This is a genomic window from Thiorhodovibrio winogradskyi (assembly GCF_036208045.1).
GTDB lineage: Bacteria > Pseudomonadota > Gammaproteobacteria > Chromatiales > Chromatiaceae > Thiorhodovibrio > Thiorhodovibrio winogradskyi.
The window spans coordinates 2692715-3615460 of sequence record NZ_CP121472.1 but is presented as its reverse complement, the minus strand read 5'-3'; the positions used below and the strand labels follow the sequence as shown (position 1 = coordinate 3615460).

Here is a 922746-nt window from a genome sequence, read left to right as displayed (position 1 = left end):
GGGCTGTTGCCGCCGATCTGCTGGAGTTCTTTGTCGAGAAACTCCGGTGCCACGCTCCAGTCGATCTGATCATAGATGGCCGGAAACAGCAGCGCGAGAAACTCCGGGAAGAACCGCTCCAGCGCTTCTTTCCAGGGGCTGTCGTAGTCGGGTTTGTCGCTGGTGTCGGTGGCTTGGGTGTCGGCTGTCATGGGGGGAGTGTAGCTGGTTTGTGGGGATTGTAGTTATAAACGTGGTCCGTCCCTGAGGTATCCCCACAAATTCTCAGGCTTGATCAATTGTTTGGCGTGGCTGTCCTGATCGAGCCATGTAACCAGCGATGTGCGGCTGGTCATTACTCTAATTGCACTTAAAAAGTTGTGGGGATACCTCAGGGTCCGTCCCCTATTATTCTTCAATGGCCAACCAGCATTAGGGGTGATCCTTGGATATCGGCGTGGCGGGTAGTGTGACACGCAGAAAATACTCTGTCGGCTCAAAGACCGGGGCGCTTCCTGTGGATTGACGAATGAGCGGTACGATCTTACGCCGCACACCCATGCCGCGAGCGTCCACATAGCCATAGTCACGCAGCACCTCGACGATGATCGGGTTGCGGGCGGAGCGCTGGCCGGCCAGCATCTTGTCGATGGTCATGGCGTTTTGGAGCGCACCAGGGCTGGTCACCGTCAAGCGATTGCCGTAGCGCACCACCTCGACTTCAGCCGGGCGCGTCCAGTCGCGATGGGCGAAGGCATTGAGCAGGCATTCGCGAACCGCCTCGGGTGGATAAAACCAGCGTCGTTCACGGCGCAGATGCTCTACCAGTTCCGCCGACTCTGCCGACAGCAACGGCAATGCCCGCTCCATGAAGATTTCGATCAAACCATCTTGCGCCCGAAAGACTTGGCCCGTCCCGGACACCGACCATAACCCAACCAGTGGCGCATCCAGCACCCGATCATCCAGCGCCTGGTAATCCATGTCGTCGCCTGAGAACGCCATCCAGCGTAATCCGGCCTGCCGCAGCAGACGGCGCGGTCGATGCGCGAACAGCACAGCGCCAGCAATGGTGCAGACGGGCGGTCCATCGGTCCTTTCCATCATGAAGCCAAGACCGCAGAGCCGATCCAGCCATGCTGGTTCATCCGGCGGCACCTCATCTGCCAACACCCGACCAAGGTAATCGGTCAGGCGCGCGCGGTCGAGATCCGCCAGCGCGCTCCCCGAGACGGGCAGGAGTTCCGCATGCAGCAGGCCCCCCGAGGCAAAGAGTGCTGCTTGTTGCTCCCGGGTTGCCAGTTGCGAGGTGCTGCCGACGCGCACATAGATATCCTCGCGCTGGTTGTGCCGAACAACATAGGGCTTGGCCGTTCCCGGCAACACGGTCACCACGGCCACCTGTTTGCCATCGTCCACGCGCACGGTCTCATAATAGGGAAGCAGTTGCGGGTGGACCGTGCGCCCAAACACGGTATCTATGACCCAGTGCTCCAGATCCTCGCGCTGGATACCTGTCACCGTACCGTCGTCTTCGACGCCAATCAGCAGGCGACCCCCTTGAAAATTGGCGAAGGCGACTACTTCACGCGCCAGTTGTTCTCGGCGCAGATCATCTCGCTTGAATTCAACGCCGGAGTTCTCACCCTGGCGGATCAAAGCGAAGAGTTCTTCAGGAGTCATGTATTGGAAAAGCTATCCGATCAGATTTCGGTCGGAACAAGTTTAATGAATCGGTTAGGCCAGGCAAGCCAGATTATAATTCGTCAACTTTCACCGAGAGTGAGGAATGTGATGTCGTGGCGCATTAAATCGAAGTGCGGGTTACCGAGCAGATGGGCGCCAAGGTCCGAGCAGGGTGGCCTTGGTGCCGGTGAAGAAGTTGTCGAGGCAGCGGTGATTGTCATGGCCGTTGGTGAGCAGGAACCCGCAGAGGTGCAAGCCGAGGAAGCCTGCGCCGCCCGTGACGAGCGTGCGGCGTTGTAGTTTTTCACGTCTTAATCGGTTAATTAAACTTGGCAGCGAGCTCAATTGCTCTTTCAATACATAGATCCATGTTGTAGTATTCCCATTCAGCAAACCTTCCACACAAATGTACACCCGCAGACTCTATGTAATCCCTCACAAGTTTAACTGAACTGGTTTTATTGCCATCTTGTAAAACATATGCATATTCAGAAACATTGTATGCAAGTGGCTCAAGCAGATAATCAAAACGTGCGCCCTCTTCAATCAACTTTTCGTAAGATACCTCACCCAGGGATTCTGTAATAGTCAGATTTTTATTTGGTCTCAAGAAATTCCCTATATGAATATGCCTGTGAAAAATAGTAGAAGGCTTTGGAAAGTACGTCCATGTAGCATCAGCACCAGAAGTTCTCCAGAGCACGTTGGTAATCTTATTATTTTTTAGCAAAGAAGCGGCTTTGAGAACATCGACAGGCGCATTATCAAAGAAGCAAATCGAAATATTAAGCGGGGAGGTTATAATAACGCTGTCGAAGTTTTTTTGACCATTTACGATATATTTGTTTTTTGATTTTTTCAGTCGACTGACACGATAGTTATAATTGATACGACAGCTATCAGCCAAGCGCAACATGAGATTGTCTTTTAGAACATTTTTTGGATAATAAAAAAAATGCACCATGTTGTCACGGACATCATTAAAAAGGCCCTCAATAAACGAATTTCTATCTGGTATTGGCAGCTTACCAGATACCCAGTCAGAGTTCATTTCTTTCGGATCAATACCCCATATTTTTTTGTTGTAGGGAAGAAAATAAATTTCTGTAAAACTATCGCCAAACACACTCCTGAACCAGTTCTCAAGATTAGTAATGCCAACGTTACGCACACTTTTCGCAGTCAAGAAGTCATTTACGATGTTTATCGCTAGGTCTGGGTTTATGGAATAAATTTCTTTTATTGCATACTCTATCGGGTAGGGTTAATTTCTTCCAAATATATGGATATCAGTCTTTCGTTCTATTTTATTCCAATTATCTTTGGGGAAGACCGAGAAAACGAAATCAAGCACGGCCTTGTTTTTGCAATTGATACAATGACCGCCTACCATATGATAAGGCATGCCGTCAACATTTTCTACAAAGGCAATACCGCCGATCCTATTATCGGATTCAAGTATCTCAACTTCATGCTTGCTCTTAAGTAGAGAAAACCGGGACGGGTCCGGTTTTTCACTCGGTTTTTCACTTGGCGGCTTGGTTTGAGGGATATCAGTGCTTTGCACGGCTATCTGCGAGTTCTTGCACCTCGGTTTCGCTGAGGTCGGTGTAACTGGCGATGGTGGCGACATCCAGTTGCTCGCCCTGCAGCATGGCCAGTGCGGTTTTGTGCCGCTCTTCTTGGCGGCCTTCGTCTCGACCTTTCTCAAACCCCTGATCATGCGCATCGCCGATTAACGTTGCCTCATCGCGCAGCGCCTTCTCGCGTGCTTCAGCCCAGTAGCGGGCTTCTTCATCCGCGCTCATCACACGCAGCTTGGCGCGGGCCTGCTGGATGGGGGGATGGGCCAGGTTGTTCATGACAGCGTCCTCGTTCCAGTGCTCAAAGTAGGCGACCCAGGCTGACAGGCACTCGGGCAGTTGCCGAATCTTGTCGGCCTTGCGCAGTTCGACAATGTGAATCTGCAATTCGCGCCCGAGACTCATCTCACAGCATTCGCTATCGCGCAGCGCGAAGTTCCACAGTGCCTTGTTGGCGTACTTTGGCTGATCAAACAGCGTGAAGTCGAGCAGGTGAATGCCGATGACGGGCTTGATCGCGCGGTAGCTGCTGCCCGCATGGGGTTGCTCGCTGAGCATCCGCGCTGCGTAGAGCGTGCCGCGCGCCCCCCAGGCGCCGAAACTGCGCACCTGCATTTCAATATTGTAGCGCTGCCCATGCTCGTCGATGGCCTTCAGGTCTAAAACCAGGCGCTTGCCCTGGATGCGCTCAGGTGTGAGGCGCGCATCGAGCAGCGTGATCTCGGTGATCGGTGGCTGGTCTGCACGCACGGCGTTGATCAGATCGATCAGCAGCTCCGGCTCTTCGGAGAAGAGGCGGAAGAAGACATAGTCATTCTTTGGATCAAGTAGGTTGTGCGTGTTCTCAGCCATGGTGTCGGTCGCGACCCGAGTGAAAAAGTGCTTGTGTTTGTCGATGCCCACAAGGTGGGCTTTTCCAGCGATGGGGCAGGCATTGTGGAAACCCGGGACGGGTCTTGTTTATACCAGACCACAGCGGCCTGAAACCAGACTTCTCTCAGCCGGCAAGTTCGGCAGGTTGAACCGCATCAGCAAAAATGGGTGTCATCCTAGAGTGTCCTTTGGACATAAAGGGGGGACATCAATGAGGTCAGGACGTCGCGATGCGCCCATCGACCAGCCGATAGCGTTGCCCGGTTGCGAAACACCGGGCTTGTCCCTCACCTTCAAGCGGCAAGTCGAGGCGTTCGCCATGGGCGCTCATCCAGCCGATCTGACGCGCCGGAACGCCAGCCATGAGCGCATAGGGCTTGACATCCTTGGTGATGACGGCACCGGCACCGATGAAGCAGTACTCCCCCAGGGTCACGCCGCAGAGGATTGTCGCATTCGCCCCAATGGTCGCACCTTGCTTGACCAGGGTGTGGCGGTATTCCTCCTTGCGGTTGATGGCTGAGCGCGGGTTGATGACATTGGTGAAGACCATTCTGGGACCACAGAAAACATCATCTTCGAGCGTCACGGCATCGTAAATTGCAGGCGTTGTTCTGCACCTTGCAGTTGTTGCCGATGCTGACATCGTTACCGACAAAGACATTCAGGCCGAAGGAGCAGCGCTTACCGATGCGGGCGCCAGCGCAGATGTGCACCCAGTGCCAGATGCGGGTGCCCTCGCCGATCTGGGCGCCCGCGTCGATGATGGCGGTGGGGTGGGCGTTGTATGGGGTAGACACGGATGCTCTCATTCGGTAAGCAAGCTGGTTTGTTCCATGCGGGCAAAGGATGGTTGTGCGATTTATTCGATGGCCTCTATATCATCTTTGTAGACGCGAACCAGTCTGTTGGAGGCGCTCAATTCCACCGCTGTAGGCCATGTGCGGGTAACGCAATAATGGAAGTCGCGCATTCGCAGATTATCGATAACGAATGTGTATGACTCTGGGCGGCGGCTCGCTGACCAACACCCGGTCTGAGAAGTTAGTGTCCTTGGAGACAATAATCATGTCCCGCTCTGCGGCATAGGTCCTTATTTGTGTGTCCGTCAATGTCTCGCCCAAGTCCTTGCAGGGCGAAACCGTGCTAGCCCTAATTGACCAGCCGTAGAAGTATTTACCCTCGATTCTGAACATTTCCGTCCGACTCGTTCAAACTGCCTGCCTATGATTGACGAGGCAGCCCCCTGAACTTGCACGACATCACCCTGCGTTCGGTCGCCCCAGATGAAGATGCGCGCTTCAAAGCATTGCTCGAGGCGCATCATTATCTGGGGACTGCGGCAAAAATCGGTCACGCCCTCTGGTATGTCGCCATCTGGCGTGATCAGTGGCTGGCGTTGCTGGTTCTGAGCGCGGCAGCCTGGAAGTGCGCTGCTCGCGATCAGTGGATCGGTTGGGATCGCCGCTACCAGTTCGACCGCCTGCATCTGATCGCCAACAACGCCCGCTTTCTCATTCTGCCCCAGTGGCATGTGCCCAATCTCGCCTCCAAGGTGCTGTCGCTGTGTCAGCATTCACCTGTTTATTAAATGCCTGGGCCGGCAGCGGGCGGGGCTTGCTGCTGACCGGTCTGCTGGCCAGGCTGGCGTCCTCGACCGCCTTGACACTGCAGTTTGCCCGCCTGGCGCGGCAGGGAAGCGCCCCATGCGCTGACCGCTGGCATTCTGCTGGCGCACGCCACCCTGATCCCCCGGATATTGGTCATTCTGGCCGTGTTGGAGCCCGATTTGCTCGGCACCCTGGCGCTACCGCTGGGCGCGATCCTGCTGGGGCTGTTGATCCCGGTCGCGCTCCATGGTTGGCGTCAGCGGCACGCCGGCAATGCCGAGGCTGTCGATCTGCGCAATCCGTTGCAGCTTGGTTTGGCGCTGCGCTTTGGGCTGCTGCTGGCGGCGATTCTGGTGCTCGCGCGGTGGCTGGTGGAGCAGTTCGGCGACACCGGTGTGCTGCTGCTGGCGGGACTCTCGGGCATGGTCGATCTCAACGCCATCACCCTGTCGTTGGCCAAGCTTCACGCCGACGATCTGGCCGCCTCGGCTGCCGCGCTCGGCGTGATGGTCGCGATGGTCACCAACAGCCTGTTTAAGACGCTGGTTTGCATCACGCTCGGCGGCTGGCGGCTGGGCTGGTGGGTCGGTGTCCCCATGCTGCTGACCACCGGCCTGGGCCTTGGGGTGCTCGAGCTGGGCCTCAAGCCGCCGTCCGTGGGCGGCTGAGACGGGCGGGAAGAACAAGGGAGCGGCCGGTCACCGCTCCATCGTGCCTGGCATCAGGGCGCGAAGGGTTCGTCGGCGCCCTGGTTCGTGGCGGCGAATTCCCAGTTCACCAACTCCCAGAACGCATCGACATAGCGCGCCTTCTCGTTGCGATAGTCGACATAGTAGGCGTGCTCCCACATATCGCAGGTCAGAATCGGTTGATGCCCCTCGGTCAGCGGATTGCCGGCGTTGCTGGTCGCCTGGATGTGCAGCTGACCGGCGACATCGCGCGCCAACCATACCCAGCCGGAGCCGAACAGGGTCGTCAGCGCGTTGGAGAAGGCCTCGCGAAAGCGCGCGCTATCGCCGAAGTCGCGCGCGATGGCGCTGGCCAGTTCTCCCTCGGGTTCGCCGCCGCCATCCGGGCTCAGGAAGTGCCAGTAGAAGGCGTGATTCCATGCCTGGGCGCCGTTGTTGAAAACGCCGCCCGAGGCCTGGGCGGCGATCTCGGTCAGCGGGCGCTCGGCCCATTCAGTCCCTTCGATCAGGCCATTGAGCTTGCTGACATAGGTCGCGTGATGCTTGCCATGATGCAGGGACAGGGTCTCGGCGGAGATGTGAGGTTCCAGGGCGTCGGTCGGGTAGTATAGTCCACCACACTGTGGCGTGGTCGAGATGGCAACCTTACTCAGTCGCTCGGCACACCAGGCCTAGGGACCCGAGCTCGAATCGGTCAAGCGGGTGCGTGGCGAGACGCCTTGATCCTGCGCTTGGTGCGGGGTGGTCGAAGGGGTGCGTCGCCAGTTCATGCACGGGTGCATGCACGGGTTCGGGCAAGGGCGCCCGTGCTAAACTCCAAGGCAACCACGATGGATTGCGAAATACACTGGAACATTCATGCATACCCAAAACAACAACGAACTCTTGCAGCGCATCACCGTGCGCGCCGATGTTTTCGGTGGCAAGCCCATTATTCGCGATATGCGCATTTCCGTGGAATTGATTCTGAATGTGCGGTGAAGATGGGCGGTGAGCGAACAACGCGTGATTGTGACCATCGATAGTGACTTTGGGCTTCTCGTGTTTAAGCGCCATGAGCCGCACACTGGCATCGTCCGGCTACCGGATCTCCCAAGTGCTCAGCGTATCCGGCTTATGGATCAGTTAATCCTGCGTTACGCCACTGAACTGGCCGAAGGCGCTATTCTGACCCTGAGTGCTGATCCTGTGCGTATTTCGCGGCCCACTTCAATCATTGATTGATTTGCATCTTTCGATCCAGCAGCGGTTCCCATTGGTTCTCGTTCAGCAGCGCTTGCGCTCAGCGTCGGCCTTTTTCCAACCTACCCAGCCAGTTCGCTCCACCGAATACACGCGTTCATTATGGCCATCAGCCAGCACAACATCGCCCGCCTGCGTGCCCGCCTCGCCGCCTGGCGCACGCCCACCCGCGCGGTCGCGCGTTACGGCGGGCGTGGCTGGCGCGCCTTGCACTATGGACTGAACCTGCTGCTCTTCTCGCGTATTCTCGCCGGCCGCGCCGGGTTCGCGCCGATTGAACTGCCCCCGGCGGTGCTGCGCAAAAAGGGCGTCACCCGCGCGCCACCGCGCCTGCGAATACTGGAGGCCGGCGAGCAGGATGCCCTGGCTGGCTTCGCGGCGGGTTTTGCCGAAGTCTATGCCCTGTTGTTCGCCAATTTGCAAGGCGCCGGGCTGCTCTCGCCCCATCGTTTCGCCTTGCCGGGACCGGCGTTTCAGGGCATCTATCTGTGGGATTCGGCCTTTATCGCGCCCATCTGGCGCGCCTGGTCACCGGAGATCGCCGAGGAAGTGCTGCTCTCGGTGCTGGCGGTGCGCGATGGTGACCGCCTGCAGCATGTGGTCTCGGAATTCGCCCAGTCGCGTTACACCCAGCCGCCCTTGCTCGCCTGGTCGGCGCTGCACCTGGCACGCGCGCGACCCCCGGCCCAAGCCCGCGCCTGGTTGGCCCGGGTCTATCCGCCGCTGGTGGCCTATCAGCACTGGCTTGAGGCACACCGGCGCCTGCCCAACGGCCTCTATGCCTGGGTTCACCCTTACGAATCCGGCGTCGAGAATTCCCCGCGCTTTAGCAGCGCCGATGAACGTCGCTGTCGCGACACCCGCACCCTGGCCGCGCCCGACTTCAGCGCCTATGTGGTGCTGCAGCTCGACGCACTGCGGGAAATGGCGCAGCGACTCGACCAGCCCGAGGCCGCCGCGCGCCACGCCGAACAGGCCGCCAGCTTGCGCGCGCGGATCAACGCCCGGCTATGGGATGCGCGCGACGGGCTCTACTACGACCATGACGCCGCCGGTCAGCCGCTGCGGGTGGCGACCATCGCCTCGCTGCTGCCGCTGTGGGCGGGTATTCCCGATACCGCGCGCGCCATGCGGCTCATCGCGCGCATCATGGCGCCAGCACACTTCGCCACCCCGATGCCACTGCCCTCGGTGGATCGCGGCGATCCGCGTTTCGAGAAAGACATGTGGCGCGGGCCGGTGTGGCTGAACACCGCCTATGGCGTGATCCAGGGGCTGCTGCGCCATGGCCAGGCGCGCGCCGCCGGCGAGCTGGCCCTGCGCCTGTGCGCGGGCGTTTACGGCGTCTTTGCCAACGAGCAGCGCCTGTATGAATTCTATGACCCCGATGTTCCGCACACCCGCGCACTGCGGCGCAAGCGCGGCAACTGGTGGAAGACCCTGACCCTCGGCGCCGGCCCACAGCGGGATTTCGTCGGCTGGTCCGGGCTGGTCAATCCCCTGTTCATTGAGGTCCTGCTGGGACTGGAGGAAGGCGACGGCGCCCTGCGGTTGTGTCCGCGTCTGCCCGCGCGCACCCTCGGCCTGCGCCTGGAACTCGAGTTGCCGCGCCTGGGCGGAACCCTCACTCTCGCCGTGCCCGCGCCGGATTGCTTCGAGGGACACTGGCGGGATGCGCGCGGCGAGCAGGCATTTCGCACCGGATTCAATCAGCCGGTGAGCTTGTGTCCCGGCCCGCCGACTGGAGGAGTTCACCCATGCGCTATTGCGATCTGACCTTTGCCTACACCGACACCAGTGGCGGCATCCGCACCTACATCGACCAGAAACGCCGCTATCTCGCCGAGCACAGCAACCACGAGCATCTGCTGATCATCCCCGGCGAGCGCGACCAGGTCGCGCGCGACGGCCGCCTGATCCGGGTCGAGATCAAAAGCCCGGTGATCCCGGGAGCCGCGCCCTATCGCATTTTTCCCGGCCCCGACCCGGTGCATCGCGCCCTGGTCGAACAGGCGCCCGATCTGATCGAACTGGGCAGCGCCTTTGTCGCCCCCTGGGCCGCCTTTCGCTATCGCGCCGAGTGCGCCCGCGCCGGGCGACGCTGCCCGGTGGTGGCCTATTTTCATACCGACATCGCGCACACCTATGTCGGCGCGCCGCTGCGCCACTGGCTGGCTGCGGAGATGGCCCGCTTCAGCGACACCCTTGCTCATTGGGGCGAGCAACTCGGCGACTGGGCGGAGGAGGGCGCGGAGGGCGCCTTCGGCGCCTTGTTCCGGCGCTGCGACCTCACCCTGGCCGCCACGCCAGCGCAGGCCGCGCGCCTGGCCGAGTACGGCGTCAGCGGCACCGCCATTGTGCCCTTGGGCGTCGATCTGGAACGCTTCGATCCACAGCGGCGCAGCCTGGCCTGGCGGGAGCAACTCGGCGTCGCCGAGGATGATGTGTTGCTGCTGTACTGCGGCCGGCTGGATAGCGAAAAAGCCGTGCCGGTGCTGGTCGAGGCTTTCGCGCGATTGCCAGAGCGTCCGCGCTTTCACCTGGCGCTGATGGGCGAGGGTCCGCTGCGCGAGACGCTGCAAGCCGAGACCCAGCGTCTGGCGCGCCTGCATGTCTTGCCCTATGAGCGCGACCCCGCGCGCTATGCCGAGCGCCTGGCCTCGGCCGACATCTATGTGACCGCCGGCCCCCACGAGACCTTCGCCCTGGCGGTGGTCGAGGCCGAAGCCTCCGGGTTGCCGGTGGTTGGCGTCGATGCCGGCGCGCTGCGCGAGCGCGTGAAGCCCGGCTGGGGCCGGCTCGGCCCGGTCGGCGACGCCGCAGCCATGGCCGAGCATCTGCGCGCGGTTGCCCGGGAGCGCGACACCCTTGGCGCCGCCGCCCGCGCCCATGTGCTGGACGCGGGCTACGACTGGTCGAACAGCTTCCAGACATTGCTGGGTCATTATGCGCGGCTGTGCGGCTAAAAACGTTTGGCGTGCGGACGCCCGACAGCCGTTTCATGCAAACTTGCGGTTCTCAAACAATATATCCCACTTCACGTGGCTTACTGTTAACATCCTGGAGTTATTCGCCCTTCAGTTTTAACAGCTCATCGTCCAGCCCATAGCGAACCACCTCGATCCGGTCGCGGCCACGGGAGACAACATCACCGGACATCACGGGGAGCTGGAAGGGGAAGAATGCCGGGTTGTTCAGGAGCAGCCCCAATGTGCCCTTGGCCTCCGGGGTGGCCAGCAGTGCGGACTCGACCATTAGGATGGCCAAGTCTGGCTCGGTAATCTCTACCTGCGCGGCTTTCTCATAGCAGCCTTTGGTCTCGGAATCCTTCAGGGCTCCCCAGGCGACAAAGGAGCGGATGACAAATCTCGCATAGCGGCTCACGGTCTGCCGGTCGCCATATTGTTCCTTCAGGCGATTGATGATCTGCGTCTGGGTCACCTGGTCCTGCAAGGCCAGCAGACGGCCGGTCTGCCGGGCCACATTGAACCAGAAAGGATAGACTGCCGAGATCATCCCCCAGTGGACAGCCAGGGCCATGGACGGGTTTTCCCTCAGAAACGCAAGCTGGGCATCCCGGAATGGAATCAACTCGGGGTCGGGAGAGACCCAGATCTTCATCAGGTTGTTGACCGCGAAGGTCCGGGTCTGATCGCTTCGTTCGCCCTCTGAGCCGTTGCCTTTTCTTTCGCTAAGGAACTCATGCAGCTCCTGGCGGATGGTTTTGGCGTCGAGTCCCGCCAGCAGCAGATTGGCTGCTTTCTGCATCCACTCGAAACGAATCGCCTGCTTGATGCCAATGGCTTCGTGCCTGTTTCTGATCAAGCCGCCCATCACCCTGTTCTCCTTTCAAACTTTACAAGGGGCACGATGACTTCTTCGATGGCGACACCGCCATGACCTACGATGGTCTCGCTGACTTTGACGAATGCGTCGCGTCCACTGGTCAAGAGGGGGAAATAATCCGCGGGCAATCCAACCGGCTGCCACTCGTGGGCAAACGGGAAGGCCCCAGCAACCTGAGCGCGCAGTTCCGGGGTGGGATAGACACGAACTCGCTCGCCGCGCGTTTCGGCAATCACACCTTCAGATGGGCAGCCTTTGCCTTCACATTGAATGTTGCCGTGATCGGCCGTCAGCCACACCTCATAGCCGTATTCCAACAATTGTCCGACCAGCTCAGCCAGGAATCCACCCTGGCACCATTGCTTGATCTGGTTGTGCATTCCGGCCGAGCCGAGTTGCATGCCGTGCATGATCTTGTCGACCTTGTCCACGACCAGCCCCACCACCTTGGTTTTCCCGGGGTGGATTGCGGAGTCAAGGACGCCCGCCGCATTACCGTCGCCAAGGCCGCGCTGGTAAGCGACATCCAGCCGGGACAGGCCATGGCCTTCCCAGAATTGCTTCCAGAGCTTCTCTTCGCTGTTGGTCGAGTTGATGGATGACGGGAAATAGAGCGGCGGCTTGCCCGAGAAGATCGATTGCCGCGAAACGCAAGTCAGCGTCGGAATCCAGGCGAAGGTCGCGGATTCGCGCATGACCAGATTGGCGTCCTGCTTTTGCAAAGACAAGCGAATGGTTACCCACTGGTCCAGTGCCAGGCCATCGACCACGATCAGCGCAACCCCGACTCGCCCCTCGCCCCTAATCCCTCGCCCCTGATCTTCGATGTCCCGAGCCAGGCGGCGCGGCACCTGGTGGAGCATGGCCGGATTGGTCGGCGGTAGGTTGATCAGACTGGCGTAGTGATCGGCCAACCAACCGGCAAAGGTCGTGTTTAATGCATCGCCGATTTCCCTGAGACGGGTCTGATGCTCGGTGCTGTTGCCGCAATGAACCAATGCAGAGAGTTCGGCCCATTTCAATGCTAAGGCCGTCCAGTCCGAGTACCGTGCTTCCGCAGTGGGCAGCTCCTTCTCGACAAGGCCAAACAAGCGAGAGATCCGCAGCGCGTCATCGTCCACGCCGAAGGTGGCGATGCCGCTTCGTACCCAAGACCCGGCGTCCACTTCAATGTCCTTGGCCTCGACTGGGGTGAGCTTCCCTTCCAGGAACAAGTTGTCGATATAGACCTTGATGTCCTGATGGTCGAACGGCAGACGGTCAGGGCCGGGATACTTGAGGCCGTATTGATGCTCACCATCCCTGGTTCGACCCCCTTGGGCATCGCTTCGCGATGTCCAAATCGGCTGTCCTGCCGATTTGTCCGGCGAATCTTCCCGTACCTGATAGGCACTGCCGAGCCTGGATAGAAAGAGCGGCCAGCGTTCCTGCAAAAAGCCGAAGAAGGCCTCATTGTCCGGAACGATCTCGGAGAGCGGCCAGGTTTTGAAATCAGGGGCGTGGGATGAGGGGCGAGGGGCGAGTTGGAGCGACTGAATCAACCGCTGCGCCAGCACTGGGGGAAGCTGTGTTTTCCCATAATGCAGACGGAGCAAGGCGCGAAGCAGCTCCACCTCGTTGGCTATCAGTTCCGCCGCGATGCCGAATACATGACGGAGAATGAAATCCTTGGTGGCGTTGTCGCCCATGCGATCCGGCGGCGACTTGCGCTGGGCTTCAAAAAGCGAATCCAGCAAGCTCCGGTCGAGCTTCTCGATGACCGGGTAGCTCAGATTGGGAAAGAGATCCCCCAGGTTGAACGACAGTTTGCGGCCCGCCTGGAGCCATACCATTACCCATATCTCCCGGCCCCCCAGCGTCGCCCAGGGCTGGACACAGCTCCCGAGATCTGCTGAGATGCCTTCCCATCATCATGACCGACGGGACGGAAGACCATGGACCAAGGCATTCCACGCCGCTTATGTGGGCGCCCCTTCAACGAGACCGACTTAGCGCGCATTCGCCAAGAGGTTGCCCGAGCGCAGCCGCCGCTGCGCGCGGAGATCGCCCGGCGGGTGTGTCGCGCGTTGGAGTGGACCGATCTCCAAGGCCGCCCCAAGTTCATGAGTGCCCGCGTGGGGTTGCTGCGTCTGCATCGCGCCGGGCTCATCGAACTGCCACCGCCGAGCGGCGGCAATGGCAATGGGCGCCGATACGTCGCGCGCCCCGAGACTTGGCACGAGCCGGTCCCGGTGTCTGCTCCGCTGCGCGCCCTCAGCGGTTTGCACTTGGTGAGCGTCAGTGACCGGCGTACCTCGCACTGTTGGAATAGCCTCATCGAATGCTATCACTACCTCGGCTACAGCCCACTGCCCGGGGCGCAGCTGCGCTACCTGATCCAGTTCGATGGCGGCCTGCTCGGCGCCATCGGCTTTGGCGCGGCGGCCTGGAAAGTCGCCGCCCGCGACCACTGGATTGGCTGGACGCCCGGCCAGCGCCAAGCGCACCTAGGACGGGTGCTCAACAATGCGCGCTTTTTGATTCTGCCTTGGGTGCAAGTCAAGCACCTCGCCTCCAAAGTGCTGGCCCTGGCCGCGCGGCAAGTCACCATCGACTTTCCCGCCCGCTATGGCGAGCGCGTGGTGCTGCTGGAGACCTTCGTGGAAATCCCACGCTTTGCCGGGACCTGCTACCGTGCCGCCAACTGGCACTATCTGGGCGAGACCACCGGACGGGGCAAAACCGACCGCACCCATCAAGCCGCGCTGTAGCGCTTGTGCGGTCTATGTCTACCCGCTGGCGGCGGACTTCCGCGCCGCGTTGGGGGTGGTGGCATGAGCGCGCCTGAATCGACATTGGCCGCGGAACTGAGCACCATCTCCCTGGGCGATCAACGCCTGAATCGGCGCGCCCAGCAGGTGATCGCTTCCCTCGGCGCCAAGCCGACACAGAGTATCCCCGGGGCTTGCAACGGCTGGTATGAGACCCGCGCGGCCTACCGGTTTTTCGATCATCCAAAAAGTCACCGCCAAGCAGGTGCTCGCCCCTCATATCGCCTGTACTGAAGCCCGCGTGCGCGAGCATCCCCGGGTCCTTTGCATTCAGGACACCAGCGAGGGAGACTTCACGACCAAAAAAGGCATCGCCGGTCTGGGACCGCTAAATTATGAGAGCCGCTATGGGATCTACATCCATCCGACCCTGGCGGTCACGCCCGAGCGGGTCGCGCTGGGGTTGCTCGACTTTCATACCTTCACGCGCGAGCCTGGGAGCCTGGGCCAGGACAAAGACCCGTTGCGCCCGCTCGAGGAGAAAGAGAGCGTGCGCTGGGTCGATGGCTACGCGCGCGTCAATGAGCTGGCCGAGACACTCACTGACACCCGCCTGACCTACATTGCCGATCGTGAGGGCGACATCTACGACTTGTTCGTTGAAGCCCCCATCCCTGAGAACAGTGCTGATTGGCTGGTGCGGGTGCGCCACCGCGACCGTTGCCTCGCCGATGGGCGCAAGCTCAATGAGGCCTTGGACGCCGCCCCGGTGCTCACCCACACCACCTTCGAGCGCCCCGCTACCAATGGGGCCAAGGCGCGCCAGGTTGAGCAGGACATCAAGGTGGTGCGCGTGACCCTGAAGGCACCTTGGCGCCCGGACCGCACGCTGCCCGATGTCAGGGTCACCGCCTTGCTCGCCACCGAGGTCAATCCCCCCGCCGGCGAGGAACCGCTCAACTGGCTGTTGCTGACCAACATGCCGGTGGAGACGGCCGAGGAGGCCGTGGAGAAGCTGTCGTGGTATTTGTGCCGGTGGCAAGTGGAGATTTTTTTCCGCATTTTAAAAAGCGGCTGCCGTATTGAGGAGCTTCAGTTAGAGACCCGCGAACGCCTGGAGCCGGCGCTCGCCATCGATATGATCATCGCTTGGCGGGTGCTCTATCTGACCATGCTCGGGCGCGAGTGCCCGGAGATGCCCTGCGATGCGGTCTTTGCCGAGGAGGAATGGAAGGCGGTCTATCTGGTCACCCAACGCCAAGCGCCACCCGAGCAGCCGCCCCCACTCGATACCATGGTGCGCATGGTCGCCAGCCTCGGTGGCTTTCTCAACCGCAAATGCGATGGCTTTCCGGGGCCGAAGACGCTCTGGATCGGCTTGCAGCGCATCCCGGATTTTGTGCGCGCGCTGGAGGCTTACCGCAGCGTCGGGGAGAGTTATGGGTAATGGTATGGCCCTTAGAGAGTTATGAGCGAAATATCTAAAAAAATCGATGAAATTATAAATATGGAGCTAAAAGCTTTAATGAAAGCTAATGGCTTCAAGAAGAATGCCCGCAATTTCTATAAAGAGCTTGAAGGTGGTGTTTTTTTATTGGTTAACGTTCAAGGTAGTATGTACAACGATAACCAGGACGCACGGTATACTGTAAATCTGGGTGTGTTTTTCCCAGAAATATATGAAATGGTCGGCTTCGGAAATGTTGGTTCAGTACCAAGCATTCCAGATTGTTCAGTTTCAAAAAGAATAGGCCAGCTCAAACCAGAAAGAACGGACTACTGGTGGCAGTTAACACCAGCTTCAGATTTTAACCAATTGGCCGCTGATCTATCAGAATCTGTAGAGCAATATGGTTTGCCTTGGTTACGAAATAATTCGTCAATCACTAGTGCATCAGTCGAACTTAAAGGGCAAAATCCATTCACGGCTGCTGCTACAGCAATTATTGAAGGTAACCGATGTGAAGCGGCAGAAATAATAAACAAGGTCATATCCAAAGGTAGCGCAGCAAAAAGTAGAGCTATCTCTTGGGGTAAAAAGTAAAAATTGCTGGAGGCATAACAAATTGCTGCTACGGACACAAAATAGCTGGCACCTTTTCTGCGTCGCTTCGCTGGCAAAAAAGTCGCTAACTATTTTATGCCGCAGAGCAATGCGTTATGCGCCATGAATGACATGATGAAGCAGAATGCAAAAGTACTATTTCGTGTGCCCAATGAAGACGGCAGCGCTGAAGTGGAAACCCTCTGGGCTACCAGTTTGGGTGGGGACAAATACAAGATTGATAACTCCCCGTTCTATGCCTACGGAGTGTCCTGGGAAGATATAGTGCTGGCTCCGTTCAGCGAAGAAGAGCAATTTCCAACATTTCAAAGCGTTGTATCAAAGTCTGGTAATCGTACAGTTCGTGTATCTTTCGACCCTCCGATTGAAGAAGGAAATGAATCGGATGTAATACTTAAGGGCCTTGTATCGCTTGGTTGCGACTATGAGGGCGCAAATACAAAATATATTTCTGTAAATATCCCGCCAAATGTTTCGCTAGACGAGGTGCGCCAATACCTTATAGAGAAAGAAACAACATGGGAACATGCGGACCCAACATATGACAGGCTATTCCCAGAAAACGCATAACACGGCGCTCCACCCGACCAAAAACCGCTGCGCGGTTTTCGTCGGGTGAGCTTGGCGTTAGCCACGAAAGGGAGGCCGCACTTGGCGAGCAAACAAGCGATCTGCTGGAACGTGCTCAAGAAGCACGGCTTTCTGATTGACTACTCCGGAAGGTCTGCAGGGACAAATCAGGTCGGTCTCGATGACAGCTGAGTCAGCGCTCGCTACGACGGCGACACCCTGCGCGCCACCTGCAACGGCCTCAAGCTCAAGGTCCGCCTCTACTGCATCGACACCCCCGAGATCCAGCAACCCCCCTGGGGCACCGAGAGCCGCGACTACCTGCGCCGCATCACCTCGCGCGTGGTCTCGCTGCGCATCCACGACACCGACCGCTATGGGCGCAAGGTCGCTGAGGTCATCGACCCAACCACCGGCACCGTGCTCAACCGCGCCATGGTCGAAGCCGGCCAAGCCGCCGTTTATCGGCGCTACTGTCCTGATCCGAGCTACCGCCAAGCCGAGGCCAACGCCAAAGCCGCCGGGCTCGGCATCTGGGCGGTGCCTGGAGATCACCAACGGCCTTGGGATTGGCGCAAACGCTGGGGCAGCGCCAAACCGCTGCAATGAAGGCGAGTGGACTAACTTAAATTCATCTCTAAACTGTCCTGGACATGGGGTCCACTTAAGTGGGTCGAGACGCATCTGGGTGATTCGATGCTCAAGCGCCGGCGACAGGCCCTGATACCGACATAAAAACTGCATGAGCGGTTTGGGGCAGATTTGCGGGAGATTGAACTACCTAGCGTATATCTGGCTAACACAGATAGCCCCCATACGGATTGTTCAACGAAAAACAACGCTTTGGACCTAAAGTCCGGATCACTAATTTGTGCAGCCCTCTTCCAGAATGAGACGAGAGTTAAAAAGGGACGCTTTAGGAAAAATTGATGCAAATGCGTAATGTTAGATGGTTTCATTCGCCCAACACGCATCATCTGCATATCTGGAATTTCCACCACGGGGAACTCTGGGTAAGGGAGATCATTGATTTTGCTAACCAGCTCTAAATCATAGTCATCTGGTTTCTTGGATAGCTTCTCTTTTCCCTTCCGATAAACGATAAGGTATGGGACACGTTTAGGTAGCCCATGCGATTTACGCAGAATCGGGTCCCATCTCTCTTCATATGCGAGCTCTAAGTCATTTTTCTTAATTTCACTGTTGCATGAGTGGCATTTTAGTTCTTTTCGAACCCGTACTGTGTCGCCATCAAGTGCCATTTCGGAAAAAACCTATTGTGTTGCGCAAGATGGGCAAGTGAATACTTCGCTCCATACGAAGTAATCCACTTTGCACAGCGAACCGTCAGAGTGTCTTGTTTCATACATCCAACCACATTCTTTTTCGACATCCTTGAGTATCCGATTGGATTTTCGTTCGAAAAATGACGGATTTAATGGGCTGTTGTAGTTGTATGAAATAAACGTTGCCGCTGGAGACAGGTCGTTAATAATCGCTCGTCGGACGCCGAGTTTTGAAAACGGTCGCCAAACCTTTTTCGCCATCTTCGTCCGTCTCTTCCTGCAAAATGGTGCCGTCCGGCTTCACCTGGTAGCCAAGAGACATGACCACTTCGCGGTCACCACACATTTGCGCAGCCACCGCCGTCATGCCCGTGCCGCAAAAGCCGTCAAACACGATATCCCCTGCGTGCGTGTAATGAAGGATGTAACGCATGATGGTCTTATGCGGCACCTTGGTGTGATAGGAGTGCGCGTTGTAAATCGGGTCGTTCTTGCCCTCACTTACATCCGCCGCAAAGGGTTCACAGTGATAGGGTTCCGGGTCACGGGTCACGGGTCGCGGGTCGCGGGTCATTTGACTCGCCGACTCGTGACTCGCGACTCGCCGACTTTTCTTTCTCCCACTCGGCGATGAAGTCGTCGATCCACGGGTTCGGGCAGGCGGTGTAGTACGGCGGATCGCTTAAGGAAAGGATGTCCTCGTCGTGGCTGTGCGGAAAGCCTTCGATCTTGCGGAACTCCGGGTCCTGCAGCTTCTTGCGCAGTTCCTCGGTGAAATGGGCGCGGCGGGCCTCATCGTTCTCGAAGGTCATGCCGAGACAAGTCACCGGGCCTGTTTTTTCAGGCTGGTCGTTCGTTGTGCCATAGTCAAAGCTGTGCTGCACGCTGTCCATTAGACTGCCCTGAGTTCGTCAAGTTAAGCGTCAAACTGCTTCGCCAATGGATTTGTGCAACGGTGCGTTGCACAAGTGCGCGATCAGGGCCAGGCTTCGGCAAAGCTTTGCATGTATTCCAACTTTCTCATGCGTCATCCGACTGGTGCAAAGCTTGGATGACAGCATCGGCCGATTGACCTGTCAGTCGGCCCTGCTGGAAGTCCGCCTGGGCTTGTTGCGCCGCCTCGGCGATCTCATCACGTCTTGCCTCAGTCAAACGATGCTGGAGGATATCCGGGAGCATCTCCTGTTGTTGTGGCGGATAGAAGGCGCGCCTGGTGTCGTCTTCAATATCGACCAACTGCTCAATATGGCTGTACGAGAGCCTTCGGGCAGCGCCAGTCCCTGTGGCGCGGATTGTGGGGACGGCGTCCCCACTTTTGCTGGAAACACGAAGGCAGGCAAAAGCCTCTGGAATTGTGGGGACAGTGTCCCCACAATTTGAGGGTAGAGGCGATAGAAGCGCATATAACGGTAGAGCTGCCGTCGATTGCAGTTACTGATATCGCTCAGTTGTTTGGCCAGCTCCGACAATACCTTTTCACCATAAGCCGCACGGTCAGCGCCATTGAGTTCGTATTCAGCGATGTAGCAGCCGATCAGCCAATTGCGCAGCGTCAGGCTGACATTCACCGCCCGGCTGGCTTGCGCCGCCAGATCGTCATGAACCTGCCGGATGGCATCGACCAGCCGCTTGAAATCCATCCTGTCCTGATCCAGGGGAAGCGTCATCGATGTTTTCTCATCTTCAATCGCTGTAATGAAAACGACAAGCCACAATCACCAATGTCGTCTCGGTGGCGCGATAAACCAGCCGATGGGTGTCGTCGATGCGGCGCGACCAGTAGCCCGACAGGTTGCCGCGCAACGGCTCGGGCTTGCCGAGGCCGGCGAAGGGGTCGCGCGCGGCGTCCTGGATCAGCGTATTGATGCGTTTGAGCGTCTTGCGATCCTGGCCCTGCCAGTACAGATAGGCCTCCCAGGCATCGGGAACAAAGGTGATGGTGCGCACGCTTCAGTCGCCATCGGCAGCGAGGAGCGCGCGCGGCTGGGCGTGACCGGCGCGATCCTGTTCGATCGCACGCGCCAGCGCCTGGGCATTGGCCGGCGTTGAGAGCAGATACAGGGTTTCCATCAGGCTGTTGTAGTGATCAAGCGACATGACCACCGCATCGCCCTCGGCGTCGCGGCGGCTGATAATGGTCACATCGACATCGCGCACCACGGCATCGAGCACGGATTTTAGGGTGTTGCGGGCGTAGGAATAGGTGATGACGTTCATGGCGGTCCCGATCTGTACAGAAGATTGAGCAAGTATAGCCTTACTCCACCACCATCCGCACCTTGGCCGGATCCTTGCCCTTGGTGAGCTGATCGATGTACGCCTCAGAGCGTTTCTTCATCTCCGCCGGAGTGGCCGGGCCGTCGGTGACCTGCAGGGCCTGTTGCAGCTCCTGAGCTTTGACGGTGACCTTGACCAGACCGGAGAGCACTTCCTTCAGGGCGTGAACGAAGTTGCTGTCCAGTGGCACCGGCAGCTCCTTGGACTTGATGAAGGCCTCCAGCGGCTCGCGGTCGTCGATCTTCAACAGATCCATATTGGCCTGAATGATCGGATCCTCCAGGTTACTGAGGATGGTCGAAGTCCAGGCCATCACCATGGCATCGAGCCGGGTGTCCATCTGGTCGATCATCTGCGAGCCTGCTGCCGCGCCGGTTTCCACCGCAGGCCGGAACCCGCAATGCGGGCAGATAGGCGAGGCGTCGAGATTGTGCTCGGTGAGGCGCGTGCAGCTCTTCAGCCCGGCCAGGCGATTCTGGTAATCGGTGAGCTGCTGCCGGGGCATCAGGTCGATACCGGCCAGCTTGAGCAGGATTTGCAGCCGCTGATCGTTGAGCAGGCCCGCCTTGCGCTTGTCATCGTTCACACCCAGCCGGGCCTTGGTGTGCAGGCCAATGTAGGCGATGCGGTACTCTTGCTTGAGCGCTTTTAACTTGGCGCTGATCCCAGACAGCGGATTCATCGATGAAGGCATGGGCAGAGGCAAGCCGCTGAATTCCTTTACGGCATCCAACACCGCCTGCCGGGTGGTCTTCAATTTGTCAACCCAAGGATGATCCGGCGGCAAGACGCCTTCTGCCGTGGCGAGCCAAGAGGTGATCGGGCCGTGCTCCAGAACAATCTCCCGCAGGGCATCCAGGCCGTCGAGGATGCGCAGGGCTTTTTCATGCGCGAGTACCTCGTCGGCACTGTAGCGAAAATTCTTCAGCTTGCCCGGCGAGGAATAGGCTTGCAGGCTTTCAAAAAATTCCTTTGCGTTCTGGAGAGTTCCTTCTCTCGCCTCTCGCCCCTCGTCACTCGCCCCTAGCAAATCCAACCCCCAGAAGGAGAGCCCCTCGCGCAGGGTATGCTGGGTCATGACGATGCGCTTGACGATCTTGCCCACCGCTTGTTGCAGGTTTTGCACCGGCTCGTCCTTGCCCTGCGTAACGAGTTGGGCCATGCCCGGCGTTGTTCCATAGGGGCCAAGCAGTTCAAACAGCGCTTTGAGCGCGGGCAGATTCCATTCCTTGGGCGGCTCCAGGTGCTTGAAGCGGACCAGTTCGTCCATGCCGGTCGCGGCAAGCTGCGGCAGGCCGGTGGCGTCGAATTTCTTGCCGGGGATGGCGAGCACGATGTCGCCGGAGTAGACCAGCGCCGCCACCAGGACACTCACCCATTCGGGTTCAAGACGCGAACCGCCCGGGTTCATGTATTCCAGCCCGTGGTCGTCCTGAATGATCTCGCCGCGGTTGACCACCTGGCCGTGCCCCTTGGCCTTGACGGCATCGAGGATGAACTTGGTGTACTTCGATTTGTAGGGGTCGATCTTCGCCTCGTTCCCTTGGGGGTCGAGCAGCTCAAGGGCGTCCAGCACGGCGGTGGCCTGCTTGGTGCATTGCTGTTTTCCTGCAGGGCCGGCGATGGCCCGCAGGGCGTCCTGCGCGGCCTGTGCGCGGTTGTTGCCGGTGATCAGGACCGAGAAAAACGGATAGTCCGGGGCCTGATTCTCGAAGTTCGGCGCCAGGCAGACCCCGGCGATGGTGTTAACCAGATCGCGGAAGTTGATGGTCTCCTGGGGCGACAGGCCGGATAGGTCGCGGATCGATTTGCCTTTGGCCCATTCGGTCATCGACTTGGCGCGGCCCTGATAGGTGACTTCGAAGGCCTCGGTCATGTGCTTTTGCAGCCATTGAACCAGCTGCTTCAGGAAGCCGTTGGCCTTGGCTTCATAGGTGGCCTTGGCGTGGCCCGAGGAGGTGGCGGCAAGGTCCAGGGCAGCCGCGTAGGATTTCAAGCTGTGCAAGAAATCCTCAGGGGTTAGGGGCGAGGGGTTAGGGGCGAGCAAAGCACTCGGTTGACTCGCCCCTCGCCCCTCGATCCTCGCCCCTTTCATATTCAGACGGAAAAAGACTTCATCGGCGTTTTTCTCATCCTTGAACCTCGGGCAATCAAACGGCGGCAAGAAGTAGAGGTAAAAGTCCCGCTGTGGCACGGCGGTGGAGCGTTCATTGGGAGCGCCGAAAAACAGGTACCCGATCCGGGCGGCCTTGCGCTCCTGCCAGACCAGTTCGTGCTGCCAGATTTTATAACCGGTCACATCAGTGGAATCCTTGCACTCCATAACTCGCCTGAGTGCTTCGTAATAGAAGCGGTCGAGCTGGCCAGATCCTAAGCTTTCGGCCCGCTTGTCGATCAGGGCGTCGAAATCGTCGGTCTTCTTGAGATCGAGATAGTATTGGTGATTGTCGGGATTGAAGGAGATGAACTGGCCGCTGACGGTCTTGTGGATTTCCCGCAGCACGGTCTCGACCTGGGTCTTCAGATCTTCATTGGGTTCATCGCTGCCAAGTTCTTCCACCATGGGATCGAACAGGCATAGGCGGTCGCGCAGTTCGGTCGCCGAGGCGCCCAGGGGTGCATAAATGTCGCCGTGGGTGAGGCGATGGACGGACAGCGCATGGATCAACCGCAGCGCCATGGGTTTGTACTGCTTGCGGGTGATGGCATTCTCGATGCGCGACTCCAGTACCTGACTGCAGTCGATCACGGCGCGAATGTCGGGGACGGCGCGGTAGGATGCGTTGGTTTTGAGCGAGTTCCAGTAGCTGTCGAAGGCGATCAGGCCGGGTTCTTCAGCCGGCACCTCGCGGGTGAGAATGGCCTTCATTGCGGTGGAGAGGGTTTTGAGCACCTCGCGTTTTTCAACCACGGTGACGCGCTCAAAGGTGTCGATGTAGTCAGGATGCACGGGGAATAGGCGCACAAAGTCGTGCATGCGCTCGTTCATCCCACCATAAAACTTGGCAAAGGGCGTGAGGTAGTCGCGGATCTTGGCCTGCTGTTCGGCGGATTTGCGCAATAGTCGCTCGGCGACGACGAATTTCACGTCATTGCGGGCAATCAGAATCTGCTCAAAACGGTCCTTGACGCGTCGGATACTGTCGGCCACGAAGGCAAAACGGGGGCTGTCGAAAATCGCTTCCTGCACTCCGGCCATGAACCGAAAGCGCAGGTGGCGGCAGACCTCGCCGACCTCGCGCAGGAAGTTGAGATCCAGAATCAGCTCCTGATCCTTGCGGGTGCGCAGGTAGTCAAGCAGCTCGTCGACCACCAGCAGCAGGCCATGCTCGGGAAAAACCTCGCCGAACTTGGCCATCATGTCCTCGAAAGCCCGTTTGTGGCTGGTAATGGTGCCCGCATCGGGAAACACATACTCCACACCGAGATTTTCGAGATGCTCTTCCAGTTCGGCCACCAGGATGTCACGCAAGGACATGGTGGTGGCTCCGATTTCGGTACGGATGACCTTGAAGCGGCCGGCGATCTGAGCGGCGGCGTCGCGGACACCATCGTTGTTCAGCCCTTCCAGCAGGGAGGCGTCCGCGGCAAGGCTGGAGACCACTGACATTAAGTGCGACTTACCGGTGCCGTAGTTACCGACAACCAGCAGCCCCTTGTTGTCGACCGGCTGGTCGAACTGCATCTGAGGAATGACAAGCTGGGTGAGCCGTTCGGCCATTTCCTCGGAAATGACATAGGTGTTCACGAGGGTGTGCGCAGCGCTCGATTTGTCCGCGTCACGCAACTGAACGACCGACTCAATCGGGTCGAATTGGATCAGGTCTCCGTATTTCATGGCAACTCCGTTGCAGGGGCGAGCGACTAGGGGTTAGGGGCGAGCTTGGCCATCAACCTGTTGGTCATTTTGTTGATTTCTATTTGCAGACTGAGAATCGGGGCGAGTTGGTCATCTGAGAGGTAACCAAGTCGCTGCGCAATGAGCAATTGAGTTTCAACTTCAGCTAAAGACCCTCTTGCTATCGAAAGGAAGCGATGGAAATCTCGTGTTGAACTTCTTGCATGGCCTTCCGCGATGTTGGAAGGGATCGAGACAGCGGCTCGTCGCAACTGATTCGTCAAAGCGTACAATTCTTCCTTCGGAAAAACTCTGGTCACTTGGTAAACTATCTCCACCAGATCCAGCGCCTTCTGCCAAACAATCAAATCCTTGTAACTCTGCACACTCACTTCTCGCCCCTCGCCCCTAAACCCTCGCCCCTCATCTCAACAATCAGCGCATCGACCGAGTCATAGCCGCGGTACTCGGGATGGCCGGTTTCGGTATACATTAGACTCCCGGAATTCATGATTCCGTTCCACGAAGCCACCACGGCCCGGTTTCTTGAAATGGACTGCAGCAGCCGCAAGGGGGCCTGCTGGAGATCCTTGTCGAAGAGGATCTCGGTGTTGTCTAAAACAACAGGGGCGAGGGACGAGGGGTGAGGGGCGAGAGAATAGCTTTCTTTACTCGCCCCTCGCCCCTCGATACTCGTCCCTAAGTCAGACCATCGTCCCTCGCCCCTGATCACTTTTTCCAAAATGCCCGGCAACCGAAGCGACCGTTGCTTTGCCGTCAGCTCAAGCAGTTCGACTGAAAGCGCCAGATTGACGTTGACGACGGATGTGCCGGACTGCTTGGCAATCTCTTGCAGAACGCTAGTCTTGCAGGAACCAGTCTCACCCACCAGCAACACCAGTCGATGGTATAAGTTTTCGGCTGCCTGGAGGGCTCTTGTTATATTTTCGTGTATGGTTAAGGCCATGGTTGTTCATCGACCTGAGGTTTCCAGCATGTAAATTGCATTCTATCTGTCATTTCAAGTTCATCCACGTCTAAATGCGACGCGCAGGCGTCAGAGATGTGGGTCTTCCCGATCAGTCGCCGAGGCGATCAGAATCGAGCCGTGTTGCTGGAGAGCAGCGCGAACATGGCGTCCTCGCCATTCAATGTCGATGTGCCGGTTTTGCGGGCACTGGTTCAATTAAACCGCATCTGGTGCATTTCAACTGATCTGATGGGTTTATTAGACCCTTTGCGCCTGGTCATTCACGACAGATGGGTGGCTGGAAGCCCTGATGATGCGGACTGGTTGCGACCAGGAATGCGCCATTGTTCGTTCTGGCATCGGCTTTGCTAGATCCTCTCAACAAACCACATGCATAAGGCAGGAGAGAGTCGCCAGCGCCGCTGATGGCGTTCGCGTCGGCGTCAAACCCATGCAGAACAGTTATCGCCAAGAAACCAAGTCAGCGCCAACGCAGCAGGGCACGGAAGTCACGCAGACCCAGGCGCGCGATGCCCACGCTAAGCCCGATGGCTGCCGGGTCGATCTTGAATGCCAGTACTTGGTGGCCGAGCAGGCACGGGACTTGGCCCACCGCCTGCGCAGTCCGCTCGGCGCCATTGAGCTGGTGTGCGAGAGCCTGGTCATGGAGCAGCCCGAGTCAGAGGTGGCCGAGCGCTTGCAAGTCGCCTTGCGCGCCAGCGCCAAGCTCAAACAGGCACTGGAGGAAACCCTCAGCACCGTGGCGCCGCGCTGGCCGGTGTCGCGGGGATTGGATCTGAGCGCCGCCTGTGCACGCCTCGCGCGGACAGAGGCTTTGCTGTGCGACCAATTCGACCCGACGCCGATCTGGATCGCGGCCGCGCCCGACGACGGCGAATTGGCCTTATGGCAGGGCTTGACCCTGGCGCGCCTGTGCAGCCGCGATGGCCAGGTCTGTCTGACGCTGACCCAGCCCCCAGCCGCCGTGCCCATGGCGGAAGTGTCCTTCACGCCCGTGGCTCCGCGCGAGCCGCTTGATCACAGTTTGGAGCGCGAAATCCTGGGTCATGGACTCGCCCTGCTGCGGCTGAAGCGGCTGCGGCGTTTTGCCGCCGAACAGGGCGGGGCGTTGCAGATTGAACCCAGCCGCTTGCTGCTGCGGGTGAAAACGCTTGAGTCAGCAATTGCATCACCGGGCGAAGGGGAGCGCGGCGAGCGCACCTGATCTGAATCGGCCCAATCAAACACACCCAAACACCCCATCATCAAACCGCCACAGCACAAACAGGAGGCAAGCATGACCGACCGTCAATCCATCATCGACCAATTCAAAGCCAAGCTCGACCAATGGGACGCGGAGATCGACGAACTCGAAGCCAAGGCGCGCGGCGCCAGTGCCGAGGCGCGCGCGAATCTGCATGAGCAGATCAGCAAGCTTAAGGACCAGCGCGGCGAGGCCGGCTCGCGTCTCGATGAGTTGCGCGAATCCAGTCAGGAAGCCTGGCAGGAGGTTCAGGCCGGTGCCCAGCGGGCGACCGAGGCGCTTGGGGAGTCCCTGCGCGCGGTGCGCGAAAAATTCTAGTACCGGTGTTATGGATTGCCCGCCCATTCGGACAGTCGTCCATTCGTAGGGTGGATAAGCCCGGAGGGCTCATCGACCGCTGTTAAGGTGGATGCGCTGCGCTTATCCACCCTACGAGCCCCCTCCGCCCCGCCGCGATGAAGGGGCAGGGCGAGCAGTGAAGTCCCGGTTCCATGACAACAAGCCCATCCATCATCCTCCCATCCATCATCCGCAAGGAGACCATCACCATGCGATATTTCACGCCATCCGCCACCCTGTTGTCCGCACTGATGCTGACAAGCTTGCCAGCCATGGCATTTTCCGGCTCCGCGGAAGCCGCGCAAGAACCCGGGAAAGAATCCCCGGAGTCATCCGAGAGTGCGGCCGACAACGCATCGAATAACGACTCAAACCCCGCTGGCTCGCCGTCTGAAGTGCGCGAGGAGACCGATGAACTGCTCAAGGATCTTCAGGCTTACGGCGCCGATCAGCGCGATCAGGCCATGGCCGCGTCCCAAGCGGCCTTGGAAAAAGCCGATGCCCGCATCAATGCCATGCAAGACTGGATCGATGAGAATTGGTCTGACATGAGCGAGACCGCGCGCCAGGAGGCCCGCGCCAGCATGGACGCGCTGCGCGAGCGTCGTACCCAGGTGGCCGAAGCCTATGGCGGCATGGAGACCAGCACCGAGAGCGCCTGGGAGGCGATGAAAACCGGTTTTGGCGAGGCCTACCACGCCCTCGGCGAGGCCTGGCATCAGAGCATGGAGGCCTTTTCCTCCGATGAGCAAGCGGAACAATAAGCCCCCCGCTCGATGAGCGCCCCAGCTGCCGTGCGCGGCGGGAGGGCGCCCGCCAAGTTTGACGGTTCAACCCCGCGATCACGCGAGCAAGGAGACAAGCATGACCGAAACCACGACCACCACCATGATCATGAAACGCAAACTCATCATCACGGCGGCGGCCATCGCGCTGCTGATTCTCGGTTTTTTGTGGCTGCGCTGGGGACCGAGTTCCTGGGAGGTGCAGATCACCGGTGTCACCGGCGACGGGCGCGATGTGCAGTATCGCATCGAGACTGTGCGTGCCGGCACCTCCAATACCCTGATCTTCAAGAACGCCGACGCCGGCTTCGCGCCGCCATATTTCAAGTTCGACTCCGCTAATCTACAATCCGTCGCCAGTCGCGTCACCCGCGAGTGCCCGCAAGAGCAGGTCACCGTCAACGGTTATGGCTTCCGCTTGACCTGGCTCGACATGTTCCCCAACGCCGTGTCCATCGACGCCCCTGAGCGTTGCCGCACCGCTCCCTCGAAAGACGAGGGTGCCCGCGTCGAGTCCTGAATCCTCACATCGGCCCTGATCCCTTCCCATCCATGTCCCATCCACTGCTGATCCTCGAAGACGAACGCCTGCTCGCCGCGGAGCTGGCGCGGCATTTTGGCCGCCAGGACTGGGACACGCGCACCGCCGCGACCCTGGCCGAGGCGCGTGACATCCTCACTGGTGAGGCCTTCGAGCCGTTGGTGATCCTCGCCGACATGAGCCTGCCCGATGGTAATGCGCTTGATCTGCTCGAACAGGTCCGAGCGCAGGGCGTGCCGGGCGAGTGGATTTTTCTCACCGGCGATGGCGGGGTCACCGACTCGGTGCGCGCCCTGCGCCTGGGCGCCTACGATTTTCTGGAAAAACCCTGTCCGCTCGATCGCCTGGCGGTGGTGCTCGGGGGCGCCAAGCGCGCGGCGCTAGCGCAGCAGCGCTTGCACCAGGACGCGCGCAACCAGCGACGCAAGTACAGCCCCGCCAGCTATCTGGGTTCCAGCTCCGTCACCGTCCAAACCCGGGCGCTGATCGAACGCCTGGCCGAGGTGCCCTTCAGCGCCCTGATCCTGGGCGGGGAGACCGGCACCGGCAAGGGCCTGGTCGCGCGCATCCTCCATCACGGCGGGCCACGCGCCAATGGACCCATGGTCGAGGTCAACTGCGCCGCGCTGCCGCGCGAACTGCTTGAATCCGAACTCTTCGGCCACGAGGCCGGCGCCTTCACCGGCGCCAAGGGCCGCCATCGCGGCTATCTGGAACAAGCCCACCAAGGCACCCTGTTTCTCGATGAGATCGGCGAGATGGACCTCGACCTGCAAGCCAAGCTGCTCGCGGTGCTTGAAGACCGCCAGGTGCGCCGCCTCGGAGGCGAGAAGCTGATCCCGGTTGATCTGCAACTGATCACCGCCAGCAATCGCGACCTGGCGGAGCAAGTGCGCACTGGAGAATTTCGCAGCGACCTCTACCATCGCCTGAGCGTTTTCCGCCTCGATCTGCCGCCACTGCGCGAGCGCCTCGACGACCTGCCCGATCTGGTCCCCGCCCTGGTGGCCCAGAACAACGCCCGTTCCGGGCGCCAGGTGCGCGAGATCCCCGAGGCGGTCTACGCCCGCATGCGCGCCTACGCCTGGCCCGGCAATGTGCGCGAACTCGGCAATGTGGTCGAGCGCGCGGTGCTCTTTGCCACCGGCACGGTGTTTCCCATCGACTGGATGCAGCTCGGCCAGGGCGTGGTTGAGCCGACGCCGGGCGAGATGTCGGGCGAGATGGCGGGCAGCGGTCCCGCAGCCGACGGCGACCGCCTGATCATCCCCCTCAATGGCACCATGGCCCTGGATGACATGGATCGCTACATCATCCAGACCGCGCTGGCGCGCAGCCACAACAATGTCACCGCCGCCGCGCGCATGCTCGGCACCACTCGCGAGACCCTGCGCTATCGGGTGCGCAAGTATGGGTTGAAGGCGGGCTGAGTGATGGCGGGCGATTGGTGGCTACTGGCGTTGCGGCAAGCGTTGTTCGGCGGAGGTGCTGAAGCGCAAGTACAGCGCCAGCGCCGCGATCAGCCCGGCCGAGGCCGCGAGCAGGAGTGCCGGATAGACCAGCAGGCTGAGATGACCATTCGCCGCTCCCAGAATGAACACCAGGGCCTCCAGGGTGACAGCGATCACGATGATGACCATGAACTTGGTCAGGGTCTCACGCGCCTCGGTGGCCGAGCGCAGTTCGCGGTTGCGCAGCACTTCTTCTTCCATCAGATATTTCGCCACGTCGAACACCGCTAGCGACACCACCACCAGGCCAATGCCGTCGAGCATCGAGGGCTTGAGTTCGGCGCCGGTTTGCACAGCCTGCCAGACATCCCGGACCGCCACTGAAATCAGCGACAGACTTGATGCTGGTCAGCGTCAGGCTGGCAAAGGCATAGAGGGCGCGGGACAGCATCAAATAGGTGGGTTGCATGGGCTCAGTATCCTTGGAGCGCGGATTTCGTTGGAATGCTGGGCGCCCCCTAATCGGCGCGCAGCGCGCGCAGCAGCCCCTAGGCGGCGAGTAACAACAACAGTGTCATCGGCAGACCCGAGGTCAGCGAGGCTCTGCGCAACGCCTGCAGGCCGCCGGCGAGCAGGAGAGTGGCTGCCACCAAGCCCTCGATCACCGCCCAGAACACCCGTTGCGCGCGCGGCGGATACGGATTGAAGCTCGATAGCCAGCGAATGCCCTGAGGCACGCTACTGACCACCGAGAGGGTCGCCACGGCGGTGGCTAGCAAGGATCGGGCAAGGATCGGGCCAGCTGAGTACCCGGCGCCAGTACCAAGGCAGTCACGAACCAGGCTGCGAACACCTCGGCCAGTCGTTGGATCGGCGCCCGCGAGCGCTGAAAATCCCCGGAGAAGACCGCGAACGCGGTCGGCTTGGCGGGATCTTTCAGGCTTCAGGCCAGGGCATCGCGCACCCGCGACAAGCGCTCCCTCACCTCGCGAGCGATCTCAGGCACCCGCGGGTTCTCGACCAGTTGTAAGACGGTTTCGGGATCCATGAAATCGACACTGATCGCACCGTCTTCCAGTTCACGCACGATAACATTACAAGGCAGAAGCAAACCGATCCGTGGCTCGGCCGTGATCGCCTGATAAGCGAGCGGTGGATTGCAGGCTCCAAGAATCCGATAGGGACGGCTGTCAACGTCGAGTTTTGCTTTGAACGTTGCCTGAACGTCGATGTCGGTCAGGACACCAAATCCTTCCGCTGCCAGCGCCTCGGTGACCCGCGCCACGGCTTCGTCAAACGACAGGCTGACGCGCTTGGAAAATCCGTACATTGTAAATAACCTCCTGAGGTTGATGTGAACCTAATGGTTGAGCAGGTTGGTTGCCGCGCGCAAGCGCTGGATCGCCGTTCGGCGGCGACCCCAGTCGCGGGATTATTCCCCGCGACGCCAAGCGTTGAAAACCAGGGTGCGCGAGCCTTGCTCCGGAATGGAGACGAAACGCTCGAAGCTACGCTCATCGGCACTGGCCAGCACCCGATACTCCCCGGCGGGCAATTTCGCCAGGAACCAAGGCCCTGGCGAAGGCGCGGAAAGCACCGGATCGCCGCGCCGATCCGTGATGGTCACCGCCACATTGCCCAGGTAGTGCCCATCGGCGCGGGCAAACTCCAGTTTGAGGTTGAAGCCCTGACCGAAATGATTGCTGAGCTGCTCCCGCTCATGCGTGCCAATGCCTCCGCTTACCCAGGCATGCCCCTGGTATTGCCCCTGAGTGAAATAGTTCGGGTCGAACTGGGGAAGTGAGGCGGCCGTGGCCAACTGGGACAAGCTGATCAGGGTTGCGATGGTGAGGATTTTATGTGTGCGCCTTGTCATGCTGATCTCTTGCACAGCGTTTCGAGATTGAATGCTTCGCGCTCGGTGGTCTGAAGGTCGGGGACTCGATCAAGTGGAGCACCCTTAGATGAGAGTTTTAGCATGAGCTGTGCCAACTCTAGCCGCGATCCAGCTCTTTGGACGTGATGCTGGCTGTTGGAAAGCGCGTCTCGCGGGAGTAGTGCATAAGCACCGGTAGTGGTTTATGTGAACCACTTGCGCCCGATCAAACAGTGCCCGGGCGCCCAGTATCGGGCGTTCGTTGCGGTTAAGAGCCCTTGCCAAGCCGCGTCGAACGCTCACGGCAGCGGGTTTTTGAGGACGCGTGCGCGCGGGGATCCCGGCGAGTGGATCCTGCTTACCAGCTATGGCGGGGTGACTGACTCGGTGCGTGCCCTGCGTCTGGGCAACGATGACTTGCTGGAAAAACCTTGTCCGCTCGATCACCTCGCCGTGGTGAGCAATGCCGCGACGGACGCCCCGAGTTGCGGGTCAATCCGCCAGCTTCGGCACTTGGGCGGCTTATCCGGGCTTGCGGCCCCAAACTTGCCTAAGTCTTGCTTAAGTCTTGCTTAAGTCTTGGTTGAGACCGAAACCGTCCATCCGTCCCTCCGTCCAAGCGATCAAGAGACCATCCGACCCAGGAGACACCGATGTCCCAGAAACAAACCAACCAGCCGTTGGAGTCCTGCGCTGATCTCGACGAGCGGGGATTCGTGCGCGACCCCGAGCACTGGAACGCCGCGCTGGCGGAACTGCTCGCTCAGACGCACGGCATCACCTTGACCGACGCGCACTGGCGGGCCATCGCCAGTTTGCGCCAGGATTATCTCGCCACCGCCAACTTGCCAGTCGAGCGCACAATATGTGCGGCACTCAACCTCATGCCAGACTGTCTCGCGCGCCTGTTCGGCGGTCCCCTGAGCGCCTGGATGATCGCCGGACTGCCCGATCCCGGGGTCGAGGCGCGCACCTACCTGGAAAACATGGAAGTCCCGGCGCCCGATTCGCTGGCCTGATTCGCTGGGAGGTCGCGCGCTGGAGACTGTGAATGCCTGAGCGCGTGCCTTTCCCGATGCGATGAAGCCCGGTGGAGCCTCAATGACATCGGAACCCACGCAAGTACCCACCTCTCGCATCGCTGCCCTGGTCGATGGTGAGGCCTATTTCGCCGCCGTGAGAGGGATACCCCTGCGCACCGAGCCGAGGAACCCCATCGGTGCGACCCGCGCGGCCAGCCTTATCCGCCCTTTCATGATCTGCAAACTGCTGGTCGATGGGGAAGCGGCCGGGGCGGAGATGCGCTATCGGAGCACATCGACTTCATGAGCGTTCGGCAGAGCCTGAAGGATCAGCTAAACGTCATGATGAAAAAAAAAATCGCAGAAGACGAAGCATATGGGATAGCCCCTTAGCCGCCTTGGGCGCGGCCTTCGTCGGCAAGATGGTTGAGGGTATAGTATTCCCTGTCTACCGACGGGAACAGTAAACGAGAAACGAATTTCTGCGGCAGATGAATTCATTACGAGCGCAGCCCTTGCCGAGACCTCGCTGTCGATCATCCCTGCTAAATCAACGCTCATCGCGATGATTGGGCAGGGGTAGACCAGGGGGAAGGCGGCGTTCTTGTGTATGGACTCGACGATCAATTAGAACTTCGCTGCAGTTATTCCCAGCGGGCAAATCGACTCAGAGTTCATCTATTACCAGTTGGATGCTCAATACGAAAACCTGCGTCGCTGGAGTCATGGAACGAGCCAGCACGCACTTAACTGTAAACTCGTATCGGAATTCCCAATTGTCCTTCCGAGCAAGGTCCGGCGGATCGAAATTCGAACTGCAATCTGTGACGTGAGTTCTGCTATTCGAGATTTAGAACGAAGACAAAGGGAAACGTATGGACTGCTGAAAGCGACGGTTAGTGCGTTGCTAGTATCGGAGGACCGATGATCTTCACCGACTCCAACACCATCGAAGCCTACCTCCGCGATCTGCTCACCGGCGGCATCACCGACCAGCACAACGCCCCGATCGGCATCGCCCAGCAGGGCCTCGGCTGGAACTTCCTACCGAGCGCGTCACTCGGTCGCCAGCCGCAGGACGTCTTCGCCGAGCCCCTGGTCCGCGACGCCCTGATCCGCATGAACCCCGAAATCGCCGCCCACCCCGAGCGCGCCGACGAAGTGCTCTACAAGCTGCGCGCCATCGAGCTGTCGGTGCGCTCGGACAGGGTTATCCGTCGCAGAATAGATCAGTGAGAGCGCATCTACCCTGCGCACTCCGGCAGTTCGTCCCCCGCGTCTGGCTCCCGATCCGGACTGGCGCCGAGCCAGGCATCGAAGTCCGCCAAATCGCCGCGCTCGCGGCGCTCGCGGAAATATGCCTCCGTCTTCAGCGCAGAGACCTTCTCGGCGATGGCGGTGACGAAAAACTGGTTCATGGACACGTTCTCCTCCTCCGCCATCTTGCGGGCGTAGGCGAAGAGTGATTCCGGGACGCGCAATGCGTAGTTGGCCATCAGGATTGCTCCTCTTGCAGTTGTTGCAGCAAATCGCGCGGGTTCGCCACTGCGAGGCCGAATCGCGCCGCCGCAGCAAAATCACCGGTGTTGAACGTGACCAGCCGATCGGCGCGGCCGTTCAGGGCAGTCTCCAGCACCATGTCGTCCGCCGGATCGCGGGCGCGCGGGCGCCACAGGTAGTCCAGGTCCACCGGCTCGCAGCACAGACACAGGGCATCCAGGAAGGCATCGGTCATCGCCTCCGTGCGCCCGCCGACGGCCAAGTGCTCCGGCCGCTTTAACGCGGCCTCGTACTCCAGCATCAAAGGCACCGACGCAAGTGCGGTGAAGCGCCTCGCCCGCAGCATCCGCAGCAGCGCGAACGACGCGCCGCGGCTACTGCGGGACGCGGCCACCAGGATGTTGGTGTCAAGCACCACGCGAAGCGTTTTCATATTGCAGATGATATGACATGACATGCCGGGAGTGAGTAGAGATGACCTTCACCGAATCCAATACCGTGGAGGCCTATCTCCGCGACCTGCTCCGCGGCGGCAGCGCGAATGCCAACCCGTTAAACCTCCAGGATGCCCGCGGCAGTTATGGCGTCGCCGGCAAGGGTGCCGGCTGGACCTACCTGCCGCCGGCGGCGCTGCCGCGCCAATCCTAGGACGTCTTCTCCGAACCCCTCGTCCGCGACGCCCTGATCCGCATGAACCCGGAGATCGCCGCACGCATCGAGCGCGCCGACGAGGTGCTCTACAAGCTACGCGCCATCGTGCTGTCGGTGCGCTCGGATGGCCTGATCCGCGCCAACGAGGAGTTCACCGCCTGGCTGCGCGGCGAGCGCTCGATGCCCTTCGGCAAGGACGGCGAGCATGTCACGGTGCGGTTGCTGGACTTCGACGACCTCTCGCGCAACCAATACATCGTCACCACTCAATACAGTTTCCGCGCCGGCCCGGCCGAGCGCCGCGCGGACCTGATGCTGCTGGTCAACGGCCTGCCGTTGGTGCTGATCGAGGCCAAGACCCCGGTGCGCCCCTCGGTGAGTTGGGTCGATGGCGCGCTACAGGTGCATACCGACTACGAGCAGTTTGTCCCGGAGCTGTTTGCATGCAATGTGTTCAGCGTCGCCAGCGAGGGCAAGGAGCTGCGCTATGGCTCCATCCGCATGCCGGTACAACTCTGGGGGCCGTGGCGACCGGAGGATGAACCAGACCAAGAGACCGCGCCATCAAGCCTTGCCAGTCTGCAGCAGTCAGTCGCTGGCCTGCTCCCGCCGGCAACAGTGCTCGACATCCTCGCCAACTTTACGCTGTTCGCCTCCGACAAGAAGAAACGCCGGCTCAAGGTGGTCTGTCGCTACCAGCAATACGAGGCCGCCAACCGCATTGTCGCGCGGGTCGTGGCGGGCTATCCGAAGAAGGGCCTGATCTGGCACTTCCAGGGCTCCGGCAAATCCTTACTGATGGTGTTCGCGGCACAGAAGCTGCGTATGCACCCGCAGCTCAAGAACCCCACCGTGCTGATCGTGGTCGATCGCATCGACCTCGACGCCCAAATCAGCGCCACCTTCCACGGCGCCGACATCCCAAATCTGGTCAAGGCCGAGAAGCGCTCGCAACTGAAGACCCTGCTGCGGCAAGACACGCGCAAGATCATCATCAACACCATCTTCAAGTTTGGCGAGGAGACCTCGCGGTAGACCCTTGCGCGGCTGCTGAGGCAGATCCCTGAGTTGGCGAACCGTGGTGAGCCGGCCGCCGCGCAGCAGGAACTTGGCGTCGCCTGGCGTGCCGCGGCCAAGGTAGATGATGCCGACAAGCGCGAGGCAGCACACGACGCCTTGCGCGCCTTAGCGGATGCGCTCGGTTTGTCGCCGCCCTCGGCCGAGACAGCCGCCGCTGATGCCGACGATGGCGCCCCGCAGATCCTACCCGACGATGTCCCCTCGGCATCCGACTCGTCCGTGCTGAACGACCGCGACAACATCATCGCGCTGGTCGACGAGGCGCACCGCACCCAGGAAGGCGACCTCGGCATGAAGATGCGCGCGGCGCTGCCGAATGCGTTCCTGTTCGGCCTCACCGGCACGCCGATCAACAAGCGCGAACGCAACAAGGACATCGCCAAGCATTTCCAGGCCACCGTCTCGCCGAACGGCTTCAAGGCCATGGAGGTGACCTTCGATCAGGAATGCTGCCTGCTCTACAAGGCGGAGCTGGACCGCCTGCTGCCCGATGGCCTCGAGACCGATATCGTCATCTCGGTGCAGGGCAAGGAGAAAGACGACGACCGCTACAAGCCCTACAAGCGCCATCGCGATGCCGAGGAGGCGCTGCTGGACCGCTTCCGCGACGCCAATGATCCGCTCTCCATCCTGGTGATGACAGCGAAACTGCTGACCGGTTTCGACGCGCCCATCCTGCAGGCGATGTACCTGGACAAGCCGCTGCGCGACCACACGCTGCTGCAGGCCATTACTCGCACCAACCGCACCTACAGCGGCAGCCAGAGGGCGGGCCAGACCCTGAGCAAGAGCCACGGATTGATTGTCGACTACCTCAGCGTCTTCGATGATGTCGCCAAGGCGCTCGAGTTCGACCAAGCCGGCTTCGAGAAGGTCGCCAGCAACATCGCCGCGCTGAAGAGCCAGTTACCGGCCGCGCTGCAGAAATGCCTCGGCTACTTCCATGGCGTTGACCGTGGCCTGACCGGCTATGAGGGCCTGATCGCCGCGCAAGACTGCCTGCCAGACAATGCCACCCGCGATGCCTTCACCGCCGACGTCAGCGTGCTCGGCAAGCTCTGGGAAGCCCTCTCGCCGGACCCCATGTTGCAGCCCTTCGAGGCCGACTACCGCTGGCTGGTGCAGATTTACGAAAGCCTGAAGCCATCAACCGGCCAGGGCGCGCTGCTCTGGCACGCCCTCGGCGCCAAGACCGTGCAGCTCATTCACGACCACGTGCAGGTCGGCATGGTTCGCGATGATCTCGAGGAGCTAGTGTTCGATGCCGACGTCATCGAAGCCATCCTCGTTGCACCGGGCAAGAAGAAAACCAAGGAGATCGAAATTAAGATTGCCGCTCGGCTGCGCAAGCATCTCGGCAACCCGCTCTTTAAACCGCTGTCGCAGCGCCTGGAGCAACTGCGCGAGCCCCACGAGGCCGGCCAGTTACACAGCGTTGAGTTTCTCAAGCAGCTACTAGAACTCGCCGGCGATCTCGTTGCAGCAGAGAAAGAGACCCCACCAGAGGAAGAACTGCTCCCAGGCGGTGGTGTCAGTCTATGCCGAGCGCTATGGAATCGACCCGGCGCTGGCGATGCGTTTGGCCACCGGACTCGGGGGTGGCATCGGGCGCATGGGCGGCACCTGCGGCACACTGGCTGGAGCGGCGCTGGTGCTGGGGCTGGAATTCGGTCCGAGTACGCCCGATCCCGCCGCCAAGGATCATGTTTACGCCAATGCGCGCACGTTGCAACAGCGCTTCATCGACCGGCACGGCAGCAACCAATGCCGCGACTTGCTCGGTTATGACCTAGCCGAGGTTGCCGGTTATCAGGGCGCCCGTGACGCTGGGGTATTCAAGGAGCGCTGCCCCGCTTTCGTGGCGACAGCCGTGCAGTTGCTAGATGAACTGCTGCAGCTCGAGGCCGGTTAGGAGACCAAATCATAAAACCGTGCGTTCGTCGCCCGCTGCAGATCAGCGGGGCTGAGCTCGATCTCCGTACCACGCCGACCAGCACAGACAAACAGGCGATGCAACGCCTCGGCACTGCGATCCACAAAGGTATCCATGCGACGCTTTTGCCCGATCGGACTGATGCCGCCGAGCAGATAGCCGGTGCCGCGCTCGGCCAGCGCCTTCTCCGCCATGTTTGCCTTCTTGCCGCCGGCGGCCTTGGCGAGCGCCTTCAAACTCAGTTGCCGACCGACCGGCACGACGGCCACCACCAGGGTTTTGGTATCGATGCTGACGAGGAGCGTTTTGTACACCAGTGACGGGTCGAGTCCGATCTGGTCCGCAGCTTCTTGATCATAGGTGGTGGTGTCAGGGGCAACAAACGTTAAGCCACCATCCCATGGATTATCCCGCATTTCTGAACAGCCTGAACGCGGCCACCTGTCCCGTCACCGAACACCCCTGTTTGGCCGCGCTCTGGTTCGATGCCAAGGGCGATTGGAACCGCGCCCACGATATCGTCCAGTCATTGCCGGACGGCCCGAGTGACACTGGAGCCGCGCGCATTCACGCCTACCTGCACCGCAAGGAAGGGGACATCTGGAATTCCCGTTACTGGCATCGGCGGGTCGGCAGTGACTTTCCCGATCATCTCAGCGTGCAAGAGGAATGGGAGCAGCTGGTCAGGGATACTCTGGATCAGTTAACTGGTCGAGAAGGCGGATGCTAAGGGCTCCAGGCGACTAATCTCAGGAGATGCTCAGACATGAATCTGCATTGTTTACCCTGCCTCGACTCACCCGAACAGGCCAACGCGCGCCAATGCGAACTGCATATCCCCCGCGAGCGGGCAGCCGCGCTCGGTCAGTCAGGCCGTAGGTTTTGAAGATCCTGACCGCGCGGGCGGTGCCGACGCCATGGGACTGGAGGAAGACCATAATCTCGCGGATGATCTTCTGCTCGGCCCAGGCGCGGGTGACCCGTTCCTGGCGCTTCTGGCCGATGCCAGGCAGCTCGCGCAGACGATCCGGGGATTGCTCGATGATGTCAAACACCTGTTCACCGAAGGCCTCGACCAGGCGCTTGGCGAAATGCGGCCCGATACCCTTGACCATCCCGGAACCGAGATAGTGCTCGATGCCTTCGCGGGTGCCGGGCGGAACCACGCGCAACTCATTGGCCTTGAACTGCCGGCCATGGCGGGCATCAATGGTCCATTGCCCGCGCGCGTCGATGTGCTCACCTGGGGTAACTTGGGCGGCATTGCCGACGACGGTGATCAGCTCGCGTTCGCCACGCACCTTGACCCGCAGAACGCAAAAGCCGCTCTCGGGGCTATGAAAGGTGACACGCTCGACCGGACCGGCGAGGGTCTCAAGCGGAGAACCGCTGTTATAGCTTGGGGCGGCGAAGTCGAGCATGGGCGGATTGTCGCAGAAGCCGCGGATCGGCGGAGCGCCAAAAGGTGCTGAGCTGAACCGATTTTCCGCCGGGCGTCATCCAAGCTTCTGTGGCTCTTGCCAGGGTGGTAAGCCCAAGCGTGTGGCGATCAGGCCGCCAGACGCATCACGCCAGTGACAATCCCAAGGATTTCGAGCTCGTCATGACGCAGGAAGATCGGCGCCATGCCAGGATGGGCCGGTTGCAGCCGAATGCCATCAGCTTCGATATAGAAGCGCTTCAGGGTGACCTGATCGCCATTGATCTTGGCGACCACGGTTTCACCGTTGTCAGCGGTTTGACGCTGCTCGACGATGATGATGTCGCCGTCCTGCCTGGTTGTGATTAGCGGTCATCAATCATCGAATGTCCGCGCACCCGCAAGGCATAACTCGCCTTGCGCGCCATGTGCGAGGGAATCTGGACGGTTTCACGATCCTCAATAGCTTCAATCGGCAGACCAGCGGCAATGGTGCCGAGCAGCGGCAGGCTGACGCCGGCTTCCAGTTCCAGATCGATGGGCTCGAAGTCTGAACCCCAGGCTGGGGCTGTGCGGCGGTGGGGAATCAGGTAGGCGAGTTGGGCCATGCGCGTTAGTGTCTTTCAATCAGCTGCAGCGATGTCTGATCTCAGCTTAGCCGAGAAGACATGGCTTGGCTGAAAAAGATTGCTGCTCAGGCGGTCAAGTATAACGGCAGGTGGAATATCTTCGATAGACAGAAAGGTGCCGGATTTCCGGTCGCTTTCGTTGTCGCGTTTAAGTGCAATTTATCCAACACTGTCTCCATGGTTCCCGTGGGACGCCGTGATCTTTGTCTTCAGCGCCAATAAGCCAATTTGTCCGGCTCTCGCGGGTGGGATGTCACAACAACCGATGGAGAAATCGTATGTCAACAAGCGTCCTTCGTCTCCCTGTCGTTCTGGAACGGACAGGTTACAGTCGCTCCCGCCTATACGCCCGTATTAGCGAGGGGCTCTTCCCCCGCCCAATCGCTCTCGGACGCAGAATGGCGGCATGGCCCGAACATGAGGTTGAAGCCGTGATTGCGGCGCATATTCGTGAAACCCCAGAATCCGACATGGCGCAGATGGTTGAGCGCTTGCATTCGATGCGAGCAACTTTTGGTTTGGCGCGTCACGACGAGTTCATGATCGGATTGAGCGGAGCCCCACGACCAGAGCGCGTATTGCCCGAGTCACATGGGTTGGCAAAAATGACAGCTTAGCGGATTGGGCAGATGCTGATTTTGATCGTCTGCTACAGCCAAATCCGCTTTGCAAGGTATACGAGGAGATGAAGCCAGGGAGGGTGCGGAAGCAGCCGGGTTCCCGATGCACCTGCCGATGGCGTGGTGATCAGGGAACTTGGCTCGCGCGGATTAAAAGCCCGGCATTTGATCGGAAGCGAGAATTTCGCGCCGACAAAAAATGCACGATCCTCGCGGCTGGCCAGCCCCTCAGACCGAGGATCGCTGGCGAGTCCTCGCCGGGGGCGGTCCGGCCAACCGGGATGACCAACGCTCGGCAGCGGGTTCGAGTCCCAGGTCGCCCAAAGGCTACCGAGGAAATTCCCTGCTCCTAGCCAACGACGAACGGCTACCAAACGGCTACCGGAATGGGGTTTGGCAATAAGCAGCTGCTAGCTATTTTGCTTAAGCTGCTGTTTTTAATGGAGCTGGCGGACGGATTCGAACCGACGACCTGCTGATTACAAATCAGCTGCTCTACCAACTGAGCTACGCCAGCGTTGTGGGTGGTTGCGTGTCGGCTTTGGGTACCGGCCACTTGGTGGCACGGGATATTAGATTGCCGTTATCGCGCTGAATGGATTCTAGTCGAAATTGGGGTGTTTCTGAAAGCGGGTTGGTACTGGTGTTGGTGATTTTTTGGTTGGCGCTGTGCCGTGGGTGTTGGAGGAAGCCTTGCAGGACGAGGTCGGGGTGGTGGAAGCTGGGGTGGGTGAGCAGGGGGGAGATGCGTTCGGCGTCGCCGCCGGTGATGAGGAGGCGAGGGGTGGTTGTGGTTTGTTTGCGTAGCTGATGCCATAGGCGGTCGGCTAGGGCGGCGGGGGCGTGCAGGCAGGCGGCGGCGATGCATTGGCCGGTGTTGTTGCCCCAAAGGCCGTTGTTGGGGTCGCTTCGGTCTTGGGGGGGGATTTGGGTGGTGTTTAAGAGGCTGTCGCGCAGGGCCTCGATGCCGGGAAGGATGTGGCCGCCGAGGTGTTGGCCGTCGCCGAGCAGGGCGTCGTAGGTGATCGCGGTGCCTATGTGCATGATCAGCTTGGGGCCTGGGTAAAGTTGGTGGGCGGCGCACAGGGAGAGCCAGCGATCAATGCCAAGGCGACTGGGATCTGTGTAGGCGATGCGCACCGGCGAGCGGCTTGGGTCGACTACCATGAATTCAGGCGTTTGTTGCCAGAGGGTCCGGGCGATGTGAGTGACGGCGCTTTTGACGGCGTCCGGGCCAACGTGGCAGATGCGGACTTGATGAACGCTCTCGAGAGCTTCCCAGGCAGCGAGCAGGTCGATGGGCAAGGCACCGTGATGGCGGGCGCGCTGCATTTCGGACAGGGCGGTTCCGTCCCATAGGGCCCATTTGATGCTGGTGTTGCCGATGTCGATGAGGAGTTGCATGGTTGGATTCGATCCTGGCGCTGCCGGGTGGTGCTGGTCAGCGCGGGAATGATGGTTAAGGCAGGCCGCAAGATTATAGGTGATACACAATGACCGGAAAAATTTGGGTGCACTTCGCTTTGCCCTAATTAGATCGTCATGCTAGTCGGCTTGCTGGTGCAAGTCCAGCTATGGCCCCTGGGAGTCAGAGCGAGCGCGAATAAACCCGTTGGGTAATCCCCCGGCTATGCCGGGGTGACAGCCAAAGCTCTACAATTGCTTGAGTCCACCCCCACTCACGGGCCGATTCGGACGGATCGCCCGTGGCTGAACGCGTGCGCGCAGCGGCCTTGAGAAATGGCGGCGCCGCGACCGGCTGAGCCATGGTCGGCCGCGCGGCGTGATCCAGGCCAGCAGTCCGCGTTCCGGCCAGTAGAGCGAAGTGCCCAGGGTGTTCTGTCAAGCCCGCCCACCAGCATCGGCAAGGCGGCCCGCATCAGAACCCATTGCCGCTGGGCATCCCGTCACCCCAGGCCGGCGCCCGCTGATCGGGTAGGCGAGCAGGCGATAGCGGGTGCCCCAGGGGAAATCCTGGGCCACCACCGCGATGGGCTGCCCATGCCGAGATAGGCGCTGGTCAGGGCCATATCGAGCAACAGGCCGCGCACCAGCGCGGCATCATGTGCGGGATGGAGAAAAAAGTCCGCGCTGCATTGCAGCGCCGGACCACCATTTCCGCGGCTCGGTGCATTGTGTCGCAACCTGGCGGCGTCATCGGCCCGGCGAGCCAGCTTCGCGTATCATTGGCATCAGACCCATCATGCCCAACGGAGCGCATCCGCCATGGCCCTGGATCAACAAAGCCTGCATACCCACTTCGGCCAAATCTGGCCGATTCACACCGAGGCCTTTTGCGAGCTGCTGGTGGCGCTGCGGCGGCAGTTCGACGGGGATCTCGACCGCATGCTGGTCCTCGCGATCATCGGCGCGCGCACCTTGTCGCGCGGGCGCATCGACGGCCTGTCCTATGACGGCTTATTGTCGCCAGACCGTGACGCCAAGGTCGATCCGGCCCCCATTAACCTTCAGTCCATCGCTGACTACAGCGGCATCCCGCGCGAAACCGTCCGCCGCAAGATCCGTGACCTGGAACGGCGTGGCTGGATCGTTAAAGGCGATAACGGCCATCTGAGCGTCGCGCCCGAGGCGGCCCACGCATTGGCGCCGGCCACCGAGGCAACCCTGACCTATCTGCTCAATGTCGTGCGCGCCTGCAATGAGGCAACATCCGAGTAAGCCGCCGCCGAAGCGCCGACAATGAGCTGCCACGGCATGCCCGAATTGCCCTGATCTTGTTCGGTTGTCAAGGCCGGCGCCTTGTTTCCTAACCCGGTTTCCCCGAGCGAAAGACACAACAATTTCGGCCCTGTTCCTTGGCGGCATAAAGCGCCCGGTCGACGCGGCGAAACAGGCTGTCGCTATCATCATCGGGCAGGAATTCCGTCACGCCGATACTGACCGTCAACCGTTCCACCCTCGGAAAGGTCGCGGCCGCCACGCTCTCGCGCAACTGCTCGGCCAGCCGGCGGGCGCCCGCGGCCGCAGTCCCGGGCAGGAGCAGCGTGAATTCCTCGCCACCCCAGCGCGCGAGGGTATCGGCAAGGCGCAGGCGCTTGAGAATGATCTCTCCGAAACGGTGCAGGATCTGATCGCCCACCACATGCCCATGGTTGTCGTTGATCAACTTGAAGTGGTCGATATCGAACAACAGCAAGGCAAAGACCTGGCGGTAACGCTGCCCGCGCGCAATTTCGATGGCAAGCCGCTCATCGAAGGCGCGGCGATTGGGCAAGCCGGTCAAGGCATCCCGATAGGCCAGGTCATGCAGTGCCCGCTGCAAGCGATCACGCTCCAGCGCGGTGCTGATGATGTCGGCGACCAAGCGCAACAAGCCTTGCTCGAAATCGTTCCAACGCCTTTGGGCGTGGACATCGTCCAGACCAAGAATGCCGCGCATCTGCTCGGTCTCGAACAAGGGCACCGCCAGCATCGACTGAATGTCGCCATCGGCAATGATCCGCTGTTCCTCGGGCGACAAGCGATTAATGTCATCCTGCGTCACCCAGGCCGCTTGGCGACTGCGGGCAATCTCGGGCAACCACGGATAGCGATCCACGGGCAATCCGTGTAATTCGTCAATCTGTGGTCGAGTGCCCGACGAACACCATTCATGGGTGCAGGTCATGGTCAAGCCGTCGCTGTCCATCAGAAACAGATAACAGCGATGCGCGCCCAGGCAGGCGCCAATGCGACCAAGGGCTGTCGTGATCGCCGCGTCGAGATTGGTGCCATTCACCGCGAGGAACAGGCGCGAGATGTCGCGCATGGCCTCCTCGCAAGCGGTCCGTTGCGCGACCTCGGTGATATCGACAAAGGCCGCGAGATGATCGTCGCCAATCTCGGTGGGATGAATTTCAACGAATCGTCGCTGACCACCCTTGCAGGTCACAGTGGCTTTAAAGGGCTCGCGGCGGTCATCACCCGCCGCCATGGCGCTATCCCAGGTCTTGCGTAACACCTGTCGGTAGGTCGGATCGGGATACGCCAACTCCCACCAGCGTTCCCAGTCGGGGAGATCGGCGGCGGTATAGCCGAAGGCATTGGTGAAGGCTTCGTTATAAAAGCGTGTCTTCAGAGACCGGTCGAGGCTACCCAGCGGCACGGGTGCGAACCGCACCAGGCGCTCGAAACGTGTCTCGCTGGCGGCGCGCGCGGCCTCGGCGTCCTTGGTCGCGGTGATGTCGGTCACCACGCCTTCCCACAAAGCGCCGCCCTCGGGCAATGATCGCGCCTTTGATTCCAAGCGCCACCAGTATGTTGCCTCGCGCGCCACCACCCGCCCTTCCCAAAAAAAGACCCGCGGGTTGGCCAGCGTCCGCTGCTGCAAGGCCACAAATCCGGGATAGTCCTCTGGATGCACGCGTTGAAAAACAACCTGCGCATCGGCCAGGATTTGCTCGCGCGTCAGGTCAAGCATGGCCAGCAAGCGATCGGTGACGAAGCAAAAAGTGCGCTGGCCGTGAACATCAACGTGCAGCAGGTAGAGCGCGCCGGGAATGGCCGCGGACGGGTGCGGGGCCGTCAAGGTGACTTGGGTGTCAGGCAGGAACGTCATGTGTCTATCACCACAGCCTCTACAGCTCTTGCACTGTCGCACGAATGGTTTCACCGATCACGGGCCGGAGGTGGTTGCGGTGAACCTATAACCTAACAGCCAGTTAGCCTGACCTGACCACGGACGCGCTGTCAAGACTGCGCACAGCCGGCCAGACATCTGGCCAGACATCCGATTGGTTAGCGACGTCGAGCGTTTCGCGGTAGGGAACTTAGGCGAAGCCAGTGGCCGCTGACCGCTCAAAATGGGCGTCTAAGTGGTTGAGCTTGTTTGGTGCATCGATTTTAATGGCCGCTCAATCGCCTCAATGTTCGCTCGCTTCAATACCTGGCGCTCAATCATGCACGATCCGAAAGCTTTCGAACTCCATGGCGCCATTGCGCTGGTGACCGGAGCCGGCGCTGGCATCGGTCGCGCCATCGCCGAGACCTTTGCCGGAGCCGGCGCTTGCGTCACCGTCACCGACCGCGATGCCGTCGCGGCCGAGCGGGTTGCAAGCGCAATCACCGCAGACGGCGGCAAGGCGATCAGCGCCGCCTGTGATGTCACCCAAGCGTCGCATCTCGACGCGGCGGTGACTCTGACCGTCGAGACCTTCGGTGGTCTTGGCATCTTGGTCAATAACGCGGGCGGGGGTGGTCCCAAACCCTTCGAGATGCCGATGGAGGACATGCGTTTCGCGTTTGAGCTGAATATGTTTTCAGTGTTTCGGCTGTGCCAACTCGCGGCGCCGCACATGGAGGCGAACGGCGGTGGAGCGATTTTGAACATCACATCAATGGCTGGCGAGAACAAAAACCAGCGCATGGCGGCTTATGGCGCCTCCAAGGCGGCGGAAAATCACCTTACTCGCAACATGGCCTTCGATCTTGGTCCGAGGAAGATTCGCGTCAATGCAATCGCGCCCGGTGCGACGCGCACGCAAGCGCTCCAGTCCGTGCTGACGCCATAAATCGAAGCCAGGATGTTGGAACACACACCGCTTAAACGTCTGGGCGAGCCCGCTGACATTGCCAACGCGGCGCTCTTCCTCTGTTCGCCGGCGGCGGCCTGGATCAGCGGTCAGATCCTGACCGTCTCGGGCGGAGGCATCCAGGAACTTGATTAGCGGTTCTTCTCGTTGCCGACATCAAGCAACATCCCTCTTCCAGCCTGAACCGCGACCAATCCACTTGAAGCGAGAGACCCCTGATGACATTGCATCTCAGTCTGCGCAAACAATGGCCCTTCTGGGTCAGTGGCGTCTTCGTCGGAGTCGCCGAGGTGATGCACTACATCGCTTTCGGCAAGCCAATCAACCTCACAACCGGGCTGGTGCAGATGACCTCGGCGTTGGAGCAGACGCTTGCGCCGGGTCTTGATTGGTGGTCACGTGCCTTTGCCCCGGATGTCCATTGGGGAATCCTCGGCATCATCCTGGGCGCTTGGCTGGTGGCGCGGATGGAAGGCGAATCCCGCCGCTGGCGGCGTTATCCGCGCGTCAATCTATGGCTGGCGTTTTTCGGCGGCCTGGTTTTTAGCCTGGGGGCGCGTTTGGCGAACGGCTGTACCACCCACCATTTTCTTGGTGGCATTTCCTCGATGTCGGTCGCTTCCCTGATTTTTGTGATTGCCATCCTTCCAGCGGGTTTCCTAACCTTCTATTGGATGACCAAGCTCGGTGTCGGCAATGCGTTCAAGGGCCAGGAAAACCGTGCCACGGCTCAATTCGGCTATGCGCATGGCGGCAAGATGGCGCTCGATGGCATCGCCTGGGATGTGAGCCGGAATTATCAGCCCAACCGGAATTGGCCGCAGATCGCGATTGTGGTGTTTCTGATGCTCTTCTTTGGCAATGCCATTGTCGGCTCCTTCTTGCATCAGCCGGTGGACGGCCAACTGGGCTGGAATTCAGCCGTGAGCGCCATGGGCTGGGGAGCCGCGCTGTGGCTGCTGCTCCTTGGCGTCATTGCCGGGATCGGGATGGCGAAAACCGGCTTTGGCACAGAATGTGCCATGATGACCCCAGAGATTTCCATGGGGCTGAAGCATGACCAGAAGCATGGCTGCAGCTTGTTCGAGGGCCGTTTGCGGATCTCGGGCGCGACGCGCTTCATGTTCGGCTCCATGTCCCCTTTCACCGCCATCTTCATTGAATTTGTCATTCTCTGGGTGGCGATCATGATCGGCTGGCAGGTGTTCGGCCGTGATCTGCCCTTTGGGACGCAGGCGACCTGGGTCTTTGTTCTGGGAGCGCTGATGCAGGGTTTCGGCTCCGTGGCCATGATTGGCTGCGAGATTCGCACCTATATGCGCCTGGGCTTGGGGTATGCGACCGCTGTCGCGGCATTCCCCGGATTTTTAATCGGCTACTTACCTTACACACTCTTCCAAGAGTGGTGGCAAGCCTTGGCCAGTCAATCTGTCATTACCGAGATTCGGTTTGTCCCGGAGTTGTTCGGCACGGATCCGACGATTCAATTCATCGTCGCTCTACTCTATGGTGCGCTGTTGATCAGCTTGGTGGTCTGGAGTGTCAGACGCGGCATGCGTTTGACAGGCACCGCGTTCAAGGATTTGGCGACGACCGCGAACGATGAATTGGCCATCCAGTACTTTCAGCGGAAATTCCCCGAGGACCAGCGTCCATACTTGGAGCAGGTGAACAAGGGGGACGTCTTGGTCTGAGTGATCTGGTGACCTGTCATCCAACTCGCAACCGGAGGTTCCCGCCATCAAGCGGCCTGAACTGGAGGTGACCAGCATGCCCAACTCGATCGAGGATCCGGCGCAAACGACCGCGGCGATCAAGGCGCTCTCCGCCGCCCTGCAAGGTTTTGAGGCAAGGTACCAAGCCTCCCAACGCTCGGAGCGGCGACTGCGGATCGGTCTGTTCCTGTCCACAATCTTGCTGCTGGGTAGCCTGGCCTTGATCGCCCGCACCGCCGCCACCGATTTTTTCGCGCGCGTCGCCCCGCCCAGAGTGGCTCAGGCCGACCCCGTGGCGGCAAAAGCGCGCCGCGACCGCCTGCTGATGCACCTGTCCGCCCAGGAGCGCGCGCGGCTGGAAGAGTTCGAGACGCAAATCCGGCTAATTCGGGAATATGTGGAGGTGTCTCCCGAATTCGATACCGGCGCCACCGTGGCACTGATGCTATCCAACATGAACCGCTCCATTGACATCATGCCCGAGCTCCACACCGTCGTTGCGCAGATGGCCGCGGACATGCGGACAATGACCCATCAGATGGTCAGCATCGAACAGAAAATGAATGCCCTGCCCGTGTTGGCAACGGATGTCCAAGGCATGCGCGACCAACTCGGTGTCATGGCCGCCGGGGTCGATTCCACCATGGGTCGCGCCGGACGCATCATGCCTTGGCCTTGGTAAGGATAAAACTCTTTTTCGCTGATCGAACTTAGCAATTCGCGGATGATGCTAAAACGCCTTTTAACCGACCCAAAATCCGTGCTGGTCGCCGTGGCTGGCGGCTTCTTGATCGGACTCTTCGCCAAGCCGGTTGGCGCGGCGCTTTATCCGATTGGCAGCTTGTATATCGCCTTTTTGTCGATGTGCCTGCTGCCCATTTTGATCACCGCCATCGTGATTGGGATCGCGGGCTTGCTGCAAGACCCCAGTACCCGGCCCTTGTTCAAGCCGATGGCCGGTCTCTATGCGCTTGGGCTGGTGATCCCCTGCCTGGTGGGGATCGGCATCGCACTGCTGCTGGCGCCGGGAACCGGGCTGGGACCAGGCGCCGAGGAGAGCATCGGCGCCCTGATCATCGCCTCCCCCGCCGCTGGCAAGGCCGAGGGTGGCGTGCTGAGTTTTCTCGCGCAAGTCATCCCCACCAATCCGTTCGAGGCGCTGAGCACCAATCAGGTGATGAGCATCGTGTTTGTGAGCCTGTGCCTGGGCCTGGCGTTGGGGGTGGGCAAGCGCGAGACGGCGGAACCGGCGCTCAATTTCTTCAAGTCCATCAACGAAGCCTTCATGCAGTTGTTCCGCTGGGCCATCGTGCTGCTGGCGCCGGGGCTGCTGCTGTTTATCTCCGGACTGGTGGCGCAAATCGACGCACGGGTACTGCTGGCGCTCACCAAGTTCGTGGTCGCCTTCTACATTGGCGGGCTGATCCTGATGGCCGTCTATTTGCTGTTGTTCTGGCTGGCGGTGCGCGGGCCGATCATCGCCACCCTGGCCAAGCTTAGTAATCCGAACGTGCTGGCCTTCATGACCAATAACCCCATCGTGGCCTTGCCGGCAACACTGCACACCCTGGAGAAAGACTATGGCGTCGATCCCCGGGTGCCGGATCTGGTGATCCCCTTCGGGATTTTCGCCAATCAGCACGGCGCCGTATTTCTGCTGTCGTTTCTCACGGTGTTTCTGGCGCAGATCTACGTCATTGATCTCGGCCTGCAGGACTATGTCATTATCGCGATCGGCTCCATCATCGCCGGGGCCACGGCGGTGGGCGGCGGCGAGATCTTCGCGGCCTTGCATGGCGGGCTGCAGGTGGATTATTTCATGCGGCGCCACCCGGCCACGGCGATCTATGTCGCGATCGATCCAAGCATTCGCCAGAGCAGCGATATCCGCATCGCCGTGCGTCCGGACGCGCCCAACCTGCTGCGCTGGGTCGATCTCTACCTGGCCAATCATGTCGGCATGCTCGAGGATGCCGAGATTGTCCAGCGCTATCTCGGCCAGGATCAGGCGCCATCATCCGCGCCGCCATCTGGGCCGTCATCCGGGCCGGCACCCGAAGCATCCTCTGAGTCACAGTGAGGATATCGCCAACCGCGATCGCGGCACTCCCTATTCTGGTGATCAGCCTGCTTGGCCCCCGCGGGGCCAACGCCGCCGAGGTGATCACGACCAATGGCGACCGCCTGAGCGGCACGCTCCTCCATGCCGATGCCGAAACGGTTGTCTTGCAGACGGCCTACGCCGGGCGGATCCGCATCGACCGCGCCCAAGTCAGCGTCTTGCGCCAGCAAAGCGCGCAAGCGACAACCACGACGCGCGCGCACTCCGCGGAGCCGCCAGAGGCATCGCGCCAGACGTCCTCTGCTGTCGTCCCGCCCAAGTTCAGCGGTCGGGTGAATTTCGCGCTGAGCGACGACAGCGGCAATACCGACACAACCGAGATCGACTTCGACTACCAGCTCGACTACCGGCGAGGCTGGCATCGGCTGCGCAGCCTTGGCGTGCTTGAGTTCGACACCAATGACGGCGAGCAAACCGCTGATAAATGGTCGACGCTCAATCACTACAGCCGACTGTTTCCGTCGCGCTGGTACGGTGCCGCCTGGTTCGCCTTGCAGCATGATCGCTTCGCGGATCTGCGCCTGCGCACCATGGGTGGCCCGGCCCTGGGATACCTGGCGTCGGAAGACAAAGCCTTTCATCTCAGTATCGAGCTTGGCCCGACGCTGCTGCGGGACGATTTCCGCGACCAACCGGATCAGGATTTCACCGGCGCGAGCTGGCTGTTGAATTACGATCAATTGGTCTGGAATGACCGCCTGCAGCCCTACCATCGGCAGTTCGGCTATGTCGCCTTGGATGGCCAGGATAAACGCCTGTGGCAATCATGGACTGGGGTGCGCTTGCCGCTGGCGAATGGTTTGAGCGCCAGTGTGGAATTCGAGTTCGACTATGACAGCCACCCGGCGGTTGAGGTGGACCCCATGTCAAGGACAGTTTTCCCCCGAATTTAAGTTAGCGCGCCCAGTTCAGTCGCAGCGGATTGGCGCTGCCCCAGTTCTTCGCCAGCGGAGTCGTCGGCGGAGCGTAGCGGAGCCGACGACTCCGCTGGCGGGCGATCGCCAAAGTGATCAGCAACCACGACACCACCTCCTTTGCCGCTCACATGCACATCGTCCGGCGTTCGGTAGCCAAGCCCCTGGTGAGGGCGTTCACCGTTGTAGAAGGGGAAATACGCCGAGAGGCCCATGAACAGCTCTGTGAGCGTCTCATAGCCCTTGGGGTAAATGTCCTCCCATTTGACGCTGCGCCACAGACGCTCGACGAAGACGTTGTCCAGGGCTCTGCCGCGCCCATCCATGCTGATGGCCACCTCGGCGTCACGCAACACCTGGGTGAAGGCGAGGCTGGTAAACTGCGCGCCCTGGTCGGTGTTGAAGATCTCCGGGCGCCCATAGTGGCGCAGCGCATCCTCCAAGCAATCGATGCAAAAGCCCGTGTCCATTGTGTTCGACAATCTCCAAGAAAGGACTCGTCGTGAGTACCAGTCGATGATGGCCACCAGGTAGGCAAATCCATGCGCGAGTCGCACATAGGTGATGTCACTGCTCCAGACGTGGTTGGGCCGTACAATGGCCAGCCCACGCAACAAGTAGGGGTAGATTTTGTGCTCAGGATGCGGCTTGCTTGTATGAGGCCCAGGCAACATGCCGGCTAAACCTAAAACGCCCATGAGACGCTGAACGCGTTTGCGACTGACCGCATAGCCTTGTGCGCGCAGCATCACAACCATGCGTCGACTCCCATAAAATGGTCTCTTGGTGTATTCCGCATCAATCAGCCGCAACAACTTTTGATCCAGTTCGCTCGGCTCGGCAATACGATCATGGCGGTGTGCATACACTCCAGAGCGATGTACGCCAAGCAGCGCACATTGGCGACTGACCGCTAACCCGCCATCATCAAGGCCGCCCATGTCGATCCACCCGCGACGCACGCTCACAGGCTCACCCCGGACTTTTTTTTCAGCCAGTCCAGCTCCATTTTCAACCGCCCGATCTCGCTGTAGAGTCGCTCTTCGTCGCCACTGTCGTCCACTTTCTTGCGCCCGCGCCGGCCTTCGAACAGCTTGCCGGCGTCCGCCACGATGGCTTTCTTCCACTGGCCTACTTGGACCGGATGAACCCCGTGATCCTGCGCAATCTCGTTAGTCGTCTTCACTCCGCGTACCGCTTCCAAGCCTACTTTGGCCTTGAAAGCGGCACTGAAGGTCTTGCGTTGTCTCTCACTCATCTGCTCTCTCCAAGTCTTTACAAGTCTCTTCAGATGAGGCAAAACTAACTTAATTTAGTGTCCTAAAATTGGGGTCCACTATAGGTGGAAACCAAGACGACCGATACGACTCTGCGCTTAAAGTTTGGATATCAGTGGTAACTTTTCTTTGCTCTTAGCCGTGACGACGACTGGCAAGCGCGAAACCATTGGCGCCGCCGGCAACAAAGACGGGCTCAATCAAGAGGTAACAGGATGATGGGATGGGTTTGCGCTCGAGGAGCACTGTTTCGCGCCCTTGTGGGTGTCTTTTTTCTGACCGGCACGCTGGCCACCGCCACCGGTTGGGCACAAAGCAGCACGTCCGAAGAACCGGCGGCGGCGATGGCCGAGGAGCAGAAAACGCCTTATCCAGACGGCCTCGACGATGCGGCGATCGAGCTCGACTCCTTGCGCTTGCGATTGGTGCCGCTGACGGCCGATCAGCTCGCGGTCCTCGCGGCGGCTTGGCAGGATCTCGCGCGTGCCGCCGCGCAGGCGGGCGTCGATAAGAGTCTGGAAATCCGCGCAGCGGACCCCGCCGAGGCGGAACAGCTGCGTGAAGAACGGCTCGCGCTTATCGAAGACCGCGAACAGCTGTTCGAGAAGTTTTCCGCCGTGATCGCTAGCCTGGAGCTCAAGGGAGGCGACCCCGCCGAGGTCGCGGCAATGCGTCATTACCTAAAAGCGGTCGAGATCGAGGGGCGCTCTCAGCTGACCTTGCAGGAATTCACCGACAGCTTTCTGCAATGGCTGGCCTCGCCCGAGGGCGGTGTGGGGATTGGCATCCGACTCGCGGTGATCGTGGCCTCCTTTTTCGGCCTTTTCATTGTTGCCCGGATCGTGCGCGCCTGGGCGCGACGTACTTTCAGCCGGGTGCCCAGCCTGTCTAAGTTGCTGACGGGCTTTCTGGTCATGGCCGTCTACTGGCTGACTATCGCCGTTGGTCTAATGATCGTGCTCGCCGCGCTGGGCGTGAATGTCACACCGCTGTTCGCGCTGGTCGGTGGAGCCTCTTTTATCGTCGCCTTCGCGCTGCAGGAAACCCTGGGCAACCTCGCCGCCGGGCTGATGATCATGATCAACCGCCCCTTCGACGAAGGCGATTACGTCCAGGTCGCCGGGCTCGCCGGGACCATCAGGCATGTCTCCATTGTCTCGACAACGGTCACCACGCCCGACAACCAAGTCATTATCATCCCAAACTCCAAGGTGTGGGGGGATGTCATCACCAATGTCACCGCCTCGGACACTCGCCGCGTCGATTTCATCTTCGGCATCAGCTATGGTGACTCCATCGAACAAGCCTATCAGGTGCTTGAAAAAGTTGTCACCAACCACCCGCTGGTCTTGGCGGACCCCCCGCCGGCAATCCGCGTCGGCGAATTGGGTGACAGCTCAGTCAACCTAATTGTTCGCCCCTGGGTGAAGACCAGCGATTACTGGACGGTTTTTTGGGACTTGCAACGAGCAGTCAAAGAAGCCTTCGACGCCAACGGCATCTCGATTCCCTTCCCCCAAACCGACATGCATCTGCACCTGGCCGACAGCAACAAAGCGGCCGCGCAAGCCGCGCCTTTGTCGGCCTCGATCGAAAAAAAGAACGCGCAACGGCAGGAGCCGAGCAGTTACGCAAGCGGTGATGACGGCATTGAGGAACCGGACGAAGGCAATGAGCGTGGCTAGGTTGACATCCAGACTGCGACCACATTGCCGCCAAATCGACCGCAAGATGACCCTCTCGCCTCGTCCGGCGAGCGGCCGAGTTTAAGCGGACCAAAGGCAGCAGCGTCGAGCACCCTCGGGCAGAACAGCTGATCGTCGACAAAAACCAGAGTTGTGAACGCCGATCAAGTTGAGGGTGTCGCTCTTTTGTCGGATTGACCCGGCCGTGCCAGGTAGAGCCGAATGATGAGCGCCATCAACAGAATAACGCCCAGATTGGTTAGCGACACCGCCGGCGCAAGCCCGATGCCATCGCGACGTTCTGGCGGCGGCTGAAAGGCGAGGCTGCTCGCGGGCAGGCTGGGGTCCAGGCGGTCTTTGACATCGAGTTGCTCGCGGATACGCGCCACCGTGCCAGCGGCCACAGGCAGATTCTGACCAATGGCGGCGGAGCCGGGGCCGACCACGCCGACCGCCTCAACCGGACTCGGCTGCACCGCCGCCAAGACCACCTGGCTGCCGACACCGGCCACGGGTGCGCTCTGGCTCGGATAGGTGTTGGCCTGGATGGTGACCGGCTGCAGAAAGGGGAAGGCGAGCCGGATGCCCCGCGCCTCCCAGCGCGCGATGGGCGCTAGGCGCAGGCCTGAGGTGAGCAGCTCAGCAATCAGCGGATGGCCGGTCTCGGCCATGAGCAACAGGCCGTCCAGCTCGCCGGCGCGCACCTGCGCGGCTTGGTCATGAAAGGCTTGCAGGCCGGGCGCGTCCTTGGTCACCAGGGCGATGTCACCGGCGTCGATCCCGGCCTGGATGAAGTTGGTGGTTCAGGCCGAGACACCCCCAGCCGGTCCGACGCCGGTGAAGAGCCCGGGGCCGGACACCAGCGCGTAACGGACTTTCCCCGCGAGCAGGGGCTCCAGGGGCGCGGCGACGCGCTGAACCTCGAGCCGGCGGCCGGGAAAGGCCTTGCGCAGGCCCATCACCACCTCAGCCGCTTGTCCGGCGGCGGCATCCAGGGAGCCGATCGCCAGGCCAAAGGGCCGCGCCAGGGTGCCGGCGGTGGTGTCTGGCAGCGCGGGATCAAGAAAGCGCGCCACCTCCGCGAAGGGATCCGCGCCAAGGGTGGTCACCTCGGTCAGCATCGCCCGCATGTCCGCGGTGGAGACGTGATCGGCGAGTTTTGCCAGCGCTTGCGCGATCTCCGGGCGGCGTTGCAACAGGCTGGCGCGGGTGACCGGCGCGGCGGAATAGGCGGGGAAGAAGTCCCGGTCGTCAGCCAGGCTGACAAGACCGAACTCGGCGATTTGCGGATCGGTGCGGAAGCCAACCGCCAGCTCGATGTCGCGGTCCACAAGGCTTGGTAGAGTTGGTCCTTGCCTTCCTGGCCGCTCGAGACCAGCAGTGTCGGCTCGGCGCGCAGCCCATAGTGGCGCAGCAAGGGCTCGAAGCCATCCAGCGGGCGGGCGCGGAAATCCTCGGTCATGCCCATGCGCAGCGGACGCTCGATCTCTTCGCAGCCACCCAAGGCCCGAGCGGCGAATGCCAAGAGCCCCGCAAGGGGAAGGCGCGGGTTCCTCATGAGCTGACCTCCCGCTGAATGGTCGCTTTCGCACCCTCTTCATCGCGAAGAGTCCGAAGGAAAGCGGCAATCTGCGACAGCCCCTACCGGTGCCAGTGTTTGGACGTGGAGCTGAGCCTCGAGAGCGACGGCGAGGATTTGATGGTAGGTATCCACGCCCAGGCGAAAGATGGGGCGTGCTTCCTCAAGCGTGGGTTCAGCGACGACAACAGCCATGGTGGAACCTCGTGTCGATGCGGAGAAAGTGGCTTGAAATCCTATTCTTTTAGGGGATAAAAGCAATGTGTCGCTGCCGGTCAGCAGGAATAACCCGTAGGGTATTGAGCAGGGCATTGGCCTAGCGGTTTAGGTTTAGTCCTTCGATGCCTTGGATACAGACGGTTGGCGGCTGTTCAGCGGACAGATGCAGCGAACCAGGGTGCCGCGCCCGCGCTGTTGCCCGTCGCCTCCTTGCGCGTCCAGGGTGCCGAGCTGGATATCCAGCAGCCCGCCGATGATGCTGGCGCGGTAGCGCATGATGTGCAGGCCGAACTGGCCGGTCTCGCTGGCCACAGGCGGTTGCCATACGCCGTCGTCGCTGATGGAGAGTGCCAGGCGGCGCTCGCTTTCCTCCAGGCGGATGTCGATGCGGCTGGGATGGCCGTGTTTGATGGCGTTATTCACGGCTTCTTGGGCGATGCGAAACAAATGCGCGGCGGCGTGACGGTCGGCGACGCTGAACTCTGCTTCACAATGGAACTGACAGCGCAACTCCGGGCTGGTGGCTTCGATTCGCTCGGCCAGCGCGGCAAGTGCCTTGGGCAGGCCGTCGGCGACGATCTCCACCGGCGCCAGGCCTTTGACCACATCGCGGGTATCCGCCAGCGCTTGTTGAATATGCTCGGACAGCGAGGTGGCCAGATTGGCGTCGGCTTGTTTGGATCGCGCCAGGCCGGTGGCTAGGCGCGCGGCGAGCAGACTGATGCCGGTGAGCTGTTGTCCGAGTCCGTCGTGAATATCGCGCCCGATGCGTTCCTGCTCGCGGGTGCTGGCTTCGATCACTTCCCGCTCCAGGCGCAGGCGTTGGCGTTGATCGCGCACCCAGAGCACATAGAGTTCCAGATGACCGACGGCGGAAACGGACAGTTCGAGCGGAAAGCGGGTGCCGTTGGCATGCATGCCAATGCAGCCGCGCGGCCATTCGCCTCCGCAAAGCACCGGTCCGCTACCGGCCTCGAACAGGTCGGACTGCGGGTCGAGGTCGTCGGGCAGGATCAGGCGCGCCAGGGGTTGGTCGCGGATGCTGTCGGCATCAACGCCAAACAAGTCCAGCGCGGCCGGGTTGAGTTGCCGGATGCGCCGTTCGGCGTCGATCACCACAATGCCATCGGCGGCACTGCGTACCACGGCGTCCAGGCGCTGTTCGCGTTTGCGCAATTCGGTTTCGATGGCTTTGCGGTCGCTGATGTCGATCAGCGCCACCAGCACCCGCGTGAGGCTGGCCTCCGCGCCGGGCGCTGGCACCAGTACACAGAGAACCGGAATCTCGTGCGTACTGCCTTGGTGGAGCACGCCTTCGTGGATCAGATGCCCAGGCTGCGCAAGCAGCGCTTCGATTAAATCCGCCAATTGGTGTGCCGACTGGATCGGGAACAGGCGCGGCAGGGCGGCGCTGAGTTCTTGCAGCGAGGCCAACCGCATCAAGGCCAGCGCGGCATGATTGACGGCGACCACCCGCAGGCGCTGACGGCAGGCATCGAAACACGCAGACTGGGTGCGCAGCGGCTCGCACAGGGCGTCGCGTGGGCTAGTGCGCCGCGACTCAAGATACACTCTAAGCTCCGAGCAGTCGAGTTCCATCAGGCACATGGGCGAGTCATCGAACAGAATGCGATAGCGTGCCTCGCTCTGGCGGATCGCGGCATCGGCACGGGCGCGCGCGCTGATGTCGATGAAGTTAATGGTCACGCCGTCGATGCGATTGTCCTGGGTGCGATAGGGCAGGATGCGGCGCAGGTAGCGTGTGTTCTCGTCCGCGTCGATTTCCTGTTCGCAGGGCGTCAGGCTGTCAAGCACACGCTGGGCGTCGGCCAGGAGCTCGGGATCGTGCAGATTGGGTGACAGATCGCTCAGCGGGCGCTGCTCGTCGCCGGGGCGCAGGTTCAGCAGGGTGGCGCTGCCGGGGGTGAAGCGCTTGATGCGCAACTCGGTGTCGAGAAACACGGTGGAAATCTCGGCGCTGGTGATCAGGTTGTGCAGATCATTGCCGCTGCTCTCCAGCTCGCGGATTTTTTCTTCCAGTTGGCTGTTGACAGTGCTGAGTTCTTCGTTCAGTGACTGTAATTCTTCCTTGGAGCTGACCAGCTCTTCGTTGGCCGATTGCAGCTCCTCGTTCATCGCCATGGCCTCTTCGTGAGAGCCCTTGAGTTCCGCGTTGGCGTTTTCCATTTCCTCGATAGTGGTTTGCAACTCGGCGCGGGTGGCGTCCAGCTCGCGCTTCAGGGCGCTCAGCTCCGTCTCGCTGCCAGGGTCGACGCCAGGGTCGGCGCCATGCTGAGCGCTATTGTGAGGAGTTTGCTCATCCACCGTGGCAGGCGCCGCCGCCAGGGACGCGCGGGGGATAAAGCTAATCAGCAGCAGACCGCGCGCGGCCGCCGGCTGCCGCGGGGCACGAATGCGGATGTCGATGAGTCGCGCCGCGTCGTCGGCCTGCGGATGATGATCATCCAGACTGAGATCCACGCCCTCGCGCAAGGCCCGCTGACAGGCGCCACGCAGGCGCGCGCGTAGACTCTCGCGCACCATGGCGATCAAATCCAGAGTAGGCGGGCCGTTGGGGCGGCTCAGATACGCATCGGTGGGGCCGAAGAAATAGAGGATCTCAAGCTGCGGATTGACCAGCACCGAGGCCGGCACGAAGGCTTCCAACAGCAGGGTACGCGCCAGGTCATCGAGCTCGGCGCCGCTGGCAGCCACCGGCTTGGCAGGCAGCGCGGAGAGCTGACTCGGGTGCGCGCTGATCGGAAAGCGCAGTTGATTGTGCTGGGTCGGGCCGATGCGGCGAAACAGCCGCCAGGGTTTGGATAGCGGCTCGAACAGGTCGGTATCCCGGCCAATGGTCTCAGCCGGGCCGAGCAGCAGCAGCGCGTCGGCCTTGAGCGCGAAATGAAACAGCCCAAGAATCTGGCGCTGCACGCTGGGGTTGAAATAAATCAGCACATTGCGGCAACTGATCAGATCGAGATGGGAAAAGGGCGGGTCAATGACTAGATTCTGCTCGGCAAAGAGCACCAACTCGCGCAGTTGTTTGGTGACGCGCAGGGAATGATCATCCTCGCGGACAAAAAACCGGCGCAGGCGCTCGGCGCCCAAATCGGAATCCAGCCCGGCACCCAGGTCGGCGACGATGCTGTTGGGATAGACGCCGCGCCGTGCTGCCTCCAGTGCCCGCGGATCAATGTCGGTGGCAAAGATTTGCAAGTTCGGCAGCCGGTTCAGGCGCGCGCCCTGTTCCAAAAGCAGGATCGCCAGGGAATAGGCTTCCTCGCCGCTGGCACAGCCCGGCACCCAGACGCGCAACCCCGGATCACCCGTCAGCACCGGGGCATCGGCGCCGAACAGCGCCTGTTCCAGGGCCTGCTCCAGGGCCGTGAAGGCGGCGGCATCGCGAAAAAAGCGCGTGACGCCAATCAGCAAATCCTGAAACAACGCACGCGCCTCCTCGGGTTGATCACGCAGATGCCGCAGGTAGTCGGCGACGCTGTTGATCCGGCATAGCCCCATGCGCCGCCTGACCCGGCGCCACGCCATGTTGCGCCGATAACCCGAAAAATCGCAGTGGTGATGCTCACGCAGCGCCAGCAGGACGTGGTCGAGCAGGGGATGCTCTTCGTCTGAATCCTTTGGGTCGCCGGCGTCTTCCGGCGCTGCTGGCTCTTCCGGTTCTGGCGGCTCTTCCGGCTCTGCTGGGTCGTTTGGGGAAATCAGGACTGTCACTCCATGGCCAACTGCGTTTCCTGCTCGGCTTGAACCCAGTCTTGATGCTCAAAACCAGGCGCAAACCCACGCGCTTCGGCTTTGAAATAGGCCGCCTTGGCCACCGCCGCCTGGTAGACATGCGACAGCGAGGTGCTATCCACTGGCTGCTCCTTTGCTCCCGCGAAGCGCATCGACGCCTTTTCGGCCAGGCTCACAGTCTGCTTCAGTGGGCCTTGGTCTTGATTGCGGCGTTCCCCGCTGTGCCGACGGCGTTCGCGTGGCGCGTCAGGGTTGATCGAGAAGGACGAAAAAGCCATGGTGAAACTCCCTTGATGGGTGAAGGCGCAAAGTAGCGCGCCAATCAAGCCTAGCCGAAGCGCTCTGCAAGCGCACTCGGGGTGAATCCCCAGACAGGGATCAGGGCATTTCCTAAAACCCACATCCAGCGCGCTCGCGCGCTACCCGCCAGCCTTCGCCAAGGCCAGACGGGAAAGGCTCAGCATTGGCTCTGCTGCCAGATGGTCGCATGGCGGGTTAACTCCGCCGCATTGCCGAGTTCGAGCTTGCGTTTGATATTTTCCCGATGGGTTTCAATGGTTTTAATACTCAGATGCAATGTCTCGGCAATCCGGGCGGTGGAGTGGCCATCGCCCAACAAGCCAAACACCTGGAGTTCGCGGTCACTCAGACGATCCACCAATTTGCCACCCGCTGCCTGACCGGGCAGGCCGCGCCGCAGCAGACGCTCGACCATGGCGGCACTTAAAAAAACGCGTCCCTGCAGTGTGGTACGCACCGCATCGACAATATGTTGGGCGACCTCGCTTTTGTGGATGTAACCTATGGCTCCGGCATGGAGTGCGCGCTCGGCAAAGAGTGACTCCTCGCGCATCGAGCACACCAGCATGCGTAACGCCGGATGATGGGCCTTGAGGCGTTTGATTAAGTCCAGCCCATCACCGTCCGCCAGGGCCAGATCGATAATGGCCAGATCCGGCTCACAGGTCTGAATTAGCGCCAGTGCGTCGCCTAAGCCACCGGCTTCGCCAATCACACGCAACCCCGATTCGCGCGAGAGCACCGCTTTCAGGCCCTCGCGCACCAGGGGGTGATCATCCACAATCACCAGGGTTTGGCAGTCCGAATCAGGGTGCATCAAGGTCTCTGATGGGTGATAAATCCGATGATTTTTGGGGCAGGCTACCAGTCTTCTCCCGATGACAACATCGGGGCAGCCCCTATGTTCACCGCGGGCGCGCTGTTTGCGCGATTGCTCACTTCAAGTTGGTAGTCCCAACACCTGTAGTGGAGTCAATTTGTGTTGGTTGACATCTGATGCTTGAATGGCTGTTTGAGCCGGCTATGTTTGCTAGCGCACCGACGGCGCGCTCTGTTTAGGCTAGATTGCAGGGAAAGGGTGGATTCCCGCCCGGCCTGGTTTGCCATGCATACCAGCGTTTTCACTCACAGGTTTTTACTCACAGCGACAGGAGCATTTATGATGCGTTTTGATTACAAACAACCCAACATCGGCAATGTCGATACTTTAATCCGCGCGATCACAGGCGCTCTGATGATTATTGCGGCCTTTCTTGGTGGTGGCTGGGTGGTTGCGGTGATTGGCGCCGTTGTGCTCGCCACCGCCTATTTCCGCTTCTGCCCATTCTACGCACTGTTTAATTTCCGTTCCAATAAAAAACCAGTGGAAGCCAGCGAATAGACCATGAGGCCGCCAGTTGTTTATGAATGCACGCTAACCGCCATTGCCAGAGTGAGGAAACCAGCAAAATAACGAGCCGCGTAGGAGCTTGATAATGACTCAATTCGACAAAACATCCATCCGTCGCCAACAAGCGTTTTCATCCCGTCGACCGATGGCGGAAGGAGACGAGCCTTCCGACTTACTAGTCAAGGACTTAATCCGCGAGCGGCGCAGAATCGCCTTAATCTATCGGCGCAGTCAGACAGACGGCGATCGGCGTAAGCTTGCGGAAACAGACCACCAGCTCGCTGGCCATGGTATCGATATTCTGGCTGTCCAGCGCGCGTGGGTTCGCGGCTAACACCCAAAACCGGCTCACCATTCACTATGGCTGATTTTGGGTTGGTGGTTGAACGCGCCTGTCAAGTCCCGCCAGCGCTCAGCACCCTCAATCCTCCAGCCACCCGATTTAACATCATCCGGAGATTGTTCCATGACCAAAGAACGCCAAAGCAACAAAGAATCCAAGAAAAAACCCACTCACACGTTGAAAGAAAAACGCTCAGCAAAAAAGACCAAGGACGAATCCAAAACCTTGCTCGGAAACGTCAAGGGCGGCACGGCTTAGTCGGCGCAAAGCACAGCGACATGGCGAGTAATCCACCCGCGGGAAGATGACAGGGCGAGTGCTTCGGGTGGGGATCAAGGCGCTGGATCTTGGTGGATGTCGACTTTTGTTTCCAGGCAGCGTCTTAGGCTTAAATCGGTTGATCCAATGCCGTACCAGCTGTCGGGCTTTTGGTAAAAATCCAATCCCCGGCCAATCTTGATGATCCAGCCATTGTCGATGCGGATTTCGCGATCATGTAAATTCGCGTTAATTTGTATGTCGAGTTGAATATCCATTTCCAGCAGGCTTTGTTTGAGTTCATCCAGCCGCCCGGCCATTTCCTTGATGTCGGTTTTGTCATCATAGGCGGTGGTCAGGGTGATCTTTTTGATGGTCCCTTGCTTGACCAGGGTCTCGCAGCAGCGGACAAAATTTTGGATCTGGTGATTGGCGCGGATATAGGGATCTTCGACCACCACGGCTGTGGCATTGACCAGATAAGGGCCGATGAGGGACTCATAGCTAAACCCGGTGGCGCCGTAGTGGATGGTGAAATGCTGTTCCTTCAATGCCGGGATGGCCGGTGGTTCCGCGACGGCAATGTCGGCATCGGGTTGCACGGCGGGAGGCGCTGGCGTTGGTGTGGCTGGGGCCTCGGCTTGCGTTGACTGGTGAATATTCTTTCGCGCCGGCGCCTGGGTGGCCGGGGCTGATTGGGACTCGGGGCAGAAGACGATGCGCTCTTGGCCCTGGCTGTTGATGAAGGACAGATTGATCAGCGCGAATTCATCATCGGACTTGCGCTTGTTCATCTGCTCCTTGACGCGGCGCCGGCTTTCCACGGCATAACTGACATATTCATCGAATTCGGCAGGCTCCGGCGGGCCGGCGGGATGCAAAATCTTCAAGAAAGCCGCGACGGTTTTTTTGATGCCTTTCTCATCGCGGCCTTCCACGGCGGCGCCGAGCTGAATCCGCTGGCTGACTTCCTCATAGCGATTGCTATGCTTTAACTGATAATGAAAGGCTTCGGCCAGATAATCGGTGATAAAGCCGTAATTTCCGGTGAGAAAGTCGCTGCTGTTCTTCGGCATCTCCCAGCCGGGCAGGTAGGCGGCGAAGCGGTCCATGACGGCCAGGTCAAATTCCTTGGGCAGGGGTTGGAAGAGATCATAGACTTCTGAGTTGACGATCTGCCGCACGGACAGATCCAGATTGCCGACAAAGGCCATGGAGGCATCGGCAATCACCTCCACGCCCCGGGAAAAACGCCCATTGGCCATGAAGTCTTTCATGATCTGAATGGTGTCTGGGTCTTTAATCTTAATCCCGCCCACTTCATCAAAGGCCACGGTGTCCCAAAAGCCGACCAGGCCGATTTTCTTGCGCTGGTTGTTGTAAAACAGCGTCGCCTTGGTCGCCTGGCCGCCGCTGATCAGGGTCGAGTAGGGAGAAAATTCACTGAAGAAATAAGACTTGCCGGTGCCCCTTGGCCCCAGTTCAATAAAGTTGTAATTGGGCTCCACCAGGGGTAGCAGCCGGGCGATAAAGTGCAGCTTCACCCGATGGCTGAGTTTCGCCGGTTCCAGCCCCATGGAGCGCAGAATAATGTCGAGCCATTCCTCGCGGCTGAACTGAGCGCGACCGGCGCAATAGGCGGCATAGTCGAAGCGGCTCAGTTGGATGGGGCGCAGGTCCTCGATATAAAAGGTGTAATCGTCGTCGTCAATGTCATTGTAGGCGATGGTGATTTCCGCCCACAGGCCGCCTTGCAGCAGACGGTCGTTATCCCGGTAGAATTTCTCCGCGATGGCCACCCGGCGGGAGTCAAAATTCTCCAGTGCCGCCCAATGGCGTTTGTCTTTCTCGACATAGTTGACATGCACCTTGTCGATGAACCGGTACTTGCCCTTGGTGGCTACCTTGGACTGCGCCATGTTCGCTTCATTCGGGCGCACATAATTGTCCTGCAAGGTCTCCAGCACCGCCTCCAGTCCAGCCTGGATTTCGTCATCGGCATCGCTGGCACAGAAGCGCGCGAGCAAAAACTCCAGCACAAAGGTCGGCACATTGGTGCCTTTCTTGATGCGATGGAGCAAGTCCTTGCGCACCACCTTGCCGTCAAAGACAGCGGCTAATTTTTCATCCAGTGCATCCATCTGGCTATACCGTGTAGTCCGTTTCCAGTTCCAGTTGGGCGAAAATGCGCATGGTATTAGGGTTTAATGCCAGCACCTTGAACTTGCCTTCGTATTCCATGCTCATTTTCAGGGCGATTTTTACCTGATCGCCGGGTTTCAGCCGAATGGTGCCGGAGGCCGGATCAACCAGCCCGCCAGGCTTGGCCTCGCCCACGACATTGCCTTTTTTGTCTTGGGCTTCGAGCAGGATCTCGAACTCGCTTTCCTGGGAGAAGAGATCCTGAGCCTCCACCGCCACCTCGAACACCGGCACCCTGGTGGTAATGCGCTGGCTCAAGCCCTGCTTATAACTCAGGGTGACCCGGGCTTGCTGGAGGCTGGGTTGATCGGCGGCTTTCAATTGCAGGCGGATGACGGGAACCACCAATTCCTGCAACGAGGCCCCACCATGAAAGTAGTCCAAGCTGCCGCGATAGGCAGCCAGGCTCAGGGGGCCGGCTAAGCGCGGGAAATCCCCGCGCACGCCGAGCTTGTCCGCCGGCAGGTTGAAATGCTGAGGGTCTTCCGCGCCCTGCCCGAGCAGGCAGCGATCATGCACGCATAGCCAGTCGCCGGCCGGCTTGGCGCAGGTGTCACCCGAGCCGGCATGGGTGTTGATGACAAAGCCATGGTCGGTGGCGATGATGACCTCGCGGAATCCCTGCGCCTTAAGCATGGTCACCGCGACCCGAATGCGCTTGAGCGCATGGGTCAATTCGGCCGGCGCGCTGTCTGGGTGGTGTTCGAATTGGCTGTCAATTTCGACCGAACGCAGTACCAGCAGATCGGCATCGGCGTCGAGCTTGAAGCTCTTGCGCACAAAGTCATCCAGCCGGCCCTGCTGAAAGCGTTGCCCGTAGCGCCTGCGAATCAGGTCCATGCGCTGGGTGACAGTGGTCACCGGCTGGTCATGGAGATGCGGCGCGATCTCGCCATCGCTCTTCACCAGACGCAGGCCCGCGTGGGCGTCGGGCAACAGGCTGGCCATGCCGACCGAGGTGATACTGGGCAGGGCCGCCATGGCCGCGCGCAGCTCCACCTGGCCCTCTTCCGCCAGCTGGCGCTCCAGCGCCACGCCGAGTTCATAGCGCAGCGCGTCGACCAGAATGTAGGCCAGGCGATGGCCACTTTGTTGCAGTCTGGGCGCCACCAGGGTATCGAAGACCTCGGTGTTGCTGAGTCGGCCGTTCAGAGGCCAGCCGGTGTGTTGCAGATGCTTGATGAATCGGTGCTGGACCTTGCTGGCGAGTTGGCCATAGACCTGTCGCCCGCGGTCAATCAACGGCTGCATTAGTCCCTCGGCGTCTTGCCAGGCATATCCGCTGACGCCTTGCTCGAACTCCCGCTGCAAGCGGTCCATCTCCCGCAACTGGCGCACATAGAAGTCCACCAGCGGCTCCAGTCCGCTGCTGTGATCGCCCAGCGCGCGATGCAGATCGGCGCAGGTATCCACCAGGGTGGCGGTCGCCTGCAACAGATCCCATTGCGCCTGGCTCTCGCCCTTGCCGGTCCACACCGACCCGCGATGCTGGGTGAGAATGGCGCGGGTTTGATCAGTGTCCCCGGCCAGCAAGGCGTCCATGGCCTGGCGCAGAAAGGTGCGTTCCTCAAAAGCGAAGGTGTCGCGGGTGCCGAGATCGGTGAGATTGGCGCAAATCCGTGCCAGATCGAGTTCCTGCTCGACGCGCTCGGCCTGTTCGATGTAGCGAGCCTGGGTGCGCAGATCGCTGCGCAGCCGCTCGCAGAGATCCTCCACCAGCGGGCGCGCCGCCGCGCTGGCGCGGGGCACGCCGGCCAAGGCCGCCGGCAAGGTCTCCGGCAGGTCGAAGACGAACTCACTAAACAGCAGAAAGCGCCAGAACTCATCGGCGATGCTCGACCAGGTCTTGCCCTTGGTTTTCAGGCGCAGACCAAAACTGCCCGTGAGCAGTTCGCGCGCCTCCTTCACCCAAGCCTCATTCCCTTTGAGTCTGTCCTGCTGTTCCTGGCTCGGCACCAAGAGCGCGAACAGCAGATCGCGGCTCGAGTCCCGATCGAGCAGGGCGCGCAGATTGGGCCAGCCCAAGCCGCCAGCGCCGATGGCATCGATCACCGCGAAACTCGGGTTGGGCTCCTCGGCGAAGACGGCCCGCACCTGGGTCGCCTCATCCGGCTTGGCCTTGAGGCAGAGCGCCAGATAATCATCGCCATCGCCCTCGGGGAAGACGGCGCCGCAGGCGGCATGGATGGCAAAGGGGTCTTTCTGCTGATCCTCCTCGGTCAAGGGCTTGGGCGCGGGCACATAGACCAGCAGCTCCTGGATTTCCCGGCGACCGATGCGCCCGAGCGCGTCCAAGGCCGCCAGGCGGCTGTCGATACTGGATTCCGTGGCATCCACCACCATGCGCTCTTCATTCGCCAGAGCGAGACAGAGTTCCCGATAACGCCGCTCGGGGTCATAGACGGCCAGCAGCTGGTGCTTGGCCAGGCGCGGGAGAAAAACTTCCCGGCTGATGAATTCGGCGATGGATTCGCTCATTCCTTTACCTCGCGGCACGGCTTGGGTATCTTACAAATCCAGTGCGGCAATCAGTGCTTTATCGAGTTCTGCGGACTTCGCGGGAGATAAACGCCCGATAAAATTCGTTAAAGCGACCTTGGGTAAGCTAATCAACTCGTCACAATAAATACTGCTTTCGTGCTTTAGGCCATCTTCGGTTCCCAGTGGCACTTGGGTTTCCAATCCATGATAGGCAGAGTAGACCGGTGCACAGATCACCGTGGAAAAATTTGAATCAATCAAAACCTGCCTGCTGACAACAACAAACACCCTGGATTTTTTTGGGTCGCGTGCCGAAGGATGCGCAACCCGATACAATTCGCCGCGTTTCACGGAACACTCTGATAATCGAGTACGTCGATAGCTTCCGAGTTCAGTTCATCGGCGTGCGCATTGATGAGATCAATGTCCGATGGTTGACTCGAAGGATGAGCCTGAAAATAATCTTTCAAGATTCTTTCGAGCAAGGCAGAGCGTTCATCCTGTTGTGGCGCTCTTCTGAATAGCTCGCCAGCCACTTCATCGGCAATATAAAAATCAGTATGCATGGTCTTGATCATTCCAAATTTTCTACTGGTACCGAATTTTGGCAAGAATCATACCATCATTTTTAGCGGCGCCAGCGGGTAGGTGAGCCGATAAGGTGGGTTCCGGTTGTCCGACTGGCCAATGCTTTTTTGTCTGTTTCTCTCTCAGGCCCAAGACCCGCCGCCCAGCTCGGCCAGCCACTGCGCGGCGGGTTCGACCGCCACGGGTCCGCGTTGCTCGCGATGGCGCGCGTGGCGGACCAGCAGGGTGGCTCGGGCCGCGGGAAAACGCTCGGCGGTGGCGGCCAGATAGCCTGGCACCGCGACATTCGACCACTTGCACTCAACCAGTTGCCTCGGCTGATCGGCATCGCAGACCACGAAATCGATTTCCCGACCTTCCTTGTCGCGGATGTAGCCAAGGCTCGCCTCTTGTCCCTCGGCATCGCGCCGCCGCTGCACCTCGGCTCGCAGCATGGTAGCGCAGGCATTCTCGAAGGTAACGCCTTCGTCACCTTTAACCAAACCGGTGTCGTAGAAATACACCTTCGGCTCCTTCAGCAGGGCGCGCGCGATCTTGCGGTGAAAAGGCCGAACGACGAAGACGATATGCAGGGTTTCCAGGATGTCCAGATAGCGGCCAAGGGTGGTGGGAGAAATCTGAAGTAGGAAAAGCAACCTCGCAGGCAACAAAAGTGCGAAAGTCGTCCGCGAGCTTGCTGACGCTGAGGCATCGCTCGCCCTCTCTGTCGCCAAACGCATGCAAACGCAACCGCGTAAGTCCCTGTCTTGGTGTTGTTTCCATTGGAAAGTAAGAGTAAGATTTTCTGTCATTGCTTAATTTGACAGTTTAAGAGTTGCAGCCCGCTTCTATGGCATCACAGCTGGATATTCCCATCCAAGAGGTTCAGCGTCGGCTTGGTGCTGATAACCCTTGGTGGCGCGCCGGCGCTGGCATCGATCAGGTGGAGGCGGCGTGGCCGCGGCGGGCGTATTTCCCGCACTTCTGCCAGCTGGCGCTAAGCCTGGATGTGCGTCGGGCGGTGGTGCTGATCGGCCCTCGCCGCGTTGGCAAGACGGTGATGTTGAAACATCTGGTGCAGCGGCTGCTCGATGATGGCGTCGCTGGGACCGATATCCTCTACGCCTCACTGGATACACCGCTGTACTCGGGGCGCAGCCTCGAGAGCATGGTGCGCTTGTTTAACACCACCCAGGGGCATGCAGACGAGGTGACGACGCGCACGCTGTCGCAACATCTACAGATCAACGAAACCTTGATCGACGTGGTTCCCGTCGCATTGCATTGCTATACGATCGCAAAGAACCTGCTTCGCTCAAGGAAATAATCCCCAGCTGGGGGAAACAGTGGAAAACCGCAGTGGAAAACCGGGACAGACCACGTTTAATATCGAAGGGCTCGCCCGGGCAATTTTTGTCAGCGAGCTAAAAAATTCTCTTAACATGGCGTTATGAATGCCGCGATCCAACTTAGCCCCAACCAGGCGTTTGAGTTTCTTCTCCACGTCGCCGTGGTGCGACCGGTGTTTCTGTGGGGCGCACCCGGTATCGGCAAGACCGCTTTGGTCACCCGCTTTGCCGAGGAGGTCGGACTCGAATGTGTCTCGCTGTTGGGCAGTCAATTGGCGCCGGAAGACCTGCTGGGGATTCCGAAGATCGAAGGTGAATGTTCGCGCTTCTATCCGCCCGCGAATATCGTTCGTCACGATCCTTTTGTGTTATTTCTCGATGAACTCAACGCGGCCAGCCATGAGATCCAGAAGGCGTTCTATTCACTGATTTTGGAACAACGGGTCGGTGAATATCGCTTGCCGCCCGGCACTCTGGTGATCGGCGCCGGCAATCGTGCCAAGGATGCCGCCATCGTCAAACCCATGCCCTCGGCCCTGATCAATCGCCTGGTGCATATTCACCTGAAGGCCGATCATCGCCAATGGCTGGAATGGGCCAGGCAGCAGGGCGCCATTCATCCTTGGGTACTGGACTATATTCAACTGCGCCCAGATCATCTGTGGAGCGAGCCGCCCAAGCATGAGGAACCTTTCTCCACGCCCCGGGCCTGGCACATGCTCTCCGATGCGCTCCATTCCTTCGGCGAGGACATCGCGCCGGAGCTGCTCGAGGCCTTAACCCATGGCTTACTGACCCCGGCGCACGCCGGTCAATTCAAAGGCTTTCTCAAACAGGTGCGCCAACAGCATGCGCTGACCGCCATTCTCAAAGGCGACGCGCGCTGGCCGGCGGAGCCGAAGGATCGGGATCTGCTCTATTTCCTCGCCCAATCCCTACGCGGGCGGCTGCTGAAGGAACTTCCGGATCAAGAGACGGCCGTGGGCGCTGAACACCGCAAACTCAGCTTGCAGGCCAAGGATCGACTCAAGGACTTGGCGCGTATCAGCGTGGAAATTGCCCAGACCGTCGTTGCCGAGGACGATGCCGGGCGGCGCCTTCCGGACTGGTTCCTGGTCGAGGTCGCGCGAGACCTGCCGCGCTTGGCGGGACGCGGCTGAGATGCCCAAGGCAAAGTCGCGCCCCAATCCGGCTCAGGAGGCGCAACAGGCGGGAATCGGCCTGCTTCAGACTCAGGCCGTGCTCTTGCCCTTGCTCAACGCCTGTCATATCCATCGCGATACCGATCATCAACATCTGGGGCGGGCGGGTTGGCTGGTGTTGAGCGCGCATGGCGAGATCTGGCTGCATCCCAGCCGCCGCGCTCAACCCGCCGAATGGGCGCGGCTGATCGCCACCGCCCTGGTGTGTCTGGGATTGGGGGCGGTGCAACGCCGGGAGCCGCAAGCGCTCTGGGAGTTGGCCTGCCTGCTGGCGGCGGAACACTTTTGTGACGGACTCAAAATCGGGCCACTGCCGGAGGCCTTGTGGCATCCACCGCTATCCCTTCCCGCCGGTGGCGAAGCGGCGCTGTTTCAGCAATTCAGGGCGAATCCTCCCGAACCGACATTGATTGCCTGGCGCGAAGCCTGGTGTGGCGCGGATCATCCGCTGTTCATCGAGCTGGAGGCGACTCGACACCGTTGGCGTCGATGCCGGACGCGGGACGATTGGCGCGCTGATTTCGCGGCAGGCATTGCCCGTGGCGTGGGGGTGGCTTTGCAGGTCGCGGCAGGACACCAGGAGCCAGGGGATGCGCTGCCCCGGGATACCGAGGCGCAGCGGGCCAAACGCCGCCTGATGGATGCCTATCCCTTGCTCGGAGCCTTGGCCGCTGGGTTCGATTTGGAGCAAGACCCACGCCAGTGTCAACACTATGGGATTCAAGTTGCCGCCATCGATGTGGCCGCTCGGCGCATCTGGATCAACCCCGCGGCCCATCTCAGCGATGCCGAGGCGCTCTTTGTCATGGCCCACGAGCTGTTGCACGCGGGCTTGAATCACAGCTCCCGGCGTCGCGGGCGTGATCCCTTTCTCTGGAACGCGGCCTGCGACTACGTCATCAACGCCTGGCTGATGGAGATGCGCGTTGGCACCCCGCCGGTGCTCGGGCTGTTACACGACCCGGCGCTTGCGAACCTGTCGGCGGAGGAGATCTACGACCGGCTGGCGCGGGATATCCGCCGCGCCCGCAAGCTGGCAACACTGCGCGGCACGGGTCAACCCGATCTGCTCGGTGATGAGCAGGGGCCGCCCTTCGTCGATGCCGAAGCCTACTGTCGCCGCGCCCTCGCCCAAGGCATGGAGCGCCTGTTTGCCAGTGGTCGCGGCACCCTGCCGGCGGGATTGATCGAAGCCATCCGCAGTCTCAGCCAGCCTCCCATTCCCTGGGATGTGCGCCTCGCGGAGTGGTTCGACGCCCAGTTTCCGCCACCCGAGCGACAGCGCAGTTATGCAAAACCCTCCCGCCGCCAATCGGCCACGCCCGATATTCCCCGGCCATCCCCCCGACTGCCACCCGAGGAGACCCGCAAGGCACGGGTGTTTGGCGTGGTGCTCGACACCTCGGGATCCATGGCCCCCAAGCTCCTCGGGCAGGCCCTAGGCGCCATCGCCAGCTACAGCCTGGCCCGCGAGGTCGAGGCGGTGCGCTTGGTGAGCTGCGATGCCGCCGCCTTCGATCATGGCTGGGTGCCGCCGGAAGCCCTGCTGGAACGCTATCAGGTGCGCGGACGTGGCGGGACTGTGTTGCAACCCGGCCTGGATCGACTGCGCGATCTGGCCAAACGCAGCGAATTTCCCGCCGCCGGCCCAATTTTGTTAATCACCGATGGCTTCTGTGAGGCGCGGCTCGACATCCCGTTCGAGCACGCCTTTTTGCTCCCGGAGGGGCGGCGCTTGCCTTTTACGCCCAGAGCGCCGATCTTTGAAATTCGCTGATGACGGTAGCGGTGAGCGGCCAGCCAGAGAGCGTCACTGACCAACAGCCTTCGGCCAGCATCGTCCAATACAGTCAAAGCCTCGGTACCAGCTTCATCCCGGCCATGCCATGCCGCGATGAGCAGATTGGCATCGATATAGGTGCGTTTAGTCATCGTATGCGCCGCCACGGCGTTCGCGCAGCTCGGCATCGATTTCATCCCAACTCATCAGTTTGCCGCCCGCTTCGACATGGGCGCGACGCAATGCAATCAGCCTGCGTCCCAGCTCGGTTTGTGGTTGAAAATGATCGACCACAGAATCGCCGGTTAGAATGGGTGCTGGCGATTCATCAGTCGGTTCCCCGCGCGGTCCCGGCGGCTTTACATCCTCGTCGAGGGTGCGAACGATGACCTCAACCCGATGGTGATTGAAGCTTTCGGGCAATGGTATGCTGAGCTTGCCATCGCCGACACGGCTAACCACGCGCTGTTCTTGCATGTTGCTTCTCTTGATTGCTACTCGTTATGGGATGATGAAGGGCTGCTTGGTTCTATGGGCGCCGTCTCGTCATCCAGGTCACGGCCAAAGATCACTGCCGCCAGTCTGCCAGTTGCAGTCCTATGCCGAGAAAATGCGCTGTGTTATTGGTGACCAAAATCGCGTTGTGTCGCAGCGCGCAGACAGCAATCAGCAAGTCGGCATCGGAAATCGGGTTACCAATGCGATGCCGTTGCGCCCAGAGTTCAGCTGCGTGGCGCCAATCGGCGAGAGTGGTAACCGGTTGATACCAAGCACTGATCAGTGTTTCGTAATGCGCCAGGTTGCGCGTCGCGGCCTTTAACAACAAGTAACGCCGGATCTCAAAATCCACCACCGGGCAGAGGATGAAGCGAGCATGGTCGCGAACGCGACGAAAATGCGTCATCAGTGGCTCTTGTTCGCGCAACAGATCATTGATCGCGTTGGTATCAAGCTGATAAATCATTCGGTGGTTTCCATTGAGTTAAAATTTACCGGATGTTGTCGGCGAAACTCCGGAAATTCGTCCCAAATACGCTTTTCTTCATCCGTGAGCTGCCAAGACAAAGGGTCTTCAGTCTCCGCCTTGGGCTCGACCACGGGTTCTTCGAGCAAGGTGACCAGCACGGCGGTGGGATGCGTCACATCGACGGCTTCGTCAAAAACAATGGTGCCGGCGGGTGTGACAGTCGCGCGAAGGGTATTCAACATGGTTTTTGGCTCCTGTATGAATTCATGATGATGACCCAGATGATGGGGTTGATTCCGCCCTGGGGAAAAGCGAACCAGATGTTTCTTGCGCCTGAGCAGATTCCTGAGTGCGCAAAAGCTTGGGAGCCAGTATGTAGCACGCGGAGGCTTCTGGCTGGGGTTCAGCCATTGATCAGGCGCTGGATCAATTGCGCCAGCTCGGCGTCTGACTGTGGTTTGGGACGCCATGCCAGCTTGGCGCCGCCCTTGGCCTTGCCGCGGCCTTTGCCTTTGGGCTTCTCGGTCACTTCCACTTCTTCCCAGAAATCTTGCTCCACGCCGTGGGCGATGGCGAGGCTGCGGTCTTGGTGGCAATTGCGCAGCACGCGCTCGGGCCAGTAGCTTCGCGCCAGGTGCGCCCAGTCGTAGTCGCCTTTTTCCAGCTTGGCCCAGGTGTCCTTGAGGGTCTTTTGCCACTTGGGCAGTTTGAACAGCGGCCATAGGGGCGCGGCGGTGATCTGCACGCCGTCGTTGAGGTTGGGTTGCCAGTCCGCGGCGATGCGCAGCAGGTGGTCGCGGAAGGCGGTCAATTCGGCGTCGAGATCGGTGAGGCTGGCGAAGTCTTTTTCTTCCTTGGGGGTTCGGGTGGCTTTGTTGGCCAAGGCGGCGCGGCTGTCGCGCACCTGGGCCAATTTTCCCTGTGGGCCGTCGAGGAAATCATTGACGCAAGTGTAGAGGGTCTGGGGGGTGAGGCGGTGGTAGTAGAGCCACAGCGTGTAGCTGCCGGATGGGGTGGACAGCGGCCAGTAGATGGGCGCCTGGCGGCGGCTTTTGCTGTAGCGCTTCAGGTGGTCGGCGAAGAAGGCGGCGGGGCGGCGGAAGTAGTCGCGCAGGGAGGTGACGCCGAGGATGTCGCAGGCTTGCTGTTGGATGGCGTCGGCGCCGTCGCCAAAGATCAGGGCGAGTGCCTGCTGGATGGGGCGGTCGAGATCGCGCGGGTGGCTGGGGTCATCGACGAGAATGCCGTCCCAGGCGACAGCGAGCGGATCGGCGTCGGCGTTGTTGCGCAGCTGGTGAGCGTCCTCGTCCGCCAACATGCCGGGGGCGGTCGCGGGCAGGGGATCGAACGGCTCAGGCTCGGCGGCGGGCTGGCGCGCATGTGTGGCTTGGCGGATATCAAAGCGTCCAAAAGCCAGGCCCAGCAGCCAGTCGAGCAACTCGGCGGTCAGAGCGGTGGCATCGCTCATGCCGCGTTCGCCAAGAATTGCGCGATCTTTTGTTCGTAGGTGGGTTGGGGTAATGGCTTCCCTTCATTTTTCCACAGTTCCAGCCATTCATCGACGATGTCGCAGAGTTCGGCATAGACCGCTGTTTCATCGTCGCCATGGCAGCAGGGGCCAATGACACCGGGACATTGACCAATAAAACATTGGTCTTCATCCGACCATGCGACAATTTTCAGATAGTTGGCGCTTTCTTTCATCGGGCTGCCTCGTGAATTTTTTGCCTGACTTCGCGTTCCTGGTACAACTTGGCGTCATCACCGAGCTTCCCGGAGATGGTAATGCGCGCTCCGGATGGGTGCTCGAAATTGCGATGGCTGCCTTTTCCTCCCCGATTCCTGAACCCGGCTTTCTCAAGGTCGCGTAACAATTCTCGAAGTTTGCGCGGCATGGTGGTTCAGTGGTCGATTGGATCAGCGTTCGTGGAGGATGACTGACCGCCGAATCGGGTGCCAAAGTTTGCCGCGTCACCTTCCTCGTCGTCTTCTTCGCTTGGCTCGCCGAGGGTTTCGCTGCTTAACGCGGCGGCGCGATCTTCCGCCGAGAAGCCGTAGAGATCGAAACAGATGGCGTCGATCTGGCGTTGGATGTCGGCGAGTTCTTCCTGGGTTTCGGCGACGCGGCGCTTCCAGGCCGCCGCGCGATCAGCGAGGGTCGCGCCTTCGACCTGGAGCAGCGCCGGCAGGGTGAAGGCGTGGGAGGTTTGATTAGCGGTGTCGAGGGCGCGTTTGAGTGACCAGGCGTGGCGGGCCAATTCAGTCAGGCGTTGTTTTTCTGTTAGTTGAACAGAAGGCCAAGGTAAAATCTGAAGAATTCCAACGATGAACTCCGGAAAGCCAAATCGGCCAAGCGCTACTTTGAATAGATAGTCAAAGGCGCAGCTATTAAAAATTGCAAGCGCAATAAGCTCGGTACCATCCGGTAAAAAAGCGCAGTAACCTCTTGCAGAAAAACTAGCGTTCGCATTTAGCGTTTGAGGTGAAAATCTGTGCGCTCTAAGGGGCCAAGTGATACCTCTGCGACCAAAAAACTCATTGCCGTCAAGCCGGGTTCCCGGTATTGATTTCGTTTGATAGCCCGCTCTCAGTTCAGCGCCGTTATCAAACCATTTTAACAATAATTGCTGGTCAGCGTAGTAAGGTGAATAGTTGCCACCTTTAGCAAAAGGTAACCAACCGGATGCTTTAGGGGTTTCCCACCATACCCGAACAAACCGATCATCGTTACCTGTGGTGAGCCCGTGCTTAACAAATCGGCCATTACACTCGAATGAATCAAAGCGCATGAACGTCTCCCTCACCGCCTCACTCACCCAATACGCAAAGGGCTTTCCCGGTATCGCATCGAAGGCGTCCGGCGCTACATCGAAAGAGCGCGGGTCATCACCGCCGGCGCGCTGCCGATCACACAGCTCCAATAGCGCCGATGCCTTGTCGGACTCGGATAACAGGCGCAGGAAGATGGTCATGCCTTCCCTTGCTCGTCTAGTACTCGTAAAGAAATCACCCGGACCTCCGTTTGCCGACACATTGGCTTTTCCGGTCGCTCCATTGTAACGAGTTCATCCACCCTGGCTTCCGCCGCAGCCGCTAGATGCAGGGCATCCAGTGGACTCAGATCGTAACGTCCCGCCATCGCAAGCGCGCGTTGTACCAATGCGGTGCTCACGGGCACGTTTTCCGCTGTCGAAAAAACCATGTGCATGAAGGCCAGTTCGCGCGTTTTGCGATGAAATTCCGGCTTGGGCAGGACTTCAAGACGCACAAAGTCGCTGATGATGAATCGGCGCTGGGGATCATCTAGTACCGCACGCGCCCAAGCCCGTGGTTCTTTCTCGGCATTCCATGCCGCGATCAGCACATTGGCGTCGACATAAGTGCGCACTTTAGTCATCGCGCTCTCCCCGTCGTCGTTCCACCTCCGCCAATACCCCGTCCCAGGAAAGGGGTTGGGATAATTCACCTTCCTCTTCTGCCAGTTGCCGCAGCGCTGCTAGCTGCGACCAAAGTTCCGTGCGAGGCGCAACCGACTCTGGAATTGGGGTAATGGACGCTTCAGCTTTGTTTAGCGCGGGAGGGTCAATCATCACTGAAATGCGATGATGACCGGGTGCGACAGTGGTTGGGAGGCGCAGCACCAAATTGCGTGTGGCATCAATTTCACAATCGAAAACCAAGGTTTGCATATCAGATTGTCCTCAATGCTTGACTAAACAATAGGCCGCCGCTTCCACCATGGCATCATCCATCACCCCATGGCCCAGATCCGCCATGACCTCCGGCTCAGCCAGGCCCAGCACCACGCCCTCGCGCCACTTCTGAAAGCTGGAAAGGAAGAAACAAGTGCGCGAGGTGATGGCGCCGAGAGTTGAACATATAATGCGAGCACTTGATACGTCATTGGCCAGGCTGTTTGTAGCCCATGAGGATCTCACCGCCTCACTCACCCAATACGTAAAAGGCTGACCGGGTATCGCATCAAAAGCATCCGGCGCCACCTCGAAACAGCGCGGATCATCGCCGCCGGCGCGCTGCCGATCGCACAGCTCCAGCAGCGCCGTCGCTTTGTCGGACTCGGATAACAGACGCAGGAAGGTGGTCATTTGGTTACAACAGTCGGCCTTGCAGTTCGTGATAGAGCGTGAATTTTCCATCTGCCGAGATCAGCGTCGCCTCATGCGCCAGGGTGGTGGCAATGATGAGGCGATCCTGTGGGTCGCGGTGATGCTCAGGAAGTTGCGCGGCAATCCGGGCAATCTCCGGGGTGATCGCCAGCAACCTGATGCCGGAGCCATTCAATGCCTTGTCAAACCAAGAGTCCAGAGGCTCGGATAGCTCGACGCGACCATGTTGTACCAGCCAGGCCACTTCGAAGCAGGAAATCGCCGCAACACCCAACTGATCCGCGGCGGTGATTTTTTCCCGCCATCGCTGTTTCAGTTGGCGATCATCGCGCGTGATCCACCACAGCCAGATGTGGGTATCCAGCACGATCATTGAGGCAGATCCCAATCCTGCTCGGGAGCCGATGCGAAAATATCACCATGGATCCGCACACTTCCGGCAAGATCGGGATGCGGCTGGCGCGTTTCCGGCAAAGCGTTCTCTTCATCGAGTGCCAGCACGATGACTTCAACCCGCCGATGGTTGAAGCTTTCAGGTAACTGAATCAAGAGAGTGCCATGATCGACACGACCAAGAACGCGTTGCGCTTGCATTAGAGTGCTCCCATCAGGTTTTGACTAAACAATAAGCCGCCGCTTCCACCATGGCATCATCCATCACCCCATGGCCCAGATCCGCCATGACCTCCGGCTCGGCCAGACCCAGCACCACGCCCTCGCGCCACTTCTGAAAGCTGGAGAGAAAGAAACAGGTGCGCGAGGTAATGGCGCCGAGCCGGCCGCCGGGGCGTAGCAGCTCCAGTCCGCGTTCGACCATGACCGCGAGCAGGTCGTTCTTGCTGCGCGGGTAGGCTTTGCCCAGCCGCTCCTTGGTGCCGGCGGCGAGCGCGCCGAAGGGCGGATTCATCACCACCACGTCGAAAGTCTGGCGGCACAGGTCGATCAGGCGCAAGCCGGCCAGCGCATCCTGGGCAAACAGCCGCGCTTGATAGCTGGCGTGCGCGGTTTGGGCAAAGTCAGTCAGCGCGCGGCGCAGCCGCTCCTCGGCCTGGTGCCATTGTGCCTGGTCGGCGTCGCGAAACATCGGGCCATGCTCGCCATAGACCTCGCGGATCAACCGCGGCAAGGCGCGTTCGGCTTGCAGCAACACGCCGAGTTCCGGCAGCCCCTCAAGCAGTTGCAGGGTGCGCGCGAACAGGTCGGCGTCGAGGAAATCCAGTTGCTCGGCCAGTTGTGCGCGCAGCTCGGGTTCCGCCGGCGGCGCGACAGCGGCGAGGACATGACCGCGACCGATTGGCGGGCGATCCTGGACGGCGACGCCGGCCTCGTGCCAGGCGCGTTGCGCGCGCAACCACAGCGCCAGGGCGGCGATCTGGGCGGCACGCGGGTCGATGTCGACGCCATGCAGGTTATGTTCGATGATCAGGCGCGGGAGGTCGCGCTGCAAGGCCATCTCGTCCGGGTAGCGTTGGCTGAGCGGCGCAAAGGCGCCGTCAGGCGCGCTGGAAGTATCCAGTGATCCGGCGCCGTGCTGTTGTTCCCAGTCCCAGGCGTCGCGGTAGATCGGTAAGAAGAGATCGAAAGCATAGAGCCCAAAGTGCATGGAGCCACAGGCCGGGTCGAGCCATTTCAGGGTGCGCGGGTCGCGCGGTCGCGTGACGGGTGGGAGTGGCGCATCAGGCTTGATCAGCAAATAACGGCAGGTCTCGCGCAGACGAGTGTGACCGTCGGTGGCGTTGAACCATAGCCGCCCGAGGGTGTTGTCGGTGAGAAACTCAACCACATAGCGCGGGGTGAAGAACTGGTTGCGCACCGCCAGTTCGCGGGAGTTGCGCGGCGCGGCGGAGGCGGCGCGCATCGCCTTGCGCTCGTCGGGGTCGTTGTAATACTGATAAATCCAGCCGATGGTTTCGTCTTCGGCCCAGAGGTGAGCGATGTCGGGGTGGTTGATGGCGTCGAGCAGGTCGAGCAGGACGGAGTCCTTGGGGAACAGCAGGCCCTGGGGGCTGTGGCGGTCGAAGAGGTCGGGGAGATCCTGGCCGAGTTCGTCAAACAGGCTTAGCAGATACTGGCGATAGACATCGCCAACCTCGCCCAAGGCGGGGCCGGCGACCATTTGATAGAGCTGAAAGCCTTGCGAGGCTTGACCCCGGGCGAGGGACTCGAACAGCACGCCACGGGATTCAGCCATACGCAGGGCGGCGAGCCGGTTGAGCAGGGTGAAGGCTTGTTCGCGCACCATGCGTTCGAGCACCTGCTGGCTGCGCTCCTGGGCGCTCTTGCCGGGGGTGATGGCGAGGTAGTGGTGCAGGGTCTCGCGCAGAATGGCGGCGGTTTGCTGTTGCTGGTTGTCGAGGTGGCTCAGGGCGGCCATGTCGGCGACGGCGCCGGAGGTGGGGTCCATGCCATAGCTGGCCTGCAACTGGCGGGTGAATTCCTCACTGAGCAGCCGCCGGGCACGGGCGACGAATTTCTGCAGGGCGTTGCGGGTGGCTTTGTCGAAGGCCATGCGGGGGTGTTCCTCATCATGCACAGGCTTGGTGGGTAGCATTCCATTCCGATGCTGTGTCTGCGGATGGCGGCTCGTCATCCAGCGGAATGACCAAACGTGCTTGCGGCAGCCGCGTTTGCACTGTCACCAAGCCTCCCGCTCGCAGCCAGTCGTCGCGGTGATGACGGTGGTTGTCTTGAATCTCGCGCAAGGCTTCGGTCAGCGGGTTGTCGCTGTCTGGCGGATAGATCACCAGGCCGGAGAAATGCATCAGATGCTCATAATCCAGACGCCCCATCACTCGGGGAACCAAGAAGTCCAGCGTCTGTTTGCGCTCGGGCCAGAACCACTGCGCCACGAGCACCAAATCCCACATTGGCTCAACAGGATCAGGCGTCACCAGGCATTTCACTTGGAAAGGGCCTTTTTCCCGTTCAATGTCCGCCAGCACAACACCAAGACTCACAACGAGATCGCGCATAATGTCTCCGCAAATTCTTTCGCCGCGCCAAGCATGTCAGTGGCATCCTGCTCGGTGGCTAGCGCTGGGTCTTCGTAACGACGCGATTCGTTCCACTGAATCGCCACGGACCAAGAGGGCAAGGTCTTGATGTACTGCTCTTGACCGGTCAAGGGCACCAGAACATCCAGGTCATGCACCCTTAGAAACTTTAGCTTACCTTCCGTGCGATACGCTGGCCAATGCAGTCGCGCCGCAATGGCGTATTTCAACGACAGCTCAATACAATAGCCACACAGATAGATCGCATTCGCGTAGCGTCCGTTTTCGATCAAAAGACGCGCATCGCTGTATTTCTGCCGGATGTTGTCGCGAATTTGGTCAAGTTTCATGGGAATCCTCGCCGCCCACCAACCTTTATTGTTCAATACGCAGTTGCAATTCAAATTCGCTCGCGTACTTGAGCTCGCCGCGCAGTTGCTGTAAGTCCCTGATTAGCTGGTCCAGATCTTGGATGCTGGTGATGCGCGGTTGTAAGACCTGCTGACGACAGATGGTGGCTTGACCGTCCTTGACGGCTTGAAGCTGTTCCGCGCGCAGGCGCTCTTGCAGGATCTCTTGGCCGCGTTGCTGGATGCGGTGTTTGATGTCTTGGACTTCGTTTTGGATGCTGTAGTCCTGGTTGATCAGGTCGCGCAGGCCGGTGAGGTCCTCGCTGGCCTGGGTGGCGAGGTTTTGCAGATCAGCCAGGGCGTTGTTGCGGTCCTGGTGGCTGAGTTCGGGCCATTCGGGCAGGCGGCGCAGGTCGTCCTCGGCCGCGCGCAGGCGCAGGGTCTGGTCCTGTTGCATTGGCTTGACGGCATCGCGCACCTGGGTTTGCAACTCGGTGAGGCCGCTGGCGAAGTCGGTGGCGTATTTATGAAAGTCCGGGTGTTGCAGGCGCTGTTCGAGATCGGCCATGGGTTCGCTGAGCGCCTGGCGCAGTTGGCCGGGGGTGCCGTGGCTGGGCAGGGCGTGGATGTCGCGCAGATGGCGGCGCAGCGCGTGCAGGGTGGTCTCCAGCCCCTGGGCCATGGTCTGCTTGAGGCTTCTGGCCCACTCCAGGCTGTCGAATACTTCAGAGGTCTCCGCGCCGAGGCGTTGCACCGCATCGGAGGCATCGGTGGCGAGAATGGCTTTGATGTCGCTGGCGAGTTGGTCGAGCCGCGCGGCGCCGGGGAGTTCCAGCGCGCGCAGGGTGCTGGCCAGCGGCGCGAACTGGTGCTGAAGGTTCGGCAACAGCTTGGCGGCGGCCTTGCTGATGCTGTCTTCGAGCGGGACGATGGTGTCGCCCGCCAGGCTGGTGAGCCGCCCGGCGGCGCGGGCGAGCATCTCCATGGAGGGTTTGTTGTCGCGCAGGCTGATCCCGACGGATTTGAAACTGTTGTTGGTTTTGAGCGCGTCGATCGCCTGCTGGCCGTTGACGGTGATCTCGCGCCCGGCGAGCTTGAGCTTGATCTCCCCGGCCACCAGCAAGGCGGCGACCAGATAACGCAGGGTGTCGGGTGACCAACCGAAGGGGGCGTCGGCAAAGAGGTCGCTCAGGCGCTTGCCCTCCAGGCTGCCCTGGCGTTCGATCTGGTCCTTGATGCTGGTCAGGGCTTTGTGTTGGCTGTCGATGTGGCCCTGGCCGCCCTGGAGTTTCACCAGCCCCAAGGGGTCGATCTGGCTGGTGATGCCGGTCAGGTGGCCCTGGCGCAGAAACTTCTCGGCCAGATCGGTGCCGACACGCACCGGCGCCTCGGCATGACGGTCGAACACCTGGGCGGCGACGCGGGCGAGGTGCTTGCGCGCCGCATCGATCAGATCCTGGCTGAAGCTGTCCACCGCGCTCAGCTCGCCGCGAAAGATAAAGGACCCCTGGAGCAGGCTGTGGCCGATCTGCCGCCCGAGTTGATGCAGCAGCCGGGCAGCACGGTCGCTTTGCGCGCCGCAGTAGTCCTTGACTTCCTGATCCGGGTCGTTGCGGTATTTGTTGACGATATCACGGCAGCGGACGATCTCCGCGCTCAGCGTGTCCATCGCCGGGGCGCTGCGCCCGAGCAGAAAGATGCTGTGGCGGGCGCTGGGCTGGCGGCTTTCATCGCTCAGGCGGATTTTGGCGGTCTCAACCTCGCTGGGCGCGACCAACTCGACCAGGGTCTGGATGGGGTGGCGCTCGCCGGCCAGGCTGGCGGGGATGCCGCTGGCCGACTGCGCTTTCAGCCCCGTGGTGACCGAGAAACTGTTGTTCAGTTGGGTGGCGGGCAGCGGGCTGTAGGCGTCTTGCAGGGCCTCGTGGTGGACGCGGCGCAGGTCGCTGGCGCGCAGCGGGAGTTGGGCGCGCTCCTGCTCGATGGCGTTGAGCTTTTCGCTGTGGAAGGCGAGCACGCCGTCTTGCTCGCCCAAGGGGACCACGGGGTCGCGCAGGAGATCCTCAATGGCCGCGGCGATCGGCTCCTTGAGCGACGGCGAGGTCAGGCTCGGGTGCATCAGGGCGGCGAGGTTGTGGCGCGAGATGGGCAGATTGCCGAGGATCTGCAACACGCAGATGCTCTTGCCGATCTGCTGATGCCGCGCGGAATCCGGAAAGCAGAACCTGACCTTGTCCAACGCCTGATACAGGGAGGCGAAGGCGCGGCGGATGTCGCGCTCCAGGGCGTCGAACAGGGTCACTGTGGTGGCCAGCCAGCCGAGGGGTTGATCGGCGATGGGGCTTTTGCCGTCGGGGCCTTCGACCAGAATGTCCTGGATCACCTTGATTGCCGAGCGCAGGCCGATGCCGCCGGTGGACTTGGCCAGGGCGCCGAGCAGGTGCAGCAAAATGTCGAAATGCGCCGGCAGGAAGGGATAGAGGTCGATGAAGGTCTGGCGGTCGAAGTCGGCGCCATAGGCGCGGGCGTCTTCGAGCTTGGTGTGGTGGCGCAAGCTCTGGCCGTGTTGGTCAAAGAGTTGCCCCACTTCTGCTTCGCCGGCGGGCGACTTGCCGAGCAGGCGGTTGGTGCAGATCTCCTTAATGTCGCTGGCTTCCAGGTCGATCTGGATGGGGAAGCGATCCTTGAGCTTGAATAATTGCTGGGAGTTGAGCGCGGCGCTGGGATCGTCCTCGGTCAGGCGCTGCTGGGCGGTGCCGATGAACAACACCTTTCCGTTGCCGATGGCCTTGAGATTCTTGCCGAGGCCGTCGAGGTTGAGAATCAGATTTTGCCGCGAGCCGACATACTGCCCGACCTCATCGACCACGAAAATAATGTAGTCGCGACCGCTGGCTTCGCGGGCAATCTCAATCATCTCGGCCACGCGGTCGTTCTCGAAGCGGATGATCTCACTGGTTTCGGTGCTGAAGGCGCTCGGGGTGCGAAACAGATGCGGATACATCCGGTGGGCCAGTTCGGGCATGACGCTGTCGACGACGAGATCATCGTTGCGATAATCGGCCCAGGCTTGGCCTTGGGTGAGTTCGCTGAAGAGGCGCAGGAACTCGTCGTGCCGACCGTCGTGCTTGGTGCGCCGCTCGAAGGCGGCGACTTTTAGATTGCGCGAATAGCCGCCCCATTGCAGTACCTTGTAATAAAGGACGGTGGAGACCTCTTCCATGGTGGCGCCGGCGACCTGTTCGCTGGCCAGATCCAACATCAAGACCGCCGCGGGGTATTTCTTCGCCACCGCCGCTAGCCGGGCCTTGGTGGTGCTTTTCTTCAGCCGGTTTTGCAGATGATGCAGAAAGGGGACGCCATCGATGGTGACGCGCTCATCAAACGCCAGGCCGACGTATTTGGTAAAGGAGCTTTTGCCCGAGCCATAAAAGCCCGAGACCCAAATGCCGACTTCATTCTCGCCGCCGGCTTCCATGGCGGCTTCCATTTTGTCGAGCAATTTCCCGAGCTGTTCTTCGATACTCTCGGTGACCACGTATTCGGAAATCTCCGCCTTAAGGCGGGCTTCCTGCGCCACGCCATAGGTGATGACCTTCTCGATACTGCGGTAAATATCTTTGCTGCTGTCGAAGAGTGCTTTGATGTCCATACGGGCCGTCCCTTAATGAAATTAACCGCCAACGTGTACTGAGCGATAATTGCCGTCTTCTGGATAAAAGCCGAGAAACTTTAGGCGGGTTTTGCCGGTGCGCACGCCGGGATAGAAAAAAATGGTGGGCACGCTGAAGCGACCAAGCAGATGGCCTTCAATGACGCCGATGCGCACATAGGGGTGCAGGGCTTCGAGATCCGTCACCAGCAGCATGGCGTTTGGGTTGCCCTCAAGGCTTGCCAGTTGTTGTTCCAGCCGGGCTGCCAAGGCGTCGTTTTTGCTGATGGCGGCCGCCAGGGCGTTGTTGGTTTTGGTCCATTCCAATGGGGCCTTGGCATCCTGAGTTTGCCAGAGGGTGCGGATGAAGTCCGGTTGCTCATCCAGGATGGCTTGAATCGCATGGGTGATGGAGAAAGGATGCACTTCCCAGCCGTCGTTGACCAACCGCGCCTCCCAAGCCGGCAGTTGGCGCTTGACCTCAAGCAGGGCGTGGGGCGGGAACACCAGGTAGAAGACCGGCTCGAAGCTCGCGTGAGCAAAGTCGCGCCCGGCTTTGATGCGGCACAGCAGTTCCTCGAAATCAGCCTTGAGCGATGACAGGGTTGGCGATGACACGGGTGATGTCCTCCATGGTTGGCAGCAGCCAGGTGATGCGCGTACTACCGGCGGCGGATTGCATGATCCACCAGCCGTTGCTAGCGAGACGCTGCATGGCCGCTCTGACCTCGCCAGGTTCCAGCCCGAACAGACCCCAGAGCGGGTGGTTTAGCACGCCATGGTCGCTGAGTCCAGAAAAGTGCAAGTGGTAGGCAAAAAAGAGCGTTGTGATTGGTTGGATGCGCAGCGGTTGGATGGGCCGGGTCGATGAACGCCCCGCCGCGAGCAGGCCGAAGTCGGCGCAACAGCCGAGCAGGTAGCCGGAGACGCGGCGCACGGTGGATTCCGACCAGGGCGTTCGGGTCTTACCATCGCGAACGGCGTTATGTACAAAGTCCGTTGCGTCTTCTTTGCTCAGGCTTACTCGACCCGCGCTGGAGTGCGGCCAATAGATGTCACGAATGAAGTCGGCCAGAATGCGATTGGCCTGCGCGGTAAACACCAGCAGAAATGGCACCAGTTGACGGGTGGGTAACACCTCCGCAAGGGGTTTGAGGTGAATCGCGACCTCGGTTTTCAGATACCTCGGGCCGAAACATTCAACCACAATGTTTCTTAAGCGTCTGGCCGACACCAGGGGGAATTGGCCAGAATTCAGTGCTGCTTGATAGAGCTGGGTGCAGTTCATGCCCGGCTGGTACAGCCCGAGCAATACGTTGCTTTCTTCCACCATGCCCAGACCGGCCTGGAGTTGGGTGGTATAAAAACATGGCTCCTCGGGCATCAGTTGGCTTGCAGATAGGGAAAGCACTGATAACCCGCGCTAAAGGCAGCTTGATACTGTCCCGCGCCCTGCTGAATCAATGCATCGAGCCGATCATGATCGCAATGATCAAGCAGCACTGGGCCTTCTCTTTTCTCTGTCGCTGATGTGGCCATTGCGGCGAGTCGGGCGATGGCGGAAGCGGTGGATGCCAGGAGAGGCTTGATGCGGGGAGCAAAGTCGGGGGCGGATACCGCCTGAGCCATGGCTTGCTCCAGCGCCTCGGGCAGACGGTACAGATGGTCATGGCGACCGATGCCGATGTGCTCATCGTGTTTAAGACGGGCGGCTTCGCAAACCCCGTGGTACTGAGCGAGCAGGGTGGTGCGAGGGAACACCGGCAGCAGGAATGCCTCGCTGGTGGTTGCCAGAAAACGGCTGGACCACCAGTGATACTGGGATTGTTCGCCGAGAAAACCGACTAGAAGGCGAAGTTCAGCGATTGCCGCTGGGAGACGGCTTGTCATGGGTGGTTGTTCCTGATCTCAAGAGACGCACGTCAGACTGACCATATAGGTTAGCAGAGACGGTCGAAACCTCCATCCAGGATCAAGCGAAACTTGGCGGCTATCCCTTCGGTAATGGCGTGCAACCTCTTGATATCAGATAAGTATTCAGCCCAGCATTGAGCCCAGCATTCAGTCAGGTCTGATGATCTCAACCACATGATGCCGGCGATCATCAACCAACGTGATCGTAGGGTGGATAAGCGCAGCGCATCCACCTGACCCGCTATCGGCTGCTGTTGCCGTAGTAGCCGTCGTCCTCGCCACTGACCAGGCGGCCATCGAGGAAGGGCGCAGTCTCATCAAGCACGCCGCTGTCGCCGGTGATCAGGACATAGCGACAGGTTGCCAGCGGTAGCCACAGATAGTCATCCGAGCAACGGGTACGCACACCGCGACCTGAAGGCGGATGCCACCAGTGCTGCACATCGCCTTCGCGGAACTGGCGCCCGGCACAGCGCAACAGATGCTCGCGCACCAGCCCTGGCTCGGCATGGATGAGCGCCATGGCGTCTTGCAGTTGATCGCGGAAGCCGAAGGCGCCGCCGGACTGATAATCGCCGCTGCGCGCCCAGAAGCTGACCAGATGCAGCGCCGATTTGGGGCGCAGATGCCCGAGCACCCATTCGACATAACCGGTCACCGACAGCACGAAGCGGTCGCGGTCGGGCCAGGCGGCGTCTTCGGGGTCAAAGCGCAGGAAGCGCTGCCACAGGCAGTAGGCGGATGGGCGCCGCGCCCATCGGCGTACCGGGGTGCCCGGAGTTGGCCCGCTGCACCTGGTCGATGGCCAGCGTGCGCAGGGTGCTGATGCACAGCCGATCGAGGCTGGTCGCGCTCATGTCCGCGGCGCCGGTGAAGCGCGCTTCTCGCGGATGCGCGTGAGCAGCGCATGCCAGGAGGTAGCGAACGCATCGACCCCCTCGCGCTGCAGCCGGGCGGCGAGTCCGTCGTCATCGATACCTTCGCGTCGGAAGTCCGCGATCACGGCTTCGGCGTCGCCGCAGTCGGCAGGCAGTGCCAGTTCGACCTGGCCGTGATCGGCAAAGGCCAGCAGTGTCTTCTCGGGCAAGGTGTTGATGGTTCCGGGCGCTGCTAGCGCCTCGACGTACAAGGTGTCCGACGCCGCGGGATCCTTGGTGCCGGTGCTGGCCCACAGCAGGCGCGGCGGGCGCGCGCTGGTGGCGGCGAGTCGCTGCCAACGCTCCGAGGCCAAGAGTTCGCCGTGCGCCTTGAAGGTGCGCAGGGCGATGGCGATGCCCAACCGATTGCGGAAAGGCGGCGCGACGGAATCCTCCACTGCGACGTCCCAGCGGCTGACGAAGAGCGACAACACCGACGCCACGTTCGGATCGAGCCTGGCCGCCAGCCGGCGCTCGATGCCGCGCATGTAAGCTTCGGCGGCGGCCAGCACCTGTTCGCACGAGAACAGCAGCGTGACGTTGACCGGCACGCCCTCGAAGATGGCTTCCTCGATGGCCGCGATGCCCTCGGCCGTGCCGGGGATCTTGATGAACAGGTTGGGCTTGTCGGCCTTCGCATGCAGCCGGTTCGCGTCCCGGATGGTGTGAGCCGTGTTGTGGGCCAGCAGCGGCGAGACTTCGAGCGACACCCATCCGTCCAGACCGTCGCTGGCGTCGAAGGCAGGTCGGAACAGATCGGCCGCTTGCGTCAGGTCTTCGAGGGCGAGTGCAAAGAACAGATCCTCATCCGACAGACCTCTGTCGGCGAGCACGCGGATGCTGTCGTCGTAGCTGTCGCACGCGCCGATCGCATGCTCGAAGATGGTCGGGTTCGAGGTCAGGCCAGTCACCGATAACTCGCCGATGTAACGCGCCAGGGTGCCGCTGCGCAGCAGGTTGCGCGTGATGTTGTCCAGCCAGAGGCTCTGGCCGAGCTGATGGAGTGCCTGTGTGGGGTTCATGTTTGCAGTCCTGGGCTCAGGCAGATTTGGGGTTGCGCCAACGGCGGTCGGCGGGGACGGTTGGGCCAGTGGGCTAGAGGGGGCTCGCTGGGGGCGTGGCGTCAGATTCCGCTTCCCATTGCCGATCCAGTTCCTCCAGTCAAGATTGGTAGGATGCTGGTCTGCGCAAGGGGCCGAACGCTCATCTGTCAGCGTTAAACTGAACCAATGCGATAGGCTTCTTTTAGGCGCACTGGCAATGGCTGTCGGTACGCTGCCGCACATAAGCGTCCTGGCGGATTCGCGAGCGCCTCGCGACATTGGTCATCCCGACCGCGACGCTCCGGTATCCGTCTGTCCGCGGTCCCGAGTCGGTCGCCGTGCCCTATGGGTCCATCCCCGCCGACGCCTTCAGCACCACGCTGCCGATCGGCACGCCCAGATCGCCAGCGATGACCGCGCACTTCGCCTGGAGCAGGAAGAACACCGGCGCCTGGGTCTCGCTGAGTGTCTCGTAGTTGGCTTGGCCCTTAGCCAGGATCAGCGGTGCTTGGGCGAATTGCTTGCGAAACGCCGCGGAGCAATGCTCAAGCAAGGTGCCAGGCGCATCCGAACCGTTGTCGATGATGTGACTGAACGCATCCAGGCCGCTTCGGCCTGGCGCGCCGCGCTCAGGGCTTGCCGCAGGAAACAGGGATAGCAGTCGAGATAGGTCTTCATGGCGCAATGGTCCGAATCATTGGTCTTTCCCGTGGCTGGATCGGTGCTAGGCCATCGCACTGATGGTGCGGCGAAAGCGACTCAGCGCGATGCCGAAGAACACCGCGCCGATCACGGCCAGCGCGAGGAACGGCGGCCAGACCACCTCAAGGTCGGCGCCGCGATAGAGGATGGCCTGGGCGGCGGTGACGAAGTGCGTGGTCGGCGCGGCCAGCATCACGTCCTGTACCAGTGCCGGCATGCTCTCGCGCGGGGTGGAGTTGCCCGAGAGCAGTTGCAGCGGTAACAGGATAAGCACCGCGAGCATTCCGAACTGCGGCATGGAGCGCGCCAGCGTGGCCATGAAGATGCCGAGCGAGGTGGTGGCGAACAGATGCAGCGCGGCGGCGACCAGAAAGAGCGCCAGCGAGCCCTCGATCGGGATGCGCAGCACGCCCTGCACGACGAAGACCATCGCCACGGCGGCGGCCAGCACCACCACCAGCCCCATCGACCAGACCTTGGCCAGCATGATCTCCGCCGGCGTGATCGGCATTGCCAGCAGGTGCTCGATGGTGCCGTGCTCGCGCTCGCGGATCAGCGCCGCGCCGGTCAGGATGATCGAAAGCAGGGTCACGTTGTTGATGATCTCCATCAGCGCGCCGAACCAGGACTGCTCCAGGTTGGGATTGAATCGGTTGCGCAGGGCCAGTTCCACCGGCAACGCGACACTGCCGCGATAGCCCTGCATGAACGCCGTGACCTCGCCCAGCACGATCTGCTGGACAAAGCGGCTGCCGGTAAAGGCCTGGCTCATGCGCGTGGCATCGACATTGAGCTGGATGGCGGGCGAGCGCCCGGCCAGCAGGTCGCGTTGAAAGTCCGGCGGGATATCCAGCACGAAGGTATAGGTCCCGGCATCCATGCCTGCGTCGATCGCGGACAGACTGATCATCGCCGGCGGATCGAAGCGCGGCGGATAGAAGGCGCTGGCGAGGCGCGCCGACAGCGGTGAGGCGTCCTCATCGACGATGGCGATCGGCGCCTTGTGCAGGGTCTCCGGCATCGCCGTGGCGGCGACATAGATGGACACCGTGAAGGTGTAGGCGATGAGGACGAGCATCATGGGGTCGCGCGCCAGGCTCCAGAGTTCCTTGATGCCCAGCCGATAGATGTTGGCGAGGTGCGGCATCCTCAGCGCGCCTGCTTCTTCAACAGCAGGATCGACAGGGCCAGGATCACCGGCACCGCCAGCGCGAGCGGCCAGAAGGAGGCCTCGAGGCCGGCGAAGCCCAGCGCCTTGTTGAAGACGCCGCGCGTGATGGTCAGGAAATGCGCGGCCGGATAGACCTGGCCGATGACATGCCCCACGCCTTCGAGCGAGGACACCGGATTCAACATGCCGGAGAACTGAATCGCCGGGATGATGGTGCCGATGATGGTCACGAACATGGCCGCGATCTGGCTGCGCGTGAAGGTCGAGGCGAAGAGGCCGAAGCCGGTCGAGAAGGTCACGAACAGCAGCGCCCCCGCCGTCAGCGCCAGCAGGCTACCCTTCACCGCGACCCCGAAGACGGTGACCGCCAGCAGCGTCAGCAGGGCGAAGTTGAGCATCGCCAGCAGGATGTACGGCATCTGCTTGCCGAGCAGGAACTCGCCGCGGGTGACCGGGGTGACGTAGAGATTGATGATCGAGCCCAGCTCCTTCTCGCGCACCACCGACAGCGCGGTCAGCATCGCCGGGATCATCAGCAGCAGCATGGGGATGACCGCCGGCACCATCGCCGGCAGGCTGCGCACGTCCGGGTTGTAGCGAAAGCGGGTCTCGATCGTAGCCGGGCTGACCGCGGCATCCTGACCGAGCCGCTGTTTCGCCTGCTCCAATAGCCAACCCCGGTGCATCCCCTGCACATAGCCCCGCACTGTCTCGGCGCGCACCGGCATGGCGCCGTCCACCCAGGCGCCGATCTGGACGCTGTGACCGCGCGCGATGTCGCGCGCGAAGCCGGGCGGGATCTCGATGGCCAGCGCGAGCTGGCCGGCGCGCATCCGCCGGTCGAGATCGCGGTCGTCCTGGATCGGCGGGCGCTCGACGAAGTAGCGCGAGCCGGACAGGTTCAGCGCATAGTTCTGGCTCAAGCCGGTCCGGTCGCGGTCGAGCACGGCGTAGCTCAGGTCCTCTACGTCCAGGCTGATGCCATAGCCGAAGACGAACATCAGCAGCGCCGTTCCCAACAGAGCCATGGTGGCGCGCATCGGGTCGCGTCGCAGCTCCAGTGTCTCGCGCAGCGCGTAGCTCCAGGCGCGCCCCGGGCTGAAGGGAAGGCGGCGGGCGCGTGGCGCGGACGCTGGAACTGCTGGGGCCGCCGGCGCCAGCGCGGCCGACGTCTCGCCGCGCGCGCCGGCGTCTTCCAGATAGCCAATGAAGGCCGTCTCCAGCGTCGCCGCGCCGCGTTGACGCACCAGCTCGGCGGGGGCATCGGTGACCAGCACGCGCCCGGCGTGCATCAGCGAGATACGGTCGCAGCGCGCGGCCTCGTTCATGAAATGGGTGGAAATGAAGATGGTGACTCGGTCGTTGCGCGCCAGGTCGATCATCAGTTGCCAGAGGCTGTCGCGCGCGATGGGGTCCACGCCCGAGGTGGGTTCGTCCAGGATCAGCAGCTCGGGCCGATGCACCATGGCCACGGCCAGCGAGAGACGCTGGCGGATGCCCAGCGGCAGCGTGCCGGGCAGCGCGTCGACCGACTCGGCCAGACCGAACCGTTGGATCATCTCCTCCACCCGCGCCGGGATCTCGGTCTCCGGCACCTGAAAGAGACGCGCGTGCAGCACCAGGTTCTGGCGCACCGAGAGTTCCGAATAGAGCGAAAACGCCTGCGACATGTAGCCCACTCGCCTGCGCGTGCCGATGTCCTTGGGGTCGACCGCCTGCCCGAATAGCGCCGCGCTGCCCGCGCTGGCCGGCAGCAGGCCGGTCAGCATCTTCATGGTGGTGGACTTGCCGCAGCCGTTGGAGCCGATGAAACCGAAGATCTCGCCGCGACGGATGGAGAGATTCACATGATCGACGGCGACGAAATCGCCGAAACGCATGGTGAGGTCTTTGGCCTCGATGGCGATGTCCGCGTCGCTGGCGGCCGCAAGCGGCGGGATGGTCACGGCGCGATGACCGCGCCGACGGTCCTCCGGCAGCAGGGCGATGAAGGCCGCGTCCAGCGAGTCGGCGCCGGTGCGCTCCAGCAGCTCGGCCGGCGTGCCGGTGGCCAGGACACGGCCGGCATCCATCGCCACCAGCCAGTCGAAGTCCTGCGCCTCGTCCATGTAGGCGGTGGCGACGATCACGCTCATGCCCGTGCCCGTGCTCATGCTCGTGCCAGCGCGCTCGGGGCTATCCTGGCGTCGGCCTTGTTCAGTGCGAGGAGTGGCGTCGAAGGTGCTGTCCTGCGTGGAATCGACGGAGCGGATCGCCTTGATCAGATCCCAGAACTGCGAGCGGGCGAGCGGATCGACGCCGGTGGTCGGCTCGTCCAGGATCAGCAGGTCCGGGTCGTGAATCAGCGCGCAGCAGAGCCCGAGCTTCTGTTTCATGCCGCCCGAGAGCTTGCCGGCCGGGCGCGACAGGAACGGCGTCAGGCCGGTGCTCGCGGTCAGTGCGTCGATGCGGCGGCGGCGCTCGGCGGCCGGGTGGCCGAACAGCCGACCGAAGAACTGAAGGTTGTCCTCGATCGACAGGGTCGGATAGAGGTTCTTGCCCAGGCCCTGGGGCATGTAGGAGATACGCGGGCAGACGCGCCCACGATGGCGCGCACTGGCCATATCCCCGCCCAAGGCTCGCACCTGGCCCTGTTGAATAGCACGGGCGCCGGACAAGAGCGCCAGCAGGCTGGATTTACCCACACCATCCGGGCCGAGCAGGCCGACCATGCGCCCGGCTGGAATGTCCAGGGTGATGTCATCCAGCGCCACGACTTTGCCGTAGCGCAGGCCGACACCGACCAGGCTGGCGACCGAATGGGTGATTGGAGCCGGGGCGTCCCGCCCCGGTGGTGGATCGACCAGGGGCGGCGGGACCATGCCGGCGCTCAATCCGGCACCTTGATGACCAGGTCAGCCGGCCAGGCAGTGTCCGCATCAAGCTTGAGCCAGGCCATACCGGGCAGGCCGGTCTTGACCAGCGCGCGGTGTTTTTTCAGCAGCGCCGGGTCGATCCGCGCCTTGACGCGGAACATCAGCTTCTGCCGCTCGCTGGCCGTCTCCACCGTCTTGGGCGTGAACTGCGCGGTGCTGGCGACATAGGACACCCGCGCCGGGATCACATACTGCGGCGCCGCATCGAGCACGAGACGCACCTCGCTGCCCAGCGCCACCCGACCGGCCGCCCGCTCGGGCAGGAAGAAGGTCATGTAGACATCGCTGAGATCCACCAGGTTGAGCACCTTGCCGCCGGCGGCCAACACCTCGCCGGGCTGGGCGATGCGATATTGCACCCTCCCGGCGCGTGGGGACATGAGGTGACTGTCCTCGATGTCGGCCTCGACACGGGCCACCGTCGCCGCGCTGGCCTCCACGCCGGAGTCGGCGCCGACGACCGCGGCGCGCGCGGCCGTGGTCGCCGCCTCACTCGCGGTCACCTGGGCCTTCGCACCGGCCAACGTCGCCTCGGCGCCATGCACGCGGGCACGGTCGTCGTCGAGGATCTGGCGGGTCGTCATGCCCTTCTCTGACAGGGTCACTGAACGGGCGTAGCGCCGCTGCGCCGCGTCCAGCTCGCTCTCGCGCTGACCCACCAGCGCCTGCGCCGCGGCGGTGTCGCTCTGGCGCACCGCGACCTGAGCCTTGGCGCTGGCGACGGCGGTGACGGTCTGGCGGGATTTGGCCAGCGCCTCGTCGCGCTGCGCGTCCAGGACGTCGACCTGCATCCGTGCCAGGGGCTGACCGGCCTGCACAAAGTCGCCTTCACTGACCAGGATGTCTTCCACCCGTCCGGCAAGCTTGGTGGCGACGTCGATCTCGGTGGCCTCGATGCGGCCATTGCCGCTGACGAAACCGGCGCCCGGCCCCGAGGGTTGCAGGGTGATCCAGGCCAGGACCGCAGTAGCGGCGATGGCGATCAGGATGGCTGTCGCCACCGCCTTCTTCTTAATGACCATACACCTCTGCCTGCTCGTTGGTTCGCTGGTTCTCACGCCTGGCTCAAGCAGGCGAATCAGTGCGAGATTCATCGCCGAGGATTCGCTGCATCCTGGACCAACGAAAGCAGTCTCAACTCGGTGTGTGCATCAGGATATCCGCTCGCCACCGGACATCAGCCAAAGCATTCAAGTCGCAGCATCACTGCCATCGCTTCTCGTGGATGCCTTGCGGCAGCGCTCCGGCGCTTCAATGGATATGACGTTTGGAAACATATCGAGCCAGGGAATACGAAAGCCATAGCCGTTCATGGTGACCACTTCCTGCGGACATTCGCGGGTCACACGACTGGCAATGGCTTGCAGCGTCGCGGAGTCGAATTTGAAATAGGGCGGCATAAAACCGGCGTCGGCGTTCTTGAAGATCAAGGTATCTGCCGTACCAGCACGCACCGACTCGATGCGGTATTGCACATTGCGGCCGTCACCGGTGACGCCGGTGATCTGGACCTCCCAAGAACTCGGTCCCCAGCGTAGCCAGAGGAAACCAAGAATCAACACCGCGACTGTGACGGCCCCGATGGTCAACTTGCGTTGCATTGTCATCAATCATCCTCCGCGAAAGAGTGAAACTCGCCGGCATCCTGTGCGTCGGAGTGTTTGCGGAATCCTGCGCACGCTTCATGACATCTAAAGCGGATAACGCTGGGGAGTGTGGCCCCCAGGCGTCCGCGCCGTCTGTTCGCTAGCGCACGCTAGCCGGCTGCCCTGACATCACCGCCGGCCATTGCCAAGCGCGTTTACACCCATTTCCAATCCCGCACCTCCGGCAGATCCTCGCCATGCTCGGCGATGTACTGCTGGTGCTCGATGAGCTTGTCGCGAATCGCTTGCTTGGCGTAGGCAGCTTGGGGTCCGAGTCGTGGCACGCGATCAATGACATCGGCGACCAGATCGAAGCGATCCAGATCGTTTTTAACCACGGTATCGAAGGGCGTTGAGGTGGTGCCTTCTTCCTTGTAGCCGCGCACATGCAGGTTGTGGTGGTTGGTGCGGCGATAGGTGAGCCGGTGGATCAGCCAGGGATAGCCGTGATAGGCGAAGATGATCGGCTTGTCGGTGGTGAAGAGCAGATCGAACTCCCGATCGCTCAGCCCGTGCGGGTGTTCGCTGGGCGGCTGGAGCTTCATCAGATCGACCACGTTGATGACCCGGAGCTTCAGTTCCGGAAAATGTTCGTGCAGCAGGGTGACCGCCGCCAGGGTTTCGAGTGTCGGCACGTCACCGGCGCAGGCCATCACGACCTCTGGCTCGCTACCCTGGTCGTTGCTGGCCCAGGGCCAGATGCCGATGCCGGCGGTGCAGTGCTTGATGGCGGCGTCCATGTCGAGCCACTGGGGCGCGGACTGTTTGCCGGCCACGATGACGTTGATGTAGTTGCGACTGCGCAGACAGTGATCGGTCACCGACAGCAGGGTGTTGGCATCCGGGGGCAGATAGACGCGGATGACCGCCGCTTTTTTGTTGATGACGTGGTCGATGAAGCCGGGATCCTGATGGCTGAAGCCGTTGTGATCCTGCCGCCAGACATGCGATGAGAGCAGATAGTTGAGCGAGGCAATGGGCCGCCGCCAGGGGATGTGGTTGCACACCTTGAGCCACTTGGCGTGCTGATTGAACATCGAATCGATGATATGGATGAAGGCTTCGTAGCAGGAAAAAAAGCCGTGCCGACCGGTGAGCAGATAGCCTTCGAGCCAGCCCTCGCACTGATGCTCGCTCAACATCTCCATCACCCGGCCATCCGGCCCGACATGCTCGTCACCGGTGAGAATCTGCGCGACCGAGCAGCGATCCGTTACCTCGAACACCGCATCCCAGCGGTTCGAGGCCGTTTCATCCGGGCTGAAGACGCGAAAGTTGTCGGGATTGAGCCGCACCAGATCGCGGATGAAGCGACCCTGGACGCGAGTCGCCTCGGCGTCCACGCCACCCGGACTGGGCACCGCCACCGCATGGTCGCGAAAATCCGGCATCCGCAGATCGCGCAGCAGCAGGCCGCCATTGGCGTGCGGACTGGCGCTCATGCGCCGCTCACCGTGCGGGGCGAGGGCCGCGATCTCAGCGTTGAGCTTGCCGGTCGCGTCGAACAACTCCTCCGGGCGATAGCTCCTAAGCCAGTCTTCCAGGATCTTCAGATGGCCGGGTCGCGTCATATCGGCCATCGGCACCTGATGCGAGCGAAAGGTGCCTTCGGTCGCCTTCCCATCCACGCTCTCCGGGCCGGTCCAGCCCTTGGGCGAGCGCAGGATGATCATGGGCCAGCGCGGGCGGGTGTCGAAACCGAAGGCGCGGGCATCGTTCTGGATGCGCTGGATCTCGGCGACCACCGTATCGAGTGTGGCGGCCATGAGCTGATGCATGGTCATCGGGTCGTCGCCCTCGACAAAATAGGGCGCGTAACCATAGCCCTTGAACAGCGCCTCCAGCTCATCGCGGGGTATGCGCGCGAGCACCGTGGGACCGGCGATCTTGTAGCCGTTCAGGTGCAGGATGGGCAGCACGGCGCCGTCGTGGATGGGGTTGAGGAACTTGTTCGAGTGCCAGCTCGTGGCCATTGGGCCGGTCTCAGCCTCGCCATCGCCGACCACGCAGGCGACGATCAGCTCCGGATTGTCGAAGGCCGCGCCGAAGGCATGCGAGAGCGCATAGCCCAGCTCGCCGCCCTCGTTGATCGACCCCGGCGTCTCGGGCGCAACATGACTGGGGATGCCGCCGGGAAAGGAGAACTGCTTGAACAGCCGCCGCATCCCGTCCTCGTCCTGGGCAATGTTCGGATAGACCTCGCTGTAGGTCCCTTCCAGATAGGCGTTCGCCACCATCGCCGGTCCGCCGTGGCCCGGACCGGCGACATAGATCATGCTGAGATCCTGGTCCTTGATGACGCGGTTGAGATGCACGTAGATGAAGCTCAGTCCCGGCGTCGTGCCCCAGTGGCCGAGCAGGCGCGGTTTGATGTGCGCCAGCGAAAGCGGCTCTTTCAGCAGCGGATTGTCGTAGAGATAAATCTGCCCGACCGAGAGATAGTTGGCCGCGCGCCACCAGGCGTCGAGCTTGCGCAGCTGTTCGGAGTCGAGGGGCTGGGTCGCTGTGGTCATGGGCTGATTCCTTAACGGGCGTTGCATGGGGAACGCCACCTGGCCATGCAGTGGCCCATCGAGGCGGCGGCGAACGGAAACCGGAGTTCGCGTCTTCCGAGAGTCGCGATCAGACACTCTTTCCGCCCCGCCGGTCTGTACGTTACAGAACATAGGTTGCGAAAGTCACGACAGTCGTTTCGGGCGTTCTCAAGTCCCATCAGAGATCCCACATCACGTTTTCATGCTCTGCGGCGGCGGTCGTGAGCAGTTCGATCAGGGGCAATGCCCGATGGGCGAGGGTGACGTGCTCGCCTTCCTCCCCGTCACTCGTTGGGGCATTGGCTGGATCCAGAGGCGCGTCCGGCTGGGCCTGAACCGCCGCCTGCAAACGCGCCAGCGCGGCCGGCACATCGTCGGCCATGATGGCGCCGGGCACGCTGCCGCTGTGTCCCATCCGCTTGAGCAAGGTGATGGCGACATCGCCGAACATGGTGATGCTGGCGTAGGCCTTGGTTTTGAATGTGATCAACATGGTGGCTTCACTCCTGTTGTGTTGAGGCGGTCAACGGCGTTGCGCTGACCGCCTTGGTTTGGCGAGTGCCTCGAAGCCCGCGATGACATCGAACAGTTCCGCGTCAATGGCGCTTTGGCGGCGTTGGTGGAAGGTTGCGTTGAGCGTTTCTAGCAGTTCCTCAATGTTCTTGTCGGCGCGCTGCATCGCGGCGAGCCGGCTGGCGTTCTCGCTGGCGAGGGATTCGGCACAGGCGCGAAAGAGCGAGACGAACAGATGCTCGCGGATGAGGGCGCGCAGGGTGGCGGTATCCGCTCCCCTGTTCGCTCCCCTGTTCGCTTCGGTATCGCCCACGATAACCTCGGGCAGGTTGTTGGTCGGCCAAGGGGCGTCGGTCAGCGAGCGCCGCCATGAGTCGTCCAGCGGCAGCAGTCGCTGATCGACGGGGGCATAGACCGCCGCCGAGGACGGTCTGTTGTAGAAGAGATAGAGCACGCTGAATTCGCTCTGACGCTGGTGCGCCTCGGTCGCCACCAGGATCTCCCCGACCAGCGCGGTGATCGCCGCGACGGCGCTGGGCACGGCAAAGTGGCCTGTCGGCGCCAGACCAGCGTCCGCCAGGCGCGCCTGCACGCGCTCGCCGACCGCCCACACCCGTGGCTGGCGGCGCGCTGCATCCTGCACCTGATGGGTCAGTCCCGCCAGCGTCTTCACGGCATGGTCGGCCACCCGATCATTGAACTGACCGACCAGTCCCTGATCGGAGCCAAACACAATCGCGCCGATCACACCCGCATCAGCGCCTTGCCCCGCGCCATTCGCTGCGCTGACTGGATCGATTGCCCGGAAACAGATGCTCAAACCCAGCTCCACGGTTCGCGCATAATCACCCAGGGCGCGCACCGATTGCTCGTACTGATTGATGCTGGAGGCGGCCAGCGACTTCATGGTGCGCACCACGGCCTGGAGGTCACCGGCACTGGCGATCTTGTGGCGCAGGTTGGCGGTGGTGTCGCTCATGGTTTGACCGGGATAAAAGACACCGGCGCCGTGACCAGCGCTTCGCGCAGTCCCATCAGCCGGTTCGCCAGCCGGTCGCGGTCGGTCGGGGACGCAATGCCGCGCTCGGCGGCCTCGGCGATCGCGTCGACTGTTTGTCCGATGGCCCGTCGCCTGTTGAGGCTCGCGGTCGCGCCGGCGATGGTCTGGAGCGCCCCGAGCAGCCGCAGCAGAACGGCGACATTGCCTTCGGCGCTGTGCCGGATCTGCTCGAAGGCCTCGCCCAACAGGCTCTCGAAACTCGGGCCGCGGACGATCACGCGCAACACCCCTTGATCCCGCCAATAGGGCGCCGCGATCCGGCGCGCCGCCAGTCGGGTCAGGATCGCCGCCAGATAGTCCACACACATCACGGCGGTCGTGGTGTCGTTGATGCCGGGTGAGAGTGCCTTCATGGCAATGTCAACGAGCTGGCGGACGCCGAAGGCGACATCCTGCTCCACCGTGCGCTGGCGACTGATCACATGAACCGCGTTCAGTCTGGCCGTGGTCGCCTCATCCAGGTCGCTCGGATCGAGCAGCGAGATCAGGGGCGTGCCCGCAACGACGAAATCCCCGATGCCATGCTCCATCCGCAGGAGTATCTCCAGCGTGCGGGCGACATCCAACAACGCGTCGGCGTCGAGCGTCTCGACGTAGCCGGTCTTGCTGGCCGGAACCGCCAACCAGGGCCTGTTAGCGATGGCACGCGCCAGAGTGGCGTCGACGCCCTCGTCGTCATCCTCGCCCAAGGTCTCGGGAAACAGAGCATCCACGGCCGCGAGCGTCTCCCGCGCGGCCGTGGCAATGATGCTCGATGCCTGGATGCTGGTCGCAATGTGGTGAATAAAATGGATCAGCACCGCGATGCCGACGAAGGCGAGCAGCAGTCCGGCCAGCACCGCCAGCGCGGGGACGAAGGCGCCTTCATCGCCCCCGCGAATCGTCCGCAGCACCACCAGGCAATAGGCGAAGATGCCGAGGAAGACACCGAGCACCCACTGGTTGACGCGATCGCGCATGAAGGTGCGAATGACGCGCGAGCTGTATTGACTGGAGGTCAAGGAGAGTGCCACCAGGGTGATCGAGAACACCACGCCGGCGACCGTGATCATGGAGCTGGCAACGGTCGTGAGCAGCCCGCGGGCGCCGGATGCGCCGGCGCCGAAGAGCAGCGGCCAGCGCGCCGCCAGATGCAGATCGAGGTTCATGTCCAGGATAATCAGGAGGATGGCCAACACCAAGGCATCGACCACCATCAGGGCGGGGACGAACCAGAAGCTCGACCGGATCCTGTGCCACTGATAGCGGAGTTTTGTGATCATGCCTGGAGAACCTCCGGTGTGGCGGATTCCGGCGCCCTGGATGCGCGCGCCCCGCCCGGTGGGGGCCGGGGGTCGGCGTCGAGGTCAGGCGGATACTGGTCAGGCTGGGGCTGAAATCCGACGAGCGCCACGCGCCCGATGGCGACGATGCTTTGCCGATCCGCCTCGCTTAAGGTCTCGGCGCTGAACAATCGCTCAATGACGTCCTCCGGGATCGTCGCTGCGGCCTTCTGCACCGCCCGCTCGGCGGCGGGCATCCGCGCAAGCGGCACCGCGTCGAAGAGTCCGGCGGTCAGGGCCAGCAGGATGGCGATCTGCGCGGACATCGATACCGGCGCGAATTCCGGCTGCTTGAGGCAGGCGCGGATGCGGCGTCCATGCGCGATGCGTTGGCGGGTGTCCTCATCCACGCGGGCGCCGAAGCGAGCGAAGGTCTCCAGTTCCTCGAATTGGGCGTAGGCCAGTTTCAGATCGCCCGCCACCGCCCGATAGGCCGCCCGCTGGGCCTTGCCGCCGACACGCGAGACCGATTGGCTGACGTCGACGGCGGGCAGCACGCCCAGCTCAAACAGCGATGGCGAGAGGTAGATCTGGCCGTCGGTGATGGAGATGAGATTGGTCGGAATGTAGGCGGAGAGATTCTGCGCCTCGGTCTCGATAATGGGCAGCGCGGTAAGTGAACCGCCGCCGAGTCCCTCACGCAGGTGGGTGGCACGCTCCAGCAGGCGCGAGTGGATGTAGAAGATATCGCCGGGGAAGGCCTCGCGACCGGGCGGGCGGCGCAGCAGCAGCGACAGCTCGCGATAGGCGCGGGCATGGTGGGTGAGGTCGTCATAGACGATCAGCACATCGCGGCCCTGCTCCATGAAGTGCTCGGCGATGCTGGTCGCGGCATAGGGGGCGATGTAGGTGAGGCCCGGTGCGTCGTTGCCCTCGGTCAGCACCACCAGGGTGTAGTCCAGCGCGCCCTGTTTCCGCAAGATCGCCAGCGTCTTGGCGATGGCCGAGGCCCGCTGACCGATGGCGCAATAGACGCACAGCACATCCTGACCGCGCTGGTTGAGGATGGTGTCGATCGCAATGGCGGTTTTGCCGGTCTGGCGGTCGCCGAGGATCAGCTCGCGCTGGCCGCGCCCGATGGGGATGATGGCGTCGATGACCTTGAGCCCGGTTTGCAACGGTACGGTGACGGGCGCGCGATCCATGATGGCCGTGGCGGGGCGCTCGATCGGCATGCGCTGGCTGGTGTTCAGCGACCCCAGACCATCGAGTGGCCGGCCAAGTGGGTCGATGACGCGCCCCAGCAGACCATCGCCGACCGCCACGTCCATGACCCGGCCGGTGCGTTCGACCGTATCGCCGGCGTGCAATTGCCAGTAGTCGCCAAGCAGCACCACGCCGATTTCGTCCGGGTCGAGGTTGAAGGCGATGCCGAACACCTCGCCGGGAAACGCCAGCAGTTCCTCGAAGCCGACGCTGGGCAGACCGGAGACCTTGGCGATGCCGGTGGAGACGCTGGCGATGGCGCCGATTTCGTAGGGTTTGAGTTGAGGTACAAAGGTATCTCTTGCCTCGGCGATGGCGGCAAAGGTCTGTTCGAAGAGGGGCTGAAGGGTTTGTGGCATGGGTTACGGCTCTTGGGACTTCAGGGACTGCAAAGAGAAGACTTCAAAGACACCAAGGACTACAAGTAACACTGGACCATTGGACCATTGGACCACTGGACCATTGGACCATTGGACCATTGGACCATTGGACCATTGGACTTGACTGTCTTTGTTGTGCTTGCAGTCTTTGTGATCTTTAAAAATTTTAAGGACTGCAACAACAACCGAGCCAATCGGTCTTTGCTGTCCTTGGTGTCTTTGTAGTCCTTAAAGTCCTTGTAGTCCCTAAACTCCTCAAAACTCACCGCACCCTCCCGCGCTGCCGATCACGCGCATCAAGCCGCGCCCTGGTCATGCGCTCACGCAGGCCGCCTTGTGCAAGAAAAGCCTTCTCCAGTGCCTGAATCTGCCGACTCAAGAGCACACTCGTCACCCGAATCAACCCGATGATGACGTTCGCGCAAATGGCCGGGTCGGGATGCTCGACGCCCTTGCGGAAGGTCTCGTAAGTCGCGCCGGGGATGCGGTTCAGCTCACGCAGCCGAAGGGCGTAGGGGTGCTCCTTGGGCCACTCCGCAATCCCGCGCACGCGCAGGAAGTCGCGGTAGTCGGCCAACAGTTCCTCCAGGCTGGCGCGGGCGACATTGGTCAGCTTGATCTCCATTTCCTTCGAGATACCTGAGGCCATGCTGCCCTCGATGATGTTCTGCTTACCGGACCGGGCGGCCTGCACCATCTGGTCATAGGTGCGGTCGCGTTTTTCGATGAATCGTTGACAAAAATGGACCGTGGCGTCGTAGACAATTTCAGCCTTTTGATAGGAGAGCAGGTTCTTGTAGCCGCCGTGAGTGGGGATGAAACCGGTGGGCATGGGGTTTCTCCTTGGTTGAAGGGTTGCAAGGACTTCAGGGACTTTAAGGACTTCAACGGAAAGACTTCAAGGATATCAAGGACTACAACGATAGCCGAGCCAACCGGTGCTTGAAGTCCCTGGGGTCTATGTAGTCTTTGTGGTCTTTAGTAGTCTTTGTTGTCCTTAGGATCCTTGAAGTCATTCACTCTCTGCAACCCCAGTTTGCCCATTCAGCTTTGCCCATTCAGCAACGCCTAACCTCCTGCTCCAGCGACCTCAAATAATCCGCAATGCTCCAGGCGATCCGTTGTCCATTCGCGGTCAGCTCAATTCCGCCAATCAGATCCGGCCCACTCTCGAATTGGATCGCAACCTCGGTGGTAAAGCTGCGGTTGAGCGCTGTTTGGATCGCCTCGCGTTGTGCGGCATCCAGTTCAAAAGCACTGCGCACCCGCGCTGGCTCTAACCCTGTTTTCAGCGCCTCGGCAAAGACGGCATGCGCATCAACGTCCATCGCCCCCAAGCGCTCAATGAAGACATCAACCAAACACGCTTCCAGACTCGCCCCGGCGAGATCCGTCAGTGTCTTGCGCGCGATCGCGAAGACCTCCCGCTGCGTCCGGCTCATTAGAGCCTGGTTGATCTGCTCGGCCTCCTGTTGCAGAGCGTTCTGCCGCTTGGCGCGCAGGGCGTCGGCGGTTTGCCGGGCATCGTCGAGCAGCCGCTGGCGTTCGACCTTGGCCGCGTCCGTCGCCTGAGCCAGGAGCGCAGCGCGCTGCTGATCAAACGCCTGGTTCTTGTGCCCGAAAATCTCGCGCTCCTGACGGGCCTGGGTGCGGGTGGCGTCGGCATCCGCCAGCTCGGCGGCAATGCGCTCCTCGCGCGCGTCGATGGCGTCGAGGATCGGGCGATAGAGAAAGCGCTTCAGCAGCCACACCAGGACCAGAAAATTGATCACCTGCGCGCCGACGGTGAACCAGTCGATGAGCATGGCCTACTTCCCGGCGACCTGGGCGATGGCGAGGTTCCAGAAGGGGTTGGCGAAGATCAGGATCATCGAGACCACGAAGCAGTAGATGGCCGTGGACTCAATCATCGCCAAACCGACGAACAGGGTGCGGGTGATGGTGGCCGAGGCGTCGGGCTGCTGTGCCAGGGCCGTCAGCGCGGTCGCCACCGCCCGGCCTTCCGCCAGCGCCGGTCCCATGGTGCCGAAGCCGGTGGTCAGGCCGGCGATGACGATCGATGCCACGGCGATTATGGTCAAGCTATCCATGGGGTGTCCTCCGGTGAGTCTGTTGGCGTTTCATGTGTCATCTGTGTCAGGCGGTGACCGCTGGCTTGGGCTTGGATGAGCTCGCGCGCGTGGCGGCCGCGATATAGACCGCCGCCAGGATGCTGAAAATGTACGCCTGCACCAGGCCAGTGAGCAGGCCGAGCGCTGTCATGAGAATGGGAAAGAGGAAGGGCGTGATGCTGAGCAGGATGGCGATGATCATCGCCCCGCTCATCATGTTGCCGAACAGCCGCACCGCCAGCGCCAGGGTGCGCGAGACTTCGCTGATGAGGTTGAACGGCAGCATCATGAATGTCGGTTCCATGTAGGACTTGAGGTAGCCGCCGAGTCCCTGGTTGGCGATGCCGAAAACGGGCACGGCCACCAGCACGCACAGCGCCAGCGCGGTCGTGGTCGAGAGCGAGCCGGTCGGCGGCTCGTAGCCGGGGATGGTGGTGGCCAGGCTGGCGGCGGCGACGAACAGGAACAAAGTGCCGAGAAAGCCGAGATAGGTGCGCGCCTCATGCAGGCCGACCTCCCGGATCTGTTGCTCGATGCCGGTGACCAGGATCTCCAGCAGGTTCTGCCAGCGCGAGCGGGTCAGATCCCGGGACAGCTTGTGCGTGATGATGAGCGAGCCGACCACCAGCGCCAGCATCAGCGCCCAAGTGAAGACGATGGTGGCGTTGAGCTTGAGAAAGCCGGACTGCCAGAAAATGATCTCATCGGGTGTCAGGCGCATGCTGGCCCCCTTCGCGACGATTCGCGGGTTGGTCGGTTGGGCCCGTGAGCCGCAGGATCAGAAAGCGCGCGCTGATCACGCCGAGAAGACCGGCCAGCAGGCGTGGCCATTGGCCACCGGAGACCAGATACAGGCCGCCCAACAGCAGGCTCATGCGCACCAACAGGCTGCCGAGCAGCCACAGCGCGGGGTGCTCGGACGCCAGACTCTTGCGCAGCGTCCACCAGAGTCCGCCGAAGAACATAGCCCCGAGTCCCAGGCCCGCGACCCCAGCCGGCACCAGACGCAGCGTCTCATTCATCGCGAGTCTCCGGCTCGTCGCGCATCGCCTGATCTTCCTTGGTGACCCAATGCCAGGCATTGAAACAGCCGAGCGTCAGCCCAGCCACCAACAGCGCCAGCGTCCAGGAATGCGTGCCGGGATGCTGTTTGTCGAGCCACAGACCCAAGCCCGCGCCAAGCAGCGTCGGCACCACCACCGACCAGCCGACCAGCCCCATCATGCCCAAGCCGAACCAGACACCCGGTGTGGGATCGCGCCGCGCCTTGAGCTTACGGGTCGCCTGGTCGCCAATCTGGCTAGCCAGGGTTGGAGGCACGCCCGAGGTCTTGCCGACAGTGGGTTCAGTCATGTTGAAAACTCACGAAACGGTGCAGAAATCCGGATTCCAGCTTCGCCATCACCGCGCGCGTCGCCTGCTCGTGCGCATCGAGGATCAGAAACTCCCGCTCCACTGTCGCGCGCAACTGGCCGAGGTCGCGGCCGCGAATCGCCCGGCGCACCGACACCAGCACCTCAGCGCCGGCTTTGACCAGCACCCCGGCATCCACGGCCAGGTAGACCTCGCCCTCGGCGGCGGTTTCGTAGATCAGAATCCCCGGCGCCAGTGCCGCGACCCCATCCAAGCGACGTGGCAGCAACCCAAAAGCGCCGCCCGGCGTCTCGGCGACAAGGCGCGTCACCCCGGCGACTTCTAAAAAGACGCGAAATGGCAACAGCACTTTTAGATTCATCAGGTCTTCTCCTTGGCCTTGCTTTTGTGCTTGTCGTCCTTAACCCTCGCCTGATCCACCGCCCCAATCATATAAAGCGCCCTCTCAGGCACATCCCTGAACTCATCAGCCAGAATGCGCTCGCAGCCATCCAGCGCATCGGCCAGGCTGACAAGCTGGCCGGTCAGTCCGGTGAAGCGTTCCGTGGTAAAAAACGGCTGCGTCAAAAAACGCTCCAGCCGCCGCGCGCGCGCCACCAAATGGCGATCCTCCGGTGAGAGCTGCTCCAGACCGAGCATGGCAATGATGTCTTTCAACTCCGCATACTGAGCCAGGGTGCGCCGGATCTCCTGCGCCAGGGCGTAATGTCGCGCACCAACGATGCCCGGCGTGGCCATCCGCGAACTCGATTGCAGCGGGTCGATGGCCGGATACAGCCCTTCGCCCGCGCGCTTGCGCGAGAGCACGATGGAGGCGGACAGATGCGAGAAGGTATGCACCGCCGCCGGGTCGGTGAAATCGTCCGCCGGCACATAGACCGCTTGGATCGAGGTGATGGCCCCGGCAGCGGTGTTGGCGATACGCTCCTGCAGCTCCGACAGCTCCGTCCCCATGGTCGGCTGGTAGCCCAGACGCGAGGGCATCTGACCCATAAGCCCGGAGACCTCCATGCCGGCCTGGATGAAGCGGAAGATGTTGTCGATCAGCAGCAGGACATCGCGCTGCTGGTCGTCGCGAAAATACTCGGCCATCGTCAGCGCGGCATGGCCGACGCGAAAGCGGCTGCCCGGCGGCTCGTTCATCTGGCCGAAGATCATCACCATGTTCGGCAGGACACCGGCGTCCTGCATCTCGCGATAGAGTTCCTCGCCCTCGCGACAGCGCTCGCCGATCCCGCAGAAGAGACTGACGCCGGCGTGGTGGCCGATCATGTTGTGGATCATCTCGGTGAGCAGCACGGTCTTGCCCACACCCGCTCCGCCGAACAGACCCGCCTTGCCGCCGCGCTCCAGCGGCGCCAGCACATCAATGACCTTGATGCCAGTCTCGAAAACCTCGGACTCGGTGGAACGCTGCGTCAGGGCTGGCGGGGCGCGATGCACAGAGCGCCATTGGATCTCGGTGGGCGCCGGCTGGCGGTCGATGGCAGTGCCGAACACGTCGAACATGCGCCCGAGGATGCTGTTGCCCACCGGCGCCATCAGTGGCCCGCCGCTGTCCTCCACCCACATGCCGCGCGCCAGTCCCTGCGTGGGTGTCAGCGCGATTCCGCGCACATGGCAAGCGTCCAATTGCGCCAAGATTTCGATCTGGATCTGGCCTTGCGACCCCGCACGCAGCAGCCGATAGATCGCGGGTAGAGGCGCCTCGAAGCGCAGATCCACGACACTGCCGCGCACCGCGACGACTTGACCGCGATTGGCTGTATGGGTGTTCGGGTGGCTCATCTGTCAGGGTTTCAGCCAATGCAATCCTTTGGGAGTGGCCGCACAGGCTGCTGTCGGTGCCAGACATCGAACAAACCACAGGATGGTAAGAGGCTACCCATCCATTTGTCGCTATTTCTTAGAATACAAGCGGCTACTGGTTAAATTTTGCCTTGGCGGCATCGACGCAACGTGCCTTAACATCGCCATCCATCGCGTCACACTTTTCGATTGCCACGGCATAATCCGCATCAATGATTTCCCTTGCCGCGTCCTGACGCGCGTCAATGCCATCCTCTTTCGCCTGCATGCTGGCCTCGGCTGATGTCTCTTCGGCAGACTTGTCTGCCTTCCATGTCTTCATCCGCACCTCAGCTTCTGCCTTGGCTCGAGTCTCAGCCGCCTTCGCCTCCTTGATGCAAACGTCTCGTGCATTGGCTTCCTGGTCATTGCATTTTTCTTTGGAGACCCTGTAATCAGCGTCCGCCATGGCAATAAGTACGTTGTAGTCGTTCTTGGCGCTGGGTTCTGCGCGCGCTTCAAGTTCCGCCTTGGCAATCTTCTCATTACCCTTGGCTTCGGCGATGCAAATATCCTTTTTGTTTCCAGACTGTGAATTGCATTCTGCCTTATCGGACTTGTAAGCGTCCGCGATGCGAGCCTCCTCAGCTTCATAGTCACTCCTCGACAAACTTTGCGCCATCGCGCCAGCGCTAAAAACAAGCCCAATAGCGACAGCAATGGCGGTAGTATTCAAGTTCCTCATGGGGCATTCCTCATTAGAGTTAATAGAAATTTAATGAAACCAAACCAGGCAACGAGGCATGATTTTTGATTTATGTTTGATTTAGCAAACCGAAATCAGTTTTGATGCTTATCGAACCCTGAGCAAAGCTTACAAGACAAATAAAGCGACATCTGTTCGCTAGCGTACATAAAGAAAAAATCGGCCTTGATCGGAACCCGAACCACTTTCTGCGCTGACTGAGAGCGTTGTGGGAACGGCTTTAGCCGAGATCGCCGCGTCGCGGCTAAAGCCGCTGCCACGTCAGTGGTCAGTTATTATCGAAGCCAAATAATCAGTTATCGTTCTTCAGATGCCGCTGATTAAAGACCGAAGTCAACGAAGATGAAAAACCTTGGCGGGGCCGATCCAGACTCGGGCTACACTGACCCCTTATTCGGTTCGGTCTCAATCCATCTCGTGACCAATAAAACCACCCACTGCAGCCCCACCAAGGGTACCAAGCGTGCTGCCACCCGTTATGACGGAGCCGCCAACGCCCCCGATGCCGGCACCAATCGCAGTGTTTCGGGTCTGCTTACTCATCCCACTACAGCCGACCAAGCTGCTCACCAGCGCAAGGGCAATAAGGCCGACGGCGAATCTCGGTATCTGTTTCATTGAAGCTCTCACTTTTGTTGATGCACGAAAGTTGATGCGCGATAGGATAATATCCCTGCTAATGCCTGGATTGGGAGAGGAGGTTTTGGTGATAAGCCAAGCAACTAAGGAATTGCGTTATCACAATCTCACAACCTTGTGTCAGGTTAATCCATCAGCCTTTAGTAACTGTTCTTCTTGTCCCTATTGTCATTTTTGATCTTCGCCTTGCGGTCAGCGCTCGCCTGGGCCTTCCCGGTGTTCTGTTGATTCTTTCCTTCTGCATCCAAATCGTTATAGCTGGTAAAATGATCGGCGTTCGCTTTTACTTTGCCTTTAGCATGTTCGTGCCGACTTTTGACCTGTTGCTTGTTCATGTGTCTGTCCGATAAAAGTTAATTGAGCCATCACCCCAGCGAGTAAGTTTATATCGCTGAAGGGTAAAGATATGCTCGAGACGGATGTCGGTCGGTTCGCTACCGCACGCAGAGGTGAAATAATTCTTTGCGCTAGAAAGCCAGGGACCTTTAGATCCGAAACGATCAGCGCGATGGCCTGAGCCTGATGAAGGCGTCGTCTGCGGCGAGTTTGGCGTCATCGATCAGGTCATCATTGATAAACGACTAATGGCAAAACTGCTACAGGTGGCTGCGTCGCACATCGCGTGAATTAAACCCGGGATTGTTTTGTCACGCTGATAAGGCAGCTGCCAACCCATATATTGAGAATGTGCCGCATGCCGAAAGCGTTTTAATAACACAAAATTTGTGGTGGCAACAATAACAATTGTTTGTTTATCCAGTTGTATCAGAGATGCTGGTTACTAAAATTACGCACGGCGATTGATGATTGACCCTCAGCATTTGCTGTACAAGGCTGTCTGTTTTCACGCTATTCAACAAACAATCGCAATGCCTTAACAATCAAAGTTTATCAGGCATAGAGGTCTTTATCAGTGCGCTGGCGCACATTACAGGTTCTGAATTTTCGGCATAAGCTAAATCGCTTATGTGCGGTAGCGTACCGACAGTGATTGCCAGGGCGTCTTTAAATAGGATGGTCGCATGGTGTCAATGGGGGGGTAACAAATGAGCCTTTGGTTCCTTGCAAAGACAATCACCCTAAACATCACTATAGGACTTTGACGATGAAGAACATGAGTCTTTACACGACCTCGACAGCTGCACTCTGTCTCGCTGGTTCGGTCTAGACCTTAAGCGCTTTTGCACAACCACCCCAAGGTCAGAGCAGATAACCTGAAGCTGCTTGCAACGCGTACCTTGGTGCCAGAATCAGGTCGCGGAATGTTATGGCCGTGCGAAGGCGACAGAATCAAAGTCGCTTTCTCGCGGCATCAGGGGCACCTTTGCTTGCAGTTGTGGCAGTTGTCAGCAGCTGTTGATGAATATAGCGAAGTGCCGATTTCTCATTGTAATGTTTATTTGGAGATGACTATGAACTACTCAGAACGCGATACCTATGGCATTTACAAGAGCCAATCCTCCGCAGATAACGGCGCTGGACCAGGCCCTGCCTTAATGGGTGCTGAAACCCTAATGGGCAATGATGTCTACAACCAAGACGATGAAAAGCTCGGGGATACCAAAGAAATCATGCTAAACATGCGCAGTGGCCAGGTCGCTTATGCGGTCATGTCCTTCGGTGGTTTTCTTGGCATGGGAGAAAAGCTTTTCGCAGTGCCCTGGAGCGCCTTGAAACTCGATACCGAGCACAAGCGCTTCGTACTGGATGTGGACAAGGAACGGCTAGAAAACGCTCCGGGATTTGATCAGGACAAGTGGCCCGACATGGCCGACCCGACATGGGAAAAGGGTATTCATGCCTATTACGGAACGCAACCGGATACGGAACCGGCGCTGACGGCACCGCGTCTCTAGCACCTGTTGGTCACGGCCTCATCCAGGCGCTATCTTTGCCTGGATGAGGCCCCGTGCGCTTCTATGCAGAAGTCGGCCTGGATTTTGAGTTGGTGGTGCGGCAGACAGTTGTCGCTGTCGGTGAAACACCGACCCGTCCCTGAGTCGTCATTGACCGGTCAAACTCCCCGCCCCCAACGTACTGCGCCACAGCAGGCGCTCGAACCCCAGTCCCACCACCAACCCATTGGTGCCGATCGATCGATTCGCGGATACAATGTGCGTCAACGTACAGATGAACCACTTCCTGCTTGGTAAACTGACATTCAGGCATCGAGATTGGATGCCGAATGGTGTAAAAACAAAATAGGTAACAGCGAATGAACAGACGATCCACAAGCGCTCTTCTTGGCGTAACAACATTGGTGTTCGTGCTGACACTAGCGTCCTGCGGCACCGCCTCGAAACATGAACTGGCACCCGCTGCGCCAGCGCCGATGTATGAACCCAAACCCGACCGCAACTAATGACCTCGCTATTGTGATCGAATTTGCTGTTAACCTGGTTATTCAAGCATCCAGGTTGATGGCATGCGGCTCATGACGCAGATTTAGTGTTGTGCTGTTTCTATTGTTTCGGTTGATGGTGATCGGTTTTATCATCACCCAGGTCAATCCTGCTCAGTTGGTTGGTGCCGCTTGCGCATCGCCGATGATGGATGAGCCTCAAACTTCCGTTTCAAGCCCTCTTGCGCCTGAGTACACCATCAACAAAGATGGCTCCGTCACGCTGCGCATCTGCTTTAACTGGTCATGCGCACACCGACAGACGATAACCTTCAGTCGCGACGACATGGCCTTGCTGAAACACCGCCTCGCGGTTTGTCCAGGCACAAATCTTCACGATCGATTGCAGCGTGTGCGTATCGGTGTTTGGCAAATGGAATTACTGGCGCAAAAGTATCAGCCATTGTTGGCCAACGACCTCGCCATTAACGATTTCGAGGCGGGTGTGCATGGACGCATGGATTGCGTCGATAACACTAGTAACACCACGACTTATCTGCATATTCTCCGGGATATCCAAGCATTGACGGGCTGGAGCGTCGCATCGCCCAAAGTGCGCAGTGGTTTGGATATCACGGCGACTCATTGGACGGCGGTGATCAGCGACCGGGACAGCGGGAATCCCTGGAGCATTGACTCCTGGTATCGTCCAAACGGCCATCTGCCCATGGTCATGCCCTTGTCGAACTGGAGCGATAGGAAAAAGGCTTGGAACCCGCCTTTTGACCGTGTCAATCCGAGCCCGCGTTCCATTGACGACCTCTGTCAGACTCGAAATCCGCCCGGTCTCACTTCCGCTGAAAATGACACATTTCCTATTGCCCCCTGAAAACATGGGACGTACTAGATTCTCGACGAATTCCACTGGAACATTGATGCACCCATAGGGAATAGGCTTCATCGAGCGGCGATAGAATGCTTGCGCGGCACTGAAAGCCGCGCCTGATCTGCATCCCGAGGTATTTGATCAGCAAAGAAGCCAAAGGAGAGGCTTATTCCTTGGTTCGCGGCAGACTCACCTCAACCGCATGGGGCCGACGGTCATCGACCAAGGGGATCGTGAAGCCGTCTTGTTCAATGCCGTCCAAGCTTACCCGAGCACCGCTGTCCGCTTCTGTTGCCCGCTTCACCACAAGCTGGTAGTCCGTCTGCTGATACCGATAGCGGAACCTGAAGCCATCCCAACCCGCCGGCTGACAGGGCTTGATGCGCAGGGTCTGCCCTTCCCGGCGCAGGCCAAGCAGGGATTCCATAATCAGCCGATACATCCAGCCGGCCGAGCCGGTGTACCAGGTCCAGCCGCCGCGCCCGATGTGGGGTGCGACACCGTAGACATCGGCGGCGATGACATAAGGCTCGACCTTATAGGTGGCGATGTCCTCTGGCGTGCAGCCATGGTTGATGGGGTTGATCATGGCAAACATCTCCCAGGCGCGCGCCGAATCCCCCAGATGGGCGAAGGCCATGGCGGCCCAGATGGCGGCATGGGTATATTGGCCGCCGTTTTCGCGCACGCCGGGAACATAGCCCTTGATGTAGCCAGGTTCTAAGTCAGAGTGATCAAACGGCGGATCGAGCAATTGGATCAGCCCAGCATCGCGGCGCACCAAGTGTTGATCGAGCGCTGCCATCGCCTGCTGCGCCCGTTCGGGATCAGCGACCCCGGAGAGCACCGACCAGCTTTGAGCAATGGAATCGATGCGGCATTCGGGACTGCTCGCTGAACCCAGCAGCGTGCCGTCGTCGAAGTAAGCGCGTCGATACCAATCCCCATCCCAGCCATGCTGCTCCAGGTTGTCGTGCAGGCGCGCCGCCTCGCTCTCGCAGCGTTCGGCGAATGGCGCATCGCCATGCCCACGCGCCAGCGTGGCGAACTGCGTCAGCACCTGATGCAGGAAAAAGCCAAGCCAGATACTCTCGCCGCGACCCTTGATGCCGACCAGATTCATGCCGTCGTTCCAGTCCCCCGAGCCGATCAGCGGCAGGCCATGTTCCCCCATGCGCAAGCCGTGCCGGATAGCGCGCACACAATGGTCGTAAAGGCTGGCACTCTCGTCACTCTGGCCGGGCAGGTCGTAGTAGCCGTCGTCTTCGCCACTGACCAGGCGGCCATCGAGGAAGGGCACGGTCTCATCAAGCAGGCTGGTATCGCCGGTGGTCAGCACATAGCGACAGGTTGCCAGCGGTAGCCACAGATAGTCATCCGAACAGCGGGTGCGCACGCCGCGACCCGAGGGCGGATGCCACCAGTGCTGCACATCGCCTTCGCGGAACTGCCGCCCGGCAGCACGCAGCAGATGCTCGCGCACCAGCAAAGGCTCAACATGGATGAGCGCCATGGCATCTTGTAGTTGATCGCGAAAGCCGAAGGCACCACCGGACTGATAATCACCGCTGCGCGCCCAGAAGCGGCAGGCCAACGTCTGGTACAGCAGCCAGCCGTTGGCGAGCAGGTTGAGCGCCGGGTCGGGAGTTTCGACCTGCACCGCGCCTAGGGTGTGCGTCCAGTAGTCTTGCACCGCTGTCAGCGCCGCGTGCGCCGCTGCTGCGCCGCGCTGGTCTGGCGCCAGCAGTCGCGCATCATCGGCGCCGCGACGACCGACCACGCCAAGGCGGAAGACGATCTCGTGGCGTTGTCCGGGGCTAAGATCCACGCGCGTTTGCAGTGCGGCGCAGGCATCCAGCCCCGGGCCGACGCGCCCCGACAGCCGGGTGCGCGCCAAGGCCGCCGGCTGGCTCAGGCTGCCGTTGCGCCCAAGAAATTCGCTGCGATCGCCGCTCAGATTGCGGGCTGGATCATCGACATCGAAGAAGGCCAGCCGGTCGGCAAACTCGCCGTTGTAGGGATTGCGGGCGAGCAACGCGCCGCTGTTCGGATCGATCTCGGTGACCAGATGCAGCGCCGACTTGGGGCGCAGATCCCCAAGCACCCACTCGACATAGCCAGTGACGGACAGCCGGCGCATTTGCCTGGGTCCATCTTGATCTGAACAGTTGTGGAGTTTCAGCACCATGTACTTCACTGGCTCGTCCAGCGCCACATAGACCCATAGCTCCGAGGCAATACCGGCCTCGCAATGCTCAAACACGCTGTAGCCGAAGCCGTGCCGAGTCACATAAGGCATGGTGCCGCCGGCTGGCAGTGGCGTTGGCGACCAGACCTCACCGCTGACCTCATCGCGCAGATAGAAGGCCTCGCCATGGAGATCACTGACCGGGTCGTTATGCCAGGGCGTGAGGCGGAATTCATGGGCATTCTCGCTCCAGGTGTAGGCGCCACCGCTGGCCGAGACCACGGTGCCAAAATGCGCATTGGCCAGCACATTCACCCAGGGTGCCGGCGTGGTCTGACCAGGCGCGGTGGTGATGACATATTCACGCCCATCGGCGGAGAAGCCGCCGATGCCATTATCGAACTGCAACGCGGGGCGGGCGGGCAGTGCGGCGAGCGGCGCACGCACCGGGCCGCTACTGGGCTTGAAGATCGGCATTGGCTTGGGCCGCGCATCGCGCCGATTAAGCTGCTCGGCCAGGGTGCCGCGTTCATCGCTCAGAATCGCCCGCGCCACGGTCTGAAACAGCACGCGATCCTCGTCGGAAATCTGATCGGCCGGGCGAATGAAAATCCCGCCTGGATGATCCACCACATGCGCTTCGACGCCGGCGGCAATTAGCCCGAGAATCTGCTCCTGGAGCTGCTGACGATAGCCGGCATGATCCTCGTTCCAAATCACCAGATCAACGGTCAGCCCCTTTAGGCGCCAATAGGCATGCGCCTGAACCAGTTGATGCACCAGGGCGATGTTGGCCTGATCGGAGATCTGGCACAGCACAATGGGCACATCGCCTGAGACCGCGTGACTCCACAGACCCGACTGACCGCGCCGATTTTGCGCCAGCACGGCAGGCGCGGCACGCTGCGAGGCATTGGTGTAGAGAATGGAACTAGCCAGGCGTCCGTAGAGCTGGGCGTCAGCCGGAGTCGCATTCAGTTGGCGCAGCACCACCTGGCTATGCGTCCAGGCCAGATCAAACACCCGATTGGCGAGGCGTGCGTCCTGATACTTCTCAACCAGTCCTAGCGCCTGCTCGCGGGTGGCGCCGATGCCCTGGATCAGATCGATGGTGGTGCTTTGATCGGCCTCCAAAACAATGCGCTGGCGAATGGCGACCATGGGGTCGAGCACCGCGCCGGCCGTGCCGGACAGTGCGCCGGGCTGATCCAGCGCTAGCGGGTCGGCGAGCGTGCGATCGCGTCCGATAAAGCGCATACGATCCGTTTCGCAGGATGGCGAAAGGGACGTCTCGGCTCCGTTGTTGTCCCGCACCACCAACGCATGAAACAGCCAGGGCGAGGTCTCCTCGCTCGAGCGCGGTCGGCGGTGGCAGAGAATCGCCGCGTTGGCGAGGAGAATCTCGGTCTGCATGAACAGATTGCTGAAGGCCGGATGCAGGGCATCGGCGGCGGGTGGGGCGAGTACCACCTCGCTGTAGCTGGTGACCTCGATCACCCGCCGCCCGCGCGAGCGGTTGGTCAGGCGCAGTCGGCGCAGCTCAAGGTCATCCTCGGGCGAGACCACGATCTCGGTGTAGGTCTCGATCTCCTGGTCGCGGCGACGGAACTCGGCGCGGCCTTCGGAGAAAATCGCCTCGAAGTGCTCCGGGGTCGCACAGGTCGGCTGGTAGGCATTGGACCAGACGGCGCCCCTGTTCAGATCGTGCAGATAGCAGAAACTGCCCCAATGATCGCGGGTACTGTCCTCGCGCCAGCGGGTGACGGCGAGATCCTGCCAGCGGCTGTAGCCGCCGCCAGCGTTGGTCACCATCACATGGTAGCGACCGTTCGACAGCAACTGCACCTCGGGGTGCGGGGTGTGGGGTGTGGTCAGCACCCGAATCGGCGACTCCAGCGGACTCTCGCTGGCATGTTCGCTGATGATCTCACCGTGGGTGTCCGAATAGAAAGCCGTGGTCTTGGGAACGCGTTCTTGCAGCAGCAGCTCCGTGGCCTGGAACGACGGTACGGCGGCAAAGCGACGCTGCATTGGGCGATTGAGCAGCAGATGCGCCAGCGAGAGCAAGGTCATGCCCTGATGATGGGCCATGAAGGAGCGCACCACGGCGCTTGCCTGCCCACGCGGCAGCCGCGACGGGGTGTAATCAATCGCCTCATAGAAACCAAAGGGTCCCGCCAGCCCACTGGCGGCGAGCCGCTGCAAGTTCTGGCAGGCGGCCTCGGGCGCCACCATCAGCGCCAGCGCCGAGGCGTAGGGCGCGACCACCAGATCCTCGGCCAGCCAGCGCTTTAGCCCCAGCCCCGGCACACCAAAGGCGCGGTACTGATAGTTCAGTTGGGCATCGACGCCGTTGTAGCCGGATTCCGACACACCCCAGGGCACGCCGCGCTCTTTGCCATAGCGGATCTGACGGGCGACGGCGCTGCGGTAGGTCTGATCGAGCAAGGTGTTTTCGAAGCTTGGCATCACCAGCAGCGGCATCAGATACTCGAACATGGAGCCGCTCCAGGACAGCAGCGTGGTGTTGCCGGAGGCGCGGGTGAGCAGGCGACCGAGCGCAAACCAGCTCTCCTGTGGCAACTGACCTTGGGCGATGGCGACGAAACAGCCCAGGCGCGCCTCTGAGGCGAGCAAATCGTAGTAGCTCTCGTCGCGCCGCCGCTCGGCGACCCGGAAGCCGATGGCAAGCAGGGATTGGGCCTCGTCGAACAGGAAGTCCAACGACATGTGAGCCAGTTCGCTTGCGGTTTGCGCCAGTTGCCGGATGTCGCGAATCTGCTCGCAAGCCGGTTGGGCGGCTTCTTCACCGGCGCTGGTCTCAAGCTCGGCGAGTTGGCGCAGCGTGATGGCGATATCGAGGTGGGAGGGGTTCTGATCTTTGGGAATCAGAATCATCAGATACTCAAGCAGGGCACGACAGTCGTCGGCCAGGCGTTGCGCCCAAGCTCTTGCCTCATCGGTGGACTTACCATCGATGTCTTGCACCACCTTGGCACTGGCCGCCGTCAGTGCGGCGAGACAATCCTGGGCGGCACCCAAGTCGGCTGGCGGCGCGCGGCGCGCGGCGGCCAGGTGTTGCGTGAAGCGCGCAAGCCGCGCAGCGGGGATGGTCTCCGCCAGCAACTCCAAGCTGTCGGCGATTCCGTCAAGCCAGCGAGGATTCAGCATGGGCGCATCGATCAGCGCCAGCAGACCGGGTTGCAGGATGAGCAAATGCGCGGCCAGGTTGCCGCTGTCCACCGAGGAGATATAGCGCGGTTCGAGTGGTTCCAGTGTTTGGGTGTCGTACCAGTTGAAGAAGTGACCCTGATAGCGCGCCAATCCAGCCATGGTGCCAAGCTGAGCGCCAGTGCGGGTCAAGAGTCCGCCAGCGCTCAGGTAGCCGAAGTCATGGGCGGTCAGATTCGCCAACAATGCGAGCCCCATGTTGGTCGGTGAGGTGCGATGCGCCACCACGGCCACCGGATGCTCCTGCATATTGTCCGGCGGCAGCCAGTGATCGTCGGCGCCGACAAAGGTCTGGAAGAAGGCCCAGGTCTTGCGCGCGCTGCGGTGCAGGAATCGGGTTTGCTCCACACTGAGGTGCGCCTCGCGTGGCTTGAGCGGACGGCTCATCCACCACGCGAGCCAGGGCGCGGCCAGCCAGGCCAGTAGCACGGGGGCCGCGACGAGCAGGGCCAGCGGCTCGCGCAAGGCCAAGCCCGTGCCCGCGATCAGCGCCAATGCCGGCGCGATCCACATGGTGCTGTAGGTGGCGGCGAGTCCATCATTCGCGCGCGTCAAATCAGCCGAGGAGGTCCATTCAAGCAGGTGGCGTCGGCTCACAACCAGCCGCCATAGGGTGCGGATCACGGCATCGAGGCTAAAGTAGGCTTCGTAGGGCAGACAGGCGAGGTGAAACAGCGCCTGCTTCAAACTGCGCCCGGCGGTGCGCACCGCGGCACCCAAATGCGTCGACCAGCGCAGATCGCCGGGCTTGCTCAGCACACCCAGGATCGCGGTCAGCAGCGCCGGAATCAGCAGGATGCCCAGCACCGCCAAGGCCCAGATGTCCGGCTTGGCCAGCTGCGTCAGCCCCAGCACCAGCAGCAGGGTGAGCGCGGCGGGCGCCAAGCTGCGACGCAGGTTATCGGCCAGCTTCCAGCGTGACAGCAGAGAAATGGGATTGCGGCGCGGGCGACCATCCCGACCGGGCACACGCGGCAGCAGCCACTGGGCAATCTGCCAGTCGCCGCGGATCCAGCGATGACGCCGGCTGACATCCGCGCTGTAGCTCGCCGGATAGTCCTCGTAGAGTTGCACATCAGAAAGCAAGCCCGAGCGCGCGTAGCAGCCTTCGAGCAGATCATGACTGAGTATGCGATTCTCCGGGAAGTGGTCGTCGATCGCCGCCTCGAAGGCATCGACCGCATAGATGCCCTTGCCGATGAAGGAGCCTTCCTGGAACCAATCCTGATACAGATCCGACACCGCATGAGTGTAGGGATCAATGCCGGCATCCTGGCCATGCAGGCGCGCGAAGCGGGAGCGATTCGCCCCCGGCAGGCTCACCGCTACCCGTGGCTGCAAGATGCCGTGGCCCGTCGCGACCCGCCCGAGCGCTGGATCGAAGCGCGGCCGGTTCAGCGGGTGTTCCATGGCGCCGACCATCTCCAGGGCCGCATCGCGTGGGAGTTGGGTGTCGGTGTCCAGGGTAATGACATAACGCATGTTTGCCAGAATGCGCCGGTCGCCGACGATGAGCGCAAAACGCGCCTCGGGGTTTGCTGAGGACGCGACGCTCTGTGCTGTTGCGCGCGGCGCGCTGCTGTCGTCGCGGCCTTGCAGCAAGGCATTCAGATCCATGAGCTTGCCGCGTTTGCGCTCATACCCCATCCAGACCCCGGCGTGCGGATTAAAGCGGCGCGGGCGATGGAAGAGGAAGAAATGATCGCCGCTGGTACTCGGATACTTGGCATTGAGCGCGATGACACCTTGTTCGGCGCGCTCGATCAGCGCCTGATCGCCGGGCAGCGTCTCGCTCGGCGCATCATGGAGATCGGTCAGCAGCGCAAAATGCAGATGCGGGTCGCGATTGGCCAGGAAGCGCACCTCCAGGGCCTCAATCAGCGCCTCGACCCCGTCGGCGCTGCCAAGCAGGGTCGGCGTCACCACCAGGGTGCGCGCCTCCGGCGCCAGGCCGGCAGACCAGTCCATGCGCGGCAGCGCCTGGGGCGTGGCGAGCAGACTCGCCAGCCAGTTCACCAGCGCTACTGCCAGTTCGCTGGTGGCAAGCACGGCCAGAACAGCGATGATGGGCATCAACCAGGGCGGCGCCCCAACCGTCTGCGTCAGCAAACCCCAGGAAAAGCCCGCCGTCAGCAGCAGGATGCCACCAAGGTAGAGTGCCAAGGCCGCACGGCCGCCGGGTCGCGCCGCGCCCGCCAGCCTAGGCTTGCGCACCTTGGCGCGGCTGTAAAGTTGATGGCGACCGCGACCGATCAGGAGATCGCCCACATGGGCCGCTGGGTCGTCCCTGTCTAACAGGCCGGTCGCGCGTTCCTGTGCCAGTTCAATGGCCGCGCGCGCCACTTCCACCTCGGACAGCCGCCCGCGCTTGGCGATGCGCTCCACTACATGCCGGTAGCGATCCCGAGTGGCGAAATCCATGCGCCCGTAAATCCCCGCCGGATCCTCGCGCAGGGTGCGTTCAACCAGGCTCATGGTCTCGACCAGCTCAGGCCAGTCCATGGCGCCAAGGAAACGCAGGCTGCCGATGCTGTTGCCGATGGAGACCTGATCCCCTGCCTGCTGCTGGTTCTCGGCCCGCACCAGATGCTCAATACTCAGCCCAGACTCGCCCAGTTGCTGTTCGATCCAGGTGAGCGGAAGGGCGAGTGCCGCGCTGCGCCCTTGCAGCCGGCGTGCCAGTTCAGCGACAAAGGTGCCCGACATGGGCGGATGTGACCGCGCCATGTCGGCGATCTCGAGAATCAGATTTTTCGGATCACTGCCCGCCATCGCCAGCATGCGATCAGCCCAGCCATCGGCCAGATTCTGATCCGTGCGACTGGCGGCCACACGCGCGGCGACACGGCGGAGATTCTCAATCAGCGCCAGGCGCAGCATGATGGGTATGGCCCACAGTTCACCAAGGCGCAGCACGGTCACACTTTGATAGGCGGCGATAAAGCGGCTGAGATTCTCCGGATCCACCCGCCCGTCTCCATGGGCGATCATCTCCAGCGCCAGGTCATAGACCCTGGGCAGACCTGCCGAGGCCCCAGTGCGCAGACGCGGCAACTCGCGGCTATAGCCCTTGGGCAGATGACGCTTGGCGGTGCGAATCTGCTCCTCGATCAAATAAAAATTATCCAGCAGCCACTCTCCGGCGGGCGCGATCCGGCGTTTCTCGCTCACCGCGACCATCAGCAGCCGGCAGACTTCCACCAGCACCTGGCCATTCTCGGTCAAACGCCCGAGCAACCGATCCGGCGGATGGCCCGGCATGAGTTGATGCGATGCCGCCAGCACCTTGCCATGGGCTTCCATTTGAGCGGCGCTGAACAATTCCCCACGCAGTGGTGGCTCATCGCCGCGATGGGAGTCGCCCAGGCGCTCGCCACCCAGCCAGTTGCGCCACCCGAGCAAAACCGCGCGCATCGCTCTGTTCATTGAAATCATGGGCGCGGCCTCCTGGGTGAGTGAATCGATTTTGAACCACAGATAAAAACAAATAAACACATATCGAATAAGACACCAAAAGGTGACAACATCTGTGTGAATCTGTGGTTCGTCTATTTAAGATTTTGATCTAATAGTTAAGGTTAACGATTGACACATGCCTCAATGCAATAACGCACGAGCATTGGCCCGCGCGTCTCCATCCAATCAACGTTTAATCGGACTGATTTTGGTCCCTTCAATGCTCAGACTCGCCATCAGACCCTTCTGATCGAAAATGAAGGCGTAGGCATCGTCTTGCAGCGTTGTCGAAGACAGATTCTCAGCCAGCCCTTGATCCACGACAGCGACAGTGGGGCCAACACCGATTTCCCAACCTTCCGACTTATCAAGATAAGTCACGGCTTTGTCGTTCATCAAAAAGACCACATAGCTGTAAGATTGAGCGCCCGCTTGCCAACCCCAGGACGCGGACACCGAGTTGTAATAACCGGCAACCTTGTCCGCTTTCATGAGCACGCCTTCGCCATAGCTACCGCCAAATACCAGCCCGGCCTTGATGACGCTCGGAAACACCAGAATGGCTGTTGCCTTCTCGGCGATGACTTTCGCGGTCGGGTTGGACTTATAAAGCAGTTGCAATGCCTGAGATGCGTCTCGATCCAGATCTTCCGCTGTAGCAGCGACAGCCTGCGCACTGACAGCAAGCAGTGAGAAGGTCGCCGCCGTCGCGAGCAGGAGTTGCTTCATTCTGTTTTGTGATGGAGTCATTTTCATTTCCTGTTCTGCCCTTAGTAATGACGTGATTAAAGTGCTTTGCTTGGGTGATTAATGTCTTCGGCTACATCACCGACACCCGCCCGTACCTGCCCGGCCTTCTTTTGAATTTTGCCCCGCAGTTCAAGTTTCTCATTGCCGAGCATCTTACCGGTAACTTCCATCACCTTGCCCTTTGCTTCATCAATACGGCCATTCATTTGCTGTTTGTTCATGGAGAAAATCCTGATTCGCAGAATAAAGACGGAGGGGTTGTGAGTGATGTTTCTCATCGCTCAAATCACAGACTAAAGGTATTCGCAAATCTGTTCGGTACGCTAGCGTACATAGGCTTAATTTCTCATCGTCTATATTTTCCAATAGAAATCCATTTGCGCCTGGCCTTCGCTGCCAAGATTGACAGTTTTCCCTTGAGTCTCGCCTTTACCCCTTTTTCCCGTGGGTGTCACTTCAACCCGGTACTGGCCCGCAGGCAATTGGGCAAGAAACCAGGGGCCGTTGGAGACAACGGTCAGCACTGGATTACTGCGCGCATCTAGAATATTTACCCGCACCGCCGAAAGGTACTTGCCACTGCCTTGGGTCGCGAACATCAAATGCAGGTTAAACTCCCGTCCGATGGCCTTGAGTTCAGTACGCTCACTCTCACCGATGCCGCCCGAGACATAGCGTATGCCATCAAGGGTTTGGATCTCCGAGGACATCACATCCAGCGGCGGTGCCGACGCGCCCGCGCTGATTGCACTCTGGTGGCCAGGCAATTGCGTCAATGATTTTTTTTCGTCGGCAGGTCGTATAGCCCAGGTTGTTGGCGTCTCGGCGACCTGCATCATGTCGCCAGCAAGAATCACGCGCGGCTCATCCCCGCACCTTGGCTGGGAACCGACCGGGATCAGCACGCCCGCGCCCAGGAGCAAACTCATGGTGATTAAACTCGAACGCTGAACATTGACCATCTCGATCACCTCTTTGACTGATTGGTTGATGGGCACCTGAAGCACCCGGATAACGACCGGTTCAACCCGTTTGCAATAAATTGCGCAAATCGGTAATCGCGGCATTGACCCGGGAGACATAAGAGGCCATCACCAGTGAATGATTCGCCATGGGGCCAAAACCGTGGCCGTTGAGGATCAACGGACTCCAGACAGTGTTTTGAGTATTTTTCAATTCGCGGGTGATTTGCTTCAGGGAAACCGCTGCATTTTTGTCCTCAAGCACCGATGCAAAGTCAATCTCCATCGCCTCTAAGGAATGCAGCACAGCCCAGGTGTAACCGCGCGCCTCGAAAAAGATGTCATCAATTTTCATCCACGGGGTCTTGGTTCTCTCTTGCGCGGGTTTTGGTGTCGATTGACTGGCCTTGGACTCGCCGGCCAAGGCGTTATCGAGCACGTCCTGACCCACTGCAAAGGAGAGGCGCTGCGCCAGGCTGCCAAGGCGCTTGGAGACCACTTCCAGGTAGCCGGATAAATTGTCAGCCCGGGCATAGAATTGCGCATGCGCGTCTCCGGTCGCGGCAAGCGCCCGGTTGTAACGGTGCAGGGCGTTGATGCCGGTGCGGTACTCCGACTCGCTGGAGGGCAAAATCCAGGAATTTGATTGGTAATTGGACTGAGGTTGCGCGATGGCCAGATCCTTGTTTTCAACCGACTGGGACTGAGAACGGCTGAAGTCATTGCGCATGGCATGGGTCAGATCGCGCCACGCCGTCAAGGCGCCGAATTCCCAGTTGGGGATGTTATCCAAATAGACCCCGGGCGGGCTGATATCGTTGGTTAAATAGCCGCCGGGTTTGTCGAGCAGCGTCTCGCCGATGCGGATGGCCGTGGCTGTTGTGATGGTCCCGGTCACCAGCTTGCTCGTGTTACTGTCCATCAGCGATAACGCTTGTTCGCGCACATCAAACAGGCCCGGTGAGCGTGACCAATAGATCCCCAGGATGATGACAACAACCAGATAGGTGATCGAAAACAACCCTAGGGTCCACCAGACGCCTTTTTCTTTCCAGGTTTTGGGATGGTAGTAGGTCGCGACCTTCGCAACTTTCTTGGTCAAAGCCTCCTTTTTTGAAGATGTAACAGTTGTCATAGGATTCTCCTTGCCCCTCCCGTCAGGGAGGGTGGTGTGAAGTGGGTCGGCTAAAGAACTTCAGCTAGTTTTTTCTTGGGACAGCGAGTAGCAAGACACCCATAGTAATGGCCGCCATACCCGCCCAGACGGGAATACTGAACCAATGGCGCTCATTCATCGTCAGCTCAATCGGACCGATGTTGGCCTGACGAGACTCCGCGGTGTAACTGAAGCCGCCATAGGCCAGTCCCAATCCACCGGCAATAATTAACACAATAGCGGCAATCTTGATGGCATTCATGATGACATTGTTCTCAATCGGTAACACAACCCACGCCGCTACATTACCCGATCCGCATCGTCGACATTGAAGGCAGGATTCCAAAGACTGACAACAGCCAGAGAATCACGACAATGACGACGACGATATTCATTATTTGCTTTATTTTCCCGTCCATTGGCAGATAGGTATTGACAGCCCACAGAATCAGACCAACGACGGCAAGGGTGATAATTAAAGTAATTAAAGGCATGACGTTTCTCCGGTCAGAAGATTAAGCGTTTGTCCATCGGACAAGAAAAAGAATAGTCCTCACCATGCGCAGCCTCTGTTCGCTGGCGCACAGAGCGAGTGGAATGGTGACGCCCCCGATAGGCGCCTAGGTGTTGACCTGATAACCGGCCAGGGAGTGGAGCGGATACCAGCAAAGGGTTTCTTTGTGCAATAAACGAGATGCGCAAATCCACTCCTGCCCGCGCCGCTTGTCGGGGTTGGTGCTGAAGCGGGAATTTGCGCGCTTTGGTGGGCACCGCCGTGGCTGGGTTGATTCACTACAGTCGCGGTCACATCACCGTGCTGGATCGATCCGGGCTGGAGGCAAAAGTGTGCGAGTGCTACGAAGTGGTGCGCAAGGAATTTCAGCGCCTGTTGCCTACCCGCGCCTAGCGGCCACGCCCGCTGGATTCAACCATAGCCGCAGAGGCTTTTGGAGAACTGTCGCAACGCGCTAACACGGCTTGCCTCGGCTTGTTGCAGCCAGCGGTCGAGTTGTTCGATCAGTTGCTCGCGCGGGACGCTGGAGCGACCCCAAAGGGCGACCAGCTCCTGGCGCATCGCGAACAGCATGCGCAATAGCGCGCTGGCCGCGAGCGCTTGTTCCAGGATGGCGCGTTCCTGTTCCGTTAAATGCTCAGCACCGCGTTGCAGTCCATTCTGCACCGCTTGCAGCGCCCTGTGATCGGTCATTCCGAGGGCTGCGCCAACCCGCTGTTGGCGAATTTCTTGCATGATTGTTGGTTTCAGACTGTTGACAAAACGAGCCAAAACCGCATAGCGATGGGTGAAAATGGCTTGGAGGGTGCCAGCATCACAGTGCTGTTTGGTCGGGGTGATGCGTAACTTGGGCGCCACACGCCGGATCCTTGCCAACCCCAGCAGCGCGAGCAGGCGAATATAGAGCCAGCCGAGATCCATCTCCCACCACTGGTTGGACAGCTTCGCCGAGGTGGCGTAGGCATGGTGATTATTATGCAGTTCCTCCCCGGCGATCAGAATGCCCCAGGGCAGGATGTTCCTGGAGGCGTCATTTGGAGCGAAGCGCCGGTAGCCCCAATAGTGGCCGATGCCGTTGATCACCCCGGCGGCAAAGAACGGAATCCACAGCATCTGCACGGCCCAGATGGTCAGCCCGATGGGACCAAAGAGCACCAAATCCATCGCCAGCATCAGACCAATGCCAAGGTGGCTGTGCCCTGAGTAGAGGTGGCGTTCGAGTGCATCATTGGGCGTGCCCTGCCCGTAGCGCTCGAGTGTCTCGGCCACAGTGGACTCGCGCCGATAGAGATCCACGCCATCAAAGAGCACCTTGTTGAGTCCATGGATCTGCGGACTGTGCGGATCCTCCGGGGTCTCGCACTTGGCATGATGCTTACGATGGATGGCAACCCATTCGCGCGTCACTATTCCGGTGGTTAGCCACAGCCAGGCACGAAAGAAGTGGCTAGCGAGCGGATGCAAATCCAGGGCGTGATGCGCCTGATGCCGGTGCAGAAAGATGGTGACCGAGGCAATGGTGATGTGGGTCAAGCCCAGGATGACCAGGACATAGCCCCACCAGGGCAGTTCAATGAGACCAAGCGGCATGGGAAGGGACTCCAAGTCAGGTTGACAGATCAGCAGTGGCGTCAAGCCTAAAAATTGGTCACAAGCCAATGACTGCTAGGACAGGCTAACAGTCATTTTCCGATAGCAATATCGGGGCAGCCCCTATTTCTGCCGCGGACGCGCTTTGTCATGCTCTCTTTTCGCGTCCTGCCCATGCAGGCGCGCGAAGCGCGAGCGATTGGAGCCGGGCAGGCTCACCGCCACGCGTGGCTGCAGGATGCCGTAGCCGGCGGAAACGCGGCCCAGCGCGGGGACGAATCGCGGCTGATTGAGCGGGTGCTCCATGGCACCGACCATCTCCCGGGCGGCGTCGCGCGGGAGCTGGGTGTCGGCGTCTAACGTAATCACGTAGCGCAGATTTGGAAACATCAGCTCGTCGCCGATGATCAGCGAAAAGCGTCCCCCCGTGACGGGTGGCGCGGTCACTTCCGCCCCTGGTGTCAACCCGGGTTGCCGAGCGAGCGTCGCGCGCGCCATCTCTGTGCGCTGGTGCGTGGTGTCGCACGGCATTGTCGCCGCGCAGCAGGGCGTTGAGGTCCATGAGCTTGCCGCGCGTGCGCTCGTAGCCCATCCAGGTTCCATCGCGCGTGTTCCACCGGCGCGGTCGATGAAACAGGAAGAAATAATTGCCATTCGGGTGTGGGTATTTGGTATTGAGCGCGGCGACACCGCGCGCGGCTTTGTCGACCAATGACTGATCGCCCGGCAGCGTCTCGCTTGGCGCATCGTGCAGGTCGGTCAGCAAGGCGAAGTGCAGATGGGCGTCGCGATTGGCGAGGAAGCGCACTTCCAGCGATTCGAGCAGGGTCTCGATGCCGTGCGCGCTGCCGAGCAGGGTCGGTGTTGCGACCAGGGTGCGGGCTTGCGCCGGTATGCCGGCGGAACAGTCCATCCGTGGCAGCGCATGGGGAGTGGCGAGAAGGCTCGCCAGCCAGTTCCCCAATGCGACCGCCAGCTGACTGGTTCCAAGCACCGCCATGACCGCGAGAATGGGCAGCAACCAACTCGGGGCTCCGCTGGCCTGCGTCAGCAAGCTCCAGGAAAAGCCGCTTGTCAGCAAAAAGATGCCGCCGAGGTAGAGCGCCAGGGCCGCTCGCCCCCCGGGATTTTGCAGCCAGACCAGGCCGAAGTGGCGCAGTCCGGCGCGCCGCTCGAGTTCCGGCCTGCCGCGACCGATCAGGTATTCGCCGACATGGGCCGCGCGGGCGTGGGATCGGAGGTTGGCGGGATTTGAGGTGGTCTCGGCCGAGTCGGTCGCGACCGAGGCCGCGCCGGCCCGCGCCAGCGCAATGGCCGCGCGCGCCACCTCGGGCTCGGACAAGCGTCCGCGCTTGGCGATCCGCTCCACCGCGTGCCGGTAGCGATCCCGCGTCGCGAAATCCATGCGCCCATAAACGCCGACAGGATCCTTGCGCAGGGTAGTTTCCACCTGGCTCATGGTCTCGACCAGCTCGGGCCAGTCCATCGCGCCGAGGAAGCGCAGGCTGCCGATGCTGTTGCCGATGGAGACCTGATCCCCAGCCTGCTGCTGGTTCTCTACCCGCACCAGCTGCTCAATGCTTTGTCCGGACTTGCCGAGCTGTTGTTCAATCCAGGTCAGTGGCAAGGCCAGGGCGGCGTTGCGCCCTTGCAGCCGACGCGCCAGCTCGGCGACGAAGGCGCCGGACATCGGCGGTGTTGAGCGTGCCATGTCCGCGATGATCAGGATCAGATTCTTGGGATCGGTGCCTGCCATTGTCAGCATCCGATCAGCCCAGCTATCGGCCAGATTCTGATCCACGCGACTGGCGGCGACCCGTGCCGCCACCCGACGAAGATGCTCGATCAACGCCAAGCGCAGCATGATGGGAATGGCCCATAGCTCGCCGAGGCGCAGAACGGTGATGCTCTGATAGGCGGCGATAAAACGGCTGAGATTTTCTGGATCCACCCGACCGTCGCCGTGGGCGATGATCTCCAGCGCCAAGTCATAGACCCTGGGCAGGCCGTTTGCGGGACCGTTGCGCAGACGTGGCAGCTCGCGGCTGTAGCCCTTTGGAAGATGCCGCTTGGCCGTGCGGATCTGCTCCTCGATCAGATAAAAGTTATCGAGCAGCCATTCGCCGGCGGGCGCGATACGACGGTTCTCGGTTACCGCGACCATCAGCAACCGACAGGCATCCACCAGAATTTTCCCATTTTCGCTCAGGCGTCCCAGCAACCGATCCGGGGGATGGCCAGGCATCAGTCGATGCCTCGCGGCCAGAACCTTGCCGTGGTGCTCCATTTGCGCCGCGCTGAACAACTCCCCGCGCAGCGGTGGCTCTTTGCCGATGGCGGAATCAGCGGGAAGCCCGGGTCGCGACCGCAATGCCAACCAGACCTCGCGCAGCCTTGTACTCATTGGATTCACGTGCGCGATCTCCTGGATTGATTGGTATAGCGGTCAGGTCTTGGGCATTGGCGAAAAAACAAAATACCTTTGTGAGGGTTCTTGCCAGACCCAATGCCGGCACGCGCGAGCCAAGCGGCCCGCGCGTTATCCGAGTCGGGTCAAGGTTTGATCGGACTCCTCGAGATAAGTCATCACGACAGCACGGCGCGGGTTCTCACCGCGAGTTTGGAATCCCTTCCCTATCTTTTGTCATGGATGGCTTGGTCAACGTTTTCCGCGACCTCGCCAACATGCGCTTTAACTTTCCCGGCTTTCTTTTGAATCTTGCCTTTGATCTCCAGCTCCTCGTTGCCAAGAACCTTGCCGGTGACTTCCTTGACCTTTCCCTTGGCTTGCTTGTAGTGGCCTTCAGCTTGCGTTTTGTTCATGAAACTCTCCCAACAGGTGAATTGATGACGGACCGAGCTTTGAGTGATGTTTCCCATCGCTCATCTCATACCCTAAACGCATTGGCGATATTGGTCGGTACGGCATCGCACATTACTTTCCGCTGTAACTGAAGCCGCCGTAAGCCAGACTCAATCCGCCGGAAATGATCAAGACAATCGCGACGATCCTGATTGTATTCATGATGACGTGCTTCTCGATCGTTAACAAACTCTGTCGATTCACTAGCCGATCCGCATGGTCGACATTGAAGGCAGAATGCCGAAAACGGACAGCAACCAGAGAATGACGACAATGAGGACGACGATATTCAATATTTGCTTGATTTTGCCGTCCATTGGTAGATAGGTATTGATTGCCCAAAGAATCAGGCCAACCACCGCAAGGGTGACGATCAAGGTAATCAAAGGCATGGTTTTTCTCCGCTGAGATGGTTTTCGAGACAGGCTCAGGATATCGCCCGGCACGGGGATGCTCTGTTCGCTAGCGTACAGAGCGGATACTCGGGTAAGTTGCCCGACAGGCACATGGGTGTTCCCCCGATACGCGGGCAAGGACTTCTCCGGATACCCTTGATTGAAGGCCGTGGGATACCTTGGCCTCGAGATATTGCTTCCGCCCCCACGACGGCACAATCCGGGATCGACCAATGTCCACCGCATCCATACTAAAAGCCACGGCCACGCCCTTGCCCGTGCGAGCGTCCGCCTGTCAGAATCAGCTTCTCGCGGCGCTCCCCAAGGCGGAGTTCGAGCGGCTGCGCCCGCATTTGGAGCAGGTTTCGCTGCCGCTTGGTCTGGCCTTGTATGAATCGGGCGGGGGATTGAGTCACGTCTATTTCCCCACGGACACCATCGTCTCTCTGCTCTATGTGATGGAGGACGGCGCATCGGCAGAGATCGCCGTGGTCGGCAACGAGGGTATCCTCGGTGTTGCCGTGTTCATGGGTGGGGAGACCGTGCCGAACCGGGCCGTGGTGCAAAGCGCGGGGCACGCCTATCGCTTGGAAGGATCCGTGCTTCGGCGCGAATTCGCCCGCTTTGGCGGGCGCCGCCTTGGCAAGCTGCAGCCGCTGTTGCTGCGCTACACCATGGCGCTGCTGACCCAGATGGCCCAGACTGCGGTGTGTAATAGACACCACAGTATCGACCAGCAACTGTGCCGTTGGCTGCTGCTCAGCCTCGACCGCCTGCCAGCGAACGAACTGCGCATGACCCAGGAGCTGATCGCCAATATGCTCGGGGTGCGGCGCGAGGGCGTTACCGCGGCGGCCGGGGATTTACAAAGCGCCGGTTTGATTCACTACAGTCGCGGACACATTACCGTGCTGGACCGACCAGGACTGGAGGCACGGGTGTGCGAGTGCTACGACGTGGTGCGCAGGGAATTTCAGCGCCTGTTGCCGCCAAGGGCCTAACCTTAAGGGTTGCCGACCAATGAGCGGACGAGCCTTTGGTGCTCGGCGCTCGGCGCTCGGATGCCCCGCGCGGGCTTCGTGCATCCTCCGATACCCAATTGATCTCGATTTTTCGCGCGTGTTGGCCCGGGCGGCGGTCAGGGGAGCGCCGTGAAGATACCCTTTGGGTCGGCTTCCCGGCGACATCCTGGCCGCCGAGACCCCGCGACCGAGGCCAAAACCGCGAATGCAGGTCCGACCAGCAGGCACAAAGGAGTTTCAACAATGATTTTTAAGCAACTGTTCGAGTCCGACTCGTCCACTTACACCTATCTACTCGGCTGCGAGCAGACCCGTCAGGCGATTTTGATCGACCCTGTGCTGGATACCCTTGAAAGGGATCTGCAGGTGCTCAAGGATCTCGGCCTGGCGCTCTTGGCGACCCTTGATACCCATGTGCATGCCGACCACCTCAGCAGTGCGCGACGCCTCAAGCAGCGCACGAGCTGCCAGATTGCCTATCCGAAGATGCTCGATCTGCCCTGCGCCGATATCGGCGTGCAAGAGGGTGTCCCTGTCATGCTCGGATCGGTCGTACTCAATCCGCTCTTCACCCCCGGCCACACCGACCATCATCATGCCTTTTTGATCGACACCCCGGTGCAGAAAGTCCTTTTTACCGGCGACGCGCTGCTGATCGAGGCCTGTGGTCGCACTGACTTTCAATCCGGCGATGCCGCCACGCTCTACCACAGTATTCACAACAAGCTGTTTTCGTTGCCAGACGAGACCCTGGTCTATCCCGGCCACGACTACGAGCAGCGCTTTGTCTCGAGCATCGCCCAGGAGAAGGCGCGCAATCCGCGCCTCAATCACGGCCGCACGAAAGACGACTTCGTCGCGCTGATGGACGGACTTGATCTGCCCTATCCGCGCAAGATCGATTTCGCGGTGCCAGGTAATGAGGACTGCGGTGTCTGTCCGAGCAATGTGCCGGAACAGTTTCGCGGTCCTTGCCCGGCAAGCGATCAAGGCTAACACCAGGCATGGGTTCAGCGCCGTCCCATCAGGCCGAAAGACCCCTGCCGCGGCATCCAGGCATCACCATGTTGCGAGTGCTCTTGCTCGCGGGCACGAGTGCCAAAGTTCGCTAACGCACCGACAGCATGCGGCGTTTAGGCTAGATTTCCATTTCTGCCCGTTGGATGCGTTCTGAGATTTCCGTTCCAACAATAAAGCGGCGGCGGTGATCAAATAGACTATCGGCACGCCAAACACAGGCCACTGCAAGAGGTGAGGATAATGAAAATACTGTTAAGCCTAGTCCTGCTGATTGGGATCACAGCGATCTCTGGTTGCGGCACGATAGAAGGCGCGGGTAAAGACATCCAGAGCGGCGGCAGCGCCGTGAGCGGCGCGGCGCGCAGCGTTAAAGAGGATATGTGAAGCAACAATGGGAGCTTGACCATGACGCAATTCGACGAGGCGCCAATCTATCGGCAACGGCCGATTGCATCCCATCGTCCGGTGAAGAAATCCATCAAGCTTCGCGATTTACTGCTCAAAAACTTGATTCGTGAACGGCGCAGAATTTCCCTGGTCTACCTGCGCAGTCACAGTGAGAATGACCAGCATCAACTCCAAGACCTGGATCGCCAGCTGGCCGACTACGGGATTGACATTCCGGCCATCTATCGCGCGCTCGCGCGCGACCCCGCACCTCAAACCGGCGAGCGCCACCACAATTGCTGATGCCCGGACCGGGGTTGCGGCCCCGGCGGGACTCGGTGCCATCGATGCTTTAGCGCCCTTCCCGCTTAGCATTCGCAAGGGGGCGCGAATCAGTCGGCGCCTGCCAGACCGACATAGCTGGCATTGCACCAGCCCAGACAGAACCAGACAGGCCCAGGCAGGCCAGAATCTTGACGCCCTCATGAGGAGAAAGGTTTGGACACCCCAGAGCCGCCAATCCAGGCCGCCGCGAGCGAGGACGCGAATGCCATGGGGCCGCCGCCGGAGCGCGCAACCCCGCCGGTCTTTCCGATTGTCGGCATCGGTGCCTCCGCCGGCGGTCTGGCGGCCTTCGAGGCCTTCTTCTCGGCCATTGCGGCGGATCGCGCGCCCGGCATGGCCTTCGTGCTGGTGCAGCATCTCGCGCCGGATCACAAGAGCATCCTGAGCGAGCTGGTCAAGCGCTACACCCGCATGCAGGTCCAGGAGGTCGAGGACGGCATGCGGGTGGAGCCGAACTGCGCCTACATCATCCCACCCAGGCGCGACATGGCGCTGGTCAAGGGTGCGCTGCACCTGCTCGAACCCACGGCGCCGCGCGGGTTGCGTTTGCCGATCGATTTTTTCTTCCACTCCCTGGCACAAGACCAGCACGAGCGGGCGATCTGTGTGCTGCTCTCCGGCACCGGCAGCGACGGCACCCTGGGCGCGCGGGCGATCAAGGGCGAAGGCGGCCTGGTGATGGTCCAGACGCCCGAGACGGCCGCCTACGACGGCATGCCACGCAGCCTCATCGCCAGCGGGAATGCCGATTATGTGCTGCCGCCGGCAGAGATGCCGGCGCGGCTCATCGCCTACGCGGCGCAGGCCTTCGGCAAGGGCTCGCGAACGCCGGGCGTCGCATCGCCGCAGTCCGAGGATGTTCTGAGCAACATCTGCATCCTGCTGCGCGAAACGACCCGCCATGATTTCTCTGAATACAAAGAGACGACCCTGCGGCGCCGGATCGAGCGGCGCATGGCGCTGCATCAAATTGATCAACAGGCCGACTATGTCAGCTACCTGCGCTCGGATCCGGCGGAGATCGGGGCGTTGTTTGGCGATCTGCTGATCGGTGTGACCAGCTTCTTCCGCGACCCCGAGGCCTTCGCCGCACTGGAGACGGAGGTGATTCCGCGTCTGTTCGCCGGCAAGCCGGCGGGCGCGACCCTGCGGGTGTGGGTCTGCGGTTGCTCGACCGGCGAGGAGGCCTACTCCATCGCCATCCTGCTGCGCGAGCACCTGGAAACCCTCAAGCAGAGGTTCAAGGTGCAAGTGTTCGCGACCGACATCGATCCACGCGCCATCGCGCAAGCCCGCGCCGGCCGCTATCCGGCCAGCATCGCGGCCGATGTCCCGGCGGCGCGGCTGACGCGCTTTTTCGCGGAGGACGCAGACGGGGGTTGCCGGGTACAGAAGGTGGTGCGTGATCTGCTGGTGTTCTCCGAGCAGGATCTGGTGCAGGATCCGCCCTTTTCCCGGATGGATCTGATCAGTTGTCGCAACCTGCTGATCTATCTCAAGGGTGACCTGCAAAGGCGCCTGATCGAGCTGTTTCACTATGCCCTGAATCCGGACGCGGCGCTCTTTTTGGGCAACTCCGAGACCGTCGGCGAGGTGCCGGCCCTGTTCGCGCCGCTCAACCGCAAATGGAAGCTCTACAGCCGTCTGGAGCCACCGCGCGGCACCTTGGTTCCGACCTCGGTCATGCCCGAGGCACTTGCGGCGTCGGCCAGCCTCGCGGATGCCCAGCCTCCCGCCGTGGCGGCTCGCAACGCCGGTCGCAACGCGCCCAAGCCCGATCTGCGCGCCCTCACCGAGCAGGCCCTGCTGCGTCACTGTGCTCCTGTGGGTCTGCTCGTCAACGGCCAGGGTGAGATCCTTCATATTCATGGTCGCACCGGGCTGTACCTGGAGCCCGCCCCGGGCGACGCGGTCATGCGGGTTCTCGCCATGGCGCGCGAGGGCTTGCGCCGCGCGCTGATGACCGCGCTGCACCGCGCCTTCACCCACCACGAGAGGATCCACTGCCCGGGGCTGCGGGTGAAGACCAACGGCGACTTCAGCCGCGTCGATCTGACTGTTTGCCCGCTGTCGGCGCCCGGCGACGGCCAGCGACAGACGGACTTGTATCTCGTCGTCCTCGAGCTGGCCGCGGCGCAACCACCCGAGGCCGTCCCGTCGGCGCTGGCCGCGACCGAGATGGGCAAGGCGGTGGAAAGCATGCCGGCCAGCGGCGACGCGGACCAGACGCCAAACGCGCGCATCGCCGAACTGGAGCTGGAACTGCGCGCGAAAGAGGACTACCTGCAAGCCACGCGCGAACAGATGGAGACCGCCAACGAGGAGCTGAAATCCACCAACGAGGAGATGCAGTCGGTCAATGAGGAGATCCAATCCACCAACGAGGAGCTGGAGACATCCAAGGAAGAGCTGCAATCGGTCAATGAGGAGCTGGCCACCGTCAACGCCGAACTCCAGGCCAAGGTCGCCGATCTTTCGCGCGCCAACAACGACATGAACAACCTGCTCGCTGGCACCGGGGTGGCGACTCTGTTTGTCGACCAGCAACTGCGCATCACCCGCTTCACGCCGACGGCAACCCGCCTGGTCAAGCTGATCCCGGCCGACATCGGTCGACCGGTCGGCGATATCGTCTCCAACCTGGCCGACTACGGCGATCTCACCGACGACGCGCGGGCGGTGCTCGAGGATCTGACCCCGCGCGAGCAGGAGGTGCAGACCCGGGATGGCGCCTGGTACCTGATGCGCATCCGACCCTACCGCACATTGGAGAACGTCATTGAGGGCGCCGTTATCACCTTTGTCGACATCTCCGAGCGCAAGCGCGGCACCGACGCGGTGCGCGCCGCCGGTGTCTTTGCCGAGGCGGTCGTCGATGCGGTGCGCGAACCCTTGGTGGTGCTGAATACGGACCTGCTGGTGGTGTCGGCCAACCGCGCCTTTTACCGCCACTTCCAACTGCTGGAAGCGGACACCATTGACCGGCCACTGTTCACACTGAGCGGCAACCGCTGGGATGTCCCGGCACTGCGTGATCGCCTGCGGGAGATCCAAGCCCAAGGCGGCAGTTTCGATGACTTTGCGCTGGAGCAGGACTTTCCCGGCATCGGCACCCGCTCGCTGCGGCTGAACGCCCGCGGCATTGACCCTGGCGCGGGCCAGCCCGGCATGATCCTGCTCGCCTTCGACGACATCACGGACGGGTCCGTGACGCACCGCGGGAACACCAAAGACGCTTCGCCCCTAACGCCCGAGATTCAATCATGAGCGACCCGCATGCTCCCGAGGACATGAACCTGCCGGGCGGCGGAGGCATCCCCCCGCCCACTCAAGAAGAGACCTCGGCGCGGCTGCGCCGACAGGCCGAGGAGCGCCTGTCGGCGCCCGCCAACCCGGCGGATCGTCTGGCGCCGGACGCGCCCACGGCCAAGGACAGCGAACGCCTGATCCATGAGTTGCGGGTGCATCAGCTCGAACTCGAGCTGCAAAACGAGCAGTTGCTGCGCACCCAAGAGGCGCTGGAGAGTGCTCGCGCGCGCTACTTCGATCTCTATGATCTGGCGCCGATTGGCTATGTGACCCTGACCGACAAGGGCATGATCAAGGAGGCCAACCTGGCCGCCGCCACCCTGCTCCAGACCCCGCGTGTCGCCTTGACCGGCCTTCCCCTGACCCGATTTATCCTCCCCGAGGATCAGGACATCCTCTATCGCAGCCGACAACAACTGCGGACCACCGGCGAGCCGCAAAGCTGCGAGCTGCGTCTGCGCGAGCAACAGGGTATCTCGCGCTGGATCCGTCTCGACAGCTGTCGCGAACCGCCACAGACGGATGAAGACGACCAGTGGCGAGCCACCCTAAACGACATCACGGCGACCAAGGCGGGCGAGCAGCGGCTGCTCGATGCCCAAGCGCGCTTGCAATGGGTTGCCGGGATCGCCGAGATCGGCTTCATGGAGTGGTGTCCGCGTAATGGCGAACTGTCGCTGCCGCAGGCCAAGCTGGCGTCGGCGGACGAAGCAGAAAACACCGGCGCGCTGCTCAGTTTGGAGGCCTGGCTGGCCCGCGTGCACCCGGATGATCGCGAACCTGTGCGCGGCAATTTCACCCGCTTTGCCAGCGACGGCGAGGCGCCGCCAGAAACCCACTATCGCCAACAGGACGAGAACGGCCAGTACCGGTGGCTCGCGGCCTTTCTGGAGCCGATCCGCGATCACGCCGGCCAGATTGATCGGGTGCTGATCGTTCACCAGGACATCACCCAACGCAAGGAGGCCGAGGAACATGCACTGCGCTTGGTCCAGCACGACCCTTTGACCGGATTGCCGGGCCGCAGCCTGCTCGAGCCGATGGCCACGCAGATGTTGGCCGGCGCCGGGCGCGCGGGTAAACGCCTGGCGGTGCTTTTTGTCGACCTCGACCGGTTCAAGATTATCAACGACAACCACGGCCACGCCGCAGGCGACGAGGTGCTGCGGCAGACCGCGCAACGCCTGCGCGCGGCCTTTCGCGCCGAGGATCTGGTGGCCCGACTCGGCGGCGATGAGTTCGTGGTCGTCATGGCCAACATTCGTGATGAGGCCGACGCGGCCAGCGCCGCCGCCGCGGCCCTGGCCGCCTTGGCGCGCCCTTACGCGGTCGCCGAGCAGGAGCTGAGCTGCCTGCCGAGCATCGGCATCAGCCTCTATCCGGATGACGCGGCGACCATCGACGCCCTGATCAAAGGGGCGGATCAGGCGATGTATCACGCCAAGCATGTGAGCCCGGGGCAGTTTCAGTTCGTCAACGCGGTGCTGGAGCGCCAGTCCCAGGCCGTCATGGCGCTGAAGACCAGTCTGCGCAAGGCGGTGTCGCGCAACGGCTTTCAACTGCTGTACCAACCGACACTCGATCTGCGCAGTGGCGCGGTCATCGGGGTCGAGGCATTGCTGCGCTGGCCGCAAGTCGACGGCAGTGGGATCGCGCCGCTGGCCTTCCTGCCGATGGCTGAATCGGCCGGACTCATTCATGACATCGGCGCTTGGGTACTGCAAGAGGTATTGCGCCAGCATCGCGCCTGGCGGGACCAGGGATTGCCCACCATTGCCATCACTGTAAACGTCTCGGCGCGTCAGTTCCGCCATCAGACATTTCTCCAACGACTCGAGGACGCGCTGCAGACCGGTGGGGTTAATCCGGCCCTGGTGTCGCTGGCCGTGGGCGAGGCCACGCTGCTGCGGGATAGTCAGGCAACGCGCCATCTGCTGGATCAACTGCACGCGCTCGGAGTGCGGGTGACCCTGGATGACTTTGGTCTCGGCCCTTCCTGTCTCGGCGAGATCGAAGACCTGCCGCTGGACAGCCTGGAGATCAACCAGACGCTGGTGCGCCACCTGGACGACGGCCCCCATGCGCCGGCCATGATCGAGACCATCGTGCGTCTTGGCCAGGCCCTGCGGATCAAGGTCACCGCCATCGGTGTCGAGACCGAGGCCGAACTGGGTTCCGTGCGCGACCTTGGCTGCGACCAGGCACAGGGGTTCTTTCTCGGCGAGCCCATGACCGGGGAGGAATTCACCACCTGGTACCAACGCCGATTGCCCACGCCTGAACGCGACCCTTAGTCGGATTGCATCCAGGGTGCGCGAGCTTTTCAGGTCTTCCGGAGTCCGAGGGTCTTTGTCCGAGGCATGGACAAGGTCGGCTTTGCGGCGGGAGATGTATTCGCCTTTCTCATTGGTTCATGAATCAGCTTCGTCATCTTTGTCATCTTGGTTTTTTTATCACTGGCGACTGACGAACAATCACTGATCTTTTCTTTATGTACGTTATCGAACGGATGTCGCTTGATTTCTCGAGTAAGCTTTTTACCTGGGCTTCGGTCAGCATTGAAAATGATGGTGTTTCGCGCAATCAAAAATCATGCGTCGTTGCCCGGTTTGGTAAATTTCGATTAACTCAATGAGGAATGATCCATGAAAACCTTGAATACAACAGCCATTGCCGCCGCCATCGGCCTTGTTTTCAGCGCTGGCGCGCTGGCGCAGAGTCTGCCGAAGAGTGAGTATAAAGCGGAGGAAGATCGCATCGCGGATACCTACAAGTTGGATAAGGCAAAATGCGATTCACATTCCGGGAACAAGAAGGATGTTTGCATCGCCGAAGCTAAGGGGAATGAGGAAATTGCCAAGGCAGAACTCGAAGCGCGCGCGGAACCCAGCGCCAAGCACCACTACGATGTGCTCCTTGCCAAGGCGGACGCTGAATACGCCGTCGCCAAGGAAAAGTGCGATGACCAGGCAGGTGATGCGCGGGACGTGTGCGTGACTGAGGCGAAGGCGGTTGAGACCCGTGCCAAGGCAGAAGCCGAAATGGAGATGAAGACTTGGAAGGCAAACCAGTCCGCCTCGAAGTAAAGCGCGCGAGGACGCATCAATAGCGATCCTTTAACGCCAAAAAGGATGGGTAGCTTCTACCCATCCTGGTTTTGTTCGATGGTCCCGCGCCAGGTTATTCGGTCTGATTGAGATTGGGGTCCCGCTCGGAACCCGCGCTTTGATCGGACTCAGGATTGAAACCAGGGTTCATGCTCGGATCCATGCCCTGGCCCTGACCCTGACCCTGACCATAACCCTGGCCCGGTCTCATGCCCTGGCCATAGCCGTAACCCGGTCTCATGCCCGGGTCCATGCCCTGGCCATAACCGTAACCCGGTCTCATGCCCGGGTCCATGCCCTGGCCATATCCGTAACCCGGTCTCATGCCCGGGTCCATACCCTGGCCATACCCGTAACCCGGTCTCATGCCCGGGTCCATACCCTGGCCATATCCGTAACCCGGTCTCATGCCCGGGTCCATGCCCTGACCATAGGCCGGACCATAGCCAGGTTCCATGTCCCCGCCAGGACCATAGGCGCCCTGTGGCGCTTGGGCGAAGGCGCCTAGGGTCAAGACAGTTCCGATGAGGCCGAGTGCAGTGGTCGAGGTCGAGCGAAGGCTTCTGTGTTTCATTGTCAAACTCCAGTCAGGATGTCTATCAGGATGTCTATCAGGATGTCGGGGGTGCGTGTCTTCGCAAGGGTCCAAAGGCACATCTGTTGGCACCTCAATGGACCCATGCGATCCTCATGCTTCGTGGCGCTGGCAATTGCCGCCGGTCAGTTGCCAGGCACAATACCCGCCGATCAAGAGGCCAACCATGGCCGCCGGCGTCGGACCACACCAACCACGGGTGCTCTACTTGTACTGCCTCTGGAAGGCGACCGCGGATGCCTTTAAGGCATCCCACAGGTGATCGGCTTCGTGCTTCACCCGGCCCCAGGTGCCTTCACCGGCGGACTTTAATTCCTCAAGCTTGATTTTGCCGTTGTCACGCAGCTCCCGCAGGGCCAGCAATTCCTTGTCGAAATCCTCGCGCCGGTCGGCCGAGACCTCATCCGCCCGTGCCTCCATGGCGTCGATTTCGGTGTTCCATTCATCGAGCTGGGTCTTCATGTTGCTAATGATTTCATCTTTGTTTGTCATCTCATACGCTCCTGATCGTGATGGGTGATTGGGGGCAGACTGATGCTTCAGTCATTCGCCGCCCATGCGGACATGCCCAGGTTTTTTTATTGCGCCGCCAGGGCCCGGGGCGTTCAGCCGCGCCGAAGTCCGTGATTGAAGTCCATGATTGAACAGGGCCGGGCAATCCGGCCCGGCAAGAACGGCTGAAGGTTTCTTTAGGCTTCTGGGGTTTCTTCATTGCGGTTACGGCGCCGCAGACGCAGTCCAACGAGGCCCAGGGTCAGCAACGACAGTGTTCCCGGGATGGGTACATCCGTCGGTGTCGGGCGGGTTTCCAGCAAATCGATGGAGGCATCCCAGCCGGTATTGGTGCTGCTCATGGTCATGGTCAGGTAAATGACGTCAGAGAATACGCCCTGATCAGTAAAGGACATGAATGGAAAGAAAAAATCATCGCCGACCGAGCCATCCAAGAAGGTGCGCTCGAACTCTGAGCCTTGGACGTCGAAGGCAATCGTCATCGGCTCCTGGATCGGCGATGGCAGGCGGAGGTAGAACCCTTTGCTGGCTCCCGCCTCGGTAAAGTCGAGGTTGCCGATGCCAGTGTAGGAGAGCTCTGAGGTGGACCCCATGTCAAGGACAGTTTTCCCCCGAATTTAAGTTAGCGCGCCCAGTTCAGTCGCAGCGGATTGGCGCTGCCCCAGTTCTTCGCCAGCGGAGTCGTCGGCGGAGCGTAGCGGAGCCGACGACTCCGCTGGCGGGTGATCGCCAAAGTGATCAGCAACCACGACACCACCTCCTTTGCCGCTCACATGCACATCGTCCGGCGTTCGGTAGCCAAGCCCCTGGTGAGGGCGTTCACCGTTGTAGAAGGGGAAATACGCCGAGAGGCCCATGAACAGCTCTGAGAGCGTCTCATAGCCCTTGGGGTAAATGTCCTCCCATTTGACGCTGCGCCACAGACGCTCGACGAAGACGTTGTCCAGGGCTCTGCCGCGCCCATCCATGCTGATGGCCACCTCGGCGTCACGCAACACCTGGGTGAAGGCGAGGCTGGTAAACTGCGCGCCCTGGTCGGTGTTGAAGTGAGGTGGACCCCATGTCAACAGACCTCCCAATATCGCCCCAAAAGGCCCCTGATTTTTGGACAGCGCCCAAAGCCCAAAGCGACGCCGCATCAAAGCGGCGCGTCGCCGACCTCGATGCGCAGCCACTTCCCGCCGGGGATCCGCGCGCCCAGACCGGTGAGCTTGCGGCACAGCTGCTCCTGAGCAGCGCGGCGCGCCGGTTGCTGCAGCGGCTCCAGACGGACCACCACCGAGCGGGCATCGCTGCGAATCCAGCCGTGGCAGTTGAGAATCGCATAGAGCAGATCGACCCGATCACTGTCTTTGGCATAGACCGGCTCGAGCCAATCGATGAGCTGGCAGCGGGCATTCCAGACCGAACTGGTGACGACATCGAACAGGTTCTTGCCGTCATTGTCGATCGCCTGAAAGGAGCGGTAATCGCTCAAGGTGCTGACATCGACGCGCTCGGGTAACTGATCGCGTTCGTCCTTCAGCCGCGCCAGCTCCGCCTCGGCGGCGGCGATCTCCGCGGCGATGCGCTGGTGTTTGCTGTTCGCGCGCAGGGTCCCGTCTTTCTTGATTCCAGGCTTGCACTTGGTTTGTTGCTTGTAGAGACGGTTGAGCTGGGTTTTGAGGGCCTGGCGCTGCGCGTCAATCGCCTTGATCGCCGGATTGGCAATGTCCTGTTTCTCGCTCTCACTCACCCCAAATCCCGGATGGTAATGATAGGGGTGACGCTCCTGGAGGTGCTTGAAGGTATTCTCCGAGGCGCCCCAGCGACTGAGCATGGCCGTGGCGATCGCCACCGGCGTTAGCCCCAGGGCGCCATCCCAGCACACCACACTGGTGCGATGCCCGGTGCGCAGATTCCAGATGACGACCCGGCGCAGTTTGAACGTTGGCTCAGACTCCGCTGCGCAGGGCGCGGGCTTCAGGGGATCGGTGCAGACCTTCTCCTCCTCGAGCAGCCGGTACTCAGTCCCGTTCAACGTGAGCGTCTCGGTAAAGCGTTCCTCCTCCAACCCGCGCAAGCGCGCCGCATCGACGTTCTTCTCCCAGGTCACAAAGGGCGTGTCGGTGGCGACCAGGGTGGAGAAGAACTCCAGCCCGTCGCCTTCGCGGTCAAACACCTGCAAAGGCATCACGCCCAATCCCTGCTCACGCGCATACTCGCCCAAGGCGAGAATGCGCCCGCGCAGATCGCCTTTGCCTTCCTGAATCTCAAAGCACACCACCCGCCCCCGCGCATCGCAGGTGACCAGATTGGTCTGCCCGGGCGTGGGCATGCGCCGCTGGGTATGGTAACTGGCATGAACCTTGTGCATGCCGGTATAGGGCAGCAGATGGCCATCGGTGAACCACACATCCGTGCCGACCAAGCCGCGCTGGAGCTGGTCGTCGGAAAACGCCGCCACCAGCACGGCGGCGCGGCCATGCTTGGCGACCTCATGGAACCAGCCCCAAATAGTCTCCAGGCACGGCAGGGTGCCAATCCCCAGCATCCGCCCGGCCTCGTCACGGCGCACGTGCTTGAGTTGTTCGATGGAGCGGATGTTACAGACACCCATGAGGGCGAAGACCATGAACAGCTTCCAGCCGTTGCCGAACAGGCGCATTACCCCGCTCAACCAGTGCCATTGGCTGATCAGGACCATGAGGATGGGGAAGATGCCGGCATAGCGGCTGTCTTCCCAGTCGTGCGCTTGCGCATAGGGCTGCTCGCTTGCCACCTCCGCGCTCGGCTCACCGGCCGGGGGCGTCGCCTCCGACAAGGCCAGGGCCGCGCTCAGGGTTTCTTCGATCGCCGGCTCGTCGAGTTCAAAGCGCGCCTCAGCGTCCCAGTCCAGCTCGGCCTGCCCCTCACCTTCAGCCTGCTCACGCTTGGCGCGGCGCAGCGCTTCGAGCTCGCGGGCCTTGGAGCCAGGGCGGCGCTTGTTGACGTTAAGATGGCGATGCAGCTCCTCATCCTTGCTGGTGGCGGGACTGTAGCCGTGCAACAGTCCCTGCACGCCGAATTCCCGGTAGCTCTCGCGATAGTTATGCAGGGTCTGGCGGCTGAGCTGCAGGGCCTCGGCCAAGCGGCTCTGATTGACGCCTTTTTGCATCAACTCCACAGCCAAGAGCCGACGCTCGGCGTTGTCGCGCAGGTTCACTTGCTTGATCGGGGTGCCGCGATGGTAGAGCGTGCCGAGCGCGCGTGGACCGCGTGGCAGATGCAGCGCATAGCCACCACCAAGCTCGAAACGCACCGCGCGATCCAACGCACCCGCCGGCTCGGCAAGCAACTCGATTTGGGTCACCAGGGAAGCTCCTTGATGAGGATAAAACCACTTCACCCGATCATGCCAAGCTTTCTTTTATTTTTCCAGAATTATTTTTATATAAAATGAATAACTGTGTCAGTGTTTGTCCAAAAAACGACTTCTCGACGTCGGACGGAAATGTCCAAAAAACGTCGGGTAAGACGGAGATTCAAGCGCTTACGTGGGAGGAAAAATCTGGACCTGGGAGGTCTGGTCAAGGACAGTTTTCCCCCGAATTTAAGTTAGCGCGCCCAGTTCAGTCGCAGCGGATTGGCGCTGCCCCAGTTCTTCGCCAGCGGAGTCGTCGGCGGAGCGTAGCGGAGCCGACGACTCCGCTGGCGGGTGATCGCCAAAGTGATCAGCAACCACGACACCACCTCCTTTGCCGCTCACATGCACATCGTCCGGCGTTCGGTAGCCAAGCCCCTGGTGAGGGCGTTCACCGTTGTAGAAGGGGAAATACGCCGAGAGGCCCATGAACAGCTCTGTGAGCGTCTCATAGCCCTTGGGGTAAATGTCCTCCCATTTGACGCTGCGCCACAGACGCTCGACGAAGACGTTGTCCAGGGCTCTGCCGCGCCCATCCATGCTGATGGCCACCTCGGCGTCACGCAACACCTGGGTGAAGGCGAGGCTGGTAAACTGCGCGCCCTGGTCGGTGTTGAAGATCTCCGGGCGGCCATGGTGGCGCAGCGCATCCTCCAAGCAATCGATGCAAAAGCCCGTGTCCATTGTGTTCGACAATCTCCAAGAAAGGACTCGTCGTGAGTACCAGTCGATGATGGCCACCAGGTAGGCAAATCCATGCGCGAGTCGCACATAGGTGATGTCACTGCTCCAGACGTGGTTGGGCCGTACAATGGCCAGCCCACGCAACAAGTAGGGGTAGATTTTGTGCTCAGGATGCGGCTTGCTTGTATGAGGCCCAGGCAACATGCCGGCTAAACCTAAAACGCCCATGAGACGCTGAACGCGTTTGCGACTGACCGCATAGCCTTGTGCGCGCAGCATCACAACCATGCGTCGACTCCCATAAAATGGTCTCTTGGTGTATTCCGCATCAATCAGCCGCAACAACTTTTGATCCAGTTCGCTCGGCTCGGCAATACGATCATGGCGGTGTGCATACACTCCAGAGCGATGTACGCCAAGCAGCGCACATTGGCGACTGACCGCTAACCCGCCATCATCAAGGCCGCCCATGTCGATCCACCCGCGACGCACGCTCACAGGCTCACCCCGGACTTTTTTTTCAGCCAGTCCAGCTCCATTTTCAACCGCCCGATCTCGCTGTAGAGTCGCTCTTCGTCGCCACTGTCGTCCACTTTCTTGCGCCCGCGCCGGCCTTCGAACAGCTTGCCGGCGTCCGCCACGATGGCTTTCTTCCACTGGCCTACTTGGACCGGATGAACCCCGTGATCCTGCGCAATCTCGTTAGTCGTCTTCACTCCGCGTACCGCTTCCAAGCCTACTTTGGCCTTGAAAGCGGCACTGAAGGTCTTGCGTTGTCTCTCACTCATCTGCTCTCTCCAAGTCTTTACAAGTCTCTTCAGATGAGGCAAAACTAACTTAATTTAGTGTCCTAAAATTGGGGTCCACTATACTCAATAATGCCGCTGGCGGTGGTGCTGTTTTGCAAATCCAGAAAGCCCGGTTGCAACAGATTGACTTTGGCCGTTGTTTCCCCAGCCGTGTTTGAGACGGTGATCCTGCGGTTGGTGCCGATAAAGCCGGAACCAGAAGTTGCCGCTAGATCGCTGAACTCCGTACTGCTGAGTGCGGTGACCTCCTGATCGTCGCTGAAGTCATCGATTAAAAGCGCGTTCGCGCTACTGGCGACCGCCAGCATGGCGGCGCCGGAAAGCAGGCGTATAGGCAGAAAGTGAGTCATTGCGATTGGCCTATAAAGTGAAAAGCGGGAGTGCGGTACGGCGGGAACCGGGCAGAAACGCCATCACCAAGGTTGGTTTCCGTTCAGGCCCGGACCAGCGCGTAAAGAGACTCTAAGGGCGGCGGCACCCCGGCTTCTGTTCGCTAACACACCTAAGTGCAAATAACCTGGGTGCGTAAACAACCTGATTGCTGTCCCTCGATCCGGCGTTCGCACGGCCAAGGGCGCGCTTCTGGCTCTTGAGGGATGCCTTGAGCACTGGAACGAGGACGCTGTCATGAACAACCTGGCCCATCCCCCCATCCAGCAGGCACGCGCGAAGCTGCGTGTGATGAGCGCGGATGAAGAAGCCCGCTACTGGGCTGAAGCACGCGAGAAGGCAATGCGCGATGAGGCAACGCTGCTTGGCGATGCGCATGATCAGGGGTTCGAGGAAGGCCGCACATGTGAGGCGTGCATCGAGCAGGGTGATCTCGGTGATCGGTGGCTGGTCTGCGCGCACGGCGTTGATCAGATCGATCAGCAGTTCTGGTTCTTCGGAGAAGAGGCGGAAGAAAACGTAATCATTCTTCGGATCGAGCAGGTCGTTGGTTTTGGCCATGGCGAAGGTCAGCTTTGGTTTGGCGGTGAGTCAGGTGGGTCAATGTCACCAGGGACGGAGCAGTCTGGCCAGCCTTTGTCACATGATGCAGTGAACGATGTGGCATTAGGAAGCCGGGCTCGCCTTGGGCAACCCAAGATCCATCAGTTAGGCCGCATGTCGTTCAAGCGAGGGCAGCGAGTCGATCAGCGCTGCGGACACTTCGGAAAGCGTGGCCTCGATGATGTCCTGATCGCGCTCGTTGGACAAACGCATGGCAAAGATGGTGTTGCACTGCGACAGAATACTCGGCGCCAATTCCGCCGGGCGTTGGCTAACCAGACCGAGCGAGAGGCCGTACTTGCGTCCTTCCTTGGCGAAGCGGGAGAGGGCGCGGCGCGCTGGCTCAAAGCACCGGCAAGGCGGGCACGTGCAAAATAACCTTTTTGCACAGCCTGAAGCCCGAGTTGCCCAAGCGCATGGTGGTGACGGCACCGACCGGGGTGGCGGCCATTAATGCCGGGGGCGTGACCCTGCATTCCTTCTTTCAGCTGCCCTTTGGTCCCTTCGTGCCCGGTAGCGAGGCGCATCGCCAGTCGGGGGAGCGGCGCTTCAGTCGCCAGAAGCGCGACATCATCGCCAGCCTGGATTTGTTGATTACCGACGCGATCAGCATGGTGCGCGCCGATCTGCTCGACGCGGTCGACTTCATGACTGCGCCGCGCGCTGGCGGCCTTGGATCTGGTGCCCATTGAGCTGACGCGGATCTATCGCCAGTCGGATACTGACTCTATCAACTTGCTTAATGCCGTGCGCGACAACCGGCTGGATGAAAGGTCACTCGCGCGGCTCAATGCCCGTTACCAGCCCGGCTTCACACCCTCTGAGTCGGATGGCTAAATCACCCTGATCACCCATAACCGCGCTGCGGATCACATCAACGACACTCGGCTGCGGGCGCTGGCCGGCAAGCCACGCCAGTTCGAGGCCGAGATCGAGGATGACTACCCGGCGCACAGCTATCCGACCGCCGCCACCCTGACCCTCAAGCAGGGCGCGCAGGTGATGTTCGTGCGCAACGACAGCGGCGAGGACAAGCGTTATTTCAATGGCAAGATCGGCACCGTCACCCACCTTGGGCGCGCGCGCATCCGGGTGCGCTGCCCTGGAGACGAGGCTGACATTGAGGTCGAGCCCGCCACCTGGGAGAACATCCGCTACAGCATCGACCCGGAGACCAAGGCCATCGCCGAGGAGATGATCGGCAAGTTCACCCAATATTCGCCGCGACTGGCCTGGGCGATTACCATTCACAAAAGCCAGGGTCTGACCTTCGAGCGCGCCATCATCGACGCCGCCGCCGCTTTCTCCCATGGGCAGGTCTATGTGGGCCTGAGCCGCTGCAAGACGCTCGAGGGCCTGGTGCTGAGCGCGCCCATCCCGCGCCATGCGGTCAAGACCGACCAGCGCGTTTCCCACTATGTCGACTCAGCCGCCCGGCAAGCACCCACCCAGGACCAACTGGAAGCCGCGCGTGTCGACTGCCAGCAACGACTGCTGCGCGAATGCTGGAATTTCGATCACCTGGGCACCCGACTACGGCGGCTGTTCGGTCTGCTGCGCACCAACCACAGGGTCATGGACCTTGGCGGCGCGGGCGGCGCTCCGTCTCTCGAGACCATTGAGGCCGCGAACCAGCTTGAGCGTCGGATCAGCGACGAGGTGGTGACCGTCAGCACCAAAATCCGGCGCGAGTTGCACGACCGCTTTCGCGCCATGCTGCGCGAGATTGCCGCCGAGCGCTCACTAAAAACCACCACCATTGAAGGACATCTGACCCACTTCATTGGCAGCGGCGAACTGGCGGTCACGGATTTTGGTGATCAAGACAAGTTCCTGATTGGCTAATTGCTCGCTTAAAAAGAAGTCAAAGAATTTATCACTACCTGTTGGACGAATGGTGAAACGACCGATCATCCGCTGGTTTGGTCAAGGTGGATGCGCTTCGCTTATCCACCCTACAAACTCTCCAATGGTCGGTCATTTCAGCGTAGGGTGGATAAGCGTGGGGTGGATAAGCGAAGCGCATCCACCAACTACACTCAAGCCGACCGCCGAGAAAATCATTCACAATCAATCTCCCCAATGCCATCTGGCTCGCAGTTTCCCCAGGATGCATCGTACCAACCCCGAGTAACCGCCCGCCGAAAAGACGACCAAGGCCAATCGACAGGTCGTGCTGTTAAACCATGCTTGACAGGATTGTAATGAATGTAATCGACATGCCGACTCCAATCCTCCTCGTCGCGAATAGCATGTTCCCAAAAACGTCGTTGCCAAACCAAGCTTTCGTTGCGGCTATTGGTCTGGGTTGAAATATTGCGGGAAAGCGATTTTTTGATTTCTCGCCAACGCGATGAATAATCGCTATCGCCAGGTGGCAAACGCCAGATGCAATGCAGATGCTCGGGCAGGATGACCATGGCGTCGATCTTGAAGGGTCGCTGCGCCATCGTTTTGCGCAACGCCTGGCGAATGAGATCGACCCGTTCCTCACTGCAAAACAAGGGTGCTCGATTCAGGGTAACGACAGTAAAAAAATAACAGCCGCCAGGGATGTAAGCGCGACGATAATTACTCATGTGATCTCTCCTTTATTGTTCGGTGAGTGTGGATGCGCTTCGCTTATCCACCCTACAAACGCACTTTTGCTTCCAGCACCGCCGATCCGTCAGCCTTCGTCGAAGACCAGAATCGCGAGTGATAAAATATGATTAACGATCAATCATCATTTTCTAACCCAAGGAAGCCGCCCATGGCAAAGGCTGAAACCCGCGTGCTAACCGCGCATGTCCCCGTCCCGCTGGCCGAGAAGTCAGACCAAGTAGCCGAGCATTTGGAGCGCTCCCGTGGATGAGTCATGAAGCAAGCCCTTTCGTCCTGGATCGCCTTGGAGGTGGAGCGCGACCGATTGACGCGCGAGGCCTTGGCTGATGTTGACGCAGGCCGGGTGATCGAACACCAAGCTGTCCAAGCCTGGGCTGAACGCCTGAACAGCAACGCGCCCCTGCCCGCCCCCCCATTGACCTTTTCGCCGTGATTGGCGCATTGCACTGAAACGGACCAGCAGCGAGCTTGTTGATGCGCCGCTGTTGCGCATCACCATTGATCCCAGCGCGGAAAATGGCTTGCAAAAGCCATTGCAGGTGATGTTGGACAAAGCTGTGACGGTGAGGCGCGACAAGATCGGCGCTGTCTTTGGACGCATTGATGCCAATGCGATGGTGGAGGCTGATCGTTGCCTTGCAGTGTTCTTGGGAATCGCAAAATGAGCGGGAAATTGCGCGCTATGTTGAATCTCAAGCCAAATGTGCGGTATCGCGCGATAAAAACAGGTTATTTCTGGAAGCACGAATGCAAGCCATCGAGTTAGAAGCAACGGTCGAGCAGCACCGCATCCGCGTAGCGGAGATCATCCAGGACGGCACCCATTTGCGGGTGCTGTTGCTCATGGATGATCCGCCCGCCCATGCAGCCAGCGATGGTGACGACCTGAAGCGCCGCTTGGCCAGATTAACCGAGGGCCTCAGTGATGAAGATTTACATCGTCCTAGAGATTTCGGTCGGAGTGCTCCGCAATGGGATTCCTGATCGACACCAATATTCTGTCCGAAGTGCAAAATGGCGAGCGCACTGATCCCGGCGTGCGTGCCTGGTACGACTGTGTCGAAGCGCGCGATCTCTATCTTTCGGTCCTGGTCATTGGCGAAGTGCGCCAGGGTATTGAACGCCTGCGGTGCCGTGATCCGGCACAGGCTGAGCGACTCATGTACGGTTGGTCTCGATCAAGACGGACTTCGCCGACCGGATTCTTCCCATCAGCATGGCCGTGGCGGAGCGCTGGGCACGTAACAATGTACCGGATGCGCTGCCGGTGATTGATGGCCTGCTGGCCGCGACGGCACAGATCCATGGGTTGACCCTAGTGACCCGCAATGAGAAGGATGTCGAGCGCAGCGGGGTGTCAGTGCTCAATCCCTTTTCTGACGCGACACCCTCTTGACCATCCAGCGCTTCTCCTCCCGCACCCATCGCCTCGACCAGAGCTTCCTAGCCGAGCAGCTCCAGGGTGCGCGCCGGTATCTGCGCATCGCCGGTTACTTCACCAGCTCGCTGTTCGAGATTGCGCATGAGTGGCTGGAGCCGATCCCGGAGGTGCGCATCGTCTGCAATGTCGATCTGGCGCCCGAGGACTTGAAGGTGGCCCAACTGCGCGAAATGCGTATGCTCGGGCGCTGGAACGAGCGCTCCATCGAGGCGGAATCCCTGCTCAATCGCCCGCGCTATCAGCGCCTGCATGCGTTTCTGTCCCATTGCGCGAAAAGCCGAAGGCGCCAGTAACGGAACCATCAACCGGGGATTAGCCCTGGTCAGGGCGATCCTTCGCCGGGCCGAACGGCGATGGGGATGGCTGGAAAAAGCCCCAGCGATTGCGCTGTTACCCGAACCCAAGCGCCGGGTCCGATGGCTGAGTCGGGCCGAAGCGAATCGCTTGCTGGAAGAGTTGCCCGATCACCTTGAGGAAATGATGCGGTTCACGCTGGCAACAGGATTACGAGAGCATAACGTCGTCGCATTGGAATGGTCGCAAGTCGATCTCGTGAATCGTCAGGCATGGATTCACGCGGACCAGACCAAGGCAAAACGAGCCATCGCTGTTCCGCTGAACAGTGACGCTGTACTTATTCCATGCCGATAGTTGGCGCCGACAGAGGGGCAAGCACCAGAGTAGGGTATTTGTGTTTGAGGGGCGTCCAGTGATTCGAGCCAACAACTCCGCATGGCGCAAGGCACTTGTCCGAGCCGGCATCGCTGACTTCCGGTGGCATGATCTTCGCTACACTCGGGTTTCATGGATGGTGCAAGCAGGCGTCCCGCTGCATATCTTGCAGGAACTCGGCGGCTGGGAAACCCCTGAGATGGTGCGCCGGTATGCGCATTTGTCAGCCGCCCATCTTGCCGAGTATGCACGCCGGATCGAGACCGAGACGTCAGCAGTTGCCTCAATGAAGAATGCCGCACATTTTCCGGCACACCCTACAAGCAGACAAAAGAAAACCGCCTGAGGTTGCGGTCTAATCAATTGAACTGTTGGTTAAATTTGGAAGCAAAATTTGGTGCCCAGGGGCGGAATCGAACCACCGACACGCGGATTTTCAGTCCGCTGCTCTACCAACTGAGCTACCTGGGCGGGGGAGAGATGATTGGTGGGCACTGGGGAAATGTGCCGCGACCTAAGCCAGCTATTAAATTACTTTTTGCGTTTCCAGTCAAGTTCAGCAATTTCAAGTCATCCCAGACGCACGACTTTTCAGCCCAAGTCGCTGGACCATGGAATTGTATGCGTAATCATGGTTTTTGAGGGATTCGTTTGCACGGATGTTGAGGGAGTCAGACAAAGGTTCGACCGCTTTGCAAAGCGCTACAAACCTTGTGAACCACGCCGCCCCCTTGGGGGAGAGAGAAGGGCGGTTTGACCAAAAGCCCCTCAAATATCCTGCTCACTAGAAGCCCGATTTCCCGCAATTCCTGTGATCGCACGCACTCAGAGCCTTGGCCGCACCGTAGAAGAGCACCCAGCCCATCCAATGCTCGGCGTATTCGATGAAGTAGCGTGCCCAGTAGCCGAATGGCTTGCTGTAGCCCAGGGGTGATACTGCGCGAGGGCGTCATTGGAACGGCCCTCCTGCTTGCGGTCGCTGGCCAGGCGCACGGGAGCGAGTGCCGGGCAGGAACAATCAGTCGGCATGCATCAGCCGCGGCGGCGCGATATGACTAATGCCGATAAGGTTCAGACTGCTGAAGGCCATCACCAGGATCCCACCAACAGGGTATTGAAGCCCTCAAGCAGCCCCAGCTTCACGTCCGCCAGCCCCACCCGCGGCAGTGCGTAAAGCAGAGTCACCAGGGTTTGTTGGGATTCCCAGCCAACCAGCGCGGCGACGAGGAGTCGTGTGGTCATGATACGAGCGCTCACATCTATCCCCGTCGGCGATCTTGACGCGCCGGATCCTTGATCGCGCGGAAAGACTGGTTGGCACCCCAAAACGCCTGGGCCTCGATGGCCTGGGGATCATAATCGCTGTGCATCAACTGGCCGATGCTGGAACATCGCGAGCAAAACTCGCCTAAGATTGAAGTGATCGCAAAGGATAACGCAAAACCCACACCAGCCGCGCGAGCGAGCGCCCTGAAGGAGACCTCAGATGTCTGAGCATCCCTTCTGATCACTCACCTGATCACTTATCTGATCACTTATCTGATCACTTATCTGATCACTTATCTGGCCAGCCCGATCAGCATAAGCCCGCGGCGAACGGCGCTACCACAGTGGCGAGGTCACCGGCCCTGGCACCCTGGTATGCTGCCACTGCGGCGCCCGCGCGCATTTTCAGCGTGCGACGCGGATTGCCAACTGCGCGGAATGTCAAGGTGGGGGATTTCGCCGCGAGCTATCTTGAATATCCGCTTGACTGGCCGCATTTGACTTGGTCGGCTTTGACCTGCCAGCCAGGTGCCCCGATGGCTCCATCCAGCTCTGGAATACCAGGGACAGGACACCCGCTGGCGTCAAAATGTTTTCGAAAAGCGGCTAGACAAATCTCGAGTTGATGCCAGAATCGATCTTGAATCCGTGTCCCTACGGGCTAAATAAAGCATGCTTGATCAAGAACCGACGCGCAACCTGATTTCAGCTGATTGCGCCGATGCGATTGTTGATCGTTTTTATTAGTGCGCGCATTACTGTGGGTGCGAAAATGGACTCAACCACCTCGAGTTCCACCAGCTTTCCAGCGAGCAAATTCAACGTCCAGCGAGCGCGTTTAGGGGGCGGGTTGCTTGCTTTGGCCGAGGGTTACGCGCTTTCCGCGGACGTCTCCGAAGAACTCTCGGGGGGCGCTTCCGTCGTTTCTTCAGCGACGGGTTCAGGGGCTTTTTGCTTGGGTGCGGCGACTAGGCCCTCGGCAAGCAGGATCGCGGCTTTCTCCTCGCCATTAACTGGCCGTTTGCGCGCGTTCGTCACCGCGTAGCGCCCGGAGCGCTTCTGGTAGATACGGTGTTCCTTGGTACGTTTGATTTCTTTCATGTGAATGCGGTTTTCTATTTATGGATTGCGTGTGGGGTTGATAGCCTAGATGCTCTGAAACAGCTGATTCGTTGGTTGGGCGCCTATGGGTCACGCGCGCCATGCGCGGAGATCCTGTGCGATTGTGCCAGGACAGTCAGGCGGTGTCAGTCATCGGAGATGCGGCGTTCCTCGCGCGGCTCGACCTGGCGTAGTACGTCCACCTGAACTTTGCTGAACAAGGCGGCGATGGCGCCAAGTGCCGCGAGAAAGGGCGCGAGCAGGGTCAAAAAACCACCGACAGCGACGCCAGCGGTCAGCGGAATGTCCAACAGCGGCGTGCCGTCGGCTTTGCGCACCACCAAACGCCGCACATTCCCCTCGGAAATGGCGTTTTTCAAAAAGCCGATCAGGTCACGACCGGCGACGGTCACGCGTTCGGTGATGTTAGGATGGTGATGATTGTGTTGCATACAGGTGACCTGCGGCGATCTGGCGACTTGAAGATTCAGCACAGCAGCGAACCGCGAAGTTTAACAAAGAGCAACTAAGATGTCCGCATCCCCGATACCCCTTTCCAGGTCTTTTGGTTCGAAATCTCTCGGCCCTGATCGCGCTGTTCATTCCAAAGACCGTCTGGCGGCGGTTGCCGCCAACTTTGCCACCGTGGCTCCGGCCTGCGAGTTTTGGTCATTACGGCTGGTTGCCGAGCATTGGGATCGGCTCGAGGTGCGCCAAGGTATCCTTGAGCCCACGAGCCTTGGACATACCCTGGGCGCGATGGTGACAGTGGTGACGGGCGCGGGCCTGGGCTACGCGGCCACCAACGACCTCAGTCGATCCGGGTTGCGCGCGGCCGGTCAACGCGCGCGTTGCTGGGCGCTGCGCCATGCCGCGCATGGGCTGTTTGATGCTAGCCTTTACCCGCGCTGCGGCTTGCAGGCCGACTATGCCACCCCCGTGGAGCAACCCTGGGGCGAGGTACCTCTGACCGACAAGCTGGACTTGCTGCACCAGGCCAACCGGGCCTTGGCCATTGACGCGCGCATTCTCGACTGGTCGGCCTGGCTCGGCTGGAATGGGGTCGATCAACTGCTGGTCAGCAGTGCCGGGGCGGATATTTTTCAACATCTGGAGTATCTGCATTCCGGACTGCTGGCGGTGGCCAATGCCGGGCAGCAGACCCAACGCCGCCATGGTGGCGGGGCCGACAGGCCGCGCCAGGGTGGTATGGAGTTGCTCGCCGCGCCCGGATTTGTCGCGCTAGCACCGCGGGTGGCCGAGGAGGCATTGGCGCTGCTCGCGGCGCCCGAGTGCCCGGTTGAAACCCTCGACCTGGTGCTGCTGCCAAGCCAGATGACTTTGCAGATTCACGAAAGCATCGGCCATCCGCTGGAACTTGATCGAATTTTGGGTGATGAGCGCAACTATGCTGGCACCAGTTTTGTTACCCCCGAGATGTTCGGTCATTATCGCTACGGCTCGGAACTGCTCAATGTCACCTTCGACCCGCGCGTGCCGGGCGAACTGGCGAGCGCTATCGCCGACGACGAGGGCACGTTGGCACAGCGCGAGTATCTGATTCGCAACGGCATTCTGGAGCGCCCTCTGGGTGGCGCCTTGTCGCAGGCGCGCTCCGGGCTGATAGGCACCGCCAACGCCCGCGCCAGTAGCTGGGATCGGCCGCCGATCGACCGCATGGGCAACATCAATCTGGAGCCAGGCGCCGCGACCTTGGCGGAACTCATAGCCGGGGTGGAACGTGGCGTGCTGATGGAGACCAACCGCTCCTGGTCCATCGACGACAGTCGCAACAAGTTTCAGTTCGGCTGCGAGCTTGGGCGACTGATCATCGATGGCGATCTGCGCGGGCTGGTGCGTAACCCAGGCTATCGTGGCCGGTCGGCGGCCTTTTGGCGCAGTCTCGACGGCGTCGGCGACAGTGATTCGGTGGAGGTTAGGGGCGTGTGTAACTGCGGCAAGGGCGAACCCAATCAGGGCATTTATGTGGGGCATGCGTCACCGCCTTGCCGCTTCCGTCAGGTCGAGGTCTTTGGAGGTGGCGCATGAAGATCGCGCGGACAGAAGATCAGCAACTTGAGATCGACGCGCGCGACTGCTTTTATGCCATCGCCGAGCGGCTTCAAGCCGAGGCGCGCGCGGATGAGATCCTGTTCTGCGAACTCGCGGCCGAGCAGTCCGATTTTGTTCGCCTGAACCACAATCGCATACGTCAAGCTGGCGAGGTGCGGCACGCGAGTCTCCACCTGCGGCTCATCGAAAGCGACCGTCAGGCCGAGGCAGGCTGCGACCTCAGTGGCGATCTAGCGCACGACTTTGAGCAAGCGCGCTCGCTGCTGCGGCAGCTTCGCCAGCGTTTGCGCCATCTTCCGTCCGACCCCTATCTCCAGTTCAGCGAGGATCCTTCGCGCAGCGACCGTTGGCCTTCAAATCCCCTGGCCGATGCCGGCATGGCGCTGGAAGCCATCATGCAGGCAGCCGAGGGGTTGGATCTTGTAGGTATTTGGGCGAGCGGCGAGATCAGCCATGGTCTAATCAGCTCGGTTGGCCACCGCCACTGGCATGTCAGCCGCAGTTTTCATTTCGATTGGAGCTGCCATGGCAGCGGCGACAGCGCGGTCAAGGGCTCTCATGCTGGGCTGCACTGGGATGTTTCGCCAGTGCGTGAGCGCCTGACGTCCATGCGCGAGGAGCTCGACATCTTGGCGCGCCCGGCCAAACACCTGCCACCGGGGCGTTATCGTGCCTGGCTCGCGCCCATGGCCGTGGCAGAGCTGACTGACATGCTCGCCTGGGATGGCTTCGACCTCAAGAGCCAGCGCACGCGCCAGACACCCCTCTTGCGCTTGCTAGATGGCGAGGAGCGGTTCGATACGCGCCTGTGCCTGCGGGAAGTCCATGGAGCGGACAGCACCGGACTCTTGCCAGCCTTTACCAGCGATGGCTTCATGCGGCCCGATGCGCTGACCTTGATCGAGCACGGTGCGATGGGGTCGCCGCTGGTGGATGCGCGTGCGGGCAAGGAATACGGGCTGGCGGTCAATGCCGCTAGCGGCTACCCGGAATCCCTGGCCATGGCGCCCGGCGATCTGGCGGCCGATCAGGTGCTCAAGGCACTCGGCAGCGGGCTGCTGATTGGCAATCTCTGGTACTGCAACTGGTCCGACCCCAATTACTGCCGAGTGACCGGCATGACCCGCTTCGGCACCTATTGGGTGGAAGATGGCGTGATTGTCGCGCCGGTCGCGCCCATGCGCTTTGATGACAGTCTGTACGGTCTGCTGGGCGAGCGTCTGGAGGCCCTAGGCGCCGAGACGCAGCTGCTGCTCTCGGCACAGACCTACGGCGGGCGGTCGCTCGCAAGTACCAAACTGCCGGGACTGTTAATGGCCGGGATGGATTTCGCGCTTTGAGCTTGCACGGGGTAGTCCAACCAAACTGGGCTCAAGACGCCTGCTCTCGGCCATCCCCAAAGCTAATACAGCGGATTCTTAGTGAGGAGTTTTGATGGCCAATCAAGTGAGTCAGCGTCTGCCGCGATCATCGGTGTTCAAGGCAAGTTTTTTTATTCTGTGTATGACCGGCATCTTTGCCTTGGTGACGGGGGTCGGAGTACGCGGCGCCCTCGCTGCCGAGGTAAAACCCGAGGCAGTCTATGCCTACTGCCTGGACTGCCACGGCAACTATGGTGCTGGTGGTCAGGCCGGGCTCTATCCGCGCATTGCTGGTCTGCCGCAACCCTATCTCGACGCGCAGATTCATGCCTTCAAGGCACAGGATCGTGACAACAAACCCATGATTCCCATTTTCAAGCACGTCAATTTCAACGAGGAGATCATCGACCTGGTGTCGGCGTACATCGCTTCCATGTCGGTGCCGGATCTGGGACTTTGGCCCCATCAGCCCGATCCTGATGCCCTGGCGGCCTTCGCTTCGCGCGAAGACTATGTGGCCGCCGGCAAGCAGACCTATCAGGACCAGTGCGCGAATTGCCATGGCGAGGAAGGGCAGGGGACTGGCAATGGGCAGACGCCACCCTTGGTCGCGCAGTATCCGGCTTATCTGGCCAAGCAGATACGCGATTTCGCCACCGGCAAGCGCAAGCATGTGTCCAGCGCGGACTGTGGCGCACCGGACGCGGCCACGGCCGATGCCGTGATCAATCACCTGGTTGAACTCGGCCGCTGAGGTATCTGGAGAGACCAGCGGTTCGTGCGCATTAGTCTGCTGAGTGTCGGGCGCCGCATGCCGGCTTGGGTGGTCCAAGGATTTGGCGAATATGCCAAACGCCTGCCAAAAGAGTGCGATCTGCGCTTGGTGGAGATCGAGCCGGTAGCACGCACCAAGGGCGGTGACCGCATGCGCGCCATCTCCTTGGAGGGGGAGCGCATCTTGCAAGCCGTGCCCAAAGGCGCTTGGGTCGTGGCTCTAGATGTTGGCGGCCCCAGCTGGTCAACCGAGGCCCTGGCCTTGGAGCTCAAGCATTGGATGGCATCCGGCCAGGATGTGGCATTGCTGGTCGGGGGCGCTGACGGTCTTTCGTCCGCCTGCCTGGCGCGGGCCGATGCGCGCTGGTCCCTGTCGCCACTGACCTTTCCCCATCCGCTGGTGCGGGTGATCTTGGCCGAGCAACTTTACCGCGCCTGGACACTGCTCCAGGGACATCCTTACCACCGGGGCTGAGAGGAGCCGTCACCCATGCAACCCTTGCTGGTTCTGGCATCCGCGTCGCCACGGCGGCGGGAATTGATCGCGCAACTCGGATTGACGGCTCAGTGTTTGAGCGCCGATGTGGATGAAACGCCCGTGATGGGCGAGTCTCCCATCGACACTGCGCGGCGGCTCGCGATGGCCAAGGCGCAGGCCGTGTCTGAGCGCCTTGAACAGGAAGATGCGTCCCCGGCGATGCTGAAACAAACGCGCTTGGTTCTGGCGGCGGATACTTTGGTCACCGCCGATGATGAGATTCTCGGTAAACCAGCGGATGTCACCGATGCGGCGCGCATGTTGCAGCGTCTGTCCGGGCGTTGGCATCAGGTCATCACCGCGGTTGCACTCTTTGGCCGCCAGCGCCAGAGCATCGCCGCCATTACCCGGGTGAAATTTCGCGCCATCGAGCCCTGGGAGGCGCGCGTCTACTGGGCCACCGGGGAGCCGCGCGACAAGGCGGGGGGCTATGCGATCCAGGGACGCGGCGCCCTCTTTGTCGAGCGTATCGAAGGCAGCTACTCCAACGTCGTGGGACTGCCATTGTTCGAGACCGGTCGACTTCTAACCACGGAAGGGCTGCCCCCCTGGGGTCCGGATTCGCAAGAGGCATCCCCATGAGCGAGGAGATCCTGATCAACGTCACGCCGCCCGAGACCCGGGTTGCCGTGGTGGAAAACGGCGTCGTGCAGGAGATTATGATCGAGCGCTCCAACCGCTGCGGTCTGGTAGGCAGTATCTATCGTGGGCGGGTGTGTCGGGTGCTGCCCGGCATGCAGGCAGCCTTTGTCGACATCGGCCTGGAGCGCGCCGCCTTTTTGCACGCATCGGACATCGTCACCGCGGAGGGTGAGCCGCGCAGCGAGCACATCAATGAGTTGGTGCATGAAGGCGAGATGATTGTGGTCCAGGTCGTCAAGGACCCGCTTGGCACCAAGGGCGCGCGCTTGACCACCAGCGTCTCCATTGCGTCGCGCTATTTGGTGTTCATGCCTAGTTTGACCAACACAGGTGTGTCGCAGAAGATCGAAGGGGAAGACGAACGCAAGCGCTTGCGCGAGATTATTCAGCGCTATGTGGATGAGAACGCCGTCAGCGGAGGCTTTATCGCGCGCACCGCGGCCGAGACGGTCAGCGATTCGGCACTTTGTCGGGACATGAGTTTTCTGGTCAAGCTCTGGCGCAACATCAAAGAGCGCTGCGAGGCGGATGTCGAAGTGGGGCCGGTGCATGATGATCTGCCTCTGCCATTGCGCGCGCTGCGCGATCTGGTCACGCCAGAGGTGGAGCGTGTGCGGATCGATTCGCGCGCGACGCTCGAGCGCGCCCGCACCTTCGGCGCCAAATACATCCCGGAGGTGGTCGAGCGCATCGAATACTACGACGGCGAGCGACCGCTGTTCGATCTCTACGGTGTCGAGGACGAAATTCAAAAAGCCCTGCATCGCAAGGTGCAGCTCAAATCCGGTGGGCATCTGGTCATCGATCAGACCGAGGCCATGACCACCATCGATGTCAACACCGGCGCCTTTGTTGGTCACCGTAATCTCGAGGAAACCATCTTCAAGACCAACCTCGAGGCCGCCCAGGCGATTTGCCGGCAACTGCGGCTGCGCAATCTCGGCGGCATCATTATCATCGACTTCATCGACATGACCGACGAGGAGCATAAACGCCAGGTGCTGCGCGCACTGGAGAAATGTCTCGCCAAGGACCACGCCAAGACCCACATTTCCGAAGTCTCCTCACTCGGCCTGGTGGAGATGACGCGCAAACGCACGCGCGAGTCCTTGGAGCATGTGCTGTGCGAGCCCTGTTCCTGCTGCGGCGGACGTGGCTCGATGAAAACCGCGGAAAGCAGCTGCTACGAAATTTTTCGCGAGATCATGCGCGAGTCGCGCCAGTTCGAGGTGGAAACCCTGATGGTGCTGGCGTCGCAGGAAGTGATCGACCGTTTGTTGGATGAGGAGTCCGCGCATCTGGCCGAGCTTGAGGAATTCATCGGTCGCCCAATTCGCCTGCAAGCCGAGGCGCTTTATACTCAAGAACAATATGATGTTGTCTTGATCTAGCCGCGCATCGGCGGTCTTGATCCAAGTTTTTTTGTTCTCACCTTCGATGCCTGAGTCCAACCCATGAAGCGCATGGCGCTTAAGGCTTTTCGGCAGACGCGGCGGCTCGCCGTGATTGCGGTTCTGGGGCTTGCCGCTCTGCTGCTGGTTGCCCGCGCGCTGGTACCTTTCGCCGAGGGGCTGCGCGGAGAGTTGGTGACGCATCTCGGGGATCTGCTTGGCATGCAGGTCGAGGTTGGCGCGCTGACGGTGCGTTTCGAAGGTTGGTCGCCGCGGCTGACGCTGACGGATGTGATCCTGAGGGGTCGCTTGAATGACCAGGCTGAATTCAGCGCGCGCGAACTGCGCCTCGATCTGAATCTGTTCGCGACCTTGCGCGCGCGCCACCCGCGCATTAATGGGCTGACGCTGGTCGGAGCCGATCTCGAACTGCGCCGCGATACCGAAGGGCGGCTCCTCATCAGTGGTTTGCAGGCGCTTGGGGGTGGCAATGATGAGGGGGGGCTTGCATTTTTTCTGCGCGAGGGACACTTTGCCCTGACCGATAGTCGGCTTTACTGGGCCGACACCTTTTCCGGCGCGACCAGCCTTGTGGTGGAGATTTGGCGACTAAATGTGGTCAATCGCGATCAGGAACATCTGTTGCGGCTCGATGCCTGGCTTGCCGCCGATACCCACACCCGTCTGAGCGCCCGGGGCCGACTGCATGGATCGGCCAAAGACCTCAACGGCTGGGCCGGTGATCTCTACACGAGGTTTGAGAGTCAGCGAGACTTGAAGCCGTTGATACAGTCGGCACTGCCGCGCGCTTTGACACTGAGTCTTTCGGGTCTGCGGCTGGAAACCTGGTCAAAATTCCACGCCGGGCGGCCCGTCGAGGTGCTCGCGCGACTGCGAGCCGATGCTTTCAGCGCCGCGCGGGTGGCCGATGCTGGCGGTGATCCAGAGCCCGATAAGAGGGCAACCTTGGCGCTTGAAGGATTGAGCGGCCTGCTGGAGTGGTCACGCCAGGGGGCGACAACCCGGCTGCGTGTTGCCGACCTGCGCGCCCGCGAGCTCGGAGCGCATCCCCTGTCCATCGGGCTGAGCCTGGCGCCACTGCCGCCAATGACACCCATGGCGCCAATAGCGAGGACTACGGAGCCCGCGGCCGGCGCGGAGCAGGCTGCGGAGGAAAGATCCCAGACCCCGCGTGACGAGGCTGCGCAAGCCCTGGAAGCGCCGGCGACCCGGCGCTTATTGGGTGGGCTTGGTGAGGTCGAGCTTTCATTGTTACGGCGATTGGCGCGCTTGGCGGTGCCGGAGTTGATGGCCAGGTTACCGCCCAATGTGGGCTCCGATGCCCGTGAGAGTTCCCTCGGCGGCCGCCTTGAGCGCATGGTCTTTGCGCTTGACCTGCCGGCAATGGGACTCAGGCCGGTCGATTGGCGTGCCAAAGCCGCACTCCAAGGGCTTGAGATCGAACAAGATGCCGACTGGCCGGGGGCCCGGGGGCTGCAACTCGAGATCGACGCTACCCCCAAGCGGGGGTTTGCGCGAGTTGGCATGCGCGACGGACAACTGGATCCGCGCCCGCACCTGCCGGAGCCCACGGCGGTCGAGCGCCTGGATGCGCAGCTTGGCTGGGACGCCGAGCCAGCCGGTGGAGTCCGTCTCAAGCTGCCCGATGCGCGGCTGATGACCCCAGACCTCAATGCCCTGATTGCCGCCGAGCTGCGTCTTTCGTCTGGGTCCAGTCCCGATGTGGACCTACATTTGCAGCTGCGCGATGCCGATGCCAGCGCGGCGGGACGCTATCTGCCGGTGCGGGTGCTTGACCCGCCGCTGGTCGACTGGCTGAAGCGGGCGGTGCGTGGTGGGCGGGTGACCCAAGGTGACCTGTTGCTGCGCGGAAAGCTCTCGGATTTCCCCTTCGATGATCATCAAGGCCGTTTTGTGCTGGACCTTGAGATTCGCGATGGCACGCTGGACTATTCCGCGCCTCCCGCCGCAGCCGCGCCGCGCCCGCGCTGGCCCGCGCTGGAGGCACTGAATGCCGAGGTCCGCATTGTCAACCGGCGCCTGGATATTCATGCGCGCCATGGGCGTTTTCTCGACAGCGAGTTGCAACAAGGTACAGCTTTCATTCCCAACCTTTGGCAGCCCGAGCGGATGTTCATTCATGCGCGTGGGCAGGGGCCTCTTGCCGATGGTCGTCGGGTGTTGCTTGAAACGCCACTCAAGACGCAGCTCGGACGCCTGGCGAAGGCGTTCCAGGTGGAAGGTGAGCTTGGTATCCAGCTCGAGCTTGGTGTGCCATTTCGCCGTGGCGCCGAGCTTGACTACCAGGGCGAGCTGCGGTGGCGGCCAGGTGCCAGCGCGCGCCTTGACCTGGGTGAGGGCCGCGAGCCCGTTGCCTTGAACGACATCCAGGGTCGGCTTGGCTTCTCCAATCAGGGTGTCGAGGCGCAAGACATCCAAGCACGCCTTGGCGGGCAGCCGATCAAGCTGGACGTCAAAACCCAACAGGCCGATGGTGAAAACGCAGTCACGCGCACTCTGATTGAGGTGCGCGGTCAGTCCTCAATTAAACATCTGGCCGAGACCTTTCCCAGTCCAGCATGGGATCTGGTCAGGGGCGATGCAGGCTGGCAACTTGCCATCAGCCTGTCGAATCAGGATTTTTCCAACCCGAGCGCCCCCGTCGATCTCGAGCTCAGTTCCAACCTCCAGGGTGTGAGTCTGGCGTTGCCCGCGCCCCTCGGCAAAAGCGCCCAATCGGAGATGCCATTGCGCTTGAGTGCCCAGCTGACCGGGCAGCGGCTGGAACACCCTGAGGTGCGACTGGGGCTGCTCAAGGCGCGGCTAGATCTCGACCAGGCGCAAGGGCAACCGCCGCGACTGCGCGCGGCGGCACTCGCCTTGAACGCCGAGCCACCAGCCCCGCCGAACGCTCGCGAACTCAACCTCAGCGGGCGTTTGGCATCCCTGGAGCTGGGTCCCTGGCTCGACTGGTGGCAAGATCATCGCAGCCAATTTGGGCAGGGCAGGGAGCCGCTGCCGGTGCGCGCAAGCGGAATCAAGATCGATCATCTGGTTCTTGGCGTGCTCGCGTTTCGCGATCTGAGCGCCGCTATCACGCCCGCTCCCGATGGCGGAACCCAGGTTCGCTTCAAGGCGCGCGACAATGCCGGCACCATCGGTTTGCCCTTGGCTGGTTCCTCGGCCCCGGTGCGAGTCGAGCTTGCCCGCTGGCGGCTTGCCAGTCCGGACACTCCGCGACTAGCAGATATACCTGTCACACAGCGCAAGCCAGCACCCGCGGCCACTGATCCAGCCAAGCTCGGGCCGCTTGAGATCCAGGTCGAGGCGCTGGAATGGAACCAATATTTGCTCGGTCGCTTCTTTGTGCGCCTGGTGCCCGAGGAAGAGGGAGTCAGCTTTCAGGACATACAACTGAGCGGGCCCTTGATCGATGCCCGGGGGCAGGGCAGTTGGCGGGCCGATGATGCTGGGGAATTCAGAACCGCGGTGAAGCTGCAAGCCAGCAGCCCCAATGCTGGAGATTTGCTGCGCCAGCTTGCCTTGTATCAGGGGCTCGAGGGAAGTCGCGCGCAGATCATGGCCGATCTCGAATGGTCGGGTGATCCCGGCGCCTTCGCTTTGGACAGCGCGCGGGGCTTGGTCCTGGCTGATTTTCTGGCGGGACGCCTGCTGGATGTCGAACCTGGCGTGGGGCGCATGCTTGGCATTCTAAACATGGCGGCAATTCAACGCCGCCTGCGTCTGGATTTTAGCGATGTGGTCGATGACGGGCTCAGTTTCGATCAAATGACCGGGCAATTCGCGGTGGCTGATGGCCTGGCCGAGATTCAGCGCTTCGAGCTTTTGTCCTCAACGGCGGATATCCAGATGACCGGCACCACCAATCTGATCAAGGAAACCCTTGATCAGACAGTCTTTGTCACACCCAAGGTTGGCTCGGGGGTGGCGCTGGCGAGTGCTTTGGTGGGTGGTCCGCTGGTGGGCGCGGCGGTATTGCTGGCCGATAAAGTCAGTGGTGGGGCAATGGATCAGCTGACGCGGCACCAGTACCAGATCACCGGTCCCTGGCGCGAGCCAAGGATTGTGTCGCTGGGCATGACCGCCAATGATGGGTTGGAGCAAGCGCTCTCCGGCTCGCAACCGAACACCGAGACTGGTGCGCGCCCGAGCGGGCATGGGCATGCGGCCGCGAATGGGGGCGGTCGCGCGCCGCCCGGCAGCCGCTCCGAGGCAGCGGGACAATCCACCCAGGACGACAAGCCAGAAAATCTGTTCCTGGAAAATTTTTAACCGGCGAAGTTCCGAGAACAGAGCTCTGCGAGAAAATTGCTTAGAGTGACAGATCTGGCTTGACCACTCCAAGACCAATGGACGAAGCTTGCGTGATGTCGATCCTCTCTCTCTGTCCCCGGTAGAGCCGCGTCCCGGCCAATTAACCCAAGTATGAGCCCAAGCTTATGAGCAAGCCAATGCGCGCCGCGGCCATCCAGATGGCCACGGGTCCGAGTGTGGATTCCAATCTGATTGAAGTCGAGCGCCTGATCAAGGAAGCGGCCGAAATGGGCGCCAATCTGGTGGTGCTGCCCGAGAACTTCGCCTTCATGGGGAACAAAGATCAGGATCAACTCGGCATCGCGGAATCGCCGGGCGATGGCCCACTGCAGGCGTTTTTGTCCTCCACGGCGGATCGCCTGGGCATCTGGCTGGTCGGCGGGACTATACCGCTGCGGGCGACCGTGCCTGATCGAGTGCGTTCCGCGTCACTGGTCTTCGACTCCTCGGGTCAGCAGGTGGCCCGCTACGATAAAATGCATCTGTTCGATGTGAGTCTGCCGGGTTCGCAAGAGCGCTATCACGAGTCAGCCACTCTGGATCCGGGCGATCAACTGGCGGTGGTGGAGACGCCACTGGGGCGCATGGGTGTAGCGGTCTGCTACGATCTGCGCTTCCCCGAGTTGTTTCGCCAGATGCAGGATCATGGCGTTGAACTTCTGGCCATCCCCTCGGCGTTCACGGCACTGACTGGCAAGGCGCACTGGGAGGTGCTGGTGCGTGCCCGCGCGATCGAGAATCTCGCCTATGTCATCGCCGCGGCCCAGGGTGGCTATCACTTAAATGGCCGCGAAACCCACGGACACAGCATGATCGTTGACCCCTGGGGTGCAATTCTGGCCCAGGTGCCGCGCGGTACCGGCGCCATCTGCTGTCCCCTCGACGGCGGCTTTCAGCAGTCCGTTCGGCGCAGTTTCCCCGTGCTGGATCATCGACGTTTGAAATGTTCGCTCGCCGTCGACACCTAGGATCCATGGCCGACAATGATGTTGGCGCCCTGCCAGGCAGGGCGCGGCATTCTCTTTTCTTTTCGCACAGACGCTTTGATCCAATTGCACGAATGAATGACACTTTGACACTCGCCCGTGATCGCATCCTGGCCCCGGTTGGTCTGGCTGATGGCGACCTTGACCGACTGATCTGCGCACTGCGCAACCCGCGGGTGGATGCCGCCGATCTCTATTTCCAAAGCAGCCGCCTGCAGTCCTGGACACTGGAGGACGGCATCATCAAGGACGGGCACTTTAATATCGAGCGTGGCGCTGGACTGCGCGCCATCAGCGGCGAGAAGACCGGCTTCGCCTACTCCGACGAACTGGAATTTCCCGCCCTGGCCCAGGCCGCGGATGCCGCCCGCGCCATCGCGCGCTCGAACGCTGACGGGCAGGTCAGCGTCTCACCCGGCGCGGCGGTGGCGCGACGCTATCAACCCATCGATCCCATCGACACTTTGCCCGATAGCGACAAGGTCGAACTCCTCAAGCGTGTGGATGCCGAGGCGCGCCGTTGCGATCCGCGCGTCAAGGAGGTGATCGTCAGCATGGTCGCGGTGCAGGACACCATTTTGGTGGTGCGTGACGATGGCCTGATGAGCGCCGATGTGCGCCCGCTGATGCGACTCAATGTCAATGTCATCGTCGAACGGAACGGCCGCCGCGAGCAGGGTTCCATGGGCGGTGGCGCGCGGCGCGATCTTGGCTATCTGCTCGAGCAGGATCGCGCGCTCGGCTATGCGCGCGAGGCCGTCCGTCAGGCCTTGCTCAAGCTCGATGCGGTCGAGGCGCCGGCTGGCAGCATGACCGTGGTGCTCGGCCACGGCTGGCCGGGCGTGCTGTTGCACGAGGCCGTCGGCCATGGGCTGGAAGGGGACTTCAATCGCAAGGGCACCTCGGCTTTCGCCGGGCGCATGGGCGAGCAGGTGGCCGCCAAAGGTGTGACAGTGGTCGACGATGGGACCCTGGAGGGGCGGCGCGGTTCACTCAGCATCGACGATGAAGGCGAGCCGACCCAGTGCACCACCCTGATCGAAGACGGCATCCTGGTCGGCTACATGCAGGACCGACTCAATGCCCGTCTGATGAAAGTCAATCCCACCGGTAATGGTCGGCGCGAGTCCTACGCCCATCTGCCCATGCCGCGCATGACCAACACTTACATGCGCGCCGGAGCCCATGATCCCGATGAGATCATCGCCTCGGTCAAGCGCGGGCTCTACGCGGTCAACTTTGGCGGCGGCCAGGTGGATATCACCTCGGGCAAATTCGTGTTCTCGGCCAGCGAGGCTTACCTGATCGAAAACGGTAAAATCGGTCGTCCTGTCAAAGGGGCCACGCTCATTGGCAATGGTCCCGACGTGCTGACTCGCGTCAGCATGGTGGGTCATGATCTGGAGCTGGACTCTGGTATAGGCACCTGCGGCAAGGACGGGCAAAGTCTGCCCGTCGGCGTTGGTCAACCCACGCTCAAGATCGACAGCCTGACTGTTGGTGGAACCGAGGCATAAGGCGAGCCATTCATGATCCAATCCTTGCATCAATCTCCAAATCAAACACGGGCCACTCCCCGTACCATCGATCAAAACGGCGAGCAGTTCGCCAGCTTGCGCCAGACACTTGAGGACTTGCTCGCCGAGGCCAAGCGTGGCGGGGCTAGCGCGGCCGAGGCCGTTGTCACCAACAGCAACGGATTTGAAGTATCGGCGCGCTTGGGTGAGGTCGAGACAGTCGAGCACACGCGTGATCGCGGCCTTGGCATTACCCTCTACTTTGGTCATCGTACAGGATCCGCCAGCACCTCCGACTTCAGCTCCGAGGCGGTGCGCGATGCCGTGCAACGGGCCTGCAATCTTGCTCGTCACACCCAGGAAGACCCCTGTGCCAGTCTGGCCGCTGCCGAGCTGATGGCCAAAGAGGTGCTGGACCTTGATCTAAACCATCCCTGGGCGCTCTCGGTCGATGAGGCCACCAGCCTGGCGATTGCCTGCGAGGACGCCGCCCGTGCCGCTGATTCACGAATCGTCAATTCCGATGGGGCTAGTCTCTCGACCCATTCTGGCTTGAAGATTTACGGCAACAGCCATGGCTTCATCGGCGGCTATCCAAGTACCCGCCATGGCATTAGCTGCGCCGTGTTGGCACGTCAAGACGAGAGTATGCAGCGCGACTACTGGTGGTCCAGCGCGCGCGCCGCGGACGACTTGCAAGCCGCCGTTGAGGTCGGTCGCGAGGCGGCGCTGCGCACTGTCGCACGTCTTGGTGGTCGCCGACTGGGCACACGCAAGGCGCCGGTGCTCTTTCGCGCCGACCTGGCCGCCAGCCTGCTGCGCACCATGGCCAGCGCCATTAGTGGCGGCAATCTCTATCGGAAATCCAGTTTCCTGCTCGACCAGCTCGGCGAGCGGATTTTTCCACCTTGGGTGGAGATTTTCGAGCAACCGCACTTGCCACGGGGCTTGGCTAGCGCGCCCTTCGATGGCGACGGTTTGGCGACCCAGGCCAAGCACTTCGTCACCGGTGGCGAACTCAAAAGCTACGTGCTAGATCATTACTCCGCTTGCCGTCTGGGTCTGGCCAGCACCGCCAACGCAGGTGGTCCGCGCAATCTCGCCATCACCATGGGCGACCGCGACCGCGACGCCATGCTGCGCGAACTCGGGACTGGTTTGTTCGTCACCGAACTCATGGGGCAGGGGGTGAATATGGTCACCGGCGATTACTCGCGCGGCGCATCTGGCTTTTGGGTCGAACACGGCGAGATCCAACACCCGGTTGAAGAGGTCACCATCGCTGGCAACCTTAAAACTATGTTCCAGCACCTGGTTGCCGTCGGCAAGGACTGCGACTACCCCGGCAGCACCCGCACCGGCTCCTGGCTCATCGAGCGCATGACCATCGCCGGAGACTGACCGAAACATTGCTCGCCCGTCTGGAAGCCGCCGGGGAAGCTCAAGATCCTCGGGCTTGCCACCGCTTGCTGACAAAGCGGGCGGCGGGCTCCTGTTGGCGCGAGGATCGGCGGCGGCCATGGTTGCTCCGTCAGGCTCCGCCACAAGGGTGCCAATGGTTGGTTTGCACCCCACTCATCGCGAAAATTCACCAAATCCATGGTCCAGCGCCTTGGGCGGAAAAGTCGTACGTCAGGGCTGAGGGTTTACAAATTTATTTGACTGAACTAACCGAGACCGTATAATGCTCGGTTTTAAACAGGCGCGTAGCTCAGCTGGTTAGAGCACCACCTTGACATGGTGGGGGTCGGTGGTTCGAGTCCACTCGTGCCTACCAAAGCATTCCTAGGCCGTCAGTCAATCTCTTTCCGTCCACTGGGCGTCGCCATGTTTGCGCCGCCATGGCTTGCGGAGACGGATGCTGGCGGCTTTTTTGTTCATCTAACTCCAGGTATCGGTCACCACAGCAAAGCCTGGAGTCGCGCAACGGCGACTCCACCCTCCGGACCTTTGTCCGGAGTCAGGGCAATACCGCACTGCGAGCCTTGCATTTTGAGCGTTTAAGAAACTCTATGCCCCTCATTAGGCTTCCGGATGGCTCCGAGCGTCACTTTCCCGAGCCCGTCAGCATACAGGTGATCGCTGAGGACATCGGCCCGGGACTCGCCAAAGCTGCGCTCGCTGGTCGTGTTGACGGACGCGAGGTGGATCTTTCCTTCGTGGTTTGCGAGGATGCCGCTGTCGCCATCATCACCCGCCGTGACGAACAAGCACTTGAATTACTGCGCCACGATGCCGCCCATGTGATGGCGCAGGCGGTGCAGGAGTTATATCCTGGCACCCAGGTGACCATCGGCCCGGCGATCGAGAACGGCTTTTACTACGACTTTGCTCGCGAACAACCCTTCACGCCCGAGGATCTGACGGCCATCGAGGCGCGCATGCGTGAGATCGTCAAGCGCGATCTGCCCATCGGGCGCGAGGTCCTTGAGCGCGATGCGGCCAAGCAGCTGTTCGCGAACTTGGGTGAGCGTTATAAAGTCGAGATCATCGACGACATCATCCCGGCGGGCGAAGAAGTCTCCATCTACCGCCAGGGGGACTGGTTTGATGTCTGCCGCGGCCCCCATCTGCCGAGCACCGGCAAGTTGGGCGACGGTTTCAAGCTGACGAAAGTCGCCGGGGCTTATTGGCGCGGCGATTCGCGCAACCCCATGCTGCAGCGCATCTATGGCACCGCCTGGCGCGACAAGAAGGAACTTAAGGCCTACCTGCATCGCCTAGAAGAGGCCGAGAAGCGCGATCATCGCAAGCTCGGTCGCCAGCTGGATCTGTTCCATTTCCAAGACGAAGCACCCGGCATGGCCTTCTGGCACCACAAGGGCCGTACCCTCTATCGGCTGGTCGAGCAGTACATGCGCGAGAAGCTCGACGAATACGGCTACGAGGAGGTCGAAACCCCACAGGTGCTGGATCGCTCACTGTGGGAGCGTTCCGGGCACTGGGAGAAGTTCGCCGACGACATGTTCACCACGGAGCTTGACGGACGCGACTATGCCATCAAGCCGATGAACTGCCCCGGACACATCCAGCTGTACAATCAGGGCCTGCGTAGCTACCGTGATCTACCGTTGAAATTGGCCGAGTTCGGCGTGGTGCATCGCAGCGAGCCCTCTGGCACCCTGCATGGTCTGATGCGCGCGCGGCGCTTTACCCAGGACGACGCCCATGTGTTCTGCACCGAGGATCAGCTTCAGGCCGAGGTCGCGACCCTGATCGACATGGTGTTCGAGACCTATCGCGATTTCGGCTTCGACAAGATTGATCTGGCCCTGTCCTTGCGTCCGGACAAGCGCGTGGGCTCCGATGAACTCTGGGACAAGGGCGAGGCGGCCCTGGACCAGTCCCTGCGCGACAAGGGGCTGGAATTCCGCGTGCAGCCTGGCGAAGGCGCTTTTTACGGGCCGAAAATTGAGTTCACCCTGCGCGACAGCATTGGGCGCACCTGGCAGTGCGGCACCATTCAGGTGGATTTCTCCATGCCTGGCCGGCTCGGCGCGCATTACATCGCCGAGGACAACAGCAAACAGACCCCGGTGATGATCCATCGCGCCATACTGGGCTCCATGGAGCGTTTCATCGGTATTTTGCTCGAGCATCATGCCGGCGCCTTGCCCGTCTGGCTCGCTCCAGTGCAGGCGGTAGTTATGAATATTACTGATCGCCAGGCCGATGCCGTCACCGCGACCACAAAAGTCTTGCATGACAAGGGATTTCGCGTTATCTCGGACTTGAGAAACGAGAAGATCGGCTTTAAAATTCGCGAGCACACGCTCCAGAAGATACCCTACCTGCTGGTCATCGGCGACCGCGAGGTGGAAAATGACGGCGTCGCCGTGCGTGATCGCAACGGACACGATCTTGGCAGCCTGTCGGTCGCGTCTTTTGCCGAGCAGCTCAACGGTGATGTGCGGGAGCGGCACTGAGGACAGTTTCGGGGACTCCCAAAAGGCGTCTCCCTGGCTGACCACGAACCGAGCAGACAGGCCTGTGGCGTTGTGCCATCGACTACCGCCACCAGCGCGTCGGATCGCCTTCTGCGAACGGCGAATGTTTAAAACCAATTGCTAGGCTAATTTGCGAGGAGGAGTTCCGCTATCGCTGCGCCAAAACGTAACCGCGTCAACGAAGAAATTACAGTCCCAGAAGTCCGACTGATCGGCGCGGATGGAGACCAGATCGGTGTCGTCGACCTGCAGACGGCCATGACCCGAGCGACCGAAGAAACCCTTGACCTGGTTGAAATCGATCCAAACGCCGAACCGCCAGTTTGTCGGTTAATGGATTTTGGCCGATTCCTATTCGACCAGAAAAAGAAAAAATCCGAAGCCAAAAAAAAGCAAAAGCAAGTTCAGGTTAAGGAGATGAAATTTCGCCCTGGCACCGATGAGGGCGATTACAAAGTCAAACTCAAGAACCTGATGCGCTTTTTGCAGGAAGGCGATAAAGCCAAAGTCACCATGCGTTTTCGCGGCCGGGAACACGCGCATCGTGAGCTTGGCCTTGAGTTGCTGCAGCGAGTCGAAAAGGATCTCGCCGACCTCAGCGTGGTCGAGCAGCAACCGCAGATGGAAGGGCGACAAATGGTGATGGTTTTGGGGCCAAAGAAAAAATAGCGCCATTTAGCCAAGACCCCATTCAGCCGGATGAGCAATCGAGCCGGGCGACCAGATGGACGAGCCAAGTGGGCAAGCCTGATGGGCATTTCGGGGGTTGGATTGCCTGAACGGGGCAACTCCCGGGAGACAAGTCTCTCGCCAGCTCCGAGAAACCCACAAACAGCGGCCCGCGGGAAAGGGCTTCCGCGCGTTTTGCCGCCAATAATACACCCATGCAACTGGCTTGATCGGCAGCAACTCCCCAAGCCGGCATTCCGCATGGATTAAGACGAAGGAGAAAAAAATGCCCAAAATCAAAACCAATCGGGGTGCGGCCAAACGCTTCGCCCGCACTGCCGGCGGTGGATTCAAACGCAATGCCTCCCACCGGCGCCACATTTTGACCAAGAAGGCCACCAAGAGAAAGCGTCAGCTGCGCGGATCTCACCGTCTGCACAAGGCTGATCAGCGTGCCGCGCGGCGGATGATGCCTTACTGCTGAAAGACGTTGATTTGAAAGCAGTCCCTGTGGAAGGTTTTTAGATCGGCCAGCCATCGCATCCCGCAACCACTGACGTTTTTTCGGAGAGAGGCTATGCCTAGAGTCAAACGTGGCGTTACAGCACACGCCAAACACAAGAAAATTTTGGACGAAGCCAAGGGCTATTATGGAGCTCGGCGCAAAGTCTTTCGTGTCGCCAAACAAGCAGTCATCAAGGCGGGCCAGTATGCCTATCGCGACCGCCGCCAGAAAAAGCGGCAATTCCGCGCACTCTGGATTGCTCGTATCAATGCCGCCGCGCGCATGAACGGCCTATCCTACAGCCGCATGATGGATGGCCTGAACAAGGCCGGCATAGAGATCGACCGCAAGGTGCTGGCCGAGCTCGCCTACCATGACGAGGCCGCCTTCGCCGCGCTGGCAGATCAGGCTCGAGGCGCGCTCGCCGCCTAGGCCATCATCTGGGACTCTCGCGAGTTCCAGTCACCGCGCCAGCAGCCACCGGGGCAACCGCAGCAAAGATCCGGGAAAGGCGTCAAATCCTTTCCCTGGCTTGGTTGCATGCCCCTATCCGCACCATTTTCCGCGCCTTTTTTTACTGGGCTCCAATACAGGGGACGGGTTTGAACGCGATCACCGATGCCACTGAGCTCGGCCAGCAACTTGCCGATCTTGGCGAGCGCCTGCGCACTGAAGCCACAACGGCCGACAGCCTTGCCGCGCTTGATGAGGTGCGGGTGCGCTATCTCGGCAAGAGCGGTCATCTCACCGCGTTGCTCAAACAGCTTGGCCGCCTGCCGGCGGAGTCCCGCCCCAGTGCCGGACAGGCAATCAACCAGGCCAAGAGCGCCGCCCAACAGCAGCTCGACCAGGAACGCGCCCGGCTCGAGATCGCGGCGCTTGAGGCGCGGTTGGCCGGCGAGCGCATTGATGTCACCTTGCCGGGTCGCGGCCAGCATCCCGGTGGCTTGCATCCGGTCACCCGCACCATGCAGCGCATCGAGCGTTTGTTCGCCAGCGCCGGTTTCGAAGTGGCCGAGGGGCCGGAAGTCGAGGATGACTACCATAACTTCGAGGCGCTCAATATCCCGCCCGAGCATCCGGCCCGGGCCATGCACGATACTTTTTACTTTCCCGATGGGCGCCTGCTGCGCACCCATACCTCGCCGGTGCAGATTCGCGTGATGGAAAGCCGTGAGCCACCGCTGCGCATTATCGCGCCAGGGCGAGTGTACCGCTGCGACAGCGATTTGACCCACACCCCCATGTTCCATCAGGTCGAGGGCTTTCTGGTCGATGACCGCGCGACCTTTGCCGATCTCAAAGGTGTGCTCTACGACTTCTTGCGCCAGTTTTTTGAACAGGATGACCTCTCCCTGCGCTTTCGCCCGTCCTATTTTCCCTTTACCGAACCCTCGGCCGAGGTGGACGTGCGGTGCGTCAAGTGCGGTGGCAGTGGCTGTCGCATCTGCAAGCAAAGCGGCTGGCTCGAGGTCTTGGGCTGCGGCATGATCCACCCCGAGGTATTCCGCCATGTCGATATCGATAGCGAGCGCTTCCAAGGCTATGCTTTCGGCATGGGGGTCGAGCGCTTGGCCATGCTGCGATATGGCGTGGATGACCTGCGGCTGTTCTTTGAGAACGACCTGCGCTTTCTGGCTCAGTTTCGCTAGGCGGCCCCTGCCGCCAACGGGCGCATGACATCTCCCCGACCAGCCACTCACTTAATTTCATAGCACAAGACAAACACCATGCGACTGAGCGAAGCCTGGCTGCGCGAATGGGTTGACCCACCCATTGATACCCAAACGCTGACTGATCAACTCAGTATGGCCGGGCTTGAGGTCGATGCCGTCGCGCCCGTGGCGGGCGCATTCACCGGTGTGTTAATCGGCCGGGTACTGAGCGTCGAGCCGCATCCGGACGCGGCCAAACTGCGCCTGTGCCGGGTGGATGCCGGTCAGGCTGATCCGCTGCAAATCATCTGTGGCGCGGCCAATGTCGCCGCCGGGCAGCAGGTGCCCGTGGCCGTGATTGGCGCTCGCCTGTCGAATGATTTCAAAATCAAAAAAGCCAAGCTGCGCGGCGTCGAGTCCCACGGCATGATCTGCTCCGCCTCTGAACTGGGCCTGGCCGAATCCTCCGAGGGCATTCTGGTGCTGCCGGATACGGCCCCCATCGGCGACGATTTCCGCGCCTGGATGGGTCTGGACGATCAAGCCATCGAGCTGGATCTGACGCCCGACCGTGGAGACTGCCTGAGCCTGGCCGGCGTGGCGCGCGAGGTCGGCGTCATTAACCGCCTGCCGCTCGGCGGTCCCAGGTTCGACCCTGTCCCGCCCGCCAGCGACGAGCGCTGGCCGCTCGAGATCAGCGCCTCCGCCGCCTGCCCGCACTATGTCTGTCGGCTGGTGCGCGACCTCGACTCCACAGCCCAGACCCCGCTATGGATGCGGGAACGCCTGCGTCGCTGCGGTCTGCGCCCCATTAGCCCGGTGGTGGATGTCACCAACTATGTGCTGCTCGAACTCGGTCAGCCGCTGCACGCTTTCGATGCCGAGCGCTTGACCGGTGCGGTCCAGGTGCGCCTCGCGCGCGCGGGCGAACCCCTGACCCTGCTCAACGACGAACAAATCAAACTCCACCCAGACGCCCTGGTTATTGCCGATGACAGCGGCGCCATTGCCCTTGCCGGCGTCATGGGCGGCGCATCAACAGCGGTGTCCGAGAGCACCCGGCATATTCTGTTTGAAAGCGCTTTCTTTGCGCCTCAAGCCGTCGCCGGGCGCGCGCGCCGTTATGGGCTGCACACGGATGCCTCACACCGTTTCGAGCGTGGCGTCGATCCCGACCTTCAAGTGCGCGCCATCGAGCGCGCCACCGCCCTGCTGCTTGACATCACCGGTGGCACACCAGGCCCGGTGGTAGCAGCCCGGAGCGAATCCGAACTTCCACAGCGCCCGCCCATGGTGCTGCGCCCCGAGCGCATCCCCCGGTTGCTTGGCATCGAACTTGAAGCCACCGAAGTCGAGGACATTCTGACCCGACTCGGCCTGCAGCTTGCACCCACGGCCCGGGGCTGGCAGGTGCAAGTGCCTGGCCATCGCTTCGACCTGCGACGCGAAGCAGACCTGATCGCCGAACTTGGGCGCATTTACGGCTACGATCGCATTTCGCCCAGCCAGGCCCAATCCGCCACCCGCATGACAGCCCCGCGCGAGGCGGATTTCGACCTCGAGCAGGCGCGCGCGCGCTTGATTGATCGGGGCTACTTCGAGGCCGTCACCTACAGCTTCATCAGCCCGGCCCAGCAAGCCCTAATCGACCCCGATTTCCAGGCCTTGGCACTCAGCAACCCCATCTCAGCCGAGCTGTCGGTGATGCGCACCAGCCTATGGCCCGGCCTGCTGCAGACCGCTCAACAAAACCTCGCACGCCAGCAGACGCGGGTGCGCCTGTTCGAGACCGGCCTGCGCTTTCGCATCCAGCAGGGCGACCAGGGCGGTGCCGGGTGCGAAGATGCTGGACTGAAACAGGAGCCCATGCTTGCGGCACTCGCCATCGGGGATCTGATGCCAGAGCAATGGGGCGGCACCGAGCGCCCGATTGACTTTCACGACATCAAGAATGATCTCGAAGGGCTGCTTGCCCTGACCGGAGAGGCAGGGGTATTTTCCCTGGCACCTGCTTCGCATCCAGCTTTGCATCCGGGCCAGTGCGCGCGCATCGAGCGCGCTGGCGCCGAGGTTGGCTGGATCGGCATGCTGCACCCCTCGCTGGCCAGGCAGCTTTCGCTGCCAGACGCCAGCTATCTTTTTGAACTGCGGCTCAATCAGCTCGCCCAGGGGCGTCTTCCCGTCTTCAGCCCAGTGTCACGATTTCCGTCCATTCGCCGTGACCTGGCCTTGCTGGTCGCAACCGACACCCCTTATGCGGCCATTGAGGCGAGCGCCCGCGCCGCCGCCGGAGACTGGCTACGCGAACTGCGGGTTTTTGACATCTACCTTGGGGAGAAAATCGAGTCAAACCGCAAAAGCATCGCTTTGGGATTGATTTTACAGGCATCTTCCCGGACACTTACAGATCAGGACGTGGAGGACGCCGTAGCACGCGTGCTCATCAGGCTGGAACAAGATCTGGGCGCCAGATTAAGGAGTTAAATCAGTGGCACTCACCAAAGCCGACATGGCGGAATATCTATACGAGGAACTTGGCCTCAACAAACGCGAGGCCAAGGATGTGGTTGAGATGTTCTTCGAGGAAATCCGCCGCGCCCTGGAGCGTGGCGAACAGGTCAAGTTATCCGGCTTCGGCAACTTCGATCTGCGCGAAAAAAGGGAACGGCCGGGCCGAAACCCCAAGACGGGAGAGGAAATACCCATCACCGCCAGACGGGTTGTCACCTTCCGTCCTGGGCAAAAACTCAAGTCGCGGGTAGAATCCTATGTCGGAACAGAGCACTAGCAGCCCGAGCAACAACAGCCCGAGTCACAGCAGCGAGCAACTTCCACCCATCCCAGGCAAGCGCTACTTCACCATCGGTGAGGTCAGTGAACTCTGCGATGTCAAACCTCATGTTCTGCGCTACTGGGAGCAGGAATTTCCCCAGCTTAAACCCGTCAAACGGCGCGGCAACCGTCGCTATTACCAGCGTCATGATGTGCTGATGGTGCGCCAGATCCGCAGTCTGCTCTACGACCACGGTTTTACCATCGGCGGCGCCCGCCAACAGCTCTCAAGCGACGCGGCCAAGCAGGACGTTTCCCATAGCACCCAGATCATCCATCAGGTTCGCCTTGAGCTTGAAGAAATCCTGCTCACCCTCAAACGACGAGTCGGCCACGGTTAAAACGACACGCTCTAGGCGGCCAGCATCCATCGCTGACGCCTAGCGTCCGCGAATTAATTGTGATCAGTGACTGATTTTCACCATGTGTTCACACCTTCCCTGTAGTGAACCGACTTTTTTATGAAACTTTAACTCTCGGAGTCAACTCGATGAAGCACCTCTCAACCCTAACAGCCACAACGCTCCTGTCCCTGAGTCTCGCTGGCGGCGCCATTGCCGCCGACATGAAGCCCGAGGAGCAGATCCTGACCCGTCAGGCAGGCTATAAATTTATGTCGTGGAACATGGGCAAGATCAAAGCCAACCTCGAAGGCAATTACAATCAGGAGGTGGTGGAAAAAGCGGCTGCAGCCATTGCTGGCATCGCCAATTCTGGCATGGGCGCACTCTATGGCCCCGGCACCGACAAGGCCGTCAATGGTGTTGAAACCCGCGTGAAACCAGAACTCTTTACCAATCAGAAAGAAGTCGGCAAAGTCGCCGGGGATTTCGTCGCGGCAGCCAACAACATGGCCGAAGTCGCCACCAAGGGCGACAAAGCCGAGACCAAGCAGGCGTTTGGCGCGTTGGGGCAATCCTGCAAAGCCTGCCACGATCAATTCCGTCAGGACTAAGACAACCCGGGGTGATTTCCACGACCGGGCCTTCTGACCCGGTCATGTGATTAGACCCTATCACCAAGCGGGTGGCGGAGATGGAGGAGGAGGCGGAGCCAAGAGACCGCCAGCGGCAATCCACACCAGGGCAACCGCCACTACCAAGGCAAGCAGCAGCGCCAGCCAGCCCCCTCCTTGTGCCGGCCGGACCCAATCGGAATCATCCTCCAATTCGACCTGCTTAACCCCGGTGAGCATTGGTCGAATAATATTCTGGCGCCGCGCCAGGGTATAGAAAAGCGCGGCGGCAATGTGCAGCATAATCAAGCCGCCGATCCACCAGATGGCCCCACGGTGCAGACTGCTTAGGCTGTCGCTAAGGCCCTTGGACACCAGAGAGAAGAGCGGTCCTTCAAAGGCGATGTCGTCGTTGGAGAAAAGACCAGTCAGTGTCTGAAACACCAAGATGCCCAGCAAGGCAAACACCGACAGGGCGCCAAGCGGATTATGCCCAAGCCCGTGCCAGTGCCCACGCACATAGGCCAGCAAGCGCCCCGGAGTCGGGGCGAATTCAGCAAAGCGCGCATAGCTTGAACCAACAAAGCCCCACACCAGGCGAAAGCCCAACAAGCCCAGGATAGTAAGCCCAGCGCGCTCGTGCAAGAGCATCCAGTTCCCGCCCCACAACCCGGTTAGAAAAGCCCCCAGCACCAACAAGGCCAGCATCCAATGAAAAACACGGGTGGGTCCATCCCAGACTCGCAGTCGTTTTAACGTCATTTTCTCGGCTCCTCACACGGCCATTGGTGACTGTGTTGCTCTTGCCACCCGTCTTCGCAAGCACTCTGGTACAACAACTCTGGCACAACAACTCTGGCACAACAACATGGAACCCCTCCAGGGAACTGGGCATATCACCTATTCCGCTCTTAGCGCTGCCAGGGCTTTCTCAAAGGAGGTTTCCATTGCGACTCTTCCGCCCTGACTAACGATAACGCGTACGAGTTGCGGTATGTTGACACCATGAGCCGCCTTGAGATAAACCGGCTGGACATAGGTAATGATCCCATCGATCAAGACCAGAATCAGCTTGCCACGATGAACCTCGGTACCGCCCTGACCCCACAAGGTGAACTCTTGAGCAATTAAAGAATCCTGTTCAATCAGTGCATCAACCTGCGACAGCCCATGCACCAGTGCACCAGTTGGAAAGCTGTAGACAACAATACGACCATAATTGTCCCCATCGGAACTGACTACCACGATCGCACGCATGTTCTCGCGCCCATCGGGATTCATTGGCGCCAACAACAGATGCTCAAATCGCGTGCGATCCAGCAAATTCAGCGTGACATAGTAGGGCAACAGGGTTTTTTCCTCCCCGGACCGCGACAGGCGCGGAAACATCCACCGATCTTCCTGACCATAGAACTCTGCTGGATCTGTTTGATGGTATTTTGCGTAAACCTGCATTTGGGTAATAAACAAATCCCGCGGATAGCGAATATGAGGTGCTAGCGCTGTCGGAAACTCTTCCATGGGTTTTAATAGCCCCGGGTACATCCGCGCATAGGCCCGTGCAATGGGATCCTCAGGGTCGGCGAGATAGTAGGACATGTCGCCAGAATAGGCATCCACCACAATCTTGACCGAATTGCGAATGTAATTAAATTGACGCTGAATCGGACTAATCATGGCGTTGTCCTGACCGCCTCCAGACTGATCTCCTTTCACCCGCAGATTGACTGGCTCAGCGTAAGGGTACTTATCTGAAAGAGTATAGGCGTCCACAATCCAATACAGACGCTCAGGCGTCACCACAAGGTATGGATCTTCATCCAGTTCCAAGAAGGGCGTGACCACCCTAATGGTGCTTGGCACGTTTCGCCGAATCAGTATTTTGCTATCCTTTTGAATAGCTGTGGTAAAAAACAGTTTGTAGTCGCGATAATATATCGCGAAGATGGCGCGGTGAAATAAGCCATGAATTGGAATCCCAGTCCCGCCGCGAAAGTCGTCCAGCACAGCCCCTGTCTTGCCGGGGTAGGAAATCTCACCCAAGGCATTGGGCGCGATCACGTCGTACAGATCCTGCAAACCAAAGTAGATCGCGGGTTCCTTGATACTTAAGCCATAATCGGAGCGCGGCGGAATGTCTTTCAGAAACCATTCTTTTGGTTCCCCCCCAATCTGCGCTGCCGGCGACATTACGGCGCCATAACCGTGAGTGTATTTAAACCAACGATTGACCCAGTTTTGCGAATCCTGCGGCAACCGATCAAAGTCCAGTTCTCGCGCCGAAATAAACACCTGTTGGTAATTTCCATCGATGGTATAGCGGTCGGTGCTAACATTGAGGAAACGATAATAAGTGCGCAATTCCTGCAGTTCACGATACACGTCTATCAACATGTCGCGATCCCAGACCGGAATATTGCGCAGACTGATTTCGTTTGGTTCGCTGGAATCGATTGTGCTAGTTGAAATCAGGTAAGGCCGCGTTTCGACACCCTCTAGATCAAAGGCGTCCAGAGTGGCTTCGATGTTATGACGAATATAATCCTCCTGTCGCGCTAGTTCATCTGGCTCCACCACATAATCCTGCACCGCATCGGGAATCGCATCCCAGTAACGCAGACCGATAGTAGCGAACAGAAAGATTGCCAGAACGATGACCAGCGGCAAACCACGCTTTTTATTCAAATACCAAATCACACTGCCACCCAGCAATACCAACATGACCAGGCCTGCCATATTGAGCGGCAGTATTATATTCATCTCGGTATAGCCGGGACCGAAAAAGAGCGGAATATGGTCATTGGTGTAGAGCAACAAGTGGCGCTGAAATATCAGTTCAGCGATTCCAACAAGAAAAATCAGCGTTATAATGACACTAAGATGCTTGCGAACGCCAAACGGTAGTTGGCGATGACGTTTCGTCACTGCACGTAGTTCCAGATAATAGACGGCGGACAGGATCACCAGCAGGATAATAAGCGCGAACAGAGTCTCATTGAGTATGGTACGGAAAAGCGGCAGCGCGAACAGGTAGTAGCTGATATCATGACCGTAGACAGGGTCAGTGATACCAGCACTGGGAGCAAAGAGGAACAACAGTGTCTTTTCCCATTCATGGTACAGGGGGTAAGCGACAAAAATCGCCAGAACAACGGACAGAATAATATAGAGCCGACGCGACCCAATCATCAGCCATTGCCAAGAAAGGCTTCGCTTGCGCGACTCAGGCGATGAAGCTGACCCGAAGGTGGTTGTTGGATTCAAGACCAGCGCATTGCGCGGCGGAGCTCGCTTGAGCCTACGTTTGATGCGTAACAGTAATCTTGTTGGCTCCAGGGGCCTGACACGCAAATAGCGGACTGCAATGCGGAAGTTATAATAAAAGAACCCAAAAAACAGCGCTGTCGCGACGCCAAAGACCACATAGCTGTACAACAGGCGTTGCCAAAAATAAAAGCCCAGTCCAAGTGACTGAAACCACAAGACCTCGACAATGACATCGGCATAAAAGAACGCGACCACTGGAGTGATGATCGCAAGCAGGAAAACAATAGTTAGGCCATATCCTGATATTCGACGCAATAGAGATTTCTTCTTCATGAATGACACCTTAGCTCAAAAAATGATAACGTCGCATATCATGCATTTGCGTAGACAAGTACGGCAAGCAACCATTGCGTAACTCATGCAAACAGAGCGCCCACGTGGTCAAGCCATGGATTACAGCCAATTGCGTCACTACGACCTGAACCATCACAAGCGCCCGCGTTGGCGCCTAATTCCTACACAACCGGGAACCCTCATCAAAGCATAGCACTGCCATCCGAATCGCGGCACCATGGCGGCAGGCACATGAGCGACGGAGATTGGTCGCACGCATCAGTTCAGGACATGTCGCGGTGATCGAGTTCGGTGTGGCGAAAGCAAGTTATCAGATGATCGTTCACTATTCCCACAGCCTGCATCAGCGCATAGCAGATGGTTGGACCGACAAACTTGAATCCGAGTTTGCGCAGATCGCGACTCATCGCCTTGGATTGTGATGTGCTTACCGGAACCTGTTCGAGCACTTGCCAGTGATTCCTCAGCGGTGTCCCATCCACCTGTTGCCACAGACGATCATCTAAATTGCCGCCCGCATCGTAAAGCTCCAGCAGTGCCCTGGCGTTGTGGATGGCGGCTTCGATCTTCAATCGATTACGCACAATGGCCGCATTGGCCAGCAGGCGCGCGATGTCCCGCTCGTCAAAGCGCGCGATGCGTTCGGGGTCGAAGTCAACGAAGGCTTGGCGGTAGCCCTCGCGCTTGCGCAGTATGGTGATCCAACTTAGGCCAGCCTGAGCGCCCTCGAGCAGCAGAAACTCAAACAGACGCCGCTCGTCATGTTCAGGCACGCCCCATTCCTGGTCATGGTAGGCGATATAGAGAGGGTCCTTGCCGCACCAACCACAGCGGTCGCGCTCCGGGCTGTTCAAGTTGGAACTCCACGCGACACGACGGCGTCAAGCAGTTGTTCAAGCACGGCATGAATCTGCTCAAAAGCTGCCGGTGGCGCTGTGCGCATCTCGGCGGCGGTCTGCACGAAAAGGCCGGGGCTGAGTTCATCGGCACAGTGCTCGCACAGGGCCGCGATACTGCTTGGCACCGACTCCAGATGGCATTGGAGTCCGAGCACCCGGCCTTGGTAGAGAAAAGCTTGGGAGTCGCAGGCCGGACTGCGCGCGAGATGCAGCGCACCGGCAGGGATGTCGAAGCGGTCGCCATGCCAGTGAAAGGCGTCGAAGCGCGCCGGCAGACCACTGCAGCAGGGCTCGGCCAGGGCATCATGCATGAGTTCAATCGGCAACCAGCCGATCTCACGCTCGGCATTCCTGGTGACTTTCGCACCCAGGGCCTGGGCGATCAATTGCGCACCCAGACACACGCCTATTAGTGGTCGACCGGCGGCGATGGCGTTTTCGATACAGGTCTTCTCGGCACTGAGCCAAGAGTGCTCGGCCTCGTCATGCACGCCCATGGGGCCTCCCATGACCACTAGCCCATCGAAGTCATCGAGCATTGGTGGTGGGTCGCCGGCATAGAGATGCGAGATGGCAAGCGCATGACCGCGCCGGTTGGCCCAAGCGCCAATATGCGCAGGACCTTCGAAAGGGACGTGTTGCAGCACGCGCAGACGCATGGGGCTCCTCCGTTTGAGGCTAACTATCAACTCCCGGCACCAGATACAAGAGTAAAACAACGAGGTTCTGTTGTTCTGAAAGCCATTTAAGCTGAATAGGATACGCATGTTTCATTGCTTTGCCTTCACCCCTCGCCCGCGGAGACCGTGCCTTGCAGCGCCAGGCGACCGAAGCATCCCGGCACTTCACCCCAGGCAATGCGGTGGCGCGGCAGCCGCATGACATCCAGACCGGCGGCAATCTCACGCAGCGGGACCAGATCATCGCCTGCACTTTGCCACATGATCAGCAGGCGTTCGAGCACCGGTTGCAGTGTCATGCCCTCGCGTTCGGCATGCAAGGTCAGCACATGAGCACCGGGAGCGAGTTCGCGTGAGCACTGATAGAGCACTTGGTGCAGCTCGTGGTCGCGCACCTGGGGCTGATTCATGAGTTCATCCAGGGTGGGTAAAGTGGTCGGAATCTGTACACATGCGCGCGTGCTCCCCTCGACAACCGGCACAAAGGGATGGCGCCCGCGGGTATCGCTGGCGTATTGGATGCCAAGTTCGGCTTCCAGTGCCGGTAGATGGCTATTCAACTGCCAGCCGGCTGCGCCATGCACCCGGGCGGTTTGCCCGAAAATACGCTGAAAGGCCTCACTGGCCAAGGTCAGCTCGGTGCGCGTCCAGGCGCGATCACTGCGCGCGACATTGTGTTGCCAGCGCACATGGTCATAACAGTGAATGCCCACCTCGTGACCCGCCGCGCGTACCTCGCGAAGGATAGGCGCAGCTCGCCGGCCAATGTCCGGTGCCGGCAGCAGGGTACCATTGAGCAGGGAGCGAACCCCATAATGACTGACCATCGAGGTGTGATGCCCCTTGGCAAAAAAACCAGGGCGAAAAATGCGCCCCAGCGCGCGCCCGGTATTGTCCGGCCCCAAGCTAAACAGAAAAGTGGCCTGGATTTCATGGTGTGCGAACAGCCGCAGCAGGTTGGGGATCCCCTTCATGGTCCCGCGCAGGGTATTGACATCGACCTTCAGACCGATGCGCATGCGTCAACCCTGGCATCAATCTCGCGCGCGCTCAACCCAAGATTCATGATCTCGACCACCCCTGGGAAGGCCCGGCGGAAAACCCGAAGGACATCCTTAGTTTCGCGACCAGACTCATTGCTCTGACCACGCGGAAATGATTTCCTGTGCTGGCCAACAGGGCGATTGCCAGCAGGCTGATGCGCGGGTGCCGAGACAAGAGCCTTAAAAAAATCACATATCGCATATAGAAATAAACATATCATGCCCACTAAAAGCATTGACGCCAAGGACGGAAAGATTCATAAAAAGGCGCTACCAGTTCGCGCCTGCCCAAATCAGCCCGCGGTCTAGGCATCAGGCTCCGGACGCGGCAGTGGGCGGATCATGCATGAAGAAGGATCGGGGACCGTTAAGATGTCCAGACTGCGCCAGGCAATGACCGAAAACGGCTTCGAGTCCAACGACGATTACGATTTTCAAGTCCGCTGCCTGCTCGAGGAACCGACCCGTCATATTCGCACCCTGAGTATCGAGGGCGACAGCGACAGACGCAAGACGGCCTTTGCCCACGCACTCGCACAAGCGCTCGAATTCCCGCATGTGCTCTATTACGACTTTACCGAGCAGAATCCACCGCCGCCCGAGATCATCTTGCCGCCGAGCCGCGATGAGCTTGGTCGCGAGGAGCCCCCCATTCATCCGCTCGATGATATCGCCAGCAAGGCCTGCGCGCTCAGCGAGGCGGAAAAAACCGTGCTGATTCTTGATCAACTCCAGGCAGCAGACTTCCGCGAGCACATCCGCATTCACCGCCTGGTCAAGGAACGGCGCTGGACCATCTCCGATGCGCCATTCTTTGCCAAACCCGCCAACCTGTTGCTGTTTTTAATCAGTGATGAACCACTTTATCACTCACTTAAGCGCTATTGCTTCCGCGTCTGGATCAGCCGCGTTTCTGAGCGTCGGATTGATTTCCGTCCGAGTGATTTCGGTCTCGGCTCGGATGCCGCCCCCCTGTTCGGCGCCCTGATCGACCTGTTCAGCGCGCTTGGGGTCGCCCCCACAAAGAGTGAGTTGGGACGCATTCTCGACGACCTGCAGCTGCGGGTCAGCGACGAAGATCACCTGTGCCACTCCATCTTTGGCCGCTGCGAGGGCATCGCCCATGATGCCCTGCGCCAGGAGGCCGTCACCCCCCAGCTGAAGCAAGTGATCGCGGCCTTATGCCAGTATCTCGGCACCGAACACATTGAACTCAGCAGCGAGTGATTCGCTCGATGCGCCTTAGGCTTCACTGGCTGAAGGGTCTATGCTTAAAGCGACCCATAAAGTGACACTAACAGCGACCCTACAAGTGATCCCTACAGGTGATCCCTAGATGTGATCCCTAGATGTGATCCCTAGATGCGATCCCTAGATGCGATCAAGTTCAATTGTAATCACAAGACCAGGAGCCCCTTGAGATGACCGCCATCGCCAACGATCAACAACTCCGTGTTCTGCTCCAATCCCTACCAGCGGCCGATCAGCGCCGACTCGGCCTGGGGTTCGTCGAAAGTGTGACCCACCTGTGCCAGGATGAGCGCGTCAAGCGCGCCATTGCCACCGGCCAACGCATGGATGCGACAGCCGATGAACTCGAGGACGCTTATCGCGCCGCCAAGGCCTGGGCGACCAAAACCTATACCGACTGCGGCAAGGAGACCGATTGGCTGGCGCAGGCCGATCACTTTGTCGCGGCCGCCGCCGCCGCGGCCTTGATGCCAGATGCACTGCTGACTGACAAAACCAACCGTGCCTGGAAAGCCGCCATGCAAGCGCGCATGGCCAATACCTGCGAGCTAGTCGAAGCCGAGGACTCGGGTGCGCAAGGCGAGGCCGAGCGACAGTATCGCATTGCGGCTGAGTTTTCAGCTGATCACTGAAGGCGCGAGCGAGCCCGCCACATCTGGGCTTGCGAACTGGCAGACAGGGGAAATGTCCGTCCATCGAATTGATATTCGTCAAGGATTGGTTTGATTTTTCGCCATGCAGAGAGGCGCCGTGCTTCAGAGCAGCTAAGATAATAGGGCTATGGATGATGCGCATTTCTCTTCCAGTTTCGCGACCAAGAGCTCGCCCAGCCAGGCACCTAGCCCAAGCTGCCCACCCGTGTCGGCGCGCTTTGGCTCGGCGTCAGCGGTATTGCATGAAATCCGCCACGCCCTCGCGCGGCTGATCGAAACCGGCGAGCCGAGCTGCATTGATCTCGCGGCTCTGCCGTTCGGCCCTGGCGACCGGGAGCAGTTGCTCGGTGCCTTGGGCGAGGGCGAAGTGCGCGCGAGTATTGATGCCTTGGGCGCGACGCATATCCGGGAAACCCGTTACAGCGGCGTCTGGCTGATCGATTATCGCGACAGCGAGGACGAGCGCATCGGTCTGCAGATCGAGATCGCGCCGGTGCCGCGGCTGTTGCCGGCCCAGGCCGAGGCGTTGCCGGCGGCGCTGGATGCTCTGACCTCCGCGCTCGCATCCAACCTTTTTCCCAACCCATCCGACTCAGGGAGTAAGCCCCATGCATGATCGCCCGACTCTCGGCGAGACGCTCGAACGCCAGGGCGTATCCCGGCGCGGCTTTCTGAAGTTCTGCGTGACCACCGCGTCTTTGTTGGCCTTGCCTCCGACGGCGGCGACCGCCATCGCCGAGGCCCTGGGCCAGGCGCGCCGGCCCTCGGTGATCTGGCTGTCGTTTCAGGAATGCACCGGCTGCACCGAGTCCTTAACGCGCAGCTTCGCGCCCACGCTCGAGAATTTGATCCTGGAGACCATTTCGCTCGACTATCACCACACCCTGCAAGCCGCCGCTGGCGAGGCGGCCGAGCGCGCGCGCGAAGAAGCCATGCACGCCAACGAAGGCCAGTATCTGGTGGTGGTCGATGGCTCCCTGCCGGGGCCGGGCGCCAATCCGGGCTACTCGACCATCGCCGGGATCAGCAATTTGCAGATGCTGGAGGAAACCCTGGCCGGCGCCGCCGCCGTGGTCGCGGTCGGCAGTTGCGCGGCTTTTGGCGGACTGCCGATGGCTGATCCCAACCCCACGGGCGCGGTGCCGGTGTCCAAGGTGGTGCGCGACAAACCGGTGATCAACGTCTCCGGCTGCCCGCCGCTGCCCATGGTGATCACCGGCGTGCTGGCGCATTATCTGACCTTCGGCCGCCTGCCCGAGTTGGACGAGTATGGCCGGCCGCTGGCGTTTTTTGGCCAGTCGATTCACGACCGCTGCTATCGCCGGCCCTTCTACGACAAGGGGCTGTTCGCCGAGACCTTCGATGACGAGGGCGCGAAAAAGGGCTGGTGCCTGTATCGGCTCGGCTGCAAGGGACCCATGGCCTACAACGCCTGCGCCACCATGAAGTGGAACGGCGGCACCAGCTGGCCGATTGAGTCCGGCCATCCCTGCCTGGGTTGCTCGGAGCCGGATTTTTGGGACGCGGGAGGCTTTTATCGCGCGCTCTCGGTGCCGACGGGCGATATTGCCACCACGGCCGCCGTCGGTGGTCTGCTCGGCGCCGCCGCCGGTGGCGCGGCGGTGGTCAAGACGCGCCGTGCCAAGGCGGATGCGATCAGCGCGCATCGCCCCATCACCGCCGAGGAACTGGAGCAACAGCTATGACATCCATGGACTTTCTGCTGCTGGTGCGCGGCCCGCTCCTGGTGCTCGCCATCGCGATTTTCACCCTGGGCTTCGGGATTCGGCTGGTGGAGATGCTGGCCCTGGGGCAAAAGCGCAACTATGCCGAGCCGCGCGGCTCGGCGGTGCTCGGTGGCTTCAAAACAGTCTATCGACGCTTCGCCCCCGATCCCGGCACTTGGGAACGCGCGCCCTTTGATGTGGTGATCGGCACCCTCTGGCATGTCGGCTTCATCGCCGCGCTTTTCCTGTTCATTCCCCATGTGGAGCTGATCCGCAAGACCTTCGGCATCGCCTGGCCGGCGCTGCCCAATCCGCTGATTGATGCCATCACAGTGATCACTCTGGTGGCGCTGGTCGCCGCCCTGGTGCAACGACTGCGCAACCCGGTCAAGCGGTTTTTATCGACGCCGGAGGATTATCTGGTCTGGGTGCTGACCTTCCTGCCGGTGCTGACCGGCTATCTGGCCTATCACCGGCTGATCAACCCCTATCCGCTGGTGCTGGGGCTGCACATTCTGTCGGTGGAGATGTTTCTCATTGTCGCGCCCTTCACCAAGCTAACCCACATGGTCACGGCCTTTATCGCGCGCTGGTATAACGGTGCCATCTTTGGCCGCAAGGGGGTGCAATCATGAGTGAAACAGCGATCAACAGCACAACAGAACCCACGGTGGCGTCTTTTTCGCTGGAGCGCGGCCTGCAAGCCTGGCGCGAGGAAATCGACGCGCCCACGGCGGCGTTTTTCTCCAGCTGCGTGCATTGCGGGCTTTGCGCCCAGGCCTGCCCGTTTTTTGTCGAAACCGGCGATCCGAAATACACGCCGATTCATAAGCTCGAACCCCTGCGCCGTCTGTGGGAACGGGAATTCACCCTCTGGGGCAAGCTCAAGACGCGCCTGGGCTTCAGCCAGCCCATTGATGACGCCCTGCTGGAGGAATGGGAGCCACTGCTGTACGACTCCTGCTCCATGTGCGGGCGCTGTTCCATGGTGTGCCCGGTGGGCAATGACATCCAATACATGATCCGCAAGACGCGCGAGGGCATGGTCGCCTCCGGTCACGCGCCCGAGGGGCTGATCGCCGCCTCGGTGCGCGCGGTCAATACCGGCAGCCCCATGGGCTTGCAGTGGAAAACGCTGGATGTGCAAATCAAGCATGTGGAAACCGCCAGCGGCCTGACGGTGCCCATCGACCAGGCCGGCGCCGATTACCTGGTGCTGCTGTCCTCGATGGAGATCATCAACTTCCCCGAGTATCTGGAAGCCATCGCCAAGATCTTCGACCATGCCGAGGTGTCCTGGACGCTCAGCCAGGAGTGCTTCGAGGCCACCAATGCCGGGGTGCAGATTGGCTCCAAGGACATCGCCGCCGTGCTGGTGCAGCGGGTGGTGGACGCGGCGGTCAAGCTCGGGGTGAAGAATGTCATCAGCCCCGAGTGCGGCCATGCCTATACCGGCATCCGCTGGGAAGGGCCGAATGTGATCGGCCGCGCCTATCCCTTCAAAGTCTTCCATATCATCGAGGTGCTCGATCAACTGCGCGCCGACGGCCGGCTGCGCACCGAGGGCATGGAGACGGATCGGCTCAGCATGCACGACCCCTGCAATCTCGCGCGCAAGAGCGGCGTGATCGAGCAGCAGCGCCACCTGATGAAGCTGGTCGCCGAGAACTTCATCGACATGAAGGAGCACGGCAAGTACCAATGGTGCTGCGGCGCCGGCGGCGGCGTCAGCTCCAACGAACGCGCCGAGGAGCTGAAAATGGCCGCCTTCCGCCGCAAGAAGGCGCAGATCGAGGAAATCCGCCCGGATCGGCTGGTAACCATGTGCGCGACCTGCCGCACTCAGCTTGAGGAAGGCCTGGAGGAATACACCATGGACATCCCGGTGGTCGGGCTGACCGAAATGATCGCCGAGCATCTGGTTGAAGGAGAGCCCTCATGAGCGAGCGCATTGTTGTTGATCCCATCACCCGCATCGAGGGTCATCTGCGCATTGAGGCCGAGCTGGACGGCGGGCGCATCGCCTCGGCCTATTCCTCCGGCACCATGGTGCGCGGCATCGAGAACATTCTGCGCGGGCGCGACCCGCGCGATGCCTGGGCTTATGTACAGCGCATCTGCGGCGTCTGCACCCTGGTGCATGGCCTCGCGGCGGTGCGCGCGGTCGAGGACGCGCTCGATTACCCCATCCCGCCCAATGCACAGCTGGTGCGCAATCTGATGATTGGCGCCCAGTACATCCACGACCATGTGATGCATTTTTATCATCTGCATGCGCTCGACTGGGTGGATGTGGTCTCGGCGCTCAGCGCCGATCCGGCGGCGACTTCCAGCCTGGCGCAATCTTTAAGCGCCTGGCCCAAATCCTCGCCCGGCTATTTCGCCGAGGTGCAACAGCGGGTGAAGACCTTTGTCGAGTCCGGTCAGCTCGGCATCTTCGCCAACGGCTACTGGGGCCATCCGGCCTACAAGCTGCCGCCCGAGGCCAATCTGATGGCGGTGGCGCATTACCTGGAAGCACTCGCCTGGCAGCGTGAGGTGGCCAAGCTCCACGCCATCTTCGGCGGCAAGAATCCGCATCCCAACTTCGTGGTCGGCGGCCTGCCCTCGCCGATCGATCTGGACTCAGACTCGGCCATCAACAGCAAGAAGCTGTCACAGGTGGCCGAGATCATCGCCGCTATGCGCAGCTTTGTCAGTCAGGTTTATCTGCCCGACACCCTGGCCATCGCCAGCTTCTACAAAGACTGGGCCGAACGCGGCGAGGGGCTGGGTAATTTTCTCTGCTACGGCGATCTGCCGGCGACGGATTTCAAGGATCCCAACGGCCTGCTGTTCCCGCGCGGTGTCATCCTCGGGCGCGATCTCGGCACCATTCATCCGGTCGATCTCGACGCCGAGGGCGAGATTCAGGAGTTCATCACCCATTCCTGGTATCGCTACAAGGGTGGCAAGGACCAGGGTCTGCATCCCTACCAGGGCGAAACCCGGCTGGACTACGACAAGCGCGGCGGCCCCAAACCACCGTTTAAGCAGCTTGATATCAGCGATGGCTATTCCTGGCTCAAATCGCCACGCTGGAAAGGCCATTCGGTCGAGGTCGGCCCGCTCGCGCGCATGTTGCTGCTCTACGCCGACACCAAGGCCCAGGCGCATGCCCAGGCCAAGGAGTTGGTCGATTCCAGCCTCGCCCAGCTCGGCCTGCCAGTGACGGCGCTTTATTCCACCCTGGGGCGCACCGCCGCGCGCGCGCTTGAGTCCCAGATCGTCGCCGACGGCCTACAAGGCTGGTACGACAGCCTGATCGCCAACATCCGCGCGGGTGACACCAAGACCTTTAACGAAGCGCTGTGGGAGCCCTCAAGCTGGCCCAACGAGGCCCGCGGCGCCGGTTTCATGGAAGCCCCGCGCGGCGCCCTGGGCCATTGGATCGACATCAGACAGGGGCGCATCCACAACTACCAAGCGGTGGTGCCCTCCACCTGGAACGCCGGCCCGCGCGATGCCGAGGGTGTGCCTGGCGCCTATGAAGCGGCACTGGCCCACAACACCGAACTGCACGACCCGACGCAGCCGATTGAGATCCTGCGCACCATTCACTCTTTCGACCCCTGCCTGGCCTGCGCTGTGCATTTGCATGATCCCGAGGGTGGGGAGCCGATCAGGATTCAGGTGGTCTGATCTGGCACTCTGGCCAGCCGGTCCGAGACTGGCCCCATCCGTGGCCAGCTCCCCTTGGCTGCTTTAGCTGTCTCAGCAGGAATGGCAGTAATAATCCGGCAGGCCGGCAATCTGACAGGCCTGCTTGCAGCCGCCACCTGGAAACAGCCCTTCGAGCTTGCGCTTGGTGCAAGGCGTGTGAGGAGAGAGCCGCTGCCCAAGTTCGCGAATGAGGACCTTGGGCGTCGGTGGCATTTCATGGAACTCATAGTAATCGCGCAGAAAGTCGATCACCGCCCAATGGCACTCGCTGAGCTCCAACCCCTGCTCGGCCGCCAGGGCGGCGGCCACCTCATGATTCCAGGCGCCAAAATCGGCCATGAAGCCTTTTTTGTTAAAGCTAACGCCAAGCGCGGATTGTTGGGCTGCATACATGGGACACTCCTCCTTTGTTGGTTTTTTGTCGTTCGCCATGGCACGGGGCATCACGCCCGCCGCCTGGCCGGCAAGCCTTTATTAGCCTATTCGAAAATAAGCAAATAGCTTTAGAAACAAAGACTTTGCCTTCCAACTCAGAATAGCGCAGATTCATCTCCCGCGCGCGCTTTTCATGTCAACCAACAATTTCTCGACGCGGCACATGAACTCGCCGCTATCACTTAGCTCCCCCCATCAACTGTCCCCATCAGCTGCCCCCCATCAAGCGTTCCAGTTTCGCGGCATCGGGCTGCTCAATGACGCCGCGCTCGGTCACAATGGCATCCACCAGCGCCGCTGGGGTCACATCAAACACCGGATTGCGTGCCTCGGCGGCCTCGGGCGCCAAGCGTTTACCGCCACAAGCGAGCACCTCGTCCGCCGCCCGCTCCTCGATGGGAATCTCGGCGCCACTAGAGACCGACAGGTCGATGGTCGAGGTGGGCGCCGCGACCATGAAGCGAATGCCAAAATGCCGTGCCAGGATGGCCAGCCCGTAGGTCCCGATTTTATTACACACATCGCCATTGGCCGCGATGCGATCAGAGCCCACGATCACCCAGCCGATCTCGCCTCTGGCCATCAGACTGGCGGCCGCGCCATCGGCCTGCAGGGTCACGGGGATACCCGAGGCCATCAGCTCCCAGGCGGTCAGGCGGCTGCCCTGCATCCAGGGGCGGGTTTCATCGGCATAGACGCGGGTGATCTTGCCGGCGGCATGGGCACTGCGCACCACGCCCAAAGCGGTGCCATAGCCGCCGGTGGCCAGAGCACCGGCATTACAATGGGTGACCACGGCCGTGGCGGAGGCGATCAACCCGGCACCCAGCTCGCCAATGCGCTGATTGGCGGCCAGGTCCTCGGCATGAATGCGCTTGGCCTCGGCCAACAGCGCTGGCACCGGGTCGAGATGATCCAGCGATGCCATGAAGGCACGCATGCGCTCAATGGCCCAGGAGAGATTAATGGCTGTCGGGCGCGCGGCGGCCAGTTGCCGCAGGTCCTCGGCGATCCGCTCGCGCCAATGGTTGCCGGCATCGGCCACCCGTGCCCGGGCTGCCAGGACAACGGCATAGGCTGCCGCCACGCCAATTGCAGGGGCGCCGCGCACAACCATATCGGTGATGGCCCGAGCGGCGTCTTGGGCGCTCTCGCAGACGACAAAGGCTGTGGTTTCAGGCAGCAGGCGCTGATCGAGCAAATACAAACGCTCGTCATGCCAAAGAACGGCATGATCCGGGTGAGCGACCAAGGTTGTTGTGGTTTCCATGTTTCCGACCCTTATGGCAAATTAGCGGGCTGATCCCGGGGGGCGCCATTGTCAGTCCTTTCGCTGGCTTTGCTCAAGCCTGCCAGTCCCCATCAAGCATTTCCCGTCACCCTATTCCCTTACCCTCGCGGTACACACAAGAGGCCAGAATGGACGTAGAACTTCTGATCCACGCGGACTGGATATTGCCAGTCGACGCCCAAGACCGCACCCTCGCGCAACACAGCATCGCCATTGAGCGCGGGCGTATCGCCGCCTTGCTGCCCAGCGCCGAGGCACGCGAGCAAATCCAAGCTAAAACCACCCTGACACTTCGCGGTCACGCGCTCATCCCTGGCCTGATTAACGCCCACACCCATTCCCCCATGGCGCTGCTGCGTGGGCTGGCCGACGACCTACCGCTGATGACTTGGCTGCATGAGCATATCTGGCCGGCCGAGGGGCGTTGGGTCGATCCGGACTTTGTCGCCGACGGTACCCGGCTGGCGCTGCTCGAGATGCTGCGTGGCGGCATCACCTGCTTCAACGACATGTATTTTTACCCGGAGGTGACCGCCCGGGTCGCCGCCGAGGCCGGTATGCGCGCCATCATTGGCATGATCCTGGTCGACTTCCCCACCCGCTATGCCGAGAATCCCGAGCAATACTTCAGTCGCGGATTGTCCCTGCACGAGCGCTATCGCGAGCATCATCTGATCCGCGCCGCCTTCGCGCCCCACTCGCCCTACGCCGTCTCCGAGCAACCTCTGCAACGGGTCGCGACCCTGGCCGAGGAACTCCAGGTGCCGGTGCACATCCATCTGCACGAAACCCGCGACGAGGTCAGCCAATCACTGCGCGATCATGGCGAACGCCCACTGGCGCGCCTGGACCGCCTAGGTCTGCTGAGCCCGCTGCTGGTGGCCATCCACATGACTCAGCTCGGGGACGAGGAAATTGACCGCCTGGCGCAAAGCGGCGCTCATGTAGTGCATTGCCCAGAGTCCAACCTCAAACTCGCCAGCGGCTTCTGCCCGGTGACCAAACTGCTCAAGGCCGGGGTGAATGTTGCCCTAGGCACTGACGGCGCCGCCAGCAACAACGATCTCAACCTGCTCGGCGAGATGCGCACCGCCGCCCTGCTGGCCAAGGGCGTGGCGCAGTCCGCCTCGGCCCTGCCGGCGGCCACCGCGCTGCGCATGGCTACCCTTAATGGCGCCCGCGCGCTTGGCCTGGAAGAGGAAACCGGTTCGCTCGAAGTGGGCAAGGCCGCTGATCTGGTCGCCCTGGATCTCAGCGACCCCCACACCCAGCCGCTCTACAATGCCTGCTCGCAGATCATCTATGCCGCCAGCAGCCATCAAGTTCGCCATGTGTGGATCAGCGGACAGCAGGTCATTCGCGCTGGCGAGCCGCTCACGCTCGAGCCCGAGCGCGTCTTGAGCGAGGCCCGCGCATGGGGCGAGCGCATCGCCGAAGAGCGGAACCGCTGAGAGCAACCACCACTGCCTCAAGACTCCTAATCACGCAACTCGCGACTACTGAATGTTTGCCTGCCCGAAAAAGCGCAACCTAAAAGGAGATTGAGCCATGAACCCCTTGCTTGCATCGACCCCGATGATCCCTATGCAGAGAGCGATGGTGAACCCATGGCCGAAACCACCCTGCAATATGACTGAATTGTCAAGCTAAAGGAATCTCGAAATCTTGTTCGCTGACCAACCCGATGCGCTGGTGGTGGATATTGTAGAGAGTGGCACGAAAGTGAGGGCCGCCTCGCCAAAGACTTGGAAGGTCCCAAACCAAACATCTGCCAAAACTGTGAGTCTGATTGATGACCACGAGGTACGCGCATCCCACCAAGGCACAGGCACCATGAGGATCCTGATATTAATGCCGGATGTATGGCAGCAATGCGATCCTTATAGCAGTCGCTCTATGGCCTTGATCATCTTGCTACTTTCGGGCCCGGTCATGCTGGCAAAAGCCTGTACGACACGACCGTCACGATCAATCAGATACTTGTAGAAATTCCACTTGGGATAGACGCCGGTCTGCTCGGCCAGGGACTGAAACAGCGGGCTGGCCTTACCCCTCTTGACGTGGGACTTCTCGAACATCGGAAACTCAACCGAATAGGTCAGCCGGCAAAATTCCTGAATTTTTTCCTCGTCCGCCGGTTCCTGATTGGCAAAGTCATTGGACGGGAAGCCCAGCACCACAAAGCCGCGTTCGCGGTATTTATCGTAAAGCGCCTCAAGTCCTTCGTACTGGCCGGTAAAGCCGCATTTGCTCGCGGTATTGACCATCAGAATCACCTTGCCGCCGAACTCATCGCACAGTTTGATGGTCTCGTCGCTGGCCAAGCGTCGAACCTCGAAATCTAGAGCCGGAGCACAGTTCTGCTCGGCCTTTACATGATCCACCATGAGCATACCTCCCATAATCAAGATCGATGTCAGCAACCTTTCCATACATCCTCCTTCTCACCGCGACAGGTGCCATAGCTGAAAACAAGAAGGCCTCGTCAACAACATTTCAGGCTTATCCTGAGATATGGAGTGGCACGAGTTGGATTCCAAGCCAGAACTCACCGCTTCCAACCCCACCAAACAGAGTTCAGATCCGATTTGGTCAGAACATTGCGCCACACGGCTAGTTCAAATTTCGCTTTACGGTGCGCCAGGTTGCCGGTCCGGTAATCAAGTAGATGTGCCTCCCAGCGCGTCATCAAGTGGCTGGAAGCGGGTTCCACACCCCTTGAGCGACTCAAATTGGCAACCTATGCAAGCCCCAAGTGCGTTTGTCATCCGCCACGTCCTCTCGGTAGACTGAATTATGCCGCTGGCAGGGGTTGCATTGGTTAACTTAGCTTTGCCCTGCAGTACCTCGCCAAACCCGCAGCCAAGCTCAAACACCGAGGATCCATGTTTATTAGACCCATTGCCATCTTTGTTTTCCTAATTCTTTCAGCCCCCTCTGCTGTCGCACAGAACACAGAATCATCGACTGGAACGGACGCGGAATCTCCCGCGAGTCCATCAAGACCCAGCGATTCATCCAGAGCCGATGGTCGCGATTCCGATTCCAGCTCCGTGCCCGACTCAAAGCTGGATTACCAAGTTCTAACATTCAACCCGGCCGCGATCGGGCTGCCTGACCTTCCCCAGCCAATGTCATCGGCGAATGATTTCCAGAGCACGCTTGCTTTGATCGATGCCAGACTTGCCGAGCTCGAACCCAGGCATGATGAGGCCAAAGAGCGACTCGCCGCAGTCAAAGTAGCGGCTGCGGCGGTTAGCGAGGAAGCGGACACGGGAGAAGAGATATCTGCTCAAGACGACATCTCCGCGACCGAGATCAATAAAACGGCCGCGGACTTGAGCGCGGGGGTGGAAAACATCGCGCAACGGATCGAATTGCTGCACCAGCTGCGCGTTGTGGTGCAACGACGCGCCACACTGGCCGAACGCCTCATCGGCGTCAAGGAGGAGGTTACGCAGCGGGACGAGCAGCTGGCAAACCTTGATGAGCAAGGCGTCGCTCTGGAGCCGCCTTTTCCAGTCTCTTTGCTTGATCAACAGCTCGCCGAGCTGGTTCTGACACAGGCCAGCGAGGAGGTGGCAGAGACCCGCCTGAAGACCGCGACCCGACGCATGGCAGCCATCACCAAGGAGCTGGGCGCGGTGGTGAGCGCGCGTCGCGCCGCCCGGGATCAGCTTACCCAGGCGGAGAGCGATACATTGGCCGACGCCGAGCGCGAGTTGCTTGCCGACGCGCTTGAGCTAGCGCGTCTGCGCGAGCTGCTGACCTTGCAGGAATTGGCGGCGTCGGAGCACGCTGTCGAGCTGGCCCGTCATGAGGATCGTCTTGCCGAGATGCAGCAGGAATTGCTCGCGGCACGCCGAGATTTTCTCAAGTCACGAGCGCAATTGTCTGATGACATGCTCGATCAGCGCCTAGCGGACCTGAAGGACACAGAGGAGTCAATTAGTGCACAAATAAAGGATCTGCAGCGCCGGGGTGATCAGGCCGAATCGGCGCTGTATCAAGCCCGACAAGGTTTGATAACAGCCAGCGACGACGCAAACCGGGCAGTTCTTGAGGAGTGGGTCGCGGCGCGCCAGGCCGAACTCGACGCAGCACGCTCTGGCGTTGATTCCCTGACCACTGCTTTGACGGATATCGACAAAATCGGCGACTTCTGGCAACTGCGCTTTGAGCTGATGCAAGATCCGGAGCCAACCAAGGCCGCACAGGCCTTACGCGACATTATCGCCGCTACCACGCTGGCCAGCACCGAGAAAGACGAGATCGAAAGCCGGCTGAATGCGTTGCGCGCCATCCAACTGGCACAGGCACGCCATTCTAGCGATCCAACACTGAGCGATGAACAGCGCAAAGCGGCGGAGGTCCGCTCCGAGGCGCTGGATCTTGCTGAGCGCCACGGGCGAGAGTTACTGGAAACCAAGGACGAACTGCTCGCCCTGCTGCAGGGAATGCGCCACCAGCTTGAAGATCTGATCGAGAACGAGGCCCTGAGCCTGCAACTCTTACAGGCCCGCGAGACACTGACGCAATGGTGGGACGCGGAGCTCATCGTCATCGACGACCAGAGCATTCGCGTGCGCGAACTCGCAATGGCGCTGGCCATGTTCGTCGTGGTGCTCTTTGCGGTTTCCTTTGTGCGTGTCGGCGCCTACCGCGCGTTGAGCAAAAGCAAAAGGAGGAGCGAGTCATCTCAGTCTGGCGATTTTTATCTGGCCTGGTCCGCCGTCGCCGGTAATACCAGCCAGTTCTTCGTGCTGATCGCGGCCTTTTATGTCGCCATGGTGTTTTCCGGATTGGCCAGCCCGACGGTCAAGGCGTGGCTCTGGTCGGGCTTGATCGTGGCCTTCTATTTTCAGCTCGCCATCTGGGCTAACGCCGCCGCGGCGGATTATTTCAATCGCCGGCGCAGCCGTCGGGAGTTGCGCGATCCATCCACTGTGACTGGCTACGGCGTGCTAATGGTGTTCGTGCGGGTCGGCATCTGGATCACTATGATCGTCTCGCTCTTGGCCTACTTTAAATACCCGATTGCCGGCCTGCTTGGCGCTCTTGGTGTGGGCAGTGTCGCCGTGGGCTTTGCGCTGCAGAACATCCTGGGCGATGTCTTCAGTTCAATGGCCATCATTCTCGATAAACCCTTCCGGGTCGGCGACTTCGTCAAAGCCGGCGATACCCTGGGCGTGATTGAGCTCATCGGTGTCAAGACCACCCGCGTGCGCAGTCTATCGGGGGAGCAAGTCGTGCTATCCAACAGCGACCTGCTCAACAGCCGCATCCATAATTTCCGCCACTTCAAAGAGCGCCGCGTCTCCTTTCGCATCGGCGTGGTCTATCAAACGCCGCGCGCGCTGATCGAGCGCATCCCGGAAATGATTCGTGAGGCCATCGAGGAACAACCTATAACGCGCTTTGATCGCGCGCACTTTTTTGAGTTTGGAGACTTCTCGCTGAACTTTGAGATCGTGTATTACGTGCTTGCTCCAGACTACGATATCTACATGGATATGCAGCAAGGCATCAATCTTGGCATTCATCGCCGTTTCGAAGATGCGGGTATCGACTTTGCGTACCCAACGCAGGAACTCATTCTGCGCCGCGCTCCCGGTTCCTCGCGGCTTAGCAAGGCGGGTGTGTCAAGCCAATAAGTCAAGCCAATCAAGGGAGCTGAGCCTCAGCAAGCCCGCTCTCCGGTATGGTCAATCAGCTTGCGTTTCAGCCGCCTGCTATTCGTCAGTCTCAGATTCGGCGGTCCGTGGCGGCTGCTCTGGCGTCACGCCCCGCACCGGGCGACTGAACAGCACACTGGTGTCCGGCGCATCAGGGGCGCGCCAGCGCAGGGCAAGCGCCTGTGCCTGGCGACTGTGGTCGATGGATTCGGCTAACACCCGGGCGGCTTCCTGGTCGGCGTGGAAACCCTTGGAATTTTCGCTACTGATATAGTCCAATCGCCAAGTGGCCTGGCGCTGATGGGCGAAGACCGCGGCCAAGTCATCATCGCTGGCGCCCGCGGCCTGGGCCTCGCGAATGGTATCGAGCATCTCGGTCATGGCGGCCGCGGCGCGCTGAATCAGAGCACGGGTGCGGCTCTGGATGGTGGCAACTCGAGCGCGCAGTTCGCTCTCCGATACATGGTGGCAGGTCTGGCAGGCGCTGTTGATTTTCTCCAGCGGACTGGTTACGCGGTGATCGCTCAGCTTCATCGCCCCCTGACGCTGATAGGGCATGTGGCAATCGGCGCAACTCACACCGGCGCGGGCATGGATGCCCTGGCTCCACAGCTCGAATTCAGGATGCTGCGCCTTGTAGCTGGGCGCGCCCGTTTCGCCGTGCTTGAAGTCATGAAAGTCGCTGCCATCGGCAAAACGAAAGTCATCCCAAAACGCCTCCTCGTCATCGGCGCGCAGACCCTTGGCCCAGGGGAAGGTCAGGGTAGCCTTGTCTCCGCAATAGTATTCAACATGACACTGGCCGCAGACGAAAGAGCGCATCTCCTGGCGCGAGGCAAGTTGGTTGGGGTCATAGGGCCGAGCGCGCGAGCCAGCCCGCCATTGCCCAATACTCGGCAAATGCGGCACGGCCGCGTCGCCAGCCGCGAGGGCGGCGATGCCCTGTAAAAATCCGGGCCGTGTGACACGCACCGCCATGGTCTTGGGATCATGGCAGTCGATGCAGGTGACCGGATGCGCCTCTCCCTTGGCGACACTGTCATCCGCGACTGGCTCGCCGGCGTATTCGCCGCTGAAGCCACCAGCCGGCGCACTGGGAAAGACCGGCTCGTTTTCGCCAGGTGTCCCATCGGGCGTGGCTTGCAAGAGCGCCAACACTTCTTGATAAGGCTTGCGGCTGAGTTCCTCAAAGCCGCGCATCACTGCCGGGGTATTAAAATCAACCGCCAATGTCTCGGGAGTGACCTCTTCCCCCATTGCATCCATGCCAATGCGGCGGTAGAGCACCGAGACGGAGGCATGACAATGTAGACAGGCACCAGGCTGAGGCTTTTTGGTAATGCGTTCGGTCACGCCCTGGTCATAGAGCATGTAGGCATGACCCCGCGCCTCACGGTAATCAATGCTAAAGGCATAGCCGGCATAGAGGCGTTTCAGCCAGGGATCGGCATCCAGTTTGCTTTGCGGCAAGGCGCTACTGCCACCGTGGAATTCATCGCCGGCGGTGGCTTTCCAGCCGTCGAACTGGTGCGGCCAGTTCAACCCCCAAGGAAGGGGATCAGTGCTGATTTCGCTGACCGCGGCGACGCGCGCATAGGGCTCGCGCGCATCCTGCTGATGCCCAACCATGGTGACCAGGATCCAGGTGATCAGCAGCACCCCAATCAGGGTGGCGGCAAAAAGGCCGCCAAGCAGCCAGGGGCGCGCACTCGGGCTCTGGCCGGCGGGTTGATCGATGTTGGATGAGTCGTCATTCATGGCTGTCTCCGCTGAAGAGATCGAGCAGCAAACAAAGGGGGGTTACCGCACGGGCCCACCTGTTCCCGCCCCTCTCATGGTCAGGTCCGCCGCTGTTCGCTGGCAATGATCACCGCTCGGCATGCCCAACCGCGCGATGGCAATGGACACACATAAAGTCATCGTTCGCCTCGCCGGGCGGGAAGGCATGGGCGACAAAGTCGCCATGACAATGCAGGCAAGCGCCTTGGGTCACCCGACGGTTGCGCGGGGTGATCTGGATGGGCTCATGGAACCAGCCGGTGGTGAAGGCCACAGCGTGGCGCAGACCGTTATCCGCCTTGGTGAGCCATTTGCCCAAAAAATCATGTGGCAGATGGCAATCGTTGCAAGCCGCCACCGCCGCATGGCTGGAATGCACCCAGGCATCGTAGGAACCTTGCATGATATGGCAGTTAATGCACACACGTGGATCATTAACCAGATAGGAGGCGCCTTTGCCCTGAACAAAGGTCGCCAGCCCCAAGCCACCGAGCACACCGAGCGCAATCACCAAGGCAGCGACCATCGGCTTCGCAAGAAGCAGCGCCAACTGGCGACGAATCCAGTGACGCAAGGGCTGCTGACTCATGATGTGAGGCTCCGCAAGCGGGCCGCTCGGATCATCGCCATTCCCAGCGGACCACCCGAATTGTTGATCATGGGCAGGATGATCATTGGCACTTTGATCAGGGACATCATTTTGGAATTCTAGCAGCCAGACCCCAGGCTAGCCATGTTGAGCCAGTTGTCAGTCCCTGCTTGGAGCCAGGCGCGCGCAGCCTGATGCCAAAAAAACCCAAGGGATTCAGAAGGATTTCAAGGCTCTCAAACCTCGGCACAAAGTCGGGCGAGTTGATCGAGTTCGGCCTGGTCGAAGCCGGCGCGACGCCGATCAGCAAGGTTAATCGGACAGGGAAGCCGGCCTTTCATGAACTGACGCAGCAAGGCGATGTAAGTCGCGGCCGGATCGAGCGTGCGCTGCTCGCACAGGTAAGCAAACCAGCGCGAGCCGGCCGCGACATGGCCTACCTCCTCGCGCAGGATGACACCAAGTGCCTCGGCACTTTTATGATCGCCCGCATCGCGCAGACGTTCAATCATGCCGGGCGTGACATCCAACCCGCGTGCCTCGAGCCCACGCGGCACCAAAGCCATGCGCGCGAGGAGATCATCGGCGGTGACGGTCGCCATTTCCCAGAGCCCGTTGTGCGCGGGGAAATCACCGTAGTCGAACCCGAGCACGCGCAACCGCTCGCGCATCAATTGAAAGTGCTCCGCCTCCTCCGCCGCCACCCGCACCCAGTCGTCATAAAAGGCGTGCGGCATGCCGCCGAAGCGCTGCACAGCATCCAGAGCTAGATTGATGGCATTGAACTCAATATGAGCTACCGCATGCAGCAGGGCAGCGCGCCCTTCGACAGTGCCGAGCCCGCGTTTTGGCAGAGCGCGGGGTGAAACCAGGCGCGGATGTGGCGGCCGGCCCACGGATTCCGATAACAGTGGCAGTTCCTGGTCATCTTGCGTCAGATCACCCGCGTGCCAGCGCGCGGCAAGGGATTGCGTGGCCTTGAGCTTGTCTTCCACCACACAGGCAGCCAAGGCAAGTTGGGCAGCACCTTGAAGGCTGATTGGCTGGGTCATCGGCTCAGCCGTGAAAGGCGTTTTCATGGATTATTCTCGCTGCCAGGATTCAGCCAGATCGCGTCGCCGCGGGAACCAAAATGAGGTATCCTAGGCCAGATTGATCGAGACCCGTTGTTGACCCAAGTCCGGCGTGCATGCAACCAGCTTTGGCTACATGACCCGGCTGTTTTTCAGGCATCGCGAGGCCCTTGATGAGACTTTGCCCCAAATGCTCCAACAGCCCCTGGCCCTTTGCCATGGTCGCTCTGTTAGCAAGCATCATTACTTTTCTAACTTGGCTCATACTGAGCTACACCCAAACACCAGAACTGACACGCGTGATTTCAAGCGCGGCAGTCTTTGTTGGGGTTAGCTTCTCCCTGAGTCAGTATGTGTTGATTTGCCTGCGCCGTCACTGCCCACATCGGCACGAGGGCAGCAACTGCCACTCCGCGCATTAAGCCAGGACTTCGCGGCCAGACCAGCCTACCTGACGGGACCGACCCAAACAAAGCAGCCGCTCCACGACAGGCGCGGCCGCTTTGTGTGGGTGCATGCTTCGCGCGGGTCAATGGACAGTTGAGGCCAGTGGCATGAACACAGCTGTCCGCTTGATCGCCACCTGATCACGCAAGTAGACTGGCAGTCCCAGTTCCGGAGGCATGGCTTGTCCCGCCGTCACCACATTGACGGCCAGCTCAGCGATATCTGCCGCGGTGCATGTCAAACTCGCATCAATGGATGCCTTCTCAAGGCCAGTGCGTGCAATGAGAAGATCGCGATAGAGCGACCAGCCATTGCCAACGCCCAACCGCGGCACCCGCTCAGCGGGCTCGAATGGCACTGTGACCTTCTCCGCCACGCTTACGCACTCAGGTTGCAAAGCGCTCACCAATCCTCGGCCCTGGACATTGAAAAAGCCCCAATAGAGCTCGTCAATGCGGGCATCAATGGCTGCAATAATTCGTGTGTGACCCTGAGAACGCCAGCCTGCATGTGCCAGGGCGGCCAGGGTCGAAATGCCGACCACTGGAACGCCAGCACCGAAAGCTACCCCCTGAGCCACGGCCGCGGCAATGCGCACGCCGGTGAAGGAGCCTGGACCACAGCCAAAAGCGATGGCGTCCAGGTCGCCCAGGCCCAGGCTGCCTTGCTCCAGCAACTGCTCCATCATGGGCAACAGGCGTTCACCATGGCGGCGCGCGGCCTCCTCGTGTTGACTCAATAATTCTCCATCGCGCAGCAGAGCAACGGAGCAAAACACCCCAGAGGTCTCAAGTGCAAGGATTTTCATGCGCTTGCCTCGACTGCCTCAACAAAGCTTGGCATGAATGTGATTGCGTCACACCAAGGATTCAGTCGCAACATGGCATCAGGCCGGGGGTGGCGCGCGATAACCATGGTTGACTGAGTCGATATATTCACGAAAAGCCTCTGGTGGTCGCACAATCCAACCACGAAAGGCTTTTGCCAGGGCGCCCTCGAACAACAGCGGCGGCTCGTCCTGGGTCACCTCCAGTTTAATCAGACCGCTTTGACCGACAAGACTATTGGGATCCTGCAGGCGGGTCTCGCTGGCCCAGCGTTTGAGTTCCTTGAAAAAATCCTCGGTCTTGGCTTTACGATTGGTGAGTCGGTCGGCCAGCCCCAACAGCAGAGCACGCTTGTATTCAATCTCGGCGTCGAATTCCTCGTCAAAAATCGACACGCTGAAATCCGAGGTCAGCTGCACCATGCCTCGCACCACCAGATAGACAAAGAGATCATGTAGATCACGCCAAGTATGCTGCGGCAACGGGCGGTCCCAGTCAATTCCGTAGCGGATCTGACGGGTAAAAAAACGAAACAGGTGTTGCAGCACCCAGATGCGCTCACTGTCATCATCGGCATAGCGACTGCTTTGCGTCCGGTCAATCTCATGCAGCGTCTTGCGCAGGTTGTAGATCATCAGCAGCAGCAAGCGCTGTTCGAGTGTGTTGGCATTGCCGCTGCCGGGAGCGGGTCCACGCGGTTTGGGCAGACTGGCCACTGCCTTAAGCACCGGCTTTTTGACACAGTGCATCACGGTGATGCGCTCCTCGGCCCCCAAGGGCTCACGCGCAATGCGCTCAAGCTCCATCATCAAGGCCGGCAGCGCCTGGCGTAGACCGCGACTGCGCAGGGATGCGATGCGCTCGCAAATAGCGCTCGCCCCGGACTCAGGCTCGTCAAGCGTTTCGCTCTCGGCGAGTAGTTCGCGCAGTTCGTCGCTGTCGACCTCCTTGAGCGAATAATCCTCCTCCAGCATACCCCGCCTCGTTATCCCGACCTAACACGCATGTACCGCGCCATGCCTTGGTGGCCGCGCATGCACAAATTGAAAGGATGATTGAACATCAAATGGCTGACCACAGCACAAACAGGCGCGTATTGCGATTGGAAAAGGGCTTTAAGTCCCCGACCAAAAACCCGCCGACAAGTCACACTATAGCCCCTTGTTGGCGCAATCCCAAACCGATGGGGAGTTCGCAATCCGCACGCGCTCTTTGTGCGCCCGATCAAGGCGTCACTCACGGGTCTGCACAAGTGGCAGACGAAAAAAATGCCCGCACCTCGCTCAGGGAGTCGGTGCGCGTCATCGGCGGCAAACTCTTGACGAAAGCCGCCCCATAAGACCTGGTGACCAGGCGCGGATCGCAGAGCACGAACAGACCGCGATCGCTTGTATCACGAATCAGTCGCCCGGCACCCTGCTTAAGCGCAATAACAGCACGCGGCAGTTGAAAATCACGAAACGGCTGACCGCCAGCGGTGCGCAGCGCTTCAATGCGCGCCTGCACCAAGGGATCCCCCGGCGAGGCGAAGGGCAGCTTATCGACGATGACACAGGAGAGCGCATCACCGCGCACATCGACTCCCTCCCAAAAGCTGGCGCTACCGAGGAGCACCGCATTGCCATGGTCGCGAAAACGGCGGATCAACTCGGCACGCGGCGCTTGTCCTTGCACAAGTAGCGGATACTCAAGGCCCCCCTCGATCTGCCTTGCCACGAACTGCAAGGCACGATGGCTGGTAAACAGGACAAACATGCGCCCACCAGTCACCGGAGCCAGTTCAATCACCAAGTCCGCGACCCTGGCATCGTGGGTCGCGTCGGCTGGCTCCGGCATCCGCGGTGGAATCAACCATAATGCCTGGCGCGCATGATCGAAAGGACTGTCCCAACGTGCGGTCGTGGCCTCTTCAAGCCCCATTTGGCGAGCAAAGTGGTCAAAAGACTCACCGACCGCGAGCGTGGCCGAGGTAAACACCCAGGCGGCAGGCAAGCGCGCACGGTGCGACTGAAAACTGCTGGCCACTTCAAGCGGGGTCTGATGGAGGCGAAACCCCTGTCCGCGCGCATCAAACCAACGTACCTGATCGACGCTCTCCTCGGCACCAAAGAGCGCAAGCCGCTCGCACAAGTCCAGACAGCGTTCCAGGTCATGATCGAGCGCCTTGGCATGGCCTGCAAGACGCTCAAGACCTTGCTTGATCTGTTCCAGCAGCGCTTCGAGTGCCGTGCGAGCTTGTTGCACGCGCGGGTCCGCGCCAACCCCTGCCCAGGCAGCGCGGCGATCCTCGGTCCCTAGAGCCAGGCGCAGCGCCTGCAACGCTGGGCGCAACCCACCGATTGGCGCGGACAAATCCAGCAGCCCCGGCGCATCGCGCGCCAGATCGGCAGTCAGATCACGAGCAAAATCAAGCAGTTGATAACTGCTCAGCGAACGGCCAAAAAAAGCCCCCGCGACCTCGGGCAGCTGATGGGCCTCGTCGATGATGAAACAATCGGCTCCCGGCAGTACCTCGCCAAAGCCCTCCTGACGGATCGCCATGTCGGCGCACAGCAGATGGTGGTTGATCACCACCAGATCAGCCTCCTGCGCCTGGCGCCGCGCCGCCACCAGATGACAGTCGCCCCAGGACGCACAGTCCTGCCCCAGGCAATTCTCGGCGGTGGAGGTCACCAGTGGCCAGACTGGCGATTGCTCGGACAAGCCTGCCTCGGCAATATCGCCACTGCGCGTGACCCGTGCCCATTGACGCACCCTTGCCAGATCGGCAGCCAGGCTGGCATCGACCGCCGACCGGGCCGCTCCGACCTGCCCCAGCCGCTGCACGCAGAGGTAATTGGAGCGCCCCTTGAGCAGCGCCACCCGCACCGGGATGCCGAGCAAGCCTCTGGCCAGCGGCAAGTCCTGCTGGAACAGCTGATCCTGCAGGGTGCGGGTGCCAGTGGAGATGACCACTTTTCGCCCGCACAGCAGGGCAGGAATCAAATATGCGAGCGTTTTGCCAGTGCCGGTGCCAGCCTCGCAGATCAGGGTGCCGCTCTCGGCAATCACCTTGGCGACAGTTGTCGCCATGGCCAATTGCTGCGGTCTGGCGCCAAAATGGTGCAAGTGCCGGCCAAGTTTGCCCTGGGGACCAAAAATACCAGCCAGTCCAATCGCCCCGGGCGCCATCGGGCTGTTGTTATCTGACTGGAATGCCTTGAACACCAGCAATCTGACGCTTGTGTCCTAGCCTCCAGAGGCTCTGCGCCGTGCTTCCTGTGCGCCCTCCAGATCTCCGGCGCGCTGACGCGCATCGGCAATCACCCGCCAATTATCGCGTTTGAGGCTGTCGCTATCTCCGGAGAGGTCGTTCGCCCGCCCGGCTAGATTGGCGGCCTGTGTTGCCAGACCCTGCTCCAGACGCACATGCGCCAGCCGGTTCCACAGGTAGCCTTCGCGCGACTGCAAGCGCAGAGCGCGCTCCAGCGTCGCGGCAGCTCCGGCATAGTCGCTGCTCTGGCGCTGACTCTCAGCCTGCCTGACCAGCGCATCAACCTCTGGCGTTAGCTGCGGGGAATGAAGCGCCGTGGCCGAGGCGACACGCGTCTCGGGCGCCGGCAAGGCCGGTGTGGTGGCCCCTTGCTCGACCGTTTCCGCTTGCGCCTGTTGTTGCGCCGACTCCTCTCTTGGGGGGACCGAACCACCACTTGGCTGGCCGGTTTGAGCTTGCGCTGACTCAGTGTTCGGAGGTTGCCTGGACGACTCAGCGATATCTGCCGCATTGTCGCTCGCTGTGGCGTCCTGAGCGCCGACGGCTGCCCCGGAAGGGTTAGAAACTCCCTCCTCGGACTGGCCCGCCGTCACCGGCTGGTAGGCATAAACGCGGGTTGGCTCGGGTTGTTTGTCCTCCTCGGTCGCCTCCTTCTCAACCGCGGGCTCAACCGCGGGCGTAGGCGGCGAACGTCGGGCATCCACAATTGGAGCGGGAGGATCCTGGCGTTGCGGGGTGGCACAGCCATTGAGTCCCGCCGCGACCAGAAAAGCGGCCGAGGTACAAAAAAGAGAGATGAATCGTCTGTGCTCAGTCATCAGTCACCATAAAAATCGCTGAGAAAAAGATTACGCGCGCCTCGCCCATCCCGATTGGATGCAGGCTTGCGCCGCTCTGGAGGCGGCTGTGCCTCGTCATTGGCAGAATTCTCACTGATGTCAGCATCGGCCACTGTCTCATTGCTTGCACTTCCGCTCGGCCTGCGACAAGCGGCTACCGCGGCGAACTCTTCATTGACCGGTACAGTGACGCCGCCGCAAGCTTGCGCCATGATCACACCATCGGGTGGAATATCGCTTAGAGGCTGATTGTCGATGCTGGCCATGAGATCACCCCAGACACGCAGCGCCCCGCTGGAGCCGGTCAGCCCTGTTGGCTGGTTATTATCGCGCCCAACCCAGACAACCGCCACTTTATCGCCACTAAAGCCGGCAAACCAAGAGTCACGCAAATCGTTGGTGGTACCCGTTTTGCCCGCCACGCTCAAGTCCTCGGGCAGGCGTTGCTTGAGCCAGGTGGCCGTGCCCTGTTCCACCACCTGACGCATGGCCCATTGGGTCATGAAAGCCGCGTCGCCGCGCACCACGGGTTCCACGGCGAGCGGATAGCGCGTCAAGGGTCGCCCGGAGGAATCCAAGATCTCGCGAATGGCACGCAGCGGCGTGCGGAAACCGCCAGCGGCGATGGTCTGGTAGACCTGCGCGAGTTCGATGGGAGCCAAGGACACAGACCCCAGCAAGATCGCCGGAACCGCGTTGATCTGGCGCATGGCGCCGAGCCGCCTGAGTGTTTGCGCGATCTCTTCGACCCCCAGTTCCAGCCCTAGGTTGACCGCGGCCAGGTTGTAGGACTTGGCCAGAGCGCGGTACAGGGGTACATCGCCATGAACGCGACGATCATAATTTTTCGGCTCCCAGACATCGGTGCCAATGCGCAGGCTAACAGACCGATCAGGAATCGAAGTCACCAGGGAATATTCCTCCGGCCGCTCAAGCGCCGCGAGATAAATCGCCGGCTTGACCGCGGAGCCGATGGAGCGCACCGCGTCGAGGGCGCGATTGAAACCCTCGAACGCCGAATCACGGCTGCCCACCAGCGCCAACACCTCGCCCTGGGCAACAGAGGTCACGACGGCTGCTGACTCCAGTGTGCCGTCCCGAAACCCGCGCTGTTTTTCAAGCATGGGCAGACGATCATGAATGGCCCGCTCGGCGGCGATCTGAACCGGCGGATCGAGCGTGGTGAAGATCTTCAGCCCTTCCGAGCGCAAATCTTCTTCGCGATAATCGCGCTGCAGCTGACGTCGCACCAGTTGTACAAAAGCGGGGTAGTCGCCGCTCGGTCGCGCACCGCCCTCGCGCAGTCCGAGCGGTGCCGCCTTGGCCTGTTCAGCCTCGGTGCGTGCAATTACTTGATGGTGCGCCATGATGTCAATGACCAGATTGCGCCGTTCCAGCGCCCGCTCGGGATTGCGGCGCGGATTGTATTCCGTCGGCCCCTTGAGCACGGCGATCAAGAGCGCGGTATCGGCTACTGTGAGTTCAGAGAGCGGGCGGTCGAAATAAAAACGACTGGCAAGACCGAAACCATGGATGCCACGGCTGCCGTCCTGGCCCATATAGACCTCGTTGGCATAGGCGGTCAGGATGTCGTCCTTGGTGTAGCGCAGCTCGAGCAGCATGGCCATCAGCGCCTCGTTGATTTTCCGCTCGAGGGTACGCTGCTGATTGAGATAGAAATTCTTGACCAACTGTTGGGTTAGGGTGCTGGCGCCTTCCACGGTGCGCCCAGCCATCAAGTTTTTATAGGCGGCGCGAAGTATACCTTTTGGATCGATACCAGGGTGTTGGTAGAACTTACGGTCCTCTACCGCCAGCAGTGTCTTAACCAGCAAATCAGGTAACTGCGCCCGCAGCAGCAACACCCGATCCTCGTTATGCGTGGGGTAAATGCTTGCGATCAGGGCCGGTTCGAATCGCACCAGCGCGATTTTTGGCCCCTCGTCAAGCGTGGTAATGGATGCGACCTGGCCGTCGGCAAAGGCGATTTCCAGCAGAGCCGAGCGTTCGACGCCATCCCAGAACCGAAAGCCCTGGGTATTAACGCGCACCCGATCACCATCGCGCCGATAGGTGCCAGGGCGATCAACCTCTGTCACAACCAAATATTTGAGTCGTTTGAGCTCCGCGACCAGTGCATCGGACGACAGTGCTCGCCCCTGGTACAGCTCGAGCGGGCGTGCATACACCCGCGCCGGCAGCGCCCAGCGTTTGCCCTCGAACTTGGAGCGCACGATATCATCGAGCTGCACCGCGTATAGCCCAAGCACGCTCAAGCCGCCAAGGGCGAACAAGATGGCAAGAGCAAACACAAGGCCCCAGAGACCGCCGCCTTGAAGGCGCGCGCCGGTGGGGCGGTTCGAGCGCGCCGAACAGGAGAGTAAGCGGGAGAGTTGCGGTTTTTTCATGAGGGGAATCATCCCACCGCCGCGCCTTTACCTCAAGGCCGAGAGGCGACCGACGTCAAGTCAGCTCTTGATACCGATTCCATGGCGCAACAATTCCAGGCTAAAGAAGGTCATCACGGCGATACAGCAGGCGACGAGGGTAAATGCAACCCACAGTGGAATATCGCTCACCCCCAAGAGCCCGTAGCGAAACGCATTGACCATGTAGAGGATGGGATTGAGCAGGGACACATCCTGCCAAAACGCTGGCAGTAGAGCAATGGAATAAAAAACCCCGCCCAAGTACGTCAAGGGCGTCAGCACAAAGGTTGGAATAATCGAAATATCATCGAAGCTGTTCGCGAAAACGGCATTTATAAAGCCACCCAGGGCGAACAGAATGGCCGTCATCAGAAAAATTAGCAGGGTAATCCCGTAGCTATGGATAGCGAGATCGGTAAAGAAAAAGGCGACTATTGTCACCGCCACGCCAACACTCAGACCCCGCAGAACACCACCCGTGACATAACCGGCCAAAATCACCCAGTTGGGTGTTGGCGAGACCAGAAGCTCCTCGATGTAGTGCGAAAATTTGCTGCTATAAAATGACGAGACCACGTTTGAATAGGCATTGGTAATCACCGCCATCAACACCAATCCCGGCACGATGAACTCAAGATAGCTGAAGCCCTCCATCGGGCCGATGCGCTCGCCAATCAGCCGTCCAAAAATAACAAAATACAGCGTGGTGGTGATGACAGAGGGAAGCAGCGTCTGTATCCAGATCCGCAGAAATCTCAGAGTCTCCTTGGTTACCAGGGTCTCATAGGCCACCCAGTAACGCTGCCAGCGATTCATGCCCGACCTCCCGGCATCGCCCCCGATTCCGTCGCGCCCTGACCAGGTTCCGGGTTGTCCACCATATCCAGAAAGAGTTTTTCAAGCCTATTCTGCTTGTTGCGCATACTGATGACTTCAATCCCACAGCGCGACAGAGCCTCGAACAGACCATTGATGCTATGGTCGCGGCTCACCTCAACCTCAAGCGTGCTCTCGTCTATGGTGTCCAGCACGAAACCGCCAAGCGCCGGGAGTTCCGTCAGCCGACCGCGCAAGTTAAGCACAAATGTTTCCGAGCGCAGTCCTTTCAGCATCTCGCCAATGTCGGCGGTCGCCACTATCTCGCCCTTGTTAATAATGGCCAAATGCCGGCACAGGCTTTCGGCCTCCTCAAGGTAGTGTGTGGTCAAAATGATGGTAGTGCCACCATCATTGAGCTCGCGCAGGTAATGCCACATCGCACGGCGAATTTCGATATCCACACCGGCCGTAGGCTCGTCCAAAATGAGCACCCGCGGCCGATGGACCAGGGCGCGCGCAATCATCAGCCGCCGCTTGAGACCGCCCGAGAGCTGGCGCATCTGGGTGTCGCGACGATCCCAGAGATCAAGCTTGCGCAGATAATGCTCAGCGCGCACACGCGCCTCGCGACGCGGGATACCGAAATATCCGGCTTGGTTAATGACCACCTCGGCCACCGGCAAAAATAGATTAAAGTTAAACTCCTGAGGCACCACCCCGAGCAAGGCGCGGACCTGCTCGGGCTCGCGGTCGAGATCATGGCCGAATACCCGGATGCTGCCGGTGCTCTTGTTCACCAAGGATGTCAAAATCCCGATCAAGGTCGACTTGCCCGCGCCGTTGGGCCCCAGTAATGCGAAAAAGTCCCCTGCCTCAACCCTCAGATCGACGCCTTTAAGTGCCTCCAAGCCGGAAGGGTAGATTTTTCGGAGATCCCGAGCGATGAGTGCGGACATAGAGCGGCAAACAGAAAGTTTACTTTTTTCAGGAATGCTGAGCAACTGAGGCATGAGTGTCGACCAGAGACCTGACCGATGAGAGAGTAACACTTGCCTCAACCACGACACTGAAGAACATGGATGCCAAAAATGCGAATTCAGCCCCTCACCCTATACCAGAGTGCGAACTGTGGTAAAGCTGGACCTGGAATGAGACATTTGCGCTGTCGGAATGGCCAGCGTTTCCAAATTTGAGTCGCTCGAAGTGTGGTTTAGCGCCCATCATGGGCGAACTGCCCATGTTCTGAGTCGAGGCGCTAGAGGAAGCCATCTCTTAACACTTACGGCTTGCGAGTGTGGCGTCCCATCCCGGAGAATTCTTAGGGTTGATATCGCACGCACGGGATTTTTCGCAACACGCCAAGAAGTCTGGTGTTGCTATCGTCCACTCATAAGATGGAGATCCGCTGATGTCCGCAACAGGTCCGGTGATAGGTCCTGAAACCAGAAGGCAGGGTGCGCTAATGCAGGCATTGCGCGCGCGCACTGCCGCTTTGCATGCCGCCACCGAGGCATTGCCCTTGATGCGTGACCTGATGGCTCCGGAGGTGGATGCAGACATTTACCGCGCCTACCTGGGTGCGCTAGCACGACCCTATCGCCTGCTCGAGCCGCATCTGCACGCAAGCTGTGCGCCATTAACCCTTGAACGTATGGGCGTGCGCGAGCGCCTGCCGGCACTCGAGCGCGATCTGGAGGCACTCGGGGACGAGCCAATGCCGCCGCCGCCGGCGGATGCCGAACATCTGTCAAGCTTGGTTGCCAACCAGGCGCAGGCGCTCGGCGGGCTCTATGTGCTCGAAGGCGCCACGCTCGGCGGCCGGGTGATCTCCCAGCGACTCAGGCAGAATCTGGGTGCCGAGGCAGACCGCTTGCCGTTTCATTTTCTTGGTACTCGCGAGGACCGGTCGCCCGCCGAGGGCTGGCGCCGTTTCGGCGCGGCGCTTGAGGACGAGGTGAGCACCCGCGGGCATGACCCAGAGCAAGTCCTGACCGCGGCAGTCGCGGTCTTTGGCTTGGTGCATCGGCATCTCGGCGGTAATAGTTGACCTTATTGGCTGGAATATTGTACTTTTTCCAGTTAGCCGGCGGATGTCGGAGCGAATCGCGTCGCGCGACCGCCGTCTCCCCAACCAATGGCCATCGATTCTCGTCAATCGCTGGCTTCAATCGTTCTTGTGCCGCCCGCGGCACCTCGGCCCACAATGTCCAGCCTGCCGCCACGGTCCCCGCGGCGATGAGCCTGGATGTTCAGGGCCCGAGCGGCAAGCGGGCGGCGCGGAGGTAGACCCGTGCAGCAAGCGCCCGCGCCTGATTCTAGTTCCGAGCAGGCGGCATCTCCTGATCAATCCGCCGGTCAGTCCCGAGACACCTTCTCTCCCGCCTTGTCCGCCGCCAGCCTATCCGGGGCCAATGCGCAAGGTGCTCCGGTTGAATTAACCGGCGCGGAAATCGTCATCCAGTCGTTGATCGATCAGGGCGTTGAGACCGTTTTTGGTTACCCGGGCGGCGCGGTGCTGCACATCTACGACGCGCTTTTTCAGAAAAGCGACCAGATTCGCCACATCCTGGTGCGCCACGAGCAGGGCGCCACTCATGCCGCGGACGGCTATGCGCGCGCCAGCGGCAAATGCGGTGTCTGCCTGGTCACTTCCGGGCCGGGCGCGACCAATGCCGTCACGGGTATTGCGACGGCCTATATGGACTCCATCCCCATGGTGGTCATCACCGGTCAGGTGCCCACGCCCGTGATTGGCAGCGATGCCTTCCAGGAGGTCGACACCGTCGGCATCACTCGCCCCTGCGTGAAACACAATTTCCTGGTCAAGCGGGTCGAGGATCTGGCCGATACCATTGCCAAGGCCTTCCATATCGCCACCTCCGGACGCCCCGGTCCGGTAGTGGTGGACGTGCCCAAGGATGTGACTGATCCGGGCATCAAGATTCCCTATCATTTTCAGCCTAACCTCAAGCTGCGCTCCTACCAGCCGGCGCGCAAGGGCCACCTCGGGCAGATGCGCAAGGCGCTCGAGGCCATGGTCGCGGCCAAGCGCCCGGTCTTCTATACCGGCGGCGGGGTGATTCTGGGCAACGCGCACGAACCCCTGATCGAACTGGTGCGCGCGCTCGGCTTTCCCATCACCAGCACCCTGATGGGTCTGGGCGCCTACCCCATGACCGATGGCCAGTTCATCGGCATGCTCGGCATGCATGGCACCTACGAGGCCAACATGGCCATGCACGAGACCGATTGCCTGATCGCCATTGGCGCGCGCTTCGATGATCGCGTCACGGGCAAGATCGAGCATTTCTGTCCCCATGCCACCATTATTCATATCGATGTCGACCCTTCATCCATTTCCAAGAACGTGCGGGTGGATATTCCCATCGTCGGTCCGGTTGAGACTGTCCTGAGCGACATGCTCGGTCTGCTTAGTGAGATGAAGGGCGAGATCAAGGGCGAGATCAAGGCGCGACCGGACAAAGCGGCACTCGCGGCCTGGTGGGAGCAGATCAACGCCTGGCGCAAGCTCGATTGCCTGTGCTACGACCGCGACAGCGCGGTGATCAAGCCGCAGTTCGCGGTGCAGACGCTGCACAAGGTCACCGGCGGCGATCTCTACCTGACCTCGGACGTGGGGCAGCACCAAATGTTTGCCGCCCAGTTCTACCCCTTCGACAAGCCCAGACGCTGGATCAACTCGGGCGGACTTGGCACCATGGGCTTTGGTTTGCCCTCGGCCATGGGGGTGCAGCTCGCGCACCCCGAGGCGCAGGTCGCCTGCATCTCGGGTGAGGCGAGCATTCTGATGTGCATTCAGGAGCTGGCCACCTGCAAGCAGTACAATTTGCCCATCAAGGTCGTGCTGCTCAATAACGGCTACATGGGCATGGTGCGCCAGTGGCAGGAGTTCTTCTACGAAAGTCGCTATGCCCACTCCTACGTGGATGCGCTGCCGGATTTTGTCGCCCTGACCCAGAGCTTCGGCCATGTCGGCATGCGGGTTGACAAGCCGGGGGACCTGGAAGCGGCCATGCAGGAAGCCTTCGCCATGCGGGACCGCCTGGTCTTCCTTGATGTGATCGTTGACCCAACCGAGAACGTCTATCCCATGATCGCCGCCGGCAAGGGCCAGCACGAGATGCACTTGCCCCCGACCATCTCACAGCGCGAACTGGCGTAGGGGCGAATGTATTCGCCCTCCGCGCACTGGCCCCGATGCAAGCGATCACTCAATGATTCGCCCGGCTCGGGGGTAATGAAATCGCCCCCCACAAGCTTTCTCTGGATACTGCGATGAGACATATTCTTTCCATGCTGGTTGAAAACGAGTCGGGCGCCCTGTCGCGTATCGCCGGCCTGTTTTCCGCCCGCGGCTACAATATCGAGTCCCTGACCGTGGCGCCTACCGATGACCCCTCCCTGTCACGCATGACGTTGGTCACCCGCGGCAACGAGGATATCGTCGAGCAAATCAAGAAGCAGCTTAACAAGCTGATCGACGTGGTTAAATTGGCCGATCTGTCCGAGGGGCCGCATATCGAGCGCGAGATGATGCTCATCAAGCTGCGCGCCAAGGGTCCGGATCGCGAAGAACTCAAACGTCTGAATGACATCTTCCGCGCCAAGATTGTCGATGTGACCGAGGCAAGCTACGTGGTCGAGCTGACTGGCACATCCAGTAAGCTCGATGCCTTCATCAAGGCGGTGCCGGATGGTCTCATCAGCGAGGTGGTGCGCTCGGGCCCGAGCGGCATTGGTCGCGGCGAGAAGGCGCTGGCGCTTTGATTGAAGTTTGAAGTAAGAAGTGTGAAGTTTAAAAGGGTGCGTGTTCGGGGAGCGGCAATCGCTTTCAAAATTCAAGCTTCACACTTTAAACTTCACACTTCAAACTTTTTTATGAAGGAACTCAATCCAAATGACAATGAATGTTTACTACGATAAAGACGCCGATCTGTCGCTGATTCAGCGTACCCAGGTCGCCATCATCGGTTACGGCTCCCAGGGACATGCCCATGCCAACAACCTGAAAGAGTCCGGGGTTTCGGTCACTGTTGGTTTGCGTCCGGGCTCGACCTCGGCGGCCAAGGCAAGCAATGCCGGGATCGAGGTCAAGGACATCCCCGAGGCCGTTGCCGGTGCCGATCTGGTCATGGTGCTGGCTCCGGATGAACATCAGGCCAAGCTTTATCGTGACCAGATCGAACCGAACATCAAGCAAGGCGCCGCTTTGGCCTTTGCCCATGGCTTCAATATCCACTTTGGCCAGATCGAGCCGCGCGCGGATCTGGACGTGATTATGATCGCCCCCAAGGGCCCCGGCCATCTAGTGCGCTCCACCTACACCCAGGGCGGTGGCGTGCCGAGCCTGATCGCGGTGCAGCAGAATGCCAGCGGTCGTGCGCGCGATCTTGCCCTGGCCTACGCCTCCGCCAATGGTGGCGGTCGCGCCGGCATTATCGAGACCAGCTTCCGCGAGGAATGCGAGACCGACCTCTTCGGCGAGCAGGTGGTGCTGTGCGGCGGCCTGACAGCGCTGATCCAAAACGGTTTCGAGACCCTGGTCGAGGCGGGCTATGCACCCGAGATGGCCTATTTTGAGTGCCTGCACGAAGTCAAGCTGATCGTTGACCTCATCTACGAGGGCGGCATCGCCAACATGCGCTATTCCATTTCCAACACCGCCGAGTATGGCGACATGACACGTGGTCCGCGTATTGTGACCGGCGAGACCAAGGCCGAGATGAAGCGCATCCTGGGTGAGATTCAGGACGGCTCCTTCGCGCGTGAATTCATCCTCGAAAACCAGGCCGGCGCACCGCGCATGAAGGCCATGCGTCGCCTGAGCGAGGAGCACCAGGTCGAGGATGTCGGCGCCCGCCTGCGCGGGATGATGCCCTGGATTCGCGAGAAGCAATTGGTCGATAAGTCCAAGAACTGATGCGATTTCCAGAAAACACCCCCGTCGCGCACCACAGCTCGCGGGGTGTTTTCTGGTCAGGCAGACCTACTGGTCGCCTCCAGTTGCGTTCATTCACTAAAGCTTGATCTCAGCTTTCGCAACCTTGGATTCCCGCACGCCTGGGACCCCCAGATCGGGCTTTTCAAGACGCCAGGTCTCTGACTATTCCTTGCCTTGGTGAAAGTAGGCCGCGAGAAACTCATCCAGACTTCCCTCGTTTCGGGCCTCAATCTCCTCCTGGCGAGCGACAGACTCGGCGCTGAGCCGGATGAATTCCTGTTCCGTGGCAACTGGCAGCGGTTGGTTGAGAAAGGCTTCACGGTGCGTCTCCGTCAATCGGCGCGCGAAGGCGGAAAAGCTTTCGCCTTGGGCGCGCATTTCAGCCAGCATGCGCGCCGATGGGGTGCTGTTCGGCTCGCGTACTTTCTCCTGCTGTGCTTGAACACTTGCCACATGCGGGCCTGATTCGCCGCCGTCGAGCAGCGCGGCGACCTCTTGCATTTCCCCCAATACCTTGTCCGCCCAGACGCGTAGGCGCACGGCCGCGTTTTCGCGTTCAATCATCAGGCGGGGTTCGCGGCCGCGATGGGCCGTGACCACTTCGTTGGTGTCAATGGCGCGGCGTTCGCGTGCATTGATGCGCGGGCTGTCCCGTAGCAGGCTGTGGAGCATGAAGCTGGCGAGAAAATGCAGTTGCTCCTCGTCGACTCCAAGCGGATGAAAGGCATTGACATCGGTGGAGCGCAGTTCGACATAGCGAATGCCGCGTCGGCGCAGTGCCAGCGTTGGGCGTTCCATGCCCTCGGTGATCTGTTTGGGCCGCACCGTGCTGTAGTATTCGTTCTCAATTTGCAGCACATGATCGTTGAGCTGCTCATAACGCCCGGCCACCTTGACGCCAATGCTTTCGTACTGGGGGCAGGGGGTTTCGATCGCCCAGGTCAGGCTGCGGATGTAGGAATCCAGGCTGTCATAACTGGCCTTCATGCCAGTGCCTTCTTCCTGGCGGTTTTGATAACCGATATCGCCCATGCGCAGGGAGGTCCCATGCGGGTGGTAATAGGTATGCTGGTCGAAGGATTGCAGCTCCCCGGGATCGCCCTTTACAAAGCTTTTGCACACGGCAGGCGATGCACCAAAGAGATAGGGCACCAGCCAGCCAAGGCGTTGCAGGTTGCGCACCATGCCCATGTAAAGCTGGTCGCGAAACTCGCGCGGGTTGTCTTGGTTACCGAAGGCGTCCCGCAGTATTGGCCACAGGTCCTCGCGCAGGGAGAAGTTGAAATGCACCCCGGCGATGACCTGCATCACCCGCCCGTAGCGATTGCCCAGGCCGCGCCTGTAGATGGTCTTCATCTGCCCGGCGTTGGACTCACCATAGTAGGCGAGCGGAATGCTTGTGCTGCCGCCGATCACGCAAGGCATGCTGGTGGCCCAGAGGCGCTCCTCGCCAATGTGGCGATAGACGAACAGATGCAGCTGATGCAGGAAGCGAAGCGCCTCGGTCGGACTGGCCACCGCGGGGGTGACCAGTTCGATCAGTGCCTCGGAGAAGTCGGTGGTGATGTAAGGATGAGTAAGCGACGAGCCCAGCGCGCGGGGATGCGCGCTGGTCGCGACCTCGCCCGCTGGGGTGACGCGCAGGGCTTCTTTTTCAAGGCCGATCAGGTAGGGGGTACGCAGGGCGTCAGCCGGCAGGCGCGCGAGCGCGGACAGTCGCGCGTCAAACAGCGAATCTGGGGACATTGCGTCTTGGGTTCTCCCGTCGTCTAATCGCGCATGGCCGCGCGTGGGCGTTCCGCGCCGCCCTGGTGCTTGATTAAATCGGCCAGAATGCGGGCTGCTTCATCGACCTGGATGGCATCGATGACGTCCTGCTGTTTCTCAAGCGCTTCCTCGTCGATCGGATCGGCATCCTCGTCGACGGGCTCCATGTCGCGGCTGCGCAGAAACTCATTGCGCTCTTCTTTGAGCGCCTTGTCCCGACGTTTGGATTCCTGGCGGCGTTCGTCCTCGCGCAGGGAGACAAGATCGCGCGCTTCAATTTCCGTCAGCATGCGACCCTGTCGGGTCAGCATGCGGAAGCCGCGATCCCGGGCGGTGCGTTCAACCGATCGCGACCTCAGTACATTAAGATCGACACCATTGAAGGTCTGGTAACTGGCTGGGCGGATACTGCTCCAGGGCAGGGCATTATCGAGCGAGCGCTCGCCATGGTCATCGCTGTCGTAGCCGAGGTCGAATAAAATGTCCGGCTCCACGCCCTTGAGTTGTGTGCTGCCGCCACTGATGCGAAAGAACTCGGCCATGGTTAGACGCAGGCGGCCGAGGTCGAGCTCGTTGCCCGGCACATAGCGGTTGAGATCGACCAGTGTTTGCACTGTCCCCTTGCCGAAGGTCGGTTCACCAACCACGAGACCGCGATCGTAGTCCTGAATGGCGCCGGCGAAGATTTCCGAGGCCGAGGCGCTGTTGCGATCGACAATGACCGCGAGTGGGCCTGAGTAGACCAACTCAGGATCCGGGTCGGTCTCGACCTCGATCTTGCCGAAGGAGTCCTTCACCTGCACCACCGGGCCTTCCTTGATGAACAGGCCAGTCAGGGAGGTCGCCTCGGTCAGGGAGCCGCCGCCATTGCCGCGCAGGTCGATGACAATGCCATTGACTCGTTGATCCTGGAGTTCCGCGAGCAGCTTGCGCACGTCGCGCGTGGTACTGCGAAAATCGCGGTTGCCGTCGGATTCCGCGCGGAAGTCGCGGTAAAACGCCGGTACTTTGATAACGCCAATGCGCAAATCCGGTGCGTTCTCGGGGCCGTCAATCACGTAGGAACTGGCGGCCTGATCTTCAAGCTTGATCTCGTTGCGAACCAGGGAGACCTCGCGCATGCGCCCGCCGCCGGAGATTTCCGCCTTGGGCAGGAGTTGCAGGCGCACCACCGAGCCTTTGGGGCCACGAATCTTGTCGACCACATCCTGCAAGCGCCAGCCGACAACGTCGTCAAATTCACCGTCAACGCCTTGGGCAACGCCGACGATCTTATCGCCCGTTTGTACCATGCCGGACTGACGCGCCGGTCCGCCTGGTATGGTGCGCTGAATAACCGTGTACTCGTTGTCGGCTCGCAGCACAGCGCCTATCCCCTCGAGCGACAGCCGCATGCTGATGTCGAAATTCTCCGAGGTGCTGGGCGACATGTAGGCCGTATGGGGTTCCAGGCTCTGGGTGTAGGCGTTGACGAAGGTCTGGAAGACATCATCGGCATCGAACTGGTGAATCCGCCGACGAATGCCCTCATAGCGCTTGCGCAGTTGTTTGCGGATCTCGGCATCGTCCTTGTCGGCCAGCTTGAGCGTGAGATAGTCATTCTTCACCCGCTTGCGCCAGAGTTCATCGAGTTCCGCTTCGTTCCGGGGCCAGGGAGCCTTGGTTCGATCAAACTGATAGTGTTCCGATTTGTTGAAATCGAAGTCCCCTTCGAGCACACCCAAGGCGAATTCGACCCGATCATCAACCCGCATGCGATACACTCGAAAAATGTCGAAGGCGACATCGACTCGCCCTTGGGCAAGATCGTCATCAAGCCTGCTGGCACTGCCGAGAAAGCGCTGAATGTCGCGATCCAGGAAGAAGGACCGGTTGGGATCGAGTCCATCAAAATAGTGTTCAAGTGTTGCTACAGCGAAGGCTGGACTGAGCTCGAAATCACGATAATGAAAACGCTCCAGCACTTGGTTGATGACCACGGCCGTCTTGGCCTGGCGCTCGGTCGGGAAGAGGGTCGCGAGACTGACATCGACCGGTCGGGCCGCCAGTTCAAGGACGACTCCAAAACCGAGTAAAAGCGCCAGCAGTGGCGCCAAGAAAAGCCTGGGTGTTGAAAGCCCGCGAGGTGAAAGCCTGGGTGGCGGACCGAGCTCCCGAGGACTCGTCCGTTGAACCGGTGATCGAAGCGCGAACTCTTTCATGGGGTGGACTCGTCGTGGCGTATGCGAAAACGGAAGTTGGAGCTAGTCAGCCCGCTTGACTGATCAGGGTAGTCCTGGCAGGTAGGCACTTCCGCGGGCAGGTTGCGCGCGGCTATTCATCGGCCTGCAAACCTAGACGGCTTGGAAATCGAGGTGCATCAGTCTGATCGACCATTCTTAATCCGAGATTAGCGGCAACCAGTGAACACTTCAATGCCCTTGGACTCATCAGCCCGCGCCTGGGTTCGTTCCGCCTGGTCCGATGCACGTCATTCAAGCGAGTGTGCCGCCGGCGAGCAAGCGCATGGCATCGCGATTGGTCCGGGAGCTGGCAAGCTCCAGGGCACGGCCGAGGTGGAGCCACTGATAATCGGAGTGCTCCAAGGTGTTGAGCCGGATCAGGCGGCGTCCTGGCAGCGGCAGCGCGAACCAATATTCGCGGTTGAAGCAATGGTTCTTGCGATAGCGGGCGCGCCAGGCGCGGATAATGGGGAACAGTCGTGACTGGTGTAAATCAATAAGTTGTCCACTGCCGAGAAGGCCGGTTTCTTCACGCAACTCGCGCACCGCGGCCAGCCGAGGGTTTTCTCCCGGGCGCAGACTGCCGGTGACCGACTGCCAGAAATGCGCCGGTCGGGTGCGCTGCATGAGTAGGAATTCCCCGGCGCGCGTGAAGACAACCACCAGCACCGAGGCGGGGCGCTTGAATCTTTGCGGTTTTGTCTGGCCTGCCATGGACGGGTTGCTCTGTTCGATGATGTCCGCGAGACCTACGTTGGTCGTGCCGCATTGCCGCGCCGTCATGCCTGGAATCGGCTCCGGATCAGCTCCGGTCCGCCTCAATTGGCCGAGCGCAGCCGCAGTGCCAATTCCTTCAGCTGTCCCTGGTCAACCGCGGCAGGCGCTCCGGTCAGCGGGCAGGCCGCGGCCTGAGTCTTGGGGAAGGCCATCACATCGCGAATCGAAGGACTGGCGGTCATCAGCATGACCAGCCGGTCGAGTCCAAAGGCGATGCCACCATGGGGCGGGCAGCCGTATTTCAGTGCCGTGAGCAGAAAGCCGAAGCGATCATTGGCATCCTCCGCGCTGATTTGCAATAGCTCGAAAATGCGCCGCTGCACCTCCTCGCGATGGATACGGATGGAGCCGCCGCCAAGCTCGGTGCCGTTCAGCACCAGATCGTAAGCGCGGGATTTACAGGCACCCGGATCGCTGGCGAGCAGCTCGAGCTGATCCTCGCCTGGCGCCGTGAAGGGATGATGCAGCGCCTGCCAGCGGTCGCTTTTTTCATCCCGCTCGAACATCGGGAAATCCACCACCCAAACCGGACGCCAGGCATCCTCGGCCAAGCCGCGTTCATGCCCGAGCTTGACCCGCAGCGCGCCCAGGGCTTCATTCACCACTCGCGCCTTGTCGGCGCCAAAGAAGATGAGATCGCCATTGACCGCGCCGGTGCGCTCCATCACGCCCTCGATCGCGCTGTCTGGCAGGTTTTTGAGAATCGGCGATTGCAGGCCCTCGCGGCCCTTGGTGGCCCAGTCGTTCACCTTGATGTAGGCCAAACCGCGGGCGCCGAAGATGCCGACATACTTGGTGTAGTCGTCAATCTCCTTGCGCGAGAGTTTGCCACCGCCCGGCAGCCGCAGCGCCGCGACCCGACCCTTGGGGTCGTTGGCCGGTCCGGCGAACACCTTGAAGTCCACCTCCCGCATCAAGTCCTTGACATCGGCCAGCTCCAAGGCCACGCGCAGATCCGGCCGGTCGGAGCCGTAACGCTGCATGGCCTCGTCATAGGTCAGGCGCGGAAAGGGATCGGGCAGGTCAACCGCCAGCACCTCGCGGAACAGCTCGCGGATCATGCGCTCCATCAGGTCGGTCAGCTCGGCCTCGTCGATGAAGGACGCCTCGATATCGAGCTGGGTGAACTCCGGCTGGCGGTCGGCGCGCAGATCCTCATCGCGAAAACAGCGCGCGATCTGATAGTAGCGATCCATGCCCGACATCATTAAGAGCTGCTTGAACAGCTGCGGCGACTGCGGCAGGGCATAGAACTCACCCGGATGCACCCGGCTTGGCACCAGGTAGTCGCGCGCGCCCTCGGGCGTGGACTTGGTCAGGATGGGCGTCTCGATATCCAAAAAGCCTTGCGCGTCCAGAAACCGCCGCAGGGTGCTGGTGACCAGGGCGCGGGTGCGCAGTCGCTGCTGCATCTCCGGGCGGCGCAGATCAAGGTAACGATAACGCAGCCGCAACTCCTCGTTGACGTCCGCGTGATACTCATCGAGTTGAATCGGTGGGGTTTCCGATGCATTCAGCACCTCAAGCCCCGTGGCCAGGACTTCAATTTCCCCGGTCTGCATGTCGGGGTTGATGGTGCCCTCGGGGCGATGGCGCACTCGGCCCTCGACCCGTAGTACATACTCACTGCGCGCGCGCTCGGCCTGGGAAAAAATTTCGGCGCGATCCGGGTCAAAGACCACCTGGACCAAGCCGCTGCGATCGCGCAGATCGACGAAAATCACCCCGCCATGATCGCGCCGGCGATGCACCCAGCCGCACAATGAGATGGTCTGATCGATAAATCCAGTGTCGATGGTGCCGCAATAATGGCTGCGCATGGCGTTTGAATCCTCAAATCCCAGTTCCCGGTCGCTGAAGAGATCACCACCCGCCAAGATGCGCGCCGAAACTCGCGAACCAGGTCGCTTTAGGCACCATTGACGAGGCATTCAGCAAAACCGGATAGCTTAGCCGCTACCAGCCTATCCGACAAGGAGCACGGGGCCAATTAGCGGGACGATTACGCGCCTTGCCGGTCAGCGCGGTGGTCGACTTTCCCATGCTGTTGTTGGATCATCCGCTTCTCATTCAGAGTATTCGCACAGCCGCGCCCATGTCCCGTCGCAAACTCCCCATCGGCATTCAGACCTTCGCCAAGATGCGCGAGGTGGACTATTACTACGTCGATAAAACCGGCTTTATCGCCCGGCTGATCGACGAGGGCAGCTTTTACTTTCTGTCGCGTCCGCGCCGCTTCGGCAAATCCCTGCTGCTTGACACCATTGGCGAGTTGTTCGCTGGCAACGAGCCGCTGTTTCGTGGGCTCATCATTCATCCTGACTGGGACTGGTCGCTGCGCCATCCGGTCATTCGCTTGAGCTTCGGCGGTGGGGTGGTGCGCTCTCGCGAGCAGCTTGAGCGACGCATCCGATCACAACTTGGCCGCAACCTCTCCGCACTGCATCTCAAGTGTCCTGATCCGCTGGACAACATCGGCTGTTTCGAGTGGCTGATTGAGCAGGCGCACCACATCAGCGGCCAGCGCGCCGTGGTGCTGGTTGATGAATACGACAAACCCATCCTGGATAATCTCAGCCGCCCCGAACTGGCACGTGAGCTGCGCGACGGGCTTCGCAATCTCTACTCGGTCATCAAGGACCGCGAGGCCGATGTGCGCTTTGTCTTCATCACCGGGGTCAGCAAATTCAGCCGGGTGAGCCTGTTCTCGGGGCTGAATAACCTGCGCGATATCACCGTCTCGCCGTCCTACTCAGCGCTGTGCGGCTATACCGAGAAGGATGTAGAGACCGTCTTCGCCCCCGAGTGGCAGGATCTCGACCGCGAGGAAATCCGGCTGTGGTACAACGGCTACAACTGGCTGGGTGATGCCGTCTACAACCCTTTCGACCTGCTGTTGCTGTTTCAGGAGCGCGAGCTGCGTTCCTACTGGTTCGAGACCGGCTCTCCCAGTGGGCTGATCGAGCTGCTGATGCAGCGCGGCATCTTCACCCCTGATCTGTCCCAGACCTTTGCCGATGATGCGCTGCTCTCCAGCTTCGACGTTGATCATATCGCCACCGAAGCACTGTTGTGGCAGACCGGCTATCTCACCTTTGCCGAGACGCAGCGCATCGGCGCCCGCGCGCGCTATCGTTTGACCTACCCCAACCTGGAAGTGCAAAGCGCGCTCAATGACGTGCTGGCCAAGGCGCTACTCGGCAACGCCAGTCAGGCCAGCCGCCTGGCCGGACAGCTCCAGGATATTCTCCAGGCCGGCGACCCCGAACCCTTGCGCGCGCACCTGCACAGCCTGTTCGCCGCCATCCCACACCATTGGCATGACAACGCACCCATTGCCCATTACGAAGGCTACTGGGCCAGCGTCTTCTACAGCCATCTCGCCGCGCTCGGCCTGGATGTGATCGCCGAGGACATCACCCACCAGGGGCGCATCGACCTGACGCTCAAGCTCGCGCATCAGATTTGGCTGTTCGATTTCAAAGTCGCCGAGCGCTCGCCCCCCGGCAGCGCCTTGCGGCAACTCAAGGACAAGGGCTATGCCGACAAATACCGCGCACTCGGCAAACCCATCACCCTGATCGGCATTGCCTTTAGCGAGCAGCAGCGCCAGGTGGCGGGGTTCGAGCTTGAGCGGCTCGACTGAGGCCAGGCCGGTCAGCTCCGTGCAAGAACCGACCGTGACCACCAGATGCCGCATTTCCGAATGACGCTGTCTTAAATGGTGCCTGACCGAAAACCCGAATTTTTCGGCCAACAAAATTGAAGGTATTGAAATGGCGGTGCTCCGGATTAAAGAACCTTTTGCGACTTTATCAGAGAGTGTATCTGGATTTGAATGGATATCGACTTTTCGCCCGTTGAAAACTGAAAATCAGACACTCTTTGAAAATTATTAGGCGGCGACTCGGCAAGCGACATCATGCATTAGGCACCTGTCCGACGATCAAAACGGCACGCAATGCTGCGTACCACCAAAAACGTTGCAACAGGAATCAAGATCAAGACGCCCACTGCAGTGATGACAGCAAGCGGTGTCGGAAATCCCGCGCCAAACCCAAATGCGAAAGCCAAGTTCTTGACTGCTTCTACTGGATTCATTGACTCAAGAAAGCTTGCATTGTCAGGTGCGCCAGAGAGGAAGTGGAGCAAGAATACCAGCATTGCCAATGCGAAGATGGCTCCCAGCGCGGAGTTTTTCATGAATACCCAAGCTATAATTTTTGTGTAAGGGGGCTGGTCCCGGTCGAGTGAATCCCTCAAGCCCCGCTGAATCGGAGCGGCGGAGTTCAGTCGCCGTCTCTGCCAGTAAACATAGCGCCCTGCACATGCCCCTCGGCGTCGCTCAGGCAGGACCAAGGGGCGGTGGCACCGGGCACCTTGATGGTGACGCCGATGCCGGCCTCGCTGGTCAGCACCTCGGTCACCGTCAGCGTGTCGACGGGCTTGCCGACGGTCGTGGCGACCTTCGTCAAGCACGCCCGCTCGGCGACCTGGGTCTCACTGGAGCCGCTGGAATTGGCGGCCGAGCCGAAACCGGCCTTGGCGTTCTCCGCCTTGGTCTTGTGGATGTCGCAGCCCTCGGCCTCGGTGACCTGGGTGCAGCCGGAGCGCTCCAGCAGACGCCGGTATTCGGCGTCGATGGCCTGGGCGGAGGTGGCGGTTAACAGGATGATGCTGGCGATGACGAGCGATGGCGTTTTCATGGCACTTGACCTCTTAGGGTTGGTTTGAAGATGTTGCTCAAGACGCGGCGATGAGCCCGGCCCCGAGCAGTTGCAGGGAAAAGAGCGACCAATCGTTCAGGATGTGGGCCCCGGTGCTGACCCAGAGGTTCTTGGTCATGATCCAGGGCAGCGTCAACACCAGGCGGGCGATGCCGATGATGACGACGCACTGGATCAGGTTCCAGTCGTAGGTCGGTAGATGGATCAGGCCAAAAAGCAGCGCCGAGAGCAGCCAAGCCCAGAGGATGGCGGCCTTGCGTCCGCTGCCGAGGCGCTGGGTGAAGAGCGTCAGCAGGGCGAGGAAGGGCAGGATGGTGATGACCTCCTCTCCCAAGAGCTGCGGGGCGGTGCGGATGAACAGGAACCACTGCTCGGCCGCGGCCTGGTCGGCGATGCCCGCCACCGCCGCGTTGGACTGGAAGTCGACGAAGGGGTTGAGCAGCGCACCGACGCTCATGCTCACCACCAGGTTGAGCAGGCCGAACAGGATCATCCACTTGATCTCGTGCCAGCCGACCGGCCCGAACAGCACGCGCCAATGGCTGCGGGCGACCAGGGCCAGGGCCGCCAGCGGCACGGCGGCGAGCAGTAGCGCCGGGACCATCCGCGCCAGTCCGCTGTTCAAGACAGCGGGCGGGAAGGCCACGGCGAGGAGCGCGACCAGTACCCCGGTCAGCACCAGGAGCCATTGCGGACCGGAGAGCGCGATGGGCCAGCCACGGTAGAAGGGGAAGTCGCGGCCCGGGTCCTCCAGCCGCCGGATGCGCTCGGCCTCGGCCAGCCTGCCGTCGGCGGTCCCGATTGCGGCCCCGATCATTGGGCCACCTCGCTCGCGGCGGACGCGGGCTGCGCTGCGGGCTTGGCGTCCGGCTTGGCCTCCGGCAGCGCGAAGCTTGGCGTGAGCCCCGCCACGCAGGACGTATCGAGCGCCACCGTCGGATTCTCGATGAAGGCCACGCCGAGATCCCGGGCGCATTGCGAGAAGGCCAGGGCGCCGTGTCCGGTCTCGGGGAGGACGATGGCCTGGCCGCGCGGCAGGTGGCGGGCGGTCTCGGGGCCCCAGCTCGCGGCGGTCTGGGTGTCGAGCAGACCGGCGAAGACCAGGGTCGGGATGTCCGCCGTCACCGGCTCATGGAAGCCGGGCCTTAAGTGCTTGGGGAAGAGCTCGCAGCTCGCGTAGAAGCCGTTGACAAAGTCCTCCAGAATTTTCGTCGCCTCCGGCGGCCACAGATACTCGGCCTGGAGCCGGGCGCTAACGGCCGCGGCGCCGGCGGGTGAATTGATGTCCATGTCTTCCTGGCAGACGAACATCTGGGTCTGGAAGCCCTCCACCAGCAGATAGTCGAGCTGGCGGTTGTCCGCCGAGATGCGGGCGAAGGTGTCGGCGAGGTTCTGGGGCGTCATCAGGCCGGCGAGCGCGTCGAGCTGGCGCTGGGTCTCGCCCGCGAAGTGGCGGACGATGAGCCCGGACAGGGCCTCGCGCGTGGGTGTCTGGGTGCGCAGGCGCAGATAGTCCGAGGCGAAGGCAAGACGCGCCTGGGGGCTCGGCAGCGCCTTCGCCCCGGCCAGCAGCGCGGCCTCGAAGGCGTCCACCAGACCGGCCCCCGCGGCCACGGCGGCGCGATCCGCTTCCAAGCGCTCCAGCACTGTCTTCAACGCCTCTTCCTGGATCTGGCCCTGCTGGGCGAGACGCAAGGCCGTCTGCGCCAGGGCAAGGGAGTTCGCATCAAGCCCGGAGAGCCCGGTAAGGACGGTTTCTGGGGTCTGTCGCGGGGGCAGCTTGTCCTGCGTGATGGCATCGAAGGTGGTGGTCACCCCCTGCTCCAGCTCGGCGACCAGGCGGGGGATGTAGCCGGTCAGGCCCTGGAGCTTGAGCTTGTGGGCGTTGCGGTTGGCAAGCAACATGAACAGGACGTTGCCGTCGATCTTGCCCGCGCTGGTCGCGATCGGCGTCTCGCTCAAGCGGCTGAACAGCGCCCAGAAGCGTTCTTTGAGGTTCGGGTAGGCGGCAGCGCAAGCGGCATCGGCGTTGCACAGGGTGAAGATCGCCTCGATGGATTCAGCGTGAGGCAGGGCCAGGGTGTCATAAGTCGGTATGTGCGGCGGGGCCACCGAGTCCAGCACCACGGCGCGCACCCCATCGGGGGCGGTGCGCATCACCTCCAGGCCGAGCTTGGTGCCGTAGGAGATGCCATAGACGTTGAAGACGGGATAGCCCAGGGCGCGCATCACCGCCTGCACGTCCCGGGCGTTCTGCTCGGTGTTGATCTTGGACAGGTCGGCGCCGGACGCCGCCAGCTCGTCGAGACAGGCGCGGGTGACATCCAATGGCAGGCGCGCACCCTCGCCCCCGGGCTTCGCCGCATCGGCCAGCCCTTGGACCAGATCCCCGGCGTGGTCGGCCAGGGTGGCGAGGCAGCGGGTCTCGCCCCCGGCGGAGGTGTCCACCCCGCGCTGGTCGAAGGCCACCAGATCGCGCCGCGCCCTTAAGCCCTCGAACAGGGTGGAGGTGAGCGCGACGCGCTCGACGATGCCCACGCCCGGCCCGCCGTGTAGATGCACCACCGCGTCCGGCGCCGGGGCGAGCGAGCGCGACTTGAAGATCATGAAGGTCAGCGGGATGCGCCGCCCGTCCGGCTTGGCGTGGTCCTCGAAGACCGAGACGCTGCCGCAGGCCACGGTCTGGCCCTCGATCTCGAACGGGGCCAGTGGGCGCGGACAGGGCGCGGACGTCACCGGATAGCGGCTGTCCGCCCCGCCCGCCGCGATTACCGGAAAGGCCGACTCAGCAGGCGGCGATGAGGTCAGGGCGAGGACGAAGGCGAGGATCTGGTCGGGGGTCATAGGGACTCCTGGGTGGATAGGGGATGCGCCGATCCTCGAAGTCGATGGGAGAGCAGAGATTCAGGGCTGATCGGACGACTCGCGCAGATAGCGACCGGCGACCCAGCCTTGGTCGCGGTCGTCGTCAGGCCGCGCGACGCGGCACCAGCGCTGACCGGAGACCGGCCGGCAGCCAAGATTGCGCACGACCTCGCCTTCGGCCAGCTCGTCGATGACGCGCTCCTCGACCGATGGACCCTGACGCAGGTTCAGCGTATCGCCGCGACGCAATCCCGTGACCTGCCAGTAGTCCGGTCCGCCGGCATAGCCATCGGCAAAATCGGTAAAATCCTCGCCCGCCTCGGCGCTCAGGACGGGATGGGAGAGAACAAGCAGAAGCGAAAAAGCGCGGCCTAGCGATGTCATGTGCCTACTCCAAGTCGGGTGTTTGCTGATGGAATTGTAAAGCGCGCCCGCGCGCGGCAACATGAGGGGCATTCCGTCAGGAAATGCCTGACAGGCGGGTACACCTATTTCCATTCTTTGTCTGCCGGATTCGACTTCAATGAGCCCTTCATAGCCCGACGACGAAGATGGACATGGCGCGCCAATTGTTTGCCCTCGGGCTGATCCTCCTGCTGTCTCCGGCTGGCGCCGGTGGCAGGCCGGATCTTTTAACCCCAGCCGAGCGCGCCTGGCTGGCCGAGCATCCGCGCATCACCCTGGGCGTGGGGGCGGAGTGGCCGCCGGATGTAATCCAGATCGGGGAGGGACGCATCGCCGGATTTGCGGTGGACCATCTGCGGCTGCTCGGAGACAAGCTCGGCATCGAGATCGGGCTGGAGGCCGTTCCTTGGCATGCGATGGTCGCGGCGGCGGAGAGCCGCCGGCTCGATGGTCTGATGCTGGCCGCGCCGCTGGAGGAGCGGCGCGATCGCTTCCTGTTCACCGACGACTTCCACACCGCTTACCTCTTTCTCTACCAGCGCGACGGTGATCCCCTGCCTTCAAAGCCGGGGATCGCGGGCTTGGGCGGGCGGCGGATCGGCTATCTGCAGGATGTCCTGCGTGTGCGCCGGCTGCTGGCCGAGGAGCCCTCCATCGTCGCCGTGCCCCTGCCGAGCCAGGCGGCTCTGGCCGAGGCCCTGCTAACCGGGGCGGTGGACGCGGCGGTCGGCGCCTATGATCTGGAGTACTGGCGGGCCAGCAACGGGGTGCTGGGCTTCGGGCCGAAGCGGATGCTCCCGGAGGGCCAGGCGCGCTTGGGGATCTCGGTTCGCAAGGACTGGCCCGAGCTGGTTGGCATTCTGAACAAGGGACTGGCGGCCATCACCGAGGAGGAGTCGTCGGCCCTGCACCGACGTTGGTACGGGCGCGATCATCTCATTCGCGGTGATGTGCCGGAGACCGACCTGAACGCCGAGGAGCGGGCCTGGATCGCCGCGCATCCGGTGCTCCGCGTGGGCCTGGACCCGACCTGGGCGCCCGTGGAGTTCTTCGACGAGCAGCGCCGGCCCCAGGGGGTCTCGGTCGCCCATCTCCGGTTGATCGCGGAGCGGTTCGGCCTGCGCCTCGACTTCGTCGCGGCCCCGAACTGGGCGGCGGCCGTGGCGCAATTTGACGCCGGCAAGCTGGACCTGCTGCCGGCGGTGGCGGCGACCCCGTCACGCCGGCAACGCTTCGCCATCAGCGCGCCCTATGTCTCCTTTCCGGCTGCGATTTTCTCGGCCGCCGATGTGGCCTATCTGGGTGGGATCGAGGCCTTGCGCGGCCAGGTCGTCGCCGTGATCGAGGGGGAGGCGGTGCATGAGTGGCTGCGCGAGCAGCACCCGGAGATCCCGTTGCGGCCCGCGCCGGATACCGCCGCCGCCCTGCGGGCATTGAACCGAGGCGAGGCCTTCGCCTTCGTCGGCAATCTCGCGACCACCAGCTATGCCATTGGCGCCTCCGGCCTGACCCACATCAAGGTGCTCGGGGAGACGCCCTTTGTCTATCGCCTAGGGATGGCCGTGCATCGGGATCAGCCGATGCTGGCTTCGATCCTGCAAAAGGGTCTGGATGCCATCCCGCGTGAGAAGCGGGATGCCATCTACCACGATTGGGTCTCCATCCGCTATCAGGTCGAGGCGGACTGGGGGCTGCTCTGGCGGGTGGTGCTGGGCGCTGCCCTGCTGATGGCGCTGATCGGCTGGTGGGCAGTTAGCCTGTCGCGCGAGGTGGGGCGGCGCCGCCGCGCCGAGACGGCCCTCGATGCCCTGTCCCGGGGGCTGGAGCAGTCGCTCGCCGAGCGCACCCAGGAGCTTGACGGCGCCAACGCCCGGCTGCGCCGGCTGGCGCTGGATTTGTCGCTGTCGGAGGAGACCGCGCGGGCGCGTCTGGCCGGGGAGCTGCACGACAGCCCGATGCAGAAACTCGCCCTGGCGCAGATGCAGGTCGAATCCGCTGCGCGCGACCTGGCGGACGCCGAGAGCGCGCAATTGCTCGGCGCCGGGCAGACGCTGCTGCGCGAGGCGATTGCGGAGCTGCGCACCTTGCAGTTTGATCTGAGCCCGCCGGTTCTTGCCCGTCAGGGGCTGGCCGCCGCCTTGGACTGGCTGGCCGAGAGCACCCAGCAACGTTGGGGTCTGCGCATCGCCTGCACGGCGGCGCCGGACGTGCCACCGCTCGGGCCGGAAGCCTCGGTGATCCTGTTCCAGTGCGCCCGCGAGTTGGTTTATAACCTGATCAAGCACGCGCAAGCCAGCCGGGCGGCGATTGAACTCTCCGCGCGTGACGGCTGGCTCGAACTGCGGGTTACCGATGACGGCATCGGCCTCGCTGTCGCTGCCGCGCCGCCGCGACCCGATGGCGGCTTTGGTCTGCACAGCGTGCGCGAGCGTCTGGCCCTGATTCACGGCGAACTGCGCATCGAATCCGGCCTGGACGCCGGGGCGCCCGGGACGCGCCTGTGCATCCGCCTTCCGCTTCACCGACAGGTCTGATTCCATGCCACCGACCCTGCTGCTGTGCGACGACCATCGGCTGTTCCGCGAGGGACTGGCCGCGCTGCTCCGCCATGACCAGCCGGACTGGGAGGTGGTCGCCCAGGCCGGCGACGGCGAGGAAGCGATCCGGCTGGCCGAGGCGCTCAAGCCCGATCTCGCCGTCCTGGATCTGGCCATGCCGGGCATCGGCGGTATCGCCGCCGCCGCGGTGATCCGTGCGCGCTCGCCCCACACCCGGATCGTGGCGCTGTCGATGTACGACGACAGCCAGAGTCGCGAGCGCATGTTCGCCGCCGGCGCCGCCGCCTATGTGCTGAAAAACGAGGCCGGCGCCGATCTGGTCGCCGCGATCACGGCGGTGTTGCGCGGCGAGACCTTCGTCAGCCCGGCGTTGGCCTTGGCCGGGCCGTCAGGCGGGGCGCCCCGGCGCGAGGCCCGGGCGGATTCCGCGCTGGCGTTGCTCACCGCCCGCGAGCGCGAGGTGCTGAATCTGATGGCGCGCGGCCGACGCACCAAGGAGATCGCCAATGATCTCGGCATCAGCGCCAAAACCGTCGAAACCTACCGCAGTCGCGTCATGCTCAAGCTTGGCTTGGACAACCTCGCCGATCTGGTCAAGTTCGCGATCCGCGCCGGCCTCATTGCGGTGGATTGAGGCTGCCAAAACGGCGCGACCAGCGCGCGCGTCAGGAATTTCCTGACAGGAGACTCCGGATTTGCAGGCTGGGGCGATCAGCCTAAGCTGCGCGCCCAGAAAGGTTCCGCGCGCTCGGGTATGAACCTGGCCGGCGCCGACCCAGCGACATCCGCCCTGCAACCCCAGAGAATCTCCTTATGCAAGCCACTCGCCCGCTCCCTGCCACCCCCGCGTTCCTGCTCACCCTGGCGCTCGCGGCGCCCAACGGCGCCTTTGCCTACGGCACCGAGGATGCGATTCGCGACTGCGAAAACCGCATCCGCGGCGAATACGGCCTGACCGATCTGCGCAACCCCCACGCGGTGCAACTCGACGGCGACAAACACTTCAAGGTCAATGGCAAGGCCAAGGTCGATGGCGACACCTATCCCTGGAACTGCGAGATCAAAAGTCGCCACGTCACCATGGCGGAATACGACGGCCCCAAGGCGAAAGGTCTGACCGACGCGCAAAAAATCGCCATCGGCGCCGCTGCGGTGGCCATCGGCGTGGCCGCCAGCCAGGCCAACAAGAACCAGGACGACACGTCATCGTCCTACTGCAGTCATCACGGCAGCCACGGCTCGGCGGCCGCCGAGCTTCAGGATCTGATCGGCGTCAAGGCCAGCAGCGGCGAGCTGGAGCTGGAGGATCGCGGCTTCGAGTACGTCAAGGGCCAAAAATCCGGCGGCATGGCCTTTACCAACTGGATTCGGGGTTCGCACTGCGTCACAGTTCGGACCGAGGGCGGGCGCTACACATCGATCGTCGATGTCACCAAGCTCGATTGCGAATAAGGGATGCTAGGTCAGGGCGGTCCGCCCTGACCCTTGCGGATCGACGGCAACCACGAGGCTGTGGCCTGTCGTTCCGACATTGGCTTGCAGACCGTCCTAGCCGGGTCGACTTTCCCCGGCTGTTGGTGGATCATCCCGGGAAAGCCATCGCCTCAACCCGGCCGCGCTCATGTCCCGTCGCAAACTCCCCATCGGCATCCAGACCTTCGCCAAGATGCGCGAGGAGGACTATTACTATGTCGATAAAACCGGCTTTATCGCCCGACTGATCGACGAGGGCAGCTTTTACTTTACTGTCGCGTCCGCGCCGTTTCGGCAAATCCCTGCTGCTCGACACCATTGGCGAGCTGTTTGCCGGCAACGAACCGCTGTTTCGCGGGCTGGCTATTCATCCGGACTGGAATTGGTCGCTGCGCTACACGGTCATTCGCCTGAGCTTCGGCTGCGGGGTGGTGCGCTCGCGCGAGCAGCTTGAGCGACGTATCCGATCACAACTTGGCCGCAATCTCGCCGCACTAAATCCCAACTGCCCGGATCCGCTGAACAACATCGCCTGTTTCAGTAAATCCAGCCTGGTACTTTTTTCATATTCACTTTAGCCCCTGGTCTCGATAGACCTTTTGCCAGGTGAGCTAGCGAATCTTCTTCAGTGTATTCAGTGCTGCGTGCCGATCAGCCGCTAGCGAAACGTATGCAACGTCGGGCAGCGAGATGAGTGATGGTGGTAGTGGACCGTTTTCTGGTTCCATCAATGACTAAGTTATGCGGGGATGGCAGCCTCGTCCATGCCTGACAAAAAATCTCAACAAATTCTGCTGCGCCGGGTTTGTAACTGTGCGAGCAGAATGGTCAAGTTTTGCAAGGCGGCCAGTGAGCAGCGAAGCTTACGAGCACGTTCTGGGGTGGGGCGAGCTGTGTGGAAGTCTGGTTCCGAACTGGTGCTTACTTAAATAACTGACGACAGCTCCCAGGGCTGAGCCGGGGTGGGACAGGTCTGACCGAGGCGCCTATAGGCGCGCTGCGTGCTTCATCAGGAGAACAAACGGGGCTTGAAGCGGCAAGGAGAGCGAAGCTGCAGCATGAGAGCGGTAACACTGTCACTCTGACTGATTTCGATTAAGACGGCCCCGAACAACGATCAGGTCGGATTCGCCTGCTCAGAGCGTTTGCTGAGGAAGAATAGCGTCGCGCCAGCCAGTATCCAGAGGAGCAGCGGCAACCACTGGAGCATTGTCGCCAAAGTAGGGTCGCTCTTCACGCCACCAATCACCAAAAGGACGCGAAAAAGGGCACCGACTGAGAGGATCGTAAACCAACTGCCAAGTACCAGACCCTCTCGGCCATTGGAGCCGAGCCCGAGAGCCGTTGCGATACCGGCCGTAAATACAATACCCCAGGCGCCACCGGTCAAGAGTTGCGAAATAATTAATACCTCAAGGTTGGGTGCTTTAAGACAGCCGAATAGGCCTGCGGTACCGACGAATGCGGCACTCGCCATCACCTTTGGTGCACCGAAACGCCTGACCGCAGTTGAGCCCGGTATCGCAAAAACCTTAAAACCGATCCAGAATACTGGGAGCACCCAAACCAGATCCGCCGGGCTGAGGAAATCCAGGTACTGCGCCTTACTATTGAGAAAAACATGGAGTTGGAATCCGAGGGCCAGAAGCAGAGAGCCGACAAGCAGCAGCATGATTCGCGTTGCGCTGGCGGGCTTCGCGGTGCCATGGTCACGCACTTCTGGTGGGAGTGTGGCGACGATACGCTGTATTCGGATCAATCCAAGGGTCGCAGCAGCCAGAGCAAGACTTGAGACGGCAAACGGCACATAAGGCGAGAAACTCTTCAGCCAGATTCCAAGATAGGGTGAGATCGCACCTCCGAGGGCTAGACCTAGTAGGGACAAAGCGGCTAACCGCGGCGCCTGTGGCCGCGCGGCGTGCTTCATCAGCAGAACAATTGGAGGAGCTCGAAGCACCGATGATGTCGAAGCCCATAGCACTATTAGCGTGGTGAATACCACGAGCCCTAGCCGATCGGGCAAGTCTGCCGCGAATGGCAACAGCAGAAAGGTTGCGCAAGAAATCAGCGTAACGCTGATGATCGCGGGTCCAAGTCGCGCAACCATGCGCTCTACCCGATCTGCCGCGTACCCCATAAGGATATCGGTTACGGCGAATATGACCTGATCCAGCAGGACGAACCAGATGACGTATTCCTTGCCTAGTCCGATCCGCTCCAAGAGTTCGCCGAGGAAGACGACATATACGACCCATGTGGTTGCGAAGAAGAATTGGATCACCGCCACTTGCAAAGCAGCGCTTCTTAAACGTGTTTGCGTGCTCATCGAGGCGGTTACCTTTCGTCGCAGGGAGAACCTAGGTCGACGTGGTTAGAGAGCAGTTATCGAGTAATCGGCATCGCTAAGGGAAGGCTGATTTATGCTGCGTTTCCCGTGTGGCAGGATGATCTCAAGAAGGCACATAAAGTGTACATTGATTTGTGGAGCGCAAGACGTCTTGAGTGCTGAATTGCGGCTAGGGAAACGCTGATTAATTCAGCGCCATGAAATCCAGATCGCATTAAATCAAGCGCTTACAAGCCGCCCTGGTCCGTAAAGTCGAATAAATCAACGTCTCCCTAGGGCGCCTGCCATAACTACGCGAAAGCGCTTCGTTCCCATGTCTGATACCATTATTGTTGCCTTCTGTTTTGCTTCATGAGTTGGTCTGCCCCAATAGCGGCCAAGTTTCTCCGCGTCGCGGTAGCTCAGTTCAGTTTCTTGATAAGTGCAAGAGACCTGCCCCCTTGTTGACTGAATATCTTGGTCAATCAGGTGCTGAAGGTTGCTTAAAACCTTATTTCCGATGACAGCCTTTGCCTCTCCGACAGTGCGACCCCAAACATAGGCAACCTTTTTGGCGTCACAATAGCCATAGGGACTGTTAAGATAAGCCCGATCGGCGGCGGTGAGTGCCTTCACAGGTGCAGAAAGAATGACACCAACACACGCAGCGGCGTAAGACAAAGATTTTTGTAGAAATGATCGTCTGTTATCCATCTAAGGCTCCAAGGCTTCTTTGGAATAAGGCACGTTATGTTGTTAAGCACGAGTGGTTTTCACGTTCTTTGGATTGCCAGAAAGCGGATCAGACAAATTGTCACTCAACCCGGTCTTCCGCGTGGAGCGGATCCAAAAAAAAAAAAGGCCAAGCTGCCATACATTTTGACAGGCAAAAATAAGTCAAGGCGCGTCAGCCACTGACGAGCAATCCAATTTCACGCCGTATCAATCATAATGGTTATACCCTTACCTTTTCCGCCGCAATAGTCAAGTTTTCGGCTTCCGAAATTTCCAGGAACGTCCAAAAGAATCGCGTTGAAACCGTAAGTGCACGAATTGCGCACGACAAGAGAGCCGCTACTTCTGTGCCGCAGAAGATCGGAGCCAAGATGAGATCCAAAATTTGATTAAGCCGCTAAATTGGAAGATTGGCTTTGAAATCGAGCTCCTCGCTCCTAGAGGCGCCAGTCGGCAAGATTTGGCCGATGCAATCGCGCGTAAATTTGGTGGTTACAGCAAGCGCTGCTTCTACCTGCAGTCCGAACCTAGCGCAGTGCCAGGAAAGCCGGTCTTCGAGAATTTGGTTCTTGGATTCGATGTCTATACCGCAGCCCATCAGTTTGTTGTCAAATGTGTGGATGATCTTACGATTAGGCATGATCTAGACAGGGGGGCGGAAGGCCGAGAAGGTTGGTATCGAATCCTCAGTGATGACGTACGTTTTCTGCGCCTCATCATGGCGCGATGTGATCCGGCGGCGGATAAGCATTCAGTTCTCGCTCCAATAGCGGAGTTGTTCAAGACGCGTCTTAGGGTGGAAAATGGCATTGTGCGTGTTGCTGATATCATGTCATCGCCTATCGCGCTTGTTGCCCCATTACCAGGCGAGCGGGAAAGGCCTTGTGAGCTCATTACGCCACCCATTGAGGCGCAGCACTTTAGTCGACTCAAAGAACTTCTGGATACTGCGACTGAGCTTGGTTTTAGTGTCCCACACGAAGCAGCTATCCATATGCATTTTGACGCAGAGAGGCTCTGTAATACCGAGGTATTTTGTCGGCTAATACAAGTATTGCAAAAATATCATACGCAAATAAGGAATGCGGTTGGCACTAATATCAATTGTGTGAGACTTGGAAAACTACCGAATTGGTTGTTCAAAGTAACGAAAAAAAAGGAGTTTAAGAATCTCAATTGGGCAGATGCGCGCGAATATCTTGCGGATCGAGGGCTCAGTAAATATTGCGACTTTAATATCATGAATTTCGTTTACCAGGTACCGGGTAAGTCTACATTCGAGGTGCGGCTTTTCCCAGGCTCCCTTGATGCTCGAGAGGTCGTTGAAAATGCGCATCAATTTGAAACGATTTTAAACTGGTGCGTTAATGCGTCGAAAGGTAACAGGCTTCCTGCAAACCTAACCGTATTCTTGAACAGTGAAGATAAACTTATAAATAGTTCGCATGGTAACGCCGTCCGCTGGTTTAACAAGCGTTTTTAAGGATGGCGGATCGGTTTTACGGCTACACTATTCAGCCCCATAAATCGGTTGGGTAATCTCCCGGCAGAGCCGGGGGATTGTTACTGGCAACAGATAACAGGCGAGAGAATAATTTCATGATCAGACTCAGCGTACTCACTACAATTTCCTTTATGTTCGCCCTTGATGTCGCGCTTGCGCAGACCAAGCCGGACCTAAACGTGACATGGAATTCTAATTACGGGCACATGAATTGGGGATTTTGGTACGGCAAGCCGACCAACAATTTCAGTGGTACTCTCAAACAGAGTGGCAGGAAATGGGTCTACGACGGTCGTTACACCGACTTGCTCAATCCGGCCTCATCACGGGGCACACTCTACTTCGAGTTCTCGAATGATGGCAACAGCTTCACAGGGAAGTGGAAGAACTCAGTGAGCGGGCGATCCGGCGCGTGGAGCGGGCAGCGCTACCAGGGCGACGCCTATCCCGCCGCGACTGCCTACCAGGCCCGCTTCGGCGTGCCGCTATGCAATGGCGACCTCTTCGCCCGGGGCAGTCGCGACAACGAGACCAACTCGGCCTGCTCGATCCCGAAGGAGTACGATGGCATCGACATCGACGGGCTCATCCACGACATGAACTACGATAAGTTCCATGAAGCGTGCAGGCTTCACGACATCTGCTATTCCTCACCCTGGCGCGCGCGGAACGCAGAGGGCGACGGTAAGGGCGCCTGCGATGATCAGTTCCTCACCGACCTTCAACAGAAATGCAACGACGACCACAACGACGGCAGCCCACGCTGGATCCGCTGCCGCGCGGCCGCTCGCACCATGTCGGTCGCCGTAAACAACTTCTCGGCCGCCCAAAACAGCTACGACAGGGGCCAGAGATGGGCCTCCCGGCACTGTGAGTAGCGGAGCGGGGCACGCCGCTGCGGTGCCGAGATCGGCCTCGCCCCACGTTTCAGCTCTGCAGAGGTTCCTTGTCCTATTTGAGTACGCCTTCCGAAAAGAAACGACGGTAATGCTAGCAAAACGTGGAGGCCAATAATCTCAGGACAGGTAAACAGTTGTTCTGTCCTGTGGGCAAGGTCTCGCCGGCTGGTGCATTGCTGCGCCATTCCGCACACCGGATGGCGCTGATCGGCGTAAATCAAACTCGGAGGTCTCCACCTAACCGGAGTTAAACCCCTTAGCTGCTTCGATGGCTATAATCGTAGGCAGCAAGGGTTCGTGGGTCGAAATGTGTCAAGTCCCGTCTGAAATGCGAAAACTGTGTAGAGGTGGCAACTATGAATGAAAAAAAACTGAAGGAGGACAAATGATATGAAGGCGAGCATCTGAGTAAGAGACAACTTGATCAGGTTTCAGGCGGTACAGTTGAAATTCGCGAGTTGACGATACAAGCAGAAATATTTTCATACCCCTCTTTGGATGCCACTCCTCTTGAGGAGAGTGAGTTAGGTGCGCTGAAAAAGCAAATAGCGGACGAGTGTTGGCAGACTTTGGAGAATAATTGAGCGACTCGATAAGCTGGAGTCGCTGCTAGCGGGCAACTTTCTTCAAGTGCTGATACTCAATCTGCGCGAAAGTTAGTAAGTGCTGGCTCTTGGGACTCTCCAGGACGGGGCATGCCATTATCCATAAGTCTTCCAGTTTCCCCCGATCAGAAGGTTAAGGAATGTGTCTCCATGCTGGAACATTCGGAGGCGCTGCGCTGAATTAAGTGCTTACGCAGGACAGCAAACGTAGCCGCCGGAATTATGGGTAACGGCATGAAAACGCGGTGGTTGAAAAAACCTAATCTTACCGCTCTGTCTGTGACGGTGCGGGTGATTGATCACCTCACCCTTAAATGCGTGTACATGTTGAGGCGCAAATATGTGGCGAAACTTCCGCCATGGAATCGATCAACAACCCCCACGACAGTTTTTGCCGCGAAACCATTAGCGGCGCTCGCTATCAAGCTGCCTGAGTTCGTAGAGCAGATCCAGTGCCTGGCGCGGGCTTAGGTTGTCGGGATCAATGGCGCGCAGACACTCCAGAACTGGGCTTGGCGGCTCCGGTGGGAATAGGGATAGCTGGGCCATGCGGGGCCGGTCCTGGTCCTGGTCTCTATCCTTTCCCTTGGCTTGGTTGTTGCTGACTGCCTGGCGCTGGCTCTGGTCCTCGAGCTGGCGCAGGCGCTCGCGGGCGCGGGTGATCACATCCACCGGCACGCCCGCCAGCGCCGCCACCTGCAGGCCGTAACTTTGATTGGCCGGTCCCTCGCGCACGCTGTGCATGAAGACGATTTTCTCCCCATGCTCAATGGCCTCGAGATGCAGATTGGCGATGCCGGGATGCTCCTCGGGCAGGCTGGTCAACTCGAAGTAATGGGTGGCGAAGAGGGTTAGCGCGCGCAGCCGGGTGGCCAGTTCGACCGCGCAGGCCCAGGCCAGGGACAAGCCATCGAAGGTGCTGGTGCCGCGGCCGATCTCGTCCATCAGTACCAGGCTGTTGGCGCTGGCGTTGTGCAGGATATTGGCCGTCTCTTCCATCTCCACCATGAAAGTCGAGCGTCCGCCGGCAAGATCATCGGCCGCGCCGATGCGGGAGAAAATGCGATCAATTGGGCCGATGCGCGCGGCCCGCGCGGGTACGAAGCTGCCGGCATGGGCCATAAGCACGATAAGCGCGGTTTGGCGCATGAAAGTGGATTTGCCACCCATGTTGGGGCCGGTAATGATCAGCATGCGCCGCTCGCCGTCGAGCCGCACACTATTGGCGACAAAGGGCGCGTCGCTCAGGTGCTCCACCACCGGATGGCGGCCGTCCTCGATTTCGATGCCGATTTCATCGCTTAACTCCGGGCGCGTCCAGCCGAGCCGCTCGGCACGCTCGGCAAGGTTGGCCAGTACGTCCAGGCTGGCGATGGCGGCGGCCGTGGTCTGCAAGTGTTCCAACTGGCCGGTGAGTTGCGCGAGTAGATCCTCATAGAGTGCCTTCTCGCGCGCCAGGGCGCGCTCGCGCGCGCTCAGCGCCTGATCCTCGAAGCGCTTGAGCTCGGGGGTGATGTAGCGTTCGACGCCCTTGAGTGTCTGGCGGCGCTGGTAGTCATCAGGGATTTTGTCGGCATGGGCGCGGCCGATCTCAATGTAATAGCCATGCACCCGGTTGTAGCTGACCTTGAGTGCCGGGATGCCGGTGCGCTCGCGCTCGCGGGCTTCCAACTCCAGCAGGAATTGATCGCCATGTTCCGCCAGGTTGCGCAATTCATCGAGTTCGCTGTCATAGCCGGGGGCGAGCACGCCGCCATCGCGAATCAACATTGGCGGTTGGTCGATCAGCGCACGCCTGAGCAGTTCGCGCACCTCGGGATGATCGCCTAGGTCGCCGTCCAGTTCGGTGAGCAGTGGGCTATCAAGCCCGTCAAGGGACTGATGAAGTTCCGGCAGCAGACCCAGCGCGTCGCGCAGGGTGGCCAGGTCGCGCGGGCGGGCCGAGCCCAGGGCCACGCGTGCCAGAATGCGCTCCAGGTCGCCGATGGCGGACAGGGTCTCGCGCAGGGGCGCGAAGCGGGCGGTCTCGATCAGGGTGGCGATAGCGTCATGGCGCAGGCGCACAGCGTGTGCATCGCGCAGCGGGCGGTTCAGCCAGCGCCGCAGCAGGCGCGCGCCCATGGCGGTGCGGGTTTGGTCCATCACCGCCGCCAGGCTGTGGTCTTCCTGTCCGGACAGGGTCTGCGTCAACTCCAGATTGCGCCGCGTTGCCGCATCCAGAATCACCGCCTGGTCACGTTGCTCCAGCGTTAGGCCGCGCAAATGCGGCAGTGCGGCGCGCTGGGTGTCTTTGACATAGTGCAGCAAACAGCCGGCGGCACCGACTGCAAGCGTGAGGCCCGTGCAACCAAAGCCGGCCAGATCCCGGGTGCTGAACTGCTCGCACAGCAATCGCCGCGCGCTATCCGCATCGAAATGCCAGGCTGGACGCCGGGCCAAGCCGCCGCTCAAGGCCAGGCGCCGATCAAGTTTGCTGTCTTCATCGAGCAGCAGTTCGGCCGGTTGCAGACGCTCGAGCTCGGCGCTCAGTGCCTCTAGGCCGGTGAGTTCCAGCAGGCTGAAGCGCCCGCTGGCCAGCTCCAGACTGGCCAGCCCAAAGCTGGCGGCGGGGCTGGGCGCGGGGTTGTCTGGCGCGCCCTCGGTGGTCGCCGCCGGGGATTGCTCGGCGATGGCGCACAGCAGGTTCTCGCGCCGTTGATCGAGCAGCGCCTCGTCGGTGAGGGTGCCCGGGGTGACCACCCGCGCTACCTCGCGCTCCACCGGACCCTTGCTCTTGGCCGGATCGCCCTTTTGCTCGCAGATGGCCACGGAGACGCCCTGCCGTACCAGGCGGGCCAGATAGCTTTCGGCGGCATGATAGGGCACCCCGGCCATGGGGATGGGCTGCCCCGCCGACTGCCCGCGCTTGGTCAGGGTGATGTCGAGCAAGCGGGCTGCACGCTCGGCATCCTCGAAAAACAGCTCGTAGAAATCTCCCATGCGATAGAACAGCAGCATATCCGGATACTCCGCCTTGATCCTGAGGTACTGCTGCATCATGGGTGTGTGTTTTTGTTCAGTCACTTGTCTGCGGCTTTTTGTGTGCGTTAATGGCGGGACGCATGAGTGCATGCGCAGGCAAAGTCTATCACCTTCGCCAGTCGCGCTTTGTGCGGGCGCGGCGCATTGGCCATCGAGAGGCGACTTGCCGAGCGCCTGATCGAGCGCCTGATCGCGCAGTAGTGGTTCCTTGGGACCCATCAAGGGCCATGCGCGGCTGACGGGAATTAGCTCGCATGGCCCAAGGCGGCAATGAGTAGCCCTACCGCGAGACTGAGCCAACTAGCCGTGCCAATCAGGCCGAGGGCACGGCGCAGGTCGGTGGCGTCGAGATTGGCCGGCCAAGCCGGTGCGCCCATGTAGGCGTCGCTGACGAGCTGGCCGCGACGATAAATGGGACCCAGCAGGCGCACCCGCAGGGCGCCGGCGCAGGCCGCCTCGCTCCAGCCGGAGTTGGGGCTGGGTAGCCGGGCATGCTCCCGCCAGGCGGTGCCCAGGGCAAGTCTAGGATGCAGGGGCTGGCCGCGCAGGCGCAGCCAGCAGGCGGCGGCTGCGATCAACAAGGGCGAGAGTCGCGCTGGCAGCCAGTGGATGAGGTCATCCGAACGGGCAGCGAGCCAGCCAAACCGCTGATAGCGCGCGTTGCGGTAGCCGACCATGGAGTCGAGCGTTGAAATGGCTTTGACCAAGACCAGCCCGGGCAGACCAAACAGGCACAGGGCCCAAAAGGGCGTCAGCACGGCATCGGTGAGATTCTCGGCGAGACTTTCGATAGTGGCGCGCACGATACCCTCGGTTTGCAGTGGTTCGGTGTCGCGTCCGACCAGTCGAGCGAGCGCCTGCCTGGCCTGGGGCGGATTGTGCAACTGCTCCAGCACGCGCCGGCCGTGATCGATCAGATCCCGGGTGCAGAGCAGGCTGTAGGCCAGGAAGAGATCCCAGGCCAAGGCGAGCGCGGGATCAAGGCTGACGAACAGTGCATGGGGGAACCACCAGCCGGCCAGGGCGGCGATGAGAGTCAGCAGCCAGTGCAGCGCGCCGCCGCCGTATCCCTGCCAGCCAAGGCAAAATAACCAGCGCTCAAGAATTGGAATCAATGCGCCGATCAGCCGGACGGGGTGCCAGCGATAATCGGGATCGCCGAGCGCCGCGTCGAGCAGCCAGACGGCAATGAGCAGGGACAAGGGCCAGGGGGTGAGGTGAAAGGAGAGCATCAGGGGAGGTTCGCGGTTAAGCCGGGTAAGGTTCGGGCGCGCCTCGGGAAGGCTGTGTATGGAGTCGGTATTCGTGATGGCTTTCAGGGGGTTGTCAAAGAGTCACGTCCGACCCGCTTGCCATGGAATCACTCAGCGCCCAAGGTAGCACATAGCTTTCTCCCTCGATGTGACCGCTGATGGCACGAATGCCGTAAATGTCCCGCAGTCGCTCGCGGCTGAGCACCTGGTCAGGCGGCCCGAGTGCCACAGGCTCGCCCTGACGCAGCAGCAGCAAGCGGTCGCAGAAGCGACTGGCCAGTGTCAGGTCATGCATTACCACAATAACGGCGCGTCCGGCTGGGGAGGGGGTGGTTTGGCATGCGTTGGCACCGCCGTGATTGCCGCTCTGATGGCCCTGGTCGAGGATTGCGTTTTGGTTGCTGTGACTGTCGCTGGTTTTAGGGCCATCCTGGCAATAGGCGCGCAGGTCGTTCATGACTCTGAGTTGATGCAGGGGATCGAGCGCGGCGACGGGTTCGTCGGCCAGCAGTAGCGGGGCCTCGACCGCGAGTGCGCGGGCAAGTCGGGCGCGCGCGCGTTCTCCGCCGGAGAGTTCGGTCGCGCGCCGCGCGCGCAGATGCCAGATGTCGGTCATGTGCAGGGCGGCTTCGGTGGCGCGGCGATCGTCGGCGCTGTTCCGGCTTGGGGGCAAGGCTCCCGCGCGCTTTTCAGCCGATCCCCCAGCAACTCCCCCAGCGGCTCTCCCGCCGGATCGCCAGGAAGGCTGATGGGGGTGACGCCCGAGCGCGACCAACTCATCGACCCGAATGGGCCATTGCACGCGGTCATCCTGTCCGAGATAGGCCAGCCGGCGGGCGCGCTCGCGCGCAGAGAGCGTCGTGACATCCTCGCCAAGCAAGCGAATCCGGCCTGACCAGCCGTGATTGGAGTGAGCGCGATCAGCCTGAGGCAACAATTGCACCACGGCTTTGAGCAGGGTGCTCTTGCCGGCGCCGTTGGGTCCAATCAGGCCCAGGAGTTCCCCGGCCTTGAGTGCAAAGGTGACATCGCGCAGCAGCCTGCGGCCACCGAGCTTGACCGAGAGGGCGTCGATCTCGAGCAGCTTCATGGCAAATCCGCCCGTGCGCGCCACACCAGCGCGAGAAAAAAGGGCGCGCCGATGAGCGCCGTGACCACCCCGAGTTTGAGTTCCTGCGATGACGGCAGGGCCTGATCCAGCAACCGCAGGCCGATGTCGGCCGCCAGCACCAGCACGGCACCACCGAGCGCGCTGGCGAGAATCAGCGGTCCTGGCCGGTAGCCGACCCAGGGGCGCAGGACATGGGGGACCACCAGGCCGACGAAGCCAATGGCGCCGGTGACGGCCACGGTGGCGCCGACGCCGAGGGCGGAGCCGGTGATGATCAATCCGCGCAGCCGCCCGAGCGAGACACCCAAGCTCGCGGCTTCCGCCTCGCCCAGGGTTAACACCTCGAGCGAGCGCCCGCTTGCAAGCAGCAGTGCCAGCCCCAGCAGCACGAAGGGCAGGCACAGCAGCACGTCAGCGAAGCTGCGATCGCTGATGGAGCCGAGCAGCCAGAGCACCATGTCCTGCACTGCCGTGGGATTGGGCGCTACATTGAGCGCCAAGGAGGTCAGCGCTCCGGCCCAGGCCGAGAGCGCGATACCGGCCAAAATCAGCGTCAGGTTGGATGAACCCGCCCGGGTGAGCGCGGCCAGCGCCAGGGTCGCGAGCAGCGCCATCCCCATGGCGGCTGCCGGCAGCAACCACAGGCTGATGGTGGTGGCGCCAAAATAGAGCGCCAGCACCGCGCCGAGCGCGGCACTGGAGGAAATCCCCAGCAGACCGGGCTCGGCCAGCGGATTGCGCAACAGACCTTGGAGCGCGGCGCCCGAGGCACCCAACGCCATGCCCACCAGCCAGGCGAGCAGCACCCGCGGCAGGCGAATGTGTTGGACGATCAGCCGTTGTTCCTCGCTGCCCTGACCGAAGAGGCCAGCCAGCACCTCGCCCAGGGTCAAGGGGGCATGGCCGATGCTGAGTGACAGCAGACTCAGGCCGGCGAGCAGACCGGGCAGGAGCGCCAGGTGGCCAGGTCTTGCGGACAGCCAGCGTCGCGGCCAAGGACCGGGTTGATCAGGTTGATCAGAAAAGTTCACTGCGCAGCCTTTTGACCGCTGGACTTACTCATCCGCGCTGACCGTTGGATGCCTGGGCGGCATGGCAGCCGCCATCACCTCGGCGGCCTTGAGCAATTCCAGCCCGCCGCAGCCCCAGCCGTTGGCGGGTAGGCCAATACTGCCGGTGTCGGCCAGAATCCGGCGCAACAGCGGATGACGGGCAAGGCCAGAGGCCTGGAGGGGTTGATCGTGATTAAAATAGCCGAGCAGAATCAGCCCGGGCGGGCTCATCACCAGTTGTTCCAGGGGAAATGGGCTCCAGCCACGGATGCCCTGTTCACGCGCCAGATTGCGCAGACCCAGGAGCCTGAGTAGATCATCGACATAGGTACCCGCGCCAGCGGTGCCACCATTGGGGCGCAGATAGAGCGCCAGCCAGGGCGGCATGCTTGCGGCCAGCGCGCGCATGCGGGCAGCGGCCGCGCGGCTGACTTGGCGGGCGCTGGCAGCGCGACCGATCCGCGCGCCAAGGTCGCGCGCGGTGGCGAGGGCATCCTCCCAACTGCCGGGGTAAGGCATCTCAATGATTTCAATCCCTTGGCGCGCCAGCAGTTCGCCATGGCGGCGCCCGCCCCAGCCAGCGTAAGCCAGCACCAGATCGGGTTTGAGCGCCAGCAATTCCTCGATGCTGCCGCGATGGCTGGGGTAGGCGCCTGCCCGCGCGGCCAACTCGGTCTGCTCAAGTGCTTGGCTTTGGCGGGACAGGGCCAGGATTTGCTCTGGGGCAGCCAGACGCAGCACCAGCAGATCGGCGCAGAGATTGGTGCTGACCAGGCTGGGCAGGGCAGGCGCGCCCTGCCCAGCAGCCACTGTCTCCGCGCCGAGCAGGAAGATGCCAAGCACCAAGTGTCTCAGTCCAAGGCGAATTCCCTTATGAGTCAAGGTTATCGGTCACCCGCAATGACCAGCCGGGATCTTAATAATGTACGCATCGCTGATTGCGATCACTCAGGCTGCCTGACGTGCCTGTGCGGTCGCGGTAGGAATGGGCTCCCCGGATTGACGACAAGCCGCGATCCAGGCCTCAATGGCGTGCTCGATTTCGCGTGCGGCCTCGGTATGGGTACCGCCCCACGCGCTGCATCCAGGCAAGTCTGGTACAGTGGCGATATAGCCTTGGTCTTCGTCACTCCAGAAAATTTCGACCAAGTAATGCGGCATGGCATTATTCTCCATACTTTTCGATCATGGCGATCAATTGACGTGCCTGATAAACCGGGATCAAGCCATCACGGTTTTGGAAGTTTAGTTGCACGGCTTCCCGAGAACGCTTGAATACCCGGTGAGATCCCCGGCCACCCTCGTGGATAAAGCCGAGTGAAACCGCGATCTCGCAGGCATCATCGAAGCGAACCGCGCGCGGATTCCGCCGCACGGCCGCAAAGCGTTTTTCCTTTTGGGTCATCAGTCTATCTTGGCTTCAGGGATCATATCCCAACACCGGCGCCAGCCAGCGCTCGGCCTGTTCCAAGGTCATCCCCTTGCGCCGGGCATAGTCCTCGACCTGATCCTTTTGGATGCGCCCGACGCCGAAGTAGCGCGACTCGGGGTGGGAGAAATACCAGCCGGAAACGGCGGCGGTCGGCAGCATGGCGTAGCTTTCGGTGAGCGTCAGGCCGATGCGTTGGTCGGGCTTGAGTAGCTCCCACAGGGTGCCTTTTTCGGTGTGATCCGGGCAGGCGGCATAGCCGGGGGCGGGGCGGATGCCGGTGTATTTTTCGGCGATCAAGGCGTTGTTGTCGAGTTGTTCATCGGGTGCGTGGCCCCAGAGCTTGGTGCGCACGATCTGGTGCAGGCGCTCGGCAAATGCCTCGGCCAGGCGGTCGGCAAGGGCTTTCAGCATGATGGAATTGTAGTCATCATGATCGGCCTCAAAACGGGCGATGTGTTCGTCGATGCCGACACCGGCGGTAACCGCAAAGCCGCCGATCCAGTCGCGGGTGCCGGAGTCGGCCGGGGCGATGAAATCCGTCAGGCACAGATTCGGCTGGTTCTTACCGGCGGCGCGGAACATCTGCTGGCGTAGCATGTGCAAGGTGGTCAGCGGCTCTTTGCGGTCCTCGTCGCTGAACAGCGCGATATCATCGTCATTGACTGATTGCGCCGGGAAGAAGCCGCACACGGCTCTGGCAGTGAGCCAGTGCTCGTTCACCAATGTCTCGAGGAATGGCTTGGCATCCTCGAACAGCTTGCGCGCTTCCTGCCCCACGACCTCGTCATCGAGGATCGCGGGGTATTTGCCGGCCAGCTCCCAGGCATTGAAGAAGGGCGACCAGTCGGTAAAGTTGGCCAGATCGGCGAGCGGATAATCATCGATGGTCAGGATCACCCCATCTCCCTGGCGCTCCAGGGTGAGTGTCCAGTCCTGCCGCTCGAGGCTGCCGGCATCAAAATCCGCTTCCAGAACGCGCGGGCGCCGTGGTTGGTAGCTTGACCAATCAATGGCGACCTTGTTGGTCCGGGCATCGCCAAGCGGCATGGACTTGCGCGTGCCGCTTTTGGCCTCGCGCTCGACGCGCAGGCGCTCGTAGTCCTCGGCGATTTGAGCAACATAGCCGTCACGCTGGGTTTTGCTGAGCAAATTCGACACCACGCCGACCGCGCGCGAGGCATCCACCACATAGACCACCGGATGCTTGCGCTGCGGGGCGATCTTGACCGCCGTGTGCAGTTTCGAGGTGGTCGCGCCGCCGATCAGCAGCGGCATGTCCATCCCCTGGCGCTCCATCTCCTTGGCGACATGCACCATTTCATCCAGCGACGGGGTAATGAGTCCCGACAGGCCAATCATGTCGACCTGTTCCTCGCGCGCGCGCTGCAAAATGGTCTCCGCCGGGACCATGACGCCCAGGTCAACCACCTCATAGCCGTTGCATTGCAGCACCACGGCGACGATATTCTTGCCGATGTCATGCACATCGCCTTTCACGGTCGCGATCAGGAACTTGCCATAGCTGGTGCCGGCCATCCCCGAGGCTTCTTTCTCGGCCTCGAGATAAGGGAACAGATAGGCCACGGCTTTTTTCATCACCCGGGCGGATTTCACCACCTGCGGCAAAAACATCTTGCCCTCGCCAAACAGATCGCCGACCACATTCATGCCGGCCATCAGCGGGCCTTCGATCACCTCCAGCGGCTTGTCGGCGGCTTGGCGCGCGGCTTCGGTGTCCTCGTCGATGAAGTCGGTGATGCCCTTGACCAGGGAATGCTCCAGGCGCTTTTCCACCGGCCAGGAGCGCCATTCCTGATCTTCCACCTTCTCGGCACTGCTGCCGTCGCCCCTGTACTTGGGTGCGATGTCCAGCAGCCGCTCGGTGGCATCGGGGCGGCGGTTCTGAATCACATCCTCGACCGCCTCGCGCAATTCCTCGGGCAGATCGTCATAAATGGCCAGTTGCCCGGCGTTGACAATGCCCATGTCCATGCCGGCTTTGATGGCATGATAGAGAAAGACACAGTGAATGGCCTCGCGCACCGGGTTATTGCCGCGGAAGGAGAAGGACACATTGGACACGCCGCCGGAGACCAGCGCGTGGGGCAGGCTGCGCTTGATCTCGCGCGTCGCCTCGATAAAATCCACCGCGTAGTTGTTGTGCTCCTCGATGCCGGTGGCGACGGCGAAGATGTTGGGGTCGAAAATGATGTCCTCGGCCGGGTAGCCCACCTCTTCGGTCAGCAGCTTGTAGGCGCGGGTGCAGATCTCGACCTTGCGCGCCTGGGTGTCGGCCTGACCGACCTCGTCGAAGGCCATCACAATCACCGCCGCGCCATAGCGTCGGCACAAGCGTGCCTGCTCGATGAACTTGTCCTCGCCTTCTTTCATCGAGATGGAGTTGACAATGGCCTTGCCCTGCACACATTTCAGCCCGGTCTCGATCACCTCCCATTTGGACGAGTCGATCATCACCGGCACCCGGGCGATGTCCGGCTCGGCGGCGGTCAGGTTCAAAAAGCGCTGCATGGCCGCGACCGCATCCAGCAGGCCCTCGTCCATGTTGACATCAATCACCTGGGCGCCGTTTTCGACCTGCTCGACCGCGACGCTCAAGGCGGTGTCATAGTCGCCTTCCTTGATCAGCCGCTTAAAGCGCGCCGAGCCGGTGACATTGGTGCGCTCGCCGACATTGACGAAAAAGCTGTCCTTGGTGATGTTGCAGGGTTCCAGCCCCGACAGGCGGCAGGCGGGTGGGATGTTCGGCACCTGGCGCGGCGCCATCCCGGCGACCGCCTCGGCCATGGCGCGGATATGATCGGGCGTGGTGCCGCAGCAACCGCCGACGATGTTCAGCCAGCCCGCGCGTGCCCAGTCGGAGACTTCGCGCGCCATCTCCTCCGGCCCCAGGTCATAGCCACCCAGCTCGTTGGGCAGCCCGGCATTGGGATGCGCGGAAATCTGGCACTCGGCGATGCGCGAGAGCTCCTCCACATAGGGTCGCAGCTCGCTCGGCCCCAACGCACAATTCAGCCCAATACTCAGTGGCTGGGCATGGCGCAGGGAGTTGTAAAAGGCCTCGGTGGTCTGGCCGGTCAGGGTGCGCCCGGACTGATCGGTGATGGTGCCCGAGAGCATGATCGGCCGCTCCACGCCGTCCTGGTCGAACACCTGCCAGACGCCAAAGGCGGCGGCCTTGGCGTTGAGGGTGTCAAAAATAGTCTCGATCAGCAGGATATCGACCCCGCCCTCGATCAGCGCCCGGGTCGCCTCGGCATAGGCGCTGACCAGGATGTCGAAATCGACATTGCGAAAGCCTGGATCATTGACATCCGGGGAGATGGACGCGGTGCGGTTGGTCGGCCCCAGCACGCCAGCGACAAAGCGCGGCTTCTCAGGGCTAGAGGCTTCATCCGCCGCCTGCCGGGCCAGCTTGGCGGCGGCCAGATTGATCTCAGTGACCAGCTCCTCCATGCCATAGTCGGCCATGGCGATGCGAGTGCCGTTGAAGGTGTTGGTCTCGATAATGTCCGCGCCGGCGTCCAGATAGGCGGCATGAATGCCCCGAATAATCTCGGGCTGGGTCAGCACCAGCAGATCATTGTTGCCTTTGAGGTCCGATGGCCAATCCTTGAAGCGCTCACCGCGATAGTCGGCTTCTTCGAGCTTGTGGCGCTGGATCATGGTGCCCATGGCGCCGTCGAGGATCAGAATCGAGCGCGCGAGGCGCTCCTTGAGGAGGCGGGAATTGTCAGTCATGAGGCTCTCTGGTGTCCGGGCTGATGGCTCGGGCGATCTTGAGGTTCCGAGTCGCTGCGCGCCGGCAAGTGCGGGGCAGGAGGGGGTTGATGGTCACATCGGCGGATTCCGACGTGCAGGGGCCTGTTTGGCCCGATGGTTCGATCAGCCGCTTAGCTTAACATGATCCGGCGTGATGCCGGATCATCGGACGCGCCGACACCCAGTGGTCGGGCAACCCGCGCAGAAGGGCGCTACCTCATGACAGACTGCGCGGGGCGCGCAACCGAGATGGAATTTCAGTAACCAACCGAGGAGACCCTCATGTCCAATCCTATTCAGGTCGCCGCCGCACTGGCGCTCAGCCGCTTTGCCACCGTGACTTTTGGCATCGGGGACGGTTCCAGACCAGGCGCGGCGCGACATCGCCATTGAGTGCGAGGCGCTCATTGAGGAGGTGGGAATTGATATCATCGGCATCGCCGGTGATCATTGGGAGCAGGCGTCGACACCGAGGATTTCTTCGCCCTGATGGAACAATGACTGAGCGAGCTGGAAAAAAACTGGATGATCGAGTCGATGGCGATGACCGAACGCTTCTTCAACAATGCCGGGCCGACCAGCTGCGCCGATCACTATTGCTTGGATCCGCTGCAGCGCATCAATGTTGAGGACATTGAAAGTCTGATCGCCCAGCGACGCTACTTCATCCTCCACGCCCCGCGCCAGACCGGCAAGACCACCTCGCTGCTGGCCTTGATGCACCATCTCAACGCCCAAGGGCGCTATCGGTGCTTGTATATCAATGTCGAGGTCGCTCAATCCGCGCGCGAGGAGGTGGCGGCGGCGATGCGCCTGATTCTGGACGAGTTGGCACGCAATGCCGATCTGTATCTCGGGGAAAAAACACCGGCAGTCATCCGGGATCGCCTCGTCGGCTCCGGCGGACTGGCCGGCGGTCTTGCCGAGTTACTCGGCGAATGGTCGCGCCAGAACGCCAAGCCAATCGTCTTGCTGGTCGATGAAATCGACAGCCTGATCGGCGACAGCCTGATTGCGGTGCTGCGCCAACTGCGCGCGGGCTATCCCAAGCGCCCTGGGGCTTTCCCCCAGACCGTCATCCTCTGCGGCGTGCGCGATGTGCGCGACTATCGCATTCACTCCGCCCGCTCCCAGGAGATCATCACCGGCGGTAGTGCCTTCAACATCAAGGCCGAATCAATCCGCTTGGGTGACTTCACCGAGGCCGATGTGCAGACCCTCTACCAACAGCACAGCGCCGAGACCGGCCAGCCCTTCACGCCTGAGGCCCTGCAACGGGTCTGGCACTGGACCCAGGGCCAGCCGTGGCTGGTCAATGCCATTGGCTATCAGGTTACCTTCCGGCGCAAGGAGCTGCGTGATCGTACCCGCACCATCGACGCCGAGGCCATCGACCAGGCTGCCGAGACGCTGATTCTGCGCCGCGACACCCATCTCGATCAGCTTACCGATAAGCTGCAAGAGCCGCGCGTGCGGCGGGTGATTGCCCCATTGCTGGCCGGCGAGGATGATCCGGGTCACTTGCCGCATGATGATGTGCAATATGTCTATGATTTAGGCCTGATCCGTCTCGACAGTCAGCTTGCCATCGCCAACCCCATCTACCGCGAAATCATCCCGCGCGAGCTGATTTACACCACCAGCCTCACCATCAGTGAGGAGCCGGCCTGGTATCTCCGTCCCGATGGCTGCTTGGACATGGGTAAACTGCTCACAGCTTTCCAAATCTTCTTCCGCGAGCACTCCGAGCACTGGATCGAGCGCTTTCACTACAAAGAAGCCGGCCCGCAATTACTGCTGCAAGCCTTCCTGCAGCGCATCGTCAACGGCGGCGGGAGGGTCGAGCGCGAATATGGCCTCGGGCGCGGGCGCACCGATCTGCTGCTGCGCTGGCCGTGCGGCGAGGATCAGATGCAGAACCTGGTGTTGGAGCTGAAGCTTTTGCACAAAAGCCTCAAAACCACCCTGGCCGAGGGCTTGGAGCAGACCTTCAGCTATGCCGACCGCTGCTCGGCGGATGAGGCACATCTGATCATTTTTGATCGCCGTGAGCGGCCGTGGAAGGACAAGATCTTCCAGCGCGAGGAGACGCTCAACGGGCGGGTGATCCGGGTCTGGGGAATGTAGCCGAAAGTTAAGCGGCGTTAATTTTCTCGGAACAAGGATGATTTCGGTCGGGTTGGTTCGTTCACCCTTTCAACAGGTAATTCCACTCTTTGTTGACGTTCGCGCCGAAGCGACAGGAACGTTTCGACAGCCTAGGGCCATCGTCACGGCTGTCGAAGGCGATGTGTAGCCGTCCGGTCACGGCGACCCATTGTTCTCGCTGCCGCCATCGCGGGCCAGACTGGCGGCAGCGGGCGGTTAGACACCCCAGTGGCGAACCCGACCGGTGTCGAGGTGGAGAAAATCCGATTTTGGATAGTAGCCAACCCCGCCGCGGGCGAGTTGCAGCGCTGTTTTGCAGACAGTTGAGGTGGGGGTTTCGGCCATGCGGATGTCGAGGGCGCGACCGCTCATATGAAAACTGCGTTTGGCGACACCGCCGGAGGTGCGCCGCAGCATGGCGTTGGTGTGGGGAGAACGATAGGCGCTGACGATTTGGAACAGGGCCCCGTCTTGGTCGAGGCGGTCTTGCAGGTCAAACAGGGTATCGAAAAGGCGAGGGTCGATTTGTGTTTTGTCGCCAGTACGAAAATCCTTCAAGAAATCATTCAGTCGTGCGAGAGCACTGCGGTGGTAGTAATTTCCGGTGCGGTAATCAATGTCCAGGCGTTCCTCGGTGTGCAGGTGATGCAGTCGCAGGCAACGGACCTGTGGGCGATGCTTGGCCGCGAAGACAGACGTGGCTGTTGTAGACAATGCGAAACCTAAAAAATACCTTCGGTTCATTTTGATCTCTCCACGGAATTGCTGGGTGTCCGGTCAGAAAAAAATCCACCGTTAAAAGGTGTTACAAATCAGCAGCGCATTGAACGGGGCAACTTGCGCCAAGCAGCGATCAAGCAGTCCTTCCGCGGTAGAAACGGTACTGAACGGCAATGTAGCAGCCTGAATGGTGGTTGACCTTTGGCGATTAACCTCTAAACTTACTTAACAAGTGTTGCCAACTTGCTAGTCTGAAAACGATTTATCTAACTGATGGCTTGAATCATAGCACAAAGCTGGAAAACCGGGGCACTGAAGCTCTGATGAAAATCGCTACCGTTCGTCGGTTTCTTATCCGACGGCGGGGCGCAAGAATCAATGTGCCCGTGCTGGGGCTGTTACCCACGTCAAGGGCGCAAAGGCTGTCTGCGGCGAGTGGTTGTTTCAGGTGCTGGGCAAGCAGCATCTCATCGAACCGCCGGAGCTTGGCGGAAAACTGTTTCCAGCGGGAGGACAGATGCGCAATCGATTTTTGCTGATGTTGATGACCGCTAGTGTTGCCGTGACGGCTGCCACAGCTAGGCCGCCAGTGATGGCAGACGTGTTCAAATATGTCGATAGTGCCGGCAATGTGGTCTTTTCCGATAAGCGCCTGGAGAACGCCGGACTCAGGCTTGAGTGGAAACGCGCGGGCGAAGCCTTGGTGGCGGAAAACCGTGAGCAGTCGGAGCGGGTGCGCGAGCGCCGCCGCGAGGCGGCGGCTAGATTGCGGGAAAGCTTGGCGCTGAAGCGACATCAATGGCTGGGACGCTCGCCTTTGTGGGGGTCTCCAGCAGGTGCGCTGACCAGCCCCAAGCGCGATGCTTCCCTGCAAGACAGGCGCGCGCACTACCGGGCGCTGATCGACAACACCGCCCGCGAGTACCAACTCTGGCCAGAATTGCTGCATGCGGTGGTTCGCACCGAGTCGGCCTATCGCGCTGACGCCCAGTCGTCCGCCGGAGCCTGCGGCCTGATGCAGCTGATGCCGGGGACGGCTGAGCGCTTTAAGGTGCGCAATATCTGGGATCCTGCTGAGAATCTTCGCGGTGGAGCGGCCTATCTGCGGTTTTTGCTCAATCTGTTTCAAAGTGATCTGCGGCTTGCGCTGGCGGCCTATAATGCCGGTGAAAATGCGGTGAAGCGTTACGGCAATACCATCCCCCCTTATCCTGAAACTCAGGATTATGTCCGCAAGGTATTACGATTTTTGCACGCTGAGCGCCAGGCATTTCGTTCCTGATGACGGGCGGTGTCAGCGTTAAGTCGGCGGCCCTGGAACCCTACGCTTGGCGTTGGCTGATGTCTGGTCCGGTCGGTCCTTGGGGATGTCGGCGTCTTCAGGCGGTCTGACCACACGGGCGCGACCGCTGAGCATGGCTTTGGCCAGGTCTTTCAGGCCACGCATTTCTGTCTTGGTGCCGGCTTCGTCGACAAAGAGATAGGTTGATGTCAGAGGACTAATCCAGGAAAGTTGGATGCGACGACCCTCGGTTGTGGCGTCGCCAAAGGGCGAGTCGAGCTCGAACCAGGTGCCTGATTTTGTCTCACGCAGCTCCTCGATCATTGCCTGCAGCGCATCTTCAGGCATCCCGTCGGACGGCTGCTGGCCACTTTCCTCCTCGGCACTTGGGCTGCCGTCGAAGTCACTTTGCGGCACGCTGGCGAGTCGCCCGGGATGACCCGTTGGAGGGCGCGACGGGAGCGCCTGGCCCCGTCGCAGTTGCTCGCGTACCCCGTGAGGGTTGGCAAGCAGGTTGTCAAGCGCGGCCAGTGTCGCGCGGTTGTAGCTCCCCAGGCGCTGAGCACCGTTGGCGACGCGCTGGCGCAGTCGCGGCAGCTCGGCGATGCGTGCTCGCAGGGCGGTGCCTGTGACGCGCGGATCAAATATCTCGACCAAGCAGCGTGCTGTGTCGAGTGCTTCGCGCCAGCTCGGGCTATCCGGTCCCTCATCGCGGTGCTGGCGCACCAGGGTCAGCAGTTCTGTCCAGGTTGTCTGCAGGAACGCCCGCACCTGGCGCGGCACATCATAAGGCCGCAGCAGCTCCAGAATAGCCCCGCGCGCCTGTCGCCTTGCCTCGCGTGCGATCCTTCGGTCGCGCAGCAAATCCCGGCTACGGCGTTCCAGAGGCGGTCGCGGCTGACGCAGACCGCGGGTATCTTGGTGCAAATGCTCGAGCAGTGCATCGAATGGTGGCGACTCGCCTTCTGGCGTATCAAGAACTCGCTCGGTGATTTCCCGTAAAACCGGCAGCGCGCCCTCGCTCGGGTCGGATTCGTCGATCCAATGGCTGCCGGCTTCAATCATTTCATCCAGCAAAACACGAGCTGGATGGCCTGGGTCGCGCAGCAGGCTGATGTCGCCGATGGCCGCTTTCAGGAAAGGCATCTGCAGTTGCCCAAGCAAGGCTTTAGCAATTGCTGGCAAGCCGGGCGTGTCAAACATCTGCGCGAACAGCTGCTCAATGGTGCCGATCAATTCGGGGTCGCGGGCATCGGTGCTGGCTTTGTTCAGCCGACCGATGGCGATCTGTTCGGTGCGAAGTCCGGGCGGCAGCGCGGCGGCGGTCTGGGATCCCTCGGCGGAACGGACGATGCCAATCAGGAAGCTGTGCAGAGGTGAGAGTTCGCGCGCCTGAAGGCCGATATCCCGATTGAAATGTGGTGCATCGGCAGCGGGATCATGCTTGCCAGCGTTGATGCCAAGCTGGCTGACTGCCGCAAGCTCGAGCAAATCGCCCACAAGCGCCTGATGGACGGCCTCATGATCCTCTGGGTCCGGCAGGTGACGCAGATTTGCGCCGAGCTGCGCGTTCTGTTGGCGTGAGCGACGCAGGTTGACCGGGCGGGTCTTGGGCAGGATGCCGGCATCGCGCAGGATATCGTTGAGCACGCGGTAGAGTGCGGCGGCCGACCAGGTGACGCGGTGATGAAAGAGCGCGTAGAGCACGGCTTTCACGCGGATATCGAAGTCTTCCTCGGCAATGGCGGCGCGAAAGCCATGAGCCAGATGATGCGGACCAGCAGGGATTTCGTCATCGCGCAATTTGCCGCCACCGGACATGACGGCAAGCCGCTGGCTTAGGGCGTAGAGCTCTGGAAAGCAGCGCGCATTAGTGCGAATGATCAGGTTTTTGATCGCCAGCGCCTCGCTGTCACGGGCAAAGGTCTGGATTTCCCGGTCATCCGCGCCGAGGATCTCCGCTTGTGGCAGCCAGGGACGGGGCTGCGCGCGTCCATGGGTAAAAAAGTGCGTCAGGCCCTGGTCGATAACGTCCTGAAAACGCTGACTGATGGCCGGTTGGTTTTCTTCGAACTGGGTGGCGGCATCGAAAAATAGACTTTGCGCCAGATCGCTGCCAACCACCTCGGCAAAGCCGAGCAGCGATGGACCCGCCGATCCGAACAATGCGCTCAGGCGCCGCTCGCTGAAGACCAGCACCTGCGCGCGATAGGCGTCGATGGCCTCGCGCACGCGGGCCGGATCAAGGCTGGCTTTGGGTTTTTGACGAAGCATGGTGCCGGGAGGTCAATCCTCGCCAATCACGCGCTCGTCGCGCGGGGTGGAAAGTAGCTTCTCGGCCTCTCCCTGTTGATGGGCGAAGATCAGGCGATACTCGCCCTTGTCATCGGCGGAGTTCTTGGCGCGTAACTCGCGCACCAGGGTGCGGGCGTCCTGATAGCGCTCTTTGGTGTCGATATAGGTCAATTGGCGGTTGGTTGAGACCTGGTAGACGAAGTAGGGCATGGTGACCGTTCCCTATACTGAAGCAAAAAGACTGCGCTTGCGATAGCGCGGCAAAGGGACCCGCTCGGTCCCTGCGCATAGACCAGTGGGAGCATGCCTAGCGGTGGCTGAAATTCACGCTGTTTTGTCGCAGAACCGATTGGGAATTGCAAGGATACCCCGGAGCAGCTTCGCTGGCGATGCTACCCTGACTGCTGGTTGTCCGTGCCAGCCGGTGATGGGCAAGGGTTTTTGCCGGGCACGGCTTTTCGACTATGATCCATCGCCGATTCGGCTGCCATGGATTGTTAAGAATCCGCCCGCGCCTTTTCAAATAACCACTTAAAATCAAAATCTTAAACTTTAGAGGGGGAGACAGGAATCATGCGAATCGAAACACTGGCCATTCACGCGGGCTTTGAGCCGGACCCGACCACTAAATCGGTGGCCACGCCCATTTACCAGACCACCAGCTATGCCTTCGATGATACCCAGCACGGGGCGGACTTGTTTGACCTCAAGGTGCCCGGCAACATTTACACGCGCATCATGAACCCAACCAGCGATGTGCTGGAAAAGCGGGTCGCGGCCATGGAGGGCGGTGTCGGCGCGCTGGCGTTGGCCTCTGGCATGTCGGCGGTGACCAACGCCATTCTGACCATCGCGCAGGCCGGCGACAATATCATCGCCACCTCGACACTCTATGGTGGCACCTACAATCTCTTCGCCCATACCCTGCCGCGCCTGGGGATAGAGGTGCGACTGGTGGCGCCCAATGACGTCGACGCCATGGCCGCGCGTATCGACGGTCACACGCGCGCGGTGTTTTGCGAAACCATTGGCAATCCGGCTGGCAATGTGGCGGATCTGCGCCCAATTGCCGACATGGCGCATGAGCAGGGTGTTCCGGTGATTGCCGATAACACAGTGCCATCGCCCTATCTGTGTCGTCCGTTCGAGCATGGCGCGGACATCGTGGTGCATGCGTTGACCAAATACATGGGCGGACATGGCACCACCATTGGTGGGGTATTGGTGGACAGCGGCCAGTTTCCCTGGGCGAAGCATGCCGCGCGCTTTCCGATGCTCAATGAGCCCGATGTGTCCTATCATGGCGTGGTCTATACCGAGGCCCTGGGAGCCGCGGCCTACATCACCCGCGCGCGCGTGGTGCCACTGCGCAACATGGGCGCGGCCATTTCGCCCTTTAACAGCTTTTTGATCTTGCAGGGCATCGAGACTCTGCCAGTGCGCATGGACCGCCACTGCGAGAATGCGCTGGCGGTGGCCAAGTATCTGCGCGAGCACCCCAAGGTGGCCTGGGTGCGCTATGCGGGCCTGCCGGATAGTCCGGATTATCCACTGGTGCAAAGGTATATGCGCGATGCGCGCGCCAGTTCCATCCTCTCGTTCGGGATTCGCGGAAGCGGCGGCGATGGCCGAGCAGCCGGCGCGCGCTTTATCGATGCGCTGAAGCTCGCGGTGCGCCTGGTGAATATTGGTGATGCCAAGACGCTGGCCTGTCATCCGGCGACCACCACCCATCGCCAGCTCTCGCCCGAGGAGCTTAAGGCCGCGGGCGTATCGGAGGATCTGGTGCGTCTGTCAATTGGCATCGAGCATGTCGATGACATTATCGCCGATCTGGACCAGGCGCTGGCGGCGGCCTAGCCACCGGCCGGGCGGGATGCGCCCCGTTCCGATGATTTTTCCAGGCGCCGATGGATTTCCTGGCGCAGACAGGCCAGGACGGTCTCGCAGCGGATGGGACCGTCGGCCAGGGTGGTGATAAAAAAGACGTCGTCCACCTCGGCACCAATGGTGGCGATCTTGGCGCTTTGCAGGCGGATGTCGCAGCTCTCGAACACGCTGCCAACTTCCGCCAGCAGGCCGGGGCGGTCCAGGGTGACCAGGCGCATCATGGTACGCTGGCGCTTGGGATCGTCGTTGAAGCTGACCCGGGTCTCGATCGGGAAGTGATGATGCTGGCGCGGCAGGCGCCGGGCGACCTCGACCTTGTCATTGTCGAGTTGTTCGAGTTCGCGGTGCAGCAGGGCGCAGAGTTCGTCGGTCTCCTCGCCCTGGGGAACGGGTAGACCATCGGCGCCGAGCACCTGAAAGCTGTTCATGGCACTGCCATCGTCCGTGGTGGTGATGCGGGCATCGACGATGTTGAGCCCGAGTTGATCGAGCAGCGCCGTGGTGCGCACGAACAGATTCTTGCCGTCGCGCGCATGGATGAAAATCTCGCTGCAGCCGCGCGGCGCCAGCGAGCGGATGGCCACCAGAGGTTGGCCAAGGCGGTTGCTGGCGAGGATCTGCTGGCTCTGCCAGGCAATCTCCTCGGGCGAGGCAGGGGCAAAGAAATCAGCGCTCAGTTTGTGCCACAGGTCGCGGCACTGCTCGGCCTCAATGCCGGCGCGGGCGAGAATGCGCATGGCCTCGGTTTGTTTTTGTTCAATCAGATCGTCCTGCGCCTGGGGGTTATCGAGGCCGCGCTCGAGGCTGTCGCGGGTGCTCAGATAAAGCTCGCGCAGCAGGGCATCCTTCCAGGAATTCCAGCGCTTTGGGTTGGTGGCGCGCGAATCGGCCACGGTGAGCAGGTAGAGATAATTCAGCCGGTTGACATCCCCGACCAGGGCGGCGAATTCCTGAATCACATCCGGGTCGCGGATATCCTTGCGCTGCGCTGTCAGGGACATCAGCAGATGGGTCTCGACCAGCCAGACGACCAGGCGGCTGTCGTACTCGCTTAAATGGTGCAGCTGGCAGAAGTCCCAGGCGTCGCGGGCACCGAGTTGCGAGTGATCGCCACCACGGCCCTTGGCGATATCGTGAAACAGCCCACCCAGATAGAGCAACTCGCGCTTGGGGATTCGGCGGGCAATGGCGCTGCACAGTGGAAACTCGTGGTCAAAATCACGGACGCTGAAGCGGCGCAGATTGCGCACCAACATGAGGGTGTGCTCATCCACCGTGTAGACATGGAAGAGGTCATACTGCATCCGCCCGACAATGTTGGCGAAGGCCGGGATGTAGCGCGCCAGCACGCCGTAGCGATTCATGCGCGTCAGCACTCGGCTAAGCCCGGTGGGGTGGCGGAAAATCTCCATGAACAGACTGCGCGCGCGCAGATCCTCGCGAAAATCGTCATCGATGCGATGGCGGTTCTCGCGCACCAGGCGGATGGTGCTGGCGCGCACCCCCTTGAGTTCCGGTTGCAGTTGCAGAATGTGGAAGAGTTCAAGCAGCGCGAAGGGCGAGCGATTGAAGACCTGATCGTGGGTGACTTCCAGATAGCCGCTGCGAGACTGAAAGCGCTTATTGATTGGTTGCGGCGGGCCGACGTGGTCGCGCAGAACGATGGCCTCGCGAAACAACTGCAACAACATTTCATTCAGCCGATTCAGCTCCATCACGGCCCGATAGTACTGCTGCATGAACTGTTCGACGGCGAGGTCGGTCTCGGTGTCCGAGAAGCCGAATTCAGCCGCCAGGGTGCGTTGGTAATCGAATAGCAGCCGGTCCTCGCGCCGCCCGGCGAGCCGATGCAGCGCAAAGCGAATCCGCCACAGCAACGCCTGGCTGTCGATGAGGGTGAAATACTCGGTTTGGGTCAGGAACCCGTGGCGGACCAGTTCTTCCAGCGCCGTGGTGCCAAAATGACGTTTGGTCACCCAAACAATCATCTGAATATCGCGAAGACCGCCCGGATTTTCCTTGATGTTGGGCTCCAGGTTATAAGCGGTTTCGCCGTATTTCTGCCAGCGTGCGCGTTGTTCTCGGCACTTGGCGTCGAAGAAGGCCTCGCTCGGCCAAACGCACTCCGGCGCGATGGCCTGCTGCATGTCGACAAACAAGTCCTCCTTGCCAGCGATCAGCCGCGCTTCAATCAGGTTAGTGATCACTGTCACGTCGTCGCGCGCCTCGGTCTGGCATTCGGCCGGCGTGCGCACGGCATGCCCGACCTCAAGGCGGATGTCCCACAGAAAGGTCAGAAAGGCGCTTAGGTGTTCAGTCGTTGCCTCTACCGCTTCGGGCGCTACCAGCATTAGCAAGTCAATGTCCGAGGCCGGCATCAGTTCTTCCCGGCCATAGCCGCCGACGGCGACCAGCGCGGCCTGGGTGTCGGATGGGCCGAACTGACGCCAGGCATGGATCAGCAACTCGTCGATCAGGCGGCTGCGAGCAATGGCCAGTGCGCCCACGGGAACCGCGGCGTCAAAAGCCTCGGACAGGCGACTGGTCGCTTGCGCGAGTATCTCCTTGAACACGCGCACACAGTTCTCGGGCGGGGTGCTGATGAGACGTTCGCGCTCAGCCGATGTGAGCGGCTGATGAATGATGGCATCCGGAGTCATGTTCCTGCTCAGGCAGCCTCCATCTGGGCGCGCTCTTCGTCGCGCAGGGTGAGGATTTCGTAGCCGCTGGCAGTCACCAGGATGGTGTGCTCCCATTGCGCGGAGAGGCTGCGATCCTTGGTGACCACAGTCCAGCCATCTGGCAATTGCTTAATGAAGCGTTTTCCGGCATTGACCATGGGCTCGATGGTGAAACACATGCCGGGTTGCAACACCAGACCGTCCCCAGGTTTTCCATAATGCAACACCTGGGGCTCTTCGTGAAACTGTCGACCAATTCCGTGTCCGCAATATTCGCGTACAACGGAGAACTTATTGCGCTCGACCAGGGCCTGAACAGCATGGCCGATGTCGCCAAGGGTTGCGCCGGGACGCACGACCTCGATTCCCGCGCGCATTGCCTGCTGGGTAACGTCGATCAGCCGGCTGGCCAGCACCGAGGGCTGGCCGATGGTAAACATCTTGCTGGTATCGCCGTGGAAGCCGTCTTTGATCACGGTGACGTCGATATTGAGTACATCCCCTTTTTTCAGGCGTTTGTGCGAGGGGATGCCGTGGCACACTTGGTTGTTGACCGAGGTGCAGATCGATTTGGGAAAGCCGCGATAGTTAAGCGGCGCGGGAATGGCGTTTTGTGTGTTGACAATAAAGTCATGGCAGATGCGATCGAGTTCATCTGTCGTAATGCCGGGTTCTATGTGTTCACCTATCATGTCGAGCACCTCCGCCGCGAGGCGGCCGGCGATGCGCATTTTGTCGATTTCCGCGGGGGTTTTGATGGTAACGCTCATGGATTCGGGTCGATGATTCTGGGCAAGGCGCTAAAGCAATGGGTACCTAGTAAAGGGGCGCGAGACGGCAGACGCTCGGCTTACACTGGACGGTTGCGCTGGACAGTTGCGGTAAGCAAGGGCCAGCGAGACCCAAACTGGCTAGATGGGGAGCAAAGTCCCATTCTGGAACCCGGCCTTGCAAGCGGGGGAAGCGAGTACATCGTTGCCCATGAACAGCCCATCATGGTATAAGATGCGCCGCGAAGCCGCAAACTGCGCCAGATGTGAGGGCACTTCGCCAGTGAACTTCACCAGTGAACTTCACCAGTGAACTTGGAAATGGCGAGTTGCCCCGAGGTACCTGTCGGGAATTTATCTTGGGTGGATTTAGGGGTTTGTTCGGCGGGACGGGAGCGGAATCCGTTGTTGGGAGTCTCCCGCATCTTGCATTCCGACGGAGCCGTGCTCTCCAGTTGCGTCCAGTCGAGCTAAAATCCGGTAAGCAGAGATTCGGCCAAGCTGAGATCTGGCCAAGCTGAGATCTAGAAAGCTGAAACCAGCTGCGCTGAATAGGCCCAACCGAAACAGATCGATCCGTTTCGGATCCTTAAACAACATGGGTGCGCCCCATTCAGGCAGGCCTCGCGTTCGCACCGGGCGAAATCCGTATCAAGTTTCGCCATTGCATTCAATATCCAACGCCACACGCGTTCCGACACATGACACTGGGTGCCTCACGGATCAGGTGAGGTTGTGTGATGGGGTTCGCGGAGGTTCAACCCAAACGGAGTACACCAATGACAGATGTATCCATGCGCCAGATGCTGCAGGCTGGCGTTCACTTCGGGCACCAGACCCGCTACTGGAACCCCAAGATGGGGGCCTATATCTTTGGCCAGCGCAACAAAATTCACATCATCAACTTGGAGCGGACCCTGCCGCTGTTTCAGGATGCGATGAACTATCTCGGCAAGCTTGCCTCCAATGGCGGGCGCGTTCTCTTTGTCGGCACCAAGCGCGCCGCACATGACCCCATTCGCGAGGAGGCGCAGCGTTGTGGTATGCCTTATGTCAATCACCGCTGGCTCGGCGGCATGCTCACCAATTTCCAGACGGTGCGCAAATCTATCCAGCGGTTGAAAGAACTCGAGGCCATGTTCGAAGACGGCAGCATTGAGCGCTTTGGCAAGAAAGAGGCGCTGACACTGAGCCGTGAACGCGACAAGCTCGACCTGAGCTTGGGTGGCATCAAAAACATGGGTAACCTGCCGGATGCGCTTTTTGTCATTGACGTGGGCCATGAGCGCATCGCGATCACCGAGGCGAACAAACTCGGGATTCCCATTGTTGGCGTGGTTGACACAAACAATGATCCGGGCTCGGTGGATTACGTTATTCCGGGTAACGATGATGCCATTCGCGCTGTGCGCCTTTACATTGAAGCTGCCGCCTCGGCCATTCTCGATGGTCGCCAAACGGCTGCCGCGATGGCCGGTGGGCGCAATGCCGATGGCGCAGAGTTCGTGCCCGAGGAAGAACCGACCGCGGCTGCAGTCGATGACGTCGCTGCCTGAGGCCAGTTGTCAGGCCTTCAGTCTCGGCCATTGCTGCCGGGCGCGCGAGTGTTTCCGCGGACCAACCCGCACCAGCCCGGCCCTTGAGCCGACGGCTGACAGTTTTTTTTATTGATTGGGGGATTTCATGGCAATCACGGCCAGTCTGGTCAAAGAGCTTCGGGAGCGCACCGGGGCTGGAATGATGGAATGCAAAAAGGCGCTGGTTGAAACCGCCGGCGACATTGAGGCGGCCATTGAGGCCATGCGCAAGTCTGGTCAGGCCAAGGCCGCCAAAAAGGCCGGCCGCACCGCCGCTGACGGCGTGGTGGAAATTCGCATCTCCGAGGATGGTAAGCAGGGCGTGGTGTTGGAGATCAACAGCGAGACCGATTTTGTCGCCAAGGATGAGAACTTTGCCGCCTTTGCCGCTGCCGCAGCCGATACCGCGCTGGCAGCTGAAGTCGAGGATGCTGCCGCCCTGGCCGCCCTGACAATGGCCTCGGGCGAGACAGTCGATGCTGCGCGCGAGGCGCTGATCACCAAGGTGGGCGAAAACATCCAGCTGCGTCGACTGCTGCGCTTCAATAATGTCGAGGGTCGTCTGCATCACTACCGCCACGGCACTCGCATTGGCGTGATCGTCGAGCTCATTGATGGTGACGAGGTGCTTGGCCGAGACATCGCCATGCACATTGCCGCCACCAATCCGGGCTGGGTGAGCGAGGATCAGGTTCCGGCCGAGGCCGTCGCCAAGGAGCGAGAGATCTTTCGTGCCCAAGCACTCGACAGCGGCAAGCCGGAAAACATCATCGATAAAATCACCGAGGGGCGGGTGCGCAAGTTCTTCGAAGAGGTCACCCTGCATGGTCAGGCCTTCGTTAAGGATGCGGAACAGACGGTTGGCGACTTGTTGAAAAAGGCCGGCGCCAGGGTGAAGCGTTTCGCGCGCTTCGAGGTCGGTGAAGGCATCGAGAAGAAAACCGAGAACTTCGCCGAGGAGGTCCAGGCTCAGGCGCGCGGCGTCTGAGTCAGGCCAATTTGGCGCCAGCGACCTGCAGCCTTCATCGGCATCAATAACGGAGCATCCATGCCGCACCGTCGGATTCTGCTAAAGCTCAGCGGGGAAGCTCTGCTCGGTGACTCGCCCTGCGGGATCGATCCAACGGTCCTGAACCGCATTGCCGCCGAGGTTGCCGAGGTGGTTGCCGCCGGGACCCAGATCGCCCTGGTGATTGGCGGCGGCAATATTTTTCGCGGCGTTGGCCTGGCCGGTGCGGGCATGGACCGCGTCACCGCCGATCAGATGGGTATGCTTGCCACCGTGATGAATGCCCTGGCCATGCAGGACGCGCTCGAGCGCATCGGCGTGCCGACCCGGGTGATGTCGGCGCTCAAAATCAACCAGGTGTGCGAAGACTACATTCGCCGCCGCGCAGTGGCGCATTTGGATGCAGGGCGGGTGGCTCTTTTTGCCGCTGGCATTGGCAGTCCGTTCTTCACCACGGACTCCGCCGCCAGCCTGCGTGCGATTGAAATCGGCGCGGATTTACTCATTAAAGCCACCAAGGTCGATGGGATTTATTCGGCCGACCCTGTGACGCATCCCGATGCGGTGCTGTATCCTCGACTCACCTATGATAGAGCCTTGCGCGAAAACCTCAAGGTGATGGACGCCACCGCCATCGTGCTGTGCCGCGATAACCAGGTTCCGCTGCGGGTGATGAACATTTACGAACCGGGAGCGCTGGTTCGGGCCGCGGCTGGCGAGGATATTGGCTCCCTAGTAGAGAGTGAACTAGTAGAGAGTGAACCCAAGCAATGATCGACGACATTAAGCAAAACGCCGCCGAACGCATGGCCAAGAGTGTCGAGGCGCTCGGCCATGAGTTGGCGAAAATCCGCACGGGCCGCGCCCATCCGTCGCTGCTCGATCATGTCAAGGTGTCCTACTACGGCTCCGAGGTACCCATCTCACAGGTCGCTAATGTCGCCGCCGAGGATGCTCGCACCCTAACGGTGACACCATGGGAACGTAATATGGTGTCCGTGGTCGAGAAGGCCATCATTCAATCCGATCTGGGGGTCAACCCCAACACCGCCGGGACCGTCATTCGCGTACCCATGCCGCAGTTGACCGAAGAGCGTCGGCGTGATCTGCAGCGCATTGCCCGTCATGAGGCCGAGCAGGCGAAGGTAGCGGTGCGCAACATTCGTCGCGACGCCAACAATGACCTGAAAGAACTGGTCAAGGAAAAGTTGATTTCCGAGGATGATGAGCATCGCGGGCAGGAAATCGTGCAGAAACTCACCGATCAGTATGTCAAGGAAGTCGACCAGGTACTGGAGCGTAAAGAAACCGATCTGATGGCGATCTGATGGGTTCAGTTCCGCAGGAATTCTTGCCTGAATCCTCGTCAAAATCGCCACCCGCGCGGACGACGCAGCCAGATACCGGGCAGCGTCAGGGATCTGATTCGGGCCTTGGTAAGGTGACGCCGGTTTCTGGGCTGCCCACGCACGTGGCGATTATCATGGATGGCAATGGCCGCTGGGCTCGCCAGCGTGGTTTGCCGCGTACCGCTGGGCACAGGGCTGGCGCAAAGGCCGTGCGGGCGGTTGTCGAAGAATGCCTGCGCAGGGGGGTTTCGGCATTAACCATCTTCGCCTTCAGCAGCGAAAACTGGCGGCGGCCTAAATCCGAGGTCAGAGTGCTGATCGAGTTATTCATGAGCACCTTGCGGATCGAGATCCGCCGCCTGGTAGAGCATGATGTGTGCTTTCGGGTGATAGGCGACCTGAGTGCCTTCTCGGAAAAGTTTCAGCGTCAAGTCCGCGAGGCCGAGCAGGCCACGCGCGACAATCGCGGCTTGTCCCTGCAGGTGGCGGCTAACTATGGCGGGCGTTGGGACATCGCTCAGGCGGCCCGCGCCTTGGCCAGTGAGTTGGTTGCCGGGCGAATGGATCTTGATGCCATCGACGAGGCTGCCATTGGTGCACGCTTGGCAACCTCCGGGTTGCCAGATCCCGATCTGTTTATTCGTACTGGCGGCGAGAAGCGGCTCAGCAACTTTCTACTCTGGCAGTCGGCTTACGCCGAACTGTATTTTTCCGAGCTGATGTGGCCGGAGTTTGACGCCGATGCCCTTGCACTGGCGCTTGCGGATTTTGCCCGCCGTCAGCGTCGCTTTGGTCTCATTGGTGAGCAGCTCGGCGAGCCGGGGGGTGGGCTGCAACATAACGCGCTGCAAAATGATCAAGTGCCGCCTAATTTCCCCAATGAAGGCGCTTCCGACGCAGACGCTTCGCACAGGCTCGATACCCCGATGATGCCCGTGCAATCCGCACGTGATTTGGCCTGACAGGTCAATTCCTGCCCATTGAATCATCCGTCCGCCATGACTGACTCCAATGCGACAGCAGCGTCCGGGGCGCTACGCGAGCGTTTCTGGACCGCGTTGATGCTCGCGCTCGCGACAGCGGGCGCCGTGCTTTGGCTGCCTACCCTCGGCTTGGCTGTGGCGCTGGCGCCGGCAATCGGGCTTGCTGCTTGGGAGCTGGCGATACTACTGGGATTATCCCGCGCCATCTTGCGCTGGGCTTATCTCCTAACTGTGCTTGCGGTTCTGGGTCTATCTGGCTTGGTCGGCTTAGTGCGAGAGCCATTGCCAATCCTGCTCCCCGTGGCGGTGTTTTGGCTCCTGATGCTCCCCGTCATTTTCCGTGTTGGTGACGTGCAGCCGGCCAAGGCGGCGGATTGGCCGATGCTGCTGGTATCCTTGCCCGTCATCTCAGCCTGTTGGATCGGCGTACTGGCGCTTCACGCGCGATCCAGTGGCGGCGCCTGGATGGTGCTTTTCTTGCTGATGCTGGTCTGGCTGACGGATACCGGTGCCTATTTTGCTGGGCGTCGCTTCGGGCGGCGCAAGCTCGCGCCCAGTGTCAGTCCAGGTAAAACTGTCGAGGGCGTGATGGGCGGCCTGATTGCCGCTGGTCTTTGGAGTCTGGTGTTGTTACCCATGGCCGGGAATCCGCTGTCCTGGCTATGGCTGGTACTGCTGTGCATGCTGACGGCCGGGGTGTCGGTGGTGGGAGATTTGCTTGAGAGCTGGCTGAAGCGCCGTCGCAACCTCAAGGACGCCGGTTCCCTGCTCCCCGGTCACGGAGGCATGCTGGATCGGGTGGACAGTCTGCTCGCCGCCGTGCCTGTGTTCGCGCTTGGTTTTCTGCTCTGGGAGGCGACAGGATGATTGGCATTGCCGTGCTTGGTTCAACCGGCTCCATAGGGGTCAGTACCCTGGATGTGGTGCAGCGTCATCCGCAACGCTTCCGCGTCCTGGCGCTGAGCGCGCATCGCAATGTCGAGCGCATGGCCGAGCAGTGCCTGGCTGTCAGACCGCGCTTTGCCGTGATGGTCGATGCCGAGGCGGCCGGGCAGCTCCGCGACGCCCTGGCGGAGATGTCTGACCCGCCGGAGGTGCTCGCGGGCGCGGATGCCCTTGAGCGGATCGCGACCCTGCCGGAGGTGGATGCCGTGATGGCGGCCATTGTCGGCGCCGCCGGACTCATGTCTACTCTGGCCGCCGCCAAGGCTGGCAAGCGGTTGCTGCTGGCGAATAAAGAGGCTTTGGTGGTGGCGGGCGCGATTTTGATGCGTGCCGTGGCGGACTCCGGGGCTGAGCTTCTGCCGATCGACAGCGAACACAATGCCATTTTTCAATGTCTGCCGGCGCAACGTCCAGAAGGTTTGGAGCGCGCTGGTGTCGAGCGGATTCTACTGACGGCGTCCGGTGGTCCCTTTCGCAATACGCCGGCGGCGGACTTGGCGCGAGTCACTCCGGAGCAGGCGTGCGCGCATCCTAACTGGAGCATGGGACGCAAAATTTCCGTTGACTCCGCCACCATGATGAACAAAGGCCTCGAGATCATCGAGGCCTGCTGGCTGTTCGATACCCCACCAGAGCGCATTCAGGTGGTGGTGCATCCGCAAAGCGTCATTCATTCCATGGTGCAGTACAACGACGGTTCGGTGCTGGCGCAGCTCGGCAATCCCGATATGCGCACCCCCATCGCCCATGCCTTGGCCTGGCCAGAGCGTATCGCCTCGGGCGTGGACATGCTGGATATCTTCTCGGTGGCCAGGTTGGATTTTGAACCGCCGGCACCCGAGCGTTTTCCCTGTCTCAGGCTTGCTTATCGCGCGGCGCGCGAGGGCGGCACCGCGCCCGTGGTGCTGAATGCCGCTAACGAGATCGCGGTGGAGGCCTTTCTCGACGAACGCATCGGCTTTACCGACATCGGCCGGATTGTCGAAATGACGATGGATCAGCTACCGACGGTGGCGGTGGATGCAAGCGGTCCGCGACAGGGACTGACACAGGTTCTGGAAGTTGATCGTCAGGCGCGGGAGCTTGCCGAGCAGAGTATCGCCGGCCTTGCGCCGACCCGCGTGGGGCAGGGTTAAAGCATGGATTTGCTGCTTAAGCTGGGCGCCTTTCTGGTTGCCATCGCCATTTTGATTACTGTGCATGAGTTTGGTCACTTTTGGGTGGCGCGTCGGCTTGGTGTCAAGGTGCTGCGCTTCTCCCTCGGTTTTGGAAGTCCGCTGTTAACCTGGCATCGCCGGGGCGACGAAACCGAATATGTCCTCGCCGCCTGGCCCATCGGCGGCTATGTAAAAATGGTCGATGAACGCGAGGAAGAGGTTGTTGATCCTGCCGATCTTCCGCGCGCATTCAATCGCCAGCCACTATGGAAACGCTCGGCCATTGTGGCGGCCGGGCCATTGGCCAATTTTCTGTTCGCTTTCCTGGTGTACTGGCTGGTGCTAATGGCCGGCGAGTCCGGTGTGCGGCCCGAGGTGGGCGAGGTACTGCCCGAGTCGATTGCCGCCAGTGCCGGCTTTACCCCGGGTGACCTGATCGAGCGTGTTGATCAGCGCGACACCCCGACTTGGAGTGCGGTCTGGTTCGCGCTGCTGCAGGGGGCCTTTGGCGGTGAGGATGTGCTGGTGCGGGTGCGCGACGAGGCGGGCAGGGCGCAGGATCGCTGGCTGCCCAGCAACGATCTTGATCAACTGGACCCGGCACGCGGTTTTTTGACCTCTGTTGGTCTGGTCGGACCGCGACCCGTGCTGCCGCCAGTGATCGGCGAGCTTGTGCCAGGGCAGCCGGCGCTCGAGGCTGGCATGCAAGCCGGCGACCGTATCACCGCGATCAATGGCCAGGCCGTGCGGGTGTGGGCGGATGTGGTCGAGGCTGTGCGTGCCCATCCGGGGCAGCCGCTGACTGTTCAAGTCGAGCGCGGCGCGGATACCCTGCTGATTTCCTTGGTGCCGGCGGTGATGACGGAAGGGGATGAGCGTTTCGGGCGCATCGGTGCCGGGCCACGGGTACCGGATGATTTGCTCGTGGATCAACAGGTGGTGGTGCGACTCGGGCCCCTGGCGGCTGCCGGCGCGGCCGTGACCCGGATCACTGATGTCTCCGTGTTGACCTTGCGTCTCATCGGGCGGATGCTGGTCGGTCGCGTCTCGGTCGAGAATCTGAGCAGCCCGATTGGCATTGCCGATGCGGCCGGGCGAACGGCTCAGGTTGGTTTTGAGCCTTTCGTGAAATTTCTCGCGCTGCTCAGTGTCAGCCTTGGGCTTCTGAATCTGCTGCCGGTTCCGGTGCTCGATGGCGGACATCTGCTCTTCTTCGCGGTGGAAGCCGTCATTCGCCGTCCGCTTCCAGACAGTGTCATGGAACTGAGCCAGCGCCTAGGAATCGCGCTGCTGGTTGGACTGATGACGCTGGCTTTCTATGTCGACATCGCGCGCTTCCTCGGATTGTGAGGCTTGGGCTGGTTAAGGGGTTTCCCTTATACTAACCGCTCTTCGCTGCCGATGAATCCAAACATGTATCCACTGAGGGCAAAGGTGTGCCAAAGCCGATAACACGCACGATGCAGCGCCGCGCGGGCGCGCTTAGCCTGCTGCTGGCCGTGTTGTTCTGGATGGGAACTGCCGCAGCGGCATTTCGCGTTGCCGATATTCGCGTCGAGGGATTGCAGCGCATCGCGGCTGGTACTGTATTCAGCTATCTCCCGGTGCAGATCAATGATCTGGTGGTCGACGATGTCACCTCCGATATCATCCGCTCACTCTACACCACTGGCTTCTTTGATGATGTCAAGGTCGAGCGCGATGGCAATGTGCTGGTGATTTGGGTGCGCGAGCGCCCGGCCGTGGCCCGAATCGATATTGTCGGCAACAAATCCATCAAGACTGATGATCTCAAGGAGGGACTCAAGGAAATCGGCCTGGCCGAAGGGCGGGTCTTCAATCGCTCAGTCCTGGATCGCATCGAGCAGGAACTGCGCCGCCAGTACTTTGCCGCTGGCAAGTACGGCATGGATGTCGAATCGACCGTCTCGCCGCTGGATCGCAACCGGGTGGCCGTGCGCATCGAGGTCACCGAGGGACTGACGGCCCGGCTCAAGCAGATTAACATCATTGGTAATGAAGATTTCAATGAAAAACGGCTACTTAAGCTGTTCAAATTGGGGCCCACCAAGTGGAATTCCTTCTACAGCAAGAACGACCGTTATGCCAAGGAGAAACTGGCCGGCGATATTGAGGCGCTACGTTCCTTCTATCTTGACCGCGGTTACATTAATTTCCAGGTTACATCGACCCAGGTCACTATTAGTCCGGATAAAAACGATATCTACGTGACCATCGGCATTGACGAGGGTGAGGTGTATCAGGTCAGCGATATTCGCTTGGCCGGTGATCCGTCCATCCCGGTCGAGCAACTCTTTCCGCTGATTGAGATGCAACGCGGCGCCGTGTTTTCGCGCAAGGCCGCGAGCGAAAGCGCCGAGCGCATTTCGGAACTGCTCGGCAACGAGGGTTATGCTTTTGCCAACGTAAACACCGTACCCGAGGTCGATGCCGAGAATAAGACTGTCGCCGTGACCTTTTTTGTCGACCCAGGTAAACGCGTTTATGTTCGTCGCGTCAACATGAAGGGCAATACCCGCACTCGCGACGAGGTATTGCGTCGTGAGATGCGACAACTCGAAACCGCTTGGTTCTCGGCGGATCGGGTCACCAAGTCGCGCGAGCGATTGAAAAGACTAGGCTTTTTTGAGGATGTCAACATTGAAACGCCGGCAGTTCCGGGCTCGCCGGATCTAGTCGACGTCGATGTGACCGTCAAGGAGAAGCCATCCGGTAATCTGCTTGCAGGTGTGGGCTATTCGCAGTCGGATGGTATTTTGTTTAGTACCAGCGTATCGCAGAACAATTTTCTTGGGACCGGTAAACAGGTCTCCTTTGCTTTCAATACCAGCGGCAGTGATCAGCTCTACCGGCTGGCTTACACCAACCCCTACTATACGGTCGATGGCATTAGCCGCGGATTTGATCTAGCTTATCAGACCACTGATTACGACGAATCCATCGGCGCCGACTACTCAACCGACGTGGGCTTGGCGGAAGTGAATTTTGGCCTGCCGATTTCCGATACGAGTCGCGCCGGTCTTGGGGCCCGTTACCAATACACGCACTTTTTCGCCGGCGAGTATTCCGAGTTGGCTAAGGATTTCATAGCCCAAAACGGAAATAAATTCAACGACTTTTTCTTGACTGCAAGCTATACGAAAGATTCGCGTGACTCGGCCATTTTCCCCACCAAAGGAACCTTGCAGTCGCTCTATGGTGAGATTGCGGTGCCAGGAAGCGATTTGCAATTCTATCGCATTACTTACCGCGGGCGGCAGTACATTCCACTGACACAGCGGTTTACCTTCGCCTTGAGAGCGAATTTTGGTTACGGCGCTGGCTATGGCGATACCACCGAAATGCCGTTTTTTAGTAATTTTTATGCTGGTGGGCCAGGGTCCGTGCGTGGTTGGAAGGCCTATTCCCTGGGCCCGAGGGAAACCACGGAAGAAAATGATCCAGTTGGCGGCAATATGATGCTGACTGGCAGCGTCGAATTGTTCGCGCCGCCCCCGGTTGGCGGAAAGTTCGAGGACACCTTGCGTCTTGGGGCCTTTTTGGATTTTGGTAACGTCTGGTGGACAGAGCCATCTGATTTGGTTGCACCGACTGGCTTTGACCTAGGAGATCTCCGATATTCAGCGGGTCTGTCGTTGGCATGGCTGTCCCCCGTGGGGGCTCTGTCAGTCAGTGTTGCCTATCCGATTAACGCCAAGGATGACGACGACGAGCAGGTATTCCAGTTCTCCTTTGGGCAAAATTTCTAATGACAAGAGATCCACTTGAGATCTGAGAGTTTCATGGAGCATTTGACGGTGCGACGCTTCGGTTCTGTCCTTTTTTTGGTAACTTTGATCCATGGTGTTGCCTGGGCGGAATCTCCTTACCCCGGCAACAGTGCCAGCCTGCGGATTGCTATCGTGGACCCAAACCGCATCGTCGAGGAGTCACCGCAGTACGAGTCGGCTCGCCAAGTGTTGACCGAGGAGTTGAGCGAACGCGAAACGACCCTGCTTGATCAACAGGAAGGCATTGATCGGTTGCAACAGCGACTCGAGCGTGATGCCGCGCTGATGAGCGAGGATGAACTACAGCGTTTGCAAAATGACATTCGCTCACGCACGCGACGTTTGCGTTATGAGAAGGAAGAATTGCAAGCAGACTTCGCGCTGCGCAAGAATGAATTGCGTACGCGTCTGGTAAAACAGGTCGAGGAGGTGGTGGCGCAAATTGCGCGTGAAAAGGGCATTGATCTGATTTTGACCGATGGCGTGGTCTACTTTAGCGAACGCATGGACGTTTCCGCGGATATCATTGAACGTCTGAAACGGGAGTTTGCCGACCGCTGATAGCGCGGTTATGCGATCCGTGCGGTCATGCAAAGCAATAACGGGATACTTCTCGCGGACTTGGCGGTGCGCATCGGCGCTGAGTTAGCCGGTGAAGGCAGCATTCGCGTGTCGCGTGTCGCGACGCTTGAGCGTGCCGCTAATGATTGTCTGGCCTTCCTTGGCGATCGAAAGCTGCGTGATCGTCTATCGCAAACCTCAGCCGGCGCCGTTATTCTGAGATCTGATGATCTGGCGGATTGTCCTTCGGCTGCTCTGCTGTCGGAGAATCCCTATCTCACATTCGCGCGTGCCATCGAAATTCTTCATCCGCGGGTGCGCCCGGAACCAGGCTGCCATCCCAGCGCGGTGGTCAATGAGATGGCGCGCATCGATCCAAGCGCATCTGTTGGCCCTTTGTGTGTGATTGAGCAGGATGCTGAGATTGGCCCTGGTGTTCAGATGGGTCCCGGCTGTATCGTTCTGGCGGGCGCGAGCATCGGCGCGCACAGTCGTTTGGTCGCTCGTGTTGTGGTGTGCGAGAACAGCGTGATCGGCAGGCGCGCGCTCTTGCATCCCGGCGCCGTGATCGGTCGGGAAGGCTTTGGATTCGCCAAGGATGGCGAGCGCTGGATGCGGATGAGGCAGATTGGGCGCGCGATCCTGGGGGACGATGTCGAAATCGGCGTGAATTCCGCCGTGGACCGCGGTGCAATAGAGGACACACGTATTGCCGATGGCGTCAAGATCGATAGCCTGGTGCAGATTGGGCACAATGTGCAGATAGGTGAGAATACCGCCATGGCGGCCTGCGGCGGCATTTCCGGGTCGACCCGCATTGGGCGTAACTGCACCCTGGCGGGAGCGGTCGGAATGGCGGGGCATCTGACCATTGCCGATAACGTGCATTTTTCAGGCATGGCGATGGTGACTCGTTCCTTTCGTCAGGCCGGTGTTTACAGTAGCGGTATTCCGGCGATGCCGGCCGCGGAGTGGCGGCGTCAGGTGGTGCGTTTTCGGCAGCTCGATGAGATGGCACGGCGCCTGAAGCAGCTCGAGGAGCGTCTCGCCACACTGACACCCGAGGGCAGCGAGGTTGACGCTGGCGCCGATGATGCGCCGTCTGGCGTTCGCAAATGATTTCTGTGATGGGTGACGTCTTGCTAGTGGGTTCCTGGAGGCAATTTTGGTAATCATGGATATTCACAAGGTGATGAGCTTCTTGCCACACCGCTATCCCTTTCTGTTGGTGGACCGGGTGGTGGAGTTCGAGCCGGATCAGCGGCTGCTCGCGCTCAAGAATGTCACCTTCAACGAGCCTTTCTTTACCGGGCATTTTCCTGTGCGCCCGGTCATGCCGGGGGTGCTGATCGTGGAAGCCATGGCGCAGGCCACGGGGCTATTGGCCATGGCGTCGCGGCCGGACGAGGTCAGTGAAAAGTCATTGTATTACTTTGTCGGAATCGATAAGGCGCGCTTCAAACGACCAGTTGAACCCGGTGATCAGTTGTTTTTGGAAGTCGCTCTGAAGCAGGTGCGTCGCGGTATCTGGAAGTTCGATGGTGTCGCGCGGGTCGATGACAACCTGGTCGCGACAGCCGAAATTATGTGCACGGCGCGGGATTTCTAATTCTTGATTCACCCGAGCGCGGTTATCGACCCCGACGCTGATCTTCACCCGGATGTGGAGGTGGGTCCCTTTGCGGTAATCGGCGCCGAGGTGAGCATTGCCCGTGGCTGCCGCATTGGATCCCATGTTGTGATCAAAGGCCCGACCCACATCGGAGAAGACAATCAGATTTACCAGTTCGCGGTGGTGGGCGAGGCGCCGCAGGACAAGAAATTTGCCGGCGAGCACTCCGAACTGCACATCGGTGAGCGCAATGTGATCCGAGAGTTTGCCACTTTGCATCGCGGTACTGCCCAGGATCTGGGCGTTACCCGTATTGGCAACGACAATCTGCTGATGGCATACACGCATGTGGCCCATGACTGTCATATCGGCAATCATGTCATCATGGCCAATGCCGCCTCGCTCGGGGGGCATATTCAAGTTGACGACTGGGCTATTCTGGGTGGTTTTACCATTGTGCATCAGTTCTGTCGTCTGGGCGCCCACTGCTTTACCTCCATGGGCTCGGTGGTGGCCAAGGATATTCCACCTTTCGTCACGGTGAGCGGGCATCCTGCACGCGCGCGCGGCGTGAATGTCGAAGGCCTGCGCCGCAGGCACTTCGATGCCGAACGTATTCGTCAGATTCGCCAGGGCTATCGGCTGCTATACCGCTCTGGGCTGTTGATCGATGAAGCCATCCGACGCCTGCGTGAGTTGGCGGCCACGGCGCCGGACCTGGGGTTGATGGCGGATTTTGTCGCTACGCGCGCGCGCGGTCTGCTGCGCTGATGCCAGTCACCATTGCCCTGGTTGCCAACGAGCCCTCCGGCGACCAACTCGGTGCCCTGGTGCTGCGCGCACTGCGCGCGCGCTGTCCAGATGCGCGTTTCGTCGGTGTGGCAGGCCCCAAGATGATTGCCGAGGGCTGCGAGACTTGGCTGCCACTGGAGCAATTGTCGGTGATGGGCTTTGTCGAGGTTCTCAAGGAACTGCCGCGGCTGCTGCGCTTGCGCCGCGAACTGCGTGCGCGAGTGCTCGCGTTGCAACCCGACCTGTTTGTCGGTATTGATGCGCCGGACTTCAATCTGGGGCTGGAGCGTGATCTGCGCGCGGCGGGCATTCCAACCGCGCATCTAGTCTGTCCGACGGTCTGGGCGTGGCGCCCTGGTCGGGTTAAGGCAATCCGCCGCGCGGTGGATCTGATGCTCAGCATTTTCCCCTTTGAGGAGGAATTTCTGCGCCGGCATCGGGTGCCAGTGCGCTATATCGGGCATCCGCTGGCCGACGACATCCCCTTTGATGTCGATCAGGCGCAAGCACGCGCGGCAATCGGGCTGCCCGCGACCGAGTTGCCCGCAATAGCATCCGTGGTCGCGCTCTTACCAGGCAGTCGTCTGAGCGAAGTCGAGCGGCTCGCCGATCCCTTTATCGAAACAGCCTTGCAATGTCAGAGTGAGCGCCCCGATCTACGTTTTGTAGTACCTCTGGTTTCACAGCGTATTCGCGCCGTCTTTGAATCCCGGCTGCGGCAGCTCGGCCAAGGTCGCTTGCGACCGCTGCTGCTGGACGGGCGCTCGCGCGAGGCCATCGCCGCGGCGGACATTGTCCTGACAGCATCGGGCACCGCCACGCTTGAAACTCTGCTGCTTAAGCGCCCGATGCTGGTTGCTTATCGCCTCAATCCTCTGACCTGGGCGCTGCTCAAAGGGCTGCGTCTGATCAAGGTGCCCTATGCCGCCATGGCCAATTTGCTCGTGGGTCGCGAGCTGGCGGCGGAATTTCTGCAAGAGCGCTGCAACGCTAGTGCAATGGCGCCCATGCTGCTCCGGCTGCTCGACGACGCTGCGCTGCGCGAGGAAATTCAGGCCGCCTATCAGCGGGTGCATCGGCGGCTAAGGCAGGACGCGGCGGCACGGGCAGCAGACGCGCTGCTTGCGCTGATCAAAGCGCCAGGGTCGGTTTGAATGCCGGCGCTGTCGGGCGTCTCGCGCATCGCCGGCGTCGACGAAGCTGGGCGCGGCCCGCTTGCTGGCCCGGTGGTGGCGGCCGCGGTGATCCTGAATCCCAATCAGCCACTGACGGGCCTGGCGGACTCGAAAACATTAAGCGCGACCCAGCGTGAGCAGCTGGACCGGGAGATTCGCGCCAATGCGCTTGGCTATGCCATTGCTCTGGTCAGCGCGGCGGATATTGATCGGGAGAACATTCTCAACGCCAGTCTGAGGGCCATGCGTGAGGCTGTGCATGCCCTGCGGCCACCAGCGCACCGCGCCCTGATCGATGGCAACCGCTGCCCGCTCGATCTGTGCTGCCCGGCCGAGGCCATTGTGCGCGGCGACGCGCGTGAGCCGGCCATCAGCGCCGCGTCAATCCTTGCCAAGGTGGCGCGCGACGCTCTGATGGTGGAGCTCGATGCCCAATACCCAGGCTATGGCTTCGCGCGTCACAAAGGTTATCCGACCAGAGTGCATCTCGAGACCCTGCAGCGCCTGGGGCCATGTCCCGAGCATCGCTTGAGCTTTGCTCCCGTGCGCAAGCTACTTGATCCCCTTGAGTGTTTTTAATCCGTGCCCGAGGGATTGTCGATGAGATTCTTCAGCGTCAGGCCAGAAACTGCCTCGCTTGTCGCTTTCATGATGCGTGCCTCAATATCAGCCACCGGGCCTGCCAGGGATGGGGGTGCGCCTGTTTGCTCATAGTCGCGCACAGCATCGAGCACGGATTGGATGCTAATGCGCTCTGGTGGACGGCTGGGAATAAACCCCTCGGTATGAGCCGGGTGATTGGCAGCGGTGCTGTCCGCGGTGCGCCGGATCAGCTCCGCCGTCTCGAGCATGTCGATCAGGGTGGCGATGTTGGTGCCGGGCACGCCGCAGGCTTTGGCGAGCGCCTCGGCATTGGGTGGAGCCAGTCCTTGCGCGTAGTCGCTGGCGATGCGGCCGATGACAGATAACGCAAGGCGTTCGCGCAGACGGTTGCTCAGACGCGGTTCGCGCGTTTTCGTGTTCAGATAGGCGGGATTTTGCACATAGAAGGCGATATTGGCGCCGATCAACACAATCAGCCAGGCGATATAGACCCACATCATGAACAGAATCAAAATCGCCAGGGAGGAATAAATGGCCGCGTAGCGAGTCGAGCCGGTAATAAAGTTGGCAAAGATCGAGCCCACCGTTTGCCACAGCAGCCCGGCCACCAAGGCGCCGATCAGGGCCGCGCGCAGTCGCACTCGGGTGTTGGGCACATAGGCGTAGGTAAAGGTAAAGGCCAACGTGATCAGCAGATAGGGCAGCAACCAGGGCCACACCGAGCCGAGCAGAAAACCCATGGCCTTTTGCTCAAGCAGCCATTGCACCAGGGTGTAGCTGCGCAGGGAGGCTGTCGCTCCGACCGCCGAGAAAAAGAGTACCGGGCCGATCAGCAAGACGCTGAGATAATGACTGACGCGTTCCCCAAAGGGACGCAGCTGTTTGACGCGCCAGGTGGCATTGAAGATTTGCTCGATTTTCTGAATCAGCGACAGTACCGAATAGAGCAGTAGCCCAAGCCCGACTGAGCCCAGCACGCCGACATTGGTCTTGTCGACGAAGGCGATCAGATTGGTCGCGACCTCTCCGCCCTGGTCGCCCAGGGGTGCAAGCGCATGCAGCAGCCAGGGCTCAATCTGATTATGGACGCCAAATCCTTTGAGCACCGAGAAGCTCACCGCCAGCAGTGGCACCAGCGATAGCAAGGTGGTGTAGACCAGACTCATGGCCTGCAGGGACAGCAGCCCCTGGTGGAAATCCCGGCCGATGGCGAAGATCACGCGCCCGATCAGTACCGCGGAGCGCTGTGCCAGTGGCAGCTGCTCCAATGGAGTCTGCCACAGCAATTGCTCGAATCGGTTGGGAACGAGCTTAAAGTCGATCATGTCGCGGCTTGTGGTGACCCGGCTCGCTCGGTATCGGTTCCGCGGCCCTTTGCGCGCAGTGGCAGCTTGATTGTCCGGGTTGCCGAGGTTTCTTGCGCGTCAGTCATGTGCGCGCACCAGACGTGCCTTCTCACGCTGCCAGTCGCGGTCTTTCTCGGTCGCGCGCTTGTCGTGCAGTTTCTTGCCCTTGGCTAGGCCGATTTCGAGTTTGGCGCGCCCGCGTTTCCAGTACATGGCGGTCGGCACCAGGGTGTAACCGGCGCGCTCGGTTTGGCCAATCAGCCGGTCGAGTTCCGCGCGCTTAAGCAGCAGCTTGCGTGAGCGCGTCGGATCGGTGGTGACATGGGTCGAGGCCGAAGTTAGCGGCGAGACATGGGCGCCGATTAAAAAGGCCTCGGCATGCAGGATCTTGACGTAGCTCTCCTTGAGCTGCGCGCGCCCGGCCCGCAGGCTCTTGACCTCCCAGCCAAGCAGGCACAGGCCCGCCTCAATGCGTTGCTCGATGTGGTAGTCATGCCCGGCTTTTTTGTTGAGCGCAATGGTGTTGCCGCCGGACGCTTTCTTTTTGCTTGCTTTTGCCATTGGCCAAGTTTACACCCCTTTGGCGGGAAGTTTTGGTTGGCTCTAGCCTGGAACCGACGTTGCTGCTTGCCAGGAGTTTGCCTCAGTCCTGATAAACAGCATGCGGTAACCAAGTGGCGAGTTCAGGGAACAAGGCGAGTGCACCCAGCATCAGCAACTGGATGGCGATAAAGGGCGCCACGCCCTGGTAAATCTGCACTGTGTCGAGCTGTGGCGGCGCCACCCCGCGCAGGTAAAAGAGCGAAAAGCCGAAGGGTGGGGTGAGGAAAGAGGTCTGCAGGTTGATCGCGATCATCACTCCCAGCCATACAGGGTCGAGGCCCATGGTTAACAGCACCGGGCCGACGATGGGTACCACCACAAAGGTGATCTCGATAAAGTCCAGAATGAAGCCCAGCAGAAACATCACCAGCATCACCAGCGCCACCGCGCTGACAGTTCCGCCGGGCAGGCCAGTGAGAAAACCCGTGACCAGATCGTCGCCATGAAAACCGCGAAACACCAGGGAGAAAATGGCCGCGCCGATGAAGATTAGAAACACCATGCTGGTCACCATGGCGGTCTGCCGCACCACCTCGCGCAGCGTGCCTGGGTTGAGCTGGCGCTGGAAGGCGGCGAGCAGCATGGCGCCAACGGCACCGACACCGGCGGCCTCGGTCGGGGTGGCCAGGCCGTAAAGAATAGACCCCAGCACGGCGACGATCAGCAGCAGCGGTGGCAGCAGGACCTGCACGACCTGTAACCACAGCCCGGAGCCGCCATGCAGGCGCTCGGCGGCAGGAATGGCCGGTACCCAGTTTGGCCGGATGATGGCGATTGCAATGAGATAGGCGATGTAAGCGGCCACCAGCAGCAGCCCAGGGATGAGTGCGCCGATAAAGAGATCACCCACAGAGACCGTCTTGGGCGACCAGATACCCATGTCGAGCTGCGCCTGCTGATAGGCACTCGAGAGCACGTCGCCCAAGAGAACCAGCACAATGGAGGGCGGAATAATCTGGCCCAGAGTGCCGGATGCGCAAATGGTGCCAGCGGCCAGGCTGGGCGAATAATTCCGCTTGAGCATGGTCGGCAGCGATAAGAGCCCCATGGTCACCACGGTCGCGCCGACAATGCCAGTGCTGGCCGCGAGCAGCATGCCGACCAGGGTCACAGAGATGCCCAGGCCGCCGCGCAATGGACCGAACAGCATGGCCATGGTGTCGAGCAGCTTCTCCGCCACCCGCGAGCGCTCCAGCATTACACCCATGAAGACGAACAGCGGCACGGCAATGAGCGTCTCGTTGGTCATGATGCCATAGAGACGATTCGGCAAGGCTTCCAGGAAGGCATGATCGAACAGCCCGAACCACTCGCCGATCAGCGCCATCAGCAAGGCGGTGCCACCCAGTGATAGCGCCACTGGATAGCCAAGCAGTAGCACCAGGCCGACGGTCACGAACAGAACCAGCGGCATCCACTCAGCCATGCGCCTGTCCCGATCCGCTTTGAGCGGCTGTTTGCGTCATGGTGGGCAGCGCTTGCTCGCAACCGACCAGAAAAAGTCCATTGCGCAGCACCCAGGCAGCGGCTTGAATCAGCATGAGCGCCGGCATCAGCAACATCAGGCTTTTCAGCAGCCAGACCCCGGGCAGGCCACCGGCCTCGCGCGAGCCTTCGCGGAGTTTCCAAGACTCAGCAACATAATCGAAGCTGGCAAGCAGAATCAACACACACACCGGGATGAGTAGCATCAAGGTACCGAGCAAATCCACCCAGGCGCGTTGGCGCGGGGAGAACCGCTGGGCGTAGAAAATATCCACTCGTACATGGCCGCCGCGCCCCAAGGTATAGGCCGAGGCCAGCATGAAGAGGGTCGCGTGCATGTAGGTGACCGACTCTTGCATGGCGATCCAGCCAAGGTCGAAGGCATAGCGCAGCACCACCACCAGAAAGGTCACCAGCACCATGAACAGCGCCAGCCAGGCGACGCCCTGGCCGAGCCAGAGGTTCACTGCCTCAAGCCCGCGCGCAAACCGCAGCAAGAACGCAGACTGGGTTTGGGAAGGGGGAGAGTCGGTCATGGTTGGTGCAATGGTCGGTGCCGGATCTCGATGGCAGGGTGGGGATGGGGCTACCAGCTAAAGAGCAACCACTGCGGAACGGATAGATTCGGCCCGTTGCGGTTTTCCTCCGAGTCAAGCTGGCCGTCGCCATCGGTGTCGAACAAATAGTAAGGCGGGCCGGCAAGAGGGTCGATTTTGACCATGTAGAGCTTGCCCCTGATACGATACTCGGTGATGACTTCCGACTCGGTCTCGGTAATGGTCACTTCGGGCTCAATGCCATCTCCTGGATAGGTGCCGGGCGCGGCCGGAAGGTCCGGTGTCGGCAGATAAATCGGATTGTCCATTGGCGCCTGAGCCGGCGCGTTGGTGGCGAATCCGAGCAGTGCCAAGGCCATCATCAGGGCTCTTGCCAATGCCTGCACAGGTGTCATCACAGCTGCCACCATTGGCGCCTTGACCAATGTGCGCAAGGGATTAGCGGGCCAGGTTGAGATCGATATCGCGCCCGCGGCAGGGTTGATCGACAGGGTTTTCATCAGTTGCACTCCAGCCATAAAGTAACGGCATGCGGGTTTTGCAGCGCGCGGGCAGTCGCATACCTGATCCAGCGTTGGGCGCATAGTTTAGTACGGATATCGCCCGCCTTGCCGCCTGAATCTGCCGCGCGCGCCAGACCGGCTTGCTCCAGAACCCGCTTGATCCAGATCCATTCCGTCATTGACCCCCCGTCATTGACCCCCCGTCATTGCCCCACAGTGCGACAGGAAAAAACCAGGATGCAAGAGGACCAACTGCTCGAACTCGATGCCCGTCACGCCTGGCATCCCTACAGCGCCACCCAAAATCCGGACCCTGTCTATCCAGTGCGTCGCGCCCAGGGCTGCGAGCTGGAACTAACCGATGGTCGCCGGCTGATCGACGGCATGGCCTCCTGGTGGTGCGTGATTCATGGCTACAACCATCCGCGCCTGAACGCGGCGGCCAAGGCGCAGCTCGAGGACATGGCCCATGTGATGTTCGGTGGCCTGACCCATGCGCCGGCCATGGGGTTGGTCGAGCGGCTGGTGCGCCTGACACCGGCGCCGCTTGAGCGGGTGTTTCTGTGCGATTCCGGCTCGGTCGCGGTCGAAATCGCGCTCAAAATGGCCATGCAATACTGGCAGGCGCGTGGTGAGACGGGCAAAACCCGCTTTCTGGCGCTGCGTCGCGGCTATCATGGCGATACCTATCACGCCATGTCGGTGTGCGATCCGGTCACTGGCATGCACCGCTTGTTCAGCGGCTCGCTGCCGCGACAGCTGTTCGCGCCAGCGCCTGCCCCGGCTTTTGGCCAGCCCTGCACGGATGCGGATATCGCCGAGTTTGCCCAGCTGCTCGAAACCCATGCCCATGAGCTGGCCGCCGTCATTCTGGAACCCATTGTCCAGGGCGCAGGCGGCATGCGATTCTACGCAGCTGAGTATCTGACCCGGGTGCGTGCCCTCTGCGATCAGCATCGGGTGTTGCTCATCGCCGATGAAATCGCCACCGGCTTTGGGCGCACCGGGCGGCTGTTTGCCTGCGAGCATGCTGGCATCAGCCCGGACATCATGACCTTAGGCAAGGCGCTGACCGGTGGTTATCTCACCTCCGCCGCCACTCTGACCACGGAGGCCGTCGCCGAGACCATTTCCGCCGGCGACCCAGGTGTTTTCATGCATGGCCCAACCTTCATGGGGAACCCGCTTGCCTGTGCCATTGCCAATGCTAGTATCGACCTGCTGCTTGAGGATGGCCGGGAGAGTAAAGGGGAGGGTGGTTGGCAGGCCAATATCGGGCGGATTGAGTCCCGGCTGCGCACCGGCCTCACGCCCTGTCGCGACCTGCCAGGCGTGGCCGAGGTGCGGGTGCTAGGCGCCATCGGTGTGGTGGAGATGCGCGAGCCGGTCGCCATGCGCGCCATCCAGCGCCGCTTTGTCGACCAAGGCGTTTGGGTGCGGCCTTTCGGACGCTTGGTCTATTTGATGCCGCCTTTTGTGATCCAAGATGCGGAACTCGACTGCCTCTGCGCCGCTATGCATGCGGTGCTTGCCGCATGATGTCTATCACGGATCAGCCACCCGCCATGCTGTGCCGACGGGTGCTTTCCGCTATGATAACCCGCTTGAATTTTGCTTTTTCGCGCAGTCGAACTCTCTCATGCCAATCTCTAACGCCAACCTCTGATGCCAAATTTTGATGCCAAATTCTGATGCGGACCGCTCTCAATCAAGGCGTGCACCAGGACATTGCTCTTGCGACGGACGACCGGCCAATGGGTGATCGGCCAATCGGTCATGCTGAGCCCTTCATCTGGCCAGTGCGCGTTTATTACGAAGATACCGACGCCGGTGGCTTGGTCTATCACGCCAACTATTTGCGATTTTTCGAACGCGCGCGCACCGAATGGCTGCGCGCTATCGGCTATGAACAGGACCAACTGCGCGAGCAAGAAGACCTGCTGTTCGTCGCGCGTCGTGCCGAGATCCGTTTTCAGCGGCCGGCGCGTTTCAACGATGCCCTGCTGGTGAGCGCGGCCATTGCCGGGCATGGTGGCGCCAGTATCGATTTCACCCAGGACATCCGCCGCCAGGGCGACGGTCAACTCTGCTGTAGCGCGACCTTCAACATCGCCTCGATCAGCGCCGCGCGTCAGCGACCCAAGCGCATTCCGCCGTCCTTGCTGGCCCGGCTGTCCGCTCATCCTTCCGCCCGCCATGCTGGCGATCATTCTGGAGAGACCTCCCATGGGCTCTGAGCTTTCGCTCTTGACTTTGTTCGTCAATGCCGGTTTGACGGTGAAACTCATCCTGCTGGTCTTGGTGCTGGCCTCGGTGCTGTCCTGGGTGATCATCTTTGATCGCTCGCGGGTGCTGAAACAAGCCCGCCAGGCGGCGGAAATCTTTGAGCATCGCTTTTGGTCGGGAGGTGATCTGAGCGCCCTGTACCGCGATCTTGGCCAGAACGAGGCCAGCGGCTCGGGGCTGGCATCCATTTTCCGTGCTGGCTTCAAGGAATATGTGCGGCTGCGCAAGATTGAACCCGACGACACCATGGCGGTCATCGCCGGCGCCGAGCGCTCGATGCGCGTCGCCCTAAGTCGCGAGATGGACCGGCTCGATGCCAATCTCTCAGCCCTTGCCACCATCGGCTCCATCGGCCCCTATATCGGCCTGTTTGGCACCGTGTGGGGCACCATGAACGCCTTCTATGCCCTTGGGAATCTGCAGCAGGCGACCCTGGCGGTGGTCGCGCCGGGTATCTCCGAGGCGCTGATTTCCACCGCCGTCGGGCTTTTTGCCGCCATTCCGGCGGTGGTCGCCTTCAACCGCTATGTCGATCAGGTCGAGCGCATGCACAACCGCTATGAAGAGTTCATGGAAGAATTCTCCACCCTGCTGCAGCGCCAGGGCCATCAATAGTCGTCATCTTCAGGATCGCCATCAGCGATGACTATCAGCGATCACCATCAGCGATCACCATCAGCGATGACTGGCAGTGAACATCCGATTGGTTGACCCGGGACCGAGACTCCGATGAAGCGCAAAGACCGCCGCAACCGCCGCCGGCCCATGGCCGAGATCAACGTGGTGCCTTACATCGACGTGATGATGGTGCTTTTGGTCATTTTCATGGTCACGGCACCTCTGATCAATCAGGGTGTCAAACTCGACTTGCCCCAGGCACAGGCCAAACCCCAGCCGTCCGAGGAGCGGCCGCCCGTGGTCATCCATATCGATCAATTTGGCGATATCTACCTGGATCTTGGCGATGCCAGCCCCGAGCCGGTGGACCAGCGGCAGCTGTTCGAACGGCTGGAATCGGCGCTTGCGGGCGCGGCTGACGTGCAAGTCATGCTGCGCGCGGATGAGTCTGTCTCCTACGGGCGCATTGTCGATGCCATGGTCGCCGCCCAGGCTGCCGGGGCGCCCAGCGTGGGCTTGGTCACTCAGCCGCCGCTTGAGGAGACACCCTAGACAGGCCGCCATGTGGCACATTCTGGAACGCAATCCGCGCGCCCTTCTGTGGGCGCTGCTCCTGCATCTGGTGCTGGCGATTCTGCTCTTCGGCAGTATCGACTGGACGCTTGGCGATCAGCAACTGGGCTCGGAGGAGACACTCATCGAGTCCAGCCTGATTCTGTCGCCCGAGCTGCGGGAGCGCGTCGCCGAATTGCGCGATCCGGCCGCCTTTCGCGCGGAGCAGGAAGCCGAGCGTCAGCGCCAAGAGGCTGAGCGCCAGGCCGCCGCGCAACGGCTGGCCGAGGAAAAAGCCCAGCGCGTGGCCGCCGAGGCCGAGGCCGAACGCCAGCGGCAGGCAGAACAGCAAGCGCGGCGCCAGGCTGAACGGGAGGCCGAACGCGAAGCCCAACGCCAGGCCGAGTTGCAAGCCCGGCGCGAAGCCGAACGCGAGGCCCGTCTGCAAGCCGAGCGCGAGGCGCAACGCCAGGCCGAGCTGGACGCGCGCCGCCAAGCTGAGGAAGACGCGCGACGCCAGGCCGAGAAACAGGCCCAGCGCGAGGCGGAAGCACGTGCTAGACGCGAAGCCGAGAAACAGGCCCAGCGCGAGGCGGAAGCCCGGGCCAGACGCGAAGCCGAGGAACAGGCCCAGCGCGAGGCGGAAGAACAGGCCAGACGCGAAGCCGAGGAACAGGCCCAACGCGAGTCCGATGAAGCTGCCCGTCGCGAGGCCGCCGCGGCCGCGCGGGTGCAGCAACTCGCCAGCGAATGGGTACCCAGAATCAGCGGCCGAGTGGCACAATTTTGGATTCGGCCGCAAGGTCTTCAGGTCCAGGTCTCGACGCTCGTGCGCCTGCAGCTCAATCCGGGTGGCGAGGTGGTGCCTGGCAGTGTCAAAGTGATTGAGAGCAGCGGTTACCCGGCTTTCGATACCTCGGTGGTGCGCGCCATCATGGATGCCTCGCCGCTGCCAGTACCCGATGGTGATGACTTCAAGGTCTTCAAGGACTTCGATTTTCGCTTCAAACCTTAGGAATTCGCGATCATGCCGCGTCTGTTCTCCCTTCTGCTGCTGTGCCTGCTCAGCCTCCCAATCCAGGCCCGCCTGACGATTGAAATCACCGGCGGTGTCGAGGGCGCCCAACCCATCGCCGTGGTGCCCTTCGGCCTGGTCGGGGGCGCCCAGCCCGGTGTCGATATCGCCAGCGTCATCGCCGCCGATCTTGCCCGCACTGGCCGCTTCAAGCCCATGCCGACGCGGGAAATGCTCAAGACCCCCCACCGCGCCGAGGAAGTCGATTTTCGCGAATGGGAGTTGCTGGCGACCAATAACCTGGTCATCGGCGAGATCAGTCCGGCCGAGGGCGGCGGTTACCGCATCGACTACAGCCTGTTCGATGTCTATGGCGGTAAAAAATTGCTCGGCAGCAGCCTGCGCGGCAGCGAAAAAAGCCTGCGCCTGAGCGCACACCGTATCGCCGACGCCATCTATGAGAAACTCACCGGCGACCCCGGCGTCTTCTCCACCCGCATCGCCTATGTCACCTCCACCGGGCGCGGCACCTCGGACGAGCGCGTCAGCCTGCGGGTGGCCGATGCCGATGGCTACAACCCTCAAACCATTGTCGACTCACCCGATCCCATCATGTCCCCGGCCTGGTCGCCGGACGGGCGCAAGCTCGCCTATGTGTCCTTCGAGAATCGCCAGTCCTCGATCTATGTCCAGGAACTGGCCACCGGCAGGCGCGATAAAATCGCCAGTTTTCCAGGCCTTAATGGCTCCCCGGCGTTCTCCCCCGATGGCGCCCGCATGGCCATGACCTTGTCGAAAGACGGCAACCCAGATGTCTATGTGATGAACCTCGGCAGCCGCCAACTCACGCGTCTGACCGACCACTACGCCATCGACACCGAACCGGCCTGGTCACCCGACGGCGGCACTCTCTTCTTCACCAGCGACCGTGGTGGCCAGCCGCAGATTTACCGTGTCCCGGCCAGCGGTGGCGCGGCTGAGCGGATGAGCTTCGAGGGCGACTACAACGCCGCCGCCCAGGTCGCCCCCAACGGCCGCGCGCTAGCTCTGGTCACGCGCACCGGCGGGCGCTTTCGCATCGCCTTCGACCAACTCGCCGGCGGTCGCCGCCTGCTGAGCAGCGGGCCCCTGGATGAATCGCCCAGTTTCGCGCCCAATGGCAGCATGGTAATTTATGCCTCGCAAAACAATGGCCGCGGGGTTCTGGCCGTCACGCCCATCGCCGGTGGCTCGGGCCAACGCCTGACCCAGGATGCCGGCGAGGTGCGCGAGCCCGCCTGGTCGCCTTTTCTGCGCTGATGGATCGTGTTTGACCCTGAAACATCCTCTAATCCGGAGAATCGCGTGAAAAATCCGCTGATCGGTCTGCTGGCCAGCTTGACCCTGATCCCCCTGCTCACTGGCTGTCCATCGACGCCGACCCAACCCGACGATGGCTTGACTGGCGCCGAGCTTGATGCCATGGGGCGTGGCGCCAGAACCTCGGGTATCGATGATCGCCGCGGCTCGCCGTTGGATGATCCGTCCAGCCCTCTGTATCAACGTGTCATCTACTTTGGTTACGATGCCACGGCCATCGATCCCAAATATGCCGACCTGCTGCGCGCGCATGCCGACTACCTGGCTCGCACCAGCGATGCGGCCCTGGTGCTCGAAGGTCATACCGATGAACGCGGCACCCGCGAATACAACCTTGCGCTAGGCGAACGTCGCGCCGACGCTGTGCGTAGCTTCCTCGTGACCGAGGGTGTGTCGCCGCGGAAGATCCGTACCCTGAGCTATGGCGAGGAACGTCCGGCCGAGATCGGCAGCAGCGAGCGCGCCTACTCGCTGTCGCGTCGTGTCGAGCTGGTTTACTGAATCTATTGATCAAGGTGGATCCTTTGACTCGATATCACATCGGTCTGCTCGCCGCCGGCCTGTTCGTTCTTGGCCCCTTGGTGTCAGACGCGGCCAGCGCCGACCCCATGCTCGAGGCCCGCATCGCCAAGCTTGAGCGCATGCTCAGCGAGCAGCGCCTATCCGACGTGCTGCTGCAAATCCAGCAACTCCAGCAGGAAGTGCAGGATCTGCGCGGAATTGTCGAGAAGCAGCAATTCCAACTGCGGCGCCAGGGGCAAGGACGGTCTCCTGATTCTCCTGGAGGGGATGCCCAAAATACCGGCATGGCCGAGGGCATGAGCCCGGATCCGCCTGTCCAACATCTGTCACCCGACGGCGTTACAAATCCGCCGCCCTGGCTGGGTGTTCCCGGCCCGAATACCGAGCCAAACCCGAATTGGCAAGGTCTTGATGCTCGCCCCAGTTCTGGAACCCATCTTGAGCTCACGCCCGAGGATACCCTGTTGCCGGCCCTGCCCGCGCCGGAAACCCAGGGCGGCGGTGAGCGCGATGCCTATCGCGACGCTTTTGAACACCTGAAAGCGCGCGACTACGAGGCTGCCCGGGTAGCCTTCGAGAACCTGCTGCAAACCTATCCGCGTGGCGATTTTGCCGACAACAGCCGCTACTGGCTCGGCGAGATTAGCTACCAGTCCAAGGATTATCCCGAAGCTCGCGCCGCCTTCGAGCAACTCATGCAAGAATACCCATCCAGTCCCAAGGTGCCAGGCGCCATGCTCAAGCTCGGCTATCTCGACTCCGACCTAGGAAACCTCGACCAAGCCCGCGCCATGCTGCAGGCCGTGATGCGTCGCTTTCCCAATACCGCCGAGGGGCGCCTGGCCGCCCAGCGACTGGCGGACATCAATAAGACCATCGATAACCGCTGAGGCATGGCTCCAACCGATTTCAACCGGCGCTTGTGTGACTGAAACTCAACGATGACAAGCCTCCCGCAGTCTAGTACAATGCCTGATTAGGGCTGAGTGGCAGAGTGGTTATGCAGCGGCCTGCAAAGCCGTGTACCTCGGTTCGATTCCGGGCTCAGCCTCCAACAACAAACCCCGTCGGCTAATGCGCCGATCCAAGCCATCTCCGGGGCTTTGTCTCAATCAATTCCATCCTCGCTCTTTCCCCTCCTTAGCCTTATCTGCCCGGGTGGCGGAATTGGTAGACGCAAGGGACTTAAAATCCCTCGGCTTTTGCTGTGCGGGTTCGAGTCCCGCCCCGGGCACCATTGATTTACAAGGGAAAATCTAGAAACGGCTGTTTCTTTCGGGGAACCGAAAATTATGGGGAACCCTGGGGGAACTTCTGGCGGGGTTCCTGTGCGGTCTTATTCGGGATACTGGGGGTTTTTGCAGCCGCTGAACCTACTGTGCGGTCGGCGGTTGCGAGGGGTACTAGACAGGGGGAACGGGACTGCGGCTGTCCCAGTAGCTGGGTCAATCCGCTATACTATTGCGAAAATGCGAACTATTTTCGTATAGGGGATTGTGATGGCTCCTCCGCGCATTTGGCCGCAAGAGCTTTATCTTCCGCAGTTGGATGTCCGCCTGCTTCACCGGGAGGGGCTTCTGTTCAGCGGAAGTTCGCTTCGCTTGTCTTGGCTGCATCTGCAACGCGAGTGCGAAATCTTTGTCCGAGGCGATCAGCTGTTGGTTACCTGGGGACGGGGGTACTCTGAATCTGTCGAGATTATCTGGCGTCAAGGGACGCTTGGCGGGCGCTACCCTTCGTTGCGGTGTCCCAACTTCCAGCGCTCCGCGGCGTTGATTTATGGGCATGACAGGTTCTTTGGTTGTCGGGTTTTCAAGCCCGTGGCTTATCGTTGCCAGTCCGAGAGCCGGTATGATCGGACGTTGCGGCGGGCGGGGAAGCTCCGCGAGCGTCTAGGTTGGCAGCGTGGTGTGATCCAGCCTGTGGGACAACGTCCGTTCTATATGAACCGGACAACCTTTGAGCGCATCACGACTCAGATTGATGAGCTGACACACCAGGCTCTGGGAGTGACGAATAAGCGCTTGGAATGGACCATCCATGGCTTGGAGGGGCGTCGCGAGGACGCCCATGCTGTTGGATCAACTGCGTCTTGATGCTTCCGCCTGCAGCACATCGCACCAGTCGAGGCTGTCTTTCCCTCTTGGAATAAATCGATGCCGGCTACTTGGCAGCGCGATTTTGGCAGGTACAGGTAGCCAAGATCCTGAAGTCGCTTGGCCAATCGCCGCGCTGCCCGTTCTCCTGTGCCAGAGTGGTCCCGATCTGCCCAGATGGTGACATGCTCGACGCCGGCTGGCGGTTCCCAACAAGCAAGCAATGATGCGCTGCCAGTTGCCCAGACGGGCATTCCCGGGGGCAACCGGGCGGGCCACTCCTGTTGCAGTGATTTCACTGCTTCAGTGTGGCGTATCCGCGCGCACTTTGCCGGGTGGGGGGGCTGCGGCCACAATCGGAGCGCGATCAGAGCTGTGGCTTCGGGGTGCTGAGGAAGCTCACTAATCAGGAAGCTCATTGAACATGCCGTTCATCTGGAAATCGGCGTGACCTGGGCGAGTACTCGACCAGGTGCGCAACTTCAGCAGCGCGTGCGTTTTCAACCCAGCATGGCCGAGATTCTGGGCGAGGCGGGGCGGAACTTTCGCGCCCAGCATGCGCGATCCGACATGGAGTTATTCGGAACCATCGATCAACTCTAGCGAGATCAGAACGAGGCGCAAGGTCGGGTCACGCTGAAGGCCGTTGTCGATGGTAGGATTCAATCGGTGCAAACAACCTTCGACGAAACCAGTTACAGCCTGGCCGTTCAGGCCCATGATCAGCAGTGGCCGGTGTTGGTGCGCGGCGACTTAGAGCGCCATGGGCAACGCTGGCACCTAGCCGATGCGCAGTTCGTCAGCGTTGGGATGGTGGATGATGAAGACGGCAATACCAACACAGGATGCGACCGATGACCTCTCCCGCAGAAGCCGACATGGAACAAATCCTGCCGGCCGAACTCGCGGCGCTTGGTTGCCAGGCGAGCATCGAGGCCAAGATCGGCCCTGATGAGCGCGCCGCCGAGGCGGACTTCCGCACCCGTGCCCAGCGCGGTCAAGGCAGGAACGCACGGGGGCTCGAACTGCTCGAAAAGGCAAGGGGAGGCAACTTGGGAAAATCGGAACATGCGCCTTGAATAGGATCCAGCCTGCAACATCGCCCACCGTGCCAGCGTTCAATGCGGTGTTGTGATTCCACACATGGGGCAAAAGCAAACTTGACCATCCTGCAAAGCCAGATTAACGACGCCCCCAGACAACTCTGCATCGATCTGCCGCCGGAATGGGAGCATCAACGCGTGGAGGTCATTGTGCGTCCGCTCACAGATTGCTCTCCTCAAGCGAGCGCCGTCGAAACGTCCGTCGAACCGGCGAACTTTTGGCACGCCGTCCTGAACATGCGCGCCGCGCCCGATTTCGAGCCGATTGACTGGGCGCCCGAGGAGATCTACGGGTGGCGTGATCGTTCTATTCGGGAGCCCTTTCAATGGCCCGACTGAGTTATTTGCTCGACACCAATGTCCTCTCCGAATCCTTGGCAAAAACGCCAAATCCTGGCGTTTTGGGGAAACTTGAGGTTCATGCGTCAACACTGGCTCTGGCAAGCGTCACCTGGCAAGAGCTGCTTTATGGGATGTCGATCCTGGAACCAGGCCGACGCCGCGCACTCATCCAAGATTACCTCTTATCCCGCGTGCAATCCATGAGCGCCGTCGCCATCGAACTGCCGGATGAAGCCATCGCACGCCTCCAGCGCTTGTCCACCGAGAATGGTGTGACGCCTGCCGACATGGCGACCAATGCCGTTCTCGAATGGCTCGATGACATGGACGATCTGCGGCTCGCCGAACAGCGATGGGCCGACTCGCAGCGTAACCCGTTGCCGCCCGTTCCCCTGTCCGAATTGATCAACCGCTATAGCCTGGACGATTGAGTACGACCTTCGTCAACCGGCTCGCGCATCGTCTTCGCGCCGGCGGCGGGTCACCGGCAACCTGCTCGAGGGTGGCCTGGGTTGCCGCATCGAGCTGCTGAAAGGGGTGATCGGGTGCGCGCAGGGGAGCGAGCAAGCGTTCACTGACAGCCTCGAGCCGATGGCGCTCCTCGGCACGGGTTTGCCGGGCGGCCACCCGCTCGAGGTAACGCGCCGGGATGAGCTGCTCGTGCATCAGCTGTTCGAACTCAGCGGGAAGATTCAAGGCCTCTACCCGCTGCTGGAGTGCGGTGAAGAAAAACACCAGGGTCGCGACTTGCTGATCGCTTCCCATTGCTGAGCGAACGGCAGACCCTGGCCGCCATCCGCGTGCTGGCTCGGATGTGGTGACTTGGGAGATGGATCGAGATGCGCCATGCCTTCCATGGCGAACGTTGGACGATATTTTTTCCGTTGTGTTCCGTACTATTTTCGGATACCAAAGGGCGGGACCGAATATTGACTGCGGCTTGGCACCATGCAAAGCGCTGCCGCGAATCAGGCCGAGGAAATTTGGACAATTCAGGCGACGCGCATAATGATAACGCGAAGTACCAATCACAGCGGCTAGCAGGCGATGCGCTGATTAAACGTCTCGACCGGATATCATCCCAGATTGTCGACATAATCTCTTGACTTCTTGGTCTAGCAGGCATTAACCTCGTCGATTCTAATAAATTGTCGACAATATTGCAGATGCTGGCCGCCATTCCCAAGCCGCCTGATAGCGACACCCTGGCCGACCGGGTCTTCGCGCAAATTCGCCGCGCCATTGTCGAGGGGGAGATCGCGCCCGGCAGCAAGCTGAGCGAGCCCTCGCTGGCGGAGCGCTTCGCGATCAGCCGCGGGCCGCTGCGCGAGGCCATGCGGCGGTTGGAGGCGACTCATCTGGTGGAGCGCCGAGCCAATGTCGGCGCGCGCGTGGTGTCGCTTGGCGCCGAGCAGCTGGTGGAGCTTTATCAGGTGCGCGAGATATTGGAGGGGCTGGCGGCGCGGCTGGCGGCGGAGGCCATGACGGACGCCGAGATTGCCGAGCTGCAAGGCTTGCTCGAGGCGCATCGCGCCAGTGTCGCGCGTGACCACTGGCAAGCCTATTTTCAAAGCGAGGGTGACTGGGATTTTCACTATCGTATTGTGCATGGCAGTGGCAATAGACGCCTGATCGCGATTCTGTGCGATGATCTCTACTACCTTGCACGCATGTACCGCTGCCAGTTCGGCATGAAAAGCGAGCGCGCCACCGCGGCACTGAAAGAGCATGGCCTGATCGTCGATGCCATTGCCGAACGCGATGGCGAACTGGCCGACTGGCTGATGCGCCGTCACATCCGCGCGTCGCGCCGCCATGCCGAGCAGTGCATCGCGAGCCACCCGCACCATCCAACCATGAGGCCCGTCGCATGAGCCAGCCCACCCCGGCCACCGATCCCAATCCCAATCGCAATTCCAATCCCTCCAAGCATCTCGATTTGACGCCGGGCGGGCGCCTGCGCGCAGCCCTTGGCGAGGAACAGCCCCTGCAGGTCGTCGGTGCCGTCAACGCCTATCACGCCATCATGGCCGAACAGCTCGGCTTTCGTGCCCTGTATCTGTCTGGCGGCGGTGTGGCGGCGGCCTCTTACGGCATGCCGGATCTTGGCATCACCAGCCTGGATAATGTGCTTGAAGACACGCGCCGCATTACCTATGCCAGCGAGCGCCCGCTGTTGGTGGATGCCGATACCGGCTTTGGCGGGGCGCTCAACATCCAGCGCACCGTGCGCGAGCTGATCCGTGCCGGCGCCGCTGGCTGTCATATCGAGGATCAGGTCGCGGCCAAGCGCTGCGGCCACCGGCCCAACAAGGCCATTGTGCCACTGGCCGAAATGGTCGATCGCATCAAGGCGGCGGTGGACGCGCGCAGCCAGGATTTTGTCATCATGGCACGCACCGATGCCCTGGCGGTCGAGGGGCTGGAGCCGGCCATTGAGCGCGCCCAGGCCTGCGCCGAGGCCGGCGCGGACATGATCTTTCCCGAGGCCGTGACCGAGCTGGATCAGTATCGACGTTTTGTCGCGGCGACCGGGGTACCGGTGCTGGCCAATATCACCGAGTTTGGCAGCACGCCGCTGTTCACCACCGATGAACTCGCCGCGGCCGGTGTCGCGCTGGCGCTCTATCCCTTGTCCGCTTTCCGCGCCATGAATCTGGCCGCGCTCAAGGTCTATCACGCCATCCGCCAGGAGGGCACCCAGGCCGGCGTTGTCGACATCATGCAAACACGCATGGCGCTCTATGAATTTCTCGACTACCACGCCTTTGAAGAACATCTCGACCGGCTCTTTGCCGAACAGCGCCACAACACCGCGGACTGAGGTCTTGCCCTCGCCGGTGTCGCGGACTTCCTTCCCGTCCACTCTAGATTCCTTCTGGTCTACCCGGAGCAGCCCATCATGACTGACAGCCCAACGACCACCACGGCCCCGATGTCCTCCAAGCCGAAAAAATCCGTTGCCCTGTCCGGCACCGTCGCCGGCAACAGCGCCATTTGCACCGTCGGGCGCACCGGCAACGACCTGCATTATCGCGGCTTTGATATTCTCGACTTTGCCGACCAGGCGGAGTTCGAGGACATCGCTTATTTGCTGATTCACGGCCGCTTGCCCACGTCCGCTGAACTCACGGCGTACAAAGTCAAATTACGCGGGCTGCGCGGACTGCCGGCGGCACTCAAGACGGCGCTCGAACAGCTACCGCCCTCGGCCCATCCGATGGATGTGCTGCGCACCGGTTGCTCGATCCTCGGCACCCTGGAGCCCGAGAAAGACAGCATGCCAGCGGCGGCAACGCGCGACATCGGTGACCGCCTGCTCGCGAGCTTCGGCTCCATGCTGCTGTATTGGTATCACTTCGCGCACAACGGCCGGCGCGTCGAGGTGGAGACCGACGATGACTCCATCGGCGGTCATCTGCTGCATCTGCTCCATGGCGAGCGCCCGTCCGCGACCTGGGTGCAAGCCATGCACTGCTCGCTGATTCTCTACGCCGAGCACGAATTCAACGCCTCCACCTTCGCCGCCCGGGTCATCGCCGGCACCAATGCCGATGTCTACTCGGCCATCAGTGGTGCCATAGGCGCGCTGCGTGGTCCCAAGCATGGTGGCGCCAATGAGGTGGCCTGCGAGATCCAGAGCCGCTATGCCAATGCCGATGAAGCCGAGGCGGACATCCGCGAGCGGCTCGCGCGCAAGGAGATCATCATCGGCTTTGGCCATCCGGTCTACACCACGGGCGACCCGCGCAATCAGATCATCAAGGCCGTCGCCCGCCGCCTGAGCGAGGACAGGGGCAATTTGCGCATGTTCGAGGTGGCCGAGCGGCTGGAGTCGGTCATGTGGGAGGCGAAAAAGATGTTCCCCAATCTCGACTGGTTCTCGGCCGTCTCCTACCACCAGATGGGCGTGCCCACGGCCCTGTTCACGCCCATTTTCGTCATCTCCCGCACCACCGGCTGGATTGCCCATGTGATCGAGCAGCGCCAGGATGGCAAAATCATCCGCCCCAGCGCCAATTACATCGGCCCGGAGAACCGTCCCTGGGTGCCGATGGAGCAGCGCTGAGCCACAAATCACTAGCCACCAACCACTAGCCACTAACCACTTCCCCATGAGTTCCCATACCGCCGACACCAACCTGCGTCCCGATCCAGATGCCGAGCTTGTCGCCATCGCCGACTATCTCTGTGATACCAAAATCGACTCCGCCGAGGCACTGACCACCGCGCGCCATTGCCTGATGGACTCGCTCGGCTGTGCCATGCTGGCGCTGCAATACCCGGAGTGCACCAAGCATCTCGGCCCCTTCGTGCCCGGCACCCTGGTGCCGAATGGCGCGCGCGTGCCTGGAACCTCCCATGTGCTCGATCCCGTCAAGGCCGCTTTCGACATCGGCGCCATGGTGCGCTGGCTGGACTTCAACGACACCTGGCTGGCCGCCGAGTGGGGCCATCCGTCGGACAATCTCGGCGCCATTCTGGCGCTGGGGGATTTTCTTTCGCGCCAGGCCATGGCGCGTGGACCTGCGAGCGAACAGGCGCCGCTGACCGTTGCCGACATCCTTGATGCCATGATCCGCGCCCATGAGATCCAGGGCGTGCTGGCGTTGGAGAACAGCTTCAACCGCGTCGGTCTGGACCATGTGCTGCTGGTCAAGGTGGCCTCCGCTGGCGTGGCCGCGCGCATGCTGGGGCTGGACAAGGACCAAGTCATCGATGTGCTGAGCCATGCCTGGATCGATGGTCAGTCCCTGCGTACCTATCGCCATGCACCCAACACCGGCTCGCGCAAATCCTGGGCGGCCGGGGATGCCAGCTCGCGTGGCTTGCGCCTGGCCATGATGGTGGCCAAGGGCGAGATGGGCCTGCCATCGGCGCTGACAGCCAAGGGCTGGGGTTTTCAGGATGTTCTCTTCAAGGGCGAGCCACTGCGTCGCTCACGCGACTATGGCAGCTATGTGATGGAGCATGTGCTATTCAAGCTCAGCTTCCCGGCCGAGTTCCATGCCCAGACGGCGGTGGAATGCGCCATGGCGCTCCACCCCGAGGTGCGTGATCGTATCGATCAGATCGAGCGCATTGAGTTGACGACACAAGAAAGCGCCATTCGCATCATAAGCAAGGACGGCCCACTTCACAATCCGGCCGACCGTGATCACTGCCTGCAGTACATGGTAGCCGTGCCGCTGCTGTTCGGTCGCCTGAGCGCCGAGGACTACGAAGACGCCGTGGCCCTAGACCCGCGCATTGATCAACTGCGCGCGAAAATGCAAGTACGCGAGGATCCGCGCTACAGCACCGAGTATCTCGACGCCGACAAGCGCTCCATCGCCAATGCGGTGCAGGTGTTCTTCAGCGACGGCAGCGCGACCGAGAAGGTGGAGGTGGACTATCCCATCGGCCATCGCCGCCGCCGCGACGAGGGCATTCCGGTGCTGGAGAAGAAGTTCGCCGCCGCGCTGCGCACCCGTTTCCCGCGCCGACAGGCCGAGCGCATCCAGACGCTATGCCAGGATGAAACCGCGCTTTTAGCCACGCCCGTGCCACGATTCATGGAATTGCTGCTGCCGTAAAGTCAGGCAGTCCTCGAAACAGTCCGCGCAACCGACGCAAAAAAACCGCGCCCCCTGCGGGCGAGCGCGGTTTTCTGCTCTGTAGCGGGAGTTCGGCTGATTAAATCTCGCCAGTCACCCAGTAATCGATGCGGTTGCCGTTGTTCTCGATGTACTGATCGACGGCTTCTTCATAGGAGCTTTCCTGGGCGTCGTACATGCTCGCCTGCAGGTCGTCGATTGGGATTTGCATGCGCGAGAGGAAGCTCGCGGCCTGGATGTGATCCTGGTAGAAACCCTTGCGTGCCAGGGCCACGACGCGCTCGAAACTGCCGAGCACGCCCTTGGGGTCCTCGATGTAGCGCAGGTCATAGGCGCCGAACATCCAATGCGGGCTCCAGCCGGTGACCACAATCCACTCATCGCGACGCACGGCGCGTTCCAGAGCCGCCGTCATCGCCGCGCCGGATGAAATCTGTAACTCGTAGTCGAGGTCGTAGTCTTCAAGTGCTTGCTGCGACAGCCGGGTCAGGCCGGCGCCGGGATCAATGCCGGTGATGGTGCCGTCAAGCTTCTCTTTCACTTCGTCTTTTTTCAGATCCTCGATGGAATTGAGCACATCCTCGGGGATGTCATTCGGCACCGCCCAACCGAGCTGGGCATGGGTGTAGAGGATGCCGAGCGGCACCACATCCTTGCACACCTTTTCCAGATAGTCCCCGTGCGTGCCTGGCTGCCAGGACATCAGCATGACATCGATATCACCGTTGGCCACGCCCTGGTACTGAGGCGCGATATCGGTCTGCACCAGCTCGACCTCATAGCCGAGCCGATCCTCAAGCAGTTTGGCGGCGAGTTTGGTGACGAATTCCGCATCCGACCAAGCGGTCCAGCCGATTTTGATCGAGTCCGCGGCCATGGCGCCGGCGCTAAGACCGACGGTCAGGGCAAGGGCGAGAAGGGATTTGAGACTGTTTTTCAACATGGAGACTCCTTAAGATAAGGATTGAAAGAACACCGCCGGCAGCTGGAAGCGGGTTCGGCCGCGCGCCGACGGTAAAGAGCGCGCCCCCTGGGAAAGGGACGCTCGCGGGAAAAATGCAAATGCAATCAGTCGACCACAGCGGCGTGATCGGGATGGCGTCCGGCCCAGCGGCGTAGCCGCGAGAGCAGGCTCGGGCCAGCGCGGGTGCGCACGCGGCCATAGCTTTGAGTGATGCGATCGAGCAAAATCGCCAGCAGCACCACGCCAAGCCCGCCCTCGAAGCCCAGGCCGACATTCAGCCGCTGGATGCCCGTCAGCACCGTATTGCCGAGTCCGCCGGCGCCGATCATGGAGGCGATGACCACCATGGACAGCGCCAGCATGATGGTCTGGTTGATGCCGGCCATGATGGAGGGCATGGCCAGCGGCAACTGCACCTTAAACAGCAACTGCGAGCTGGTGCAGCCAAAGGCCTTGCCCGCTTCCACATGCTCGGTGCTGACCTGGCGAATGCCGAGATTGGTCAGGCGCACCGCCGGCGGCATGGCGAAAATCAAGGTGGCAATGGCCCCCGGCACCTTGCCAAGCCCAAAGAAAATCGCCGCCGGAATCAGATACACAAAGGGCGGCATGGTCTGCATGAAATCCAGAATGGGGCGCGCGATCATCTCGACCTTGTCATTGCGCGCCATGGCGATGCCGATGGGAATCCCAATGGCCAAGGCCACCAGGCTGGAGGCAATGACCAGCGCCAGGGTCACCACGGTTTCCTTCCAAATATCCATGCCAAACAGCAGCGCCATGGCGGCGATGGCAAAGAGCCCAAAGCGCCAACCCACGCGCCAGGTGGCCAGCAGGACAATCAAGGCTGCCAGCAGCAGCGGCGGAAAGAACAACAGCAGATTCTCGAAGGCGTCGATGATCAGGTCCAGACCATCGGCGATGGCATCGAGCAGCGGGGTCAGATTGTCTTGAATCCAATCAACGCCGGCCTCGACCCAGTCGCCGATGGGGATATCGAAATCGAGATCAGACTTAGCCATTAGGTCGTTTTATCCAAGGTTTGCAACAAAATGGTCTTGTCGATAATGCCGCGATAACGCCCCTGTTCATCGACCACCGGCACTGGATGCTCACTGCTCGCCACGCGCGAGAGCACCTCCGAGAGATCCATCGTCGCCGACGCCGGCTCGAGATCCGCGATAAAGGCCTGATCCCAGTGGGTGCCAGTGGTTTTTGCCGCGGCGGCCAGGGTATTGACACTGACCATGCCGCGATAGCGGTTTTCTCGATCCGTCACCACCCCGAGCGCCCGTCCGTGATCCTGCAATTGCGCGAGCGCGGCACGCACGTTCATCCCGGTGCGTTCAAAGACAATCAACGCACGATTGGAGGCGATATCCCCGGCCGTGAATACCTTGCTGACATCCACGCCATAAAAGAAAGAGCGCACATAGTCATTGGCCGGCTGGGTGACGATCTCCTCCGGCGTGCCAATCTGAACCACCCGACCGCCCTCCATGATGGCAATACGGTCGCCAATGCGAATGGCCTCGTCGAGATCGTGGGAAATGAACACGATGGTGTGGGGCTTTTTGTCTTGCAAGCCGACCAGTTCATCCTGCATCTCGGTGCGGATCAGTGGATCGAGCGCCGAGAAGGCTTCGTCCATCAGCAGGATGGGCGCCTCGGTAGCCAGCGCCCGCGCCAGCCCGACACGCTGGCGCATGCCGCCGGAAAGCTCATCGGGATAGCTATCGGCATAGGGCTCCAGGCCGACGGTGGACAACGCTTGAATCGCCTGATCGCGGCTCTGTTGACGCGTCTTGCCCGCTACATCCAGCCCAAAAGCGGCGTTCTCGGCCACCGTCTTATGCGGCAGCAGGGCGAAGGACTGGAACACCATGCTCATCTGGTGGCGGCGCATATCGATGAGTTCCTGCTTGTTCATCGCGGTAATGTCGATACCGTCAAGCAGAATACGCCCGTGCGTGGGCTCGATGAGGCGATTGATCATGCGCACCAGGGTGGACTTGCCAGACCCCGACAGCCCCATGACCACGAACACCTCGCCCGCGCGGATGCTGAAGCTCGCCTGCCGCACGCCAACGGTGGTGCCGGTGCGCTGGAAAATCTCATCCTTGCCCAGACCCTGATCGAGCAGCCGAATGGCCTCATCGGGCGCGGGGCCAAAAATTTTGTACAGATTCTCGATGACGAGCTTGTCAGTCATGCGCACTTTGTCGATTCTAAAGGCGAGCGCGGAATGCGCACCGGTGGCGGCCTATCCCCCGATCAATTGGTCAATCGGGTTCACGAGCTTTAGGTTGCGGCGATTGGCTCGGGTGTGGGCTCTGTGTGTCAGGCTGTAACGCGCGTGGCGCAACGCGAAAGAAGCGGACGGCGTCCGCGATGAGTGGCGGTGAAGGAAAAATGCCGTGATGTCCGAGCAATCTTTCCAACATCTTTTTTACCCTAGCAGCTCCAACCAGCGGATTCAACCGACCACCAGACACTCCAGGCAAACACCCAGGAAAATTCCCAGGTACCTGCCACACGCATGAGGCCCACAACCCAAAAGGCGGAATAAGACTTGCATGACGCCCATGATCTCCTGACGTTTCTCGGACCGACGCCCCACTGGAAACTGTGTCGACGCTCTGGGTTATCGCTATAGAGAGTTGATTTTCATGGCCGCTTCCGCTCAGCCCCGACTTCATCCGGAAACCGCAAGCCTCGACTCCCTGATGCCGCACATGCCCCAGGTCAGGGCATACAGCACCAGTTTGGACGCCCTCGCCGAGCGCTGGAACCTGCTCACCCTGCTCGGGCAGATGAGCAACATCGGCATGGACATGACCGAAACCCGCGAGGGCTTTCAGAACCTGACCAAAGAGCTGCTGCACCATCTTGGCACGGAGAATCTCAAAAAGACCGTCGCCGAGATGCAAGCCAAGGCGCAGGTGGCGGTGGATATTGTCATCCGCAATCTGTTTGAGCGCACGGCGGATATTGGCTTTCTGGCCACGGACGATGACTTTCGTGATTTTATCGCCTCTCTTGAGGGCGGCACGGGCTCCACGGATGCAGAGGCGGAAAGCTCAGCCAGTCATCACAGCATCAAGACCCGCTTTCGCGAGTATGTGGCCAAGTATTCGGTCTATGACAACATTGTTCTGCTCAGTCCCGGTGGGCAGGTGTTGGCGCAGCTCGATGACGCCAATCCCGTCAACCAGTCGCAAGATCCGTTGATTCGCGAGGCCATGGAAACCAGCCGCGACTATGTCGAGGTCTATCGTGCCTCGGATCTCGACCCGCGCCGTGAGCGCAGCCTGATCTACGCCTACCGGATTACCGAGAACAACTCGCCCAAATCGCGGGTGCTCGGAGTACTCTGCCTGATGTTTCGCTTCGAGGACGAAATGGCCGGGGTGTTCGCGCACCTGATCACCCCCGATGACTGGGAAGTCTTGCTGTTGCTCGACCGCGACGGGCGCGTCATCGCCAGCAATGACGAGCACCATATTCCCGTGGGTGCGCGCATGCAGGCGCGGCTGGACACCCCTTATGGCATAGCGCGCTTCGGCGGGCGCGAGTATCTGGCCACAACCCGCGTCACCCAGGGCTACCAGGGCTATGCCGGCCCTGGTTGGTTCGGCCATGTGATGGTGCCACTGACCTATGCCTTCGAGAAAAATCTGGACGGCGGCGCGGACCAGATCGACGCGGCCATTCTCGATGCCGTGATGCGCCGCTCCAATTTGTTTTCGGATGCGCTGCGCAACATTCCGCGCCAGGCGGATAAAATTCAGAAAGAACTTGATGTGACCGTGTGGAATGGCAATGTGCGCATCGCCAACACCAAATCGGGCGAGAACAGCTTCTCGAAAACCCTGCTTGGGGAGATCAGCAAGACGGGCGCGCGCACCAAGGAGGTGTTCGAGGAGTCCATTGGAGATCTCAATCAGACCGTGGTCTCGTCCATTCTCGCCGATGTGCAGTTTCGCGCCTCGTTGGCCATCGACATCATGGACCGCAACCTCTACGAGCGCGCCAACGACTGTCGCTGGTGGGCGCTGACTTCCTACTTTCGCAAGAATCTGATTGCCGAGCAGATCGGCGACCAAGAGCGCGGCGCGCTCGGAAGCATTCTGAGTTACATCAACAATCTCTACACGGTCTACACCAATCTGTTTCTCTACGACCGGCTTGGCACCATTGTGGCGGTGTCCAATCCGGATTTGCGCCAAGCCATCGGCACCAAGCTCGGCGAGTCCTGGGTGATGGAAACCCTGGCGATTCGCGACTCCCAGATCTACAGTGTCTCGCCTTTTGCCCGCACCTGGCTGTACAACGACCGCCATACCTATATTTATGGCGCTTCGGTCACCGCCATCGACAATCCGCGGCAAATCCTCGGCGGTATAGGAATTGTGTTTGACTCCGAGCCCCAGTTTTCCGCCATGCTGCGCGATGCTCTGCCCAAGAGCGAGCGCGGCGACATCCTCGATGGCTGCTTCGCGGTCTTTGCCGACCCAGAGCGCCAGGTGATCGCCTCCAGCCACAGCCAACTTGCCCCAGGCGACAACTTGGAGCTAGACCCGGAATTTTTCGCGCTCAAGCCCGGCGCTGGCGTGTCCAACATCGTCGAATACCAGGGCGCCTATTTCGTTGTCGGCGCCCGCGCCTCGCGCGGCTATCGCGAATACAAAAGCCCGGGCGACCACTATCGTAACGATGTGATCGCCTTGGTATTCATGAAAATCGGCTCAGTTGCGGATACCAACACCGAATCAAGCGATGGGCGCAGCGCTAGTGATCAGACCAGTTATCGGACTAGTGATCGTGCCCGTGGCGAACGGCCGATCTACCCCCAGCCCTCGGGCAACGAACTCACCACGGACATCTCCACCTTCCTGATTGGCGGACGGCTGTTCGGCATTGAGTCCTGCGATGTTATCTGCTCCATCAACGACCAGCAGGTCACCCCGCTGGTGTGCGCCAACCCTGGCTTTGTCGGGGTGTTTTCTTTTGGCGGACAGACGGTTGGCGTAATTTCCATCCGCGAGCTGCTGGGCCTGAGCGACCACGGCTACAATCCCGAGAGCGATGGTCTGCTGCTAGTGAAGGTCAAACCCCGCCCCGGGGTGAGCGAAGACGAGGGCATTCTTGGCATCGTCATTGACCGCATCATGGACAGCCCGGAGATTCCCAACCGCAGCATTTCCCGCTACGGCTCGGAACTGGCCGGTAAATCCGTGCTGACCAAGGCCGTGGTGCGTCCAGACAGCGGCAACGAGCGCGCGACCATGCTCTCCATTCTGGATGTCGAGGGACTGGAGGAGCGGGTGGTTCGCACTCGCGCCAGTCACGGCGCATCCGAATTACCACTGCTTGGGCGCGACCCGACGCATTAGAGCTCCATCCACTCGCGACAGCGCGACCGGAGGTGAAATCGGCGCCCTTTGTTCAGCGCGAAATTGTTATCCTTAGCCGGTAACCCCCTAGTGCTGAATACTGGTAACCCATGAGCTTTTCTCGCAATGCCGAACTGGCGGTCGAACCGCCCGCGGGTGACGAGGCCGCCCGACCACGCTGGGACATTCCCGATCTGTTCGACTTCGACTACTACGTCGAGGCCGACGAGCATGCCAAGAGCGATACCCTGGCCGGGCGCCAGTCACTCGCCAAGCGGGATCGCGCGCTCTACCTGGACCACATCAAGGCGCGCATCGAGCAGCCGGAGCATACCCCGGCGCACCGCCGCCAGGCGCTGCGTCTGTGGCTGGCGGAGCGCCGCCGCGGCGAAGACCCAAGCCTGCGCGCCCTGCTGCCGGGCGCCTCCTTCGCGCGCGGTCAACGCCTGGTCACCCTGCTGCTGATCGTGCTCGGCCTGATCACCGGCGGCACCATTGCCTCGGCCCTGCTGCAGTACGAGGGCGACCATGCGGTCAATGTGTCCTGGTACGTTTTTGTGCTGGTGATTCTGCAGCTGGGCCTGGCCAGCTTTACCCTTGGTGGTTGGCTGCTGCGGCGCAGCAAGTCCATGCAGCAGGCGCTGCGCGATGTATCCTTGCTCGCCCAGCTCATTCGGCCGCTGTTCGCGCGCGTCGCCCATTGGGTGCAACGTCATCGCCTGGGGCAGATGCCGCCCGAGGTGCGCGAGCGCGCCCAAGCGCGACAGGGGCTGCTGCAAGCGCATTTCTCCCTCTACGGCCCGGCCTCCTACCTGCCCATGCTGGTGCCGGTGCAGGCCTTTGGCATCGCCTTTAACATCGGCGCCATTTTCACCACCCTGTTGTTGCTGTGGTTCACCGATCTGGCATTCGGCTGGGGCTCGGCACTCAATGTCGATCCGGCGGTCACCTACCATCTCACCCGCTTGGTCGCCTTGCCCTGGAGCTGGCTGTTTGGCGAGGGCGTCGGCTATCCGACCCTGGCCGAGGTGGCTGGCACCCGCATTCACCTGAAGGACCCGCTGTCCCTGTCCGATGCCGAGCATTTGCGCGCCTGGCGTTGGTTCCTGGTGTGCGCCGTGTTCACCTATGGGCTGCTGCCGAGAGTGCTGCTGCTCGGGCTGTCGGCTTTCATCCAGCGCCATGCGCTCGAGCGACTGCCCTTTACCCATCAGCGCACCCAGGCGCTCTATACCCGCCTGGTCACGCCCGATCTGGACACTGGGCTTGGCGAGACCGGCCATGGTCCGGAGATGCCCATCCCAGGGCCATTGAAGCCGGTCACCACCGCACGCGCGGCTCCGCGTGGCGAGGCGACACGCCTGACTGACAATCAAGCCGCGCAACAACCCGCGGCCGCACCAAACACCGAGAGTCCAACTCCAGCACGGACGACCGCCCGCGCGACGGCGTCAAACACGCAGCAAGCGCCAGCGAAAAAACCGGGTAACCTGGAAACAACGCCGGCCCCAGCAACACCCCAAGCATTATCGGAGCCGACCCTACCACCGGCGGCCAGCCCGCCAGCGCAAGCAACGCATCAAACCCGCATCGCCCCTGATGCCTGCGTGCTGCTGTTGCACGTTGATGTCGCCGATGTCCTGGAAGACGCCGATCATGCCCGCCTGCAACAGCGTCTGCGCCAATGCTGTGGCTGGCGGGTGGGGGCCTCGGCGACCTTTGGCGGTGGCACCGCCATGGCGGACCGGGCAATCGCGCTGATCGAGGACAGCGCCTGGGAGGCGCCGCCACCGCGCGTCGCCCTGATCGATGACGGCTCCCAGCCACCCATTACCGAGCGACTGCGCTTCCTGCGCCGGGTGCGAGCGGCCGCTGGCGATCAAGCCCAGATTGTCATCAGCCTGATTGGCGACCCCGAGGGCGATGACGCCCTGCCACCCGTCACCCCCTTCGACTTCAGCGACTGGGAACGCAAGATCGAGCAACTCGCCGATCCCTATCTGCGCCTGACCATGCTAACACCCGCGCCAGACACTTCTGCCACCATGGAGACCGATGACAATGCCGCGGCAACACCCAGGGAGGATCACTGATGGCACGGGAAGACATCCCCACCTTGGCGATCATGGGCCATCCCAATGCCGGAAAATCCTCGGTGGTCGCCACCCTGACCGAGAACGACCGCATCAAAATCGACAAGCGCGCCGGCACCACTACCAGCTCCGATCGCTACCCGGTGGTGGTCGACGGCAAGACGGTGATTGCCTTCATCGATACCCCGGGTTTTCAGAACCCGAGCGATATTCTCGAGTGGTTCCAGGCACACGAGCAGGAAGGGGATTTGGCGCGCGCCTTTGTCGCCGCCTTTCGCCATGATCCCATGTACAGCCACGACGTCGCTCTGCTCGAACCCGTGGCCGCCGGCGCCGGCATTATCCTGGTGGTCGATGGCTCCAAGCGCATCAAGGAAAAAGACCGCACAGAAATGGAGTTGCTGCGCCTGACCGCGCGCCCGCGCATGGCGATTCTGAACAACCTCAGCAACAACCAACAATACATGGCGGTCTGGCAGGACGCGCTCGCCAAGTCCTTTAACTCCGTGCGCGAGTTCAACGCCCACCGCGCCACCTATGCCGAGCGGATTAAGCTGCTCAATGCACTCAAGAGCATCGACCAACGCTGGGAGCCGCAACTGGAGGAAACCATCGAGGCTTTCAGTCACGACTGGGAACGCCGCATTGACGCCAGCGTCACCTCCATCATCGGCCTGCTGAAAGAAGCTCTGACCTACCGCGTCAATCGGGTGGTACGGGTGAGCGAACTCCAGTCGGAGACGGATCGCCAGGACATTCAGGCGCGGCTCCGACAGGCTTTTCAGGACGGGCTGCGCAAGCTCGAGGCCGATACCCAGGCCGAGGTACGCGCGCATTTCCGCCACAATGTCTGGAATTTGCCGCCTGACTCCCTGCTCAACAAAGACCTCTTCTCCGACGAAGTCGGCAAGGCACTGGGTTTGAACCGCCTGCAAATGGCACTTGCCGGCGCCGCGGCTGGGGCCACCACGGGTGTTGGCATTGATCTGTCCCTCGCCGGCGGCAGCCTGGGTGCCGGACTGCTGATTGGCGCCACCGCTGGCAGCGTGCTTGGCGCCCTCGGTGGCGCGGCCCTGGCCAAGGTGGATATTCAACGCACCCTGGGCGTGGAGCGCTTCTCCCTCGGCCCGGTCAGCAATCAGCGCTTTCCCTTCATCCTGCTCGACCGCATTCTGCTCTACTGCGCGCGCGCCATGAACTGGTCGCACGGGCGCAAGGCCGCCGATGACAGCTCGCCCAATCGCGTCCCTGATCGGACAATCAAGAAAAAACGCGGCTTTACCGAGGAACTTACTTCCGATCAGCTGAAAACCCTGTCAAAGTTCTTTGCCGACAGCCGCAAGGGCAAGGACAGCAAGTTCGAGGATGAAAGTCGTCAGATCCTGGCCGAACTGCTGCGCGGGTTGTCAGCAAGCGAAATCGACAGCCGCGCGGATCTCTGAGGACGGCTGCTAAGATCCCAGGGCGCCAGGTTTCCGACCTCCCAGCCCCTCTGGTTGAGCGGGCAGCCCGACCGATCTTGCCTTCATGCCGCCCTTGCAGCGCACGCTGCGCGCGTCCATATTAAGCGTTGGCGATCTTGTGCCTTTCTTCCATGATGAAAGCGTCATCGCAATGTCACAAAGACGGCATCCTGCTGTCAAATTGCCATCTTATGCTGGGCGATGCTCGACAGACAGCGATCAGGTCAGCCGGATCGGCGCGCAAGGCTTGGCACCACCAGCTTTCCGCTTGCCAACAGAGACTACCCAGATGCACCACCGAAGGACTAACCAGCGAGGGGTCAAGCACCCATGCAGCCACAACCAAGCATCGGCATCAATCAGATGGACCATCCACCAAGGCTCGATCTTCCGGTCTTTATCCGTTATCGCAAACGCCGTTTTCAGGGGGCCAGCCTGCGCGCACTTTCACAGGATGAAATCGAAGTTCGGGTGCAAGCACTGACCTTGCCGCCTGGCACCTCGGTCGAACTGGAATTTCTCCACAGCGGCCGCCAATGGCGCCTGCCGGCACAGGTTGCTCGCGGCAGCAGCGGTGATATTGGGCTGCGGCTCAAAGACCCGCTACCCGAATTACTGCACAAGGCTCCACAGCTCCCTTAAGGCTTCACTACTGTACCGTCTAGGGTTCCGCGTTCAATCTCCACCGCCCCATCTGTCCTCCTAGCCATACCTGAGGTGGACCAAAACGCCGGTTTGTGGGCAAGCAGCCGATCGGTGATGAGGTAGAGGGCCATCAGGTCGAGGTCGGCGAAATCAACGTCAATCAACTTCCCCAAAGCACTGCGTTGTTGCAACCACTGATGCGTCGCCAACTCACTGCCGGGCGCCACCATCCGCCCGATCACATTGCCAATGGCCGCCGCGCGTTGCGGGCCGCTGAATCCCAGCGGCGCGAGCTTGTCCTCCAAGCCGATTTGACGCCAGGCGGCCAAGGCGACATGCTCGACCGCCACGCTGCGCGGGCGCACCACATCCACCGTCTCGACATCCACGCTTTGGAAGTTAGGCGCACTCGCGTTGGATGGACAGGTCACCGCGCGGGCGCGAATCACTTGCGCCGCCAACTGTTGCGCCATCGGCTTCCAGCGTGCATCCAGTTCCGCCAGTTCCGAGAACAGCTCCGACTGCCCGCCAATCAGGGTCTCGATGTGCCGTGCCAAGGCCGGCCATTGCTGGCAAGTAGCGTGAAAATGTCAAATATGGGCTAGGCATTGGCTGACTTTCCTCTGACATGTGCGCTAAAGTGAGACTCAGGTGGCGGAATGATAAGGATGGGATGAAGCCGGCAAAATTGAGAACAGCCTCCAATACCTCTTGCCATGGCATTCCTTCCAGCTGAACAAATAACGCCTCTTCGTCTTCCGCGCCAATCAGCGAGTTGGCGCATCTTGCAATGGGCGGTCACAGTCCACGGCCAATCGATTGGCGCGGCGTTCGTTATGAGCAACATCGATCAGGATATTAATGTCGCGCTCGCGACGACTGTCTGAGAGTTCGCTTTTCCGGGCGTTTTTCCATGCCGCATCCAGTTGCGGGTAGATGGTCTTGAGTGCGGCCATCTGGCCCTGATCGCGCAGAATCGCGGCCTTTAGCATCCACGCGCGTTGAATATGATGCGGGTCTTCTCCGCGTTCGATAGCCCTGTTCGTCAACTCCAGGGCCTGCTGATGATCGCAGCGGCCAAAAGCAATGAGCGCCATGCGATTATCTGGACCCATGGGATCCTCGGGGCAGCCACTGAGCAGCAGACTGGCACTTGCCAGGCAGCACAGGAACAAGGCCTTGGATGCTGTTTTCATCACGAAAAAAGATTGGAGGGTCCGCTCTGCGTTTGAATGCATTAACATTATGTGTGTACTGAAGCTCTTCATGATGCGATGACCTGTATTTAAAGTGGGTGTCGCGCCTATTTGATGACCAGAGGATGAGCGGGTTCCGGTCTAAGCAGTGGAACAACTGCCAAGTCCGTCGGACGGCGCGGCAGATCGAACCAAAAGCAGCTACCTTCCCCAGGCACGCTTTCAACGCCAATATTCCCACCCATCAGCTCCACCAAACGCTTGACCACGGCGAGACCAATACCCGAGCCCTCGACTCCGCTCAGCTGAGCATCGGGCAAACGTTGGAATGGCTCAAACAGATCGCCGAGTTGATCGGCCCGAATTCCGGCTCCTGTGTCGCGCACACTGATGCGCACCAAATCTTCAGGCAAGGCTTCCGCCGCGAGCCAGATGGAACCACCCGGGCGATTGTATTTGATGGCATTGGAGAGCAGGTTAATCAGGATCTGCTTGAGCCGGAAGGAGTCGGCCGCGACAGCCAGATCCTCGGGGCTGGAGAAGTGAATGCTCAGTTCGTGCTCACGCGCCAGTTGACGGATCAAAGTCAGGGACTCCTCGAGTGCAGGAGCCAGGACCAGTTCCTGGATATGAATCTCGGTCTCGCCGGATTCGATTTGCGCGAGGTCGAGCACCTCGTCGATGAGTTTTAGCAGGTGATGTCCGGAACGCAGAATCTCCTGAACGCTGTCCTGCTGGTCCTCGTTCAGGTCTGGGTCGCTGTCGAGCAATTGAGCAAAGCCCAGTACAGCATTCATTGGTGTGCGCAGTTCGTGGCTCACCTGTGACAGGAACCGCGTTTTCATCTGGCTGGCTTTCTCGGCTATGTCCTTGGCCTGGCGCAGACGGGATTCGGTTTCTTTGCGGCGGGTGATGTTGTAGCAAACACCGATGACATAAGGCCTATCATCATGACCCTTTGCGTGAACGCTGCCGATGATGCGCAGGTAACGCACTTCGCTCTCGGTGATGGGCAGTCGCAGTTCCTCGTCGAGTTCGCCTTCTTGAGTGAGGCTGGTTTGCAGGGTTTGCTTGAGTTTGGGCATGTCCTCCGGCAACAGGCGCAGAACCCAATCGTCGATGGAGCGGGTTGCCAGCACGGCTTGCAGTCCAAGCAAGCCGTGCATAGAGGTGTCGGCGCGCAGTTGTCGGGTGTCTGGTTCGTACTCCCAAATACCGATGCCAGTGCTACGCATTGCAAGGGACATTCGCTTCTCGCTCAGCTCGAGTTCCAGAGTGGCGAGATGACGGTTTTCCTCCGTGGTTAGGGCCGCGGCCAGGATGCCGAGCAGGCGTTTCTCCTCGTCGCTTGGGGTGCGCTGATGCTTGAAGACCACGCAGAGCGACCCAACTGCCTCCCCACCACAACGTACCACATGGCCAAAGTAGGCTTTGAGTGCATAGTTGCGTACCGCCGGATCCGTGCGCGGATAATCTGTCAGCGTCAGGTCATCGAGAAAAAAGGCATCCTGGCTACTGATGGCATCAGTCAGGCTGCCGCCGCAGCGACCGCTGTCGCGGTTGGCGCTTCCCTTGATCAGGTCGTAGCAGATATGGCCCTCGGGTGCATCCTTCGGTGGGAGATCCTCGGGTGCTTGCCAGCTCCCAAGCGTGACCAGCAGGCCATTGTCGAGCCGATTGTAAAGCGCGGTGTCGGCCGTGAGTATCTTCCCCGCCACCGATGTAATGCGGTCAATGTTCTCGCGGTAGTCCGATCCAAGATTGGCCAGGCAGTTGTTGAGTTTGACCAGTCGTTCCTGGCTACGCTTGCGTGCGGTAATGTCACGCAGCACCCCTATGGCATGCCATTTGCGGTCCAGGAGCATCGTCGATAGCGATAGTTCGAGAGGCACCCGCTTGCCATTCTTGTGCTTTGCCTCCACCTCGACTAGCCGACCGACCAGAGGATCCCCGCTGAGTGCGCTCTTGTCCGAGCTCCCGCTGTGATAGGTTTTGGCAAGTTCCGGGCCGCCCAGTAAACGATGCAGATCCTGTCCCTTGGCTTCGGTCTCGGAGTGCCCAAACAATTGCTCCGCGGCGGGATTCCAGTAAGTGATCCGCGAACGATTATCCATCATGATAATGGCGTCGCGTACGGAATTGGTGATAGCGCTGAAGTTGGCCTCGCGTTGTTGCAAGGCGTCATTTCGTTGATTCAGGAGTCGCTCAAGACTGGCCAGGCGTCCGCGCAACCAGACCACAAGCGCGGTGGCAACGGCGGTTAGGATCAAACCAATGGCGCCTGTTGCGCGTGCGGCGCTCGCCTGCAGAGCCGAGGTCGTGCCGATTTTGAGTTGAATGGCGAAGGTCTCACCCTCGGTGAACAAGGGCAACAATTCCTGGAGATTTGTTGTTGCTGACAGCGGAGGAATGAAGCGGACCTTTGCTGTTTGATTCTGTTGGTGAGTATCGGATACGGGCCTGATCAGACGCGCGGTTCCCTGATCGTTCAAGGCAAGCAGGTCAGCATCTATCTTGAGCTCGAAGCGATGCTGCTGGAGTAAGCTCTGTTCAAGCAGATGGCGGGCAGCAATGACCGCTGGGACTTCGGCGCTCGCAAGGCCACTGGCGGGCATGAGCTGATCTGTGGCGAAGCTTGGCGGGGGGGCCGCGCTGTCTTGATTGGATGTTGCCTGCTGGGCGCGCAGGATCCTTGCCATGTCCAAGCTAAACCGGGAACTCGTCCACTCGAGCAAATCGGACTTGGAATCCCGTTCAAGCTGATTGGCAATTGCGGTGGCGGCCAGGGTGAGAGCGAGTCCTGTCAAGGCCGCCAACACGGGCTCAAGGTAACGTAGACTTGCCGATGTTTGTTCGCTGGCCGCGCCGCTGTGGTAAACAACGCCAGCGGCGATGATGAAGGCAAGAGTCAGGACTCCGCCAAGCGCCAAGGGGAGAATGGCAGCACTCCAGATTGCCGCGCGCCAGTGGCTAGCTGCAATATCGATACCAAGCACGTAGTCTGCGTTTTGATCTCTCGGTACCGGGTCGAGGGGGACAAGAACAGAGATCACAGGTGCGCCGTCCCGGCCATGGGGAGCGCTGATAACGGCCTGCCCGCTGGTGAATACTTGTGCTGTTTCGGGCGGAATGGAAGGCCTTTGTCCATCTAGCCGCGGTCTGCAGTCGCGTCCAGGGTTGTTACTGCCAGGACCGAACTGAAAGTTCTCACCCTGCTGACTCAGGGTCCAGATAGCACTGTAGCCGGCAAAAGCGGCAAAGCGGTGCAGATGACAGCTCAGTTGGGTTGATGTCTGTTGTTCTTGGTCGGAAGAGGCGGATGGATTGGCGAGCAGCGTGGTATCGAACGGGTAAAGCGCAAGGGTTTGGGCCAGCCCCAGGGCTTCGGTCAGGACTTTCTCGTGTAGTTGGGTTTCCCGTACGCCCATGCGCCAGGATGCCAGGATGCCAGAGACAATGACTAACCCGATGCAGGCCAGCAGCGGAATCGTGAGCCCGCGCGGCGCGGCGCGACCTATTGGCTCCTGTGCGTCAGGAGAATCGACTGTGGGCATTGAGTGGCACCAGTGGTTGACAGGTGACACGCGGCCACCAGACTGACTGGCCTGAAAACCAGCCATTGATCGCGCTGTTTCCGAACGCGGTGTTGGATTGGAGGATAGGCAATTGCCTCAACCGAAGTTGATCCGCGCCTCCAGGTTGGCCGCCGAGTCGGCATTGCCAAGGCACTCTTCCAATGAAATGAGGCCGTCACGGTAAAGCTTGAGCAAAGCATTGTCGAAGGTGATCATGCCTTCTTCTTTGCTCTCCGCCATGGCCTGGCGCATTTCATCCACCCGTCCTTCGCGGATCAGGTCGCTGATGTGCGGAGTATTCATCAGAATCTCGATAGCCGCGACCCGCTTTCCCTCTAACGTGCGCACCAGGCGTTGAGAAATAATAGCGCGCAGGTTCAAGGACAAATCCATAAAGAGCGTTTTGTGCATCTCCATGGGGAACATATTGATGATGCGCTCCATGGTTTGATAGGCATTATTAGCGTGCAGGGTGGAAATGGCCAGGTGGCCGGTGCCGGACAGTTCAATGGCGGCCTCCATGGTCTCGCGGGTGCGGATTTCGCCGATTTGAATCACATCAGGCGCCTCACGCAGCGCGCTTTTCAGAGCGGTGGCATAGTCTAGGGTGTCCAGACCGAGTTCGCGTTGATTGACAATGGATTGCTTGTGCGAATGCAGATACTCGATCGGATCTTCAATCGTTAGAATATGACCAGGCTTGGAGTTGTTGCGGTGGTCGATCATGGCGGCCAGGGTGGTTGATTTGCCAGAGCCTGTGGCACCCACCATCAGAATGATGCCGCGTCTGTGCATGATTAAACGCTTGAGAATGTCCGGCAGGCCAAGATCCTCAATACTTGGAATTTTACTGCTTAGGTAGCGGATCACCATGGCTGCGGTGCCGCGCTGATGAAAAGCGTTGATGCGAAAACGCCCTTGCCCGGTCAGGCCGATGCCGAAGTCGATTTCCCGATGGGTTTCAAAAAATTCAATTTGCTCCCTGGTCAAAACCGAATGAATAGCGCTGGTGCACATTGTATTATCGAATATAGTGTCTCCGATCGATTGGATCACGCCGTCAATCTTGATCTTGACTTGCGTGCCAGCAGTGAAAAACAGGTCGGAGGCCCGTTTTTGCACCATGAGTTTCAGGTAGGGGGTGATATCCATGGACGATCCCGATGTTGTGCCATGCGCGGGGCGAGGAGAGACAAATCTCAGCGTTTAAAGTCTGATTCCAAGTCCAGCGAGGCTTCGGCAAGATCAAAACTGTCGAGGTCAAAGGCTGTTTCCGAGGCATCCTCTCCAGAGGGCTTTTTGCCAAGCTGCTCCGGCGGAAGGTCTTCTTCGTCCTCGCCCACCAGGGCGAACCCCTGGGTGTCGCCAAAGGCATCGCCTTCGGTCGCGTCGGCGCTTTCAAGCTTGATTTTCAAACGCAGTTCGTTGGTTGAGTCGGCATTGCGCAGGCCGTCCTCGAGCGTGATGAGTCCTGCCTCATAGAGATCGAACAACGCCATGTCGAAGGTCTGCATGCCCTGCTCGCGCGAGCGCTTCATGACGGATTTGATCTCATGCACCTTGCCTTTGAAGATCAGATCCTGAATCAGCGGGCTGTTGATCATGATCTCAATCGCGGCGACCCGCCCACCGCCGATGCGCGGCAGTAGACGCTGGGAGATCACCGCCTTGAGATTAAGCGACAGATCCATCAGCAACTGCGCTCGGCGTTCTTCCGGGAACATGTTGATGATGCGGTCCAGCGCCTGGTTGGCGTTGTTTGCATGCAAGGTGGACAGGCACAGGTGGCCGGTCTCGGAGAAATTGATGGCATGCTCCATGGTCTCGCGTTGACGTATCTCGCCGATCAGAATCACATTGGGCGCCTGACGTAGGGTGTTGACCAAGGCATTGTCCCAGGAGTCGGTATCCACCCCCACCTCACGCTGAGTGATCAGGCAGTTGCGGTGGCGATGCACAAATTCCACCGGATCCTCAATGGTGATGATATGGCCGTGGGTTTTCTCGTTGCGGTAGCCGATCATGGCGGCCAAGCTGGTGGATTTACCCGATCCGGTGCCGCCGACGACCAAAATCATGCCGCGTTTGGTCAGCACCAGGTCTTTGAGCACCGGCGGCAGTCCGAGGTCGTCGATCTCAGGTATTTCCGTTGGGATGGTGCGCAAGACCACGCCGGCACGTCCCTGCTGGACAAAGGCGTTGACGCGAAAGCGCCCGATGCCGGCAGGGCTGATGGCGAAGTTGCATTCCTTGTTGGCGTCATATTCCTTGAGCTGGTAATCGTTCATGATGGAACGTACCAGCACGCCGGTTTGTTCCGCGCTCAGTGGTTTTTCGCTCAGCGGCGTGAGTTTGCCGTCAATCTTGCAGGCAGGGGGGAAATCGGCGCTCACAAAGAGGTCGGAGCCCTTGCGGGCCATCATCATGCGTAGGCAGTCGAGCATGAACTTGGCAGCTTGCTGGCGATCCATCAGGGTCTCCTGTCGCTTGGGATTGCATGATCGCGCCGGCCGCTCGGGCAAGACTAAAGAGCGATCGGGCGTAAGACCCTAACATTAAACCCAATCGGCTTTTTTCGCAGCATTGCGATGGTGCTTTTTGCACGCAGGATTGATGTTGCCCAAAAAACGGGCGGTTGCGGGGCCACTTCCATGGCTCGCCAGCATCTGGTCTATCTTGAGACGTAACGGCGAGCGGCGCTCTGGCGAGCGCGCGCATGATGCTTTGGGGTAGATGGTTGGGGGGACTGGCTGGAGGGACTGGAGCTTGAGGGCACGCAGGCGCTCAGGTATGCCCGATAGGCTTCAGCTGTATCCGTTTCTTCAGCGGCGGCATAGGCTGTCCTGTCCTGCTCGATTAACTGCGCAGAGAATGCCGCTTCCTGGCGCGCGCGCTCTTGCGCATCCCTCCATAGCGCCGCACCGATTAAACCGGCGAGTGATGTCAGGCCAATCAGTACAATCAGCATCCGACCGACGCGTCCTCCAGGTCTTTTCAAAGGATGCTCTTGCAACTCTGGCACCCGCAGCGCTGAGTGCTTAATCTCGGTACGCGCAGATTGAATGCCGTGCTCCTCATCAAAATCCATTACTTGCCAATTCAGCGCCTGCTGGAAAACCCCAATCGACGCTGGCCGCTCGTCCATCTTTATCGCCAACGCCTGCGTCAGAGCCCCGCTGATCGCTGCGTCGATGCCGAAGTCAGCCGCCGGGCGCAAGTCATCCCCCGCCATTCGCTCGGTCGCTTCCGGCGGCGCCACGCCAGTGAGCATCCGATACAGCACCGCCGCCGCGCCATAGATGTCAGTCGCCGGCCCTTGCTGGCCTTTGCGGTGGTATTGCTCAAAGGGCGCGTAGCCCGGACTGATCACCACCGACAGCGAGCGGCTGCGATCCCCCATCGCCTGCCGGGCAGCGCCGAAGTCGAGCAGGATGGGGCGCACGCTGCCGCTGTCGGTCTGAGCCAGGTAAATGTTCTGTGGCTTGATGTCGCGGTGCAGGAAGCCTTTGGCGTGGACGGCGCGCAGGCCATCCAAGATCGGCTGCATCAGCGCCAGGGCGTCGGGCTCGCTCATCTTTCCGCCGGGCTGGCGCTCCAGATGCTCGGCCAGCGAGCAGCCCTGGTAGTAATCCGTCACCAGATAGGCGGTGCCGTTGGCCTCGAAGAACTGCCGCACGCGCACCAAATTGGGATGGTCCAGCTTGGCCAGCGTCCGCGCCTCGGCGAGGAATTGCTCCAGACCGTAGCGGAACAGGTCGCTTTCCTCCTGGCTGTGCGGATGCAGGGCGCGGCTGTCCTGCGCACGCATGGCCAGCTCGCGGGGCAGGTATTCCTTGATGGCAACCGTGGCTTCGAGTATCCGGTCCCAGGCGAGGTAAGTGATACCAAACCCCCCAGGCTTGCCAAGCACCCGACCGACAACGAACTGTTCGTTGAGCTGCGTTCGCAGCGGCAGTGCTTGCAGCGGTCGCGGGGCCGTCTCATCGAAGCCGCAGTGTGGGCAGGGATTGGCAGCACCCTTCAGCTGAAAACATCCGGGACACAATTCGGCAGGTTGGGTAGCAGTTGGCATCGGCTGTCCTGTCACTTCAGAGATCTCATGATCGATTGTGGCATTCTGTGCTGTCATCGCTGCGAAGACAGCAAGCTGCAACACAGCAAGACGCTCGGTTTTGCACTGATCGACTATCGCAGCGTTACGTTTCCATCGTTATCGACTTGAATGGTGGTGATGAGCACCGACGCATCCGAGCGATGGAGTTGGACATTGGGAAAGGCGTTACTGCCGTCGCGATGAAACACCCGGCCTTGAACCTCTACCGGCTTGCGACGGTCTTTGACTTTGAACAGGTGAGCGACAATGCGATAGTCGCCCGAAGGGGCATCGCGCACCTCCCAGACCTCATTGCCTGGTCCGTTGACAGTATCTTCACTGAGTTCGCCAGGGCGGCCAGATCGGGTCTTGTGCTCGAAAAAGAATTCAGCGCCGCTGGGGTCGATCACATGAAGGTCGATGTCATCGAGTGTGTTCCAGCGAATGTACAGCACCAAGAATGTGCGCGCCAAGCGACTCGCCAAGCGATCCGCTCGCTGTTGCTGCTGTTCAGCCTCAGCCCGCGCTGCGCCGGCCTCAGCCTCTGTGGCAGCATGCGCCGCCTCGGATCGGGACAAGGCCTCCTGGGCGGCGTTCAAGTCCTGCTCCAATTCCGCGATCCAGGATTGCTCGGCGATGGCGTCGCGGTCGTAATACGGCAGCAGGATGATCATGATGATCAAGAAAGCTGCCATCGCGCTCGCGAAGACATCGAGCATCGACAGGTTGAAGATGGAGATCTCGCGGCTGCGGCGTTTAAGCATCGGGAGGCAGGACCGTCAACAAAGATGGTGATGGCGCTGTATTGGAAGCAATCGGGGCAGCGTTAATCCCAGATGGTTGTCATCCACTTTAAGCGATGTCTTGAAGACCCTTTAAAACATGTGCTGGCAGCAGCAGGCGCTCTGGGCAACCGGGCAAAGGCAGGAAACCAAAGTGTCGATAAAAGGCCGCTGCTGATGCGTCCTTGGCATCCACCACAATCGCGGCGACGGAAAGGACCTGGCTCGCCCGCGCCACTTTGCGGCAGGCATCGGAGAGCAAGATCGACCCTAACCCACGGCCCTGGAAATTCAAATCAACGGCCAAGCGTCCAAGTAACGCAACCGGCACCGGATAGCGAGGCAGCTTGCGGGCTATCTCTGGTGGCAAGGTCTCGGCACGAATGCTCCCCGCACTGAGCGCGAAAAAACCGGCGGGACGTATCGTCTCATCAGGGGGTGTGGCGACGAAAACGCGGGCAATGCCTCGCCGCACATCCTGGGATGCACAGCGCCGCAGATAAAGAGCCTCTGTTCGCCAAGCATGCGGCGGCGGCCACCCGCACCTGCCCGTCGCTGGCCAACAAACGCGTCTCGCCTCATGTCGCTCGCCACACCGCCGCCATGGAGCTTCTCCAGGCCGGTGTGGAGCCGACCGTGATCGCGCTCTGGCTGGGGCATGAGTCGATCAAGACCACCCAGATCTACCTCGACGCACATCTGGCCCTCAAGGAGGCTGCCCTGGAAAAGGTCCAACCCCATCCAGGCCAACCGGGCCGCTTCCAGGCCGACGACCGTCTCCTACAATTCCTCAACGGTCTCTAGGCGAGGGCGATTATGCCGAATCGCCCGCCCGCACGAGCCGGCACCGCGCGGACGGGCGGTGCCCGATCGGCATAACGTCGCGCACGGCATAAAAGAAGCTATGCCGCATGCGGCATAGCTTCTTGTAACGCCGAGCCGGTTAAGTTGGCGATAAGTCCAATGAGAACAATCTCTTGCGCGCCCAAGAGATCTTGTAACGCGTTGCTGTTTAAGTGCTCTGAATCGCTATTTATTTCAGCCACTTGCGCCGCGCAGTCCTCTTGTAACGCCCCCGCCCCTTGTGCCGGGCGGGCGCGGGCGTAGCCGGGGTGCTTCGCCCGCCAGTCACGCACGCGCTCCACATTGGACGGGCCGCGGAAATAGTCGCGGTTGGCTGCTTTATCCAGCCAGCGCCGCTGACTGGCCGCTTTGCTGGCACGGCGACATTCGCCCTTGCCGCAGTAACGCTGGTGGTGCACGTTGCGCGCGTCAGGATGGAATAATTCACCGCAGTGCAAACACTTGCGCCGTCTTCGTCGTTTCACTTGGGGGTCCTCCACGTTACCCCAAGCATGGCCAATATCAGCGGGCTTCACCGCCCAAGACGACGCCGAAGAAAAGTCAGAACAAGCAGGGAATGCAGAAGAAGAGAAAGAGGAAGAGGAAGAAAAGAATAAAAAAAGGAGGGAAAAGAACACGGAGAAGAAAATCTTCTCTACATGTTCAAGCCGACCACTGGGTTACATTTTCAGGTCGGCGCTGACAGTCGCGGTTGATTCGTCGTGCCCGCCTGGCCATGGGACTGACCCAACGGGAGCTGGGCGAGCGAATGAGGATGCCGCAATCGACCGTCTCGCGGATTGAGACCGGCGATGCCGTCCCGGAGCCGGCGGTATTGGCACAACTGGCGGCGGTCCTGGACATGGGCAGTCTGGGCCTGCGTTCCCTCCTGGATGGGCTCAACCACGACAGCTGGCGGCAGTGGGTGTGGATGTCCCGGCGCCCGCCGAGCGAGAAGTTGCTGTTGCTGGCGCTGGTCGATGGCGTCGAGGGGGACACGACCTTGGAGCAACTCGAAGACATGACCGGGTTCACCATCGGCACCCTGCGCGCGGCCATCGAGGGACTGGTGCGGGAAGGGCTGATTCAACTGACCACGGATGCGCGCCGTCAGGGGGCTTCCGTCGTTTTGCTGACAAAACAAACAGAGAGGCTGGCCGCATGAGCAAAGCAACGATCACCACCTTGCATCCACCGCCTGGGCGTCTGAGCCCGGTGCAGCGACAACTCGAGCCCCATGGTCAGGTGACCGAGTTGATGGCCGGGGATCTGCTCGACCCGGCAATCACCCGACAGTGCATTGGCTTCGTGCTCATGGGGCAGTTACAGCTGACCTGGCGCATGGGCGATGGCCACAATGGCTTGAGCATGCACCCGGTCGAAGCCGGACATTGGTTCGGCGGCAACAACTGGCTACTGGATGAGCCGCCTCGGACACTGTGGTTCCGGGCAAACCGGCTGACGCGGGTGTTGACCATCGAGGTCGAGCTGCTGCGGTCGCTGTTGGCTGACGAGCGATCCGATCTGGATGCGCCATTGCGCGATGAAATGCTCCAGTCCTATGCGCGCTGTTGGCTCTACCTGGCCGAGCGTCATCATCGCGCGCACGCGGTCCCAACCGAGAAACGGCTGCTCGATGCGCTCCAGGAGGCCGCCGCCTGGTCGTCAGCCATGTCGCATCCGGAGGGCACTTTGGTCAAGGTGGGACGTGATCTGCTCGCCCAGCGCATCGGCTGTGCACGGGTGACCGTCAGTCGGGCATTGGGGCGCCTGGCTGCGGACGGTCGAATTCGCCTTGAAGGCCGCCGAATCCTGCTGCTCGGGCATCAGGGCCGCGGAATGCCAGTTCAATTACCAACAGGGCGCCAGGCGGCCTGAGTGGTTGTCGGACTCGTTCAGCGAACGCCGATCACTGGATAACGACAGGATGTCATTGCCAGGAAAGACGCACTCAATGGCCGTCATTCCGTGCTGCTCGCCTGACAAGGCCCTGCTAGTGTCGGGGCCTTGTCACTTTGACGAGCAGCCAACACCCGTGAGATCAATCGCTAAACAACGATCGCCCGAAAACATCAGTCCAAGACCAAGACCAAGACGACTTCGATCCCATAGCGCGCTTTTCGGCCGCCACCTGGTGGCCGCCTTTATTCTGGCTGGAATCGTTGTTCCTCCCGTCTCCGGAATGGATCAACCACTGCGTGAACTGGGATTCGAGCGCTCGCTCAGTCCCTGGGAGCTGCGTCGGAGCTTACTGCGACAAACCAAGACAGCAAGGCCGGCAGGGAGACATTATGTCAAAAGCACGGCACCTCCTGTCCCGAAAATTCGTCGCATCCGCGCCGTCACCGCGCATGAACCCGTCTCCGGGACCATCAAAGCCCGACGGGCGCGCTTTGCGCCGCTGATCATCGCCGAAGCCCGCCGCCAAGGGGTCGATCCCAACCTCGTCCATGCCGTTATCCGCGCCGAATCGGCTTACCGGCCAAACGCGAAATCGCCTGCCGGTGCGTGCGGGCTGATGCAACTGATGCCGGCGACCGCCAGGCGCTTTGGCGTGCGCGATATCTGGGATCCTCAGCAGAACATTCGCGGTGGCGTGGCTTATCTGCGCTTCCTGCTTGACCGCTTTGACGGCAACATCCGGCTGGCGCTGGCGGGGTACAACGCTGGCGAGGGCGCGGTTGCGAAGTATGGCAACCGGATTCCTCCGTATCGGGAAACGCGGGAGTATGTTCGCCGGGTTATAGGGTATTTTGGTTGAGAATCCGTCAGCGGTATCACGGCTTTGACGGCGCACTTGGTTGGCTTGCGTTGTCTGTACTCAAGCCAACGGAAAAATCCGCTCCTGCACCGTCGGATTGCTCTCCGCGCAGACCACATCTAGATGAACGGTCGTGCGGGTAAGCCCGCAAAACAGCACGACGACCAAGTCGCCAGCGGAGACAATGATTGTGCTAACACAGAAAGCACCAAATATCGTTGAACGGAGAAAATACTGTGCTGTTGTTTCCATGAACAGCTCCTTTCGGTTGGATTGCGATAGGCTACACGAAAAGAGCGCATTCACTTCTACAAGATCAATACGTTATGTGTCAATTTTAGCTTGAGCGCTAAATCGAAGGCTCTGCCATGCTTGTGAAATCGTTTTATCTGGACGCTTTATTTCTAGTCAAAAAGCACCGCCGCCCGTTTGGCGCGGGTTAGGCCGACATAGACGAGCTTGCGCAGGTTTTCGTCCAGTTCGCGATGGACGGCGATGGCAACGGCGTCGAACTCCAGGCCCTTGGCGCGGTGCAGGGTCATGGCGAATATTTGGGCATCTTTGCGACCCTGGCTCCCAATCAGGCGCTCGCGGTGATTGACGGTGGCAACCTGGTAGCCGGCTTCGCGCAGCTGTTGGGCGAGTTGATCGCGCAGCTTTGTGGTCGGGGCCATCACGCCGATTTTAGTGTCGGGGTTGTCGCTCAGACAACGGGCGATGAAATCCTTGCAGCCATCGCGTATGGCTTCCATCGAGGCGCCGGCGATGTGCCGCGGTGTGGGGCCATGCAGAAGCGACTTGTAGCGGGTCAGCTCGTCGCTGCCGCCGTCGAGATCGTCGATGGGAATGCCTTCGAGCAAGGACACGGCCTCGCGGCGGATTTCTTCCGTGGTGCGGTAGTTGAGATAGAGCTTTTTCGCGCGACCGCGGATATCGATGCCGCAATGTCCCATGCTGGCCTTGTTCTTGGCGTAGATGCGCTGATGGCCATCGCCGACGAAGAACAAATCATTTGGCCCCGGCGGCACCAGTGCGCGAATCAGCTTCAGGGCTTGGGGGCCGAAATCCTGGGTTTCGTCGATGATGGCGTGGGCGTAAGGGGCCTGGCCTTCTTGTGCCAGGATGGCGCAGGCGTCGCGGTAGGCATCGTCGGGTTCTTTCAAACCCTTGGCGCTCAATTGCAGACGATAGTTCTCGAAGATTTCCCACAGGGCATCGCGTTTCTTGCGCGAGAGCAAGGCGCCGCGACCGCGCCGGCTGGCCTCGCGGTAGTCATCGCGCGTGGCCAGTCCTTGGGCGAGCACCACCTGCTCGAACTCCTCGCGCACGAATTCCCTTGAGACGCCAAGGCTGGACTCGAAATCGGCCATGGCAGTCTCCCAGATGGACCCGCATTTGGCCTCAAAATCGAAGGCAATCTCATGCTCGTAGCGACGCGCCTTGAGCAGGCGGAACACCAGGGCATCCAGGTTGATGATATCGATACGCGCCAGTTGCTCAGGGGAGCAGATGGATTTCAGGCCATCTTCGATGTCCAGGGCGAGATTGGTGGTGAAGGTGGTGAACAAGAGTTTCCTGTTCGTGCCGAGCAGCGCATTGGCGAGATATTTTGCCCGGTGCATGGCCAGCACCGTTTTGCCGGTGCCGGCGCCACCGAGAACCCGCCCCGGCCCATTCAGATGACGCGTCGCCAGACGGCGCTGGGTGGGGTGCAAGAACACCCGCCATTGCTCCAGCGGAGCGGAGAGAATGGCCTGCAAGTCGTTCTCGCCCTCAACCACATAGAAGCGCGAGCGGCTTTCGTCGCGCTCCGCCGCACGGGCGAAATCCTCGGTATCGATGTCCTGATCGACGCGGGTTTCGCGCTCGGCCAGGATGCTTGAGACGGCATCGCCCGCCAGCACCAGAAACAGCCCTTCGTAGGCCTCGACCGGCAGTTCCTCGCGCATGGCATCCAGATCGCCTTCGGAGCGAAGGGTGCGCACGGCGGGCAGCATCTCTTCTGGCGCGCCCAAGGCCATGAGGTCGCGATCGGACAGGGCCGCGAAGGCCGGCTCAGGTTGCGCCGGTGCAGTTTGGTCTGATGAGGATTCGGCTGCCGGTCGGGATGATGGCGCCTGGCGCTGAACGGTCTCCTCGACAAAGTTCAGATTGGTCAGGGTCAGGGCACCATTGACCGGGTTGACGCTGAGCTTGCGTTTCGCGGCCCAGGCATAGGCGTCATCGTGCGTGTCGATGTGCAGCCAGACGAAGACGTTGTCTTTCGGCGCGCGGAAGACAATGCCGCGATAGTTTTGGTCGATGCGCACCGAGCGCAGGTTTTTGTCGCGCGCGGCCTTAATGGTTTCGTAGTTGATGCCCGGACTGCGTGGGTCGGTCTGGAACTTGAGCATGAATTCCAGACCCTTGGTCTGGGCCGCCGCTGGCAGGGCGGTCAGGCGTTTGATGACATCGTTGCTGACGATAATCTTCAAGTGTTCAGTCATGATGTTTGTCCCCCAGTGCCGCGGCAATCTTCACCCACCAGTCTTCAGCTTCTTCCACCACGCGATAACCCCCTTGAGTCCAACTCGCGGCGCATTCGTTCTGCGCGGATGTCAGGAAGACCAAGCGGGCCGATTCCCACAGCGCCTCGGCCAGCCGATAGTCATCACCCTCCTCGTGCTCGACGCCGATGCCATCGGGAGCGGGCACGCCCGCTTGGGCCAGCCACGCAAAGCCCTCGCTCAGGCGCTCGAGGAATTCGCCCTCCGCGAGAATCCTCGCCCAGTCGGTATCGCTGCTCGTGGCTGACCTGGGCGCTCGCGGCGCGAGCACCTGTAGAACCGCGCCTGCCTCCAGCATGGCTCGGGTCAGAAGCGCTGCGCCTGTGACACCTTGCAGCAGATTGGCGATGCGCAGCCACTGGCGCCATTGCCCGCGGCCGGCTTTGGGGTCTTTCTCAGTCGCTCGGTCGTCGAGGATCAGGGCGCCGGCCAACGGATAGTCCGATGTGCTCTTGCCCGTGAGGAAAGTTGGCTCGGCCTGGCCGATCCATTGCACCGAGCCCTTGCGGGGACTGTGCAGATGCACGCTGTGTTCATCGTGTTTGAGCCATTCCGGCAGCGCATTCGAGACCATGGCAGCCGCTGTCCGTATTTGCTCGGTCACCTCATGAGACCTCAGTACGCCGCGAATGAGCAGATGGGCGCCGGTCGCATGCAGGCGCGCGAGCGGATTCTGGTCGCTCGATAGCGGCTGGCCGAGCAATTGCAGCAAGAGCGCCATGGCATTGGCGAGCAGGTCACCCGGCGGCAGGGCCGGGAGCCGCTCGGGTGGTAGTTGCTGGCCAGATGCTGTCATCAGCACGCTCAACGGGCTTTCCAGGTCCGTGCCGCCCTTGCGCTTGCGCGCCGCCTCAATATCCTCGTAAGTCACCGACCAGACATGATAGTCGCCGCGCAACATCAGGGTGGCGCGCTTGCGGGCATCTTCGGCCAGGGTTTTTTGATGATATTCCCATCCGTCGATAAAGACCGCGATCGGGCGCATCGCGTGCGCGGCGCGGGTGGCGGAGATCACGAAATCCGGTTGACAGAGCACTTGCCCGGAGGACAGATCCTCGATCGGCACCTGAGGATCGACCCAATAGGTGTTAGGCCCCACCGTCAGCAGCCAGGCGGTTTTGCCGGCCTTGATGTCCTGCGTGAGGCGCACGCCCGGCAGGCGTGCGTCCTGGGCATCCTGCTGTCCGCCCAGGGTCTTGAGCGCCGGCAGAAAGCGGCGTTCCAGCTCGGAGCCGAAGCTTGAGTGAATCTCAATTTCCGACAGGCATTTGACCGCCTTGCGCGCAAAGTCACCAGTGACCAGCTCCTCGAGCATTTCGAGTGCCGCGGCGCGGGAAATATGCCGTCGGTTGCGCCCCTGGCGGTAATGAAAGACGCAACTGTAGCAACCGTCCTGATCCGGTTTGACCGCACAGCCGCAGTCGCGAATGACCGCGTGGGCGGCGGACAGCACTTCATTCAGGGTGCCGGCATCGTCGGAGAGCAACTGCTGCAAGTAGCCGGTGCCGCCGGGAACCGAGTCGTAAATCAGGATGAAACTCTTGCCGGCCTGTTCCTCGTTCGCGCCGGGGCCGCCGCTTTCTGACATGGTCTCGAAGCGCAGATGATCCACCTTGCCGCCAAAGCGCTTGCGCAGACCGAGTTGCAGCGCCGACATAAAGGAGTAGGTGGTGCGCTCGCCCGAGCCAAAGCCCTTTGGCACCATGATGCGCAGGCATTCTGACTCAAAACGGCGCTGCAGAAACAGCCGCTGGTGCAGATGATCGCTGCCCGTGGCATGGCGATCCGGACAGTCGGGCGTATGGAGCTGGGTGTCTTTTTCCCCATGATTGCGGCCCCCGACCGGTTGCACCATCCCGCAACTTTTGCACAGAGAAAAACCGGCCTTGGCGCTGTCATCACCGGCGATCAGCGTGGTGTATTCGGCGCTCTCCACCGGGAGCGGCTGGCCCAGATTGAGATCGTGAAAGACCGCCTTGGCAATGAACTCGAAGCCGTAAATCGCCTGGTCCGATTCCAGCATCCAGGCATGGCGCACATCCTCGGCGACAAAGTTCATCAGCAGGCGTCGGGCATAGAACTTGGGATTGCGCGCCTCGTCTGACTCCGTGATCCGGGTTTTGTCGGCCCGATGGATGTTGGCGACCGCACGGCGCAGACGCAGCACCGGGCGCACCTGACTGCCATCGACCCAGAAAGCGTTCCCGCAGCGCGGGCAGTTGGGCGCGCGCGCCTCGGGGTCGGTCAGCGGAGCGAGAAAGTGGCAGTTGGCGCAGAAGCGCATCTCGACTGGCGGCTCCGCGCTCAGGTCGATCTGGTCGATTTCCACCTTGCTCTTGTGCGCATAGAAGGTATTGCGCGGCGCGAACTCAGCCAGGGCCGCATGGGCCGGACGACTGTAGCGGTGCACCGGCACCACATACTCCACGCCGCTCGCACGACTGCCGTGAATGATGGTGGTGAGCGCCACGCCTTCTTCCGGAAAAGCATAATTCGGTAGCAGGCCGGCGTTAGTCATGGCTTCGAGCAGATACTCGCCGTTGAGCTGGGCAATGCGCGCGGCCAGCCCGGCGCGCTCTTTCTCCAGCAGGTCGATTTCTTCCCGGGTCTGCTCGTCTTCCGGCAGCTTCTTCAAGCGTTTGAGTTCCGCATTGATGCGCTTGCGCCGCTGCTGCCAGGACGCGCGCTCGGCCTGCGTCTCCTCGAAGAACGCCAGAAAGCGCGCGCGCAGCGGTTTGAGCTGCTCGGTGCCAGTGATGAATTGCTCCAATTTCGCGCGCGTTTCCGCCAGCAACTCCTGGTCGAGCAAGCGGCAAAAGGCATCGAACAGGACCGGCTCGTGACGATTAACGAAATCCAGATAATTGAACGGAAACTGCCCGCTATCGGCCATTCCGCTTTCCACCTGATCGAGGGGTTCGCGGAGTTTGTCGGGGAGCTTCGGTTGCGCGTTCGCAACCCAATTGTCGAAGAAGAAGGCATAGAGCTGGCGACGCAGCACCTCGGCAGCATTCAGATAAATCGCCGGCGCCTCGACATCGCCGTGGAGCATTTCCAGCGGATTGGCAAAGTAGTATTGGTCGTGCCCGTCAGGCGATGCGTCGGCGATGGCAAAGACCGCCGCGTTTCCATCGCGTCGTCCCGCGCGGCCAATGCGCTGAATGAAATTGGCCTGATTCGGCGGCACACCGCCCAGCATCACACTGGAGAGATCACCAATATTGATGCCCATCTCCAGGGTTGGTGTGGCCGAGAGCAGATTCTCGAACCAGGGTTGCGCCTCCGCGTCATCGGCCATGAAGCGCTGTTGCAGCGCGACCCGCTCGTCGCGCTCGAGCAATCCGGTGTGCTCATGGGCGATGACTCGGGTGATATCGCCATCCTTTAGACGGCGGTGCCACCAACTACTCGCCGCTCCCGGAGCTTCTGCTTGCAGGGTCTCCGCCGGACTGTTCCAGGCTGGCAGTCCAGCCAGCGTCTCCGCGACCGCGTCCGGCACCCAGAGTGATTGCGCGCCGGACGGGGTCAGCAGACGGCGCAAGTCCTGATGCAGATGCAGTCGGGCCGGCTCCAGGCCGAACACCTTAGCGCGGGCGCCCTTGTATTCCAGAGTAACAAAGCGCCCCAGGCCGGCTTGTTCGAGCGCCTTGAGAAGTTGCTCATAAGCGAAGGTGACGATGCCCGGAGAAAGCAAGGTGACCCCCAGCGCCTGCTTGGCCCAATCAAACAGCGGGTTGGCCTCGGTTTCTTGCAGATGCAGAAAACCATGGCGGCCGGGCCCGCGCGTGAGGAAGCGCGGCGCGCCGCCGAAACCGCGATGCGGAATCCAGTGCTTGCGCTGCTTGGCGAACTCGAAAGCTGCAAAATTCCCCGTCTCGGCGAATCGCTCCAGATCGAGGTGGAAAACGGCCCCGGCACGGATCAGCATCAGCAGGATCCCGAGTGCCCAATTCAGCACCTCGGAATTGCCGACCGCCTCCAGCCCGCCGCGGCTGTCGCGCAAGCTTGTGCCGAGATCATTGGTTAGCGCGCGCAACGCTTCCAGATCCGGAAACAACACAGCAATCCCCACCCGCGTCAGGGTGCGTCCGCGATCCGAGCGATGGGCCAGCTCCTCCACCGCCCGCCATTGCAAACGCTGGCACAGCATCCCCGGCAGGCGCGCCGTGGCGGGCAGTTCACCGGTCTCGCGCAACTCGCGCCACTCGCGCATCCATTCCATGCCCGGCGGGATGAAGCGGGCGACGAAGTCGCGCGGGGAGAGAGGGGTTAGGGGCGAGGGGTGAGGGGTGAGTGGGGGAGAAGAAGGAGTGAGTGGAAAGGAGTGAGAAGTGAGTAAGTCCGCCTCTCTTTCCTCACTCCTCTCCGCTCTCTCCTCATCTTCAAGCCAGGCGCGGCCGAGTCGCTCCAGCGCCTGATCCCAGGGCAGCACCGGCGGCAAGGTGGCGATGGCCTTGGCCAGCCCGGCGCGCATCAGGGTGCCTTCGGTCTTGGACTCCACATAACCGGCGCGATGCGCGGCGTCCTGGACAGAATCAGAGAACAGGATGAGCTTTTTATGATCGTTCAAGCGCGCCGACCACAGCCGTTCCACTGCATGGGCGGCAATGCTGGTGGTCTGGGCGCCGATGATCAGCTGCCCGCCGCGCTGGGAGCAGACCGGGCAGATGTCGTCATGAATGGTGACTTCGCGCCCTTCGCGGTCGGTTTCCGGATCAGCTTTGAGACGGCGCTTTCGGGTCGCGGCAACCAGTTCAACCCGGACCAGATCGTCGCTTTGGCAATGCGGGCATTGCTGCAAATCCTCGCGCCCCAGATGCCCACATTGGCCACACAGGCGCTGGCGGGTCAGGGGGATCGGGGTTGAGCGAGTCGGTGAGTCATGTGCGCTGGCGTCTTCAAGCGGATAAAAACGCGCAACAAAGGTGTCCCTGGAGAAGAAACTCGGATAGATGCGCTCCAGTTGACTGACCACCCGGCTATCCTGCGGTGCTTTCACCGCCAACCAACCGGTGGCGTGACAATGCCGGCACTGGATGACGGGCAGGCGCAACCGCTCGTGCTGGCTCAGCACGCTGGCATCGGCGTGCAGCACAATTTCTTCCCGGTGCTGGCTGACGGTGGCCACCACCCGGCGCAGCTCTTGCAGCCAGAGTTGCACGCGCAGGCTAACCAGCGGGCTCAGCTTGGCCACGGGCATGGTGTCCGTGACCTCCTGGCCGGCGTAAGGCGCCCGCGCCCAGGCCACCAGCGTCAGCAGTGCCGAGATCAGCGCCGGCGCCTCGGCGAACAGTCTCGCGCTCAGGATGGGGCGCAACTTGTCGGCGATTTCATCGACTGTGACCGGCCCACCGGTTGCGATGCGCACCAGCGACTGAAACAGCAAATGTTTTTTCAGCTCCGCGCCCAAGCGGACGCGCCCAAGCGGCGTGTCGAGCCTGTCCTGCAACGCTGCGAGCGTGTCGGGGTTGGTGAAAAAAGCGGGCAGCACCGCTGCCACCGCCGCGCGGGGATCAGGAAACACCCCCGGCTGAATTGCCGCCAACGCCCGTTCGTCATCGGCAAGCAGATGCTCGACCACCCCGCGGTCGCCGATAAAGGCATCGAAGCCCTGGCGCTGCTCGGTGATGACGGCCGCCTCATCAAAGGTGGTCGCGAAAACCTGTCCGGCATAGTCGCGCAGCGGTTGGGTGTTGCTGGCATCGCCCAGAGTGGCCGAGGTGCCGATGCAGATCAGCTGCGCAGGATCAGCGCGCAGCCGATGGCGCAGGCGGCGGATTAGCATGGCCAGATCGGTGCCCTGGGCGCCGTCGAAGGTGTGCAGCTCATCGACCACCAGATAGCGCAGGGTCTCTGGGGTATTGAACCGCCACAGCGGCTGATCCTTGGGTCGGATCAGCAGAAAATCGAGCATCTTGTAGTTGGTCAGCAGGATGTCCGGCGGTGCTTCTCGCAGCACCTCCTTGTCGGCGATGACCTGGTCCGATCCCATGACAGTTGCGTCTGGTTCCGGATTCGTCCCCGCCTTGCCGGGTTTGAATTTGGCGTTGCCGGAACCGACAAATAGCCCGGCGCGCAGGCCCTGAAAGGCCGGGGTCTTGTGCACCAGCTCGGCGATGCGTTTGGCCTGGTCATCGGCCAGGGCGTTCATCGGGTAGATAATAATGGCTTTGATGCCCGACTCGGCGCGCGCCCGGGCCTCGGCGGCGCGGGCGAGAATCGGATACAGAAAACACTCGGTCTTACCCGAGCCGGTGCCGGTGGCAACCAGCATCGAGCGCTGTTGCGCATAACAGCGCGTCCACGCCTGCTCCTGATGGCGATGCGCCGGATGCTCGGTGCGGAAGCCGGGGAAAAAGTCCTGTCCCTGCGTGCCAGGGACGAACGGCAGCCCCAGCTGGATATATGGCCCCTTGATCCAGTTGGGCTGCTCAATCAGCCGCCGCACCGCGTCGCGAAACAGCGCCGTGGACGGCTCGAACTGCACCCGCAGGGTCTCCGCGACTCCGTGGCGGACTTCATCGACGATCAGCGAAGGAAGCATCCTGGCACCTCATCCATGGGATATTACCTTAACGGTGCGAAAGCGTATCCGCTCTGAACCATCAGGATACCGCTCGATGATGTCGCTGTCTTTCGATTTGTACTGCCCGGCATCCCAGATATGGCCCCGTGCCAGCCCATGGAGGCGGCAGACTGTTTCCTGGCTGATCAACAAGAACGACGGGGTCAGCCCAAATGTCGGTCTTCAATAGGTCATTCATGGGTTGTTGGATTCTGACTCATGTTGCAAGCGCCGCGCCGCGCCGAGCAAACGCGGGATATGGACGCTTGCGGCATCCCAGAGGATTTCTGGATCAAGACCAAAATACTGATGGACGATGATGTCGCGCAGACCCGCAGCGCCGCGCCAATTGACGGTTGGTTCGCGGTCAAGCAGGGATTGTGGAAGCTGCTTGACGGCTTCGCCAATGATCAGAAGGCTGAAAAGGATGGCCTGCCGCACCGTCTCATCTTCTTCAAACCGCTCCAAATCCAGACCGCACGCCAGGCGTTCGACCCGTTCGGCGTGCTCGATGATGTCGGCAAGAAAGAGATGCGAGTCACGAGACATGGATCAGATCCTGTTCGACACTAGCGCGCGCAAGGGGTTTGAGGCCGCGTTCGGTGACCAGATCAATGCGACGGGCCAGTGCCGTTTCGAGAAATTGCTTTAACCCGAAATAGCGGTCAAGGGTCGCGCGACCGCGAAACGCCACCAGCAGGTCGATATCGCTGTTTTCGCCAAGGGTATCGCGCGCGGCGGATCCAAACAGGCCGATACGCTCCACCGCGAAGCGTTCTTTCAGTTCTGGTTGTAGCTGTCTCAGACGTACGAGAATGTCGTCACGATTCATAAGTGTGGGCGCCTGGTCAAGGGTTTAACGAATCGCTGTGTTCTGTTGGCGTGTTGATTTTCAACGCGCGTGCAGTTCTTCGCGGATGACACGCCTGATTCTTTCTTCAAGCCGATGTTCGCGCATGGTATCGCGCAGCGCGCCATTGATCAGCGTGGGGTAATCCTCCGTGTTGGCTTGTTCTGCCAGCCAGGCGAGAACATCCGCATCGAGCGGGATGGTGACTTGGGTCTTGGCGGTGGTGACCGGTTGGAGGCCAACGCGGTGAACCGCGCGTTGCCAATCCGCCTCGGTCAATGGCGGAGCCTCATCGAGGTCCGTGTTTGCCACGGAGTGATCGGAAGTCAGCTTGTTGCTCATGTTTTTCGGCCTTCCGCATGGAAATGATGTGCATCCAATCGGTTCAATCCGCTATCCAGATCAGCGCGATGTCCCACTCCAACCAAGCGAAAGATGACGCATCAGTCCAGACGTTGATATAACTCACGATTTTTGGTCAAAACGTGATTGGCCGCCTGGTCAAAATCCTGGTGAAGATTCTGGTGGGTGCTTGAGTTCGCGGGCTGACGTGGCCCCGGATTGATGATGCGTTCAGGGTATAAATGCTCGATTCGTCGCAGTTCCTGTGCAATGGCTTGCAGGTCGTTGCCGAAACGCGCGGCATGGGCTTCACGAACCCGATGCAGTTCTTCAACGATGGGGTCAGTCCACATTTCGATCTCCAAGCAGTTCTTCGGGGGTGCAAATAATCGGAGGGGCGCAGCTTGCGGATTGGCAAATGCGCTCGATCAGCGTTCGTTTGGTGGCGTTAGCGATATGTTTGCAGTTCCAGGTCAGCAGATAATCCATTCCGTGTGCGGCGGCCAGTGCGACATGAACCGCATCCTCCTTGGCCTTTTCCGGCAGCGCCCCGTCAGCGATGAGGCGCGTGGATAAGTCGAGTGCGAGGTCGGTCATGTGCAGGATGGAAAGTCCTTCCAGCCGATTGAGGCGTCGCTTGGCAGCGTCCGCATCTGCAGCCTTGGCCTCTTCGATGACCAAGGCGGAAATCGACAGTTCCCATTCGTGGCGAACCGACCACCAGGCATGGGTGAGTTGCTGATGCGCGGCGACGATCAAATCCCGGCTCGGGCGCGCGGCGAGGTAGCTGATAACCGAGGTTTCGATGTAAACGCGGGATGTCATGCGGCGCTCGCCTCGCGGGCCTGTTGCTCAAAAAACGCCCAGGCGCGGCGATAGTCCGCCTCGCGGTCGGGGCGGATGAAGGGGGCGTGGTATTCGATGGTGCGATTGACCGGGCCGCCGGGCAGGGTGTCGTCGGGGAAGGTTTTGGTGACCCGGCTGCCGGCGGCCAGGTCGCGGATGTCCTCCCAGCCGAGGGCGAGGTCGCGGGTGGCGGCTGGTGCGGCTGCGTCGGGGTGATGGATGGCGTAACGGATGCCGGCCTTGAGGTCGGCCTTGCGCGCGGTGCGCGGCAGGCCGACGCCGACCAGGCCCTTGCTGGGGGTGAAGACAATCCGCCCGCTTTGGTCGTACCAGGTGTCGGCTTCGTATTGGCGCATGACCGGGAATTGGACGCGATAGATGGTGAGCAGTTCATCGAGGGTCAGGCCGAGGGCTTGGGCGACCAGGACATCGATTTCCAGCAGCGCCTGGCGGCGGGCGTAGTCGCTGCGCAATGCGCAGTTTCGTTGCCAGTTGGGGGTGAGCTTGGCGAAGAACTCGGGGTCGAGCAGCGGGCAGTCGCTGGACCAGCGTTGGCGGCGGAAGTCGGGGCGGTAGCAGGATTGCCAGAGGTCGGTGTAGTGGGTGGTGAGGCAGGAAAGCACCAATGTTCGTCCAATAACGCTACTCGGTAACTCCGTAAATGGCAGCAATTTGGCCAATTCATTTCTAAAGTTTGATTTACCCGTGCTTTTTACCCAGAAGTCGAAAGCAGTTGAAATACATAAAGCTGAGAAAAAAACTAAATTCTTAAGGTTCTTAAAGCAAAGAGATATTGATCCATCGATATGTGCTGTTTTAGGTGGAAGGATTGTTGCTATAAACGTCCGTTCACCCGACTGGCTAAGCATTTTTCGGCAAATCCACCGATATGAATCTGTCGATGGCTGTTTCTCTGACCACGGCAGCCTCGGCGTGCGCTCGGCATACTCCGCCGGCGAGCAAGCCGGCACATAGTTGGTTCGCGGTAGGTAGTCGTCCGGCAAGGTGGTGAGGTCAAGGCAGTCGTAATGGCTGTTGGCGGTGCAGCGGGCGCGCGGAGTTTTGTAGAAGGGCGTGCCGACGAAGAAATGCGGGCCGGAGAGTACCCACTGACCGGGATGGTCGGGAAAGCAGGTGTCGCGGCGGATGGTGCCGTCTCGCTGCGCATAGGTCTCGTCAAACATGACCGTCGAGAAATACTCGCCCTTGAGATCGCCGAGTCGGCGCGGCTGGGCGGCGAATTTTTCCAGCACCGAGATCAGCGGTCGGGCGTGCAGCGCGGGCAGGCGGGCTTGCAATGGCGGCGTGCCGGCTTCGTCGTAGAGTTGCGCGAACAGGGCCAACTCGTGTAGTCCGACGGGGATCAGGCGTTCGCGGTGGCCGCTGGTGTTCCAGCGCGCGCGTTCGCCGTCGCTTTCGGTCTTGATGCCCGGCACCGGGCCGTTGCCGTCGTGCGTGAAGCAGGCATCGACGGTGCTTGGTGTAAACAAATTATTGATGGTAATGAATTTTGGTTGCGTCGCGGGGCGGTTCTGATAAATATGTGTGCCAAAGCGCATGCGTCCGTGATCATTGGTTCCGACAAAGAGCGCAAACTCGTTTTGATACTGGCAATGCAGGCGTAGGCGGGGATAAATGGCCTCACGGAAGGCACCGCCTTTTGGGTCGTCGTAAACACCTTCTGGATGGATGAAACCCGACACGCCCCGCGCATTCCCCAGCATCCACGCCTGCGGCAAAAAGCATTTGTACAGATTGGTCTGCACGCCCTTGAGCAAGGGATAATTCTGCCCCGCATTCAAAAACGCCTGCATCCCCGCCTGCTCGCAGAACTCATCCAGCCAGGCGCTTTGCATTCCCGGCCATTCGTCGAACAAGTCCGCGCGCCGCCGCGCCAGCTCCGAGGCGCTCATCTTGCGGATGGCGATGCGCGGATCGGCCTCGCCGAGAATGCCTTTTTCTTCCCATTCGACCTTGATCCAGGGCGGATTCCCCAGGATGAGATCAAAACCGCCTCGCCCCTCGTCCCTCGCCCCTGATCCCCCGAACAAATCGGCAAAACTCAGCTCCCAATGGAAAAACCGATAGCGCGCCGCCAGCGCATCGATCTGGGTGACGCGCGGGAAGTGCTCGCGCAGGCGCTTGATGCGCAGCTCGCCGTAGCGGTTGTGCAGGGTTTTCTCCGGGCTGGGCGCGGCCAGGGGGAGTTGCTGGCCGGGTAGGTCGGCGAACAGGCCGGGCTGGACCTCGGGCGCCAACACCTGGGGCTCGACCCGCGCCGGCTCGGGCGCAAGATCCAGCTCGCGCTGTTCGTCGATGTCGAGGATGTTGCCGTCGAGGATGGCGCCGACCTCGGTGAGCCATTGGGCGCGGCTCGGCAGCCGCTCGGCCTGCTCCAGCGGCCAGAACCACAGCGCGCACCAGTAGTCCATGACCAGCTTGAGCCGCCGGTAGGGGGTAGCCAGGGCTTGATCCTCGCTCAACATGCCGGCTTTGCGGGTGGCCTCCTTGCTGGCGCGGCTGGTGACGGCGCCGCTGCCGCGCTCGGGCCAGACCGGCAGGGCGTCCTCGGTGCGGGCGCGGTCGGCGGCCAGTTGGCGGGCGTGCTCGCGCCACAGGGCGTCGATGCGGGCGCTGAGCTGTTGCAGGCGCTGGAGTTCCAGCGGCGAGAAGCGCGCGAGCAGCGACTTTTTCCAGTGCTTGATGCAGTCGAGTGGCTTGGGGGCGTATTGTTTGACCGCTTTGTTGGTGTAGTCGCAAACGTCCTCGGCGGGCAACAGGAAATGGTAGATCTCGTCCTCGCGTCGTGGCTCGACCGGGGTGACGCGGCGCGGGGTGGCGTTGAGATAGCAGTCGGGATTGGGGACGGACTTGCCGCCCTGGTTAATCTTCTTCGGCGCGTTGAGTTGGCTGACGCTGAACACCTGGGGCCGGGCGCCGACCAGGGAGTTGCCGGTAAAGAGCTGGTAGCCGAACCAGGGCACCCGCGCCGGCAGCGGGCGGCCGCGCGCGTCGGTCTCGCCATAGATGGCGTTGAGCCACAGGCTGACCTCGGCCAGCTCGGTGGCGATGGGGTTGAGATCGACGCCAAAGACGTTGGCGTCGGCCAAGCGCATGCGCACCTTTTGCAGTTCTTGCGCGTAGTGCTCATGCGGAATGCGGCGCTTGAGTTCCTGCTGCTTGCGGGTCAGATAGGCCTCGGCGAGCTGGTTGACGGCTTCGTTCAAAAAGGCGGCGCTGCCCATTGCCGGTTCGAGCACGCGCAGGCTGAGAATGTCATCCGCGCGCTTGTCCTGGAGCAGCTCCTTGAGGGCGTATTTGACCAGGCACTGGGTCAGGGATTGCGGGGTGTAGTAGCTGGCGCTCTTCTGGCGGTCGCGTCCGGCGAGTCGATAGATGAAGGTTCCCTTGGGATAGAGGCGCAGCTCGCGGCGGCCCTCGGCATTGTTGAAGGTGACTTTCTCGCTGTCTTGGTAGTCGCCGATGCGCGCGCGGGTGACGAACCAGCCGTTGGCGAGTGGGTCGGTGCTGCCGCCGTAGCTAGGGGTGCTGGCGATGCCGTCGTCCTCGCTGTCGCCGTCGTTGGTCTCGTCATCCGCATCGCCGCTGGGGTCGCCGTCGGCCTTGGTGGCATTGGCCGCCGGCATGACTTCATACAGATCCTCGCTGGCAAAGAAACCGCGATAGGAGAGCAGGGACTCATAGACCGCGCCGAGCTGGTTGATCGACAGCGCCTGGTAGCTGACCCGGCGGGTGCGGCGGGTGTTGGGATCCTTGGCGAAGGACAGGCCGCGCAGCACCGATTGCCACAGGTGATTGGGGAAGACGACCTTGTTCAGCATTGGCGTGCTGGCCGGGTCGAACAGGCGGCTGTCGAGCGGGGCCAGCTCGAAGGCGTTGACGGTTGCGGCGCCGGCCATGGTGGGCGACTCGATGCGCCGACCCTGGGCGATGAGGTCAAAGAGCTTGCGCAGGGTTTTGTCGAAATACTGGCCGTTCTGCGCCTCGGTGGTGTGCAGATCGGTCAGCGTCAGGTCGCGCAGATGCTCCAGGCTGTAGCTGCGGGTGTAGACATCGCTGGCATTGATCGGCACATAGCCGAGCTCGGGGCGGGCCTCGATGTAGAACAGGAAAATCAGCCGGTAGACCAGGCGCACGCATTCGGTGCTTAAGCTGCCGGCGTCGAGCGGATTGGTTTCGCCGCTGTAGTAGTAGCCGTGATGCGCGATGAGCTGGCGCGCGGCCTCGTTGCCGAGTTCCTCGATGGCCGCGCGCAGGGCGTATTTGAGATCCTCGCTGACGCCGGCGTCGTGCTTGTGGGACTCGGCGTCGAGCGTATCGAGCAAGCCCTCGCCTTGCTGCGGGCATAGCGCGTCGCGATGCAGCAGAGCGGTGCAGGCATTGAGCGTGGCCGGAGCTTTGCGCCCGAGGATTTCGCTGAGATCGAAGCGCAGAAAGCGGTTGCCGGGCCATTTGAAGCGGTCGATCAGAATCCACTCCAGCTCGCCGATCAGCAGCACGAAGCGCGGTGGGTGAGCGGCGGCGAACAGGGCGTCGCTGAGCAGCTCGGCGAGCGGGCGCGGGGTCTTGCGGTCTTTGCCGAAATAAGCGGCGGGACAGTCCTCAATGGCAAAGTGGCGCGCGCTCAGGATGCTGGCGAGTGGATCTAGGGGCGACTCATCGCCGCGCGCTTTCTGGTGCGGATTGAAGGCGGGCAGGACGATGACCTCGGGCAGCGCGCCGGTCTGGCTGCCGCCTTGGTCGAGCCGAGCCCACACCGGCAGCGGCTGGTCGGGGAGCCATTCGAGCTCGCGCGGATGGAGGCTGAAGCCGAGCGCGTGCAGCAAGTCCCGGTGCAGCTCGCGGTGCCATTGGAGCTGGGCGCTGAAGTCCTCATCCCAGGGGTAGCGGGCATGGTGCTGGAAGAAGGGCGCGGCCAGGCGTGCCAGGCGCTTGGCGGGCGGCGGTGAATCCAGCGTCCGCTCGGCCAGCGCTTGCAGCCAGTCCTTGATGCGCGACTGGAACACATGCGCGAGGAAATGGTGGCTGTAGAACTCCAGTTCGTTGACGATGCCGGGGAAGACGTCGAATTTTTCGGGGTTCATCAGCCGGTGTCCATGATCGGAAAGCGGGGGGCGACTGTTCATGCGATTTCAATCAAAGACTCGCCGGCCGCCAAGGCTTGTTCGATGTCCGGTAATCGCTCGGCGAACCAGGCTAGCAAGGCGCGTCTGGTGGTATTGCCGAGCCGTATCCAGATCAGCGCGGTTCCATTGGAGTGGGTCGAAAGCAAGGTGACAAAATCCTGATACTTGGTAATCAGGGTGGCATGCGTCTTGACGGCTTGCGACCAGATGATTCGATCACTGGCTTCGAGTAGGCCTAAATCGCCAACATGCTCGGCTTCGTGTCCGCTTTCTGTCAGCCAATGTGCAAGCGCTGGTGGCAATTGGGCATCGACCAGAAAGCGCATCTTCAGGCCGCCTTCATGATCAAGTGGTCGGCTTGCGCGGCGGCATACTTGAGCGCGGCGGTGATATCAGCATCTTCAAGATAGGGGTAATCAGTAAGAATCTCCTCGCGCGAGGCGCCTGCCGCGAGGAGTTCAAGCACGTCCTTGACGCGGATTCTCAGGCCGCGCAAACAGGGACGACCGCCACAGACGTCCCGGTCGACTGTAATGCGCTCGTGCATCGCATCTTGTTGCCCTGTGTTGCGTTCGGATGGGATCATTGGTTGCCTCCAAGATGCGGTTTTTTTCTCTACTTCTCGGGATATTAGCGGTAGCGTGGACAAGCACTAGCCAGCCCTGACCACCCCGGCAAGCACCTGCACGAAGGGCACCGGCTCGACTTCCAGGCTATCGGTGATCCACTGGCGATATTCGCTGAAAACGGCTTCGATGTCGCGCTGGCGTTGTGCCTGGCGGCCCTGGCGGATGGGGTCGGGCAGGGCTTCGATCCGCCGGTGCAGTTGCTGTTCCTGGGCGCTGCGCAGAGCGTCGAGCTCGGCGAGTTTGTGGGCGACTTCCTCGGCGCGCGTGGCGCTGAACGCCTTGACTTGCTCGGTGACAGCCGTCTGCATGGCGGCGACGGCGGCGGGCAGCTGCTGTTGCAGGGCGGTCAGGTCCAATGGCTGGCCGGCGTTGGGCAGTTCGCGCTCGCGCAGGCCGGCGCGGGCGCAGAAGGTGTCGAAGTCCTCCAGGGTGAAGGACGACGCGCCCTGGTGGCCCAAGTCGTTCAGATGGCCCACCACGGTCTGCCATTCGACGATCAGGGGCTGGCCCTTGCGGTTGGGGATGAGCCCGAGCATCAGAAAGGCGCATTCATTGGGCTTGAGCTGGGGGCTGGCGATCACCGGCGCGCGCCGGCGGCCGATGTCGCCGATGACCCGATCAATCAGCCACTGGCCGATGGGATGCTGCGGCCAGAGGTATTGGATGTCCGGCCAGTCGCTGCCCTCGCCTCGCTCTGAGCCATCCTGCTCGCGGGCGCGCGCGATGGCTTCCTCGACTAGCCCGATCGAGGCCGACAGCACATATTCGTCGCTGTCGCGCAGCACTTCGGCTGGCAGCTGGCGGCGCAGGCGGCGTTTGAGATCCGGCGGCGGGGTGAGGCGCAGCATGCGCGCATCGTCATCAATGCGATAGCCCTCGGCCTCGGGAATGCGGCGGATGGCTTGTTTGGCGAAGGCATAGAGGTCGGGGAAAAACCGATGCGGTTCGCTGGGCAGGGGTGCCGGTGGGGCTTCGGGCGCGGAGCCGAACAGGGCGGTTTCCCAATCGTCCTCGTCGCCATTCTCATTCTCGACGGCGTCGACCGGCGCGGCGTGGTCGATGTACTGGTGCTCGAATTGCTCGGCGCTGAGGTGATCGGCCAGCGCCTCGGCCACCAGTTGCTCCTCGGCCTCGATGCTGTGCTGGCGCAGGATGGAGGCCGGATCGCCGATGTTGCGGCTGATCTGTTCGTCCTTGTTGACAAGCACTTCGATGACGCGCAGATCGCCCTTGATGCGCTCGATGCGCGAGGTGGTGAGCAGGTAGTCGATGCGCGGTTGCTGGGTCTGGCCGAAGCGGTCGACCCGGCCGTTGCGCTGCTGGAATACCATGGGCGACCAGGGCAGGTCGAAGTGCATCAGCCGGTGGCAGAAGTAGTGCAGGTTCAGCCCCTCGGAGGCGACATCGGAGCACAGCAGCACTCGCAGCGGGTCGTGCTCCTGACCGAAGCGCTCGACAATGGCTTGTTGCTCGATGTCGGACAGTCCGCCGTCGAGGACGGCGAAGGCGTCATCCTTCAAGCGCATCGCTCTGGGGAGCTGGGCATGAAGCCATTTCAGCGTCTCAATGCGCTCGGAGAAGATCACCAGCCGGTCGCGGCTGTCCTGTCCGCTCCAGCGTGCGCCCTGAGCCGCATCGGCACCGGCACCGGCATCGGCGTCACGCAAGGCAGTGAGCAATCGTTGATATTTGCTGAAGTGCTCGGGAGTGATCTCATCGAGCCGTTGCAATAGATCCTTAAGGGCGGCGATCTCGGCGGTTTCGGCAGCCGTGGGCGATGCGCCACGGTTGAGCTTGTCGATGCGGTGGCGGGCGTAGGCGCTAGCTGCCGCCGGGCTGGAAAACAGCGCCTTTTGCAGCCCAACCCGCTGCAATTCACCCTGTCGGCCCGTGGCGCGCTCGCCACGCTGAGTGAAGGGAATGGTGAGCGCGGCCTGGAAGGCGGCTTCTTCCTCCGGTGTTGCCTGGGCGGCCAGCCGGCGGGTGATGGGCTCGGGAAACTGCCCTGCGGCCTGGCCTTTGATGTCTTTTTTGAAGCGGCGGACGAACAGATCCTTGCGGTCGAGATCGGCGCGGCTGTAATCCTCCGGATCGGAGATGGCGGTCGGGTCAAGGAGCCAGATCAGGGAGGCGAAGCTGTTGGCCGAGCCATCGTGCGGGGTGGCCGAGAGCAGGATCAGACTGTCGGATTTGGTGGCCAGTTGCTTGGCCAGACGTGCCCGTTGCGAGGAGCCGGCATCGCTCTTGCGCACCGCGACATTGTGGCACTCATCGATCACAATGATGTCCCAGCGCGATTGATCCAGATAGCGCCGGTACTCATCGTTGCCCTTCAGGGTGTCCATCGAGATGATGGTCTTGTCGTAGTAGTTGAAGGGATTGTGCCCGGAGGGGATCTGGTTGCGAATGCGCTGGAGGCCGGCGGAGTCGAGCCGCACCAGCGGCAGGGTGAAGCGCGCCCACCATTCTTTTTGGAATTGGGTGAGCATGCTTTTTTGGGTGACCACCAGGATGCGCCGCCCGCGCCCGCGAATATCAAGCTCGGTGGCGAGCATGCCGGCCTCGAGCGTTTTGCCCAGGCCCACGCCATCGGCAATCAGCAGGCGGGTGCGGACCTGCTTGAGTCCCTTCTCGGCCGGCACGCGCTGATAGTCGGCGATCTGCATCACCGCCTGGTGCGCGCGGTGGATGTGCTGGTCATTGGCCAGGGTACGCAGGCGCTGGCTCTCCAGAAACAGCAGTGACTCGGTGAAGTAATCGCTGTGATCCTGAAACAGCTCAGTGCGGGCCGGATCGTGAGTTTGCAGATCGTCCTCGAGCCGCTCGAGAAAGATCGCCGAGGTGCCACGCACCAACTCCGAGAGCCCATCGCAGGTGAGTGCATGACCGCCGTCATCGCACAAATCAAGCCGCCGGATGATCCAGTCCTCATCGCGGATGGTGACGCGGGCGCCCGGCGCCAAGCGGGGGGCAGGTTGGCCTTTCGTTTTCATGACTTGCTCAGCCTTTCGTGTTTCCTGGCCAGAATAGCGCGAAATCGCCGATGATGGGATGTTTGAATGGTAGCAGCAGTGCCTTCACCTCTTTCTTGGCTGTTTCGCGCGCCTGGTCAATCCATGCAGTGATTGTCGCGGATGCGATCTCCGTTGGCTGGTCGTCTGCATCAGCGCTGCCCGGCTTGCGGCGGTTCAGGATGTCGAGCACCTCGTCGTCCTTGAGAATCTGAAAATCACCGTTAGCTGTTTGGGTCACGCCGACGATCACCTGGCGCACCTGAGATTGGCCGCCGGTGACGGCATCGAGCACAGTCAAGATAGCAAGCGGCTGCTCGATCTCGCGCAAGGGGGCGAGCGAGGCTTCCCGCTCCAACGCTTGCGCCAAGGCTTCATCGAACACCTGATGGCCGACGCCGATGATGCGCTTGGCCTGCTCGGCCGTGGCGGCCTGACGGCTGAAGGTGAGGCCCTCATAGCGCGTGCGCACGCCTGGAGAATTCAGCCAAGCCTCCGGGGTCTTGAAGCTGAACACGCCGCTGTCTTGTTCCGGTCGGCGCTTGTTGCGAATCAGGGCGCCGTGGAAAAACGCAATCAGATCGGGAAGATCTTTTTTCGGAACATCCTCGAGTTGCGATAGATCGAAGCTCTGGCAATGACCGACCAGATCCATCACGGTATTCAGCGCTGATTGCCCGCCCAAGCTTCTTGTTTTGGCATCGAACCAGTCATCGAACCGGTCCTGGCGGACTTGCTGGCCTTCGGCAAAGATTTGGTTGAACAACTCTGGGCGCGCCATACCGAGCACCATCTGCAGCATATCTTCGGGCTCATCCATGGCATGGCCGAGCGCGCGCATGATGTGGGTGAGCTTGTGCTCAAGTTTGTTCCAAATGCGGGACTCGACCGTCGCTGGATTGCGCACGGTGATGACTTCGACCGGATAGGTTTGTCCGTAACGGTTCAAGCGCCCGACGCGCTGGTGCAGGCGCATGGGATTCCACGGCAGATCGACGTGAATCAATGTGTGGCAGCGGGCCTGCAAGTCGATACCCTCGCCGCCGGCCTCGGTGGACACCAAAAAGCGCAGGCGCCCGGCATTGAAGGCATCGGCGGTGTCCTCGCGCCGGCGGCTGAGTTGGGTCTCGCGCCCTGAGGGCAGCGTCACGCCAGGCAGGCGATCATCGCCGTTGATGAAGCCGACCGCATCCTCACCAAAGCGTGCCATCAGCGTCGAAACCATCAGCGCCTGAGTCGCTTTGTACTCGGTGAACAGCAGGATGGCGCGATCAGGGAATTGCTCGGCAATGAGTTCGGCAATGCGCGTGATTTTGCTCTCGTCACCTATGGTTTCAGCGGCTGCAAGCAGTTCCTGCAGATTCGGCAGCTCCTCGGAGAAGAGCTTGAATCGGGCCTCACGCGTCCAGCGCTCCCAGGCGGCCAGCAGATCCTGGTCTTCGTCCTCGAATGCGTCAGCGCTGTCCTGTTGCTGAGATTGATGGTTTCTGATTTCTACCTCGATGGTGCTCACGCGCTTGCGCAGGGCGGAACGAATGGCCGCCACTGAGCTGGAGGCGATCTTCTGCATCGCAATCAACACCAGATTGACCTGTTGCGCGCCCGAGCGGTCTAGGCTGGAGGCATAGGCGTTGCCAGCAACAATGAAATCGGTCAGCTTGGCGTAGAAATCGGTTTCAGCCTGGCTATAGCTGTAGGTTTCAGGGCGGTTGGTGATTGGCTGAAACAACGGTTGGCCACGCATGTCGGTGACCTTGGGCTTGAAATTGCGGATGAGATAGTCGCGCAGATGCGGGAGTTGTTCGTGGTCAGGCCGACGCGGGGAGAAGCGATCAGGGTCCAGAAGACTCATCAGCGACCAGAACCCGAACGGCTTGCCCCGATGCGGGGTGCCGGTAAAAAACAGGCAGGAGGTGACCCTGCCTTGATTCAGCAATTGTTCGACAAGGCGAAACCCCAGGGTGGTGCCGGTATCCTGGTCGGCATTGAGATGATGGGCTTCATCGACAATCAGCAGATCCCAGGATTCGGCCTCCAGCAGGCGCTCATGGCGACCGCCGCGATCAAGCCGCATGGTGGGCAGGGAGGCGACCACTTGATTGTGGACGGACCAGAAATCCGCGCGCGGCCGATCCACCTCCGGGCGGTAGAGCGAGCAGCGGATGTCGAACAGGGATTTGAGGCGATACTGCCATTGTTCCACTAAACCTGCTGGGGTGAGAATCAGTACCCGGCGCACCTTGTCGCTGGCCAACAGCGCCGACAGGATCAAGCCGGCCTCGATGGTTTTTCCTAGTCCGACATCGTCTGCAATCAGCATGCGCAGTGGCCAGCGCTGCAGCGCGCGATAGCAAACCCAAAGCTGGTGCGGTAGCAGGTCGATGTGCGAGCGGGAAAACACGCCCCAGGCATCGTTGAGTGAGCGGATGGCGGCGGCTTGTGCTTTGAGGGTGACATCCAATGGTGATGACCAGCGCCGCACTCGCACCGCATCGGCCAGGGACAAACGGCTGCCGAGCGCGCTGGCCTCGCAGGATTCGATGCGCTCACCAAAGCGCACGACGACGGTCTGGCCCTGGTCGAGCAGGACGCTGCCGGTGCCGAATTGAGGATGGTGAACCTGTTGGCCGTTCTCAAACATTAGGTTTGACCTTGGGGACATAGCGGACATCAGGAAGCGCGGCAAAATCCGCATCTTGCGTCCAAACAATCGCGCTTCGCGCCTGTGCGGTGGCGTAAACAATGCAGTCAGACGAGTCCAGCACATTCATGATGATCAATCCCGGGTGCGAATATCGTCGATCTCGGTATTGGCGCCGGCCAGAAAACCGCGCAATTCAGTCGGGGATTCGCAAGGAGTCAACTCAATTCCCTGTTCCGTCAGGCGAACGGCGAAGTGTTGTCCGGGTTTGAAGTGCAAGGATGCGCGGATGGGTTCAGGTAGGATGAGTTGGTATTGGTTGGACAGGATGGCGGTTTCCATCACGATCTCCTATTGGGTCAATATGCGCAGTTCCAGCGTCTGGTCTAACGAAATCAGGCGCAGCGGAATATCGTACGCGCCGTTGAAGGTAGCCCGCTGCTCGTCGAGGTGTTTGACGAGAAGATCATAAATGTCATTGGATGTCTCAACGATTTCATCAAATTGGCCAAACCAGTCTTTAATGCGCTGAATGGGAGCGTAGGCGTGGGGAATAGCAAGCGGATTGGTGATGATTTTTTGATACAACAGTTCGCGAATGATTAATGGGCCACCAACACGCAAAGTTCTAATCAGTGGTGGAGCTTCGATGCCGCCTCCTTGAAAATGCGGATTCGCTTTGGGGGTCAATAGTTGATCGAGCGTAAAATCCTGATTGAATCGGTCAATCGAAAGGAACAGATCAACATAATCATCCATCCAACGGCGGAAGCGATAAAGTCTTGGAAAGTAAGCAATCCACTGGCTCCATTGCTCGTCGTCATGCTGCCCATCGGCGTATTGTTCGATCACATCCATCCACTGATCGGGACAGAGTTTCGGATCCTTGTTAGCAAATATTTGCCACCAATTTTTATGTTGGCAATGTTCAATAAAGCCGCGATGCTGAATTTCATGTGTACGACCCATGCTTTGAAACGCACCAAGTGCGAGCAAGGTCAGCCAAAAGTCCCGGTCAATCTTTCTGCTACCGTCATCGACTGAAAAATTCAGCTTGCCTAATGGGTAGAGTTTTTCACGGTGTTGTTGTTCGTGGCTTTTGCCCTCTTTATCCCACCAGTCGAAGATACGGTGCAGTGCTTCCTTCAACGAAAGTGAATGCGTTGGCGGTGGAAGGAGCGTCTCAGGGGATTCGGTTCCAAGATCATCTATTTCCGTGTCAGTTGCCAGCAGTCGTTTAAGCTTTGTGATTTCCGCTGCCTCAAAGGCATTTAGCAGGTCTGTTTGTTGTAAAACATGCTCCAACCAACGCTGACCGCGTACTTCATCGGCTACGTCTCCGCCAAGTTTGCCATCCACAATGTAGCGCAGCGCAGCGCGCTTTTCTGTCTCTGTCTGTGCCGACAGAATCCATTGTGCTAATTCGTTGGTATCCGCTTTCAAGAATCCGCGTGCCAGAAAGAAAAATGCGAGCCCTTGCCGATCTGCCATACCTGTCCAGTACTCCGGATGAAGTCGCCGGCTGTCAGGGGCTAAATCGTAGCGGAGCGGTTCGTCAGAATCTTTGTTTGCGCCAACGCCGGCAAGCAGATCGGTTGCGGGTTGCCACTTATTATTGAGGGTGCGGAACTTCAGCTTTTCTAATAACGGTTGTACCTTCCCCTTTGGATCTTGCCACTCCCGGTCTTCCTCGGTCAGTTCATGAATGGCTCCAAGCGCCTGAACATCAGGTGGCGCAAGTCTTAACCCTTCAGGCAAGGCAAGGAGAGCGGACAGACCAAGGGGGATCGGATCGGCCATGTGACCGGATTGGTGTCCTGCTTTGAGAATTTTTCCGATCTCTTCACTAACAATTTGTTGCCGGGGGTATTTGCGCGCAAAAGACTCCCAGTTTGCTAAAACGGCCACAATGCGCTCGTCGCACAGTTTTTTCGACAGTCGAAATCGCGCGTCGGCGCGGTCAATCATGGCTTGGAGATCGCCAGGCAGACCATTCGGGATGGCTTTGGAGTTGGCGCTCAGTCGATGCAAAAGAGCTAAGGCTAACTCGCGCAAGACTTGATGCGTGCTTGCATCGGTTTGCTCCAGGCAGGACTGGGTCAGGCATTGCCAGAATCTGAGCCAAAAATCATGTGCCGCCTGGTTTGGATCCAAGCCAAGGATTTTGCGGAAATCCGGCCAGTTCGCCTGGGATGCCATGAGTAACGCAGTTAGTGCGTCTCCAACCTCGGCGCCAAGCTGCTGCGCAAGCCCAATGTTCTTTTGACGATTGATGGCAAGATTGACTCGCCCGGTATCGAGATCGAAAGCGGCGGAACAGGCAAAACCGAAACCTGTTGGTTCGCACAGCGGCGCGGTGACCCAGATATTTGGCGTATTGTTTGGTAGTGGACGCCAGCCGCCGGGACCTATCGCAAGGAGGACTGCACCATATCGAGTGCGTATGCAAATGGCGTTGGTCTCCGCTCCCCATGATTTGTCACGAAGGCGCAGTTTGCCGAACTCAATAGCTGGGACAGTTGGCAGCGGCGACTCTGGTTCCCAGCAAAATCTTTGTGAGGAAACATTGCGGACGAGAGAAATCTCTCGGATGGCAATTGCGAAAACGCTCAGGAGACCGGCGAGACGTTCAAAGCGGTCAAGAATTTGTGGCTGAATGTTTGGATCGACAGCGGGTAGCTCGATCAGGGTGCCACTCAGTCTGGAGTTTGGCAGCGCGTAATGATCCAGCACTTTTCGGAGATTGTGCAAATCATCGCGTGGTTGAGGGAGGATGCCGGAGACGATATTCAGCGCCAAACGACCGCTCAGTAGGCGCGGTTGGTCGCAAGCGAGAAACACGCTTTTGAAACCAAGCCCGAACTGCCCCGTCACCTGCTCAGCAAGTGGTTTATCGGACGCTGACAAGACCAGCATTTTTTGCAGGTCAAGCCCAAAACCACGGTCGGCACTTGGAAAACCCGCAGGGCCACGGGCGTTGACAGGCCGCCCCCAGTGCATGAAACGAATGGAATCCTGGTGGATATCGATGACAAAACGGCGCGCATCCTGGGGAATGTCACGATCTCCGTGAGGAAAGGCTTCCAATTCGCCAAGTTCGCTCGCGGCATCGTCGGCATTCTGAAAAAGCTCAAAGGGAATACTGCTTTTCTGGTATTGCAATTGATCCAGCTTTTCCCGATAGGCGGACAGAATCGCTTGGCCGACGGTCTCGTTGTTCTGAATCAAGTCAGCGAGTTGTTCAGGTTTAGCGTGATGCGATGTTGATGAGTGAGCCGTTGGTTGATTGTGCAAGCTGGCTTCAACCTGTCGACTTTCTGCTTCTTGCACACGATTAAGCGCCTTTTTCAATTCTTCGTTTTTAATTGGAAGCTGGCGAAGGTAAAACGCAAGATGACTCAGGATATGCTGTCGCGCCGCTCCAATCTCCAATTGCTGCACATTATCGAGATCACGCCACAGCTTGCTGAAATCAGGTTGTTTTTGTTTGTAAAGACCGGCGTAGAGCTTTTCAGCGGTCGCGCGCAGTAATTCGCAGCCTTGCGCCGGGGCGAGTCGTTGCAAATCGATGCGTCGCAGGGCAATTTCGACGGCATATCCACCTTTCCAGAGGAAAGGACCGGCAAGCAAAGTGCGCGGTTCGGTTTCGAGCGGAACCTGTATTGGCGAACCAAGCAGATTCAGGGCGGAAATCTGTTGGTCACCGACGACACGCACCCCAGCTCTGATCAGATCAAGCGCGGTTGCGGCAGTTTGGTTACCCATCCACCGAACGCGCTCCGCTGTACGGCCGGGATCGATCCAATTCAGTTGACCGAGGAACCACTGATAACTGTGTGGGCGAAGATATTGTTCCGCGAGCGGCCTAACTGATGATCCAAGCAAGGCTAGAATAGCGCCGGTCATTCCTGACGGAAATCCGGCTTGATCAAAGGCGCGGAAATAGTCCGCCAGGATGCTTGGCGCGGCCTCAAGCATCGACCGAAAATCAGCGGATAAACTGGATGTTGCTGCCTGATCCGTTTGCTCAGGGTGGCGATCGCAACGGCAGATCAGACCCGCTAGTTGGTCAGCCTGGCGTTGATCAAGTTGCCAGGCAGAATCGATGCCATGCGCACCAGCACACAGCTTGGCAGGAGATTGCCAGCGACAATCACATGCGGCCAATTTGAGTGCGGGAAGGTAGGTGGTCTTGAAGTTTGAACAAGCGGCCAACCAGCCCAGATAGAGATCAAATGACTTTTTGCGGGGAGTCCAGTTCGATGTGGTCTGACTGAGCCAGGCCAGAACTGCCGCAAGTCGTTCGGGTGATAGAGGTTTGGCGAGACCATCCCGCAACGCATTCCAGGCGGCGTTGGCGCCAATCCTTGACTGCGCTTGGAGTTTCGCCAGCAGTGAGAACGCAGGAAGCTCCGAACATCCAGCGAGCAAATCAAGCTGTTCTGACTCGGGTGCGTGCGGCCAGGCACCGATCCGATAATCGTTCAGATCGCTAAGCAACAGCCCTAGTCTTTCCACGCCGCTGTCTTCGGATGAACAGAGCGCCTGGACGGTTCTTGTCCAAGCCGGATGCTTGGTGACCAGGTTTGCCAGCCTTTCCGGTACTGTGTAGATCGATTGACCGGTTCTTTTCTGGTGCTCGGCGGTGAGTCGCCATAGGTCATCTGATAGCCCAAATGCGGACAAATCGATGACATCCTCGGGTTTGACGGAACCAGCCTCTTGCGTGGGCAGCCAGGCTCTGTGTTCCCGAAGTTGCCAGCGCAGATCGGGGTGGTCTGCAAGATTGATCGCCATGAGCGCATCGAGAATTGTTTGGCAGTAGATAGCGGAGTCCTCCGCATCAAGCGCCAGTTCGATGCGAGCCACGTCATCAAGTGGCTTGAGCCATTCTTTCTGTTGATTGGCGATCTCACGGTTGTTGGACCGGGCAATCAGGGTCGCCCGGCTGATCAGGGTATCGCTGGGAACCGTTGAGCGCAGTGCGAGAAACACCAGGGGCTTTTCAGCGCTGACTGGTTGCCCTAACAGGTCAGTATGCAGCGGCAAGCGACGCCAGAGATCATCGTCTGCAAGCGCTGCGAGAATGCACTCGCGTTCTCCTAATGAAAAACAACCAGGATCGGTGATACGATGAGGCGCTTGTTTCAGTAAACCGAGTAGGGTTCTGGGGTCAATCACCTCAATACCGGCTTGCTGGTACCGGTTCGTCGCCAAGGTACCAGCAAGACCGGCATCAATTTGGCTCCACGCCACATCCTCATGTAGCTGAGACCAAAGCTTCAACCATGCTGAATGTTCGCCTGATTTGGGAACCCAAAGTGTCGCTTGGTCGTCCTCCCGGTGCGCAGAGGATCCGTGTAACAGATAACGCAGACCACGACGAGCCATTAGGTTCGTCCCAGGATCGTTCGCTTTTTGGAGCAGTGCGCAGCGTTCATTGAAGCCGGCAAGCAATCCTGGAGAGCGACCCACGGCGATTAAAATTGCAACTGGATCATCGGCGCGTGGCAGTGACTGATAATCGGGAAAGAGTTGCCTGAACAAATCTGCTCGTACCAGGCGGATGGTCGTTTCTGGCAGGGTTCGAGCAAGCAAGGGTGTAAAACCCAGTTGTTCGCTCTGGATACCTTGGGCGAACCCAAACAAATGCCCATTCTCCCTTGCCTGTTGAATATCGGCGGTTGCGGCAGGGGCGTCTTTTCCGGTCACTGGATCCCGGAGCGCAATGATGCGCAACGCTGGATGCGCGCGCAGAAATTGACCGCGTTCTTTAGGATCGCAGGGAAGGAGACCTTGAGCGGCTGACAGAAGGGGAACAAAAGCGGATCCTTCGGCCATGCGGATTTCTTGATCGAGCTGGTCAAACCAGGCGCGCAGCGTTTTTTCATCCGCCTGCGCATTGGCATCCTTGGTTTCCAGCTCCTTTGGTATCAGCAGAATGTCGCTGGATGATCTCCAGAGCCTGCGCAAAGTCGATTCTGGAAGAAAAGCAGTCAAATCAAAACGCCGCAGGCTGGTGATTCGCCGCAACAATCGTCGAGCCTTCTCGGCGAATTGTTGGCGATTGGCGCGATCCGTTGCAGCCATCGCGTCGCGCAAGCAGCGGATCAACTGAGTTTCGACTCGCTCTGTCTGAACAAAAGCGCTGGCAGTATCAGCCAGAAAATTCTCCAGGTAATCCATGCTTGAAACATCGCTAAACAGTCCATTGACTTCGGCGAGAAGTTCACACAGCTCCGCTTCCTGCCAAGTATGATGACGGTCAGAAAGAATTGGCGCGTTGCTGTCGTAAAGAAGAACATCCATCTCCGCCAAGCGTGGAAAGACTAACCAGGGTCTTGCTAGTTCGGATTTGCTCACCGGCATTGGACGCAGCCGCTGGCGATCATCCCCTGACACGCACCGCCAGTGTGAGCCATCTTGAGTGAGCACGAACACCCAAGAATCCCGCGCGCAGATGTGTTGCTTGAACAGCTTGAACCAGTCACAGGTGCCAATGGCTTGAGTGAGTTGGCTGATGTGATGGTGGTCAAGCGCGAGTTCCTGAACATGGTGCTCCAGTGCAGGCAAGATTGCTGGAGCGACCACATCCTGCGCCAACCGTTGATTCCAAGCCAATCGCAGGCTGGCTCCATCGCGCAGGTTGGATTCAGGTGGTTCGTGGAGGCGCTGCTGGCCAAAAATCTCGCGACGCCCAGCGTCAATAAAAAACTCCCCGTGCAATAAAACCACGATACCGGCATCTGAACTGAGCAAGAGTTCACCGTCGGCCAGGGGTAGCACTACCGCCCAATGCAGTTTTCCTGCACGGATGCGTTGGCGATGAGTACAAAAAATGACTGCCGCCTCGGGGCGCTGATGATCAGGCTTGGTTTGCAAATGCCCATATTTGTCCCGGTAACGCACCTTCGGCCATGCCTCGCAGGCTTTCAGTTGCTGTGGCCAAGCGGCTGATGTGCCATGGGTCACTCCGGTAAACTCTAGCCAGGCGGTGTTGGTTTCGTCCACCACTTGACCAAGGGTGGTCGCGCGATTGTCAACTTGGGTAAGCGTTTGATTTGACGCCAACTCGCCGAGCAGGCGCGCCTTGGCTTGTACTTGCAGCCTGATGGGATTGTCCTGGTCGCGATACTGGATGGTCTCCAGATGTCGCAGCAGCGGCAGCAGCTCCGCCAAATCCGCACCCAGGTTGGCATCGGTCAGAAACTCGAGAGCCTGTTGTGGATCATCACCGGGAAAATGCTCCACGATGGCGCCTGTGGTTGTTCCATTGTCGCGCCGCAAATGAGCGCGACGGCGCAGAGGAATCCACAGCAAAAACCAATGTTGGCTGTTTGATCCGGCGACATCCCAGCCGAGCGTTTCCAGCCACTGCCAGTCGCCATCGTTGCGACCGTCCCACTCGGGGTGCAGGTTGCCGTCGGCATTCTTCCACGGATTAAGCGCTTCACGATGCTGTTCGTGCCCATCCCAGGCAAGGTAAAAGAAAGCTTCGCACAGATGGAATACGCTTTTCATGCCGAGACCGAACTTGCCCGTGGTCTGGGCGTCACCAGCCTTGGTGTCGATGCCAAAGGCGCGCAAGTTGGGTTTGTCCGTGGCGGCGAATTGGCCGTCATTGAAAAACCATAGTGCCGCGCCTTGCAGTAGCGGATGGTCAGCCTGTGGGAAGCCCCGATGCTGGCCAAAGATTAAGCGGCGAGCGCGGGCGTCGTCGGCGTTTTGGATCAACTCCTTGAGGATCGGAAAGCCGGTCAGGTAGTGGTCTTGCAGGTTGATCGTGATCAGGTTGACTGTATCGGGATTAAAGGCTTGTGTATCCAAGAGAAATACCTTGATGCTGCAAGTCAATGCGGTGCGAAATAGCTGTTGGGTATCACGATATATTCGCTTTAGTGTAGCTCAACACGGTGTTATGTGGTGCTTATTCTGGTAAATCTTGTGGATGCTTGCCGCACAGCGAGCAGCGACGGCGCACGGGTGACGGGGCCAGTCAGCTGGGGCTGGTCGGCTCGGGCCAGCTGGCATAATCAGCCGCTCTAGCTGCCCGCTGGCAAAGGCTGCAACGACGGGGTTGGTGGCGAAGATTTGAAGAAGCTCCGTCAGAGACTGCTTGGCGATGGAGCCCAGCCAGTTCGCTCCTGACGCATACATGCAGGAGCGCAGGCCGCCATCGGGGGCGATGTGGAGGAAGCTAGGGCGGTAGATGCCGCGTCCGCCGCAGGGTGTTCGCGCGATCAGTGTGTTTAGCGGTTCTTGCGGTTCTCGTTGAGCTGTTTCCATGCAAGTGCGCGCTGCACCTAAATCGACCATGTCCATGGAGACAATTTCACCGAGAAAGGGCGGTCGGAGAATGTGTTGCTCGAGGTCTTTGGTCAGTGCCGCGTCTTCCGCTGCCGTGGCGGCGGTGATGGCGATTTGGTAAGGCAGTTGGCGTTGTTCGCAGGCGTCGATGAGCTGGCAAACCCGCTGTTTGAGTATGGGATACTGCGTGAAGCGTCGATCCCAACTGATCGCGAGCATGGCAACGCCAGAGTCCTTCAGCCAGTCAACGACGGCTTGCGTGTTGCTGAATGTCCGTTCGCCGATCTGGAATGGGCGCCCATGAACCCACCAGCCACTGGTGTTGATCCGCACTGGTACCCCGAGCTCCTTGGTGACCTGAAGAAACTGGGACAGCGGGCTGCCAGGGACGAAAATTTCCCCACCGGTGAAGTTAATACCGGTTGAGGTCAGACCCAGATCGACCGCCTCATGAATGGTCTGGACGATCATCTCTGGCGCAGCCCAGCCGGTTTTGCCCGCGCGCCGCAGGTCGGCTTGCAGGCAATGGTGGCAGGCGAGCGGGCAGTCGTAAGTCAACTCGAAATTGATCCCTTCGACAAATCTCAAGCTGGGCCGCCGCAGTCGGTCAGCTAACTGAACCATTCTTGAGTCCATCCACCACCGCACTAAACTGCCCAATCAGCCCACGCACCTGCTCGGCGTCCAGTCCCAGCCGACCGGGCTCGATGTGCACTTCCAGCCCCGGGCGCAGAGTTACCCGACTCCAGACCTCCACGCTTCCGGGCGCCGGCTGAAAAGGCAGTGGCTCGGCGTCGCCGCGCAGTAGTCGCCCGATGCGCTCCAGCGACACGCCGGCGTCGGCCCACTGGCGGATCAGCAGTAGTTGCTCCAGGTGGCGGCGGGTGTAGTAAGCACCGCGCTTGGCGCCCTCGGGCGGGTCGAGCAGGCCTTTTTGGGTGTAGAAGCGCACGGTGCGCCGGGCCACGCCGCTCAGGCCACACAGCTCTTCGATCGAAAAGCTGGGCTCGGCTGCTTTGGGGCGCTCGGTCGGGTCAGTCATCGTCCCTCTCCGGCGCGCACCATCCTTTTATCCAGGTGTCGAGTTGGGTGCGTTGTTTGTCGGTTAATTCGCGTTGGTAGTGGAAGCGCAGCCGGCGTGTAGCCTCGCGCGCGATGACCAGGTCGGGCTGATACTGCAAGAACAGATGCAGCACGGCGGCGACGAGTGCCTCTTCCGAGGTGCCGGAGTCCACCCAGCGCTGAAGCATGACAATCAGCATATCCATCACGCCGGCACCGGCCAGCTCATCGAGCGTCGGGAGGGGCTGCTGGGGATCGCCCAGGCGGTTTTGTTCGGCGAGTAGCCAGGCGCGCAGCGACTGGTGCTGGGCGCTGGCCTCCTCTCTTGCGGCGAGGTCGGCTTCTGCGGCACTGGGGCGAGGGCTCGTGCGAGGTTGATAAAAGCGCACTTCAGATGCCGCTGAGAAGGCCGGTGAGGATATGGGCGCGGGCGGTGGCGGGTCGGCTTCGTAACACATTTCGGCACAGCTCATCTCGATGTCGACGGTTCCCAGGCCACCCCAACCCGCCGCCAGCATGTGCTCGACCTGGCGCAATTCGGGCAGTCCTGCCGCTTTGACTTCGGCGACATCGCGCAGGATGAAATGGGTGTGCACGCTGACCAGTTGATGCTGCAAGGCCAGGGCTTTGGCTTGCGCCTCGGGCAGCGTCTCAAGGCGCTTGGCCGCCGCCAGGCGGGGCAGCACATCCGCCGGCAGAAAGCTCGGCAGGGGTTGCAGGGCCAGGCGCTGGCTGGTCTGCTGACCATCTTCGCGCTGATAGACCAAAGTCAGTTCGCCCTCCGGCACGGCGGCGAATCCGGCCAGCCGATGCAGGGTGTCGCCGGCAAAGACGCCGCTCGCCGGCTCCGGCCAGTTCCATTGGGGTGGCTGCGGCCAATGGAGCCTCAGTTCCGCACGCGGGGCGCGCAGGCGCTCGAAGTGGCGCAGGATGCGCTCGGCCATGGCCTCATTGGGATGCACCAGCAGGCAAGCGCCTTTGGTCGCCTCAGCCAGACCGCGCACCAGATCCTCGGCCACCGCCGCACCAACGCCGACGGTGAACAGCCGATGCACGGAGCGACGGGCCGCGTCAATCAGGGTGTCCGCGCCCCAGACCTCGCCGTCGGTGATCAGCAGAATATCGAGCGGCTTGCCGGGCGCGCCTTCGCCATGCTGAAAGGCCAGCGTCAGCGCCCGACCCAGTTCGGTGCCGCCGAGATCGGCATCCAGTCGCTGGAGCCGCTCCTTAAGCGCGTGGCGCGTGCTGGCATCAGCCGGTTGCAAGGCAGAAAACAGCGCATCTGGCGCTGAGCCGAAGGCAATCAGATTGATGCGGTCGCTCGGCAGCAGGCGCTCAATGATGGTCTGCAAGGCCTGGCGGGTCTGCGCCATGCTGGTGCCAGCCATGGAGCCGGAGCAATCAACCACCAGCACCAGATCACGCGGCGTCGGTTCGCAGGGCTTAGGCAGCTCGGGCTGACCACTGAGCCACACCACCGCGCCCTCACCGTCCGGTGCGACCAGGGCGGTGGGGCGCCTGGCCGTACCCGCCGGGTCGGCATGGATGGCCAGCACCAGATCGCGATCCATGGGCGCGGTCTCACTGGCGAGCATGACCCGCTGGAGGTCGCCGTCGCGCTGCACGCAAATGGCATGGGATGGCGACTTCACCCGTGCCGTGGCCAGCACCCCGCCGAGACCCAGGCTCAGACTGAAGCGATGCTCCGCCGCGAGCGACACGCCCGGCACCTGATGCGCCGCCAGCCCGGCGCGCACCGGATCGCCATAGCGCGGCGCGAGCGTGGTCGGCAGCAGCAGCCGCAGGCAGGCTTGATCCCAGACCCCGAGCATGGCGTAGCGATACTCCAGCTCAGCACCTTCGCCGGCTTGCAACTGCCCGACGTTGACGGTGTAGCGACCGGGGCCGGCGCTTTGCAACAGGATGGCGCGATCACCACTGGCGATGGCGTCTTCGTACTCATCTTCCGCATCGCGCTTGGCGAGAATCTGGCCCGCCAGCTCGCGACCATTCAGCCGGACCTTCACCCCCAACAGCACGGCATCGAGCGGCACCGGGAAGGTGAAGACCGCCTCAATCGCGACGGCTTCTTGATTGACGAAGGTCTGGCTGATGCGCAACTCGCCGAGCAGACCCGAGAACTGGCCGCGCAGGGCGGTGGCGGTGAGCACGGGTGTGGGTAACGAGGCCGTCTGATCCATTCTGAGTCTCCGCTGCTGTAGCGCCAGGCACGCGGCGACCCTCGTCGCGCATCCGTGGTGGTTGCGCAGAGTATAGATCAGTTTTAAAGAACATCAAGGCTGTCTTAAAAAGGGAGGAACTGGTTCTGGCGCCTGGGGGCGCGGCACTTTTGGCAATGGTCTGCGACGCACCTCCGAGTCCTTCGGCGCCCATCTGGAGCAGGCCTTCCCCCGCGCTTCTGATAAGGTGGTCTTTGCCGTGACGGACTTGTCGCCGCAGCACGCGACTTTGGGAGCGTTTCGGGATGTTTTCACTGCCGAAGTTTGATCAAGGTTCGCGGCACAGGGCGAACCGGATCACAGGCATGCTCGCCCAGCCAGCGCGAAGCGACTTAAGATGGCAAGCATTCCGCCTTTCCTCAGAAACCCTCGCTAAGATCGCGGGATTTTGCAACAAATGGGCTTTTCCACTGAGCCAGTGGATAACCTTGTGAACAACTCGCCCCGCTGGCGCCTAACCTGCTGACTTAGCGCGCTTCGTTTTCGATTGGTCAGATTTTTGTCATCTTGTAATCGATTGTTTTTTGGTTAATTTAATACCCGCGCAACCATGTTGCAAGTGGTTGAAATTGCGATCATGCATCAGGCCGTGTGTCGCGCGAAATTTGTTGACAAGGCGCAATTTGGTTGTCAAGCCCCAATGCGCGAATCGTTCGCACGTCGGCCCTAGGGGGGCTGAGCAGCTGATCATGATGGGTTACTCGCTGTTCGGTGCGCCCTGTTCTGCCCAATTCACTGTGTTCACACTGTCTTAAAGACCCCTTGCACCAATGAGCAAGTCACGCTTAGGCTGACGGATGATGTCCTCACCAACAGGCAGCAAGCACTCTGGCCGGTCGAAACGCAGGTTGCCGACGGCCTTGTCCACCGGGTAGCGGATGATCTGGTCTCCTGGACAGGGCTTGAGTAGCGCCAGCAGCTCGGCCTTGTCCTGATTGCCTCGATCAAGCCAGGATTCCCACTGCTGCGGGGCGAGGATCACCGGCATGCGGTCATGGATGTCAGCAACCACCGGGTTCGCCTCGGTCACGATGATGGTGGCGCTTTGGACGATCTCACTGGATACCGGATCGATCCACTCTTCTCACAGCCCAGCAAAGGTCATTGGCTGTTCATCCCGGCGGCGAAAGGCAAAGGGCTTTTTGCCGTTGGGGGTGGTCTGCCATTCATAGAAGGCATCGGCCGGGATTAAGCAGCGCCGATGTTTGAACGCCGCGCGGAAGGACGGCTTTTCCGCCACCGTCTCGGCACGGGCGTTGAAGGTCTTGTAGCCGAGTTTGCGGTCCTTGGCCCAGCTGGGAACCAGGCCCCAATGGAAAGATGCCAGTTCCCGCTGAATGTCGGCTCTGGATCGACAGGCGAGCATCCGACTGCCTGGAGCAATGTTGTAGCGCGCCGGCGGTGTTCCAATCGGCGGTTGCGCCTCCAGCCAGTTCGCCGTGGCCTGCACATCGAAGCATTGGGCAAAGCGTCCGCACATCAGCTTTTCCTCAAACCGACGCTTCGATCAACCGCTGCCGCAAGCGCGTCAGCCGCTGCCCGCCGATCTGGCGCACCGCCATGCCCAAGGCTTTGGGCTGCGCGATCAGCACCACCAGGCGCTTGCCGCGTGTCACCCCGGTATAGAGCAGATTGCGTTGCAACAGCATGTAGTGCTGAGTCGCCAAGGGGATCACCACCGCCGGATACTCGGAGCCCTGCGCCTTATGCACGCTGGTGGCATAGGCCAGCGCCAGCTCGTCGAGTTCGCCAAATTCGTAGACCACTTCCCGCCCATCGAAGGCGATACGCACCTCGCTGTTTTCGGTGTCGATGGCGCGAATTCGGCCAAAATCCCCGTTAAAGACCTCCTTGTCATAGTTGTTGACGTTCTGGATCACCTTATCCCCCGGGGCGAAGATCCAGCCGAAGCGCTCGATGCGCGGCTGGGATTGGGGATTGAGTTGTTGCTGCAGCAAGACATTCAACGCCCGCGCGCCCAAACCGCCTCGGTTCATGGGCGTGAGTACCTGGACATCGGCGATCGGATCGAGCCCGAAGCGCGCCGGGATGCGCTCACAGAGGGTCTTGATCAGCCGTTCCTGGATCTGCTCCGGTGTGTCGCTGCGGATCAAAAACCAGTCGCCGTCCGGCGGCTGTGGCTCGGAAGTGTGGGGCAAGAGTCCGGCATTGATCCGATGGGCATTGACGATGATCTGGGAGGTCCGAGCCTGGCGGAAGATCTCCGTCAGCCGGACCGTCGGCAAGACACCGGAGCCAATGGCATCGGCCAGCACCGCGCCCGGGCCGACCGAGGGCAATTGGTCGACATCTCCGACCAGGAGCACGGCGGCTGAGTCTGGTAAAGCACTCAGGAGCTTGTGCATCAGACTGACATCGACCATGGAGGTCTCGTCGCAGACCAATAAGTCGGTCTCCAGCGGATTCTCGGCGTTGTGCTTGAAGTCCTGCGTCTTGGGATCGAACTCCAGCACGCGATGAATGGTCTTGGCCTCCTGACCGGTCGATTCGGACAACCGCTTGGCCGCGCGTCCGGTCGGGGCGCACAGGGTAGCCTTCACGCCCTTGGCGCGCAGAATGCGCAGGATGGAATTGACCACCGTTGTTTTGCCCACCCCGGGACCGCCGGTCAGCAGGGTGCATTTGCCGGTGACGGCCTGGCTGACGGCTTGTTTTTGCGAGTCGGCCATGAGGTGGACCCCATGTCAAGGACAGTTTTCCCCCGAATTTAAGTTAGCGCGCCCAGTTCAGTCGCAGCGGATTGGCGCTGCCCCAGTTCTTCGCCAGCGGAGTCGTCGGCGGAGCGTAGCGGAGCCGACGACTCCGCTGGCGGGTGATCGCCAAAGTGATCAGCAACCACGACACCACCTCCTTTGCCGCTCACATGCACATCGTCCGGCGTTCGGTAGCCAAGCCCCTGGTGAGGGCGTTCACCGTTGTAGAAGGGGAAATACGCCGAGAGGCCCATGAACAGCTCTGAGAGCGTCTCATAGCCCTTGGGGTAAATGTCCTCCCATTTGACGCTGCGCCACAGACGCTCGACGAAGACGTTGTCCAGGGCTCTGCCGCGCCCATCCATGCTGATGGCCACCTCGGCGTCACGCAACACCTGGGTGAAGGCGAGGCTGGTAAACTGCGCGCCCTGGTCGGTGTTGAAGATCTCCGGGCGGCCATGGTGGCGCAGCGCATCCTCCAAGCAATCGATGCAAAAGCCCGTGTCCATTGTGTTCGACAATCTCCAAGAAAGGACTCGTCGTGAGTACCAGTCGATGATGGCCACCAGGTAGGCAAATCCATGCGCGAGTCGCACATAGGTGATGTCACTGCTCCAGACGTGGTTGGGCCGTACAATGGCCAGCCCACGCAACAAGTAGGGGTAGATTTTGTGCTCAGGATGCGGCTTGCTTGTATGAGGCCCAGGCAACATGCCGGCTAAACCTAAAACGCCCATGAGACGCTGAACGCGTTTGCGACTGACCGCATAGCCTTGTGCGCGCAGCATCACAACCATGCGTCGACTCCCATAAAATGGTCTCTTGGTGTATTCCGCATCAATCAGCCGCAACAACTTTTGATCCAGTTCGCTCGGCTCGGCAATACGATCATGGCGGTGTGCATACACTCCAGAGCGATGTACGCCAAGCAGCGCACATTGGCGACTGACCGCTAACCCGCCATCATCAAGGCCGCCCATGTCGATCCACCCGCGACGCACGCTCACAGGCTCACCCCGGACTTTTTTTTCAGCCAGTCCAGCTCCATTTTCAACCGCCCGATCTCGCTGTAGAGTCGCTCTTCGTCGCCACTGTCGTCCACTTTCTTGCGCCCGCGCCGGCCTTCGAACAGCTTGCCGGCGTCCGCCACGATGGCTTTCTTCCACTGGCCTACTTGGACCGGATGAACCCCGTGATCCTGCGCAATCTCGTTAGTCGTCTTCACTCCGCGTACCGCTTCCAAGCCTACTTTGGCCTTGAAAGCGGCACTGAAGGTCTTGCGTTGTCTCTCACTCATCTGCTCTCTCCAAGTCTTTACAAGTCTCTTCAGATGAGGCAAAACTAACTTAATTTAGTGTCCTAAAATTGGGGTCCACTATACCAAGCGCAGTCCGGTTTGGGCTTCCACCCAGGGTAAGGCGCGTTCGGTATCAATGCTCCCCCAGGGCGGCGAGCCCGCGCGCAGGCGGATCAAGGACTCGGCCACACCGGCTTCGGCGCGATGAAGGGCGGGGAGAAAGACCAGCACGCGCTCCTCAATCCTTTCCGCCACCAACTGCCCGGCGGCCAATTCCAGATCAATGGCGTCTTCAATGCCAGCAGACTCAATCTCCAGCAGCTTGACCGAGCGTTCTGCCAGCGCTTCGCGCCAAGCGGCACAATGGCCGTCGCTGGCGATTTCCTGCAGGACATGGCGCACGCCGGCGCGGGCGCGCAAGGGCGAGTCGCGCGGAATGCCCAACCGTTCGGCCAGTTGATCGGCGGTTTTGAAGCCGATGCCGCGAATGTCCAGCGCCAGCCGATAGGGATTGCCGCGTACCCGCTCGATGGCGGCTTCACCATAGGTCTTGAAGATGCGCACCGCCCGCGCGGTTCCGACGCCATGGGATTGCAGAAAAACCATGATCTCGCGGATGATCTTCTGCTCACCCCAGGCGCGGGTGACCCGTTCCTGGCGCTTCTTGCCGATGCCGGGCAGCTCGCGCAGACGATCCGGGGATTGCTCGATAATGTCGAACACTTGTTCGCCGAAGGCATCGACCAGGCGCTTGGCGAAATGCGGGCCGATGCCCTTGACCATCCCGGAACCGAGGTAGCGCTCGATGCCTTCGCGGGTGCCAGGTGGGACAACGCGCAGTTCGTTGGCCTTGAACTGCCGCCCATGGCGGGCATCAATCGTCCATTGCCCGCGCGCGTCGATGTGCTCGCCGGGGGTGACTTGAGCGGCATTGCCGACGACGGTGATCAGTTCGCGTTCGCCACGGACCTTAACCCGCAAGACGCAAAAGCCGCTCTCGGGGCTATGGAAGGTGACGCGCTCGACCGGACCGGCGAGGGTCTCATGCGGAGAACCGCTGTAATAGTTTGGAGAGACCGAGTCGGGCATGGGCGGATTGTCGCAGAAGCCGATTGGCTGCAGATCAGCAGACCTTACATGGCCCTACCGCCTGATCTCCTCAGTCCATCACGCCGCAGCCGGGGTGCAAGGCCGAGCTCACGTGCATCAAGCTGCGAGGCGCATCACACCAGTGACAATGCCGAGGATTTCGAGCTCGTCATGACGCAGGAAGATCGGCGCCATGTCGGGATGGGCCGGTTGCAGGCGGATGCCATCGGTTTCGATGTAGAAGCGCTTCAGGGTGACCTGATCGCCATTGATCTTGGCGACCACGGTTTCACCGTTGTCAGCGGTTTGGCGCTGCTCGACGATAATGATGTCCCCGTCCTGGATATGATCATCGATCATCGAATGCCCGCGCACCCGCAAGGCATAGCTGGCCTTGCGCGCCATGTGCGAGGGGACCTGGACGCTCTCGCGGTCTTCGATGGCTTCGATCGGCAGGCCTGCGGCGATGGTGCCGAGCAGCGGCAGGCTGACGCCGGCTTCCAGTTCCAGATCGATGGGCTCGAAGTCTGAACCCCAGGCTGGGGCTGTGCGGCGGTGGGGAATCAGGTAGGCGAGTTGGGCCATGCGCGTTAGTGTCTTTCAATCAGCTGCAGCGATGTCTGATCTCAGCTTAGCCGAGAAGACATGGCTTGGCTGAAAAAGATTGCTGCTCAGGCGGTCAAGTATAACGGCAGGTGGAATATCTTCGATAGACAGAAAGGTGCCGGATTTCCGGTCGCTTTCGTTGTCGCGTTTAAGTGCAATTTATCCAACACTGTCTCCATGGTTCCCGTGGGACGCCGTGATCTTTGTCTTCAGCGCCAATAAGCCAATTTGTCCGGCTCTCGCGGGTGGGATGTCACAACAACCGATGGAGAAATCGTATGTCAACAAGCGTCCTTCGTCTCCCTGTCGTTCTGGAACGGACAGGTTACAGTCGCTCCCGCCTATACGCCCGTATTAGCGAGGGGCTCTTCCCCCGCCCAATCGCTCTCGGACGCAGAATGGCGGCATGGCCCGAACATGAGGTTGAAGCCGTGATTGCGGCGCATATTCGTGAAACCCCGGAAGCCGACATGGCGCAGTTGGTTGAGCGCTTGCATTCGATGCGAGCAACTTTTGGTTTGGCGCGTCACGACGAGGTCATGATCGGATTGAGTGGAGCCCCAGAACCAGAGCGGGTATTGTCCGAGTCACATGGGTTGGCCAAGCTGACAGCTTAGCAGATTGGACAGATGCTCATTATTGTCGTCTGCGGCAGCCAAATCGGCTTTACAAGCGATGCCAGGGATGAAGCCAAGGAGGGTGCGGAAGCAGCCGGGTTACCGATGCGCCATGCCGATGGCGTAGTGATCAGGGGACTTGGCTCGCGCGGATTGAAAGTCCGATATCTGATCGGAAGCGAGGACTTCACGCCGGCAAAAAATGCACGATCCTCGCGGCTGGCCAGCCCTTCAGACCAAGAATCGCTGGCGAGTTCTTGACGGAGGTGGTCCGGTCAACCGAAACGACCAACTGTCGGCAGCCTCCGGGGAAGGGTTTGAGTCCCTGGTCGTCCAAAGGCTACCGAGGAAATTCCCTGCTCCTAGCCTACGACGAACGGCTACCAAACGGCTACCAAGGGAGGCGCGGCCAAAATAAAAGGGCTTGCGCTTTCGCGCAAGCCCTTGAAAAACATGGAGCCGATGAGCGGATTTGAACCGCTGACCTACTGATTACGAATCAGTTGCTCTACCAACTGAGCTACATCGGCCTTCGAGACTGGCGATTATACCGGAAAAAGGCGGCGGCTTTGCATCAGGCGCCGGTGGTGCGGTGGAGGATGAGTTCGAGCACCAGTTTGCTGCCGAAGTAGGCAAGTAGCAGGATGATGAAGCCGCTGAGGGTCCAGGTGATGGCTTTGCGCCCGCGCCAGCCCCAGAGTTTGCGCCCGAGGAGCAGGCCGCCGAAGACCATCCAGGCGAAGACCGAGAGGACGGTCTTGTGCACCAGGTGCTGGGCAAAGAGGTTGTCGAGGAAGGCGACGCCGCTGAGCAGTGCCAGGGTGAGGAGGATAAAGCCGACGCTGATCATCTCGAACAGCAGGGCTTCCATGGTCATGAGTGGCGGCAGGGAGCGAATGAACCCATTGGGCTGGCGTTTGCGCAGGTAGTGATCCTGAACCGCGAGCAGCAGGGCTTGCACGCTGGCGAGTGTGAGCAGGCTGTAGGCAAGCATTGATAGAAGAACATGCAGCTTGAGCATCCAGCTTGCGTTGTCGCTCATGAAGCCGACGTGGGGAAAGACGGCATCGAGCAGGATGGTCAGCGCCGCCACGGGCAGGAGCACGATGCCCAGATTCTCGACGGGTTTATTGATACTTGGCACCAACAGCGAACCGATCACCGTCCAGGAGGCAAGCGACAGGGCATTGAAGAAGGCGAGATTCAGGCCCGCGCCGGTGAAGATGGTTTGGTAGAGTAACCAGGTGTGCAGGAGAAAACCCGCGAACGCGGTGCCCAGCGCCAGCATACGCGGCGGCAGGACCGCTCGATCACGCATGAACAGGCGGTAGGCAATCAGGGCCGTGGCCGCGAGGTAGAGGCCGATGCTGATAAAGGCTAGGACTGGCTGCTTCATAGTGTCATCATCTCACAAAGCCTGCTGGGGGGAAACGCACCGGACACCCGCTGCTGGACGCTCGCTTACAAGGCGCTCGCCCGGGAGCTTAAGAAGTCTGCGCGCGGTCTGGGGATCACTTATGAAATCCAGATCCTGGGTTTTTAAATCCCGAGCCCGGGCTGGCGCGATAGCCCCAACCCGCAGGTTGTCACAAATTGCATTATATGGAGGTTTGCCGCGCGAGTCGCGGCACGCGTGCTGATGTTCGATACCCTTCAGGAACGTTTTGGCGAAGTTGTAAAAAGCCTGCGCGGTCAAGCGCGGCTGACGGAAGATAATATCAAGGAAAGCCTGCGTGAAGTACGCAAGGCGCTGCTTGAGGCCGATGTGGCATTGCCGGTGGTGCGCTCTTTCGTGGAGCAGGTGCGCGAGCAGGCGCTTGGTGCCGAGGTCACCAAGAGTCTGACACCCGGGCAGGTGCTGATCAAGATCGTGAATGACGAGCTGGTCAGCCTAATGGGCGAGGCCAATGAGGCGCTCGACCTCAGCACCCAGCCACCGGCGATCATCCTGATGGCCGGCTTGCAGGGTTCGGGCAAAACCACCAGCACCGCCAAACTCGCGCGCTTTTTGCAGGAGCGGCACAAGAAGAAGGTCATGCTGGCAAGCTGCGACGTCTACCGTCCAGCCGCCATCGACCAGCTGCGCACCCTGGCCGATGAAGTCGGCGCCAGTTTTTTTCCCAGCACCGGCGCGGATCAGCCACTGATCATTGCCAAACAAGCCACGGACGCTGCGCGCAAGCAATTTCAAGACGTGCTCATCATCGATACCGCCGGTCGACTTGGTATCGATGAGGCCATGATGGCCGAGATTCGTGGCCTGCATGCGACGCTGCAGCCAATCGAAACGCTGTTCGTGGTCGATAGCATGACTGGCCAGGACGCGGCCAACACCGCCAAGGCCTTCGACGAGGCGCTGCCGCTGACCGGGGTGATTCTGACCAAGGCCGATGGCGATGCACGCGGCGGCGCGGCATTGTCGATCCGCCAGATTACCGGCAAGCCGATTAAATTCCTCGGCGTGGGCGAAAAAACCGCCGCGCTCGAGCCCTTCCATCCCGAGCGCGTGGCATCGCGCATTCTCGGCATGGGCGATGTGGTCTCGCTGGTCGAGGAGATGCAGCAGAAGGTTGACCACGAAAAAGCCGAGAAACTGGCAAAAAAACTCCACAAGGGCAAGAGCTTTGACTTGACAGACTTTCGCGATCAGCTCCAGCAGATGAACAAGCTTGGCGGCATGCGCGGACTGATGGACAAGCTGCCGGGCATGGGACAGATTCCCGACAAGGTCAAGCAGCAGATCAACGACAAGGAACTGACCAAGTTGATCGCCATCGTGGACTCCATGACCCTCAAGGAACGCGCCTACCCGCAGATCATTAAAGGTTCGCGACGCCGACGCATCGCCATGGGCTCTGGCACCCAGGTGCAGGATGTGAACAAACTGCTCAAGCAATTCACACAAATGCAAAAGATGATGAAAAAAATGAAGGGCGGTGGCATGGCGAAAATGATGCGCCAGATGCAGGGGCAAATGCCGGGGGGATTACCGCCTGGTGGCTTTCCTCCTGGTGGCGGCTTCCCGCCTGGCGGAGGCATGCCTTTTTAGCTGGCCGCGGTTTTTCGGTGCCGCTGCCATTGCTGCTCGGCCAGTCAATCCGCCACGACGCCCGAGCTCTGTTTAGGCAAATACAATGGTCTTGTTGCCATGCACCAGCACGCGGTCTTCGAGGTGGTATCGCAGCCCGCGTGCCAGGACCATTTTTTCGACATCGCGGCCGAGCCTGACCATATCCTCGACCGAGTTGTGATGGTTTACCCGCACCACGTCTTGTTCAATGATAGGGCCGGCATCGAGTTCTCTGGTGACATAATGGCAGGTCGCGCCGATCAGCTTCACGCCGCGCTCAGAGGCCTGGTGATAGGGTTTGGCTCCGACGAATGACGGCAGAAAGCTGTGATGGATATTAATGATGCGCGCCGGATAAAGCGCGCACAATTCGGCCGGCAAAATCTGCATGTAGCGCGCAAGCACAATCACATCCGCCCGCGCCTCGGCAATGCGCTCCTTGACCGCGGCGAAATGCTTGGCCTTGTCGGATGGGTCGACCGCCAGATGATGGTAGGCAATGCCGTGCCATTCAACATAGCCGCGCAGATCCTCATGGTTGGACAGCACGGCCGGAATTTCACAGTCCAACTCGCGACTGCGCCAACGATAGAGCAGATCCGACAGGCAGTGCGCCTGCTTGCTGGCAAGCAGCACTACCCTTGGTTTGATGCCACTATCGTTGATCAACCAATGCATGCCGAAGGTTTCAGCCGTGGGCGCGAAGCGCGCGCGAACGCTCTCAAGGTCAAAGGCAATGGAATCCGCTCGCACGACATAGCGCATGAAAAACCACTGGCTGCCGGGGTCGGTATAATGGTGCGCTTCAGTGATCCAACCACCGAGTCGGGCAATAAAATCACTCACAGCCGCCACTATACCCACCTGATCGGGGCAGGAAATGACCAGACGATAGGTTCTTTCCATGAAATTTTCTCTGCTAGGTGACTTTTCGACAGATTTTCCACATACCGAGAGGTTTCCTAATGTCGGTAACCTCCCCCATTCAACGGATGCGCGAGCATCCCGGAAGTGCGCCGAATGGACTTACCCTTTACTGACCGCCCGGGTCGTCGCGAGCGCCAGCTCAAGCGCCGACACAACAACCCACTCTTTGCCTGGCCAGCTTGGACCGCCGAGCCCGAGGAATTACTCGCCGCCCAGCGCGCCGACCATGCCGAGTTGGAGACCTTCCGCAGCGCATTCCGCGACCTGATGCAGCGGGCCATTGAGCTCCCCGCGGACGCTGGCAGCGAAGTGGTTCTGAGCTTAAAGGAAGAACTCGAGCGCCACTACGAGCAGGCCTGCGGACTGCCAGAGGATCAAAGTCAGCAAAAAACGGCGATCAAGAAACTCATTGAAGTCATTATGCGAGTACTGCACCGGCACAGCGACCATGATCCCGTTGCACTCCAAGAACTGAGCGATGAAGCCCAAGCGCGGGCGATGCATTTTCGGCTTCTCGAAAGCCCCCTGATTGCCGACCTGCTCGACCCGGACAGCCCCATTCGGGCGCACGAACTCCTGCCGACGCTCCTGTCATCGCCGGCCAGCGAGGTGAAGGCGGCGGTTGAACTCTTCGACGCTGAACAGCTTGCGCTTTTGATCGACCAGGGCGGAGCCCTGATTAGCCAGTTGCACGCCCATGGCGTCAGGTCCGCCATGGCTGAAGAAGGCTTGGGTCTTATCCGCGAACGCCTCGAGCAATATGAGCCGCACAGCCTCTGGCAGGATGACAACCTGACCTAGGCTGCCTGAGAAGGCAGGGCCCGAGGTACCAGTGTGAACTCGGCGATTGCCAGCTTGGTCAATGCCAATTTAGCGGACTAAGACGTCACAACCGGCTGACCGCTGGTGCAATTGATTGGCGGTAACAGAACTGCATTTGGCGATTGTTCTTTCGTCCTCAGCATGGTTCCTGGGTGCGCTGATAGACATCCTCAAAACGCACAATGTCATCCTCGCCAAGATAACTGCCGGACTGCACCTCGATGATCTCAAGCGGAATGGTGCCGGGGTTCTCGAGGCGATGGCGGGCGCCGACCGGGATGTAGGTCGACTGGTTTTCGGTGAGCAATTGGACCTGATCATCGCAAGTGACTTTCGCGGTGCCGGAGACCACAATCCAGTGCTCGGCGCGGTGATGGTGCATTTGCAATGACAGGGCGTGGCCTGGCTTGACGGTCAGTCGCTTGACCTGGTAGCGCGCGCCCTTGTCGATGCCGCTGAACGCGCCCCAGGGCCGATGCACGCGCTGATGATCGAGATGCTCGTTGCGCTTGGACTTGCTCAGGAACTGTGTCACCGCTTTGACATCCTGTGCGTGGTTTTTGTGTGCAACCAACACTGCATCCGCAGTCTCGACCACAATGAGGTCTTCCACCCCAACGGCGGCCAGCATGCGGTGCTGCGCCAGCAGTAAATTATTGCGCGAATTGTGCGCAAAGGCATCGCCATCGAGCACATTGCCCTGCTCGTCTCGTTCGCGTACCTCCCACAGCGCCGACCAGGCGCCCACATCCGACCAGCCCACATCTAGCGGCAGCAGCAGCAAGGGCGGATCATCGGCGGTCTGGCTGGCGCTCAGTGGTTCCATCACCGCGTAGTCGATGGAATCGCTTGGGCAGGCGGCGAATGCCTCGGCCGAGACATGAATGAAATTCTCCGCGTTGCGCTGACCACTCAAAGCAGCAGCTGCCGCAGTGGCAATATCGGGGCGAAAACGCTCGATAAGTGCAATCCAGACCGAGGCTTTGAGCATGAACAGGCCGCTGTTCCACAGATACTGGCCCGAGGCCAGATAGGCTTGCGCCTGGTCAAGGTCGGGCTTCTCAACAAAGGCCTCGAGCCGAAAGGTGCGCCCATTCAGCGCTGGCTGCTCCAGGCCGGCGCCCTGGCGCAGATAGCCGTAGCCGGTTTCCGGCTTGCTCGGCACAATACCGAAGGTTACGACAGCGCCATCATCCGCCAGTTGCAGGCCGTCCGCCACGGCAGCGCGAAAGCCCTGGTCGTTGGCGATCACATGATCCGCCGGCATCACCAGCAGCACTGGATCGGCTGCGTCCGCGGTGGCCGTCAGTGCCGCCAGCGTGAGGGCGGGTGCGGTATTGCGCCCGATCGGCTCCAGCACGATGGCCGCCAGAGCGCGCTCCATCAGCCGGAACTGCTCGGCTACCAGAAAGCGATGTGACTGATTGCAAACCACGATCGGCGCGCGCGCTTCCATCGCAAGTCGCGGATGCTCCGCCGCGAGCCCGTCGATGCGCCGGACAGTTTCCTGCAGCATGGTGTGCTCGCTGGTCAGCGGCAGAAATTGTTTGGGGTAGGCCTCTCTCGACAAAGGCCAAAGCCTGGAACCCGAACCACCTGACAAAATCACCGGCTGTAGTAACATGCAAGCATCCATCCTGATCAAGTGAACTGAAGAATCACGCCCGGTCGGGCAAATTAGATTAGACCAATCGCCGCCGGCTCGGTCAAACACCAACTCTGATCCGCGCGCGGCGCGTGGCTCCGCTGTCCTCGCAGATTCGGCAGGGCAGAAGCGCAACCATGAGGATTCATTGATGCCCATTAAGCTCTTATGTGCCGCCCTGCTCGATCTGATTCCCGCCGCTGCGCTGCTGCTCGGCAACGGTGCAACCGCTGACGAGTCCGTCCTTGATTCCGCGCCCGCTCCAGAATCCCTCTCTGCGTCCGAACTCTCCTCCCTCACCCGCATCAAGTGGCAGTGTACCGAGCAGCCAGCCTTGCGGGTGGTTGTCAATGCGCAGGGAATCCTTGCTAGCGAAATGCAAAGCGCGAAAACCGCTCAGCCGGTGCAAATTCACGCCATCAAGCTCGAGCCTGACGACAGCGGCACATATATTCCAGCCAAGCTGATTAGCACCGAGAACGACCTCGCCAGCCCCGCCGCCAATTGGTCACCCGACAACTCAATTACCACCAGCGACGGGCGTTTGCGCCTGGATCTGACCGACAAATATGTCTTTCTTGCCAAGAATGAATTCGGTAACCAGACCTTGTTTCGCCACTTCGATTGCGAAACAGCGGGCAAGAACGCCCCCATTCACTATCAATGCGAGCCGGATTTTGATCTCTGGGTCAGGTTCACCAAGGCGAGGTCTGGCGCATCGGATCCCACCGTGGATAAGCAGATCAACAAGGAAGACAGCGCGGTCATTCAGTATACCGGTGGCCAGATCGAGCTACCGCAGGCTGTCTCAGGCTCGGGTGCACGTTATGCGCGAGCAGACAGCGTTTTTTGGATTAAAGGCTCATCGGCCACCTTCACCCTCGCCGGTGACGAGGAGCATCGCTGCCAGGCTGAGGATTAACGCTAAAGCCGCCGAACCTAAGGCGCTCCGCGAATGCCTTCATCCCGGACATCTTCATCCAGCTCTTTTATCTGTGATAGGAGTTCTCCGTGCTTAGACTTGACCCGCATAGAATGTTCGCTTGCCCGCACAAGGTCTTGCGACCGAAGCGGCGCCTGCTTACTTTCCTGCCGGCCGCCCTGCTATTGGGCCTGGCAATCAGCGGCTGCTCGCAAATTCAAATCGCCTACAACACCGCGGCATTCACCATCGAGCTTTACGCCAGTCGCTACCTAGGCCTTGATGACCGCCAGGTGGCTCTCTGGCGTCCGCTGCTAAGCGAAGCACTCGCTCAACATCGGGATGAAGAGGTGCCTGCCATCACCGCTCTGCTCACCCAGGCGGCTGAGGATGTCAATGCGGGGCTCACCAAAGCCAAGGTCTCGGCCTGGGTGGACCAACTCGAGCCAATGTACCAGCGCCATGCACGCTTGTTCGTGGCCGCTACGGCTCCACTGCTGACCAGCTTGAGCGACGCACAGATCGACGCACTGGAGAAGAAATTTCAAGAGCAGGCGCGCGATGACGCGACAGATGACAGCCCGGAGAGTCTTGCCAAGCGCAAGCGCAAACGCATAGAGCGATACATTGAAAATATCGAATGGGCGACCGGAGATCTCACCCAAGCCCAGCGCGAACTGGTAGGCACGGAAATCGCCAAGTTTCCAGACGTCGAGACCAGTTGGTATGCCTATCGCTACCAGCAACGCGAGGCACTGATTGCACTTCTCAGGCGCGACGCCAGCAACGAGAAAATCCTGAGTTTTCTGAACCGCTGGCTGGTCGAGTTTAAAGACATGCCGGTCGACCTGGTCCAGGCGCGGGATCAAATGCGCGCGGGTCTGATTCAACTCGTTGTCGCGCTCGATCCTAGCCTGTCAGAGGCGCAGCGCCAGCACTTTGGGAAACAACTCAAGGTTCTTAGCGAGGAATTCGAGTCTTTGCAACAACGCCGGCCAACGCAGGCGCCAGGGGTTTGATTCCTTAAGTTGTTCAGACAACTAAATTCACTTCTCACTCTAACTTCTCACTCTAACTTCTCACTCTAACTTCTCACTCTAAGCTATAAGCCGCATTAGCTCTGAGATCAAGGATTTTCGATGGGCGCTGCCGTCATTGGGGAAATCGCTACCAACATCTCCATTGGTGATGTATTGGGCGAGGAGAGGACGTACATCGGCGAACCTATACGCGGTCGTTTTATCCGAGGCAATAGCGGCGAGCTGGTTTATCATCATCACCTACTGGTGTAGATGGCCCCCAAATTCCGCGCAAGGACGGTGAAAAACGCAGGTTTCTGTCCAGGCCCTGCAACTCGACGAGTTGACCCTGCGCTTGGAGGCAGAGGAATCAGTAACCATGCCGGCTTGACGTGGCAAGCGGTTTAAACTTCAACCTCGAAAGGGGAGTTATTCGCCTCCACCAGCAGCGGCGGCTTGGCGCTCAAGAGCTTCAATGAGTTGGGCGCGGCGCAGGGGTTTGGTGGCGAAGTCATCCATGCCGGCAGCGTGGCAAGCGTGACGGTCCTCTTCAGTGGCGTTGGCGGTGAGGGCAAGAATCCAGGGCTGGCACTCGGCGGGCAGGGTGGCGCGCAGCTGGCGGGTCGCGCTCAGACCGTCGACTTCGGGCATCTGCACATCCATCAGAATGATATCGAAGTGTTTCGCGGTCGCGGCGGCGACGGCCTCGGCGCCGTTGGTGGCGAGGTCGGCATCAAGGCCAAGGGATGCGAGCATCTTAAGCGTCACCTTTTGGTTGATGGGATTATCCTCGGCAAGCAGGATGCGCGGATTGCTTGGGGGATTGGCAGGCTGGGGCGCGCGCTCGAGGTGATCTCCCTCTGTCGCTTGCTTGTGGCTTTGGATGACGCTGTCCGGATCGGCGCTGACGGGCAGTTCGAGAATGCAGTCGAAGCGGGAGCCATTGCCGGGGACGCCGCTGCTGCTGACCTCAATGGAACCGTCAAAGTGCTCGGCCAGGCGGCGAGAGATAGCGAGGCCGAGGCCGGCGCCGCCATGGCGTCGCGCGGTGGAAGCGTCGAGTTGGGTGAAGCTTTCAAACAGGCTGTCCTGGCGCTCGGGCGGAATGCCGATGCCGCTGTCTTGCACGCTGAAGCTGAGGCGCCAGCGGGCCGGGTGGGGTTCATTGTCGCTCTGGTTGGGAATTGGCGAACCGCTGACACTCAGGCTGACCTGACCCTGGTCGGTGAACTTGACCGCGTTGCCGAGCAGATTGTGCAGAATCTGCCCGAGCCGGTTGGCATCGGCATGGAAAAAGCGCGGCAGTTCGGGGTTGATGTCGAGTTGCAACTCGAGCCCCTTGCGTTGGGCCAGGGGGCGCGCCAAGGCCAAGGCATTGGCCAGTCGCGCCGGCAGGTCGAAGCGGATGGGCGCCAACTCCAGGCGGCCGGCTTCGATTTTGGAGAAGTCCAGAATGTCATCGACCAGGGCCAGGAGCGCGTTGCCACTGTCGTGAATGGTGTCGATCGCCTCGCGCTGCTCGGGGTCGAGTCGGGCGTGGCCAAGCAGCTCGCTCATGCCGATGATGGCGTTGAGCGGGGTGCGGATCTCATGGCTCATGTTGGCGAGGAACTCGCTCTTGGCGCGATTGGCGGCCTCGGCCTGAAGCTTGGCCTGACGCAGTTCGGTCTCGCCGCGGTTGAGACGGATCTGGGTCTCGAGCCTGGCGGCCAGTTCCTCGATGTGGAAGGGTTTTTCGATGAAATCGACGGCGCCGGCGGAAAAGGCGCGCACCTTGGTGGCGGTGTCCGTCATGGCCGTGAGCATGATGACACGCAGACTGGCCAGCGCTGGGCTCGACTTGAGCACGCTTAGCACCTCGAAGCCGTCGAGCCCTGGCATCATGATGTCGAGTAGCACGACATCCACCGCCGGGTCGGATTCCAGCAGCACCAGTGCATCGGTGCCGTCGCAGGCGCTCAAGACCTGATAACGGTCTTTGAAGCTCAGTTCGACGAATTCGCGGATGCTGGCCTCGTCATCGACGATCAGGACTTTTGCTGGCGTATCGAATGGCCGCTCCAGATGGCTTTCCATTAGTGGTTCTCCCGGAAGCTTTCAATCAGCTCAATCATCTGCTGGCGGCGGAAAGGTTTGGTGACAAAGCCATCGGCTCCGGCGGCGCGGGCACGTTCCTCATCGATTTTCTGGGTGGCGGCGGTGAAGATGATGATGGGGGTCGCGCTGGTGTGGCTGTTGTTTTTTAGCGTGCGGCAAATGTCATAGCCCGAGATGCCCGGAATCCAGGCGTCGAGCAAGATGAGATCGGGCTTTTTACCGATGGCCTCGCGCAGCGCGGTGGCGCTGGTCTGGGCACTGAGCAGGTTGTAGTTCTCGCCAAGCAGATCGCGGGTGAATTCGATCACATCCGGCTCGTCATCCACCACCAGCAGGGTCAGGCGCTCGCCCTGGTTGGGCGCCAGGCGGCTGGTGGCGGATTGCTCGAACTGGATCACTTTGAAGGCCGCGTCGCGCGTGGCCGATGTCCCGCCTGGTGGCTTGGTTTCGGACTGTTGTGGCTCGGGGCTGGCGACTTCCAAGGCTGGCGTGGCGCTCAGGGGCTCGGCCGGGATTGGCAGCGCGACCTGGAAGTTGCTGCCCTGCCCGTACTCGCTCTCCACCCAGATGCGCCCACAGTGGGCCTGAAGGATGCCCTGCACGATGGACAGTCCCAGTCCGGTGCCGCTGGCCAGGTAGGCATTCTTGCCGGTGTGATGCTTGGTGACATCGCCGAGCGTGGAGAAGCGCTGGAACAGCTTGCCGATGTCTTCTTGCTTGATACCGATGCCGCTGTCGATGACCTCAAGGCGTAATTCCTGGTCGGCCCGGTGCAGTCGGATCAGGATGCGACCCCCGTCCGGGGTGTATTTAATAGCGTTGCCGAGCAGGTTAATGACCACTTGGGCGAGGCGGTCGCGGTCGCCGGTCACCAGCGGCAGCTTCGGCGCGAGTTCGAGCTGGAGCTGATGGCCGCGGCTGTCGAGATAGGACTGCTGTTCCTCGGCAATTTCCCGAATCACAGGTGCCAAATCGACCGGGGCTTGCTCGATGACCAGCTTGTTTTCCTCGATACGCGAGACATCAAGGAGTTCGGCGACAATGCGCGCCAGGCGGGTGGCATTGCGCGAGACGGTGTCGAGCATGCGTCTTTGCTCGGCGGCAATGGGGCCGCCCTTGCCTTCGCGAATCAGATCCACATAGCCTTGAATGGCAATCAGCGGCGTGCGCAACTCGTGGGAGGCCATGGAGATGAACTTGCTCTTGAGCTGATCGAGCTGGCGCAGCTCGCGGTTGGCGTCCTCGATCTCCCTCAGTTTCGTCTGGAGATCCTCGGCCATGCGGTTGAAGGTCAGCGCCAGGGCTTCAATCTCATCGCCCGAGTGGACCTGGATGCGGTGCCCGAGTTCGCCGGCACCGACGCGTCGTGAGCCCTGGTCGAGCGCCTGTATGGGGCGCGAGATGGTGCGCGCGAACAGGAAGGCGACCAGCGCTAGCACTGGCACCGCGCCCAGCAGCAGCCAGATAAAAATGCGCTGGAGTTGGTCGCTGCGAGCCTGCAGGCGCTCGGCGGTGAGGGCCTGGCTGGCTTGGATTTTGCGCTCGGTGGCCAGCGCGGGAGCGATGATCTCCGCCTCCGGTACCACGATGCCCACGCTCCAACCGGTGACCGCGATGTCGTGGTAGGCAATCAGATAGGTTTCATTGCTGGCCGGGTCGCGGTAGCGCGTCAGCGCCCGCTCGCCGCGTTGCATGGCGGCGATGATGTCTTGAAAGGGCCTGTCGCGCACCGCGGTGAGCGAATGGGCGAAGGCCTCGTTCTTTTTGAATTGACCCTGGAAACTGCCGCGGAATTGCAGGAAATCCGCGGCACGTTCGGGGAAGGCGATGGCTTGTCCCGCCTCGGAGAGCAGGAAGGCGAAGCCAGTCTGCTCGATTTGCAGATTCAGAATACCGTCGACAATGCGCTCCAGGGTGATATCAATGCCGATAACCGCGACATGCTCGTCGCCGCGATAAACGGGGGCGATGCTGGAGACCATCCAGCCAAGGCCGGCCGGATCCCAGTAGAGTTCAGTCCAGGCCGGGCCGCGCTCGGGATTGTGCTCGGAGTCGGCAAGGTAGTAAAAGTCATAGGCGGTGACATCCGGCAGATTCGCGAACTGCTCGGTGGCATCCACCCACTTGAAGGCGCCATCGACAAAGGGCATGCCGCGCGAGATTTGGCCGGCGGTGTTGATGTAAATCTGCACCGCATAAGGGTTGGTCTCGGCCACCGCGCGGAACATGATGTCCATGTACTCGGTGAGATACACCTCGGCCAGGGTATCCTTGCTGATCCTGCCCTCTTTATCCACGGCGTCCCCAAAAACGCCGAGCCAGGAGTTCTGGTTGGGCTCGCGCGCGCCGAACATCTTGCTCTGTGGCGCTGGTGAATAGGTACTGGGTTGGGCGTAGCGCTTGAGACTGTCGGGATGCTGGTAGAGGTAGGCGGCGAAGGCCGCCAGTTGCAGGGTGTCGGCTTGCACCTGGCCCAGAATTTCGTTGATATCTTCGGCATAGCGGGCGGTTAGGGCGGCCAGGCGGGTTTCCAGCTCGGCCGAGAGGGCGGCGGAGCTGTCCGACACGGCCAGTTCGGCGATGTCCTGGTTGGCCCGGTCGGCGATCTGACTGATATTGAGTGTGCTGCGATAGCCAAACCAGCCGATGCTGGCGAGCGGCAGCAGAGCCGTGAGCAGCAGCACGATCAGCAGCTTGGTCTTGAGGCGAATGCGCAAGGATTTCATGGCGATTGGACGTCCTTTATCAGTCCGGAATGAGACCCTGCCTCCTCTGCTATTGAGGGTGTTTGAACCCCGGGCATCATTCAATACGGTTGCGTCTGGGCGGAGCCGGGGCTAGGCGACCCGGGGTGGCGGCAGGCCAGCACGTTCGCACAGCCGTCGCAGTTCTTCGCTGTGCTCGCCTGTGGGTTCGTCGGAAAATCGTAGCCCGGCGATGCGCATCAGCATCAGCGGCTGGCTCGGGGCTCCGCGCGGCTTTTCATCGGGCGCGCGGCTGAGATCGCGCAGTTGTTGCGGAATGAGCCACAGGGTCTTAATGGCATCATCAGCCTCGGGTCCATAACGCTTGACCAGTTCGGTCAGCTCCTCGGCGCTGAGTTGCCCGCCTTGTTCCATCCATGCCTGAATGAGCTGCAGCACGGCCAGGACGCCGATTCGATGCAGGGCGCAGGCGGTGGCGTAGAGTGCGAGTTCCGTTCTGACCGAAGCGCCCAGCGCGACCACCTGGCGGTAGATGCCGCGTTGACGGGCGCGGATGTCCTCCGCCAGGTCGCGCAGTTCGGGCGCGGCCAGGGTGCTGCCGGGCTGGAGGGCGAGTGCGATGGCCAGATTGCAAATGGTGCCGGGGTCGAGCTGGTCGAGCGCCTGGGCGAAATGGCTGACCGCCTGGCCACTGGTATTGTAGGGTCCGCTGTTGGCGGCGCCGAGCAGCCGCGCGACCAAAGCGGGTTCCAACACCCAATGCTCTAGGATGCGGGCTTTGTCCAGCTCGCCTTGGAGATGCCAGGCTTCCATTTTCTCCACCAGTTCGGGGTCGATGGGCAGGCTCAAACGGCGGAAGCCGATGGCATCGCGCAGCAGGCGCTCGAGTGCCTCGCGCCTGTGTTGTTCGCCGCCAGCCGCGGCGAGTTGCTTGCTGGGGGCGAACTGCATCAGATCGCTGAGTCGCTGCATCAGGTCACGCGCGGTGAATGGCTTGACGATGTAATCGCGCGCGCGGTACTTCATGGCCTGCAGCACGATGGCGCGATCCTTATGGTGAGAAATAATGACCGAGGTGGTTGCACGGCTGGGCTCGCGGGCGATCTGCTCGAGCAGCGCCAGGCCACCGACGCCTGGCAGGTCGATATCGACCAGGGCCAGATCAGCCCCATGCAGGCGCCAGGCATCGAGCGCACTCTGCACTTCGCCAAAGCTCTCGATCCGGCTGTCATTCCACAGGCGGCGGATCAGGCTCTCAAGCAGCAGTCGGGTGGAAGTGTCGTCCTCGACAATGAGCACATGCGGGGAGTTTTGGCGTGTCGCTGTTGCTGGCGCCTTGGCGGCTGCCTTGGCTGTTTCTGCCGAGTTGGGGGCGGTGGCTTTAGTCATGATGTGTGGGTTTGGTCGGGGGGCTGCTGTCTGGCGTGGCACTGGCCAAGGCATCGGAAGCTTGCGTGGCCGCTGGCGTGGCCGTGGCGGGGATCAGTCCCAGTTCCTTTTCCAGGTCCAGATCGGTGATGGAGTCCGCCGACAGTCCGGCGGATGGCGACACGGTGGCGCTGGTCTCGTCCTCAACGCCGGGGCGGTGGAAATCCTCGACCAGGCTCGAGAGCGCATCCGGCGACATGGGTCTGCCGATCAGGTAGCCTTGAATTTCATCAACCCCAAGGGCTTCGAGAAAATCGCACTGACGCTGTGTTTCAATGCCCTCAGCGATGATTTTGTGCTTGAGTGTTTGGCCGAGTGCCGTGACCGCGCGCACAATGGCACGGTCTTCGAGCGCACGGGTGATGTTGGTGACAAAGGCACGGTCGATCTTGATGGTGTCGATGGGGAAGCGCAACAGATATTCGAGCGAGGAATAACCGATGCCGAAGTCATCGAGCGCGAGTTTGACGCCGAGGGCGCGAAAACGCCGCATCATCTCGATGGCCTCACGCGGGTTCTGCATGGTCAGGCTTTCGGTGATTTCCAGTTCCACCAACCCGGGCGGCGCGCCGCTGTCGCGCAGCAAGTGGTCGAGGCGGTTGCACAGTTCGGGGTCGAGAAACTGCCGCGGCGACAGATTGATGCCAACTCGCAGCGGCAGACCGGTGTCTTGCCAGCTGGCACACTGGCGCAGCGCCTCGCGCAGCACCCAGTCGCCCATGCGATCAATCAGCCCAAGATCCTCAAGCATGGGTATGAATTTAAGCGGCGGAATCAGGCCTTGCTCCGGATGTTGCCAGCGCAGCAGGGCCTCGCAGCCGACGATCTGTCCGCTGCCCAGGTTCATCTGTGGCTGGTAGACCAGGAAGAATTCCTCCCGCTCAATGGCGAGGTGCAGATCGCGTTCAAGATCCAAGGTCTGATTCACGCCGCGGGTGTAAGCGGTGTCACGACTAGGCAGCGCGAGCTGACGTTTTTGCGCGCGGGCGGTGCGCTGGGCTTCCTGGGCGCGGGTGAGCAGAGATTGGGCATCGCTCCCGTGCTCGGGGGCCAGCGCCAGCCCGGCAGAACAGCGCAGCAGTGCCTCGCGTTCGTCGATCCCATAGGCGGTGCTCAGGTTGCCGAGCAGCACCTCGGCGCTATTGATGGCTTCCTGACGGTCTTGTGCATGCAGTAGCGCGGCGAATTCATCGCCGCCGACGCGCGCGGCGGCGCCGCTGTCTGGCACCAGTTGACTCAGGCGTCCGGCGAACAGGCGCAGCAGCATGTCACCTGCCGAGTTTCCAAGTACGTCATTTTGGCGGTGAAAGCGCACCAGGTCGATCCATAGCACGCCGATCAGGTCGCTGCTTTTTGCGGGCCGTGCACCAAGTGCCTCCTGCACCTGGCTTAGAAAGAGTCGCCGGTTGGCCAGTTCGGTTAGGTTATCGTGCAGGGACAGATAATCCACCAGTGCCTCGGTGCGGCGGCGGTCGGTCAGATCCTGCAGGGCGCCGAGGACGCGGTCGTGGTCCTCGGTTTGGCCGCCGCGCTCGCCGACCATGCGCACCAGCAGGTTGCGCCCGGGCAGGCGTAGGCGCAGTTCAAGATCGACCCGGGCGTGCTGCTCGCGCACCAGCTTGAGCATTCCAAGGGCGCGTTCGCGGTCCTCGGGATGAATGGCGGCCAGGAACTGGTCCACGCTGTTGAGCTCAAGTGGGGCTTCGCTGAGGCCGGTCAGCAGACGCAGGTCGTCGTTCCAATGGAGGCTATCGTCATCCAGATGCCACTCCCAGAACAGCAGTTTGGCCAGTCGGCGGGCGGAGTTCTGGCGCAACTGGCTTTGGCGCAGTTCGCGATTGAGCGCGGCGCCGCGCAGGGCGTAGCGCAGACGCTGATTGAGCAGGGACCAGTTAATGGGCTTGACGATAAAGTCGGTGGCGCCAGCGGTGAAGGCCTGGTCGATGGCGTCGAGGTCATCGGCGGCTGTGAGCATGATGATGGGCGTGCAACCTTCGGGGTCGCGGTCATGCATGCGCGCGCAGGTGGCGAAGCCATCAAGCACGGGCATCATCACATCCAGCAGCACCAGTGCCGGGCGCTCTTGCGCGAAGGCGGCCAGCCCCTGTTCGCCATCGGCGGCCTCGCGCACGCGATAGCCCTGGCGCTGCAAGGCGCCGCGCAGCAGCATGCGAGTGGCGCGATCATCGTCGATGATCAGGATTTCCTGGTCGGGCTCGGGTTTGAGTGCGTGGGGGGGCGCGAGCGGCTTGTTCATGATCGCTGCCTGTCAATATGGCTGCTTGAAAGGGGCGGGCCTAGGTGACCCCGGCACCCAGGCGGTGCTCAGGAGGAATGACTAGCATAAGCGCATCAGAGTGATTGGTCACATGACTTTGCTGCTGGCCGGTCGGTATGATCTGATGATGGACCATCAGTTTTGATCCGGCCGATGGACCGGGTCGATGAGTCACCTTTGCCCTTTTGGCCCGGTCTCCGGGTGGACCATGATTGCAGCGAACCCGAACCACACAGGAGAACGGCGACCATGCCCTGTCTCGACCCCGAGATCATCAATGAACTGCAGGACATTCTCGGCGAGGATCTGAATGCCGTCGCGGATGAGTTTGTCGATCAGTTGCGTGAGCAGATCGTGCCGCTGCGCGCGGCACAAGAGGCACAAGACTGGTCAGAAGTTGCGCGCATTGCCCATCTACTCAAGGGCAGTGCCGGAAATCTTGGCGCGAGCGCGCTGGCCGCGCAAATCTTGTCGCTGGAGCGCGCCGCGCGCGCGGGGGAGGGCGATGCCGTGGCGCGGGAGTTCGCGGCCGCGCTCGAACTGAGCGAGTCCTGCATCGGCGAACTGGCCGCGCGTGCTTTGCTGTCATCCTAAGGCGCGGGCCCGGTGTTGGGGGCGAATTCAATCTGGGTCATGCTGTATACGAGAACCTCTCTTGATCTAGTCCCCATCTCAAAGCCTGTCCATGTCTTGTGAATCGCCATAACAGTCGATGCCCATGCGCTCGGCGACCTTGTAGGCCTTGGGCTCGATCATCGGTGAGATGACGATCAACTGCGTGGCCTTGCGGCTGTGTTCGCGCTCATAAAACCGTGCCTTGCGTTCGAACAGATACATGCCGCCTTTGTCGATAGAGGACTTCAACTCGCAGAGGATCGGCAGACCATTCTTAATGATGAAATCCAGCTCGATCTGCTCGGGTTTCCCGAAGACTTCGCCCGCGTCGTAATAACCATTGTAGTTGATCACTTCAACGCCAAAATTTTCTTCAAGATACCAGCTCGCCGCCTATGCCGCCGCGCTCCGGGTCTTGACCCAGTACAAGGGCATCGAGGACATCGACATCGCCCATGAGCTGGCTCGCGAGCGCCAGCGCGGCGAGGAAAAGCGCGGAGCGGGACGACACCAAGGTGGGGCTCACCTACCTTATGATCACATCTAGCCAGTCGCCTGTTTACCATGATGCTGCCCTGGACGCTCCAGCGTCCCGACCATTAACGGAGAACGCATGGGCAGAAGCCGCTATGTGATCCTGGAACCCGACAAGCCCCATTTTCTGACCTGCACCGTCGTGGAATGGCTTCCGGTGTTCACCCGCCCCGATGCAGTTCAAATTCTGCTCGACAGTTGGTCGCATCAGCGCGCCCATGATGGCTTGCGCCTGTACGGCTATGTGGTCCTTGAAAACCATTTGCATTTCGTGGCTCAAGCGCCGCGCCTCGATAAATGCGTCAGCAACTTCAAGTCGTTTACGGCTGCCCGGCTAATCGAGTTATTGGAGGCTCGTCGAGCCGCACCTCTTCTCGCCCGACTGCGCCTCGCCAAGCGAGCGCACAAACGCGACCGGGAATACCAATTCTGGCAGGAGGGGTCACACGCCGAAATGGTGATCAGCGAGTCGGTGATGCGCCAAAAGCTGGACTATATCCATTACAATCCGGTCAAGCGCGGCTATGTTGACCAACCCGAGCATTGGCGTTATTCCAGCGCGCGATGCTATCACGGACAGCCGGGACTGATTGACATCGATTCGTGGTGGACGGGACGCTGGAACGTCCCGGGCAGCGTTGATTTTCGCGTAACGGCTGCCCTCTGGCATTCCCCCTTTGCCGTCGAACTGTCGGACGCCATCGTCCAGGACATCAAGTTGGCCCGGCCACTGATTCGTGGGAGCGGCTTTAGCCGCGACAGGGTGATCGCGGCTAAAGCCGCTCCCACAAAGCTCGGCTCAACGGGCAAGTGGCCCGAGTTATGATCAAGGCCCCGATGCTTCCAGTGTTGGCGCATGGTCAAGTCGAGCGACGTCAAGTCGAGCGACGCTTGGGCGGCAGCAGATCGGTAATGGAGCCATGCGCCATCTCGGCGGCCAGGCCGATGGTTTCGTTCAGCGTTGGATGTGGGTGAATGCTGAGTCCGATATCTTCCATGTCCGAACCCATTTCCAGCGCCAGGACGGTCTCGCCAATCAATTCTCCGGCGTTGGGGCCGACAATGCCCGCGCCCAGGATGCGCTTGGTTTCGGGGTCGAACAGCAGCTTGGTCAGTCCCTCGTCGCGGTGGATGCCGAGCGCGCGCCCGCTCGCCGCCCAGGGGAAGACGCCTTTCTCGTAGGGGATGTTCTTTTCCTTGGCCTCGGTTTCGGTCAGGCCCATCCAAGCGACCTCGGGGTCGGTGTAGGCGACCGAGGGGATGGTCAGCGGATCGAACAGCGCCGGCTCGCCGGCGATGACCTCGGCGGCGACCTTGGCCTCGTGGGTGGCTTTGTGGGCGAGCATGGGGCCGCCGACCACATCGCCGATGGCGAAGATGTTGGGCACATTGGTGCGCATGTGAGCATCGACTTTAATGAAGCCATGCTGATCGACCTTGACTCCGGCCTGCTCGGCGTCGATCTGTGCGCCATTGGGCAGGCGGCCAATGGCGACCAGGACGCGGTCATACTCGGCTTCTTGAACAGGGCGGCTGTTGTCCTTGCCCTCGAAACGCACCTGGATGCCTGAGCTTTTCGCGCTCATCTCGGACACTTTTGTGTCGAGCAAAATCCGCTTGTAGCGCTTTTTAATGACCTTTTCGAGCGCCCGCACCAGGTCGAGGTCGGTGCCCGGCATGAGTTGCGGCTTCATCTCCACCACATCGATGGCGCTGCCGAGCGCGCTGTAAACACTCGCCATCTCCAGTCCGATGATGCCACCGCCAACAATCAGCAGACGCTCGGGGATGTCGGGCAGCTCCAGCGCGTCGGTCGAGTCCATCACCCGAGGGTCTTCATGCGGAAAGCCGGGAATGCGTATGGGGCGCGAGCCGCAGGCAATGATGGCGTGATCAAAATGCACCGCCAGATGCCCCTCACGGCTGTCAACGCCGATACGGTTGGGCGCCTCGAACCGGCCCGTGCCCTGGATCACCTGCACGCCGCGCTGCTTGGCCATGCCGGCCAGGCCGGTGGTGAGCTTTTTAACCACTTTGTTCTTGCCGGCGCGCATCTTGTCGAGATCAATCTCTGGTGGCGTGAAGGTCACGCCCATGGCGCTTAAGTGTTTGGTCTCCTCGATAATGATCGCGGTGTGCAGCAACGCTTTCGAGGGGATGCAGCCGACATTCAGGCACACGCCGCCAAGCGTCGGATAGCGCTCGATGAGCACCACGCGCAGGCCAAGATCGGCGGCGCGGAAGGCCGCGGTGTAACCGCCAGGACCGCCACCGAGGACGGCGACCTGGGCGCTGAGTTCTTTTGCGGAGTCAAGGGTTGGGGCGGTGTCGGTGTCGGTGTCGGTCATAGTATCTACTGGTTGGCTGATGGGTTTGTTTTGTCTCGGATTGTTGAAACCATGCCTCGGGAAGCGCCGCGCGGATTGTCGGCCAATCGGACAGTGCTGAAGCAAAGCGGGCATTGTAGTGCTGGCGACTGAGCATGTCATCGAACAAGAGTGAGGGTTTTGCGGGAAAACACGCCGACGACTTGCACGGTCATGCGTTCTTGAAACCATGCTCGCGCAGCCAATTTCGCCGCGTCCGGTAATCGGGCAGCACGGTCTCCACCTCGCGCCAGAAGGCGGGTGAATGATCGGTCACGAGCAGATGCGCCAGCTCATGCACCACAATGTAGTCGATGGCGGATGGCGGCAGTTGAATCACACGCCAGTGGAAGTTCAACATACCATGCTTACCGCAAGAGCCCCAGCGGTAACCCAGGTCGCGGACGCGAATGCGGATCTCCTCGCGATAGCCAAATCGAGCCTGCCAATTGGGCAGGACCTGGTTCAAGTAGCGGGTGGCCTCGCGCAGATAAAATGCCGTGATGTGCTGCTCGGCTGTTGTGGCTGACGAGGAAGACAGCAGCAGCCGATCACCCTCGATCCGGACGAGTTCGCTCGGTTCTTCCGGCTGATCACGCGATGGCGGATCGATGCGCTTGAGCCGATAGTGATGCCCGAGCAGATAAAATCCTTCCCCATCGACCAGCTTGGGACGGCGAAAGACTTGGGGGCCGGCCGATGCCGGCGTGCAGATCCTCGCGATCCTCCGCGTCGTAGAGCGCCAGGGCGTCGGTCAGGTTCTTCCCAACGCCATAGTAATCCACCACGATGCCGAAGCGCTTGGCCTCGCCCGCCGTGCGGTTGGTACGGGCGATGGCTTGCAACAATTCGGTGCCGGACATGGCGCGGTCGAGATACATGGCCTGCTCGACCTTGGCATCGAAGCCGGTGAGCAGTTTGCTCTTGACCACCAGAATCGCCAGCGGATCCTGTGCCAGCGGCTTCTTGAAGCGCGCGATGCGCTGTTTGGTCGTGCTCGGTTCGCCCCAGGCTTTCAGGTGCGGCAGGTCGTTATGTTCCACAGAGATGACGGCGGCGAATTCCTGGCGTTTGATCAGCCCGCGATGCGGCCAGGCGCCAGCCAGAAACGCCAGTTCATCATCCGCGTCCGGCTCGGTGGCTTGCAGCGCGTTGGGATCGAGCTTTTCGAGCATCTCCGCCATGCCCTCAATGGCGTTCAGCAGGTCGTCGCGCGCCGCCTCCAGGGCTTCGACATAGTGCACGGCCAGCTCACGGCTGCTGGCGACAAGTTGCGCCTTAAAGCCGTTGGGCAGAATGTTGGCGATATAGTGCCTGAGCACATCTCGGGCCTTGGCCTGGCGCGGCTCGGCGGCGTTCAGCACCCCGGCGCGGGTGGCATGGCGGTTCTTAATCGCCTCGCGTAGCGCCGGGGATTCCGCCGCGAAATAGGCGTTGAACAAGCGGTCGAGGGTGCCGCTGTCGCGCACCATGGCCTTCAGCTCGCGGCCCTGGTAGAGAATCTTGACGATGGCGCCGTCGGCCTCGGCGTCGCGCAGCAGGTAGCGGTCGATATAGGCGCCGAAAATCTCGCGGGTCTTCTTCTTGCTTTTCTCCTCAATGGGCGTGCCGGTTAAGCCAATGCGCGCGGCGTTCGGCAGGGCGTCGAGCAGATTCTGATGCAGTCCGCTGGTATGGGAGCGGTGCGCCTCGTCGATCAGGATGAGCACATCCTCGCTTGGGTTCAGCACCGGAAAGGCCGGGCGCTCGCCAAGCTTGGCGCTGAGGGTGCGCGGGCTCGGCTGTTCGCCGTCGGTCAGGGCCGCTGGCTCGGACTCGACCAGAAACACAATCTCATCGCGCGCATCCTGGTGGTCGCGATCCTGCAACTTCTGGATCATCACAAACACCAGATCCGGCTCCTGCCGGCTGAGATGCGCGCGGGCGGCCTCGGCGCTGGTGGCCACCCGCATCACTTGTCCGGCCAGCTTGGCGGTGTTGGAGAGTTGATCCTCAAGGTCGGTGCGATCAGTGACCACCACGATCTTAAACCGGCGCAGCGCCGGAATGGTGCGCAGTTTGCGGATCAGAAAGACCATGGTCAGGCTCTTGCCGGAGCCCTGGGTGTGCCAGATGATGCCGCCGCGCCGATCCGTCAGGCCATCCTGGCGGCGGGTCTTGCCGCTGCGCAGGCGCTCCAACGCCAGATGCACCGAGCGGAACTGCTGGTAACGCGGAATGGCCTTGATGCGCAGCCCCTCGTCGGTGGTCATGAAGACGGTGAAGGCGCGCAGTGCATCTAGCAGATGCGCCGGGCGTAGCAGGCCGGCGGCCAGGGTCTCCTGCTGCACCAGTTCGGCATTGGCGGCCTTGCGCAATTCCCCGCGCACCTGCTTGAGGCTCACCGGGGACGGATCGCGCCAGGGCAGGAAGTCATCGGGCCGCGCACTTAGGGAGCCGACCCGCGCCTCGTAATAGCAGGTGGCGATCAGCAGTTGGTTGGTCCAGAACAGCCGTTCAGCGCCTTCCTGGCTTGGCGGATCGCGGCGATTGGCGTAGCGGCGCAGCTGATCGATGGCCGAGGCCAGCGGGTCGGTCACGGCAGGACTCTTGGCCTCGATCACCACCAGCGGGATGCCGTTCACGAACAGCAGGATGTCTGGCACGATGAAACCGCGATCCCCCACCGCGCCTGGCGGATCGACGCGAAACTGATTGACGGCGAGGAAGTCGTTGCCATCCTCGGGCTCGAAGCCAATAAAACGCACCAGCCGCTCGCGCTCGCCGGCGGGGCCGGAGACGTAGACGCCATTGACCAGCTTGCTGTGCAATTCCTCGTTGATGGCGATCAGATCACGTGCTGTCGGGCGTTCGAGCTGGGAAATGGCCTCTTCGATGCGCCGGTCATCGAGCCAGTCCGCGCCTTCGGCGTCGCGGTTGAGCCGACGCAGGGCTGCCTGGACGCGATCCCGCAGCAGGGTTTGTTGGAAACTGGTTCGCCCGAGCAACTGACATGTCTTGCGACCGCTCGCCGCGTCCTCGTCCGCGCCCTCGACATGCTGCCAGCCCATGGCGCCGAGCTGGGCGAGGAGCGGCAACTCCACCACATGCAGCTCGTCGAGGCGGTCTTGTTGGCTCATGGGTCGCGCTGGTGTGAATGGGCCAGGCAGTCGAGCACGGCGCGCACCTGTTGGGCGGTAACACCAGGAAACAACGCGATGAACTGGTCGACCGTCACGCCGTCATGGAGGTTTTCCAACAAAGCCGCCACTGGCACACGGGTGCCGCGAAACACCCAGGCGCCGCTGACGCGCTCGGGGTCGCGTTCAACGGCAGGGCAGTTTGACCCGTTAATCATGTTGGTGCGTTTTTGGGTCAGGATTCAGTCAGTGTCTCGTCAAAGCGTTGGAACTTCAGAGGCAGCTGAATCAGCGGGTTTGAGTCGCGGGCGAGCGATTTTTGGCGGAAGGCGAACCAGTCGTGAACTAAAAAGCGTCTGGTGGGAACGATAATCTTCGCAGATCGCACTTAAATTGTAGTTGAAGCCTCGGGAGTGCTCATCGCGGATTTGGCGGAGTTCTTCGAGAATGGGGTCGTTCATTGGTCATCACCTAAAAACTCTTCTGGTGAACAGATTTCGGGGCATATCCAACCGTTTTCCTCAACAAGTTGGCGAATTTTCGCTTTTACGAATGGGTTATTGATGTGCTTGAAATTCCAAGTAATAATCGCATCCATTCCGTGAGCCGCTGCAATAGCAATATGAAGAGCGTCTTCTGGGCATTTTTTCGTTATGATTCCTTGAGTGATAAACAGATCTGTTAAGTTTTCAACATCAGTGTCGACTTTCAAAACGGTCGAGACAGCCGACCGGAAGCACGGCTGGCTCGAAACTGGCCAGCAGCTCGGCCCGCAAGGGCATCAGGTGCCGCCGCTCGGGCAGGGCGGCGAGCCCGTCGCGCGCGTGATTCCACCAGTCGTCAAAGGCAAGGGCCAGTGCCTCGCGCCGCGCGGCGATGCCGGCATCCTGTTCGATCAGCGCGCGCAGTTCGGTGCGCCGGGCGATGGCGTCGGCAAAGTCCGCATAGTCGGCATTGCGCGCGCGAAACAGCTGTTCGATGGCAAAGCCCTGGGCGCTGGCCATCGGGCGCAGGCTGTCGATCTCGCGCCGGGGCACGCCGCCATGCAGATGAGCGCGCACATCATGGGGCTCGGGCGGTGGGCTGCTGTCGGCATAGCGGCGGATATTGAGATTGCCGTCCTCGCCGCCAATGATGGCCTCGGTCCGCACCAAGGCGGCGAAGCCGGGGATGTCCTCAAAGGTCGCGTAGGCACTGACGATCTTCTCGATATGCTCGGGATCGATGAATTTCTGCGCCCGACCCTCGCGGAATTCACGATCGGCATTGATGAACAACACCTGGCCCCGACGCGGCTCTGGCTTGCCGCCCGCTTGGCGCATCACCAGCACGCAGGCGGGAATGCCGGTGCCATAAAACAGGTTGTCCGGCAAGCCGATGACCGCCTCGATGCAATCATCCTGCAGTAGTCCGAGGCGGATCTTGCGTTCCTCACCGCCGCGAAAGAGCACGCCATGGGGCATCACCACGGCCATTTTGCCAGTCTGCTTCAGGGTCGCGAGCATGTGCTGGGCGAACATCAGATCAGCCTTTTTGCCGGTGGTCGGACACCAGCCGAAGCGAAAGCGGTCACTGAACTGCATCCCGCGCCGGCTGTAATTCTGGCTGAAGGGCGGATTGGCGATGACGCCGTCGAAGCGCATCAGGCGACCGTCCTCGATGTGCTTAGGCTCCATCAGGGTGTCGCCATTGCGGATGTCGGCGCTGGGGATGCCATTCAACAGCAGATTCATGCGGCAGATGGCCCAGACCGCGCCGCTGTCTTCCTGACCATGGAGGCTGAGCGGCGGCCCATTGTGCGCGATGGCGTGCTCGTTGCCCTGAATGAGCATGCCGCCGCTGCCACAGGTCGGATCATAGAGCGAGCTGCCGCCCTGGGGGTCGAGAATCCGCACCATGAGCTGCACGACACCGGGGGGCGTGTAGAACTCACCGGCCTTTTTGCCGGCTGAGTCGGCGAACTCGCCTCCAGCGCCGAGAGGGCGATATTCAGGGCATTGGCAACGCCGCCATGCACCTCGTTGAGCAAATGGCCCCAGCGCGCCTCGGGCGGCACGAAAAAGGACGCGGTGTAAAACGACGGGTGATCCGCGCGCTGCCGGGCCTGCTCCTCGGTGCGCCCCAGCGCCCGCTGCTCGCGCAGAATGCGTTCACGCTGTTGCTCGAAGGTATCGGAACAGCGCTTGAGGAACAGCAGGCCAAAGATGTATTCCTTGAACTCCGAGGCATCCATCTTGCCGCGCAGGATGTCGGCGGCCGCGAACAGATGCCGTTCCAGTTTTGGGAGTGTGAGCTTGGCCAAGGTTCAGTGGCCTTTAAAAAACGTCTTGTATCGAGCGCATGCTTCGTCCGAACCGCAACCCTGTCAAAGCAATAACCGCCGAATATCCGCGAGCAAATGACGTGGCAAGCTGGTGAAGCGCACGCCATCGGCGCCGTCGACCACCCGGTGATCATAGGACAGCGACAGCGGCAGTCTGGGCTGGAAAGCCAGGCCATCCCAGACTGGCTTCATCGCGGTGCGGGAGACGCCGGGAATGGCAACATCTGGGGCATCGGGATAGTGGCTCACAAGGTTTCGGGTTCAGCCAATTCCAGACGCCGTTCAATACGAGCAAGTCGCTGCTTAATGTCTTCCATGTCGCTTTTGGTTCCATAGACCGCGCTCGTGAGTCCGGCAAACTGTTGGCCCATGGCGGAGATTTGCAAGCTATTCGATGCCGTTTCTTTTTTGAGTTCGGCAAGATCGGCCCGGATTAGGCGCAGATGTTCAAGCACCAGATTCTCGGTCATGTCGTTCTCCATCCATCTTTATCGCATTGAGTCACAGCAACAATCGCCGAATATCCGAGAGCAACTGCCGCAGCAGGCTGGTGAAGCGCACGCCGTCGGCGCCATCGACGACGCGATGATCGTAAGACAGCGACAGCGGCAGCATCAGCCGGGGCTGGAAGGCTTGGCCATCCCAGACCGGCTTCATCTCGGTGCGGGAGACGCCAAGGATGGCGACTTCGGGTGCATTGACGATGGGCGTGAAGGCGGTGCCGCCGATGCCGCCGAGGCTGGAGATGCTAAAGACGCCGCCCTGCATGTCGGCGGCGAGTAGCTTGCCGTCGCGGGCTTTTTGGCTGAGCGTCATGAGTTCTTCGGCCAGGGCGAACAGGCCTTTTTGATCAACATCCCGCACCACAGGCACGACCAGGCCATTGTTGGTATCGACCGCCACACCGATGTGACAATAGTGCTTGTGAATGAGTTGCTCGCCATCCGGGGCGAGGGATGCCTTGATGATGGGCATCTGGTTGAGCGCGGCGGCGACGGCCTTCAGCAGGAAGGGCATGAAGGTCAGCCGGACGCCGGCCTGCTCGGCGGCGGCTTTTTGTTCCTTGCGGAAGGCTTCCAGCTCAGTGATGTCGGCCTCGTCGAATTGGGTGACATGGGGCACGCTGAGCCAGCAGCGGTGCAGATGGGTGCCGCTGATTTTCTTGATGCGTGGCAGCGGCTCGCTGGTGACCGGACCGAATTTGCTGAAGTCGACCGCCGGGGCGCTGGGTAGCTGGAAGGGCGCGCCAGGCGCGGAGGCAGGCGCGCCGCCGGCCAGGCTTTGCTTGACGAACTGCTGGACATCGTCTTTGAGGATGCGCTGCTTGCGCCCGCTGCCTTTGACCCGATGCAGGTCGACACCCAGTTCGCGCGCGAAGCGACGCACCGCCGGGCTGGCGTGGGGGGTGCGACCATGGGCGATGGCGGCCATGTCTTCCGGGCGCGGTAGGATGGGGGCCTTGCGCCGTTCGGCCTCGCCCGGGGCACGTGTCCGGGCCTGACTGGCGGGCGGCTGAGTGGAGGGTAGCTGGGTGGAAGATGCTGGTTCGGATTCGGGCTTGGGTGTGGCGGCTGGGGCTGGCGCGCTTTCTTCATCGTCGCCTGGCTTGTCTTTGACGTTGGTGAGACTGGCCTGTACTTTGAACAGCAGATCGCCCTGGTTCAGCCTGTCACCCACCTTAACCGCCACCGAGGTGACCACGCCCGCGCGAGGCGAGGGGATTTCCATGGTCGCCTTGTCGCTCTCGAGCGTCAGGATGGATTGCTCGACGGCGATCTGGTCGCCCACGCTGACCAGGACATCCACCACAGGGACATCGGAGAAGTCCCCGATATCTGGCAGGCGGATGTCGATTTCCTCGGTTTGGTCAGGTATCGGGTGCGAAGTTGTTTTGGGTGTGGATGCCTCGGAGGCGACCGGTGCCGGGGATGATGGTGGGGGGGCGGTGTCCGTTTTGGCGGCGGATTTGTCCTGGCGGTCGTCCGAGCTGTTTTCAATGCCGCTACCTGTGTTTGCAGCAGGGCTACCCGTGGCAACGCGCATCAGCAGGCTGCCCTGGCTGATCCGCTCACCGACGGAAACCAGCACCTCTTTCACCTCGCCGCCCAGGGGGGAGGGGATTTCAATACTGGCCTTGTCGCTCTCGAGCGTCAGCAGCGACTGCTCGGGCGCGATGCGATCACCCGGCGCGACCAGGATCTCGATGATTTCGACATCGCTGAAATCGCCGATATCGGGAAGCAGAACGTCTTCTAGCGTGGCCAAGGCGGGTGTCTCCTGGCTGTCAATTCTGGGTTATATCTTTGGCTGGCCGCTGAACGGCGACTTGATTCGCCGTCACGGGCGGATCGGGGCATTGGTCACTGAGTGACCGGATTCGGCTTGTCGGGGTCAATGCGATACTTGGTGATCGCCTCGCTGACCCGCGCTTTGTCGATGGTCCCCTCGGCGGCCAGCGCGCTGAGCGCCGCGACGGCGATGTACCAGCGGTTAACCTCGAAGAACTTGCGCAACTGCGCGCGCATGTCGCTGCGCCCGAAGCCATCGGTGCCCAGGGTCAGATAACGCCGAGTCAAATACGGCCGGATCTGGTCGGCATAGGCGCGCATGTAGTCGGTGGCGGCGACAATGGGGCCGGTGGTGGCGCCAAGCTGCTGTTCAACAAAGCTCTGGCGCGGGGTCTCCTCTGGGTGCAGGCGGTTCCAGCGCTCGCAGTCCAGGCCATCGCGGCGCAGTTCATTGAAGCTGGTGGCGCTCCACACCTGGGCCTGGATGCCGAAATCCCGCTCCAGCAAGTCGCCCGCGGCTAGCACCTCGCGCAGTATGGTGCCTGAGCCAAGCAATTGGACTTGTGCGGTATCGGGTGCCGGAGACGTCTCCCGCACCGGATAAAGGCCGCGCTTGATGCCATCCTCGGCACCCTTGGGCAGCGCTGGTTGCGGGTAGTTCTCATTCATCACCGTGATGTAATAGAAGACGTTTTCCTTGTCCTGATACATCCGGCGCAAGCCATCTTGCACGATGATCGCCAGCTCATAAGCGTAGGCCGGATCGTAGCTGACGCAGTTGGGAATGGTCGCGGCGGCCAGATGGCTGTGACCATCCTGATGCTGCAGGCCCTCTCCGGCCAGGGTCGTCCGTCCCGCCGTGCCGCCGACCAGAAAGCCGCGCGCCTGCATGTCGCCCGAGGCCCAGATCAGATCCCCCACGCGCTGGAAGCCGAACATGGAGTAATAAATATAGAAAGGAATCATCGCCTGGCCATGGTTGGCATAGGCGGTGGCGGCGGCGATCCAGGAGGACATGGCCCCGGCCTCGTTGATGCCTTCTTGCAGGATCTGGCCGTTTTTCTCCTCGCGGTAGTACATCACCTGGTCGGAGTCGACTGGCTCGTAGAGTTGCCCGACGTGGGAGTAAATGCCGAGCTGGCGGAACATGCCCTCCATGCCGAAGGTGCGCGCCTCGTCCGGCACGATGGGCACGATGAACTTGCCGATGGCCTTGTCGCGCACCAGGCTCGAGAGCATGCGCACCAGTGCCATGGTGGTCGAGAGTTCGCGTTCGCCGCTGCCTTCAAGCAGGCTGGAGAAGCTCTCCAGTGCAGGCACCTCCAGCCGCTCGGATTGATCCTGACGTGCCGGCAGCGGGCCGCCGAGAGCCTCGCGACGCTCGTGCAGATAGCGGATCTCGGGGCTGTCGGGTGGTGGCTTGTAGAAGGGCGCGGCGCCGATTTGGTCGTCCGAGATCGGAATATTGAAGCGATCACGGAAGGCCTTGAGATGCGTCTCGCCCATCTTCTTTTGCGAATGGGTAATGTTCATCCCCTCGCCAGCCACGCCCATGCCATATCCCTTAACGGTCTTGGCCAGAATGACGGTCGGCTGGCCCTCGGTGCGCATGGCCTCCCGGTAGGCGGTAAAGATCTTGACTGGATCATGGCCGCCGCGATTCAGGCGCCAGATGTCGTCATCGGTCAGGTTGGCGACTAGGTCGGCCAGCTCCGGATATTTGCCAAAGAAGTGCTCGCGGGTATAGGCGCCGCCCTTGGCCTTGTAGGCCTGGTAGTCGCCATCGACGCATTCCTCCATGCGCTTGATCAGCAGTCCCTGCTTGTCGCGGGTGAAGAGCGGATCCCAGTAGCTGCCCCAGAGCACCTTGATGACATTCCAGCCGGCGCCGCGAAACACGGCTTCCAGCTCCTGGATGATTTTGCCATTGCCGCGCACCGGCCCGTCGAGCCGTTGCAGATTGCAGTTGACCACAAAGACCAGATTGTCCAGACGCTCGCGTGCCGCGAGCGAAATGGCACCCAGGGATTCCGGCTCGTCCATCTCGCCATCGCCGAGGAAGGCCCAGACCTTGCGCCCCTCGGTATTGAGCACCCCACGATCGCTCAGGTAGCGCATGAAGCGCGCCTGATAGATGGCCATGATGGGGCCCAGGCCCATGGAAACGGTCGGGAACTGCCAGAAGCCCGGCATCAGCCAGGGATGCGGATAGGACGACAGGCCGTTGCCATCGACTTCCTGGCGGAAATTGTACAGTTGCTCCTCGCTGATGCGTCCTTCCAGAAATGCGCGCGCATAGATGCCGGGCGCCGAGTGGCCCTGGATGAACACCAGATCCCCGCCATGATCCATGCTCGCGGCGCGGAAGAAATGATTGAAGCCAACATCGTAGAGGGTGGCGCTGGAGGCAAAGGAGGAGATATGCCCGCCGAGCTCCGTTGACAGCCGGTTGGCCTGCACCACCATGGCCATGGCGTTCCAGCGCACGAAGGAGCGGATGCGCCGCTCAATGGCGCGATCCCCGGGGAAACGCTCCTGCTGGGTCACCGGGATGGTGTTCACATAGGCGGTATTGGCGCTGAACGGCAGATGCGCGCCCGAGCGGCGTGCCTTGTCGATCAGGCGTTCGAGCAGGTAGTGCGCGCGCTCGATTCCCTCGTTCTCCAAGACGGCATCAAGGGCGTCGAGCCACTCCTGGGTTTCCTGGGGGTCGATATCGGGCTTGTTGGGCATGGCGGTCAGCGGATGTCTGAGTCAGGGGAGGGGTGCGCGACGGATGTCGATCCAGTGACGAGAAGCAAAATACGCGCAAATTAACCCAGGCGTGGCGGATTGGCAAATAAGCCGCGCTCGTCCTATGGAATCAGGAGCTCTGCTTAGCAAGCGAGCGGCGTCGATGTGGTTTGGAGGCCCCAGTTTGAACCCAAGGCTTCAGCAGTCGGTTGGCCGAGACCGGACGAGCTTCTCTTAAAGCCAGTTGCCGACCAGGATAAACGCACCCCAGTCACTGGGATTGTCATGAACGCCACTGTTTATCATGATTTGTTGGGCGCGCTGCAAGGCTCGCGCTTTGCTCAGATCACCCTGGGTGAGGTGGGCATAGAAATGTTCCATGAGTTGCTGGGTAGCGGCATCACTGACCGGCCATAGAGAGCCAAGGGCGCTGCGCGCGCCTGACTGCAGAGCAATGCCACTCAATCCCAAGGGAGTGCGATCATCCCCCTCGGCGGTCTGGCAAGCGCTCAGCACCAAGAGTTCGATCGGGGTGCGATCAAGCTCCTTGGGCTTCAGGGCGGCCGCCAGGCGTCGCATGTCGAGTTTACGGTCAAAAGTCACAATGAAGTTCTGTTCGGGTGGTCCCTGAAAAAGACCATGGGAGGCAATATGCACGATGCGATAGGGATGCTGCGCAAGCTCGTTGACAAAACGCTCCAGCAAGAAGTCCTGATTGTGCAAGACCTCGGAGGGGATGCGTTTGGAGATGGCTTCGATTTCGGCCGCGACGCCCGGCAGCGAGAGGGCTTCGATGGTCTCTTCGCGCGCCGCGCGCAGGATGTTGGCGCCCTTGCCATCGCTACCGCGCCCCTGTACGGGCACCGATGTGCCGCGCAGTTCGGCCCCGGCTCCCCGGCCGAGGCTGCGGCGATGCTGCCGCACCAGGGCGCTGACCCACCAGTCGGGCAATTCGTCAATCACCGGGCCGGGCCGGCTAACGCCAGTGATGAGCGTTTTCGGCCGAACCTGCCCCAGAGATTTCGGCTGCAAGAGTTGCAGGCCGAGGGTGGTTGCCACGGCATACTCATTGACCAGATAACCGCTCGGTCCGAGCAGCACGGCGGCGGGCACGCTTCGCAGCGCGCCATCGGGGACAAAGATGAGGGTGTCGATGCCATCCTCGCGCAATCTTGACTCGATCGGGCTGATCAGCCAGTTGTAGAGTTCGCGCGCTTCCGGTTCGATGGGTTGATCGTAGCGCAGCTTCACCGCCAGAATTTGGGCGGCAAGTTCGATGCGGGCAGGATCCACCAGCAGGGTTTCCTGCGCCATCTGACCGCCGGCACTCAGAATCAGCTCCAGACGGTCGGGAAACAGCACCGGATAGAGCACGGCCGTGCGGCGGTTGAGTGTATCGATTTTTTGCCGCAACGGCGCAATGCAGGCATCGCGGAAATAGTCCCGCAATTCGTCCACTTTGAGTTGCTCGATATTATCGCGGGCTTCCCGTAGGAATTGTTGTTTGGCGCCGGAGTTCTTGGTCGCGGCGGCTTCCCGCAGCAGGAGGTCAGAGAGCCCGAGGTAGAGCGGCTCCAGGGTTTCGCGAAACGAAGAACGGCCCTCGGCATAGTCGACCGGAATCAATCCGCTAATTTTTTCAAGATGGCCAACGGCCCGGCGGTAGGCGGCCAGCGCGCGTTTCAGGTCTCCAGCGGTCTCGAAACCGCGGGCGAGCTGCCACTCCCACTGGTAGCGCAGATCGTGGGCGTCGAGCGGGGCGAGCTGCAGCGCTTGTAACAGCAGGCCGCGCGCTTCGCCAGCTCTGCCTGTGGCGGCGGCCAGTTCCGCCGACTGTCCGAGCGCCTCGGCACGCTCGCGCTGGAGCCCGGCGGTATCCGCCTGTGCGGCGGCCATGGTCAGGCTTTTCCGCGCCAATGCCAGGCTGGAGTCCGAGCCCCCCTGTCGCGCGAGATAGCCAATGCGCAGCAGCAGGCGCGCGCTCTCGTTGCCCGCCGGCAGCGCCGCTGCCAGCGCGAAAGCCCCATTCAGCTCGCGTGACCGGGGAGTGCCAGAACCGGCTAGCGCGGCCAAATTGACCTGGGCGCTGGCGGCGAGTCCCGCATCCCCGGCGCGAGTCGCCGCCGTGAGCGCCCCGCGATAGTGGTCAGCAGCGGCCGGCTGGCGCCCTTGTGCCTGCCGCAGATTCCCAAGCGCGTTGGCGCTCGCGGCGATCAGCTCGGGTTGCTTCAGATGCTTCGCTTGTTGGGCGGCCCGTTCAAGCAAAACACTGGCCTTGTCGTGATGCCGCCGAGCCAGCGCGACCTCGCCCAAACCAAGGGTCGCGATGGCGGTTTCAATGGACGGACCGCTGCCTTCGGCGAGGTCCAGCGCCGCCGCATAATCCTCCTCGGCTTGATAGTAACGCCCCAGACTGCGATAACTCTCGGCTCGTTGCAGCAAGGCGCTGGTGCGCTCGGTAGTCGTGGTCGCCTGCCGGGCGATTTGCTCCGACCACTGGCGGATCGATTGGCTCTGTCGCGCATTGGGTTCGGCCGCGCGGAGGCCGACGCTGGACTCTGGCTCGCAACTGGTGTTACTGGCCAGGATCGGCAAGCTCGCCATGGCGGCCAGCAAACCGGGCACAATCAGGGAGCGCATGCTGGGGGTTCTCATCGCGACAGAGTCTCCTCTATGGGAAGGTCGCAGGCGGCCTAGAAATCGACTTGTACCAGGAAGTGGAAGCCACGATCCTGCAGGTCGTCCTCGCTGGCCTCGTCGATTTTCTCAAGCGCATGGCCGTAGTAGAACTCGGCGCGCAGGCGCTCAGCCATCGTCCACAGCAGGCCAAATCCAACGGAGGCGAGCGTCTGGCGCTCGCGATAGCGAGCGTGATCCCAGACGCTGCCTACATCCGTGAAAACAGCCAGTTGCAAGCTTTGATCGGTTTGCGCGAAGCCCTGGCCCTGCCAGAGCGGGTAACGCAACTCCAGCGTGGCGGCATAACCCTGGTCGCCCACCAAGGTGTTCTCGCGATAACCCCTGACGGTGTAGAGACCTCCAACCGCGAAACGCTCGAGTGGCAGCAGGGTATCGTTGGAAAACTGCGCCGCGCCGCGCAGAATAAGTTGTGTACCCTTGTCCGTTAGGTTGCGCACATACTGGACTTGTCCAAGCCAACTGAAGAAGTCGCTATCGGGCCAGCCGTTGCTGTGGATGGTCGCGTCCAGTGCGTCTATACCCAGGCTGAACTGGGAGTAAAGGGCAAAGGCCTGGCGATCCGAGCCCCAGGCGTAGTTTACAAATAGCCGCGTGGCAGCAACGCGGCTCTCACCCGAGACTGCCCCCAGGGAAAACGAAAAAGGCTCGCCGAGCAGGGTTGTTGTGTTTTCCGCCCAGCTCAGCATGAGTCCGAGTTCCAGGCTGCTTCGCAGGTTATGCCAGAGCGGGTGGGCCAGGGCGACCTCGGCGCGCTGGGTTTCGCTGTTGATGTCAAGCTCCCTTAGCAGTTCTTCGATCAGGGCCGCGTCGCTGCGTTCATAGCCGATGGAGAAGCGGGTGCCGCGCGCGTTGAGCGGGATCGACCAGTCGATGCCACCCTCCTTACCCTGGCCCTCGTAACCCAAGCCGATGTAAAGGTCGAGCTCATCGCCCCAGCGGGTCAAATTGCGCAAGGTGCCACCAATATAGCCTCGTTCGGCTCCTGTGCTTGGTGGGCGAGCGTTGTCGGTACGTAAATAGACCTCCCAGGTGCGCGCAGGAGTGACGGCCAAATCCAGTATTGCCGTGCCGGGACCATCGCCGGGCTGCAGGGTGCCATGGATCTGGTCGATCAGCTTGTCCTGCAACAGCAACTGAAAGCGCTCCTGCAACTCGAAGCGGTTAAAGACGGCATCTGGTTCCCGGTGAATACGACGGCGGACATAGTCCGGATGCAGCCGACCCTGCCCACTCACGCGAACCTCTTGCAAACGCCCGGCAATCACACGGAACTGCAGCACGCCATCCGTGATGATCTGGTTCGGCACCAGCACCACCCCGCTGTTGGTATAGCCCTGATCGACATGATGCTTGGTCAGCCGGTAGCGAAGCTCTTCAACCTCGGCAAGCGTGGTCCATTGGTTCAGGAAGGGCTCGATAATCGCGTCGAGGCCATGATTCGGTAGCTGATTGCCGCCGTCGAAGTGCACGCTCCTCAGCACGAAGCCGGGTTCGCTCGCCGAAGCTGGCGGGTGATCAGTGCCGCTCTCCGGGGTTGGGTTGGCCAGGACAATTGACGATGCCAGGACCAAGCAGCCGAGCAGCGGATAGATCGTCGAAATTTTGCCGCGCCGGGGGCTCAGGTGGGCTTGCGCGACCATTGCCCGCGCGGCTCTCGTATGCCTCGACATCGTCGGATCCCCTCAGCGCGTCGCGCGCAATAAGCGCTGCAAGCGCTCGCTCCCGAGCGTCGCCGGCAGTGGCTCCCCGGCATCTGGCGGCAGGCCGCCGCTGCCGAGTTCGATCAATGCACTGGCCTCACGAGTATCGGTCAGTTGGCACAGGTCGCTGAGGATGGCGTTGGTATCCTGAAAGGGTGCGCGCAGGGGCACTAGGCTGGCGGTCATGTCCAGTTCTGGCGTGGTCACTGAAATCTCGCCCTGCACCCCCTGGGGCGCGGCGGCTTGGATGATGTTGCGCCCGCTGCCGGGCGAAAACACCTGGCGTTCGTTCCCGCCAATTTCGATTTGGTTGCCACTGGCGATGAGTGCCTGACTGCCGATGTGAATATCCCCGCCGCTGGCATTCGCGGCCCGGGTGTTGGCCCGGATGAAGCCTCCTTCGAGGATGAGTTGTTCGGGTGTTAGGGTAATGTCGCCGCCATTGCCAAGCAATCCCTCGGCGGAGGTGGTGATTTGGCTGTCTTGAAGCCACAGATAACCCCCGCTGATCTGGATCGGGCCGGCGTCGGCTTGTTGGGATTCGGTCGATATCTTGGCGCCGCCGGTAAGAAGTAATGAACTGGCCTCGATGTGAATATTTCCGGCATTTCCGGTTGCGCTCCGCTCTGATTCACTAAAAATGCCGGTCTCGGAGAAATAGAGATTCGCCTGCTCCCCATTAATCAGGATGGAATCGGATTGGATATTGATGGTCCCGGCTGACTGAGTTCCGTACGTGCTAGAAGACATGTTGCCGCCACTAAGCAATGTGAGTTCGGAAATGTTGATCAAATTGATGGCGCCACCGGCCCCGCCACCGTAGGTCGCCGAGGAGATTTCCCCGCCCTGTTCCACGATAATCGTGGGAGCGGCAATTTGGACCAACCCGCTTGCGCCGCCACGCAGTTGAAAACCCGAGTCTGCTCCGATGTGGCTCCCCCGGAGAAAAAAAGTTGGATGGGTACTGTGCACATGAACCAATTCGCTCGCTTCAATCAGTATCGGAGCGGCAGTTCCTTGCCCGAGAGTTCCGGATGAGATCCAGCCTCCGTTGCGAGCCTCCAGGGTCCCGACGGTGATGGAAATCGGTCCCGAGGATCCATTGGAGATGGATTCAGAGGAAATTCGACTATCCTGGCCAATAATGAGCGTATCGGCCGAAATTGTGATCGGTCCGGCGGAGCCGGTTTTTGAAGGGCGGCCTGGGAGGTTTAGCGCCGCTGAGGAGGTTAAAATCCCTCCGCTGAGGGTGAATCCTTCTGTTGGCTGACCGCCTTCGATAATAAAAGTCCCGCCAACCTCCAGGTCGATGGTGCCGCCTTGACCGCGTCCGGATGTCGTGGCTTGGAACTGTGAGCCGTTGAGCAAAGCCAATGTATCGGCCCGAATGTGCAAAGAGCCGCCGTCCCCTGCATTTGTATTAATTGCAGCTTTAGCACCATGGTCAAAAACAATGTCCGATGCCGTTAGCAGAATGTCTCCAGACTGGCCATCCGCAGTCAGGTCGATTGGGCCAACTGGCCCGAAGGACGCGGCAACATTATTGGTGTCGAATACTGTTAGGCCATGGAAAAAACCGCTTGCATCGATGGTGCTGTCGGCATGAATCCGGTTGGCTATAACCTCGATAACGCCAGCCTTGGCTAGGTTCCCCGAGGGTACGTCAATACTCGAATCCAACAGCGATAAGGTATCGGTCTCAATGTGGATATGCCCGGCTTCACCCAAGCGCGGATATTCCGCGGAATAACTAGAGAGTGCGGAGATGGCGGATCCGTTGGCCAGATATATGGCGTCCGATGCGAATAACCTGACATCTCCCGCGGTTCCGATGCCATCGGTTCTGGCGCTCATGTCACTTGCATCCAACGCAATGACAGAGGCGACTATGTCGATGCGCCCAGCGTTGCCGTCGGTATCAGTTTTGCTTTGGATTACGGACTCGTTGCGAAGCTGTAGCAATCCGTCTACTTTGATCGAAATGCCCCCTGCTGCTCCCATCGGCACCGACGTTGGCATGCTGTCGGTCAGATAGCTGTCACTGGTAAGCTGCGAATTGACCATGTGCAGATTGCCGGCTTCGATGTCGATGCTTCCGCCGCGACCACCGGCGGCAGTATCCGCGAAGAGATCGCTATCATTGAGGTTGAAGTCGCCGCCGATTCTAGCGCTGATGCCCCCATGGCTATCCGTCGTCCCCTGGTTTTCAACAGAGAATTGGGTGTCGATAAGATGCGCGGTGCCGGCTTGCAAGGCGATCAGTCCGCCACCCTCTCCTCGCGCGTCAAGACCCGCAGATGCGATCTCGAGTTGTCCACTATGAGCAACGGCGTCATCCGTGATCGTGGCCGGCTGTGACATGCTGACCACGCCTGCGGAGTCGCCAAGAGCCGCAAGCTGAATTGTGCCGCCAGGCGCTTTGATGCGCGCTGGTTGTACCCCGGCGCCCTGAATGCTCAAGTCCCCGGCGCTCAGGCTGAGTGTCTTGCCGGGCTGGACCTCAAGCCGGCTGCCATTAATCTGAAGATTGGCCGCCGGCTGTTGCCCAAGAAAGCCAAAGGCCTCGGGCGCGGCCAGGGTGAGGGTGCTGGCGCCCGGATCGCGGGCGGAGAAGCGGCTGCCATCGCTAAAGCGCAGCTCATCGGCGGTGCTGACATGCAGGGAGGCGGGGACATCGACGCTGGCGTTCGGTCCCATGACCACGCCGGCGGGGTTGATCAGGTAGAGATCCGCCTGGCCGACCTCGGAGCGCAAGGTGCCGTCGATGTAGGATATCTCGCCGCCGGTCACCCGGCTGATGATGTTCTGGATGCTGTCGGGGCCGGTGAAGGTCGCGCTCTGATTAGTGGGAATGTTGAAGCGCTGAAAACTGTGGAAAAGATTTCCGCCGCGGGTCTGGCCAAGTTCCGCGCCGATGCGCATATCCGGGCCAGCAAGCTGGACCATGGGGCCGAGGGAGCCATCGGTGGCGATATCAGCGCGGAGCGTGCTGGCACAGAGGAGGATGCCCGCGCCGGCGATCAGCGCGGGTGAACTGAAACCAAGGGGAGCATTTGGGGGCCAGGACATGGCGGTTTTGTCCACAGTGGCTTGGGCAAAATTCGCATAGATTTTAGCGGTTTTTTTGCCCTTAATCCAGGCTCAGCAGACGCTTTAGTCGCTCGCTGCCCAGCGTCGTCGACATAGGTTCGGCGGCATCTGGCGGCAGGCCGCCGCTGCCGAGTTCGATCAATGCACTGGCCTCACGAGTATCGGTCAGTTGGCACAGGTCGCTGAGGATGGCGTTGGCATCCTGAAAGGGCGCGCGCAGGGGCACTAGGCTGGCGGCAATTTCCAGATCTGGCGTTGTCAGCGCGATAGTGCCTTGCACGCCCAAGGGCGCGGCGGCCTGGATGACATTGCGATCACTTCCTGGGGCGTATTCCACGCGCGCTGTTCCGCCAATTTCCACCAGGTCATGACTGGCAATCAGCACCTCGCTGTCGATCAGAATATCCCCGCCACGCGCTCCGGCTGCAGCGGTGTTGGCCTGGATGAAACCGCCGTCGAGGATCAGTTGCCGGGGACTCAGGGTGATGTTGCCGCCATCGCCAACGGGCCCCTCGGCGGACGTCGTTATGGTACTGTGGTCAAGCCACAGCCAGCCGCCATGGATGGCGATGGGCCCCCCGTCAGCCGCCAGCGAGCGGGTCTCGATCGCGCTGCCATTGCTCAGACTGAGTTGCTCGGCAAGGATGCCGATCGGGCTGGCGGGCGCATTGCCGGTGCTGATGCCGGACACCAGGCTGTCATCCATTGCCATGGTTCCGGCCTCGATGCGAATTCCGCTGTCGGGGAGGACATCCAGGCGACGCAGCGGAACATTGGCCAGGCTGGCGATGGTGATTGAGCCAAGCCCGCTCAGGCCGATGTGCCCGGCGCTCAGGTCAATCGACCCAGCAAAGCCGCTTGAATAGGAGGTCGCGCGCGATTCGATGCCGGTGATGGCATCGACCCGGTGAGCCCCATCGATCAGCAGGCTACCCGCCGATACCTGGATCGCGCCGGCATCACCGGGGGTGAAACTAAGGGCCGATATCCGTGCGCTGTCGTGCAGACTCAGATCGCCCGCCACTGCAATGTCAATATCTCCGGCGTTTCCGCGCCCGGCCAAAGCCTGGCTGAAAATGCCGGTGTCGCGCATTAAGGAGTCGCGCTCAGCGTAACCGCTGCCGTCGATGCGCAGACTCCCGGCCGTCAGGCTGATGGATCCGCCTTGTCCGTCGCCGAAGGTCGATGCGTCGATCTTGCCGCCCTGGCGAATCAGTGCCCGACCGGCTTCGATGCGGATCGGCCCGCCCGGAGGCTGGCCCCCGGTGCGGGATTCGATAGCGCCGCCCGCGGCAAGCTCGAGCGATGGCGTGGAGATGACAATGGCTCCAGCTCCACCGGAGCCTTCAAGAAAGGCGCTGGTTGTGAACAGCCCGCTCTTACCAAGAATCGGAGAACTCGCTTGCGGATCGACACCTCGGATGCGGATGGACTGACTGGCCGTCACCCGCAAATCGCCACCATTGCCGGTACCGCCAGCGTAAGTGGTGATGAGGCCACCCTTGGAGAGCTCAAGGCGGCCGACATTCAGTTTGATGTCCCCGGCCGGACCATCTGAGAAGGAGATCGACTGAATGGCGCTGCCGGACTGCAGAATGGCCTGTCCGGCCTGGATGTCGATGGGTCCGCCGGCACCGCTTGGCGCCGACCCCGTGATGAGGGAGTCGAGGTCAGAAATCTCTAGGTCGGTGGTGCCCGCGTCAATCCAGGCATCCAGCATCCAGAGTGTCTGATTGAGTTCGATACGGACGGAACCGGCGTCGCCGGGCCCCGCAGTGCCGGTCATGATGGCTGAGCCGGACAGCAGGCCGAGGGAATCGGCGGCGACACGCACTTCGCCGGCATCCCCGGCGGTTGTCAGGTTGAGGATGGTCGCGCCATTGAGCAAGAGCAGATTTTGTGCGCTGATGCGGATGTCGCCGCCACGGGCTTCGGTTGCGGCCAGTGCCGGGTCGAAGCCGAATGTCTCTGTCGGGTGGATATTGGTGGCCCAGAGGCCAGCGCTGCCCGCAGCGGCGTCGAGGCGGATATTGCCCTTGGCGTGGATGTCGATGGTGCCGGCATTCGCGCGGTTTGCGGACAGTGCCGACAGGGTGGAATGGCGGATGTCGAGTTCACCAGTATTGACCGAGATGCGACCGGCGTCTCCGAGGCGTTCGTCGGTATTGCCGCCGCCCGAGCTGACATCGAGTCCGGAGTTGACCATCAGGGTGCCGGCCGCGGCTGAGATGTCAATGCTTCCGCCCTGTCCGGAGCCGTCGGTGCGCGAGCTCAGCATCGCGTCGCGCGTGACCAGGTGCTCGGTGTCAAGCACTATCTGGCCCGCGTCGCCGCCGCCGACCGTGCGCGCGTTGATGCCGCTACTAATCTCGCTCGCATCTTGACCTTGCATGTGAATCAGCGGTGCTTGGACGAATATGGTGCCGCCGCCACCAGAGGTTGCCTCTGTGCCGAAGGTGGCGGCCATCATTGTGCCTCCGCTAAGCAGATTGACAGCTCCGTCGGCTTGAACTCGAATGCTGCCAGCCGCACCGCGATCCCCAGCGGAGACGTCCAGATAACCGCCGTGGACTAAAATATCCCCGCCGCTGCGAATGGCGATATCCCCACCAGCTCCCGATGACTGGCTGCCGGCGTTCACGGCGGACCCGGACGCGACGGTCAGGCCGCGAGCGAGTTCCAGGACGATATCCCCAGCTTCTCCAGCGCCCAGGCTGGCGGTCGCGATCAGGCTGGTGCCTTCCCCGGAGGCATCGGCGCCCAAGTCGAGCTGGTCCGCGGTGATCGAGATCGAGGGGCCGGCGCCACTACCCACAGCCAGTGCCTGAACTTGGCTGTGGCGCAGCTCCACCTGAGTGCCTTGCAGCAGGATGCCGCCTGTGGCCGCAGTCGGGCCGCCGTGATCAGCGGCCAGGGTGCTGTTGTCGATGCGGATGGGTCCGCCCCGAAGCTCGATCTGTCCACGGCCGCTTGTACCGCTGACATTGAGCAGGGCACCTCCTTGGATGTCAATGGAGCCCCCGGCCGCCGGCGCGGGCTGATACGCGCTCGGATGGATCGCGGCGGTTCCCTCGCTCACGGCGGTCAAGACGAGGCTGCCGTCGGGCGCCGACAGGCTCGGGGCACGGCCGGATTGATCGCCAGAGCCGATCTCAAGGGTGCCGGCGCTCAAGCTTAGGGTTTCTCCTGCGGCCACATCTAGCTGGGCGCCATTTATGGTCAGTTGCGCTGGTTGTGGTGCGAGAAAACCGAAGGATTCGGGCGCGGCCAGCGTGAGGCTGCTGGCGTTGGGGTCGGTGGCGGAGAAGCGGCCGCCGTCGGAAAAGCGCAGCTCATTCGCGGTGCTTATGTGCAGAGAGGCCGGCACATCGATGCTGGCATCTTCACCTATGACCACCCCGGCGGGATTAATTAAATAGACATCCGCCATTCCGACTTTGGAACGCAGGGTGCCGTCGATCTTGGATTCCTGGCCGCCGGTGACCCGGCTGATGACATTTTGGATGGTATCTGGGCCAGTGAAGGTCGCGCTTTGGCCACGGGAGATGTTGAAACTTTCGAAGCTGTGGAAAAGATTTCCACCGCGCGTCTGGCCCAACTCGGCACCGATGCGCATGTCGGGCCCGCTGAGTCTGGTCGCTGGCCCCAGACGGCCATCGGTGGTGATGTCGGCCTGAACCGCGCAGGCCGCGAGCGCGACCAGGCTCATGCTGATTCTGTGGTGAGAAAAAGGGCTCATGGCGATTCGTACTAGCAGAGGAAGAGCGCGCATTGCTTGCAGCGATGGGAGTGACCGGGTTTGTGCCTGGAAGATAATGCTGGGAGTATAGTGCGCGCGTGCCTAGGATGCTCGCCGCGTTGGGTGTCACGCGGTCCCAGGCTCTGGCAAGATGAATTCGCGCCTGTTGGTGTTTAGATGCGGCCATGACTGAAGACCACAACGCAACGCCATTACTCCCTGGAACCCGCGTCCATGAACTGGTGATCGAGGAGCCGCTCGGACGCGGTGGAGCCGGCATTGTTTATGCCGCACGGCATTGCATTCTCGAACAGACTCTGGCGGTCAAGGAATTTTTGCCCAGTGCGCTCGCCCGGCGGGTCAGGGGGTTTGAGGTCGAGCCGCTGCCGGGGCAGGAGCAGATCTTTGCCGGACTCAAGCAGAAGTTCTTGCAAGAGGGCAAGACGCTGGTGGAACTGGCCCGGCCACGACCACATCCGAATATTGTTCAAGCGACCGATGCCTTTCGTGCGAACAAAACCGTCTATCTGTGCATGCGCTTTGAGCGCGGTGAACCGCTCGATGCGGTAGTGAAAGCGCGCGGCCCGCTGACCGCGGCTGAGGTGCGCCTGCTGCTGCCGCCGTTACTCGACGGACTGAACCATGCCCACCAGCATTTGGTGCTGCACCGGGATATCAAGCCGTCCAATATTCTGATTCGTGAAGATGGCTCGCCGGTGTTGATCGATTTTGGTGCCGCACACCTGGAGCGCCCAGGTGGCGCCGTCAGTGTCGTCGCGCAGTACACGCCAGATTTTGCCGCGCCCGAGCAGATGCTGGGTGGGGAGCAGGGGCCGTGGACGGACATTTATTGCCTTTCCGCGACCATCCTGTATGCCCTGACCGGCAAGGCGCACAAAGGTGTGCGGATCGCACTGCAGCCGACCGGTCTGTTGGAGGGTGTCGATCCGCGTCTGCTCGCGGCCTTGAACGCCGCCTTGCATTTCGACTGGACCAAACGCCCGTCAACGGTCGCTGACTGGTCCGAGCAACTCGGCTTCGCCGGGCTCCAGGTAGACGCGATTCATTCGGAGCGACAGTGGAACCAGGCCTTGGGCGCTGCCGTGACGCAATGCCGCACCCAGGCAGATGTTGGCCAGCAAGTGACCGGATTGGATGCGGCAGGCGCCGATCAATCCTTGTCAGCGATCCAAGCTTGGGCTTCTTCCGGGGCGGTTGAGAGCTTGCCGCGCAACAAGGGACAGGGTGCTGTGACATCCGCAGCCGGGTCGCATGATCCCGATCAGGCCGGTCGCACACCAAGATCCGCGCGCGCGTCGAGGCGCTTGCTGGCCGCGCTTGTGCTGATAACGCTCTTGGGCGTCGCGGGTGGGGGAGGGCTGTGGTGGTGGTTGGGACCTGAGCCTAAACCCGCTGTCACCGCCGCTCCTGGCGAGGCGGAGCGGCAGCCTCAGGCGCAGGCCGACACAGCGCCCGCCCATCTTGGTCAGCTCGGGAAAGGTGAGGCTGACGAAGCGCTCGAGGAAGACGTTGCCGGTCCTGCCGTGACGGGCACGGCGCTGCCAGAATCTCTGCCAGCGTCAGTAACACCATCGACAACCGATCCCCTGGCTTTGGCCAGGGAGTTTTTTTCGGGCGCGAATTGCGCCAGTCTGACGGATATCCATCTAAACAAAACGACTGAAACGCAGCCGATCCTGGAGCTGGAGGGGTTCGTGCGCGACGGGCGCGATCTCGAACGGCTGAGAGAAATCCTGACCAGCGCGTTACCGGAGTTGCGCGTCGAGACGCGCGCAGTGGCCGTTGCCGCGCCGTTTTGTGACATCATCATGCGATTGAACAGTGCCGTGGAAGCTCTTCCGGCGCACTCTGGCATGCCCAGTATCATCTTCAATCATGCTGATCGGGTTTACCGCCAGGACGAGCTGTTGGCCTTGAGTGCCACGCAGTCGGGTGCAGCAGGCTTTCTTTACATCGAATTGATCGACCGAGGTATGCACATTGCACCCTTGTTACCAAACAAGGAGATCGAATTGAATTTCCTGGCCCCAGGCGCAGGGTTGGAGGTTGGCGCCAGCACAGCGGCCGACTGTGACCGCGTCCCCGATGCTTGTTTCATGGCATCCCAGCCTTACGGCAACAACTTGGTGCTGGCGATCTGGAGCGCGCGACCACTGGAACCATATTGGCATCGCACAGCCAAGGCGGACGACACTCTATCCGCGCTCGTCACCTTGCTGGCTGATCAGGTTCGGTTCCAGGAGGCGGCCGTGAGTCTCGGCTACCACTTCGTGACCACGGTGCCTTGAGCTTGTTTCATCCGAATTTGGCGCGGCCTTGCTTGGCGTGTCCTTGTTGTCCTCGCCAATTGGGCGCAAACGCACGCGCCGGTTGACGCTCGCCCTAGGCCGATCCGCGTCGTAGAGTTCGCTCATGCCTTTACCCACAGTGATCAGCTTATCCGGCGCGACGCCGGCGGCTTCGATCAGAAAGCGCCGGGCCGAGGCGGCACGCGCTTCCGACAGACGCTGGTTGTAATCCGCTGCGCCCGATGCGTCGGTGTGTCCTTCGATCAGCCAGTAAACGTCGGTGAACTCGGGCGCTGCTAGCGCCTGGCCGAGCTTGCGCAATTCCTCTTGGGCCGCAGCGGTCAATTCAGCCGAGTCATAACCAAAATACAGCGATACCCCGTCGGTCGACTCGCCCTGCTGATCTGGATTGGGCCTGTAGATTCCGGTATCGATGCCGGCGGGCCTGGCCGAATGGGCGGCGGCCCGGCTACTCTGGGTGCCTGAGGATGGGGTGCCTGAGGATGCTGGCCGTGACGACTGAGCGGCACTTTGCTGGGTGGCGGCGCGTTGCTGACGTTCACGGGCGGTCACGATACCGCGTTTACGTTCAAGCACCCGGCCAAGTGCCTTTTGGTAATCGTCCACCGAGGCGCCGCGTTTCATGTATTCCTCGGCCAGGGCCAGCGAACCTGACCAAGGGGCGCTGAACAAAAGCCCAAGCATGAGTCCGATCATCGCGGTACGCTGCCAGAAAGAATGTGTTTGAGACATTTCCGCCCTCCGATTGAGTCTGGTTTTCGCGTTTGCCTGTCTGCCTAGCAATTCTATACCGGTTCAGTTGAAAACTCGCTGGCATGGGGCTGGGCGGATTCCGCACCAGTATGCAGTGCTGATCTCTGGACGTTTGGTCGTCCGCTTTCTGGGGTGACTTGATCCGTGGCCGAATCAGGTTGCCGCCAGTGGTTGTTGGTTGGCGCGCTTCGGGGATATCGCCCATGTCGGCCGCCAGATGCAGCGTCAGAACAATCGGTTCAAGCCATTCAGCGCCGCGACTCGGTAGGCCTCGGCCATGGTGGGGTAGTTGAAGGTGGTCTCGGCGAAATACTGGATGGAATTGGCCTTGCCGGGCTGGGACATGATGGCCTGGCCAATGTGGACGATTTCCGAGGCTTGTTCGCCGAAGCAGTGGATGCCGAGGATCTCGAGCGTCTCGCGGTGGAACAGAATTTTTAGCATGCCGCCGGTGTGGCCGGTGATCTGGGCGCGGGCGATGCTCTTGAAGGCCGCCTGGCCGACTTCGTAAGGCACCTGGGTATTGGTGAGTTCGCGCTCGGTGCGACCGACCGAGCTGATCTCGGGTACGGTGTAAATGCCAGTGGGAAATTCGTCGATCAGCGACCAGTCGCAGCGCCCGTCGGCGATGTGGGCGCCGACGAAGCGGCCCTGGTCGTAGCTGGCGCTGGCCAGGGCCGGTGGGCCGACCACGTCGCCGGCGGCATAGATGTGGGGCAGGGCGGTCTGATAGCTTTCGTTTACTTCAAGCTGGCCGCGGGCGTTGGGCGTCAGGCCGATGGCGTCCAGACTCAGGCGGTCGGTGTTGCCGCTGCGGCCATTGGCCCAGAGCAGTACCTCGGTCTTGAGCTTTTTGCCTGAATGGCAGTGCAGGACCACGCCGTCGCCGTCCGGTTCGACCCGATCATAGTTTTCGTCGTGGCGGATGACCACGCCCTGCTCGCGCAAATGATAGCCGAGCGCGTCGGTGATTTCGTCATCGAGGAAGGACAGCAGCCGGTCGCGGGTGTTGACCAGGTTCACTTTCACATCCAGATAGCTCATGATGGACGCATATTCGCAGCCAATCACTCCGGCGCCGTAAATTGTCATGGAGCGCGGGGTGTGCTTGAGCCGCAGGATGGAGTCACTGTCGAGCACCCGCGGGTCGGAAAAGTCGACATCTGGCGGATGATAGGGGCGCGAGCCAGTGGCGATAACAAAGTGCTCGGCCGCAAGTTGATCTGTCGCTCCATCCGGGCGGAGGACGGCGATGCGGTGCGGATCGACAAAGCTTGCTTCGCCGGAGAGGATCTCGACCCGATTGCGCTGATAGTAACGGTTGCGGGTACGTACCTGATCCTCGATCACGGCGTCGGCCGCTTGCAGCAGTTGCGGGAAATCAACATCGACCAGCCCGCTACTATGCGCGAACAGCGGATTGCGGCGATAATCCGCCAGCATCTGGATGGAGTGGCGCAGCGCCTTGCTGGGAATGGTGCCCCAGTGGGTACAGCCGCCGCCGACGCGCGGCAGGGCATCGACCACGGCCACCTGCTGGCCGGCCTTGGCCAACTTCATGGCCGCGCCCTCGCCAGCGGGGCCGGCGCCGATGATAATGGTGTCGAAGGCTTTGTCACTTGGCACGGGTTCTTGCTCCGGTCTGCTTGAGGGTATTGCAGCGCGGAGGTTACCCCAAGGCGCTTGATAAGTCGCGGGGGCGAGTTCGATACGAGGCCGGGCGGATTGCGCCTATGGCGGGTATTGATTTTCCGTCCGCTCTGGGTCAGTCTGACGGCTCGCCAGTCTGCTCGGAAGAGAGTCGTTCGCGCGACCGAATTGAATGTCCAATTTGGTCGGAATTCGCGTTCGCGACGGAATCCAAATCGGCTGCATGCTAAATTCGCGGCCAGCAATGCTGCTTCCATCAGGAGCCAAACCCATGGATCTGACCCCTCAGGATAAAGACAAATTGCTGCTGTTCACTGCTGGCCTGCTCGCCGAAAGGCGCAAGGAACGCGGCATCAAACTCAATTACCCCGAGGCCATGGCCTACCTGAGCTGTGCAATGCTTGAGGGCGCTCGCGAGGGACGCGACCCGGAGGAGTTGGTGGTTGCATGCCGCTTGCTGCTGAAGTCCGCCGATGTGATGGATGGCGTGGCAGAGATGCTGAACGAGGTGACAGTGGAAGCGACCTTTCCCGACGGCGTGCGCCTGATTTGTGTGCCCGATCCGATCAACAACGAGTCAGACTGAATCGCTGCGCCGGTGCCCTTGAGGCCGTCGCACGCACCCGATCAATATTCCGAGGCTTCGGGGCCGCAGTTGTGCCGACGGCCTCGTAACAAGAGACAATCCCATGAGCGCCCAATATCTTATTCCTGGCCAGGTCATTTTGGCCGCGGAGGATATCGAACTGAATCCCGGTCAGCCCTTGCTGACCGTCGAGGTGGCCAATAATGGTGATCGGCCCGTCGAGCTTGGTTCTCATTACCATATCGCCGAGGCCAATCCAGCGCTGGAGTTCAATCGCGAGGCAACACGCGGCTACCGGCTGGCGATTCCGGCGGGCACCAGCTTACGTCTGGAGCCCGGCCAGCGGCGTATGCTGGATTTGATCCCTTTCGGCGGCACGCGAGAGCTGTTCGGCTTTCGCGGCGAGGTAATGGGGCCGCTTGATGCGCCGCCTGTGGCGGAGGAGAGCGCCTCGGCCCAACAAGGTGTTAACGCAAGCGCCTGATCCGCCGCGCCCGAACGGCCCCTAGCCAAGCCCCGGTTCCCGACCATCTAGTTACTAACCATCAGTTCACGGGTTGTCAGGGTTCCAATCCCAGGGTTCCAAGCCCCAGAGTTCCAAGTCCATCAGGCAGGAGATCGCGACATGAGCAAGATTAGTCGAGCCGAGTATGCCGCGCTTTATGGTCCGACCATCGGAGACAAGGTGCGTCTCGGAGACACCGAGCTGATGGCTGAGATCGAGGAAGATCTCACCCACTATGGCGAGGAGCTCCGCTTTGGTCGCGCCGGTGCGATCCGCGACGGCATGGGGCAATGTCAGCGCCAGGCCGATGAGGTGATGGATACCGTTATCACCAACGCCTTGGTAATCGATTTCTGGGGTGTGATCAAGGCCGATCTCGGTATCAAGAACGGGCGCATCGCGGCGATCGGAAAGGCAGGCAATCCGAATATTCAAACGGGCGTGGATGTGCTCATAGGTTCTGCGACCGACATCATCGCGGCCGAAGGGCTGATTGTAACCGCTGGTGCGGTGGATGCCCTGACACATTTCATCAGTCCGGAGCAGGCCAGCAGGTCGCTGATGGCCGGAATCACCACCCTCATTGGCGGCGGCACCGGTCCCAGCGCGGGGAGTCTGGCAGCGGCCAGTACCCCAGGCCCCTGGAATATTCGGCGCATGTTGCAGGCGGCGGAAGGCTTGCCGGTGAATGTTGGATTGGTAGGCAAGGGCAGTGGCAGTCTGCCAAATCCGCTTGAGGAACAGGTTCGCTCCGGCGCCATGGGGCTGATGGTTCATCCAGCCTGGGGTTGTGGGCCGGCCGCGCTCGCGCGTGCGCTTGATATCGCGGAAAAAATGGACGTCCAATTGCTCGTGCAATTCGACACCCTGAACGAGGCCGGTGGGGTGGAGGATTTGATCGCCGTGGTCGCTGAGCGCTGCGTTAGCACGCTGCATGGCAACCTGGATGCAATGGGGATCGAGTCGCTGCTGGCGCTGACCCTGGAGAAGGCACTCCCGATCTCGGTGCTGTCCCCGGCCGGCCCGGCATCCGCTGACGCAGGCTTGTCCGGCGCGCTTGAGGTGCTGCATGATCTCGGCGCTATCAGCGCACTTGCCTCCGGTGGCATGGCGGGCGGGCGCGCTGGGGATCTGATCAGTCGTACCTGGCAGATGGCTCACCGCATGAAAGTCCGTCGCGGGCATCTGGCACCCCCGCCGTTCGCGGCCGACATCGACCGGGCAGACAACGATAACTATCGAATCAAGCGCTATATCGCCAAGTGCGGGATCAACCCTGCCATCAGCCATGGTATCGCGCATGAGGTTGGCTCGATTGAAGTCGGCAAGCTGGCTGATTTGGTGCTGTGGCGCCCGGCTTTCTTCGGTGTGCGTCCGACTTTGGTGCTCAAGGGCGGGATGATTGCCGCGGCTCCCATGGGCGATGCGGCCGCTTCGGTGCCCGACGCTCAGCCAGTGCAGTATGCGCCCATGTTCGGTGTGACCGGCGGTGCGCTCAACATGGCCTGCATGACCTTTGTGTCCCAATGGGCCTTTCAGGCTGGGGAACCCCAGCGTTTGGATCTGACCCGCCGCATTGGTGTCGCGCGCGATCTTCGTCAGTTGCGCAAGATCGACATGATCCACAACTTCTCGCGGCCGGCCATCGCCATTGATCGGCACAAGGGGCAGGTGCATGCCGACGGCAGTCTGATGGCGAGTGAGCCCTTGCCGCAAGTGCCTTTGGCGCAGCGTTACGCACTGTTTTAACGCTAGCCGAGTGGGTCGGCCTTGCCGCTCTCGGGCAATCTTGCTTGCATGGGATGGTCCGTGGGTAAAGTCTTGCCACGCCTATTCTGTCACGGCCGCTAGCGACCTCATGTAGAATACACACCCATCTCAGGCGCTGTGTTCGCATCATCGCGCAGATATTTTCTCGTGTTAGGTGTTTGGTGGCCAGTCAGGATCAATCTCCGTCATCCGGTTCGCACTCGGGCGAGCGTGATACTCCGCGTTCGCCGCCGCGTTGGACGCGCGCGGACGGCAATGTGCCGCGCAAAAAAAAGCCAGCGCGAAAGCCGAAGGGAAAGCCAGAGCCACATCCGGTTGTCGCCGTGTTAGGCTGGTTCGGCCGCATGCTTGCTGGCGTGCTGGCGATTCCGCTCGATCTCGCTTTGCTGGCTTTGTTCGGCGCTGCCGTGGTGGTCTATGTCACCCTGCCTGAGCTTCCGGATATCGAGGGCCTGACGGATATCCCCTTTGAGGAGCCGCTGCGGGTCTACTCGGCCCAGGGGTCGCTGATCGCCGAGTTTGGCATCCAACGCCGTCGCGCTGTGGCTTTTAGCGATCTGCCTGCAAATCTGATCAATGCCTTTGTCGCGACCGAGGATGCGCGTTTCTTCGCCCATGTTGGCGTGGATGCCATCGGTCTGTTGCGGGCTGCCGTGCATGTCGCGCGCACGGGATCCCTAACCCAGGGTGGCAGTACCATCACCATGCAGGTCGCGCGCAACTTCTACCTGTCGCGCGCCAAGACCATGCGCCGCAAGCTTGCTGAGTTGCTGCTGGCGATGCAGATCGAGAAAGCGCTGACAAAAGAAGAAATTCTCGAACTTTATCTGAACAAAATCTTTTTTGGCCATCGCGCCTATGGCGTCTCGGCGGCAGCGGAATTCTATTACCGCAAGACGCTGGATGAATTGACGCTGGCGGAGATGGCCATGCTGGCCGGTCTGCCCAAGGCACCCTCGGCCAATAACCCGCTGAGCAATCCCGAGCGGGCGTTGGAAAGGCGCAACTACATCCTGGGGCGCATGCGCGAGATTGGTTTGCTGACCGAAGAGCGCTATCGCGATGCCCTGGCCGAGCCGCTAACGGCCACCCATTACCGCCCTGAGATACAGTTCGAGGCGGATTATGCGGCCGAGATGGTGCGCCAGGAGGTGGTCGAGCGTTTTGGAGAAGAGCAGGCTTATTCGCTTGGTCTGCTGGTTTACACCACCATCGATGAACCCATGCAGCAGGCGGCAGACGCGGCGCTGCGCAAGGGCTTGATGGCGTACAACCTGCGCCACGGTTACCACGGACCCGAGGCAAACCTCGCCGGTGTCGCATCCCTGGGAAAAAGCCAGCTTGATGAGGTGCTGGATGAGCGCCCGCGCGTGCCTGGCCTGCCGGTGGGGGTGGTGACCCAGGTTGCCGCCGATCAGGCAACAGTCTATCTGGGCAATGGCCGGGAGCATCAGCTCATTCGTAAGGAGGTTGCCTGGGCACGGCGGTACAAGACGGAGAACTGGCGTGGGCCTGCGCCTCGTCGCGTGAGCGATGCCGTGGCGCTGGGCGATATCATCCGCTTGCGCCAGACCGATGAGGGTGATTGGCGTCTGGCCCAGGTGCCACTGGTCGGAGGCGCGCTGGTGGCCATGTCACCCTGGGATGGCGCGCTGCGGGCGCTTTCAGGCGGCTATGCCTTTCAATGGAGCAAGTTCAATCGGGCAGTGGATGCCAAGCGCCAACCGGGGTCGAGTTTCAAGCCCTTCGTCTATGCCGCCGCTTTTGAGCAGGGCTGGACCCCGGCGAGCTATGTGCGCGATCAGCCGTTTGAGATGCCGGGTGCGCGCGGCATGTGGCGGCCGCAAAATGCCGATGGCAAGTTTCTTGGCCCCATCCGCATCCGTCAAGCCTTGACCATGTCGCGCAATCTCGCGGTCATTGATCTTGTTGACCGCATGGGGGTTGATGTGGCGCGTGACTATATCCAGCGGTTCGGCTTCCCGCTGGAATCCATCCCCAACAATATCGTGCTGGCCCTGGGCGCTGGGGCCGCCACGCCCTTGGAAATTACCACCGGATTCAGTGTCTTTGCCAATGGTGGTCATAAGGTGGAGCCTTATGTGATCGCGCGCATTGAGGACGTGCACGGGAACCTGCTGTATTCCGCCAATGCCGCGCGCGCTTGTATCGACTGTTGGCTTGATTTGCCCGAGGATGGCGGTGCTCGGACTGTTCCTGATGGCGCCTCCGACGCGCCGCGGGCGCCGCAGGCGATTGATCCGCGCATCGCCTATCAAATCGATTCGATACTAAAAAACGTGGTGACTTCCGGCACGGGCACCCGCGCTCGGGTGCTGAATCGCCCGGATATTGGCGGCAAGACCGGCACCACCAACGACTCGCGCGATTCCTGGTTTGCCGGTTATCAGCCAGAGCTGGCAACCGTGGTATGGATGGGCATGGATGATAACCGCCCGCTTGGCAGTGGCGAATGGGGTGGAACGGCGGCGCTGGGTGTGTGGATCGATTTCATGCGCGAGGCCTTGGCCGATATTCCCGTCGCGACCATCAAACAACCAGCCGACATGGTGCAGGTGAGTTTGCCTGGGGGTGGTACTGAGGTGGTGCGTGTTGAGTATCGGAACAATCTCAATGGCCCCAAGCCCGTTGCCGGACCGGCGGCACCCGCGCCCCCGAGGCGAAGGAGCGCGCCGCGCGTCATTGATGAGCTCTTCTGACAGCGCCGTCCAGCACTGCGGACTTGGTGTCCGCCAGTCTGGCTCGGTCGCGACAATCAGCTCTCGCTTGCCCTGAGCTGATCGGTCAGCTTCTCGAACTCGCGTTTCATTTCCAGATTCTCGAACGGGCGCAGCGGCGGCACCTGGCGCTCCAGTAGACCGTCGAGCAATTGCTGGCTGGATTGCACCAGGGCAACCAGTTCGCCGGAGACGCGCACCGTCTCGTAAGTGTTCCAGGCGGTGCGAATGTCCTGCTCCAGTGCCTCGCGCGCGCGCCTGACCTGGCGTGCCTGCTCGGCGAGATAATCCCGATAGCGCCCGGCGGCGTTGCTGGTCATCTGCTGGGCGTCGAGGTTGGCCTGAAGCACCGGGGCGCGCTCCGGCTGGGCGCGCAACAGTTCCCGCGTGTCCGTGCTTAGTGCCTGGGCGCGCTGGCGGATTTGATCGATTTGAGGGATGTACTCGGTCTCGATACGCTGCTCCACCTCCAGGTGCATCTGCTTGAGCGCTCGCAGCAGTACCACATAAAGCCCGTAGTAGCGCCGTGCGCTGGCCAGATCCTCGCCGCTTTCGCGCACCAGGCGTTCCAGCTCGACTGTGATGATTTTGACATTGTCAAACACAATGCCAAGGTCAATCATGGTGTCGCCGACCACGGTCGCGAGCAGAAACTCCACCTGTTCGTCGGTTAGTTCGAGTCCAATTTCGCGCAAGCGCGCGCCGAAGTCGCGTTGAATCTGTCCTAGCCGCGCCTGGCTGTCCTCGATGCTCTGCTGTTCAGAGGCGATGAGTTGGTCGTAGTCCTCGCGCGTGCGCTTGACCAGGGACTGGGTCGGCGCGGCGACGCGGTCACGGCGGTATTCGGCGATCTTCTCGCGGGATTTTTCGGTACTGGCGCGGATGCCGGCGATTTCCGCGCGTTCGTCCTGCAAGGGAGAGAGCGATAGAGCCGCCACTGCTTGATCCAGCAGGGCATTGATGTCTTTTTCGACATCGCGCTGGTCGCGCGCGAACCACGCCCGTTCGGGCAGATCGCGCTGAGCATCTTGCAGTGACAGGGTGTCTTCGATGGGGGGGAGCACGTCGGACCAGAGCTCGGCAAAATGCTCGCGCTGGCGCGGGGCAGGGGGCTCGGCAGTCTCTTGCCAGAGGTCGGATGATTGTTGCCACCATTGGGTGGCCGTCTCACGCGAGCGCTGCCAGAGATCGCCCGCGCCATCAACGGATTTGCGCCACAGCTCACCGCCCTGGGCGCGCGATTGTTCGAGCAGCCGGCTGGTGTGGTCGCTCAGGCTGGTGGCCGCGTCATCCGCTGGTGGGGTGTCATTCTCGGGCGCGGCCAAGCTAACCGTGGTGGCACCGAGGCATAGCGCCGCGGCGCCCAGGCGTTTGCGCCATTGGCGACCCTGACGGGGCAGCTTTGTTTTCCACGATGGCGCGGCACCATGAGTCTGAGTGGTCATCTCTCGGCGGGACTGTTTTGACGATGGGAGTCGTTTTGTCCTAATAGATCATAGGGGGAATTGGCACCTCCTTGTGCCGGCATAATACGGTCGCCCCGCGGCTCTTAGCTTGATGCGTTCGCGCCGACGATATTGACTTCAACTCTTGAGCGGGTCATCACCTTCTGCAAGGCGACGCGGGTCTCGGTATTGATCAGAATGGGCCCGGCGATGTTGGCATGCACACGCGGTTCACCCGGCTTGCTTTCATCGTTCTTGGCTAGGATCAAGAGCACCAGGATCTGATTGGGATCGGAGGATTGCAGCAGCGCCTGCTCCTCGTCGGTCAGGTCGATGACATAGTTCAGCCCGTAGAGGGTCGGGTCCACGACAGTGAAACCGACATCGGAGTTGTCGAGCGACTCGAGCCAGAACAGCTTGCTGTTCTCGCCCTTGTCCCCTTCGCTGTGGAACATCGAGAAGCGGTGATCGTCCTCGAACCCCGGCAGGCCCTGGGGAAAGGTAATGATTTTGTCCGGGTCGATCTGGGGTTGGTCTGGGGCAGTCGTCATGATGGTCTTTCTCCTTGTAAGATCGCGAAAGCCCGTGCCTGAGGCGTACTGCGCGCGGCCAGCTTAGACTGACGCCGCTCTGGGCCTGTCATAAAAATACGGGCAATGCAAAAAAAGCTGCTCGACTCAATGCCTACTATAGACGGAAATGGAGGCAAATGCGCATTCGTGCGGTGGAAAACGTCTGACATGCTTGCATTTCAGGCCCCCTGCCGACCGCGCCAGGCCTGAATCCGGTGGACCCCGGCCAACACCAGGGTCCCGGCGGCGATGCCGATGAGCGCATGGATCAGCAAGGGCGTGAGCCAGTGCATCATGCCGCCGATACTTGGGAGATGGCCCGTGGCCTCGGCCAGATGATGAATGGGCGCGTGCAGCACGGGGATGCCATGGGCAATGATGCCGCCGCCCACCAGAAACATGGCAATGGTGCCAGCCACGGATAGAAACTTCATCAACCAGGGCGCCAGGGACAGAATGAAGCGCCCAAAGGCACGCTGCAGGCGCGCATCGAGCGTCTCCCCCTCGCGCTGGACCAGCAGGGCGCCGCCGTCATCGAGTCTGACGATACCCGCGACCAATCCGTAGACGCCGACCGTCATCACAATGGCGATGCCGATTAGCACCAGCACTTGGGACAGGAAATTGGCCCCTGCCACCGTGCCCAGGGTGATGACAATGATCTCCGCCGACAAAATAAAATCCGTGCGGATGGCTCCCTTGATCTTGTCTTGTTCCAGTGTGGCCAGATCAACGCCGGGATCGCGCAGCGCGGCGCTGAGTTCGCCCTGATGCGCGGCATTCTCCGCGGGCGAGTGCAGGAATTTATGCGCGATCTTCTCGACCCCTTCGAAGCACAGATAAAGTCCGCCAATCATCAGCAGCGGCATGATGGCCCAGGGCGCGAGCGCGCTGATCAGGAGCGCGGTGGGCACTAGAATGGCCTTGTTGACCAGCGACCCCTTGGCCACCGCCCAGACCACGGGCAGTTCGCGGCTGGCGCGCACCCCGGCGACCTGTTCGGCATTCAAGGCCAAATCGTCGCCCAGCACGCTGGCGGTCTTGCGCGCGGCAACCTTGGTCAGCAGGGAGACGTCATCCAGGACGGATGCGATATCGTCAATCAGGGCAAGCAGGGTGGTGGCCATGGCGAAGCATCCTTAAGAAGGCGAATCTGTTCTCGCGCGCATCATAGTCGAGCTTGAGGCGCGAACCAAGATGGCGGATCAACGAGCTTTTCCTGTGTTCAACCGAGGTGTTCAAGTCAGGTGTTCAACCCAGGTGTTCAAGTCAGGTGTCCCAGCTAGATGTCTGGGCCCGATGCACCGGGGGGAACGGCGGCAACCGGTGACACATTGCTGGGTGGCATCCGCAGACGAATGCAGGTGCGATCCTCGGCGTCCGAGGTGGTCATGGTCAGCTCAAAGCCCATGGTGTCGGCCATGAGTTTGGCGGAATAGGTTCCCAGGCCGGTTCCATTGGACTTGCCATGAGTACTGTACTTGGTGAAAAACCGCTCGCGAATCGCTTTTGGTACCGCGCCCTGGTTGACGATTTCAAGCAGTACATGGTCGTCCGCTGCGTCATGGTCACGAATCGCAAGGATGATGGTTGCCCCGAGAGGCGATGCCTCCACCGCATTGGCCAGCAGATTGCCGAGCATTGACAGCAACAGCCGTGCATCGGCGGCGACAGAAGGCCCGCGATCCACAGGCGAGCTCCGTGACAGCACTTGGCCATTGTGGTGCATACTCAGACTCAACTGTTTGCGTTTGAGCGGCTGCTCAATGAAAGTGCTGACCGTCTGCATGATGTTGACTAGATTGACTGGGCTGGCATGGTAGGCAAATTGACCGCTTTCTATTTTGAACATATCCAGCGAGAGGTCGATCAAATCGAGCATGCGCCGACCAGATTCGCGGATCAGTTGAATATCCTCGCGCTGATCCGCGCTCAGGCCTTCATCGAGCAACAGCACTTCCGGCACATTGATCACGGCATTGAGCGGCGTTTTCAGGTCATGCCGCATAATGCGTTCGACATCCTCTTTAATGCGCTCGAGTTCTTTGCGATCCTTAATATCCTGGGTAACCGCCACATAGTTTTGTAACACGCCTTGCTCATCAAAGACTGGCGAGATAGTGGTTTCCACCCAATAGAACTGCCCTTGTTTGTTTTTATTAATGAGTTCACCGCGCCAGGTCTCGCCTTGCTGCAGCGTGGCCCACATGGCTTCATAGAAGGCAGGGCTTTGCTCATCCGACTTAAGAATGCGCGGGTTTTTACCGATGGCTTCCGCGCTCGTGTAGCCGCTAAGCTGGGTGAAATAGGGATTCACATAGAGAATATTGCTGCGTCCGTCTGTGACTGTAATAGACACGGGTGCATGCTCCACTGATCGCGCCAGAGTCCGCAGGCGCGCATCCAGTGCGCGCTGTTCGGTGATGTCGAGCGCGATCCCCTCAATGAGTTCCCGCGCGCGTGCCTGATCAAAAATCCGGTAGGCATGAATTTCCAACAGACGCCAATCGCCACTTGGGTGGCAAAAACTCAGCTCAAAGCGCGCTTTCTCGCCCCCTTGTGACAGCCAGCGCCGGCTCTCCTCGATGGCATGCGTGAGTGATTCGGGTGACCAGTCGGCGAGGTTGCGCCAGGATTGACCAATCGCCTCCTCCGTGATGGTGCTTCCGGTTAACTGTTTGAAACCTTCGGAGAGGTATAACAGTTCTCCATCAGGCGCATTGGTAAAGAAAAATAGCCGATCGGCCAATTGCGACGTTAACCGCGCGAACCGCGCCTGGCTTTCACGCAGGGCGGCCTCGGTCTCTTTGCGTTCGGTGATGTCAATAACAAAGGCGACTTTACGCGGGCGACCATCCTCGCCGATGATCTTCACAGCATCGGCCAAGATAGTGTGGCTGGCCCCAGCGCGATCCACCACCGTCCATTCACCTCGGATTTCCGACCCACCAGCGACAAATTGATCGTGCAATTCGATCAGCTTTTGGCGCGACGCCGGGGGGACAACTTTGGTGAAATGGTTGCCAATCAATTCACTCGGCGCATAACCATAAAACATGCAATAGGCAGGGTTGGCGTACTCGAAAATTCCCTGCTCGTTTGTGACACACAATGCCAGTGGAGTGGCATGAATAATCCGCATCATCATGCAATCATTCATGTTGCTTGAAGTGAGATGGGGGGCTTGAATTAAATGAGTTCCGCCTGCCTTTAAAGCGTCAATTTCACCTAATATGTAAAGTGCGTCCAGGTGCTTGCGGATCGAGCTATAGAGGGGCGCGATCTGGCGCCAAACCTCCGGGTCTAACACATCTGCCATGGCTTTTTGCCAAGCCGCCAACTGGACATCCCAGTACTCCCGCTTAAAGCCATGCGCCTGGTAAGCCGGGAATAGCCATAGTAAGGTCGCCAGCAGACGCGAGGCATCGTAATCGAAAAAGAGCGCCTCCATGAACAGGCTATGGTTACGGTGATTGCGGTGCATTTGTGGATGATTCAAGGCACCAATCAGCTGATCCAAATCCGCACGCGCGAGCATCAGTGCGTCGACTTGCTGAAGAACGCGCTGGCGACGGTCGGAGAATTGTCGCGCCGCGTCGGCGCCGGGGGGGAGAAGCAACTCCAGACTGGCGGCAAGTTCTTGTTTGGTCATACGCTCGGAATTCCGCGGGGGTCATCTGGGAGACATTCCCGATTATCATACACCTGGACGCAGCCAACCGAATGATGCAAGCGGCAGGGTGGCGGTTTTGCTGCCTTGCTTCAGTCGCACTTGTGGATTGTCCGCTTGCTCTGCAGGATCCTCGGGTTCTCCGGATTCGGCCGGTTCTGGAAGGACTTCAGGCGCCGGAGCCACCGGAGCGCGGAGCACCAGACCGATGGCGATACCGATCAGCACCAACAGGAGCGCAAATCCCAGGGCGATGAGCACTTTGCCCCTGCCGGTTCGCGGTCGGTGGTTAATTTGTCCGGTTCTGGGTTCGTGGCTTGGTTGCTCTGGCGCGCCGGCCATGTCGCGTGCGTCGACTGAGGCGGGCGACTCGCCGGCCAGGATGGCGAGGGTGGCATTGTCCTGATGGGCCTTTTCCGCCGCAGTCGCTTGCAGGCTGGCCATGATCGCCTCGGCGGCTGGTTGTGCGCCTTGGCGGATGAGTTGCTGTATATCTTGGTCGCTCAGGCTGCCATGGACGCCATCGCTGCACAGCAGCAGGCGATCACCGGGCATGAGCGGCATGGGGTCGGCGCCCGCGTCGATGCGCGGAATGTGCTCAAGGCCAAGAAAGCTGATTAGCGCGGCGCGTTCGGGGTCTTCGTCCGCGTCGGCTTGATCGAGGGCGCCGGCGGCCACCCGGGCTTGCAGAATGGCGGCATAGTTATGCTCTTGGTTCAAGCGCGTCAGGCTGTCGGTGGCGGCGCGATAACCATAAAGCCGGCTGTCACCGACTGCCACCCAGGCGAGGCACTGGTCATGGGCCACGGCGGCGACCAGGGTGGTGCCGACCTGGCCTTCGCCGTCCGAGCCCAGTGCCAGTTGATAGACGGCGCTGTTGGCTGCTTGCAGCGCACGCTCCAGCGCGTTGGGGATGGTCTCCTCGGGCGTCTTCTCGGCATAGGCGGCACGAAAGGCGTCCACGGCGGTCTGGGCAGCAGCGCGTCCCTGTTGCAGCCCGCCCATGCCATCAGCCAGCACCGCCAGCACGCCGCCGTGGGCATGAAAGTCGTCATTATCGAAGCCGTGAAACCCAAAGGCGTCCTGTTGTTCGCCGCGGGTGCCGATCCATTGGGCGTTGCCGGGCATCACAATCGCTTTGGTCGCGGGGGCTGCCGCTGGGTTGGCTGCCGGGTTTGCCGCTGGCTTTGCCGCCGGGGTGGTCGAATTCTTGGCTGGCAAGTTGGCTGGGGGGCGGTTTGGCTCGCTCATCACAGCACTCGCAGCTCGGTCTGGCCGAGTCCAATGCGATCGCCCACTTGCAGCGGGTGCGTCCCTTGCACGCCAACCCCATTGAGCCGGGTGCCATTGGTGGAGTTGAGATCGCGCAGCACCAACTGCCCACTGGGCAGCCGCTCAATCTCGGCATGGCGGGCGGAAATTTCCTCATCACCGGTCAGCACCAGCGCGCAGGGCGCCGCTCGGCCAAGCAGAACCGGTTGCGCCAGCGACAGCTCGGCGATTTCGCCGCGTCGTGAGCCGGTGACGAAAGCCAGGTGCAGTGGCGGGCCGGTCGTGCCGGGCGGTGCTTGCGGTGGCGTGGCGGTCGGCGCGGGCGCGGCTGGTGGCGCTTGACCAGCGCTGGCCAAGGCGTCCGGGTCGAGATGCAGCGACGGCTCGCCCGCTGTCGTTGCTCCAACTCCGGTGGGTAAATCCGACTTCTCCAGTCCGTCCTGGCCGGGGGAGAATTCCGTCACCTCGGCATCATCCGCCACCGCGATCGGCGCGGACTTGAGCCGCCGAGCACGGGCACGCAGCGCGATGGTCAACAGGATCAAGAGCACACCCAGCAGGGTGACAACGACGACGAGGAACCAGCGCTGGTCGATCCCAAGTTGCTCAAGCACTCCCGTGGCGTCTGGCTCCGTCGCCTCTTCGGTGGCTGATGCGGACGGGCTTGAATCTGTCTTTCCGTGCTCAGCCGCCGAGTCGGATTCGCGTATGGAATCGCCCGTTGATTCCCTGTTCCCCTCGGCTTCGGATTCGGCTTCGGCGTCGGCTTCCCCATCGACCGGGGTCGCTTCTGTTTCGGCGCCCGATTCAGAATCAGATGCGGGTTCAGACCCGGGTTCAGATCCGGGTTCAGATCCGGGTTCAGATGGGCCGCCCGCTTCCTCGGCGCTCAGTGGCGTCAAGGGCAGCAAACGCAGATCGGCGCCATCGCTCAGGCGCAGACCATGATCGCCCAGCAGGGTGATTTGCAGGCGGACGCTGTTGCCATCCAGCGGGCAGTCTGGGCACCGCAATTGCACGCGCTGCGCGGCGCGGATGTGCGCGCGCATCTCGGAGTATGGCGCGGTCAGATCGACCGCGCGGTTGGCGTCCAGATACAGCCCGCCCGACTCGCGGGCAAAGCGGCCCAGCGCGGCCAATCCTGCATCGCGCAGGCGCGCGTCGCCCACGGTGGCTAGTCCAATGGCATAGATGGGCACAGGATTCTCGGCCAGACGCGCGCGCACTTCCTCCGCCGTCATCCCGCCCGGCGCGTCTTCCAGACCATCGCTCAGGATCACAATGGCCCGCCGTCGTGGCCAGTCCGCGTGCTGCTGCTGACCCAGCGCGATGCCGCGTGCCAGTCCACCATGCAGCGCGGTACGATGATCCGTCGGCGACAGCGCGGCGATGGCGGCATTGAGTACGGCGCGATCCGCCGTGGGCGCGACCAGGGTTTCGACCCGCTCACCAAAGGTAATCAGCGTGGCCAGATCATCCGCCTGCAGGGCATCGACCCAAGCAGTCAGCGCCGCTCGAATCTGCCCGAAGCGCGCCGCCGACAAGGAGCGCGAGCGATCCACCAGAAACAGGTAGAGCACACCCTCGCCGGTCGCCGTGAAAGGCTCGACCCCAACCACCTCCGCCACCCGCGCGCCCATGGTGGCATGGAGTTGCCCGGCATCCAGCGCAGTGACAGCCGCGCCGGTCTCATCGCGCACATCCAGGTAGGCGGTGACCTCCGCACCCTGCTGCCAAGTCTGCGACAGGCGCAATGTACTTGGTTCACTCTCTGCCGTTACGGCAACCGGCGCGAAGCCGAACAGCAGCATGAACGCGGCGAGCATTGGGCGGTGGCGGTTAGGCAATCGAATCATCGGTGCTGGCCTGTCGTGGATGTTTGACATTGAAGCGACTTGGCTGGGATATTGGTCTCATCAGCGAGCGCGTAGGGTGGATAAGCCCGAAGGGCGCATCCACCAGAGACGCTTAGGGTTGGCGCTCCAGCGGCTGGGCGACGAGTTTCACGCCCAGAGCGCGACAGACGCGGCTGATGGTCTCGAAGCGTGGCTGAGACTCGGGGCGCAAAGCTTTGTACAGCGCCTCGCGCGCGATCCCGCTCGCCTTCGCGATTTCCGTCATACCCCGCGCACGGGCCGCGTCACCAAGGGCCGCCGCAAGCAACGCCGGATCATTTTCCTCGATCACGAGCGTCAGATATTCCGCGATCGCTTGATCGTCTTCGAGATGCTCGGCGATGTCGAACTCAGGCAGGTCGGCGATACGGATTTTCTCGGTCATGGCTCAATCTGTTTGATCGTGAACATGGGAGAATTGTAATCGAGCGATTACAGAAAACCAAACGCGAGCACATCAACAAGATTTTAAGGTTACAAAAGGTTACGGGGCGCTGTGTGCTCGCCCTCACTCAAAGCCCGCACCTGATCAAGCGGCAGACTGGTTGCTTGCGCAACCTGCTCGTCGGTCAGCAGACCGAGTTTGATCAGATTGCACGCCGTCTCACGCGCCAATTCCTCGCGGCTTTCCTTGCGCTCCCGTTTGACTAAATTTTCAAGATTCTCCGCCAACATCGCTTTGTCCTCGGTGAGAGAGTTGACTTGTTCGAGATTGATCTGGCTGCCCAGCCGCTGAAGGTGCCGCTTTAGCCACCGGGTGATCAAGTGGTCGAGGCGCTCTTTGTTGGGATCGGCGCGGATCAATAGCGGCGTTTGCCCCTTTACTGAAGCCGACGCAGCGCTTCCTGCGCATTCGAATTACCTTGCGCAGCGGCTTTTTGATACCACTGAATTGCTCTGAACTTGTCTTGTTCAACGCCTTCGCCGTGTTCGTAAGCTAATCCAAGAAGAAATTGGGCTTTGGCTTCATTCTGTTCGGCCGCCTTGCGAAACAAAACGATCGCTAGAGTAAAATCTTGCGGAACACCGCGCCCCATAGCGTACATCCCTCCAAGATTCAGTTGCGCACCCGCATCGCCTTGCTCAGCCGCCTTGCGATACCAGGCGACCGCCTGGCTGTCGTCCCGGGGCACTCCGCTGCCCTCTGCGTAGCTGCTTGCCAAAAAGGCTTGTGCACCCGCATTCCCCTGCTCGGCGGCTTTCCGATACCAGGCGACGGCCTGGCTGTTGTCCTGGGGGACACCTCTGCCAAGAATGTACATCACGCCGAGATTGACTTGCGCATCCGCAAGGCCCTGCTCGGCGGCCTTGCGATACCAGGCGACCGCTTGGCTGTCATTCTGGGGCACACCTTCGCCATTGGCGTAAATCAGGCCGAGATTGACTTGCGCATCCGCATGGCCCTGCTCAGCCGCCTTTCGATACCAGGCGACCGCTTGGTGATCGTCTTGAGGCAAGCCTTGGCCAAGGTCATATCCGACGCCTAAGTGGAACTGCGCCGTCGCATTACCCTGCTCGGCGGCCTTGCGATATCAGGCGACCGCCTGGCTGTGATCCTGGAGTACACCACCACGGCCAACGGCGTACCTCAGACCAAGAGTGAGTTGCGCATCTGCATGGCCCTGCTCAGCCGCCCGGTGAAACCAAGCCACCGCCTGGCTGTCGTCTTGTGGCACACTCTGGCCAGTGCTGTACGCTGCACCGAGAAGGAATTGCGCATCCGCATGGCCCTGCTCCGCAGCCCGGCGATACCAGGCGACCGCCTGGCTGTTGTCCTGGGGCACACCCCGGCCATTGCGGTACATATTGCCGAGATTGAATTGCGCCATCGCGTCGCCCTGATCAGCCGCTTCACGAAACAAGGTTGCAGCTTGGGCGTCATCCTGCTCAACACCATCGCCTGTTGCGTAGCGCATACCAAGCGCGAATGTCGCTGCCGCATCTGTTGGGGTGGGATTCACCGATGTCGTGCGCGCTTGGTCGGATGGCAACGAAGACGGTGGCGGCGAATCAAGTTGGGATAACCCGATAACGCTCAAAAACAATAAGCCCATAATGCCGATGATGATCGGCACGGCTCCAAAGCGCGCGGGTTGCCGCGCCGGTGTTGGTCGCGGTGGCATAGCCCGAGAGCGGATTTTCGATTGACTGCTTGAAGCCACAGTCTGGGGCGCGGAACGAACCGACGAACTGGTGCCACGATCACCATGCGGCGCTGGCGGCGGTGACCCAGGTGCATGAGATTGTTGCGCCAATCCCGAAGTTGGGCGCATTGCGGCGCCAGCAGGCGCAAATTCCGGCTCGACGGATGGAGGCTGAGATTTGGCCGACGGATGCAACACCTGCTGACGCAACATCTGCTGAAAAATTTCAACCGCTTCCGGTCGAAACGTCATCTTCATCGCCAACGCCTGATTCAGTGCATTGCTCAGCCCCTCGCTGACACCAAACTCCACCGCCGGGCGCAGCGCCTCATCGCCCATGCGATCCGTCGCCTCCGGCGGCACAATGCCGGTCAGCATCCGATACAACACCGCCGCCGCGCCATAGATGTCCGTCGCTGCGGTCTGCTGGCTCTTGCGCTGATACTGCTCAAAGGGCGCATAACCGGGGCTGATCACCACCGAGAGCGACCGTGAGCGCTCGCCCATCGCCTGACGGGCGGCGCCGAAGTCGAGCAGAATCGGGCGCACGCCGCCGGTGTCGGTTTGGGCTAAGTAGATGTTCTGCGGCTTGATGTCGCGATGCAGAAAGCCCTTGGCATGGACCGCGCGCAGGCCATCCAGAATCGGCTGCATCAGCGCCAGGGCATCGGCTTCCCGCATCTTGCCGCCGGGTTGGCGCTCCAAATGCTCCGCGAGCGAGCAGCCCTGGTAGTAGTCCATCACCAGATAGGCGGTGCCATTGGCCTCGAAGAACTGGCGCACCCGCACCAGGTTGGGGTGATCAAGCTGCGCCAGGGTGCGGGCTTCGTTGAGGAATTGCTCCAGTCCGTAGCGGAACAGATCGGTTTCCTCCTGACTGTGCGGATGTAAGGCGCGGCTGTCCTGGGCGCGCACCGCCAGCTCACGCGGCAGATATTCCTTGATGGCGACCCGCGCCTGGAGCATCTGATCCCAGGCCAGGTAGGTGATACCGAAGCCACCGGGCTTGCCCAGCACCCGCCCGACGATGAACTGTTGATTGAGCACCGTGTGCAAGGGCAAGGCTTGCACCGGACGCGGCGCGCTCTCATCAAAGCCGCACTGCGGGCAGGGGTTGGCAGTGCCCTTAATCTGAAAACAGCCGAGGCAGCGTTGATCCGGGGTGGTTGTCATCGGCCTGTCCTGTGGAAGTTTTGGCGTGGTCAGCTTACCAGCGAAATGTCCTTGCCTGAAAGCTGGATTGCCGTAGACCAGAAATGGCGCGCGGCTCGCTGTGAGGCCGCCGCATCAGTCATCCCGAAACACTTCGTCGAGCGATTTCGCATCGACGAATTGCTCGCCCCAATGTTCAAGTTGTTCATTGGTTGCCTGGCGCAACCGAGTTTGCAAAACGGTATCGAGCCTGCCAAACCGTTTTACCAACATGCGCTCCAACATCGCGCTCTCCCCTTGTTGAACAAAGCGCCGGGCAAAATTGGTCACCACGGCTGCATCTTGAGCATATTGTGTTGTGTAGATCATTCGTTCTTCCTCGCTCAACTGAGTGTAAATGTCGATGAAGTCAAGATACTTGATCTGGCGCTCAGTATCTGATTCCAATGCCAGCAACCCCTGCACCGCGCGTGCGTAAACATGCACCCGATCTGCCGGCGAATAGCGCATGTTTGGAAGATTGAGTCGGGCGATTAGATTCGGGCTATCGAGGTGATCTTTGGCATTCTGGCTGCCAAAGGCGTAGGCCAGATAATGAAAATCCAGGTAAACCTTGGCATCGCCACTCAGGCGGAAGCAGCGGGATTTGGCTTCCCCATGCAGGAAGATGACGATCGGCACGATGCGCTCGGTATCGAGCAGTTCGCTGATATCGACACAGTAATGAATCAGCCGCCGGACGGAAAAACGACGAGTTTTGGTTTCTTCCTCAAAAAGAAACAGCAGAGCTTCGCGCCGCTGATCTGGCCATTCGACCAGTAGGGGCGTGTCCAATTCCCGAAAGCGCTCGCCGAGACGCTCCTGCAGTTGCTCCTCGCGGACCGGCAGGATACGAACCTCTGGGTCGTGGATACTGGCTGCTTCCAAAGGCGCGAACAGCTCCACGGCCTGGCGCGGGTAGTCGAGGATCAGGTTCTTGAAGTTTTGGTCGTGGGACATACAGATACTTTAATTACATCAACTAATTTGCTATCAGGATTAATAGTCATAATCACTTGTTTGTAAAAGACTATCAATTATTGAACCATATAAATATTTGAGTTGAGGTACTTAGTTCTACTTGACACTCAGCCTATACCGGATCATCGCTGGATTTGGCGAGATCGCATCAAAACCCTGGCGAAATAGAGCGGTCGCGCGCCAAAGCTGAACATTCTCGTAGACGTTAAGTCGCGATCATCCTCTATTGCAAAACAGCTCGTCAAGATTTCGCCGAGCAGAGTCCGTGGTGGCAGCCCGCGATTTGAGTGCTTGCTGAAAACGTCGAGTTTGGTCGCAATCGCCTCTTTGCGCTAGACTCGAACGCAAGCTTCCACTGAGGAGAACGCTCGCATGTCTCCAACCGCCCTGGCTTTGGCCGATCCGCCCGACGAGACCTTGGATGCGTATCCGCCCATAGACCCGCCCGAAGGCGCCCGTGTCAGCGAGGCTGACTACTGGGCGCATTACTACGAGCACGAGAACGGCTACGAGTGGAACAACGGGATTCTGGAGGTCAAGCCGGTGTCCGATGTACTGACCCTTCAGGTCTACCAATGGCTGCTTGCCCTGCTGCGGTTCTACCTCGGCACCCATCACAATGCGCGCTTCACGACACTGGACTTTGGCTTTCGCCTGACGCTGCCTGGCAAGGTCGCCATTCGCAAGCCGGATCTTGGCCTGGTGCGCCATGACAATGCCGTACCCTTGGAGGATTTGGATCGCTCCTATCGCGGCGTCTTTGATTTATGCGTCGAGGCGCTGTCCGATAGCAGACCTGCGGAGATCAAGCGCGATACCGAGCAAAAGCGCCAAGAGTACGAAGCGGCCGGCGTGGGTGAGTATTTCATTCTGCACCATGAGCCGCACTGGCAATTGTTCTATCGCCGCGGCCCCTTCGGTCGCTACGCGCCCATCCCGCGCGATGACGGCATGATTCGCTCTGGCGTGTTACCGGGTTTCCAATTCCGCCTGTCCGATCTGCTGCGCCAGCCGGAGCCCGAGGCACTGATCGAAGACCCAGTCTACGCGCCCTTCGTGTTGCCACGCTGGCAGGCGGATCGGGCCGCCCACGCAGCAGAGCGCATCGCCCGCCAACAGGCCGAGCTACGCGTCGAGTTGGCGGAGCAATCCGCGCGACAGGAACGCGCGGAAAAAGAAGCCCTACTCGCGGAATTGGCGCGCCTGCGTGCCGCGGCCCAAGATGGGCCCCACTAAACAGTCGCGCGAGTCGCAGTGGCTTAGGTGGCCGGACAGATACTCGACGGGATCCTCAAGCTTGTCCCGATCCGGCGGCGATTCGAGATCAAGGTAAAGGCTGGCGCACTCGTCCCCAATCTCTCGCGTCAAGGTGGTCTTGCCGACCTGCCTGGGGCCGAGCAGGGCAACGGTAGGAAACTGGTCGAGATATTCGCGCAGGATTGATCGAAAGCGCCGCTTTATCATCCTTGCAAATCGAACAGCATGATGCGTCTTTTGCAAGGTTACACTTCAGCGCGAAGAGCGCAGGAACGCCAGTTGCAGTCTTGGCGCGCGCCGCTTGAGCACTGTGCGCAAGGGCAAGGTCCCACTGGACTTGTCGCTGTCTCATCAAAGCCACAGTGAGACCATCGTCTATCCTATAATCCAGAATTTTTGGGGAGACCCGATATGTCAACACGCGGCTGGTACGATTACCATGTTATTGATCGGAGCGCGGGAGCTATGTCTCTTGCAATGCGGTTCTATAAATGGGGTGATGCCACACCGGAGAATGCACTCGACGAATATCTCAACTTTAGAAAGAGGCTGCGCCAACAGAACAACCGCCTGCCAATCGAATGGCTCGATGCCTTGCTGCGCGACCAACTCGGCGAGCTTTATGCCGGGCTGCCGCCGCATTTTACAACGGCTGCCTTTCTGTTCCTCCTGCAGCGCGCCGATGAAGAAATTGATCGCGAATATTGGCACCGTTTCGATCCACGGGATAAGCGGCCGGATTTTCCTTTAACCTACGCGCTCAATGAGGCACTAACAGCAGGGCCTTTTGAGATCCCGCCGAATGATAACCCCGCGCTGGAGCGGGTGCGACGGGTTATTGCAACGGCCCGCTATCTGCGCCCATGGCGAGATTACGGTCTTAGACTTGATTTTCTTACTTGGCTGCAATACCTGACGCAACCCAATAGCAGCAGCGATATGGGTTCAATCGCTGGCGAGTATCAGCGGAGCTGGGATATTGCCTACCATTACCGGCTGTTTTTCTGGATTGATACTAGTGATCCCTTAACCATTGACCAGATCGCCATCGAACTCTGCGAGCGCGATGGTGAAGATGTGCTTAGGCCATCGGATGCAATCCAAGACCCCGACGAAAATGCTTGGAAGCGCGATCAAGCAAAGAAACTGAACGAGATCATCCGCGCATCCGATATTCGAATCGCATCCCTTGAAATGCTTCGACACGAATATGCCATAACGCCTGATCGCTTCTGGCAATTCCGCGAGCAGCCAGACCCGGACGAGGTACGCCATCGTGCGCGAACCAAAGAAGTACAAAACAGCTGCAAGATGCTGGTGCATCTGGTCGAAAAACGCTTTGGTTCCGTGATTGCGGCAGAAAGCCGCCCATTGATGGAATCCATCAATGACTTCGATGTGCTTCTTGAACTCACCGGCCCAATCATCGACTGCTCCGACGCGGATGCCTGGCGAAAAGCCTTGCGTGACTTGCTGACCACGCAGTCACATTAATTCGACTTGTCATGACGGCTCACTCTGAAAAATCCAAAAGGCTGGCAGGACTTGCTGGCATGTGGCTGGCTTGTACGCATCTAGGGTGGATAAGCCCAAAGAACGCATCCACCACAGGCTAGCTTCTGGTGGATGCGCTTCGCTTATCCACCCTACGCATGTGGTTTGACGCGCGGCGCGGGAGCCTTGCCGCCGCTGAAAGCACCTGCTCCCAATCAGGTAGTGTTTCGGTGTGCTTCGATATAGCGCACCCAGAACAGATGGCGTTGGGCGTAGGGGTCCGAGGCGTAATGACTGCATACCCGCTTGACCTTGTTCATGACAGCCGGATCGGCCAGCACCGCGCGTCTCAGTTCGGCCCAGTCCTTGAAGTTGCCTCGGGCGATGACATCGTCAATGGCCGCGAGTGTGAATCCCTGATGATTCAAATACCGATGTTCCATTGCAAGCGCTTTAATGTCCGGCATAGAGCCGATTGACCAGATTCACCAGGGTGTAATGACCGGCCTGATTGAGCAGGCGCTCTTCGCGCGTTTGTACCAGATTGAGCAAGAGCACCAAAATGGCGCTTTCAATCAATGCAACCAGCGTGGTATAGAAACTCACGCCCAGGGCTTTGGCAATTTCCCCTAGCGGTTGGGCGCCGGCGTTGGGGTCGATGAGATTGAGCGCCAAAGCAATACCGATCACGGTGCCGATAAAGCCGATGGTGGGAATGACCCACACCAGATAGCGCAGCATGGCGTACTGTAGGTCAAGACGATGGGCGCTGAGTTCCAGGCTGGAATTGAGCACGCTGACCACCTGATCGACCGAGCGGCTGGACTGAAATTGCAGGATACACAGATCAATCAGCCCCGGCAGCAGACCGCGTTCGCCATCGTGACGACCAGCAACCTGAGCGCGAATTGCCGGCAGATCGTGACTTTGCAGCACGACGCGCGGGTCTTCAGGCAGCAGATGGGCGCTCATCAATGCGGCTTCATAGCGCAGCGCCTGCCAGCGCACCGTCAGCTCGCCAAAGCCGGCAAACAGCAGCAGGTGCATCAGATTCTGGATGGTCAGCGGATAGAGGAAAGGGGAGTTTGGCGGTGGCGCGGCGTGGTGATCGAGCAGCAGCACGGCGAGCGCACTGCCGGGTGGAAGCAGCGCCGTCAGCAGCGCGATGAAGAGGATGCCGGCGATGAGCGCCAGCAGACGCACCAGCCAGGCGGCAGGACTCGGAGCGCTGGGCTGTGGAGATTGTTCGCTCATTGACCGCAGGCCGGGCAGGCGCCGTTGACGGGTTTGATGGCTCCGCAATGGCAGCGCTCCAGCGGCTCGCCGGGCGCGGGTTCGTCGCTGGTGGCGGGCTTGCCGGCAGCTTCGGCCCCGGCGACTGGCGCGGCGGATTTGAGCCGCCAGGCGTCTAAAATCTCGCGCACCTGCAAACGCGCTTCGCCGAAATCGACCTGATCCATCGGCGAGATGAGTGTTTGATGGATGCGCTGGCGCTGGCCATTCGCCCCGACCACAAAAGTCCCGTTACGACTGCGACAGTCGGTCAGCAGCAGTTTGCCGTTGCCAAGAAAACTCAGCTCGGCATGGTGGCTACTGACGGTCTGATGATTGAGCGCGATCTCGCAAGCCGTGTCGCGTCCGATGCGGAGCTTGGTGATTGCTGTTGCCACAGTCTGGTGTCTCTACTCGCCTTCCGTCCAGTGAAAGGTTTCATTGCAAAAGGGCACAAAGAGCAGCTTAGTGCTGCCAAGTTCAATGGCATCGTAGGGCTTTAGCACTTCGGCTGATAGCACTTCCTCATCGTTCAAATACACCAGCCCGCGACTGTCCCCCGGTGCGAGGCTGAAGCGGTTTTTTTTCGGGTTGTAGCTGATGACCGAGTGATTTTCCCGGCTAATGCTGGCATCCCCGGCAATGGCTATATCCATGGTTGGCGCGCGCCCGATGAAATTGCGCTCGCTGTGGATACGGAAATCCCGCCCCTTGTCCGGCCCTGCAATGCACACCAACCAGCCGACGACGGGGTCAATCCCGCCGAGTTTCTCGGCCCACACATGGCGCGTCACCCCATCGTCGCGCTGTGGCGGCGAACTGGCGCGCCCAGCAGCGCGGGTGACTGAGGCTTCAACCTCCAGCGAGTGATCGACGGAATGGGACACGCCCACAGTGGCGCCGATATTGAGATCAACACCGCAATAGGGACAGGTCGAGTGCGCGCTGTCATCAAAGAAATGGCCTTTACCGCAGGGCTTCATAGGCATGCTATCAGTACTCCTTATGCAATATCGACTGTCGGTCTTTAAGCGATGTCTTTAAGACCCTTTAAGACATTCGCAGGCAGCAGCAGGCGCTCTGGGCGACCAGGCAAGGGCAAGAAACCAAAGTGCCGAGAGAAGGCCGCCGCTGATGCGTCTTTGGCATCCACCACAATCGCGGCAACGGCCAGTACCTGACTCGCTTTCAGTTCTTTGCGGCAGGCATCGGAGAGCAAGATCGACCCTAACCTCCGGCCCTGGAAGTTCAGAGCGACGGCCAAGCGTCCGAGTAAAGCAACCGGCACCGGATAGCGGGGCAGCTTGCGGGCCATCTCAGGCGGTAACGCCTCTGCACGAATACTGCCCGCACTCAGCGCGAAAAAGCCGACGGGACGCTGTGTCTCATCTGGCGGAGTAGCGACGAAAACGCGGGCAATGCCTCGCCGCACATCTTGGGACGCATAGCGCCGCAGATAAAGAACAAATTTGACGCACCGCAGTGAAAGAGGTCGGTTTTTACTGCACCATCCAGCGCTTGAATGACGAAACTCAAGCCTAGACCACCTGTTCTGCATGGCGCTCAAAGGCACGCACCAGCGCAGCATTGGGTTCGGACGGCGTGTCGAGTGCGGTAAGAAAAGCCAGAAAATCCTCTTGTTGGAGCGTGATCGACTCTTGTTCACCCAGAATGCGCTCCGCAGCAGCCAGGGCTTGATTGAGAACAAAAGCCGAGAGATTGGTATGTGTATAGCCGGCAGCCTTGTCCAGCACCTGCCGGGTGCGCTCATCGCAGCGGATGTGAAGCCTACACTCTTTTGTCCCAAACTGGTTCATCGAAGACTCCAAGACAGAAACACAAGCTGTATTGTTGCGCTAAATGGACGTACATAACAAGACTGGCATTGTTTCTCGTTACCGCGAGATGCCTTCGCGACCACTAATTCGCTAGCGGCTTGTGGTGCTTGTGCTTGATGGATATGCGGTTTGGAGTCTTAGCTGGAGCGCTGATCCTCTTCATCCAGCCATGTGTTCAGGTCGGTGGCGCTGGTGAAGTCGAGTAGGGCTTCGCCAAGGGCTTCGAGTTGCTCCAAGGTGAGTGTTTCGAGACGCTGCTGCTGGGTGACCGTGAGCCTGCCGAGGCGGCGGGTGAGTAGGCGGCGGACGAAACCGCTGGCTTCCTCCTTGCGGCCTTCCTTGCGGCCTTGGTCGTGGCCTTGGTTGCGGCCCTCTTTGACCCAGATTGGTCGATTTCTGGCGACGATGTCCTGGTAGGCGCGGGTTTGTTCCAAGGGGGTGAGTTCGCCGAGCATGGTGAGAATCTCCTCGCTGGTTAGGGTCGGGAAGCGGGCGGTGATCCAGGATTGAAACACGTCCTGGCATTGGCGCCGGGCCGATTCTGAAAGGGGCGCTTGTTGGATGATACGGTAGGCCGATGGGGCTTGTGCGCGCAACTGGGTTTGGTCTTCGATCAGGAAGGGTAGGAAGGTGGCCAGCAGCGGGTGGTTGGGATCGCGTTGCTCAAGGTCGTGCAGGATGTCGATCAGATAGACCCGGCGGATGGGCGGGTCGGGATCGCGCTCGATCAGGGCGGACCAGGGCGGGGTTTGAGGGTCGTGCTCCGGGATGAGGAAGAGCAGCAGTCCGCGCACCTCGCGTTTTGGATGCGCTTTCATCAGCAGGCCCATGTCGATGAGCATGCGGGAGTAAATGCTTGGGTCGCACCAGCCTTGGACTTCAATGGCGTGCATCGGTTCTTGTTCGTTGGCGGGCTGGACGACGCCGTCGAGGCGGCGCTCCAGGGCCTTGAGGTCGATGGCGTCGAATTGATAGGGACCAGCAATGCGCAGGCCGCCGCAGAGAATGCGCAGGAATTCCTCATCGCTGCGCAAGAGCAGGTAGATTTCTTTGTCTGTTCGCATGGATAGCTGTGTGGTGCTGGTTGAGGGTTGAAGCTAGCGCAGCTCCACATTGCCATCCTCATCGACATGGATGGTGGTGATTAGCACTGAATCGCCGGTTTCTCGCAGTCGCACGGTTGGGAAGGGGTTGCTGCCATCGCGGTGGAAGACCCGGCCCTGGACCTCGACGGGCTTGCGGGTGTCCTTGACCTTATAGAGCCGGGCAAAGATGCGGTAACCGCCGGGTGGAGTGTCGCGCACTTCCCAGACTTCGTTGCCTGGGCCGTTGACGGTATCTTCGCTCAGTTCTCCGGGGCGGCCTGGACGGGTTTTGTGCTCGAAATAGAACTCCGCGCCGCTGGGGTCGATGACATGCAGATCGACATCGTCTCTGGTGTTCCAGCGGATGTAGAGCACCAGGAAGGTGCGCGCGAGTCGGCTGGCGAGGCTGTCGGCGCGCTGGCGTTCGCGTTCGGCCTCGGCGCGTGCGCTTTGGGCTTGGGCTTCCGCTGCGTCCCGCGCGGCCTCGGCCTGGGCTTGCGCGTTCTGACTTGACTCCAGCGCCCGCTCAAGCTCCACGATTCGTGCCTGCTCGGCGATGGCGTCGCGCTCGTAGTAGGGTAGCAGGATGATCATGATGATCAAAAAGGCGGCCATCGCGCTCGCGAACACATCGAGCAGCGACAGGTTGAAGATGGAAATCTCGCGGCTGCGGCGTTTGAGCATCAGGGGGCGGGGCCGTCGACGAAGATGGCCAGGGCGCTGTAGTTGTCGTGACCGGGCTCGGCCTGGGCGAGCAGGTGTTGTTCCAGGGTCGCGAGCCAGGCGCCGGGGTCGGTGGCTTGAGCGAGGGACAGCTGCATCCGCGCTTCGTCGATCCCCTCCCAGAAGCCGTCGCTGCACAGCAGGAAGACATCGCCGGGTTGCAGCGCGATCGGGTCTTGGTTCGGCTCGGGATTGAGCGCGGGTTTGGGCGGGCGCTCCTGGCCGAGGCAGCGCAGCAGGCGGTTGCGGTCTTCGTGGCCGCGAATCTGCTCGGGGGTGATTTCCCCGGCCAGGGCCAGCACTTGGGGCACGCTGTGATCGGCGGTTTGCATCCACAGCTTGCCGGCGCGAAAGCCATAGAGCCGACTGTCGCCGACATGCGCCCAGGCGGCGTGCTGGCCGTCGCTCACGAGCAGCACCAGGGTGGTGCGCATGCCGACCAGGCGCGGTGCGTCCTGCTGGCTGTTGACCACGGCTTGATGGGCTGCGGCGATGGCCTCGTTCAGTGCCTGCGGTTCGGGCTGGCGGTCTTTCAGTGCAGCCAAAGCCGCATCGACGGCGAGGCGTGCGGCGACTTCACCGCCACCATGGCCGCCGAGTCCATCGGCCAGTGCCCAGCAGCCCGCGCCTTGGGCGATGGCGTCTTCGTTGACTTGGCGACCGCCGGCGGCGCTGAGTTGGGCGGTGCGAAAGCGGAGTCTTGTCATGTCAAAATCACCTCGAAAGCGACCTCGGCGGAAGCGAGATCGACGCGCCCGCCGGGGGCCAGGGTGGTCGAACCGCCGAGTGGTAGCGGCTCGCCGTTGACGAAGGTGCCGTGGGAGGACCAGCAGTCCTCAATCTGGAACTGGCCCTGCTTGCGATCATAGCCGATCAGTGCGTGGCGTTTGCTGACGCGCCCGAAGTCGGCGGGAATCACCAGTTGCACCATGGCCGGATCGCGCCCGATGGCGATGGGGCGGGCGCCGAGCGGCACACTGACGCCGGAGTAAGGCCCGGCGATGCCGTGCAACTGCGGCTGGCCGCTTGGGCTGGGTGTTGGTTTGGCGGGCGCTGTTGGCCGGGGTGCGTTGGCCGGACTTGCGCTCTGGTTGCCGAGGGCCTTGCTGGCAGCGGCTTGGGTGCGACGGGCGAACGAGAGCGCCAGCATCAGGGTCAGGAGCGATAGGGCGATGGTCAGCCAGACGGCGGCTGGCAGACCGGTTGTGTTCGCATCGGGCCGGCTGGATTCGACCCGGTAGGGGATGCCGAGGCGGTCGAGCGTGGGGAACAATTCGTCGCTGACCACCGCCCAGCCGATGCCCTCGCCGAGCGGCACGCGCACTAGGAGGTCTCCGGCCTCGGGGTCACTGCTGGCGACTTCGGTCAGCGCCTTCAGGGTGTTGATGCCGATGACGCGACCGGCGGCATCAAACAGTGGGCCGCCGGAGTTGCCGGGGTTGATGGCAGCGTCGGTTTGAATCAGCCGGGGCAGATCGGCGCCCGGCGCGCTTGCGTCGATGCGGCTGACCACGCCGGTGGTGGCACTCGGATCGGCGAAGTCGCCGGCGTCCTCGCGATCGGCCACGCCGGGGAAGCCATAGGCGATCACCAGATCGAGTTTGCGCACGCTCTCGGCGGTGGCGAAGGTGACCGCCGGGCGGCGCAACGGGCGCTCCAGTGCCAGGATGGCGAGATCGCGCTTCGCATCGGCGCTGGCCACCCGCACCGACACCACCGGATCGCCGTCCGCGTTGCGCTCGGCGGCGGAGAGCAGCACCGCAGCCTCGCCACCCTCGGCGGTGCATTCAACCACATGCCAGTTGGTCACCACATGCCGCCCGCTGCCGATCACAAAGCCCGAGCCGGCGCCCAGCTCATTGCCGTCTTCGCTCAGGCAGAGCACGCGCAGGGTGGCGGCATCCATGCGCGCGCGGGTGGCTTCGTCGCGGGCGTGGATGGGTGGGGTGGCGAGCAGTGTGGTTAGGGCAGCCAGGCAGATGAGCGTGCGCTGAGTTGGGCTTGCTGGGCGGATCATGGGTTAAATCGCATCTTCGAACAGCTCATTCGCAGTCATGGCATGGAACAGGTAGGGCGGATAAGCGCAACGCATCAGCCAGGATGCTTATCCTCTACCCTCGTGTCGAGGCTCCGCCTCGGCACGTCTTTTTAGCGGCTCTGCCGCTGGTAGTTGTGATAGTAATCTGGCCAGAGCGTGATGCCTCCATGGAATTGATCAGGGTCATACCGTTATTGCATCTGCGGCGGAGCCGCAATACTAGGCACCGAGGCAGAGCCTCGGCACCAGGCTAACCGAGATTAACCGCTATGCCAGCGCTTAAGCCAGAAACCATTTTTCCAACCGAGGAAGAGGACGCGACCATCACGACCGCTGCTCTTTCAGACCCCGATGCGCGCCCGCTGACTGAACAAGAATGGGCGACCTTCAAACCTCGACTGCGCGTGGGCGGCTCGTCGGTGCAGGTGCGCAAAATCTCGACCACTATCCGCTTAGATAACGACGTGCTGGCTGCAATGGAGGCCACCGGCCCCGGCTGGCAGACGCGCGTTAATGATGCCCTGCGTGCGCTCTTCATTCAGTCGCCAAGTTCGTAGGGTGATGGGATCGCGCGCGCAAATACAAAGAACAAAATCACTGTCCGCTGCGCACTAACCTGACCTGGCAGTAGTTGCCCTCAAAGTTGTAGCCGTCAGTCCCTCTGTAGAAGCTCAGGTACCACGCGTAGTCCGAGTTGCTGGCATTCGGCGAGACTGACCAAAACCAATCGGGTGACGTATTCGGAAAAGCCATTGAGTGGATTGTTGGTTGAGTGTAATTCCCGCTGCAATCCTTTGCTGGCCAATAGGCGGGTTGACCACTCGAACAGTAGATAAGCGTCCTCAATTCCTCGATGGTCGGCGCCCGCCAATCGCCGTAACCGGCAAACTCCGGCCAGGTTTTCTGTTGTCCATTCGTCATGATGGCATCCCAAGTCATTAACTCCGCCGATCCCGCGCAGGTCGATCCAGTCCATTCCTGCCCGAGGCTACAGCGCATCCACTGCAAGCCGGTGGTGAGATCAGTCAAAGTACCGTCACCATGATCGCTGTAGCGTTCTTCCATCTGGGGAGGACGCGGAGGCGTTTCCATGATCACAAGACCGACCGAGAGTCCAACGATGATGACTCCTAATCCAATCCAGGACAGGCAACCGTGAGGTGAAGCTGTCGTGGGCGTCGTCTGCGATGGTTTCCTCAGATTCTCATCGCCCGTGAGCTGTTGTTGGTGTTCCGGCTCGTTGCGACGCGGCAGCGCGGCTCCCCTTGGAAGCCCGGGTTCGGGGCGCGCCATCGGCGGCATAAGCACCTCCTGAAACCCTGCAACCGTCCCCGGCCGCGCCTCCACGCTCATCGCCAGCGCCTGTTCCAGCGCCGCGCTTACCGGCGCACTCACTCCAAAATCCGCCGCCGGGCGCAAGTCATCCCCCGCCATGCGCTCGGTCGCCTCCGGCGGAACCACGCCGGTCAGCATTCGATACAGTACCGCCGCCGCGCCATAGATGTCGGTCGCCGGGCCTTGCTGGCCTTTGCGGTGGTATTGCTCGAAGGGCGCATAGCCGGGGCTGATGACCACGGACAGCGAGCGGGAGCGCTCGCCCATCGCTTGGCGGGCGGCGCCGAAGTCGAGCAGGATGGGGCGCACGCCGCCGGAGTCGGTCTGAGCCAGGTAGATGTTCTGTGGCTTGATGTCGCGGTGCAGAAAGCCCTTGGCATGGACGGCGCGCAGGCCGTCGAGAATCGGCTGCATCAGGGCCAGGGCATCGGGCTCGCGCATGCGACTGTCGGGCTGGCGTTCCAAGTGCTCGGCGAGCGAGCAGCCTCGGTAGTAGTCCATTACCAGATAGGCGGTGCCATTGGCCTCGAAGAACTGACGCACCCGCACCAGGTTGGGATGGTCGAGCTTGGCCAGGGTGCGCGCCTCGGCCATGAATTGCTCCAGCCCGTAGCGGAACAGATCAATCTCGTCCTGGCTGTGCGGGTGTAGGGTGCGGCTGTCTTGGGCGCGCACGGCGAGTTCGCGCGGCAGGTATTCCTTGATGGCGACGCGGGCTTCGAGCAGTTGATCCCAGGCGAGATAGGTGATGCCGAAGCCGCCGGGTTTGCCGAGCACGCGACCGACGAGGAATTGCTGATTGAGCAGCGTGCGCACTGGCAAGGCTTGCACCGGGCGCGGGGCGTTTTTGTCGAAGCCGCAGTGCGGGCAAGGGTTGGCTTTGCCGATCAGGGCAAAGCAGCCGGGACAAAGGGTGGTGGGATCCATTTTGCTTGGCACTCTCCTAAACCAGTGGGCCGGTCTAGTGTACCGCTAGATGGTCACCTGTCGCGAGTTGACTGCTGGGTAGCGCGCGCCAAACCACCCATCGCCGGGGGATCGTGGAAAAACTGGAGAGATAATCTGGTATTTGTTGAAGTCTGCTGTTAAGCGCCTATCTTGCTCCTCGAAGGCGGAGTAATCCTTCCCCGGCCATTCACTCAAAAGCAACATTCACATGAGGGTAAGACCATGAGCGATGAAGCGCTGCGTAAAGCAAACAGTCGTGGGTTTTGGATGGTAGCAGCGGTCTGCTTGCTGCCCTTGTTGCCCTATGCGATGCATGCGGGTTCTTAATCCGGCTGTGGAGTAAAGCCCGGCCTATGAAAGACGTCTTGAACCATTCACATGAGGGTAAGACCATGAGTGATGAAGCACTGCGTAAAGCAAACAGTCGTGGGTTTTGGATGGTTGCAGCGGTCTGCTTGCTGCCCTTGTTGCCCTATGCGATGCATGCGGGTTCATAGCCGGCTGAGGGGTCACGTCTGACCCATGAAAGACGACTTTGAAAAAATCCTGATCGGAACGTCATGATGTGAAACCCAAGAGCCCGGCCCCGCGCCGGGCTCTTGCTTTTGGCTGCTCTTGCCGAGATCGAGTCGATCATGGGTCGATCATCGGTCGATCAAGGCGGCCGCGGCATGGCAGCCTAAAAAGTACCAAGGTTGAGGAAGCCTTGGCCGTATTTCATCAAGCGGGCTCGACCCGATTGCGCCCATTCTCCTTGGCGCGGTAGAGCGCGCCATCGGCGCGTTTGATGAGTTGATCCAGACTCTCTCCTGGAACTCGCGTGGCGACGCCGAAACTGGCGGTCACTTTCAGCTGGTTTCCGTTTGCGACGTCGATGGGAGCGGCCATCAGGCAGGTGCGCAGGCGCTCGGCGGCGGCCATGGCTGGCTGCTGGCCCTGGCCGACGACGAAAACAATGAATTCCTCGCCACCATAGCGCACGGCAATGTCAGTTGCGCGGCTGGAGGTGGTCAGCAGGGCCGCGACGCTTTGCAGGACGCGATCTCCAACACCATGGCCATGGGTGTCGTTGATGCGCTTGAAGTGATCGACATCCAGCATGATGGCGGCGAATTCCGCCTTGGGGTCGCGATCATGCAGGGCGCAATGGCGGCTCATGACGTCCTGCATGTAAAAACGGGTAAACAGGCCGGTCAGGGCATCGCGAATGGAACGCTGATAGGCTTTTTCCCGTTCTTGATCAATTTCCCGGTAAATGACCTCGCGCTCCAGGGCGACCTGCAGTGGGTCGGCGAGTTGTTTGACGATCTGCTCGATGCCTTTGGTCACTGGAATGCGATCGCGCAAGCTGATGATAGCGAAGCCGTCGATGCGCTGTTGCGAGGGGCCAATGAGCGGAATGGCAATGCGCGAGCCTTTCGTGGGACCGCTGTACTCCTCGCAAAAGGCGCCCGCGCACAGGTGATGATCGGCAAAGCTGGAATCATCCTGATGCGCGCGCACCCATTGCTCGCGATCCTGGCCGATGAAGCGGCAGAATTCCGGAGAGTCACATTCAATGGAGCCGGAAAAGCGATTTTCTGGATTGAGCACCAGAATTTTGCCATCGGGCAGGGCGGTGTAGTAATCAATGCGCTCCGCTGGCAAGCTGCGCTGTACCAGCTCCAGCAGGCGGGTGGCGATGTCGCGGAAGTCCCGATACAGCAGCATGGTCTCGGCAATGTCGCGCAGGGTGGCATTGAGACGCGAGAGCCGGCGAATATCGCTGTCATCCTGGCCGAGCAGGTAAATGCCGCAATCGAGCTGCTTGAGCTGTTCGATCAAAAAGGGCACCAGGGAGCGCGGAATAATGGACCCATGCTGCGCGGCAATGATTTCCACCGGATAGCGCTCAATCTGCGCCATGGCATAGCCGAGGATGTCATTGCTTGGCATATAGTGCTCATGAAAGGGCTTCAGCGCCTCGATATGGGATTCCCCGCGCGCGACCAGGGTGGGTTGTTCGGTAAAGCCGCCGAACAGATCGCTGGAAAACAGCACCCCGGTCTTGGGGTCAAAGGTACAGATGGCGCCGGGAAAATGCGCATAGGGGGTGAAAATAAATTTCAGCTCCCGATCAACCAAGGGTAGCTTCCAGTCGTTTTGGTCGACCAGCCAAAAGGGCATTTTCAAGCCGTAATGGCGCAGCAGGGCATGGGCGCGCCAGTGGGTGACCACCACGGCGTCCTCGCGATCATTCATGGCGTCGATCAGTGGTAAGGCGGCGGTGATGTCCGGGTCCTGATGGTGACAGACGAAGTAGCGAATTTGGGTGAAGGGAATCACCTGCTCGATTTTGCGCAGGGTGCCGGGAAAGGTCAGGCGTGAGCCAGGGTCGAACAGCACCGATTGATCTCCCTGTTCAAGCAGATACACATGGCATTGGAAGGGATCATCCGCCAGCACATGTCCCACCCACCACACCCGTTCGGCGATTTCAAGCGCCTTGTTGGTATCGGCCCCGATCAGGTGCTTGAGTTCTGGATCAGGACCTGAAGCATGATTTGGGTTCGGAAAGGAAGATGTGCCCACGAGATTTCTCCGCCGCGTGCGCGGCCGCTGCTGTTGTGATGCCACCATGGTCAGACTCCATCATGGTCAGACGTCATGGTGCTCTGACTATAGCACCGCACGTCTGGACGCGGGGCCATGTCCGAGCGGTATACTGGGGAATGTCATGGCGGTGGTTGACTCGAAAAGGGCAGACTGGCGCACTATCTAGCAACACATTGAATGGATGACAGGGAGCCCAACAATGAGCCAGTTTTCCGACAACGGCGGTCGCGCCGTCCCCAGCCAGCGCTTGAGTCGCCTGTGGCATATCGGCCGCGCCACCACTGACCTGGCCGTTGGCGTGGGTGCGCGCGGCCTGTGGGACATGGCGCGCACGCGCGGCGCCAGCGGCCAGCGCATCCGCCTCAGTCCCGCCGCCACCCAGCGATTTACCGACCGTTTGGCGCGGATGCGCGGGGCGGTGATGAAAATGGGCCAGATGATGTCCATGGATGGCGCCGATGTGTTCACACCCGAGGCGGCCGCCATCATGGCCAGTCTGCGCGAGCGCGCCGAGCCCATGCCGCTCAGTCAGCTCGCACAGGTGCTCGAGCGCGAGTGGGGCAGCGACTGGAACAAAGGCTTTCGCCGGTTTGATTTCACCCCCATCGCGGCGGCCTCTATTGGCCAGGTGCATCGCGCCGAGACCCGCGACGGGCGTCAGTTGGCGCTGAAGATCCAATTCCCCGGCGTGCGCGAGAGCATCGACAGCGACATCGACAACCTGGGGTTTCTCGCCCGCACCCTGGGCATGGTGCCCAAGGGCGCGGATCCGCGACCCTTGTTGGAGGAAGCGCGCCGCCAGTTGCACCAAGAGGCCGACTATCAGGCCGAGGCCGAGGCACTGGAGGCCTATCGCACGCTGATCGGCGATGATCCGGCCTTTCTGGTGCCTGCGGTGCATCGGGATCTCAGCACCAACCGGGTGCTGGCGATGGATTACATCGAGGGGGTGTCGATTGACCGGCTCTCGGAGAACCAATTCAGTCGCCAGGAGCGTGACCGCGTCTCCAGCGCGCTGACCGATCTGACGCTGCGCGAGCTGTTTGAGTTTCAGTTGGCCCAGACCGATCCCAACTTCGGCAACTACTTCTATCAGCCCGAGTCCGGGCGCGTGGTGCTGCTGGATTTCGGCGCCACCGCGCGCATCGCGCCATCATTGGTGACCGGCTTCCGCCGCCTGGCCGCCGCTGGCATGGCCGATGAGGTGCCCGCCATGCACCAGGCCATTGTTGATCTCGGTTATCTCAGCGCCGATGCGCCGCGGCAGAATGTCGATGCCCTGACCGAACTCATGCGCCTGTCCGGGGAGATGCTGCGCACCGAGGGGCTCTATGACTTTGGCAGCTCCGATCTGTTCGAGCGCATTTATCAGCGTGGGCGCGAACTGTATTTGGACGGCGCCTTCAGCGAACTGCCCGATCCCTCGAGTCTGTTCCTGCATCGCAAATTTGTCGGCACCTTCATGCTGTGCCGACGTCTGCGCGCGCGCATTGATTTTCGCGCCATGATGGCGCGCTATCTCTGACACATTGGCCGTCAGCGGCTTGGGCGGCTTGGGATGGCCGCTCAAGCCCCGGGAGGGCTCCAGGGCAACATGCGCTCGAGCGCGTGATCCTTGCGAACATACTGATGCCACAGGGCCGCAGCGATATGCAGGCCCACCAGGCTGAGCAAATAAATCGCCATCGCTGGGCCATGCAGAATGCTCATGACATCACTCAGCCAGGGCTGCTCACCGACCAGGGATGGGAATGGCAGTCCGAAAAAGCGCGCCGGAATGTCCTTGGAGGCAATACGCAGATAGCCAAAAACGGGAATGATCAGGGTGGAGAGATTCAGCAGCATGTGCGCCGACTTGGCCGCCAGCACCGACCACTGGGGCGCGTCCACCAACTCGGGCGGCGGTGCGATCTTGGCCCAGAAAATACGCGCGAAGGTCAGCACAAAAACCAGAATCCCGAAGGACATGTGCAGTCCGAGCCAGAACATGCGCGCATCCGAACCCTCGGCCGATCCAGTGCGCAGGGCGTTGGTGAGCAACAGCCCCACCAGCAGCAGCGCCACTAGCCAGTGAAAGCTCTGTGCGATGAGGCCGTATTTTTGAATGCCCGAAGTCGGTGCGGTACTCATGGTGATCAATCCTCAACAAAACGCTCGGTAAATAGACTGGAATAGACTGCCGGGAGTTTAGGCCAGAACCCCCGCGCAAGTCATCGCTGAATCGCAAGCGCCCACATGGGGCGCTCGGTGACCGGCTGTCGCAATGGTCGCCGATCAGATAGGGGCTTATTGCTGCGCTGGGGGCGCCATCATTTCCCCGTGCTGTTTCTTCATCTCTTCCATGCGTTGTTGCATTGCCTTCTGCATCTCATCGAAGAAAACGGTGGCTTCATCGGCGGTGGCCACGCCATCGCTGTTGCTGTCCATGCGGGCGAAGGAGTCTAGCGCGGGCTTGATGAATTCATCCTCGCTCACCTGTCCGTCTTGATTGCTATCGAGATTCTGAATAAAGGTATCGCCCGGATCCGGCATGCCGCGTTTTTTCATCTCTTCCATCATCTCCGGCGGAACCTGTTTGGCAAAGGCTTCGCGTGCTTCTTCCTTGGTGATGACGCCGTCGCCATTGGCGTCGGTCTCCTTGAAGCGCGCCTGTTGAGGGGCCTTGACCTCGTCAAGCGAGACCTGAGCATCGCCGTTCTTGTCGAGTTCCTTCATGAAGGCCTCGGTTGGGGTCTTGGGCGCATCGGCGGGCGGCTCCTGGGCCAGGGCGCCGGTGGCAAGCAGCAGGGTTGCGAGCGAGGGAATCAGCAGACGGGTGGTCAAATCGCGGGTTGGTTTGCAGGTGCGCATGAGCAGGTAACTCCATCGGTGGAAAAAATGGAAACGGCGGTATTGCCGGGAACCTGGGGCCAAGAAGCCGCAGGGTGACGCATTGGCCATCGCCGCCACAGGGTAATGCGCGGGACGCGCGCTCGCAAACCTGATGTGCGAATGTTCGCGTCGCCGAAGCTGTTTTCAGCTCCTGTTTCCAGCTTCTGTTTCCGGTTCAGGGACAAGCGGTCCTTGCAGCTGCTGGATCGCATTGTCGGGCGGGCCGGGGCCTGGGTTACACTGCGCCTTCCTGCCGCAACTCGTCTCTGTCCGTATGACTCAGCCCGAATCAACCGCCATCTCCACCCCCAGTGCCGCAGCCACCCCAGCCGCGCCAGCCTGGCGCATCCGCGAAATTCCCTACAACTACACCTCCTTTTCTGATCGCGAGATTGTCATTCGCTTTCTTGGTGAGCAGAGCTGGCGCTTGATCGAGGAATTGCGCGGTTCAAGGCGTACCGGGCGCTCGGCTCAGATGCTGTTCGAAGTGCTGGGCGACATGTGGGTGGTCAACCGCAATCCGTATCTGCAAGAGGATTTGCTGGATAACTCGCGCCGTCGGGCGCAGTTGATCGAGGGCCTCGGGCAGCGCCTGGATTTGTTCGAGCAGCGCCTGAACGATAACCAAAAAGCCGCTGCATTGCTGGGCGCTGGGCGCGCGGCGGTGCGGGATTTTGCCGCGGGCTTCGAGCAGGATTTGGCGCTGCGCCGGCGCATCGCGCAGCGCTTGGCCGGAGTGACGCGCAAGGACAACATTCAGTTCGGCGGCCTGGCGCGGGTCTCTCACGCCACGGATGCGACCGACTGGCGCGTGGAGTTGCCCTTTGTGGTGATCAGCCCGGATAGCGAGGCCGAGGTCGCGCCCATTGTCGCCGGCTGTATCGACCTCGGACTGTCGCTGATCGCTCATGGCGGCAATACCGGCTATACCGGCTCGGGCGTGCCTCTGTCAGCGCGCACGGCGGTTATCGATACCGAAAAGCTCGATGGGCTGTCGGAGGTCGAGATGCAGAGCTTGCCCGGCGTGGCGGAGCCGGTACCCACGCTGCACTGCGGCGCCGGCGTGGTCACGCGTCGGGTGGCCGAGCGCGCCGAGGCTCAGGGGCTGGCCTTCGCGGTCGACCCGACATCCCAGGACGCTTCCTGCATCGGCGGCAATGTGGCCATGAATGCCGGCGGCAAAAAGGCCGTCATCTGGGGCACGGCGCTGGATAACCTGGCCTCTTGGCGCATGGTGACCCCGGACGCGCATTGGCTGACCGTCGAGCGCCTGGAGCATAACCTTGGCAAGCTCCAGGATGCCGAGCGGGTGCGTTTTCGCATCCAGCGTTTCGCCACCGATGGCCAGACGCCCATGGGCGAGCCGGAGTTGATCGATGTGCCGGGGTCGAGTTTCCGCAAAGCCGGTCTGGGCAAGGATGTGACTGACAAGGCCCTGTGCGATCTGCCCGGGGTGCAGAAGGAGGGCTGCGACGGCATCATCACCTCGGCGCGCTTTATTCTGCATCGCATGCCGGTGCATGGCTGCACGCTCTGTCTGGAGTTTTTTGGCGCTGATCTGGAGCGCGCGGTGCCGGCCATTGTCGAGATCAAGGACATGATCGACGCCCTGGCGGAAGTCCAGATCGCCGGGCTCGAGCATCTCGACGAACGCTACATCCGCGCGGTGAATTATTCCACCAAGGCCGCGCGGCGCGAGTTGCCGAAGATGGTGCTGCTCGCCGATTTGGTGTCCGATGACGAGGCGGCGCTGAAGGCCGCGGCCGAGCAGGTCAGCGAGCGGGTCAGCGCGCGCGATGGCGAGAGTTTTATCGCCACCAGCCCGGAGGCGCGTCGGCGCTTCTGGCTCGACCGCGCGCGCACGGCGGCCATCTCGCGCCATACCAACGCCTTTAAGATCAACGAGGACGTGGTCATTCCACTCGAGCGCCTGGGTGACTACAGCCGGGCGATCGAGCGCATCAATATCGAGCAATCCATCATCAATAAAGACCGCATCATGGTGGCGGTGCTCGATTATCTGTCCGGCCCCATGCCCGAGGCGGCGCCGGCAGATCATCAGGACTCGGCCGAGGCGCAGGCCATTCTCGCCGCCAAATGCGAGGCGGCGCGACAGGCGGTCGGGCAAGCGCGCGAGCGCTGGCAGCGAATCCTTGCCGCGCTCGATGAGCCGGCTGCGGATCATCTCGACCTGCTGCGCGAGAAAGAGCGCGGCTTGATCCGGACTGATGGCCGTCAGGGCGACAGCCTGCTGGCCATGCTGCTGCGCCGCGATCTGCGCCAGAGCTATCGCAAGGAGGTTGCCAACCGGCTCAATGAACTCTTCGCCGGGCAGGAGTTGGCGGCGGTGCGCGAGCATCTCGCCGGCATTCATCGCAAGCTTCGCGATGCGCGCCTGTTCGTCGCCCTGCACATGCACGCGGGCGACGGCAATGTGCACACCAACATCCCGGTGCACTCGGCCAACTACGAGATGCTGCACGAGGCTGACCGCATTGTTGACCGCATCATGGCGCTGGCGTCCGACCTGGGCGGCGTCATTTCCGGCGAGCACGGCATTGGGCTGACCAAGGTGCGCTACCTAGAGCCCGAGCGCCTGGCCGCATTCGCCGACTACAAGGCCCGAGTCGATCCCCAAGGGCGCTTCAACCCCGGCAAGCTGCTCGCCGGCAGTGGACTCGAGCTGGCCTACACCCCCTCCCTGCGCCTGGTCGAGCGCGAGGCCATCATCCTGGAGGAAACCGAGCTTGGCGCCCTGAACGACGATGTCAAGCACTGCCTGCGCTGTGGCAAATGCAAGCCCAAGTGCATGACCCATGTGCCGCGCGCCAACCTGTCCTACTCACCGCGCAACAAGATTCTCGGCACCGGGCTGATCATCGAGGCCTTTCTGTACGAGGAGCAGACCCGCCGTGGTCTGTCCCAGCGGCATTTCGCCGAGATGAACGACATCGCCGACCATTGCACCATCTGCCACCACTGCCAGCCGCCCTGTCCGGTCAATATCGACTTCGGCGATGTCACCATGCGCCTGCGCCGCATGCTGGTGGAGCGCGGCAAGAAGCACACCAACCCGGGCGCTTGGGCGGCCATGCAGTTCCTGAACGCCCACGACCCGCGCCTGGTGCGGCTGCTGCGTCGGGTGCTGGGGCAGGGCGGCTTTGCCGGGCTGAATCTGGCGCATCGGGCCGCAGTCCGCCTGGGGCTCACCACAATGCCGACCATGGCGCCGGGTGCCACCAGCGGGCGTCCGCGCGCGCTCGAACAGGCACGCCACCTGGTCAGCCGGCCAATTCGCGTCGAGCTGCCCAAGCAGGGGTATCGGGAGGCGCTGCACCTTGAGGATCGCACCCGCATTCCCATTGTGCGCGATCCCAAGCAAGCCGAGGACGAAGACCAGCGCGCGATTTTCTATTTCCCTGGTTGTGGCTCGGAGCGCCTGTTCTCCGACATTGGCCTGGCCACGCTCGCCATGCTCTACCACCAGGGCGAGCGGGTCATCCTACCGCCGGGTTATCTGTGTTGCGGCTATCCGCAACGCGGTGCCGGGTTGGAAGCGCGCGGGCACCGCATCACCACCGAAAACCGGGTGCTCTTCCATCGGGTGGCCCATACGCTGAATTATCTCGATATTCAAACGGTGCTGGTCTCCTGTGGCACCTGCATGGATCAATTACAGCGTTATCAGTTCGAGCGCATCTTCCCCGGCTGCCGCCTGCTCGACATCCATGAGTATCTGATGGAGCAGGGCGTGGCGCTTTCGCCATCCGATGGGACACACTATCTGTACCACGACCCCTGCCACACCCCGATGAAAGTCTATCAACCCATCTCGGTGGCCAGTCAACTCATGGGTCGGCCGGTGACCCTGTCCGAGCGCTGCTGCGGCGAAGCCGGCACCCTGGGCACCGCGCGGCCGGACATTGCCAACCAGGTGCGGCTGCGCAAGGCCGAGGAGTTGGCGGCGGGGCTGAAGACGCTGGCTGGCGAGGCTCGGGTCACCGATGGCCGGGCCAAACTGCTGACGTCATGTCCTGCCTGCCAGCAGGGTCTGGCCAAGTTTTCCGACCAAACGGGACTTGCAACCGATTACATCGTGGTCGAGCTGGCCCGCCGTCAGCTTGGCGAGGGCTGGCAGCAAGCATTCATCGCGAACTTGAGCGCGGGAGGCATAGAGCGGGTGCTGTTGTAAGTGCTCGCGGGATGCGGCCTTTTGGAGATTTGCCCGGGCCAGAATTGGATCCCATTCAGGGCCAGATGCGAACCATGGCAATAATGAGCCCGGCAACGCTGATGGTCAGGCCCAGGGACCAGAACATGAAGCGATCAATACGGCGGGTGAGTGCTTCGAATCGCTTGTCCATGGCCTCAAATCGCTTGTCGACGGCATCGAAGCGCTTATCCATCTGGGTCTGCATGGCCTCAAATCGCTTGTCGACGGCATCGAAGCGCTTGTCCATCTGGGTCTGCATGGCATCGAAGCGCTTGTCGTTCTGCTCGATGATAGTTTGAATCAGGTCGCGTTGATGCTTGAGCTGCTCCTCGATTCGCACCGAGCGCTCGCGCAACTCAAGCTCATAGACCTTTGGTGGTTTGCCGAGCGATTCCTCGGCCAACCATTCGCCGATGTGGGCCTTGATAAAATCGATGTCTTCAGCAGCCAGGGTCATTGAGGATGTCCCGCGGAAAAATGCGATTAATAGCCACGATTGTGCGGCTTCGCTGCCCGTGTCGCAAGGCCAAGCGCTTGCCATCGGGTGCAACTTCATTACGGCGTGCCCCACCGGATTCCGCGTCTAATTCCGCGCCTAGTTGAAGCAGCGCGGCGACGGCACCTCGGGTCGCCTGTGTTGCTCTGCTCGAATCATTTGAAAATACTCCAAGATATGGAAAGCACACCAGGATCTTGCCATGCCGAACATCCAACAGCAACTTGCCGCACTCCTTAAGCGCATTGACCGCCCAGGCGACTTTTACGCCACCGGCACGCTTGACATGCACCCGCCGCGCCTGCGGGTGGAAGGTGTGGGCACCATCGCCCTGCCGTTGTTGCCAGTGCAGGCTTCGCTGCTGGTGGAGGTGGCCGAGCAGGCGCCCTATGGCCGCGGCAGCGAGACCCTGGTCGATACCGAGGTTCGACGTACCTGGCAGATCGATGCCGCGCGCCTGACACTCGAGGGCCAGCGCTGGTTGGATGATCTCGACGCCCTGATGCCGCGCATCGCCGAGGATCTGGGCGTCACTGGTGAGGTCGAGGCCGAGCTTTACAAGCTGTTGATCTACGACGCGGGCAGTTTCTTCGTCAGTCACCGCGACAGCGAGAAATGCCCCGGCATGTTCGCCACTCTGGTGATGATCCTGCCCTCCGAGTTCAGCGGCGGCGAACTCATTGTGAAACACCAAAACCGCGAAGTGCGCCTGGATCTGCGCCGCGAGGATCCGGCCGCCATCGCCTATGCCGCCTTCTATGCCGACTGCCGCCACCAAGTGCTGCCGATCACCGATGGATGCCGGCTGGCATTGATCTACAACCTGTTCCGCCGCGACGGCGGCCCGCTGCCGCAGGCGCCGGACCATGACAGCGCGCGCGGCGCGCTGACTCAGGTGCTCAGCCAGTGGAGCCAAGTGGACGGGCGGGGGGAAGGCCAGGGGGAATGGCAGGGGGGAGATCGAATTGAGGGGCAGGACGCTAGTCAGGATCAAGCCAAGTGGCCGCGCAAGCTGGTGCTGCCCCTGGAGCACGCCTACACCGAGGCCGAGCTCGGCTTTCGCAAGCTCAAGGGCATCGACGCCACCCTCGCCGCCATGCTGCGTGATGCCGCCGCCGCGTCCGACTGCGACCTGCACCTGGCCATGCTCAAGGTGCGGGAGTCCGGCTGGGCCGAATACTGCGGTCGGAGCCGTTGGGATGACGATTTTGAGATCGGCGAGGTGGACGAATGCGTGCAAGAGTTGCACAACTGGCGCCGTCCGGACGATAGTGCCTCAAGCATGGGTGCCTTGCCTTTCGCCGATCATGAGCTTTGTCCGCCGGAAAGACGACAGGACATCATCGATGCCGAGGCGGAGTTTCACGAAGCAACCGGCAATGAAGGTGTGACCTTCGAGCGCCAGTATCAATGCGCCGCCCTGGTGCTCTGGCCTCGCGGGGCGCGCGGTGCCGTGCTTGCCCAAGGTGGACTGGACGTCAGCCTGCCCTGGCTGAGCGAGTTGCTAGCGGCCACCAATGCCGCGGCCACAGCCGATGCAGGCAGCCCCGAGCCTCTCGCCGAGGCGCGCGCTCTGGCCCAAGCCATCTGTGCCGACTGGCCAGCCCAGGACCACGCGCGCCATTACGCCAGCCGCAAGGGCCAAAGTGCGCAATTCCTGATGGCCTTGCATCGACTTGGTGATACCCGCACCATGATCGATTTCATCGCGCAGTGCATTGCCGCCGGCGGCTATGGCGAGCAGGACAATCCGCCCCTGGTCGCCTTCCTTGGCGAACTGCCCACCGAGCATGCCAGCGCTCTGCTCGATGCTCTGATCAAGGGCAACGCCCAGCGCGATCCCAGCGCCTGCGCGCGGCTGCTCGCGGACCTGCTCGCCCGCAAGCCCGAACTGGCCGGCGAGCCAGCCAAGCCCGCCGCCATGACGCTGCTCGACGCCCTGCCGACCGAGCGACCAGCCCCGAACTACCACGGCGCACCGCAAAAGGTCACGCCCGAACTGGTCACCGCCACCCTGGCCGCCCTCGATTCCATTGATCAGTCCATCGGCGAGGCTATTGATCCAACGCCCGCGAAGCCGCCTGCCGTTCATCTCGCCCAAGAGGCGCTCAAGCGCTTTCTGTATCACCTCGAGGTGTATGATCCCGACCAGATTCTGATCCCCGCCGCCCTGGCTGTTCAGACTGGCAAAGCCCCGCTGGCCGCCAGCGCACCCATGGCCGAACAGCTCAAAGAGGCCATGGTCGCACGGCTGCGCCAGCGCGTCGCGGCACCCATAGAGCCACCCGCCGACTGGCGCCGCCCAGCCAAGCTGAGATGCCAGTGCACGCACTGCCAGCAACTCGGCCGCTTTCTTGACTCGCCCACGGACGCCAGCTGGCGACTGAAAGCCGTGAAAAAAACCCGCGAGCATGTCACCGCGGAAATCGGCAAGGCCCAGTGCGATCTCGACCTCAAGACCGAAACCCGTGGCACGCCGCATACCCTGGTCTGTACGAAAAACCAAGCCAGCTATGCGAAAGCGCTGCGGCAGCGAGCCGCCGACAGTGACAACCTGCATGCCTTGCTCGAACCGAATGGCTTGTGAGATACCATCTCAATGGGGGTTCGCGAGGGTGCTTAGGCACGTACAACAAAATCAAGTAAAAATCCTGTAGGTTCATTAAAATGTTGCTCATGATCGACAACTACGACTCCTTTACTTACAACCTGGTGCAGTATCTGGGGGAGTTGGGGGCTGAGGTGCATGTGGCGCGCAATGACGAGATCAGTGTCGAGCAGGCGCTGGCGCACAATCCCGAGCGCATTATCATCTCGCCTGGGCCCTGCACGCCGGATCAGGCGGGGATTTCGGTGCCGCTCATTCATGCCGCGGCGGGTCGGGTGCCGCTACTTGGGGTCTGCCTCGGGCATCAGTCCATTGGGCAGGCCTTTGGCGCGCGCATTGTCAGGGCGCGGGAAGTGATGCACGGTAAGACCTCTCCGATTCATCATGCCGGGCAGGGCGTCTTTGCGGGCCTGGCCAATCCGCTCACGGCGACGCGTTATCATTCGCTGATCATCGAGGCTGAAAGTCTGCCAAAGTGCCTGGAGGTGACAGCCTGGACCCAGCACCCCGGGGGCGAACGCGATGAGATCATGGCCGTGCGTCACGCTGACTGGCCGGTGCAAGGGGTGCAGTTTCATCCGGAATCCATTTCCAGTCAGCAGGGGCATGAGCTGCTGCGGAATTTTCTTGATGATTGAAAGATTGAAAGATTGAAAGACTGTAAAGAATTGAAGGCAATTGCATTTTGACGCGCTAAAGCATTTGCCGCGCTGAACAGGAGCCCGCCCATGGATATCAAACAAGCCATTGCCCGCGTCATTGACGGTGAGGATCTGGACGCGGATCAGATGACCTCGGTGATGCGCGCCATCATGACAGGTGCCGCCACCAACGCCCAGGTGGCCGGCATGCTGGTCGCGCTGCGCATGAAGGGTGAGAGCGTGGAGGAGATCGCCGCCGCCGCCGCCGTGATGCGTGAGCTGGCGGTGGGGGTGGACCTCTCCGGACTGGACTTTACCGTTGACATTGTCGGGACCGGAGGCGACTGCGCGGGGCTGTTCAACGTCTCCACCGCCAGCATGTTCGTCGCTGCCGCCGCCGGCTGCCATGTCGCCAAGCATGGTAATCGTTCGGTGTCCTCGCGCTCTGGCAGTGCCGATGTGCTCGAGACGGCCGGCGTGCGCCTGGATATCACCCCCGATCAGGTCGCGCGCTGCGTGCGCGAGCTTGGGGTGGGCTTTTTGTTCGCGCCCGCCCATCACACCGCGATGAAACATGCCATCGGCCCGCGCCGGGAGCTTGGCGCCCGCACCCTGTTTAATGTGCTGGGTCCGCTGACCAACCCCGCTGGCGTGCCCAATCAGGTGCTCGGTGTCTTTGCCGATGATCTGGTGCCGGCCCTGGCTGGGGTGCTGCAACGCCTGGGCGCCCGCCATGCACTGGTGGTGCACTCGCGCGATGGGCTGGATGAGATCAGCATCGCCGCGCCCACGCGGGTCGCGGAGTTGACAGCCGATGGCATCCGCGACTACGAACTGGCGCCCGAGGATGTCGGGCTGACGCGCGCTCCCCTGGACGCATTGCGGGTCGATGGCCCCGAGGCGAGTCTCAAGCTGCTGCAAGCCGTTTTCGCTAACGCGCCCGGTCCGGCCCGCGATATTGTTGCCCTCAATGCCGGCGCCGCCATTTATGCCGCCGGGCGCGCCGACAGCATTGGCGCCGGGGTCGAACAGGCGCTCGCCCGCTTGGCTGACGGCGAGGCCGGCCGCCGGCTGCAAGGGCTGATTGAGCTGACCCAGAGTTTTCGACCATCGACTTAAAGCCCATGCCAAAGATCCCGGATATTCTTGAGACCATAGTCGCGCGCAAGGTCACCGAGGTGGCCGAGTGCGTGGCCCGGCGCCCGCTTGCGGACTTGCGCGCTCGCCTGCGCGATCTTCCGCCACCGCGCGGTTTCGCCGATGCCCTGCGGGCGCGGATCACGGCCGGCCAGGCGGCGGTGATTGCCGAGATCAAAAAAGCCAGTCCCAGCAAGGGGCTGCTGCGCGCGGATTTTGACCCAGCGGCCATTGCCCAAAGTTATGCCGCCGGTGGCGCCGCCTGTCTGTCGGTGCTGACGGATCGCGAGTTCTTTCAGGGCGCGGATGAATATCTGGTGGAGGCGCGCGCGGCCTGCGACCTGCCGGCCCTGCGCAAGGATTTCATCATTGACCCCTATCAGATCACGGAAGCACGTGCCCTGGGCGCGGACTGCGTGCTGCTGATCACCGCTTGTTTGGAAGACGCGCGGCTGCGCGACTTTGCCGCCCTGGCGCTGGAGTTGAAGCTTGATGTGCTGGTGGAAGTGCATGATGCCGCCGAGTTGGAACGCGCGCTGGCGCTGCCGCCGGCCTGTCTGCTGGGCATCAATAACCGTGATCTGCGTAACTTCGAGGTGCGGCTCGAGACGACTCTGGCGCTGCGCGATCAGGTGCCGAGCGAGCGCCTGCTGGTGACCGAAAGCGGCATTCACACCCCGGAGGATGTGCGCCTAATGCGCGAGCGCGGCATCCATGCCTTTCTGGTGGGCGAGGCCTTCATGCGCGCCTCGGACCCGGGCGCGCAGCTGAAGATACTCTTTGCCTGAGGTGTCAGCGCCGGCGCGTCCACCCTTGTCCGGAGCGCAATTTACCGAGTGTTGAAGACCACGATGGTTTTGCCCGAGACGCTCAAGAATCCTTGTTGTTCAAGTGATTTCAGCACCCGTCCAGCCATCTCGCGCGAGCAGCCGACCATGCGCCCGATGTCTTGGCGGGTGATGCGAATCTGCATGCCATCGGGGTGGGTCATGGCATCGGGCTGCTTGCACAGGTCGAGCAGCGCGCTGGCAATGCGCCCGGCGACATCCACGAATGCCAGGTCGCCGACCTTGCGGCTGGTCTGGCGCAGTCGCGCCGAGAGCTGGCGGCTGATGGCGAACAGCAGGCCGACGGCATGGGGTTTGAGTTCGCGATCAAGCAGTTGGATCAGGCGCTGATAGGAAATCTCGGCAATGCGACAGGGCACCCGGGTGCGCACCGTCACTGAGCGTTGCTCCGGATTCGGGACCGCGTTGGAAAACAGTCCCATCTCGCCAATGAACTCGCCACGGTTGATGTAGGCGAGGGTGATCTCATGATTGTCGTCATCCTCGATGAGCGCGGCGACCGAGCCTTCGACCAGATAGTACATGGTCTCGGCTGGGGTGCCTGGGCGCAGGACATCGACTCGCTTGGGATAGCTTTTGACATGGGAATAGCTCAAAAAAGGAGCAAGCCATTCGGGCTCGTGCGGCGGGACGTAGTCTGGCATCGGGATTCCTTGGGTGATGGTGGTGTGAGTCTGGGAGACGAATGCTGTGCGCGGTTGGTGGGCTCCAAGTATCCGGTATCCGCAACAATGCGCTCCTCGGTGCTAACTATTACGCAATTGCCGATATTTTGCAGAACCAAAATGGGCTGACAAGTTTCAGCGATGATCACAAGCGTCTTTTGCATAGGGGGTTGGTCGATGAAGGCACGGGTCAAGTGGGTCGAAGGGGTGGCGATGATGGCCGAGTCCGAATCCGGTCATGCGCTGGTGATGGACGGTCCGCCCGAGTTTGGTGGTCGCAATCTTGGGATGCGCCCAATGGAGCTGATGCTGCTTGGCATGGGCGGCTGCACCCAGTTCGATGTGATGCTGATTCTGACGCGCGCGCGCCAGCAGGTGACTGACTGTGTGGTGGAGCTGGAGGCCGAGCGCGCCGCGAGCGATCCGAAAGTCTTCACCTGTATTCATGCCCATTTCATTGTCACCGGGCATGATCTGAGCGAGCGTCATGTCGATCGCGCGATCAAGCTCAGTGCCGAGAAATATTGCTCGGCCTCCATCATGCTTGGGGCCAGTGCCAGGGTGACGCACGATTTCGAAATTCGCCCGGCTTGAGCGAAACTGACAAATCCTCTTGATTCCCCGCGCTGGGAAGAGTAATTTTCGCGCTCTTTTGGGAGGGGGTCGATGCCGCAGTCACTCAAGCGCCTGAAGCTGCATGGCTTCAACAACCTGACGAAGTCGCTGAGCTTCAATATCTACGATGTGTGCTATACAGACTCGCCCGAGCAGCGTGCGGCCTATATCGCCTATATCGACGAGGCCTACAATGCCGAGCGCCTGACGGGTATCCTGACGCAAGTCGCCAATATCATCGGCGCCAATGTGCTCAATGTAGCGCGTCAGGACTATGATCCGCAGGGCGCCTCGGTCACCATGCTGATCGCCGAGGAACACCCCGGCGGCGAGAGCATCTGTAACTCGGCCACCCCGGGTCCGCTGCCCGAGACGGTGGTGGCGCATCTCGACAAGAGCCACATCACGGTTCACACCTACCCGGAAAGCCATCCGCACAATGGTATTAGCACCTTCCGTGCCGATATCGATGTATCCACCTGCGGCTTGATTTCACCGCTAAAGGCATTGAATTATCTGATTCATTCACTCGAATCCGATATTGTCATCATGGATTATCGCGTGCGCGGCTTCACTCGGGATGTGAAGGGTCGCAAGCATTTTATCGATCACAATATCAGCTCGATCCAGAACTATCTGTCGCGCGACACCAAGAACAATTACCAGATGATCGATGTGAATGTGTACCAAGAGAATTTGTTTCACACCAAGATGGTGGTGAACGAGTTTCGCCTGGATGACTATTTGTTCTGCGTCGATGCCACTGAGTTGTCCGACAAGGAATACCAGCGCATTCAGCGCCTGGTGCGCCGGGAGATGATGGAAATCTTCTACGGCCGCAACCTGAGCCGGGAGATAGAACGCTGGACCATGCCGGGTCGGGCGACGCCGGAGGATTGAGCAGTCCGCTTGAGCAGCCGGGCCAGTACAGTCCAATCGGCCCGGTCCCATCGGCCCGGTCCCATCGGCCCGGTCCCATCGGCTCAGTCCGACCGGCAAGTTTCCCGCCAGGTGACCATCCGCGGGGTGCCAGCCGCGGGCGTTGGCACCCTGGATGCTCCCTCAGATCCAATAGGCTCCGTGGGTCATCACCTTTGACACCGCCTTCATCGCCCATTTGACCGGCGTTGGCAGTTCAGCCGCGCCGGCATCGCGGGCGACATTGGCGTGATGGATCTCATCGCGCTTCATCTGCTCGAGAATGGCCCGACTGCGCTGGTCGGCAAGGGGTAGGCGATCAATGTGCTCGGCCAGATGGTCCTCGACCTGGCGCTCGGTCTCCACCACGAAACCCAGGCTCCACTGGTCGCCACTCAGCCCGGCGATGGCGCCCAGGGTCAGCGAGCCGCCGAACCAGAGCGGGTTGAACAGGCTCTTGCGGCTGTCGAGTTCGCGCAGGCGCTCGTCGCACCAGGCGAGATGATCGTTTTCCTCCAGTGCCGAGCGCTCAAGCTTGGCGCGCACATCGGCATCGCGCGCGGTCAGCGCCTGGCCCTGGTAGAGCGCCTGGGCGCAGATCTCGCCGGCGTGATTGACGCGCATCAGGCGCCCGGCCCGCTGGCGTTCCTCGGCGCTGAGTTCAATCTCCGGGAAAGCCTTGGCCGGATTGTCGCGTTCGGTCACCTGCGGCTTGCCAAACAGGGTGCGCAGCGCGGCATCGAATTGCACAATGGCACGGTCGATGGGGCAGTTGAGTGTGGCTGAGTGATTCATGATGCGGATATTAGGTGCTCTTTTGGGTGGCTGTGTGTCTCGGGCCGGAGCTGTTGCTCCAGCAGTTCAATCGGGTGCAGCACCGGGATATCAAGACCCGCGGCCGCCAGGCCGCCGGCCAGATGCAGAGCGCAGCCGCTGTTGGTGGTGACCAGATAATCTGGACGCAGGTGGCGCAGCGCCTCGAGCTTGGGCCCGAGCAGGGCCAGCGCGGTGCGCGGATGCTCCAGCAGATAGATTCCGGCCGCGCCACAGCAGCTGTCGTTGCCCGGCAGGGGCTGCACATCAAGCTCGGGAATTCGCCCGAGCAGCCGGTAAACCGCGCTGGCTCCGCCCGGCAACAGACGCTGCGAGCAGGGCTCATGCACCAGCACGCGCGCTGGCAAGGGGAGAAGCGCGGCTTGGTCCAGCGCCGGTGAGTCGGCCAGAAATTGGCAGATCTCGCGTGCATCCAGCGCCTTGTTCGCCTGTAATTCCAGCACACAGGCACTGGCAAAGCCAAGCAGCGTCAGGCCGCTGAAGGCATCAATGTTGCGTGCGCGCTGGTGCTCGGCCGCAACGGCGAAGCCCTGATGGCGCAGCAGGGCGCCACAACAACCCTGCGCGGCTGGTTCCTGATAGGCGATTCTTAACCGCGCCAGCAGCCGCCGCGCGGCGTCGATGGTGGGGCCCTGGGTGCCGCGCGCAATGCAGCCGAGAAACAAGCCCAGCTGGGTGTCGTCAGTGCCCGGTGCCGGAGCCGGATCGGGCGCCGGATCGGGCGCCGGATCCGGAGTCGGATCGGGCGCCGCCGCGCCTGGCCTGGAATCGAAAATGTTCAAGGCGTTTTCCGTCTGGCGTGGTGTGTGCAGGGCGCTGCCAAGGCGCTGTAGCAAAGCCAACCGCGGCCAGCGAGCTAGCAGCGGCCAGCCATGGCGGGTTAGGCGCGCGACTGGCCCCAGCGGCGCGAGCAGTTTCAGCCAGCGCGGCTGGCTCAGAACACTCAAGACGGCCTGTCGCGGCCAGCGTCGCCACCAGGGGGCTTGCACCTGCCTTAGCACGCGCGCGCCGTCCATCAGGGTGCCAAAGTGGACCAAGGAAGGGCAGGCAGCCTCGCAGGCGCGGCACTCAAGGCACTGATTGAGATGACGGAACAAGGTTGGCGAAGGTGGGATGTCCTGCGTCAGCCAGCCCTGAATCAAGGCAATGCGACCGCGTGGGGATTCTGCCTCGGTGCGCTCCAGGCGGAAGGTCGGGCAGGCTGGCAGGCAGTAGCCGCATTTCACGCACTGATCCGCGAGCTGCAGCAGTACCCGCGGGTCTGGCATGCAAGCGAAGGTGGGGTGCGCGGGGAGTTGGTCCTGACGGAAGAGCGACAATAGATGATGCGGGAGGGCTGGTCGTAATAAGCGCTCTTCGCATCCTTCTGGCCGGTAATGGATCAGCTGATCTGTAAACGACTGAATTGGCGCGCCCGACAGGATTCGAACCTGTGACCCCAGCCTTCGGAGGGCTGTACTCTATCCAACTGAGCTACGGGCGCGTGGTGCGAGGGTTGCGCGATGATGGGTGTCGACTCGCGATGAGGATCTCTCTTGCGCGGCCAACTTTAATTGGGCTAGGCGAAGCTCGACACTGGCGTTTATTATGTGTCTTGCGGCAGTCGCTGTCCATGGTTTATTGCCATTCGCGCGCCTATGCGACGGTCGGGATGGATCGGGGCGGCTTTTGTTGGCCTTTGCTGGCGGTTCGGCATCGGGTTGCCGCAAACAGCGGTTAGACAATCTTTGCGCTGGCGTTGATGTTGAGCGAGCTGCCTGGGGGCATCGGGGACGAGCCAATGAGTGATGGTATTGAAGCGGCAGCGCCGCTCGACTTGAGTGTTTGTGAAGCAGAGCCCATTCACCTCGCGGGCGCGATTCAACCGCATGGGGTGCTTCTGGCGCTGAGCATCGATGGACTTGAAATTGCTCAAGCCACGACGAGCTGCCGGCTGCATTTGGGGATGGAAGTCGCTGAGTTGCTCGGCCGGCCTCTCGCTGATGTGCTGGGTCGGGCCTTGGCGGATTTGGTGCGCGAGGCGGCCGGGTGCTTTCGTTGCCAGCCAACCGAGCCGGTGTCTTTTCGCTGGAAGGTGCCGGGGGTGCCAACAGGCGAGGCAGGATCCTTCACCGGCTATGTGCATGAGACCTCGACCACCGATGGGCAGGGCTTGCTGGTGCTCGAACTCGAGCCTGTCCTGGAGCAGGATATGGCCTTGGGCGATGCCCTTGGCGAAGCGGTGCGTGGCTTCTCGCCCGTGCGCGCACAGGGGGAGCTTGCCAAGAAATTACAAACAGCCGCCGGGCTGTTTCGGCGATTGACCGGCTATGATCGGGTGATGATCTACCGCTTTGACGAGCTGGATTGGCATGGCGAGGTGGTGGCCGAGGCCAAGACGGCGGCGCTCGCGCCTTATCTCGGGCTGCATTTCCCCGCCTCGGACATTCCGGCGCAGGCGCGACATCTGTACGTGGTCAATCGCACCCGAGTCATTGTCGATGCCAATTATGTGCCCTCGCCACTCATGGCTAGTCCCGGGGCGCCCGAGGCGCTGTCGCTGGATCTGTCGCTGAGCCTGCTGCGCAGTGTCTCGCCGGTGCATCGGGAGTACATGCGCAACTTGGGCGTGGCCGCTTCACTGACATTGTCCTTGTTGCGCGATGGCGAACTCTGGGGCTTGATTGCCTGCCATCATCGCACCCCGCGTCCCATTTCGCTGGAGGTGCGCGAAATTGCCGACTGGATGGCGCAGGATCTCTCCACCCAGATCACTCTGAGTGAACAAAACCGCCGTCGTCGCGAGCGCGCGCAACTGAAACAGTGTCGTGAGCAGGTATTGCAGGCCATGCGCCAGGGTGCGCGTCTCCACGATGTGGTGCGCGGCCCCGGGCGGGCGCATCTGCTTGGGGCCGTGGATGCCGACGGCGTGGCACTGGTGCGTGGGCGGGAGGTGGTGCTGGGCGGGCAGACGCCGCCTGAATCCCAGGTACTGGAGATTCTGGAACGCCTGCGCGAGTTGCGCCCCAGCGGGATGTCGCCGCTGTTCGTGACCGATTACCTGAGCGAGCATCTGCCAGACATGGCCACTTGGGCTGGCCAGGCCGCGGGTGTGGCCATGTTCTCGCTCGATCCGGCCAGTCGATTGACGCTGATTTGGTTTCGCGGTGAACACTTGCGCAAAATCACCTGGGGTGGGGATCCGGACAAGGCGGTCGAAGTGAGCGACGATGGGCGCATCAATCCGCGTAAGTCATTCGAGCAATGGAGCCAGACGGTGCGCCTGCGCAGCCGCCGCTGGTGGCTGGAGCAACGTCAATCGGCGCTGGAACTCGGTGGCCTGATTGATATCGAGTTGCGCAAGGAAGTCGAGGAACGCCTGCGCCGCACCGAGATTGTCCTCAAGGCGGCGATTGAGACCATTGGCGAAGGCTTCGTGGTGTTCGACGCTCAGGACTGTCTGGTGCATTGCAACCAGGAGTATCTCAATCTCTATCGCACCTCGGCGCCCTTCATCAAACCGGGGCGCGGTTTCGAGGAAATCCTCCGCTACGGCCTCGCGCGCGGGCAGTACCCCGAGGCGGTCGGGCGGGAGGACGACTGGCTCGCGGATCGGTTGCGGGAACATCACAAGGACAGCTCCGAGACGCTGCAGCAACTCGATGATGAGCGCTGGTTGAAGGTGCGCGAGCGGCGCACGCCCGATGGCTATCATGTCGGGATTCGCGTTGATGTCACCGAGCTGCATCAGGCGCGACTGGCGGCGGAGTCGGCCAATATGGCGAAAAGTCGTTTCGTCGCGACCATTAGTCACGAAATCCGCACGCCGCTCAATGGCATCACTGGCATGGCGCAATTGCTGGCGCGCCCGGACGTCAGTGACGATGAGCGAATCGATTACGCCAACACCTTGTTGAATTCGAGCCTGACGCTGCTCGCCTTGCTCAACGATATTCTGGATCTCTCGAAGGTGGAGGCGGGCAAATTCAAGCTCGATGCCGTGCACTTCAAACCAGGCCCCTTTCTGCGCGAAATCCACTGGCTGTTCGCGGAATCGGCGCGGGATAAAGGCTTGGATTACGAGGTGGTCTGGAATGACAAGCCGGACTGTTTCTATCGCGCCGACGCCCACCGGTTGCGGCAAATGCTGTCCAATCTGGTGAATAACGCGATCAAGTTCACGGAAACCGGCTTTGTCCGCATTGAAGGGCGGGAGAGGCTGGAGCCGGATTCCATCACATCCAACAGCCAGCGCCCGCTGTTGGAATTTTCGGTCATTGACAGCGGACCGGGTATTCCGGCGGATCGGCTGCAGGACCTGTTTCAGCCGTTTTCGCAGATCGGGGGTTCCACCGCGCGGCTCTATGGCGGCACGGGTCTTGGGTTGTCCATTGTCAAGCGACTGGCCCGGCTCATGGGAGGCGAGGCGGGCGTGGAGAGCGAAGAAGGGCAGGGGGCGCGCTTCTGGCTGCGGATACCGGTGGAGCGGGTGAGTGAAACAGAAGTACCGCCACTGACGGGGGGTCATGAGCGCGGGCCGTCCTTGGTTGGGTCATTGCCGACTGGCCAAGCGCGGATCGCGGCGCGTGCGGCTCAAACAGGCCGACCCGGCGACGGCCGACCAGGTGAAGAGTCAGGGATGGACGCGACATCGCAATTAGTCGAGGAGCGCGCGTCATCGGCGAGGCGAGGCACGGCCGATACGCTAATCCTTGTGGTCGACGACGAGCCGACCAATCGCAAGCTCATGCGTGCTCTTTTAACCAAGCTGAATTTCAGTGTGGCCGAGGCCGATAATGGCCAGCAGTGTTTGGATCGGCTCAGCGCGGGCCTGGCTCCGGATCTCATTTTAATGGACTGCCGGATGCCAGAGTTGGATGGTTACCAGGCCACGCGCGCGATTCGCGCGGCGGAGCAAAAGAACGCGGGTCCGCGCGTGCCGGTGATTGCGCTCACTGCGGCCGCCTATGCGGAAGATCGCGCACGGGCTCTGGCCGCCGGCATGGACGACATGCTGGCCAAACCCGTGCTCTTCGACAAGCTGAGCGCGAAGCTGACGGAGTGGCTGGCCAGTGCTTGAGCGGGGTGCCTGAGTGTGAGGTGGTCGCCTGATGGAGCCAACCTCGACCCCTGTTCAGCGACGCGGCGCGAGCAGATCGGCGTTAATGTCGCGTAGCAGTAGGCTGCGGAATTTGCGCGCGCGTAGCAGGTCGCTGTTTGACCAGGGTTCTGAATGCGCCGTGGTGGTTTCCACCCAGTGCTCGAAGGATGCGCGCGGTGAGAGCATGTGCTGGCCCTGATCCCTGAGCGCGCTCTTGCGCGGGTCGCCGGCCCAGGTAACAGTTTGCGGCTGCTCCGGGCGCCACCACAGAAAGACACGCTCGCCTGGGTCGCCGAAATGTCGCACGCGCACGGCAAGCAGGCCACTGGCGTGGTCGATCTGGGCACGGGCGGGTGGGAATAGCCCGGCGAGATGATCAGTGGCGAAGATGGGTTCTTGTGACTGTCCCAGCAGCCAGTCCACCTGGGCATGAATGGCCGCGGGCTCCGGCGCCTGGCCGAAACTGATCAGGCTGTCACCATCGACCAGGGCCGCGCCGCTGGCGCTGACCAGCTCAAGCAACAAGTCTCCAAGCGCTGGCGTTGCGTCCGTCTCACGACCCTGGGCATAGTCCTCATCGGCTTGGCGCATCGCCTCGTGCAGGCGGGTAATATCCTCTTCACTGTTGGATAACTCGATCAGTCTTCTTGTGCCCTGAAAGCCGGAGATGGCCATTGAAAAGGCTTGGCACATGGCCACGCAGCGCTCGCGCAGTGGCAGCGGAAGCTCGCGCGGTTTGCGATGATGGCAGGCAATCAGGCCCCAGAGACGCTCGCCAACCACGACGGAAAATGACAGGGAGGCGGTTACGTCCATGTTCTTCAGATACTCAAGATGGACCGGGGAAGCGGCGCGCAGGTCGGACAGGCTGAGGTCGAGCAGATGCGATCCGGTCTCGTCGGGATCTGTCCCGCCTGGATCTGTTGCATTGAGAATCGCAACCGGCTTCGCGCGACGGTCGGGAATCTGCCGGTGGGAATTGGCCAGGTACAGATCGCGCGCGATCTTCGGGATATCCGAGGCCGGGTAGCGTAGCCCGAGGTAGGGCTCCAGACCGGGTTCCAGGCTCTCGGTCATGACCTCCCCGCTATCATCGTCGCGAAAGCGGTAAATCATCACCCGTTCAAAGCCCGTTGCTTCAAGGAGATTGTCGGCCAGGAACTGGCAGTAGCGTGTCCATTCCGATTCGCTGCTGGGCATGCGAAACAAGCGGTGGGGAATGGGGCGGTAGGCCGCGAGGTGCTGGGATGCCGGCAAGGCAGGCTCAAGCTCAAGCAGCCAGTTGTTGTCGTTGCAGGAGAGCCAGCCGTCGAGCAGCCCTGCCGGGCCGCTGCAGAGTGCCGGGAACAGCTGTTTGTCGGGATTGGGGTACATCCAACGTACCGCTTGATCGCTGTCGGTGGCGCCGGGCGGAAACTCCGGGAAGAGGTCGGTCAGAGGCAGGCCCAGCAGGGCGTCGGGTTGGCGTCCAAGCCATGCGATGGAATTGTTGCTGAGGTGGCGGATGCGCGCATCGCCCGCGGCGCCCGCGAGCAGCAGACCGAAGGGTTGAACAAAGCGGGTCAGATGCAGTTGCTCGCGTTCGCACTCATCGATGAAGCCTTGCAGGGGCTGTTCGCTCATGGCCGGTGATCCCATTGGGCTTGGTGGTTTGGCATCCGTCGGCGCCCGGCAGGACGGGGCGGCCGGCGGACAATGTCAGCGCCTGAGTATATAGGGTTTTGCCAAGGCGTTTGGGCCGCGCTTAGCCTTGAAGGAGCAACAGCTTGAGATCGATGATAGCGGCATTGACGCGCGAAATGTAGGAGGCGATCACTAGCGAGTGGTTGGCGACCAGGCCATAGCCATGGCCGTTGAGCACCATGGGGCTGCGCATGCGCTTCACGGCGCCATCGAGATCGCGAATGATCAGCTGCATGTTCACCTCGGCATGCTTGCTCTCCAGCACCGGGGCGAAATCCATCTCGAGGGCGCGCATGAAATGCAGCAAGGCCCAACTGTAGCCCCTGGCGCAATAAAACACGGTGTCGACATCAGGTAGCTTGCCGCGGTCCAATTCGCCGTCGATGGTCGGTTCGCTCTCGCTGTCTTGGGTGATGCCGGCCAATCCGGCGTCGGCGACGCTGTTGCTCAGGCGGACTCCGAAATTGCCCAGGCGTTTTTCCACCAGTCCCAGATAGGCGGCGAGGTTGTCAGCGCGCGGATAAAAGCCCTCGGCCGCATTCGTGGTCTGGTCACTGAGGTCGTCAAAGTAAAGTTCGAGCGCGTCCAGCCCTTTGCGGTATTCGTCCTCGGCCGCTGGCATCATCCAGGACTTGGGGTTGATGGCGAACTGCATATCAGCGCGTTTAACCTTCAATTCCTCACGCGATTGACTTTGCGCGCGGGTGAAGTCGTTGCGCAGGGTTTGCAGCGCATCGCGCAGTGCCATCACCATCCCGCATTCCCAGCTTGGCATGTTGTCCATGAGGGCGCCGGGTGGGAAACGGTCGTTATGCAGAAAGCCGCCAGGCTTCCGCAGCAGGGTATCGCCCACGAAGATGGTGGTGGCGACAAAAGCCGTGCCAGGCACCGGCTGGCCGCCACTGTTGTTGATGTGTTGTGCGATAAGTTCGTGTACATCCTGGGTCTCTGGCTGTCGCGACCAATAGATTCCCAAGACGAGACCCAGGATGGCTAGGAACACCATGGCGCCGAGCGCGAGTCGTGGCCAGGTGTTTGACCTCGCCGGTAAGTCGGCAGTCGAATTGGATACATTTGCCTGAGCGCTGTGACGACCCTGGGTGGCGGAATGCTTGGTTGGGCGATTGGCTGTCTGGTTCTTGGAATCGGCCGAGTGCGGACTGTTCATCTGGGCTATGCTCCTTGAAGCCTGAGGTGGAGCGCGCCGGCCCGCGCGCGGGGCGGAAGCTGCCGCCGCCGAGCATGATGGGCCGATCTACCGTGGTGACGGAACGCTCTGATCAGCCATTAGCCTATTAGAAAAGTCTGATATTAGAATTGAAATTCGGCAACCCGTTTTGCCTTGGTGGAAAAAAGTGGTTACAACCATAGGCGCGCATCAGGCTGATACGCGGTTGCTATCCGAAATCAAGCAAAAAGTGTTCGATAGGGCGAGATAAACCCGACTGCCTTACTCTGGGTTTTGTCAATGCAAGCTTTGATGCGGGTTTTCTATACTTGCTTGATCTTCACCCCGTCGTGCTTGGCGGTTTGCTGGCCTTAAGGCGAAACCGCCGTTTTTTCCGCCGGGCTGGTTGGGACTCCGAACCTTAAATAGTGGGAGAAAGCATCATGACTTCAGCAACCGCGAGAGTCGGTTCCCAGCAGGCCGGTCCGATACAAGGCGCTTTCGGGCCGAGCGCTGGGGCGCGACTGGCGCATTTTCCGGTGTCGTTTTTTGCCATGGTCATGGGTCTGACTGGCCTGGCCATTGCCTGGGAGAAGGCTGCCGCCATGCTGGAGGTGGAGTTGGTGATGGTACCTTGGCTGATCGGTCTCAGCGTGCTGCTGTTTGCCCTGTTATTGAGCACTTATCTGGCCAAGCTGTTCATCCATCCCGAGGCGGTACTGGCCGAAATGCGGCATCCGGTGCGGCTGAATTTCATGCCGACCATCTCCATCAGCTTGTTGTTACTGGCCATTGCTCTCTTGCATGGGGCGCCCGGAATCAGTCTTTGGTTGTGGGTGCTGGGGGCCTTGGTGCAACTGCTCTTCACGCTTTATATCGTCTCCGTGTGGATGCACCATCAGCATTTTCAGATTCACCACATGAATCCGTCCTGGTTCATTCCCGCCGTGGGTAATGCTTTGGTCCCCATCGCCGGGGTGCCGCTTGGCTTTGTCGAGACGTCCTGGTTCTTCTTCAGCATTGGTGTGCTGCTGTGGGCGGTCCTCATGACGATTATTTTCTATCGCGTGCTCTTCCATCAGTCCATTGACGCGCGCCTGATGCCGACCCTCTTCATTCTGATCGCGCCGCCGTCCGTGGCCTTTATCGCTTATCTGCAGTTGACGGATAAGCTGGATGTCTTTGCCCAGGCGCTTTACTTTGTCGGTGTCTTTTTGACCCTGCTGCTGTTTAGCCAGGCGCGGCGCTTCTTCCGGCTCGATTTCTATCTGTCCTGGTGGGCCTATTCCTTTCCACTCGCGGCCGTGAGCATTGCCAGCATGCGCATGTTCGATCAAACCGGCACCGCGTTCCACGCGTATCTTGGCTTCGCGCTGCTTACGCTGCTCACCGGCATTGTAATGATGCTCTCGGTGAGCACCGCCATGCTGGTGCGAGAGCGCGGCATCTGTGTTCAGGAATGATGTCCAATGAATATGGAGTTCGTCATCGTGCCGCCATGGCGCGCAATCCACCTGGAGCTGGTTCCATGAGTGCCCAGAAAGACAAGCAACCCGCCAGCCAAGCAGCCACAGAAGCGGCCAAGCAAGCTCCTAGCCAAGCGACCAGCCAAGAGAGCAGTCAACCACAACCAGCCTCGGCGCTGCCTCCCGGTCAGTCTGCCGCGACCGATTACCCGGCGGTGATTGCCGATCCCTGCGCCCGCCAGATACGAATGCGCACGACCGCGATATTAAGCCTGTTGGCCGCCCTCTTTGCGGTTGGCCTGATTGCCATGGAGGTGATCGAGCGGACGCGCGAAGCGGCCGGGCTTGGGAAACCTGTCGTTGCTGGCACCCAAGGCTCCGTCATCAAGCCAGCTGGGGATACCCAAGAGGTCGTCGCCTGGGAGGAGTTCACCAGGCCGGATCAGGACTTGGCGGATCTTGATTTGGCTCAAGCGCGCATCGCTGAGTTGGAGCAGGAGCGTGAGCGGTTGCTGGCGGAATTGGCCGATCATCGGGTGGCGGTTGAGACCGGTGAGCTGGCGTTGCTCGAAGCCCGGCGCCAACTTGAAGCCGCGCGGGACAGCGCTGTTGGCAATGACACTGGCACTGACACTGACACTGGCACTGGCACTGGCACTGACACTGACACTGGCACTGGCACTGGCACTGGCACTGACACTGGCACTGCAGCTCCCGCGCAGGCATCCTGCGGCGATCTGCTGTCGGACTTGGGCGCGCTGGGACTGGATACCCGGCTGACCGATGCCGGTCTGCGCATCGCGCTGTCATCCAACGAGCTGCGCTTTCCCAGTGGCTCGGCCGAGTTGCCGGCGGATGCGGGGCGCGAGCGTCTTGATGCGCTGGCGACCTGGTTGAGCGCCTATCCCGCTCAGGCGGTGCGGGTGATCGGCTATACCGATGCAAGCGGCAATACAGAGTCCAATCAGAGGTTATCCCAAGCCCGTGCCGCCGCCGTGCGTGGGGCGTTGATCAATCTGGGTGTCGCACCGGAGCGGTTGGCTGCCGAGGGGCGTGGCGAGCGCGAGTCCATCGCCGACAATGCCACACCCGAGGGCCGTGAGCGTAACCGCCGGGTTGAACTGCTGCTGGTGAGTGCCGCGGCTGACTGAGGGCTTCTGGCAATGGCGGCTGGTTCGAGCGCACTGCGCAGGCTGCTCAATGGATGACTCAGTACCCGCGGAATGGGTCATCTTGGCGCCAGTGAATTGACAAAGCGCAAGCATTTGGCCACTCTTGCCGGCCAGATACTTTGATCGAGCCTGCTCGTCGCATGTCTTTAGTCCCTCCCGCGCCGCTCTCTCCGCCATCCCGCGTCGCCGCGATGCCGGCTGCGGGAGTGGCGGAGCCCTCCGCTAAGCTGCTTGGTCTGCTGGAGTTAATGACCAACATCCTGCGCCGCTTCGCCGGACTGGCCGATCAGGATGTCGACGCCGGTATTCAGAGCGCGCTGGCCGCCATTGGCGAGTTCGTCGGGGTTGATCGCAGTTATCTGTTTCTAATCGATGATCAGGGCGAATATTTGCGTAATACCCACGAGTGGTGCGCACCCGCGATTCATCCCGAGATCGACAACCTGCAGGCCGTTCCCTTCGCGGAAATCCACTATTGGAAGGATGCGCTGCTGCGCGGCGACAGCGTCTATGTACCCTGTGTGGCGGACTTGCCCGACACGCGCCGCTTCGAGCGGGATATCCTGAGACAGCAAGATGTGCAATCCGTGCTTGTCGTGCCCTTGGTTGGGCCGGACCGGCTGCGCGGTTTCATTGGTTTCGATGCCGTGCGTCAGGCGCACGCCTGGTCGCATGCCGCCACACTCTTGCTGCGCGCCGTGGCGGATGTCTTTGTCGGCGCCATCATGCGCCGCGAGGCTTACCTGGCGCTGATCGCCAGCGAGCGCCGTTACCGTGCCCTGGTGCGGCATTCAACCGACGCGGTGCTGATTCTCGACACGGATTTCCGTTTGAGCTATTTGAGTCCCTCGATCGAGCGCATCCTTGGCTGGCGCCCAGATGCCTGGCTCGGGCGTCGCTTCTTCGCCGCCTGTCATCCCGGAGATGTCGATCAGATCGCCGCCGCTTTTTCCGCGGCCAGCGCGACGCCAGGCATGGGCTCGGCAGTGCCGGATCATCGGCTGTTGCACGCGCGCAATGACTGGGTCTGGTTCCTCGGCACCGCCACCGACCTGCGCGCCGATCCGGCCATTGGTGGCATCGTCATTAACGCCCACGATATCACCCAACGCAAGGCGGCCGAACTCGCCCTGCAACATCAGGCGCTGCATGATCCCCTCACCGGCTTGCCCAATCGCGCGCTCTTGAAGGACAGGTTGGCACAATCCATCGGTCATGCGCGCCGAACCGGCCATTTGTTGGCGGTGGTCTTCATTGACCTGGACCACTTCAAGCTGATCAACGATGCCATGGGCCACCAGGCCGGTGACCGCCTGCTGATCGACGCCGCCCAGCGTTTGCTTGAGATCCTTCGTGCTGGGGATACGGTCGCGCGCTTTGGTGGTGATGAATTCGTCATGGTGTTGGAGGGCAACTCGGATCAGCCCGAGAGCCTGGTGAGCGCGGCCGAGCGCATTCTCGCGGCTTTCGAACGTCCTTTCCTGACCAAGGTCGTGGAGCAGGTGGTGACCGCCAGCGCCGGGCTGGTCATTGCTGATGGCAATGCGGACCCGGACGAATTGCTGCGCGACGCCGATGCCGCCATGTACTTGGCCAAGGAGCGTGGCCGCGCCTGTCTGCAACGCTTCGACGCGCCCATGCGCGACCATTTGCTCGATCGCCTGGAGCTGGTCTCGGATCTGCGCCGTGCCGAGCAGGAGGGGCAGTTACTGCTGCATTACCAGCCGCTGTTCGACGCACGCAGTCGCCGTCTGCGTGGCTGCGAGGCATTGTTGCGCTGGCAGCATCCGCGGCGTGGCATGGTGGGGCCAACGCGCTTCATTCCCGCCGCCGAGGAGACCGGGCTGATCGTGCCCATCGGCGCCTGGGTGCTGAACGAGGCGCTGCGTCAGATGCGCGCCTGGCTGGATGCCTGGCCCAGTGCAGGAAAGGCTCCCGCGAGCGGGACTGGCGTTTGTGCCGCTGCTGGCGCTGGTGTTGGCCCGGACGGGCAGGGGTTGTTCGTGGCGGTGAATCTCTCGGTGCGCCAGCTCAACGAGCCGCGTTTGGTCGAGACGGTGCGGGCGTTACTCGAACGCTGGCGTTTGCCACCGGCGGTGCTCTGCCTGGAGCTGACCGAAAGCTCGCTGATGGCCGAACCCGATCACTGTGTCGCCGTGCTCTCGCGCCTGCGCGATCTGGGTGTGTCCCTGGCCATTGATGACTTCGGCACCGGTTATTCATCCCTGGCCTATCTACGCGATCTGCCGGTCTCCAAACTCAAGATTGATCGCAGCTTTGTCGCCAGCATGCAAAGTGACCACGGCGGGCGCAATATCGTCGCCGCCATCCGCACCCTGGCGCGCGAGTTTGGCATGGAAACCGTCGCCGAGGGTGTGGAGACCGAGGCCCAGTATCAGGCACTGCGCCTGCTCGGCTGCGACATGGTGCAGGGCTATCATCTTGCCCGTCCCGGGCCGGCGGATGCCATGGATGTCTTCTTGCGCGCCGCTTGCGGAGAGTGACATGAACTCGTGAGTGATGACAAAGACCCTCCTCAAACGCTTGCCTGCCTGGTCGAGGGCGTGGGTTGGCTCGGGCTAACCTTGTCGCCATCCTTGAGCGTCTTGGGTGGTGCGACCAGCACCAAGTCACCAGCGCTGAGTCCATCGGTCACCTGGACCTGGCGATCATTGCCGATACCTAGGACCACTGAGACAAGCTCGGCCTTGCCTGCAATTGCCCGATAGACCTGCCAGCCGCCATCGCCCGCGCGCAGCAGCGCCAGGCGCGGGATGCTCAAGGCGTTCTCGGCCTGGTCGGTGAAAATACGTGCCTGCACCCTGTAGGCCACGCCAAGGGTACGCCCGCTGTCTTGCAGCCGCTGCAACTCGCCCTCGCTGAAATCGATCATCACAGTCACCCGTTGCTGATCGACGCCGAGCGATGACACCTTGGTGAAGCCCTGGGGATCAACCCGGCTGACCCGGCCTTTGAGTGCCAGGTCACCGAGGACGGCGCCGGTGATCTCGGCCCCGTCGCCCACTCGCACCTGGCCGGCGTCGTCGCTCAGCAGGTCGAGACTGACTTGCAGGCGCGCGGGGTCGCCCAGGGTGAGCAGCTCGGTGCCGGCGGGCAGCACGCGCTCGCTTTCAACCAGACGGGAGAGCACCAGGCCATCCCGGGGGGCGCGAATCAGGGCGCGCTCGAGTCGATACGCGGCGATTTTCAGGCGCGCCTCGGCGGCGGCCTGTTGTTGCTCGAATACCCGCGCCTCAAGTGTCTTGCGCGCCAGATAGCGGCGAACATAGTCAGGCCCGAGATCGGAGATCTTCTGAAATACCTCGACAATCTGTTTATTCAGCCGCGCCACCGCGAGGTCGACCTCGGCCTGGGAGCTGTCGGCCTTGGCGCGACGGTATTTTTCCTCCGCCACCGCGCCCTGTTGTTTTAGCTTCTCCTCGGCCTCCTTCCACCAGTCGGTGAAAGCGGCGTTGGCGGCATTGGCCTCGATCAGGGCGGCGGCGGATTCCTCCACCTTGGCCATGGCGGCGATCCATTGTTTGGCCTCGGCCAGCACGGTTTTTTCGAGCGCGTTGTCGGCGAGCAGATTCAATTGCGCCTCGATGGCGGCGACCTCGGCGCGGGCGGCGGCGGCCTGGGCTTCGAGCTCGGTGGTATCGAGCCGCGCGAGCACCTCGCCTTGCTTGACCGCCGTGCCTGGCTCGATGGTGATGGGCAGAATCCGGCCATCGACCGGCATGGTCAGGCGGGCGATGCCAGACACACTGGTGCGCGCGCGATCCGCCACGGATGCGCGAATGGTGCCGGGCCTGACCTCGATCACGGCCACCGGCGGGCCGGGTTGGAGGATGGAATAGGCGATGCCAGCCGCGACCAGCACGACGGCAATGGCGAGGCTGATGATGAGCTTGGTGTGTGTCATGGGTGTTGTTGTCCCGCTTGTCTGATTTCTCCGAGGCTGTCTTAGGCCGCTTGCGCGTGATCGGTGCTCTTGTGATCCTGTTGCTGGTGACCGAGGGTGACGCGAATTTCAATCGCATCCCAGGGAATGAAAAACCGCCCGGCGTTGTCTTGCGCAATCAGCTCCCAGGCGATCAATTGGTCAATATCCTTGTCCGTGCTGGCGCGGTCGTGATACGGGGCAGCCATTAATGCTTCAGCCGGTGCCGGCCCCATGGTTTCGAGCCGTTCGAGCAGGGCGAGGCGCGCGGGAGTCAAGGCGCGAAAGAGGTGTGCGGTGTCGGCGAAATTCAAATAATAGTCCGCATCGCCCACCGGCTCGCCGGCATCAAGACGCTCCGCGATCCGCATGGCACGCGCCTGCATGCTGTCCCATGGTTCGACGCTGATGATGGCTTTCATGATTGGCCCTCCAGGAATGCGGCGACATCGGCTGAGAAATCGGCAAGCAGTCGCGGGAGCGAGATAAACCGATAGGGTTCTTCATGGTCTCCACGATGCACATGATCGCCTTTACCGCGTTCGTTATCGTAGCGCACCAGGCATTCACCAGAGCCTTGTCCGCGACGACCGCAGTACAGTCGATATTTAAGGCCATGTGGAAAGTCTGGCGAGCGCTCGGGTAAGGCCCAGACCACCCGCTCGATGATCAGACCGCCGGTGAAAAGCTTGCGGTCACGTAAAATCTGACGCGCGGCCATCTTAGGCGCCTATTCGCATCGCTTTCCGCATGTTATACCCATCGCAAATCAGTTTTCGGTTTTGGGTCGGGCGCCGGGTGCGGGGGTCTCGGCGGCATGGATGCCGCCGTGAAGCCTACAGAGAAGTATTCACGGCGCCCCCCGCCACCGGCGCCCGGCCCAAAACTCGCCGAAATCCCATGTGGTTTAGGTATATCCAGGCTCCTAGTCGTGCACCATTGAATGGGACGCCTACTCCTTCATCGCCAAGGCCTGGTTCCAGGGCATGCGATCAATGCGATGCTGGACAATCCATTGGCACAGCAGTACGAAGATCACCGCCATGGCGATGGACCAGAACCAGCCCGAGGCGGTGATCACCGTGGGCATGCTGTAGAGGTCGTTTTGATACTGGCTGTTCATGCCCAGTGTCATCCAGTAACCCAGCGGCAGGCCGAGCAGAATGCCGAGGCCGTTCAGCACCAGGCTTTCGCGCAAATACATGGCGCCGACCTCGCCGGGGCGATAGCCGAGCACCCGGTAGGTGGCCAGTTCGCGCTGGCGCTCGATCAGGCTGATCAGGGCGCCGTTCAAGATGGCGCCGAAGAAGATTACCGCCGCGAACAGGATCATGACGTTCAGCATGCTGCCCATCTTGACCACGAAGGTCTGCCACATGTTGGCGCGCACCGCGGCCATGTCCTGTACACTTAGCAGGGTCGGCAGGCGCTTGAGTTCGCGATAGAAGGCGTCGCGCGTGGCCGCGTCCTGGGCGACTTTCAGCCGCACGCTGGAGACGGCGCCGGATTCCGTCACCAAGGCATTGAGCCAGTGATAGTCGGCATAGACGCCGAGCCCGAACAGGCTGTCGACCAGACGTGCGACCGGCACCCGCCGGGGCGTCTGGGTGCCCTTGCTCGGCAGAATCCAGACCGCGTTGCCCGGCTCCACGCCGAGATTTTCGGCCAGACGCTTGGCCATCAGCAGACCACTGGCGGGAATGGGCACCGCATGGCCGTCGGTATCGCGCGGCACCGTCAGGATGGCATCGGGGGTGACGCCGAGGATGGCGCCCTTGTGATGATGATTGGCGTTGACGAAATCCACCGCGAGCACGAACTGGGGCTCGGCATGAATAACGCCGGGCAGGCGCGCGGCCTCAATCAGCGCGCCGGCGTCGAGATCCGCGCGGAAGCTGATGCTGTAATCGGCCAGCATCACCTTGTCGAACTGAAACAGCACCATGAATTTCAGTGAGTCCAGGCTGCCATAGGTGCTGACCAGCAGCGAAGTCCCAAGCGCCGCGGCCAGGATGCTGACCACCGAGCGCATGCGGTTGCGGAACAGACTGCGCAGCGCCATCTGCCAGAAAAAGCCAAACCGCCGCCACAGCGCAGGCCAGCGCTCGAGCAGGATGGCGCCACCCACCGGCGGGGGCGGCGGACGCATGGCCTCGGCTGGCTCGAGTCGCGCGACATGGCGCACCCCGCGCCAGGAGCCGAGCACCGCGAAGCCGATCGCCACCGCGAGCGAGAGCAGCATCAATCCCGGATACAGGCGCGCCGTCAGGCTGGGGAAGGTGAAGAACTGGCGATAGAAATCCGTCAGCGCGGCGGCCAGGCCCAGACCCAACAGGATGCCGAGCACGCCGCCGATCAGCCCGACGATGACGCCGACCTGGATAAAATGGCCAAAGATGGCGCGGTTGTGGTAGCCGAGCGCCTTCAGGGTGCCGACAATCACCCGCTGTTGTGCCGCCAGGCGAGTCATGAGCACATTGAGCACTAGGGCGGCGACGCTTAAAAAAATCAGCGGAATGATGGCCGCCATGGTGGCCAGGCCGCCGAGCTCGGCGGTGAGGTTGAGGTTGGAGCCCTGTTGCGCGCGCGGGGTGAGGGCAAAGACCCCGAATGGCGCGAGCAGTTGGTTGATCTGGCGCAGCACCGGCTCGGGATTGGCGGCGGCGGCCGGGTCCCCGGTTTGGATCAGCTCTCCGACCAGGCTGTTGGCGGCGCCGGCCATGTCGAGGCTGTTCTCGGCGAAGCGACGCGGCACATAAAAGACGCCGAAATTGGCCGGTTCCGGCAGAATGCCGCCGGGCGGAATCAGATACACGAACTCCGCCGAGATGCCGATGCCCACCACCCGCAGCGCCTTGCGCTGGCCGTCGATGATCAAATGCACGGCGTCACCCGGCGCGAGCCCGCGCTGGGCGGCGAACTCCCGCGAGACGATGGTCTCGGCCGCGTCCGGCGCGCTGAACCACTGCCCGCTGGTCAGTAACAGATCATTGATGACGCCTGTGCTTGCCCCGGTCACGCCACCGGCGCGCGCGCCCGGCATGCTGATCAAGCGCCCGGCGATGGGCTCGATGACCCCGGGTAGATCGACAATCACCTCCGCGGTGATGCGGCTGCGCAAGGCGGCTAGACCTGGGATGCGTTCAACCGCCGGCAGGGCCGCGAGGGGGACTTTTTTCACGTCGATCCAAAAATCCGCCATGCGGCACTGGGCGTAATAACCATCGCGCGCGGCGCCGAGGTTGTTGGTGGTGGACTGAAAGCCCACCAGGGATGCGATGCCGAAGGCGAGAATGGCCACCACGGCGGCCAGCATGCCGCGGGCGGCGACGAAATCCCGCCGGAGTTTGCGCGCTAGAACCTTCATTGGGCGCGTGTTGGCCGCGTCACCAACTGAGATCCGCCGCGCTGACCCGCTGGGCGTTGCGTCTGGTCGTGATGCCGTCCATGGTCAAGTGCAGCACGGCGTGGGCGAGGCCGGTGACGGGCGCGGCATGGGTGACGATGACAATGGTCGTGCCCGTCTCGTCGTTGAGCCGAGTGAGCAAATCCAGCACCTTGCGCCCGGTGGCGGCGTCGAGCGCGCCGGTGGGTTCGTCGCAGAAGACCACCAGGGGTTGTTTGGCCAGCGCCCGGGCGATGGCGACGCGCTGCTGCTGACCGCCCGAGAGTTGCGAGGGGAAATGATCCCGCCGGTCGTCCAGGCCCACCAGCCGTAGCGCCTCGGCCGGGTCCATGGGATTGTCGGCGATCTGAGTGGCCGTCTCGACATTCTCGAGCGCCGTGAGCGTCGGCACCAAGTTGTAGAACTGAAACACAAAGCCCACGCTGCGGCGGCGGTACTCGGTCAGTGCTCGATCGGACAGCGTGGCGAGATTCTGCCCGCCGCACCAGACCTCGCCCGCGCTCGGGCGGTCGATGCCGCCGATGATGTTGAGCAGGGTGCTCTTGCCAGCGCCGGAGGCGCCGAGAATCACCGTCAGCTCGCCGCGGCGGATGTCCAGATCAATCCCGCGCAGCACCGGGGTTTCGACATCGCCCGAGATATAGGTCTTGTGCACATCGACGCAGCGGATGGCGATGTCCGGGGCCGCCGATTCCCCTGGTGGCGAATCGATCCTTTCTGACTCTGAAAGCGCTGAATCCGAACGCATGGTCATGGCTCGCAGTGCTGTCGTTCCCAAGGGATGCATCTCGATTCCTTTGGGGTTCGATTTGGGGCCACCAGGAGGCGATCCCGGGGCAATCCACATGCTCCACTATCGGCTTGCGATCAACAGCTTAGCAGGGTTGTGCCACCAGCTGATTGACGGTCATCAAAAGCGACGTCAAATCGGCACGTCGCTGCCCGCGGGCTGCTATAGTTCGAGCGCAAGATCCGGCTAGTCTGGCTGGCCCGCGCCCTCGACCCTCGCGCTCCTAGCTCACACCCCCCAATGCCAAGATGAAACTCTTACTCAAACCCTGGTTGGCCCTGGCAATCTGGACGGTTCTGGTCATGGGCTCCCTGGGGTGGAATCTGTATCAAGCCCAAGCCACCCGCGCCGAGCTGTCGCTTAAGACCGCGCGCTCCTTTTTTGACCAGGTGGTGCTGACCCGGCGCTGGAACGCGCGCCATGGCGGCGTCTATGTGCGGGTAACCGATGAGACCCAACCCAATCCCTACCTCAAGATTCCCGAGCGGGATATCCGCGTGTCGGATGATGTCATGCTCACGGCGGTCAATCCGGCCTATATGACCCGGCAACTGGCGGAGATTGCCGCGCAGACCAATGGTGTGCAGTTTCATATCACCAGCCTGGATCCCATTCGCCCGGAAAACCATCCGGAAAGCTGGGAACGCCTGGCCTTGCGGCGCTTCGAGCAGGGGGCGACGGAAATCGGCCATTTCATTCAAAACGGCGAGCGGGAAGCCTATCGCTACATGGCTCCCTTGATCACCGAAAAGCCCTGTCTCGACTGCCATGCCGACCAAGGCTACGAACTCGGCGACGTGCGTGGCGGCATCAGTGTGACGCTGCCGGAGGTTCCGGCCCTGCCGTGGCTGTCGCTGACGCTGAGCCATCTGCTGATTGGTCTGGCAGGTGGTGGGCTGATTCTGCTCAGTACGCGATTGCTGCATCAGGCGCATGATCGCTTGCGCCAACAAGCAGTGTTTGACACCCTGACATCCATCCCCAACCGGCGCTATTTTATCGAGAACCTGGTCGAGGAGTTCCGTCGCGGCCGCCGCCAACGCTCGCCGCTGTCGCTGATTATTTGCGATATCGACAACTTCAAGAGTTACAACGACACTTTCGGCCATTTGGCCGGCGATCGCTGCCTGCGGGCCGTGGCCCAGGCGCTGCAGGACGGGCTCAAGCGTGGCGGTGATTTCTGCGCCCGCTATGGCGGGGAGGAGTTTGTCGTGGTGCTGCCGGATACGCCGCTGGCGAATGCGGTCAAGGTGGCCGAGGACATGCGCGAGGCGATCGCCGGTCTGGGCATGCGCCACCCTGGCGCCAATGAGGGCATCGTCACCATCAGCATGGGCGTGGCCACCGATGATCCGAGTAATCCCGATCATGAGGCGTTGATAAGGCAGGCGGACGAGGCGCTCTATCGCGCCAAGCAGCTTGGGCGTGATCGGGTCGAGGCGCACCATCCAGATCGATTGGCAGAGGTGGATGCCGCCGCGGAGTCCCTGGCCGCGGCGACTCATGCCGGGCTAGGGATCCAGAGTGGGGATCCAGAGTAGCTAAGCGGGGCGGTTTGGCTGGGGTTATGGCGAGCGTCTAATCCTGACTGCGATGGTCGGAAAAAATTGCGTTTTGTCATTGGATCGGAAAAAATCGCCGCCACTCATAGCAGCTGAGAGGACGGCGCTGAGCAATGAGGCCGTGGCTGCTCGCTTCTATTTCTGCAACCCTCGGTTTTTACTCCAAGCAACAGGACTCTTCGATATGAATCAGAACTTGACGCCCATCTCCGCCCTGGTTGGCATCGCGCTGGCCGGCTCCCTTGGTCTGGCCCAGGCTGAAGGTAACCCCTTCGCGGCCCAGGATATGAACGGGGGCTACATGCAGCTTGCCGAGGCGGACTCCGAAGGTAAGTGCGGCGAGGGCAAATGCGGCGGCTCCGGTGGCGACAAGGATGATGGCAAGGGAGACGAAGGCAAATGTGGCGGTGCCGATGACAAGAAAGGCGATGGCAAGGACGGCGAAGGCAAGTGTGGTGAAGGCAAGTGCGGCGGCGGTAACTGATCGCGCTCAGTCAGCCGCTGATTGCCAGGCAATGCCTTTTCTCATGAGCTGTTCCCTTGAATTGTTATCTCCGTGAATGGCTAGCCAATGAGTAGCCGCCTGCAATCACCGCTGCATGGCGCTGGTCTCGGCCTGCGGCGCTCGTTTTTGAGCGCCCTGGTCGAGTCACCACCCGCGCGGCGGGTGGATTTCTACGAAATCGCGCCCGAGAACTGGATCGGCTTCGGCGGTCGCAAGGGGCGGCTGCTGCGCTCACTGACTGAGCAATTCCCTTTTGTCTGCCATGGGTTGTCGCTGTCGATTGGCGGTCCGGCTCCGCTTGATACCAATTTTCTGCGCCAGGTCCGGCAGTTCCTGGACCATCACGGTATCGCCGATTACAGTGAACATCTGACTTACTGTGCCGACGGTGGTCAACTCTATGACCTGTTGCCCATCCCCTTCACCGAGGAGGCCGTGCATCATGTCGCCGGGCGCGTGCGTCAGGCACAAGAGATCCTAGGGCGCCGCATGGCGCTGGAAAACGCGTCCTACTATGCGGCCCCGGGACAGGAAATGGCGGAGATTGACTTCATCCGCGCGGTTCTTGCCGAGGCTGACTGCGACCTGCTGCTTGATGTGAACAACATTTATGTCAACGCCATCAATCATGGCTACGATGCGCTGGCCTTCTTGAGGGCGTTGCCTGGCGAGCGTATTCGTTACGGCCATATTGCTGGGCACTACGTGGAAGCCGAGGATCTACGTATCGACACTCATGGCGCGGAGGTCATAGACACGGTCTGGGATCTGCTCGACCAGGCCTATCAGACATTCGGTGTTTTCCCGACTCTGCTTGAGCGTGACTTCAATATTCCGCCACTGTCTAACTTGCTGCGAGAAGTCGATCAGGTGCGCGAGATTCAAGGCCGTCATTCGTCACCACAGGCACGGCCCGCGGCCAAAGCAGCCCTGGCCGCCGCTGCCTAAGACCCGGAGTCCGTTGCTGGAGAGGCAAATGTGTAGATCCAGCGCTCCCGGCTTTCTGGAGCAGCAACTGGCTTTTACCGCGCACCTGCGCGATCCGGGCCAGACACCCGCGCCGGCGGACATAGAAGACAGGCGCATGGCGATCTATCGCGACCTGATCTTCAATAACGTCGCCTCCCTCCTGGCTGGCAATTTTCCCGTGGTGCACCGATTGCTCGCGCGCGAGCACTGGCGCGAACTGGTGAGGGATTATCTGCGCCGCCATCGTGCCGTCTCGCCGCTGTTTCCGCAACTGCCGCGTGAATTTCTCGACTTTCTGAGTCAGCAGCGTGTTAATCACCCGGATGATCCGCCCTTTCTACTCGAACTGGCCCACTACGAATGGGTGGAAATGGCGTTGCAAATCGCCGATGCCGAGCCAGTGCCCGCCGGACTGATGGCCGATGGCGACCTGCTTGAACAACACCCCGTGATTTCATCCCTCGCCTGGCCCTTGAGCTATCGCTATCCGGTGCATCGCATCGGCCCGGATTTCCAGCCCCAGGCGGCGCCGGAACAGCCGACTTATCTGCTGATCTACCTTGACTCAGGTGAGCAGGTGCGCTTCATGGAGATCAACGCCGTCACCGCCCGCCTGTTGCTGCTGTTGCAACAGGAATCGGATCTCAGCGGGCAGGACGCCCTTGTCCGTATCAGCGAGGAACTCGGTCACCGACAGTCGCAACAGGTGATTGCCTTCGGCGCTGGCCTGCTGGCCGATTTGCGCCAGCGCGGCGTGGTGCTTGGTACGCTAGATCCCATGGGTCTTGCTGCTTAAACGCGCGCTTAGGCGCTCGCGCAGCCAAAGCAAGCGATGATGGATGCTCTCATGCACTGACAGCAGTGCCGGGATACCCAGTAGCACCAACAGGGTGGAGAAGGCCAGACCGAAGGCAATGGAGGTGGCCATGGGAATCAGGAATTGGGCCTGGTAGGAGCGCTCAAACAACAGCGGAGTCAGGCCGGCGATGGTAGTCAGCGAGGTGAGCAGCACGGCGCGCAGGCGCTGGCATGAGGCTTCGATTAGCGCCCCCTGCACCGCCATGCCCTCGCCGCGTAGGCGCTGGTAGAAGCTGACCAGGATGATGGAGTCATTCACAACGATGCCGGAGAGGCCAAACATGCCAAAGAGCGACAGGATGGTGAGGTCCATGCCCATGATCCAGTGGCCAAAGAAAGCTCCGCTAATGCCAAAGGGGATGGCGGTCATGACCACCAGCGGCCAGCCGTAGGAGGCAAAAACCCAGGCCAGGATAATGTAGATGAGCACCAGCCCCAGCAAGGCGCCCTTGCGCATGTCGCTCAGGGTTTCGCGCTGATCGGCCGAGCGACCCTCAAAGGAATAACTGATGCCGTGGCCGCGCGCCAGCTCGGGTAGGGTAGCCTCCTCGAGTGCCGCCACAATCCGATCAGTATTGGCGCTGTTGGTGTCTACATCGGCGGTGATTTCAACAGCCAATTTGCCCTCGGCATGGCGCAGCACCTCAAAGCCCTGGCGCGAGCGCCACTCGGCCACCGCGGTCAGCGGCACGGATTCGCCATTTGGGGCGCGAATGTTGAGCCGGTAGAGGCTCGCGAGGCTGTCGCGCTCCGCCGCTGGCAGGCGCACCCGCACCTCGACCTCATCCGAGCCATCCTGAAAAATCTGTACCAGGCGCCCGTCATAGGCGGTGCGCAATTGGTTGCCGAGATCAGACACCGTTAGTCCAAGCGCCTCGCCCGCCGGAGTGAGTGAATAGATCAGCTGTTCGCGGCCATAGGCCATGTCGTCCTCCACCTCCAGCACGCCGGGCACGCCAGAGAGGGTCTCGGATAGATCAAGCGCCGCCGTTTTGAGCTGCTCGGGATTGTTGCCGGTCAGGCGGATGGTGAGATCGCGCCCGGGCGGACCGACCCGACGTGAGGTGATGGTCAGATGCTCGAGGCCGGCAGGCATGTCGAGATGGCTCCGCCAGGCGCGGATAAATTCGGGATTGCGCACCTCGCGCTCATCGGGCGGCAGCAGTTCGACCTGAATGGCGCCGAGCTGGTCAGCCGCGGCGCGCGCCCCTGGGCCGGCCTTGGAGCCATGATAGGTCACCGCCAGGTTGATCAGCCGGCCGGCATCGAGTGACTGTTCAGCCGCGTAGAGTTGCTCCTCGAGATGCTCGAGAAATCGGTCGACGGTCTCACGCGGGGTTCCGGCGGCGAAGGTGGCATTGGCGTAGATCACCTGCGGCTCGGGCGTGGGAAAGAAGGTGAAGCTAATCCGCCCGCCGGCGACCAGGCCGATGGCGATGATCAGCAACGCCAGGGAACTGGCAATGGTGGCGAAGCGATGATGAATGGAAAAGGTCGCGAGCGGGCGGAAGATCCGGTCGCGGAAGTGGTCGAATGCGCTGTCGAGCCAGGCACGAATGGAGTTTGGTTTGACCTTGTGCGAATGCACAAAGGCATTGCGCAGATGGCCCGGCAGGACCAGGAAGCTCTCGACCAGAGAGGCGATGATGACGGCGATAATGACCGAGGGGATGGCGATGAGGATATTGCCGGTGCGCCCGCCGACCAGCATCAGCGGCAGAAAAGACGCAATGGTGGTGAGCGAGGAGGCAATGACGGGCGCCATCATGCGCCGCGCGCCACCCTCGGCGGCGAGCAGCGGGTCCTCGCCCATCTGGTAATGCGCGAGCGCATCCTCGCCCACCACGATGGCGTCATCAACAATGATGCCCAGCGCCATGATCAGCGCCAGCATGCTGATCATATTGATGCTGCCACCGGTCAGCAGCATGATGAACAGGGTCGCGGCAAAGGACACCGGAATGCCCCAGGCGACCCAGAAGGCCACCCGCCCGGTGAGGAACAGATACAAGATCGCCACCACCAGAATGAGGCCACCCAGCCCGTTGTTGACCAGCAGCATGATGCGGTCGCGGATCAGGGTCCAGGACTGGTCGTAGGCTTGCAGCTCCACGCCGGGGGTGAGTGTCGCGCGCGTATCCTTTAGCCATTGATCGAACACCTTGGCCGCAGCCAGCGAGTCGCCGGTTTCCGCTCGCTGCACGATCAACTCCACTGCGGGTTGTTCGCGATAGCTGAGTTCCACGCTGCCGTCGCTTGGGCGACGCTCCACCCTGGCGATGTCGCTCAGGTTCACCCGCAGATTCGGCTCGGTCACCACCGGGAGGCCGGCAAATTCAAGCGGATCGCGGCGCTTGTCGAGGCTGCGCAGTTCGCGCGCGCCCTCGCCGCGTCCAATCGCGCCCGCCGGCAGGTCGCGACTGAAGGCCGCCACCCGATCACCGATTTGCGCCAGGCCGAGATCCAGTTCCTCCAACCGGGCGTTGTCGATCTCGATGCTGATCTCTTCCTCGGGCAGACCGTTGATGTCGACCTTGTCAATGCCGCGATCAATCAGCTCGGTTTCAAACCGTCGCGCCAGTTTGCGCAGCTCGTCGGGCGAATCGGGTCCGGTGATCAGCAGCCGGGCAACCTGCTCGTAGCGGGTGACCAGGGCGACCTCGGGTTTCTCGGCATCCTGTGGAAAATTGCGAAATTCATCGACAAAGCGACGCACCTGATCGAGTGCCAGCAGCGGGTCGGTGCCTTCCTTGAACTCCAGGGTGATGGACGAGAGTCCCTGACTGGAGGTCGAGGTCATCTTGTCGAGATTATCCAGGGTGCGCAGCCGCTGCTCGAGCGGATTGGTGATGCCGTCTTCGATATCCTCCGCGCTGGCGCCGGTCCAGACCACGCGCACCGTGATGATGTCGAGGTCAAAACTGGGGAAGAACTGCACATTCAGCCGGTCGATGGCGAAAATGCCCGTCATCAGCATGATGACCATGAGCAAATTGGCCGCGACCTTATGATGGGCGAACAGCCCGATCAGATCCGACTTATGACCCATGGGGACGCCTTGACCTTTGGGCGCGGCCTGCCCGGACGCGCTCACTCCACAACCTCCACCCGCAGGCCATCAATGGCGTTGGGTAGATGGGTGATGACAACGCGATCTCCGGCGGTCAACTCAGGCGAGCGGACCAGGGCCAGTTCGCGCCCGTCGGCGCCAAGGCGGGTGCCGAGCATGTCGATGTCCACCGCGCGCATGCGCAGCAGGGGACTGGCGGCTTTCTCTGTCTGTTGTTGCTTGTTCTGTTGTTGCTCGTCGGGCCTTTCCTGGTCCAACCCGGCGCCGTCGTCTTGGGTTTGCGCTCGCTGTGCCTGGATCTCATAGACCCGCTCGCCGCCATAAACGGCCGCCATGGGCAGGGCCACGGCATCACTCTGGGCGTCTCGTGCCAGGCGCAGGGTCAGCAGTTGGCCGATGCGGACCAATTCGTCATGGTTTGTGATTTGAAACAGCCCATCGATGCCGCTCGCTTGCGCCTCGCCATCGAGCCGCGCCAGGCGCAGTTTCACCTCGGTGCCAGCAACCTGTGCGGACGCCGAGAGCACCTGCCCCGCGTTGAGCGTGGCGAGAATCTCATCCTGATAGGGCGCCGGGATGCGCGCGCGCACCTCCAGGCTGGCGCGGGCGTAGAGTGTCAAAAGTACCTCGCCACGCGAGACCTGGTCCCCTTCGGTGACATCCACATTGGCGATGACGCCGTCATAGGGCGCGGTCAGTCGGGCCCGCTCGTACTCCAGTTCGAGTTGCTCGAGTCGTGCCTGGGAGCTGGCCAGTTTGGCCTGCAGGCCGCGCAGCCGGCTGGGATGATCGGCAATGCTCATTTTGCGATTGGACACCGATAGCGCCTGCTGTGCCTGCTGCTGCTCGGCCTCGTCGAGCGACTGCTCGGCACCGACTTTCTGCGTTTTCAGGCGCTGCTGACGCTCCACGCTCTGGCCCGCCAGCTCGAGCAGGCGTTGTTCCTGCTCAAGCGCCAGCAGGTCGGTTTGGTGGCGGTTGTTTTCGCTCTCGATGCTGGCTTGGAGTTCCTCGACCTCGGCCCGTGCTTGGGCAATGCGTGGTTCGAAGTCGCGCGGATCGAGCGCGATCAGTACATCCCCCTGGGCCACCCGGTCGCCATCGCGCACGGCCACCTGTTCCACCCAGGCATTGGCCGAGGCGGTGAGGCTAAGCAGATCGGGCGTTTCGACTTGGCCATAGAGGGTCAATTCAGGCGCCAGGGCTTGCGGCTTGACTCTTTCGACCGCCACCCGCCACACCCGCTCCTGCACCTTGGGCGGTGGCTGTTCGGGTTTGGTCGCCTTGAGAAAACGAAACAGGCCCAGTGCCCCGGCAATGATGAGAAGCGGGAGGAGGAGAGACAAAAGTTTTTTCCAAGGGAGCGTCATAAATGCGACTACCGACACAAGAGAGCCAGGCGATAAAAACGATAGACCAGCGACAGTCGCGCCGGCGTGATGAGGGACATTCCACTAACAAGCTCGAGATGCGCGCTCGCGGTGCCCGGCCAAGGGTTTTGGCATCCTGCATGACCAGCTCAAGCGACTAGCCCGTTGCGCCCAGAGTCCGCAACACTCGTGTGTTGATTGCCTGGGCAAGACGGTCACCGAGCACCAGCAGGCAGGGTGTCAGGATCAGCGTCAGCAGGGTGGCGACACTCAGACCACCGACAATGGCGCTGGCCAGCTGCGTCCACCACTGAGTTGAAGGGGCACCAAAGCGAATGCCGCGGCCGATGAGGTCGATGTTCATGGCCAACACCATGGGCATGAGTCCAAGCACCGTGGTAAATGCGGTCAAAAAAACTGGGCGCAAGCGACGGCGGCCAGTTTCCAAGGCCGCGACAATGGGATCGGGGTGCTCAGCGCGCAGGCGATTGTAGGTATCGATCAGGACGATATTGTTATTCACCACAATGCCGGCGAGCGCGATCACTCCCAGGCCGACCATCACAATGCCGAAGGGGTTGGCGGTGATCAGCAAGCCAAGCAGCACGCCCGCGGTGGAAAAGACAATGGCCGAGAGCACCAGCAGGGCCTGGTATAGGCTGTTGAACTGAGTGACCAGAATCAGCGCCATCAGGAAGATCGCGCTGATGAAGGCATTGGTGAGGAACTCGGCGGCTTCGCGCTGATCGGCGTCTTCTCCCTTAAAACGAATCTCAACCCCCGGTGGCTTCTCGGCGGTAGTCAGGGCTTCGCGCAGGCGCTGCAATTGGCTGTCCACCAACTGACCGGGTGCGACATCGGCCTGAATGGTCATGGCACGCCGGCCGTCGACCCGATGCAAGGTGCCAACCTTGGGCGCGGGCGTTAGGCTGACGAAGTTGCTAATAGGCACCATGCCGCCGGCGGTCGGCACTGTTAGGGTGTCGAGTTGATCGAGATGGCGGTCGTTGAAGGGGAAACGCACGCGAATGTCAACCTCGTCATCGCTGTCATCCGGTCGGTATTCCGAGAGCAAAATTCCCTGGGTCAGCATTTGCACGGCATTGCCGAGCAGAGCGATGTTGGCACCATCGCGCGCGGCGCGTTCGCGATCGACCCTCAGGCGCCACTCGATCCCCGGCAGCGGGCGATCATCCTCCACATCGGCAAAGCCGCCGAGCTGGTCCATCAGTGCGCGCACCTGCTCCACCACCGGGCCAATCCGCTGGGTCTCGCGCGCGCTCAGTTCGATCTGGATTGGCTTGCCCTCGGACGGGCCGCCCTCGGCGGCGCGGGTTTCGACCAGGATACCCGGGATGTCGGCGGTGCGGGTACGAATCTCCTGCAAAATGGCGTCCGCCGGGCGGCGCTTGAACCAATCGATGAATTCAAGCTGAATGGTGCCGATCACATCCTCGGCCGCCTGATTCATGCCGCTACTCTTGTGGTAGGACCTGGCGTAAATGGCGTCCAGCTCTGGCATGTCGAGGATGCGGGCTTCCACTTGGCGCAGAATTTGGTCGATTTCCTGAATCGACAGATCCCCACGCGCATGGACCTGCACCAGGGCAAAGTCGGGTTCGACCTCGGGGAAGAACTCCACCCCCTTGCCGAAGTGCGCATAGGCCGCATAGGAGGCGATGAGCGCCAGGACTGCGACGCTCAGGGTTTTGCCGGGATGGTGCAGCAGCCGTTCCAGCACGGCCAGATAAAGGCGCAGAGCCGGGCTCTCGGCATTGGGAGGCGAGTGGGTGGCTGCGTGGGGTGGGGAAGCCGCCAGAGTCGCATCCGCGTGGCTTCCCGTGCCTTGTTTCCTCCCGCCGCCCAGGGTCCAGCCCAGCACCGGCAGAAAGATCAGTGCCATTGTCAGCGAGGCCGAGAGCGCGATCAGCACCGTGATGGGCAGGTATTTCATGAACTCGCCGACAAGTCCGGGCCAATACAGCAGGGGGAAGAACACCGCCAGGGTCGTGAGAGTGGATGCGGCCACCGGCCAGGCCATGCGTTTGGCCGCACCGGCATAGGCTGCGCGCGCCCTCTGGCCCTGTTGCAAGCGTCGGTCGGCCAGCTCGGTGACCACAATGGCGCCGTCCACAAGCATGCCGACCACTAGGATGAGGCTAAAGAGCACAACGATATTCATGGTGTAACCCATGGCCTGCAGCACCAGCATGGTCGCCAGAAAGGATCCCGGAATCGCCAGTCCGACCAGCAGCGCCGAGCGTGGCCCCAGTGCCGCGATCATGACCAGCATGACGAGCACAATGGCCGAGAGCACATTGTTTTGCAGATCGCCCAGCATCTCGCGGATGCGGTCGGACTTGTCCTGCATGAAGGCCACCTGAAGCGATGCTGGCCAGTGAACGCGCTCTTCCGCGACAATGGCGCGCACCGCGGCAATGGTGTCGATAATGTTGGCACCGACGCGCTTTTTGACCTCCAGGGTGACCGCCGGCTGCCCGCCAACACGGGCAAAGCCCTGCGGGTCCTTGAAGCCGCGGCGAATCTGTGCCACGTCGCCGAAAGTCACCACCTGCCCGTCCGCGACCTTGACCGGCATCGCCAGGACATCGGTTAGATCTTCAATCACGCCCGGCACCTTGAGTACCAGCCGCCCGGCGCCCGTTTCCAGCGCGCCGGCCGCGACCAGGCGGTTGTTGCTGGAAATGAGATCGAACAACTCGCCATAGCTGACGTCATAGGTGTGCATGACAGCCGGGTCGACAAGAATCTCCATCAGTGCTTCCCGGTCACCGCCGATGTCAACCTCCAGCACGCCGCTCAGAGCTTCGATGCGGTCTTTTAGATCCCGCGCGATCCGCACCAGCCCGCGCTCGGGCAGCGAACCGGACAGCGCGATGGTGAGCACCGGAAAGAGGGCGACATTGACCTCGTGCACCCTGGGTTCCTCGGTGGAAGCCGGCAGCTCGGCCTTGGCGATGTCGACGCGCTCGCGCACATCGGCGAGCGCCTTGCGGCTGTCGAACCCAGCGAGGAACTCAAGCTGCACCGAGGCGAAGCCCTCGCCGGCGGTGCCGGTCATCTCCTTGATGCCCTCGATGCTTTGTAATTCCTTTTCCATTGGGCGCACCAGCAGGCGCTCGGCATCCTCGGGCGCGATGCCCTCGTGCGTCATGGAGACATAAATGATGGGCACAGTGACATCGGGCTCGGCCTCCTTGGGAATGCTCTGGTAGGCACTGGCACCGGAGATCAGCACAAAGGCGAGGGTGAGCAGCACGGTGCGGCTGCGCGCAAAGGCCAGATCGATCAGGAAACCCATGGGATAGTTCGCTCAGGAACCCTTCTCTTGCAGGACTGGCTCAACCTGCTCGCCCTCGCTGACAAAGCCTTGACCGCGCGTGATGATGCGCGCCGTGGCGGGCAGGCCCGAGACCCACAGGCCGTCGGATTCGGTGCGCAGGAGATCTACGGGGACAAAATGCACCCGGTCCCGCGCATCGAGAGTGCGCACGCCGATCTCACCCTGGTCGTTTAAGGTGAGGACGGCGGGAGAGAGAAAATGTCCGTCCATCTCGCCGGTGCGAACGCGCATCTCAATGCTGAGGCCGCTGGCAAGGCGCCGTTCTGGATTGGGCACCTCGGCCTCGATGCGGAACGCGCGGGTTTTTTCATCCGCCACTCGGGAGATGTATATCAGGCGGCCTTGTGCCTGAGTGCCATCGAGGAGTTCGACCGCCACGGCTTGGCCGATGGCGAGCGCGCCAGCGCGCTGTTGTGGCACCTGGGCCGTGGCCTTCAGGCGGGAATTGTCGACCAGCTCCAGAATGTCATCCCCATGTTGCAGCAGGCTGCCAAGCTCAAGGTCGCGGCGTTCGACCACGCCGGCAAAGGGCGCGCGTATTGCCAACCGCTCGATCTCCAGCTGCAGGCGCTTGGCCTCGGCGCGGGCGCGGGCCAGCTCGGCCTGGGCTGACTTGGTCTGGGTTTGCGCCTGCATGCCCCTTTGACCCAGGGTTTCCGATGCTGACACTTCCAGTTCGCGCGCGGCCACATCGGCCTGCGCCCGGGCGAGCTGCGCCGGGCGGTCATCCTCGGCCAATTCAACCAGCAGGGTGTCGGCTTCGACCCAGGCGCCCTTTTGCACCGGTAGCGCTGTCACCTGTCCCTCGACCTGGGCACGCAGCCTCACCCGCCGCCACGGTTCGAGCTGCCCCTGTAAGGCGATCTCCTGGGCAATGGGCCGCGCCTGGCTGTCGATGACCAGCACCCGCAAGGGGGCAGGGGTCTGCGTGCTGTCGTTTTCTGGTGTCTGCTGCTCGGGTGTGCTTTGGTTGAGCGTGCCAGAAAGCATCCATAAGGTCACTATAAGCGCCAACGCCAGGGCCAACGCCAGCGATAGGCTCACCGGGCCTTTGGCCTGGCGCGGTGTCCCTGCGTTCATGGCCGGGCTAGTCTCTGTCGATCCTTTCAACACCGTAGCGAGTGCCGTCCTCGTTAGGTAAGCCTATTTCTTGCGCTTGGCGCGCGGATGCGCCTGGTCGTAAACGCGCGCTAGGTGCTGGAAATCGAGATGGGTGTAGATCTGGGTGGTGCTGATGTCGGCATGGCCAAGGAGTTCCTGCACCGCGCGCAGGTCGCCGGAGGATTCCAGCAGATGGCTGGCGAAGGAATGGCGCAGCATGTGCGGGTGCAGCGGGGTGTCTGAGTGGCGGGCAATGGCCCACTGGCGCAGGCGTTGCTGGACGGTGCGCGGATGAATGCGCTGACCTCGCGAGCTGACGAACAGCGCTGGCTCATCGCTGTCGGCGAATTGACCGCGCACCCTCATCCAGTCCGCGATGGCTTTCAGGGCCTGGCGGCCAATGGGAACGCAACGGGTTTTGGAACCCTTGCCGGTGATGGTCAGCAAGGGGTCGCGCGGGTTGATGTCGCGGATGTCGATGGAGACCAACTCTGCCAGGCGCAGGCCGGATGAATACAACAGCTCGACCATGGCGGTATCGCGCAGGTTGAGCGGATCTGAGTATAGGGTCGATGGTGTCGCGGTGCCAGTGCCAGTGCCGCAAACCTCAGTGTCCGCACCATGGCCAGCGCCTGAGCTGGCCTCGGCGTCAAGCATGGCGCTCAGGCGGTCGGCATCCAGGGTTTTTGGCAGCACCCGCGCCTGTTTTGGGGCGCGCACACCCTGGGCGGGATTGTGCTCGACGATCAGCTCACGCATTAGGTAAACAAAGAGCCGGCGCAGGGCGGAGAGTTCGCGCGCCAGGGTATGACCGGCATGGCCCTGGCGATGGCGTATGGCTAGATAGGCGCGGACATCGCGCTCCTGTAATGCCGGCCAGTTGGCCTCGGGTTGCAGGCCTTGGTACCAGGCCAGAACACGTTCGAGGTCGCGCCGGTAGGCATCCAGGGTATGAGGCGAGAGCCGGCGCTCGTTGGCGAGGTGACTCAGAAAGCGCTCAAGCAGTGCGCGGGCGGTTTCAGTCATGGTGCGCGAGCGCAAGCTCGATCAGCTTGGCGCTGATGATGTCTGCGAGGCGCTCCAGTGCGACCGTGCCCATGTCGGCGGTGAAGTGATCTGGATCGCGACTGGCAATGGCGAGCAGTCCGTGCATTTTGGGGCCGCGCAGCGGGATCAGTGCCGCCGAACGCAAATGGTCCGCCTGGCCGCCGAACAACTCAGTGTATTGGTCCGGGGTCAGCGGTCCGCATTGACAGTGGTCAAGCTCGACGAGTTTATCGATGCCCGTGGTCGCCGTGGTCCGGGTGCGGGGTACATTGTCTCGGGAATCTTTCGGCGCATGTGTAGGTGGATCGCTCTGGGGCTCGTCCGTTAGCGGGGATGGCAGCAAGGCGACTGCCTCGGCGCCAAACTCAATCCGCAGTTCCATATCCAGAATGTCCTCGACGTGCTTGACACTGCGAGCCAGGATCAGCTTAGTGGTCAACTCGTGCAGATGCTTGGACAGGGACTCATACTCACGCGCGCGCTCGACCAGGCAGACGAGGCGTTGGCGCTCCTGGGCGATTTGTTCGCGCAGCATTGCTAGTTGCCGCTCAACCAGGGAGACGACGCCATCGCGACCATGGGGAATGTCCATCTTGATCAGCAGCCGCGGATGGCGCAGCAGCAAGTCCGGATGCTGATCCAGATAAGCGACGGCCATGGCCTCGGTCATGGTGTCATCTGGTGCGGAATCAGGCGTCATAAGTTTATTTCTCCGTCAAAGACCAGGCAGGCCGGACCGGTCATGGTGACAGTTTCCTGGTGTCCGGGCCAGCGCACGATGAGATCGCCGCCGGGCAGGGTGACCCGCACGTCCTCGCCCAGTTCGCCCCACAGGCGGCCGATTACCATGGCGGCGCAGGCGCCGCTGCCGCAGGCTTGGGTTTCGCCGGCGCCACGTTCCCAAACGCGCAGGCCGATGTGCTCGTCGTCGAACACCTGCATGAAGCCGACATTGGTGCGCTGTGGAAAGAGCGGCGAGTTTTCGATCTCGGGTCCCAGGGTGGTCACGGGTGCGCTCGCGAGATCGTCCACCGGGACCACCACATGGGGGTTGCCCATGGAGACCACGCCAATGCGCCGGGACTGAAGGCCGGTACCATGATTGTAAGCCGGCGCGCGCTGATCGGTCAGAAAAGGAATAGCCCGGGGTTCGAACCGCGGCAGGCCCATGTCGACCCGCACCTGACCGTCGTCGAGCAGGTAGAGCTCCAGCAGACCGCTTTTGGTGCCGACTTGCAGCCGGCGCTCGTCGGTCAGGCCCTTGTCATGAACAAAACGCGCGAAACAGCGCGCGCCATTGCCACATTGGCCGACTTCGGAGCCATCGGCATTGAAGATGCGGTAGTGGAAGTCGGTCGTGGGTGTTTTGGGCGGCTCGACCAGCAGCAGTTGGTCGCAGCCGACACCACGGCGGCGGTCAGCCAGCCGGCGGGTCAGTTCCGCGGTCATGGCGACCTGCTGGTTGATGGCGTCGATGACGACGAAGTCATTTCCCAGTCCGTGCATTTTGGTGAATTTTAAGCGCATTCCCACTCTCTCATTCAAACATCCCCATGCGGGCACTCCTCCTTCAGGAACTCCCATTCAGGCAGCCACATTCCGGTCGCATCGATTTGGCAATTGGCCCCAAACGGCAAGATGACGATCACTGACCACCCGCACCTCGAGCGCGTCGGCAAGGCCGGCGTCGCGCAATTGCGCCTGCACCTCGGCCGGCTCGAAGGCGGCACGCAGTGACTGGCGAAAATCCGCTCGCAGCACCTCGGGTTCATTGGCGGCATAGGTTTGAATCAGCGCCTCGACCCAACTCGGCTCGGGCGGGCGCATCAGGTCCATGACCAGGACAAAGGCGCCAGGACGACCTAGCTGCCCGAGGCTGTTCCAGAGCACCTCGGGTTGATGCAGGTGATGCAGCAGGCTGTTGGACAGCATCAGATCAAAGCACTGCTGCCCAAGGCTTGGGTCGGGAATGCTTGCCTGCACCAGCCGCGCACGGGAGTGAACATCCTCAGCCGCGTCGAGCAGGCGTTGGGCCTCGGCCAGCATGGCGGCGGCGCCATCGACGGCGGTACATTCAGCCTTGGGCCAGGCGCGCAGAAAACGCAGCACAATGTCCGCTGGCCCGCAGCCAAGATCAATGGCCTTGCAGCCGTCACGCCGGGCCGGGCCGCGCTCGGGCCAGTGCTGTTCGAGCAGGCGCATGAATAAGTCGTTCGAGTGGCGAAAATCCGCTCGCGCATAGGCCGTGGCCTGCAGGGCGGTGTCCATGAGTTCGGGTTCGGGGCGACGCTGCATGATCGACAGGAATAAGGCTTGTGACGGATGGGCTGGGCGGCTGGGCCCGGGCGGCTAGAGGCTGGGCGGATGGGCTTGGGTGGATGGGTTCAGTCTGGCGCGGGTGGCAGGCAGGATTCGCCAGCAAAGAGATCAGCAAGGCGCTCGCGCTCGCGCACCAGATGCATCTGGTCGCCATCGACCATCACCTCGGGCGCGCGCGGGCGGCTGTTGTAGTTTGAGCTCATCACAAAGCCATAGGCGCCGCTTGAGCGCACCGCGAGCAGATCGCCCTCTGCCAGCGCAAGCTCGCGTGCCTTGCCAAGGAAATCCCCGGTTTCACATACTGGCCCGACCAGATCGACGCGTTGGAGCTGGCCCCGATGCTCATCGGGGTTCTCATCGCGGTTTTCATTGGCGTTCGCATCTGGGCTCTGGCTTGGGCTCAGGCCTGGGCTGTCGCCGTCATGCGCGCGAACCGGGACGATCTCTTGGCGCGCCTGATACAAAGCGGGGCGGATCAGGTCGTTCATGGCCGCATCCACAATAGCGAATTTGCGCTCGCCATTGCGTTTCAGATGCTCAACCCGGGTGAGCAGAACACCGGCGTTGGCGGCGATGGCGCGTCCGGGCTCGAGCAATATCCGGTAGGGGCGCTCGCCGAGGCGCTCAAGCAGGGCGCTGACATAAGCGGCGGGCGAGGGCGGTTGCTCATCAATATAACGCACGCCCAGGCCGCCGCCGAGATCCAGGTGTTCAATCCCGATGTCAAGGTGCTCGAGTTCGTCGGCCAATGCCAGCACCCGCTCGAGCGCGGCGACAAAGGGCGCGAGTTCGGTGAGTTGGGAGCCGATGTGGCAGTCGATGCCGACCACCCGCACCCCGGACAATGCGGCCGCTTGCTGGTAAACGGCGAGGGCCTCCCCGATGGCGATGCCGAACTTGTTCTCGGCCAGACCGGTGGCAGTGTAGGGATGAGTGCCGGCGTCGACATCCGGGTTGACGCGCAGCGACACGGGCGCGACCCGTCCCTGGGCGCGAGCTATGGCATCGATGCGAGCAAGCTCGGCCGGGGACTCCACGTTGAAGCAGTGGATGCCCACCTCAAGCGCGCGTTGGATCTCGTCCCGGCGCTTGCCGACGCCGGAGAAGACCACCCGCCGGGGGTCGCCGCCCGCGGCCAGAACCCGCTCCAGTTCGCCGACCGAGACGATGTCGAAGCCCGAGCCCAGGCGCGCCAGCACATCAAGCACGGCGAGATTGGAATTGGCCTTGACCGCGAAGCAGATCAGATGATCGCGCCCGGCCAAGGCGGCATCGAAGGCGCGCCAGTGGCGCTCCAGCGTGGCGCGGGAATAGACATAGCAGGGAGTGCCATGGCGCTCGGCAATGGCTTGCAGCGGCACGGCCTCGGCATGGAGGTCGCCGGCTTTGCGGATAAAGTCATCCATGCGACGGTTGTAATGCGATTACGACTGGCTGAGTGGGTCGGGTGCGGGCACCTTCGGCGCCTTGGGGTCGGGCAGATAGAGATCGCCCTTTTGGCCGCAGGCCGAGAGCACCACCACCAGCAGGAAAAACAGACCCGCCCGCGCAAAGGTGCCAGGGGTTGCGGGTAACCTTGGCGGATAGGAGTGCGCGGGGGGCCTGATTGTCATGAGTCTTGATCCTGAACGAATGTGAAACTTGGGTGTTGGCGTTGAGCTACTCGGGCTCGCTACAGCTTTGCGCGCGGCAGTCCGAGCGCGTGCATGTGCACCTATTGATTGTCGGAGTCCCTGTTGTCCGTTTTGGATTGGCCAAGGAGTTTGAGCACTTGATCTTGGAGTTTTCTGGCGGCTTCCGGTTGCGGAACATTCCAGCCAATGAAGGCGCCGGCAGCCACGCAGAACAAAATGAGTATCAGCATGCCCATGATAGTGTCCTCTTGTTGGTGTGGTGGGTAAGCGTGCGAGAGGCAGAGCACGGCAGAGGGGCCAAGGCCGAGGCAATGATGCCGCCAACCCACCGCCCCTTGGTGCTGAGCCGAGAGCGATTCTAACACCAACTAAAGGGAATTCCTTTGCCGACTGGCTGGCGCGAGCCCGCGCCTGGCTGGTAGCCCGCACGTCGCGGCGGCGTATTGGTTGGTGGAGCGCGCACCCTGCAAGGCGGATTTGCCGCAACCCGACGCTCGGGGTAATCTGCCGCGTCCGCGGCTTTGTTCTGGAACCTTGTTTGAGGTGGGGACAGGCTGGAGGTGGGGCGAAGTCACGGCGTCTCCCGTGATCGTCGTCTGGCAAGCTTCCGAGGATGTTTCCAAGCACCTGAAAATAAAATTTTTTTGGGCATTCAAGGCATAACCATCATCACTGGCTCTCCCAACCATGAATGACAGTCCACCCTATCGTATTGGCCCCATCCAGCTTGCACCAGGTGTTCTGCCGCGCCATGGCTGGAGCTTTTTCGTCGCTGGTTTTCTGTCCATTGGATTAATGACCTTCATCAACGTTGGTCAGACCTATGTGCTGAACGAACATCTTGGAGTGCCGGAAGCGGAGCAAGGCGGGATCAGCGGCAATCTGGTGTTCTTGACCGAGATCGTTACCCTGCTGTGCTTTCTTCCCGCGGGGATTCTGATTGACCGCATCGGGCGGCGTTCCATTTATGCCATCGGGTTTCTGATGTTGGCGCTGACTTACCTGCTTTATCCTCTGGCGCAGTCGGTTGACGCGCTCTTTTATTTTCGTGCCATCTATGGTCTTGGCGTGGTCGCTGTCGCCGGCGCCCTGTCAACCGTGCTGGTCGATTATCCAGCCGAGGCATCGCGTGGCAAAATGGTCGCGCTCATCGGCGTGCTGAGTGGCTTGGGAATCGTTTTCACCAATCAGGGTTTTGGCGCCATGCCCGAGGCACTGATCAAGGCTGGCTACAGCGGAGAGCTGGCCGGGCTTTACACCCACCTGATGGTCGCGGGGCTCTGCATGCTGGCGGCGGTGTTGGTCATGCTGGGGCTCAGACCGGGTATCCCGACCCACCGCGATGAGCGGCCTTCGGTCATGGCCTTGTTCAAGGGCGGATTCGCGGCGGCGCGCAATCCGCGTGTGGCCTTGGCCTATAGCGCGGCTTTTATCGCGCGCGGCGATCAGTCCGTCAATGCCATCTTCCTGATCCTCTGGGGCACCCTGGCCGGCAAGGCCGCGGGCATGGACGCGGGAGAGGCGGTGAAAAATGGCACCCTGATTTTCGTCATCGCACAGATTTCCGCCCTGGTGTGGGCGCCCATTCTCGGTCCACTCATGGACCGCATCGATCGGGTCAGCGCCTTGGCCCTGTGCATGGTCCTGGCGGCGATTGGGAATCTATCCTTGCTGCTGCTGGATGACCCACTGGCTGGTCATGGGATTATTTTTTATATCCTGCTGGGTATTGGCCAGATTAGCGTGTTCTTGGGTGGGCAGTCGCTGATCGGGCAGGAAGCCCCGCCGGAAAGTCGCGGTTCAGTGCTGGGGGCGTTTAACATCTCGGGCGCGGTCGGTATTTTGCTGATCACCTTGGTCGGCGGGCATCTATTCGACGCCATCGATCCGCGCGCGCCATTTGTCGTGGTGGGCGCCATTAATATTCTGCTGTTTTTCGCTTGCCTGGGCGTGCGGTTGCGTACCGGCCCGATGCTGGCGCGCGCTTAAGCGGGTCTGAGACCGCGATGGCCTTGCGGCTTTCCCACGCCCCGGTGCCGGGATTCATGCTATTGTCGCGCCCGGACTCTACTAGGCAAGACGGGTGAAGGCGATGGGTCGACAAGCTTCCGCGAGTGCACTGCCGCCGGGCACTCAATTGCGTGAGTTGCGTATTCGCGAGCATCTCGGCGGCGGTGGTTCGGGTCTGGTCTATCTCGCGGACCACAGCCTGCTGGGTGCCACCTATGTGGTCAAGGAATTCCTGCCGCGCGAACTGGCCACTCGCGCGGGTGACGGCCGGGTCGCGCCCCTGCCGGGCAAGGAGCAGCAGTTCGAGCATTTGCGCAAGAAGTTCCTGCAGGAAAGCCGCATGCTGCAGGAACTTGCCCGGCCGCGCCCCCATCCTAATCTGGTTATCATCGCCGACGCCTTCCAGGAAAATGGCACCGTCTATCTGTGCATGGTCCATGAGGCCTCCAACACCCTGGGGGATTTTCTCGCCGGCAAGCCCAAACTGGACGAGGCGCGCATCAGCGCCTGGCTATTTCCGCTGCTCGATGGCCTGGCTCATGCCCACGCGCGCAATATTTGGCATCGCGACATCAAGCCGAGCAACATTCTATTGCGCGACGATGGCAGTCCGCTGCTAATCGACTTCGGCGCCGCGCGTTGGGTGCATCCCGACAGCGAAAAGACCCTGATTCGCCAGATGACGCCCCAGTTCGCCGCGCCCGAACAGGTGCGCCATGGTGAAGTCGGCCCCTGGACCGACATCTACGGCATGGCCGCGACCTGGTATTTCGCCCTGACTGGACAGCCACCCATGCAGCGCCCGCCGCCGGATGGCTGGCAGGCACCCTATCTGGAGCGCTGCGGCGAGCGCTTCCTGAACGCCATCGGCGCGGGGCTTGCATTCGAGTCAGAGGATCGTCCGCGGAGCATCGCGGCCTGGTTGGCGCTCTTTGGTGTCGCGCCAAGCTCAGCGGTCGCCGCCGGGTTGCGTCCCGCCAAGCCCGTGGACATCAAGCCTCGCACCAACGCGACTTGGGGCATGGATACCGAAGCCATTACGCAACTCGGTGGTGCCTTTGACCCCAGTGATGCGGAACCCGTGGACGCTGAAACAGATCAACGGCCGCGCGCGGCAGCGCCTTTATCGGAGGCAAAGCAAGCACGCCAGGACTGGCGGCTGGCGCTGTTGCTCATGGCTGGACTGGTGGCCACCCTGCTCGCGGCTCTGGGGCTGTTTTTCTGGTTGAAGGCCTGATTTTGATCTGCTGGCGGCAGCGTTAGACGCGTGCCCGTCATTCCGTGCCGTCAAGCGCGCGCAATCGCTCCATCACCCAGCCAAAACCAATGCGTTCCTGCTCCAAGCGCAGGCCTGGGCGGATGCGGTTGTCGCGCAGTGCGTTGTAGAGCGTGGCTTCGGCTTGGGTCAGGCGGGGTAGGTCGCGGGTGCATTGATCTGTTTCCGTGCCCCAGAGGGGCTCGAAGGCGAAGAGGGTGTCGCTGTCCATCAGCAGGGATCGGGTGCGCGGAAAATGCGCGCGCACTTGATCCAGAATGGCGAAACCATGGGTGTCGATATCGCCCCAGTACCAGAGTTGGCGCTGGTGCAGCCAGTCAAGGGCATGCAGTTGCTCGAAGCCGTAGCCGGAGCCAAAGATCACCAATGCATCGGCGAGCGGTGGGAAGGCAAGGAAGTTGATTTCGTTCTCGGTGATAAACACCCGGCTGGCCGCCGGCGCCAGGCGCGCGAGGCTTGTGGCATCTAGCGTGAGGTCGGCCTGCTCGAGCGCTGGCAACAGCGCCTGGGAGGGGTCCAGCAGGCGCAGGCGAATCCGCGGCGGTTTCTCGCGCAGGCCATAGCGGCGGGCGAAACCGGCGGCACCACGAGCGCTGGTATCGATGGCCGCGGCGGGCAGGGTCAGGTCGAGCCATTCGCTCAGCACTTGGCGGTGGCCTTCGATGAACTTGGTATGCACGCCGGGCAGGTCGACCTGGCGCGGATAGAGGCCGGGACGAGGATGGGCTTGCATCCACTCGAGAATGGCGAGCAGGGCGGGGATCTCCGATTCCAGTTCCAGCGCGCGCAGCGGGCGTCGGGCGAGCCAGGGCAGGAGGCCGGGTTGGCGCGGGCGGATCTCGGCAACCAGGGCGCGGAAACGCCGCGCCTGGGCCCCGGTGCCAATCAACGCCAGGGCATCTTCAAGCGAATCGATCCAGGCCGCGACCGGGATCCGGTTGCTGCCCAGCACCCGGTGGCGCAGTTCGCGGACTTCCACTCGCAGATGCGGCATGGCGTGCAGCGCGGCAATCCAGGCGCGGACCTCCTCGAACCGGTCGCTGAGTTCGCTCGAGCTGGGTCCGCGCAGCGGCAGGCGCCAGGGGAATCTCACAGAGCGCTGTTGCGGATCCAGGTATGGATGGTCGCTGGGCTGATCGTCCGGTTCCGCCGGGCTGGTCCGCGCCGCGCTCATGGCTGCTTGATCCGCTGGGTCCACAGGGTCTGGCTGTGCCAAAGGCGCCAGCAGTTCGCCGCGATCCCAGCGCTTGCGCACCCGGGCGCGCAGGTCCGCCGGCGTGGTCCAGGCTTTGCTCATGCGGGGCTGTCAGTTGACTGGGGCGCCAGTTGGTCCGCCGGCTGGGCCGCCGGCTGGGTAGGGCTGATCCCGTGCCCCAATCCGGCGCCCTGGTCTAAGCTGCCCGATGGCGCCAATGCCGGCGATGAGTTAGGCACCTGGCCGCTGTGGCGCGCCTTCTCGGCGCGGTATTCCTCGATGCTGAGATTGCGAATTTTCGATGCGCGCCCGTCCTCGTTATGTACGAAGCCGACGCTAGCGACATAGGGCTCGATGATGTGAATTTTTTGCAGCGGGGTGACGATCAGCAGTTGCAGGTTGAGTTCCGAGAACAGCCGCAGGCCGTATTGGGCGGATTCGTCCGAGCCACGACCGAAGGCTTCGTCAATGACCACGAAGCGGAAAGACTTTGACCGCACCGCGCCCCATTCCAGGCCGAACTGATAGGCCAGGCTGGCGGCGAGGATGGTGTAGGCGAGCTTCTCCTTCTGGCCACCCGATTTGCCACCGGAGTCGGAATAGTGCTCGTATTCCTGGTCGTCCTCGCGCCAGCGTTCGCTGGCGGCGAAGGTAAACCAGTTGCGCACGTCGGTGACCTTGGTGGTCCAGCGTCGATCCGACTCGCTCTGGCCATCGCGGCCACGGAAGCGGTCGATGATGTCGCGCACTTGCAGGAATTTTTTCTCTGAGTATTGGTTGTCCTCGGAGCCGGTCAGGGCGTCCTCGGTGCAGCTGCGTAGCTGGTGCTGGAAGTCGCGCACATCGGCATCGGTGGTCGGCTGGGCCTCGAGGCGGATGTAGCGTCCGCGCTGGTAGTCGATCTGGCTGAGCGAGGCATTGATGCGGTCGATACGCTCGCGGATGGTTTCGCGTTCGCGCGCGAGCTGGGACTGGAAGCTGGCGACTTCGCGGATGGTGTTTTCGTTCAGCAGTTCCTTGAAGCGCGCCTCGAAGCGCGGCAGGTCGTCGGCCTCGAGTTCGCGCAGCATGCGCTGGTACTCGAAGCCGGCCTCGATGCTGGCGTCGACCTCGCTGGTTTCGAGCTGGTAGGCGTGCCTGTAGTCGGTCATGGCCTGGGTGACGCGGTCTCGCAGGCTGTTCATGCGCTTGGTTTGGTTGTCGATGCGGCTCTGGTGCCAGGCGCGCAGGTCGCGTTCCTGTTGGTCGGCGTTCTCGATGGTCAGCGGCTGGTCAGGCAGTAGCTCGGCGCGGCGGGCGTCGAGTGCCGGGAAGTGCGCGGCGTGCCCCGCGGTCGTGCCGGCCTGGACCTGGGCCTCGGCCGCGGTGCGTGCCTGCTCGGTTGCTTCCAGCTTGGTCTCGGCGCGGGAGCGCTTATCCTTCTGCACATCGCGCTGGTGGTTGCTGTCGGTGATGCGTTGTTGCAGCTCCTTGAGTTGCTGCTCAAGGGCGCGCAGCAGATCGGAGGCGCTTTCGAGTGCCTGTTTTTCCTCTTTGAGGCGCTCCAACTCCAGCGCGCTGGCGGCCCAGTCGAGTTCGCGGAAGTCGCGATATTCCTCCAGGCGCGACAGGGCGTTGAGACGGGTGCGCAATTCGGCCTGACGGGTCTGTATGCGCGCGACCTCGGCGCCACGCTCGGCGATGCTGTGCTCCAGCGCCTGCTGCCGGTCCTCAAGCGCGCGGATTTTGGCGGCATTGGTCCAGCCAAGCACATAGCGGCTGCGATCGAGCAGGGCGTGGCGGTCGTCTTTCTCATGGCGTTCGCTGCCGCCCTTGATCTGCCCGGCGCGGGTGATGGCGCGGGTCTCGCGGCGGAATTGCTCTTGCGTCTGGCAGCAGGCGAGATCGAAGCGGCGCGCGAGCTGGGCTTCGAGCCAGGGGTAGAAGGGCGATTCCGGCTTGATGTCGAGCTTGCGCACCAGGGAGTCGGGATGCAACTCGGGCAGGGTGCCGGCCGGACCTAAGCGGACCCGGTAGTAAACCAGACGCCCGCGCAGGTCGGTGCCATCCACCCAGTCGGCGATGCGGGCATACTCGGCATCGGGCACCAGCAGCGACAGGCCGAAGTTGCGCAGCAGACGCTCGGCGGCGCCTTCCCAGTCGCGCGCGTGCTCGCGCACCTGCAGCAGTTCGCCGGCGTAGGGCAGGCGGTCCGGGTCGAGTCGGAGGGCGTCGCAGAGTGTCTGGCGTAGCTTGATCTGGGGGCTGGGGATGTTGGTCGGGCGCGCGCGCAGGCTGTCGAGTTCCTCGCTCAGCGCGCTGTGTTCGTCGCGGATTTTCCGCAGATTAAAGCTCAGATCAGTCAGTTGATTTTGAAGCTCGGCCTCGCGTGCCTCGTCGTGCTCGCGCAGCGCCTGAAAGCCCTGGCGCTGGGTCAGAAAGCTGTCGGCATCGCGTGCCTGGACCTGGTCGATGGTGGCGAGCAGGCGCTCATAGTGCGTGGCCTTGTCGCGGCGCTGATCACGCTCGTGGGCTTTCTCGTCGATGAGCTGGCGCAGACGCTCGATACGGTCGCCGCCGTTCTCGGCAATCTGGCGCTTGAGTTCAAATTCCTGGTGGCGCAAGCCTTGGAGCTGTTCATCAAGCCGGGCGATGCGGGTGGCGCGGCGGTCGATCTCCTCGCGCAACTCGGCGCGACGGGCATCGAGGTGTTCCACCTTGAGGCTGGCGATATAGCTGCCAAGCGCTTCGCGACAGGCGCGCAGCTTGTCGAGTTCGGCGCCTAGGCGCTGATGCTGTTCCCAGTTGGCGACCAGCGGAGTCAGCAAGGCGATCTGTTGCTTGGCCTTGAGTACCGCCTCGTGCGCGCGGTTTAAGTCATCGAAATGCCTAATCAGCGCCGTGATGCGCTCGCCGACCGCGAAGGGCTCGAGCATGTGGGCGCGGACGAAGTCGGTCAGATTGCCGACTGATTTCATCGACACCGTTTGATGAAACAGCTCCAGCGCCTGCTCGTTGTTGATGCTCATCACGCGCCGAAACCAAGCGCCGTAGCGCGGGAAGCTGTCGTTGATCTCGGCGCCTTTGGCCTTGAGCTGCTTTTTGAGCTTAGGCATTTCGTTGCCGAAGTGGGCGAAATCCTCGGCAATGGACAATGTGCGCTCGGCTCCGACAAAAAAGCGTGAAGGCTGTCCTTGAGGCTCGGCCAGCCAGAACACCTGCGCTAGGGTGGCGGTCTTGTCGTAACTGGCGTTATGGAAGACGCCGAGGATCACCGAGTAGCTGCCCGGCGCGCGCAAGGCCACCGGTTTGGCATTGCCGGTGGCCTCACTGCGCTCGGATTTGTAGTGGCCGAGCACATAGGAACGCAGCGAGCGCTCGCGCGCATCGGCCCCGGCGGCCTTGTTATAGGCCACGCGTTGGGCCGGGACCAGCAGAGTGGTGATGGCATCGACCAGGGTGGACTTGCCCGAGCCGATGTCGCCGGTGACCAGGGTGTTGCGGCCATGGGCATGCAGGGTCCAGACGCGCTGATCGAAGGTGCCCCAGTTGAAGACTTCCAGCCGTTGCAGGCGAAAGCCGGCCAGGCGGTCGTCCCCGGTGAAGTCGAGGGCGAGGTTTTCCGGGGCGGGAGAGGCGGCCGGAGCCGGAGCTGGAGCTGGGATTGGTACTGACGCTGAGGCTGAGGCAGACGCCACGCCGGGGATCGGTTCAGTCATCGGGCGTTTCGTCCTCGGGCGCGCGCAGCTGGTCGCGGTACTCGGCCAGGCGATTGTCCAGTTCCGACAGCCATTGGGCATCGACGTAGGCTTTCAAAATGCGCCGCACTTCGTAGGGCCCCCCGCTGGATGACTTGCCGCCTTTCGCGCTGCTTGTGCCCGACTCACCGCCCGAACCGGCGCGCAGGCGGCGCAAAAAACCTAGCTCGATCACCTTGTTGATGTGCTTGTCGGTCTGATCGACCAAGCGTGCCTCGTTGCTGGTGTCGGGCAGGAAGACGCGGATGAGGTCGAGAATCTCCTCCTGCGTCAGGATGAGCCGCGTCTCGCCACCGGAGGCGTCGAACTCAGCCAGCTTCTTGCGCAGCAGGGCAAGCAGCAGGCTGACGGGAAAGGACAAGGGGCGACGGGCGATCAGGCGCGGGGCTTTGAGGTCGCTGCCAGCGGCGGTTCCAGCACCCCCAATGCCCGCGCCGCCGTCGCCATTCTCGTCATCCGGGCGCGCGCGCAGAAAGGCATGGCCCTCGGCCTCGTCGATGGTCAGCTCGAGCCGCAAGACGCTGACATAGTCGCGCACCCGGGCTTGTAGCGCGAGCAGGTCGTTCCACAGGTGTGGGTCGCTGTCTTGATAGATGACGCCCTTGAGCAGATGGATCACCACAGGAGACAGGCTGTCGCGGGCCTGGATGTCTTGCTCGTCAGAGAAGGGCGCCACGGCCGGCGGATCTGCAGCCATGGGGGGGCTTGTGCTGGGCGCGAAACTGCTGTCTGTCATGGCGGCTGGTCAGGCTTTCCTCGGTAGCGGCCGATCGGATGAAGGTCCATCGGGATTCGGATCGATTCCCGCAGCCTTGAGCAGCGCCAGCAACCGTTCTTTTTCTGCACTTTCTGCTTCGGCCCGCGCTTGTTCGGCCTCGGCCCGCGCCTGAACCGCTTCCAACTGCCGTTCGATATCCTGAAGTTCCTCGAGAATCTCGTCTTCAAGTTCCATGGCGTCGGCGATCTCCGGTTCCGCGGCGGCCTGTTGCAGGCGCCTGAGCAGGGGGCGATAGTCCGGAGGAATGTCCGCTTCATCAATACGCAGATAATGGCGGTCGCGGTCCCTGTGGCTTTGGTCGAAGAGTTGCAGCATCTCTTCAATGGCGTTGCGCGGCTGATCCTTGAGCTTGGGGATCTGAATCACATAGCTGTCATGCGTCAGGCTTTCGATAAAGGGCTCGGGGCGTTCCAGCGATTGTCCGGAGGCGAGATCAACGCAGTCGCGGCGCACGCGAACGACCGGAGCTTCAGTATGGTCGAGCGCATGGCCGAGGAAATAGATGGTCAGAATGGGAATGCCCTCGCGTGCCAGCTTGCCATCATCGCGCTCAATGAGGCGGATATTATCCGGGTCGCGATACTGGCCGCTCAGATAGCGGCGAAAGCGCAGGATATCGGTGGCGAACTTGGCCTTTTGCAGCTCAATCAGCACCTGGCGCTCGACGCCCTCGACATTGCGCACGCGCGCGGCGAAGTCCATGCGATAGACAGTCATCCCCCGTTTGCCTGCGCGCTCGATCTCCTGGGTGCGCTCCTGTGGGCAGAACTCCAGGCTGAGGATCTCCTCTTGCAGGATGGTGCCGATCAGCAGTTTGGCCAGCGCATTGTCCTCAAGTAGGTACTTGAAGACGGTGTCGTACATGGGGTTGGCGATGTGCATGGTGGTGAGTGGGCGTGAAGCAGTCTTTAAGGATCAAGCCTAACCGAAAACACGGGCATTTTGTGCGCTCAGTTGCATTAGGCCCATGTCAGAGAGCCATGGGCCATCAACGAAGACCTCCAGCAGAGCGATGCCAAATGCCCGGCGCCATTGATGCGGGATCTTTGTCGGATTTGTCGGGATTGTAGACACCAGCGTCGTAACGACGATCAGGAACACCATGGTGAGCAATGTAACAGAATAGTAGTCGCGATCTTTATAAGTGTCTTCTGTCGCTTGGCGCTCTCAATTCGGAGATTCATTGATCGGCCGTGATCATCCCTTGGTCCAAAACCTTTATCCGTATTTGTTTACAAGACATTTACTATCATAAACTTAGCATATTACGCGAAAGTCAGAAATGCGGCTAGGGTGGGTAAATTAACCGATGATTAATGCCAATCTGGAAAGCGACTATGAAAACAAATCTTTGAAGGTGTAGCAAAAGCTATTGTCACCTATCCTCGTGTCTGTATCATATCGATATGCCGCAATAAAAACCGTTAGCCAGACGGCCATGGAAAAACCCCCCACCCACTACTTCCAACTCTTTATCTGAGAGCTCTGTAGGCCGGGCGGGAATCACCAGATTAAAGACCTGTGCCGTGTTCTCCACTACCTGCACTCGAATGCCCTCGGGCACTTCCATCCCCTCGTCTTTGAGGGTTTCGGCCAGGTCGGCCAAGAGCCGCTGCTTAAAGGCCTCGTCGGCCCAGCACTTGGCGATGAGTTGTTGATATTGTCGGGTTGGTCATTCGTGGTGTTCTCCTATAGTAAACCGCGGGTGATGTGCGAACTGCTCAGCGAATATCGTGACTTGAATCGTGCGGGAAGAGCCGGCAGCTGCGCGTTTGGCGGGTTAGATTACAAAAGGTTAAATGCGTAAGGCTCAAATTCTTTTTCCACTCACGAGGCCAAGGACACTGGATATCTAACTCCAGCCTCAGCCACCGCGAGCGAAGCGAGCGGTCGGACTGAAGGCCAGCGTTAGGCAATTGAATGCGAGTTGATTTACAGGCTGGAAAACAATTCCATCCAGACCCCTTTAATTCCTTTAATTCACTTTAATTTTATTCCTTTAATTTTATTTGCTGGAGTCCGGCTATGACATTCGCACGGTACAGGAACTATTGGGGCACGCGGATGTGTCAACCACCATGATCTACACCCATGTGCTCAATCGCGGCGGGCAGGGGGTGCGCAGTCCGCTGGACGGATTGCTCTAACGCTCATGGTCCCGCCAGCCGAGCCTTGAGCCCTTGCGGCATTTCGAGCAAGGGGTTGTGGCCACACTCGGGCAGGATGTCGTGGGTGGTGGCAGGGCGCGGGGCGCGCACGCGCTCGCCGAGGTCGCGGAATTTTTCATCCAGCGCGCCGCTGATCCAGTGCAGATGGCCCTGGTAAGTTCGAAGGGCATCCCAGGTGGGTGGCATTCGCCCGAGGCCGAAGCAGGCCAGCGCCTGGGCGAGCCCTTCCGGGCGCTGCGCGAGCCGGCGACGGTGTTGCTCGGCAACGGCTTGGGGCGCGCGCAGGTGTTGGGCGTGGAACAAGGGTTGGCGCTGCCAGGCGGCGGCAAAGCGCTTGATCCCATGGTTTCGTAGCATGTTGATCCAATACTGGTCTTGCCGGCAACGGGTCGCGCGTTCCGCGGCATTGGTGAGGCCGGGATGGGTGGAGACGATGATGAGCGCGCGGAAATGCTCGGGCGCGGCGGCCATGAGCGCGAGGGCGATGCGCCCGCCGAGGGAGTAGCCGGCGATTTTCTCGATGCTGGGTGGCAGGGCGGCAAGCAGACGGGCGATTTCCGCCGTGAAATCGCCCTCAGGGTCGGGGCTTTGGCCATGACCTGGCAGGTCCAGGGCCAGGGCCGGACGGGTTTCGGGCCAGGTGTCGCGCCAGTCCGCGTGACTGCCGGTGAAGCCATGGAGCAGCAGCCAGCGCGGCGATGCGCTGTCTCCGCCAAGCCTTTGAGCGCAATAGCCGGGGGTCATGCCGGAGGGCCAAGATCGGCATTTGCGCCGGCATCGTCACAGGCGCCGGCACCGAGATCGGCAGCGTCACCGGCATGGGCATGGACATGGGGATCGGTGGCGCCATCGCCCTTGCCGAAAGGCAGGAAACCGCTGCCCGGCCGAGCGGACAGCCGCAAGCGCCCGTCGCTCAGCGACGGTGGTTGGCCGAGATCGGCGGCGAGCCAATCCGCCGTCGCGAGCCCTTGGCAGAGGTTGTGGCAGTCGGCGCCTTCTGGAATCTCGCGACTGAGCGCGGTGATGGCCGCGGCGAGCTCGGCGGCGGCCCAAATACCGGCGGCGGAGTCGATCAGGCTGGTGACCAGGGGTTGGATGCCGGCGGTCAGTGCCAGGCGCGCGCGGTCAAGACTGGGGCGCAGGCCGCCGAGCACGCCGGGCTTGAGGATGATGCGCCGCACTGGGAATTGGCTGGCGTCGGTCGGCCAGGGATGCTGGGGCAGGGACTCGTCCAGCGCTAGTGGGATGGAGGTGGCGGCTTGCAGTTGGGCCAGCGCCTCATCGCGCGGCTGACGCAGGGGTTCTTCCAGGGATTCAATAATCGGGATGCCGGTGTTGGGTTGCGGAGGGAGGTGCTCCAGCGCGGCGAGAAAACGGTGCGCGTCGGGCAGATCCCAGGCCCCGTTGGCATCCAGGCGCAACTGGCAGGTATGGGGCGCGGCCGCCAGCAAGGTGCGCAGATGCGCGAGCTCGGCTTCCAGTGGGGCGGTGCCGACCTTGAGCTTGACCACGCGAAAGCCCTGCCGCGCGGCCTGTTGCAGCATCCGCGGCGTGCACGCGATCAGCGTACCAAGCGCGGCATTGACCGGGACATGGACGACCTTGGCCGCGGTGGGATGCAGCAGGGCTCTTAGCGGCAGCCCGGCTGCTCTGGCGCGCTGGTCAAGCAAGGCAGTTTCCACCGCGGCGTCGGCGGCTGGTGTCGGGCTTGGCGAAGCCGCGCGCAGGGCGTCGAGCAGTTGCTGATCGGATTGGTCGTGGGCGCGGGCTTGCCAGTGCGCGAGCCGGGCGGCGGCGTTCTCCAGGGTTTCGGTGCCCGCGTCCGGCAAGGGGGCGCAATCGCCATGGCCGCGATGGGGTCCGCGACCGGCAGTGACCAGCCAGCCCTGGCGGTCATTCAGTTCGCCATGGGCACTGCGCCAGGGGCGACGCAACGGCAGGCGGTAGGGAATAAGCCGCAGTGGCGCCGACCTTTGCTCCATGGTCTGGGTTGCTGGCCCCAAGCACCAGGCGCGCATCGGCTAACGCGGCCAGGCCAGACCCCAGGCCAGACCAAGACTCAGCAACAGGACCAGTGCGACTTGGTAGAGCGCGGTCTGCCCGAGCAGCGCGTTGAGCGCGCGGCCCTGGGCGCCTTGGAACAGGCGGCGAATGAGGCGCGCGGCCAGTGGCAGGGCAAGAAGCGCCGGCCAGGAATGCGCGAGCGGGGCGCTGAGCAGGAACAGTGGCAGACAGCCGAGCAGCAGCCCCGCGTAAAGCACCCGCGCGCGGGCTTTGCCGAGCAGATGATTCAGGGTGCGGCGCCCGGCGCGGGCGTCGGTGTCGAAGTCGCGGTAATTGTTGAGCAAGAGCACCGCTGCCGCCGGCAGGCCGCACGCCAGGCCGAGCAACAACGAGGAGGCGCTCAGGTGCAGGCTTTGCAAGTAGAAGCTGCCGGCCGTGGCGGCGACGCCAAAAAACGCCAGCACGAAGAGCTCGCCATAGGGACCATAGGCAATGGGGCGCGGTCCGCTGGTGTAGGCATAGCCAGCCACAATGGCGGCCAGACCCAACAGCAAGATGGGCCAGCCGCCGCGCACCACCAGCAGCAGGCCGACCAGAAAGGCGACCAAGAAGGCCAGATGGGCGGCGCCCTTGACTTGCGCCGGGGTGAACCAGCCCTGAGCCGAGGCGCGCGGTGGGCCCAGGCGATCCGGGGTGTCGGTGCCGCGCTCGAAGTCGGCGGCGTCATTGTGCAGGTTGGTGCCGATCTGAATCGCCGTGGCGCCGACGAGAGTCCCCAAGGCGGTCCAGAAAGCCAGCTGACCGCTCTCGAACCAGGCCAGGGCAATGCCCGCGACCACCGGGGAGACGGCCAGAAACAAGGTACGCGGGCGCGCGGCGCTGATCCAACGCTCGCCTTGGCGGCGCAGCCGTTCCCAGCGGGTCAGGGCGAGGGTGGAGGAGTTCATGGCGCGCTTGGTCTCGGGAATGGACTGCGGGGGATCAGGCTTTCTCTGGCGCGGGCGCGTGCCGCCAGGTCAGAAGGCTCAGGCACGGCGCGGAAAGCGGGAAAAATCCGGCGGGCGTTTCTCCAGATAGGCATTGCGGCCTTCCTGCGCCTCGGGCGTCTGATAATAAAGCCCGGTGGCATTGCCGGCCAGTTCCTGAATGCCGGCCAGGCCATCGGTATCGGCATTGAAGGATGCCTTGAGCACTCGCAGCGCGGTCGGCGAGTGGCGCAGCATTTGCCGGCACCAGTCGAGGGTGACGGCCTCAAGCTCGGCCAGCGGCACCACGGTATTGACCAGCCCCATGGCCAGGGCTTCCTGGGCGTCGTACTGGCGACACAGAAACCAGATTTCCTTGGCCTTTTTGATGCCGACGTTGCGCGCCATCAGCCCGGCGCCAAAGCCGGCATCGAAGCTGCCGACGCGTGGGCCGGTCTGACCGAAGCGGGCATTGTCGGCGGAGATGGTCAGGTCGCAGACCAGATGCAGCACATGGCCGCCGCCGATGGCGTAACCGGCCACCATGGCCACCACCGGCTTGGGCAGGGTGCGGATCTGGCGCTGCAAGTCGAGCACATTCAAATGCTCGGCCCCGGCATGGTCGCGATAGCCGCCATCGCCGCGGATGCGCTGATCGCCGCCGGAGGAAAAGGCCAGATCCCCGGCCCCGGTCAGGATGATCACACCGATGTTCGGATCATGCTGGGCGCGATGAAAGGCGTCGATCAGCTCGCGGATGGTCTCGGGGCGGAAGGCATTGCGCACCTCGGGCCGGTTGATGGTCAGCTTGGCGATGCCCTCGGCCTGGTGGTAGAGAATGTCCTGGTAGTCGAGCCCTTCTGGCTGTTGCCAGATCACGGCCGAGGCGGGATTGGTCTCATGGGGGGCGGAATGGCGATGGGTGCTCAAAGCTTGGCTCTTTTGGAGTTGGGAGATGTGGGTCTAGGAAATCGCCTTGAGATTTTAGCCCAAATTTGGGTTTAGATTCTCATTGGTCCACGAGTCAGGGCGCGGGCTGGCCGCTGACAGGGGTCCGCGCCACCGCTTGCCAGAACCCGAGATGAAAATGGCGGCTGTGCTCGGCGTCGATTTGGACTTCAATCAGGCGGGGTGTCAATGGCCCGCTTAGAGCCTCGGTGGCGTCATGTGCGTTGCGGACCAACTGGTGGGCCAGCCCAAAAGATCGGGCCAGCGCGCCCAGGTCCGGCGTCACTGGTGTGCGCCAGTAACGTTCAAAGTCGGCCAAGCCACGCTGGGGCAGGTAATCGAAGATCCGCCCGCCGCCATTGTTGATCACAACCACCGGACGTTGCAGCTCGCCGACCAGCAGGAGTCCGCTCAGATCATGGCAGAACGACAGATCCCCAAGCAGTCCCCAGGTGGGCGTGCCAGCGGCATTGAGCCCGGCTAGGGTTGAGAGTTGACCGTCAATGCCGCTGACACCGCGGTTGCCAAACAGCCAAAGTGGCTCTTGGCGCGAGTAGGACCAGGTATCGAGTTGTCGGATGGGCAGGGAATTGGCGCACAGCAGCCCTTCACCGGGCGGAATGGCTTGCAGCAATTGCTGGATAAACTGGGCCTCGCACCAGGAGCCCTTTTTCAGGTGGGTATTGGCAAGTGTTTGGATTTGCTCTTCGGCAAGGTGCCAGAGATTGATCCAGTCGGCGTCGGGTTGGCGGGAGACCGGCCCACTGGCGAGGGTGCTGGCCAGTTCCTCGGGCGTTGCCTGGATCAGTCCGCAAGCATCCTGGTTTGGGTCGCACCAGTGCTCTCCTGTGTTCACCACCCAGCTGGGTATGCCGGCGAGCCATTGGCCAAGACTTTTGGAAACGGGCGCCAGCCCAAAGCGCAGAATCCAATCGGGTTTGAGCGCGTTGGCTACATCTGTGTTGCGTAGCAGGGCGTCATAATGGCGTATCACGCAGGCTTGGAGCGTCTCGTCCGGTGGCTCGGCGAGTGGCTGATCGGGCGGGCAAGGAAAACGCACGCCCGAGAGCGGATCGGCGAGCAGCGGCAGGCCAAGGCGCGCCGCGCAGGCGAGAAGTGCCCGTGCATCCTTGGCGTCACCCGCGCTGGCGGGTCCGCAAAGAATGAGCCCGCGACCCGATGGTGGCTCTATGCTGGCCTGGTTGCGGTCTTGGTTGCTCAAGCCGGGCGGGTGCTTTGTCGCCTTTGGAGTGCCGAGCAAGAAGGGCCATTGCAAAGCCTGCGCTTGTGGTTCCCCAGGCAGGCAGTCACCGGCGGGAATCAGGGGTTCCTTGAAGGGCAGATTGATATGCAGGGGGCCGGCCCGCCTGCCCCGGTTGCGCAGAAGCATGTGCAAGCCCAGGGCGCGCACGGCCTTCAGGCTGTTGGCATCGGCATGCGGCAAGCCGATGTCATGAAACTCGCGCACAAAGGCGCCGAACAGCCGTGTCTGATCGATGGTCTGACTGGCGCCGGTATTGCGCGACAGCGGCGGGCGGTCGGCGGAGAGCAAGACCAGCGCAAGACCCCAGTGGGCGGCCTCGATCACCGCGGGATACCAGTGCGCCGGCGCGCTGCCAGAAGTGGCCAGCAAACCGATAGGCGCGCCGCTGGCACGGGCGAGGCCAAGGGCAAAGAATGCCGCGCTGCGCTCGTCGAGAATGGGTGTCAGGCTGAGCTCGGGGCGTTGCTGCGCGGCCAGCACCACCGGGGTGGAGCGCGAGCCAGGGGAGAGGACCAGTTGCCGCAGTCCGCCCTGGATCAATCCATCAAGGAGCGCCAGCGACCAGCGCAAGTTCAGGCAGCCGATGTCTTCATCCATCGGGGCTGATACTAGGTTCACGCGAACCTAAGCGCCGTGAGCATGGCGGCCAGTTTGGTTTCGGTCTCCTCCCATTCCGCCCCTGGGTCGGAGCCGGCGACGATGCCAGCGCCGGCAAAAAGCTCGGCTTGTTTGCCGCGGATGCGCGCACAGCGTAACAACACCCAAAGTTCACCGCTGTTGTCGGGTTCGATAAAACCAGCCGCACCGGTGTACCAGCCGCGAGAGAAAGGCTCCTGTGCCCGCAGCCACTGGTGCGCTGCCAGTCGGGGCTGGCCATTGGTGGCCGGCGTGGGGTGGAGTTGTTCGGCCAGGTTGAACAGACCGGTGCCCGGGTTGATTTCAGCCGTGATGGGACTCCACAGATGCTGTGCATTGCGCAGTCGCATGAGTCGCGGTTGCCTGGGGATCTTGATGGAGCGACAGCTGGAAGCCAATGCCTGGGCAACGGCCTCGACCACAAAGCCGTGCTCACGCAGATTCTTCTCCGAGCGCAGCAATTCCTCGCCCAGGGCCAGGTTGCGGTCCTCGCAATCAGAGTGGCTGGTGGTGCCGGCGATGGCATCGACCGCGACGCGTCCGTCGCGCAGATGAAGCAGGCGCTCGGGGGTGGCGGCGACAAAGCTTTGGTCGCCGCGGCGCAGATTGATGATCTGGCAGGACGGAAACACGGCGGCCAGCACGTCGAGCAGGCGCGCGATATCGAAAGACCGGCTGCCCTTCACGCCCAGTCGGCGCGAGAGGACAACTTTTTGCAAGTTCTCGGCATGAATGCACTCGAGTGCTTGCTCGACCAGGCGCGCCCACTGGCTTTGCTCTGGCTCGGTGAATTCGGCCGCCACGCGGGTGACCAGTGCCGGCCGGCGCGGTGGGGCAAAGAGCCCCGGGATCAGGTCTTCAAGCAGCCGATGCCAGCGCGCATGTACGCTAGCGCGCCCTTGCTGCTGTTGGGCGCTGAAAATGAGCGCGGCTTGCTCCTCGGTCTGCCGCAGGGCGATATCCGGAACCCAGAGCAAGGCGTTGGGGAGATGCTCTTCCGGGGTGAGCGCTGGCTCGGGAGCGGCGGCAAAGCCAAGTAGCGCAAAGGCCCGCAGACCTGTGCCGTCAGGATCCCCTTGTTCCCAGCACGCCGGCCACTCACGCGTGACTCTGGCGAGAGTGCTCAGGCGATCCGATCCCTGCGCTTCCCATTGCGCCGCCAAACCATAACCCGCGCGCAGACCATCGCCTTGCGGATGCAGCAGTTGAAACTGCGTTCCGGGCAGCTGAGCGATGGCATTGGGCCGCCGTGGTAGCTCGAGAATCAGCGAGGTGAGCGCATGGGGTCCTGCCTGGGTGCGCCCGAGCGGCAGGCGAGCGATATCCCGCGCCAACCGATCCTGGAGCTGTTTCATCACAGCTTTGGCGGCGGGTGTCCAGTCCTGGCGCGGCTCTTGGGACGCCGACGCCAGGTGGCAGGGTCCGGGGCGCGCGTTATCGATGTCGAGCTGAAAAGATTCCACGCAAAAAACCGTCGGCTGGGAAGATGAATAGAGCCAATGGCAGACTATGCCTGCGATGCGAAAGGGGTGGCGCCAAGCGCGCCCAAGCAGCAAGGGCGCGAGCGCCGGTTCCAATCGCAAGGTGCCAGGCCAGCGGCGATTCTAATGGCTTTCTGGTCGATCAAGAAAGCACCGGCGCCGGGTCTTGCCGAGGCGTCGCTCTTGGCGCGGTGCATCAGGCGTGCGCCTGCCAGAAGGCATCAATGGCGGCGATGGTCTTTACCGGTTGCTCCCATTGGGGCATGCCTAGGGTTGGTTCGACCCTGGTCGCCTGCCAGTTGCCGTGTTTTTCGATCAGGGCGGGTAGTAGGTCGAAATTCACGTTGGCATCGCGATCATGAATCACCAGCACTGGCAGCTCGAGCTTGGCGTAGAGCTGCTCGACGGGGTTCGGAGTGAAGAGTTGGCCAGATAAAAAATAAAAAGGTGCATGGCGGGCGCCGGGCTGATGCGCGGTGGCGTAGGCGTAGTCGATCAGCTCCTCGGGCGGGGAGGTGACAAAGCTGAGTTTCATGAAGTAACGCACGCTCGGGCGGGTGGTCACCAGCGCGTAGAGCGCCGGACCAAATCCAGGCAGATTAAACAGCCGATGCAAACGCCGACCCGCCTCGGCGCTTGGCAGGCGCCGTGGCGAGAAGCCGGTGGGCGAGAGTAGCACCAGACGGCGAAAGGCCGCGGGTGCCTGCAAGGCGGCGCGGGCGGCGAATTCAGAACTCAAGGAGTAACAGATGACGTCGGCGGGTGCGCGGACAACCTCGGTCAGAAAGGCGCGAATCACGTCCGCGTAGAGTTCAGGGGAGTAGACGCGTTTGCCGCGATCAGAAAAGCCAAATCCGGGTAGCTCGAGCGCATAGACGCGCCGGTTGGCGCGGTAATGATCGAACAGCGGTTTCATTTCGAAGGCACTGGGCGCGGCGTTGATGCTGTGCAGCAACAGGACAGGCTCGGCATTGGCCGGACCATCGACGTAGTAATTGAGTTCTGGCAGACCTTGGCTGGCGAAGCGCGCGCGCGGGGCATCGAGCGCCTTGGGTAAGTCTTTTGCCGCGCGGCTGGCCTTCTTGGGAGCTGTGTTGGGCAGGCCGACGGGCTCTTGACCGGATACAACTGGCATGAGGTTCTCCATGGATGAGGGGGCGGTTGAAGACGCGAGTATAGCCTGAATGGGCGCCGGGTCGCTTTTTGCCAGCCATGCGTGTTGGCAGCCGGCATCTGATCGCCTAAGCTTGCGCCAATAAGCCGCCGACCAAGCGCTGTATCGGGCCAAGCGCGGCCGGCGCGGCCGGGTGGTTTGGTCACAGACAAACTCGTCCTGGCTGCGGCGAGCCACCGCGAGACACTGGATATGCTGCCTCTCTTCTCGCTCTGTTGCGCCTTGTTACCCTGGCTTGTAAGCCAGGTCGGTCCTGTTATTGCCGAAACGGCGCCGGTTCTGGCGCCGAGAATCCTGGGTGATTTTCCCCATGACCAAGGCCTTTTTACCCAGGGGCTCTTTCTGTACCGGGGGCGACTCTATGAGAGCACGGGTCTGCGCGGCCAATCGCGGCTGCTGATCACCGAACTTGCCAGCGGGGAAAAGCTCGCCGTGCGCTGGCTAGCGCCGCGTTTATTTGCCGAGGGAGCCGATCTGTGTGGGGATGAGGTGGTGCAACTCACCTGGACCAGTGGCTTGGCTCTGCGTTATGACCCTGTCACCCTAGGCAAGATCGGCGACTTTCGGTATCAAGGTCAGGGCTGGGGCATTGCCTGCCATGGACAGCGCATGGTAACCAGCGATGGGAGCGCACGCTTGACCTTCCGTGATCCAAATACCTTCGAGCCACTCCGGACAGTGACCGCCGTTGACCAGGGGCAAGATGTCCGTCACCTTAACGAGCTTGAATGGGTGGATGACGTCTTGTTGGCAAATGTTTGGAAAAGCCACCGCATTGCTGTGATCGACCCAGATACGGGTGTGGTGCGGCAGTGGCTGGACCTGACCGAGGCCGTTCAGCGCAGTGGTCAGACCGGAGAAGAGTTCGTGCTCAATGGGATTGCCTGGGATGCGGATCAGAGACGGCTCTATGTGACGGGCAAGGGTTGGAGTCACCTGTATTGGATTGACTGGCCGGGACGGCAGGCTAGACTCGGTAGCGACTGAGGCGATTGACTGTCCGCGCCCATGCTGAAGCCCCATGCTGAAGCCAGAGCGCGGAGAAGGAGCCGAGGACAATCCTGGAGTGCTCTGCCTTGCCTTCTCCGCTTACTCTGGTCTGGCGAGAAATTCGCCGATGACCAGTTTTGCCAACGTCAGAAAGGACGCGCGTTAGCCCGTGAAATTCTGACTGACAAAATCCCAGTCAATCTTGTCCCAAATTGCCTCGAGATATTTGGGCCGCGCGTTGCGATAGTCGATGTAGTAGGCATGCTCCCACACGTCAACGGTCAGCAGGGCGGTCTTGCCCTCGGTCATGGGGGTGGCGGCATTGGAGGTGTTCATGATCTCCACACTGCCATCGGCATTCTTGACCAGCCAGGTCCAGCCGGAGCCGAAGTTACCGGCCGCGGAGGCCGAGAAATCTTTCTTGAAGTCTTCGAAACCGCCAAACTTGGCATTGATGGCATCGGCCAGGGCGCCGCTGGGCGTGCCACCACCCGTTGGGCTGAGGCAGTTCCAATAGAAGCTGTGGTTCCACACCTGGGCGGCGTTGTTGAAGATGCCGCCCGAGGCCTTCTTGATAATGTCTTCGAGCGAAAGGCTCTCGAATTCCGTGCCCTTGATCAGGTTGTTGAGGTTGGTGACATAGGTCTGATGATGCTTGCCATAGTGAAAGTCGATGGTCTCGGCCGAAATGACGGGCTCGAGGGCGTTCTTCGCGTAAGGCAGGGCGGGGAGTTCGTGTGCCATGATGGACCTCCAAAGTCGTTGTCGTGCAGGGATGGATAAGCTGAGCTAAAAGGACAGGTTGACCTAAAAGGTATGCATCGACTGGGGGAACTCAAGGGGCAGAGGCATCAGGCGGCAGCCTTTGGTGCCCGGGCCGCGCCTGATTCTAATGCTTCTTGGCGGCATGGCCAGCGCGATGGCGGATCTGGTTGCTGCCCGTCGCAATGGCACGGTGCGCCTGAATCCGCACCGGAACCAGCGTTCTAGGCCCGCCGTTGCTCCACCGCATTGGCCAGTTCATGCAGCATTGGCAGGGTCTGGTCCCATGACACGCAACCGTCGGTGATACTTTGGCCGTAGACCAGATCCCGTGCGGCGGTCAGATCCTGGCGGCCACCGACCAGGTGACTCTCGATCATGGCGCCCATGATGTGCGCATTGCCGCGGGCGATCTGACGCGCCACATCGTTGCAGACCTGGACTTGGTTCTCGGGCTTTTTACGGCTGTTGGCGTGGCTAAAGTCGATCATGATCTTGGGCGCGATGCCGGATTCGATAATGGCATCGGCGGCGATTTTCACGCTTTCAGTGTCGTAGTTTGGGCGGCCGCCGCCGCGCAGGATAATGTGGGTGTCCTCGTTGCCAGCGGTGCTAAAGATGGCCGAGTGCCCCTGTTTGGTCACGGACATGAACACATGCGGACGGGCCGCGGCGTGAATGGCGTCGATGGCGACTTTCACGCTGCCGTCGGTGGCATTCTTGAAGCCGACCGGACAGGAGAGACCCGAGGCCAGCTCGCGGTGGCCCTGGCTCTCCGTGGTGCGCGCGCCGATGGCGCCCCAGCTCACCAGATCGGCAACGTACTGGGGGCTGATCAGATCGAGAAATTCGGTCCCGCCGGGTATCCCCAGGCGGTTGAGGTCGATGAGCAGCTTGCGCGCCAACCCCAGGCCCTTGTTGATGGCGAAGCTGTTGTCCAGGTCCGGGTCGTTGATCAGGCCTTTCCAGCCGACCGTGGTGCGGGGTTTTTCGAAATACACCCGCATCACCACCAGCAGATGCTCCGCCAGCTCCTGGCGCGCGGCCAGCAGCCGCTCGCCATATTCCAGCGCGGCATTGGGATCGTGCACGGAGCAAGGGCCCGCGACCACCAGCAGGCGGTCGTCCTCGCCGTGCAAAATGCGTTGAATCTCGGCGCGGGTGCGACAAACGCTCTCCGCCACCTCCTCGGTAATGGGAAACTGCCGATGCAGTTCCTCGGGCGCGATCACCTCGGTAATGTCGCGGATGCGCAGATCGTCGGTTGCGTAACTCATGGTTCGGCCATCGGTGGCGGCAAAAATCCGCTAGTATAGCGAAGATTGGCCTGATACTTGGCTCGATACCCGGCCCGCCACCCGGATGATCGCCCGCGTTTTCAGCGGCGTTTTTTTAAGAACCGTTTGCAGAGAGGGATATGAAGTCTTCCGGACACTCCGATGGGGGTAAAACCCAGGTTCGACGCCGGGCGGGTCGCGGTGCCCTCGCGCGCGAGCGCGATATTTATGCCGCTCCGCCCCATCGGCGCGATGCCGATGGGGCGGATGTCATTGTCAGCACCGAACTGCGCAAGCCCAAGGTGTATCTCACCGCGCCCTCGACCGTGGATCGGGTCGACCTGCCGCGCTTCATGGGGCGCTGGTATGAGATGGCGCGGCTGCCTTATTTTACCGAGCGCCGCTGTGTCGATAACGTGGTCGCCGATTACCGTCTTGGCGAAGACGGCATGGTGCATGTCAGCAACCGCTGCCGCTACCGCGATGGGCGCATTAGCGAGGCCAAGGGGGTGGCGCGGGTGTTGGACTATGGTCGCAACGCGCGGTTGCAAATCAGCTTCCGCATGCTCTATGGGGTTTATGTGTTCTGGGATGATTATTGGATCATCGGCCTGGGCGCCGACTATGACTATGCGCTCATCGGTCAGCCCACCAAGACTCGCGCTTGGGTCTTGGCGCGCGATCCGCTGGCGAAGGATGCCCTGGTGGATCGCTGGTTGAGCGAATTTGGCGACAAGGGTTTTCCGGCGGCGAGTTTTTTGCGCACGCGCCAGGATGCGGCGGGGTTGGAGGCAACCGGCGACGGCGATGCTCGCGCCCCGGGGCTTGGTGAGCCCCCATCCTCTAGATCATGAGTCAGCCAATTGGCGGATGCCGGCAACGGCACTTTGGATGATGTCCTGCTGAAGTCTGCTTGGCTCGGCCTGCTCCTTGGTCTGCCGGGACGGTTGTTGGCAGACCAGGCGGCATAGCCAATCGCTGGGTGCTTCAAAATCGCAGTGGCTGGCTTGAGGAATCCGCGTCAGGCTGATGGCGGAGGCGCTCTGGTAAATGGGGGAGGTATTGTTGTTGGCATTGCAGTTGCTGGGCGCGCCCGTCAGTGCGATCAGCGGCACCCCGAGACTTTTGGCGGCTTGGCGCCCGAGACCCTGGCTGTCGACCAGATCGAGCGTAAGCAGTCCGCTCGCCTTTGGGTCGGAGCTCGCGGCCAGCAGGGCCGCCAGTCCGCCGGCGGAAAAGCCTGCGTAAATCACGCGCTCGGTGCCGAGTTCTCGCGCCAGTGCGATCATGTCCCGACCATGGGCGACATGGCCGCCAGAGATGGGCGAGTCGTGGCGCGAGTTCAGGGTGGCAACGGGAAAACCCGCCTCTGCCAGTGCCATGGCCAGCCCTTGCATGTGGCGCTGGTCGCGCAGAAAGCCATGAGCCAGAATGACCCAGGGTTTGTGGCCGACTCGTCTGGACTGATGTGGCGCGTGTGTGCTTTTGGGTTTGAAGGTTCGGTATTCGAGCGGGGGCCCGACGGCCAGTTCGAGTTGCTGCGCGCTGACTTGGATCTTTTCGGATTGAGGAGGCTCGGACAAAGGCGCCTCGGACAGCGAAGCGGCGGCGGTCGCTGCGTCTTTGGGGTGGCTCCAGGTTGTACCGAGCCAGGCACAGCTGGCGGTTGCCAGTATCGCGAGGGTTAGCAGGGAGCCAATGATCCATTTCATGCCCCAGTAAATGCGCCCGGCACCGCGTTCGTGCAAGACCCGTTGCCTTTCCTGCTATCTGTCTGTCCGCCTTCCCGCCCTGTCGTTCCGCCGGCCGCCTCCCCAGCCGTCTCACCGGCCGTGTCGCTTGCCCCGTCGATGATCCGAGTCATGATACCCTGTGGTCATGCCAAACCCGAGTCCCCGTCGTCCTTCCCCGCCATCGGCCACAGGTCTGCCGGTGCGCATCCGCCGCCGCATGGATGGCGCTGGAGTGCCGCGAGAATTGCCCAGTCTGCTGCGCTCGCTTTACCGCAACCGCGGCGCCTGTCGTGATCAGGGGCAGGCGCTCGCGGACCTGCATCCGGTCGATGGGCTGCTGGGGATGGAGGCGGCAGCCGAGCTGCTGGCGCAAGCGGTGACCGATCAGCGTCGCATATTGGTGGTCGGCGACTATGACGCCGACGGCGCGACCGGGTCCGCCGTTGCCCTGCTTGGGCTGCGCGCGCTGGGCGCCGGGGCGGTCGATCATCTCACCCCCAGCCGTTTTGCCGACGGCTATGGGCTCAGTCCCGCCGTGGTCGATGCCGCCGCCGCGCGCGCGCCCGAGTTGATCATCACGGTGGACAATGGTATCGCCAGCCTGGCCGGCGTGGAGCGCGCCAATGCGCTCGGCATTCCGGTGCTGATCACCGATCATCACCTGCCGGGAGAGCGATTGCCAGCTGCGGCGGCCATTGTCAATCCCAATCAAGTGGGCTGTGATTTTCCGAGCAAGGCGCTGGCCGGGGTAGGAGTCATCTTCTACCTGCTGGCCGCGACCCGCACCCGCCTGCGCGCGCGCGGCTGGTTCGACCAGCGTCGTCCGGAACCCAACCTGGCTGAATTGCTCGACCTGGTCGCGCTCGGCACCGTGGCTGATGTGGTCCTGCTGGACCACAATAATCGCATTCTGGTCGAGCAGGGTCTCAAGCGCATTCGCCATGGCCGCTGCCGGCCCGGCTTGCGCGCCCTGCTTGAAATCGGCGGGCGGCGCATTGAGCAGGTCACGGCGCGCGATCTCGGCTTCGTGGCCGGCCCGCGCCTGAATGCCGCCGGGCGACTGGAGGACATGTCCGTTGGCGTGGAATGTTTGGTCACCGCCGATCCGGTGCGCGCCATGCGGCTTGCGCGCGAGCTGGATGCGCTCAACCGCCAGCGGCGCGAGCTGGAAGCCGAGATGCGCCAGGATGCGGAAACCCTGGTCGAACGCCTGAGTCTGGAAGGGGACGCGCTGCCGCCAGGGCTGTGCCTCTTTGGTGAGGACTGGCACCAGGGCGTTATTGGTATCGTCGCCTCGCGTCTGAAAGACCACTATCATCGGCCGGTGATCGTCTTCGCCCGCGCCGACGATGGCCAGTTGCGCGGCTCGGCGCGCTCGGTCGAAGGACTGCATCTGCGCGATCTGCTCGCCGCCATCGACCACCGTCATCCCGGCCTGATGGAGCGCTTCGGTGGTCATGCCATGGCCGCTGGCGTGACCATGGCGGCGGAGCATCTGGAAACCTTCCGCGCGGCCTTTTTTTCCGCCGTGGCCGACGAGCTTGGCGTCGCGCCGCAAGAGCGGGAAATTCTTTCCGACGGCGAGTTGGCCAGTGCGCTATTGTCGCTCGAGACCGCCGAGGCCCTGCGCGTCGCCGCGCCTTGGGGCAAGGGGTTTCCCGAGCCGGTGTTCGATGGGGAGTTTGCTATCTCGGAGGTGCGGGTGCTCAAGGACCAGCATTTGAAACTGCGCGCCCAGACCGCCGATGGCATCGCCATTGATGCCATTGGCTTTAATCTTGCCGTCTGCAAGCGCGGGCTGGGCAAACGCGCGCATCTGGCCTATCGTCTGGACGTGAACGATTATCGCGGGTTGAGGCATCCGCAACTCATGCTTGAGCATGCGCAGAAAGTCAGTGAGTAACGAGTATTTCGACTTGGATGCAATCCACGGCGATGCTGCGGCATCCGATGACAGTGAAGATGGTCCAAGCAAAAGCGCCGTCAAGCGCGAGCATCACGGGCTGCAGGAGTTGGCGAAACAACTGCTGAGTCTGCCGCGCGCGGAACTCGAGCAATTGGCGCTGGACGCCAAGACCTGGGAAGCCATCAATGAAACCTCGCGCATCAAGGATAAGCGCGCCCTGGCGCGGCACTACAAGCGCATCGCTAACTGCCTGGCGCGTCTGGACCAGGAACCGCTCAAGGCGCTGCTGGCCAAACGCGAGCAGGTGGAGCGGGCCGAGAACGCCATGCACCATCAGCTTGAGCGTTGGCGCGAGCGTTTGATTGCCGAGGGCGACACGGCGCTGGGTGAGTTCGTGGTGGACTATCCGCAGGCTGAACGCCAGCCCCTGCGTGCCCTAATCCGCGTCGCGCAACGGGACGCGGAACGCGGCCGACCCGACGGGCCGCGCAAGCTGTTTCGATATCTGCGGGAACTGGTGCGATCCGCTTGAAGACTCTTCTGTTGCAACTAAAAGCGGAATGCTTTCGACTCTTGCCAAACGTCTTTGAGCTGCGTTAGGGTCACCAGCAGCGCATTCCCGTAATACCAACTCCGACACGAACAAGTCATAGTCACTCCGTTGATCCCACCATGCTGATGTTATTTGTTGGTGAGCAACACCGATAATGGTTTTGCTCGGCTGTGCAGGCAAATAACTAATGACAGAAGTTTCCAACATAAACTCTGCGCTTCAATTGTCTCTGCTCCGTTCTCTGTGCCTGCTTACGCCAGCCTTAGCCGCCGCGAGCTAAGCGAAGGGTCGGGCTGGACAGTTAAGCATACTCACTCCATTACGAGCTTTCGTGCTCTTGAGGGAAGGTTGCCCTCAATCATCTCCAAAGTTTCTATGTTGAAGATAGCGTTGTGCTCTCCATAAACGGCGTGAAAGTGTGGTGGCGGATGATCGCCAAAAAATAAAGCTTAATGATGATTCCGTAAAAACGTGTAATTTCAGATATATATTTCGACTCTTTACCAGCTCTAACGCCAAGCTCAGCCGAGCCGGTTGAGCGAAACCGGCTTCGGCTGGAGCAACTCGTTAGGCGATTTTCTTTGCTAATAAATCGTGATCTAATTCAAGCGTGTAAGACAAGATAGTGTTCATGTTGATTTTTTTCGATGCTTCTAATATTTCGATACCTGCAAGTTTACCCCCAGCAGTTGTATCAATATTTACTCCTTCTGCAATTTCAATAACTCCATCTGGCTCATCATCACCAAGCTTTAAATATAGCGCATCAACTAATTCATCATAGTGAACGTTCATCTGTTTTGCCTTTCTTCAGCGGATAATTTGTAATCACAGTGATCTTGACGCCTTCGACAGTCACAACTGTTTTTATTGGATATCTGAACCCAGTGACATTTTTGATAATTTCATGTTCACCGTCAGATAAAGCAATATCCGACAGAATTTCACGAATAACATTTTCAGGAATTTTGTAGAGCTTTGCTCTTCTCGTCGCATGTCGAGAGAATTTGATGTTCATTTACTTTTTTTAATTAGTAATTCTTCTGCCTAACGACATGCTCAGTCGAGCCGGTTGAGCGAGAGCCAAACCGGCGTCGACTGGAGCACCGTGTTAGGCGAATTGAAGGATTAGATTCGGTCTTAAAAAAACCGAACCTGACCCGTTAGATTGTTTTACCAAAGATCTTCTGACATCGCTATCTAGAACAGCCCATGCCTTTGGGAAATCGACCAACCGATCGATTGCTGAACGAACTTCCAACGCGAAATCATATCCCAGTCCTGGCTCAATATCTTCGTAATAATCTATTGCCTCATTGAGTTCTTTCTCTGCTTCCTGGTGAAAAGAAAAGTTCATTTTTCAAACCTATCCCACACCTTTTTAAAGACTTCCTCCCCTTGTATTGCTTTCACTCGACCAGACCTAAGTTCATTAAGGCGACGCTTTGCTTCTTTAGCCCATATTTTGTCTATATCTGATTCTGGCTGGTTCAGACTCCGCAAGAGCGAATCTATCACCAAGGCTCGTTCTTCTACTGGCAGTGATACCGCTTCATTGATCAGTTGTTTTGTGTTCATTTATTCATCATCGTCTGATGTAGCCTATCTGGCCTAACGTCGCGGTAAGCCGACCCGCGCGCGGCACCACGTTTGAGATTAGCTCACGATGCCGGCCGCGCGGGGTCGGTTTGACCGGCTCGTTAGGCGATTGAATTGAAAATCGTGGTCTGCCCCCTAATCTCCTGCTCTAAGGGCGATGCGCAGTATGGCCTCGGCTTTATGGGCGTGTTAGGCGATTCTTAATCTCACGCAATTAAACGTGGTCTGTCCCGGTTTTCGGTCCCGGTTTTCGTGCGATGGCCAACAAGCTCGTGCGCATCGCCTGGGCGGTGATGACCACCGGAAAGGCCTTCGATGCAGCGCTCGGCGCGCTGGCAAAGCCTGCGGCTGTTACTGTGTAACGCCTATCGGCCACGAACCATTCCGATTAATCCGCCCTGATCGGGCATCAACCGAGTTCCACACCACGAGTTGCGAAGAGAGAAAGTCACTGTAATGGCATGAAAGGCACGACCGCCTCGCTGAAAACCTGACGGGGACAGCAGCCAGCTTAAGCTGAGACTGATATACTGATTGAGGACGGCGAGGTACGCGAATTCCATTAGGGCACGGGGACCGCAATGCGTCCCGACATCGATGCCGGATATATGGCCGCAACGTTTCCTTCTGCTAATGGCGATTTTCCTCTTGCATCGCGGGGCGGACCAAATATGTCCCCGGGACTCCACCCTGGCCCCTTCGATTCCTTTGATTCTCTTTGATTCTTATTCGTTAGGCCTTGCTTGCAGAAATAAGCGCATGTAAAGCCTCATCAAAACCGGACTTAGCTACAACTGTTGAAATAACCTCACTTGGAGAAACATCCAAGTCCGATGGCGACCTAGGATGAGTGAGACGGTCTCTGACTCTGATAGATTCTTGAAGTTTCGACCACCACTCTGACCCGACGTCCAGTGTTGGCTTGATACCGTTGGCCTGAGCAAAAACGGAAAACGCAAAGCGTATGTTCTTGGCGAGAGGAATCTTTGCGGGCTTTTGCACTACCTCACCCTTATCATTTAGGTCAAAGTCAGCCTCGAATATAAAATGGTGCTGCTGGGGAGTAAGTTCAATTCCCTTTTCTTCGCAGTTAAATGAAGCTTCAATTTTGATTACAAATACTGCACCTTCAATATACGCGAAGGCTGCCCGTATCAATTGTCTGGCTTCAAACTCGTAATCTGCGGAGATGTTGCCTTTTTCATCCCGTTCTCCTTCATCAAGGCGCGTAATGATCTGCTGATAGCATCTCTGATAGTCGCTATCGAGCGCCTCAAGAAGGTCGGCGGTTGTCCGTTCATCCATATCTTCGTCGCTATTCATCTCAGGTCCTAACGCTAGCCTCAGCCGCTGCGAGCGAAGCGAGCGGTCGGACTGGAGGCCATCGTTAGGCGATTGATTCAGAGTTGATTCCCTGTCTGGGAAAAAATCCTACCCTGGCCCCTTTAATTGTTAGGCATTATTGGCAATGTGACTCACCAAGCTTCACCCAATCCCCGTTGCGGGTAAGCTTCACAATATCAATTACCTGAACCCAGACCTTCTTGCCTTTGAAGCCATAGTCATACAGCACTTGGCACACATAATCGGCGTAGCCGTCTCTCCGGCTTCCTTCATTGATTACGCCCACCTTAAAAATATCTCGGGAAGTCCAAACCGCATCTTTAGCCGTTTTTTCTTCGTTGCTTTGAAAAAGCTTTTTTACGTTTTCATGCTGTGCGCTATACGTTTCTGCATTTGCTTGTAATGCGACGACAGAAAGAGCCGCGCCCAATGCGATAGCCATAAGTTGATTTTTCATTTCATCTCCTTTTTTGTATGCCTAACTATTAAGCATTTATCCATCGGGCGCTCAGCGGTGAGTCCGATCTTGCGCTGAACTCTAGAGCGCCCGATGGATAAATGTCTGTTGGACTAATCCGATCCTAGCACCTGCTCTCCGGCGCGGAGAGACGGGGCGCGTATGGTAAGGGGATTGTATTGGTCAGAGCCCGGCGGCTGGCGGTAGAGCTGGCGCCGAAGCAGCGCAACGGGAGGCTGCGGGAGGAGAAAAGCGGCATCTGTCGGGCTCCGAGGGCGAAAAATGGCGTGTACTTGCACTGAGTTTAGTCGATTTCTGAACGCAAGGCGAGCGCGGACGCAAGCCCGGTGTCGAGCCTGAAGATCGCGCTGCTGATCTTTCGCGGATTGCGGGTTAGTGGCGCACGCTATCCTCCATCGCGACCTTTGGGAGCCAAGGCGGTTCGCACCCGCAATCGACCGCCGCGACAGCTCGGGCAGGGAAAACCATCAAACGGCTTGGAAGGTTGCGGATGCCCGGTGGTGCCCGGTTCAGTTGGCATGATTGCAACAGGACGCGCTTGCACCGCGCCGATCGCCGCGCGGATGGCCGGCAAGCGCTGAGCACGACAACGATTGGCCAGGAAGCCGAAATGGCGCACGCGCATGAAGCCCTTTGGTAGCACATGGAGGAGGAAGCGGCGCAACAGTTCCTCACCGGAGAGGGTCATGACTTTGCGCTGGTCGCCATCGCGGTAGTCCTTGTAGCTGAGTTCAACGGACTCGCCATCAAAGCTGAGCAGACGGCTGTCGCTCAGCGCTGTGCGATGGCTGTAGCGCCCAAGGTAGTCGACGACGGTGTCGCCGCGCGCCAGGCAGGGCTTGGAGTAGACCACCCACTCGGTGCCCATCAGAGTATCGAGCATGCGGTCGATCTCGCGTGGATCGGCTAGCCGGCACATTTCTCCGGCCGCGACGGCCTGGCGCAGACGACTGACGAAGCCGCCACGCACGTGACGCGAGAGCGCCCGCACCGGGAACAGGTAGGTGCTTTTCGCGGGATGCCACTGGCCGGTGGCGGAGAATGCCCCGCCGGGCACCAGGCAATGCAGATGCACATGCCGGGTGAGCGTCTGTCCCCAGGTATGGAGCACGGCGGTCATCCCCAGTTGTCCATTCAATCGCTTGGGGTTGGCACCGAAGGCGGACAATGTGGCCCAGACCGTCTCGAACAGCAGATCATAGAGCTGTTTGGGATGGACCTCGATCCAGCCATTGAGGGCGGACGGCAGCGTGAAGACCAGATGGTGATAGGTCACCGGCAGCAAGGCCGCGCGCTGGCGCGCCCGGGCGATAGGCGCGCCAATACGCGCGCAGTTGCGCCAACAAGGTCGGCGAGAGCGGGACCATGCGGTCCTTGGCGCCCTTGCCCTGTTCAATGCGCAACAGCCGGCGCTCCCCATCGATATCGCCAACGCGAACCGCCAGCACTTCGTTCAGGCGCAGCCCGCAGCCATAGCAGAGGCTGAGCATCATGTGATGGCGCACGTCCGCGCAGGCGCCCAGGATGGCCGCCACCTCTACGCGCGTGAGCAACTCGGGTATGCGTTGAGGGCGCTTGGGCAGGGTGACGGCCAGGTCCACCGCCGGCCAGTTGAGCACCTGGAGGTAGAAAAAGCGGATGCCATGGTAGAACAGGCGCACGCTCGCCGGGGCGAGCCCACGCTCGCGCACCAAGTGCTCGAAGTAGCCCTGCACATCATCCGGCATCAAGGTGTCAGGCGCGCGGTGGGTAAATTTGGCGAGATCGCGCACCGCGGCGAGGTAGCTCTGGTGGGTGCGCGGGGAGAAGCCATGCATCTGCATGGCGGCAATCATACGTTGGCGTAATGCGGTCATCGTCAGACCCTCTGTCAACGACCCTGATTGGGTCATCTTCAGTGTGGGCGACAATGTGCAATTGCGCTGTCAGTGGCAGGTGTGGGTTGGGGCCGGTAGGTCCGGAAGCTCCGCGGAGCGGATTAGTTCAACAGTTAACTAGACAGAATGTTGGTCGGGTGTGCTGGACAGATTCTGCCTATCTCCAATAGTATGGATTCTGTCTAGCGCCGTTGGTGGATTCGTGCCGGACGCTATGGCCCCACCGAGAACTCATACCATTACCGATAAACCGGTGAGTCTCGACCGATCAGAGGGGCGCGAGGCCCGCCTGCATGTCGCAAGACCCTGGTCCGCCACGCTAGATCAAGCACTTGCGCTGCACTGCGAACGAAGCCGCCGGACTTATGGGTAACGGTGTGACCGAGAACTAACACCTTTTGTCTTTCGATTCGGAAAGTAGCACATGCCAGAGCATCAAATCAACGGCGGAAACTTCCAGGGAACGCTTTTGGGAACGATTTACTGTGCTTGCCTGAACAAACGACGTCAAAGTGAATGCGATTAGGTGGCATGTGCGCTGTGGTGAGGCTTATTTGATAGCTTTTGTAGACAAGCGCTTTAATCAGCATCGTTGCGGTCACCTGACCGGCTGCCTTGAGCAAGACATCCATGGCACAGCGTCAGCCATGCCCAATCAGCTCATCGATGTGGGTGCCGACTGAGCGCCCAAGGGCGGAGAGGGCGTATCCACCTTCCAGTACGGAGACGACCCGGTCTTGCGCGTGGCGTGCTGCAAGGTCGTGCAGTTCGCGGGTGATCCAGGCATAGTCCGGCTCGCGCAGCATGAAATGCGCCATGTCATCCTCGGCATGACCGTCGAAGCCGGCGGAAATCATGATCAGCTCGGGCTTGAAGTCATCCAGGCGGGCTAGCCAGCCTTGCTCGACCGCCGCGCGGTAGGCCGCGCCGTCGGTGCGCGCGGGCAGCGGCAGGTTGAGCACATTGGGCGCCTGGCTGTTGGCGCCCGAGCCGGGGTAGAAAGGGTGCTGAAAGCTTGAACAAAAGAGCACGCGCTCATCGCCGGCAAAAATATCCTCGGTGCCATTGCCATGATGGACATCGAAATCGACAATGGCGATGCGCTGGATATCATGTTCCGCCAACGCATGGGCGGCGCCCACGGCGACATTGTTGAAGAAGCAAAAGCCCATCGCCTGGTGGCGCTCGGCGTGGTGCCCTGGCGGGCGCACGGCGCAGAAGGCGGCATGGTGCTTGTCGGTCATCACCAGGTCGACCCCGAGCATGGCGGCTCCGGCGGCGCGCAGGGCGGCCTTCAGGGTGCCGGCGCTCATGGCGGTATCGCCATCGACCCAGGTAAGCACATCGCTTGCGGTGGGCGCGTTGGCGAAAATCATTTCGACGTACTCGGCATCATGCACCCGCAGCAGGGCTTCGCGCTCGGCGAGTGGCGCGTCATAATGGGTCAGCAGCATTTCAATGCCGGAGGCGATCAGCCGGTCGGTGATCGCGTGCAGGCGCTCGGGTACTTCCACATGGTGCGCGCCCATGCGGTGATCCAGGCAGTCGGGATGGGAGATGTAGGCTAGATTCATTGGGTGGGTCATTTATCCACTAACTAACGACCTGCGTCCAGGTCCAAGAGGGCACCTTATCCATGCGCCTATCAGATGTCGATCAATTATTCGTGCCCAGTGCCGTGGCCGTCTTTGGCGCCAGCGACCGCGAGGGCTCGGTTGCTGGCATGGTGTTTCGCAATCTGCTTGCCGGCGGCTTCAAGAGCGGATGCTATCCGATTAATCCCAAATATGAACAGGTAGGGGGCGAACGCTGTTATCCCAATCTGGCGGCGCTCGATAAACATGTCGAGTTGGCGCTGATCGCCACCCCGGCGGAGAAGGTGGCCGGGATTCTTGATCAATGCGGCGAGGCCGGGGTGCGTGCCGCCGTGGTGCATTCGGCTGGTTTTGCCGAGCGCGGCGAGCGCGGCGCCGCCTTGCAGGAGAAGCTGGTGGAAGCCGCGCGGCGCAATCGGGTGCGGGTGCTGGGGCCAAATTGCCTGGGGGTGATGCGCCCATCGCACGGGCTGAACGCCACCTTTGGCCATGAGCAGGCGCTGCCCGGCCACGTCGCCCTGGTGTCCCAGTCAGGTGCGGTCTGCACCGCCATGCTCGATTGGGCTGGACCGCGGCGCATTGGCTACTCGGCGGTGGTGTCCCTGGGCGCGGCGGCGGATGTGGACTTTGGCGATGTGCTCGATTACCTGGCGCTCGATGCCCAAACCCACAGCATTTTGCTCTATGTCGAGGGCATTCGTGATGCGCGCCGCTTCATGAGCGGGCTGCGCGCGGCCGCGCGGCTCAAACCCGTGGTGGTGGTCAAGACCGGGCGCCATCCGGCAGGCTCGCGCGCGGCCAAGTCGCATACTGGTGCCTGGGTGGGCTCAACCGAGGTATTTCGCGCGGTGATGGAGCGCGGTGGGGCGGTGCAGGTCGACACGCTCGATCAACTCTTCGCCGCCGCCCAGGTGTTCGGCGCCGGGCGGCGCATCAGCGGCCATCGCATCGCCATTGTCACCAATGGCGGCGGGCCGGGCGTGCTGGCGGCGGACCGCGCGGTGGAGTTGGGACTGAGCCTGGCGACCTTGAGCGATGAGACCCGCGCCGAGCTGGAAAAACTGCTGCCCGAGCACTGGTCGCATGGCAATCCTATTGATGTCATTGGCGATGCCCCCGCAGCACGCTATGGCGGGGCCTTGCGCGCCTGCTTGGCCGATGCCAATGTCGATGGTGTGCTGGCGATTCTTGCGCCCGTGGCCAGCGTTGACCCAACCGCGGTGGCGCGCGAGGTGATTGAGGCTGCCGCCAAGACGCGCAAGCCGGTGCTGGCCTGTTGGATGGGCGCGACCCGGGTGGCCGAGGCGCATGCGCTCTTCTCCGAACACGGTCTGCCGCACTATGACCTGCCCGAGGCCGCCGCTGAGGCGCTGTCTTTCCTCGGCCGCCAGCAGCGCAACCAAAAGCTCCTAATGCAATCCCCCGGGCCGCTGTCCCAGCAACTCATGCCCGATGTCGAGGGCGCGCGTCTGATCATCGAAGGCGTGATGGCCGAGGGGCGCAAGACGCTCGGTACCATCGAGGCCAAGGCGATTCTGGCCGCCTTTCGCATCCCCACCACCCAGACGGTGCTGGCGCGCTCGCCAAACGAAGCGCTGATTGCCGCCGAGGCGCTGTCCTTCCCGGTGGTGATGAAAATTAACTCGCCGGACATTCGCTACAAGTCCGATGTCGATGGCGTGCGCCTGAACCTCACCGACGCCCAGAGCGTGCGCCGTGCCTACATCGAGCTGACCGAGCGCGCGCGCAGCCTGCGCCCCGAGGCCAAGATCGAAGGGGTGACGGTCGAGCACATGATCCCCACCCGCGCCGCGCGCGAACTCATGGTGCGGGTGGCGCGCGATCCCATCTTTGGACCTGTGATCAGCTTCGGCGCTGGCGGCACCGACACCGACGTGCTCGCTGATCGCGCGCTGGGCCTGCCGCCGCTCAATGCCTTCATCATCCAGACCATGGTCGAGCACACTCGGGTGGCGCGCCTAATGGGGGCTTTCGGCAACATGCCGCCGATGAACCGCCAGGCGTTGGCGCGCATCCTGCAGCGCGTCTCCGAGATGGTGTGCGAGCTGGCCGAGGTGATCGAGCTGGAAATCAACCCACTGATTGGCAATGATCTGGACGTCATCGCGGTGGATGCGCGCATTCAGGTCACCTACCGTCCGCCGCAGATGCCAGTCTACGGGCACATGGCCATTCACCCCTATCCCCAGCACTTGATCGAGCGCGTGCCCCTGCCGGATGGCACGGATCTCACCATCCGCCCCATCCGCCCCGAGGACGCGCAGATGGAGCAGGACTTTGTGCGCGGCCTCTCGGAGCAGACCAAGTATTTCCGCTTCATGCAGGCCATCAAGGAGCTGACGCCCGAGATGCTGGTGCGCTTTACCCAAATCGACTATGACCGCGAGATGGCACTGATCGGTGTGGTGGTGGATCAGGGCCAGGAGGTCGAGGTTGGGGTGGCGCGCTATATGTCCCGCCCGGGTGGCGATACCTGCGAGTTCGCCATTGTGGTATCAGATGCTTGGCGCAATCGCGGCATCGGCGCGCGCCTAATGCGCTCGCTGATGAGTAACGCCCGCGCCAAGGGCCTGCGCATCATGGACGGGGAGGTGCTCTCGGCCAACACCCGCATGCTGGCGCTGGTCAAATCGCTCGGGTTTAGCATCGAAAGCGACAGGCTCGACCCCAGCGTCAAGCAGGTGTCGAAGGTGTTGTAGGAGTGGCAATGAACGACCCAAGCATCGAATCCCTCATCGGCAACACCCCATTGGTGCGTCTGCAACGGCTGCCGGGGGAGACCAGCAATCGCATCCTCGCCAAGCTGGAGGGCCAAAATCCCGCCGGCTCGGTGAAGGACCGCGCCGCACTGAACATGATTCAGCGCGCCGAGCATCGCGGCCGCATCAAACCTGGCGATACCCTGATCGAGGCCACCAGCGGTAATACCGGCATTGCACTGGCCATGGCGGCTGCCATTAAAGGCTATCGCATGCTGCTGATCATGCCCGAGAACATGAGCGTCGAGCGGCGCCAGTCCATGGCCGCCTTTGGCGCCGAGATTCGCCTCACGCCCCGGGAAGGCAGCATGGAGGCAGCCATTGATCTGGCGCGCGCGCTGGAAGCGGGCGGGGAGGGCGTGCGACTGGATCAGTTCTCCAATCCGGATAATCCCGAGGCGCATTACGAGACCACGGGCCCCGAGATTTGGCGCGACACCCAGGGCAGGGTGACCCACTTCGTCAGCGCCATGGGGACCACGGGCACCATCATGGGCGTCAGCCGTTACCTCAAGCAGCGCAACCCGAAGGTGTGCATTGTTGGCGTGCAGCCAGAAGATGGCTCCAGCATCCCCGGCATCCGGCGCTGGCCGGCGGACTACCTGCCCAAGATCTACGACCCCGCCGGTGTTGACCGAATTCTTGATGTCTCCCAGACCGAGGCCGAGGAAACCACGCGTCGGCTGGCGGCGGAGGAGGGCATCTTTGCCGGCATCTCCTCGGGTGGCGCGGTCGCCGCGGCGCTCAAGCTCGCGCGCGAGCAGCGGGATGCCGTGATTGTGGTCATTATCTGTGATCGTGGTGATCGCTACCTCTCCACCGGCGTTTTTCCGGCCTGATGGCGGTCGGAGTCCGCGCGACCCTGCCCCTGAGGCGGGCAAACAACCGAAACATCCAAGCGAAGCCAGAGATTTGAGCAAGAAAAAACCGCTACCGCGAGAGCCCTTCGAAGCCGAAATCACTGGTTTGAGTCACGATGGTCGTGGTGTGACTCATGTCGACGGAAAAGCCGTGTTCGTCGCCGGTGCTCTCGCTGGTGAGCGGGTGCGGCTGCGCCTGACGCGCCGTCAGCGCCGCTACGATGAGGCCGAGGTTGTCGAGGTGCTCAGCGCCGCCGCCGATCGCGTCACGCCGCGCTGTCCTCACTTTGGCCTCTGCGGCGGCTGCGCGCTGCAGCATCTGGCCCCGGTGGCGCAGATTGGCATGAAGCAGGACATCCTTGCCGAGGTCTTGCAGCGCATCGGCAAGGTGCGGCCCGAAACCTGGTTGCCGCCGCTGGTGGCCGGGCATTGGGGCTACAGGCGCAAGGCCCGACTGGGTGTGCGCTATGTGGCGAAAAAAGGGCGGGTGCTGGTCGGCTTTCGGGAGCGCGGCTCGTCTTTCATTGCTGATCTGAGTCGCTGCGAGGTGCTGCACCCGGCTGTTGGCGGGCGTCTGACAGAGCTGGCCGAGCTCATTGGACAGCTCAGCATTCGCGAGCAGGTCGCCCAGGTCGAGATGGCGCAAGGCGATGATCCTGTTGTGCTGGTCTTTCGTGTGCTCGAGCCGCCGACGCTGGCTGATATTGACCTGCTGCAAGCCTTCGGTGCCCGTACTGGCCTGCATGTCTATCTCCAGCCCGGCGGTCTTGACAGCGTGGAACCCCTGCCAGGCCAGCAGGTGGGACTGACCTACGCCTTGCCCGCCGAGGATGTCACTCTGGCCTTCGAGCCCAATGATTTCACCCAGGTCAATCTGGAACTCAACCGCCTGATGGTCGCGCGCGCGCTCGAACAACTCGATCCCGGTCTGGATGATCGGGTGTTGGACTTGTTTTGTGGGCTTGGCAATTTTACCCTGCCCATCGCGCGTCGTTGTGCCTTTGTGTTGGGTGTTGAAGGGGATGGAGGCCTGGTCGGGCGGGCGCGGGCCAATGCCCGGCGCAATGGGCTCGATGACAGCCGCGTGCGCTTCGAGCAGGCCGATCTTTACAGTGACTCTTCGGATCAGGATTTGACTGGACACTGGGCCTGGATGCGGCAGAGGTTTGATCTCGCGCTCATTGATCCACCCCGCAGCGGCGCCTTGCAGGTACTTGACGCACTGGTCGCGACTGGTATTCGCCGTTTAGTCTATGTGTCTTGTTATCCCGGCACGCTCGCGCGCGATGCCGGGTATCTGAGCGAGCGTCACGGCTTCCGTCCGCTGGCCGCCGGCGTCATGGATATGTTTCCGCATACAGCCCATGTTGAGTCCATGGCCGTGTTCGAGCGCTGAGTGCTCGGCCGCGGGATGCCGGGCGCGAGACTTCCTCAATCACAATGCGAGTGTCATGCAATGCCTGAACCAGAGAGTCAAGCCAAGTTGTTAAGCGGCGAACTCGAAAACGCCCTGGATTTTGCCAAAGGGAAGGGGTTGATCACCGCCATTGCCCAGGATGCCGACAGCGGGGAGGTTCTGATGGTGGCCAACATGAACCAGGAGTCGCTGGCCAAGACACTCGAGTTGGGCGAGGCGGTTTACTGGAGCCGCTCGCGCCAGAAACTCTGGCACAAGGGCGAGGAAAGCGGTCATCTGCAGAAGGTCCGGGGCATCTATCTGGACTGCGATGGCGACGCCCTGCTGCTTAAGGTCGAGCAGATTGGCGGGGCGGCTTGCCACACGGGAAAACGCAGTTGTTTCTTCCGCAAGATCGAACAGAACCGCCTGATCGACCTGGGTGAGCAGGTGTTTGATCCCAAAGAGGTTTACCCTCAGTGACGCAGTGTCAACGACAGTCGCGCGAACAATGCCTCAGGTAGGTCCTTGCCTGTCAATCGAGTCATGCATGCCACGGGCACAGACTGAGCCAATGCTTCAGGTAATCCATTCCAATCGACTCGAGACGCTTGTCGAGACGCTTGTCGATGCGCTTGCTGGGGAACTGGCCGGGAAATTGACTCCCGGTGACAGAGCGGCCCGCGGCGATCCTTTCGAGCCGGACCTCATCGTGGTGCCCAACCAAGGCATGGCGCGCAGGCTGTCGCAGCAACTGGCTGTGCGTAACGGGCTTGTTCGCAACCGGCCACACGGAGGCCGCATGAGCCTGCAACCTCTGCGTGCCGCGGTCGCGCGTGGGGCGCGCTGGGTTTCTGGCTGCGAACCCCCGAGGGCGTGCGTCGCCTGCTGCCGGCCCGCCTTCCAGCACACGAGACCGTCTTCGCCATGACCATTCACAAAAGCCAGGGTAGCGAATTCGATAGCGACCTGCTCGTCATGCCAGAAAACGACAGCCCAATGCTTACCCGTGAATTGCTCTACACCGGCATCACCAGGGGCAAACAGCAGGTCGCTATCATGGCTGAGCCAAGCGACATTGCCTCGGCCTGCGCGCGCCGAGTCGAGCGGACCACGGGACTTTTTGACGCGCTTTGGCGGTCATGATGTTGCGCAACCAAAATCACGTGGCTTGATTCATCGAACAGTTGGCCCGACCTCTGACCCCGTTATTCATTGCAACGAGGTGCTCGGGATGGATGTGCTAGAACGAATCGATCAGCAGGTGAAGGGTAATCCGGTGGTGATCTACATGAAGGGAACGCCACAATTTCCACAATGTGGCTTTTCCATGCGCGCGGCTCAGGCGCTCTCTGATTGCGGTGTGCCTTTTGCTTTCGTCAACGTGCTGCAGGACCCGGATATTTTCGAACATCTGCCGCGCTACGCGGATTGGCCGACCTTCCCGCAGATATACGTCGATGGTGAACTCATCGGCGGTTGTGATATCACCCTCGAGCTGCATCAGTCCGGCGAGCTCAAGTCGATGATGGAAGCAGCGGCGGCCAAACAGCCCGAGGCCGGCTGATCAACGCGCTGTCTTCAAGCAGGCGCCGGAAGCGGCCGCGAAGGGGGCTTGGCTTGCTCGCCTGTGTTTATAGGGGCAAGCCACGTTCGTGGCATTGGTTGAGAATGCGGCAAAATAATCGGGCAGTTTGCTCGGCGTCGTAGATGGCCGAGTGGGCCTCGCTGTCGTCCCAGTCAAGTCCGGCGGCGCGGGCCGCCTTGGCGAGAACCGTCTGGCCGTAGGCAAGCCCCGCCAAGGAAACAGTGTCGAAAACGCTGAAGGCATGAAACGGATTGCGCTTGAATCCGGTGCGCTCGACGGCGGCTTTCAGGAAGCCAAGGTCGAAATGTGCGTTGTGGCCGACTAAAATGGCGCGGTTGCAGGCATTGGTCCTGACGGCCTTGCGCACCGGATTCAAGATCTGCTTCAGTGCGTCGCTCTCGGCGACAGCGTCGCGAAAGGGGTGATAGGGATCGATCTTATTAAAGGCAAGTGCCCGCGGATCGAGTTCGGCATTGTGAAAGGGCAGCACATGGCAGGCGATGGTTGGCCCGGGCTCAAGCCAACCTTGGTCATTCATCTGGATGATGATGGCCGCGATCTCAAGCAGGGCATGGCGTTGGTGGTCGAAGCCGGCGGTTTCCACATCGACCACCACGGGTAAAAAACCGCGAAAGCGGTGGGCGATTGGGCTTTGATCCTGGTGTTCGGAGTCCATGGGTGCGGGCCGCGACTGGCGCTACTCACTCCCGTGGCTATCTGGCGAATCGGTGGCGACATCTTCGCAATCAAAACGGCGAAAATCCGCGTTGCCGTCGGTCTTGGCCTCGGTGATAAAGAGTCGGTTCTTGACCAGATCAATGCGCAGGCGACCGTTGTCGGCAGCAACCTGGTTTCCGCGTGACCACAGAGCCCGGGTGCGATTGAGCCAGTCCGCGCTGCTTTCAATGCGCGCGGGCTCGATCTCGTAATCCTCGCCGGGGGCAATCTTGATCAGGGTCAGGGTGACGGGATCTTGGTGCTCAGGCGCGATTTCTGTGTACTTGACCTGACCTTCCCCGTCGAAGGTGACCTGTCGCGCGGGTTGCTCGACGCACACAAGTGTCAGGCGCGTTGGCGCGGGTGGCTTCTCGGCATCCGAGATGGATGCAAAACCGAGCAGGCCAAGGATGAGCGGCAGTGCCATGTTTGGCAATGTCGCGTTTGGTCGTGGGAGTGCTATGGCCTGTGGTCGAGGGCGAGATCTATACATCGGTCGTCTGAAATCCATGGGGTGCTAGTTAATTGGGTGTTGCCGCGGTCGCGGTCCTCTGCTCGCATCTTAGCAGGTATGGCTGGGACTGCCCGGTCGCGGTGGTCAAATGCCTTTGGCGGCGGTGCGCGTTTACAGCACGCGGGTATTCCGCTATTTTTGCCGGGTTGGAGCCTCGCCAAGGGTGACATCCACCTGTGCATGGGCGCTTAGGCAACTTGTTGACCCGGAAACTGACCCTGAAACCGCATTTTCATCCTTCGGGGTGCTGATGCAGGACAAAAAGAACCGTGAAACAGCAATTTCATCATCCAGGATCTTGCCTCTGGATGCACATTCAAGGAGCGCCATCGTAGTGACAGCTCAGCATGAATTGCGCTTCGATCTGATGCCGGGCGGAAAACTCACGGGGCGCATTGCCGTGCCTGGTGATAAATCCATTTCCCACCGGGCAGTGATGTTGAGCGCCATCGCGGATGGTGAAAGTCGTATCTCGGGTTTTCTTGAAGGAGCCGACAGTCTCGCCACGCTCAAGGCATTTCGTCAGCTTGGAGTCGTGATCGAGGGGCCGGATCTGGGGCAGTTGCTGGTGCGGGGCGTTGGCCTGCATGGCCTGCGACCAGCGCGGGCGCCGCTTGACATGGGCAACTCCGGGACATCCATGCGGCTGCTGACCGGGCTGCTGAGTGGCCAGTACTTCGCGAGTGAACTTGTCGGTGACCCCTCGCTGACGCGGCGGCCCATGCGGCGCGTGACAGAGCCCTTGGCCGAGATGGGCGCGCGCATCACCACCAGCGCCGAGGGGACTGCGCCGCTGCTGCTGCAAGCGGCCGAAGGGCTGCGCGGCATCCGCTATGCGATGCCGGTGGCCAGCGCACAGGTCAAGTCAAGTGTGCTGCTCGCCGGTCTCTACGCCCAGGGCGAGACTTGTGTGATTGAGCCGGCGCCCACCCGTGACCATACCGAGCGGATGCTGCGTGCTTTCGGTTATGCCGTCCACCAGGATGGTGCTTGTATTTGCGTGCGGGGCGGGCAACGTCTGAGCGGCGGCACTATTGCCGTGCCAGGTGATATTTCTTCCGCGGCCTTTTTTCTGATCGGGGCCAGTATCGCCGCTGACAGTGACCTGACCTTGACAGGCGTGGGAGTGAATCCCACCCGCACCGGGGTGATCGAGATTCTCAAGGCCATGGGCGCCGAGATCGACTTGCTTAACCCGCGCGAGCAGGGCGGTGAGCCGGTGGCCGATTTGCATGTGCGCGCCGCCGCCTTGAAAGGCATTCGGATTCCAACGGAGCTGGTGCCGCTGGCGATCGATGAGTTCCCGGCGATTTTTATCGCCGCGGCCTGTGCCGAGGGGGAAACCCTGTTGCGCGGGGCCGAGGAACTGCGGGTCAAGGAAAGCGACCGCATCCAGAGCATGGCAAAGGGGCTCCAAGCGCTGGGAGTCGAGGCTGAGCCGCTGCCGGATGGGATGCGCATTCTGGGCGGATCCTCTTTGGGCAATGCATTTCAGGGCGGGAGTGTTGATAGTCATGGCGACCACCGCGTGGCCATGGCGTTCGCGATGGCGGCGCTGCGGGCGTCCGCGCCAATCGAGGTGCGAAACTGTGCCAATGTCAACACCTCTTTCCCGCGTTATGCCGCACTGGCCGCCGAGGCGGGTCTGGAAATTGTGGAGCGCTACGACTAATGCCTGCCGATCCAGGGGGCTTAACCTTCGTCAGACCACTCAGCCAATGATGTCATCCGAGGACAAATCATCAGCAGTGCCTGCTGGCACCTCCGTTATTACACCGGTCATTACGCCGGTCATCACACCAGTCATCACAATCGACGGGCCATCAGGTTGCGGTAAGGGCACCATCGCCGCCAAGCTGGCGGAACGCTTGGGTTGGCATTTGTTGGACAGTGGCGCTCTGTATCGTGGGCTTGGTCATGCCGCCATGGCGGCAGGCGTCGATCTCGATGATGGCGAGGCACTCGGCCAACTGGCGGGGCGGCTTGATCTGCGTTTTGCCGGGCAGCGCCTGCTGCTGGAAGGTGACGATATTTCATCCGCGATTCGCACTGAAACCGCCGCCGCCGCCGCCTCGCGGGTGGCTCGCCATGCGCCTGTGCGTGCTGCCATGCTTGACTGGCAGCGCAATGCCGTCCGCCCACCCGGGTTGGTGGCGGACGGTCGTGACATGGGCACAGTGGTCTTCGCATCCGCACCGCTCAAGTTCTATCTGGACGCGAGCCTAAAGGAGCGCGCGAACCGGCGCTATAAACAGTTGAATGACAAAGGTGTGGATGCTAATCTAGTCGACTTGACCGATGATTTGCGCGAGCGCGACCAGCGTGATCAGCAGCGGGCGCTGAGTCCCCTGGTCGCGGCTGATGATGCCGTGGTCATGGATACGACGAGGATGTCGATTGACGCCGTCTTCAACTCTGTGATGGATGCGGTGCGTCGCTCCCTGCCTTGGCTGATCACCTGATTCGCTAATGTTTGACTGTGATGTAAACACAAATCGTCGCAAAGGTAGCCGGCGGCCGCATCCGCCGGCTTGTTTTTTTAACCTAACCCTCCGTGAACGTGTTGATTCGCATCAAATCGATCAACCGCCGGAGCGAGGCGAGAACGCCGGGAACTTCCACGCTCATGACCGAAAGCTTTGCCGACCTCTTTGAAGAGAGCCTGAACAACACCCAACTCCAGCCCGGTACCATCATCACCGGGCAGGTCGTCGACATCACCGGAGATTCGGTGATCGTCAATGCCGGCCTCAAGTCCGAGGGGATCATCCCTCGCAGCCAGTTTCTGTCACCCGAGGGCGAACTTGAGGTTGCCATTGGTGACGATGTCCAGGTCGCGCTCGACGCGGTCGAGGATGGCTTCGGTGTCACCCGTCTGTCGCGTGAAAAGGCCAAGCGCTTTGCCGCCTGGGATACGCTCGAGACAGCCTTCGAGGATGGCGCCACCGTCACTGGCATGATCAACGGCAAGGTCAAGGGCGGTTTCACGGTCGAGCTCGGCAGCGTGCGGGCCTTCTTGCCTGGCTCCCTGGTCGATGTGCGCCCGGTGCGCGACACCGCCTATCTGGAAGGCAAGGACCTGGAGTTCAAGGTCATCAAGCTGGATCGCCGCCGCAATAACGTGGTGGTCTCGCGCCGCGCCGTGGTCGAGGAAGAGTACAGCGCCGAGCGCGATGCGTTGCTCGACAAGCTCGAGGAAGGCGTCGAGCTAATGGGTGTGGTCAAGAACCTGACCGATTACGGTGCCTTCCTGGATCTCGGCGGTATCGACGGCCTGCTGCACATCACCGACATGGCCTGGCGGCGCGTCAAGCATCCCTCCGAGGTGGTCGAGATTGGCCAGGAGGTCATGGTCAAGGTGCTCAAGTTCGACCGTGACCGCCAGCGCGTCTCCCTGGGACTCAAGCAAATGGGCGAGGATCCTTGGGTCAATATCGCGCGGCGCTATCCGGAGAGTACCCGCGTGTTCGGCAAGGTGACCAACATCGCCGACTACGGCTGCTTCGTAGAGATCGAGGAGGGGGTCGAGGGCTTGGTGCACGTCTCCGAGATGGACTGGACCAATAAGAACATCCATCCAAGCAAGGTGGTCTCCCTGGGCGACGAGGTCGAGGTCATGGTGCTCGACATCGACGAGGAGCGTCGGCGCATCTCCCTTGGCATCAAGCAGTGCCAGACCAATCCCTGGGATGAGTTCTCGGCCACCCACAAGAAGGGTGATCACGTTAGCGGCCAGATTAAGTCCATTACCGACTTTGGTATTTTTATCGGGCTTGACGGCGGTATCGATGGCTTGGTGCATCTCTCCGACATCTCCTGGGACGAATCCGGCGAGGATTCGCTGCGTAACTATAAGAAAGGCGATGTGCTCGAAACCGTCGTGCTCTCGGTCGACCCGGAGCGCGAGCGTATCTCTCTTGGCGTCAAGCAACTCGATAAAGACCCCTTCTCCAGCTTTGTGGCCCTGCACGAAAAAGGCAGCATTGTTAAGGGCAAGGTTCTTGAGGTCGACGCCAAGGGCGCGACCATCGCTTTGGCCGAGGGCGTCGAGGGCTATCTGCGTGCCTCCGAGATTTCGCGTGACCGGATCGAGGATGCGCGCTCGGTGCTCAAGCCCGATGAAGAGGTCGAGGCCAAGTTTGTCGGCGTGGACCGCAAGAACCGCACCATTTCCTTGTCGATCAAGGCCAAGGATGCCGCCGATGAGCAGGCGGCCATCAAGGGCTACGCTAGCGAGGCCCAGGCAGGTACCGCAACACTTGGCGACATCCTGAAACAGCAGATGGAGGAAGCCCAGAGGGATTGATGCCACTAGATGCCCCGGCCTCATTCCCTGTTTTGGCGACTGTGGTGGGCGGTGGAGCCCAGTCATCTGGGCTGCCCCCGCCAAGGACGGAAGATCACCCGCTATGATGAAATCCGAGCTGATTGAGGCTCTGTCCGCCGGACAGAACCACCTGGCCTACAAGGACGTGGAGCTTGCGGTGCGCTGCATCCTTGAATGCATGAGTACCGCCCTTGCCTCTGGCGAGCGTATTGAAATTCGCGGTTTTGGGAGCTTTTCCCTGCACTATCGTCCGCCGCGGGTGGGGCGTAATCCTAAAACCGGAGATTCGGTTGCGCTCTCGGGCAAGCATGTGCCACATTTTAAACCTGGTAAAGAATTGCGTGATCGTGTCAACCTCGCCTTTGAGGCCGAGTTGGCCGAGACGGCAAAGTCGGGCGAGCTGGACGAATCGCCAGACGCTTGAGCCCGAGACATCTAGACTCTGGACTGACAGGCCCTCACCATGGCAGCGAAACGCATCACTATTGTTGGTTCGGGCTTCGGTGCACTGACCGCGACACAATGGTTGCGGAAGTCCGTGATCGATGCCGACATTACCCTGGTAAGTCCGAGGCCGGAATTCGTCTATCTGCCCGGGCTTATCTGGATTCCTTCCGGATTGCGCACGGCCGAGCAACTGCGCATTGATCTGCGGCCATTTTTTAGGCGCATGCGCGCGACTCACCATGCCGCCGAGGCCACCGGGCTGAATGATAATGGTCGGATACTCGAAACCACGGCTGGTCCAGTCGAAAATGATGGTCTGATCATTGCCAGTGGCGGGCGCTTCATCAAAAAGCTGCCTGGCATAGAGCATGCCATCACACCCTGCGAGGGGATCGCCGCGGCCGAGAAGATCCGTGAACGGCTCAAGGCCATGGATGGCGGCACTGTGGCCATGGGCTTTTCCGGCAACCCCAAGGAACCTGCGTCCATGCGCGGCGGGCCGATTTTTGAGTTCCTGTTCGGGCTCGACCGCCAGTTGCGCGCCGAGGGACGTCGGGATCGATTTCGTTTGGTGTTTTTCACACCAGCTCCCCGGCCGGGTAATCGGCTTGGGCCCAAGGCGGTGGACAAACTGCTCGCGCAAATGGCGCGCGTCGGCATCGAAACCCACCTGGGTCAGGCACTCAAGGGCTTTAGCGAACGTCAGGTCACAACCGAGGGCGGCAGTTTCGATGCCGATATGATTGTTTTCATGCCCGGTATGACGGGGAATGCCTGGTTTGACAACAGCTCGCTGCCGCGCTCCCCCGGCGGATTGCTGCAGGCCGATGCCCAGTGTCGGGTGCCCGGCGTCGAGCGCGTCTATGTCGCGGGTGATTCCGGTAGTTTCCCGGGCCCGGATTGGATGCCCAAGCAAGCTCACATGGCCGATCTTCAAGCCCGGGCCGCCGCTCGCAATCTGGTTGCCGAGCTGCGTGGTGAGTCACCGCGGGTCGGGTTTAAAGTCGAGTTGCTGTGCATTCTTGACGCAAACGACCAGGCGATGTTGGTGGCGCGCAACGAAAAACATAATCTGGTTCTGCCAAATTCCCGCGTTTTTCATTGGATGAAGCGTTTTTACGAATGGAACTACCTGCGCCAATACCGCTAAGGCCTTTATCGAACCACCGGCGAGCGAACATCTAGTTGCAACACAACCTTCCCCCCAGTTAGCCCTGTTCAATGTCCTGCCCGCTAGCCTGCGGGGCGCCTGCCAAATTCTCGCTTCAAGTCGGTATTGATCGCCTTGGTCAGCGCCTGCATGGCCTGTGGATCCACTCTGCCAAGCGCGCATGAAGGGCAGGGGACGCGATAATCCTGATCGAGTGCGACCACTCCAGTTGTTTTTCTACGCACGTTCAGATGGACGGCGAGTTCGGATTTGTCCTTATGGGACCGGGTGAGACCGGCTTGCTGCAAAAAGCTCGGCTCGATGATGATTTCGGCCTCGTTTGGCGCCGAGGCCGAGGGGATTTCCTCCACGGCTGAAAAAATTGCCGCGGCACGAATCTGTTCTGCCAGTCCTTGTTCAACTTTGTGGCGCAAGACCCATCCGGTCACCTGATCGACTTGGCCGCCGATGGGTGCGATGGCGGCGATCAGAGGGCCGCGATAGGACTCCTGTGAGTGGATCTGGGGCGAAGAGGCCAGGCAGCCGCCAAGAAACAGGCTGGTGATCGCGCTCAACAGGACTTTGGCCATGGTCTGAAGGAGGATGCTTTGGGGTTTGGGGGGTATTCTTGTGCCGCCGGCTCATGATACTCCGGGAGAGTGCGCCAATGTGCTCTGACGCTGCTCGATCATCTAGCGCCAGGGCGATAAAAAACCTCATTTACAGTCTGACATAAAGCAGCCATAATGCACGGCTTTGCTGAATTTAAGCGATCACTCCTTGCCTCACCGGTCCAGATTTGGACGTGGCTTTGTGCCAGGTCCATGGATGGAGACGGGAGGCTTCCTATCCATGAGGAGCTTTCATGCGACATTATGAAGTAGTTTTTCTTGTTCATCCAAGCCAGAGCGAACAGGTTCCGGCCATGATCGAGCGCTACCGTGGCGGTATTGAGAGCCGCGGCGGCCAAATCCATCGGCTGGAAGATTGGGGCAGGCGTCAGCTCGCCTATCCCATCAATAAAGTGCATAAAGCGCACTATGTCCTGATGAACATTGAGTGCGACCAGGAAGCGCTTGATGAGCTTGTCAACACCTTTCGCTATAACGACGCCATCATGCGCAACATGGTCGTCAAGCGCGATGGTCCCGTGACCGAGGTCTCCTCTCTCGCCAAGGGTAATGAAGACTCGCCTGACCAGGGCGACGAGCGTTCGGAGCGTCGGCCCCGCCGCGGCGAAATGTCAGATGATGAAAACGAAGAGGAAGAGGAAGAGGAGTAGCAGCAGCAACAGTGCTCAGATGTTCTGGTTTGTTTGCCGATCACGGCGCTTCCCATGCTTCTTCAGTCCCACATCATCGACGCCCTAAGGATCTTTAGGGATTGCCTATCCCGGTCATGAAGATCTAGGCGATAAACGTCTAGGTGTTGAAATTTTAAAGCGATCATCGGACAGTGATCGCCCCCCCATTGGTCACGAGGATTTTGTTATGTCCCGTTTTTTTCGCCGTAAGCGCTATTGCCGTTTCACCGCCGAAGGAATTGCGGAAATCGATTATAAAGATCTGAATTTGCTCAAGTCTTTTATCAGCGAATCCGGCAAGATTGTTCCCAGCCGCATTACCGGTACCTCGGCGCGTTATCAGCGCCAGCTCGCTGTCGCGATTAAGCGCGCCCGGTATCTCGCGCTTCTGCCTTACACCGACGGCCACTGATCAGGCGAGTGGACGCGGGTTGCTTCACTGTGATTCCCAAGGTATTCAGCCTGAGGGGTGGAGACTCACCATTACAGTGTGCGCCGCGACGGCTTGCGCCCGTTCATTTAAGAGGAATCTGTTGTGGATGTCATTTTGCTCAAAAAAGTCGTCGGCCTGGGTGCGCTCGGCGATAAGGTTTCCGTGCGGCCCGGATATGGGCGCAATTATCTCCTTCCAGGTGGTTTTGCCGTTGCTGCGACGGCCGAGAATCTCAAAGCCTTCGAGGAACGTCGTGCCGAGCTGGAGCGCGAAGCCGCCGATGCACTTGCGGCAGCGGAGGCGCGCAAGGCCAAACTCGATGGTCTGCGTGTGACCATCGGGCGCAAGGCCGGCGATGAGGGCCGATTGTTCGGTTCGGTTGGCACGGCTGATATTGCCGAGGCGGTCAGCAGTGCGGCCGAGGTCGAGATTATGCGCAGCGAGGTGCGTCTCCCCGATGGGCCCCTGCGTGCTGTCGGCGAGTTCAGTGTCAATCTTCGCCTGCACGCCGACCTGGATTCCAACGTCATCATTGAGGTGGTAGCCGCGGATTGATACCCAGCCAAGCGCATTATTCTCAAGGGGATTTCCGCCTTAAGGATGTTGCCGGGCAGGGACGCCACCTTGCCTTTTGTTACCTAAGAGCCGCTGGCGCATGAACGGCTAGGGCTGGGAGTCTGTGCATATTCCGGTGCGACACCGGTCATTCGGTTCAATCTCAAGCGAGCGTGCCTGGCAAGCCGATGGCGAATTTTCAGACGCATCTTGGGGTTGGAACAGCTGTGGTCGGCACGGCCGCGCTGAGCGTTCACACCCAGGGGCTGACCGACTTTGGTCAGACCCAATGGTTGCTGGTGCTGGGCGTGGCGGCCAGTCTGGCACCGGATATCGATGCTGACGATTCGCATCCCGTGCGCGCGTTTTTCGCGCTCCTGGGCTTGGTGCTTGGTTTCGTGATCGCAACCAGCCTGAGGGAGAAGTTTCGGCTGTTTGAACTCGCGCTGATTTGGGCTGTGCTATGGCTGTTCGTCTATTTTCCGCTGCGGCTTTTTTTCGCCCGGCTGACTGTTCATCGCGGGCTCTTTCATTCACTGCTGATGGCTGTTTCCATCGCGCTCTTCGCGGTGATTCTGGCCCATCGTTGGCTGGATTTCGAGCCCGCATTCAGTTGGCTAGTTGGCGGCTTTGTGCTGCTGGGGTACCTCACCCATCTGGTGCTGGATGAAATTGCCAGCGTCGACTTGCTCGGTAATCGCGTCAAACGTTCGTTTGGAACCGCGCTGAAGCCAGTCAGCCTTCGTGCCTGGCCCGCGTCCGTGCTGCTGCTGGGGTTGTTTGGGGCCGGGGTATTGCTTGCGCCTGACGCGACCTCCTTGGTTGAGTGCTTAAGCCGTTCCGGCGTCCTCGAGATTCTACCTGCGGGTTTCGGACAAATCTGGTGCTGGCCCGACGCTTTGTCATCGGGTATCTGCCTGTTGCAAAGGCGACCGCCTGGCGCTCACAATGGCACGACCTCGGTCATTTGAGACGATTGCATTACCTGCATACCTGCATCATTGGAGGACACCTGATCATGAAAATAACCGCACCCATCGCCCTTGTCCTGGCGATGATCGGCTGGGCCTTGACCTTGTTTATCACCTATACACTGTTGTCTGGAGTGCCCATTGAAGATCGGTCCTGCCAAACCGACTGTATCAAAGGGTTGTTTTTCTCTGGGTTTGCGGTGGGTGCGGTGGCATTGATCCTTTCTGGATTAGCTGTGGCAACACATCCCGCGGGTCGAATCTTCAGCGTTGCCGTCCTGGTGCTGACCGCTCCTCTGTTTGCGATTTACGCCGGCATTGTTGTGATAGGTACCCTTGCCTGAACAGCTGATCAAGCAATCAACTGATCACGCAGGGTTTTGGCGGATTAGCTTGGTGGCCAAATGGCGGATTTCCGCCGAACAATCGTGGGTCTGGGTTGATGCGCGATGTCGAGGGAATGCTCGCATCAACCCCTATGAACTGTGTTCATGCGTGATAAGGCCGGCTGAGCTGATGCACGGCCTTTACCATGGCCGCGGCATGCTCGGGGTTGACATCGGGATGAATGCCGTGACCAAGATTGAACACATGCCCTGAACCGCTGCCGTAACTTGCCAATACTCGGCCGACTTCGCGTTCAATGCGCTCGGGGGATGCGTAAAGGATGCATGGGTCGAGGTTGCCTTGCAGCGCGACCTTGTCTTTGACCAGCCGGCGGGCATCGGCCAGATCCGTGGTCCAATCGACACCCAAGGCATCGCAACCTGTCTCGGCCATACGGTCGAGCCATTGACCGCCACCCTTGGCGAACAGGATCACAGGCACGCGCCGCCCATCCGCCTCGCGCGTCAGACCCTCTACGATGCGCTCCATGTAGCGCAAAGAGAACTCGCGGAAATCCGCCGGCGACAGTACGCCACCCCAGGTGTCGAAAATCATCGCCGCTTGAGCGCCGCATGCGATCTGGGCATTGAGATACAGGGTCACAGTGTCCGCAATCTTGCCAAGCAGGGCATGCATCAACTCGGGGCGGTCAAACATCATCGCCTTGGTCAGCGCGAAATTCTTGGTGCTGCCGCCCTCGATCATGTAAGTGGCCAAGGTCCAGGGTGCGCCGGAGAAACCGATCAGCGGCACCCGCCCGTGCAGTTCCTGGCGGATCAGCGCCACCGCGTCCATCACATAGCGCAGTTCCTGCTCGGGATCCGGTACCTTGATGCGCTCAATGTCCTCCTTACTTCGTACCGGCCGCTCGAAGCCTGGCCCCTCGCCCTCGCTGAAATAGAGCCCAAGGCCCATGGCATCGGGGATGGTGAGAATATCCGAGAACAGGATGGCCGCATCTAGTGGAAAGCGCTCGAGTGGTTGCAGGGTTACCTCGCAGGCCAGTTCTGGGTCGCGGCACAGATCCATGAAACTGCCCGCCTTGGCGCGGGTCTCGCGATACTCGGGCAGATAGCGCCCGGCCTGGCGCATCATCCAGACGGGAGTGTAATCGACGGGTTCGCGCAGCAGGGCGCGCAGGAAGACATCGTTTTTGAGTTCAGTCACGTTTTCTTATCCGTTCAGGCAAGGTTCTTGGTGGGGCGCTCCCTGAGGTAGGCGCCAATGCAGGCGAGCATACTACAGCCGGGCCACTCGCGGCCAAACCCATCGGCACCTCTCTCTGGATGATCTGCAACGGCAACAGCGCTGGAGTTGCTGTCAATCCAACTGTTCATCAGGTGGAGTGCTGGTTTGGACAACTCAGAGCGCGCAGCCCATGACGATGGCATCTTCACGCCCTTTGGCTGCCGGATAATAGCCGCGACGCAGGCCGATTTCGTTGAAACCTTCAGCTTGGTAGAGGGCGAGGGCGGCCTGGTTGGATGCGCGTACCTCGAGAAAAGCCGATGCAGCCTGGCGCTTGCGGGCAATGGCGAGCAGACGTCTGAGTAGGAGGCGTCCGAGTCCCCGGCGCTGGTGGCTTGGATGGATGCAGACATTGAGCAGATGGCATTCGTCGAGCACCAGCATCATGACGCCATGGCCGATGAGTTGGTCCGAGACGGGCTGCTCAAGCACCAGGCAATAATGCCCAGCAGCCAGGGAATCCTGGAAGATGCCTTCGGTCCAGGGGCTGTGATAAGCGGCGCGCTCGACGCTGAGTACGGCGTCGAGGTCGTGCATGCGCATGCGGCGCAGGGACAGGCCGGCGTCCGGACAAGGGGCAGTGAGAGTTGTTGCTGGTGCCTGCATGGAGGACAAGTGGTGCGGCGGCCGCTGATCGCGAACTGTAACCCAGAGGGCGCGGGCGCCGCGCGCGCGAATACTGACGCGAGTCATGTCAAAGCAGGATTGTCTCATGGCAAGGGGATTTGAGGGGTCAAAAGCCGCGCCATCCGGGGTATATTGGCAACCTCTGGACGGGGGCAGGGCGGCTGACAGATCCGGCCAGCAAGTGGGACTTGTTGCACTTGGCGGTCCTTGGAACGATGTCCAGCGGGTTCTCGCTGCCTGGAGTCCCGCTGAAAGGAATCCCTTAAATGGAGCCCCCCGAATGGAGCCCCCACCCGAATGGAGCCCCATAGACCAAACCCGCCTAGAAGGAGCTTAAAGTAAGGAATCAAGGAAGCAGAGAATTCCAGCGAGTCTGACCTTCATCGGTGTTCCCGACTGTGATGCCCGACTGTGATGCCCAATTGTGATGTGGCTGTGCCAGGCGGCCAGCCGTGCGGGCATGTCTTGCGTTTGGTCAGATTTCCTATAGCCTAACCCGCGTCCCAACCAATCTCCGGTTCATGGTGTTTGTAACCGGAATGTAAGAATCGGCTGCCGAGCCGATCAATCGAATTTGTCAACCCAGCATTCGAGACTGATCATGTCGCAAGAGCAAACCGTCACCATCGACGGCAATGAAGCCGCCGCCTATGTCGCCCACATGACCAACGAGGTCATCGCCATCTATCCCATCACCCCCTCCTCCAACATGGGCGAGTGGGCCGACGAGTGGTCCTCGCTCGGTGTTACAAATCTCTGGGGCACTGTCCCCGATGTCATCGAGATGCAAAGCGAGGCCGGCGCGGCCGGCGCCATTCATGGCGCGCTTCAGGGCGGGTCGCTCTCGACCACCTTCACCGCCTCCCAGGGTCTGCTGCTGATGATCCCGAACATGTACAAGATCGCCGGGGAGCTCACCCCGACGGTGTTTCATGTCTCGGCGCGCTCGCTCGCGGCCCAGGGCTTGTCGATTTTCGGCGACCATTCCGATGTCATGGCCTGCCGCTCGACGGGCTATGCCATGTTCTGCGCCGCCTCGGTGCAGGAGGTCATGGATTTTGCCTTGATCGCCCAGGCCGCCACCTTGGAGACGCGCATTCCCTTCCTGCACTTTTTCGACGGCTTCCGCACCTCGCACGAGGTGGCCAAGATCGAAAGGCTGGCGACGGATACTGTGCGCGCCATGATCGACGAGGAGCTGGTCAAGGCCCATCGCGCCCGTGCGCTCAACCCCGATCACCCCATCATCCGCGGTACCTCCCAGAATCCGGATGTGTACTTCCAGGGCCGCGAGACGGTCAATCCCTTCTACGCCAAGCTGCCCGGCATCCTGCAGGCGCGCATGGAACAGTTCGCCCAGCTCACCGGGCGTCACTACAAGCTGTTTGAGTATGTCGGCGCGCCCGATGCCGAGCGGGTGGTGATGCTGATGGGCTCTGGGATTGGCGCGGCGCAAGAGGCCGTTGAGCATCTGGTCGCCCATGGCGAGAAGGTCGGCCTGGTCAAGGTGCGGCTGTATCGACCGTTCGATCTGTCCGCGCTGCTCACGGTTCTGCCCGCCAGTGTCACCAAGGTGGCGGTGCTTGATCGCTGCAAGGAGCCTGGTTCCAATGGCGAGCCCATGTACAAGGATACCGTCAGCGCGTTGGCCGAGGCCGTCGGCGACGGGCGCATCGCCAGCATGCCGCGGGTGATCGGCGGGCGCTATGGGCTATCGTCGAAAGAATTCACTCCGGCGATGGTCAAGGCGATTTTCGACGAACTCGCCAAGGATCAACCGAAAAATCGCTTCACCATCGGCATCATCGACGATGTGTCGAACAGCCATTTGGAGTGGGATGCGAGTTTCCGGCCCGATGCCAATGCCGGAGTGACCAATTGCGTGTTCTATGGCCTGGGTTCAGACGGTACCGTCTCGGCCAACAAGAACTCCATCAAAATCATCGCCGAGGGCACGCCGAACTATGGCCAGGGTTATTTCGAGTATGACTCGAAAAAAGCCGGCGCCATGACGGTTTCCCATCTGCGCTTCGGGCCCAAGCCCATCCACAGCACCTATTTGATCGGCGAGAACGAAGCGAGCTTTGTCGCCTGCCATCAGCCGACCTTCGTCACCCGCTTCAATCTGCTGGAGAAGGCCCGGGAAGGCGCGACCTTCCTGCTCAACTCCCAGACCCCGGCGGACAAGGTGTGGGACGATCTGCCGCGCGAACTGCAACAGACGATGATCGACAAGAAGATCACCTTCTATGTGGTCGACGCCTACGGCATCGCCGAGCAGACCAAAATGGGTCGGCGCATCAATACCATCATGCAGACCTGCTTTTTTGCCATCTCCGGCATCCTGCCGCGCGAGGAGGCCATTGCCGAGATCAAAAAGGCGGTGGAGAAAACCTACGGTAAAAAGGGCCAGCATCTGTTGGAACGCAACTATGCCGCCATTGATGCCAGTATCGCCGGCTTGCATCAGGTGGCGATTCCCGCGCAGGTCACCAGCACCCATGCCCGTCCGCCGGTGGTGCCGGATCACGCGACGGATTTCGTCAAGCGCGTGACTTCCATGTTGATCGAAGGCCGCGGCAACAGCCTGCCGGTCAGCTTGATGCCCAATGATGGCACCTGGCCGACCGCGACCGCCCATTACGAGAAGCGCAACCTGGCGCTGCAACTGCCCAAGTGGGAAGAGGATCTCTGCACCCAATGCGGCAAGTGCCCCATGGTGTGCCCGCATGCCGCCATCCGCTCCAAGGTCTATCCGGCCGCGCTGACCGACAAGGCGCCGGAGCAATTCCAGCATGTGCCCATCAAGGGCAAGGACTTCCCCGAGGGCTATCACGTCACCTATCAGGTGGCCCCGGATGATTGCACCGGCTGCGGCATCTGTGTCGAGGTCTGCCCGATCCGCGATCGGAAAGATCCCAACCGCAAGGCGCTCAACATGGTGCCGGCGGAGGAACGCCACGATCTGGAACAGCCGAACTGGGATTTCTTCCTCACCCTGCCCGAGTATGATCGCACCAAGCTTGATCCCGGTAAGATCAAGCATGCGATGATGATGCAGCCGCTGTTCGAGTTCTCCGGCGCTTGCGTGGGTTGCGGCGAGACGCCCTATGTCAAGCTCGCTACCCAGCTCTTTGGCGATCGCATGCTGATTGGCAACGCCACCGGTTGCTCGTCGATTTATGGTGGCAATCTGCCCACAACGCCCTATACGACAGACCCCAATGGCCGCGGCCCGACCTGGAACAACTCGCTGTTCGAGGACAATGCCGAGTTCGCGCTGGGCCTGCGCCTGGCCATCGACAAGCAATGCGATCAGGCGCGCGAATATCTGGTCAAGCTGGCGGACAAAATCGGTCAGGATCTGGTCGATGGGCTCTTGAACGCCGATCAATCGACGGAAGCCGGCATTTTCGAGCAGCGCGAGCGGGTCGCGGCGCTGAAGCAAAAGCTCGCGACCATGGGTGCCAGCATGGGAGCCAGCATTGATGTGCATGCGCTGGAGGCCACCTGCGAGCAGCTGGTCAAGCGCAGCGTGTGGGCGGTCGGCGGTGACGGCTGGGCCTATGACATCGGCTACGGCGGTGTCGACCATGTGCTCTCGACCGGGCGCAACGTCAACCTGCTGGTGCTCGATACCGAGGTTTACTCCAACACCGGTGGCCAGACTTCCAAGGCGACGCCCATGGGCGCGGTGGCCAAGTTCTCCGCCGGCGGCAAGGCGACCTTCAAGAAGGATCTGGCGATGATGGCCATGGCCTACGAGAACGTCTATGTCGCCCAGGTCGCCTTTGGATCCAAAGACGTACACACCCTGCGCGCCTTCATCGAGGCCGAGTCCTACGACGGTCCCTCGCTGCTGTTGTGCTACTCGCCCTGTATCGCCCATGGCGCCGACCTGTCGAACAACCTGCGCCAGCAGGACATGGCGGTCAACTCCGGGCACTGGCCGCTGTTCCGTTACGATCCGCGCAAGACCGATCAAGGCGAGAATCCGCTGCACATCGATAGCAAGGCGCCGAACATCCCCTATCGGGATTACATCTACAGCGAGCATCGCTTCAATGTGCTAAACCGCACCCATCCGGAAGCCGCCGAGCGCTTCCTGGCTCTGGCGCAGAAGCATGTCGAGACGCGCTTCTCGCTCTATGAGCAGATGGCGCATCTGGCGGTGCAGAAGAAAGGCCCCAAGCCGGTCGATAAGCCGGCCTAGTCAAAGGCCCAAGCCGTTCTGGCGCTGGATGTCGCCCCCCTCCGACAGAGACAGGGCCGCATCCGGCGTCGCGTCAGGATTCAGAACCCAGATTTTTCCGGAGAAAAACCATGGATTTAACCACCCCCTACTTGGGCATGACCCTCAAGAACCCTCTGGTGCCCTCGGCCTCGCCGCTATCGAAAAGCGTCGATATGTCAAAGGAGCTGGAGGATGCTGGCGCCTCGGCGCTGATTATGTACTCTCTGTTTGAAGAAGCCATCCGCGCCGAGTCAGAAGGCATGGACCGCTTTCTGATCAATCAGGGTACTGGCTTTTCGGAAGCCGACGATGGCTTCATGCCCGACTGGCAGGAGTTCAGCACCGGTCTTGATCAGTACCTGGAGAACCTGCGCAAGCTCAAGGAAGCGCTGGATATCCCGGTTATTGCCAGCCTCAATGGCGTTACCCCTGGCGGCTGGATTGCCCATGGTAAGCAGCTCGAACAGGCCGGCGCCGATGCGTTGGAGCTGAACGTTTATTACATCGCGGCCGACATCAATCAGAGTGGTCAGCAGGTCGAGGACCGCTATGTCGAGCTGCTCAAGCAGTTGAAGGGCGAGATCAAGATCCCCGTCAACATGAAGCTGTCATCCTCCTTTAGCTCGGTTGGCCACATGGTGCAACGCCTAGCCGCCGCCGGCGCCGATGGCGTGGCCATGTTCAACCGCTTCTATCAGCCCGACATCAACATCGACAGCCTGCGCCTGCAACCCAGCCTGCATCCGTCCACTTCCGCCGAGGCGCTGCTCGCCATGCGCTGGGTGGCCATTCTGCATGGCCGCATCGATCACCTGTCCATCGGCGCTACAGGTGGTATCCATACACCAGAGGATGTCATCAAGCTGCTACTGGCCGGCGCCGATGTGGTGCATCTGTGCAGCGTGCTGCTCAAGAAAGGCGCTGGTGAAATGAAGACGCTGCTGGGCGGCCTCGAGCAATGGATGGAAGACCATGGTTTCGATTCTCTTGAGGAGATGCGCGGGCGCATGAGCGCCTTGGCCATCCCCAATCCGGCAGAATTCGAGCGCGCCAACTATGTCAATATTTTGGACAGCTACAGCTTCTCGCCGGGGGTGATGGTGTAGTTTTTTTTTAGGGCGAAGGGCGAGTCGGATGATCTCGGTGGTGGCCTTGGGCCAAAAGAAACCCTGTGCTCTTCGTCCTTTTCCAAGACATTCTGTGCCATCACCATGTCAGCCATGGTGATGGCCGCGGTCGCGGAGAAGCGGGCGTGAGTAGCACACTTGGGCTTGGGGTTCATTTTAGGTTTCCGCGGCGGTCAATGGGGGCTTGGATTCTAGCCGAGCCTCGACAATGGGAACGTAGAGCGGTCGATCAAGTCGCAGTACGGCATTGGTGTCGACATCCGGATTGTATTGCCGCAGCAGCCACAGCGGAATCTGGTAGGTCTTGACCGCGAGATCCCATAAACTTTGGCCCTCGCGAATTAGATGCTCGGCCACACCGGTAATGCGATACTGGGCGAAATAGTCGAGCTGGCGATTGCGATGGTAGGTGATGCGCTGCTGTTCGAACCCTTCTGGCGGTACCTGGGCGAAATCCAGGTTCAGGCGACGCCCGACGATCAGCGGCTTGTCCTGGTCGAGCTGGTTGCGCTCGCCCAGTTCGCGCGCGGCCACACCCAGCCATTGTGCATAGTGCCCCAGCGTCTCGGCTGCCTGGATTTCAATGCTGCCGTCGGCCGCGACACTGTAGTCGGTCGGATCAGCGGCCAGGTCCGGCTGCGGCTCTGCCAGGGAGCTGCCGATGGCGGCATCGTCATCCGCGCCCGCTATCCGATCCGCCTCGGTATCTGTCACGCCATCCTCCGCTCCATCAGCAAGCAACCTCTGGTTCTGGGACGCGGGTGGTTCCGCCTGCGTGACTGCTTGGCTTTGGTCTTGGGCAGTTGTCTGAGGTTCGCTAGCCGCATCAGTCTGGCTGTCTTGCTGGCCTGTCGAGGATGCCAAGAGCGCAGGTAACAGCATGGCCGCGCCTGGACCTAGGGGGTTGGGTACGGCGGCACGCGGAACCCGCAGACGTTGGCCGGTTTTGACCTGATGAGCGTCATCCAGGTCATTGATGGCCACCAGGTCTTGCACGCTGGTGCCGAAGCGGGCGGCGATGCCAGAGAGGGATTCTCCATATTTCAGATCGTGATGCGTCAGCGGCAGAGGCCCGTCGAATCCATAGAGCGCGGCGAATTCCGCAAGCTTGCGCTCGGCGACGGTTTTTTTGATGTCGGGTGGCAGGCGCAGCCGAGCATCGCGGGCGATGAGCTGGCCACCGTTCCAGATATCGTGATGTATGCGGGGATTGACGGCGCGCAAGTCATGCAGGCTGATGTCAAGATAGCGCGCCAGGCGCGGCGCGGGCAGATAGGCCGGCACCCTAACCTCAAGCGCACTCTCCGGATCAAGCGTTCGAAAATACTGATCCGGCGCTTGTGCCAGATCGTGGGCCGCGACGAAAGCGACGTAGAAGTTGCGTGAGGCGAATCCAAAGCGGTCGCCCTGGTATTCCGCGATGATACGCACGATGTCATCGCTGCCGGTGGCGCGAGCGGCGCGGCGCACCCCGGCCAGGCCATGATTGTAGGCCGTTAGGGCGAGTGGCCAGCGTTCGAGCACGGAATAATTGTGATGCAGCAGATTGGCGGCCGCATGGGTCGATTTGATTACGTCGAAGCGCTCGTCGACCTCGTCATCGACCCGGATGTAACGTCTTGCCGTGGCGGGCATGAACTGCCACAGTCCGGCAGCGCCCACCTTGGAGATGGCTTTGGGGTTATAGGACGACTCCACATGAGGGAGCGCCGCGAGACCAAGAGGCAGGCCGCGATCTTCAAAGATGCGTTCGATCTGGCGTTTCCATGCTTGCGCACGCTCAAGACCGCCGCGAAATCGATCCTCCTGACCGCGCTGAAAGCGAACGCGCTCAGCCGCCGCGCGCAGATCTTCGGTCTGGCCGCCGCGGCTGCGCCAGGGGGCAAGCGCGCGCTGTTCGAAGACGCTGAGGTCGGCTCTTTTGCCCTCGGCGAGTGCCAGCAGGGCAGTGCGATAGTGATCCAGGGTTTCTTCAATCGCGCGATTTTGCGAAGCGAGCGGTGCGCCCTGGTTGAGATACAGTGGGCTGTAGCAGATGGAGAGATCGCGGCTGTCGTGAATCAGGCCGCTTGAGACATCGAACTCTGAATAAATGCGCATCCAGAACTGAATGGCCGGTTGCAGTGCCTCTGGTCGGGGGAAGGGATCCGCCGGCAAGGCTGGCGTGCTCTGCCACCAGGTGGCGAAAAGCAGTGCCAGGACAGTCGCGGCAAGTCGGTGTGCGTGGTTGCGGAGTCCAACAGAGACCTGTGTAAAAGAGTCAAACAGAACTTGCCGGGTCGGCTCTGGTGATTTGCCGATGCGGAAAAACGCAAGCCGGTGCTGCCCCTGAGTGTTGTTGGAACTATTGCTGGCGGGCATGTGCGTGCGGCGGCTCGCATCGGCCAGAGCCGGGGCAACGGCCTCTAGTGTGAGGTTTCGCTAGTGCGGAGCATATCGACCACCGCGACAGCGGGATTGTCGCCCAGGTAATGCACCGAGACCTGGTAGAGCAGCGACATAGGTAGCGCGATGACGACAAACAACAGCAGCGCGCTGAAAAGATCAATCCGATGTCCCTTGGGCTGTGACCTCAGGGCGGATTTGGGTCGCGACGTCATCATGGTGAGGATAGGCCTCAGGCTGTTGAGGGTTGATGGAACAATAAAAAAAATATTAACCAGAACCTGATGTTCCCAGAACCTATTTTGGCAAGGATCTTGTTCCGCAAAACCGCCGCGGATGCGAGGCAGGAGGGGGATGCCTGTGCGGCCCCATGCTCTGGCACCTCGGCTGTCGCCTTGCGGCTATTCTAACTCAAAGTATTGGATATGTTGACCAGATTGGCGAGAAGAGAATGGGTGTTTTGCCAACTGCCTAACAGTCTGTCTTTTGGTCGATCGACGGCGGCCATTTCCGGATCAATTGCGCGAAATCACAGACAAATAACCGCTGTTCGCCGATGCTGTCCGCTTGGTGGGGCGCGCCGGCTGGTTAGCCGGATATCCTACCGCGGCCCACGCCCGTCTTGTCTCGGAGTCGATGGCATGCAACAGATCGCGATGATTTTTTCCTTACCGCTGCTGACAATGACCCTGCCAGCCATCCTGGCGATAAACCTGATAGTTGGTTTCGGCGTCTTCGACGCTCAGGCGCGTGACACCTGGCCGACGCCGCCAATTAATCCTGATCGCTCAGCGCAAATCTCAGGTCCCCTGCAAGGCGGCACCGCCGACCATGGCAAATTCCCGGAACTCAAGGGGCCCTTCGCGACTGGCTCGGATGTGACCAAGGCCTGTCTTGGCTGCCATACCGAGACGGGTCAGCATTTCATGAAGAATATTCATTGGACCTGGTCCTATGTGAACCCCGACACCGGCCAGCAACTGGGCAAGCGGTACTTGATCAACAATTTCTGCACTAACTCGCGTGGTAACGAGGGCATGTGTGCCCAGTGTCACGCCGGCTATGGCTGGAAGGACGAGCAGTTCGACTTCACCGACGAGACCAAGATTGACTGTTTGGTCTGTCATGAGACCACCGGCAACTATTACAAAACGCCCAACAGCGCCGGCAATGCCGCCTGCTCGGTCATGTTTGAGGGCAAGCCGCCGCTTGACTTGGCGGCAGCGGCGCGGAGTGTTGATTTACCCCAGCGCGCCAATTGCGGAACCTGCCATTTTTATGGCGGTGGTGGTGACAATGTGAAGCACGGTGATCTTTCAAGTGCCTTGAAAGAACCGCCGCGCACGCTCGATGTGCACATGGGTGTCGATGGGTTGAACTTTGCTTGCACGGCTTGTCATGTGACCGATCAGCATGTTTGGGCGGGCAGTCGCTATCAGGTCATTTCCAAGGACAAGCAGGGGACGGGCCAGCCTGGACTACGACCCGATGTCGCGACCTGCGAGTCCTGCCATGGGCTGGCGCCGCATCCGGTCAATTCACTGACTAATTTCAAGCTCAACGACCATGTGCAGAGTGTCGCCTGTCAAACCTGCCATATCCCGAAAATCGCGCGCGGCGGGGTGGCGACCATTGTTGACTGGGATTGGCGCACGGCTGGCAAAACCCGCGATGGCGAGGGCTATCACGAGGAAGGCTATATCCAGGGCAATGGCGTGCATCGCTATACCTACAAATCCATCAAGGGCGATTTCACCTACGATGAGAACATGGTGCCGGAGTATGCCTGGTTCGATGGCCAGATGCTCTACACCACCATCGATACGGAGTTCGATCCCAATGCCGAGTTCATAGAGATCAATGGCTTCAGCGGCTCGCGCGATGATCCCGACTCCCGAATTTGGCCCTTTAAACGCATGCATACCTGGCAGCCTTATGATAAGGGCCGTGGCACCCTGGTCTATGCGAGCCTGTGGGGCGAGGATGAGACTGCGTTTTGGGGCAATTACGACATGGGCGCGGCTATCGCCAAGGGGATGGCCGATTTTGGGCTGGACTACTCGGGGGAGTTCGGCTTTATCGAAACTCTGTCATGGTGGCCCATCACCCACATGGTCGCACCCAAGGAGAACGCTCTGGACTGCCGCGACTGCCATCAGCCCAAAAACAGCCGACTGGCCTCGGTGGAAGGGATTTACCTGCCCGGGCGGGATCATAATGACTTGCTCAATATTCTCGGCACCCTGCTGGTCGGGGGCACCCTGGCAGGCATCATCATCCATGCTCTGATTCGCATTTTCTCACCCAAGGGAGCACATCACTGATGGCCATGCATCGGGTCAAAATCTTTAGTCTTTTCGAGCGCTTCTGGCACTGGGCGCAAATGATATTAATCCTGGTGTTGCTGATGACAGGTTTTGGGGTGCACGGCTTTCACGATCTAATGAGCTTCGGGACCGCCGTGACCTTGCATACCAGCGCGGCTGTCACCCTGCTGCTGTTGTGGGCCTTTAGCGTGTTTTGGTTATTTACCACTCGCTCATGGCGTCATTTCATTCCGACCTGGCAGGGGATGTGGGGTGTGATGCGCTACTATGCCTATGGTATTTTCAAGGGCGAGCGCCACCCCTATCGCAAAGCGTATTGGCGCAAGCACAATCCGCTGCAGGCACTCGCTTATCTGATGCTGAAAATCGTGCTTTTTCCAGCGATCTGGATCACTGGATTGTTGTATTTATTCTATTTCGCTTGGCACAACCTGCCAGGGGCGCCGCTCTGGCTCAATGGTATCGCCCAGGTGCATACGGCAGCCGCCTTTATGATTCTGGCGTTTGTGCTTATCCATGTGTATCTGCTGACTACCGGGCATTCCTTCCGCGAACATGTCATGCCCATGGTCACGGGTTTTGATGAGGTGGACCTCAGCCCCGAGGAAGAAGCCTATCTGCGCAAGGACCAGCCGGGAGATATTCGGTAGCTGCAAGTTGGCGTGCCTGGAATGGTTCCAGGCCGCGGGCTTCTCAGCGCGGCGCGCGCTGAACTAGTCGGCATAGGGCATCGATGAGCGCCGGGTCGCTTGATTCCGATGCCACGGCCACGGTGCGAAAGCCAAGTTCCATCGCTCTGGCCGCGGTGCGATTGCTGTAAACGGCCAATGGCAGGGTGCGTAGCCAAGAATGCTCGGACTCGGGAACCAGGCGGTGCAGATTATTGAGCACCTCGTCGCTGGTGGCGGTGAGCAGATCGAGCTTGTCATGCCAAGCTGGGATTTGATCCGTGGCGTCACTCTCGGGTAAACCGCGACAATAGACCTCTGCGTAAACGACTTCTGCCCCGCGTTGCCTTAGGGTGTCGCCGAGCATGGGGCGACCACCTTCTCCGCGCACAATCAGGATGCGATCTCCGCGCACATTCGTGAGTTCAGGCAGTTCAAGCAAGCCCTCGCTGTCGAAGTGCTGACTGGGGACTAAATCGGGCGGGCGCCCCGCGTCGTCCAAGGCCGCGGCGGTCGCCGCGCCGACGGCGGCGATCAGTGGGCCGGCGGGAGGTGGCGCCGGGAGTTGTCCGTTGGGCAGCAGTGTTCGCGCGAAATTGACCGCGTTGCGGCTGATGAAAATCATCAGGTTCCAAGGCTCGCGCATCCGGTCCTGAGCCTTGCTGGCATGGACCGATGGGCGAATCTTGACGGTTGGAAAGAGCAGCGCCGCGCCGTTGGCCAGTTGGATCAGATCGCACAGATGCGCTGCTTGCTCCGCCGGACGCGTGACCAGAATGGTCTGGCCCTTTAGATCGCAGGGAATCTCGCCGGGTTTCGGGGTTTGGGCAGAGGTTGTCATTCTTCGGACAGTGCGCTAAGAATCTCATCGGCGCCCTGGGCGAGTAGCGATTCCGCTACCCGGCGTCCCATGGCCTCGGCTTGCTCGGGGGCGGCGCGTTCCTCGGCGCGCAGAATGCGTTGACCATCGGGCGTGCCGACCAGACCGCGCAGGTACAGCTGCCCGTCCTGGTGAATGGCATGGCCGGCGATGGGAACCTGACAGCCGCCGTCAAGGCGCTCGTTCATTGCGCGCTCCGCCAGGACGCGCTCGGCAGTGTTTTGGTGATGCAGGGGGGCGATCAGGGCATTGACGCGCTCATCCTGGCTGCGGCACTCGATACCAATGGCTCCCTGGCCGATGGCGGGCAGACTTTCCTCCGGCGGCAAGACAGCACGAATGCGCGCGCCAAAGTCCAGGCGAATCAAACCCGCGGCCGCGAGAATAATGGCGTCATAAAGGCCCTCATCGAGCTTGGCCAGCCGGGTATTGACATTGCCTCGCAGCGGCTCGATGCGCAAATCCGGTCGCCGGGCCGTGAGCTGACATTGGCGCCTGAGACTGGACGTGCCCACGCAGGCACCCTGGGGCAAGTCGTCAATGCCCGCGAAGGTATGAGACACAAAGGCATCGTGGGGATTCTCGCGCTCTAGAATGGCTGCCAGGTGCAGCCCGTCGGGAAAACCGACTGGGACATCTTTCATTGAATGCACGGCGATGTCCGCATCGCCATCAAGCATGCCTTGCTCGAGCTCTTTCACGAACAGTCCCTTGCCGCCGACCTTGGCCAGGGGCGCATCAAGCAGCTTGTCGCCGCGGGTGGTCATGCCGATGATTTCAACCCTGAGTTCCGGGTAGAGCCGTCCGAGGGCGGCAGTGACATGTTCGGCCTGCCACATGGCAAGCGGGGATTTGCGGGTAGCGATTTTCAGAGTCTCGGTCATGACAGGAGGGATCCGATGCAAAAGGGCAAGAAAAAATAATGGGAGTGAACTACAGGGAGTGAAGTATAGCGACTCGCGCGGGGCGACCGCAGCGATAATCCTTATTTTCAGTTTGCGCGCAGAAAGCGGCGCACGTTCGGCAGGTGACGGCGGCTGACGGGTAGGCGCTGATCGGTTCCATCGAGTATGGCAAAAATGCCGCCATCCGGGCTTTTCTCAAGTCCGATCAGGCGTCGGGCGCACACTAGAATGCTGCGGTGAATGCGCAGAAAGCGCTCGGGAAACTCCTGCTCCAGGGTTTTCAGGGATTCATCCAGCAGCATTTTGCCGCGGCCATGATAGACGGTGACGTATTTCTGCTCGGCTTGCAGAAAAAGGATGTCCTCAATGGCCACTGTCTGCACTCCTCCCCGGTATTGGGCGCTCAGGTGGCGGCGCGGGGCTGACGGTGCCTCTTCCGCCGCTAGCTGCTGCTGTGCTTTGGTCGTGACCCGCAGTCGCTCGAGCGCCTCACGTAGCCGTTCACCACGCACTGGCTTGACCAAGTAATTGGCGACCTGATGCTCGAAGGCCTCGAGTGCATATTCTGGATAGGCCGTGATCAGAATCACCGCGGGCGGCGGACTGAGCCGAGCCAGATGCTCGGCAACGCTCAGTCCATCCATCCCGGGCATGCGAATGTCGAGCAGAACCAGGTCCGCGTTGGTTTCGATGCAGCGACGCAGCGCATCCGCGCCATTGTCCGCTTCCGCCGCTACCTGGTAGTGATCATCCAATTCCGCGATCAGGCGGCGCAGGCGCTCGCGTGCATGCGCTTCATCATCGACAAGGAGTATCTTCATGCCTGTCTCCATGGGTGGGGAAAGGCGAATCGCACTTGATATCTTTGGTCCCTGGCGCCGTGGCGCAGGCTGGCGGCGCCGGGGAACATGGCATCCAGTCGTTGACTGACATTGGCAATCGCCATGCGATGACCACGATGGCGGTTTCCAGCGGACTCTCCGGGCAGCGGCAGGCTGTTGTCGATGGTGACATGAATTTGCCCACGACGGTAGGTCGCGCCAATGCGAATGAAACCCGGATGCAAGGATGGATGAATCCCGTGGTAGACGGCGTTTTCAACCAGGGGTTGCAGAATCAGGGGCGGCAGTAGTGCCTCGCCAGGGACCTGATCGACATCCCAGTCGACTCGCATACGCGCTCCCAGGCGCAGCTGTTCGATGTTCAAATAACGTCGGGCAAGTTCGAATTCCTCGCCCAAGGTCGCGGACTCGGCATCCGTCGCAAGCGAGGCACGGAACAGGTCGGCCAAATCGAGCACTGTTTCCTCGGCGAGCTTGGGGTTGGTCCGCGTCAGGCTGGCGATGGTATTCATGCTATTGAACAAAAAATGCGGGCGAATCTTCGCCTGCAGGGTCTTGAAGCGCGCATTCGCGACCGCCTCCACTTGGGAACGCCATTGCTGATGTAAATAAAGGTAGCGCAAGAACAGGGCTCCGACGATAGCGCTGATGCAAAGCGTGCGTATCATGAGCCCGGCAAGTCCATCCTGGGGATAGAGCCCTTGAGCCATTTCTGGCGGAACCAGCAGCGCGGCGCCGGCAGTGATGGCGGCGCTCGAGCCGATGATCATGACCAGCGCGCCGAGTGCGCCAAGACGCGCATCGATGCGCCCCAAACTTGGCCGGGCGCCGCACAGCAAGGCCGCGGCAAGCAAGGCGATCAGCTGCACAAAGACTGACAAAGGCCCCATTCTGGTCCAGAATGTCGCAAGCGGCTGCGGGGACGTCAGGGTGATCAAGATCGCCAGCAGCTCGGCGTAGACCACCACTCCCAGCACCATGGGCAGGCTGCGGAAATCGGGCAGCAGATTGGCTCGCGCCGTCGGTTCGGAATCGCGCTTGGTTTCACTGGCGGACCTATGGCGCGCACCCCTGATGTCGTCCTTGCTCGGCCGGTTTGATGGGGATGTGCGTGTCCTGGTTTCCCCTGGCTTCTCGGATCTCATTTCGCATTGGTACCCATTCAGTAACCAAATCTCGCGCCTCTTGATGCGCGCGGATTTTCCGGTGGCCGCGCGCCGGATCTTCATTCTCGCTAATTCTCCCTTCTGGCGGATCTCATGCAGCAGACAGAGTTTACCCAAAAGCCCTGGGCAGGGCGTTTTAATGAACCAACGGATGTGTTTGTCGAGGCCTTTACCGCCTCGGTGGGCTTTGATCGCCGATTGTATCGGCAGGACATTCAGGGTTCTCAGGCGCATGCGCGCATGCTGGCTCGCCAGGGCATTTTAAGCGAGAGCGAATGCGCGGCCATTGTCGCTGGTCTTGAGCGCATCAAAACGCGCATTGAACAAAATAAGTTTAGCTGGTCTGTTCCGCTGGAAGATGTGCATATGAATATCGAGGCGGCCTTGACCGCCGAGATTGGCGATGCCGGCAAGCGGCTGCATACCGGGCGGTCGCGCAACGATCAGGTCGCCACCGACATTCGGCTGTGGCTGCGCGAGGAGGTCGACGAGATTAGCCACGCCATTCGCGCGCTGCAGCGGGTGCTGGTTGATCTGGCCGAGCGCGAGGCGGAGACCATCTTGCCCGGCTTTACTCACCTGCAGGCGGCGCAGCCGGTGACCTTTGGCCACCACATGATGGCTTGGTATGAGATGCTCGAGCGCGATCTCGAGCGTCTGCGCGACGCGCGCAAGCGCATTAACCTGATGCCGCTTGGGGCGGCCGCGCTGGCTGGGACCACCTATCCCATCGACCGCGACTATAGCGCGCAACTGCTTGGTTTTGACCGCCCGGCGGCGAACTCGCTCGATGCGGTTTCTGATCGGGATTTCGCCATCGAATTCAGCGCGGCAGCGGCTATTCTGAGCATGCATCTGTCGCGTTTTTCGGAAGAACTGATTATCTGGTCTTCGGCGCAGTTTGGCTTTATTACCCTCGCGGATGCCTTCTGCACCGGCTCCTCGATCATGCCGCAGAAAAAGAATCCTGACGTGCCCGAGCTCCTGCGTGGCAAGAGCGCCCGTGTCTTTGGTCACTTGATCGCCCTGCTCACACTGATGAAGGCGCAGCCGCTGGCCTATAACAAAGACAATCAAGAAGACAAGGAACCCCTGTTCGACATTGTCGATACCTTGCGCGGCGGGCTCAAGGTGTTTGCCGACATGATGGCGGCTTTGACCTGCGATCGCGCGCGCATGCGCGCGGCGGCCCTGCAAGGCTTTACCACGGCAACGGATCTGGCCGACTACCTGGTGCGCAAGGGCGTGGCTTTTCGCGATGCGCACGAGATCGTTGGGCGCGCGGTCGCGCTTGGGGTCAAGCGCGGCTGCGATCTGGCGGACATGAGCCTAGACGAGTTACGTGGCTTTTCCCCGGCGATTGGCGAGGATGTGTTCGCGATTCTGACGCTCGAAGGCTCGGTCGCCGCGCGTGATCACTTCGGCGGCACCGCGCCGCGCCAAGTGCGCGCGGCGGTGGCGCGGGCGCGTCAGGCGCTGGCGGCCAGTGAAACGCTAGAAGCGCCCTGAGCCTGCCCCGGCGATTGGTACAGGTGGGAGGTCGCGTCGGGGGCCAGGTGCAGTCAGTATTGCAGGCGCGCCCCCCCTTCCAGTCTCAGGTCTGGTTCAGGTCTGGTTCAAGTCTGTAGCCAGGGCAGCAGCCGCTCAAGCGTCTGCTCGATACCGGTCGGGACCACCGGCGGTTTGGCGTCCAGGCGGGCCTGTTCCAGCAGCGCCGCGATTGGCCCGGGAATGTCGCCGCGCGCGAGCTGTTCTGGCGCAATGACAGCCGCTGTCATCTGCTGGTGCAGCCAGTCGACCAGCGCTTGGGTTTCCGGCCAGCCATCACGCGGCACGTAGAGCACCGGAATGCCATGGCAGGCCGCTTCGCTAAAGCTGCCATAGCCCGGTTTGGTGATCATGGCATCGCAGGAGGCGAGCGCCTCGAGCATACCCGGGCCATTACCCCCAATGCGGCTGACCATGGGATTGTCGGCGAGCTTGGGATCAGCTGTTAGGAGGCGCAGGTGGGCGCGCTCCAGGGGGCCGGGATCGATATCCAGCGATCCGGTGCCACCAAATTGCATCAGAACCAGCCGCTGATCTTGCTCCAATCCCAGGCGCGCGCGCAGCCCTTGGGGATCGCGCGGGTGCAACTGTGCTAGGGGGCCGACGGCGATGGTATTGGGCAGCCAGGGCATGGGCATGGAGGGAGCCGGGCGGATGAAGAGTTCGGCCCCGGCATAAGCGCCGTGCAGGCGTTCCGCCAGTGCGCTGGAGAGCTGATCGCCAAGCGGGCTTTGGCGCAAAATATCCAGCCAGTTCAGAGAGCAGAGTCCCACTGCCGGGATGCCAAGCCGGCGCGCGGCATCCAGTGGGAGCCAGGGAATATCGGCCAGCACCAGATCCGGGCGCGCCTCGGCCAGCAAGGCCATCTGATGGCGCAGATGGTGGTCATAATCCGCCTCGAAGGCTTCATAGAGCGCGAGTCCCTGCTCCCACAGAACCGTTAGCGGTCCATCCATCGGCAGGGCGACATCGGCGGCATGGGCAATGAGCGCGACATCTCGCGGTAGACGGGCGCGCACCACCTCGGGCTTGAGGTTGCCCTGCAGGCTGATGCGCAGCCCGGGCAGATGTGCCTTCAAGGCATGAATGACAGGGGCAACCTGAGCCAGATGCCCATAGCCGTGCGCCGTGACGGCAAGGTAGAGATGGGCCATGGAAGGATCGCCTTGGCGGGATGGGGTGCCTGTGGACCAGGGTTTGGCGCGGAGTCTGGAGCGGATCAGTCCGGTGCCACTGAGTTGGGCGCGAGGCTCGGTTGTTCGTTATTTCGAGGATTGGCGCCTGGCTGCTCGCTGGGCGGCTGGCTGGGCACATCAAGCGCGTACTCGCGGCTAAAGAGTAGCTCGCCGACTGGAATCACCACCTGCACGCTGCGACGGATGGTCCCGGCATTGCAGGTTTCGCAGGCGCAGCTGTGAATCAGGGCCTTGAGCTTGGCGCCCTCGGGCGCGGCCGCCTCGATCGCGCGGAAACGCTCGAATTGCTCGGCGCTCAGATGCTTGGACTCATCGGTGTCGCAGTCAAGACTCTGGCCGTCGATGCACTGATCGCCATGGGTAATGTCGTCGAAGCGGATCTTCCGGTACCGCTCGAAGCTGTCTAGCGGTTGATAAGCGGCGGCGCGAATGGCGTCGAGAATTTCATCTTCCGGGAGCAGATTGAGTTTGAATCTGGCCTTGGCGTTGTCGTCCATGTGGTTCTCGACCCAAGCGGAAAGCTGCCTGGCGCGGCGCTGCTGGGATGCCTGCCGGCGTGCGGCGGACTGGGCCTTGTGTTTTTCCATATCGCGGTTGCGTTGCTCGGCAAGCTCGCGTGCCTGGTCGAGCTTCTCGGCCAGTGCGGCCTCAATGCGCTCGAGCGCATCCGTGGCGTCTCGTTCTGGCAGGGTCGGACTGTTTGCCTCTCCAGTCGGCAGGGCGGCACTGTAGTAGATCGCTGGCCAGTCCTTGCGGATAAAACGCTCGGGGGGTTGTTGCATCCAGTAAGCGATGTAGGCGTCAGCTTGCGCCTTCCACTCGGCTTGCTGCTGGACCCGAGCCTGCTCGTGAAGATAGGCGCACTTGATGCGCCAGCGCAGCCAGGCGCGGATATCTGGCGTGGCGGTCTCCGGCGGAGCCGGGTAGGTGCCGGGGCTGGGAAAAGGCGCCGTGAGGTCGGTCACGCCATGTTGTTCGGGGGCGAGCGCGAGGGCATTGCGTTCGTCGAGGTTTAACTCGCGCGGGTCAACCTCGGCAATGAGATCGCCATAGCAGTCGCAGCCGGCAAGAATGGCGGCAACGCGGTCGACTCGGATCATGACCTTCATTGGCGTCTTGGGTCCTCTGCAGAAGTCCGCTCGCGGGCAAGGGTTACCCTGGGCGTGGGAGAATGTCGGCGCTGGGCGTCGGTCAGCTAAAGATTCAGCAATAGCCGGGCCGGATCTTCGATGGCGTTTTTGATGGCGACCAAAAAGCGAACCGCATCGCGTCCATCAATCAGCCGATGATCGTAGGATAGCGCGAGATACATCATTGGGCGAATCTCGACGTGGCCCTTGATGGCGACCGGGCGCTCCTCGATCTTGTGCATCCCGAGGATGGCGCTCTGCGGTGGGTTGATGATGGGCGTTGACAACAGGGAGCCAAAGACCCCGCCGTTGGTGATGGAGAAGGTTCCGCCGGTGAGTTCCTCGAAGCTTAGGCTGCCATCACGGGCCTTGGCGCCAAAGCTGGCAATGCCAGTTTCAATGCCGGCTAGACTCAGGCGATCACAGTCGCGCAGGATGGGTACGACCAGCCCGCGCTCGGTGCTGACGGCGATGCCAATGTCGTAGAAGCCATGGTAGAGGATGTCATCGCCGTCGATGGTGGCATTGATGATCGGAAACTGCTGCAGTGCCGCGACCGCTGCCTTGACGAAAAAACCCATGATCCCCAGACGCACCTCGTGGCGCTGCTCGAAGTCAGTGCGATAGCGCTGGCGCAGGGCCATCACGGCGCTCATGTCGACCTGATTGAAGGTGGTCAGCGTCGCTGTTTGCCGCTGTGCCTCGAGCAGCCGCTCGGCGATGCGCGCGCGCAGCCGGGTCATTGGGACGCGCTGTTGCGGTCGCTGCTCGGACGAGGCAGTCTGCCGCGCCTGGTGGCTGCTTGTATCCTGTCCGGCTAACTCGGTGCTGAAGGCCGCGCGGTCAGCGTCTGTTTCAGGTTCGGCTGCCTCACGGCGGTCCAGCCAGGCCAGAACGTCGGCTTTATGAATACGCCCGTCGCGACCGCTGCCTGGAATTTCAGCAGCATCGAGCCCGAGCTCGGTGATTAGGCGCCGCGCGGCCGGCGCCATGAGCGCTTCCCGCGCTGGGGCTGCCGGGGCGGTTGATGGGGCGGCGGCGCCAGCAGGAGGCTGGTTCGCGCTTGGGGAAGCTGGGAGGGCTCCACCAGGTGCCGCGGAACTCGGTGAATCGGCTCCAGATTCTCCGGTATCAGGCGCATCGGCTCCGGCCTGCTGGCTTGCGGGCGACGCCGGCGCGCTCCTGTCGGTGGTTGTCTCCTCAATGCGCGCGAGCAGCCTGTCGGTGCTGACGGTTTCTCCGGCTTGGACCAGAATTTCACTCAGTAACCCGTCGCAGGGCGCTGGCACTTCCAGCACCACCTTGTCGGTTTCAAGCTCAAGCAGAATATCGTTCGCGCTTACTCTGTCGCCCGCGGCCTTGTGCCACTCGAGTACCGTGGCATCAGCGACCGACTCCGGAAGCGTGGGGACATGGACCTCTGTCGTCATGGTTGTGGAATGACCCGATCAATGTTGTGGTTCATGCTGGGGTTGACACGGCCCGTGAGTGCCTCGTCGATCAACCGCTGCTGCTGTTCGAGATGGATTGACCGATGGCCAACGGCGGGCGCCGCCGACGCGGGCCGGCCCACATAATAGACTTCTTTGCCGGCGCGGATGAGCGGTTGAAAGCGGTGTTTGATCTGATCCCAGGCGCCTTGGTTCTGCGCTTCCTCCTGGCACCAGATAAATTCATCGACATGGGCATAATCGGCCAGCGTGGCCGCGAAGTCCTCCTTGGGAAAGGGGTAGAGCTGCTCGACGCGAACAATGGCGACAGTTTCAAGCGCCCGGGTGTGGCGTTCCTCGAGCAGGTCGAAATACAGCTTGCCACTGCAAAAAATCACCCGTTCGATGGTGTCGCGCGGCAAGGGGTCGCATTCCGGGATGAGCGGCTGGAAGCGACCTTGACTGAGCTCCTCGAGCGCCGAGACCGCGAGGCGGTGGCGAAGCAAACTCTTGGGCGTCATGACAATCAGCGGGCGGCGATAGGGGCGCAGCATCTGTCGGCGCAGCAGGTGAAAAATCTGCGCGGGCGTGGTTGGCACGCACACCTGGATATTGTGTTCGGCGCAGAGCTGCAGGTAGCGTTCCAGTCGCGCCGAGGAGTGCTCGGCGCCCTGACCCTCGAGTCCGTGCGGGAGCAGCATCGTCAGGCCGCAGTGCAGACCCCACTTGGTGCCGGCGGAACAAATGAATTGGTCGATGACCACTTGGGCGCCATTGGCAAAGTCGCCGAACTGGGCCTCCCAGAGTGTCAGGGCATCGGGCTCGGCGGTCGCGAATCCGTACTCGAAGCCCAGGACCGCTTCCTCGGAGAGAATGGAGTCGATGGCGACAAAGGCACCCTGATCAGGGCTCAAATGCTGCAAAGGCGTGTAGTCATCGCCGCTCGCCTGGCAATGGATTTTCGCATGGCGGTGAAAAAAGGTTCCACGCCCGGCATCCTGTCCGCACAGACGCACCGGCATGCCCGCGTCGAGCAGGCTGGCATAGGCCATGTTCTCGGCGAAGCCCCAGTTGATGAGTTGTTCACCGGCCGCCATCTGGCGGCGCTCGGCCCAAATTTTGGCCACCCGCGCATGAAGTTTAAAGCCATCTGGCAGGCGCAGCAGGCGCTCGGCCAGAGCCTGCAGCTTGGGTAGCGGCAGGCCGGTCGCGCAGGGCGCTGTCCAGAGGGTGTCGGCAAAGCGGCGCCAGTTGGTGCGAAAGCCGTGATCCAGGTCACGGAGTACCTGGCGAGTCACAACCAGACCGTGATCGATGGTGTGGCGATAGTCGGCGATCATGGTGTCGGCTGCGTCGGCGGTCAGGATGCCGGCTGTGATCAGCTTCTTGGCGTAAATGGCGCGCGCCGTGGGGTGCTGACGAATCTTGCGGTACATCATGGGTTGTGTTACCGCGGGTTCATCGGCCTCGTTATGGCCAAGACGACGGTAGCAGACCAGATCGATGAAAGCATCGCGGCGAAATCTGTTGCGAAAATCCAGCGCCATGCGGGTGACAAAGATCACCGCCTCGGGATCATCGCCATTGACATGAAAGACCGGCCCCTGGACCATTTTCGCCACATCGGTGCAGTAGAGGGTCGAGCGGGTGTCGAGCGGGTTGCTGGTGGTGAAGCCAATCTGATTGTTGATAATGATGTGCACAGTGCCGCCTGTGCCATGGCTGCGCGTCTGAGACAGCTGCAAGGTCTCCATCACCACGCCCTGTCCGGCAAAGGCCGAATCGCCATGGATGAGCACCGGCAGCACCTGGCTGCCGTCACGGTCTCCGCGGCGTCGCTGGCGCGCACGCACGGAGCCCTGAATCACCGGGTCGATGATCTCCAGGTGGGAGGGATTAAAACCCAATGCCAGATGTACCGGCCCGCCTGGAGTGGCGACATCGGTGGCAAAGCCAAGATGGTATTTGACATCCCCGGCGCGCTGACCGGCCTTGAGCGCGACCCGGCCTTCAAACTCGGCAAAGATATCTTGTGGCGGTTTGCCGAAAATATTGGTCAGCACATTGAGCCGGCCGCGGTGAGCCATGCCGATGACAAGCTCGCGCACGCCGTCGCGCCCGGCGCGCTGGATGAGTTCATCGAGCAGTGGGATCAGCGCCTCACCGCCCTCGAGCGAGAAACGTTTCTGACCAACGTAGCGCCGGTGCAGGTGTTGTTCGATACCCTCGGCGGCGGTGAGCAATTGCAGTAGCCAGCGGCGGTCTTTCTTGGTGAGTTCCGGGCGCGCCTGGTAAGACTCGATGCGCTTTTGCACCCAACGCTTCTCGGGCGTGGTGGTAATGTGCATGTACTCACAGGCTACGTGACCACAATAGCTGCGTTTTAGCCTGGCGATGATATCGCGCAGCGTCAGTCGATCGGGGCCGTAAAGGGATCCGCTGTTAAAGACCTGTTCGAGGTCCGAATCCAGCAGCCCGTGATAGCTGGGTTCGAGGTCGGCGACTTCGGGTTGGGGGCGCAGACGCAGAGGGTCAAGATTGGCCAATTGATGCCCGCGACTGCGATAGGTATTGATTAACCTGAGAACCGCGGCCTGTTTTTCCGCGCTGACCTCGGTCGGGCGATCCAGGGTCTTGGTGGCTGGTGTGGCCGCGGGAGCTGGCCAATCCGAGAAGCCGGGCGCACCTGATACTTGTGGACGCTGCTCGCGCGCGCGCTGTGTTGAGAGGCTATCCCTCCCGCGTTCAGGCAGGGCATTGAAGCGCTCGCGCCAATCGGCCTGGATGCTGTGAGGATCGTGCAGGTAGCGCTCGTAGAGCTGTTCGATAAAAGCGGCATTACTGCCGTGAAAAGCAGAGGAGTCGTGAAAAAGCTCAAGGAGCGCGTTCATGCGTCGATCATTATCCGCTTGGGAGGCAAGAGCGGCTGATGTGTGGCCGCCGCAGTCCTTGTTGATATTTTCATATTCACAGGGGCAGGCGCCTTATGAAGAGGAGCCGCGCAGCGGCTCAAACAGCAGGAGTTCAGGAAACCTATGGCCCAGGGGTCGACTATAATGGCGATTGTACGCTTGGTGGGACGCCCTGTGCTGGCATGATCTGATGTTTTGCAATGCTGGCTCCGACTGTTTGTGATGACCCATGAGCGCATTGGCGCAAATGCCGTGCCTTTTACACCCAACCACAGTCTTCCCAAGGAGGGCCTTGATGAGCGAAAACACCCCCGCGATCCAAGAGAACCCCGATACGCGCGATGAGATTATCCGGCGGCGTTTGCTGATGATTCAACTCCAGTCCGATTTGGCCTATTTTCAAGCGCGCCTCGGTTTGATTGGCGAACCCAGAACCACCAATCAAGAAGCCCAGCGGCGCACTTTCAAGCTGCTTCACCAAGCCGTTGGTCAGCAGATGATCAAGGCACGCAAGAGCGGGGTCAAAGGCTAAAGGCGGGTGGTGCGGGGAGCGGAAACCGGCCAGACAGCTGTGTTCTGTGATCCTGCTAATCTGTGATCCTGCTAATCTGTGATCCTGCTAATCTGTGATCCTGCTAATCTGTGATCCTGCTAATCAATGGCGGCCAGTATCTGGCGTTGGAGTTCCATCACGGCCCGGGTGATAGTCTGGGCATCCTTGTTAGGCAGACGAAGAAACTCCAGGCCAAGAATCAACTCGCCATCGCCGCGCCCGGGGCGACTATTGCGCACTTCGGCATCGACGGTGACATCGAGAATCTTGGTCACCCGAATACGGGTCTTGCACAGCTTTGCCCCCTCTCTGAGCAGTGAGGCCGTCTTGCCGCTCACAATCATGCCAGCGCCGGTTGCGGAAAGATTTTCGAGAATGGCATCGAAGGAATGGCTTTCCACTTCGATATCCGTGTTTTCAATCTGGCCCGTGATGGTCGGCTTAAGCCGCGGCGGCAGGGTGGTCCGGAAGGCGCCGCGCCGCTGCAGTTGGTAGAGGGTGTCAGGATAAGGGATTTCGTAATAGCGCTCGCCATCCTCGACGATGGGGTTTAGCTCCTGGGTGCGAAACCAGCTATACAGAGAGGCGATGGTTCCGCTGATTTCAATCTCCTCTTCCTCTTCCAGCGTCGCACCGACCAGCCGAGGAAGGGCGTCGACCAGGAAGTATCTGGCGAAATGGTCGTTGTCGACCATCATGGTATCGGCCTTGATGTCACCAGCGGCTGTTGATAGGCGAAGTTTTCCCCGCGCCTTGAAGTGCTTGGTGATGATTTTGGCGATGACCTCGGGGTCGCTGATGCGATTGATGTTCTTGCTGTCCATAGTGAAACCGAGCGCTGGGGAGAACCGTGCTAGCTTGAATGGCGACTGGTCTCAAAGGTGCTTTTTGATTCCGCGCGCGATGATCCCTGAGTGCTAGGGAATAAGGCTACACTGCTGCGGCAGTGGCTTCAAGACGGTTCCAGCGACTCGGTGCTCTGGTGACGCACGAGCAAGGTGTATCCAGGTTTTCGGGATTTAGCGCGAAATGGTGGGGAATCCTTGTCGCCGCTGTCGAGTCAAGATCGCCTGAAAGGCTTTGCATGACTCCCGGTGCTCTTGGTTACTCGACGGTCACGGATTTGGCGAGATTGCGTGGCTGGTCAACATCCGTCCCCTTGAGCGCCGCGACATGGTAGGCCAGCAGCTGCATGGGGATGCTGAACACCAGCGGATCGATCAGATCATCGCTTTCCGGCAGGCGCAGCACATGCACACCCTCGGCCTGCTGCCATGCGACACTGTCGTCAGCAAACACATAGAGCTGACCACCACGCGCGCGCACTTCCTCAAGATTGGATTTCAGCTTCTCAAGCAGGGCATTGTTGGGGGCCACGGCAACCACCGGCATGTCTTCATCGATCAGCGCCAGTGGACCGTGCTTGAGTTCGCCGGCAGGATAGGCCTCGGCGTGAATGTAAGAAATCTCCTTGAGCTTGAGCGCCCCTTCCATCGCGATGGCATGTTGCTCGCCGCGTCCAAGAAAGAGGGTGTGATGCTTTTCAACAAAGTGCTGGGCCAGATCGGCGACGGCCTCGTCGATACTTAGTGCGCGTTCGATTTGAGCCGGCAGGGTGCGCAGTATTTCGACCGCATGGGCTTCACGTTCCGGGCTCAGACGGCGCTGATGTCCAAGCGCGAGCGCCAGCAGCAGCAAAGCCGCGAGCTGGGTGGTGAAGGCTTTGGTCGAGGCCACCCCGATCTCGGGGCCGGCGCGGGTGAGGAGTTGCAGCTCGGATTCGCGCACCAGGGAGCTTTCGGCGACATTGCAGATGGCGAGCGTGGCGAGATAGCCGCTTTGCTTGGCCATTTGCAGCGCGGCCAGGGTATCGGCGGTCTCGCCAGACTGGGAAATGCTGACAAAGAGGGATTGCTCAGGCACCACATGCTGACGGTAGCGATATTCGCTGGCCACTTCCACCTGGCAGTGAATGCCGGCGAGGGATTCAATCCAGTGCTTGGCCACCAATCCGGCATGAAAGCTGGTACCGCAGGCAATAATGGTGACCGAGCGAGTCTGGGCGAAGAGTGCCTCGGCCTGGGTGCCAAAGGCAGCGGCCAGGACGTGGTCGGCGCCAAGGCGTCCTTCAAGGGTTTCGGCAATGGCGCGGGGCTGCTCGAAAATCTCCTTTTGCATGAAGTGCCGGTAAGGCCCGCGCTCGGTGGCGTCGACCGACATGCTCGAGGTTCGTACCGGGCGCTCAACCTCCTGTCCGCTGGCATTCCAGATGCGCACCGAGGAGCGGGTCAGTTCGGCGAGGTCGCCGTCTTCGAGAAAAATAAAGCGATTGGTTACCGGTAGCAGGGCCGGCACATCGGAGGCGATGAAATGCTCCTGAAAGCCGATGCCGATGACCAGTGGGCTGCCAAGGCGGGCGGCGACAAGATGTTCGGGATCTTGGCGATCGATCACACCCAGGGCGTAGGCGCCATGGAGCTGCTTGACGCACGCGCGCACGGCATCGGTCAGGTCAAGGCCGCGCTCAAGCGCATCGTGAATGGCATGAACCACCACCTCGGTATCTGTCTGCGAGGTGAAACGATGCCCGGCGGCCTGTTGTTGCGCGCGCAGGCTTTCGTGGTTCTCGATGATGCCGTTGTGCACCAGGGCGCAGCGCTCGCGGCAAATGTGCGGATGGGCGTTGCGCTCCGATGGTTCGCCATGGGTGGCCCAGCGGGTGTGGGCAATCCCCAGGGTGCCGGGCAGGGAGCTTCCTGCTAGCGAATTGGCCAGCGCCGCGACCTTGCCGAGACAGCGCAGGCGCTTGAGTTCACCCTGCTCGGAGAGCACCGCGAGTCCGGCTGAGTCATAGCCGCGGTACTCGAGCCGTCGCAGGCCTTCGAGCAGAATATCAGCGACGGGTCGCTGGGCAATGGCGCCGACAATGCCGCACATGGATGTCACCTGATGTTGGAGCGGGAAAAACCCGAGGAGTCGTGGGGGTCAGGGTTCTGCCGCGATGATCTCTTGTCTTATACCGATGACCAGAAACTGGGCGCCCGTAATTGGTATCCGTAACCGGCTACCCGAAATGGGTCTCTGGAAGGCCTCCGGCTAGTCTTTCTTGCGTGGTCGCCGCCAGCCCTCAATGGTCTTTTGGGGCGCGCGGGTCAGACTCAGGGTGCCGGCGGGGGCCTCGCGCGCGATCACTGAACCGGCGCCGATGGTGGCGTCCGCGCCCACTTCGACCGGGGCGACCAGGGCGGTGTTGGAACCGATGAAGGCGCCGTCGCCAATTTTGGTCACATGCTTGTTGGCGCCATCATAATTGCAGGTGATGGTACCGGCGCCAATGTTCACCCGGCTGCCCAGTTCGGCATCGCCAATGTAGCTTAAGTGGTTGACCTTGGTGCCCTCGGCGATGCGGGATTTCTTCACCTCAACAAAATTGCCGATGTGGCAGTGATCGGCGATGTCGGCCTCTGGGCGCAGACGTGCGAAGGGGCCGATGCGCGCGCCGGCGCCGATGTGGGCGCCTTCGATCAGGCTGTTGGCAAAGACCTCGGTGCCAGCGCCAATTTCGCAGTCCTTGAGCAGGCAATTTGGCCCAATGCGCACATTGGCGCCCAAGCGGACCCGGCCCTCGACAATCAGGTTCACGTCCAGGGTCACATCGCGCTCGCAGATCAGGGTGCCGCGGATATCGAGCCGCGCTGGGTCGAGTACCGTGGTGCCCTGCAGCATCAGGGTTTCCGCCAGGCGGCGCTGGTGGTAGCGTTCGAGTTCGGCAAGTTGCAGCCGGTCGTTGACGCCCGCGACTTCCTGCGGCGCTTCGGGGTGGGTGGTGACCACTTCAATACCCTGTGCCGTGGCAAGCCCAATAACGTCGGTCAGATAGTATTCGCCCTGGACGTTGTTGTTGCCAATTTGCGTCAGCCATTCGCCAAGGCGACGGGCATCGGCCACGATAATGCCGGTGTTGATTTCCTGAATGCCGAGTTCGGCTTCACTGGCATCCTTGTGCTCAACGATGCGTAGCACATGGCCGCGTTTGTCGCGCACAATGCGGCCGTAGCCACTGGGGTCATCAAGATGCATGCTGATCAGCCCGAGCGCCGTGCCATTGCTGTCGGCCACCAGGCGATTTAGGGTCTCGGGCTCGATCAGGGGCACATCACCGTAGAGCACCAGGATGCGATCCATGCCCGCCATGCTGGGCATGGCTTGCAGGACGGCATGACCGGTGCCGAGTCGTTCGCTCTGTTCAACCCAGGTGCAGTTGGAGTCCGCCAGGGTCTTGGGAACAAGGTCGCCGCCATGACCATAAACGCAGCATATGCGCGCGGCACCGAGGGCTTCGGCGGCATCCAGCACATGGTGCAGAATGGGGCGGCCGGCCAGTGGATGCAGAACCTTTGGCAGGGCTGAGCGCATGCGCGTACCCTTGCCAGCGGCCAGGATGACGACTCCGAGTTTCATCTTGACAGCTGCTCCCCGTCTGAATTCATCGCGTAATGTGTGGCGTAGAAAACCAAAAACCCCCGCCATGGGCGAGGGTTTGGTGGTCAGATGCCCGAGATATACCTTCTTTCGCTCAGCTGGCTCGCATCTTGCGCAATTTCTCGATGGCGCGCAACTGGGCGATGGCCTCGGCCAATTCGGCCTGAGCCTTGGCGTATTCGAACTCAGCGGTCTTGCCAGCGAGGGCATCCTCGGCGCGCCGCTTGGCTTCGAGTGCCTGGGCCTCATCGATGTTCTGGGCGCGGATGGCGGTGTCGGCAAGTACCGTGACCACATCCGGCTGAACCTCCAGCATGCCGCCAGAAACATAAAAGTGCTCCATGCCACCTTTGTCGTCTTCGACCCGCACGTCGCCCGGTTTGAGCCGAGTGATCAGTGGGGTGTGGCGTGGTGCGATGCCAAGTTCGCCCATTTCGCCCGGCGCATAGACCATGGCGGCCATGCCGGAGTGAATGGCGCCCTCGGCGCTGACGATGTCGACATGTACGGTCATTGCCATTGGTGTCTGGTCTCCCTGTTGCGTAGCCGCACGAGTGTTGCGGGCCTGGTTTAAGCTTGCCGTTCAAGCTGGCGCTTAAGCCGAGGCCCGCTGGCGAGCTATTATCTTCTAGCCCTAGATCCTCGCATGTTCTCGCCTTTCGGCTTTACATTTTCTCGCCTTTTGCAACAGCTTCATCAATGGAGCCGACCATGTAGAAGGCCTGCTCGGGCAGGGTGTCGTGGTCGCCATTGACGATGGCCTGGAAGCCGGTAATGGTGTCCTTGAGCGACACATACTTGCCCTGGGCGCCGGTGAAGACCTCGGCAACGAAGAATGGCTGTGACAGAAAGCGCTGGATTTTGCGAGCCCGCGAGACGATCAGCTTGTCTTCTTCCGAGAGCTCGTCCATGCCCAGGATGGCGATGATGTCTTTCAGCTCCTTGTAGCGCTGCAGAGTACCCTGGACAGCGCGAGCTGTGTCGTAGTGTTCCTGGCCGACCACATTGGGATCGAGGATGCGGCTGGTGGAGTCGAGCGGATCGACCGCTGGGTAGATGCCGAGCTCGGCGATCTGACGTGACAACACCAGGGTCGCGTCCAAGTGCGCGAAGGTAGTGGCGGGGGAGGGGTCGGTCAGGTCGTCGGCCGGGACATAAACTGCCTGGAAAGAGGTGATGGAGCCAGTGCGCGTGGAGGTGATGCGCTCCTGCAGGGCGCCCATCTCCGAGGCCAGGGTCGGCTGATAGCCCACAGCCGATGGCATGCGCCCGAGCAGCGCCGAGACCTCGGTACCCGCCAAGGTATAGCGGTAAATGTTGTCGACAAACATCAGCACGTCGCGGCCTTCCTCGCGGAAGAACTCGGCCATGGTCAAGCCGGTCAGGGCCACGCGCAGACGGTTACCGGGCGGCTCGTTCATCTGGCCGTAGACCAGGGCGACCTTGTCGAGGACGTTTGACTCCTTCATCTCGTGGTAGAAGTCGTTGCCCTCGCGGGTGCGTTCGCCGACGCCTGCAAAGACGGAGTAACCCGAGTGCTCGACGGCGATGTTGCGGATCAACTCCATGAGCGTCACCGTCTTGCCCACGCCAGCGCCGCCGAACAGACCGACCTTGCCACCCTTGGCGATTGGCATGATGAGGTCCACAACCTTGATGCCGGTTTCCAGCACTTCGGTGGAGGTGGCTTGATCCTCGAATTTGGGTGCGGAACGATGAATTGGCCATGTCTCCTCGGAGTCGACCTCACCAAGCTCGTCGATGGGTTTGCCGAGAACGTCCATGATGCGCCCGAGCGTGGCCTTGCCCACGGGTACGCTAATTGGGGCGCCCGTGTTGCTGACCTCGACGCCGCGTTTCAGGCCATCGGTACTGCCCATGGCGATGGTGCGGACGACGCCGTCGCCAATCTGCTGTTCGACCTCGAGCGTCAGGCCAGTGGCGTCGATTGTGAGCGCGTCATACACCTTGGGCATATGGTCGCGCGAAAATTGCACGTCTACGACGGCACCGATGATTTCCACCACCTTACCGGAGCTCATAATGCTGTCCTCTCTTCTGCCTTGCGGCGGGTTCGATAACGAAGAATGATAAAAACGGGTAGCAGGAGCGCGTCAGCCCAACTGGATGGAACCTTTGCCTAAACGGCGGCGGCTCCGCTGACGATCTCGGAGATTTCTTGTGTGATAGCCGCCTGGCGCGCCTTGTTATAAACCAGTTGCAGTTCGTCGATCAGTTCACCGGCGTTGTCGGAGGCGGATTTCATTGCCACCATGCGTGCAGCTTGCTCGCAAGCGCCATTTTCGACCACGCCCTGATAGACCAGGGATTCAATGTAACGGGCCAGCAGGTTATCCAGTACCAAACGAGCATCGGGTTCGTAGATGTAGTCCCAAACCGGGCCGGATGCGGCCGGTTTGTCATCCGGCTCGATGGGGACCAACTGGCGCAGGCGCGGTTTCTGCGTCATGGTGTTGATAAACTCGTTATAGGCAATGAAAACCGCGTCGACTTCGCCCTTCTCGAACGCGTCCAGCATGACCTTGACCGGACCAATGATGTCGGCAATGCGTGGCTTGTCACCGAGCTGAGCGGCCTCCGCCATCACATTGCCACCGAAGCGCTTAAAAAAGCCCAGGGCCTTGGTGCCAATCGTGCAGAAAGCAGTGTCAATGCCTTCAACGCGTTTTTGCTTGAGCTCCTGCACGAGCATGCGGAACAGGTTGGTGTTCAGCCCACCGCAAAGTCCGCGATTGGAGGAGACGACGATATAGCCAACCCGCTTGATCTCGCGCTCTTGCGCCATGAAGCTGTGGCGGTACTCGGGTGAGGCCTTGGCCAAATGCCGAATAACTTGAAGCATTTTCTCGGCATAGGGACGAGTGGCCTGCATCCGCTCTTGCGCCTTGCGCATTTTGGATGCGGCGACCATCTCCATGGCACCTGTGATCTTCTGGGTGCTCTTGATGCTCGAGATCTTGGAGCGTATTTCTTTAGCGCCAGCCATGAGGGATTCCTGATGCGAGCCTGGTTGAATCTAGGACATGAGACTGTGACGCGCACGAGCAACTCTCCGCGCGCCGACCGTGAAGCCCTTACCAGGTATTGTTGGCCTTGAAGTCCTTGATGGCCTGATGCAAGGCGTCCTTGATCTCGTCATTGTAATCGCCGGTCTCGTCGATTTTGTCGATCAGGCTCTTGTGGGAGCTTTTCATGTAGCCTTGCAAGGCCCGCTCGAAGGCGACCACCTTGCTGACCTCGACATCGTCGAGATATCCCTCGTTCGCGGCGAACAGGGACACCGCCATGGTGCCAGTGGTCATCGGTGAATACTGGGCCTGTTTCATCAACTCGGTGACCCGCTCGCCGCGCTGGAGTTGCTTGCGGGTGGCCTCGTCTAGGTCGGAGGCAAACTGAGAGAAGGCCGCGAGTTCGCGATACTGCGCCAGTGCCAGACGAATGCCGCCGCCGAGTTTCTTGATGATCTTGGTCTGGGCCGCGCCACCGACACGAGAGACTGACAGGCCGGCGTTGATAGCCGGGCGGATACCGGCGTTGAACAAGTCGGTCTCGAGGAAGATTTGACCGTCAGTGATAGAGATGACGTTGGTGGGAACGAAAGCCGAAACGTCGCCCGCCTGGGTCTCGATGATGGGCAGGGCCGTGAGTGAGCCGGTTTGACCACGCACTCGACCGCCGGTTTGTTTCTCGACATAATCGGCATTGACACGCGCGGCGCGCTCGAGTAATCGCGAATGCAGATAGAAAACATCACCGGGATAGGCCTCGCGACCCGGCGGGCGGCGCAGCAGCAGGGACACCTGACGATAGGCCCAAGCCTGCTTGGTCAGGTCGTCATAGACGATGAGTGCATCCTCGCCTTTGTCGCGGAAATACTCACCCATGGCGCAGCCGGCGTAAGGGGCGATGAACTGCATCGCGGCCGAGTCCGAGGCCCCGGCATGCACAATGATGGTGTGTTCCATGGCACCGAATTCTTCGAGCTTACGCTGCACTGCGGCGACGGAGGAGTTTTTCTGGCCGACAGCCACGTAAATACACTTAACGCCAGTGTTTTTCTGATTGATAATGGCATCAATGGCCACCGCCGTCTTGCCGGTCTGGCGATCACCAATGATCAGTTCGCGCTGGCCGCGACCGACTGGCACCATGGCATCAATAGCCTTGAGGCCGGTTGGCAAAGGTTGATCAACTGACTGTCGCTGAATAACGCCCGGGGCGATTTTTTCAATCGCCGAGGTCTGGCTGGATTCCACTGGACCCTTGCCATCGACCGGCGCGCCGAGTGAGTCAACCACACGTCCGAGCAGACCCTCACCAACGGGAACCTCGAGTACGCGCCCGGTGCAGCGCGCCCAGTCGCCTTCGGAGAGCTTGGTATAGTCGCCGAGGATAACGGCGCCTACCGAGTCACGCTCTAGGTTAAGCGCCAGCCCGAAGGTGTTATTTGGGAACTCGAGCATTTCATAATACTGAGCGTCGGACAGACCGTAGATACGCACAATGCCGTCGGTTAGGCTGACGATAGTGCCTTCGGCGCGCGCCTCGGTCTTGATGTCGAACTGCTCGATTTTCTGTTTGATCAGATCACTGATCTCGGCAGGATTCAGTTGCATGGCGGTGTTCCGTTCAGAATTGCAATTCGTTTGAGAGCTGCTGTAGCTTGCCCCGGATCGAGCTGTCGATGACGAGATCGTCGGCGCGAATCTCGACCCCACCGATCAGGCTGGCATCCTCCTCAACGCTGAGTTCGACCTCGGCACCAAAGTGCGTCTTGAGCGAGGTGATAAGCCCCTGCTGTTCGCCTTCATCAAGTGGGAAGGCGCTGCGCACCAGCACCCGGCGCACGCCCTGTTCAGCGGTTTTGCGCTGATCGAACAGGCGAGCGATCTCCGGCAGTATCGGCAGCCGGCCATTGGCGGCCAGTATCCGCGCGAGATTGGCCGGGCCGGCTGGTAGCCCCTCGCCCTTGGTGCCGGCGGCGGTTGCCAGCACCAGCTCGGCCAAGCGCTCGCGCCCGACATTAGGGTTACCAACAATGGCGTGCAGTTGCGGGTCACTGGCGATGGTGCCGAGGATGTTCAGCGCCTCGGACCAGGGCTCAAGTGCTCCCTGTGCCTTGGCGATAGCAAAGGCCGCCTCGGCATAGGGGCGGGCGATGGTCGTGAAGTCTCCAGCCATGATGTCGCCTTAAATTTGCTTGGCGAAGGATTCGACCAGCTCGCGATGCGCTGCCGCGTCGATCTCCTTCTGGAGGATTTTCTCGGCTGCCGCCACAGCGAGGCTGGCCACCCGCTCGCGCAGTTCTTCACGCGCGCGATTGGTCTCCTGCTCAATCTCGGCCTCGGCCGCGTGCTTGATGCGGCTGCCCTCGGCGACCGCGTCCTGCTTGGCCTGGTCGAGAATCTCGTTGTAGCGGCGCTGGGCCTGATTGACAATCTCGGCCGCGTCCGTTTTGGCTTTGTGCATCACTTCAAGTGCGCGCTGCTGGCCAAGCTCCTGCTCTTTGGCGCCACGCTCGGCGGCGGCCAGACCTTCGGCAATGCGCTTTTTGCGTTCGTCGAGCGCGTGAATGATTGGCGGCCAAACATAGGTCATGCAAAACCAGACAAACGCCGTGAAGGAGATCATCTGGAGAATTAGTGTCAAATTGATATTCATCCGTAAGCCTCGTGAAGACGAGTGACTGTGATCCGGCCCGCGGAGAATCGCGCGGCCGGAGCGGCGTCAGACAGCGAACATCAAGTACAGACCCATGGCGATCGAGATGACCGGCAGGGCGTCGGTAAGACCCATGACGATAAAGAACTGCGTGCGCAGCATTGGGATGAGTTCCGGCTGACGGGCCGCGCCCTCGAGGAAGCGGCCACCAAGCACGCCGATACCAATAGCGGCGCCGACGGCACCCAGACCCAACATCAGACCAGCGGCGATAAAAATAACGGCTTGTGCAAGTTCCATTGTGTCCCCCATGGGTGTTTGGAAAATAAAGAATTAAACAGAAACGAAAGTCTGCAAAACCCGGGGACAGACCCGGGCCGGGCGCTATGCCCGCGGGCTCATGCGCATCGGGTCTGTGGTCCCATCAGTGATGCTCCTGATGCGCCATGTCTAGGTAGACGATGGTTAGCACCATGAAAATGAAAGCCTGTAGGGTCACGATCAGGATATGGAAAATCGCCCAGGCCAGTTGCAGTGTCCCACCCGAGATATCCAGAATAATGTTGTGACCATACATGAGCGCGATCAGGATAAAGATCATCTCGCCGGCGTAGAGGTTGCCGAAGAGTCGCAGCGCCAGGGAGACAGGCTTGGACAAGAGGTTGATGCCTTCAAGCAGCAGATTGGCAGGCATGCCCCATTTGCCGAAGGGCTGCAGCGTCAACTCGCCGACAAAGCCGCCAACGCCTTTGATTTTAATGCTGTAGAAGATCACCAGGAAGAAGACCACCAGCGCCATGGCGAAGGTTGTGTTTGGATCAGTGGTGGGAACCACTTTGAAGAAGACATGATGGGGGTCGGCACCTAGGCCAGCCATCAGATGCTGGGCGTAGAAGGGGAGTAGGTCGACCGGGATCAGGTCCATGGTGTTCATCAAGAACACCCAGACAAAAATGGTCAGCGCCAATGGGGCGACCATTGGGTTTTGTCCGCTAAAAGAGCCCCGAACATTGTCGTTGATGAAATCGACAATCCACTCAACAAAATTCTGGGCACCGCCCGGAACTCCGGCGGTGGCCTTTTCTCCAATCCTTCTAAAGAACCACAGGAACAAGCCACCGAGTAGCAGGGAAAACAGCATGGTATCGACATGAATGGCCCAGAAGCCCATGGCCGCGGCCTCCGCGCTATTTTCCGCGAAGCCGAGGCCGTGCTCTGGGTGCCAACCGAAGGTGAGGTTGGTCAGATGGTGCTGGATGTAATCCTGCGCTGTCATCGCTGATTGTGAAGACATGGGATGCCCTATGGGTATCTTCTTGATTAGGTTTGTGAAAAACGGCTGCGTCTGTCGGGAATCAGTGCCGGCACGGTTTGAACCACCAAATAGCTTCCAAGGACAGCAGGCAACACCAAAGTCTCGAACGCCAGATAGGCAATCGCGAACAACGCCAGAATGACGGAGATTTTGACAATTTCAGCGGCGTAAAACCGCAGCACCAGTGCGCACGGTTGTTGCGCGCGATAACGGCGAAACACCCAGAAAGCGGCGAACACGTTAGCCAGCAGACAAGCAGCGCCGCCAACCGCGGCGGACACCAGAGTGTCAAGGCCGAAAGGTGCTGCAAGAAAAAGCAGGATTGCGGTCGTGATTCCCTGCCAGCGCAACAGGTGCAGAATCTGGCGCGGCTGAGAGCTCATGCTGGCAACTGATGCTTGGAGCAGTTTGTTAGGTCCGTTGTTTCAGCCGCGCAGTATAAGCGGTTGCGAATACTCGGTCAAACCTGGCGTGAGTCATTTTGCTGAGAAATGCAAGTAGCAATAAGAATAACAGAATCTTGTTGCTGATTATGAATGTAAATCCTGAAGCTGTTATCAGTAAGCTTTGCTCAAGGGCGCAAGCTCGCGGATGACAGGGCCATTTCAGAAATATGACTGTCGCGGTGATAGATATTTGCCTCGGTAATCACCGCATCCAGCACGACGTCCCAGTGGTTGGAGTCAATCTGCTCGAGTCGCTGGCACTCATGTGCCAGGCCAATCAGCCGCGGTCGCCGGGACCAGTGCAGGCGCGAACGTATGTCTCCAAAGCAGCGATCATAAAAGCCAAGTCCCATGCCAATGCGCTGGCAGTGCCTGTCGAAACCGACCAGCGGCAGCAAGACTAGGTCGAGGGCTGAGAGTTTGATTGGGGCCAGTTGGCGATGATCAGGCTCGGGAATGCCAAAGCGGTTGATCCGTCTGGCATTTGGTGCGCGGTCGGCATAAAAGGCGAGCCGGGGCGGTGCGACAGAGGTGATGGCTGGCAAATACCAGGTGACGCCAGCGCGGCTGAGACCATCGCGGATTGGAGTCGGATCGAGTTCGCCGTCAGCGGCGACATAGAGGGCAATGCGCCGGGCGCGTCTTATGCCTGGTAGGCGCAGGATGCGTGTGGCAACCCGATGTGCGTGCTGTCGCTGACTGTTCTTGGTTAAGGCGCGGCGTCTGGCGCGTAACGCGCGGCGCAGCGAGAGGGAAGGGGGCATGCGCACTTGGAGATGCAAGCAAAAAGAATCGGCGTCCCCCGCAAGTGTCGGTACCGACCTTCGTTCTTGAACCAATGGGTTCAAGTGGGAGCACTTGCGCGGGCTTCAGGCTTTCCGCTCGGGGCGGACATGCTCAACGGCCTTGGCATCATGCCCCCTGGGTAATGATTAGGCTCAAGAAAATACCCAGGCGGTGATCGAGCATCGCAGGCGACGCCTTATTGACTAGGCTAGACCTGTTTTGAAAAAAGGTCCAGTCCAATTCGAGCAACTCAAGGTTTTTTTCTTTTTTTGCGGTTGCCGCGCAATCCGGGATATCAGGTTCTTCCGCCAGCTTTGCCCTCATTGGCGGCCAGAGCATCGTCGGTGCCGCCGCCGAGTTGCCGCAGGTGTTTGTTCAGGCGCGCGGCGGCGGCTGCTGGGACCAGTAGATGGGTAGTCTGTCCGGCACGATTACGACCCTGTTTCAGCGCAGGGTTTAGCTCCGCGAGCGTCCTGGCGGGGACTCCGCTGGCACTGGCGGCTGTCGCCAGATCAACCGGCGCTCGGGTTGTCACCACCGCCAGTGGTGAGGCGGCGGGCAAGGCTGGCAGGCGTTGTCCAAAACGCTCGGGACTGTGCACCATGCTGACAACAGCAAGCAGTTTGGGCACGTACGCCTCGGTCTCGCGCGGCAGGTTGAGCGACCAGTAGTCGGTTGCCTTGCCCGCGCGATGATTGGCCCGCTGGGCCGCTTGCACGCAGGCAGGCCCGCAGTTGTAGGCGGCCAGGGTCAGTGCCCAGTCGCCGTCGAAGGTCTGGTTTAGCTCACGCAGATACTTCACCGCCCCGCGGGTGGATGCCAGCACGTCTAGCCGGGCGTCATAGGAGGCATTCTGCACGAGTCCCATCTCCTTTCCGGTATAGGGCATGAACTGCCACATACCCGCGGCGCTCATGTGCGAGACCGCGCGCGGGTTATAGCGGCTTTCGATCTCCGGCAGCAGGGCGAGTTCGGTCGGCAGACCGCCGCGCTCAAGCTCGGTCACGATCAGGTGCAGATAGGGGCGAGCTCGCGCGGTGAGTTGATTCAGATACTCTTTGTTGCGGGTGAACTGCTTCAGGCTCTGGGTGACCCGTGAGTGGGGCGCAATGCCCAGGCGTTGGCCACTTCTGATGCGCTGCCAGGGGTCACCGGCAATGCTGAGAGCCGGCGCGCCAGATCGCGCCGGTCGGCCCGGCGTATGTTGCGCCAGGGAGTGGGGATCGATGGCTGGGCGAACGAAGCCGTATTCGCGCGCCGATACCGAACGCGGGGGCTGATCCATCCACTGGCCCGCTCCCGCGCTATCGCGCGCGGGTTGGGAGACACAGCCGCCAAGTCCCAGTAGCGCCAAGGGCAGGATGATCGCCAGGGCGGACACCCGCATGCTGATGGTGTTGGACCGGCTGTTGGCCTTGCTGATGCGACCGGTAGAGTCTGGAAGCTGGGGGTCACCTGTCCTGCCAGCGGCAAGCGCCTGGCCAGTGAGTGGCTCTTGGGCAGAGTGTTCTGTCGCGGTCACACACTGATCCTCCGCATGAGGGTTGATGGAAAAGTCGCTCGCTCGAACCTGATTTCGTCCGCGGGGTCTGATAGTGTCGCGGGAAGATCGCTAGAGCACCCCGGATCCGAACCGACAAGTTGCCGCACTATACGGGAAAACCCGGATGTTTGACAATGAATGCGTCGGCGCTCCAAGGTCAGTGCCTGTGTTCACCCCTGTGGCTGCTCCAATGTCTGCTCCAATGTTCTGCTAGCGCCTGGTTCGGCGAAGACCCCGAGGGAGCGTTATGCTGTGCCGCCCTGACCTTTTTTTCCCTGCTGTTAGCCTGACGAGGTTCCATGAAAGACTGCGATGCCGTTGCGGCCGACCCGCTGCTCTCTCTCGATGCCTGGTACCGGAGTCCGCTTGGACGCGCTGTCGCGGCGTCGGAAACGCGCTGTCTCGAGGAGTTGCTCGAGGACGCCTTTGGTTATTTTCTCCTGCAGGTCGGTGCCCCTGAGCCCTTTGCCGCCGCACTCGGTGTCTGTCGCATTCGCCATCAGCTGTTGTTACAGCCCGCGGTCGCGGATGTGATGGCGCCAAATCCTGGGGGTGCACTGTCACTGCATGCGCGGCTGACGCAGCTGCCCTTTGCCTCCGACAGCCTCGATGCCGTGGTGCTGCCGCATAGTCTGGATTTTTCGCCCGATCCGCACCGGGTGTTGCGCGAAGTCGAGCGCGTGCTCATTGCCGAGGGTCGGGTGTTTCTGTTCGGCTTCAACCCGCTCAGTGCCTGGGGCGTGCGGCGGGTATGGCCGCGACGACGCGGCGTCGTGCCCTGGTGTGGTTCGCGGCTGACGCTATTTCGCGTCTGTGACTGGCTGCGGCTGATCGGCTTTCATGTCGAGGTCAGGCGCATGCTGGTGTTTCGCCCTCCTTGGCGGCGCGCCTTCACCACCCGGCTTGACTGGGTCGATACCCTCGGCAGCCGTTATTGGCCAGTCTTTGGCGGTGTCTATGCGGTCCGCGCGGTCAAGCGGTTGTCGGCGGTGACGCCGCTGCGTTCGAGTTGGAAGCCACGACCCTCGCTGCTGCCTGGTCGGGCGGTCAAACCCACCGCACGGGAGTCCAGCCGTGACTAATGCGATTGAAGTCTTTACCGATGGCGCCTGCAAGAGGAACCCGGGCCCGGGCGGCTGGGGCGCCTTGCTGCGCTGGGGCGAGCACCAAAAAGAACTCTGCGGGGGGGAGCCCATGACGACCAACAATCGCATGGAGCTGATGGCGGTGATCCAGGCGCTGGAAGCGCTCAAACGCCCGAGCGAGGTGGTGATCACGGTCGATTCGCGCTATGTCCAGGATGGCGTGGAGCGTTGGATGGCCAACTGGAAGCGCAATGGCTGGCTCACGAAGGCGCGCGAGCCGGTCAAGAATCAAGACCTTTGGCAACGCCTCGACGGTGCGCTGACCGGGCATCGGGTGGGTTGGCGATGGGTGCGCGGGCACAGCGGACATCCTGGCAATGAAGCCGCCGACAGGCTCGCCAACCGAGGTATCGCCGAGATGGAAAAGGAGGCCAAGAATGCCAGGATGCAACAGAAGGCGCGGCTGCCAGAGAAGGCAGAGAAAAAAGGCTAACACAGCATGAGACAGATCGTACTAGACACAGAAACTACCGGCCTGGAGCCGAGTGAAGGCCACCGCATTATTGAAATCGGCTGTGTCGAACTCATCGACCGCCGCCTCACGCACAGCAATTTTCATCAATATTTGCAACCGGACCGGTCGGTGGAGGAGGGGGCGGTCGATGTGCACGGCATTTCCGATGACTTCCTCGCCGACAAGCCGCGCTTTGCTGATGTGGCCGAGCAATTTCTGGACTACATCGCTGGCGCCCAGTTGATCATTCACAACGCCGCCTTCGACCTTGGCTTTCTGAATCACGAACTGCGCCTGTGGCGCCAGGACGCCTCACGAATCGAGAATCAGTGCGAAGTGATCGACACCTTGAAATTGGCCCGCAGCCGCCATCCCGGCCAACGCAACAGCCTGGATGCCCTGTGCAAGCGTTATCAGATCGACAACACCAAGCGCGATCTGCACGGCGCCCTGCTCGATGCCGAGATTTTGGCTGCAGTCTATCTGGCCATGACCGGCGGTCAGGTCAGCCTGGAGCTGGACAGCCAGCCGGCACGCCCGCGCGACGGGCAGGGTGCGCAGGTGGCGCGGATGCTATCGAAGGACCGCCCGGCCCTGGTGGTCATGCGCGCGAGCGGGGCCGAGCTTGACGCCCACCGCCAGCGGCTGGTCGCCATCGACCAAGCCAGTGGAGGCCAGTGTGTGTGGCTGCGGCAGACCGAGGCCGGCTCTGGCTCATGAGCGATGTCGGTCTGCCGGCTGCCAGTCATTGGGGGCAGCTATCAATTAGCTGGCAGCTTGAAGGTTCCGAAGTTGATGATGAAGTGGCTGAGGATGGACGCGAAGTAACCCGCCGCGATATAGGGCGTCCATTTAAGATGCCCGAAGAAGGTATACATGCCCTTGGACTGGCCCATCAGCGCCACGCCGGCGGCGGAGCCAATGGATAGCAGGCTGCCGCCCACGCCAGCGGTGAGTGTCACCAGCAGCCACTGGCCCTGGCTCATCTCCGGGCTCATGGTCAGTACCGCGAACATCACCGGGATATTATCCACAACAGCAGACAGAATGCCGATTAGCGTGTTGGCGATGGTTGGGCCCATGCCGTCGTAGGCGACATGGGAGACCAGTTCCAGATAGCCGATGAAACCCAAGGCGCCGACGCACAAAATGACACCGTAGAAGAACATCAGGGTGTCCCACTCCGCGCGTGCCACCTTGTTGAAGATATTAAAAGGCATGCTGTCTTCGATGTTGCCAGCGCGTACCGTCGACATCTCACCGGTCATGTTCAGGTAATAACTAAAGAAGCTCAGGTACGCCAGACCCGTCATCATGCCCAGGACCGGCGGCAGGTGGTAGTAATTGTGAAAGCTCACCGCCGTGGCAATGGTCGCGAGGAACAAGAGCACCACCCGAATGGCGCCGCGCTTCATGCGTACGCGCTCCTGGCTCGGCGGCGGCTTGACGTTGGGAATTTCCTTGTGCATGAACCAGGCTGGCACCGCGAAGCTAACCAGCGCGGGGATGAACAACCGGAAGAAGGACTCGAAATCAATAATGCCCTTCTGCCAGACCATCAGGGTGGTGATGTCGCCAAAGGGGCTGAAGGCGCCGCCTGAGTTGGCCGCGATCACGATGTTGATACAGGCCAGGCCAACAAACTTGGGACTGTCGGCGCCCACCGCCATCACCACTGCGCACATCAACAGCGCGGTGGTCAGGTTGTCGGCCACCGGCGAGATAAAAAAGGCCAGAAAACCCGTCATCCAGAACAGCGTGCGGTAGCCAAACCCCATGCGCAGCAGCCAGGAGCGTAGGGCATCGAAAACCAGGCGCTCCTCCATGGTGTTGATGTAGGTCATGGCCGCGAGCAGGAACAAAAACAGCTCGCCGAACTCCATGATGTTGTGTCGCACCGCTTCGGCCGCCGCATGGGGGCTGCCGTGATGGGTTTCGTAGTAGTAGGCAATGAGCAGCCAGATCGCGCCAGCCGCCAGCATCACCGGCTTGGACTTGCGCAGATGGGTAAATTCCTCCGTCATCACCAGGCCATAGGCGACGACAAAGATCAGCAGCGAGGTCAGTCCCACCCAGGTGGTGGTCAGATTCAGATGTGCGGTGCCGCCCTCGGATGCCAGCAGGCCGCCAGAGAAGAACAGCAAAAGTGTTCCCAGCAGCGCGCTGCTGATGCCGATGGAGGCGCGGCCAAGACCAGCCAAGGCCGGGAGATGACGCGCAGGTTGATCGCGAAGGTCATGCATGACAGGAAATCCTGAAAGAGACTGCAAATGCCGGTTGCCTGCAACCAGCCGGGCGGAAAAGGGCACTAAGGATGTCGTGATTGCGCCGCCGATGCAAGGCGGGTTGACTGTCCCTCGCCTTGCGCGCAAGCGACGGTATGGAGGTAGATGTGTTTTTTTGCGCGATGGTGGCGGGCTCGGCGGCTCCGGCAAGGGCGCCAGCCCGCAAGAAAATCAGCTGGTTTCGCGCTTGCCCGTGCGGTTTTGTGCGATGCCCGCCAGGGCTTCAATACGCGGCATGTTAAGTACCTGAACATGTTTTCTGTCAACATCCAGCATTCGCTCGTCTTGAAAGCGGGTAAACAGCCGGCTCACGGTCTCAACCGCCAGGCCTAGATAATTGCCAATCTCATGCCGGGACATGCTGAGGTGAAAATCCGTAGTCGACAGACCGCGCTTGCCCAGACGTTGGGACAAACTGACCAGAAAAGCCGCCAGGCGCTCCTCGGCATTGCGTTTGCCCAGCAGCATCAGGAGTTCGGATTCCTCGACAATCTCCTTGCTCAGCAGGCGGTAGAGTTGATGCTGTAGCGAGGGCAGGGTGGCCGCCAACTCCTCGAGCCTGCGGAAGGGAACCTCGCAGATCGCCGAAGTCTCAAGCACCCGCGCCGAACAGGCGTGAAAATCCTGATCGATGGCGTCCAGGCCGATCAACTCACCGGGCAAGTGAAAGCCAAGCACCTGCTCGCCGCCCTCTGAGCTCGGGGTGTAGGTCTTGACCGACCCGGTCTTGACGACAAAGAGAGATTGAAAACGCTCACCGCCGTAAAACAGATGCTCGCCGCGATGCAGCGGCCGCGAGCGCTTGATCACGCTCTCCAGCTTCTCGACATCCTCGCCTGACAAGCCCATTGGCAGGCAAAGGGCGTTAAGCGAGCAGTTGCGGCAAGCAACCCGGATATTTTCGAAAGAAATAATTTTATCCTGACTCAAGGCGCTCCACTCCGATCAGTTTTTTGCCATTTTGCAGCCGTCATTGACGGAGATCAAGTGGAGCCTCCCATCAGGCCAACCCTAGATGCAAACAGGGAATCGAGCAGGCACAAAAAAGCCGCGCCTGGGTCGGCGCGGCTCGGAGCCCAGCTCAGGCACTCGGTGCCTGGGCTGTCTGCGCTGTGTAACAGACTGCTAGAGTCAGTCTTACTTGGATTCGCCGCTGTTGGCCGGAGCCGGAGGCGCGCCATAGGGAGCACCATAGGGAGCCGGGGGCGCGTAGCCATAACCCGGATGGCCGTAGCCGCCATAGGGGTAGCCGTGGCCATAAGGGCCATAGCCATAATAGTCACGGTTATAGCCATAACCGCGGCCACGTCCTAGACCGCGACCACCACCCGACATGCTCATGTTGAAGTCGCCATAGCCGTCGCCCAACATGTCACCCAAGCCATCACCCCAGCCATCATTGTAACCACCGGGGCCGCCCCAACCAGGACCCCACCAAGCCTGTGCGGTACCCATAGAGAAGGCGGCAGCGCCAGCAATGGCGGCAACGCCAATCATCTTAGAAAACTTCGTCATTGTCTCTCTCCTAAATGGTAACGTCTTTCGGGTAAGCAGTTGATGTCAGAACAGGAAACCAGGACTGCCCGGCCATCTGAAAGGGTCGGGGCCGAGTGGGTCGGACCCGCGTGAGTCGGTCCAGCTTGTCTGGCTCAGTTGGCCCAGGTGACAGCTTAGGCCGATTCCTGCCGACTGTCGGGTCACCAGACTTTCTTGACCGCTCCCGCGGCCCCGACTCGCGCATTCGCCGAAGCGAATAACTCAAGAGTATACGTGCAGCTTCCGCGCTTGTGAAGTGCTGACGCACCGCATTTGACGCGATTTGACAAGGGGAATTGTCATTTCCACCATCATCGCCGCCACTACAGGGTGCTGCAAGAGACATTGATTCTTGAGCAATGCACAAGAAGTTAAGTGACTCAAGCGCATGCCAGAATCCTAACTGTCGCAGCCCCGCGGCGCCAAGCGCAATCAATGCAACGGTGGATCCACAGCCGGAACCTTCTCGACCGGCGCGACTTGCTTGTCCGGACGGCGCTGAGGGGTTGCGTCTTCGGGCAGGTCGCCGATCATCATGACAGTCGTGGGGTAAACGTCGAGATCGCGCAGACTCACGCGCAAATGCTCGCTATCCCAGCGCAGCTCGTTGAAAATCGCCGAGGGGGAGCGCAGACGCCGCGACAGGGTGCCGGCGCTAATCATGCGCACCGGCCCCGCCACGCTCTGCTCGGTGAGGTCAAAGGCATCATGGACATGACCCGCGAGCAGCGGGCGTTTGGCGAGTTCCTTAAGAGCGCCTTCTGGCCATGCCGGGTCAGCGCGGTTCCCTTGGTGCCCACCTCGCGCAGCGGGTGATGCGCGGTGACCAGATCGCGTGCGCCCTCCGGCAGCGCATCGAGTGTGTTCAGAAAGCGCGCGAGCGAGGCCAGTTCTAGCATGGGCAGATATTCATTCCCAGCATGAGCATGAGTCCTCCGCCGATAAAAGAAAAAGCGATCGACAGCCAAAACGACACTGGGCGTTCTATTCGCTTCGCCGTTGTGAAATTCCATTGAAATTCGCCACGTATGAGCGCATAGATACCATAGCCTATCACTAGTACCGCTATGAAAAGTATTGAGTAATCAAACTGAGTGTAATCAATCATGAGACACCATCTTCTGGATTATTCGAGGGTTAAGACGGTCACCTGACTTGGAGCCAGGGTCATGCCGGGGGCATTGGGCATGATTCCCACTGAATTCTGCTCGGTCATAATGTTGAAGTGACGTGCCGGTGCGCCGCCAGCTAAGATGATGAGTTAGGGGGTCTCAGGTGAAAATGGATTAGCGGTCGCGGTCTAGGCGCTTGGACGCTGTTGCAAAATTGCCGAGTTGATAGATCGCTATGTCATTGGCACCGAAGGTAAACTTGTCGAATGGTTTCTGCTCTAATTCCTGTAACAAATTGAGTGGCGCCACACCGATCGTGACATGCGGATTGAACCTATCTCCAGTCTGGTTCAGCACGAATGTCTCAACATAATGGAACAGGCTCGGATCAAACGGAGAACCTGACTGATCAGGAACGAATGCGGATTCATCTCCCCCTTTTCGCGCATAGTCTCTCCCAGCCTCAATGACATCTTGCTGCAACGCATGCAACTGGTCAATGGGTTCGATCAAGAAACCGGCCAGCCCATTCTGGCCGGTTGGAAAGTGATAAAGACCTGTCGCCGTTAGTTCGAGAGTGCGCCAGTCAAACTCCGACTTAACCTGAGCCACAGCCGCCAACATCCTAGGTAGATCGGATTCGGCAATGAACATCTGTATCAGCGTGATGTGAGGAAGATGTCCTTCGTCTAGCTTGAATCCATTGGGGTATTGCTCACGCAGCGCCGTATTCCATTTTTTTGCTTCAGCCACCATCTTCGGGCCTGGCTGAATCAAGACATCAATGGCGATCAGATTACTTTGGCCAAAGGCGATAGACGTGGATAGTAAGAATACCGCTAAAAGGATCATTGGAATTCTTAGCATTGTTGTCATCATGATCAGTGGTTCCTAGATTGCCGTGGCCTTGCTGGAATATTCTGTGTCGGATAGATGACAGTCGCCGGGCAACTAGCGTCGCTAGTGTCAGACTCCTGATGACAGTCCAGCGGATCGTGAGATTTCGAGAAGCAGAGTCCGATCGCGTAAAGGTAAGCGGTATCGCCACGGTTGGGGGTGACGCATTCGATGATCGGATTGACGCCAAAGGCCTTCTTGAGCACGTTGACAAGGGTAACCGATGCGATTGGTGTCATGGCGTTGGGCATGATTCCAGCATGATCCAAAACCGATGCAATGTCGTATCTTTTGTTCAGATCCATTGCCAGCTGAAAGTAAGCAGATTGCCCGTCCACTTGGGGATCGCAGAGTGCGGCACAGGTTCCGTGTTTTTCCCATTCGTGACGCCATGCCCAAGTGCGGCCCCGCGCCGTGGTGTCGGCCTGTTCGAACTCCGGATTGGGCCAGATGGTATCGAGTGCGGGCTCTAGGCCGCTGACCGCGTCGCGGGAAAACTCAGGACCATCGCAAGAGATGAATAGTCGCTCTCCGGCAGGAGCTGAAGGCCATAATCCGTGTACGATCCAGTTCCGCGAAGCATTGGGAATGATGCACATGGCGCCTTCTTTTGCGTACTTGATGCAGACACTTGGCGACCAATCGCGCATGAAAATATAGTGTGCGAATCGCTCGCAAGCCTGCTCCTGGTCCGCTGCGGTTACAGGAAACCCGACGAAGCACAAGAATATAGTGAGTAACACACGCAAGTGGATATTGCGAGCAAGTAAATTGGGATGAAGTGGTCTAGTGTTGACTTTCGTCCTGATATCCATCGACCTGATGCTCATCGCCTTGCTTAACTCCCCTTTCGAGCCCGCCATCTTTGTTGTACTTTGCATGGTTACAAGAAGCGTGTGCTTGCACCAATTGCGTGCGGTACACTGAATAATTCCTGCGCTATCAGCATGATATCGCAAGTATTATGCGATTTCATGACATGGCTTTAGGTGAGCGTTGTAACGACCTCTTGACCGCCCGTGCCGCTGCACTCAGCATCAACCGATCACCGCCGCTTGATGAAATCGCCCGCTGAGCGACGCACCAAGGCGCCCCCTGATGGCTGGAGATGTGCGACATGCGAAAGATCGATCAGTGGTTTGAGAAAGCCGCGAAAAGCCAGAATCGTGTCGTTACGCTTTTTCCGAGCCTACTTCGCAACAAGATCGCGTCTTATTTCGCCTATCGGTTGCGCTATCTATTTTCGTTCGAGATTATCTCCTTTTCCGTCCATGTGGCGGAGTTTTTCATTCTTCTTGCTCACGCGACCAAACCCGGCGTTATCCTCGTCGTGCTTTTGCGTGCGGGCGCCCCACTCGTCAGGGGCGCTTGGTGGGGCGCGATGGAAGTCCTGCGCGAACGACTGCGCGCGCTCTCTGGTCCGACTGACAAGCCGGAGTATGAGCGGGAGATCTCGCACTGGTTGGTGCTTTCAGTCATCCTTGCGTTGGTTGTCTTCCTATGCGGCCTTTCCTGGCTGTTCGTCTCCTTGTCGTCAGCGAATGCAGCCGAGACGATCTTTGTCGACATTTATATCTTGCTGATCACGGTTGAACTCGCACTACGTATTCCGATTCTCACCCTTCATTCAGGTATCTATTCAAATAGGCGCATCTACCGCCCGTTCCTGACCGTTCTGGCGCCCATCTTGCTTCAAGCCGCGGCAATGGCAAGTCTATTTGGTGTTTTACATGAGGGATCGCTGATTGTCTCGATTATCCTTAGCGGCGCCTTTAGCATGACCATTGGCTTGGTTTACATCAAGCGTATGTATCGGGTCGTCGGGATCAGTCCGACATTTCGCCAGGGGTTGACGGGGTTTTTCCCGTTCCTGCGCCGTCTGCCGTTAATAAACTTAATGTGGTCAACGTTGGCCGGGCTCCTGATTCGGATCGATGGTTTGCTGGTGCCCGTTCTCCTCGGGCTCGAATCGATCGGCGGCGAGGCGATCGATCTCACCGCTGGACATCCCACATGGAAGACGCCGGACTTCTGGCTCTTTCTCTATCTTGTTCTGCCGGCCATTCGCGGCGCCTATGAATGGTCGGCGCTGTTTTACTTCGATTTCGTTCGACTTCGACGCTCGCGCATGCTGCGGGATCTTGCGCGGGGGTTCATGGCGAAACTTGTTTTCGCCGCCGTCGGCATCGGGCTGTTTTTCTGGGCGCTGGCGACGACCGTCTTCTTGTTCGGATTCGCCGATATCCCTTTTCAACTCCTGGTTGCCATGATTCCCTTGTTCCTGCTTAGGGCTTGGCTTGCCGTGTATCAAATCAGAGCCTTTGCGGATGCACGATTCGTCGAGGTCTGTGTCAGCGTAGGCATCATCATTGCTGGTCTTGTTTTTGTTGAAGTCCGTGGTTTTGCCGATATTGGCGGTCTCGCGCAAATTGATCTTTGTTTGCTCGCTGGTCTGATCTTCTTGATTGCAGCGCAAATCTTGCACGATCATCGGACGGTCAGGGTCGCGCCGTTCCTTGCGTTGAATGACTGGGGACGACGCTTGGCGGCGGAAGCTGGGAAGCTCGATCTGGGTGTGATCACGGTCGCTAGAAAGGTTGCCGAAGGCGAAAAATCCGCTCTCCGCGAGATGCTGGAGGAAGCCCTAGAGGGCAAAGGGCGCTTGGCCTGGTTGGATGATCGGCGTCTCATTTATTATGAGCGAGTGCGCGAGAGCGACCGGGAGGCTTTCGACCCTTATCTCTTTGTGGAAGCCGCGGGCGGTTTGATCGCATTGGTGCGTCCATTGCCAGGACCACGGCAGGGGGGTGGGGCTGCCATCGCGATGCTGCGTGATCGTGATGATCTGCGACGGCCGTCGCCTCGGCTTGACATCTTCGCTCTGATCGACAGCTTTCGTTGCGAAATTCGCGACGGTATCGTGCTCGATCTACAAGCGGCCGGCCGATCGCGTGAAGCCGCCAAGCTGGATAAGGAGACTGTGGCTTCGGCGATTCCTTTTGCCATGCGCGCCTTGCGCTCTGGTTCGCCGTACGCCTGGTGCGGTCACTATCGTCTCTATGCCGCGTTTCTTGATGACAATCTCCGCGCGCTATTTTTTGTGCCTAGTGATGTTGATGCGAGATCGCTTAAGCGTTGGGATGATGCTTTTGCCGAATGGCAATTCACCTGGTTAAAGCCGTCGGGCTCAAGCGAGGAGTCGCACACATGAGTCGGCTTCACATCGACGACATCCTGGCCGATCCTCATGCCTACGCAGCTGCGATTCGCAAGGTCTTTGGCAAGAGGAATCGGCTGAACAAAGGGTTCATGCAGGCCTATGGCGGAGTGAGTTACTACGCCGCCTATCTGCGCAATCGCAGCCTCGGCAAGGTGCTCGCTAAAACAGTGGCGAGCGGCGACTACGTCTTCGCGCCGGTCGACCTGTGGTTCCTCAAGCTGCGCTCGAAAACGCGGGCAGTGCATAGGGCAACATTTATCGATCAGATTATCGGCGCGGTGGTCTACCAAGTCGTTTCCGAGAATGCGCGGGTGTTGGGATTGCCGGGGCTCTATTCCTATCTACCGGGCAAGAGCAACTATCAGGCGATGCAAGACTTCGCGGCTTATGTCCGCGACTACCGGCGCCGAGTCCCTGATCCCAGGAAACGCGGATTGTTCGTGCTCCAGTCAGATTTCGAGAAGTACGGCGACAATCTTCCGGTTCACCAGGATGCTTTCATTTGGACCAAGCTAAGAGAGGTGATAGAGGTTGGTACGGATCGGGCGATTTCGGACAATGCGTGGCAATTGATTCAGTCTCTGGTCCGCCCGGTGGTTCGCGATCCAGGCGGCCTGGAGTTTTCGCGACTCCGCGGGATTCCGATGGGGACGCCCATTGTACCCATGGTGAATGTTCTCGCCGCGGCGCCGCTCGACGAGATGCTGGCGGATACGGAAGGAGCTTTTTACGCTCGGTTCAATGACGACTTCCTAATTGCGCACCCGGATCGGGATGTTGTTATAAACGCGGATGCCAAGATCAACGAACTACTCAAACCGCTTGGTGTACAGCGTAATAAAAAAAAGGACATACTCACCTACTTCAACGGCGCCGGACGGCGCTGCGAGATGGATTCGCGATTTCAAGGCTCAAGCCATATTGATTTCCTTGGCCTTTCGGTGACCTTTGCTGGCACTGTCGCGGCAGGGCCAAAACGTATCGCGCGCGTCATGACCGAGGTTTGTCGGCGACTGGATCGAACCGCGCATGCCATTCGCGACTATCACATCGATGCCAGAGCTGCGTGCCTTAGCCGGGTGACGAATCGTATGCTGACACCGGGGCATGCCTTCACGGTTCCGGGTATGGCGTCAATGTTGCGAGACACCAATGACCGAAGTCTGCTTCGGGACATCGACTACCGAATCGCCCGGAAGATCGTGCAGTGTGCGACCGAGCAGCCAGGCGTTCGCGGATTTCGACGATTGTCGATGCGGGAGTTGCGCGAAAGGCACGGATTAATGTCGCTCGTGCAGATCCGTAATGCCGCCATCCCTCGGTCAGGGTGAAACCGGTGCTAAGATAAGCGGCGAAGGGGGGCGGTTCCCGCTCTTGACCGGATCCTAACTAGAACCCTCCACAGAGGCCGTGGCTTTCGGAGGGCGTTTTTTTTGGTCCCCGCCCCCCTTCACCCGGCGTCAGCCGGCTTTCTAACCAAGTCTTTGCGTGCTGCTGGGAGCAGCCTGAGCCAATGCAAATCAAATGCTTTGCCCTTTGGTGTAAAACGTACTAGCTAAGGTTTGTTATTTGCGAGATCAAGACATTCCTCAGACCTTGCCACCGGTGGGAGCGATACTGCGTGCGACGCCGCGCGCGGGTAGGCCGGGTGCTTGATCTCGCGGCTGCTTTCGTTATCCTGTTGGAACTTGAGATGCCCTGGACGGGTCGGAAGGCGTTGATGTTCGACTGATCCGGGCTTAGATTAACAGCCTGGGATCTAAGATTCGATCTCGAAACACATGGCTCGATCCGACTTGGGCAGTCGGGATGATGTAATTTTTTCTTTCGCGCAATTTTTTTGGTGCCCATGATTGGGTGCCAGCATCCTTAAAAGCCAACGACCTTAAACCAACAACCTCAGGAGTGGTGAGAAACCATGGCGAATGAGTACACGATGATGCAAGGCGCCTCGAGCGCTGTCGCGGCGAACAAGGTGCTTAAGAACACCTATTTGCTGTTGTCTGCAACCCTGGGCTTTAGTGCGGTGATGGCGATGCTGTCGATGGCCTTGGCCATGCCGCCCTGGGTCTATATGGTGTCCGTGATTGGTGCCATGCTGTTGGGCATGTTCGTGCTCCCGCGCGCGGCTCAGTCGGCCAGTGGGGTCGGGGTGATTTTCCTGATCACCGGCATGCTGGGCTTTGGGCTTGGATCCATTCTCAGCATGTACATGGCGTTGCCGAACGGACCTGGCATTATCGCCACGGCCTTTGGTGGCACGGCGCTGATTTTCCTCGGGCTCTCAGGCTACGCGCTGACCAGCAAGCGGGATTTCAGCTTCCTGGGCGGCTTTGTGTTTGCCGGCATGATGGTGGTGCTGGTCGCCATTGTCGCCAATCTGTTCCTGAACATTCCGGCTTTGTCGCTGGCGATTTCAGGTGCCATCATCTTGCTGATGAGTGCCTTTATCCTGTTCGATACCAGCCGGATCGCCCGCGGTGAGGAAACCAACTACATCATGGCGACCTACGGCATTTATTTGTCGATTTTCAATATCTTCATCAGCCTGTTGCAGATTCTTGGCTTCATGGGCGATGACTGATGACGGTTGCCCGACCCGGCGCCAGTCTTGACCGATAATGACTGACTGAGTGCCATTGTTTGCCAGCCCCGGCTCTGATCGGGGCTTTTTTATGCCCGTGCTGTTGGGGTTCATTTCTGCAAGCTGGAGGAAGACATCATGGATCTTTTCCTGAAACTCGTGCTGGCGGCCGTGTTGATTTTGCTGCTGTTTCGCATGTGGCCCGCGTACAAGGCCTGGCAGGAGCAAGGGCGCAAGGCGCAGCAGGGCGATTGGGCGGCGGTGGTGTTACCCTTGGCCGGTGTGGCTGGGTTGGTGGTGATTCTGGTTTTGATGGTGCGATGAGGCCTGACCATCCGCTTCTTGGTTCACATCGGATTCTTGGTTTACGGACATTGCTAAAGGACATCGGCTCCGAATCGTGGAAAACTCCTTTGTTCATCTGCATCTCCATTCGGAATTTTCCCTGGTCGATGGTCTGATTCGACCCAAGGCGCTGGTGGCGGCCGCGGTGGAGGCGGGCATGCCGGCGGTGGCGGTGACGGATCTGACCAATCTGTTCTGCCTGGTGCGCTTCTACAAGGCGGCCATGGCGGCTGGCGTCAAGCCCATTGTCGGCAGTGAGTTTCGCGTCGATGATCCGGCCGACCTCGCGCATCCGCATCGGCTGGTGCTCTTGGTGCAGAATCTGACCGGCTACCGCAACCTGACCCGGCTGATTTCCCGCGCCTATCTCGAGCGCCAGGATACTGGCTTCCCGCGTATCGACCGTGCCTGGCTGGTGGAGAGCGCCGAGGGGCTGATCGCGCTCTCCGCCGGGCAGTATGGCGATGTCGGCCGGGCGCTGGTGCGCGGCCATCGCGAGCAGGCCGAGCAGCGGCTAGCGGACTGGCTTCAGCTCTTTGGTGACAGGTTTTATCTTGAGGTGATGCGCACCGGTCGGGCGGATGAGGATCTCCATATCCAAGCCTGTGTCGATCTTGCCGCCGCGCAGTCGGTGCCCGTGGTGGCGACCAACGATGTGCGCTTTCTCAAGACCGAGGACTTCGATGCCCACGAGGTCCGGGTCTGTATTCATGAGGGCCTGACCCTTGAGGATCCGCGCCGTCCGCGCGATTACAGCCCGGAGCAGTACCTGCGCACCCCGGCGGAGATGGCCGAGCTGTTCGCCGATCTGCCCGAGGCGCTGGAGAATGCGCTCGAGATCGCCAAGCGCTGCAATCTGGAGCTGGAGTTGGGCAAGAGCTATCTGCCGGACGCTCCCCTCCCGCCAGGGGCGCCCGATGGGCAGAGCGTGGATGACTTCATTGCCGAGGCCTCGCGAAAGGGGCTCGATTGGCGCCTGGTGCGTACCTTCGATGTGCAGGCGCCGGACTTCGCCGAGCACCGCCGGGTCTATGACGAACGCCTGGACATTGAGCTGAAAGTCATTTGCGACATGGGCTTTCCGGGTTATTTTCTCATCGTCGCCGACTTCATCCAGTGGGCCAAGGATCAGGGTATTCCGGTCGGCCCCGGGCGCGGCTCGGGCGCCGGTTCGCTGGTGGCCTATGCGCTCAAGATCACCGATCTCGACCCCATTGAGCACGACCTGCTGTTCGAGCGCTTTCTGAACCCCGAGCGGGTGTCCATGCCCGACTTCGATATCGACTTCTGCATGGAGCGCCGCGACGAGGTCATCGACTATGTGGCGCGCAAGTACGGTCGCGAGGCGGTGTCGCAGATCATCACCTTCGGCACCATGGCGGCCAAGGCGGTGGTGCGTGATGTCGGCCGAGTTCTAGGCCATCCCTACGGCTTTGTCGATAAAATCGCTAAAATGGTGCCTTTCGAGCTGAAAATGACGCTCGACAAGGCGCTGGTGGAAAGCGAGGAGCTCAAGGCGGCCTATGCCGAGGACGAGGCCGTCACCGCTATCATCGACATGGCGCGCAAGCTCGAGGGCCTGGCACGCAATGCCGGCAAGCACGCGGGCGGCGTGGTAATCGCGCCGACCAAGCTGACGGATTTCGCGCCGCTCTACTGCGAGCCGGGCGGGGAGAATCTGGTCACCCAGTTCGACAAGGACGATGTCGAGCAGGCCGGGCTGGTGAAGTTCGATTTCCTCGGCCTGCGCACCCTGACCATCATCGACTGGGCGCTGAAGACAGTGAACGCCCGGCGCGCGGAGCAGGGCGAGACGCCGCTCGAGATCGAGCAGATCGATGCCCATGATCAACGGGCCTTCGCGCTGTTGAAAAGCTGCGCCACCACGGCGGTGTTCCAGCTTGAATCGCGCGGCATGAAGGAGCTGATCAAAAAGCTCCAGCCTGACTGTTTCGAGGACATCACCGCCCTGGTGGCCCTGTTCCGCCCCGGCCCCTTGCAATCGGGCATGGTGGATGACTTTATCGACCGCAAGCACGGCCGTGCCGCCGTGGCCTATCCGCACTCGGACCTCGAACCTATCCTCAAGCCCACCTATGGCGTCATCCTGTATCAGGAACAGGTGATGCAGATCGCCCAGGTGCTCGCCGGCTATTCGCTCGGCGGCGCCGACCTGCTGCGCCGCGCCATGGGCAAGAAGAAGGCCGAGGAGATGGACAAGCAGCGTGCCATCTTCGAGCAGGGCGCGACCGAGCGCGGCGTGGATGCCAGGGTGGCCACGCACATTTTCGATTTGATGGAAAAGTTCGCCGGCTATGGCTTCAATAAAAGTCACTCGGCCGCCTACGCGCTGGTCAGCTACCAAACCCTGTGGCTCAAGACCCATTACCCGGCCGCCTTCATGGCCGCGGTCCTGTCCGCGGACATGGACAACACCGACAAGGTGGTCACCCTGATCGATGAATGCCGGGCGATGAAGCTGGCCGTGGACCCACCCTGCATCAATGGCTCCGAATGGCGTTTCACCATCGCCGGAGACGCGCGCGTCATCTACGGCCTGGGCGCCATCAAGGGTGTGGGCGAATCGGCCATTGAGTCGATCCTCAAGGTGCGCGATGGCCGGCCTTTTGCCGATCTCTGGGATTTCTGCCGCCGCATCGACCTCAAGCGCGTCAATCGCCGGGTGGTCGAGGCCCTGATTCGCGCCGGTGCCCTGGATAAACTCGGCAAAAACCGCGCGACCCTGTTTAACCAGCTGCCGGTGGCGCTCAAGCTGGCCGAACAGGCACATGCCAGCGCCAGCAGCGGCCAGACCGATCTGTTCGGGATGGGCGGTGGCATGGGGGACGACGGGACTGACACCGGCCCCGACCCACAGATCGCCGCCGACGAATGGCCCGAGTGGGACGAGGACGAGCGCCTACTCGGCGAGAAGGAAACCTTGGGGCTCTATCTCACTGGCCACCCCATTGATGCCTATGAGTCCGAGCTCAACGCCATGGTCTCGCGCCGCATCGTCGGTCTGCTCGAGGGCGGGCAGAGTTTTGGCTTTGGCGAGGAGGGCGGTGGTCGCGGCGAGCCGCGCACCGTCGTCGGGCTGGTGGTGGCGGTGCGCGCCAACAAAACCCAACGCGGGCGCATGGCCAGCGTCACCCTGGACGATCGCACCGGACGCATCGAGGCAACCGTCTTCTCCGAGCTGTACGAGCAGACCCGCGAGTTGCTGGTCACCGACAGCATCCTGGTGGTCTCCGGGCAAGTGGTGTTCGATCAGTTCCGCGACAGCTGGTCCCTGCGTGCCAGCAGTGTGCGCCCTCTGGCCGAGGCGCGCGCCGAACTGGCCGACCATCTGCGCCTGACCATCGATCTGGCCGAGCCCGAGCGGCATCACCAGGGCCAGAACCTGATCAATGCCCTGATCGACATCCTGCAGCAATTTCGTGGCACCGGTCTTGCCGTGCGCGTCCACTACCGACGTCCCGGCGCGACCGGCGAGCTGCGCCTGGGTGAGGATTGGCGGGTGAGCCCAAGTGACACTCTGATCAAACGCCTACGCCAGTTACTTGGGGCTGGAGGGGTGGAAATCGTCTACGAGCGCGAGCTGCGCCTGGCACCCTCGCTCAATCTAATCGACCCGGGACGAATCGAGGACGAACCCGAGTCCGAGCAGCCCGAGCCGGAGCCCAAGCCGGAACAGGAACCCAAACGGGAGCTGGCTGAGTTCCTCTAGTCGAATTTCGTCACTTGCCCGAGTTGGCTTGACAACTCGCCGCGATCACTTGGCGGGCAGGCGGTTCCTCGGCGGCCTCCCGCGTCATCCGGCGCAGAAAGGCGGCGATTTGGGCGGGGGATTCGGTGTCCAGATGAATGGCCGCGTGGTCTTCTTCCTCGCTGAGTGGGTCGTGGTGTTCCTGCTGGCGGGCCAGAATCACTGCGTCGGCATCGGAGGCGTCGTCGCCGCGCCTGAGTCTGGCAAGCACGCGCGTTTTGAGCAGATCCGGCGGTGCCTTGAGCGCGAGAATGGTGAAATCGCAACCCTGTTGCTTGGCCAGTGTGCGGAACCATTCGCGGTGCTCGGCGCGCAGAAAGGCGGCGTCGACCAGTGCGCCGCAACCAGACAGCAGAATTTGCTCGGTCAGCTCAAGCAGGCGCAAATAGGTTTGGCGCGAGGCCTGTTCGCTATAAAGACCTACGGTGCTTGAATCGCTCGGCGCGGTGGCAAAGAGGCGCTTGCGTTCAATGTCCGAGCGGATATGGATCAGCGGCAGGCGTTCGCGCAGCGCCAGGCTGAGCCAGGTCTTGCCGGAGCCTGACAGGCCGTGGGTGATGAACAGCCGGGGAGGGTGTGTGTGGGTGAACGCCTCGGCCAGACGCAAATAGTGATCGAGATGGGCGCGTGCCTGGCGTACATCCGCGGCTGCCTCGGGGTGCTGGCCCAGGCGGATGCCACACACCTTGGCCCGGACCATGGCGCGATAGACCTGATAAAAGGCCAGCAGGCGCAGACCGGGGTAATCGCCGGTGCGCTCCAAATAGGCATTGATTAGGCGCCGCTCGAGCGCGGTCTCGCCGATTTCGCGCAAATCCATGGCGAGGAAGGCCAGATCGCTGATGCAGTCGATCCAGCGCAGCTCGGGGTTGAACTCCAGCGCGTCGAAAATGGTCGGCTCGCCATCGAGCAGGGCGATGTTGCCGCGATGCAAATCACCATGGCACTCGCGAATCCAGCCCTCGGCCTTGCGCGCGGCGAACAGGGGCTCAAGCTCGCTAAAGCGCGCGCGGGTCCAATGCTCGATCTGCGCGATGCGCCGCTCGCTCTCTGGGTCAAGCGGGTTCTTGCGCAGCACCCGCACATTGGCCAGCATGGGCTGGAGAATTTTGTTTGGTTGCCCAAAGGAACTCTCGGGGGCGGCTGGGGGCAGGCCGAGGTGAAACTCGGCAATGCGCTCGGCCAGGCGGTCAATGATGTCGCGATCAATGGGCGTTTCCGTCAGCACCGCATGGCGCGGAAAACGCCGCATGCGCACGGCATACTCCAGCGCCTTCGCCTCGCCCTGAGCGTGGATGCGAATGGCCCCCGCCTGATCGCTGACGCTGACAACATCCAGGTAGAGCCCCGGGGCCAGACGGCGGTTGATGCGGACTTCCTCATGGCAGAAGTGCCGACGTTGCTCCAGGGTGGAGAAATCAAGAAAGCCCAGATTGACCGGCTTTTTCAGTTTGTAGGCATAGGCGCCGGCGAGTAGCACAAAGGAGATGTGGGTTTCGATGACATCGACCCGGCCAACCGGATGCGCATAGGCGGCAGGGTCGCGCAACGCCTCGATCAGGGACGCAAGCGACTGGCTGTTGGCAGTTTGGCGAGTGGCTGTCATGCTGGTGTGGCGTTTAGAGTTGCGCTGTTGCCGTCCCTGGCTGCTGGCCTTGGCAGTTGGCGGATCGCTAGCGGTTCGGTGCCTGCTTGATGCCGGGATGCAGCTTGACTATGATCCCGCGTCACTCGATGCTTTGCAGCCGCGTCGGTCCAGTGACTTAAGCCAAGGTTGACTGGCATTTGGCCAGCGGGCTCGCCAAAAGACCGACCGGAAGACCAACCAAGAAACCAATCAGGAGAATATCCCATGAACATTGATCGTATCGTCTTTGCCTTTGCCGGATTCATGATTTTGGTGACCCTGGCCCTGGGTAACTGGGTGTCGCCTTATTGGTACCTGTTCACGGCCTTTATCGGGCTGAATTTGCTACAGTCGGCTTTTACCGGCTTTTGTCCCTTGGCGTTGATTTTGAAAAAAATGAACAAGCCCTCGGGTGCGGCCTTTTGAGTCGCGGTGCGCGGGCGCTAGTGTGACCATAGCCGCAACGCATTGCGGATGTCGGTCGCGCTGAGCCCCTCGGTCGGTTGGCCGGCCTGGCGCAGACGTTCGAGCATGCGATCAATCTGATGCTCCGCCAGTTTCCAGTCGCGCTCGGCCTCTCCCGGGAGAAAGCCGCGTTGTTCAGCCAGAAAATAGGCGGCCACTGCAATCATGCTGTGGCGTTCCTCGGCATTGGGGCCGGTGATGGTGGAAGATTCTGCTGTCATGTCTCGCTGTGATGCTGTTATGCAGGGGCTAGTTCCTGATGCTGGTCCCCAGTGCTGGTTTCCTGTGCCGGTTTGCAATGCCTGTTCGCATGCCGGCGCACCAGGGGCAAGGCAATGCCGAGTGTCAGGGTAAAGTGATGAAGCCTGAGAGCTTGCGCGTTACTATACCGTCACATCACCGTCAGATCATGGCCGTCGTCAGACTCCCCGGGCGGCCAGCCATGCCGTCGCTGCTGATTCAGTGGTCCCCGCGATGAGGAAGAAGGAATGAAAAAGCTAAAGTCCCTGCTTGAGCAGGAACGCATCCGTCTCATGCTCGCAAAGGCGCGGCCTGTGCTGGCGAAGACCTGGGCGCTGGCCCGGAAGTATGGCGCGATCGCCTATAAATACGGCCGTATCGGTGCGCGTGAAGCCTGGATTATCCTGCAGCGACTGCCGATTGCCAGCCTGTCCTTCGCCCGCGCGCTGGCCAGCCCTGAGTATGCCGAGGATCTGCGTGCCCTGCATGCCGATCAGTTCTCGACGCCCGGTTTGGGAGCTGCGCGACCCTCGGCCGCGCGAGCTGAAGCCAGGGCAACATCGGGCACGACATCTGGCCCGGATGCGCGCCCAGCGCTGGTTAAAACCGCGGAACTCGAAAAAGCCCCACCGGATTCAGCCCTGCTGCTGCTTAGCTTGCTGCAGAAGGAGGGACGTTTCATTGACTTCATGCAAGAGGATGTCGGCAGCTACAGCGATCAGGACGTCGGCGCGGCGGCGCGCGTGGTGCATGAGGGGTGTGGCAAGGTGCTACGCGAGCACCTGCACATTGCACCGGTGCGGGAGGAGACCGAGGGGAGTCAGGTCAGGCTCGAGCCCGGTTTCAACCCTGCCGAGGTGCGCCCGACTGGTCAGGTGGTGGGCGAGCCGCCCTTTACCGGCTCCCTGGTCCATCGCGGCTGGCGCGCGACCAAAATTCAGCTACCCCAGGTGGCCAGCAGCCGTGATCTGCACATTTTGGCCGCGGCGGAGGTGGAACTGTGAGCAAACCGCGTTTTGCGATTGGCATTGATCTAGGTACGACCCACTGTGCCCTGGCCTATGTCGAGTCGGAGAAATGCGACGGCGAACAGGTCGAGCACCAGCAGATGGCCATCCCACAGCTGACGGCGCCGGGTTCGGTCGAGCAACTCCCGGTTCTGCCGTCTTTCATCTATCTGCCGCATCAGGACGAATTTAAGTCCGGCGATCTCAGCCTGCCCTGGCCGGCCGATCCGCGGCGCATCGCCGGTACCCTGGCACGCAAGCAGGGCACCACCACGCCCATGCGTCTGGTCTCCAGCGCCAAGAGCTGGCTGTGCCATCCCGATGTCGACCGCAAGGCGGGCATCCTGCCGCCGCCCATCGCGGCCCCTGACATGAAGGACGACATTCCGCGCATGTCACCCTTCGATGCCAGCATCCATTATCTGGCCCATCTGCGCGACGCCTGGAATGGTCAATTCCCGAACGATCCGCTCGAACGCCAAGAAGTCACTGTCACTGTCCCGGCCTCTTTCGACCCGGCCGCGCGGGAACTCACCGCCGAGGCCGCGAGCGCGGTTGGCATCCAAAACTTGGTGCTGCTTGAGGAACCCCAGGCGGCCCTCTATTCCTGGGTGAACGACAGTCGCGGCGACTGGCGCCAACAGGTCAAGGTGGGCGACATTCTGCTGGTGGTGGATGTCGGTGGCGGCACCACGGATCTGTCCCTGATCGCCGTGACCGAGGACGCTGGCGCGCTTGAGCTGACGCGCGTCGCCGTGGGCGAGCACATCCTGCTCGGCGGCGACAACATGGACCTGGCCCTGGCCCATCTGGTCAAGCAAAAGCTTAAAACCCAGGGCACCGAGCTTGACCGCTGGCAGGTGCAGGCACTCACCCACGGCTGCCGCCAGGCCAAGGAATCCCTGCTTGCCGATGCCGAGCTGACCAGCGTCCCCGTGGTGGTGCCGAGCCGTGGCACCAAGCTGATCGGCGGCAGTATCCGCACCGAACTCACGCGCGAGGAAGTCGAGAAGACCCTGATTGAAGGCTTTTTCCCCGACTGCGAGATTTCCGCCCGTCCGGCGGTGCGCGAGCGCGGCGCCCTGACCAAAGTCGGCCTGCCCTTTGCCCAGGATCCAGGCATCACCCGCCATCTGGCGGCCTTTCTTAGTCGCCAGGCTGGCGCCACCGGGGATCTCGAGGGCTTTGTCGAGCAAGCGCACTGGGCGAGCTTCCTGCATCCCACCGCGGTGCTGTTCAACGGCGGTGTCTTTAACGCGAGCGTGCTGCGCGAGCGGGTCGCGTCCGTCATCAACCGCTGGCTGGCGGCCGAGGATGCCCCGCCGGCACGTCTGCTCGAGGCACGGGATCTCGACCTGGCCGTGGCCCGGGGCGCGGCCTTTTTTGCTCATGTACGCGGCCATGGCGGGGTGCGCATTCGCGGCGGCACCTCGCATTCCTACTACGTTGGCATCGAGTGCGCGGCGCCGGCCATTCCCGGCATGGAACCCGAACTGCAGGCACTCTGCCTGGTGCCCTTTGGCCTGGAGGAGGGCTCGGACCCCGTGCGGCCGCCCCAGGAGTTTGGCCTCATTGTCGGCGAGCCGGTGCGCTTTCGCTTTTTCGGCTCCAGCGTGCGGCGCGAGGACCAGCCCGGCGACCTGCTCGAGGAATGGACGCCGGATGAACTCGACGAACTCGAGGATATCCAGACCAACCTGCCAGCGGACAATCGCGAGCAGGGCGAGGTGGTACCGGTGCGCCTGCAGGCGGCGGTTTCGGAGGTGGGCAATCTGGAGCTCATCGCCATTCCGCTCACCGGCAAGCCCGCCGAGTGGAAGGTGTCCTTCAATACCCGCGGGGGCCCTGAACGCTGAGTTGGGCTGAGCTTGCGGCGGATGTTAGTGTTCCGCTTTCACCATAGTGGCCAGTGACTTCGGCAAGGTGTCGATTTCCTTGACCAGACGCGGCAGCGAGCGCTCATAGATAAGCTTGTTTTCGCTCAGATCTTTGAGACCAATCGCATCCAGGTACTCATCCATGAAAACGGCCGGATCCTGATCGGCGGTTTTTTTGAGCGCCCGATACATGCGCCGCGACAGATACAAAAGCGCAACCTGCAAGCGCACGTCCTCGGGGACTCGCTTGGGTGGCGCGAATTCAGGGTAATACTGGTATTGCAGTGTCTTGCACAGGGCATCTGGCAGTTTCCAGGTGCGCAGCAGTTCAGCGCCCATTTCCGCCGGATCCACCAGATTGAACAGCGGGTCAAGTTGCGGGTTATAGTTCTTGAGCAACTCCACAATGACCATGCCAATCTCACCCAAGAGACCAATGGTTGAGATTTCAGCCGGTTTGACGCGCGGCTGGGCTTGCGCCATCACAAAGGCGATGCGCGAGATGTCGACCGAACGCGCATGAATCTCGGCAAAGGCCGGCGTCTCCGGCAAGCTATAGCGAACGCTTTCGGACATGACAATCTGATACACCTGCTCATGCCCAAGCAAGAGCATGGCGTGGTTCAGGTTAGTGATCTTGTTCTCAAAGCCATAAATGGGTGAGTTAACAGCTTTTAGCAGATTGCTGGTCAGTGAGTAATCCATCGCGACCATGTCGACAATCTCTTGGCGCGTCGTGCGATCATCGAGCATTTTGTTCAACAGCTCGAGCGAGGAGACGGGTAACTTGGGTACCTTGGCGAAGAGTTTTTGCGCGATGGGAGACTGGCTAAAGCCCGCGCCTGACTCGGCACGTAGCCGATACATGGCATCAAGGAGATCGGCGCGCGTGTCGAACAATATCTGGGCATTCTTGCGCTGTTGCCGCAGGTGCGTCTGGGTGATGCGCTTTGCCCGCAGCAGCAGATAGGACTGTAGATCCTCATCGAGCTGGGCAAAGGTCGCTGGATCAATCACCAGCGCGGTGCCCGAGGTACGCGCCAGCACCGCGAAATGGCCTTCATCCGGTGGGGCGTCGAAGTCGCCATCGCTGATCCAGTCGCCGGTCTTGAAGATCTCGGCGGGCAGGTGTTGCTCCGCGCTGGCGCGCAGTTCAAGATGCCCGCTCAGAACGATAATGAGATCCGTCCTGAGCTGCTCGGCGGAAAATGCCCAGTCGCCGGCCGCGAACTTGACCAGGTCGGCAGCGTTGTACAGGGCAATCAGATCCTGTTCGGCCAGGTCGGGAAAGGCCCCTGCCTTGTCGGCCGCTTTCAATTCTGGCGCCAGAGCCTCGCCGTTGGTCGATGGGTGTTTTTTCCAGAATCCGCGCATGAGAAAACCTCAGGCTATGCTAATCATCCCAGTGGGGCGTCATTCAAGTATAGGACGCACACAGCCACTGTGTCTCGGTTCCCTGTCCAGCAGTCGCTCAATCGCGCAGCCAGCCAGGGTGAGACCAAAGAGCGCCGGCATGTAGCTGATGGTGCCGTTGATGGCGCGGGAACGCCCGCTAGCCGTGCGTTCGGGCATCAGCGCCGGGCGCGGAGCCTCCAGCGACCAGACCGCCAATACTCCCTCGCCGTGGCCAAGGCGGCGCAGCCGCTGGCGCACGGCTCGGGCTAGGGGGCACTGTGCGCTTTGCATCAGATCGCTTGTTCGGAGCGCGCGCGGGTCCATGCGCCCGCCCGCTCCCATGCTGCTGAAGACCGGAACGCCAGCCTCAAGACAGGCGGCCAACAGCGCCACCTTGCTGCTCAGGCTGTCTATCGCATCAATCACGGCGTCAAATCGCTCCAGAGCCAGGCTGGAGAGATTATCGGGGTCAAGAAAACGCGCCAGCGGCGTGAACTGGCCTTGAGGGTTGATGTCGCGCAAGCGCGCCACCATCACTTCCACCTTAGGCTGTCCGAGCGTTGAATGCAGTGCGATGAGTTGGCGATTAAGATTGGATGCTTCCACCCGGTCAGGGTCCACCAGGGTGAGCTGGCCAACGCCCGCGCGCGCCAGCCCCTCGGCTGCATGACCGCCGACGCCGCCGAGCCCGGCAATCAGGACATTGGCGCGAGCGAGCCTGTCGCAGCCTACTTGGCCAATCAGAATGGCGGTACGCTGGATCATCGCGGTGGTCTCTCGAGCAATGATGTCTGCTTGATCATCAGCGGAACCAGAACTGAACGCATGAAGCGAAATCAAGGTTTGTCGTTTTGCGCGGATTCGGCTAATCTTCAAGGCGAAGACCGGCCAAAGGCAAGGATATCAAGGCGTACAATGGAATGAAGTTCGGGCGTGGTCATTGGAATCGATAGCCGCTTAAGCGTGTGAGGATGGAGGGATAGACAAGTGTTGCAAACAGAAATGGTATCCATGGGGGCCAGCGTGAACCATGATTTGAGCGAAAAGCGGCGCTATGAGAGAACGACGCGTGAATGCTATGCTCGGGTCAAAATGTTTCCCGAGACATACGGCGGCATCAATCATGGCATGACGGAAGATATCAGTGAGGGCGGCGTCAGAATACGGACCTTCCACAAGCCCCAGGTCGATGCTGACGTGCTCGTCCAGCTAGGCTGCGAAAACCAGGCGGACCTCCTGAAGCTGAAAGGCTCGGTTGTCTGGGCAACCCAGTCTGGCAGCGGCGACCAATGGGTGGTCGGGATCTCCTTCAGCGACATTAACGATCACGCCAAACAGCGCCTGCAGCAACTTGGCGATCCGGTGTCGATCAATAATCCACTTTAGTAAGGTAGGCTAAGCAGCAGCGATATGACGACGAAGCTGGGATGCTTCGTCTTTGACCAAGATAAAGGATGGTCTGTGGATTTAGATCGACGTTTGAAGTAGAAACTCAGGATAAGTATTTGGGTTCTCTTGCGACCCAAAAAAAACTCCTTCCATGGTCGTCCACTGAAAGTCTCTCAAAAGTGCCGCTATCCGTTGGTGTGTCTTTGAGAGATTTAAATAATGTCGAAACCGCGTTTTGAAAGGGAGTCCAGCAAGACGCGGCTGATTCGTGTCTATCTCCCACGGATGGAAATAAAAGATGGCTGCTTGGTGATCATGTTGGTTAATATGGTTGATCATCCAGCGAGACACGGAATAGGGATAGAGTCTAAAAAAACCTCCGCCACCACAGGGGATACGTTTGTTGCCGATTGCCAAAGTGGTCACGGGAATCTCAACGAAATCTTGATTTTTTAGTGGCCGAAAAGCAAATCTGGGCGCATCAGGTATTCCGTAAAGATCATGGCGGATCGGATAAATGCTCGAGCTATACCGATACCCGGCATTCATAATCTCCTCATGTGCCCAAAGGTTACTACGGTTGATCGAGTAACTGGCCGCGCGATACCCGGATATAGCGCAGCCGCTAACATCCTCGAGTAGCTTTTTGGTATGCGTGATATCCCGGGCAAAGGTCTTGGGATCTTGTTCCGTGACGCGAACGTGTTCGTAACCATGGCTCGCCAATTCATGGCCCTGTTTCGTGATTTGCCTGATCATGTCAGGAAAGCGTTCAGCGATCCAGCCAAGAGTAAAAAAAGTCGCTTTCGCTCCATGCGTGCTGAGCAAGTCCAAAATCTCGTTGAGGTTCCTTTCCACGCGGCAATCGCGATGCTCCCATTCGGCGCGCTTGACATGTCCCTCGAATGCCGAGACTTGAAAGTAATCCTCTACGTCAATCGAGAGAGCATTTGTGATGGGTGATTCTAGGTGCATTTAGCGGTTCCGCGCGTTCTAAAGGCTGAGTAACCGAGACTGATCTGCATGATAATGGGGTCGTGAGGCGAAGAAAATATCGGAGTCATTGCATGGTTGGATGCCAAGGAAAGTTTGCTTGCCCTGCTAAGGCATCCAACATTCAGGAAAAGCGGCTACCAGCGCGACGAGAGTCCAAGCGTAACACGGTTTTCCGTATAGTCCCGGCCATTGCGGAATTGGTAGTTCAGATCGACATTGATGCGCTCGCTGAGAGATCGGCTTAATCCGGTGAAAACAGTTATTTCTTCGTCGCGGTTCGCGTTTTCTGAAACATTCGTGATGTCTTGATCGGTTTGCCTCCAAGACACCCCTGCGTTGCCGGAAGTTTTCGCAGTTAAACGGTGTTGGAAGTCGAGCGCGGCCTGAACCGCCGTTTCTTCATTCGCATCGCCCTCATATTCTCGCTGCACATAATCGACATTTAGACTTAAAGAACTTCTACGTGTCTCCAGTACATACTGACCGGATAGGCGATCTGAAAGGTAGACTCGGGCATTTGGCAAGGCGTTGTCAACGCCCAGTCTTCCGGCGTCGGCCGTGTTAGGTGTCAAGGGTTCGCCGAAAGGATCCTCGAACTGAAACACTGGATTGTTGACCACGTCGGACCGTGAAGTCGTCAATTCTCGGGAGTAAATTGCGGTCCATCTTGATCTCTTGCTTTGGTGGCTGAACTCGAAACTCGGAGTGGTTCCGTAATAGTGCTTGCCGATGCCCAAGCGAAAAGAGGTACGGGAGGTGGGAACCCAAGAGAGGAAAGCACCCCACTGGGAGCCGCTAGTCTCTTGGCTAGCCGCATAATTATTGTCTTCGTAACCGCCGCTAAGTTCGATGGTCCAATGGCGGGTGAGTTCATATCCTACCAAGATGGAAAAATTGGAAAAATCATCATCGCCGGAATCATACTCAACACGTTCTTTTCGCGCCTGAGTACTCCAGAGAGTTCGACCCGGGTTGTCAGCACGGGAGCGAATCTGAAAATCGGCTTCGTAGCTATAGCTGTCGCTACCCTCTCGGGAATAAAAGACCCCTGTGTTGGTGAGGCGAAGTTCCAGCTCTGCGTTGCGTCCTAAATTTGATCGTAATAAGGGTGAAACTGCATAGGAGTAAGTCGTTTGAATGTTATCCGTAGTGTTCTCAACATCGCCTCTGGCTGCAAAGGGATCGATAAACTCTTGCCTGGCGGAGGAGGTGAAATCAACAAACAGATGCTCCCTAAAAACTTCGGCTTCAGCATTTGCTTGTAGATTGTTGTCAATGCGGTTGTTTGACGTCTCATGAAGGTAGTAGAGCAGTCGGGGTGCGTAGGCAAGATCAACCGTCAGCCCAGATCCCTTACCCTGCAGGACAAAACCAGGCGACAAGGATGTAAAGAAATCCGAAGCAGGATTTGTGTCAGTCAGGTTAATGTTGTCGCTAAAACTGGTGTCTAGCGAGACTTGTTTTGAAAGTGTCCACTCAGCAGCCGGTATGTGAATTGAAAAGCCGGCAAAAAAAATGAAAATAAAATAGCTAGGTCGCCCGAAGACGAAGCGCCGATGTGTTAGTCGCGTTAAGGAAAGCATGATGGTCTGCAACCTTCTCAGGTAGCCCGCTCTCGAGACTCAGAAATCGACTCCGCGTCCGAAGCGGGACCGTACCCATACCCGTACCCATAACCGTATCCGGCGCCAGAACGATTGCCGAGACTTGGGCGATATTGATTTAGAATGAGGCCGATAATTTTATCGCTACCGAGTCGCGCAAGACCGTCCGCGACCGCATGATGAGTTGTTCTTTCGGCAGCGACAACCATTACAATCTGCCCCATTCCGTGGCTGAGTACGGCAGTCTCACTGGCAAGCAGCAAGGGTGGTGAGTCAAAAATAACAACACGGTCTGGATAGCGTTTGGAGAATTCAGACATGAATCTTGCCATTTGGTCGCTGGCTAGTAACTCAGTGGAGCGATCATGATGTCGCCCAGCAGGCAAAACGCGGAAATTTTGTAATTCCGTTTTGACCATGACATCGCTTATTTTGGTATCCGAGCCATCCAAAAGATCGATCAGTCCGGCGCGGTTTTCGATCCCAAGGCGCTTTGCGGCGGTTGGCTTGGCAACGTCACCATCCACCAGAAGCACGGTACGATCTTGCTCCATGGCGATACTCATTGCGAGATTAATCGCCGTAAAGGTTTTGCCTTCGCGGGGCAGCGAACTTGTGACCATAATAAGATTGGCATTGTCGACAATATCTGCCCCTTTCTTATCGACATTCATTAGCAATGGCCTTTTTATCAGCCGGTACTCCTCAGCAAGTTGGGATCTTTTTGAGTCTGGGGTTAGTATTCCATCAGGCCTAAGCTTTTCCCAGGGGAAAAAATGAATGTCTTCGCCGGTTGCTTGCTTGGAGGCGATTTCAACTGGTTGAAGTGGAGTTGTTCCGCGGCTACTCTGCGCTGTTTCCATACTAAGCAACGCATTGAACGGCCCTTCCTTGATATGCGATACAGCCTGCGTCTCTGCGACAGACGGAGATACCGCCATCCCTTGCGAAAAAGGTGTGAGTTCTGACTGTTTTTGCTTTTGAGCGGCGATCTTCGCGAGGCTTTTTTCGATTGTGCTCATGGTGTCGCCAGATAAATGATTCGTTTGGGAAAGTATCAGAGGAACCTGTCCGGTTATTATAAATATCAAGGGTTGCCCAAATACAACGAAAGACAATAATAATGAAAACGCACTTCTCTAAGGATCTTAAGCGAGAAAGCGTGCCGGTAACCCTGATCCAACAATGATGGTACCTATTGCTAATCCGAGAGAGAGTAAAAAGAATGGAATCCAAAGAATCCGCTGGTGCCGACGCTGCTTGGCATTCTGGACCAATGTAACCACTCCAAGAACCGGCAAACCCGTTGCCAGATACAAAAGGTGCCGATCATCGTAGATCGGGCGAAGGAGGTCGATAGCAAGTGCTGCGACAGCGCCGCTGCCAATAGCGACAATAAGCGCTGCGGCGGCAAGAAGTAGTCGGTTTGGTGCTGATGGTTGGTTGGACGCGTGTGGAGGATCAATAACGCGAAACTTTACGCCCTCTGTAGATTTCTCAACCTCCGTTGAAAGCCGAGCTGATTCCCGCCGTTCCAGTAATTTTGAATGCTGACTGGCGATGGTGTTGTACTCGCGGGTGAGTTGGGTAAGCTCAGCCTCGATCTTCGGAATGGAATCAATTTTTTCGGTAAGTTCAGAAACGCGCGTCTCATAGTCATTGACGCGGGCTTGCAAGGAGGCGACCTGAGCTTCCGCCTCATTGAGGAGAATCCTTAAATTACCGTAGACCGTAGCAGCTTGAACTTGAGCTGCTGGTTGACGATTTTCAGGGCCTGAGAGATTTGCGGCGGAACGACGTTTTAGGTCGGTAATTAATCGCTTGAGCTCTATGACGTCGGGGTGCCGTTCGGTGAATCGTAATAACAGGTTATCCAACTTTTCTTGCATCTCCGTGATTCGCGGGTCGGTTACATTTTGGTCGATGGATGTTCCGCCGCTCGCGTCGGCACGGTCATTTTCCGCTTCAATTTCCTCGCGTAGTCGGTCCCTGCGTTTGGTTGCTTCCTCCAAGGAAAGATTAGCGTCTTTTAGCGCATCCCTTGCTTGCTCAAGAGTCGCGTAATACCCAGTCTCGCCTGGGAGCATACCCGCATTATCACGTTTGAAATCCGCAAGGCGCAGTTCTGATTCTCTAAGTCGCTTTTCATAGTCAGCAATTTCTTCGTCAAGGAAGTCCCTTGCGGTTGTCGTGGCGGTTTGGTCACCGGCAAGGGCTTCTTCAATGAAAATCGAAACTAAAGCCTGCACCAGGCGGGTAGCGCTGTCAGGATCCAGATACTCAAATGATATGGTATAGATTGGAGCGTTACGGTCGCCGCTGATGCGTATTTTGTTGTTGAGTAGCGCAATCAGGTTTTCTTTTTCGTCATCATTTTTAATCCCTAACTCGAAGTCGCTCATTCGGATTGCCTTTTCCAAATTCGGTCGACTCAGGAGCACCTTGCTCATCAATGAGACTCGCTCCGCGAAATCTGGTTGGACTGTTAGACCTTGCAGAAGCGGTCGCAGAACGCTCTGTGTATCGACAAATAAACGCGCGGATGCACGGTATTCGTTAGGAATACTGGAGACAAAAATCCACCCACCGATGGCAACGACCCATGCAAGTGCAAGAGCTATCCAGCGATAGCGCCAAACGCCACGGAGATATCGAAAAATTTCAGCAAGGAGTTCGTGCAAGGGATGAGGTCCAGATAAAGTTATCCCAATTAAAGTGGAAAGGCTTTCCGATGCGCATGATCAGAAAGCAAGGGTCAAACTCTAGGTTAGAACCATGCCTCCGGGATGACAAGAATATCCCCGGGCAGTAGGCTGAAGTTTTGGGATATATCGCCGTCCCGAATGAGGTCGTCGATGCGCACCGAATATTCCCGTTGTTTCCCATCGATGAAGCGGACCAACACCGCTTTGTTGCCAGCGGCATACTCGGTCAAGCCTCCTACCTCAATCATCAGGTCCAGCAGTGTCATGTGTTTTCTAAATGGCACCGCGGCAGGTTTGGTCGCCTCGCCAACAACTCGGACCTGCTGTTGAGGCAGCCCAACAAAACCGTTGACGATGACGGTGACGATCGGAGCTCGGACATACAGGGCTAATTCCTTCTCTAGATCACGCGCGAGCTCCGAGGGTGTCTTCCCACTGGCGGGCATGTCTTCAATCAGCGGTGTGGTGAGCATCCCGTCCGGTCGCACGGGGACAGTGCCGGAAAGTTCCGGGATTCCCCAGACAAAAATATTCACGGCATCGCCAGGGGCTACCTCGTAGAAATAACTCTCCTGCACGCTCAGTTGGCGTTGATCGGGCGGTACCGGCGGATACTGACTCTGTACTGCGCAGCCAGAGAGGAGTGTCAGGGTGGAAACCGCTATGGTTAAAGGGCCTGACGCTCGGGATTCTTTGGGAAGGTCGCGATTTTTCAAGTGGGATCTCCCGTGAAGTGCAGCCTGCTCACTTTGGGTGCTGGCTCTCGATCGGTTTTTGTCCATACTTTTCAAGCAGGTTGTACAGTGTTGGCCGCGTAACGCCTAAAAGATTGGCCGCCTGCGAAAGGTTACCGTCGGCCCTTGCCAATGCCTGCTGGATCGCAGCCTTTTCAGCCTGCTTGCGAACCTCGCGTAGATTTAGGGTGGTCTCTGGTGTATCGATTCCATCCAAGGCGAGGCCGAGATCCTCGGCGGAAATGACGGGGCCGTCCGCCATGGCAACCGCCTTTTTAACAGCACCCTCGATTTCTCTGACGTTGCCAGGCCAAGCGTGAAGATCAATGGCTCTGACAGCCTCGGGGGTGAAGCCGCGATGCGATTTGCCAAAGTGCGCATTGTATCGTTTCAAGAAAGCCCGTGCGAGGATAACCGCGTCTCCCGGGCGCTCTCTGACGGGGGGGAGCTCAATCATGACTTCGCTCAGGCGATAAAACAGATCTTCTCGAAAGTGGCCGCCAGCGACCAGATCAGGGAGATTTCTATGGGTGGCGGAGACGATGCGCAAGTCGACCGAGATTTCATTTCTCCCACCAATCCTTTCTATAACATGCTCTTGTAAGAATCTTAGCAGTTTTGGTTGAAGAGAGATAGGTAAATCGCCGATTTCATCTAGAAAGAAAGTCCCGCCGTTCGCATGCTCGATTTTTCCCACGCTTTGGCCACTTGCGCCGGTAAAAGCACCTTTCTCGTGTCCAAATAATTCGCTTTCCAGTAACTGTTCGGGTATCGCGGCGCAGTTCACAGCGACAAATCGGGATGAGGCGCGAGAACTCAGGTTATGCAAGGCGCGGGCGAAAAGCTCCTTTCCCGTGCCTGTTTCGCCAAGGATAAGCACGTTTGCACTCGTGTCCGCAACCTTTTCGACATCGCGGCAGAGCGACAAAATGTTATCGCTATTCGTGATTAAATTGGCAAATGGCGTTTCGAAAAAACTGCCACCCTGTAATAGCTGATTCTCGGCTTCAAGCTCAAACAAGTTGCGAGCTCTGTCGATGACCAGCTTCAGCATTCCCGCATCGATGGGTTTGAGATGAAAATCGTAAGCACCCAGGCCGATGGCTTTCACGGCGTGGGAGCGATCATCATTGCCTGTGACAACAATAATTTTTGTTCCCGGAGCAATGGCAATCATTTCGCTAAGGGTACTCATGCCCTCGCTGACTCCGCCGGGGTCAGGTGGCAAACCGAGATCGAGGGTGACAACACTCGGTCGGTGTTTGCGGACATGCGCCACAGCCTCTGCACGGTTGCCTGCAATCAACACACGGTACCCATCGAAACACCAGCGCAGCTGACTTTGCAAACCAGGGTCATCTTCAACAATTAACAAGTGCGGTGCTGACTGACTCATCCGAAAATCCCCTCTTCGAGTGGTTTTGCAGGATGATCGGTTGCTTCCTTGGGGTTGGAAGGGCAGGGGAGACGAATTGTAAAAAGGGTGCCCTCACCTGGCTTGCTGTCGACTTGCAGGTCTCCGCCTAAGGCACGAATATATTCGCGACTCTCAAAGGCGCCAATACCCATTCCCGTCAGGCCTTTAGTCGAATCAAATGGTTTAAATAACCGATTTGTGACAAAGTCAGCAGACATGCCGACACCATCGTCGGAGATTTTGATGATGGCCGTCGCTTCCTCCCTCAGAAGTTCAGCGCTAACCGAACCATCGCTTGATGTTGCCTCCCGCGCGTTTTTTAGCAAATGCGCAAGTGAGGTGATCAAACGTTCCTCGTCGGCCATCACCACGATATCTTGATCAGCAACCTTAAGTACAGGAATTGGGGGTGTAGGGCAAGATCTGCTAATGGCCTCGGCAAGAACAGTGCTTATAATACATCGCCTCGACTCTAACTCGCGCTTGCCGTGACGGAGTTGCGTCATCAGACGTTCCATGCGGTCAACGGAGTTCTTGATTGTCAGAATAACATCGTCGATGAAGGCTGGATTATGCTTATGCTTGTCCGCGTTTGTCACAATCAACGACTGTTGTGCTAACAGATTTTTCAGATCATGTGCCACATAGGCGGCCAGTTGGTTAAAGGCTTCAAACTGTTGTGCGCGCATCAGTGCCCGGTCAGACTGGTATTGTGCCAACATGCCAGCGGCCTGCAGACCGGCGGTTTTCAAAAGGCTGCGGTCTTCCCAGTTGACGTGGCGAATGATCTTGGATCGGATAAGAGCAACGAAGCCGATTAACTCCGCGCGAAAAAACAAGGGAATGACTAACCAACAATCAGAACCTTCAAAAATCCATTCTGGAAGGTCTATCCCTTCATAGCGGTCCGGCTTGGCGCGTAGTTCTGCAAGGTCAATAATCCAGCCGGAACGGCTCATAAAGTCGACTAGGGGAGTCTCTAGCGTCAGTGGAGCTTGAGTCTCGACCGCGGCTGAGATTTTGTCGATTGGCTCAAAATTGCCTCGTTCGGTCTTGGCCCACAAGAGCCCGCCCGGGCTGTTTACAATTTCGGCCAGTGCTTCAACAATGGATTTGGGTGTTGAGTGACCGGTTGCTGCCAGGTTGTTAGTGAATCTTTGCCATTCAGCACGATAATCATATTTGAAACTAAAGAAATGTTCGCTCAGAAAAATCCTGAATTTCGCCCGAAGATGATTGGAGAAGAGCAGTGTTAAAAGAAACAAGCCCGCGGCGAAGAGGAAGGCAATTTGTAGTGTGGCGCCCCAGGCACCCGAAAATGCGCGGACATAATAGCCAGCCAGTGCCATGGCCATCAGGTAAACACCTGATCCAAGAAGGGTCGCGGAATGGAATACAACACTTCTAGAAATGTGAATATCAAGTGACCAGCTAGGATTGCGGGCCAGGGACACGGCGATGAAGGGAACGGCAAGGGCAGTGGCAAGCCCCCGTGCCTGCCATAAGTGCTCATCGATGCGCTGCAACAAGATTGTGTCAGAGAAGAAGAACAGATCGTAGGCGAAAATGGCTCCGATTCCGAGACACAGATGTTTGATCGCCCATCGCTGGGGCGATGGGTAGTTGCGAAAGACTTGTTCAACAAGCAGTAAACCAAGAATGGTTTGAAGCAGCCAAAAATAGGGCGAGAGCCGGGAAATTGCTGTTTGGGAGAAAACAGTTGCGAGGCTGGGAAAAGTGTCCGGAAGAATCACCAGTCCAAGAGGTGGTACCAGGGTTGAAGTAATGGCGACATACCAAAAAAGGCGTATTTTCCTAGTAATCAGTGGAGCCAAGGCAGAGGTCAGGAGAAAAAATAAACCAAGGTTGCGGATGGCGTCAGCAACTGGGATGGCGGCACTGATGATTGTAACCTGCCTGCTTGCCAGGAGCTGGACGCTGGCCCAAAGGAGGATGCCGCCAATTCCGATTAGGGCGGAAAGTCCTCGTAGTCGGCCCCGCCAGGCGGTGAGGAGCAATAAAAATAAGATACCGGACGGTATGAGTGCGGCGAGGTAAGTCAGGGAGGCAACATTGACCATTAAGTTGGCTCAGGATGCGGAAACAAAAAAATGAGGATATTCAGCCTGACATCAGAAATATGCGACCGGTATGCAAGAGTTAGAAAAACAAAGGGTATGAAAAGACTGCCGGGTCGATCATTGAAATGCTGATTGCAAGAAGTCCATCGCCGAGGATGCATACCTTGAAATCACCTCCATGAGCTCAGCCCGCGGCTGTGGATTTGACAGCAGCATGCCAGCCAAAAAGCTGATCAAGACAAGACTGAGGGCAAGAAACGCAATGACCAATTTACCTACACTGAAAGGTCGGATTATAGTGGGCTGGTCTTCTGGATGACTGGTGCCTTGATTCACAGTCACGGGAGTCTCGGCAGTTATAGGAGTGATGGGTTTTTTATCTGTGGATACTTCTTCCAGAGCGTCCGGCGTGGACTGCGCGCTCTCCGTGGCTGGGTACTCCGGATCCTCCTGTGCGGGAATAGGCGGCTCGGAATATGGATTCGCTGTTATCGCATGGGCGGTGTTCGGCCGTTGCTCGTCGGCTTGAGCTTGCAAATCCGCTGCTGGTTGTGGCGGCGCCTGATTAAGCGGTTTGTCGCTTAGAATTTGATTGACTGAATGGGTGCTGGGCTTTTCCGGGTAGAGCCCGTGGTCGATTTCAGACCAATGAAGGGCCAGGGATTGAGGCGATTGCTCGTGACTGGAACGGGGTGCCTGGACCAGGCCTTCTTCCTGGAGTTCTTGCAGCACCTGATATGCATCGTGTCTGGTGATTTCGACCAGTTCGAGGCTGAAGCCCCTCAGCAGCATTCGGCTGCAGATTTGGTTGATCAGCCGCGGAACTCCAAGACTGTATGAATAAACAGATTTGAGCACGCCAGGGCGAAATGTTGGTCTGCCTGTCCACCCAGCTTTCAGAAGCCGATGGCGAACATATTCGATTGTTTCCCGCGGGGTCAGGGCTTGTAGATGAGTCGCTGCGACGATACGCTGGTGGACTTGAAGCATTTCCGGTCGCCGAATCAAATCCAGCAAGGAGCTTTGACCCAGCAGAATGATTTGCAGCAGTGGTCGGCCAGCGCTTTGCAGGTTGGTCAGCAGCCGGAGTTCCTCGAGTGCTTGGACAGATAGGTCTTGGGCTTCATCAATGATTAAAAGAACACGGCGACCTGAATGATGTTCGCGATGAAAAAACGCCATTAACTCCCGCAACAGGACGGCTTTGGCGGTCGATTCGACCTGTAAGCCGAACTCATAGGCCGAGATGAGCAGCAGGGCTTCCGCATCCAACTGGGTGCAGTTGATGGTTGCCGTGGTGATTTCAGCAACCGGAAGGCGTGCCTGTAGGTCAGCGACCAGCGTTGTCTTGCCTGTCCCCGGCATACCGGTGACCATCACAAAACCCTCGCCGCGCACCAAGGCATAGTCGATGTAAGCCTTGGCTTTGGAGAAATGCTCGTGCTCGAAGGAAAATTGATGGTCTGGCGTCAGGCGAAAAGGGTCCGCGCGCAAACCGTAGAAGCTTTCAAACATAATGGTCGCGAGCTCTCTGAAGGGCCGAAGCTTTTTGCGGGTGAGTTTGGGGTAACAGCATTCTTGTCAGACGATTGATGTCATGGGTGCTGCCACTTCCGGTCGCGAGACTGACAGATTCTGTCATCCCTGGGTCGTGAGGTGTATCCTTGAATTCAGCAGGCTAGCAAGAACGCAGCCCCGAGCGCCGAAATTAAGATTGGCAGCAAATTTGCTTAGTATCGTGCTGACTCCTAAGCGGCCAGTGGCCAAAGCGCGACCAGAGCGCGACCAGAACAAGGAGCCCCTTACAACTCAGGCTCCCGCTCGGCCAGGCCACCCGAATATCCAGTCAGTCATCCATCTCGGAAGAGGGCATCAGAATGCGATTCAGCCTACCCAGTATGAAGAAGTCCGCCGATCCGGAATACTTAAGCCGTCGCTCGTCGGAATCCGTCAGACCGCCGAGTACCTTTCGCGAGCAAGTGATCTCCAATGTCTCGAAATGCTTACGTGAGTCAAATCGCACTGGTCCTGCGATTCAGGGCATCTCCCGCTAAAGCGCAAGGTTCGCGCTAACCGCTCAAGTAGCAGCCGGCTTCCCACTCCCAGATCCTAAACGCAAGACAGTCTTTGAAAAAATCTGGGAAGGCCGGCTGCCGACCTACTACTGATTCAGCCAGTCTTCCGCCTCTTCACGCTCTGGAAAATCCCCTGAGTTGGCCAGCACCTGTTCAACCAGCGTGCGAGCTTCTTCCTGCTCTCCCTGTTTGCTCAAAATCAGGGCTTTGTGATACAGCATGCTGGCATTGTCGGGTTTTTCCTGCAATGCGATGTCTATCAAGCGTCTTGCTTCGGCAATATCCTTGTTCGCGAGAAGCAGAATCGCAAGCGTATCGGCGATGTCGGCTGATTCTGGTGCGGCCTCGTGGGCTTGGCGTGCGTAGCCAAGAGCCCTGTCAAGGTCACTGTCTTTTAGTAGCCATGCCAGGTTGTTCAAAACCACGGCATTGTCCACGCCCGAGTCGACCAATGCCTGGTATTGCGCGATGGCTTGGTCGGTTGTTCCCGCGTTGAGTTCAAGCTGTGCGAGTTCAAAGCGAATTCGATTGTCTTGCGGATGCTCGGCGAGCCAGTTTTTCAGAGCCTCGCGCGCCCCGTCCATGTCATCCTGGCGAGCCAGGCTGCGAGCGACCAGAAGCAGACTCGCCGGCGTCGGTGACTGGTCGAAGATCTGGCGATATTTCGCCAAGGCCAGAGTGGAATCGCCACTGAGTTCCGCCAGCTGTCCCTCAAGGAGTAGCACATCATCGTGCTCAGCGCCAAGTTGCTCTTTGAGCGCGGCGATGCGTGCTTCCGCCTCCGCCGGGGCCTTCTCGGCAAGGGCAATGCGCACCAGGCCACGCAAGGCAGGTACGGATTGCGGCTCCAACCTAAGAACCTGTTTCAGCGTCTCGTTGGCAGGCTGTAAATCGTTGAGTCGAGCTTGGGTGTTGGCAAGCGCGAGCAGCACCCGGGTTTGGTCAGGCTGGAGAAGATTCAGGCTTTGCAGGGTTCGGACCGCGGATCGGAACTGGTTCAGGTTGATTTCCGCCTCGGCCTTGAGCGCGAGCAGGCGTGGTGAGTTGTCAAGGTCGATGCCCGGCGCCGAGACCAGCTCAAGGGCTTTCCCGGGTTGATTCTGGCCGAGATAAAAGGCACCCAGATAGAGCTTGGCCGCCGGGGATTCGGGATTTTTCTTAACGCCGTCGAGAAGAAAAGCCTCGGCCGCCTGCGGGTCGTCCTGAAGCAGGGCGAGCCTTGCCGAGCCGATTAGCAACTCAAGATCCGAGGGCTTTTGCTCCAGGGCCGCGGTATAGAGCGCCTTTGCCTGGTCAAAATCCTCGGCCTGCACCGCCAGGGAGACCAACCCACTGATGGCTCTGGTATTGCCAGGATCGAGCTCCAGGGCCTGTTGGAAGGCTGCAGTAGCCTGTTCGGGCTGTTGATCGCGCAGATAAAGCAATCCCAGCAGTGTTTGCAATCGCGCCGAGTCAGGCTGACGGCTCTCCAATTCCATGGCGGATTTCAGACCGGCTTCGGGATCGCCCTCGCGCACGTAGGCCAGAACCAGCTGCTCGGCGGCACTCCAAAGGGCGGTGTCCTGATCAAGGTTCAGGTCCGCGTTGACATCAAGCAGGGCGCGAAAGGCGTCATCGGCGCCTGCCAAATTGCCCTGCAAGCGGGCAAGATCACCTTGTATCAGCAGGACATCCCTGTGGTTCTCGCCCAGTTGCTCCTGGAGCGCGGACAGGTATTCGGCAGCTCCCGCGACATTTTGCTGTGCAATGGCCAAGCGTCCGAGCGCCAGCAAAGCGGGAGTGAACTCGGGCGCCGCCGCATGGGCTTGTTCCAGCGCACGCTTGGCGTCTTCAGTGTTACCAAGTGCCAAGTCCGCGCGCGCCTGTGCCCAAAGAACACGCGCATTGGGATTCTCCAAGAGAGCATTGAGAGTCTGCAGGGATTCGCGGGCGGCTTGATAATCCTCTAACGCGAGCTGCGCATCCGCGCGCAGCCCGAGAGCAGCGGCGTTTCTAGGGTCCAAAGCGACAGCATCGGCCGCGAAGGAGAGCGCTTCTCTGGCGTCGCCCTGCCGCAGGAAATAGGCTGACATGTAAAGCTTTGGTGCAAGCTCGTCGGGATGGCGCTCGAGCGCTTGATCCAGATACATTTTCGCCCTGTCCGCATCCTCCTGGGCAAGGCCCAGTTTCGCGAGCGATATCAGCAGGCTGAGATCCGCTGGGTGATGCGACAGGCTGGTCTCGAGGATGTTGCTGGCCAAGGAATAGTCCTCGGCCTGAACTGCCAGGGCGGCGAGCGCTTTACTCGCGGGGAGGTTACCAGGCTCGGTCGCCAGCGCCTGCTCGAATGCCGCGCGCGCCTGATCCAACTCATTCTGTTGCAGATACACAGCGGCGACCAGATTGTGCGCGTGCGCCGAATCAGGGTGCTGCTTTTGGTAGGCATTCGCGGTGTTAAGGGCTTCGTCCAGGTCGCCGGTGCGCGCCAGGCCGGCCACCAGTTTCTCGACGGCGTCGGTGGATTCCGGATTGCGCTCGGCCGTCTCGCGCAGCAGGCGCAGACCTTCCTCTTGGTCGCCCTGGTCGAGAAGAGCCAGCCCGAGGCGGGTATCAAGAGTTGGCGAACTGGGCGCGGCGGCCTGGACCTGGCGCAGAAAGTCCGTGCCCTCCTTGCGCTTACCTTGCATCATCAAAGCACTGGCGAGCAGATCCATGGCGGCCACATCGGCGCTGTCCCGGGCCACCAGGGTGCGTGCCATGGCTTCCGCCTCCTTGGCCTCGCCAAGCTGGAGCAGCGCCATGGCCAGCATCCGCTGAGCACCCGAGTCCTCGGGTTGAGCGGACAGGAAGCGCTCGAGATGAACCCTGGCCAGCCGTGGTTCTTCCAGCGCGAGTCGGGTCGCGCCGGCCAGGCGCAGTGCCGGAAGCAGGTTTGGGCTGGCGCCAAGGGCTGCGTCGATGCGTTCAATGGCGGGGCGATATTGCGCTTGCGAATATAACAGCAGGCCCTCGGCATAGTCGACTAGCGGATTGTTTTTGAGGGTTTCGCGCAGCTTGGTGATATCTTCCTGCGCACCCGTGTAATTTTCCTGTTGAATCCGGGTATAGGCGCGATTGAGCTGGGCGCGTGCTGCCGCCAGTGGGTCTTGCATGGCGGTGGAGAAGGCCGCTTCTGCCGCCTCCAGATTGCCGGTTTGGCGCTCGATTTCGCCAAGCAGCATGTTCGCGTCGGCATCCGTTGGCGCCGCGGCCAATGTCTCGTCAAGGACCTTCCGTGCCTGATCAACATCCTGCCGTGCGAATTGCACCTGAGCCATGGCCAGGTTGGCGGCCGGCAACGCCGGATCGGCCTCCATGGCGCTGGTCGCTTTGGCCACGGCTGCTTCAAGATCCCCGGTGGCGAGCAAAGCGCGGGACTGCAGGGCAAGTATCCGCGCCTGCTGGGTGCCAGGCGGCACATCCTCGCTATCGAGTTCAATCAATTTGGCATGGTCGCCGCTTTGCAGCCATGCCTCGGCCAGCCAGGGTTGAATCAGGGATGCCTCGGCGCCCAGATTTTGCGCGCGCTCCAGTTCCAGGGCGGCCGCGACCCCGTCGCCCTGGCGGACCAACACCTGACCAAGTAAGGCCCGTGCGTCGGCACGCTCGGGGTCTGCCTGCAGGGCATTTTTAAGTTCAATCGCGGCGGTGCGTAAATCCCCCTCGGCCAGGGCGGTTTGACCGCGGGCAAGGGCTTGATCTGGAGAAGCAGCGCCTCCGCAACCCGCTGACAGGAATGCAAGCATCAGTAGGAGCGGCGCCCCAAGAAGGAACGCCGGCCGAGGAGTCTGTCGCCGTGGTAAGAAAGCCTTCATGAAAAGTGCCCTCCGGATCTTAGTCGTGTGATGGGCGAAGGTTACCATAAGAGGGATATCATTTAAGAGCGCGCGCGAGGCGCGCGTCGGATTTAGCCATGTGATCCCTTCCCGGATACGATATCCTGACCACTCGAAACCGCAGCCAAATCAGGATCCGTTAGCCTATTGGGGTTTTCGATAAACGGATGCGACAAGAGGCATCAACTGGCTGACATTGATCTGACCTTAGAGCAACATCATGAGGAAATATCCTGTCATCTTGGTACTTTTGTGCCTAACCATGCACCTGGTGCTGGTATTCAATGCCGGCGTTGTCCAAGCGCAGAGCCCGCGTGGGACCGAGCTGGTCAATTGCCTGGACCCCCAACGCCAGATCGTCAGGCGCGCCCGGGCCGATCAGTGCGAGGGCCGCGTCGTCAGCAATGCCGAGGCCGCGCGCATCCGCGAGCAGCGCCGGGCCTACATTGCCGAGTCGATGGAGGAGGCCAAGGAGTCATCCGTCATCGGCAAACGCCTCGCTGGCGTTGGCGCTGGATTTTTTGTCGATTTTCAGGGCGCGATCATCACCAACGCCCATGTGGTGAAAGACTGCTCCGATCTTGCCATCTCATCGCCAAACGGCACCGTCAGTCGTGTCAAGCTCGTCGCGGCGCAGCCCAACAGAGACCTCGCGCTCCTTAAAGGAGAGTTGCAGCCGGCTGCGGTGGCGGAATTCGCCTCAAACGCCGACCCGGCTGGGGCAGGGGTCTTTATCGTCGGCTATCCAAATCAAGGACTGCCACCACTCATTCCCTTGCTGACCGAAGGCACCCTGAGACCCTCCGCGAACACATCCGGACCGCTCCCCTTCAATGCAGCCGTTCGCCCTGGCAACAGCGGTGGCCCGGCGCTCAATGCCGCCGGGCAGGTGGTCGGCGTGGTCTTTGCCGCCGCGGACACCAGCAAGATTTACCAGGAATCCGGGCGCATTGTCCGCGATCAAGGCGTCGCCATCCCCAATTCCGCGGTGCGCGCCTTCCTCTCGGCCCATGGCGTGACGGCGGACTTCAAACCCGCGAGCAGCAACCGCCTGGAACCCCATCGGTTGCTAGAAAGCGCCAGAGAGTATGTCGTGAGAGTCGAGTGCTGGAACTGACGTCTTCCGCCATGACACCCACAGCCACGCTTTCCCGCTTCATCGCGGGGCAACGCAAGCCATTGATGGTCGTTGACGCGGAGTGCCAGATACGCTTCATCAACCAGGCGTTTGAACACGCCTTTGGCCTGTCTCCCGACACCATCGTGGGTCAGGACTCCTGCAGCCTGGACGCCGTCCCGCAGCTGGAGTGCCGTCATCGGCGATTCTTTCGCGACTTGGAGCCCTATGCGGAAAACCATGTCATCAAACTGGCGTCGGGCGCGAATCAGTTCACCCAGATTTTTGGTTTCCCGATCCTCGACGAGGACGGTCGCATTTACCTGGGCGAGAATCTGCGTCCGCTTGGTCCGGCGCTCCCGGATGTCAAAATTCTCGGCCAGTCGCCAGCCACCCAGTCCCTGCTCGCTGAGCTAGAGCGCGCGGCCAAGACCGAAGCACCCGTGCTCCTGCATGGTGAAACCGGATCTGGCAAGGAACTAGCCGCCGAGCATCTTCATCGCCAGTCGCGACGCACCAGCGGCCCCTTTATTGTCGTTGACTGCACCGTTCTCAGCGAGGACCTGTTTGAAAGCGAGTTGTTCGGCCACATCAAAGGCGCCTTCACCAGCGCCGTGGCCAACAAAACCGGATTGTTCGAGCTAGCGGATGGCGGCACCCTGTTTTTGGATGAAATCGGCGAGCTGCCCCTGTCCCAGCAACCCAAGCTGCTGCGCGCGCTTGAGACGGGCCTCTTCCGGCAAGTGGGCGGAACCAAAAGCCTCAAGGCCGATGTTCGGGTTGTCAGCGCCACCCATCAGGATCTGGCGGCCATGGCGAGGCAGGGGCGGTTTCGTCAGGATCTGTTCTACCGTCTGGCAGTCTTGCCGATTGAAATACCGCCCTTGCGCGAACGCCGTGAGGACATCCCAGAGCTAGTGCAGTTTTTGCTTAAAGAAATGAATCGGGGGGGTCTGGGGTTACCGAGGCTCAGTAAGGCGGCCATTCGCAAGCTGCTGCAGTACGACTATCCCGGCAACATTCGCGAGTTGCGCAATATCATTCAACTGGCGGTGGCGCTCAATCCCAGTGGAGAAATCACCGAGGAGTCCATCCGTCTGCCGCAGGCGCCGAACAGCGTAGCTGCGCGCACACTAAAAGAGTATTCTGAGCAAGATAAGTTTGTACAAGCCGCCGAGACGGCCGCGACATTCGAGCATCTTTCCCCGATTGAATCGGCCGAGGCACGCTACATCATCGATTTGCTCCAGCGCCACCATGGTAATCGCAAGGAGGTCGCCGCCGGTCTCTCGGTGAGTGAACGCACCCTCTACCGCAAGCTCAAGCGCTACCGCCTGAATGTTCCCAACCAGAACATTCCCAACCAGCATCCGAGCCCCTGATGACCCTGAACGCGGCTGTAATCCCCGAGCCTGACCTGCTGCACTGGAACATCGCGAATGTCGACCGATGCCGGCTCGCGCACTTGCCACCCGGCGATATTCGCGCCCTGGTGCGCTCCAATGAAGAACTGCCCCCAATGCCGGCGCTCGCCAAACAACTCTGGGCGCTGCGCGATGACGACAACGCCTCAGCACAAAGTCTCGCCGAGACCATCCAGCTCGATCCCCTGCTGGCCTCGCAAATCCTCAGGCGCGCCAATTCAGCCTACCATGGGGGTGTGCGAACAATCGACAGCGTGCAGGATGCCGTCACCCGACTGGGCTTTAACACCTCGCTGGACTTCGCCCTGGCGCTAGCCGCCTTGTCGCCACTGCGCACCCCCAACCAGGGTCCCATCGGCCGCGACCGCCTGTGGCAACATGGCCTGCGCTGCAGCCTGGTCATGCAAGAACTGGCCAAGCAACAACGCGGGGCAATTCAACTGCCACTCGGCCTGGTGCAGCTCTCGGGTATCACTCACAACATCGGCTATTTTCTGCTGGGCCATCTGTTGCCCGAGCAGTTCCACTTCCTCAGCCGCCTGATCGCGTCAAACCCCGGGCTGTCTCTGCCAACCATCGACCGTTTCGCCCTGGGCGTGGAACACACCCAACTCGGCGAGTGGCTCTACGACGCCTGGGAGATGCCAGCACCCCTCCTGCTCGCCGTTCGCCACCATCACAACCCCGCCTACAAGGGCGATCATGAACAGCTCGTGCTGCTCACCGGCCTGGCAGACAGTCTGCTCGAGCAATCAGGCCTTGGGCTCGGAGGCTGCCATCCCACCGAGGATCACGACCGCTTCCTCGCGCGCCTGGGGCTAGACCCGACCGCTTGCTCCGATGTAATAGAACACGCCTTGGCGGAAACGCCCCTTGGACCAAGGGCCCCGTAACAACCTAAAGTGCCCCCTTGCCAAAAAGCACCACTTCCACCGTCTGGAGCAAAATCAGCACATCCAGAAAAGTGCTGTGATTCTTCACATAGTAAAGATCGTATTCCAGCTTGCGCAGCGCGTCTTCTTCCGTGCTGCCGTAGGGATATTTCAACTGTGCCCAGCCGGTCAAGCCCGGCTTGACTCGCAAGCGGGCCGCATAATAGGGGTGTTTCACTGCAAGATGCCCGACAAATTCCGGTCGTTCCGGCCGTGGGCCGACAAAACTCATCTCCCCCTTCAACACGCTCACCAACTGTGGCAACTCGTCAATGCGCGTCTTGCGCAAAAAAGAGCCCACCCGGGTGATGCGCGGATCGTTTTTCGTCGCCCAGCGTGCCTTGCCATCGGCCTCGGCATCAACCCGCATGCTGCGAAACTTGGTCACCTTGAACGGATGCCCGTCCTTGCCAATGCGCACCTGCCGATACAGCACTGGATGCCGAAACCCATCCTCCATCGCGATTGCCAGCGCGGCCAGCGCCATAATGGGACTTGAGAGCACAAACAAACCCGCGGCGGCGGCCAGGTCAAAGAGCCGCTTGAGCAGCAGCGTCATGGTCCCCTGGTCAAACCCCGAGGCCCGCACCAACCAACTGGGCGTGAGGTAATCCAGCTTCACCATGCCCAGTTCGCGCTCGACAAAGTCCTGTGGCTCTAGCACCGGAATGCCCGACATCCGGCAATCGAGCAATTCCTCCATCGGCAGGGCGCCACGACGGTCCTTGATGGCCAGCAGAATTTCATTGACCCCCGCCGAGGTGGCTATGTGTACCAGCGGCGCATCATGCGGCAACTTGGGGATCCCGTGACCATTCTCCCAACTCTCCTCGGTCAAAGGGACAATCCCGGCGATCAGCAAGTCGCGGGCTTTCTCCGCCAGCACGAAATTCACCACGCTGGTATCACCAACAATCAGAATGCGTCGCTGAAAAATCGACGGCTCGAGCCGATAGAGCACCAACCGCAGCAAGGTAGCCGCCAAAAAGCTCAATACCGCGGTCCCCGCCAGTACGCTGCGCCATACCTCGATATGGGGTACCGCGAAGGTAATGGCGCCAATGGCAAGGGTGCCAAGAAAAAGCGCCAGCGCGATGCGGATGATCGAGCCCGTCAGCCCCTCGCGCAGGCTGGCCTCGTACAAACCGACAGACGCCATCGCCAGCACGAACACCACGCCCACAAGCAGCATGTAGACGGCAAACTCGCCCGAGCCAAAGGGCGCGGAGTCGGTAATCAGCTGGTAGCGGATTTGCGCGGCGGCAAAGAATGACAGCGCAAACACAATCCCTTCAAGCAGCGCCAGAAGGATGAGCGGTAGGCGCAGGAAGTGACCGAAGATTCTAATCGATTGCATAAGAGTCTTCTGTCAGCGTCGGTCTACCGGCCTGGTTGGGTCAGTGCGGGAAGGCGGAAAGAGTCAGTCTTGCCCTAGCGCCTCAACTTTGGTCATGATGCCAAAAACCACAAGTCCAATACCGCCAGTGAAAATCGACAGACTCTCCATGCCAAACAGGTAGTACGCACCCAAGAGCTTGGCGAGCGCACTCAGACAACAGACCGCGACACCACTCCAGCCGAGAACGGAACCTAGCAGAGACAAGCGCTTTTTCATCATGAACCCTCTTCAAGACTAGACACATGACTAAAGACGCCATGGTATCACGTCACCAGGTGAGAGCGAGTAATCAGAGCGGTGAAAAGGGTCAGCTTACTCCTTGACAGGCGAGTTTTTTGATCCTTCATCCGCCGAGAGGGGAGGGGGACGGCTCTTAAACGCACCTTGCAGGCGGCGCCAGAATTTTCGCGCGAGATGCGGCAGCAAGAGCGACAGCGGCATCCTCAGCCAATGGGCGCGCATGTAAATGGCCCATCGCGCCAGGGCCGCCGTGGGGTTTGGAATATCCGGATGCGTGGGCAGCATCGCGCGCGGCACCAGCCAGTCCATGGCTTGCCGCACAAGCCAGGAGGGCGCCGAACCTTGTGCTTGCTGCAGAACAGCGTCCGGCACGTCCGCGCCGAGGAGCTGGCGGGAATATATCAAGCCGTAGTAGAGCGGACGCCCAAGTTGCAACTCTTCGGCACGCGGGACAAGTCCATCCCAAAATCCCGGTTCCCCGGCAAAATGCCGCAGCAAATCGGCGACATCCACCAAATCGCGCAAGCGCAAGCCTTCGTCCGGCTCCCCTTCATGAAACAAATGCACCAGGGCATGCAAAATCATGTCGTGCGGTCCCAGTACCCGGATCGGCATGTCAGGAACCGCTCGGGTTTGCTGCAACAACAACCTTGTATCCGGCTGCAATCGGCTGGTGCGCGGCAAAATCCGATGATGGATATCCACCTCGGTCTCGCGCTCGCGATGGCGCAGGGCAGGGATCTCATGCATCCAATCGCGGTAATAGCGATCATCATCGGGATGCAAGGCCTTGTGCATCCAGCCGCGATCCAACAGGCGTTGCTCGATGCTGTTGATCTGTTCCTTCGGCACCAGCAGATCAACATCCACCGCCATGCGCCCGCGTGCCGCCGGCAGACCGGCCAGCATATAGGCCACGCCTTTCAGCGCGACCACTTGCACCTCCAAGCCGCGCAGCGCCCAGAGCACCCGATCCGCCTCCCAGGTAAGGCGCGTTTGACGATGCGCAACCACCACCCGCGCGGCGCGCAGATGGCAGGCCGCGCGTTCGGGAATGCGCTCAAGCAACCCAAGTCGCGCCAGGTCGGCCTCCAGACGCCCGAGCAGCCGGGTGCGACGCGCCACCCGCAGCAACAGATCCCAATCCTCAATGGACAACAGCGGCAGATCATTCGGCTGCCGCAGGGCATCCATCAGCAACCGCCCCGCCTGCCGTTTTTGGCGCAATCTGTCAGTCATGGGCAGAATCTGTCAGCTCATCCAGCGCCGCCATGGCCTCCCGCAAGTCGGAATACACCAGGGTATAGCAGTCGCAGGCATCGACCATGTGGCCCACCAGATCAAAGGCCGTCTGCCCCAGGATGTCGTAATTAAAGGCGTTGGTGGCCACCATTAGAAAGGCATCTGGCTTCACCACCGGCTCTAGGCGCAGCGGCGCGTCCGCCACCCAGCGCGGAAAGACCAGCCAGCGTGGACGCGCCGGCTCATCCATGCGCTGCACACTCTCGGTCGGCGGGCGCACATGCGCCACTGTGCCCTTGTGGGTGCCCTCGAATTTGGGGCCGATATCGGCCTGCGGAGCAAAGGCGCGAATCACCTCAATGGAGGCATTTTTAAGCGGCATCGGGCGCGGCAGCGGCAGTAACAGGCCATCCTCCGGGCGCACCAGCCCAAACTCGTCGCTGAACAAGCGCCAGCCGGAATGAATCAGCGCCACGCACAGGGTCGATTTGCCATGGCCAGGTCGGGCCGGCAACAGCAGCGCCAACCCCTGGCGTTCCATCACGGCCGAATGGAGCATCAGCAGATGATTGGCCCGGCGTGCCAGGCAAAGATTGATGCCCCACTCCAGCATGGGGAAGTGATGTGCGAAGGGATAGGGGGGGGTGGGGGGGCGCCCGTCGACCAGAAAAAGCAGTTCGCTTTTCGGCCAGCGACGGTAAATTTGATGTTTAACTACCGCGACATGACAATCAACAATTGTGTGTTCGTCAATAAGCGGAAAATCTTGCCAAAAGTGATGCAGGAGAAACGCAAGGGGCTTGATAGGGGTTCGCAAGCGTACCTGGAATGGTCCTGATCGAGCAGTTATTCCCGTTCGCGCCAGTATTTGGGTGAAAATTAAAGGTTTAAGAGCGCCAATATTCAATGTTGTTTAGATTTGCTCTACGATCCCGTGTTCGTGCAAATGATTGATAATGTTTTGAATTTCTTCAGTTAACGGTGCTGGATAAGGCGATTTTTTCAGGCCTTTTTCCAAGCTCTTGATAGTGGTCGGCTTAGCGGATAAAAGTTTCAGTATTTCAGTAGCACAAAAGTTAAGGTAGTGTGTTTCTCCTGACCTTAGAGAATAAATAATGCGCTCTCCCTCGTAATCGTAAGCTTGATTACAAAAAGTGTCATATCGCCACATCTCGGGGTTGTCGCGAGTTGTTGTCATTCCTGTCCACGAAGCTTTTAATAATTACACCGGTCAAGAGCAGCATTGATGGAATTCCATGCATCTGTGAAGCTTGTAGCGCAACCGTCGCCAGTTGGCCCAAATTCGCCTAAGCCGCATTTGTCAGTGTTGTTGATAGTGGTCTCGAGCGCATCTTTCCGGGCATTCTGACGGTCACAGCTGCTCATTGCCATTACAGCCCCACTGCGCAAGGTCAAAATCGCCGGTGTGGCCAATGTGGCCTGTTTCAGCAAGCGACGACGCGAGGAGCTTGCACTCGGCACGGTCTTGTTCGGTCCCGTTGCCGTTGGCGTCTGCTCTTGGGGGTTTGGAGGTAGGCTGTTCATGACATGTCCTTCATTAAAGTTGATTTTGATAACTGATACTTTGCCAGCGTGAGACGAAAAAGCAGGCCGGGTGTGTCGTTTAAAACTGGCCACTTGCCCTGTTGATCTGGCGGTTAGTGGCAGCGGCTTCAGCCGCGATCACTGCGTAGCGACTGAAGCCGCTTCCACGAGTTAGTAGCTGAGCGCGTAGGGTGGATAAGCCCGAAGGGCGCATCCACCAAAAGATGCGGTTTTGGTGGCTGCGCTCCGCTTATCCAAGCTACACAAGAGAGTCCGTAGTGACCTTATGAATGCCAAAAACGCTACAGCAAAAGTTGCGCCAAATCAGCCCAGCGCTAACCGCCGATGCCGTTTCGTAAACAAATGTTAAAAAATGTGCTGGATGCTTCGTCTTTCCAGTCGCCTGAACCTCGGGTCTGGGCCAGTATGGGCAAGATGAAAGACTGCGCCCTTGCCGAAACCACGTCGCCGTCCGTCAGCGAACACCTACCCCGCATTCTACGCGACAACCCATCACCCTAGAGTTTAGTATGATACGGACGCATCGCCAATGTTCAACCGTCAGAGAAAAATGTCGACCAAAGGCTCATGCCCCAGCCAGCTTTGCGGAAAAACCTGTTGTTTGCCGGTGACTTTGTCAAAGTAAAGCTAGCACCCCGTTTCAGCGTATTTTGCGACATGCAGGTTTTTGCCGGTGGGAGCAGCTTTAGTCGCGGCTAAAGCCGCTCCCACCGAGACAACGCAAAGACCGCAACTGATCGTGAAACGCGGTACTAGCCGACAACCCCAAGGGAAATACTCGGGCATCATCGCATCACACCGCGCTCAAAGCAAGCCGCTCGAACCTAATTAACCCTATGACCCAACTACGGTTTCAAAAAGCTCAGCTTGGCGCTGAACGGCTGCAACAAAGCCTTTGTTTCCCCAAGGGCGCAATCTCATCCTTAGAACAAGTCACACTCCCTGCTGATCGCAACTGGCACGGAGTCAGCCTCCGGATCATGCAGTATTGGCCAGACTGCTCCATCCAATGGGTTGCCGTATCCGGAATCGCCAGCGATTCTAACCCCAAAGCAGCCCCGGTAGCCTCCAGCAACCCAGCAATCGCAGCAACGCCCGAACAAGGCGGCAGGCCAACACCCACTCGGCATCCAAATCAGGACGGCAGCGCCTGGGAGACGGATGAAAGCCTGCCGCAACTGGTTCTCACAAAAAACGGCATGCGGTTGTGCGAACTCAGTCTGGTCTGCCCATCGCTCCGCGCCGAGCGGCTGGTGTCGCATCAAATCCACAGGCTAGGCTCGGAAACACGTCTGAAGTGGCTCTACCACCTGGAACCTGCCCCTGACTCCCTCCTGATGGCGCAGATCCTTGTCACCCTGCATCCCCTGGGCTATCTGGACGCAACCCTGACCTTGCACAACCCGCGCGCCGCCTTACATCCCGGAGGGCGCTGGGATCTGGGCGATCCCCACTCAGTGGTCATTCAAGGAATCGGCTGGGATCTGCGCGCTCCGGCGGCAACGACGCCCGTCCTGGAGCTTGACGGCACTGAGTACGGCCTGCAAGCGGGCGATACCCTGACCCAAGCCAGCAGCGGCGGCGAGCATTGGCAAAGCCCTGTGCACATGACAGCCGACAAGCGAGTTGACTTGCCCTTCAAAGGCTACCGGTGGCATCACAAGGGCAGGGTCATCGCCGGTGATCGCGCATCGCCTATCGTTCGCCTCGAAAGCGAGGAACAGTCGCTGTGCCTGTCCTGGTGTAACTTCTGGCAGCAGTTCTCCAATCAAATCATCTGCCAACAGGCCGGTCACGGCCAGCCGGAGGACAGCGCATGGCGGATCGCCTGGCGCTGGCATCGCGATGATGAACGCATCGACTTGCAGCCAGGCGAAAAGCTCAGCAAAACCTTCCGTCTGATGGTCGGGGACAGTCCAGCGGCGCCCCAGGAGGCGCCGCCGCGATTCGATCTCCGCCACCTGATTGATGCCAAGGTCGTCCCTTTCCTGACACAACCGACCGAGCCGTCCGCCATCGAGGCCTTAACGGATGTCTCCCTGGACGACCAGCAGGGTTTCTTCGCCAAGCGCGAAGCGCTCGATGCCTACGGCTGGCGCAACTTCGGCGATCTCTTCGCCGATCACGAGTCCGCCCTGAGCGACCAGCAAGGGATTTTTGTCTCCCACTACAACAACCAGTACGACCCCATCAGCGGCTTTCTCTACCGCTATCTGAACACCGGCGACATCCGTTGGTGGGAACTGGCGCGAGACCTGGTTGACCATGTCATCAACATCGACATCTATGACACCCTCGAGGACAGGCCCGAGTACAACGGCGGCCTGTTTTGGCATACCGACCACTACCTGCCCGCGATGACCTCTTCCCATCGCTCCTTCTCGCGCAACCACACACAGGGCATCTACCAAGGCCATGCCGGTGGCGGCGGCCCCGGCGGCCAGCATTGCTATACCACGGGCCTGGCGCTGCATCACCTGCTCACCGGTTGCGAGCAGAGCAAAGCAGCCGTGCTGCAACTCACCGATTGGATCACCCGCTACTACGACGGCACGGATTCCGTCCTGGAACTGGCTTGGGCCTTGATAAACCGTCGAGTGCCAGGCCTGAAAAACCCCTTCACCGGTCAGTATCCCCTTGATCGAGGCACCGGGAATTTCATCAATGCCAAGCTCGATGCCTACTGGGTCACCGGCAACCCGGCCTACCTTGATGATGCCGGGCGGATTATTCGCCACAGCATTCACCCAAGAGACGATATCGCCCGCGGAAACCTCTCCAATGTCGAAGACGCCTGGTTCTATACCGTGCTGCTGCAAGGGGTGATACGCTATCTTTGGTTCAAGGAACAGCGCGACCAACCAGACGACCATTGGGGATATGCCGTGCACAGCCTGCTGCACTACGCGGACTGGATGCTCGCCCACGAATATCTGTACCTGGACAAGCCGGAGATCCTGGAATTTCCCAATCAAACCTGGACGGCCCAAGATCTGCGCAAGGCATGTATCCTCTATGCAGCGGCCAGATACCATCCAACCAACCGCAACGCCATGCGGGAAACAGCACACGCCTTTGAGACCGAGATCCAGCGCCGCCTCGCGAACCATCAAGAAACCGCCTTAACCCGTGTCCAAGCCATCTTGCTGCAAAACCTGCCCATGCTGACCCACTACAGGCAATCGCCAGCCTGGTTAGAGCCTCTCCCCGAACGACCAAGCGGGCGCTCTCCCTTCGACAACAATCCAATGACTGCAAAGACAATACTGCAAGGCTTCCTCTCCCGGCTCAGGCGTGTCGACTGGCGCAAGGAACAACGCTGGCTCGCCCCGCGTCTCCCGGTCCGCAACCTGACAACCAAAGCCCTATTCAAGAAGGCCCGCTTCAATGCCTGATCACACAATCCCCGACCGGGCCGACCCGACTGTCGCCTTTATTGTCCCCCACAAGGGGCGCACCGACATGCTGGCGCAAACCCTGCGCTCGGTCTTTGAGCAGAACACAGCCCTGACCTGGCAGATTTGCGTGGCCACTCAGGAACCCGACCTCAGCTTGACCGCACTCGGCGTACCGCAGGATGCCCAGGTCAGGCTCCTTCACGCACCCGCCAGCCTCACCATCTCCGAGTTGCGCAATCTGGGGCTGGAACAAAGCCGCTCTGAGTTTGTGGTCTTTCTCGATGCCGATGTCCAGTTATCGCCGAACTGGCTTGAGGCCATGTATGCCTTGCTCACCAACAACCCCGACTACGCCATCGTCAGCGCCATCCAGGCCAACAGCCAGGATGCCCCAGTGCTTGAGCGCATCAGAACCGCGCTCAGCAACGCCAAGACCGATGCCGAGGTGGACTTTCTGCCGGGCCGGAACCTCTTCATGCGCCGCGTCACCGTGGAGACAATCGGCGGCTTCCCGCCCCATCTGGTCACCTGCGAGGATTATTATTTCACCGACCAAGCCCGTCGCCAGGGTCGCCTGTTCTACAGCTCACAGGCCAGCTACATCCATCTTGGGGAGGACAAAGCTTTCTGGCCCATGTTCAAAAAAGAGATCTGGCGCGGTCAGTCGAATTTCCAATCCGTGCGCGGGCGGTACATCTCCTGGCGAGAGATCCCGAGCTTCATCATGCCGCTGCTCATCCCCGCCGGTTTGCTGATCCTGCTTATTGGGGTCTGGGCAGGGTTTCTTGGTCTGTCTGTTGCCGGGGCGGGCATCGTCCTGCTCCCCCCGCTTCTGTACAGTCTTCGTCTAAAGATCACCACCGGCAAGGATCTTCCCTTGACGGAGCTCGTCAAATTTTATCTGCTCTACTTTCCAGCCAGGGCGTACGGAACGATACGTGGACTGTTCGCGCCCATTACCCACTCAGGGTCTTCCCGGCTGGCATGATCAAAAAGCAAGCTAGCTAGCCTGCGTGATAGTCTCATTCGGTAATCAGGCAACGTAAGATTTGTTTCACGGCGTTACGAGCGCGCGCGTTCGGTGTCTGCCGCCACAGATAAAAGGAACAGCCCTTTACAAATTGGACATCCTCAACGCGGCTCAATCATTGGAGGATTTGATGTCCCCTCCTGGAAATCGACTGGAAGCCTTGAAAGGGCATTTTTCTGGTCTTTATAGTATCCGGATTAACAATCAGTGGCGAATTGCTTTCCGGTGGATCGAACCAAGCGCCCACGAAATCAAAATTATCGATTACCATTAGTGTGTGAATGAAAGGTGACAAGATGGTTCCGCGTCATAGACTTGCAACTCATCCCGGGGTTATTTTACTCAAAGAATTTCTTGAACCACTAGGCTTGTCTCAACAGGCATTGGCAACTCATATCGGAATGCATGTCCAAAGCATCAATGAAATGATCAGAGGGGATCGAAGTGTATCTCCTGAAACAGCTTGGCTTCTATCGCAGGCTTTCAATACATCACCGGAGTTTTGGCTTAATTTGCAGACCACTCATGATTTGTCACGTTATCAGCCACAGAATCATGTTCAGCCCTTGGTTCCAATCAGCGCATAGTCAATAAAGTAAGGATAACCGCCTCGGCCAACTCGTAACAATCATTCTCGCAGGCGCCCGTCTCCCGATGACCAGACCAATCAAAGTCTTGCAATTCATCTGCTCCACCGGCTTCTACGGCGCCGAGCGCTGGATTCTCGCGCTGGCCCAATACCTTGACCCAACCCAAGTCCAGTGCGACCTGGCCGTGACGGCCGAATCTCAGAATCCAGACCTGCAACTGGTGCGCGAGTACCAAAGCATGGGCCTGGCCACCCACGCCATCCCCATGGCCGGGCGCTTCGACCCCCAGGCTATCAAACGCCTGGCCAAGCTGCTAACAACCCAGCAGTTCGACATCATTCACACCCACGGCTACAAATCCGACATCCTCGGCATCCTCGCCGCCCGCTGGGCAGGCATCCCCGTCATTGTCACCCCCCATGGCTTCGAGAACGCCAAAGACTTAAAACTTAGAGTCTTCGTCTGGCTCGGATGCAAATTTCTCCGCCATGCCGACCAGGTCGTCCCTCTCTCTCCCCAGCTGATGGACGACAGCCGTCGCCACCGGGTGCCCGAGGCCAAGCTCACCTACATCCAAAACGGCGTCAACCTTCAGGAAGTCGAAGCCATCGCCGCCAAGCCCCAACAGCCCCAACAGCCCAAAGCGTCCAGCGCCAAACAAAAAAAACGCATCGGCTTCATCGGCCAGTTGATCAGCCGCAAAAACATCCGCGAAATGCTCGACATCTTCGAGAAACTGGCACAATCCCGCAGCGATGTCGAACTCATGCTGGTCGGCGACGGCGACGACCGCGCCGCGCTGGAAACCCACGCCAGCCGACTCACATCCGCCGCCGACATCCATTTCATGGGCTTTCGCGATGACCGCCTGGAATTGCTCAAATCCTTCGACCTTTTCACCATGACCAGCACCCTCGAAGGCATCCCCCGCTGCCTGATGGAAGCCGCCGCCATGGGCGTGCCCGTCGCCGCCTACGACATTCCCGGCATCGATCAACTGGTCAAACACCAACACACAGGCTTGCTCGCCCCCTACGGCGACCAAGCCACCCTGCTTAGCCACTGGAACACACTGCTCGACCACCCCGAACAAGGCCAGGACCTCGCCAAAGCCGGCCTGGAATTCGTCCACCAGCACTATTCCGCCAAGCGCATGGCCGAGGAATACACGCAGATCTTCTACCGCGTCCGAGAGGCAGTCCGAGCCTGAGACGCCCGCAACTGCTCTTCTTGCTCAGCATCGACACCAAGGAAAGCTGGGACTGGTCGGACCCTTCCCGGAGCACGACTGGCGGCCTCAGCTGGTATCAGTTTTCCGCCCACCTGCGGCCACCGATGCGAACAAGAATGCGACAACGGATGCGGCTCGATTATGACTCCCGGCGCAAATCAGCAATCACTTCCACCCTCAAACCCGTTTTCGCAGCAATGGTGTCATCATCGAGCAGGTCGAGCAGATTGCGCGCCACCTTGATGATGCCCTCCTCAATGCCTTCCTCCCGCGCCGTATCAAGACAATTTTTCAAGTCCCGATAGTATTTCAAGCTGTCCTCATAGCGTTGAATCTCCTCGCGGCTGAAATTCGCGATTTCTGCCGCAGCGAAGAATTTCTCAAATACTTGTTCACGCAGCGCATCTGGTACCCGGTCAAGCCGATCAAGATGCTTAATCGCGTAGAGCCATTTCTCAAAGCGGTTTTCCAGTTGATCGAGCGTCTTGTTAAACTTTGGCAATTCCAGATAAATAAACGTCAGCTTGTCATAAAAGACCTCATTGGTCACAATATCCTGCAGCTTAATGTCATAGCGGTATTTGCCTGGCTCTTTTTTATCCTCATCAAACACAAAATCCAGAATACCAATGGTATAAACAGCATTGAGCTGAAAATCCCACTTTCCCTTTCGCGCCTGCTGCTGAATCGGAAAAGTCGCATAATAAACGCTACGATCCTTAAAAAAATTCTGCTTCGCCTTTTGCAGCTCGACAATAAACTTCTCGCCCCGCTCATTCTCACAATACAAATCAAAAATCGCCTTGCGATCCAATTGGCCAGAGCCCAACTGTTCATCTTTCAAATAGGTTAAATCAACGATCCGACCCTGCTCCTCCTTCAGCAGCTCATTCAAAAAATCCCGCAGCAAGTCCTTATTCGGTTCCTCGCCAAACAAGCGCTTAAAGCCATAATCAGTGAAAAAGTTTATATAACGGTCAGTCAAATATGTCATATCGATATGCTCCCCCAGATGCGCCCAAGTGGACTTAATCATAAATCTGGCTAGCTGCGTGTTTCAGTTATTGTTGCCACATGCGAGCCCCGGTGCAAGCGACCAAACAAAAACTGTGGAAAGATAGCGTTTTTTAACAAAAACCTTGGCTTTTTAAGAAAAAATGGGCTGCCTCGGCTGCCAATCGCTCTGCGAACGCTTCCAACTACCGGCATTTCTTCTATCGAGACCCGCGCGGGTTGCGCCTGTATCGCGGGTAACGCAGACGGCGGATGCTCTGCTTGTGCCCGCGCAGGTTGCGCCCGGACAAGATGAGCCACTCGAGCAGCTGTTGTTCGCGCTCAAGCATGAAGGGGTCAACCTGCCGGTCCTGATCGCGAACGCTGGTACCAGGGCTATCTGGCCACCTATCTTGAACGCGATGTCCGCAATCTGCTTAACGTCGGCAACCTGCGGGATTTCGACCGTTTTCTGCGCGCCTGCGCCGCGCGTTGCGGACAAACGCTCAATATGTCCGAATTGGGACGCGATGTCGGTGTCTCCGCAACCACCGCGAAACAATGGATCAGCGTGTTGGTCGCGTCGAACCAAATCTTGCTGTTGGAACTCTATTATCGTTCCCAGGGGAAGCGTCTCGCCAAGTTGCCCAAGCTCTATTTCACCGATACCGGACTGGCCGCCTATCTGCTCGGCTTCGCCGCCGCCGAGACCCTACTGGCGGGGCGGGAAGCCGGCGCACTGTGGGAGAACCATGTGGCGATCCAATGGTTGCGTTGGCGCGACTGGCACCAGCCCTCCGCCAACCTCTGGTACTGGCGCGACCAAGCGGGCAACGAGGTGGACCTGCTGATTGAACGCAACGGCGCGCTGCATGCGATTGAACGCAAACTCACCGAACAACCCGGCCCGCGCGACACCCGCGGACTGGCCAAGCTGCGCGCCTTTTACGGCGACCGGGTCGCCACGCGCGCATGGATCGCCTGCACCATGCGACAGTGCCATGAAATCGCACCAGGGGTGGATGCGACTCCAGGGTGGGAAATCTGGGACTTGGATGCCGAATGAGCGATGCCGAATGAGCCGCAGCGGCCAAGTTGTCTAGAAAGGCAGCCCTGTAAGGCATACGTTTGGTTATACTTTGTATAACTAAACGACGACCGTTCAGCCCATGCAGCCGATCAAACAACTCGCTCGTGTGCTCGCGACGCTCTCCAACGAAAGACAGGCCTTGTTCACGCTGGCTGACTTGCGCTCGGCGCTGCCAACGCACCGCCCGGGCGCCTTGCGAGCGGTGATTATGCGCGCCGAGCGCGACGGGCTCCTCATGCGCGTGTGTCGCGGTCTTTATCTTTACCCAGTCGTGGGCAGCAACGACGGTCTGCTTCTCTACCACGCGGCAGCCCGTCTGCGCGCGAGTGTATTCAACTACATCAGCCTGGAGTCAGCGCTCAGCGACGCGGGCGTCATCTCGCAGATCCCGATAAATCATGTCACGCTCATGTCTTCCGGGCGTACCACCACGTTATCATGTGGCGCGTTTGGATCCATTGAATTTGTGCACACAAAAAAACGCCCTGCTGAATTGGCCGATCAACTTATCTACGATGGCCGCTGCCATCTCTGGCGTGCCCCCGTGGAACTGGCACTGCGAGATATGAAGGCAGTGCGCCGCAATCTCGATCTCGTGCAATGGGATGCTGTCGATGACGCTCTTTGATCGTTTGGTAGACGAGGCGCTGCGCCAACAAAGCGATCTGGCGCCCCTGCGCATGGTTGTCGAGAAAGAGCTCCTGCATCACGACATCCTGCGAGAAATGGCCGAGGCGGGGCTACTACAAGCCCTCACTTTTATCGGTGGGACCTGTTTGCGCGCCTGCTATGGCTCGAATCGGTTGAGCGAGGATCTCGATTTCACCGGTGGAACCGAATTTGATCGAGCCGCGCTTGCATGTCTCGGCGATGTTCTCGTCGAGCGCTTACAAGCCAAGTACGGGCTGAGTGTCCGGGTCAGTGAGCCAGTCCGCGACAGCGGTAAGGTCGCCACCTGGAAGATGCGCGTGATGACCCGCCCAGGGCGTCACGATCTGCCAGTCCAGCGGATCAACATCGATATCTGTGCGATTCCGAGCCATGATCGTCGTCCGATGCTGTTGCGCAATCCCTATGGCGTTGATATGGGCACAAGCGGGCTCATTCTGCAGGCCGAAAGCCGCGACGAGATTCTAGCTGACAAGCTGATTGCCTTCGTCTTGCGACCAAACCGAATCAAGCACCGCGACATCTGGGACATTGGCTGGCTTGTTCAACAGGGCACAGAACTCCCGCTGGTGCTGATACCCGCCAAGATCAAGGATCACCAGCGCACCACGCCAGACTTCCTCGCGCGCCTTAAGGAACGCAGACGACAACTGCTTGAGGACGCAGAAATCCAAGCGGGTTTCGTCCGCGAGATGGCTCGTTTTTTGCCCCAAGGGATGATTGCCAAGACACTGATGCAAGAGGCATTCTGGAGCTGGCTAACCGAGCTCATTGCAGATATGTGTAAAAAGACTGAAGCCGCCCTCGACGCATCCGAAACCACCCGATCTTTTCCGATGTAATGAGCACCTCGTGCCCCTCGTTCCAACGCTCCAGCGTTGGAATGCACGCCGGCCGCTCCAGCGGCCAGGATGCAAAAAAAAAATACCAAACAGAACAAACCGCGCCCCGCCGGAGCCTCAGAGCCAGAAGCGCCATAAGAACAGATGAGTACCAAAAGACCCTGTGGCTTGAGCGGGAATCGGGGAGCAAAAAACCAAACAGCCGTGGTGCACACCGCACGGCATTGGCCGCCTGCAAAAAAATGACTCGAGATTTATCTGCTATATTTTCCAGCACGGGCCTAGGGCACCCCGCGCGGGCTGTTCAGCCCCATTCTTCACCAGCCAGCCCGGGATTTTCCAGCTCATGGCGCCACCCATCAAAGTCTTGCAATTCATCTGCTCCACCGGCTTCTACGGCGCCGAGCGCTGGATCCTGGCCTTGGCGCAGTATCTGGACCCAAGCCAGGTCCAATGCGAGCTCGCCGTCACGGCAGAAGCACAAAATGCCGACCTGCAACTGGTCAAGGAATACCAAAAGACCGGCCAGGCCACCCATGCCATTCCCATGTCCAGCCGCTTCGACCTCCGGGCCATCCGTCGGCTGGCGGACGTGCTAACCTCCCAGCGGTTCGACCTCATCCACACCCACGGCTACAAGTCAGACATCCTCGGCATCCTCGCTGCCCGCCGGGCCGGTATCCCCGTCATCGTCACCCCCCATGGCTTCGAGAACGCGCGGGACATCAAGCTCAGGCTTTTCGTCTGGCTGGGGTGCAAGTTCATGCGGTATGCCGACTGCGTCGTGCCACTTTCCCCGCAACTCATGGACGATGCCCGCCGCCACGGGGTACCCGGGGCGCGGCTGACCTACATCCAGAATGTCGTCAACCTAAAAGAAGTCGAAGCCATCGCGCAAAACCCAGCCGCCGCCGCGCCAAAGCAGAAAAAGCGCATCGGCTTCATCGGCCAGTTGATCAGTCGCAAGAACCTCGGCGAAATGCTGGACATCTTCGCCACACTCCGCCAATCTCGAGACGACGTGGAACTCATCCTAGTCGGCGATGGCGAAGAATGCGCAAAACTGCAAGCCCATGCCGCGCGCCTGCCGTGCGCGGCTGATATCCATTTCCTCGGATTTCGCGATGACCGCCTGCAGCTGCTTAAGTCCTTCGATGTCTTCACCATGACCAGTACCCTTGAGGGCATCCCCCGCTGCCTGATGGAAGCCGCCGCCATGGGCGTGCCCGTCGCCGCCTATGACATCCCAGGCATCGATCAACTGATTCAGCATCGCCATACTGGCTTACTCGCGCCCGCGGGCGACAAAGCAGCGCTGCAGGCGCACTGGAACACCTTGCTTGACCACCCCGACTTCGGCCAAACTCTCACCAAAGCCGGCCTGGATTTCGTCCATCAGCAGTATTCCGCGAAACGCATGGCCGAGGAATACACGCAGCTCTTCCAACGCATTCGAGAGGCAATCCGCGCTTGAGCTTTTTGGCAACCCTTTCATATCGACCCAGGATCACCACGAGCAACGTCAGATGCAAATCGCCATAGATCTCCCGGAAGACTTTTTGTGCTTGAAAGATGAGCAGAAAATCCGCAAGGACGTGACGCTAGCTTATGCGCTTCGGCTATTGAAAGCACAACGCATTACCCTTTCCACCAGCCGAATTAAAGATCGTGGCCTCATCGGATAAGAAGAAAATCATGATTCTTGGGGCTGGCCCTTTCCAGATGGCCGCCATCCAAAAGGCAGTGTCCATGGGGCTCCATGTGATCACGGTTGACTATTTACCCGATAACATCGGGCATCAACTTGGGCATCAATACGTCAACTGCAGTACTGTCGATAAAGTGGGTATCGAGCGGGCTGCTCGGGAAAATGCTGTCGATGGAATTTGCACCTTCAGCTCGGATGTGGCGATCCCATCGGTTGCTGCTGTTTGTGACCGCCTGCACTTACCTGGACCGACGCAGGTAGCCGCGGAAACGATGGCGAATAAGCAACGCTTTCGGGCCTTCCTAAGTGGAGCGGGTCTACCCTGTCCAAGGTTCGTCGCTGGCCGAAATTTCACTGAAGTCACGGATGCGTTAAGTCAGCTACACCTGCCGATGATCGTCAAACCCGTCGATACGTCTGGATCACGCGGAGTTTCGCGGATCGACAGCAAGAATCTTCAGCTCGTCGAACGGGCCTTCGAAAAAGCGAAGACATTTTCACACACAAATACGGTATGCGTCGAAGAATTCATCGACGGAATCGAGGTTGGCGGCGATGCCATTTTGCTCGACGGGCATGTGGCATTCATTGCGATCACCCACAAACATCTCGACCAATTTGTCGTTACCGGACACAATCTCCCCACCAATATCTCACCCGAGGATCAGAACCGGGTTACGCAAGCAATTGAGGCGACCTGTAACTCCTTGAACTACGATACTGGCCCCTTGAACTTCGATGTGATCGTATCACCAACTACCGTGACGATCCTGGAAATGAGTGGGCGGAATGGCGGCAATGGAATTCCGGCCGTTATCGAGCGAGCCACCGGTGTCGACGTCGAGCGGGCAACCATTTCCCTCGCTCTAGGGTTATCTCCGACCCTACCCGAACAAGTAAACATCAGACAGGGTGCCGGGTCGTTCGTGTTTGGTGTTGGTTGCCATGGCGTACTAGAATCGCTTACACCGAATGCAGCACTACGGCGCCAGGTGCCAGAAATATTTGACCTATGTTACATCAAGCAACCTGGGGACCGCGTTGAGCCATTCGAGCATAATGGTCAGCTGATCGGTTTTGCGCTGTTTGATTGTCTCAGTTCATCCGAGTATGAGCGACTGACAGCCCATATTCTTGACCATCTTAAGTTGGCCGTTCGTTGCGACTAATGCATTACTGACTTTGGTGCTCGCCATGATGCAAAATGAAGCCCAGGCTCACGATGGATTGCTCGACTATAGTGTCGTTGTACCCGTCTATCGCTCAGAAAAGATTCTGCCTGAATTGCATCGCAGACTGACCGAGGTCATGCGCCAGCTTGACTCCACCTATGAAATTATCTTCGTCGATGACTGTGGACCGGATCGCGCCTGGAGTGTCTTAGAACAGCTCGCTCGGGATGACGTCCGAGTGGTCGCGATACAGCTGATGCGCAACTCAGGCCAAAGCAACGCGACGCTCTGTGGGCTAGCCCACACGCGCGGAGAGAGGGTACTCACCCTAGATGATGACCTACAGCATCCGCCAGAAGAAATCCCTCGTTTGATCGAAGCCTTGTTACCGAATGTCGATGTCGTCATGGGTGTCCCAAAGGAAAAACGGCACCACTGGTTTCGTCGGCTGGGGAGCAGCCTGATGCATGAGGTCAACTGCTATCTACTCGGTAAGGATCCGCATCTGCGCTTCACCAGTTTACGCCTGATGCGCCGCGCCGTGGTCGATGGTCTGCTGAAGCTGCGTACCCTGTCGCCCGCGCTGGGTCCGATGATCAACTCGGTGACCCATCGAATCGTCAATACAACTGTTGAGCATGCGTCCCGCCTAGAAGGCCGCAGCGGCTACACCTTTCGCCGCCTGTTATCGCAAACCATGAGCAATCTCATCGGATATTCCATGCTGCCCCTGCGTTTGCTGGCGCTGATGGGGGCCTTGGGCATCGTGTTGAGTGCGATCTTTGCAGCTATTCTGATCGTCCGCTATTTGACGGGAGGAATCAATGTCCCTGGCTGGACCACTATTGCCCTCTTGTTGGTGCTCATCTCAGGATTCAATTTTTTTGCTTTTGCGATCATTGGCGAATACGTGCTGCGTATTCTGCAACGGGTGAATGCAACACCACAGTATTTCGTCCGCAGTCGCATCACTCAAGCCAGAGACGAGGAGGGTCGGAATGCTGTCGGATGACCTCGTCTATTTGCGCAAGCTTGAACTGACCGACCTTGAACGCACCTGGGTTTGGATTAATGATCCAGAGGTGTATCTGAAGATCGGATCACAGGTTCCGATCTCAAGAACCGCACAACAGAAGTGGTTCGAGCGCCTCGATCAATCGTCCGATAAGATCGTGCTTGCTATCTGCCTCAAGGAAGGCGATGTCCATGTTGGCAATGTCTCGCTCGACAGCATTGAGCCCCGTCACCGAACAGCTCGGCTTTCCATTTTTCTCGGTGAGTCTCAACAACGAGGACACTCGGTCGGTACTCGGGCGATCAAATTGCTATCGGATTATGCCTTCAATTTTCTTAATCTGAATCGGATTTGGTGCAAGGCAACGGCTGGCGACGATCGAGTCTCGCAATTTTATGAAAAACTTGGGTTCAAAATTGAGGGCACGATGCGACAGCATGAATTCATTGATGGCCGTTATGTGGACAAAGTGATTCTTGGGCTTCTGAATTCTGATACTGGGTGTGGAACATAGCCGCTTTTCAAGAATGGTACCTGTTCCGAAGTCACTTATCGTTCGGATTCTAATTGGAAAATGCCCATGAGCATAATCACCAACACAGTGGCGCTGATCCAACTCCTATCAGATGCGCGACGCTCGTCCGCCAATCCTCAAGAAACGGCTAACAAGAGGCTGAAGAAGACCTTGGTCGCCGCAGCCAAGGTGCCTCGCCACCACGCAATCATGCAGAAATCAGGCTACGACCCGCAGCGCGACTTTCGTGGATTGTCCGATTTGGCCATCATGCCAGTGATGAACAAGTCAGATATTCAGAACCGACGAGACGATTTTCTTCAGGCAGGCGCATCAGACCGAGTCGAGCAGTACTTTTCTGATCGAACCTCCGGATCAACAGGTATGCCATTGGTCGTCTATCGATCAAACCGTGAGCGTGACATTCAAATCGCTAAATGGATGCGCGTGCTTTTATTGTCGGGTTACCGTCCAAATGACGTTGTACTGTCGTTTACCTCGCCGGGACGTCTCTCCGAAGGCCGAAGCTTGTTGCAAAATTTTGGGTTGCTTCGGCGAAAGACAGTTGACTACACCTTGTCTCCTGAAATGTTGGCAAATGAAGTTCTCCACTATCGACCAGATGTGCTGTATGGCGTGCGAACAAGTTTTCTCGTACTTGCGGATGAATTTGAGCGTCGCGGTATTCAACCACCTCCTTTAAAACTGCTCGTGGCGGGTGGAGAGGTGATCGATGCGCACACTCGCCAGCGGTGTCGGAGCATTTTTGGCGTTGATATCACCGAAACCTATGGCACGGTCGAGATGGGCGTGATGGCCTATCAGCAGGCTGGCCAAGCCGGTCTCACACTGATTGAGGACTGCACGTTTTTCGAGTTTCTCGATGAAGCAGGCAACCCCGCGAAACCTGGTGAGTTAGCTCGTGTCGTGGTAACTGATCTGCATGGCCGACTGATGCCCTTTATTCGCTACGATCAAGGTGACTTGGCGGTGTACAGTCTGAGGCAGAACGCTGATGGCGAGACGGTGCGAGTGATTGATCAAATTGTCGGGCGCCGGGACGACATTGTTAAGCTGCCGGATGGGCGGTTTCTGACGTACCTCGATTTCTATGAACTGGCGGACGACTACCTTGGATTGCAACAAATCCGAGTGACGCAACGCGCGCCTTTATCTTTTCTGATTGAGTTGGTAACTGATGACAATTATCTGCGCCAAATTCGTGAAGAATTGACTCAGCGATTGATTCGCTTGAGCGAATCGCCGCTGGAGTTCGAACTGCGGCGGGTCGAGGCGATCACGCCCGATGCGAGCGGTAAGCGGCGGATGTTGATTGCGATGGGTGACGGTCGCAAATGGCACAACTGACTCGATCCAAGTTGACTCCAATAACCTCTGGTTTGCTGGCCTCGATTGCGCCAGCCGAACATTTCTATATCGGGTTGGTCGGCGACGTCTACCTGCGCTTGGTTGGATTCCGCTGCGCAATATGGGCTGTCTTTGGGTGCAGTGTCGCGACATGTTGAAGCCGGAATTCTTTGTCACGAATATCAAGAACTATCGTTTGATCCTGCGTCACCGCAGCCCAGGTTATCTGCCGGGAACCCTGGTTCGCGGGATGCAAGTTCAACTCGGCGGCCTAGGACGGTAAAGCTGTGCTGCGCATGTTTGTACCACTGATCCGACGTGCCATTTACTGGGGCTTACCGCCACTGATTCTGTTCCTGATCTACCGGAGGATTGACCTTGAACAACTACTCGAGTTGGGCCGGAGCGCCAACCCAGGGCTGATTGGTCTGGGTGTCTTAATGATCATACCCCTTATATTCCTTGGCGCCATGCGCTGGCATCAATTGGCGCGTGGCTACGATTGCACGCGCCTGAGCGGTAGCCAGAGCTTTCGTGCTTACTGGTTTAGTCTGGCGCTTGGCGTGTTCACCCCGGGATCCCTGGGCTCGGATGTCTACCGCATCGCTCTAGGCGGGCGCCAAACTGGCCGTTATCTGCGGGGCGCCTTTGTCATTGCCGTGGAGAAAGTTGCGGCATTGCTTTCTTGTGTCATGCTGATCACCGCCATTTACCCGTTTCTGACCTTCACCAGCGTGTCAACCGAGTTAGAATCGATCATGCGGTTGGCATACCTGGCTCTGTTGCTTGGAATCCTGACATTGCTTGTGCTGGGCTTCTCCCTCCGCAGCCGAATCGGCGTCAAGTTTATCCGTGGCATCTGGTCAAGGATCACCCTGTTGGCGAACCGGGCCGTCAAGGCGATTCCAGGCCCAACTGCGGACATCGATGAGATGTCGGCTGATCCGCGCATCCTTTTTCAGGCACTGGTTTCTGTCCGTATTGCAGCCCCGCTAATCCTGCTATCCGTTACGATTCATGTAATTGGTGCAATTCAAGGTCAAATCTTCCTGCAAGCACAGGGATACGATCTGCCATTTCTAGTCAACCTTTTCATTGCACCACTCAATGTCCTGGTGTTGACCCTTCCGATCACGGTCGGCGGGGTTGGTGTCCGCGAAGGTGCATTTGTCCTATTTTACGGCGCTTTCGGCGTACCAACCGATACTGCTCTTTTGATCAGTCTTTACTCTTTTATTTCCGTTCTGTTTGGTCATACCATCGGTGGGTTGATCTTTCTGACCGAACGTTATTTTCCCATAACATCGGATCATCCAGAGAAATGAATCTGGTGCTCGATATCTAGGAGTAACAGATTCAATGAAAGCATTGATCTTAGGCACTGGATCAGCGCAAGTTGATGCCATTCGCTATCTCAAGGATGCGGGTTGGTGGGTGATTGGCTGTAGCTATCGTCCTGAGGGACCGGGACTCGAATTGGTCGATCAGTTCGAGTTGTCTGATATCACGGATATCAATCGTTTGGAAAGCATCGGGCGGCATCATCATGTTAGCCTAACCCGGCAAAGCCGGAACCAAACAGGCGTGATCGACTATCGTTTGGGGTAGGCAGACAAACGTTGGAGCACGGCGATGAACCTCTTTGTCGAACAGCATCAAGATGAGATTGGCTGTGTGCTGTCGTGCTTCGACCGCGTTGTGATGATCGGCACCTTTCCCGACATCTGTCACGCCAACGCCATGGCGGGCTATCTTGGGGCCCACAACATCCGCCTGTTCGACTACACCCAATGGGCCGAACCGCTGCGCGAAGAACTCCGCGCCAATGCCGAACGGCTGGCTGCGGAATCCGGCATCGAAATCGAATTCATCCGCAAGCTCAAGGCTATTAAGCGCGGCGATCCCCGCGATTATTGGAATGTTGCTCCTACTGCTGACCCATCGTCTATGGGTGCAGGTATTGCCAAATGAGCGTTCCTCCGGGATACCTGGATTTATTACCTCTAGCCTCCGCGCCTTCGCCATGCTCGACGCCGGCACCCTACTCAATCTGATCGCGCTGTCGGTCCTTTTCCAGGCGGCCGACATCATTGCATGCTTTCTGTTGGCCGAGGCTTTAAGCATCCAGCTCGATCTTGCAACATTGTTCGTGGTGATGCCTGTCACTTATCTCATCACGTTACTGCCCATCTCGCTGGGCGGGCTCGGCATTCGCGAAGGTGTGCTGGTCTTACTGCTTGGCCGCGTCGGCATCAGCGTCAGCGATGCGGTAACGTTCGCGTTCCTGATTCATTTCAACCGCATGTTGGTTGGTGGCAGCGGCGGCCTCTGGCATTTGGCGGAAACAGGCATACAACATGGTCACCAGAAACGCTAGAGAAATCATTTATGACCAGTATCCCCTTTAACAAACCCTACATGACCGGTAAGGAGCTCTGGTACATCGCTCAGGCACATGCCAACGGCCATCTCGCTGGAGACGGAAGCTTTACGAAACGCTGTAGCGCCTGGCTGGAAGAGCGCACCGGGGCGCGCGCAGCACTCCTCACGCACTCCTGCACGGCGGCTCTGGAGATGGCGGCAATTTTGGCTGGCATTGAGTCGGGCGACGAAGTCATTATGCCGTCCTATACCTTTGTCTCCACGGCCAATGCGTTTGTGCTGCGCGGAGCTGTGCCAGTCTTTGTCGACATTCGGCCGGATACGTTAAATATCGACGAGTCACTGATTGAAGCCGCTATTACCGAAAAGACCAAAGTGATCGTTCCGGTTCATTACGCGGGTGTTGGTTGCGAGATGGATGTGATCATGGAAATTGCCGAACGCCATGGTCTATTGGTCATTGAAGACGCGGCCCAAGGGATGATGGCCAGCTACAAAGGGCGGGCATTGGGCAGCGTAGGGCATCTTGGCACCCTGTCTTTCCACGAAACCAAGAATATTATCTCTGGCGAGGGCGGGGCCTTACTGATCAACGACCCTCACCTTGTCCAGCGGGCGGAAATTATCCGTGAGAAAGGGACCAATCGATCACAATTTTTTCGAGGGGAGGTTGATAAATACACCTGGGTGGATATGGGATCGTCCTATCTGCCCGGGGAACTCATCGCCGCCTTCCTCTGGGCGCAGATGGAAGAGGCTGACGCCATCACCCAGCGGCGGCTGGGGATATGGAACCACTACCATCGTTGGTTCGCCGCGTCGGAAACGGCTGGCATGTGCGTTCGTCCTACAATACCGATATCATGCGTTCATAATGCGCACATGTATTATTTGCTCCTCGCAAACTTAGAGGCGCGAACTGAATTTATCGAGCGACTCAAAAAGCAAAAGATCCATCCTGTTTTTCACTACATTCCACTTCACAGCGCTCCTGGTGGTGAGAATTTTGGCAGGGTGCACGAGCCGCTAACTCATACAAACAGCATTTCTGACCGCATCGTTCGGTTACCCCTGTGGATCGGTCTGGAAGACTATCAGGTGGAGCTTGAACGGTCGATTTCGAGTGTGTTGGCGGAACTCGGCTGACGGCGAGGAAACATCATGTTTATTGCGTTGAAAAGGCTACGAGCAACCACTTTGTATCTGGTGACTGCATTCTGTCTTGCAGGTTTGTATTTGTTTTTTATTTATCCGACACCAGAGTTTCCAATTTATAATAAAGATGACGGTGCGCTATTCGTGACCATGGCATTAAATATGGTCAATCTTGGCCGGTACACAGTCGATACCTTCCCTTATATTGAGTACGGCAGGCATGCGACCTGGCCTCCTGTTTTTCCTGCTTCATTAGCGCTTGTCATCGCATTATTTGGCCATAGCTGGTGGGCTATTAAATTGCTGATGGTTAGCTTTGCCGGTGCGGCTCTTTCTCTTTTGTTTGCGCTGTGGAGTGATGAGCGGGAGGGGCGTGCCGCAGTGTTTATCACGGCTCTGTCACCCGCGTTTTTTCTTTTTGCCCATCACCCGATGTCGGAGCTTGCGTATTTGTGTCTGATCGCTGCGACCTTAATGCTGTTGAGCAAGACGCGTCATTGGCGGATGGCCTTGCTGGCGGGCGCCGTGGCATCGATGGCTTTTTTTACTCGCGGCTACGCTGTTACCTTTGTTCCTGCGGCAATATTGTATTTCGCATTGCAACGTGAAATCTCTTTGAGGGAGCGGCTGTTATCGGCGCTCGCCTTTGCAGTCCCGCTAGTTTTATCAATTATATTTTGGAAGTTTTATACAGGCTACATCGTCGCCAATTATCCGGTCGATGCCATTACCTCGCACTTTGGTACGGGCTCAGGCATGCTAGGCTCTCTTTTTCGTGATCCTGTCAGTTATTTGCAGCGTTTTTGGTGGCAGGATGTGCGTTTTACGTTGCCGCTTTTTGTGCCGGCGATATCTCTTAAAACGGCTTTAGCCAACGATTTTCTGGCTGTCATCTCCGGCATGATTTTGTTGTGTTGTATCATTGGCTGGTTGCGCTGTCTTTTTCTCCGGCGCGGTATCTTGGAGATATGGCTTCCAATCGCGATAGCCTTCCTATTTGTTCCTTCAAACGCGTCTTTCCGTTACTGGTTTACGTTTTTACCTTTTCTCATTTATTATTTTTTGCAATTCGCGAGCTTGCTGGATGGGCGTGCGTGGCTGCCGATAAAATTTTTTAGCTATGCGCGATTCTCGCTCTTTTTATCGATGGGTTTTGGTCTTGCTTTGCTTTTATTTATGCCGGACAATTTGCGTTATATTGAATCCTCCTGGAAGGACTTTGGAAACGTAGCGCAGTGGGCAGGGAAACATTTACCAGCTAATTCCGTCGTCATTGAAAGATGGGGCGCCCAATTTTATGCGAGTAGTGGTATTTTCGCTATCAATCCGGAGAATTTTGGCGAACGCAGAGATGAGGTTTTATCCACTGCAAGTGAAATTTTTGTACTCTGCAGTTCTGCGCACAGCATCTGCGAAAATATGAAAGTCGGAATGACTGTCTACAGCGCGGGATCTTATGAGCTCAAGAAATACGGAGAATAACGGTCTTACACAATAACTCGCAAAAATTGGCGCCTTGGGTTATTTTTCCGTGGTCTGGTTCATCATTCGCAAGTAGCTCGTTTGAAGTGGATCCCATAAACTGGAAGGCAAGATACATTCATCTTGGCGAGGACAAGGCCCTTTGACTCGAGATTTATCTGATATATTTTCCAGCACAGGCCTACGGCACCCCGCGCGGGCTGTTCAGCCCCATCCATCACCAGCTAGCCCGGGAATTTCCAGCTGATGGCGCCACCCATGAAAGTCTTGCAGTTCATCTGCTCCACCGGCTTTTACGGTGCCGAGCGCTGGATCCTGGCCTTGGCGTACTATCTGGACCCAAGCCAGGTCCAATGCGAGCTCGCCGTCACGGCAGAAGCGCAAAATGCCGACCTGCAACTGGTCAAGGAATACCAAAAGACCGGCCAGGCCACCCATGCCATTCCCATGTCCGGCCGCTTCGACCTCCGGGCCATCCGCCGGCTAGCGGACCTGCTAACCTCCCAGCGGTTCGACCTCATCCACACCCACGGCTACAAGTCAGACATCCTCGGCATCCTCGCCGCCCGCCGCGCCGGTATCCCCGTCATCGTCACCCCCCATGGTTTCGAGAGCGCGCGGGACATCAAGCTCAGGCTCTTCGTCTGGCTGGGGTGCAAGTTCATGCGCTATGCCGACTGCGTCGCGCCGCTTTCCCCGCAACTCATGGACGATGCCCGCCGCCACGGGGTACCCGAGGCGAGGCTGACCTACATCCAGAATGGTGTAAACCTCAAGGAAGTCGAAGCCATCGCGCAAAACCCAGCCGCCGTCGCGCCAAAACAGAAAAAACGCATCGGCTTCATCGGCCAGCTGATCAGCCGCAAGAACATCGGCGAGATGCTGGACATCTTCGCCACACTCTGCCAGTCTCGAGATGACGTGGAACTCATCCTAGTCGGCGATGGTGAAGAACGCGCAAACCTCCAAGCCCAGGCCGCGCGCCTGCCTTGCACGGCCGACATTTACTTCCTCGGATTTCGTGACGATCGGCTGGAATTGCTCAAATCCTTCGACCTTTTCACCATGACCAGCACCCTCGAAGGCATCCCCCGCTGCCTGATGGAAGCCGCCGCCATGAGCGTGCCCGTCGCGGCCTATGACATCCCCGGCATCGATCAACTGGTCAAACACCAACACACAGGTTTGCTCGCCCCCTTCGGCGACCAAGCCGCTCTGCTCGCCCACTGGAACACACTGCTTGACCACCCCGAACAAGGCCAGGCCCACGCCAAAGCCGGCCTGGACTTCGTCCACCAGCACTATTCCGCCAAACGCATGGCCGAGGAATACACGCAGCTCTTCTACCGCGTCCGAGAGGCAGCCCGAGCCTGAGACGCCCGCAACTGCTCTTCCTGCTCAGCATCGACACCAAGGAAAGCTGGGACTGGTCGGACTTTAATCATAAACCCGGCTAGTCGCTTGTTTCAGTTATTGTTGCCACATGCGAGCCCCGGTGCAAGCGACCAAACAAAAACTGTGGAAAGATAGCGTTTTTAACAAAAACTTTGGCTTTTTAAGAAAAAATGGGTTGCCTCGGCTACCAATTGCTCTGCGAACGCTTCCAGCTACCGGCATTTCCGCTATCGAGACCCGCGCGGGTTGCGCCTGTATCGCGGGTAACGCAGACGGCGGATGCCCTGCTGGTGCCCGCGCAGGTTGCGCCCGGACAAGATGAGCCACTCGAGCAGCTGTTGTTCGCGCTCAAGCATGAAGGGGTCAACCTGCCAGTCCTGGCGCAGGTGCTCAAGCACATCCCTGGCAGCGACATCCTGCGCCGGGTTCAGGCGACGCCCTCGAGTCGCTATGTTCGCGTCCTGGGTTTTTTGTGGGAGGCCTTCCAAGGTCGCGAGCTTGAGGGCGACGTTGCGATCACGGGTCCAACCGTTGATCTGTTCGATGCCAAGCGCTACCTAACCGCGCCCGGTCAACGCAATGCGCGCTGGAAGGTCAATTTCAACGGGCTGGGATCGCTGCGTTACGCGGTCACCGTGGAGCGTACGCCAGCCATTGAAGGCTTGCTCGCGCTGAATATTCTCGATCACGCAAATGCCTTTGTCGCGGGGCTTGGGCCGCAGGCAACTGATCGGGCGCTGGCCTGGGCGTACCTGCATGAGACCGAAAATTCGTTCGCGCTTGAGCGTGAGACACCATCGCAGGACAAGGCCGAGGCCTTTGTGGCGCTGCTGAAACAGGCGCACCAGCCGCGACCGATGGACGAAGACTATTTGGTCGAGTTGCAAAACGCCGCCATCACCAATCCACTGGATCGAGCCGCTGCTTATCGCCACGAACAAAACTGGCTGCGCGGACCCCTGCGGGGTGCAGCCGGTATCACCTATGTACCGCCACCACCCGAACTGGTGACTGCGCTGATGGACGGGGTGCTGGTGTTTGCCAATGCCCTGCCGAAAGTGATCGACCCGCTGGTCGCAGCGGCCATCGCGTCCTTCGGGTTAGTGTTCATTCACCCATTCATGGATGGCAATGGCCGGCTGTCGCGGTTTCTGTTTCACTACGCGCTCTGCCAGTCTGCCCGCATGGGCAGTGGGTTGCTGTTACCTGTGTCGGTCGCGATGAAACGCAATGAAGCAGCCTACCTCAACGCCTTGCAAAGTTTCTCCATGCCTATGCGCCGCTGCTGGGATGTGCGTTGGTTGAGCGATGAAACCTACGATTTTCGTTTCCGGGGTGACGAAGCGCTCTATCGATACTGGGATGCAACGCAGATCGTCGAGTTCAGCCTCAACATGGCCAGGCAAGCGCTCGAGAAAGACCTGCGTGAAGAGACCGAATTTCTTGATCGCTTCGACCGGGTGTATCGCCAAATCGATGAACGCTTCGATGTGCGCGGCAATGCATTGACGACCTTGGTGATTACCGCTTTGCAAAACAACGGCAAGGTATCGAAGAACCGACGCAAGCAATTTCAGTTCACCGTTCCAGCCCCAGTATTTGATGCCATTGAGCAGGTGTGCGAGCAGGCACTAAAATGAGGTTCATCACCGGCATAGGCAGGGTGCCGTCTGGGCCTTAAGCATAACCCGGGCCACTTGTCCGTTGAGCCGGGGCTTGTGGGAGCGGCTTAAGCCGCGATCACCGTATCGCGGCTAAAGCCGCTCCCACGAGTAATGGCCCGGGAATTGCTCAAATCCTTCGACCTCTTCACCATGACCAGCACACTCGAGGGCATCCCCCGCTGCCTGATGGAAGCCGCCGCCATGGGCGTGCCCGGTCGCGGCCTACGACATCCCCGGCATCGATCAACTGGTCAAACACCAACACACAGGCTTGCTCGCCCCCTTCGGCGACCAAGCCGCTCTGCTCGCCCACTGGAACACACTGCTTGACCACCCCGCACAGGGCCAGGCCCTCGCCAAAGCCGGCCTGGACTTCGTCCACCAGCACTATTCAGCCAAGCGCATGGCCGAGGAATACACGCAGATCTTCTACCGCGTCCGAGAGGCAGCCCGAGCCTGAGACGTCCGCAACTGCTCTTCCTGCTCATCATCCATGTCGAGGCACGCCGGGACTGGACATAGAGAAAAGTAGCTCCTTAAGTCATACGCTTGGTTATACTTGGTATAACCAAGCGACGACCGTTCAGCCCATGCAGCCGATCAAACAACTCGCTCGTGTGCTCGCGACGCTCTCCAACGAAAGACAGGCCTTGTTCACGCTGGCTGACTTGCGCTCGGCGCTGCCAACGCACCGCCCGGGCGCCTTGCGAGCGGTGATTATGCGCGCCGAGCGCGACGGGCTCCTCATGCGCGTGTGTCGCGGTCTTTATCTTTACCCAGTCGTGGGCAGCAACGACGGTCTGCTTCTCTACCACGCGGCAGCCCGTCTGCGCGCGAGTGTATTCAACTACATCAGCCTGGAGTCAGCGCTCAGCGACGCGGGCGTCATCTCGCAGATCCCGATAAATCATGTCACGCTCATGTCTTCCGGGCGCACCACCACATTATCATGTGGCGCGTTCGGATCCATTGAATTTGTGCACACAAAAAAACGCCCGAATGAATTGGCCGATCAACTCATCTACGATGCCCGTTGTCATCTCTGGCGTGCCCCCGTGGAGCTGGCACTGCGAGATATGAAGGCAGTGCGCCGCGATCTCGATCTAGTGCAATGGGATGCCGTTGATGACGCTCTTTGATCGTTTGGTAGACGAGGCGCTGCGCCAACAAAGCGATCTGGCACCCTTGCGCACGGTTGTCGAGAAAGAGCTCCTGCATCACGACATCCTGCGAGAAATGGCCGAGGCGGGGCTACTACAAGCCCTCACTTTTATCGGTGGGACCTGTTTGCGCGCCTGCTATGGATCGAATCGGTTGAGCGAGGATCTCGATTTCACAGGTGGGACCGAATTTAATCGAGCCGCGCTTGCAAGTCTCGGCGATGTTCTCGTCGAGCGCTTACAAGCCAAGTACGGGCTGAGTGTCCGGGTCAGTGAGCCAGTCCGCGACAGCGGTAAGGTCGCCACCTGGAAGATGCGCGTGATGACCCGCCCAGGGCGTCACGATCTGCCAGCCCAGCGAATCAACATCGATATTTGTGCGATTCCGAGCCATGATCGTCGTCCGATGCTGTTGCGCAATCCCTATGGCGTTGATATGGGCACAAGCGGGCTCATTCTGCAGGCCGAAAGCCGCGACGAGATTCTAGCTGACAAGCTGATTGCCTTCGTCTTGCGACCAAACCGAATCAAGCACCGCGATCTCTGGGACATTGGCTGGCTTGTTCAACAAGGCACAGAACTCCCGCTGTCGCTGATTCCCGTCAAGATCAAGGATCATCAGCGCACAACGCCAGACTTCCTCGCACGCCTTACCGAACGGAGACGACAGCTGCTGGAGGACCCGGAAATCCAAGCGGGTTTCGTCCGCGAGATGGCTCGTTTCTTGCCCCAAGGGATGATTTCCAAGACACTGATGCAAAAGGCATTCTGGACCTGGCTAACCGAACTCATTGCAGATATGTGTAAAAAGACTGAAGCCGCTCTCGACGCATCCGAAACCACCCGATCTTTTCCAATGTAATCAGCCCCTCGTGCCCCTCGTTCCAACGCTCCAGCGTTGGAATGCAGGCCGGCCGCTCCAACAGTTAGGGATGCTCAGCCGAAGACGGCAGCCGGAGTATGCGCTCGCCGCGCCATACACGCACGACGCGGACGCGCCCCGGATCAAGGCGGTAGACGATCCGGAATGGTGAGTGGATCAATTCGCGCAGGAAGGTTTGGCCAAACTCAGGAACGATACGCCCAATCTTGGGATGGTTTGAGAGGTCTTCGATGTGCTCAAGGATCTCCAGAAGGAGTCGTTCGCCGACCTCTGGAACCCCTTGCTCTTCGTACCATTTCCGAATGTCCTCCAAGTCACCAAGAGCCGATTCGGCAAGCGTGACCCGAATATCAGGCATCCGCTTGGGACAAGCCAAGTCGGGATTTGGCCTCGACAAGCGATACGTCCCGACCGGCATCCAGGTCGGCGAGTCCGGTCACGACCGCCCGCATAAAATCTCGCTCGTTCGCATCGCGCTCGAAGTCAGCCAAAGACTGAACGACCGCCACGCCGCGACCCTGGGTCGTCAGCAGCACGGGGCGGTGTGCCTCGGCAGCCTGCCGCACGACACGCCCTGGATTGACCTTGAGGTCGGTCAAAGGCACCACGTCTTCTGAAAACTTTACGCGCATAGCTTTTGTTCTCCAGAGTTCTCTCGATCAACGAAAATTATAGATGATCGGCGGTTCACCCGCCCCATCTGGTCACAGATGAGGACAATAATTTTGCGATCAGGCTTGCCGCCACGCCCGTTTTTGCTATGGCGCCAAAGCAAGCTTAATCCAGCTTGGCGAGGACAAGGCCCATTGGCTCGAGATTGACCTGCTATATTTTCCAGCAAGGTGCAACCACTGGGCCTTGATCATGACCTGGGCCACCTGAGCCTGCCGGTTACCCCACGGGACCCGAGTCTCCTGCTGGACGGGGCATTCGCCCCGTCCGCACCGTTTTCGTGCTCTCGGGTTGGCACGAGTGATAATCATCGCCTAACCACTGGCCAATCAGCAGCGCCTAAGCTGTCATTTGCACGGCTGACTTTAACAATTTCACTTTCCCAGCGTTAATGTGCCAAGCATTTGGATTGAAAGCCTTTCTCGGCCTGTCCGCCCAGGAATGGCGCGCACGAACCACTGGCGCAACACCACCGGACTGGGCGCAATTCCTCTGGCGTGGCGGCTTTCCCGCCCTTTGGGCCGGACCGGCGGAGACCCTTCCTGATCGCGAACGCTGGTACCAGGGCTATCTGGCCAGCTATCTTGAACGCGATGTCCGCAATCTGCTCAACGTCGGCAACCTGCGGGATTTCGAGCGGTTTCTGCGCGCCTGCGCTGCGCTTTGCGGCCAAACGCTCAATATGTCCGAACTGGGGCGCGATGTCGGTGTCTCCGCAACCACCGCGAAACAATGGATCAGCGTGCTGGTCGCGTCTAACCAAATCTTGCTGTTGGAACCCTATTATCGCTCCCAGGGAAAACGTCTCGCCAAGTCGCCCAAGCTCTATTTCACCGATACCGGACTGGCCGCCTTTCTGCTCGGATTCGCCGCCGCCGAGACCCTCCTGACGGGCGGGAAGCCGGCGCACTGTGGGAAAACCATGTGGTGATCCAATGGTTGCGCTGGCGCGACTGGCATCAGCCCTCCGCCAACCTCTGGTACTGGCGCGACCAAGCAGGCAACGAGGTGGACCTGCTGATTGAACGCAACGGCGCGCTGCACGCCATTGAATGCAAACTCACCGAACAACCCGGTCCGCGCGACACCCGCGGACTAACCAAGCTGCGCGCCTTTTGCGGCAACCAAGTCGCCACACGCGCATGGATCGCCTGCACCACGCGGCAGCGCCATGAAATCGCACCAGGAGTGGATGCGATTTCAGGCTGGGAAATCTGGGACTTGGATGCCGAATGAACCCTCTCGATCAGAGACAAAGTATGGAGAATCGGCGGTTCCCCGCGCCATCTGGTCACCGATGTGGACTATAATTCTGCGATCAGGGAATGAACCGCAACGGCCAAGCGACCAGAGACCAGAGACCAGAGACCGCAAGGCAGCATTGAGCGGATTGACAGCGAGTCGAGGATCCTGCACCAATTCTTACCGCAGGACGCTGGCTCTGGCGGATATCGCGAAAGAAAAGCATATCTAAGGGTAACTGGCCACCGACCCGACCCGGAGTGCGGGGTCGCCTCGTTGCCATCGGTCCAGACGGCAAGTGCAATGACTGTTGTTTTGCTAACATACCTGGTGAGGGATGCGAAGTAATCAATTCAAGCTTGACACCATAATCGATCTACCATGACTAGCACCCTTGAGGGCATCCCCAGATACCTGATGGAAGCTGCCGCCATGGGCGTACCTGTCGCGGCCTACGTCATTCCTGGGATCGATCAACTGGTCATACCCCAACACACTGGCTTGCTCGCGGCCTTCGGCGATCAAACCACTCTGCTCGCGCACTGGAACACATTGCTCGACCAACCGGACTTTGGCCAGACGCTCGCCAAAGGCGGCTTAGACTTCGTCCATCGGCACAGCTCCGCAAAGCGAATGACCGAGGAATACACACAACTATTCTATCGCGTCCGAGAGGTAGCCCAATCGTGAGACGCCCTCAGGTGCTCTTCCTACTCAGTATTGACACCGAGGAAAGCTGGGACTGGTCAGGCCCCTTCCCTGAGAGCAGTTGGTGCGTGGAGAACGTCCAGCAACTGCGGCCCTTCCACCAGGTGTGTTACGACCTTGGGATCAGACCGACCCTGTTCGTCGATTATCCAGTTGCCGCTGACGAGAAGGCAGTCCAGGTGATCCGCGATCTGCAACGCACCGGCCACTATGAAATCGGTGCTCACCTGCACCCTTGGTGCAACCCACCCTATTACGGCTCGCCCAACGAGAGAGACAGTCACGTCGTCAATTTGCCCACTGAGCAGGTGGATGCAAAGCTCAGCCAACTGGTGCGTCTTCTCAAGGAGCGGTTCGGCGTTCAGCCAACAAGCTTCCGCACCGGTCGCTGGGGTATCGATGGAAAGGTCGCGCGGTTACTGAAAAAGCACGGTTTTTCCATCGACTCCAGCGTCTATCCTTTCTGGCAAAATGAGTTTTTCGATTGCCACGACGCGCACCTCGAGCCTTTCTGGGCCAGCCTGCAGGATCCTCAGCGCCCAGCCGTCGCCAAGGACATATTCGAGATCCCCGTCAGCGTCGGCTATAACTGGCGAGATTTCCACCGTGCCAACCGTTGGCACCGGCGGATTTCCTCACGCGGGCTAAGTCCGCTCAAACCCTTGGCCCTCGCCTGGTTCAGCCACTGGCTGCGCAAGCTCTATCTAAGCCCAGAGCTGACTAGCGCCGAAGATATGCTCGGCCTGATCGACCAAATGCTCGCGAATGGCAGGCGCGTCTTCCACATGTACCTGCACAGCTCTAGCTTGATCGATAATCCCAATTCCTTGGTGGCGAACCACAACGCCTTTCACGAAACCAGCCGGGCACTCGCTGCGGTGTTGAGCCATTTGAAAGCAAAAGCCGATGTGCAATGCCGTACTCTCGGCGAGGCCAGGGCGCAGTTGCAGGAGCTAGCGGTTTGAGTCCGAAGGCTAGCCATCTCGTCATTTGTCTCGGCGCGTCTCGGCTCACCTGCCGTGTCTGCGATGCTGAACCGACCGACCAAGCGCCCCTGCCGGAGGCCAAGGTTCAGATGCATCTTCCTTGCCAGCAGATGGGGTGCCTTGCTGGCAGGCTTCAAGGCCAAGTTGCGCTCCCAAATCCACAAGGCAGAGAAGAATGGGCTTCTGGTCAGTACTGGCACAGCAACCTACGAAAAAAACGGCACATGTCCGCTCTATCGCGATTGAGGCATGGTCGCGTATGCCACTCTGGCTAACGACTTGGGGCGGCCCCCAGGATTAGAAAATACATCAGTCTCTAGCTGATCTCTGGAATCCTTGACGGCATGAAGTCAGTGAAAAAGAAACTCGTGCAGGCCATCGCCGTGATCATCGTATCCCCCTTGTTGGTGCTTTATGCCATCATCGGACGCGTTTCAAGTGAAGGCTCATTTTCGACGTTTTCACAGATGCTTGGCCTGCTACCCGGCAAGATGGGGAGCTATCTCCGAGTCGCCTTCTACCGATTTGCGATGCGTTCTTGCGCTCCTGATTGCTTCATCGGATTTCTGGCAGTGTTTTCTCAGCAAGACACGGAAATCGGCCGGGGGGTTTACATCGGCCCCGGATGCAATATCGGTATGTGTGTGATCGGTGCCGATACCTTGTTGGGCAGCGGCGTGCATGTCATCAGCGGTACCCGCCAGCATCACTATGACGACCTTGAAATACCCATCCGCCAACAAGGTGGCGAGTACCAGAAAATTGCAATTGGGGAAGACTGCTGGATAGGAAACGCCGCGCTCATCATGGCGGACGTAGGAAAAAAAAGCATAATAGGCGCGGGTTCCGTGGTGTCCAAGGAGGTTCCTGCGTATTCAATCGTGGTTGGTAATCCCGCACGCGTGATCAAGTCAAGGTTGGACTAGACGACCGAAGAATCCGGAGAAACCCGCATGTCGCGGTTTTGCATGCGGCAAATTTAGCAGATTAATCTGGGGCGAAATCTTGTGCTCGAAGTGGGTGCCGATAGGATCAAGGCAAACCGGGAAGCCCGCTGGACCAAAGCCAGTGGCAATGTCGCCCGATGAAGGGTACCCATTCGCTTCCCAAAGGAGCCCTGCTGTCGGGCTCCGCCAAAATACTCGGCAAGGTCATCGGCTTTGTCAGTACATTGATTCTGGCCAGGTTACTCACGCCAGCTGATTTTGGCCTCATCGCGGCGGTCAGTGTCGTATTGTATCTCTTCGATGTGTTGGGCAATGCCGCCACAGAACAATACATCATGCAGATACAGCGGCTACGCGCCAATGATCTCACTACGGCATGGACAATCAATCTGCTGCTTAAGTCAATGCTCGCGCTGTTGTTGGCGGTTCTCTCTCCCTGGGTGGCCGCCATTCTCAACAAACCGGAAATCACGCTCGCCATCGCCGTTTCCGCACTTGTCTTGCCACTGACCGCACTAAAAAGCCGTTCCTTGCTGCAGCTAAAGCGTCAAATTCGCTATGAGGGGCTTTTTTGGCTTGCGTTGGTTGAAAAGCTGGCCGCCTTCGCCACCGTCTTGATCGGCGCACTGGTGCTCAAATCCTACTGGGCGTTCATTTTCGCTGACCTTGTTTCCAGTGTCGTCGCAGTGGCTTTCAGTTACCTGTGGTTTGGTAAAGGTCCGCGCTTCACTTTAGCCTGCTGGCGTCAGCAGCTGCGTTTCTCGTCCTGGATGATGGGTAAGAATCTAATCGGCTACCTGCGCTCGCAAATCGACACTGTTTTGGTGTCACGCTACTTCTCGGCAAGCATACTTGGGCAATATCACCTGTCCCGTGACCTCGCGATGATGCCTGGCCACTACATCTTGTCCCCGGCAGTCGAGCCAGTTCTCTCGTCATTGCGTAACTCGGTCGACCGTCGGCATGACCAATTTCGGCAGGTCAGCGCGATATTGGTCTTGACCTTTCTCTTGACCTTACCGCTCGCATTTTTTTTTGGATCCTTTGGCAGCGAGGTCGCTCGGGTTGTGTTGGGCGTCCAATGGAAGATGGCGGGACCGCTCCTGGGGATTCTCGCCTGGCTGCTGGTCTACTGGGGATGCGTCTACGTCATTGAGTTGCCACTGATTGCGTCGGGTCGGGTGCGTGCACTTTTTTGGTTCGACGCGTTATCCTTGGCGGTGGTTTCCCTTACGCTTTACGTGGCGCTAAAATACAACGCAGGAATCAATGAGTTCGCCCTCTACCGAGTCGCGGCGGGAGTCATGACAACCATTCTGCTGATCGCTTACGTTTATCATCGACACCTTGCGTTCGCGATTGAGGTTCTTGGTTGGGGATTGGTAATCGGGCTCAGTGCGTTTTTGAGCGCCAACTTGTCGGAAGCTTGTCTGAATCTGCTCGAATTTAGCGCCCAAACGGAAGATTTGGCTGAGACGACAATACAACTGTCTGTGGCGTCAGTCGTTTATGCGCTAAGCTACTTGGGACTGATTATTCTGGTGTTTTCTCTCGACAAAAAAACAAGCACCGGGGCGGAAATAAGAGGCTGGGCAATTCAATTAGTTGAACACTATGGAAAACAAGCGTGATACAAGACCTGACACCCTTTAGGCAGGCAGACAATAACTTAACGCAACACGTTGAGCAGCCGTTTCTTGTAATCTGGCTTACTATTCTCATCGCGCTTTTCTCTGGTGGTTACCCACTGAGCGCGATGGCAGTTTGTACGCGCGAGGTTATCCCGCTCGGTGTCAATCCAGCCACGACAGTGCAAACAGTGAATGAACTGCGGCAAGCGCTAGGCGAAGCCAACCGAAGCGGAAATCGCACCATTTTTCTTCGACCTGGAACCTACCAGGTGGATCGCGCCTTCGAGGTAAAGGGTGATGGGATTACGATTCGAGGCCAAACGGCGTTGCGCTCGGACGTCAAGCTGCTTGGCCGCGGCATGGACAAAGGCCCCTCTCACATCTTTGCCATCACGGGTAACGGCGTCACATTGGCTGATTTTACGGCCGGAAAGGTCTCTAACCACGTCGTACAAGTGCATGGTGAGCGCGGTGTTGAAGATTTCCGCATGCATAATGTTCACTTGTTGGATGCCAGGGAACAGTTACTCAAGGTCTCCTATAATCAAGCGAAACCTAGCCAGTTCGCGACCCGTGGCGTGGTGGAGTGGTGCAGATTCGAGTTCACTGAAGGATATACCTACCAAGGATATGCGGGTGGCATCAGCGCGATCGGAACGAAAGACTGGGTGGTACGCGACAGCGAATTTAACGGCATTCGCGGACCCAACAATGAAGCGACCGGTCCGGCGATTTTGTTCTGGCAAGGCAACGGCAACGCACTCATCGAACGGAATATCATCACCAACTCGGATCGAGGAATTCAAGTTGGTCTTGGTAAGCAGGGAAATAAGGGGGGTGGTACCGTTGTCAACAACATGGTCAGCACGGTCACGGATGTCGGGATCGGAGTCGAGAATGCCAAAAATGTCAACATTTTTCACAATACTGTTCGTTCGATGAATTATCCCAACTCGATCGAGTATCGCTTTCCGGGCACAAGCGGCACACAGATTTTCAACAATCTCGTGGATAGACGCATCAAGGCTCGTGATCAGGGAGCCGGAGTCGTCTCGGGGAATCTTCGATACGGAGGCGACACCTGGTTTTTTGCCAATGCAGATGAGGGGGATTTTCGGCTGGTTGCAGGTCCGGAGAACCTCGTCAATTCCGGAATAGCCTTAACAGATGTCACGTCCGATATTGATTGTGAGCCCCGACCGAGCGGAGATCTGCCGGATATCGGAGCGGATGAGGTCCACAGTGGAGCCGTACCTGGTTTGTTGATCGAGTCTCCGGGCATGGTGGCGGCTTGGTCCGAAGACATTCAAGCAACGCTACCAAGCATCAAGGCGCGCATCGGCTCAAAGTGGCGAGCAAAGAAGAAGACTTTGCTTCTTGTTTTGATCGGCATGACGGAGACCGGACTGGTGTTCCTCTTTCTGTTTCTCTGGGTCCGCTGTCGTCGGCGGTTGAAAAAGCATTAGCGCTTGAAGGTAAACTGCCGATTCAAGAAAAAGTTGAGCATAAAAATGATTCCGGTCGTTAGAATCTGAGCGATCGGATACCAAAAGTTTAAGACATTTACCGCGAGCCAAAAAAGTAAAAGGTTCAGCGCGAAGGTCATGAAGGTAATCAGCAAGTAACGCGGGAAATGCCGTCCGTGCTGTCCGCTTGCCTGGAATACCCATTGGTGCTGAATACTGTAATTGACCAGGATCGCGAATAAAAACCCAACGCCTGAAGCGAGGGTTTCATTCAATGCGAAAAATTCGACAAGAACTGCAAGCACTGCCAGGTGAACCCCCAAGGCAGTGCTTCCGCTCAGGACGTAGCGTAGAAATTGCCCATGCATCTGCGGGAATCCTTACGCGGGCAAAGAAATTAATTCACTGCACCGGAATAGTCGGCGCAAACAGTGTCTCCAAGCCGGGGACATTGATAAAGAGCAAAGCAATGGTTGTCATAACCGTCAGGATCGCATACACCAAGAAGCCCGTTTGCTGATACAACTTCTCTGGGTACTGAGCAGGGCTATCCTCCTTGAAGCCCAGATGGATATACCAGGCAATAAAGCCCGCAATCAAGGGGATGGACAGAATCAGTTCAATACGATAGCGCACGAGAAAGATACCGAAAAACAGCCCGAATGCGCATCCGTAGTAAGTAATACTGACCAACAAGCGCTCCTGATTATAGTGCGAAAACGAACTGCGGTACTGACGCGCCGTTTCAGGGTCATTGATCCGCCGGTACTCCGCAAAACGTTTTACCGCCATGAAAAACGCGCCCACCATCCAATAAGCCGCAACCAGCGAAACGGGAGGAATAACAGCGATACCCGTGCTGTACCAGCCCATCAGCAAGCGCAGCGGATTGTTGACCGATTCGGATAAGACGTCGAGATAAGGCTGGTCTTTGGTTCGGATGGGAGGAATGTTGTAAAAACATCCCATGATCCAAAGTGAGAGATTGGTCAGAAAAAATTCCAGTCCAAGCGGAACCGAAAGTAACAATCCGATGACAGCAAGTAGTAGCCATTCGCCGTAGGCGATCCGGACATTGATCTGGCCGGATGGAACTGGCCGGTTCTTCTTAACTGGGTGAAGGGCATCCTTCGGGGCATCAAGTACTTCGTTGATCACATAATTACTCGACGCCACGAACCCAACAGCCACCAGCGCCAAAATCAAGTGCCAAATAGCGGCAACGGATATTAGCTCCGGCTGGGCATAGATTGCTACCACCATGCCGGGTAGAACAAAAACGTTCTTGAACCAATGGTCAAAACGAGCGATCTGGAAATAAGGTTTTATGTCCATTGCGGGGTGGGATCACCTGTTTGTACGATCATGTAGAAGAAGGTTAAAGTGTCGATAAATCCTAGCCTATCTGCACAAAAGGCGAGCCAGATGCGGCAATGAAGACACCCTTATATAATCGGCTGCAGTGGATGACGCCCCCCTGATCCAGGCGCGCCTGCCAACGATGGCAACCGGCATGCCCGCGTTAATGGCGCCGACCGCATCCACTTTTGGTCGATCGCCTACATAGAGGATTTGATCTGGCCGAAGAGACCAAAGGTCACACGCCCTGAGAAACCCGGTGGAGTCCGGCTTAAATGCGTTGATTTCAGCATCAGTGGCAGCCAAAAAAAAGTCGACAAAGCTGCTGACACCCAAGGCGTTCAGCTTGTCTTTTGCGGGGTAGTCAGAAAATATACCGATACGAAAACCGGACTGATACAAGCGTTCAAACACGGCGACTAACCCACCGCGTCGCGCGAACTGGAGATATTTCAAAGGCCGGCGATACATCCAGTCCTGGATTATCCCTTTGAGGTTCGATTCTTCCATACCGAGTCGTTGGGCAGGCACCAAGTATTCTAGCATTGACAGAGAAAGGCTCCCATCATGCATCTGGCGCATTTGCTCCCGGGTAGTTCTGAACACACCAATTGATTTCCAGACTTGACGGGATTTGATAATCGAGCCGGTTTTGAATGGCAAAGCAAGCATTTCCAACAGCATTAATAACCGCAGAACGCTTTGGTGATAAAGCGTGCCGTCTACATCGAATAGCACGGCTCTGATAACGTGACCGTCAAGCGCAAAATGATTGTCTGACACTTCGTGAAGCCCCGCCATGCTGTTTATCGAATGCTTTTCATCAGTGTAGCTATCCGATCACCTTCGATGAAGAATACCTCTCGACCCCAAATTAAAAGTAACAGGGCGATACAAAGCATCGCAATATATGCCGCCAGTTTTTTATCGAGCAGCGCTTTCCAGGCGCGCCGATCCACGGCGGAGGCGGCGTAAAGTATTAACAGCGGCATGAGTGGAAGATGGTAGCGCGCGTGCCCGAATATAAGCATGTGCACCCCGGTGAAAACCACCAACAAAGTCCAAACCAGGTAATGAAACTTCTGTTCGTTGGGAGGGGCAAGAAACAGCCCGACTACGGCGAGTAACATTGTCAGAATATAAGCAGAATTGATAACAACAGCTAGGACAGGAATCGACCACTTGGGTGGATGGTATAATTCGCGTTCCCACGCGGCGATGATAACTCTTTCTAGACCCCAAAATGAAAAGAATTTTGCAATACTCCGCTCAATGGTCAACAATGGATGACTGAGCATGAATTGCTTGGCTTGGTCACTGGCCCATTTTGAACGCTCGGCTTCGCCCCAGTCAGCTGATTCCGGGATTGATCCTAATGAGTATGACCACCTTTTGTCGGTGGATAGTAGCGAGACAGCGTCCCATGCCCGATTTAACGGTGTGTGCTCATAGTTTCCCATCATTAGGTTCATTCCGCCCATGGTATCAATGAGAGTGAATTGATTCTGTAGCTCGGAATTACGATAGGACCATGGCGCGATAATCAAGAAAAATCCCAGCACAACGGCTGATGAGGCCTTGAGACGAGTTTTCAGATCATTGCCGACAGTGAAGAGCACCAAGGGGACAAACACCAGGAAATAGGGCCAGGCAATCGTTCGCGTTAATGCCGCAAGTCCAAGAAGCAGGCCTGCCGTTGTGGCCAACGAAAATAGTGATACGCTCGCATTGGTCATCCTAAGGTAAACGAGAATGACGAATAACATAAGAAATATAAAAAGTACCTCAGCGTATAGAAAGCTTGCAAATCCAACATAGGTAGGATAAAGAGAGAAAATGCCGGCCGCTAACAACGCTACGTTGCTAGAAAAAGCAATACGACCAATGCGGTAGAGCAGGGCGATGCTAAACAAACTGAGCAGAATTTGGACAAATCGCACTGACTGCGGGTCTTGATCTCCGGTAATAAACCATATCGCCGCGATAAATGTTGGATAACCGGGTGGCCTAATAGATGTCGGTTTCCCCTCTTCCCAAGCAAAACCATTGCCAGCTAAAAGATTCTGCGCTAGGAGTGCGTAGTCTTTTTCATCAGTGATATAAAGGCCAGTTTCGGCGGTATTATTCCAGATCGCGAAACGGATGAGAAAACCGACGATTAAAATTGCAAAAAGCCAAAGCAGTTCCCTTTTCTCGATAGCAGGCTTTTCCATAGTGTTTGCCTTCCTATAACAAAGGTAAAAAAGGAGACGAGCCAAGCGTCTCAAAATGCCGAACTTTTAGCACGAACTGGGCGATCAGTCAAGCCCGTTGGCCCGCAGGTTCTTGGTCTTGTCGATGCAGCTTGAGTTGCGCGATAGTCTTTGACTAAAATTGCTGTGGTTGAGTAAGGATTTGTGCCAAAATAGTTTTTTATACTTTGATCCGTGCCTTAATGATCGCATCCAATAAAACTTCAAAAATATCACACTAGGTCTGAAAAGCTACTTAACTTACGCTAAATAATGACTTGAACGAATAATTGTTCTGTATATATATAGCCACGAAAGAAGTTGCAGGTGACAGTATGACATTTAATTGGGCGTTTATATGATTAGCGTATTAATGTTCCTTTCGGTTTATGTCGGTGGTTTTTTGCTATCTCTTTTTTCAAACCCCGCGATTTCATTTATTGTTTATCAGGTTCTTTATTTTTTTAATCCCTCCAAACGGTGGTGGGGATCGATGATTCCTGATTTGAGCTACTCGTTTTATGTTTCAGTTCTAATGATATTCTGCACCTTCGTTGTTTACAGCAAGCAACAGGTAAATAACAAGCTCCTTGCGGCGCCACCGTTTAAATGGATGTATGCGTTTCTTGTAGTATTCATTCTGATGACATTTACTGCGGTCTATCCGGAGCGGCATGGAGCGGCGATCGAACATTTTACAAAACTAATTATCACCACTTCTCTAGCTTATAAACTGATTGATACGGAAAAAAAGCTCGATTGGGCCTTTTGGGGTTACCTTTTCGGTAGTTGGTACATCAGTTACCTTGCTTGGCAAGTTGGCCGTGATTGGTCGGGGCGCGTGGAAGGTATTGGAACCGTCGATTCGCCTGATTCAAATGGCATTGCCGCAGCGATTGCCCCTGCACTTGTCGTGGCCTTTTATTACTTTTGGGTGTCGAAAACGTGGCTACGCCGCGGTTTATTTGCAATAGCCGGAATCTTTATTGCTAATGGTCTGATTCTGATCAATAGCCGCGGGGCCTTTCTGGGTGTTGCCGCGAGCCTAATCATGTTTATGTTGTACATGTTTTTTTCATCGACTCAGCGAAAGTATCAGCGCTCAATCGCAATCATTTTAACAGTGTTGGGGCTTTCAGCTTCATGGTACCTGATGGATGATGCATTTATCGAGCGCATGCAGACAATTCAATCAGCTGATCTCGATGAAGCGGCGGAGAAAGAGACGGGCGCTACACGGACTTTTTTTTGGCTTGCAGCAATTGATGTGGCGAAAGATCACCCTCTCGGCAGCGGGGCCTATGGATTTCAGTATTTTGCCCCGACGTACATTCCTAGCGACATAGCAGTTAGCGGTGTATCTAAATCAGTGCACTCAACCTGGTTCGAAATATTGACGGAAACGGGGTTTCTTGGCATCACCTTATACGGATTGATGTTGTTATCTAGCCTCGGAGCAATCAGAAAATGCATGGCAACCTTCAAGGCGAAGGGAGACGTTGAAAATTTTTATAAAATGGTCATGCTTCAGTCGGCGTTGATCGCCTACCTGATCGCGGCGTCGTTCATGGATAGGTCCCGAGCGGTGGTAATGTTCTGGCTAATCTTATTTTCAGCTTGTGCATATAACATTTACATTTTAAAAAATCAAAAGACTGCGGTGAGCTCCCTTGCAGCAAATTCTCCCTCCACGAATTCAAAGTTGAGTTAATTTGAAGAATCTGAATGACTCGGATCTTCTTGTCTATATAGAAGGTTTTCCATAGTGCTTTTCGGTTTAATGGAGTCTCGTTCGTTTTTGGACGGCGCTTCTTGTGATAAATTCGGGTCAGTTTCTACTTCATAAACCAGAACTCGCTGATTACCCTGGTCAACAACATAAAGAAGACCGTCTTCAGAGGTAGCAATATCAGTCGGATGTTTGAATTCGAGTGGATCAGAGCCCAACTTGCCAAAGCTGGTTATAGGCCTGTCGTTTTGATCGAAAACCTGAATTCGCGAATTGCCACGGTCCACAATATACAACCAGCCATTTTGGTCAAATGCGATACCCGCGGGATTGATGAACTCACCGACTCTTGTTCCTTGTTGTCCGATAATCTTAATGAATTCGCCTGAGCTATCGAACTTCTGGATACGGTGATTCCCAAAATCCGAAACATACAGGTTCCCGTTATCGTCAAAAGCAATGGCAATGGGATGCTCAAATTGTCCCTGACCTTGTCCACGACTTCCGATCGAAGAACGATATTCGCCCTCGATCGAAAAATTGCGAATGCAATGATTTCCCCAATCCGCAACAAACAAGCCACCATCACCATCCAGAGCGACATCTCGTGGATTTGAGAGGCCCATCGAATAGAGATTCCAGCGCTTGATCATGCCTTTCGCTGTGCCATCTGGATTTAATAATTGGACTCGATTGTTACCTGTATCCGCAACATAAAGAAGACCACCGGGTCCTTCGATTACCGCATCCACATAGGAGAAGCACCCTGGGGCTTGCCCATGGCAATTAAATTCCCGGACGACTTTCCCATCATTATCAAACAGTATGACGGAATGCCCAAGGTCATCCGCGATCCAGAGCCGATTTCGCTTTGACAGGCTAACTCCAAATGGGCCGGCGAATTGCTGCGCCGTGCTGAGCAAAGGGCCAATTTGCCTGACGTAGCGAACATCCACTTCGAATGTGTCTTCATGCGAATACGCCCGGGACAAGAAGAAACAAACGCAAAAAGCCACAGATAAAAGTACGGGTCTATTCATCAGCCGGACAATCAGCGTCGGACGCATTCGGATACCACTTCGCGCCATGCTTTTAAGGCAAGTTGGATGGAAAAATTCTCATGCACGTTTCGCTTCGCCGCAGAGCCGAGTTGATGGCGAAAGGTATCATCAGACAAGAGTCGATTCACTGCGTTTTTGATCGCATCACTATCCTGCGGAGGCACCAAAATTCCGTTGATTCCGTCAGTGATGATCTCAGGTATTCCACCAACCTTGGTAGCCACGACCGGAGTACCCACAGCGCCCGCCTCAATATTGATAAAGCCAAAGGGTTCGTCCAAAGAGGGGACGACGAGTATGTCAATCGCCTTCATGATTGATGCGATGTCGGAGCGATGGCCAAGGAAGGCAACATCGACTCCTGCGGCAACGGCCTCCTCTCGAAGACAGGACTCGTAGCCGGTATCGTATTCGCTGCCTACGATGATCAGTTTCACGTTCGGATGCTGATGATGGATGCCCTGCATCGCCCGGATCAGGTATTCAACCCCTTTGATACGGCGGAGGGCGCCGACGAAACCAATGAGTCGAGTGTTGGATGGACAAATTGTTTCGCGAATATCAGGAGCCTCTGCGTATTTTTCAACATCGATGCAATTATGGATGACCCGTGTTCTTTTAAGCAGTCGCGAACCCAAAAAGCACGCCTGTGTGCGTCGGGAATTGACGACGATTCTTCTCGAGTATTTAATGGCTCCACCAAGTTCACCCGATGATTTGTAAAATAGACATGCGGATATGATGGGGACTCCAGCGAAGCGGGCAGCCACCAATTCGGCAGGGCGCCAATACACATAATCCAAGACGACCACAAGCTTGATACGTTGCAAAAGGAGCCATGACGTGAACGACATGATGCGCGCAAGATAGGCGGTTAAGCCGCAGTCGTCCTTTTCGTTCAGTGAACCCTCAAGCAATCGCAGGTTGCATGAAGCAAGCGTTTGTGTGAACGCGCCGTCAGAGGGTATCATTAGCGTTATATCGTATTTTTCAGCGAGGTCCGCTAATTGGACCTTGGTGAAGTTAGCCCGGCTTCCCGTCGATGCCGGATTGTAATAGACGCAGAGGATGCGAGTTCGTTCAGTTGCCATAACTGTGAGACACCTCAGGTTGGAGACACCAAAAAAATTGTTCTAGGCACTAGCGAACATCCCAAGGCTGAGGTCGTTTAGATTCACTGGTCATCAGTGATTTACTGGTCATCAGTCTGGGCTTTGCGAGCGGCGAAAATGGGTGTAGCCTAACTTGTTTAGGGCTAGGGCTAGGGCTAGGGCTAGGACAAGGGTCAAGAGGGTCTTTACACGAAGACGATTTAGTCGGATAAAAGGAAACCGGTTCAATTCAAAACACAACAGCCGCACTCCACTCTTAAAATAACTCAGGCACTTATACGAGTAAATCACCTTGTCTAATGTTAGGAAAAATACAGTCGCTTCCGCATTCGCCATCACAGGGAGAGTTGCACAAAGATCACTCGGATTGATCAGCACTCTCATTTTGGCAAGGCTATTAGTTCCGGAAGATTTCGGAATTATTGCCATTGTGTCTCTGGTCATCGCCTTCGTGGAGAGAATATCAGAAACCGGAGCGGCAGATTATATCATTCAAAAGTCGGAAGTAACAAAAGATGACCTGGACACGGCATGGACTCTCAACTTACTGCTTCGCGTTGGAGTCCTGCTGTTTGTCTATTTTTTCGCTCCATTGATCGCGTTGTTTTATGATGATCCCAGACTAACAGACGCTACCCGAGTTCTTGCATTTGTTTTGTTGTTTGGCGCGTTGGTCAGTCCTCAAATATTTCTTGATCAAAGGGAGCGAAATTACAAACGAATATTCGCGGTTAATCTACTCACAAAAATGTTCAGTGTGGCAGGTACAATCGCACTGGCTCTTCATTTTAGGAGTTATTGGGCGCTGGTTTTTGGACAGATCTTAGCGGCTGGGCTAAAGTTCATTTTTTCATACATATTCATGTGGTACAGCCCCAGAATATGCTTGAGAAAAGTGAAGGATCAAATTGTTTTCTCCCAATGGCTACTTTTAAAGTCGGTGTTTGGCTGGGCGCGATCTCAAATTGATACGATTCTAGTGAGCACAAAGTTTGCTGAATCTGACTTGGGTGGGTATCATGTATCCAAATACCTCGCGTTTATCCCAGGGTCAGATATCCTAACGCTTGGCATGTCGCCGTTGTTGGCCTCCTTTTCCTCAGTTCAATCAAGAAAAGAAAATTTATTATATCAAATAGAGTTCGCATTGATTATCTTGTTTCTTATTGCCTATCCTCTGGCATCGCTTCTGTTTTTTAGCGCTTTTGAGATAAATCAAATTATCCTTGGGGAAAAGTGGATTGCTTACGTCAATATTTTCGCGTTGCTGTCGCTTAGCTGCGTGACAATGCCGTTAGTTAATTTTAGTACCTCTATTTTGTATGTTGTCAAGCGCCCGAAAGAGGCCTTCTTTTTCGATGTGATTTCGATGGTGTTGATGGTATCAATTCTGTATTTTCCATCTTTTAGTAATCTTACGCACTTTGTTGTCGCGAAGGTTTCGTTTGATTTAGTCGCGGCACATAGCTACCTGGTCTTCAGTTTGCGTAGAGCAGAACTTCAGAATTGGTCAAGAGTAATCAAGATATTTTTGACGAGCGCAATCCTTGCGATTTTGATTGGAATTTTCGTCAAACAGGTGGTAGTAATGGACAATGTGCTTCTGTCAGGCTCAGTTAAAATATTACTTTACGTTATGCTATGGATAATGGCTCTGAAGATGATTTTCTTGCTCTATCTCAAATCCACTCCCATTGGTTTTCATATTGAATACTTGCAAAACAGGGTATTAGGACGTTGGGCAAAGTTTGGTATATTTAAGAACCAACCGAGGAGCTTCAGCCTTTGATTTTCGCTGCGACCACGAATATTAGCGCCTAATGGATTCTACTGGACATTCTGTAGTTATTTGCTCTACAGTGAGAAAGATAGATCTTAAATTTATTCATGAGCAGAACAATTTTAATCAGCGAGATTTTCCCGCCTATTCACGGTGGCAGTGGCCGATGGTTTTATGAGCTTTACAGTCGATTATCTCCGGACGCTATTATAATCGCTGCAGGTACAGCACCGAAAGCTTCTGAGTTTGACCCAGGGCAAAACTTACGCATCTATCGTTTGGATCTATCCTCGCCAAGCTGGGGCATTAAGAGTTTGAGAGGCATCAGATTCTACCTGAGAACACTTAACTCGGTAAAAACAATACTTGATAGAGAAAAAGTCAATTTTATACATTGTGGCAGGTGTATACCAGAAGGTCTTGTAGGCTGTCTTTTAAAATGGCTCTATGGAATTCCCTATATTTGCTATGTTCATGGCGAGGAATTGGAGTTTTCTTCCCTCAGTCGAGAGTTGAGCCTTCTGGTCAGAATGACAACTCGTAATGCAAACTTATTGATATGCAATAGCGAAAATACACGGGGACTCTTGATCACGGCATTCAAACCAGACCGGCAGAAAACAGCCGTACTACACCCTGGCGTCGATGCACATAAATTTATACCTGCACCCTATGACATAGGAGTAAGAAGAGAACTGGGCTGGCATCATCGCCCTGTTATTTTAACAGTTGGCCGTCTGCAGCAGCGCAAAGGGCATGATATGCTAATCAAGGCGCTGCCGCAGATCATTCAAGCACATGCTGATGTTCTTTATGCCATAGTAGGGGATGGCGAAGAACGGGAATCGCTTGAAAAGCTGGTTGGAGCGCATCAGCTTGAAGCTCATGTTATGTTTATGTCTGAAATCGAAGATACAAAGATGATTCAGTGCTATCAGCAATGCACGTTGTTCGTGCTGCCAAATAGGGCGGTTAACAAGGATATTGAAGGCTTTGGAATGGTTTTGGTTGAAGCTCAATCCTGCGGCAAGCCTGTGATTGCCGGGGATTCTGGGGGGACTGCGGAAACGATGAGAGTCGGGGAGTCCGGCTATGTTATTGACTGTACCAAGCCAGAACCCTTGGCCGCAGCAATCATTGGTATACTCAACAACCCGGGGTTAGTCAAAGAGATGGGAAATGCAGCGAGAGCGCATATTGTTAATCATCTTGATTGGAAAGCCCACGCTTCTAAAGCCTCGCAGTTGTTTGAATCCGCTAAAATGTAATCGGTTATGTTTTTGCAATTTTAGTGATTTTGACCAATTTGTTAAATGAAATAACTTTGACTTAAACTTGACTACGTTAGCCGATGATCAAAAGAACGTCAAGGTGATTTTGTGAAAGTCGCATACTTTGCCCTTGCCCCGTATATTGCTGGATCAGAACGATCACTTCAGGTGCTGCTTGAACATGCCACGGCCGCTGGAGTGACGCCGGTTGTTATATCTCCAAGCGACTCCCCGTTACTGTCGTGGGCAAAAAATAAAGGCATAAAATGCTGTGCTGTTGATATCAATTATATTTCACCAAAATCATCTCCACTCAAATGGGTTTTGGCGCAGATATGCCTTATAAAACATCTCCTGACTGAAAGAGTAGAGCTTATACACAGTAACCAAATGTGGAGCCTGCCAAGCACAAGATTTGTATCTAAACTACTTAAGATTCCTGTTGTATGTCATTTACGTGATCCCATTGAGAAAAAAAACACTTGGTGGTTGACCCCGGCTCCTGACGCGACAATTTGCGTCAGCAAACATATAGAGAGGCAGCTTTTAGCGTCGCTGGGCAATAAAATCACAAATAATATTACAATCATTGACCCTGTAGAAATACCTCAAGGAATTGCTTCTAATACTAGTCTAGCTAAGTTGCGTTTTGAAGCAAAACAGCATTTCCGCCTTCCGCTCGACTCCGTGATTTTGGGGTTTATTGGGCAAATATCCGATGTTAAGGGGGTATGCGAACTTATTGAAACATTTTCTTTGTTAAAGAATAATAATACCTTTTTACTAATTGCCGGTAAAGATTCCTCACCGAGCCAGGAATATCTCGAGAAGTGCCGGTCCCTTATTTCTCGACATGGCTTGGCTGAAAGAGTCACATTTTTAGGTTTCCTTGAAGAGACCAAACAATTTTATCATGCGGTTGATCTGGTAGTGATGTACTCAAAGGAAGAGCCATTGGGACTAATCCCGCTGGAAGCTGCGGCGCGCTACACTCCAACTCTTGCAGCGAATGTAGGCGGTTTGCCGGAACTGATTGAGCATGGCCACACGGGATGGCTAGAAGATGAACTCGAATGCTCAAAGCGCGCGATCAATCTGGGGCGAATCATTACTGCTGACCTCTCCCAATTTGGGCAAAATGCCAGACTGTTCTTGGAAAGGATGCCTGGCCCCAAAGAGTACGCGGAACAAATCGTGCGCATTTATCATAGGCTTTTATCGGGTTAGGCAATCGGGTTAAATCAATTTCAGCACTTCGTGAACTCCGCAATTCCAACGACGTTCAGGCGCCTTAGTTACTATGACAATGCTTTCTATCATTCTGCCGACATACAATCGCGCGCGGTTTTTGCCAAAGGCGCTGGAGTCCATTTGTGCGCAGTGCTTTTCTGATTGGGAATTAATCATTGTTGATGATGGCTCGGACGATGATACCATTAACATTCTCGGTCAGCTAACAAGCGGGATTGAACAACCTGTCAAGATTATTGAACAAGAAAATCAAGGCGCTTATGGCGCCCGGAACACAGGGTTGGATCAGGCGAAGGGAAAATATGTTGCCTTTTTCGATAGCGACGACGAATGGCTGCCACATCATCTGCGGGACTGTGTCGATGCGCTTGAACAGAATCCAGATGTCGATTGGGTGTATGGCGCTTGTCGGATCATTGATAATGCCAGCGGCGAGGTGAAGGAGGAGAGCACGTTTTACCCGAACGGTATTTCTCGGCCCTTTATCCAGCTCAACACGCATCAAGTCGGGGATCTAAGAATTATCAATGATGATAAGGCCATCGTATGCGCGATTTTGCACGGCTTTTATAGTGGTCTTCAGAATTCAGTTTTGCGAGCGCGGGTTTTTGACAATTATCGTTTCGACTATCTCGAACGAAACGAGGCGGAAGACCAATTATTTGTGATTCGTATGCTGCTTGCTGGGAAATCTATTGGTTACCTCGATAATGTGCATGTCAATTATTGTCTCCATGATGCCAATTCCTCGGCTGCCGGCGGCTCCCAGGGTCTTGATCGACAGGAGCGCGTCCTTCGTTTGATGATCGCAGGTTACGAAAAGCTTCTCAGGGAGAAGCCGCTTCCTCAGCAGGTTAGGAAGGCATTAAGGAAACGCGTCGCCGCTGACTGCTTTTGGCAGCTCGGATATGCGACACTCTGGCAATCCGGACAGCGAACCGAAGCGCGAGCAATGTATCGCCGGGGTCTCGGCTACTGGCCATGGGATTGGCGTTACTGGAAAACCTATTTTGTTTCATTTGTAAAATGAAGAGGTCCATCAATGTTTAGAATAATCGCCAGTCGAGTTTTAGCTGCGTTGCCTGCCTTAGTTAGAAAAACGGTTTGGTGGGTAACCGACGCGGAATGGCGTCGTGAATTTGGTGAAGTAAAAAAACGAATTCGAGTTCTTAAAAAAAGAAAAATCAAAGCTCTGCAAAAAATCTATCCGCAAACAAGAAAAGAAGTAATTTCTGGTCCATTTCAGGGCATTAAGTTTGCAGATAGACCATTTAGGATGAAAATTTTGGGCACTTATGAAAAAGAACTTCATCAATGTTTCGAACAAATTAATGGCAAGCCCTACGATTTGATTGTGGATATTGGTGCCGCCGAGGGATATTACGTGGTAGGACTTGCCAGAATGTTTCCTGAAGTGCCAGTGATCGCTTTTGAAGCGAATCCTAAACTACATCGAGCTTGTCTGGAGCTTTGTAAACTTAATGATTGCCTAGATCGCATCACAATCAAAGGTTTATGCGGGCCAGAGGATCTGATAAAATCCATTGAATTAGCGACATATCCTTTCATTCTCTGTGATATTGAAGGCGCTGAATGGGAGGTTCTGAACCCGGAGCTAAATCCTGATCTGTATAAGGCTGACCTTATTGTTGAAATTCATGAGGATTATCGCGCCGGAGTTGAAAAGATTTTGCTAGAACGATTCGAGAAGTCGCACTGCATCAACATTATTCCTTCCGTTGACAGAACACTATCAGATTTCCCGACGGAGATCATACTTGAGGATGACCTGAAATTAGCAGCAATGGATGAGACTCGTTGTAAGATGAGTTGGTTCTGTATGCACTCTCGCCGTTGAGGAGTGAGCATGTGTAGTAAAAATCCTTTGTTTAGAATGCAACAAAACTTTCATAGGTATAGGTTCGTTTAATGGCCTTGATCATAACTCCACCCAATACCTAGGGTCCATGTCAGGAAAGCTGCAAGTTAGCCCTTAATATACAGTAGCTTAGGCTTCGAGGCGTAGCCCGTCTGTCCAGGGTGGACGAAGTTATGATCAAGGCCCGTTTAATGTATGGCCTTCGTACCAGATCATCAATATTCTGATTATGAATAAAAAAATACTCATTACAGGTGGAGCGGGTTTTATCGGAAGTCACCTTTCGAGGAGGCTTCTGCGCGAAGGCCACGAGGTGCTTTGCGTTGATAATCTGTTTACTGGAAATAAAGACAATATTATTGAACTTTTCAGTAATCCCCGTTTCGAGTTTATGCGCCACGATGTGACCTTTCCGCTTTATGTGGAGGTTGACGAGATTTATAATCTCGCTTGTCCCGCTTCACCGATTCACTATCAATTTGATCCTGTTCAAACAACCAAAACCGCCATCCATGGGGCGATTAACATGCTCGGGCTTGCTAAAAGAACTCGGGCAAAGATTTTGCAGGCATCCACTAGCGAAGTGTACGGTGACCCGGAGGTGCATCCTCAGCCGGAAACCTATTGGGGAAGAGTTAATCCAATCGGCATCAGATCCTGCTATGACGAGGGCAAGCGATGTGCCGAAACGCTTTTTTTTGACTATCATCGCCAGCACGGATTGCCCGTGCGCGTCGTGCGGATCTTCAATACCTACGGTCCCAATATGCATCCCGGAGACGGACGCGTCGTCTCAAACTTTATTGTTCAAGCACTGAAGAATAAGGATATTACCATATACGGCGATGGTTGTCAGACAAGAAGTTTTCAATATGTGGATGACCTCATTGAGGGAATGGTTCGCATGATGGACAATACAGAAAATTTTACAGGTCCAGTCAATCTCGGGAATCCGGGTGAATTTACGATGAATGACCTCGCTCGGAAGGTTCTTGCACTCATTCCTGAAAGCACGAGCAACATCATCTATCAACCGCTTCCCCAGGATGATCCGAAACAGCGCCGCCCGGATATCGCGCTTGCTAAAGAAAAAATCGATTGGGAACCGAAAATTGGCCTCGAAGAAGGGCTTATGGAAACCATTGAGTATTTCCGTGATAAGATCTAAAGCACGATCTGATTAGCAAGCACTCTCAGCTTGTTGAGTTTTCCGCGACTGGACAGCTAATGATTGGCTATCTTACAACTTCGGGCTGACATCCTAACTATATGAGTGTACAAAATACGATTAGCGATTATGAGAGAAAAAAGTCAAGCCAGATTTTATGAACTAACTTAACAGCAGGTTATTTATGAATTACTATCTATACGCGATAAAGGCGAGGCTACTTGAGCTTGTACGCTTCGATTACCCGCAGCTCAAGCTTCCGCTTTCTATGTATCTTCTATTTTTGGCTTGGTCTCAATTTCGCATTGGGAAGCCCCTTCTCGCGCTGCAGTGCTTAGCAAAGCTTCAAAGAAGTGCGTGGCTGGGATCTACTGGACCTGTTGTCAAGTTAGTCAGGAAGTATGTGTACGAGAGGCCGGATTCGGGCAATCGTCGCTTACAGTTAATTGACGAATTGTCTGAAACTGTTAGCCAAAGTGAGAAAACTGAGCGATTTTTTAACAATCCGCTTGCGCTCTTTGATGGCGTTTGCCGTATTCTAAAATTTCCTACGGGTGCTGGGAAGGGTGTCATCATTGTCAAGTACAACTATTGTTTTCCATTGATGTTCAAGCTATTTGACATGAAGTCACTTGCGGAGCACTATCATATTGTTTTAGAGCCGAGCTGGGCGGGCACTTGTGACCCTGCCATCATTGCTTACAGCGTGCTTGATGTGCCGGTTTTTGTGATGGCCTATGAAGATCGCGACCGTGATTTTTTGAATTTAATTAATACAACTCTCAACCCCATTTGTCTGAGTTCTAATTGGTGGGTAGACCACCGCGTGTTTTATGCGGATCCTTCGGTAACAAAAGACATTGATGTAGTAGTTATAGCCGCGTGGGCACGTTTTAAACGTCACCACAAAATATTCAAAGCTCTTCGTTCGGTTAGAAAATATCGAGGAAATATAAAAATAGCACTTGTGGGATATCCCGGCGATTTAACGATTGATCAAATAAAGAAATTGGCAACACACTTCGGCCTAAATGACGTGATAGAATACCATGAGAAAATTCCTCAATGCAAAGTAAGCGCTATACTTAGACGTTCAAAGGTGAATTTGCTATGGTCGCGATTTGAGGGTATCAACCGAGGTATTATTGAGGGCATGTTTTGCGACGTACCTTGCGTAATCCGAGAGGGCTTCAATTACGGGCAAAAATATGCCTACATAAACCCGAAAACAGGCGTGTGGGCAAGCGAAAGTAATCTTCCGGAGGTATTGGTTGATGTAATTGAAAAATATAATGAATTTGAACCCCGCGCTTATGTTATGGAGCATCATAATTGCTTCTTGGCAACAAAAAAATTACAAGAATTAATAAATGCAAGTTTGCGGAACTTGGGTAAACCCGGTATTCATGGTATCGCGGTGAAAGTCAATGAGCTTAATTGTATGAAATATTTTGATGAAGCAGACACAACTAGATTTGCTTCCAGTATAAAAAACTTAATTGAGTTTGTCAGATGATTAAAAAGACATTTGCCTTTGGACCTATGGTGGGACTTCCCGCCACAGAGTGGGTGGGTAGAGATGTAGGAAAATTTTTGGATGGTTGTCATGGCATTGAGGTCATTTTTTTCGATAATTTTCAAGTCTTGCCATCTGCTGACGCTATCTTTGTTGTTATGAGAGTTATTATAAACCGTTTTGGTCCTTAAAACTGATAGACAGTTTCAATAATGCGCGCTATTTTTTTTCTAGGTCTGTCGATCATTTTGGTCCTTGAGGACAAGAAAGAGACAGATACTAGCGGAAAGCACTGGTTAGGTGTTCATATACGCATTACATTACCAGATATGGAGGCTCGCGTTAATGCTCCCTGACGTAAGTGCGTGTCATGTCCTTGCAGCCGACGGTTGGGGTAGCTACGCGCAAATGGCCTGGGTTTCTGCCTGCACGTTCCGCCGCCATCACCCTGACGTACCCGTGATATGGGTCGTTGATGAACTCACCTACGAGAACATGAAAACCTTCCCGTCTGCGGTGCGGGACGGGCTAGACCTTGTGTTGCGGGTGGAAACGGGATTAAAAACCCTCCGGGATCGGAGCCGCTTCCTCAAGACCACGCTGGCCCAGCATGTCGAGGGGCGGGTGCTCTACCTTGATACGGACACCATCGTGCAGCGCCCCATCCCGGAACTTCTCCAGTTCACTGGCGAGTTCGCAGCGGCACTGGAGTTTAATACCCTGCCAAGTGATAGGTTCTTCCCAGAGGAGCTCGCTAACACCGTCTATTCCAAACTTGGCTGGAACGCCCCCACCCGCCTATACTTCAACAGCGGCGTTTTCGTGGTAAATGTCTCCCCTCGGACCCTTGAACTCTTCGACCGCTGGCATTTCGGCTGGCAGGCGAGTCGTAGGATCGGGCACTCGAGCGACCAGGCGTCCCTCAATCACGCTATCGATGAACTGGGGCTTTCCCCAACCATTCTTGCACCTGGATGGTGTTGTTCCGGCCTTGGCGATTCTCCGCCGCCAGCATTTCACATTTTTTCACGTCCAACCGGTACCCAGGCACTCTCGTCATGCACATGGCCGAGCATGCTGCTGATTGTGGCGACATCGACTGGGACGCCTATGAGGGAAGCCTACGCGAAGGGCACCCATGGGGTCCGTCCCCTCCCGCTTACCTGCTCTGGCGATCGCGCCACCATTGGCGCGCTGCGGTCGCGAAGTGTCGAAAGCTGCTTGGCGCCTGACAGCCTTGTCAGAGTATGAGGAGATTCACCTATGTGGAAGAAAATGCTTGAGCGCCGCGCGCGCGCCGGAAACTGCTTGAAGCTTCCCTTTGCCTTGTGGTCCTTACTGCCCTTGGACAATTGGGCTGCGCACCAGTACGGTGTCCTCCGCCAATGTGAGCGCGAAGCCGCCGAGACACTTCTGCGCAAGTATGGCACTGAGCTCGACATATCCGCCAGTGATGTAACCCACCCGGGCAGGGCGAAACCGTGCTAGCCCTAATTGACAAGCCGTAGAAGTATTTACCCTCGATTCTGGACATTTCCGTCCGACTCGTTCAAACTGCCTGCCTATGTTGATTGACGAGGCAGCCCCCTGAACTTGCACGACATCACCCTGCGTGCGGTCGCCCCAGATGAAGAGGCGCGCTTCAAAGCATTGCTCGAGGCGTATCACTACCTGGGCGCGGCGGCAAAAATCGGTCACACCCTCTGGTATGTCGCCATCTGGCGGGATCAGTGGTTGGCGTTGCTGGTGCTGAGCGCCGCGGCCTGGAAGTGCGCGGCGCGCGATCAGTGGATCGGCTGGGATCGCCGCTACCAGTTCGACCGCCTGCATCTGATCGCCAACAACGCCCGCTTTCTCATTCTGCCCCAGTGGCATGTGCCCAATCTCGCCTCCAAGGTGCTGTCGCTGTGCGAGCGCCAGGTCAGCACTGATTGGCAGACCCGCTTCGGTTATCCGCTGTGGTTGCTGGAGACCTTCGTCGATCCGCGCCGCTTTACCGGCACCTGCTATCGCGCGGCCAACTGGCTGGAGGTCGGGCAGACGCGCGGGTACCGCCGCACGCGCGCCGGCTACAGCCAGCAGCCCGATGGCGCCAAGCGGGTGTTTGTCCGCCCCTTGATCGGGCAGGTCCAAGCACGCTTGTCCGACCCAAGACTCGATTCCCAGTATCGCTATGGAGCCCCAAAACTCATGATCTCCGCACAACAGATGCGTTCGCTTCCTGCGTTCTTTGTCGATGTCCCTGATCCGCGTCGCGGCCAAGGCCGGCGTCATCCCTTGCCGGTGGTTCTTGCGATCTCCGCCGCGGCGGTGCTGTGCGGGGCGCGTGGCTATAAGGCCATCGCCGCTTGGGCGAAGGATCTCAGCCAGGCGGCCCGGGCGCGCTTTGGTTGCCGTTATCGCAACGGTCGCTATGAGGTGCCCAGCCGCACGCGCATCCGCGATGTCCTCACCCGGGTCGATCCCGACGCCCTTGATGGGGCGCTGCAGGGCTGGAATGCGCAGATGGGCGCCGAGGACGAGGGCCTGGCCATTGATGGCAAGACGATGTGCAATGCCATCGACGCCGAGGGACGCCAGACCCACATCCTCGGTGTCGTTGGACATGACTCCAAGGTCTGTCACACCCAAAAAAAGTCGGTGCTTTGCCTGTCAATGGCAGTGATGAACTGAAGCAAACCAACGAGATCGGGATGGCCATCCCGGTGCTCGACTCCCTCGACCTCACTGACAAGACCCTCACCGCCGACGCCCTGCTCACCCAGCGCTCGCTCGCTGAGTATCTCATCGAACGGGGCGCGCATTACGTCTTTATCGCCAAAGAGAATCAGCCCACGCTGGTTGCCGACATCCGCCTGCTTTTCCAGGCGCGGGGCGAGCCGGATTTTCGCGAGTCATCGGACCTTGCGCATGGGCGTATCGAAAGCCGCGCGATTTGGACCTCCACGGCGCTGAACAACTATCTCGATTTCCCCCATGTCGGGCAGGTCTTCGCCATTGAGCGCACCACCACTGAGAAAAAAACCGACAAGACCTCCGTCGAGACAGTCTTCGGCGTCACGGATCATACCCCTGAGAGTGCAAGCCCTAAGCGCCTGCTCGCCTTCAACCGTGGGCATTGGGGCATTGAAGCCCATCACTGGATCCTCGACTGGAACTGGGATGAGGATCGCTGCACCATCCGCACCGGCCATGGACCAGAAAACATCACCCGACTGCGCCGGTTTGCCGCCGGTCTGATCAAAACGAAATCCAAGGATTCCGTGGCAGCCACCATCGAGAAGCTCGCGCGCAAAGTCCGCCGTGTCTTCGATTATCTGGGCATGACGGCAAACTCAATGCCCCGCGCTGCCCGTGTCGCGCCTGTTGGTTAGAACGGATTTGCCGTGCCCACCCGGGGGTGATTTCCCCGCTTGCCATGATCGCCCTTATCGAAGCTTTTGACACACGGGCCCCAGGCCTTGTCCTTGAGCTTGGAAGCGGTATTTCTTCTTTATTTTTTGCAGCTCGCTGCAGCTCGCTCATGAAACGTGGCATTACACCGCCGCGTATCGTCTCGGTGGAGCACAGCCTCGAGTGGCTTCATATCGCTGAGAAGCGTCTGCGTTCCCACGAACTTGATCGATATGTGCATTTCGTAAACGCACCAATCGTTCCGCTAGAGAGCGCTGAGGGTTCAGTGATGTGCTACGCGCCAGCCCCAATCTTTGAGGCCATCCAGGGTCGGAATGTTGATCTATTACTCATCGACGGACCTCCAGGTTTCAACCTAACAGATCCCGGTCGCGCCGGCACCCTATATGCCGTGGAGGCGCTTTTGAACGACGGGTGTCTCGTTGTCGTTGACGACACCCACAGATGCGGCGAGCGCTTGGCGATCCGCGAGTGGAAGCAGACATTCGGTAAGCGGATCAGGCGGATGAGAGGCTGGCTTACCCTAGACACCCAGGTGGAGTTCGAATGGCACGGGGTGCCGGGGCGATGAGTCCACCCCTGTGAGGAGCGCAAAGGATGAGATAATGATTGAGTACCCACCAGGCTTCTGCCAAGGACAACCAGCGACATGCTTGGGCGTTGTCCTCGCAGTAACAATTCCCCGGCAGAGCCGGGGGATTACCCGACGGATTCAACCTCCGCTATTCTCCGGTTGCAGCTCTTTCCCATCCTGGACTCTCAGTGAGTATAGCTGCTCCAATCCTCAAGCTAGTCACCCGCTTCCCCTTGCTATGAACAACATCCCCGTCAACACGATATACCGGTCAGGCGCGCCCCCTCAAATCAAGTTGCCGCTTCGCGTTGCGGTGATTGGTTGTGGATCCTTCGCCGAACAGTTTCACTTGCCGGTTCTTGCCGGTCATGACGACATCAAACTGGCGGCCTTGGTTGATCGGGATTCTAAACGCTTATCTCGGTTGGCAACTGCTTACGGTGTGCCCATCGCGGTCGAAGACCAATCGGACCTTTCGGTCAACCAGATCGACGCCGCGATCCTAGCAACGCCCCCGGTGCACCACCGCGACGGTGCAATTGATCTGCTCCAGCGCGGCATCCATGTGCTGGTCGAGAAACCGATGGCACTCCATCTGGCTGATGCCGAAGCGATGTGCGCTGCCGCGGATGACTCCGGCGTCGTGCTCGCCGTTGGCGTTTATAAACGCTTGCTGCCGGTGATTCGCTTCGTGAAGCAATTGCTTCAGGAGCAACGCTTTGGAAAGCCGCTACGATGCACAGCCTCTTGGGGCGGAATCGGCGGCTATGGTTCCGCTACCCTGGCGTTGATGAAAAAAGAACTCGCCGGCGGCGGAGTGCTGATGGATCTCGGTCCGCACCTGCTGGATATCTTGACCTACTGGTTCGGCGAAGATGGACGTGTGTTGGAGTATCGCGATGACGCCCGTGGGGGCATAGAGGCAGACTGTGACGGCTTGCTGGGGTTCCAGCTACAAGGCGTTTCAGTCGAGGTTGACTTTCACCTCAGTCGTGCGCGGAATTTAGACAGCGGTTTTCGCGTCGAGTGTGAAACGGCGACGCTTGAGTTTGGTGTCACCGAACGTTTTGAAATCACCGTCTATCCGTCTGTTGGTGCTTCTCCCTACCTTATTCGTCCAACTGATGTCGATACCGGAGCGTCTTGGTTTGAACCGTTTCGGGCTGAAATCGACGACTGGCTTGGCGCCATCGTTGCCGGCAAACGCCCAGAGTTGGACGGACGATCCTGTTTAGCTTCGTTGCGACTCATCGAAGAGTGCTATAGCAAACGTCAATCACTCGACTACCCGTGGCTGATCCCTGATCATCAATCACCGTCGGCGACCCCCGTCACCGCTGCGCATGCGGCACATTCCTTTGTCCGTGCCACGAAAGCGCCTCGGCGAGTCTTGATTACGGGCGCAGGTGGATTCATCGGCAGTCGCGCGTCGGAGTTGTTGTTCGCGAGCGGCAATTGGCAGATTCGCGGTCAGATCCGCCGTCCGGCCAGTGCTTCGCGTCTGGCTCGCCTGCCGATTGAAATGATTCAGGCGGACCTGCGGTCTGAATCAGACGTCGCGCGGATGGTCGATGGCTGCGACGCGGTCGTGCACTGCGCGGTTGGCACCGATTACGGCCAGAATCGATCAATTTATGAGGTCACCGTGGGTGGTACCAAGCGGTTGGTCGATGCGGCGAAACGGGCTGGAGTGCAGCGGTTTGTCCATCTCAGCAGCATTGGTGTCAATGATCCAGATGCCCACTCCGTGATCTCCCATGATACGCCAATGCACAGCAACAAAGACGATTGGTATGGATACACGAAAGGGCTAGCCGAACGTGCGACGCTGGCGGCGGCGGACGGGCGGTTTTGTCCGGTCATCCTGAGACCGGGATGCGTCTACGGCCCCTACGGCTTCACCTTTGTGATGAACCCCTTGGCTGCATTGGTCCAAGGGCGCTTGGTGTTGGCTGATTCCTCGGATCTGCCATCCAACACCGTATACGTTGACAATTTGGCTCATGCGATTTGTTTGGCGCTTGAAGGAGACGAAGAGCGGATTTGTGGAGAGATTGCCGTGATCAGTGACGAACCAAATTGGACATGGGGGCAGTATTTCGGTTTTTTTGCCGACGCGCTGGGCGTGCCTTTGCGAACCGCATCCGCGCCTACCAATGATTTGAGGGCAAAAAGAATCAAACCCGAGCATGCCAAAGTGCTCCCCGCGCTGGTTTCTGCAGAAGCCAAACAGTTCGCCAAGCGGTTGTTGCGTACGGATCCGCTTGGAACCTTGCCCCGCTTGACCATGGAACGTTTTCCCGCATCGGAACGGTGGTTACGCAAGCTGTTGAAGATGGATGCGCCGGAGATCTACCGCCGTCCGCCAAGCCGCGCGAGTAGAGACATGGTTTTTACGTCACGGAAAGGGGCAATTAGCTTGGAGAATGCGAAACAGGCGCTTGGCTACCATTCACTGGTTGATCCCGAGCAGGCAATGGCGGTGACATTGCAGTGGGCCTATTACGCCGGTGTCGTGCCTCGGGAGAAGGTCAATCGGTGATATGCGGTTGTTACCTACCTGGGCGGTGGTCGATTTCCTGGGAGAGTGAGTGTTTTCATGGATAAATAAAATACATGTGAGCGTAATCAGAAATCCTGCCATTACTGAAGGATGCAAAGATGTCACGCCCCCCCGCGACGAGAACAATGCCAAGCCTTTCTGCAATCGTTCCATGCTATAACGAGGAATCGGTTCTGAATGAGCTTCGAAACCGGCTAATAACTGCTTGTCAGGAAGCGGTCGGGAATGACTACGAGCTTGTGCTGATTGATGATGGTTCGAGTGATCGGACGCGAGAAATCCTGCGCCAGTTTCAGACTGAGGATCCGCGGATTACGGTCGTTCTGCTTTCCCGCAATCACGGACATCAGTTAGCCCTCAGTGCGGGGCTGAGCGTCGCTCGCGGCGAGCGACTCTTCGTGCTCGACGCCGACCTCCAGGATCCCCCGGAGCTTCTAACTGAGATGATGGCGCGGATGGACGAGGGGTATGATGTTGTCTACGGCACCCGCCGCAGCCGAACGGGTGAAAGTGCCTTTAAGATTCGCACGGCGCATCTCTTCTACCGTCTGCTTAACCGGATGGTAGATATTGAGATTCCCTCCGACACTGGTGATTTTAGGCTGATGTCTCGTCGTGTGGCCGATGTGCTGCTGGCCATGCCGGAACGCTATCGTTTTGTCCGCGGCATGGTCAGCTGGGCAGGCTTCCCTCAAACCCCCTTTTTTTATGACCGCGATGCCCGTTTCGCGGGAGAGACGAAATATCCCTTTCGCCGGATGGTGCTATTTGCGGTTGACGCGGTAACGAGCTTTTCTATTTTGCCACTGCGGCTTGCCACAGCACTTGGCTTTTTTAGTGCGGCTTTCGGCTTTCTCTTCAGCTTCTGGGTTCTTGGAGCCTGGCTATTAGGCGCTACGATTGCCGGCTGGACGTCCATTGCACTCTTGATGCTCCTGTTGGGTGGAACACAGCTGATCGTCATGGGAATTCTGGGTGAGTATGTGGGGCGGACCTACATTGAAGCCAAGAGGAGGCCACTGTTTGTTGTCGAACAAGTGCTGCGCACTGAAACGCCAGCCGACGATTGATGCTGAGACTGCTGAGACGAGTGAAGGGTATGAACGAGCAAGAATTCGACAAGTTTGCAGACGAATACCTGGATATGCACCGGAAAAACATCCGGCTGTCAGGAGAAGAACCAGACTTTTTCTCGTACTATAAGGTTAAAGATCTGGTCGATGGCTGGGCGCGGACCAATCCCGACCGTTCACCCGCTCATATACTCGATTTCGGTGGTGGCACGGGTGGTTCCGCACCGCATATGCGCAGGCTTTTTCCTGATTCCAACATCACACTGGCTGATGTTTCACGGCGTAGCCTTGAAATCGCAAGAAGCTGTGGGATAAAGAGGCTTAACGCATTGTGCTTCGATGGTAAGATTCTGCCGCTGAAGGATGATAGCTTCGACATCGGTCTGGCGGCGTGCGTATTTCACCATATCCCGGAAGAATGCCATATCCACCTGCTGTCGGAAATCCGGCGCGTGCTCAAACCCGGCGGGCAGCTTTTTGTCTTCGAGCATAACCCGTGGAACCCGTTCACCGTGCATGCCGTCAACACATGCCCGTTCGATAAGAATGCCATCCTAATTGCTGCCCCAAAGATGCGAGAGCGCATGCAAGCTGCCGGATTCAGCAATGTTGCAGTGACCTACCGTCTCTTCTTTCCTGGTCCCTTGCGCCGTCTCCGTGGATTGGAACCGTGGCTAGGACGGCTTGCGGTAGGGGCGCAATATCGGAGCGTAGGCGCTGCATGACATCCTTGATCATGCAAATGTTCCGTTATTCCTGGGTTGGTATTTTTAATACCGCTCTTGGGCTTCTTGTAATCTGGGGGGTGATGCTGGTTGGCATCGGCCCATTCCTCGCGAATGTCGCTGGATATGTATAGTGGACCCCAATTTTAGGACACTAAATTAAGTTAGTTTTGCCTCATCTGAAGAGACTTGTAAAGACTTGGAGAGAGCAGATGAGTGAGAGACAACGCAAGACCTTCAGTGCCGCTTTCAAGGCCAAAGTAGGCTTGGAAGCGGTACGCGGAGTGAAGACGACTAACGAGATTGCGCAGGATCACGGGGTTCATCCGGTCCAAGTAGGCCAGTGGAAGAAAGCCATCGTGGCGGACGCCGGCAAGCTGTTCGAAGGCCGGCGCGGGCGCAAGAAAGTGGACGACAGTGGCGACGAAGAGCGACTCTACAGCGAGATCGGGCGGTTGAAAATGGAGCTGGACTGGCTGAAAAAAAAGTCCGGGGTGAGCCTGTGAGCGTGCGTCGCGGGTGGATCGACATGGGCGGCCTTGATGATGGCGGGTTAGCGGTCAGTCGCCAATGTGCGCTGCTTGGCGTACATCGCTCTGGAGTGTATGCACACCGCCATGATCGTATTGCCGAGCCGAGCGAACTGGATCAAAAGTTGTTGCGGCTGATTGATGCGGAATACACCAAGAGACCATTTTATGGGAGTCGACGCATGGTTGTGATGCTGCGCGCACAAGGCTATGCGGTCAGTCGCAAACGCGTTCAGCGTCTCATGGGCGTTTTAGGTTTAGCCGGCATGTTGCCTGGGCCTCATACAAGCAAGCCGCATCCTGAGCACAAAATCTACCCCTACTTGTTGCGTGGGCTGGCCATTGTACGGCCCAACCACGTCTGGAGCAGTGACATCACCTATGTGCGACTCGCGCATGGATTTGCCTACCTGGTGGCCATCATCGACTGGTACTCACGACGAGTCCTTTCTTGGAGATTGTCGAACACAATGGACACGGGCTTTTGCATCGATTGCTTGGAGGATGCGCTGCGCCACTATGGGCGCCCGGAGATCTTCAACACCGACCAGGGCGCGCAGTTTACCAGCCTCGCCTTCACCCAGGTGTTGCGTGACGCCGAGGTGGCCATCAGCATGGATGGGCGCGGCAGAGCCCTGGACAACGTCTTCGTCGAGCGTCTGTGGCGCAGCGTCAAATGGGAGGACATTTACCCCAAGGGCTATGAGACGCTCACAGAGCTGTTCATGGGCCTCTCGGCGTATTTCCCCTTCTACAACGGTGAACGCCCTCACCAGGGGCTTGGCTACCGAACGCCGGACGATGTGCATGTGAGCGGCAAAGGAGGTGGTGTCGTGGTTGCTGATCACTTTGGCGATCGCCCGCCAGCGGAGTCGTCGGCTCCGCTACGCTCCGCCGACGACTCCGCTGGCGAAGAACTGGGGCAGCGCCAATCCGCTGCGACTGAACTGGGCGCGCTAACTTAAATTCGGGGGAAAACTGTCCTTGACATGGGGTCCACCTCAATGCAGCTGGTTTGACCCTCTCATTTTTTCTGAATCGATCCTGGACCTTTCCTGGAAATTCTGCTCGCTGGCCTGTCTTTAGGTACTTGCTCGCATTTGCTGCGGCTTACGCAGCAAATCTCGCCATTTTGGCATTAGGCATCACAATTGCCCCAAATGCAGTCTACTTTATTCAGTTCGTGGCCATGGTCAGTTACTCGATACTGTTCTTTTTTCTCTGCCGCTATTATGTCTTTTCACCTTTGGAAGCTCTATCGCAAGCGGGTTCCATGACATCCATCTATTTCATTGTCCAGAGAGTCGGTTTGAGTTCAAATCTCGCACTTTTGTTCCTCGCGTGCGCTGCGGTGATTGGAATATGGATGATGCCGGTTTATTGGTCCGGCAACGAGATCAACTATTTTGACCTGGCGTTCCGCTTTGTCCAGCCAGATGGCTTTGGCCCAAACCACTCAGTCTTCGATTCGTCCAACGGTCGTTTCGCAAGCTTTTTTCTAATTGGAAGCGGCATTGATTTACTTGGATTCGAAACCGCTAAGACAGTATTCGCTGCCTTACTTTGGGTGCTCCTAGCTTTCGGGCTTGCGCGCGTCGTGCAGAGCCTTCAGCTAAGGCTCGCCGAGACTGTCGCTGGGCTTTCCATCTTTGTTCTCAACGGACAATCATTGCTTGGAGGCGAATGGCTCTTTGGCACGGTGGAGGCAAAACTCTTCGCCTATGCGGCAGTGCTTTTCAGTCTAGGATTCGCCTTCTCGGCTCGGTGGTATGCGGCGATCTTCTGCGCCGCGCTCGGCACCTATTTCCACTTTCTTGTCGGCGGGTTCTGGGCCTTGGCGCTACTGTTGCTGCACGCACTATCACCAGCAAGAGGAATGGCTACCGTTCGTCTAACTGGGGTGTTTTCTATATTGGTTCTGCCAATCTTCTTAGTTCTCCTCCTCGAACGACTCGAAACCAATATTGATCTGACCGGAGTGGGGCAGAGCGTCAACGAAATCTATGCTATGGCTGTCCCCGGGCACATTGCGCCTTTCGAGCATGGGCTCAAAGCTTTTTTGCGTAACTGGTTCCCCGGATTGGTTGCTCATGCGAGCCTGGCTTTGGTGCTTTGGTGGATGCGCCCAGTCGAGCATGGACTCGGACGTGAGGCAAACATCTGGCTGGCTTTGCTGAATCTGTACGTCCTCGGGGCAACTTTGCTCGCCTTTTTGGACCGGGATACGCACTTCCTAGCGGCATTCTATCTTTTCCGGCCCTCGGCCTTGATTTTCCTTCTTTCATGCGTGCTGATCACGCACAATATCGCACGGGGTATCTGCCCCACCGAAGCAGGCCGCGCTGCCGCAGCGGCCATGCTCGTTGCTGCAGCGATTGTGCTACCGAAGGGTGCAATTCGGATGGGCGAGTTCGTATTGAGCGCCCCAGATCGGCGCCTGGAGGCCACCCTAACAACGGCCCAAAGCGATCTCGTCGACTGGTTGACAACACACACTCAAGCGGACACAGCGATTTTGCTAGAACCGGCGGAACTTAATCCGCCAGACTGGGAAGCTCGGCCATCTTTTGCTGGACTCGAACGCTTGAGCGGACGTCCCTTCATCGTGAACTACAAGTTCGTGCCAACCGATAAGGCGGATCTTATAACCTGGCACCGCCGTCTGCTGGCTCGCAGATCCTTCTTCTTCTCCAGCGATTGCGGTCAACTCGTACAACTCCAAGCGGGTGTTGTTGTATTCGTCTCACGCCATCGGTTTGAGGAAGCGGCGGGCTGTGTGCAAGAGGTCTATCGTAACGAAGAGTTTATCGTGGCCAAACCCCGCGAGGCTGCAATGCCGTAATCTTAATGACGCACTGACCTCATTTTGCGGTTTGGGGCACTAGCGAAGTAGAACTCGTGGTCTATTTCACTTTTATGTGCGAAATATCCGGCTGCGATGTACCACAATAACGAAAAAGAAATTAATGGAAGTTAAATGAAGTATCGCCCGGAAATTGATGGATTAACAGCTATTGCAGTTACCCCTATAATTTTATTTCATGCAGGATTTGAGTTGTTTAGTGGAGGCTTTATTGGAGTCGATGTTTTTTTATTATTAGCGGTTACTTGATTACGACTATTATTCTTTCTGAAAATGAGCGGCATAAATTTTCAATAATTAATTTTTATGAACGCAGGGCAAGAAGAATTCTTCCTGTTCTACTAGGTATTTGGTGGAGTTATGATCAAGGCCTATTTTTTATCATGGCTTTGTGTTTACCTTTTGCATATTTTTTGCTTTTGCCTTTTGATTGTCCCAATCGCAAGTCCAAACTATGCACTTTCAGTGTAAGACTTTTAGTAATGTCTTCCTTTGGGAAGCTTTCGGATCAAAAATTCGGCATCGCGTAGCGATTCCTTAATTGTCTTTAGTCCGCTTGCCATAGGCGGCTCTTTACGTTCATAAGAGCCGGCCCCATGGCGTGCGCAACCGGTCCCAAATGGGTCGCCACGGCGTTGATGGGCAATACCCGTCAACCCCATGCCATCGCGCCGGATCGCCGAATATCGGCCATGGCACGCACAACCAACCGGGTGGTCCAACCACCCGATGAACCCGAAAAGGTCCTACGTGGCTAGGTCATGGGTGGCCCGAGCGTTGGGCGCCAGATTGCCTATTGTCCGAACACAAGTAACACCGTTGCTGAGACGCCAAAGGACCAAGGGGGCACGACATTGCTTTCAGAGGGTCGAGTCTGATCGTGCGCTTGGGGCATAAGACAGCTGAGATGGCAGCTTGCGACCCACAACGGCCATCGGGTCTCCAAGCAACGACGGCGGCAATGCAACCCAGAGCTGACGTTGCGAGAGTCGTCTTGATGATCACTAACGCTGCCGATCTCACCTGCGCGCGTTCCGCCCGCCTGGGATGATGAGCCCGAGCCGGAGTTCGATCAACGCGTCGTTTGGTAGCCGCGCCTTTTCCCTGTCAGACAAGGCGCCAAGGGCGTTCGTCTTCAGTTCGCCCGCCCGCGCCCAAATTCTCTCAGTGAGGTGGACCCCATGTCAAGGACAGTTTTCCCCCGAATTTAAGTTAGCGCGCCCAGTTCAGTCGCAGCGGATTGGCGCTGCCCCAGTTCTTCGCCAGCGGAGTCGTCGGCGGAGCGTAGCGGAGCCGACGACTCCGCTGGCGGGCGATCGCCAAAGTGATCAGCAACCACGACACCACCTCCTTTGCCGCTCACATGCACATCGTCCGGCGTTCGGTAGCCAAGCCCCTGGTGAGGGCGTTCACCGTTGTAGAAGGGGAAATACGCCGAGAGGCCCATGAACAGCTCTGTGAGCGTCTCATAGCCCTTGGGGTAAATGTCCTCCCATTTGACGCTGCGCCACAGACGCTCGACGAAGACGTTGTCCAGGGCTCTGCCGCGCCCATCCATGCTGATGGCCACCTCGGCGTCACGCAACACCTGGGTGAAGGCGAGGCTGGTAAACTGCGCGCCCTGGTCGGTGTTGAAGATCTCCGGGCGCCCATAGTGGCGCAGCGCATCCTCCAAGCAATCGATGCAAAAGCCCGTGTCCATTGTGTTCGACAATCTCCAAGAAAGGACTCGTCGTGAGTACCAGTCGATGATGGCCACCAGGTAGGCAAATCCATGCGCGAGTCGCACATAGGTGATGTCACTGCTCCAGACGTGGTTGGGCCGTACAATGGCCAGCCCACGCAACAAGTAGGGGTAGATTTTGTGCTCAGGATGCGGCTTGCTTGTATGAGGCCCAGGCAACATGCCGGCTAAACCTAAAACGCCCATGAGACGCTGAACGCGTTTGCGACTGACCGCATAGCCTTGTGCGCGCAGCATCACAACCATGCGTCGACTCCCATAAAATGGTCTCTTGGTGTATTCCGCATCAATCAGCCGCAACAACTTTTGATCCAGTTCGCTCGGCTCGGCAATACGATCATGGCGGTGTGCATACACTCCAGAGCGATGTACGCCAAGCAGCGCACATTGGCGACTGACCGCTAACCCGCCATCATCAAGGCCGCCCATGTCGATCCACCCGCGACGCACGCTCACAGGCTCACCCCGGACTTTTTTTTCAGCCAGTCCAGCTCCATTTTCAACCGCCCGATCTCGCTGTAGAGTCGCTCTTCGTCGCCACTGTCGTCCACTTTCTTGCGCCCGCGCCGGCCTTCGAACAGCTTGCCGGCGTCCGCCACGATGGCTTTCTTCCACTGGCCTACTTGGACCGGATGAACCCCGTGATCCTGCGCAATCTCGTTAGTCGTCTTCACTCCGCGTACCGCTTCCAAGCCTACTTTGGCCTTGAAAGCGGCACTGAAGGTCTTGCGTTGTCTCTCACTCATCTGCTCTCTCCAAGTCTTTACAAGTCTCTTCAGATGAGGCAAAACTAACTTAATTTAGTGTCCTAAAATTGGGGTCCACTATACAGAACGCGTAATTGAGTCCGTCCCGCGCCCCTAACGACGTGCGATCAGGCGCATTTCCCCCGTTGACCTCGTTCCCAATGACCGATAGTCTAAGAGTCCGTTAGCGTCGTCCTCAGCAAGCGAAAATCGGCGTTTTGGGCGGGAGTTGGCATTCGGAAAGCCGGCGAAGGCGTGTAACCCTCTGATTTAGGAATTTCCAAACAGCTTATAAGCGCTGACACCCGCACTGCATTCTAAGGGTAGCTTGGAATTCCTATCCATCAAGGAACCCAAGCGATGACGCAACTTACAATTCGGTTCGCCAAACCGGCACACTGGTAAGATGCCCGGTGCGCGTCGCTCAGCCTCAAAAAATCACCGATCGATCAACCGACGGTCACTTGATTCAGGTCTAGTTCAACAGTCCCCCGCACATGCCTCGGCTCACATTGACTCGTGGCAAAAAAAATTGGAATGCGCCAAATGAAAAGCAATCCATGTTTCCTTGTCGCTCCGATGAACCGGTCGGGGACGAAGTTCTTCAAGTCGCTGTTACTCGGGCACGAAACGGTTTCACAGGGGTTTTCGCTCGAGGACTATGGGGCCGCCTATTCCGACCACCTGATCGAATACTCCAAGTCCGCCTGCAAACACTGGGGACGAGGTCCAGAAGACCAGAAACCACAGCAACAGCGCTTGCTGAAGATGCTGGGGGAGTGCTTGATCGATTTTTTTGCTCAAGGAGCGTCTTCGACGCGGTATCTATTACTGACGACGCCTCGCCCTTGGGGGATCAGCAACATTTGGGAGGGCCTTGATCATAACCTCGTCCACCCCGCTCAGGCGGCCATCGGCGCGAGGTAGGAGACCTTCGGCGCGCGTGGTCGTCGTCTGCGTGGTCGTGGCGGCAGAGGCACCCGCTCAAGCAGCTGCTCGAACAACGACGGCGGCGCTTGGCCAAAGAAGCGCTCAGCGGCGGTGGTCTGATCCGCACGGCGGATGTAAAAGTTGTGTACGGCGGTCAGCAGCGCAGCGAGCTTGCGTGAGCTCAGCCGATGGCAACCATGGTGGAAGAGTGAGAGCTGACCGTTGCGCCCCTCCACAGTGGAACTCGAGCGCTGGAACAGGTCGGCGCAGTCGCTGGCGACCTGCTCAATCTCCATGCGCTGGCTCGCCTCCAGGGCTTGGATCGGGTGATCCGACGCGCGCAGCGGTGCGAGCCTCTGCGCGCTCAGTTCCTTAAGGTGTTGCCGTTGCTCAGCTCCCGAGCAGCGCGTAGCGACCCGCTCAAGATAGATCGCCGGGATGAGTTGCTCGAGCACGGCGGCCTCAATGCCAGGTGCCAGGTTGAGTGTCTCGACACGCTGCTGCACGCTGGCGAAGAAGAAGGCGATCGTTGCCAGCAGGGCGGTGTTCAAACGCTGGGCCTTCGCGAGGTGGGCGCGAGCGCGCGCCGGCAGGTCGGCCGCGTCGGCGAGGGCCTCCAAGCGTTGCCAGATCGCGCTGAGGCGTTCTGCCAAGCGCTCAGGCAGTTGCGCCTCAGCGTGCTCCAGATCAAACGGGTGATAGGCCTCACCGAGGGCGCGGATCAACGTCTTGGCCTCCTGCTGACGCGCCTGTGCCTGATCGCGCTCGCATGACGCGCGCGCCCAACGCTGCAGGGCGGCCTGGATGCGCTGAGCAAAGGCCGGCGGACGCCCCGGGCCATGGCGCTGCTGGTGGTACGCCTGTTCGGCCTCACGCTCGGCTTGCAGCGCTGCCTCAGAGCCTGCCACCTCGGCGTCGGCCTCGCGCACTGCCCGCGCCAGTGACAGCCCGGTGGCCTTGGCCACCTCGTGCTGCAGATGGAACAGGTCCGGGGAATGATGCGCCTGATGATCGCGCTCGATGTGCCGGCGCAGCGCCGTGGCCTCATCCGAGGTGCCCTGCACGACGGTGACCGGCAAGCCCGCGCAGGCCGCGGCCAACGCCTGGGTCCAGGTCGCGGCGGTGCGATCCTCAGCATACTGCTCGAGCAGGATAAAGTTCGACACCGGCTCGAGCGCCACCAAGCAGATCGCCGGATGGAAGGTCTCGTCTTCGCAGACGCTGATCTGCCGTGGAAGCATGCCGGTGGCCAGCGCTTGGCGCTGCTCGGCGGCGATGTCGACCAGCGCCTGCTCCAGCGCGGCATTCAACGCCTGCTGACTGCCGTAGGAACTGCCCACGAAGGCCGATAAGCCGCTCAGCTCCAAGACCTCACTGACCAAGCGCACGCCACCACCGGCACGCAGGGTGATGACAAACTGGATCGCCAGGACCAACCGGTGCAGCCAGTGCACACCGGCTTCGGTGGCGATGAACGCGGCCAACGCCGCCGGCGCATCGCCGAGCGCCAGTGCCGACTGTGACCAGTCGCGCAAGGTACTGCGTGGGCAGCCGATCGCGGCCGCTGCTTGGCGTTCGCTCTGACCGGCGGCACGCGCGCTGGCCAGAGCCGCGAGCGTTTGCGCCCGCTCCAGACGCGTCGCGGGCTTCATCGCGGCGCCTCTGGCGAAGCCGTCGGGACTGGGCTAAAGTCATCAGTGGCAGAGCCTTCGACCATCTCTCTCGACCCTCGGTGAGCTTGCACTTCCAAGGGTAAGAGATTTCGGGGGTTCTGCCATCCCCCTTCTGGGCCATCTCGCAGCGCTGTGCTGGGTTTTGGACGGAGTTATGATCAAGGCCCCTTTGGGGGCCTTGATCATCGCCTGGTCCACTGTTGTTAAGCCGCGACAAGTGTGAGGTGGGGCGGCTTCGCTGGCCGCGGTCGTCGTCGCGCCGGTCGAGCCGGCCAAGGCATGCGCTCGAGCACCTGCTCGAACAGCGAGGGATGGGGTTGAGCGAAGAAGCGCTCGGCGGCGGTCGTGCCATCGGGACGCCTGATCGAGAAGTTGTGCAGAGCCGTGAGCACTTGCTGCTTCCGCGGGCTCAGACGATGATGGCCATGCTGATAGAGCGCGAGAACGCCGTTGCGGCCCTCGACACAGGAGCTGCTGCGCTGAAACAGATCGGCACAGTCCCCAGCGACCTGCTCCAGGTACCGACGGGTCTCCTCATCCAGCGACTGGATCGGGTGCGCAGGCTGCTGCAGTGGGGCGAGGCGCTCGGCACTTAGTGCCAGCAGCCGATGGCGCTGCTCAGCGCGGGAACTACGCGCGGCTGCGCGCTCTAGATAGAGCGCCGGGATCAAATCGTTGAGCATCGCCTGCTCAATCGCCGGCGCGAGGTCCAGCGCCTGAACCCGCGTGTTGACCGTCATGAAGAAGAACGCCAGGGTGGCGACCAGGCTGTTCGTCAAGCGCTTCGCCTTGGCCAGATGCGCACACAGGCGCTCGGAGAGGTCCACCTCCTCGGCGAGCGCCTCCAAGCGTGCAAACAGCCCCGCCAAATTCGTCTGCAGCTGCGCGGGCGTTTGCGCCTGTCCCTGCTCGAGTTCATAGGGATGATCCACCGCGCTAAAAGCGCCGATCAGGGCTTTGGACTCCGCGCGCTGCGCCTGAGCGCGCTCGCGCGCGAGGCTGGCTTGAACGTAGGCCTCAAGCGCGCGATCGATGCGCACAGCCAACGCGGGCGGGCGCCCTGGGCCATGGTGCTGGCGATGATAAGTCTGCTCGGCCGCGCAGTGCGCCTGCCAATGCGCCTTGGCCATCGTCTCGTCGGTCTCGGCTCGCTGTTCAGCGCGCCCCAACGCCAGGCTCATCGCCTTGCTCACCTCATGCTGGAGATGGAACAGGTCGGTCGAATGATGGGCACCCTGGTCGCGCTCAACATGGGCCAACAGTCCCTTGGCCTCATCGCTGATGCCTTGCACCACGGTGACCTTGAACCCCGCCAGCCCACACTTCAGCGCCTGGCTCCAGGCCGCCGCCGAGCGCGCCGCGCTCGCCTGCTCAAGGAGGATGAAGTTCGAGACCGGTTCAATCGCCACCAAGCGCATGCCGTCCTGCCAGGTCTCGTCTTCGGCGACGCTGAGGGTGCGATGCGGCATGGTCTTGGCCAGCGTCTCGCTCAGGTCGCTGGCTTCGCTGACGATCTGCCGCTCCAGCTCGGCCTGGAACGCCTGCTGCGTGCCGTAGGAGGCAGCGATGAACGCCGACAGTCCACTGCGCTCGAGAAACTGGCAGACCACGCGCACGCCCGCGCCGCCCTGTTCGCTGATGCTCCAGTGTGCGGCCATCTGCACCCGGCGCAGCCACTCGACGCCCTCGGGTGTCTCACAGAAGACCGCCAGTCCCGCCGGTGCGGCGAGCGATGTCTCGGCAGGCGTGTTCCAGTGCCGCAGCGTACCGCGCGCGACGCCGGCGCTGGCCGCTGCTGCGCGTTGGCTCTGCCAAGCCTGCTGCGCTTGCGCCACCGCCTGACGACGGTTGGCGCGATCCAGGCGATCATGGATTGGCGTGGGGCGTCGTTCTGCACTAGAGTCAACAGTGGTAGGGGCATCGGGCATCGGCTTTTCCCTCGGTCAGTTTGCACTTCCAAGGGTACGCCCACCCGGCGCTCCTGCCACGACTTCAGCGTGGTTGATCGCCTACCGGAATACTCAGTTTTGGACCGAGCGATGATCAAGGCCAGATTCTGAGTATGGAGATAATGCAATTTATGTCCATCTAACGAGAAATACTCGAGATACTGCGGTCAGCTTTACAAAAAGATACTCGGGCGGAATAATTAAAGCTTATAGAGGGTCAGGCATTATAATCGGTCTCTCGGAAAAGTCAGATCCGCTTTCAGTGTCTTTAGATTACTGTGATACTGTAAACAGTAACATAGCTCTATTCCTAAAAGATAAATCAAAAAAAATGAATTTTAAGATTGAAGAAGCAAAAGAGCATTTCAAGGAGTTTTGGGCTTTAATTAATGCAGAAGGTGATATTAGTGCGGCAGTCAAAGAGTTTAATGTTTCTTATAATAAGTCGAGCGGCTAATAACTCATATAACTTAACAAGTAGCTTAAAATTGGTCTAGTGTGTAGAAGCCCTGTCACCAGGACGACAAAGGCGGTTATTAACAATGTCGGCGACATCGGCATCTCAGGCATCGAGACATGAGGCGATTTGCTTACCTGTTTAACTGATGATTATCAATATCCTGATAGCGTAACCGCGCACTTTCGCGACGCACTTAGCATCGTCGATGAGCGTTTGGATATTGAGTGTCAGCATGCCCAACCCTCAGTGTCAGGATACCCCAAGCAACGTTTCAAAAGGTGTCACTTCTTAACTCTCGACCGGCTGCGGTCGCAACATCGTCGGCCCTTTCAGGCGTTAGCGGTTCAACGGAATGGTTGCTTGGATCAACCAGCCCCTTTAAGGTGCATAAAAACAATACTCAAGATCAGCTAGTTACCATTACAGGTGAATCAGGCGGTCACAGAACCATACGATCCAACGCAAGCACCTTGACGAAAAATCAGGGGCTTGCAGTCAGACGAATTTCGTCACCTTAAAATGGCTGCCCGGATCATTCTACGCCTGTGATTTCTGCCTTGCCTACGGAAGTTGGTACATGCCTACCTGCCTGCGGGCGGCGGGTGGGAGCCCCTAGTCCAGCGTCGGTGTGGGCGATCGGCAGGATACATCCGTAGCAGTGCATCAACGCTAAAATGAATTAACCTAGGATGCCGCCGTTCCCGATACCCAGCCGGGTATAGCTAATTCTCCGGGAGGGTTAGTTTTAAACAACCTTTCTCGTAATGAAGTTGTTCCTGCCTTAGCGAGGGAAACTCGATCGCCCAACGCTGAGCGATCTTTTTTTCGTCTTCACGTGATGCATCGTCGAGAAAAATACTTGCGCCGGCTGATAGACGACTAAGTAAAGCCGGCAAGGCTGGATAGCGAGCAAGGGGACAAGTGTCTTTCGGCGGACCGTCTATGACAAGCATGTCAAACTTAATATCTTTTGGCAACTGGTCTAGCGCGTACCAGATGTGCCCTTCCAAGTCGTGCAGCTTCTGAAGAGGCGCATCAATGACTGTCCCCCAATCGCTCAAACCTTGGTCCGCCAGTTCTACTCGCGTACGTTCACTATAGCGAGAGTCATGTTCTAGGCTATATACATGGCCTCTACCATTTAGTTGCATTGATCTAGCTAAAACTATTGTCGAGCTTCCGGAGCTGCATTCCAGCACAATTTGCGGCTTCTCTCTTAAAACGTGCTGTGCAATACCGAGCAAAAAATCTGGAGAAGCAGCCCAACCCCTAAGAGTGGGAAGTGGCTTTGCGCAATTCAAAAGCTTTTCAAGCGAATAGATCGACTGGAGTTGTTGATATAGCCATTTCGTCTCTCGTTCAACTGCGATCATTTTTTCGCTCAGAGAGAACAAGGCAAGATGGACTTTTCTGACTTTGTGCAGGGTTAAAATCGTGATGGAGGTTATCAAAAGACAACCTAGAGTAACTGTGATCGAAAGAAAGATCATGTCGCAACCTCGTTGTCGGCTGACTGGCACTGCTCAGGGTGTATAAATTTGCCAACCTTAATTACTGTGAATATCGATCAGGCGGAAATCCTCCGCTTGTTGATCTGATACGCAGCCTTTTCGTTAGGATTGATGCGGCTCCTTCTCCATAAGAATCGCCAGCGTCATGAATTTCCGATGTCGCCGGGCAATCGCTAGTGGGGGGTAAGCGCAAAGCGAAACCAGATTCGCAAGACGCGTCATCGGGCCAAGTAATGCATTTGGCGTACAGATTGCGCGTGGGCAAAGGCTTTTGCATGCCCCAGCCAAGCGGATTGCGGCGAATAGACCGAGTGCGCTTGATATAGTTCCAATTCTCCTGAAAATACCGCGTTACTTCTTCTCGACTCAATGACTCGCCCCTTGGGTGCCATTGATGAAGATAGTAAGACAGGCCACTCAGAGTCTGCATTTTGGTTCCTAGCCTGTACAGTCTCTCCTGAATATCATTGTCTTCCCCCCCCCCATCCGAATAGGTTTTCATCCATTCCCCGAATGTAGCTTAGGTACAGCGAGAATGTTGTTAGGTTCCCCGGATGATACAGTCCATTGGTGCGCGGGGTGCTGGCCGCTTTCCATTCCGGCATTTTCTGGTTCAGGTCTATCTGCTCGGTTTGGAGTTGTTCTTTGCAGTTTTCGGGCATATCCAGAGTGGGGCCATAGACCACAGAAAGGCGGTTATTGACAAGAATGTCGATAGCCTGCCTGATGTAGTCAGAACTGTAAACATAGTCATTGTCGCTCAGCATCACAATATTTGATTCAATCTGCCGAAGTCCGATATTGATCGCGTGGCTTTTACACCACTTTTGCTGAGGACCTGTACGATGGCATTTGGCACCGTACTGTTTACAAAGGGAGAGAAGATAAGGGATATCGGCGCCCTCGTCCGAGCCATACTCGACAATGAGGATATGGATCTTCTCGGCCGGGTAGTCTTGCCCGCGCAGGCTCTGTAGGCAATTGCGGATGCGGATGTCGATTCGGTTCCGCACGGGAATGACCACGGTGACATCCGGCTGATTGGGGACCATAAGCAGGCGGAGGTGAAACCAGGTTTGCCGTAAAGGAGCAAGTAGGCAAGTATTGATCACCCCACCTCGGTGGGTCAGTCTCCAGGGCAGTCTGCGCTCTTGCCAGAGTTCTCGCAGTTTAGCGATCATGTTTCCGAACTCCAAGTGCGAGGTGCGTAATATACCCCCTTTATCACTCCATAATTGGGGGCGATGAGATTGCTGCAGAGGGGATCTGCTCGCTTTCTTACTTGCAGAAGTCAATAGTTTCTCAGTCCTTTAGGCGCTAATCCACAAACAGGCGATGCCAAAGTTCTATTCCTACCGCTGTTCCGAAAAAGTGCGAATAGTTGTTCTTTCCAGAAATATGCTGCTGAAAAATCCCTTCAAGTGCCTTCTTGTCATAATAGTTTCGATCCAGACACCGTTCGCTGAAAAGGATCTGCTGTATCGCATCGCGGAAGTGTTTTCTTTGCCACTCCTGAAACTCGGTGTAATGACGGTGGCCTTTGATGCCCATTTTGCGCAGGACCGAGTGGAGCTTGTCTTTCATGAACACCTCCACTTTACCCGCGTTTAAGGGCGCGCCAGTGTTTGAATCCGGCACCTTTTCCAGGTCTGGCGACAAATCATGAACTAGGCGGCGTTGAAACTCACCAGAATAGCGTCGTTTGGGATCAAGGGACAAAAGAGAACGGATGAATCTCCGATCCATATAAGGCATCCGAATGCCGACTTTGTCTCGAAAGAGGCTGAGGGATGATACGACCTGTCTGCGTATCCATTGGTCGATGTAGAGGTAGATGCCTAGATCGCAATTTCTGATGCCGCTTTTCATGACGGGATCAATTGAGTGTCTCATGGCGTTATAACTGAGGAACTGGCTCTCTTGTGCGACTGGGTGAATAAAAAGCTTCTTGAAATCAATATCCTGTCGGGCCAAGGATGCTCTTTCAAAAAAATGGTCAAAGATGTCAGATGAAGAGTGGTCGTCCATGCCGCGGAACGATTGAAATGGATAAGCGAGACTGTATTTTGCGATTTCTCCGCCATGCCCTCTCAGCATGATATCGAAAGGGTCCGAGGCCAAATAGTTCAAGGCTACTTGCTCGGTTGACTCATGGGGGTGGTAAAATCCGTCCGAGTGATAAACCAGCGTTTGGGCTAAGGATTCGAAATCCTCTAGCGCGGTTTGGTCGATGGGTACAAAAGTATGCTTGGTGTTGCAGATAGCAGCCATTTTTTCTGCCAGTATCTCATCCGCGCATTTTTTGAGACCCAGCGTGTAGGTTGTTAGTTTGGCTGATTTCTCTCCGATAGCCGATAGAATCGCCCGTGAGTCTAGTCCGCCGGACAAGGATAAACCCAAGCGCGTACTGGCGTAATCGGAAGTTCTGATATTGACCGCATGTTGGAAAAGGCGTACAGGTTCTGCTAAGTCTTGGGAATCATCTCCGCCAAAATGAAAGAGATCCAGCAAATTTGCATACGTGTGGTGAGCGAGTTTCCAGTTTTTCAGATCAAGGCTGAGAAGCGTCCCTGGTGGTAGCAATTTAATTTCTTTGAATGGCGTTTGCTGGTTAATGGCGAAGCCGAAGTTCCAAAAGCTGGCCAATGTCTCCATGTCGACGGTTCGGTCGATCCCTGGAATTGCGCTGATATTCTTAATGTTTGTGGATAGCGCGAACTTGTCATTATCGTAGTAATAGAAAATATTCTCTAAACCAAAAAAATCCGCAAAGATATGCACTTTGCTGTTCAATCTGTCATGAATCAGCCCGGCAAAAGCGCCTTCTGCTTCTAGATGATTCAAGAATGCAGGACGCTGGTTAATATAATCCTCAAGAATCAGTTTCGGCTTTAGATCGTACAATTCGCCATGGATAAAAATGCTGCACTTCGCCTGTTCTGAAGCCGCATGGTAGGTTTCCGGATTTCGCCAGGCGAAAGTGCTGGCAAGGATTCCTCCGCTTTCTTCTAGGGATTGAAGGCGGGCGACTTTGCCGAAATTTTGGTCTGTTTCGGGCAGCATCCTGTGCAGCATTTTTTTTAACTCTACTGGGCATTTTCTGTGAAAGTACCCGTTCAAAGAAATTATATTTGACATTGTTAGAGATCAAAAAGTCGTTAGGCTTTGTTTGGATGCGCGACGCCATGTTGGTGAATCTAACATAGCGCCTGCGCCTCTGACGGTGACCGATAGAATTGAGAAAAGATCGATCCTATTAAACTGACGTTACTCCAAATCGGGATAGAATCTATCAAAGATGTCGCTGTACATCTTTCGCAGCCACCGCCTTGTATTCACTGTCTGATAGCTCTCGTAGTCTTGGGTTCTATTTTCTGTTCGGTTAATTATTGGTAACTTCACCACCCGATTAACCCCAATTTTTGATAAAAATTCCTGGAAGTCAGATTCAATATTTTTGTTACGAATATAAAGATTCATTTTGTCGATGGTAAATGAGTTTCGGTTCATCCGGCGGCCAAACCCGTATAGCGCCGCAAGAAAGTTAAAAGCGATCACCGGAAGATATCTGTAGATGGCAAAACGTAGCCGTAAGGGTAGCCGAAGTAATAGGACAAGTTTAAGGTAGTCCTCCAGGTTGGTTGTACGGTGCGCTAGAACGTTCTCAGGCCGTTTCTCCGGCGTCCTACTCTTTTGGTAGAATTTTTTCTCGCCTTGCCAATCAGAAACGGCCTTGTCGTAGGGATTTCTAACTGAAGTGAATAGAAACATGGAGTCTAGTTCGCGTCGGCTTATAACCCCCGTTCCCAATAACTCGAAATACGTTAAATGTTTGTAACGCATCTTCTCTGCGTGATTCTTGGGAATCGGTATTAACTCGCCCCCAAGCTCCTTGATGAGAACGGTCTCGAGCATCGTCGATCCGGTGCGCGGGTTTTGAAAATAGACGAATTTATATGTGCGGCTATAGACGGCCACTTGACTTCATCCTCCGTATAACACGGCGACGAATAGAAAATGCAAGCCCACCCGACGGAATTTGACATTGCTCAACTGTCGCACGATGCACCAAATCCGCTTTCTGATAAAGTAAAGCAGGTAAAAGACCGATGTTTGGATCCTCATCGCCCGACTCATCCGGATTATCATGCGCGTAGAACGAAGATGTTACGAAGGGCCGTCCATGGCGCTCGATCGATCTGGTGACTGTTTTCTGGTTTCCAGTCGTGATTCAAGCGGGCAAGAACTGTTGGTTTTTTGGTCAGGGTGTTGGCATGCTAGCCCTTGATCATTTGGCGGTGGACTAGGGTGGATAAGCGAGAGGAAAATCCACCGATGGTCGCGCCGGCGTTGCTGGACTGCCCTTCTCTTGTCCACCCTACCGCCACGATGGCCCGCGCATGCTCTCGGGATGGTCCGAGTTATGATCAAGGCCGCATGCTACGACCATTGGCAAAAAAGGGCAATGGCTGGCACGGAAGGGGCCGCAGTGCTTAGGAAGCTTACTAATATCAGTGGTACCACTTGGCTTGCGGATGTCGGGCACGCGCCGTTTCGATCAACGTTCGCTTTACGGTTCATTATTGCGTTTTATATATCCAAAGAGTGTCCGATTGGCGTATTTAATTTTGGGCTGGAAATGAGATTTTTGTTTCATATGAGGCCGATTTACTTGCGTGTCGTGTGATTTCTGCCGAGACTCCTGGGAGTCGTGTTGACGCGGAGATTGAAGCACCGGGATATCACAAATGGCCGTCGCGCGACCGGAGTCGGCGAGGACCCGTTCCATCGAGTTATACTTGCCCTGCCGAAGCCTCGCGAAGGCCTGCGTATTTCGGCGTAATCTCATCAAGGAACCGGCGCGTTGTTGTTGTCCGTGCGTCACCAGTGAGCCGAGCCGCCACGGTTCACCGCCAAATTGTCACGCGCATTGACCCACTCGACGCCAGTATATTTAGCGCGCTAGCGCTGGGTGACCTACTCCGATCCGGCGGATTAGCTTATGGCGTTGCTGGATGTGCGGTCAATCCTGGAGGTCCGGCTAGAGATGATTTTAAAAATCAGAGATTTGCTTCGGATTTTGGTCATTGGTTAAGGTTCGGGAACTGTGGTCAACTCTCGCTTGGCTGATCAGACTCACGCCGGGATCGACCCGGACCCCAACGTAGGAAAGGCTTGGTGGCCGTCCGCGACCGGAAAGATTATCCGTCAGCCAGGTGATAAATAGGGCGGCGAGCAGGGATGCGCCAAGTGCGATGAAAAGATCCCGTTGGTAGCGCGGATAGATGGGGCGCGTCGGCAAGGCGGCACTTTCAACGATCTGGATCGGAGGGTAATCCTCGAAATTGCGCATTTCAATCCGGGCGAGGCGGTCGCGAGTGTCTGCCAGGAGCGTGTCGAGGCGGGCGAGCTCGGCTTCAAGGGATTGGTATTGCTTGAATTGTCGTGAGAAGGCTTGAACCTGCTCTTGTTGCTGGTCTAGGTCGCGTTCCAGCGCCGAAACAGCCTGCTTGGCGGCATCGACTTGCTGCACGGCTTGTTGGCGCACAGTTTGGCGTGCCCGCTCGGTTGCGCGCTGTAATTCCCGCTCAAGCAGGCGCACTTCCTCTGGAAGATGGCGCAGGGACGGATCGCGCTGAAGGTATTGGAGGGTGAACCGCCCGAGTAGCCCATCTAGGCGATCACGTTCGCGCTCGTAATCGCGGCGCAGGCGGGCGAGGTCTGCTTGTTGTTCATCAGGTGAGCGTAAAAACGCTATTCGCCGGAACTATTTTCAAGCTATTTAAAGGACGCTGACTGCCAGTGGAATGCGGGACGCCATCCTTGGCGGACTAAGGAGAGCGGGAATCATGAACCACGCGCCCCCCAAGGGGGAGAGACGGACAGGGTTCAGTGGCGGTGCGCGGTAGAGCGGAGTGCGCGCGAGAGGGTATAGCGGGCGTAGCGCTCGGCATCGGCACCGCGACGCGGGGAAGCGCGCTCGAGCAAGCGCTGGTAGAGCGTGGTTGGTGACAGACCGGCCTCGAGTGCGCCGCGGACCCAGCCCCATTCGCGGGCTGACTCCGAGCTGTCGCCGGCGGAGGAAGGCGCGCGTGAGTCCTGTTTGCGAGCGGGCGGTTTCGCCCGAGGCGCAGCGGTCGTTGGCAAAGCTGGCGTCGGATCCCAGACCCGCTCCCGAGGGCCTGGGCGGTGAAGAACATTGACCCACTCCCCGCCGCGTTTGGCATTCTTTATCCCCGCCAGCCGACCGAGATGCTCACCAGAGACTGAGCCCGGATCAGCGCCCACACGCGGAATCAGCCAACGCTGCACCTGGGCGCGCTGTCTCTCATCAAGCGCGCGGGTCAGTTGTAGCCACAGATGACAGCCCCCGAGGGTCGAAGTCCGCACCACCAGGACGGCATAGTGCTTGGCGACGCGGTGCGCCATTGCCGGGGCGACATCATCGAGAAACACCATTGGCCAAGGATAGCCGCGAGCCGGACGGATATAGACATCCGCCCCATGGGCATTGCGCGCCCTGGCCAATCCGAGCGGCAGCTGATCCAAAGCGCGATCCTGGAACCACAGCATCATCGCGCTCGGCGTGCGCACCGCCAGATCCGCGCGCGTGATACCGGCATGGTGCCAAGCGGCGAGCATCATCGCGGTGTGAGAGGCCGCCGTCATCGGGCGTGCGCCGCCTTGGCCCCCGGGCGTTGGCGGGCGTTACCCGGTAACGCGCCAAACACCTCAAGGTACAGCGACTCATCGAGTTGCGGGCGCTCAAGGCGTGCGGCCTGCGCCAGCAACTCCGCGGCCATGGTCGTCAACACCCGATAATTACCCAACGCATGTTCAGCGAGCGTCTTCATCAACTCCGGACTCATCAGGCTCGCGTTACCCGCGCACTGCTGCACATGCTCCAGACAAGCCACGAGTGCTTCGCGGCTGGCAGACTCCAGATTCAGGCGCGTGCGGATACGGCTGCCCAGCGGCAGCAACTCCTCGCGCCGGAGCATCGCCGCCAGGCGCCCATCGCCGGCGAGAATCACGCTCAACAAGGTGCGCGAGTCAAACTGCATCGAGGTCAGCAGACGCAACTCATTGAGTACCGTCGGATGCATCTCTTGCGCCTCATCAATCAGCAACACCGGGCGCAACAGCGTCGTTTGCAGATGCGCCAACCAACGCTCACGCAGCAACTTAAAGCCACCCCAGCGGTTATGCGGTTTGAGGTCAACGGCGAACAGCTCGCCCATCTCGCGGTAGAAATCCGCCAATTTGGAACTCGGATGGGTAATGGCCCCGACGCTGAGGTCGGGCAACTGATGCAGGCGCTCATCGAGCACGCGCAACACCGCGCTTTTGCCGGTGCCGGGATCGCCCTGAATCAACGCAAAGCCGCCTTCGCGAATCAGACTTTGCTCAATGCGCCAGCAGAACTGCTCCACCGCTGGGGTCAGATGCAATGCCGCCGTTGGCAGCTCCGGAGAAAACGGATTGAACTTCAGTCCATAGATGGCCAACAGGGTTTTGTTCATGCATCAAACTCCGGATCGTCATGGGTTGGCAGATAGGCCGGCGGCAAGCCGGTGGCGGCATACTCGGCGAGCAACTCGCGCAGCAGCGGTGGCAGGGTCGTGGTGCGTTTGGACGGTGGTGGTGTGCTCGCGCCGTCCAGGCGCCGTCGCTCGCCCGAGGCATTGGCGGCTTTATTCAAGGGATGGAGCCGACACAGCGGTGCGCCACTGTGCGGGTCGATCAGATCCACCGCGCTTAAATCCCAGCGGGCGTAGGCGACGCTGGACGCGGCAGCGAAAGGCCGCACGGATGGCCTCGCTATCCGGACAGGGGCGCCCCACGCTGGGCGCATCCAACGACCGCGCCAGCGGCGTGGCGGCCGTCTCGCTGTGAACCTTGCGGTGGTACTCCTGCTCGACCCAGGCTTGGGTGAGGATGTTCAGCCGCTGCAGGTCGAGCTCCTCGATGTCTTGGAGCATCGCCATCAGGCGGCCTTCGAGCGTCGCCCAAAACCGTTCCTGCTTGGCGTTCTGATAGGGGCTATAAGGCAGCGTTGGTTCGTGCAGGATGCCCAGCGCAAGCAGTCCAGCGGTGAACTCCTCGGCCTGCATCGCGGCGCCGTTGTCGCTCATCAACGCCCGCGGCAGGCCGCGTTTCTGCAACGCCTGGCCCAGACCATGCACCAGCGTCTCGGCCGTCTCATCCAGATACCACTGCAAATGGCAGATCAAGCGGGAATGATCGTCGATGATCGCCAATAGCAGGGGCTTGACCCAGACACCACCGCGGGTCAGGACGTGGCGCGAGCCATGGTGGAAGTCCAGATGCCACAAGGCATGGACATACTGGGCTTCATAGCTGCGCACCTCGCAGGCCTCCAGACGCCGGGCGGCCTGTTCGGCACCGGGGGTCTGGCGTGCCACGACCCGGCGGCGGTGCAACCCTTCGCGCTTCATGAAGCGGCGCACGGTGGCGTAGGACGGCAGTGGTCCGAGTGTGTCATCGGCCTCCACCAAGGAGACCAGATTGTCGTAGTGCAGCTGCACCGTCCAACCGGGGTAGTCACGGTATTGCGCCTGGATGGTTTCCATCAGGCGCGCACTCAAGACGCGCGGCGCTCCCGCATCGCGGCGCCGGCGCGCACGCAGTGCCCCGACCGGGTCTTGCACATCGCGCGCGCGGTAGTACCAACGTTCCAAGGTCGCGAAGCTAAAGCGCACCGGCAGGCCGGTCAGCGGATGGCGCCAGGATTTGGCGGCCAGCGCTTGCAGGCGCGCCCCAATGCCAGCCCCCGGCGCGGGATCGGCCAACAAGGGACCAATAATGGCGAAGCGCAACCGCGCCCACCCATCAGGGTCGCCGTGGGCTTGTTCATCCGACATCGGCCTTCTCCTCTCAGGTGTTTTGCACAGAACTGGGAGTCTAGAAGGCGTTGCGTACCGGGGCGATTACATCTTCCGCGGGTCGGCCATGGCCTGCGGCGAGCCTGTCGTTGTCGTGGTCGGGGCGATCAATACCAGCAATTGCACGACACGTTCGGACAACGCGCGGCCGCTTAGGCGTTCGAGCAATGCACTGGGTAGATGGGCGGTGAGGATCGGCGGAAGGAACTGTCCGGCCAATCCCCTCCAACAGCGGGTTTGGACAAACTGCTCCCGCCACCACTGTTGCCAACGGCGCAGGGTTTGGACGCAGACACCGAGTGTCTCAATCAAGCGCTGACGACGCGACGCGCTGAGACCGTGATTGAGCGCAGTGATCAGGACGACAATGACCCCAAGGTAGACCTTGCGGCCGAGAAAACGCACGGACGCCGGGGTGCAGCGCCGCCGACAGCCATCCTCGGCGCAGCAGAAGCTCAGACGGCGCTGGTAGCTCTCATCCAAGACGCCACGCTCACCGCGGGGCTTGCGCGGATAGCAGGCGCGATGCAAGACCCCACCGCAGTCACAGCCGCGCGCGCGCGCCTCCTCAGCAATCGACTCGTCGATCCGAGTGAGCAGTTGGTAGAAATTGGCGTCGTGTAGAAAGGCGTGACACACTGGTGCTGTCTCCTGGTTTTTGGCGAAATTCGGAGACAGCCCTCTCGGACAACTTTCGTCAAGTTGTTTGAGGGGGTTTTTCGTTTTCCCTCACGCAATTTGCTCAGAAGCGCGGCCAGTTCCCTCAGATAGCTTGCTCAGGCTCAATCAGGCACCACGTTCGCGCCGAGGGCGATGGCAGCATCCACCGCTTCAAGATTCGCTTGGGCGTCGACGACCCGTTCGCGCGCTTTCGCGAGGGAGTTGTGGAGCCCCGTCAGAGCCGCGAGAGCGCGGTTTTCATCCCGTTCGAGACTGACGATGTCGTTTCGTTCAGCAAACTCGGCGAGATCGGCTCTGGCCGATTCGATGCGGGCGATTAGGCGGTCTTGTTCCGCTTGCAGTTCGTTGGTCGTGCGGCCAGTGGCGGTAGCAATTTCTTCGGCACGAAAAGACTCGTAGGCTTTCGCCCAAGAGTTAGCGATGCGTTGCAACTGTGGGAGCGACCAGGGACCAATCTGGAGTTGGTGAACGCGTAGTGCTCCGGTGGTTTGCTCCAGCTGCAGTTGCAGGTTGAGGTAGCCCTCGGGCCAACCGAATGGCCATTGGAAGGTCGCCCAAATGAGTATTCCGCCGGGTTTCAAGTCTATCCGCGCTGTTCCGCGTGCAAGGCGTCGTATTCCCTCCTGGGCGAGAAAATTCAGGTCTTTTTCGGATAGTGACCGCTGCGTTCTTTGGTCAGCCAGGCTTCGATGGTGGCTGGATCAAGCCCCTTGAGTCGATCCTCGGGAGCGAGCCCCTTAAGCCGCTCCTCGGGAGCAAGCCCATTGAGATGATCCTCGGGATTAAAGCGTTTCAGAATCGCTTTGGGATTGCCGCGGATGGCCTCATCAATCACCATCTCATGGGTCTCGCTGAGCGCAGAAATTGTTCCATGGTTTAGGCCATTTCAGGCACCTCGCGTCGGTAGAGTCGGTACAGGTGTTCGAGCAGTTCCCAGTGGCCGTGTTGGCTCGGGTTGGTGTGGCGCGCGCGGTAGTGCGCGAGCCCCAGGCGCATCCGATCCTGTTCGCTGGCAAAGAGTACCCAGGCGGTGAGGGCTTCGTGGTGTGATTTGTAGGTTAGCAGGTTATGCGTGCGTAGATTGCCCAGTCCATCGGGCAACTCGGTCGCTGGCTGCTCTGGGCTGCGTTGATCCGCGGCTTCAATGATGGCGACATCAAGCAACTGGCTTTTCAGGGCGAGTTCCTGCTCGAGCTCGACCACCCAAGGCGCATCGGCGAAGACATTGACCAGTGCGATACCAAAGGCCCGGTGCCACTGGCGCAGCGGGGCTTTGTTAGAAGTATCCGGGTTGGATGTATCGCGGGTGTTGGTGACCATGCGGCAAGTTTAGCCGATCAGGCGACCGCTGGGGGGGGGCGCGTGGATGCGCACAGCCACGGCGCCTTGCCTTAAGCGAAGATTATGGTTTTTGACCTTCCTGCCACAAAGCGAGTCAGAATCGCTTTGGGATCACTGCGGATGACTTTGTCGATTACCATCTGATGGGTCTCGTGTAGATCAGTTTTCGCCAGTGATGTGAGGGGTATATCTTGCATCAGTTCGCTTGATCGGCGACGAGTTGGCGAACTTCGTCCTCGCTCAAGCCGGTGCAAAGTGCAATGGTGGCAATGTCGAGCTGGGCCTTTTGCAGAAGGGCTAGTGCGGTTTGTTGGCGAGCAATCTTCTCGCCCTCCCTCCGCGCGGCATTCAGCATCGTCACCTCGTCACTCAGCGCCCTGTCGCGCGCCTCGGCCCAATAGCGGTCCTCCTCAACGGCGCTCATGGCACGCAGCTTCGCATGGGCTTTCTGAACTGGGGAATGGGAAAGATTGTTCATCGTCAGATGTAGACCTTCGATGTAGCTCACGAGGCTTTGCACGTTCTGGAACGGGCTATTGCGCTGCGACGTGGCGCGGTCATTGCTGAGGGAGACTTGGTGGCCTTCATTCTGCAGGGATTCCTCGATGTTTCGAGTCCCTGAAGATTCTCGAAGGATCGCGCGGGCACGGAACTCGGGCGTATGGCCGCACTTACCAAAACGCCATTATCTAAGGATCAAGCGCCTAGCTTTCTAAAAGCCACCATGTTGGTGGTACCCATTTCGTTATTGGCGTCGCCGGCATCGATCATCTTGCTCTGTCGTCGGCAGATGCGAGTCTCGTTACTATCTTGATCAGCCTTATCCAATCGCCTCGATTCTGTCAGGGTAGATTCGCACCAGTCGATTGTTTTCGATGAGTGCAACAGCTTGCGGCCAGAGTTTTGTCATTAATGAATGAAAATCATGCATCCGCATATTCCCTAGCCGAATATGAATGACCCGCGGTGGAGGCAAGCTGATCATGATCCGGTCGGAGAGGTCAGCATCCTTCGATACAATAGTCAAATTGTGCTGTTGGGCGTAATCCCAAATTTGGGTATCGGTCCAGTTCTCACCAATGTCGCGCATGTGCAAGCAATTATCCCCCGACCAGATGGAAAAGCGATACGGAAGATTGACGTCAATCAGGAAGCGTTGCATCAGGCGACATTTTGCAGCTGGTAGCGATGTGTCATCAAATTGGTGGCAAAGCGCAAGCAAGCATCGATATCCGCTGGTTCGAGCGATGGATATTGAGAAAGGATCTCTTCTCGGGCTTCTCCGGCGCTGAGGTAATCGAGAATGGTCTCGGCCGTGATGCGCAGCCCGCGGATCGTCGGGTGGCCATTACAGATGTCAGGATGGATGGTGATTCGACCATCAAGGTATTCAAGCGGGGCAACTTGATTCGTCTTTTTGTCCATAAATTTTGTCTTAAACTGAAGAATTAGAGTTCGAGTGGGTTGCGGTGATATCTTCTGGTGACATCTATGGCGTAGAAAGATCCCTCACGGGTTCAACTGCAGCTCCGGATGAAGTCCGGCGCGCGTTGCCAAGGTTAGGAGCATATCCAGGCTAAAATCTTCCAATTTGCCTTTGACCAGACGGGACACCCTAGGCTGGGTTATCCCCAGGTGACGCGCGGCCTCCGCTTGTGTCCAACCCTTGGCCTTTAATTGCTGTGCCGTGCGAATCATGAGTTCGGTGCGCATTTTCATCACCTCCGCCTCGGCTGGGTCGAAGCCGAGATCAGCAAAGACGTTGCCACTGCTTTCGATAATGCGTGTATCGTCGTCTTTCATGGTGCTTCTTCAATTAGCTTGTAGCGTTTGGCGGCGAGGTCGATATCCGTTTTGCGGGTCTGTTGGGTCTTTTTCTGGAAGGCGTGCAGCACATAGATGGCGTCGGCGTGCTTGGCGACGTAGATTACCCGAAACGCGCCGGTGGCCCCATCAGTAGCGACGGTGGCGTCTTGCTGTTGCGTGAGGTCGAGGCACGCACGGGCATCCTGGCCGGGTTGGCGCAATGCTTCGTAGAAAACCGAAGGCGCTGACCGGGTGGCGTTTGCCCTCGGCATTGTTGCGTTGCAAAAGCTGCTGCCGAAGGATTTTACCGATGCTATCGCAACGCCGGTTTTTGAGGTGTTACGTAAGCGGGTTGCATTAGCATTTCGGTTTTTCTGAAACCTTATTCGTTATCTAACTTGCCCAAGTAGGCTAACGCCGCAAGCGTTTGAACCTTTCATTGTGCGTGGCCTGATCGGTCAGTAGAACCTTGCCGGGTACCTTGTAACTTGGCATGCGGTCGCGACAAAAGGCGAGCATGCGTTTTTTGAACTCCTTGAGGGGTTCGGGTTGGGAGAGCTTGACTTTCGCGATCACGATTTTGCCGGTAATCGGGTGAGTCTCGCCGAAAATAACTACGTCCTCGATATTGTCCATTTCTAGCAGGTGGCTTTCCACCTCGGCGGGGTAGACCTTGGCGCCGCCGACATTGATGATTTCGCTCTGGCGCCCGAGAATGCGAATCCAATCGCCATCTTGCTCGACCAGATCGCCAGTGTCGAGATAGCCTTCGGCATCGAAGGGGGAGGGGGCGTTGATGTAACCCAGCATGGCCGAGTCGGATTTGATCCAGAGTGTTCCGTTGACGATCTTGGTGTGAAATTCCTTCCCGCCAACCTTCATCCACTTGGAACGGAGGATGCCGAGCTCAGACAAGCCGTAGGTTTGTTGCAACTGGCAGTGCGGGAAGATCGCGTTGAGCTTTTTGAGCGTGCTGGCCTGCATGGGCTCAGTGCCGTAGGTCATCAGCTTGAGGGAGGAGAGAGCGAACCTTTCGTCAGCGCGCGACAAGATGAGCAGGTTGAGAAAGGTCGGTGAGGTCGGCAGGAGTTCGACCTGAAAGCGCTCGATTGCTGCGCAGACCTGTTCTGGCGTTCGGCCATCGGCGACGATCAGGGTGCCCTGGTTGGCGCAGGTGTAAAGCAGGGAGTTGACGCCGCCGATGTGGTCCAGTTGCAGGAAAATGAGCATGCGCAGGGCTTTGCGTGGCGTGTGGAATTTCGCCATCAGCTTGTCGAGATTCTGGACAATGGCCTTGCTTCTGCCTGTTAAGCCGGAGGAGAACAGCACCAGCCCGGGGGACTGGTGCTGACGGAGCTGATCGTAGAGTGGGTGATCGGCATGGCGGCCGGTGCGGGTCAGGACATAGCCCTCATTGACGATCGAAACATCGTATTCGGACATCGCAATGTCGCGAAATTCTTGAAAGTGCTGATGGGAGTCCGATGACAGGGGAACGGCGATGGCGCGATTGGCGGCCAGGGCGAAAAATAACGCAATGGCCGCAGGTGAATAATCCCCATCAAAGGATACGACGGCGCCGGCCGGGATCTCCTGCTGGCGCAGCCAGGCGAGGGCCTCGTCGGTCTTCTGGCTCAGGTCCCGATAGCTTGTCGACTGACCGCGGAAGACAATCGCCTCCCGCTCGCCCGCCTGCCGCATGGTGTCGAGAAAGAATCCGATCATGCGCAGAACCCTCCCAGGTAGAGCTTTTGCCCAGTGATCTGGCGGCTGTTGGGGCTGAGGAAAAATTCAATCACATGGATGACATCAGCGGCTGTGGCCATTTGTTTGACGCTTTGCTGCTGGAGCAGTGCATCGATTTTTGCCTTGGGTACATTGCGAATCAGTGCCGTGTCGATGGGTGATGGCCCGATGGCATTGCAGGTGATGCCGAAGGGCGCGTATTCCTTGCTGAGAACCTGGGTTAGGGTCTCGATGGCGCTTTTGCTTGCGGCGTAGATGGATTCGCCCTCAAGCTTGAGCGGGACGGCGATGGTAGAGAAGTTGACGATTCTAGGGTTCTGGGATTTCTTCAGCAGGCGCAGCGCTTTTTGGCAGAACAAAAAGGTGCCCAGGATATTGGTGTTGAGAATCCGTGCCGCAGTGCTCGCGGGGGTTAGCGCGAATGCGTTCATGCTGGCGATGCCGGCGTTGTTGATCAGGGCATCGAGGTGGCTGTGCTGGCGCTTGAGACCGGAAAACAGGCGGGTAACCTCCGCTTCTGAGGTGATGTCGACCCGGTGGTGCTGGTACTGGGGGTGCTCAATGGCGCCTTCGCTGCGCGCGCAGCCAATGACAGTGTCGCCCTGGGCGAGGAAATGCTCGCTCAACGCTTGGCCGAGGCCCCGGCTGGTGCCGGTGATGAGAATGGTTCTCGCGCCCATGCCTTAGTCCTTGGGCAGCAGACCTTCGATGTAGCTCACCAGGCTTTGCACGTTCTGGAATGGGCTGTTGCGCTGCGACATGGCGCGGTCATCGCTGAGGGAGACTTGGTGGCCTTCATTCTCCAGGGATTCCTCGATGTCGAGCAGCAGTCCCACCAGCCCCATGGAATCGAGGTAACCGCCGGGGCCAAAAAGCTCGGTGGAGGCGGCCACTGGAATCTGCTCGTTATCCTGTCTCAGATTGTTGACCATCTCGATGGCGTTGAAGACGATTTGCTGTATTTTTGTTGTTTGCATTGTGATTCATGTGGCCGGTATTCGTGGGGGTATTTCAAAAAACTTCGCCATGGGGCGGGCATTGGGCGTGAAAGGCAGATGGATCACTGCTTGGCGGCGGTGCGTAAGGCGGCTAACCAAGCGTCCGTGTCGGCGCAGAGGATGAATTCGTCTGCCAACTCCTCAAGCCGATCCGCAGCAGTGATGGTTTCCAATAGCGCTCTGGCGTGTTCCGCCGCTGCCTCGCCGAAGCGACGGTGAGTCAGGCGCAGCAGCGTGCGGCGGGTGCTTGCGATAGCGCCTTGCTCTCGACCTTCCTCGCGTCCTTGCTCTCGACCTTCCTCGCGTCCTTCCCTGCGCGCCGCATTTAGCATCGTGACCTCATCGCTCAATGCCCTGGCGCGCGATTCCGCCCAATAGCGTTCTTCTTCATCGGCGCTCATGGCGCGCAGCTTGGCTCGGGCTTTCTGGATGGGGGGATGGGCTAGGTTGTTCATCACATCGTCCTCGTTCCAATGTTCGAAATAGGCGATCCAGGCGGAGAGACGCTCTGGCAGTTGGCCGAGCCGGTCGGCTTTGCGTAGTTCGACAATGTTCAGCTCCATGATGTGCCCGAGACTGCGGGCATTCTGGTGGTCGTAGGTGTCGAAGCGCCAGAGGGCATTGTCTTGGTCGCCGGGCTCCTCTTGGAAGAGGTCGAAGTCGAGCAGGTGAATGCCGATGACCGGCTGGGCTTCCTGATAGTCGTTGCCGGCGTCTAGTTGCTCGCTGTAGAGGCGCGCGAGATACATCATGGCGCGACTGGCCCAGAACGGGAAGCGGCGCACCTGGATCTCGATATTATAGCGTCGCCCCTGTTCGTCGATGCCTCTGAGGTCGAGAACCAGGCGCTTGCCCTGGATGCGCTCTGGCGTCAGGCGGGCATCAAGGAGGGTGATCTCGGTGATTGGTGGCTGGTCTGCGCGCACGGCGTTGATCAGATCGATCAGCAGTTCCGGGTCTTCGGAGAAGATGCGGAAGAAGACATAGTCGTTTTTCGGATCAAGCAGATCGTTGGTCTTGGTCACGGCGAGGGTCGGTCAGCTTGGGTTCGGCGGTCAGTATTGATGGGGCAGTCCTTTTAAGGCGGCAAAATATGTCCGCTTGCAATCCCTTGATTTTGCTTCAAAGTGGTTTCGCGAAATCGCTGGGTTCGAGGATTGCCAGGATCACCTGATCTTGCAAATATTTGATCTTAAATGTTTTTTGCACCTTAAAAGGGCTGATCAATATACCTCAGGGGCAGAAGCAGGACATTCTTTATGGCTGAAGTCTCAAAACCCAGTTTTTTCCTCTTCGTGAATGAGTTCCGCGATGCTCGTCATGGGTTTCTCTCGTCGTCTTGATTTCTTTGAAACTAAAGACTAATCCAAGGCCGAATACGCGCCCCAAGGGCGATGGTAAGCGGAACGGGCAGAGAGCGCCAGACCGTCTCGGCGCTTCGTCGCAGCAAAGCTCCCGCCGTGCGGGTTTGCACTGGCTGCGGATCAAGCGCACTTAGCCTTTCGATGCCTTGCGCGGATCGGACGACCTTGCTCCATGCGAGGGGGACGGGACGCGCGCCCCATTGGGTTTTGAAGCGATAAGTACCCTCGCCGAACCCGGAGCGACCAAAATCGAAATGCTGGACGCCGCGTTCAATCACCGCCTCTAGGAGTGCCCAGTAAAGCAGCATGTTGGGTGCCAGGTGGTTGTAGTCTCTCAGTGTTGATGCCCAGGGGATGGCCGCACGCTGGCCAGCGAGGAGCACTATGCCACCACCGATGATGATGTCATTATGCTGCACAAGCCCAATCAGACAGTCGTTGCCATAGTGGCGGGCGATGGCAGCGAACCAGCGTCGGCTATGGGTGGGGGAGCCAAGATCGCGCATATTGCGCGCAAATACCGGGTAGAAGGCTTGAATGCGCTCAATCGAGCTACCCACGCTTGCGGTGAGGCCGTTTTTGCGGGCCTTATTGATCTGGCTACGGTGTTTGCTTTTGAAGCCGGCAAAGAGGTCTTCCGCACGATGCGGCAAGTCCAGTAGTAGACGGACTTTTTGCCCCGGGCTTAGGTTCTCAATCGCGTGGTCGTCAAGTGCTGTGTCATTGCCTTGCGTCGCGCGCACTTCGAGTGGGCCAGATTCGTCCTCCAGCAATCGGGTGGTGAGCGCGATGGCGATGTCAGTGTCATTAGCCAAGGGTTCGCCGCGATCACAGTAGGGCAAGGCACATAATTGGCCACGACCCAATGGATGCGGCAATCGTGCGGCTGGGTGAATGCCGATGATGCCGTGCTGGGGGTGTTCCGCAAGAGAGTACGCTGTGGTAAGGCCGTACCCGTCTTCAAGCGCCAACTTCCAGGCCCAGCGATGGTAGGGCGTGCCAAGTGGGTGGTCGATGACATAGACATCCCAGCGCTCGGCATCTGCAGCCGTTGCGGGTCGCAGGGTAGACATCCCGTCGGATCCGGTTGCGAGGAGGGTGGCGGTGACCGGCGCGGACATGGGTTTGAAAAAATCCTGGAGGAAATATCTTAAGGGTGAGCTTATGACGATACTTGATGTGCGGTCAATGCTGGAGCAAAGTTTGTCGGGACGCATGCGCGTTACGACATGATCGATGTGGAGGCTGTCAATGAATATTAAGCCGATTCGTAATGTGGGAGGATAAGTCGATGATTTTGGAATTGGATTGAGGCGAGAAACGTGGCGTGGTTTGGTCATCAGGCGTCGCTCATGTACTCCTGCCACCATAGCTGGAACATGAGCAGACTCCAAAGGACAGCACCGTGGTCATGGGTGCGGGCCTGGTGCTGGGTCCATAGCTCCCTGATACGCTCAACCTTGAAGTAGCCTGGGAGACCGTCCTTGGCCTTGAGGAGCTTTTCCTCCGCGAGGTTGCGCAATTCGTCGCGAAACCAGTCTGCCAGTGGCGGGGAGAAGCCCATCTTGCGTCGGTCTAGAATGGCGTTGGGTAGGGATGGCTTAAAGACGGCTTTGAGAATGCGCTTTTTCTCACCGTCGCGAAACTTCAGGGCTGACGGCAGATGCGCGGCAAATTCCACCAGCTCATAGTCCAGCAGTGGCGCGCGCACTTCCAAAGCGTGTGCCATGCTCATGCGATCGACCTTGACTAGAATGTCGCCCGGCAGGAAGGTTTTGATGTCGGTGTAGAGAATGCGTGAGAGGTGGTCTGTGCCATCGCAGCGCCGGTAGGTGTCGAGGACGATGGCACTCGGGTGGTAGTCGGAAAGGCGTTCTTGAGTGTCCTCGCTTGCGATGCGCTGCCACTGCGCATCGGTGATTTGCGCGTTGGAGAGGTAAAACCCCATGGCTGCTTCCGTGGCTAAAGCCGACAGAAGCGTGCCTGCGCGCCGCAGGAGTCCGAAGGGTGAGCGGTGCAGTAGTGTGGCGATTGGGTGCAGTAGATTGTGGCGGATGAATGCCGGTACGCGCTCGCGCCAGCGGTTTTCGATCGCATCGATGGCGTATTTTTCATAGCCGGCGAAGACTTCATCGCCGCCGTCGCCGGCTAGGGCGACAGTCACCTGCTGCCTGGCGAGCTTTGAGACAAAGTAGGTGGGTACCAGGGAAGGATCAGCAAAGGGTTCATCGAAATAGCGTGCGATCTCGAGCAGGTTCTCAGCGACACGCTCCTTTACCACGTACTCGTGGTGATTGGTCGCGTATTTTTCGGCGACAATACGCGCAAATTCTGTCTCATTAAAGCGTTTTTCATCGAAGCCGATGGAGCAGGTCGTGACGGGATGCTCGCTGAGCTGGGACATGGTGGCGACGATGCCACTGGAGTCAACACCGCCGGATAGGAACGCGCCGAGGGGTACGTCAGCGACCATGCGTCGGCGCGTGGCTTTTTGGATATGCTTGCCCAACAGCTTGGTTGCCTGGTCTTCTTCAGTGGCGTTGGCCAGGAAGGAAAGATCCCAGTACTGTGCTTTGCGTTGGCCACCGGCAGTGATTTCCAGCCAGTGACCGGGCTCGAGCTTGAAGACTCCTTCGAAGATAGTTTTTGGGTCTGGAATATATTGGTAGGAAAAATAATCACGCAGCGCGTCGATTCGGATCTCGCGTTGAACCAAGCCTGCGGCGAGCAAGGCCTTGAGTTCGGAGGCAAAGGCGATGTCGCCGTTGATGCTACTGTAGTAGAGTGGTTTCTTGCCGATGCGGTCGCGCGCCAGGAATAAGGTCTCCGCCTCCTGGTCCCAGAGTGCGAACGCGAACATGCCGTTGAGATCAGCAAGACAATCGCGCCCCTTGCGGGCGTAGAGTGCGAGGATCACTTCCGTATCCGTATGGGTGCGAAATGGGTAGCCTGTGTTGGCTAGAGCTTCTCGTAACTCAAGAAAGTTGTAGATCTCGCCATTAAAGACAATAGTGTAACGACTACAGTGGGAATGCATCGGCTGGTTGCCTGCCGCGGAGAGGTCAATGATTGACAGCCTGCGGTGATGTAATGCAATGGGCCCCTGAAGGTAACTTCCCTGAGCATCGGGTCCACGGTGCCTGATCGCTTCTCCCATGCGTTCCAAGGTAGTTTCGTCGCCAAGGTCACAATGAAATCGGGTGAAGCCTGCGATTCCGCACATGCTAAAATTTTCCGCGTTAAGTGTTCTGCGAGTTAAAGGCGATGGGACGATTAATGAGTTGGAGCCAAGAATACGTCTTGGTCCAGAAGGAGCTTGAATTGATTAAGTCTGGCTCTTGCGGTAGCAACCTCGTCTCTAATTTCTGTAGCAAGGGTTATCATGGATGCGTCATCTCGCTGGCTGAGAAATTTGTTAGCTAATTGCCGAAGTTTTGCCTCAGTGGAATTGGCGACTGCTTGATCACCTACTCGGTACCAACTCCAGACCAATATCTTTTGGCCCCCTTTTTGAATTTCAGTTTCCTGAACTTGATGGTTTCCATCATGGCTTGTTCTGCTCGCGATAATTTTCCAATCGCCTCCATAAGGATCTGACAGTCGGTTAAGAGAGGAAACGGCTTCGGCACCATCGCGCTGATAGCGGAAGTAACCAATATCAAGCCGCAATGTCTCCTTGCCGTTGTCATGTTCGTAGCCTTGGTTCAAATGTCTGTCTGGATTGTTAAAAATAGGCGCCCAGTCAAACCCAAGGCTATCTCGCTTGTGCCAGTCCCCGAATTGGTCCACGACTTCGACATAAGCGGGCTTGAACTCGTCAGCAGGGGGGTCCATGAGGTACGCGGTAAACAACTTGGTTACAGTGAGCAGCGTGGCTAGCATGATCACTGGAACCAAGGCATTTTTTGGCAGGCTAGTGGGGGAGTTGGAAAGAGGCTTGCCGTTAGACACTGGGAGTTCTGGTTGCGGGTCTCGCCAAATTCCACCGATATAGAACATCAGAAAAATCACGATACCGAAAAAGACCCATCCATAGAGCAGATGATCCGCGCCGACGGCATATTTCATGCCGCTAAAGTGTCCAATCATTACGATCATGTAGGCACGCAAGCCGTTGGCAAGAATAGGGATCGCGCAGGCAAAGAGAAAAAAGATAATCCTTTTATAGAGTTTTTGATAAACCATGTAGGCGTAAATGGTACCCAGAGCGAGAGAGGCAATGAGATAGCGTACGCCACTACACTCTTCAACCACCGACCAGTTACCGGAAGGTAAAGTGAAATAAAGCCCATCTTGATAGACAGGAACACCAGATAGCCTGATCAAGGCAACTGTAAAATCGGCGGTAAAGTCCATTAATGGGGGAATGAGTTCCTGCCCCAGTGGGACAGCGAACAGTAAATAGCAGAGAGGAAACAAGACCGCACGCAGAATATTCCATCCCAGCAAGGTCCAGACAGTGAGCGGAATCAGGGTGATCAGGGCTAGTTGTTGGACGACTTTGATGTCCACAAGTGCGCCGAGTGTCCATATTGCTAGCACAGGAATCGCCAATACCAGTGCCAATGGATTTGAAGTCAGCGTTATTTGATTTATCTGTGTCCGATCTTGCCAGATCAACCATAAAGAAATCGGGAAAACGAGAAACCCATGAGTAAAGGTTTCGTTGACGGCCCAAACTTTGACCATGGACCATGTGGTGTCGGGGAAAACCGCGGGTATTAGGAGTATCAGCCCCATTAAGAGCCATGTATTATTAAATTTGTTCATGGGAATTTTTTAAGGCAGTAATGATGGTGGCTTTCAAATTGCGCGCTAGATTTTCAAGCCAAAAAACCACTCTTGGCCGTTGAATGAGCACCATGTCGAGTTGTTGGGTAAAGCTGCCGAGTTGTAACTTATACTGGCTATGGCCACCCATGAAATCGTAAACACGTATTCCCTGCGCAATAAAATGTTGTATGGCCAAGGAATGTGACAATAAACCTGGTTTTAGCTTTGGATCCTTCCCGTAATTGAGGCCTTGAAGGTAGAAATAAGCTATCTTTGAGTCGAGCAAAAAGTATAGGACGCCAATTAACTGATCGCCAGCACTGATGCGCATCAATCGTGTTTGCTTGGATGCATGTGTTGCGCGAATGAGGCGTTCGTGAAATTGTACGAATTCCGTATTTTTAAAGCCGCTATCGGGCCAGCGTGTTTTGTGGTGTTGCCCAGCTAAATGAAAAAAGTCTATGGCCATGGTTTGAGTGTCAGCAATTTCAAGAGAAAGACTTCCGTGCGCTTGTTCGTAAATACGTGCGGATTTATTAATTTGGTAGCGAGTATTCGTTGACAGAGTGGGTAGGAATCGGGCAGGATCGCGCTCGAATTGATGTAAGCTTATGCCATAGGCTGGTGAGTTGAGAGGTCTGCGGATATGAGGATAATATGGATCAAGTTGGATGGAGCGTGCACGCGGCATCATTGAAATAATCATTTCGTCCCAATCTGGCAGGGTCTCAAGCTTTAGCAAGCAGGCAGTTACGGCGGCATGGCGGTGTGTGCGGGCGGCCAGAAAGTCGTTGTACTCAATCCATATCTGGTCCTGGCTGGGGATTCCAGTTTGGTGGAGTCTGAGTTGCCTGGAGCGGATGAGGTTGCGACGTGTGATATGAGACAATGTGAGCAGGCCAATACAGACCGGGGTCTCTTGAAAATAGGCCGTAACCTGCAGAAAATGGGGTTTATAGGTGTCAAGCCAGCAGGAAATCCAGGTCCAAGTTAGAAAAAAGGGAATATCTTCAACGGTTTTCTGAATTGATAACCAGGTATGCTCAAGTTGATCAAGTTCGTCAGGTTCTGATAGGTGTACGCGATACAAGCTGGGCTGTTCCATTATCGCAAGTTTGCCTCGAGTTTGGGCTTGCTCGGAAACATCTGTTCGGTTCAGTGTACGAAATAGGGGCAGATTGTCAAGTGGAAATTATTAAGGCGATTGCCGTGACTCTGTGCTCGCCGCTGGTGCTTGCAAGTTTTTTTTTATTGATAGGATTTCTTGCCAGCCTTAGAAAACTAATACGAGTAAAAGCATTTAGCTATGGATTCAGTGTCACTGTGCTGCTTGTCTGCTCTCAGCCGTATTTTGCCGAGTTGCTGTTGTATCCCTTGGAGCATCTGAATCGGGACCAACCGAAACTTGAAAATGCAACCTCATTGATTTATCCATTGGCCTGCTTCTATAACGGGAAAGGCAAGGTACCCGAGATTAGTCGCTGGGCGGAGTGTTCCTTGCAGCGACTCACTGCCGCAGCTCGGCTTTACCATGAGTACGGCGGTCAGATTCTGGTCACTGGCGGGAAGAACAGATTTCACGAGACTGTGAGTTATGCGAAGAAAGCGAGAGAGTTGTTATGTTCACTAGGCGTAAATGAACAAGATATTTTTGTGATTGAGCATGGAGGGACGACTGCTGTTGAGATCGCAAGTGCAGCTGAGCATTTGGAAAGCCAACCAGTACTGATTATATCGTCAGCGACACATATTCGGCGACTTGCGCTGTTGACGGGCGAACGCGAGACGATCTCATTTTATCCAGTGGATTATTTAACTCTCGGCGATCTTACACCCAGGATCGAACTACCATCAATTTTCGCTCTCGAGGCTTCTCGACGGGCGTTCTATGAATATATGGCCTTTACCAAGGATTATTTTATGACTATGCGCAAGCTAAGTTCAAGCCAGAAATGATCTTACCGTTTTTTACGGATGATGCGTTGCGGGGCTATAACGTTCGGCACTTTAAGGGGGGTGAGCTGTTGGTGAGTGTAAAAGTCTTGCATGTTACCTACGATATGGGTATCGGCGGAACCGAGATGGTGATAAAGAATATTATCGAGGGCTTCGCGGGCAGCTATCCTGATGTCGATTTTTCATTGTTTTGTATCGAAAAACCCTTGGGGCCTTGGGGGCAAGAACTTGAGAATAAAGGGATTCCAATCCATAGCTATTCCCGCCGGCAAGGCTTCGACTGGTCATTAATCTGGGCGATCCGGAGAGTAGTTAGAGAACAAAAAATCGATATCCTGCATTGTCATCAATATACACCATGGGTATATGGATTGCTGGCATCTTTCTGGACTCGAGCAAAGGTGATTTTTACCGAGCATGGTCGATTTTACCCTGACGCGAGCAGTTGGAAGAGACGCATGCTTAATCCTTGGTTTTCCAGGTTGACTGATGCGACCACGGCGATCTCCCGTGCGACCAAGCAAGCATTGGTTGATTACGAAGCGATCAAACCCTCGGCGATCTCTATCATTTACAACGGTATTGTCCCGTTAAGGCCTGATTTGGCTAAGGTTGCCAAAATACGCTCGGATATCGGTGTTGCTGATAACCATGTGTTGTTTGGGACCGTAGCGCGGTTTGATCCCATCAAGAATCAGGTCATGATGCTAAGAGCCTTTGCCAGAGTGGCCGCGCGACACCCTGGCGCCTGGTTGCTTATGGTAGGGGATGGGGTAGAGCGCGTGCGCTTGCAAGCACTTTGCCAGCAGTTGGAGATAGGGGAACGCGTATTTTTTAGTGGTTATATAAGCAATCCTGTCAATCACCTCGGCGCAATGGATGTATTCTTGCTGTCATCCTTGAGTGAGGGGACATCCATGACGCTGTTGGAAGCAATGAGCCTTGGTAAGCCATGTATTGTGACTGATTCAGGCGGGAATCCGGAAATTATAGTTCATGAAGACAATGGTTTAGTCACTTCAAATAACGATGAGGCGGCCTTTGCAGTGGCGATGGAGGCTTTGTTGGCTGATCCGGCTAAAAGTGCCTTCTATTCACGGCAAGCAAAAGAGCGTTTTACTAAAAATTTCGTAGTTGAAAATATGGTGAAGCAATATTTTACACTTTATCAAGGCCTGTTTCCATGAAGCTGGTCTGTGGCTATTTATTGGCTTGCCTACATATTAGCTGTCCCAGATCATGATAATGTGCGTGGGCCGATAGTCCGTTAACACTATTTAGCGATGGCGTTGTCTAGGAGTGGATGGAGTGAAAATACTTTATCTGGCGCATAGAGTGCCCTATCCGCCGAATAAAGGGGAAAAGCTGCGTACCTATCATCAGATCCGAAATTTGATTGAGAATGGGGCTGAGGTGACACTCCTTTGTCCAATTGAGAAGGACATTGAGGTTGCGTACTGTGAGCAACTTCAGCAAGAGCACGCCGAATGTAATGTGTACTATTTTAAAGTCGTACCGAAACTTTGTCGATATCTTCGTGCTCTGCTGCTTAATTCTTCTATCAGTGAGGCTTTTTTTTATTCCAACGCGTTATTGCAGAATTTGCGTGCGATACCTTTAAAGACTCCATTTGATGCGGTGATCTGTACTGCCTCGAGTATGGCGCCTTATGTTAAGAAAAGCCGCCGGACTTTGTCTGGAAAGACAAAAATAATAATGGATTTTATGGACTTGGATTCTAATAAATGGACGCAGTATGCTGCAAAATCTTCGTTTTGGATGCGCATGGTGTATGTGCGTGAAGCTCGGAAAGTGGCTGAACTTGAGAAACTGGTGGCGGTTTCTTTTGATACGGCATTCTTGGTGGCAGAACCTGAGACGCGCCTGTTCCTGACTTCCCAGCCAAATGCAAGCTGTCGGGTTTTGACTGTTGGCAACGGAATTGACCCGAGTGAGTTTCACCCGCCTTTAAAGCCGCCGAAGATATCGCCACCGCACTTGTTGTTTGCCGGGGTTATGGACTACGCACCCAATGTTGATGCTGTTATGTGGTTTTTCGAGCATGTTTGGCGATTGGTCATAGCACGCTGGCCAGAGTCTAAGTTCACTATTGCTGGCATGAATCCAACGCCGGCTATCCAGGCGTTGGGTGAAAATGATGGTATCGAGGTAACTGGCTATGTTACCGAAATCTTGCCCTATTTCCACCGTTCATCGCTGTTTGTGGCCCCTTTTCGCATGGCGCGAGGAATACAGAATAAGATACTGCAAGCCATGGCCTGTGGTTTGCCGGTGGTTACGACCTCAATGGGTGCGGATGGGATTGCTTATGATGATGGGCGAAACTTGTTTATTGCTGATACGGCGAGCAGTTTTTTTCAACGGATTGAATATTTAACCAATGATCCTTCTCATTATAATCAAGTGCGCCAAGAGGCGCTTATAACCATTAACCGGAATTACTCTTGGGCGGGACAGCTGAAACCTTTGCGCGAGTTGTTGGGGATTGACAAGGCTGTATAATGCCTCACCGAGATGTCATTTTCCTCCGCAAGGACAATGCGTTAGAATATTGATGAATTGCAGAAGTTTTTTCAATTGCTGGCCAGCCGGGTCGGGGATCCAAGCTGGCAGAGCCTTGGAGAAAGAGCATAAGCGATTGAAAAGATACTGGGAAATTGAACATACCGCAACAATTCACCATTCTGTGATCGGCACAACGAATAAGGTTCAGTAGAAAAGGTAGAAAAGGATAGAGTAGAGGGCAGGTTGTCATCACTCGCTTTAGCTCATCTGTTTTCCGCAGCGTTGGCGGTGCCTTATAGCCGAGGCGTAGCGATGACTCCCAGCCCTCCCTCATCAAACCGTGCATGCGATTTTCCCGCACACGGCTTTCCGATGCTCTTCACACCAAGGCATGCACCGTCTTCCAGCCGGGTACCTTTGGGAGCTTGTGCAGTCCATGGCGGTCATAGAGGTCGCGAGACGGAAATTTGGCATGGCCTGCCTTCCAGTTCTTGACCTTATGTCGCTTTCGCAAGTGGATTCGCAGCCGCTGTTCGGCGTGGTTTCTGACCTTACTCATCGCCAGACTGGAATTGCGGAAATGGAAGTAGCCCGCCCAGCCTCTCAGGCTGCGGTTGACACTCCCCACCACATCGTCCAGCGGGATACAGGTCAGTTCTCGTCGTGTTAAGTCCGTCACTTTTGCCATGATTTTTCCCACAGCTTTGTCCGACGGGCGCACGTTCGGGTACCATTTTCCGGTCTTGGCGCCTCGGCTCATCTGGAGCGTAAAGCCCAGAAAGTTGAAGCCCGATTCCTTGGCATCCACCACATGGGCCTGATCTCAATCGGGCGTCTCATTGAGCGTCAAACCCAGTCGATCCACGACGTGGCGGACGACCTTCAGCGGTTCTTCCACACCCTGCTTGCAGAGCACAACAAAATCATCCGCATAGCGGACAATGTGCGCGCCCAGCTTCTGTTTCAGCCGATGTCGATCCCAAATACGATCCAGCAAGTGCAGGTAGAGATTCGACAACAGAGGGGATATTACACAACCATGCGGTGTTCCAACCCGGTTGCCTTTCCCTCCACCGACGGTCATGCGTTTTCCTTGATCATTCACGCCAATGACGGGGGCCTTCAGCCACTGTTTCAGGAGCGCCAGGATGGCTCCATCGACAATGCGTTCAGCGACCACCGCCATGAGGTTGGCGTGGGGAATGGTGTCGAAGTAGCTCGACAGATCAGCGTCAATCACTTGGGTGTGACCGGCCCAGAGTGCGTTGGCAATGTCGTCGATGGCATCGTGGGCCGAGCGTTTGGGCCGAAACCCGTAGGAGTGCGGCGTAAAGTCCGCCTCGAAGATCGGCTCGATGACCAGCTTAACCGCCATTTGCACAACACGATCACGGATGGTGGGTATCCCCAGCGGCCGCTCGCGCCCATCTCCTTTGGGAATCATCACCCGCCGTACCGGTTGGGCACAGTAGCGTTTCTCTTGCAGTTCCTCTGCGATGCCCTTTAGGAACCCTTCTACCCCTTCGCCTTGCTCGATCATCTCGAAGCTCACCCCGTCAATGCCAGGGCTGCCTCCATTTGACCGGACAAGATTCCAGGCGTGACGGAGGATGTCCTCCCGGTACATCAAGGCAATAGAGCGCATGGAAGCGGTAGCCAGGTTCTTGCTTGGCACAAGGCGGATAGCTTCCTCTGTAGTGTCCTGATCTTCTCCGGGGTTGTTAGCGACATGGCAATCCCCTGATCCTCCACTCGTTGGTTGCGTGAACAAAGTAGGGTCCCTTCCCTCGACCAAGGGTTGTGTTGTCCCTCGGTCTCAAGCGGTACCCTATCGGATCAAGTGGGAACCCCTCCGACTTCCGTGACGGGCGACGACGATTTCGTTACCTTATACGCCGTCGGTGGTGGCCTCTCTCCACCCCCCGCCACGGATCTCCAGCACTGGACAAGTAAATCTTCAAGAACATGCCGCCCCTGCTACCCCGAGAGACGATGACCACCACTTCCGTTCTTCCAGCGGCCATCCAACGGCCTTCCCCTTCTGACCACAGGGTCGGCGTCTCCAACCTATGTTCACGAGGCTACATCTAGGTTCACTTAGCTGACGGCCTGCTCTCTTGCTGGGGGGAAACTTACGACCCCTTGTTACCAAGACGCCGCTTCCTCATGCTACCGAGGTGTACGGACAACTCCCCGGACGGGACTTTAACCCGCTAGACTTACTGTTGTTACTGCGAACGGTCAGGTTCGGTTTAATTCTCAGGAATTGAATCAAACTGACGTAATCGCCTAACGAATTACTCCAGCCGTCGCAGGTTTCGCTCTCGCTTAACCGGCCCGGCGGAGGGCCAGAACGGGGCCAGGGTGGAATTATTTTCCAGGCAGGTAGTTAGGTGATTTCAGGAAACAAAGCTACCAGCCCCGAGGGGCTGAATCAGAATATCGTACTTAGGCAGATCAGGATTGCGATCCAGCCGAGCTTCGACGGCTCGCATGGCTTTTTTTGTCAGAGAGATTCCTTTTTCATAGACGGTGGTGCACAGATTCACAATCGGTTGGATGCCTTTCCAGGTCATGGTGCGCGCCCAGGCGAGCATGGTCTCGGTATCGACGAGTAGGGCGCCGTTCCAGTGCAGTTCGAGAATGCCCCAGCACCGCTCAATGGGATTGTATTTGCTGTGATAGGGTGGAAAGTAAAGCAAGTGGATGGGTTTGTTGATTTGATCAGCCCATGCCACGATGCGATGAAGAAACTGAGAGCGTACGCCACTGCTTTCAGGCCCGTTATCGATCTTGATCTGAATCAGCGTGGTGGCCTGCCGTTCGGCAAGAGGGAGCCGCTCCCACCACGCCTGCAAGGCATCGACAATGAAGTCGCTGGTTTTTGCTGAACTTCCGAAGTGGATGGTGAGTTGCCCGGTGTCTTCATCAAGGATGCCGCAAGGGGGATGCTTTCCGTTATCGCCCATGTCGTGATCACAGGCGCGCTGGTTGCCGCGCGTTAACCCACCGCGCGAGAACGGCCCAAGTTTCACGGTCGCCTTGCAGTCAACGCTGATGCGTTTGGCGCCCAGCACTTGGTTGGCGGCGTCTTTCTTCTTGATGTTGATGAAGATATCGTTGGTCTGCGGAATCTTTTTTTTTGGCTTGGCTTTGACAACGCGACGCAAACGATACCCCAGTCGATTGAGGATTCTAGCCAGCGTGCCGCGTGCGGGCAGAGCCTCCTGCGGATAACCGAGTTCACGCAGCCGCTGGCGCGCTTGTGCCGCCGTCAGCCGGGTAAAGGCCACGGTGCTGGTGAAGCTTGGCTCCTGCTGGGCGTGCTCCTCGGCGAGTCGACGCAAATCCGCTGCCGCTTCGGGATAGTTCTCTTCCCAGCGCTTCCTTCCAGTCGTCAAGGGCTTGGCACTCAGACACACGACTCCAGTGCGCGCCTCGCCGAGACCCGTTTCCACCATCTCGCGCCCCCAGCCAAACAGCGACTCGGCTTTTCGCGCGCTGCCTGCGCAGTATTTCAGGGTCATCTCAGCGACAAAGGCACGACGCTCGCAACCGTGCATTTTCGAGGCCGCGAATCGGATGTCCGCAACATGTTCGCAGGTGGGCAACGAGTTTGATGGTAGCGCCATTTCTTAAAAACTCTCCAACAATCAGAAAGGCTTCCATTATTACCCATGTTCTGAGTCAGAAAAAGCCTTCAAGAGGCTAAATTATGGTAGCTTTATTAGTTGAAATCACCTTAACGCAGAATCAATCGTCTTCCAAGTAACTTGTAACTTCTCAAAAAGCAATGGCAAAGATAACAGCTGGCTAGCAAGATAAGGCACGGCAAATCCGTTCTAACCAACAGGCGCGACACGGGCAGCGCGGGGCATTGAGTTTGCCGTCATGCCCAGATAATCGAAGACACGGCGGACTTTGCGCGCGAGCTTCTCGATGGTGGCTGCCACGGAATCCTTGGATTTCGTTTTGATCAGACCGGCGGCAAACCGGCGCAGTCGGGTCATGTTTTCTGGTCCATGGCCGGTGCGGATGGTGCAGCGATCCTCATCCCAGTTCCAGTCGAGGATCCAGTGATGGGCTTCAACGCCCCAGTGCCCACGGTTGAAGGCGAGCAGGCGCTTAGGGCTTGCACTCTCAGGGGTATGATCCGTGACGCCGAAGACTGTCTCGACGGAGGTCTTGTCGGTTTTTTTCTCAGTGGTGGTGCGCTCAATGGCGAAGACCTGCCCGACATGGGGGAAATCGAGATAGTTGTTCAGCGCCGTGGAGGTCCAAATCGCGCGGCTTTCGATACGCCCATGCGCAAGGTCCGATGACTCGCGAAAATCCGGCTCGCCCCGCGCCTGGAAAAGCAGGCGGATGTCGGCAACCAGCGTGGGCTGATTCTCTTTGGCGATAAAGACGTAATGCGCGCCCCGTTCGATGAGATACTCAGCGAGCGTGCGCTGGGTGAGCAGGGCGTCGGTGGTGAGGGTCTTGTCAGTGAGGTCGAGGGAGTCGAGCACCGGGATGGCCATCCCGATCTCGTTGGTTTGCTTCAGTTCATCACTGCCATTGACAGGCAAAGCACCGACTTTTTTTGGGTGTGACAGACCTTGGAGTCATGTCCAACGACACCGAGGATGTGGGTTTGGCGACCCTCGGCATCGATGGCATTGCACATCGTCTTGCCATCAATGGCCAGGCCCTCGTCCTCGGCGCCCATCTGCGCATTCCAGCCCTGCAGCGCCCCATCAAGGGCGTCGGGATCGACCCGGGTGAGGACATCGCGGATGCGCGTGCGGCTGGGCACCTCATAGCGACCGTTGCGATAACGGCAACCAAAGCGCGCCCGGGCCGCCTGGCTGAGATCCTTCGCCCAAGCGGCGATGGCCTTATAACCACGCGCCCCGCACAGCACCGCCGCAGCGGAGATCGCAAGAACCACCGGCAAGGGATGACGCCGGCCTTGGCCGCGACGCGGATCAGGGACATCGGCAAAGAACGCAGGAAGCGAACGCATCTGTTGTGCGGAGATCATGAGTTTTGGGGCTCCATAGCGATACTGGGAATCGAGTCTTGGGTCGGACAAGCGTGCTTGGACCTGCCCGATCAAGGGGCGGACAAACACCCGCTTGGCGCCATCGGGCTGCTGGCTGTAGCCGGCGCGCGTGCGTCGGTACCCGCGCGTCTGCCCGACCTCCAGCCAGTTGGCCGCGCGATAGCAGGTGCCGGTAAAGCGGCGCGGATCGACGAAGGTTTCCAGCAACCACAGCGGATAACCGAAGCGGGTCTGCCAATCAGTGCTGACCTGGCGCTCGCACAGCGACAGCACCTTGGAGGCGAGATTGGGCACATGCCACTGGGGCAGAATGAGAAAGCGGGCGTTGTTGGCGATCAGATGCAGGCGGTCGAACTGGTAGCGGCGATCCCAGCCGATCCACTGATCGCGCGCCGCGCACTTCCAGGCCGCGGCGCTCAGCACCAGCAACGCCAACCACTGATCCCGCCAGATGGCGACATACCAGAGGGTGTGACCGATTTTTGCCGCCGCGCCCAGGTAGTGATACGCCTCGAGCAATGCTTTGAAGCGCGCCTCTTCATCTGGGGCGACCGCACGCAGGGTGATGTCGTGCAAGTTCAGGGGGCTGCCTCGTCAATCAACATAGGCAGGCAGTTTGAACGAGTCGGACGGAAATGTCCAGAATCGAGGGTAAATACTTCTACGGCTTGTCAATTAGGGCTAGCACGGTTTCGCCCTGCAAGATAAGGTTGAATCCTTGACAAGAAACCGCCACAACGAGCCATTCATTCCGTCCCATGCCTGGTAACGATCCACTTCCGAGGGTTGCTGCATCCGAGCGCACGCCGCTGGTGGAACAGTTGTTGGCACAGATCGAACGACTGCTTGAGCAGACGCATCGACAAGCGGAGAAAATTCAGCAATTGCGCGATGAAATCGCGGTGCTGAAAGGACAAAAGACCAAGCCCAAGTTCAAGCCCAGCGGAATGGAACAAGGGACCAAGACCGGCGATGATACCGATACTGACGCTGAAGACGGAGACCGAGACGGTGGAGCGAACAGCGATGGTCAAGCCAGCGGCGATACCCAAGCAAGCAGCGATACGCAAGCAAGCAGCGATACCCAAGCAAGCGGCGATGGTGAAGAAGGCGGCGATGAGCGCCCACCGCCCAAGCGTCCCGGCTCCTCCAAGCGCAACAAAACCGAGCAACTGCCGATTCACGAGACACTCGCCGTCGCGCCATCGGTTGCGGTTCCCGAAGACTCACGCTTCAAGGGCTATCGCGACTTCGTCGTCCAAGACCTGCGCATCCAAGCGCACAACACCTGCTATCGCTTGGAAGTGTGGCAGACCCCTGAGGGTGAATATCTGCTTGGGGAATCCTGATTAGTGAGCTTCCTCAGCTAAACCAGTTTCTCGACGCCAGTCTGAAAAAAGGCGCACACTGAGTTACCTTCTCTCATTGCAGGACCAAGCGCATGCCGATCAATCGCGTTCAATTCCAACCCGGGCTGTCACTGCCGAGCTTTCTCGCGCAATTCGGCACCGAAGCGCAGTGCCAGCGTGCGCTGGAGCAGGCGCGCTGGCCCGAGGGGTTCCGCTGCCCTGAGTGCGGCCATGCGAACGCCTATATTCTCCGAGGCGGCACCCACAAACTCTTTCAATGCCAGGCCTGTCGCAAGCAAACCTCGCTGATCGCCGGCACCCTGTTTCAAAGCACCCATCTGGCGCTGACGGTTTGGTTTCTGGCGATCTATTTGATCAGCCAGGCCAAGACCGGACTGTCCGCCTTGGCCCTGAAGCGCCAAGTCGGTGTCAGTTATCGTACCGCCTGGCTGATCCAGCACAAGCTCATGCAGGCACGGAGCGAACGCGACAGCGCCTATACCCTTGCGGGGGATGTTCAAGTCGATGATGTCTACCTTGGCGGGGAGTTGACGGGCGGTAAGGCCGGGCGCGGCTCGGAGAACAAGGTGCCCTTCGTCGCGGCGGTGTCGCTGACGCCAGAGGGGCATCCGCAGTACGCGAAAATGACGCCGGTACCGGGGTTTACCCGCAAGGCCATTAGCGAGTGGGCGGCGAGCAACCTGAGCCCTGGCTGTCTGGTCACCTCCGATGGGTTGGCGTGCTTTAACGGTGTCACCGACGCCGGCTGTCTGCACAATGCTATCGTGGTTGGCGGTCTCAAACCCAAGGATCTTCCGGAATTCAATTGGATCAATACCATTCTGGGCAATCTCAAGACCAGCTTTGGTGGGGCCTATCATGCCTTTGATTTCAGCAAATACGCCAGCCGTTACTTGGCCACCTTCGCTTACCGGTTTAATCGCCGGTTCCATCTCGATACCATTCACAACCGCTTGCTCGTCGCAGCGGCCACAATCGGAGCACGATCTGAGCTGTGGCTTCGGGGTGCTGAGGAAGCTCACTAATCAGGTGGGGAATTGCCCACCAGTCTCAACGGCAAGCACTTCGGCGCCGAGCTGCGTCGCTACATGCTCTATCAATATCACCACTGCCATGTCACCCAGCCCCTGCTGCACGAGCAGCTGCGGGAATGGGGCATCGACATCTCCGTGGGCCAGGTCGACGCCCTGCTCAGCGGTGGCAATGAGGACTTCTTCGCGGAGAAGGACCAACTGCTGACCACGGGCTTGGAAGTTAGCCGCTACATCACGGTGGACGATTCCGGCGCGCGCCATCAAGGCCACAACGGCTATGTCACCCAGATCGGCAATGACTGGTTCGCGTGGTTTGCCAGCACCGGTAGCAAGAGTCGCATTAACTTCCTCCAGCTGCTGCATGCCGGGGGCATCACCTACGCGCTCACCCCTCATGCCCTGACCTACTTGAGCGAGGAGCATCTGCCCAAAGAGCCATTGCGCCGCTTGCAAGCATATCCCCAGATGACCATCACCGGCACCACGGCCTGGGAAGCGCATCTCGACGCCTTGGGGATCACCCGCGAGCGCCATCGGCGCATCGCCACCGAGGGCGCCTTGCTTGGCGGATTGATCGACAAGGGCTTCTCCCTGGATTTGGTGATCGTCAGTGACGGAGCCGGGCAATTCGCCATCCTGCTCCATGCGCTGTGCTGGGTGCATGCCGAGCGGCTGGTGCATAAGCTCATCCCGCTCAATGACCAACATCGTCTGGACCAAGCGCGGGTGCGCGGGCAGATCTGGGATCTGTATGCCGACCTTAAGGCCTATCAGCGTGATCCCGATCCCGCGTTAATCCCGGTCCTTGAGGCGCGCTTTGAGACGATCTTCACTGAGCAGACCTCCTTTGCCACCCTCAATCAGACGCTCAAACGCCTGCACCGTCACAAGCAGAAACTGCTGCTGGTTCTAAAACGCCCGGAGATCGTGCTGCATACCAACGGCTCCGAGGGTGACATCCGTGGCTATGTGAAGTGGCGCAAGATCAGCGGCGGGACGCGCAGCGAACTCGGCAAACGCTGTCGCGACGGCTTTGCCAGCTTGAAACAGACTTGCCGCAAGCTCGGCATTTCCTTCTGGGACTACCTCGGTGATCGCATTGGAGGGCATCACAACATCCCGCCGTTGCCTGACATCATTCGCGAGCGTGCCGCGGCGACAGGCGGCGCGGTGCCATGAGAGATTGAGAAGTTACAGTAACTTGACTTAAGTTACTGTTTTTGTGTGGTTGCTCCCGCGCATTGGGGAGCTAACGATGGCCTCCAGTCCGACTGCTCGCTACGCTCGCGGCGGCTGAGGCTGGCGTTGGATTCATAAAGTGTAATGCGACATCAAACGTAACATGATAATGACCGTCCTAATGAATGTCACTGAAAAATTCCAAAATATATGATATCAAAAGCGACAGCGGTTTCTGGATAACAAGTTGATCCAGAAACCGCTGTCGCTTTTGAGATGAAAGGCATTTTTCAGTGGCGCTCCACGGGCGGTGGTAATGACCGATACTGATTTTAAAGATTAAAGGGGTCCGGATGGAATTGTTTTCCACGCACTAAATCAATCGCCTAACGATGGCCTCCAGTCCGACCGCTCGCGGCGGCTGAGGCTGAAGTTAGGCAAAAAGCTTACTAATTAATAAAGCAAATAGTTATTGAATTTTCACGACATGCGAGGAGAAGAGCAAAGCTCTATAAAATCCCTGAACACGTTATTCGTGAGATTCTGTCGGATATTGATTTATCTGAAGGTGGACATGAAATTATCAATAATGTAACTGGGTTCAGGTATCCAATAAAAACAGTTGTGACTGTCCAAGGCGTCACGATCACTGTGATTACAAATTATCCGCTGAAGAAAGGCAAAACAGATGAACGTTCACTATGATGAATTAGTTAATGCGCTATATTTAAAGCTTGGTGATGATGAGTCAGATGGAGTTATCGAAATTGCAGAGGGAGTAAATATTGATACAGCTGCTGGGGTAAACTTGCAGGTATCGAAATATTAGAAGCATCGAAAAAAATCAACATGAACACTATCTTGTCTTACACGCTTGAATTAGATCATGATTTATTAACAAAGAAAATTGCCTAACGAGTTGCCCCAGCCGAAGCCGGTTTCGCTCTCGCTCAGCTAGCTCGGCTGAGCGTGGCGTTATGCAAAAAACTGGAGATACCATGCAACAAAAAAAATTAACTGGTTTAATTGGCTCAACTTTTCTTTGTGTAGGAGTATTTGCGCCCATTGCAACAATCCCAATGGTGGACAATATAAACTATGTCCGTAATGGCAGCGGCGATGGAGTAATTGTTCTCATTTTGGCCATCATTGCCTTGATCCTAGTATTGATTGATAAGTATAAAGGCCTTTGGTTTACTAGTTTTGGCAGCGTTGTAGTAATGCTGTTCTCCTTTTTAAATTTTCAAACTAAAATTTCTCAAGCGAAGCAGCAGATGTCGTACGAACTTTCTGGCAACCCGTTTCGAGGGCTTGATGACATGGCTATGCAATCCGTGCAGTTAGAATGGGGATGGTCGCTACTAATCATTGGTGTTTCGCTAATGTTTATGAGTGCGACAATAACTGAAAAAGCCAGCGTAGACGTCCTAAACGGGAATTAAAGGGGCCTGGGTTGAATTGTTTTCCAGGCAAGGAATCAACGCGGAATCAATTGCCTAACGATGGCCTTCAGTCCGACCGCTCGCTTCGCTCGCGGCGGCTTAGGCTGGCGTTAGCTTCTCACAGAGGTCGCATAGAAATGAAATCAGCAGCAATACGGAAAATGAGCGTATCTGAGCGTATCCGGACAATGGAAGCGATATGGGACTCGCTCTTGTATGACGTCGCCGAAATGCCGTCACCGGAGTGGCACCGGAATATTCTCGAAGAAAGGAAACGAAAAATGGATGAAGGGTCGGCAAGGTTCTTGTCGATTCAGGAAGTTAAAGAAAGACAAAAATAGACGATGGAAATAGCAGATGTCTTTATTCTAGAAGAGGCTGCAGTCGATCTCGAGAATGGCAGACTATTCTATGAAGAAAGGCAACCCGGTCTGGGCGATTATTTCTGGGACACCTTGCTGTCGGATGCGGAGTCTTTGGTTGTTTATGGAGGAATCCACGCGAAAGCAATGGGCTTTCATCGGATGCTTTCAAAACGCTTTCCATATGCTATCTACTATGAAGTAAAGGCCCGTAGTGCTTATGTCGTTGCGGTTCTCCCAATGCGGCGTGATCCGAAATGGATCAGAGGAAAACTTGGAGAAAGAAGTTAACAAGGCAAATGCAGCCGACCCCAAAAGCGCGCGTCGAGTTCTCATCTTGTTTCAGGTTTCGGTGCGAGCGCACTTTTAGGTCGCCTGATTTGCGACGTTAGGCAAAGAAAAAAACGGCATTACTGCATTGCGGGCGAAGTCCAAAGTGAATCGGTATTAGAAAGAACTGCATTACTGCATTAAAAAAAGGCATCAAGGAGTTTAAAATGGCTAAAGCAACTTCATTTGGCGAATTATTGGAAGCGGTTGATCATCTATCACTTGATGAACAAGAATCTTTAATTGATATTGTTCGTCATCGGATAGCAGAGTATCGCCGTCAAGAAATTTCTTCGCTTATATCATCTGCTCGCAAAGAGTACCAACAAGGTAAATTATCTCCTGAAACACCACAGGATATAATGGACTCAATCTTGTCATGAATAGGCTGTTGATAAAATCTAGTGCATTTGTACGAACTGCAAAGCGCGTATTAAAAAAGAATCCAAATTTAGCAATGGATATTCAAACAACACTGGAATTGCTTGCAGAAGATGCTTTTCATCCATCATTGAAAACACACAAACTGAAAGGAAATCTTGAAGCCTCATGGCCTTGTAGTGTTGCTTATGATTTAAGAATCAGTTTTGAGTTTGTTAAGCATGATGAAGGTGAAGCAATCTTGTTGGAAGCAATAGGCTCACATGATGAAGTTTTTTAACAAACTCATCCTAAGAATTAATGGGTAGAGTAGAGGGCAGGTTGTCATCACTCGCTTTAGCTCATCTGTTTTCCGCAGCTTTGGCGGTGCCTTATAGCCGAGGCATGGCGATGACTCCCAGCCCTCCCTCATCAAACCGTGCATGCGATTTTCCCGCACACGGCTTTCCGATGCTCTTCACACCAAGGCATGCACCGTCTTCCAGCCGGGCACCTTAGGGAGCTTGTGCAGTCCATGGCGGTCATAGAGGTCGCGAGACGGGAATTTGGCATGGCCTGCCTTCCAGTTCTTGACCTTATGTCGCTTTCGCAAGTGGATTCGCAGCCGCTGTTCGGCGTGGTTTCTGACCTTACTCATCGCCAGACTGGAATTGCGGAAATGGAAGTAGCCCGCCCAGCCTCTCAGGCTGCGGTTGACACTCCCCACCACATCGTCCAGCGGGATACAGGTCAGTTCTCGTCGTGTTAAGTCCGTCACTTTTGCCATGATTTTTCCCACAGCTTTGTCCGACGGGCGCACGTTCGGGTCCCATTTGCCGGTCTTGGCGCCTCGGCTCATCTGGAGCGTAAAGCCCAGAAAGTTGAAGCCCGATTCCTTGGCATCCACCACATGGGCCTGATCTCAATCGGGCGTCTCATTGAGCGTCAAACCCAGTCGATCCACGACGTGGCGGACGACCTTCAGCGGTTCTTCCACACCCTGCTTGCAGAGCACAACAAAATCATCCGCATAGCGGACAATGTGCGCGCCCAGCTTCTGTTTCAGCCGATGTCGATCCCAAATACGATCCAGCAAGTGCAGGTAGAGATTCGACAACATCGGGGATATATACCTGCTCTGTGGTATGACAGGAGCTGCAATCCATTGTCGAACTGCGCAAAGCCGACCGCCTCGGCCAACTTCCCGAGCGGCTATAGGCCTGGATTGCCTACTTCGAGCACTGGAACGAGGACGACGTGATGAACAACCTAGCCTATCCCCCGGTCCAGAAAGCGCAAGCCAAGCTGCGCGCCATGAGCGCCGATGAACAGGAGCGCCACTGGGCCGAATCGCGCGCGCGAGCGCTCAGCGACGAAGTGACGCTACTCAACGAGGCGCACAAGGATGGGCACAAGGAGGGGCACAAAGAAGGCGATCAGCATGCCCGGCGTCAAACCGCGCTGGCCTTGCTGCAAAAAGCGCAGTTCGACATTCCCACCATTGCCATCTGCACGGGTTTGAGCGAGGGCGAGGTACGCGAACTGGCGGTTGGGCAGACGAATTGACCAAACCCGGGCCGCTTTGACCAGTCCACTGGATGCAGCGCATGTTACGCGCCGGTATGATGACCACCAGTGCTGTTAGCTGGAAATGCCGCCCATGGCCGACACCCGGATTTCGCTCGACCTGCTTGACCCCAAGAACGACTACGTCTTCAAGCGGTTGTTCACGCGTGCCCCGCAGCTGCTAGTCGCGCTCATTAACGCCGTGCGCGTTGGCGATGGTCCGCCCATTGCCTGCGTGATCATCCGCAACGCCGCCATTGACGGGGAGGAACTCGGCGACAAAAGCATCGCACTCGATATCCTGGCCGAAGACGACCACGGCCGGTTCTACGACATTGAAATGCAAATCCGCTTGCATCCCGCCCTGAGCGTGCGCAACCTGTTCTACCTTGCCAAGGTCTATGCGCAACAACTGAAGGCCGGTGAAGATTACAGCCAGGCGCGGGCTGTTATTGGCATCCACCTGGTTGACTTTGAACTCTTCACCGAGACGAAATCACAACGCCAACGCGCCCACTGGCGGTTTGAGTTCCGCGACCGGGACTTGCCCGCGGTGCGCTTGAGCGACCAACTCATTCTGCACATCCTTGAACTGCCCAAGGCCGACCGGCTGGGTCTAACCGACCGCCAGGAAAACGACCTGCAAGCTTGGGTTAAATTCTTCAAACACTGGAAGGAGACCGCCACCATGAATACCGTTGAGTCTGCTCCCGTTCAGCAAGCCTGGAATGACCTCAGACGGATCAGTGCCGATGAGGAGGAACGCTACAAAGCCCTCGCCCGTGAACGTGCACTGAGTGATGCGGTGACTGAGCGCAACTTTGCACTCCGCGAAGGTCGGCGTGAAGGCCGGCGTGAAGGCCGGCGTGAAGGTCGGCGTGAAGGTCAAGCCGCTATCCTGCAACGCCAGCTCATCAAACGTTTCGGTCCCCTTGACGAAACCAGCCAAGCGCGTCTAGAAAGCGCCACGCAAGAGCAACTTGAGCACTGGAGTGACCGCATCCTTGATGCCGCGACGCTCGGTGCCGTCTTTGACGAGCACTGAGAGACAAGCATCAGTTTGGAAAACGGGGGGCGGGCCACGAATGGAAACCCGATTGGAAAACCGATTGGAAAACCGGGCCGGACACGACAACAGCGCCAGCAACGGCTGCGATCACCAGCATTAGCGTCATTTCGGCGAAGGGTTCCACCATCATCAATGTCCGATTCTTTTGCTTCGCGGTGAGATAGTGAGTTTCCCTTGCGGGTGGAGAGTGACCCCTCGTTTGGTGAGGGGTGAGGTGGACATCGGCTAGCTAGCCGCCCAGCTTTAGCCGCTGACATTGCGCCCGCGCAGGATGAAGTGCACTTCTTCCGCGATGTTGGTCGCGTGATCGCCAACGCGCTCGAGATTCTTACCGACGAAAAGCGCGTGGATGTTCGCCGCGGCATCTTCCGGGCGTTGTTGTAGCTGGGTAATGGCGTGGTGGAACAAATCGTCGTAGAGTTCGTCGGCGGTGTCGTCGCGCTGTTCGACCTCGGTGGCCAGGAGTTGGCTTCGGCGGGATAGCGCTTCAATGGCATCGCGTAGCATTTTGGCGACGGAGCGCTCGAGCGCGCGCAGCAGATCGATGGTCTCAGGCGCCAGTGTGGGCGATATGCCTTTCATTGCCAGACAGCGCTTGGCGATATTCTTGGCCTTGTCGCCAACGCGCTCGAGGTTGCTCGCGGCTCGCTCGATGGCGAGCACGAGGCGCAGGTCCGACGCCACCGGCTGTAGGCGTGCGAGAATATCCATCACCTCGGCATGGATCGCTTCCTCCCGTCGGTCAATCTCCAGATCGCTATGAATGACCTGCCGCGCAGCCTCGCAATCCTTGTCGAGAAAGGTGTCTAGGCAACGCTCAAGCATGGCGCTCACGGACTCGGCCATCTCGAGCAGATCATCGGTTGCCCGATCCAGTGCCTTATCGAATAATTTCAGGGTATGGGGCTCGGTCATAATGACGTGCTGTATGGGAATAATAAAAGGTTGCGGGGACCGGACTTGGTCACTTTAACGCGTCCCAGAGACCCCTGTCATGTTTGACAGACGTCTGTTGTTTGCCCGGAGATTCACCTGATACTGAACTGGTCAGGATTCCGGGTGCCTTAAGGACGGACGGCAGACCCAGACAACAGCCGGGCAAGCAATCCTGCCCGTGCCATCCTTTGGTCCGTGCCGGCGCGCGCTGCTGGCCAGCACTTGTACTTTTTTTAACAACTAACTTGGAGAGAAACATGTTTCGCATGCATCGACCAACTTTCACCAAACCCTTGATGAGAGTGACACTAATCACCTTCTTACTCGGTTTCTCGGCCCTGGCGCTGGCCCAGATGGGGCAGGGGGGTGGCGGAATGCAAGGTGGCCGGGGTGCCGGGCGCATGATGCCGAGCTTTAGTGATTTCGATGCCGATGGTGATGGCCAAATCACTCAGGAGGAATTCGAGCAGGCTCGCGCCGAGCGCATTGCCGAGCGCTCGAGCCAGGGTTACCAGATGCGGGGGCTGGCCGATGCTCCAAGCTTCGCCGACCTGGACACCAATGGCGATGGGACGTTGGACGAGAAAGAATTTGCCACTGGTGCGGCCAAGCGTCATGGACAACCAAGGCCCTGAATGAGGATCAAAAAGCATGCCGGGTGGGGCGGGTGGTTGATCTGACAATCGAGCTTTTCATCCCCGGTCTCTTCGGACTGCCGGTGCTGCCCCTGGCGGCAAGGATGCAAACGCCAGCGCTTGATCGCCTGCTTGGCACTGCGCGACTTGTCGGCAAGTCTTCAGACTCCGCGCGAACCGCGACCAATGACTTCAAGGGGCTCATCCCAGCGCTAGGGCTGGATGTCGCCTTCGCCAAGAGTTGGCCAACCGCTCCTTATTGCTTGAGCGTGGATGACCCGAACTGGGATGGCATGGGCTTTTGGCTGCAGGCCGACCCGGTGCACTTGCGTGCGGATCGAGATCAACTCCGGTTGTTCGATAGCGGCGTGCTGGGGATCTCACCGGGCGAGGCTTGCCAATTGGTTGCCGAGTTGAACGTGCATTTCAACGCCGATGGTATTTTGCTGCACGCGCCTGTTCCCGAGCGCTGGTACTTGCGCGCTCCGGGACCGGTCGCGCTGCGCACGCGAGCGCTGCGCACGGTGATGGGGGGAGCGACCTTGGCCGATGCGATGCCAGATGGCGGCGACGCCCGGTGTTGGAATGCGCTGATGAACGAGGCGCAGATGCTGCTGCATCAGTCGCCGGTCAATCAGGCACGCGCCGAGGCCGGGCGGGCCGCGATCAATGGACTCTGGCTGTCGGGACCTGGAACTTATGCGCCGCTTGGGTTGGCATCGGATCTCCGGTTGGTGATTGGCGATGATCCGCTGGTGCTGGGGCTGGCGCGCGCTGGCGGGGTTCCGACAGCATCGATGGATGATCGAGCGCTCCCCGAGTTGATGGCCAAGATTCCAGAGGGGCGGATATTACTGATCAACCTGGAACTTGTCGATGCGCTGCGGCGGGGTGATCTGCCAGGCTGGGAGGCGGCTGTGCAGCAACTGGACCGGCGGCTTGCGCCAGTCCTGGCTTGGGTGCTGGACCAGCCAGGGGGGCGAACGCGCCCGAAATGGTCCGTGCATTTGCACGATGGCAGCGGCGCCAGGTGGATACGGAAGGTCGGGTGGATGGGGCGTCTGGGTGATTGGTTTGGCAAGCGGCTTGGCTGGCGACGCACGGGCGGCCTGGCGGTAGCCCGTGCCGCCGTGCATGGGCGCTAGCCGGTATTGCGCATCCCTGCCGCAATCGCGTTGATGGAACGCAGCAACGGGTCGAGCCATTGTTCGCGCTCTTCTTGGGTGTCTTCGCCGCGATAGCGCTCAAGCAGCGCAATCTGCACGTGGTTGAGCGGGTCGAGGTAGGCATTGCGGCGATAGAGCGAGGTTTGAAGTTCGGGCGTTTCTTCCATCAGTTCATGCAGTCCGGCGATGTTGAGTACCTGCGTGAGGGTACGCTGATATTCTTCTTGAATGCGGGCGAAAATTCCCTCCGCGGCTGGCTGGTCCTGGGCCAGGCGCAGGTATTCGTGCGCAATGTGCATCTCGGCCTTGAACAGGGACATCTGGGTGTTGCTCAGCATGGCGCGGAAGAAGGGCCATTCTTGATACATTTTTTGCAACTTGGCCAGGCGTTCCAGGTCGCCGCCACGCCAGCGCTCGATGGCCGAGCCGATGCCATACCAAGCCGGAAGGGTGTGGCGTGATTGGGCCCAGCCGAACACCCAGGGGATGGCGCGAATGGAGCCAAGCGAGCGGTCGGCTTTCTTGCGATGCGATGGCCGCGAGCCGATATTGAGCAGCGCGATGGCATCGAGCGGGGTGGCCTCGTAGAAGTAGTCCAGAAACCCGGGCGTGCCGGCTACGAGATCGCGATAGAATTGCTCGCCATGATCGGCGATCTCGGCCATGATCCCAAGATAATCCTTGCGTACCTCGGGGATGGGCTCGACCAGGCAGCGGCTGGCTTTGATCAGGCCGCTGATGCCGACCGTCAATTCATAAAGCGCCGTTTCAGGATTGGCATAGCGGTAGGAGAGCACCTCGCCCTGCTCGGTGAATTTGATCTGTCCATGCACGGTATCGGATGGCTGGGAGAGTATGGCCTCGTGCGTTGGGCCGCCGCCGCGACCGATGGTGCCACCGCGGCCATGGAACAGCCGGCACATAATGCCGCGCTCATCGGCCAGGTGAATGATTTTTTCCTGTGCCTCATAGAGCTGCCAGGCCGAGGACAGAATGCCACCGTCCTTGCAGGAGTCCGAGTAGCCAAGCATGACCTCCTGCAGATTGCCCGAGGCCTTGAGCAGGGCGCTGTAGGTCGGATCGTCAAAGAGCCTGCCCATGACGCGGTCGATGCGCTGGAGATCGTCGATGGTCTCGAACAGCGGGGCGACGATGAGATCGCAGAACCAGCCGTTGGGTGTCTTGCCAGCCAGGCCGGCCAGGCGTGCGAGCAGCATGACCTCCATCACATGGCTGGCGCTGTGGGTCATGGAAATCACATAGGCGCCGAAGGTGTCGCGGCCGACCTCGGCGCGCATGCGCGCGACCACTTCAAACACCTCCAGTGTCTCGCGCGTCTCGGCGGTCAGGGTGCCCTTGTCAATGACGAAAGGATGGGGATGGGCGATGGCCTCGCCGAGTGCGATGAGTTTCTGTTCTTCGCTGAAGGCTTCATACAGGGGTGCGCCCGGCTGACGGGCGAACAGTTCCATGACCGCCTGGGTATGTCGGTTGGACTCCTGGCGGATGTCGAGCTGCATCAGGTGGAAGCCGAAGGTCTCCACCAGCCGGATCAGATCCTTCAGCCGCCCCTCGGCGGCATTGGCATCGCCCTGGCTGATCAGGGAATCGCGAATGAGGTAAAGATCACTTAGGAATGCGCGCGCATCGGTGTAGCCCTCGGGCAGGTCTATCTCCTCGCCATGAATGCGTGCGCGTACCCGCTTGAGATCCGCCTCCAACCGATGGCCGACGATCACCAGTTTGCGTCGATAGGGCTCATGTACATAGCGACGTTGACTTTGGCTCATGGTGTCAAGCCAGTAGTCTTCGTCATCGTCCAGGCTGTCAAGAAAACGCGGCGAGGGTTCGCTCAGGGCGCTGGAATGGCTCAGGCGCCGGCTTAGATCGGTGACGCGGGCAATGTATTCGGTCAGTGCCAGTTCGCAGTGCATGCGCACGGCAAGTTCCGTGGTTTCCGGACGCACGAAAGGGTTGCCATCACGGTCGCCGCCTATCCAGGAGCCGAAGCGCATGAAACTTGGCACCCGCACCTCGGAGTCGGCGCCGTAGACGCGGCGGGCAGCACGCTCGAGATTGCGGTAGACTTGGGGCACGGTGCCAAAGAGCGATTCGCGGAAGAAATACAATCCCTGCCGCACTTCGTCCGTCACCTTGGGCTTGTGTACCCGCACCTCGTCTGTTTTCCACAGAATTTGAATTTCGTTCAGAATCTGCCCCAACAGATCCTGCTGCTCTTCCTGGTTGAGTCTCTGGCGATGCAAATCGAGCGCGAGCAGAAAAATCCGTCGCTGGATCTCAAGCGTGGTGCGGCGTTTGGCCTCGGTCGGGTGTGCGGTGAAGACGGGACTATAGGCCAGATGCTCAAGCAGGCTTTGCAGCTGCCCGGCGCTGATGCCGTCCTCGGCAAATTGGCGCAGGCTGTGGTCGAATGACCCTGGCCACAACCGACCGCCGGCACTCACCAGGGAGCGGCGTTGCAGATAGCCATTGACCTCCTCGGCGATGTTGAGCAGGCTAAAATAAATGGTATAGGCGCGGATGACCTCGGAGAGCGTCTGCGGGTCGAGCCCGTCGATGCGCTTCATCAGCTTGCCGCGCAGCTTGGGATCATCCTCGGCTCGCAACGCCAGGAAACCCTCGCGCAGGCGCTCGACGATCACCAGCACCCGCTTGCGGCTGTGCTCGCGCAGCACCTCGCCGAGCAGGCTGGCGAAGAGTTCAATGTCGCGGTCGACGCCGAGGACGGCCTCGGTCGGCGTCGTTGATGTTATTTCGGGCGCAGGCTCGGGGTGCGTCCTGAGTTCAGGCAGCGTCAAGGCAATGCTCCTTTCGGTCTGAACTTTTGTCAATGAGTGGGCGCATACTACCCCGGACATGATGGAGTGACAAAAACTTGCGCGTCTGCCTTGGCTGGTCAGTGATTTCGCATGCTGAGCTGAAGACAAATGCGCATTGGGGGCTGTTGGAAGCGCCCCGATTTCGAGTAGAATTGGCAGCCTATGGACCTTAACTTCCTCGAATTCGAACAACCGGTCGCCGAGCTTGCCGCCAAGATCGAAGAGCTGCGCCACGTCGGTGATGATAATGAAATCAACATCGCCGAGGAGATCGAGCATCTCGAGACCAAAAAGCGCGAGCTGACCGAGCAGATTTTTGCCTCGCTCACGCCCTGGCAGATCTCCCAGCTCTCGCGTCATCCACTGCGGCCTTATCTACTCGATTACGCCACTCGCATCTTCGAGGACTTCGAGGAGCTGCACGGCGACCGCGCCTTTGCTGACGACAAAGCCATTGTCGGCGGTTTGGCGCGCCTCGACGGGCGCCCGGTGATGCTGATCGGCCATCAAAAAGGCCGCGACACCAAAGAAAAGATCGCCCGCAACTTTGGCATGCCCCGGCCCGAGGGCTACCGCAAGGCATTGCGACTGATGCACATGGCTCAGCGCTTTGGCCTGCCCATTCTCACCTTTATCGACACGCCGGGCGCCTACCCTGGCGTGGGCGCCGAGGAACGCGGCCAGAGCGAGGCCATCGCGCGTAATCTGCAGGAAATGGCCGCCCTTTCGGTGCCCATTGTCGCGACCGTGACTGGCGAGGGAGGCTCGGGCGGGGCTTTGGCCATCGGCGTGGCCGATCGCCTGCTGATGCTGCAATTTAGCACCTACTCGGTCATCTCCCCCGAGGGCTGCGCGTCCATCCTGTGGAAAAGCGCCGAGAAAGCCCAGCTCGCGGCCGAGGCCATGGCCATTACCTCCGATAAGCTCAATGAGCTGGGGCTGATCGACGAAGTGGTGCCCGAGCCGCTCGGCGGCGCCCATCGCGATACCGAGACCATGACCGCCACCCTCAAGGCCACGCTGATTGCCGCGCTCGAGGAGCTCGACGCACTCGACCCTGGTCAACTTCAGGCCCTGCGCTATGAACGCTTGCGCGGGTTCGGGCGTTTCAAGGCCTGAGACGTCCAGGCGCGATCCCGATTCCAAGGCGGCCGGCCCCCTGCGGGATGCGCTGCGGCTGAGCCTGGAGGGCCAACGCGCGACGCGGCTGTGGATTGCCTTCAGCGGTGGGCGCGATTCCACGGCGCTGCTGCATGCCGTCGTCCAGCTAGTCAATATACTTCCGCCCGCCGAGCGCCCGGTGCTCGGCGCCGTGCATATCGATCATGGCCTGCATGCCGATTCTGCCCACTGGGCGGCCCACTGCCGCGCCTACTGTGCCGAGTTGGCGGTGCCGATTCGGGTGCGGGCTGTCGATGCCGCTCCGCAACCTGGTCAGAGTCCAGAAGAAGCCGCACGCGAGGCACGCTGGTCGCTCTGGCGGCAACTGCTCGCACCCGGTGATCAACTGTGGCTTGCACAGCACCAGGACGATCAGGCCGAGACCCTGCTGCTGGCCTTGTTGCGCGGAGCGGGTGTGAAGGGACTGGCCGGCATGCCTCGTGCTCGCGTCTTGGGTGCGGGGTTGGCCGTGCGTCCCTGGCTGCATTGCACCGGGGCGCAGATCGCCGCCTACGCCAGCGCGCATGGCTTGGGGTGGATTGAAGATCCCAGCAACAGGAACACGGCATTTGATCGTAACTATTTGCGCCAGATGGTTTTTCCGCTACTGCGCGAGCGTTGGCCAGCGGCTTCCGGAACCCTGGCGCGGACCGCTCGCCATTGTGCCGAAGCCGCCGAGTTGATCGAGACCGCCAGTGCTGACTGGCTGGTCAAGGTGGAGTCCAGTGACCCAGGCAGGCTTTCTGTCAACGCTTTGCTGTCCATACCTCGCGATCGCCGACACGCGGTCTTGCGCCACTGGCTGGCGCAGCGGGGCTTTCGTATGCCCAATCAGCGTCGGCTTGAGCAGATTAGCCACAGCCTGCTTGCCGCGCGCGCCGACGCCAGTCCACTGGTGGCTTGGTCAGGTTGCGAGCTGCGCCGTTATCGCGATGATCTCTTCGCGCTGGAACCACTGCCTGCACCGCCGACGATCGGCATCGAGTGGCCTGCCGGACAATGCTTGCATCTGGGCGGGCGTTTTGGCGAGCTCAGCCTGCCGCCACTCAGGGGGGCAACCCGGCTGAATGAGGACTCCCTCCATGTGCACTTTGGCCTTCATGGACTCAGATGTCGGCCCCGACCGGATGGCCCCAGCAGATCGCTCAAGGCGCTGTTTCAGCAGTGTGGCGTTCCGTCTTGGCTGCGGCCCTATGTGCCTCTGGTCTTTGCCGGCGAGCAGCTTGTGGCCGTGGCTGGAGTGGCGCTCTGTGATGCCCGCTTACCAGCCTTGCGTTGGCTGCACGCGCTCGGAGTGAGCGCCGGACTAACAGACATCATCGGCGATGCCGGACGTTTCGCGGCAGACGCCGAGAAGCCCCCGCCGGGTACTGGTGTCGCAGGTCAGTAAAGCAGTCGCGAGAGCCGACCGCGGGTTTTGGTGACCAGTGGGTGATCCTGGCCGAGCAGCTCGAAGCCCATCAGAATGGCCTTGCGCGCGGCATCCTCGCCATAGCCGCGGTCCTTTTGCATCAGGGTGAGCAGATGCTCGAAGGCGGCCTCCTGCTTGCCGCTCATGAAAAGCCGCGCGGCAAGTTGATATCTGGCCTGGCTGTTATCCGAGTCGGCGGCGATCTCCTGCTCGAGCCTGCCGAGGTCTGGCGCCCCGGTCAGTGCGCGGGCGAACAGTAAGCGCGCATGTAGGGATTTGACGTCCGGATGGTCGACCAGCTCGATAGGGGTGTGCTCAAGCGCCGCCTCCAGCGCGCTCAGATCGCCACGGGCCGCAAGCAGCTCGGCGCGCGGGACAAACAGCTGCTGTTCGCCGGCGCCAAGTTGTTCGGCCTCGGCCAGCTTGGCCTCGGCGGCGTCGAATTCCTCTTTGACCATGAGCGCGCGAGCAGTGGCGATGCGCTTGTCGCCCTCGTTGGGGAGATGACGTTCGAGGAATTCGCGCACTTGTCCTTCCGGCAAGGCGCCCATGAACTGGTCAATGACCCGACCGTCCTTGAACAATTGCACCGTTGGTAGGCTGCGGATGCCAAATTGCATCGCCAGTGCCTGTTCGGCCTCGGTATCGACCTTGGCAAGCAGGAACTGGCCGCCATATTCTTGCGCTAACTTGGCGAGCAAGGGCATCAGCTGCCGGCAGGGCGCGCACCAGTCCGCCCAGAAGTCAACCAGCACTGGACGCTGGAGGGATCCATCAAGCACCACCGACTGAAAGGTCTCAGTGGTGACCGCGATAACATGAGGTGAGTCAGCCATGGAAGTCTTTCTCAAAAACGTGCGAAAGTTGCAAACAACATTGCCATCAACCCTGAAGTTTGGTCATCCTTGACCTGAGAATCAAGTCAGGTTTAACAGGAGTCTTCTGATGTCCGATGCAATCCATCTGGTTTGTCCCCACTGCGATGCGGTCAACCGCGTCCCGGCCAGTCGACCGCTAATGGAGGCCAAGTGCGGCAAATGTCACGACAAGCTCTTCACGGGCCGCCCCCTGGAACTCACGGAAAAAACCTTCGATCGCCATGCCTCGCGCGCTGGCATCCCGCTAGTGGTCGATTTCTGGGCGCCCTGGTGCGGCCCCTGCAAAATGATGGCGCCAGCCTTTGCTCAAGCGGCGCGGCAACTCGAGCCCCAAGCGCGTCTGGCCAAGGTGAATACAGAAAAAGACCAGCGCCTGGCCATGCGTTTTGGCATTCGGAGCATTCCCACCATGATTGTGTTCCGCCAAGGCCGGGAGCTGGGCCGGACATCCGGTGCGATGGATGCGAGCGGGCTGGAAGGCTGGATCAGGGGAGTGCTTTGAGGGGAGCGGACAATATAGAAAAAGTGGGGGCGGCGGCTTGCCGTGCTGTTTGAAGCCGTGGTCTCGATTTTGAGCTGTATACTTTCGCCGCCGTAGAGTTAATTGATCTGACGAGTCTCGATGTCAAAGTGTCGATGGCGGACCTCTATGAGGATGTGTCTGGTCGATGAGCGTACGCCGGCGCAAATCGTCACCGCCGTGCGCCGGCTTTGCGCGGATCCGGCGCTTGTCCGCGCGCTCACCGAGCGGGGGAGGGCGCTCGCGGAAAGCCAGTTTTCGCGCGAGACCAGTTCTCGCGCGAAAATAGCGTGCTGGCATTCTCTGAGTTGTTCAACAAGCTATGCTAAAACGCGATCTCGAAGAAATCATCGCCAACGGAGAGAATTCCGGCATTGAGTTCAAGCGTGACGATATTCGCCCGGAGCAACTGGCGAAAGAAATCGTCGCCCTGGCGAATGTACAAGGCGGACGCATTCTGCTCGGCGTCGAGGACAACGGTCGAGTCAGCGGTCTGCAACGCGCTGACACCCAGGAGTGGGTTTTGAATGTGTTTCGCGACAAAGTTCACCCGCAAATCATCCCCTTCTATGAAGAGTTGCACTGGAGCGAAACGCAGCGCGTGGGTATCGTCTCCCTCGCGGCCGGGATCTCCAAACCCTATGTACTGCGTCATCAGGGACGGGAGGATATCTACATCCGCATGGGCAACCGCTCCGAGATCGCCTCGCGCGAGCAGCAACTGAGACTTTTTGCAACCGGCGGACTCTTGCACGCGGAAACCCTGCCTGTGGCCGGCACTAGCATCGACCGGCTCGACCTTGACCGGCTCGACTATTACCTGCGTCATATCATCCAGGATCCGGATGTTCCCGAGGACAGCGACCAATGGCAACAGCGCCTGCTCGGCCTTGGCCTGATGGCCGAGGATGGCTGTGGTCATCAAACCGCCTCCATCGCCGGTTTGCTTGGTTTCGGCATCCAGCCACGTCAGGCCATCCGCCAGGCCGGTTTGCGGGTCATGGTCTTCACGGGCACGGAAAAGTCCTACGATGCGCGCCTGGATGTGGTGCTCGACGCCCCTCTGGTCGCGCGCCGCAAAAGATCTGCCAGCGGGGGCAGTCAGCATATTGACGACGGGTTGATCGACAAGCTAGCCGCCACCTTGCGTCCCTTCATCACCGAGGACAGCGCCACCATTGGCGCCGATATGCGCCGAACCACCCACTGGCACTACCCATGGGAAGCCGTGCGCGAACTGGCCATCAACGCCCTGGCCCACCGCGACTGGACGCGCTCAGTTGATATTGAACTCAGTTGCTATGCGGATCGTCTGGAGATTATCAGCCCCGGCGCCCTGCAGAACGCCATGACCATCGAAAAAATCATCGCCGGGCAACGCTCGCCGCGCAATCCCATCATCATGGACATTCTGCGCGACTATGGCTATGTGGAGGCGCGCGGCATGGGGGTGCGCACCAAAGTGATTCCCGCCATGCGGGCGCACAATGGGACAGTGCCTGAATTTGAGTTGACCGAGGATGCGCTGAAGGTGATCCTCTATCGTTCGCGTAGTTCTTATAACAAAACAGGCTGACCGCCAGTGTGGGTTTGCTCTGCAGGGTGACAAAGACTGTGTCCAAACCTAAAGTATGGTGAAGTCCAGGCTTTGCATTTTAACACACGAGACGCAAAAAGATTCACTAATCGATCAAGAGGGGATTTAGGATCCATGATGACCAACCTGGCCCGAGAGCGTCGCATCAGTGTCGATGACTAACTCGCCGCCGAGGATGGCGCCGAGATCCGCTACGAGTACATCGACGGTGAACCTATGCCATGACCGGCGCCAGTCGCCCTTGTGTTCGGTTCGGTCGCGCAAGGTAGGATGCCTGATGTCTGATAATTATGGCTGATTTCTCCGATGGGATTGGCGGCAGCCTGTCGTTCGCCGACCAGTCGCAAGACAAAATCCGCCCAGGCGTTCAGTGCCTCCGCACGCTTGATCAGGTGCGACGCGCGGCTGTAGATGCCGGCGACGCTGCGCCGCGCGTGCTAGGCATGACGCGCCAACACCAGAATCTGATAGGGCTCCAGGATCAACTCTTGGGTGGCGATCAGGGTGCGGCCGGAGTAGAGATCGACCATGGTCTTGCGCATACCCATCTGGCGCAGTCGGCGCGCTTCGAGCGATTGGTCGCGCTCGGTAAAATTCGCCAGCACGAAGACCACCGAGTGCTCGTTGCTGCGCGTAAAGCCAAAAACATGCCGATTGCCGGTGTCCAGCATTTCTGTATCCGGGCGGGTAAAGGCCTGGTTTTGACTGCGCAGTTGCAGCAAGCGTAGCAGGCCCTGATAGACCCGCCCCGGCACGCTGTCGGGATCGCGGCGTTGCTCGGCGCGTTCCCAGTCAAACAGCCCGCGGTGCAGCCAACGTGAGTCGCCGACCTTTTCCGGATCCTGGTCATAGTCGTGGTCGTTCAGGGTGGCGATTTCGTCGCCCAGGTAAATCAGTGGGATGCCGCCGATGGTGATGATGATGCCGTGAATCAGCAGAATGCGGCGAATGGCCAGCCCCAGCTCGGCCTCGTCGCCGATGGCCAGCGCATGCTCCACCCCGGTGAGGGAGGCGCAGGTTCCGGAGACGCGCGCATCGCCGGTGACCGGATCTTCCTGAAAGGGCGCGCCGCGGGCGAAGCTGCCCTGAAACCGTCCGGTGTAGAAGTCGGTCAGGAAGCGCCGGTGCGGTCCGGGGTTGAAATCGCAAGCGGCGACATCGTCATCGGCGAAGGCCCAGCCGATGTCATCATGGCAGCGCACGTAGTTGATCCAGGCGCAGCCAGGCGGAATGCCGAAGCGATGCCCCATGGCGCGTTGCAGCACACGTACATCGCGCGTGGCCAGGGCATCCCACAGCAGGGCCATGAGCTGCGGGTTGTAAGACAGCGGGCATTCATCCTTGCTGACATAACTGCGCACCTCGTCGGGATGCACGATGGCCTCGGATTTAAACACCATGGCCGGCGCGGCAATACTGACCAGGGCATTGAACGCCTGGATAATCCAATGGGCCTCGGGCAGATTCTGGGAGTTGGTGCCGAGCCGCTTCCAAATGAAGGCCACGGCGTCGAGGCGCAGAATTTCCACTCCGCGATTGGCGAGGAAGAGCATTTCCTCGAGCATGCGGTTGAAGACTTCCGGGTTCTCGTAGTTTAGATCCCACTGATAGGTGTGGAAGGTGGTCCAGATCCATTTCTTCAGCCGCGTGCGGTAGGTGAAGGCGCCCGGGTGGTCCTCGCCAAACACCTCCGGCATGTGCTGCTCGTAGAGATCCGGTAGGGTGCGGTCCGGGAACATGCGGTAGTAAGCCTGATAGCGCGCATTGCCGTTCAGTGCCTGCTGTGCCCATTCGTGGTCGTCGCTGGTGTGGTTGAAGACAAAATCCAGTGTCAGGGAAATGCCGTGGTGGCGCAATTCGGTGGCCAGGTCAGCCAGACCGTCCATGGTGCCGAGCGCTGGGTTGACCTCGCGGTAGCTGCTGACCGCGTAGCCACCGTCATTGTCGCCCTCGGGCTCCTTGAAAATGGGCATCAGGTGCAGGTAGGTGATGCCCATCTCGCTTAAGTATGGGATGCGCTCGCGCAGGGCGGCAAGATCGCCGGCAAAGAGATCCACGTAGCACATGGCCCCGACCATGCGGTTGGACTGATACCAGTGCGGATCGGCGCGACGCATGGCATCAAGCGCCTTGAGTTCGGCTGGACGCTCGATCCACATCTCGGTGGCGGAGGACAGAATGCTCTCGAGATGGTAGAAAAAGTCGTAGTAACCGCCGTAGAGCCGGAACAAATGCCGGAACAGGCGCGGAAAATGGCGCTCAAGGCGTTCAAGGTAGCCTTGCCATTCGCCAGCATCGACGGCGGATTGAAAGCGCTGCTCAAGGCGCGGGCGCAAGCGTTGCAAGGACTGATCGGCTTGCTCGGCAAGCCATTGTTCATCGATGTTTTGAGTGGTGCGATCCATGGGAATGCGTCATCAAGCGCAGCTTAATGGCCGCGCTGAAAGAGAAAAACAAATGGGGCCTCCGCGCGGCCTATGGTGTGCGGTTGCCAATCGTGATCTCGCCACGAGGGCGTTGGGCGCGGGTGGCTCCAGTGAGCGACTCAGTGCTCGGTTTCCACCACGGCACCACCGCCGTGGAGATCCTCCACAATGACCAACTTGCCCAGCGTCGGATGGCGTAGCGCGCTGATTTTAAAATGCGTATAAGCCTTCTCGAGAATCCGTGTGCTCTCATCTTTGAGGTCGCGCACAACGGCGGGTTCGGCATCGAAAATGTGCATGAAAAAATACCTAAAGCGACGTCATCAGGGTGCTAGGGATTTGGCCCCGGTGTGCAGTGTCTCGCCTTGCCGAGCCATGGCTGTGGGGTTGTCATGACAGTGTGGTTGATTGCCCGCGACCAGCTGTGTGATGGACATGATAAGTTCGTGACCCGCCGGAATCCAAATGTTTCGGGATATCCCCCGCTGCGAGTCCAGCTACAACGCGGTCATCCTGGCGCCGCTGTCCCTTGGCGGCAACCCGCGACTCGATTGGCTAGAGGGCGGGATTGGCCGCGGGGTCTCAAGGGTTGAGACAGGGCCCATGATGCTCGGCTATGATTGGGGCTTGCGCGTTCGCCTGCGTCGCTCGGTCCGATCATGATGCCGCGCTTGCGTCGCGGCGACGTGCCTGATGACATTTCAGCCCAACCTCAAGGTGCCAAACAACGATGACAATCAAGCTCTCTACCCGGGTTCAGGCGGTCAAACCTTCGGCCACTCTTGCCATCACGGCTCGCGCCAAGGCGTTGCGCGCGGCTGGTCAGGATGTGATTGGCCTTGGCGCCGGTGAGCCGGATTTTGATACCCCGGTCCATATCAAGGAGGCTGCGATCAAGGCCATTCGCGATGGCTTCACCAAGTATACGGCGGTTGATGGCACAGCCGAACTCAAGGCGGCCGTGGTGGCGAAATTTGAGCGCGAGAACGGGCTGCATTTTTCACCAGATCAGATCCTGGTCTCCTGCGGCGGCAAGCAAAGTATCTATAATTTGGCCCAGGCGGTGCTCGATCCAGGCGATGAGGCTATCATTCCAGCCCCTTACTGGGTCTCCTACCCGGACATCGTGCTGCTCGCCGGGGCCGCGCCAGTGTTCGTGAACGCGGGGGCGGAGCAGCGCTTTAAGATCACGCCCGTGCAGTTACGCGCGGCCATGACCGAGCAGACGCGGCTGGTCTTTATCAACAGCCCTTCGAACCCGACCGGCATGGCCTACAGTGCCGATGAGCTCAAGGCGCTTGGCGAGGTGCTGCGTGAGTTTCCGCGCGCGCTTATTGCCACTGATGATATGTATGAGCATATCCGCTGGGATCGCGATCAGGCCTTCGTCAATATTCTGAATGTGTGCCCGGATCTTGAACCCCGCACCTTGGTGCTCAACGGTGTCTCCAAGGCCTACTCCATGACCGGCTGGCGCATCGGTTATGCCGGTGGACCCGAGCCCATCATCAAGGCGATGAAAAAGGTCCAGTCGCAGAGCACCTCCAATCCCACATCCATTTCGCAGGTGGCGGCCCAGGCGGCACTCGAGGGTTCGCAGGAATGTATTCTGGAAATGGTCGCGGCTTTCAAGGAGCGTCATGACCTGGTGGTCGATGCCTTGAATGCCATGCCTGGTATTGAGTGCCTGCCAACCGATGGCACCTTTTATGTGTTTCCACAAGTGCAGGGGCTGATCGATGGCCTGAATTCGGTGAGTAATGATCTTGAACTGGCCGAATACCTGATCGAACAGGCTGGTATTGCCTTGGTACCGGGCTCGGCCTTCGGGCTCAATGGATGCGCGCGCATTTCCATCGCCACCAGTCGCGCGAATCTTGAGCAGGCGATGGAACGCCTGGCCAAGGTGGCTGAGTTGGCGCGGGGCGGCTGAGTCGGCGTGCTTTTGCTGCTTGAATGAGTTTGGCCTGACCTTGGAAACAGGCGCTTGATTCTCCCTGGTGCTGATGTCCCATGCCCCTTAGGTGCGCGTGGACTCTTTCGCCCGTGCCGCGTCTTCCGCCCGCGCTGTTACAGTCCCGTCTAGCAGGCGAATGCTCAGGCAATCGCCTGCCTGGATCTGATGGCGACTCCTGATGAGTTGACCCTCGCAACCGCTCACCAGCGCATAGCCGCGGCCGAGGGTAGCGAGGGGGCTGCGGGCATTCAGGGCGGCGCTAGCCGCTTGCAGGCGCTGGCGCTTGTGTTCGATGAGGCCTTGTCCGGCTGTTCGCAGGCGGCTTCGTAGCCGCTCGAGGCGATTACCCGCGCCTGCAATGGCGCGGGCCGGAGTGGCAAGGGCCAAGCGCTGTCGCAGGCGTTGCAGCCGCTGGCGGCGGCGCTCCAGATCGCGCTCAAGCATCGCGCGCAGGCGCTGTTCGAGTTGATCGAGTCGTTGTGCCTGCTGTTGCAAGCGGTTGCGGGGATGCAGCAGACGCAGATGGCGTTCGCTGTTGGTCAGGCGGCGGCGCATGTGTTGCAGCTGTGCCTGAGTTTTGGCTACCAGCCGACGCTCGAGGGCCAGCAGGCGCTCGCGCACGGCCTGTTGCGCGGGGGTGGCACATTCGGCCGCGGCGGAGGGCGTGGCGGCGCGGCGGTCAGCGGCGAGATCGGCGAGGCTAAAGTCGACTTCGTGGCCGATGCCGGTCAGCACCGGAATGGTGCAGGCGCGTATCGCGCGCACCAGGCCTTCGTCGTTAAAGGCCATGAGATCCTCGAACGAACCCCCGCCGCGCGCCAGAATCAGCAGATCGCAGTCGGCGCGTGCCTTGGCTCGCTCGAGCGCGGCGATAAGGCTTGCAGCCGCGCCTTCCCCCTGGACCTGGGCGGGATAGATCAGCAGGGGGGTGAGGGGCCAGCGCCGTCCCAGTACCGTGAGCAAATCATGCAGTGCGGCGCCGCTGGCCGAGGTGATCAGGCCAATCTGGCACGGAAAGGCCGGCAGCGCGCGTTTGCCGGCCTCATCGAACAGGCCCTCGGCGGCGAGGCGTCGTTTCAGCGCCTCGAGCGCCATGCGCAGGGCGCCTTCGCCGGCCGGTTCCGCGTGCTCGATGATCAGCTGGCATTCGCCGCGCGGCTCGTAGAAGCCGAGCCGCGCGCGCACCAGCAGTTGCTGGCCGTTGGCTGGGGTGACGGCCGCGAGCAGGCGTTTGTTGCGAAACATGACGCAACGCATTTGTGCCGCCTGATCCTTGAGGCTGAAATATAGGTGTCCAGACGCTGGGCGCGCCAGGTTTGAGACTTCACCCCGCACCCATAGCAGGGGAAAACTGCCCTGAAGCACGGCGGACAGCTCGCGGTTCAGGCGCGAGACGCTCCAGATATCGCGGCCAAAGTCAAGAGTGGGCTGTTGGTTGTCGTATGTCATGTCGCATGGGGCTGTGGTTGGTTGCGGCGAGGTCTTAGGCATGCTAAACCAGTTCTTTGCGCATTTGATGCGTTACGCGCCGGCTGTTGCAATGGTTGGCTGGAAGGAGGCGGAGGTCGTGCATGACACCAGAACAAGAGCCAGAACAAGAACAAGAGCAAGAACAGCAAGCAGGCAGTGACGCGGGTTTGGATGCGTCAGCGCTGGGGTGTCCAGCTGCGCATTCGACTCCGACTTTTCCCGCCGATGAAGCGCCCGGGCTCGAATCTGCGCCGAAAACGGAACCGGAACCAGGGCCGGAACCGGAACCGGTACCCCGGCCAATTCGGGTCCTCTTGGTCGATGATCACCTGATGGTCCGCGACGGGCTGGGGGCGCTGCTACGGCGCGATCCCGGTATTAAACTCATCGGCGTGGCCGGCGACGGCGATGAGGCGGTGCGCATGAGCAATGAACTGGAGCCGGATGTGGTGGTGCTCGACGTCTGCATGCCGGGCATGAATGGCATCGAGGCGGCCGGGCGCATTCGTGCCCTGCCAGCCGGCGTTCAGGTGATCGCGCTCTCGGCGCATGCCAATCAGCACTTCGTGCAGCAGATGGCCGCGGCTGGGGCAAGTGGCTTTGTGCAAAAAGACCAATCAGCAGAGGATTTGCTCGCCGCCATTCACCAGGTCGGGGCGGGCAAGCCGTTTTTTCCCTTGGAGCCAGATCCGATCGAGGAGGCTCCCTTCAATCGGCTCTCGACGCGCGAGCGCGCCTTGCTCGACGCCATGGCGCGCAACAGCGCGTCGCGCAATATCGCCGAGGCCATGGGCATTAGCCCCAAAACGGTCGATACCTACCGCCGGCGCATCATGAAGAAGCTGGGCTTCTCCACGCCCGAGGAACTGCTGCGCTATGCCACGGCCCTGGGGGTTAGTTCGGTAGGCTCTGTAACAAGGAATGGCGTATGACGGGCCTTAGGTCTTTGATCCTCTCCCCGCCTGCCTGGTCACTTGGCGCGTCACTCAAAGGGTCGCGAAACCAGTGAATCAGCGGCGACGCATGCACTGACCACTGAGCTTTCAATAGATTGCTGGGCTCGCTGCCCTGAAACAGCAGAAAGCCGTATTTGCCGTAATGGGGCAGCTTGCGCGCAAGTCCGGCGACGGCCGCGACCTGGTCCGCGGCCAGCCAGCCAATCGGCTGAGTCCCGTTCTCCGGCGTTGTCTTGTCAGTGGCACTGAACCCTCGCGTGAGCACTGGGCTGACGTTTGCATGACGGGTGCCGGCCACATTCACCTGGCGCCGGTCGATGGCGAGCTGAAAGTCCGGGCTGCCGGTGCCAAACCGCGGCAGAAAGCGATTCTCCCAGCCAATCAGCCAGACCGGGCCAGGCGGTAACTCGGCGATCTCGGCATCCTCGATGATCCGCCATTGTGCCTGGCCCCGCTGCCAACTCGCGGCCAGTTGCCGATACGCCTCACGCAAGGCATCCGGCGCTTGGGCGGGCAGGATGAGGGTGCCGGCCGGAGCGCCGAACAGACTGCTCAGGCGAATCGGGGTTTCGCCGCGTTCCAGCCAGCGGAAGCTGTCGAACAGCGGATCCAGGGCTAGTCGCAATGGGGCCCTGTCGAGCTTGAAGCGAACCCTCTGCTCGCGTTCGGTGGTGAAATCCATCCAGTGTTCATGGGGTTGACCCTGGATGTCATGCAGGATGACAGGCACTCGCAGCGGGAAGACAGCGGACGCTTGCGTCTGGTGCACCAAGGCAGTGATCCGATAACCGCCGTCGGGGTCTTGTTGCGCTTCAACCTGCCCGAGACTTAGCCGTGGCGCACCCGGACGTCGCACCCAGGCGTTGAAGAAGGCCGCCAGATCCTGTCCGCTCGCCTGCTCGAAGGCATGCCGCAAATCGGCCCAGCTGGCGTGCCGAAACAGATTGTCGGCATAAAAGCGCCGCAGCCCGAGAATGAACGCCTCATCGCCCAGGCGTCGGCGCAGCATGTGAAAGACCATGAGCGACTTGCCATAGCCGATGGCCTGCGAGGCCTGGCTGTGACGGGCGCGAAAATCGGCGAGCGGGCGATCCGAGCCGGTGCGCACATAATCGGCATAGGCCTTGAGCTGGTCACGGCGGTAGTCGCTGCCCTGGCCCGCGAGCGCCTGGTTCAGGTGATCGGCCAGATAGGCGGTCAGGCCCTCGCTCCAGTTGCCCTGGTCCCAGTCGACAAAAACGCCATTGCCCCACCAGTTGTGCAGAATCTCATGTGGGTAAGAACTGTGCAGAATGAAGGGTAGGCGCAGCACGCGCGGCCCCAGCAGGGTAAAGGATGGCATGCCATAGCCGGTTTCCCAGAAGTTCTCGACCAGGGCGAACTTGGCATAGGGATAGGGCCCGATCAGCCTGCTGTAGCGTTGCAGATAATCGCCCGTGGCGGCCAGGTAGCGCTCGGCTAGCTCGGCCAGCTCGGTATCGGCGGTGGCGGCATCGCGCAGCCAGGCCTGGAGATCGACACCCTCGGCCTCCTGGCGGTAGAGTTGAAAGGGCGCGGCGATAAGGTAAATCTCATCCTGCGGCTGGGATTCCCGCCAGTGCGAGCGCGCTGAGCTGTCCCCGGTCTCGTTGTCGCTCTTGTTCTCGCTCTCGTGCGTTTCCGCCTCCATCTGGTCGGGACCCTCGCCTTGGGAGATGGCGTGCCAGCCAGGTGGCAGACTGACGCTGAGCCTGAAGCTTTCCATGCGACCCGCGATGCGCGGATACCAACCGCTGACGCCACTGAGAAAGACACCATCCTCGCCAATGGTGCCGAGTGAACCTTGGCGCGAACGGCCCATGCCCTCGCGCACCTCTTGCAGCTCATGGCGGATGCGGCCCTGATAGCGCAGTTTGATCTCCTCGGCGGGCGCTGGCAGTCGCGCCTGGTAGTCACTCAAATGGCCGCGGGTGGCGATGCGCCTGAGCTGCCCCGGGCCGATGAGTTCGGGCCGCAAATCGCGGTGCAGCGAGAAATGGATCTCGCGCCGGGGCTCTGGCAGGCGGATCTGATCCGTTGCCACGATGCCGGACTCTTGCGGGTCGAGTTGAACCTCCAGCCGGTGGGTGACCAGCGGCAGAGGGGGCTGCGAGGCGGCCTGTGCCAAGGGCGCGGGATGCACCGCGGCGGCCAGTAGCAGCGTCAGGACGGCAAGGGGCGCAAGGTGGCTGATGCGCGGCAAGGACATGATGGTCATGCGATGGCTCTGTAACATGATGGGTGACATGATGGCGATCCTTCCTGACATGGGGGTTGTGCTGGTGGCGGTGCAACCTGATTTTGCTGTGAGGGCATGCTGCAATGCCGTTCTTTTGGCAGGAGCGATCTCTGTGGAACTGGTCGAGATCAATGTCTGATGTTGTCTGACCAGTCTGGATGCAAATTCGCTTGCATCCTAAATGGTTGCCGTCCAACTCATGCGCGGAGGTATTATAAAGGTGTTCATTCGCTGTTCCTGTCCTGGCCAACTGCGCCAGTCCATCGCGCTCAAGCTGGGCACTGTCCTGCTAGGGCTAAACCTGGCCTGGCTCTCTGCCGCGGCCGAACCGGAATCTGCTTCCGAGGCAGCGCACTTATCGGAGATTGCCACCAGTACACAGGTGTTGGATCTGAACTCCCTGGTTGGTCTGGATGACCTCATGGGGCGCATTGCCGAGAAGGATGTCATTTTCATCGGCGAGTCGCACAACAGCTACGCCGACCATCTCAATCAACTGGCCATCATTGAACGCCTGCATGCGCGTGGTAAGCCTCTGGCCATTGGTATGGAGTTTTTTCAGCAGCCGTTCCAGCCCGTGCTCGACGCCTATGTCGCCGGAGAGCTTAGCGAGCACGAGATGCTCAAGCAGACGGAATACTTTGACCGCTGGCGTTATGACTATCGGCTCTATCGTCCCATCTTGCGCTTCGCGCGCGAGCAGGGTATTGCGCTAGTGGCGCTCAATCTGCCGCGGGAACTGACTGAAAAAGTTGGCAAGCAAGGCATGGATGCCCTGGAACCCGAGGAACGCGCGCGCCTGCCAGCTGAGATTGATGCGTCCGATCCGGCCTACCGCGAGCGCTTGAAAGCTGTTTATGAGCAGCATCCGCAGGGGCCAGACAGTGATTTCGAGCGGTTTCTCAGCGTCCAGCTCTTATGGGACGAAGGGATGGCGGAGCAGGCGGCCCGTTTTCTGGATACACAGCCTGGGACGACCCTGGTGGTTTTGGCGGGCTCTGGGCATCTTGAGTACGATCAGGGTATCCCCATGCGACTTAAGCGCCGGAAACCGGTGGAGACGGTCACCATTCTCAATGGCACGCATCACGCATTCGCGCCCGAGCGGGCGGATTATTTGCTGTTTCCACTACCCCTGGAGTTGCCCGCGCGCGGCTTGCTTGGTGTGATGCTCGATACCCAAGCGGAAGGCGAGGGGGTACGTATCGAGGGCTTTTCCGACCAGAGCGGTGCCAGGGATGCTGGGGTGAAGGAAGATGATCGTTTGGTGCGAATTGGTGGGCGTGCCATCAGTGATTACGCCGACGTGCGTATTGCCATGGTCGATGCCGCACCAGGGGACCAGCTCGCGGTGGAGGTCTTGCGTCCCGGTCTGATTGGCAAATCCGAGCGCCTACGGATGGAGGTGCGTCTCCATTGAGCACTGGATTGTCCACTGGATTGACCGCTGAATTCATGGCTGAACTCGCCAGTGGTAACGGACCTGAGCTACTGGCTCCGGCTGGCACCTTGCGCAATCTCGATTATGCCTTGGCCTATGGGGCCGATGCAGTGTACGCCGGCATTCCGCGTTACAGCCTGCGGGTGCGCAACAATGACTTTACCGGCAAGAATCTGATTACCGGAATTCGCGCCGCCCATAGGCTGGGTCGGCGCTTCTATCTGGCCGTCAACCTGATGCCGCACGGCGCCAAGTTGCGCACCTTTCTCGCTGATCTGAGACCGATTCTGACGCCAGATGATCCAGCGTATATGCCCGATGCGCTGATCATGTCCGATCCCGGGTTGATTGATCTGGTGCGCGAGCACTGGTCCGATATTCCTGTCCACCTGTCGGTGCAAGCCAATACGACCAACGCCGCCACGGTGCGGTTCTGGCAACGCCAGGGGCTCAGGCGCGTGATTTTGTCGCGCGAGCTGTCTCTCGCGGAAATCGCCGAGATTCGTCAGCAGTGCCCTGGAATTGAGCTTGAGGTCTTTGTGCATGGTGCTCTGTGCATCGCCTACTCCGGGCGCTGTCTGCTCTCCGGGTATTTCAACCATCGCGACGCCAATCAGGGCAGTTGCACCAATGCCTGTCGGTGGGAATACCGACTGGGAGAGATCCCAGGCACTGCCGAAACCGAGGCTTTACAACCTCAGCCGCGTTCTGAGCGGAGCTATGTACTGGAGGAAGCTCAGCGGCCTGGGGAAGCTCTGCCGATTTTCGAGGACGAACAGGGGACCTATATCCTCAACGCTAAAGACTTGCGGGCGGTTGAACATGTCGCTGAACTCATCGCCATCGGCGTTGATAGCCTCAAGATCGAAGGGCGTACCAAATCCCACTACTACTGTGCTCGTGCCACCCAGGTCTACCGCCAGGCAATTGACGGCGCGCGGGCTGGTCTCCCCTTTGACAAGCGCTGGCTGGAGGAGCTCGAGGGCTTGGCTAACCGCGGCTATACCTCTGGTTTCTATCAGCGCCATGCACCGGAAGACTTGCAGAATTATCGCGACGGGGTATCGCGCAACCAACGTGCCATCTTCGTCGGCGATGTGATTGGCTACGATGCGGCTTCCAGCCAGGCCGAAGTGGCGGTGCGGAATCGTTTTGCCCGAGGCGATCAGCTGCAATTGCTCACTCCCGCCGGCAACCATTCCCTGGTCTGTGAGCAGCTCTGGGATCGGCACGGGCAGCCGCTTGAGGTTGCCCCGGGCTCGGGCTGGATTGTGCGTTTGGGTCTGCCCAAGATGCCTGCCAGTGCCGACCTGAGTCGGTTTGGGCTGCTCACGCGCGAGCTCTAATGGCGGTCTTGCGCCAGACACCCTGCCGTTGGGCGGCTGGGCTGTGGCATAATTCGGGGCTTGTTTCCTTCGGTTGACGCAATTCTTCACGATGTCCATGCCTGACGCCAAGTTCGCTGCCCCGCGCCCGCTGCAACTGCACGAGCGCCTGCACGCCTACTACGAGCTTGTGCGACTGCACCGGCCAATCGGTATTTTTTTGCTCATGTGGCCGGCGCTTTGGGCGCTCTGGATTGCCGGGAATGGGCAGCCGCCCTGGACCGTGGTGGTCATCTTCGTGCTGGGCGTGGTTCTGATGCGCTCGGCCGGTTGTGCCATCAACGACTATGCCGATCGCCACTTTGATGGCCATGTGCAGCGCACCCGGGCACGGCCGCTGGCGGCGGGCATCATCGGCCCGGGCGAGGCGCTGGGAGTCTTCGCGCTGCTGTGCCTGCTGGCCTTTGGTTTGGTGCTGATGCTCAACTGGCAGACAGTGGCCCTGTCTTTTGTCGCATTGGGGCTTGCGGTCATCTACCCCTTCATGAAGCGTTTCACCCATCTGCCGCAGGTTTTTTTGGGTGCGGCCTTTGGCTGGGCGGTGCCCATGGCGTTCATGGCCATCAATGGGAGCATACCCGGTTTTGCCTGGTTGATTTTTTTCGCGGCCGTGCTTTGGGCGCTCATCTACGACACCCAATATGCCATGGTTGATCGCGAGGATGATCTAAAGATTGGCATCAAATCCACCGCCATTTTGTTTGGTCGCCAGGATCTGCTCGTTGTCGGGGTGCTCCAGGTGCTGATGCTTGTACTGCTTATCGCGGTTGGGCTAGGTGCCGGTCTGGGGTTGGCCTATTACGCGGGCATTGGCGTGGCTGCCGCGCTCGCCCTCTATCAGCAGTGGCTGATCAGCGGGCGTGAGCCAGGACGGTGCTTCAAGGCGTTTTTAAATAACAATTACTATGGCATGGCGGTGTTTGTCGGCTTGGTGATCGACTATCTGCGCTAATGCGGACAGTCGCCGCGCAAGCCATCATTGCTCTATCACCTGTCTTTGGCCCCTCTTTAGGCCCGCTGCGGATGAGGAAACCACGCATGTTTCACATTCATTTACCGCCTGCACTGGTGCGTCCGGCGCTGCTCATTCTGGTCTGCTTCGCATCATCCCTGGCGCTCGCAAGTGACATGGCGGAGGGTATTGACTACCGCCGCGTCGAGCAGTCACAGCGATTTGACCCGGCGACCGATGAGGCGAGCGTCGAGGTGCTGGAATTCTTCTGGTACGGTTGTCCGCATTGCTACCATCTGGAAGCCGATGTTGAACACTGGCTGGCCCGCCAGCCGGAGCAAGTGCGCTTTCGCCGCGTGCCGGCGGCGAATTCAGCCCGCTGGGTGAATCACGCCAAAGCGTTTTTTGCCGCCGAGCAGATAGGCGCGCTCGAGCAGCTGCATGAGCCCTTGTTCAAGGCGCTGCAAGAGGAACGCAGGCCCTTGTTCGAGGATGACCAACTCATCGCCTTCGCCGCTGAGCAAGGGATTGATGAGGAGGCCTTTCGCGCGGCGTATCAATCTTTTCCGGTCGATCTGCAGGTGCGCAAATCCGCCGAGCTTGCGACCCGCTTTGGTATTACCGGAGTCCCTTCGCTGGTGGTCAACGGCCAGTATGTCACCAGCCCCAGTCAGGCCGGCGGGCGCGTGCGCACTTTTGAGGTAGTTGATGCGCTGATCGCCCAAGAACTAAACCGCTAAAACGCGGCCTGTGAGATGTACTGTCGACCATTTTGACGCCCCAGCCTTGCGCTCCAGCCTAGCGCCCCAATAGGGCGCTCCAGCCGGGCGCCCGAAATGGCTCCCAACCTGGGTTTTGAGCAGGTTGGCCATGCCGTTTTCCGGTTTTTGCCGCGGCAGCTTAAACCTCCCGCGGCAGCCCGTAAGGGGGTGGTCGCAGGCTGAGTGCTGAACCGGTATCGGCCAGGGTCAGGTCATCGCGTTCAACCGCGGCGATTTCCGCCACCGCGAGGAGTTCGCAGCGGCCAGCGGCGTTGCGTCTGGCGTCCACCACGCTGCCCGCGCCCTGGGCGGATTGGCTGCCGGCGGAGTCAAGCTGGGTTCCGGGGACGGGGAGCTGGTCAAGAGCCACTTCGCTGAAGTACATGCGGCGTTTCAATTTGCCAAGATATTGCATGCGCGCGACTACTTCCTGCCCGGTGTAGCAGCCCTTGTGGAAGCTCAGGCCGTCAATCAGGTGCATGTTAGTCATTTGCGGCACGAACAATTCGCGCGTGTTCGCGCCAATGCTGGGAATGCCAGCGCGGATGTGGTGCAAGGCCCAAAGATCGCCGCCCGTGAGTTGTGCGCCAGCTTCCCTGGCCTGTTGCCACAGGCGTTCGGCGGTGGCTGGCGGACCGACATAGAGCCAGCGTGGGAGTGGGCCAGCGGCGCGGATCAGGCACGCGTCTCCCTGGATGGCGAGGTCATTGTCGCCCTCTGGTAGTGAGCCGAAGTGGTCCGCCAAGACAGCCCCCGTGCACTCACCAATCAGGCCGAGGCAGATGATCTCATCACTGAGATCCCTGACGGCGACTTGCGCGCGCAGCACGAACATCTTCAAGCGTGGCAGCAGGGTGGCGATTTGTTCGCGCGGCAGGATCAGGTGGTAGCTCTCGCCCGCGCGCAGCACCAGAGAATCTGCCAGCACGCGGCCCTTGGCGTTGCAGTGGCAGCTGCGCTGCGCATGGGTGTCGGAGAGTTCGCGCAGATCGTTACTGAGCTGGCCCTGCAGGAAGTCGGCCGCATCGGCGCCCTTGACCTCAATCACGCCAAGCTCGCCGAGGGCGCAGAGCGCGCAGTCGGACTCCGCGGGCATTTCTGGAAAATGCACCTTGGCGTCAGCCTCGACTGTGCCGCCATGTGCCACGATAAAACTCTGCCACTGGGTATTCATGAGTGCATGCCTGTCTGTCTGTCTGTCTGTCTGCTGGCGCCCATTCAGCACGGGCGAATCGGTAAAGATGACTGCCAAGGGCGGACTGGGGTAGGGTGATAAGGATAGCGTCGCCGCCTCCGGGCTCCTCACCGCTTATGCTCAAAGGCCATTCTCCGGGAGATAGCAACATCTTGTCCATTCATCAAGGTAACCCGCGCATTGATGCGCTGGTTCTCTATAAAAGCCGCCCAGCGCGGGTCAGTGCGCTCGATGACAAAATTGAGCTTGAGCTTGAGGGAGGCCAGACCAAGCGCGTGCGTCTGAAGGATGTCGTGCTCTTGCATCCCGGCCCGCTGCGGCGGCTCGCCGATCTGACGGCCGGACTGGATCGGCTAGCTGGGCAGAGTGGAAGTTTCGAGGAGGCTTGGGAACTGCTTGATGGCGAAAGTACCACGGTGACTGAGCTGGCCGAATTGCTGTATGGCGAGTCCTCCCCCGAGGCTGTCTGGGCGAGCTGGCAGTTGGTGATGGAAGGGCCCTTGTTTGAAGGCGAGCCAGAGGCGATTCGCCCACGCGCGGCCGAGGTGATCGCGCAGGAACGTGAACAACGCGAGGCCAAGGCCCGCGCGGAGCAGGAGTGGGCGGACTTTGTCGCGCGCATCGAAAAACGGGTCTTGTTGCCCGAGGATGGCGAGCGTCTGCGCGAGGTCGAGCGTATGGTGTATCAGCAAAGCGAGCACTCGCGGATTCTCAAGCATTTCGACGTGGCCGAGCAGCCAGCGAAGGCGCATGCCTTTCTGCTGCGCGTCGGCCATTGGCCGGCGGAGCATAATCCCTATCCCAAGCGCTTTGGTGTGGCGCTGGCGGCGCCCGCTTTGCCGGTGCCTGAACTGGCCGAGGAGCCTCGCTTGGATTTAACCGCGCTGCCGGCCTACGCCATTGACGACGCCGGCAATCAAGACCCCGACGATGCCATCAGCTTGGATGGGGACCGCGTCTGGGTGCATGTGGCCGATGTGGCGGCCTTGGTGACGCCGGGCAGCGAGCTGGATCTCGAGGCGCGCGCGCGGGGTGCCACCCTGTATCTGCCCGAAGGCGCCATCACCATGCTGCCCGAGGCCGCGACCGCGGCTCTGGGCATGGGCCTGAAAGAGATTTCCCCGGCGCTGTCCTTTGGCTTTCGCTGTGACGAGCAGGGCGAACTGCACGACATTGATGTTCGGCCAAGCTGGGTGCGGGTTGAACGCCTGAGCTACGGCGAGACCGAGCAACGGCTGAGCGAGGAGCCATTCGCATCCTTGTCGCGGCTGGTTGAGCGCTTTCGTGCCCGGCGCGCGGCCAATCAAGCGGCCAGAATCGATCTGCCAGAGGTCAATTTACGCCTGAGCGACGGCCAGGTGATCATTGAACCCATGGTGCGCCTGGCCGCGCGGGAGTTGGTGACCGACGCCATGCTGATGGCGGGCGAGGCCACGGCGCGCCTTTGTCAGGAACGTGAGATCGCCATTCCATTCGCGGTTCAGCCACCGCCAGAACGCATCGAACAGCCGGAGAGTCTCTCTGGCATGCACGCCTATCGACGTTTTTTCAAGCCGTCTCGAACAACGGTCGAGCCGGGCGCGCATTTTGGGCTGGGGCTGCCGCTCTATACGCGGACCACCAGCCCGTTGCGTCGCTACGCCGATCTTCTGGTGCATCAGCAGCTGCGCGCGCATCTGCGCGGTGAGCCGCCCTTGGACGCGAGTGACCTGGCCACGCGCGCCAGTCAGGCCGAGGTGGCCGGGGCCGCGGTGCGCAAGACCGAGCGGCTGTCAAATCAGCACTGGAAGCTGGTCTATCTGCGCGCGCATCCCGGCTGGCGAGGTCGGGGAGTGGTGGTGGCGCGCGAGGAGCGGCGCACGGTGGTGCTGATCCCGGAACTCGCGCTCGAGACCCGGCTGCGCGCCAAGCAAGAGTTGCAGCTTGATGCCGAGCTGGACCTCCTGCTGACCTCCGTGGATTTACCTGAGTTGGAGGGGCGCTTCCGGTTGGTCGATGGTTGAGTTGGTCTCAATCTCAAGCAGCCGCGCGCGGGCGATCTGGAAATCCGCTGGGTTCAAGTACTGGATGACCACCGCGCCTTGGGGATCGCGCGCGATGTCCATGCCGCGCTCGGCATAAAGCCAGTGCTGGACGCCAGACTTCTCGGTGAAGCGCTCCGCTGGCTGGCCAAAATTGCCAGCGATATCGCGTGGCTCGAGGCGCTTCCAGGGCAGGTAGGTGAGGCCGCGCAGCGGCGTTCCCGTCATGCTGGCGGCATCGTCCGAGGCCAAGGTGACCTTGCGTGCGCCATCGCCCAGGCTGCTGATGCGAAGACCGCGCTGGTAGAGGGCATCGCGTTGCCCGGCGGGGAGCTGGAGCGAGGCGACCCAGTCGGCGCGGATTCCGCTCAGGATGATGTCATCAAAAAAGGCCTCCAGGGTGATCTCGCCATCCGCTGCGAGAAAGAGACTGAGTTTTCCCTGGTTATCAAGCAGCGCGCGCAGATCGGCAAGTCGGCTCTCGCCCAAGGTGAGACCAAATACCTGCGTCTGGCCAGCGGGGGAGCGAGTGACATCCCAGGGCAGTCGCGGCGGGCCGGGTGGATCGACGGGAGGAGTCAGTGATAGCAGCAACCATAGGCCAAGGATACCCATGACGGCAGCGGCTAGGGTGGTCAGAAAAATGTTGCGATCCATGGTTCCCATTTGGTTTTGCCGAAGACAGCGAGGTTGCGGCAACAACGGGCTGCAACATGGGCAGGGACAAGTCGGCTTTGCTTGGCGCCCGCCTTGGCGATGCGTCATGCGCGCTCCAGCAGCAGCCCGGCCGCGACTCGTCGGCCCTCGCTCGCGAGCAGGTTGTAAGTGCGACAGGCGGCACCGGTGCGCATCCATTCGATACCAACGCCCTGTTCGGCCCCTGATGCCATCAACGAGGGGGGCGGCATGCGCTGCGTGGCGCCAGTGCCAATCAAAATCACCTGCGGGCGAGCCTGGAGCAGGAGATTCAGATCCCCTGCGGTTGGCGCATCCTCCGCGCCAGGCGCCCAGGGCTGGACCGCGCTATCCGGCAACAGCAGCACGGCATGCCGGAAAATCTGTCCACTGATACGGAAATGCTCGTGGTCATAGGCTTCAATTCGCAAGGCATTGGGGGCGAGAATTTCGGAGAATTTCATGGTGTGCTGTATTGCCCGGCCGGGTCGGGAATGGGTGGGGATAATCTGCCGATGCAAGGCCGACTGGGACAAGGTATCATTTCACTTGAACATTTGCCTTGGGGTTTGGACACGAATGTCAGAGCGCCGACTGACCGGATACGCTTTTTGACCGTGAAACAGTCGCTCCATCGTCCGGGTTTTTCTCCGGCCGGTGCCGTCCTTAAATACCCCTGGGTCAATCAAGCATCAGGATCTATTCGGCTTGGGGCCGACACTTGCGGGAATCAACACTACCATGTCAAAACCCAGTCAGGCGATTTGCTCGGTCGCCTTTTCTTTTGGATTCACGCGCGCGCGTCTGCCTGGCGCTGTGCTGCTCGGTTTGATATGCGCAATTCCCTGTGCGCATGCGGCTAATTTGCTCGATATCTATGATCTTGCCGTCAGCAGCGACCCGACCCTGCGTGAATCGGAGCAGACCTTCTATGCCACGCGCGAGAACAAGCCGCAGGCGCAGGCTCTGCTGATGCCGAATTTCTCCCTGAGCGGCAATGTTAATTACAACAACGTCGAGACCGACAGAAGCGGCCTGACCAGCCAGTTTGGAGGCGGCACGGGGCGGGATACCTATCAGACCTCGGGTGCCAGTGCTGTTTTTTCTCAATCTGTTTACAACCGCGGTAGTTGGGTTCAGCTCAGTCAGGCGGACAACACCATCGCCCAGGCCGAGGCGCAGTACCAAGCAGCACAAATTGACCTGATGGTTCGCACGACCGAGGCCTATTTCGACGTGCTGCGCGCCAACGACGCGGTGCGCGTGCAAAAGGCGCTCGAGACAGCCAACGAGCGGCAGCTGGAGCAGTCACGGCAGCGCTTCGAGGTCGGTTTGGTTGCCATCACCGATGTCAACGAAAGTCAGGCTGCCTACGACCGCTCGCGCGCCAATCTGATCAGCGCCGAGAACGATCTCAACAATAAGTGGGAGGCGCTCAGACGTATCATCGGTCCGGTGTCTCTGCCGCTTGCCCGCCTTGGCGACCGACTGCCACTGGCGCCGCCCGAGCCTAATGATATCGATACCTGGGCGAAAACGGCTCTAGCGAGAAATTTTAACGTCGTCGCGGCGCAGCAGGCCGCCGAGTCCGCGCGCAAGGGCATTGAAGTGGAGCGGTCCGCCTATTACCCTAGCGTGGATTTGCAGGCCGGCTATGAAATCGCGCGCTCCGAAGCTAGAACTGGCGTGGATACCGACTCGGGTTTCGTCGGTCTCAACCTGACGGTGCCCATCTACCAGGGCGGTGCCGTGGCCTCTCGTACCCGCCAGGCCGGCTATAATTTTCGCGCCGCCCAAGATCGACTTGACCAGCAACGGCGGGCGGTGATCAATCAGGTCAATGATGCTTTCCGTGGCATTCTCTCAAGTATCAGCGATGTGAAAGCTCGGCAGGCGGCCATCGTCTCCGCGCGCAGCGCACTCGAATCCACCCAGGCAGGTCTTGAGGTTGGCACCCGTACCCAAGTGGATGTGCTCAACGCACAGCAGAATCTGTTTCAGGCTGAATTCGAGTATCTCTCGGCTCGCTATGACTACATCATCAATGGCGTGTTGCTGCATCAAGCCACAAGTACCCTCAATCGCGAGGTGCTAGCCATGGGCAATGCCTGGCTGAACGAGAAAGACCTGGTACAGCCGCCGGCTTATTGAGCCTCTTGCGTATGATACGCACCTTGCAGAGGCGAATGAATCTGGACAGTCCTAATCTGGCCAGTCCCAATAGCCCAGCGGTCAGTTCATGACCGATGTGCAGGTGTCATGGCAGTCCGTGATTCTTCAACCATCACCCAAGCCCAGTCTTGGCGGCACCCCATAGCATGTCCGGCAACAGTATTGGTAGAAGTCTGGTCTTCACTAGCTTTGGCGAAAGCCACGGCCCCGCCATTGGCGGCATTCTCGACGGTTGCCCTCCGGGCATCCCTCTCTCGGAGACCGATCTGCAACCCGATCTCGACCGGCGCGCACCGGGGCAATCGCGCCACACCACCCAAAGGCGCGAACCCGACCAGGTGCGCATTCTCTCTGGCGTGTTCGAGGGGCTGACCACGGGGGCGCCCATCGCGCTGCTGATCGAAAATCTTGATCAGCGCTCCAAGGATTATTCCGAGATTGCCCAACGCTTTCGTCCCGGCCACGCCGATTACAGCTACACCATGAAATACGGCCACCGCGATTATCGCGGTGGCGGGCGCTCCTCGGCGCGCGAGACAGCCTCCAGGGTGGCGGCGGGGGCGGTCGCCAAGCAGGTGCTCAAGCATCTGTGCGGCGCCCGGGTGCGCGGCTATCTGTCGCAACTCGGGCCGCTGCGCCCGCGAGTACACGACTGGGGAGAGGTGAACGCCAATCCTTTTTTCTGCGGCGATGCCAGCCTGGTGCCCGAGCTTGAGACCTTCATGGACGCCCTGCGCAAGGAAGGGGACTCCATTGGCGCCGAGGTGACTGTCGTGGCCGAGGGGCTGCCGCCGGGGCTGGGTGAGCCGGTGTTTGATCGCCTTGATGCCGATATTGCCCATGCGCTGATGAGCATCAATGCGGTCAAGGGCGTGGAAATTGGCGCCGGATTTGCCAGCGTGAGCCAGAAGGGCAGTGCTCATCGTGACGAGATGACCCCCGCGGGTTTTCTGAGCAACAACGCCGGTGGCGTGCTGGGTGGTATTTCGACCGGACAGGACATTGTCGCGCGCCTCGCGCTCAAGCCAACCTCCAGCATTCGGCTGCCGGGGCACACGGTGGATCTGCATGGGCAGGCGGTGGAGATTGTCACCAAGGGCCGCCACGACCCTTGCGTGGGTATTCGCGCCACCCCCATCGCCGAGGCCATGCTGGCGCTGGTGCTGGCCGATCATCTATTGCGCCATCGCGGGCAGAATGCCGGGGTGAACCTGCCTTTGGAGCCAATTGCGGCGCTTGCGCCGGATCGGGCATCGGGTCGGGCACCGGATCAGCCGCGCTCCGAGGGATGACGGAGCACAGCCGCGGTCTCTTGCCGACTTTGTTCCGTCCAATTTTGCCGTGCCCAGCTTTGCACAAGCCATTGCGACAGCCATCCGCGCGAGGCTCCTCGCCGGTCATCATCCATGTCTAAGGCCGTGGCCATGCCCTATTGGCGGTTGTCGGCCTACTATCTGTTTTACTTTGGCGCGCTCGGCGCCCTGGTGCCTTTCTGGGGCCCTTACTTGCAATCCCACGGGTTCTCGGCCGCCGCCATCGGCGCGCTCATGGCGATTCTAATGGGCACCAAGCTGGCCGCGCCCATGCTCTGGGGTTGGCTGGCGGATCATTTTGGCGCGCGCATGCCGCTGGTGCGGGTCTCGGCCTTCGCGACCTGCGTGACCTTCGTCGCCATCTTCTGGACCCAGTCCCTGTGGTCGGTCGCAGCGGTCATGTTGGTGTTCAGTTTTTTTTGGAACGCCGCATTGCCGCAGATGGAGTCGGTGACCTTTAATCATCTGGGCGCGGCGGCCAATCGCTATGCACGGGTGCGTCTGTGGGGTTCGGTTGGCTTTATTCTGGTGGTGGGCGTGCTTGGCTGGTGGGTTGGCCTGGCCGGAACCGGGGTGATTCCCGGTACCGTGCTGGCGCTCTTCGTGGCGGTCTGGATGAGTGCGATGCTGGTGCCAGACTGCTCGCATTCACAGCAGGCGCATCCAGCGCCCTCCATTCGCCGCTTGCTCGCGCGTCCAGAGATCGCCTTTTTTCTGCTGAGCTGCTTTTTGATGCAGTTCAGTCATGGCATTTACTATGCCTTCTATTCCATCCATCTGGAGGCAGCCGGCTACAGCAGCGCGCTGGTCGGGGTGCTCTGGGCCTTCGGGGTGGTGGCGGAGGTGCTGGTGTTTCTGCGCATGCACTGGCTGCTGGAGCGCTTTGGCGCCCGGCGCATTCTACTGGCGAGCCTGGTGCTGGCGGTGCTGCGCTGGAATCTAATCGGCTGGCTGGCGCCAATCTTGGTGATCCAGGTGCTGGCTCAATCCCTGCATGCCGCGACTTTCGGCGCCTTTCATGCATCGGCCATCCATTTGGTGCATCATTATTTTCCTGGTTCGGTGCAAGGGCGGGGGCAGGCCCTTTACAATAGCCTGAGCTTCGGCGCCGGCGGCGGAGCTGGAAGTTTGCTCGGTGGTCAGCTCTGGGGGCCGCTGGGTGCTGGGCCAACCTTTGCATTGGGATCCGCCGCGGCGCTGATCGGCTGGTTGTGCGTCTTTTGGTTTGTTGATCGCGAGCGACGCTTCTAGTCTTGTCTTTTCGTCTTGTCCCTGTTTTGTGTTAGACTTGGGCTCATTTCCTGGTGTGATTATTTCAGTTTGCGCCAGTTCTTGATAACTTAAGCGACCTGTTCCCGGCGTCTTCCCGGTCAGATCCGCCAGTCTTTTGTTCGGCGTCCAATTTTCCGACGCGCGGACGGCCGGAGGCGGCACCTGGGTTGCGATTCTAGACGCAGGCCCCTTGTTGCCGGTGGACGCGGAACGGATGGGCTTTGCCCCGGCCGCGCTGGGGCTCAATCTCCGGAGGCCAGCCGAATTTCTCCATTGTCCCACTGTTTAGAGGCTGTGCCTGAGGCGCCCCAGGCCTCCTTGACCAATCCCGAACTCGAGCTTTTCTCCATTGCCAGTGAGCGCGACTTCCTGGTGCTCTATCCGGCTCGCGCGGACGCGCTTGAACTGCGCTGGCGGCTTGCGGTGCCGGGCAAGCGGGCGGCCGAGGCCGCCTTTGCTCCCCAGGCGAGCACGGCGTCGCCTGGGGTGCTGTTACGTCGTTTTGGCGGCTCGGGCGCGGATGAATTTGGACAGGGCGGTCTGCTCCCGGTTGCATCCGTGCATGCGGGGCGCATGGGCCTGATCGGTCTGCGGCCAGATGCCTGGTATCAGGCCGAGCTGGGCCTTGGCACTCCGGATGGCGGCTGGCTGATGCTGGCGCGCTCCAACCGGCTGGCCTTGCCGGCGATGGCCTCCGCGTGCTTGCCGCCCACTGCGTCTGCTGTCTTGTTCGCGCTGGCCTCGGGTCCAGCCGAGGGCAAAGACCAGCCGCGGGATCACGAAATCAACCATCCGCCTCTGGTGGCACGCCACCAAGGATTCGATGGCGGTGTGTCCGATGATGCGGGTACAGCCGCGCCAATGGCGGGTAGCGGTCCGGTGCGTTCCATCCGCGACCAGTCCGCAATGGCGCTCTGGGGGGAGCTTCGCATTGGTGGCAGGGCAGCGCCAGGCAGTCTGCTCGATCTCGGTGGCCATGCCTATCGGGTTGGTCCGGGTGGCGGTTTTGCCTTCGATCTTGAGATCACGGACCCGGAATTGATTCAAAGCCTCTTGCGCCTGCTGCCGGCCTTGCCGGCGGTGCCGCGTGACGGGGGCTGACAGCCGTGACTTTGGTCGCGACTGATTGCAGCCGCGCTGGGCGGAAAGGACGGGCAACACATGCGTATTGCCATACTGGCCGCTGAATGCGCGCCGGTCGCCAAGGCCGGAGGTTTGGGGGATTTTGTCCATGGACTTGGGCGCGCCCTGCAGGCCGCGGGCGCCCATGTCGAAATTCTGCTGCCGGATTACGATTGCCTGCGCCATGAGTTGATTCAAGACCGGCAAGTGTTGCGCGAGGACTTGCCCCTGACCTTTGCCGGTCAGGCGCTGCGCTGCCGGGTCTCCTCGGGACGGGTCGATGGACTCGATTGCCGCTTTTTTGCTCCCCAGTCGAACGCGGCCTATTTTGCGCGCGGCGCCATCTACGGCGAGCCCGACGATGCTCTGCGCTTTGCCTGTTATTGCCGCGCTGCCCTTGAATGGTCGCGGCAATGCTCTGGTTGGCCGGACATCCTGCACTGCAATGACTGGCAAACCGGCCTGGTGCCCGTGCTCTTGTATGAAGACTACGCGCCACGCGGTCCGGATCCCGTTCCGGATCCCGGTTTGGATGCTGTTCGGGTGTGCTACTCCCTGCACAATCTCGGTCATCAAGGCTGGGTGGAACCCAATGTACTGACGGCCGTGGGCCTGGATGCCAGCCGCCTGATGACGCCGGATCGGTTGGGGAACAGCGCCGGCTCGAGCAGCGCCAACCTGATGCAAGGTGGCATCGTGTTTTCCAATTTCGTCACCACCGTCTCGCCACGCTACGCCTGGGAGGCATTGCGCACCGAGCAGGGTTGTGGCCTGCAGGATGTTTTGGCCAGAAAACAGGCCCAGGGACGTTTTGCCGGGGTGCTAAATGGCATTGATTGGTCCACCTGGAATCCGCGCGGCGATCCCTTGATCGCCCAGCCTTTCGATGCCGACCGACTTGCACTTAAGGCCGCCAATACCGCCGCGCTGCGCGCGCGCCTGAGGCTGCAAGCGGTCAATAAGCCGTTGTTGGCCATTGTGAGCCGGCTCGACCGGCAAAAGGGTGTGGACCTTATCGCGCACGCCCTGGTTTACACGCTGGCCAAGAAAGGTCAGTGCGTCTTGCTCGGCAGTGCGCAGGAACCCCAGATTCAGGCGCGTTTCGAGCGCTTACGCGATGCGTACCAGAGCCATCCAGACGCTCACCTGGAGCTTGGCTTTGACGAGGCGCTGGCGCATCAGATCTACGCCGGCGCGGATTTCATTCTGGTACCCAGCCTTTACGAGCCCTGCGGGCTGACGCAGATGATCGCCATGCGCTATGGTTGCGTGCCTGTGGTGCGTCGGGTTGGCGGGTTGGCGGATACGGTGTTCGATGCCAATTTTTGCGTCAAACCACCCGCGGAGCGCAACGGCTTTGTGTTTGATGACGCCGAGCCGGCCGAGCTTGAATTCGCGCTCGATCGGGCATTTGGACTCTGGACAGACTATCCAGATCAGTTTAAACAGTTGCAGATCAACGGGATGAGCATTGACCACTCTTGGAATGGGCCGGCACAAGACTACTTGCGCATTTATCGCTGGCTGGTTGGTGGCGATCCGCTCGAGGAGCATTGAGCGCCAAGCCGCTGTTCGGTGGTTGGGCGGTGATTCGCCGGTTTGCCAAGCTTTGCCACTCGCGCTTATCCTGCCACATTCTTTTGGTTGAGGATGGCAGCACATGAGTCCGAGGACGCTCTACGACAAAATCTGGGAGGCGCATCTGGTGCGGGTCGATGACACCGCGACATCGGCCTCCGTGACATCGGGAGCCACCGCGCTTCTGTATATCGACCGGCAACTGGTGCATGAGGTCACCTCGCCGCAGGCCTTTGAAGGGCTGCGGCTGGCGGGGCGCAAACCCAGGCGGCCCCAGGCGAATCTGGCGGTGCCGGACCACAATGTACCCACTCTTGATCGGCATCTGGGCATTGCCGATCCAGTCTCGCGCATTCAGGTCGAAACGCTGATCAATAACTGCCACGAGTTTGGCATCCAGGTGTTCGACATGGATGATCGGCGCCAGGGCATTGTGCATGTGATTGGCCCGGAGCAGGGTTTCACCCAGCCTGGCATGACCATTGTTTGCGGCGACAGTCATACCTCCACCCATGGCGCCTTTGGTGCCCTGTCGTTTGGTGTGGGTACCTCGGAGGTGGAGCACGTTCTGGCAACACAATGCCTGACGCAGAAAAAGTCCAAGTCCATGCTGGTCAGCGTCGATGGACAGCTGGGTGCCGGCGTGACGGCCAAGGACATTGTGCTCGCCATTATCGGCGAGATTGGCACCGCTGGCGGGACTGGCCATGTGATCGAATACTCAGGTGAAGCCATTCGCGCGCTCAGCATGGAAGGGCGCATGACGGTCTGCAACATGGCGATTGAGGCCGGTGCGCGCGCCGGGCTGATCGGCATTGATCAAATCACCGTCGACTATCTGCGTGGTCGGCCGCTGGCGCCGAAAGGAGAGGAGTTCGAGCGCGCGGCCGCCTATTGGCTGAGCCTGAATTCCGACCCCGGCGCCGAGTATGACCGGGTGGTGCATCTGGATGCCGCCAGCATCCGCCCGCAGGTCACCTGGGGCACCTCGCCCGAGATGGTCGTCCCGGTGGATGGCGCCGTGCCTGACCCGGACGAGATCGCCGATCCGGTCAAGGCCGGCAGCTATCGCCATGCGCTGGCCTACATGGGGCTGGAGCCGGGTGTGGCGATCCGCGACATTGCGCTGGATAAAGTCTTCATCGGCTCTTGCACCAATGGCCGTATCGAGGACTTGCGCGCGGCGGCCGAGGTCGCCAGGGGCAAACGGGTGGCTGGCTCCATCAAGCAGGCGTTGGTGGTGCCGGGCTCCGGCCTGGTCAAGGAGCAGGCCGAGGCCGAGGGACTGGATCGGATTTTCACCGAGGCCGGCTTTGAATGGCGCGAGCCGGGTTGTTCCATGTGTTTGGCGATGAATGCCGACCGGCTCGAACCGGGCGAACGCTGTGCCTCGACCAGCAATCGCAATTTCGAGGGCCGGCAAGGGCAGGGTGGTCGCACCCATTTGGTCAGCCCGGCGATGGCGGCGGCGGCGGCCATCCGGGGTCATTTTGTCGACGTGCGGGAGATCTAAGCCATGCCCATGCAGCCGTTTGAAAATTTCACCAGCGTGGTGGTGCCGCTTGATCGTGCCAATATCGACACTGACGCCATCATTCCCAAGCAGTTTTTGAAATCCATCCAGCGCACCGGCTTTGGGCCCTATCTGTTCGATGAATGGCGTTATCTCGATCACGGCGAGCCGGGCATGGATTGCACCGACAGACCGCTGAACAAGGACTTTGTCCTCAACGATCCGCGCTACCAGGGGGCAAGGATTCTGCTTGCGCGCCATAATTTTGGCTGCGGCTCCTCGCGCGAGCATGCCCCCTGGGCGCTGGCGGACTATGGCTTCCGGGTGCTGATCGCGCCGAGCTTTGCCGATATTTTTCACCAGAATGCGATGAAGAACGGCATCCTGCCGGTGGTGCTCGATTCGGCGCTGGTCGATGAACTCTTCGCGCTGGCTGGCGATGAGGAGCCTTTGACCATTGAGGTCGATCTGCACAATCTGAGACTCAGTCCGAATGGGCGTGCCCAGATTGAGATCGATATCGATCCCTTTCATCATCGCTGCCTGATCCATGGCCTGGATGACATCGGCCTGACGCTGGAACATGCCGATGCCATCACCGCCTATGAACAACAGCGCGCGGCCGAGGCGCCCTGGTTATTCGCTTAACGTAGCGGGAGGTTGACATGCTCGCTGTGGAAGAACCTTTGATCAGTGTCGAGGAGTATCTCGAAGGGGAGAAGGTCAGCGAGATACGCCATGAATATGTCGCCGGTCAGGTCTATGCCATGACCGGGACCAGTAAGGCACATAATCAAATCAATATCAATTTAGCCTTTCATCTGCGTGCCGTCACGCGGGGCCAATCCTGTAAGGTTTTTGTCAGCGACATCAAGGTTCGGGTACCCGCGCAAGACGCTTTTTACTATCCCGATCTGATCCTGACCTGCGAGCCGGATCATCAGGATGATTATGTCATCTCCGCGCCCTGTTTGATCGCCGAGGTGCTCTCACCCAGTACCAAACGCATCGACAGCCGCCATAAGTGGCTGGGTTATCAGCAGCTTTCATCCTTGCGCTATTATCTGCTGATCGTCCAGGATCGGCCTTTCGTTGAGTGTTATGCGCGCCAGGGAGATACCTGGTGCTACCAAGCGTTAAGCCGTATGGAAGATGCCCTGCCGATTGACTGTCCGCCTATAACACTCCAACTGAATCTGGCGGATCTCTATGAGGAGGTGACCTTGCCATGACCGCACTGGCCGAAGAGCGCTTGATCAGCGTTGAAGACTATCTGGAAGGCGAGAAAAACAGTACAGTGCGCCACGAGTATGTTGCCGGTCAGGTGTTTGCGATGACCGGTTCTAGCGAGGCGCATAATCGGATTAACGCCAATCTGGCCTTTCATCTGCGCGCTGCGACACGCGGCACGCCCTGCGGCATGTTCATCAACGACATGAAGGTCTCGGTGCCTTCACAGCAGGCCTATTACTACCCGGATGTGATGCTGAGTTGCGAAGGTTATGATGCCAAATCTTATGTGAAATTCGCGCCCTGCCTGATTGCCGAGGTGCTCTCACCCAGTACCAAACAGATTGACCGACGCGAAAAACTGCTCGGTTACCGTCAGCTCGCATCGCTGTGCTACTACTTGGTGATCGCCCAGGATCGCGCCCTGATGGAAGTCTGGCAGCGCGACGCTGCCGGCGCCTCGGAAAGCGGCTGGGTTCAGCAGCGTCTGACCGCTCCGGATGCGGCATTGACGATCGACTGCCCGCCGGTGAGCTGCACCTTGCGACTGGCCGATCTGTATGAAGATGTCCGACTGCCCGAAGCCAGCGATTAACCCGAGACCGGATTTGCATCCCAACGGAGAACCATCCCTTGTCCAAGACCATTCTGATTTTGCCGGGTGACGGCATCGGCCCGGAAATCATCGCCGAGGCGGTGAAAGTGCTCGAATGCCTGCGCGATGACTTCGCCCTCGCCATCGACATGCACCAGGCTCTCGTCGGCGGCTGTGCCTACGACGCCACCGGCTCGCCGCTGCCCGAGGACACCCTGAGCCAAGCCAAGTACGCCGATGCCGTGCTGCTTGGCGCCGTGGGTGGGCCGAAATGGGAGCCCCTGCCCATTGCCGTGCGCCCGGAGAAGGGTCTGCTGGGCTTGCGCGCGGGCCTCGGACTGTTCGCGAATCTGCGCCCGGCGATTCTCTATCCGCAGCTGGCGGATGCCTCCACGCTCAAGCCCGATGTGGTGGCCGGACTCGATCTCATGATTATCCGCGAGCTGACCGGCGGCATTTATTTTGGTCAGCCGCGCGGAGTCGAGACGCTGCCATCAGGCGAGCGGCGCGGCTTCAACACCCTGGTCTATACCGAATCCGAGATTGAGCGCATCTGCCGGGTGGCCTTCGACATTGCCATGAAGCGTAACAGGCGCGTGTGCTCGGTCGACAAGGCCAATGTGCTGGAGGCCACCGAGTTGTGGCGCGAGGTCGCCACACGGGTCGGCCAGGATTACCCCGAGGTCAGCTTAAGCCACATGTATGTCGACAACGCCGCCATGCAACTGGTGCGCGCGCCCAAGCAGTTCGATGTGATGGTCACCACCAACATGTTCGGCGACATCCTGTCCGATTGCGCCGCCATGCTGACCGGTTCCATCGGCATGCTGCCCTCGGCGGCGCTCAATGAAAGCGGGCAGGGCATGTATGAGCCCATTCATGGCTCGGCGCCCGATATCGCCGGCAAGGGCGTGGCCAATCCACTCGCGACCATTCTGTCTGTCGCCATGATGCTGCGCTACTCCTTGGGCGCGCCCGAGCAGGCCGAGCGTGTCGAGCGCGCGGTGGAGTCGATTCTCGATCAAGGTTTGCGCAGTGCCGATCTGGCCTCGCCTGGCACCACCAGGGTTGGGACCGCCGCCATGGGTGATGCCGTGGTGAGCGCACTGCGCGAGGCAGGCTGAACATGCGTTGGCAAAGCCTGAGGGAAGGTTATGCGCGCTTGTACGCGCGCTATCACCCGGAACCACGCCGTCCCTACGAATACCCCATTAACCGCTACTATGCCCATCCGGTCGATACCCTGCTGACCTGGGTGGCGGATCGACTGGGCTGTTCGCCCAATCTGGCCACCGCACTCTCCGCCGCCGCTGGTTTGGCGGCAGCCGTGGCATTGGCCGCGCACTGGTTTATTGGTGCCGCCCTGCTGATTCAGCTTCACTCCCTGCTCAATGGTGTGGATGGAAATCTGGCGCGCCATCGGGGGCAGAGCAGCACCATTGGCAAGAGGCTTGATCAACTCGGCGATCAACTGGTGCGCCTGGTGCTTTTCATTGTTCTGGTGCTGGTGGCCCATGTTCCGGCCTGGCTTGGCCTGGCCATGCTCACCACCCTCTACCTGGACATTGCCCTGGTCACCTGGGTCATCACCCCTTGTGCCCAAGGCCGCCCGCTGATACGCGCGCGCTGGAAGCAGTGGTTCATGGACCGTGGCCTGATGCCCGGCTTCGATATTTTTACGCTCTATGCCGTCATTAGCCTGTGCCTGCTAGTGCAGGCGCCAGTGCTCGCGGTCATCTTGGTGACTGTGTTCAAGACCCTCGACTGGAGCTATCACCTGTGGGAGTGTGCGCGCACCTGGTTGGTTGCGCGCGAGCGAAAGGGATAGCTGCCGTTACTGCCGCAGGTGCTCCAGATCCCGGTCGCGCATGCCAAGCAGATAAAGGATGCCGTCGAGGCCGACGGCGGCCAGTGAGTGTCGCGCCTGTTCCTTGACCAGCGGTTTGGCGTGGAAGGCGATGCCCAGACCGGCAATGGCCAGCATGGGGAGGTCGTTGGCGCCGTCACCGACGGCGATGACCTGCTCTAGGCGAATGCCTTCCTGGGTTGCTATTTCTCGCAGCAGCTGGGCCTTGCGCGCACCGTCGACAATGGGAGCGGTGACCTGGCCAGTCAGGCGGCCGTTTTTGATGTCGAGCGGGTTGGCATGCACGATGTCGATAGCGAGCCGCTGTTTGAGATGCTCGGCAAAGTAGGTGAAGCCGCCAGAAAGAATGGCAATGCGGTAGCCGAGCGCTTTCAGGCTGTGAGTCAAGCGCTCGGCCCCTTCGGTGATCGGCAAGCGCGTGGCGATCTCGGCCAGCACGGATTCCTCTAGCCCTTCAAGCAGGGCGACGCGCTCGCGGAAGCTGGCACTGAAGTCCAGCTCCCCGCGCATGGCGCGCTCGGTGATGGCCGCGACTTGCTCGCCAACGCCAGCGGCGGCGGCGAGTTCGTCGATGACTTCGGTCTGGATGAGCGTCGAGTCCATGTCGAAGCACACCAGTCGGCGGTTGCGGCGGAAAATGTCGTCTTCCTGAATGGCAATGTCGACATCAAGCTGCTTGCCCAACTCCAGAAAGCTGGCATGGAGCGCGGAGATATCCGGCACCGGCCCGCGCAACCACAGCTCCACGCAGGCGGGGCGGCTGCCGGATGTCCTTTGATGCTGGTCGGCAACCTCCTGGTGCTGGGAAATGCGCCCGGAGAGTCGGGTGATCTGGTCGATATTCAGTCCATTGCGGCTGACGACAGCCGCGACCCGGGCGATGTGCTCGGCATTGATCACGGCACCCAGCAGGGTCAGGATATGGCGGGGTTGGCCTTGCTCGCGCACCCACTCCTCATAGGCGTTGGATTCAATGGGGGTGAAGCGCGCGTCCAGCCCCAGGCGATGGGCGGCAAACAGCAGTTCGCGAAAGACCTGGCAGCCGCTGCTGTCGGCCGGCAGCTCGACCAGAATGCCAAGTGCCAGGGTGTTATGGATCACCGATTGGCCGATGTCGAGAATGCGCACCCGGTCGCGCGCCCCTTCTCCCACCCCTTTTCCGATCAGGGTCTCGGTCAGGGTCATGGTGATGCCGGGGCGGTCGCGCCCGCTGACTTCGATCAGGACAACTTCTTGCATGGGGTGTTCGCGGCGCGCCGGGGTCGGGGTTTAAGCTGGTGTGTCAAAGAGATCGGCGGGATTGCTCGCGCGCGCGGCGGCGAGCAGCCAGGCTTTGAGTTGGGCGCGGTCCCGGCATGTTTCGATGCGCGCGCGTTGGCGGTCATCGAGCCACAGGCCTCGATCTGCCAGCAAATCAAGGATGGATTCGATCAACTCCTGCATGCGAATCGCCTCAACGCTCTCATAGCCGGCGCGTTGCAGCAGATTGCGCAGCATGACTGCATGGCTGGCATCGCGATCATACAGGGCCTCGACAGGGACCGGATTGCGCAGGATGCCAGGTGCCCTGAGAAGATCGCCGGGGCCGAGCACCCGCATGGCTTGGTTGGGCTGACGCACCTCGACCCGGCGCGGCCCGACCAGGCGCACCACCCAGACCTGTTGGGTGCCATGCGCGAGCAGTTCGCTGATCTTGTCTTCCAGTTCCTGCTCGTCCTGCCCGGATCCGGCATATTCGACCGCCAGTGGCGGCACCCCGGGAATCCAGCCGCGCTCCTTACCAGCGGCGGCCACGGCGACATCAGGGGCACGCAGAGTGCCGGATTCGGGGGTGAAACCGGCATCGACCCCGGCCCATTCGACATCCGGGTCAGTCTCCAGCGCGCCGCCGCCGGCAAGATTGCGTCCGGCGTGATCACGCCCTGACGGGGCGCAGTAGATGGGGTGACCCTGGCTGAGTTCGTAGCGATCCCCTTCGCGCAATTGCTCGACGCGAAAGGGCCCCTGGGTGTTTGCATAGGGTTGGCTTGCCATGCTTGACTAGCTCCCGATCAATGCGCTCTCGGCTGGTGGAGTGTGCAGGCCGAGCTGCTCCAGCACGGCCTGCATCATGGGTTGGACCGCGGCGGCGGCGGTGTCGCTCAGGCGAAAATGTCCGTAGTCGAACTCGGCGCCGCCAGCGGTGATCAACCAGGCCTCTGGCACCCGCCCATAGAGCCCCTGGCACCAGGCCAGAAGTTCGCGCGGGTCGTGAAAATGCGCCATGCTCGAGAGGGCGCTGGTGTCAGGCTGCAGGGGTTGGCAGCGCAGCTCCCCGGGTGGCAGATCCACGCCGGCATCGAGAAAAATCACCCGCGCCATCCGCGCCATGTCGGCGGCAAGCTCCGCGGTCAGTATGTGACGGGCCTCCACCCGCACCCAATCCGGAAGGGCAAGCTGTTGCAGCCGGTCGGCCACCAGCGGACCGATGGCGTCGTCGCCGCGAATGGGGCTGCCGTAGCCGATGACCAGGGCGGTCGCGCTCACGCCGGGTTTTGTATCCTCTTTGATACTGCTTTGGTTCTGGTTGGATGTATGCCTGGGACTTGGCTCAGTCGCGACAGAGGCGATCAATCACTTCTCCGCTTGCATCCTTGAGCTCAATGACCAGTGGCATTTGTCCGAAGGCATGCGAGGCGCAGGACAGACAGGGATCGTAGCAGCGAATCACTGCCTCGACGCGGTTGAGCATGCCCTCTTTGAGTTGATTGCCATCGACATAGGCATCGGCGACCTGCTTGATGCTGCGGTTCATTGCCAGGTTGTTATGGCCGGTGGCGATGATGAGATCCACCCATTTAATCAGGCCGTGCTCGTCAATCTTGTAATGGTGCATCAGAGTGCCACGCGGTGCCTCGGACACGCCAATCCCCTCCTCGCGGTTGCCCCGCGCATGAGCGCGCACCCGGGTATCGAGAATGTCGGGCTCTTTGAGAATCCGCTGCATACGCTCAATGGCATGGATGATTTCCACTAGCCGCGCGTAGTGATAGTGAAAACTGGAAGCCACCGGACCCGCGTCTTCCTGCAGGGTGCGGAATTCGGCCAGGGCGACATCGGCATAAGGAGTGCCGCAGGAGTCGGCGTTGTTCAGCCGCGCCAGGGGGCCGACGCGATAGATGCCGCGCGGATAACCCATGGGCTTGTAGTAGGGAAACTTCATGTAGGAGAAGTCCTCCACCGCCTCGCCAATCAGGCGCTTGTAGTCACGCGGCGGAACCTTGTCCTCGATGATGCGACCCTGGGCGTCTTTCACCCGCAGCAGGCCAGTGGTGTGCTCAAGCTGGCCCGTCTCCGAGACCAGGCTCAGGAACAGGGTTGGCAGGTTGCCAAAGTGGCTGGCCTCGTCCTTGAACTTGGGCAGCAGGGTCTTGAAACTGGCATAGGTGCGCTTGGCGATTTCCAGCCCCTCGGGCAGCATTGTCTGGATGGCCTTGTGTTTCTCCTCGGAGAGTGGTTCGCTGACGCCGCCGGGCACCACCCAGGTGGGGTGGATTTTTTTGCCACCCAGAATCTCGATGATGGTCTGGCCGATTTGGCGCAGACGGATGCCGTCCCTGGCCAGGTCCGGGTACTGCTGCATGACACCAAAGACATTACGGCTTTGGGGATCGGCATCCCAGCCCAGTAGCAGGTCGGGTGAGGATAGATGGAAGAAGGAGAGCGCGTGCGACTGCACCAGCTGGGCCAGGTTCATCACTCGGCGCAGCTTCTCGGCGGTCGGCGGAATGCTGACCGCGAGCAGGTCATCGCAGGCTTTGTTGGAGGCGAGCAAATGGCTGACCGGGCAGATGCCGCAGGTCCGCGCGGTCAGCGCTGGCATCTCCCGGTAAGGGCGGCCCTCGCAGAATTTCTCAAAGCCGCGAAATTGGGTCAGATGAAAACGGGCATCTTCCACCTCGCCGGTGTCGGCGAGTTGCAGGGAAATGCGCGCGTGCCCTTCGATGCGGGTAACCGGCTCGATGGTGATGGTGCGGCTCATGATTTAGGCGCCAAAGCGGGTCAGTTGATTGGGATCCGGGGTGCGCCCGGCGATGAGTTCGCTCAAGACATAATAAATGGCATCCGCCGGTGGTGGGCAGCCGGGAACGAAGAGATCGACCTCCACCACCCCATGCAGGGGCAGCACCACCTCGCGCAGGCGCGGCACGCCATCGACCGGAATCTGCGGGTTGAGATCGACATTCTCGCGGTAGGCGCGCTCAATCACGGCATCGAGCTTGAAGGCATTGCGCATTGCCGGGACATTGCCGTTGACCGCGCAATCGCCAAGGCTGATCAGCTGTTTGCAGTGTTTGCGAAAAGCCTTGGCAGTGGCCAGGTCATGGTCATTGCTGACCGAGCCCTCCAGGATGCCGAGATCAACCTGCGCAGGTAGTTCCTTGGTGTCGACCAGCGGGCCATGGACGATGTCGATATGACTGGCCAGCTCGATCAGGCGCTCATCCATGTCAAGAAAGGACATGTGGCAGCCTGAGCAGCCGTCGAGCCAGGCGGTGGCCACTGTGATTCTAGGGTTGCCCATACTGCTTGGGAAGCTGATCTGGTTGCTGCTTGGGTTGTTGACCGGCACATTGGTGGGCGTGCTCATCGCAGGTGTCTCCGGCGGGCGAGAATAGGCAGGAAGCTTTGGTCTTTGACCATTTCCCCGGCGGAAGTGCCCTGCTTGACCAGCGCGCCGGTTGGGCAGACCTGCACACATTTGCCGCAACTGGTACAGGTGTTGCTGTCCCCCCAGGGGCGCGCCAGATCGGTGATCACCTGACAGTCGCTGCCGCGGCCCATGACATCCCAGGTATGGGCGCCTTCGATCTCATCGCATACCCGCACGCATCTGGTGCAAAGGACGCAACGATTGTGATCGACGCGGAACATTTCATGAGAGCTGTCGACCTCGTAGTGCGGGTAGCGATAGGGCATGCGTACATGATTCACACCACAGCCCTGGGCGAGATTCTGCAGTTCACAATGACCGTTGGAGACGCACACCGAGCAGACGTGATTGCGCTCGGCAAAGAGCAGCTCGACAATGGTGCGGCGATAGTGGCGCAGGCGCTCGCTGTTGGTCACCACTCGCATGCCTTCGGCAACGCGGGTTGAGCAGGCGGCGAACAGGCGGTTCTGGCCTTCGAGTTCCACCAGGCACAGGCGGCAGCCGCCGAGGATGGACAAGCCATCGAGATAGCACAGACTGGGGATGGGGATCTGGTTTTCCCGGCACACCTCGATGATGGTCTCGTCCTCGCGGGCGGACAGATCCAGGCCGTTGACCTTCATGGTGACGACGCGGACCGAACTCTGGGGTGTCGGCAATGGCATGCAAGAAACTCCGGGAGAGGTGGCGAGTTAAGTCGCGGTGGCGGACCTTCAGTCGTGTGCCGCGGCGGTGTTGCCGGCGCTGGCCTGCTCCTCGCGCTCGGCGTCCTCGATCATTTCCTTGTGCAGGCGATTGATCTTCCAGTTGCGGTAGTGCAGGTAGGAAAGGAGATTTTTCCCCACGAACCAGACAATGCCGCCGATGACCATGCCCCAGGCAATCCAACCAATGGTGGTGCGTTCCGCGACCTGCACGCCATGACCGGACAGGCTCTCGGTCATGTCGCCGCCCCCGCCCATGACGCCAATCAGCATGCCGCCCCAGAACAGGATGAAGGCGACCGGAATTCGGTCTGACCAGTGATAGGGTTTGCCAGGATAGGCGGACTCGGACAGTGGTTCTTGCGAAATACCGCTGGCGGCTCCCGGAGCCATGCTTGTCGTGTCGGTGGTTACCGGCGATGCCGCCGCCGGGCCAGCAAGCGGAAAACCGCAGTGGGGACAGACCGGAGCCTGATCGGAAACCTTGCCTTCGCATTCGGGGCATTGAATCAGTGCCATTGATCGCTCACCGTTATCGTGTTGTTATCTGGATGGGTTTGGTCTTAAGTCTAAGACACTCAGGCGGCCTGATCGAGTAGCCGCTGTTCGTATTCCGCGCGGAAGTAGCGCAGGGTGCTTAGCACCGGATTAGGTGCGGTTTGCCCCAGCCCGCATAGGCTGGTGGCCTGGACCACCTCGCAGAGTTCCTCGAGTAGGGCAAGCTCCTGGGCGCCTGCCTCGCCTTTGACGATCCGGTCGAGCAGCCCGTGCATCTGCGCGGTGCCGGCGCGGCAGGGAATGCACTTGCCGCAGGACTCCGACATGCAGAATTCCATGAAAAAGCGCGCCACCTCGACCATGCTGGAGGTCTCGTCCATGACGATCATACCGCCAGAGCCCATGATGGTGCCGAGCGTCTTTAAGCTGTCGTAGTCGACCGGGATGTCAAGATGGGCCTCGGGGATGCAGCCGCCGGAGGGGCCACCGGTTTGCACCGCCTTGAAGGCCTTGCCGCCCGGAATGCCGCCGCCAATGTCTTCTATGATATCGCGCAGCGGAGTGCCCATGGGCACTTCAATCAGGCCGGTGTTGCAGATGGCACCCGCGAGCGCGAACACCTTGGTGCCCTTGGAGCGCTCGGTGCCGATGCCAGCAAACCAGTCGCCGCCGTCGCGCACAATGGGGGCGATGTTGGCATAGGTCTCGACGTTGTTGATCAGCGTGGGGCAGCCCCAGAGGCCGGATTCGGCCGGGTAGGGCGGCCGCGGCCGTGGTTGACCACGACCGCCTTCAATCGAGGCCATGAGCGCGGTTTCCTCGCCACAGACGAAGGCACCGGCACCAAGGCGGATTTCGATGTCGAAGTTAAACTCGGTCTCGCAGATATGGTGACCAATGAAGCCGGCACGCTTGGCCTTGCGAATCGCGGTCTTGAGCCGCTCCACGGCCAGCGGATATTCGGCGCGGATGTAGACAAAGCCCTTGTTCGCGCCGATCGCATAGGCGGCAATGGCCATGCCCTCCAGCACCCGGTGGGGGTCGGACTCGAGAATGGCGCGATCCATGAAAGCGCCCGGATCGCCCTCGTCGGCATTGCAGATGACGTATTTCTGGCCCGCCGGCATCTTGGCCACGGTCGACCACTTCAGACCCGTGGGATAGCCGCCGCCACCACGTCCGCGCAGCGCGCTGGTGGTGACCTCGGCAATGACCTCGGCGGGCGTCATTTCAGTGAGCGCCTGGACCATGGCGCGGTAGCCGCCAAGGACCACATAGCCTTTGAAACTATTGGGGTCAACAACGCCTGAGTTTTCCAGCACAATCCGCTGCTGCCGAGCGAAAAAGGGCATGTCGATCGGGCAGTGCAGGCGCTCAACCGGCGCGCCGGTCTTGGCGCTGGTCAGGATCTCCGGTGCATCGGCGGCGGTGACATCGCGATAGAGTTGAGCCTGATCAAGCGGCGCGTCCTTGGCGGCGATCGCCACCAAAGGCCCGGCCGAACATAGCCCCATGCAGCCGACCTGCTTCACACGACAGCCAGGATGCTCACTGGCCTCGCAGCCGGCGGTCAATGCCTCCAGCACCGGCTGGGCACCGGAGGACTGACAGCTTGCGGCGGTGCAGACGCGGATTTCCGTCTTGACCGCGGCATGCTCCTGGCGGTGCAGATCAGCGAGTTCTTCGAGGTCATCCACATTCATTGCGCGATCTCCTCCCTAATCTGCCCCTTGATCTGCCCGGCAAGCTTGGCATTGAGGGCGTTGCTGTCGAGTTTGCCCGAGACCTGGCCGTCGATCACCACCGCCGGGGCCAGCCCGCAGGCGCCGACACAGCGCGCCGTCATGACCGACAGGGCGCCATCTTCCGTCGTTTCGCCCGGATTGACGTCGAAGCGCTGCTCGAGCCCTTCGATCAGCGCGCCCGCGCCCTGGATGTAACAGGCCGTCCCGGTGCAGACCACACAACTATGCCGGCCCTGGGGCTTGAGCATGAACAGGTGATAGAAGGTCGCCACCCCGAACACCTTGCTCAGCGGCAGGTCCAGGGAGTCGGCGACAAAGATCATCGCGTCTTCATCAAGATAGCCAAAAGCATCCTGCACGCTGTGCAGGGCCTCGATCAGCGCATGCTCGGCGTAGCCCGAGCGGCGCATGGTGGCGTTAACGAGCTTCCAGCGCTTATCGTTGCTGGGCAGGCTCGGGCGGGCGCGTTGCATGGTCATGGCGAATGCAAAATCCGTTGGCTGGCCGCGATCTTTCCCCTAGGTCAGCAGTTTGCTCCGCTGGGCTGGTACCTTTAGGACGACCGTTGGGCCTTGGGTCTTTGAGAAGGTCGCGCTCGCCGCCGGCGGTCGCGACCCTGACAGATCCGCCATTAAAACGCGAGCGGGCAGGGCGCGCCAAGTAAAGATTTGATGTCGGCGAGTAGCGCGCGCGATTCGGCCTTCCTGACTCGCCTGTGCCGCGTGGATGTAAGAGCCTTCAGAATGCTGCATACTTTGCAAAGTATCGCAGCGACAAATTCCTTGCCTGTTCGACCTGAACAATCTTTGGGAACGAAAGGCTGAAGGAGGTTTTCAACCGGGAGGACATCCCGGGTAGCGGAGCCTCCTGATCCTTTGAACTCACTTGCATCATTGGCCTTTATGCATCCAGAAAAAGACAAACCACCGCGGCGCAGCGGCATCTATCTGTTGCCAAATCTTTTCACAACCGCGGCTCTCTTTTCCGGGTTCTACGCGATTTTGGCCGCCGAACAAGGGCGCTTTGAAGCAGCCGCGCTCGGCATTTTCGCGGCCATGGTGTTCGATGGCTTCGACGGGCGCATTGCGCGGTTGACTAATACCCAGAGCGACTTTGGCGCCGAGTACGACAGTCTCTCGGACATGGTCGCCTTTGGCGTGGCACCAGCGCTGGTGGTTTATAACTGGGCACTGTCCGGGCTTGATAAGCTCGGCTGGCTGGCGGCCTTTGTCTACACCGCGGCGGCCGCGCTGCGCTTGGCGCGCTTCAATACCCAGATCGGCATGGCCGACCGGCGTTATTTTCAGGGGTTGCCGAGTCCCGCCGCGGCGGCCATTCTGGCCGGCGCGGTGTGGATCGTAACGGATAATGCGCTTAGCGGTGACTACCTCTCCTGGCTGGCCGGGTTGCTCACGACCGCCGCCGGACTGCTGATGGTGAGCAACTTTCGCTATCACAGCTTCAAGGAACTCGATGTTCATGGCCGAGTGCCATTCGTGGTCATGGTGGCTGTTGTACTAGGTTTCTCCTTGGTGGTACTCGATCCGCCGATCGTGCTTTTTGTACTCTTTGTCGGCTATGCCATCTCCGGACCTCTGATGACGCTGATCCAGTTGCGCCAGCGGCGCGGCGCACGTCGGCGCGAGCGTCAAAAAGAGCACGACTGATTTTATGGCCACTGAATCTTTCGTTACTTCGGCGGTCTGGCTGCTGGTGGTCGCGGCGCTTGCGGTGGCCATTTTTCGCCATTTTGGCTTGGGCTCGATTCTCGGTCTGTTGGTTGCGGGCGTGCTTTTGGGGCCGCATACGCCAGGGCCTTCAATTACCAATAGTGTCGAGGATCTACGCCATTTTGCCGAGTTGGGCGTGGTGCTGCTGCTCTTTGTCATCGGCATCGAAATGCATCCGGGGCGCCTGTGGGAACTGCGCCGCACCCTCTTTGGCCTGGGCTCACTGCAGGTTTTGCTCACCGGGCTGGCACTAGCGGTCTACTTTCGGTTGTTTCAGCCCGACTGGTCGACCGCGCTGCTGATCGGCATGAGCCTTGCCCTATCCTCCACCGCGCTGGTGGTACAGATGCTGCAGGAACGTGGCGACATGGCGAGCTGTCATGGGCAGACCGCTTTCGCCGTGCTGCTGATGCAGGATCTCGCCGTGGTGCCGCTGTTGGCACTGATGCCCGTGCTCGCCGACACCGGTCCGCTGCCACAGGAAATTCCCCTTTGGCAACAGCTTGGTACCGTGGTGACGCTGGTCAGCGGGGTGATTCTGGTGGGTCGTTACCTGGTGCCCTGGGTGCTGGTGCAACTGTCACGCCAGGGCAATCGCGACGCCTTTTTTCTGGTGGTGCTGGCATCGGTTTTTCTGGCGGCCGCGGCCATGGACTATGCCGGACTGTCAATGGCGCTGGGCGCCTTCCTGATGGGGGTGATGCTTTCGGGATGCCGCTTCAGTCTGCAAATTCAGGCGCTGGTGGAGCCCCACAAGGGGTTACTGATGAGTCTGTTTTTTGTTGCTGTCGGCATGTCGGTCGATCTTGGTGTTTTGGTCCAGCATCCCTGGTACTTCATCCTGTACCTGGCGGGCATTCTAGCGATTAAAATTCTGGTGCTTTATCGCCTGTGCCTGTTATTCGGCGTGGCGCGTGCCGCGGCATTGCGTGTCGCTTTCATGCTGTCCCAGTCCGGGGAGTTTGGTTTCGTCATATTTGGCGCCGCCAAGCTGCTTGGACTCATTGATGATCAAACCTTTGTCCTCATCGTGGCGGTGATCTCCGTGAGCATGCTGCTCACGCCGTTGCTTGTCGCCCAGGGTGAAAAGTTAGCCCAAAGTGACCCCTCCGACAAAGACGGCGTCGATGGCTCGCTGCGCCTCATCGGACGCGCGAGCGGCTCGCCTGCTCCGCGCGTCATCATTGCTGGGTTCGGGCGTGTTGGCCATACCATAGGGGCCATTCTGACTGGGCACGGTATTTCCTACGTCGCCTTCGAGTCCAATCCGGAGTTGGTCGCGAACTGGCGACGTGAAGGTTGTCCTGTGTACTATGGCGACATCTGTGATCCGCATCTGCTGGAAGCGGCGGAGGTCGGACGCGCTGATCTGGTAGTTCTAACGATCGACGATCAGCGCGCCGCCATCAATGCCACCCAACTGGTTCGCGCGTATGCACCTGATGTGAAAATTGTTGCACGAGCGCGCGATCTTACCACCTGTGATGCGCTCCTGCGCGCCGGCGCCACCCAGGCCTTTCCGGAAGCAGTCGAGGCCAGTCTGCGTCTGGCGGCCGAGGCCCTGGGGGCACTTGGTCTCGCAACTCAGGAGGTCGACATGCTGCTGAACAACGTACGTGGCACTGACTATGCGCTGGTGCGCGAGGAAGTGCCGGAGGGTGCCGGAGAACCCGTCGTGAAGTAGTTGAATGTGCCAGTCACACTGCTGCAAGCCGGCCTGAATCCGGATCAGTACCAATGTCTTGATCGACAAATCACCGGCTATCGGTTTGTCGAAGGCACTGACACGCGTGCGTGGTTGCGGAAAAGCTAAGGCGTTTTTTGGACATAATATATTCCCTTATCCTCGGAGCAAGCTCAGTTGAAACCGCCTTTATTGTTTGACCATTCATTTCGCATGCAGCTTCGTATTCAGTCTGAGTTTCGTAGCGCTAATTTGCGAAAGATTTGTTGTCCTATTGGGATGCGTTTCCAGATAAGAATATTGTGACTGTTCAGCGACATATTCTCGAATCAACTAAGTCTGCTTCATCACTGTCGAGGTGCACGAAAAGATCAAGATACCTGACTGATTGCAATATCAGCTCGAGTGAATTCTGGAATCATAGCCGAGGTAGTCTTGAAAGCAAGGAATCCTTATCATCGAAAATCTTTGTTCAGCAGTCATGGGCGCCGACTAGGATGTTCGGCAATGACGCCTTTGCGGTAACACGGATGGGGAGGCCTGAGCTGAAAATATTTTTGCTGAGCTGAAAATTTTTTTGGCTTTATTTGGGAAAATATAGCATAGTGTATAATACCAATGGCTTTGCTAGAAAGTCGAGAACGAACAAGAAATGGTCTGCCGTTTTTTGTAAATGAGGTGTGTTATGAGTCTTGATATGGCTTTATCCTTTGTGAATGAATTAGCTGAAAAAGAACCTGAGGTACTCAATGAACTGGTCACTTTAGATGCCGAGATGGTGGCAAAGGTAGCGTCCATGCGGGGTGTGGAGTTGACTGCTGATGATGTCAAGCAGGCTGGACAGTTCATCAAGGCTGAAATCGAGCAGCGCAGTAGACAAGAATTGGCCGAGGCAGATCTCGAGGCTGTCTCTGGTGGGGCTGCCCCAGCAGTTGTCGCGGCGGCGCCGGTGGCATTGGCTCCAGTCGCGAGCGCGTTTGGCATAGCGGTTGCTGTTGATCGAATGACCGGCGGTAAGGTTAGCGAGGCAACTGGTGCCTTCTTTCGTGATAAGGTGTTTGGCTGGCTTTAATAGCAAGGCGTTCTGCTAGGCTTGCGCTCAGGTTTCGCTTTTTCATTGCGCTGCACTTTGATGATGAACTGGAAATGGATAATCCTTGTTTTAATACCTTTCAATTTCCCGCCAAGTCATGGTGGACGTTTAGTTAAAATGGAATTATCCGGGCGCGGAGTTGAATAAACAAACATGGCAATGACTATTGAGGTGTAATTATGGCGGATATCGAAGGTTTTGCAGTGTTTTTAAAAGACCTGGCCGACAATGAACCTGAGGTATACAAAGAGTTGGGGGGGGCAAATGCCGATGCGGTTGTCAGTGTCGCTGAAGCGCGCGGGTTTGATGTGTCTCATGACACTGTGCATCAATTCGGACAGCTCATGTTGGAAATTTTCGAACACTACCAAGAGTATCAAAATGAGCTCTCGGAAGACGCCTTGGATAATGTTTCAGGCGGTGCTGCTCCTGCGTTATTTGCAGGTGCGGGGTCCGCGGCCGTGACCGCGCTACCTGTCGCCGGAATGACCCTCGGTATAGTGGCGGGTGTCGATCATTTCACAGGCAACCATCTGAGTCAGCAGGTTGCGCCAAAGCTGTTCAGTGCGGTCGGCGGTTTTTTCTCGGGCTGGTAAGAGATGAGCTTAAATTCCTAGCTGATCACTTATTGCAGGGTCGATCGGGCGCAGTGGAGCTGCTTGATTTTTTGGGAGAGTGGCTCGATCGGTCCGATTTAACACGGCTGTACGGGGCGCTTCGTGCCGACTTCACATATCGAGCTTTGCATGGGACGCCACGCTATTTTCATCATGACATTCCGGTCAACTGGCTCCAGATCAATGGGCGTCGGGCCTCTTGCCGAGAAAGAGTGCAGCTCCCTTGGTAGATGGGGCAGTGCGGTCGGGCTGATGTGCCTGCATCGCAATGCACCAATCGCCGAGAACTCCTTGGAGGCCGGACAGAATATTGGGCAGTTGTTTTGCAACGGGCGCGGACAGCTCGGTGCCGAGTTCCAGATTCTCGGGAACTACGCCGAGCAGGACGATCTCGCGCGGTCGATAGTCGAGTAGTTGCGCGAGGGCGAGCACGTCGCTGATGCCCAGGTGGTGCATGGACAGTTTTTTTGACAAGGCCGCCAGAATGGCTTCGTTGCGCAGGATCTGAATCTCGCCGGGCGCCATGTCGGGTGCGAAGATGGCGTCGATCAGCAGGATAAGATCATGATCCTGAAAGAGTGCGAGCAGGTCGAGGCCGGTGGTGCCGCCGTCGACCAACTCAACCCGGGGCGTGAAGTTGAAGTCGCGTTCGAGCAGGCGCAGGACATGGATGCCGACGCCCTCGTCGCTTAGAAGCAGGTTGCCGAGTCCGATGATGAGGGCATCGGACCCGGCGGTCTTGTCTGGCTGCGAGGTCGAAGCCCGATCAAGATAAGGGTCCAGATCAGGGTCTAGATCAGAGGCCGGATTAGAGATTGGTATTGACACGGACGATGTCGCGGCCCTGGTTGTCGTGCAGGTGAATGGCGCAGGCCAGGCAGGGATCGAAGGAATGTATGGTGCGCAACACCTCGAGCGGGCGTTGTTCGTCGAGGATGGGGTTGTGCATTAGGGATGCCTCATAAGGGCCTTTCTCGTCGTTCTGGTTGCGCGGGCCGGCATTCCAGGTGGAGGGTACCACCGCCTGGTAGTTTTTGATTGTGCCATTTTCGATCACGACCCAGTGCGACAGAATGCCCCGCGGCGCCTCGTGGAAACCAAAGCCCATCTGCTCGCCCTTGGGGAAGGTCGGCGGATTGAATGTCGTCATGTCGCCGCTGGCGATATTGGCCAGCAGCGCATGGTAATTGTCCTCAAGCATGTCGTAGAGCACCTGGGTGCGTACGCAGCGCGCGGCATGACGGCCAAGCGTTGAGTGCAGCACGCTCAGAGGCACCCGCGAGCGGGTGATGGCGCCGATGCGATCCATGGCTACCTTGAGGTACTTCCGGGTGCGCTCGTCGCCCGCCGCGACCATGGCGAGCACATTGGCCAGCGGGCCAACCTGGGCAGGTTTGTCGGCGAAGGTGGGCGCCTTAACCCAGGAATAAGCCCCGTTTTCGTCGAAATCAGTGTATTTCGGAATGGTGTCTTCTTGATAGGGCGAGCGGGTCCAGTCGCCGTCGTACCAGGCGTGCTTGATGCTTTCCTTGACGTTTTGTTCAAAGAAGGGATCGCCGAAATGGGTGATGGGGCGGAATTGGGCAATATCGCCATTGGGAATATAACCACCGGGCATGGCAAAGTCGGTGCCCTTGCCGTCCTTGGGGAAGTCGGGCGCGGAAAGGTAATTGGTGACCCCCTGGCCATAAGGCAGCCAGTCGGCATAGATGGCGGCAATGGCGGTGACATCGGGCAGATAGACCTCGCGGATAAAGCCCTGAATTTCATCCATCAGAGTTTTGACGTAGGCCAGGCGCTCCATGTTGAGAGCGGACTGTTCATCGGGATTGATGGGGTTGGCCACGCCGCCGACAGCGAGATTTTGGATATGCGGGGTCTTGGCGCCGAGAATGGCGGTGATCTGATTGGCTTTGCGCTGGTATTCAAGCGCTTCCAAATAATGCGCCACAGCCATGAGATTGGCCTCCGGCGGCAGTTTCATTGCTGGATGGCCCCAATAGCCATGGGCGAAAATACCAAGCTGGCCGCTTTCGACGAATTTTTTCACCTTCGCCTGTACCTGGGCGAAATGCACGGCATTATTATGCGGCCAGTTCGACAGGCTCTGAGCGAGTTGCTCGGCTTTTTTGGGGTCGGCTGACAAGGCGGAGACCACGTCCACCCAGTCGAGCGCCGAGAGATGATAGAAATGCACCAGATGATCATGGATGCCATGGGCGGCCATGATGATGTTGCGAATCAACTGGGCATTGAGCGGGATTTCCATGTCGAGTGCATTCTCGACCGCGCGCACCGAGACGATGGCGTGCACCGTGGTGCAGACTCCACAGATGCGCTGGGTATAGAGCCAGGCATCGCGCGGGTCGCGACCGGTGAGAATGGTCTCGATGCCGCGCCACATCTGGCCGCTCGACCAGGCATTGACGACTTTGCCGTCCTTGATGTCGCAATCGACGCGCAGGTGCCCCTCGATGCGCGTTACTGGGTCTACTGTGATGCGGTTAATGGTCACGGATCTCTCCCTGTCGGGGCGAATGGATTTGCCCACGAAACTATGTTTAAGTCAAGGCCGTCAATAGGATGGCGGAATGCGGCATCCGCTCAATGCCCGGCGGCCAGAATGGGCGTCTTTTTCACAAAGAACAGATAAGCCATGATCTCAAAGGCCACAATGCCCAGGGTAATGCTCATCTCTCCCACGGCTGGGAAATAGTGCCAGCCGGGGCCGGGATCGAAGGCGATCATAAAGGCGTTGAAGCGATAGAGCGCTCCGCCAAGCACCACGGCCAGGGAACTCCAAAACAAAATCGTCGGGCGCGTGCGGTGGTATTGATCCATTAGGGTGACAATGGCAAAGACAAAGAGCGCCACCTCGGCGAGGAACAAATAAGGCTCCGGGCCAGGGCCGGCGATGGCGCGGATTTGACCGCTCAGAAACAAATCGCCAATGCGCAGCACCAGATAAGCAATCAGCAGCCAGGGAATAATGGCGCTGATTTTACTGAGCAGCGGGGTTTCGAGTTTGCGTCCAAGATGGACCGAGGCATAGAGCGACTCGAACACCACGATACCGTAGCCCATGGTGATGGCGGTAATCAAAAACAGCAGCGGGATAATGGTGGTTTGCCACAGATCATGCACCTTATAGCCAGCGATCAATAGCAGGGAGCCGAGCGAGGACTGATGCATGGTTGGCAGCAGAATGCCAACGCCGATGAAGAAGAACAGAATATGGCGCAGGAAACGCAGCAGCCGATTCGCCTTCATTGCCTCCAGGATGGCTGGGGAGAACTCAATCCAGAGCACCAGGGTATAGAGGGTGACGCAGAGCGCGACCTCCAGCATCACCGAATTGAGATTGATGTACTGTGGCAGAAAGACGTTATACAACTGCCAATAGCGACCCACGTCGACCACAATGGAGGCACCGGCCAGCGTATAGCCAAAGACGCTGGTCAGCAGGGCGGCGCGAATCATCGGGTGGAATTGCCCGCGATTGAATACATAGACCAGGAGCGCCATGGCATAGCCACCACAGGCAATGGCGGTGCCCGTGACCACGTCGTAGGTGATCCACAGGCCCCAGGGAAAGCCATCACTCAGGTTGGAGACATCCCCAATGCCAAAGATAAAACGGCGAATGAGAAAGTAACCGGCGATCAGCACCAGCACTCCCATGAACTGGAAGTGCCGGGTGAAGAGCTTGCCGCCGAGGGGGCGGAAGGCCTCAGTCATCGCCATGCTCCTGCTCGGGACGGTTCTGGCGATCTTCCTGGTCTTCGCGATCCTCCTTGGTATGCTGATAGGCGGCATAGACCAAACCACCAAGCAGCAGGCCGGGAGCGACCATGCCTTTGTATAGGCTATGTTGCAGCGTCTCGGACAAACGCGCGCGCGATTCATCGCCCACCGGCGGCATGCCGAGCTGCTCAAAGGGCACGCCGGCCACCATCAGATACTGGGTGCCGCCGCTCTCGGTCTCGCCATAGAGATGCGGATGGTACTTCTGGGCCTCGGCCGCGCGCGTCTTGCCGCCGAGTTGATTGAGCGGAAACTCCACCCGCTCGCCCGGCTGCATGGCAAGCCGCCGATGGCCCTCGGCGCGCAAGTCCTCGACCCGGCCAAACAGGCTGGCTCCGGTCGGGCAAGCATCGCAACAGGCCGGGATCTCGCCCTCGGCGATGCGTGGCGCGCAGAGTTGGCATTTGACAATCTGCGGGAAGGTTTTGTCGTACTGGAACTTGGGGATATTGAAGGGGCAGGCCAGCTGACAATAGCGGCAGCCGATACAGGCGTCCGGGTTGTAGCTGACAATGCCGGTGAAGGGATCTTTGGTCAGTGCGCTGACCGGGCAGGCTGAGACACAGTCCGGGTCGATGCAGTGCATGCAGGAGCGCTTGATAAAGCAGGCGTCCGGGTCATCAAGATCCGTGCGGCTTCCCTCGGCCACATAGGCCTTGATCTTATTCATGGTGCGACCATTCAAATCGTCATCACCATCCCAGGCATCTTGAACGCCATAGGCCTGGTCGATGGCGCCATCACCGCTCATGGGCATGTCATTGGCGACCTTGCAGGCGACCTCGCAGGCCTTGCAACCAATGCACAGATTGGCATCGTACAGGATACCGATGGCATCCGGCGGCAGCGTCTTGCAAGGGCGAGCCTGAACCGGGGAAGCACCGACGGCAACCGCGCCACCGGCGGCCATGACTTTGAAAAACTGACGGCGATCGATCTTCATGGGTGTTCCTCCGTGTTAGGTCTCGCTGACTTCGGATGAGGGGTTGGTCGCGCTCCGGGCTTCCGCCTCTTCGAGCGCCTTGAGTTTGCTGTTGGCGCCAAGCGCATAAACCAGGGTACCGCCGCCGATGGCACCAGCCACGGCGGCGGAGGTCAGGGTGACGCCGCCGGGGTGCTCGGTGATGATGCCGGGGAAGATGGACGGTGAGGTGAGCGAGACATTTTTTGCCTGCTCATGCAGCGGCTTGTGGAAACCAACGCCTTGCTCGGAGCAGCCAAAGCAAGGATGGCCAATGCCCACCGGCCAGGTGTTGCCGCCAACATCGCCGAATTCGATCACCGGGCAGTTGGCGTAGGTCTCGGGCCCCTTACAGCCAAGCTTGTACAGACACCAGCCCTGACGATGACCGTCATCGCCGTATTCCTCGGCAAAACGACCGGCGTCGAAGTGGGGACGGCGCTCGCAGTTTTCGTGAATCAGACGGCCATAGGCGAATTTTGGCCGGCCCTTGGCGTCCAGCTCGGGCAACTGGCTCAGCGTCAGGTAATAAAGGACAGTCGAGAGAATGTTGTAGGGCGAGGCTGGACAGCCGGGCAGGTTGATCACCGGCAGCGCGGTGCCATCGGATTTGCTGATGCCATAGAGTTTCAGCGCTTCTTGAATGCCGATGGCGCCGGTTGGGTTGGGTGCGGCGCTCTGCACGCCACCCCAGGAGGCGCAGGAGCCGATGGCGATGGCCGCGGCCGCGTGTGGGGCGATCCCGTGCAACATCTGCTGCGGTGTTTTGCCCGCGACCTTGCAGAAGTTGCCATTGTCGGCAGTGGGCACCGAGCCCTCGACCACCAGGATGAAGCCGCCCTTGTTGTTCTCGAGCGAATCATGTAGCGCCTGCTCGGCCTGATGACCCGCGGCGGCCAGCAACGTCTCGGAATAGTCGAGCGAGATCAGATCCAGGATCAGTCCCTCGACCGTGGGGTGGGTGGCGCGCAGCAGGGATTCCGTGCAGCCGGTGCATTCCTGAAAATGCAGCCAGATCACCGGCGGACGCGCTGGGCCGGCGGCGGCCTGTTCAACGGCGGCGAGTACCTGGCCGGTCATGGCCGCCGGCAGCCCCATGGCCGCTGTGATGCTGGTGGCGAACTGCAGGAAGCGACGGCGATTGAGGCCGTGGAGTTCCAGATGATCTTCCATGTCGGGCGCCAGGGCGGTTTGCTCTGGGGCTGGCGGGGATGATGAAAGGCTCCCAGGACCGGGGGCATCGGAAACAGACTTGAGTCGATCATTCATGGCGCGTTCTGCCTGACTGCTGTTGTCGTTCGCTGGCTTAAATGGACTTGGGCCGCGTGGTTAACCCCAGTTGGCCTGTCAAGAATATACTAAAGTGCTAATATGCTTATGTGCTATATTACTTATAGTCCGGATTCAGCCTGCTGTCCAGCACATGTAAGGATTGCCCAAAATCCTTGATCTCAATCAGTTTTTAACGGGGTTTTTTGCTCGGTTATTGTGTCCTGGCATGGGTTTTAATGCGATTCGTTCTCAGTTTTTTTAATATAAGGGGTTGTGCCTAGCAACCGCGCTCAATTGTTATGAGTCAAGTCCTTTATCGGAAAGGTAAAGGGGCGGCCTGTTGATGATTCCCTGCTGATGATTCCCTGCTGATGATTCCCTGCTGATGATTCATTGACCGGGTTGTTGGGTTTTTACCCTGTGGGACGCTGGAAGACCTGAGAACTCATTGCAGGCGCCGCGCATTGCGGGAGGGAGATTCGCCCGAGGTATTGCCCGGGATCAATCAGGCGCGCTTTTCCCAAGCGAGCGCGCGCGTTTGGCGCTATGGTCGCCCTGTCGAACGACTGGCCTGGGGCGGCTCTTTTCGGCCTGGGGTTGGTTCTTTTAGTTGACGGATTCGATGATGAAAAAACACCTTGCACTTGATCCTGACCGGCGCGCCGGCGGATTCGGCCGAACGACACACTTGTCACCGCTGGGCTTGGCAAAACGCCTGGCCCAGTCCCTTCCCTGGTTCCCCTTGGCACTGATGCTGGCGCTCGGTTTTGCTGGTCCGCTTCCCCTCATTGCCGCATCGGCCCCGGAGTCCGATGCGCAGTCAGATGCGCAGTCCGATGCGGAAACCGCCATGACACTCCCGGCTGTCAATGCGCAAGCCGCTGCCGAGCAACGCGCCTGTTTGCGTTGCCATGGCATGGCCACCATGGCCTATCGCGATCCAGAGAGCGGAGAGATTGTCAGCCTGGTTGTCGATCAGAAGGCTTTTAACCACTCGGTGCATGGAGACCAACCCTGTAGTCAATGTCACGCGGATGGGTATTTGGACTATCCGCATGCTCCCGAACAGCCAGCCTCGGAGTTGAGCTGCGTCCAGTGCCATGAGGATCACCCGGAGAACACTGACCGGGTGAATTTCACTGTCATCGAACGGGAATACCAGGCCAGCGTCCATGCGCTCTCCGACGACCCGGAGGCAGAGGGCTTTCACTGCCACTCTTGCCACGATCCCCACGTCTTCCGCGCTTCTCTGCTGGGGCGGGACATCCCCGAGATTGTCGCCTACGACAACCAAATCTGCCTGTCTTGTCATGAGCAATTGCGTGATCCCTTGAGCGAATCCCACGCCTGGCTGCCCAACCGCGACAAGCATTGGGCGTCGGTGCGCTGTTTGGAGTGTCATACGCCTTTGAGCGACAATGGTCGCCCGGTCTCGCATGAGATCCTGAGCGCTGAAAATAGCAATGTGAATTGCGTCGAGTGCCATTCCCAGGGGCAAGGACTCTTGAGCAGGCTGTATCAATACCGCTCACGTGAAGACATCGAGAAACAAGGCTTTTTCGCCAAGGCCGTGTTCAATGAGGCCTATGTGGTCGGCATGAGTCGAAATCCTCTGATCGACCGCCTAGCGCTGTTCATCCTTGGGCTCACGGTGCTGGTGCTGGCGGCACACGGTTACGGTCGCTATCGTGCTTACCAGGCCTTGCGCGAACAGCAGTCGACAGCGGCGGATGAAGGAGACAAACAATGAGTGCCATCTATCTCTATCCCATTTGGTTGCGCCTGTGGCACTGGTTGAACGCGGCGCTCTTCATTGTGCTGATGGTGACTGGCGCGAGTATGCACTTTGCTGGCATGCCCTGGCTACTGCCGTTCGATACCGCCGTCCCGGTGCATAATACCGCCGGTATTTTGCTGACAATCAGTTGGGTGGTGTTTATTCTGGGGAATTTGTATTCCGCCAATGGGCGGCATTACAAGGTTCAATTCCGTGGCTTTTTCCAGCGTCTGTTCGCGCAGATGGGTTACTACGGCTATGGCATTTTCCGCAATGCGCCGCATCCCTTTCATGTCACCGAGGAGATGAAGCTCAATACACTGCAACAGATTAGCTACATCGGTGTCATGTATGGCCTGATGCCGGTTTTGATTATCAGCGGTTGGGCTTTTTTGTACTCGGTCTATCTGCCGGAAACCCTCTTTGGCATCGGCACCCTGTGGTTGATCGCCATGACGCATTTGACCCTGGCCTATTTCCTGGTGCTGTTTTTGGTGGTGCACATGTACATCATCACCACCGGAGAGACTCTGACCACCAATCTGCGTGCCATGCTGAGCGGCTGGCATCGCGAGTCGGACCATTAATCCTCTTGCATTGGTTGTTTCACAATGACCTTTAATTGAGCGCGAAGCCCCTGTTTGAAATCGAGAAAAGACCATGAGCACCCTGACCGAAAGCCTTGTCAGCGCCAAATCCAAACGCCTCTTTCTGATCATCGGCGGCATCCTGCTGGCGGTGATTCTGGCGTACAAGTTTCTCTATCCGGTGTTCTTCGATGCTTATGTCGGCAAGACCAATGCGCCGCTCAGCTTCGACAGCAGCCGGGAATTGACCGAGAGGGAATTCGAGGCACTGGCGCGCGAACTCAGTGAGGAGGCTCGCCACAACAGAGCAGCCGAAATGGTCAGCGAGGATCAGGATGCCTTCGCGCGCAAAGTCAAGGTCGAGATGCTGATGAACACCCCGTCCTTTGTCAGCCAGGCCGAGCCCGACCACATCAAATACTTCCGCGAGGCCGGTATTCGCCAATACAAAGGGCCTGAAACCTGCCTGCGCTGTCATGAAACCATCACCGTTGGTCATGGCGAGGGTGAACTCAAAACAGTCAACACCCTGGAGGACATCGTCAATTCCGTGCATTTCAAGTTCCAGACGTCCTCCGGGGGTTTCTCCACCTTTGGCTATGACGGGCGCCAGGTCAATGCGGGGCCGCACAAAATCCCGGTGGGCAAGATCGACCGTGCCTGTGGTATCCCCGGCAGCTTCACCTGGACCGGCTGGGCGGCCTTGGTGGAAAGTCGCCCCGAGCACCCCGAGGGCGAAGGCGCGATCGAGATGCGCAGTGAAGGCTGTGGTCAATGCCATATCGGGGGCAATTACCAACCCGCCACCGAGAAAATGATGCCTATTGGCGATGTGCCCGAGATGGCCAAGGAGGGCATCGATTGCCTGATCTGCCATTCGCGCACCTATGACATGAACAAGCGCCATGTGATTCGCGATGACAAGGGCACCCGCTGGAATCAGGACCGTAGCATGCGCGCCGCCCTGACCGTGGCCGAGATCCGCAGTGACAACTGCTTGCGCTGCCACCAGCACAACATGGGTGGCGACATCTATGAGCACAACTTCGCCGCCACTCAGCTTGGCGATGAAGCCAAACGTCTGCTGCATCACGGCGCCAAGCGCGGCAATCCCTTTAGCCCGCAAGACGATGTGCATGCCGCCGCCGGCATTCAATGCACCGACTGCCACGAGCCGGAAGGCCATAAGATTCCGCGTGGGCGCATGGGTGTGGATCTGGTCGCCAATGATCTGCCGGACGTGGATGTGACCTGCGCCAGTTGCCATTCCGAGGCCCCACACAACAATTCCGAGCATAAAGCCCTGCTGAATGGCCACATCGCCCGCATGGCCTGCGAGACTTGTCACATCAAGGAGTTGGAAGACAACAGCGTGGTACTGCGCGACTGGGTCCACCCAACCTGGAATCCCGAGGAGGGGGTCTGGGAACCCACGGATATCTATCAGTCGGGGGAACCGGGCAAGGGCTTTCAATTCCTCTGGTTCAACGGCAATGGTACCTTCCTCGCCAATGCGCTCGGCAACAATCCCGAAGGCACCGGGGATTACAACCCGCTGATGCATCAGATGGTCAAGATTGATGATGCCGACGCTTTGGCCGAGATTCGTGCCGCGGTCGAGAAGCTTAAAGAAACCTATCCCGAGATTGACGTCGACGCCTATATCGAAAAGGCCACCAATCCCTTAAGCCAGCTCACGCCGGAGATGCTTGAAAAGCGCCGGCAAATGATCGCCGAGAATCTCAAATTCGCGATGAACGATGGTGAAAGCCGCATTTATCCGTTCAAAATGTTCAATGCCATGATGTACGAGGATATGGGCAATCAGGGCCCCTTTGGCGCCATGATCCTGCCATTTGATTACGCCACCTACTATGAGACTGGCGATGGCAAGGCCTCGGTCAAGCAGGCGATCAGTGATCCCATTGTGCAGCGCATGTATCAAATGCCCTTCAAACTCTACATGATGGATGAGTTCATGTACTACTTCGGTGTCATGGAGGGTTGGGATCCAAGCTATCCGCTAGTCGATGGCGAACTGGTCAATGTCGAGCCACACTGGATGCGCCAGATGGGCACCTTGATGGTGAATCACGGCATCCAGGGCGAGGGCAGGGATTGCAAGGAATGCCATGATCCGAACGGCGTCATGGACTTTGCCGCCCTGGCTTATCCGCCCGAGCGGGTCGCACAGCTGCAGAATCTGGAAGGCTTGAAGGCAAGCGGCCAGAATCCGGACCAGAAGGTGCAGCCATTGCCGGCGCCACCGGTACCCGCCAAGCCGCCCATTCAGGCCCAGGCAGCGGATAGGGTTTCACCAGACAGGGCTCCTGTGGGTCCACCGGCGGCAAGGCCGGTTCCCGGTGTGCCCGCTGCCAGGCCACTGGCGCCGGGGCCTCATGAGCGGATGTCGGTCAATCCGCCCTATCCCTACTGGCCGAGGTGATTAATCTCCCGCTGCTGAACGGAGCCACTCGGCCAGGGGCGCGAGATTGACCGCCATGTTGGATCGCGCGCCCGCTCTTGAATTCAGTCCATAAACCACGCAGTTGACGCCAACTACTCGCCCTTGCTGCAACACCGGGCCGCCGGAAGTGCCTGGGCAGAGGGATGGCGCGCCATCTTGCTTTTGCCCCGCCATGCTGTAGAAGTTGATCGCATCGGCGCGAATGATCCGGGTGCGGCCCCAGCCGCGACGGACCGACCGGCTGGCGTTCTCCCCAGGCTGGGTGCAACCATAACCAACCAGGATCACTTTGTCGCCTGGCGCTGGCGCGACAGCCCTTACCGGGAGGGTGGGAATCTCAGGGGTGTCCACGTAAAGTTCAATCAGGGCGACATCCGGGTAGCGCGCGGCGAAGTGGTGCCGCAACCGCAGCCGTTGTTGCAGAGAGGCTTCCGCTGTCATCTCGGGTAGCGCTGATCCGGGCCCATCACTCTCACGTGCCGCCGTCAGTCGCCGAACTTTGTAAGCGCGAAAGGCTTTCAGCCCGCGCTTATAGTCTGGGGCGAGCAAGGTCCGCGCGACTGTCACTATCAGACCGCTGCCAGGCTGATGTTGCACGGGCGCCTGGTTCACGACAATCGATCCTCCTGGCTCGAAGGATGGCCGCAGCTCACCGCTTTGCGTATCCACCACGCAGTGGGCCGCGGTGAGGAGTCGGCGCGCGCCGATTTTGGTGGCGCTGCAGAGGATCTCGTTCTGGGTTCCCATGGCCACCACGGCAGGGTAGCGTCCGTCGAGGTCCGCCGTTCCCTGATGCAGCGCCTTGCTCGGGCTAGCGGCGAGCAACAGGCAGCCAAGAATGATCGGCCATGACATGAGCTGGCGCAGGCCTCGCCAATTGCCTGGACGCGCGCGCTCATACATGGGTTGCGTCCCGTTCCATACGAGTCGCGGATCGCACAAAATGCCGGCTTGTGCTGTCGCCCTTGCGACAAATGCTTGGTTGCCTATCTGTAACATACTGAATAAATAAATCTTTCCTGTGATGCCAAAGTAGGCACGCGATTTGCTTTTACTAGCGAAGGCTGACTTGAAGCCTGAGCAATTTCGCGTATCGGGTGCTGCCTTTGGCGGCGGCCGATTGCAAGGGGAGGCATCATGGAGTTGAAGGTTGTTGATTCGTCCGGGGTGCGGGAGAAAATCCGCGATCATCCCTGCTTCTCGAAAGATGCGCATCATCATTATGCGCGCATGCACGTGGCCGTGGCGCCGGCTTGCAACATTCAATGTCACTACTGCAATCGCAAGTACGACTGCGCCAACGAATCCCGCCCAGGCGTGGTCTCTGAACTCTTGACGCCGGAGCAGGCGGTCAAGAAGACCCTGGCCGTCGCGGCCGAGATTCCCCAACTCACGGTCCTTGGTATTGCCGGACCCGGCGATCCGTTGGCCAACCCGGAGCGCACTTTCGCCACCTTCGCGGCCTTGACCGAGAAAGCTCCGGATATTCGTCTATGCGTTTCAACCAATGGCCTGATGCTGCCCCAGCATGTGGATGAACTTTGTCGGCACAACATCGACCACGTCACCATCACCATCAACTGTGTGGACGCGGACATTGGCGCGCAGATTTACCCCTGGATCTTTTGGCAACACCGGCGCATTCGCGGCGCCAAAGCGGCCGCCATTCTAATTGAGCAGCAACTCATGGGCCTGGAGATGCTGGCTGAACGCGGGGTGCTGGTCAAAATCAATTCGGTACTCATTCCTGGCGTTAATGACCTGCATCTGGCCGAGGTCAGCCGTATTGTCAAGCAGAAAGGCGCCTTTCTCCATAACATCATGCCGCTGATCGCCGAGCCCGAGCATGGCACCTTCTTCGGGCTCATGGGTCAACGCGCGCCGAGCGCCAAGGAGTTGCACGCGGTGCAACAGTCCTGCGCCAATGACATGGAGATCATGAGTCACTGCCGGCAGTGCCGCGCCGATGCCATTGGCATGCTCGGTCAGGATCGCCACGATGAGTTCACACTCGAGCGCATCGAAAAGCTCGAGATCGATCCTGTCGCGGCCATGGCGCGCCGTGCCCAGTTGCGCGCCCAGATCGAAGCCGCACGCACAGCCAAGTCACTCCAGCCCGTTCTGGTGTCGCTGACCTCACTGACGCAGCCCAAGCCTGGGGTTGGCGGATCGCCGGCGGCGCAGGTAGGGCGGGCCAAGCTCGCATCCTCCGCGGCAAGCTTTCGCGTCGCGCTGGCCAGCAGTGATGGCCAGCGCATCGACCAAAGCTTGAGTGAAGTCGAGGTGCTGCGCGTCTATCAGGTTGACGGCCAGAGCTCTCGCCTGACCGAGACGCGCCCGGTTTCAGGTTTGCCCTCGCACCTAAGCCAAGACCCAGTCGCGGAGGCTAAGGTCACGGAGGTCATCAAGCTGATTAAGGATTGCGACGCCCTGCTCTGCACCCGTATTGGTTTCAATGCCTGGCAGCGACTGGAGCGCCAGGGAATAAGACCGCTGAGTGCCGAGAGCGGCCTTCCCATCAAGGTCGCGCTCAGGCAAGCCCATGCCGACTGGCACACCGACACCGAGGGTGCTGCCAACGCCGCGTCTCGCGCGCTATCGGCTTAGTGAGCGCCAGCCGCGAAAACGCAAGAGCGCCGACCCGAGGTTGGAACCAGATCGGCAATTGATGACTCAGGATTCTAGGGAGGCAGCCCAATGTCCTACCGCATCACCACCGATTGTGTGAACTGCTGGGCCTGCGAGCCCTTATGCCCGCAACAGGCGGTGCTGGCCAGCAAGCCGCATTTCGTCATTGATCCGGCGCGCTGCACGGGCTGCGAGGGCGAGTTCGCCGAACCCCAGTGCGCCAGCATCTGCCCCATTGAGGGCGCCATTCTCGACCCGAGCGGCGCACCCGTGAATCCGCCCGGCTCGCTGACCGGCATTCCCCCTGGTGTCTGGGACCAGACGCGGGAACGCATACAGGCGCGCTGAGCCCTTCATCGACCAGTACACCGGCCAGGGTATTGTTCTGGCAACATATTTTTCTGACAACATTAGGAGTTAACACTCAATGGCAAAAGCAAAAGTCACCTTCGAGGATATCGGCCAAACCGTGAATGTGCCCGCGGGCATTCGGGTGATCGATGTCTCGGAGAAAGTCGGCGCCGGCATCATCTACGGCTGTCGCGAGGGCGACTGCGGCACCTGCATGATGCATGTGACCGAAGGCTGGAACAACCTGACCGAGCCCTCGGTGCTGGAGGAAAAAGTCCTGCGCGAAAACATGGCCAGCCGCCACGACCGCCTCGCCTGCCAAGCCCAGATTATCGGCGACTGCACCGTCAAGCCCGCCTAAGAATGAGTGGTTAGTGGTTAGTGGTTAGTGGTTAGTGTTTAGTGGTTAGTGTTTAGTAACTAGCGACTGGCAACCAACAATTAACAGCGAAAAGCTAGCAACGAAAATATCAATCCGGAGTATCCCAACCATGGCCTTAGTGACTTTTTCCAATCCTGACTACAAGGACAAGACCGTCTACGCGGTCGCCGGTAGCCACACCGAGACCTTGCTGAAACTTGCCAAGGAGAACAAGGTGCCGGTTAACTTCGACTGCCAGGACGGCGAATGTGGCCATTGCTTGGTGCGAGTCACCAGTGTCGACAGTAAGGGTCGCATGGGCTATTTCTTGACCGACAAGGAGCAGAACGTTCTCAAGGAACTGGGTAAGCTCACACAGGAACAAATCGATCAGCTGCATGTGGATGATATGCCGAGCGAATACCGGCTGGCCTGTCAGATGATCGTCCGCGACGAAGATATCCTCGTGGAGTACTGATTCCATGCTGGCGCGCGGCTCGGGAGTCTTGGTCCGCGACCCCTGGCGAGGACAGTCGGAACAGCCGCCAGGGTTGTTGGCTGGTTCGCCGTCCGTGCAGGTTCCGAAACAGCCGACGGTCGAGGTGGAACCCCTGCTTGACAGTCGTGAGTTTTTTCACCAACTGATGCGGCACGCGGCCGGTCACGGCAACGACCATGCCTACGCCTGCATGATTGCGAGCCGCTGTGGCGGACAGGGTGCGCTACCCGATTGGCTGGGACTGGAACCGGCCGCCTTCGGCTGTCTCATGCGCTGGCACTTTCCGGGGCTGGAACTTGGCGGCGCGGTTGCCACCGGAGCGCGCCTGGCCGCGGACCGAATGGATGAAGTCGCTGATCTGGTGCGTATTCTGCTGATGGATAAAGCTGGTGAGTCTCCCTCGGAAGTGTGGATGGCGCATATGGTTGCCGCCGGTTGTTGCGGCGATGATCATCTGTGGCAGGATCTGGGTCTCTTGGACAGAGCCGAACTGACCGCCCTGATGCAGCGCAACTTTCCCGCGCTGGCGGCGCGCAATATCAAAGATATGAAGTGGAAGCGCTTTCTCTACAAGCAACTGTGTGAATCCGAAGGCATCTATAGTTGCCGCGCACCGAGCTGCGGCCAATGTGTGGACTATCATGCTTGTTTCAGTCCTTGATCCCGAAGCCCTGTTTCTTGCCCGCGCGGATTCGGGCGAGCTCACCCGTCGCCGCGCGGTCGGGGCCTATCTTGGTTTGGCCGTTGGTGACGCCCTGGGCGCGACGGTCGAGTTCATGATGCCACGCGAGATTCAGGCCGAGTACCAAGTGCACAAGGACATGCACGGCGGTGGCTGGCTGAAACTGCGTAAAGGCCAGGTCACGGACGACACCGAAATGGCGCTGGCCCTGGGCCGTGGCATTTTGCGGGCGGGGCGGGTCGAGGCCCAGGCAGCGGCCGAGGCCTTTAGCGATTGGATGCGAACCAAGCCGGTCGATATTGGCAATACCGTGCGTCGCGGGATTGCCCATTTTCGCCAGAGCGGCGAGACCGAAATGCCGGAGAACGACTATGACGCCGGCAATGGCGCCTGCATGCGCTGCCTGCCGGTGGCCCTGGCCACCCTGGGCGACGATGCCGAAGCGGTTGATCGGGCGAACCGTATCCAAGCCCATGTGACCCACCACAACAGGCTGTCGGATGCCGGCACCCTGTGCATCATTCGCATGGTGCAGGCGGCCATTCTGGGCAGCGACAAAAAGGGCCTGAAACTGCTGGCCGAGGCGCTGGTCGCCGAGGAGCCCCGCTTCGGCTTCGAGCGCAAGCGCGTCGACAACCCAAGCGCTTACATCGTCGATACCCTCAAGGTGGTGTTCCAGGCGCTGTTCGCCAGCGACAGTTTCGAGAGCGCGCTGATCGAAGCCGTCAATCGCGGCGGCGATGCCGATACCACCGGCGCCATCATCGGCATGATCGCCGGCGCCCTGCATGGGCCGGCCAATATCCCCGTGCGCTGGAGCCGACACCTCGAACGCCGCATCAAACAGGAGGCCGTCAGCCAGGCTCACGCCCTGCTCGCGCTCTCGCCCTTTGTGCGCAGTGGTCTGGTCAGCTGATGTGGGTGTTGGGGTTGGCTTACAGGTCGTGTGCGCCAAGCTCGATGGCAGCCCGCACAATACTCACAGCCCACGGCCTCAATCATCCCCCTCAATCATCCCCCTCAATCATCCCCCTCAATCATCCCCCTCAATCATCCCCAAGCAACTGAAGCAAAATCCTCCAGGCTTCAACCTTCCGCTCAAGGGTGAAACGCGCCATTGCCGGACTGGTCGATGGCAACTGATGCAGCGATAGTTGCACCAACCTGGCGCCAAGCACAGGACCAATGCGCCGGTGAAACTCCCGCGCGGCCATGCCACCATTGAACAAAACCGCCCGGATCCCCGGCTGCTCACCGAGCAATTCCGCGATGGGATTCACCACCACGCTGGCGCTATCGATGGCCGCATCCGCGCTGCCCTCGCGCGCGCAGCGGGCAATGACATCCCAAAGCGCTACTCCGCACTCGGTCAAAGCCGCGCGGCGCTCGGGATAGGGCAGGTCCGCTGGCCAGCCAAACAGTCGCGCCATGATCCGCCAAAACGCATTGCGCGGATGGCCATAGTATTGACCACGCGCCAGGGAGGCCGCGCTCGGCATTGAGCCTAGCACCAGTACTCGCGGTGCCGACCCAAGAATGGGTGGAAAACCTTCAAGCTCCCGAGGCATTGACAAAAGTGATGCCATCGAACACATAATGTTATTTCTCTGTCTGCGAAGGCAGAGGCGAATTGATACGCCGACTTAGCATTGGCAGGGTGGAATCTAATTGCCTGGTCATGACCAACACCCTCAGTCGCTGCCAGCGATCAGAAAAACGCCAATCAACATCAGACCGGCTGCCGGCAGGCGCTGGCGCATGCGTGGCTCGCGAAAGCAGACAAAGCCATAGAGCAGACCAAAGAGCAGGCTGGTGCGTTTTACCGCGATCATGTAAGCCACATTGGCCTGCTCAATGGCCAGAAAGTGCGTCAAAACCATGAGTGCGTTCAGCGCCGCGACCAGCACCACGGCGGCGGCGAGATGCCAAGGTGCCAATTGTGTGACGCGCTGTGATGGGTTTGAACCCAGGAGTAGCGTGTCGTCTGGCATGATTCCCGGCGATGCCGGATGGCTAAATGTGCCGGCAGGCCGTCGCGTCCGCCACACTTCGGTCACAAAAAAGATCCCCAGGGCCAGCGCTCCAAGCAGCGCAAAGTAAAGCGCGCCGAATTGCGTTGGCTCGAGGTAGGTCAGCGCCGCCTTGCTCAGGGAAGCCGTCACCGCATAAATCAAAGCCACGCCTAGCATGAGCCGAGAGCCGGGCTCCCACAAAATCGCCTGCAAGGGTCGAAGCCAGCCGCGCCAGTCCTTGCCTTCGGCGGCGCCCGCATTCAGCAACCAGGCGCCAGCTACAATAAAAAGCACGCCCAAGGCGCCAAGCCAGGTGCTGGTCTCGCCAAGCAGAAAAAACGCAATGACCAGCACAAAAGCCGGGGTAAAAGCCAGATAGGGCAGGGTGAGCGACAAAGGATGGTCGCGAATAGCAATCAAGTAGAGCGCCATGGCCGACAGCTCCAAAGGCAGCAGTATCGCCAGCCAGCCCCAGAGCGCGGGCGACAGACTGCCCAGCGCCGGCAAGGACAACAACCAGGGCAGCAACATCAAGCCCGACAGCGAAAAGCGCACCAACAACAGCCGGGTAGCGCTCATGCCACGCAGCCAGGCTTTGGTTGCCGCATCGGCCGATGCCAGCGCGGCGGCGCAAATCAGAGTGAGCCAGACCCAATGCAAGAAGAAACGCTCTGTTCAAGAATATCCGTGATCCAGGCACCCCAAAAACACCTCGATTGATGGGGGCGGTGTGAGATAGCTGATGACGGAGATTTCAATGTAAAACAGAGGTTTCATGTCTAAGGCTGTCCAAGCCGACCAGCAGGTTTGCCACCGCTCCAGCGGGCGATCCAGCGGGCGATGATGGCGTCGATGCCCATTTCGTTTATCTGTGACTCCAGCGAAGTTGTAACGGCGCCAACCCTTGGCGAAAATCTTCTGGCTGTCATCATGTCGTAAACGCGTGCCTTCACGACGATGCTGCTGGAAACTTCACTGTCGACAGCAACTGCGGCAAGGCAACCGCGAGCAGTCCGAGCGCCGTGGTGGCTAGGAAAGGAGCGTTCCAGGCGTGCTCGATGAAAAAGAGGCCGAGGATACCAATTCCGGCCAAGGATTGCCCGAATGGCAGAGCGTTGATCGCGAGACCGGTGCGAGCCACTCGGGGGATACCGGCGCCCTGCTTGTCGGAGCGGATGAAGGCAGATGATCGCCCAGCCAAGCCTTCGAGCGCGGCGCGGGTGTTGGAGATCAACAGGCCGCCGAGCAAAATCATGGCACCTGCGGTCTCGACCAGAATGCGCTGCCAGGAACAACCCGACAGCTGCCGCCCAAGCCCCAAGAACCAGCCAGCCCCCAGGAGTCCGCCCAAACCGACCAGCGACACCAAACCGACGCCAAGGCCGTTCGGGGTCAGGTCCAGGATCACCCCCGGCAAGGTCAGCAGCAGGCTTATGAACGCCAGCGGAAAAAACAACCCCTGGGCAATTTGCAGCACCATGGCCAGCCTGGTCAGCGGTGACCAGGGAGCCGTAAGGAGGCGGGGGCCGAGCTTGCGCAGCACCTGGAGATGGCCCTTTGTCCAGCGGAACTGTTGCTGTTGCCAGGCGCGCGCCGATGTCAGCAATTCGCCGGATACCGGGAGATCGTCTAGATAAATCGCTCGATATCCAGCGAGTTGTGTGCGCAGACTGAGATCCAGATCCTCACTCAGGGTATCGCCCTGCCAGCCGCCGGCCGCGGCAATCGCGGCGACCCGCCAGACACCGCAGGTGCCGTTGAAGGCGACCGGAAGTCCGTGGATGTGGCGTGCTGCTTGCTCGACGCGGAAATGTGCGTCCAGCAAGGTGGCCTGGGTGCGCGTCAGCCAGCTGACCTCGCTGTTGCGATGCGCCCAGCGCGCCTGCACGAAGCCGACGCCAGGATCCTTGATCAGCGCGGGCAGTGCGCGGCGCAGAAAATCGGCATCGGGGCGAAAATCGGCATCAAGCACCATCGCCAGTTCAGCCTGGGTGCGCGCCAGACCGGCGGCCAGGGCGCCGGCCTTGAACCCGGTGCGCTCCCCACGCTGGATCACCGCGATGGGCAGGCCGGTTCGCGCCGCGATCTCGCCGGCGAGTCGGCGGTTGTCGGCGGCGGATCCGTCGTCGCTATCATCGAGCAGCTGCACCGACAGCTGGCCCGCCGGATAATCGAGCCGTGCCACCGCCTCCAGGCAGGAACGCACGAGCAGGCCCTCATTGAAGACCGGAATTTGCACCACGACCGCGGGCGGTGGTGTGCGGACGGCCGCGGGGGCAGGAGCTGGCGTTGGCGCTTGCGGAACGGATGTTTTGGCCGCGCGCGGCGGCCTCGATCTTAGCCAGGCGAGCGTACCCAGATTCATGCCAAGCAGTCCCATCAGGCCCAGTGGAATCAGGGAGATGGTCTGCGTTGACAAACCTAATCCGTGGTCGATTAGAATCGTGGACATGGTGAAATGACTCTTACAGATGGTCGTGGCTAATGTGTTATCGGGTTCTTGAGGTCGCGTCGATGGCCCAATCACTGGCGCCATTTACGCCATAATAGCCGAGTGCGCCAATTATGATGAAACATGATGAAAGCATGGCCGCCGAATCTTGGCATCACCCCCGCCAATAAGCCGGCAGGAACAAAATCAGCGGGTAAAGACCTCCAGGCGCCCGACCAGCATGGCGAAGACCGACAGCCATTTCACCGCGTCATCGACCGTGGCGAAACTGGCGGCCACCTCACCCAGCCCGGGACCGAGCAGATTGATGGTCGCCACCACGGCACCGACCGCGCTGATGAAATCCAGCCCCAGCGCCATCATCCCCAGGGTCAGGAGTAGGCTCACGGAGGTATAGAGCACCGCGAAGCCCCAAATGGAAAACTGGGTGTCCTGATCCACCGGGCGACCGCCGATCTTGAGGCTGATTTGGGCGCGCGGATGGGCGAGATGAAACAATTGCTGCACGCCCTGACGGGTCATGAGCAGAATCCGCAGCACCTTCATGCCGCCGGCGGTCGAGCCGATGCAGCCGCCGATAAACGACAGAATGATCAAGGTGAGCGGAATATGTCGTGGCCATTCGCCGAAAGTGGCGGTGCCAAACCCGGTGCTGATGAGGATGGAGGCGACCTGAAAGGCGCTGTGGCGCAGGGACTCGCCAAAGCTGGCATAGGCTTGGGTCCACAGCAGGCTCAGCGCCACGAACAGACTGCCGCCGAGAAACAGCCAGCCGTAGACCCGCACCTCCGGGTCGCGTCCATAGGCCAGCGGATCGAACCGCTGCCAGGCAATGAAATGCACCGCGAAGTTCACCCCGCCGGAGAGCATGAAGACAATGGCAATGCTCTCGATCAGCGGGCTGTCAAACTAGTCCAAGGTCTGCAACTCCGCCATCAACTCGGGCAGACTGATGGCTTCCAGCTGTTCGGAGACCGGATAGCGATCATCACCAGCATGCACCACGAACGCGCGCTGCGGCCGGAGATCGGCGCAGGCCTGGTGAAAGCCGCGTTCCACCCTGGCCGCGAGACCACGTTTGATCTCAATGGCCCAGCGCGTCCCATCATTGTGCTCCAACACCAGATCGATCTCTGCGCCGGCGCTGGTGCGGTAGAAGAACGCGGAGGTTCGCCAGGGCAGCACGCCGAGCAGATTCTCCATCACAAAACCCTCCCAGCTGCTGCCAACGACCGGATGCCCCGCGAGCTGTTCGAGGCTTTCGAGCCCGAGCAGGGCATGAACGATCCCGCTGTCGCGCACATAGACCTTGGGCGATTTCACCAAGCGCTTGCCGATGTTGGCATGCAAGGGCGGTAGGCGCCGCACCAGCAACAGATCGCACAGTAAATCGATGTAGCGCGTGACCGACTGCGTGCTCACCTCCAGGGCGCGGGCTAACTCCGAGGCATTCAGCAACGACCCTTGGCGATGCGCGAGCATGGTCCACAAGCGCTCCAGGGTGATCGCTGGGATGCGCGGCCCGAACATCGGCACATCGCGTTCCAGATAGGTGCGGATAAAGTCCTTGCGCCAAGCCAGACTCTCGCGGTCGTCCTCGGCCAGGGTGCTATCGGGAAAGCCGCCGCGCAGCCAGAGTCGCTCGCGCGCAGGCCGAGCATCTTCTATCTCCAGCGGCGAGAACGGCCCGAGCGGAAGGTAGGCAATGCGCCCGGCCAGGCCAAGTGGACAATCGGCCCCCGACTGACGCAGCAGATCCAGCGAAGCCGAGCCCAAGATCAGAAAGCGTCCCTTGCCCTTGCCGGCGCGTCGCCCTTTGTCGATGATCCCCCGCAGATCCTGAAACAGCGCCGGTAGGCGGTGAATCTCATCGAGAATCACCAACCGATCCTCGACGTTCTCAAGAAACAGCACCGGGTTCGCCAAGCGTTGGCGATCATCCGAGTTCTTAAGATCGAGATAGAGCGCTTGGCGAGCGTTGCCGATCTCCAGTGCCAGTGTGGTCTTGCCGACCTGCCGGGGGCCGATCAGAGCGACGGCGGCCTGACGTGCCAAGGCGGCGCCCACTTGGTCGGTGATGAGTCGCGGTAGCATCCTTGCAAATCATCCAAGGATTGGAAAAAATGCAAGGATAGATGGCCGCCAAGCAGTGAGCGTCGGTGGACGCATGTGCGATCGCCGAGGGTCTCGTGCGAGCAGGAGGATCTTGTCGCGAAGCCGGCGCGCAGCCACCAACCGGTCAAGGGTTCCGGGCGCTAAAAGAGCGCCAAAATCGGCCCGTTTCATGGTCTCTTCCGTGGCTGGTCTCGCGTTTGGTTAGTCCTTCCATGATCCAACGGAGACTACCATGCAAGCATATGAGAACCCCCTGTCCGCATTTCGCCCAGTTCTGCCACCGCACCAGATTGAACGCCCAACCCAGAACCAGGCCGAGGACGACCGACTGATCACCGCCGAGGAGGTGCGTCGCATTGCCGGTGGCATCAGCGACATGACGCTTTGGCGTTGGCTCAAGCGCGGCATCCTGCCGCCACCGTTGGTCATCGAGCGGCGCCGCTATTGGTGGAAAGAGGCGATTTTGGATGCACTGCAATGCGCCGGTCGCGGCGATGCTCGGCCGGAATCCAGCGCGCCGCTGGTGTCGGGATGAGAGCGCTGTCCGGGGAAGGGAAGCCCCGGTCGGTCAGCCAATGACACCTTACGCAACCTGTGGCAAAACAGAGCATACCCAAGACCATCCATGACAAACTCGCGGCGATTGTCGCCGGTATCGAGCAAACCGGATCCGCTGAAACCATGCGCTTGACGGTGCGGAAGAAATGGTTCGAGCGCGAAGGCCGTCTCACCGCCTTCGCAGTTTGGATGCTCGCGCGAGTCATCCAGTTATGTTGAGCTCAACATAAATCGATGACAGCGGGCAGATGCTCTGATTCCGTGCCCGCGAGCGTGAGCAGGGGAAAGAGGCGAACCTCGCCGCTGACGCGCATCAACTCAGCGACCGCCTTGCGATGTGCGTCGGCACTGAGATGTTTCGAGTAGGTGAACAACAGATGCGACACCAGGGCGAGATCAAAAACCCCGCCGGGAAATGGCAGCTGCGGTAACTGGGCAGCAACATAAGCCTGACCACCATGGCCGCCAGCGTAGTCGGCAAGAAACCGATCCATGGCGCCAAGGCGCGTCTCGATCAGATCATCGACATCACGAAAGCGCTCCCACAGGCAGCGCTCAGGCTCGCGGCGCAGTTCGGATTCAATGATCGGCCGCACCGCGCGGATGCGCTCATGAATTCGCCCGGCCGGCCAGGCATAAATCGGGTCGACCGAAATCACTCGGGCGCCTCGGGCGCGTGCGTGGGCATTGAACGCCGCCGGACCGTCGCCACAGCCCAGGATGCGCTTCCCAAGATCGTCCGCCGTCAGGTCGAACATGGCGACATATTCATCGAACGAGCGGCCCCAGGGCACGATGTCATCGAGTTGCATGGGATGGGTTCGCGGGTCAGGGTAAACAGCGAATGCTCAGGTATCCGTCGGTTCGCGGTGACTGGGGCCAACAGATGATTCCAGGCGGTGCGAGCCGGATAGTGACGGGCGTCGGTCCCCCAGCGCGATTCCGCGCCTGCCGTTGGACTTGCATGGCCATGGACCCTGAATTGCCAAACCGGAGGCAGTGAGTCTCGATCAGCTTGTATCATGGCCATGGCATCAGGGCCAAAGGATGAAACGGAAACACATCATGCGCAACAGGATTCTCTATCGCGCGCTGCTGGGCGGCGTCTTGCTGCTGGTGCTCGCGGCTTGCAGCGATCAACCGACGCTCAGCCCCTTGCCGGCGGACGCGGTTATTCTTGCCTTTGGCGACAGCTTGACCGAAGGCGTGGGCGCCAACAAAGAACAGAGTTACCCGGCGCTACTGGCGACCTTGACTGGCCGGCGGGTGATCAACGCCGGCATCTCTGGCGAGGAGAGCGATGCCGGCTTGGCGCGCTTGCCGGAGCTGCTCGCCACCTGGCAGCCCGATCTGGTGATTCTCGGCCATGGCGGCAATGATTTTCTGCGCCAGCGCGACAGGAATCAGACCCAAGCCAATCTGGCCCAGATGATCGCACTCGCGCGCGAGCAGGGCAGCGAAGTGGTTCTGTTAGGGATCCCGCGCCCGGGCTTGCTGGTGCGCACCCATTCGCTCTATGACGCGCTGGCCGATGAACGAAAGGTGTCGCTCCAAGCCAATGCGATCTCGGAAATCCTCTCCGACAAGGCGCTGAAGTCCGATCACATCCACCCCAACGCCCAAGGGTATCGCCAACTCGCCGAGGCGATCAAACGCCTGCTGCGGCAGGCTGGCGCATTGTCTCCGGGCTGATTGGTGTCGTCGAGCTGGTGCGCGGAAGCGACGGGCGGCGGGCAGACGGCGCCGGTTGGATCAGGCAAAACACCAGAATCGCCTGGCGCTCTTCATCCGCGTTCAATGGACATCCGTGATGTCGACCGAGACAAGCCCAGAGAAACGCGCGATGGCAGGCCCGGGTACTTACGTGGTGCTGCTGAGAGCGCATGGCTCGGGCCAGGTGTCAATCGGCCGTCTCGGTGCCTCACGGCAAATCCGTTCTAACCAACAGGCGCGACACGGGCAGCGCGGGGCACCGAGTTTGCCGTCATACCCAGATAATCGAAGACACGGCGGACTTTGCGCGCGAGCTTCTCGATGGTGGCTGCCACGGAATCCTTGGATTTTGTTTGTTTGAACGAGACGGACGGAAATGTCCAGAATCGAGGGTAAATACTTCTACGGCCTGTCAATTAGGGCTAGCACGGTTTCGCCCTGGCTGTCTCGCGGTCCCATTGCCGTTATCCTTGAGTATTGCCGTATGGCGGCCAAGGTGCAGCCGCGAATGCTCTGCAAAAAGTCGCTCTTTTGCGTTGGGGTGGTGTTGGCGTCGGCGGCTGCCTGGTCGCGTAGAACAGGTTTTGTCCTTGCAAAATGAAAACCTTTATTTTATTTTGCAAGCATGATCCCGCGCAACATCCTGCCACTCGTCAACGCCGCCCTCGCTCGACAGGCAGCGGTGGCCATCATCGGCCCGCGCCAGGTCGGCAAGACCACACTGGCGCATCAGATCGCCGCGGACCGTCCTTCACTCTATCTCGATCTGGAAGACGCTTCGGACCGCGAAAAGCTGGCCGAGCCGAGGCTTTACCTCGACGCCCATGTCGACAAGTTGGTCATCCTCGATGAAATCCATCGGGTGCCGGCCCTGTTCGAGACGTTGCGCGGCATCATCGACGCGGGTCGGCGCGCGGGCCATCGCACCGGGCGCTTTTTGATGCTCGGCTCGGCGTCGATCGAGTTGCTAAGGCAATCGAGCGAAACCTCTATCACTGATGGGGCCGGGCGCATCGAGTATGTGGACCTGTCGCCCTTCAACGCCACGGAGGTGACGGAGGAGCCACTCACGCCGCTGTGGCTGCGCGGTGGTTTTCCGGACAGCTTTCTCGCCGCCACCGACACCGACAGCCTGCAATGGCGGCGCAACTTCATCCGTACCTACCTGGAGCGCGATGTGCCGATGTTCGGGCCGCGCATTCCTGCCGAGACCCTGGAGCGGTTGTGGATGATGCTGGTCCACAATCAGGGTACCTTGCTCAATGCCGCGCGACTCGCCTCGGGCCTGGGCGTCTCGGGACCCACCGTCACCAGTTATATCGGTCTATTGGTTGATTTACTGTTGGTGCGCCGGCTGCCGCCCTTCCATGCCAACCTCGGCAAACGTCTGGTCAAGTCCCCGAAGACCTATGTGCGCGACAGCGGCCTGCTGCATGCGCTCTTGGGACTGGAAACCCTGGACGATCTGCTCGGCCATCCGGTCGCTGGCCCGAGTTGGGAGGGGCTGGTGATTGAAAATCTGATCAATGCCAGTCCCAGCGGTACCCGTGCCAGTTTTTATCGCACCGCCGCCGGCGCGGAAATCGACTTGCTGCTGGAATTCGGCGGACGGCGCGGGACCTGGGCGATTGAGATCAAGAAGAGTCTTGCGCCCAAGACCGACAAGGGGTTTCACATCGCGCTGGACGATCTGAAGCCGGACCGTGCCTTTGTGGTCTATGCCGGGACGGAGCGCTACCCCAAGGCACCGGGTATCGAGGCGATTGGTTTGCGCGAATTGGCGTGGGAGATTGCGGCGGGTCACCTAGCCGCTACAGGGTAGTGTCGTGGCGGATCGCGCAAGAGATTTTCTCCGCCGATACAAGCCGGCGAGGCCTGATGGCATGCAGCCATCAACCCATATCGCCATCCCGGAACTCGCCCAGTACAATGATACGGACATCGACACTCGCTTCATCTGCATGAGTCCAACCATGCGAACCACATTGAACCTCGATGACGATCTGCTGCAAAGCGCTCGAGCACTTTGCGGAATCAAGGAACAGACGGCCTTGGTGCACGAAGGGCTCAAGGCTTTGATCGAGCGCGAGAGTGCGCGCCGTCTGGCTCGACTCGGCGGCTCTCAACCCCGGCTTGCACCGATACCGCGTAGGCAGTCAGAAACCGACGCATGATTTTGGTTGATACCTCCGTTTGGATCGATCACCTGCGTGCTGGAGACGCCCACCTGAGTGTGTTGCTAAATCAGGCGTAGGTGGCCATGCATCCCATGGTGCTTGGCGAACTGGCCTGTGGAAATCTGCAGGATCGCAAAGCCATGATCGCATTGTGGCAGAACTTGCCACGATTAGCGGCGGTGACTGATGCGGAAGCCTTGTATTTTCTGGATCAAAATCGCTTGTGGGGGCGCGGCATTGGCTACGTTGACCTGCACTTACTCTCAGCCGTGTCCTTGTGCGTTGACACAAGTCTTTGGACCCGGGACAAGCGGCTTCTGAAAACCGCACAGCGGATTGGTCTAGCCTATCCGGAGGATCAAGGCCCGTGATGCTGATGAAGGATTCAACCTGCGCTTGTTGGTTTTTTTTGCACGAAGTCAAAGGTGTCAGGTTCGAATTGTTTAATCGATCACCCTTTAATCTGCCGCGCTTGCGATGCGGTGGAGGCCTGAAAGGCTGAGCAGCGGAATCAGGATCGCCGCCGCGCCTTAATATCCTTCATGGTGTTTTTTACCATCTTGCCGAAAGCGCGGTCTTGTGACCGGCGCTCGGCGAGACTGGCGGAGTTGAAGCGATCCTCCGCGATCAGCTTGCGCCAGCGCCGCAGCCGCGCTGGGTCCAGACGGCCTTCGTCGATAGCCGCGCGCACAGCACAGCCGGGCTCGGCTTCATGCTGGCAATCGGCAAACCGGCAGTGCGCGGCCAGAGCTTCCATGTCCTCGAAGGTTTCGGCGATGCCGGAGGCGGCGTCGGTCAGCTGCAATTCGCGCATGCCCGGTGTGTCGAGCACCAGGCAGCCGCCGGGGACGCGATGCAGCGCGCGCGCCGTGGTGGTATGGCGCCCCTTGGCGTCGTCCTCGCGGATGGCCTGGGTGGCGATCAAATCGGCGCCGGCCAGGGCGTTGGTCAGGGTGGATTTGCCGACCCCGGAGGAACCCAAAAAGGCGACCGTCCGCCCGGGCTGACACCAGGGCGACAGCACCTGGCGCGGTTCAACGCTGCGCGCATCGAGCGCCACCACGGGCACGCGCGCCGAGACAGCGCTGGCGGCAGCAATCCAAGAGGCCGCATCCACCGCAAGATCGGCCTTGGTCAGGACGATGACCGGGGTGATGTCAGCCTCAAAGACCAGCGCGACATAGCGCTCCAGGCGGGCCAGGTTGAAATCCTGATTGCAGGAGCTGACGATGAACACCGTGTCGATGTTCGCCGCGATCAGCTGCTCTTGCCGGTTGGTCCCCGGCGCACGGCGCTTGATCAGGCTCTTGCGCGCCAGAAGTTGGCTGGCGTGCGCTCGGGCGCGATCCAGCAGCAGCCAGTCTCCAACGGTGGCGTCGGCGCGCGGTGGGATGAGCGCATCGATGTCGGGACCGACCACCTCCAAACCGCTGCGATGCACGGCAACGACGCGCACCGGCGGGGTGTCAAAGAGCGCCTCCAGGCTGACCTGGCGCGCGAAGAAGGGCTCCCAGCCGAAGGCGGCGAGTGCCTGAAGCGGCAAATCGGGCGCATTGGCGGGCTGGGTGTTGGGGACTTCGGCGTGATTGTCAGTTGTCATCCTGAAGATCTCTACCAAAAAACCGCCTGGTTCAAAGCGGGGACGCAGCGCGACGGGCCTTGCAGCGGCGTCAGTGTCTGCGCTGTCAAGGACTGCCCCTGCCAGCCTTCGGGTTGTGTCAGGGGGAAGGGGGCTGGTGCGTCCGCCTCGCGGATTGGTTGGAAACCGACCTTGGCATAGTAGGCGGGGTCCCCGTAGGTCATGACGATGTCGACGCCTGCTTCGCGCATTATCGCCAAGCCATGGGTCAGCAACTGTTGGCCGATCCCCTGGCGCTGCAGATCGCTCGCCACGGCGACCGGGGCTAGCACAAAGACTGTCCGCTTGTCGTTGGCGTAGATCAGCCGGGAAAAGACGCAGCCGCCGACCACGCGACCCCGCGCCTCGGCGGTGACGACACGGCGATCCGGCTTCGGCGTGTTGCTGAGCAGGTTGCGCACCAGGCCGGCAATCAGCGCGCCTTCCTCTGGGCCTTCGCTGGCGGTGAAGCTCGCCTTGAACAGGTCCAGGATGGCGTCTTCGCGTCCTGTGACGGCGGTTGAAAAGTGCATTGGATTCTTCCTGATCGAAAAAGGCAGACACTGTTAGGCCGCGAGGTGGTCCAGTCAACTGCTTTTTGACCCTCAGCGATGTCTGAGCCGCACTCCGCGATTGGCGACTGGGACAGCCGGAGGATCCTTGCGCGCGCGCCGTCATTTTAGGCGACTCAATGCCTCAACCAGCTTCGCCGCATTGTTCAACAAAACGGGCTGTCAGGATGCCAAAGTCGAGGACCAGCGCAGCGCGTCAACGCCCGTTCGTCCGCCCGAGACGGGCGTTGGCACTCGCATTTTCCGTCCATCCTGAATGCCAGATGATTTCACGGGCAAAGCCAAAGAATTGCGAAAACTCAATTGCTTGCGCCGATCACCCTGATCGGAACAAACAACTTCAGCCTGTTCGCTCCGCCCGCTAACCTAGTCTCAACCTCGCAGGAGGCCAACGCCGAAACAACCACGGATTGAAACAGGAGAGACTGATCATGAGCACTGACACCACCATTCCCACCATGCCGCGCTTGAACGAAGCCGCGCCGGCCTTCGATGCACCCACCACCCATGGGCGCAAGACGCTTGAAGACTATCGCGGTCACTGGCTGGTGCTGTTCTCCCACCCAGCGGACTTCACCCCGGTCTGCACCACGGAGTTCATGGGCTTTGCCCGCCGCCACGCGGATTTCCAGGCCATTGGCTGCGAGTTGCTCGGCCTGTCGATTGACAGCCATTACAGCCATGTCGCCTGGGTGCGCAACATCAAGGAGAAGTTCGATGTCGAGATCGGCTTCCCCATCATTGCCGATCTGTCGATGCAAGTGGCCAAGGCCTACGGCATGATCCAGCCCGGCGCCAGCGACACCTCGGCGGTGCGGGCCACCTTCGTGATCGACCCCGAGGGCGTGCTGCGCGCCATGCTCTATTACCCGATGAGCAACGGCCGCTCCATTGATGAGATCCTGCGCCTGGTCAAGGCCATGCAGACCTCGGACGCCAACAAAGTCGCCACACCGGAGAACTGGCAACCGGGTGATAAAGTCATTGTCCCGCCGCCGGGCAGTGTCGAGGAGGCTAATGCCCGCGTGGCCAGCGGCGAGTATGAGTGTGTTGACTGGTACTTCTGCAAGAAGTCGCTCTGATCGCGGTTATTGTTAACGCAATGTCCCGGCCAGGTCTCCTGGCTGGGATACTTGTCGAGGTCGCCGGCGCTTTGACCAAGCCGATGATCCTGGCAGCCAGGGTGAAGCCGGTGAATAGCGAGCTGCCGCAGACGACCGCGCGCTTTGTCCGGGCCAGTTTGGATCGCGATCATGGCCGCAGCGCCGGGACCTTCAGAACAGCGGTCAATGCGGCTGGCGATTCATCAGCCAGCCGAGCAGAGCGCCGGCCGGAATTGTCACCCAGCCGAACAGGAACAGGCTAAAAGCGCTGAACACCGCCGCGCCAAGGAGTCCCTGGATAGGATTCATCGGCGGCTCGCCCAGGGAGCTTGTGGCGCCGAACCAAAGATAATCCAGATTTGCGCTCAGAATCAGCAGGTATCAGCACAATCACCAAGACAGTGTCTTCACCTTCGGGTCAAACAGCAGCCCCGTCACCAGGTCCGGGTTGCCCATCCGCACGCCCGCGATGAAGTCGGCTTCCGTCAGCCCGGCGGCTTGCGCGCAGGCCATGCAGGCAATGACCATTCCGCCATCGGCCATGAACGCCCGCAGCATGTCCTGGATCGAGCGGCCTTGCTCCTTCATCAGCCCATGGACATGCGATGCGCGCTTCTTGTCGGCCAGATAGATGGCGCGCACATTCAGCCAGATGGCCACGGGCTTGTAGCCGCGCTTCAAGACTTTCTCGTGGGCGAAAAGGATCGCTTTCGCCGCGGCCCAGGTATCATCAGTGGTCAGGTTGACGAACAAGCCGCCATCGACCTCTCCGGCGCTCGCGACAGGCGCCGAGCCGAGGACAATCAAGATCAGAAGCATTGAAACCAACCGCTTTTTCATCATAACAGGACTCTCTTTCATCAGGATTTGGGGTTCAAGCTCACACAGGGCAGGCGAGCGTCGGATCATCCGGGCTGTGGGCTGAAGGCGAAATCCGCCGGTGAGTTGGTCTGTATCGGCAGAGGGTTTCCATAAAGTCTTGCCGGAGTCCTGCAATAAATACGCCGCCTTGCTCCGATGGCGCCGGCGCAAACACCGGACGCAACGAGGTTCATGATGCCAGAATTTCTTTCAACATGGCTCCAAACCGGGCCGTTCTACCTGAAATGTTCCGCCAACTTCTGTGAACCCTTGTAACCTGCGCGGCCGCGGCGTTCTGGTCACCCGACCAGCGCATCAGGCAGAGGGCCTGTGTCGGCTCATTGAGGCGGCAGGCGGGCGTGCCCTGCGCTTTCCCGTTCTGGTGATCGAACCGACGCGGAATCCAGCCGCCCAGACGCTCCTGGCCGAGCACTGGGATCTGGTCTATTTCGTCAGCCCCAATGCGGTGACCTTCGCCCATGCGCAGGTCGATGATTGTCAACCCTGGCTGCACGCCGAGCGGGTCGCGGCGGTCGGCGGCGGCACGGCGCGGGCGCTCCAGGCCACTGGTCGAACCGCCGACCTGGCGCCAAGCGGGCGCTTCGAGAGCGAGGAGGTAATGGCGCTGCCCGAGCTGGCGAGAATGGACGGACAGCGGGTCTTGATCGTGCGCGGAGAAGGCGGTCGCGGGCTGATGGCCGAGACCCTGCGCCAGCGCGGCGCGCGTGTGAGTATTGCCGAGGTGTATCGTCGCCGTTGTCCCGAGGTCGATCCGCAACCGCTGCTGGCGCGGTGGTCCGAGGAGGTCGACTGGGTCACTGTGACCAGCGAGCAGATTCTGCGCAATCTGATGGCCATCCTGGGGCCGGCGGGGCGCGAGCGGCTGTTGGTCACCCCGCTCGTCGTTATCGCCAAGCGCACCGCCGAGGCCGCGCGCTCGCTGGGATTTCGCGATGTCGTGCTCGCCGGGCGCGCCTCGGATGAAGCAATCCTTGCGGCCTTGTGTTGTCGCCCTGTGCCTGCCTAAGGAAGCGCAGGCAGTTGCAGGCGATGATCGCTTCATGGGTGCGTCAGCGCCGCTTCCATGTCCGCCTCGGCCACCGGCAGGCTGAGGACCGCATGCAGGGGGAAGCGCTCAGCCAGCAAGGGAACATAACCGGCCTGATCCTTGGTGACTAGCACGATCACCCGTGCCGCCGGCGCCTGTTTGCGCAATGTGGCGAGCAAGACATCCAGATTGCTGACATTGGCCCCGGCGTAGTTGTTGCCAAATCCATAAAAGAATTCCGCCACCACCCAGTCGGGTGCGGTCTTCTTCAGCGCTTGCAGTGCCTTGCGCTGGGAGTTGAGCTTCACCTGCTCGATGCCGAGGCGCTGGTAGAGATCCTCCAGTCGCGGATGGCCAGGGGATTCGATGATGGAAAATAGGGTGGGCATGATAACGGCGTGCGCGAGGCTCAGGCTTTGTCGAGGGGGAGCGGCGACCACAGCGGCGTGATCTGGCCGCTGTCGCGATAGCGCCGGTAATCAGTGAGAATCCGCGCATGATCAAACGCAAGCGGCTCGGGCAGTGCCTCCGGCGCGAAGACCGCCAAGTGGCGGGCATCGTCTTGCGCCTGGGGTTCTCCGCTCGCCTCCGCCACATAGACGGCGCTGACCGTATGTCCCCGCGGGTCGCGCGCCGGATCGGAATACAGACCCAGCAGCACGCGTAACCTGACCGGCAAGGCCGTTTCCTCCAGCGCCTCGCGAACGGCGGCGGCTTCGATGCGCTCCCCGATGTCGACAAAGCCGCCGGGAATGGCCCAGCCAAGCGGCGGGTAACGCCGTTCAATCAACACGATGGGCCGACCGGGCCGGTCGGTGAGTTCAATGATGATGTCCGCTGTCAACAGCGGTGTTTCAGGTTTTGGCATCGAAAACCTCCGCAGTGGCCGCCGCGCACACCTTTGTTCCGACGTGCTCCGACGCACGCGGGCATATCGCCCGCCTGGCCGGTCAAGGCACTGGCACGAGGCAACCCCTTGACCCAAACGACGGGCTTCTCTGCCGCCGACCGCCAGCCATCAGGCTTGGCATCTTGCTTATCGCAACATCCGCCCAAAATCCACAAACAAAGGCCCATCCACCAGAGCCGAGATCACAGATGATGCCCAACACTCGATCCGATTTACAAGCCGCCCGCGCTGCCTGGCAGTATCGCGGCCAGCAACGGCCGCCCTTTGCGCAAGTTCCCGGACCAGGCCAGGAGTCGGTCTGGGATTACCCCCGTCCGCCAATTTACCAACCGGATGACCGCCGAATCACTGTCCATGCCGGGGAATTGCGTATCGCCGTCACCGAATCGGCCATCCGCGCCCTGGAAACCGGCAGCCCGCCGAGTGTCTATCTGCCGCCCGAGGCTGTCGATCACTCACTGCTGGAACCCTCGGAGCGCCACACCCTGTGCGAATGGAAAGGCGAGGCGGAGTATTTCCATGTCAAAGGCCCGGATGGCCTAATCCGTGATGCGCTGTGGCGCTATCCCCAAGCCTGGGACGAGGCTGCCCTGATCGCCGGGTATTTCTCCTGCTACCCGGCGCGGCTTGCTTGTTTTGTCGGCGATGAACGCGTGCGACCCCAGGCCGGTGGTTATTATGGTGGCTGGATCACCGATGACGTGGTCGGACCATTCAAGGGCGAGCCCGGTACTGGGCATTGGTAAGCCGTTGGGCTGACCGATATCCGGCAGTTTAGACTTCCCTGGCTTTCCCCGCAGGCATTCACAAGCGCAGAAGGATGCAAGTTTACGGCATCGATTTCACCAGCCGCCCGCGTCGAGCCAAGCCCATCACCTGTCTGCAATGCCAGTTGAAAGGGCAGCGGCTCAATGCCGGAGCGCTCGCGTGCTGGCGCGACTTCGTGTCCTTTGAATCCTTCCTGACGCAGCCCGGACCCTGGATCGCCGGACTGGATTTTCCCTTCGGCCAGTCGCGCATCTTTCTCACCAACATCGGCTGGCCGCTAACCTGGTCGGGCTATGTGCGTCATGCTGAGAACTTGGGCCGCGCGGGTTTTCGCCAGGCGCTTGATGACTATCGCGCCCAGCGGCCCGTGGGCGACAAGGAGCATCGGCGCGCCACGGATCGCCTCGCCGGCGCCATCAGCCCGCAGAAGCTTTATGGTACCCCGGTTGGTCTGATGTTCTTCGAGGGCGCGCCCAGGTTGTTGCGCGCCGGTGTGAGCATTCCCGGTGTGCAGGTTGGCGATCCCCGGCGCATCTGCGTCGAAGCCTATCCTGGCCTGCTCGCACGCCAACTGATTGGACGACGCTCCTACAAGCAGGACAATCCCAAGCTGCACAGCCCGGAGCGCGAGCATGCGCGCCGTGCATTGCTGGCCGCGATTCTGGACGGGGCGACAAGATCCGCTTATGGTCTGGAGGTCACAGCCCCCGCGCATCTGGCCGATGACCCATCGGGTGATCACCTCGACGCCTTGCTCTGCGCCATCCAGGCCGCCTGGGCTTGGACGCAATGGGCGGACGGCGCTGGCCAGTTGACCCTGCCAAGAATGATCGATCCGCTTGAGGGCTGGATCGCCGATCCGCATGCGCGGGGTTGATCGCCAGACCCAAATCGCATCTCGGCTTGACCGGCCCGGCGCGCAGGAGAATGATCCGTCGATGTCCGACCAACAACCAAGTACTCCGCCTGAGTCGCTTGAAGTCGCGAACCATCATTCCGCTAACATCCTGAGAGGGTCATCGCATCGCGCCGCCGGGCGGCTGGGGATTATCATCGCCAGAATCCTCGCGACCAGTTTCATCCATGCCACGCCTGATCCTGCATGTCGATCTTGATGCCTTCTTCGCGGCCATCGAGCAACGCGACCATCCCGAGTGGCAGGGGCGCCCGGTGGTGGTCGGCGCTCAGCCGGGCCAGCGCGGCGTGGTCGCGACCTGCTCTTACGAGGCGCGCCGCTTCGGCGTGCATTCGGCCATGTCGATCACCCAGGCGGCGCGGCGGCTGCCGCCCGAGACAATCTATGTGCGCCCGCGCATGGCGCACTATGCGCGGGTGTCCGAGCAGATCATGGCGGTGCTGGCGGCTTTTTCCCCAGAGATCGAGCGCGTCTCCATTGACGAAGCCTATCTCGACATCACCGGGTTGACCGCCCTGGTCGGGCCGCCAGAGGTGATCGGCGCGCGGATCAAGACCGGGATCCGGCAGGCCGTGGGACTGACCGCTTCCATTGGCATCGGTCCCAACCGGCTCATCGCCAAACTCGCCTCCGACTGCCACAAGCCGGATGGCTTGACGGTGGTGCTGGAGGAGCAGGTGGCCGACTTCCTCGCCCCCATGCCCTTCAGCGTCCTGCGCGGTCTGGGGGTGAAGACCGCGCCTCGCCTGGCCCGACTCGGCGTCAAGACCCTTGGCGATGTGCGGGAGCTGTCGCTGGAGACCCTGCGCCGGCAGTGCGGCGCGCGGGCCGGTACCCAGTTCTATTATCAGGCGCGCGGCATTGCCGATGACCGGCTTTACCCGGATCGGGAGCGCCTGTCGATCTCCAAGGAGACGACCTTCCCCAAGGATGTCACCGATCCCCGGGTGCTGGAAGAAACGCTGCATTGGGCCGCGCGCGAGGTCGCCTGGACCGCGCGCCAGACCGGCCACCTGGGAAGGGTGGTCACCCTGAAGATTCGCTTCTTTCCGTTCGAGACCCATACCCGCTCGCGCTCGCGCAAGGTGCCGACAGCGGATGAGCGGGATCTTTATCGGATTGCGTGGTCACTGCTCGCGAGCGAAGCCAACTGGATCGGTAGGCCCGTGCGACTAATCGGCCTGGGACTCTCCGGCTGGTCGCAACCCACCACCGGCCAGCAGCTTGATCTGTTTGAGACCGCCGAGACCGGGCGCAATCCCGCGGACAAAGGCTTAACGGAGACGCTCGACGCCATCCGCCACCGCTTTGGCGCCGAGGCCATTCAGCGCGGGCTCCACCTCCATCATCAGGATAACTGACGATGTTTACGGAGTAGCCAAACCGATGCACATCTGGGTCGATGCCGACGCCTGCCCGCAGGTGATCAAGGACATCCTGTTCCGCGCCGCCGAGCGCTGCCGGATTCCTCTCACCTTGGTGGCGAATCAGGCACTGCCAACCCCGCCGTCGCGCTTCATCAAAAGCCTGCGCGTGCGATCCGGTTTCGATGTTGCCGACCAAGCCATTCTCGACAAGATCGCAGCCGGCGATCTGGTGATTACCAGCGATATCCCCCTGGCCGCCGCCGTCATCGAGCAGGGCGGCCAGGTCCTGAGTCATCGCGGCGAGTTGTTCACCAGCGAGAACATACGCGCACGACTGAATGTCCGCGACTTCATGGAGACACTCAGAGCCAGCGGCATCAACACAGGAGGACCACCGGCCTTGAGCCAAAGTGATCGCAAGGCCTTTGCTGGTCACCTCGACAAAATCATGGCTAGCGTCAGCCGCGCCAATAGCTAGCGTCAGCCGCGCCAATAGATAGGGGAGAGAGCTCAAACGGACCTCTGGTCGGGACCAGGGTTGTGACCCGGGTCGTGATCAGCACCGTCGCGGCGCTCGCCGTCGGCGACCTCCTCATACTCCCGTCGCACGGCATTCGCCAGCCGGCGTTCGAACGCCAGCGCGCGCTCCAGGGCTTGCGCGCAGGACGAGCAGCGAGCGGCGTGGTCGCGCAAGCTGGCATCGAGATGCCGGGGATCGATCAGCAGATGACGACGGAAGGATCGGCAGTTCACGCGCAAAGATCCTCGGGTGGCGGTTTGGGTGGGAGGCATACCTGCAAAGACCCCCCTCCGGCCGAGAAATCTTTCGGGTTGTTTCAGCAGTTGGCAGGCCACCAAATACCCGGCCGCGCTTCAAGTCTGCTGGCGGATTCCGTTCACAAGCCAAGAGCAATGCTGGTTGGCTAGCTTATTGCCTGGTCGCAGACCGACCACACCTGGTCCACTCCCCACTCCTCACTCCCCAGCCACCGGTCGCTCGCGTCGGCCGCTGTCGTGGGCTGGGGATCGACGAGCCGGGTTCAGGCGGATAGCATCCCCGGCAGTCTGACCCAAACCAACAGGCCGCCCAACTCAGCGCGACCGAAGCCGAGCGTGCCGCCATAAGCCTCGACCACGTCGCGCACGATGGCCAGCCCCAGGCCGGTGCCCGCCTGCTGCTCGTCGAGTCGCAGGCCGCGCTCGCCGAGGCGCGACCAGTGCGCGGGCGCGACGCCATGACCGTCGTCGGCAATCCGGATCTCGACCCGTCCGTCCGCTGAGGTCAATACCTGGATCTCGACCCGTTCACCGGCCCATTTCGCGGCATTTTCCAGCAGATTGCCGAGCAGTTCGAGCAGATCCCCAGCTATCAGCGCCACCTCGACCCGATCCGGGGCCAGGATGTGCCAGTCGATGCGTTCGCCAGCGGGCGTGCGCCCTAGGGTGCGGAGCAAGCGCTCAAGATTCTCGACCACCTCGGTGCGCGTGTTGTGCGGCGGATGACCGGAGCGCACACGCGCGCGGATCAACTCGCGCTCGACGCGCCGACGGATGGTCAGGGCGAGTTGATCAAGGTCCTCGGCCAGGGCCGGCTGGCCGGCCTGACGCAAGTGCTCGGCATCGGCAGCCAGGACACTCAGCGGCGTCTTGAGGCCGTGGGCGAGATCGGCGGTCCAGGCACGCGCCCGCTCGACGGAGCTTGCGCGCGCTTCGAGCAGGGCATTGAGTTCGGCGATCAGCGGCTGGACCTCAGCGGGCGCCTGTGCCGCGAGCCGTGCGGCGCGCCCGTCGCGAACGGCGCCGATCTCGCTGCGCAAGGCTTCCAGGGGCGCCAGCCCGGTCTGGATCTGGATCAGCGTCGCCAGGGTCAGCAACAGCGCGATGAGTCCGAGATAGGGACGCATGTCGGCGGCGAAGTTGGCGCGGGCACGGATGAGTTCGGCGCGATCCTGGGCGAGAATCAACCGCAGTTCGACGGCCGCGGGGCCTGATCCGACCCGGATGCTTCGCTCGCGCACCAGCAGCGACTGTCCGTCCGGCCCCGATAGACGATGGGCATGCACCACGCCCGGGGTGAGTACATCCTTTGGCAGAGTGAGGACCTCATCCCACAGCGAGCGCGAACGCAGCACACCGGCCTGACCGAGGCGGTCGATCTGCCAGTAGTGGCCGCTCAGGGGTTGCGCGAAAGCGGGAGACCGGGGTTCCTGGGTCAGACGAATCGAGCCGTCGGGGGCGATCTCGACGGCGGCGGCGAGTTGATTGAGCCGCACCTCCAATTCAGCGCCAAGATGACGCTCGACATGGCGCTCGAAGAGATTAGCCAGCCCGAGCCAGGCGATCAGCAGGGCCAGGGTGATCGAGATCAGGGCAGCGAGCCAGAGTCGCAACCGCAGTGATCGGCGTCTCATGCGAGGTTAATTTCCGGGTTGGCGATCATGAGGTGGGCGCGGCGTCATCTGTCTCGATCAGATAGCCAAAACCGCGCCGGGTCTGGATCAGCTTGGCGCCCAGCTTGCGCCTGACCCGCCCGACCAGCACTTCCACCGAATTGGAATCACGCTCAAAATTTTGGGCATAGAGCTGCTCGGTCAATTCCTGTTGCGAGACGACGCGCCCGGCCTGCTGCATCAGATAGCTGACCAGACGGTATTCCTGCGGCGAGAGATGAATGGCTTGCCCATCGCGGCTCAAGCTCTGGCGTAGGGTATCCAGCCGAAAGAGACCATGGACGAGGACGGGCGCTGGCTGTCCGGCGGCGCGGCGAATCAGGGCCTGCACGCGCGCGAGCAGTTCTTCGAGCCGAAAGGGTTTGGGCAAATAGTCATCGGCGCCGGCCTCGATGCCCTCAACGCGCTCGGTCCAGTCACCGCGCGCGTTCAGAATCAACACCGGCAGCCGCTGACCGGCAGCGCGCCACTGACGCAGCACCGACAAGCCATCGAGCCCGGGCAGCCCAAGATCGAGGATGGCGGCGGCATAGGGTTCGGTATCACCCATGAACCAGGCATCGCGCCCGTCGCGCGCGCGCTCGACCAGGAAGCCGGCGGCCGTCAGACCGGCCGTCACCGTCTCGGCGACCTGATCGTCGTCTTCCACCAGGAGCAGGCGCATCAGTCCTCATCCTCCAATTCCAGGATTTCACCCTCGCGGGCGTCGATCTCAACCTCCAACCGGCGCCCGTCCGGGGTCAGGATCTTGAATTCGTAGATCCAGACCCGCTGGCCGGCGTGCTTGTCGCGTTCGAGTTCGATCCCGATGACCTCCCCCGGTACCTGTGCGCCGATCTGATGCAGGATCTCGGCGATCGGCCGGATCTCGCCGCGCAAACGCGCCGCGCGCGCGCGCTGGTGATCCGCCTGAGTGTCGGCACTCACCTGAAGACTGAACAGGCACAGGAGGCCCATGCGGATGACATCGCGCATCGCGGAGGTTGGCATCATGGTTCGGTGCTTGGCGTCTGGACTCAATCCTTCCAGGGACCATGGCCCGGAATGTCGATCCAGCGTTCGTCATAATTGCCTTCGGCGGCTTTTTGATGGCAGGCGCTGCACTGGCTAAAGCTGTTGACCTCCGGGTTCGCTGTCACCAGGCGGGCCGGTATCTCGTCATGCTCATGCTTGAAAGCGGCGCTTGCGGTGATGCGAGGCAGACCACCAGAGACCGCGCCCGGATTGTTGGCTGCATTGGCGCCTAGAAAGGCGCTGATCTCTGCGCGCGGTTGCTCGGATAGGCTGGCATCGTCGCCGTAATGATTGATCAGTGCATCCGGCGCCATGATCCGGGCCCAGTCCCGCGGCGGGAGCAGGCCGGGCTGATAGGCCATGTGGCAGGAACCGCACTCCTCACGATAGGTGGCGTTGACAACCGGCGTCTGGCGCAACTCGAATAAGCTGTTGTCGTCGCGTTCGTGCTTGTCGTCGTCATCATCATCGGCGAACGCCAATTGGGTGCTGCTCATCGCCAAGCTGCCGGTGATCAGGAGTGTCAGAACGGATTTGAATAAAAAGGGACTCATGTGTCGATTCTCCGGCTTATTGGGTCTTGATGTAGGCAATGAAATCGGCTTTTTCGTCGGCGGTGCACTCGCGCCCGATGGTCCAGCGACAGTTGCGCCGCAACCATTTCTCGATTTTGGCTGAATCGGTGAGACGCCGCGGATTCACCGAGGGGGCCAGGGGTTCGATGACCTTTCCGGTGTTGGCATGCTGTCCCGGTTGCGTCAGATCGCGACCATGACAGGTCGTGCAACTGCGCGGCTTGGAACCATCGGCCTGGGGGTATTCCTTGAGCCAACCGGCTGCTCCAGCGGCGGGATCGGCCGCACAGGGGGTGGCAGGCAGGATCAGCATGCTGGCACTGAACAGGACTGTGGGCAGGGCAGTGGCAAGCTGTCGTTTCATTGGTTGGTTCTCCGTTGGTTGGCTCTCAGCCTGGCTCCCACCGGATCTTTGCGGTGGTCCTTGCAGACTGTGCCGATAGCCTAGCGAGCGCACCCTGACAAAAGGCTGACAGCCCGCGTCAGTCTTCGGTCAGGCGCGCTTGGTTAGTCTCGCTGTTCGTGAATCTTCCCAGTCAGGGCGCCGAGACGCCCGCACCGGGATACTGACCATCAAACCTGAACCGGAGAACCCAAGCATGTCGAACCCAAGCATGTCGAACAACGCACCGAATGACACCGCCACCCTTGCCAACAGCTCCCGCAGCGACGCCCCTAAGCGGGTTCGCGTCTGGGATCCGCTGGTCAGGATCTTTCATTGGTCATTGGTGGCCGGATTTGCCACCGCCTTTATCGTCGAGGACGACCTGCTCGGCGTCCATGTCTGGGCCGGCTATCTGGTGCTCGCCCTCATCAGTGTACGCCTGATCTGGGGGCTGATAGGCACGCGCCATGCGCGCTTCAGCGACTTTGTGCGCGGCCCAGGGGCTGTGCTTGCGTATCTACGTGATGTTGTGCGCTTGCGGGCGCCGCGTTATCTGGGCCACAACCCGGCGGGTGGCGCCATGATCGTGCTGCTCCTGATCAGTGTCGCTGCCACCGGAATCAGCGGTCTGGCGCTCTATGGCGCCGAGGAGTTCGCCGGCCCGCTGGCCGGGGTGATGCGTGGCCTGCCACCCTTCTTGGGTGAGGTTTTGGAAGAGACCCATGAGGTGTTGGCGAATGTCTCGCTCGGTCTGATCCTAATCCACGTGGCCGGGGTGCTGGCCTCCAGTCTGCTGCATCACGAGAATCTGATCGGCGGCATGATCAGCGGCTACAAGCGCCAAGAAATGGAATAAACGCCTCGTGCGCGAAACGTCCGACCTGGAAAGCTGGGAGACGCCCTTGTCCGTCGGCGTCCTCCCACACCAGCACCTTCAGCGGCAGATCCAGACCGCTGCTGGGCGCGGCCCGCATCAGCGGCGTGCCGGCCTTGGGGTGGCCGAAGATCAGCAGTTGCATGGGCGGGAGTTCGAGTCCGGCCTCCTGGGCGCCGGCGCTGTGATCAATGCGGGCAAAGACGGTGACGCCTTTCTCCTGCAACAGGGCTTCGAGTCGGTCGAGGGTGTCTGGGATCGAATAGGGGCTGGTGCGTTGCGCCAAGCCCTGTTCAGCGGAGAAGGTGGCTGGCGAAACAGCCAGCATCAGCAGCAGAACAAGCAGTGCCTGTCGGGTCAGTTGCGCGTTAGATTGGATCATTGAAGACGCTCCGATTGTGGTTGGACAATTTCGTGCGGGACAGGATATGGCGAACAGCGACTGTTTCAATGGATGATTCCCGGGCGCCGGTATCACCCCCGCCAATAAGCCGGCAGGAACAAAATCAGCAGGGTAAAGACCTCCAGGCGCCCGACCAGCATGGCGAAGACCGACAGCCATTTCACCGCGTCATCGACCGTGGCGAAGGTCGACGCCACCTCGCCCAACCCCGGCCCGAGCAGATTGATGGTCGCCGCCACGGCGCCGACCGCGCTGATGAAATCCAGCCCCAGCGCCATCATCCCCACAGTCAGCAGCAGGCTCACGGAGGTATAGAGCACCGCGAAGCCCCAGATGGAAAACTGGGTGTCCTGATCCACCGGGCGACCGCCGAGCTTGAGGCTGATCTGGGCGCGCGGATGGGCAAGATGAAACAATTGCTGCAAGCCCTGACGGGTCATGAGCAGAATCCGCAGCACCTTCATGCCGCCGGCGGTCGAGCCGATGCAGCCACCGATGAACGACAGAATGATCAGGGTGAGCGGAATATGTCGTGGCCAATCGCCGAAAGTGGCGGTGCCAAAGCCGGTGCTGGTGAGGATGGAGGCGACCTGAAAGGCGCTGTGGCGCAGGGATTCGCCAAAGCCGGTGTAAGCGCGCGTCCACAGCAGGCTCAGCGCCACGAACAGACTGCCGCCGAGAAATAGCCAGCCGTAGACCCGCACCTCCGGATCGCGTCCATAGGCCAGCGGATCGAACCGCTGCCAGGCAATGAAATGCACCGCGAAGTTCACCCCGCCGGCGAGCATGAAGACAATGGCAATGCTCTCGATCAGCGGGCTGTCAAACCAGCCCATGCTGGCATCATGGGTGGAGAATCCACCGGTGGCGACAGTCGCGAAAGCATGACCGACGGCATCAAACAGCGTCATGCCCGCGCCCCAGAAGGCCAGCGCACAGGCCAGCGTCAGGCCGACATAGAGTCCCCACAGCGATCGCGCGGTCTCGGCGATACGCGGGGTGAGCTTCTCGAACTTGGCCACCCCGGAGGACTCGGCGCGATACAGCTGACTGCCGCCCACGCCCATCAGCGGCAAAATGGCCACCGCCAGCACGATCATGCCCATGCCGCCGAGCCATTGGATCTGCTGGCGGTGATAAAGAATCGACGCCGGCAAGGCATCAAGCCCAATGATGACGGTGGCGCCCGTGGTGGTGAAACCGGAGATGGACTCAAACACCGCGTCGGTAAAAGACAGATGCAGCCCCAGCACGAAAGGCAGACCACCAATGGCTCCCAGCAGCGCCCAGAAGAGCGTCACCACAAAAAAGGCCTCGCGCACCGACAGCGCCCGCGGATCATTGCGATTGGGCAGCCACAAAAGCACCCCCAGGATCGCCGACAGCAGCCAGGACGCCGCGAACACCTGGATCTGGCCGTCGTGATACAGCCAGGCGATGCCCAGCGACGGCAGAAAGCTCAGGCTATAGAACAAAAACAGCACGCCGAACAGGCGAAAAATCGCGCGCCAATGCATGGCCGGTGACTCGACATCCGATGATTAAAGAGACGAGCGAGGATTCTACCGCCACGGCGATCCTTCAGTGCGAACGCACTGCGTCGCGCGGGTCGGAGCGGACGGCGGTTGCCCAGTCGCATGGGGCACGACGAACAGGCCCTGCGCGAGGCCGGCGTCGGCAACCACGACGTGGCGGTGGTGGCCATCGGCGAGGAACTGGAGGCCAATATCCTCTGCTGGCGACCCGGGCCTTCTTCCGGCGACGCACACAGCATCACGTCTTCGGGCGCAGCCTGGGCGCCGAGGAAGTCATGAAAGTGCTGGCGCTGGGCTTCTTCCTCGCCACCCGAGCCAAGGTACGCATTGGCTACACGGCGAGCAAGGTGTTTTTTGGCTGAAGCTGCCGAAGAACGACGACCATGGGCGTTCCGTGACGGCGGGGATCGGTGCTGGAGGTGGAAAAGAACCTGGTGCTTACCGCCCAAAAGAAAAGGCTACCAGAGTTCATCGACGCGCAGGCGCACATCTGGCAACAACACCGGCGCGACCACCTCGCCCGGCGCGGGGCGCAACATCAGCCGATACCCATCGGCGGAGGCTTCCCGATAGAGTTCCAGGCGGCGGTGCTGAAGATCCACCAGCCAGACCTCGGGGACACCTTGAGCGGCGTACAGTGGCACCTTGACTTCGCGGTCGTAACGCAGCGAGCTGTCGCAAATTTCAATCACCAGCAGGGTATCGGCGGGCGTCGGATTCGCGCCCTCATAATAATCATCGCGCGGGCGCAGCAGCATCAGATCCGGCTCGGGCTCCGAATGCGGTGCCAAGGTGAGTGGATCCTGCACAGCCACCAGAGCCTTGTCACCGACGCGCTGGTTGAGCAGTCGGTTCAGTCGCTTGTTCTTGCCGGCATGATCGGGGTTGATGGGCGTCATGGCTCGCAGCTCTCCGTCGATGAGTTCAAGGCGATCATCTTCATCAAAGAGACCGGTGGAAATCATTTGATGGTAGGTATCCACGCCCAGGCGAAAGATGGGGCGTGCTTCCTCAAGGGTGGGTTCAGCGACGACAACAGCCATGGTGGAACCTCAAGTCGATGCGGACAAAGAGGCTCGAAATCCTATTCTTTCAGGGGGATAAAAGCAATGCGTCGTAAATATGGGACATTTGCGCTGTCTCGTTTTTTGGGCAATCACGGGCAAGAACCGGCGGTGATGGCATTGCGTTCGCGCGCTCCAACTGGCGGTAAAGCGCGAAAATGCCTCGCCGGAGATCTATAGATAATAATAATTCTCATCTGCAATGAATGGCAGGCAAGCGCTCGCCTCGGATGCGCTGTTCCGATTTTAAGGTGGGCTCGCCAGAGAGGGGTTAAGCCGGGCTAGCCGGTAGCGGGAATCGGCTGCACCAGCGAGCGCATCTGTTCGGGTCGGCCCTGTTTGATGTGCCCCACGGCCATGGCCATCATCACCGCCAGGGCGAGCCCGACGCGGGTGGTCATCTTGGCAATGCCACGGATAAAGTGCAGCTCAAAGCCGAAGTGGCGGTCGATACGATTGTTGATCCGCTCCAGGGCGCTGCGCGCGTTGTAGCCGCGCTGCCAGCTTGGGCTGCCATGTGGGGTGGGCACGAAGATGCGCCGGTCTTGTTCGTCGAGCTTAACGCGCACGATGCGCCCGTAGGTTCCAGGAGCGACCCCACCGGCCTGGTGGCACTGATCTCGCCCTTGGCAGTTCAGATCATAGGCCGCCGCTGGGCAGCGGTATTTCAGGGCATTGCGATCCGCCTCAAAGCCCTGAAAGGCGAGGTCGCGTTGTTCGCCGGTGGCGGGGCAAATGCAATGGAGCGAACCTTTTTCGGTATATACGATGGTATCGGCGCGCTGGGGGTTGAGTGGGCGGGTGATGGGTTTGGAGGGGTCATCATCCGGAAGCTGTTTCTCTTCGCGCCACAGCTCACGGGTATCGATCAGCGGGCGGATCTGAGAGTCATCCCAGAGCATGGCCTTGTGTCAGCGCCGACCTGAAAATGTAACCCAGTGGTCGGCTTGAACATGTAGAGAAGATTTTCTTCTCCGTGTTCTTTTCCCTCCTTTTTTTTTATTCTTTTCTTCCTCTTCCTCTTTCTCTTCTTCTGCATTCCCTGCTTGTTCTGACTTTTCTTCGGCGTCGTCTTGGGCGGTGAAGCCCGCTGATATTGGCCATGCTTGGGGTAACGTGGAGGACCCCCAAGTGAAACGACGAAGGCGGCGCAAGTGTTTGCACTGCGGTGAATTATTCCATCCTGACGCGCGCAACGTGCACCACTAGCGTTACTGCGGCAAGGGCGAATGTCGCCGTGCCAGCAAAGCGGCCAGTCAGCGGCGCTGGCTGGATAAAGCAGCCAACCGCGACTATTTCCGCGGCCCGTCCAATGTGGAGCGCGTGCGTGACTGGCGGGCGAAGCACCCCGGCTACGCCCGCGCCCGCCCGGCACAAGGGGCGGGGGCGTTACAAGACGACTGCGCGGCGCAAGTGGCTGAAATAAATAGCGATTCAGAGCACTTAAACAGCAACGCGTTACAAGATCTCTTGGGCGCGCAAGAGATTGTTCTCATTGGACTTATCGCCAACTTAACCGGCTCGGCATAAAAAAAGACATCGCGCGCAGCGCGCGGCGGTTCCAACAATTAGGCCAGGACATTCTCAGTGGCGGGACGCCCAATGTTGGAGAACCAAGCGATGCACAAGACTCTGTTGATTCCTGCCCGGCGCCGCCGGGTGCCACGCCAGTTCAGTTGGGTCGACCAGCGCCTGGTGCGTGAGCGCCATCTTGGCCGCTGCGGGGCGCACGCCCTGGCGCTGTATTTGTTTCTGGTCACGGTGGCCGATGCCGAGGGGCTGAGCTATTACGGCGATGGCGCCATCGCCGCGCACCTTGGCTGGCCAGAGGCACAGGTGCGCGCGGCGCGTGCCGCGCTCATCGGCGCCGATTTGATCGCCTTTGCCGCGCCGCTCTATCAGGTGCTCTCCCTTGATGGCGTCGCGGCCACCGTGGCACAGCCCGCATCGACAGTGCCGGCCGGTCGCTCACCCGCGCGTCCGGCGCCGTCACCACCAGGCGCTGCCCGCGGCGAGCTGCGCGCCCTGCGAGCCATCCTCCGGGAGATGGTGTCATGATCGACTACCAGACCTTCTGTGCTATCCGTGAGCATCACGACCAACGTGGTCTGAACGCCACCCAGATCGCCGAGGCCTTGCAGTTGGACGTGCGCACGGTGAGCAAGTGGCTCGCCGAAGAGCGCTTTCGCCCGCGCCAAGCGCAGGCACGCGCGAGCAAGCTCGACCCGCACAAGGCCACCATTCGCCGCTGGCTGGAAGCGCATCGCTACAGCGCCCAGCAGGTATTTTCAGCGCCTGCGCGAGGAGGAGGGCTATAGCGGCGGGATCAGTATCGTCAAAGAGTATGTGCACAAGGTCCGCCCACCGCGCACCCCGGCCTTTCTCACTTTGTCGTTTGCTCCTGGGGAATGCGCGCAAGTGGACTGGGGTGTGTGGGACGCTGTCCCGGTGGGCCAGACCCGCCGGCGTCTGTCGCTGTTTGTGATGGTGCTCAGCTACAGCCGCATGCTCTATGTCGAGTTCACGCTTAGTCAGACCCCGATGGTGATCAGGGTCGCAGTTCCTGGCCTGTCATCAGAACGCCTTTGTCTTCTTCGGCAACCGCATCCCGCACAAGATCATGGTCGATAACCTCAAGTCTGCCGTCTTGCGCCGCATCACCGGGGAGGCGCCGGTGTTCAATCCGCGCTATCTGGATTTTGCCAACCATCATGGCTTTCGGGTCATTGCCTGCAACAAGGGCAAGGGCAACGAAAAAGGCCGCGTGGAATCGGGCGTTGGCTATGTGAAGAAAAATTTCCTCAACGGGTTGGATGTGTCAGATTTTAAGACCCTCAACCCGGCGGTACGGCTGTGGATGGATGGCATTGCCAATGTTCGTGAGCATGGCGAGACCCATCAGCGCCCGGTCGATCGCTTTGCCGAGGAGCGCTCAGCGCTGCAGGCGGGGCCGCAGCAGCCCTATGACGTGGCCAATATCGTGCAGGTGCGCGCCTCATCAAGCTTTCGGGTGCGCTGGGAGACCAATCGCTATTCGGTGCCGGCTCAGTATGCCGGGTGCTTGCTGACGCTGAAGGCCTATCCCGATCGCTTGTGCGTCTATGACGGGGAGCGGCTGATCGCGCGCCATCCGCGCAGTTGGGATCGCCACCAGGACTTTGAGCATCCGGATCATCCCAAAGCCTTGCTGGAGCAGCGCAAGAAGGCGCGCACGCAAAAGCTGTTGGGGCGCTTCCTGGCGCTCTCCCCGCGGTCCGAGGCCTACTACAGAGCTCTGGCCGAACGGCGGCTCAACCCCGAGCATCATGTCCAGAAGATCGTGGCGTTGAGCGAGATCTATGGCGTGGAGGCTACCGCGCGGGCGATGGACGATGCCTTCACCTATCAGGCCGAACAGCCGCGAATACGTGGCCAATGTGCTGGAGAGCCGGGCGCGGCTGCAACCAGAACCGGCGGCACTGAGCTTGACCCGGCGCCAGGATTTGCTGGAGTTGGAGATGCCGGCGCCGGATTTGAGTCTGTATCAAACCCCTGACGCATCGCCGGAGTCCGCCCAATGACCACCAAGACATCCACCAACGAGCAACTGGCCGAGCAACTGGCCTTTTTGAAGCTGTCGTTCATGCTGGAGCAGTTTACCGCTCTAGCCGGGGAGGCGGCGCGCGCGCATTGGGATCATGTGGCTTATCTGGCGGCACTAGCCGAGGGGGAGACGACGCTGCGGCGCGAGCGCAGTGTACAACGGCGCATCAAGCAGGCGCGGTTTGCAGTGATCAAGACGCTGGAGCAGTTCCAATGGAGCTGGCCGAAGGCGATCAATCGCCAGCAGGTGCAGCATTTGTTTCGCCTCGATTGGGTTGCTGAGAAAGGCAATGTGGTCTTCCTCGGTACCGTGGGGGTGGGCAAGACGCACCTGGCCACGGCGCTGGGTTATCAGGCGTGCCTGAAGGGCTACAACGTGCGTTTTGCTACCGCCATCGAGGTGGTCAATACCTTGGTGGCGGCTGAGCGCGCCGGGCGGTTGAAACAGGCGCTGGAGGGCTATCGCAAACCGGCGGTCCTGGTCCTGGATGAGCTTAAGTATTTGCCCATCGATAAGGTCGGTGCGGATCTACTGTTCCAGATCCTCAGCCAGCGCTATGAGCAGGGTGCCACCGTCATCACCTCGAACCGCGCCTACAAGGATTGGGCGGAAATCTTCAACAACGATGCCACGCTCACCTCGGCGCTGCTCGATCGGTTGCTGCACCATGCCGAGACGGTGCTCATCGAGGGACCGAGCTATCGGATGAAGGATCGCGTGGAGGTCTGAACCACAGCTCGCCGCCCGCCATGGGCGGCGTGACGCAGCTTTGCGCCGGCTGCACTTTCAAACCGGCTGTTTGGCGACATAATCACGTCGGCGCTAACACTTGCCGATTCTGTAAACTGCGAATCGCACGCGTCGCCCCCCCAGAAACGCGACAAGACGTCGCAGGAGAAATCACAGATGGCGGTTTTCGCACGCTCATGGTCGCTGTTTCGCAGCGCACTCGCAGTGCTCGGTGCCGAGAAGGCGTTTCTGCTCTATCCCCTGCTGGCGGGACTCGGCATACTGATCTTCTCGGCACTGATTCTCGGCGGCACGCTGGAGCGATTGCACGGCGGTGATCCAAGCTTCGCCGATGGTTTGGCCTTGGCCCGTCAACGCGCGGGCGTCATTCTTGGCTATTCTGGCATTGCCGCGACCGTGGGTTTGTTGCTGTCAATGCTGCGCGGACGCGACCAGCAACCGGGCATCGGCTTGTTGCTCTCCAGCCTGGGTGGCTTCGCCTGGAGTGTGGCGACCTTTCTGGTGATTCCCGTCCTGGCCGCGAAAGGGATTGGAGCGATAGCGGCGATCAAGGAGAGCGTCACCCTCCTGAAGCGCACCTGGGGCGAGCAACTCAGCCTCAATGTGGGCTTGGGTGTTATCATCGGCCTGCCCATGCTGCTTCTGTTCGCCGCCACTTTCGGCGCCGCCTTCTGGGCCGCAAGCACCCAACAGCCGGCGCTGATCATCGGAGCGATCGCCACCGGCGTGACACTGATCGCGTTGTTGTCCCTCATCAGCGCGACCCTCAATGCCATTATCCGTGGGGCCATCTATGTCTATGCCGAGGAAGGCGAGGTCCCTGGGCAATTCGACGACACGTTGGTGCGCCAGGCACTAAAGTCACGCAAACGATGAATCAGGGAGACAGGTGTTCAGAATAAAGGCGACGCACGAATGAGCCCGTCGCTGGATAATTCAAGGTAACACCTATCCTCTTGGCTCACTTTGGCGATTTCTGGCCAATAAGACGTGATCAGGGTGACGAGTTCGCTGTTACAGACGTTCCCAAGAGCGAGTCGTAACAACCGCTTCGGCGTTCCGCGCAGAAAATGGCTGTCACGAAAATCGCCATCTTTTGTGATTAGCAACATGTCGTTTGTATCGACGTAGGCCGCAATTGCAGCGTCCTGGGTTTCCGATCCGTCCAGGATACGGTTCACATGGGTGGCATCGACACCCATGTCGCGTAACTGACTGACCAAACGATAGGCCACGTGGACATCGCAAAGAACGCGCATCAGGCAGCGGGTCGCAGCGGTTCGCCGGAGACCAGTAAACGGGCATAGGCCAGGCAAGCTCGGATATCCTCGCGCTCCAGTTCAGGATGATCAGCGAGGATCTCATCCATGCTCATTCCCGAGGAGACCAAGTCCAACACCACCTCAACCGGCCAACGCATGTGACGGACGCAGGGTTTGCCGTGGCAGATATCCGGGTCAAGAGTGATGCGCTCAAGTTGTGACATGGAGGACTCCCGCTGATGTGGCTTGGGCATGCTAAACCGTCTCACGGGACGCGTCCAACCGTTGCGTCAGGGACAAGGGTGCCCGCTGGCGCCTCCCGGCGCCAGTCGCGTGAATCGCTCGGGTTTACCCGTCAGTCTTGAACAGCAGCGCCCCGGGTCCGAGTTGCCAGTGGTGATCGTCATCCAGTTCCTGATCGATCAGCACCGCTCGGCAGGCGATGTCGTCCACCGAGAGCACGGAGACCGCGCTGTCATTGATCCAGCTGACGCCTTCGAGAAATCCGGCCAGTCGTGCTGGACAGTCCGCGGTGACTTCGATCCTGGCCATTACAGCTGACCCTCCTGGGCCAAGGACAGGGCGCCTTCACCGCCGACGATGATGTGATCGAGCAGGGTGATATCGAACAAGCCCAGCGCATCCTTGATCCGACGAGTCACGCGCACATCCGCGCCGCTCGGGGTTGGGTTACCGCTCGGGTGGTTGTGAACCAGCAAACAGGCCGCGCAATTCAACGTCAGTGCCCGCTGGGCAATCACCCGGGGATAAACGTTGCAGCCATCGATGGTGCCCTGAAAGACCTCCTCCAGCGCGATCAAGCGGTGCTTGTTGTCGAGAAAGGCCACGGCGAAGACTTCATTCGGTTTCCCGGCGAAGCGCAGCCGCCCAAGTGTCCAAGAGCATCCATGGTGTCAGCGGCATCGGTGAAGGTGTCATAGCTCACCCTGGGCTCCAGCACCTTCAGCGCCAGCGCGAACAAGGTGTCTTCAGCGCCAGCGCGACCAGCGTATCTTGCTCATCGGGCGTCAGGTCCGCCGTCTGCATGGCGGCAAACCGATTGGCTTTTTGCCGTTGTTTTGTCAATTCGCGTTGGGACTTACTGTGAGTGGATCGGGGCATGACTGTTCCTCCAGTAAAATCGGGAAACAGGCCCCCCTTGGGGACGCTGTCCCCCAAGGGATGAAAAAAAGACTTTCGGCTGACAGCCCGGTGAAGATCGCGCGCTGTTAAGCCGCCAGACGTGATTCCGGCAATTCTTGCCAGACATCCGCCCAATCGACGCCACGGGCCAGCGGCGGAATCGGTGCGAGCGGCACGCGGATGCGCACCTCCACCGACGCACGCAGCCGTCGCTGAAGCGCTTGGGCTGCTTGTTCGCCGACACCTGAGCGATCCTTGTCGGCCCAGACTACCAGCCGGCGAAGGCCGGGCGGCGGCGTGAAGCGTTCGAGCAGGGTCGCTGACAGCGCCGCCCAGACCGGCATGCCGGTCATGGCGCGCACGGCCAGCGCGGTCTCGATGCCCTCGGCCAAGCCAAGTGCCGGGGTTTTTGCACGTTCGACCGGGCACAACCGCACGGCCGAGCCAACGAGCGAGCGATTCTGGCCGGATGCCATCAGTTTTTTGGGCGCCGGCATTGGCGCCTTGCCCGCGCCGTCTTCTCGCAGATACGTCCGATGCAGCGTCATGGCCGATCCATCCGGCGCGGACACCAACGCCAGCATCGCCGGAAACCGCCCCATACAGAGGGGACGGTCAGTTCCAGCCGTGCTCCAATAGGGCAATCCCGGATGAAACCGGAGTACCCGTTGATCAAAATCGGCATCGCTGAGTCCGCGCTGGACCAGATACCGCTGCAGAACCACCGCGCCAGGATGGTCGGGCCGCAGGCTTTCATTCCACAGCGCTCGCAGCCGGGCGCGGGCTTGGTCGGCAGCCTGCTTGGAAACGCAGACAGGGAACTTAGACCGGTCGACCACTGCAGGCCGTGCCAAAGGCGGTGTCGCGTTGGTTAGCTCCAAAACGCCAGCCACCCGGTTCAACGCCTCGGGAAACGACCACCCAAACAGCCAGCCCAGCAGCGCAAAGCCATCCGGATAAGCCCCGCAGGTCGCGCAGATGCCACCGCCGGAACGATCCACATCCGGAAACAGCCGAAAGCCATCGCCCTGACCAGCGCCATGCACCGGGCACGGCCCATGGCGTCCCGGTCGTTGCAAGGCCGCCTCAAGGGCTGGCCTGGCCAGTAGGTCCAAAACGGTCAACCAGCCGACACGGTGCACCGCCTGGCGAACGTCCGCCGATTCAATCGGGTTCATCAAGGCTCTCCAAAATGCACAGGCCGGCGCTGGAACAGACCAGACACCGGCGGGAATAGACAACAAGGACACGGCGGATCTCGCCATCAGGCCCGATCAATGCACTCTATTCTTGGCATCCACCAACAGCTTGCAGATCGGGATGGCGCGTTTGCCAACCTCGACAAAGCGCACCGGCTTGGAAATGACCCAGGCCGCGTGCAGCGCCTCCAGCGCCCCGGCACTGGGGCCGAAGTCCTTGATGGCGATCTCGTTGACCTCCAGATCGACGCCAGGCAGTTCCACGCTGGCCACGGCGATCAGGTCACCGGGCGAGCGGGCATTGACCAGTAACAGCGCCGGTCGGCGGGATTGGGCATAGCGTGACCACAACAAACGGCAGTCACAGGTATTGAAGCGAAGCTTCATGCGGGGCTCCTCGGAATTGGGAAGAAACAGAAACGACAGCTGGCCGGGCACGAAGCCCAAGCCAGCGGTGGCGAAAAAGCGCAATCAGGCGAAAACAGCCTGGTGCGTCATCGGCTCAGCACGCTGAGCCAGCATCGCGCGGGTGCGCATCTCATCGAGCACCAAGCGGTACACCGCCTTGATGTCGCGATGGGTCGCGCGGTCGGCGGGTTCGGACAGCAAGGCAAACACCGACTGCCGAGCAATGGTCAGTTGGCGGTCGCTGGCGGTATCGAGGAATTTCTCAACGTCGTTCCAGAAATCACGGTTCATGCTCATGGTGGACTCTCCCAAAGTGACGGGGAGACACCACCCCCATGGGGAGAGGATCTCCCCAGAGGGTTGAACAAAGTGGCCGCACAAAGGCGGTTGTATCGGACGCGGTTAAAAGCCCCATCTGGGTGGCGACGCCCATCATGAAACCGGGGCGTCTTCGGTCGCCGTTACAGCAAGTCCTGGCATCAGGACTCACCGCAAAACCGCCTTTTCCACCGCCGTTGGCGTCCATGGCCAACGACACTGGAAAAGGCCCGGTCACCGCAAGGCGGCCGGAGGGGGTGGAGTGAATACGATGGACGGTGGCTGCCCGGATGCATCGCAACGCACCCTTGCAGCCTGAACGAACGCGTGTCGTGAAGACACCACGAAAGAGCGCCCGCGACAGCGCCTTTTCAGACGCTGCCGCGAACGACAGTGGTCAAACGACCGTCAGGCCGCGAGCAACAACCGCTCGGCCGCGCCGAATAAGGCCGTTCTCAGTTCCGTGACCTCATCGACGCGCAAGGCCACCGGGAACAGCCCCGATACATCCACGCCAATGCCCAGCCCGACGGTCTCCAGACCTGCGGCTGAACAAAGCCGCAGAATCTCCCGCGTTTCCGCGATGCGATTCGGCTTGCCGTCGGTCAGCAACAGCACAATGCGTCGGGATTCCGGTCGGCCCAGTAAGTCGGCCGCCGCGAACCAGAGCGCGCCGGCCATCGGTGTGCCGCCCCGGGTGCTTTGCAGAAAGGCCCCAGCACAGGCGCGCGGCCGCTGACCATGGCGGACTAGGACACTGATCCGATCCTCCACCCCGGACAGGCCCGGGAAAGCGCTGACCGCGACGGAAACCCCATGGATGCCGTCCAACGCCAAGGCCAGAGCCAAGGCGGCGGATTGGGCGATTTGCCCCCGACGTTGAACCAGGCCATCACGACGGCGCACTGGCGAATTCATGGATCCGGACAAGTCGATCAGTAGGTGAATGGCGGTATCCACCGCTACCCGCTCGCGTTTGCGCGCGAACAAGCGCGGATCGCCGACCGCCGCGCGGTAGAGACGCTTGGGCAGCAAGCGCGGCCCATGGCGAAATGCCTGTGGTCGGTCCAGCCGCGAGGCTTGCACCAGTCCCTGCAGACGCGCCCGCAACCGGCGCGATTCTTCCTGCACGGTGGCGAGCAAGCGTAAACCTCGGGTCGGATCGCTCTCGAAAGGCTCCGCACGGGGCAACAGACAAGGGCTGTCGCCCTGACCGGCGGCATCAAGGAGCTCGCGCACCTGCTGAAAGAGATCCCCCGGCAGATCGTCATCGCTGGCGCTCAGCGCCTGAGCGATGGCTTGGGCCTTTCCGACGTCAGCCGGTGCGTCCGCGTTGAGCGTTGGAGGAGGCGTCGAGTCCGGCTTGGTTGAAGAAGCCGAACCGCCAGGACCAACCGATGTCGTCCCGTCAGTCCCCTGTTTCTGTCCTTGTCCCTGTCCCTGTCCAGAGGGATGATCCCCAGCCGCGTTTCCAGGGCTTGATTGGCCAGCTGTCGGGTTCAGTGAGTCATCAGCGCCCGCTGCGTTGGCATCCGTGGGTGTTCCGGTTGAACCACCATCCGATGTCGGGTGATTCCTCCCCGCAGTGCCAGGCACGTTTTGGCCAGCATGGCCCGGCTGATCTGGCTGATCGGTCCCGGACCCAGACGACGGCGCCCGAGCCGGCGGCTTCTCTGCCTCCAGCAACGCGCGAATCCGCTTCGCCAAATCGACCGTATCCCCGGTGTTGGCAAGCTGACCGACCTCGGTCAACAAGCCCTGCAACCGATGCACGGTCCGCAACGGAAACACCTCGCGCAGCACCCGCTCCGCTTCACGCGCCGAAGCGGCGAGCGACTCGGTCGCCAACAGCCGATGGCGCAGATGCAGCAGCAGATAGCTGGTCAAGACCTGGGCCGGATGCGCATCCGGCTTCGGCGGCGACAAGTCACCGCGTCCGCTCAGATGGTCGCACACCGCCAGCAAGGTCTCCCGTGTGCCGGGATAAGGCACGGCAATGGCCCGCTCGATGCGGATATCCTCGAGAATGTTCAGCACGCTGCGGCTCAAGGGATCTGAACCCGAACCCTGGCGATAGGCATCAAAATCGGTAAAACGCAAATGCGCCGCCTCGTGGGCCAGATAGCCCCAGGCAACCGGAATCAGCTCAGATTGCGGCGGCAAGGCCGGCACCTGGATACTGTGACCGTCGGTGCAAGCCTCATCCCCGCCAACCGCGACTGGAACGCCAAACTGGCGTCCCAGCGCGGCGGCGACAATCGGCATGGCCTGATGCAAGGTGCGAAAGGCATGGCTCATGGTGATGCTCCATAGTTTGATGGGGCATCACACCCCAGGGGGCGAAATGCCCCGAGGGGTTAAGATGAAAATGCGTCAATCAGCGGCGTCGATCCCGATGGACGCGACCCGCCATCCAGATCAGAACCAGAAGTCCTGTGCCGGTCTCACCGGCATCGGCACTGGCATCGGTGGACGAGGGGTCGCGATGGGTTCCGGCCGCGACGGCTCCTCGAACAAATCATCGAAGTTCATCGGCTCGTCATCGGAGCGCATGTCCGCCTCAGGGGCCAGGCTGACCTCGTCCTTGTGCGACGCCGGTTCATCCTCGGCAACCGCGGGCGACTCCGCGTCAGTCACAACCGGTACGTCCGGCATCAAGGCTTCAAGTCCGACTTTACCCCCTCAGATCTGCCCATTTTTCGCCGCTAGGCCGCGTAGTTGCTGACTTTCTTGGCGGGTAAATTTTTCAAAATGTAGCCATGCATGTGAAATATTAATACTTGCCATTGCTGATCTCATGCGCTAAAACTTAGCCATGCAGACAGCACATGGCAATTTGCACCTGGAAATCCAAACCACCCGCAAGAGCCCGGTGGGTCTTTTGCGCACGTCTTTTCGCGACCATGGCAAGATGCGCCATACCCAGCACGGGCGCATTACCGGCTGCTCACTGGAGCAACTCAAGCTCCTGCAACTGGCCTTCCGCGAGCGCGTGGTGCCCGTCGATGACCCGCAGGCCTTCCAGATTCTCAACAGCCGCGAAGTCGGCGCTAGTCATGCCATTGTGGCCATTGCCAAGCAACTGGGTTTGCACCGTATTCTCTACTCGCGCACCGAACCCTGGGTCAACAGCGCATTGGCGATGATTGTCGGTCGCTTGGTCTATGCCGGGAGCAAACTCGCCTTATGCAACCATCATCCCAATACCTGCCTGTGGGAAATGTGCGGCATCGATGAAGCGCCTGATGTTGAGGCCAACTGCTACGAACCCATGGACAGGTTGTTACAGCGCCAAAAGGCGATTCAGAAAGCCCTGGCCGGGCGCCATCTGCGCAATGGCCAGGTGATTCTCTACGATATCACCAGTGTCTATTTTGAAGGTGATTACAAAGACAGTGACTTGGTGACCTTCGGTTATAACCGCGATGGCAAGAAAAGCCGTGAGCAGATTGTTGTCGGGCTGATCTGCAATGACCAAGGTTGCCCTGTCGGGGTGGAAGTCTATGCCGGCAATACCAAAGACGAAACCACTGTGGTCGACAAGGTGCATGAGATCAAGCAATGTTATGGCATCGCGAAGGTCATCTTTGTCGGCGATCGCGGGATGGTTACCCGCAGCACCATTGATAAACTCAAAGACGAGAAGGACTTACAAACCATCGGCGCGCTGACCCATGGTGAGATGATGACCTTGCTGAAGAACAAGGTGATCACCCTTGATCTGTTCGATGAGCGCAGTATCCATGAGGTCAGTGACCCTGATGAGCCGACCCGCCGCTACTGCCTCTGTCGCAACCCTCAGACGGCCGTGCGCGAGTCGCAGACGCGCCAACGGCTGCTCGATCTCACCACCAAGACCCTGACGGAGATCGCGGCCTACAAGCGTGCCACAACCGTTGAGAAGCTCGGTGCGCGTGTCGGCAAGGTTCTGGCCAAATACAAGTTGGGAAAGTTCATCCAATGGGCGATCGAGGCCGACCCGCAACAGGAAAAATCTTGCCAGCATCGTCTGACCTGGTCGATTAAAACCGAGAAGGTGGAGCACGAGAAGCGCTTCGACGGCTGCTATGTCATCACAAGCGATGTTGACAAGGAGCAGATGAAGACCTTGGACGTGGTGCGCGCCTATAAGAGCCTCACCTTTGTCGAACGCGCCTTTCGCAATCTCAAGACCGTGCAGCTGGAGATTCGCCCGGTTTATCACAAGACCGATGACCGGATTCGCAGCCATGTCTTTCTCTGTATGCTGGCCTATTACCTGCAATGGCACATGGAACAACGTTTAGCGCCGCTTTTTGCCAACGATGGCGAGGGCAAAGACAGACGCTGGACATTCCGTGGGGTGATTGATTGCTTGGCGCAGATCACGCGCAATCGCGTGACGGTCAACGGCACTGAATTCGATCAAAAGAGCATTCCAACACCTGAACAAGAACAGATACTGGAGCTCCTGCAAGTGACGATGTAGCCACCCGCGTGAAATCCGAAATCGCCTGCCAGCCCAGTCGTGGCAGGGGTTTTCGGCCGGTCTGTCGAAAGAAAATCGGCCGAGAATAATGGCCGATTCCGAGGCGGTGATGCCCTGGGCGCGCCACTGGCGCCATTCGGGGGTGCGTTGGGCCAGATCAATCGTTTTCATGGAAAGCTCCGTCAAAAAGACCGAGGCATCCTGCCCCTCGGGGCAGACGCCCCGTGGGGTGAAGAAAATTGGCTGTACTCGCTAAACTCAGGCCGCCAGGCGTTGCTCGGCGGCATGTTTCGCCTGATCGAGAGCCTTGAGGGCCTGTGCCAAGTCAGACGCTTTGCAGCGCGCCCGCAAATACTGTTCAGCCTGCTTCCAGGCGGACTTCTCCGCCGCGCGAGCGACCACCTTGTCGATCCGCGCTTGCAGGCTGGGATCAAGGGTGAGGGGCTCGGCGGTTGGTTCTGCGTCCGGCGGTGAATCCGGTCCACTTGCTGGCGCCTGTTCCGCGCATTCCGCAGCAACGACCGACAGCGCAGTCTCCGCTTTGTCGGGGACAGCCTTTGTCGTATCCAGCGACGCAGCGACCGGAATCGAGGTATCCGCCTCGATCACCTTGCCTTCCATCTCCTCGGCAGTGTAAGACGCCTCCTCGGGAAAAGCCGCGCGCAAGGAAGCCGCCTTGGCACACTTCATCAATTGTCCGCGCGGGCGCTTGACCCACATCTCCGTCGGCAGCTCCGAGTAAGCCCCGCCCTGGCGGGCATAGGCTTCCAACCAAAACACCGGCTCGGTGAAGGGACAGCGCTGGCCGCCGACTAGGCGATAGACGGTTACTTCGCACCACTCGGGGAAGCTGACTGCGTAGTCCAAGTCCTGCCAAGCGCCGTTGCGCTTGACCTTCCCCGAGAAGGTGCGCTCGATCAGCGGGCCGAAGCGGGGCGGATCGATTCCGGCCCACTGACCAGTGCGCGCGGCGGTGGTCTGCACCTCGGCAATGCCTGGCCAGACGGTCTCGACCTCCTGGCCGAGCGCCTTCGACCACATGGGTACCACATGCACCGGACGCTTGATCACGTCCAGATTGCGCGCGGCGCAGTAATGCACCGCCAGTAGAATGCCCTCGGCGGTCTTGGCGGCCGGGAAAATGGAATCGGTCAGCACCTTCCAGGTGCTGGGGGTCAGATTCAGCGCCGGATCGACCGCCGGCATCGGGATGCGCGGCGCGTCGGGGCCAGCAACAGCATGAACGGAACGGGGCATGGTGTCCTCCTCAAAGAATGGGGCACCAGCCCCCCCACGGGGTCACTGGTCCCCCATGGGTGAAACGAAGATCGCTGGGTTCAGACGGCGAGCTGCTCCAGTCGCCGTGCCAGGCGCGTCAACCGCTCTGGCTGACCCGCCGGGGTTGGCCGCAGCTCGGCGCGTTGTCGCAGCCGTTGGGCCATCAGGGACAGCTCGCGGCACGCCCAGCGTCGGGTGCTGCCGAAGCGGATCGTTGCGGGATTCTCCGGCTCAAAACGGCAAGTTATCGTCAATCTCCGCGTTGGCTGCTGGTGCTTTCTGACCATGTCCAGCCGAGCCGTTCTTGCTGCCAAGCATTTTTATCTTGTCCGCAATGATCTCGGTGGTGTAGCGGTCCTGGCCGGAATCGTCCTGCCATTGCCGGGTCTGCAAGCGGCCTTCGACATAGACCAGCGCCCCTTTGTTGAGGTACTCGCCGGCCACGTCCGCCGTGCGCCCGAACAGCACCACGCGGTGCCACTCGGTGCGTTCCTGCGCCTCGCCAGTCTTATCCTTCCAGCGCTCGCTGGTGGCCAGGGTCAGATTGGCAACAGCACCTTGCCCGTTCTTGGTTTGACGGACCTCGGGATCGCGCCCGAGATGGCCGATGAGTTGGGCTTTGTTCAGCATGATCATTCTCCAGGGTGGGATGACAACGAACGCCGACGCTGATAAGTCGGCGACTCCAGGGGATGTGGTTCCGGCGGCGGCAGTGGCGCGACGCGCGCGCCGAGCAGCCAGTCTGCGAGGTGCCAGAACAGCACCTTCCAGCGGCGGGGAATCCGCCACGGATGTTGTTGCATAGGAAACCTCCTCGCCGGTGGCGGTCTGCACAGGGCAGCCACTCCAGGCGAATGGACGGGAAGAGGAAAGCCCCGGGTGGGGTGATGGAATGGACGCGGTTTGGAATCCTCAGTGAGGATCAGACTTATGGCGTTATCGGTCTGAAACGCCGCCGGCCATCAGGGCCAACGAGCGAAGAAATCGTGATCGGCAAGGGCGTCCGGCTGTTCCGCGGTCCCTCAACCGTTCTCTGCGAGTATTGCCGCCTGAATGGTTTCGCGCAGCCATGAAAGCGCGGGAGAAATGGCGCTGTTTCGCGACGCAGAGGAGGATGGCCGGGTTGGCCAGCGCGTTGGTGGCCAGGAGAGACCCAGCGGGGGATGGCAGCTTGCCCGAGGTTGCGGATGCCCCCATGAAGTGAGGACGTCACGAAAATGGCCGAACCGGCGCTGAGGAGGCCCGAATGCGAACAGGAATGCGAACAGGAAATGCCCTACTGATTGGGCTGGTGTTGGCGGTGCAAGGGGTTTTGCTGGGAGGACAGGTGATGGCCACCGAGGAACCCGATTACGCCGTCGTTAGCGAGGGACCGGTGTTCGAGGTCCGGCGTTACGCCCCGCAAGTGCTCGCCGAGACCGAAGTGACCGGCCGTTTCGATAAGGTCGGCGGCGAGGCCTTTCGGCGTCTGGCCGACTTTATCTTCGGCAACAATCAAGCGGCGGAGAAAATCGCCATGACGGCGCCGGTCAGTCAGACGCCAGTGGTTGCCAAGGCGGACAAGGGCGGAACGCGCATCCCGATGACCGCGCCGGTCAAGCAACAAGCGGCGCAAACCGCGAGCGAGACCTACCGGATCAGCTTCGTGATGCCGAGTCGCTTCACCCTCGACACTGTCCCGCGTTCCCGAGACCCGCGCATCAAACTGCGCGAGGAACCCGAACGACTGATGGCCGTGCTGCGCTATTCCGGCGGCTGGGGTGAGAGCCGCTATCTTGAGCACGAACGAAAACTGCTTAAAGCGGTTCAGGCGGACGGCCTCACGCCCATCGGGACGCCCGTCTATGCGCGCTATAACTCACCGTTTTCTCTGCCGTTTCTGCGACGCAACGAGGTGATGGTTGAAATCGACGAGCCCAAGGAAAGCCCGTGATGGCGCGATCATCCCGGTCAGCGACCGGGTGAAAGCATGTCTCAGCCTTGAGTGACAGCAGATCAATGTTGCGGCGTTCTTGATCACTCGCGTGTTTCGCTGGATAACAGCGAACAATGTGATGGCGCAGAAGACATGCGATGTTGAGAAAGTGGTTTTTTCCAACCGCGCATGGAAAGTTGCCGTACCAGACAACTGGGCGAAGGGATTCAGAGCTTCCGCCCGGTGCACCAAAATATTCTCCGCCTCATGAGCACCTTGTCAGCAGGCAGCCGATGGCGACCTGCTTGGGGAGTCCGACCACGACAGCATTTTCTGACACCTAATGCACGGTTTGCCGCATCGCGCTGTCGGTATCCGCCAACACCTCCGCGAGCGCAGCGGGCAGGTTCTGGTTTGCGCGACCGATCAGGGTTTCAGCGTGCAGAGCGGGTGCTACAATGAGCGCCGTGAGGAAAAAACGTTTTGAGTGCTTTTGCCATGGCGGATGTCTTGTGTCTTGTTGTTGACTTAGTTGCAAGTTTATCAGCAAGGTTCAAGATCTGCTTGGGTGTTCGATAGTTTGCATACACCATTAGTCAACCTTTAGGCTCGGATGGCAAGCAGATCGTTGGTCGACAGAAAGTAGCAACTTAACACCAGCGGCAAGCATGCTTGCTGAACTAGTCGAGCCTGACAGCGCGGGTCATCGGAAGTCCGCTAACGGCCATTAACGGACGTCCGATCAGGTGAGCCAGCGGTTCTTTCGGGTTGGGTTGCGATCAACGATCAATCCGACTGGTCAAAATAGCCCAGTTCGTCCATGCGGTGATGCAGAACGCCGATGATGTCGATACAGGTCTCACGAACGAGGTAATAGATGACATGCGAGCCTTGCGCGTAACTGCGGTATCCCTCCTTGATGTCGCCACGCGGCTTACCAAGCATCGGATTTGCAGCCAGCCACGAAAAGCGCTTGTCTATGTCTCGCAGGTAAGCATCGCGTTGCTCACGCCCCCAGGTTCTCAAGGTATATCGGGCGATTTCACGCAGGTCGCTAGCCGCCCGAGGAGTGATCCGAAAAGAACCGCTCATGCCTCGCGATCGGATTCCACGAGGAGAGCATCGATTGAATAATTAGCCACGAAATGGCCGCGAAGAGCTTGTTCTTCACCCTCAGCCAGATGTGCCCGGAGACTGGCCATCTTGCTGTTTCGCTCCTCTAAGTGCCTTAGTGCATCGCGCACGACCTCACTGGCCGAGCCGTAACGGCCGCTTGCAACTTCGCGTTTGATGAAGATTTCCATATGTTTACCAAGGCTCAAGCTCGTGGTTGCCATTTCATGACCCCTATATTCAAATTAAGCAAATATGAATATGGATGATATTGTCCATTCATGCTGCGATCAAGTGATGAAAAGGCGGCTAGGGCGCTCGTCGGGTTCCTAACGGATTGGCCTAGTCATTGTTGACGCTGTCGCTTCCTCAGAATGAATGCCGAAAGACGGTCGACCGCCTTGATGCCGATGCGTCGGATGACTGCTCTGGGTCGAGACCGGCCTCTCGCCCTCGCCAACATTATGGTCACCACCATCATGGTCGCTAGACGCATCAACCCGCGCTCAAACCTCTAAATCCGCCGTATCGTGCCAAGCCTGCGGCGTAAGGCCACCACAAGTTCTCTCCGGCCGCACGGCCTGTCGCTTGAGCCTCATCATCAAGCCATCTTCGGGCGCGATTGGTCAATCGCCGGACTCAGCCACCAAGTTCACCATGATCGTCCCCGCCAAACGTAGGTGTCAACGCGTCGCTGCGTGGTTCTTCGTCAATCCCGGCTTCCATCCCTTAGCCCTCAGATCCAGCCGGGTGTGAATCCTTCCGAACCTTAACTACCCGCGATTTCCAGCAGCGCAAAAAAACAGCTTTACGCCGAACGTTTCGCAGTCGCTCTGGCTGTTCGCAGCGATCAGGATGGTGGCATGAACACCATCCCCATCCCCCTGCTCATGCTGTCAGGCACCCTCGTCCTTGGCAGCACCGTCCATGCTCAGACCGAGCCCACCTCGCTGCGCTTCTACGAGCGTGGCGCCGAGGGCTGGTTCTGGTATGCCGAACAACCGCCCGAACCCGAGCCTGAACCCGAGGAGGAACCGGAACCGCCACCTGATCCGCCCCCACCGCCGGAAACCGACAAGGTTGCCGAACAACCGCCGACGCCCGAGACGCCAAGCCGTCCCGCCGGCCCAGCGCCACTCTCCGCCGCCTGGCTGCGTGCGAATCTGGAGCGCTACCGGGATGTCGCCATTGACGATCCCTCGCCGCGCACGTCTCCCTCTATCTCTACCTGCAACGCCTGGCCATCGACAAAGCCGAGCGCTTTGCCGAGGCGAGCCAGCGCGCGGTCTGGTCCGATCCCTTCCTCGACGAGACCACCCGCCGGCCGCTCGCGACCTTCGCCGCCAATCTGGTCAATCGCGAAGCCGCGAACCAACGCGACCAAGCACTGACCAAGACCGCCCAGGTTGCCGGCCTTTGGTTCCTGTACCGCTCCGATTGTCCCTACTGCGAAGCCCAAGCGCCGCTGCTTGAGTTGCTGACCAACCGCTACGGCTTCGACGTGCAGGCCATCGCCCTCGATGGCCGCCCCTTGCCCAGTGGGTTCTTCCCCGACTTCCGCACCGACAGCGGCCAGGCCCGCGCGCTTGGCGTGATCTCCACTCCGGCGCTCTTTCTGGTTCGTCCGCCCGACGGTATCAAGCCATTGTCCCAAGGCGTGCTGTCGCTGGCCGAATTGCAGCAGCGCATCGTCCAGACCGCCGCCGATGCCGGCTGGATCGATGCGCGCTGGCTGGAACGCAGCCGCGCGCGGGTGACCGCGCTGCTCCTGGACGCGGGCGCTTTGAACGACCCATCCCTGGCCGAAGACCCCGAACGGCTGCTTGAGCACCTGCGCGGCCAGCGCCCAGCGCTCCCCAATCGCTCGGTTACGGAACCCCTGATTCCATCCCCCACGACTCATCGCCTCGGAGGTCACTAATGCGCGTTGCGCCCGTTCTCGGTTTGTCCCTCACCCTCAGTGCCGGGTTGCCCGGCATGGCGCAGGCCGATCTATCGGCCGAGCTGGATGCCATGTTCGACAGCCTGGTCAACGTCACTGACCCGACCGCCCACATGGGCCAGCGCCGGGGCGTGCTCTCTGGTGGGTCGGTCTATGCCCGCAACCGGGTGATGACCGTCAATCCCGTGCATATCATCCCGCCGAGCTTCGAGGCCGGCTGCGGGGGCATCGATCTGGTCGCCGGTGGTTTCAGCTATATCTCCCGCGAGCAGTTGACCGAGCTGTTTCGCGCCATCGCAGCCAATGCCGGCAGCTACGCCTTCAAGCTCGCTCTGGACTCCATGTGCCAGAACTGCGGGCAGGTGATGGATTCCTTGCAGAAAAAGATCCAGGCGCTGAACAGCCTGTTCGCCAACTCCTGTCAGCTCGGACAGGGCGTGGTGAACGATGTCGTCGATGCCTTCGACACCCAGCAGAAGATCAAGCACTCCGAGGCTTCCCTGGTGCGCGGCATCGGCGATGTCTTCGAGACCTGGTCCAGCGTGACCGGCGAAGACCCCATCACCCAGGTGCAGAACAGCGATCCGGACTATGCGCGCGAGGAACTCCAGGGCAACCTGGTCTGGCGGGCCTTGAAAGACGGCGCCGTCAGCGGCTGGTTCGATGCAGGCGACGACAGCCTGCTCGAAAGCTTGATGTCGGTTACCGGTAGCGTGATCGTCGGACCACCGGAGCCGAGTCCCGATGGGCAAGGCGCGAACAACCGGGTGACGCCTTTGCCCGGGGTTCTGTCGCTGCGCGATCTGCTGCACGGGACCTCGGGTAACCGCGAAGTCCAAGTCTACCGCTGCGCCCCCAGTCGCGACGCCGACGATTGCCTCGCGCCGACCGTTCAGACCTTGACCCTGACCGGCATGATCGAACGGGTGCGCACCCTGCTGATCGGCGATGCCGACTCCGCCGGCCTGATTGCCAAGTTCCGCTTCGGTACCAGCGACTTCACCGCTGACGAGAAAGCCTTCATGCAGGTCGCCCCCAATGGCCTCGGCGGCGCCGTGGCCAATCTGGCGCGCATCGACGAGGGAACAGCTTTGCTCTTCGCCGAGCGTGCCGCGCCGGTGATCGCCATCGAACTGGTGCAAGAACTGCTGCACGACATGGCCCGTGCGGTCAGCCTGGCGACGGTGGTCGCGGACAACGCCTATGCCGGTCTGCTGAGAGAACAGATCGCCGAGTCCCGCGCGGACCTCAGAGCCGAGTACGAGGTGGTCAGCGCCCAATACGGCACCGCGCAGGAACAGCTGGCCTATTACATGGACCTGCTGCAAGCGGCCAAATCGACACCCTACTGGAGTGTTGAGCAAGCCGGCGGCGGACGCCTGACCCCGGAGGGCTGAGCCATGTTCGAGATCTACTCCATTGGCGATGCCGCCTTTCTGACCCAAATCCTCAATGCCGTCGCCGCCATGACCGGAACCGGCGATTTCCGCCAACTGGTCGCCGTCGGGCTGGTGGTCGGGATTATCCTCGGTATGTTTCCAGACCTCCCCGGTCCAGATTTCTCCTCCCACCTTAATTCTACTTTGTTATGTTTCTGTAACTCATTGTTTTTGTTATACTCACAGGACGACAGCATTTTTTATGTGAGAAATAGCAAATGGCACAGCCTTTCGGTTACCAGCACGAACACGACTTTGTCAATCTAGTCGATAACCTGTCGGAACATCTGAAACGCTACCAAGCGCATTTTTTCACTGAGACCGACGATAGCAGCGACCTAGGCCACGCCTACATTCTTGGCCTGCTAAAGACAGAAGCCGGAAAGCGGAATCTCGAACGCATGATCGAAGAGCATGATACTCCAGGTGACGGCTACCAGCGCATTCAGCAGTTTATTACCGACTCACCATGGTCGTCGGAAGCGCTAATCAGGGCGATTGCCGAGGATACGTGCGCGCTGTATGCTGAGCAACCGGGTTATCGGATCAATGATGTTGGTTACATCATTGACGAATCAGGGCACATAAAAAGTGGGAAGCACTCTGTTGGTGTGGGTCGCCAATATGCCGGCGTCGTTGGAAAAGTGGAGAACTGCCAGATCGGTGTCTATGCCAGCCTGGTTTGGAAAACGCATAGTACGCTGATCAATGAACGTTTATTCCTGCCAAAGTCCTGGACTTCCGACACTGAGCGTTGCGAAAAAGCCGGAATCCCCGAGAACGCTCGCCAGTATAAGACGAAGCTTGAGCTAGCTTTAGAAATGATCCAAGCTGATTTCGATGCTGGCCTCGAGTTTGGATGGGTGGGCGGCGACGGATTGTATGGGCATGGCTTTGAATTCGGAAACGCTATAGAAAACATGGGGTTGAAGTTTTTCCTAGATATCCACTGCGATCAAAAAATTTATCGTTCCGAGCCGCACATCGAGGTCCCGCCGAAACGTTCAAATAAAGGGCGCCCTCCAACGAAACCAGAGGCTGATTTAGAATCGCTTGAAGTGCAGCATTACATGCAGCAACTGCGGCCTGATCAGTGGGAGCAGGTTACTGTTCGCGATGGCACCAAAGGCCCGATAACGCTTTCGGTATTTGCGACCAAGGTTTGGGTATGGGACGGTATCAGCGAAACAGCCAGACCAAGGACATTAGCCATTACCCGCAATGTTGCGGACAACAAGATCAAATATTCGCTCACGAATTTCGCACTTCATCACGCACCAATTGAGCGCTTGGCGTACATGCAAGCGCAGCGCTACTGGGTTGAACGGGCTTTCCAAGAAGCTAAAAGCGAACTGGGTATGTCTGACTATCAAGTCCGAAAGTGGAATGCATGGCATCATCATATGGCGCTCGTCATGCTTGCTCTCTCATTCTTGGTCAAAGAACGCATCGTTCGTCAAGAGACTCATCCATTAGTGAGTTGTCGCGATGTTCGACTGCTTATTATTGCCCTATTAACCCAGGACCCGGAGATGATACAAAAACGACTTGCTCAGATGGAGTTTCGCCATGAACAAAGGCGCCGAGATATTGAGCGTCGACGAAAAGCTGCAGCCGATCAACACCGAGGTCTGGAGATAAAGTAACAAAGTAGAATTAAGCGCTTGAATCCCCGTCTATCCCGACGTTTTTTGGACATTTGCGCCGACGGCGATAAAGACGTTTATTGGACGAAACAATCAACAACAAGCAGGTTTAAATCAACCACTATGGACTGGAAGTCCATAGTATGGATTGCGACTGAAAGTCGCAATTTCGGTTAGAAACCGACTGAAAGCCGAGACTGACTGAAGTCAGTTAAATCATGACTCAAAGTAATTCAACGGTAAAACCATCATCTTGATGGTTCGGATGATCTTCGTGATGTTTCAAATATTCTCGGATCATCTCGTCAGTTACATGACCCGAACTAAATGCCGCATACCCAATCGCCCAGAAATGCCTTCCCCAATAACGCTTACCAAGCTGCGGAAATTCTTACTGTAATTTACGTGAACTACGGCCTTTAAACCATTTGACCAGATCACTTATTGAGTATTTTGGCGGATACGATATATACAGGTGAACATGATCCTTGCTCACTGCACCACTGATAATCTGAACGTCGTTTTGCGCACATACTTGCCGGATAATTTCACGCGTACGATACCCCACCTCTTTCGTCAACACCGCATAGCGATATTTCGTTACCCAAATCAGGTGAACTTTCAGGTCGTGAACTGTATGTGACGATTTTCTGTAAGACCTCATAAATGAGAGTTTACTAAAAGTCTTGCACTAAAGTGCATAGTTTTCACTAAACGGTTGGGACAATAAAAATAATTCTGTAAAAATAGAAGAAAGCCTGGCATCATCGGGTCAGTTGATCTTAATCCTCTGCAGGAGCGTCCCCGGTGACCCAAATCGAGTTGCTTGCCGCGCCCGCTGGTGCGCTTGAGCGCGCGGTGCGCTTTGAGCTTGGTCGCGGTTATGCGCTGCACCTGCCACGCGGCCCGCGTGCGCCGGGGACGCTCTACCATCGCGGCACCCCGGTCAAACAGGTCAACCTGCGCGACAAAGCCGAGCGTCGCCTGTTGGCCGTGGAGCTGATGCAAAAAGGCGTCAATCAGAGCCGCTTGGCCGAGGCGCTGCAGCTCAGCCGCCAGACCCTGCATAACTATCGCGAGAGCTACCGGGAATTCGGCGTGCAGGGACTCTTGCACGGCTACAGTCCCGCCAGCAGCAAGGACGAGGAACTCCATCGCCATCTCAACGTCAACAAGCGCCGTCCCGGCTCCAAGGCCCGCGAGCTCGAAGCGCTGCGCCGCGCCAAGCGCGCGCAGGCCGAAGGTGAGGGACAGGCCGAGCTGGACTGGGACGGTGAGGCAACCTATGAACTCCAAGAGCCCGCGATCGAAGAAACCCTGAGTGCGGCGCTGGCTGGCTCGAACGCGACACCACCTCAATCGGGGCCGACCGAGGTGGTGGCAAGCGAGCGGGCGTATGCGCAAGCGCACGACTGGGAAGAAAGCCGCTATGCCGGCATCTTCCCCATCCTCATGGTCCTGATCAGCCAATGGCGGTGGCTGAGCACAGTGATGAAGCTGTTCGGCGCCGGCTGGAAGCTGTTCATGGTCTTCGCCCTGATGGGCGTGAGCAACATCCGCTCCATCGAGCAACTCAAGCACGTGCGCCGTGACGAGGCCGGGCGAATCTTGGGGATTGGCTCCCTACCTTGCCTAGAGACCCTGTGGGGCTGGTTCCATGAAGTGGCCCAGCAAGGCCGCGCCGCCGCGCTGGTGGCGGCGTTTTGCGACGATCAACTCCAGCGCGGCTTGGTCGGCACGGATGTGTGGTTCACCGATGGCCATCTGCTGCCCTATACCGGCATGCACAAGGTTCATGCCAGTTATCATACCCAGCGGCGCATGCCCACCCCGGGGCAGACCAATCTGGTCACCTGCGATGCGCGCGGGCGGGTGGTCTGCTTTGACATCCAAGAGGGAAAAGGCGATCTGCGCGCGCGCATTCTCGCCTTGGGCGCCTATGCGCGTGAACAGGGATTGGCTGTCATGCCCTTGCAGGTCTTTGACCGCGAAGGCGACGGGCTGGAGTTCTTCTCCACCCTGGTCGCCACCGACACGCCCTTTGTGACCTGGGAGAAGAACGCCGATGCGGCGCGCTTGCGCGGATTGGAGGAGGAACGCTTTACCGAGACGCTCGCGTTGAACGGGACTGAGTACCGGCTGCTCGAGGAGGAGAAGGCCTGTCTTTATCCCCCGAAACCCGTGCCTCCCGAGGCGGATGCGGAGTCCGCGCCAGCGCATCGCTTCAAACTGCGCCGGGTGGTGATCTGGAATCTGCGCACCGGGCATCGCACCAGTGTTGTTTGTTGGGATGGCGATCTGGCACTGACCACGGTGGCGATCGCCACGGCCATGCTCAGTCGCTGGGGGGCGTCTGAGAATACCTTCAAGCATCTCCAGGAGCGTCATCCCTATCATTATCATCCGGGGTTTGGGGTGAGTGAGAGCGAGAAACAGGACATTGCCAATCCGGCGATCAAGGCGATTGACGCGCAGCGCCAGGCCCTCAAAACCAAGCTCAATCGTCTCTACAAGCAACAAACCAAGTGCAAGCCCGGAACCAAGAAAGACGGCACCCCACGCGCGAACAGCAAACACCTGCGTATCGCCGCCCAGATTGCCTCCGCCGAGGCGGGGCTTGCGCGGCTGAAGGCGGAGCGCGATCAGCTCCCCGAGCGCGTCGATGTGGGCACCCTGAGCGATTACCGCTCCTTTCAGGCGATCGACAATGACGGCAAGAATCTGTTCGATGTCGTCACCAGTTCGGTCTGGAATGCCCGCCGCCAGCTCATCGATTGGCTTGAGCCGGTCTATGCCAAAGACAGTGATCGGGTCGATCTGCTCTATGCGATTCTCAACTGCCACGGCTGGATTCGCAGCGATGACCGCTCGGTGGTGGTGCGCCTGGAGCCGTTACAGCAGCCAGCGCGCCGTGCGGCTCAGGCGCAGCTGTGCCGTAAGCTCACCGGTCTGGGCGCGCGGATCCCCGGGGGGAAGTGGCTGCGTATCGAGGTTGGCGACGCGCCGCTTTGATGCGGCGTCGCTGCGGGAGCTGTCCAAAAATTAGGGGCCTTTTGGGGCGATTTTGGGAGGTCTGGTTTCAGGGCCTGGTGAACAATACCCTCTACTTCGGGCGCTTGTTCATCGCCATGCTGATCTATCTGCTGGCCTTTGGCACATCTGTATCCGTCACAGTGGAAGATGCCTACACCGGCTCAGTCCGCGTGGTCGACAATGTCCCCATTGGACCCGCTGCTGTCGGCGCGGCCATGTCCAATGTCGGCTATGGCGTGACCCGGCTGATGGAGCAGGCGTTCTCCACGCCGGCGATGACCGGCCAGGGCTTTGCCGATGCGTTGCAGACGCTGGCGGGCGTGAGAAAAGCGACCCTGTCTCGCGCATCGCTGGGCGCGGCCAATGCCCCCGTGTCCGGCACCGACGTCGAAGGCTCCCTGGTCAAGTTAGCTTATTGGGTTATGGGGCCAGGGGTTATGGGCCAGGATCGGTTTATTTTCGGTGCGCCAAAACAATTCGAGCCAGGCCCTTTTCTCTAATACTGCCTAGAGATTTTTTATGTTATCTAATTCATTAGCCTCACTTGGTAAATAGAATCAAGCGCCCATTTCCTTCTTCTGTTCATCAAGATAATCGAGCAGTGGTGCGTAGAATTGGAGCAACATAACTTTAATTTGCTGCAATCCGAAGTTCACCCTATCAATAGTGACATAGATGTCTGGGGCGGTCGAGGTGAAAAAATACTGTGACCAATTGACAATAGGCGGCGAGGTACCGATGGCTTGGATTTCCTTGCTATCTTGCCAGTGGAAATGCTTGCTGGCATTGGCGATGTGCCGGCAAATTGCCAACACTTGTATCAACTGTTTTTTTCGTTCGCCATCCGGATAAGGGAAGCAACCGCGCTCCGTGATCCATTTGATCGCTTGATTCGGAACAATCCATGTTCGAACGCGTTTAGTTGGACATCGAAATGGATCAGGCAAGTTGTAAGATTCGTAGTATTTATGTACCCATTCCGCCAAAACAGCAGCGGTAAGTAAAAAATTAAATACACAATAAGGGTGAGGCGTCTCTGTCAGCTGGTTCGCTTCATGCTCAAGTTTTTTTAGCAAATGCTTCGGCGTTTCGATCCCATACGATAGCACCGCCATTGTACGTTTCCCTTTAGTCACTATCAGTCTCGCATTCAGATTTAGATTAAGGGTCCATTAGGGTCGCTTTATTTTTAGTGCTGCCAAAACCATTTGAACACGGCCCTTTTCTCTTTTTCTTGCTTACAGAGTGGTTTGTTTATCAAAGTTAAGACAATTATAGTTACGATCGGTAACACTCCCGTCCGAGTAAATTACCTCACCGTTTTTTATGAGATAAAAGAAAGGGACATATCCCGTGTAAGCACCGTAAGAATTTTTTCCATTGATAGAAACGCAAACTGCCCAACCATGTCCTCTACATTGAGCCGCCTCGACAAACCAACCATACCCTTTTTTGGGACCTAGTGCGTTAGACCAATCAAATTTAGCTGCATCGGAATCTTTCAATCGCGGTCTTTGATACTTTTCAATTATAGCTCTGTAATTGCTTGGTTTTTTCCCAAATTCTGCTGTGGCTAGACCAGATCGGCAGGCTTGCTCCTTCATGTTGTAAGACCTCATCAAAGGATCCGAGTAAGGCATTGTACTAACGCAACCTATCAGGCTTAGAAAAAGAAAAGTGGCTACTGATGGTCTAGCAAACTGCTTAATAGTCCGGTTTATTCTAGTTTCATAAAACATGGCTTTTTCCTCTAGTAGACCGTTCGTTGAAAAAGAAATCGGTGGCGAATAAGCGCTTTCGATTGCGCAGGGCAATCGAGGGGTTAAGGAGATAAAACACTCGCTTCCGATGCGGCTGCTAGCAAAACACTGACATAGGTGTCTTTGTCTTCTTGCTGAAACAGCACATGATTGTCCGTAAAGTCCTGCTTGGTCGCTCCGCCATCAACCCACCACGAGATGTCCTTCATGTCAGTGTTGGAAACGATGAAGGAATTCAGCACCACGTTCGGGTCACCAAGCCGCTGTTCGATCTCTTTGATCTTGGCGTGGAACTGAATCTTGGGGTCGTCGAGGCCGTGGACTCGGCCGAGGCCCTTGGGGTCGACGAAGGCGACGTATTGCTTGGTGTCGGTGATCAGCCAGAGGATGAAGTCGGGGTAGAAGTTGCCCGCCTCGAAGAAGCCGATGCCTTTGCCTCGGCTTTGGTTGCGGAGTAGGTAAAGCTCCTTGTCGGCGAAGAAGTCGGCGTTGTTGCTGTGGTAGTGCTTGAGGTCTTGCACGAAGTCGCGTTCGCCTTCATTCAGGGCGACCGGTGAGAGCTTCACAACGTCGGTCTTGCCGATGTAGATCAGGGGCATGTAGAGGTGGCGTGAGAAGTCGAAGGCTTCCAGGTTGCCGTAAGCCCACTTGTCGCGGAATGTCTTGTTGTTCAGCTTGTCCTTCAGCTCGTTGAGCTTCTTGATCCAATCGTCTCGACCAAGTTCGACCGAGACGCGGTAGGCGTCGAAGAAGTTGTCGTGGCTCTCCTCAAGCGGGTAGTACTCCAGGTGCGGGGCTTCGTACTCGGCTTTGCGGTAGTTGATGTAGCGCTCGACGTATTTTTTGAGCAGCGCCAGGGCGATCTCTTGCCAGATGCGCACGCGCGCGAAGTCGCGGATCTCTAGCAGATCGGCGGGGATGAGGAGGCGGTACCAACTCGGGTCGGCCAGGAGCTTGGGGATGAGCGCGCGGTTGAGCTGGAGGTTGTACCAGGCTTTCTCGTTCTTGTGCTGGGCGATGGCGAAGTAGAGCGCTTCCAGGTCGAGGAACGCCAGGTGGCGGGCGTCGAGGTAGCCCTCGTTGAGATCGACGTTGGCGACGGCGGCGACGGCGCCTTTGGAGCGGCGCGCTTGGATTTTGGGGTACCAGTTCAGGGTGACGCGGCCCAGGTGCTTGGGCGGCAGGTCGAGCGCGGGGCGCTCGGCCTTGCGGAAGGGGGGGATGTCCTTGTTCGGGCGGATCATCTGCAGGTCATTGCGCGTGAGGCGCTTGATGACGGGGAGGATGATCTCCTTGGTGGTCTTCTCGCCGACGCCTTCTTCTTCGAGATACTCCTCGAATTCCTTCATGTAGTCGGAGCGGATGCCGAAAACATTCAGCGTTTCGAGTAGCTGAATGTGCGGCGGGTGCGTCATGGTGCGGATGTGGCTGCTGCGCTTGAGGCAGAAGTTGTGGCCCTTGAGGCGCACGCCGCGGCCGAACAGTTGGATGATCTCGGAGCCTTCCGAACGGCCCACGTTCATCAGGCCCATGGTGCTGACGCGCCAGGAGCTCCAGCCCTCGGTGAACTTCTTGGCACCGATGAGGAGGTTGATGGTGGTGTCGGACTTGTTGATGCGCTCGAACAGGGAGGCGGAGTAAGCCTGGTCGGTGACGGTCAGGTTGGGATCGGGATCCTGGTCGATCTGCTTGATGAGCTTGGCGGCATCGCCCACGTTGATGACGCCGAAGAAGTCGTTCTCGCCCACGCGCAGGCCGATCTCACCGCCGCTGCCCTTGAGATGGACCACATGCAGCAGGCCGGTGCCGGTGGCATGAAAGACCACCTGCATGAGATCGCGCAGCAGGGCATCGGCCTGGGTGGTTTCCCACTGGTCCCGCACATAGGGGAACGCCTCGCCGAAGATGAGGCGGTCGCGTTGGTCGCGCAGATCGTCCTGGCGGTTGAGCAGCAACTCGACGTGCCGCAGGGACTCGCTTTTGCGGTTGGCGACAAAGGCGCCGAGGAAGCGCAGGATGGCGTGAATGTCGCTGACCGTCTCCGCGTTGGCTTCGTTCTGGGCGGTGACCTTGCCGCCGACGAAGATCCAGAGCGGATCGGCGAGCAGATAGGGCTTGAGATCCTTGGGTTTGTCAACGAACAGGCGCTTTTGCTGGTAGAAGGCCAGCAGGCAGGCGCTCAGGTAGAGCTGGCGCTGGTCCTGCTGGCGCTCCTCGCTGAGGTTGAGGATGAGGTGATCCTTGCCGTAGCCGTCGGCGTGAAAGAACTTGTAGGAGTAGTCGAACAGGATGCAGCGGGCGTACTGCTGCACCAGGCGATACCCTTTGGATGGCGGCTTTCCAGCCTTTGGCGGCGTTGCGGTTCCAGCCGCCTTGATGGCCTGACCAAAGGTGGCCGAGTACTCGAAGGAGAAGCCGTTCTCGCAAAGCTGATTGCGCTTGCCCACCCAGTCCTCGCCGCCAGCGCCGCGATGGCCTTCATCGACCAGAACCAGGTTGTTGGACTCGAAGGCTTCCACGGCCACGGTGACATCGCCGGCCTTCTCGCGCAGCTTATGAATGTCGATGATTTCCACCGTGCCTTGGCTGAGCAGACTGCCGCCGTCTTTGACGAACAGGTCGCCGTCCAGCCCGGCCAGGTCGAGTTCTTCCTTGTGTTGCAGGGACAGTCCCTCGTTGGGGGTGAGCAGGATGGTCTTGTTGAACTCGCGGGCGCGGCCAGCGCGGGCCAGGTAGTGCTGAAACTGGAGGATGTTCACCTGCATGATCAGCGTCTTGCCGCCGCCGGTGGCGATCCAGATCGCCAGCTTGTTGAGGTCTGGCTCGCGGAAGTCCTCGATGCGCTCGCGCGCGGGCAGCTTGGCGTTGAAGTCGATCAGAAAGGCGTTCAGATCGGCGCACAGGGCGGCGCGGTCGCTGAAGTAGCGGTCGAGGTAATGCTCGGTGAACAGCAGCGTCAGATACTGAAAATAGAGCGGATAGAGCGTGCTACCGGACGGGTTGCGCCGTTCGGTGATACGGCGCCAGTGGCGGACGATGTTCTCGTCGTAGAGCCGCAGGGTCTCGTCGCTCATCGCCCGTTCGCGGAATGGCTTGTTGATCAGCTCGTAGTGGAACAGCGAGGTGTTTTCCTCGTCGAAGCCCACCAGGTTGGCATCGGCCAGCAGCTCCTTGAAGGTTTGCAGGGTCTCGACGCCGAACTGTTCCAGCATCCAGCGCCCGAGCGCGAGTTTGTCGGTGAAGTGCGTCTTGTCTTTTGATTTCGCCATGCCCGCGTTCCTCACACGTCCTGCACATCGAACATGAGCCGCTTGAATTCGATCTCGGTCATTTTGACCTTGGAATGCGGGTCTTCGAGGGTGTGATCGCCGTTGACGTAGATGTGATCGAAGTCTCTATCCCGTGAATTGAATGTCAGCCTCTGAAGGAATTTCTCAAGTCCGGCGTTGTCGAGTTCTTTAACCTTCCGCCAGATAATTAGCACTTCTTCATCTTTCGGATTGGTGCCTGTAACAACCTTGACGCCGCGAATGGTTTCGATGGTTTTGACGCGCAGGCCGATCAGGTAGTTGAAGGTTTCCACCAGATCGACGCGCGTGGGCTTGAAGGCGCCGACGCTGCCGGTGGCGATGTTGAGCTTGTAGTCGAAGGGGTCCTCGAACTGCTCGATGTTCAGCAGCGAGGGGCTGTCGGCGGTTTCGACATCCAGCCAGTAGCCGAGCATGTAGTCTTCGCGCAGGGCGGGGTTGGTGTCGAGGAGGTCGGCTTGCGTTTTGGTGCGGGGGCGGATATGGAGGTTGTTAAGGGTGTCTTCGTAGGATTCTAAACGCAGACCTCCCAAAATCGCCCAAAAACCCCTGTGTTTTTTGGACAGCTCCCGCAGCGATACTGCATCAAAGCGGCGCGTCGCCGACCTCGATACGCAGCCACTTCCCTCCGGGGATTCTCGCCCCCAGACCGGTCAGCTTACGGCACAACTGCTCCTGGGCCGCACGGCGCGCGGGCTGCTGTAACGGCTCCAGGCGCACCACCACCCAGCAGCCATCGCTGCGAATCCAGCCGTGGCAGTTGAGAATCGCATAGAGCAGATCAACCCGATCACTATCTTTGGCATAGACCGGCTCAAGCCAATCGATGAGCTGGCAGCGGGCATTCCACACCGAGGAAGTGACGACATCGAACAAGTTCTTGCCGTCATTGTCGATCGCCTGAAAGGAGCGGTAATCGCTCAGGGTGCCCACATCGACGCGCTCGGGCAACTGATCGCGCTCCGCCTTCAGCCGCGCCAGTTCCGCCTCGGCGGCGGCGATCTCAGCGGCGATACGCTGGTGTTTGCTGTTCGCGCGCACGGTCCCGTCTTTCTTGATCCCGGGCTTGCACTTGGTTTGTTGCTTGTAGAGACGGTTGAGCTTGGTTTTGAGAGCAAGGCGGCGCGCATCAATGGCCTTGATCGCCGGATTGGCGATGTCCTGTTTCTCGCTCTCACTCACCCCAAACCCCGGATGGTAATGATAGGGGTGACGCTCCTGGAGGTGCTTGAAGGTATTCTCAGACGCCCCCCAGCGACTGAGCATGGCCGTGGCGATGGCCGCCGTGGTCAGCGCCAGATCGCCATCCCAACAAACCATGCTGGTGCGATGCCCGGTGCGCAAATTCCAGATCACCACCCGGCGCAGTGTGAAGGAATGCGCGGGCGCCGGCTGCGCCTCGGGGTGTGCTGGCTCCGGGGTGAATGTACAGGCCTTCACCTCCTCCAGCAGCCGGTACTCGGTCCCGTTCAACGACAGCGTCTCGGTGAAGGCGTCTGCCTCCAACCCACCCAAGCGCGCCGCATCGGCGTTCTTTTCCCAGGTCACAAAGGGCGTGTCGGTGGCGACCAGGGTGGAGAAAAACGCCAGCCCGTCGCCTTCACGGTCAAACACCTGCAAAGGCATCACGCCCAAACCCTGTTCACGCGCATAGGCGCCCAAGGCAAGAATGCGCGCGCGCAGATCGCCTTTTCCCTCTTGGATGTCAAAGCAGACCACGCGCCCGCGCGCATCGCAGGTGACCAGATTGGTCTGCCCCGGGGTGGGCATGCGCCGTTGGGTGTGATAACTGGCATGGACCTTGTGCATCCCGGTATAGGGCAGCAGATGGCCATCGGTGAACCATACATCCGTGCCGACCAAGCCGCGCTGGAGTTGGTCGTCGGAAAAGCTGGCCACCAGCACGGCGGCGCGCCCTTGCTTGGCCACCGCATGGAACCAGCTCCAAATAGTCTCCAGGCACGGCAGAGTGCCAATCCCCAGCATCCGCCCGGCCTCGTCACGGCGCACGTGCTTGAGTTGCTCGATGGAGCGGATGTTGCTCACGCCCATCAGGGCGAAGACCATGAACAGCTTCCAGCCGGCGCCAAACAGTTTCATCACCCCGCTCAGCCAGCGCCATTGGCTGATCAAGACCATGAGGATGGGGAAGATGCCGGCGTAGCGGCTTTCTTCCCAGTCATGGTTCTCGGCATAAGGACGCTCGCTCGCCACCACCTCGGCCGGCTCCGATTGAGGTAGTGTCGCGTTCGAGCCAGCCAGCGCCGCACTCAGGGTTTGTTCAATCGCCGGCTCTTGGAGTTCATAGGTTGTCTCCCCGTCCCAGTCCAGCTCGGCCTGTCCCTCACCTTCGGCCTGCTTACGCTTGGCGCGGCGCAGGGCTTCGAGCTCGCGGGCTTTGGAGCCGGGACGGCGCTTGTTGACGTTGAGATGGCGATGGAGTTCCTCGTCCTTGCTGGTGGCGGGACTGTAGCCGTGCAAAAGTCCCTGAACGCCGAATTCCCGGTAGCTCTCCCGATAGTTGTGCAGGGTCTGGCGGCTAAGCTTCAATGCCTCGGCCAAGCGGCTCTGATTGACGCCTTTTTGCATCAGCTCCACAGCCAAGAGGCGACGCTCGGCGTTGTCACGCAGGTTCACTTGCTTGATCGGGGTGCCGCGATGGTAGAGCGTGCCGAGCGCGCGTGGACCGCGTGGCAGATGCAGCGCATAGCCACCACCAAGCTCGAAACGCACCGCGCGATCCAACGCACCCGCCGGCTCGGCAAGCAACTCGATTTGGGTCACCAGGGAAGCTCCTTGATGAGGATAAAACCACTTCACCCGATCATGCCAATCTTTCTTTTATTTTTCCAGAATTATTTTTATATAAAACGAATAACTGTGTCAGTGTTTGTCCAAAAAACGACTTCTCGACGTCGGACGGAAATGTCCAAAAAACGTCGGGTAAGACGGAGATTCAAGCGCTTACGTGGGAGGAAAAATCTGGACCTGGGAGGTCTGGAGTAGAGAGAGCTCAGGCGGTTAAAGGTGATGATCCCTTCATTGGTCCGTCAGCGCTGCCTCCATGTCCGCCTCGCCTACCGGCAAGGTCAGAACCGCATGCAGCGGAAAGCGCTCCGCCAGCAAGGGAACATACCCGGCCTGATCCTTGGTGACCAGCACAATCACCCGCGCGTTTGGCACCTGCTTGCGCAATGTGGCGAGCAAGACGTCCAGATTGCAGACATTGGCTCCGGCGTAGTTGTTGCCGAAGCCATAGAAGAACTCCGCCACCACCCAGTCGGGTGAGGTCTTCTGCAGGGCCTTGCGCTGGGAGCTGAGCTTCACCTGCTCGATGCCAAGGCGCTGATAGAGACCGTCGAGTCGCGGATGACCGGGGGATTCGATAATGGAAAACAGGGTGGGCATGATGACGGCGTGAGCGAGGCTCAGACGTTGTCCAGGGAATCCGGCGACCACAACGGGGTGATCAGGCCCGTCTCGCGGTAGCGCCGGAAATGATCGAGAATCCGCGCATGATCGAACGCGAGAGGTTCGGGCAGCGCCTCTGGCGCGAAAATCGCCAAGTGACGGGCATCATCCTGCGCTCGGGGCTCTCCGGTGGCCTCCGCCACGCAAACCGCGCTGACCGTATGGCCTCGCGGATCGCGCGCTGGATCGGAGTAAAGCCCCAGGAGTGCGCGCAACTTCACCCGCAAGGCCGTTTCCTCCCGCGCCTCGCGCATGGCGGCGGCTTCGATGCGCTCCCCGACGTCGACAAAACCGCCGGGAATCGCCCAACCCAGTGGCGGATAGCGCCGTTCAATCAGCACGATGGGCCGGCCTGGCCGGTCATTGAGCTCGATGATGATGTCCGCGGCTAGCAGCGGTGTTTCGGGTTTCGTCATCGCGCACCTTCTTGCTCATTGCCGAAAACGCCCTATGTCTGCACACAGAAGCCAATCTGTCAAAGCCGAGGCCGCCCAGCATGCCCGACACTCGATCCGGTTTACAAGCCGCCCGCGACGCCTGGCACTATCGCGGCCAGCAACGCCCGCCCTTCGCGCAGGTTCCCGGACCTGGCCAGGAGTCCGTCTGGAATTACCCCCGTCCGCCAACCTACCGTTCTGATGACCGGCTCATCACCATCCATGCCGGTGAGAGCCGCATCGCCACCACCGAATCCGCCCTCCGCGCCCTGGAAACCGGCAGCCCGCCGATCTGCCATGTCGGCTGCAAGGCGATCGACTCGTTGCCGGCTCGCTCGCGTGCTGGAGCGATTTCGCCTCCTTTGAGTCCTTCCTGAACCAACCCGGCCCCTGGATCGCCGGCCTGGATTTTCCCTTCGGCCAGTCGCGCACCTTTCTCGCCAACATCGGCTGGCCCATGACCTGGTCCGGCTACGTGCGTCACGCCGAAGCCCTGGGACGCGCGGGCTTTCGCCAGGCGCTCGACGCCTACCGCGCCCAGCGGCCCGCTGGGGACAAGGAACATCGGCGCGCCACCGATCGCGCCGCCGGCGCCATCAGCCCGCAGAAGCTCCATGGCACCCCGGTCGGACTGATGTTCTTCGAGGGTGCTCCCCGGTTGCTGCGCGCCGGCGTGACGATCCCCGGCATCCATGCCGGCGACCCCGGGCGCCTGTGCGTCGAAGCCTATCCCGGCTTGCTCGCGCGCGCGTTGATCGGACGCCGATCCTACAAGCAGGATGATCCCAAGAAACAGAGCCCCGCGCGGGAACAAGCGCGCCGCGAACTGCTGGCGGCGATCCTGGACGGCGCCACCCGCGCGGACTATGGTCTGACGATTGAAGCCCCGGCCAGCCTGGCCGATGATCCCAGCGGCGATAGCCTGGATGCCTTGCTCTGCGCCATCCAGGCCGCCTGGGCCTGGAGGCAGTGGGCGGATGATGTTGGTCAGCCCATCGCGCCAGAAGCCACGAGGTCCTGGTCCATGTCCACAATCGACCCGCTCGAAGGCTTGATCGCGGATCCGCGCCTGGTGCATGGACCACCAGGCCCAAAATCTGCCGCGACTTGACCAGAGAGTCCTGGGGGATCAGGCTTCCGATAATGCCTAACCAAGCCCCAACACCGCCATCCGATCCGCTCGATCGCATCCAGGGCGCCTTGCTCGGCGTGGCCCTGGCCGATGCCTGGGGCGCGCCCCACGAAGGCGGACCACTCGAAGGACTGCTGTGGCGCGTGATTGGCACCCGTCAGGGTCGCCGACGCTGGACCGACGACACCCAGATGACCTTTAATGTCGCCGCCTCCCTGGCCGAGCTTGGCCGCGTCGACCAAGACGATCTGGCACGGCGTTTCGCATGCTCCTATCGCTGGTCGCGCGGCTATGGTCCCGGTGCGGCCAAGATCCTCAAGCGCATCCGGCGCGGTCACCATTGGACTGTGGCCTGCCGCGCCGTCTATGCGCAGGGCTCCTTCGGCAATGGCGCGGCGATGCGCGCGGTGCCGATTGGACTGTTCTTCGCCGCTCAGGGCAAGGACGCGATCATCCAAGCTGCTCGGTCCAGTGCCGCGATCACGCACGCGCACCCGCAGGGCCAGGAAGGCGCGGTGCTGATCGCCTTGGTGGCGGGTATGCTGTTTCGCGGCCTCAGCCCAACAGCCTTCTGGACGGACTTCCAGGCACAGGATTGGACGCCGGCTGTTGCCGCCAAGCTCTCGCTGGCCGCGCAGTGGTTGAGCCACGACAAGCCCATCGCGCACAAGACCGTCGCCCGCCAACTTGGCCACGCGATCACCGCCGCCGACTCTTGTCCAACCGCCGTCTACATTGCACTGCGTCATCTGTCCGAGCCCTTCATCGATCTGCTCGACTTCACCCGCCACGTCGGCGGCGATGTCGACACCATCGGCGCCATGGCCGGCGGCCTGTGGGGCGCCGCGCGCGGACTGGGCGCCTTGCCGATGGACCATCTGGCCCAGCTCGAAGACGCCGACCGTCTGTTGCGCGAGGCGGGTGCGTTCGCGGCCGCCGTGGATGGACATCGATCTCGCCAGAGCTACTGAGGCCCCGAGCCACTGAATCAAGTCGATCAGCCGCCACCCAACCAGCGCGATGCCACGTTTGATTCTGCATGTCGACCTCGATGCCTTCTTCGCGGCCATCGAGCAGCGCGATCACCCCGAATGGCGCGGTCGTCCGCTGGTGGTCGGCGCCCAGCCCGGAGGTCGCGGCGTGGTCGCGACCTGCTCCTACGAAGCGCGCCGCTTCGGCGTGCATTCCGCGATGCCGATCACCCAGGCCGCGCGCCGCTTGCCGCCGGAAACGGTCTATGTCCGCCCGCGCGTGGCGCACTATGCCCAAGTCTCCGCGCAGATCATGGCCGTGCTTGCGACCATCTCACCCCGGATCGAACGCGTCTCGATCGACGAAGCCTATCTCGACGTCTCCGGGCTCACCGCCCTGTTCGGGCCACCCCGGGTCATCGGCGAACAGGTCAAGGGCAGCATCCGCCAAGCCGTCGGATTGACCGCCTCGGTCGGCATCGGCCCCAACCGGCTCATCGCCAAGCTGGCTTCCGACTATCACAAACCGGATGGCTTGACGGTGGTGCTAGAGGAGCAAGTAGCGGACTTTCTCGCCCCCATGCCCTTCAACGTCCTGCGCGGCATGGGCGTGAAAACAGCCCCGCGCCTGGCCCGGCTTGGGGTCAAAACCGTCGGCGATTTGCGCGAGCTGTCGCTCGAGACCCTGCGCCAGCACTGCGGCGCGCGGGCCGGCACCCAGTTTTATTATCAGGCGCGGGGCATTGCCGATGACCGGCTCTACCCGGATCGGGAGCGCTTGTCGATCTCCAAGGAGAGGACCTTCCCCGAGGATGTCACGGACCCGAAGCAACTCGCGGAGACCCTCCATTGGGCCGCGCGCGAGGTCGCCTGGACCGCGCGCCAGACCGGGCGCCTGGGTAGGGTGGTCACCCTGAAGGTCTGTTTCTATCCCTTCGAGACCCATACGCGCTCGCGCTCACTGCGGGTGCCGACAGCGGATGAGCAGGACCTGTATCAGGTCGCCTGGTCACTGCTCGCGAGCGAAGCCACCTGGACTGGCCGGCCCGTGCGGCTAATCGGCCTGGGACTCTCCGGCTGGTCGCAACCCACCACCGGCCAGCAGCTTGATCTGTTTGAGACCGCCGAGACCGGGCGCAATCCCGCGGACAATGGCTTAACGGAGACGCTCGACGCCATCCGCCACCGCTTTGGTGCCGAGGCCATTCAGCGCGGGATCGGTCTCCATCATCAGGGTAACTGACGCTGTTTACGGAGTAGCCAAAACGATGCACATCTGGGTCGATGCCGACGCCTGCCCGCAGGTGATCAAGGACATTTTGTTCCGCGCCGCCGAGCGCTGCCGGATTCCTCTCACCTTGGTGGCGAATCAGGCACTGCCAACCCCGCCGTCGCGCTTCATCAAAAGCCTGCGCGTGCGATCCGGTTTCGATGTTGCCGATCAAGCCATTCTCGACAAGATCGCAGCCGGCGATCTGGTGATCACCAGCGATATCCCCCTGGCCGCCGCCGTCATCGACCAGGGCGGCCAGGTACTGAGTCATCGTGGCGAGTTGTTCACCAGCGAGAACATCCGTGCGCGACTAAATGTCCGCGACTTCATGGAGACACTCCGAGCCAGCGGCATCAACACCGGTGGGCCTCCGGCCTTGAGTTAAAGTGATCGCAAGGCCTTTGCTGGTCACCTCGATAAGATCCTGGCCAGCGTCAGTCGCGCCAGTGAATAGCGGAGAGCGCTCAAACGGATCTCTGGTCGTGACTCGGGTTGTGACCCGGGTCGTGATCAGCACCGTCAAGGCGCTCGCCGCCGGCGACCTGTCCATACTCCTGTTGCACGGCATCCGCCAACCGGCGCTCGAACGCCAGCGCGCGCTCCAGGGCTTGCGCGCAGAACGAGCAGCGAGCGGCATGGTCGCGCAAGCTTGCATCGAGATGCCGGGGATCGATCAGCAGATGACGACGGAAGGATCGGCAGTTCACGCGCGCAGGCCCTCGGGTGGCGGTTTGGGGAGGCTTAGCTGCAAAGACCGCCGTGGGCGGGAGAATCTTTCAGGGCGATGACAATCCCGCTGGGCACCGCTGTCGCGCAAGCCTTGGCAACCGGAGTCCCTGAGTCGCATCCTCAGCTGACACAGCCGCGCCCAGAGATCGCGCGCCCCATGCGCAACAGCGCCGCGCGCTCGGGTTGTTCCAGCAGTTGGCAGGCCACCAGATACCCCGCCGCGCTCCAGGTCTGTTGCCGCCGCGCCTGCTGGCCCACCAATCGACCCCGGCGCCCGTCGTAGTATTCCGGCCAGTCATCCTGCAGCAGACGTCGCTCGGCGGTGTGCAGGGCGCGCTCGGCCAGGTCCTCGGCGCCGGTTTGCAGGCTCACCAGGGTCAGCAGCCACAGCAGCATCGGCCAGTGCCCGCCGTTGTGATAGGACCAGGGGCGGTTCTTGGGGTCGCAACCGGTGAGGATGCGCCAGTCCTGATCGGCCAGGGCGGGGAAGCAGAGCTTGGCCGGCATCGCTCCGATCAGATCTTCCTGGCGATCCACCAACAACTGCATGATGGCGCCGGTCTGGTCCGGACTGGCCAGCCCGGCGGCGCAAGCGAGCAGATTGCCCTGGCCGAACCAGCGATAATCCAGTCGGCCCGGCCCCAGATTGCCGACCAGATAGCCGCCGCGTTCCGGCAGCCAGTCCATCAGCCAGTCGGGAATGGTGTCCGGGTAGATGTTGAACTTGTTGATGGAGGTCGGCCCGTATTCCTCCACCCCATAGCGATAGATCTGGCCCAGCCGGGGGAGATCCAGCCAGTAGTAGGTGCGTACATGATGGGCCAGGTGGGACAGGCGCTCATCGAGCACCGGCCGATAGGCGGCGCTGGCGGCATCGCTGTCATCAAGCAGCTCGGAGGCGGCGCACAAGGCGGCGAAGAACTGCGCCTGGATGTCGAGCGGATAGCCATACACCCCCATGCGCCGGTCGATCATGAAGGAGCCGTCCGGCACCAGCATGGTGGGGAACATGTCGAAGCGGCTGGTCAGGCACAGATCCAGAATCAGCCGCGGCGCCTGTTGCAGGTCCTGCCGGTGGGCAAAGGCCCAGTCTCCGGTGGCGCGCACATAGCTTTGCAGGATCAGCAACCACCAGAAGCCCGAGTCGACCGGTGCCACACGGGCGATGGCGTGCTCGCCGAAATCGCCGATCAGCGTCTCCCGATTCCCTGCGCAGCTCACCTTAAAGCTGGCCGGCATCAGCCCCTTGCCGGGTTTGAAGCAGTCGAGCTGACGCTCCTGGCTTTGCAGGCGCACGGCCGTGTGCAAGAAGTTGCGCACTATCTCCGCGCGCCCGTCGAGCAGGAAGGCAAAGGCCGAGATGGCGAAATCGCGGGTGAAGACCTGATCATAATTCAGCGCCGCGATGTCCGTATCTTGCGCCGCCACGGTGCCGACCGGCTGGCCCTGGTAGGTCACCACCGAGGACTCCAGTAGCCGCCAGGCGGCCTGTCGTGCGTGCGGATTCATAGGCGTTCGATCCCTCAAGGTTGTGCTCCAACGGCATCGGTACGACCCAATGATGGGGCCGAGCGCTTTGGATCGCTTTGCACTGAGCTCTCTGGAAGACCCGGGATCTGGCGGATGTCTTTCATAGCCCAAGGGTGGGATGTTTTGGCGGCAGGGTGAAAGATCCGTGAGGGTCTGGCGGTCTCTGACAGGGAGACGCAGCCGGGGGGCGCCTATTCATCTGGCTGGCCAGCCAGCCAGCAGGTGAGAGGGCCAGTAGGTGAGACAAAAGTGTCCGGCCAAGAGCCCTGCGTTGCCAATGACTTTGGCGACAGCGCTCAGGAATCTGAACCACGCGGAGTCCGTCATGAACGATCCATACGATCCGATCACCGGTGCTGGCCTCGGTCTCAGGCGCGCCTTCATGGGTGATGTCCTCGATCAAACGCCGCCGGAGATCGATTTCTGGGAAATCGCGCCGGAGAACTGGATGGGCGTCGGCGGGCGCTGGGGGCGCTGGTTGGCGAGTATGACCGAGCGCACGCCCTTTGTCTGCCACGGCCTGTCGTTGTCGATTGGCGGACCGGAGCCATTGGATACCGCGTTTCTGCGCCGGCTAAAGGTCTTTCTCGACCGCCATCGGATTGATCTTTATAGCGAGCACCTAAGCTATTGCAGCGACGATGGTCACCTCTACGATCTGCTGCCGATTCCCTTCACCCCGGAGGCGGTGCGCCATGTCGCGGCGCGCGTGCGCCAGGTGCAGGACATCCTGGAGCGGCGTATCGCGCTGGAGAACGTCTCTTACTACGCCGCGCCCGGGCAGACGATGAGCGAGCTTGACTTCATCACAGCCGTGCTCGAGGAAGCCGATTGCGACCTGCTGCTCGATGTCAACAATGTCTTTGTCAACGGCATCAATCATGGGTATGACCCGGCGGGTTTCCTCGCTGGACTGCCCGCGCGGCGCATCGCCTACGGCCATATCGCCGGTCACTACGAGGAGGCGCCCGATCTGCGGATCGACACCCATGGCGCCGATGTCATCGCGCCCGTCTGGGCGTTGCTCGAGGAGGCCTATGCGCGCTTTGGTGTCTTCCCGACCTTGCTCGAGCGCGACTTCAATCTCCCGCCGCTCGCGACCCTGACCGCCGAGGTTCGCCAAATCAGCGCCTGTCAGGCGCGTGCTGGCATACCGCCTGGCCAGGTCGCGGCCATGACTGGGGGATACGCGCATGCCTGATTCCGCTTATCAAAGCCACGCCGGCGCCGAGCCGGACTTCATGCAGGTGCAACGGACCTTGGCCGCGCATCTGCGCGATCCCGACGGCCAAGCCCCGCCGCCGGGCATTGAGGCCCGGCGCCTGCGCATCTACCGTGAACTGGTGTTCAACAACCTCTCCTCGCTGCTCGGGCAAGGGTTCCCGGTCCTGCACGCCTGTCTCGGCTCGATCCGCTGGCAGGCGCTGGTGCGCGGTTTTCTGCGCGAACATCGCGCGAGCACGCCACTGTTTCCGGAGATCGGGCAGGAGTGGCTGGCCTATCTCAGCACGAGCCGAGCGGATGTGCCTGACGATCCGCCGTATCTGTTCGAACTGGCCCATTACGAATGGGTCGAGACCGCGCTGCTGTTCAGCGAGCTGGATGCCGGGCCGGCGCTGGCCGATCCCAATGGGGATCTGCTGCAAGGCGCGCCCGTGGTCTCACCGCTAGCCTGGAGTTTGACCTATCGGTTCGCGGTGCATGCCATCGATCCCGCCGATCCGCCCCGCACCCCGCCTCGGGAACCGACCCATCTGGTCGCTTACCGCGACCGCCGGGAGCGGGTCGCCTTCCTGCAGGTCAACGCCGTCACGGCACGCCTGCTGGAATTGCTGCGCGAGGGACATCACCGCAGTGGCCGGCAGGTGCTGGTCATGATCGGCGAGGAATTGGGGCTCGCGCGGCCTGATCAACTGCTCGCCGCCGGTGACAGTCTGCTGACCGATTTGCGCGAGCGCCAGATTCTGCTCGGAACCGCGCGCACGGGAGGGATGCATGCCTAAACGAATGCACGCGCCACAAGACCATCGTGACCAGGCCCCGCGCATCCTGGTCCCCGGCATGGCGGTGTGGAGGTGTTGCTCGACATGCCGGCGCACGGCGTCGATGCCTGCGGGATTACCCTCAAGGATGGACGGCGCATCGAGGCCGGGACCCTTGTCTGCACCATTGGCAGTCGCACGCATCCGCTGATCGAGGCGCTGCCGGTCGAGAAGGTGCGCGGGCGGCTGCGAGTCGCCTCCGATATGTCAGTGCCGGGCTTGGCCGGCGTCTGGGCCATCGGCGACTGTGCCGCGGTGCCTAATCGCCGCACCGATGGGGCGAGTTGTCCGCCCACGGCGCAGTTCGCGTTGCATCAGGGTCCGCAACTGGCGGCCAATATCGCCCGGGTCGCGCGCCGGGAGGCCACCCAGGCCTTTGGATATCGGCCCAAGGGGCTGATGACAGCCATTGGTCACAACCGCGCGGTGGCGCGCATCCAGGGGGTCAACATCTCCGGATTCATTCCCTGGCTGCTCTGGCGCGGGTTCTACCTGCTCTATATCCCGACCCTGGCGCGCAAGATCCGTGTCTACCTGGAATGGAACTGGGCCATGTTCTTCCCGCCCGACATCGCGCATCTGCGCTTTCGGCGCACCCGTGATGATCTGAATGATGAGCGCTGACCCGGAGCGCCCGACATGAACCACGCACCGCTGGCTCGGCACCGGCGGCAGTCGAGACTTGGATGCCTGGCCGCGAGACCGGGCGGACAGCCGCGCTGGCCATCCGCGCACGGACTCGCCGTTGCCTCAGGGCGCTGGCTGAAGCGCCGCGTTGATCAGTCCCTCGACGGCGGCCAGGTTCTTGCGATAGGACGCATCCAGGCCGTGGCGCTCAATCAGGTAATCCGGGGTGTTCCAGATCACCTGCGTCTGTCCGTCGGCGTCCTCCCACACCAGCACCTTCAGCGGCAGATCCAGACCACTGCTGGGCACGGCCCGCATCAGCGGTGTGCCGGCCTTGGGGTGGCCGAAGATCAGCAGCTGCATGGGCGGGAGTTCGAGTCCGGCCTCCTGGGCGCCGGCGCTGTGATCAATGCGGGCAAAGACGATGACGCCTTTCTCCTGCAACAGGGCTTCGAGTCGGTCGAGAGTCTCCGGGACCGAATAGGGGCTGGTGCGTTGCGCCAAGCCCTGTTCAGCGGCGGAGGGTTCAGCGGCGAAGGCGGCTGGCACAACAGCCAGCATCAGCAGCAGAACAAGCAGTGCCTGTCGGGTCAGTTGCGCGGTTGTGTTGGGCATTGAAGACGCTCCGGTTGTGGTTAAGAAATTCCATGCGTGACAAGATTCGGCGAACAGCGACTCTTTCGATGGTCGATGATCAGGCACTGGTATCACCTCCGCCATGACCTCGGCCCGTCACCCGCGACCATCATCGCGCAGCACCAGCAGCTTTTCGACCTGCATGTCGCGATAGCTGTAGGGAATGCCGCCGGTGCCTAGCCCGGACTGGCGCAGTCCGGCAAAGGGCATCCAATCGACACGAAAGGCGGTGTGATCATTGACCATCACGGCAGCGGCGTCGAGCTGCCGCGCGGTGTGCAGCGCGAAGTCCAGATTCTGGCTGAACACCGCCGCCTGAAAGGCGAACGGCAGGGCATTGGCGCGGCGGATGGCGTCCTGGCGATTCGCGCAGCGGTAGACGAGGATCACCGGGCCAAAAATCTCCTGGGTGCTGACGCGCGCATCCTCGGGCGGATCGAGCAATACCGTGGGTGCGTAACAGGTCGCGGACAGCGTCTGACCGCCGCCGATCAACTCGGCGCCGGCGGCGATGGCCTCTTGCACCCAGGCATGCACGCGCTCGGTCTCCGCCGGTCGGATCAGCGGGCCGATGGCGGTGGTCTCGGCGCTTGGATCGCCCACCGGCATGGCCGCGCCGGCGGCGGCCAGCGCCCGCGCCAGAGGGACAGCGATCTCGGGGTCGGCATAGACCCGCTGCACCGACACACAAACCTGCCCGGCATGGTAGAAACCGCCCTTGGCGATCAGGGGAACAATGCGATCCAGATCGACATCGCGGTCGACGATCACCGGCGCCGCGCCGCCATGCTCCAGGGCGCAGCGGGTGCCGGGAGCGAGCCGTGAGCGCAAGTGCCAACCCACCCGGGCACTGCCGATGAAGGAGAAGAAGGCCACGCGCGGATCGGTGGCCAGGGCCTCGGCGGTGGCGAGGCTGTCGGTCATCAGGGCTTGCGCCCAGCCGGCGGGAAGGCCGGCCTCGCGCAGCAGGTCGATCAGCCGCAGACAGGACAGCGGGGTGTCTTCGGCCGGTTTGATCACCACCGGACAGCCGGCGGCCACCGCCGGCCCAACCTGATGCACGGCCAGGTTCAGCGGATGGTTGAAGGCACTGATGGCGACCACCGGGCCGATAGGCTCGTGGGTGGTGAAGGCCAGGCGCCCCTCCGAGGCGGCGGTCGCGCCCATGGGGATTTCGCGTCCGCCGGCGCTGCGCGGGAGTTCGGCGCAGTTACGCAGCCCGTCGATGGCGCGCGCCACCTCGACCCGGGAGTCCTGCAATGGCTTGCCGCCCTCGCGTGCCGCTTCCAGGGCCAGCGCCTCGGCGCGTTCTTCCATCAGCTCGGCCGCTCGGCGCAGGATGGCGATGCGCTGGTGCGCGGGCAACCAGCCGGCGCGATCCCGAAACAGCCTCTGGGCGATGGCCAACGCCTGCTCCACGCCCGCCTGATCCACCTGATTCACGGTGGCGATGGGGGTCAGGTCGAAGGGGTTGCGCACCAGCAGCCGTCCGACTGGGACCACGGCTGCGGCGATGCGATGTTCAAAATGGGGCTCAGTCATGAGGGCGTCTCCGAATGGTCCTGTGACGGCTGGGGTGGTATGCGCGCCGATTCCCTGCAATGACAGGGGTCGGTTCCGTTGGGGATCAGGAATCGCGAGCGCGTCCTCCGCCCGGCAACGGTGGCGCCTGATCGGCAGTGCCGCAATGTCTTAGTATGTCCCGCGCGCTACCCTGGACTTGGGGTGTTCGAGCTTGAACCAGAGCTGATCGGCGGTGAATCGCACGCTCCCCTCCGCCATGTCCAGGTGTTGTTCCACCACCCAGCGATCCGCCTGCTCGAACACCTGTTGCAGTGCCAGCCCCAGGGCGCCGCGCCGCTCGGTATCCAGCCCCCGTGCGCGATAATGGGCCATTGCTTGCGCGGCGCCCGCCTGACCGAGGGTGAAGAAATGCGCGATCAGGCGCGTGCGCAGGGTTGACTGGTCAAGGGTGCGCACCAGCATCGCGAGCAAGCGCTCGTCGGCCACTCCCGCGGCATCGGGCAAGGCGTCGAGCAGATCGTCCGGCAGAAAGGAGCGTGCTGACTCACCATTGACGCGCCCCCGCAGCAGATCTTCATCGACCATTTGGGCGAAGTCCGGGCGCGGATCGGCCCGGGTGCGCGCGGCCAGTTGCATCAGCGCCACGGCCTCGGCGCGATGCCCGCTCGCCGGCAAGCCGCAGAGGGCATGATCGAGGATGTCATGCACCAAGACCGAGGTCGGGATGCGCTCGCCGGTGGCGGGTGTCGAAGCAATGATCTCAGGGTCATGCAGGGCATTCGCGAGTTTCCAGCCACGGGCGCCGAAGCCGTCTTGCCATTCCTGGCGATAGCAGACCCGCAGTTGGACATCCATTTGGACGTTAGGGATGTGAAGATCAGGGTATTGCGGATTCGTCATGGCTCGCCTCATCCCAAACAATGCGTAGGGTCTCGCTGGTCTCCCAACCGCGCGCGCGTTCACACCCGGCGCAGACCGTCCGCACCGGTGGCTTGGTGCATCCCTGGCAGCGCCGGACCCAATCCAGCGCCTGCTTGAGATCCGCCTGCTGGCGGGCGATGGCGCGGGCCTGTTCCTTCAGCTCCGTCAGCATGGCCTCGAGTTGCGCGCGCACCCGGGTGCTCGCTTCCTCCCCGGTCGTGCTGTCTGCTCGGATGCCGGCCAACCCGGCCAGGGCCTTGAGGGAAAACCCCAGGCGCGAGAAGGCCAACAAGGCGGCAAAGCGCGCCTCGTCCTCGGCGCTGTAGAGCCTGGTGCCACCCGGGGTGCGGCGTGGGTTCACCAGGCCCTGTTCCTCGTAGAAGCGCAGGGTGCGCACCGTGGCGCCCAGCCGCGCCGCGATCGCCCCGATCTTGCGGCTCACAGATCGACGATCCGGGCCGGGTAGCCTTGGGCGCGGACAAAGTCCACCACCTGATGTGGCATGACCTGGTTCAGCCGCAGGGGAACGAACAGCAGGTGGGAGCGATGGGAGGCATGCGCATCCGCCGATGACACGTCAAAGCGCGCGGCGATGGACTGCCGCAGGCTGTGTTGCCCCGCCTGGTCGAGCGGCTGGTCGAGATGGAGCAAGAGATTCGATGACATTAGCAGTCTCCGTTGTTGGAAGGGAGCTTGAAAATATCACCTGAACGTTAGATCCACAAGACCTGAAACGCGCCAGTCTCAAGACCTGGGTGTTTTCCATTCTCAAGCGCAAAATCTTTGATGCCTTGCGCATCCGCCAGCGCGAGCTGCCGATGTCCCAGTTGGGGGCTGGGTCATCCTGCATCGCGCCCGCATGGGCCTGCGCTTGTGTCTGGAAGACACCTGGTTTATCCGTTAAGAGGCCGAGGAACCCCGTCCATGATGAATTGCCGACACGCCACCCGTTTGATGTCAGAGGATCTCGACCGCCCCCTGTCCAGGCGCGAACGCCTGGCGCCGCGATTTCATCTGATGATGTGCGGGGGCTGCCGCCAGTTTCGCCAGCAGTTCGGCGCATCGAAGCCGCGCGCTGCGCTATCGCACGGGTGGGGATTGAAGCTTGCAGATCACGCGCGGGTACGATTACCCACCGGGCGGAGGGGCCGATGTCCGCTCAGGGCGCCGGTCAAGACCGCGCCCGAAACAAAGATCCGCCGTGGCGATCATGACTTCGCGCAGAAAGAGCACCAGCGCCAGTGTCAGGCTGCCCATGGCGGCGATGAACAGCCCGGCCACGGTCAGCGACGCCTCCAACTGCCAGAAGGCGCCTAGAAACAGCACCGCGATCACGAACACCACGAGCAGCGCCGCCAGGGTGCAGAACCCGATGGCCAAGCTGATCAGGCGTGCGCGCTGCTGGAGTCGGCGCATTTCCGTCGCCGCTCGCGTTCGCGCAGGGTCGGTTTCAGCGATCGTCGATGCCAGCAGGGCTTCGACCTTGCGTGAGCGATCAATGACGCGCGCGATGCGCCCGGCCATGACCCCGAGCAAGGCGCCGATGCCGGTCAGCAGGAACACCGGCGCCACCGCCAGTTGAATACTGTGGGCCATCATGCCCGTGTCGATCTCGCTCATCCCAACATCCCCTCCGCCACCCGCAGCGCATTGGCATAGATGGTCCAGGTATAGGGCACGCTGCCGCCGGTGGGCATGAAGCTGCCGTCGGTGACGAAGAGATTCTCGACCTCATGGGCGCGACAGTCGGCGTCCAGCACCGAGGTCTTGGGATCAGTCCCGAAGCGGCAGCCGCCGGCCATCAGATTGGGCGGCGGGGCGCCGCTAATGCTGGAGCGCACCCGCGCCGCGCCCAGTTCCTTCAGGACCCGCTCGGCTTTGTCGGCCAGATAGCGCCCGACTTGCAGATCATGGGGGTGATGGCCGATGCGGATGCGCGCCACCGGTTGACCCCAGCGGTCTTTGACCTTGGGGTCCAGGCTGACGAAGCAATCATCGGTTGGCAGCCAGTCGCAGAACACCTCGAAACGCAGGGTGCGGTCGGTGCGAAACCACTGTTCCAAGCGGCGCTTCAGTGGCAAGCCCCAGACCAACTCGCCGTCGCGCCACTTGGCACGGTTGGCCAGACCGGTGGGATTGGGATGGGCGAGCAGGAACTCGACAATGCCGCCTTTGTGCCGGCGCTCGTTCCCCGCGCCCGCGAAGCCCTTGTCCTCGATTAGATACCAGTCATCCAGGGCGCGATTGACGAAGGGTCCCATGGTCTTGAGTGCCGCCGCGCGCTCCGCGCCCAGGGCGGCGTACTCCAAATCGCCCGAGCCGGAGCCGCCAGCGGAGAACAGCAGGTTGCGCCCGACCTGACCGGAGTTGTTGGCCAGACCCTGGGGAAACTTCGGCCCCGGGGAGTTGAGCAACAGGCGGCTGGTCTCCACCGCCTGGCAAGCCACCACAAAACGCTTGGCAGTGATTTGTCGGACCTTGCCCTCGGCATCGGCGTATTCGGCGGTGGTCACCCGGCCCCGCGCATCACTCAACAACCGCAGCACCTGGGCGCGCGGGCGGATCGCGCAGCGTCCGGTGGCCAGCGCCGGGGTCAGCCAGGCCGCGCGCGCACCACCCTTGGCGCCGCTCGAACAACCAAAGCTGCCGCAATAACCGGAGTACTCGCAGGCACGCCGCCCCAGCGCCCCGCGCGAGAGAATGGCGCGCGGCACCCGCAGCGCGTGATAGCCGAGGCGTTCGCAGGCCTCGTCGATCCAGGCCGACACCGGATGTTCCAGTGTCGGTGGATAGGGAAAATCGGCGCTGGAGCGCGGTTCGATGTTTGGATGCTTGGCCAAGGCGCCAGAAATGCCGACCAAAGGCTCAACCTGGTCGTAATAGGGTTCCAAATCGTCATAGCTGATCGGCCAGTTGGCACGGTTGGCGCCCGCGATTGGGCCAAGTTCGTCGAGTTGGCGAAAATCCACCGGCTTGAGCCGATGAAAAAAGCCGCTCATCAGATTGCTGGAACCGCCGACCAGGTTGCCGTTCCAGAAATCCCAGCCGGACTCGGCGGTGGACTTGGCCACCCAGGCGCCATCGGCATCGCGATCCTCGACCACATGGGGCTCCAGGCGCTTCTCGGGGGTGTAGACCGCACGCCGGCAGCAGGCCAGTTCATCCTTGCGAAAGTGCTGGTCTGTCAGCCAGGGGCCTTTCTCCAGTACGATGACGGATTGACCGGCCTTGGCTAGCCGCCAGGCCACGGGCGCGCCGCCGGCGCCGCTGCCGACGATGCAGACATCGCAATCGGTGTCGGTGTTGCTTGCGGTCATCACGGCAGCCTCGGGTAGATGGTCGCGGCATCCGGGCGCGGATAGCCGGGGATATGCTCCAACCAGCGCCAGCCAATGCCGTCAGGATTGCCGCCATAGGCTGGGTCGGTCAGCAGGGCTTCCATCAGATACAGCAGCAGGGTGGACAGCCAATTCTCGCCGGCCTCGCTGGCGGCGGTCTCGCGCAACAGCGACTCGCGCGCGGCGCTATCGAGCGCGAGGAAGGACTGGCTGGTGCGTTGCTGGCTCAGGTCCTCCAACCAGCCGGCGCCATTCAGGATGAAGGCCGGCTCGTCGGGGTCGGTCTTGGCATCTTTCAGCACGAAGCGCAGGAAGGGCAGGGCGTTGATCTCGCGCGCGCCGGGGGCTTCGGATTCGGAGGGGAACAGATGCTGCTGCACGGCGTCGATCAGCATCATGCGCTCATTTTCGCTCAGTGTTTTAGCGGGTTGATCGGCTTCCGCAATCGTGGCTTCAGCCAGCATTGGCGCAAACAGCCCGGCGACCGTCACCCCAGCGCAGCGGGCGAGAAAGGCGCGGCGGTCGAGGAGCGCATTGTGCCAGGCGTGTAGTTCCGCGCGGGTGGCCGCGACTGGAGCCAATGACTCCGTGGGTGGAGCCCGTCGAATCATGGGGTGGCCTCTCTTTTTGGGCGCTTGCGGTTGACCAGGCTTGCGGACAAAGACCGCCAGCATCCGCGGAATCTTTCAGCTGGATTCAGTCCGTCGAAAGAAACAGCCGTCCGAGCCGGTCTTCCCAGATTAACAAAACAAAGTGATCACCCAAACATCTAAGGGAGAGTCCTCATGCTGACCATGGCCCGACGCCTGCAAGACCTGCTCGATACCACCCGCGCGCTCGATTTTCTCGGCCCGCTGGCCTTGCGCCTGTACCTCGCACCCGTCTTCTGGATGGCCGGCACCAAGAAGTTCGCCAACTTCGAGGATACCGTGGCCTGGTTCGGCAACCCGGACTGGGGGCTGGGCATGCCCTTTCCAACCGTCATGGCTTTCCTCGCCTCCGGGACCGAGACCTTGGGCGCCATCCTGCTGGTCATCGGCCTTGGCGTGCGCTGGATCTCGGCGCCGCTGATGGTGACCATGATGGTCGCCGCCGTCACCGTGCACTGGCAAAACGGCTGGCTGGCCATCGCCGAAGGCAGCGGCTCAATGTTCGCCACCGAGCGCACCATCGGCGCGATTGAACGGCTGGATCGGGCCAAGGACATCCTGCGCGAGCACGGCCATTATCAGTGGCTGACCGAGAACGGCAGCTTGGTGGTGCTGAACAACGGCATTGAGTTTGCCGCCACTTATTTCATCATGCTGCTGGTGCTCTTCTTCATCGGCGCCGGGCGCTATCTGAGCCTGGATTTCTGGATCGCGCGGCGCTAGGGGAACGGATATGAGAGAAGAAGGGGCGAGGGGCGCGGGCTCGAATGCGTCTTGACGATGTCGTATTCCGCCTCGGTCTGGCACGCGAGCGCCGAGGGATCAGCGTGCTGATCAGACTGGCGGACTGCAAAACCCACGCACGCATAATCATCTGGCGGAGAAATGATCAGATTGATCGAAGGTGAGCCCTGAAGGGGCCCGCCTGGGGAGAAAGGCAAGTCAAGACACTGTGCCAACAGGCTTGGTCAGTCCTGGTCAGCCTGACCGATCAGCGTGCATCGGTGTTGCCGCGAACAACAAAATAGAGCGCCATCAACAGCAAGCTGACCTGAAACTCCATCCCTCCCATGGGATGGCTTGCAGTAGCCACAAAGCTCCACTGGCCCCAGTGCACCATCGAAATGGCGCCGATGAGCACCGGAACCGTCGCCAGCGCACCCAGGCGTGTGATCCAATCCCGGCGCAGAATGGCGCCGGCGAGCAGTCCCAGACCACCGGCTACCTCAGCGACGGCAACGGCAAGTGCAACCGGCAAAGCCAGTCCCATCATGTCGGCAAATTGCGTCGGCGCCATCAGCTTGCCGATACCATGAAACAGAAACACCGAGGCGAAGCCGATTCGCAGCAACCAATGAGCATGTGGCGCCAAGTCCGCGAATCGCAGCGCGGGTGTTAAGTTGGAAGTTGTCGAGAGAGTTGTTGCCATGATGATCTCCTTGGGTCGGATAAAATGGGTATTCAGTGCGATCTGTTAAGCCCGCCCTTCATCGGGCGGCGCGCGACCGCCCGATGAAGAGTGATACGGGTCTGAAGTTGCCTTGCGATGAGATCAATGATCCGATCAATAGGCCAGATCAGGACTGCCGCCGAAAACCCCGTAAATGTCCGGGCGTTCATGCGTTGGCGAGCGACCCTGGCCAAGGCTCAGCAAATCCGGGTTGCCCTGGGCGAGGCCTTGATAGTGATCCAAAGCCGTTGCGCTACCGGAGGAGGCCGGCGCCGTGGTCTGGAAGAACCCGACGTGGTGGTCACTGTCCGGATTGCCACGGGTGAACTGTCGCAGGCTGTCGGCGGCCTGCACGGAGGTGGTGAGCATGACAGCGGCGGTGGTGATGAGGATTTTGTTCATGAGAAACTCCAGCGTTCTTTGGTTGATCAGATGTCGGGTCGCGTGCCGCGGTCGCGGATGATCCGCCTCGGCATCGCGCCCTCACTAACCGAGTCGCTGGCAGAGCGCGAAGGGTTACAGGGCGGGTCGAAAAAAGATGTCCACCGCTTGTCGCGCGCCTTGTAACCTTTGATGGCGCGCCAACGACTTCCTTCATCGAAAGACATGCCCAAGCACCCAGCCGACAGCCCCGCCAATGCGCTCGATGCCTTCGAAGCCGCCCTGCGGCCGTTGTGGGATCGCGGGCAAGCCGGCGATGAGGCCGCTTATCGGCAAGCGCTGGAGCAGATCGCCAAGCGCCTGCGCGGCTGGTTTCGCCGGTGCCTGCAAGGGCTGCCGGACGAGGTCGAGGATTTGCTCCAGGAGACGCTGCTGGCGATTCACCTGCAACGCGGCACCTACGATCCCAAGGTGCCGGTCAGCCGCTGGATGCTCGCCATCGCCCGGCATAAGCTGATTGACCTGTGGCGCCGGCGCGGTCGCCGCGACGCGCGTCATCTGGGGTTGGATGATCTCCCCGAAGGGACGCTGACAACCGTCGAGGAGGAATTCCCCGTGCAGCGCGATCTGGCAACCCTGCTTGGCAGGCTGCCGCAAGCCCAGCGCGAGGCGATCACCCTGACCAAGCTGGAGGGCTTGACCCTGGACGAGGCCTCCCTTCGCAGCGGCATCTCGGTCGCGGCACTCAAGGTGCGGGTGCACCGCGGACTGAAACGACTCTCGAATCTTGTGAGGAAGACCCCATGAAAACCAGCCACTTAATCGATCTGCTCGCCACCGAGGCCGGTCCCGCGCCGCGTGCGCTCCCGGCCCGGCGCATCGGCGCGGTCGTGCCCTTTGGATGGCTGGCCAGCATCGCCGCGACCCTGGTGCTGCTCGGCCCGATCCCGGCCAGCCTGTGGGCCGAGCCGGCCCCCTGGATCAAGCTCGCCTATGCCGGCGGACTGGCCAGCGGCGCGCTCTGGCTCACCACGCGACTGGCGCGACCGGTGGCGCGCACCGGCGGGCCTGTGATCAGTATCGTCGCCGTTGTCATCCTGATGGCTCTGCTCGGGCTGACGACGTTGCTGGCCGCGCCCGCCTCCGAGCGCCTGGCCGCGTTGCTGGGGCACTCCTGGGCGCACTGTCCGGTCAATGTGCTCCTGTTGTCCCTGCCCACCCTGGCCGGCGCGCTCTGGGCGCTGCGCGGTCTGGCTCCGACCCAAGCACGCGCGGCTGGTTTGGCGGCCGGGCTGCTGGCCGGGGCCGTCGGCGCCATGGCCTATGCCCTGTCGTGCATCGAACTCTCGGCGGCTTTCGTGGCCCTCTGGTACAGTCTGGGCATCGCCCTGGCCGGCGGCCTAGGCGCGCTGATGGGTCCATGGCTGTTGCGCTGGTAATGACCACGCAATGCCCAACCGCCTGCTGCTGATCGAGGACGACCCCGCGCTGCATGAAATGCTCCGCCTGCATTTCGAGGAAGCGGGCTACGCGGTGCTGGGCGCCGCCAACGGACAGGAGGGACTGGCACTGGCGCGCTCCCAGCCCTGTTATCTCATTCTGCTCGATCAATGCCTGCCGGATGCCAAGGGCAGCGAGCTGATCGAGGCGCTGCTGGCGGTGGATGCCGAGCGTCCTATCCTGATGATGACCGCCCAGCATGATCTGGAGCTGGCCATCGACGCTATTCAACGCGGCGCGGCGGACTTTGTGCATAAACCCGTGCGCGCGGCGGCGCTGACCGAGACAGTCGAGCGGCTGCTGCGCCAGCGCGCCCAGGCGCGAGAGGCACAAGCCGCCGAGCCGGGTTCCGTGGCTGAAGCGTCGCCACCAGGGCTAGCTCGGGATCTGATCGGCCGCAGCCCGGCCATGCTGGAGGTCAGCAAGGGTATCGGCCTGTGCGCGCGCAGCGGTGTGTCGGTGCTGATCAGCGGCGAGTCCCGCACCGGCAAGGAGGTGGTGGCGCGTCTGATCCACCAACACAGCGGGCGCGACGGTCCCTTCGTCGCCGTCAACTGCGCCGCCATTGTCGATACCTTGTTGGAAAGCGAGCTGTTCGGGCATGAGAAGGGCGCCTTCACCGGCGCCACCACGCGCAAGGTCGGCAAGTTTGAGCAGGCACAGGACGGCACCCTGTTTCTCGATGAAATCGGCGAACTGGCGCCGGCGCTGCAGGCCAAGTTGTTGCGCGCCCTGCAGGAACGGGTGTTCGAGCGCGTCGGCGGTAGCTCGTCCATCGCCACCAATGCCCGCCTGATCGCCGCCACCAACCGCGATCTGCGTGCCAAGGCGGCCGCCGGGTGCTTTCGCGAGGATTTGCTGTATCGTCTCGAAGTGGTGCGCATCCAGGTGCCGCCCTTGCGCGAACGGCGCGAGGATATTCCGCTGTTGGCCGAGGGGCTACTGGAGCGCCTGGCCACGCGGCTGCAACGCCCACGGGTGCCATTGGCCGAGGATGCGCGCGCCGCGCTGCTGGGCCATGACTGGCCCGGCAATGTGCGCGAGCTTGAGAATATGCTCACCCAGGCCATGCTGCGCGCCCGCCATGGGCTCATCACGGCGGAAATGTTTGATTGGCCTGCGCCGACGGGACGGGCGGATGATCGCGGCCTGGTCCGGTCGGGGGCGAGGTCGCATGCTGGATTGGGTGCCGGTTTGGATGCCGGATTGGATATAGGCGCGGATACGCCACAGCGACTGCCGGAATCCGTGGCGGCTAAATCCGTGGCGCTGAAATCACTGGCCGAGCTGGAAGCCGAGCATGTCCAGCGGGTGCTGGACTTCACCCATGGCCACAAAGGCCGTGCCTGCGAGATCCTCGGCATTTCCCGCCCGGCGCTGGATCGGAAGATCGAAAAATACCGGCTGCGCTGGTCGGGAAAAACAGGGATGACCGAGTCCGATTCACCGTCCTAGATCAAACTCAGTGAGCACCGCCACACGCCACACTTGCCCGATCTGGATCACCCTTCACCCTTCACCACTGGCCACCCCGCCTGACGCCATTCCGGCAGGCCGTTTTCCAGCCGCTGGGCGTTGAACCCGGCCTGGCGCAAGCGGGCGACGGCCTCGAAGGAGAGCACGCACCAGGGGCCGCGACAGTAGGCGACGATATCGCGCTCGGGCGGCAGGGCGGCCAGATGATCCTCCAGCGCCTCAAGCGGGACATTGAGCGCGCCCGGCACATGGCCTTGGGCATACTCCTCGGCCGGGCGCACGTCGATGACGGTGACCAGCCCCGCGCGCGCCCGCTCCAGCAAATCCACCGCCGGCAGCGGCTCCAGATCATCGCGGGTGCGCAAATAGCTGTCGAGCAACTCACCCACAGCGCGGTGACGGGTTTTGGCCAGGCCGCGCAAGGCGGCGACGGCATCCAACACCTGGTCATCCGCCAGTCCATAGCGCACATGCTGACCGTCGCGCCGCGCCTGTACCAGCCCGGCGGCCTTGAGCTGCTGTAAATGCTTGGAGGTGTTGGCAACACTCAGCCCCGAGAGGCGCGCCAACGCATCGACACTGCGCTCGCCTTGGGCGAGATAGTCCAGCAGCTCCAGCCGCGCCGCGCTGCCGAGGGCGCGGGCGATGACGGCGAGTTGCTCGAAGAGGCTTTGCTTGGGGGTGGACATGGGGTATCTGGTTTGATTCAACTAATCAGTTGAAAGCTGTCGGTTGATCTGTCAGTATCCAGCGGACTGCACCCGGATCCCATCCCCACTGACCCAAACACTTGATGGAGCCAGCAACGCAATGAGCATCCTGATGATCCTCAACCGCGAACCCTACGATAACACCGACGTGACCTGGAACGCCCTGCGTCTGGCCGGTACCCTGACGGATCAAGGTCAGGGCGTGCGCCTGTTTCTGATGAACGACTCGGTCGATCTGGCGCGCGATGTCTGCAAGCCGCCTGCGCACTATGATCAGGATTTATCCCAGATGATGAAGAATCTGATCGCGCGTGGTGTGCCGGTGCAGGTGTGCGGCACCTGCATGGCCCGGTGCGGGATTTACAAAAACCACCCCTACTTCGAGGGCGCCGAGTCCTCGACCATGGCCGCGCTGGCCGAGTGGGTAGCCGAGAGCGAGAAAGTGCTCACCTTTTAGCCGCGCATCCCATTCCCAACCGAATAAGAAAAAATCGATTTCCCCACCAACCACCAAAGGAAACCGCCATCATGACATCCACTCACCGCAAGCTCGCCGCTTTCCCCGCGTTTCTCCTGCTCGCCATCGCCTGCCTCGCCCTGCCTGGCCTGGCGCTCGCCGACAAGCCCGATGACACCGAGGCGCTGCGCGGTGTCGACCTCGGTCGCGTCGCCTGGGATATCAACCTGGGCGACCCGGCCAAGCTGGCGCTCTATCTCAAGGTGATGGACGAAACCTACGCGGACTTGCAGCGGCAGGGGGTGAAGCCGGAGATGGTCTTTACCTTTCGCGGCCCAGCGCTGGCGCTGATCACGACCGATCAAATGGATGTGCCCCTGGATCAGGAAGAGCACTACGCCGCCATCGCCGCCCAGATCAATGCGCTGCAAGCCAAGCCGGGCGTGCGCATGGAAGCCTGCTCCATCGCCGCGCGTCTGCTCAAGGTGGATACCCAAAGTCTGCTGCCCGGCATTGTGCCGGTTGGCAACACCTTCGTCTCCCAGATCGGCTATCAGGCCCAAGGCTACGCCACCATCCCGATCTTCTAAACTCTGTCACCCTCACCGGAGATTCGCGATGACCGCTACCACCACTCCCGCACTGGCCACCCGCTGCGTCCATGCCGGCGAACTGAAGGACGCCCATGGCAGCCCGCACACGCCGATTTACACCACCACCACCTTTGCCTTCCCCTCGACCCAAGCGGTGCTGGATGTGGTCGAGGGTCGCGCCACCGGCAGTCTCTACACCCGCTATGGGCTGAATCCCAGCATCCAGTCACTGGAGGCCAAGCTCGCCGCGCTCGAGGGCGCCGAGGCGGCGCGGGCCTCGTCGGGCATCGAGACGCCATGACTCTGAAAGGCGCGCTTCACCAGCCGGATGACCGAAGACCGCACCTTCAGCCAGCTGTGCTCGCGCCCGTTGAGCCAAAAGTACAGGCGCAGATTCACTGTTGCGCTGCCGAGGCTGTCCGCCAACACCGAGGGCTCCGGATCCTTCAAGACGGCTGGGTGGTCCGCCAGCACTTTTCGTGCAATCACCTGGGCGTCGGCGATCGAATCTTCATAACCGATGCCGACTATGAAGTCCATGCGCCGGTTGGGGCTCGTCGTGAAGTTGCTGACGATGGTCTTGTAGACGGTGGCGTTCGGGATCTGCGCAAGATTGCCATCGAGGGTCATCAAGATGGTGGTGCGCATGTTGAGCTGCTGCACATACCCGGTCACGCCGGAGATTTCGACCAGGTCGCCGGTCTCGAACGGCTGCTGGATGCTCAGGAAGATGCTGGACAGAAAGTTCTCGGTGATGTCGCGAAAGGCGATACCCAGGATTAGGCCGATCAGGCCGGTACCGCCGACCAGCGTCAAGGCCAGTTGCGTCAGGCCCGAGACCCGCAGAATCAAATAGACGCCGGAGAGGACAACGAGTCCGCCGGCCGCCCGCGCGATCACTGTTTGCAACAGTTTTGTCTGAATTCTGTGGCGGAGCAGGATGCGCACGACCCTTGCCGCCAACAGCGCCGTCCCCACCGACAGCGCCAGGATCAGCAGTCCGAACAGCACGAACGGCATGGCGCGGATGAAGTCGCGCCAGAGTGCGGAGAGTCCGCTGGAGGCCTGGCGAAAATCCCAGACCGAGGGTTCCGGTACTTCCAGTCGGTTGGCAACGGCGACGACGTCCTGAGTATTGCGCGCGAGATCGCCCGCCCATTGTTTCAGCTCATCGGACTCCACCTGACCATTGAGAAAGACGACGCCTTCCTCGACCCTGACCTGCGGGTCGGTAAACCAGTCGGTCGCGTTCAGCACGGTCTGAAGTCGCCGGCGGATTTGTTCGTCCTGCGCGACGGGTGCGACGTCCACCTTGGCGGCGACCGGGGAAAGTTCTTCCTTGGTGGGGGTGATGAGTTTCCGCGGCGCGTCTTCTTCGTCGGGCGATTCCTGCGCCACGACCGGGGCGATCAATCCACAGCACAGGACGGCGAGCAAGAGCGCCCGCGCACCGGCCCTTACAGGGCGACAGCGCCATGGCCGCATGTGCTCGTCCCCCACTGGATGCGTGGTGGATGTGGTGTGTGTCACTCTCTGAGCATTGAGCGATCAATCTTCACGGCATTGTTAGCGGCATCGGCGCCAAGGGCCTGGCGACGCCACAGATCGCGATAGGCCAACAGAAGCCCGATGACGAGCGGCAGCACACCGAACAGGATGAAGATCGAATCGCCCCAGATTCGCAGCCATTCGACATGGCGGGCGAGCGGCGTGGCCGTGTAACTGAGCGAGCGGGCATGCCAGTACCCGTTCTCCAGGACATCCCACAGTTGCAGCACGCTCCCCGGCAGCAGGCTGAGCAGAATCATCAGGGCCAAGCCAATGTTCAGCCCCCAGAAGCTCATTGTCAGACAGCCTTGGACCAGGGGCCAGCGCGCCGCGCTGGTGGGTGCCGATCAGGCCACCGCCGAAGTAGAGAATGGCGTCGAGATAAATGACCCGGATCGCCGTGATGCGCCGCACCAGACCGAGCTGATAGGAGATGACCGCGACGATCACGGTCACGAAGAACTCGAAAAAGCCCTCGACCCAGAGATGGACCAGCCAGAACCGCCACATATCGACGACCGAAAAATGGGTCGTGCTGCCAAAAAAGAACGCCGGAAGATAGAAAAACGGAATCGCGAAGGCCGCGATCAGGAAGAAGTTGACAAAGGTGCGCAGCTCGGGATTGGCCCGCGCTGGTTTCACCGCGCGCAGCAGCAGCCAGAACCAGAAGAACAGGCCCGCCGCCAGCAGCACCTGCCAGAAACGCCCGATCTCCAGATATTCCCAGCCCTGATTGCCAAGCCAGAACCACAAACCGCCGAGCAGGTCATTGATGCCAGTCCACTGACCGAGCAGGTTGCCGACGGCCACCACGACCAGCGCCCAGATAGAGCTTGTCGATCAGCGGACGCTGGTGCGGCGGGTCGTTGCCGCCGAGGGTCGATGCCACGAACAGCGCGCCGCCCACATAGGCCGTGGCGACCCAGAAGATCGCCAGTTGCAGATGCCAGATGCGCAACAGGTTGCTCGGCCAAAGGGTTGACAGGTCGAAGCCGTAAAAACTCTCCGGCTCGGCGCGATAGTGCGCGATGCCACCGCCGATCAGCACCTGCGCGAGAAAGAGCAGGCCGGCGATGACCATGAATTTGAGCGTCGCCGACTGGGCCGGCGTGATGGCGATCGGCGTGATCGCCGGCAGCTTGGGGGGAGGGGGCCTGTCGTCCCCATGCCAGCCGAGGTAGGAGAATTTTCCGAATGCCAGCAGCACGATCGCGATGCCGCCGAGCAGAAATATCAGGCTGATGGCGCTCCACAAGAGCGCGCCGGAGGTCGGATGATTGCCGGCCAGCGGGTCGAAGGGAAAGTTGTTGGTATAGGAATGCTTGGTGTCGGGTCGATGTGCCGCCGCCGCCCAGGCCGTCCAACTGAAAAAAGGCGGTGAGCTGGCGCAGCTCGGTGGGATCGCGCACCGCGCCGTGGGCGAGTCCGCCGTTGTCGGCGGGGTTCTGGAAGTAGGCGGTCCAGGCGGCGACCTGGGCGTCGAATGCCGCCTGGCCATCGACCGGCAGGCTTAAGGTTTCGGTGTCCGGGTCATAGCCGTTGCGCTTGAATTCAGCGGCGACCTGAGCCATCGATGCTGGCCCGATCAACCGTGCCCAATTCGTCATAGGCGGTCTGGAAACGGGTCTGTGCGAGATGCTCGGCATGATGCAGGGCGAGGCCGTGCAGCGTCTGCGCCGAGAAGTCCGGCCCCAGCATGCCCCCGTGGCCCCAGATGGTTCCGTTATCCATCAAGCCGTATTTGAGAAAGACCTGCTGACCGGCGGTGACATCGGCGGCGGTGAAGACAACCGTGCCGTTGGGTGCGACCGCCCGCGCCGGGATTGGCGGCGCGTTCTCATAGGTTTTCAATGACAGCAGGATCAAGGCGGAAAAGCCGACGATCATCACGATCATCAGTGACCGCGGCCACCACGCCGAAAGCGACTCGGTCGGTGTAGTCGTTGGATCGGACATCGTCAGTTTCCTCCTCTAAACCGCCGTCGAATACCGTTTCTAGACTCAGCGGACGCCCTGGCCAAACACAGACCTTGGCCTCAGTCGCCGCGTGTGCTTTCGTCAAATCGCAATTCACTGACAGACTGATCGAAACAGCCATTGCCATCTGTTCGCTAACGCACATACAGCGAATTCTGTGTCTATGTGCGCTATCGCACTGGCAGGCATTGAGTTGCAATGGTATTTCTCCACGAATGACGCATTCCATCCTGGACGTGGTTTAGCAACGAGACAGGACATTGGGCATCGGCACTGAGCCGTTTGGCCCTGTAGGGACTCAGGGATGGGCTTCAGAACCGCTTTCCACTCACTTGGTCTGACCGCAAGGCGAAGATCAAGAACATCATCGGCTGGACCGTCAGCAAAGAGTCGCCACGCGGCAGTGCACCATGGCGGCGGCCATCCTCGACTTCTGGACGAGCGACTGGGTGATGCTGGCCGCGCGGCTCCGACAAGCAGCGCCGGGGCTTGATCCGAAATTGTTCGAGCGTCCGATCCTGAAACTGGGTCAACTGCTGATCGAGTTGCCCTGGATTTTCGGTCTGCAAAACAACAGCACGGCCGCCATCAACAATCTCCGACGGATCGGTGCGCGACGCGGTGACGCCAGGCTCGAAACGCGGCGAATCGAGGATCAACTCGGTCGGCTCTTCGAAACTCGTGGATTCCGCGTCGTATTGAACTGGCATCCCGTGGACGAATCCGATGCCCGTGCCGGCGAGGTGGATCTCATCTGCGCACTGGACAGGATCGTGCTGGAGGTGAAATGGACCTTTATCCGACAGTCGCAGCGCGATGCGTGGAGAAAATTTATGCATCGTTTCCGGCAGACTTCTGAAAAACAATGATTTAAGCTTTGCCATGCAAGCATTCACAACACGACCTTTTCGCGAACCGGGTCTTGAGGATCACCATGGACATTGATCGAATCACCTTGAATCCGGCGGTGATGGGCGGCAAGCCCTGCCTCCGAGGTCTTAGAGTCACAGTGGGAACAGTCCTCGGTTTGATGGCCGATGGCGTTAGCCGGGAGCGCATCCTGGAGGCTTATCCCGACCTGGAGCCGGCGGATCTGGATGCCGCGCTGGCCTATGCCGCCTGGCGTCTTGAAGAGCGCGAAGAGGATGATCGCCGTCAGCGTTTCCATGCAGGCCAGCCATGAGTCATAACGCCGCCCGCTACTTGACCGGCATCAAGGCCCGCAGACAGCACGGTCGCTAGCCTGCACTCAAGCTTCGCTGCAACCGCCAACCGGCCTGGATTCGCATGACCCTCACCGCTCGCCTCAACGCCGCCCCCGTTCTCGCGCTCGGGTTCCGTCCCTTCTTTATTGCCGCCGGTCTGTCGGCGATTCTCTCCGTCGCTGTCTGGTTGGCGATCCTGAGCGGTCGCTGGCCCCAGCCGGGCCATCTCGCCGGCACCCTCTGGCACGCGCACGAGATGCTGTTTGGATATCTCGCGGCGGTGATCGCCGGCTTTCTGCTCACCGCCGTGCGCAACTGGACCGGGATGCCGACCGCGACCGGTGCTCGGCTGGCCGCGCTGGTTGGCATCTGGCTGGCCGGGCGGCTCGCGCCCTGGCTCGGGCTGCCGCCGTTGTTGGTTGTTCTGGTCGATCTGGCCTTTTTTCCGGCATTGGCGCTCGCACTCTGGCGCCCGCTCTGGCAGGGTCCCAATCCGGTCAACCGGATCTTTTTGCTCATCTTCGCCGGGATGACGGCCGCTGGCGCGATGGTCCATCTGGATGCGCTCGGCCTGCTGGTTGGCGGTGCCACGCGCGGTCATCGCCTGATGCTCGATCTGATCGTGCTGGTGCTGCTGCTGGTCTCCGGGCGGGTCATGCCCTTCTTCATCACAAGCGCCCTCGCCAATGCGCAACCCCGGATGTTTCCGCTCTTGGAGCGAGTGGTTTTCAGCCTGGCCGCCGGCTTGTTGATCGTCGATCTCCTCCAGCCGCTCGGGCCAGTCGCGGGCGCTCTGGCGCTGACCCTGGGGGTGCTGCAACTGGCGCGGCTGATCGGCTGGCACGACCGGCGGATCTGGATCACGCCCATGCTGACCGTGCTCTACCTTGGCCTGCTCTGGCTCGCGCTTGGGCTGATCCTCGACGGGCTGCCGGCCTTTACCGACATGAGGCCGCGCGCGGCCCTGCACAGCCTGACGGTGGGTGCAATCGGCGTAGTGACGCTGGGCATGATGGCGCGGGTGGCGGTGGGACACACGGGTCGACCGATGCAAGCGGCGCCGCTGACGCTGCTTGCCTTCGTCCTCATCAATCTCGCGGCGGTGCTGCGCGGACTCGCGCCCCTGCTTGCCCCCGCCGGCTATCAGACCTGGCTGACAGCCGGCGGCCTTTGCTGGATGCTGGCCTTCGGACTCTTTCTCTGGGTGCATGCCCCCATGCTATGGCGTGTGCGACCCGATGGCCGGCCGGGTTGAGTCAGCGCCAAGGGCCTGGCGACGCCACAGATCGCGATAGGCCAACAGGAGTCCGATGACCAGCGGCACCACGCCGAACAGGATGAAGATCGAATCGCCCCAGATTCGCAGCCATTCGACATGGCGGGCGAGCGGCGTGGCCGTGTAACTGAGCGAGCGGGCATGCCAGTACCCGTTCTCCAGGACATCCCACAGTCGTAGCACGCCCCCCGGCAGCAGACTGAGCAGAATCATCAGAGCCAAGCCAATGTTCAGCCCCCAGAAGGCTTGAGAGGAATGGATGTGTGGAAGGACAAGATGGCCGCTGGCGCATCGCATCCCTGGATGCAGTCTGGGGTTGGGAGTGCCGGGTGGCCTTGACTTAGGTCAAGCGGGGTGGCGGATCCTTACACCTTAAACCCCCTTACCGTCTCCTCCAAGCCCGCCGCCACGCTCGCCAACTCGCCGCTGGCGCTGGCCAGCTCATTGGCGCCGTCGGCGGTGGTGTTGACCGAGTGGCTGATGTTTTGCAGGTTGCGGTTAATCTCCTCGGCCACCGAATCATCACCGCCACGGCACGCGCGGCGCTGCCTTGCAGGCGCTCGATCTTGCCCTGAATCTCCTCGGTGGAGCTTTGGGTGCGACTGGCCAGCGTGCGCACCTCATCGGCCACCACCGCGAAGCAGCGCGCGCTCGCGCCCGGCGCGTTCCTTGGCCTGGAGCAGGTCAACATAGGCTTGGGCGGTGCGGGTGATGCTGGGCTGGGAGCTGATCTTGGGTAGTTGAGCGGGCGCCCCGAGCAGCGCCGAGACCATGGCGGTGTAGGCGCCGAGTGCCTCGGTGGCGTCCTGACTCTTGGCATCGACCTGACCGCGCAGCCGCTCCAGGCCGCGTAGTTGGGATTAAGCCTCGGCGAAGGCGGCTTGGAACTCCCCGGTGAGTACACTCTAAGTAGCAAAGGCGATGCGCCCGAGTTCGACGGCCTGTTGATGCTGGGTGTTGAGAGTGAAGCCGGCCAGCAGCAGCAACAACAGGGTGGGAATCCCGGCGAGCAGCAGCAGTCGCGCGCCGATCCCCCCAAAAAGACGGGTGAGCGGGACGGCGGTGGTTGACGGGCGAGGGGACGGGGACATCTTGCTTGTTTCTGATTGTTGAGGCGTGGCGGGGCGCGAGTGTACTGGACTCTGACTGGACGCTGACTGGACTCTGGGTTGCTGATGCAGGCTATTCGCGCCGGACGGACCGCTCGTCACCCTTGACGAGTTTGAAAAAGCCCATGGACTCCTGCAACTGCTGCGCCTGGGCGCTCAGTTGCTCGGAGGTGGCGGCGAGTTGCTCGGAGGCGGCGGCGTTCTGCTGCAGCAGCCGCGCGGCGACGCCGCGGAACGGGCCGGTGGCGGCGTTGCCGCTGCCGCCTTGGTGATGATTGTTGGGTTGGACATTGGGAAGGTCTCCGCGAGCGCAATGGTTTGAGGATGTTATGGTTGATGGCTGGTGACCAGGGATGGGTCTTCGGCCCGTGATTGGCGCGCGACCTGGCGATAGCGCCAGAGGGCCTGGCCGAGCAGCCCCAGCAGCCCGAGCTGGGCCAGAGCGAGCGCCACGGCGGCGGCGCGCGTGAACCAGGCCGCCAGACCGGGCGCCAGGCCGATCAGCAACCCGGCGCCGAGCAGCCAGGCCAGCGCCGCGAGCTGGGTGAAGGCCTGGGCGCGGGCCAGGCGCTCCGGCAGCAACCGGTGCATGTGCGGCACTCGGATCTCCAAGCGCCCCAGGCTGAGCTGACGCGACTGTAAATGAAACCAGCACAAAAAGGGAACGATTTTCAGCAGCATGCCGCTCGGCAGGCCGATGCACACCCCGGCCAGCAACCACAGCCCGAGCCAGGAGATCGGCGCACCGAGCAGCCAGGCGGGCAGCGCGATCAGCAGGGTCGCCAGCGCGGCCCATCAGTGCCACAGCGTTGCGTCCGGTCGCGGGCGCGCGCGCTGTGCCAGCAGGCGCAGGCTGATCAGCGCAAACAGGGCAAAGCCCCCGGCTAGTGCCCAATCGAGCAGCGGCGAATGCCCCCAAGGCCCGGCCAGACACAGCAGCACAAACAGCACTGGCGCCCCGAGCGACCCCAAGGCACGCGGATACGCCGAGGTGACATAAAACAGCGGCACCACCGCCAGACTCACGCTGACAATCAGCAGTCCGACCCAGCCAAACAGCCACCAGCGGGCATGCCAGTCCACCCAGGCCAGCCGATTCGGCAACGGCAGCCAGCCGAGGACCGCCGCTGTGAGCAGCAGGCCGAGTACCAGGGTGATGAGCAGCGCGAGCGGTGGCCAGGTGAAGGGCTCGACGGGGTAAAGGCGTTTCCTCCCCAAAGCCACGAGCGCCCCAACCGCCAGCAGGCCAAAGCCCAGTGCGGCACAGAGTGCGCCCAGACCGAGCGCCAGCGACCAGCGGTGCAAAAACCCCAGCGCCAAGCCCAGGGCGCCCAGGGTCAGCAGCGCGTGAATCGCGGTGCCCAGAAGACGCACCCTCGGCACCGGCGCGCCGGCCACCACTGGCAGCATCTGCAACAGTGCCCCGGACATGACGGATCCGAGAAAACCGACCGTCAGCAGATGGGTCGCGGCCAGGGCCGCCGGACTCCAGCGCGTCGCCAGGATGGCCTCGGTCTGGTCAAACAGCAGCAGCGCGGCGGCGATGGCAAAGAGCGGCGCAGTGAGGAACAACCGCCGCGGCAGATCAAGCGGCGGCGCCTGCTCCAGGCTCAAGCCGGCGGTGGCAATCATAGCAGTGGCCGCGCCAGCGGGTCCGCGGCCGCCGGGTCGGCTTCGATCAGGATGCGCCAGCCGCCCTCCGTGCCACTGGCCTCCCAGCGATACCCCAGCCGCTTGAGCAGGTCATAGAGCGGATAGGGCTGGCGGCGATGATGCACAATCAGCCGCTCGCCGGTTTTCAGCCGCCCGAGCGCGTCCAGGGTTTGCTCCAGCGGCTCGGGCGGCGGTAGGGTCGAGACATCGAGATAACGGGTATTGAGGGGCGAGGGGTAAGGGGCGAGAGGCGAGCCAGGAAGGGAGTCGTCGGGCGTTGCACCGGCCTGTTTCTCATACATTTCTAACGGCTTGTCGTCTTCGGCGCGATGCATGACCTTTGTTCCGAGGTTTAATCGCTCAGGCCAGGCTGGCCAGCAACTGCTCGACGCGGTCGGCCAGATTGCGGTCGGCGGCCGGGTAGAGCACGCCTTCTTCCTTGATGTTGTGCTGCTGCAAGACCATGTGCAGGGTGCTGATCACGCCGAGGCTGTCATCGCAGTCCTGGGCCGCGACCGCCGTGCGCAGATCGCCCATCAGCCCGCGGATGAGCTGATGCTCCTGGCGCATCACCGCTGTCGGGCCGGTGGCGCCAGGCATGACGGCTTCGAGCGGCGGAAACAGCGTCTCTTCCTCGAACCGGAAGTGCCCCTCGGTCGCAGTGCAAAAGGCCTCGGTCGCGCCGCTGGCCAGCGGACAATCTGCGGCCTGGATGGCGGTCTCGACCTGGGCGAGCAGTTGATCGCAGCGGCGATGATCGGCGGTCAATGTGATGACAAAGGGCTGGGACATGAGAATGTGCCTCGACCGGGTGAAGGTGAAACAGGACAGCGGACTCGGGATGGCCCGGGGCAGTGTCTTAGCCGGAAAGGAAGGCTTGCCCTTGACTTAAGTCAAGCGGCAAGGTCAAGGACAAGGTTGGGGAGTTGACACCATGGCGGCTTGACCTGCATCAAGGATGCAGCGCCGTGGCTGGCGCAGGGTAGGCGGCCAGGTCAACCCCTTAGAGACTTCGCCATGAACACCCATCGACCCAAGGGTCCGGAGGATGCCCGCAGCGCCGCGCGGCGCAACCCAGGCTCAGCCGCCGCGACAGGACAACGCCTGCTGCGTGGACTGGGCGCCTATTTCGCCAAGATGCGCGGCTCCACCCGCGGCTCGCCGCCGCGCGTGAGTTGGAGCGAAATCCTCTGGTCCTGGATCGGCAGCCTGCTCGGCATCGGCGCCGTGGCCTGGCTGCATCAGTTCTGGTTCGCGGATGCCGATCTCATTCTGCTGATCGGCTCGCTGGGCGCCTCGGCGGTGCTGGTCTATGGCGCGCCGCGCAGCCCGCTGGCGCAGCCGCGCAATCTGATCGGCGGTCATCTGGTCTCGGCGGCCGTGGGCGTGGCCGCCTGGCAACTGCTCGCCCCCTGGCCCGAACTGGCGGCCGGCCTGGCGGTGGCCACGGCCATTGCGCTGATGCACGCCACCCGCACCCTGCACCCGCCGGGTGGCGCGACCGCGCTGATCGCGGTGATTGGATCGGAGCAAATCCATGCGCTGGGCTTCATCTATTGCCTGATCCCCGCCACCCTGGGACCGCTGATCCTGCTGCTGGTGGGGGTGGTGGTGAACAACCTTCCGGCGGGGCGGCGCTATCCGGAGACTTGGATCTAGTCCGCTATAACTGCTCCCCCAGACGAAAAGCCGCCAGAAAATCCTTGCGCAGCAGCAAGCCAAGCCATTTGCCCTCGGCATCCACCACCGGCATTCCGCGTCCCGGATGGCGCTGGAAGGCCGCGATCATGGCGGCGAAGCCGGCGGACGGATCGACACTCACCGCCGGCGCTGTCATGGCGGCGCCGACGCGGGTTTCATGACAGCGATGGGTGATCTGGCCCGACGCCTCGATCAGGCGCACCAGCAGCTCGGGCAGGATCGCGGCCTCGAGTTCGCGCAGGCAGTCGGTCTCGGTCAGCATGCCGAGCACCGCGCCGCCGGCATCCACCACCGGCAAGCCCTTCAGCCCCTGGCGCGCCAGTGCCGTCGCGGCATCGGCCAGGGATTGGTCGGGGGTGAGCGGGGCCATGCCGGTGCGCATCAGGCGCCCGGCGCGCAGGCCACCGAACAGCCGCTCGATCGCTTGGGTGTGGGCAAGATGGTAAATGGCCTGAAAGTCGCTGGTGGAAATATCGATGTAGCCCGACAGATGGCGCATGGCGGCATGAATGTCCTCCTCGGAGAGTTCCAGCTCGGGCAACGCCTCGCCAGCGGCGCCAAAGGCGGTTGGCGGGACAGTCGGATCCAGGGGCATTGATGGGGTCATGAGCGGACTCCTTGGTGGGGTGGCTGAAGGCTGACTCAGCACAGAGCCTGGCGCGCCAGCGCCTGCGGCGCCTAGACTCGGATCAAGTCTTGCCTGCGCCCCTTGTTTCACCAAGACTGTCAGTCATGACTGATGGAATATGCTTTCCGGATAAAACCGGCGATGCGACGCATCTGAGCGCCAGCGGAATGAAACAGGAACTGGCATTCATGCTGTTGGAAAACCGATCTCGGCATCCGCTGCGTCCCCGGCACCAAGAGTGCCAACAGCCGTGGCGAAATTATCGACACGCCCCGCGTCGGCCCATGAACCTGTCGAAAACACCCGAAAAATTCGACAGGTCCGGCGCATCTGGCGATCTGATCGACAGGTTCTCGATCCGCCATCCAGGGCATGTCCTGTTACCGACTTTCCATTCTATGTTGCCGGTTTTTCGACGCTTGCGACAGCGGTTGTCACATGGGGTGACGGGTCTGGAGCGCCCTGTGCGGCGGTTTCATTGCTATGCTAACAAGATACCGCGCCATCAAGCCGGTCATCGGCATTCACCTGCTCAATTTCACGCTATTTAAGCAGGCGAAGTACGCCAACAAAGCCGTGTGGAGCTTCGAGTTGCGCAATCGACCTCGCGATCATCGCATCCTGCACCGGCCTGAGCGCAGACGAGGTTCGTCAACTCGCCGCCGAGCAAGCGCACTGATTCAAGATACCCGACGGACACTCGCGAAGTCCGATCAAGGATCTTGCGGAGGTCTACGCGATGGACCTGAAGGACTGGCTGCTCGCCGCCAGTCTCGATGACAGCGAAATTGCGATAAAAACCGCCGAGACCAATGACCTGGCGCAGCCCGAGAACCCGGACCTGCTCTCACCAAGTCGTTAAATGAACGAGCGCACTGGGGTCGCCTCGAACAAAAACGTCAGTCATGGCTCGCGCGCCGCCCTGGGCCTTCAATTAGGAGGTTTGGCTGACTGCCGCGTCTGGCGTTCGCGACTCGCGGGCGCGCCACCCCACGAGGAGCCAATTAATGACGAGACTTGGACAACAGCACATCCGCGCCCTGCTGATCCTGACCGGCCTGGGCATTGGAAAAAATCGAGCCTGGCACCTTTTCGTTCTGAGCCTGGCCCCTTTTCTGAGCCTTTTCTTTTCCCGAAGTTGCTTCGGCTTCGCGCCTTCGGATCAATACCGCGCAACCCGTCGCAAGGGTCTTCCAAGGGCGAGCATGTGCTGCTGTTTGATGCTGACTTGCGCCGCTTTCATGGTATCCCAAACCGTCTCCCACTCGCCCAGCGCGGCATTGTCAAGATACTGAGCGGCCAGATGCTGGCGAGCGAAATGTTCTCGGTTGCCTTTTGCCAGCAAGTGATGGTCGAGCTCAGGCAACAGCAAGGCGTCAGCGCGGGGAAGGGTATGAGCAATGCGCAGGCCGGCCGGGTCCCAGTCGGGGAAGACCGCAACGGAAATCTGCTCGGGCAGGATGCTGAGTAACTGGCAGGCACCGTGTGCGAGTCCGCCGTGGCCGCGATAGAGCACCAGAGAGTCGGCTAGCTCGGCAGGTGCGGTAAAGGCGTGCCAGTCGTCGAAGCTGTCCAGATTCTCGACCACGACGACTTGGCTGATCGCGTCGCGATGCAGCGCTGTCAGCGGGATACGCAGGCTCATCTCGGGCGTCAGCCTTGGCAGTGACGCTGGCAGTTGGCCCTTGACGAGCACATAACGATCATTCGGTCGCTCACGGGCGATCTTCTCATCAATCGCGCTGGCGGCGACCTGTCGGCGATCGCCCTCGGGCACGCCGACGAGCGGGTCGAAGCCCCAAGCCCGCTGGGCCAGTTCGCGCAACTCGTGGCGGTGCGCGCTGCTGAAGTGCAGTCGTCGGCCGCGCGGCTCGCCCAGCTCAAAAGTTTGCTGAATCTCGTCCCAGGTCCGCGAGCGCGCGACGCTGTCGAGTTCATCGCGCAGCAGGCGGTGAACTGCCTGCATGTGCCGTTTGCTCAGGCTAGCCATAGCCGCAGATCGTGAATCATGAAGTTGCCGCTGAAGAGCGGATGCGGCTCACCTTGCATGTCCAGCTCGAAGTGATGCTTCTGCGCCGCGGGCAGGCCATCGTAGCCGCCAATCACCTGATACAGCCAGGTTTCGGCGTCCCAGGGCAGCGTCTCCTGGCGATGGTAGTCGAGCGCGGAGATCGCCTGGCCGCTGTCGATGACCTGGCAGAAATAGGCCTCCACCGCCGCGCGTATCGGATTGGGTCGGACCTCAAAAGCGTCTGGTGTGTGCAGCGTCAGCTCAGGTGCATCGCCCAAGAACACGACAGAGCGCGCTGGCGTCTGCTGGGCGCGGATTGGCGCCAACAGGGCCAGCAGCTCCGATTCCAGGCTGGCGTCGTGGATGTTCAGGCTCGCGGGTGCCAGCACTGGCGGGGCCTGGTTAAATAACTGCGGCGTCAACCGGGCGCCGGCATGGGGTCCGACCTGATAGTCCGGATGCTGCTCCATGTGCAGCAGCCAACCCTTGAGCAGCCGAGTGCGCCCGCGAATCTCGCGAAAGCGGCCGAGTTGTTCGAGCAGGCGCCCTTGCACGATGCTCAGCTCCTGGATGCAGGCGCTGAGTGTGCGTTGCAGGTTGGTGACCAGCAGATGGCGCAGTTCGCGAAGATCGCCGGCGGTCTCGGCCAACGCCTGGAAACTAACCAGCTCCAGCCCGCCGAGCAGCGCGCTGACCTGCGACTGCGCCAGCTCGTTCTCGCGAATCTTGGCGGTGAGCGTGCCGACGTAGCCGAACTCATTGTTGATGCGACTCCAGAGCACCCGGATGCTGTGTTGTAGGGTCTCACCGAAAGCGTAAACGTGTTCTCTCAGATCGGCCAGATAGACCTCGGCGGCGGCGTAGTCACCCTGATGCCGGGCCTCTTTGTAATGGTCCGCCAAGGTTTTGAAGCTGGCGAGCGCCGAGCCGGTGTTGGCATCAATCTGACGATTGCGCTCATCGCGCAGCGCCTCTTCGAGCAGCGCGCGCACAACGCGGCGCAGGTGCAGGTCCGCGCCAGGCTCGGGGCGATAGAGAATGCCGTGCTTGACCAGACGCTCCTGCACGCCAGGTTCGAGCGCGTCATCCGGCACCGAGCCTGCCAGGTAGGCATCCATGATCGGCCCGGCCTGGCGTGCGAGCTGACGCAAAAAGCGCACCCCGGATTGTCGCAGCGTGCCGCTCACAGCAACTGGCCCTGGCTGGCGAGTTCGGCCTGGGCCTCCAGGCCCAGCCCTTCGGCCTCATCAATGAAGCGGATCACCTCATAGAGATAGTCCAGCTTGCCGGTGGCCAGATAAATCTGTTTGTCCGGGTTGGGGCGAATCAGATAACCCAGCTCGCACAATCGCTTGAAGACCAGCTTGAGCTGGGTATCGGTTGTCGGGCTGGTGGAGCCAAACAGCCGGTAGTGGCTGATGCGGGCCAGTTGCTCGCGCAGCGCCGGGGTGTCCTCGATAACGGTCTGTAGCTCATTCAGACGCAAGGGCGCGCCCTCGGTGAGCGGCGCGTCCTGGGCCGCCGCCTCCTGCACCAGCACCAGCCATTCGGCCATCGGCGTGAGCGCCTGGCAGATGTCGCGAAACTGCTGGCTGATCACCTTGCGCTCGTCGTCGTCAAACTGGCGATAGCCGCAGAAGAACACCTCGCTGTCGGCGCTGGCGCCGACAGTGGCGACCTGTCGGTTGAGCTGGCTTAAGTAGGCGTCCACCTCCTCGCGATTGCCGGGGGTCATCAGAAAACGCCATCCGTCCTCGTCGGTCGTGCGACAGATGAACGCCCCCTGAAGCAGACGCGCGATCACATGGCCTTTGATCGATAGCATCTAGCGGCCCTCCTCTGGATGAACGTCCGCTGCATGGACCGAGCTGGAGGCCACTTCTCCCTGGTCGCCAGCGCTGCGTTGGCGCAACTTGGCGGCAATGGCGTCGATGCGAGGCTTGACGGTCTGGAGTTGGCGGGTCTGCTTGTCGACGATGTAGCGGTTGGCGAAAAGCCCGAGAATCTCCGAGTCCGGGTTGGGAAAGGCGCCGAGCACGCGAATGTCGTTGGCGGCGCAGGCGTCGAAGATCTTTTTCACATTGTGATTGTGCAGGGTGCCCAGTTCATCGATCGGCCAGTGGATGGTGACCGGCGCGCGACCGCGCAGCAGCCGAGTGAAGGCGAGCAGGAACTTGCACAGGATCATATAGGCCATGCCGTGGCTGGATGATTCATTGAGCTGGCGGTCGGTGCGAATGACTAGGTCACTTTGCCCCTCACGCAGCCGCAGTTCGATCTCCAGCAGTCCGGCGACGCCGCCGCTCTGCGCCGAGCGGCCGATGATGTCCAGCGCCCGACGCATGCTGCTGACGTAGCCCTCGTCGGGGAGGCCGCTGAAGTCGTCATCGCGCCATTCGCGGAACGCGCGGATGAATGCCTTGAGTTCGGGCCAGAACTCCAGCTCGGTGATGCGCGAGCGAATGCGCACCGCCGAGTCCGACACGCCGTCGAGGGAGAGGTCCTCGGCCACCTCGCGCGTGATGCGCGCGCTCTGCGTGGCGATGCGCTGGTCGATATCGGCCAGCACGTCATAATAGCTATTGAGGTCGATGCCGAACAGCCGGCCCTGCTCACGCAGCGCGGTCAGGCTTTGGGGCAGCAGAACCTTGAGCAGTTGCTCCAAGTGCGGCACCAACTTGCGGTGGTCCAGCGCGGGGATGTCGCGCTCGCCAACCAGCATGCAGTCGGCACGACTGCGCTCCCAGAATTCCGCGAGGCTGGAGCCGGCATTGCTGGCGATCAGTGTATCGAAATGCTCCACAAAGGACTTGACCGCATCAAGCGCCTGTTCACGAACGTACAGCTGCTTCTCGCCCTGGCGCAGACGCTCATCAAGCGCGCCCTCGGGCGGGGCGCCGTCAGCGGGCAGCTTCAGCTCGCCCAAGCGACGCAGCAGGACCTTGAGCCGCGTGAGCTGCTCGTGCGCCTCGTCTTTGCGCTGCTTGGTCTGGGCGCGCTCGGCGTGCAGTCGGGCGCGTTCGGTCTTGAAGGCGCTGGTGGCCGCCTTGAGTTCCTGGTCCAATTCGGCGGCGCGCCGCCGGTTGTCATCGAGTGCTTGTTGGAGCGCCGGTTTGCGCTTGAGCCAACTGTGCTGATACCAGTCGTCATAGCGCAGCACCTCGGAGCGGCGCCGCTCGCCGCGCTCGATGCGCGCATCGAGTTGGCGAATCTGCTGCTTTAACGCCATGATGGCCTGCTCATCGACACCACGGGATTTCAATTCCCCCTGGTACCAGCGCTCGCAGGCGTCGAGTTCGTTCTGGGCCTGTTGCTTGCGTTCCTCAATCGCGGCACGCTGGCGTTGGAGCTCGCTGTCGATGCGCCCGATCACTTGCTGCCAATGGGCCTTGCGCTCCTGCGTGGCATCATGGTGTCGGGACTGAATCTCCTCGCGCCACTGCTCGCGCTCGCTCGCCAGTTGCTGGATGCGCGTCATCAGGTCCGTCAGCGCCTGACGATCCTTGCGCTTGCGCTCGCTCAATGCCTCATTGATCCGGCTCTGCTCCGTGGCATGCTCCTCGCGGATGCGGCGCAGGTCGTCGCGCCGATTGTCTCGCTCGGTGCGTGCGACTGTCAGCTTGCGCTGCAAGGTCTCCAAGGCTCCGGTGTGCTCGCGAAGCTGCTGCTCTGCCGCCTGTTGCTGATTGTCGGCATCCTGCTTGGCATCCTCGGCCAATTGGAGGCGCTGGCGTAGGGTCTGCTCGGAGGCCGCATGCTCCGGGGTGTCGATGGCCGCCAGGTCCAATTGCAGGCCGAAGGCGGCATCCTGCGCCGACTCGGCCAGCGTCGGCTTAAGATCGGCGCGTTGCAGCAGCGCGGGGTCGATCAGCTTGCCCAGGCGCGTCTCCCAATCGGGCTGCTCGCGGCGCAGAAATTCCAGCAGGCTGTGCTGGCCGGGAAAAAGCAGACGCTGCACCGCGTCCAGCTCGCGCTGGCGCACCTCGACCTGGCGCCGCGCGGTGCGCAGAGCGGCATCGGCGTCATCGCGCTGGCGCAGTTGCTGCTGCTCCCTGCCTTCGAGTCTGCGCACCTCGGCATCGGCTGCGTCGGCATCGGTCTCCGCCTGCTCGCGGCGTCGCGCAAAAATGGCGAGCGACTGACGCTCGTCGTCGGTGTAACTGGCGCTCTCGATCTGGGTCTCCAGGCGTTGGCGCTCCAGGCCAAGCTGGATGTCCCGCTCGCGGAAGTCTTCCTGTCCGGTCTCCATTTCCGCCTGCTGGCGTTGGTGCAAGGCGCTGAACTCGGCGGTTTGCTGTTCGAGCTGGTCAGTCCTTTGGTCTTGCAAAACCGTCTGTTGCTCGCGCAGCGCGTCGAGCTGGCGCTCGCGCTGATCCTTAATCCGCTGACCGCGCTCCAGATAGTCGAGTTCCACATCCTGATGTTGACCGGTGAGCAAACGCAGCCGTTCCCGCAGATTCTCCAGATCCTCGCGCCAAGTGCCGACCTGCTCCAGGTCGGCCCTAGCCTGCTCGATGTCGGCCTCCAGGAAGCGCTGGTAGTGCTGTTCGATTTGCTCCAGCTCGCCCTCGTCGCGGGTGATCTCGCCCTGGCTGGCGGAACGCTGCTGGTTGATATCATCACGCTGCTGCGTCCACCGCTCTTCGAGCTGATGCAGCGCTGCGTCCATGTGCGCGATGGCCTCCTCGCTTTGTTCAATCAGGCGTTGCTGGCGCGGCTCATCGCTGCGATAGCCGAGCCGCAACCCGCTCAGACGCCGTTCGCAAGCCAGCAACTCCTGGTGCTCGCGCTCGAGTTGCTCGAACGTCGGGCGCATGGCGTCGAATCCCTGAATCAGCCGGCTTTCGCGCATCCAGTCATCCACCCGCTGGAGCTTGAGGCCGGAGGTTGGCGGACTGACCCCGTCCTCTTCCAAAATAGCGGCGATCATGGAACGCACGGTTTCCATCTTGCCCTCGCGCGAGTGCACCGCTTGGGTCAGTTTCTCGATATGGCGCAACGTCTGACCGGGCTCGCACAGAGAAAACTCGCGGGCGAAGGCGCGCAGCTCGCCACTGTTGGCGCCCGCAGCCAGTTGAACGCGGTCATTTTGCAGGATCGCGCGGTATTCGCGCGTATTGAGCAAGCGGGTCGCGCTCACCTGCGCTTGCTTCAGTCGCCGGCCGAACTCCGCCATGCCAAAGCAGCTTAGCGTGTCGCCGTGACGGGTGCGGGTGTAGTCCGCCAGGTCGAATGCCTTCTGCACCAGTCGGTAGGCGACGCCCTTGCCGTCCGCGGCCGCCGCCAGCACAGCCTGACAGGCCTGTCCATCCATGCGCTGATATTCATAGATGATAAAGCTCTGCTCGGTCGGCAGATACCAGCGCTCGAAACTGTCGCGGGTCGATGGCACCACCCGGCTGGGATATTCGCCATAGAAAACCGGCACCAAGCGCTGCAAGGTCGTCTTACCCGAGGCATTGGTGCCGCAAATATTGGTGTGGCCATCGACGAGCAGTTCGACGACGCCATGGAGATGGGTGTTGATCAGGATGATACGGTTTAGGCTAGGCATGCGAATCCTTGCGTCACGGAGAAACTGCTTGAACAATGTTCTTACTCATCTTCTCCTCCGATAAGCTCTTCTGGCGGACAAAGAAACGGCAACAATAGACCTTTACGCTGGAAGTTCTCGGAAATTTTGGCTTGGATTTCCGGGTTGGCGATATGACGGCAATTCCTTCCGTAAGCACAAGCTCCGATGCGAAAAGAGCAAAATCGTTGCGCCTATCCCAAAATTGGCAGGTGGTTTGCTGATGACCTGCTTCAATCACATTCTTGCTTAGACGGGCTGTCAGGTAGCTGACGACCGAGGTTTCGAGGTAAACCTTGGGTTTCATGTGGTCCACCGACTTAAGATGATGCGTTGTTTCTGTCCTGCCTAAAAATGCGGTCTGTCCCTGACAGTGAAGCACCCTTTTTCATTAACTGACGCCCGGCAGGCGCCAGTTGGCCTTGAATTACTGAATAATCTTGGCCTGTCCCCAATAACCCGATTTATGATCAAGGCCCTGGGCGCGCACCTTCCAGGGGTTCGGCCATGAAGTGGTGCTGATCGCCCCGCAGCATGTGAAGCCCCTTGTGAAAACCAACAAGAACGACGACGCGGCCGATGCCGAGGCGATTTGCGAAGCCGCGTCTAGTCAGAACAGGGGCCCGCGTCAATTGTTCGTTTCCATCAAGAAGGTTGAACAGCAAGATATCCAGGGTACCCACCGCATACGCTCAATGGTCATTGACCAGCGCACGGCACTGGTCAATCAGATCCGAGGGTTGTTGGCCGAATACGGCATTGTCATTGCGCGCGGGCGTCCCCAGAAATCCTCCGGGTGGATAGCTTAGGGCATCTCACTTCTTTCCATAGGCGGCATCATGGTCAGGCGCAATGGTGAGCAGTCGCATAAACTCGCCGTCCCGATACGCCGTCGCCCGACGCGCTTGCGTGATCCGCAGTGAGTAGAGGGCATCGATCCCAGCAGGCGGCCTGATGCTGGTGATTTTCTCCCACTTTAGCCCTTGGTCTCGATAGACCTGTTGCCAGGTGAGCTGGCGAATCTTCTTCAGTGTATTCAGTGCTGCGTGCCGCTCAGCCTTTTGCAATGCGAACAGCTGGTCTTGGAAGACCGGATTATTCAGGTCAAGCCTGACACTGGACTCAGGTCTGGTCATGACCAAGCCGGGTTAGCGTGGCATCAATGTCGCTATCCGACGCCGGGTGACTGAGCGACCAGTTCATGGCTGCTTGCAGATCAGCGGCTGCCGGTGACTCGTGCAGCCAGTGCTCATTGTCGGGAATGACCGTGGCGGTGCGCACGATCCAAACCCCTGGCTCACGCTCTTCAACCAAGACGTGGCGGCCGGCGTGCTGCTTGCCCAAGGATATTTGTCCATTAGCGCCCACGACCTTGACCGTGGGCACCTGTGCGGTGACTGCCATCATGACGATCCTCGATAGGTTTGCACGATAGTATAGTTTTCGTGCCGCACGAATTCAAAGGCTATCAGAGGAACGTGCTCAATTTGGTGATAGGGCGAGCTGCCGCGTAGCGCCTCGGGATCGATTGGGCGGGCTTGACGCCTGGATTCACTGGTCCGTCAGTCTAACTCTAACCCAGTTCGACCGCTCAGCCGTCTTGAGTTGCCGCGGGCCTTGCTCTGCGGATTTCGCTCCCTGTTTTGCTGGCCCCGCTTGACGTGAGTCAATGCTCGCGCGCCGCCCTGGGCCTTCAATAGGGGTTTTGGCTGACTGCCGATTGAGCCGAACCCGGTCTTTCAGGATGCGACCTTTGGAGCGCGAAGCCATGTCCGAGCGTCCTTTTTCACGCCAGTCCAGCGCCGTCGACGGTCCCGGCCCGCGCATCGGCCATGAACAGCGCGCCATCGCCGCCATGCTGGGGCTTTACTGTCGCGATCATCACGGCGCCCGCCATGGCCTGTGCGCCGCGTGCGAGGGGCTGCGCGTCTATGCCGAGCAGCGCCTGGCGAGCTGCCCCTTCCAGGAGGCCAAGCCGGCGTGTAACCGCTGCAGTGTGCATTGTTACAGCGCGGTGCGGCGCGAGCAGGTGCGTGCGGTAATGCGCTATGCTGGGCCGCGTATGCTCTGGCGTCATCCCGTGATTGCCTTGCGGCATGTGCTGGATAAGTTGCGGCAGGCGCCGAACCTTTTATTTTTTTCCCCAGCCCGCCCGGATGACCGTCATCCAGGCGCGATCTTTCTCGTCTTCCTGCGCCTGGGCCTGACCTCATTCGGCGGGCCCATCGCGCATCTGGGCTATTTCCGCGCTGAATTCGTCACACGCCGACGCTGGCTCTCCGAGGCAAGCTATGCGGAACTGGTGGCGCTCTGCCAGTTCCTGCCCGGTCCGGCCAGCAGTCAGGTCGGCATGGCCCTGGGGCTCACCCGCGCCGGTTATGCCGGCGCCCTGGCGGCCTGGGTCGGCTTCACGCTGCCCTCCGCCCTGGCCATGATCCTGCTCGCCCTGGGACTCGTGAACCAGAGTGACGCCATCCCGGCGGGCGCCCTGCATGGACTGAAGCTGGCGGCGGTCGCCGTGGTCGCTCAGGCCGTCTGGGGCATGGCACGCAGCCTCTGTCCCGATCGCTCCCGCGTGACCCTGATGGCCGGCGCCGCCTGTGGCGTGCTGCTGATCCCGTTCGCCTGGATGCAGGTCGTCCTGCTCCTGGTTGCCGGCCTGATAGGCGCGGCCCTGTTTGCACCGACGCCGCCGGCGGCCCAGTCGGATGCACCGCCGCCGCCCATCGGTCCGGTCGCTGGACTGGCCTGGCTGGCGCTGTTCGCGCTCCTGCTGATTGGGCTGCCCCTGATTGCCGTGTTGGCGCCGACTCAGGCGCTGACGCTGATCGACGCCAGCTATCGCGCCGGCAGCCTGGTCTTCGGCGGCGGCCATGTGGTGCTGCCACTGCTGCAAGCCGAATTCGTCACCCAAGGCTGGATCGATCCGGAGCGCTTTCTGGCCGGTTATGGGGCGGCGCAGGCGCTGCCCGGCCCCCTGTTCACCTTTGGCGCCTTTCTGGGGGCCACCCGGTTTGGGACCGATGGCGGCTGGCTGGCTGGAGGTCTGGGCGGGCTGCTCGGCCTGCTGGCCATCTTTGCGCCCTCCTTCCTCCTGGTGGCCGGGGTGCTGCCCTTCTGGAACCGATTGCGCCACCATGGTCGTCTGCGCGCCGCGCTCAGCGGCATCAATGCCGCCGTGGTCGGACTGCTGCTGGCGGCGCTCTATCAGCCGGTGTGGCGGAGCACCGTCGAGGGTCCGGCGGATTTCGCCCTGGCCTTGCTGGCGTTGGTCGCCCTCCAGTTCTGGACCCTGCCGCCCTGGCTGGTCGTGTTCGCCTGTGCCGGAACGGGCTGGATGGTCCTCGGTCTGTCTTGAGATGAGGTAACACAGGTTCCTCCTCGTTTAACCCGCTTTGACAACTCAGCCGCCTTGCACTGCCGCGCACCAACGCAGGAAGCAAACTCCACTTGACGTGAGTCAAGGCCTGCGGACCGCCCAGGGTGTCCAATGCGGGGGGTTCGGCCACTGCTGATTGAGCCGTCCCCGGTCTTTCATGAGGCCGATGCCGCGCCACCGCCACCATGGCCCCGGGTGGCGACCCGCTGCGCTTTCGCACCGATATCGACACCGAGGTGCGCGCCCTGCGCGAGTGGCCGGCGCGCGCCGAGACGCCGGTGATCAGCGCCCTGCATCAACGCGATCTGGTCGCCGCCGTGGCGCTGGCCGGCGATGTGCCGCTGGCGCAGCTCGAAACCCTGGCCCGGCAGCTGGAGACGCGCCTGCTGCGACTGCCGGGGGTGGCCGAGGTGGCGATCAAGGGTCTGTCCCAACGCCAGTGGCAGGTGGAAGTTGAACGCGATGTGCTCGCCCAGCATGGGCTGACCGCGCAGAGCCTGGCGAGCCTGATCGCGCGCCAGAGTGTCGATGTGCCGCTCGGCCTGCTGGAAGGCGCGGAGCGCGATCTGCTGCTGCGCTTCACCGATCAGCGCCGTTCGCCCGAGTCGCTGGCCGAGCTGGTGGTGGTGGCCGCGCCGACCGGCGGCGAGCTGACCCTGGGCGAGATCGCGCGCATCACCGAGGTCGGCGAGCGCCCCGAGGAGCAACTGCGCTTCAATGGCGAGCGTGCCCTGGTGCTGGAGGTCAGCAAGGGGCTGGGCGATGACGCACTGCGGGTGTTCACCGCCCTACAGCAATGGGTGGCGGAGGAACAGGCGCGCCTGGGCGCGTGCGCGGCGGCTGATCGAGCGCGGTTTTGACGCGCTGCGCGAGCGCATCGGGCGACTGGCCGACGCTGCCATTCGCGCCCGCCATGCGGTACTCGGCGCGGTGCTGCTGGTGCTGATCGGCTCGCTTGGCTATTTTGCCGGCGGGCATATCGGCAGCGAGGCCATGCCCGACATCGAGGGCGATGTGCTCGAAGCGCGCCTGCTGTTTCCGCAGGGCACGCCGCTGGCGCGCACCCAGGCCGTCGCCGCGCAGGTCGAGGCGGCAATGCGCCAGCTCGATGCCGAACTCAGCCCCGCGCAACCCGGCGGCGCGCCCCTGGTCGAGGCCATTCAGACCCGGTTCAACCAGCACCCGGGCGCGCGCGAAACCGGCCCCCAGGTGGCCACCGTGATGGTCGATCTGCTCGCCGCCGAGGCGCGCACGGCCTGGGGTTGACCGCCGAGGGCATCGCCGCGCAGTTGCGCGCCGCCTGGCTCGGCGAGATCGCCGCCAGCCAGCGCATCGGCGCCTGGGAGATCGAGATTCTGGTGCGCCAGACAGCGGCGGATCGCGACAGTCGGGCGGATCTGGCGCAACAGACCATTCAATTGGCCAACGGCGCGCGCGTGCCCCTGGCGGCGGTGGCGACGGTGCGCGAGCAACGCGATTGGGCGCGCATCACCCGCGTCGACGGCCAGCGCACGGTGACCGTGCAGGCCGAGGTCGATGCGCGGCAGGCCAGCGGTCAGGCCATTGTGGCCGATCTCAAGGCGCGCTGGTTGGAGGACTTTCAGGCCCGGCATCCCGAGGTGCAGGTCCAGTTCGAGGGGCAGGTGGCGCGCTCGGCTTCGAGCGGCGGCTCGATTCGGCGCGGGCTGCTGATCGGGCTGCTCGGCATCTTTGTGATTCTGTCCTTGCAGTTTCGCGGCTATGCCGCGCCGCTGATGGTGATGCTGACCATCCCGCTGGCCTTCCTCGGCGCCATCTGGGGTCATGTGCTGCTGGGCTACCATCTGTCGATGCCATCGCTGATTGGCGCCGCCTCCCTGGCTGGGATCGTGGTTAACAACGCCATTTTGCTGATACAGTTCATCCAAGCCAATCGCGCGCGCGGCCTCAGCGCCGCCGCCGCCGCCGGTCAGGCCAGCCGCCAGCGCCTGCGCGCCATTCTGATCTCCTCTCTGACCACCATCGCCGGCTTGCTGCCCTTGCTCGCCGAGACCAGCACCCAGGCCGATGCCATCAAACCGCTGGTGATCTCGGTGGTGTTCGGGCTGCTCAGCGCGACCCTGCTGGTGTTGCTGGTGCTGCCGGCGCTCTATGTGTTGCTGGAGGAGTGGACCTCTCCACCGGCCACCCCGCCTGACGCCATTCCGGCAGACCGTTCTCCAGCCGCTGGGCGTTGAACCCGGCCTGGCGCAGGCGGGCGACCGCCTCGAAGGAGAGCACGCACCAGGGGCCGCGACAGTAGGCGACGATGGCGCGCTCGGGCGGCAGTTCGCCGAGGCGCTGTTCCAAGGCATCAAGCGGCACATTGAGCGCGCCCGGCACATGGCCTTGGGCATACTCCTCGGCCGGGCGCACGTCGATGACGGTGACCAGACCGTCGCGCACCCGCTCCAGCAAATCCGCCGCCGGCAGCGGCTCCAGAGCGTCGCGCGCGCGCAGGTAGCTGTCGAGCAACTCACCCACGGCGCGGTGACGGCATTCAGCCAGGCCGCGCAAGGCCGCCACAGCCGCGAGCACCTGGTCGTCGGCCAGCCCATAGCGCACATGCTGACCATCGCGCCGCGCCTGCGCCAGCCCGGCGGCCTTGAGTTGCTGCAAGTGCTTGGAGGTGTTGGCGACACTCAGCCCCGAGAGGCGCGCCAGTTCATCGACAGGGCGCTCGCCCTGGGCGAGATAGTCCAGCAACTCCAGCCGCGCCGCGCTACCGAGGGCGCGGGCGACGCTGGCGAGTTGCTCAAAGAGGCTTTGTTTGGGAGTGGACATGGGGAAGTTTCAAATTTGCAAGGGTGAGGTTTCAAGTCGGCAGTTGGAAGGGCTGAGCTTGGTCAATGCGTCTTTTCACTCCATCAGCGAGATTTGTGACCTTGTTTTCCCTTAAGGCACCATGCTTGATACCCTCTCGCCTCTGCTGCACGGCGACATTGAGTCCGTGAGCGCGCGGTGCGAGTTCCTGCATCGCGATCAGTTTCGCGCGCGCTTCCCCGCTGCACAGGCGCCTCTGCCGGCGATCTTTCGTTGGTGCGAGGGGCGGCTGGTGCTGGCCAAGCTCGGGCGCCTGGTCTGGGTGCGGGGCCGGGACGGCTGAGTGCTCCCATACTGACTGATCGGAGCGGCCCGTCCAACGGCTCAGGACGGGCCGACTCGCACTTTGAGTCGCTTACATGATCGGGATGCTCGCGTAGCCTTTGGCCTGATAGCCGATCTGCGAGACGAAGGTATTGCCGACGACCTCAAGGCCCGGCAGCAGCGTCTCCTTGTCGATGCCGGCGAGGCGGGTCGCGATCGAGCAGACCTCCATGCGCACCTTCGGCTTGGCCAGCAATGCCTTGATCTGCTGGGCGATCTCGTCGTAGACGGCTTCCTCGTCCAGCGGCACATCGGTGCGCTCCGTGCTGACCAGGCGCGTCGAAGGACCGCGGAAGGTGAAGATCATGTCGGGCTCGACCCCCTGGCGCTTGAGATCCTCATAGGTTTCGTCGATCACGCGCAGATTGACCAGCAGTGCGCGCGGATTCCCCATGTTGATGTCCCAGGCGACCTTGCCGGCGGTGACGCCGGCGAGGGCCTGCGCGTCGCTCGGTTTCTCGGCCAGCGCGGTGCCTGGTACCAGTGCCGACAGCATGAGCAGGATCGGTAAGAACGAAAGGGCGGTTTTTTTCATTGTATAGCTCCGTTGGTGGTGGGTGGGTGGTGGGTGATCGTTTCCTGTTGGAGCTGTTCTTCCTCGGCGTCGAGGCAGCGATTCAAGTCCGCGACCGGCAGCATCGGTCGCTGACGCAAGCGCGTGATCAGCCGCGGCAGGAAGGCCACCGCAGCCAGCAACGCCAGCGCGATCAAGCCATTGCGGATCAGCCCCTCGCTGCCGGCCATCGCCTCGCGACCGACGAAGCCCAGGTAGGTATAGGCCAGCGCCCCCGGCAGCATGAACACCAGGGTCGCCAACAGATAGGGCAGAAGG

850 protein-coding genes, 7 tRNA genes, 1 other RNA gene and 35 pseudogenes (2 of these 893 only partly in view) are annotated in these 922746 nt (G+C 60.2%); 387 read left to right on the top strand and 506 right to left on the bottom strand.

The genetic code is table 11. The features are described from left to right. On the bottom strand, positions 1–191 hold the 5' portion of the coding sequence (locus Thiowin_RS16410; RefSeq protein ID WP_328984055.1) for an RpnC/YadD family protein. Its footprint begins 811 nt before the window's first position; the window shows 191 of its 1002 coding nt (coding positions 1–191); it begins with the start codon at positions 189–191; its stop codon lies beyond the left edge, outside the window. Between the two features lie 220 nt (positions 192–411). Then, complete coding sequence (locus Thiowin_RS16405; protein ID WP_328984054.1) at positions 412–1662, bottom strand: RNA-binding domain-containing protein; 1251 nt, start codon at positions 1660–1662, stop codon at positions 412–414. Positions 1663–1773: 111 nt separating this feature from the next. Here Thiowin_RS16405 and Thiowin_RS16400 point away from each other — a divergent pair, with 111 nt between their 5' ends. Further along, on the top strand, positions 1774–1965 hold the full coding sequence (locus Thiowin_RS16400) for a hypothetical protein (protein WP_328984053.1): 192 nt from the start codon (positions 1774–1776) through the stop codon (positions 1963–1965). Between the two features lie 19 nt (positions 1966–1984). On the opposite strand, the gene Thiowin_RS16395 is transcribed toward Thiowin_RS16400, so the two are convergent. The 5 genes and pseudogenes from Thiowin_RS16395 to Thiowin_RS25390 form a co-directional block, all read right to left on the bottom strand. Further along, positions 1985–2851, bottom strand: coding sequence for a hypothetical protein (locus Thiowin_RS16395; RefSeq protein WP_328984052.1), 867 nt, complete (start codon positions 2849–2851; stop codon positions 1985–1987). Positions 2852–2929: 78 nt separating this feature from the next. Then, positions 2930–3232 carry a hypothetical protein gene (locus tag Thiowin_RS16390; RefSeq protein ID WP_328984051.1) on the bottom strand — a complete coding sequence of 101 codons (303 nt, stop codon included), beginning with the start codon at positions 3230–3232 and terminating at the stop codon, positions 2930–2932. Then, complete coding sequence (locus tag Thiowin_RS16385; RefSeq protein ID WP_328984050.1) at positions 3219–4151, bottom strand: Rpn family recombination-promoting nuclease/putative transposase; 933 nt, start codon at positions 4149–4151, stop codon at positions 3219–3221. The genes Thiowin_RS16390 and Thiowin_RS16385 overlap by 14 nt, the downstream gene beginning before the upstream one ends. 187 nt (positions 4152–4338) lie before the next feature. Continuing rightward, positions 4339–4933, bottom strand: a pseudogene (locus Thiowin_RS16380) (acyltransferase). 168 nt (positions 4934–5101) lie between these two features. Beyond that, positions 5102–5191 (bottom strand): hypothetical protein, encoded by a 90-nt coding sequence (locus tag Thiowin_RS25390; protein WP_408034227.1) that lies wholly within the window; start codon positions 5189–5191, stop codon positions 5102–5104. 182 nt (positions 5192–5373) lie between these two features. Between Thiowin_RS25390 and Thiowin_RS16375 the strand changes: the two genes are divergently transcribed. Continuing rightward, positions 5374–5712, top strand: coding sequence for a Druantia anti-phage system protein DruA (locus Thiowin_RS16375; RefSeq protein WP_328984049.1), 339 nt, complete (start codon positions 5374–5376; stop codon positions 5710–5712). An 84-nt stretch (positions 5713–5796) separates the two neighbouring features. Further along, entirely contained in the window at positions 5797–6399 is a 603-nt protein-coding gene (locus tag Thiowin_RS16370) for a DUF4010 domain-containing protein (protein ID WP_328984048.1), read from the top strand. A gap of 53 nt (positions 6400–6452) precedes the next feature. On the opposite strand, the gene Thiowin_RS16365 is transcribed toward Thiowin_RS16370, so the two are convergent. After that, positions 6453–7058, bottom strand: coding sequence for a superoxide dismutase (locus Thiowin_RS16365; protein WP_328988104.1), 606 nt, complete (start codon positions 7056–7058; stop codon positions 6453–6455). A 220-nt stretch (positions 7059–7278) separates the two neighbouring features. On the opposite strand from Thiowin_RS16365, the gene Thiowin_RS16360 reads away from it, so the two are divergent. The 4 genes from Thiowin_RS16360 to Thiowin_RS16345 all read left to right on the top strand — a co-directional run bounded on the left by Thiowin_RS16360 (position 7279) and on the right by Thiowin_RS16345 (position 10628). Beyond that, positions 7279–7401, top strand: a complete 123-nt coding sequence (locus Thiowin_RS16360) for a DUF433 domain-containing protein (protein ID WP_328984047.1) — start codon at positions 7279–7281, stop codon at positions 7399–7401. A gap of 9 nt (positions 7402–7410) precedes the next feature. Then, a complete protein-coding gene (locus Thiowin_RS16355; RefSeq protein ID WP_328984046.1) occupies positions 7411–7644 on the top strand; it encodes a DUF5615 family PIN-like protein in 234 nt (77 codons plus the stop codon). Positions 7645–7764: 120 nt separating this feature from the next. Further along, positions 7765–9438: an MGH1-like glycoside hydrolase domain-containing protein gene (locus Thiowin_RS16350; protein ID WP_328984045.1), complete on the top strand. Its 1674-nt coding sequence runs from the start codon at positions 7765–7767 to the stop codon at positions 9436–9438. Next, on the top strand, positions 9420–10628 hold the full coding sequence (locus tag Thiowin_RS16345) for a glycosyltransferase (protein ID WP_328984044.1): 1209 nt from the start codon (positions 9420–9422) through the stop codon (positions 10626–10628). The genes Thiowin_RS16350 and Thiowin_RS16345 overlap by 19 nt, the downstream gene beginning before the upstream one ends. A gap of 100 nt (positions 10629–10728) precedes the next feature. Here Thiowin_RS16345 and Thiowin_RS16340 read toward each other — a convergent pair whose 3' ends face one another. Both Thiowin_RS16340 and pglZ read right to left on the bottom strand, forming a co-directional pair. Continuing rightward, positions 10729–11496 carry a hypothetical protein gene (locus tag Thiowin_RS16340; RefSeq protein ID WP_456243437.1) on the bottom strand — a complete coding sequence of 256 codons (768 nt, stop codon included), beginning with the start codon at positions 11494–11496 and terminating at the stop codon, positions 10729–10731. Further along, a complete protein-coding gene (gene pglZ / locus Thiowin_RS16335) occupies positions 11496–13340 on the bottom strand; it encodes a BREX-3 system phosphatase PglZ (protein WP_328984043.1) in 1845 nt (614 codons plus the stop codon). The genes Thiowin_RS16340 and pglZ overlap by 1 nt, the downstream gene beginning before the upstream one ends. Positions 13341–13442: 102 nt before the next feature. On the opposite strand from pglZ, the gene Thiowin_RS16330 reads away from it, so the two are divergent. The 6 genes from Thiowin_RS16330 to Thiowin_RS16305 all read left to right on the top strand — a co-directional run bounded on the left by Thiowin_RS16330 (position 13443) and on the right by Thiowin_RS16305 (position 17502). Further along, a complete protein-coding gene (locus Thiowin_RS16330) occupies positions 13443–14258 on the top strand; it encodes a Druantia anti-phage system protein DruA (RefSeq protein WP_328984042.1) in 816 nt (271 codons plus the stop codon). A 63-nt stretch (positions 14259–14321) separates the two neighbouring features. After that, on the top strand, positions 14322–14552 hold the full coding sequence (locus Thiowin_RS16325; protein WP_328984041.1) for an IS4/Tn5 family transposase DNA-binding protein: 231 nt from the start codon (positions 14322–14324) through the stop codon (positions 14550–14552). Between the two features lie 7 nt (positions 14553–14559). Then, positions 14560–15705 carry an IS4 family transposase gene (locus tag Thiowin_RS16320; RefSeq protein WP_328984040.1) on the top strand — a complete coding sequence of 382 codons (1146 nt, stop codon included), beginning with the start codon at positions 14560–14562 and terminating at the stop codon, positions 15703–15705. A 21-nt stretch (positions 15706–15726) separates the two neighbouring features. Further along, positions 15727–16302 carry a DUF4304 domain-containing protein gene (locus tag Thiowin_RS16315; RefSeq protein WP_328984039.1) on the top strand — a complete coding sequence of 192 codons (576 nt, stop codon included), beginning with the start codon at positions 15727–15729 and terminating at the stop codon, positions 16300–16302. A gap of 123 nt (positions 16303–16425) precedes the next feature. Next, positions 16426–16893: a DUF4265 domain-containing protein gene (locus Thiowin_RS16310; RefSeq protein ID WP_328984038.1), complete on the top strand. Its 468-nt coding sequence runs from the start codon at positions 16426–16428 to the stop codon at positions 16891–16893. 219 nt (positions 16894–17112) lie between these two features. Continuing rightward, a complete protein-coding gene (locus Thiowin_RS16305) occupies positions 17113–17502 on the top strand; it encodes a thermonuclease family protein (RefSeq protein ID WP_328988102.1) in 390 nt (129 codons plus the stop codon). Positions 17503–18381: 879 nt separating this feature from the next. On the opposite strand, the gene Thiowin_RS16300 is transcribed toward Thiowin_RS16305, so the two are convergent. The 9 genes from Thiowin_RS16300 to brxF form a co-directional block, all read right to left on the bottom strand. Continuing rightward, complete coding sequence (locus Thiowin_RS16300) at positions 18382–18753, bottom strand: DNA methyltransferase (protein WP_328984037.1); 372 nt, start codon at positions 18751–18753, stop codon at positions 18382–18384. After that, a complete protein-coding gene (locus tag Thiowin_RS16295) occupies positions 18722–19072 on the bottom strand; it encodes a hypothetical protein (RefSeq protein ID WP_328984036.1) in 351 nt (116 codons plus the stop codon). Before Thiowin_RS16295 ends, Thiowin_RS16300 begins: the two co-directional genes overlap by 32 nt. Before the next feature lie 127 nt (positions 19073–19199). Continuing rightward, entirely contained in the window at positions 19200–19331 is a 132-nt protein-coding gene (locus Thiowin_RS16290) for a hypothetical protein (RefSeq protein WP_328984035.1), read from the bottom strand. Beyond that, complete coding sequence (locus Thiowin_RS16285) at positions 19328–19846, bottom strand: DUF1016 N-terminal domain-containing protein (RefSeq protein WP_328984034.1); 519 nt, start codon at positions 19844–19846, stop codon at positions 19328–19330. Before Thiowin_RS16285 ends, Thiowin_RS16290 begins: the two co-directional genes overlap by 4 nt. A gap of 16 nt (positions 19847–19862) precedes the next feature. Beyond that, positions 19863–20126 carry a Txe/YoeB family addiction module toxin gene (locus Thiowin_RS16280; protein WP_328984033.1) on the bottom strand — a complete coding sequence of 88 codons (264 nt, stop codon included), beginning with the start codon at positions 20124–20126 and terminating at the stop codon, positions 19863–19865. A gap of 3 nt (positions 20127–20129) precedes the next feature. After that, positions 20130–20396 (bottom strand): type II toxin-antitoxin system Phd/YefM family antitoxin, encoded by a 267-nt coding sequence (locus Thiowin_RS16275; RefSeq protein WP_328984032.1) that lies wholly within the window; start codon positions 20394–20396, stop codon positions 20130–20132. Positions 20397–20436: 40 nt separating this feature from the next. Continuing rightward, on the bottom strand, positions 20437–24294 hold the full coding sequence (locus Thiowin_RS16270) for a DUF6079 family protein (protein WP_328984031.1): 3858 nt from the start codon (positions 24292–24294) through the stop codon (positions 20437–20439). 26 nt (positions 24295–24320) lie between these two features. After that, entirely contained in the window at positions 24321–24686 is a 366-nt protein-coding gene (locus tag Thiowin_RS16265) for a four helix bundle protein (protein ID WP_328984030.1), read from the bottom strand. Beyond that, complete coding sequence (gene brxF, locus Thiowin_RS16260; RefSeq protein ID WP_328984029.1) at positions 24683–25261, bottom strand: BREX-3 system P-loop-containing protein BrxF; 579 nt, start codon at positions 25259–25261, stop codon at positions 24683–24685. Before brxF ends, Thiowin_RS16265 begins: the two co-directional genes overlap by 4 nt. Positions 25262–25715: 454 nt before the next feature. Between brxF and Thiowin_RS16255 the strand changes: the two genes are divergently transcribed. The 5 genes from Thiowin_RS16255 to Thiowin_RS16235 all read left to right on the top strand — a co-directional run bounded on the left by Thiowin_RS16255 (position 25716) and on the right by Thiowin_RS16235 (position 29623). Beyond that, positions 25716–26489, top strand: coding sequence for a hypothetical protein (locus Thiowin_RS16255; RefSeq protein ID WP_328984028.1), 774 nt, complete (start codon positions 25716–25718; stop codon positions 26487–26489). Between the two features lie 72 nt (positions 26490–26561). Continuing rightward, a complete protein-coding gene (locus Thiowin_RS16250; RefSeq protein ID WP_328984027.1) occupies positions 26562–26846 on the top strand; it encodes a sll1863 family stress response protein in 285 nt (94 codons plus the stop codon). 173 nt (positions 26847–27019) lie between these two features. Next, complete coding sequence (locus Thiowin_RS16245; RefSeq protein ID WP_328984026.1) at positions 27020–27631, top strand: sll1863 family stress response protein; 612 nt, start codon at positions 27020–27022, stop codon at positions 27629–27631. A 100-nt stretch (positions 27632–27731) separates the two neighbouring features. Further along, a complete protein-coding gene (locus tag Thiowin_RS16240; RefSeq protein WP_328984025.1) occupies positions 27732–28172 on the top strand; it encodes a DUF1523 family protein in 441 nt (146 codons plus the stop codon). Between the two features lie 32 nt (positions 28173–28204). After that, positions 28205–29623, top strand: a complete 1419-nt coding sequence (locus Thiowin_RS16235) for a sigma-54-dependent transcriptional regulator (protein ID WP_328984024.1) — start codon at positions 28205–28207, stop codon at positions 29621–29623. Between the two features lie 21 nt (positions 29624–29644). Here the strand turns inward: Thiowin_RS16235 and Thiowin_RS16230 are convergent, their stop codons facing one another. The 4 genes from Thiowin_RS16230 to Thiowin_RS16215 all read right to left on the bottom strand — a co-directional run bounded on the left by Thiowin_RS16230 (position 29645) and on the right by Thiowin_RS16215 (position 31520). Next, a complete protein-coding gene (locus tag Thiowin_RS16230; RefSeq protein ID WP_328984023.1) occupies positions 29645–29998 on the bottom strand; it encodes a hypothetical protein in 354 nt (117 codons plus the stop codon). A 194-nt stretch (positions 29999–30192) separates the two neighbouring features. Beyond that, complete coding sequence (locus Thiowin_RS16225) at positions 30193–30423, bottom strand: BCCT family transporter (RefSeq protein ID WP_328984022.1); 231 nt, start codon at positions 30421–30423, stop codon at positions 30193–30195. A 164-nt stretch (positions 30424–30587) separates the two neighbouring features. Beyond that, positions 30588–30974: a DUF302 domain-containing protein gene (locus Thiowin_RS16220; RefSeq protein ID WP_328984021.1), complete on the bottom strand. Its 387-nt coding sequence runs from the start codon at positions 30972–30974 to the stop codon at positions 30588–30590. Between the two features lie 102 nt (positions 30975–31076). Further along, positions 31077–31520, bottom strand: a complete 444-nt coding sequence (locus Thiowin_RS16215; RefSeq protein WP_328984020.1) for a hypothetical protein — start codon at positions 31518–31520, stop codon at positions 31077–31079. A gap of 653 nt (positions 31521–32173) precedes the next feature. Between Thiowin_RS16215 and Thiowin_RS16210 the strand changes: the two genes are divergently transcribed. The 4 genes from Thiowin_RS16210 (at position 32174) to Thiowin_RS16200 (ending at position 33778) form a co-directional block, all read left to right on the top strand. Further along, positions 32174–32539, top strand: coding sequence for a TusE/DsrC/DsvC family sulfur relay protein (locus tag Thiowin_RS16210; protein ID WP_328984019.1), 366 nt, complete (start codon positions 32174–32176; stop codon positions 32537–32539). A gap of 82 nt (positions 32540–32621) precedes the next feature. Next, positions 32622–32849, top strand: coding sequence for a hypothetical protein (locus Thiowin_RS16205; protein ID WP_328984018.1), 228 nt, complete (start codon positions 32622–32624; stop codon positions 32847–32849). Next, a complete protein-coding gene (locus tag Thiowin_RS25385; protein WP_408034226.1) occupies positions 32780–32935 on the top strand; it encodes a DUF2939 domain-containing protein in 156 nt (51 codons plus the stop codon). Before Thiowin_RS16205 ends, Thiowin_RS25385 begins: the two co-directional genes overlap by 70 nt. Before the next feature lie 531 nt (positions 32936–33466). Then, complete coding sequence (locus tag Thiowin_RS16200) at positions 33467–33778, top strand: PDDEXK family nuclease (RefSeq protein ID WP_328984017.1); 312 nt, start codon at positions 33467–33469, stop codon at positions 33776–33778. Positions 33779–33786: 8 nt separating this feature from the next. Here the strand turns inward: Thiowin_RS16200 and Thiowin_RS16195 are convergent, their stop codons facing one another. Together Thiowin_RS16195 and Thiowin_RS16190 are read right to left on the bottom strand one after the other, a co-directional pair. Next, the gene (locus Thiowin_RS16195; RefSeq protein WP_328984016.1) at positions 33787–34038 is read right to left on the bottom strand and encodes a hypothetical protein; all 252 of its coding nucleotides are present in this window, start codon (positions 34036–34038) and stop codon (positions 33787–33789) included. Continuing rightward, the gene (locus Thiowin_RS16190) at positions 34038–34475 is read right to left on the bottom strand and encodes a putative toxin-antitoxin system toxin component, PIN family (protein WP_328984015.1); all 438 of its coding nucleotides are present in this window, start codon (positions 34473–34475) and stop codon (positions 34038–34040) included. Before Thiowin_RS16190 ends, Thiowin_RS16195 begins: the two co-directional genes overlap by 1 nt. 41 nt (positions 34476–34516) lie before the next feature. On the opposite strand from Thiowin_RS16190, the gene Thiowin_RS16185 reads away from it, so the two are divergent. The 4 genes and pseudogenes from Thiowin_RS16185 (at position 34517) to Thiowin_RS16170 (ending at position 37685) form a co-directional block, all read left to right on the top strand. Then, positions 34517–34690 (top strand): hypothetical protein, encoded by a 174-nt coding sequence (locus Thiowin_RS16185; RefSeq protein ID WP_328984014.1) that lies wholly within the window; start codon positions 34517–34519, stop codon positions 34688–34690. Between the two features lie 42 nt (positions 34691–34732). Next, positions 34733–35728, top strand: coding sequence for a type I restriction endonuclease (locus Thiowin_RS16180; protein ID WP_408034091.1), 996 nt, complete (start codon positions 34733–34735; stop codon positions 35726–35728). Between the two features lie 264 nt (positions 35729–35992). After that, positions 35993–36493 (top strand): annotated as a pseudogene (locus Thiowin_RS25380) (type I restriction enzyme subunit R domain-containing protein); the annotation flags it as partial. A gap of 805 nt (positions 36494–37298) precedes the next feature. Further along, positions 37299–37685, top strand: coding sequence for a C-GCAxxG-C-C family protein (locus Thiowin_RS16170; RefSeq protein ID WP_328984013.1), 387 nt, complete (start codon positions 37299–37301; stop codon positions 37683–37685). Here the strand turns inward: Thiowin_RS16170 and Thiowin_RS16165 are convergent. Further along, positions 37682–38122 (bottom strand): aminoacyl-tRNA deacylase, encoded by a 441-nt coding sequence (locus Thiowin_RS16165; protein WP_328984012.1) that lies wholly within the window; start codon positions 38120–38122, stop codon positions 37682–37684. The two genes, Thiowin_RS16170 and Thiowin_RS16165, sit on opposite strands and share 4 nt — an antisense overlap. Between Thiowin_RS16165 and Thiowin_RS16160 the strand changes: the two genes are divergently transcribed. Further along, on the top strand, positions 38107–38436 hold the full coding sequence (locus Thiowin_RS16160; protein ID WP_328984011.1) for a hypothetical protein: 330 nt from the start codon (positions 38107–38109) through the stop codon (positions 38434–38436). The two genes, Thiowin_RS16165 and Thiowin_RS16160, sit on opposite strands and share 16 nt — an antisense overlap. A 142-nt stretch (positions 38437–38578) precedes the next feature. On the opposite strand, the pseudogene Thiowin_RS16155 reads toward Thiowin_RS16160, so the two are convergent. Beyond that, positions 38579–39127, bottom strand: a pseudogene (locus tag Thiowin_RS16155) (YrrC family ATP-dependent DNA helicase); the annotation flags it as partial. A gap of 128 nt (positions 39128–39255) precedes the next feature. After that, positions 39256–39734, bottom strand: a pseudogene (locus Thiowin_RS16150) (LexA family protein). Between the two features lie 299 nt (positions 39735–40033). On the opposite strand from Thiowin_RS16150, the pseudogene Thiowin_RS25375 reads away from it, so the two are divergent. Both Thiowin_RS25375 and Thiowin_RS25370 read left to right on the top strand, forming a co-directional pair. Then, positions 40034–40123, top strand: a pseudogene (locus Thiowin_RS25375) (helix-turn-helix transcriptional regulator); the annotation flags it as partial. A 30-nt stretch (positions 40124–40153) separates the two neighbouring features. After that, entirely contained in the window at positions 40154–40372 is a 219-nt protein-coding gene (locus Thiowin_RS25370) for a hypothetical protein (RefSeq protein WP_408034264.1), read from the top strand. A 444-nt stretch (positions 40373–40816) separates the two neighbouring features. Here Thiowin_RS25370 and Thiowin_RS16140 read toward each other — a convergent pair. Together Thiowin_RS16140 and Thiowin_RS16135 are read right to left on the bottom strand one after the other, a co-directional pair. Further along, positions 40817–40892, bottom strand: a tRNA-Thr gene (locus Thiowin_RS16140). Beyond that, positions 40883–41779, bottom strand: coding sequence for a type III pantothenate kinase (locus Thiowin_RS16135; RefSeq protein WP_328984009.1), 897 nt, complete (start codon positions 41777–41779; stop codon positions 40883–40885). The genes Thiowin_RS16140 and Thiowin_RS16135 overlap by 10 nt, the downstream gene beginning before the upstream one ends. Before the next feature lie 822 nt (positions 41780–42601). On the opposite strand from Thiowin_RS16135, the gene Thiowin_RS16130 reads away from it, so the two are divergent. Next, entirely contained in the window at positions 42602–43054 is a 453-nt protein-coding gene (locus Thiowin_RS16130; RefSeq protein ID WP_328984008.1) for a helix-turn-helix domain-containing protein, read from the top strand. Between the two features lie 88 nt (positions 43055–43142). Here the strand turns inward: Thiowin_RS16130 and Thiowin_RS16125 are convergent, their stop codons facing one another. Beyond that, positions 43143–44933 carry a sensor domain-containing diguanylate cyclase gene (locus Thiowin_RS16125; RefSeq protein WP_328984007.1) on the bottom strand — a complete coding sequence of 597 codons (1791 nt, stop codon included), beginning with the start codon at positions 44931–44933 and terminating at the stop codon, positions 43143–43145. A 307-nt stretch (positions 44934–45240) separates the two neighbouring features. Between Thiowin_RS16125 and hdhA the strand changes: the two are divergent. The 5 genes and pseudogenes from hdhA (at position 45241) to Thiowin_RS16100 (ending at position 50636) form a co-directional block, all read left to right on the top strand. Then, positions 45241–46041, top strand: a pseudogene (gene hdhA, locus Thiowin_RS16120) (7-alpha-hydroxysteroid dehydrogenase). An 83-nt stretch (positions 46042–46124) separates the two neighbouring features. Further along, a complete protein-coding gene (locus tag Thiowin_RS16115; protein WP_328984006.1) occupies positions 46125–47600 on the top strand; it encodes a YeeE/YedE thiosulfate transporter family protein in 1476 nt (491 codons plus the stop codon). Between the two features lie 76 nt (positions 47601–47676). Next, positions 47677–48303 (top strand): hypothetical protein, encoded by a 627-nt coding sequence (locus Thiowin_RS16110; protein WP_328984005.1) that lies wholly within the window; start codon positions 47677–47679, stop codon positions 48301–48303. Positions 48304–48345: 42 nt separating this feature from the next. Next, on the top strand, positions 48346–49701 hold the full coding sequence (locus Thiowin_RS16105; RefSeq protein WP_328984004.1) for a cation:dicarboxylate symporter family transporter: 1356 nt from the start codon (positions 48346–48348) through the stop codon (positions 49699–49701). Continuing rightward, a complete protein-coding gene (locus Thiowin_RS16100) occupies positions 49698–50636 on the top strand; it encodes a DUF481 domain-containing protein (RefSeq protein WP_328984003.1) in 939 nt (312 codons plus the stop codon). The genes Thiowin_RS16105 and Thiowin_RS16100 overlap by 4 nt, the downstream gene beginning before the upstream one ends. A gap of 107 nt (positions 50637–50743) precedes the next feature. On the opposite strand, the pseudogene Thiowin_RS16095 reads toward Thiowin_RS16100, so the two are convergent. Beyond that, a pseudogene (locus Thiowin_RS16095) lies at positions 50744–51915 on the bottom strand (IS3 family transposase); the annotation flags it as partial. Positions 51916–52149: 234 nt separating this feature from the next. On the opposite strand from Thiowin_RS16095, the gene Thiowin_RS16090 reads away from it, so the two are divergent. Continuing rightward, complete coding sequence (locus Thiowin_RS16090; RefSeq protein WP_328984002.1) at positions 52150–53619, top strand: mechanosensitive ion channel domain-containing protein; 1470 nt, start codon at positions 52150–52152, stop codon at positions 53617–53619. Positions 53620–53783: 164 nt separating this feature from the next. On the opposite strand, the gene Thiowin_RS16085 is transcribed toward Thiowin_RS16090, so the two are convergent. Next, positions 53784–54374, bottom strand: a complete 591-nt coding sequence (locus tag Thiowin_RS16085; RefSeq protein WP_328984001.1) for a type 2 periplasmic-binding domain-containing protein — start codon at positions 54372–54374, stop codon at positions 53784–53786. Positions 54375–54422: 48 nt separating this feature from the next. Then, the gene (locus Thiowin_RS16080; protein ID WP_328984000.1) at positions 54423–54950 is read right to left on the bottom strand and encodes a glycine betaine ABC transporter substrate-binding protein; all 528 of its coding nucleotides are present in this window, start codon (positions 54948–54950) and stop codon (positions 54423–54425) included. Positions 54951–54964: 14 nt separating this feature from the next. On the opposite strand from Thiowin_RS16080, the gene Thiowin_RS16075 reads away from it, so the two are divergent. Continuing rightward, positions 54965–55195, top strand: a complete 231-nt coding sequence (locus Thiowin_RS16075) for a hypothetical protein (RefSeq protein WP_328983999.1) — start codon at positions 54965–54967, stop codon at positions 55193–55195. 333 nt (positions 55196–55528) lie between these two features. Here Thiowin_RS16075 and Thiowin_RS16070 read toward each other — a convergent pair whose 3' ends face one another. The 3 genes from Thiowin_RS16070 to Thiowin_RS16060 all read right to left on the bottom strand — a co-directional run bounded on the left by Thiowin_RS16070 (position 55529) and on the right by Thiowin_RS16060 (position 60290). Next, the gene (locus Thiowin_RS16070; RefSeq protein WP_328983998.1) at positions 55529–59152 is read right to left on the bottom strand and encodes a CheR family methyltransferase; all 3624 of its coding nucleotides are present in this window, start codon (positions 59150–59152) and stop codon (positions 55529–55531) included. After that, on the bottom strand, positions 59149–59451 hold the full coding sequence (locus Thiowin_RS16065; protein WP_328983997.1) for a DUF2934 domain-containing protein: 303 nt from the start codon (positions 59449–59451) through the stop codon (positions 59149–59151). Before Thiowin_RS16065 ends, Thiowin_RS16070 begins: the two co-directional genes overlap by 4 nt. Before the next feature lie 179 nt (positions 59452–59630). Beyond that, a complete protein-coding gene (locus tag Thiowin_RS16060) occupies positions 59631–60290 on the bottom strand; it encodes a response regulator transcription factor (protein WP_328983996.1) in 660 nt (219 codons plus the stop codon). 342 nt (positions 60291–60632) lie between these two features. On the opposite strand from Thiowin_RS16060, the gene Thiowin_RS16055 reads away from it, so the two are divergent. The 3 genes from Thiowin_RS16055 (at position 60633) to Thiowin_RS16045 (ending at position 61464) form a co-directional block, all read left to right on the top strand. Continuing rightward, complete coding sequence (locus Thiowin_RS16055; protein ID WP_328983995.1) at positions 60633–60854, top strand: YgaP family membrane protein; 222 nt, start codon at positions 60633–60635, stop codon at positions 60852–60854. Positions 60855–60948: 94 nt separating this feature from the next. After that, positions 60949–61197 (top strand): hypothetical protein, encoded by a 249-nt coding sequence (locus Thiowin_RS16050; RefSeq protein ID WP_328983994.1) that lies wholly within the window; start codon positions 60949–60951, stop codon positions 61195–61197. 132 nt (positions 61198–61329) lie between these two features. Further along, on the top strand, positions 61330–61464 hold the full coding sequence (locus Thiowin_RS16045; RefSeq protein ID WP_328983993.1) for a hypothetical protein: 135 nt from the start codon (positions 61330–61332) through the stop codon (positions 61462–61464). Positions 61465–61538: 74 nt separating this feature from the next. Here the strand turns inward: Thiowin_RS16045 and brxL are convergent, their stop codons facing one another. The 5 genes from brxL to Thiowin_RS16020 all read right to left on the bottom strand — a co-directional run bounded on the left by brxL (position 61539) and on the right by Thiowin_RS16020 (position 67370). Next, entirely contained in the window at positions 61539–63605 is a 2067-nt protein-coding gene (gene brxL, locus Thiowin_RS16040; protein ID WP_328983992.1) for a BREX system Lon protease-like protein BrxL, read from the bottom strand. A gap of 4 nt (positions 63606–63609) precedes the next feature. Further along, positions 63610–66144 (bottom strand): PglZ domain-containing protein, encoded by a 2535-nt coding sequence (locus tag Thiowin_RS16035; protein WP_328983991.1) that lies wholly within the window; start codon positions 66142–66144, stop codon positions 63610–63612. Positions 66145–66174: 30 nt separating this feature from the next. Next, on the bottom strand, positions 66175–66498 hold the full coding sequence (locus Thiowin_RS16030; protein WP_328983990.1) for a type II toxin-antitoxin system PemK/MazF family toxin: 324 nt from the start codon (positions 66496–66498) through the stop codon (positions 66175–66177). Next, on the bottom strand, positions 66495–66725 hold the full coding sequence (locus Thiowin_RS16025) for a hypothetical protein (protein ID WP_328983989.1): 231 nt from the start codon (positions 66723–66725) through the stop codon (positions 66495–66497). Before Thiowin_RS16025 ends, Thiowin_RS16030 begins: the two co-directional genes overlap by 4 nt. A gap of 132 nt (positions 66726–66857) precedes the next feature. Further along, on the bottom strand, positions 66858–67370 hold the full coding sequence (locus Thiowin_RS16020; RefSeq protein ID WP_328983988.1) for a DUF4143 domain-containing protein: 513 nt from the start codon (positions 67368–67370) through the stop codon (positions 66858–66860). 194 nt (positions 67371–67564) lie between these two features. Between Thiowin_RS16020 and Thiowin_RS16015 the strand changes: the two genes are divergently transcribed. From Thiowin_RS16015 to Thiowin_RS16005, 3 genes are all read left to right on the top strand, one after another. Further along, positions 67565–68041: an AAA family ATPase gene (locus Thiowin_RS16015; RefSeq protein WP_328983987.1), complete on the top strand. Its 477-nt coding sequence runs from the start codon at positions 67565–67567 to the stop codon at positions 68039–68041. A gap of 123 nt (positions 68042–68164) precedes the next feature. Further along, positions 68165–69223 carry a MoxR family ATPase gene (locus tag Thiowin_RS16010; protein WP_328983986.1) on the top strand — a complete coding sequence of 353 codons (1059 nt, stop codon included), beginning with the start codon at positions 68165–68167 and terminating at the stop codon, positions 69221–69223. Position 69224: 1 nt separating this feature from the next. Then, the gene (locus tag Thiowin_RS16005) at positions 69225–71042 is read left to right on the top strand and encodes a vWA domain-containing protein (RefSeq protein ID WP_328983985.1); all 1818 of its coding nucleotides are present in this window, start codon (positions 69225–69227) and stop codon (positions 71040–71042) included. Between the two features lie 147 nt (positions 71043–71189). Here the strand turns inward: Thiowin_RS16005 and Thiowin_RS16000 are convergent, their stop codons facing one another. The 43 genes and pseudogenes from Thiowin_RS16000 to Thiowin_RS15790 form a co-directional block, all read right to left on the bottom strand. Then, positions 71190–71522, bottom strand: a complete 333-nt coding sequence (locus tag Thiowin_RS16000; protein ID WP_328983984.1) for a hypothetical protein — start codon at positions 71520–71522, stop codon at positions 71190–71192. Positions 71523–71613: 91 nt separating this feature from the next. Further along, positions 71614–72009 (bottom strand): PIN domain-containing protein, encoded by a 396-nt coding sequence (locus tag Thiowin_RS15995; protein WP_328983983.1) that lies wholly within the window; start codon positions 72007–72009, stop codon positions 71614–71616. Beyond that, the gene (locus Thiowin_RS15990; RefSeq protein ID WP_328983982.1) at positions 72006–72254 is read right to left on the bottom strand and encodes a hypothetical protein; all 249 of its coding nucleotides are present in this window, start codon (positions 72252–72254) and stop codon (positions 72006–72008) included. Before Thiowin_RS15990 ends, Thiowin_RS15995 begins: the two co-directional genes overlap by 4 nt. A 161-nt stretch (positions 72255–72415) precedes the next feature. Then, positions 72416–73480: a hypothetical protein gene (locus tag Thiowin_RS15985; RefSeq protein WP_328983981.1), complete on the bottom strand. Its 1065-nt coding sequence runs from the start codon at positions 73478–73480 to the stop codon at positions 72416–72418. After that, entirely contained in the window at positions 73477–73716 is a 240-nt protein-coding gene (locus tag Thiowin_RS15980) for a hypothetical protein (RefSeq protein ID WP_328983980.1), read from the bottom strand. Before Thiowin_RS15980 ends, Thiowin_RS15985 begins: the two co-directional genes overlap by 4 nt. Continuing rightward, complete coding sequence (locus Thiowin_RS15975) at positions 73713–73907, bottom strand: type II toxin-antitoxin system HicA family toxin (protein WP_328983979.1); 195 nt, start codon at positions 73905–73907, stop codon at positions 73713–73715. Before Thiowin_RS15975 ends, Thiowin_RS15980 begins: the two co-directional genes overlap by 4 nt. A gap of 6 nt (positions 73908–73913) precedes the next feature. Further along, entirely contained in the window at positions 73914–74984 is a 1071-nt protein-coding gene (locus Thiowin_RS15970) for a BREX-1 system adenine-specific DNA-methyltransferase PglX (RefSeq protein ID WP_328983978.1), read from the bottom strand. Continuing rightward, entirely contained in the window at positions 74981–75409 is a 429-nt protein-coding gene (locus Thiowin_RS15965) for a PIN domain-containing protein (RefSeq protein ID WP_328983977.1), read from the bottom strand. The genes Thiowin_RS15970 and Thiowin_RS15965 overlap by 4 nt, the downstream gene beginning before the upstream one ends. Next, on the bottom strand, positions 75402–75701 hold the full coding sequence (locus tag Thiowin_RS15960; RefSeq protein WP_328983976.1) for a hypothetical protein: 300 nt from the start codon (positions 75699–75701) through the stop codon (positions 75402–75404). The genes Thiowin_RS15965 and Thiowin_RS15960 overlap by 8 nt, the downstream gene beginning before the upstream one ends. 12 nt (positions 75702–75713) lie before the next feature. Further along, positions 75714–76118, bottom strand: a complete 405-nt coding sequence (locus Thiowin_RS15955; RefSeq protein ID WP_328983975.1) for a hypothetical protein — start codon at positions 76116–76118, stop codon at positions 75714–75716. 4 nt (positions 76119–76122) lie between these two features. Further along, a complete protein-coding gene (locus Thiowin_RS15950) occupies positions 76123–76512 on the bottom strand; it encodes a type II toxin-antitoxin system VapC family toxin (protein WP_009149688.1) in 390 nt (129 codons plus the stop codon). Next, positions 76509–76733, bottom strand: a complete 225-nt coding sequence (locus tag Thiowin_RS15945; protein WP_328983974.1) for a hypothetical protein — start codon at positions 76731–76733, stop codon at positions 76509–76511. The genes Thiowin_RS15950 and Thiowin_RS15945 overlap by 4 nt, the downstream gene beginning before the upstream one ends. A 13-nt stretch (positions 76734–76746) precedes the next feature. Further along, positions 76747–78648, bottom strand: coding sequence for an Eco57I restriction-modification methylase domain-containing protein (locus Thiowin_RS15940; protein ID WP_328983973.1), 1902 nt, complete (start codon positions 78646–78648; stop codon positions 76747–76749). A gap of 16 nt (positions 78649–78664) precedes the next feature. Then, positions 78665–79111: a hypothetical protein gene (locus tag Thiowin_RS15935; RefSeq protein WP_328983972.1), complete on the bottom strand. Its 447-nt coding sequence runs from the start codon at positions 79109–79111 to the stop codon at positions 78665–78667. After that, complete coding sequence (locus Thiowin_RS15930) at positions 79093–79482, bottom strand: HEPN domain-containing protein (RefSeq protein WP_328983971.1); 390 nt, start codon at positions 79480–79482, stop codon at positions 79093–79095. Before Thiowin_RS15930 ends, Thiowin_RS15935 begins: the two co-directional genes overlap by 19 nt. 25 nt (positions 79483–79507) lie before the next feature. Then, positions 79508–83134: a BREX system P-loop protein BrxC gene (gene brxC / locus Thiowin_RS15925; RefSeq protein ID WP_328983970.1), complete on the bottom strand. Its 3627-nt coding sequence runs from the start codon at positions 83132–83134 to the stop codon at positions 79508–79510. Positions 83135–83155: 21 nt separating this feature from the next. Next, positions 83156–83752, bottom strand: coding sequence for a BREX protein BrxB domain-containing protein (locus Thiowin_RS15920; protein ID WP_328983969.1), 597 nt, complete (start codon positions 83750–83752; stop codon positions 83156–83158). After that, complete coding sequence (locus Thiowin_RS15915) at positions 83718–84518, bottom strand: BrxA family protein (RefSeq protein ID WP_328983968.1); 801 nt, start codon at positions 84516–84518, stop codon at positions 83718–83720. The genes Thiowin_RS15920 and Thiowin_RS15915 overlap by 35 nt, the downstream gene beginning before the upstream one ends. Beyond that, positions 84518–85024, bottom strand: a complete 507-nt coding sequence (locus tag Thiowin_RS15910; RefSeq protein WP_328983967.1) for a BrxE family protein — start codon at positions 85022–85024, stop codon at positions 84518–84520. The genes Thiowin_RS15915 and Thiowin_RS15910 overlap by 1 nt, the downstream gene beginning before the upstream one ends. Positions 85025–85307: 283 nt before the next feature. After that, positions 85308–85637 (bottom strand): annotated as a pseudogene (locus Thiowin_RS15905) (GH36-type glycosyl hydrolase domain-containing protein); the annotation flags it as partial. Positions 85638–85842: 205 nt separating this feature from the next. After that, a pseudogene (locus tag Thiowin_RS25365) lies at positions 85843–85905 on the bottom strand (hypothetical protein); the annotation flags it as partial. Further along, a complete protein-coding gene (tal, locus tag Thiowin_RS15895; protein WP_328983964.1) occupies positions 85902–86987 on the bottom strand; it encodes a transaldolase in 1086 nt (361 codons plus the stop codon). The gene tal and the pseudogene Thiowin_RS25365, both read right to left, overlap by 4 nt. 364 nt (positions 86988–87351) lie before the next feature. Then, entirely contained in the window at positions 87352–87693 is a 342-nt protein-coding gene (locus tag Thiowin_RS15890; RefSeq protein ID WP_328983963.1) for an ARMT1-like domain-containing protein, read from the bottom strand. Positions 87694–87732: 39 nt separating this feature from the next. Then, positions 87733–88857, bottom strand: a complete 1125-nt coding sequence (locus tag Thiowin_RS15885) for an ABC transporter permease (protein WP_328983962.1) — start codon at positions 88855–88857, stop codon at positions 87733–87735. A 2-nt stretch (positions 88858–88859) separates the two neighbouring features. Continuing rightward, on the bottom strand, positions 88860–91742 hold the full coding sequence (gene rbbA, locus Thiowin_RS15880) for a ribosome-associated ATPase/putative transporter RbbA (protein WP_328983961.1): 2883 nt from the start codon (positions 91740–91742) through the stop codon (positions 88860–88862). Positions 91743–91750: 8 nt separating this feature from the next. Then, positions 91751–92818 carry an HlyD family secretion protein gene (locus Thiowin_RS15875; RefSeq protein WP_328983960.1) on the bottom strand — a complete coding sequence of 356 codons (1068 nt, stop codon included), beginning with the start codon at positions 92816–92818 and terminating at the stop codon, positions 91751–91753. Positions 92819–92986: 168 nt separating this feature from the next. Further along, positions 92987–93397, bottom strand: coding sequence for a DUF1523 family protein (locus Thiowin_RS15870; RefSeq protein WP_328983959.1), 411 nt, complete (start codon positions 93395–93397; stop codon positions 92987–92989). 200 nt (positions 93398–93597) lie between these two features. Continuing rightward, positions 93598–95955, bottom strand: coding sequence for a phosphoketolase family protein (locus tag Thiowin_RS15865; protein ID WP_328983958.1), 2358 nt, complete (start codon positions 95953–95955; stop codon positions 93598–93600). Between the two features lie 199 nt (positions 95956–96154). Then, positions 96155–96469, bottom strand: a complete 315-nt coding sequence (locus Thiowin_RS15860) for a DUF1840 domain-containing protein (protein ID WP_328983957.1) — start codon at positions 96467–96469, stop codon at positions 96155–96157. A gap of 30 nt (positions 96470–96499) precedes the next feature. Further along, complete coding sequence (locus tag Thiowin_RS15855; RefSeq protein WP_328983956.1) at positions 96500–97468, bottom strand: F0F1 ATP synthase subunit gamma; 969 nt, start codon at positions 97466–97468, stop codon at positions 96500–96502. Continuing rightward, positions 97465–98811 (bottom strand): DUF2254 domain-containing protein, encoded by a 1347-nt coding sequence (locus tag Thiowin_RS15850; protein WP_328983955.1) that lies wholly within the window; start codon positions 98809–98811, stop codon positions 97465–97467. The genes Thiowin_RS15855 and Thiowin_RS15850 overlap by 4 nt, the downstream gene beginning before the upstream one ends. After that, the gene (locus Thiowin_RS15845; protein ID WP_328983954.1) at positions 98808–100436 is read right to left on the bottom strand and encodes an alternate F1F0 ATPase, F1 subunit alpha; all 1629 of its coding nucleotides are present in this window, start codon (positions 100434–100436) and stop codon (positions 98808–98810) included. Before Thiowin_RS15845 ends, Thiowin_RS15850 begins: the two co-directional genes overlap by 4 nt. Positions 100437–100719: 283 nt before the next feature. Then, positions 100720–101289 (bottom strand): four helix bundle suffix domain-containing protein, encoded by a 570-nt coding sequence (locus Thiowin_RS15840; protein WP_328983953.1) that lies wholly within the window; start codon positions 101287–101289, stop codon positions 100720–100722. 226 nt (positions 101290–101515) lie between these two features. Further along, positions 101516–102262 (bottom strand): F0F1 ATP synthase subunit delta, encoded by a 747-nt coding sequence (locus Thiowin_RS15835; RefSeq protein ID WP_328983952.1) that lies wholly within the window; start codon positions 102260–102262, stop codon positions 101516–101518. Between the two features lie 3 nt (positions 102263–102265). Then, on the bottom strand, positions 102266–102547 hold the full coding sequence (locus Thiowin_RS15830) for a F0F1 ATP synthase subunit C (RefSeq protein WP_328983951.1): 282 nt from the start codon (positions 102545–102547) through the stop codon (positions 102266–102268). Positions 102548–102593: 46 nt separating this feature from the next. Then, positions 102594–103289 (bottom strand): F0F1 ATP synthase subunit A, encoded by a 696-nt coding sequence (locus Thiowin_RS15825; RefSeq protein ID WP_328983950.1) that lies wholly within the window; start codon positions 103287–103289, stop codon positions 102594–102596. Continuing rightward, a complete protein-coding gene (locus Thiowin_RS15820) occupies positions 103270–103590 on the bottom strand; it encodes an ATP synthase subunit I (protein WP_328983949.1) in 321 nt (106 codons plus the stop codon). Before Thiowin_RS15820 ends, Thiowin_RS15825 begins: the two co-directional genes overlap by 20 nt. After that, positions 103583–103921, bottom strand: coding sequence for an AtpZ/AtpI family protein (locus Thiowin_RS15815; protein ID WP_328983948.1), 339 nt, complete (start codon positions 103919–103921; stop codon positions 103583–103585). Before Thiowin_RS15815 ends, Thiowin_RS15820 begins: the two co-directional genes overlap by 8 nt. Beyond that, complete coding sequence (locus tag Thiowin_RS15810) at positions 103914–104303, bottom strand: F0F1 ATP synthase subunit epsilon (RefSeq protein WP_328983947.1); 390 nt, start codon at positions 104301–104303, stop codon at positions 103914–103916. Before Thiowin_RS15810 ends, Thiowin_RS15815 begins: the two co-directional genes overlap by 8 nt. Continuing rightward, the gene (gene atpD / locus Thiowin_RS15805; protein ID WP_328983946.1) at positions 104303–105730 is read right to left on the bottom strand and encodes a F0F1 ATP synthase subunit beta; all 1428 of its coding nucleotides are present in this window, start codon (positions 105728–105730) and stop codon (positions 104303–104305) included. The genes Thiowin_RS15810 and atpD (Thiowin_RS15805) overlap by 1 nt, the downstream gene beginning before the upstream one ends. Before the next feature lie 133 nt (positions 105731–105863). Continuing rightward, positions 105864–106475 (bottom strand): hypothetical protein, encoded by a 612-nt coding sequence (locus Thiowin_RS15800; RefSeq protein ID WP_328983945.1) that lies wholly within the window; start codon positions 106473–106475, stop codon positions 105864–105866. Between the two features lie 426 nt (positions 106476–106901). Continuing rightward, the gene (locus Thiowin_RS15795; protein WP_328988100.1) at positions 106902–107039 is read right to left on the bottom strand and encodes a glycine zipper 2TM domain-containing protein; all 138 of its coding nucleotides are present in this window, start codon (positions 107037–107039) and stop codon (positions 106902–106904) included. Between the two features lie 236 nt (positions 107040–107275). Beyond that, the gene (locus Thiowin_RS15790) at positions 107276–107470 is read right to left on the bottom strand and encodes a CsbD family protein (protein ID WP_328983944.1); all 195 of its coding nucleotides are present in this window, start codon (positions 107468–107470) and stop codon (positions 107276–107278) included. Positions 107471–108316: 846 nt separating this feature from the next. Here Thiowin_RS15790 and Thiowin_RS15785 point away from each other — a divergent pair. Further along, positions 108317–108991: a PRC-barrel domain-containing protein gene (locus tag Thiowin_RS15785; protein ID WP_328983943.1), complete on the top strand. Its 675-nt coding sequence runs from the start codon at positions 108317–108319 to the stop codon at positions 108989–108991. A 597-nt stretch (positions 108992–109588) separates the two neighbouring features. After that, positions 109589–110365: a hypothetical protein gene (locus Thiowin_RS15780; RefSeq protein ID WP_328983942.1), complete on the top strand. Its 777-nt coding sequence runs from the start codon at positions 109589–109591 to the stop codon at positions 110363–110365. 163 nt (positions 110366–110528) lie between these two features. On the opposite strand, the gene Thiowin_RS15775 is transcribed toward Thiowin_RS15780, so the two are convergent. The 7 genes from Thiowin_RS15775 to Thiowin_RS15745 form a co-directional block, all read right to left on the bottom strand. Beyond that, complete coding sequence (locus Thiowin_RS15775; protein WP_328983941.1) at positions 110529–119216, bottom strand: GH36-type glycosyl hydrolase domain-containing protein; 8688 nt, start codon at positions 119214–119216, stop codon at positions 110529–110531. A gap of 207 nt (positions 119217–119423) precedes the next feature. Continuing rightward, entirely contained in the window at positions 119424–119987 is a 564-nt protein-coding gene (locus Thiowin_RS15770) for a lipid-binding SYLF domain-containing protein (RefSeq protein WP_328983940.1), read from the bottom strand. Between the two features lie 35 nt (positions 119988–120022). After that, positions 120023–120208 carry a CsbD family protein gene (locus Thiowin_RS15765; protein WP_328983939.1) on the bottom strand — a complete coding sequence of 62 codons (186 nt, stop codon included), beginning with the start codon at positions 120206–120208 and terminating at the stop codon, positions 120023–120025. A 132-nt stretch (positions 120209–120340) separates the two neighbouring features. Continuing rightward, positions 120341–120985 carry a carboxypeptidase-like regulatory domain-containing protein gene (locus tag Thiowin_RS15760; RefSeq protein WP_328983938.1) on the bottom strand — a complete coding sequence of 215 codons (645 nt, stop codon included), beginning with the start codon at positions 120983–120985 and terminating at the stop codon, positions 120341–120343. A 25-nt stretch (positions 120986–121010) separates the two neighbouring features. Next, positions 121011–122084 carry a DUF2333 family protein gene (locus Thiowin_RS15755; protein WP_328983937.1) on the bottom strand — a complete coding sequence of 358 codons (1074 nt, stop codon included), beginning with the start codon at positions 122082–122084 and terminating at the stop codon, positions 121011–121013. Between the two features lie 64 nt (positions 122085–122148). Then, positions 122149–122367, bottom strand: coding sequence for a hypothetical protein (locus Thiowin_RS15750; protein ID WP_328983936.1), 219 nt, complete (start codon positions 122365–122367; stop codon positions 122149–122151). 43 nt (positions 122368–122410) lie between these two features. Continuing rightward, positions 122411–122599, bottom strand: coding sequence for a Thivi_2564 family membrane protein (locus Thiowin_RS15745; protein ID WP_328983935.1), 189 nt, complete (start codon positions 122597–122599; stop codon positions 122411–122413). Between the two features lie 284 nt (positions 122600–122883). On the opposite strand from Thiowin_RS15745, the pseudogene Thiowin_RS15740 reads away from it, so the two are divergent. Then, positions 122884–123012, top strand: a pseudogene (locus Thiowin_RS15740) (Crp/Fnr family transcriptional regulator); the annotation flags it as partial. Positions 123013–123030: 18 nt separating this feature from the next. Here Thiowin_RS15740 and Thiowin_RS15735 read toward each other — a convergent pair. The 4 genes and pseudogenes from Thiowin_RS15735 to Thiowin_RS25360 form a co-directional block, all read right to left on the bottom strand. Further along, the gene (locus Thiowin_RS15735) at positions 123031–124209 is read right to left on the bottom strand and encodes a DesA family fatty acid desaturase (RefSeq protein ID WP_328983934.1); all 1179 of its coding nucleotides are present in this window, start codon (positions 124207–124209) and stop codon (positions 123031–123033) included. A gap of 162 nt (positions 124210–124371) precedes the next feature. Beyond that, a pseudogene (locus tag Thiowin_RS15730) lies at positions 124372–126613 on the bottom strand (cyclic beta 1-2 glucan synthetase); the annotation flags it as partial. Between the two features lie 230 nt (positions 126614–126843). After that, entirely contained in the window at positions 126844–127032 is a 189-nt protein-coding gene (locus tag Thiowin_RS15725; protein WP_328983932.1) for a CsbD family protein, read from the bottom strand. A gap of 243 nt (positions 127033–127275) precedes the next feature. Beyond that, on the bottom strand, positions 127276–127605 hold the full coding sequence (locus Thiowin_RS25360; protein ID WP_408034090.1) for a Thivi_2564 family membrane protein: 330 nt from the start codon (positions 127603–127605) through the stop codon (positions 127276–127278). Positions 127606–127700: 95 nt separating this feature from the next. Here Thiowin_RS25360 and Thiowin_RS15715 point away from each other — a divergent pair, with 95 nt between their 5' ends. The 7 genes from Thiowin_RS15715 (at position 127701) to Thiowin_RS15685 (ending at position 136636) form a co-directional block, all read left to right on the top strand. Next, positions 127701–128468: a Crp/Fnr family transcriptional regulator gene (locus Thiowin_RS15715; protein WP_328983931.1), complete on the top strand. Its 768-nt coding sequence runs from the start codon at positions 127701–127703 to the stop codon at positions 128466–128468. Between the two features lie 264 nt (positions 128469–128732). Next, positions 128733–129485: an MBL fold metallo-hydrolase gene (locus tag Thiowin_RS15710; RefSeq protein ID WP_328983930.1), complete on the top strand. Its 753-nt coding sequence runs from the start codon at positions 128733–128735 to the stop codon at positions 129483–129485. A gap of 264 nt (positions 129486–129749) precedes the next feature. Then, positions 129750–129893, top strand: coding sequence for an entericidin A/B family lipoprotein (locus tag Thiowin_RS15705; protein ID WP_328983929.1), 144 nt, complete (start codon positions 129750–129752; stop codon positions 129891–129893). A gap of 21 nt (positions 129894–129914) precedes the next feature. Beyond that, entirely contained in the window at positions 129915–130199 is a 285-nt protein-coding gene (locus tag Thiowin_RS15700; protein ID WP_328983928.1) for a hypothetical protein, read from the top strand. Between the two features lie 249 nt (positions 130200–130448). Then, a complete protein-coding gene (locus tag Thiowin_RS15695) occupies positions 130449–133508 on the top strand; it encodes a chemotaxis protein CheB (RefSeq protein WP_328988098.1) in 3060 nt (1019 codons plus the stop codon). After that, positions 133505–135844, top strand: a complete 2340-nt coding sequence (locus Thiowin_RS15690) for a putative bifunctional diguanylate cyclase/phosphodiesterase (protein ID WP_328983927.1) — start codon at positions 133505–133507, stop codon at positions 135842–135844. Before Thiowin_RS15695 ends, Thiowin_RS15690 begins: the two co-directional genes overlap by 4 nt. A gap of 351 nt (positions 135845–136195) precedes the next feature. Further along, on the top strand, positions 136196–136636 hold the full coding sequence (locus tag Thiowin_RS15685; RefSeq protein ID WP_328983926.1) for a hypothetical protein: 441 nt from the start codon (positions 136196–136198) through the stop codon (positions 136634–136636). 94 nt (positions 136637–136730) lie between these two features. On the opposite strand, the gene Thiowin_RS15680 is transcribed toward Thiowin_RS15685, so the two are convergent. The 7 genes and pseudogenes from Thiowin_RS15680 to Thiowin_RS15650 form a co-directional block, all read right to left on the bottom strand. After that, positions 136731–137231, bottom strand: a complete 501-nt coding sequence (locus Thiowin_RS15680; RefSeq protein WP_328983925.1) for a hypothetical protein — start codon at positions 137229–137231, stop codon at positions 136731–136733. A 225-nt stretch (positions 137232–137456) separates the two neighbouring features. Next, positions 137457–137744, bottom strand: a complete 288-nt coding sequence (locus tag Thiowin_RS15675) for a sll1863 family stress response protein (protein WP_328983924.1) — start codon at positions 137742–137744, stop codon at positions 137457–137459. A 197-nt stretch (positions 137745–137941) separates the two neighbouring features. Then, a complete protein-coding gene (locus tag Thiowin_RS15670) occupies positions 137942–138358 on the bottom strand; it encodes a hypothetical protein (RefSeq protein ID WP_328983923.1) in 417 nt (138 codons plus the stop codon). A 138-nt stretch (positions 138359–138496) separates the two neighbouring features. Beyond that, positions 138497–138820: pseudogene (locus Thiowin_RS15665) on the bottom strand (transposase); the annotation flags it as partial. An 83-nt stretch (positions 138821–138903) separates the two neighbouring features. After that, positions 138904–141096: a helix-turn-helix domain-containing protein gene (locus tag Thiowin_RS15660; protein ID WP_328983922.1), complete on the bottom strand. Its 2193-nt coding sequence runs from the start codon at positions 141094–141096 to the stop codon at positions 138904–138906. Between the two features lie 351 nt (positions 141097–141447). Next, a pseudogene (locus Thiowin_RS15655) lies at positions 141448–142619 on the bottom strand (IS3 family transposase); the annotation flags it as partial. A gap of 62 nt (positions 142620–142681) precedes the next feature. Then, entirely contained in the window at positions 142682–142948 is a 267-nt protein-coding gene (locus Thiowin_RS15650) for a hypothetical protein (RefSeq protein ID WP_328983921.1), read from the bottom strand. Positions 142949–143267: 319 nt separating this feature from the next. Between Thiowin_RS15650 and Thiowin_RS15645 the strand changes: the two genes are divergently transcribed. The 4 genes from Thiowin_RS15645 (at position 143268) to Thiowin_RS15630 (ending at position 145478) form a co-directional block, all read left to right on the top strand. Continuing rightward, complete coding sequence (locus Thiowin_RS15645) at positions 143268–144011, top strand: hypothetical protein (RefSeq protein ID WP_328983920.1); 744 nt, start codon at positions 143268–143270, stop codon at positions 144009–144011. 5 nt (positions 144012–144016) lie between these two features. Continuing rightward, entirely contained in the window at positions 144017–144325 is a 309-nt protein-coding gene (locus Thiowin_RS15640) for a DEAD/DEAH box helicase family protein (RefSeq protein WP_328983919.1), read from the top strand. Next, positions 144315–144470 (top strand): hypothetical protein, encoded by a 156-nt coding sequence (locus tag Thiowin_RS15635; protein ID WP_328983918.1) that lies wholly within the window; start codon positions 144315–144317, stop codon positions 144468–144470. The genes Thiowin_RS15640 and Thiowin_RS15635 overlap by 11 nt, the downstream gene beginning before the upstream one ends. A 171-nt stretch (positions 144471–144641) precedes the next feature. Then, positions 144642–145478 (top strand): helix-turn-helix domain-containing protein, encoded by an 837-nt coding sequence (locus Thiowin_RS15630; RefSeq protein ID WP_328983917.1) that lies wholly within the window; start codon positions 144642–144644, stop codon positions 145476–145478. A gap of 215 nt (positions 145479–145693) precedes the next feature. On the opposite strand, the gene Thiowin_RS15625 is transcribed toward Thiowin_RS15630, so the two are convergent. Next, positions 145694–146212: an REP-associated tyrosine transposase gene (locus Thiowin_RS15625; protein WP_328983916.1), complete on the bottom strand. Its 519-nt coding sequence runs from the start codon at positions 146210–146212 to the stop codon at positions 145694–145696. Between the two features lie 278 nt (positions 146213–146490). On the opposite strand from Thiowin_RS15625, the gene Thiowin_RS15620 reads away from it, so the two are divergent. The 7 genes from Thiowin_RS15620 (at position 146491) to Thiowin_RS15590 (ending at position 148696) form a co-directional block, all read left to right on the top strand. Further along, entirely contained in the window at positions 146491–146670 is a 180-nt protein-coding gene (locus tag Thiowin_RS15620; protein ID WP_328983915.1) for a CopG family ribbon-helix-helix protein, read from the top strand. A 52-nt stretch (positions 146671–146722) separates the two neighbouring features. Further along, positions 146723–146902 (top strand): type II toxin-antitoxin system PemK/MazF family toxin, encoded by a 180-nt coding sequence (locus tag Thiowin_RS15615; RefSeq protein ID WP_328983914.1) that lies wholly within the window; start codon positions 146723–146725, stop codon positions 146900–146902. A gap of 82 nt (positions 146903–146984) precedes the next feature. Continuing rightward, positions 146985–147221 (top strand): hypothetical protein, encoded by a 237-nt coding sequence (locus Thiowin_RS15610; protein WP_328983913.1) that lies wholly within the window; start codon positions 146985–146987, stop codon positions 147219–147221. A 184-nt stretch (positions 147222–147405) separates the two neighbouring features. Further along, positions 147406–147633 (top strand): PIN domain-containing protein, encoded by a 228-nt coding sequence (locus Thiowin_RS15605; protein ID WP_328983912.1) that lies wholly within the window; start codon positions 147406–147408, stop codon positions 147631–147633. Beyond that, positions 147630–147971, top strand: a complete 342-nt coding sequence (locus tag Thiowin_RS15600) for a phospholipase D-like domain-containing protein (RefSeq protein WP_328983911.1) — start codon at positions 147630–147632, stop codon at positions 147969–147971. The genes Thiowin_RS15605 and Thiowin_RS15600 overlap by 4 nt, the downstream gene beginning before the upstream one ends. After that, positions 147928–148329, top strand: coding sequence for a tyrosine-type recombinase/integrase (locus tag Thiowin_RS15595; RefSeq protein ID WP_328983910.1), 402 nt, complete (start codon positions 147928–147930; stop codon positions 148327–148329). Before Thiowin_RS15600 ends, Thiowin_RS15595 begins: the two co-directional genes overlap by 44 nt. A gap of 58 nt (positions 148330–148387) precedes the next feature. Then, entirely contained in the window at positions 148388–148696 is a 309-nt protein-coding gene (locus Thiowin_RS15590; protein WP_328983909.1) for a tyrosine-type recombinase/integrase, read from the top strand. Between the two features lie 49 nt (positions 148697–148745). Here Thiowin_RS15590 and Thiowin_RS15585 read toward each other — a convergent pair. Both Thiowin_RS15585 and Thiowin_RS15580 read right to left on the bottom strand, forming a co-directional pair. After that, positions 148746–148821 (bottom strand) — tRNA-Phe (locus Thiowin_RS15585). Positions 148822–149439: 618 nt separating this feature from the next. Further along, complete coding sequence (locus Thiowin_RS15580; protein ID WP_328983908.1) at positions 149440–149592, bottom strand: hypothetical protein; 153 nt, start codon at positions 149590–149592, stop codon at positions 149440–149442. Between the two features lie 394 nt (positions 149593–149986). Here Thiowin_RS15580 and Thiowin_RS15575 point away from each other — a divergent pair, with 394 nt between their 5' ends. Further along, entirely contained in the window at positions 149987–150091 is a 105-nt protein-coding gene (locus Thiowin_RS15575; RefSeq protein ID WP_408034225.1) for a zinc ribbon-containing protein, read from the top strand. 395 nt (positions 150092–150486) lie between these two features. Here the strand turns inward: Thiowin_RS15575 and Thiowin_RS15570 are convergent, their stop codons facing one another. Continuing rightward, positions 150487–150717, bottom strand: a complete 231-nt coding sequence (locus Thiowin_RS15570; protein WP_328983907.1) for a hypothetical protein — start codon at positions 150715–150717, stop codon at positions 150487–150489. Between the two features lie 146 nt (positions 150718–150863). Continuing rightward, on the bottom strand, positions 150864–151169 hold the full coding sequence (locus Thiowin_RS15565) for a DUF4342 domain-containing protein (RefSeq protein WP_328983906.1): 306 nt from the start codon (positions 151167–151169) through the stop codon (positions 150864–150866). A 79-nt stretch (positions 151170–151248) separates the two neighbouring features. Between Thiowin_RS15565 and Thiowin_RS15560 the strand changes: the two genes are divergently transcribed. The 20 genes from Thiowin_RS15560 (at position 151249) to Thiowin_RS15465 (ending at position 174918) form a co-directional block, all read left to right on the top strand. After that, positions 151249–152766: a TldD/PmbA family protein gene (locus Thiowin_RS15560; protein ID WP_328983905.1), complete on the top strand. Its 1518-nt coding sequence runs from the start codon at positions 151249–151251 to the stop codon at positions 152764–152766. Continuing rightward, positions 152763–154130: a metallopeptidase TldD-related protein gene (locus tag Thiowin_RS15555; protein ID WP_328983904.1), complete on the top strand. Its 1368-nt coding sequence runs from the start codon at positions 152763–152765 to the stop codon at positions 154128–154130. The genes Thiowin_RS15560 and Thiowin_RS15555 overlap by 4 nt, the downstream gene beginning before the upstream one ends. Before the next feature lie 94 nt (positions 154131–154224). Further along, positions 154225–154905, top strand: a complete 681-nt coding sequence (locus Thiowin_RS15550; RefSeq protein WP_328983903.1) for a c-type cytochrome — start codon at positions 154225–154227, stop codon at positions 154903–154905. A gap of 24 nt (positions 154906–154929) precedes the next feature. After that, a complete protein-coding gene (gene rlmH / locus Thiowin_RS15545; RefSeq protein WP_328983902.1) occupies positions 154930–155400 on the top strand; it encodes a 23S rRNA (pseudouridine(1915)-N(3))-methyltransferase RlmH in 471 nt (156 codons plus the stop codon). Between the two features lie 15 nt (positions 155401–155415). Beyond that, positions 155416–156045 carry a Maf family protein gene (locus tag Thiowin_RS15540; protein ID WP_328983901.1) on the top strand — a complete coding sequence of 210 codons (630 nt, stop codon included), beginning with the start codon at positions 155416–155418 and terminating at the stop codon, positions 156043–156045. Then, positions 156042–157496: a ribonuclease G gene (gene rng, locus Thiowin_RS15535; RefSeq protein ID WP_328983900.1), complete on the top strand. Its 1455-nt coding sequence runs from the start codon at positions 156042–156044 to the stop codon at positions 157494–157496. The genes Thiowin_RS15540 and rng overlap by 4 nt, the downstream gene beginning before the upstream one ends. Positions 157497–157559: 63 nt before the next feature. Continuing rightward, entirely contained in the window at positions 157560–161810 is a 4251-nt protein-coding gene (locus tag Thiowin_RS15530) for a YhdP family protein (RefSeq protein ID WP_328983899.1), read from the top strand. Positions 161811–161977: 167 nt separating this feature from the next. Beyond that, entirely contained in the window at positions 161978–162820 is an 843-nt protein-coding gene (locus tag Thiowin_RS15525) for a carbon-nitrogen hydrolase family protein (protein ID WP_328983898.1), read from the top strand. Between the two features lie 92 nt (positions 162821–162912). Then, entirely contained in the window at positions 162913–164355 is a 1443-nt protein-coding gene (tldD, locus tag Thiowin_RS15520) for a metalloprotease TldD (protein ID WP_328983897.1), read from the top strand. A 12-nt stretch (positions 164356–164367) separates the two neighbouring features. Next, on the top strand, positions 164368–165756 hold the full coding sequence (pmbA, locus tag Thiowin_RS15515; RefSeq protein WP_328983896.1) for a metalloprotease PmbA: 1389 nt from the start codon (positions 164368–164370) through the stop codon (positions 165754–165756). 299 nt (positions 165757–166055) lie between these two features. Further along, positions 166056–166132: transfer RNA gene (locus Thiowin_RS15510), tRNA-Val, on the top strand. A gap of 235 nt (positions 166133–166367) precedes the next feature. After that, positions 166368–168281, top strand: coding sequence for a threonine--tRNA ligase (thrS, locus tag Thiowin_RS15505; protein WP_328983895.1), 1914 nt, complete (start codon positions 166368–166370; stop codon positions 168279–168281). Positions 168282–168452: 171 nt separating this feature from the next. Further along, positions 168453–168971: a translation initiation factor IF-3 gene (infC, locus tag Thiowin_RS15500; RefSeq protein ID WP_328988097.1), complete on the top strand. Its 519-nt coding sequence runs from the start codon at positions 168453–168455 to the stop codon at positions 168969–168971. 286 nt (positions 168972–169257) lie between these two features. Beyond that, on the top strand, positions 169258–169455 hold the full coding sequence (gene rpmI / locus Thiowin_RS15495) for a 50S ribosomal protein L35 (RefSeq protein ID WP_009151349.1): 198 nt from the start codon (positions 169258–169260) through the stop codon (positions 169453–169455). A gap of 93 nt (positions 169456–169548) precedes the next feature. After that, positions 169549–169908: a 50S ribosomal protein L20 gene (gene rplT / locus Thiowin_RS15490; protein ID WP_328983894.1), complete on the top strand. Its 360-nt coding sequence runs from the start codon at positions 169549–169551 to the stop codon at positions 169906–169908. Positions 169909–170138: 230 nt separating this feature from the next. After that, entirely contained in the window at positions 170139–171128 is a 990-nt protein-coding gene (pheS, locus tag Thiowin_RS15485; RefSeq protein ID WP_328988096.1) for a phenylalanine--tRNA ligase subunit alpha, read from the top strand. A 78-nt stretch (positions 171129–171206) separates the two neighbouring features. Further along, positions 171207–173615 carry a phenylalanine--tRNA ligase subunit beta gene (gene pheT, locus Thiowin_RS15480; protein WP_328983893.1) on the top strand — a complete coding sequence of 803 codons (2409 nt, stop codon included), beginning with the start codon at positions 171207–171209 and terminating at the stop codon, positions 173613–173615. Positions 173616–173619: 4 nt separating this feature from the next. Beyond that, positions 173620–173919, top strand: coding sequence for an integration host factor subunit alpha (gene ihfA, locus Thiowin_RS15475; protein ID WP_328983892.1), 300 nt, complete (start codon positions 173620–173622; stop codon positions 173917–173919). Further along, complete coding sequence (locus Thiowin_RS15470; RefSeq protein WP_328983891.1) at positions 173900–174304, top strand: MerR family transcriptional regulator; 405 nt, start codon at positions 173900–173902, stop codon at positions 174302–174304. Before ihfA ends, Thiowin_RS15470 begins: the two co-directional genes overlap by 20 nt. A 149-nt stretch (positions 174305–174453) precedes the next feature. After that, positions 174454–174918, top strand: a complete 465-nt coding sequence (locus Thiowin_RS15465) for a c-type cytochrome (RefSeq protein WP_328983890.1) — start codon at positions 174454–174456, stop codon at positions 174916–174918. Between the two features lie 60 nt (positions 174919–174978). Here the strand turns inward: Thiowin_RS15465 and Thiowin_RS15460 are convergent, their stop codons facing one another. From Thiowin_RS15460 to Thiowin_RS15440, 5 genes are all read right to left on the bottom strand, one after another. Then, entirely contained in the window at positions 174979–175680 is a 702-nt protein-coding gene (locus Thiowin_RS15460; RefSeq protein ID WP_328983889.1) for a cytochrome b/b6 domain-containing protein, read from the bottom strand. A 138-nt stretch (positions 175681–175818) separates the two neighbouring features. Beyond that, a complete protein-coding gene (locus Thiowin_RS15455; RefSeq protein ID WP_328983888.1) occupies positions 175819–178518 on the bottom strand; it encodes a UPF0182 family protein in 2700 nt (899 codons plus the stop codon). Positions 178519–178802: 284 nt separating this feature from the next. Continuing rightward, on the bottom strand, positions 178803–179393 hold the full coding sequence (locus Thiowin_RS15450) for a DNA-3-methyladenine glycosylase I (RefSeq protein ID WP_328983887.1): 591 nt from the start codon (positions 179391–179393) through the stop codon (positions 178803–178805). Beyond that, positions 179390–180097 carry a type 1 glutamine amidotransferase gene (locus Thiowin_RS15445; protein ID WP_328983886.1) on the bottom strand — a complete coding sequence of 236 codons (708 nt, stop codon included), beginning with the start codon at positions 180095–180097 and terminating at the stop codon, positions 179390–179392. Before Thiowin_RS15445 ends, Thiowin_RS15450 begins: the two co-directional genes overlap by 4 nt. 125 nt (positions 180098–180222) lie before the next feature. After that, on the bottom strand, positions 180223–181137 hold the full coding sequence (locus Thiowin_RS15440; RefSeq protein WP_328983885.1) for a polysaccharide deacetylase family protein: 915 nt from the start codon (positions 181135–181137) through the stop codon (positions 180223–180225). Positions 181138–181533: 396 nt separating this feature from the next. On the opposite strand from Thiowin_RS15440, the gene Thiowin_RS15435 reads away from it, so the two are divergent. The 7 genes from Thiowin_RS15435 (at position 181534) to Thiowin_RS15405 (ending at position 188473) form a co-directional block, all read left to right on the top strand. Next, positions 181534–182388 (top strand): hypothetical protein, encoded by an 855-nt coding sequence (locus Thiowin_RS15435; RefSeq protein ID WP_328983884.1) that lies wholly within the window; start codon positions 181534–181536, stop codon positions 182386–182388. A 194-nt stretch (positions 182389–182582) separates the two neighbouring features. Beyond that, complete coding sequence (locus tag Thiowin_RS15430) at positions 182583–183044, top strand: hypothetical protein (RefSeq protein ID WP_328983883.1); 462 nt, start codon at positions 182583–182585, stop codon at positions 183042–183044. Between the two features lie 226 nt (positions 183045–183270). Next, the gene (locus Thiowin_RS15425; protein ID WP_328983882.1) at positions 183271–183681 is read left to right on the top strand and encodes a hydrogenase expression/formation C-terminal domain-containing protein; all 411 of its coding nucleotides are present in this window, start codon (positions 183271–183273) and stop codon (positions 183679–183681) included. Next, the gene (locus tag Thiowin_RS15420; protein ID WP_328983881.1) at positions 183674–184771 is read left to right on the top strand and encodes a hydrogenase small subunit; all 1098 of its coding nucleotides are present in this window, start codon (positions 183674–183676) and stop codon (positions 184769–184771) included. The genes Thiowin_RS15425 and Thiowin_RS15420 overlap by 8 nt, the downstream gene beginning before the upstream one ends. Further along, positions 184768–185427: a hypothetical protein gene (locus Thiowin_RS15415; protein WP_328983880.1), complete on the top strand. Its 660-nt coding sequence runs from the start codon at positions 184768–184770 to the stop codon at positions 185425–185427. Before Thiowin_RS15420 ends, Thiowin_RS15415 begins: the two co-directional genes overlap by 4 nt. Next, positions 185424–186734 carry a (Fe-S)-binding protein gene (locus tag Thiowin_RS15410; RefSeq protein ID WP_408034089.1) on the top strand — a complete coding sequence of 437 codons (1311 nt, stop codon included), beginning with the start codon at positions 185424–185426 and terminating at the stop codon, positions 186732–186734. The genes Thiowin_RS15415 and Thiowin_RS15410 overlap by 4 nt, the downstream gene beginning before the upstream one ends. Beyond that, positions 186731–188473, top strand: a complete 1743-nt coding sequence (locus Thiowin_RS15405; protein WP_328983879.1) for a nickel-dependent hydrogenase large subunit — start codon at positions 186731–186733, stop codon at positions 188471–188473. The genes Thiowin_RS15410 and Thiowin_RS15405 overlap by 4 nt, the downstream gene beginning before the upstream one ends. A gap of 72 nt (positions 188474–188545) precedes the next feature. Here Thiowin_RS15405 and Thiowin_RS15400 read toward each other — a convergent pair whose 3' ends face one another. Beyond that, on the bottom strand, positions 188546–188887 hold the full coding sequence (locus Thiowin_RS15400; RefSeq protein WP_328983878.1) for a TusE/DsrC/DsvC family sulfur relay protein: 342 nt from the start codon (positions 188885–188887) through the stop codon (positions 188546–188548). Positions 188888–189137: 250 nt separating this feature from the next. After that, the gene (gene mtnA, locus Thiowin_RS15395) at positions 189138–190199 is read right to left on the bottom strand and encodes an S-methyl-5-thioribose-1-phosphate isomerase (protein WP_328983877.1); all 1062 of its coding nucleotides are present in this window, start codon (positions 190197–190199) and stop codon (positions 189138–189140) included. A gap of 149 nt (positions 190200–190348) precedes the next feature. On the opposite strand from mtnA, the gene Thiowin_RS15390 reads away from it, so the two are divergent. After that, positions 190349–191671: a TRZ/ATZ family hydrolase gene (locus tag Thiowin_RS15390; RefSeq protein ID WP_328983876.1), complete on the top strand. Its 1323-nt coding sequence runs from the start codon at positions 190349–190351 to the stop codon at positions 191669–191671. Positions 191672–192100: 429 nt separating this feature from the next. Here the strand turns inward: Thiowin_RS15390 and Thiowin_RS15385 are convergent, their stop codons facing one another. Beyond that, a complete protein-coding gene (locus Thiowin_RS15385; RefSeq protein WP_328983875.1) occupies positions 192101–192607 on the bottom strand; it encodes a glutathione peroxidase in 507 nt (168 codons plus the stop codon). A 744-nt stretch (positions 192608–193351) separates the two neighbouring features. On the opposite strand from Thiowin_RS15385, the gene Thiowin_RS15380 reads away from it, so the two are divergent. After that, positions 193352–195874 (top strand): mechanosensitive ion channel domain-containing protein, encoded by a 2523-nt coding sequence (locus tag Thiowin_RS15380; protein ID WP_328983874.1) that lies wholly within the window; start codon positions 193352–193354, stop codon positions 195872–195874. Between the two features lie 78 nt (positions 195875–195952). Here the strand turns inward: Thiowin_RS15380 and Thiowin_RS15375 are convergent, their stop codons facing one another. From Thiowin_RS15375 to Thiowin_RS15330, 10 genes are all read right to left on the bottom strand, one after another. Further along, complete coding sequence (locus Thiowin_RS15375; RefSeq protein WP_328983873.1) at positions 195953–197653, bottom strand: ammonia-forming cytochrome c nitrite reductase subunit c552; 1701 nt, start codon at positions 197651–197653, stop codon at positions 195953–195955. A gap of 109 nt (positions 197654–197762) precedes the next feature. Then, positions 197763–198263, bottom strand: coding sequence for a cytochrome c nitrite reductase small subunit (gene nrfH, locus Thiowin_RS15370; protein ID WP_328983872.1), 501 nt, complete (start codon positions 198261–198263; stop codon positions 197763–197765). Between the two features lie 236 nt (positions 198264–198499). Next, positions 198500–199342 carry a ferritin-like domain-containing protein gene (locus Thiowin_RS15365; RefSeq protein ID WP_328983871.1) on the bottom strand — a complete coding sequence of 281 codons (843 nt, stop codon included), beginning with the start codon at positions 199340–199342 and terminating at the stop codon, positions 198500–198502. Positions 199343–199865: 523 nt separating this feature from the next. Beyond that, positions 199866–200591, bottom strand: coding sequence for a tRNA (adenosine(37)-N6)-threonylcarbamoyltransferase complex dimerization subunit type 1 TsaB (gene tsaB, locus Thiowin_RS15360; RefSeq protein WP_328983870.1), 726 nt, complete (start codon positions 200589–200591; stop codon positions 199866–199868). Between the two features lie 78 nt (positions 200592–200669). After that, positions 200670–201584: a hypothetical protein gene (locus tag Thiowin_RS15355; protein ID WP_328983869.1), complete on the bottom strand. Its 915-nt coding sequence runs from the start codon at positions 201582–201584 to the stop codon at positions 200670–200672. A 262-nt stretch (positions 201585–201846) separates the two neighbouring features. Continuing rightward, positions 201847–203781 (bottom strand): ATP-dependent DNA helicase, encoded by a 1935-nt coding sequence (locus Thiowin_RS15350; protein WP_408034223.1) that lies wholly within the window; start codon positions 203779–203781, stop codon positions 201847–201849. Between the two features lie 57 nt (positions 203782–203838). Next, a complete protein-coding gene (locus Thiowin_RS15345; protein ID WP_328983867.1) occupies positions 203839–204681 on the bottom strand; it encodes a tetratricopeptide repeat protein in 843 nt (280 codons plus the stop codon). Further along, on the bottom strand, positions 204681–207110 hold the full coding sequence (mrcB, locus tag Thiowin_RS15340) for a penicillin-binding protein 1B (protein WP_328983866.1): 2430 nt from the start codon (positions 207108–207110) through the stop codon (positions 204681–204683). Before mrcB ends, Thiowin_RS15345 begins: the two co-directional genes overlap by 1 nt. A gap of 60 nt (positions 207111–207170) precedes the next feature. After that, complete coding sequence (locus tag Thiowin_RS15335; protein WP_328983865.1) at positions 207171–207947, bottom strand: ABC transporter permease; 777 nt, start codon at positions 207945–207947, stop codon at positions 207171–207173. After that, complete coding sequence (locus Thiowin_RS15330) at positions 207944–208906, bottom strand: ABC transporter ATP-binding protein (protein ID WP_328983864.1); 963 nt, start codon at positions 208904–208906, stop codon at positions 207944–207946. Before Thiowin_RS15330 ends, Thiowin_RS15335 begins: the two co-directional genes overlap by 4 nt. A gap of 506 nt (positions 208907–209412) precedes the next feature. Here Thiowin_RS15330 and Thiowin_RS15325 point away from each other — a divergent pair. The 4 genes from Thiowin_RS15325 (at position 209413) to ilvC (ending at position 213891) form a co-directional block, all read left to right on the top strand. Then, entirely contained in the window at positions 209413–209997 is a 585-nt protein-coding gene (locus Thiowin_RS15325; protein WP_328983863.1) for a biliverdin-producing heme oxygenase, read from the top strand. A 336-nt stretch (positions 209998–210333) separates the two neighbouring features. Next, positions 210334–212133, top strand: coding sequence for a biosynthetic-type acetolactate synthase large subunit (ilvB, locus tag Thiowin_RS15320; protein ID WP_328988094.1), 1800 nt, complete (start codon positions 210334–210336; stop codon positions 212131–212133). 113 nt (positions 212134–212246) lie between these two features. After that, complete coding sequence (gene ilvN / locus Thiowin_RS15315; RefSeq protein ID WP_328983862.1) at positions 212247–212738, top strand: acetolactate synthase small subunit; 492 nt, start codon at positions 212247–212249, stop codon at positions 212736–212738. Positions 212739–212874: 136 nt separating this feature from the next. Further along, positions 212875–213891, top strand: a complete 1017-nt coding sequence (ilvC, locus tag Thiowin_RS15310; protein ID WP_328988093.1) for a ketol-acid reductoisomerase — start codon at positions 212875–212877, stop codon at positions 213889–213891. Between the two features lie 183 nt (positions 213892–214074). On the opposite strand, the gene gshA is transcribed toward ilvC, so the two are convergent. The 4 genes from gshA to aspS form a co-directional block, all read right to left on the bottom strand. After that, positions 214075–215658 carry a glutamate--cysteine ligase gene (gshA, locus tag Thiowin_RS15305; RefSeq protein WP_328983861.1) on the bottom strand — a complete coding sequence of 528 codons (1584 nt, stop codon included), beginning with the start codon at positions 215656–215658 and terminating at the stop codon, positions 214075–214077. A 23-nt stretch (positions 215659–215681) separates the two neighbouring features. After that, on the bottom strand, positions 215682–217880 hold the full coding sequence (locus Thiowin_RS15300; protein ID WP_328983860.1) for a carboxy terminal-processing peptidase: 2199 nt from the start codon (positions 217878–217880) through the stop codon (positions 215682–215684). A 273-nt stretch (positions 217881–218153) separates the two neighbouring features. Next, positions 218154–218684, bottom strand: a complete 531-nt coding sequence (gene nudB / locus Thiowin_RS15295) for a dihydroneopterin triphosphate diphosphatase (RefSeq protein WP_328983859.1) — start codon at positions 218682–218684, stop codon at positions 218154–218156. Between the two features lie 35 nt (positions 218685–218719). Then, the gene (gene aspS, locus Thiowin_RS15290) at positions 218720–220498 is read right to left on the bottom strand and encodes an aspartate--tRNA ligase (protein ID WP_328983858.1); all 1779 of its coding nucleotides are present in this window, start codon (positions 220496–220498) and stop codon (positions 218720–218722) included. 275 nt (positions 220499–220773) lie between these two features. Here aspS and Thiowin_RS15285 point away from each other — a divergent pair, with 275 nt between their 5' ends. Continuing rightward, complete coding sequence (locus Thiowin_RS15285; RefSeq protein ID WP_328988092.1) at positions 220774–222324, top strand: ATP-binding protein; 1551 nt, start codon at positions 220774–220776, stop codon at positions 222322–222324. Between the two features lie 281 nt (positions 222325–222605). On the opposite strand, the gene Thiowin_RS15280 is transcribed toward Thiowin_RS15285, so the two are convergent. From Thiowin_RS15280 to Thiowin_RS15260, 5 genes are all read right to left on the bottom strand, one after another. Then, positions 222606–222881 carry a hypothetical protein gene (locus tag Thiowin_RS15280; protein ID WP_328983857.1) on the bottom strand — a complete coding sequence of 92 codons (276 nt, stop codon included), beginning with the start codon at positions 222879–222881 and terminating at the stop codon, positions 222606–222608. Positions 222882–222967: 86 nt separating this feature from the next. Further along, complete coding sequence (locus Thiowin_RS15275; protein WP_328983856.1) at positions 222968–223384, bottom strand: hypothetical protein; 417 nt, start codon at positions 223382–223384, stop codon at positions 222968–222970. Between the two features lie 37 nt (positions 223385–223421). Beyond that, entirely contained in the window at positions 223422–224222 is an 801-nt protein-coding gene (locus Thiowin_RS15270) for a CPBP family glutamic-type intramembrane protease (protein ID WP_328983855.1), read from the bottom strand. Continuing rightward, on the bottom strand, positions 224219–226249 hold the full coding sequence (locus tag Thiowin_RS15265; protein ID WP_328983854.1) for an alpha/beta fold hydrolase: 2031 nt from the start codon (positions 226247–226249) through the stop codon (positions 224219–224221). Before Thiowin_RS15265 ends, Thiowin_RS15270 begins: the two co-directional genes overlap by 4 nt. Before the next feature lie 60 nt (positions 226250–226309). Beyond that, positions 226310–226654 carry an SH3 domain-containing protein gene (locus tag Thiowin_RS15260; RefSeq protein ID WP_328983853.1) on the bottom strand — a complete coding sequence of 115 codons (345 nt, stop codon included), beginning with the start codon at positions 226652–226654 and terminating at the stop codon, positions 226310–226312. A 173-nt stretch (positions 226655–226827) separates the two neighbouring features. Here Thiowin_RS15260 and Thiowin_RS15255 point away from each other — a divergent pair, with 173 nt between their 5' ends. The 4 genes and pseudogenes from Thiowin_RS15255 to Thiowin_RS15240 form a co-directional block, all read left to right on the top strand. Beyond that, on the top strand, positions 226828–229209 hold the full coding sequence (locus Thiowin_RS15255) for a sensor histidine kinase (RefSeq protein WP_328983852.1): 2382 nt from the start codon (positions 226828–226830) through the stop codon (positions 229207–229209). 4 nt (positions 229210–229213) lie between these two features. Further along, on the top strand, positions 229214–229867 hold the full coding sequence (locus Thiowin_RS15250; RefSeq protein WP_328983851.1) for a response regulator transcription factor: 654 nt from the start codon (positions 229214–229216) through the stop codon (positions 229865–229867). 179 nt (positions 229868–230046) lie between these two features. Then, complete coding sequence (locus Thiowin_RS15245; RefSeq protein ID WP_328983850.1) at positions 230047–230685, top strand: hypothetical protein; 639 nt, start codon at positions 230047–230049, stop codon at positions 230683–230685. Positions 230686–230854: 169 nt separating this feature from the next. Continuing rightward, a pseudogene (locus Thiowin_RS15240) lies at positions 230855–231251 on the top strand (AAA family ATPase); the annotation flags it as partial. 572 nt (positions 231252–231823) lie between these two features. On the opposite strand, the gene Thiowin_RS15235 reads toward Thiowin_RS15240, so the two are convergent. Both Thiowin_RS15235 and Thiowin_RS15230 read right to left on the bottom strand, forming a co-directional pair. After that, positions 231824–233032: a hypothetical protein gene (locus tag Thiowin_RS15235; protein WP_328983849.1), complete on the bottom strand. Its 1209-nt coding sequence runs from the start codon at positions 233030–233032 to the stop codon at positions 231824–231826. Positions 233033–233314: 282 nt separating this feature from the next. After that, a complete protein-coding gene (locus Thiowin_RS15230; protein WP_328983848.1) occupies positions 233315–233746 on the bottom strand; it encodes a hypothetical protein in 432 nt (143 codons plus the stop codon). A 406-nt stretch (positions 233747–234152) separates the two neighbouring features. Between Thiowin_RS15230 and Thiowin_RS15225 the strand changes: the two genes are divergently transcribed. After that, the gene (locus Thiowin_RS15225; RefSeq protein ID WP_328983847.1) at positions 234153–235250 is read left to right on the top strand and encodes an amidoligase family protein; all 1098 of its coding nucleotides are present in this window, start codon (positions 234153–234155) and stop codon (positions 235248–235250) included. A gap of 116 nt (positions 235251–235366) precedes the next feature. Beyond that, a complete protein-coding gene (locus Thiowin_RS15220) occupies positions 235367–236149 on the top strand; it encodes a hypothetical protein (protein ID WP_328983846.1) in 783 nt (260 codons plus the stop codon). A 1031-nt stretch (positions 236150–237180) separates the two neighbouring features. On the opposite strand, the gene mutS is transcribed toward Thiowin_RS15220, so the two are convergent. The 8 genes from mutS to metH all read right to left on the bottom strand — a co-directional run bounded on the left by mutS (position 237181) and on the right by metH (position 248403). After that, a complete protein-coding gene (gene mutS, locus Thiowin_RS15215; RefSeq protein ID WP_328988091.1) occupies positions 237181–239814 on the bottom strand; it encodes a DNA mismatch repair protein MutS in 2634 nt (877 codons plus the stop codon). 227 nt (positions 239815–240041) lie between these two features. Continuing rightward, positions 240042–241028, bottom strand: a complete 987-nt coding sequence (cbiB, locus tag Thiowin_RS15210) for an adenosylcobinamide-phosphate synthase CbiB (RefSeq protein ID WP_328983845.1) — start codon at positions 241026–241028, stop codon at positions 240042–240044. Between the two features lie 94 nt (positions 241029–241122). After that, the gene (locus Thiowin_RS15205) at positions 241123–242139 is read right to left on the bottom strand and encodes an ABC transporter ATP-binding protein (protein ID WP_328983844.1); all 1017 of its coding nucleotides are present in this window, start codon (positions 242137–242139) and stop codon (positions 241123–241125) included. Continuing rightward, a complete protein-coding gene (locus Thiowin_RS15200) occupies positions 242136–243140 on the bottom strand; it encodes a FecCD family ABC transporter permease (protein WP_328988090.1) in 1005 nt (334 codons plus the stop codon). The genes Thiowin_RS15205 and Thiowin_RS15200 overlap by 4 nt, the downstream gene beginning before the upstream one ends. Positions 243141–243215: 75 nt before the next feature. Then, entirely contained in the window at positions 243216–244055 is an 840-nt protein-coding gene (locus Thiowin_RS15195; protein ID WP_328983843.1) for an ABC transporter substrate-binding protein, read from the bottom strand. Between the two features lie 105 nt (positions 244056–244160). Then, complete coding sequence (locus Thiowin_RS15190; protein WP_328983842.1) at positions 244161–244373, bottom strand: type II toxin-antitoxin system HicB family antitoxin; 213 nt, start codon at positions 244371–244373, stop codon at positions 244161–244163. A gap of 4 nt (positions 244374–244377) precedes the next feature. Beyond that, the gene (locus Thiowin_RS15185) at positions 244378–244617 is read right to left on the bottom strand and encodes a type II toxin-antitoxin system HicA family toxin (RefSeq protein ID WP_328983841.1); all 240 of its coding nucleotides are present in this window, start codon (positions 244615–244617) and stop codon (positions 244378–244380) included. Positions 244618–244632: 15 nt separating this feature from the next. Next, positions 244633–248403, bottom strand: a complete 3771-nt coding sequence (gene metH / locus Thiowin_RS15180) for a methionine synthase (RefSeq protein ID WP_328983840.1) — start codon at positions 248401–248403, stop codon at positions 244633–244635. 546 nt (positions 248404–248949) lie between these two features. Here metH and Thiowin_RS15175 point away from each other — a divergent pair. Further along, positions 248950–250551, top strand: a complete 1602-nt coding sequence (locus tag Thiowin_RS15175) for an ATP-binding protein (RefSeq protein WP_328983839.1) — start codon at positions 248950–248952, stop codon at positions 250549–250551. A gap of 237 nt (positions 250552–250788) precedes the next feature. Here Thiowin_RS15175 and Thiowin_RS15170 read toward each other — a convergent pair whose 3' ends face one another. Beyond that, positions 250789–251316, bottom strand: coding sequence for a YcbK family protein (locus Thiowin_RS15170; protein WP_328983838.1), 528 nt, complete (start codon positions 251314–251316; stop codon positions 250789–250791). Between the two features lie 568 nt (positions 251317–251884). Here Thiowin_RS15170 and Thiowin_RS15165 point away from each other — a divergent pair. Next, on the top strand, positions 251885–252574 hold the full coding sequence (locus Thiowin_RS15165; RefSeq protein ID WP_408034088.1) for a lytic transglycosylase domain-containing protein: 690 nt from the start codon (positions 251885–251887) through the stop codon (positions 252572–252574). 18 nt (positions 252575–252592) lie between these two features. Here Thiowin_RS15165 and Thiowin_RS15160 read toward each other — a convergent pair whose 3' ends face one another. Next, positions 252593–254848, bottom strand: coding sequence for a DUF1631 family protein (locus tag Thiowin_RS15160; RefSeq protein WP_328983837.1), 2256 nt, complete (start codon positions 254846–254848; stop codon positions 252593–252595). Between the two features lie 12 nt (positions 254849–254860). Then, the gene (locus Thiowin_RS15155) at positions 254861–255079 is read right to left on the bottom strand and encodes a hypothetical protein (RefSeq protein ID WP_328983836.1); all 219 of its coding nucleotides are present in this window, start codon (positions 255077–255079) and stop codon (positions 254861–254863) included. Positions 255080–255442: 363 nt separating this feature from the next. Here Thiowin_RS15155 and Thiowin_RS15150 point away from each other — a divergent pair, with 363 nt between their 5' ends. Further along, a complete protein-coding gene (locus Thiowin_RS15150) occupies positions 255443–256729 on the top strand; it encodes an O-acetylhomoserine aminocarboxypropyltransferase/cysteine synthase family protein (protein WP_328983835.1) in 1287 nt (428 codons plus the stop codon). Here the strand turns inward: Thiowin_RS15150 and glnD are convergent. Both glnD and map read right to left on the bottom strand, forming a co-directional pair. Continuing rightward, a complete protein-coding gene (gene glnD, locus Thiowin_RS15145; RefSeq protein ID WP_328983834.1) occupies positions 256726–259419 on the bottom strand; it encodes a [protein-PII] uridylyltransferase in 2694 nt (897 codons plus the stop codon). The genes Thiowin_RS15150 and glnD overlap by 4 nt on opposite strands. Positions 259420–259427: 8 nt before the next feature. Further along, positions 259428–260210: a type I methionyl aminopeptidase gene (gene map, locus Thiowin_RS15140; RefSeq protein ID WP_328983833.1), complete on the bottom strand. Its 783-nt coding sequence runs from the start codon at positions 260208–260210 to the stop codon at positions 259428–259430. Between the two features lie 779 nt (positions 260211–260989). Between map and rpsB the strand changes: the two genes are divergently transcribed. From rpsB to rnhB, 15 genes are all read left to right on the top strand, one after another. After that, entirely contained in the window at positions 260990–261766 is a 777-nt protein-coding gene (rpsB, locus tag Thiowin_RS15135) for a 30S ribosomal protein S2 (protein ID WP_328983832.1), read from the top strand. 127 nt (positions 261767–261893) lie between these two features. Beyond that, entirely contained in the window at positions 261894–262775 is an 882-nt protein-coding gene (gene tsf, locus Thiowin_RS15130) for a translation elongation factor Ts (RefSeq protein ID WP_328983831.1), read from the top strand. Between the two features lie 60 nt (positions 262776–262835). After that, positions 262836–263570, top strand: a complete 735-nt coding sequence (pyrH, locus tag Thiowin_RS15125; RefSeq protein ID WP_328983830.1) for a UMP kinase — start codon at positions 262836–262838, stop codon at positions 263568–263570. Continuing rightward, positions 263567–264124 (top strand): ribosome recycling factor, encoded by a 558-nt coding sequence (frr, locus tag Thiowin_RS15120; RefSeq protein ID WP_328983829.1) that lies wholly within the window; start codon positions 263567–263569, stop codon positions 264122–264124. Before pyrH ends, frr begins: the two co-directional genes overlap by 4 nt. Then, positions 264124–265107, top strand: a complete 984-nt coding sequence (gene uppS, locus Thiowin_RS15115) for a polyprenyl diphosphate synthase (protein ID WP_328983828.1) — start codon at positions 264124–264126, stop codon at positions 265105–265107. Before frr ends, uppS begins: the two co-directional genes overlap by 1 nt. Before the next feature lie 36 nt (positions 265108–265143). Further along, positions 265144–265995, top strand: a complete 852-nt coding sequence (locus tag Thiowin_RS15110; RefSeq protein WP_328983827.1) for a phosphatidate cytidylyltransferase — start codon at positions 265144–265146, stop codon at positions 265993–265995. Then, the gene (gene ispC / locus Thiowin_RS15105) at positions 265992–267209 is read left to right on the top strand and encodes a 1-deoxy-D-xylulose-5-phosphate reductoisomerase (protein ID WP_328983826.1); all 1218 of its coding nucleotides are present in this window, start codon (positions 265992–265994) and stop codon (positions 267207–267209) included. Before Thiowin_RS15110 ends, ispC begins: the two co-directional genes overlap by 4 nt. Before the next feature lie 3 nt (positions 267210–267212). Beyond that, positions 267213–268580 carry an RIP metalloprotease RseP gene (gene rseP, locus Thiowin_RS15100; protein ID WP_328983825.1) on the top strand — a complete coding sequence of 456 codons (1368 nt, stop codon included), beginning with the start codon at positions 267213–267215 and terminating at the stop codon, positions 268578–268580. Between the two features lie 110 nt (positions 268581–268690). Next, the gene (bamA, locus tag Thiowin_RS15095; RefSeq protein WP_328983824.1) at positions 268691–271000 is read left to right on the top strand and encodes an outer membrane protein assembly factor BamA; all 2310 of its coding nucleotides are present in this window, start codon (positions 268691–268693) and stop codon (positions 270998–271000) included. A 33-nt stretch (positions 271001–271033) separates the two neighbouring features. Then, positions 271034–271582, top strand: coding sequence for an OmpH family outer membrane protein (locus tag Thiowin_RS15090; protein WP_328983823.1), 549 nt, complete (start codon positions 271034–271036; stop codon positions 271580–271582). A gap of 27 nt (positions 271583–271609) precedes the next feature. Next, positions 271610–272701 (top strand): UDP-3-O-(3-hydroxymyristoyl)glucosamine N-acyltransferase, encoded by a 1092-nt coding sequence (gene lpxD / locus Thiowin_RS15085; protein ID WP_328983822.1) that lies wholly within the window; start codon positions 271610–271612, stop codon positions 272699–272701. 46 nt (positions 272702–272747) lie between these two features. Further along, positions 272748–273191, top strand: coding sequence for a 3-hydroxyacyl-ACP dehydratase FabZ (gene fabZ / locus Thiowin_RS15080; protein ID WP_408034087.1), 444 nt, complete (start codon positions 272748–272750; stop codon positions 273189–273191). A 3-nt stretch (positions 273192–273194) separates the two neighbouring features. Beyond that, the gene (lpxA, locus tag Thiowin_RS15075; protein WP_328983820.1) at positions 273195–273965 is read left to right on the top strand and encodes an acyl-ACP--UDP-N-acetylglucosamine O-acyltransferase; all 771 of its coding nucleotides are present in this window, start codon (positions 273195–273197) and stop codon (positions 273963–273965) included. Further along, positions 273965–275140 carry a lipid-A-disaccharide synthase gene (gene lpxB / locus Thiowin_RS15070; RefSeq protein ID WP_328983819.1) on the top strand — a complete coding sequence of 392 codons (1176 nt, stop codon included), beginning with the start codon at positions 273965–273967 and terminating at the stop codon, positions 275138–275140. Before lpxA ends, lpxB begins: the two co-directional genes overlap by 1 nt. Then, positions 275141–275740 carry a ribonuclease HII gene (rnhB, locus tag Thiowin_RS15065; protein ID WP_328983818.1) on the top strand — a complete coding sequence of 200 codons (600 nt, stop codon included), beginning with the start codon at positions 275141–275143 and terminating at the stop codon, positions 275738–275740. On the opposite strand, the gene Thiowin_RS15060 is transcribed toward rnhB, so the two are convergent. The 5 genes from Thiowin_RS15060 to Thiowin_RS15040 form a co-directional block, all read right to left on the bottom strand. Beyond that, entirely contained in the window at positions 275737–277089 is a 1353-nt protein-coding gene (locus Thiowin_RS15060; RefSeq protein ID WP_328983817.1) for a YihY/virulence factor BrkB family protein, read from the bottom strand. The genes rnhB and Thiowin_RS15060 overlap by 4 nt on opposite strands. 99 nt (positions 277090–277188) lie before the next feature. Then, the gene (gene smpB / locus Thiowin_RS15055) at positions 277189–277671 is read right to left on the bottom strand and encodes an SsrA-binding protein SmpB (protein ID WP_328983816.1); all 483 of its coding nucleotides are present in this window, start codon (positions 277669–277671) and stop codon (positions 277189–277191) included. An 82-nt stretch (positions 277672–277753) separates the two neighbouring features. Next, complete coding sequence (locus tag Thiowin_RS15050; protein ID WP_328983815.1) at positions 277754–279139, bottom strand: TRAP transporter large permease; 1386 nt, start codon at positions 279137–279139, stop codon at positions 277754–277756. Continuing rightward, positions 279132–279734 (bottom strand): TRAP transporter small permease subunit, encoded by a 603-nt coding sequence (locus Thiowin_RS15045; protein ID WP_328983814.1) that lies wholly within the window; start codon positions 279732–279734, stop codon positions 279132–279134. Before Thiowin_RS15045 ends, Thiowin_RS15050 begins: the two co-directional genes overlap by 8 nt. 50 nt (positions 279735–279784) lie before the next feature. After that, positions 279785–280150, bottom strand: a complete 366-nt coding sequence (locus tag Thiowin_RS15040; RefSeq protein WP_328983813.1) for a DUF2782 domain-containing protein — start codon at positions 280148–280150, stop codon at positions 279785–279787. A 345-nt stretch (positions 280151–280495) separates the two neighbouring features. Between Thiowin_RS15040 and bioA the strand changes: the two genes are divergently transcribed. The 10 genes from bioA to Thiowin_RS14990 all read left to right on the top strand — a co-directional run bounded on the left by bioA (position 280496) and on the right by Thiowin_RS14990 (position 287847). Continuing rightward, positions 280496–281797 (top strand): adenosylmethionine--8-amino-7-oxononanoate transaminase, encoded by a 1302-nt coding sequence (bioA, locus tag Thiowin_RS15035; RefSeq protein ID WP_328983812.1) that lies wholly within the window; start codon positions 280496–280498, stop codon positions 281795–281797. Between the two features lie 215 nt (positions 281798–282012). Beyond that, positions 282013–282495, top strand: coding sequence for a tol-pal system-associated acyl-CoA thioesterase (gene ybgC / locus Thiowin_RS15030; RefSeq protein WP_328988088.1), 483 nt, complete (start codon positions 282013–282015; stop codon positions 282493–282495). Continuing rightward, positions 282485–283159, top strand: a complete 675-nt coding sequence (tolQ, locus tag Thiowin_RS15025) for a protein TolQ (protein WP_328983811.1) — start codon at positions 282485–282487, stop codon at positions 283157–283159. Before ybgC ends, tolQ begins: the two co-directional genes overlap by 11 nt. Before the next feature lie 114 nt (positions 283160–283273). Continuing rightward, positions 283274–283714: a protein TolR gene (tolR, locus tag Thiowin_RS15020; protein WP_328983810.1), complete on the top strand. Its 441-nt coding sequence runs from the start codon at positions 283274–283276 to the stop codon at positions 283712–283714. Positions 283715–283724: 10 nt separating this feature from the next. Then, the gene (tolA, locus tag Thiowin_RS15015) at positions 283725–284729 is read left to right on the top strand and encodes a cell envelope integrity protein TolA (RefSeq protein WP_328983809.1); all 1005 of its coding nucleotides are present in this window, start codon (positions 283725–283727) and stop codon (positions 284727–284729) included. A 12-nt stretch (positions 284730–284741) separates the two neighbouring features. Beyond that, complete coding sequence (gene tolB / locus Thiowin_RS15010; RefSeq protein ID WP_328983808.1) at positions 284742–286028, top strand: Tol-Pal system beta propeller repeat protein TolB; 1287 nt, start codon at positions 284742–284744, stop codon at positions 286026–286028. Positions 286029–286073: 45 nt separating this feature from the next. Then, positions 286074–286589 (top strand): peptidoglycan-associated lipoprotein Pal, encoded by a 516-nt coding sequence (pal, locus tag Thiowin_RS15005; RefSeq protein WP_328983807.1) that lies wholly within the window; start codon positions 286074–286076, stop codon positions 286587–286589. 23 nt (positions 286590–286612) lie between these two features. Continuing rightward, entirely contained in the window at positions 286613–287500 is an 888-nt protein-coding gene (ybgF, locus tag Thiowin_RS15000; RefSeq protein WP_328983806.1) for a tol-pal system protein YbgF, read from the top strand. 90 nt (positions 287501–287590) lie between these two features. Next, positions 287591–287664 (top strand) — tRNA-Cys (locus Thiowin_RS14995). 98 nt (positions 287665–287762) lie between these two features. Beyond that, positions 287763–287847, top strand: a tRNA-Leu gene (locus tag Thiowin_RS14990). A gap of 738 nt (positions 287848–288585) precedes the next feature. On the opposite strand, the gene Thiowin_RS14985 is transcribed toward Thiowin_RS14990, so the two are convergent. Both Thiowin_RS14985 and Thiowin_RS14980 read right to left on the bottom strand, forming a co-directional pair. Further along, positions 288586–288960, bottom strand: a complete 375-nt coding sequence (locus Thiowin_RS14985; protein ID WP_408034222.1) for a toprim domain-containing protein — start codon at positions 288958–288960, stop codon at positions 288586–288588. A gap of 148 nt (positions 288961–289108) precedes the next feature. Further along, the gene (locus Thiowin_RS14980; RefSeq protein WP_328983804.1) at positions 289109–289264 is read right to left on the bottom strand and encodes a hypothetical protein; all 156 of its coding nucleotides are present in this window, start codon (positions 289262–289264) and stop codon (positions 289109–289111) included. 111 nt (positions 289265–289375) lie between these two features. Here Thiowin_RS14980 and Thiowin_RS14975 point away from each other — a divergent pair, with 111 nt between their 5' ends. From Thiowin_RS14975 to Thiowin_RS14960, 4 genes are all read left to right on the top strand, one after another. Next, positions 289376–289564: a hypothetical protein gene (locus Thiowin_RS14975; protein WP_328983803.1), complete on the top strand. Its 189-nt coding sequence runs from the start codon at positions 289376–289378 to the stop codon at positions 289562–289564. Continuing rightward, positions 289561–289785 (top strand): hypothetical protein, encoded by a 225-nt coding sequence (locus tag Thiowin_RS14970; RefSeq protein ID WP_328983802.1) that lies wholly within the window; start codon positions 289561–289563, stop codon positions 289783–289785. The genes Thiowin_RS14975 and Thiowin_RS14970 overlap by 4 nt, the downstream gene beginning before the upstream one ends. An 81-nt stretch (positions 289786–289866) precedes the next feature. After that, complete coding sequence (locus Thiowin_RS14965) at positions 289867–290148, top strand: hypothetical protein (RefSeq protein ID WP_328983801.1); 282 nt, start codon at positions 289867–289869, stop codon at positions 290146–290148. 5 nt (positions 290149–290153) lie between these two features. After that, positions 290154–290582, top strand: coding sequence for a PIN domain-containing protein (locus tag Thiowin_RS14960; RefSeq protein WP_328983800.1), 429 nt, complete (start codon positions 290154–290156; stop codon positions 290580–290582). Here the strand turns inward: Thiowin_RS14960 and Thiowin_RS14955 are convergent. Next, complete coding sequence (locus Thiowin_RS14955; protein WP_328983799.1) at positions 290557–290916, bottom strand: DUF6399 domain-containing protein; 360 nt, start codon at positions 290914–290916, stop codon at positions 290557–290559. The two genes, Thiowin_RS14960 and Thiowin_RS14955, sit on opposite strands and share 26 nt — an antisense overlap. A 401-nt stretch (positions 290917–291317) precedes the next feature. Between Thiowin_RS14955 and Thiowin_RS14950 the strand changes: the two genes are divergently transcribed. The 4 genes from Thiowin_RS14950 to Thiowin_RS14935 all read left to right on the top strand — a co-directional run bounded on the left by Thiowin_RS14950 (position 291318) and on the right by Thiowin_RS14935 (position 295727). Then, entirely contained in the window at positions 291318–292025 is a 708-nt protein-coding gene (locus Thiowin_RS14950; protein WP_328983798.1) for a GntR family transcriptional regulator, read from the top strand. Beyond that, a complete protein-coding gene (prpB, locus tag Thiowin_RS14945) occupies positions 292022–292975 on the top strand; it encodes a methylisocitrate lyase (RefSeq protein ID WP_328983797.1) in 954 nt (317 codons plus the stop codon). Before Thiowin_RS14950 ends, prpB begins: the two co-directional genes overlap by 4 nt. Before the next feature lie 78 nt (positions 292976–293053). Next, positions 293054–294220 (top strand): bifunctional 2-methylcitrate synthase/citrate synthase, encoded by a 1167-nt coding sequence (gene prpC / locus Thiowin_RS14940; RefSeq protein WP_328983796.1) that lies wholly within the window; start codon positions 293054–293056, stop codon positions 294218–294220. A gap of 46 nt (positions 294221–294266) precedes the next feature. Further along, positions 294267–295727, top strand: a complete 1461-nt coding sequence (locus Thiowin_RS14935) for a bifunctional 2-methylcitrate dehydratase/aconitate hydratase (protein ID WP_328983795.1) — start codon at positions 294267–294269, stop codon at positions 295725–295727. 100 nt (positions 295728–295827) lie between these two features. Here the strand turns inward: Thiowin_RS14935 and Thiowin_RS14930 are convergent, their stop codons facing one another. The 3 genes from Thiowin_RS14930 to proV form a co-directional block, all read right to left on the bottom strand. Then, complete coding sequence (locus Thiowin_RS14930; RefSeq protein ID WP_328983794.1) at positions 295828–296691, bottom strand: glycine betaine ABC transporter substrate-binding protein; 864 nt, start codon at positions 296689–296691, stop codon at positions 295828–295830. Between the two features lie 125 nt (positions 296692–296816). Then, positions 296817–297734 carry an ABC transporter permease gene (locus Thiowin_RS14925; protein WP_328983793.1) on the bottom strand — a complete coding sequence of 306 codons (918 nt, stop codon included), beginning with the start codon at positions 297732–297734 and terminating at the stop codon, positions 296817–296819. Further along, the gene (gene proV, locus Thiowin_RS14920; protein ID WP_328983792.1) at positions 297734–298924 is read right to left on the bottom strand and encodes a glycine betaine/L-proline ABC transporter ATP-binding protein ProV; all 1191 of its coding nucleotides are present in this window, start codon (positions 298922–298924) and stop codon (positions 297734–297736) included. The genes Thiowin_RS14925 and proV overlap by 1 nt, the downstream gene beginning before the upstream one ends. Positions 298925–299381: 457 nt before the next feature. Between proV and Thiowin_RS14915 the strand changes: the two genes are divergently transcribed. The 4 genes from Thiowin_RS14915 to Thiowin_RS14900 all read left to right on the top strand — a co-directional run bounded on the left by Thiowin_RS14915 (position 299382) and on the right by Thiowin_RS14900 (position 306306). Next, complete coding sequence (locus Thiowin_RS14915; protein ID WP_328983791.1) at positions 299382–302108, top strand: chemotaxis protein CheW; 2727 nt, start codon at positions 299382–299384, stop codon at positions 302106–302108. A gap of 110 nt (positions 302109–302218) precedes the next feature. Then, the gene (locus Thiowin_RS14910) at positions 302219–304201 is read left to right on the top strand and encodes a DUF2868 domain-containing protein (protein WP_328983790.1); all 1983 of its coding nucleotides are present in this window, start codon (positions 302219–302221) and stop codon (positions 304199–304201) included. Beyond that, complete coding sequence (locus Thiowin_RS14905) at positions 304201–305643, top strand: GTPase/DUF3482 domain-containing protein (protein ID WP_328983789.1); 1443 nt, start codon at positions 304201–304203, stop codon at positions 305641–305643. The genes Thiowin_RS14910 and Thiowin_RS14905 overlap by 1 nt, the downstream gene beginning before the upstream one ends. A 351-nt stretch (positions 305644–305994) precedes the next feature. Beyond that, the gene (locus Thiowin_RS14900; RefSeq protein ID WP_328983788.1) at positions 305995–306306 is read left to right on the top strand and encodes a PilZ domain-containing protein; all 312 of its coding nucleotides are present in this window, start codon (positions 305995–305997) and stop codon (positions 306304–306306) included. Positions 306307–306383: 77 nt separating this feature from the next. Here Thiowin_RS14900 and Thiowin_RS14895 read toward each other — a convergent pair. The 8 genes and pseudogenes from Thiowin_RS14895 to Thiowin_RS25355 all read right to left on the bottom strand — a co-directional run. Continuing rightward, positions 306384–306881: pseudogene (locus Thiowin_RS14895) on the bottom strand (IS1634 family transposase); the annotation flags it as partial. A gap of 195 nt (positions 306882–307076) precedes the next feature. Continuing rightward, positions 307077–307505, bottom strand: a complete 429-nt coding sequence (locus Thiowin_RS14890; RefSeq protein WP_328983786.1) for a hypothetical protein — start codon at positions 307503–307505, stop codon at positions 307077–307079. Between the two features lie 107 nt (positions 307506–307612). Then, entirely contained in the window at positions 307613–311059 is a 3447-nt protein-coding gene (locus tag Thiowin_RS14885) for an ATP-binding protein (protein WP_328983785.1), read from the bottom strand. A 117-nt stretch (positions 311060–311176) separates the two neighbouring features. Then, positions 311177–312232: a PilT/PilU family type 4a pilus ATPase gene (locus Thiowin_RS14880; RefSeq protein ID WP_328983784.1), complete on the bottom strand. Its 1056-nt coding sequence runs from the start codon at positions 312230–312232 to the stop codon at positions 311177–311179. 47 nt (positions 312233–312279) lie between these two features. Further along, entirely contained in the window at positions 312280–313551 is a 1272-nt protein-coding gene (locus Thiowin_RS14875) for a PilT/PilU family type 4a pilus ATPase (protein ID WP_328983783.1), read from the bottom strand. A 200-nt stretch (positions 313552–313751) separates the two neighbouring features. After that, on the bottom strand, positions 313752–315152 hold the full coding sequence (locus Thiowin_RS14870) for a serine/threonine-protein kinase (RefSeq protein ID WP_328983782.1): 1401 nt from the start codon (positions 315150–315152) through the stop codon (positions 313752–313754). A gap of 113 nt (positions 315153–315265) precedes the next feature. Beyond that, positions 315266–315937 (bottom strand): YfaP family protein, encoded by a 672-nt coding sequence (locus Thiowin_RS14865; RefSeq protein ID WP_328983781.1) that lies wholly within the window; start codon positions 315935–315937, stop codon positions 315266–315268. 88 nt (positions 315938–316025) lie between these two features. Then, positions 316026–316286, bottom strand: coding sequence for a GNAT family N-acetyltransferase (locus Thiowin_RS25355; RefSeq protein WP_408034221.1), 261 nt, complete (start codon positions 316284–316286; stop codon positions 316026–316028). 152 nt (positions 316287–316438) lie between these two features. Between Thiowin_RS25355 and Thiowin_RS14855 the strand changes: the two genes are divergently transcribed. Further along, positions 316439–316759 (top strand): tyrosine-type recombinase/integrase, encoded by a 321-nt coding sequence (locus tag Thiowin_RS14855; protein WP_328983779.1) that lies wholly within the window; start codon positions 316439–316441, stop codon positions 316757–316759. 98 nt (positions 316760–316857) lie between these two features. Here Thiowin_RS14855 and Thiowin_RS14850 read toward each other — a convergent pair whose 3' ends face one another. Then, complete coding sequence (locus Thiowin_RS14850) at positions 316858–317436, bottom strand: hypothetical protein (protein WP_328983778.1); 579 nt, start codon at positions 317434–317436, stop codon at positions 316858–316860. A gap of 74 nt (positions 317437–317510) precedes the next feature. Between Thiowin_RS14850 and Thiowin_RS14845 the strand changes: the two genes are divergently transcribed. The 3 genes from Thiowin_RS14845 (at position 317511) to Thiowin_RS14835 (ending at position 319559) form a co-directional block, all read left to right on the top strand. Beyond that, complete coding sequence (locus tag Thiowin_RS14845) at positions 317511–317963, top strand: helix-turn-helix domain-containing protein (protein ID WP_328983777.1); 453 nt, start codon at positions 317511–317513, stop codon at positions 317961–317963. Further along, on the top strand, positions 317960–318676 hold the full coding sequence (locus tag Thiowin_RS14840) for a Crp/Fnr family transcriptional regulator (RefSeq protein WP_328983776.1): 717 nt from the start codon (positions 317960–317962) through the stop codon (positions 318674–318676). The genes Thiowin_RS14845 and Thiowin_RS14840 overlap by 4 nt, the downstream gene beginning before the upstream one ends. A 304-nt stretch (positions 318677–318980) precedes the next feature. Next, positions 318981–319559, top strand: a complete 579-nt coding sequence (locus Thiowin_RS14835; protein ID WP_328983775.1) for a lytic transglycosylase domain-containing protein — start codon at positions 318981–318983, stop codon at positions 319557–319559. 60 nt (positions 319560–319619) lie between these two features. Here the strand turns inward: Thiowin_RS14835 and Thiowin_RS14830 are convergent, their stop codons facing one another. The 24 genes and pseudogenes from Thiowin_RS14830 to lexA all read right to left on the bottom strand — a co-directional run bounded on the left by Thiowin_RS14830 (position 319620) and on the right by lexA (position 359430). Then, positions 319620–319811 carry a hypothetical protein gene (locus Thiowin_RS14830; protein ID WP_328983774.1) on the bottom strand — a complete coding sequence of 64 codons (192 nt, stop codon included), beginning with the start codon at positions 319809–319811 and terminating at the stop codon, positions 319620–319622. 152 nt (positions 319812–319963) lie between these two features. Next, the gene (locus tag Thiowin_RS14825) at positions 319964–322045 is read right to left on the bottom strand and encodes a UvrD-helicase domain-containing protein (RefSeq protein ID WP_328983773.1); all 2082 of its coding nucleotides are present in this window, start codon (positions 322043–322045) and stop codon (positions 319964–319966) included. Next, positions 322038–328649 (bottom strand): DEAD/DEAH box helicase, encoded by a 6612-nt coding sequence (locus tag Thiowin_RS14820; RefSeq protein WP_328983772.1) that lies wholly within the window; start codon positions 328647–328649, stop codon positions 322038–322040. The genes Thiowin_RS14825 and Thiowin_RS14820 overlap by 8 nt, the downstream gene beginning before the upstream one ends. A 216-nt stretch (positions 328650–328865) precedes the next feature. Continuing rightward, the gene (locus tag Thiowin_RS14815; protein WP_328983771.1) at positions 328866–329219 is read right to left on the bottom strand and encodes a HepT-like ribonuclease domain-containing protein; all 354 of its coding nucleotides are present in this window, start codon (positions 329217–329219) and stop codon (positions 328866–328868) included. After that, positions 329209–329502: a nucleotidyltransferase family protein gene (locus tag Thiowin_RS14810; RefSeq protein ID WP_328983770.1), complete on the bottom strand. Its 294-nt coding sequence runs from the start codon at positions 329500–329502 to the stop codon at positions 329209–329211. The genes Thiowin_RS14815 and Thiowin_RS14810 overlap by 11 nt, the downstream gene beginning before the upstream one ends. A gap of 60 nt (positions 329503–329562) precedes the next feature. Further along, on the bottom strand, positions 329563–329862 hold the full coding sequence (locus Thiowin_RS14805; RefSeq protein WP_328983769.1) for a BrnA antitoxin family protein: 300 nt from the start codon (positions 329860–329862) through the stop codon (positions 329563–329565). Between the two features lie 101 nt (positions 329863–329963). Continuing rightward, positions 329964–330215 carry a hypothetical protein gene (locus tag Thiowin_RS14800; protein ID WP_328983768.1) on the bottom strand — a complete coding sequence of 84 codons (252 nt, stop codon included), beginning with the start codon at positions 330213–330215 and terminating at the stop codon, positions 329964–329966. Next, entirely contained in the window at positions 330205–330621 is a 417-nt protein-coding gene (locus tag Thiowin_RS14795) for a PIN domain-containing protein (protein ID WP_328983767.1), read from the bottom strand. Before Thiowin_RS14795 ends, Thiowin_RS14800 begins: the two co-directional genes overlap by 11 nt. A gap of 62 nt (positions 330622–330683) precedes the next feature. Continuing rightward, positions 330684–335813, bottom strand: a complete 5130-nt coding sequence (locus Thiowin_RS14790) for an Eco57I restriction-modification methylase domain-containing protein (RefSeq protein ID WP_328983766.1) — start codon at positions 335811–335813, stop codon at positions 330684–330686. Positions 335814–335851: 38 nt separating this feature from the next. Next, positions 335852–336181 carry a DUF5615 family PIN-like protein gene (locus Thiowin_RS14785; protein WP_328983765.1) on the bottom strand — a complete coding sequence of 110 codons (330 nt, stop codon included), beginning with the start codon at positions 336179–336181 and terminating at the stop codon, positions 335852–335854. A gap of 2 nt (positions 336182–336183) precedes the next feature. Continuing rightward, positions 336184–336441 (bottom strand): DUF433 domain-containing protein, encoded by a 258-nt coding sequence (locus tag Thiowin_RS14780; protein WP_408034086.1) that lies wholly within the window; start codon positions 336439–336441, stop codon positions 336184–336186. Between the two features lie 66 nt (positions 336442–336507). After that, complete coding sequence (locus tag Thiowin_RS14775; RefSeq protein WP_328983764.1) at positions 336508–339477, bottom strand: DEAD/DEAH box helicase; 2970 nt, start codon at positions 339475–339477, stop codon at positions 336508–336510. A gap of 7 nt (positions 339478–339484) precedes the next feature. Beyond that, positions 339485–342136, bottom strand: a complete 2652-nt coding sequence (locus Thiowin_RS14770; RefSeq protein ID WP_328983763.1) for a DEAD/DEAH box helicase — start codon at positions 342134–342136, stop codon at positions 339485–339487. Beyond that, complete coding sequence (locus tag Thiowin_RS14765; RefSeq protein ID WP_328983762.1) at positions 342129–342266, bottom strand: PIN domain-containing protein; 138 nt, start codon at positions 342264–342266, stop codon at positions 342129–342131. Before Thiowin_RS14765 ends, Thiowin_RS14770 begins: the two co-directional genes overlap by 8 nt. A gap of 5 nt (positions 342267–342271) precedes the next feature. Beyond that, positions 342272–342478: an AbrB/MazE/SpoVT family DNA-binding domain-containing protein gene (locus tag Thiowin_RS14760; RefSeq protein WP_328983761.1), complete on the bottom strand. Its 207-nt coding sequence runs from the start codon at positions 342476–342478 to the stop codon at positions 342272–342274. A gap of 9 nt (positions 342479–342487) precedes the next feature. Continuing rightward, complete coding sequence (locus Thiowin_RS14755) at positions 342488–349963, bottom strand: sacsin N-terminal ATP-binding-like domain-containing protein (protein WP_328983760.1); 7476 nt, start codon at positions 349961–349963, stop codon at positions 342488–342490. A gap of 78 nt (positions 349964–350041) precedes the next feature. After that, positions 350042–351031: a radical SAM protein gene (locus Thiowin_RS14750; protein ID WP_328983759.1), complete on the bottom strand. Its 990-nt coding sequence runs from the start codon at positions 351029–351031 to the stop codon at positions 350042–350044. Positions 351032–351050: 19 nt separating this feature from the next. Continuing rightward, complete coding sequence (locus tag Thiowin_RS14745; RefSeq protein WP_328983758.1) at positions 351051–351485, bottom strand: MerR family transcriptional regulator; 435 nt, start codon at positions 351483–351485, stop codon at positions 351051–351053. Next, the gene (locus Thiowin_RS14740; protein WP_328983757.1) at positions 351478–353706 is read right to left on the bottom strand and encodes a VIT and vWA domain-containing protein; all 2229 of its coding nucleotides are present in this window, start codon (positions 353704–353706) and stop codon (positions 351478–351480) included. The genes Thiowin_RS14745 and Thiowin_RS14740 overlap by 8 nt, the downstream gene beginning before the upstream one ends. A 790-nt stretch (positions 353707–354496) precedes the next feature. Further along, positions 354497–355225, bottom strand: a pseudogene (locus tag Thiowin_RS14735) (SOS response-associated peptidase). A gap of 10 nt (positions 355226–355235) precedes the next feature. After that, positions 355236–356435: pseudogene (gene recD2, locus Thiowin_RS14730) on the bottom strand (SF1B family DNA helicase RecD2); the annotation flags it as partial. Between the two features lie 149 nt (positions 356436–356584). Further along, positions 356585–357756, bottom strand: a pseudogene (locus Thiowin_RS14725) (IS3 family transposase); the annotation flags it as partial. An 84-nt stretch (positions 357757–357840) separates the two neighbouring features. Next, positions 357841–358845: pseudogene (locus Thiowin_RS14720) on the bottom strand (helix-hairpin-helix domain-containing protein); the annotation flags it as partial. A 117-nt stretch (positions 358846–358962) separates the two neighbouring features. After that, positions 358963–359430 (bottom strand): transcriptional repressor LexA, encoded by a 468-nt coding sequence (lexA, locus tag Thiowin_RS14715; protein WP_328983756.1) that lies wholly within the window; start codon positions 359428–359430, stop codon positions 358963–358965. 299 nt (positions 359431–359729) lie between these two features. On the opposite strand from lexA, the pseudogene Thiowin_RS25350 reads away from it, so the two are divergent. The 3 genes and pseudogenes from Thiowin_RS25350 to Thiowin_RS14705 all read left to right on the top strand — a co-directional run. Beyond that, positions 359730–359819, top strand: a pseudogene (locus Thiowin_RS25350) (helix-turn-helix transcriptional regulator); the annotation flags it as partial. 30 nt (positions 359820–359849) lie between these two features. Next, positions 359850–360068 (top strand): hypothetical protein, encoded by a 219-nt coding sequence (locus tag Thiowin_RS25345; RefSeq protein WP_408034263.1) that lies wholly within the window; start codon positions 359850–359852, stop codon positions 360066–360068. A 12-nt stretch (positions 360069–360080) separates the two neighbouring features. Further along, entirely contained in the window at positions 360081–360329 is a 249-nt protein-coding gene (locus Thiowin_RS14705; protein ID WP_328983754.1) for a hypothetical protein, read from the top strand. 193 nt (positions 360330–360522) lie between these two features. Here the strand turns inward: Thiowin_RS14705 and Thiowin_RS14700 are convergent. Then, positions 360523–360598, bottom strand: a tRNA-Thr gene (locus tag Thiowin_RS14700). 44 nt (positions 360599–360642) lie between these two features. Then, entirely contained in the window at positions 360643–361464 is an 822-nt protein-coding gene (locus Thiowin_RS14695) for a cytochrome C assembly family protein (RefSeq protein ID WP_328983753.1), read from the bottom strand. 243 nt (positions 361465–361707) lie between these two features. Between Thiowin_RS14695 and ffh the strand changes: the two genes are divergently transcribed. Continuing rightward, the gene (gene ffh / locus Thiowin_RS14690) at positions 361708–363117 is read left to right on the top strand and encodes a signal recognition particle protein (protein WP_328983752.1); all 1410 of its coding nucleotides are present in this window, start codon (positions 361708–361710) and stop codon (positions 363115–363117) included. Between the two features lie 72 nt (positions 363118–363189). Here the strand turns inward: ffh and purU are convergent, their stop codons facing one another. Beyond that, complete coding sequence (gene purU / locus Thiowin_RS14685) at positions 363190–364044, bottom strand: formyltetrahydrofolate deformylase (protein WP_328983751.1); 855 nt, start codon at positions 364042–364044, stop codon at positions 363190–363192. A 114-nt stretch (positions 364045–364158) separates the two neighbouring features. Here purU and Thiowin_RS14680 point away from each other — a divergent pair, with 114 nt between their 5' ends. Next, positions 364159–364866, top strand: coding sequence for a hypothetical protein (locus Thiowin_RS14680; RefSeq protein WP_328983750.1), 708 nt, complete (start codon positions 364159–364161; stop codon positions 364864–364866). A gap of 157 nt (positions 364867–365023) precedes the next feature. Here the strand turns inward: Thiowin_RS14680 and Thiowin_RS14675 are convergent, their stop codons facing one another. Beyond that, positions 365024–366511 (bottom strand): mannose-1-phosphate guanylyltransferase/mannose-6-phosphate isomerase, encoded by a 1488-nt coding sequence (locus Thiowin_RS14675; RefSeq protein WP_328983749.1) that lies wholly within the window; start codon positions 366509–366511, stop codon positions 365024–365026. Between the two features lie 172 nt (positions 366512–366683). Here Thiowin_RS14675 and Thiowin_RS14670 point away from each other — a divergent pair, with 172 nt between their 5' ends. Together Thiowin_RS14670 and Thiowin_RS14665 are read left to right on the top strand one after the other, a co-directional pair. Continuing rightward, positions 366684–367454, top strand: coding sequence for an MliC family protein (locus Thiowin_RS14670; protein WP_328983748.1), 771 nt, complete (start codon positions 366684–366686; stop codon positions 367452–367454). Positions 367455–367543: 89 nt separating this feature from the next. Next, complete coding sequence (locus Thiowin_RS14665; RefSeq protein WP_328983747.1) at positions 367544–368473, top strand: DUF6279 family lipoprotein; 930 nt, start codon at positions 367544–367546, stop codon at positions 368471–368473. Positions 368474–368902: 429 nt separating this feature from the next. Here Thiowin_RS14665 and Thiowin_RS14660 read toward each other — a convergent pair whose 3' ends face one another. The 4 genes from Thiowin_RS14660 to Thiowin_RS14645 all read right to left on the bottom strand — a co-directional run bounded on the left by Thiowin_RS14660 (position 368903) and on the right by Thiowin_RS14645 (position 376960). Beyond that, positions 368903–370549 (bottom strand): response regulator, encoded by a 1647-nt coding sequence (locus Thiowin_RS14660; protein ID WP_328983746.1) that lies wholly within the window; start codon positions 370547–370549, stop codon positions 368903–368905. After that, a complete protein-coding gene (locus Thiowin_RS14655; protein WP_328983745.1) occupies positions 370549–373296 on the bottom strand; it encodes an ATP-binding protein in 2748 nt (915 codons plus the stop codon). The genes Thiowin_RS14660 and Thiowin_RS14655 overlap by 1 nt, the downstream gene beginning before the upstream one ends. A gap of 111 nt (positions 373297–373407) precedes the next feature. Beyond that, a complete protein-coding gene (locus tag Thiowin_RS14650) occupies positions 373408–374664 on the bottom strand; it encodes a response regulator (RefSeq protein WP_328983744.1) in 1257 nt (418 codons plus the stop codon). Beyond that, positions 374657–376960, bottom strand: a complete 2304-nt coding sequence (locus Thiowin_RS14645) for a putative bifunctional diguanylate cyclase/phosphodiesterase (protein WP_328983743.1) — start codon at positions 376958–376960, stop codon at positions 374657–374659. Before Thiowin_RS14645 ends, Thiowin_RS14650 begins: the two co-directional genes overlap by 8 nt. 270 nt (positions 376961–377230) lie before the next feature. On the opposite strand from Thiowin_RS14645, the gene Thiowin_RS14640 reads away from it, so the two are divergent. Then, positions 377231–377575, top strand: a complete 345-nt coding sequence (locus Thiowin_RS14640; RefSeq protein WP_328983742.1) for an Hpt domain-containing protein — start codon at positions 377231–377233, stop codon at positions 377573–377575. A gap of 78 nt (positions 377576–377653) precedes the next feature. Here Thiowin_RS14640 and Thiowin_RS14635 read toward each other — a convergent pair whose 3' ends face one another. Continuing rightward, the gene (locus Thiowin_RS14635) at positions 377654–377950 is read right to left on the bottom strand and encodes a hypothetical protein (RefSeq protein WP_328983741.1); all 297 of its coding nucleotides are present in this window, start codon (positions 377948–377950) and stop codon (positions 377654–377656) included. Between the two features lie 19 nt (positions 377951–377969). Continuing rightward, complete coding sequence (locus tag Thiowin_RS14630; RefSeq protein ID WP_328983740.1) at positions 377970–378122, bottom strand: hypothetical protein; 153 nt, start codon at positions 378120–378122, stop codon at positions 377970–377972. Positions 378123–378209: 87 nt separating this feature from the next. Here Thiowin_RS14630 and Thiowin_RS14625 point away from each other — a divergent pair, with 87 nt between their 5' ends. Beyond that, complete coding sequence (locus Thiowin_RS14625) at positions 378210–378956, top strand: REP-associated tyrosine transposase (RefSeq protein ID WP_328983739.1); 747 nt, start codon at positions 378210–378212, stop codon at positions 378954–378956. A 49-nt stretch (positions 378957–379005) separates the two neighbouring features. Here Thiowin_RS14625 and lpdA read toward each other — a convergent pair whose 3' ends face one another. The 17 genes and pseudogenes from lpdA to Thiowin_RS14545 form a co-directional block, all read right to left on the bottom strand. Further along, on the bottom strand, positions 379006–380478 hold the full coding sequence (gene lpdA, locus Thiowin_RS14620) for a dihydrolipoyl dehydrogenase (protein ID WP_328983738.1): 1473 nt from the start codon (positions 380476–380478) through the stop codon (positions 379006–379008). Beyond that, a complete protein-coding gene (locus tag Thiowin_RS25340; protein WP_408034220.1) occupies positions 380441–380614 on the bottom strand; it encodes a hypothetical protein in 174 nt (57 codons plus the stop codon). Before Thiowin_RS25340 ends, lpdA begins: the two co-directional genes overlap by 38 nt. Positions 380615–380668: 54 nt before the next feature. Further along, positions 380669–381139, bottom strand: coding sequence for a M48 family metallopeptidase (locus Thiowin_RS14615; protein ID WP_328988086.1), 471 nt, complete (start codon positions 381137–381139; stop codon positions 380669–380671). Then, a complete protein-coding gene (locus Thiowin_RS14610) occupies positions 381090–383615 on the bottom strand; it encodes a type I restriction endonuclease subunit R (protein WP_328983737.1) in 2526 nt (841 codons plus the stop codon). The genes Thiowin_RS14615 and Thiowin_RS14610 overlap by 50 nt, the downstream gene beginning before the upstream one ends. Further along, positions 383612–383833, bottom strand: a complete 222-nt coding sequence (locus tag Thiowin_RS14605) for a DUF433 domain-containing protein (RefSeq protein ID WP_328983736.1) — start codon at positions 383831–383833, stop codon at positions 383612–383614. The genes Thiowin_RS14610 and Thiowin_RS14605 overlap by 4 nt, the downstream gene beginning before the upstream one ends. Positions 383834–383872: 39 nt before the next feature. Next, entirely contained in the window at positions 383873–384076 is a 204-nt protein-coding gene (locus Thiowin_RS14600; protein WP_328983735.1) for a hypothetical protein, read from the bottom strand. Continuing rightward, on the bottom strand, positions 384073–384327 hold the full coding sequence (locus Thiowin_RS14595; protein ID WP_328983734.1) for a PIN domain-containing protein: 255 nt from the start codon (positions 384325–384327) through the stop codon (positions 384073–384075). Before Thiowin_RS14595 ends, Thiowin_RS14600 begins: the two co-directional genes overlap by 4 nt. Next, positions 384311–385522, bottom strand: a complete 1212-nt coding sequence (locus Thiowin_RS14590) for an N-6 DNA methylase (RefSeq protein ID WP_408034085.1) — start codon at positions 385520–385522, stop codon at positions 384311–384313. Before Thiowin_RS14590 ends, Thiowin_RS14595 begins: the two co-directional genes overlap by 17 nt. 107 nt (positions 385523–385629) lie before the next feature. Continuing rightward, a pseudogene (locus Thiowin_RS25335) lies at positions 385630–385848 on the bottom strand (type I restriction-modification system subunit M N-terminal domain-containing protein); the annotation flags it as partial. 132 nt (positions 385849–385980) lie between these two features. Beyond that, on the bottom strand, positions 385981–386187 hold the full coding sequence (locus Thiowin_RS14580) for a 2-oxo acid dehydrogenase subunit E2 (RefSeq protein ID WP_456243436.1): 207 nt from the start codon (positions 386185–386187) through the stop codon (positions 385981–385983). Next, the gene (locus tag Thiowin_RS14575) at positions 386184–386408 is read right to left on the bottom strand and encodes a hypothetical protein (RefSeq protein ID WP_328983732.1); all 225 of its coding nucleotides are present in this window, start codon (positions 386406–386408) and stop codon (positions 386184–386186) included. The genes Thiowin_RS14580 and Thiowin_RS14575 overlap by 4 nt, the downstream gene beginning before the upstream one ends. A 31-nt stretch (positions 386409–386439) precedes the next feature. Next, positions 386440–388203 carry a dihydrolipoyllysine-residue acetyltransferase gene (gene aceF, locus Thiowin_RS14570; RefSeq protein ID WP_328983731.1) on the bottom strand — a complete coding sequence of 588 codons (1764 nt, stop codon included), beginning with the start codon at positions 388201–388203 and terminating at the stop codon, positions 386440–386442. Positions 388204–388298: 95 nt separating this feature from the next. Further along, positions 388299–390959 (bottom strand): pyruvate dehydrogenase (acetyl-transferring), homodimeric type, encoded by a 2661-nt coding sequence (gene aceE / locus Thiowin_RS14565; protein ID WP_328983730.1) that lies wholly within the window; start codon positions 390957–390959, stop codon positions 388299–388301. Positions 390960–391193: 234 nt separating this feature from the next. After that, on the bottom strand, positions 391194–393614 hold the full coding sequence (locus Thiowin_RS14560) for a CHAT domain-containing protein (protein WP_328983729.1): 2421 nt from the start codon (positions 393612–393614) through the stop codon (positions 391194–391196). A 38-nt stretch (positions 393615–393652) separates the two neighbouring features. Continuing rightward, entirely contained in the window at positions 393653–395299 is a 1647-nt protein-coding gene (locus tag Thiowin_RS14555) for a ShlB/FhaC/HecB family hemolysin secretion/activation protein (RefSeq protein WP_328983728.1), read from the bottom strand. 42 nt (positions 395300–395341) lie between these two features. After that, complete coding sequence (locus Thiowin_RS14550; protein WP_328983727.1) at positions 395342–398428, bottom strand: two-partner secretion domain-containing protein; 3087 nt, start codon at positions 398426–398428, stop codon at positions 395342–395344. A 61-nt stretch (positions 398429–398489) separates the two neighbouring features. Continuing rightward, positions 398490–402188, bottom strand: coding sequence for a two-partner secretion domain-containing protein (locus tag Thiowin_RS14545; protein ID WP_328983726.1), 3699 nt, complete (start codon positions 402186–402188; stop codon positions 398490–398492). A 185-nt stretch (positions 402189–402373) separates the two neighbouring features. On the opposite strand from Thiowin_RS14545, the gene Thiowin_RS14540 reads away from it, so the two are divergent. After that, positions 402374–404497, top strand: coding sequence for a protein kinase domain-containing protein (locus tag Thiowin_RS14540; RefSeq protein ID WP_328983725.1), 2124 nt, complete (start codon positions 402374–402376; stop codon positions 404495–404497). Here the strand turns inward: Thiowin_RS14540 and Thiowin_RS14535 are convergent. Both Thiowin_RS14535 and sthA read right to left on the bottom strand, forming a co-directional pair. After that, positions 404405–405250: an OmpA family protein gene (locus Thiowin_RS14535; protein WP_328983724.1), complete on the bottom strand. Its 846-nt coding sequence runs from the start codon at positions 405248–405250 to the stop codon at positions 404405–404407. The two genes, Thiowin_RS14540 and Thiowin_RS14535, sit on opposite strands and share 93 nt — an antisense overlap. Before the next feature lie 246 nt (positions 405251–405496). Further along, positions 405497–406897, bottom strand: a complete 1401-nt coding sequence (gene sthA, locus Thiowin_RS14530) for a Si-specific NAD(P)(+) transhydrogenase (protein WP_328983723.1) — start codon at positions 406895–406897, stop codon at positions 405497–405499. Between the two features lie 295 nt (positions 406898–407192). Between sthA and ureA the strand changes: the two genes are divergently transcribed. The 4 genes from ureA (at position 407193) to Thiowin_RS14510 (ending at position 412502) form a co-directional block, all read left to right on the top strand. Further along, entirely contained in the window at positions 407193–407507 is a 315-nt protein-coding gene (gene ureA, locus Thiowin_RS14525; RefSeq protein ID WP_328983722.1) for an urease subunit gamma, read from the top strand. Between the two features lie 103 nt (positions 407508–407610). Further along, positions 407611–407991, top strand: a complete 381-nt coding sequence (locus Thiowin_RS14520; protein ID WP_328983721.1) for an urease subunit beta — start codon at positions 407611–407613, stop codon at positions 407989–407991. 141 nt (positions 407992–408132) lie between these two features. Next, the gene (locus tag Thiowin_RS14515) at positions 408133–409761 is read left to right on the top strand and encodes an urease subunit alpha (RefSeq protein WP_328983720.1); all 1629 of its coding nucleotides are present in this window, start codon (positions 408133–408135) and stop codon (positions 409759–409761) included. Between the two features lie 344 nt (positions 409762–410105). Further along, entirely contained in the window at positions 410106–412502 is a 2397-nt protein-coding gene (locus Thiowin_RS14510; protein ID WP_328983719.1) for a penicillin-binding protein 1A, read from the top strand. Positions 412503–412558: 56 nt separating this feature from the next. Here the strand turns inward: Thiowin_RS14510 and Thiowin_RS14505 are convergent, their stop codons facing one another. The 11 genes from Thiowin_RS14505 to Thiowin_RS14450 form a co-directional block, all read right to left on the bottom strand. Next, on the bottom strand, positions 412559–413965 hold the full coding sequence (locus Thiowin_RS14505) for an AAA family ATPase (RefSeq protein WP_328983718.1): 1407 nt from the start codon (positions 413963–413965) through the stop codon (positions 412559–412561). A gap of 104 nt (positions 413966–414069) precedes the next feature. Then, positions 414070–414516: a flagellar assembly protein FliW gene (fliW, locus tag Thiowin_RS14500; RefSeq protein ID WP_328983717.1), complete on the bottom strand. Its 447-nt coding sequence runs from the start codon at positions 414514–414516 to the stop codon at positions 414070–414072. Between the two features lie 200 nt (positions 414517–414716). Then, positions 414717–415664 (bottom strand): DUF808 domain-containing protein, encoded by a 948-nt coding sequence (locus Thiowin_RS14495; protein WP_328983716.1) that lies wholly within the window; start codon positions 415662–415664, stop codon positions 414717–414719. 155 nt (positions 415665–415819) lie between these two features. Beyond that, entirely contained in the window at positions 415820–417877 is a 2058-nt protein-coding gene (locus Thiowin_RS14490; RefSeq protein WP_328983715.1) for a PAS domain S-box protein, read from the bottom strand. A 357-nt stretch (positions 417878–418234) separates the two neighbouring features. Then, positions 418235–419458 carry a PP2C family protein-serine/threonine phosphatase gene (locus Thiowin_RS14485; RefSeq protein WP_328983714.1) on the bottom strand — a complete coding sequence of 408 codons (1224 nt, stop codon included), beginning with the start codon at positions 419456–419458 and terminating at the stop codon, positions 418235–418237. Further along, positions 419458–421335: an FHA domain-containing protein gene (locus Thiowin_RS14480; RefSeq protein ID WP_328983713.1), complete on the bottom strand. Its 1878-nt coding sequence runs from the start codon at positions 421333–421335 to the stop codon at positions 419458–419460. Before Thiowin_RS14480 ends, Thiowin_RS14485 begins: the two co-directional genes overlap by 1 nt. Positions 421336–421447: 112 nt before the next feature. Beyond that, positions 421448–421759, bottom strand: coding sequence for an addiction module antidote protein (locus tag Thiowin_RS14475; RefSeq protein WP_328983712.1), 312 nt, complete (start codon positions 421757–421759; stop codon positions 421448–421450). An 89-nt stretch (positions 421760–421848) separates the two neighbouring features. Further along, entirely contained in the window at positions 421849–422178 is a 330-nt protein-coding gene (locus Thiowin_RS14470) for a hypothetical protein (RefSeq protein WP_328983711.1), read from the bottom strand. Between the two features lie 17 nt (positions 422179–422195). After that, a complete protein-coding gene (locus Thiowin_RS14460) occupies positions 422196–422831 on the bottom strand; it encodes a tetratricopeptide repeat protein (RefSeq protein WP_408034084.1) in 636 nt (211 codons plus the stop codon). Positions 422832–422906: 75 nt separating this feature from the next. Then, the gene (locus Thiowin_RS14455) at positions 422907–424691 is read right to left on the bottom strand and encodes a protein kinase domain-containing protein (RefSeq protein WP_328983710.1); all 1785 of its coding nucleotides are present in this window, start codon (positions 424689–424691) and stop codon (positions 422907–422909) included. A 114-nt stretch (positions 424692–424805) separates the two neighbouring features. Then, positions 424806–425669 carry a DUF4351 domain-containing protein gene (locus Thiowin_RS14450; RefSeq protein ID WP_328983709.1) on the bottom strand — a complete coding sequence of 288 codons (864 nt, stop codon included), beginning with the start codon at positions 425667–425669 and terminating at the stop codon, positions 424806–424808. 393 nt (positions 425670–426062) lie between these two features. Between Thiowin_RS14450 and Thiowin_RS14445 the strand changes: the two genes are divergently transcribed. Then, the gene (locus Thiowin_RS14445) at positions 426063–426926 is read left to right on the top strand and encodes a Uma2 family endonuclease (RefSeq protein WP_328983708.1); all 864 of its coding nucleotides are present in this window, start codon (positions 426063–426065) and stop codon (positions 426924–426926) included. On the opposite strand, the gene Thiowin_RS14440 is transcribed toward Thiowin_RS14445, so the two are convergent. After that, positions 426873–427154, bottom strand: coding sequence for an AAA family ATPase (locus Thiowin_RS14440; protein ID WP_328983707.1), 282 nt, complete (start codon positions 427152–427154; stop codon positions 426873–426875). The genes Thiowin_RS14445 and Thiowin_RS14440 overlap by 54 nt on opposite strands. A 204-nt stretch (positions 427155–427358) precedes the next feature. Here Thiowin_RS14440 and Thiowin_RS14435 point away from each other — a divergent pair, with 204 nt between their 5' ends. Continuing rightward, entirely contained in the window at positions 427359–428441 is a 1083-nt protein-coding gene (locus Thiowin_RS14435) for a hypothetical protein (protein WP_328983706.1), read from the top strand. 215 nt (positions 428442–428656) lie between these two features. On the opposite strand, the gene Thiowin_RS14430 is transcribed toward Thiowin_RS14435, so the two are convergent. The 10 genes from Thiowin_RS14430 to Thiowin_RS14385 all read right to left on the bottom strand — a co-directional run bounded on the left by Thiowin_RS14430 (position 428657) and on the right by Thiowin_RS14385 (position 435376). After that, positions 428657–428884: a hypothetical protein gene (locus tag Thiowin_RS14430; protein WP_328983705.1), complete on the bottom strand. Its 228-nt coding sequence runs from the start codon at positions 428882–428884 to the stop codon at positions 428657–428659. A gap of 10 nt (positions 428885–428894) precedes the next feature. Beyond that, positions 428895–429695 (bottom strand): MotA/TolQ/ExbB proton channel family protein, encoded by an 801-nt coding sequence (locus Thiowin_RS14425; RefSeq protein ID WP_328983704.1) that lies wholly within the window; start codon positions 429693–429695, stop codon positions 428895–428897. Continuing rightward, the gene (locus Thiowin_RS14420; protein ID WP_328983703.1) at positions 429692–430111 is read right to left on the bottom strand and encodes an FHA domain-containing protein; all 420 of its coding nucleotides are present in this window, start codon (positions 430109–430111) and stop codon (positions 429692–429694) included. Before Thiowin_RS14420 ends, Thiowin_RS14425 begins: the two co-directional genes overlap by 4 nt. Positions 430112–430123: 12 nt before the next feature. Beyond that, positions 430124–430702: an FHA domain-containing protein gene (locus Thiowin_RS14415; RefSeq protein WP_328983702.1), complete on the bottom strand. Its 579-nt coding sequence runs from the start codon at positions 430700–430702 to the stop codon at positions 430124–430126. 38 nt (positions 430703–430740) lie between these two features. Further along, positions 430741–431028, bottom strand: a complete 288-nt coding sequence (locus tag Thiowin_RS14410; RefSeq protein WP_328983701.1) for a GNAT family N-acetyltransferase — start codon at positions 431026–431028, stop codon at positions 430741–430743. A 223-nt stretch (positions 431029–431251) separates the two neighbouring features. Then, entirely contained in the window at positions 431252–431530 is a 279-nt protein-coding gene (locus tag Thiowin_RS14405; RefSeq protein ID WP_328983700.1) for a type II toxin-antitoxin system TacA family antitoxin, read from the bottom strand. 158 nt (positions 431531–431688) lie between these two features. Beyond that, positions 431689–432615: a DUF2887 domain-containing protein gene (locus Thiowin_RS14400; RefSeq protein WP_328983699.1), complete on the bottom strand. Its 927-nt coding sequence runs from the start codon at positions 432613–432615 to the stop codon at positions 431689–431691. Positions 432616–432648: 33 nt separating this feature from the next. After that, positions 432649–433320: a YfaP family protein gene (locus Thiowin_RS14395; protein ID WP_328983698.1), complete on the bottom strand. Its 672-nt coding sequence runs from the start codon at positions 433318–433320 to the stop codon at positions 432649–432651. Further along, entirely contained in the window at positions 433320–434066 is a 747-nt protein-coding gene (locus Thiowin_RS14390; RefSeq protein ID WP_328983697.1) for a PP2C family protein-serine/threonine phosphatase, read from the bottom strand. The genes Thiowin_RS14395 and Thiowin_RS14390 overlap by 1 nt, the downstream gene beginning before the upstream one ends. Continuing rightward, a complete protein-coding gene (locus Thiowin_RS14385) occupies positions 434063–435376 on the bottom strand; it encodes a trypsin-like peptidase domain-containing protein (RefSeq protein ID WP_328983696.1) in 1314 nt (437 codons plus the stop codon). Before Thiowin_RS14385 ends, Thiowin_RS14390 begins: the two co-directional genes overlap by 4 nt. Positions 435377–435666: 290 nt before the next feature. On the opposite strand from Thiowin_RS14385, the gene Thiowin_RS14380 reads away from it, so the two are divergent. Next, complete coding sequence (locus Thiowin_RS14380) at positions 435667–435954, top strand: BrnA antitoxin family protein (protein WP_328983695.1); 288 nt, start codon at positions 435667–435669, stop codon at positions 435952–435954. A 37-nt stretch (positions 435955–435991) separates the two neighbouring features. Here the strand turns inward: Thiowin_RS14380 and Thiowin_RS14375 are convergent, their stop codons facing one another. Together Thiowin_RS14375 and Thiowin_RS14370 are read right to left on the bottom strand one after the other, a co-directional pair. Beyond that, on the bottom strand, positions 435992–437659 hold the full coding sequence (locus Thiowin_RS14375; protein WP_328983694.1) for a protein kinase domain-containing protein: 1668 nt from the start codon (positions 437657–437659) through the stop codon (positions 435992–435994). 741 nt (positions 437660–438400) lie between these two features. Beyond that, complete coding sequence (locus Thiowin_RS14370) at positions 438401–440251, bottom strand: oxygen-binding di-iron domain-containing protein (RefSeq protein WP_328983693.1); 1851 nt, start codon at positions 440249–440251, stop codon at positions 438401–438403. Positions 440252–440474: 223 nt separating this feature from the next. Between Thiowin_RS14370 and Thiowin_RS14365 the strand changes: the two genes are divergently transcribed. Further along, on the top strand, positions 440475–441800 hold the full coding sequence (locus tag Thiowin_RS14365; RefSeq protein ID WP_328983692.1) for an ABC1 kinase family protein: 1326 nt from the start codon (positions 440475–440477) through the stop codon (positions 441798–441800). Positions 441801–441841: 41 nt separating this feature from the next. Here the strand turns inward: Thiowin_RS14365 and Thiowin_RS14360 are convergent, their stop codons facing one another. Further along, complete coding sequence (locus Thiowin_RS14360; protein WP_328983691.1) at positions 441842–442405, bottom strand: cytochrome b; 564 nt, start codon at positions 442403–442405, stop codon at positions 441842–441844. A 156-nt stretch (positions 442406–442561) separates the two neighbouring features. Continuing rightward, entirely contained in the window at positions 442562–443125 is a 564-nt protein-coding gene (locus Thiowin_RS14355; protein ID WP_328983690.1) for an EF-hand domain-containing protein, read from the bottom strand. A gap of 295 nt (positions 443126–443420) precedes the next feature. Between Thiowin_RS14355 and Thiowin_RS14350 the strand changes: the two genes are divergently transcribed. After that, positions 443421–447338: a DUF3683 domain-containing protein gene (locus Thiowin_RS14350; protein WP_328983689.1), complete on the top strand. Its 3918-nt coding sequence runs from the start codon at positions 443421–443423 to the stop codon at positions 447336–447338. A gap of 55 nt (positions 447339–447393) precedes the next feature. Here the strand turns inward: Thiowin_RS14350 and Thiowin_RS14345 are convergent, their stop codons facing one another. Further along, positions 447394–447816 carry a hypothetical protein gene (locus Thiowin_RS14345; protein WP_328983688.1) on the bottom strand — a complete coding sequence of 141 codons (423 nt, stop codon included), beginning with the start codon at positions 447814–447816 and terminating at the stop codon, positions 447394–447396. A 241-nt stretch (positions 447817–448057) separates the two neighbouring features. Here Thiowin_RS14345 and Thiowin_RS14340 point away from each other — a divergent pair, with 241 nt between their 5' ends. The 4 genes from Thiowin_RS14340 to trpC all read left to right on the top strand — a co-directional run bounded on the left by Thiowin_RS14340 (position 448058) and on the right by trpC (position 453029). After that, positions 448058–450442, top strand: a complete 2385-nt coding sequence (locus Thiowin_RS14340; RefSeq protein WP_328983687.1) for a 2OG-Fe(II) oxygenase — start codon at positions 448058–448060, stop codon at positions 450440–450442. Between the two features lie 80 nt (positions 450443–450522). Further along, on the top strand, positions 450523–451101 hold the full coding sequence (locus tag Thiowin_RS14335) for an anthranilate synthase component II (protein WP_328983686.1): 579 nt from the start codon (positions 450523–450525) through the stop codon (positions 451099–451101). Positions 451102–451191: 90 nt separating this feature from the next. Continuing rightward, the gene (gene trpD / locus Thiowin_RS14330; protein WP_328983685.1) at positions 451192–452223 is read left to right on the top strand and encodes an anthranilate phosphoribosyltransferase; all 1032 of its coding nucleotides are present in this window, start codon (positions 451192–451194) and stop codon (positions 452221–452223) included. A gap of 5 nt (positions 452224–452228) precedes the next feature. Beyond that, positions 452229–453029 (top strand): indole-3-glycerol phosphate synthase TrpC, encoded by an 801-nt coding sequence (gene trpC, locus Thiowin_RS14325; protein WP_328983684.1) that lies wholly within the window; start codon positions 452229–452231, stop codon positions 453027–453029. 41 nt (positions 453030–453070) lie between these two features. On the opposite strand, the gene crp is transcribed toward trpC, so the two are convergent. Further along, a complete protein-coding gene (gene crp, locus Thiowin_RS14320) occupies positions 453071–453733 on the bottom strand; it encodes a cAMP-activated global transcriptional regulator CRP (RefSeq protein WP_328983683.1) in 663 nt (220 codons plus the stop codon). Positions 453734–453931: 198 nt separating this feature from the next. Here crp and Thiowin_RS14315 point away from each other — a divergent pair, with 198 nt between their 5' ends. Both Thiowin_RS14315 and speD read left to right on the top strand, forming a co-directional pair. After that, positions 453932–454348: an OsmC family protein gene (locus Thiowin_RS14315; RefSeq protein ID WP_328983682.1), complete on the top strand. Its 417-nt coding sequence runs from the start codon at positions 453932–453934 to the stop codon at positions 454346–454348. 72 nt (positions 454349–454420) lie between these two features. Further along, positions 454421–455269, top strand: coding sequence for an adenosylmethionine decarboxylase (gene speD, locus Thiowin_RS14310; protein WP_328983681.1), 849 nt, complete (start codon positions 454421–454423; stop codon positions 455267–455269). Positions 455270–455431: 162 nt separating this feature from the next. Here the strand turns inward: speD and coq7 are convergent, their stop codons facing one another. From coq7 to Thiowin_RS14295, 3 genes are all read right to left on the bottom strand, one after another. Beyond that, positions 455432–456082, bottom strand: a complete 651-nt coding sequence (coq7, locus tag Thiowin_RS14305; RefSeq protein WP_328983680.1) for a 2-polyprenyl-3-methyl-6-methoxy-1,4-benzoquinone monooxygenase — start codon at positions 456080–456082, stop codon at positions 455432–455434. Beyond that, entirely contained in the window at positions 456079–457440 is a 1362-nt protein-coding gene (locus Thiowin_RS14300) for a (Fe-S)-binding protein (RefSeq protein ID WP_328983679.1), read from the bottom strand. The genes coq7 and Thiowin_RS14300 overlap by 4 nt, the downstream gene beginning before the upstream one ends. 87 nt (positions 457441–457527) lie before the next feature. Next, a tRNA-Arg gene (locus Thiowin_RS14295) sits at positions 457528–457604 on the bottom strand. 297 nt (positions 457605–457901) lie between these two features. Between Thiowin_RS14295 and Thiowin_RS14290 the strand changes: the two genes are divergently transcribed. Then, entirely contained in the window at positions 457902–461180 is a 3279-nt protein-coding gene (locus Thiowin_RS14290) for an ATP-binding protein (RefSeq protein ID WP_328983678.1), read from the top strand. 54 nt (positions 461181–461234) lie between these two features. Here Thiowin_RS14290 and Thiowin_RS14285 read toward each other — a convergent pair whose 3' ends face one another. Together Thiowin_RS14285 and Thiowin_RS14280 are read right to left on the bottom strand one after the other, a co-directional pair. Continuing rightward, positions 461235–462824 (bottom strand): GAF domain-containing protein, encoded by a 1590-nt coding sequence (locus Thiowin_RS14285; RefSeq protein WP_328983677.1) that lies wholly within the window; start codon positions 462822–462824, stop codon positions 461235–461237. A 121-nt stretch (positions 462825–462945) separates the two neighbouring features. Continuing rightward, on the bottom strand, positions 462946–464052 hold the full coding sequence (locus Thiowin_RS14280) for a DUF2333 family protein (protein WP_328983676.1): 1107 nt from the start codon (positions 464050–464052) through the stop codon (positions 462946–462948). A gap of 443 nt (positions 464053–464495) precedes the next feature. Here Thiowin_RS14280 and Thiowin_RS14275 point away from each other — a divergent pair, with 443 nt between their 5' ends. The 3 genes from Thiowin_RS14275 (at position 464496) to Thiowin_RS14265 (ending at position 469194) form a co-directional block, all read left to right on the top strand. Continuing rightward, positions 464496–465515 (top strand): SLAC1 anion channel family protein, encoded by a 1020-nt coding sequence (locus Thiowin_RS14275; protein WP_328983675.1) that lies wholly within the window; start codon positions 464496–464498, stop codon positions 465513–465515. Positions 465516–465580: 65 nt separating this feature from the next. Beyond that, the gene (locus Thiowin_RS14270) at positions 465581–466669 is read left to right on the top strand and encodes an OmpA family protein (RefSeq protein ID WP_328983674.1); all 1089 of its coding nucleotides are present in this window, start codon (positions 465581–465583) and stop codon (positions 466667–466669) included. A 161-nt stretch (positions 466670–466830) separates the two neighbouring features. After that, positions 466831–469194, top strand: a complete 2364-nt coding sequence (locus tag Thiowin_RS14265) for a putative bifunctional diguanylate cyclase/phosphodiesterase (protein ID WP_328983673.1) — start codon at positions 466831–466833, stop codon at positions 469192–469194. A 32-nt stretch (positions 469195–469226) separates the two neighbouring features. Here Thiowin_RS14265 and Thiowin_RS14260 read toward each other — a convergent pair whose 3' ends face one another. The 5 genes from Thiowin_RS14260 to Thiowin_RS14240 form a co-directional block, all read right to left on the bottom strand. After that, entirely contained in the window at positions 469227–470615 is a 1389-nt protein-coding gene (locus Thiowin_RS14260) for an efflux RND transporter periplasmic adaptor subunit (protein ID WP_328983672.1), read from the bottom strand. 41 nt (positions 470616–470656) lie between these two features. Continuing rightward, a complete protein-coding gene (locus Thiowin_RS14255; protein WP_328983671.1) occupies positions 470657–471055 on the bottom strand; it encodes an HVO_A0114 family putative DNA-binding protein in 399 nt (132 codons plus the stop codon). Beyond that, positions 471052–471354: a toxin-antitoxin system TumE family protein gene (locus tag Thiowin_RS14250; RefSeq protein WP_328983670.1), complete on the bottom strand. Its 303-nt coding sequence runs from the start codon at positions 471352–471354 to the stop codon at positions 471052–471054. Before Thiowin_RS14250 ends, Thiowin_RS14255 begins: the two co-directional genes overlap by 4 nt. Before the next feature lie 231 nt (positions 471355–471585). After that, positions 471586–474000, bottom strand: a complete 2415-nt coding sequence (locus Thiowin_RS14245) for an ABC transporter permease (RefSeq protein ID WP_328983669.1) — start codon at positions 473998–474000, stop codon at positions 471586–471588. Positions 474001–474019: 19 nt separating this feature from the next. After that, positions 474020–474787 carry an ABC transporter ATP-binding protein gene (locus Thiowin_RS14240; RefSeq protein WP_408034218.1) on the bottom strand — a complete coding sequence of 256 codons (768 nt, stop codon included), beginning with the start codon at positions 474785–474787 and terminating at the stop codon, positions 474020–474022. 290 nt (positions 474788–475077) lie between these two features. On the opposite strand from Thiowin_RS14240, the gene Thiowin_RS14235 reads away from it, so the two are divergent. The 4 genes from Thiowin_RS14235 (at position 475078) to Thiowin_RS14220 (ending at position 478661) form a co-directional block, all read left to right on the top strand. Beyond that, positions 475078–476370 carry a sensor domain-containing diguanylate cyclase gene (locus tag Thiowin_RS14235; RefSeq protein WP_328983667.1) on the top strand — a complete coding sequence of 431 codons (1293 nt, stop codon included), beginning with the start codon at positions 475078–475080 and terminating at the stop codon, positions 476368–476370. A gap of 205 nt (positions 476371–476575) precedes the next feature. Beyond that, entirely contained in the window at positions 476576–476875 is a 300-nt protein-coding gene (locus Thiowin_RS14230) for an HvfA family oxazolone/thioamide-modified RiPP metallophore (protein WP_328983666.1), read from the top strand. An 87-nt stretch (positions 476876–476962) separates the two neighbouring features. Next, positions 476963–477844: an HvfB family MNIO-type RiPP peptide maturase gene (locus Thiowin_RS14225; RefSeq protein ID WP_328983665.1), complete on the top strand. Its 882-nt coding sequence runs from the start codon at positions 476963–476965 to the stop codon at positions 477842–477844. Between the two features lie 28 nt (positions 477845–477872). Continuing rightward, complete coding sequence (locus Thiowin_RS14220) at positions 477873–478661, top strand: HvfC family RiPP maturation protein (RefSeq protein ID WP_328983664.1); 789 nt, start codon at positions 477873–477875, stop codon at positions 478659–478661. Here the strand turns inward: Thiowin_RS14220 and Thiowin_RS14215 are convergent. From Thiowin_RS14215 to lptM, 10 genes are all read right to left on the bottom strand, one after another. Next, on the bottom strand, positions 478635–481772 hold the full coding sequence (locus Thiowin_RS14215; RefSeq protein WP_408034217.1) for an efflux RND transporter permease subunit: 3138 nt from the start codon (positions 481770–481772) through the stop codon (positions 478635–478637). The two genes, Thiowin_RS14220 and Thiowin_RS14215, sit on opposite strands and share 27 nt — an antisense overlap. 41 nt (positions 481773–481813) lie before the next feature. After that, positions 481814–483139 carry an efflux RND transporter periplasmic adaptor subunit gene (locus Thiowin_RS14210; protein WP_328983662.1) on the bottom strand — a complete coding sequence of 442 codons (1326 nt, stop codon included), beginning with the start codon at positions 483137–483139 and terminating at the stop codon, positions 481814–481816. 181 nt (positions 483140–483320) lie between these two features. Then, the gene (locus Thiowin_RS14205) at positions 483321–486485 is read right to left on the bottom strand and encodes an efflux RND transporter permease subunit (RefSeq protein ID WP_328983661.1); all 3165 of its coding nucleotides are present in this window, start codon (positions 486483–486485) and stop codon (positions 483321–483323) included. 12 nt (positions 486486–486497) lie between these two features. Continuing rightward, positions 486498–487607 (bottom strand): efflux RND transporter periplasmic adaptor subunit, encoded by a 1110-nt coding sequence (locus Thiowin_RS14200; RefSeq protein ID WP_328983660.1) that lies wholly within the window; start codon positions 487605–487607, stop codon positions 486498–486500. 63 nt (positions 487608–487670) lie between these two features. Beyond that, complete coding sequence (locus tag Thiowin_RS14195) at positions 487671–488654, bottom strand: tyrosine recombinase XerC (RefSeq protein ID WP_328983659.1); 984 nt, start codon at positions 488652–488654, stop codon at positions 487671–487673. Beyond that, positions 488647–489375, bottom strand: a complete 729-nt coding sequence (locus Thiowin_RS14190) for a DUF484 family protein (RefSeq protein ID WP_328983658.1) — start codon at positions 489373–489375, stop codon at positions 488647–488649. Before Thiowin_RS14190 ends, Thiowin_RS14195 begins: the two co-directional genes overlap by 8 nt. Beyond that, the gene (dapF, locus tag Thiowin_RS14185; RefSeq protein ID WP_328983657.1) at positions 489372–490202 is read right to left on the bottom strand and encodes a diaminopimelate epimerase; all 831 of its coding nucleotides are present in this window, start codon (positions 490200–490202) and stop codon (positions 489372–489374) included. Before dapF ends, Thiowin_RS14190 begins: the two co-directional genes overlap by 4 nt. Positions 490203–490259: 57 nt before the next feature. Continuing rightward, entirely contained in the window at positions 490260–490970 is a 711-nt protein-coding gene (locus Thiowin_RS14180) for a class I SAM-dependent methyltransferase (RefSeq protein WP_328983656.1), read from the bottom strand. A gap of 89 nt (positions 490971–491059) precedes the next feature. After that, positions 491060–492400, bottom strand: a complete 1341-nt coding sequence (gene lysA, locus Thiowin_RS14175) for a diaminopimelate decarboxylase (RefSeq protein WP_328983655.1) — start codon at positions 492398–492400, stop codon at positions 491060–491062. Between the two features lie 18 nt (positions 492401–492418). Further along, entirely contained in the window at positions 492419–492607 is a 189-nt protein-coding gene (gene lptM, locus Thiowin_RS14170; protein WP_328983654.1) for an LPS translocon maturation chaperone LptM, read from the bottom strand. Between the two features lie 5 nt (positions 492608–492612). On the opposite strand from lptM, the gene Thiowin_RS14165 reads away from it, so the two are divergent. From Thiowin_RS14165 to Thiowin_RS14155, 3 genes are all read left to right on the top strand, one after another. Continuing rightward, positions 492613–492990 (top strand): hypothetical protein, encoded by a 378-nt coding sequence (locus Thiowin_RS14165; protein WP_328983653.1) that lies wholly within the window; start codon positions 492613–492615, stop codon positions 492988–492990. A 325-nt stretch (positions 492991–493315) separates the two neighbouring features. Then, complete coding sequence (locus Thiowin_RS14160) at positions 493316–494617, top strand: MFS transporter (protein ID WP_328983652.1); 1302 nt, start codon at positions 493316–493318, stop codon at positions 494615–494617. Positions 494618–494720: 103 nt separating this feature from the next. Next, on the top strand, positions 494721–495875 hold the full coding sequence (locus tag Thiowin_RS14155) for a serine/threonine-protein kinase (protein ID WP_328983651.1): 1155 nt from the start codon (positions 494721–494723) through the stop codon (positions 495873–495875). A gap of 37 nt (positions 495876–495912) precedes the next feature. Here the strand turns inward: Thiowin_RS14155 and Thiowin_RS14150 are convergent, their stop codons facing one another. The 5 genes from Thiowin_RS14150 to Thiowin_RS14130 all read right to left on the bottom strand — a co-directional run bounded on the left by Thiowin_RS14150 (position 495913) and on the right by Thiowin_RS14130 (position 503230). Continuing rightward, positions 495913–497211 carry a Wadjet anti-phage system protein JetD domain-containing protein gene (locus Thiowin_RS14150; protein WP_328983650.1) on the bottom strand — a complete coding sequence of 433 codons (1299 nt, stop codon included), beginning with the start codon at positions 497209–497211 and terminating at the stop codon, positions 495913–495915. Then, positions 497208–500807, bottom strand: a complete 3600-nt coding sequence (locus Thiowin_RS14145) for an ATP-binding protein (RefSeq protein WP_328983649.1) — start codon at positions 500805–500807, stop codon at positions 497208–497210. Before Thiowin_RS14145 ends, Thiowin_RS14150 begins: the two co-directional genes overlap by 4 nt. After that, positions 500800–501543, bottom strand: coding sequence for a DUF4194 domain-containing protein (locus tag Thiowin_RS14140; protein ID WP_328983648.1), 744 nt, complete (start codon positions 501541–501543; stop codon positions 500800–500802). Before Thiowin_RS14140 ends, Thiowin_RS14145 begins: the two co-directional genes overlap by 8 nt. A 48-nt stretch (positions 501544–501591) precedes the next feature. Beyond that, positions 501592–502506 (bottom strand): hypothetical protein, encoded by a 915-nt coding sequence (locus Thiowin_RS14135; protein WP_328983647.1) that lies wholly within the window; start codon positions 502504–502506, stop codon positions 501592–501594. Positions 502507–503020: 514 nt separating this feature from the next. Further along, positions 503021–503230: an NHLP leader peptide family RiPP precursor gene (locus tag Thiowin_RS14130; RefSeq protein WP_328983646.1), complete on the bottom strand. Its 210-nt coding sequence runs from the start codon at positions 503228–503230 to the stop codon at positions 503021–503023. Between the two features lie 400 nt (positions 503231–503630). Here Thiowin_RS14130 and Thiowin_RS14125 point away from each other — a divergent pair. After that, positions 503631–503771, top strand: a pseudogene (locus Thiowin_RS14125) (tyrosine-type recombinase/integrase); the annotation flags it as partial. A 3-nt stretch (positions 503772–503774) separates the two neighbouring features. On the opposite strand, the gene Thiowin_RS14120 reads toward Thiowin_RS14125, so the two are convergent. The 7 genes from Thiowin_RS14120 to Thiowin_RS14090 all read right to left on the bottom strand — a co-directional run bounded on the left by Thiowin_RS14120 (position 503775) and on the right by Thiowin_RS14090 (position 512225). Beyond that, positions 503775–504536, bottom strand: a complete 762-nt coding sequence (locus Thiowin_RS14120) for an alpha/beta fold hydrolase (RefSeq protein WP_328983644.1) — start codon at positions 504534–504536, stop codon at positions 503775–503777. Next, positions 504533–505774 carry an o-succinylbenzoate synthase gene (gene menC / locus Thiowin_RS14115; protein ID WP_328983643.1) on the bottom strand — a complete coding sequence of 414 codons (1242 nt, stop codon included), beginning with the start codon at positions 505772–505774 and terminating at the stop codon, positions 504533–504535. The genes Thiowin_RS14120 and menC overlap by 4 nt, the downstream gene beginning before the upstream one ends. 39 nt (positions 505775–505813) lie before the next feature. After that, positions 505814–506743 (bottom strand): 1,4-dihydroxy-2-naphthoate octaprenyltransferase, encoded by a 930-nt coding sequence (gene menA / locus Thiowin_RS14110; protein ID WP_328983642.1) that lies wholly within the window; start codon positions 506741–506743, stop codon positions 505814–505816. A 78-nt stretch (positions 506744–506821) separates the two neighbouring features. Further along, positions 506822–507640, bottom strand: a complete 819-nt coding sequence (gene menB, locus Thiowin_RS14105; RefSeq protein WP_408034216.1) for a 1,4-dihydroxy-2-naphthoyl-CoA synthase — start codon at positions 507638–507640, stop codon at positions 506822–506824. A 145-nt stretch (positions 507641–507785) separates the two neighbouring features. Next, positions 507786–509570: a 2-succinyl-5-enolpyruvyl-6-hydroxy-3-cyclohexene-1-carboxylic-acid synthase gene (menD, locus tag Thiowin_RS14100; RefSeq protein WP_328983640.1), complete on the bottom strand. Its 1785-nt coding sequence runs from the start codon at positions 509568–509570 to the stop codon at positions 507786–507788. A 17-nt stretch (positions 509571–509587) separates the two neighbouring features. Beyond that, on the bottom strand, positions 509588–511072 hold the full coding sequence (locus tag Thiowin_RS14095) for an isochorismate synthase (RefSeq protein WP_328983639.1): 1485 nt from the start codon (positions 511070–511072) through the stop codon (positions 509588–509590). A 214-nt stretch (positions 511073–511286) separates the two neighbouring features. Next, positions 511287–512225, bottom strand: coding sequence for an alpha/beta fold hydrolase (locus tag Thiowin_RS14090; protein WP_328983638.1), 939 nt, complete (start codon positions 512223–512225; stop codon positions 511287–511289). 231 nt (positions 512226–512456) lie between these two features. On the opposite strand from Thiowin_RS14090, the gene Thiowin_RS14085 reads away from it, so the two are divergent. Then, entirely contained in the window at positions 512457–513251 is a 795-nt protein-coding gene (locus tag Thiowin_RS14085) for a glutaminyl-peptide cyclotransferase (RefSeq protein ID WP_328983637.1), read from the top strand. Positions 513252–513416: 165 nt separating this feature from the next. Here Thiowin_RS14085 and Thiowin_RS14080 read toward each other — a convergent pair whose 3' ends face one another. Together Thiowin_RS14080 and Thiowin_RS14075 are read right to left on the bottom strand one after the other, a co-directional pair. Further along, the gene (locus tag Thiowin_RS14080; protein WP_328983636.1) at positions 513417–513998 is read right to left on the bottom strand and encodes a superoxide dismutase; all 582 of its coding nucleotides are present in this window, start codon (positions 513996–513998) and stop codon (positions 513417–513419) included. Between the two features lie 242 nt (positions 513999–514240). Continuing rightward, positions 514241–515293, bottom strand: coding sequence for a 3-deoxy-7-phosphoheptulonate synthase (locus Thiowin_RS14075; protein ID WP_328983635.1), 1053 nt, complete (start codon positions 515291–515293; stop codon positions 514241–514243). Positions 515294–515433: 140 nt separating this feature from the next. On the opposite strand from Thiowin_RS14075, the gene Thiowin_RS14070 reads away from it, so the two are divergent. Next, positions 515434–516147 carry a lipocalin family protein gene (locus Thiowin_RS14070; RefSeq protein ID WP_328983634.1) on the top strand — a complete coding sequence of 238 codons (714 nt, stop codon included), beginning with the start codon at positions 515434–515436 and terminating at the stop codon, positions 516145–516147. Here the strand turns inward: Thiowin_RS14070 and Thiowin_RS14065 are convergent. After that, positions 516142–517041, bottom strand: coding sequence for an alpha/beta fold hydrolase (locus tag Thiowin_RS14065; protein WP_328983633.1), 900 nt, complete (start codon positions 517039–517041; stop codon positions 516142–516144). The genes Thiowin_RS14070 and Thiowin_RS14065 overlap by 6 nt on opposite strands. Before the next feature lie 130 nt (positions 517042–517171). Here Thiowin_RS14065 and recJ point away from each other — a divergent pair, with 130 nt between their 5' ends. Together recJ and yjgA are read left to right on the top strand one after the other, a co-directional pair. Further along, positions 517172–518929 carry a single-stranded-DNA-specific exonuclease RecJ gene (recJ, locus tag Thiowin_RS14060; protein WP_328983632.1) on the top strand — a complete coding sequence of 586 codons (1758 nt, stop codon included), beginning with the start codon at positions 517172–517174 and terminating at the stop codon, positions 518927–518929. Further along, positions 518922–519464, top strand: a complete 543-nt coding sequence (yjgA, locus tag Thiowin_RS14055; protein ID WP_328983631.1) for a ribosome biogenesis factor YjgA — start codon at positions 518922–518924, stop codon at positions 519462–519464. The genes recJ and yjgA overlap by 8 nt, the downstream gene beginning before the upstream one ends. 332 nt (positions 519465–519796) lie before the next feature. On the opposite strand, the gene Thiowin_RS14050 is transcribed toward yjgA, so the two are convergent. The 11 genes and pseudogenes from Thiowin_RS14050 to Thiowin_RS14000 form a co-directional block, all read right to left on the bottom strand. Continuing rightward, positions 519797–519871, bottom strand: a complete 75-nt coding sequence (locus Thiowin_RS14050) for a hypothetical protein (protein WP_328988083.1) — start codon at positions 519869–519871, stop codon at positions 519797–519799. A gap of 181 nt (positions 519872–520052) precedes the next feature. After that, complete coding sequence (locus Thiowin_RS14045; RefSeq protein WP_328983630.1) at positions 520053–520280, bottom strand: DUF2283 domain-containing protein; 228 nt, start codon at positions 520278–520280, stop codon at positions 520053–520055. Then, positions 520264–520503, bottom strand: coding sequence for a hypothetical protein (locus tag Thiowin_RS14040; protein ID WP_328983629.1), 240 nt, complete (start codon positions 520501–520503; stop codon positions 520264–520266). The genes Thiowin_RS14045 and Thiowin_RS14040 overlap by 17 nt, the downstream gene beginning before the upstream one ends. Before the next feature lie 93 nt (positions 520504–520596). Then, on the bottom strand, positions 520597–520842 hold the full coding sequence (locus tag Thiowin_RS14035; protein WP_328983628.1) for a type II toxin-antitoxin system RelE/ParE family toxin: 246 nt from the start codon (positions 520840–520842) through the stop codon (positions 520597–520599). Next, positions 520839–521063: an addiction module protein gene (locus tag Thiowin_RS14030; protein ID WP_328983627.1), complete on the bottom strand. Its 225-nt coding sequence runs from the start codon at positions 521061–521063 to the stop codon at positions 520839–520841. The genes Thiowin_RS14035 and Thiowin_RS14030 overlap by 4 nt, the downstream gene beginning before the upstream one ends. A gap of 753 nt (positions 521064–521816) precedes the next feature. Beyond that, positions 521817–522407, bottom strand: coding sequence for a hypothetical protein (locus tag Thiowin_RS14025; RefSeq protein ID WP_328983626.1), 591 nt, complete (start codon positions 522405–522407; stop codon positions 521817–521819). Positions 522408–522543: 136 nt separating this feature from the next. Further along, positions 522544–522885, bottom strand: coding sequence for a hypothetical protein (locus tag Thiowin_RS14020; protein WP_328983625.1), 342 nt, complete (start codon positions 522883–522885; stop codon positions 522544–522546). Positions 522886–523291: 406 nt separating this feature from the next. Then, a pseudogene (locus tag Thiowin_RS14015) lies at positions 523292–524257 on the bottom strand (IS91 family transposase); the annotation flags it as partial. A gap of 31 nt (positions 524258–524288) precedes the next feature. Beyond that, positions 524289–524723: pseudogene (locus Thiowin_RS14010) on the bottom strand (tyrosine-type recombinase/integrase); the annotation flags it as partial. A 500-nt stretch (positions 524724–525223) separates the two neighbouring features. Beyond that, complete coding sequence (locus Thiowin_RS14005; protein ID WP_328983623.1) at positions 525224–525415, bottom strand: hypothetical protein; 192 nt, start codon at positions 525413–525415, stop codon at positions 525224–525226. Positions 525416–525424: 9 nt separating this feature from the next. After that, positions 525425–526357, bottom strand: coding sequence for a histone deacetylase family protein (locus Thiowin_RS14000; protein ID WP_328983622.1), 933 nt, complete (start codon positions 526355–526357; stop codon positions 525425–525427). Between the two features lie 62 nt (positions 526358–526419). On the opposite strand from Thiowin_RS14000, the gene Thiowin_RS13995 reads away from it, so the two are divergent. The 7 genes from Thiowin_RS13995 (at position 526420) to grxD (ending at position 532981) form a co-directional block, all read left to right on the top strand. Then, positions 526420–529098 carry a bifunctional acetate--CoA ligase family protein/GNAT family N-acetyltransferase gene (locus tag Thiowin_RS13995; protein ID WP_328983621.1) on the top strand — a complete coding sequence of 893 codons (2679 nt, stop codon included), beginning with the start codon at positions 526420–526422 and terminating at the stop codon, positions 529096–529098. Positions 529099–529106: 8 nt separating this feature from the next. Beyond that, positions 529107–529997, top strand: a complete 891-nt coding sequence (cysM, locus tag Thiowin_RS13990; RefSeq protein WP_328983620.1) for a cysteine synthase CysM — start codon at positions 529107–529109, stop codon at positions 529995–529997. Between the two features lie 73 nt (positions 529998–530070). After that, positions 530071–531414, top strand: a complete 1344-nt coding sequence (gene rlmD, locus Thiowin_RS13985; protein WP_328983619.1) for a 23S rRNA (uracil(1939)-C(5))-methyltransferase RlmD — start codon at positions 530071–530073, stop codon at positions 531412–531414. 60 nt (positions 531415–531474) lie between these two features. After that, positions 531475–531897, top strand: a complete 423-nt coding sequence (gene hisI / locus Thiowin_RS13980) for a phosphoribosyl-AMP cyclohydrolase (protein WP_328983618.1) — start codon at positions 531475–531477, stop codon at positions 531895–531897. Between the two features lie 28 nt (positions 531898–531925). Then, positions 531926–532345: an exodeoxyribonuclease V subunit gamma gene (locus tag Thiowin_RS25330; RefSeq protein WP_408034083.1), complete on the top strand. Its 420-nt coding sequence runs from the start codon at positions 531926–531928 to the stop codon at positions 532343–532345. Then, entirely contained in the window at positions 532342–532560 is a 219-nt protein-coding gene (locus Thiowin_RS13975) for an ATP-binding domain-containing protein (RefSeq protein WP_328983617.1), read from the top strand. The genes Thiowin_RS25330 and Thiowin_RS13975 overlap by 4 nt, the downstream gene beginning before the upstream one ends. A gap of 88 nt (positions 532561–532648) precedes the next feature. Beyond that, on the top strand, positions 532649–532981 hold the full coding sequence (grxD, locus tag Thiowin_RS13970) for a Grx4 family monothiol glutaredoxin (protein ID WP_328983616.1): 333 nt from the start codon (positions 532649–532651) through the stop codon (positions 532979–532981). A 67-nt stretch (positions 532982–533048) separates the two neighbouring features. On the opposite strand, the gene rnt is transcribed toward grxD, so the two are convergent. Both rnt and Thiowin_RS13960 read right to left on the bottom strand, forming a co-directional pair. Further along, positions 533049–533678: a ribonuclease T gene (gene rnt, locus Thiowin_RS13965; RefSeq protein ID WP_328983615.1), complete on the bottom strand. Its 630-nt coding sequence runs from the start codon at positions 533676–533678 to the stop codon at positions 533049–533051. Positions 533679–533699: 21 nt separating this feature from the next. Further along, positions 533700–534146 carry a hypothetical protein gene (locus Thiowin_RS13960; protein ID WP_328983614.1) on the bottom strand — a complete coding sequence of 149 codons (447 nt, stop codon included), beginning with the start codon at positions 534144–534146 and terminating at the stop codon, positions 533700–533702. 421 nt (positions 534147–534567) lie between these two features. On the opposite strand from Thiowin_RS13960, the gene aroA reads away from it, so the two are divergent. From aroA to Thiowin_RS13935, 5 genes are all read left to right on the top strand, one after another. Then, the gene (gene aroA / locus Thiowin_RS13955) at positions 534568–535905 is read left to right on the top strand and encodes a 3-phosphoshikimate 1-carboxyvinyltransferase (RefSeq protein WP_328983613.1); all 1338 of its coding nucleotides are present in this window, start codon (positions 534568–534570) and stop codon (positions 535903–535905) included. A gap of 121 nt (positions 535906–536026) precedes the next feature. Beyond that, the gene (gene cmk, locus Thiowin_RS13950; protein ID WP_328988081.1) at positions 536027–536695 is read left to right on the top strand and encodes a (d)CMP kinase; all 669 of its coding nucleotides are present in this window, start codon (positions 536027–536029) and stop codon (positions 536693–536695) included. A 164-nt stretch (positions 536696–536859) separates the two neighbouring features. After that, a complete protein-coding gene (gene rpsA, locus Thiowin_RS13945) occupies positions 536860–538539 on the top strand; it encodes a 30S ribosomal protein S1 (RefSeq protein WP_328983612.1) in 1680 nt (559 codons plus the stop codon). Positions 538540–538642: 103 nt separating this feature from the next. After that, a complete protein-coding gene (gene ihfB, locus Thiowin_RS13940) occupies positions 538643–538984 on the top strand; it encodes an integration host factor subunit beta (protein ID WP_328983611.1) in 342 nt (113 codons plus the stop codon). 39 nt (positions 538985–539023) lie between these two features. Continuing rightward, positions 539024–540157, top strand: a complete 1134-nt coding sequence (locus Thiowin_RS13935) for an NAD(P)/FAD-dependent oxidoreductase (protein WP_328983610.1) — start codon at positions 539024–539026, stop codon at positions 540155–540157. Positions 540158–540240: 83 nt separating this feature from the next. Here the strand turns inward: Thiowin_RS13935 and Thiowin_RS13930 are convergent, their stop codons facing one another. Then, positions 540241–540747, bottom strand: a complete 507-nt coding sequence (locus Thiowin_RS13930; RefSeq protein ID WP_328983609.1) for a hypothetical protein — start codon at positions 540745–540747, stop codon at positions 540241–540243. 275 nt (positions 540748–541022) lie between these two features. Between Thiowin_RS13930 and rpsF the strand changes: the two genes are divergently transcribed. The 5 genes from rpsF (at position 541023) to Thiowin_RS13905 (ending at position 543763) form a co-directional block, all read left to right on the top strand. Next, on the top strand, positions 541023–541439 hold the full coding sequence (gene rpsF / locus Thiowin_RS13925; protein WP_328983608.1) for a 30S ribosomal protein S6: 417 nt from the start codon (positions 541023–541025) through the stop codon (positions 541437–541439). A gap of 208 nt (positions 541440–541647) precedes the next feature. Further along, positions 541648–541872, top strand: coding sequence for a 30S ribosomal protein S18 (gene rpsR / locus Thiowin_RS13920; protein ID WP_328983607.1), 225 nt, complete (start codon positions 541648–541650; stop codon positions 541870–541872). 123 nt (positions 541873–541995) lie between these two features. Further along, positions 541996–542448: a 50S ribosomal protein L9 gene (gene rplI, locus Thiowin_RS13915; RefSeq protein WP_328983606.1), complete on the top strand. Its 453-nt coding sequence runs from the start codon at positions 541996–541998 to the stop codon at positions 542446–542448. 188 nt (positions 542449–542636) lie between these two features. Further along, entirely contained in the window at positions 542637–543419 is a 783-nt protein-coding gene (locus Thiowin_RS13910) for a metal-dependent hydrolase (protein WP_328983605.1), read from the top strand. Between the two features lie 47 nt (positions 543420–543466). After that, positions 543467–543763: a hypothetical protein gene (locus tag Thiowin_RS13905; protein WP_328983604.1), complete on the top strand. Its 297-nt coding sequence runs from the start codon at positions 543467–543469 to the stop codon at positions 543761–543763. Positions 543764–543908: 145 nt separating this feature from the next. Here the strand turns inward: Thiowin_RS13905 and hemE are convergent, their stop codons facing one another. Next, positions 543909–544973, bottom strand: coding sequence for a uroporphyrinogen decarboxylase (hemE, locus tag Thiowin_RS13900; protein ID WP_328983603.1), 1065 nt, complete (start codon positions 544971–544973; stop codon positions 543909–543911). A 195-nt stretch (positions 544974–545168) separates the two neighbouring features. Further along, entirely contained in the window at positions 545169–545768 is a 600-nt protein-coding gene (gene rimI, locus Thiowin_RS13895) for a ribosomal protein S18-alanine N-acetyltransferase (RefSeq protein WP_456243435.1), read from the bottom strand. A gap of 514 nt (positions 545769–546282) precedes the next feature. On the opposite strand from rimI, the gene nifJ reads away from it, so the two are divergent. Both nifJ and Thiowin_RS13885 read left to right on the top strand, forming a co-directional pair. After that, the gene (nifJ, locus tag Thiowin_RS13890) at positions 546283–549894 is read left to right on the top strand and encodes a pyruvate:ferredoxin (flavodoxin) oxidoreductase (protein ID WP_328983602.1); all 3612 of its coding nucleotides are present in this window, start codon (positions 546283–546285) and stop codon (positions 549892–549894) included. Between the two features lie 110 nt (positions 549895–550004). Then, positions 550005–551021: a dihydroorotate dehydrogenase-like protein gene (locus Thiowin_RS13885; protein WP_328983601.1), complete on the top strand. Its 1017-nt coding sequence runs from the start codon at positions 550005–550007 to the stop codon at positions 551019–551021. Here the strand turns inward: Thiowin_RS13885 and Thiowin_RS13880 are convergent. Genes Thiowin_RS13880 through Thiowin_RS13870 form a run of 3 tightly spaced genes read right to left on the bottom strand, consistent with a single transcriptional unit; the run spans position 550991 to position 553645 of the window. Beyond that, positions 550991–551197 (bottom strand): hypothetical protein, encoded by a 207-nt coding sequence (locus Thiowin_RS13880; RefSeq protein WP_328983600.1) that lies wholly within the window; start codon positions 551195–551197, stop codon positions 550991–550993. The genes Thiowin_RS13885 and Thiowin_RS13880 overlap by 31 nt on opposite strands. Position 551198: 1 nt before the next feature. Continuing rightward, positions 551199–553403 carry a lytic transglycosylase domain-containing protein gene (locus tag Thiowin_RS13875; protein ID WP_328983599.1) on the bottom strand — a complete coding sequence of 735 codons (2205 nt, stop codon included), beginning with the start codon at positions 553401–553403 and terminating at the stop codon, positions 551199–551201. Between the two features lie 44 nt (positions 553404–553447). Then, entirely contained in the window at positions 553448–553645 is a 198-nt protein-coding gene (locus Thiowin_RS13870; protein ID WP_328983598.1) for a hypothetical protein, read from the bottom strand. 423 nt (positions 553646–554068) lie between these two features. Here Thiowin_RS13870 and Thiowin_RS13865 point away from each other — a divergent pair, with 423 nt between their 5' ends. Together Thiowin_RS13865 and Thiowin_RS13860 are read left to right on the top strand one after the other, a co-directional pair. Further along, positions 554069–555751 (top strand): tetrathionate reductase family octaheme c-type cytochrome, encoded by a 1683-nt coding sequence (locus Thiowin_RS13865; RefSeq protein ID WP_328983597.1) that lies wholly within the window; start codon positions 554069–554071, stop codon positions 555749–555751. Further along, positions 555751–556404, top strand: coding sequence for a cytochrome b/b6 domain-containing protein (locus Thiowin_RS13860; RefSeq protein WP_328983596.1), 654 nt, complete (start codon positions 555751–555753; stop codon positions 556402–556404). The genes Thiowin_RS13865 and Thiowin_RS13860 overlap by 1 nt, the downstream gene beginning before the upstream one ends. Before the next feature lie 43 nt (positions 556405–556447). On the opposite strand, the gene Thiowin_RS13855 is transcribed toward Thiowin_RS13860, so the two are convergent. The 4 genes from Thiowin_RS13855 to Thiowin_RS13840 form a co-directional block, all read right to left on the bottom strand. Then, positions 556448–557263 (bottom strand): uroporphyrinogen-III synthase, encoded by an 816-nt coding sequence (locus Thiowin_RS13855; protein WP_328983595.1) that lies wholly within the window; start codon positions 557261–557263, stop codon positions 556448–556450. Continuing rightward, the gene (gene hemC / locus Thiowin_RS13850) at positions 557260–558186 is read right to left on the bottom strand and encodes a hydroxymethylbilane synthase (RefSeq protein ID WP_328983594.1); all 927 of its coding nucleotides are present in this window, start codon (positions 558184–558186) and stop codon (positions 557260–557262) included. The genes Thiowin_RS13855 and hemC overlap by 4 nt, the downstream gene beginning before the upstream one ends. Positions 558187–558293: 107 nt before the next feature. Further along, complete coding sequence (locus tag Thiowin_RS13845; protein ID WP_328983593.1) at positions 558294–559028, bottom strand: LytR/AlgR family response regulator transcription factor; 735 nt, start codon at positions 559026–559028, stop codon at positions 558294–558296. Continuing rightward, positions 559025–560194 carry a sensor histidine kinase gene (locus tag Thiowin_RS13840; protein ID WP_328983592.1) on the bottom strand — a complete coding sequence of 390 codons (1170 nt, stop codon included), beginning with the start codon at positions 560192–560194 and terminating at the stop codon, positions 559025–559027. Before Thiowin_RS13840 ends, Thiowin_RS13845 begins: the two co-directional genes overlap by 4 nt. A 114-nt stretch (positions 560195–560308) precedes the next feature. Here Thiowin_RS13840 and argH point away from each other — a divergent pair, with 114 nt between their 5' ends. Beyond that, the gene (gene argH / locus Thiowin_RS13835; RefSeq protein ID WP_328983591.1) at positions 560309–561724 is read left to right on the top strand and encodes an argininosuccinate lyase; all 1416 of its coding nucleotides are present in this window, start codon (positions 560309–560311) and stop codon (positions 561722–561724) included. A gap of 107 nt (positions 561725–561831) precedes the next feature. On the opposite strand, the gene Thiowin_RS13830 is transcribed toward argH, so the two are convergent. The 4 genes from Thiowin_RS13830 to Thiowin_RS13815 all read right to left on the bottom strand — a co-directional run bounded on the left by Thiowin_RS13830 (position 561832) and on the right by Thiowin_RS13815 (position 568410). Continuing rightward, on the bottom strand, positions 561832–562917 hold the full coding sequence (locus Thiowin_RS13830; RefSeq protein WP_328983590.1) for a hypothetical protein: 1086 nt from the start codon (positions 562915–562917) through the stop codon (positions 561832–561834). 65 nt (positions 562918–562982) lie between these two features. Next, on the bottom strand, positions 562983–564068 hold the full coding sequence (locus tag Thiowin_RS13825; protein WP_328983589.1) for a hypothetical protein: 1086 nt from the start codon (positions 564066–564068) through the stop codon (positions 562983–562985). Positions 564069–564154: 86 nt separating this feature from the next. Continuing rightward, the gene (odhB, locus tag Thiowin_RS13820; protein ID WP_328983588.1) at positions 564155–565519 is read right to left on the bottom strand and encodes a 2-oxoglutarate dehydrogenase complex dihydrolipoyllysine-residue succinyltransferase; all 1365 of its coding nucleotides are present in this window, start codon (positions 565517–565519) and stop codon (positions 564155–564157) included. Further along, on the bottom strand, positions 565516–568410 hold the full coding sequence (locus Thiowin_RS13815; RefSeq protein WP_328983587.1) for a 2-oxoglutarate dehydrogenase E1 component: 2895 nt from the start codon (positions 568408–568410) through the stop codon (positions 565516–565518). The genes odhB and Thiowin_RS13815 overlap by 4 nt, the downstream gene beginning before the upstream one ends. Before the next feature lie 316 nt (positions 568411–568726). On the opposite strand from Thiowin_RS13815, the gene Thiowin_RS13810 reads away from it, so the two are divergent. After that, positions 568727–568963: a hypothetical protein gene (locus Thiowin_RS13810; RefSeq protein ID WP_328983586.1), complete on the top strand. Its 237-nt coding sequence runs from the start codon at positions 568727–568729 to the stop codon at positions 568961–568963. 119 nt (positions 568964–569082) lie between these two features. Here the strand turns inward: Thiowin_RS13810 and Thiowin_RS13805 are convergent, their stop codons facing one another. The 15 genes from Thiowin_RS13805 to Thiowin_RS13735 all read right to left on the bottom strand — a co-directional run bounded on the left by Thiowin_RS13805 (position 569083) and on the right by Thiowin_RS13735 (position 583217). Beyond that, positions 569083–569808, bottom strand: a complete 726-nt coding sequence (locus Thiowin_RS13805) for a flagellar brake protein (RefSeq protein ID WP_328983585.1) — start codon at positions 569806–569808, stop codon at positions 569083–569085. A 280-nt stretch (positions 569809–570088) separates the two neighbouring features. Beyond that, on the bottom strand, positions 570089–571921 hold the full coding sequence (gene glmS, locus Thiowin_RS13800; RefSeq protein WP_328983584.1) for a glutamine--fructose-6-phosphate transaminase (isomerizing): 1833 nt from the start codon (positions 571919–571921) through the stop codon (positions 570089–570091). Between the two features lie 159 nt (positions 571922–572080). After that, the gene (gene glmU, locus Thiowin_RS13795) at positions 572081–573445 is read right to left on the bottom strand and encodes a bifunctional UDP-N-acetylglucosamine diphosphorylase/glucosamine-1-phosphate N-acetyltransferase GlmU (protein WP_328983583.1); all 1365 of its coding nucleotides are present in this window, start codon (positions 573443–573445) and stop codon (positions 572081–572083) included. 115 nt (positions 573446–573560) lie between these two features. Further along, positions 573561–573986: a F0F1 ATP synthase subunit epsilon gene (locus tag Thiowin_RS13790; RefSeq protein WP_328983582.1), complete on the bottom strand. Its 426-nt coding sequence runs from the start codon at positions 573984–573986 to the stop codon at positions 573561–573563. Between the two features lie 145 nt (positions 573987–574131). Continuing rightward, a complete protein-coding gene (gene atpD / locus Thiowin_RS13785; RefSeq protein WP_328983581.1) occupies positions 574132–575508 on the bottom strand; it encodes a F0F1 ATP synthase subunit beta in 1377 nt (458 codons plus the stop codon). 98 nt (positions 575509–575606) lie between these two features. Beyond that, positions 575607–576473: a F0F1 ATP synthase subunit gamma gene (gene atpG, locus Thiowin_RS13780; RefSeq protein WP_328983580.1), complete on the bottom strand. Its 867-nt coding sequence runs from the start codon at positions 576471–576473 to the stop codon at positions 575607–575609. A gap of 88 nt (positions 576474–576561) precedes the next feature. After that, positions 576562–578103 carry a F0F1 ATP synthase subunit alpha gene (gene atpA, locus Thiowin_RS13775; protein WP_328983579.1) on the bottom strand — a complete coding sequence of 514 codons (1542 nt, stop codon included), beginning with the start codon at positions 578101–578103 and terminating at the stop codon, positions 576562–576564. Positions 578104–578116: 13 nt separating this feature from the next. Continuing rightward, positions 578117–578668 (bottom strand): F0F1 ATP synthase subunit delta, encoded by a 552-nt coding sequence (locus Thiowin_RS13770; protein WP_328983578.1) that lies wholly within the window; start codon positions 578666–578668, stop codon positions 578117–578119. A 9-nt stretch (positions 578669–578677) separates the two neighbouring features. Then, positions 578678–579148 carry a F0F1 ATP synthase subunit B gene (locus Thiowin_RS13765; RefSeq protein ID WP_328983577.1) on the bottom strand — a complete coding sequence of 157 codons (471 nt, stop codon included), beginning with the start codon at positions 579146–579148 and terminating at the stop codon, positions 578678–578680. 66 nt (positions 579149–579214) lie between these two features. After that, positions 579215–579448, bottom strand: coding sequence for a F0F1 ATP synthase subunit C (gene atpE / locus Thiowin_RS13760; RefSeq protein WP_009151127.1), 234 nt, complete (start codon positions 579446–579448; stop codon positions 579215–579217). Positions 579449–579572: 124 nt separating this feature from the next. Next, positions 579573–580442: a F0F1 ATP synthase subunit A gene (gene atpB, locus Thiowin_RS13755; protein ID WP_328983576.1), complete on the bottom strand. Its 870-nt coding sequence runs from the start codon at positions 580440–580442 to the stop codon at positions 579573–579575. A gap of 26 nt (positions 580443–580468) precedes the next feature. Continuing rightward, positions 580469–580846 (bottom strand): ATP synthase subunit I, encoded by a 378-nt coding sequence (locus Thiowin_RS13750; protein ID WP_328983575.1) that lies wholly within the window; start codon positions 580844–580846, stop codon positions 580469–580471. Positions 580847–581034: 188 nt separating this feature from the next. Beyond that, positions 581035–581673, bottom strand: a complete 639-nt coding sequence (locus Thiowin_RS13745) for a 5-formyltetrahydrofolate cyclo-ligase (RefSeq protein WP_328983574.1) — start codon at positions 581671–581673, stop codon at positions 581035–581037. 31 nt (positions 581674–581704) lie between these two features. Continuing rightward, a non-coding RNA gene (gene ssrS / locus Thiowin_RS13740) (6S RNA) lies at positions 581705–581889 on the bottom strand. Between the two features lie 101 nt (positions 581890–581990). Beyond that, positions 581991–583217, bottom strand: a complete 1227-nt coding sequence (locus Thiowin_RS13735; protein ID WP_328983573.1) for a transglycosylase SLT domain-containing protein — start codon at positions 583215–583217, stop codon at positions 581991–581993. Between the two features lie 320 nt (positions 583218–583537). On the opposite strand from Thiowin_RS13735, the gene Thiowin_RS13730 reads away from it, so the two are divergent. The 3 genes from Thiowin_RS13730 to dnaQ are packed head-to-tail and all read left to right on the top strand — an operon-like array spanning position 583538 to position 585557. After that, entirely contained in the window at positions 583538–584320 is a 783-nt protein-coding gene (locus Thiowin_RS13730; protein ID WP_328983572.1) for a class I SAM-dependent methyltransferase, read from the top strand. Then, the gene (gene rnhA, locus Thiowin_RS13725; protein ID WP_328983571.1) at positions 584313–584816 is read left to right on the top strand and encodes a ribonuclease HI; all 504 of its coding nucleotides are present in this window, start codon (positions 584313–584315) and stop codon (positions 584814–584816) included. The genes Thiowin_RS13730 and rnhA overlap by 8 nt, the downstream gene beginning before the upstream one ends. Positions 584817–584822: 6 nt before the next feature. Beyond that, the gene (gene dnaQ, locus Thiowin_RS13720) at positions 584823–585557 is read left to right on the top strand and encodes a DNA polymerase III subunit epsilon (protein WP_328983570.1); all 735 of its coding nucleotides are present in this window, start codon (positions 584823–584825) and stop codon (positions 585555–585557) included. Positions 585558–585598: 41 nt separating this feature from the next. Here dnaQ and nhaD read toward each other — a convergent pair whose 3' ends face one another. The 7 genes from nhaD to Thiowin_RS13685 all read right to left on the bottom strand — a co-directional run bounded on the left by nhaD (position 585599) and on the right by Thiowin_RS13685 (position 591548). Further along, on the bottom strand, positions 585599–587080 hold the full coding sequence (nhaD, locus tag Thiowin_RS13715; protein ID WP_328983569.1) for a sodium:proton antiporter NhaD: 1482 nt from the start codon (positions 587078–587080) through the stop codon (positions 585599–585601). A gap of 213 nt (positions 587081–587293) precedes the next feature. Continuing rightward, the gene (fnr, locus tag Thiowin_RS13710; protein WP_328983568.1) at positions 587294–588052 is read right to left on the bottom strand and encodes a fumarate/nitrate reduction transcriptional regulator Fnr; all 759 of its coding nucleotides are present in this window, start codon (positions 588050–588052) and stop codon (positions 587294–587296) included. Positions 588053–588259: 207 nt separating this feature from the next. Continuing rightward, a complete protein-coding gene (locus Thiowin_RS13705) occupies positions 588260–588637 on the bottom strand; it encodes a sulfur globule family protein (protein ID WP_328983567.1) in 378 nt (125 codons plus the stop codon). Positions 588638–589090: 453 nt separating this feature from the next. Next, the gene (locus Thiowin_RS13700) at positions 589091–589321 is read right to left on the bottom strand and encodes a hypothetical protein (protein ID WP_328983566.1); all 231 of its coding nucleotides are present in this window, start codon (positions 589319–589321) and stop codon (positions 589091–589093) included. Beyond that, on the bottom strand, positions 589318–589557 hold the full coding sequence (locus Thiowin_RS13695; protein WP_328983565.1) for a hypothetical protein: 240 nt from the start codon (positions 589555–589557) through the stop codon (positions 589318–589320). Before Thiowin_RS13695 ends, Thiowin_RS13700 begins: the two co-directional genes overlap by 4 nt. A gap of 387 nt (positions 589558–589944) precedes the next feature. Further along, complete coding sequence (locus tag Thiowin_RS13690) at positions 589945–590649, bottom strand: 2'-5' RNA ligase family protein (RefSeq protein WP_328983564.1); 705 nt, start codon at positions 590647–590649, stop codon at positions 589945–589947. Positions 590650–590651: 2 nt separating this feature from the next. Further along, the gene (locus tag Thiowin_RS13685) at positions 590652–591548 is read right to left on the bottom strand and encodes a T2 family ribonuclease (RefSeq protein WP_328983563.1); all 897 of its coding nucleotides are present in this window, start codon (positions 591546–591548) and stop codon (positions 590652–590654) included. Between the two features lie 236 nt (positions 591549–591784). Between Thiowin_RS13685 and Thiowin_RS13680 the strand changes: the two genes are divergently transcribed. The 5 genes from Thiowin_RS13680 (at position 591785) to dnaE (ending at position 600546) form a co-directional block, all read left to right on the top strand. Further along, positions 591785–593878 (top strand): hypothetical protein, encoded by a 2094-nt coding sequence (locus Thiowin_RS13680; RefSeq protein WP_328983562.1) that lies wholly within the window; start codon positions 591785–591787, stop codon positions 593876–593878. Next, a complete protein-coding gene (locus Thiowin_RS13675) occupies positions 593875–595218 on the top strand; it encodes an RNA-dependent RNA polymerase family protein (protein WP_328983561.1) in 1344 nt (447 codons plus the stop codon). The genes Thiowin_RS13680 and Thiowin_RS13675 overlap by 4 nt, the downstream gene beginning before the upstream one ends. Before the next feature lie 587 nt (positions 595219–595805). Continuing rightward, entirely contained in the window at positions 595806–596471 is a 666-nt protein-coding gene (locus Thiowin_RS13670; protein WP_328983560.1) for a Bax inhibitor-1/YccA family protein, read from the top strand. A 138-nt stretch (positions 596472–596609) separates the two neighbouring features. Continuing rightward, positions 596610–596795, top strand: coding sequence for a hypothetical protein (locus tag Thiowin_RS13665; RefSeq protein WP_328983559.1), 186 nt, complete (start codon positions 596610–596612; stop codon positions 596793–596795). 76 nt (positions 596796–596871) lie between these two features. Continuing rightward, the gene (gene dnaE, locus Thiowin_RS13660) at positions 596872–600546 is read left to right on the top strand and encodes a DNA polymerase III subunit alpha (protein ID WP_328983558.1); all 3675 of its coding nucleotides are present in this window, start codon (positions 596872–596874) and stop codon (positions 600544–600546) included. A 10-nt stretch (positions 600547–600556) separates the two neighbouring features. Here the strand turns inward: dnaE and Thiowin_RS13655 are convergent, their stop codons facing one another. Further along, positions 600557–602191: a bifunctional aminoglycoside phosphotransferase/ATP-binding protein gene (locus Thiowin_RS13655; RefSeq protein ID WP_328983557.1), complete on the bottom strand. Its 1635-nt coding sequence runs from the start codon at positions 602189–602191 to the stop codon at positions 600557–600559. A gap of 246 nt (positions 602192–602437) precedes the next feature. On the opposite strand from Thiowin_RS13655, the gene Thiowin_RS13650 reads away from it, so the two are divergent. Then, positions 602438–602638, top strand: coding sequence for a YgaP family membrane protein (locus Thiowin_RS13650; RefSeq protein ID WP_009147827.1), 201 nt, complete (start codon positions 602438–602440; stop codon positions 602636–602638). Between the two features lie 17 nt (positions 602639–602655). Here Thiowin_RS13650 and Thiowin_RS13645 read toward each other — a convergent pair whose 3' ends face one another. After that, positions 602656–602898 carry a DUF2934 domain-containing protein gene (locus tag Thiowin_RS13645; RefSeq protein ID WP_328983556.1) on the bottom strand — a complete coding sequence of 81 codons (243 nt, stop codon included), beginning with the start codon at positions 602896–602898 and terminating at the stop codon, positions 602656–602658. A gap of 267 nt (positions 602899–603165) precedes the next feature. Here Thiowin_RS13645 and Thiowin_RS13640 point away from each other — a divergent pair, with 267 nt between their 5' ends. Beyond that, entirely contained in the window at positions 603166–603921 is a 756-nt protein-coding gene (locus tag Thiowin_RS13640; protein WP_328983555.1) for a DUF2760 domain-containing protein, read from the top strand. After that, positions 603918–605780: an Hsp70 family protein gene (locus Thiowin_RS13635; protein ID WP_328983554.1), complete on the top strand. Its 1863-nt coding sequence runs from the start codon at positions 603918–603920 to the stop codon at positions 605778–605780. Before Thiowin_RS13640 ends, Thiowin_RS13635 begins: the two co-directional genes overlap by 4 nt. A 24-nt stretch (positions 605781–605804) precedes the next feature. On the opposite strand, the gene Thiowin_RS13630 is transcribed toward Thiowin_RS13635, so the two are convergent. Continuing rightward, entirely contained in the window at positions 605805–607175 is a 1371-nt protein-coding gene (locus Thiowin_RS13630; RefSeq protein WP_328983553.1) for an HDOD domain-containing protein, read from the bottom strand. Positions 607176–607214: 39 nt separating this feature from the next. Further along, positions 607215–607961, bottom strand: a complete 747-nt coding sequence (locus Thiowin_RS13625) for a tRNA threonylcarbamoyladenosine dehydratase (protein ID WP_328983552.1) — start codon at positions 607959–607961, stop codon at positions 607215–607217. A 222-nt stretch (positions 607962–608183) separates the two neighbouring features. Between Thiowin_RS13625 and Thiowin_RS13620 the strand changes: the two genes are divergently transcribed. Then, positions 608184–608582: a PilZ domain-containing protein gene (locus Thiowin_RS13620; RefSeq protein ID WP_328983551.1), complete on the top strand. Its 399-nt coding sequence runs from the start codon at positions 608184–608186 to the stop codon at positions 608580–608582. Between the two features lie 81 nt (positions 608583–608663). On the opposite strand, the gene Thiowin_RS13615 is transcribed toward Thiowin_RS13620, so the two are convergent. From Thiowin_RS13615 to prsT, 9 genes are all read right to left on the bottom strand, one after another. Continuing rightward, the gene (locus Thiowin_RS13615; RefSeq protein WP_328983550.1) at positions 608664–609560 is read right to left on the bottom strand and encodes an XrtA system polysaccharide deacetylase; all 897 of its coding nucleotides are present in this window, start codon (positions 609558–609560) and stop codon (positions 608664–608666) included. 155 nt (positions 609561–609715) lie between these two features. Further along, entirely contained in the window at positions 609716–611164 is a 1449-nt protein-coding gene (locus Thiowin_RS13610) for a TIGR03016 family PEP-CTERM system-associated outer membrane protein (protein ID WP_328983549.1), read from the bottom strand. Positions 611165–611181: 17 nt separating this feature from the next. Beyond that, positions 611182–612207 carry an XrtA-associated tyrosine autokinase gene (locus Thiowin_RS13605; protein ID WP_328983548.1) on the bottom strand — a complete coding sequence of 342 codons (1026 nt, stop codon included), beginning with the start codon at positions 612205–612207 and terminating at the stop codon, positions 611182–611184. A gap of 126 nt (positions 612208–612333) precedes the next feature. After that, positions 612334–613866 (bottom strand): XrtA system polysaccharide chain length determinant, encoded by a 1533-nt coding sequence (locus Thiowin_RS13600; RefSeq protein ID WP_328983547.1) that lies wholly within the window; start codon positions 613864–613866, stop codon positions 612334–612336. 86 nt (positions 613867–613952) lie between these two features. Continuing rightward, a complete protein-coding gene (locus Thiowin_RS13595) occupies positions 613953–614555 on the bottom strand; it encodes an XrtA/PEP-CTERM system exopolysaccharide export protein (RefSeq protein WP_328988079.1) in 603 nt (200 codons plus the stop codon). A 79-nt stretch (positions 614556–614634) separates the two neighbouring features. Beyond that, the gene (prsR, locus tag Thiowin_RS13590) at positions 614635–616020 is read right to left on the bottom strand and encodes a PEP-CTERM-box response regulator transcription factor (RefSeq protein ID WP_328983546.1); all 1386 of its coding nucleotides are present in this window, start codon (positions 616018–616020) and stop codon (positions 614635–614637) included. Next, positions 616017–618122, bottom strand: a complete 2106-nt coding sequence (gene prsK, locus Thiowin_RS13585; protein WP_328983545.1) for an XrtA/PEP-CTERM system histidine kinase PrsK — start codon at positions 618120–618122, stop codon at positions 616017–616019. Before prsK ends, prsR begins: the two co-directional genes overlap by 4 nt. Before the next feature lie 117 nt (positions 618123–618239). Next, entirely contained in the window at positions 618240–619637 is a 1398-nt protein-coding gene (locus tag Thiowin_RS13580) for an ExeA family protein (RefSeq protein ID WP_328983544.1), read from the bottom strand. A 646-nt stretch (positions 619638–620283) separates the two neighbouring features. Then, entirely contained in the window at positions 620284–623961 is a 3678-nt protein-coding gene (prsT, locus tag Thiowin_RS13575) for an XrtA/PEP-CTERM system TPR-repeat protein PrsT (RefSeq protein WP_328983543.1), read from the bottom strand. 310 nt (positions 623962–624271) lie between these two features. Here prsT and Thiowin_RS13570 point away from each other — a divergent pair, with 310 nt between their 5' ends. From Thiowin_RS13570 to Thiowin_RS13560, 3 genes are read left to right on the top strand one after another with little or no spacing between them, the layout of a single operon-like run. Next, positions 624272–625168, top strand: coding sequence for a S1C family serine protease (locus Thiowin_RS13570; RefSeq protein ID WP_328983542.1), 897 nt, complete (start codon positions 624272–624274; stop codon positions 625166–625168). 11 nt (positions 625169–625179) lie between these two features. After that, positions 625180–626550 (top strand): sigma-54 interaction domain-containing protein, encoded by a 1371-nt coding sequence (locus tag Thiowin_RS13565; protein WP_328983541.1) that lies wholly within the window; start codon positions 625180–625182, stop codon positions 626548–626550. Next, positions 626550–627485, top strand: coding sequence for an HDOD domain-containing protein (locus tag Thiowin_RS13560; RefSeq protein WP_328983540.1), 936 nt, complete (start codon positions 626550–626552; stop codon positions 627483–627485). The genes Thiowin_RS13565 and Thiowin_RS13560 overlap by 1 nt, the downstream gene beginning before the upstream one ends. A gap of 4 nt (positions 627486–627489) precedes the next feature. On the opposite strand, the gene Thiowin_RS13555 is transcribed toward Thiowin_RS13560, so the two are convergent. From Thiowin_RS13555 to Thiowin_RS13535, 5 genes are all read right to left on the bottom strand, one after another. Beyond that, the gene (locus Thiowin_RS13555) at positions 627490–628881 is read right to left on the bottom strand and encodes a TIGR03013 family XrtA/PEP-CTERM system glycosyltransferase (protein WP_328983539.1); all 1392 of its coding nucleotides are present in this window, start codon (positions 628879–628881) and stop codon (positions 627490–627492) included. Between the two features lie 63 nt (positions 628882–628944). Then, a complete protein-coding gene (locus tag Thiowin_RS13550; protein WP_328983538.1) occupies positions 628945–629142 on the bottom strand; it encodes a hypothetical protein in 198 nt (65 codons plus the stop codon). Between the two features lie 93 nt (positions 629143–629235). Continuing rightward, positions 629236–630402 (bottom strand): nucleotidyltransferase domain-containing protein, encoded by a 1167-nt coding sequence (locus tag Thiowin_RS13545; protein ID WP_328983537.1) that lies wholly within the window; start codon positions 630400–630402, stop codon positions 629236–629238. Beyond that, positions 630395–631222: an HprK-related kinase A gene (locus tag Thiowin_RS13540; protein ID WP_408034082.1), complete on the bottom strand. Its 828-nt coding sequence runs from the start codon at positions 631220–631222 to the stop codon at positions 630395–630397. Before Thiowin_RS13540 ends, Thiowin_RS13545 begins: the two co-directional genes overlap by 8 nt. A gap of 96 nt (positions 631223–631318) precedes the next feature. Continuing rightward, on the bottom strand, positions 631319–631603 hold the full coding sequence (locus Thiowin_RS13535) for an HPr-rel-A system PqqD family peptide chaperone (protein WP_328983535.1): 285 nt from the start codon (positions 631601–631603) through the stop codon (positions 631319–631321). Positions 631604–632951: 1348 nt separating this feature from the next. Between Thiowin_RS13535 and Thiowin_RS13530 the strand changes: the two genes are divergently transcribed. From Thiowin_RS13530 to Thiowin_RS13510, 5 genes are all read left to right on the top strand, one after another. Continuing rightward, the gene (locus Thiowin_RS13530) at positions 632952–635366 is read left to right on the top strand and encodes a hypothetical protein (RefSeq protein WP_328983534.1); all 2415 of its coding nucleotides are present in this window, start codon (positions 632952–632954) and stop codon (positions 635364–635366) included. Continuing rightward, entirely contained in the window at positions 635359–636357 is a 999-nt protein-coding gene (locus Thiowin_RS13525) for a glycosyltransferase (protein WP_328983533.1), read from the top strand. Before Thiowin_RS13530 ends, Thiowin_RS13525 begins: the two co-directional genes overlap by 8 nt. Positions 636358–636418: 61 nt before the next feature. Further along, entirely contained in the window at positions 636419–636673 is a 255-nt protein-coding gene (locus tag Thiowin_RS13520; RefSeq protein WP_328983532.1) for a type II toxin-antitoxin system RelE/ParE family toxin, read from the top strand. A 7-nt stretch (positions 636674–636680) separates the two neighbouring features. Continuing rightward, entirely contained in the window at positions 636681–636986 is a 306-nt protein-coding gene (locus tag Thiowin_RS13515) for a HigA family addiction module antitoxin (protein WP_328983531.1), read from the top strand. Positions 636987–637053: 67 nt separating this feature from the next. Beyond that, positions 637054–638199, top strand: coding sequence for a glycosyltransferase (locus tag Thiowin_RS13510; RefSeq protein ID WP_328983530.1), 1146 nt, complete (start codon positions 637054–637056; stop codon positions 638197–638199). 160 nt (positions 638200–638359) lie between these two features. On the opposite strand, the gene Thiowin_RS13505 is transcribed toward Thiowin_RS13510, so the two are convergent. Beyond that, positions 638360–639214, bottom strand: a complete 855-nt coding sequence (locus tag Thiowin_RS13505; protein ID WP_328983529.1) for an Rpn family recombination-promoting nuclease/putative transposase — start codon at positions 639212–639214, stop codon at positions 638360–638362. A 399-nt stretch (positions 639215–639613) separates the two neighbouring features. Here Thiowin_RS13505 and Thiowin_RS13500 point away from each other — a divergent pair, with 399 nt between their 5' ends. From Thiowin_RS13500 to Thiowin_RS13405, 20 genes are all read left to right on the top strand, one after another. After that, a complete protein-coding gene (locus Thiowin_RS13500; protein WP_328988078.1) occupies positions 639614–640279 on the top strand; it encodes an ATP-binding protein in 666 nt (221 codons plus the stop codon). A gap of 103 nt (positions 640280–640382) precedes the next feature. Continuing rightward, the gene (abiEi, locus tag Thiowin_RS13495; protein WP_328983528.1) at positions 640383–640931 is read left to right on the top strand and encodes a type IV toxin-antitoxin system AbiEi family antitoxin; all 549 of its coding nucleotides are present in this window, start codon (positions 640383–640385) and stop codon (positions 640929–640931) included. After that, on the top strand, positions 640918–641814 hold the full coding sequence (locus tag Thiowin_RS13490) for a nucleotidyl transferase AbiEii/AbiGii toxin family protein (protein WP_328983527.1): 897 nt from the start codon (positions 640918–640920) through the stop codon (positions 641812–641814). Before abiEi (Thiowin_RS13495) ends, Thiowin_RS13490 begins: the two co-directional genes overlap by 14 nt. Before the next feature lie 346 nt (positions 641815–642160). After that, positions 642161–643288, top strand: a complete 1128-nt coding sequence (locus Thiowin_RS13485; protein ID WP_328983526.1) for a glycosyltransferase — start codon at positions 642161–642163, stop codon at positions 643286–643288. 52 nt (positions 643289–643340) lie between these two features. Continuing rightward, positions 643341–643499 (top strand): hypothetical protein, encoded by a 159-nt coding sequence (locus Thiowin_RS13480; protein ID WP_328983525.1) that lies wholly within the window; start codon positions 643341–643343, stop codon positions 643497–643499. Continuing rightward, the gene (locus tag Thiowin_RS13475) at positions 643483–644691 is read left to right on the top strand and encodes an ATP-grasp domain-containing protein (protein WP_328983524.1); all 1209 of its coding nucleotides are present in this window, start codon (positions 643483–643485) and stop codon (positions 644689–644691) included. The genes Thiowin_RS13480 and Thiowin_RS13475 overlap by 17 nt, the downstream gene beginning before the upstream one ends. Then, positions 644657–645706: a glycosyltransferase family 2 protein gene (locus Thiowin_RS13470; protein WP_328983523.1), complete on the top strand. Its 1050-nt coding sequence runs from the start codon at positions 644657–644659 to the stop codon at positions 645704–645706. The genes Thiowin_RS13475 and Thiowin_RS13470 overlap by 35 nt, the downstream gene beginning before the upstream one ends. Beyond that, entirely contained in the window at positions 645693–646223 is a 531-nt protein-coding gene (locus Thiowin_RS13465) for a GNAT family N-acetyltransferase (protein ID WP_328983522.1), read from the top strand. Before Thiowin_RS13470 ends, Thiowin_RS13465 begins: the two co-directional genes overlap by 14 nt. A gap of 66 nt (positions 646224–646289) precedes the next feature. Then, positions 646290–647591, top strand: coding sequence for a phenylacetate--CoA ligase family protein (locus Thiowin_RS13460; protein WP_328983521.1), 1302 nt, complete (start codon positions 646290–646292; stop codon positions 647589–647591). Between the two features lie 296 nt (positions 647592–647887). Beyond that, positions 647888–648916, top strand: coding sequence for a lysylphosphatidylglycerol synthase transmembrane domain-containing protein (locus Thiowin_RS13455; protein WP_328983520.1), 1029 nt, complete (start codon positions 647888–647890; stop codon positions 648914–648916). 34 nt (positions 648917–648950) lie between these two features. Then, positions 648951–649199: a hypothetical protein gene (locus Thiowin_RS13450; protein ID WP_328983519.1), complete on the top strand. Its 249-nt coding sequence runs from the start codon at positions 648951–648953 to the stop codon at positions 649197–649199. 24 nt (positions 649200–649223) lie between these two features. Then, complete coding sequence (locus tag Thiowin_RS13445; protein ID WP_328983518.1) at positions 649224–649562, top strand: hypothetical protein; 339 nt, start codon at positions 649224–649226, stop codon at positions 649560–649562. Beyond that, positions 649510–649968 (top strand): lysylphosphatidylglycerol synthase transmembrane domain-containing protein, encoded by a 459-nt coding sequence (locus Thiowin_RS13440; RefSeq protein WP_328983517.1) that lies wholly within the window; start codon positions 649510–649512, stop codon positions 649966–649968. Before Thiowin_RS13445 ends, Thiowin_RS13440 begins: the two co-directional genes overlap by 53 nt. 11 nt (positions 649969–649979) lie before the next feature. After that, positions 649980–651119: a dTDP-4-amino-4,6-dideoxygalactose transaminase gene (gene rffA / locus Thiowin_RS13435; RefSeq protein WP_328983516.1), complete on the top strand. Its 1140-nt coding sequence runs from the start codon at positions 649980–649982 to the stop codon at positions 651117–651119. Between the two features lie 15 nt (positions 651120–651134). After that, on the top strand, positions 651135–652610 hold the full coding sequence (locus Thiowin_RS13430) for an ArnT family glycosyltransferase (RefSeq protein WP_328983515.1): 1476 nt from the start codon (positions 651135–651137) through the stop codon (positions 652608–652610). A 258-nt stretch (positions 652611–652868) separates the two neighbouring features. Beyond that, complete coding sequence (locus tag Thiowin_RS13425; RefSeq protein WP_328983514.1) at positions 652869–653984, top strand: glycosyltransferase; 1116 nt, start codon at positions 652869–652871, stop codon at positions 653982–653984. Positions 653985–654295: 311 nt separating this feature from the next. Then, the gene (locus Thiowin_RS13420; RefSeq protein ID WP_328983513.1) at positions 654296–655645 is read left to right on the top strand and encodes a Fic family protein; all 1350 of its coding nucleotides are present in this window, start codon (positions 654296–654298) and stop codon (positions 655643–655645) included. Positions 655646–655940: 295 nt separating this feature from the next. Beyond that, positions 655941–656129 carry a glycosyltransferase gene (locus Thiowin_RS13415; RefSeq protein WP_456243434.1) on the top strand — a complete coding sequence of 63 codons (189 nt, stop codon included), beginning with the start codon at positions 655941–655943 and terminating at the stop codon, positions 656127–656129. A gap of 130 nt (positions 656130–656259) precedes the next feature. After that, the gene (abiEi, locus tag Thiowin_RS13410; RefSeq protein ID WP_328983512.1) at positions 656260–656808 is read left to right on the top strand and encodes a type IV toxin-antitoxin system AbiEi family antitoxin; all 549 of its coding nucleotides are present in this window, start codon (positions 656260–656262) and stop codon (positions 656806–656808) included. 46 nt (positions 656809–656854) lie between these two features. Next, positions 656855–657691: a nucleotidyl transferase AbiEii/AbiGii toxin family protein gene (locus tag Thiowin_RS13405; protein WP_328983511.1), complete on the top strand. Its 837-nt coding sequence runs from the start codon at positions 656855–656857 to the stop codon at positions 657689–657691. Between the two features lie 64 nt (positions 657692–657755). On the opposite strand, the gene Thiowin_RS13400 is transcribed toward Thiowin_RS13405, so the two are convergent. Next, positions 657756–658070, bottom strand: a complete 315-nt coding sequence (locus Thiowin_RS13400; protein ID WP_328983510.1) for a type II toxin-antitoxin system RelE/ParE family toxin — start codon at positions 658068–658070, stop codon at positions 657756–657758. After that, complete coding sequence (locus Thiowin_RS13395) at positions 658063–658344, bottom strand: type II toxin-antitoxin system Phd/YefM family antitoxin (protein WP_328983509.1); 282 nt, start codon at positions 658342–658344, stop codon at positions 658063–658065. The genes Thiowin_RS13400 and Thiowin_RS13395 overlap by 8 nt, the downstream gene beginning before the upstream one ends. A gap of 431 nt (positions 658345–658775) precedes the next feature. Between Thiowin_RS13395 and Thiowin_RS25325 the strand changes: the two are divergent. The 6 genes and pseudogenes from Thiowin_RS25325 (at position 658776) to Thiowin_RS13360 (ending at position 665364) form a co-directional block, all read left to right on the top strand. Next, positions 658776–659620: pseudogene (locus tag Thiowin_RS25325) on the top strand (ATP-binding protein). A gap of 387 nt (positions 659621–660007) precedes the next feature. Further along, the gene (locus tag Thiowin_RS13380; RefSeq protein WP_328983506.1) at positions 660008–660316 is read left to right on the top strand and encodes a glycosyltransferase; all 309 of its coding nucleotides are present in this window, start codon (positions 660008–660010) and stop codon (positions 660314–660316) included. Then, positions 660313–661299, top strand: coding sequence for a polysaccharide deacetylase family protein (locus tag Thiowin_RS13375; RefSeq protein ID WP_328983505.1), 987 nt, complete (start codon positions 660313–660315; stop codon positions 661297–661299). The genes Thiowin_RS13380 and Thiowin_RS13375 overlap by 4 nt, the downstream gene beginning before the upstream one ends. Positions 661300–661664: 365 nt before the next feature. Then, entirely contained in the window at positions 661665–662246 is a 582-nt protein-coding gene (locus Thiowin_RS13370; RefSeq protein ID WP_328983504.1) for an acyltransferase, read from the top strand. A 158-nt stretch (positions 662247–662404) separates the two neighbouring features. After that, positions 662405–663898 (top strand): oligosaccharide flippase family protein, encoded by a 1494-nt coding sequence (locus tag Thiowin_RS13365; RefSeq protein ID WP_328983503.1) that lies wholly within the window; start codon positions 662405–662407, stop codon positions 663896–663898. Beyond that, positions 663895–665364 carry a right-handed parallel beta-helix repeat-containing protein gene (locus tag Thiowin_RS13360; protein WP_328983502.1) on the top strand — a complete coding sequence of 490 codons (1470 nt, stop codon included), beginning with the start codon at positions 663895–663897 and terminating at the stop codon, positions 665362–665364. The genes Thiowin_RS13365 and Thiowin_RS13360 overlap by 4 nt, the downstream gene beginning before the upstream one ends. Here Thiowin_RS13360 and Thiowin_RS13355 read toward each other — a convergent pair. From Thiowin_RS13355 to Thiowin_RS13340, 4 genes are all read right to left on the bottom strand, one after another. Continuing rightward, entirely contained in the window at positions 665361–665732 is a 372-nt protein-coding gene (locus Thiowin_RS13355) for a GtrA family protein (protein ID WP_328983501.1), read from the bottom strand. The genes Thiowin_RS13360 and Thiowin_RS13355 overlap by 4 nt on opposite strands. A 34-nt stretch (positions 665733–665766) precedes the next feature. Then, positions 665767–666699, bottom strand: coding sequence for a UbiA family prenyltransferase (locus Thiowin_RS13350; RefSeq protein ID WP_328983500.1), 933 nt, complete (start codon positions 666697–666699; stop codon positions 665767–665769). Between the two features lie 66 nt (positions 666700–666765). Then, positions 666766–667524 carry an HAD family hydrolase gene (locus Thiowin_RS13345; RefSeq protein ID WP_328983499.1) on the bottom strand — a complete coding sequence of 253 codons (759 nt, stop codon included), beginning with the start codon at positions 667522–667524 and terminating at the stop codon, positions 666766–666768. A gap of 5 nt (positions 667525–667529) precedes the next feature. After that, positions 667530–668936: an ArnT family glycosyltransferase gene (locus Thiowin_RS13340; protein ID WP_328983498.1), complete on the bottom strand. Its 1407-nt coding sequence runs from the start codon at positions 668934–668936 to the stop codon at positions 667530–667532. 391 nt (positions 668937–669327) lie between these two features. On the opposite strand from Thiowin_RS13340, the gene Thiowin_RS13335 reads away from it, so the two are divergent. Continuing rightward, entirely contained in the window at positions 669328–670665 is a 1338-nt protein-coding gene (locus Thiowin_RS13335; protein WP_328983497.1) for an O-antigen ligase family protein, read from the top strand. Here the strand turns inward: Thiowin_RS13335 and Thiowin_RS13330 are convergent. Together Thiowin_RS13330 and Thiowin_RS13325 are read right to left on the bottom strand one after the other, a co-directional pair. Then, positions 670662–671750, bottom strand: a complete 1089-nt coding sequence (locus Thiowin_RS13330) for an NHL repeat-containing protein (RefSeq protein ID WP_328983496.1) — start codon at positions 671748–671750, stop codon at positions 670662–670664. The two genes, Thiowin_RS13335 and Thiowin_RS13330, sit on opposite strands and share 4 nt — an antisense overlap. Further along, positions 671735–672835: a glycosyltransferase family 4 protein gene (locus tag Thiowin_RS13325; RefSeq protein ID WP_328983495.1), complete on the bottom strand. Its 1101-nt coding sequence runs from the start codon at positions 672833–672835 to the stop codon at positions 671735–671737. Before Thiowin_RS13325 ends, Thiowin_RS13330 begins: the two co-directional genes overlap by 16 nt. 388 nt (positions 672836–673223) lie before the next feature. On the opposite strand from Thiowin_RS13325, the gene Thiowin_RS13320 reads away from it, so the two are divergent. From Thiowin_RS13320 to Thiowin_RS13235, 18 genes and pseudogenes are all read left to right on the top strand, one after another. Then, a complete protein-coding gene (locus tag Thiowin_RS13320; protein ID WP_408034081.1) occupies positions 673224–674645 on the top strand; it encodes an oligosaccharide flippase family protein in 1422 nt (473 codons plus the stop codon). Positions 674646–674743: 98 nt separating this feature from the next. Further along, positions 674744–675904 carry a glycosyltransferase family 4 protein gene (locus tag Thiowin_RS13315; protein WP_328983493.1) on the top strand — a complete coding sequence of 387 codons (1161 nt, stop codon included), beginning with the start codon at positions 674744–674746 and terminating at the stop codon, positions 675902–675904. 111 nt (positions 675905–676015) lie between these two features. Next, on the top strand, positions 676016–677134 hold the full coding sequence (locus Thiowin_RS13310) for a glycosyltransferase family 4 protein (RefSeq protein WP_328983492.1): 1119 nt from the start codon (positions 676016–676018) through the stop codon (positions 677132–677134). 73 nt (positions 677135–677207) lie between these two features. Beyond that, the gene (locus Thiowin_RS13305; RefSeq protein ID WP_328983491.1) at positions 677208–678188 is read left to right on the top strand and encodes a glycosyltransferase family 2 protein; all 981 of its coding nucleotides are present in this window, start codon (positions 677208–677210) and stop codon (positions 678186–678188) included. Positions 678189–678200: 12 nt separating this feature from the next. Continuing rightward, positions 678201–679016 carry a class I SAM-dependent methyltransferase gene (locus Thiowin_RS13300; RefSeq protein WP_328983490.1) on the top strand — a complete coding sequence of 272 codons (816 nt, stop codon included), beginning with the start codon at positions 678201–678203 and terminating at the stop codon, positions 679014–679016. Positions 679017–679266: 250 nt separating this feature from the next. After that, positions 679267–680205 (top strand): UDP-glucuronic acid decarboxylase family protein, encoded by a 939-nt coding sequence (locus tag Thiowin_RS13295; RefSeq protein WP_328983489.1) that lies wholly within the window; start codon positions 679267–679269, stop codon positions 680203–680205. Between the two features lie 184 nt (positions 680206–680389). Then, on the top strand, positions 680390–681721 hold the full coding sequence (locus Thiowin_RS13290) for a glycosyltransferase (protein ID WP_328983488.1): 1332 nt from the start codon (positions 680390–680392) through the stop codon (positions 681719–681721). Then, the gene (locus tag Thiowin_RS13285) at positions 681718–681912 is read left to right on the top strand and encodes a hypothetical protein (RefSeq protein WP_328983487.1); all 195 of its coding nucleotides are present in this window, start codon (positions 681718–681720) and stop codon (positions 681910–681912) included. The genes Thiowin_RS13290 and Thiowin_RS13285 overlap by 4 nt, the downstream gene beginning before the upstream one ends. Positions 681913–682066: 154 nt before the next feature. Next, the gene (locus Thiowin_RS13280) at positions 682067–682972 is read left to right on the top strand and encodes a putative nucleotide-diphospho-sugar transferase (protein WP_328983486.1); all 906 of its coding nucleotides are present in this window, start codon (positions 682067–682069) and stop codon (positions 682970–682972) included. Between the two features lie 342 nt (positions 682973–683314). Continuing rightward, a complete protein-coding gene (locus Thiowin_RS13275) occupies positions 683315–684394 on the top strand; it encodes a Druantia anti-phage system protein DruA (RefSeq protein WP_328983485.1) in 1080 nt (359 codons plus the stop codon). A gap of 20 nt (positions 684395–684414) precedes the next feature. Continuing rightward, positions 684415–685095: an ISAs1 family transposase gene (locus Thiowin_RS13270; RefSeq protein WP_328983484.1), complete on the top strand. Its 681-nt coding sequence runs from the start codon at positions 684415–684417 to the stop codon at positions 685093–685095. Positions 685096–685139: 44 nt separating this feature from the next. Next, complete coding sequence (locus Thiowin_RS13265) at positions 685140–685706, top strand: class I SAM-dependent methyltransferase (protein WP_328983483.1); 567 nt, start codon at positions 685140–685142, stop codon at positions 685704–685706. 241 nt (positions 685707–685947) lie between these two features. Further along, positions 685948–688251 (top strand): Gfo/Idh/MocA family oxidoreductase, encoded by a 2304-nt coding sequence (locus tag Thiowin_RS13260; RefSeq protein ID WP_328983482.1) that lies wholly within the window; start codon positions 685948–685950, stop codon positions 688249–688251. 119 nt (positions 688252–688370) lie between these two features. Continuing rightward, entirely contained in the window at positions 688371–689342 is a 972-nt protein-coding gene (locus tag Thiowin_RS13255; protein ID WP_328983481.1) for a glycosyltransferase family 2 protein, read from the top strand. Between the two features lie 29 nt (positions 689343–689371). Further along, a complete protein-coding gene (locus Thiowin_RS13250) occupies positions 689372–690070 on the top strand; it encodes a class I SAM-dependent methyltransferase (RefSeq protein WP_328983480.1) in 699 nt (232 codons plus the stop codon). Positions 690071–690282: 212 nt separating this feature from the next. Beyond that, positions 690283–691454: pseudogene (locus Thiowin_RS13245) on the top strand (IS3 family transposase); the annotation flags it as partial. Positions 691455–691615: 161 nt separating this feature from the next. Then, on the top strand, positions 691616–693442 hold the full coding sequence (locus tag Thiowin_RS13240; RefSeq protein ID WP_328983479.1) for a DUF6798 domain-containing protein: 1827 nt from the start codon (positions 691616–691618) through the stop codon (positions 693440–693442). Positions 693443–693577: 135 nt separating this feature from the next. Beyond that, positions 693578–693712 carry a hypothetical protein gene (locus Thiowin_RS13235; protein WP_328983478.1) on the top strand — a complete coding sequence of 45 codons (135 nt, stop codon included), beginning with the start codon at positions 693578–693580 and terminating at the stop codon, positions 693710–693712. A gap of 1069 nt (positions 693713–694781) precedes the next feature. Here Thiowin_RS13235 and Thiowin_RS13230 read toward each other — a convergent pair. After that, positions 694782–695953 (bottom strand): annotated as a pseudogene (locus Thiowin_RS13230) (IS3 family transposase); the annotation flags it as partial. Positions 695954–696499: 546 nt separating this feature from the next. On the opposite strand from Thiowin_RS13230, the gene Thiowin_RS13225 reads away from it, so the two are divergent. Beyond that, positions 696500–696880, top strand: a complete 381-nt coding sequence (locus tag Thiowin_RS13225; RefSeq protein ID WP_328983477.1) for a hypothetical protein — start codon at positions 696500–696502, stop codon at positions 696878–696880. Here Thiowin_RS13225 and Thiowin_RS13220 read toward each other — a convergent pair. After that, on the bottom strand, positions 696856–698535 hold the full coding sequence (locus tag Thiowin_RS13220; protein ID WP_328983476.1) for a DUF6399 domain-containing protein: 1680 nt from the start codon (positions 698533–698535) through the stop codon (positions 696856–696858). The two genes, Thiowin_RS13225 and Thiowin_RS13220, sit on opposite strands and share 25 nt — an antisense overlap. Before the next feature lie 224 nt (positions 698536–698759). Further along, positions 698760–700484 carry a DUF6399 domain-containing protein gene (locus Thiowin_RS13215; protein ID WP_328983475.1) on the bottom strand — a complete coding sequence of 575 codons (1725 nt, stop codon included), beginning with the start codon at positions 700482–700484 and terminating at the stop codon, positions 698760–698762. A gap of 283 nt (positions 700485–700767) precedes the next feature. Here Thiowin_RS13215 and Thiowin_RS13210 point away from each other — a divergent pair, with 283 nt between their 5' ends. Beyond that, positions 700768–700962: a hypothetical protein gene (locus tag Thiowin_RS13210; RefSeq protein WP_328983474.1), complete on the top strand. Its 195-nt coding sequence runs from the start codon at positions 700768–700770 to the stop codon at positions 700960–700962. 725 nt (positions 700963–701687) lie between these two features. Here the strand turns inward: Thiowin_RS13210 and Thiowin_RS13205 are convergent. The 25 genes and pseudogenes from Thiowin_RS13205 to Thiowin_RS13085 form a co-directional block, all read right to left on the bottom strand. Further along, positions 701688–702455 carry a class I SAM-dependent methyltransferase gene (locus Thiowin_RS13205; RefSeq protein ID WP_328983473.1) on the bottom strand — a complete coding sequence of 256 codons (768 nt, stop codon included), beginning with the start codon at positions 702453–702455 and terminating at the stop codon, positions 701688–701690. Positions 702456–702940: 485 nt separating this feature from the next. Next, positions 702941–703657, bottom strand: coding sequence for a glycosyltransferase (locus Thiowin_RS13200; RefSeq protein WP_328983472.1), 717 nt, complete (start codon positions 703655–703657; stop codon positions 702941–702943). 136 nt (positions 703658–703793) lie between these two features. Beyond that, positions 703794–705551, bottom strand: a complete 1758-nt coding sequence (locus Thiowin_RS13195; RefSeq protein WP_328983471.1) for an asparagine synthase-related protein — start codon at positions 705549–705551, stop codon at positions 703794–703796. Between the two features lie 192 nt (positions 705552–705743). Then, complete coding sequence (locus Thiowin_RS13190) at positions 705744–706454, bottom strand: hypothetical protein (RefSeq protein ID WP_328983470.1); 711 nt, start codon at positions 706452–706454, stop codon at positions 705744–705746. A 1075-nt stretch (positions 706455–707529) separates the two neighbouring features. Beyond that, the gene (locus Thiowin_RS13185) at positions 707530–708078 is read right to left on the bottom strand and encodes a hypothetical protein (protein ID WP_328983469.1); all 549 of its coding nucleotides are present in this window, start codon (positions 708076–708078) and stop codon (positions 707530–707532) included. 287 nt (positions 708079–708365) lie between these two features. Continuing rightward, complete coding sequence (locus Thiowin_RS13180; RefSeq protein ID WP_328983468.1) at positions 708366–709145, bottom strand: DNA-primase RepB domain-containing protein; 780 nt, start codon at positions 709143–709145, stop codon at positions 708366–708368. Then, the gene (locus tag Thiowin_RS13175) at positions 709142–709999 is read right to left on the bottom strand and encodes an ExeA family protein (protein ID WP_328983467.1); all 858 of its coding nucleotides are present in this window, start codon (positions 709997–709999) and stop codon (positions 709142–709144) included. The genes Thiowin_RS13180 and Thiowin_RS13175 overlap by 4 nt, the downstream gene beginning before the upstream one ends. Continuing rightward, positions 709996–711361, bottom strand: a pseudogene (locus Thiowin_RS13170) (DDE-type integrase/transposase/recombinase). The gene Thiowin_RS13175 and the pseudogene Thiowin_RS13170 overlap by 4 nt, the downstream one beginning before the upstream one ends. A gap of 66 nt (positions 711362–711427) precedes the next feature. Then, the gene (locus Thiowin_RS13165; RefSeq protein ID WP_328983466.1) at positions 711428–712021 is read right to left on the bottom strand and encodes a hypothetical protein; all 594 of its coding nucleotides are present in this window, start codon (positions 712019–712021) and stop codon (positions 711428–711430) included. 143 nt (positions 712022–712164) lie between these two features. Further along, positions 712165–712494 (bottom strand): hypothetical protein, encoded by a 330-nt coding sequence (locus Thiowin_RS13160; protein ID WP_328983465.1) that lies wholly within the window; start codon positions 712492–712494, stop codon positions 712165–712167. Between the two features lie 206 nt (positions 712495–712700). After that, positions 712701–712901: a hypothetical protein gene (locus Thiowin_RS13155; protein ID WP_328983464.1), complete on the bottom strand. Its 201-nt coding sequence runs from the start codon at positions 712899–712901 to the stop codon at positions 712701–712703. A gap of 38 nt (positions 712902–712939) precedes the next feature. Further along, the gene (locus Thiowin_RS13150) at positions 712940–713383 is read right to left on the bottom strand and encodes a hypothetical protein (protein ID WP_328983463.1); all 444 of its coding nucleotides are present in this window, start codon (positions 713381–713383) and stop codon (positions 712940–712942) included. 217 nt (positions 713384–713600) lie between these two features. Next, the gene (locus Thiowin_RS13145; RefSeq protein WP_328983462.1) at positions 713601–713912 is read right to left on the bottom strand and encodes a hypothetical protein; all 312 of its coding nucleotides are present in this window, start codon (positions 713910–713912) and stop codon (positions 713601–713603) included. A gap of 312 nt (positions 713913–714224) precedes the next feature. Further along, a complete protein-coding gene (locus tag Thiowin_RS13140) occupies positions 714225–714566 on the bottom strand; it encodes a DUF5615 family PIN-like protein (protein ID WP_328983461.1) in 342 nt (113 codons plus the stop codon). Continuing rightward, positions 714566–714829, bottom strand: coding sequence for a DUF433 domain-containing protein (locus tag Thiowin_RS13135; RefSeq protein WP_328983460.1), 264 nt, complete (start codon positions 714827–714829; stop codon positions 714566–714568). The genes Thiowin_RS13140 and Thiowin_RS13135 overlap by 1 nt, the downstream gene beginning before the upstream one ends. An 84-nt stretch (positions 714830–714913) precedes the next feature. Further along, on the bottom strand, positions 714914–715207 hold the full coding sequence (locus tag Thiowin_RS13130; RefSeq protein ID WP_328983459.1) for a helix-turn-helix domain-containing protein: 294 nt from the start codon (positions 715205–715207) through the stop codon (positions 714914–714916). Continuing rightward, on the bottom strand, positions 715204–715482 hold the full coding sequence (locus Thiowin_RS13125) for a type II toxin-antitoxin system RelE/ParE family toxin (RefSeq protein ID WP_328983458.1): 279 nt from the start codon (positions 715480–715482) through the stop codon (positions 715204–715206). The genes Thiowin_RS13130 and Thiowin_RS13125 overlap by 4 nt, the downstream gene beginning before the upstream one ends. A gap of 139 nt (positions 715483–715621) precedes the next feature. Further along, positions 715622–716935 (bottom strand): class I adenylate-forming enzyme family protein, encoded by a 1314-nt coding sequence (locus Thiowin_RS13120; RefSeq protein WP_328983457.1) that lies wholly within the window; start codon positions 716933–716935, stop codon positions 715622–715624. Then, complete coding sequence (locus Thiowin_RS13115; protein ID WP_328983456.1) at positions 716932–717636, bottom strand: SDR family NAD(P)-dependent oxidoreductase; 705 nt, start codon at positions 717634–717636, stop codon at positions 716932–716934. The genes Thiowin_RS13120 and Thiowin_RS13115 overlap by 4 nt, the downstream gene beginning before the upstream one ends. A gap of 3 nt (positions 717637–717639) precedes the next feature. Then, positions 717640–717933 carry a hypothetical protein gene (locus tag Thiowin_RS13110; RefSeq protein WP_328983455.1) on the bottom strand — a complete coding sequence of 98 codons (294 nt, stop codon included), beginning with the start codon at positions 717931–717933 and terminating at the stop codon, positions 717640–717642. A gap of 83 nt (positions 717934–718016) precedes the next feature. Then, positions 718017–718979 carry an Rpn family recombination-promoting nuclease/putative transposase gene (locus tag Thiowin_RS13105; protein ID WP_328983454.1) on the bottom strand — a complete coding sequence of 321 codons (963 nt, stop codon included), beginning with the start codon at positions 718977–718979 and terminating at the stop codon, positions 718017–718019. Positions 718980–719308: 329 nt separating this feature from the next. After that, positions 719309–720439 (bottom strand): GNAT family N-acetyltransferase, encoded by a 1131-nt coding sequence (locus Thiowin_RS13100; RefSeq protein ID WP_328983453.1) that lies wholly within the window; start codon positions 720437–720439, stop codon positions 719309–719311. A 218-nt stretch (positions 720440–720657) separates the two neighbouring features. Beyond that, on the bottom strand, positions 720658–722541 hold the full coding sequence (gene asnB, locus Thiowin_RS13095; protein WP_328983452.1) for an asparagine synthase (glutamine-hydrolyzing): 1884 nt from the start codon (positions 722539–722541) through the stop codon (positions 720658–720660). Between the two features lie 50 nt (positions 722542–722591). Beyond that, a complete protein-coding gene (gene xrtA, locus Thiowin_RS13090; protein WP_328983451.1) occupies positions 722592–724088 on the bottom strand; it encodes an exosortase A in 1497 nt (498 codons plus the stop codon). After that, positions 724075–725196, bottom strand: a complete 1122-nt coding sequence (locus Thiowin_RS13085) for a GNAT family N-acetyltransferase (protein ID WP_328983450.1) — start codon at positions 725194–725196, stop codon at positions 724075–724077. The genes xrtA and Thiowin_RS13085 overlap by 14 nt, the downstream gene beginning before the upstream one ends. Before the next feature lie 80 nt (positions 725197–725276). On the opposite strand from Thiowin_RS13085, the gene Thiowin_RS13080 reads away from it, so the two are divergent. The 3 genes from Thiowin_RS13080 (at position 725277) to Thiowin_RS13070 (ending at position 728570) form a co-directional block, all read left to right on the top strand. After that, positions 725277–726047: a YdcF family protein gene (locus Thiowin_RS13080; RefSeq protein WP_328983449.1), complete on the top strand. Its 771-nt coding sequence runs from the start codon at positions 725277–725279 to the stop codon at positions 726045–726047. Next, entirely contained in the window at positions 726044–727234 is a 1191-nt protein-coding gene (locus Thiowin_RS13075) for a glycosyltransferase (protein ID WP_328983448.1), read from the top strand. Before Thiowin_RS13080 ends, Thiowin_RS13075 begins: the two co-directional genes overlap by 4 nt. 121 nt (positions 727235–727355) lie before the next feature. Then, positions 727356–728570: a TIGR03087 family PEP-CTERM/XrtA system glycosyltransferase gene (locus Thiowin_RS13070; RefSeq protein ID WP_328983447.1), complete on the top strand. Its 1215-nt coding sequence runs from the start codon at positions 727356–727358 to the stop codon at positions 728568–728570. Between the two features lie 382 nt (positions 728571–728952). On the opposite strand, the gene Thiowin_RS13065 is transcribed toward Thiowin_RS13070, so the two are convergent. The 5 genes from Thiowin_RS13065 to Thiowin_RS13045 all read right to left on the bottom strand — a co-directional run bounded on the left by Thiowin_RS13065 (position 728953) and on the right by Thiowin_RS13045 (position 734196). After that, on the bottom strand, positions 728953–729381 hold the full coding sequence (locus tag Thiowin_RS13065; RefSeq protein WP_328983446.1) for a group II intron maturase-specific domain-containing protein: 429 nt from the start codon (positions 729379–729381) through the stop codon (positions 728953–728955). Positions 729382–729396: 15 nt separating this feature from the next. Next, complete coding sequence (locus Thiowin_RS13060; RefSeq protein ID WP_328983445.1) at positions 729397–730218, bottom strand: reverse transcriptase domain-containing protein; 822 nt, start codon at positions 730216–730218, stop codon at positions 729397–729399. Positions 730219–730972: 754 nt separating this feature from the next. Further along, on the bottom strand, positions 730973–732136 hold the full coding sequence (locus tag Thiowin_RS13055) for an ISAzo13 family transposase (RefSeq protein ID WP_328983444.1): 1164 nt from the start codon (positions 732134–732136) through the stop codon (positions 730973–730975). 279 nt (positions 732137–732415) lie between these two features. Continuing rightward, positions 732416–733096 carry an ISAs1 family transposase gene (locus Thiowin_RS13050; RefSeq protein ID WP_328983443.1) on the bottom strand — a complete coding sequence of 227 codons (681 nt, stop codon included), beginning with the start codon at positions 733094–733096 and terminating at the stop codon, positions 732416–732418. Between the two features lie 20 nt (positions 733097–733116). Further along, positions 733117–734196 carry a Druantia anti-phage system protein DruA gene (locus tag Thiowin_RS13045; protein ID WP_328983442.1) on the bottom strand — a complete coding sequence of 360 codons (1080 nt, stop codon included), beginning with the start codon at positions 734194–734196 and terminating at the stop codon, positions 733117–733119. Positions 734197–734378: 182 nt separating this feature from the next. Here Thiowin_RS13045 and Thiowin_RS13040 point away from each other — a divergent pair, with 182 nt between their 5' ends. The 9 genes from Thiowin_RS13040 (at position 734379) to Thiowin_RS13005 (ending at position 739998) form a co-directional block, all read left to right on the top strand. Continuing rightward, positions 734379–734969, top strand: coding sequence for a hypothetical protein (locus tag Thiowin_RS13040; protein WP_328983441.1), 591 nt, complete (start codon positions 734379–734381; stop codon positions 734967–734969). Between the two features lie 92 nt (positions 734970–735061). Then, positions 735062–736015, top strand: coding sequence for an IS1595 family transposase (locus Thiowin_RS13035; protein ID WP_328983440.1), 954 nt, complete (start codon positions 735062–735064; stop codon positions 736013–736015). Between the two features lie 12 nt (positions 736016–736027). After that, complete coding sequence (locus tag Thiowin_RS13030) at positions 736028–737203, top strand: IS66 family transposase (RefSeq protein ID WP_328983439.1); 1176 nt, start codon at positions 736028–736030, stop codon at positions 737201–737203. A gap of 688 nt (positions 737204–737891) precedes the next feature. Next, entirely contained in the window at positions 737892–738032 is a 141-nt protein-coding gene (locus Thiowin_RS13025; protein WP_328983438.1) for a DUF2283 domain-containing protein, read from the top strand. Positions 738033–738201: 169 nt separating this feature from the next. Continuing rightward, positions 738202–738645, top strand: coding sequence for a hypothetical protein (locus tag Thiowin_RS13020; protein ID WP_328983437.1), 444 nt, complete (start codon positions 738202–738204; stop codon positions 738643–738645). A gap of 137 nt (positions 738646–738782) precedes the next feature. After that, complete coding sequence (locus Thiowin_RS25320) at positions 738783–738986, top strand: addiction module protein (RefSeq protein ID WP_408034080.1); 204 nt, start codon at positions 738783–738785, stop codon at positions 738984–738986. 3 nt (positions 738987–738989) lie between these two features. Beyond that, on the top strand, positions 738990–739298 hold the full coding sequence (locus Thiowin_RS13015; protein ID WP_328983436.1) for a type II toxin-antitoxin system RelE/ParE family toxin: 309 nt from the start codon (positions 738990–738992) through the stop codon (positions 739296–739298). A gap of 206 nt (positions 739299–739504) precedes the next feature. Next, positions 739505–739720, top strand: coding sequence for a hypothetical protein (locus Thiowin_RS13010; RefSeq protein WP_328983435.1), 216 nt, complete (start codon positions 739505–739507; stop codon positions 739718–739720). Next, positions 739717–739998, top strand: coding sequence for a type II toxin-antitoxin system RelE/ParE family toxin (locus tag Thiowin_RS13005; RefSeq protein WP_328983434.1), 282 nt, complete (start codon positions 739717–739719; stop codon positions 739996–739998). The genes Thiowin_RS13010 and Thiowin_RS13005 overlap by 4 nt, the downstream gene beginning before the upstream one ends. 177 nt (positions 739999–740175) lie before the next feature. On the opposite strand, the gene Thiowin_RS13000 is transcribed toward Thiowin_RS13005, so the two are convergent. Both Thiowin_RS13000 and Thiowin_RS12995 read right to left on the bottom strand, forming a co-directional pair. Next, positions 740176–740604: a group II intron maturase-specific domain-containing protein gene (locus Thiowin_RS13000; protein ID WP_328983433.1), complete on the bottom strand. Its 429-nt coding sequence runs from the start codon at positions 740602–740604 to the stop codon at positions 740176–740178. Between the two features lie 15 nt (positions 740605–740619). Then, positions 740620–740817, bottom strand: coding sequence for a hypothetical protein (locus Thiowin_RS12995; protein ID WP_328983432.1), 198 nt, complete (start codon positions 740815–740817; stop codon positions 740620–740622). A 140-nt stretch (positions 740818–740957) separates the two neighbouring features. Here Thiowin_RS12995 and Thiowin_RS12990 point away from each other — a divergent pair, with 140 nt between their 5' ends. Together Thiowin_RS12990 and Thiowin_RS12985 are read left to right on the top strand one after the other, a co-directional pair. Continuing rightward, complete coding sequence (locus tag Thiowin_RS12990; RefSeq protein WP_328983431.1) at positions 740958–741263, top strand: hypothetical protein; 306 nt, start codon at positions 740958–740960, stop codon at positions 741261–741263. 94 nt (positions 741264–741357) lie between these two features. Then, entirely contained in the window at positions 741358–742308 is a 951-nt protein-coding gene (locus Thiowin_RS12985; protein ID WP_328983430.1) for an Rpn family recombination-promoting nuclease/putative transposase, read from the top strand. 267 nt (positions 742309–742575) lie between these two features. Here the strand turns inward: Thiowin_RS12985 and phoU are convergent, their stop codons facing one another. Then, on the bottom strand, positions 742576–743247 hold the full coding sequence (gene phoU, locus Thiowin_RS12980; RefSeq protein ID WP_328983429.1) for a phosphate signaling complex protein PhoU: 672 nt from the start codon (positions 743245–743247) through the stop codon (positions 742576–742578). Positions 743248–743534: 287 nt separating this feature from the next. Between phoU and Thiowin_RS12975 the strand changes: the two genes are divergently transcribed. Both Thiowin_RS12975 and Thiowin_RS12970 read left to right on the top strand, forming a co-directional pair. Next, positions 743535–743903: an EF-hand domain-containing protein gene (locus Thiowin_RS12975; RefSeq protein ID WP_328983428.1), complete on the top strand. Its 369-nt coding sequence runs from the start codon at positions 743535–743537 to the stop codon at positions 743901–743903. Between the two features lie 32 nt (positions 743904–743935). Beyond that, positions 743936–745048, top strand: a complete 1113-nt coding sequence (locus Thiowin_RS12970; RefSeq protein ID WP_328983427.1) for a phosphoglycerate mutase — start codon at positions 743936–743938, stop codon at positions 745046–745048. Here the strand turns inward: Thiowin_RS12970 and ppc are convergent. Beyond that, positions 745045–747888, bottom strand: a complete 2844-nt coding sequence (gene ppc / locus Thiowin_RS12965) for a phosphoenolpyruvate carboxylase (protein ID WP_408034079.1) — start codon at positions 747886–747888, stop codon at positions 745045–745047. The two genes, Thiowin_RS12970 and ppc, sit on opposite strands and share 4 nt — an antisense overlap. Before the next feature lie 183 nt (positions 747889–748071). Between ppc and Thiowin_RS12960 the strand changes: the two genes are divergently transcribed. Continuing rightward, positions 748072–749028: an acetyl-CoA carboxylase carboxyltransferase subunit alpha gene (locus Thiowin_RS12960; protein WP_328983426.1), complete on the top strand. Its 957-nt coding sequence runs from the start codon at positions 748072–748074 to the stop codon at positions 749026–749028. Next, a complete protein-coding gene (tilS, locus tag Thiowin_RS12955) occupies positions 748991–750460 on the top strand; it encodes a tRNA lysidine(34) synthetase TilS (RefSeq protein WP_328983425.1) in 1470 nt (489 codons plus the stop codon). Before Thiowin_RS12960 ends, tilS begins: the two co-directional genes overlap by 38 nt. Here the strand turns inward: tilS and trxA are convergent. Further along, positions 750454–751317: a thioredoxin gene (trxA, locus tag Thiowin_RS12950; RefSeq protein ID WP_328983424.1), complete on the bottom strand. Its 864-nt coding sequence runs from the start codon at positions 751315–751317 to the stop codon at positions 750454–750456. The two genes, tilS and trxA, sit on opposite strands and share 7 nt — an antisense overlap. Before the next feature lie 109 nt (positions 751318–751426). On the opposite strand from trxA, the gene trxC reads away from it, so the two are divergent. Both trxC and Thiowin_RS12940 read left to right on the top strand, forming a co-directional pair. Further along, positions 751427–751861 (top strand): thioredoxin TrxC, encoded by a 435-nt coding sequence (trxC, locus tag Thiowin_RS12945; protein WP_328983423.1) that lies wholly within the window; start codon positions 751427–751429, stop codon positions 751859–751861. A 340-nt stretch (positions 751862–752201) separates the two neighbouring features. After that, complete coding sequence (locus tag Thiowin_RS12940; protein WP_328983422.1) at positions 752202–753455, top strand: RNA-binding domain-containing protein; 1254 nt, start codon at positions 752202–752204, stop codon at positions 753453–753455. A gap of 458 nt (positions 753456–753913) precedes the next feature. Here Thiowin_RS12940 and Thiowin_RS12935 read toward each other — a convergent pair whose 3' ends face one another. After that, the gene (locus Thiowin_RS12935; protein WP_328983421.1) at positions 753914–755881 is read right to left on the bottom strand and encodes an amylosucrase; all 1968 of its coding nucleotides are present in this window, start codon (positions 755879–755881) and stop codon (positions 753914–753916) included. Between the two features lie 140 nt (positions 755882–756021). Next, complete coding sequence (locus Thiowin_RS12930; protein ID WP_328983420.1) at positions 756022–756201, bottom strand: hypothetical protein; 180 nt, start codon at positions 756199–756201, stop codon at positions 756022–756024. Between the two features lie 166 nt (positions 756202–756367). Between Thiowin_RS12930 and Thiowin_RS12925 the strand changes: the two genes are divergently transcribed. Both Thiowin_RS12925 and Thiowin_RS12920 read left to right on the top strand, forming a co-directional pair. After that, complete coding sequence (locus Thiowin_RS12925) at positions 756368–756565, top strand: hypothetical protein (RefSeq protein WP_328983419.1); 198 nt, start codon at positions 756368–756370, stop codon at positions 756563–756565. Positions 756566–756632: 67 nt separating this feature from the next. Continuing rightward, positions 756633–757835 carry a pyridoxal phosphate-dependent aminotransferase gene (locus Thiowin_RS12920; RefSeq protein ID WP_328983418.1) on the top strand — a complete coding sequence of 401 codons (1203 nt, stop codon included), beginning with the start codon at positions 756633–756635 and terminating at the stop codon, positions 757833–757835. Positions 757836–757922: 87 nt separating this feature from the next. On the opposite strand, the gene xseA is transcribed toward Thiowin_RS12920, so the two are convergent. Continuing rightward, on the bottom strand, positions 757923–759308 hold the full coding sequence (xseA, locus tag Thiowin_RS12915; RefSeq protein WP_328983417.1) for an exodeoxyribonuclease VII large subunit: 1386 nt from the start codon (positions 759306–759308) through the stop codon (positions 757923–757925). A 353-nt stretch (positions 759309–759661) separates the two neighbouring features. On the opposite strand from xseA, the gene Thiowin_RS12910 reads away from it, so the two are divergent. Next, on the top strand, positions 759662–760261 hold the full coding sequence (locus Thiowin_RS12910; protein ID WP_408034078.1) for a response regulator: 600 nt from the start codon (positions 759662–759664) through the stop codon (positions 760259–760261). Here Thiowin_RS12910 and Thiowin_RS12905 read toward each other — a convergent pair. Then, positions 760224–762551: a M1 family metallopeptidase gene (locus Thiowin_RS12905; protein WP_328983415.1), complete on the bottom strand. Its 2328-nt coding sequence runs from the start codon at positions 762549–762551 to the stop codon at positions 760224–760226. The two genes, Thiowin_RS12910 and Thiowin_RS12905, sit on opposite strands and share 38 nt — an antisense overlap. Here Thiowin_RS12905 and Thiowin_RS12900 point away from each other — a divergent pair. From Thiowin_RS12900 to Thiowin_RS12880, 5 genes are all read left to right on the top strand, one after another. Further along, a complete protein-coding gene (locus Thiowin_RS12900) occupies positions 762550–762681 on the top strand; it encodes a hypothetical protein (RefSeq protein ID WP_328983414.1) in 132 nt (43 codons plus the stop codon). The genes Thiowin_RS12905 and Thiowin_RS12900 overlap by 2 nt on opposite strands. 81 nt (positions 762682–762762) lie before the next feature. Then, positions 762763–763962: a ChaN family lipoprotein gene (locus Thiowin_RS12895; protein ID WP_328983413.1), complete on the top strand. Its 1200-nt coding sequence runs from the start codon at positions 762763–762765 to the stop codon at positions 763960–763962. Between the two features lie 35 nt (positions 763963–763997). After that, positions 763998–765329: a prephenate-dependent tRNA uridine(34) hydroxylase TrhP gene (trhP, locus tag Thiowin_RS12890; RefSeq protein ID WP_328983412.1), complete on the top strand. Its 1332-nt coding sequence runs from the start codon at positions 763998–764000 to the stop codon at positions 765327–765329. A 91-nt stretch (positions 765330–765420) separates the two neighbouring features. Continuing rightward, on the top strand, positions 765421–766320 hold the full coding sequence (ubiA, locus tag Thiowin_RS12885; protein ID WP_328983411.1) for a 4-hydroxybenzoate octaprenyltransferase: 900 nt from the start codon (positions 765421–765423) through the stop codon (positions 766318–766320). Between the two features lie 86 nt (positions 766321–766406). Then, positions 766407–767060: a thiol:disulfide interchange protein DsbA/DsbL gene (locus Thiowin_RS12880; protein WP_328983410.1), complete on the top strand. Its 654-nt coding sequence runs from the start codon at positions 766407–766409 to the stop codon at positions 767058–767060. Between the two features lie 160 nt (positions 767061–767220). Here the strand turns inward: Thiowin_RS12880 and ygfZ are convergent, their stop codons facing one another. Further along, entirely contained in the window at positions 767221–768255 is a 1035-nt protein-coding gene (gene ygfZ, locus Thiowin_RS12875) for a CAF17-like 4Fe-4S cluster assembly/insertion protein YgfZ (RefSeq protein WP_328983409.1), read from the bottom strand. Positions 768256–768428: 173 nt separating this feature from the next. Here ygfZ and Thiowin_RS12870 point away from each other — a divergent pair, with 173 nt between their 5' ends. Further along, a complete protein-coding gene (locus tag Thiowin_RS12870) occupies positions 768429–770279 on the top strand; it encodes an RNB domain-containing ribonuclease (RefSeq protein WP_328983408.1) in 1851 nt (616 codons plus the stop codon). On the opposite strand, the gene Thiowin_RS12865 is transcribed toward Thiowin_RS12870, so the two are convergent. Further along, the gene (locus Thiowin_RS12865) at positions 770238–770954 is read right to left on the bottom strand and encodes a hypothetical protein (protein ID WP_328983407.1); all 717 of its coding nucleotides are present in this window, start codon (positions 770952–770954) and stop codon (positions 770238–770240) included. The two genes, Thiowin_RS12870 and Thiowin_RS12865, sit on opposite strands and share 42 nt — an antisense overlap. A 104-nt stretch (positions 770955–771058) precedes the next feature. Further along, positions 771059–771436 carry an Mth938-like domain-containing protein gene (locus Thiowin_RS12860; protein ID WP_328983406.1) on the bottom strand — a complete coding sequence of 126 codons (378 nt, stop codon included), beginning with the start codon at positions 771434–771436 and terminating at the stop codon, positions 771059–771061. A gap of 277 nt (positions 771437–771713) precedes the next feature. Here Thiowin_RS12860 and Thiowin_RS12855 point away from each other — a divergent pair, with 277 nt between their 5' ends. The 11 genes from Thiowin_RS12855 (at position 771714) to Thiowin_RS12805 (ending at position 783595) form a co-directional block, all read left to right on the top strand. After that, a complete protein-coding gene (locus tag Thiowin_RS12855) occupies positions 771714–773123 on the top strand; it encodes a TolC family outer membrane protein (RefSeq protein ID WP_328983405.1) in 1410 nt (469 codons plus the stop codon). A gap of 167 nt (positions 773124–773290) precedes the next feature. Then, complete coding sequence (gene aroC, locus Thiowin_RS12850) at positions 773291–774436, top strand: chorismate synthase (protein ID WP_328983404.1); 1146 nt, start codon at positions 773291–773293, stop codon at positions 774434–774436. 132 nt (positions 774437–774568) lie between these two features. Next, a complete protein-coding gene (locus Thiowin_RS12845) occupies positions 774569–775708 on the top strand; it encodes an MFS transporter (protein WP_328988076.1) in 1140 nt (379 codons plus the stop codon). Positions 775709–776047: 339 nt separating this feature from the next. Continuing rightward, a complete protein-coding gene (locus Thiowin_RS12840; RefSeq protein WP_328983403.1) occupies positions 776048–776830 on the top strand; it encodes a hypothetical protein in 783 nt (260 codons plus the stop codon). Positions 776831–776890: 60 nt separating this feature from the next. Next, positions 776891–778408 carry a glycogen synthase gene (locus Thiowin_RS12835; protein WP_328983402.1) on the top strand — a complete coding sequence of 506 codons (1518 nt, stop codon included), beginning with the start codon at positions 776891–776893 and terminating at the stop codon, positions 778406–778408. Positions 778409–778511: 103 nt separating this feature from the next. Next, positions 778512–779942, top strand: a complete 1431-nt coding sequence (leuC, locus tag Thiowin_RS12830; RefSeq protein WP_328983401.1) for a 3-isopropylmalate dehydratase large subunit — start codon at positions 778512–778514, stop codon at positions 779940–779942. A gap of 9 nt (positions 779943–779951) precedes the next feature. Further along, positions 779952–780590: a 3-isopropylmalate dehydratase small subunit gene (gene leuD / locus Thiowin_RS12825; protein WP_328988075.1), complete on the top strand. Its 639-nt coding sequence runs from the start codon at positions 779952–779954 to the stop codon at positions 780588–780590. A 17-nt stretch (positions 780591–780607) separates the two neighbouring features. Continuing rightward, a complete protein-coding gene (locus Thiowin_RS12820) occupies positions 780608–781174 on the top strand; it encodes a Uma2 family endonuclease (protein WP_328983400.1) in 567 nt (188 codons plus the stop codon). Continuing rightward, positions 781171–781767: a Uma2 family endonuclease gene (locus tag Thiowin_RS12815; RefSeq protein WP_328983399.1), complete on the top strand. Its 597-nt coding sequence runs from the start codon at positions 781171–781173 to the stop codon at positions 781765–781767. Before Thiowin_RS12820 ends, Thiowin_RS12815 begins: the two co-directional genes overlap by 4 nt. A 38-nt stretch (positions 781768–781805) precedes the next feature. Beyond that, positions 781806–782891 carry a 3-isopropylmalate dehydrogenase gene (leuB, locus tag Thiowin_RS12810; RefSeq protein WP_328983398.1) on the top strand — a complete coding sequence of 362 codons (1086 nt, stop codon included), beginning with the start codon at positions 781806–781808 and terminating at the stop codon, positions 782889–782891. 2 nt (positions 782892–782893) lie between these two features. Then, positions 782894–783595 carry a CDP-alcohol phosphatidyltransferase family protein gene (locus tag Thiowin_RS12805; RefSeq protein WP_328983397.1) on the top strand — a complete coding sequence of 234 codons (702 nt, stop codon included), beginning with the start codon at positions 782894–782896 and terminating at the stop codon, positions 783593–783595. Positions 783596–783601: 6 nt separating this feature from the next. On the opposite strand, the gene serB is transcribed toward Thiowin_RS12805, so the two are convergent. The 9 genes from serB to hoxE all read right to left on the bottom strand — a co-directional run bounded on the left by serB (position 783602) and on the right by hoxE (position 791753). After that, positions 783602–784873 carry a phosphoserine phosphatase SerB gene (gene serB, locus Thiowin_RS12800; RefSeq protein ID WP_328983396.1) on the bottom strand — a complete coding sequence of 424 codons (1272 nt, stop codon included), beginning with the start codon at positions 784871–784873 and terminating at the stop codon, positions 783602–783604. A 30-nt stretch (positions 784874–784903) separates the two neighbouring features. After that, positions 784904–785668 (bottom strand): Uma2 family endonuclease, encoded by a 765-nt coding sequence (locus Thiowin_RS12795; RefSeq protein WP_328983395.1) that lies wholly within the window; start codon positions 785666–785668, stop codon positions 784904–784906. Positions 785669–785674: 6 nt separating this feature from the next. Next, positions 785675–786160, bottom strand: coding sequence for a hydrogenase maturation protease (locus Thiowin_RS12790; protein ID WP_328983394.1), 486 nt, complete (start codon positions 786158–786160; stop codon positions 785675–785677). 64 nt (positions 786161–786224) lie between these two features. Then, the gene (locus Thiowin_RS12785) at positions 786225–787655 is read right to left on the bottom strand and encodes a Ni/Fe hydrogenase subunit alpha (RefSeq protein ID WP_328983393.1); all 1431 of its coding nucleotides are present in this window, start codon (positions 787653–787655) and stop codon (positions 786225–786227) included. A 3-nt stretch (positions 787656–787658) separates the two neighbouring features. Further along, the gene (locus Thiowin_RS12780) at positions 787659–788198 is read right to left on the bottom strand and encodes an NADH-quinone oxidoreductase subunit B family protein (RefSeq protein ID WP_328988074.1); all 540 of its coding nucleotides are present in this window, start codon (positions 788196–788198) and stop codon (positions 787659–787661) included. Between the two features lie 62 nt (positions 788199–788260). Continuing rightward, entirely contained in the window at positions 788261–788992 is a 732-nt protein-coding gene (gene hoxU, locus Thiowin_RS12775; protein WP_328983392.1) for a bidirectional hydrogenase complex protein HoxU, read from the bottom strand. Positions 788993–789040: 48 nt separating this feature from the next. Then, positions 789041–789550: a zinc ribbon domain-containing protein gene (locus tag Thiowin_RS12770; RefSeq protein WP_328983391.1), complete on the bottom strand. Its 510-nt coding sequence runs from the start codon at positions 789548–789550 to the stop codon at positions 789041–789043. A gap of 59 nt (positions 789551–789609) precedes the next feature. Beyond that, complete coding sequence (gene nuoF, locus Thiowin_RS12765; protein WP_328983390.1) at positions 789610–791232, bottom strand: NADH-quinone oxidoreductase subunit NuoF; 1623 nt, start codon at positions 791230–791232, stop codon at positions 789610–789612. Continuing rightward, positions 791229–791753 (bottom strand): bidirectional hydrogenase complex protein HoxE, encoded by a 525-nt coding sequence (gene hoxE, locus Thiowin_RS12760; protein ID WP_328983389.1) that lies wholly within the window; start codon positions 791751–791753, stop codon positions 791229–791231. The genes nuoF and hoxE overlap by 4 nt, the downstream gene beginning before the upstream one ends. A 423-nt stretch (positions 791754–792176) precedes the next feature. On the opposite strand from hoxE, the gene pssA reads away from it, so the two are divergent. The 4 genes from pssA (at position 792177) to Thiowin_RS12740 (ending at position 796377) form a co-directional block, all read left to right on the top strand. Beyond that, positions 792177–792941: a CDP-diacylglycerol--serine O-phosphatidyltransferase gene (gene pssA, locus Thiowin_RS12755; RefSeq protein WP_328983388.1), complete on the top strand. Its 765-nt coding sequence runs from the start codon at positions 792177–792179 to the stop codon at positions 792939–792941. Between the two features lie 4 nt (positions 792942–792945). Next, positions 792946–794688, top strand: a complete 1743-nt coding sequence (locus tag Thiowin_RS12750; protein WP_328983387.1) for a cation:proton antiporter domain-containing protein — start codon at positions 792946–792948, stop codon at positions 794686–794688. 685 nt (positions 794689–795373) lie between these two features. Continuing rightward, the gene (locus Thiowin_RS12745; RefSeq protein WP_328983386.1) at positions 795374–795760 is read left to right on the top strand and encodes a hypothetical protein; all 387 of its coding nucleotides are present in this window, start codon (positions 795374–795376) and stop codon (positions 795758–795760) included. A gap of 200 nt (positions 795761–795960) precedes the next feature. Continuing rightward, positions 795961–796377 (top strand): hypothetical protein, encoded by a 417-nt coding sequence (locus tag Thiowin_RS12740; RefSeq protein WP_328983385.1) that lies wholly within the window; start codon positions 795961–795963, stop codon positions 796375–796377. Positions 796378–796578: 201 nt separating this feature from the next. On the opposite strand, the gene Thiowin_RS12735 is transcribed toward Thiowin_RS12740, so the two are convergent. The 5 genes from Thiowin_RS12735 to Thiowin_RS12715 form a co-directional block, all read right to left on the bottom strand. Then, entirely contained in the window at positions 796579–797226 is a 648-nt protein-coding gene (locus Thiowin_RS12735) for a HyaD/HybD family hydrogenase maturation endopeptidase (RefSeq protein WP_328983384.1), read from the bottom strand. After that, positions 797207–798913: a nickel-dependent hydrogenase large subunit gene (locus Thiowin_RS12730; RefSeq protein ID WP_328983383.1), complete on the bottom strand. Its 1707-nt coding sequence runs from the start codon at positions 798911–798913 to the stop codon at positions 797207–797209. Before Thiowin_RS12730 ends, Thiowin_RS12735 begins: the two co-directional genes overlap by 20 nt. A gap of 89 nt (positions 798914–799002) precedes the next feature. After that, the gene (gene hybB, locus Thiowin_RS12725; protein ID WP_328983382.1) at positions 799003–800136 is read right to left on the bottom strand and encodes a Ni/Fe-hydrogenase cytochrome b subunit; all 1134 of its coding nucleotides are present in this window, start codon (positions 800134–800136) and stop codon (positions 799003–799005) included. After that, a complete protein-coding gene (hybA, locus tag Thiowin_RS12720) occupies positions 800129–801145 on the bottom strand; it encodes a hydrogenase 2 operon protein HybA (protein ID WP_328983381.1) in 1017 nt (338 codons plus the stop codon). Before hybA ends, hybB begins: the two co-directional genes overlap by 8 nt. Positions 801146–801160: 15 nt before the next feature. Next, complete coding sequence (locus tag Thiowin_RS12715) at positions 801161–802432, bottom strand: hydrogenase small subunit (protein WP_328983380.1); 1272 nt, start codon at positions 802430–802432, stop codon at positions 801161–801163. A gap of 625 nt (positions 802433–803057) precedes the next feature. Between Thiowin_RS12715 and Thiowin_RS12710 the strand changes: the two genes are divergently transcribed. The 3 genes from Thiowin_RS12710 to Thiowin_RS12700 all read left to right on the top strand — a co-directional run bounded on the left by Thiowin_RS12710 (position 803058) and on the right by Thiowin_RS12700 (position 807245). Beyond that, complete coding sequence (locus tag Thiowin_RS12710) at positions 803058–804185, top strand: cytochrome c3 family protein (protein ID WP_328983379.1); 1128 nt, start codon at positions 803058–803060, stop codon at positions 804183–804185. Next, the gene (locus Thiowin_RS12705; RefSeq protein ID WP_328983378.1) at positions 804182–804799 is read left to right on the top strand and encodes a cytochrome b/b6 domain-containing protein; all 618 of its coding nucleotides are present in this window, start codon (positions 804182–804184) and stop codon (positions 804797–804799) included. The genes Thiowin_RS12710 and Thiowin_RS12705 overlap by 4 nt, the downstream gene beginning before the upstream one ends. Before the next feature lie 73 nt (positions 804800–804872). Continuing rightward, positions 804873–807245 carry a cytochrome c3 family protein gene (locus tag Thiowin_RS12700; RefSeq protein WP_328983377.1) on the top strand — a complete coding sequence of 791 codons (2373 nt, stop codon included), beginning with the start codon at positions 804873–804875 and terminating at the stop codon, positions 807243–807245. Here the strand turns inward: Thiowin_RS12700 and Thiowin_RS12695 are convergent, their stop codons facing one another. Further along, complete coding sequence (locus tag Thiowin_RS12695; protein ID WP_328983376.1) at positions 807246–808121, bottom strand: trypsin-like serine protease; 876 nt, start codon at positions 808119–808121, stop codon at positions 807246–807248. It lies immediately after the preceding gene. Positions 808122–808403: 282 nt separating this feature from the next. Here Thiowin_RS12695 and nifB point away from each other — a divergent pair, with 282 nt between their 5' ends. From nifB to draG, 6 genes are all read left to right on the top strand, one after another. Continuing rightward, positions 808404–809873, top strand: a complete 1470-nt coding sequence (nifB, locus tag Thiowin_RS12690) for a nitrogenase cofactor biosynthesis protein NifB (protein ID WP_328983375.1) — start codon at positions 808404–808406, stop codon at positions 809871–809873. A gap of 90 nt (positions 809874–809963) precedes the next feature. Beyond that, on the top strand, positions 809964–810242 hold the full coding sequence (locus Thiowin_RS12685; protein WP_328983374.1) for a 4Fe-4S dicluster domain-containing protein: 279 nt from the start codon (positions 809964–809966) through the stop codon (positions 810240–810242). A 79-nt stretch (positions 810243–810321) separates the two neighbouring features. Beyond that, positions 810322–810606, top strand: a complete 285-nt coding sequence (locus Thiowin_RS12680; RefSeq protein ID WP_328983373.1) for a 2Fe-2S iron-sulfur cluster-binding protein — start codon at positions 810322–810324, stop codon at positions 810604–810606. Positions 810607–810736: 130 nt separating this feature from the next. Then, entirely contained in the window at positions 810737–811084 is a 348-nt protein-coding gene (locus Thiowin_RS12675; protein ID WP_328983372.1) for a 2Fe-2S iron-sulfur cluster-binding protein, read from the top strand. Between the two features lie 4 nt (positions 811085–811088). Beyond that, positions 811089–811766 carry a nitrogen fixation protein NifQ gene (locus tag Thiowin_RS12670; RefSeq protein WP_328983371.1) on the top strand — a complete coding sequence of 226 codons (678 nt, stop codon included), beginning with the start codon at positions 811089–811091 and terminating at the stop codon, positions 811764–811766. Continuing rightward, positions 811747–812703, top strand: a complete 957-nt coding sequence (draG, locus tag Thiowin_RS12665; RefSeq protein ID WP_328983370.1) for an ADP-ribosyl-[dinitrogen reductase] hydrolase — start codon at positions 811747–811749, stop codon at positions 812701–812703. Before Thiowin_RS12670 ends, draG begins: the two co-directional genes overlap by 20 nt. A 130-nt stretch (positions 812704–812833) precedes the next feature. On the opposite strand, the gene Thiowin_RS12660 is transcribed toward draG, so the two are convergent. The 5 genes from Thiowin_RS12660 to Thiowin_RS12640 all read right to left on the bottom strand — a co-directional run bounded on the left by Thiowin_RS12660 (position 812834) and on the right by Thiowin_RS12640 (position 818345). After that, complete coding sequence (locus tag Thiowin_RS12660; protein ID WP_328983369.1) at positions 812834–813355, bottom strand: DNA-deoxyinosine glycosylase; 522 nt, start codon at positions 813353–813355, stop codon at positions 812834–812836. Between the two features lie 123 nt (positions 813356–813478). After that, positions 813479–814459 carry an EamA family transporter gene (locus Thiowin_RS12655; protein ID WP_328983368.1) on the bottom strand — a complete coding sequence of 327 codons (981 nt, stop codon included), beginning with the start codon at positions 814457–814459 and terminating at the stop codon, positions 813479–813481. Positions 814460–814748: 289 nt separating this feature from the next. Then, positions 814749–816251, bottom strand: coding sequence for a glycosyltransferase family 2 protein (locus Thiowin_RS12650; protein ID WP_328983367.1), 1503 nt, complete (start codon positions 816249–816251; stop codon positions 814749–814751). Positions 816252–816437: 186 nt separating this feature from the next. Beyond that, positions 816438–817121: a TrkH family potassium uptake protein gene (locus Thiowin_RS12645; protein ID WP_328983366.1), complete on the bottom strand. Its 684-nt coding sequence runs from the start codon at positions 817119–817121 to the stop codon at positions 816438–816440. A gap of 39 nt (positions 817122–817160) precedes the next feature. Then, complete coding sequence (locus Thiowin_RS12640) at positions 817161–818345, bottom strand: ATP-binding protein (protein ID WP_328983365.1); 1185 nt, start codon at positions 818343–818345, stop codon at positions 817161–817163. A gap of 253 nt (positions 818346–818598) precedes the next feature. On the opposite strand from Thiowin_RS12640, the gene Thiowin_RS12635 reads away from it, so the two are divergent. Continuing rightward, a complete protein-coding gene (locus Thiowin_RS12635) occupies positions 818599–818901 on the top strand; it encodes a helix-turn-helix transcriptional regulator (RefSeq protein ID WP_328983364.1) in 303 nt (100 codons plus the stop codon). Between the two features lie 244 nt (positions 818902–819145). Here Thiowin_RS12635 and Thiowin_RS12630 read toward each other — a convergent pair whose 3' ends face one another. Further along, on the bottom strand, positions 819146–819736 hold the full coding sequence (locus Thiowin_RS12630) for an SAM-dependent methyltransferase (RefSeq protein ID WP_328983363.1): 591 nt from the start codon (positions 819734–819736) through the stop codon (positions 819146–819148). 253 nt (positions 819737–819989) lie between these two features. Here Thiowin_RS12630 and Thiowin_RS12625 point away from each other — a divergent pair, with 253 nt between their 5' ends. From Thiowin_RS12625 to Thiowin_RS12610, 4 genes are all read left to right on the top strand, one after another. After that, complete coding sequence (locus Thiowin_RS12625) at positions 819990–820616, top strand: arylesterase (protein ID WP_328983362.1); 627 nt, start codon at positions 819990–819992, stop codon at positions 820614–820616. A 646-nt stretch (positions 820617–821262) separates the two neighbouring features. Further along, on the top strand, positions 821263–822459 hold the full coding sequence (locus Thiowin_RS12620) for an ATP-binding protein (protein ID WP_328983361.1): 1197 nt from the start codon (positions 821263–821265) through the stop codon (positions 822457–822459). 61 nt (positions 822460–822520) lie between these two features. Further along, positions 822521–822811 (top strand): type II toxin-antitoxin system VapB family antitoxin, encoded by a 291-nt coding sequence (locus tag Thiowin_RS12615; RefSeq protein ID WP_328983360.1) that lies wholly within the window; start codon positions 822521–822523, stop codon positions 822809–822811. An 86-nt stretch (positions 822812–822897) separates the two neighbouring features. Then, positions 822898–823185, top strand: a complete 288-nt coding sequence (locus Thiowin_RS12610; RefSeq protein ID WP_328983359.1) for a VapC toxin family PIN domain ribonuclease — start codon at positions 822898–822900, stop codon at positions 823183–823185. 140 nt (positions 823186–823325) lie between these two features. On the opposite strand, the gene rsgA is transcribed toward Thiowin_RS12610, so the two are convergent. Continuing rightward, a complete protein-coding gene (gene rsgA / locus Thiowin_RS12605; protein WP_328983358.1) occupies positions 823326–824414 on the bottom strand; it encodes a ribosome small subunit-dependent GTPase A in 1089 nt (362 codons plus the stop codon). Positions 824415–824425: 11 nt separating this feature from the next. Beyond that, positions 824426–824965, bottom strand: a complete 540-nt coding sequence (locus Thiowin_RS12600) for a GNAT family N-acetyltransferase (protein WP_328983357.1) — start codon at positions 824963–824965, stop codon at positions 824426–824428. Positions 824966–825435: 470 nt separating this feature from the next. On the opposite strand from Thiowin_RS12600, the gene Thiowin_RS12595 reads away from it, so the two are divergent. After that, positions 825436–826086 carry a peroxiredoxin gene (locus Thiowin_RS12595; RefSeq protein WP_328983356.1) on the top strand — a complete coding sequence of 217 codons (651 nt, stop codon included), beginning with the start codon at positions 825436–825438 and terminating at the stop codon, positions 826084–826086. A gap of 204 nt (positions 826087–826290) precedes the next feature. Here Thiowin_RS12595 and Thiowin_RS12590 read toward each other — a convergent pair whose 3' ends face one another. Further along, positions 826291–826416 carry a hypothetical protein gene (locus Thiowin_RS12590; RefSeq protein ID WP_328983355.1) on the bottom strand — a complete coding sequence of 42 codons (126 nt, stop codon included), beginning with the start codon at positions 826414–826416 and terminating at the stop codon, positions 826291–826293. Between the two features lie 81 nt (positions 826417–826497). Further along, complete coding sequence (locus Thiowin_RS12585) at positions 826498–826950, bottom strand: DsrE family protein (protein WP_328983354.1); 453 nt, start codon at positions 826948–826950, stop codon at positions 826498–826500. A gap of 280 nt (positions 826951–827230) precedes the next feature. Here Thiowin_RS12585 and Thiowin_RS12580 point away from each other — a divergent pair, with 280 nt between their 5' ends. Continuing rightward, entirely contained in the window at positions 827231–827995 is a 765-nt protein-coding gene (locus Thiowin_RS12580; protein WP_328983353.1) for a uroporphyrinogen-III synthase, read from the top strand. Positions 827996–828027: 32 nt separating this feature from the next. Here Thiowin_RS12580 and Thiowin_RS12575 read toward each other — a convergent pair whose 3' ends face one another. Beyond that, positions 828028–828405, bottom strand: coding sequence for a hypothetical protein (locus tag Thiowin_RS12575; RefSeq protein ID WP_328983352.1), 378 nt, complete (start codon positions 828403–828405; stop codon positions 828028–828030). A 20-nt stretch (positions 828406–828425) separates the two neighbouring features. Then, positions 828426–828884, bottom strand: coding sequence for an NUDIX hydrolase (locus tag Thiowin_RS12570; protein WP_328983351.1), 459 nt, complete (start codon positions 828882–828884; stop codon positions 828426–828428). A 230-nt stretch (positions 828885–829114) separates the two neighbouring features. Between Thiowin_RS12570 and Thiowin_RS12565 the strand changes: the two genes are divergently transcribed. From Thiowin_RS12565 to Thiowin_RS12550, 4 genes are all read left to right on the top strand, one after another. Then, the gene (locus tag Thiowin_RS12565) at positions 829115–829672 is read left to right on the top strand and encodes a DUF427 domain-containing protein (protein ID WP_328983350.1); all 558 of its coding nucleotides are present in this window, start codon (positions 829115–829117) and stop codon (positions 829670–829672) included. Positions 829673–829746: 74 nt separating this feature from the next. Further along, positions 829747–830571: a DUF429 domain-containing protein gene (locus tag Thiowin_RS12560; RefSeq protein ID WP_328983349.1), complete on the top strand. Its 825-nt coding sequence runs from the start codon at positions 829747–829749 to the stop codon at positions 830569–830571. 206 nt (positions 830572–830777) lie between these two features. Beyond that, a complete protein-coding gene (gene dinB, locus Thiowin_RS12555) occupies positions 830778–831971 on the top strand; it encodes a DNA polymerase IV (protein WP_328983348.1) in 1194 nt (397 codons plus the stop codon). Positions 831972–831996: 25 nt separating this feature from the next. Beyond that, positions 831997–832455: a YaiI/YqxD family protein gene (locus Thiowin_RS12550; RefSeq protein WP_328983347.1), complete on the top strand. Its 459-nt coding sequence runs from the start codon at positions 831997–831999 to the stop codon at positions 832453–832455. Between the two features lie 32 nt (positions 832456–832487). Here Thiowin_RS12550 and Thiowin_RS12545 read toward each other — a convergent pair whose 3' ends face one another. The 6 genes from Thiowin_RS12545 to Thiowin_RS12520 all read right to left on the bottom strand — a co-directional run bounded on the left by Thiowin_RS12545 (position 832488) and on the right by Thiowin_RS12520 (position 836380). Next, entirely contained in the window at positions 832488–832730 is a 243-nt protein-coding gene (locus Thiowin_RS12545; RefSeq protein ID WP_328983346.1) for a hypothetical protein, read from the bottom strand. A gap of 287 nt (positions 832731–833017) precedes the next feature. Then, positions 833018–834388 (bottom strand): sensor histidine kinase, encoded by a 1371-nt coding sequence (locus tag Thiowin_RS12540; protein ID WP_328983345.1) that lies wholly within the window; start codon positions 834386–834388, stop codon positions 833018–833020. 25 nt (positions 834389–834413) lie between these two features. Next, positions 834414–835091: a response regulator transcription factor gene (locus Thiowin_RS12535; protein WP_328983344.1), complete on the bottom strand. Its 678-nt coding sequence runs from the start codon at positions 835089–835091 to the stop codon at positions 834414–834416. After that, positions 835091–835420: a PepSY domain-containing protein gene (locus tag Thiowin_RS12530; RefSeq protein WP_328983343.1), complete on the bottom strand. Its 330-nt coding sequence runs from the start codon at positions 835418–835420 to the stop codon at positions 835091–835093. Before Thiowin_RS12530 ends, Thiowin_RS12535 begins: the two co-directional genes overlap by 1 nt. 23 nt (positions 835421–835443) lie before the next feature. Next, positions 835444–835995, bottom strand: a complete 552-nt coding sequence (locus Thiowin_RS12525; protein ID WP_328983342.1) for a cytochrome C — start codon at positions 835993–835995, stop codon at positions 835444–835446. Positions 835996–836011: 16 nt separating this feature from the next. Beyond that, a complete protein-coding gene (locus tag Thiowin_RS12520) occupies positions 836012–836380 on the bottom strand; it encodes a DUF1924 domain-containing protein (protein WP_328983341.1) in 369 nt (122 codons plus the stop codon). A gap of 250 nt (positions 836381–836630) precedes the next feature. On the opposite strand from Thiowin_RS12520, the gene Thiowin_RS12515 reads away from it, so the two are divergent. Next, the gene (locus Thiowin_RS12515) at positions 836631–837257 is read left to right on the top strand and encodes a cytochrome b/b6 domain-containing protein (protein ID WP_328988073.1); all 627 of its coding nucleotides are present in this window, start codon (positions 836631–836633) and stop codon (positions 837255–837257) included. On the opposite strand, the gene Thiowin_RS12510 is transcribed toward Thiowin_RS12515, so the two are convergent. Together Thiowin_RS12510 and Thiowin_RS12505 are read right to left on the bottom strand one after the other, a co-directional pair. Next, positions 837226–837657 (bottom strand): DUF302 domain-containing protein, encoded by a 432-nt coding sequence (locus tag Thiowin_RS12510; RefSeq protein WP_328983340.1) that lies wholly within the window; start codon positions 837655–837657, stop codon positions 837226–837228. The two genes, Thiowin_RS12515 and Thiowin_RS12510, sit on opposite strands and share 32 nt — an antisense overlap. A gap of 92 nt (positions 837658–837749) precedes the next feature. Next, on the bottom strand, positions 837750–839195 hold the full coding sequence (locus tag Thiowin_RS12505) for a potassium transporter TrkG (protein WP_328983339.1): 1446 nt from the start codon (positions 839193–839195) through the stop codon (positions 837750–837752). Positions 839196–839315: 120 nt separating this feature from the next. On the opposite strand from Thiowin_RS12505, the gene Thiowin_RS12500 reads away from it, so the two are divergent. Further along, positions 839316–839492, top strand: a complete 177-nt coding sequence (locus Thiowin_RS12500; protein WP_328983338.1) for a hypothetical protein — start codon at positions 839316–839318, stop codon at positions 839490–839492. 179 nt (positions 839493–839671) lie between these two features. Here the strand turns inward: Thiowin_RS12500 and Thiowin_RS12495 are convergent, their stop codons facing one another. From Thiowin_RS12495 to Thiowin_RS12485, 3 genes are all read right to left on the bottom strand, one after another. Beyond that, on the bottom strand, positions 839672–840256 hold the full coding sequence (locus Thiowin_RS12495) for a Uma2 family endonuclease (protein ID WP_328983337.1): 585 nt from the start codon (positions 840254–840256) through the stop codon (positions 839672–839674). Positions 840257–840558: 302 nt separating this feature from the next. After that, positions 840559–841179 (bottom strand): hypothetical protein, encoded by a 621-nt coding sequence (locus Thiowin_RS12490; RefSeq protein ID WP_328983336.1) that lies wholly within the window; start codon positions 841177–841179, stop codon positions 840559–840561. A gap of 9 nt (positions 841180–841188) precedes the next feature. Next, entirely contained in the window at positions 841189–841431 is a 243-nt protein-coding gene (locus Thiowin_RS12485; RefSeq protein WP_328983335.1) for a hypothetical protein, read from the bottom strand. A gap of 466 nt (positions 841432–841897) precedes the next feature. Between Thiowin_RS12485 and Thiowin_RS12480 the strand changes: the two genes are divergently transcribed. From Thiowin_RS12480 to Thiowin_RS12460, 5 genes are all read left to right on the top strand, one after another. Then, positions 841898–842335 (top strand): hypothetical protein, encoded by a 438-nt coding sequence (locus Thiowin_RS12480; RefSeq protein ID WP_328983334.1) that lies wholly within the window; start codon positions 841898–841900, stop codon positions 842333–842335. Then, a complete protein-coding gene (locus Thiowin_RS12475; RefSeq protein WP_328983333.1) occupies positions 842332–842595 on the top strand; it encodes a hypothetical protein in 264 nt (87 codons plus the stop codon). Before Thiowin_RS12480 ends, Thiowin_RS12475 begins: the two co-directional genes overlap by 4 nt. Positions 842596–842897: 302 nt before the next feature. Further along, entirely contained in the window at positions 842898–843812 is a 915-nt protein-coding gene (locus Thiowin_RS12470) for a Mu transposase domain-containing protein (RefSeq protein WP_328983332.1), read from the top strand. A 21-nt stretch (positions 843813–843833) separates the two neighbouring features. Beyond that, on the top strand, positions 843834–844589 hold the full coding sequence (gene istB, locus Thiowin_RS12465; RefSeq protein WP_328983331.1) for an IS21-like element helper ATPase IstB: 756 nt from the start codon (positions 843834–843836) through the stop codon (positions 844587–844589). Between the two features lie 177 nt (positions 844590–844766). Then, on the top strand, positions 844767–845486 hold the full coding sequence (locus Thiowin_RS12460) for a DUF6159 family protein (RefSeq protein ID WP_328983330.1): 720 nt from the start codon (positions 844767–844769) through the stop codon (positions 845484–845486). Positions 845487–845503: 17 nt separating this feature from the next. Here the strand turns inward: Thiowin_RS12460 and Thiowin_RS12455 are convergent, their stop codons facing one another. From Thiowin_RS12455 to Thiowin_RS12410, 10 genes and pseudogenes are all read right to left on the bottom strand, one after another. Beyond that, positions 845504–845845: a DUF5615 family PIN-like protein gene (locus Thiowin_RS12455; RefSeq protein ID WP_408034077.1), complete on the bottom strand. Its 342-nt coding sequence runs from the start codon at positions 845843–845845 to the stop codon at positions 845504–845506. A gap of 23 nt (positions 845846–845868) precedes the next feature. Further along, positions 845869–846096 (bottom strand): DUF433 domain-containing protein, encoded by a 228-nt coding sequence (locus Thiowin_RS12450; protein WP_328983328.1) that lies wholly within the window; start codon positions 846094–846096, stop codon positions 845869–845871. Positions 846097–846220: 124 nt separating this feature from the next. Then, complete coding sequence (locus tag Thiowin_RS12445; RefSeq protein ID WP_328983327.1) at positions 846221–846424, bottom strand: hypothetical protein; 204 nt, start codon at positions 846422–846424, stop codon at positions 846221–846223. Continuing rightward, a pseudogene (locus Thiowin_RS12440) lies at positions 846424–846738 on the bottom strand (JAB domain-containing protein); the annotation flags it as partial. The gene Thiowin_RS12445 and the pseudogene Thiowin_RS12440, both read right to left, overlap by 1 nt. Before the next feature lie 97 nt (positions 846739–846835). Continuing rightward, on the bottom strand, positions 846836–846994 hold the full coding sequence (locus Thiowin_RS12435) for a hypothetical protein (protein WP_328983326.1): 159 nt from the start codon (positions 846992–846994) through the stop codon (positions 846836–846838). Between the two features lie 107 nt (positions 846995–847101). Further along, the gene (locus tag Thiowin_RS12430; RefSeq protein WP_328983325.1) at positions 847102–848193 is read right to left on the bottom strand and encodes a DUF7146 domain-containing protein; all 1092 of its coding nucleotides are present in this window, start codon (positions 848191–848193) and stop codon (positions 847102–847104) included. A 96-nt stretch (positions 848194–848289) separates the two neighbouring features. Beyond that, positions 848290–848601 (bottom strand): hypothetical protein, encoded by a 312-nt coding sequence (locus Thiowin_RS12425; protein ID WP_328983324.1) that lies wholly within the window; start codon positions 848599–848601, stop codon positions 848290–848292. 84 nt (positions 848602–848685) lie between these two features. Further along, complete coding sequence (locus Thiowin_RS12420) at positions 848686–848919, bottom strand: hypothetical protein (RefSeq protein ID WP_328983323.1); 234 nt, start codon at positions 848917–848919, stop codon at positions 848686–848688. A 429-nt stretch (positions 848920–849348) separates the two neighbouring features. Continuing rightward, positions 849349–851238 (bottom strand): VWA domain-containing protein, encoded by a 1890-nt coding sequence (locus Thiowin_RS12415; protein WP_328983322.1) that lies wholly within the window; start codon positions 851236–851238, stop codon positions 849349–849351. Between the two features lie 120 nt (positions 851239–851358). Beyond that, positions 851359–851577 carry a hypothetical protein gene (locus Thiowin_RS12410; protein ID WP_328983321.1) on the bottom strand — a complete coding sequence of 73 codons (219 nt, stop codon included), beginning with the start codon at positions 851575–851577 and terminating at the stop codon, positions 851359–851361. Positions 851578–851755: 178 nt separating this feature from the next. Here Thiowin_RS12410 and Thiowin_RS12405 point away from each other — a divergent pair, with 178 nt between their 5' ends. Beyond that, entirely contained in the window at positions 851756–853408 is a 1653-nt protein-coding gene (locus Thiowin_RS12405; RefSeq protein ID WP_328983320.1) for an IS1634 family transposase, read from the top strand. Between the two features lie 258 nt (positions 853409–853666). Here Thiowin_RS12405 and Thiowin_RS12400 read toward each other — a convergent pair whose 3' ends face one another. The 4 genes from Thiowin_RS12400 to Thiowin_RS12385 form a co-directional block, all read right to left on the bottom strand. Continuing rightward, positions 853667–854665, bottom strand: coding sequence for a recombinase RecT (locus tag Thiowin_RS12400; protein WP_328983319.1), 999 nt, complete (start codon positions 854663–854665; stop codon positions 853667–853669). A gap of 80 nt (positions 854666–854745) precedes the next feature. Beyond that, positions 854746–854940 carry a hypothetical protein gene (locus Thiowin_RS12395; RefSeq protein ID WP_328983318.1) on the bottom strand — a complete coding sequence of 65 codons (195 nt, stop codon included), beginning with the start codon at positions 854938–854940 and terminating at the stop codon, positions 854746–854748. After that, a complete protein-coding gene (locus Thiowin_RS12390; protein WP_328983317.1) occupies positions 854918–855316 on the bottom strand; it encodes a single-stranded DNA-binding protein in 399 nt (132 codons plus the stop codon). The genes Thiowin_RS12395 and Thiowin_RS12390 overlap by 23 nt, the downstream gene beginning before the upstream one ends. A 2-nt stretch (positions 855317–855318) precedes the next feature. Next, the gene (locus Thiowin_RS12385; protein WP_328983316.1) at positions 855319–855489 is read right to left on the bottom strand and encodes a hypothetical protein; all 171 of its coding nucleotides are present in this window, start codon (positions 855487–855489) and stop codon (positions 855319–855321) included. A 527-nt stretch (positions 855490–856016) separates the two neighbouring features. On the opposite strand from Thiowin_RS12385, the gene Thiowin_RS12380 reads away from it, so the two are divergent. After that, on the top strand, positions 856017–856619 hold the full coding sequence (locus Thiowin_RS12380; protein WP_408034214.1) for an SOUL family heme-binding protein: 603 nt from the start codon (positions 856017–856019) through the stop codon (positions 856617–856619). A 768-nt stretch (positions 856620–857387) separates the two neighbouring features. Here Thiowin_RS12380 and Thiowin_RS12375 read toward each other — a convergent pair. Then, positions 857388–857693, bottom strand: coding sequence for a type II toxin-antitoxin system RelE/ParE family toxin (locus tag Thiowin_RS12375; RefSeq protein WP_328983314.1), 306 nt, complete (start codon positions 857691–857693; stop codon positions 857388–857390). Then, a complete protein-coding gene (locus tag Thiowin_RS12370) occupies positions 857690–857938 on the bottom strand; it encodes a type II toxin-antitoxin system ParD family antitoxin (protein WP_328983313.1) in 249 nt (82 codons plus the stop codon). The genes Thiowin_RS12375 and Thiowin_RS12370 overlap by 4 nt, the downstream gene beginning before the upstream one ends. A gap of 639 nt (positions 857939–858577) precedes the next feature. Between Thiowin_RS12370 and traF the strand changes: the two are divergent. The 4 genes and pseudogenes from traF to Thiowin_RS12350 all read left to right on the top strand — a co-directional run bounded on the left by traF (position 858578) and on the right by Thiowin_RS12350 (position 862741). Beyond that, positions 858578–859635, top strand: a pseudogene (traF, locus tag Thiowin_RS12365) (conjugal transfer protein TraF). Further along, entirely contained in the window at positions 859635–861053 is a 1419-nt protein-coding gene (locus tag Thiowin_RS12360; protein WP_328983312.1) for a conjugal transfer protein TraH, read from the top strand. The pseudogene traF and the gene Thiowin_RS12360 overlap by 1 nt, the downstream one beginning before the upstream one ends. Positions 861054–861056: 3 nt before the next feature. Beyond that, positions 861057–861362 (top strand): conjugal transfer protein TraG N-terminal domain-containing protein, encoded by a 306-nt coding sequence (locus Thiowin_RS25575; RefSeq protein ID WP_328983311.1) that lies wholly within the window; start codon positions 861057–861059, stop codon positions 861360–861362. Continuing rightward, positions 861314–862741, top strand: a complete 1428-nt coding sequence (locus Thiowin_RS12350; RefSeq protein WP_328983310.1) for an IS701 family transposase — start codon at positions 861314–861316, stop codon at positions 862739–862741. Before Thiowin_RS25575 ends, Thiowin_RS12350 begins: the two co-directional genes overlap by 49 nt. 223 nt (positions 862742–862964) lie before the next feature. On the opposite strand, the pseudogene tnpA reads toward Thiowin_RS12350, so the two are convergent. Further along, positions 862965–863405 (bottom strand): annotated as a pseudogene (gene tnpA / locus Thiowin_RS12345) (IS200/IS605 family transposase). Positions 863406–863548: 143 nt separating this feature from the next. On the opposite strand from tnpA, the gene Thiowin_RS12340 reads away from it, so the two are divergent. After that, a complete protein-coding gene (locus tag Thiowin_RS12340; protein WP_328983309.1) occupies positions 863549–865753 on the top strand; it encodes a helix-turn-helix domain-containing protein in 2205 nt (734 codons plus the stop codon). A 77-nt stretch (positions 865754–865830) separates the two neighbouring features. After that, positions 865831–866274 carry a conjugal transfer protein TraG N-terminal domain-containing protein gene (locus tag Thiowin_RS12335; RefSeq protein WP_328983308.1) on the top strand — a complete coding sequence of 148 codons (444 nt, stop codon included), beginning with the start codon at positions 865831–865833 and terminating at the stop codon, positions 866272–866274. A gap of 57 nt (positions 866275–866331) precedes the next feature. Here Thiowin_RS12335 and Thiowin_RS12330 read toward each other — a convergent pair whose 3' ends face one another. The 7 genes from Thiowin_RS12330 to Thiowin_RS12300 all read right to left on the bottom strand — a co-directional run bounded on the left by Thiowin_RS12330 (position 866332) and on the right by Thiowin_RS12300 (position 874729). Further along, positions 866332–866889, bottom strand: a complete 558-nt coding sequence (locus tag Thiowin_RS12330; protein WP_328983307.1) for a hypothetical protein — start codon at positions 866887–866889, stop codon at positions 866332–866334. 123 nt (positions 866890–867012) lie between these two features. Further along, positions 867013–867378: a hypothetical protein gene (locus tag Thiowin_RS12325; RefSeq protein ID WP_328983306.1), complete on the bottom strand. Its 366-nt coding sequence runs from the start codon at positions 867376–867378 to the stop codon at positions 867013–867015. 218 nt (positions 867379–867596) lie between these two features. Beyond that, positions 867597–870803 carry a DEAD/DEAH box helicase family protein gene (locus Thiowin_RS12320; RefSeq protein ID WP_328983305.1) on the bottom strand — a complete coding sequence of 1069 codons (3207 nt, stop codon included), beginning with the start codon at positions 870801–870803 and terminating at the stop codon, positions 867597–867599. Between the two features lie 11 nt (positions 870804–870814). Then, a complete protein-coding gene (locus tag Thiowin_RS12315; RefSeq protein ID WP_328983304.1) occupies positions 870815–871375 on the bottom strand; it encodes a hypothetical protein in 561 nt (186 codons plus the stop codon). Between the two features lie 52 nt (positions 871376–871427). Beyond that, positions 871428–873626, bottom strand: coding sequence for a helix-turn-helix domain-containing protein (locus tag Thiowin_RS12310; protein WP_328983303.1), 2199 nt, complete (start codon positions 873624–873626; stop codon positions 871428–871430). 255 nt (positions 873627–873881) lie between these two features. Then, positions 873882–874250: a hypothetical protein gene (locus Thiowin_RS12305; RefSeq protein WP_328983302.1), complete on the bottom strand. Its 369-nt coding sequence runs from the start codon at positions 874248–874250 to the stop codon at positions 873882–873884. Positions 874251–874270: 20 nt separating this feature from the next. Continuing rightward, entirely contained in the window at positions 874271–874729 is a 459-nt protein-coding gene (locus Thiowin_RS12300) for an NUDIX hydrolase (RefSeq protein ID WP_328983301.1), read from the bottom strand. 80 nt (positions 874730–874809) lie between these two features. Between Thiowin_RS12300 and Thiowin_RS12295 the strand changes: the two genes are divergently transcribed. The 5 genes from Thiowin_RS12295 to Thiowin_RS12275 are packed head-to-tail and all read left to right on the top strand — an operon-like array spanning position 874810 to position 878511. Beyond that, positions 874810–875127: a DUF427 domain-containing protein gene (locus Thiowin_RS12295; protein ID WP_328983300.1), complete on the top strand. Its 318-nt coding sequence runs from the start codon at positions 874810–874812 to the stop codon at positions 875125–875127. Next, positions 875043–875861 carry a DUF429 domain-containing protein gene (locus Thiowin_RS12290; RefSeq protein ID WP_328988072.1) on the top strand — a complete coding sequence of 273 codons (819 nt, stop codon included), beginning with the start codon at positions 875043–875045 and terminating at the stop codon, positions 875859–875861. Before Thiowin_RS12295 ends, Thiowin_RS12290 begins: the two co-directional genes overlap by 85 nt. A gap of 32 nt (positions 875862–875893) precedes the next feature. Beyond that, positions 875894–876853 carry an ADP-ribosylglycohydrolase family protein gene (locus tag Thiowin_RS12285; protein ID WP_328988003.1) on the top strand — a complete coding sequence of 320 codons (960 nt, stop codon included), beginning with the start codon at positions 875894–875896 and terminating at the stop codon, positions 876851–876853. A 49-nt stretch (positions 876854–876902) separates the two neighbouring features. Then, entirely contained in the window at positions 876903–878096 is a 1194-nt protein-coding gene (gene dinB, locus Thiowin_RS12280) for a DNA polymerase IV (protein ID WP_328988002.1), read from the top strand. 25 nt (positions 878097–878121) lie between these two features. Beyond that, positions 878122–878511, top strand: a complete 390-nt coding sequence (locus Thiowin_RS12275) for a YaiI/YqxD family protein (protein WP_328988000.1) — start codon at positions 878122–878124, stop codon at positions 878509–878511. Between the two features lie 79 nt (positions 878512–878590). On the opposite strand, the gene Thiowin_RS12270 is transcribed toward Thiowin_RS12275, so the two are convergent. Beyond that, positions 878591–878833 (bottom strand): hypothetical protein, encoded by a 243-nt coding sequence (locus tag Thiowin_RS12270; RefSeq protein WP_328987998.1) that lies wholly within the window; start codon positions 878831–878833, stop codon positions 878591–878593. A gap of 142 nt (positions 878834–878975) precedes the next feature. Then, positions 878976–880364, bottom strand: a complete 1389-nt coding sequence (locus Thiowin_RS12265; RefSeq protein ID WP_328987997.1) for a glycoside hydrolase 100 family protein — start codon at positions 880362–880364, stop codon at positions 878976–878978. Positions 880365–880710: 346 nt separating this feature from the next. Here Thiowin_RS12265 and Thiowin_RS12260 point away from each other — a divergent pair, with 346 nt between their 5' ends. The 3 genes from Thiowin_RS12260 to Thiowin_RS12250 all read left to right on the top strand — a co-directional run bounded on the left by Thiowin_RS12260 (position 880711) and on the right by Thiowin_RS12250 (position 883051). Beyond that, positions 880711–881586 carry an HvfB family MNIO-type RiPP peptide maturase gene (locus Thiowin_RS12260; RefSeq protein WP_328987996.1) on the top strand — a complete coding sequence of 292 codons (876 nt, stop codon included), beginning with the start codon at positions 880711–880713 and terminating at the stop codon, positions 881584–881586. Further along, entirely contained in the window at positions 881579–882388 is an 810-nt protein-coding gene (locus tag Thiowin_RS12255; protein ID WP_328987995.1) for an HvfC family RiPP maturation protein, read from the top strand. Before Thiowin_RS12260 ends, Thiowin_RS12255 begins: the two co-directional genes overlap by 8 nt. Before the next feature lie 84 nt (positions 882389–882472). Continuing rightward, positions 882473–883051 (top strand): NAD(P)/FAD-dependent oxidoreductase, encoded by a 579-nt coding sequence (locus tag Thiowin_RS12250; RefSeq protein WP_408034199.1) that lies wholly within the window; start codon positions 882473–882475, stop codon positions 883049–883051. Positions 883052–883177: 126 nt separating this feature from the next. Here the strand turns inward: Thiowin_RS12250 and Thiowin_RS12245 are convergent, their stop codons facing one another. The 5 genes from Thiowin_RS12245 to Thiowin_RS12225 all read right to left on the bottom strand — a co-directional run bounded on the left by Thiowin_RS12245 (position 883178) and on the right by Thiowin_RS12225 (position 886801). After that, positions 883178–883669: a DUF302 domain-containing protein gene (locus tag Thiowin_RS12245; protein ID WP_328987993.1), complete on the bottom strand. Its 492-nt coding sequence runs from the start codon at positions 883667–883669 to the stop codon at positions 883178–883180. A gap of 117 nt (positions 883670–883786) precedes the next feature. Further along, positions 883787–885232: an aldehyde dehydrogenase family protein gene (locus Thiowin_RS12240; RefSeq protein WP_328987992.1), complete on the bottom strand. Its 1446-nt coding sequence runs from the start codon at positions 885230–885232 to the stop codon at positions 883787–883789. Between the two features lie 150 nt (positions 885233–885382). Then, entirely contained in the window at positions 885383–886114 is a 732-nt protein-coding gene (locus Thiowin_RS12235; RefSeq protein ID WP_328987991.1) for a hypothetical protein, read from the bottom strand. Continuing rightward, positions 886092–886577 carry a MerR family transcriptional regulator gene (locus Thiowin_RS12230; protein WP_328987989.1) on the bottom strand — a complete coding sequence of 162 codons (486 nt, stop codon included), beginning with the start codon at positions 886575–886577 and terminating at the stop codon, positions 886092–886094. Before Thiowin_RS12230 ends, Thiowin_RS12235 begins: the two co-directional genes overlap by 23 nt. Further along, positions 886574–886801, bottom strand: coding sequence for a hypothetical protein (locus tag Thiowin_RS12225; protein WP_328987988.1), 228 nt, complete (start codon positions 886799–886801; stop codon positions 886574–886576). Before Thiowin_RS12225 ends, Thiowin_RS12230 begins: the two co-directional genes overlap by 4 nt. 120 nt (positions 886802–886921) lie before the next feature. Between Thiowin_RS12225 and Thiowin_RS25305 the strand changes: the two are divergent. Continuing rightward, positions 886922–887131: pseudogene (locus tag Thiowin_RS25305) on the top strand (hypothetical protein); the annotation flags it as partial. Between the two features lie 132 nt (positions 887132–887263). Here the strand turns inward: Thiowin_RS25305 and Thiowin_RS12220 are convergent. From Thiowin_RS12220 to Thiowin_RS12210, 3 genes are read right to left on the bottom strand one after another with little or no spacing between them, the layout of a single operon-like run. Continuing rightward, on the bottom strand, positions 887264–887755 hold the full coding sequence (locus Thiowin_RS12220; RefSeq protein ID WP_328987987.1) for a DUF2721 domain-containing protein: 492 nt from the start codon (positions 887753–887755) through the stop codon (positions 887264–887266). Next, positions 887752–889452: a GMC family oxidoreductase gene (locus Thiowin_RS12215; RefSeq protein ID WP_328987986.1), complete on the bottom strand. Its 1701-nt coding sequence runs from the start codon at positions 889450–889452 to the stop codon at positions 887752–887754. The genes Thiowin_RS12220 and Thiowin_RS12215 overlap by 4 nt, the downstream gene beginning before the upstream one ends. Beyond that, positions 889452–890084, bottom strand: a complete 633-nt coding sequence (locus tag Thiowin_RS12210; RefSeq protein ID WP_328987985.1) for a gluconate 2-dehydrogenase subunit 3 family protein — start codon at positions 890082–890084, stop codon at positions 889452–889454. Before Thiowin_RS12210 ends, Thiowin_RS12215 begins: the two co-directional genes overlap by 1 nt. 174 nt (positions 890085–890258) lie before the next feature. Here Thiowin_RS12210 and Thiowin_RS12205 point away from each other — a divergent pair, with 174 nt between their 5' ends. Continuing rightward, complete coding sequence (locus tag Thiowin_RS12205; protein WP_328987984.1) at positions 890259–890846, top strand: HvfX family Cu-binding RiPP maturation protein; 588 nt, start codon at positions 890259–890261, stop codon at positions 890844–890846. A gap of 268 nt (positions 890847–891114) precedes the next feature. Here Thiowin_RS12205 and Thiowin_RS12200 read toward each other — a convergent pair whose 3' ends face one another. Both Thiowin_RS12200 and Thiowin_RS12195 read right to left on the bottom strand, forming a co-directional pair. Beyond that, positions 891115–891552 carry a DoxX family protein gene (locus Thiowin_RS12200; protein ID WP_328984956.1) on the bottom strand — a complete coding sequence of 146 codons (438 nt, stop codon included), beginning with the start codon at positions 891550–891552 and terminating at the stop codon, positions 891115–891117. A gap of 135 nt (positions 891553–891687) precedes the next feature. Beyond that, positions 891688–891975 (bottom strand): hypothetical protein, encoded by a 288-nt coding sequence (locus Thiowin_RS12195; protein ID WP_328987983.1) that lies wholly within the window; start codon positions 891973–891975, stop codon positions 891688–891690. A gap of 204 nt (positions 891976–892179) precedes the next feature. Here Thiowin_RS12195 and Thiowin_RS12190 point away from each other — a divergent pair, with 204 nt between their 5' ends. Genes Thiowin_RS12190 through Thiowin_RS12180 form a run of 3 tightly spaced genes read left to right on the top strand, consistent with a single transcriptional unit; the run spans position 892180 to position 894909 of the window. Continuing rightward, a complete protein-coding gene (locus Thiowin_RS12190; RefSeq protein ID WP_328987982.1) occupies positions 892180–892761 on the top strand; it encodes a sigma-70 family RNA polymerase sigma factor in 582 nt (193 codons plus the stop codon). Continuing rightward, on the top strand, positions 892758–893393 hold the full coding sequence (locus tag Thiowin_RS12185; RefSeq protein ID WP_328987981.1) for a DUF1109 domain-containing protein: 636 nt from the start codon (positions 892758–892760) through the stop codon (positions 893391–893393). Before Thiowin_RS12190 ends, Thiowin_RS12185 begins: the two co-directional genes overlap by 4 nt. A 10-nt stretch (positions 893394–893403) precedes the next feature. Next, on the top strand, positions 893404–894909 hold the full coding sequence (locus tag Thiowin_RS12180; protein ID WP_328987980.1) for a sigma-54-dependent transcriptional regulator: 1506 nt from the start codon (positions 893404–893406) through the stop codon (positions 894907–894909). 47 nt (positions 894910–894956) lie between these two features. On the opposite strand, the gene Thiowin_RS12175 is transcribed toward Thiowin_RS12180, so the two are convergent. Continuing rightward, positions 894957–895619, bottom strand: coding sequence for an ArsR/SmtB family transcription factor (locus Thiowin_RS12175; RefSeq protein WP_328987979.1), 663 nt, complete (start codon positions 895617–895619; stop codon positions 894957–894959). A gap of 121 nt (positions 895620–895740) precedes the next feature. Between Thiowin_RS12175 and Thiowin_RS12170 the strand changes: the two genes are divergently transcribed. The 3 genes from Thiowin_RS12170 to Thiowin_RS12160 all read left to right on the top strand — a co-directional run bounded on the left by Thiowin_RS12170 (position 895741) and on the right by Thiowin_RS12160 (position 896991). Next, the gene (locus Thiowin_RS12170) at positions 895741–896097 is read left to right on the top strand and encodes a DsrE/DsrF/TusD sulfur relay family protein (RefSeq protein ID WP_328987978.1); all 357 of its coding nucleotides are present in this window, start codon (positions 895741–895743) and stop codon (positions 896095–896097) included. A 71-nt stretch (positions 896098–896168) separates the two neighbouring features. Further along, positions 896169–896687, top strand: coding sequence for a DsrE family protein (locus Thiowin_RS12165; RefSeq protein ID WP_328987977.1), 519 nt, complete (start codon positions 896169–896171; stop codon positions 896685–896687). 28 nt (positions 896688–896715) lie between these two features. Next, on the top strand, positions 896716–896991 hold the full coding sequence (locus tag Thiowin_RS12160; RefSeq protein ID WP_328987976.1) for a PLP-dependent transferase: 276 nt from the start codon (positions 896716–896718) through the stop codon (positions 896989–896991). Here Thiowin_RS12160 and Thiowin_RS12155 read toward each other — a convergent pair. The 3 genes from Thiowin_RS12155 to Thiowin_RS12145 all read right to left on the bottom strand — a co-directional run bounded on the left by Thiowin_RS12155 (position 896892) and on the right by Thiowin_RS12145 (position 899640). Beyond that, positions 896892–898127, bottom strand: coding sequence for a mechanosensitive ion channel family protein (locus tag Thiowin_RS12155; RefSeq protein ID WP_328987975.1), 1236 nt, complete (start codon positions 898125–898127; stop codon positions 896892–896894). The two genes, Thiowin_RS12160 and Thiowin_RS12155, sit on opposite strands and share 100 nt — an antisense overlap. 129 nt (positions 898128–898256) lie before the next feature. Then, entirely contained in the window at positions 898257–899051 is a 795-nt protein-coding gene (locus Thiowin_RS12150; protein WP_328987974.1) for a hypothetical protein, read from the bottom strand. Further along, positions 899005–899640: a hypothetical protein gene (locus Thiowin_RS12145; protein WP_408034213.1), complete on the bottom strand. Its 636-nt coding sequence runs from the start codon at positions 899638–899640 to the stop codon at positions 899005–899007. Before Thiowin_RS12145 ends, Thiowin_RS12150 begins: the two co-directional genes overlap by 47 nt. On the opposite strand from Thiowin_RS12145, the gene Thiowin_RS12140 reads away from it, so the two are divergent. Then, entirely contained in the window at positions 899564–899752 is a 189-nt protein-coding gene (locus Thiowin_RS12140) for a hypothetical protein (protein WP_328987972.1), read from the top strand. The genes Thiowin_RS12145 and Thiowin_RS12140 overlap by 77 nt on opposite strands. Before the next feature lie 37 nt (positions 899753–899789). Here Thiowin_RS12140 and Thiowin_RS12135 read toward each other — a convergent pair whose 3' ends face one another. Beyond that, entirely contained in the window at positions 899790–900194 is a 405-nt protein-coding gene (locus tag Thiowin_RS12135; protein ID WP_328987971.1) for a hypothetical protein, read from the bottom strand. A 431-nt stretch (positions 900195–900625) separates the two neighbouring features. Here Thiowin_RS12135 and Thiowin_RS12130 point away from each other — a divergent pair, with 431 nt between their 5' ends. From Thiowin_RS12130 to Thiowin_RS12120, 3 genes are all read left to right on the top strand, one after another. Next, complete coding sequence (locus tag Thiowin_RS12130) at positions 900626–901084, top strand: hypothetical protein (RefSeq protein WP_328987970.1); 459 nt, start codon at positions 900626–900628, stop codon at positions 901082–901084. 65 nt (positions 901085–901149) lie between these two features. Continuing rightward, positions 901150–901398 (top strand): DUF433 domain-containing protein, encoded by a 249-nt coding sequence (locus Thiowin_RS12125; protein WP_328987969.1) that lies wholly within the window; start codon positions 901150–901152, stop codon positions 901396–901398. 104 nt (positions 901399–901502) lie between these two features. Further along, entirely contained in the window at positions 901503–902675 is a 1173-nt protein-coding gene (locus Thiowin_RS12120; protein WP_328987968.1) for an NnrS family protein, read from the top strand. On the opposite strand, the gene Thiowin_RS12115 is transcribed toward Thiowin_RS12120, so the two are convergent. The 9 genes and pseudogenes from Thiowin_RS12115 to Thiowin_RS12075 form a co-directional block, all read right to left on the bottom strand. Next, positions 902640–902909 carry a hypothetical protein gene (locus tag Thiowin_RS12115; RefSeq protein WP_328987967.1) on the bottom strand — a complete coding sequence of 90 codons (270 nt, stop codon included), beginning with the start codon at positions 902907–902909 and terminating at the stop codon, positions 902640–902642. The two genes, Thiowin_RS12120 and Thiowin_RS12115, sit on opposite strands and share 36 nt — an antisense overlap. Positions 902910–903061: 152 nt before the next feature. After that, complete coding sequence (locus Thiowin_RS12110; RefSeq protein WP_328988206.1) at positions 903062–903211, bottom strand: hypothetical protein; 150 nt, start codon at positions 903209–903211, stop codon at positions 903062–903064. Positions 903212–903246: 35 nt separating this feature from the next. Next, positions 903247–903315: pseudogene (locus tag Thiowin_RS25300) on the bottom strand (hypothetical protein); the annotation flags it as partial. A gap of 1 nt (position 903316) precedes the next feature. Continuing rightward, entirely contained in the window at positions 903317–903532 is a 216-nt protein-coding gene (locus Thiowin_RS12100; RefSeq protein WP_328988071.1) for a nitrate- and nitrite sensing domain-containing protein, read from the bottom strand. A gap of 69 nt (positions 903533–903601) precedes the next feature. Next, positions 903602–903787: a hypothetical protein gene (locus Thiowin_RS12095; protein ID WP_328987966.1), complete on the bottom strand. Its 186-nt coding sequence runs from the start codon at positions 903785–903787 to the stop codon at positions 903602–903604. 345 nt (positions 903788–904132) lie between these two features. Continuing rightward, positions 904133–904486 carry a hypothetical protein gene (locus tag Thiowin_RS12090; RefSeq protein ID WP_328987965.1) on the bottom strand — a complete coding sequence of 118 codons (354 nt, stop codon included), beginning with the start codon at positions 904484–904486 and terminating at the stop codon, positions 904133–904135. A 114-nt stretch (positions 904487–904600) separates the two neighbouring features. Then, entirely contained in the window at positions 904601–905437 is an 837-nt protein-coding gene (locus Thiowin_RS12085) for a hypothetical protein (RefSeq protein WP_328987964.1), read from the bottom strand. Further along, on the bottom strand, positions 905434–905793 hold the full coding sequence (locus Thiowin_RS12080) for a DUF2249 domain-containing protein (protein WP_328987963.1): 360 nt from the start codon (positions 905791–905793) through the stop codon (positions 905434–905436). The genes Thiowin_RS12085 and Thiowin_RS12080 overlap by 4 nt, the downstream gene beginning before the upstream one ends. A 25-nt stretch (positions 905794–905818) precedes the next feature. Continuing rightward, complete coding sequence (locus Thiowin_RS12075; RefSeq protein WP_328987962.1) at positions 905819–906250, bottom strand: hemerythrin domain-containing protein; 432 nt, start codon at positions 906248–906250, stop codon at positions 905819–905821. Positions 906251–906475: 225 nt separating this feature from the next. Here Thiowin_RS12075 and Thiowin_RS12070 point away from each other — a divergent pair, with 225 nt between their 5' ends. Then, a complete protein-coding gene (locus tag Thiowin_RS12070; protein WP_328987961.1) occupies positions 906476–907117 on the top strand; it encodes an HPP family protein in 642 nt (213 codons plus the stop codon). A 4-nt stretch (positions 907118–907121) separates the two neighbouring features. On the opposite strand, the gene Thiowin_RS12065 is transcribed toward Thiowin_RS12070, so the two are convergent. Beyond that, positions 907122–907766, bottom strand: coding sequence for a CBS domain-containing protein (locus tag Thiowin_RS12065; RefSeq protein ID WP_328987960.1), 645 nt, complete (start codon positions 907764–907766; stop codon positions 907122–907124). A gap of 760 nt (positions 907767–908526) precedes the next feature. On the opposite strand from Thiowin_RS12065, the gene Thiowin_RS12060 reads away from it, so the two are divergent. Further along, a complete protein-coding gene (locus Thiowin_RS12060) occupies positions 908527–908649 on the top strand; it encodes a hypothetical protein (RefSeq protein ID WP_328987959.1) in 123 nt (40 codons plus the stop codon). Positions 908650–908949: 300 nt separating this feature from the next. On the opposite strand, the gene Thiowin_RS12055 is transcribed toward Thiowin_RS12060, so the two are convergent. From Thiowin_RS12055 to Thiowin_RS12035, 5 genes are read right to left on the bottom strand one after another with little or no spacing between them, the layout of a single operon-like run. Further along, on the bottom strand, positions 908950–909753 hold the full coding sequence (locus Thiowin_RS12055) for a DUF7281 domain-containing protein (protein WP_328987958.1): 804 nt from the start codon (positions 909751–909753) through the stop codon (positions 908950–908952). An 11-nt stretch (positions 909754–909764) separates the two neighbouring features. Then, positions 909765–910985 (bottom strand): RNA-binding protein, encoded by a 1221-nt coding sequence (locus Thiowin_RS12050; RefSeq protein WP_328987957.1) that lies wholly within the window; start codon positions 910983–910985, stop codon positions 909765–909767. Then, positions 910982–911623 carry a hypothetical protein gene (locus Thiowin_RS12045; RefSeq protein ID WP_328987956.1) on the bottom strand — a complete coding sequence of 214 codons (642 nt, stop codon included), beginning with the start codon at positions 911621–911623 and terminating at the stop codon, positions 910982–910984. The genes Thiowin_RS12050 and Thiowin_RS12045 overlap by 4 nt, the downstream gene beginning before the upstream one ends. Then, positions 911624–915352 carry an ATP-binding protein gene (locus tag Thiowin_RS12040; protein ID WP_328987955.1) on the bottom strand — a complete coding sequence of 1243 codons (3729 nt, stop codon included), beginning with the start codon at positions 915350–915352 and terminating at the stop codon, positions 911624–911626. It abuts the gene before it with no gap. 13 nt (positions 915353–915365) lie between these two features. Continuing rightward, entirely contained in the window at positions 915366–915677 is a 312-nt protein-coding gene (locus Thiowin_RS12035) for a PIN domain-containing protein (RefSeq protein WP_328987954.1), read from the bottom strand. A 163-nt stretch (positions 915678–915840) separates the two neighbouring features. On the opposite strand from Thiowin_RS12035, the pseudogene Thiowin_RS12030 reads away from it, so the two are divergent. Continuing rightward, positions 915841–916143, top strand: a pseudogene (locus Thiowin_RS12030) (IS110 family transposase); the annotation flags it as partial. A gap of 42 nt (positions 916144–916185) precedes the next feature. On the opposite strand, the gene Thiowin_RS12025 reads toward Thiowin_RS12030, so the two are convergent. Both Thiowin_RS12025 and Thiowin_RS12020 read right to left on the bottom strand, forming a co-directional pair. After that, on the bottom strand, positions 916186–916506 hold the full coding sequence (locus tag Thiowin_RS12025; RefSeq protein WP_328987953.1) for a hypothetical protein: 321 nt from the start codon (positions 916504–916506) through the stop codon (positions 916186–916188). After that, entirely contained in the window at positions 916493–916777 is a 285-nt protein-coding gene (locus Thiowin_RS12020) for a hypothetical protein (RefSeq protein WP_328987952.1), read from the bottom strand. Before Thiowin_RS12020 ends, Thiowin_RS12025 begins: the two co-directional genes overlap by 14 nt. Positions 916778–917138: 361 nt before the next feature. Between Thiowin_RS12020 and Thiowin_RS12010 the strand changes: the two genes are divergently transcribed. The 4 genes and pseudogenes from Thiowin_RS12010 to Thiowin_RS11995 all read left to right on the top strand — a co-directional run. After that, positions 917139–918728, top strand: coding sequence for a nitrous oxide-stimulated promoter family protein (locus tag Thiowin_RS12010; RefSeq protein WP_456243451.1), 1590 nt, complete (start codon positions 917139–917141; stop codon positions 918726–918728). A 206-nt stretch (positions 918729–918934) separates the two neighbouring features. Beyond that, positions 918935–919609 carry an efflux RND transporter permease subunit gene (locus tag Thiowin_RS12005; protein WP_328987951.1) on the top strand — a complete coding sequence of 225 codons (675 nt, stop codon included), beginning with the start codon at positions 918935–918937 and terminating at the stop codon, positions 919607–919609. Then, a complete protein-coding gene (locus tag Thiowin_RS12000) occupies positions 919512–920015 on the top strand; it encodes a hypothetical protein (RefSeq protein WP_328987950.1) in 504 nt (167 codons plus the stop codon). The genes Thiowin_RS12005 and Thiowin_RS12000 overlap by 98 nt, the downstream gene beginning before the upstream one ends. Continuing rightward, positions 920012–920848: pseudogene (locus Thiowin_RS11995) on the top strand (efflux RND transporter permease subunit); the annotation flags it as partial. The gene Thiowin_RS12000 and the pseudogene Thiowin_RS11995, both read left to right, overlap by 4 nt. Here the strand turns inward: Thiowin_RS11995 and Thiowin_RS11990 are convergent. Then, positions 920838–921551 (bottom strand): ArsR/SmtB family transcription factor, encoded by a 714-nt coding sequence (locus Thiowin_RS11990; protein WP_328987949.1) that lies wholly within the window; start codon positions 921549–921551, stop codon positions 920838–920840. The pseudogene Thiowin_RS11995 and the gene Thiowin_RS11990 sit on opposite strands and share 11 nt — an antisense overlap. A 121-nt stretch (positions 921552–921672) precedes the next feature. Here Thiowin_RS11990 and Thiowin_RS11985 point away from each other — a divergent pair, with 121 nt between their 5' ends. Continuing rightward, positions 921673–921873 (top strand): hypothetical protein, encoded by a 201-nt coding sequence (locus tag Thiowin_RS11985; RefSeq protein WP_328987948.1) that lies wholly within the window; start codon positions 921673–921675, stop codon positions 921871–921873. Positions 921874–921945: 72 nt separating this feature from the next. On the opposite strand, the gene Thiowin_RS11980 is transcribed toward Thiowin_RS11985, so the two are convergent. Next, positions 921946–922449 carry a DsrE family protein gene (locus Thiowin_RS11980; protein ID WP_328987947.1) on the bottom strand — a complete coding sequence of 168 codons (504 nt, stop codon included), beginning with the start codon at positions 922447–922449 and terminating at the stop codon, positions 921946–921948. Further along, positions 922446–922746, bottom strand: the 3' end of a protein-coding gene (locus tag Thiowin_RS11975) for a TVP38/TMEM64 family protein (protein ID WP_328987946.1). It continues 455 nt past the right edge of the window; only the last 301 of its 756 coding nucleotides appear in the window; the start codon falls outside the window, past its right edge — the gene reads right to left on this strand; it ends in the stop codon at positions 922446–922448. Before Thiowin_RS11975 ends, Thiowin_RS11980 begins: the two co-directional genes overlap by 4 nt.

Coding starts and splice junctions, on each gene's coding strand:
- Thiowin_RS16405 (WP_328984054.1), bottom strand. CDS start 1,662: ATGACTCCTGAAGAACTCTTCGCTTTGATCCGCCAGGGTGAGAACTCC.
- Thiowin_RS16400 (WP_328984053.1), top strand. CDS start 1,774: ATGTCGTGGCGCATTAAATCGAAGTGCGGGTTACCGAGCAGATGGGCG.
- Thiowin_RS25390 (WP_408034227.1), bottom strand. CDS start 5,191: ATGATTATTGTCTCCAAGGACACTAACTTCTCAGACCGGGTGTTGGTC.
- Thiowin_RS16360 (WP_328984047.1), top strand. CDS start 7,279: ATGCATACCCAAAACAACAACGAACTCTTGCAGCGCATCACCGTGCGC.
- Thiowin_RS16350 (WP_328984045.1), top strand. CDS start 7,765: ATGGCCATCAGCCAGCACAACATCGCCCGCCTGCGTGCCCGCCTCGCC.
- Thiowin_RS16345 (WP_328984044.1), top strand. CDS start 9,420: ATGCGCTATTGCGATCTGACCTTTGCCTACACCGACACCAGTGGCGGC.
- Thiowin_RS16340 (WP_456243437.1), bottom strand. CDS start 11,496: ATGGGCGGCTTGATCAGAAACAGGCACGAAGCCATTGGCATCAAGCAG.
- pglZ (WP_328984043.1), bottom strand. CDS start 13,340: ATGGTATGGCTCCAGGCGGGCCGCAAACTGTCGTTCAACCTGGGGGAT.
- Thiowin_RS16330 (WP_328984042.1), top strand. CDS start 13,443: ATGGACCAAGGCATTCCACGCCGCTTATGTGGGCGCCCCTTCAACGAG.
- Thiowin_RS16325 (WP_328984041.1), top strand. CDS start 14,322: ATGAGCGCGCCTGAATCGACATTGGCCGCGGAACTGAGCACCATCTCC.
- Thiowin_RS16315 (WP_328984039.1), top strand. CDS start 15,727: ATGAGCGAAATATCTAAAAAAATCGATGAAATTATAAATATGGAGCTA.
- Thiowin_RS16310 (WP_328984038.1), top strand. CDS start 16,426: ATGAATGACATGATGAAGCAGAATGCAAAAGTACTATTTCGTGTGCCC.
- Thiowin_RS16300 (WP_328984037.1), bottom strand. CDS start 18,753: ATGACCCGCGACCCGCGACCCGTGACCCGTGACCCGGAACCCTATCAC.
- Thiowin_RS16295 (WP_328984036.1), bottom strand. CDS start 19,072: ATGGACAGCGTGCAGCACAGCTTTGACTATGGCACAACGAACGACCAG.
- Thiowin_RS16285 (WP_328984034.1), bottom strand. CDS start 19,846: ATGACGCTTCCCCTGGATCAGGACAGGATGGATTTCAAGCGGCTGGTC.
- Thiowin_RS16275 (WP_328984032.1), bottom strand. CDS start 20,396: ATGAACGTCATCACCTATTCCTACGCCCGCAACACCCTAAAATCCGTG.
- Thiowin_RS16270 (WP_328984031.1), bottom strand. CDS start 24,294: ATGAAATACGGAGACCTGATCCAATTCGACCCGATTGAGTCGGTCGTT.
- brxF (WP_328984029.1), bottom strand. CDS start 25,261: ATGGCCTTAACCATACACGAAAATATAACAAGAGCCCTCCAGGCAGCC.
- Thiowin_RS16255 (WP_328984028.1), top strand. CDS start 25,716: ATGCAGAACAGTTATCGCCAAGAAACCAAGTCAGCGCCAACGCAGCAG.
- Thiowin_RS16250 (WP_328984027.1), top strand. CDS start 26,562: ATGACCGACCGTCAATCCATCATCGACCAATTCAAAGCCAAGCTCGAC.
- Thiowin_RS16245 (WP_328984026.1), top strand. CDS start 27,020: ATGACAACAAGCCCATCCATCATCCTCCCATCCATCATCCGCAAGGAG.
- Thiowin_RS16240 (WP_328984025.1), top strand. CDS start 27,732: ATGACCGAAACCACGACCACCACCATGATCATGAAACGCAAACTCATC.
- Thiowin_RS16235 (WP_328984024.1), top strand. CDS start 28,205: ATGTCCCATCCACTGCTGATCCTCGAAGACGAACGCCTGCTCGCCGCG.
- Thiowin_RS16220 (WP_328984021.1), bottom strand. CDS start 30,974: ATGTACGGATTTTCCAAGCGCGTCAGCCTGTCGTTTGACGAAGCCGTG.
- Thiowin_RS16215 (WP_328984020.1), bottom strand. CDS start 31,520: ATGACAAGGCGCACACATAAAATCCTCACCATCGCAACCCTGATCAGC.
- Thiowin_RS16210 (WP_328984019.1), top strand. CDS start 32,174: ATGTCCCAGAAACAAACCAACCAGCCGTTGGAGTCCTGCGCTGATCTC.
- Thiowin_RS16205 (WP_328984018.1), top strand. CDS start 32,622: ATGACATCGGAACCCACGCAAGTACCCACCTCTCGCATCGCTGCCCTG.
- Thiowin_RS16200 (WP_328984017.1), top strand. CDS start 33,467: ATGATCTTCACCGACTCCAACACCATCGAAGCCTACCTCCGCGATCTG.
- Thiowin_RS16195 (WP_328984016.1), bottom strand. CDS start 34,038: ATGGCCAACTACGCATTGCGCGTCCCGGAATCACTCTTCGCCTACGCC.
- Thiowin_RS16190 (WP_328984015.1), bottom strand. CDS start 34,475: ATGAAAACGCTTCGCGTGGTGCTTGACACCAACATCCTGGTGGCCGCG.
- Thiowin_RS16185 (WP_328984014.1), top strand. CDS start 34,517: ATGACCTTCACCGAATCCAATACCGTGGAGGCCTATCTCCGCGACCTG.
- Thiowin_RS16180 (WP_408034091.1), top strand. CDS start 34,733: ATGAACCCGGAGATCGCCGCACGCATCGAGCGCGCCGACGAGGTGCTC.
- Thiowin_RS16160 (WP_328984011.1), top strand. CDS start 38,107: ATGGATTATCCCGCATTTCTGAACAGCCTGAACGCGGCCACCTGTCCC.
- Thiowin_RS16165 (WP_328984012.1), bottom strand. CDS start 38,122: ATGCGGGATAATCCATGGGATGGTGGCTTAACGTTTGTTGCCCCTGAC.
- Thiowin_RS25370 (WP_408034264.1), top strand. CDS start 40,154: ATGGCGGCATGGCCCGAACATGAGGTTGAAGCCGTGATTGCGGCGCAT.
- Thiowin_RS16135 (WP_328984009.1), bottom strand. CDS start 41,779: ATGCAACTCCTCATCGACATCGGCAACACCAGCATCAAATGGGCCCTA.
- Thiowin_RS16130 (WP_328984008.1), top strand. CDS start 42,602: ATGGCCCTGGATCAACAAAGCCTGCATACCCACTTCGGCCAAATCTGG.
- Thiowin_RS16125 (WP_328984007.1), bottom strand. CDS start 44,933: ATGACGTTCCTGCCTGACACCCAAGTCACCTTGACGGCCCCGCACCCG.
- Thiowin_RS16115 (WP_328984006.1), top strand. CDS start 46,125: ATGACATTGCATCTCAGTCTGCGCAAACAATGGCCCTTCTGGGTCAGT.
- Thiowin_RS16110 (WP_328984005.1), top strand. CDS start 47,677: ATGCCCAACTCGATCGAGGATCCGGCGCAAACGACCGCGGCGATCAAG.
- Thiowin_RS16105 (WP_328984004.1), top strand. CDS start 48,346: ATGATGCTAAAACGCCTTTTAACCGACCCAAAATCCGTGCTGGTCGCC.
- Thiowin_RS16090 (WP_328984002.1), top strand. CDS start 52,150: ATGATGGGATGGGTTTGCGCTCGAGGAGCACTGTTTCGCGCCCTTGTG.
- Thiowin_RS16065 (WP_328983997.1), bottom strand. CDS start 59,451: ATGGCTTTTTCGTCCTTCTCGATCAACCCTGACGCGCCACGCGAACGC.
- Thiowin_RS16060 (WP_328983996.1), bottom strand. CDS start 60,290: ATGCACCCTGATTCGGACTGCCAAACCCTGGTGATTGTGGATGATCAC.
- Thiowin_RS16055 (WP_328983995.1), top strand. CDS start 60,633: ATGATGCGTTTTGATTACAAACAACCCAACATCGGCAATGTCGATACT.
- Thiowin_RS16050 (WP_328983994.1), top strand. CDS start 60,949: ATGACTCAATTCGACAAAACATCCATCCGTCGCCAACAAGCGTTTTCA.
- Thiowin_RS16045 (WP_328983993.1), top strand. CDS start 61,330: ATGACCAAAGAACGCCAAAGCAACAAAGAATCCAAGAAAAAACCCACT.
- brxL (WP_328983992.1), bottom strand. CDS start 63,605: ATGGATGCACTGGATGAAAAATTAGCCGCTGTCTTTGACGGCAAGGTG.
- Thiowin_RS16035 (WP_328983991.1), bottom strand. CDS start 66,144: ATGAGCGAATCCATCGCCGAATTCATCAGCCGGGAAGTTTTTCTCCCG.
- Thiowin_RS16025 (WP_328983989.1), bottom strand. CDS start 66,725: ATGATCAAGACCATGCATACTGATTTTTATATTGCCGATGAAGTGGCT.
- Thiowin_RS16015 (WP_328983987.1), top strand. CDS start 67,565: ATGGCATCACAGCTGGATATTCCCATCCAAGAGGTTCAGCGTCGGCTT.
- Thiowin_RS16010 (WP_328983986.1), top strand. CDS start 68,165: ATGAATGCCGCGATCCAACTTAGCCCCAACCAGGCGTTTGAGTTTCTT.
- Thiowin_RS16005 (WP_328983985.1), top strand. CDS start 69,225: ATGCCCAAGGCAAAGTCGCGCCCCAATCCGGCTCAGGAGGCGCAACAG.
- Thiowin_RS16000 (WP_328983984.1), bottom strand. CDS start 71,522: ATGCAAGAACAGCGCGTGGTTAGCCGTGTCGGCGATGGCAAGCTCAGC.
- Thiowin_RS15995 (WP_328983983.1), bottom strand. CDS start 72,009: ATGATTTATCAGCTTGATACCAACGCGATCAATGATCTGTTGCGCGAA.
- Thiowin_RS15990 (WP_328983982.1), bottom strand. CDS start 72,254: ATGTTGAATACCCTTCGCGCGACTGTCACACCCGCCGGCACCATTGTT.
- Thiowin_RS15985 (WP_328983981.1), bottom strand. CDS start 73,480: ATGAGCGATGCCACCGCTCTGACCGCCGAGTTGCTCGACTGGCTGCTG.
- Thiowin_RS15980 (WP_328983980.1), bottom strand. CDS start 73,716: ATGAAAGAAAGCGCCAACTATCTGAAAATTGTCGCATGGTCGGATGAA.
- Thiowin_RS15975 (WP_328983979.1), bottom strand. CDS start 73,907: ATGCCGCGCAAACTTCGAGAATTGTTACGCGACCTTGAGAAAGCCGGG.
- Thiowin_RS15970 (WP_328983978.1), bottom strand. CDS start 74,984: ATGACCATCTTCCTGCGCCTGTTATCCGAGTCCGACAAGGCATCGGCG.
- Thiowin_RS15965 (WP_328983977.1), bottom strand. CDS start 75,409: ATGACTAAAGTGCGCACTTATGTCGACGCCAATGTGCTGATCGCGGCA.
- Thiowin_RS15960 (WP_328983976.1), bottom strand. CDS start 75,701: ATGCAAACCTTGGTTTTCGATTGTGAAATTGATGCCACACGCAATTTG.
- Thiowin_RS15955 (WP_328983975.1), bottom strand. CDS start 76,118: ATGACCACCTTCCTGCGTCTGTTATCCGAGTCCGACAAAGCGACGGCG.
- Thiowin_RS15950 (WP_009149688.1), bottom strand. CDS start 76,512: ATGATCGTGCTGGATACCCACATCTGGCTGTGGTGGATCACGCGCGAT.
- Thiowin_RS15945 (WP_328983974.1), bottom strand. CDS start 76,733: ATGCAAGCGCAACGCGTTCTTGGTCGTGTCGATCATGGCACTCTCTTG.
- Thiowin_RS15940 (WP_328983973.1), bottom strand. CDS start 78,648: ATGGCCTTCGACAAAGCCACCCGCAACGCCCTGCAGAAATTCGTCGCC.
- Thiowin_RS15935 (WP_328983972.1), bottom strand. CDS start 79,111: ATGCGCGATCTCGTTGTGAGTCTTGGTGTTGTGCTGGCGGACATTGAA.
- Thiowin_RS15930 (WP_328983971.1), bottom strand. CDS start 79,482: ATGAAACTTGACCAAATTCGCGACAACATCCGGCAGAAATACAGCGAT.
- brxC (WP_328983970.1), bottom strand. CDS start 83,134: ATGGACATCAAAGCACTCTTCGACAGCAGCAAAGATATTTACCGCAGT.
- Thiowin_RS15915 (WP_328983968.1), bottom strand. CDS start 84,518: ATGCCCGAGGAGCCATGTTTTTATACCACCCAACTCCAGGCCGGTCTG.
- Thiowin_RS15910 (WP_328983967.1), bottom strand. CDS start 85,024: ATGACAAGCCGTCTCCCAGCGGCAATCGCTGAACTTCGCCTTCTAGTC.
- tal (WP_328983964.1), bottom strand. CDS start 86,987: ATGAACCCCACACAGGCACTCCATCAGCTCGGCCAGAGCCTCTGGCTG.
- Thiowin_RS15885 (WP_328983962.1), bottom strand. CDS start 88,857: ATGCCGCACCTCGCCAACATCTATCGGCTGGGCATCAAGGAACTCTGG.
- rbbA (WP_328983961.1), bottom strand. CDS start 91,742: ATGGTCCCGCCGCCCCTGGTCGATCCACCACCGGGGCGGGACGCCCCG.
- Thiowin_RS15875 (WP_328983960.1), bottom strand. CDS start 92,818: ATGGTCATTAAGAAGAAGGCGGTGGCGACAGCCATCCTGATCGCCATC.
- Thiowin_RS15870 (WP_328983959.1), bottom strand. CDS start 93,397: ATGCAACGCAAGTTGACCATCGGGGCCGTCACAGTCGCGGTGTTGATT.
- Thiowin_RS15865 (WP_328983958.1), bottom strand. CDS start 95,955: ATGACCACAGCGACCCAGCCCCTCGACTCCGAACAGCTGCGCAAGCTC.
- Thiowin_RS15860 (WP_328983957.1), bottom strand. CDS start 96,469: ATGTTGATCACATTCAAAACCAAGGCCTACGCCAGCATCACCATGTTC.
- Thiowin_RS15855 (WP_328983956.1), bottom strand. CDS start 97,468: ATGAGCGACACCACCGCCAACCTGCGCCACAAGATCGCCAGTGCCGGT.
- Thiowin_RS15850 (WP_328983955.1), bottom strand. CDS start 98,811: ATGATCACAAAACTCCGCTATCAGTGGCACAGGATCCGGTCGAGCTTC.
- Thiowin_RS15845 (WP_328983954.1), bottom strand. CDS start 100,436: ATGCCACAAACCCTTCAGCCCCTCTTCGAACAGACCTTTGCCGCCATC.
- Thiowin_RS15840 (WP_328983953.1), bottom strand. CDS start 101,289: ATGCCCACCGGTTTCATCCCCACTCACGGCGGCTACAAGAACCTGCTC.
- Thiowin_RS15835 (WP_328983952.1), bottom strand. CDS start 102,262: ATGCTCATCGACTGGTTCACCGTCGGCGCGCAGGTGATCAATTTTCTG.
- Thiowin_RS15830 (WP_328983951.1), bottom strand. CDS start 102,547: ATGGATAGCTTGACCATAATCGCCGTGGCATCGATCGTCATCGCCGGC.
- Thiowin_RS15825 (WP_328983950.1), bottom strand. CDS start 103,289: ATGCGCCTGACACCCGATGAGATCATTTTCTGGCAGTCCGGCTTTCTC.
- Thiowin_RS15820 (WP_328983949.1), bottom strand. CDS start 103,590: ATGAATGAGACGCTGCGTCTGGTGCCGGCTGGGGTCGCGGGCCTGGGA.
- Thiowin_RS15815 (WP_328983948.1), bottom strand. CDS start 103,921: ATGACTGAACCCACTGTCGGCAAGACCTCGGGCGTGCCTCCAACCCTG.
- Thiowin_RS15810 (WP_328983947.1), bottom strand. CDS start 104,303: ATGAATCTAAAAGTGCTGTTGCCATTTCGCGTCTTTTTAGAAGTCGCC.
- atpD (WP_328983946.1), bottom strand. CDS start 105,730: ATGAGCCACCCGAACACCCATACAGCCAATCGCGGTCAAGTCGTCGCG.
- Thiowin_RS15800 (WP_328983945.1), bottom strand. CDS start 106,475: ATGAGGAACTTGAATACTACCGCCATTGCTGTCGCTATTGGGCTTGTT.
- Thiowin_RS15795 (WP_328988100.1), bottom strand. CDS start 107,039: ATGAGTAAGCAGACCCGAAACACTGCGATTGGTGCCGGCATCGGGGGC.
- Thiowin_RS15790 (WP_328983944.1), bottom strand. CDS start 107,470: ATGAACAAGCAACAGGTCAAAAGTCGGCACGAACATGCTAAAGGCAAA.
- Thiowin_RS15775 (WP_328983941.1), bottom strand. CDS start 119,216: ATGATTTCAATGAACAGAGCGATGCGCGCGGTTTTGCTCGGGTGGCGC.
- Thiowin_RS15770 (WP_328983940.1), bottom strand. CDS start 119,987: ATGACTCCATCACAAAACAGAATGAAGCAACTCCTGCTCGCGACGGCG.
- Thiowin_RS15765 (WP_328983939.1), bottom strand. CDS start 120,208: ATGAACAAACAGCAAATGAATGGCCGTATTGATGAAGCAAAGGGCAAG.
- Thiowin_RS15755 (WP_328983937.1), bottom strand. CDS start 122,084: ATGACAACTGTTACATCTTCAAAAAAGGAGGCTTTGACCAAGAAAGTT.
- Thiowin_RS15750 (WP_328983936.1), bottom strand. CDS start 122,367: ATGAATGCCATCAAGATTGCCGCTATTGTGTTAATTATTGCCGGTGGA.
- Thiowin_RS15745 (WP_328983935.1), bottom strand. CDS start 122,599: ATGCCTTTAATTACTTTAATTATCACCCTTGCCGTCGTTGGTCTGATT.
- Thiowin_RS15735 (WP_328983934.1), bottom strand. CDS start 124,209: ATGCCGCTTGGTCTCATTGAACTGCCCTGGTGGGGCTATGTCCTGGTC.
- Thiowin_RS15725 (WP_328983932.1), bottom strand. CDS start 127,032: ATGAACAAAACGCAAGCTGAAGGCCACTACAAGCAAGCCAAGGGAAAG.
- Thiowin_RS15715 (WP_328983931.1), top strand. CDS start 127,701: ATGTCCACCGCATCCATACTAAAAGCCACGGCCACGCCCTTGCCCGTG.
- Thiowin_RS15710 (WP_328983930.1), top strand. CDS start 128,733: ATGATTTTTAAGCAACTGTTCGAGTCCGACTCGTCCACTTACACCTAT.
- Thiowin_RS15705 (WP_328983929.1), top strand. CDS start 129,750: ATGAAAATACTGTTAAGCCTAGTCCTGCTGATTGGGATCACAGCGATC.
- Thiowin_RS15700 (WP_328983928.1), top strand. CDS start 129,915: ATGACGCAATTCGACGAGGCGCCAATCTATCGGCAACGGCCGATTGCA.
- Thiowin_RS15695 (WP_328988098.1), top strand. CDS start 130,449: ATGGGGCCGCCGCCGGAGCGCGCAACCCCGCCGGTCTTTCCGATTGTC.
- Thiowin_RS15690 (WP_328983927.1), top strand. CDS start 133,505: ATGAGCGACCCGCATGCTCCCGAGGACATGAACCTGCCGGGCGGCGGA.
- Thiowin_RS15685 (WP_328983926.1), top strand. CDS start 136,196: ATGAAAACCTTGAATACAACAGCCATTGCCGCCGCCATCGGCCTTGTT.
- Thiowin_RS15680 (WP_328983925.1), bottom strand. CDS start 137,231: ATGAAACACAGAAGCCTTCGCTCGACCTCGACCACTGCACTCGGCCTC.
- Thiowin_RS15675 (WP_328983924.1), bottom strand. CDS start 137,744: ATGACAAACAAAGATGAAATCATTAGCAACATGAAGACCCAGCTCGAT.
- Thiowin_RS15670 (WP_328983923.1), bottom strand. CDS start 138,358: ATGGGGTCCACCTCAGAGCTCTCCTACACTGGCATCGGCAACCTCGAC.
- Thiowin_RS15650 (WP_328983921.1), bottom strand. CDS start 142,948: ATGCTGGCGGTCGCCAGTAGCGCGAACGCGCTTTTAATCGATGACTTC.
- Thiowin_RS15645 (WP_328983920.1), top strand. CDS start 143,268: ATGAACAACCTGGCCCATCCCCCCATCCAGCAGGCACGCGCGAAGCTG.
- Thiowin_RS15625 (WP_328983916.1), bottom strand. CDS start 146,212: ATGAGTAATTATCGTCGCGCTTACATCCCTGGCGGCTGTTATTTTTTT.
- Thiowin_RS15620 (WP_328983915.1), top strand. CDS start 146,491: ATGAAGCAAGCCCTTTCGTCCTGGATCGCCTTGGAGGTGGAGCGCGAC.
- Thiowin_RS15610 (WP_328983913.1), top strand. CDS start 146,985: ATGCAAGCCATCGAGTTAGAAGCAACGGTCGAGCAGCACCGCATCCGC.
- Thiowin_RS15595 (WP_328983910.1), top strand. CDS start 147,928: ATGCGTTTCTGTCCCATTGCGCGAAAAGCCGAAGGCGCCAGTAACGGA.
- Thiowin_RS15580 (WP_328983908.1), bottom strand. CDS start 149,592: ATGACCACACGACTCCTCGTCGCCGCGCTGGTTGGCTGGGAATCCCAA.
- Thiowin_RS15570 (WP_328983907.1), bottom strand. CDS start 150,717: ATGAAAGAAATCAAACGTACCAAGGAACACCGTATCTACCAGAAGCGC.
- Thiowin_RS15565 (WP_328983906.1), bottom strand. CDS start 151,169: ATGCAACACAATCATCACCATCCTAACATCACCGAACGCGTGACCGTC.
- Thiowin_RS15560 (WP_328983905.1), top strand. CDS start 151,249: ATGTCCGCATCCCCGATACCCCTTTCCAGGTCTTTTGGTTCGAAATCT.
- Thiowin_RS15555 (WP_328983904.1), top strand. CDS start 152,763: ATGAAGATCGCGCGGACAGAAGATCAGCAACTTGAGATCGACGCGCGC.
- Thiowin_RS15550 (WP_328983903.1), top strand. CDS start 154,225: ATGGCCAATCAAGTGAGTCAGCGTCTGCCGCGATCATCGGTGTTCAAG.
- Thiowin_RS15540 (WP_328983901.1), top strand. CDS start 155,416: ATGCAACCCTTGCTGGTTCTGGCATCCGCGTCGCCACGGCGGCGGGAA.
- rng (WP_328983900.1), top strand. CDS start 156,042: ATGAGCGAGGAGATCCTGATCAACGTCACGCCGCCCGAGACCCGGGTT.
- Thiowin_RS15530 (WP_328983899.1), top strand. CDS start 157,560: ATGAAGCGCATGGCGCTTAAGGCTTTTCGGCAGACGCGGCGGCTCGCC.
- Thiowin_RS15525 (WP_328983898.1), top strand. CDS start 161,978: ATGAGCAAGCCAATGCGCGCCGCGGCCATCCAGATGGCCACGGGTCCG.
- tldD (WP_328983897.1), top strand. CDS start 162,913: ATGAATGACACTTTGACACTCGCCCGTGATCGCATCCTGGCCCCGGTT.
- pmbA (WP_328983896.1), top strand. CDS start 164,368: ATGATCCAATCCTTGCATCAATCTCCAAATCAAACACGGGCCACTCCC.
- thrS (WP_328983895.1), top strand. CDS start 166,368: ATGCCCCTCATTAGGCTTCCGGATGGCTCCGAGCGTCACTTTCCCGAG.
- rpmI (WP_009151349.1), top strand. CDS start 169,258: ATGCCCAAAATCAAAACCAATCGGGGTGCGGCCAAACGCTTCGCCCGC.
- rplT (WP_328983894.1), top strand. CDS start 169,549: ATGCCTAGAGTCAAACGTGGCGTTACAGCACACGCCAAACACAAGAAA.
- pheT (WP_328983893.1), top strand. CDS start 171,207: ATGCGACTGAGCGAAGCCTGGCTGCGCGAATGGGTTGACCCACCCATT.
- Thiowin_RS15470 (WP_328983891.1), top strand. CDS start 173,900: ATGTCGGAACAGAGCACTAGCAGCCCGAGCAACAACAGCCCGAGTCAC.
- Thiowin_RS15465 (WP_328983890.1), top strand. CDS start 174,454: ATGAAGCACCTCTCAACCCTAACAGCCACAACGCTCCTGTCCCTGAGT.
- Thiowin_RS15460 (WP_328983889.1), bottom strand. CDS start 175,680: ATGACGTTAAAACGACTGCGAGTCTGGGATGGACCCACCCGTGTTTTT.
- Thiowin_RS15455 (WP_328983888.1), bottom strand. CDS start 178,518: ATGAAGAAGAAATCTCTATTGCGTCGAATATCAGGATATGGCCTAACT.
- Thiowin_RS15445 (WP_328983886.1), bottom strand. CDS start 180,097: ATGCGTCTGCGCGTGCTGCAACACGTCCCTTTCGAAGGTCCTGCGCAT.
- Thiowin_RS15440 (WP_328983885.1), bottom strand. CDS start 181,137: ATGCGCATCGGTCTGAAGGTCGATGTCAATACCCTGCGCGGGACCATG.
- Thiowin_RS15435 (WP_328983884.1), top strand. CDS start 181,534: ATGTCCAGACTGCGCCAGGCAATGACCGAAAACGGCTTCGAGTCCAAC.
- Thiowin_RS15430 (WP_328983883.1), top strand. CDS start 182,583: ATGACCGCCATCGCCAACGATCAACAACTCCGTGTTCTGCTCCAATCC.
- Thiowin_RS15420 (WP_328983881.1), top strand. CDS start 183,674: ATGCATGATCGCCCGACTCTCGGCGAGACGCTCGAACGCCAGGGCGTA.
- Thiowin_RS15415 (WP_328983880.1), top strand. CDS start 184,768: ATGACATCCATGGACTTTCTGCTGCTGGTGCGCGGCCCGCTCCTGGTG.
- Thiowin_RS15410 (WP_408034089.1), top strand. CDS start 185,424: ATGAGTGAAACAGCGATCAACAGCACAACAGAACCCACGGTGGCGTCT.
- Thiowin_RS15405 (WP_328983879.1), top strand. CDS start 186,731: ATGAGCGAGCGCATTGTTGTTGATCCCATCACCCGCATCGAGGGTCAT.
- Thiowin_RS15400 (WP_328983878.1), bottom strand. CDS start 188,887: ATGTATGCAGCCCAACAATCCGCGCTTGGCGTTAGCTTTAACAAAAAA.
- mtnA (WP_328983877.1), bottom strand. CDS start 190,199: ATGGAAACCACAACAACCTTGGTCGCTCACCCGGATCATGCCGTTCTT.
- Thiowin_RS15390 (WP_328983876.1), top strand. CDS start 190,349: ATGGACGTAGAACTTCTGATCCACGCGGACTGGATATTGCCAGTCGAC.
- Thiowin_RS15385 (WP_328983875.1), bottom strand. CDS start 192,607: ATGGTGGATCATGTAAAGGCCGAGCAGAACTGTGCTCCGGCTCTAGAT.
- Thiowin_RS15380 (WP_328983874.1), top strand. CDS start 193,352: ATGTCATCGGCGAATGATTTCCAGAGCACGCTTGCTTTGATCGATGCC.
- Thiowin_RS15375 (WP_328983873.1), bottom strand. CDS start 197,653: ATGAATGACGACTCATCCAACATCGATCAACCCGCCGGCCAGAGCCCG.
- nrfH (WP_328983872.1), bottom strand. CDS start 198,263: ATGAGTCAGCAGCCCTTGCGTCACTGGATTCGTCGCCAGTTGGCGCTG.
- Thiowin_RS15365 (WP_328983871.1), bottom strand. CDS start 199,342: ATGAAAACGCCTTTCACGGCTGAGCCGATGACCCAGCCAATCAGCCTT.
- tsaB (WP_328983870.1), bottom strand. CDS start 200,591: ATGAAAATCCTTGCACTTGAGACCTCTGGGGTGTTTTGCTCCGTTGCT.
- Thiowin_RS15355 (WP_328983869.1), bottom strand. CDS start 201,584: ATGCTGGAGGAGGATTATTCGCTCAAGGAGGTCGACAGCGACGAACTG.
- Thiowin_RS15350 (WP_408034223.1), bottom strand. CDS start 203,781: ATGGCGCCCGGGGCGATTGGACTGGCTGGTATTTTTGGTCCCCAGGGC.
- Thiowin_RS15345 (WP_328983867.1), bottom strand. CDS start 204,681: ATGACTGAGCACAGACGATTCATCTCTCTTTTTTGTACCTCGGCCGCT.
- mrcB (WP_328983866.1), bottom strand. CDS start 207,110: ATGAAAAAACCGCAACTCTCCCGCTTACTCTCCTGTTCGGCGCGCTCG.
- Thiowin_RS15335 (WP_328983865.1), bottom strand. CDS start 207,947: ATGAATCGCTGGCAGCGTTACTGGGTGGCCTATGAGACCCTGGTAACC.
- Thiowin_RS15330 (WP_328983864.1), bottom strand. CDS start 208,906: ATGTCCGCACTCATCGCTCGGGATCTCCGAAAAATCTACCCTTCCGGC.
- Thiowin_RS15325 (WP_328983863.1), top strand. CDS start 209,413: ATGCAGGCATTGCGCGCGCGCACTGCCGCTTTGCATGCCGCCACCGAG.
- ilvN (WP_328983862.1), top strand. CDS start 212,247: ATGAGACATATTCTTTCCATGCTGGTTGAAAACGAGTCGGGCGCCCTG.
- ilvC (WP_328988093.1), top strand. CDS start 212,875: ATGAATGTTTACTACGATAAAGACGCCGATCTGTCGCTGATTCAGCGT.
- gshA (WP_328983861.1), bottom strand. CDS start 215,658: ATGTCCCCAGATTCGCTGTTTGACGCGCGACTGTCCGCGCTCGCGCGC.
- Thiowin_RS15300 (WP_328983860.1), bottom strand. CDS start 217,880: ATGAAAGAGTTCGCGCTTCGATCACCGGTTCAACGGACGAGTCCTCGG.
- nudB (WP_328983859.1), bottom strand. CDS start 218,684: ATGACGGCGCGGCAATGCGGCACGACCAACGTAGGTCTCGCGGACATC.
- aspS (WP_328983858.1), bottom strand. CDS start 220,498: ATGCGCAGCCATTATTGCGGCACCATCGACACTGGATTTATCGATCAG.
- Thiowin_RS15285 (WP_328988092.1), top strand. CDS start 220,774: ATGTCCCGTCGCAAACTCCCCATCGGCATTCAGACCTTCGCCAAGATG.
- Thiowin_RS15280 (WP_328983857.1), bottom strand. CDS start 222,881: ATGAAAAACTCCGCGCTGGGAGCCATCTTCGCATTGGCAATGCTGGTA.
- Thiowin_RS15275 (WP_328983856.1), bottom strand. CDS start 223,384: ATGAAAACGCCATCGCTCGTCATCGCCAGCATCATCCTGTTAACCGCC.
- Thiowin_RS15270 (WP_328983855.1), bottom strand. CDS start 224,222: ATGATCGGGGCCGCAATCGGGACCGCCGACGGCAGGCTGGCCGAGGCC.
- Thiowin_RS15265 (WP_328983854.1), bottom strand. CDS start 226,249: ATGACCCCCGACCAGATCCTCGCCTTCGTCCTCGCCCTGACCTCATCG.
- Thiowin_RS15260 (WP_328983853.1), bottom strand. CDS start 226,654: ATGACATCGCTAGGCCGCGCTTTTTCGCTTCTGCTTGTTCTCTCCCAT.
- Thiowin_RS15255 (WP_328983852.1), top strand. CDS start 226,828: ATGGCGCGCCAATTGTTTGCCCTCGGGCTGATCCTCCTGCTGTCTCCG.
- Thiowin_RS15250 (WP_328983851.1), top strand. CDS start 229,214: ATGCCACCGACCCTGCTGCTGTGCGACGACCATCGGCTGTTCCGCGAG.
- Thiowin_RS15245 (WP_328983850.1), top strand. CDS start 230,047: ATGCAAGCCACTCGCCCGCTCCCTGCCACCCCCGCGTTCCTGCTCACC.
- Thiowin_RS15235 (WP_328983849.1), bottom strand. CDS start 233,032: ATGAGCACGCAAACACGTTTAAGAAGCGCTGCTTTGCAAGTGGCGGTG.
- Thiowin_RS15230 (WP_328983848.1), bottom strand. CDS start 233,746: ATGGATAACAGACGATCATTTCTACAAAAATCTTTGTCTTACGCCGCT.
- Thiowin_RS15220 (WP_328983846.1), top strand. CDS start 235,367: ATGATCAGACTCAGCGTACTCACTACAATTTCCTTTATGTTCGCCCTT.
- mutS (WP_328988091.1), bottom strand. CDS start 239,814: ATGATGCAGCAGTACCTCAGGATCAAGGCGGAGTATCCGGATATGCTG.
- cbiB (WP_328983845.1), bottom strand. CDS start 241,028: ATGCTCTCCTTTCACCTCACCCCCTGGCCCTTGTCCCTGCTCATTGCC.
- Thiowin_RS15205 (WP_328983844.1), bottom strand. CDS start 242,139: ATGAAGCTGCTCGAGATCGACGCCCTCTCGGTCAAGCTCGGTGGCCGC.
- Thiowin_RS15190 (WP_328983842.1), bottom strand. CDS start 244,373: ATGCCGCATTACTTGGTCGAAATTTTCTGGAGTGACGAAGACCAAGGC.
- Thiowin_RS15185 (WP_328983841.1), bottom strand. CDS start 244,617: ATGACCCAAAAGGAAAAACGCTTTGCGGCCGTGCGGCGGAATCCGCGC.
- metH (WP_328983840.1), bottom strand. CDS start 248,403: ATGACTGACAATTCCCGCCTCCTCAAGGAGCGCCTCGCGCGCTCGATT.
- Thiowin_RS15175 (WP_328983839.1), top strand. CDS start 248,950: ATGATCGAGTCGATGGCGATGACCGAACGCTTCTTCAACAATGCCGGG.
- Thiowin_RS15170 (WP_328983838.1), bottom strand. CDS start 251,316: ATGAACCGAAGGTATTTTTTAGGTTTCGCATTGTCTACAACAGCCACG.
- Thiowin_RS15165 (WP_408034088.1), top strand. CDS start 251,885: ATGGCAGACGTGTTCAAATATGTCGATAGTGCCGGCAATGTGGTCTTT.
- Thiowin_RS15160 (WP_328983837.1), bottom strand. CDS start 254,848: ATGCTTCGTCAAAAACCCAAAGCCAGCCTTGATCCGGCCCGCGTGCGC.
- Thiowin_RS15155 (WP_328983836.1), bottom strand. CDS start 255,079: ATGCCCTACTTCGTCTACCAGGTCTCAACCAACCGCCAATTGACCTAT.
- Thiowin_RS15150 (WP_328983835.1), top strand. CDS start 255,443: ATGCGAATCGAAACACTGGCCATTCACGCGGGCTTTGAGCCGGACCCG.
- glnD (WP_328983834.1), bottom strand. CDS start 259,419: ATGACTCCGGATGCCATCATTCATCAGCCGCTCACATCGGCTGAGCGC.
- map (WP_328983833.1), bottom strand. CDS start 260,210: ATGAGCGTTACCATCAAAACCCCCGCGGAAATCGACAAAATGCGCATC.
- rpsB (WP_328983832.1), top strand. CDS start 260,990: ATGACAGATGTATCCATGCGCCAGATGCTGCAGGCTGGCGTTCACTTC.
- tsf (WP_328983831.1), top strand. CDS start 261,894: ATGGCAATCACGGCCAGTCTGGTCAAAGAGCTTCGGGAGCGCACCGGG.
- pyrH (WP_328983830.1), top strand. CDS start 262,836: ATGCCGCACCGTCGGATTCTGCTAAAGCTCAGCGGGGAAGCTCTGCTC.
- frr (WP_328983829.1), top strand. CDS start 263,567: ATGATCGACGACATTAAGCAAAACGCCGCCGAACGCATGGCCAAGAGT.
- uppS (WP_328983828.1), top strand. CDS start 264,124: ATGGGTTCAGTTCCGCAGGAATTCTTGCCTGAATCCTCGTCAAAATCG.
- Thiowin_RS15110 (WP_328983827.1), top strand. CDS start 265,144: ATGACTGACTCCAATGCGACAGCAGCGTCCGGGGCGCTACGCGAGCGT.
- ispC (WP_328983826.1), top strand. CDS start 265,992: ATGATTGGCATTGCCGTGCTTGGTTCAACCGGCTCCATAGGGGTCAGT.
- rseP (WP_328983825.1), top strand. CDS start 267,213: ATGGATTTGCTGCTTAAGCTGGGCGCCTTTCTGGTTGCCATCGCCATT.
- bamA (WP_328983824.1), top strand. CDS start 268,691: ATGCAGCGCCGCGCGGGCGCGCTTAGCCTGCTGCTGGCCGTGTTGTTC.
- Thiowin_RS15090 (WP_328983823.1), top strand. CDS start 271,034: ATGGAGCATTTGACGGTGCGACGCTTCGGTTCTGTCCTTTTTTTGGTA.
- lpxD (WP_328983822.1), top strand. CDS start 271,610: ATGCAAAGCAATAACGGGATACTTCTCGCGGACTTGGCGGTGCGCATC.
- lpxB (WP_328983819.1), top strand. CDS start 273,965: ATGCCAGTCACCATTGCCCTGGTTGCCAACGAGCCCTCCGGCGACCAA.
- rnhB (WP_328983818.1), top strand. CDS start 275,141: ATGCCGGCGCTGTCGGGCGTCTCGCGCATCGCCGGCGTCGACGAAGCT.
- Thiowin_RS15060 (WP_328983817.1), bottom strand. CDS start 277,089: ATGATCGACTTTAAGCTCGTTCCCAACCGATTCGAGCAATTGCTGTGG.
- smpB (WP_328983816.1), bottom strand. CDS start 277,671: ATGGCAAAAGCAAGCAAAAAGAAAGCGTCCGGCGGCAACACCATTGCG.
- Thiowin_RS15050 (WP_328983815.1), bottom strand. CDS start 279,139: ATGGCTGAGTGGATGCCGCTGGTTCTGTTCGTGACCGTCGGCCTGGTG.
- Thiowin_RS15045 (WP_328983814.1), bottom strand. CDS start 279,734: ATGACCGACTCTCCCCCTTCCCAAACCCAGTCTGCGTTCTTGCTGCGG.
- Thiowin_RS15040 (WP_328983813.1), bottom strand. CDS start 280,150: ATGACACCTGTGCAGGCATTGGCAAGAGCCCTGATGATGGCCTTGGCA.
- bioA (WP_328983812.1), top strand. CDS start 280,496: ATGCAAGAGGACCAACTGCTCGAACTCGATGCCCGTCACGCCTGGCAT.
- ybgC (WP_328988088.1), top strand. CDS start 282,013: ATGGGTGATCGGCCAATCGGTCATGCTGAGCCCTTCATCTGGCCAGTG.
- tolQ (WP_328983811.1), top strand. CDS start 282,485: ATGGGCTCTGAGCTTTCGCTCTTGACTTTGTTCGTCAATGCCGGTTTG.
- tolR (WP_328983810.1), top strand. CDS start 283,274: ATGAAGCGCAAAGACCGCCGCAACCGCCGCCGGCCCATGGCCGAGATC.
- tolA (WP_328983809.1), top strand. CDS start 283,725: ATGTGGCACATTCTGGAACGCAATCCGCGCGCCCTTCTGTGGGCGCTG.
- tolB (WP_328983808.1), top strand. CDS start 284,742: ATGCCGCGTCTGTTCTCCCTTCTGCTGCTGTGCCTGCTCAGCCTCCCA.
- Thiowin_RS14985 (WP_408034222.1), bottom strand. CDS start 288,960: ATGCCCGTCTGGGCAACTGGCAGCGCATCATTGCTTGCTTGTTGGGAA.
- Thiowin_RS14980 (WP_328983804.1), bottom strand. CDS start 289,264: ATGCTGGGCGCGAAAGTTCCGCCCCGCCTCGCCCAGAATCTCGGCCAT.
- Thiowin_RS14970 (WP_328983802.1), top strand. CDS start 289,561: ATGACCTCTCCCGCAGAAGCCGACATGGAACAAATCCTGCCGGCCGAA.
- Thiowin_RS14955 (WP_328983799.1), bottom strand. CDS start 290,916: ATGGGAAGCGATCAGCAAGTCGCGACCCTGGTGTTTTTCTTCACCGCA.
- Thiowin_RS14950 (WP_328983798.1), top strand. CDS start 291,318: ATGCTGGCCGCCATTCCCAAGCCGCCTGATAGCGACACCCTGGCCGAC.
- prpB (WP_328983797.1), top strand. CDS start 292,022: ATGAGCCAGCCCACCCCGGCCACCGATCCCAATCCCAATCGCAATTCC.
- prpC (WP_328983796.1), top strand. CDS start 293,054: ATGACTGACAGCCCAACGACCACCACGGCCCCGATGTCCTCCAAGCCG.
- Thiowin_RS14935 (WP_328983795.1), top strand. CDS start 294,267: ATGAGTTCCCATACCGCCGACACCAACCTGCGTCCCGATCCAGATGCC.
- Thiowin_RS14930 (WP_328983794.1), bottom strand. CDS start 296,691: ATGTTGAAAAACAGTCTCAAATCCCTTCTCGCCCTTGCCCTGACCGTC.
- Thiowin_RS14925 (WP_328983793.1), bottom strand. CDS start 297,734: ATGGCTAAGTCTGATCTCGATTTCGATATCCCCATCGGCGACTGGGTC.
- proV (WP_328983792.1), bottom strand. CDS start 298,924: ATGACTGACAAGCTCGTCATCGAGAATCTGTACAAAATTTTTGGCCCC.
- Thiowin_RS14915 (WP_328983791.1), top strand. CDS start 299,382: ATGGCCGCTTCCGCTCAGCCCCGACTTCATCCGGAAACCGCAAGCCTC.
- Thiowin_RS14910 (WP_328983790.1), top strand. CDS start 302,219: ATGAGCTTTTCTCGCAATGCCGAACTGGCGGTCGAACCGCCCGCGGGT.
- Thiowin_RS14905 (WP_328983789.1), top strand. CDS start 304,201: ATGGCACGGGAAGACATCCCCACCTTGGCGATCATGGGCCATCCCAAT.
- Thiowin_RS14900 (WP_328983788.1), top strand. CDS start 305,995: ATGCAGCCACAACCAAGCATCGGCATCAATCAGATGGACCATCCACCA.
- Thiowin_RS14890 (WP_328983786.1), bottom strand. CDS start 307,505: ATGAAAACAGCATCCAAGGCCTTGTTCCTGTGCTGCCTGGCAAGTGCC.
- Thiowin_RS14885 (WP_328983785.1), bottom strand. CDS start 311,059: ATGCCCACAGTCGATTCTCCTGACGCACAGGAGCCAATAGGTCGCGCC.
- Thiowin_RS14880 (WP_328983784.1), bottom strand. CDS start 312,232: ATGGATATCACCCCCTACCTGAAACTCATGGTGCAAAAACGGGCCTCC.
- Thiowin_RS14875 (WP_328983783.1), bottom strand. CDS start 313,551: ATGGATCGCCAGCAAGCTGCCAAGTTCATGCTCGACTGCCTACGCATG.
- Thiowin_RS14870 (WP_328983782.1), bottom strand. CDS start 315,152: ATGCCAACTGCTACCCAACCTGCCGAATTGTGTCCCGGATGTTTTCAG.
- Thiowin_RS14865 (WP_328983781.1), bottom strand. CDS start 315,937: ATGCTTAAACGCCGCAGCCGCGAGATCTCCATCTTCAACCTGTCGATG.
- Thiowin_RS14855 (WP_328983779.1), top strand. CDS start 316,439: ATGCACAGCGCCGCAGATAAAGAGCCTCTGTTCGCCAAGCATGCGGCG.
- Thiowin_RS14840 (WP_328983776.1), top strand. CDS start 317,960: ATGAGCAAAGCAACGATCACCACCTTGCATCCACCGCCTGGGCGTCTG.
- Thiowin_RS14835 (WP_328983775.1), top strand. CDS start 318,981: ATGGATCAACCACTGCGTGAACTGGGATTCGAGCGCTCGCTCAGTCCC.
- Thiowin_RS14830 (WP_328983774.1), bottom strand. CDS start 319,811: ATGGAAACAACAGCACAGTATTTTCTCCGTTCAACGATATTTGGTGCT.
- Thiowin_RS14825 (WP_328983773.1), bottom strand. CDS start 322,045: ATGACTGAACACTTGAAGATTATCGTCAGCAACGATGTCATCAAACGC.
- Thiowin_RS14820 (WP_328983772.1), bottom strand. CDS start 328,649: ATGCTTCCTTCGCTGATCGTCGATGAAGTCCGCCACGGAGTCGCGGAG.
- Thiowin_RS14815 (WP_328983771.1), bottom strand. CDS start 329,219: ATGTCTCGTGACTCGCATCTCTTTCTTGCCGACATCATCGAGCACGCC.
- Thiowin_RS14810 (WP_328983770.1), bottom strand. CDS start 329,502: ATGAATCGTGACGACATTCTCGTACGTCTGAGACAGCTACAACCAGAA.
- Thiowin_RS14805 (WP_328983769.1), bottom strand. CDS start 329,862: ATGAGCAACAAGCTGACTTCCGATCACTCCGTGGCAAACACGGACCTC.
- Thiowin_RS14800 (WP_328983768.1), bottom strand. CDS start 330,215: ATGTGGACTGACCCCATCGTTGAAGAACTGCATCGGGTTCGTGAAGCC.
- Thiowin_RS14790 (WP_328983766.1), bottom strand. CDS start 335,813: ATGAACCCCGAAAAATTCGACGTCTTCCCCGGCATCGTCAACGAACTG.
- Thiowin_RS14785 (WP_328983765.1), bottom strand. CDS start 336,181: ATGCGCTTTCTGGTCGATGCCCAATTGCCACCAGCGCTTGCACATTGG.
- Thiowin_RS14780 (WP_408034086.1), bottom strand. CDS start 336,441: ATGATCCCATCCGAACGCAACACAGGGCAACAAGATGCGATGCACGAG.
- Thiowin_RS14775 (WP_328983764.1), bottom strand. CDS start 339,477: ATGAAAACGAAAGGCCAACCTGCCCCCCGCTTGGCGCCGGGCGCCCGC.
- Thiowin_RS14770 (WP_328983763.1), bottom strand. CDS start 342,136: ATGTTTGAGAACGGCCAACAGGTTCACCATCCTCAATTCGGCACCGGC.
- Thiowin_RS14765 (WP_328983762.1), bottom strand. CDS start 342,266: ATGAATGTGCTGGACTCGTCTGACTGCATTGTTTACGCCACCGCACAG.
- Thiowin_RS14760 (WP_328983761.1), bottom strand. CDS start 342,478: ATGGAAACCGCCATCCTGTCCAACCAATACCAACTCATCCTACCTGAA.
- Thiowin_RS14745 (WP_328983758.1), bottom strand. CDS start 351,485: ATGACTGACCCGACCGAGCGCCCCAAAGCAGCCGAGCCCAGCTTTTCG.
- Thiowin_RS14740 (WP_328983757.1), bottom strand. CDS start 353,706: ATGGATCAGACGGCCTCGTTACCCACACCCGTGCTCACCGCCACCGCC.
- lexA (WP_328983756.1), bottom strand. CDS start 359,430: ATGGCCCAACTCGCCTACCTGATTCCCCACCGCCGCACAGCCCCAGCC.
- Thiowin_RS25345 (WP_408034263.1), top strand. CDS start 359,850: ATGGCGGCATGGCCCGAACATGAGGTTGAAGCCGTGATTGCGGCGCAT.
- Thiowin_RS14705 (WP_328983754.1), top strand. CDS start 360,081: ATGCTCATTATTGTCGTCTGCGGCAGCCAAATCGGCTTTACAAGCGAT.
- Thiowin_RS14695 (WP_328983753.1), bottom strand. CDS start 361,464: ATGAAGCAGCCAGTCCTAGCCTTTATCAGCATCGGCCTCTACCTCGCG.
- ffh (WP_328983752.1), top strand. CDS start 361,708: ATGTTCGATACCCTTCAGGAACGTTTTGGCGAAGTTGTAAAAAGCCTG.
- purU (WP_328983751.1), bottom strand. CDS start 364,044: ATGGAAAGAACCTATCGTCTGGTCATTTCCTGCCCCGATCAGGTGGGT.
- Thiowin_RS14680 (WP_328983750.1), top strand. CDS start 364,159: ATGGACTTACCCTTTACTGACCGCCCGGGTCGTCGCGAGCGCCAGCTC.
- Thiowin_RS14675 (WP_328983749.1), bottom strand. CDS start 366,511: ATGTTACTACAGCCGGTGATTTTGTCAGGTGGTTCGGGTTCCAGGCTT.
- Thiowin_RS14670 (WP_328983748.1), top strand. CDS start 366,684: ATGCCCATTAAGCTCTTATGTGCCGCCCTGCTCGATCTGATTCCCGCC.
- Thiowin_RS14660 (WP_328983746.1), bottom strand. CDS start 370,549: ATGGAAAGCCATCTGGAGCGGCCATTCGATACGCCAGCAAAAGTCCTG.
- Thiowin_RS14655 (WP_328983745.1), bottom strand. CDS start 373,296: ATGAAATCCTTGCGCATTCGCCTCAAGACCAAGCTGCTGATCGTGCTG.
- Thiowin_RS14650 (WP_328983744.1), bottom strand. CDS start 374,664: ATGACTAAAGCCACCGCCCCCAACTCGGCAGAAACAGCCAAGGCAGCC.
- Thiowin_RS14645 (WP_328983743.1), bottom strand. CDS start 376,960: ATGAACAAGCCGCTCGCGCCCCCCCACGCACTCAAACCCGAGCCCGAC.
- Thiowin_RS14640 (WP_328983742.1), top strand. CDS start 377,231: ATGCCCTGTCTCGACCCCGAGATCATCAATGAACTGCAGGACATTCTC.
- Thiowin_RS14625 (WP_328983739.1), top strand. CDS start 378,210: ATGGGCAGAAGCCGCTATGTGATCCTGGAACCCGACAAGCCCCATTTT.
- lpdA (WP_328983738.1), bottom strand. CDS start 380,478: ATGACCGACACCGACACCGACACCGCCCCAACCCTTGACTCCGCAAAA.
- Thiowin_RS25340 (WP_408034220.1), bottom strand. CDS start 380,614: ATGCTCAGTCGCCAGCACTACAATGCCCGCTTTGCTTCAGCACTGTCC.
- Thiowin_RS14610 (WP_328983737.1), bottom strand. CDS start 383,615: ATGAGCCAACAAGACCGCCTCGACGAGCTGCATGTGGTGGAGTTGCCG.
- Thiowin_RS14605 (WP_328983736.1), bottom strand. CDS start 383,833: ATGATTAACGGGTCAAACTGCCCTGCCGTTGAACGCGACCCCGAGCGC.
- Thiowin_RS14600 (WP_328983735.1), bottom strand. CDS start 384,076: ATGAACGACCCCATTCTCGAAGAACTCCGCCAAATCCGCGATGAGCAC.
- Thiowin_RS14575 (WP_328983732.1), bottom strand. CDS start 386,408: ATGACCGAGAATCTGGTGCTTGAACATCTGCGCCTAATCCGGGCCGAT.
- aceE (WP_328983730.1), bottom strand. CDS start 390,959: ATGCCCAACAAGCCCGATATCGACCCCCAGGAAACCCAGGAGTGGCTC.
- Thiowin_RS14560 (WP_328983729.1), bottom strand. CDS start 393,614: ATGAGAACCCCCAGCATGCGCTCCCTGATTGTGCCCGGTTTGCTGGCC.
- Thiowin_RS14555 (WP_328983728.1), bottom strand. CDS start 395,299: ATGGTCGCGCAAGCCCACCTGAGCCCCCGGCGCGGCAAAATTTCGACG.
- Thiowin_RS14550 (WP_328983727.1), bottom strand. CDS start 398,428: ATGTCCTGGCCCCCAAATGCTCCCCTTGGTTTCAGTTCACCCGCGCTG.
- Thiowin_RS14545 (WP_328983726.1), bottom strand. CDS start 402,188: ATGAGCCCTTTTTCTCACCACAGAATCAGCATGAGCCTGGTCGCGCTC.
- Thiowin_RS14540 (WP_328983725.1), top strand. CDS start 402,374: ATGACTGAAGACCACAACGCAACGCCATTACTCCCTGGAACCCGCGTC.
- Thiowin_RS14535 (WP_328983724.1), bottom strand. CDS start 405,250: ATGTCTCAAACACATTCTTTCTGGCAGCGTACCGCGATGATCGGACTC.
- ureA (WP_328983722.1), top strand. CDS start 407,193: ATGGATCTGACCCCTCAGGATAAAGACAAATTGCTGCTGTTCACTGCT.
- Thiowin_RS14520 (WP_328983721.1), top strand. CDS start 407,611: ATGAGCGCCCAATATCTTATTCCTGGCCAGGTCATTTTGGCCGCGGAG.
- Thiowin_RS14515 (WP_328983720.1), top strand. CDS start 408,133: ATGAGCAAGATTAGTCGAGCCGAGTATGCCGCGCTTTATGGTCCGACC.
- Thiowin_RS14505 (WP_328983718.1), bottom strand. CDS start 413,965: ATGACCACTCAGACTCATGGTGCCGCGCCATCGTGGAAAACAAAGCTG.
- fliW (WP_328983717.1), bottom strand. CDS start 414,516: ATGACGACTGCCCCAGACCAACCCCAGATCGACCCGGACAAAATCATT.
- Thiowin_RS14495 (WP_328983716.1), bottom strand. CDS start 415,664: ATGGCCACCACCCTGCTTGCCCTGATTGACGATATCGCATCCGTCCTG.
- Thiowin_RS14485 (WP_328983714.1), bottom strand. CDS start 419,458: ATGAGCGAGCCAAACCGCCCCCCAGCCAACTTGCCAGCCAAGAATTCG.
- Thiowin_RS14480 (WP_328983713.1), bottom strand. CDS start 421,335: ATGATTCGATTGCCTAACCGCCACCGCCCAATGCTCGCCGCGTTCATG.
- Thiowin_RS14475 (WP_328983712.1), bottom strand. CDS start 421,759: ATGACCGAGAAAATCCGTATCGCCGACCTGCCTGAGTTCGACATCGCC.
- Thiowin_RS14455 (WP_328983710.1), bottom strand. CDS start 424,691: ATGACAACCACCCCGGATCAACGCTGCCTCGGCTGTTTTCAGATTAAG.
- Thiowin_RS14450 (WP_328983709.1), bottom strand. CDS start 425,669: ATGTCCCACGACCAAAACTTCAAGAACCTGATCCTCGACTACCCGCGC.
- Thiowin_RS14445 (WP_328983708.1), top strand. CDS start 426,063: ATGTCTCCAACCGCCCTGGCTTTGGCCGATCCGCCCGACGAGACCTTG.
- Thiowin_RS14440 (WP_328983707.1), bottom strand. CDS start 427,154: ATGATAAAGCGGCGCTTTCGATCAATCCTGCGCGAATATCTCGACCAG.
- Thiowin_RS14435 (WP_328983706.1), top strand. CDS start 427,359: ATGTCAACACGCGGCTGGTACGATTACCATGTTATTGATCGGAGCGCG.
- Thiowin_RS14430 (WP_328983705.1), bottom strand. CDS start 428,884: ATGGAACATCGGTATTTGAATCATCAGGGATTCACACTCGCGGCCATT.
- Thiowin_RS14425 (WP_328983704.1), bottom strand. CDS start 429,695: ATGAGCGAACAATCTCCACAGCCCAGCGCTCCGAGTCCTGCCGCCTGG.
- Thiowin_RS14415 (WP_328983702.1), bottom strand. CDS start 430,702: ATGCCTATGAAGCCCTGCGGTAAAGGCCATTTCTTTGATGACAGCGCG.
- Thiowin_RS14410 (WP_328983701.1), bottom strand. CDS start 431,028: ATGGCCCGCAAGCTGCCCCGCTATCCGGTGCCGGTTGCTTTACTCGGA.
- Thiowin_RS14405 (WP_328983700.1), bottom strand. CDS start 431,530: ATGAACCAGTTTGGGACAAAAGAGTGTAGGCTTCACATCCGCTGCGAT.
- Thiowin_RS14400 (WP_328983699.1), bottom strand. CDS start 432,615: ATGCGAACAGACAAAGAAATCTACCTGCTCTTGCGCAGCGATGAGGAA.
- Thiowin_RS14395 (WP_328983698.1), bottom strand. CDS start 433,320: ATGCTCAAACGCCGCAGCCGCGAGATTTCCATCTTCAACCTGTCGCTG.
- Thiowin_RS14390 (WP_328983697.1), bottom strand. CDS start 434,066: ATGACAAGACTCCGCTTTCGCACCGCCCAACTCAGCGCCGCCGGCGGT.
- Thiowin_RS14385 (WP_328983696.1), bottom strand. CDS start 435,376: ATGATCCGCCCAGCAAGCCCAACTCAGCGCACGCTCATCTGCCTGGCT.
- Thiowin_RS14380 (WP_328983695.1), top strand. CDS start 435,667: ATGCCAGCGCTTAAGCCAGAAACCATTTTTCCAACCGAGGAAGAGGAC.
- Thiowin_RS14375 (WP_328983694.1), bottom strand. CDS start 437,659: ATGGATCCCACCACCCTTTGTCCCGGCTGCTTTGCCCTGATCGGCAAA.
- Thiowin_RS14365 (WP_328983692.1), top strand. CDS start 440,475: ATGAGCCAGTTTTCCGACAACGGCGGTCGCGCCGTCCCCAGCCAGCGC.
- Thiowin_RS14360 (WP_328983691.1), bottom strand. CDS start 442,405: ATGAGTACCGCACCGACTTCGGGCATTCAAAAATACGGCCTCATCGCA.
- Thiowin_RS14355 (WP_328983690.1), bottom strand. CDS start 443,125: ATGCGCACCTGCAAACCAACCCGCGATTTGACCACCCGTCTGCTGATT.
- Thiowin_RS14350 (WP_328983689.1), top strand. CDS start 443,421: ATGACTCAGCCCGAATCAACCGCCATCTCCACCCCCAGTGCCGCAGCC.
- Thiowin_RS14345 (WP_328983688.1), bottom strand. CDS start 447,816: ATGACCCTGGCTGCTGAAGACATCGATTTTATCAAGGCCCACATCGGC.
- Thiowin_RS14340 (WP_328983687.1), top strand. CDS start 448,058: ATGCCGAACATCCAACAGCAACTTGCCGCACTCCTTAAGCGCATTGAC.
- Thiowin_RS14335 (WP_328983686.1), top strand. CDS start 450,523: ATGTTGCTCATGATCGACAACTACGACTCCTTTACTTACAACCTGGTG.
- trpD (WP_328983685.1), top strand. CDS start 451,192: ATGGATATCAAACAAGCCATTGCCCGCGTCATTGACGGTGAGGATCTG.
- trpC (WP_328983684.1), top strand. CDS start 452,229: ATGCCAAAGATCCCGGATATTCTTGAGACCATAGTCGCGCGCAAGGTC.
- crp (WP_328983683.1), bottom strand. CDS start 453,733: ATGCCAGACTACGTCCCGCCGCACGAGCCCGAATGGCTTGCTCCTTTT.
- Thiowin_RS14315 (WP_328983682.1), top strand. CDS start 453,932: ATGAAGGCACGGGTCAAGTGGGTCGAAGGGGTGGCGATGATGGCCGAG.
- speD (WP_328983681.1), top strand. CDS start 454,421: ATGCCGCAGTCACTCAAGCGCCTGAAGCTGCATGGCTTCAACAACCTG.
- coq7 (WP_328983680.1), bottom strand. CDS start 456,082: ATGAATCACTCAGCCACACTCAACTGCCCCATCGACCGTGCCATTGTG.
- Thiowin_RS14290 (WP_328983678.1), top strand. CDS start 457,902: ATGAGTGATGGTATTGAAGCGGCAGCGCCGCTCGACTTGAGTGTTTGT.
- Thiowin_RS14285 (WP_328983677.1), bottom strand. CDS start 462,824: ATGAGCGAACAGCCCCTGCAAGGCTTCATCGATGAGTGCGAACGCGAG.
- Thiowin_RS14280 (WP_328983676.1), bottom strand. CDS start 464,052: ATGAACAGTCCGCACTCGGCCGATTCCAAGAACCAGACAGCCAATCGC.
- Thiowin_RS14275 (WP_328983675.1), top strand. CDS start 464,496: ATGACTTCAGCAACCGCGAGAGTCGGTTCCCAGCAGGCCGGTCCGATA.
- Thiowin_RS14270 (WP_328983674.1), top strand. CDS start 465,581: ATGAGTGCCCAGAAAGACAAGCAACCCGCCAGCCAAGCAGCCACAGAA.
- Thiowin_RS14265 (WP_328983673.1), top strand. CDS start 466,831: ATGTCTTTAGTCCCTCCCGCGCCGCTCTCTCCGCCATCCCGCGTCGCC.
- Thiowin_RS14260 (WP_328983672.1), bottom strand. CDS start 470,615: ATGACACACACCAAGCTCATCATCAGCCTCGCCATTGCCGTCGTGCTG.
- Thiowin_RS14255 (WP_328983671.1), bottom strand. CDS start 471,055: ATGAAAGCCATCATCAGCGTCGAACCATGGGACAGCATGCAGGCGCGT.
- Thiowin_RS14250 (WP_328983670.1), bottom strand. CDS start 471,354: ATGGCCGCGCGTCAGATTTTACGTGACCGCAAGCTTTTCACCGGCGGT.
- Thiowin_RS14245 (WP_328983669.1), bottom strand. CDS start 474,000: ATGAAGGTTCTAGCGCGCAAACTCCGGCGGGATTTCGTCGCCGCCCGC.
- Thiowin_RS14240 (WP_408034218.1), bottom strand. CDS start 474,787: ATGCGTTCGGATTCAGCGCTTTCAGAGTCAGAAAGGATCGATTCGCCA.
- Thiowin_RS14235 (WP_328983667.1), top strand. CDS start 475,078: ATGAAACTCTTACTCAAACCCTGGTTGGCCCTGGCAATCTGGACGGTT.
- Thiowin_RS14230 (WP_328983666.1), top strand. CDS start 476,576: ATGAATCAGAACTTGACGCCCATCTCCGCCCTGGTTGGCATCGCGCTG.
- Thiowin_RS14225 (WP_328983665.1), top strand. CDS start 476,963: ATGAGTAGCCGCCTGCAATCACCGCTGCATGGCGCTGGTCTCGGCCTG.
- Thiowin_RS14220 (WP_328983664.1), top strand. CDS start 477,873: ATGTGTAGATCCAGCGCTCCCGGCTTTCTGGAGCAGCAACTGGCTTTT.
- Thiowin_RS14215 (WP_408034217.1), bottom strand. CDS start 481,772: ATGGGTCATAAGTCGGATCTGATCGGGCTGTTCGCCCATCATAAGGTC.
- Thiowin_RS14205 (WP_328983661.1), bottom strand. CDS start 486,485: ATGGGTTTCCTGATCGATCTGGCCTTTGCGCGCAGCCGCACCGTGCTG.
- Thiowin_RS14200 (WP_328983660.1), bottom strand. CDS start 487,607: ATGAACGCAGGGACACCGCGCCAGGCCAAAGGCCCGGTGAGCCTATCG.
- Thiowin_RS14195 (WP_328983659.1), bottom strand. CDS start 488,654: ATGACTGAAACCGCCCGCGCACTGCTTGAGCGCTTTCTGAGTCACCTC.
- Thiowin_RS14190 (WP_328983658.1), bottom strand. CDS start 489,375: ATGACGCCTGATTCCGCACCAGATGACACCATGACCGAGGCCATGGCC.
- dapF (WP_328983657.1), bottom strand. CDS start 490,202: ATGCGCTTAAAATTCACCAAAATGCACGGACTGGGAAATGACTTCGTC.
- Thiowin_RS14180 (WP_328983656.1), bottom strand. CDS start 490,970: ATGCAGCGTCGCCCCGAACCCGAACTCATGGACACCGCCCTGCAGGCC.
- lysA (WP_328983655.1), bottom strand. CDS start 492,400: ATGGATGACTTTATCCGCAAAGCCGGCGACCTCCATGCCGAGGCCGTG.
- lptM (WP_328983654.1), bottom strand. CDS start 492,607: ATGACAATCAGGCCCCCCGCGCACTCCTATCCGCCAAGGTTACCCGCA.
- Thiowin_RS14160 (WP_328983652.1), top strand. CDS start 493,316: ATGAATGACAGTCCACCCTATCGTATTGGCCCCATCCAGCTTGCACCA.
- Thiowin_RS14155 (WP_328983651.1), top strand. CDS start 494,721: ATGGGTCGACAAGCTTCCGCGAGTGCACTGCCGCCGGGCACTCAATTG.
- Thiowin_RS14150 (WP_328983650.1), bottom strand. CDS start 497,211: ATGAGCAAAGCCTGGACCACGCCGGCGGACCTGCGCGCCCGGGTGCGC.
- Thiowin_RS14145 (WP_328983649.1), bottom strand. CDS start 500,807: ATGACTGAACCGATCCCCGGCGTGGCGTCTGCCTCAGCCTCAGCGTCA.
- Thiowin_RS14140 (WP_328983648.1), bottom strand. CDS start 501,543: ATGGCTGCAGATCCGCCGGCCGTGGCGCCCTTCTCTGACGAGCAAGAC.
- Thiowin_RS14135 (WP_328983647.1), bottom strand. CDS start 502,506: ATGCACATCGCCAACCCCATGTACGACACCGTCTTCAAGTACCTACTT.
- Thiowin_RS14120 (WP_328983644.1), bottom strand. CDS start 504,536: ATGACCCCCGGCTATTGCGCTCAAAGGCTTGGCGGAGACAGCGCATCG.
- menC (WP_328983643.1), bottom strand. CDS start 505,774: ATGGAGCAAAGGTCGGCGCCACTGCGGCTTATTCCCTACCGCCTGCCG.
- menA (WP_328983642.1), bottom strand. CDS start 506,743: ATGAACTCCTCCACCCTCGCCCTGACCCGCTGGGAACGGCTGCGCCGC.
- menD (WP_328983640.1), bottom strand. CDS start 509,570: ATGGATGAAGACATCGGCTGCCTGAACTTGCGCTGGTCGCTGGCGCTC.
- Thiowin_RS14090 (WP_328983638.1), bottom strand. CDS start 512,225: ATGCCAGTTGTATCCGGTCAAGAGCCCGTCGGCCTGCCCAACACAGCT.
- Thiowin_RS14085 (WP_328983637.1), top strand. CDS start 512,457: ATGCTGCCTCTCTTCTCGCTCTGTTGCGCCTTGTTACCCTGGCTTGTA.
- Thiowin_RS14080 (WP_328983636.1), bottom strand. CDS start 513,998: ATGGCACACGAACTCCCCGCCCTGCCTTACGCGAAGAACGCCCTCGAG.
- Thiowin_RS14075 (WP_328983635.1), bottom strand. CDS start 515,293: ATGAGTTACGCAACCGACGATCTGCGCATCCGCGACATTACCGAGGTG.
- Thiowin_RS14070 (WP_328983634.1), top strand. CDS start 515,434: ATGAAGTCTTCCGGACACTCCGATGGGGGTAAAACCCAGGTTCGACGC.
- recJ (WP_328983632.1), top strand. CDS start 517,172: ATGCCAAACCCGAGTCCCCGTCGTCCTTCCCCGCCATCGGCCACAGGT.
- Thiowin_RS14045 (WP_328983630.1), bottom strand. CDS start 520,280: ATGAACGTTCACTATGATGAATTAGTTGATGCGCTATATTTAAAGCTT.
- Thiowin_RS14040 (WP_328983629.1), bottom strand. CDS start 520,503: ATGAACATCAAATTCTCTCGACATGCGACGAGAAGAGCAAAGCTCTAC.
- Thiowin_RS14035 (WP_328983628.1), bottom strand. CDS start 520,842: ATGAACTTTTCTTTTCACCAGGAAGCAGAGAAAGAACTCAATGAGGCA.
- Thiowin_RS14030 (WP_328983627.1), bottom strand. CDS start 521,063: ATGAACACAAAACAACTGATCAATGAAGCGGTATCACTGCCAGTAGAA.
- Thiowin_RS14025 (WP_328983626.1), bottom strand. CDS start 522,407: ATGAATAGCGACGAAGATATGGATGAACGGACAACCGCCGACCTTCTT.
- Thiowin_RS14020 (WP_328983625.1), bottom strand. CDS start 522,885: ATGAAAAATCAACTTATGGCTATCGCATTGGGCGCGGCTCTTTCTGTC.
- Thiowin_RS14005 (WP_328983623.1), bottom strand. CDS start 525,415: ATGGATGTCTTGCTCAAGGCAGCCGGTCAGGTGACCGCAACGATGCTG.
- Thiowin_RS14000 (WP_328983622.1), bottom strand. CDS start 526,357: ATGAATCTAGCCTACATCTCCCATCCCGACTGCCTGGATCACCGCATG.
- Thiowin_RS13995 (WP_328983621.1), top strand. CDS start 526,420: ATGCGCCTATCAGATGTCGATCAATTATTCGTGCCCAGTGCCGTGGCC.
- cysM (WP_328983620.1), top strand. CDS start 529,107: ATGAACGACCCAAGCATCGAATCCCTCATCGGCAACACCCCATTGGTG.
- hisI (WP_328983618.1), top strand. CDS start 531,475: ATGCCTGAACCAGAGAGTCAAGCCAAGTTGTTAAGCGGCGAACTCGAA.
- Thiowin_RS25330 (WP_408034083.1), top strand. CDS start 531,926: ATGCCTCAGGTAGGTCCTTGCCTGTCAATCGAGTCATGCATGCCACGG.
- Thiowin_RS13975 (WP_328983617.1), top strand. CDS start 532,342: ATGACCATTCACAAAAGCCAGGGTAGCGAATTCGATAGCGACCTGCTC.
- grxD (WP_328983616.1), top strand. CDS start 532,649: ATGGATGTGCTAGAACGAATCGATCAGCAGGTGAAGGGTAATCCGGTG.
- rnt (WP_328983615.1), bottom strand. CDS start 533,678: ATGGACTCCGAACACCAGGATCAAAGCCCAATCGCCCACCGCTTTCGC.
- Thiowin_RS13960 (WP_328983614.1), bottom strand. CDS start 534,146: ATGGCACTGCCGCTCATCCTTGGCCTGCTCGGTTTTGCATCCATCTCG.
- rpsA (WP_328983612.1), top strand. CDS start 536,860: ATGACCGAAAGCTTTGCCGACCTCTTTGAAGAGAGCCTGAACAACACC.
- ihfB (WP_328983611.1), top strand. CDS start 538,643: ATGATGAAATCCGAGCTGATTGAGGCTCTGTCCGCCGGACAGAACCAC.
- Thiowin_RS13935 (WP_328983610.1), top strand. CDS start 539,024: ATGGCAGCGAAACGCATCACTATTGTTGGTTCGGGCTTCGGTGCACTG.
- Thiowin_RS13930 (WP_328983609.1), bottom strand. CDS start 540,747: ATGGCCAAAGTCCTGTTGAGCGCGATCACCAGCCTGTTTCTTGGCGGC.
- rpsF (WP_328983608.1), top strand. CDS start 541,023: ATGCGACATTATGAAGTAGTTTTTCTTGTTCATCCAAGCCAGAGCGAA.
- rpsR (WP_328983607.1), top strand. CDS start 541,648: ATGTCCCGTTTTTTTCGCCGTAAGCGCTATTGCCGTTTCACCGCCGAA.
- Thiowin_RS13910 (WP_328983605.1), top strand. CDS start 542,637: ATGGCGAATTTTCAGACGCATCTTGGGGTTGGAACAGCTGTGGTCGGC.
- Thiowin_RS13905 (WP_328983604.1), top strand. CDS start 543,467: ATGAAAATAACCGCACCCATCGCCCTTGTCCTGGCGATGATCGGCTGG.
- rimI (WP_456243435.1), bottom strand. CDS start 545,768: ATGAGACAATCCTGCTTTGACATGACTCGCGTCAGTATTCGCGCGCGC.
- nifJ (WP_328983602.1), top strand. CDS start 546,283: ATGTCGCAAGAGCAAACCGTCACCATCGACGGCAATGAAGCCGCCGCC.
- Thiowin_RS13885 (WP_328983601.1), top strand. CDS start 550,005: ATGGATTTAACCACCCCCTACTTGGGCATGACCCTCAAGAACCCTCTG.
- Thiowin_RS13880 (WP_328983600.1), bottom strand. CDS start 551,197: ATGAACCCCAAGCCCAAGTGTGCTACTCACGCCCGCTTCTCCGCGACC.
- Thiowin_RS13875 (WP_328983599.1), bottom strand. CDS start 553,403: ATGCCCGCCAGCAATAGTTCCAACAACACTCAGGGGCAGCACCGGCTT.
- Thiowin_RS13870 (WP_328983598.1), bottom strand. CDS start 553,645: ATGATGACGTCGCGACCCAAATCCGCCCTGAGGTCACAGCCCAAGGGA.
- Thiowin_RS13865 (WP_328983597.1), top strand. CDS start 554,069: ATGCAACAGATCGCGATGATTTTTTCCTTACCGCTGCTGACAATGACC.
- Thiowin_RS13860 (WP_328983596.1), top strand. CDS start 555,751: ATGGCCATGCATCGGGTCAAAATCTTTAGTCTTTTCGAGCGCTTCTGG.
- Thiowin_RS13855 (WP_328983595.1), bottom strand. CDS start 557,263: ATGACAACCTCTGCCCAAACCCCGAAACCCGGCGAGATTCCCTGCGAT.
- hemC (WP_328983594.1), bottom strand. CDS start 558,186: ATGACCGAGACTCTGAAAATCGCTACCCGCAAATCCCCGCTTGCCATG.
- Thiowin_RS13845 (WP_328983593.1), bottom strand. CDS start 559,028: ATGAAGATACTCCTTGTCGATGATGAAGCGCATGCACGCGAGCGCCTG.
- Thiowin_RS13840 (WP_328983592.1), bottom strand. CDS start 560,194: ATGAGATCCGAGAAGCCAGGGGAAACCAGGACACGCACATCCCCATCA.
- argH (WP_328983591.1), top strand. CDS start 560,309: ATGCAGCAGACAGAGTTTACCCAAAAGCCCTGGGCAGGGCGTTTTAAT.
- Thiowin_RS13830 (WP_328983590.1), bottom strand. CDS start 562,917: ATGGCCCATCTCTACCTTGCCGTCACGGCGCACGGCTATGGGCATCTG.
- Thiowin_RS13825 (WP_328983589.1), bottom strand. CDS start 564,068: ATGAAGGTCATGATCCGAGTCGACCGCGTTGCCGCCATTCTTGCCGGC.
- odhB (WP_328983588.1), bottom strand. CDS start 565,519: ATGACGACAGAGGTCCATGTCCCCACGCTTCCGGAGTCGGTCGCTGAT.
- Thiowin_RS13815 (WP_328983587.1), bottom strand. CDS start 568,410: ATGAACGCGCTCCTTGAGCTTTTTCACGACTCCTCTGCTTTTCACGGC.
- Thiowin_RS13810 (WP_328983586.1), top strand. CDS start 568,727: ATGAGCGAAAACACCCCCGCGATCCAAGAGAACCCCGATACGCGCGAT.
- Thiowin_RS13805 (WP_328983585.1), bottom strand. CDS start 569,808: ATGGACAGCAAGAACATCAATCGCATCAGCGACCCCGAGGTCATCGCC.
- glmS (WP_328983584.1), bottom strand. CDS start 571,921: ATGTGCGGCATTGTCGGCGCCATTGCCCAGCGACCCGTCGCTGATATT.
- glmU (WP_328983583.1), bottom strand. CDS start 573,445: ATGAAACTCGGAGTCGTCATCCTGGCCGCTGGCAAGGGTACGCGCATG.
- Thiowin_RS13790 (WP_328983582.1), bottom strand. CDS start 573,986: ATGGCAATGACCGTACATGTCGACATCGTCAGCGCCGAGGGCGCCATT.
- atpD (WP_328983581.1), bottom strand. CDS start 575,508: ATGAGCTCCGGTAAGGTGGTGGAAATCATCGGTGCCGTCGTAGACGTG.
- atpG (WP_328983580.1), bottom strand. CDS start 576,473: ATGGCTGGCGCTAAAGAAATACGCTCCAAGATCTCGAGCATCAAGAGC.
- atpA (WP_328983579.1), bottom strand. CDS start 578,103: ATGCAACTGAATCCTGCCGAGATCAGTGATCTGATCAAACAGAAAATC.
- Thiowin_RS13770 (WP_328983578.1), bottom strand. CDS start 578,668: ATGGCTGGAGACTTCACGACCATCGCCCGCCCCTATGCCGAGGCGGCC.
- Thiowin_RS13765 (WP_328983577.1), bottom strand. CDS start 579,148: ATGAATATCAATTTGACACTAATTCTCCAGATGATCTCCTTCACGGCG.
- atpE (WP_009151127.1), bottom strand. CDS start 579,448: ATGGAACTTGCACAAGCCGTTATTTTTATCGCCGCTGGTCTGATGTTG.
- atpB (WP_328983576.1), bottom strand. CDS start 580,442: ATGTCTTCACAATCAGCGATGACAGCGCAGGATTACATCCAGCACCAT.
- Thiowin_RS13750 (WP_328983575.1), bottom strand. CDS start 580,846: ATGAGCTCTCAGCCGCGCCAGATTCTGCACCTGTTGCGCTGGCAGGGA.
- Thiowin_RS13745 (WP_328983574.1), bottom strand. CDS start 581,673: ATGCCCCCTTCCCTCTCGCTGCGCCGCGCGTTACGCGCCAGACGCCGC.
- Thiowin_RS13730 (WP_328983572.1), top strand. CDS start 583,538: ATGAAAGACTGCGATGCCGTTGCGGCCGACCCGCTGCTCTCTCTCGAT.
- dnaQ (WP_328983570.1), top strand. CDS start 584,823: ATGAGACAGATCGTACTAGACACAGAAACTACCGGCCTGGAGCCGAGT.
- nhaD (WP_328983569.1), bottom strand. CDS start 587,080: ATGCATGACCTTCGCGATCAACCTGCGCGTCATCTCCCGGCCTTGGCT.
- Thiowin_RS13705 (WP_328983567.1), bottom strand. CDS start 588,637: ATGACGAAGTTTTCTAAGATGATTGGCGTTGCCGCCATTGCTGGCGCT.
- Thiowin_RS13700 (WP_328983566.1), bottom strand. CDS start 589,321: ATGATTAGCGCCGGCACCCTGTCGCGGCGTCTGCGCTCCCCCTCGGCG.
- Thiowin_RS13695 (WP_328983565.1), bottom strand. CDS start 589,557: ATGCTAGAACTGGCCTCGCTCGCGCGCTTTCTGAACACACTCGATGCG.
- Thiowin_RS13690 (WP_328983564.1), bottom strand. CDS start 590,649: ATGATGACAACAATGCTAAGAATTCCAATGATCCTTTTAGCGGTATTC.
- Thiowin_RS13685 (WP_328983563.1), bottom strand. CDS start 591,548: ATGCAAAGTACAACAAAGATGGCGGGCTCGAAAGGGGAGTTAAGCAAG.
- Thiowin_RS13680 (WP_328983562.1), top strand. CDS start 591,785: ATGCGAAAGATCGATCAGTGGTTTGAGAAAGCCGCGAAAAGCCAGAAT.
- Thiowin_RS13675 (WP_328983561.1), top strand. CDS start 593,875: ATGAGTCGGCTTCACATCGACGACATCCTGGCCGATCCTCATGCCTAC.
- Thiowin_RS13670 (WP_328983560.1), top strand. CDS start 595,806: ATGGCGAATGAGTACACGATGATGCAAGGCGCCTCGAGCGCTGTCGCG.
- Thiowin_RS13665 (WP_328983559.1), top strand. CDS start 596,610: ATGGATCTTTTCCTGAAACTCGTGCTGGCGGCCGTGTTGATTTTGCTG.
- Thiowin_RS13655 (WP_328983557.1), bottom strand. CDS start 602,191: ATGACAGCCACTCGCCAAACTGCCAACAGCCAGTCGCTTGCGTCCCTG.
- Thiowin_RS13650 (WP_009147827.1), top strand. CDS start 602,438: ATGAACATTGATCGTATCGTCTTTGCCTTTGCCGGATTCATGATTTTG.
- Thiowin_RS13645 (WP_328983556.1), bottom strand. CDS start 602,898: ATGACAGCAGAATCTTCCACCATCACCGGCCCCAATGCCGAGGAACGC.
- Thiowin_RS13640 (WP_328983555.1), top strand. CDS start 603,166: ATGAAAAAGCTAAAGTCCCTGCTTGAGCAGGAACGCATCCGTCTCATG.
- Thiowin_RS13630 (WP_328983553.1), bottom strand. CDS start 607,175: ATGCGCGGATTCTGGAAAAAACACCCATCGACCAACGGCGAGGCTCTG.
- Thiowin_RS13625 (WP_328983552.1), bottom strand. CDS start 607,961: ATGATCCAGCGTACCGCCATTCTGATTGGCCAAGTAGGCTGCGACAGG.
- Thiowin_RS13615 (WP_328983550.1), bottom strand. CDS start 609,560: ATGCACCTAGAATCACCCATCACAAATGCTCTCTCGATTGACGTAGAG.
- Thiowin_RS13610 (WP_328983549.1), bottom strand. CDS start 611,164: ATGCTTTCCTTAACGCGACTAACACATCGGCGCTTCGTCTTCGGGCGA.
- Thiowin_RS13605 (WP_328983548.1), bottom strand. CDS start 612,207: ATGAGCACAATCGAAAAAAGCCTCGCGAAGATCGCCGCTCAAAAGCAA.
- prsR (WP_328983546.1), bottom strand. CDS start 616,020: ATGAGTCAGTCAGCACCGCACTTGTTAATTGTTGAAGATGACCCTGGT.
- prsK (WP_328983545.1), bottom strand. CDS start 618,122: ATGGTCAATGTTGCCTCCCTGACTTACCTCGCCGCACTCATACCGTCC.
- Thiowin_RS13580 (WP_328983544.1), bottom strand. CDS start 619,637: ATGTTTGAAAGCTTCTACGGTTTGCGCGCGGACCCTTTTCGCCTGACG.
- prsT (WP_328983543.1), bottom strand. CDS start 623,961: ATGCTTGCATTCCTGTCAGCGGGTTGCGGAGGCGCTGCTTCTCCAGAT.
- Thiowin_RS13570 (WP_328983542.1), top strand. CDS start 624,272: ATGAGGAAATATCCTGTCATCTTGGTACTTTTGTGCCTAACCATGCAC.
- Thiowin_RS13565 (WP_328983541.1), top strand. CDS start 625,180: ATGACACCCACAGCCACGCTTTCCCGCTTCATCGCGGGGCAACGCAAG.
- Thiowin_RS13560 (WP_328983540.1), top strand. CDS start 626,550: ATGACCCTGAACGCGGCTGTAATCCCCGAGCCTGACCTGCTGCACTGG.
- Thiowin_RS13555 (WP_328983539.1), bottom strand. CDS start 628,881: ATGCAATCGATTAGAATCTTCGGTCACTTCCTGCGCCTACCGCTCATC.
- Thiowin_RS13550 (WP_328983538.1), bottom strand. CDS start 629,142: ATGATGAAAAAGCGCTTGTCTCTGCTAGGTTCCGTTCTCGGCTGGAGT.
- Thiowin_RS13545 (WP_328983537.1), bottom strand. CDS start 630,402: ATGACTGACAGATTGCGCCAAAAACGGCAGGCGGGGCGGTTGCTGATG.
- Thiowin_RS13535 (WP_328983535.1), bottom strand. CDS start 631,603: ATGACAACAACTCGCGACAACCCCGAGATGTGGCGATATGACACTTTT.
- Thiowin_RS13530 (WP_328983534.1), top strand. CDS start 632,952: ATGCAGTATTGGCCAGACTGCTCCATCCAATGGGTTGCCGTATCCGGA.
- Thiowin_RS13525 (WP_328983533.1), top strand. CDS start 635,359: ATGCCTGATCACACAATCCCCGACCGGGCCGACCCGACTGTCGCCTTT.
- Thiowin_RS13515 (WP_328983531.1), top strand. CDS start 636,681: ATGAAAGGTGACAAGATGGTTCCGCGTCATAGACTTGCAACTCATCCC.
- Thiowin_RS13510 (WP_328983530.1), top strand. CDS start 637,054: ATGACCAGACCAATCAAAGTCTTGCAATTCATCTGCTCCACCGGCTTC.
- Thiowin_RS13505 (WP_328983529.1), bottom strand. CDS start 639,214: ATGACATATTTGACTGACCGTTATATAAACTTTTTCACTGATTATGGC.
- abiEi (WP_328983528.1), top strand. CDS start 640,383: ATGCAGCCGATCAAACAACTCGCTCGTGTGCTCGCGACGCTCTCCAAC.
- Thiowin_RS13490 (WP_328983527.1), top strand. CDS start 640,918: ATGACGCTCTTTGATCGTTTGGTAGACGAGGCGCTGCGCCAACAAAGC.
- Thiowin_RS13485 (WP_328983526.1), top strand. CDS start 642,161: ATGGCGCCACCCATCAAAGTCTTGCAATTCATCTGCTCCACCGGCTTC.
- Thiowin_RS13480 (WP_328983525.1), top strand. CDS start 643,341: ATGCAAATCGCCATAGATCTCCCGGAAGACTTTTTGTGCTTGAAAGAT.
- Thiowin_RS13465 (WP_328983522.1), top strand. CDS start 645,693: ATGCTGTCGGATGACCTCGTCTATTTGCGCAAGCTTGAACTGACCGAC.
- Thiowin_RS13460 (WP_328983521.1), top strand. CDS start 646,290: ATGAGCATAATCACCAACACAGTGGCGCTGATCCAACTCCTATCAGAT.
- Thiowin_RS13455 (WP_328983520.1), top strand. CDS start 647,888: ATGTTTGTACCACTGATCCGACGTGCCATTTACTGGGGCTTACCGCCA.
- Thiowin_RS13450 (WP_328983519.1), top strand. CDS start 648,951: ATGAAAGCATTGATCTTAGGCACTGGATCAGCGCAAGTTGATGCCATT.
- Thiowin_RS13445 (WP_328983518.1), top strand. CDS start 649,224: ATGAACCTCTTTGTCGAACAGCATCAAGATGAGATTGGCTGTGTGCTG.
- Thiowin_RS13440 (WP_328983517.1), top strand. CDS start 649,510: ATGTTGCTCCTACTGCTGACCCATCGTCTATGGGTGCAGGTATTGCCA.
- rffA (WP_328983516.1), top strand. CDS start 649,980: ATGACCAGTATCCCCTTTAACAAACCCTACATGACCGGTAAGGAGCTC.
- Thiowin_RS13430 (WP_328983515.1), top strand. CDS start 651,135: ATGTTTATTGCGTTGAAAAGGCTACGAGCAACCACTTTGTATCTGGTG.
- Thiowin_RS13425 (WP_328983514.1), top strand. CDS start 652,869: ATGAAAGTCTTGCAGTTCATCTGCTCCACCGGCTTTTACGGTGCCGAG.
- abiEi (WP_328983512.1), top strand. CDS start 656,260: ATGCAGCCGATCAAACAACTCGCTCGTGTGCTCGCGACGCTCTCCAAC.
- Thiowin_RS13400 (WP_328983510.1), bottom strand. CDS start 658,070: ATGCCTGATATTCGGGTCACGCTTGCCGAATCGGCTCTTGGTGACTTG.
- Thiowin_RS13395 (WP_328983509.1), bottom strand. CDS start 658,344: ATGCGCGTAAAGTTTTCAGAAGACGTGGTGCCTTTGACCGACCTCAAG.
- Thiowin_RS13380 (WP_328983506.1), top strand. CDS start 660,008: ATGACTAGCACCCTTGAGGGCATCCCCAGATACCTGATGGAAGCTGCC.
- Thiowin_RS13370 (WP_328983504.1), top strand. CDS start 661,665: ATGAAGTCAGTGAAAAAGAAACTCGTGCAGGCCATCGCCGTGATCATC.
- Thiowin_RS13365 (WP_328983503.1), top strand. CDS start 662,405: ATGAAGGGTACCCATTCGCTTCCCAAAGGAGCCCTGCTGTCGGGCTCC.
- Thiowin_RS13355 (WP_328983501.1), bottom strand. CDS start 665,732: ATGCATGGGCAATTTCTACGCTACGTCCTGAGCGGAAGCACTGCCTTG.
- Thiowin_RS13350 (WP_328983500.1), bottom strand. CDS start 666,699: ATGGACATAAAACCTTATTTCCAGATCGCTCGTTTTGACCATTGGTTC.
- Thiowin_RS13345 (WP_328983499.1), bottom strand. CDS start 667,524: ATGGCGGGGCTTCACGAAGTGTCAGACAATCATTTTGCGCTTGACGGT.
- Thiowin_RS13340 (WP_328983498.1), bottom strand. CDS start 668,936: ATGGAAAAGCCTGCTATCGAGAAAAGGGAACTGCTTTGGCTTTTTGCA.
- Thiowin_RS13335 (WP_328983497.1), top strand. CDS start 669,328: ATGTTCCTTTCGGTTTATGTCGGTGGTTTTTTGCTATCTCTTTTTTCA.
- Thiowin_RS13330 (WP_328983496.1), bottom strand. CDS start 671,750: ATGCGTCCGACGCTGATTGTCCGGCTGATGAATAGACCCGTACTTTTA.
- Thiowin_RS13325 (WP_328983495.1), bottom strand. CDS start 672,835: ATGGCAACTGAACGAACTCGCATCCTCTGCGTCTATTACAATCCGGCA.
- Thiowin_RS13315 (WP_328983493.1), top strand. CDS start 674,744: ATGAGCAGAACAATTTTAATCAGCGAGATTTTCCCGCCTATTCACGGT.
- Thiowin_RS13305 (WP_328983491.1), top strand. CDS start 677,208: ATGACAATGCTTTCTATCATTCTGCCGACATACAATCGCGCGCGGTTT.
- Thiowin_RS13300 (WP_328983490.1), top strand. CDS start 678,201: ATGTTTAGAATAATCGCCAGTCGAGTTTTAGCTGCGTTGCCTGCCTTA.
- Thiowin_RS13295 (WP_328983489.1), top strand. CDS start 679,267: ATGAATAAAAAAATACTCATTACAGGTGGAGCGGGTTTTATCGGAAGT.
- Thiowin_RS13290 (WP_328983488.1), top strand. CDS start 680,390: ATGAATTACTATCTATACGCGATAAAGGCGAGGCTACTTGAGCTTGTA.
- Thiowin_RS13285 (WP_328983487.1), top strand. CDS start 681,718: ATGATTAAAAAGACATTTGCCTTTGGACCTATGGTGGGACTTCCCGCC.
- Thiowin_RS13280 (WP_328983486.1), top strand. CDS start 682,067: ATGCTCCCTGACGTAAGTGCGTGTCATGTCCTTGCAGCCGACGGTTGG.
- Thiowin_RS13270 (WP_328983484.1), top strand. CDS start 684,415: ATGGCCATCCCGGTGCTCGACTCCCTCGACCTCACTGACAAGACCCTC.
- Thiowin_RS13265 (WP_328983483.1), top strand. CDS start 685,140: ATGATCGCCCTTATCGAAGCTTTTGACACACGGGCCCCAGGCCTTGTC.
- Thiowin_RS13260 (WP_328983482.1), top strand. CDS start 685,948: ATGAACAACATCCCCGTCAACACGATATACCGGTCAGGCGCGCCCCCT.
- Thiowin_RS13255 (WP_328983481.1), top strand. CDS start 688,371: ATGTCACGCCCCCCCGCGACGAGAACAATGCCAAGCCTTTCTGCAATC.
- Thiowin_RS13250 (WP_328983480.1), top strand. CDS start 689,372: ATGAACGAGCAAGAATTCGACAAGTTTGCAGACGAATACCTGGATATG.
- Thiowin_RS13235 (WP_328983478.1), top strand. CDS start 693,578: ATGAAGTATCGCCCGGAAATTGATGGATTAACAGCTATTGCAGTTACC.
- Thiowin_RS13225 (WP_328983477.1), top strand. CDS start 696,500: ATGAAAAGCAATCCATGTTTCCTTGTCGCTCCGATGAACCGGTCGGGG.
- Thiowin_RS13220 (WP_328983476.1), bottom strand. CDS start 698,535: ATGAAGCCCGCGACGCGTCTGGAGCGGGCGCAAACGCTCGCGGCTCTG.
- Thiowin_RS13215 (WP_328983475.1), bottom strand. CDS start 700,484: ATGCCCGATGCCCCTACCACTGTTGACTCTAGTGCAGAACGACGCCCC.
- Thiowin_RS13205 (WP_328983473.1), bottom strand. CDS start 702,455: ATGATCTTTCTTTCGATCACAGTTACTCTAGGTTGTCTTTTGATAACC.
- Thiowin_RS13200 (WP_328983472.1), bottom strand. CDS start 703,657: ATGATCGCTAAACTGCGAGAACTCTGGCAAGAGCGCAGACTGCCCTGG.
- Thiowin_RS13195 (WP_328983471.1), bottom strand. CDS start 705,551: ATGCTGCACAGGATGCTGCCCGAAACAGACCAAAATTTCGGCAAAGTC.
- Thiowin_RS13180 (WP_328983468.1), bottom strand. CDS start 709,145: ATGACGGCGGCCTCTCACACCGCGATGATGCTCGCCGCTTGGCACCAT.
- Thiowin_RS13175 (WP_328983467.1), bottom strand. CDS start 709,999: ATGAACAAAACCCTGTTGGCCATCTATGGACTGAAGTTCAATCCGTTT.
- Thiowin_RS13155 (WP_328983464.1), bottom strand. CDS start 712,901: ATGGTGATTGATGAGGCCATCCGCGGCAATCCCAAAGCGATTCTGAAA.
- Thiowin_RS13150 (WP_328983463.1), bottom strand. CDS start 713,383: ATGGTCACCAACACCCGCGATACATCCAACCCGGATACTTCTAACAAA.
- Thiowin_RS13140 (WP_328983461.1), bottom strand. CDS start 714,566: ATGCAACGCTTCCTGATTGACGTCAATCTTCCGTATCGCTTTTCCATC.
- Thiowin_RS13135 (WP_328983460.1), bottom strand. CDS start 714,829: ATGGACAAAAAGACGAATCAAGTTGCCCCGCTTGAATACCTTGATGGT.
- Thiowin_RS13130 (WP_328983459.1), bottom strand. CDS start 715,207: ATGAAAGACGACGATACACGCATTATCGAAAGCAGTGGCAACGTCTTT.
- Thiowin_RS13125 (WP_328983458.1), bottom strand. CDS start 715,482: ATGCCGAGGGCAAACGCCACCCGGTCAGCGCCTTCGGTTTTCTACGAA.
- Thiowin_RS13120 (WP_328983457.1), bottom strand. CDS start 716,935: ATGATCGGATTCTTTCTCGACACCATGCGGCAGGCGGGCGAGCGGGAG.
- Thiowin_RS13115 (WP_328983456.1), bottom strand. CDS start 717,636: ATGGGCGCGAGAACCATTCTCATCACCGGCACCAGCCGGGGCCTCGGC.
- Thiowin_RS13110 (WP_328983455.1), bottom strand. CDS start 717,933: ATGCAAACAACAAAAATACAGCAAATCGTCTTCAACGCCATCGAGATG.
- Thiowin_RS13100 (WP_328983453.1), bottom strand. CDS start 720,439: ATGTCCGCGCCGGTCACCGCCACCCTCCTCGCAACCGGATCCGACGGG.
- asnB (WP_328983452.1), bottom strand. CDS start 722,541: ATGTGCGGAATCGCAGGCTTCACCCGATTTCATTGTGACCTTGGCGAC.
- xrtA (WP_328983451.1), bottom strand. CDS start 724,088: ATGAACAAATTTAATAATACATGGCTCTTAATGGGGCTGATACTCCTA.
- Thiowin_RS13085 (WP_328983450.1), bottom strand. CDS start 725,196: ATGGAACAGCCCAGCTTGTATCGCGTACACCTATCAGAACCTGACGAA.
- Thiowin_RS13075 (WP_328983448.1), top strand. CDS start 726,044: ATGATCTTACCGTTTTTTACGGATGATGCGTTGCGGGGCTATAACGTT.
- Thiowin_RS13060 (WP_328983445.1), bottom strand. CDS start 730,218: ATGCGCTCTATTGCCTTGATGTACCGGGAGGACATCCTCCGTCACGCC.
- Thiowin_RS13055 (WP_328983444.1), bottom strand. CDS start 732,136: ATGCACGGTTGCGAGCGTCGTGCCTTTGTCGCTGAGATGACCCTGAAA.
- Thiowin_RS13050 (WP_328983443.1), bottom strand. CDS start 733,096: ATGGCCATCCCGGTGCTCGACTCCCTCGACCTCACTGACAAGACCCTC.
- Thiowin_RS13040 (WP_328983441.1), top strand. CDS start 734,379: ATGCCTGGTAACGATCCACTTCCGAGGGTTGCTGCATCCGAGCGCACG.
- Thiowin_RS13035 (WP_328983440.1), top strand. CDS start 735,062: ATGCCGATCAATCGCGTTCAATTCCAACCCGGGCTGTCACTGCCGAGC.
- Thiowin_RS13025 (WP_328983438.1), top strand. CDS start 737,892: ATGAACGTTCACTATGATGAATTAGTTAATGCGCTATATTTAAAGCTT.
- Thiowin_RS13020 (WP_328983437.1), top strand. CDS start 738,202: ATGCAACAAAAAAAATTAACTGGTTTAATTGGCTCAACTTTTCTTTGT.
- Thiowin_RS25320 (WP_408034080.1), top strand. CDS start 738,783: ATGAAATCAGCAGCAATACGGAAAATGAGCGTATCTGAGCGTATCCGG.
- Thiowin_RS13015 (WP_328983436.1), top strand. CDS start 738,990: ATGGAAATAGCAGATGTCTTTATTCTAGAAGAGGCTGCAGTCGATCTC.
- Thiowin_RS13010 (WP_328983435.1), top strand. CDS start 739,505: ATGGCTAAAGCAACTTCATTTGGCGAATTATTGGAAGCGGTTGATCAT.
- Thiowin_RS13005 (WP_328983434.1), top strand. CDS start 739,717: ATGAATAGGCTGTTGATAAAATCTAGTGCATTTGTACGAACTGCAAAG.
- Thiowin_RS12995 (WP_328983432.1), bottom strand. CDS start 740,817: ATGTTGTCGAATCTCTACCTGCACTTGCTGGATCGTATTTGGGATCGA.
- Thiowin_RS12990 (WP_328983431.1), top strand. CDS start 740,958: ATGAACAACCTAGCCTATCCCCCGGTCCAGAAAGCGCAAGCCAAGCTG.
- Thiowin_RS12985 (WP_328983430.1), top strand. CDS start 741,358: ATGGCCGACACCCGGATTTCGCTCGACCTGCTTGACCCCAAGAACGAC.
- phoU (WP_328983429.1), bottom strand. CDS start 743,247: ATGACCGAGCCCCATACCCTGAAATTATTCGATAAGGCACTGGATCGG.
- Thiowin_RS12975 (WP_328983428.1), top strand. CDS start 743,535: ATGCATCGACCAACTTTCACCAAACCCTTGATGAGAGTGACACTAATC.
- Thiowin_RS12960 (WP_328983426.1), top strand. CDS start 748,072: ATGGACCTTAACTTCCTCGAATTCGAACAACCGGTCGCCGAGCTTGCC.
- tilS (WP_328983425.1), top strand. CDS start 748,991: ATGAACGCTTGCGCGGGTTCGGGCGTTTCAAGGCCTGAGACGTCCAGG.
- trxA (WP_328983424.1), bottom strand. CDS start 751,317: ATGGCTGACTCACCTCATGTTATCGCGGTCACCACTGAGACCTTTCAG.
- trxC (WP_328983423.1), top strand. CDS start 751,427: ATGTCCGATGCAATCCATCTGGTTTGTCCCCACTGCGATGCGGTCAAC.
- Thiowin_RS12940 (WP_328983422.1), top strand. CDS start 752,202: ATGCTAAAACGCGATCTCGAAGAAATCATCGCCAACGGAGAGAATTCC.
- Thiowin_RS12935 (WP_328983421.1), bottom strand. CDS start 755,881: ATGGATCGCACCACTCAAAACATCGATGAACAATGGCTTGCCGAGCAA.
- Thiowin_RS12930 (WP_328983420.1), bottom strand. CDS start 756,201: ATGCACATTTTCGATGCCGAACCCGCCGTTGTGCGCGACCTCAAAGAT.
- Thiowin_RS12925 (WP_328983419.1), top strand. CDS start 756,368: ATGTTTCGGGATATCCCCCGCTGCGAGTCCAGCTACAACGCGGTCATC.
- Thiowin_RS12920 (WP_328983418.1), top strand. CDS start 756,633: ATGACAATCAAGCTCTCTACCCGGGTTCAGGCGGTCAAACCTTCGGCC.
- xseA (WP_328983417.1), bottom strand. CDS start 759,308: ATGACATACGACAACCAACAGCCCACTCTTGACTTTGGCCGCGATATC.
- Thiowin_RS12910 (WP_408034078.1), top strand. CDS start 759,662: ATGGTCCGCGACGGGCTGGGGGCGCTGCTACGGCGCGATCCCGGTATT.
- Thiowin_RS12900 (WP_328983414.1), top strand. CDS start 762,550: ATGATGGCGATCCTTCCTGACATGGGGGTTGTGCTGGTGGCGGTGCAA.
- Thiowin_RS12905 (WP_328983415.1), bottom strand. CDS start 762,551: ATGTCACCCATCATGTTACAGAGCCATCGCATGACCATCATGTCCTTG.
- trhP (WP_328983412.1), top strand. CDS start 763,998: ATGGCTGAACTCGCCAGTGGTAACGGACCTGAGCTACTGGCTCCGGCT.
- ubiA (WP_328983411.1), top strand. CDS start 765,421: ATGTCCATGCCTGACGCCAAGTTCGCTGCCCCGCGCCCGCTGCAACTG.
- Thiowin_RS12880 (WP_328983410.1), top strand. CDS start 766,407: ATGTTTCACATTCATTTACCGCCTGCACTGGTGCGTCCGGCGCTGCTC.
- ygfZ (WP_328983409.1), bottom strand. CDS start 768,255: ATGAATACCCAGTGGCAGAGTTTTATCGTGGCACATGGCGGCACAGTC.
- Thiowin_RS12865 (WP_328983407.1), bottom strand. CDS start 770,954: ATGGATCGCAACATTTTTCTGACCACCCTAGCCGCTGCCGTCATGGGT.
- Thiowin_RS12860 (WP_328983406.1), bottom strand. CDS start 771,436: ATGAAATTCTCCGAAATTCTCGCCCCCAATGCCTTGCGAATTGAAGCC.
- Thiowin_RS12855 (WP_328983405.1), top strand. CDS start 771,714: ATGTCAAAACCCAGTCAGGCGATTTGCTCGGTCGCCTTTTCTTTTGGA.
- aroC (WP_328983404.1), top strand. CDS start 773,291: ATGTCCGGCAACAGTATTGGTAGAAGTCTGGTCTTCACTAGCTTTGGC.
- Thiowin_RS12845 (WP_328988076.1), top strand. CDS start 774,569: ATGCCCTATTGGCGGTTGTCGGCCTACTATCTGTTTTACTTTGGCGCG.
- Thiowin_RS12835 (WP_328983402.1), top strand. CDS start 776,891: ATGCGTATTGCCATACTGGCCGCTGAATGCGCGCCGGTCGCCAAGGCC.
- leuC (WP_328983401.1), top strand. CDS start 778,512: ATGAGTCCGAGGACGCTCTACGACAAAATCTGGGAGGCGCATCTGGTG.
- leuD (WP_328988075.1), top strand. CDS start 779,952: ATGCAGCCGTTTGAAAATTTCACCAGCGTGGTGGTGCCGCTTGATCGT.
- Thiowin_RS12820 (WP_328983400.1), top strand. CDS start 780,608: ATGCTCGCTGTGGAAGAACCTTTGATCAGTGTCGAGGAGTATCTCGAA.
- Thiowin_RS12815 (WP_328983399.1), top strand. CDS start 781,171: ATGACCGCACTGGCCGAAGAGCGCTTGATCAGCGTTGAAGACTATCTG.
- Thiowin_RS12805 (WP_328983397.1), top strand. CDS start 782,894: ATGCGTTGGCAAAGCCTGAGGGAAGGTTATGCGCGCTTGTACGCGCGC.
- serB (WP_328983396.1), bottom strand. CDS start 784,873: ATGCAAGAAGTTGTCCTGATCGAAGTCAGCGGGCGCGACCGCCCCGGC.
- Thiowin_RS12795 (WP_328983395.1), bottom strand. CDS start 785,668: ATGGCAAGCCAACCCTATGCAAACACCCAGGGGCCCTTTCGCGTCGAG.
- Thiowin_RS12785 (WP_328983393.1), bottom strand. CDS start 787,655: ATGAGCCGCACCATCACCATCGAGCCGGTTACCCGCATCGAAGGGCAC.
- Thiowin_RS12780 (WP_328988074.1), bottom strand. CDS start 788,198: ATGGGCAACCCTAGAATCACAGTGGCCACCGCCTGGCTCGACGGCTGC.
- hoxU (WP_328983392.1), bottom strand. CDS start 788,992: ATGCCATTGCCGACACCCCAGAGTTCGGTCCGCGTCGTCACCATGAAG.
- Thiowin_RS12770 (WP_328983391.1), bottom strand. CDS start 789,550: ATGGCACTGATTCAATGCCCCGAATGCGAAGGCAAGGTTTCCGATCAG.
- nuoF (WP_328983390.1), bottom strand. CDS start 791,232: ATGAATGTGGATGACCTCGAAGAACTCGCTGATCTGCACCGCCAGGAG.
- hoxE (WP_328983389.1), bottom strand. CDS start 791,753: ATGACCATGCAACGCGCCCGCCCGAGCCTGCCCAGCAACGATAAGCGC.
- pssA (WP_328983388.1), top strand. CDS start 792,177: ATGCATCCAGAAAAAGACAAACCACCGCGGCGCAGCGGCATCTATCTG.
- Thiowin_RS12750 (WP_328983387.1), top strand. CDS start 792,946: ATGGCCACTGAATCTTTCGTTACTTCGGCGGTCTGGCTGCTGGTGGTC.
- Thiowin_RS12745 (WP_328983386.1), top strand. CDS start 795,374: ATGAGTCTTGATATGGCTTTATCCTTTGTGAATGAATTAGCTGAAAAA.
- Thiowin_RS12740 (WP_328983385.1), top strand. CDS start 795,961: ATGGCGGATATCGAAGGTTTTGCAGTGTTTTTAAAAGACCTGGCCGAC.
- hybB (WP_328983382.1), bottom strand. CDS start 800,136: ATGACTGAGGCCTTCCGCCCCCTCGGCGGCAAGCTCTTCACCCGGCAC.
- hybA (WP_328983381.1), bottom strand. CDS start 801,145: ATGAAGATCGATCGCCGTCAGTTTTTCAAAGTCATGGCCGCCGGTGGC.
- Thiowin_RS12715 (WP_328983380.1), bottom strand. CDS start 802,432: ATGAATGATCGACTCAAGTCTGTTTCCGATGCCCCCGGTCCTGGGAGC.
- Thiowin_RS12710 (WP_328983379.1), top strand. CDS start 803,058: ATGATGAAAAAACACCTTGCACTTGATCCTGACCGGCGCGCCGGCGGA.
- Thiowin_RS12705 (WP_328983378.1), top strand. CDS start 804,182: ATGAGTGCCATCTATCTCTATCCCATTTGGTTGCGCCTGTGGCACTGG.
- Thiowin_RS12700 (WP_328983377.1), top strand. CDS start 804,873: ATGAGCACCCTGACCGAAAGCCTTGTCAGCGCCAAATCCAAACGCCTC.
- Thiowin_RS12695 (WP_328983376.1), bottom strand. CDS start 808,121: ATGTCATGGCCGATCATTCTTGGCTGCCTGTTGCTCGCCGCTAGCCCG.
- nifB (WP_328983375.1), top strand. CDS start 808,404: ATGGAGTTGAAGGTTGTTGATTCGTCCGGGGTGCGGGAGAAAATCCGC.
- Thiowin_RS12685 (WP_328983374.1), top strand. CDS start 809,964: ATGTCCTACCGCATCACCACCGATTGTGTGAACTGCTGGGCCTGCGAG.
- Thiowin_RS12680 (WP_328983373.1), top strand. CDS start 810,322: ATGGCAAAAGCAAAAGTCACCTTCGAGGATATCGGCCAAACCGTGAAT.
- Thiowin_RS12675 (WP_328983372.1), top strand. CDS start 810,737: ATGGCCTTAGTGACTTTTTCCAATCCTGACTACAAGGACAAGACCGTC.
- Thiowin_RS12670 (WP_328983371.1), top strand. CDS start 811,089: ATGCTGGCGCGCGGCTCGGGAGTCTTGGTCCGCGACCCCTGGCGAGGA.
- draG (WP_328983370.1), top strand. CDS start 811,747: ATGCTTGTTTCAGTCCTTGATCCCGAAGCCCTGTTTCTTGCCCGCGCG.
- Thiowin_RS12660 (WP_328983369.1), bottom strand. CDS start 813,355: ATGCCTCGGGAGCTTGAAGGTTTTCCACCCATTCTTGGGTCGGCACCG.
- Thiowin_RS12650 (WP_328983367.1), bottom strand. CDS start 816,251: ATGTCCACGATTCTAATCGACCACGGATTAGGTTTGTCAACGCAGACC.
- Thiowin_RS12645 (WP_328983366.1), bottom strand. CDS start 817,121: ATGCTCTCCGGCGGGGTGAACTTCGCGGTGCATTTCATTGCCTGGCAG.
- Thiowin_RS12640 (WP_328983365.1), bottom strand. CDS start 818,345: ATGCTACCGCGACTCATCACCGACCAAGTGGGCGCCGCCTTGGCACGT.
- Thiowin_RS12635 (WP_328983364.1), top strand. CDS start 818,599: ATGCAAGCATATGAGAACCCCCTGTCCGCATTTCGCCCAGTTCTGCCA.
- Thiowin_RS12630 (WP_328983363.1), bottom strand. CDS start 819,736: ATGCAACTCGATGACATCGTGCCCTGGGGCCGCTCGTTCGATGAATAT.
- Thiowin_RS12625 (WP_328983362.1), top strand. CDS start 819,990: ATGCGCAACAGGATTCTCTATCGCGCGCTGCTGGGCGGCGTCTTGCTG.
- Thiowin_RS12620 (WP_328983361.1), top strand. CDS start 821,263: ATGATCCCGCGCAACATCCTGCCACTCGTCAACGCCGCCCTCGCTCGA.
- Thiowin_RS12615 (WP_328983360.1), top strand. CDS start 822,521: ATGCAGCCATCAACCCATATCGCCATCCCGGAACTCGCCCAGTACAAT.
- Thiowin_RS12610 (WP_328983359.1), top strand. CDS start 822,898: ATGCATCCCATGGTGCTTGGCGAACTGGCCTGTGGAAATCTGCAGGAT.
- rsgA (WP_328983358.1), bottom strand. CDS start 824,414: ATGACAACTGACAATCACGCCGAAGTCCCCAACACCCAGCCCGCCAAT.
- Thiowin_RS12600 (WP_328983357.1), bottom strand. CDS start 824,965: ATGCACTTTTCAACCGCCGTCACAGGACGCGAAGACGCCATCCTGGAC.
- Thiowin_RS12595 (WP_328983356.1), top strand. CDS start 825,436: ATGAGCACTGACACCACCATTCCCACCATGCCGCGCTTGAACGAAGCC.
- Thiowin_RS12590 (WP_328983355.1), bottom strand. CDS start 826,416: ATGAATCCTATCCAGGGACTCCTTGGCGCGGCGGTGTTCAGCGCTTTT.
- Thiowin_RS12585 (WP_328983354.1), bottom strand. CDS start 826,950: ATGATGAAAAAGCGGTTGGTTTCAATGCTTCTGATCTTGATTGTCCTC.
- Thiowin_RS12575 (WP_328983352.1), bottom strand. CDS start 828,405: ATGCCCACCCTATTTTCCATCATCGAATCCCCTGGCCATCCGCGACTG.
- Thiowin_RS12570 (WP_328983351.1), bottom strand. CDS start 828,884: ATGCCAAAACCTGAAACACCGCTGTTGACAGCGGACATCATCATTGAA.
- Thiowin_RS12565 (WP_328983350.1), top strand. CDS start 829,115: ATGATGCCCAACACTCGATCCGATTTACAAGCCGCCCGCGCTGCCTGG.
- Thiowin_RS12560 (WP_328983349.1), top strand. CDS start 829,747: ATGCAAGTTTACGGCATCGATTTCACCAGCCGCCCGCGTCGAGCCAAG.
- dinB (WP_328983348.1), top strand. CDS start 830,778: ATGCCACGCCTGATCCTGCATGTCGATCTTGATGCCTTCTTCGCGGCC.
- Thiowin_RS12550 (WP_328983347.1), top strand. CDS start 831,997: ATGCACATCTGGGTCGATGCCGACGCCTGCCCGCAGGTGATCAAGGAC.
- Thiowin_RS12540 (WP_328983345.1), bottom strand. CDS start 834,388: ATGAGACGCCGATCACTGCGGTTGCGACTCTGGCTCGCTGCCCTGATC.
- Thiowin_RS12535 (WP_328983344.1), bottom strand. CDS start 835,091: ATGCGCCTGCTCCTGGTGGAAGACGACGATCAGGTCGCCGAGACGGTG.
- Thiowin_RS12530 (WP_328983343.1), bottom strand. CDS start 835,420: ATGATGCCAACCTCCGCGATGCGCGATGTCATCCGCATGGGCCTCCTG.
- Thiowin_RS12525 (WP_328983342.1), bottom strand. CDS start 835,995: ATGAGTCCCTTTTTATTCAAATCCGTTCTGACACTCCTGATCACCGGC.
- Thiowin_RS12520 (WP_328983341.1), bottom strand. CDS start 836,380: ATGAAACGACAGCTTGCCACTGCCCTGCCCACAGTCCTGTTCAGTGCC.
- Thiowin_RS12515 (WP_328988073.1), top strand. CDS start 836,631: ATGTCGAACAACGCACCGAATGACACCGCCACCCTTGCCAACAGCTCC.
- Thiowin_RS12510 (WP_328983340.1), bottom strand. CDS start 837,657: ATGATCCAATCTAACGCGCAACTGACCCGACAGGCACTGCTTGTTCTG.
- Thiowin_RS12505 (WP_328983339.1), bottom strand. CDS start 839,195: ATGCATTGGCGCGCGATTTTTCGCCTGTTCGGCGTGCTGTTTTTGTTC.
- Thiowin_RS12500 (WP_328983338.1), top strand. CDS start 839,316: ATGGGGCACGACGAACAGGCCCTGCGCGAGGCCGGCGTCGGCAACCAC.
- Thiowin_RS12495 (WP_328983337.1), bottom strand. CDS start 840,256: ATGGCTGTTGTCGTCGCTGAACCCACCCTTGAGGAAGCACGCCCCATC.
- Thiowin_RS12490 (WP_328983336.1), bottom strand. CDS start 841,179: ATGCTCTGGGATGACTCTCAGATCCGCCCGCTGATCGATACCCGTGAG.
- Thiowin_RS12480 (WP_328983334.1), top strand. CDS start 841,898: ATGCACAAGACTCTGTTGATTCCTGCCCGGCGCCGCCGGGTGCCACGC.
- Thiowin_RS12475 (WP_328983333.1), top strand. CDS start 842,332: ATGATCGACTACCAGACCTTCTGTGCTATCCGTGAGCATCACGACCAA.
- Thiowin_RS12470 (WP_328983332.1), top strand. CDS start 842,898: ATGGTCGATAACCTCAAGTCTGCCGTCTTGCGCCGCATCACCGGGGAG.
- istB (WP_328983331.1), top strand. CDS start 843,834: ATGACCACCAAGACATCCACCAACGAGCAACTGGCCGAGCAACTGGCC.
- Thiowin_RS12460 (WP_328983330.1), top strand. CDS start 844,767: ATGGCGGTTTTCGCACGCTCATGGTCGCTGTTTCGCAGCGCACTCGCA.
- Thiowin_RS12450 (WP_328983328.1), bottom strand. CDS start 846,096: ATGTCACAACTTGAGCGCATCACTCTTGACCCGGATATCTGCCACGGC.
- Thiowin_RS12445 (WP_328983327.1), bottom strand. CDS start 846,424: ATGGCCAGGATCGAAGTCACCGCGGACTGTCCAGCACGACTGGCCGGA.
- Thiowin_RS12435 (WP_328983326.1), bottom strand. CDS start 846,994: ATGCCCCGATCCACTCACAGTAAGTCCCAACGCGAATTGACAAAACAA.
- Thiowin_RS12430 (WP_328983325.1), bottom strand. CDS start 848,193: ATGAACCCGATTGAATCGGCGGACGTTCGCCAGGCGGTGCACCGTGTC.
- Thiowin_RS12425 (WP_328983324.1), bottom strand. CDS start 848,601: ATGAAGCTTCGCTTCAATACCTGTGACTGCCGTTTGTTGTGGTCACGC.
- Thiowin_RS12420 (WP_328983323.1), bottom strand. CDS start 848,919: ATGAGCATGAACCGTGATTTCTGGAACGACGTTGAGAAATTCCTCGAT.
- Thiowin_RS12415 (WP_328983322.1), bottom strand. CDS start 851,238: ATGAGCCATGCCTTTCGCACCTTGCATCAGGCCATGCCGATTGTCGCC.
- Thiowin_RS12405 (WP_328983320.1), top strand. CDS start 851,756: ATGCAGACAGCACATGGCAATTTGCACCTGGAAATCCAAACCACCCGC.
- Thiowin_RS12400 (WP_328983319.1), bottom strand. CDS start 854,665: ATGCCCCGTTCCGTTCATGCTGTTGCTGGCCCCGACGCGCCGCGCATC.
- Thiowin_RS12390 (WP_328983317.1), bottom strand. CDS start 855,316: ATGCTGAACAAAGCCCAACTCATCGGCCATCTCGGGCGCGATCCCGAG.
- Thiowin_RS12385 (WP_328983316.1), bottom strand. CDS start 855,489: ATGCAACAACATCCGTGGCGGATTCCCCGCCGCTGGAAGGTGCTGTTC.
- Thiowin_RS12380 (WP_408034214.1), top strand. CDS start 856,017: ATGGCCACCGAGGAACCCGATTACGCCGTCGTTAGCGAGGGACCGGTG.
- Thiowin_RS12375 (WP_328983314.1), bottom strand. CDS start 857,693: ATGAGCGGTTCTTTTCGGATCACTCCTCGGGCGGCTAGCGACCTGCGT.
- Thiowin_RS12370 (WP_328983313.1), bottom strand. CDS start 857,938: ATGGCAACCACGAGCTTGAGCCTTGGTAAACATATGGAAATCTTCATC.
- Thiowin_RS12360 (WP_328983312.1), top strand. CDS start 859,635: ATGCGCGTTGCGCCCGTTCTCGGTTTGTCCCTCACCCTCAGTGCCGGG.
- Thiowin_RS25575 (WP_328983311.1), top strand. CDS start 861,057: ATGTTCGAGATCTACTCCATTGGCGATGCCGCCTTTCTGACCCAAATC.
- Thiowin_RS12350 (WP_328983310.1), top strand. CDS start 861,314: ATGGCACAGCCTTTCGGTTACCAGCACGAACACGACTTTGTCAATCTA.
- Thiowin_RS12330 (WP_328983307.1), bottom strand. CDS start 866,889: ATGGCGGTGCTATCGTATGGGATCGAAACGCCGAAGCATTTGCTAAAA.
- Thiowin_RS12325 (WP_328983306.1), bottom strand. CDS start 867,378: ATGAAGGAGCAAGCCTGCCGATCTGGTCTAGCCACAGCAGAATTTGGG.
- Thiowin_RS12320 (WP_328983305.1), bottom strand. CDS start 870,803: ATGGCGAAATCAAAAGACAAGACGCACTTCACCGACAAACTCGCGCTC.
- Thiowin_RS12305 (WP_328983302.1), bottom strand. CDS start 874,250: ATGCCCACCCTGTTTTCCATTATCGAATCCCCCGGTCATCCGCGACTC.
- Thiowin_RS12300 (WP_328983301.1), bottom strand. CDS start 874,729: ATGACGAAACCCGAAACACCGCTGCTAGCCGCGGACATCATCATCGAG.
- Thiowin_RS12295 (WP_328983300.1), top strand. CDS start 874,810: ATGCCCGACACTCGATCCGGTTTACAAGCCGCCCGCGACGCCTGGCAC.
- Thiowin_RS12285 (WP_328988003.1), top strand. CDS start 875,894: ATGCCTAACCAAGCCCCAACACCGCCATCCGATCCGCTCGATCGCATC.
- dinB (WP_328988002.1), top strand. CDS start 876,903: ATGCCACGTTTGATTCTGCATGTCGACCTCGATGCCTTCTTCGCGGCC.
- Thiowin_RS12275 (WP_328988000.1), top strand. CDS start 878,122: ATGCACATCTGGGTCGATGCCGACGCCTGCCCGCAGGTGATCAAGGAC.
- Thiowin_RS12265 (WP_328987997.1), bottom strand. CDS start 880,364: ATGAATCCGCACGCACGACAGGCCGCCTGGCGGCTACTGGAGTCCTCG.
- Thiowin_RS12260 (WP_328987996.1), top strand. CDS start 880,711: ATGAACGATCCATACGATCCGATCACCGGTGCTGGCCTCGGTCTCAGG.
- Thiowin_RS12255 (WP_328987995.1), top strand. CDS start 881,579: ATGCCTGATTCCGCTTATCAAAGCCACGCCGGCGCCGAGCCGGACTTC.
- Thiowin_RS12250 (WP_408034199.1), top strand. CDS start 882,473: ATGCCGGCGCACGGCGTCGATGCCTGCGGGATTACCCTCAAGGATGGA.
- Thiowin_RS12245 (WP_328987993.1), bottom strand. CDS start 883,669: ATGCCCAACACAACCGCGCAACTGACCCGACAGGCACTGCTTGTTCTG.
- Thiowin_RS12240 (WP_328987992.1), bottom strand. CDS start 885,232: ATGACTGAGCCCCATTTTGAACATCGCATCGCCGCAGCCGTGGTCCCA.
- Thiowin_RS12235 (WP_328987991.1), bottom strand. CDS start 886,114: ATGACGAATCCGCAATACCCTGATCTTCACATCCCTAACGTCCAAATG.
- Thiowin_RS12225 (WP_328987988.1), bottom strand. CDS start 886,801: ATGTCATCGAATCTCTTGCTCCATCTCGACCAGCCGCTCGACCAGGCG.
- Thiowin_RS12220 (WP_328987987.1), bottom strand. CDS start 887,755: ATGAGCGAGATCGACACGGGCATGATGGCCCACAGTATTCAACTGGCG.
- Thiowin_RS12215 (WP_328987986.1), bottom strand. CDS start 889,452: ATGACCGCAAGCAACACCGACACCGATTGCGATGTCTGCATCGTCGGC.
- Thiowin_RS12210 (WP_328987985.1), bottom strand. CDS start 890,084: ATGATTCGACGGGCTCCACCCACGGAGTCATTGGCTCCAGTCGCGGCC.
- Thiowin_RS12205 (WP_328987984.1), top strand. CDS start 890,259: ATGCTGACCATGGCCCGACGCCTGCAAGACCTGCTCGATACCACCCGC.
- Thiowin_RS12200 (WP_328984956.1), bottom strand. CDS start 891,552: ATGGCAACAACTCTCTCGACAACTTCCAACTTAACACCCGCGCTGCGA.
- Thiowin_RS12195 (WP_328987983.1), bottom strand. CDS start 891,975: ATGAACAAAATCCTCATCACCACCGCCGCTGTCATGCTCACCACCTCC.
- Thiowin_RS12190 (WP_328987982.1), top strand. CDS start 892,180: ATGCCCAAGCACCCAGCCGACAGCCCCGCCAATGCGCTCGATGCCTTC.
- Thiowin_RS12185 (WP_328987981.1), top strand. CDS start 892,758: ATGAAAACCAGCCACTTAATCGATCTGCTCGCCACCGAGGCCGGTCCC.
- Thiowin_RS12180 (WP_328987980.1), top strand. CDS start 893,404: ATGCCCAACCGCCTGCTGCTGATCGAGGACGACCCCGCGCTGCATGAA.
- Thiowin_RS12175 (WP_328987979.1), bottom strand. CDS start 895,619: ATGTCCACCCCCAAGCAAAGCCTCTTCGAGCAACTCGCCGTCATCGCC.
- Thiowin_RS12170 (WP_328987978.1), top strand. CDS start 895,741: ATGAGCATCCTGATGATCCTCAACCGCGAACCCTACGATAACACCGAC.
- Thiowin_RS12165 (WP_328987977.1), top strand. CDS start 896,169: ATGACATCCACTCACCGCAAGCTCGCCGCTTTCCCCGCGTTTCTCCTG.
- Thiowin_RS12160 (WP_328987976.1), top strand. CDS start 896,716: ATGACCGCTACCACCACTCCCGCACTGGCCACCCGCTGCGTCCATGCC.
- Thiowin_RS12135 (WP_328987971.1), bottom strand. CDS start 900,194: ATGTCCGATCCAACGACTACACCGACCGAGTCGCTTTCGGCGTGGTGG.
- Thiowin_RS12130 (WP_328987970.1), top strand. CDS start 900,626: ATGGCGGCGGCCATCCTCGACTTCTGGACGAGCGACTGGGTGATGCTG.
- Thiowin_RS12125 (WP_328987969.1), top strand. CDS start 901,150: ATGGACATTGATCGAATCACCTTGAATCCGGCGGTGATGGGCGGCAAG.
- Thiowin_RS12120 (WP_328987968.1), top strand. CDS start 901,503: ATGACCCTCACCGCTCGCCTCAACGCCGCCCCCGTTCTCGCGCTCGGG.
- Thiowin_RS12115 (WP_328987967.1), bottom strand. CDS start 902,909: ATGATTCTGCTCAGTCTGCTGCCGGGGGGCGTGCTACGACTGTGGGAT.
- Thiowin_RS12095 (WP_328987966.1), bottom strand. CDS start 903,787: ATGTCCCCGTCCCCTCGCCCGTCAACCACCGCCGTCCCGCTCACCCGT.
- Thiowin_RS12090 (WP_328987965.1), bottom strand. CDS start 904,486: ATGCTGCTGAAAATCGTTCCCTTTTTGTGCTGGTTTCATTTACAGTCG.
- Thiowin_RS12085 (WP_328987964.1), bottom strand. CDS start 905,437: ATGATTGCCACCGCCGGCTTGAGCCTGGAGCAGGCGCCGCCGCTTGAT.
- Thiowin_RS12080 (WP_328987963.1), bottom strand. CDS start 905,793: ATGCATCGCGCCGAAGACGACAAGCCGTTAGAAATGTATGAGAAACAG.
- Thiowin_RS12075 (WP_328987962.1), bottom strand. CDS start 906,250: ATGTCCCAGCCCTTTGTCATCACATTGACCGCCGATCATCGCCGCTGC.
- Thiowin_RS12070 (WP_328987961.1), top strand. CDS start 906,476: ATGAACACCCATCGACCCAAGGGTCCGGAGGATGCCCGCAGCGCCGCG.
- Thiowin_RS12065 (WP_328987960.1), bottom strand. CDS start 907,766: ATGACCCCATCAATGCCCCTGGATCCGACTGTCCCGCCAACCGCCTTT.
- Thiowin_RS12060 (WP_328987959.1), top strand. CDS start 908,527: ATGGACCTGAAGGACTGGCTGCTCGCCGCCAGTCTCGATGACAGCGAA.
- Thiowin_RS12055 (WP_328987958.1), bottom strand. CDS start 909,753: ATGCAGGCAGTTCACCGCCTGCTGCGCGATGAACTCGACAGCGTCGCG.
- Thiowin_RS12045 (WP_328987956.1), bottom strand. CDS start 911,623: ATGCTATCGATCAAAGGCCATGTGATCGCGCGTCTGCTTCAGGGGGCG.
- Thiowin_RS12040 (WP_328987955.1), bottom strand. CDS start 915,352: ATGCCTAGCCTAAACCGTATCATCCTGATCAACACCCATCTCCATGGC.
- Thiowin_RS12035 (WP_328987954.1), bottom strand. CDS start 915,677: ATGAAACCCAAGGTTTACCTCGAAACCTCGGTCGTCAGCTACCTGACA.
- Thiowin_RS12025 (WP_328987953.1), bottom strand. CDS start 916,506: ATGACCAGACCTGAGTCCAGTGTCAGGCTTGACCTGAATAATCCGGTC.
- Thiowin_RS12020 (WP_328987952.1), bottom strand. CDS start 916,777: ATGATGGCAGTCACCGCACAGGTGCCCACGGTCAAGGTCGTGGGCGCT.
- Thiowin_RS12010 (WP_456243451.1), top strand. CDS start 917,139: ATGTCCGAGCGTCCTTTTTCACGCCAGTCCAGCGCCGTCGACGGTCCC.
- Thiowin_RS12005 (WP_328987951.1), top strand. CDS start 918,935: ATGGCCCCGGGTGGCGACCCGCTGCGCTTTCGCACCGATATCGACACC.
- Thiowin_RS12000 (WP_328987950.1), top strand. CDS start 919,512: ATGACGCACTGCGGGTGTTCACCGCCCTACAGCAATGGGTGGCGGAGG.
- Thiowin_RS11990 (WP_328987949.1), bottom strand. CDS start 921,551: ATGTCCACTCCCAAACAAAGCCTCTTTGAGCAACTCGCCAGCGTCGCC.
- Thiowin_RS11985 (WP_328987948.1), top strand. CDS start 921,673: ATGCTTGATACCCTCTCGCCTCTGCTGCACGGCGACATTGAGTCCGTG.
- Thiowin_RS11980 (WP_328987947.1), bottom strand. CDS start 922,449: ATGAAAAAAACCGCCCTTTCGTTCTTACCGATCCTGCTCATGCTGTCG.